General features: G+C 59.6%; 806 protein-coding genes, 24 tRNA genes, 3 rRNA genes, 1 other RNA gene, 15 pseudogenes, 1 CRISPR repeat array and 1 riboswitch (2 of these 851 cut by a window edge). Of the genes and pseudogenes, 530 read left to right on the top strand and 319 right to left on the bottom strand.

Annotation, left to right across the window (positions count from 1 at the left end; all coding sequences use genetic code 11):
* A protein-coding gene (locus tag ACKFRX_RS11540) for a glycosyltransferase family 4 protein (RefSeq protein ID WP_408927912.1) crosses the window boundary here: on the top strand, positions 1-160 show its final stretch. 950 nt of this gene lie to the left of the window's left edge; only the last 160 of its 1,110 coding nucleotides appear in the window; its start codon lies off the left edge, out of view; it ends in the stop codon at positions 158-160.
* Here ACKFRX_RS11540 and ACKFRX_RS11535 read toward each other — a convergent pair.
* Together ACKFRX_RS11535 and ACKFRX_RS11530 are read right to left on the bottom strand one after the other, a co-directional pair.
* Positions 75-1,493 (bottom strand): hypothetical protein, encoded by a 1,419-nt coding sequence (locus ACKFRX_RS11535; protein WP_408927911.1) that lies wholly within the window; start codon positions 1,491-1,493, stop codon positions 75-77. The two genes, ACKFRX_RS11540 and ACKFRX_RS11535, sit on opposite strands and share 86 nt — an antisense overlap.
* Positions 1,483-2,637, bottom strand: coding sequence for a DUF3068 domain-containing protein (locus ACKFRX_RS11530; protein WP_408927910.1), 1,155 nt, complete (start codon positions 2,635-2,637; stop codon positions 1,483-1,485). The genes ACKFRX_RS11535 and ACKFRX_RS11530 overlap by 11 nt, the downstream gene beginning before the upstream one ends.
* A gap of 9 nt (positions 2,638-2,646) precedes the next feature.
* On the opposite strand from ACKFRX_RS11530, the gene ACKFRX_RS11525 reads away from it, so the two are divergent.
* Positions 2,647-3,807: an acyltransferase family protein gene (locus ACKFRX_RS11525; protein ID WP_408927909.1), complete on the top strand. Its 1,161-nt coding sequence runs from the start codon at positions 2,647-2,649 to the stop codon at positions 3,805-3,807.
* Here ACKFRX_RS11525 and ACKFRX_RS11520 read toward each other — a convergent pair.
* From ACKFRX_RS11520 to ACKFRX_RS11510, 3 genes are read right to left on the bottom strand one after another with little or no spacing between them, the layout of a single operon-like run.
* Positions 3,728-6,796 carry an alpha-(1->3)-arabinofuranosyltransferase family protein gene (locus tag ACKFRX_RS11520; protein WP_408927908.1) on the bottom strand — a complete coding sequence of 1,023 codons (3,069 nt, stop codon included), beginning with the start codon at positions 6,794-6,796 and terminating at the stop codon, positions 3,728-3,730. The two genes, ACKFRX_RS11525 and ACKFRX_RS11520, sit on opposite strands and share 80 nt — an antisense overlap.
* Positions 6,797-6,798: 2 nt before the next feature.
* The gene (locus tag ACKFRX_RS11515) at positions 6,799-6,996 is read right to left on the bottom strand and encodes a DUF2613 domain-containing protein (RefSeq protein ID WP_005325448.1); all 198 of its coding nucleotides are present in this window, start codon (positions 6,994-6,996) and stop codon (positions 6,799-6,801) included.
* 22 nt (positions 6,997-7,018) lie between these two features.
* Positions 7,019-7,525: a universal stress protein gene (locus tag ACKFRX_RS11510; RefSeq protein ID WP_005329423.1), complete on the bottom strand. Its 507-nt coding sequence runs from the start codon at positions 7,523-7,525 to the stop codon at positions 7,019-7,021.
* Positions 7,526-7,583: 58 nt separating this feature from the next.
* Here ACKFRX_RS11510 and ACKFRX_RS11505 point away from each other — a divergent pair, with 58 nt between their 5' ends.
* From ACKFRX_RS11505 to ACKFRX_RS11495, 3 genes are read left to right on the top strand one after another with little or no spacing between them, the layout of a single operon-like run.
* On the top strand, positions 7,584-8,744 hold the full coding sequence (locus ACKFRX_RS11505; RefSeq protein ID WP_408927907.1) for a glycoside hydrolase family 3 N-terminal domain-containing protein: 1,161 nt from the start codon (positions 7,584-7,586) through the stop codon (positions 8,742-8,744).
* 34 nt (positions 8,745-8,778) lie between these two features.
* Positions 8,779-10,467, top strand: a complete 1,689-nt coding sequence (locus ACKFRX_RS11500; RefSeq protein ID WP_408927906.1) for a VanW family protein — start codon at positions 8,779-8,781, stop codon at positions 10,465-10,467.
* 13 nt (positions 10,468-10,480) lie between these two features.
* Entirely contained in the window at positions 10,481-10,780 is a 300-nt protein-coding gene (locus tag ACKFRX_RS11495; RefSeq protein WP_408927905.1) for a hypothetical protein, read from the top strand.
* A 21-nt stretch (positions 10,781-10,801) separates the two neighbouring features.
* Here the strand turns inward: ACKFRX_RS11495 and ACKFRX_RS11490 are convergent.
* Positions 10,802-10,875: transfer RNA gene (locus ACKFRX_RS11490), tRNA-Gly, on the bottom strand.
* 65 nt (positions 10,876-10,940) lie between these two features.
* Here ACKFRX_RS11490 and dcd point away from each other — a divergent pair.
* Positions 10,941-11,504, top strand: coding sequence for a dCTP deaminase (dcd, locus tag ACKFRX_RS11485; protein WP_005329405.1), 564 nt, complete (start codon positions 10,941-10,943; stop codon positions 11,502-11,504).
* A 42-nt stretch (positions 11,505-11,546) separates the two neighbouring features.
* Positions 11,547-12,869, top strand: coding sequence for a UDP-glucose/GDP-mannose dehydrogenase family protein (locus tag ACKFRX_RS11480; RefSeq protein WP_250410454.1), 1,323 nt, complete (start codon positions 11,547-11,549; stop codon positions 12,867-12,869).
* Positions 12,870-12,940: 71 nt separating this feature from the next.
* On the opposite strand, the gene ACKFRX_RS11475 is transcribed toward ACKFRX_RS11480, so the two are convergent.
* From ACKFRX_RS11475 to ACKFRX_RS11455, 5 genes and pseudogenes are all read right to left on the bottom strand, one after another.
* Positions 12,941-14,104, bottom strand: a complete 1,164-nt coding sequence (locus ACKFRX_RS11475; RefSeq protein WP_408927904.1) for a YibE/F family protein — start codon at positions 14,102-14,104, stop codon at positions 12,941-12,943.
* Between the two features lie 144 nt (positions 14,105-14,248).
* A complete protein-coding gene (locus tag ACKFRX_RS11470) occupies positions 14,249-15,478 on the bottom strand; it encodes a pyridoxal phosphate-dependent aminotransferase (protein ID WP_408921800.1) in 1,230 nt (409 codons plus the stop codon).
* 55 nt (positions 15,479-15,533) lie between these two features.
* Entirely contained in the window at positions 15,534-16,136 is a 603-nt protein-coding gene (locus tag ACKFRX_RS11465) for a DUF1707 domain-containing protein (protein WP_394372003.1), read from the bottom strand.
* Between the two features lie 96 nt (positions 16,137-16,232).
* Positions 16,233-17,506, bottom strand: a pseudogene (locus ACKFRX_RS11460) (cation:proton antiporter).
* Positions 17,507-17,540: 34 nt separating this feature from the next.
* On the bottom strand, positions 17,541-20,279 hold the full coding sequence (locus tag ACKFRX_RS11455) for a (Fe-S)-binding protein (RefSeq protein WP_408927903.1): 2,739 nt from the start codon (positions 20,277-20,279) through the stop codon (positions 17,541-17,543).
* A gap of 244 nt (positions 20,280-20,523) precedes the next feature.
* Here ACKFRX_RS11455 and ACKFRX_RS11450 point away from each other — a divergent pair, with 244 nt between their 5' ends.
* Genes ACKFRX_RS11450 through ACKFRX_RS11440 form a run of 3 tightly spaced genes read left to right on the top strand, consistent with a single transcriptional unit; the run spans position 20,524 to position 22,149 of the window.
* Positions 20,524-21,102 carry a DUF6230 family protein gene (locus ACKFRX_RS11450; RefSeq protein WP_005325466.1) on the top strand — a complete coding sequence of 193 codons (579 nt, stop codon included), beginning with the start codon at positions 20,524-20,526 and terminating at the stop codon, positions 21,100-21,102.
* Positions 21,092-21,559 (top strand): DUF6114 domain-containing protein, encoded by a 468-nt coding sequence (locus ACKFRX_RS11445; RefSeq protein ID WP_200435591.1) that lies wholly within the window; start codon positions 21,092-21,094, stop codon positions 21,557-21,559. Before ACKFRX_RS11450 ends, ACKFRX_RS11445 begins: the two co-directional genes overlap by 11 nt.
* The gene (locus tag ACKFRX_RS11440; RefSeq protein WP_408927902.1) at positions 21,556-22,149 is read left to right on the top strand and encodes a hypothetical protein; all 594 of its coding nucleotides are present in this window, start codon (positions 21,556-21,558) and stop codon (positions 22,147-22,149) included. The genes ACKFRX_RS11445 and ACKFRX_RS11440 overlap by 4 nt, the downstream gene beginning before the upstream one ends.
* Before the next feature lie 18 nt (positions 22,150-22,167).
* Here ACKFRX_RS11440 and ACKFRX_RS11435 read toward each other — a convergent pair whose 3' ends face one another.
* The 3 genes from ACKFRX_RS11435 to ACKFRX_RS11425 all read right to left on the bottom strand — a co-directional run bounded on the left by ACKFRX_RS11435 (position 22,168) and on the right by ACKFRX_RS11425 (position 26,352).
* Positions 22,168-24,105, bottom strand: a complete 1,938-nt coding sequence (locus tag ACKFRX_RS11435) for an ABC transporter ATP-binding protein (protein ID WP_408927901.1) — start codon at positions 24,103-24,105, stop codon at positions 22,168-22,170.
* Entirely contained in the window at positions 24,105-25,847 is a 1,743-nt protein-coding gene (locus ACKFRX_RS11430) for an ABC transporter ATP-binding protein (RefSeq protein WP_408927900.1), read from the bottom strand. Before ACKFRX_RS11430 ends, ACKFRX_RS11435 begins: the two co-directional genes overlap by 1 nt.
* Positions 25,848-25,932: 85 nt before the next feature.
* The gene (locus tag ACKFRX_RS11425; protein ID WP_250409138.1) at positions 25,933-26,352 is read right to left on the bottom strand and encodes a methylenetetrahydrofolate--tRNA-(uracil-5-)-methyltransferase; all 420 of its coding nucleotides are present in this window, start codon (positions 26,350-26,352) and stop codon (positions 25,933-25,935) included.
* Positions 26,353-26,524: 172 nt separating this feature from the next.
* Between ACKFRX_RS11425 and ACKFRX_RS11420 the strand changes: the two genes are divergently transcribed.
* Genes ACKFRX_RS11420 through ACKFRX_RS11410 form a run of 3 tightly spaced genes read left to right on the top strand, consistent with a single transcriptional unit; the run spans position 26,525 to position 29,492 of the window.
* A complete protein-coding gene (locus ACKFRX_RS11420) occupies positions 26,525-27,310 on the top strand; it encodes a phosphoadenylyl-sulfate reductase (protein WP_179387063.1) in 786 nt (261 codons plus the stop codon).
* Positions 27,310-28,209, top strand: a complete 900-nt coding sequence (gene cysD / locus ACKFRX_RS11415; RefSeq protein ID WP_408927899.1) for a sulfate adenylyltransferase subunit CysD — start codon at positions 27,310-27,312, stop codon at positions 28,207-28,209. The genes ACKFRX_RS11420 and cysD overlap by 1 nt, the downstream gene beginning before the upstream one ends.
* Positions 28,209-29,492: a sulfate adenylyltransferase subunit 1 gene (locus tag ACKFRX_RS11410; RefSeq protein WP_408927898.1), complete on the top strand. Its 1,284-nt coding sequence runs from the start codon at positions 28,209-28,211 to the stop codon at positions 29,490-29,492. Before cysD ends, ACKFRX_RS11410 begins: the two co-directional genes overlap by 1 nt.
* Positions 29,493-29,785: 293 nt before the next feature.
* Here the strand turns inward: ACKFRX_RS11410 and ACKFRX_RS11405 are convergent, their stop codons facing one another.
* From ACKFRX_RS11405 to ACKFRX_RS11390, 4 genes are all read right to left on the bottom strand, one after another.
* Positions 29,786-30,487 carry an LppP/LprE family lipoprotein gene (locus ACKFRX_RS11405; protein WP_408927897.1) on the bottom strand — a complete coding sequence of 234 codons (702 nt, stop codon included), beginning with the start codon at positions 30,485-30,487 and terminating at the stop codon, positions 29,786-29,788.
* Between the two features lie 102 nt (positions 30,488-30,589).
* The gene (locus ACKFRX_RS11400; RefSeq protein ID WP_408927896.1) at positions 30,590-31,135 is read right to left on the bottom strand and encodes an LppP/LprE family lipoprotein; all 546 of its coding nucleotides are present in this window, start codon (positions 31,133-31,135) and stop codon (positions 30,590-30,592) included.
* 106 nt (positions 31,136-31,241) lie between these two features.
* On the bottom strand, positions 31,242-32,000 hold the full coding sequence (locus ACKFRX_RS11395; protein ID WP_408927895.1) for a hypothetical protein: 759 nt from the start codon (positions 31,998-32,000) through the stop codon (positions 31,242-31,244).
* A gap of 74 nt (positions 32,001-32,074) precedes the next feature.
* Positions 32,075-33,085, bottom strand: a complete 1,011-nt coding sequence (locus ACKFRX_RS11390) for a hypothetical protein (protein WP_408927894.1) — start codon at positions 33,083-33,085, stop codon at positions 32,075-32,077.
* A gap of 382 nt (positions 33,086-33,467) precedes the next feature.
* Between ACKFRX_RS11390 and ACKFRX_RS11385 the strand changes: the two genes are divergently transcribed.
* On the top strand, positions 33,468-34,451 hold the full coding sequence (locus ACKFRX_RS11385) for a hypothetical protein (protein ID WP_408927893.1): 984 nt from the start codon (positions 33,468-33,470) through the stop codon (positions 34,449-34,451).
* Between the two features lie 23 nt (positions 34,452-34,474).
* On the top strand, positions 34,475-35,065 hold the full coding sequence (locus ACKFRX_RS11380; protein WP_408927892.1) for a nucleosidase: 591 nt from the start codon (positions 34,475-34,477) through the stop codon (positions 35,063-35,065).
* Here ACKFRX_RS11380 and ACKFRX_RS11375 read toward each other — a convergent pair.
* The 5 genes from ACKFRX_RS11375 to ACKFRX_RS11355 form a co-directional block, all read right to left on the bottom strand.
* Positions 35,062-35,589: a hypothetical protein gene (locus tag ACKFRX_RS11375; protein WP_179387056.1), complete on the bottom strand. Its 528-nt coding sequence runs from the start codon at positions 35,587-35,589 to the stop codon at positions 35,062-35,064. The genes ACKFRX_RS11380 and ACKFRX_RS11375 overlap by 4 nt on opposite strands.
* A gap of 204 nt (positions 35,590-35,793) precedes the next feature.
* Complete coding sequence (locus ACKFRX_RS11370) at positions 35,794-37,167, bottom strand: AI-2E family transporter (protein ID WP_408927891.1); 1,374 nt, start codon at positions 37,165-37,167, stop codon at positions 35,794-35,796.
* A gap of 119 nt (positions 37,168-37,286) precedes the next feature.
* A complete protein-coding gene (locus ACKFRX_RS11365) occupies positions 37,287-40,730 on the bottom strand; it encodes a bifunctional proline dehydrogenase/L-glutamate gamma-semialdehyde dehydrogenase (protein WP_408927890.1) in 3,444 nt (1,147 codons plus the stop codon).
* 581 nt (positions 40,731-41,311) lie between these two features.
* A complete protein-coding gene (locus ACKFRX_RS11360) occupies positions 41,312-42,010 on the bottom strand; it encodes a response regulator (RefSeq protein ID WP_408927889.1) in 699 nt (232 codons plus the stop codon).
* Positions 42,011-42,224: 214 nt separating this feature from the next.
* Positions 42,225-43,415, bottom strand: coding sequence for a histidine kinase (locus ACKFRX_RS11355; protein WP_408924362.1), 1,191 nt, complete (start codon positions 43,413-43,415; stop codon positions 42,225-42,227).
* 625 nt (positions 43,416-44,040) lie between these two features.
* Between ACKFRX_RS11355 and ACKFRX_RS11350 the strand changes: the two genes are divergently transcribed.
* Positions 44,041-45,114, top strand: a complete 1,074-nt coding sequence (locus ACKFRX_RS11350; RefSeq protein ID WP_234447260.1) for an IS30 family transposase — start codon at positions 44,041-44,043, stop codon at positions 45,112-45,114.
* Between the two features lie 150 nt (positions 45,115-45,264).
* Here the strand turns inward: ACKFRX_RS11350 and ACKFRX_RS11345 are convergent, their stop codons facing one another.
* Positions 45,265-45,441: a hypothetical protein gene (locus ACKFRX_RS11345; protein WP_179387052.1), complete on the bottom strand. Its 177-nt coding sequence runs from the start codon at positions 45,439-45,441 to the stop codon at positions 45,265-45,267.
* A gap of 453 nt (positions 45,442-45,894) precedes the next feature.
* On the opposite strand from ACKFRX_RS11345, the gene dnaK reads away from it, so the two are divergent.
* The 5 genes from dnaK to ACKFRX_RS11320 all read left to right on the top strand — a co-directional run bounded on the left by dnaK (position 45,895) and on the right by ACKFRX_RS11320 (position 51,990).
* Positions 45,895-47,745: a molecular chaperone DnaK gene (dnaK, locus tag ACKFRX_RS11340; RefSeq protein WP_005325523.1), complete on the top strand. Its 1,851-nt coding sequence runs from the start codon at positions 45,895-45,897 to the stop codon at positions 47,743-47,745.
* Positions 47,745-48,452 (top strand): nucleotide exchange factor GrpE, encoded by a 708-nt coding sequence (gene grpE, locus ACKFRX_RS11335; protein ID WP_005329345.1) that lies wholly within the window; start codon positions 47,745-47,747, stop codon positions 48,450-48,452. Before dnaK ends, grpE begins: the two co-directional genes overlap by 1 nt.
* A 97-nt stretch (positions 48,453-48,549) precedes the next feature.
* Positions 48,550-49,755 (top strand): molecular chaperone DnaJ, encoded by a 1,206-nt coding sequence (gene dnaJ, locus ACKFRX_RS11330; protein ID WP_200435576.1) that lies wholly within the window; start codon positions 48,550-48,552, stop codon positions 49,753-49,755.
* Positions 49,756-49,775: 20 nt separating this feature from the next.
* Complete coding sequence (locus ACKFRX_RS11325; RefSeq protein ID WP_408927888.1) at positions 49,776-50,225, top strand: heat shock protein transcriptional repressor HspR; 450 nt, start codon at positions 49,776-49,778, stop codon at positions 50,223-50,225.
* A gap of 244 nt (positions 50,226-50,469) precedes the next feature.
* Positions 50,470-51,990: an aldehyde dehydrogenase family protein gene (locus ACKFRX_RS11320; RefSeq protein WP_408927887.1), complete on the top strand. Its 1,521-nt coding sequence runs from the start codon at positions 50,470-50,472 to the stop codon at positions 51,988-51,990.
* Between the two features lie 17 nt (positions 51,991-52,007).
* Here the strand turns inward: ACKFRX_RS11320 and ACKFRX_RS11315 are convergent, their stop codons facing one another.
* Together ACKFRX_RS11315 and ACKFRX_RS11310 are read right to left on the bottom strand one after the other, a co-directional pair.
* Positions 52,008-53,174: an alpha/beta hydrolase gene (locus ACKFRX_RS11315; protein WP_408927886.1), complete on the bottom strand. Its 1,167-nt coding sequence runs from the start codon at positions 53,172-53,174 to the stop codon at positions 52,008-52,010.
* Entirely contained in the window at positions 53,171-53,434 is a 264-nt protein-coding gene (locus ACKFRX_RS11310) for a hypothetical protein (RefSeq protein WP_150850551.1), read from the bottom strand. Before ACKFRX_RS11310 ends, ACKFRX_RS11315 begins: the two co-directional genes overlap by 4 nt.
* A 91-nt stretch (positions 53,435-53,525) precedes the next feature.
* On the opposite strand from ACKFRX_RS11310, the gene ACKFRX_RS11305 reads away from it, so the two are divergent.
* Complete coding sequence (locus ACKFRX_RS11305; protein ID WP_408927885.1) at positions 53,526-54,341, top strand: carbon-nitrogen hydrolase family protein; 816 nt, start codon at positions 53,526-53,528, stop codon at positions 54,339-54,341.
* Here ACKFRX_RS11305 and ACKFRX_RS11300 read toward each other — a convergent pair.
* Positions 54,338-55,510, bottom strand: coding sequence for a 2-polyprenylphenol hydroxylase (locus ACKFRX_RS11300; protein ID WP_408921821.1), 1,173 nt, complete (start codon positions 55,508-55,510; stop codon positions 54,338-54,340). The two genes, ACKFRX_RS11305 and ACKFRX_RS11300, sit on opposite strands and share 4 nt — an antisense overlap.
* 179 nt (positions 55,511-55,689) lie before the next feature.
* Here ACKFRX_RS11300 and ACKFRX_RS11295 point away from each other — a divergent pair, with 179 nt between their 5' ends.
* The 9 genes from ACKFRX_RS11295 (at position 55,690) to fbaA (ending at position 67,673) form a co-directional block, all read left to right on the top strand.
* Complete coding sequence (locus ACKFRX_RS11295) at positions 55,690-57,063, top strand: sodium/glutamate symporter (protein ID WP_408924361.1); 1,374 nt, start codon at positions 55,690-55,692, stop codon at positions 57,061-57,063.
* Between the two features lie 287 nt (positions 57,064-57,350).
* Positions 57,351-58,733 (top strand): TetR/AcrR family transcriptional regulator, encoded by a 1,383-nt coding sequence (locus ACKFRX_RS11290; protein WP_408927884.1) that lies wholly within the window; start codon positions 57,351-57,353, stop codon positions 58,731-58,733.
* 132 nt (positions 58,734-58,865) lie between these two features.
* A complete protein-coding gene (clpB, locus tag ACKFRX_RS11285) occupies positions 58,866-61,421 on the top strand; it encodes an ATP-dependent chaperone ClpB (protein ID WP_005329335.1) in 2,556 nt (851 codons plus the stop codon).
* Between the two features lie 56 nt (positions 61,422-61,477).
* Complete coding sequence (locus ACKFRX_RS11280; protein ID WP_049379001.1) at positions 61,478-62,335, top strand: sulfurtransferase; 858 nt, start codon at positions 61,478-61,480, stop codon at positions 62,333-62,335.
* 94 nt (positions 62,336-62,429) lie between these two features.
* The gene (locus ACKFRX_RS11275) at positions 62,430-63,932 is read left to right on the top strand and encodes a hypothetical protein (RefSeq protein WP_408927883.1); all 1,503 of its coding nucleotides are present in this window, start codon (positions 62,430-62,432) and stop codon (positions 63,930-63,932) included.
* Between the two features lie 55 nt (positions 63,933-63,987).
* The gene (pyrE, locus tag ACKFRX_RS11270; RefSeq protein ID WP_049377135.1) at positions 63,988-64,578 is read left to right on the top strand and encodes an orotate phosphoribosyltransferase; all 591 of its coding nucleotides are present in this window, start codon (positions 63,988-63,990) and stop codon (positions 64,576-64,578) included.
* Positions 64,565-65,248, top strand: a complete 684-nt coding sequence (locus ACKFRX_RS11265) for a TrmH family RNA methyltransferase (RefSeq protein WP_408927882.1) — start codon at positions 64,565-64,567, stop codon at positions 65,246-65,248. The genes pyrE and ACKFRX_RS11265 overlap by 14 nt, the downstream gene beginning before the upstream one ends.
* A gap of 54 nt (positions 65,249-65,302) precedes the next feature.
* On the top strand, positions 65,303-66,493 hold the full coding sequence (locus tag ACKFRX_RS11260) for a glycoside hydrolase family 76 protein (RefSeq protein WP_408927881.1): 1,191 nt from the start codon (positions 65,303-65,305) through the stop codon (positions 66,491-66,493).
* Between the two features lie 145 nt (positions 66,494-66,638).
* Positions 66,639-67,673, top strand: coding sequence for a class II fructose-bisphosphate aldolase (gene fbaA, locus ACKFRX_RS11255; RefSeq protein WP_408927880.1), 1,035 nt, complete (start codon positions 66,639-66,641; stop codon positions 67,671-67,673).
* A 138-nt stretch (positions 67,674-67,811) separates the two neighbouring features.
* Here the strand turns inward: fbaA and ACKFRX_RS11250 are convergent, their stop codons facing one another.
* Positions 67,812-68,441, bottom strand: a complete 630-nt coding sequence (locus ACKFRX_RS11250; RefSeq protein ID WP_408927879.1) for an HNH endonuclease signature motif containing protein — start codon at positions 68,439-68,441, stop codon at positions 67,812-67,814.
* A gap of 58 nt (positions 68,442-68,499) precedes the next feature.
* The gene (locus ACKFRX_RS11245) at positions 68,500-68,898 is read right to left on the bottom strand and encodes a hypothetical protein (RefSeq protein WP_408927878.1); all 399 of its coding nucleotides are present in this window, start codon (positions 68,896-68,898) and stop codon (positions 68,500-68,502) included.
* Positions 68,899-69,063: 165 nt separating this feature from the next.
* Here ACKFRX_RS11245 and ACKFRX_RS11240 point away from each other — a divergent pair, with 165 nt between their 5' ends.
* On the top strand, positions 69,064-70,263 hold the full coding sequence (locus ACKFRX_RS11240) for an FUSC family protein (RefSeq protein WP_408927877.1): 1,200 nt from the start codon (positions 69,064-69,066) through the stop codon (positions 70,261-70,263).
* Between the two features lie 69 nt (positions 70,264-70,332).
* On the opposite strand, the pseudogene ACKFRX_RS11235 reads toward ACKFRX_RS11240, so the two are convergent.
* Positions 70,333-71,205, bottom strand: a pseudogene (locus ACKFRX_RS11235) (hypothetical protein); the annotation flags it as partial.
* Between the two features lie 87 nt (positions 71,206-71,292).
* Here ACKFRX_RS11235 and ACKFRX_RS11230 point away from each other — a divergent pair.
* The 6 genes from ACKFRX_RS11230 (at position 71,293) to purT (ending at position 91,797) form a co-directional block, all read left to right on the top strand.
* Complete coding sequence (locus tag ACKFRX_RS11230; RefSeq protein ID WP_408927876.1) at positions 71,293-72,585, top strand: adenylosuccinate synthase; 1,293 nt, start codon at positions 71,293-71,295, stop codon at positions 72,583-72,585.
* A gap of 588 nt (positions 72,586-73,173) precedes the next feature.
* Positions 73,174-81,597: an Ig-like domain-containing protein gene (locus ACKFRX_RS11225; protein ID WP_408927875.1), complete on the top strand. Its 8,424-nt coding sequence runs from the start codon at positions 73,174-73,176 to the stop codon at positions 81,595-81,597.
* 280 nt (positions 81,598-81,877) lie between these two features.
* A complete protein-coding gene (locus tag ACKFRX_RS11220) occupies positions 81,878-82,201 on the top strand; it encodes a malonyl-CoA-ACP transacylase (protein ID WP_408927874.1) in 324 nt (107 codons plus the stop codon).
* A 734-nt stretch (positions 82,202-82,935) separates the two neighbouring features.
* Positions 82,936-89,280: a VaFE repeat-containing surface-anchored protein gene (locus tag ACKFRX_RS11215; RefSeq protein WP_408927873.1), complete on the top strand. Its 6,345-nt coding sequence runs from the start codon at positions 82,936-82,938 to the stop codon at positions 89,278-89,280.
* 155 nt (positions 89,281-89,435) lie between these two features.
* Entirely contained in the window at positions 89,436-90,293 is an 858-nt protein-coding gene (locus ACKFRX_RS11210; protein ID WP_408927872.1) for a class F sortase, read from the top strand.
* Positions 90,294-90,444: 151 nt separating this feature from the next.
* A complete protein-coding gene (gene purT, locus ACKFRX_RS11205; protein WP_408927871.1) occupies positions 90,445-91,797 on the top strand; it encodes a formate-dependent phosphoribosylglycinamide formyltransferase in 1,353 nt (450 codons plus the stop codon).
* Here the strand turns inward: purT and ACKFRX_RS11200 are convergent.
* Together ACKFRX_RS11200 and ACKFRX_RS11195 are read right to left on the bottom strand one after the other, a co-directional pair.
* Complete coding sequence (locus ACKFRX_RS11200) at positions 91,794-92,276, bottom strand: GNAT family N-acetyltransferase (RefSeq protein WP_408927870.1); 483 nt, start codon at positions 92,274-92,276, stop codon at positions 91,794-91,796. The genes purT and ACKFRX_RS11200 overlap by 4 nt on opposite strands.
* Positions 92,277-92,279: 3 nt before the next feature.
* On the bottom strand, positions 92,280-93,641 hold the full coding sequence (locus ACKFRX_RS11195; RefSeq protein WP_408927869.1) for an FAD-dependent oxidoreductase: 1,362 nt from the start codon (positions 93,639-93,641) through the stop codon (positions 92,280-92,282).
* 228 nt (positions 93,642-93,869) lie between these two features.
* Between ACKFRX_RS11195 and pta the strand changes: the two genes are divergently transcribed.
* The 4 genes from pta (at position 93,870) to ACKFRX_RS11175 (ending at position 97,602) form a co-directional block, all read left to right on the top strand.
* Positions 93,870-95,231 (top strand): phosphate acetyltransferase, encoded by a 1,362-nt coding sequence (gene pta, locus ACKFRX_RS11190; RefSeq protein ID WP_408927868.1) that lies wholly within the window; start codon positions 93,870-93,872, stop codon positions 95,229-95,231.
* Complete coding sequence (locus ACKFRX_RS11185; protein WP_005325574.1) at positions 95,232-96,455, top strand: acetate kinase; 1,224 nt, start codon at positions 95,232-95,234, stop codon at positions 96,453-96,455.
* Positions 96,456-96,601: 146 nt separating this feature from the next.
* Positions 96,602-97,048 (top strand): helix-turn-helix domain-containing protein, encoded by a 447-nt coding sequence (locus ACKFRX_RS11180; RefSeq protein ID WP_408927867.1) that lies wholly within the window; start codon positions 96,602-96,604, stop codon positions 97,046-97,048.
* Complete coding sequence (locus tag ACKFRX_RS11175; RefSeq protein WP_408927866.1) at positions 97,048-97,602, top strand: PIN domain-containing protein; 555 nt, start codon at positions 97,048-97,050, stop codon at positions 97,600-97,602. Before ACKFRX_RS11180 ends, ACKFRX_RS11175 begins: the two co-directional genes overlap by 1 nt.
* A gap of 89 nt (positions 97,603-97,691) precedes the next feature.
* On the opposite strand, the gene ACKFRX_RS11170 is transcribed toward ACKFRX_RS11175, so the two are convergent.
* From ACKFRX_RS11170 to ACKFRX_RS11160, 3 genes are read right to left on the bottom strand one after another with little or no spacing between them, the layout of a single operon-like run.
* The gene (locus tag ACKFRX_RS11170; RefSeq protein ID WP_408927865.1) at positions 97,692-100,280 is read right to left on the bottom strand and encodes a tetratricopeptide repeat protein; all 2,589 of its coding nucleotides are present in this window, start codon (positions 100,278-100,280) and stop codon (positions 97,692-97,694) included.
* Positions 100,277-101,290 (bottom strand): glutamate ABC transporter substrate-binding protein, encoded by a 1,014-nt coding sequence (locus ACKFRX_RS11165; protein WP_408927864.1) that lies wholly within the window; start codon positions 101,288-101,290, stop codon positions 100,277-100,279. Before ACKFRX_RS11165 ends, ACKFRX_RS11170 begins: the two co-directional genes overlap by 4 nt.
* Entirely contained in the window at positions 101,290-102,735 is a 1,446-nt protein-coding gene (locus ACKFRX_RS11160) for a hypothetical protein (protein WP_408927863.1), read from the bottom strand. Before ACKFRX_RS11160 ends, ACKFRX_RS11165 begins: the two co-directional genes overlap by 1 nt.
* A gap of 70 nt (positions 102,736-102,805) precedes the next feature.
* On the opposite strand from ACKFRX_RS11160, the gene ACKFRX_RS11155 reads away from it, so the two are divergent.
* The 4 genes from ACKFRX_RS11155 to ACKFRX_RS11140 all read left to right on the top strand — a co-directional run bounded on the left by ACKFRX_RS11155 (position 102,806) and on the right by ACKFRX_RS11140 (position 107,227).
* Entirely contained in the window at positions 102,806-103,300 is a 495-nt protein-coding gene (locus tag ACKFRX_RS11155) for an NUDIX domain-containing protein (RefSeq protein ID WP_005325579.1), read from the top strand.
* A 29-nt stretch (positions 103,301-103,329) separates the two neighbouring features.
* A complete protein-coding gene (locus ACKFRX_RS11150; protein ID WP_408927862.1) occupies positions 103,330-104,313 on the top strand; it encodes an ABC transporter ATP-binding protein in 984 nt (327 codons plus the stop codon).
* Between the two features lie 6 nt (positions 104,314-104,319).
* Complete coding sequence (locus ACKFRX_RS11145; RefSeq protein WP_408927861.1) at positions 104,320-105,099, top strand: ABC transporter permease subunit; 780 nt, start codon at positions 104,320-104,322, stop codon at positions 105,097-105,099.
* A gap of 883 nt (positions 105,100-105,982) precedes the next feature.
* A complete protein-coding gene (locus ACKFRX_RS11140) occupies positions 105,983-107,227 on the top strand; it encodes an IS256 family transposase (protein ID WP_049377104.1) in 1,245 nt (414 codons plus the stop codon).
* A gap of 219 nt (positions 107,228-107,446) precedes the next feature.
* Here the strand turns inward: ACKFRX_RS11140 and ACKFRX_RS11135 are convergent, their stop codons facing one another.
* Complete coding sequence (locus tag ACKFRX_RS11135) at positions 107,447-107,881, bottom strand: hypothetical protein (RefSeq protein WP_408927860.1); 435 nt, start codon at positions 107,879-107,881, stop codon at positions 107,447-107,449.
* A gap of 68 nt (positions 107,882-107,949) precedes the next feature.
* On the opposite strand from ACKFRX_RS11135, the gene istA (ACKFRX_RS11130) reads away from it, so the two are divergent.
* Together istA (ACKFRX_RS11130) and ACKFRX_RS11125 are read left to right on the top strand one after the other, a co-directional pair.
* The gene (gene istA / locus ACKFRX_RS11130) at positions 107,950-109,557 is read left to right on the top strand and encodes an IS21 family transposase (protein WP_150851611.1); all 1,608 of its coding nucleotides are present in this window, start codon (positions 107,950-107,952) and stop codon (positions 109,555-109,557) included.
* Between the two features lie 17 nt (positions 109,558-109,574).
* Positions 109,575-110,333, top strand: a complete 759-nt coding sequence (locus tag ACKFRX_RS11125) for an ATP-binding protein (RefSeq protein WP_150851610.1) — start codon at positions 109,575-109,577, stop codon at positions 110,331-110,333.
* A 413-nt stretch (positions 110,334-110,746) separates the two neighbouring features.
* Here ACKFRX_RS11125 and ACKFRX_RS11120 read toward each other — a convergent pair.
* A protein-coding gene (locus tag ACKFRX_RS11120) for an IS3 family transposase (protein ID WP_408927859.1) occupies positions 110,747-111,963 on the bottom strand; the annotation gives its coding sequence in 2 pieces (ribosomal slippage) (positions 110,747-111,702 and positions 111,702-111,963; 1,218 coding nt in all).
* A 574-nt stretch (positions 111,964-112,537) separates the two neighbouring features.
* Positions 112,538-113,248, bottom strand: coding sequence for an ASCH domain-containing protein (locus ACKFRX_RS11115; RefSeq protein ID WP_200436353.1), 711 nt, complete (start codon positions 113,246-113,248; stop codon positions 112,538-112,540).
* A gap of 166 nt (positions 113,249-113,414) precedes the next feature.
* On the opposite strand from ACKFRX_RS11115, the gene ACKFRX_RS11110 reads away from it, so the two are divergent.
* Together ACKFRX_RS11110 and ACKFRX_RS11105 are read left to right on the top strand one after the other, a co-directional pair.
* A protein-coding gene (locus tag ACKFRX_RS11110) for an IS3 family transposase (protein WP_408927858.1) occupies positions 113,415-114,649 on the top strand; the annotation gives its coding sequence in 2 pieces (ribosomal slippage) (positions 113,415-113,703 and positions 113,703-114,649; 1,236 coding nt in all).
* Positions 114,650-114,739: 90 nt separating this feature from the next.
* Positions 114,740-115,084, top strand: coding sequence for a pentapeptide repeat-containing protein (locus tag ACKFRX_RS11105; protein WP_408927857.1), 345 nt, complete (start codon positions 114,740-114,742; stop codon positions 115,082-115,084).
* 584 nt (positions 115,085-115,668) lie between these two features.
* Here ACKFRX_RS11105 and cls read toward each other — a convergent pair.
* The 4 genes from cls to ACKFRX_RS11085 form a co-directional block, all read right to left on the bottom strand.
* The gene (cls, locus tag ACKFRX_RS11100) at positions 115,669-117,132 is read right to left on the bottom strand and encodes a cardiolipin synthase (RefSeq protein ID WP_005325597.1); all 1,464 of its coding nucleotides are present in this window, start codon (positions 117,130-117,132) and stop codon (positions 115,669-115,671) included.
* Positions 117,133-117,942, bottom strand: a complete 810-nt coding sequence (locus ACKFRX_RS11095; protein WP_408927856.1) for an exodeoxyribonuclease III — start codon at positions 117,940-117,942, stop codon at positions 117,133-117,135.
* A gap of 122 nt (positions 117,943-118,064) precedes the next feature.
* Positions 118,065-119,054, bottom strand: coding sequence for a GNAT family N-acetyltransferase (locus ACKFRX_RS11090; protein ID WP_408927855.1), 990 nt, complete (start codon positions 119,052-119,054; stop codon positions 118,065-118,067).
* Positions 119,054-119,677 (bottom strand): peptide deformylase, encoded by a 624-nt coding sequence (locus tag ACKFRX_RS11085; protein ID WP_269953909.1) that lies wholly within the window; start codon positions 119,675-119,677, stop codon positions 119,054-119,056. Before ACKFRX_RS11085 ends, ACKFRX_RS11090 begins: the two co-directional genes overlap by 1 nt.
* Between ACKFRX_RS11085 and ACKFRX_RS11080 the strand changes: the two genes are divergently transcribed.
* The 3 genes from ACKFRX_RS11080 to ACKFRX_RS11070 all read left to right on the top strand — a co-directional run bounded on the left by ACKFRX_RS11080 (position 119,676) and on the right by ACKFRX_RS11070 (position 122,105).
* Positions 119,676-119,951 carry a DUF3263 domain-containing protein gene (locus ACKFRX_RS11080; RefSeq protein WP_005325609.1) on the top strand — a complete coding sequence of 92 codons (276 nt, stop codon included), beginning with the start codon at positions 119,676-119,678 and terminating at the stop codon, positions 119,949-119,951. The two genes, ACKFRX_RS11085 and ACKFRX_RS11080, sit on opposite strands and share 2 nt — an antisense overlap.
* A 23-nt stretch (positions 119,952-119,974) precedes the next feature.
* Positions 119,975-120,787: a LytR C-terminal domain-containing protein gene (locus ACKFRX_RS11075; RefSeq protein ID WP_408927854.1), complete on the top strand. Its 813-nt coding sequence runs from the start codon at positions 119,975-119,977 to the stop codon at positions 120,785-120,787.
* Between the two features lie 181 nt (positions 120,788-120,968).
* Positions 120,969-122,105: a glutamate--cysteine ligase gene (locus ACKFRX_RS11070; RefSeq protein ID WP_408927853.1), complete on the top strand. Its 1,137-nt coding sequence runs from the start codon at positions 120,969-120,971 to the stop codon at positions 122,103-122,105.
* 24 nt (positions 122,106-122,129) lie between these two features.
* On the opposite strand, the gene ACKFRX_RS11065 is transcribed toward ACKFRX_RS11070, so the two are convergent.
* The 8 genes from ACKFRX_RS11065 to ACKFRX_RS11030 form a co-directional block, all read right to left on the bottom strand.
* A complete protein-coding gene (locus tag ACKFRX_RS11065) occupies positions 122,130-123,599 on the bottom strand; it encodes a glycosyltransferase 87 family protein (protein WP_408927852.1) in 1,470 nt (489 codons plus the stop codon).
* Positions 123,600-123,614: 15 nt separating this feature from the next.
* Positions 123,615-123,995 carry a monovalent cation/H(+) antiporter subunit G gene (locus ACKFRX_RS11060; protein ID WP_049360307.1) on the bottom strand — a complete coding sequence of 127 codons (381 nt, stop codon included), beginning with the start codon at positions 123,993-123,995 and terminating at the stop codon, positions 123,615-123,617.
* The gene (locus ACKFRX_RS11055; RefSeq protein ID WP_049360305.1) at positions 123,992-124,267 is read right to left on the bottom strand and encodes a monovalent cation/H+ antiporter complex subunit F; all 276 of its coding nucleotides are present in this window, start codon (positions 124,265-124,267) and stop codon (positions 123,992-123,994) included. Before ACKFRX_RS11055 ends, ACKFRX_RS11060 begins: the two co-directional genes overlap by 4 nt.
* A complete protein-coding gene (locus tag ACKFRX_RS11050) occupies positions 124,267-124,794 on the bottom strand; it encodes a Na+/H+ antiporter subunit E (protein ID WP_408927851.1) in 528 nt (175 codons plus the stop codon). Before ACKFRX_RS11050 ends, ACKFRX_RS11055 begins: the two co-directional genes overlap by 1 nt.
* Positions 124,787-126,613 carry a Na+/H+ antiporter subunit D gene (locus ACKFRX_RS11045; protein WP_408927850.1) on the bottom strand — a complete coding sequence of 609 codons (1,827 nt, stop codon included), beginning with the start codon at positions 126,611-126,613 and terminating at the stop codon, positions 124,787-124,789. Before ACKFRX_RS11045 ends, ACKFRX_RS11050 begins: the two co-directional genes overlap by 8 nt.
* Positions 126,606-127,106 carry a Na(+)/H(+) antiporter subunit C gene (locus ACKFRX_RS11040; protein ID WP_408927849.1) on the bottom strand — a complete coding sequence of 167 codons (501 nt, stop codon included), beginning with the start codon at positions 127,104-127,106 and terminating at the stop codon, positions 126,606-126,608. Before ACKFRX_RS11040 ends, ACKFRX_RS11045 begins: the two co-directional genes overlap by 8 nt.
* Positions 127,107-130,088, bottom strand: a complete 2,982-nt coding sequence (locus tag ACKFRX_RS11035; protein WP_408927848.1) for a Na+/H+ antiporter subunit A — start codon at positions 130,086-130,088, stop codon at positions 127,107-127,109. It abuts the gene before it with no gap.
* A 362-nt stretch (positions 130,089-130,450) separates the two neighbouring features.
* A complete protein-coding gene (locus ACKFRX_RS11030) occupies positions 130,451-131,818 on the bottom strand; it encodes a dipeptidase (protein WP_408919574.1) in 1,368 nt (455 codons plus the stop codon).
* A gap of 228 nt (positions 131,819-132,046) precedes the next feature.
* On the opposite strand from ACKFRX_RS11030, the gene ACKFRX_RS11025 reads away from it, so the two are divergent.
* The 7 genes from ACKFRX_RS11025 (at position 132,047) to ACKFRX_RS10995 (ending at position 141,176) form a co-directional block, all read left to right on the top strand.
* Entirely contained in the window at positions 132,047-134,017 is a 1,971-nt protein-coding gene (locus ACKFRX_RS11025; protein ID WP_408919575.1) for an OPT family oligopeptide transporter, read from the top strand.
* Between the two features lie 231 nt (positions 134,018-134,248).
* Entirely contained in the window at positions 134,249-135,895 is a 1,647-nt protein-coding gene (groL, locus tag ACKFRX_RS11020; RefSeq protein WP_408927847.1) for a chaperonin GroEL, read from the top strand.
* A 686-nt stretch (positions 135,896-136,581) separates the two neighbouring features.
* Entirely contained in the window at positions 136,582-136,764 is a 183-nt protein-coding gene (locus ACKFRX_RS11015; protein ID WP_005325635.1) for a hypothetical protein, read from the top strand.
* A gap of 35 nt (positions 136,765-136,799) precedes the next feature.
* Positions 136,800-136,946: a hypothetical protein gene (locus ACKFRX_RS11010; RefSeq protein WP_005325636.1), complete on the top strand. Its 147-nt coding sequence runs from the start codon at positions 136,800-136,802 to the stop codon at positions 136,944-136,946.
* A 153-nt stretch (positions 136,947-137,099) separates the two neighbouring features.
* Positions 137,100-137,999, top strand: a complete 900-nt coding sequence (gene ppk2, locus ACKFRX_RS11005) for a polyphosphate kinase 2 (RefSeq protein ID WP_005325638.1) — start codon at positions 137,100-137,102, stop codon at positions 137,997-137,999.
* Between the two features lie 276 nt (positions 138,000-138,275).
* Positions 138,276-139,424, top strand: a complete 1,149-nt coding sequence (locus tag ACKFRX_RS11000) for a lysophospholipase (RefSeq protein WP_408927846.1) — start codon at positions 138,276-138,278, stop codon at positions 139,422-139,424.
* 105 nt (positions 139,425-139,529) lie between these two features.
* Positions 139,530-141,176, top strand: coding sequence for a metallophosphoesterase family protein (locus ACKFRX_RS10995; protein ID WP_408927845.1), 1,647 nt, complete (start codon positions 139,530-139,532; stop codon positions 141,174-141,176).
* Positions 141,177-141,197: 21 nt separating this feature from the next.
* Here the strand turns inward: ACKFRX_RS10995 and ACKFRX_RS10990 are convergent.
* From ACKFRX_RS10990 to ACKFRX_RS10980, 3 genes and pseudogenes are all read right to left on the bottom strand, one after another.
* Positions 141,198-145,122, bottom strand: a pseudogene (locus tag ACKFRX_RS10990) (Pls/PosA family non-ribosomal peptide synthetase).
* Positions 145,123-145,581, bottom strand: a complete 459-nt coding sequence (locus tag ACKFRX_RS10985) for a MarR family winged helix-turn-helix transcriptional regulator (protein ID WP_005325642.1) — start codon at positions 145,579-145,581, stop codon at positions 145,123-145,125. It abuts the pseudogene before it with no gap.
* Positions 145,582-145,618: 37 nt separating this feature from the next.
* Positions 145,619-145,915, bottom strand: coding sequence for a rhodanese-like domain-containing protein (locus ACKFRX_RS10980; RefSeq protein WP_005325643.1), 297 nt, complete (start codon positions 145,913-145,915; stop codon positions 145,619-145,621).
* A 414-nt stretch (positions 145,916-146,329) separates the two neighbouring features.
* On the opposite strand from ACKFRX_RS10980, the gene ACKFRX_RS10975 reads away from it, so the two are divergent.
* Positions 146,330-147,175: a hypothetical protein gene (locus ACKFRX_RS10975; RefSeq protein ID WP_408927844.1), complete on the top strand. Its 846-nt coding sequence runs from the start codon at positions 146,330-146,332 to the stop codon at positions 147,173-147,175.
* A gap of 287 nt (positions 147,176-147,462) precedes the next feature.
* Here ACKFRX_RS10975 and ACKFRX_RS10970 read toward each other — a convergent pair whose 3' ends face one another.
* On the bottom strand, positions 147,463-148,119 hold the full coding sequence (locus tag ACKFRX_RS10970; protein ID WP_005325645.1) for a response regulator transcription factor: 657 nt from the start codon (positions 148,117-148,119) through the stop codon (positions 147,463-147,465).
* Between the two features lie 3 nt (positions 148,120-148,122).
* Entirely contained in the window at positions 148,123-148,815 is a 693-nt protein-coding gene (locus ACKFRX_RS10965) for a sensor histidine kinase (protein WP_408927843.1), read from the bottom strand.
* A gap of 110 nt (positions 148,816-148,925) precedes the next feature.
* Here ACKFRX_RS10965 and ACKFRX_RS10960 point away from each other — a divergent pair, with 110 nt between their 5' ends.
* The 3 genes from ACKFRX_RS10960 to ACKFRX_RS10950 all read left to right on the top strand — a co-directional run bounded on the left by ACKFRX_RS10960 (position 148,926) and on the right by ACKFRX_RS10950 (position 151,526).
* Entirely contained in the window at positions 148,926-149,612 is a 687-nt protein-coding gene (locus ACKFRX_RS10960; RefSeq protein ID WP_408921856.1) for an ABC transporter ATP-binding protein, read from the top strand.
* A complete protein-coding gene (locus tag ACKFRX_RS10955) occupies positions 149,609-151,009 on the top strand; it encodes an FtsX-like permease family protein (protein WP_408919584.1) in 1,401 nt (466 codons plus the stop codon). The genes ACKFRX_RS10960 and ACKFRX_RS10955 overlap by 4 nt, the downstream gene beginning before the upstream one ends.
* A gap of 163 nt (positions 151,010-151,172) precedes the next feature.
* Positions 151,173-151,526, top strand: coding sequence for a S41 family peptidase (locus ACKFRX_RS10950; RefSeq protein ID WP_408919585.1), 354 nt, complete (start codon positions 151,173-151,175; stop codon positions 151,524-151,526).
* Between the two features lie 210 nt (positions 151,527-151,736).
* Here ACKFRX_RS10950 and ACKFRX_RS10945 read toward each other — a convergent pair whose 3' ends face one another.
* Entirely contained in the window at positions 151,737-152,210 is a 474-nt protein-coding gene (locus ACKFRX_RS10945) for an inorganic diphosphatase (RefSeq protein ID WP_200435783.1), read from the bottom strand.
* Between the two features lie 82 nt (positions 152,211-152,292).
* Here ACKFRX_RS10945 and dacB point away from each other — a divergent pair, with 82 nt between their 5' ends.
* The 13 genes from dacB to ACKFRX_RS10880 are packed head-to-tail and all read left to right on the top strand — an operon-like array spanning position 152,293 to position 163,655.
* Complete coding sequence (gene dacB, locus ACKFRX_RS10940; protein WP_408919586.1) at positions 152,293-153,579, top strand: D-alanyl-D-alanine carboxypeptidase/D-alanyl-D-alanine-endopeptidase; 1,287 nt, start codon at positions 152,293-152,295, stop codon at positions 153,577-153,579.
* 52 nt (positions 153,580-153,631) lie between these two features.
* Positions 153,632-154,519: a tRNA lysidine(34) synthetase TilS gene (gene tilS, locus ACKFRX_RS10935; protein ID WP_408919587.1), complete on the top strand. Its 888-nt coding sequence runs from the start codon at positions 153,632-153,634 to the stop codon at positions 154,517-154,519.
* A 12-nt stretch (positions 154,520-154,531) separates the two neighbouring features.
* Entirely contained in the window at positions 154,532-155,119 is a 588-nt protein-coding gene (gene hpt, locus ACKFRX_RS10930) for a hypoxanthine phosphoribosyltransferase (protein ID WP_250408972.1), read from the top strand.
* Between the two features lie 12 nt (positions 155,120-155,131).
* Positions 155,132-157,489, top strand: coding sequence for an ATP-dependent zinc metalloprotease FtsH (gene ftsH, locus ACKFRX_RS10925; RefSeq protein WP_408927842.1), 2,358 nt, complete (start codon positions 155,132-155,134; stop codon positions 157,487-157,489).
* A complete protein-coding gene (gene folE / locus ACKFRX_RS10920) occupies positions 157,489-158,082 on the top strand; it encodes a GTP cyclohydrolase I FolE (RefSeq protein WP_005325658.1) in 594 nt (197 codons plus the stop codon). Before ftsH ends, folE begins: the two co-directional genes overlap by 1 nt.
* 37 nt (positions 158,083-158,119) lie before the next feature.
* The gene (gene folP, locus ACKFRX_RS10915; RefSeq protein WP_408927841.1) at positions 158,120-159,082 is read left to right on the top strand and encodes a dihydropteroate synthase; all 963 of its coding nucleotides are present in this window, start codon (positions 158,120-158,122) and stop codon (positions 159,080-159,082) included.
* Between the two features lie 3 nt (positions 159,083-159,085).
* Entirely contained in the window at positions 159,086-159,466 is a 381-nt protein-coding gene (gene folB / locus ACKFRX_RS10910) for a dihydroneopterin aldolase (RefSeq protein WP_408919590.1), read from the top strand.
* Complete coding sequence (folK, locus tag ACKFRX_RS10905; protein WP_408919591.1) at positions 159,466-159,951, top strand: 2-amino-4-hydroxy-6-hydroxymethyldihydropteridine diphosphokinase; 486 nt, start codon at positions 159,466-159,468, stop codon at positions 159,949-159,951. The genes folB and folK overlap by 1 nt, the downstream gene beginning before the upstream one ends.
* Positions 159,948-160,421, top strand: a complete 474-nt coding sequence (locus tag ACKFRX_RS10900) for a DUF3180 domain-containing protein (RefSeq protein ID WP_408919592.1) — start codon at positions 159,948-159,950, stop codon at positions 160,419-160,421. Before folK ends, ACKFRX_RS10900 begins: the two co-directional genes overlap by 4 nt.
* A 5-nt stretch (positions 160,422-160,426) precedes the next feature.
* Positions 160,427-161,461, top strand: coding sequence for a DUF6779 domain-containing protein (locus ACKFRX_RS10895; RefSeq protein WP_408927840.1), 1,035 nt, complete (start codon positions 160,427-160,429; stop codon positions 161,459-161,461).
* Entirely contained in the window at positions 161,462-162,136 is a 675-nt protein-coding gene (locus ACKFRX_RS10890) for a hypothetical protein (protein WP_179386991.1), read from the top strand.
* Positions 162,133-163,035 carry a pantoate--beta-alanine ligase gene (locus ACKFRX_RS10885; protein ID WP_408927839.1) on the top strand — a complete coding sequence of 301 codons (903 nt, stop codon included), beginning with the start codon at positions 162,133-162,135 and terminating at the stop codon, positions 163,033-163,035. The genes ACKFRX_RS10890 and ACKFRX_RS10885 overlap by 4 nt, the downstream gene beginning before the upstream one ends.
* Positions 163,035-163,655, top strand: a complete 621-nt coding sequence (locus tag ACKFRX_RS10880) for a GNAT family N-acetyltransferase (RefSeq protein WP_408927838.1) — start codon at positions 163,035-163,037, stop codon at positions 163,653-163,655. Before ACKFRX_RS10885 ends, ACKFRX_RS10880 begins: the two co-directional genes overlap by 1 nt.
* A 12-nt stretch (positions 163,656-163,667) precedes the next feature.
* Here the strand turns inward: ACKFRX_RS10880 and ACKFRX_RS10875 are convergent.
* The 6 genes and pseudogenes from ACKFRX_RS10875 to ACKFRX_RS10850 all read right to left on the bottom strand — a co-directional run bounded on the left by ACKFRX_RS10875 (position 163,668) and on the right by ACKFRX_RS10850 (position 171,534).
* Positions 163,668-164,959: pseudogene (locus tag ACKFRX_RS10875) on the bottom strand (aminopeptidase C).
* A 13-nt stretch (positions 164,960-164,972) separates the two neighbouring features.
* Positions 164,973-166,271 (bottom strand): aminopeptidase C, encoded by a 1,299-nt coding sequence (locus ACKFRX_RS10870; protein WP_408927837.1) that lies wholly within the window; start codon positions 166,269-166,271, stop codon positions 164,973-164,975.
* A gap of 49 nt (positions 166,272-166,320) precedes the next feature.
* On the bottom strand, positions 166,321-167,262 hold the full coding sequence (locus ACKFRX_RS10865) for an ArsA family ATPase (protein WP_408927836.1): 942 nt from the start codon (positions 167,260-167,262) through the stop codon (positions 166,321-166,323).
* Positions 167,253-167,510, bottom strand: a complete 258-nt coding sequence (locus ACKFRX_RS10860; protein WP_408927835.1) for a cory-CC-star protein — start codon at positions 167,508-167,510, stop codon at positions 167,253-167,255. The genes ACKFRX_RS10865 and ACKFRX_RS10860 overlap by 10 nt, the downstream gene beginning before the upstream one ends.
* Positions 167,494-169,205: pseudogene (locus ACKFRX_RS10855) on the bottom strand (carbon starvation protein A). Before ACKFRX_RS10855 ends, ACKFRX_RS10860 begins: the two are co-directional and overlap by 17 nt.
* A gap of 226 nt (positions 169,206-169,431) precedes the next feature.
* Positions 169,432-171,534, bottom strand: coding sequence for a PhoX family protein (locus tag ACKFRX_RS10850; RefSeq protein ID WP_408927834.1), 2,103 nt, complete (start codon positions 171,532-171,534; stop codon positions 169,432-169,434).
* A gap of 189 nt (positions 171,535-171,723) precedes the next feature.
* Here ACKFRX_RS10850 and lysS point away from each other — a divergent pair, with 189 nt between their 5' ends.
* Positions 171,724-173,301 carry a lysine--tRNA ligase gene (lysS, locus tag ACKFRX_RS10845; RefSeq protein ID WP_005325682.1) on the top strand — a complete coding sequence of 526 codons (1,578 nt, stop codon included), beginning with the start codon at positions 171,724-171,726 and terminating at the stop codon, positions 173,299-173,301.
* A 61-nt stretch (positions 173,302-173,362) separates the two neighbouring features.
* On the opposite strand, the gene crtI is transcribed toward lysS, so the two are convergent.
* The 3 genes from crtI to ACKFRX_RS10830 are packed head-to-tail and all read right to left on the bottom strand — an operon-like array spanning position 173,363 to position 177,240.
* Positions 173,363-174,892, bottom strand: coding sequence for a phytoene desaturase family protein (crtI, locus tag ACKFRX_RS10840; RefSeq protein WP_408927833.1), 1,530 nt, complete (start codon positions 174,890-174,892; stop codon positions 173,363-173,365).
* 34 nt (positions 174,893-174,926) lie between these two features.
* Entirely contained in the window at positions 174,927-175,778 is an 852-nt protein-coding gene (locus ACKFRX_RS10835; RefSeq protein WP_408927832.1) for a phytoene/squalene synthase family protein, read from the bottom strand.
* A 25-nt stretch (positions 175,779-175,803) separates the two neighbouring features.
* Positions 175,804-177,240, bottom strand: a complete 1,437-nt coding sequence (locus tag ACKFRX_RS10830; RefSeq protein ID WP_408927831.1) for a GuaB1 family IMP dehydrogenase-related protein — start codon at positions 177,238-177,240, stop codon at positions 175,804-175,806.
* 112 nt (positions 177,241-177,352) lie between these two features.
* On the opposite strand from ACKFRX_RS10830, the gene ACKFRX_RS10825 reads away from it, so the two are divergent.
* Positions 177,353-178,774, top strand: a complete 1,422-nt coding sequence (locus ACKFRX_RS10825; RefSeq protein WP_408927830.1) for an MDR family MFS transporter — start codon at positions 177,353-177,355, stop codon at positions 178,772-178,774.
* A 55-nt stretch (positions 178,775-178,829) separates the two neighbouring features.
* On the opposite strand, the gene ACKFRX_RS10820 is transcribed toward ACKFRX_RS10825, so the two are convergent.
* Positions 178,830-180,041 carry a serine/threonine protein kinase gene (locus ACKFRX_RS10820; protein ID WP_408927829.1) on the bottom strand — a complete coding sequence of 404 codons (1,212 nt, stop codon included), beginning with the start codon at positions 180,039-180,041 and terminating at the stop codon, positions 178,830-178,832.
* 219 nt (positions 180,042-180,260) lie between these two features.
* On the opposite strand from ACKFRX_RS10820, the gene ACKFRX_RS10815 reads away from it, so the two are divergent.
* On the top strand, positions 180,261-183,029 hold the full coding sequence (locus tag ACKFRX_RS10815) for an ATP-dependent Clp protease ATP-binding subunit (protein WP_408927828.1): 2,769 nt from the start codon (positions 180,261-180,263) through the stop codon (positions 183,027-183,029).
* 92 nt (positions 183,030-183,121) lie between these two features.
* Here the strand turns inward: ACKFRX_RS10815 and ACKFRX_RS10810 are convergent, their stop codons facing one another.
* Entirely contained in the window at positions 183,122-184,318 is a 1,197-nt protein-coding gene (locus ACKFRX_RS10810) for a lipase family protein (RefSeq protein ID WP_408927827.1), read from the bottom strand.
* 73 nt (positions 184,319-184,391) lie between these two features.
* Here ACKFRX_RS10810 and ACKFRX_RS10805 point away from each other — a divergent pair, with 73 nt between their 5' ends.
* Positions 184,392-184,562, top strand: a complete 171-nt coding sequence (locus ACKFRX_RS10805) for a DUF4236 domain-containing protein (RefSeq protein WP_408927826.1) — start codon at positions 184,392-184,394, stop codon at positions 184,560-184,562.
* Between the two features lie 56 nt (positions 184,563-184,618).
* On the opposite strand, the pseudogene ACKFRX_RS10800 reads toward ACKFRX_RS10805, so the two are convergent.
* Positions 184,619-185,478: pseudogene (locus tag ACKFRX_RS10800) on the bottom strand (A/G-specific adenine glycosylase).
* Positions 185,479-185,513: 35 nt separating this feature from the next.
* Between ACKFRX_RS10800 and ACKFRX_RS10795 the strand changes: the two are divergent.
* Together ACKFRX_RS10795 and ACKFRX_RS10790 are read left to right on the top strand one after the other, a co-directional pair.
* On the top strand, positions 185,514-186,128 hold the full coding sequence (locus ACKFRX_RS10795; RefSeq protein WP_408927825.1) for a carbonic anhydrase: 615 nt from the start codon (positions 185,514-185,516) through the stop codon (positions 186,126-186,128).
* Positions 186,129-186,190: 62 nt separating this feature from the next.
* Positions 186,191-186,895: a hypothetical protein gene (locus ACKFRX_RS10790; protein WP_408927824.1), complete on the top strand. Its 705-nt coding sequence runs from the start codon at positions 186,191-186,193 to the stop codon at positions 186,893-186,895.
* Positions 186,896-186,898: 3 nt separating this feature from the next.
* On the opposite strand, the gene radA is transcribed toward ACKFRX_RS10790, so the two are convergent.
* Together radA and ACKFRX_RS10780 are read right to left on the bottom strand one after the other, a co-directional pair.
* Positions 186,899-188,269, bottom strand: coding sequence for a DNA repair protein RadA (radA, locus tag ACKFRX_RS10785; RefSeq protein WP_408927823.1), 1,371 nt, complete (start codon positions 188,267-188,269; stop codon positions 186,899-186,901).
* A 73-nt stretch (positions 188,270-188,342) separates the two neighbouring features.
* On the bottom strand, positions 188,343-188,930 hold the full coding sequence (locus ACKFRX_RS10780; RefSeq protein ID WP_408927822.1) for a hypothetical protein: 588 nt from the start codon (positions 188,928-188,930) through the stop codon (positions 188,343-188,345).
* 192 nt (positions 188,931-189,122) lie between these two features.
* Between ACKFRX_RS10780 and ACKFRX_RS10775 the strand changes: the two genes are divergently transcribed.
* From ACKFRX_RS10775 to rlmB, 7 genes are all read left to right on the top strand, one after another.
* Positions 189,123-189,707 (top strand): CarD family transcriptional regulator, encoded by a 585-nt coding sequence (locus ACKFRX_RS10775; RefSeq protein ID WP_005325718.1) that lies wholly within the window; start codon positions 189,123-189,125, stop codon positions 189,705-189,707.
* Positions 189,679-190,401, top strand: a complete 723-nt coding sequence (gene ispD, locus ACKFRX_RS10770) for a 2-C-methyl-D-erythritol 4-phosphate cytidylyltransferase (RefSeq protein WP_408927821.1) — start codon at positions 189,679-189,681, stop codon at positions 190,399-190,401. Before ACKFRX_RS10775 ends, ispD begins: the two co-directional genes overlap by 29 nt.
* On the top strand, positions 190,394-190,876 hold the full coding sequence (gene ispF / locus ACKFRX_RS10765) for a 2-C-methyl-D-erythritol 2,4-cyclodiphosphate synthase (RefSeq protein WP_408927820.1): 483 nt from the start codon (positions 190,394-190,396) through the stop codon (positions 190,874-190,876). Before ispD ends, ispF begins: the two co-directional genes overlap by 8 nt.
* Positions 190,877-190,971: 95 nt before the next feature.
* A complete protein-coding gene (locus tag ACKFRX_RS10760; protein ID WP_161798931.1) occupies positions 190,972-191,112 on the top strand; it encodes a hypothetical protein in 141 nt (46 codons plus the stop codon).
* 15 nt (positions 191,113-191,127) lie between these two features.
* On the top strand, positions 191,128-191,814 hold the full coding sequence (locus tag ACKFRX_RS10755) for a hypothetical protein (protein ID WP_408927819.1): 687 nt from the start codon (positions 191,128-191,130) through the stop codon (positions 191,812-191,814).
* Between the two features lie 45 nt (positions 191,815-191,859).
* On the top strand, positions 191,860-193,248 hold the full coding sequence (gene cysS / locus ACKFRX_RS10750) for a cysteine--tRNA ligase (protein ID WP_408927818.1): 1,389 nt from the start codon (positions 191,860-191,862) through the stop codon (positions 193,246-193,248).
* Between the two features lie 22 nt (positions 193,249-193,270).
* Positions 193,271-194,218 carry a 23S rRNA (guanosine(2251)-2'-O)-methyltransferase RlmB gene (gene rlmB, locus ACKFRX_RS10745; protein ID WP_005325725.1) on the top strand — a complete coding sequence of 316 codons (948 nt, stop codon included), beginning with the start codon at positions 193,271-193,273 and terminating at the stop codon, positions 194,216-194,218.
* 3 nt (positions 194,219-194,221) lie between these two features.
* On the opposite strand, the gene ACKFRX_RS10740 is transcribed toward rlmB, so the two are convergent.
* The 5 genes from ACKFRX_RS10740 to ACKFRX_RS10720 form a co-directional block, all read right to left on the bottom strand.
* Positions 194,222-195,232 (bottom strand): HNH endonuclease signature motif containing protein, encoded by a 1,011-nt coding sequence (locus ACKFRX_RS10740; RefSeq protein ID WP_408927817.1) that lies wholly within the window; start codon positions 195,230-195,232, stop codon positions 194,222-194,224.
* A 170-nt stretch (positions 195,233-195,402) separates the two neighbouring features.
* Complete coding sequence (locus ACKFRX_RS10735) at positions 195,403-196,131, bottom strand: hypothetical protein (protein WP_408927816.1); 729 nt, start codon at positions 196,129-196,131, stop codon at positions 195,403-195,405.
* An 11-nt stretch (positions 196,132-196,142) separates the two neighbouring features.
* Positions 196,143-197,057, bottom strand: coding sequence for a metal ABC transporter permease (locus ACKFRX_RS10730; RefSeq protein WP_208853870.1), 915 nt, complete (start codon positions 197,055-197,057; stop codon positions 196,143-196,145).
* Positions 197,035-197,736, bottom strand: a complete 702-nt coding sequence (locus ACKFRX_RS10725) for a metal ABC transporter ATP-binding protein (protein WP_408927815.1) — start codon at positions 197,734-197,736, stop codon at positions 197,035-197,037. Before ACKFRX_RS10725 ends, ACKFRX_RS10730 begins: the two co-directional genes overlap by 23 nt.
* Complete coding sequence (locus tag ACKFRX_RS10720) at positions 197,736-198,701, bottom strand: metal ABC transporter solute-binding protein, Zn/Mn family (protein ID WP_408927814.1); 966 nt, start codon at positions 198,699-198,701, stop codon at positions 197,736-197,738. The genes ACKFRX_RS10725 and ACKFRX_RS10720 overlap by 1 nt, the downstream gene beginning before the upstream one ends.
* 80 nt (positions 198,702-198,781) lie before the next feature.
* On the opposite strand from ACKFRX_RS10720, the gene ACKFRX_RS10715 reads away from it, so the two are divergent.
* Positions 198,782-199,987, top strand: a complete 1,206-nt coding sequence (locus tag ACKFRX_RS10715) for a LacI family DNA-binding transcriptional regulator (RefSeq protein ID WP_408927813.1) — start codon at positions 198,782-198,784, stop codon at positions 199,985-199,987.
* Between the two features lie 40 nt (positions 199,988-200,027).
* Here ACKFRX_RS10715 and otsB read toward each other — a convergent pair whose 3' ends face one another.
* The 5 genes from otsB to thrE all read right to left on the bottom strand — a co-directional run bounded on the left by otsB (position 200,028) and on the right by thrE (position 204,986).
* Complete coding sequence (gene otsB, locus ACKFRX_RS10710) at positions 200,028-200,810, bottom strand: trehalose-phosphatase (RefSeq protein WP_408927812.1); 783 nt, start codon at positions 200,808-200,810, stop codon at positions 200,028-200,030.
* An 18-nt stretch (positions 200,811-200,828) separates the two neighbouring features.
* The gene (locus ACKFRX_RS10705; RefSeq protein ID WP_408927811.1) at positions 200,829-201,350 is read right to left on the bottom strand and encodes a hypothetical protein; all 522 of its coding nucleotides are present in this window, start codon (positions 201,348-201,350) and stop codon (positions 200,829-200,831) included.
* Entirely contained in the window at positions 201,347-202,789 is a 1,443-nt protein-coding gene (locus ACKFRX_RS10700) for a trehalose-6-phosphate synthase (RefSeq protein ID WP_408927810.1), read from the bottom strand. The genes ACKFRX_RS10705 and ACKFRX_RS10700 overlap by 4 nt, the downstream gene beginning before the upstream one ends.
* A gap of 14 nt (positions 202,790-202,803) precedes the next feature.
* A complete protein-coding gene (locus ACKFRX_RS10695; protein ID WP_198492047.1) occupies positions 202,804-203,163 on the bottom strand; it encodes a hypothetical protein in 360 nt (119 codons plus the stop codon).
* An 86-nt stretch (positions 203,164-203,249) separates the two neighbouring features.
* Positions 203,250-204,986 carry a threonine/serine exporter ThrE gene (gene thrE, locus ACKFRX_RS10690; protein WP_408927809.1) on the bottom strand — a complete coding sequence of 579 codons (1,737 nt, stop codon included), beginning with the start codon at positions 204,984-204,986 and terminating at the stop codon, positions 203,250-203,252.
* 151 nt (positions 204,987-205,137) lie between these two features.
* On the opposite strand from thrE, the gene ACKFRX_RS10685 reads away from it, so the two are divergent.
* Positions 205,138-205,210, top strand: a tRNA-Thr gene (locus ACKFRX_RS10685).
* Positions 205,211-205,238: 28 nt separating this feature from the next.
* Here the strand turns inward: ACKFRX_RS10685 and ACKFRX_RS10680 are convergent.
* Entirely contained in the window at positions 205,239-205,793 is a 555-nt protein-coding gene (locus ACKFRX_RS10680) for a TetR/AcrR family transcriptional regulator (RefSeq protein WP_179386962.1), read from the bottom strand.
* Positions 205,759-207,269: pseudogene (locus ACKFRX_RS10675) on the bottom strand (MFS transporter). Before ACKFRX_RS10675 ends, ACKFRX_RS10680 begins: the two are co-directional and overlap by 35 nt.
* Before the next feature lie 182 nt (positions 207,270-207,451).
* On the opposite strand from ACKFRX_RS10675, the gene ACKFRX_RS10670 reads away from it, so the two are divergent.
* From ACKFRX_RS10670 to ACKFRX_RS10660, 3 genes are all read left to right on the top strand, one after another.
* Entirely contained in the window at positions 207,452-209,197 is a 1,746-nt protein-coding gene (locus ACKFRX_RS10670; RefSeq protein WP_200435761.1) for a pyruvate dehydrogenase, read from the top strand.
* Positions 209,198-209,383: 186 nt separating this feature from the next.
* Positions 209,384-210,088, top strand: a complete 705-nt coding sequence (locus ACKFRX_RS10665; RefSeq protein ID WP_150850895.1) for a response regulator transcription factor — start codon at positions 209,384-209,386, stop codon at positions 210,086-210,088.
* A 12-nt stretch (positions 210,089-210,100) separates the two neighbouring features.
* Positions 210,101-211,612, top strand: coding sequence for a sensor histidine kinase (locus ACKFRX_RS10660; RefSeq protein WP_408920051.1), 1,512 nt, complete (start codon positions 210,101-210,103; stop codon positions 211,610-211,612).
* Here ACKFRX_RS10660 and ACKFRX_RS10655 read toward each other — a convergent pair.
* Entirely contained in the window at positions 211,609-212,037 is a 429-nt protein-coding gene (locus tag ACKFRX_RS10655) for an HIT family protein (RefSeq protein WP_005330004.1), read from the bottom strand. The genes ACKFRX_RS10660 and ACKFRX_RS10655 overlap by 4 nt on opposite strands.
* A 35-nt stretch (positions 212,038-212,072) precedes the next feature.
* On the opposite strand from ACKFRX_RS10655, the gene purD reads away from it, so the two are divergent.
* The 5 genes from purD (at position 212,073) to ACKFRX_RS10630 (ending at position 218,777) form a co-directional block, all read left to right on the top strand.
* Positions 212,073-213,347, top strand: a complete 1,275-nt coding sequence (gene purD / locus ACKFRX_RS10650; protein WP_408919614.1) for a phosphoribosylamine--glycine ligase — start codon at positions 212,073-212,075, stop codon at positions 213,345-213,347.
* Between the two features lie 41 nt (positions 213,348-213,388).
* The gene (gene purB / locus ACKFRX_RS10645; RefSeq protein ID WP_250409045.1) at positions 213,389-214,819 is read left to right on the top strand and encodes an adenylosuccinate lyase; all 1,431 of its coding nucleotides are present in this window, start codon (positions 213,389-213,391) and stop codon (positions 214,817-214,819) included.
* Positions 214,820-214,980: 161 nt separating this feature from the next.
* Positions 214,981-215,874, top strand: coding sequence for a phosphoribosylaminoimidazolesuccinocarboxamide synthase (locus tag ACKFRX_RS10640; protein WP_408919615.1), 894 nt, complete (start codon positions 214,981-214,983; stop codon positions 215,872-215,874).
* A gap of 39 nt (positions 215,875-215,913) precedes the next feature.
* Complete coding sequence (locus ACKFRX_RS10635) at positions 215,914-218,037, top strand: S9 family peptidase (protein ID WP_408919616.1); 2,124 nt, start codon at positions 215,914-215,916, stop codon at positions 218,035-218,037.
* Positions 218,038-218,093: 56 nt separating this feature from the next.
* Complete coding sequence (locus tag ACKFRX_RS10630) at positions 218,094-218,777, top strand: DUF2334 domain-containing protein (RefSeq protein WP_005325788.1); 684 nt, start codon at positions 218,094-218,096, stop codon at positions 218,775-218,777.
* Between the two features lie 189 nt (positions 218,778-218,966).
* Here ACKFRX_RS10630 and ACKFRX_RS10625 read toward each other — a convergent pair whose 3' ends face one another.
* Complete coding sequence (locus ACKFRX_RS10625; protein WP_408927808.1) at positions 218,967-221,729, bottom strand: ExeM/NucH family extracellular endonuclease; 2,763 nt, start codon at positions 221,727-221,729, stop codon at positions 218,967-218,969.
* Between the two features lie 232 nt (positions 221,730-221,961).
* Between ACKFRX_RS10625 and purS the strand changes: the two genes are divergently transcribed.
* From purS to ACKFRX_RS10605, 4 genes are all read left to right on the top strand, one after another.
* Complete coding sequence (gene purS / locus ACKFRX_RS10620; RefSeq protein ID WP_005325790.1) at positions 221,962-222,204, top strand: phosphoribosylformylglycinamidine synthase subunit PurS; 243 nt, start codon at positions 221,962-221,964, stop codon at positions 222,202-222,204.
* Positions 222,205-222,888, top strand: a complete 684-nt coding sequence (purQ, locus tag ACKFRX_RS10615; RefSeq protein WP_296970938.1) for a phosphoribosylformylglycinamidine synthase subunit PurQ — start codon at positions 222,205-222,207, stop codon at positions 222,886-222,888.
* A 13-nt stretch (positions 222,889-222,901) separates the two neighbouring features.
* Positions 222,902-225,211, top strand: a complete 2,310-nt coding sequence (purL, locus tag ACKFRX_RS10610) for a phosphoribosylformylglycinamidine synthase subunit PurL (protein ID WP_408919618.1) — start codon at positions 222,902-222,904, stop codon at positions 225,209-225,211.
* 262 nt (positions 225,212-225,473) lie between these two features.
* Complete coding sequence (locus ACKFRX_RS10605; protein ID WP_284868304.1) at positions 225,474-226,136, top strand: PAQR family membrane homeostasis protein TrhA; 663 nt, start codon at positions 225,474-225,476, stop codon at positions 226,134-226,136.
* Here ACKFRX_RS10605 and ACKFRX_RS10600 read toward each other — a convergent pair.
* Positions 226,133-227,143: an acyl-CoA thioesterase gene (locus ACKFRX_RS10600; RefSeq protein WP_408927807.1), complete on the bottom strand. Its 1,011-nt coding sequence runs from the start codon at positions 227,141-227,143 to the stop codon at positions 226,133-226,135. The genes ACKFRX_RS10605 and ACKFRX_RS10600 overlap by 4 nt on opposite strands.
* A gap of 33 nt (positions 227,144-227,176) precedes the next feature.
* Between ACKFRX_RS10600 and ACKFRX_RS10595 the strand changes: the two genes are divergently transcribed.
* Genes ACKFRX_RS10595 through purM form a run of 3 tightly spaced genes read left to right on the top strand, consistent with a single transcriptional unit; the run spans position 227,177 to position 230,159 of the window.
* On the top strand, positions 227,177-227,581 hold the full coding sequence (locus tag ACKFRX_RS10595; protein ID WP_408919620.1) for a sterol carrier family protein: 405 nt from the start codon (positions 227,177-227,179) through the stop codon (positions 227,579-227,581).
* A 10-nt stretch (positions 227,582-227,591) separates the two neighbouring features.
* Entirely contained in the window at positions 227,592-229,088 is a 1,497-nt protein-coding gene (gene purF / locus ACKFRX_RS10590; protein WP_005325804.1) for an amidophosphoribosyltransferase, read from the top strand.
* Between the two features lie 18 nt (positions 229,089-229,106).
* The gene (purM, locus tag ACKFRX_RS10585; protein WP_408927806.1) at positions 229,107-230,159 is read left to right on the top strand and encodes a phosphoribosylformylglycinamidine cyclo-ligase; all 1,053 of its coding nucleotides are present in this window, start codon (positions 229,107-229,109) and stop codon (positions 230,157-230,159) included.
* 89 nt (positions 230,160-230,248) lie between these two features.
* Here purM and ACKFRX_RS10580 read toward each other — a convergent pair whose 3' ends face one another.
* Positions 230,249-230,446 carry a DUF3073 domain-containing protein gene (locus ACKFRX_RS10580; RefSeq protein WP_193387586.1) on the bottom strand — a complete coding sequence of 66 codons (198 nt, stop codon included), beginning with the start codon at positions 230,444-230,446 and terminating at the stop codon, positions 230,249-230,251.
* Between the two features lie 140 nt (positions 230,447-230,586).
* Positions 230,587-231,651, bottom strand: coding sequence for a YgfZ/GcvT domain-containing protein (locus ACKFRX_RS10575; RefSeq protein ID WP_408927805.1), 1,065 nt, complete (start codon positions 231,649-231,651; stop codon positions 230,587-230,589).
* A 30-nt stretch (positions 231,652-231,681) separates the two neighbouring features.
* Here ACKFRX_RS10575 and ACKFRX_RS10570 point away from each other — a divergent pair, with 30 nt between their 5' ends.
* Positions 231,682-232,545 (top strand): aminodeoxychorismate lyase, encoded by an 864-nt coding sequence (locus tag ACKFRX_RS10570; protein ID WP_239278193.1) that lies wholly within the window; start codon positions 231,682-231,684, stop codon positions 232,543-232,545.
* Here ACKFRX_RS10570 and ACKFRX_RS10565 read toward each other — a convergent pair.
* Positions 232,542-233,237, bottom strand: coding sequence for an FABP family protein (locus ACKFRX_RS10565; protein WP_005325810.1), 696 nt, complete (start codon positions 233,235-233,237; stop codon positions 232,542-232,544). The two genes, ACKFRX_RS10570 and ACKFRX_RS10565, sit on opposite strands and share 4 nt — an antisense overlap.
* 65 nt (positions 233,238-233,302) lie before the next feature.
* Between ACKFRX_RS10565 and ACKFRX_RS10560 the strand changes: the two genes are divergently transcribed.
* Entirely contained in the window at positions 233,303-234,328 is a 1,026-nt protein-coding gene (locus tag ACKFRX_RS10560; RefSeq protein WP_408920052.1) for a diacylglycerol/lipid kinase family protein, read from the top strand.
* Here ACKFRX_RS10560 and ACKFRX_RS10555 read toward each other — a convergent pair.
* On the bottom strand, positions 234,312-235,139 hold the full coding sequence (locus tag ACKFRX_RS10555) for a DUF2993 domain-containing protein (RefSeq protein WP_408927804.1): 828 nt from the start codon (positions 235,137-235,139) through the stop codon (positions 234,312-234,314). The genes ACKFRX_RS10560 and ACKFRX_RS10555 overlap by 17 nt on opposite strands.
* Positions 235,140-235,172: 33 nt before the next feature.
* Here ACKFRX_RS10555 and mshD point away from each other — a divergent pair, with 33 nt between their 5' ends.
* The 5 genes from mshD (at position 235,173) to pstB (ending at position 240,331) form a co-directional block, all read left to right on the top strand.
* A complete protein-coding gene (gene mshD, locus ACKFRX_RS10550) occupies positions 235,173-236,090 on the top strand; it encodes a mycothiol synthase (RefSeq protein ID WP_408919622.1) in 918 nt (305 codons plus the stop codon).
* Between the two features lie 214 nt (positions 236,091-236,304).
* Positions 236,305-237,408 carry a phosphate ABC transporter substrate-binding protein PstS gene (gene pstS, locus ACKFRX_RS10545; RefSeq protein ID WP_179386949.1) on the top strand — a complete coding sequence of 368 codons (1,104 nt, stop codon included), beginning with the start codon at positions 236,305-236,307 and terminating at the stop codon, positions 237,406-237,408.
* Between the two features lie 122 nt (positions 237,409-237,530).
* The gene (gene pstC / locus ACKFRX_RS10540; RefSeq protein WP_049378494.1) at positions 237,531-238,577 is read left to right on the top strand and encodes a phosphate ABC transporter permease subunit PstC; all 1,047 of its coding nucleotides are present in this window, start codon (positions 237,531-237,533) and stop codon (positions 238,575-238,577) included.
* 14 nt (positions 238,578-238,591) lie between these two features.
* Positions 238,592-239,506 (top strand): phosphate ABC transporter permease PstA, encoded by a 915-nt coding sequence (gene pstA / locus ACKFRX_RS10535; protein WP_179386948.1) that lies wholly within the window; start codon positions 238,592-238,594, stop codon positions 239,504-239,506.
* A gap of 51 nt (positions 239,507-239,557) precedes the next feature.
* Positions 239,558-240,331, top strand: coding sequence for a phosphate ABC transporter ATP-binding protein PstB (pstB, locus tag ACKFRX_RS10530; RefSeq protein ID WP_005330048.1), 774 nt, complete (start codon positions 239,558-239,560; stop codon positions 240,329-240,331).
* A gap of 77 nt (positions 240,332-240,408) precedes the next feature.
* Here pstB and phoU read toward each other — a convergent pair whose 3' ends face one another.
* Positions 240,409-241,137 carry a phosphate signaling complex protein PhoU gene (gene phoU / locus ACKFRX_RS10525; protein WP_408927803.1) on the bottom strand — a complete coding sequence of 243 codons (729 nt, stop codon included), beginning with the start codon at positions 241,135-241,137 and terminating at the stop codon, positions 240,409-240,411.
* Positions 241,138-241,238: 101 nt separating this feature from the next.
* A complete protein-coding gene (gene dusB / locus ACKFRX_RS10520; RefSeq protein WP_408927802.1) occupies positions 241,239-242,384 on the bottom strand; it encodes a tRNA dihydrouridine synthase DusB in 1,146 nt (381 codons plus the stop codon).
* A gap of 191 nt (positions 242,385-242,575) precedes the next feature.
* Between dusB and ACKFRX_RS10515 the strand changes: the two genes are divergently transcribed.
* Together ACKFRX_RS10515 and ACKFRX_RS10510 are read left to right on the top strand one after the other, a co-directional pair.
* Positions 242,576-244,078 carry an acetyl-CoA hydrolase/transferase family protein gene (locus ACKFRX_RS10515; RefSeq protein ID WP_408927801.1) on the top strand — a complete coding sequence of 501 codons (1,503 nt, stop codon included), beginning with the start codon at positions 242,576-242,578 and terminating at the stop codon, positions 244,076-244,078.
* A gap of 108 nt (positions 244,079-244,186) precedes the next feature.
* Positions 244,187-244,259, top strand: a tRNA-Lys gene (locus tag ACKFRX_RS10510).
* 30 nt (positions 244,260-244,289) lie between these two features.
* Here ACKFRX_RS10510 and ACKFRX_RS10505 read toward each other — a convergent pair.
* Positions 244,290-244,622: a metal-sensitive transcriptional regulator gene (locus ACKFRX_RS10505; RefSeq protein WP_408927800.1), complete on the bottom strand. Its 333-nt coding sequence runs from the start codon at positions 244,620-244,622 to the stop codon at positions 244,290-244,292.
* An 82-nt stretch (positions 244,623-244,704) separates the two neighbouring features.
* Here ACKFRX_RS10505 and ACKFRX_RS10500 point away from each other — a divergent pair.
* The 5 genes from ACKFRX_RS10500 (at position 244,705) to ACKFRX_RS10480 (ending at position 247,401) form a co-directional block, all read left to right on the top strand.
* Positions 244,705-244,777, top strand: a tRNA-Glu gene (locus ACKFRX_RS10500).
* A gap of 50 nt (positions 244,778-244,827) precedes the next feature.
* Positions 244,828-244,901 (top strand) — tRNA-Asp (locus tag ACKFRX_RS10495).
* Between the two features lie 321 nt (positions 244,902-245,222).
* Positions 245,223-247,109, top strand: coding sequence for a vWA domain-containing protein (locus ACKFRX_RS10490; protein WP_408927799.1), 1,887 nt, complete (start codon positions 245,223-245,225; stop codon positions 247,107-247,109).
* A 126-nt stretch (positions 247,110-247,235) separates the two neighbouring features.
* Positions 247,236-247,309 (top strand) — tRNA-Asp (locus tag ACKFRX_RS10485).
* Positions 247,310-247,328: 19 nt separating this feature from the next.
* Positions 247,329-247,401 (top strand) — tRNA-Phe (locus ACKFRX_RS10480).
* Between the two features lie 112 nt (positions 247,402-247,513).
* On the opposite strand, the gene ACKFRX_RS10475 is transcribed toward ACKFRX_RS10480, so the two are convergent.
* Positions 247,514-248,692, bottom strand: a complete 1,179-nt coding sequence (locus tag ACKFRX_RS10475; RefSeq protein ID WP_005323424.1) for an IS256-like element IS1249 family transposase — start codon at positions 248,690-248,692, stop codon at positions 247,514-247,516.
* Between the two features lie 163 nt (positions 248,693-248,855).
* Between ACKFRX_RS10475 and ACKFRX_RS10470 the strand changes: the two genes are divergently transcribed.
* Positions 248,856-249,125: a GNAT family N-acetyltransferase gene (locus ACKFRX_RS10470; protein WP_408928286.1), complete on the top strand. Its 270-nt coding sequence runs from the start codon at positions 248,856-248,858 to the stop codon at positions 249,123-249,125.
* Positions 249,126-249,174: 49 nt separating this feature from the next.
* On the opposite strand, the gene epsC is transcribed toward ACKFRX_RS10470, so the two are convergent.
* On the bottom strand, positions 249,175-249,738 hold the full coding sequence (gene epsC, locus ACKFRX_RS10465) for a serine O-acetyltransferase EpsC (RefSeq protein WP_408927798.1): 564 nt from the start codon (positions 249,736-249,738) through the stop codon (positions 249,175-249,177).
* A 70-nt stretch (positions 249,739-249,808) separates the two neighbouring features.
* Positions 249,809-250,744: a cysteine synthase A gene (gene cysK / locus ACKFRX_RS10460; protein WP_086589215.1), complete on the bottom strand. Its 936-nt coding sequence runs from the start codon at positions 250,742-250,744 to the stop codon at positions 249,809-249,811.
* Between the two features lie 265 nt (positions 250,745-251,009).
* On the opposite strand from cysK, the gene ramA reads away from it, so the two are divergent.
* The 8 genes from ramA (at position 251,010) to ACKFRX_RS10420 (ending at position 264,079) form a co-directional block, all read left to right on the top strand.
* On the top strand, positions 251,010-251,849 hold the full coding sequence (gene ramA / locus ACKFRX_RS10455; RefSeq protein ID WP_086589214.1) for an acetate metabolism transcriptional regulator RamA: 840 nt from the start codon (positions 251,010-251,012) through the stop codon (positions 251,847-251,849).
* Positions 251,850-251,870: 21 nt separating this feature from the next.
* The gene (gene murA / locus ACKFRX_RS10450; protein ID WP_005325837.1) at positions 251,871-253,139 is read left to right on the top strand and encodes a UDP-N-acetylglucosamine 1-carboxyvinyltransferase; all 1,269 of its coding nucleotides are present in this window, start codon (positions 251,871-251,873) and stop codon (positions 253,137-253,139) included.
* Between the two features lie 606 nt (positions 253,140-253,745).
* A 16S ribosomal RNA gene (locus ACKFRX_RS10445) occupies positions 253,746-255,263 on the top strand.
* A 460-nt stretch (positions 255,264-255,723) separates the two neighbouring features.
* A 23S ribosomal RNA gene (locus ACKFRX_RS10440) occupies positions 255,724-258,793 on the top strand.
* Positions 258,794-258,921: 128 nt separating this feature from the next.
* Positions 258,922-259,039: ribosomal RNA gene (gene rrf, locus ACKFRX_RS10435) — 5S ribosomal RNA — on the top strand.
* The 16S, 23S and 5S rRNA genes sit together here, the layout of an rRNA operon.
* A 374-nt stretch (positions 259,040-259,413) precedes the next feature.
* Positions 259,414-260,655: an HNH endonuclease signature motif containing protein gene (locus tag ACKFRX_RS10430; protein ID WP_408927797.1), complete on the top strand. Its 1,242-nt coding sequence runs from the start codon at positions 259,414-259,416 to the stop codon at positions 260,653-260,655.
* Positions 260,656-260,806: 151 nt separating this feature from the next.
* Positions 260,807-261,535: an ABC transporter ATP-binding protein gene (locus tag ACKFRX_RS10425; protein WP_239278431.1), complete on the top strand. Its 729-nt coding sequence runs from the start codon at positions 260,807-260,809 to the stop codon at positions 261,533-261,535.
* On the top strand, positions 261,536-264,079 hold the full coding sequence (locus ACKFRX_RS10420; RefSeq protein ID WP_408927796.1) for an ABC transporter permease: 2,544 nt from the start codon (positions 261,536-261,538) through the stop codon (positions 264,077-264,079).
* A gap of 50 nt (positions 264,080-264,129) precedes the next feature.
* Here ACKFRX_RS10420 and ACKFRX_RS10415 read toward each other — a convergent pair whose 3' ends face one another.
* From ACKFRX_RS10415 to ACKFRX_RS10405, 3 genes are read right to left on the bottom strand one after another with little or no spacing between them, the layout of a single operon-like run.
* Entirely contained in the window at positions 264,130-264,489 is a 360-nt protein-coding gene (locus ACKFRX_RS10415; protein WP_198492008.1) for a CrcB family protein, read from the bottom strand.
* Entirely contained in the window at positions 264,486-264,788 is a 303-nt protein-coding gene (locus ACKFRX_RS10410) for a fluoride efflux transporter family protein (RefSeq protein ID WP_198492007.1), read from the bottom strand. The genes ACKFRX_RS10415 and ACKFRX_RS10410 overlap by 4 nt, the downstream gene beginning before the upstream one ends.
* Positions 264,789-264,798: 10 nt before the next feature.
* Positions 264,799-266,220, bottom strand: a complete 1,422-nt coding sequence (locus tag ACKFRX_RS10405) for a sodium:alanine symporter family protein (protein WP_198492006.1) — start codon at positions 266,218-266,220, stop codon at positions 264,799-264,801.
* 136 nt (positions 266,221-266,356) lie between these two features.
* Between ACKFRX_RS10405 and pgm the strand changes: the two genes are divergently transcribed.
* The 4 genes from pgm (at position 266,357) to ACKFRX_RS10385 (ending at position 269,389) form a co-directional block, all read left to right on the top strand.
* Positions 266,357-267,973, top strand: coding sequence for a phosphoglucomutase (alpha-D-glucose-1,6-bisphosphate-dependent) (gene pgm, locus ACKFRX_RS10400; protein ID WP_408927795.1), 1,617 nt, complete (start codon positions 266,357-266,359; stop codon positions 267,971-267,973).
* 16 nt (positions 267,974-267,989) lie between these two features.
* The gene (locus ACKFRX_RS10395; protein ID WP_408923311.1) at positions 267,990-268,454 is read left to right on the top strand and encodes a MauE/DoxX family redox-associated membrane protein; all 465 of its coding nucleotides are present in this window, start codon (positions 267,990-267,992) and stop codon (positions 268,452-268,454) included.
* 54 nt (positions 268,455-268,508) lie between these two features.
* A complete protein-coding gene (locus ACKFRX_RS10390; protein ID WP_408927794.1) occupies positions 268,509-269,240 on the top strand; it encodes a DsbA family protein in 732 nt (243 codons plus the stop codon).
* 76 nt (positions 269,241-269,316) lie between these two features.
* Positions 269,317-269,389: transfer RNA gene (locus ACKFRX_RS10385), tRNA-Ala, on the top strand.
* Between the two features lie 53 nt (positions 269,390-269,442).
* Here the strand turns inward: ACKFRX_RS10385 and ACKFRX_RS10380 are convergent.
* Complete coding sequence (locus ACKFRX_RS10380; protein ID WP_005327340.1) at positions 269,443-270,351, bottom strand: NAD(P)/FAD-dependent oxidoreductase; 909 nt, start codon at positions 270,349-270,351, stop codon at positions 269,443-269,445.
* An 80-nt stretch (positions 270,352-270,431) separates the two neighbouring features.
* On the opposite strand from ACKFRX_RS10380, the gene ACKFRX_RS10375 reads away from it, so the two are divergent.
* Both ACKFRX_RS10375 and ACKFRX_RS10370 read left to right on the top strand, forming a co-directional pair.
* A complete protein-coding gene (locus ACKFRX_RS10375; protein WP_408923313.1) occupies positions 270,432-270,806 on the top strand; it encodes a DUF805 domain-containing protein in 375 nt (124 codons plus the stop codon).
* 30 nt (positions 270,807-270,836) lie between these two features.
* Complete coding sequence (locus tag ACKFRX_RS10370; RefSeq protein ID WP_408927793.1) at positions 270,837-271,562, top strand: fructosamine kinase family protein; 726 nt, start codon at positions 270,837-270,839, stop codon at positions 271,560-271,562.
* Here the strand turns inward: ACKFRX_RS10370 and nadE are convergent.
* Positions 271,559-272,380: an ammonia-dependent NAD(+) synthetase gene (gene nadE / locus ACKFRX_RS10365; RefSeq protein ID WP_408927792.1), complete on the bottom strand. Its 822-nt coding sequence runs from the start codon at positions 272,378-272,380 to the stop codon at positions 271,559-271,561. The two genes, ACKFRX_RS10370 and nadE, sit on opposite strands and share 4 nt — an antisense overlap.
* 27 nt (positions 272,381-272,407) lie before the next feature.
* Here nadE and ACKFRX_RS10360 point away from each other — a divergent pair, with 27 nt between their 5' ends.
* The 6 genes from ACKFRX_RS10360 to nrdE (ACKFRX_RS10335) all read left to right on the top strand — a co-directional run bounded on the left by ACKFRX_RS10360 (position 272,408) and on the right by nrdE (ACKFRX_RS10335) (position 278,295).
* Entirely contained in the window at positions 272,408-273,763 is a 1,356-nt protein-coding gene (locus ACKFRX_RS10360) for a sugar porter family MFS transporter (protein WP_408926737.1), read from the top strand.
* 120 nt (positions 273,764-273,883) lie between these two features.
* The gene (gene ykgO / locus ACKFRX_RS10355; RefSeq protein ID WP_003847162.1) at positions 273,884-274,006 is read left to right on the top strand and encodes a type B 50S ribosomal protein L36; all 123 of its coding nucleotides are present in this window, start codon (positions 273,884-273,886) and stop codon (positions 274,004-274,006) included.
* A gap of 165 nt (positions 274,007-274,171) precedes the next feature.
* Positions 274,172-275,077 (top strand): alpha/beta fold hydrolase, encoded by a 906-nt coding sequence (locus ACKFRX_RS10350; RefSeq protein WP_408927791.1) that lies wholly within the window; start codon positions 274,172-274,174, stop codon positions 275,075-275,077.
* Positions 275,078-275,384: 307 nt separating this feature from the next.
* Positions 275,385-275,624 carry a glutaredoxin-like protein NrdH gene (gene nrdH, locus ACKFRX_RS10345; protein ID WP_198491999.1) on the top strand — a complete coding sequence of 80 codons (240 nt, stop codon included), beginning with the start codon at positions 275,385-275,387 and terminating at the stop codon, positions 275,622-275,624.
* Positions 275,625-275,646: 22 nt separating this feature from the next.
* Positions 275,647-276,078 (top strand): class Ib ribonucleoside-diphosphate reductase assembly flavoprotein NrdI, encoded by a 432-nt coding sequence (gene nrdI / locus ACKFRX_RS10340; RefSeq protein ID WP_150850756.1) that lies wholly within the window; start codon positions 275,647-275,649, stop codon positions 276,076-276,078.
* Between the two features lie 54 nt (positions 276,079-276,132).
* Positions 276,133-278,295 (top strand): class 1b ribonucleoside-diphosphate reductase subunit alpha, encoded by a 2,163-nt coding sequence (gene nrdE / locus ACKFRX_RS10335; protein ID WP_198491998.1) that lies wholly within the window; start codon positions 276,133-276,135, stop codon positions 278,293-278,295.
* Positions 278,296-278,350: 55 nt separating this feature from the next.
* Here the strand turns inward: nrdE (ACKFRX_RS10335) and ACKFRX_RS10330 are convergent, their stop codons facing one another.
* Entirely contained in the window at positions 278,351-279,046 is a 696-nt protein-coding gene (locus ACKFRX_RS10330; RefSeq protein WP_347950572.1) for an FCD domain-containing protein, read from the bottom strand.
* A gap of 146 nt (positions 279,047-279,192) precedes the next feature.
* Between ACKFRX_RS10330 and nrdF (ACKFRX_RS10325) the strand changes: the two genes are divergently transcribed.
* The 4 genes from nrdF (ACKFRX_RS10325) (at position 279,193) to ACKFRX_RS10310 (ending at position 284,237) form a co-directional block, all read left to right on the top strand.
* Complete coding sequence (gene nrdF, locus ACKFRX_RS10325) at positions 279,193-280,182, top strand: class 1b ribonucleoside-diphosphate reductase subunit beta (RefSeq protein WP_005323941.1); 990 nt, start codon at positions 279,193-279,195, stop codon at positions 280,180-280,182.
* A gap of 342 nt (positions 280,183-280,524) precedes the next feature.
* Positions 280,525-282,219 (top strand): cytochrome c oxidase subunit I, encoded by a 1,695-nt coding sequence (gene ctaD / locus ACKFRX_RS10320; RefSeq protein WP_005327325.1) that lies wholly within the window; start codon positions 280,525-280,527, stop codon positions 282,217-282,219.
* A 103-nt stretch (positions 282,220-282,322) separates the two neighbouring features.
* The gene (serB, locus tag ACKFRX_RS10315) at positions 282,323-283,513 is read left to right on the top strand and encodes a phosphoserine phosphatase SerB (RefSeq protein WP_408927790.1); all 1,191 of its coding nucleotides are present in this window, start codon (positions 282,323-282,325) and stop codon (positions 283,511-283,513) included.
* Entirely contained in the window at positions 283,506-284,237 is a 732-nt protein-coding gene (locus tag ACKFRX_RS10310) for a peptidyl-tRNA hydrolase (RefSeq protein ID WP_408927789.1), read from the top strand. Before serB ends, ACKFRX_RS10310 begins: the two co-directional genes overlap by 8 nt.
* Here ACKFRX_RS10310 and ACKFRX_RS10305 read toward each other — a convergent pair.
* Positions 284,203-286,182 carry an ATP-dependent DNA helicase gene (locus ACKFRX_RS10305; protein ID WP_408927788.1) on the bottom strand — a complete coding sequence of 660 codons (1,980 nt, stop codon included), beginning with the start codon at positions 286,180-286,182 and terminating at the stop codon, positions 284,203-284,205. The genes ACKFRX_RS10310 and ACKFRX_RS10305 overlap by 35 nt on opposite strands.
* A gap of 18 nt (positions 286,183-286,200) precedes the next feature.
* A complete protein-coding gene (locus ACKFRX_RS10300; protein ID WP_408927787.1) occupies positions 286,201-287,529 on the bottom strand; it encodes a nicotinate phosphoribosyltransferase in 1,329 nt (442 codons plus the stop codon).
* 122 nt (positions 287,530-287,651) lie between these two features.
* Here ACKFRX_RS10300 and clpS point away from each other — a divergent pair, with 122 nt between their 5' ends.
* The 8 genes from clpS to rdgB all read left to right on the top strand — a co-directional run bounded on the left by clpS (position 287,652) and on the right by rdgB (position 293,070).
* Complete coding sequence (gene clpS, locus ACKFRX_RS10295; protein WP_005323948.1) at positions 287,652-287,978, top strand: ATP-dependent Clp protease adapter ClpS; 327 nt, start codon at positions 287,652-287,654, stop codon at positions 287,976-287,978.
* Positions 287,979-287,982: 4 nt separating this feature from the next.
* Complete coding sequence (locus ACKFRX_RS10290) at positions 287,983-288,519, top strand: DUF2017 domain-containing protein (RefSeq protein ID WP_005327313.1); 537 nt, start codon at positions 287,983-287,985, stop codon at positions 288,517-288,519.
* Complete coding sequence (locus tag ACKFRX_RS10285; protein WP_408928285.1) at positions 288,519-289,445, top strand: P1 family peptidase; 927 nt, start codon at positions 288,519-288,521, stop codon at positions 289,443-289,445. Before ACKFRX_RS10290 ends, ACKFRX_RS10285 begins: the two co-directional genes overlap by 1 nt.
* Before the next feature lie 13 nt (positions 289,446-289,458).
* Positions 289,459-290,112, top strand: coding sequence for a rhomboid family intramembrane serine protease (locus tag ACKFRX_RS10280; protein ID WP_250412422.1), 654 nt, complete (start codon positions 289,459-289,461; stop codon positions 290,110-290,112).
* Entirely contained in the window at positions 290,112-290,891 is a 780-nt protein-coding gene (gene murI / locus ACKFRX_RS10275; RefSeq protein WP_408927786.1) for a glutamate racemase, read from the top strand. Before ACKFRX_RS10280 ends, murI begins: the two co-directional genes overlap by 1 nt.
* A gap of 71 nt (positions 290,892-290,962) precedes the next feature.
* On the top strand, positions 290,963-291,724 hold the full coding sequence (locus tag ACKFRX_RS10270; protein WP_150850378.1) for an MBL fold metallo-hydrolase: 762 nt from the start codon (positions 290,963-290,965) through the stop codon (positions 291,722-291,724).
* A 15-nt stretch (positions 291,725-291,739) separates the two neighbouring features.
* On the top strand, positions 291,740-292,468 hold the full coding sequence (gene rph / locus ACKFRX_RS10265) for a ribonuclease PH (protein ID WP_005323955.1): 729 nt from the start codon (positions 291,740-291,742) through the stop codon (positions 292,466-292,468).
* On the top strand, positions 292,462-293,070 hold the full coding sequence (gene rdgB / locus ACKFRX_RS10260; RefSeq protein ID WP_408927785.1) for an RdgB/HAM1 family non-canonical purine NTP pyrophosphatase: 609 nt from the start codon (positions 292,462-292,464) through the stop codon (positions 293,068-293,070). Before rph ends, rdgB begins: the two co-directional genes overlap by 7 nt.
* On the opposite strand, the gene ACKFRX_RS10255 is transcribed toward rdgB, so the two are convergent.
* Positions 293,067-293,411, bottom strand: a complete 345-nt coding sequence (locus tag ACKFRX_RS10255) for a DUF3817 domain-containing protein (protein WP_204611086.1) — start codon at positions 293,409-293,411, stop codon at positions 293,067-293,069. The genes rdgB and ACKFRX_RS10255 overlap by 4 nt on opposite strands.
* A 2-nt stretch (positions 293,412-293,413) precedes the next feature.
* Positions 293,414-293,836 (bottom strand): hypothetical protein, encoded by a 423-nt coding sequence (locus ACKFRX_RS10250; RefSeq protein ID WP_408927784.1) that lies wholly within the window; start codon positions 293,834-293,836, stop codon positions 293,414-293,416.
* Positions 293,837-293,926: 90 nt separating this feature from the next.
* Between ACKFRX_RS10250 and ACKFRX_RS10245 the strand changes: the two genes are divergently transcribed.
* Both ACKFRX_RS10245 and ACKFRX_RS10240 read left to right on the top strand, forming a co-directional pair.
* Positions 293,927-294,008: transfer RNA gene (locus tag ACKFRX_RS10245), tRNA-Leu, on the top strand.
* A gap of 78 nt (positions 294,009-294,086) precedes the next feature.
* Positions 294,087-294,677 carry a hypothetical protein gene (locus tag ACKFRX_RS10240; RefSeq protein ID WP_234447241.1) on the top strand — a complete coding sequence of 197 codons (591 nt, stop codon included), beginning with the start codon at positions 294,087-294,089 and terminating at the stop codon, positions 294,675-294,677.
* On the opposite strand, the gene ACKFRX_RS10235 is transcribed toward ACKFRX_RS10240, so the two are convergent.
* A complete protein-coding gene (locus ACKFRX_RS10235; protein WP_408927783.1) occupies positions 294,678-296,588 on the bottom strand; it encodes a solute carrier family 23 protein in 1,911 nt (636 codons plus the stop codon). It lies immediately after the preceding gene.
* 316 nt (positions 296,589-296,904) lie between these two features.
* On the opposite strand from ACKFRX_RS10235, the pseudogene pflB reads away from it, so the two are divergent.
* Together pflB and pflA are read left to right on the top strand one after the other, a co-directional pair.
* Positions 296,905-299,286, top strand: a pseudogene (gene pflB / locus ACKFRX_RS10230) (formate C-acetyltransferase).
* A gap of 2 nt (positions 299,287-299,288) precedes the next feature.
* Positions 299,289-300,158: a pyruvate formate-lyase-activating protein gene (pflA, locus tag ACKFRX_RS10225; protein WP_408927782.1), complete on the top strand. Its 870-nt coding sequence runs from the start codon at positions 299,289-299,291 to the stop codon at positions 300,156-300,158.
* A 147-nt stretch (positions 300,159-300,305) separates the two neighbouring features.
* Here the strand turns inward: pflA and ACKFRX_RS10220 are convergent, their stop codons facing one another.
* Positions 300,306-301,580 (bottom strand): IS30 family transposase, encoded by a 1,275-nt coding sequence (locus tag ACKFRX_RS10220; protein WP_408927781.1) that lies wholly within the window; start codon positions 301,578-301,580, stop codon positions 300,306-300,308.
* A 401-nt stretch (positions 301,581-301,981) separates the two neighbouring features.
* On the opposite strand from ACKFRX_RS10220, the gene ACKFRX_RS10215 reads away from it, so the two are divergent.
* Both ACKFRX_RS10215 and ACKFRX_RS10210 read left to right on the top strand, forming a co-directional pair.
* Entirely contained in the window at positions 301,982-303,130 is a 1,149-nt protein-coding gene (locus tag ACKFRX_RS10215) for an alpha/beta fold hydrolase (protein ID WP_408928284.1), read from the top strand.
* A 59-nt stretch (positions 303,131-303,189) separates the two neighbouring features.
* Entirely contained in the window at positions 303,190-304,338 is a 1,149-nt protein-coding gene (locus ACKFRX_RS10210; RefSeq protein ID WP_408927780.1) for an SPFH domain-containing protein, read from the top strand.
* 211 nt (positions 304,339-304,549) lie between these two features.
* Here ACKFRX_RS10210 and ACKFRX_RS10205 read toward each other — a convergent pair whose 3' ends face one another.
* The 3 genes from ACKFRX_RS10205 to bcp all read right to left on the bottom strand — a co-directional run bounded on the left by ACKFRX_RS10205 (position 304,550) and on the right by bcp (position 306,709).
* Positions 304,550-305,536: an HNH endonuclease signature motif containing protein gene (locus ACKFRX_RS10205; RefSeq protein WP_408923324.1), complete on the bottom strand. Its 987-nt coding sequence runs from the start codon at positions 305,534-305,536 to the stop codon at positions 304,550-304,552.
* Positions 305,537-305,611: 75 nt separating this feature from the next.
* Positions 305,612-306,238, bottom strand: coding sequence for a TetR/AcrR family transcriptional regulator (locus tag ACKFRX_RS10200; protein ID WP_408923325.1), 627 nt, complete (start codon positions 306,236-306,238; stop codon positions 305,612-305,614).
* 3 nt (positions 306,239-306,241) lie between these two features.
* Positions 306,242-306,709 carry a thioredoxin-dependent thiol peroxidase gene (gene bcp, locus ACKFRX_RS10195; RefSeq protein WP_408923326.1) on the bottom strand — a complete coding sequence of 156 codons (468 nt, stop codon included), beginning with the start codon at positions 306,707-306,709 and terminating at the stop codon, positions 306,242-306,244.
* Positions 306,710-306,805: 96 nt separating this feature from the next.
* Here bcp and ACKFRX_RS10190 point away from each other — a divergent pair, with 96 nt between their 5' ends.
* The 5 genes from ACKFRX_RS10190 (at position 306,806) to ACKFRX_RS10170 (ending at position 311,473) form a co-directional block, all read left to right on the top strand.
* Complete coding sequence (locus tag ACKFRX_RS10190; RefSeq protein ID WP_005323988.1) at positions 306,806-307,084, top strand: DUF3618 domain-containing protein; 279 nt, start codon at positions 306,806-306,808, stop codon at positions 307,082-307,084.
* A gap of 50 nt (positions 307,085-307,134) precedes the next feature.
* Entirely contained in the window at positions 307,135-308,412 is a 1,278-nt protein-coding gene (locus ACKFRX_RS10185; protein WP_301714267.1) for a glutaminase, read from the top strand.
* A gap of 90 nt (positions 308,413-308,502) precedes the next feature.
* Positions 308,503-309,666: an ABC transporter substrate-binding protein gene (locus tag ACKFRX_RS10180; protein ID WP_408923327.1), complete on the top strand. Its 1,164-nt coding sequence runs from the start codon at positions 308,503-308,505 to the stop codon at positions 309,664-309,666.
* Positions 309,666-310,721 (top strand): iron ABC transporter permease, encoded by a 1,056-nt coding sequence (locus ACKFRX_RS10175; protein WP_250411906.1) that lies wholly within the window; start codon positions 309,666-309,668, stop codon positions 310,719-310,721. Before ACKFRX_RS10180 ends, ACKFRX_RS10175 begins: the two co-directional genes overlap by 1 nt.
* Positions 310,712-311,473, top strand: coding sequence for an ABC transporter ATP-binding protein (locus ACKFRX_RS10170; protein ID WP_408923328.1), 762 nt, complete (start codon positions 310,712-310,714; stop codon positions 311,471-311,473). Before ACKFRX_RS10175 ends, ACKFRX_RS10170 begins: the two co-directional genes overlap by 10 nt.
* 169 nt (positions 311,474-311,642) lie before the next feature.
* Here the strand turns inward: ACKFRX_RS10170 and ACKFRX_RS10165 are convergent.
* A tRNA-Lys gene (locus tag ACKFRX_RS10165) sits at positions 311,643-311,715 on the bottom strand.
* Between the two features lie 170 nt (positions 311,716-311,885).
* Between ACKFRX_RS10165 and ACKFRX_RS10160 the strand changes: the two genes are divergently transcribed.
* Complete coding sequence (locus tag ACKFRX_RS10160; RefSeq protein WP_408923414.1) at positions 311,886-313,157, top strand: Ig-like domain-containing protein; 1,272 nt, start codon at positions 311,886-311,888, stop codon at positions 313,155-313,157.
* A gap of 29 nt (positions 313,158-313,186) precedes the next feature.
* On the top strand, positions 313,187-314,143 hold the full coding sequence (locus tag ACKFRX_RS10155) for an MsnO8 family LLM class oxidoreductase (protein ID WP_005327281.1): 957 nt from the start codon (positions 313,187-313,189) through the stop codon (positions 314,141-314,143).
* Positions 314,144-314,171: 28 nt separating this feature from the next.
* Here ACKFRX_RS10155 and ACKFRX_RS10150 read toward each other — a convergent pair.
* A tRNA-His gene (locus tag ACKFRX_RS10150) sits at positions 314,172-314,247 on the bottom strand.
* A gap of 49 nt (positions 314,248-314,296) precedes the next feature.
* Positions 314,297-314,944: an oligoribonuclease gene (orn, locus tag ACKFRX_RS10145; RefSeq protein ID WP_250411916.1), complete on the bottom strand. Its 648-nt coding sequence runs from the start codon at positions 314,942-314,944 to the stop codon at positions 314,297-314,299.
* Positions 314,945-315,155: 211 nt separating this feature from the next.
* Here orn and ACKFRX_RS10140 point away from each other — a divergent pair, with 211 nt between their 5' ends.
* Positions 315,156-316,703: an alanine/glycine:cation symporter family protein gene (locus tag ACKFRX_RS10140; RefSeq protein WP_316981671.1), complete on the top strand. Its 1,548-nt coding sequence runs from the start codon at positions 315,156-315,158 to the stop codon at positions 316,701-316,703.
* Here ACKFRX_RS10140 and cmrA read toward each other — a convergent pair.
* The 3 genes from cmrA to ACKFRX_RS10125 all read right to left on the bottom strand — a co-directional run bounded on the left by cmrA (position 316,700) and on the right by ACKFRX_RS10125 (position 319,098).
* Positions 316,700-317,500, bottom strand: a complete 801-nt coding sequence (gene cmrA / locus ACKFRX_RS10135; RefSeq protein WP_316981670.1) for a mycolate reductase — start codon at positions 317,498-317,500, stop codon at positions 316,700-316,702. The two genes, ACKFRX_RS10140 and cmrA, sit on opposite strands and share 4 nt — an antisense overlap.
* A 567-nt stretch (positions 317,501-318,067) precedes the next feature.
* Positions 318,068-318,141, bottom strand: a tRNA-Arg gene (locus tag ACKFRX_RS10130).
* Between the two features lie 39 nt (positions 318,142-318,180).
* Positions 318,181-319,098 carry a LysR family transcriptional regulator gene (locus tag ACKFRX_RS10125; RefSeq protein WP_250409281.1) on the bottom strand — a complete coding sequence of 306 codons (918 nt, stop codon included), beginning with the start codon at positions 319,096-319,098 and terminating at the stop codon, positions 318,181-318,183.
* 66 nt (positions 319,099-319,164) lie between these two features.
* On the opposite strand from ACKFRX_RS10125, the gene ACKFRX_RS10120 reads away from it, so the two are divergent.
* The 6 genes from ACKFRX_RS10120 to ald all read left to right on the top strand — a co-directional run bounded on the left by ACKFRX_RS10120 (position 319,165) and on the right by ald (position 326,324).
* Entirely contained in the window at positions 319,165-321,216 is a 2,052-nt protein-coding gene (locus ACKFRX_RS10120) for a cytochrome c oxidase assembly protein (protein ID WP_250409282.1), read from the top strand.
* Positions 321,217-321,398: 182 nt separating this feature from the next.
* Positions 321,399-322,043: a single-stranded DNA-binding protein gene (locus ACKFRX_RS10115; protein ID WP_200435287.1), complete on the top strand. Its 645-nt coding sequence runs from the start codon at positions 321,399-321,401 to the stop codon at positions 322,041-322,043.
* Positions 322,044-322,162: 119 nt separating this feature from the next.
* Complete coding sequence (gene ettA, locus ACKFRX_RS10110) at positions 322,163-323,833, top strand: energy-dependent translational throttle protein EttA (protein ID WP_005327274.1); 1,671 nt, start codon at positions 322,163-322,165, stop codon at positions 323,831-323,833.
* Positions 323,834-323,858: 25 nt separating this feature from the next.
* Positions 323,859-324,275 (top strand): thioesterase family protein, encoded by a 417-nt coding sequence (locus tag ACKFRX_RS10105; protein WP_200435288.1) that lies wholly within the window; start codon positions 323,859-323,861, stop codon positions 324,273-324,275.
* A gap of 42 nt (positions 324,276-324,317) precedes the next feature.
* Entirely contained in the window at positions 324,318-324,956 is a 639-nt protein-coding gene (locus ACKFRX_RS10100) for a hypothetical protein (protein WP_408927779.1), read from the top strand.
* Positions 324,957-325,232: 276 nt separating this feature from the next.
* Entirely contained in the window at positions 325,233-326,324 is a 1,092-nt protein-coding gene (gene ald / locus ACKFRX_RS10095) for an alanine dehydrogenase (protein WP_200435290.1), read from the top strand.
* Positions 326,325-326,434: 110 nt separating this feature from the next.
* Here ald and ACKFRX_RS10090 read toward each other — a convergent pair whose 3' ends face one another.
* Together ACKFRX_RS10090 and ACKFRX_RS10085 are read right to left on the bottom strand one after the other, a co-directional pair.
* Positions 326,435-326,818: a globin gene (locus ACKFRX_RS10090; RefSeq protein ID WP_284820698.1), complete on the bottom strand. Its 384-nt coding sequence runs from the start codon at positions 326,816-326,818 to the stop codon at positions 326,435-326,437.
* Positions 326,819-327,828: pseudogene (locus ACKFRX_RS10085) on the bottom strand (mechanosensitive ion channel family protein).
* A 144-nt stretch (positions 327,829-327,972) separates the two neighbouring features.
* Between ACKFRX_RS10085 and ACKFRX_RS10080 the strand changes: the two are divergent.
* Positions 327,973-329,130, top strand: a complete 1,158-nt coding sequence (locus ACKFRX_RS10080; RefSeq protein WP_408927778.1) for a cystathionine gamma-synthase — start codon at positions 327,973-327,975, stop codon at positions 329,128-329,130.
* A gap of 35 nt (positions 329,131-329,165) precedes the next feature.
* On the opposite strand, the pseudogene ACKFRX_RS10075 reads toward ACKFRX_RS10080, so the two are convergent.
* Positions 329,166-331,035 (bottom strand): annotated as a pseudogene (locus tag ACKFRX_RS10075) (FAD/NAD(P)-binding protein).
* A gap of 202 nt (positions 331,036-331,237) precedes the next feature.
* Here ACKFRX_RS10075 and ACKFRX_RS10070 point away from each other — a divergent pair.
* The 7 genes from ACKFRX_RS10070 (at position 331,238) to ACKFRX_RS10040 (ending at position 339,219) form a co-directional block, all read left to right on the top strand.
* Positions 331,238-332,893, top strand: coding sequence for a TIGR04028 family ABC transporter substrate-binding protein (locus ACKFRX_RS10070; protein ID WP_408927777.1), 1,656 nt, complete (start codon positions 331,238-331,240; stop codon positions 332,891-332,893).
* Positions 332,894-332,896: 3 nt separating this feature from the next.
* Positions 332,897-333,904, top strand: coding sequence for an ABC transporter permease (locus ACKFRX_RS10065; protein WP_408927776.1), 1,008 nt, complete (start codon positions 332,897-332,899; stop codon positions 333,902-333,904).
* The gene (locus tag ACKFRX_RS10060; protein WP_005324024.1) at positions 333,901-334,713 is read left to right on the top strand and encodes an ABC transporter permease; all 813 of its coding nucleotides are present in this window, start codon (positions 333,901-333,903) and stop codon (positions 334,711-334,713) included. Before ACKFRX_RS10065 ends, ACKFRX_RS10060 begins: the two co-directional genes overlap by 4 nt.
* Positions 334,713-336,335: a dipeptide ABC transporter ATP-binding protein gene (locus tag ACKFRX_RS10055; protein ID WP_408921930.1), complete on the top strand. Its 1,623-nt coding sequence runs from the start codon at positions 334,713-334,715 to the stop codon at positions 336,333-336,335. The genes ACKFRX_RS10060 and ACKFRX_RS10055 overlap by 1 nt, the downstream gene beginning before the upstream one ends.
* A 29-nt stretch (positions 336,336-336,364) precedes the next feature.
* Complete coding sequence (locus ACKFRX_RS10050; RefSeq protein WP_408927775.1) at positions 336,365-337,579, top strand: alkylhydroperoxidase domain protein; 1,215 nt, start codon at positions 336,365-336,367, stop codon at positions 337,577-337,579.
* A gap of 65 nt (positions 337,580-337,644) precedes the next feature.
* Complete coding sequence (locus ACKFRX_RS10045; RefSeq protein ID WP_250409290.1) at positions 337,645-338,361, top strand: SDR family oxidoreductase; 717 nt, start codon at positions 337,645-337,647, stop codon at positions 338,359-338,361.
* Between the two features lie 75 nt (positions 338,362-338,436).
* Positions 338,437-339,219 (top strand): GntR family transcriptional regulator, encoded by a 783-nt coding sequence (locus ACKFRX_RS10040; protein ID WP_287556325.1) that lies wholly within the window; start codon positions 338,437-338,439, stop codon positions 339,217-339,219.
* Here ACKFRX_RS10040 and pepN read toward each other — a convergent pair.
* Positions 339,212-341,728, bottom strand: a complete 2,517-nt coding sequence (gene pepN, locus ACKFRX_RS10035; protein WP_408927774.1) for an aminopeptidase N — start codon at positions 341,726-341,728, stop codon at positions 339,212-339,214. The genes ACKFRX_RS10040 and pepN overlap by 8 nt on opposite strands.
* 97 nt (positions 341,729-341,825) lie before the next feature.
* Between pepN and ACKFRX_RS10030 the strand changes: the two genes are divergently transcribed.
* Complete coding sequence (locus ACKFRX_RS10030) at positions 341,826-342,449, top strand: disulfide bond formation protein DsbA (protein WP_408927773.1); 624 nt, start codon at positions 341,826-341,828, stop codon at positions 342,447-342,449.
* Here ACKFRX_RS10030 and ACKFRX_RS10025 read toward each other — a convergent pair.
* Positions 342,446-342,850 carry an MFS transporter gene (locus ACKFRX_RS10025; protein WP_408927772.1) on the bottom strand — a complete coding sequence of 135 codons (405 nt, stop codon included), beginning with the start codon at positions 342,848-342,850 and terminating at the stop codon, positions 342,446-342,448. The two genes, ACKFRX_RS10030 and ACKFRX_RS10025, sit on opposite strands and share 4 nt — an antisense overlap.
* Positions 342,851-342,966: 116 nt before the next feature.
* On the opposite strand from ACKFRX_RS10025, the gene ACKFRX_RS10020 reads away from it, so the two are divergent.
* Entirely contained in the window at positions 342,967-343,440 is a 474-nt protein-coding gene (locus tag ACKFRX_RS10020) for a ribose-5-phosphate isomerase (protein WP_284788850.1), read from the top strand.
* Positions 343,441-343,535: 95 nt separating this feature from the next.
* Here ACKFRX_RS10020 and ACKFRX_RS10015 read toward each other — a convergent pair whose 3' ends face one another.
* The 4 genes from ACKFRX_RS10015 to ACKFRX_RS10000 all read right to left on the bottom strand — a co-directional run bounded on the left by ACKFRX_RS10015 (position 343,536) and on the right by ACKFRX_RS10000 (position 346,085).
* Positions 343,536-344,369, bottom strand: coding sequence for an aldo/keto reductase (locus ACKFRX_RS10015; RefSeq protein WP_005324040.1), 834 nt, complete (start codon positions 344,367-344,369; stop codon positions 343,536-343,538).
* Positions 344,370-344,387: 18 nt separating this feature from the next.
* Complete coding sequence (locus ACKFRX_RS10010; protein WP_150851828.1) at positions 344,388-345,020, bottom strand: hypothetical protein; 633 nt, start codon at positions 345,018-345,020, stop codon at positions 344,388-344,390.
* A gap of 180 nt (positions 345,021-345,200) precedes the next feature.
* Entirely contained in the window at positions 345,201-345,893 is a 693-nt protein-coding gene (locus tag ACKFRX_RS10005) for a nitroreductase (protein WP_408927771.1), read from the bottom strand.
* A gap of 117 nt (positions 345,894-346,010) precedes the next feature.
* Positions 346,011-346,085, bottom strand: a tRNA-Gly gene (locus ACKFRX_RS10000).
* Between the two features lie 122 nt (positions 346,086-346,207).
* On the opposite strand from ACKFRX_RS10000, the gene ACKFRX_RS09995 reads away from it, so the two are divergent.
* From ACKFRX_RS09995 to tig, 3 genes are all read left to right on the top strand, one after another.
* Positions 346,208-347,038: a DUF1542 domain-containing protein gene (locus ACKFRX_RS09995; protein ID WP_269953613.1), complete on the top strand. Its 831-nt coding sequence runs from the start codon at positions 346,208-346,210 to the stop codon at positions 347,036-347,038.
* A 134-nt stretch (positions 347,039-347,172) separates the two neighbouring features.
* Positions 347,173-347,246, top strand: a tRNA-Pro gene (locus ACKFRX_RS09990).
* A 90-nt stretch (positions 347,247-347,336) separates the two neighbouring features.
* Positions 347,337-348,695 (top strand): trigger factor, encoded by a 1,359-nt coding sequence (tig, locus tag ACKFRX_RS09985; RefSeq protein WP_005324044.1) that lies wholly within the window; start codon positions 347,337-347,339, stop codon positions 348,693-348,695.
* Positions 348,696-348,873: 178 nt separating this feature from the next.
* Here tig and ACKFRX_RS09980 read toward each other — a convergent pair whose 3' ends face one another.
* From ACKFRX_RS09980 to ACKFRX_RS09955, 6 genes are all read right to left on the bottom strand, one after another.
* Positions 348,874-349,455, bottom strand: coding sequence for an NADPH-dependent FMN reductase (locus ACKFRX_RS09980; protein WP_005324045.1), 582 nt, complete (start codon positions 349,453-349,455; stop codon positions 348,874-348,876).
* A 39-nt stretch (positions 349,456-349,494) separates the two neighbouring features.
* The gene (locus tag ACKFRX_RS09975; protein ID WP_250409300.1) at positions 349,495-349,800 is read right to left on the bottom strand and encodes a hypothetical protein; all 306 of its coding nucleotides are present in this window, start codon (positions 349,798-349,800) and stop codon (positions 349,495-349,497) included.
* Entirely contained in the window at positions 349,751-350,776 is a 1,026-nt protein-coding gene (gene nrdF, locus ACKFRX_RS09970) for a class 1b ribonucleoside-diphosphate reductase subunit beta (protein ID WP_023020918.1), read from the bottom strand. Before nrdF (ACKFRX_RS09970) ends, ACKFRX_RS09975 begins: the two co-directional genes overlap by 50 nt.
* A gap of 52 nt (positions 350,777-350,828) precedes the next feature.
* On the bottom strand, positions 350,829-353,024 hold the full coding sequence (gene nrdE, locus ACKFRX_RS09965) for a class 1b ribonucleoside-diphosphate reductase subunit alpha (RefSeq protein ID WP_005324048.1): 2,196 nt from the start codon (positions 353,022-353,024) through the stop codon (positions 350,829-350,831).
* Between the two features lie 50 nt (positions 353,025-353,074).
* Positions 353,075-353,542 carry a class Ib ribonucleoside-diphosphate reductase assembly flavoprotein NrdI gene (nrdI, locus tag ACKFRX_RS09960; protein ID WP_005324049.1) on the bottom strand — a complete coding sequence of 156 codons (468 nt, stop codon included), beginning with the start codon at positions 353,540-353,542 and terminating at the stop codon, positions 353,075-353,077.
* Between the two features lie 115 nt (positions 353,543-353,657).
* On the bottom strand, positions 353,658-354,338 hold the full coding sequence (locus tag ACKFRX_RS09955) for a metal-dependent transcriptional regulator (RefSeq protein WP_005329179.1): 681 nt from the start codon (positions 354,336-354,338) through the stop codon (positions 353,658-353,660).
* 138 nt (positions 354,339-354,476) lie between these two features.
* Between ACKFRX_RS09955 and ACKFRX_RS09950 the strand changes: the two genes are divergently transcribed.
* The 6 genes from ACKFRX_RS09950 to ACKFRX_RS09925 all read left to right on the top strand — a co-directional run bounded on the left by ACKFRX_RS09950 (position 354,477) and on the right by ACKFRX_RS09925 (position 359,791).
* Positions 354,477-355,076 (top strand): ATP-dependent Clp protease proteolytic subunit, encoded by a 600-nt coding sequence (locus ACKFRX_RS09950; RefSeq protein ID WP_005324051.1) that lies wholly within the window; start codon positions 354,477-354,479, stop codon positions 355,074-355,076.
* A gap of 20 nt (positions 355,077-355,096) precedes the next feature.
* Positions 355,097-355,720: an ATP-dependent Clp protease proteolytic subunit gene (locus tag ACKFRX_RS09945; RefSeq protein WP_005324052.1), complete on the top strand. Its 624-nt coding sequence runs from the start codon at positions 355,097-355,099 to the stop codon at positions 355,718-355,720.
* Between the two features lie 237 nt (positions 355,721-355,957).
* The gene (locus ACKFRX_RS09940) at positions 355,958-357,460 is read left to right on the top strand and encodes a peptide MFS transporter (RefSeq protein WP_408927770.1); all 1,503 of its coding nucleotides are present in this window, start codon (positions 355,958-355,960) and stop codon (positions 357,458-357,460) included.
* 320 nt (positions 357,461-357,780) lie between these two features.
* Positions 357,781-359,079, top strand: coding sequence for an inorganic phosphate transporter (locus ACKFRX_RS09935; RefSeq protein ID WP_005329184.1), 1,299 nt, complete (start codon positions 357,781-357,783; stop codon positions 359,077-359,079).
* Positions 359,080-359,082: 3 nt separating this feature from the next.
* Positions 359,083-359,373, top strand: coding sequence for a hypothetical protein (locus ACKFRX_RS09930; RefSeq protein ID WP_005324056.1), 291 nt, complete (start codon positions 359,083-359,085; stop codon positions 359,371-359,373).
* 163 nt (positions 359,374-359,536) lie between these two features.
* The gene (locus ACKFRX_RS09925) at positions 359,537-359,791 is read left to right on the top strand and encodes a hypothetical protein (protein ID WP_005324057.1); all 255 of its coding nucleotides are present in this window, start codon (positions 359,537-359,539) and stop codon (positions 359,789-359,791) included.
* Positions 359,792-359,890: 99 nt separating this feature from the next.
* On the opposite strand, the gene fabG is transcribed toward ACKFRX_RS09925, so the two are convergent.
* On the bottom strand, positions 359,891-360,658 hold the full coding sequence (gene fabG, locus ACKFRX_RS09920; protein WP_408927769.1) for a 3-oxoacyl-ACP reductase FabG: 768 nt from the start codon (positions 360,656-360,658) through the stop codon (positions 359,891-359,893).
* Positions 360,659-360,885: 227 nt separating this feature from the next.
* Between fabG and clpX the strand changes: the two genes are divergently transcribed.
* The gene (gene clpX / locus ACKFRX_RS09915; RefSeq protein ID WP_005324061.1) at positions 360,886-362,181 is read left to right on the top strand and encodes an ATP-dependent Clp protease ATP-binding subunit ClpX; all 1,296 of its coding nucleotides are present in this window, start codon (positions 360,886-360,888) and stop codon (positions 362,179-362,181) included.
* A 66-nt stretch (positions 362,182-362,247) separates the two neighbouring features.
* On the opposite strand, the gene ACKFRX_RS09910 is transcribed toward clpX, so the two are convergent.
* Positions 362,248-363,015, bottom strand: coding sequence for a TetR/AcrR family transcriptional regulator (locus ACKFRX_RS09910; protein WP_179386883.1), 768 nt, complete (start codon positions 363,013-363,015; stop codon positions 362,248-362,250).
* Positions 363,016-363,388: 373 nt separating this feature from the next.
* Here ACKFRX_RS09910 and ACKFRX_RS09905 point away from each other — a divergent pair, with 373 nt between their 5' ends.
* The 6 genes from ACKFRX_RS09905 to ndk all read left to right on the top strand — a co-directional run bounded on the left by ACKFRX_RS09905 (position 363,389) and on the right by ndk (position 370,031).
* A complete protein-coding gene (locus ACKFRX_RS09905) occupies positions 363,389-364,339 on the top strand; it encodes a malate dehydrogenase (protein WP_005324063.1) in 951 nt (316 codons plus the stop codon).
* Positions 364,340-364,419: 80 nt separating this feature from the next.
* Positions 364,420-367,140 (top strand): valine--tRNA ligase, encoded by a 2,721-nt coding sequence (locus ACKFRX_RS09900; RefSeq protein WP_408927768.1) that lies wholly within the window; start codon positions 364,420-364,422, stop codon positions 367,138-367,140.
* The gene (gene folC / locus ACKFRX_RS09895) at positions 367,140-368,675 is read left to right on the top strand and encodes a bifunctional tetrahydrofolate synthase/dihydrofolate synthase (RefSeq protein ID WP_408927767.1); all 1,536 of its coding nucleotides are present in this window, start codon (positions 367,140-367,142) and stop codon (positions 368,673-368,675) included. The genes ACKFRX_RS09900 and folC overlap by 1 nt, the downstream gene beginning before the upstream one ends.
* A complete protein-coding gene (locus ACKFRX_RS09890) occupies positions 368,672-369,184 on the top strand; it encodes a DUF4233 domain-containing protein (RefSeq protein WP_408923343.1) in 513 nt (170 codons plus the stop codon). Before folC ends, ACKFRX_RS09890 begins: the two co-directional genes overlap by 4 nt.
* Positions 369,185-369,230: 46 nt before the next feature.
* On the top strand, positions 369,231-369,548 hold the full coding sequence (locus tag ACKFRX_RS09885; RefSeq protein ID WP_250412467.1) for a hypothetical protein: 318 nt from the start codon (positions 369,231-369,233) through the stop codon (positions 369,546-369,548).
* 72 nt (positions 369,549-369,620) lie between these two features.
* A complete protein-coding gene (gene ndk, locus ACKFRX_RS09880; protein WP_005324068.1) occupies positions 369,621-370,031 on the top strand; it encodes a nucleoside-diphosphate kinase in 411 nt (136 codons plus the stop codon).
* Positions 370,032-370,300: 269 nt separating this feature from the next.
* Here ndk and ACKFRX_RS09875 read toward each other — a convergent pair whose 3' ends face one another.
* Entirely contained in the window at positions 370,301-370,651 is a 351-nt protein-coding gene (locus tag ACKFRX_RS09875; protein ID WP_200435307.1) for a metalloregulator ArsR/SmtB family transcription factor, read from the bottom strand.
* Positions 370,652-370,759: 108 nt separating this feature from the next.
* Between ACKFRX_RS09875 and arsB the strand changes: the two genes are divergently transcribed.
* Positions 370,760-371,824, top strand: a complete 1,065-nt coding sequence (arsB, locus tag ACKFRX_RS09870) for an ACR3 family arsenite efflux transporter (RefSeq protein WP_250409308.1) — start codon at positions 370,760-370,762, stop codon at positions 371,822-371,824.
* Here the strand turns inward: arsB and ACKFRX_RS09865 are convergent.
* Entirely contained in the window at positions 371,821-372,588 is a 768-nt protein-coding gene (locus ACKFRX_RS09865) for a hypothetical protein (protein WP_179386876.1), read from the bottom strand. The genes arsB and ACKFRX_RS09865 overlap by 4 nt on opposite strands.
* A gap of 203 nt (positions 372,589-372,791) precedes the next feature.
* Between ACKFRX_RS09865 and ACKFRX_RS09860 the strand changes: the two genes are divergently transcribed.
* The 17 genes from ACKFRX_RS09860 to ACKFRX_RS09780 all read left to right on the top strand — a co-directional run bounded on the left by ACKFRX_RS09860 (position 372,792) and on the right by ACKFRX_RS09780 (position 390,893).
* A complete protein-coding gene (locus ACKFRX_RS09860) occupies positions 372,792-376,688 on the top strand; it encodes a translation initiation factor IF-2 N-terminal domain-containing protein (RefSeq protein WP_408927766.1) in 3,897 nt (1,298 codons plus the stop codon).
* Positions 376,689-376,914: 226 nt separating this feature from the next.
* Positions 376,915-377,220 carry a 50S ribosomal protein L21 gene (rplU, locus tag ACKFRX_RS09855; protein WP_005324077.1) on the top strand — a complete coding sequence of 102 codons (306 nt, stop codon included), beginning with the start codon at positions 376,915-376,917 and terminating at the stop codon, positions 377,218-377,220.
* A 42-nt stretch (positions 377,221-377,262) separates the two neighbouring features.
* Positions 377,263-377,541 (top strand): 50S ribosomal protein L27, encoded by a 279-nt coding sequence (gene rpmA / locus ACKFRX_RS09850; protein WP_005324079.1) that lies wholly within the window; start codon positions 377,263-377,265, stop codon positions 377,539-377,541.
* 236 nt (positions 377,542-377,777) lie between these two features.
* On the top strand, positions 377,778-379,310 hold the full coding sequence (gene obgE / locus ACKFRX_RS09845; protein ID WP_408923347.1) for a GTPase ObgE: 1,533 nt from the start codon (positions 377,778-377,780) through the stop codon (positions 379,308-379,310).
* Positions 379,311-379,369: 59 nt separating this feature from the next.
* Positions 379,370-380,602 carry a glutamate 5-kinase gene (gene proB, locus ACKFRX_RS09840; protein ID WP_408927765.1) on the top strand — a complete coding sequence of 411 codons (1,233 nt, stop codon included), beginning with the start codon at positions 379,370-379,372 and terminating at the stop codon, positions 380,600-380,602.
* A 33-nt stretch (positions 380,603-380,635) separates the two neighbouring features.
* Positions 380,636-381,565, top strand: a complete 930-nt coding sequence (locus tag ACKFRX_RS09835) for a D-isomer specific 2-hydroxyacid dehydrogenase family protein (protein WP_408927764.1) — start codon at positions 380,636-380,638, stop codon at positions 381,563-381,565.
* Positions 381,565-382,470, top strand: coding sequence for a D-isomer specific 2-hydroxyacid dehydrogenase family protein (locus tag ACKFRX_RS09830; RefSeq protein WP_408927763.1), 906 nt, complete (start codon positions 381,565-381,567; stop codon positions 382,468-382,470). The genes ACKFRX_RS09835 and ACKFRX_RS09830 overlap by 1 nt, the downstream gene beginning before the upstream one ends.
* Positions 382,471-382,567: 97 nt before the next feature.
* Entirely contained in the window at positions 382,568-383,836 is a 1,269-nt protein-coding gene (locus tag ACKFRX_RS09825) for a glutamate-5-semialdehyde dehydrogenase (RefSeq protein ID WP_408927762.1), read from the top strand.
* A gap of 23 nt (positions 383,837-383,859) precedes the next feature.
* Positions 383,860-384,477 carry a nicotinate-nucleotide adenylyltransferase gene (gene nadD, locus ACKFRX_RS09820; protein WP_005329234.1) on the top strand — a complete coding sequence of 206 codons (618 nt, stop codon included), beginning with the start codon at positions 383,860-383,862 and terminating at the stop codon, positions 384,475-384,477.
* 146 nt (positions 384,478-384,623) lie between these two features.
* On the top strand, positions 384,624-385,067 hold the full coding sequence (gene rsfS, locus ACKFRX_RS09815) for a ribosome silencing factor (protein ID WP_250410221.1): 444 nt from the start codon (positions 384,624-384,626) through the stop codon (positions 385,065-385,067).
* Between the two features lie 6 nt (positions 385,068-385,073).
* Positions 385,074-385,772: a histidine phosphatase family protein gene (locus ACKFRX_RS09810; protein ID WP_150850877.1), complete on the top strand. Its 699-nt coding sequence runs from the start codon at positions 385,074-385,076 to the stop codon at positions 385,770-385,772.
* On the top strand, positions 385,772-386,647 hold the full coding sequence (locus ACKFRX_RS09805) for a DegV family protein (protein ID WP_408927761.1): 876 nt from the start codon (positions 385,772-385,774) through the stop codon (positions 386,645-386,647). The genes ACKFRX_RS09810 and ACKFRX_RS09805 overlap by 1 nt, the downstream gene beginning before the upstream one ends.
* Positions 386,648-386,746: 99 nt before the next feature.
* Entirely contained in the window at positions 386,747-387,439 is a 693-nt protein-coding gene (locus tag ACKFRX_RS09800; RefSeq protein WP_408927760.1) for a helix-hairpin-helix domain-containing protein, read from the top strand.
* A gap of 18 nt (positions 387,440-387,457) precedes the next feature.
* A complete protein-coding gene (locus ACKFRX_RS09795) occupies positions 387,458-388,870 on the top strand; it encodes a ComEC/Rec2 family competence protein (RefSeq protein ID WP_408919687.1) in 1,413 nt (470 codons plus the stop codon).
* Between the two features lies 1 nt (position 388,871).
* Complete coding sequence (holA, locus tag ACKFRX_RS09790; protein ID WP_239273947.1) at positions 388,872-389,849, top strand: DNA polymerase III subunit delta; 978 nt, start codon at positions 388,872-388,874, stop codon at positions 389,847-389,849.
* Positions 389,850-389,859: 10 nt separating this feature from the next.
* Entirely contained in the window at positions 389,860-390,249 is a 390-nt protein-coding gene (locus tag ACKFRX_RS09785) for an ankyrin repeat domain-containing protein (protein ID WP_250409412.1), read from the top strand.
* The gene (locus ACKFRX_RS09780) at positions 390,246-390,893 is read left to right on the top strand and encodes a LysE family translocator (RefSeq protein WP_204611193.1); all 648 of its coding nucleotides are present in this window, start codon (positions 390,246-390,248) and stop codon (positions 390,891-390,893) included. The genes ACKFRX_RS09785 and ACKFRX_RS09780 overlap by 4 nt, the downstream gene beginning before the upstream one ends.
* Here ACKFRX_RS09780 and ACKFRX_RS09775 read toward each other — a convergent pair.
* On the bottom strand, positions 390,890-392,221 hold the full coding sequence (locus ACKFRX_RS09775) for a type II restriction enzyme (protein WP_408923354.1): 1,332 nt from the start codon (positions 392,219-392,221) through the stop codon (positions 390,890-390,892). The genes ACKFRX_RS09780 and ACKFRX_RS09775 overlap by 4 nt on opposite strands.
* Positions 392,214-393,056 (bottom strand): DNA adenine methylase, encoded by an 843-nt coding sequence (locus ACKFRX_RS09770; protein ID WP_408927759.1) that lies wholly within the window; start codon positions 393,054-393,056, stop codon positions 392,214-392,216. The genes ACKFRX_RS09775 and ACKFRX_RS09770 overlap by 8 nt, the downstream gene beginning before the upstream one ends.
* 333 nt (positions 393,057-393,389) lie before the next feature.
* Here ACKFRX_RS09770 and ACKFRX_RS09765 point away from each other — a divergent pair, with 333 nt between their 5' ends.
* Positions 393,390-393,968 (top strand): TetR/AcrR family transcriptional regulator, encoded by a 579-nt coding sequence (locus ACKFRX_RS09765; RefSeq protein WP_150851156.1) that lies wholly within the window; start codon positions 393,390-393,392, stop codon positions 393,966-393,968.
* Positions 393,969-394,086: 118 nt separating this feature from the next.
* On the opposite strand, the gene rpsT is transcribed toward ACKFRX_RS09765, so the two are convergent.
* The gene (rpsT, locus tag ACKFRX_RS09760; protein WP_005324114.1) at positions 394,087-394,350 is read right to left on the bottom strand and encodes a 30S ribosomal protein S20; all 264 of its coding nucleotides are present in this window, start codon (positions 394,348-394,350) and stop codon (positions 394,087-394,089) included.
* Between the two features lie 226 nt (positions 394,351-394,576).
* On the bottom strand, positions 394,577-395,113 hold the full coding sequence (locus tag ACKFRX_RS09755; protein WP_179386861.1) for a type II toxin-antitoxin system PemK/MazF family toxin: 537 nt from the start codon (positions 395,111-395,113) through the stop codon (positions 394,577-394,579).
* Positions 395,114-395,131: 18 nt separating this feature from the next.
* Here ACKFRX_RS09755 and lepA point away from each other — a divergent pair, with 18 nt between their 5' ends.
* On the top strand, positions 395,132-396,982 hold the full coding sequence (lepA, locus tag ACKFRX_RS09750) for a translation elongation factor 4 (RefSeq protein ID WP_005324118.1): 1,851 nt from the start codon (positions 395,132-395,134) through the stop codon (positions 396,980-396,982).
* 166 nt (positions 396,983-397,148) lie between these two features.
* Here lepA and ACKFRX_RS09745 read toward each other — a convergent pair whose 3' ends face one another.
* Complete coding sequence (locus tag ACKFRX_RS09745) at positions 397,149-398,138, bottom strand: HNH endonuclease signature motif containing protein (protein ID WP_408927758.1); 990 nt, start codon at positions 398,136-398,138, stop codon at positions 397,149-397,151.
* Between the two features lie 157 nt (positions 398,139-398,295).
* Between ACKFRX_RS09745 and ACKFRX_RS09740 the strand changes: the two genes are divergently transcribed.
* From ACKFRX_RS09740 to ACKFRX_RS09715, 6 genes are all read left to right on the top strand, one after another.
* Entirely contained in the window at positions 398,296-399,672 is a 1,377-nt protein-coding gene (locus ACKFRX_RS09740; RefSeq protein ID WP_005326385.1) for a M20 family metallopeptidase, read from the top strand.
* Between the two features lie 42 nt (positions 399,673-399,714).
* Positions 399,715-400,962, top strand: a complete 1,248-nt coding sequence (locus tag ACKFRX_RS09735) for a sensor histidine kinase (RefSeq protein WP_408927757.1) — start codon at positions 399,715-399,717, stop codon at positions 400,960-400,962.
* Positions 400,959-401,570, top strand: a complete 612-nt coding sequence (locus ACKFRX_RS09730; protein WP_005326387.1) for a hypothetical protein — start codon at positions 400,959-400,961, stop codon at positions 401,568-401,570. The genes ACKFRX_RS09735 and ACKFRX_RS09730 overlap by 4 nt, the downstream gene beginning before the upstream one ends.
* Positions 401,567-402,232: a response regulator gene (locus ACKFRX_RS09725; protein ID WP_408927756.1), complete on the top strand. Its 666-nt coding sequence runs from the start codon at positions 401,567-401,569 to the stop codon at positions 402,230-402,232. The genes ACKFRX_RS09730 and ACKFRX_RS09725 overlap by 4 nt, the downstream gene beginning before the upstream one ends.
* A 67-nt stretch (positions 402,233-402,299) precedes the next feature.
* A complete protein-coding gene (locus tag ACKFRX_RS09720; protein WP_408927755.1) occupies positions 402,300-403,511 on the top strand; it encodes a sensor histidine kinase in 1,212 nt (403 codons plus the stop codon).
* Positions 403,508-404,161 carry a response regulator transcription factor gene (locus tag ACKFRX_RS09715; protein WP_005326390.1) on the top strand — a complete coding sequence of 218 codons (654 nt, stop codon included), beginning with the start codon at positions 403,508-403,510 and terminating at the stop codon, positions 404,159-404,161. The genes ACKFRX_RS09720 and ACKFRX_RS09715 overlap by 4 nt, the downstream gene beginning before the upstream one ends.
* Positions 404,162-404,185: 24 nt before the next feature.
* On the opposite strand, the gene ACKFRX_RS09710 is transcribed toward ACKFRX_RS09715, so the two are convergent.
* Positions 404,186-404,566 (bottom strand): hypothetical protein, encoded by a 381-nt coding sequence (locus ACKFRX_RS09710; protein WP_023020971.1) that lies wholly within the window; start codon positions 404,564-404,566, stop codon positions 404,186-404,188.
* A 173-nt stretch (positions 404,567-404,739) separates the two neighbouring features.
* Here ACKFRX_RS09710 and ACKFRX_RS09705 point away from each other — a divergent pair, with 173 nt between their 5' ends.
* From ACKFRX_RS09705 to thpR, 3 genes are all read left to right on the top strand, one after another.
* A complete protein-coding gene (locus ACKFRX_RS09705; RefSeq protein WP_408927754.1) occupies positions 404,740-406,134 on the top strand; it encodes a YeeE/YedE thiosulfate transporter family protein in 1,395 nt (464 codons plus the stop codon).
* An 85-nt stretch (positions 406,135-406,219) separates the two neighbouring features.
* Positions 406,220-406,342 carry a hypothetical protein gene (locus tag ACKFRX_RS09700; protein ID WP_255342548.1) on the top strand — a complete coding sequence of 41 codons (123 nt, stop codon included), beginning with the start codon at positions 406,220-406,222 and terminating at the stop codon, positions 406,340-406,342.
* 3 nt (positions 406,343-406,345) lie between these two features.
* Positions 406,346-406,888 (top strand): RNA 2',3'-cyclic phosphodiesterase, encoded by a 543-nt coding sequence (gene thpR, locus ACKFRX_RS09695; RefSeq protein ID WP_408927753.1) that lies wholly within the window; start codon positions 406,346-406,348, stop codon positions 406,886-406,888.
* Here thpR and ACKFRX_RS09690 read toward each other — a convergent pair.
* The 6 genes from ACKFRX_RS09690 to ACKFRX_RS09665 form a co-directional block, all read right to left on the bottom strand.
* A complete protein-coding gene (locus ACKFRX_RS09690) occupies positions 406,885-408,576 on the bottom strand; it encodes an FUSC family protein (RefSeq protein WP_408927752.1) in 1,692 nt (563 codons plus the stop codon). The genes thpR and ACKFRX_RS09690 overlap by 4 nt on opposite strands.
* 67 nt (positions 408,577-408,643) lie before the next feature.
* Positions 408,644-410,098: an ATP-binding cassette domain-containing protein gene (locus ACKFRX_RS09685; RefSeq protein ID WP_408927751.1), complete on the bottom strand. Its 1,455-nt coding sequence runs from the start codon at positions 410,096-410,098 to the stop codon at positions 408,644-408,646.
* The gene (locus ACKFRX_RS09680; protein ID WP_005324153.1) at positions 410,095-410,916 is read right to left on the bottom strand and encodes an ABC transporter permease; all 822 of its coding nucleotides are present in this window, start codon (positions 410,914-410,916) and stop codon (positions 410,095-410,097) included. The genes ACKFRX_RS09685 and ACKFRX_RS09680 overlap by 4 nt, the downstream gene beginning before the upstream one ends.
* Positions 410,916-411,884 carry an ABC transporter permease gene (locus ACKFRX_RS09675; protein WP_408927750.1) on the bottom strand — a complete coding sequence of 323 codons (969 nt, stop codon included), beginning with the start codon at positions 411,882-411,884 and terminating at the stop codon, positions 410,916-410,918. Before ACKFRX_RS09675 ends, ACKFRX_RS09680 begins: the two co-directional genes overlap by 1 nt.
* Positions 411,881-413,461 carry an ABC transporter substrate-binding protein gene (locus ACKFRX_RS09670; protein ID WP_408927749.1) on the bottom strand — a complete coding sequence of 527 codons (1,581 nt, stop codon included), beginning with the start codon at positions 413,459-413,461 and terminating at the stop codon, positions 411,881-411,883. Before ACKFRX_RS09670 ends, ACKFRX_RS09675 begins: the two co-directional genes overlap by 4 nt.
* 39 nt (positions 413,462-413,500) lie before the next feature.
* Positions 413,501-414,265 carry a GntR family transcriptional regulator gene (locus ACKFRX_RS09665; protein WP_408927748.1) on the bottom strand — a complete coding sequence of 255 codons (765 nt, stop codon included), beginning with the start codon at positions 414,263-414,265 and terminating at the stop codon, positions 413,501-413,503.
* Between the two features lie 200 nt (positions 414,266-414,465).
* On the opposite strand from ACKFRX_RS09665, the gene ACKFRX_RS09660 reads away from it, so the two are divergent.
* Entirely contained in the window at positions 414,466-415,002 is a 537-nt protein-coding gene (locus ACKFRX_RS09660) for a hypothetical protein (protein ID WP_408927747.1), read from the top strand.
* Here the strand turns inward: ACKFRX_RS09660 and ACKFRX_RS09655 are convergent.
* The 3 genes from ACKFRX_RS09655 to ACKFRX_RS09645 form a co-directional block, all read right to left on the bottom strand.
* Positions 414,999-416,018 (bottom strand): LLM class flavin-dependent oxidoreductase, encoded by a 1,020-nt coding sequence (locus ACKFRX_RS09655; protein WP_005324163.1) that lies wholly within the window; start codon positions 416,016-416,018, stop codon positions 414,999-415,001. The two genes, ACKFRX_RS09660 and ACKFRX_RS09655, sit on opposite strands and share 4 nt — an antisense overlap.
* 740 nt (positions 416,019-416,758) lie before the next feature.
* On the bottom strand, positions 416,759-417,580 hold the full coding sequence (locus ACKFRX_RS09650) for a hypothetical protein (protein WP_408927746.1): 822 nt from the start codon (positions 417,578-417,580) through the stop codon (positions 416,759-416,761).
* Entirely contained in the window at positions 417,580-418,140 is a 561-nt protein-coding gene (locus ACKFRX_RS09645; RefSeq protein WP_005324167.1) for a hypothetical protein, read from the bottom strand. Before ACKFRX_RS09645 ends, ACKFRX_RS09650 begins: the two co-directional genes overlap by 1 nt.
* Before the next feature lie 133 nt (positions 418,141-418,273).
* Between ACKFRX_RS09645 and ACKFRX_RS09640 the strand changes: the two genes are divergently transcribed.
* Positions 418,274-419,107, top strand: coding sequence for a DUF1266 domain-containing protein (locus ACKFRX_RS09640; RefSeq protein WP_408927745.1), 834 nt, complete (start codon positions 418,274-418,276; stop codon positions 419,105-419,107).
* Positions 419,108-419,487: 380 nt separating this feature from the next.
* Here ACKFRX_RS09640 and brnQ read toward each other — a convergent pair whose 3' ends face one another.
* The 3 genes from brnQ to ACKFRX_RS09625 form a co-directional block, all read right to left on the bottom strand.
* Positions 419,488-420,888: a branched-chain amino acid transport system II carrier protein gene (gene brnQ / locus ACKFRX_RS09635; protein WP_005324170.1), complete on the bottom strand. Its 1,401-nt coding sequence runs from the start codon at positions 420,886-420,888 to the stop codon at positions 419,488-419,490.
* A 204-nt stretch (positions 420,889-421,092) separates the two neighbouring features.
* Positions 421,093-422,223, bottom strand: a complete 1,131-nt coding sequence (locus ACKFRX_RS09630) for a MalY/PatB family protein (RefSeq protein WP_250410132.1) — start codon at positions 422,221-422,223, stop codon at positions 421,093-421,095.
* A gap of 52 nt (positions 422,224-422,275) precedes the next feature.
* Positions 422,276-424,186 carry an ABC transporter ATP-binding protein gene (locus ACKFRX_RS09625; RefSeq protein WP_250410133.1) on the bottom strand — a complete coding sequence of 637 codons (1,911 nt, stop codon included), beginning with the start codon at positions 424,184-424,186 and terminating at the stop codon, positions 422,276-422,278.
* Between the two features lie 190 nt (positions 424,187-424,376).
* On the opposite strand from ACKFRX_RS09625, the gene ACKFRX_RS09620 reads away from it, so the two are divergent.
* Together ACKFRX_RS09620 and idi are read left to right on the top strand one after the other, a co-directional pair.
* Positions 424,377-424,925 (top strand): hypothetical protein, encoded by a 549-nt coding sequence (locus ACKFRX_RS09620; RefSeq protein ID WP_005326421.1) that lies wholly within the window; start codon positions 424,377-424,379, stop codon positions 424,923-424,925.
* Complete coding sequence (gene idi, locus ACKFRX_RS09615) at positions 424,922-425,458, top strand: isopentenyl-diphosphate Delta-isomerase (protein WP_408927744.1); 537 nt, start codon at positions 424,922-424,924, stop codon at positions 425,456-425,458. The genes ACKFRX_RS09620 and idi overlap by 4 nt, the downstream gene beginning before the upstream one ends.
* Before the next feature lie 13 nt (positions 425,459-425,471).
* Here the strand turns inward: idi and ACKFRX_RS09610 are convergent, their stop codons facing one another.
* Entirely contained in the window at positions 425,472-426,776 is a 1,305-nt protein-coding gene (locus ACKFRX_RS09610) for a carboxylesterase family protein (RefSeq protein ID WP_316981173.1), read from the bottom strand.
* Between the two features lie 38 nt (positions 426,777-426,814).
* Here ACKFRX_RS09610 and ACKFRX_RS09605 point away from each other — a divergent pair, with 38 nt between their 5' ends.
* Entirely contained in the window at positions 426,815-427,030 is a 216-nt protein-coding gene (locus ACKFRX_RS09605) for a hypothetical protein (RefSeq protein ID WP_005324176.1), read from the top strand.
* The gene (locus ACKFRX_RS09600; protein ID WP_005324177.1) at positions 427,023-427,262 is read left to right on the top strand and encodes a hypothetical protein; all 240 of its coding nucleotides are present in this window, start codon (positions 427,023-427,025) and stop codon (positions 427,260-427,262) included. The genes ACKFRX_RS09605 and ACKFRX_RS09600 overlap by 8 nt, the downstream gene beginning before the upstream one ends.
* A 35-nt stretch (positions 427,263-427,297) precedes the next feature.
* Here ACKFRX_RS09600 and malQ read toward each other — a convergent pair whose 3' ends face one another.
* The gene (gene malQ, locus ACKFRX_RS09595) at positions 427,298-429,421 is read right to left on the bottom strand and encodes a 4-alpha-glucanotransferase (RefSeq protein ID WP_408927743.1); all 2,124 of its coding nucleotides are present in this window, start codon (positions 429,419-429,421) and stop codon (positions 427,298-427,300) included.
* 94 nt (positions 429,422-429,515) lie between these two features.
* Between malQ and ACKFRX_RS09590 the strand changes: the two genes are divergently transcribed.
* The 3 genes from ACKFRX_RS09590 (at position 429,516) to ACKFRX_RS09580 (ending at position 434,308) form a co-directional block, all read left to right on the top strand.
* On the top strand, positions 429,516-431,348 hold the full coding sequence (locus tag ACKFRX_RS09590) for an AMP-dependent synthetase/ligase (protein ID WP_408927742.1): 1,833 nt from the start codon (positions 429,516-429,518) through the stop codon (positions 431,346-431,348).
* A gap of 252 nt (positions 431,349-431,600) precedes the next feature.
* Positions 431,601-432,281 carry a hypothetical protein gene (locus ACKFRX_RS09585; protein WP_005324183.1) on the top strand — a complete coding sequence of 227 codons (681 nt, stop codon included), beginning with the start codon at positions 431,601-431,603 and terminating at the stop codon, positions 432,279-432,281.
* Between the two features lie 344 nt (positions 432,282-432,625).
* A complete protein-coding gene (locus ACKFRX_RS09580) occupies positions 432,626-434,308 on the top strand; it encodes a hypothetical protein (protein ID WP_408927741.1) in 1,683 nt (560 codons plus the stop codon).
* Positions 434,309-434,529: 221 nt separating this feature from the next.
* Here the strand turns inward: ACKFRX_RS09580 and ACKFRX_RS09575 are convergent, their stop codons facing one another.
* The 3 genes from ACKFRX_RS09575 to ACKFRX_RS09565 form a co-directional block, all read right to left on the bottom strand.
* A complete protein-coding gene (locus ACKFRX_RS09575) occupies positions 434,530-435,402 on the bottom strand; it encodes a hypothetical protein (RefSeq protein ID WP_250409391.1) in 873 nt (290 codons plus the stop codon).
* A gap of 228 nt (positions 435,403-435,630) precedes the next feature.
* Positions 435,631-436,689, bottom strand: coding sequence for a CNNM domain-containing protein (locus ACKFRX_RS09570; RefSeq protein ID WP_005324190.1), 1,059 nt, complete (start codon positions 436,687-436,689; stop codon positions 435,631-435,633).
* Positions 436,689-438,083: a hemolysin family protein gene (locus ACKFRX_RS09565; RefSeq protein ID WP_250410139.1), complete on the bottom strand. Its 1,395-nt coding sequence runs from the start codon at positions 438,081-438,083 to the stop codon at positions 436,689-436,691. Before ACKFRX_RS09565 ends, ACKFRX_RS09570 begins: the two co-directional genes overlap by 1 nt.
* Before the next feature lie 147 nt (positions 438,084-438,230).
* Between ACKFRX_RS09565 and hemW the strand changes: the two genes are divergently transcribed.
* From hemW to ACKFRX_RS09510, 11 genes are all read left to right on the top strand, one after another.
* On the top strand, positions 438,231-439,370 hold the full coding sequence (gene hemW, locus ACKFRX_RS09560; protein ID WP_408927740.1) for a radical SAM family heme chaperone HemW: 1,140 nt from the start codon (positions 438,231-438,233) through the stop codon (positions 439,368-439,370).
* A 109-nt stretch (positions 439,371-439,479) separates the two neighbouring features.
* On the top strand, positions 439,480-440,652 hold the full coding sequence (locus ACKFRX_RS09555; protein WP_408927739.1) for an ATP-binding protein: 1,173 nt from the start codon (positions 439,480-439,482) through the stop codon (positions 440,650-440,652).
* A 10-nt stretch (positions 440,653-440,662) separates the two neighbouring features.
* Positions 440,663-441,712, top strand: coding sequence for a heat-inducible transcriptional repressor HrcA (gene hrcA, locus ACKFRX_RS09550; RefSeq protein WP_023020999.1), 1,050 nt, complete (start codon positions 440,663-440,665; stop codon positions 441,710-441,712).
* A gap of 69 nt (positions 441,713-441,781) precedes the next feature.
* The gene (dnaJ, locus tag ACKFRX_RS09545) at positions 441,782-442,933 is read left to right on the top strand and encodes a molecular chaperone DnaJ (protein WP_239280659.1); all 1,152 of its coding nucleotides are present in this window, start codon (positions 441,782-441,784) and stop codon (positions 442,931-442,933) included.
* On the top strand, positions 442,933-443,691 hold the full coding sequence (locus ACKFRX_RS09540; protein WP_408927738.1) for a 16S rRNA (uracil(1498)-N(3))-methyltransferase: 759 nt from the start codon (positions 442,933-442,935) through the stop codon (positions 443,689-443,691). The genes dnaJ (ACKFRX_RS09545) and ACKFRX_RS09540 overlap by 1 nt, the downstream gene beginning before the upstream one ends.
* A gap of 23 nt (positions 443,692-443,714) precedes the next feature.
* Positions 443,715-444,695: a PhoH family protein gene (locus tag ACKFRX_RS09535; protein ID WP_040425220.1), complete on the top strand. Its 981-nt coding sequence runs from the start codon at positions 443,715-443,717 to the stop codon at positions 444,693-444,695.
* Positions 444,692-445,309, top strand: coding sequence for an rRNA maturation RNase YbeY (gene ybeY, locus ACKFRX_RS09530; protein WP_408927737.1), 618 nt, complete (start codon positions 444,692-444,694; stop codon positions 445,307-445,309). The genes ACKFRX_RS09535 and ybeY overlap by 4 nt, the downstream gene beginning before the upstream one ends.
* A 52-nt stretch (positions 445,310-445,361) precedes the next feature.
* Positions 445,362-446,210 carry a pyridoxal kinase PdxY gene (pdxY, locus tag ACKFRX_RS09525; RefSeq protein WP_005324206.1) on the top strand — a complete coding sequence of 283 codons (849 nt, stop codon included), beginning with the start codon at positions 445,362-445,364 and terminating at the stop codon, positions 446,208-446,210.
* Between the two features lie 270 nt (positions 446,211-446,480).
* Entirely contained in the window at positions 446,481-447,518 is a 1,038-nt protein-coding gene (gene era / locus ACKFRX_RS09520) for a GTPase Era (protein ID WP_150851007.1), read from the top strand.
* Positions 447,519-447,524: 6 nt separating this feature from the next.
* A complete protein-coding gene (gene recO / locus ACKFRX_RS09515; protein ID WP_408927736.1) occupies positions 447,525-448,241 on the top strand; it encodes a DNA repair protein RecO in 717 nt (238 codons plus the stop codon).
* 10 nt (positions 448,242-448,251) lie between these two features.
* Complete coding sequence (locus ACKFRX_RS09510) at positions 448,252-449,007, top strand: isoprenyl transferase (RefSeq protein ID WP_005326452.1); 756 nt, start codon at positions 448,252-448,254, stop codon at positions 449,005-449,007.
* Positions 449,008-449,086: 79 nt separating this feature from the next.
* Here ACKFRX_RS09510 and ACKFRX_RS09505 read toward each other — a convergent pair whose 3' ends face one another.
* Positions 449,087-449,506 (bottom strand): Fur family transcriptional regulator, encoded by a 420-nt coding sequence (locus tag ACKFRX_RS09505; protein ID WP_408927735.1) that lies wholly within the window; start codon positions 449,504-449,506, stop codon positions 449,087-449,089.
* 70 nt (positions 449,507-449,576) lie between these two features.
* Positions 449,577-449,867 (bottom strand): helix-turn-helix transcriptional regulator, encoded by a 291-nt coding sequence (locus ACKFRX_RS09500; RefSeq protein WP_005324221.1) that lies wholly within the window; start codon positions 449,865-449,867, stop codon positions 449,577-449,579.
* Between the two features lie 184 nt (positions 449,868-450,051).
* Between ACKFRX_RS09500 and ACKFRX_RS09495 the strand changes: the two genes are divergently transcribed.
* Genes ACKFRX_RS09495 through ACKFRX_RS09485 form a run of 3 tightly spaced genes read left to right on the top strand, consistent with a single transcriptional unit; the run spans position 450,052 to position 452,383 of the window.
* The gene (locus ACKFRX_RS09495; RefSeq protein WP_408927734.1) at positions 450,052-451,431 is read left to right on the top strand and encodes a glycine--tRNA ligase; all 1,380 of its coding nucleotides are present in this window, start codon (positions 450,052-450,054) and stop codon (positions 451,429-451,431) included.
* Positions 451,432-451,433: 2 nt separating this feature from the next.
* A complete protein-coding gene (locus tag ACKFRX_RS09490) occupies positions 451,434-451,943 on the top strand; it encodes a hypothetical protein (RefSeq protein WP_408927733.1) in 510 nt (169 codons plus the stop codon).
* Positions 451,943-452,383, top strand: a complete 441-nt coding sequence (locus ACKFRX_RS09485) for a hypothetical protein (protein WP_408927732.1) — start codon at positions 451,943-451,945, stop codon at positions 452,381-452,383. The genes ACKFRX_RS09490 and ACKFRX_RS09485 overlap by 1 nt, the downstream gene beginning before the upstream one ends.
* A 97-nt stretch (positions 452,384-452,480) precedes the next feature.
* Here the strand turns inward: ACKFRX_RS09485 and ACKFRX_RS09480 are convergent, their stop codons facing one another.
* Positions 452,481-454,481 (bottom strand): TPM domain-containing protein, encoded by a 2,001-nt coding sequence (locus tag ACKFRX_RS09480; RefSeq protein WP_408927731.1) that lies wholly within the window; start codon positions 454,479-454,481, stop codon positions 452,481-452,483.
* A 54-nt stretch (positions 454,482-454,535) separates the two neighbouring features.
* Here ACKFRX_RS09480 and ACKFRX_RS09475 point away from each other — a divergent pair, with 54 nt between their 5' ends.
* Together ACKFRX_RS09475 and ACKFRX_RS09470 are read left to right on the top strand one after the other, a co-directional pair.
* Positions 454,536-455,111, top strand: coding sequence for a YdcF family protein (locus ACKFRX_RS09475; protein WP_150850706.1), 576 nt, complete (start codon positions 454,536-454,538; stop codon positions 455,109-455,111).
* A 48-nt stretch (positions 455,112-455,159) separates the two neighbouring features.
* Positions 455,160-456,452 (top strand): deoxyguanosinetriphosphate triphosphohydrolase, encoded by a 1,293-nt coding sequence (locus ACKFRX_RS09470; protein WP_408927730.1) that lies wholly within the window; start codon positions 455,160-455,162, stop codon positions 456,450-456,452.
* A 154-nt stretch (positions 456,453-456,606) separates the two neighbouring features.
* On the opposite strand, the gene ACKFRX_RS09465 is transcribed toward ACKFRX_RS09470, so the two are convergent.
* Together ACKFRX_RS09465 and ACKFRX_RS09460 are read right to left on the bottom strand one after the other, a co-directional pair.
* Entirely contained in the window at positions 456,607-456,840 is a 234-nt protein-coding gene (locus tag ACKFRX_RS09465) for a hypothetical protein (protein ID WP_408927729.1), read from the bottom strand.
* Between the two features lie 2 nt (positions 456,841-456,842).
* Positions 456,843-457,304: a ribonuclease domain-containing protein gene (locus ACKFRX_RS09460; RefSeq protein WP_408921989.1), complete on the bottom strand. Its 462-nt coding sequence runs from the start codon at positions 457,302-457,304 to the stop codon at positions 456,843-456,845.
* Between the two features lie 211 nt (positions 457,305-457,515).
* Between ACKFRX_RS09460 and dnaG the strand changes: the two genes are divergently transcribed.
* Positions 457,516-459,438 (top strand): DNA primase, encoded by a 1,923-nt coding sequence (gene dnaG, locus ACKFRX_RS09455; RefSeq protein WP_408927728.1) that lies wholly within the window; start codon positions 457,516-457,518, stop codon positions 459,436-459,438.
* A gap of 80 nt (positions 459,439-459,518) precedes the next feature.
* On the opposite strand, the gene ACKFRX_RS09450 is transcribed toward dnaG, so the two are convergent.
* Positions 459,519-459,800 carry a hypothetical protein gene (locus ACKFRX_RS09450; RefSeq protein WP_005324241.1) on the bottom strand — a complete coding sequence of 94 codons (282 nt, stop codon included), beginning with the start codon at positions 459,798-459,800 and terminating at the stop codon, positions 459,519-459,521.
* Between the two features lie 496 nt (positions 459,801-460,296).
* Here ACKFRX_RS09450 and ACKFRX_RS09445 point away from each other — a divergent pair, with 496 nt between their 5' ends.
* The 3 genes from ACKFRX_RS09445 to ACKFRX_RS09435 all read left to right on the top strand — a co-directional run bounded on the left by ACKFRX_RS09445 (position 460,297) and on the right by ACKFRX_RS09435 (position 463,483).
* Entirely contained in the window at positions 460,297-461,511 is a 1,215-nt protein-coding gene (locus ACKFRX_RS09445; RefSeq protein WP_408928283.1) for a phosphatase PAP2 family protein, read from the top strand.
* Between the two features lie 86 nt (positions 461,512-461,597).
* The gene (gene wecB / locus ACKFRX_RS09440) at positions 461,598-462,779 is read left to right on the top strand and encodes a non-hydrolyzing UDP-N-acetylglucosamine 2-epimerase (protein ID WP_179386820.1); all 1,182 of its coding nucleotides are present in this window, start codon (positions 461,598-461,600) and stop codon (positions 462,777-462,779) included.
* A gap of 38 nt (positions 462,780-462,817) precedes the next feature.
* On the top strand, positions 462,818-463,483 hold the full coding sequence (locus ACKFRX_RS09435) for a DUF1707 domain-containing protein (protein ID WP_408927727.1): 666 nt from the start codon (positions 462,818-462,820) through the stop codon (positions 463,481-463,483).
* A gap of 824 nt (positions 463,484-464,307) precedes the next feature.
* On the opposite strand, the gene ACKFRX_RS09430 is transcribed toward ACKFRX_RS09435, so the two are convergent.
* Entirely contained in the window at positions 464,308-465,264 is a 957-nt protein-coding gene (locus ACKFRX_RS09430; RefSeq protein ID WP_408927726.1) for a hypothetical protein, read from the bottom strand.
* An 11-nt stretch (positions 465,265-465,275) separates the two neighbouring features.
* A tRNA-Asn gene (locus tag ACKFRX_RS09425) sits at positions 465,276-465,348 on the bottom strand.
* Positions 465,349-466,013: 665 nt separating this feature from the next.
* Here ACKFRX_RS09425 and ACKFRX_RS09420 point away from each other — a divergent pair.
* Both ACKFRX_RS09420 and ACKFRX_RS09415 read left to right on the top strand, forming a co-directional pair.
* Positions 466,014-466,937 carry a glycosyltransferase gene (locus ACKFRX_RS09420; protein ID WP_408927725.1) on the top strand — a complete coding sequence of 308 codons (924 nt, stop codon included), beginning with the start codon at positions 466,014-466,016 and terminating at the stop codon, positions 466,935-466,937.
* A gap of 2 nt (positions 466,938-466,939) precedes the next feature.
* Complete coding sequence (locus tag ACKFRX_RS09415; protein WP_408927724.1) at positions 466,940-468,487, top strand: glycosyltransferase family 4 protein; 1,548 nt, start codon at positions 466,940-466,942, stop codon at positions 468,485-468,487.
* Here the strand turns inward: ACKFRX_RS09415 and ACKFRX_RS09410 are convergent.
* On the bottom strand, positions 468,470-469,315 hold the full coding sequence (locus ACKFRX_RS09410; protein ID WP_218840688.1) for an ABC transporter ATP-binding protein: 846 nt from the start codon (positions 469,313-469,315) through the stop codon (positions 468,470-468,472). The two genes, ACKFRX_RS09415 and ACKFRX_RS09410, sit on opposite strands and share 18 nt — an antisense overlap.
* Entirely contained in the window at positions 469,305-470,249 is a 945-nt protein-coding gene (locus ACKFRX_RS09405) for an ABC transporter permease (RefSeq protein ID WP_284815464.1), read from the bottom strand. Before ACKFRX_RS09405 ends, ACKFRX_RS09410 begins: the two co-directional genes overlap by 11 nt.
* Before the next feature lie 72 nt (positions 470,250-470,321).
* On the opposite strand from ACKFRX_RS09405, the gene ACKFRX_RS09400 reads away from it, so the two are divergent.
* From ACKFRX_RS09400 to ACKFRX_RS09370, 7 genes are all read left to right on the top strand, one after another.
* Complete coding sequence (locus ACKFRX_RS09400) at positions 470,322-471,098, top strand: DUF6270 domain-containing protein (RefSeq protein ID WP_179386815.1); 777 nt, start codon at positions 470,322-470,324, stop codon at positions 471,096-471,098.
* Between the two features lie 10 nt (positions 471,099-471,108).
* The gene (locus ACKFRX_RS09395) at positions 471,109-472,755 is read left to right on the top strand and encodes a hypothetical protein (protein ID WP_200435359.1); all 1,647 of its coding nucleotides are present in this window, start codon (positions 471,109-471,111) and stop codon (positions 472,753-472,755) included.
* Positions 472,756-472,985: 230 nt separating this feature from the next.
* Positions 472,986-474,659, top strand: coding sequence for a glycosyltransferase (locus tag ACKFRX_RS09390; RefSeq protein WP_179387584.1), 1,674 nt, complete (start codon positions 472,986-472,988; stop codon positions 474,657-474,659).
* Between the two features lie 123 nt (positions 474,660-474,782).
* Positions 474,783-476,048, top strand: coding sequence for a UDP-N-acetyl-D-mannosamine dehydrogenase (wecC, locus tag ACKFRX_RS09385; RefSeq protein WP_284815461.1), 1,266 nt, complete (start codon positions 474,783-474,785; stop codon positions 476,046-476,048).
* Positions 476,039-476,977, top strand: coding sequence for a hypothetical protein (locus ACKFRX_RS09380; protein WP_408927723.1), 939 nt, complete (start codon positions 476,039-476,041; stop codon positions 476,975-476,977). Before wecC ends, ACKFRX_RS09380 begins: the two co-directional genes overlap by 10 nt.
* A gap of 9 nt (positions 476,978-476,986) precedes the next feature.
* Positions 476,987-479,197 carry a glycosyltransferase gene (locus ACKFRX_RS09375; RefSeq protein ID WP_408927722.1) on the top strand — a complete coding sequence of 737 codons (2,211 nt, stop codon included), beginning with the start codon at positions 476,987-476,989 and terminating at the stop codon, positions 479,195-479,197.
* A gap of 8 nt (positions 479,198-479,205) precedes the next feature.
* A complete protein-coding gene (locus ACKFRX_RS09370) occupies positions 479,206-481,053 on the top strand; it encodes a hypothetical protein (protein WP_408927721.1) in 1,848 nt (615 codons plus the stop codon).
* A gap of 53 nt (positions 481,054-481,106) precedes the next feature.
* On the opposite strand, the gene ACKFRX_RS09365 is transcribed toward ACKFRX_RS09370, so the two are convergent.
* Together ACKFRX_RS09365 and ACKFRX_RS09360 are read right to left on the bottom strand one after the other, a co-directional pair.
* Positions 481,107-482,270 carry a hypothetical protein gene (locus tag ACKFRX_RS09365; protein WP_408927720.1) on the bottom strand — a complete coding sequence of 388 codons (1,164 nt, stop codon included), beginning with the start codon at positions 482,268-482,270 and terminating at the stop codon, positions 481,107-481,109.
* A 168-nt stretch (positions 482,271-482,438) separates the two neighbouring features.
* Positions 482,439-483,482 carry an ATP-grasp domain-containing protein gene (locus ACKFRX_RS09360; RefSeq protein WP_302258388.1) on the bottom strand — a complete coding sequence of 348 codons (1,044 nt, stop codon included), beginning with the start codon at positions 483,480-483,482 and terminating at the stop codon, positions 482,439-482,441.
* Between the two features lie 335 nt (positions 483,483-483,817).
* On the opposite strand from ACKFRX_RS09360, the gene ACKFRX_RS09355 reads away from it, so the two are divergent.
* On the top strand, positions 483,818-484,762 hold the full coding sequence (locus ACKFRX_RS09355) for an NAD-dependent epimerase/dehydratase family protein (protein ID WP_200435364.1): 945 nt from the start codon (positions 483,818-483,820) through the stop codon (positions 484,760-484,762).
* 48 nt (positions 484,763-484,810) lie between these two features.
* Here the strand turns inward: ACKFRX_RS09355 and ACKFRX_RS09350 are convergent, their stop codons facing one another.
* Together ACKFRX_RS09350 and ACKFRX_RS09345 are read right to left on the bottom strand one after the other, a co-directional pair.
* Complete coding sequence (locus ACKFRX_RS09350) at positions 484,811-485,416, bottom strand: hypothetical protein (RefSeq protein ID WP_408927719.1); 606 nt, start codon at positions 485,414-485,416, stop codon at positions 484,811-484,813.
* A complete protein-coding gene (locus tag ACKFRX_RS09345) occupies positions 485,406-487,403 on the bottom strand; it encodes a glycosyltransferase (RefSeq protein WP_408927718.1) in 1,998 nt (665 codons plus the stop codon). The genes ACKFRX_RS09350 and ACKFRX_RS09345 overlap by 11 nt, the downstream gene beginning before the upstream one ends.
* Before the next feature lie 734 nt (positions 487,404-488,137).
* Here ACKFRX_RS09345 and ACKFRX_RS09340 point away from each other — a divergent pair.
* Positions 488,138-489,043: a UTP--glucose-1-phosphate uridylyltransferase gene (locus ACKFRX_RS09340; RefSeq protein ID WP_179386804.1), complete on the top strand. Its 906-nt coding sequence runs from the start codon at positions 488,138-488,140 to the stop codon at positions 489,041-489,043.
* A 142-nt stretch (positions 489,044-489,185) separates the two neighbouring features.
* On the opposite strand, the gene ACKFRX_RS09335 is transcribed toward ACKFRX_RS09340, so the two are convergent.
* Positions 489,186-489,959 (bottom strand): glycosyltransferase family 2 protein, encoded by a 774-nt coding sequence (locus ACKFRX_RS09335; protein ID WP_408927717.1) that lies wholly within the window; start codon positions 489,957-489,959, stop codon positions 489,186-489,188.
* A 380-nt stretch (positions 489,960-490,339) separates the two neighbouring features.
* Between ACKFRX_RS09335 and ACKFRX_RS09330 the strand changes: the two are divergent.
* From ACKFRX_RS09330 to ACKFRX_RS09315, 4 genes and pseudogenes are all read left to right on the top strand, one after another.
* A pseudogene (locus ACKFRX_RS09330) lies at positions 490,340-490,555 on the top strand (UTP--glucose-1-phosphate uridylyltransferase); the annotation flags it as partial.
* Between the two features lie 731 nt (positions 490,556-491,286).
* The gene (locus ACKFRX_RS09325) at positions 491,287-491,712 is read left to right on the top strand and encodes a hypothetical protein (protein WP_179386802.1); all 426 of its coding nucleotides are present in this window, start codon (positions 491,287-491,289) and stop codon (positions 491,710-491,712) included.
* A 483-nt stretch (positions 491,713-492,195) separates the two neighbouring features.
* Entirely contained in the window at positions 492,196-492,621 is a 426-nt protein-coding gene (locus ACKFRX_RS09320; protein WP_200435367.1) for a hypothetical protein, read from the top strand.
* Between the two features lie 563 nt (positions 492,622-493,184).
* Positions 493,185-493,610: a hypothetical protein gene (locus ACKFRX_RS09315; protein ID WP_200435368.1), complete on the top strand. Its 426-nt coding sequence runs from the start codon at positions 493,185-493,187 to the stop codon at positions 493,608-493,610.
* Positions 493,611-493,670: 60 nt separating this feature from the next.
* Here the strand turns inward: ACKFRX_RS09315 and ACKFRX_RS09310 are convergent, their stop codons facing one another.
* Positions 493,671-493,820 carry a hypothetical protein gene (locus ACKFRX_RS09310; RefSeq protein WP_200435369.1) on the bottom strand — a complete coding sequence of 50 codons (150 nt, stop codon included), beginning with the start codon at positions 493,818-493,820 and terminating at the stop codon, positions 493,671-493,673.
* 374 nt (positions 493,821-494,194) lie between these two features.
* Here ACKFRX_RS09310 and ACKFRX_RS09305 point away from each other — a divergent pair, with 374 nt between their 5' ends.
* A complete protein-coding gene (locus tag ACKFRX_RS09305) occupies positions 494,195-496,954 on the top strand; it encodes an ATP-binding protein (protein ID WP_200435370.1) in 2,760 nt (919 codons plus the stop codon).
* A gap of 273 nt (positions 496,955-497,227) precedes the next feature.
* Positions 497,228-498,994 (top strand): DUF726 domain-containing protein, encoded by a 1,767-nt coding sequence (locus tag ACKFRX_RS09300; protein ID WP_408927716.1) that lies wholly within the window; start codon positions 497,228-497,230, stop codon positions 498,992-498,994.
* A 15-nt stretch (positions 498,995-499,009) separates the two neighbouring features.
* Here ACKFRX_RS09300 and ACKFRX_RS09295 read toward each other — a convergent pair whose 3' ends face one another.
* Entirely contained in the window at positions 499,010-499,300 is a 291-nt protein-coding gene (locus ACKFRX_RS09295) for a hypothetical protein (RefSeq protein ID WP_408927715.1), read from the bottom strand.
* A 582-nt stretch (positions 499,301-499,882) separates the two neighbouring features.
* Here ACKFRX_RS09295 and ACKFRX_RS09290 point away from each other — a divergent pair.
* On the top strand, positions 499,883-501,586 hold the full coding sequence (locus ACKFRX_RS09290; RefSeq protein ID WP_200435380.1) for a hypothetical protein: 1,704 nt from the start codon (positions 499,883-499,885) through the stop codon (positions 501,584-501,586).
* 363 nt (positions 501,587-501,949) lie between these two features.
* Here ACKFRX_RS09290 and ACKFRX_RS09285 read toward each other — a convergent pair whose 3' ends face one another.
* On the bottom strand, positions 501,950-502,237 hold the full coding sequence (locus ACKFRX_RS09285) for a type II CAAX prenyl endopeptidase Rce1 family protein (protein ID WP_408928282.1): 288 nt from the start codon (positions 502,235-502,237) through the stop codon (positions 501,950-501,952).
* Positions 502,238-503,008: 771 nt separating this feature from the next.
* Here ACKFRX_RS09285 and ACKFRX_RS09280 point away from each other — a divergent pair.
* Both ACKFRX_RS09280 and ACKFRX_RS09275 read left to right on the top strand, forming a co-directional pair.
* Positions 503,009-503,449 carry a hypothetical protein gene (locus ACKFRX_RS09280; RefSeq protein WP_200435382.1) on the top strand — a complete coding sequence of 147 codons (441 nt, stop codon included), beginning with the start codon at positions 503,009-503,011 and terminating at the stop codon, positions 503,447-503,449.
* A gap of 735 nt (positions 503,450-504,184) precedes the next feature.
* A protein-coding gene (locus ACKFRX_RS09275; RefSeq protein ID WP_408920301.1) for an IS3 family transposase occupies positions 504,185-505,401 on the top strand; the annotation gives its coding sequence in 2 pieces (ribosomal slippage) (positions 504,185-504,446 and positions 504,446-505,401; 1,218 coding nt in all).
* A 444-nt stretch (positions 505,402-505,845) separates the two neighbouring features.
* Here the strand turns inward: ACKFRX_RS09275 and ACKFRX_RS09270 are convergent.
* From ACKFRX_RS09270 to ACKFRX_RS09250, 5 genes and pseudogenes are all read right to left on the bottom strand, one after another.
* Positions 505,846-506,976 carry a Wadjet anti-phage system protein JetD domain-containing protein gene (locus tag ACKFRX_RS09270; protein WP_408927714.1) on the bottom strand — a complete coding sequence of 377 codons (1,131 nt, stop codon included), beginning with the start codon at positions 506,974-506,976 and terminating at the stop codon, positions 505,846-505,848.
* Positions 506,963-510,325 (bottom strand): ATP-binding protein, encoded by a 3,363-nt coding sequence (locus ACKFRX_RS09265; protein ID WP_408927713.1) that lies wholly within the window; start codon positions 510,323-510,325, stop codon positions 506,963-506,965. Before ACKFRX_RS09265 ends, ACKFRX_RS09270 begins: the two co-directional genes overlap by 14 nt.
* Positions 510,318-510,968: a DUF4194 domain-containing protein gene (locus ACKFRX_RS09260; RefSeq protein WP_150850728.1), complete on the bottom strand. Its 651-nt coding sequence runs from the start codon at positions 510,966-510,968 to the stop codon at positions 510,318-510,320. Before ACKFRX_RS09260 ends, ACKFRX_RS09265 begins: the two co-directional genes overlap by 8 nt.
* Positions 510,965-512,398 (bottom strand): DUF3375 domain-containing protein, encoded by a 1,434-nt coding sequence (locus tag ACKFRX_RS09255; protein WP_408928281.1) that lies wholly within the window; start codon positions 512,396-512,398, stop codon positions 510,965-510,967. The genes ACKFRX_RS09260 and ACKFRX_RS09255 overlap by 4 nt, the downstream gene beginning before the upstream one ends.
* Before the next feature lie 509 nt (positions 512,399-512,907).
* Positions 512,908-513,063, bottom strand: a pseudogene (locus ACKFRX_RS09250) (organic hydroperoxide resistance protein); the annotation flags it as partial.
* Between the two features lie 195 nt (positions 513,064-513,258).
* Between ACKFRX_RS09250 and ACKFRX_RS09245 the strand changes: the two are divergent.
* Positions 513,259-513,660: a zinc-binding dehydrogenase gene (locus ACKFRX_RS09245; protein ID WP_250412965.1), complete on the top strand. Its 402-nt coding sequence runs from the start codon at positions 513,259-513,261 to the stop codon at positions 513,658-513,660.
* A 630-nt stretch (positions 513,661-514,290) separates the two neighbouring features.
* Here ACKFRX_RS09245 and ACKFRX_RS09240 read toward each other — a convergent pair.
* The 5 genes from ACKFRX_RS09240 to ACKFRX_RS09220 all read right to left on the bottom strand — a co-directional run bounded on the left by ACKFRX_RS09240 (position 514,291) and on the right by ACKFRX_RS09220 (position 519,288).
* The gene (locus ACKFRX_RS09240; RefSeq protein WP_179386785.1) at positions 514,291-515,256 is read right to left on the bottom strand and encodes a Fic family protein; all 966 of its coding nucleotides are present in this window, start codon (positions 515,254-515,256) and stop codon (positions 514,291-514,293) included.
* Between the two features lie 147 nt (positions 515,257-515,403).
* Positions 515,404-516,162 carry an ATP-binding protein gene (locus ACKFRX_RS09235; protein WP_150851610.1) on the bottom strand — a complete coding sequence of 253 codons (759 nt, stop codon included), beginning with the start codon at positions 516,160-516,162 and terminating at the stop codon, positions 515,404-515,406.
* Between the two features lie 17 nt (positions 516,163-516,179).
* Entirely contained in the window at positions 516,180-517,787 is a 1,608-nt protein-coding gene (istA, locus tag ACKFRX_RS09230; RefSeq protein WP_150851611.1) for an IS21 family transposase, read from the bottom strand.
* Between the two features lie 607 nt (positions 517,788-518,394).
* Positions 518,395-518,814: an organic hydroperoxide resistance protein gene (locus tag ACKFRX_RS09225; protein WP_005328206.1), complete on the bottom strand. Its 420-nt coding sequence runs from the start codon at positions 518,812-518,814 to the stop codon at positions 518,395-518,397.
* A gap of 54 nt (positions 518,815-518,868) precedes the next feature.
* The gene (locus tag ACKFRX_RS09220; RefSeq protein ID WP_250410175.1) at positions 518,869-519,288 is read right to left on the bottom strand and encodes an organic hydroperoxide resistance protein; all 420 of its coding nucleotides are present in this window, start codon (positions 519,286-519,288) and stop codon (positions 518,869-518,871) included.
* Positions 519,289-519,378: 90 nt separating this feature from the next.
* Here ACKFRX_RS09220 and ACKFRX_RS09215 point away from each other — a divergent pair, with 90 nt between their 5' ends.
* The 3 genes from ACKFRX_RS09215 to ACKFRX_RS09205 all read left to right on the top strand — a co-directional run bounded on the left by ACKFRX_RS09215 (position 519,379) and on the right by ACKFRX_RS09205 (position 520,906).
* Positions 519,379-519,861: a MarR family winged helix-turn-helix transcriptional regulator gene (locus ACKFRX_RS09215; RefSeq protein ID WP_408927712.1), complete on the top strand. Its 483-nt coding sequence runs from the start codon at positions 519,379-519,381 to the stop codon at positions 519,859-519,861.
* Positions 519,862-519,959: 98 nt separating this feature from the next.
* The gene (locus ACKFRX_RS09210) at positions 519,960-520,529 is read left to right on the top strand and encodes a Panacea domain-containing protein (protein WP_408927711.1); all 570 of its coding nucleotides are present in this window, start codon (positions 519,960-519,962) and stop codon (positions 520,527-520,529) included.
* Positions 520,526-520,906, top strand: a complete 381-nt coding sequence (locus ACKFRX_RS09205) for a type II toxin-antitoxin system death-on-curing family toxin (protein ID WP_408927710.1) — start codon at positions 520,526-520,528, stop codon at positions 520,904-520,906. Before ACKFRX_RS09210 ends, ACKFRX_RS09205 begins: the two co-directional genes overlap by 4 nt.
* Before the next feature lie 29 nt (positions 520,907-520,935).
* Here the strand turns inward: ACKFRX_RS09205 and ACKFRX_RS09200 are convergent, their stop codons facing one another.
* The 3 genes from ACKFRX_RS09200 to ACKFRX_RS09190 are packed head-to-tail and all read right to left on the bottom strand — an operon-like array spanning position 520,936 to position 523,984.
* Positions 520,936-521,547 (bottom strand): hypothetical protein, encoded by a 612-nt coding sequence (locus ACKFRX_RS09200; protein ID WP_408927709.1) that lies wholly within the window; start codon positions 521,545-521,547, stop codon positions 520,936-520,938.
* Between the two features lie 38 nt (positions 521,548-521,585).
* Positions 521,586-523,157 (bottom strand): PTS ascorbate transporter subunit IIC, encoded by a 1,572-nt coding sequence (locus ACKFRX_RS09195; protein WP_408927708.1) that lies wholly within the window; start codon positions 523,155-523,157, stop codon positions 521,586-521,588.
* Positions 523,158-523,168: 11 nt separating this feature from the next.
* Complete coding sequence (locus tag ACKFRX_RS09190) at positions 523,169-523,984, bottom strand: PTS sugar transporter subunit IIA (RefSeq protein WP_408927707.1); 816 nt, start codon at positions 523,982-523,984, stop codon at positions 523,169-523,171.
* Between the two features lie 437 nt (positions 523,985-524,421).
* Here ACKFRX_RS09190 and cas3 point away from each other — a divergent pair, with 437 nt between their 5' ends.
* The 8 genes from cas3 (at position 524,422) to cas2e (ending at position 533,599) form a co-directional block, all read left to right on the top strand.
* On the top strand, positions 524,422-527,202 hold the full coding sequence (gene cas3, locus ACKFRX_RS09185; RefSeq protein WP_408927706.1) for a CRISPR-associated helicase Cas3': 2,781 nt from the start codon (positions 524,422-524,424) through the stop codon (positions 527,200-527,202).
* A gap of 96 nt (positions 527,203-527,298) precedes the next feature.
* Positions 527,299-529,044 (top strand): type I-E CRISPR-associated protein Cse1/CasA, encoded by a 1,746-nt coding sequence (gene casA / locus ACKFRX_RS09180; protein ID WP_408927705.1) that lies wholly within the window; start codon positions 527,299-527,301, stop codon positions 529,042-529,044.
* Positions 529,037-529,708, top strand: coding sequence for a type I-E CRISPR-associated protein Cse2/CasB (casB, locus tag ACKFRX_RS09175; protein WP_150850953.1), 672 nt, complete (start codon positions 529,037-529,039; stop codon positions 529,706-529,708). The genes casA and casB overlap by 8 nt, the downstream gene beginning before the upstream one ends.
* Before the next feature lie 31 nt (positions 529,709-529,739).
* Positions 529,740-530,882, top strand: a complete 1,143-nt coding sequence (cas7e, locus tag ACKFRX_RS09170; RefSeq protein ID WP_408927704.1) for a type I-E CRISPR-associated protein Cas7/Cse4/CasC — start codon at positions 529,740-529,742, stop codon at positions 530,880-530,882.
* Positions 530,883-530,896: 14 nt separating this feature from the next.
* Positions 530,897-531,613, top strand: coding sequence for a type I-E CRISPR-associated protein Cas5/CasD (cas5e, locus tag ACKFRX_RS09165; protein ID WP_150851854.1), 717 nt, complete (start codon positions 530,897-530,899; stop codon positions 531,611-531,613).
* Positions 531,610-532,308 (top strand): type I-E CRISPR-associated protein Cas6/Cse3/CasE, encoded by a 699-nt coding sequence (gene cas6e, locus ACKFRX_RS09160; protein WP_408927703.1) that lies wholly within the window; start codon positions 531,610-531,612, stop codon positions 532,306-532,308. Before cas5e ends, cas6e begins: the two co-directional genes overlap by 4 nt.
* Complete coding sequence (cas1e, locus tag ACKFRX_RS09155; RefSeq protein ID WP_408928280.1) at positions 532,305-533,246, top strand: type I-E CRISPR-associated endonuclease Cas1e; 942 nt, start codon at positions 532,305-532,307, stop codon at positions 533,244-533,246. Before cas6e ends, cas1e begins: the two co-directional genes overlap by 4 nt.
* A complete protein-coding gene (gene cas2e, locus ACKFRX_RS09150; protein WP_150851368.1) occupies positions 533,243-533,599 on the top strand; it encodes a type I-E CRISPR-associated endoribonuclease Cas2e in 357 nt (118 codons plus the stop codon). Before cas1e ends, cas2e begins: the two co-directional genes overlap by 4 nt.
* Positions 533,600-533,686: 87 nt before the next feature.
* Positions 533,687-535,605: a CRISPR direct-repeat array (repeat unit 28 nt; unit sequence GTGCTCCCCGCGTAAGCGGGGATGAGCC).
* A gap of 106 nt (positions 535,606-535,711) precedes the next feature.
* On the opposite strand, the gene ACKFRX_RS09145 is transcribed toward cas2e, so the two are convergent.
* Positions 535,712-536,617: a DUF5067 domain-containing protein gene (locus tag ACKFRX_RS09145; protein WP_005328188.1), complete on the bottom strand. Its 906-nt coding sequence runs from the start codon at positions 536,615-536,617 to the stop codon at positions 535,712-535,714.
* A gap of 132 nt (positions 536,618-536,749) precedes the next feature.
* On the opposite strand from ACKFRX_RS09145, the gene ACKFRX_RS09140 reads away from it, so the two are divergent.
* Positions 536,750-536,823, top strand: a tRNA-Ile gene (locus ACKFRX_RS09140).
* A gap of 108 nt (positions 536,824-536,931) precedes the next feature.
* Positions 536,932-537,987, top strand: coding sequence for a TRIC cation channel family protein (locus ACKFRX_RS09135; protein ID WP_408927702.1), 1,056 nt, complete (start codon positions 536,932-536,934; stop codon positions 537,985-537,987).
* Between the two features lie 66 nt (positions 537,988-538,053).
* Here ACKFRX_RS09135 and ACKFRX_RS09130 read toward each other — a convergent pair whose 3' ends face one another.
* A complete protein-coding gene (locus ACKFRX_RS09130) occupies positions 538,054-538,590 on the bottom strand; it encodes a hypothetical protein (protein ID WP_408927701.1) in 537 nt (178 codons plus the stop codon).
* Between the two features lie 143 nt (positions 538,591-538,733).
* On the opposite strand from ACKFRX_RS09130, the gene ACKFRX_RS09125 reads away from it, so the two are divergent.
* A complete protein-coding gene (locus tag ACKFRX_RS09125; protein ID WP_408927700.1) occupies positions 538,734-540,317 on the top strand; it encodes a mechanosensitive ion channel family protein in 1,584 nt (527 codons plus the stop codon).
* Here ACKFRX_RS09125 and ACKFRX_RS09120 read toward each other — a convergent pair.
* Positions 540,314-540,454: a hypothetical protein gene (locus ACKFRX_RS09120; protein ID WP_408927699.1), complete on the bottom strand. Its 141-nt coding sequence runs from the start codon at positions 540,452-540,454 to the stop codon at positions 540,314-540,316. The genes ACKFRX_RS09125 and ACKFRX_RS09120 overlap by 4 nt on opposite strands.
* Here ACKFRX_RS09120 and ACKFRX_RS09115 point away from each other — a divergent pair.
* The gene (locus ACKFRX_RS09115) at positions 540,453-541,541 is read left to right on the top strand and encodes an alkene reductase (RefSeq protein ID WP_408927698.1); all 1,089 of its coding nucleotides are present in this window, start codon (positions 540,453-540,455) and stop codon (positions 541,539-541,541) included. The genes ACKFRX_RS09120 and ACKFRX_RS09115 overlap by 2 nt on opposite strands.
* Before the next feature lie 147 nt (positions 541,542-541,688).
* On the opposite strand, the gene ACKFRX_RS09110 is transcribed toward ACKFRX_RS09115, so the two are convergent.
* The gene (locus tag ACKFRX_RS09110) at positions 541,689-543,359 is read right to left on the bottom strand and encodes an alkaline phosphatase D family protein (protein WP_408927697.1); all 1,671 of its coding nucleotides are present in this window, start codon (positions 543,357-543,359) and stop codon (positions 541,689-541,691) included.
* A gap of 351 nt (positions 543,360-543,710) precedes the next feature.
* Here ACKFRX_RS09110 and ACKFRX_RS09105 point away from each other — a divergent pair, with 351 nt between their 5' ends.
* Together ACKFRX_RS09105 and ACKFRX_RS09100 are read left to right on the top strand one after the other, a co-directional pair.
* Complete coding sequence (locus ACKFRX_RS09105; protein ID WP_250412975.1) at positions 543,711-544,505, top strand: serine hydrolase; 795 nt, start codon at positions 543,711-543,713, stop codon at positions 544,503-544,505.
* Positions 544,506-544,980: 475 nt separating this feature from the next.
* Positions 544,981-545,391, top strand: a complete 411-nt coding sequence (locus ACKFRX_RS09100) for a hypothetical protein (RefSeq protein ID WP_005328172.1) — start codon at positions 544,981-544,983, stop codon at positions 545,389-545,391.
* A gap of 79 nt (positions 545,392-545,470) precedes the next feature.
* Here the strand turns inward: ACKFRX_RS09100 and ACKFRX_RS09095 are convergent, their stop codons facing one another.
* Together ACKFRX_RS09095 and ACKFRX_RS09090 are read right to left on the bottom strand one after the other, a co-directional pair.
* Positions 545,471-546,256: an HAD-IIA family hydrolase gene (locus ACKFRX_RS09095; RefSeq protein ID WP_005324369.1), complete on the bottom strand. Its 786-nt coding sequence runs from the start codon at positions 546,254-546,256 to the stop codon at positions 545,471-545,473.
* Positions 546,253-546,546 carry an acyl carrier protein gene (locus ACKFRX_RS09090; protein ID WP_200435400.1) on the bottom strand — a complete coding sequence of 98 codons (294 nt, stop codon included), beginning with the start codon at positions 546,544-546,546 and terminating at the stop codon, positions 546,253-546,255. The genes ACKFRX_RS09095 and ACKFRX_RS09090 overlap by 4 nt, the downstream gene beginning before the upstream one ends.
* Positions 546,547-546,573: 27 nt before the next feature.
* On the opposite strand from ACKFRX_RS09090, the gene ACKFRX_RS09085 reads away from it, so the two are divergent.
* Positions 546,574-547,572 (top strand): alpha/beta fold hydrolase, encoded by a 999-nt coding sequence (locus ACKFRX_RS09085; protein WP_408927696.1) that lies wholly within the window; start codon positions 546,574-546,576, stop codon positions 547,570-547,572.
* A 115-nt stretch (positions 547,573-547,687) separates the two neighbouring features.
* Here ACKFRX_RS09085 and aceE read toward each other — a convergent pair whose 3' ends face one another.
* Positions 547,688-550,435, bottom strand: coding sequence for a pyruvate dehydrogenase (acetyl-transferring), homodimeric type (gene aceE / locus ACKFRX_RS09080; protein WP_408921019.1), 2,748 nt, complete (start codon positions 550,433-550,435; stop codon positions 547,688-547,690).
* A gap of 337 nt (positions 550,436-550,772) precedes the next feature.
* Between aceE and ACKFRX_RS09075 the strand changes: the two genes are divergently transcribed.
* The 4 genes from ACKFRX_RS09075 to ACKFRX_RS09060 all read left to right on the top strand — a co-directional run bounded on the left by ACKFRX_RS09075 (position 550,773) and on the right by ACKFRX_RS09060 (position 554,261).
* Positions 550,773-551,171: a DUF3052 domain-containing protein gene (locus tag ACKFRX_RS09075; RefSeq protein WP_005324380.1), complete on the top strand. Its 399-nt coding sequence runs from the start codon at positions 550,773-550,775 to the stop codon at positions 551,169-551,171.
* 68 nt (positions 551,172-551,239) lie between these two features.
* Positions 551,240-551,312 (top strand) — tRNA-Val (locus tag ACKFRX_RS09070).
* A 620-nt stretch (positions 551,313-551,932) separates the two neighbouring features.
* Positions 551,933-553,006 carry an IS30 family transposase gene (locus tag ACKFRX_RS09065; protein WP_234447260.1) on the top strand — a complete coding sequence of 358 codons (1,074 nt, stop codon included), beginning with the start codon at positions 551,933-551,935 and terminating at the stop codon, positions 553,004-553,006.
* 289 nt (positions 553,007-553,295) lie between these two features.
* Positions 553,296-554,261 carry a DUF1963 domain-containing protein gene (locus tag ACKFRX_RS09060; RefSeq protein ID WP_408927695.1) on the top strand — a complete coding sequence of 322 codons (966 nt, stop codon included), beginning with the start codon at positions 553,296-553,298 and terminating at the stop codon, positions 554,259-554,261.
* A gap of 181 nt (positions 554,262-554,442) precedes the next feature.
* Here ACKFRX_RS09060 and ACKFRX_RS09055 read toward each other — a convergent pair whose 3' ends face one another.
* Positions 554,443-555,450: an SURF1 family protein gene (locus tag ACKFRX_RS09055; protein WP_408927694.1), complete on the bottom strand. Its 1,008-nt coding sequence runs from the start codon at positions 555,448-555,450 to the stop codon at positions 554,443-554,445.
* Positions 555,451-555,460: 10 nt separating this feature from the next.
* Positions 555,461-555,952: a low molecular weight protein-tyrosine-phosphatase gene (locus tag ACKFRX_RS09050; protein ID WP_250412980.1), complete on the bottom strand. Its 492-nt coding sequence runs from the start codon at positions 555,950-555,952 to the stop codon at positions 555,461-555,463.
* Positions 555,953-556,047: 95 nt separating this feature from the next.
* On the opposite strand from ACKFRX_RS09050, the gene ACKFRX_RS09045 reads away from it, so the two are divergent.
* The 5 genes from ACKFRX_RS09045 (at position 556,048) to ACKFRX_RS09025 (ending at position 560,917) form a co-directional block, all read left to right on the top strand.
* Positions 556,048-557,187, top strand: coding sequence for a Nif3-like dinuclear metal center hexameric protein (locus ACKFRX_RS09045; RefSeq protein WP_408927693.1), 1,140 nt, complete (start codon positions 556,048-556,050; stop codon positions 557,185-557,187).
* Positions 557,188-557,904 (top strand): zinc ribbon domain-containing protein, encoded by a 717-nt coding sequence (locus tag ACKFRX_RS09040; protein WP_005324390.1) that lies wholly within the window; start codon positions 557,188-557,190, stop codon positions 557,902-557,904.
* Positions 557,904-559,034: a bifunctional RNase H/acid phosphatase gene (locus tag ACKFRX_RS09035; RefSeq protein WP_408922494.1), complete on the top strand. Its 1,131-nt coding sequence runs from the start codon at positions 557,904-557,906 to the stop codon at positions 559,032-559,034. Before ACKFRX_RS09040 ends, ACKFRX_RS09035 begins: the two co-directional genes overlap by 1 nt.
* Positions 559,035-559,049: 15 nt before the next feature.
* Positions 559,050-559,497: RNase P RNA component class A (gene rnpB / locus ACKFRX_RS09030), an RNA gene on the top strand.
* 25 nt (positions 559,498-559,522) lie between these two features.
* Positions 559,523-560,917 carry an RNB domain-containing ribonuclease gene (locus ACKFRX_RS09025; RefSeq protein WP_408927692.1) on the top strand — a complete coding sequence of 465 codons (1,395 nt, stop codon included), beginning with the start codon at positions 559,523-559,525 and terminating at the stop codon, positions 560,915-560,917.
* A gap of 12 nt (positions 560,918-560,929) precedes the next feature.
* Here the strand turns inward: ACKFRX_RS09025 and ACKFRX_RS09020 are convergent, their stop codons facing one another.
* Positions 560,930-562,204: a galactokinase family protein gene (locus ACKFRX_RS09020; protein WP_408927691.1), complete on the bottom strand. Its 1,275-nt coding sequence runs from the start codon at positions 562,202-562,204 to the stop codon at positions 560,930-560,932.
* A gap of 259 nt (positions 562,205-562,463) precedes the next feature.
* On the opposite strand from ACKFRX_RS09020, the gene ACKFRX_RS09015 reads away from it, so the two are divergent.
* Entirely contained in the window at positions 562,464-562,652 is a 189-nt protein-coding gene (locus ACKFRX_RS09015; RefSeq protein ID WP_238799357.1) for a hypothetical protein, read from the top strand.
* A gap of 59 nt (positions 562,653-562,711) precedes the next feature.
* Here ACKFRX_RS09015 and ACKFRX_RS09010 read toward each other — a convergent pair whose 3' ends face one another.
* Together ACKFRX_RS09010 and ACKFRX_RS09005 are read right to left on the bottom strand one after the other, a co-directional pair.
* Positions 562,712-564,448 (bottom strand): CHAD domain-containing protein, encoded by a 1,737-nt coding sequence (locus tag ACKFRX_RS09010; RefSeq protein ID WP_408922046.1) that lies wholly within the window; start codon positions 564,446-564,448, stop codon positions 562,712-562,714.
* Between the two features lie 136 nt (positions 564,449-564,584).
* Positions 564,585-565,643, bottom strand: coding sequence for a DUF2786 domain-containing protein (locus ACKFRX_RS09005; RefSeq protein WP_408922047.1), 1,059 nt, complete (start codon positions 565,641-565,643; stop codon positions 564,585-564,587).
* 192 nt (positions 565,644-565,835) lie between these two features.
* On the opposite strand from ACKFRX_RS09005, the gene ACKFRX_RS09000 reads away from it, so the two are divergent.
* The 6 genes from ACKFRX_RS09000 to ACKFRX_RS08975 all read left to right on the top strand — a co-directional run bounded on the left by ACKFRX_RS09000 (position 565,836) and on the right by ACKFRX_RS08975 (position 572,236).
* Positions 565,836-567,173 (top strand): glutamine synthetase family protein, encoded by a 1,338-nt coding sequence (locus tag ACKFRX_RS09000; RefSeq protein WP_150850861.1) that lies wholly within the window; start codon positions 565,836-565,838, stop codon positions 567,171-567,173.
* A gap of 7 nt (positions 567,174-567,180) precedes the next feature.
* Entirely contained in the window at positions 567,181-570,252 is a 3,072-nt protein-coding gene (locus tag ACKFRX_RS08995; protein ID WP_408922048.1) for a bifunctional [glutamine synthetase] adenylyltransferase/[glutamine synthetase]-adenylyl-L-tyrosine phosphorylase, read from the top strand.
* A 97-nt stretch (positions 570,253-570,349) separates the two neighbouring features.
* Positions 570,350-570,694, top strand: coding sequence for a hypothetical protein (locus ACKFRX_RS08990; protein WP_302258209.1), 345 nt, complete (start codon positions 570,350-570,352; stop codon positions 570,692-570,694).
* Between the two features lie 10 nt (positions 570,695-570,704).
* Positions 570,705-571,154: a hypothetical protein gene (locus tag ACKFRX_RS08985; RefSeq protein ID WP_236587100.1), complete on the top strand. Its 450-nt coding sequence runs from the start codon at positions 570,705-570,707 to the stop codon at positions 571,152-571,154.
* A gap of 145 nt (positions 571,155-571,299) precedes the next feature.
* Positions 571,300-571,518 (top strand): hypothetical protein, encoded by a 219-nt coding sequence (locus tag ACKFRX_RS08980; RefSeq protein WP_040425194.1) that lies wholly within the window; start codon positions 571,300-571,302, stop codon positions 571,516-571,518.
* A gap of 10 nt (positions 571,519-571,528) precedes the next feature.
* On the top strand, positions 571,529-572,236 hold the full coding sequence (locus tag ACKFRX_RS08975) for an AAA family ATPase (protein ID WP_408922496.1): 708 nt from the start codon (positions 571,529-571,531) through the stop codon (positions 572,234-572,236).
* Positions 572,237-572,250: 14 nt separating this feature from the next.
* Here the strand turns inward: ACKFRX_RS08975 and ACKFRX_RS08970 are convergent, their stop codons facing one another.
* Positions 572,251-573,558, bottom strand: a complete 1,308-nt coding sequence (locus ACKFRX_RS08970; RefSeq protein WP_408922051.1) for a nitrate/nitrite transporter — start codon at positions 573,556-573,558, stop codon at positions 572,251-572,253.
* A 39-nt stretch (positions 573,559-573,597) separates the two neighbouring features.
* On the opposite strand from ACKFRX_RS08970, the gene thrC reads away from it, so the two are divergent.
* Genes thrC through ACKFRX_RS08950 form a run of 4 tightly spaced genes read left to right on the top strand, consistent with a single transcriptional unit; the run spans position 573,598 to position 576,576 of the window.
* Positions 573,598-575,040, top strand: a complete 1,443-nt coding sequence (gene thrC / locus ACKFRX_RS08965) for a threonine synthase (protein ID WP_408927690.1) — start codon at positions 573,598-573,600, stop codon at positions 575,038-575,040.
* A 3-nt stretch (positions 575,041-575,043) separates the two neighbouring features.
* Positions 575,044-575,190 (top strand): hypothetical protein, encoded by a 147-nt coding sequence (locus ACKFRX_RS08960; RefSeq protein ID WP_005328137.1) that lies wholly within the window; start codon positions 575,044-575,046, stop codon positions 575,188-575,190.
* On the top strand, positions 575,168-576,001 hold the full coding sequence (locus ACKFRX_RS08955; protein WP_250408620.1) for a trypsin-like serine protease: 834 nt from the start codon (positions 575,168-575,170) through the stop codon (positions 575,999-576,001). The genes ACKFRX_RS08960 and ACKFRX_RS08955 overlap by 23 nt, the downstream gene beginning before the upstream one ends.
* Before the next feature lie 29 nt (positions 576,002-576,030).
* A complete protein-coding gene (locus tag ACKFRX_RS08950; RefSeq protein ID WP_239228268.1) occupies positions 576,031-576,576 on the top strand; it encodes an NUDIX domain-containing protein in 546 nt (181 codons plus the stop codon).
* Positions 576,577-576,578: 2 nt separating this feature from the next.
* On the opposite strand, the gene ACKFRX_RS08945 is transcribed toward ACKFRX_RS08950, so the two are convergent.
* The 5 genes from ACKFRX_RS08945 to glnA form a co-directional block, all read right to left on the bottom strand.
* Complete coding sequence (locus ACKFRX_RS08945; RefSeq protein WP_408927689.1) at positions 576,579-576,896, bottom strand: hypothetical protein; 318 nt, start codon at positions 576,894-576,896, stop codon at positions 576,579-576,581.
* A gap of 56 nt (positions 576,897-576,952) precedes the next feature.
* On the bottom strand, positions 576,953-577,162 hold the full coding sequence (locus tag ACKFRX_RS08940; protein WP_250408622.1) for a hypothetical protein: 210 nt from the start codon (positions 577,160-577,162) through the stop codon (positions 576,953-576,955).
* Positions 577,163-577,186: 24 nt separating this feature from the next.
* Complete coding sequence (locus ACKFRX_RS08935; RefSeq protein ID WP_408927688.1) at positions 577,187-578,152, bottom strand: TDT family transporter; 966 nt, start codon at positions 578,150-578,152, stop codon at positions 577,187-577,189.
* A 172-nt stretch (positions 578,153-578,324) separates the two neighbouring features.
* Positions 578,325-579,230, bottom strand: coding sequence for an Abi family protein (locus ACKFRX_RS08930; protein ID WP_005324422.1), 906 nt, complete (start codon positions 579,228-579,230; stop codon positions 578,325-578,327).
* Positions 579,231-579,567: 337 nt separating this feature from the next.
* Positions 579,568-581,001 (bottom strand): type I glutamate--ammonia ligase, encoded by a 1,434-nt coding sequence (gene glnA, locus ACKFRX_RS08925; RefSeq protein WP_005324424.1) that lies wholly within the window; start codon positions 580,999-581,001, stop codon positions 579,568-579,570.
* 118 nt (positions 581,002-581,119) lie between these two features.
* Here glnA and ACKFRX_RS08920 point away from each other — a divergent pair, with 118 nt between their 5' ends.
* On the top strand, positions 581,120-581,593 hold the full coding sequence (locus tag ACKFRX_RS08920; protein WP_049377713.1) for an RDD family protein: 474 nt from the start codon (positions 581,120-581,122) through the stop codon (positions 581,591-581,593).
* A gap of 74 nt (positions 581,594-581,667) precedes the next feature.
* On the opposite strand, the gene ACKFRX_RS08915 is transcribed toward ACKFRX_RS08920, so the two are convergent.
* The 7 genes from ACKFRX_RS08915 to sucB all read right to left on the bottom strand — a co-directional run bounded on the left by ACKFRX_RS08915 (position 581,668) and on the right by sucB (position 591,337).
* Entirely contained in the window at positions 581,668-582,453 is a 786-nt protein-coding gene (locus ACKFRX_RS08915) for a DUF4191 domain-containing protein (protein ID WP_250408625.1), read from the bottom strand.
* A gap of 81 nt (positions 582,454-582,534) precedes the next feature.
* The gene (lipA, locus tag ACKFRX_RS08910; RefSeq protein WP_005327094.1) at positions 582,535-583,599 is read right to left on the bottom strand and encodes a lipoyl synthase; all 1,065 of its coding nucleotides are present in this window, start codon (positions 583,597-583,599) and stop codon (positions 582,535-582,537) included.
* 127 nt (positions 583,600-583,726) lie between these two features.
* Positions 583,727-584,530 carry a lipoyl(octanoyl) transferase LipB gene (gene lipB / locus ACKFRX_RS08905; RefSeq protein WP_005324431.1) on the bottom strand — a complete coding sequence of 268 codons (804 nt, stop codon included), beginning with the start codon at positions 584,528-584,530 and terminating at the stop codon, positions 583,727-583,729.
* Positions 584,531-584,610: 80 nt separating this feature from the next.
* Positions 584,611-585,003 (bottom strand): glycine cleavage system protein GcvH, encoded by a 393-nt coding sequence (gcvH, locus tag ACKFRX_RS08900; protein WP_250408626.1) that lies wholly within the window; start codon positions 585,001-585,003, stop codon positions 584,611-584,613.
* Positions 585,004-585,039: 36 nt separating this feature from the next.
* Complete coding sequence (gene gcvT, locus ACKFRX_RS08895; RefSeq protein WP_408927687.1) at positions 585,040-586,152, bottom strand: glycine cleavage system aminomethyltransferase GcvT; 1,113 nt, start codon at positions 586,150-586,152, stop codon at positions 585,040-585,042.
* Between the two features lie 2 nt (positions 586,153-586,154).
* Entirely contained in the window at positions 586,155-588,998 is a 2,844-nt protein-coding gene (gene gcvP / locus ACKFRX_RS08890) for an aminomethyl-transferring glycine dehydrogenase (protein WP_408927686.1), read from the bottom strand.
* Between the two features lie 293 nt (positions 588,999-589,291).
* Positions 589,292-591,337 (bottom strand): 2-oxoglutarate dehydrogenase, E2 component, dihydrolipoamide succinyltransferase, encoded by a 2,046-nt coding sequence (gene sucB / locus ACKFRX_RS08885; protein ID WP_284843747.1) that lies wholly within the window; start codon positions 591,335-591,337, stop codon positions 589,292-589,294.
* A 125-nt stretch (positions 591,338-591,462) separates the two neighbouring features.
* On the opposite strand from sucB, the gene ACKFRX_RS08880 reads away from it, so the two are divergent.
* Positions 591,463-591,873 (top strand): hypothetical protein, encoded by a 411-nt coding sequence (locus ACKFRX_RS08880; RefSeq protein WP_005328980.1) that lies wholly within the window; start codon positions 591,463-591,465, stop codon positions 591,871-591,873.
* Here the strand turns inward: ACKFRX_RS08880 and thiC are convergent.
* From thiC to ACKFRX_RS08865, 3 genes are all read right to left on the bottom strand, one after another.
* The gene (gene thiC, locus ACKFRX_RS08875) at positions 591,865-593,646 is read right to left on the bottom strand and encodes a phosphomethylpyrimidine synthase ThiC (protein WP_005328979.1); all 1,782 of its coding nucleotides are present in this window, start codon (positions 593,644-593,646) and stop codon (positions 591,865-591,867) included. The two genes, ACKFRX_RS08880 and thiC, sit on opposite strands and share 9 nt — an antisense overlap.
* Positions 593,645-593,755: riboswitch (TPP riboswitch) on the bottom strand. It overlaps the preceding gene by 2 nt.
* Before the next feature lie 316 nt (positions 593,756-594,071).
* Entirely contained in the window at positions 594,072-594,608 is a 537-nt protein-coding gene (locus tag ACKFRX_RS08870) for an isochorismatase family protein (RefSeq protein WP_316128113.1), read from the bottom strand.
* A gap of 38 nt (positions 594,609-594,646) precedes the next feature.
* Positions 594,647-596,134: a leucyl aminopeptidase gene (locus tag ACKFRX_RS08865; RefSeq protein ID WP_316128114.1), complete on the bottom strand. Its 1,488-nt coding sequence runs from the start codon at positions 596,132-596,134 to the stop codon at positions 594,647-594,649.
* Between the two features lie 103 nt (positions 596,135-596,237).
* Here ACKFRX_RS08865 and ACKFRX_RS08860 point away from each other — a divergent pair, with 103 nt between their 5' ends.
* Positions 596,238-597,335, top strand: a complete 1,098-nt coding sequence (locus tag ACKFRX_RS08860) for a branched-chain amino acid aminotransferase (RefSeq protein ID WP_316128115.1) — start codon at positions 596,238-596,240, stop codon at positions 597,333-597,335.
* 8 nt (positions 597,336-597,343) lie between these two features.
* Here the strand turns inward: ACKFRX_RS08860 and ACKFRX_RS08855 are convergent, their stop codons facing one another.
* Complete coding sequence (locus tag ACKFRX_RS08855; protein WP_316128116.1) at positions 597,344-598,138, bottom strand: nicotinate-nucleotide--dimethylbenzimidazole phosphoribosyltransferase; 795 nt, start codon at positions 598,136-598,138, stop codon at positions 597,344-597,346.
* Positions 598,139-598,150: 12 nt separating this feature from the next.
* Complete coding sequence (locus ACKFRX_RS08850) at positions 598,151-598,843, bottom strand: DUF3043 domain-containing protein (protein WP_040425198.1); 693 nt, start codon at positions 598,841-598,843, stop codon at positions 598,151-598,153.
* Between the two features lie 141 nt (positions 598,844-598,984).
* Between ACKFRX_RS08850 and ACKFRX_RS08845 the strand changes: the two genes are divergently transcribed.
* Entirely contained in the window at positions 598,985-599,329 is a 345-nt protein-coding gene (locus ACKFRX_RS08845; protein ID WP_005324455.1) for an iron-sulfur cluster assembly accessory protein, read from the top strand.
* A 66-nt stretch (positions 599,330-599,395) separates the two neighbouring features.
* On the opposite strand, the gene asnB is transcribed toward ACKFRX_RS08845, so the two are convergent.
* Complete coding sequence (asnB, locus tag ACKFRX_RS08840; protein ID WP_408927685.1) at positions 599,396-601,318, bottom strand: asparagine synthase (glutamine-hydrolyzing); 1,923 nt, start codon at positions 601,316-601,318, stop codon at positions 599,396-599,398.
* A 390-nt stretch (positions 601,319-601,708) separates the two neighbouring features.
* On the opposite strand from asnB, the gene ACKFRX_RS08835 reads away from it, so the two are divergent.
* The 12 genes from ACKFRX_RS08835 (at position 601,709) to ACKFRX_RS08780 (ending at position 614,917) form a co-directional block, all read left to right on the top strand.
* The gene (locus ACKFRX_RS08835; protein ID WP_005324460.1) at positions 601,709-602,782 is read left to right on the top strand and encodes a cytochrome c oxidase subunit II; all 1,074 of its coding nucleotides are present in this window, start codon (positions 601,709-601,711) and stop codon (positions 602,780-602,782) included.
* Positions 602,783-602,801: 19 nt separating this feature from the next.
* Positions 602,802-603,233: a cytochrome c oxidase subunit 4 gene (locus tag ACKFRX_RS08830; RefSeq protein WP_005328946.1), complete on the top strand. Its 432-nt coding sequence runs from the start codon at positions 602,802-602,804 to the stop codon at positions 603,231-603,233.
* 574 nt (positions 603,234-603,807) lie between these two features.
* Complete coding sequence (locus tag ACKFRX_RS08825; protein WP_179386734.1) at positions 603,808-604,392, top strand: heme-copper oxidase subunit III; 585 nt, start codon at positions 603,808-603,810, stop codon at positions 604,390-604,392.
* 53 nt (positions 604,393-604,445) lie between these two features.
* Positions 604,446-605,333: a c-type cytochrome gene (locus ACKFRX_RS08820; RefSeq protein ID WP_005324465.1), complete on the top strand. Its 888-nt coding sequence runs from the start codon at positions 604,446-604,448 to the stop codon at positions 605,331-605,333.
* Positions 605,330-606,550 carry a ubiquinol-cytochrome c reductase iron-sulfur subunit gene (locus ACKFRX_RS08815; protein ID WP_408927684.1) on the top strand — a complete coding sequence of 407 codons (1,221 nt, stop codon included), beginning with the start codon at positions 605,330-605,332 and terminating at the stop codon, positions 606,548-606,550. The genes ACKFRX_RS08820 and ACKFRX_RS08815 overlap by 4 nt, the downstream gene beginning before the upstream one ends.
* On the top strand, positions 606,550-608,172 hold the full coding sequence (locus ACKFRX_RS08810; RefSeq protein ID WP_408927683.1) for a cytochrome bc complex cytochrome b subunit: 1,623 nt from the start codon (positions 606,550-606,552) through the stop codon (positions 608,170-608,172). Before ACKFRX_RS08815 ends, ACKFRX_RS08810 begins: the two co-directional genes overlap by 1 nt.
* 961 nt (positions 608,173-609,133) lie before the next feature.
* The gene (locus ACKFRX_RS08805; protein ID WP_005324468.1) at positions 609,134-609,763 is read left to right on the top strand and encodes a C40 family peptidase; all 630 of its coding nucleotides are present in this window, start codon (positions 609,134-609,136) and stop codon (positions 609,761-609,763) included.
* Positions 609,764-609,877: 114 nt separating this feature from the next.
* Entirely contained in the window at positions 609,878-610,921 is a 1,044-nt protein-coding gene (locus tag ACKFRX_RS08800; RefSeq protein ID WP_408927682.1) for an NlpC/P60 family protein, read from the top strand.
* Positions 610,922-612,025, top strand: coding sequence for a glycosyltransferase family 4 protein (locus ACKFRX_RS08795; RefSeq protein ID WP_408927681.1), 1,104 nt, complete (start codon positions 610,922-610,924; stop codon positions 612,023-612,025). It begins immediately after the preceding gene.
* 38 nt (positions 612,026-612,063) lie between these two features.
* Positions 612,064-612,996, top strand: coding sequence for an ROK family protein (locus tag ACKFRX_RS08790; protein WP_408927680.1), 933 nt, complete (start codon positions 612,064-612,066; stop codon positions 612,994-612,996).
* A gap of 23 nt (positions 612,997-613,019) precedes the next feature.
* On the top strand, positions 613,020-613,760 hold the full coding sequence (locus ACKFRX_RS08785) for a 1-acyl-sn-glycerol-3-phosphate acyltransferase (protein ID WP_005328940.1): 741 nt from the start codon (positions 613,020-613,022) through the stop codon (positions 613,758-613,760).
* Positions 613,761-613,822: 62 nt separating this feature from the next.
* On the top strand, positions 613,823-614,917 hold the full coding sequence (locus tag ACKFRX_RS08780) for a hypothetical protein (RefSeq protein ID WP_053087544.1): 1,095 nt from the start codon (positions 613,823-613,825) through the stop codon (positions 614,915-614,917).
* On the opposite strand, the gene ACKFRX_RS08775 is transcribed toward ACKFRX_RS08780, so the two are convergent.
* Positions 614,823-616,004, bottom strand: a complete 1,182-nt coding sequence (locus tag ACKFRX_RS08775) for a glycosyltransferase 87 family protein (protein ID WP_049377665.1) — start codon at positions 616,002-616,004, stop codon at positions 614,823-614,825. The two genes, ACKFRX_RS08780 and ACKFRX_RS08775, sit on opposite strands and share 95 nt — an antisense overlap.
* Before the next feature lie 74 nt (positions 616,005-616,078).
* Here ACKFRX_RS08775 and ACKFRX_RS08770 point away from each other — a divergent pair, with 74 nt between their 5' ends.
* The gene (locus tag ACKFRX_RS08770) at positions 616,079-616,588 is read left to right on the top strand and encodes a polyadenylate-specific 3'-exoribonuclease AS (RefSeq protein ID WP_204611416.1); all 510 of its coding nucleotides are present in this window, start codon (positions 616,079-616,081) and stop codon (positions 616,586-616,588) included.
* 44 nt (positions 616,589-616,632) lie between these two features.
* On the top strand, positions 616,633-618,021 hold the full coding sequence (locus ACKFRX_RS08765) for a class II 3-deoxy-7-phosphoheptulonate synthase (RefSeq protein ID WP_250408646.1): 1,389 nt from the start codon (positions 616,633-616,635) through the stop codon (positions 618,019-618,021).
* Here the strand turns inward: ACKFRX_RS08765 and ACKFRX_RS08760 are convergent.
* A complete protein-coding gene (locus ACKFRX_RS08760; protein WP_408927679.1) occupies positions 618,018-619,370 on the bottom strand; it encodes a protein kinase domain-containing protein in 1,353 nt (450 codons plus the stop codon). The genes ACKFRX_RS08765 and ACKFRX_RS08760 overlap by 4 nt on opposite strands.
* Before the next feature lie 10 nt (positions 619,371-619,380).
* Here ACKFRX_RS08760 and ACKFRX_RS08755 point away from each other — a divergent pair, with 10 nt between their 5' ends.
* A complete protein-coding gene (locus tag ACKFRX_RS08755; protein WP_080970387.1) occupies positions 619,381-619,785 on the top strand; it encodes an Rv2175c family DNA-binding protein in 405 nt (134 codons plus the stop codon).
* Here ACKFRX_RS08755 and ACKFRX_RS08750 read toward each other — a convergent pair.
* From ACKFRX_RS08750 to ACKFRX_RS08740, 3 genes are read right to left on the bottom strand one after another with little or no spacing between them, the layout of a single operon-like run.
* A complete protein-coding gene (locus ACKFRX_RS08750) occupies positions 619,754-621,244 on the bottom strand; it encodes an alpha-(1->6)-mannopyranosyltransferase A (RefSeq protein WP_408927678.1) in 1,491 nt (496 codons plus the stop codon). The two genes, ACKFRX_RS08755 and ACKFRX_RS08750, sit on opposite strands and share 32 nt — an antisense overlap.
* 8 nt (positions 621,245-621,252) lie before the next feature.
* Positions 621,253-622,332, bottom strand: coding sequence for a polyprenyl synthetase family protein (locus tag ACKFRX_RS08745; protein WP_408928279.1), 1,080 nt, complete (start codon positions 622,330-622,332; stop codon positions 621,253-621,255).
* 50 nt (positions 622,333-622,382) lie between these two features.
* Entirely contained in the window at positions 622,383-622,937 is a 555-nt protein-coding gene (locus ACKFRX_RS08740; protein WP_408927677.1) for an N-acetyltransferase family protein, read from the bottom strand.
* A gap of 226 nt (positions 622,938-623,163) precedes the next feature.
* Here ACKFRX_RS08740 and ACKFRX_RS08735 point away from each other — a divergent pair, with 226 nt between their 5' ends.
* From ACKFRX_RS08735 to ACKFRX_RS08635, 21 genes are all read left to right on the top strand, one after another.
* A complete protein-coding gene (locus ACKFRX_RS08735) occupies positions 623,164-623,595 on the top strand; it encodes an SAV_6107 family HEPN domain-containing protein (RefSeq protein WP_408927676.1) in 432 nt (143 codons plus the stop codon).
* Between the two features lie 109 nt (positions 623,596-623,704).
* A complete protein-coding gene (locus ACKFRX_RS08730) occupies positions 623,705-624,103 on the top strand; it encodes a DUF3040 domain-containing protein (RefSeq protein WP_408927675.1) in 399 nt (132 codons plus the stop codon).
* Between the two features lie 450 nt (positions 624,104-624,553).
* Positions 624,554-624,988 (top strand): division/cell wall cluster transcriptional repressor MraZ, encoded by a 435-nt coding sequence (gene mraZ, locus ACKFRX_RS08725; RefSeq protein ID WP_408927674.1) that lies wholly within the window; start codon positions 624,554-624,556, stop codon positions 624,986-624,988.
* Between the two features lie 157 nt (positions 624,989-625,145).
* Positions 625,146-626,186, top strand: coding sequence for a 16S rRNA (cytosine(1402)-N(4))-methyltransferase RsmH (gene rsmH, locus ACKFRX_RS08720; RefSeq protein ID WP_408927673.1), 1,041 nt, complete (start codon positions 625,146-625,148; stop codon positions 626,184-626,186).
* A complete protein-coding gene (locus tag ACKFRX_RS08715) occupies positions 626,183-626,977 on the top strand; it encodes a hypothetical protein (RefSeq protein WP_408927672.1) in 795 nt (264 codons plus the stop codon). Before rsmH ends, ACKFRX_RS08715 begins: the two co-directional genes overlap by 4 nt.
* Before the next feature lie 198 nt (positions 626,978-627,175).
* Entirely contained in the window at positions 627,176-629,044 is a 1,869-nt protein-coding gene (locus tag ACKFRX_RS08710; protein WP_408928278.1) for a peptidoglycan D,D-transpeptidase FtsI family protein, read from the top strand.
* A gap of 9 nt (positions 629,045-629,053) precedes the next feature.
* Positions 629,054-630,589: a UDP-N-acetylmuramoyl-L-alanyl-D-glutamate--2,6-diaminopimelate ligase gene (locus tag ACKFRX_RS08705; protein WP_408927671.1), complete on the top strand. Its 1,536-nt coding sequence runs from the start codon at positions 629,054-629,056 to the stop codon at positions 630,587-630,589.
* A gap of 2 nt (positions 630,590-630,591) precedes the next feature.
* Positions 630,592-632,121, top strand: coding sequence for a UDP-N-acetylmuramoyl-tripeptide--D-alanyl-D-alanine ligase (gene murF, locus ACKFRX_RS08700; protein WP_408927670.1), 1,530 nt, complete (start codon positions 630,592-630,594; stop codon positions 632,119-632,121).
* A gap of 30 nt (positions 632,122-632,151) precedes the next feature.
* Complete coding sequence (mraY, locus tag ACKFRX_RS08695; RefSeq protein ID WP_005328919.1) at positions 632,152-633,258, top strand: phospho-N-acetylmuramoyl-pentapeptide-transferase; 1,107 nt, start codon at positions 632,152-632,154, stop codon at positions 633,256-633,258.
* A 42-nt stretch (positions 633,259-633,300) separates the two neighbouring features.
* Positions 633,301-634,692, top strand: a complete 1,392-nt coding sequence (murD, locus tag ACKFRX_RS08690; RefSeq protein WP_408927669.1) for a UDP-N-acetylmuramoyl-L-alanine--D-glutamate ligase — start codon at positions 633,301-633,303, stop codon at positions 634,690-634,692.
* Positions 634,693-634,721: 29 nt separating this feature from the next.
* Positions 634,722-636,122 carry an FtsW/RodA/SpoVE family cell cycle protein gene (locus ACKFRX_RS08685; protein ID WP_239193619.1) on the top strand — a complete coding sequence of 467 codons (1,401 nt, stop codon included), beginning with the start codon at positions 634,722-634,724 and terminating at the stop codon, positions 636,120-636,122.
* Positions 636,123-636,145: 23 nt separating this feature from the next.
* Positions 636,146-637,246, top strand: coding sequence for an undecaprenyldiphospho-muramoylpentapeptide beta-N-acetylglucosaminyltransferase (gene murG, locus ACKFRX_RS08680; RefSeq protein ID WP_005324514.1), 1,101 nt, complete (start codon positions 636,146-636,148; stop codon positions 637,244-637,246).
* Positions 637,247-638,710 carry a UDP-N-acetylmuramate--L-alanine ligase gene (murC, locus tag ACKFRX_RS08675; protein ID WP_408927668.1) on the top strand — a complete coding sequence of 488 codons (1,464 nt, stop codon included), beginning with the start codon at positions 637,247-637,249 and terminating at the stop codon, positions 638,708-638,710.
* Entirely contained in the window at positions 638,710-639,381 is a 672-nt protein-coding gene (locus ACKFRX_RS08670; RefSeq protein WP_198491694.1) for a cell division protein FtsQ/DivIB, read from the top strand. Before murC ends, ACKFRX_RS08670 begins: the two co-directional genes overlap by 1 nt.
* Positions 639,382-639,695: 314 nt before the next feature.
* A complete protein-coding gene (ftsZ, locus tag ACKFRX_RS08665; protein ID WP_269953148.1) occupies positions 639,696-641,015 on the top strand; it encodes a cell division protein FtsZ in 1,320 nt (439 codons plus the stop codon).
* Between the two features lie 24 nt (positions 641,016-641,039).
* Entirely contained in the window at positions 641,040-641,771 is a 732-nt protein-coding gene (gene pgeF, locus ACKFRX_RS08660; RefSeq protein WP_408927667.1) for a peptidoglycan editing factor PgeF, read from the top strand.
* Positions 641,771-642,469, top strand: a complete 699-nt coding sequence (locus ACKFRX_RS08655) for a YggS family pyridoxal phosphate-dependent enzyme (protein ID WP_408927666.1) — start codon at positions 641,771-641,773, stop codon at positions 642,467-642,469. The genes pgeF and ACKFRX_RS08655 overlap by 1 nt, the downstream gene beginning before the upstream one ends.
* Positions 642,470-642,573: 104 nt before the next feature.
* On the top strand, positions 642,574-643,026 hold the full coding sequence (locus ACKFRX_RS08650) for a cell division protein SepF (RefSeq protein WP_200435442.1): 453 nt from the start codon (positions 642,574-642,576) through the stop codon (positions 643,024-643,026).
* Positions 643,027-643,102: 76 nt separating this feature from the next.
* Positions 643,103-643,396 (top strand): YggT family protein, encoded by a 294-nt coding sequence (locus ACKFRX_RS08645; RefSeq protein WP_005324523.1) that lies wholly within the window; start codon positions 643,103-643,105, stop codon positions 643,394-643,396.
* A gap of 203 nt (positions 643,397-643,599) precedes the next feature.
* A complete protein-coding gene (locus ACKFRX_RS08640; RefSeq protein ID WP_200435443.1) occupies positions 643,600-644,775 on the top strand; it encodes a DivIVA domain-containing protein in 1,176 nt (391 codons plus the stop codon).
* A gap of 101 nt (positions 644,776-644,876) precedes the next feature.
* Positions 644,877-645,098 carry a zinc-binding dehydrogenase gene (locus ACKFRX_RS08635; RefSeq protein ID WP_179386713.1) on the top strand — a complete coding sequence of 74 codons (222 nt, stop codon included), beginning with the start codon at positions 644,877-644,879 and terminating at the stop codon, positions 645,096-645,098.
* A 75-nt stretch (positions 645,099-645,173) separates the two neighbouring features.
* On the opposite strand, the gene ACKFRX_RS08630 is transcribed toward ACKFRX_RS08635, so the two are convergent.
* On the bottom strand, positions 645,174-646,175 hold the full coding sequence (locus ACKFRX_RS08630) for an HNH endonuclease signature motif containing protein (protein WP_408927665.1): 1,002 nt from the start codon (positions 646,173-646,175) through the stop codon (positions 645,174-645,176).
* A 288-nt stretch (positions 646,176-646,463) separates the two neighbouring features.
* Between ACKFRX_RS08630 and ileS the strand changes: the two genes are divergently transcribed.
* Positions 646,464-649,634, top strand: coding sequence for an isoleucine--tRNA ligase (gene ileS, locus ACKFRX_RS08625; RefSeq protein WP_200435446.1), 3,171 nt, complete (start codon positions 646,464-646,466; stop codon positions 649,632-649,634).
* A 69-nt stretch (positions 649,635-649,703) separates the two neighbouring features.
* Here the strand turns inward: ileS and ACKFRX_RS08620 are convergent, their stop codons facing one another.
* The 6 genes from ACKFRX_RS08620 to ACKFRX_RS08595 form a co-directional block, all read right to left on the bottom strand.
* Complete coding sequence (locus ACKFRX_RS08620) at positions 649,704-650,936, bottom strand: MFS transporter (RefSeq protein WP_284820170.1); 1,233 nt, start codon at positions 650,934-650,936, stop codon at positions 649,704-649,706.
* Complete coding sequence (locus ACKFRX_RS08615) at positions 650,933-651,577, bottom strand: GntR family transcriptional regulator (protein WP_005324538.1); 645 nt, start codon at positions 651,575-651,577, stop codon at positions 650,933-650,935. The genes ACKFRX_RS08620 and ACKFRX_RS08615 overlap by 4 nt, the downstream gene beginning before the upstream one ends.
* A gap of 65 nt (positions 651,578-651,642) precedes the next feature.
* On the bottom strand, positions 651,643-652,266 hold the full coding sequence (locus tag ACKFRX_RS08610) for a metallophosphoesterase (protein ID WP_005328896.1): 624 nt from the start codon (positions 652,264-652,266) through the stop codon (positions 651,643-651,645).
* Positions 652,256-653,920, bottom strand: a complete 1,665-nt coding sequence (locus ACKFRX_RS08605) for an ABC transporter permease (protein WP_408919810.1) — start codon at positions 653,918-653,920, stop codon at positions 652,256-652,258. Before ACKFRX_RS08605 ends, ACKFRX_RS08610 begins: the two co-directional genes overlap by 11 nt.
* 3 nt (positions 653,921-653,923) lie before the next feature.
* Positions 653,924-654,985, bottom strand: coding sequence for an ABC transporter substrate-binding protein (locus ACKFRX_RS08600; protein WP_408919811.1), 1,062 nt, complete (start codon positions 654,983-654,985; stop codon positions 653,924-653,926).
* 9 nt (positions 654,986-654,994) lie between these two features.
* Entirely contained in the window at positions 654,995-655,975 is a 981-nt protein-coding gene (locus ACKFRX_RS08595) for an ABC transporter ATP-binding protein (protein ID WP_408919812.1), read from the bottom strand.
* Between the two features lie 158 nt (positions 655,976-656,133).
* Between ACKFRX_RS08595 and ACKFRX_RS08590 the strand changes: the two genes are divergently transcribed.
* The gene (locus ACKFRX_RS08590) at positions 656,134-657,522 is read left to right on the top strand and encodes a DNA polymerase IV (protein WP_408919813.1); all 1,389 of its coding nucleotides are present in this window, start codon (positions 656,134-656,136) and stop codon (positions 657,520-657,522) included.
* Here ACKFRX_RS08590 and ACKFRX_RS08585 read toward each other — a convergent pair.
* Positions 657,519-658,412, bottom strand: coding sequence for an asparaginase (locus tag ACKFRX_RS08585; protein WP_408927664.1), 894 nt, complete (start codon positions 658,410-658,412; stop codon positions 657,519-657,521). The genes ACKFRX_RS08590 and ACKFRX_RS08585 overlap by 4 nt on opposite strands.
* A 108-nt stretch (positions 658,413-658,520) precedes the next feature.
* Here ACKFRX_RS08585 and ACKFRX_RS08580 point away from each other — a divergent pair, with 108 nt between their 5' ends.
* Positions 658,521-659,171, top strand: coding sequence for a hypothetical protein (locus tag ACKFRX_RS08580; protein WP_049377625.1), 651 nt, complete (start codon positions 658,521-658,523; stop codon positions 659,169-659,171).
* Here ACKFRX_RS08580 and ACKFRX_RS08575 read toward each other — a convergent pair whose 3' ends face one another.
* Positions 659,172-660,113: a hypothetical protein gene (locus tag ACKFRX_RS08575; protein WP_408922520.1), complete on the bottom strand. Its 942-nt coding sequence runs from the start codon at positions 660,111-660,113 to the stop codon at positions 659,172-659,174.
* A 41-nt stretch (positions 660,114-660,154) separates the two neighbouring features.
* Between ACKFRX_RS08575 and lspA the strand changes: the two genes are divergently transcribed.
* Genes lspA through ACKFRX_RS08550 form a run of 5 tightly spaced genes read left to right on the top strand, consistent with a single transcriptional unit; the run spans position 660,155 to position 663,478 of the window.
* Positions 660,155-660,646, top strand: coding sequence for a signal peptidase II (gene lspA / locus ACKFRX_RS08570; protein ID WP_394371979.1), 492 nt, complete (start codon positions 660,155-660,157; stop codon positions 660,644-660,646).
* Positions 660,639-661,565, top strand: coding sequence for an RluA family pseudouridine synthase (locus ACKFRX_RS08565; protein ID WP_005328870.1), 927 nt, complete (start codon positions 660,639-660,641; stop codon positions 661,563-661,565). The genes lspA and ACKFRX_RS08565 overlap by 8 nt, the downstream gene beginning before the upstream one ends.
* The gene (locus tag ACKFRX_RS08560) at positions 661,562-662,098 is read left to right on the top strand and encodes a hypothetical protein (RefSeq protein WP_040425205.1); all 537 of its coding nucleotides are present in this window, start codon (positions 661,562-661,564) and stop codon (positions 662,096-662,098) included. Before ACKFRX_RS08565 ends, ACKFRX_RS08560 begins: the two co-directional genes overlap by 4 nt.
* 60 nt (positions 662,099-662,158) lie before the next feature.
* Entirely contained in the window at positions 662,159-663,199 is a 1,041-nt protein-coding gene (locus ACKFRX_RS08555; protein ID WP_408919816.1) for an HNH endonuclease signature motif containing protein, read from the top strand.
* 9 nt (positions 663,200-663,208) lie between these two features.
* Entirely contained in the window at positions 663,209-663,478 is a 270-nt protein-coding gene (locus tag ACKFRX_RS08550) for a permease (protein ID WP_200435451.1), read from the top strand.
* Here the strand turns inward: ACKFRX_RS08550 and rarD are convergent.
* On the bottom strand, positions 663,465-664,316 hold the full coding sequence (gene rarD, locus ACKFRX_RS08545) for an EamA family transporter RarD (protein ID WP_408928277.1): 852 nt from the start codon (positions 664,314-664,316) through the stop codon (positions 663,465-663,467). The two genes, ACKFRX_RS08550 and rarD, sit on opposite strands and share 14 nt — an antisense overlap.
* A 45-nt stretch (positions 664,317-664,361) precedes the next feature.
* Between rarD and dnaE the strand changes: the two genes are divergently transcribed.
* Both dnaE and ACKFRX_RS08535 read left to right on the top strand, forming a co-directional pair.
* Positions 664,362-667,934: a DNA polymerase III subunit alpha gene (gene dnaE / locus ACKFRX_RS08540; RefSeq protein WP_408919818.1), complete on the top strand. Its 3,573-nt coding sequence runs from the start codon at positions 664,362-664,364 to the stop codon at positions 667,932-667,934.
* 72 nt (positions 667,935-668,006) lie between these two features.
* Positions 668,007-669,197 (top strand): cobalamin-independent methionine synthase II family protein, encoded by a 1,191-nt coding sequence (locus ACKFRX_RS08535; RefSeq protein ID WP_316980810.1) that lies wholly within the window; start codon positions 668,007-668,009, stop codon positions 669,195-669,197.
* 49 nt (positions 669,198-669,246) lie between these two features.
* Here ACKFRX_RS08535 and ACKFRX_RS08530 read toward each other — a convergent pair whose 3' ends face one another.
* Together ACKFRX_RS08530 and ACKFRX_RS08525 are read right to left on the bottom strand one after the other, a co-directional pair.
* Positions 669,247-669,732: a hypothetical protein gene (locus ACKFRX_RS08530; protein WP_005324567.1), complete on the bottom strand. Its 486-nt coding sequence runs from the start codon at positions 669,730-669,732 to the stop codon at positions 669,247-669,249.
* 62 nt (positions 669,733-669,794) lie between these two features.
* The gene (locus tag ACKFRX_RS08525) at positions 669,795-671,660 is read right to left on the bottom strand and encodes a choice-of-anchor I family protein (protein WP_408922069.1); all 1,866 of its coding nucleotides are present in this window, start codon (positions 671,658-671,660) and stop codon (positions 669,795-669,797) included.
* Between the two features lie 99 nt (positions 671,661-671,759).
* Here ACKFRX_RS08525 and ilvA point away from each other — a divergent pair, with 99 nt between their 5' ends.
* From ilvA to ACKFRX_RS08505, 4 genes are read left to right on the top strand one after another with little or no spacing between them, the layout of a single operon-like run.
* Positions 671,760-673,028 (top strand): threonine ammonia-lyase IlvA, encoded by a 1,269-nt coding sequence (gene ilvA / locus ACKFRX_RS08520; RefSeq protein WP_408927663.1) that lies wholly within the window; start codon positions 671,760-671,762, stop codon positions 673,026-673,028.
* Complete coding sequence (locus ACKFRX_RS08515) at positions 673,028-673,666, top strand: YigZ family protein (protein WP_005328833.1); 639 nt, start codon at positions 673,028-673,030, stop codon at positions 673,664-673,666. Before ilvA ends, ACKFRX_RS08515 begins: the two co-directional genes overlap by 1 nt.
* A gap of 2 nt (positions 673,667-673,668) precedes the next feature.
* The gene (locus tag ACKFRX_RS08510; protein WP_005324573.1) at positions 673,669-673,908 is read left to right on the top strand and encodes a hypothetical protein; all 240 of its coding nucleotides are present in this window, start codon (positions 673,669-673,671) and stop codon (positions 673,906-673,908) included.
* Complete coding sequence (locus tag ACKFRX_RS08505) at positions 673,909-674,298, top strand: RNA-binding S4 domain-containing protein (RefSeq protein ID WP_408927662.1); 390 nt, start codon at positions 673,909-673,911, stop codon at positions 674,296-674,298.
* 22 nt (positions 674,299-674,320) lie between these two features.
* Here the strand turns inward: ACKFRX_RS08505 and ACKFRX_RS08500 are convergent, their stop codons facing one another.
* From ACKFRX_RS08500 to ACKFRX_RS08480, 5 genes are all read right to left on the bottom strand, one after another.
* A complete protein-coding gene (locus ACKFRX_RS08500) occupies positions 674,321-675,319 on the bottom strand; it encodes a GTP pyrophosphokinase family protein (RefSeq protein WP_250409992.1) in 999 nt (332 codons plus the stop codon).
* A 10-nt stretch (positions 675,320-675,329) separates the two neighbouring features.
* Positions 675,330-675,947, bottom strand: coding sequence for a hypothetical protein (locus ACKFRX_RS08495; protein ID WP_408919824.1), 618 nt, complete (start codon positions 675,945-675,947; stop codon positions 675,330-675,332).
* Positions 675,948-676,027: 80 nt separating this feature from the next.
* Positions 676,028-677,359, bottom strand: a complete 1,332-nt coding sequence (locus ACKFRX_RS08490; protein WP_408919825.1) for an exonuclease domain-containing protein — start codon at positions 677,357-677,359, stop codon at positions 676,028-676,030.
* 13 nt (positions 677,360-677,372) lie between these two features.
* Complete coding sequence (gene glgX / locus ACKFRX_RS08485; protein ID WP_408919826.1) at positions 677,373-679,571, bottom strand: glycogen debranching protein GlgX; 2,199 nt, start codon at positions 679,569-679,571, stop codon at positions 677,373-677,375.
* A gap of 21 nt (positions 679,572-679,592) precedes the next feature.
* Positions 679,593-680,132, bottom strand: coding sequence for a TetR family transcriptional regulator (locus ACKFRX_RS08480; RefSeq protein WP_250408685.1), 540 nt, complete (start codon positions 680,130-680,132; stop codon positions 679,593-679,595).
* A 162-nt stretch (positions 680,133-680,294) separates the two neighbouring features.
* On the opposite strand from ACKFRX_RS08480, the gene ACKFRX_RS08475 reads away from it, so the two are divergent.
* Together ACKFRX_RS08475 and ACKFRX_RS08470 are read left to right on the top strand one after the other, a co-directional pair.
* Positions 680,295-681,083: a hypothetical protein gene (locus tag ACKFRX_RS08475; protein WP_408919827.1), complete on the top strand. Its 789-nt coding sequence runs from the start codon at positions 680,295-680,297 to the stop codon at positions 681,081-681,083.
* An 82-nt stretch (positions 681,084-681,165) separates the two neighbouring features.
* Positions 681,166-681,570, top strand: coding sequence for a hypothetical protein (locus tag ACKFRX_RS08470; RefSeq protein WP_284820201.1), 405 nt, complete (start codon positions 681,166-681,168; stop codon positions 681,568-681,570).
* Positions 681,571-681,579: 9 nt separating this feature from the next.
* Here ACKFRX_RS08470 and ACKFRX_RS08465 read toward each other — a convergent pair whose 3' ends face one another.
* Positions 681,580-682,476 carry a hypothetical protein gene (locus ACKFRX_RS08465; RefSeq protein ID WP_408919828.1) on the bottom strand — a complete coding sequence of 299 codons (897 nt, stop codon included), beginning with the start codon at positions 682,474-682,476 and terminating at the stop codon, positions 681,580-681,582.
* A 126-nt stretch (positions 682,477-682,602) separates the two neighbouring features.
* Between ACKFRX_RS08465 and hisD the strand changes: the two genes are divergently transcribed.
* The 15 genes from hisD (at position 682,603) to ACKFRX_RS08390 (ending at position 695,754) form a co-directional block, all read left to right on the top strand.
* Positions 682,603-683,913, top strand: coding sequence for a histidinol dehydrogenase (gene hisD, locus ACKFRX_RS08460; RefSeq protein WP_408919829.1), 1,311 nt, complete (start codon positions 682,603-682,605; stop codon positions 683,911-683,913).
* Positions 683,914-685,044, top strand: a complete 1,131-nt coding sequence (locus ACKFRX_RS08455; protein ID WP_408919830.1) for a histidinol-phosphate transaminase — start codon at positions 683,914-683,916, stop codon at positions 685,042-685,044. It abuts the gene before it with no gap.
* Positions 685,041-685,643: an imidazoleglycerol-phosphate dehydratase HisB gene (gene hisB / locus ACKFRX_RS08450; RefSeq protein ID WP_408919831.1), complete on the top strand. Its 603-nt coding sequence runs from the start codon at positions 685,041-685,043 to the stop codon at positions 685,641-685,643. The genes ACKFRX_RS08455 and hisB overlap by 4 nt, the downstream gene beginning before the upstream one ends.
* Before the next feature lie 5 nt (positions 685,644-685,648).
* Positions 685,649-685,816 (top strand): hypothetical protein, encoded by a 168-nt coding sequence (locus ACKFRX_RS08445; protein WP_005324605.1) that lies wholly within the window; start codon positions 685,649-685,651, stop codon positions 685,814-685,816.
* Complete coding sequence (locus tag ACKFRX_RS08440; protein ID WP_250412573.1) at positions 685,813-687,063, top strand: MFS transporter; 1,251 nt, start codon at positions 685,813-685,815, stop codon at positions 687,061-687,063. The genes ACKFRX_RS08445 and ACKFRX_RS08440 overlap by 4 nt, the downstream gene beginning before the upstream one ends.
* 3 nt (positions 687,064-687,066) lie before the next feature.
* Positions 687,067-687,699 (top strand): imidazole glycerol phosphate synthase subunit HisH, encoded by a 633-nt coding sequence (gene hisH, locus ACKFRX_RS08435; RefSeq protein WP_408919832.1) that lies wholly within the window; start codon positions 687,067-687,069, stop codon positions 687,697-687,699.
* Between the two features lie 14 nt (positions 687,700-687,713).
* The gene (priA, locus tag ACKFRX_RS08430; RefSeq protein ID WP_179386690.1) at positions 687,714-688,502 is read left to right on the top strand and encodes a bifunctional 1-(5-phosphoribosyl)-5-((5-phosphoribosylamino)methylideneamino)imidazole-4-carboxamide isomerase/phosphoribosylanthranilate isomerase PriA; all 789 of its coding nucleotides are present in this window, start codon (positions 687,714-687,716) and stop codon (positions 688,500-688,502) included.
* Between the two features lie 3 nt (positions 688,503-688,505).
* Positions 688,506-689,288 carry an inositol monophosphatase gene (locus tag ACKFRX_RS08425; protein WP_179386689.1) on the top strand — a complete coding sequence of 261 codons (783 nt, stop codon included), beginning with the start codon at positions 688,506-688,508 and terminating at the stop codon, positions 689,286-689,288.
* Between the two features lie 29 nt (positions 689,289-689,317).
* Positions 689,318-690,088, top strand: coding sequence for an imidazole glycerol phosphate synthase subunit HisF (gene hisF, locus ACKFRX_RS08420; protein ID WP_150851220.1), 771 nt, complete (start codon positions 689,318-689,320; stop codon positions 690,086-690,088).
* Complete coding sequence (gene hisI, locus ACKFRX_RS08415) at positions 690,085-690,447, top strand: phosphoribosyl-AMP cyclohydrolase (protein ID WP_150851219.1); 363 nt, start codon at positions 690,085-690,087, stop codon at positions 690,445-690,447. The genes hisF and hisI overlap by 4 nt, the downstream gene beginning before the upstream one ends.
* The gene (locus ACKFRX_RS08410; protein WP_005324612.1) at positions 690,444-691,082 is read left to right on the top strand and encodes a TIGR02234 family membrane protein; all 639 of its coding nucleotides are present in this window, start codon (positions 690,444-690,446) and stop codon (positions 691,080-691,082) included. Before hisI ends, ACKFRX_RS08410 begins: the two co-directional genes overlap by 4 nt.
* Positions 691,083-691,166: 84 nt before the next feature.
* Entirely contained in the window at positions 691,167-691,997 is an 831-nt protein-coding gene (locus ACKFRX_RS08405; protein ID WP_005324614.1) for an indole-3-glycerol-phosphate synthase, read from the top strand.
* Positions 691,998-692,042: 45 nt separating this feature from the next.
* Positions 692,043-692,996: a prolipoprotein diacylglyceryl transferase gene (gene lgt / locus ACKFRX_RS08400; RefSeq protein WP_005328808.1), complete on the top strand. Its 954-nt coding sequence runs from the start codon at positions 692,043-692,045 to the stop codon at positions 692,994-692,996.
* Between the two features lie 158 nt (positions 692,997-693,154).
* Entirely contained in the window at positions 693,155-694,570 is a 1,416-nt protein-coding gene (gene pyk / locus ACKFRX_RS08395; protein ID WP_100067822.1) for a pyruvate kinase, read from the top strand.
* 293 nt (positions 694,571-694,863) lie between these two features.
* On the top strand, positions 694,864-695,754 hold the full coding sequence (locus ACKFRX_RS08390; protein WP_005324622.1) for a cation diffusion facilitator family transporter: 891 nt from the start codon (positions 694,864-694,866) through the stop codon (positions 695,752-695,754).
* A gap of 7 nt (positions 695,755-695,761) precedes the next feature.
* Here the strand turns inward: ACKFRX_RS08390 and ACKFRX_RS08385 are convergent, their stop codons facing one another.
* A complete protein-coding gene (locus ACKFRX_RS08385; RefSeq protein ID WP_408927661.1) occupies positions 695,762-696,445 on the bottom strand; it encodes a hypothetical protein in 684 nt (227 codons plus the stop codon).
* Positions 696,446-696,548: 103 nt separating this feature from the next.
* Positions 696,549-697,892: an IS256 family transposase gene (locus ACKFRX_RS08380; RefSeq protein WP_005328804.1), complete on the bottom strand. Its 1,344-nt coding sequence runs from the start codon at positions 697,890-697,892 to the stop codon at positions 696,549-696,551.
* Between the two features lie 111 nt (positions 697,893-698,003).
* Here ACKFRX_RS08380 and ACKFRX_RS08375 point away from each other — a divergent pair, with 111 nt between their 5' ends.
* Positions 698,004-698,984: an alkaline phosphatase gene (locus ACKFRX_RS08375; RefSeq protein ID WP_408928276.1), complete on the top strand. Its 981-nt coding sequence runs from the start codon at positions 698,004-698,006 to the stop codon at positions 698,982-698,984.
* A 144-nt stretch (positions 698,985-699,128) separates the two neighbouring features.
* Here the strand turns inward: ACKFRX_RS08375 and ACKFRX_RS08370 are convergent, their stop codons facing one another.
* A complete protein-coding gene (locus tag ACKFRX_RS08370; RefSeq protein WP_408922080.1) occupies positions 699,129-701,519 on the bottom strand; it encodes a glycogen/starch/alpha-glucan phosphorylase in 2,391 nt (796 codons plus the stop codon).
* A gap of 221 nt (positions 701,520-701,740) precedes the next feature.
* A pseudogene (locus ACKFRX_RS08365) lies at positions 701,741-702,948 on the bottom strand (IS110 family transposase).
* Positions 702,949-702,954: 6 nt separating this feature from the next.
* Here ACKFRX_RS08365 and ACKFRX_RS08360 point away from each other — a divergent pair.
* Together ACKFRX_RS08360 and ACKFRX_RS08355 are read left to right on the top strand one after the other, a co-directional pair.
* Positions 702,955-703,446, top strand: coding sequence for a hypothetical protein (locus tag ACKFRX_RS08360; protein ID WP_250408703.1), 492 nt, complete (start codon positions 702,955-702,957; stop codon positions 703,444-703,446).
* Between the two features lie 372 nt (positions 703,447-703,818).
* Entirely contained in the window at positions 703,819-705,618 is a 1,800-nt protein-coding gene (locus ACKFRX_RS08355; protein WP_250408704.1) for an SIP domain-containing protein, read from the top strand.
* A 40-nt stretch (positions 705,619-705,658) separates the two neighbouring features.
* On the opposite strand, the gene ACKFRX_RS08350 is transcribed toward ACKFRX_RS08355, so the two are convergent.
* Together ACKFRX_RS08350 and ACKFRX_RS08345 are read right to left on the bottom strand one after the other, a co-directional pair.
* Positions 705,659-707,020, bottom strand: coding sequence for a DHA2 family efflux MFS transporter permease subunit (locus tag ACKFRX_RS08350; protein WP_250408705.1), 1,362 nt, complete (start codon positions 707,018-707,020; stop codon positions 705,659-705,661).
* Positions 707,021-707,100: 80 nt separating this feature from the next.
* The gene (locus ACKFRX_RS08345) at positions 707,101-707,544 is read right to left on the bottom strand and encodes a MarR family winged helix-turn-helix transcriptional regulator (RefSeq protein WP_158522254.1); all 444 of its coding nucleotides are present in this window, start codon (positions 707,542-707,544) and stop codon (positions 707,101-707,103) included.
* A gap of 316 nt (positions 707,545-707,860) precedes the next feature.
* On the opposite strand from ACKFRX_RS08345, the gene ACKFRX_RS08340 reads away from it, so the two are divergent.
* Together ACKFRX_RS08340 and ACKFRX_RS08335 are read left to right on the top strand one after the other, a co-directional pair.
* Positions 707,861-708,280, top strand: coding sequence for a hypothetical protein (locus ACKFRX_RS08340; protein ID WP_250408707.1), 420 nt, complete (start codon positions 707,861-707,863; stop codon positions 708,278-708,280).
* Complete coding sequence (locus tag ACKFRX_RS08335; protein WP_408927660.1) at positions 708,192-708,434, top strand: hypothetical protein; 243 nt, start codon at positions 708,192-708,194, stop codon at positions 708,432-708,434. Before ACKFRX_RS08340 ends, ACKFRX_RS08335 begins: the two co-directional genes overlap by 89 nt.
* 2 nt (positions 708,435-708,436) lie before the next feature.
* Here the strand turns inward: ACKFRX_RS08335 and ACKFRX_RS08330 are convergent.
* The 4 genes and pseudogenes from ACKFRX_RS08330 to ACKFRX_RS08315 all read right to left on the bottom strand — a co-directional run bounded on the left by ACKFRX_RS08330 (position 708,437) and on the right by ACKFRX_RS08315 (position 712,493).
* Positions 708,437-709,697 (bottom strand): annotated as a pseudogene (locus ACKFRX_RS08330) (IS3 family transposase).
* A 296-nt stretch (positions 709,698-709,993) separates the two neighbouring features.
* Complete coding sequence (locus ACKFRX_RS08325; RefSeq protein ID WP_250408710.1) at positions 709,994-710,434, bottom strand: DUF1990 family protein; 441 nt, start codon at positions 710,432-710,434, stop codon at positions 709,994-709,996.
* A 1-nt stretch (position 710,435) separates the two neighbouring features.
* Complete coding sequence (locus ACKFRX_RS08320) at positions 710,436-711,050, bottom strand: helix-turn-helix domain-containing protein (RefSeq protein WP_251067686.1); 615 nt, start codon at positions 711,048-711,050, stop codon at positions 710,436-710,438.
* A gap of 237 nt (positions 711,051-711,287) precedes the next feature.
* Positions 711,288-712,493: an amidohydrolase gene (locus tag ACKFRX_RS08315; RefSeq protein ID WP_408927659.1), complete on the bottom strand. Its 1,206-nt coding sequence runs from the start codon at positions 712,491-712,493 to the stop codon at positions 711,288-711,290.
* A gap of 36 nt (positions 712,494-712,529) precedes the next feature.
* Between ACKFRX_RS08315 and ACKFRX_RS08310 the strand changes: the two genes are divergently transcribed.
* The gene (locus ACKFRX_RS08310; RefSeq protein ID WP_239234719.1) at positions 712,530-712,928 is read left to right on the top strand and encodes a hypothetical protein; all 399 of its coding nucleotides are present in this window, start codon (positions 712,530-712,532) and stop codon (positions 712,926-712,928) included.
* On the opposite strand, the gene ACKFRX_RS08305 is transcribed toward ACKFRX_RS08310, so the two are convergent.
* Positions 712,925-714,007, bottom strand: coding sequence for a glycerate kinase (locus ACKFRX_RS08305; protein WP_408927658.1), 1,083 nt, complete (start codon positions 714,005-714,007; stop codon positions 712,925-712,927). The genes ACKFRX_RS08310 and ACKFRX_RS08305 overlap by 4 nt on opposite strands.
* 198 nt (positions 714,008-714,205) lie before the next feature.
* Here ACKFRX_RS08305 and gdhA point away from each other — a divergent pair, with 198 nt between their 5' ends.
* Together gdhA and ACKFRX_RS08295 are read left to right on the top strand one after the other, a co-directional pair.
* Complete coding sequence (gene gdhA, locus ACKFRX_RS08300) at positions 714,206-715,552, top strand: NADP-specific glutamate dehydrogenase (protein WP_408927657.1); 1,347 nt, start codon at positions 714,206-714,208, stop codon at positions 715,550-715,552.
* 200 nt (positions 715,553-715,752) lie between these two features.
* On the top strand, positions 715,753-716,511 hold the full coding sequence (locus tag ACKFRX_RS08295; protein ID WP_005328793.1) for a DivIVA domain-containing protein: 759 nt from the start codon (positions 715,753-715,755) through the stop codon (positions 716,509-716,511).
* A 191-nt stretch (positions 716,512-716,702) separates the two neighbouring features.
* Here ACKFRX_RS08295 and ACKFRX_RS08290 read toward each other — a convergent pair whose 3' ends face one another.
* Positions 716,703-717,350, bottom strand: coding sequence for a hypothetical protein (locus ACKFRX_RS08290; RefSeq protein WP_408927656.1), 648 nt, complete (start codon positions 717,348-717,350; stop codon positions 716,703-716,705).
* A 150-nt stretch (positions 717,351-717,500) separates the two neighbouring features.
* Between ACKFRX_RS08290 and ACKFRX_RS08285 the strand changes: the two genes are divergently transcribed.
* From ACKFRX_RS08285 to ffh, 16 genes are all read left to right on the top strand, one after another.
* Positions 717,501-718,046 carry a DUF177 domain-containing protein gene (locus ACKFRX_RS08285; RefSeq protein WP_005328789.1) on the top strand — a complete coding sequence of 182 codons (546 nt, stop codon included), beginning with the start codon at positions 717,501-717,503 and terminating at the stop codon, positions 718,044-718,046.
* On the top strand, positions 718,043-718,813 hold the full coding sequence (gene rnc / locus ACKFRX_RS08280) for a ribonuclease III (RefSeq protein WP_005328787.1): 771 nt from the start codon (positions 718,043-718,045) through the stop codon (positions 718,811-718,813). Before ACKFRX_RS08285 ends, rnc begins: the two co-directional genes overlap by 4 nt.
* Before the next feature lie 2 nt (positions 718,814-718,815).
* Complete coding sequence (gene mutM / locus ACKFRX_RS08275; RefSeq protein WP_408927655.1) at positions 718,816-719,631, top strand: bifunctional DNA-formamidopyrimidine glycosylase/DNA-(apurinic or apyrimidinic site) lyase; 816 nt, start codon at positions 718,816-718,818, stop codon at positions 719,629-719,631.
* 53 nt (positions 719,632-719,684) lie between these two features.
* Positions 719,685-721,184, top strand: a complete 1,500-nt coding sequence (locus ACKFRX_RS08270) for a sodium:alanine symporter family protein (protein ID WP_005328783.1) — start codon at positions 719,685-719,687, stop codon at positions 721,182-721,184.
* Positions 721,185-721,200: 16 nt separating this feature from the next.
* Positions 721,201-721,485, top strand: a complete 285-nt coding sequence (locus ACKFRX_RS08265; protein ID WP_408927654.1) for an acylphosphatase — start codon at positions 721,201-721,203, stop codon at positions 721,483-721,485.
* 78 nt (positions 721,486-721,563) lie between these two features.
* The gene (gene smc, locus ACKFRX_RS08260) at positions 721,564-725,085 is read left to right on the top strand and encodes a chromosome segregation protein SMC (RefSeq protein ID WP_408927653.1); all 3,522 of its coding nucleotides are present in this window, start codon (positions 721,564-721,566) and stop codon (positions 725,083-725,085) included.
* 91 nt (positions 725,086-725,176) lie between these two features.
* Positions 725,177-727,117: a signal recognition particle-docking protein FtsY gene (ftsY, locus tag ACKFRX_RS08255; RefSeq protein ID WP_408927652.1), complete on the top strand. Its 1,941-nt coding sequence runs from the start codon at positions 725,177-725,179 to the stop codon at positions 727,115-727,117.
* A 371-nt stretch (positions 727,118-727,488) separates the two neighbouring features.
* Positions 727,489-730,467 carry a DUF4040 family protein gene (locus tag ACKFRX_RS08250; protein ID WP_408927651.1) on the top strand — a complete coding sequence of 993 codons (2,979 nt, stop codon included), beginning with the start codon at positions 727,489-727,491 and terminating at the stop codon, positions 730,465-730,467.
* On the top strand, positions 730,467-730,943 hold the full coding sequence (locus ACKFRX_RS08245) for a sodium:proton antiporter (protein ID WP_250410016.1): 477 nt from the start codon (positions 730,467-730,469) through the stop codon (positions 730,941-730,943). The genes ACKFRX_RS08250 and ACKFRX_RS08245 overlap by 1 nt, the downstream gene beginning before the upstream one ends.
* Entirely contained in the window at positions 730,943-732,484 is a 1,542-nt protein-coding gene (locus ACKFRX_RS08240) for a monovalent cation/H+ antiporter subunit D family protein (protein ID WP_408927650.1), read from the top strand. Before ACKFRX_RS08245 ends, ACKFRX_RS08240 begins: the two co-directional genes overlap by 1 nt.
* Positions 732,485-733,018 (top strand): monovalent cation/H+ antiporter subunit E, encoded by a 534-nt coding sequence (locus ACKFRX_RS08235; RefSeq protein ID WP_408927649.1) that lies wholly within the window; start codon positions 732,485-732,487, stop codon positions 733,016-733,018. It abuts the gene before it with no gap.
* Positions 733,015-733,305 (top strand): cation:proton antiporter, encoded by a 291-nt coding sequence (locus ACKFRX_RS08230; protein ID WP_316971595.1) that lies wholly within the window; start codon positions 733,015-733,017, stop codon positions 733,303-733,305. The genes ACKFRX_RS08235 and ACKFRX_RS08230 overlap by 4 nt, the downstream gene beginning before the upstream one ends.
* Before the next feature lie 3 nt (positions 733,306-733,308).
* Positions 733,309-733,677, top strand: a complete 369-nt coding sequence (locus ACKFRX_RS08225) for a Na+/H+ antiporter subunit G (protein WP_005325266.1) — start codon at positions 733,309-733,311, stop codon at positions 733,675-733,677.
* 230 nt (positions 733,678-733,907) lie between these two features.
* Positions 733,908-734,246 (top strand): P-II family nitrogen regulator, encoded by a 339-nt coding sequence (locus tag ACKFRX_RS08220; protein WP_005325265.1) that lies wholly within the window; start codon positions 733,908-733,910, stop codon positions 734,244-734,246.
* A 6-nt stretch (positions 734,247-734,252) separates the two neighbouring features.
* Positions 734,253-736,376 carry a [protein-PII] uridylyltransferase gene (locus ACKFRX_RS08215; RefSeq protein ID WP_408922537.1) on the top strand — a complete coding sequence of 708 codons (2,124 nt, stop codon included), beginning with the start codon at positions 734,253-734,255 and terminating at the stop codon, positions 736,374-736,376.
* A gap of 51 nt (positions 736,377-736,427) precedes the next feature.
* On the top strand, positions 736,428-738,077 hold the full coding sequence (gene ffh, locus ACKFRX_RS08210; RefSeq protein WP_005325263.1) for a signal recognition particle protein: 1,650 nt from the start codon (positions 736,428-736,430) through the stop codon (positions 738,075-738,077).
* A gap of 149 nt (positions 738,078-738,226) precedes the next feature.
* Here the strand turns inward: ffh and ACKFRX_RS08205 are convergent, their stop codons facing one another.
* A complete protein-coding gene (locus ACKFRX_RS08205; protein WP_408922538.1) occupies positions 738,227-740,494 on the bottom strand; it encodes an acyltransferase family protein in 2,268 nt (755 codons plus the stop codon).
* A gap of 352 nt (positions 740,495-740,846) precedes the next feature.
* Between ACKFRX_RS08205 and rpsP the strand changes: the two genes are divergently transcribed.
* Complete coding sequence (gene rpsP, locus ACKFRX_RS08200) at positions 740,847-741,362, top strand: 30S ribosomal protein S16 (RefSeq protein WP_005325261.1); 516 nt, start codon at positions 740,847-740,849, stop codon at positions 741,360-741,362.
* Between the two features lie 216 nt (positions 741,363-741,578).
* Here the strand turns inward: rpsP and ACKFRX_RS08195 are convergent, their stop codons facing one another.
* Together ACKFRX_RS08195 and ACKFRX_RS08190 are read right to left on the bottom strand one after the other, a co-directional pair.
* Complete coding sequence (locus ACKFRX_RS08195; RefSeq protein ID WP_234447297.1) at positions 741,579-742,265, bottom strand: TetR/AcrR family transcriptional regulator; 687 nt, start codon at positions 742,263-742,265, stop codon at positions 741,579-741,581.
* A gap of 38 nt (positions 742,266-742,303) precedes the next feature.
* Entirely contained in the window at positions 742,304-742,708 is a 405-nt protein-coding gene (locus tag ACKFRX_RS08190; RefSeq protein ID WP_408927648.1) for a cupin domain-containing protein, read from the bottom strand.
* A gap of 106 nt (positions 742,709-742,814) precedes the next feature.
* On the opposite strand from ACKFRX_RS08190, the gene rimM reads away from it, so the two are divergent.
* From rimM to ACKFRX_RS08120, 14 genes are all read left to right on the top strand, one after another.
* Positions 742,815-743,312, top strand: coding sequence for a ribosome maturation factor RimM (rimM, locus tag ACKFRX_RS08185; RefSeq protein ID WP_250408289.1), 498 nt, complete (start codon positions 742,815-742,817; stop codon positions 743,310-743,312).
* Positions 743,309-744,181 carry a tRNA (guanosine(37)-N1)-methyltransferase TrmD gene (gene trmD / locus ACKFRX_RS08180; protein WP_250408292.1) on the top strand — a complete coding sequence of 291 codons (873 nt, stop codon included), beginning with the start codon at positions 743,309-743,311 and terminating at the stop codon, positions 744,179-744,181. Before rimM ends, trmD begins: the two co-directional genes overlap by 4 nt.
* Positions 744,181-744,555 carry a hypothetical protein gene (locus ACKFRX_RS08175; RefSeq protein ID WP_408927647.1) on the top strand — a complete coding sequence of 125 codons (375 nt, stop codon included), beginning with the start codon at positions 744,181-744,183 and terminating at the stop codon, positions 744,553-744,555. Before trmD ends, ACKFRX_RS08175 begins: the two co-directional genes overlap by 1 nt.
* Before the next feature lie 121 nt (positions 744,556-744,676).
* On the top strand, positions 744,677-745,312 hold the full coding sequence (locus ACKFRX_RS08170; protein WP_408922540.1) for a hypothetical protein: 636 nt from the start codon (positions 744,677-744,679) through the stop codon (positions 745,310-745,312).
* Positions 745,313-745,455: 143 nt separating this feature from the next.
* Positions 745,456-747,792 (top strand): Tex family protein, encoded by a 2,337-nt coding sequence (locus ACKFRX_RS08165; RefSeq protein ID WP_408922541.1) that lies wholly within the window; start codon positions 745,456-745,458, stop codon positions 747,790-747,792.
* A gap of 174 nt (positions 747,793-747,966) precedes the next feature.
* Positions 747,967-748,311, top strand: coding sequence for a 50S ribosomal protein L19 (gene rplS, locus ACKFRX_RS08160; protein WP_005325245.1), 345 nt, complete (start codon positions 747,967-747,969; stop codon positions 748,309-748,311).
* A gap of 183 nt (positions 748,312-748,494) precedes the next feature.
* Positions 748,495-749,298: a signal peptidase I gene (gene lepB / locus ACKFRX_RS08155; protein WP_005325243.1), complete on the top strand. Its 804-nt coding sequence runs from the start codon at positions 748,495-748,497 to the stop codon at positions 749,296-749,298.
* Positions 749,276-750,013, top strand: coding sequence for a signal peptidase I (gene lepB / locus ACKFRX_RS08150; RefSeq protein ID WP_408927646.1), 738 nt, complete (start codon positions 749,276-749,278; stop codon positions 750,011-750,013). Before lepB (ACKFRX_RS08155) ends, lepB (ACKFRX_RS08150) begins: the two co-directional genes overlap by 23 nt.
* On the top strand, positions 750,000-750,641 hold the full coding sequence (locus ACKFRX_RS08145; protein ID WP_408927645.1) for a ribonuclease HII: 642 nt from the start codon (positions 750,000-750,002) through the stop codon (positions 750,639-750,641). The genes lepB (ACKFRX_RS08150) and ACKFRX_RS08145 overlap by 14 nt, the downstream gene beginning before the upstream one ends.
* A gap of 62 nt (positions 750,642-750,703) precedes the next feature.
* Positions 750,704-751,009 (top strand): DUF2469 domain-containing protein, encoded by a 306-nt coding sequence (locus ACKFRX_RS08140; protein ID WP_005325239.1) that lies wholly within the window; start codon positions 750,704-750,706, stop codon positions 751,007-751,009.
* 170 nt (positions 751,010-751,179) lie between these two features.
* A complete protein-coding gene (locus ACKFRX_RS08135; protein ID WP_408919854.1) occupies positions 751,180-751,578 on the top strand; it encodes a YraN family protein in 399 nt (132 codons plus the stop codon).
* Positions 751,565-753,127, top strand: coding sequence for a YifB family Mg chelatase-like AAA ATPase (locus tag ACKFRX_RS08130; protein WP_408919855.1), 1,563 nt, complete (start codon positions 751,565-751,567; stop codon positions 753,125-753,127). The genes ACKFRX_RS08135 and ACKFRX_RS08130 overlap by 14 nt, the downstream gene beginning before the upstream one ends.
* Entirely contained in the window at positions 753,124-754,305 is a 1,182-nt protein-coding gene (dprA, locus tag ACKFRX_RS08125; protein WP_150850565.1) for a DNA-processing protein DprA, read from the top strand. The genes ACKFRX_RS08130 and dprA overlap by 4 nt, the downstream gene beginning before the upstream one ends.
* A gap of 35 nt (positions 754,306-754,340) precedes the next feature.
* Entirely contained in the window at positions 754,341-755,258 is a 918-nt protein-coding gene (locus ACKFRX_RS08120) for a tyrosine recombinase XerC (protein ID WP_408927644.1), read from the top strand.
* On the opposite strand, the gene ACKFRX_RS08115 is transcribed toward ACKFRX_RS08120, so the two are convergent.
* Complete coding sequence (locus ACKFRX_RS08115; RefSeq protein WP_408927643.1) at positions 755,255-755,776, bottom strand: M23 family metallopeptidase; 522 nt, start codon at positions 755,774-755,776, stop codon at positions 755,255-755,257. The two genes, ACKFRX_RS08120 and ACKFRX_RS08115, sit on opposite strands and share 4 nt — an antisense overlap.
* Before the next feature lie 378 nt (positions 755,777-756,154).
* Here ACKFRX_RS08115 and rpsB point away from each other — a divergent pair, with 378 nt between their 5' ends.
* The 5 genes from rpsB to ACKFRX_RS08090 all read left to right on the top strand — a co-directional run bounded on the left by rpsB (position 756,155) and on the right by ACKFRX_RS08090 (position 760,709).
* Positions 756,155-756,988 (top strand): 30S ribosomal protein S2, encoded by an 834-nt coding sequence (rpsB, locus tag ACKFRX_RS08110; RefSeq protein WP_005325233.1) that lies wholly within the window; start codon positions 756,155-756,157, stop codon positions 756,986-756,988.
* Between the two features lie 299 nt (positions 756,989-757,287).
* Positions 757,288-758,100: a translation elongation factor Ts gene (gene tsf / locus ACKFRX_RS08105; RefSeq protein WP_005325225.1), complete on the top strand. Its 813-nt coding sequence runs from the start codon at positions 757,288-757,290 to the stop codon at positions 758,098-758,100.
* 265 nt (positions 758,101-758,365) lie between these two features.
* Positions 758,366-759,052, top strand: a complete 687-nt coding sequence (gene pyrH / locus ACKFRX_RS08100) for a UMP kinase (RefSeq protein ID WP_023027755.1) — start codon at positions 758,366-758,368, stop codon at positions 759,050-759,052.
* Positions 759,053-759,123: 71 nt separating this feature from the next.
* Complete coding sequence (gene frr, locus ACKFRX_RS08095) at positions 759,124-759,681, top strand: ribosome recycling factor (RefSeq protein WP_005325221.1); 558 nt, start codon at positions 759,124-759,126, stop codon at positions 759,679-759,681.
* Between the two features lie 149 nt (positions 759,682-759,830).
* Positions 759,831-760,709, top strand: coding sequence for a phosphatidate cytidylyltransferase (locus ACKFRX_RS08090; protein ID WP_179386650.1), 879 nt, complete (start codon positions 759,831-759,833; stop codon positions 760,707-760,709).
* An 83-nt stretch (positions 760,710-760,792) separates the two neighbouring features.
* Here ACKFRX_RS08090 and ACKFRX_RS08085 read toward each other — a convergent pair whose 3' ends face one another.
* Positions 760,793-761,200, bottom strand: a complete 408-nt coding sequence (locus tag ACKFRX_RS08085; RefSeq protein ID WP_179386649.1) for a lipopolysaccharide assembly LapA domain-containing protein — start codon at positions 761,198-761,200, stop codon at positions 760,793-760,795.
* Positions 761,201-761,282: 82 nt separating this feature from the next.
* Here ACKFRX_RS08085 and rlmN point away from each other — a divergent pair, with 82 nt between their 5' ends.
* Genes rlmN through ACKFRX_RS08070 form a run of 3 tightly spaced genes read left to right on the top strand, consistent with a single transcriptional unit; the run spans position 761,283 to position 764,854 of the window.
* A complete protein-coding gene (gene rlmN / locus ACKFRX_RS08080; RefSeq protein ID WP_250412600.1) occupies positions 761,283-762,407 on the top strand; it encodes a 23S rRNA (adenine(2503)-C(2))-methyltransferase RlmN in 1,125 nt (374 codons plus the stop codon).
* 18 nt (positions 762,408-762,425) lie between these two features.
* Positions 762,426-763,256 (top strand): ABC transporter ATP-binding protein, encoded by an 831-nt coding sequence (locus ACKFRX_RS08075; protein ID WP_408927642.1) that lies wholly within the window; start codon positions 762,426-762,428, stop codon positions 763,254-763,256.
* A 5-nt stretch (positions 763,257-763,261) separates the two neighbouring features.
* Positions 763,262-764,854 carry a hypothetical protein gene (locus tag ACKFRX_RS08070; RefSeq protein ID WP_408927641.1) on the top strand — a complete coding sequence of 531 codons (1,593 nt, stop codon included), beginning with the start codon at positions 763,262-763,264 and terminating at the stop codon, positions 764,852-764,854.
* A 190-nt stretch (positions 764,855-765,044) separates the two neighbouring features.
* Here ACKFRX_RS08070 and ACKFRX_RS08065 read toward each other — a convergent pair whose 3' ends face one another.
* Complete coding sequence (locus ACKFRX_RS08065) at positions 765,045-765,551, bottom strand: DUF2631 domain-containing protein (protein ID WP_408922548.1); 507 nt, start codon at positions 765,549-765,551, stop codon at positions 765,045-765,047.
* 132 nt (positions 765,552-765,683) lie between these two features.
* On the opposite strand from ACKFRX_RS08065, the gene dxr reads away from it, so the two are divergent.
* The 5 genes from dxr (at position 765,684) to map (ending at position 772,228) form a co-directional block, all read left to right on the top strand.
* Positions 765,684-766,844 (top strand): 1-deoxy-D-xylulose-5-phosphate reductoisomerase, encoded by a 1,161-nt coding sequence (dxr, locus tag ACKFRX_RS08060; RefSeq protein ID WP_408922549.1) that lies wholly within the window; start codon positions 765,684-765,686, stop codon positions 766,842-766,844.
* A gap of 14 nt (positions 766,845-766,858) precedes the next feature.
* On the top strand, positions 766,859-768,067 hold the full coding sequence (locus ACKFRX_RS08055) for an RIP metalloprotease (RefSeq protein ID WP_200435500.1): 1,209 nt from the start codon (positions 766,859-766,861) through the stop codon (positions 768,065-768,067).
* Between the two features lie 108 nt (positions 768,068-768,175).
* Positions 768,176-769,339, top strand: a complete 1,164-nt coding sequence (ispG, locus tag ACKFRX_RS08050; protein WP_179386645.1) for a flavodoxin-dependent (E)-4-hydroxy-3-methylbut-2-enyl-diphosphate synthase — start codon at positions 768,176-768,178, stop codon at positions 769,337-769,339.
* 81 nt (positions 769,340-769,420) lie between these two features.
* Positions 769,421-771,274 carry a penicillin-binding transpeptidase domain-containing protein gene (locus ACKFRX_RS08045; RefSeq protein WP_408927640.1) on the top strand — a complete coding sequence of 618 codons (1,854 nt, stop codon included), beginning with the start codon at positions 769,421-769,423 and terminating at the stop codon, positions 771,272-771,274.
* 84 nt (positions 771,275-771,358) lie between these two features.
* The gene (gene map / locus ACKFRX_RS08040; RefSeq protein ID WP_408927639.1) at positions 771,359-772,228 is read left to right on the top strand and encodes a type I methionyl aminopeptidase; all 870 of its coding nucleotides are present in this window, start codon (positions 771,359-771,361) and stop codon (positions 772,226-772,228) included.
* A gap of 194 nt (positions 772,229-772,422) precedes the next feature.
* Here map and ACKFRX_RS08035 read toward each other — a convergent pair whose 3' ends face one another.
* The 4 genes from ACKFRX_RS08035 to ACKFRX_RS08020 all read right to left on the bottom strand — a co-directional run bounded on the left by ACKFRX_RS08035 (position 772,423) and on the right by ACKFRX_RS08020 (position 776,017).
* Positions 772,423-772,818 carry a hypothetical protein gene (locus tag ACKFRX_RS08035; protein ID WP_408927638.1) on the bottom strand — a complete coding sequence of 132 codons (396 nt, stop codon included), beginning with the start codon at positions 772,816-772,818 and terminating at the stop codon, positions 772,423-772,425.
* Between the two features lie 48 nt (positions 772,819-772,866).
* On the bottom strand, positions 772,867-773,241 hold the full coding sequence (locus ACKFRX_RS08030) for a hypothetical protein (RefSeq protein ID WP_284765845.1): 375 nt from the start codon (positions 773,239-773,241) through the stop codon (positions 772,867-772,869).
* Between the two features lie 316 nt (positions 773,242-773,557).
* Positions 773,558-774,961, bottom strand: a complete 1,404-nt coding sequence (gene mtr / locus ACKFRX_RS08025) for a mycothione reductase (protein ID WP_408927637.1) — start codon at positions 774,959-774,961, stop codon at positions 773,558-773,560.
* Between the two features lie 27 nt (positions 774,962-774,988).
* Positions 774,989-776,017 (bottom strand): alpha/beta hydrolase, encoded by a 1,029-nt coding sequence (locus ACKFRX_RS08020; RefSeq protein ID WP_408927636.1) that lies wholly within the window; start codon positions 776,015-776,017, stop codon positions 774,989-774,991.
* A 264-nt stretch (positions 776,018-776,281) separates the two neighbouring features.
* Here ACKFRX_RS08020 and mqo point away from each other — a divergent pair, with 264 nt between their 5' ends.
* Positions 776,282-777,778, top strand: coding sequence for a malate dehydrogenase (quinone) (gene mqo, locus ACKFRX_RS08015; protein WP_005325195.1), 1,497 nt, complete (start codon positions 776,282-776,284; stop codon positions 777,776-777,778).
* Between the two features lie 85 nt (positions 777,779-777,863).
* On the opposite strand, the gene ACKFRX_RS08010 is transcribed toward mqo, so the two are convergent.
* The gene (locus ACKFRX_RS08010) at positions 777,864-779,219 is read right to left on the bottom strand and encodes a protein adenylyltransferase SelO (RefSeq protein ID WP_408927635.1); all 1,356 of its coding nucleotides are present in this window, start codon (positions 779,217-779,219) and stop codon (positions 777,864-777,866) included.
* The gene (locus tag ACKFRX_RS08005) at positions 779,220-780,041 is read right to left on the bottom strand and encodes a PhzF family phenazine biosynthesis protein (protein ID WP_408927634.1); all 822 of its coding nucleotides are present in this window, start codon (positions 780,039-780,041) and stop codon (positions 779,220-779,222) included. It lies immediately after the preceding gene.
* A gap of 67 nt (positions 780,042-780,108) precedes the next feature.
* Here ACKFRX_RS08005 and ACKFRX_RS08000 point away from each other — a divergent pair, with 67 nt between their 5' ends.
* From ACKFRX_RS08000 to ACKFRX_RS07980, 5 genes are all read left to right on the top strand, one after another.
* Positions 780,109-781,293: a sensor histidine kinase gene (locus tag ACKFRX_RS08000; protein WP_408927633.1), complete on the top strand. Its 1,185-nt coding sequence runs from the start codon at positions 780,109-780,111 to the stop codon at positions 781,291-781,293.
* Positions 781,286-782,029, top strand: coding sequence for a response regulator (locus ACKFRX_RS07995; RefSeq protein WP_408927632.1), 744 nt, complete (start codon positions 781,286-781,288; stop codon positions 782,027-782,029). The genes ACKFRX_RS08000 and ACKFRX_RS07995 overlap by 8 nt, the downstream gene beginning before the upstream one ends.
* A 66-nt stretch (positions 782,030-782,095) precedes the next feature.
* Positions 782,096-782,995, top strand: coding sequence for an ABC transporter ATP-binding protein (locus ACKFRX_RS07990; RefSeq protein ID WP_179386638.1), 900 nt, complete (start codon positions 782,096-782,098; stop codon positions 782,993-782,995).
* A 33-nt stretch (positions 782,996-783,028) separates the two neighbouring features.
* Positions 783,029-783,781, top strand: a complete 753-nt coding sequence (locus ACKFRX_RS07985) for an ABC transporter permease (RefSeq protein WP_408927631.1) — start codon at positions 783,029-783,031, stop codon at positions 783,779-783,781.
* 27 nt (positions 783,782-783,808) lie between these two features.
* Positions 783,809-785,122, top strand: coding sequence for a DUF4921 family protein (locus tag ACKFRX_RS07980; protein WP_408927630.1), 1,314 nt, complete (start codon positions 783,809-783,811; stop codon positions 785,120-785,122).
* Positions 785,123-785,152: 30 nt separating this feature from the next.
* Here ACKFRX_RS07980 and yaaA read toward each other — a convergent pair whose 3' ends face one another.
* Complete coding sequence (gene yaaA, locus ACKFRX_RS07975; RefSeq protein ID WP_408927629.1) at positions 785,153-785,875, bottom strand: peroxide stress protein YaaA; 723 nt, start codon at positions 785,873-785,875, stop codon at positions 785,153-785,155.
* Positions 785,876-785,906: 31 nt separating this feature from the next.
* Here yaaA and ACKFRX_RS07970 point away from each other — a divergent pair, with 31 nt between their 5' ends.
* Complete coding sequence (locus tag ACKFRX_RS07970) at positions 785,907-787,676, top strand: proline--tRNA ligase (protein WP_408927628.1); 1,770 nt, start codon at positions 785,907-785,909, stop codon at positions 787,674-787,676.
* Between the two features lie 39 nt (positions 787,677-787,715).
* Positions 787,716-788,078, top strand: a complete 363-nt coding sequence (locus tag ACKFRX_RS07965) for a membrane protein (RefSeq protein WP_034668463.1) — start codon at positions 787,716-787,718, stop codon at positions 788,076-788,078.
* 122 nt (positions 788,079-788,200) lie between these two features.
* Here ACKFRX_RS07965 and ACKFRX_RS07960 read toward each other — a convergent pair whose 3' ends face one another.
* Both ACKFRX_RS07960 and ACKFRX_RS07955 read right to left on the bottom strand, forming a co-directional pair.
* A complete protein-coding gene (locus ACKFRX_RS07960) occupies positions 788,201-788,530 on the bottom strand; it encodes a transglycosylase family protein (RefSeq protein ID WP_049377454.1) in 330 nt (109 codons plus the stop codon).
* A gap of 182 nt (positions 788,531-788,712) precedes the next feature.
* Positions 788,713-789,564 (bottom strand): DUF4439 domain-containing protein, encoded by an 852-nt coding sequence (locus ACKFRX_RS07955; protein WP_408927627.1) that lies wholly within the window; start codon positions 789,562-789,564, stop codon positions 788,713-788,715.
* A 38-nt stretch (positions 789,565-789,602) separates the two neighbouring features.
* On the opposite strand from ACKFRX_RS07955, the gene rimP reads away from it, so the two are divergent.
* From rimP to infB, 4 genes are all read left to right on the top strand, one after another.
* On the top strand, positions 789,603-790,142 hold the full coding sequence (gene rimP / locus ACKFRX_RS07950; protein WP_408927626.1) for a ribosome maturation factor RimP: 540 nt from the start codon (positions 789,603-789,605) through the stop codon (positions 790,140-790,142).
* 23 nt (positions 790,143-790,165) lie between these two features.
* Positions 790,166-791,182 carry a transcription termination factor NusA gene (gene nusA / locus ACKFRX_RS07945; RefSeq protein WP_408927625.1) on the top strand — a complete coding sequence of 339 codons (1,017 nt, stop codon included), beginning with the start codon at positions 790,166-790,168 and terminating at the stop codon, positions 791,180-791,182.
* 84 nt (positions 791,183-791,266) lie between these two features.
* On the top strand, positions 791,267-791,614 hold the full coding sequence (locus ACKFRX_RS07940) for a YlxR family protein (protein WP_408927624.1): 348 nt from the start codon (positions 791,267-791,269) through the stop codon (positions 791,612-791,614).
* A 106-nt stretch (positions 791,615-791,720) separates the two neighbouring features.
* Entirely contained in the window at positions 791,721-794,552 is a 2,832-nt protein-coding gene (gene infB, locus ACKFRX_RS07935) for a translation initiation factor IF-2 (RefSeq protein WP_408927623.1), read from the top strand.
* 129 nt (positions 794,553-794,681) lie between these two features.
* Here infB and ACKFRX_RS07930 read toward each other — a convergent pair whose 3' ends face one another.
* Positions 794,682-795,122: a hypothetical protein gene (locus ACKFRX_RS07930; protein WP_005325175.1), complete on the bottom strand. Its 441-nt coding sequence runs from the start codon at positions 795,120-795,122 to the stop codon at positions 794,682-794,684.
* 881 nt (positions 795,123-796,003) lie between these two features.
* Here ACKFRX_RS07930 and rbfA point away from each other — a divergent pair.
* The 5 genes from rbfA (at position 796,004) to ACKFRX_RS07905 (ending at position 800,317) form a co-directional block, all read left to right on the top strand.
* Entirely contained in the window at positions 796,004-796,447 is a 444-nt protein-coding gene (gene rbfA / locus ACKFRX_RS07925; RefSeq protein ID WP_150851478.1) for a 30S ribosome-binding factor RbfA, read from the top strand.
* Entirely contained in the window at positions 796,448-797,410 is a 963-nt protein-coding gene (locus tag ACKFRX_RS07920; protein ID WP_239194446.1) for a bifunctional oligoribonuclease/PAP phosphatase NrnA, read from the top strand.
* A gap of 20 nt (positions 797,411-797,430) precedes the next feature.
* Positions 797,431-798,747 (top strand): MATE family efflux transporter, encoded by a 1,317-nt coding sequence (locus tag ACKFRX_RS07915; protein WP_408922106.1) that lies wholly within the window; start codon positions 797,431-797,433, stop codon positions 798,745-798,747.
* 86 nt (positions 798,748-798,833) lie between these two features.
* Positions 798,834-799,646, top strand: a complete 813-nt coding sequence (locus ACKFRX_RS07910; protein WP_005325166.1) for a metallophosphoesterase — start codon at positions 798,834-798,836, stop codon at positions 799,644-799,646.
* Complete coding sequence (locus ACKFRX_RS07905) at positions 799,643-800,317, top strand: 4'-phosphopantetheinyl transferase (RefSeq protein ID WP_408919882.1); 675 nt, start codon at positions 799,643-799,645, stop codon at positions 800,315-800,317. Before ACKFRX_RS07910 ends, ACKFRX_RS07905 begins: the two co-directional genes overlap by 4 nt.
* Here ACKFRX_RS07905 and truB read toward each other — a convergent pair.
* Positions 800,314-801,207, bottom strand: a complete 894-nt coding sequence (gene truB, locus ACKFRX_RS07900) for a tRNA pseudouridine(55) synthase TruB (protein WP_408919883.1) — start codon at positions 801,205-801,207, stop codon at positions 800,314-800,316. The two genes, ACKFRX_RS07905 and truB, sit on opposite strands and share 4 nt — an antisense overlap.
* 23 nt (positions 801,208-801,230) lie before the next feature.
* Here truB and ACKFRX_RS07895 point away from each other — a divergent pair, with 23 nt between their 5' ends.
* From ACKFRX_RS07895 to ACKFRX_RS07880, 4 genes are all read left to right on the top strand, one after another.
* Positions 801,231-802,253, top strand: coding sequence for a bifunctional riboflavin kinase/FAD synthetase (locus tag ACKFRX_RS07895; protein WP_408927622.1), 1,023 nt, complete (start codon positions 801,231-801,233; stop codon positions 802,251-802,253).
* Positions 802,254-803,186 (top strand): nucleoside hydrolase, encoded by a 933-nt coding sequence (locus ACKFRX_RS07890; RefSeq protein WP_408919885.1) that lies wholly within the window; start codon positions 802,254-802,256, stop codon positions 803,184-803,186.
* A gap of 169 nt (positions 803,187-803,355) precedes the next feature.
* The gene (gene rpsO / locus ACKFRX_RS07885) at positions 803,356-803,625 is read left to right on the top strand and encodes a 30S ribosomal protein S15 (protein WP_005278802.1); all 270 of its coding nucleotides are present in this window, start codon (positions 803,356-803,358) and stop codon (positions 803,623-803,625) included.
* A gap of 144 nt (positions 803,626-803,769) precedes the next feature.
* Positions 803,770-806,016 (top strand): polyribonucleotide nucleotidyltransferase, encoded by a 2,247-nt coding sequence (locus ACKFRX_RS07880; protein WP_179386628.1) that lies wholly within the window; start codon positions 803,770-803,772, stop codon positions 806,014-806,016.
* A 96-nt stretch (positions 806,017-806,112) separates the two neighbouring features.
* On the opposite strand, the gene ACKFRX_RS07875 is transcribed toward ACKFRX_RS07880, so the two are convergent.
* Both ACKFRX_RS07875 and ACKFRX_RS07870 read right to left on the bottom strand, forming a co-directional pair.
* A complete protein-coding gene (locus tag ACKFRX_RS07875) occupies positions 806,113-806,475 on the bottom strand; it encodes a hypothetical protein (RefSeq protein ID WP_408919886.1) in 363 nt (120 codons plus the stop codon).
* Between the two features lie 448 nt (positions 806,476-806,923).
* A pseudogene (locus tag ACKFRX_RS07870) lies at positions 806,924-807,312 on the bottom strand (VOC family protein).
* Positions 807,313-807,454: 142 nt separating this feature from the next.
* Between ACKFRX_RS07870 and dapB the strand changes: the two are divergent.
* The 7 genes from dapB to ACKFRX_RS07835 all read left to right on the top strand — a co-directional run bounded on the left by dapB (position 807,455) and on the right by ACKFRX_RS07835 (position 817,583).
* Positions 807,455-808,201: a 4-hydroxy-tetrahydrodipicolinate reductase gene (gene dapB / locus ACKFRX_RS07865; protein ID WP_408919887.1), complete on the top strand. Its 747-nt coding sequence runs from the start codon at positions 807,455-807,457 to the stop codon at positions 808,199-808,201.
* Positions 808,202-808,204: 3 nt separating this feature from the next.
* The gene (gene thyX / locus ACKFRX_RS07860; protein WP_150851383.1) at positions 808,205-808,951 is read left to right on the top strand and encodes an FAD-dependent thymidylate synthase; all 747 of its coding nucleotides are present in this window, start codon (positions 808,205-808,207) and stop codon (positions 808,949-808,951) included.
* Between the two features lie 56 nt (positions 808,952-809,007).
* Positions 809,008-809,916 (top strand): 4-hydroxy-tetrahydrodipicolinate synthase, encoded by a 909-nt coding sequence (gene dapA, locus ACKFRX_RS07855; protein WP_408919888.1) that lies wholly within the window; start codon positions 809,008-809,010, stop codon positions 809,914-809,916.
* Positions 809,917-809,918: 2 nt separating this feature from the next.
* On the top strand, positions 809,919-812,069 hold the full coding sequence (locus tag ACKFRX_RS07850; protein WP_408919889.1) for a ribonuclease J: 2,151 nt from the start codon (positions 809,919-809,921) through the stop codon (positions 812,067-812,069).
* Positions 812,070-812,127: 58 nt separating this feature from the next.
* Positions 812,128-812,763 (top strand): TIGR03085 family metal-binding protein, encoded by a 636-nt coding sequence (locus ACKFRX_RS07845; protein ID WP_150851657.1) that lies wholly within the window; start codon positions 812,128-812,130, stop codon positions 812,761-812,763.
* Between the two features lie 217 nt (positions 812,764-812,980).
* Positions 812,981-816,292, top strand: coding sequence for a DNA translocase FtsK 4TM domain-containing protein (locus tag ACKFRX_RS07840; protein ID WP_408920060.1), 3,312 nt, complete (start codon positions 812,981-812,983; stop codon positions 816,290-816,292).
* Between the two features lie 169 nt (positions 816,293-816,461).
* Entirely contained in the window at positions 816,462-817,583 is a 1,122-nt protein-coding gene (locus ACKFRX_RS07835; protein ID WP_408919890.1) for a TerC family protein, read from the top strand.
* Here the strand turns inward: ACKFRX_RS07835 and ACKFRX_RS07830 are convergent.
* Positions 817,580-817,867, bottom strand: coding sequence for a YciI family protein (locus tag ACKFRX_RS07830; RefSeq protein WP_150851272.1), 288 nt, complete (start codon positions 817,865-817,867; stop codon positions 817,580-817,582). The two genes, ACKFRX_RS07835 and ACKFRX_RS07830, sit on opposite strands and share 4 nt — an antisense overlap.
* A gap of 59 nt (positions 817,868-817,926) precedes the next feature.
* Between ACKFRX_RS07830 and pgsA (ACKFRX_RS07825) the strand changes: the two genes are divergently transcribed.
* The 4 genes from pgsA (ACKFRX_RS07825) (at position 817,927) to ACKFRX_RS07810 (ending at position 820,450) form a co-directional block, all read left to right on the top strand.
* The gene (gene pgsA / locus ACKFRX_RS07825; protein ID WP_005325132.1) at positions 817,927-818,511 is read left to right on the top strand and encodes a CDP-diacylglycerol--glycerol-3-phosphate 3-phosphatidyltransferase; all 585 of its coding nucleotides are present in this window, start codon (positions 817,927-817,929) and stop codon (positions 818,509-818,511) included.
* Positions 818,512-818,518: 7 nt separating this feature from the next.
* On the top strand, positions 818,519-819,016 hold the full coding sequence (locus tag ACKFRX_RS07820; protein WP_150851271.1) for a nicotinamide-nucleotide amidohydrolase family protein: 498 nt from the start codon (positions 818,519-818,521) through the stop codon (positions 819,014-819,016).
* A 26-nt stretch (positions 819,017-819,042) separates the two neighbouring features.
* Entirely contained in the window at positions 819,043-819,405 is a 363-nt protein-coding gene (locus ACKFRX_RS07815) for a helix-turn-helix domain-containing protein (RefSeq protein ID WP_005325127.1), read from the top strand.
* Positions 819,406-819,589: 184 nt separating this feature from the next.
* Complete coding sequence (locus ACKFRX_RS07810; protein ID WP_200435530.1) at positions 819,590-820,450, top strand: PspA/IM30 family protein; 861 nt, start codon at positions 819,590-819,592, stop codon at positions 820,448-820,450.
* A gap of 80 nt (positions 820,451-820,530) precedes the next feature.
* On the opposite strand, the gene ACKFRX_RS07805 is transcribed toward ACKFRX_RS07810, so the two are convergent.
* The 3 genes from ACKFRX_RS07805 to ACKFRX_RS07795 are packed head-to-tail and all read right to left on the bottom strand — an operon-like array spanning position 820,531 to position 822,418.
* A complete protein-coding gene (locus tag ACKFRX_RS07805) occupies positions 820,531-821,151 on the bottom strand; it encodes an energy-coupling factor transporter transmembrane protein EcfT (RefSeq protein ID WP_250408364.1) in 621 nt (206 codons plus the stop codon).
* An 11-nt stretch (positions 821,152-821,162) separates the two neighbouring features.
* Positions 821,163-821,855, bottom strand: coding sequence for an energy-coupling factor ABC transporter ATP-binding protein (locus ACKFRX_RS07800; protein ID WP_250408366.1), 693 nt, complete (start codon positions 821,853-821,855; stop codon positions 821,163-821,165).
* Positions 821,855-822,418 (bottom strand): biotin transporter BioY, encoded by a 564-nt coding sequence (locus ACKFRX_RS07795; protein ID WP_408919891.1) that lies wholly within the window; start codon positions 822,416-822,418, stop codon positions 821,855-821,857. The genes ACKFRX_RS07800 and ACKFRX_RS07795 overlap by 1 nt, the downstream gene beginning before the upstream one ends.
* Positions 822,419-822,581: 163 nt before the next feature.
* Here ACKFRX_RS07795 and ACKFRX_RS07790 point away from each other — a divergent pair, with 163 nt between their 5' ends.
* From ACKFRX_RS07790 to ACKFRX_RS07770, 5 genes are all read left to right on the top strand, one after another.
* Positions 822,582-822,797 (top strand): DUF3046 domain-containing protein, encoded by a 216-nt coding sequence (locus ACKFRX_RS07790; protein WP_005325117.1) that lies wholly within the window; start codon positions 822,582-822,584, stop codon positions 822,795-822,797.
* A gap of 182 nt (positions 822,798-822,979) precedes the next feature.
* Positions 822,980-824,116: a recombinase RecA gene (recA, locus tag ACKFRX_RS07785; protein WP_005328639.1), complete on the top strand. Its 1,137-nt coding sequence runs from the start codon at positions 822,980-822,982 to the stop codon at positions 824,114-824,116.
* A gap of 50 nt (positions 824,117-824,166) precedes the next feature.
* The gene (gene recX / locus ACKFRX_RS07780; protein WP_408919892.1) at positions 824,167-824,769 is read left to right on the top strand and encodes a recombination regulator RecX; all 603 of its coding nucleotides are present in this window, start codon (positions 824,167-824,169) and stop codon (positions 824,767-824,769) included.
* A 45-nt stretch (positions 824,770-824,814) separates the two neighbouring features.
* Positions 824,815-826,377: a tRNA (N6-isopentenyl adenosine(37)-C2)-methylthiotransferase MiaB gene (miaB, locus tag ACKFRX_RS07775; protein ID WP_408919893.1), complete on the top strand. Its 1,563-nt coding sequence runs from the start codon at positions 824,815-824,817 to the stop codon at positions 826,375-826,377.
* Between the two features lie 22 nt (positions 826,378-826,399).
* Entirely contained in the window at positions 826,400-827,029 is a 630-nt protein-coding gene (locus tag ACKFRX_RS07770) for a hypothetical protein (RefSeq protein ID WP_408919894.1), read from the top strand.
* Between the two features lie 14 nt (positions 827,030-827,043).
* Here the strand turns inward: ACKFRX_RS07770 and ACKFRX_RS07765 are convergent, their stop codons facing one another.
* Both ACKFRX_RS07765 and ACKFRX_RS07760 read right to left on the bottom strand, forming a co-directional pair.
* Positions 827,044-828,174, bottom strand: a complete 1,131-nt coding sequence (locus ACKFRX_RS07765) for a GNAT family N-acetyltransferase (RefSeq protein ID WP_408919895.1) — start codon at positions 828,172-828,174, stop codon at positions 827,044-827,046.
* The gene (locus ACKFRX_RS07760) at positions 828,174-829,478 is read right to left on the bottom strand and encodes a DUF349 domain-containing protein (RefSeq protein WP_408919896.1); all 1,305 of its coding nucleotides are present in this window, start codon (positions 829,476-829,478) and stop codon (positions 828,174-828,176) included. The genes ACKFRX_RS07765 and ACKFRX_RS07760 overlap by 1 nt, the downstream gene beginning before the upstream one ends.
* Before the next feature lie 136 nt (positions 829,479-829,614).
* On the opposite strand from ACKFRX_RS07760, the gene ACKFRX_RS07755 reads away from it, so the two are divergent.
* The 3 genes from ACKFRX_RS07755 to dapF are packed head-to-tail and all read left to right on the top strand — an operon-like array spanning position 829,615 to position 831,976.
* Positions 829,615-830,214 carry a hypothetical protein gene (locus tag ACKFRX_RS07755; protein WP_408919897.1) on the top strand — a complete coding sequence of 200 codons (600 nt, stop codon included), beginning with the start codon at positions 829,615-829,617 and terminating at the stop codon, positions 830,212-830,214.
* A complete protein-coding gene (gene miaA / locus ACKFRX_RS07750) occupies positions 830,202-831,110 on the top strand; it encodes a tRNA (adenosine(37)-N6)-dimethylallyltransferase MiaA (protein ID WP_408919898.1) in 909 nt (302 codons plus the stop codon). The genes ACKFRX_RS07755 and miaA overlap by 13 nt, the downstream gene beginning before the upstream one ends.
* A gap of 5 nt (positions 831,111-831,115) precedes the next feature.
* Complete coding sequence (gene dapF / locus ACKFRX_RS07745) at positions 831,116-831,976, top strand: diaminopimelate epimerase (protein WP_408919899.1); 861 nt, start codon at positions 831,116-831,118, stop codon at positions 831,974-831,976.
* Positions 831,977-832,008: 32 nt separating this feature from the next.
* Here the strand turns inward: dapF and ACKFRX_RS07740 are convergent, their stop codons facing one another.
* Positions 832,009-832,620 carry a hypothetical protein gene (locus tag ACKFRX_RS07740; protein WP_005325107.1) on the bottom strand — a complete coding sequence of 204 codons (612 nt, stop codon included), beginning with the start codon at positions 832,618-832,620 and terminating at the stop codon, positions 832,009-832,011.
* A gap of 36 nt (positions 832,621-832,656) precedes the next feature.
* Positions 832,657-833,454 carry a hypothetical protein gene (locus ACKFRX_RS07735; protein ID WP_200435538.1) on the bottom strand — a complete coding sequence of 266 codons (798 nt, stop codon included), beginning with the start codon at positions 833,452-833,454 and terminating at the stop codon, positions 832,657-832,659.
* 75 nt (positions 833,455-833,529) lie between these two features.
* Here ACKFRX_RS07735 and hflX point away from each other — a divergent pair, with 75 nt between their 5' ends.
* From hflX to ACKFRX_RS07720, 3 genes are all read left to right on the top strand, one after another.
* Positions 833,530-835,023, top strand: a complete 1,494-nt coding sequence (gene hflX / locus ACKFRX_RS07730) for a GTPase HflX (protein ID WP_005325105.1) — start codon at positions 833,530-833,532, stop codon at positions 835,021-835,023.
* Between the two features lie 31 nt (positions 835,024-835,054).
* Positions 835,055-836,335: a solute carrier family 23 protein gene (locus ACKFRX_RS07725; protein WP_200435540.1), complete on the top strand. Its 1,281-nt coding sequence runs from the start codon at positions 835,055-835,057 to the stop codon at positions 836,333-836,335.
* Positions 836,336-836,466: 131 nt separating this feature from the next.
* The gene (locus ACKFRX_RS07720; protein ID WP_150851073.1) at positions 836,467-837,456 is read left to right on the top strand and encodes an HNH endonuclease signature motif containing protein; all 990 of its coding nucleotides are present in this window, start codon (positions 836,467-836,469) and stop codon (positions 837,454-837,456) included.
* A gap of 68 nt (positions 837,457-837,524) precedes the next feature.
* Here ACKFRX_RS07720 and ACKFRX_RS07715 read toward each other — a convergent pair whose 3' ends face one another.
* From ACKFRX_RS07715 to ACKFRX_RS07705, 3 genes are read right to left on the bottom strand one after another with little or no spacing between them, the layout of a single operon-like run.
* Positions 837,525-837,794 (bottom strand): HPr family phosphocarrier protein, encoded by a 270-nt coding sequence (locus ACKFRX_RS07715; protein ID WP_005325102.1) that lies wholly within the window; start codon positions 837,792-837,794, stop codon positions 837,525-837,527.
* Positions 837,795-837,848: 54 nt separating this feature from the next.
* A complete protein-coding gene (locus ACKFRX_RS07710; protein ID WP_408927621.1) occupies positions 837,849-839,981 on the bottom strand; it encodes a fructose-specific PTS transporter subunit EIIC in 2,133 nt (710 codons plus the stop codon).
* A gap of 13 nt (positions 839,982-839,994) precedes the next feature.
* On the bottom strand, positions 839,995-840,960 hold the full coding sequence (locus ACKFRX_RS07705; RefSeq protein WP_408927620.1) for a 1-phosphofructokinase family hexose kinase: 966 nt from the start codon (positions 840,958-840,960) through the stop codon (positions 839,995-839,997).
* Between the two features lie 198 nt (positions 840,961-841,158).
* Here ACKFRX_RS07705 and ptsP point away from each other — a divergent pair, with 198 nt between their 5' ends.
* Positions 841,159-842,847 (top strand): phosphoenolpyruvate--protein phosphotransferase, encoded by a 1,689-nt coding sequence (gene ptsP, locus ACKFRX_RS07700; RefSeq protein ID WP_408927619.1) that lies wholly within the window; start codon positions 841,159-841,161, stop codon positions 842,845-842,847.
* Positions 842,848-842,868: 21 nt separating this feature from the next.
* Here ptsP and ACKFRX_RS07695 read toward each other — a convergent pair whose 3' ends face one another.
* The gene (locus ACKFRX_RS07695) at positions 842,869-843,651 is read right to left on the bottom strand and encodes a DeoR/GlpR family DNA-binding transcription regulator (RefSeq protein WP_250408393.1); all 783 of its coding nucleotides are present in this window, start codon (positions 843,649-843,651) and stop codon (positions 842,869-842,871) included.
* A 360-nt stretch (positions 843,652-844,011) separates the two neighbouring features.
* Positions 844,012-844,716, bottom strand: a complete 705-nt coding sequence (gene lexA / locus ACKFRX_RS07690; protein ID WP_408927618.1) for a transcriptional repressor LexA — start codon at positions 844,714-844,716, stop codon at positions 844,012-844,014.
* A gap of 726 nt (positions 844,717-845,442) precedes the next feature.
* On the opposite strand from lexA, the gene nrdR reads away from it, so the two are divergent.
* Positions 845,443-845,901, top strand: coding sequence for a transcriptional regulator NrdR (nrdR, locus tag ACKFRX_RS07685; protein ID WP_005328590.1), 459 nt, complete (start codon positions 845,443-845,445; stop codon positions 845,899-845,901).
* On the opposite strand, the gene hrpA is transcribed toward nrdR, so the two are convergent.
* Positions 845,898-849,785, bottom strand: coding sequence for an ATP-dependent RNA helicase HrpA (gene hrpA / locus ACKFRX_RS07680; protein WP_408927617.1), 3,888 nt, complete (start codon positions 849,783-849,785; stop codon positions 845,898-845,900). The two genes, nrdR and hrpA, sit on opposite strands and share 4 nt — an antisense overlap.
* 106 nt (positions 849,786-849,891) lie before the next feature.
* Here hrpA and ACKFRX_RS07675 point away from each other — a divergent pair, with 106 nt between their 5' ends.
* Complete coding sequence (locus ACKFRX_RS07675; protein ID WP_408927616.1) at positions 849,892-850,800, top strand: hypothetical protein; 909 nt, start codon at positions 849,892-849,894, stop codon at positions 850,798-850,800.
* 89 nt (positions 850,801-850,889) lie between these two features.
* On the opposite strand, the gene ACKFRX_RS07670 is transcribed toward ACKFRX_RS07675, so the two are convergent.
* The gene (locus tag ACKFRX_RS07670; protein ID WP_250410084.1) at positions 850,890-851,834 is read right to left on the bottom strand and encodes a hydrogen peroxide-inducible genes activator; all 945 of its coding nucleotides are present in this window, start codon (positions 851,832-851,834) and stop codon (positions 850,890-850,892) included.
* A gap of 160 nt (positions 851,835-851,994) precedes the next feature.
* Between ACKFRX_RS07670 and ACKFRX_RS07665 the strand changes: the two genes are divergently transcribed.
* Together ACKFRX_RS07665 and ACKFRX_RS07660 are read left to right on the top strand one after the other, a co-directional pair.
* On the top strand, positions 851,995-852,588 hold the full coding sequence (locus ACKFRX_RS07665) for a peroxiredoxin (protein ID WP_259886915.1): 594 nt from the start codon (positions 851,995-851,997) through the stop codon (positions 852,586-852,588).
* Positions 852,589-852,685: 97 nt separating this feature from the next.
* Positions 852,686-853,210 carry a carboxymuconolactone decarboxylase family protein gene (locus ACKFRX_RS07660; protein ID WP_204608707.1) on the top strand — a complete coding sequence of 175 codons (525 nt, stop codon included), beginning with the start codon at positions 852,686-852,688 and terminating at the stop codon, positions 853,208-853,210.
* An 87-nt stretch (positions 853,211-853,297) separates the two neighbouring features.
* Here the strand turns inward: ACKFRX_RS07660 and ACKFRX_RS07655 are convergent, their stop codons facing one another.
* Both ACKFRX_RS07655 and ACKFRX_RS07650 read right to left on the bottom strand, forming a co-directional pair.
* Positions 853,298-855,841 (bottom strand): DEAD/DEAH box helicase, encoded by a 2,544-nt coding sequence (locus ACKFRX_RS07655; RefSeq protein ID WP_408927615.1) that lies wholly within the window; start codon positions 855,839-855,841, stop codon positions 853,298-853,300.
* Positions 855,842-855,875: 34 nt separating this feature from the next.
* A complete protein-coding gene (locus tag ACKFRX_RS07650) occupies positions 855,876-856,940 on the bottom strand; it encodes a PAC2 family protein (RefSeq protein ID WP_150850344.1) in 1,065 nt (354 codons plus the stop codon).
* Between the two features lie 243 nt (positions 856,941-857,183).
* On the opposite strand from ACKFRX_RS07650, the gene ACKFRX_RS07645 reads away from it, so the two are divergent.
* A complete protein-coding gene (locus tag ACKFRX_RS07645; protein WP_408922132.1) occupies positions 857,184-858,269 on the top strand; it encodes a DUF4192 domain-containing protein in 1,086 nt (361 codons plus the stop codon).
* 12 nt (positions 858,270-858,281) lie between these two features.
* Here the strand turns inward: ACKFRX_RS07645 and galE are convergent, their stop codons facing one another.
* From galE to ACKFRX_RS07600, 9 genes are all read right to left on the bottom strand, one after another.
* On the bottom strand, positions 858,282-859,268 hold the full coding sequence (galE, locus tag ACKFRX_RS07640; protein WP_200435547.1) for a UDP-glucose 4-epimerase GalE: 987 nt from the start codon (positions 859,266-859,268) through the stop codon (positions 858,282-858,284).
* Between the two features lie 2 nt (positions 859,269-859,270).
* Complete coding sequence (locus tag ACKFRX_RS07635) at positions 859,271-859,948, bottom strand: metal-dependent transcriptional regulator (protein WP_005328577.1); 678 nt, start codon at positions 859,946-859,948, stop codon at positions 859,271-859,273.
* Between the two features lie 222 nt (positions 859,949-860,170).
* On the bottom strand, positions 860,171-861,184 hold the full coding sequence (locus ACKFRX_RS07630; protein ID WP_005325073.1) for a sigma-70 family RNA polymerase sigma factor: 1,014 nt from the start codon (positions 861,182-861,184) through the stop codon (positions 860,171-860,173).
* Between the two features lie 182 nt (positions 861,185-861,366).
* Positions 861,367-862,158: a transcriptional regulator gene (locus tag ACKFRX_RS07625; RefSeq protein ID WP_408927614.1), complete on the bottom strand. Its 792-nt coding sequence runs from the start codon at positions 862,156-862,158 to the stop codon at positions 861,367-861,369.
* A gap of 144 nt (positions 862,159-862,302) precedes the next feature.
* The gene (locus tag ACKFRX_RS07620; RefSeq protein ID WP_408927613.1) at positions 862,303-863,676 is read right to left on the bottom strand and encodes an L-serine ammonia-lyase; all 1,374 of its coding nucleotides are present in this window, start codon (positions 863,674-863,676) and stop codon (positions 862,303-862,305) included.
* A gap of 46 nt (positions 863,677-863,722) precedes the next feature.
* The gene (locus ACKFRX_RS07615; protein ID WP_408928275.1) at positions 863,723-865,081 is read right to left on the bottom strand and encodes an HAAAP family serine/threonine permease; all 1,359 of its coding nucleotides are present in this window, start codon (positions 865,079-865,081) and stop codon (positions 863,723-863,725) included.
* A 415-nt stretch (positions 865,082-865,496) separates the two neighbouring features.
* Complete coding sequence (gene dtd, locus ACKFRX_RS07610) at positions 865,497-865,940, bottom strand: D-aminoacyl-tRNA deacylase (RefSeq protein ID WP_005325066.1); 444 nt, start codon at positions 865,938-865,940, stop codon at positions 865,497-865,499.
* A gap of 42 nt (positions 865,941-865,982) precedes the next feature.
* Positions 865,983-867,554: a methyltransferase gene (locus tag ACKFRX_RS07605; protein ID WP_408927612.1), complete on the bottom strand. Its 1,572-nt coding sequence runs from the start codon at positions 867,552-867,554 to the stop codon at positions 865,983-865,985.
* 15 nt (positions 867,555-867,569) lie between these two features.
* Positions 867,570-867,944: a DUF3099 domain-containing protein gene (locus tag ACKFRX_RS07600; protein ID WP_086587548.1), complete on the bottom strand. Its 375-nt coding sequence runs from the start codon at positions 867,942-867,944 to the stop codon at positions 867,570-867,572.
* Positions 867,945-868,081: 137 nt separating this feature from the next.
* Here ACKFRX_RS07600 and ACKFRX_RS07595 point away from each other — a divergent pair, with 137 nt between their 5' ends.
* Both ACKFRX_RS07595 and ACKFRX_RS07590 read left to right on the top strand, forming a co-directional pair.
* A complete protein-coding gene (locus ACKFRX_RS07595; protein WP_005325062.1) occupies positions 868,082-868,333 on the top strand; it encodes a DUF3039 domain-containing protein in 252 nt (83 codons plus the stop codon).
* Positions 868,330-870,096: a DEAD/DEAH box helicase gene (locus ACKFRX_RS07590; protein ID WP_408927611.1), complete on the top strand. Its 1,767-nt coding sequence runs from the start codon at positions 868,330-868,332 to the stop codon at positions 870,094-870,096. The genes ACKFRX_RS07595 and ACKFRX_RS07590 overlap by 4 nt, the downstream gene beginning before the upstream one ends.
* A gap of 86 nt (positions 870,097-870,182) precedes the next feature.
* Here ACKFRX_RS07590 and ACKFRX_RS07585 read toward each other — a convergent pair whose 3' ends face one another.
* Positions 870,183-871,655 (bottom strand): RNA polymerase sigma factor, encoded by a 1,473-nt coding sequence (locus ACKFRX_RS07585; RefSeq protein ID WP_005325028.1) that lies wholly within the window; start codon positions 871,653-871,655, stop codon positions 870,183-870,185.
* A 200-nt stretch (positions 871,656-871,855) separates the two neighbouring features.
* Positions 871,856-872,614: a polyphosphate--glucose phosphotransferase gene (gene ppgK, locus ACKFRX_RS07580; protein WP_408922593.1), complete on the bottom strand. Its 759-nt coding sequence runs from the start codon at positions 872,612-872,614 to the stop codon at positions 871,856-871,858.
* On the opposite strand from ppgK, the gene ACKFRX_RS07575 reads away from it, so the two are divergent.
* Both ACKFRX_RS07575 and ACKFRX_RS07570 read left to right on the top strand, forming a co-directional pair.
* Entirely contained in the window at positions 872,613-873,500 is an 888-nt protein-coding gene (locus tag ACKFRX_RS07575) for an inositol monophosphatase family protein (protein ID WP_150851638.1), read from the top strand. The genes ppgK and ACKFRX_RS07575 overlap by 2 nt on opposite strands.
* Positions 873,501-873,612: 112 nt before the next feature.
* The gene (locus tag ACKFRX_RS07570) at positions 873,613-873,903 is read left to right on the top strand and encodes a DUF4193 domain-containing protein (RefSeq protein ID WP_005325023.1); all 291 of its coding nucleotides are present in this window, start codon (positions 873,613-873,615) and stop codon (positions 873,901-873,903) included.
* A gap of 111 nt (positions 873,904-874,014) precedes the next feature.
* Here ACKFRX_RS07570 and ACKFRX_RS07565 read toward each other — a convergent pair whose 3' ends face one another.
* Positions 874,015-874,551: a DUF3093 domain-containing protein gene (locus ACKFRX_RS07565; RefSeq protein ID WP_370633374.1), complete on the bottom strand. Its 537-nt coding sequence runs from the start codon at positions 874,549-874,551 to the stop codon at positions 874,015-874,017.
* Positions 874,552-874,615: 64 nt separating this feature from the next.
* Between ACKFRX_RS07565 and dut the strand changes: the two genes are divergently transcribed.
* From dut to dxs, 5 genes are all read left to right on the top strand, one after another.
* The gene (gene dut / locus ACKFRX_RS07560) at positions 874,616-875,089 is read left to right on the top strand and encodes a dUTP diphosphatase (protein ID WP_200435696.1); all 474 of its coding nucleotides are present in this window, start codon (positions 874,616-874,618) and stop codon (positions 875,087-875,089) included.
* 48 nt (positions 875,090-875,137) lie between these two features.
* Entirely contained in the window at positions 875,138-876,085 is a 948-nt protein-coding gene (locus ACKFRX_RS07555) for a DUF3710 domain-containing protein (RefSeq protein WP_408927610.1), read from the top strand.
* A gap of 17 nt (positions 876,086-876,102) precedes the next feature.
* Positions 876,103-876,825 (top strand): DUF3159 domain-containing protein, encoded by a 723-nt coding sequence (locus ACKFRX_RS07550; protein WP_408927609.1) that lies wholly within the window; start codon positions 876,103-876,105, stop codon positions 876,823-876,825.
* Entirely contained in the window at positions 876,818-878,041 is a 1,224-nt protein-coding gene (locus ACKFRX_RS07545; protein ID WP_408927608.1) for a class I SAM-dependent RNA methyltransferase, read from the top strand. The genes ACKFRX_RS07550 and ACKFRX_RS07545 overlap by 8 nt, the downstream gene beginning before the upstream one ends.
* A gap of 138 nt (positions 878,042-878,179) precedes the next feature.
* Positions 878,180-880,105, top strand: coding sequence for a 1-deoxy-D-xylulose-5-phosphate synthase (gene dxs, locus ACKFRX_RS07540; protein WP_408922140.1), 1,926 nt, complete (start codon positions 878,180-878,182; stop codon positions 880,103-880,105).
* Between the two features lie 21 nt (positions 880,106-880,126).
* Here dxs and ACKFRX_RS07535 read toward each other — a convergent pair whose 3' ends face one another.
* Both ACKFRX_RS07535 and ACKFRX_RS07530 read right to left on the bottom strand, forming a co-directional pair.
* The gene (locus ACKFRX_RS07535; protein WP_408927607.1) at positions 880,127-881,371 is read right to left on the bottom strand and encodes an HRDC domain-containing protein; all 1,245 of its coding nucleotides are present in this window, start codon (positions 881,369-881,371) and stop codon (positions 880,127-880,129) included.
* Position 881,372: 1 nt separating this feature from the next.
* Positions 881,373-882,032, bottom strand: a complete 660-nt coding sequence (locus tag ACKFRX_RS07530) for a DUF3000 domain-containing protein (protein ID WP_005325015.1) — start codon at positions 882,030-882,032, stop codon at positions 881,373-881,375.
* Between the two features lie 146 nt (positions 882,033-882,178).
* Between ACKFRX_RS07530 and hemQ the strand changes: the two genes are divergently transcribed.
* A complete protein-coding gene (hemQ, locus tag ACKFRX_RS07525; RefSeq protein WP_204608795.1) occupies positions 882,179-882,880 on the top strand; it encodes a hydrogen peroxide-dependent heme synthase in 702 nt (233 codons plus the stop codon).
* A gap of 113 nt (positions 882,881-882,993) precedes the next feature.
* On the opposite strand, the gene msrB is transcribed toward hemQ, so the two are convergent.
* From msrB to ACKFRX_RS07500, 5 genes are all read right to left on the bottom strand, one after another.
* The gene (gene msrB / locus ACKFRX_RS07520; RefSeq protein WP_005325013.1) at positions 882,994-883,416 is read right to left on the bottom strand and encodes a peptide-methionine (R)-S-oxide reductase MsrB; all 423 of its coding nucleotides are present in this window, start codon (positions 883,414-883,416) and stop codon (positions 882,994-882,996) included.
* Positions 883,417-883,425: 9 nt separating this feature from the next.
* Positions 883,426-884,577, bottom strand: a complete 1,152-nt coding sequence (locus ACKFRX_RS07515) for a glycosyltransferase family 87 protein (protein ID WP_408922597.1) — start codon at positions 884,575-884,577, stop codon at positions 883,426-883,428.
* A gap of 18 nt (positions 884,578-884,595) precedes the next feature.
* Positions 884,596-885,282, bottom strand: coding sequence for a pyrimidine reductase family protein (locus ACKFRX_RS07510; RefSeq protein ID WP_408922598.1), 687 nt, complete (start codon positions 885,280-885,282; stop codon positions 884,596-884,598).
* 72 nt (positions 885,283-885,354) lie between these two features.
* Positions 885,355-886,257, bottom strand: coding sequence for a DMT family transporter (locus tag ACKFRX_RS07505; protein WP_408923418.1), 903 nt, complete (start codon positions 886,255-886,257; stop codon positions 885,355-885,357).
* Positions 886,258-886,330: 73 nt separating this feature from the next.
* Positions 886,331-886,402, bottom strand: a tRNA-Val gene (locus ACKFRX_RS07500).
* A gap of 245 nt (positions 886,403-886,647) precedes the next feature.
* Between ACKFRX_RS07500 and ACKFRX_RS07495 the strand changes: the two genes are divergently transcribed.
* From ACKFRX_RS07495 to ACKFRX_RS07425, 15 genes are all read left to right on the top strand, one after another.
* Positions 886,648-886,723, top strand: a tRNA-Gly gene (locus ACKFRX_RS07495).
* Between the two features lie 47 nt (positions 886,724-886,770).
* Positions 886,771-886,842: transfer RNA gene (locus ACKFRX_RS07490), tRNA-Val, on the top strand.
* 38 nt (positions 886,843-886,880) lie between these two features.
* Positions 886,881-886,956: transfer RNA gene (locus tag ACKFRX_RS07485), tRNA-Gly, on the top strand.
* Positions 886,957-886,986: 30 nt separating this feature from the next.
* A tRNA-Cys gene (locus tag ACKFRX_RS07480) sits at positions 886,987-887,057 on the top strand.
* A 27-nt stretch (positions 887,058-887,084) separates the two neighbouring features.
* Positions 887,085-887,156, top strand: a tRNA-Val gene (locus tag ACKFRX_RS07475).
* A 44-nt stretch (positions 887,157-887,200) separates the two neighbouring features.
* A tRNA-Gly gene (locus ACKFRX_RS07470) sits at positions 887,201-887,273 on the top strand.
* Between the two features lie 530 nt (positions 887,274-887,803).
* The gene (locus ACKFRX_RS07465) at positions 887,804-888,370 is read left to right on the top strand and encodes a copper resistance protein CopC (RefSeq protein ID WP_408922599.1); all 567 of its coding nucleotides are present in this window, start codon (positions 887,804-887,806) and stop codon (positions 888,368-888,370) included.
* The gene (locus ACKFRX_RS07460) at positions 888,370-888,936 is read left to right on the top strand and encodes a copper chaperone PCu(A)C (RefSeq protein WP_005328539.1); all 567 of its coding nucleotides are present in this window, start codon (positions 888,370-888,372) and stop codon (positions 888,934-888,936) included. The genes ACKFRX_RS07465 and ACKFRX_RS07460 overlap by 1 nt, the downstream gene beginning before the upstream one ends.
* 2 nt (positions 888,937-888,938) lie before the next feature.
* The gene (locus ACKFRX_RS07455) at positions 888,939-890,165 is read left to right on the top strand and encodes a Dyp-type peroxidase (RefSeq protein ID WP_408922600.1); all 1,227 of its coding nucleotides are present in this window, start codon (positions 888,939-888,941) and stop codon (positions 890,163-890,165) included.
* Between the two features lie 77 nt (positions 890,166-890,242).
* Positions 890,243-892,306, top strand: a complete 2,064-nt coding sequence (gene thrS, locus ACKFRX_RS07450; RefSeq protein ID WP_250410640.1) for a threonine--tRNA ligase — start codon at positions 890,243-890,245, stop codon at positions 892,304-892,306.
* 49 nt (positions 892,307-892,355) lie between these two features.
* Positions 892,356-892,892, top strand: a complete 537-nt coding sequence (locus tag ACKFRX_RS07445; RefSeq protein ID WP_284814218.1) for an HIT domain-containing protein — start codon at positions 892,356-892,358, stop codon at positions 892,890-892,892.
* On the top strand, positions 892,885-893,490 hold the full coding sequence (pgsA, locus tag ACKFRX_RS07440; protein WP_005325002.1) for a phosphatidylinositol phosphate synthase: 606 nt from the start codon (positions 892,885-892,887) through the stop codon (positions 893,488-893,490). The genes ACKFRX_RS07445 and pgsA (ACKFRX_RS07440) overlap by 8 nt, the downstream gene beginning before the upstream one ends.
* A 39-nt stretch (positions 893,491-893,529) precedes the next feature.
* Positions 893,530-894,474, top strand: coding sequence for a phosphatidylinositol mannoside acyltransferase (locus tag ACKFRX_RS07435; protein WP_005328534.1), 945 nt, complete (start codon positions 893,530-893,532; stop codon positions 894,472-894,474).
* Complete coding sequence (locus ACKFRX_RS07430) at positions 894,474-895,577, top strand: glycosyltransferase family 4 protein (protein WP_005324995.1); 1,104 nt, start codon at positions 894,474-894,476, stop codon at positions 895,575-895,577. Before ACKFRX_RS07435 ends, ACKFRX_RS07430 begins: the two co-directional genes overlap by 1 nt.
* Positions 895,577-896,038, top strand: coding sequence for a hypothetical protein (locus ACKFRX_RS07425; RefSeq protein WP_179386583.1), 462 nt, complete (start codon positions 895,577-895,579; stop codon positions 896,036-896,038). The genes ACKFRX_RS07430 and ACKFRX_RS07425 overlap by 1 nt, the downstream gene beginning before the upstream one ends.
* Positions 896,039-896,059: 21 nt before the next feature.
* Here ACKFRX_RS07425 and ACKFRX_RS07420 read toward each other — a convergent pair whose 3' ends face one another.
* Complete coding sequence (locus ACKFRX_RS07420; RefSeq protein ID WP_408927606.1) at positions 896,060-897,397, bottom strand: DUF2029 domain-containing protein; 1,338 nt, start codon at positions 897,395-897,397, stop codon at positions 896,060-896,062.
* Positions 897,398-897,580: 183 nt separating this feature from the next.
* On the opposite strand from ACKFRX_RS07420, the gene ACKFRX_RS07415 reads away from it, so the two are divergent.
* The 13 genes from ACKFRX_RS07415 to ACKFRX_RS07355 all read left to right on the top strand — a co-directional run bounded on the left by ACKFRX_RS07415 (position 897,581) and on the right by ACKFRX_RS07355 (position 913,154).
* Positions 897,581-898,453, top strand: a complete 873-nt coding sequence (locus ACKFRX_RS07415) for an acyl-CoA thioesterase (RefSeq protein WP_408919927.1) — start codon at positions 897,581-897,583, stop codon at positions 898,451-898,453.
* A 93-nt stretch (positions 898,454-898,546) separates the two neighbouring features.
* Positions 898,547-899,302 carry a YebC/PmpR family DNA-binding transcriptional regulator gene (locus ACKFRX_RS07410; RefSeq protein ID WP_150851185.1) on the top strand — a complete coding sequence of 252 codons (756 nt, stop codon included), beginning with the start codon at positions 898,547-898,549 and terminating at the stop codon, positions 899,300-899,302.
* Between the two features lie 180 nt (positions 899,303-899,482).
* Positions 899,483-900,049 (top strand): crossover junction endodeoxyribonuclease RuvC, encoded by a 567-nt coding sequence (gene ruvC, locus ACKFRX_RS07405; RefSeq protein ID WP_040425252.1) that lies wholly within the window; start codon positions 899,483-899,485, stop codon positions 900,047-900,049.
* Positions 900,050-900,083: 34 nt separating this feature from the next.
* On the top strand, positions 900,084-900,701 hold the full coding sequence (gene ruvA, locus ACKFRX_RS07400; protein WP_250410631.1) for a Holliday junction branch migration protein RuvA: 618 nt from the start codon (positions 900,084-900,086) through the stop codon (positions 900,699-900,701).
* Between the two features lie 22 nt (positions 900,702-900,723).
* Positions 900,724-901,803, top strand: coding sequence for a Holliday junction branch migration DNA helicase RuvB (gene ruvB / locus ACKFRX_RS07395; protein ID WP_179386579.1), 1,080 nt, complete (start codon positions 900,724-900,726; stop codon positions 901,801-901,803).
* 73 nt (positions 901,804-901,876) lie between these two features.
* Positions 901,877-902,236 carry a preprotein translocase subunit YajC gene (gene yajC / locus ACKFRX_RS07390; RefSeq protein WP_408927605.1) on the top strand — a complete coding sequence of 120 codons (360 nt, stop codon included), beginning with the start codon at positions 901,877-901,879 and terminating at the stop codon, positions 902,234-902,236.
* Positions 902,237-902,474: 238 nt separating this feature from the next.
* Positions 902,475-904,367, top strand: coding sequence for a protein translocase subunit SecD (secD, locus tag ACKFRX_RS07385; protein ID WP_408927604.1), 1,893 nt, complete (start codon positions 902,475-902,477; stop codon positions 904,365-904,367).
* A gap of 2 nt (positions 904,368-904,369) precedes the next feature.
* Positions 904,370-905,530, top strand: coding sequence for a protein translocase subunit SecF (secF, locus tag ACKFRX_RS07380; protein ID WP_408927603.1), 1,161 nt, complete (start codon positions 904,370-904,372; stop codon positions 905,528-905,530).
* 236 nt (positions 905,531-905,766) lie between these two features.
* Complete coding sequence (locus ACKFRX_RS07375; protein ID WP_408927602.1) at positions 905,767-907,251, top strand: ABC transporter substrate-binding protein; 1,485 nt, start codon at positions 905,767-905,769, stop codon at positions 907,249-907,251.
* 53 nt (positions 907,252-907,304) lie between these two features.
* Positions 907,305-907,850, top strand: a complete 546-nt coding sequence (locus ACKFRX_RS07370; protein WP_005324978.1) for an adenine phosphoribosyltransferase — start codon at positions 907,305-907,307, stop codon at positions 907,848-907,850.
* An 86-nt stretch (positions 907,851-907,936) separates the two neighbouring features.
* A complete protein-coding gene (locus ACKFRX_RS07365; protein ID WP_408927601.1) occupies positions 907,937-910,225 on the top strand; it encodes a RelA/SpoT family protein in 2,289 nt (762 codons plus the stop codon).
* A 186-nt stretch (positions 910,226-910,411) separates the two neighbouring features.
* Positions 910,412-912,484 carry a bifunctional metallophosphatase/5'-nucleotidase gene (locus ACKFRX_RS07360; protein ID WP_408927600.1) on the top strand — a complete coding sequence of 691 codons (2,073 nt, stop codon included), beginning with the start codon at positions 910,412-910,414 and terminating at the stop codon, positions 912,482-912,484.
* A 97-nt stretch (positions 912,485-912,581) separates the two neighbouring features.
* A complete protein-coding gene (locus ACKFRX_RS07355) occupies positions 912,582-913,154 on the top strand; it encodes a DUF421 domain-containing protein (RefSeq protein WP_239277624.1) in 573 nt (190 codons plus the stop codon).
* Between the two features lie 131 nt (positions 913,155-913,285).
* Here ACKFRX_RS07355 and ACKFRX_RS07350 read toward each other — a convergent pair whose 3' ends face one another.
* A complete protein-coding gene (locus ACKFRX_RS07350; RefSeq protein WP_250408458.1) occupies positions 913,286-913,573 on the bottom strand; it encodes a hypothetical protein in 288 nt (95 codons plus the stop codon).
* 359 nt (positions 913,574-913,932) lie between these two features.
* Positions 913,933-914,793: a peptidylprolyl isomerase gene (locus ACKFRX_RS07345; RefSeq protein WP_179386572.1), complete on the bottom strand. Its 861-nt coding sequence runs from the start codon at positions 914,791-914,793 to the stop codon at positions 913,933-913,935.
* Positions 914,794-914,935: 142 nt separating this feature from the next.
* Between ACKFRX_RS07345 and tpx the strand changes: the two genes are divergently transcribed.
* From tpx to hisS, 3 genes are all read left to right on the top strand, one after another.
* A complete protein-coding gene (tpx, locus tag ACKFRX_RS07340; RefSeq protein ID WP_408927599.1) occupies positions 914,936-915,433 on the top strand; it encodes a thiol peroxidase in 498 nt (165 codons plus the stop codon).
* Between the two features lie 84 nt (positions 915,434-915,517).
* Positions 915,518-916,153 carry an MBL fold metallo-hydrolase gene (locus tag ACKFRX_RS07335; protein ID WP_408927598.1) on the top strand — a complete coding sequence of 212 codons (636 nt, stop codon included), beginning with the start codon at positions 915,518-915,520 and terminating at the stop codon, positions 916,151-916,153.
* A gap of 5 nt (positions 916,154-916,158) precedes the next feature.
* The gene (gene hisS / locus ACKFRX_RS07330) at positions 916,159-917,448 is read left to right on the top strand and encodes a histidine--tRNA ligase (protein ID WP_408927597.1); all 1,290 of its coding nucleotides are present in this window, start codon (positions 916,159-916,161) and stop codon (positions 917,446-917,448) included.
* Positions 917,449-917,474: 26 nt separating this feature from the next.
* On the opposite strand, the gene ACKFRX_RS07325 is transcribed toward hisS, so the two are convergent.
* From ACKFRX_RS07325 to ACKFRX_RS07300, 6 genes are all read right to left on the bottom strand, one after another.
* Positions 917,475-918,050: a TetR/AcrR family transcriptional regulator gene (locus ACKFRX_RS07325; protein ID WP_005324963.1), complete on the bottom strand. Its 576-nt coding sequence runs from the start codon at positions 918,048-918,050 to the stop codon at positions 917,475-917,477.
* Between the two features lie 10 nt (positions 918,051-918,060).
* The gene (locus ACKFRX_RS07320; RefSeq protein WP_408927596.1) at positions 918,061-919,470 is read right to left on the bottom strand and encodes an L-serine ammonia-lyase; all 1,410 of its coding nucleotides are present in this window, start codon (positions 919,468-919,470) and stop codon (positions 918,061-918,063) included.
* A 170-nt stretch (positions 919,471-919,640) separates the two neighbouring features.
* Positions 919,641-920,300: an FMN reductase gene (locus ACKFRX_RS07315; RefSeq protein WP_005324961.1), complete on the bottom strand. Its 660-nt coding sequence runs from the start codon at positions 920,298-920,300 to the stop codon at positions 919,641-919,643.
* Positions 920,301-920,302: 2 nt separating this feature from the next.
* Complete coding sequence (locus ACKFRX_RS07310; RefSeq protein ID WP_408927595.1) at positions 920,303-921,415, bottom strand: LLM class flavin-dependent oxidoreductase; 1,113 nt, start codon at positions 921,413-921,415, stop codon at positions 920,303-920,305.
* Between the two features lie 76 nt (positions 921,416-921,491).
* Complete coding sequence (locus ACKFRX_RS07305; protein ID WP_408927594.1) at positions 921,492-922,202, bottom strand: hypothetical protein; 711 nt, start codon at positions 922,200-922,202, stop codon at positions 921,492-921,494.
* Positions 922,203-922,345: 143 nt separating this feature from the next.
* Positions 922,346-922,746, bottom strand: partial view of an inorganic phosphate transporter gene (locus ACKFRX_RS07300; RefSeq protein WP_408928274.1) — the final stretch only. Its footprint extends 1,186 nt past the window's final position; only the last 401 of its 1,587 coding nucleotides appear in the window; its start codon lies off the right edge, out of view; it ends in the stop codon at positions 922,346-922,348.

The raw sequence follows: 922,746 nt of genomic DNA, 5'->3' as shown, positions 1-922,746 counted from the left end.
GGCGGCCACCAAGCAGCTGCTTGCCGACGCCCCTCTTCGCCGCACCCTCGGCTCCAACGCGCGGGATTTTGCCGCTAGCTTCTCGTGGAAGAAGACCGGCGAGCAGTTCGCGGAATTGCTGCAAGGGCTAGTAGCGGACACGCCATCCACAAAGCGGTAAGCGCCCACGGAACCTGCGGCCGGGGCGCGTTCGTTTCCGCGGCTATGGCACCGTCCACCACGACCACACCGACGCCGATCTCGGCCAGCCGGTTCATATCCTGCATTTCCCACGCCTGCAGCGCCGCCCGGTAGTGCGGCGAGGCTTGGTCCACCACCGTGCCGTCTACGCTTAATTCCCCCGATTCCACCATGGCCACCGCCTTGGAATAGGGGTCGACGGCCACGCCGCTGGGTACCTCCACGAGGTTGGCGCGCTCCGGGAAGAAGGCCACGCGGCCGTCAATCGCGCGCACCAGTTGCTCATCTATTCCCGTATCCCGCGGCGCGAGCACCGCGAGGCGTCCTGGAACGGGCAGCAGCTGCACGGCCGCAGCCACGGTGGCCAGTGTCGCAGGCAGATTCGGCAGCGCTCCTAGTGAGGCCACATAGAGCGGCAACGCCAACATGGTCAGTTTCCCGCTATCGCGCAGCAGCGCCGCCCCCGGTACGTGATCGATGGACCACACCAGAGCACCGGGAACCAGCCAGAAGAACATCGCCCCGCCGAGCCCCATCGCCGCGAGGACGCTTAACCGCGCGGGAACCCGCCACGCCCCGAGCAGGGCGATGACCGCCACGATGACGCCGCACACGGCGAATCCGATGGCCGCCTCCGCATTCCAGATACCGCCGAGCCGCAGCAGCGCGCCCGCGGTGCCGACGTAGTCTTCTGCCCGCGGGGCAAACGCGGCCACCGCCGCCGCGGTATCGCCGGGCGCGGCGGGATTGAACATGCCCGGAATGGCCCACGGCAAACACAAGACCACGCCGCCGAGGGCTACCCGCTTGCGGCAGGTCACCGCCGCGGTCACCACGGCAAAGAGACCACCCGTAGGGGTAAGCGATGCTCCCCACATGGCCAGCCACGCCACCCAGCTGCGTTGCTTTCCGGCCCACGCGATGACCGGCAGCAGCCACGCAGCGACCGCAAGCGACCACTGGCCCTGCAGGAGACGCTCGATGACGAAGGGATTGGCCACCGCCACTGCCATCGCGCTCACCGCGGCGACCGTAGAGCGCGCCCAGCGCGCCGCGGTGAGCGCGGAGGACGCGGCGGCGGCAAAAATGAGCACCCGTGCCGCCCACGCGCCGCCCACGAGAGCGAGGAAACCGTCTTGCGGTGCGTTGCGGGCGGGCAGACTGCCGCCACCAAAGGCAGAAGGGGAAAGGGCCGGATGGTCAAGCAACGCCATATCGCGCCACAAGAACTCGCCGGGCAAGGCAAAGGGCCAGCACACCGCGGCCACGAGGAGGGTGCCCCAGATAAGGAGTAAAAGACGCCTAGCCTTCACGGTGGCGGCGCATGTACATATAGGCGGCACAGAGCAATAGACCAACGCCGATGGCCTTGCCGGCCCATCCGACCACCATCAAGGCGCGAATGGTGCGAATGACCGGGCGCACCTCATTAAGGCGCTCCGCGCGGGTCTCATCGGACCAGCGCAGATCAGCGGCAAGGATGGAGCGGTCTTCTGTATCGTCATTCGCCACCATGGTGCCGGCCTGCTTTTCGTCCGCGGCGAAGAAGATCTTGATGTTCTCGCGCAGGTCCACCATGGTGCCGGTGGTGGGCTCGACGGAGATATCGCGGCCGATGGTGTAGAAGGGCTCTACCGTGACCCGGTCAGTGGCATCTAGGCCGAGGAGCTCGCGCGACTCGGCGTCGTAGAACCGCTTCGCCGATCCGGAGATACGGAAATCCTCGGCCGCTAGCTGCCTATCGCCGGTGCCGGTATCGACCTCGGCGGTAATGCTTTTGCGCATATCGGCCAAGGAAATGGGCTGGATATCGTGGTGGAAAGAATAGGTGGGGATACCGTCGAGCTTTTCCGTCGTGGTGAAGTCCACCGCCGTGGAGGATTGCGTCGCTAGATCGAAAAACGGATAGGAGCGCTGCTCGGTACCGGAGGGAAAGAAGTAGTTGATTCCATCGCGCTCGAAGTCGGTGCGGGCCATGCCGGTATCCAGCGCCGGTAGGACAAATCTCCATTTATCCTTTGGCGCGGCAACCGGGTAGGTGGACTCGCGGTTCAACACGGAATGCTCCGTGATTTGGGCAAGGGGAGTATCGCCGGCGAGCAGGCGAGAGAGCGAATCGGAGTTAGCGAGCGCATCATCTTCTGCCACCTCAGAGGTGGTGGTATTGCGCTCGATAGTGAGCAGGTCGTGGTGCAGGTAGCACCACATGGGGGCCTGCTTTTCCTGGCACTGCGGGTCCTTGCTATCGCCGGAGGCTTTGGCCCCGGCGATAAACTCGGGCGCTTCCATCCACACGCCAGCCGACGGCGCGGTGACGGTGTTGATGTTTTGGTCGAAGGCCAGCGGCCGGGTTTGGTTGTTATACAGAGGCGGCACCACGGTACCCAGCACCAAGAAAATGACTGCGGCAATGACAACCCACGCCAGTGGCGAGCGTGGCCAAAGGTAGCGTTTCATTGCAGTAGTATGTCCAATCAGTTTCAGGTCGATCCGGGGTTAGGAGCAAGCGTGCAGCCGCAGGCATCAGTGAAAAGCGTACCCCAGCATCTGCCGGAGCTGGACGGTCTACGCGCGGTCGCCTCCCTTGGAATCATTGTCACCCACGTGTCTTTTCAGACCGGAACCGGGTGGGGGTTTGCTGGGCGCTTCGATTTTTTCGTGGCCGTTTTCTTTGCTCTAAGTGCCTTCTTGCTGTGGCGCCGCCGTGGCTTGCACACCTTATCCGGCTACGCGCGCTCGCGCGTGGCGCGCCTTTTGCCGGCCTATTATGCCTGCGTGGTGGCGGTGATGCTCCTGCTTCCCGACGCCCACTCGCTCACCCTCACCCAACTGCTGAGCAACCTCACCTCTACCCAGATCTATGTGGTGGACGGGCTAGCGCCGGGGCTTACCCACCTGTGGTCGCTATGCGTGGAGTTCTTCTTCTACCTTGCCCTGCCTGTGTTGGTGTGGCTTCTTGGGGCGCTGCCGCGACGCTGGCGGGTAGCGGCCATCGCGCTGGGCGCCGTTGTTAGTTGGGCCTGGGGCTTCGTTCCCTTTGTGGCCGATTACGCCAAGGATCAGGTCAATTCGCAGATCTGGCCGCCGGCGTATGCTTCGTGGTTTGCCGTGGGAATGCTGGCCGCGGAATGCGAAGAAGCCGGTATTAGCTGGCGCGTGCAACGCGCGCTGCGGCCGCGCTGGGCGTGGTGGCTCGCGGCGGCGGTGGTGCTGTGGATTTCCAGCCGCGAGTGGTTCGGGCCGCAGGGGCTGGTGCATCCAGGACCGGGCGAGTTTTCCCGCCGCATCATTGCGGGAGCGGCCTTCGCCGCAGCCGTGGTGATACCGGTAGCGCTTGCTCCGCGGGACAAGTCCTGGCTGACCACTCCGCTCATGCAGGCACTGGGCGCGTGGTCCTATTCCATCTTCTTGTGGCATGTGGCCATTCTGGGACTGGCGTTTCCGCTTACCGGGGTGCCGCTGTTTAGCGGGAAGCCCCTGGACTTTTGGGTGATTCTGGCCGTAACGGTGGTGGCCACCGTGGTGGTCTCGGCCGCGAGCTATACGCTCATTGAGCGTCCCGGCCGGGATTTTCTCCTCGGTCGGAGGCGAAAAGACAGGCCACGCCCGCGGCACACAAGCAGCTAAGCAGGAGCGAATCGCCCGCATAGGATCCTGATGTCCACGGCGCGCGGGCAAGGATGGCCCCGGCCGCCGCCACGACACCAGGCGCGAGGTAGGCGCGCGGGATGGTGGTCCAGCGCAGCACTAACCAAGCGACAACGGCCGCCACCGCGGCCGGCCAGCCGGTGAGGGCCAGCGCGCCGAGTGCGACCACGGCCGAGGCAGCGCCGCCGCGTGGCGCGCGCCAAGTAGGTTGGGACGGGCGCCGCGTGGCCGCCAGGATGCACAGGCCGAGGGTGAGAAACCCCAAGGTGCCGCCGAAGAGGAGGGTGGCGCGGTAAACCGGTTGGGCGCTAAAGGTCATGCGGAAGTCACCGGAGCGGCCGGCCGGAATGACAAAAGCTTGGGTGGCTGCATCGATCTCGCGCGGGGTGAGCTCTTCCTCGCCTAGGTAGCCGCGCAGGCCCTTATTGAAGGCGCGACCGGTGACCAAGAGACGATCCTCATCAGTGGCTGCAATCGAGTACCCGGTGGGCTCGGAGGAACCCGCTGGTTGCCATCCCCTCTCGCGCAGGCTTACCCATGGCCCAGTGGTGCGCACGCGGTGCATGCCAGGGTTGAGGGTGAGGGAATCGCCGGGGGAGTAGCGGTGGGCGTCGATAAGCACGGGCTTGGTGGAATCTACCTTTACCCGCATGGGGCGCGGCGCCGTGAAGTCGCGGATGAGCACGCCGGTATCCTGCAGCATCTGTTGGAAGAAGAATTGGTGAACATCGGGGGAGGTGTCCGGCACGGTCACTACGCGCTCGACCGGCTGGTCTTCTACCCCTAACTCCGCGATGCCGGTGCGGTGGGACAAATCCACGCGAATGGCCTCGGTATCGCCGCCGGGAACGCGGATCTCCTGCGAGCGGAAAGGCTTGAGATCCACGTCCACCGCGGCACTGCCGGAGCGCACCGTAACCGTGGTGGCGCTGGTAGCCATGAGTTTTAGGCGCGGTTGGGTGAAATGACCGCGCAGCTCAATCCACCCGGAGTCATCACCCGGCGCGGGCCACCAGGCGGTGGAGTTTTCCCCGTCCACCGCGGCCGTGGCGGATTTCTCCGGCTGGGCGCCGCCAAAGGCCGTGGCATCGGCCGCCGAGGAGGATACCGCCACGGAACCGCCGTGGGTTTCCACCTGGGTAAGCGGCCCAGCGGAGGGATAATCGCGCAGACGGTTATTCACGTGGCTGGGATCGTCCGCGGCCAGGGGTGCGGAGATGGGGCCATCGAGGGTGCCGTAGTTGCGGTCCGTGAGCGCTGGGGTATCGGTGACGATTTCGGCGTCGCGATCGACGAGCTGGCGCGTGGTGGGGGTGGAGTGGGCGTCGAGAAGCGCCAATGCTTCCCCACCGCCGGCCACACGTACTGGCTCCGTCGGTCCTAAGGACATGCCGGCGTGGTTGAGCAAGATGACATCGACCTCGCCAAAGCGATGGACCTCGCCGCCAAACTTACTGGCCAGGGCCTCATCCTCCCCGGTGAAGAGATCGTGGCGCACCATGACCGCGCCGATGCCCAGGCGCTGCAGGGAGCGCACGCCGGTGGCTGGGTCCTCCTTGAGTGCGGCCATGACGCCGTCGAGCCCGCGGATGGCCTCTGGTGGCACGAGCGGAATGGCATCGCGCACGGCCCAGGGGACATCGAGCAGCGGCTGGGCCGGCTCGTCGCGCGTCCACCCCCAGGTCTGCCGGGCAAAGGACGCCTCTGGGTAGATAAGGGTGCGGGTATCGGCGGCATGGGTATTGATAAAGTCCGTGGCCTCGTGCCAATAGGAAGGCACCTCTTTATAGGCCCCCAACGGCAGCAAGCGCTGCGACCATGCCGGGGAGATGACCGCGATGCACAAGAGCAGCGTCAGTGCACCCACCGTTTGCCTCTTGGTGGGGCGCAAGCTCCTCGGTAGTGGAAGATGGGCGCAGGCGCGCGCCACGCCCAAAAGCAGGGGGATGCGCACCAGCGGATCGAATTTATGCAGGTTGCGCAGCGCGGCCAGCGGTCCATCGAGCGCATCGAGGTACCACGCCATCTGGCAGCCCAACACCGCGATGCCCACCACCAGCATGACGGACCACACACGCGGCAGCTTGCTGAGCCCGTAAATGCCCACGGCCGCAATGCCCATGGTGACCAGCACAAAGAAGGATTCGGTAGCCAGCGCATTGCCAGCCACGCGCTCGGTATCTACAAACGGCGTCCAACTCGTGGTTCCGCGCAGAATCTCTGGCAGGTTAAGCCAGCGCGTGGTCACGCGGGCGGATTCGATGAATTCCGTAAACGGCGGGGCATAGCGGCCAAGCACGATAAGGGGACCGATCCACCAGGCCGATACCGCCAGGCACCCTAAGAGCCAGGCCACGCCGGGTTTAAAGGCGCGGCGGTAGAGCAGGATTACTGCGGCCGGAGTACACGCCGCGATGGTCGCGGTGGCATTGACCGCACCCATAAGCGCCACGGGAATGGTGGCCGCGGCGGCATCACGCCACGTGAGCTTGGCATTGAGGAAGGGCAGGATAACCCAGGGAGCGAGCATAACCGGCCAGGTCTCAGAAGAAATGGCGGTCAGGGTAGAAAGTGCGCGAGGCGAGAGCGCGTAGAGCATCGCTGCTACCCAGACCCACCAGCCACGCAGGCCCACCTTGCAAGCGAGCTTATGGAAGCCGATGAAGCCGACGCTTAAAACCAGCAGCCACCACAGGCGCTGGGCCACCCAATCGGGCAGGGGCTGGGTTAAAACGAAGAAAGGTCCCTGGGGAAAAAGATAGCCATAGGCCTGATTTTGCAGCTGTCCCAGGGTAAAGGTATCCGTATAGGCGCTTAGCGCCCCGCGGAGAAAGCGCAGCGGATCGGCCGCCAGATCATGTTTGGTATCGGCGGCCGTCAACCCCCACGGCTGCACGAGAAGGATGAGCGCTAGGGCAAAGATCCCCAGCGGGTAGGGGCGGGCGAGCCGCCCGCGGAGGGTACGCACACCTAGTTGCGGGATCCGTACTCAGGGCCGCCCAAAACCGCATCGGAAGCAGAAACCGCATTGCCTTCCGGCACGGTATCGGTGCCGGAGAATTGTGCGATGCCGATGATGGTGATGACGCCGAGCGCGATGCCCACAACAGCGCTACCGATGGCAGGGCCAAGGGTGCGCTTGTTCAAAGAATCGGTTTCCAGAGCCATGGCTAAAGATACTAGCAGCTATTTAGAAGTATTCTGCCTCATCATCGTCCGCGTCATCCTCGTTTTCCTGCGGCACGATGAAGACGGGAAGGCCGGCATTGCGCACAATCTGGTCGGCGGTGGAGTTAGTCCACCAAGCGCGGAAGCCGGTCAGGGCGCGGGTACCGGTGACGATGACGTCCACGTCTAGCTCGTGCGCGGCATCAATGATGGCGGAGGAAATAGTGGTGGCGGATTCCACCAAGTGGGCGCGGCCAGCCAGGCCCAGGCTTTCGGCCAGCTCGATGCCCTGGCGGCAAATCTTGAGCGCCTCTTCATAGGCCGGATCCTCCTCGACGCCATCCGGGGAGACGGTGGACTGGTGTATTCCGGTGCGGCTGACGGCGCGGGCGGTTTGCCGGGCTACCGGCTCCCAGGCGGTGAGGATTTCCACCGTGGTGGGGCGCAGCAACTGGGCCGCGTACTCGAGGGCGCGGCCGGCTCGTTCGGTGCCATCGTAGGCAATTAGCATTGTCTCGCCGTTACTCATGTCACTAGTCTACCCACCGCTTGCGACAGAACGCGAGGAATATTGCACACTAGAAGGCATGAAAACTCCGCGCATCCTTGCCAGCCTCGCCCTCGTGACGGCCTTGGGCGCCTGCTCTACCTCCACCCAGGAGGACAATGAGAGCCACAACTCCACCACTCCGGCTGCGTCGAGCTCACCTGCCGCAACGCATGAAACGCACGAAGAGACCTCGGAGGAGGCCGCCCCGCAGCAGGATACCCGCGCCATGGCTGCCTCCGTCTTGATGCCGCCGGTCACCAACTACGACGATGCTAAGTCCAAGTTGGAGGCAGGAGTGGGCGGAATCTTTATCCCCAGCTGGGCGGATCCAAACCTGCTGCAGGAAGAAGGCCGCGATATTAATGCCCTGCGCCAGGAGGTGGGCCGCGACTTTGAAGTCTCCATCGATTTTGAAGGCGGGCGCGTGCAGCGGTTTTCCGACGTCCTCGGGGAGTACCCTTCCCCGCAACAGATGGCGGCCGAGCGTTCCCCACAAGAAGTGGAGCAGCTGGCTCACGAGATTGGCACCAGCCTCAAGGCACACGGCATCAACGTGGACTTTGCGCCGGTGCTCGACGTCGATGGCAACGGCCTAGAGGTGGTGGGCGATCGATCCTTTTCCACCGATCCGGTCCAAGCAGGCGAGTATGGCGCGGCCTTTGCACGCGGGCTGGATTCCGCTGGGGTCAAGGCCGTATTCAAGCATTTCCCGGGACACGGCCGCGCTTCTGGCGATACCCACCTGGCCGAGGCCGTTACCCCGCCGCTAGAAGAACTAGAAGGCCACGAGTTCATTCCTTTTAAAACCGCCCTCCCTCAAGCGTCCAATACCGCGCTCATGATGGGCCACCTCGCCGTGCCCGGCTTGGGCGATGGTCAGACTCCCGCTTCTATCCTGCCGGAGGCCTATGGCCTAGCCCGCGAGACTCTGCAGTACGACGGGCCCATCTATACCGATGACATCGGCGGCATGAAGGCGATTGCAGATTCGCTCCCGCTTGCCGACGCCGTCGTGGCCTCCCTCAATGCCGGAGCCGACATGCCCCTTTGGTCTACCGAAGGCGACATTAATGCGGTGATTGACGCCGTTGTTGGCGCCGTCGACCAGGGCCGCCTGCCACTCGAACGCCTTGCGGACGCCGCTCGACATGTCAGCGCTCCGCCGGCTGGCGCTGTACCCGAGCCCGCACAGGACTAGGAAAAACGCCACTAAAACCGTTAACCTTTAAGGCGTGAAAAAGGCAGAAGGAAAAAACGGTGTTAAAGGCTGGCTCATCGCGCTCGGCGTATTGGTCGGCCTTGTCCTGATCGCGGGCATTGCTTATGCCTGGGATGTCGCGGCTAACCAGGACAAGATTCCGCGCGCCGTTTCCGTCAACGGCGTGGATATTTCCGCCATGGATCGCACCGCCGCCGTGGAGAAGCTCGAAGACGAGCTTGCGGGTGTAGAAACCAAGCCCGTGAGCGTTACCTCCGGCGACCTCCACACGGAACTCGTCCCTTCCGAGTCCGGCCTTGCGCTGGATAACCAGCGCGCCGTAGACAATATTGAAGAGCCTTCCCTCAATCCTTTTACCCGCCTGTATAGCTTCTTCCGCTCCACCCGGGATATTCCGGTGGAGACCAACGTGGATGAGACACAGCTGCAACCGGCTCTGGACCGCGTGAAGAAGGATCTCTCCACCGATCCAGTCGATGGCATGTTGGAGCTCAACAATGGTGAGCTCAAGGTCACCGACCCCAAGCTCGGCCAAACCGTGGATGCCGGCACCCTGCACAATGCGGTTACGGATAATTGGCTCGATTCCGAGGGTGTAAACGTGGACCCAGAAGAAGTAGAGCCAGCCATCAATGATGAGGCTATCGAGGCCATGCGCACCGGTGACGCCGCCAAGGCGCTGGATAATCCCATTACCTTGAAGGCCAAGAATAATGTCAGCGCTACCCTGAATAAACCGGAAATCTCCCAGTTCACCAGCATTGAAAAGAAGGACGGCAAGCTTAAGATCGCCGTGGATACCAACCGCGCGCAAGAGCTGCTGGCCGAGCGCTCTGAGGGCGCCGATGTCCCCGGCGTAAATGCCAAGATTTCCTTCAAAGGTAACGACAAGCAGATCACCCCGTCCGAAGATGGCGAGATCATCGACTGGGAGCCGACCATGAAGGATTTTGACAAGCGCGTGACCGGCGATGACCGCGAGTGGGATGCTACCTATAAGCCGGATCCAGCTGAGTTCACCACCGACGATGCCAAGAAGGCGACCTTTAATGACACCGTGGGCGAGTTCACCACCGAGGGCTACTCCGCAGCTTCCGGCAAGAATATCGAGCTGGTAGCCCAACAAGTCAACGGCGCGGTGGTCAACCCGGGCGAGACCTTCTCCCTCAACGGCCACACGGGCCCGCGCGGCACGGCGCAAGGCTACGTTGAGTCCGGCATCATTATTGATGGCCACTCCGGCTCCGCCGTGGGCGGTGGCATCTCCCAGTTCGCCACCACCTTGTACAACGCTGCCTACTTTGCGGGCATGGAAGACACCGCCCACACCCCGCACTCGTACTACATTTCGCGCTACCCTGCCGGCCGCGAAGCCACCGTGTACGAGGGCGCCATCGACCTGCAGTTCACCAATACCTTCAATACCCCGGTCCGCATTGAGACCGACTTTGGGGGCGGCAAGATTACCGTGCGTTTGAAGGGCACGAAGACGGTCGACGTCGAGTCTGTGAACAATGGCCGCTGGGCTAAGACCGACCCACAACCGATGTCCGTGCCCGGCAGCGACTGCTCGCCTTCCTCTGGTGCGCCAGGCTTTACGACGTCCGATACCCGCATCATCAAGGACCTCGGCGGCAAGGAGCTTTCCCGCGAGACCACCACCACGGTCTATGACCCGCAGCCCATCGTCCGCTGTGGCTAGTAGACTCGGCGCCATGAAAGAGCGAACCCTTACCACGCTCATATTCGGCAACGTGGTCATTGAATCCAACCTGCGCGGTGCAGAACTTCGCATCTACAGCGAAGACTGGCGCGCCTATCAGCTCCGGACTGACCTTGGAGTGACGTTCCGTGCCCCGCTGGATGAAATTCGCGGCGCCGTTCCTCAGCGTGATATGGCCGAGCTTGTGGAGAGATTCTTGAAGCCGGCCGCCGCAGAACTAGAGGCGCACTATCCAGGCGGGGTAGAGCAGGCGCAAAAGGAACTCGCCCAGTGGCTAAGCGCCACAGACTAGCACGTATTGTCCCCCGAAAATTGGAGCCGACGACGGGAATCGAACCCGCGCTAGCAGCTTGGGAAGCTGCAGTTCTACCATTAAACTACGTCGGCACTGCGCACTTGTGCGCTCCGGCCTACTATACACCGCGGCCTTCGGCATGAGTAGAATTGGGGCCGTGCTTCTTTCAGATCGTGATATCCGTGCCGCCATTGACGCCGAAGAATTGGGCATCGAGCCCTTCGACAGCGAACTTATCCAGCCCTCGTCCGTAGACGTGCGCCTAGATAAGTATTTCCGGGTCTTCAATAACTCGCGGTACACGCATATTGACCCCAAAGAGGAAATGCCGGATCTCACCACCTTGGTGGAGGTAGAAGAAGATCAGTCCTTCATCCTGCACCCAGGCGAGTTCGTGCTGGGCGCCACGCTGGAAAAATTCACCTTGCCGGCAGACTTGGCGGGTCGCTTGGAGGGCAAGTCTTCCCTCGGCCGCCTGGGACTGTTGACCCACTCCACCGCGGGCTTTATTGACCCAGGTTTTTCCGGCCACATCACGCTCGAGCTTTCTAATACCGCCAACCTGCCCATTGCCTTGTGGCCGGGCATGAAGGTGGGTCAGCTGGCTATCTTTAAGATGACTTCACCAGCGGAAAGCCCATATGGCACCGGTTCACTGGGCTCGAAGTACCAGGGCCAGCGCGGCCCGACGCCATCGAAGTCTTACCTGAATTTTCGATAGGCTTAAACCGGCATTCACATAGAGCCTCTACTATGGGGACTTATGCGTATGACTGTAATCGGCACCGGATATTTGGGTGCAACCCATGCTGCCTGCATGGCCGAGCTCGGCCATGAAGTATTAGGCGTGGACGTAGATGACAATAAAATTTCCGCTCTTAAATCGGGCAAGGTTCCGTTCTATGAACCGGGTCTGCCGGAGGTTCTCGAGCGCAATATCGAGGCCGGCCGCCTTGACTTCAGCACGGACTATGAAGAAGCAGCCGCGTTCGGCAACCTGCACTTTTTGGGCGTAGGTACTCCACAGCGTCGCGGTTCCTACGCGGCGGATATGACCTACGTGAAGGCCGTCATCACGGATCTGGTGCCCAAGCTCAAGGGTGATCACATCATCTTTGGTAAGTCCACCGTTCCGGTGGGAACGGCTGCGGAGCTCCAAGAGCTAGCCAATGAGCTTGCCCCAGAAGGCACCACCGTGGAAATCGCGTGGAACCCAGAGTTCCTGCGTGAGGGCTACGCTGTCAAGGACACCATCACCCCAGACCGCATTGTTCTCGGTGTGCGCGAGGGCGAAAGCCGTGCCGAAGAGGTAGCGCGCGAGGTTTATGCTCAGCCGCTATCGCAGGACACCCCATTCATCGTGACGGATTGGCAGACCGCCGAGCTGGTCAAGGTCTCCGCTAATGCGTTCCTGGCCACCAAGATTTCCTTTATCAACGCCGTTTCTGAGATCTGCGAGATTGCAGGCGCGGACGTTACCGCTCTTGCCGACGCCATTGGGCTCGACGAACGCATCGGCCGCAAGTTCCTGGGCGCTGGCCTCGGCTTTGGTGGCGGTTGCCTGCCCAAGGACATCCGCGCCTTCATGGCCCGTGCTGGCGAGCTTGGCGCCGACCAGGCGCTGACCTTCCTGCGTGAGGTGGATGCTATCAATATGCGCCGCCGTGACCGCGTGGTGGACCTTGCCAAGGAAGCCTTCAATGGCTCCCTGCTTGGCCACCGCGTGACCGTATTGGGCTGTGCGTTTAAGCCGAATTCCGATGACGTGCGCGATTCGCCTGCCCTTGCCGTTGCCGGTTCCCTGTCGCTGGCTGGCGCGGCAGTAACCGTCTATGACCCAGAAGGCATGGACAACGCGAAGAAGGTATTCCCCACCTTGGATTACGCCGCGGACACTGACGATGCCCTGCGTGAGGCTGAGCTAGTTATTCTGGCAACCGAGTGGAAGCAGTTCAAGGAATTGGATCCGCAGCAAGCGGGCCAGCTCGTGGACAATAAGCACATTATCGATGGCCGCAATGTGCTGCCTGTCGCAGACTGGCAACAGGCGGGCTGGAAGGTCGATGCCTTGGGGCGCACCCTCTAGGTCCGCTACATCTGAGATACAAAGGCTGAGCAGCGTGATTATTGCGCTGCTCAGCCTTCTGCATAAGGGCCCTAAGCTTGTGCGCGCTGTGGCACTGTGAAAGCTGCAATGGCTGTGGTGATGGGAACCGCGAGGGTCAATGCCATCGCACCTACTCCGGAACGCAGCAGCTCCGTTGCGACGAGATCGCTGCTTAAAATCTGGCCTGCGGGGCGCTCCGCTGCGGTGATCAGCATGAGCAGTGGCAAGGTCGCACCGGTATAGGTCAGAATTAGCGTATAAACCATTGAGGCAATATGGTCGCGGCCCACCTTCATTGCGGAGAGGAAAAGCTGTGCAGGGCGGGCATCAGGGTCCGCTCCGTGGAGTTCGGTAATGGTGGATGCTTGGGCCACGGCGGCGTCGGCAAGGCTGCCCAAGGCACCGACCACAAAACCGCATAAGAGCACGCCCACGATGGACACGTTGGGCATATAAAGAAGTAGCTTCAGGTTGTCCTCGGAACTGTAGCCTTGTAGCTGTGAACTATCGATAGCGGCCCACGCTAACGCTGCTGCAAGAATGAGAGCGATAAGGGAGCCGCCCACCGCCGATGCCGATTTCCAATTCAGGCCGTGGACAAGAGGAACGGCGAACAGGATGATGGCGGAACAGGCGACAAGGGCGGACCAGAGGGGGTTATGGGCGTCGATAAGAGCGGGGACGAGGAACGCAAAGATCACGCCGAGGCTGAGCGCCAAACCGATAAGGGCGCGCACGCCATGCCAGGCCGCAAAAGCGATAATGACGACGGCCACGATAACTGCCCACAGAGCTAGGTTTCCGGTGCGCTGATAATCAGCGAAAGCATAGGACACAGCACCGGAAGGGTCATTAGCCTTGGAAAGAACAATGTTGTCGCCCGGTTTAAGCTGCGGATCGCCGGCATTGCCGTAGGTGACCAATTGGGTCATGCGTCCTTCGTCCTCGCCGGAGGTGATGTTGACTAGGGCACGGTCGCACTGCACTTCCTCAGTCCCAGGAATAAGTGGCGGCGTATCGAAGGCCTGCCCAGTAAGTTCCGATTGGCAAGCCGAGTGGTCTGTCGTATCGACCGTGCCCTCCACCTGTGGGTGGTTGAGGGCATAGGTTTGCTGAAACTCAGTGGAGGTGTGCTCGGAAGCTGGACTCTGAGGCCACAGCAATGCCATGCCCGCAATGGTGGCAATAAGCGCTGTGACGAGCACACCGAGCAAAGTTAATCGCCATGGATGCTGAGTTATCGAAGCAGAGAGCCGACGCCATGAACTAGGGGTCGGCTGAGATTTAGGTCCCGCAGAATGTCTTCCCATGCACCATATTGTTATGGATTATCACTATCGTTAGCAACTGGTGGGAAACTACTGCTTGTAGCTCACTAGGAAGTTACCTAGGCGCTCAATGGCGTTTTCGATTTGGGATGCCCACGGCAGCGTCACCACGCGGAAGTGATCCGGGTTCGGCCAGTTGAAGCCAGTTCCCTGCACCATGAGGATCTTTTCCGCCTTCAAAATATCCAGCATGAGTTTGGCATCATCATGGATTTCATACACATTCGGATCCAAGCGCGGGAAGAGGTAGAGCGAGCCCATAGGCTTTACCGCGGAAACGCCGGGAATCTCGTTGAGCTTTTCATAGGCGATATTGCGCTGGCGCAAAAGACGCCCGCCGGTACCGGTGAGCTCGTAGATGGACTGTCGGCCGCCTAGCGCCACTTGGATAGCGTGCTGCGCCGGTACGTTCGGGCACAGGCGCGTTCCGGCCAGAAGCTCCAGTCCCTCGATGAAGCCACGGGCGTGGTGCTTAGGGCCGGTGAGCACCATCCAGCCGGCGCGGTAGCCACACACGCGGTAGGCCTTGGACAAGCCATTAAATGTGATGGTGAGCAGGTCTGGGGCCAGCGAAGCGATGGAGATGTGCTGCGCGCCGTCGTAAAGAATGCGGTCATAGATCTCATCGGCCAAGATGAGCAGGTTATGCTCGCGGGCGATATTGACGATCTTCTGCAAAACTTCGCGGGAGTAGACCGCACCCGTTGGGTTATTCGGGTTGATGACAACAATAGCCTTGGTCTTATCCGTAATTTTGGCTTCGATGTCCTCGATGGATGGATTCCAATCATCGTCCTCATCGCATAGGTAGTGCACTGGGGTGCCGCCTGCCAAGGAAGTAGCTGCGGTCCACAGCGGATAATCCGGCGCTGGGATGAGAACCTCATCGCCATTATTAAGCAGCGCCTGGGTGGTCATGCTGATGAGTTCGGAGACGCCATTGCCCAAGAAGACATCGTTGATATCAAAGGGTGGGAAATCTTCTAGCTCGTAGCGGGTAACGATGGATCGACGAGCAGGAATGATTCCCTTGGAGGTGGAATAGCCCTGGGAAGTAGGCAGGGCAGCGATCATATCGCGCATGATGACATCGGGAGCCTCGAATCCGAAGACGGCTGGGTTACCGGTGTTGAGTTTTAAGATGGTGTGCCCATCGAGCTCCATGCGTTCCGCTTCCGCAGAGACCTCGCCGCGGATGTCATACGCGACGCCCTTGAGTTTGTCGGACTGGTCAAAGATGCGGTGTTTCGGAGAAGTCATGGAATTATTGTGCCACGATTCACAGCGACACAAAATGCTTCAACACCGGCGATGACTATTTTTTATTCCACTCGCTGAACTTCCGCTTGGCCAGATCCATGGCTTGGCCGGTAATTTCGCCAGCTTGCATACGGCGCTCGGCCCACATCTTTTCTTCGATCATTTTTTGCTGCGCGCGCTCATGCGCCGTGAGAGCGCGAATCTCACGCAGCTGCTGCCGCTCAATCTGGCGTGCGGATGGTGCATGCCACGAGGAGGGGCCTACCTTGGCGATGTAGAGCATGATCCACAAAATTGGAATGAGGGCGGCTGCCGTGACGCCACCTAACAGTAGCCATGGGTTGCTCATGGTAGCGCTCAAGAAGATCAGCGTGGGGCTTGCTACTGCAAGCACCACAGAGCCGGAAAGGGCAGTCGCAAACTTCGGTTTCTTGCCTGCATTATGCGCACGGGTGACGTCTCCCCGGGAATAAATCTTGACCTCGTGGGAACCACGCGCCGGAATGTCTTGGAAGACGGGCACGAGGTCTTGGTGGGTGCTGGCGCGCATGACGTCGTCCGAGCGGTCCTCGAACTCCTCCATGGTTAACCGGCCTTCACCCACGGCGCGGGCGAGGTCATTGATGGCATCGTTGCGCTCGGAATCGGACAGGCGCAAAGTCCGATTGATGGGGGAAGAACCAAAGTTATTACTCACGTTTTCCAGTTTAGGAAAATTCTTCCCTTCCAGGGACGTGCTCTCAGCGAACGCAGCCTATAGGTCCTTGGATTCAGCGTCAGGGGTCTTCTCGTCCTTCTTTTCTTGCTGGTTTCCGCCCACCAGGCTGGCCAAGAAGGGGAAGATGGCGACGGTAAGCGCTCCACCGGAGACGAAGATCGAGGCATTCTCGGCCTCCATGATTCCGGAATTGACCGCCAGGGACGTTACCGCCACGATGATTGGCAGACCGGTGGCGGAATACAAACTTACTTGGAGGCGCTCGCGGAAGGTTTCAATATCAGATCCAGTATGCCCAACATTTTCACGCAAGAAGACGGGCAGGCCACGCGTCACCAAGATGAGAGCTGGAATGCCCAGTACCTTCCACGGATTATGAGCGATGGTATCCCAGCTGATGCTCATGCCAGAGACCACAAAGAAGACTGGAATAAGCATCGAATAAAACACCACATCGAGCCGGTGCTCTAGGCGGCGGTGGAATTCATCCGGGATGATGCGGTTCAAAATAATGCCAGCGGCAAAGGCGCCGAGCACGATATCGAGTTCAAAGACTGCCGTAACCGCCATGAGGATGGCCAGAATCAGGATGATAAGACGCAAGATCGTCTGGTTGGTGGAGCCCGCACCGGAGATAAAGGCGGTCTTCACCCAAGGGATGGCCGAGGCGATGGCCGCTGGCATGACGGCGACGGCAACGGCGATGATGATGAAGAATAACAAAATGATCATCGTCGTCAGCGTGGAACGAGTACCCAGCAACAGCGCCATGGCGGTAATGGGGGCGACCTCGCCAATAGCACCGTGAATCATCACGGAGTTGCCCACTTTGGTGCCCAGAATGCGGTCCTGTTTCAGCATCGGCGTGAGCGTGCCCAGCGCCGTTGATGTCAGCGCCAAGGCAACGACGATGGCACCGGGCACGTTATCCACCAAGAAGTAGGCGCCCACGCCACAGGCGAGGGCACAGATGATCCAGGTAGATAGTGCCGTCCCGGCTTCTTTGGTTTTAGGGTAGAGATTTGAATCTCAAAGCCCGCGAGGAGGAACAGCGCGCCCACGCCGAGCTCCTTGAGCATTTCGATGCCTTCATCCTCGGCCGCGAGGTCGAGGACGGAAGGGCCAATAATCATGCCGAAAATCAGCAAAAGGGCCACCGACGGCAGGCGGTAGCCCAACATATAAGAGACCAGCGGCGCGAGTAGAGCCGCGGCCATAATCCAGGCGAAAGAGACGAGGGAATTTGTATTTTCGGTCGCGCCTGCCGCCAGCAGCAGGGCATCGGTGGGGAGTCCCGCATTAAAATGCATGGACTACAGCGTACGCACCAATGCCCCTGCGCGCCTACTCAGATTCAGGTGGCTTTGGCACGCTTTCCGACGCCGGTGGTGCCGGAGCCGCCGGAGGTGCTGGCGGGGTTGGTGCGGCTGGCGGCTCAGCCTTTGGCGGCGTGGGCGCAGCAGGAGCCTGTGGAGGTTTCGGGGCTGCCGGCGGCGTTGGTGCTGCCGGAGCACTTGGAGGGGTAGGAGCGCTCGGTGCCGCGGGAGCGGTTGGAGCCGCCGGAGCTTGTGGTGCAGCTGGTGCGCTCGGCGCAGCAGGAGCTGCTGGTGCCTTTGGTGCAGGAGCTGCTGGAGCACTTGGCGGGGTCGGCGCGGCTGGTGCCGCCGGGGCCGCAGGCGTTGTGGGTGCGCTTGGCGGTGTTGGAGCTGCTGGTGCCTTGGGTGCAGGTGCTGCTGGAGCACTAGGTGGGGTGGGTGCGCTCGGTGCTGCGGGAGCAGCTGGTGCCGCCGGTGCTTGGGGAGCTTGTGGCGCGGCTGGTGCCTTGGGCGCTGGCGCTGCCGGAGCACTTGGCGGGGTGGGTGCACTCGGTGCTGCGGGAGTCTGCGGTGTAGCCGGCGCTGCAGGAGCGGAGGGGGCTGGTGCTGGTGCCGACGCGGCCGGGGTGTGGGTGGTGGAAGTGGGGGCGTCGGCAAGCGGGGCTTCGTTGGTACCCGCGGACTTTTTGTGGCGCACAGGGGTGGCCAGGAACGCCTTGGGGTGGGGCTCAGGGAGGGTTCCGGACTCGTCGAGGGAGATGGAATTGCGCAGCATTACCGCCACGTCATTGACCTTGGTGGTGGGGGTGGAATCCTGCGCCAAGGACTTCACGCCGCCGGTCATCATGACATTGCAGAAGGGGCAGCCAGTAGCGATTTCCTCGGCGCCGGTCTCTAGGGCCTGCTCGGTGCGGAAGTCATTGATGCGGGTGCCGAGCTTTTCCTCCATGAACATGCGGGCGCCGCCGGCGCCACAGCAGAAGGCCTCGTCGCGGCTTTTGTCCATCTCACGCAGCTCCACGCCGGTGGCCTCGAGTAGCTCGCGCGGAGGATCGAAGACCTTATTGTGGCGGCCGAGGAAGCAAGGATCGTGGTAGGTAATGGGCTTGCGATTCTCCGGTGTGCGCGGCACCGGCTTGAGCAAGCCCTCGCGGACCAGGCGGTTGAGCAGCTGGGTGTGGTGGAAGACGTCGAAGTGCCCGTCAAAGTCCGGGTACTCATTGCGGATGGTGTTAAAGCAGTGCGGGCAGGTGGTGATGATCTTGCGCTGGCCCTCCGGGACGCCGTCGAAGGCGTTGTTGAGGGTCTCTACGTTTTGCTGCGCCATCATCTGGAAAAGGAACTCGTTGCCAGCGCGGCGGGCAGGGTCACCCGTACAGGTCTCACCCGTGGAGAGCACGCCAAACTTCACACCAGCGGTGTGCAGCAGGTCTACAACGGCGCGGGTGGTGCGGCGGCCATCGTCATCATAAGCGCCAGCACAGCCCACCCAGAGCAGGTATTCCATATCGGAGAAATCGGCCTCGTCTTCACCGATGATGGGGACGTCGATGCCATCGGCCCGTGCCTCATCGATCCAGGCGCGGCGCTCAGAGTTATTCCGGCCCCACGGATTGCCCTTGTTTTCCATATTCTTAAACAGGCCGGTGAGCTCGGAAGGGAAGTCCGATTCCGCAAGCACCTTGAAGCGGCGCAGGTCCGCGATGTGGTCGATGTGCTCAATATCGGTTGGGCACTGATCCACGCAGGCACCGCAGTTGGTACAAGACCACAGCACGTCATCATCGATAACGCCGGCCATGGACAGTACATCTAGGCCCTCATGCGGGTTGTAGTTATCCAGTGCGCCCTGGCGCAGGTCCATCATGACCTTTTTGGGGCTCAGCGGCTTTTCGGTATTCCACGCCGGGCATAGTTCTTGGCAGCGGCCACACTCAGTACAGGAGGTGGAATCCAGCAACATCTTCCAACTACCCGGGGTGATGTCTTCTTCCAAGTCTGGAGTGGGCAGTTCTTGCAATGCCTTTTCACCGGTGGCGTTGCGCTGGAAGAAAATATTGAAAAAGCTGGTGAAGCGGTGCCACATCACGCCCCACTGGAAATTGCGGGAGATGAAGACGATAAACAGCATGCCGGATAGCAGCTTGAACAGGGCGAAAAAGCTCACCAACGCCGGGGATTCGGGGAAGAGCTTGGCCAAGTGGATGCTCAAGAAATCCGCCCAGGCGGAGCCGCCGCCGTAGGTGGCGATCTTGGTGGATTTCACCAGGATCATGCCGAGTCCCTCAGAAAAGACAATGAACTCTACCCAGCGCGCCGAGGCGGTCTGGGAGTTGAAGAAGCGGCTGCCGCGATCGGTATCGCCAAGCTTGAGACGCACGCCGATGAGGAAGCCGATGCCTAGGACCGTCGCGATGCCCAAGACTTCCTCAACGAAGTGGTAGACCGGCCAGTGGCTGAGCCACGGCCAGCCCTTATTCGGCGCGAAGGTTTGGATATAGGCCTCGAACCACACCAGGATGCCGAAAAGGAATCCCACCATCACCAGCCAGTGGGCGGCATTGACCAGAGGTTTGCCCTTGAAGTGGGAATGACCAAAGACTTCCGCAATAACGCGCCATAAACGCTTGCCTAGGCTATCGGTGCGCTTGAGCTGGGTGGGTCCGCCGGAGCGGATGAACTTAAAGAGGGCCCATACGCGGGTGAAAAAGTACAGCCACACCGGAATCGATGCGGCTATAGCGATCCAACCGAACACGGTGGTCATGCGTGCTCCTTTAATACTGATGCTCCACGTTGTTATCTACCTTAAAGCCTAGGGGTGGAAATCAGAGAGTCTGCATTCAGTGCGGTATCACGGCGGGGTGGGCTGTACACTGTCAAGATGAGAAACTCGGCCGCCATATTCTGCTAAACGTGCTGTGCACGGCGGCGGAATAATACAGTGTCGGCGTCCGTAATGTGGCCGGGCAAGAAGAAGACCGAGACTGCCGCAGAAAGGGTAAACCGCCATGGGCAAAACCAATATCACCAAGGCCGCGGTGGCCTTGACCGCAGGCCTTGCTGCCTTTGGGGTTACTGGATTCGCCGTGGCGCAGGGCGGCTTGACCGCGAACCTGGCCCTTTCCGGTAGCTTCTTTAAAATCACCATGGGGCACTTGGATGGAGAGGGCTTTTCGCTTTTTGTTGATGATGATCAAAAGGCCGAAGAGCACCTTCCCGTCGCGCGTATCAAACTGGAGCATGCGAAGGTCTCTGATCTCTGCCTTTCCGTGACGGTTCCCAAGGTGCCCGGCGTTGGTGGGGAGGCCACCCTAGCTTTGAAGGCCGAGGGCGAGGGCAGTGTGGAATCCGATAGCCTGCTGGTCGGTGCGACCGACGTGGACGGTTCCTTGGTCATGCAGGATGTCAACGTGGGCATCGATGCGAATCAGCTCAGCGATACCGCGGATCCTGGCGCGTGGGGCCTTTATTCCAAGCAGGTTTCCCTCAAGGCTGATGATGTGAAGGCCACCTCCGTGGGCGCGCAGCGCCTTTCTGCCAAGAATGTGGGAGTGACGGTGAGGAGGGGGTCCGATAATGGCTGCTGAGTCCAGCACGGAAGAAACACAGACCCTCCCGGCGGCGGAGGCAACGGGCGAGGAGGAATCTAAGCCCAGCCTGTGGCAGCGCTTCCGCCGCTGGCGCAGTGGTCGGCCCTTCCTTCCCGGGCTATTGCTTATTTTGTCCGGCATCATCATTGCCGCGCCGGCCTATATCACCATTCGGATCTCTGACCTTTTGGTGATGATTTCCACCATCTCTGGCGTCTCTACGCTGCTTATCGGCGTCTTGTTGGCCATGTTCGGCCTTGGTGCGTGGTTCCAGCCGGCAACCTCGACTTATGTCGGTGTGCTAGGCATCATCGTGGCCATTATCGCCTTGCCGACGTCCAATTTGGGCGGCTTCGTCATCGGCTCCCTGCTCGGCATCATTGGCGGGGCCTTTACCTTTGCGTGGCAGCCGGGGGAGCAAAAGCGCCGCACCAAGGAAGCAGCAGAGCAATGACGAGGGCGACGCCGCGGGCGGCGCGTAGCTGCTTGGCCGTAATGACCTGCGCGCTGGCGGTTGGCGGTGTGAGCGGTTCCGAACGGGTTAATGCGCAAGATGCCCCGGCGGCTCCGTACTTCAGTACCGTCTTCGCGGATAAGGTGACGCTGACGAAGAATGTCACCGTTTCTTTGGGTACTTTCCCCACCGCCAGCGGTGATGTGCGGGTTCTAGAGCTGAAGGGCGAGAACCTCGACATCGACAACCTTGGCATCACGCTGCCTGGCCGCTACGGCGTTGGCATGCTGACCACGGGAGGGGATACCACCGAGGTACGCGGCGGACCGGTGACCATTATGGCTACCGAGCTCACAGCCACCCCGGCGGTGGGTAAGGTTTCTGCACCCCGGGCGAATATCGATTTAAGCCGCGACGATATCAATGCCGTGTTGGACAAGCTCGGTGTTCCAGAGCCGCACCCCGTCCCCGATGCGGAGGTGCCCGACGTAATCATGGACCACATTGAGCTGCGCGATGTCACCCTTGAGCTGGTGAACCTCAAGGGCGCCCACTTCAACGCGCCGACCGTGACGGTAGGGCTGGAGTAGCTCGCCGCCGGGGAAGGTCTACCCTTGAGCGAACTGGGACTGGTGTAGACGCCAGTATGCGCCTTGTGCCGCAAGGAGATCGTCATGCGAACCCTGTTCCACGATGGTGCCGTTTTCCATGACGAGAATGAGGTCAGCCTCGCGAATGGTGGACAAGCGGTGGGCAATGACGAAGGAGGTGCGGTCGGCGCGCAGCGCGTTCATCGCCTCTTGGACGAGGACCTCGGTACGGGTATCGACCGAAGAGGTGGCCTCATCAAGGATGAGCAACGCGGGCTGGGCCAAGAACGCGCGGGCGATGGTGATGAGCTGGCGCTCGCCGGTGGAGATTGCGCCGCCGTCTTGGTCGATGATGGTGTCGTAGCCATCGGGCAGCGCGTGAACGAAGCGGTCTACATAGGTTGCCTTTGCCGCAGCGATGACCTCTTCGTCCGTCGCGTCCAAGCGGCCGTAGCGGATGTTTTCCATGATCGAGCCCTTAAAGAGCACGGCGTCCTGGAGCACCATGCCCACCTGAGAACGCAGCGTCTGGCGCGGCATGCGGGCGATATCGTGCCCATCAATGAGAATCTGACCGCCATCGAGCTCATAGAAGCGCATGAGCAGGTTGACCAGGGTGGTCTTGCCGGCACCGGTGGGGCCGACAATGGCCGCGGTCTGGCCAGGCTCCACTTGCAGGTTGAGGCCGGTGATGAGCTCCTTATCCTTTGCGTAAGAGAAGTCAACGTCTTGGAACGCCACAAGCCCTTGGGCGCGGCCGGGAAGGTCCTCGTCGGTGGTGTCAGGGGCTTGCTCTTCGGCGTCGAGAAGCTCAAAGACGCGCTCGGCCGAGGCCACGCCGGACTGCACCTGCTGCATCATGCCGCCGAGCTGGCCGAGCGGCTGGTTGAACTCGCGGGAGTACTGGATAAATGCAGTGGCAGCACCCAGAGTCATGTGGCCATTGGCCACGCGCAGGCCGCCCAGTACCGCGATGGCGACGTAGGACAGGTAGGACAGGAACTGCATGATGGGCATCATGATGCCGGAGAGGAACTGAGCCTTAGCTGCGGAGCGGTAGAGCTCCTCATTGCGCTTGTCGAATTCCTCCGTCATGGCCTCAGTACGGCCGAAGACGATGGCTAGATCGTGGCCGGAGAAGGATTCTTCTACCTGGCCGTTGAGTTGACCGGTGGAGCGCCACTGGGTTTTGAATTGGCGCTGCGAGCGGTTACCGATGACGCCGATAACTAGACCGGTAAGCGGCAGGGACAGTAGAGCCACCAGAGCGAGCTGCCAGGAGACGCTGAACATCATGATGGTGATGCCAATGACCAGCAACGCGTCATAAAACAGCTGCGATAGCGCCTGCTGCAGGGCCTGCTGTACGTTGTCGATGTCATTGGTGGTGCGCGAAAGGATATCGCCGCGCTGCTGGGAATCAAAGTAGTTGAGAGGCAGCGCATTAATCTTCGCCTCTACGCGCTCGCGCAGGTCAAACACGATATCCATGCTTAACTTGTTGAGGATGGCTCCCTGCCACCACTGGAAGCCAGAGGAGACGATGTACATCGCGATCACGGTGATAATGAGCGTGCCCAGATGGTTAAAATCGATGCCTTCACCGGGGACGAAGTCCATCGCGGAGGCCATATCCGCAAAGCGCTCCTGGCCCTCAGCGCGCAGGCCCGCAATGGCTTGCTCGGCGGAAATATTAGAGGGCAGGTTGCGCGAAATGACGCCGGCAAAGATGACGTCCATGGCCTTGCCCATGATCTTCGGGGCTACCACGGCCAAGAAGATGCAGACGATATTCATCGCTGCGACGGCCCACAGGTGGCGCTTGAAGGGAGCAAGCAGGGAGAAAAGGCGTTTGGTGGAGGGCCAGAAATTCTTGGCCTGGCGGGGTGCGGAGCCGTCCATCGAATCAAAACCGGCATCCGTGGACTCGGCGGTAGAGGTGGTGTTTTCAGCCATTAGTTTTCGCCTCCTGCAACGCCGGCGGTTTCTTGGGAATCAACGATTTCTTGGTAGACCGCGCAGCGGCCAAGGAGCTCCTCGTGCGTGCCACGGTCAACGATGCGGCCGGCGTCCAGCACCAGGATTTGGTCGGCATCTCGAATGGATGCCACGCGCTGGGCGACGATAATGCTGGTCACCGGCTGCTCGCGCTCGGCAAAGGAGGCGCGCATTGCGGCGCGCACCTCGGCATCGGTGGCCACGTCCAGCGCGGAGAAGGAATCATCGAAGAGATAGACCAGCGGGCGGGCAACAAGCATGCGCGCAATGGACAGGCGCTGGCGCTGGCCACCGGAGACGTTGGTGCCGCCCTGTGCGATGGGCATGTCCAAGTCTTCTACGAAGTCCGCCTGAGCCACGCGCAGCGCCTCCCAGAGCTCGTCATCGGTGGCTTCGGGGCGGCCCAAGCGCAGGTTGGAGGCCACAGTGCCGCTAAATAGGTAAGCCTTCTGCGGGACGAGGGAGACGCGCTGGACGATGTCCTGGCGGGCCAGGGAGGTGGTAGGGGTGGCGTCGATAAGCACCTGGCCCTCCGTCGGCACGTACAGGCGTGGGATGAGGGAAACCAGGGTGGTCTTGCCCGAGCCCGTGGAGCCGATGATGGCGGTGGTGGTGCCGGGCTTAGCGGTAAAGGAAATGTCTTCTAGCACCGGCGCATCCGCACCGGCATAAGAAAAGCCCACGTTGCGAAATTCCACCGTGCCCGCGCAGGCCTCCGGAGAGGTGGTGGAGCTGGGTGGGGTAATGGAGGGCTCGTGCTGGAGCACCTCGGTGATGCGGCGGGCACAGATGATGGCGCGCGGCAGCATCATCGCCATGAAGGTACCCATCATGACCGCCGCCAGAATCTGCAGCAGGTACTGCAGGAATGCGGTGAGCGAGCCGACGTTGACCAAGCCCTCATCTACGCGGTGGCCGCCGAACCACAGGACCGCGCCGGTGGCCACGTTGAGGATCACCGTAATGAGCGGGAACATCACCACGAATAGCCGGCCGATGTTCAAGGACAGGCGGGTGATGTTTTTATTGTCCTCGGTAAAGCGCTCGGACTCATAGGCCTCGCGCACGAAGGCACGCACCACGCGGATGCCGGTGATCTGCTCGCGCAGGGTGCCATTGATGGAATCCAGCTTGTCCTGCATGGAGCGGAAGAGCGGCATGAGGCGGGAAATGATAACGGAGATGGTGCCGAGCAGTACCGCTACGGACACCCACACCAGCCAGGACAAGCCTGCGTCTTCGCGCACGGCCATAATGATGCCGCCGATGGACATGATGGGTGCGGTCACCATGAAGTTCAGCATCATCATGTAGACCATCTGCACCTGCTGGACATCATTGGTGCCGCGGGTAATGAGCGTAGGCGTGCCAAAGCGGCTCATGTCCTCAGTGGAGAGGGAATTAACGTGGCGGAAGACCTCGCCGCGTAGATCTCGGCCGACACCCATGGCGGTGCGGCTGCCGCACCACACCGCGCCAATGGCGGTGATGACTTGGGCAAACGCGACGGCCAGCATGATGCCGCCGGTGCGCCAGATGAAGTCCACATCGCCCTGAGATACACCTTCATCGATGATCTTGGCGTTAAGCGATGGAAGGTACAGCGTGGCGGCCGTAGATAAGGCCTGCAGGACAAGTACCGCGATGAAATACGGCGTATATGGCGCCGACCGTGTAACGAGAATGCGAACCAGGTCCATGGACTCGCGCCCCTTTCCTTGCCGTGGCTGGGTAGCCGTGCAAGTTTATACCGGTGGTGGGTGGGGCGCTAGTTGATAACTGCTGCTAAATCCCCACGTGAGCCAGCTGTGCGCGGGTGATGACGCTGCGCCAGTCTTCAAAATCCTGCAGTGGGGCGCATAGGCCCTCCCACGTGGTGACGGCCACGCCGCGAGCCTTGAGTTCCAAGACGAGTAGCTCGCGGTCGCCAGAGGCGGCCAGGCGGTGGATTTCATTATGCGTGATATCGCCGTCTGGTCCTACCCGCACGTTGCCGATAAGGCGCAAGCGGGGAGTGGTGCCGGGGTCGCAGTGGGAGCCCGTGACGGCGTCGCCCAGCACGCCTGCCAAGCCCGCAAAGCGGCGAAGTAGACCGAATGGTGCGGTGCATTGGGCAATGAGGTCCACACACATGCCAGCGCTGATAAGCTTCTCGGCGGTGGATAGGGCTGCCGGGCCCTCCCCGATGATGGCTATACGCTGCATGAAAGTGCCTCCTTGAGCGGGGCGCGGACGCCCGCAATAGACTGTCTTGTCTGTAAATCTAGTCCGCTTGGTACGGATTGGAAACTTTTTATTCGCACCTCCCGCCAAGCTCAGCGGCTTTTCGCCCAAAATCCGCTGCGCCGCCTCGGGGTTTTGCCTAATGTGTGACGGCATGAACCCAACGACGAACCTGCTGGACGGTGGCAAGAACTACCGCGACCCCAGCATCTCCCCGGAAGGCACGCGCGATACCGCGCCGCTGGACGCCGAGGTAGCCGCGCGCAACCAGCAATTGGTGGACCAGTGGGCGGATAAGCTTTATGACGCCTCAGCGGAAACCATTACCGAATGGGCCGCCGAGCACGCACCCGGCCGCCTGGCCGTGACCATGTCTATGGAGAACACGGTCTTGGCCGAGCTCGCCCACCGCGCCGGGCTCGATGCAGACCTGCTTTTCATCGATACTGGCTGGCACTTCCAGGAAACACTGCAGGTAGCCGACGAGGTAGAAAAGCGCTACCCGGACCTGCCACTTGTTCGCGTGCTGCCTTTGCTCAGCCCAGAAGAACAAGACGAGGTATACGGCCCGCGCCTCTACGCCCGCGATACCGCGGCCTATAACCGCATGCGCAAGGTCGAGCCGCTGAACATGGCCATGGATCCTTATGCCGGCTGGGTTACCGGATTGCGCCGCGCCGATTCCGAGCACCGCGCCACCGCCCCGGCGCTGAGTCTCGACCGCACCGGTCGGCTGAAGATCTCGCCCATCATTACCTGGGATCTAGACGATACGGACCGCTATATCGAGGACAACGACCTCATCATCCACCCACTCACCCTGCAGGGATACCGCTCCATCGGCTGCGCCCCGCTGACCTTCCCGGTTGGTGAAGGCGAAGATGCCCGGTCCGGGCGCGTATTTGCAGACGGCAAGACAGAATGCGGGTTACACGAATAATGAGCACACTTTCTCCACACCTAAAAGACCTAGAAAACGAGTCCATCCACATCCTGCGCGAGGTGGCTGGGCAGTTCGACAAGGTAGGCATCCTCTTTTCCGGCGGCAAGGACTCCGTCGTTATTTTCGAGCTGGCCCGCCGCGCCTTCGCGCCGGCCACGGTGCCGTTCGAGCTCCTCCACGTCGATACCGGGCATAACTTCCCTGAGGTCATCGACTTCCGCGACCGCCTCGTGGAAGAATCTGGTGCCCGCCTGCACGTCGCCCGCGTCCAAGAGTGGATTGACCGCGGCGACCTGCAGGAGCGCCCCGATGGTACCCGCAACCCGCTGCAGTCGGTGCCGCTGGTAGAGACCATCGCCGAGCGCGAGTATGACGCTGTATGCGGCGGCGCCCGCCGCGATGAGGAGCGTGCCCGCGCCAAGGAGCGCATCTTCTCCATCCGCGATTCTTTCGGCGGCTGGGATCCTCGCCGCCAGCGCCCCGAGCTCTGGGATCTGTACAACGGCGGCAAGATGGCCGGCGAAAACGTTCGCGTATTCCCCATTTCCAACTGGACCGAGTCCGATATTTGGGAATATATCGGCGCCCGCGAACTCGAGCTGCCCTCCATTTACTACTCGCATGAGCGCGAGGTATTCAAGCGCAATGGCATGTGGCTAGCCCCTGGTGAGTGGGGCGGCCCGGCTGAGGGCGAGGAGCTGGAAACCCGCACCGTGCGCTACCGCACCGTGGGCGATATGTCCTGCACCGGCGCCGTGGAATCTACCGCATCGACCCCGGATGAGGTGCTCGCGGAGATTTCCATTTCTACCCTCTCAGAGCGCGGCGCCACCCGCGCCGATGACAAACTCTCCGAGTCCGCCATGGAGGACCGCAAGAAGGAAGGCTACTTCTGATGACCACGACCCTCGCGCCCAATGTCGGCGCCCTCAAGCAGCGCGATACCCTGCGCCTGTGCACCGCCGGCTCTGTCGATGACGGCAAGTCCACCTTCGTCGGCCGCCTGCTCTATGACACCAAGTCCGTGCTCGCGGACCAGGTCGAGTCCATGGAGCGCACCTCCACCGATCGCGGCTTCGATGGCATGGACCTTTCCTTGCTTGTCGACGGCCTGCGCGCCGAGCGCGAGCAGGGCATCACTATCGACGTGGCCTACCGCTACTTCGCCACGGATAAGCGCACCTTCATCCTCGCCGATACCCCGGGGCACGTGCAGTACACCCGCAATACGGTCACCGGTATGTCTACCTCGCAGGTAGTGGTGCTTCTTATCGACGCCCGCCATGGCGTCGTCGAACAAACCCGCCGCCACCTCAACGTCGCCGCCCTCCTCGGCGTGCGCCACGTAGTCCTCGCGGTGAACAAGATTGACCTCGTGGACTACGACGAGCAGGTCTTTCGCGATATTGAGTCTGAGTTCAACCAGATCGCCGCGCGCTTAGACATCACCGATACCACCGTGGTGCCGATTTCCGCGCTCAAGGGCGATAACGTGGTTGAGCGTTCCTCTAATATGCCCTGGTACACCGGACCGACCGTCCTCGAGGTGCTCGAGACCGTCCCCGTGGCCACCGGCCGCGCCGATGAGCTGGATTTCCGTTTCCCCATCCAGTACGTCATCCGCGAGCACGCCTCCGATTACCGCGGCTACGCCGGCCGCGTGAAGGCGGGCTCCATCTCCGTGGGCGACGAGGTCCGCCTCCCTGAAGGCCGTACCAGCACCATTACCCAGATCGATACCGCTGACGGTCCGGCCGACTCCGCCGCTACTGGCGACTCCGTGACGCTCCTGCTTGCCGACGACGTCGATCTCGCCCGCGGCGATCTCCTCGCCGGCCCCCAGCGCCCCGCGTCCACCCGCGAATTCGACGCCACCGTTGTGGGCCTGACCGAAAAGGAGATTAAGCCCGGCCAGATGCTCAAGCTGCGCTACGGCTCTTCCCTGGTTAAGGCCCGCGTCGCCGCCGTCGCCCGCACCCTGGATCTTGATGGCGTTTCCGATGTTGAGGACCCCGAGTCTGTCGCCATGAACGACATCGCCCACATCACTATCCAGACCCAAGCCGAGCTCCCCGTCGAGGACTACGCCGCCCGCGGCGCGGTGGGCAATTTCCTGCTCATCGACCAATCTTCCGGCAACACCCTCGCCGCCGGCTTCGTAGGCCACCGCCTGCGTTAGTCGTCCTGTGCGCCGCTGCTGCTTCTCTCACCGCGCATCATTATGATGCCCGTGACTCCGAGCAGTAGCGGCGTGGAGATACCGAACACCGTAGGCCCTACTACGGTCAAGTTCACGATCAGCAGGACAACCGCCGCCACCAGCGCGAAAGCCTAGAACGCGGCCATTTCTTGGCTTCCGCACGCCCTTCGAAGCCCCGCATCGCCGCACGGTGACCGCTTTTCGAGCAAAACAAGCACGTTTCGCCGCCTAACTGGTGAAATTTTGGCGAAACGTGCTTGTTTTACATCGAACTATTGCATAGGCGGAACGTCCCCAGACATGACTACCTTTTGCGCACCTTCATCCCAACGGAAGCCGGCTTGTGTCGTCCCCGATGCTTCAGCGTTGCCCTCACCCTCCTTTGGCCAGCGGTAGGTAACTGCAATCTCGGAATCATCCACTCGGCTGACCTTTGGCGAAAACCCATATGCCTTGGCGGTGGCCGTTCCTAGGTATTCGCCATTGTGGAAAAGGAGGATGTGATACGGCGAGGAAGCAGTCGCGCCTTCGAGCGTGACGGTTATCCACGAAAGATCTGCGCACGGGTCAAAATTGGAGTCAAAAGGCCTCCACGGCCTATCAAGTCCTGGATATGGCTCGACCTGAGCGATTGCCTTTTTATAGGCACTCTCATCGTTGTCGGAGCTGCACTCAGAAGAGCCACCATTGCCTTGACCCCGGCTAGGTACACTCTCGTCCTGCTTCTTCTCTGGAGGAGCTTCGACTACGGTAGTGGTCTTTCGCGCGGGCTTTTCTTCAGTATTTCTGTCGGCGGAAGAGGTAGCTTGGTCCGCTTCGGGAGCGCTTTCCTTTGCAGCAGAGAAAGAAGGCGAATCTTCTGGATCCGCAGAATCACTTCCACAGGCTGCTAAGGAAAGGCAGAGAACACCGGAGCTAGCCACTGCTGCTGCGGGACGCAGTTGAAGCAAGAAATGGTCGAGGCTGTTGAGCATGGTCGAGTTTCCTTTCGCGGGACTATTAGCAGGAAGCCGAGTCAAACCCGACAATAGCAACAGCGCTGGCCAAGAAAAGCCGAAATGACAATCCTAAACTCTTTATCCCGTTGGCGGTACGTCGCCGGACATGATGACCTTTTGCTGTCCTTCATCCCACCGGAAGCCTGCGTTGGTTGTGCCTGAGCGGTTGGCATTGCCTTCACCTTCGCGCGGCCAGTGGTAGGTTACCGCGATCTCGGAATCGCTCACGCGCTCAATAGTGGGGGCGAATCCATAGGGCTTTGCCGTTGCGGTGCCTAAGTATTCGCCATGGTTAAACAGCATGATGTGGAAAGGCGAAGAGCTGGATCCTCCCTCAATCATCAAGGTTTCCCACGATAGGGATGCGCAGGGGTCATAGCCGGAGGAATCAAAGAGCTCCCATCCAATGGTGCCCCAGGGAGCGACTTGGGATACTCCCTTGGAGAATGCCGTTTGGGCATCAGCTGCGCCACATGACGAAGTGGTGTCGGCTTCCGGACTCGGCTGCTCGTCATCCATCACGACGTTCGGAGGCACCGGCCGAGTAGTTTCTTCTTCCGTCGCAGCTGAGTCAGTGGGCGATTCTTCCGGCTTGGCATCGCTGCTTTCTTCTGTAGCAGACATAGTCGCTGTCTCAATCGTAGGCTCTTGGCCTGTGGTGTCCGTGGAATTCTCAGTGCAGGCGGTCACGACTAAGCCCGCTAACACAATGCCTGCCGTGAAGCGAAGTCTATGCATTATTGGCGCCCTTTAGACCGAGGGTTTTGCGGATAGACCAAATGAACTCTGCCAGGACAAGCAGAAGCGGGGTAGCGATAACAGTCTTGATCATTGAGGCGGTGAAGTTTGCCGTCTTTGCTTCGAGATCGGAAGAGCCCATAATCAGGCTCATTGCGGTGGCATCGTTGGCCGTGCCGGCCAAGGAGAGCCCGCGGATACCGGCGATGAGCCACATCAACAGCAGGATTCCCCATACCACGCACCACATTATGGACTGGCAGCGTTGGCGGGCAGGTTCAACCGCGAATGCCATATTGCTGAAGTCAACAGTGAACTGCTTTTTAGAGCTGCTGAAGCCGGTGCTATTGGATGGAGCCGGAGTCTGGGAAGTGGTTTGAGTAGGCCAACCGTGTTGTGACGTACGTGCAGCGGTATATCCGGGGGCAGGGGTGTATGCGCTATTGGCTTCAGGGGATGGGGCCTCATGCGTGGGAGTAGATATGCCTGTAGCTGTTCCAGCAGGGGAAGCTGCAATTTGGCGAATGCGTGCGATATCTACCTCTGGACCGGTCGGGTCTGCCAGCTCTTTGTCATATTGCGAGCGGCGACTTTCAGCCGAGAAAATCTCACGAGCAGTGGTGAGCTCGTCTCGAGCTGCTGCGTTTTCCGGACTTAACTGAGCTAGCTTGGCCTTGACATCGGCGACTAGCTGGGAAGACTCAGCGGAAGGATCCAGGGAGAGGGAGTTGTAGAGATTGTAGTGAGCCACGGCAGGGTCCTTTCTGGTGTAAATAGGCCGTGAAAATGCCGGAAGGAGAGTGATAGGGGAGGGGTATAGGGGGATTAACAGGGATCGGAGAAGTCTCCTTTATCGTTTAGGGAACGAGCATTGCCGCCATACTGGGCCTTAAGGGAACAGACCTTGTCCACGCTATAACCGGCGTCATAGTAAATGGCGTAGACGGATTTGCCGTCTACCGTTTCACGTAGAGAGCTGCAGGCCCCGCCGCGAAGGATCTTGGAACCGGGGTATTTATCCTGGACGCGAGAGGTCTCAGTATATGGTTCTGGCCCATCGATCAGTGCGGATTCAACGATGAGGATATAGCGACCATCGCATTTGCCGTTCCAGTCGCCGGCCCACGCAAACTCGTCTGCTGCGGGGTCTTCTTCGGTGTCTTCGGCTTCTGTTGAAGTGTCGCCTTCATCGGTGCAAAGTGCGACCTTGTCAAGGAGGGGAAGCGGTGCTCCTGCTTCTTCAAGCTTGTCTTGGTCATAGCATCCGATATCAGAGGGCCAAGCTGTTCCATCCGTTTTGTATTTGTGCCACGCATTGTCAGTCCAATAGAACAACGTTAAGTTTGAAGTCCCGTCTTCACCGGCAAAAAGCCATGAGTCATCGCAATACTGCTTAACTGGTCTAGTCAACGAGCTGAGCTTTTCATCTGCGAAGTCATTGCACTTTTCGTATTTGGTAGGAGCATCCGCTGCGGCAGCGTTCTTGTCCTTGCCTTCGGACTTCTCTTCTGTAACTTCTTCGGACTCGGTTGAAGAAGCCTCTTTGGAGGCCGCTGAACCTGAAGGCGTAGAAGCTGGGGCTGAAAGAGTGGAGCCTGGGTCGTCTGTGGAATCGTGATTATTTAGCAGCGCCCATGCACCAGCGCCTACAAGAGCGAGTGCCGCCAAGACGGCTACCACAATTATGGCTAGGCGTTTGCCCTTGCCAGTGGATTTGGGATCTGGTTCCTGCGTAGGGGATGCGGGGGAGGGCGCACCCCAGGTTTGGGTGCTGCCCGAGGAGCCGGGGTCTGGGGAGGAGGGCTCCGGTTGACCCCAAGCGTTGTTATTAGTCAAGGTTTGGACTCCAATGCACGCAGAGTGGAAAACGAATGCGAAAGAGAGCGGAAAGCTGAGAATCAATCCGCGTCATACTATAGACACACGGATTGCATGAATTCTTCTGAATGATGCCCTGAAGGGGTAGTTTCAATGGATGTAAAAAGAGAAAAATGTAACGCGTAAGGCTTAAGGGAAACATTGCTGCACGGATCTGTATAAGCTACGGAGGGAACCATAGTGGCTTTGCCGTCTGGAAAACGCCCTCATCACGTTGCCAAGAAACATTCAGAAGGCACACAGGAAAGGTCGGCCTCCTACAATGCAAAGACCAATGTCCGGCTTAATCCCAAGCATGACCAAGAATTAAATCCCCGATGAGGGGGAGAAAGGAGCCCTCGTGGGCCTGGACCGCAATCTCAACGCCGCGGAATTGCACGCGACCCGCAACCGGGTGAGCGTGTCCCCGGATCTCATCCGCCGCTTGGGCAGTGCCCTGGGGTATGACGCAATTGAGGCTTTTGGCTCAGAGGCGCATACAGAATTGAGCAAGGTCTTTGATTTGGGAGACATCATCGATTTGATGCTGCTTAGCCAGTTGCCGGAGATGGAAGTCGCGCCGGGAATGGAGCAGCAGGTAGAGGGGGACATCGCTAAGCAGCTGCTGCGGCGCATCAGCGCGGGTGATTATCTGACGCGCGAGCAGGTGCACGACCGCCTGCCGCGGGCGACGGTGATGCTGTACCGCATGGGACATCCGCGCCTATGGGCTTTTGCCGCCCGCCAGCGCCTGCCCCAGGACGCGGAAAGAGCCGTGCCGGATTCCTTCCACCGTGATATCACCGGCCCGTACACCACTCCGGAGGAAGCGTGGCTGGGCATGTACGTGGCCGATGCCACGCGGCTCGGGGAGCTAAACACCCAGGTAGAAGGTGCTGGGCTGGACGAGGACAGACAACAGCGCCTGCGTCTGGGCATGTGCTTGGCCGATACATACCGCCAAGTGTGGAGCTCCGCGCGCGGCCACTGGCGCGTCAGCCCCCAGACGCGCTATATCGTGCCTTCGCGTTTTGGCTATTGCCCCTTTGTCTTCCGCGTGGCCGAGGGCGGGTGGCGCCGCGATTCCTTCGAGGGGAGCCACGATCGCTTCATGGCCACGGAGGGCTATTGGATCGACGTGGAGCGCGAACGGCTCATTCACCTCGGCGCGCCAGACCCGCACGATGCTTGGCTGCCTACGGCGCGGGTCGCGGCCGAAGCACCGACGGAGGAAGACCTGGCCGTCGCCCGGGTGCTCAGTGGGAAAATCATTGCCCTCGGCGCCGGACAGAAAAACATTACGATTCGCCTGCGCCAGAAGAACCGCACATTGAACTTTGACTAGGGCGGGCAGGTATTCTCGCAGGCATGGAGAATCTCAACGGACGCACCCTTTTCGTCGCCGCCGTGGATGCGGAAGCCGCCCACATTCCGGAAGGCGAACCCCTGCTCATCACCGGAATCGGTACGGTTCCGGCGGCCATTGCGCTGACGGAAGCTCTTGCCGACGCCCGCGCTAACGGCGCCCTTCCCGATCGCGTGGTCAACATTGGCACGGCCGGCGCGCTTGTCGACGGCATGGCTGGCGTCTTCGAAGTGGACAAGGTCACCAAGCATGACTTCAAGCTAGAAGTGCTTACCGATATCAACCGCTACCTGCTGCCAGAGACCATCGAGCTAGAGACCTCCGGCCGCCTGCCGGTGCGCGGACTGGCCACGGGCGACATGTTTGTCTCCGATACCGCCCTGCGCACCGAGTTGGCCAAGAAATCGCAGTTGTGCGACATGGAAGGCTATTCCATCGCCGCCGTATGCCGGCGCTTCGATGTGCCTTGCACCCTGCTTAAGCAGGTGTCCGATTCCGCCAATGAGGAATCCAAGGGCACCTGGGCCAACGTGCTTGACCGTGGCGCGCGCCAGCTCGCCTCGGCCGCTACGGACCTAGGCTTTCTGCGCTAGAACTTGATACCGAACTGCGCAGCCATCTTGCGCAGCTGTGCTTCAGCCTGGCGGATCTGCGCTTCAAACTGCGCCTGCAGTTGAGCGATGGTCGGCAGGCCGAACTGCGAAGACAGCTGAGAGATCGGATCCTTGGCGCCAGCGCGCAGGCAGGCGTTCATATCATTGCGCTGAGTCTGCAGCTGACCGCGGAAAATCTTAATACGGTCGATGCGGCGCTGCTCGTCAGGGGTTACGCCATTGCGCTGGTAGGTAGCGATCTGCTTATTGGACCAACCGATGAGATCGTCGTGCTTGCTAATATTCCAGCGCATGTAATCATCGCTGAGGAAGTTCTTTTCTTTGTCTGGGCCCCACTCGATGGGCTGGCCGATCAGCTCCTCGGGAACTACGAATTCATCGTTCTCCGAAATTGCCCAGCAGCCGCCGTTCGCCCGCTCGAACGTATCTGCTTGTGCGGCAGGAACAGCGATGGACGATACTACGAGAGCGGCGGCGAGAGCGCCTGCAAATTGCTTACGCATGAATACTCCTTGATATGAAATAGAAAGAGAAATGGGCGTCTTCTTGGGCCCGTTGACAATGCTAATTTCACGGGAGGCGGCCGCAACTGCAAGCGGAGGAAATGTCTTGTGCGCAGCCCAATTGCACTCTTTTAGGGGTAAGTGTGTCGGGGAAAATAAAAGCGCGCCGGGGAGGGCCGGCGCGCTGCTAGTGGTGGCTGAGTCTTAGCTCAGCGGGCTCATGGACTGGTAGAGCTGCTCTACCTTGTCGCGTGGGGTCTCATCGTGTTCGTAGGTGAAGTCGCTGAAGTCTTCAGGATCGTCCTTGGAGCCGGTGATGATGTCTATATCGGAGGGCTCGACTTCGCCGGAGCGCAGCGCAGCCATTTCGGCGTGGTAGCGCACCACAACGGCGATGGTTGCGGCCACGGGGACGGCGAGGAAGGCGCCGACGATGCCCGCCAGGGTGGAGCCGACGGTCACGGAAAGCAGGACAACGGCCGCGTGCAGGCCCATGGCCTTGGACTGCAGCATCGGCTGGAGGACATTGCCTTCCACCTGCTGGACGATGATGATAAGTGCGAGCGCCAGCAGCGCGTTGGTCAGGCCATTGGAAACCAGCGCGATGATGATGGCGAGGGCACCAGCGGTGACCGCACCGATGATCGGGATGAAGCTGGCGAAGAACGTCACCACGGCGATGACGAGCGCGAGCGGAACTTGCAGCACCCACAGGCCAAGGCCGATGAGGACTGCGTCCACCATGGCCACCGCGGCCTGCGCCTGGATAAAGCCGGACAGGGTCTTCCAGATGCGCGCCCCCAGCTCGGTGATGTGCCAGCCGGTGGAATTGCCGGTGTACTTGCGCAGCCACGGCAAGAACTTGTCGCCGTCTTTGATGATGAAGAAGGTGACAAAGAGCATGATCAGCGCGGCCACGACGATGGAGCTGGCCATCGAGAAACCAGAGATAACGCCGGTGGCGATGGTAGAGGCTTGGCCCTTGGCAAACTTGACCACGTCTTGCAGAACGGACTGTAGCTGGTCACTTTGGATATCGATGGGGGACTTTTCCACCATCTCCGTGATTTGGTTGATGCCGTCTTCGGCCTGATTAATGAGCGTTTGGCTTTGACTCGTGACTACGGGCGCCATGGCGGCAAAGACTCCGCAGAAGACAATGATGAGGCCGAGCAAGGTGCTTACCGCCGCGAGCGAGCGCGGGAATCCCTTGCTGCGCAGCCACGCGCTGATGGGGTAGAGCACCGTGGAGACGAGAATGGCGAGCAAGACCGGCAGCAGGCCCACCCAAATGAACTTGAGCAGGTAGCCGGCCAGCGCTAGGCCGGCGACGATGAGGATGAAGACTACCGAGATCTTGGCCATGGTGCGGAAATCCTTGGCCAAGACGGCGGATTTATCGTCGCGCTCGGCAGGGTGCTCGCTGGCAGCCTCTGCACCAAGGTGCGCATCATCATAAGCGACGAGGGTATGCGAATCTTCCTCGCCCGGCTTTTGGATCTGTGTTGCGTTGCCTTTTTCCTGCGCAGACGGGCGCTTGGCCTCGTCGCGGGAAGACGAATTATGTGACGTAGACATTGTCTACCACTATGCCACATAAAACTCGCAGCGCATATACGAAAAAGGAGGTAGCGGCCCACGGGCGGGGCGCTACCTCCCTTCAGTACCTTTAACGCGTCCGCTGACGCGGCCGAGAATTACTCGTCACGCAGGTTACCTACGTTGCGGATAATGCCGAAGCGGTGCATGGTAACCGAAACTGCCTGCTCAAGCAGGTAAGGCATGAGCTCACGGCGGCCGTCGGCAAGCACGGGCTGGTCCAGCACCACGGAGTTGGAGCGCACCGCGGCCTCGTAGATGGAATCCGGCACGGTGCCCAGGGCGCGCACGCGGGAGGAGGCGTCATTGGCCACGTCGGTAGCAAAAGCCTCGTCGGTGATGGCCTTGACGTCGAAGCCGAGGTCCTGCAGCTGGGTGGCAACCTCCGGGGTGGCGGAGATTTCCGTGGCGGTGCCGGTAATTGCGGCGGCCAGCACCTGACGAGCAACCTCGCGCAGCTCGTAGCCTTCGCCCACGCGCACGCGCAGCTTGGTCAGAAGTGGGCGGTAGCGGAAGATATTGGCCTCAGAAACCAAACCGGTGCGGTCGTGGTTGCGGCCAAACTCTTCCTGCCACGCCACCTGGTCCAGCTCAGCGGCGCGCCATAGCCAGGTGATGTCCTCCTCGGTGAGCTTGCCAGAGAGGTTATCGCGCAGGCGGTGCAGCGCAGCGAGGCTTGCTGGGGCAATGTCCACGTTGCGCGGCTTGAGCTCGCCATCGGCCCACTCACCCATCTGTGCCACGTAGTTCGGGCCGCCAGCCTTGGCGCCCGGTCCCATGACGGACTTCTTCCACCCGCCGAAGGACTGGCGCTGAACAATCGCACCGGTGATGCCGCGGTTGACGTAGGCATTGCCCACCTCAACGTTGTCGATCCAGTACTCAATCTCGGCGTCGTCAAGCGAGTGAATGCCGCCGGTCAGGCCATAGCCGGTGTCATTTTGCCAGGCAATAGCCTCTTCCAAGGTATCGGCGTACATGATGCCCAGGACGGGGCCGAAGCACTCGTTCTTGTGGTACCAAGAGCCCGGCTGCACATTATCGCGGATGCCCGGGGACCACAGGGTGCCTTCTTGGTTGAGCTTTTCCGGCTTGAGCAGCCACTTCTCGCCCGGCTCGAGCTGGGTCAAACCGCGCAGGAGCTTCTCGCTCGGCGCTTCCGCCAGACCGTTCATGGTGGTAGTGATATCGAAGCCCGGGCCCGGCTTAAGGGTCTTGACTGCGTCCAGCAGCTGGGTGCGCAGGCGCTCGGACTTGCCGGCCGCGCCGACGAAGATAACCAGGGAGGCCGCCGAACACTTCTGGCCGGAGTGGCCAAAGGCGGAGTTGTAGAGGTCATCGATGGCCAGATCCGGGTCTGCGGCTGGGGTGATGATGAGCGCGTTCTTGCCAGAGGTCTCCGCCATAATGTTCATCTTCGGCTTCCAAGAACGGAAGAGCGCGCCGGTATCGGAGGCGCCGGTGAGGATGACATTGTCCACGTCATCGTGGGAGAGCAGGGCCTTGCCGGCCGCGGCTTCATCAGTCAGCACCAGCTGCACCAGATCCGGATCTAGGCCCTGTGCCTCGAGGGCGGTGCGGAAGGCCTCCACCACGAGCTTGCCGCAGTGAACCACCTGCGGTGCAGGCTTGACGATGACCGCCGAGCCCGCCGCCAAGGAAGCCGCAATGCCGCCAGTCGGGATGGCAATGGGGAAGTTCCACGGCGGGGTCACCACGGTGACGGTGTGCGGGGTGAACTCGGAGTAGGACTCCTCCAGCAAGCGTGCGGACTGGCCGTAGTAGGTGCAGAAGTCAATCGCCTCAGAGACCTCAGGGTCGGTCTGGGTAACAGTCTTATTGGCCTCATACGCAGCCACGGAGATGAACTTGCCACGCTGGGAGGCAATCTGATCCGCCACGGCCTCCAGTGCGGCGGCGCGCTCGGCGGCAGGGCGCTTGCCCCACTCGGTGCCCAGCTCCTTGGCGCGGGCGATGTGGCCTTCGACCGCGGTAGGGTCGGTAACCTCCGCGATGCCGTGCTCGCCCGGATTGCGCTTGAGTGCTTCCTGCGCCCACTGGCGGTTCGGCGCGAGCGCCGGGTCAGTATCTGCCTCGTTGGTAAAGCGGCCGGTGCGCGGTGCTTGGCGGCCGTTTTCCTCAAGGCGGTTCTGGGTGCGACGGGCACCAGCGAAGGTTTCCCAGCGCTTGGCGACGGCCCGACGGAACGTCTCTTCCTGGTCCGCCAACGGCTCCTCGCCCGGGGCGAAGAGGGCGTAGAGGAAGTTCTGCGGCGCGGAGTTCTCCTCTAGGCGGCGCACCAGGTAGGACACGGCGACATCGAAGTCATCCGCATGAACCACCGGGGTGTAGAGGATCTGGCGGCCCTCAAAGACCTTGCGCACCGCTGCCTGCTGCGCTGGGGACATGCCCTGCAGCATCTCCGAATCCATCATGTGCAGCACGCCGCGCTTCTTGCCCAGCTCATAGGCCATTGCGGCGGTGTAGAGGTTGTGGGTTGCTACACCGATGCGGATGCTGCCGGCGTACTCCTCGCGCAGGATGAAGTCCAGCAGGCGGTAGTAGTTAGCGTCTACGTCGAGCTTGTTGGTGTAGGTAGCCAGCGGCCAATCGTGGACCTCGCTCTGCACGTTTTCCATGGACAGGTTCGCGCCCTTTACAATGCGCACCTTGACCTTGCCGCCGCCCTTAGCTACGCGCTCCTTAGCAAAGTCAGCGATATCCTTGAGCGCATCAAAGGTATCCGGCAGGTAAGCCTGCAGCACGATGCCGGCATCCAGAGTGAGGAATTCCGGCTCGCTGAGTAGCTCCTTGAACAGGCGGATGGTCAGGTGGAGATCGTGGTACTCCTCCATGTCCATGTTGATAAAGACCTTGTCGGTGCGGTCGGCCGCAGCCTGGTACAGCGGGCGCAGGCGCTCCTTGAGGCGCTCTACCGAGCCATCGATATCCCAGTGGTTAAGCTGGGCCACCATGGAGGAAGCCTTGACCGAAACGTAGGTTACGCGTGGGTTCCGGATGAGCTTGAGGGTGCGCTCCGCGCGGGACTTCGCCTCTTCCTCACCGAGCACGGCTTCACCCAGCAGGTTGAGGTTGAGCTGTTCACCGGATTCGGCGGCCTTGTCCAGGATCTTGTTGAGGGCATCAGACTCGGCGTCCAGAACCAGGTGGCCTACCATCTTGCGCATGTACAGGCGGGCAACCGGCATGACTAGGTTCGGCAGGATGGGGCCGAAGAAACCACCGGCACCAACGAGCGCACCATTGATGCTGCCGAGGAACGACGGGTCATAGTGAGAGGAAATATCTTTCAGCGCGTGTGCGGCAACCTTGTCATCTTCTGGGCGCATGACGCGGTCGACGAAGTCCATGGTGAACTTCACGCCGTCCTCATCGCGCAGCAGGTCCGCGAGCTGTTCGGTGGCCTTATCTTCTTCGTCCGCAGTGGACTTCAACCAGTCGTGTGCGCGGCTAATCGCTGCGGGCAGGACTGCTTCCACATCATCAGAGATGGGCAGGCGGGTATTGGCAGGAGAAGTCATATGGGTTCTACCTCTTCTTCAAACGGGTCACATCCCCTTAGCCGCTAGCGGTATTCGTGCCGGACAGTGGGCTGCCGGGCGATACGGGCGGGTGGGACGTAAACGGTGAGCTATGTGGTGCTGCAGGGCTGCAGTCGGGTGAGGAGCGAACACGCGGGTGCGCGCGACGCAAAGTGAGGGTCGCAGGGATTCGGAGTGAAATGCGATGTTCAGCGGGCCACTATGCGGACCGAATGCGGACGGGAGGCCTATCGCTGCTGCGACGAACGCGCGCCAGGTTGGTGTTCAACACTCACCTGCTTTCTATGACGTGACTGTGTAAGGCTAGAGGAAAACGCGAGCGCCATAGCGCTCTGACGTGCGGCAACCCTGCAGGTTCAGGTTCCAAATGTTGCCTGGGAAATACTATGAACTTTTGTGTTGCCGCAATTATAGGAAAGCAGCAAACGTGATGCTAGTCTCTTTTGAAAAATGGTAAACGGGGGTAGAAAAACAAAACATAAACCCCAGCATGTGGGGTTTAGAGGGGGTATTAACTCATCCGGGGGTAGCCCACCCCCGGATTGTCCAACAATTGGGTTCTAAGAACCGTAGCCGGCCTTGAGCGCCTTCACCGCCAGCTCGAGCCGCGACTTGGCGTGGAATTCACTGAGCAGTGTGGACACATACTTCTTCACCGTGCCCGGTGCATAACGCGTGCTCTTGGCAATCTCTTCGTTGGACTTTCCTTGGCAGACCAAGTCCAGGACCTGCTCTAGCGCAGGGGAGATATGGTGATTGTCCTTGATCTTGGCGGTTGCGGCAGCCGCATCGGCGCTGGTTCCCTCAGCGTTCCAATCAGGAAGCTGCTCAAACAAGCGGGTAAGCGACTGTGGGGTGACAACCGTGCCGCCGCGCACGGCCTCGCGCACGGTATCCAAAATGTAGACGGGTTTGGAGCTTTTTAAAATATAGGCCGCAGCCTTATTGGACATGACCTCTTTGAGGGTCTCGTCGTTGTCCATCGCGGTCATCGCAACAAAGACCGGCGGGTCTTCCAGCTTGTTGACCTCGCGCAAGAGGGTCGTGCCATCCATTTCGGGCATATGGATGTCCGCGACAATGACGTCAAAGTCCTGCTCTTGCAAAAGCTCGAGGGCGACCTTGCCATTTTCTGCGGTGGCGCACACCTCCATGTCCTCAGCCGAGGCAAAATAGCGCCCCAAGGCCTCAAGGACAAGTGGGTCGTCATCGACGACCAAGAGGGATGTCTTTACTTCGGGCACCATGGAGATGGGCAACCGAAGACCAGATCTACCGGCGACTGATATTCAGTAGTGGGGGAAAGATCACCTGGGGCTAGTCCTCCCAGAAGGGAGGAAGACAACAAGATTGGAGCGAAAAAGCTAGCAAGTGCGGCCTGCATATGCGGGATCCTTTAAAAAGTCTGTTTTAGTCAGAAACAAGCGATAGCTTAGTGCACGGCCTTTAGGTTTGCTAGGCGACGTGTCGAAACTAACTAGCCTTTTGGGCGGAGGGCGGGAGCGACAGGGTAAGTTCCCACTGATTGCGCTCAAGCTTCGTATCGACGCGTGCGTCAATTGTTGCAGCAATTCGTGACATCGAGGCCATGCCGATACCCGAAGACATGTCAGCATTGGTGCTCGTGGGCTTCGATACTGGATTGCTAATCGTTATAACGGTCCATCCGAGGTGAGGTCGCACCGAAATCATAATTTCTGCTCCTGGTGGGGAATACTTCACTGCATTCAGGCAGGCTTCGGTAGTGATGGCAGCGATGGAATCCAGCGTCTCCGGAGGGAAATGCGGCGCGAAATCTTCGGCGCCTACGTCCATAATTGGCTTCCGATTGAGTTTGGAGAGTCGAGATTCTTCCTGAGAAAGAAGCTGGGCAAAACTATCAGGCTTCGTGGTGGAGCCAAAGCTCATTCCGTCGTTAATGCCCTCGATATTGTTCCGTAGAACCTTAGTTAGCGCACGCACTTCCGACATGGAAGAGCGCATGGAATCGCTAAGCTCATCTAGGCGTTTAGTGAGCTCCGGATCTTTGGAATATTCGAGGCTTAAAGCCTCCAGCTGCATTGTGTTGACAGTAAGGCTCGAAACCACGGAGTTGTGCAGAGTTTCGGCGAGGTCTGACTGTCTTCGTTGGACGTCGGCGTTCCACTCGACCATGGCTGTTTTGTATCGCTGTGCAGAATGGGCGAAAGTGGCTCCAATAACTGCACCGACGCTAATGAACATTGCCCAAGCAAAAGCGGCCGCAGGATTAACGCTGATCCTCGCACTGCTGGGATCGATAAGACCAGCAGCCCAAAAGACGGCGCCTACTGCAAAAGTCTGCCAATTTTTCCCGTGGTAAGCGATGACGGCGATGAAGATTGGAGTTAAGAAGATGTAGCAGAGGTAAGGAGTGCCTGCAGCGAATGTAGAGCTCATCCACACCGTCACAAAAAGCACAGACATCACGAGCGGGTGACGGAATGCCAATGTCGTAATAACAGTCAGTATTACGCCAAAGATGGCGGCAGATAGCTGACGTTCAGTGGGCGTGAAGAATGCGCCAAGTAATGTCAGCGCCACGCAAATCACCGCAGTTAAAGCGGCTGTTCGCTGCAAGGTCATGGCCGCGCGGATGCGTTGGTGAAGGGGCAGCTGTGAAGGTTTCGACACGGTACGGTCCACGCTTCCTGGATGCTAAGGCTCAATGGGTTTTATCTCCCTAGTGTAGGTACAGCGAACGTGAAACAGCTTGATTTCTAGCGGTCGTGGAAACACCTGACATGGGTTGGGTGATTGTGTGGAGTCGAAATGGGTTCCGGATTCTGTTGTCGTGGCGCGGTTTGCGTCGTTGGTTCGGGCTGGTAGTTCAATACGGGCGGCTGCTGGTGTGGTTGGTTTACCGCGGTCGGTGGCTTATCGGCTTGCTGGTGAGTTGGACTTGCCGCGCAAGCGCCGCAGGCGTATTAGCTCGGCTGACAGTCAGGCAATAGCTCGCCTGTGGCTTGAAGGTGTGGCACCAATGGATATTGCGCGCCAGCTTTCTATAGGCTCTACTCCGGTATATCGAATCGGTATTGAGCTTGGTTTGTGGAAACGCAATCCGTACGGCCGCAAAGCTGCGGCAACAACTCGCCGGTGTAGTTATCTGCAACTGCGTGTAAATGCTTTAGGACGCAAAGATGCCGCTTTAGCCTGTGGCATTCATCCGCGTAATGCTGCTGATATAGACAAAGGCGTCATTAAGCTTTCCACCGGGCGTGTGCCTTTTGTCCCGGATGGCCCGGATGTGGCGCTGTATAACAGGCTTATGCAGGTACTCGAGTACGTTGATGGTCGCCAAGCAGTTCCAGTCCAGGTTATTTCACAACAGCGTATCGATAGGCGTATTTCTTCGCGCTATCTATCGATAGAAGAGCGCGAGCTCATCTTTGATCTTGACCGGCAAGGCAAAGGCGTACGTGAGATAGCTCGGCGTCTTCAGCGCTCTGCTGGAACTATCAGCAAGGAACTTAAACGCAACCGGGATGAGTTTGGGGTATATCTTCCCACGTATGCGCACCGTAAATCGGTGTTGCGTAGGTTTAGACCGAAAAAGCGCAAGATTGATACCAATCCACGCTTGCGTGAGGTGGTTTGGGAAATGGTGAAAGACAGGTACTCGCCAGAGCAGATTTCTGGGCGGTTGCGCAGTTGCTACCCCGGTGATGAGACTATGTACGTGTGTCCTGAAACGATTTATCAATCTCTGTATTTCCAGGCTAAAGGCGAGTTGAAAAAAGAAATCGCTGCTGCACTGCGTCGCGGTCACGCCCAACGTCGACCTCGTGGCACGCGCAGCGCCCGCAAGCGGTTTGTTGACCCTATAGTGATGATTTCCGACCGGCCAGCAGAAGTAGACGACCGAGCCGTACCAGGTCATTGGGAAGGCGACCTCATTTTAGGCGCGGGCAATAAGTCTGCAATTGGGACTCTCGTAGAACGAACCACGCGCTATGTCATCTTGCTGCATCTACCTAATGGGCATAATGCTACCGAAGTAAATGCAGCACTTACTAAAGCGATCGCTGGCTTGCCAGATCATCTCAAAGGCTCACTTACCTGGGACCAGGGAAGTGAAATGGCCTGCCATAAGGCCTTTTCTGTAGCGACAAACTGTCCCGTGTTCTTCTGCGATCCTGGCTCGCCGTGGCAGCGGGGCACCAATGAAAACACCAACGGACTACTTAGGCAGTACTTCCCCAAAGGAACAGACCTAAGCCTCCACAGTGCAGCGGACCTAGAATTCGTCGCCATGCAACTCAACCGCCGCCCCCGCAAAACCCTGGGCTTTCAAACACCAGCCGAGAAAATGGCAGCACTGATAAACTCAACCGAAACATAGGAAGTGTTTCCACGACCACTAGAATCCGCCCAGCGATTGAAAACAGCGAAACCCCCGCACCTTCGTGCGCGGTTCCTTGTGGTGGGTTCCGGGCGGAGGAAGAAGGTGAGGGGGTTTAGCTGGTCTTCATGAAGGAGTACAGAAGGCTAATTACTTAGCTTCTGCAGCAGCCTCTGCGTCATCCTTGGAGGACAGGCCCTCGAATACGGAGGACAGGCCCTCGGAGTCGGTGTTGGACTCGGAGGAAGCCTCGATGAGGCCCTTGATGCCCTTGATGAGTGCCTCGAAGTCGATGGCGGAGCTGAGGTCTGCGAGGGTATCGAACATATACATTCCTTTCGGATCGGCGGAGTAAAACTACAATCTCTCTCTGGGGTAGCAGCTCTTAACTGCTGTAATTCCTAGTATGCGGTAGCGGGGGCGGGCTGCCAATCCTCTTTTGGATCCTTTCTGAGGTGACTTTTGGATCCTCTTAGGGTTATTTAAGGATCTCCGTTTGGGTATGGGGCAGTGTTGGGTGAAGGGGGTGATTGTGTGGAGGGTAGGGGGTGGGCGTCGACAAGAGCGGCGCTGAGCTGCATAAAGAAAAGTTTTACAAGTAAAGTTGAGTCGCGGGGAATAACTTTTATAGGCTACCTGTTGTAGAGATTGAGTGACACGGACTCAAGGTTGTGTGACCGGGCGTAGAAGTTCTGTTACAGTAGCGCTCGGACGCAACGAGAAGTTGAGTCACTGACAGTCAACTTTATTAATTACCCCAAGATAAAAGGAGAAGAAATCATGGGACGCGCAGTAGGTATTGACCTGGGTACGACGAACTCTGTCGTTTCCGTACTGGAAGGTGGCGAGTCCACCGTTATCGCTAACTCCGAGGGCTCCCGCACCACGCCTTCCGTCGTTGCTTTTGCAAAGAACGGCGAAATCCTGGTCGGCCAGTCCGCTAAGAACCAGGCGGTAACCAATGTTGACCGCACCATTCGCTCCGTCAAGCGCCACATCGGCACCGACTGGAAGATCAACATTGATGATAAGGATTACACCTCCCAGGAGATTTCCGCTCGCACGCTGATGAAGCTGAAGCGCGACGCAGAGGCTTACCTCGGTGAGGATGTTACTGACGCCGTTATTACCGTTCCTGCATACTTCGAGGACGCACAGCGCCAGGCCACCAAGGAAGCTGGCCAGATTGCAGGCCTGAACGTGCTCCGTATCGTTAACGAGCCAACCGCAGCTGCTTTGGCTTATGGCCTGGAAAAGGGCGAGCAGGAGCAGACCATCCTAGTATTTGACCTGGGTGGCGGCACCTTCGACGTCTCCTTGCTGGAAATCGGCGATGGCGTCGTCGAGGTTATGGCCACCGCCGGCGATAACGAGCTGGGTGGCGATGACTGGGATCAGCGCATCGTCGACTGGCTGGTAGACCGCTTCAAGACCTCCCAGGGCGTTGACCTGACCAAGGATAAGCGCGCCGTACAGCGTCTGCGCGAGGCTGCAGAGAAGGCCAAGATTGAGCTGTCCTCCTCCCAGCAGGCCAACATCAACCTGCCGTACATCACCGTCGACTCCGATAAGAACCCGCTGTTCTTGGATGAGACCCTGACCCGCACCGAGTTCCAGAAGATCACCCAGGATCTGCTGGACCGCACCAAGGCTCCGTTCAACCAGGTCATCAAGGACGCTGACCTTTCTGTCGGCGATATCGACCACGTTGTTCTCGTTGGTGGCTCCACCCGTATGCCGGCCGTATCTGACCTGGTTAAGGAACTGACCGGCAAGGATGCCAACAAGGGCGTCAACCCGGACGAGGTTGTTGCAGTCGGCGCTGCCCTGCAGGCAGGCGTGCTGCGCGGCGAGGTTAAGGACGTGCTGCTTCTCGACGTCACCCCGCTGTCCCTCGGCATTGAGACCAAGGGTGGCGTGATGACCAAGCTCATCGAGCGCAACACCACCATCCCGACCAAGAAGTCCGAGACCTTCACCACCGCGGAAGACAACCAGCCTTCCGTACAGATTCAGGTCTTCCAGGGCGAGCGCGAGATGGCTACTGCTAATAAGCTGCTCGGCTCCTTCGAGCTCGGCGGTATTGCTCCGGCACCGCGCGGTGTTCCGCAGATTGAGGTCACCTTCGATATCGATGCCAACGGCATCGTCCACGTGACCGCAAAGGACAAGGGCACCGGCAAGGAAAACACCATCAAGATTCAGGATGGTTCCGGCCTGTCCCAAGAAGAAATCGACCGCATGGTCAAGGATGCTGAGCAGCACGCCGAAGAGGACAAGAAGCGCCGCGAGGAGCAGGAGCTGCGCAATAACGCAGAGTCCACCTCCTACCAAACCCGCAAGTTCTTGGATGACAACGCAGACAAGGTATCCGAGGATGTTAAGACCAAGGTCACCGAGGCTGCTGACGCCGTTGATGAGGCTCTGAAGGGCGATGACCTCGAGGCCATCAAGTCCGCAGTGGAGAAGCTGTCCACCGAATCCCAGGAGATGGGCAAGCAGATCTACGAGGCACAGGCTGCTGAGGCCGGCGCTGAGGGCGCTGCCGATGCAGGCGCTGCGCAGGGTGACCCGAACGTCGTCGACGCTGAGGTCGTTGACGAGGACGAGAACAAGGATGGCAACAAGTAATGACTCAGGACAGCGGAATGCCGCACAACCCAGGCGACCCGGAAAACACGGATCCGGAGGCTACCTCGGCTGACCGCGCTGAGGCTGCTGCCGAGCAGGCCGAGGAGGCCCAGGCTGCGCAGGAAGCGCAGGCTGACGCCACCGAAGAAGCCGAGCTGGATCCCACCCTCGATGCTGACCTCGAAGAAGCGCTGGCAGATGTCAACGCTGATGAGGTAGAAGCCGAAGCAGCGGGTGAGGAGCCCGCAGGCACCGGCGCCAGCGATGTGGAAGCACAGTTGGCAGAACGCACGGAAGACCTGCAGCGTCTGAATGCGGAATACACCAACTACCGCCGCCGCACCGAGCGCGACCGCCAGGCCGTAATCGAGACCGCCAAGGCCAAGGTCATCGCAGATATGCTGCCTGTCCTTGATGACCTGGAACTGGCTCGTGAACACGGCGACTTGGAAGGCCCGCTCAAGGCATTTGCGGATAAGTTCTACAGCACGCTGGAAAAGCACGACCTCGCTGCCTTTGGTGAGGAAGGCGATGCCTTCGACCCGGAGGTCCACGAAGCCGTGCAGGACTTGTCCTCCGGCGATGAGCAGGTGCTTGGTACCGTGCTGCGGAAGGGCTACCGCGTAGGCGACAGGCTCGTGCGCAATGCCATGGTCATCATCGCGGACCCCAGCGATGAGTCCGGCAGCTCGGAAGATTCCGAGTAAATAACCTAAAGGGCGCCCTGGGAATTGACTAGTGACCTTCCCGCGGCGCCCTTTTACTTAATTTATATCGATTCTCTTTGAAAGGAGGAGATGCCCAGTGAGCGCCAAACCCGAATGGGCAGACAAAGACTATTATGCGGATCTGGGGGTCTCCTCGTCCGCAGACCAGAACGAGATTAAGCGTGCTTACCGCAAGCTAGCGCGCGAAAACCACCCCGATACCCACCCGGACGACCCCGCGGCAGCGGAAAGGTTCAAAAAGGTTGCGGAAGCCTACGACGTGCTTTCCGACGCCGCCGAGCGCAAGGAATACGACCAGTTCAAGGCCATGCTCCGCAATGGAGGCGGCTTTGGACGGATGGGAGGCGCCGGATTTCCCGGCGGGTTTCGATCCACGCGCATGGGTGGACAAGGTGCGCAAGAATTCGACCTCTCGGACCTCTTCGGAGGATCCGCTGGAGGATCGGCTCAAGGCGGCGGTGTTGGGGATATCTTCGGTAGCGTTTTCAACCGCGGCGGTAGTGCTGGCCACTCAGCTAAACCGTCGCGGGGGGCCGACGTCGAAACGGAAATAACCCTCGACTTCCGCGAGGCCGCTAAGGGAACCACCATTCCCCTGGCACTCAGCGGCAATGCGCCGTGCACCACGTGCCACGGCTCGGGTTCCGCTTCCGGCAAGACCTCTACCTGTGGCACCTGCAGCGGTACCGGTTTTACCTCGGAAAACCGCGGCGCTTTCGGTTTCTCTGCCCCGTGTAAGGACTGCGATGGCACCGGCCGGCGCATCACGGATCCGTGCAAGGATTGCCACGGCACCGGCACGGTTCACCGCACCCGCAATATCACCGTTCGCATCCCGGCCGGTGTTATTGATGGCCAAAAGGTACGCCTCGCCGGACAAGGCGAAGCAGGTCCCAACGGCACTCCAGCCGGTGACCTCTTCGTAGCGGTGACTGTAAAGCCGGATAAGGTCTTTACTCGCGAGGGCGATGACCTCCACGTCACCGTTCCGGTTTCCTTCACCGAGCTGGCCTTGGGCGATACCATCGCGGTTCCAACTTTGGATAACCCGGTGCGCGTGAAGATCCCCGCTGGCACGCCGGATGGACGCACGCTGCGGGTGCGCGGAAGGGGCATCGCCAAGCGCGGTGGCAACTCCGGTGATCTACTGGTTACCGTGCAGGTTACCGTGCCTACCAAGCTCGATGCCGCCGCCTCTAGCGCACTGCGCACCTATGCTCAGGCGGAAAAGGACTCCGGTTTCAACCCGCGTGCGGGTTGGGCCGGCGCCGAGAATGCTTAAGGCAGGAGGTGTGTTAAAAAATGAGCACTGGAAAGGCAGAAGATTCCGGCACCGCGGTCTACGTCATCTCCGTAGCTGCGGAACTCTCCGGAATGCATGCCCAAACCCTGCGCACCTATGACCGCATGGGCTTGGTTTCCCCAGCCCGCACTCGTGGCGGTGGCCGCCGCTACTCCGACCGGGACATCGAGCTGCTGCGCAAGATTCAGGCGCTGTCCCAAGACGATGGCGTCAACCTTGCCGGCATCAAGTCCATCATCGAGTTGACCGAGGAACGCGATCGACTCGAGGCCGAGCGCGACGCTTTAGCTGAAGAGGTCCGGACCCTGCGCGAGGAGGCCGCTGGACGTCGCCCGCAGCGCAGTGGTGAGCTTGTCCATGTCCCACGGTCTACCTCCGTGGTGATGTGGAGCCCACGCACCGCGCGTGAGCGAAAGCGCTCCCGCGGTCGTGTATACGGCCAAGACTAACTCTCGCTCTGCAGACGAGTACACCCAACCCCGCAGCCAGCTTTCCCGCTGGCTGCGGGGTTTTCTTCTACTCGCGTACTCGCGGCGCCATGTGAATTTTTGCAAAGGGGGTAACCGTAATCAGTGCGCATTGCAAAGTTTAGAGTTAGGATGACTAGCAAGCAGGTGACGCACAACACATACATAGGAAATAGTGTGGTACAACACCTTCACCTGTAATTTTCTCTAGGAAAGGACACGCACCATGACCCTGTATGCAGCCCCCGGAACCGAAGGCTCCATCGTTGACTACCGCGAACGCTATGACAACTACATCGGCGGCCAATGGGTGGCGCCCGTCGATGGTGAATACATGGACAACATCAGTCCGGTAAACGGCGAGGTATTTTGCCAGGTAGCTCGCGGCAAAGAAGCCGATATCAACTTGGCTATTGATGCCGCGGAAAAGGCCTTCGAAACCTTCGGTAAAACCACCCCGGCCGAGCGTGCGTTGCTCCTGCACCGCATTGCGGACCGCATCGAGGAAAACCTGGAAAAGATTGCGGTCGCGGAAACTTGGGAGAACGGCAAGGCCGTACGTGAAACTCTGGCCGCTGATATTCCGCTGGCCGTGGATCACTTCCGCTACTTCGCTGGCGCCATCCGCGCCCAGGAGGGCCGCCTGTCCCAGCTCAACCAGGATACCGTGGCCTATCACTACCATGAGCCGCTCGGCGTCGTAGGCCAGATTATCCCGTGGAATTTCCCGTTGCTCATGGCCGCTTGGAAGATCGCGCCCGCACTGGCTGCAGGTAACTGCATTGTTATGAAGCCGGCTGAGCAAACCCCAGCATCCATCCTGTTGCTCATCGATATCATCGGTGATCTTCTTCCTGATGGCGTGCTCAATATCGTCAATGGCCTAGGTGATGAAGCCGGTGCGGCACTATCCGGCTCGGACCGCATTGCCAAAATTGCCTTCACCGGCTCTACCCCGGTGGGAAAGATCATCAACAAGGCTGCCGCTGACAAGGTCATCCCCGTCACTTTGGAGCTGGGTGGTAAATCTCCGTCCATCTTCTTTAAAGACATCATGGATGAAGACGATTCCTACCTGGAAAAGTGCGTGGAGGGCTTTGTCATGTTTGCCCTTAACCAAGGCGAGGTCTGCACGTGCCCATCGCGCGCGCTGGTGCACGAAGAGATTGCAGATAAGTTCTTGGAACTGGCCGTTGAGCGCGTCAAGAAGATTAAGATTGGACACCCGCTTGATACGGAAACCATGATGGGCGCGCAGGCCTCCCAAGAGCAGATGGACAAGATCAAGCAGTACCTGGAGATTGGTCCGCAAGAAGGTGCGGAGACTCTTGTTGGCGGCCATGTGAACAAGGTGGAAGGCCTGGAAAAGGGCTACTACATTGAGCCCACCGTGTTTAAGGGAAATAACGACATGCGCATCTTCCAGGAAGAGATTTTTGGCCCGGTGCTCTCCGTAGCTACGTTCAAGGACTATGACGAGGCGATCGAAATCGCTAACGCCACCAACTTCGGCCTTGGGGCCGGCGTGTGGTCGCGCAGCCAAAACATCTGCTACCGCGCAGGCCGCGATATCCAGGCCGGCCGCGTGTGGGTCAATCACTACCACGACTACCCAGCGCACAGCGCCTTTGGCGGCTACAAGGAATCTGGCCTTGGCCGTGAGAACCACTTGATGATGCTGGGCCACTACCAGGAGACTAAGAATATGTTGGTCTCCTATTCGGATCAGCCGGCTGGTCTCTTCTAAAGGCCGTTCCCTTCGGACTAGTTCGCGCGTGCCACTTGGCCTAGGCCGCGCAAGAACCGTGGGTCCTCCCAATAGGAGCCATGATCGCCAGGGAGGCCATCCGCGCCGGGAAGGGGAGTGGCGCCAAAGGCATCAATGGTGGGATCGGGGCCATGGATGCCGCCGTGAGGCCCCGTCGTAATAGCGATGGGGTCGTTGGCGTTGGTGGCCGCCCAGATGCGGCCATGCAGTTCTGAGGCATGGTCAGCGCCGGTGCCAGGGCTGCCGACGAGCACTACGTCATCAGCAATCCTTTCCTGCTGTGCGGCGTGCCCGGTGACAACAGAACCATAGGAGTATCCCACAACGGTCCGCTTGGCCTGCGGATAGCGTCTACCGAGCGAGCGTTGAAACCGGGCGAGTTCTTGACTGGCAGTGCGTGCGGGAGTGGCGTGAACCGCACGGGGCAGGGAGGATGGCGCCTGGTAGCCCAACCACACCACCGTCGGTCCGCCGCTGGCCTTAGCTAGATTGCGACCGCGGTCTACCGCGCGCTGCCAGGTTTCTGGATCGGAGGAGTGAACTCCTTCCACAAAGGTGGTAAGCGATGCCGGCGTAGTCCGAAAGCCGCCGGGGTCCACCATGGCTACGAGCCGTCCGTCGCTAGTTTCTAGCACCCGCATATCTGGGTTCTGCGCGGCTAGCTGAGACACGTGCTCGCTGGCTTGGGCGAGGTTGATTTCGTGGACTGCATCCAACGGAAGATCGGAAAAATCCTCGAACCGGGCGGGTGGTTCCACCCCAGCAGGTGTACACAGCGCATCGATCTCTTGGGCGCACAACCAATCGAGGGAATCGCCCAGCGCCCGCACCTGATTCAACAACAGCCCAGCCGTGCTGGCAGCTACCCCGCTGCGCTCATCCACCTGGCCGAGGAATGCGATGATGCGGTCCTCGAGTTCCTCGCGGCGGGCCTGCAGGCTGGCGTGGAGTTCAAGGATGGTGGCAACCTGCTCCATCTGGTGCAGGGGTTGTGCGAGCCAGTCGGTGTAGCCTGCCAAACTGGTGCGGGCGGCGTCACCAGCGGGGCCTCCCAGTGATAGGTCTTGCCAATCCTGGTGTGCATCGATAAATCGAAAGCGCAGTTCAGCGCGTTCGCTGTGCAACGTACTGGCGCCATTTCTTAAAGCCACGGATAGGGTCATCGTGCATCTCCCAATGCCTGGCCCAGGCGGGAATCCACCCCGGCGGCAGTGTCGAGGAAGGCCGCAATGGAGCGCAATTGCTCGGCCGTGGCGTCCTCCGTTGCGGCCACGGCGCTGGACCAAGTGGCACGGGCTCGCTCTAGTGCGGCCGCGGTGCGGCAGGCGGTATCGAGTGCGGCCGTCGGCGGTGGCAGCGGAGGGCGCGCCATGAGGGAGCGGACGTAATCGGGCAGGTGCGTGGGAATTTCTACATAACTCATGCCCCTAAGCCTGAAGGACCACACAACGCCGCGCTAGGGGTAAAGGCGCAGCCTGTGGATAACTCCGCCCTGCTTCATTATTTTGGGAGGCATGAAGGTAGCAGCAGTGCAGTTAACGTCCACCGGTAATATCACCGAAAACCAGGAACTGGCCCTTGCCAAGATCCGTGAGGCGGCCGGAAACGGAGCGCGGCTAATCGTGCTGCCGGAGGCCACGGCGCAGAATTTCCGCTCCGGGCGCCTTGATGAGCAGGCGCAGACGCTCGAAGGCCCGTTCGCCACGGCGATCCAAGCGCTCGCAGAGGAGCTCGAGGTCACCGTCGTCGCCGGCATGTTCTGCCCGGCCGATACCGTGGAGCGCGAGGGCAAGACCATTAATCGCGTGACCAATACGGCGCTCATCGCAGGTCCTGGCGTGCTGGGCGGCTACGACAAGATCCACACCTATGATGCCTTTGACTACCGCGAATCGGATACGGTCTTGGCCGGCGAATCGCTCGTAGCCTTCGACGTGGATGACCTTATTGTGGGTGTGGCCACCTGCTATGACATCCGTTTCCCAGAGCAGTTTAAGGAGCTGGCCAGCCAGGGTGCGCAGCTCATTGTAGTACCCACGAGCTGGGCGGATGGCCCTGGAAAGCTGGAGCAGTGGCGCCTGCTCACGGCCGCGCGTGCCTTGGACTCCACTAGCTATATCGTCGCGGCCGGCCAATCGCGTCCGGGCGGTGGCGCAGAGGCGGGCAATCCTTCCGGACCAACGGGCATTGGCCATTCCACCATCGTTGATCCGAATGGCGTGCGCATGGCCGAGGCCGGCTACGAGGATGACATCCTCTATGCCGACATCGATCCGAATGAGGTAGCGAAAACCCGCCGCGCCCTGCCGGTTGTGGCCACTGTGGACTAGGCCAGAGCCGCGTAGTCTTCCGGCTGCCAGCGCCCGTCGCGGCCCCAGCTAAGGACGTCGATCTGCTGCTTGCCGACGCCCCTTTGAACCAACCTTTCCGCACCTTCCACAACCTCGTCGGCCGGTCCGACGAGTAAGAAGCGCGGGGGAGTGCCTGTGGATAACTCCACCTCGTTGACTACTACATCGGTCGGTTCCCCGGAGACTACATAGTCGGCGTCGGGTGCCAATTCGCGGGCATTGAGCAGCCACGGGTCTTGTTCTTCCCGCACGATGCGGCGCACCGGCACGCCGAGCGCTGCCAGGTTCTGCTGGAAGTAGGTGTCATAGTGGGCGCCGGGGCTGCCCGCCACGGCAAAGAGGCGTGGTACTCGGCCGCGGTCTTCATCGTCCAGCGTGGCGAGCGCCGCGCAGCGGGCCGTGGCCCAGCCGGTGCCATAGGCAATGATGACCAGTTCTCTTGCGCCCGCGTTCTGCAGGCTAATGCCGCCGGCGGGCTGGCCCAGGGTCCACCAGTCTCCTGGCTGCGCGTGCGCGAGGGATCGGGAAGCCTCGCCCGCGGTGGAGACATGAAAGACCACCTGGCCGGTTCCGTCGCTCGGCTGCGCAGGGGTGAGCATCCGCCATTGTCCCGGCAAGTACTGCGTGGTCACCGGAAAGTGCTGCCCCGGTTGATAGGGCACAGCCAAGCCAGCCTCCACGCGGATGATGGACGTCTCGCGAGTGGGGTGATCCACCGCCACCACTTGCGCCGAGTGCGCCGGTGCCTCGCCGGCGGCGTCGGACTCCCGTGCGGCGCCGGCCATCGTGGTACATACCTGGTGGATGACGTCACAGGCAAAGTTGTATTGATACTGCGTCAGCGCCAAAACCCGCAGGCCTGCTACGAGGGCATCATCGAAGCGGGAATAGATTTCGGCCGGAAACCCATGCCGACGGTGATCGCGGGCGAGCTGGGTGAGCTTTGCGGAGACGTCGGCAAGCAGGGGCTCCCCAGGCTCCGTATGCTCAATCACCCATGCCAGCGCAGGCACCATCGAAGTATGGGTATCGCGCATGGACAGCGCAAAAATCTGCCGGGATTCAGGTACCGCGTTAAAGAAATGCTCGTGCACCGCATCGCGGTACTCGTCTGCGTAATTTCGAAAATGCTCGCCCAATTCCCACATGTTTGACCATCCTAATAGTCAGCGCCCAACCGGGGGTCGAGCTACCTACTGAAAGCTGTAGCGGGGGTGAAAATGGGATCCTATGTTGTGGCTCACTTGGTGGCAGGTATTGTATTTTCTATCCGTCTGCCCTCTAACGGGGGCAAGCCGTCATAATTGCACAGCTAGAAAGGGTCCCCATGGAAGATTTTTCCGCTTATACGCTCATGCTGGATGTGGGCTGGATTTCTTTGCTCATGGTCATCGGCAACGTCCTGCGCCACCAGGTGAAGTTCATCTTCCAGGACCTGCTGCTACCTGCCCCGATCACCGCCGGCCTTATCGGCCTACTGGTAGGTCCAAACGTGCTGGGCTGGATCAACTTCTCCGATAATTTGGGTGACTACACCTCCATCCTCATCGCGGTGGTCTTTGCGTCTATGGCCTACTCCATGGAAGTGGGCGGCAACATGGGCAAGGGCGCGCGCAATATGTGGGGCTATTCCACCATGATGTTCACCGGCCAGTGGGGCCTATTTATCGTGCTGGGTCTTTTTCTCTTTGCGCCGCTATTTGATACCCCAAATTGGTTCGGCATGATGCTGCCCGTTGGCTTTACCGGCGGCTTCGGTACCGCCGCGGCCGTGGGTGGTGCGCTCGAGGGCGTGGGCGCCGATGCCGCCTCCTCGCTGGGCTTTACCTCGGCGACCGTCGGCACGCTGGCCGCAATCATTGGCGGCGTTATCGCCGGCAACTGGGGCATCCGCAAGGGCAAGGTTTCCCACGTGCCCAAGGAACTGCCGGAAGAGCTGCGCCGCGGCTACATCAAAAACATTGATGATCGTCCGTCGCTCGGCCGCGCTACCACCAATCCCTCGTCCATCGAGCCGCTCGCACTGCACTTCGGCTTCATCATCCTGACCGTAATGACTGCCTACGGCATCAACCAGGGTTTGAGCAGCATCTGGGAGAATGTCTCCGTGCCGCTCTTTGCCATGTCCATGGTGGTGGGCCTAATCTTCCGCGCGCTTATGAACTTCGTTGGCGCCGAGGACTACCTGGATAAGGACTCCATTTCCTCCATCTCCGGAGCAGCCACGGACTACCTCATTGCCTTCGGCGTGGCCGCCATCGTTCCGGCCGCTATTGCCTCTTATTGGCAGGCACTTCTCCTGCTCTTCGTCCTGGGCACCATCTTCTGTGTGTTCTTCTTGCTGTGGTTCCCAGCCGAGTTCTTTGGTGAGCGCTGGATTGAGCGCGGCATCTTTGGCTGGGGCTGGGCCACCGCCACCGTGGCAACCGGCATCGCCATCCTCAAGATTGTGGATCCTAAGCTCAAGTCCGGCACGCTGTCCGAATACGGCATGGCCTACATCGGTTTCGGTCCCTTCGAAATCTCGTGGACCATCATCGCGCCCATGGCCGTCATGTACGGATTCACCGGCCTCTTTGGTGCCATTTCCCTGGCCATTTCCATCGGCGTCTACATTGCCTTCAAATCCATGCGCCTTATGCCGCCGCGCGGCACTATCTTCCAAGAGGGCATCGGCCATGTAGGGCAGAAGCAGGCATAGCCGCGCTTGCCGACGCCCCCCTCTCCGTCAACCTTAAAAAACTATGAGATTGGCCGCACTAAAGTTAAGAAAATAATTCGCCGGTGGGGCGTGATGGAAATGTAAGCGGCCGTGACCTTTGCCTATCGGCCGCACTACCACCGTTAACATCGGTGAAAAATGGTTTTCTCGAAAAGAACATTCGATTGTGACTATCCCTGTACCTTAAATTTTGTTAGAATCGGCGGGTGTCAATCTTTGTCTTGATGAGGAACTAGATGTACCAGTTGGATGGGGCTTCCAGGCGGGTGATCATCCTGGAAGCCGCTGTTTATGTAGCGGGCTGCGCAGGCGAGCAGGCCGTTACTGTGGAATCTGTGGCGGACCAGGCTGGTCTCTCGCCACAGGCGGTGGCTGAGGAATTCGCCACCGGTGCTGACATGCTCGCGGAAATCCCCGCCTTCTTGGATCGTCGCATGTCTGAATACATGGTGGAAGCGGCGCGCCACCTGCCGGAGGATAATTCCGGCGGCGATGTTCTCATGCAGCTGGCAGAGGCTTATTTTGCCTACGCACAAGACGAGCCCGCCATCTATCACTACCTTTTTGAGCAATACGATGCCCTCGATGAGGAGCACGTTTGCCAATTCGCCAAGGGGGAAAAGTCGGGGACTCCGGGTGCGGACATGGCGCTGGACGTCGTCAAGCGCTTTGCCGAAGAGCAAGGTGCCGTCGTGGCCCACGACGGAGACATCTCTCCCCTGCAAATCGGCCGCATTACCTTGGCGTGTTGGTCGGTCATCCATGGCATGGGCCACTTGAGCGTGGTAGGTATCCTGCGCCTGCAACATGCCGTTATTCGCGCGGCCAACCTCAAGCAGGTCGATCGGCTCGTAGTCGATGCCCTGCAATATTGGTTTAAGAATAAGCAGATCCCACAGCGTCGCCCCATCATGAACGATGCCCGTGCCATCGTAGAAGGGGTCATGGGCAGCGAGCGCGAAAAGCCTTTCGTAGCTCCGGAAAACCTCGAGCAGATGGATCCGGAGGAGGCCAAGCGGGTCGTCATCGAGGCTTCCTTGCGCGTCGCCGGCCGCCGCGGTGTTGACCGCCGCTTCTTTGATCACGTGGCCGACAGGCTCGGAACTTCCAAGGATTTCCTGGCCACCATCGTGGACAATGACTTCGCGTTGCGCGAGGCGGCCGAAACCCTTACGACCATGGAGATGGCTCAGGTCTTCGAGGATTGTCTCGCCGCGCTTCCGGAGGACACCCCCACTGTAGACCAACTGCAGATTGTTGCGGCTGCCTATTTTAATTACGCGATGATGTACCCAGAGCGTTTCAGCTCCATTATCGCGCTGGCCAGCGGTTCCATCGTTCCGCACAATGGTGATGGCAGCTCGCACGAGGGCATGACTAAAAACTTCGCCATCATGATGGACCTGTTGCGCAAGTTCGTCATCGAAATGGGCATTACCCCCACCGACCAGCTGGTCTATATCAGCACGCTGGCCGTGTGGGCCGGTGCCAACGGCATTGCACACCTGTGCAGCATTGGCGATTTCAAGAGCTTCAATGAAGATCTCAAGTGGGCGCTTTTTGTCCAGGTAGTGACCGTGTCCTTCTTCGCCATCGCCCATAGTCTGCAGATTCTGGGGCACGAAGATGAGGAGTTCAAGCAGGTTTAAGACCCCTGTGCAAAGTTGAGCGGCCTACGCTCAAAAATGTTTAGGTTGAGTGGAATAGGCTCAACTCTGGGTGCGTTGTGCTAAGTGAAGCCCTACAGTGGGTGAATAAATCTTAGAAGGAGCAACGCACACATGAACTCATTTAACCCCACCACTAAAACTCAAGAGGCCTTGCAGGACGCCCTGCAAACCGCCTCCTCTAATGGCAACCCGGATATCCGCCCGGCCCATCTGCTGGCGGCCATTCTTAGCCAAGAAGGTGGCATTGCCGCCCCAGTTCTTAAGGCCACCGGCGTAGACCCGGATACCGTGCTCAAGGAAGCCCGCGAGCTCGTTGATTCTTATCCCAAGGCCGAGGGTGCCAATATGGCCAACCCGCAATTTAACCGCGATGGCCTCAACGTCCTGACTAAATCGCAGGAGTTGGCCGGGGAGCTGGGCGATGAATTCGTCTCCACCGAGGTCCTCCTCGCCGCGATTGCCGGCTCTAAGACCGACGCCGCCGAGCTACTTACCGGCCGTGGTGCTACTTATGACGCCATCAAGGGTGCCTTCCCCTCCGTGCGCGGCGCTGCCAAGGTGACCTCCGAGAACCCAGAGGACCAGTTCCAGGCCCTAGAAAAGTACGCCACGGACCTCACCGCGCGCGCCCGCGAGGGCAAGATCGACCCGGTCATCGGCCGTGATCAAGAAATCCGCCGCGTGGTCCAGGTGCTTAGCCGCCGCACGAAGAATAACCCAGTGCTCATTGGCGAACCCGGCGTGGGCAAAACCGCCATCGTGGAGGGCCTGGCCCGCCGCATCGTGGCTGGCGACGTCCCCGAGTCCCTCAAGGGAAAGACCCTCATCAGCCTGGATTTGGGCTCCATGGTCGCCGGCGCGAAGTACCGCGGCGAATTCGAGGAACGCCTCAAGGCCGTGCTCGATGAGATTAAGTCCTCCGAGGGCGAGATCATCACCTTCATCGATGAGCTGCACACCATCGTCGGCGCCGGCGCAACTGGCGACGGCTCCATGGACGCCGGCAACATGATTAAGCCCATGCTGGCCCGCGGCGAGCTGCGCTTGGTTGGCGCTACCACCTTGGACGAGTACCGCAAGTACATCGAAAAGGACGCCGCCCTCGAGCGCCGCTTCCAGCAGGTCTACGCTGCCGAGCCTTCCGTGGAAGACACCATTGGCATCCTGCGTGGCCTGAAGGAGCGCTACGAGGTCCACCACGGCGTGCGCATCATGGACTCCGCGCTGGTCTCGGCCGCCGAGCTATCCAACCGCTACATCACCAACCGCTTCCTGCCGGATAAGGCCATCGACCTCGTCGATGAAGCAGGCTCCCGCCTGCGCATGGAGATCGACTCCTCGCCGCAGGAGATCGACGAACTCGAGCGCATCGTTCGCCGCATGGAGATCGAAGAGCTGGCGTTGAAGAAGGAATCTGACGCGGCCTCCCAGGATCGCCTGGCCACCCTGCAAGGCGAGCTCGCGGACCAGCGCGAGAAGCTTGGCGAGCTCAAGGCCCGCTGGGCCAACGAGAAGAAGGCCATCGACGATGTCCAAAACATCAAGGAAGAACTCGATGACCTGCGCCGCCAAGCCGAAATTGCCGAGCGTGACGGCGACCTCGCACTGGCCTCTGAGATCAACTACGGCAAGATTCCACCGCTGGAAAAGGATCTCGCGGCCGCGGAGGTCAAGGCCGCCGAGCAGCGCAATACGATGCTCGATGAGGAGGTAAGCCCGGACACCATCGCGGAGGTCGTTTCCGCCTGGACCGGCATCCCGGCCGGCAAGATGTTGCAGGGCGAGACCGAGAAGCTGCTCAACATGGAATCCGTGCTGGGCAACCGCGTGGTCGGCCAGAAGGAAGCCGTCACCGCGGTTTCGGACGCCGTTCGCCGCTCCCGCGCGGGCGTGGCCGACCCCAACCGCCCGACCGGTTCCTTCCTCTTCCTCGGCCCCACCGGTGTGGGCAAGACCGAGCTCGCGAAGGCCTTGGCGGACTTCCTCTTCGACGATGAATCCGCCATGGTGCGCATCGATATGTCCGAGTACGGCGAGAAGCACTCCGTTTCCCGCCTCGTCGGTGCCCCTCCGGGATACGTCGGCCACGAGGCCGGCGGCCAGCTCACCGAGGCCGTGCGCCGCCGCCCTTACACGCTCGTGCTTTTCGACGAGGTAGAAAAGGCCCACCCCGACGTCTTCGACGTCCTCCTGCAGGTCCTGGATGAAGGCCGGCTTACCGACGGCCAAGGACGCACCGTCGACTTCCGCAATACCGTCATCATCCTGACCTCCAACCTGGGCGCCGGCGGCACCCGCGAGGAGACCATGGACGCGGTGAAGAAGGCCTTCAAGCCCGAATTCATCAACCGCCTCGATGATGTGGTTATGTTCGAGCCCCTTTCGGAGGATCTCCTGCGCGGAATCGTCGACATCCAACTGCGCGGCCTGTCCGAGCGCCTCGACGCCCGCCGCCTGACCCTGCAGGTCTCGGATTCCGCCAAGTCCTGGCTGGCCGAGCGCGGCTACGACCCGGCCTATGGCGCCCGCCCGTTGCGCCGCACCATCCAGCAGGCCATTGGTGACAAGCTCGCCAAGAAGCTACTGGCCGGCGATATCGTTGATGGCGACACCGTTCACGTGGACGTCGCCGATGGCGGCGCCGAACTAGACATCGCCGCGCGCTAGTCGGCCGCGCAGCGCCCGCCGCGCCAAATCCTGCTCATGCCCCTAGACTCGGGGGCATGAGCATTTTGGTCTCCCCACAAGAACTCCGCGAATCCATTTATCACGGCGAGCGTTTCACCCTCTTGGCCACCCACTGGCAGCCGCAGCTGCGCCAGAGCTACAACGAATTTACCTCCCTGCACATCCCGACGGCACTGTTTAGCGATACCGCCAATTCCTTCGCCGGCCTGCCCGGTTCCCAAGTAGGCCGCAACCCGCTGCCGGATCCGGATAAGTTGCAGGAGCACTTCCGCCAGTGGGGAATCCGCGAGGACCGTCCCGTCGTGGTCTATGACGAGGGCCGTGGCCTTTTCGCTGGCCGCGCGTGGTGGACCTTGCGCTGGGCTGGTCTGGACAACGTCCGCATCCTCGACGGCGGCTTGGCCAATTGGCGCCACCTGGGCTATACCACGCTGACCGGCCCTGGCAACTTCGCTGTCGGTGCCACCGCCGAGGTCAACCCCGGCCAAATGCCCGTGGCCACCATCGATGACGTGCGCAATCACGATGGCCTGCTCATCGATACCCGCACCCGCAACCGCTTCGCCGGCCGCCGTGAGAACCTCGACCTCAAGGCCGGCCACATCCCCGGCGCCGTCAACGTGCCGGAGCGCCTGTTCCACAACGATGGCCTGCGCACCTGGAAGTCCGCGGGCGAGATCCGCGAAGTGCTTTTCGACGCCGGCCTCACCCCCGACAATGTCCAAGGCGCCATCATCTACTCCGGCTCTGGCAACCACTCCGCCCTCGCCCTTGCCGCCATGGAAGACGCCGGCTTCACTGGCCTGCGCCACTATGTCGGCGGCTGGTCCCAGTGGTCCGCCAACCCCCACAACCCCGTCGAGCGCGGCGACCGCTTCACCGTCAACGGCTAATCGCCCCAGCCCGCCCCTCGCCTTCGCCCTCAGCCTCCCGCGTCCGCGCGCCGAGCGCTGAGGGCTTGCTCCTTCCTACTACTATCGTGGGGTGATGGCTTTTCTAATCCTTGCTCTCGCGGTTCTTCTCGGCATTGCTGGCGGTGCCCTGCTGCTTTACGACGGCAAACAGCGCACCTCCACCCCTACACCCTCCGCCGACGCGGATCCCAGCTCCGAGGACCCCAGCTCCGCGGATCCCAGCTCCGAGGACCCCAGCTCCGCGGATCTCGCCCCCGCAGACGCCACTCCGACGGACCCCACTCCGACGGATTCTGCATCCTCCGACGCCGCACCCGAAAACGCTTCCCCGGCCGAGCCTGCCGATTCGGCCTCGAGCGTCGCCCCCGAGCGCGCCCCTGCCGCTGGCCCGGCCACCCCAGCTTCAGTTTCCGCGCCCACACCAGAACCCACGCCGGAACCCACACCCAAGCCCGCGCCCGAGACCCCGCCCCAGCAAGAACCTGAGTCAACCGACGAACCCGAGCCGGCTCCCGAGCGCGAACCGACCCCCGAGACCGCGAGCGAACACTCCGCGCCTTCCAAGCCACACGCACGCCACCGGCCAATCCTGCCAGGAACTATGCGCCGCGAGCGCCGCAATTGGGCGGAAGCCAAGGGATTTGAATTCATGAAGGCCGACCCTTACCTCGTAGACGAATGGACCAGGGGAGTGGCCTCCACGGGCGCGGCTCCCAAAGACATTGTCGCCGGCAACGTGTACGGCCACGAGATGCTGTTGATGGACATCGATGGCGTCAACGTGATGGCTATGCGCACCGGAGCGGCCTCCGACATGGTGGTGGACTTCCGCCGCTTCGACCGCGCCGACGCGAAGGCTTCCGAGGACCTGCTGTTGGCCATGACCATCGAGGGTTTCGATGTGTATTCCTCGGATAGCGCCGTGACCGAGCGCATGGTGGATGAGCGCGTCCACGTTGCTCTGCAGCAAATGCCCGAGGCCGTTACCGCACTATGGCTGGAAACGGAGTGGGTGCTGGCACAGACCACGAAGCAGGCGCGCTCCGCGGAATGGGACGCGATGCTTCCACCTCTTGCCCTGCTTGCCGACGCCGCCCGTGTCCTGCCCCCGCGTTCCTCGGCCACCCATGTGGTGCGCCTCGAGGAATTGGACCCAGCCCGCGAGATTCCCGCCCAGCCCATCGTCGAGGCTGTCGGCGGCGCGCCGGCCGCAGGCGCACCCGAATTTGAGCGCCCCGTTATCCAACGGCCGGAAGAGCCGTTGCAGATGCCGTCTCGGGCCTACTCTGAAACCCGCGGCCCGGTCGAGCACAGCACCCTCGGCGGCGACGAAGTAGACGCCATTGCCGATGGCCGCGAGCGCCCCACACCCGATTCCCACACCGCACGCCTGCCGCGCCAGCAGTTCCGCGCCGCCTCCATCTTCGACAGCCCCTCCGCCGACTCCACCACCGACGGCCCCCGCGCGGCCGATCACAACCCGGCCGAGGCTGACGCTGCCGATCCCAACCCAGTCGACCTCAACCCGGCGAGCGAGTCCGCGGCCGAGGAATCGGACCCGCGCCGGGGAGAGTAGCCTAGAGTCCGATACTGGCGGCCGGTCGCCGCCCACGAACCACGACAAGGAGCAGATGACTGTGGATTCTCACACCACCAACGCCCAGAACGCGCACGCCCAAAACCTGGACGCCGAGAAGAAGGCCCGCCTCGCTGAGCTGGTTAAGGAACTGGCCGTCGTCCACGGCAAGGTGACCCTGTCCTCGGGCAAGGAAGCTGACTACTACGTGGATCTCCGCCGCGCTACCTTGCATCACGAAGCCTCCCGCCTCATCGGCGCCCTGCTGCGCGAGCTGACCGCAGATTGGGATTTCGCGGCCGTCGGTGGCCTGACTCTCGGCGCCGACCCGGTTGCTACCTCCATCATGCATGCCGACGGCCGCGATATCGACGCCTTCGTCGTGCGCAAAGAAGCCAAGAAGCACGGCATGCAGCGCCGCATCGAGGGCGCAGACGTAGAAGGCAAGAAGGTTCTTGTCGTAGAAGACACCACCACTACCGGTAACTCCCCGCTTACCGCCGTGGCCGCGCTGCGCGAGGCCGGCGCCGAGGTCGTGGGCGTGGCGACCGTTGTGGACCGCGAGACCGGTGCCGGCGACGTCATCGCCGCAGAAGGCCTCGAGTACCGCTCCCTGCTGGGCCTGGGCGACCTTGACCTCGCCTAACGCAGACAGCGCGGCCGACCAGGCCAAGGGACCGACCGAGTGGAACGAGGGCCGCCATGGCGTAGGCCCCTGGGAAGGTCCGCTGCCGCAAGGGCCGGAGGCCGAGAAATACGATCCTGAGCTGCTTGCCGAAGGCGACCGTCGCAACGTCGTCGATGCCTACCGCTACTGGAGCAGGGAGGCGATCAAAGAGGACATCGATAAGCGCCGGCATAGCCTGCATATCGCCATCGAGAACTTCGAAAACGACGCCAATATCGGCACCGTCGTGCGCACCGCCAACGCCTTCGCCGTCGATACCGTGCATATCGTCGGCCGGCGGCGGTGGAATCGCCGCGGGGCAATGGTCACGGATAGGTACCAGCACTTGATGCACCACGAGAGCGTCGAAAAGCTTATTGCGTGGGCGGCCGAGGAGGGCCTTACCGTCGTTGCCATCGACAACACCCCCGGTTGCGTGCCCCTGGAAACGGCCGAGCTGCCGGAGCGCAGCCTGCTGCTCTTCGGCCAGGAAGGCCCCGGCGTGACGCAAGCGGCCCAGGACGCCGCGGTGATGACCTGCTCCATCGCCCAATTTGGCTCCACCCGCTCCATCAACGCGGGGGTTGCGGCCGGCATCGCCATGCACGCCTGGATCCGCCAGCACGCCGATCTGGCCAACTCCTGGTAGGAAGATCGTTACACTAGCTATATCTACCCGTGCGACTGGAGTGATTGAGGAACCGTGGAAGAAAAGTGGGCCCACCGCGCCGAACTCGCAGAGGCCGCCATCAATGAGCGCCACGCGCACTCCGTATGGGGCCTGCCGCGCACCAATCTTGCCGTGGTCAGCTGGCCGCCCACCACGAAGGAAAAGCTCTTTGTCCACTGGCACTACTGGTGGCAGGCCCACTACCTGGACTGCCTCGTCGATGCGGCGCTGCGCAATAACACCAAAGTGCGCCGCCACCGCATCTATGACACCTTGCGCGGCATTCGCATTCGCAACCTCGCGCAGCTGACCAAGAATAAGTACTACGACGACAAAGCCTGGCTCGCGCTGGCCTTCGGCCGTGTGGAGAGCCTGAAGAAGGCAAAGACACCCAAGCGCCTCGCGGCCCTGCAGCGCAATATCCACGAAGGCCTCGATGAAACGCTGGGCGTGCTGCCGTGGCGCCTGGGCGAGAATTTCATGAACGTGCCCTCCAACGGCCCGGGCGCCATCATGCTCGCGCGCATGGGGCGCATTGAGGAAGCACGCCACATCGTTGACTGGATCTATGACCACCTGCTTGACGACGACGGCTACATCATGGACGGCGTCCGCATGCGCATGGACGGCCCTGAGGTGGTAAAGAACATCCACCCCTACTGCCAAGGTGTGGTGCTGGGTGCCTGCTTGGAAATCGTGCTGGCGCTGCGGGAAAAGGCCGGCGTGGGCGATTTGGAACAGATCGACAGCGTGCAAGAGGCCGAGATGGCTTCCGAGATGATGGATTACATCATCCGCATCCGGGGCTTGGTGCAGACCGTGGCTTCGGGCATGGCTACGCCTTCCGGCGTAGTGGACTGGGAGACCGGCGATGGTGACGGTGGCCTGTTTAAGGGCATTTTGATGCGCTATCTTGCCGACGTCGCCGTGCGCCTGCCCGGCGATTCCCCCGCCAACCGTGCGACGAAGAAGCTGGCTGCGCGCATGGTGGTGGCCTCGGCCGAGTCGGTGTGGGAGCACCGCCTCGAGGTCGACGGCCTGCCGATTTTCGGATCCGACTGGTTGTCCGATGCGCGCCTGCCGCATAACTACGGCTTCGGCCGGCGCACCATGAGCGAGAAGGTCGGCATCATTCGCGTAGATGAGCGCGATTTGTCCGTGCAGCTTTCCGGCTGGATGCTGATGGAGGCCTGCGCCCGCGTGGCGCGATATTTGGCTAAATAGCCCACACTTGTCGGAGTGGATTGGTCCCGGAAATGACCGGGTTGAAAATGTCACACGGTTTTTGCGGCAGAATTTCCGTGAAACGGGCATACTTGGCTGTTGGAACGTGTTTGACCACAAACCCACATTTTAAGGATGGAAACTCATGCCAATTGCAACCCCTGAGGTCTATAACGAGATGCTGGATACCGCGAAGAAGAACGGCTTCGCGTTCCCAGCTATCAACTGCACCTCATCTGAGACCATTAACGCAGCTCTGAAGGGCTTTGCTGAGGCCGAGTCCGACGGCATCATCCAGTTCTCCACCGGTGGTGCCGCTTTCGGTTCCGGCCTGGCACTGAAGGACAAGGTCAAGGGTGCTCAGGCACTGGCCGCATTCGCTCACGAGGCCGCCAAGCACTACGGCGTGAATATTGCGCTGCACACCGACCACTGCCAGAAGGAAGTACTCGATGAGTACGTCCGTCCGCTGCTGGCTATCTCCCAGGAGCGCGTGGACCGCGGCGAGAACCCGCTGTTCCAGTCCCACATGTGGGACGGCTCCGCTATTCCCATCGACGAGAACCTGGTCATCGCACAGGAGCTGCTGGAAAAGGCTAAGAACGCGCACGTCATCCTTGAGGCCGAAATCGGCGTCGTCGGCGGCGAAGAGGACGGCGTCCAGGCAAAGGCGGGCGCTAACCTCTACACCTCCCCTGAGGACTTTGAAAAGACCATTGATGCCCTAGGCACCGGCGAGAAGGGCCGCTACCTGCTGGCCGCAACCTTCGGCAACGTTCACGGCGTTTACAAGCCAGGCAACGTGAAGCTGCGCCCAGAGGTCCTGCTCGAGGGCCAGAAGGTTGCACAAAAGAAGCTCGGCCTGGGTGAGGACGAGCACGCCTTCGACTTCGTCTTCCACGGTGGCTCCGGCTCCGAGAAGGAAAAGATCGAAGAGGCACTTCGCTACGGCGTCATCAAGATGAACGTGGACACCGATACCCAGTACGCCTTCACCAACCCGATCGCTCGCCACATGATGACGAATTACGATGGCGTCTTCAAGATTGACGGCGAGGTTGGCAACAAGAAGGTTTATGACCCACGCTCTTACCTGAAGAAGGCAGAGCAGGGCATGTCCGAGCGCGTCATCGAGTCCTGCCAGGACCTTCACTCCGTGGGCAAGTCCATCTCTAAGTAACTTGGCCACCATGTTCTAAGTTGAGGCAGCCTCGCATATAGGCATGCCGAACGAGCCGCTTCCCCGCGTGGGAGGCGGCTTTTTCGTACTCTCGGTCGTGGCGGTTCCGAGCGGGGACCCGGTGATCGGTCGGCGTAGCTAGGGGTTGTGGTTCGAGCCGTGGCTGGGGTTGTGATCGGGGCTGGGCGGCCTAGCGGGGCTGGGGACGAAGCGTGGGGTGTTACTCCACGGTGGTATCCAGGCGACGCGGCCATCGATGCGCACCACGCGGCCGCGTTCCGTGGGCCGCGAGGGGTCATCCTGGTTGACGGCGTTGTGATGCGCGCACAAGGTGACCAGATTTTCTTGGTTGGTGGGCCCGCCGGCGGACCAGGCGGTGAGGTGGTGGACTTGGGCATCGTCGGCGGGCGTATTACAGCCTGGCCACGCGCACACGGGATGCTCGGCCGCGGCGAGCATGCGCTGTTTCCATGTGGCCATGCGCTCGGTTCGGTACAGGTTCACCGGGCCGTGCTCCGGGTGGACCAGGCTGACGTAGCCGCGCTGGGCTAAGGCGCGGGCGACGAGCTGCGCGCCGGTCATGCGGGCGCCGTTGGTGAGCTGGAGGGTGATATCGGAGGCGTCGGCAGGCGCGGCGACGATGCGGTCGAGCTGGTCCAAGGTGAGGATGACGTTGGTGTGCACGGCCGGCAGCGCGCCGGGGTTGCCCTCGAGGAGGACCTTCTTGGCGGCGGCGAGGGGATCGTCCTTATTGACGGAGGAAAGCACGCCCTTGATATCGGCGATATCGGTGGGATCGGCCGTAATGGAGATGGTGTGGGGGCCGTCAGAATCGGCGGGTATAGCGCACGCCGGGTTCGGGACGACGGGGCGGATTGAGCTGCTTGAGGAGCTTCTTGGCCACAGAAGGGATGAGGCGGGCCTCGGTGCGACAGAGCTCTAGGCGCAGGTCCCAGGCGCGGTTGGTATCGCGCACGCGGCGGGTATAGGACTCGATGCTATCGAGTGTGGCGAGGTCGTGGGCGCGGCTGCGGGCGGCGTCGCGCGCGAGGCGTTGCTTGCGGCTATTGGATGTGCGGCCGAAGTAGACGTGTTGCAGGCGGGCGAGCTGGGCAGCCAGAAGAGGGCTGGCTCCAGCCTCGAGGAGTGAGTCTTCGGAGCAGTCCTGAAATTCGGCGACAAGGTCGACGCCGCGGCGGCATAGCAAGAGAAAATCGGTGTTCACACGGCCGAAGCTAAAAGGCACGCGAGGGCCGAACAAGCGGTTAGCGGCCGGGAAGGGCGAAATTGTGGATAGGTGGGGGGAAAGGGGGCGTCGGCAAGAGCTATCCACAAGCCGGCCGGCGGCCGAGATGCGCGGGGACGGCGGCGGTGGTAGGGGCGGTCTTCTATGCTGGAGAGCATGTCGGAAGCGAAGGAAAGAGTCTCAACGCGGCAAAAGCTGCGGGTGATTGACCGCTCGGTGCTCTCGCGGGTAAACCGCATCCGCTCGCGGTTTGTCTACATCGTCCAGGCGACCATTGGTGCGGCGCTCGCGTACTGGGTGGCCGGCGATGTGGTGGGGCATCCGCAGCCATTCTTTGCGCCGATTTCTGCGGTCATCATTCTGGGGATGTCCGGTGGGGACAGGATGAAAAAGGCGCTGGAGATGTCGATTGGCGGCATCATTGGCGTGGCCGTGGGCGACCTGCTCTTCCAGATTGTGGGGCAGGGGCCGTTTCAGATTTTCTTCATTGTGGGCGCGGGCCTGGTGGTGGGCTCGTTTTTGACCAAGTCGCCGCTGGTGACCAACCAGATTGTCTTTGGCGCGATTTTGATTGCCACGATTTTCCCGCCTACAGAGGGCCCGGGCGGCCTGCACCGCGCGATTGACGCAATGATTGGCTCGGGCATTGGCCTGATAACCATCGCGCTGATTCCCAATTCCCCGTTGGTGGAGGCGCGGCGCGAGGTCTCGAAGGTGCTTAAGGTTGCCTCAAGCATTCTTGCCGACGTCACTTATGGAATCCGCCGCCAAGACCCCGCCGTCATCCGCGACGCACGCGAGGCGGTGCGCGGTACGCAAAATAGCGTCAATACCCTGCTAAGCGCGGCGCAATCGGGTAGGGAGGCCTCGGAGGTCTCGCCGCTGTTGTGGGCCTCGCGGCGCAACATCCGCTCGCTGGAGCGCATCCTGTTGCCGGTGGATAACGCGGTCCGCGGTGTGCGCGTGCTCTCTCGCCAGGCGCTGGGCCTGACGGAGGACCGCGACAAGGTTTCGGACGAGCAGGTGGAGTTGCTCGATGAGCTTTCTGAAATCATGCTCGCTGTAAGTGAGCTTTACGGACGGGGCAAAAAGCACGGGCATGACGAAGCGATTGAGATTCCGGACCTTGTGCAGCGCCTGCGCATCGTGGGCGGGCGCGCCGGGCTGGACATCATCGACAGGGAAGGCACGCTGTCGGCCTATATGATTCTGGGCCAGACGCGCTCCCTCGTGGTGGACATGCTGATGGTGTGTGGGTTGTCGCGCGAGTCGGCCGTGGCGCATTTGGTGCCGACCTCGCAGCACCCGGCCTACCCGCCGGAGGTGTGGGGGCGCGACGACTAACGTCGTCGCGCGGAGGCAAGGACGTCGCGCGCGTTGAGTGACGTCGCGCGGGGTTAAGGGCGGACGATTCTGGAGGTCGCGCAGGTGGCGGTAGAACGTCACGCGGGTCACCGGGCGCTTGTGGGGGACGGAATCGACGATGACGCGCAGCTGTGGGCCGCCGGCCTGGACAGCGCGGCCGGTGCGCACGGATTCGGGGTCGAGCTGGCCGGGCTTGCGCAGGAGCGAGCGCAGGCGGCCCTGCGACTCGACGGGGGAGGTGGCGCGGGCGGCGAGGATGCCGGGGGCATCGGTCATCGGGACGAGGCGTGCGCCGAAGGTTTTGGGGGAAGTGGCGGCTAGGTTGTGGTCGTCGATGATGACTTCGCCGGTGAATGAGCCATTGGAGGCGTCTGAGATGGTGGCGGAGCCCGCGACGGCGAGGCCGGAATCATTGCGGATGAGCGGCGCGGGGCGGACCGGGGCGGTGCGGGCGAAGTCGAGGGTCTCGGCCGGGGAGGCGGGAAGGCCCCAGTTCTGCGCGGCCACGGACGTGACGGCCGCGGATGCGGTGGACGGAGTGGCGGCGGCCGGCGCGGTGGTTGAAGGGGTGGAGGCTGCGGACGAGGGGACGGGGATGAAAGCGACCTCGGCCCAGAGGCGGTCGGAGCGCATGAGGCGGGTGAGCACGGCCGAGAGGGCGGCGTCAGAGCCGGCGACGACGATCCGGGCGGGCTCTACTAGGTGTGGGGCCTGTGGGGCGGGTGCGGGGGCGCCGAGGTGGCGGACGTCGGGTTGCGCCGCGATGTCATCGAGCGAGGGAGTGGGGTCGGTGGGAAGGAGGGGGTTGAGGAAGGCGTCGATAAGCGAGAGCTCTTTGCGGGTAGGGATGGGGGAGAGGTCGTGGGCGTCGGCAGGCATGGCCACACCCGGGGCGCCGCAGCGGAGGAACAAAAAACGCATGCGGACAATGCTACGCGGGCTTTTTGCGCCGGGAAAGTGTAAAGTTGGAGAGTATTTTGGCTTCAATAATGAGGAAGTGACTAAACAATGGCAGCGATCGTCATTGTCGGCGCCCAGTGGGGCGACGAAGGCAAGGGCAAAGCGACCGACATCCTCGGCGGCAAGGTTGACTACGTGGTCAAGCCGAACGGCGGCAATAACGCCGGCCATACCGTCGTGGTAGGCGGCGAAAAGTACGAGCTGAAGCTCCTGCCGGCCGGCATTTTGTCCGAGAACGCTACCCCGGTGCTGGGCAATGGCGTAGTGATCAACCTTGAGGCGCTCTTTGATGAAATTGACGGCCTTGAGGCCCGCGGCGCGCACGCCTCGCGCCTAAAGATTTCCGCCAATGCGCACCTGGTGGCGCCGTATCACCAGACCCTGGACCGCGTGCAGGAGCGCTTCCTGGGCAAGCGCGCTATCGGCACCACCGGCCGCGGCATTGGCCCGACCTACGCCGATAAGGTGGCGCGCATTGGCATCCGCGTGCAGGACATCTTTGATGAATCCATCCTGCGCCAGAAGGTGGAATCCGCGCTGGATATCAAGAACCAGATGCTGGTGAAGATGTACAACCGCAAGGCCATCGAGGCCGACCAGATTGTGGAGTACTTCCTGAGCTACCGCGACCGCCTGCGCCCCATGGTTATCGACGCCGAGCTGGAGCTCAACCAAGCCCTCGAAGCTGGCAAGCACGTGCTCATGGAGGGCGGCCAGGCCACCATGCTCGACGTGGACCACGGCACCTACCCGTTCGTGACTTCGTCTAATCCGACCGCCGGTGGTGCTTCCGTGGGTTCCGGCATTGGTCCGACCCGCATCAAGACCTCGCTGGGCATTATCAAGGCCTACACCACCCGCGTGGGTGCCGGCCCGTTCCCCACCGAGCTCTTTGATAAGTGGGGCGAGTACCTGCAGACCACCGGCGGCGAGATTGGTGTGAACACCGGCCGCAAGCGCCGTTGTGGTTGGTATGACTCCGTTGTTGCGCGCTATGCCACCCGCGTTAACGGCTTTACCGATTACTTCTTGACCAAGCTGGACGTTCTTACCGGCATCGGCGAGATTCCGATCTGCGTGGCTTATGACGTCGACGGCAAGCGCTACGACGAGCTGCCGCTTACCCAGTCCGAATTCCACCACGCCGAGCCCATCTTCGAGACCATGCCGGCCTGGGATGAGGACATCACCGGCTGCTCCACCTTCGAGGAGCTGCCGCAGAAGGCACAGGATTACGTCCTTCGCTTGGAAGAGCTGTCTGGCTGCCGCATTTCCTATATCGGTGTTGGTCCGGGCCGCGACCAGACCATCATTCGCCATGATGTGATGGAGGATCAGTAAAGCCAGAGCTTTCTTTTCGGTCTTAGAGCCCCGCCACGTAGCGATTGTGCTGCGGTGCGGGGCTCTCAGCTTTATGCCGTCACTTTTCTGTCAACTCTCTGTGATGCGAAGAAAAGATGGCGGTTTTCTTATGGGAGACCATTGGCTCCGAAGATGTGTCTACATAAGCCCGTGCTGAGAATTATGTAGGAATGGAATAAATATAAAAAGTTGCATTGACCTGCGTTTTTAATTGCGAGTGACCTTTTGGTTTGGTTCTCCCCGAGAGTGAAATAATTCATATTGTCCAAAATGATGACGGCGTAAACATGCTTTATGCAGCTTGTCGACGTCAAAATCTCACCCATGTTAGCAGTGCACATTTTTATGCAACGTTCAGCGAACAGTACGGTTACCATAATTTCTTCAAACCGCTACTATCACAGGTGAGCTAATCAGTAGAGTCTTTCTAACCTCTTGCATCGCTTGGTGAGGCTTTCGATTGCTTACCGCTTCTCGGAGGAAGGAAGCGGGACATCCTCTTGTAAAGCCGCCTCCCTACCTTGGGCGGCTCTATGTCTTTGTGTTTTAAGGAAAGGACTTCTTGGTATGAACAAGAAGCACATTATGCGCACGGCCGTACGCCGCCGTGGCACGACTGTTGCCGCGGCCGCTCTCTCTGTGGCTCTTGTGGCCCCGTTTGTTCACCCCGTTGTTGCGCCGCAGCATGCGGCAGTAGCCGCTGCGGCTGATGTCACCGACGCCAATGGCAACTATGTTCCGGCGGATTCCGGGCGAATCAATGACAACGGTGAGGAGGACGGCCTTCTCTATGCCGGCCTTGTCCCCGAGTTCACCGATGCGCAGCAAAACAACCCGCAGTACGTATTCAAGGTTCCGCATCTGAGGAACGCGGTTTGGAATGCCGGTAAGGCTCCGGAGGGGGATACGGATGCGAACGGCCAGTACATCCGATTTCGTGATGAGGCCCTATACTCCCAGATTGCCCGCATTGAGCTGGTGGGTGTGAATGGTGACCATCAGGGTTCATTTACCAAGCGTGATCCGAAGGGCTCTGAGTGGGGACTGAAGTTCAAAGACACTAAAAACTTCCCCGGTGCCGGGTGGGTTCCGTATGCGTCCTATATTCAGATCTTCTTGAAGGATGGCAAGAAGATTGAGGATCTTGGCCTTCCGGCAGAGGGTTCGCAGGTTGACTACTACTGGGTTCGCAAGGATGGTCGAATCTTCAATAACTCTGTTCAGCATGTCAACATCGTTGGCAAGAATCAGCTTGCACAAGTAGACGGAGTTCCTTCAAACACCTTCGAGGGCACCGGCAAGGATGTGTACCACAACGGTATCTCCAAGCAGCTGAAGTATGACCAAGAGAAGGGCTCCATCAAGTCCACTACCACCGCCACGATGGCAGGTAGGAACTTTGGTGGCAACAGCTACTGGAACTGGATTCTTAACGAGTACATCAGCCCTGATGTAGCGAAGCACATCACCGACGTCACGGTCTACAAGTCTGATATGGAAGGCAATCCAGTTAAGGGTGCGAAGAAGTGGAAGATGGACTTCGACAAGGAGACAGGGTTCGCGACTACCGCAACTCGCCCCGAACTGTCCTACATCCCACACGGGGCCGACATTGACGCAAAGACCAAGGACCAAGTGTGGGTCAATATGGACAGCATCGTGGGAATCGCAGCTAACGCCACCGGCAGCTTTACCATCGAGTACCAGCTTGAGGAGGGGGCTGAAAACCTCGCCAATTCCCCGTACGGCAAGCGCATCGACACCACGTCCTGGATTTCGGTGGACTTTACGGACAAGTGGCCTAAGCTTGCGCCGAACGACGACAAGCAAGACGGCGGTGCTGAGCCTACCCGGCTGAAGAACACGCTCAAGTCCGACTTCCTCAACATTGCGGATTCCGATGGGGATGGGCTCACTAACGACTACGAACGTGAACTTGGTACCGACTCGTCGAAAGCCGATACCGATGGCGACGGCGTACGCGATGATGTGGAGATCCTGACCGACAAGACGGATCCGCTTGATCCCAAGTCCTTCAAGCCCGCTGCCCCAAAGCCGGCAGCAAGTACGGTGAGCCCCGATGCAGAGTCTTTCTCCGGCACTATCAAGCGCGAACAGGACAAAGACTCGCAGGGCAAGGACATCCCGCTTCTTGATGTCACGAATGCGGAAGCAGCGCCGGTCAAGATTGTCGCTGTGCCGACTAACAAGCTGAAGGAAGACGAAGACGGCAACCTTAACTATGAGGCTGCTGACGCTATCGACGTTGCATCGCTTGACGACGTCGCAGCAATCGAAAAGGGCGACTTCCAGTCCGGCAAGCTTGAGCTGGAAAACGGCACGAAGTACACCCTGGTTGCTGAATCTCCTAATGGTGAGCGCACCAAGGGCGGCGAATTCGAGGTCACCGATCAGGCTCCAGAACCCACCGCTGCTCCGACCATTGACACGGTAAAGGCCGATGACAAGAAGGTTACGGTTAAGGCCCCGGAGGGTAGCGAAGTTAAGGTAACCCTGCCCTCCGGCACGGAAGTTACCGCTACCGAGGACCCAGACAACCCAGGCACCTTCACCGCTGATATTCCAGCCGATGAAGAGCTTGCCGAGGGCGACGAAATTTCCGCCGTTGCTACCGAAGATGGCAAGAATCCGTCCGAGCCAGCCACCACTACCGTAGCCAAGGCTGACGCGACCCCGACCGATCCGGAGACCCCGGATGCTGAGGAGAATTACGGCGTCGATTACCCCGCGCTGGAGAACCTTGTCGTCGATGGTGACAACGCCACCGCCAAGGTTGCCCCGACGCTCACCCTGAACGGCGAGGCTGTGGACACGCTGCCTGCCGACGCCGAGTTTAAGGCCGATACCTCCAATGCCCCTAAGGGCACCGAGGTCACCTTCGATGACAAGGGTGTTGCTTCCATTTCTGTGCCAAAGCAAGAGCCTGGTGCTCCAGCTAAGGCCTTCGAGCTGCCGGTCACCGCTACCATTAATGGCAAGGAATACACCGACACCATCGTGGTTCAGGTACCAGCTGGCGACGAGAAGCCAGCTCCGAAGGACCTGGTAGTCGACAAGATTAAGGGCCAGGAATCTTGGAGTGATGAGGACATCACCCCGATCAAGGTTCAGGCTAAGACTGCCGACGGCGCCGAGCTGAGCAATCCCACTTATGAGTTGCAAAATGCTCCCGAAGGTATCAGCATCGATCCGAAAACCGGCGAAATCACCGGTACTCCGAAGTACGACAAGGATGCCGCTGACCTCGTAACTGAGGACGGCAATGCTGTATACAACGTCACCGTTAAGGTGACCGACGGCGACAGCACTGGTACCCAGACCTTCCCGCTCGTCGTTAAGGATGCAACCGCTGACTCTGACAACGACGGTTTGACTGACAAGGAAGAGGCTGAAAAGGGTACCAACCCGAATGAGGCTGATACCGATGGTGATGGCGTCAATGACGGTGACGAGGTCAAGGCTGGCACGAACCCGACGGTGAAGGATGAGACTCCTGAAGAGCCTGCCAAGGATTCCGATGGCGATGGTGTTACCGATGAGCAGGAGGAAGCTGATGGTACTGATCCGAATAAGGCTGACTCCGATGGTGATGGCCTGAGCGACGGTGAGGAGAAGGAGCTTGGCTCTGATCCGACTAAGGCCGATTCTGATGGTGACGGCCTGAACGACGGTGAAGAGAAGGAGAAGGGTACTGATCCGCTCAAGGCTGACACTGATGGTGATGGTCTGAGTGATAAGGAAGAGCTCGACGGTTCTAAGAACACTAAGTACGACAACAAGCCGACGGATCCGACTAAGGCGGATTCCGATGGTGATGGCCTGACCGACCGCACCGAGATTGAGATTGGTACCGACCCGAACGTGGCGGATACCGATGACGACGGCGTCAATGACGGTGACGAGGTCAAGGCTGGCACGAACCCGACGGTGAAGGATGAGACTCCTGAAGAGCCTGCCAAGGATTCCGATGGCGATGGTGTTACCGATGAGCAGGAGGAAGCTGATGGTACTGATCCGAATAAGGCTGACTCCGATGGTGATGGCCTGAGCGACGGTGAGGAGAAGGAGCTTGGTACTGATCCGACGAAGGCTGATACCGATGACGATGGCGTTAACGATGGTGACGAGGTCAAGAATGGTACTGATCCGAAGAACGCTGATTCCGATGGTGACGGCCTGAAAGACGGTGAAGAGAAGGAGAAGGGTACTGATCCGCTCAAGGCTGACACTGATGGTGATGGTCTGAGTGATAAGGAAGAGCTCGACGGTTCTAAGAACACTAAGTACGACAACAAGCCGACGGATCCGACTAAGGCGGATTCCGATGGTGATGGCCTGACCGACCGCACCGAGATTGAGATTGGTACCGACCCGAACGTGGCGGATACCGATGACGACGGCGTCAATGACGGTGACGAGGTCAAGGCTGGCACGAACCCGACGGTGAAGGATGAGACTCCTGAAGAGCCTGCCAAGGATTCCGATGGCGATGGTGTTACCGATGAGCAGGAGGAAGCTGATGGTACTGATCCGAATAAGGCTGACTCCGATGGTGATGGCCTGAGCGACGGTGAGGAGAAGGAGCTTGGTACCGATCCGACGAAGGCTGATACCGATGACGATGGTGTCGAGGATGGCCAGGAGGTCACCGATGGCACTGACCCGCTGAAGGCTGATACCGATGGTGATGGCCTGAACGACGGTGAAGAAAAGGAGCTCGGCTCTGATCCGACTAAGGCCGATTCTGATGGTGACGGCCTGAACGACGGTGAAGAAAAGGAGCTCGGCTCTGATCCGACTAAGGCTGACACTGATGGTGACGGCCTGAGCGATAAGGAAGAGCTCGACGGTTCTAAGAACACTAAGTACGACAACAAGCCGACGGATCCGACTAAGGCGGATTCCGATGGTGATGGCCTGACCGACCGCACCGAGATTGAGATTGGTACCGACCCGAACGTGGCGGATACCGACGGTGACGGCACCAACGACGGTGACGAAGTCAACGCCGGCACCAACCCGACCGCTAAGGACGAAGATGGTGCCGAGCAGCCAAAGGTCTCCGTCGAGGGAGCTGACAAGCCAAGCACCGTTAACCCGACGGACGACGAGCAGTCGACCGGCGTAAAGGTGGAGAACCCGACTGGTAAAACCACGGTGACTGCCAAGGACGAAGATGGCAAGGGCGTTCCGGCCAAGATTGATCCAGAAACCGGCGAGATTCTTGTTACTCCGGGCGAAGGTGTCGATGGTCCGATTACCGTGACCGTTGAGGATCCCTCTTTGGATGAACCGGTAAAGGCTGAGGTTCCAGTTGACGGCCACGAGAAGGGCAAGGACGACAACAACTCCGAGAACTCCGGCGGCACCCCAACTGACCCGACCGATCCAACTGACCCATCTTCTTCTGAGAAGGATTCCGATGGTGATGGTGTCTCCGACGAGCAAGAGACTGAGGACGGTACTGATCCGAATAAGGCTGACTCCGATGGCGATGGCCTGACTGACGGCCAGGAGAAGGAGCACGGTACCGACCCGAACGAAGCGGATACCGATGGCGACGGCGTCGATGATGGTGACGAGGTCAAGGACGGTACTGATCCGAAGAACACCGATTCTGATGGTGATGGCCTGACTGACGGTGAAGAGAAGGAGAAGGGTACTGATCCGCTCAAGGCTGATACCGATGCTGATGGTCTGACCGATAAGCAGGAGCTGGATGGTTCCGAGAACGGTAAGTACAACAATGAGCCGACGGATCCGACGAAGGCTGACGCTGATGAGGATGGTCTGACTGACCGTACCGAGGTTGAGATTGGTACCGACCCGAATGAAGCGGATACCGATGGCGACGGCGTCAATGATGGCGACGAAGTCAAGGCCGGCACCAACCCAACCGTTGCTGACGAGACCCCTGATGACACAGCCAAGGATTCTGATGGTGATGGTGTCTCCGATGAGCAGGAGGAAGCTGACGGTACTGACCCGAACAAGGCTGACTCCGATGGTGATGGCCTCAACGACAGTGAAGAGAAGGAACGCGGTACCGACCCGAACAAGGCTGACTCCGATGACGATGGCGTTAACGATGGTGACGAGGTCGAGAATGGCACCGATCCGCTGAAGGCTGACTCCGATGGTGATGGCCTAACCGACGGTGAGGAGAAGGAAAAGGGTACTGATCCTCTCAAGGCGGATACCGATGGTGACGGCCTGACCGATAAGCAGGAGCTGGATGGTTCCGAGAACGGTGAGTACAACAATGAGCCAACGGATCCGACGAAGGCTGACTCTGATGAGGATGGTCTGACTGACCGTACCGAGGTTGAGATTGGTACCAACCCGAATGAGGCCGACACTGATGGTGATGGTGTCAACGATGGTGATGAGGTTAAGGCAGGCACCAACCCGACGGACAAGGACGACTTCCCGGGCACGGACAATGGCGAAGAGACCACCGAGCCTTCTATCGACCCGGTTAACGAGGGTGATAAGGATATTTCCGGTGAGGCTAAGCCTGGCTCGGATGTGACTGTCACTGTTGAGGACGAGGACGGTAATAAGAAGTCTGAGTCCAAGGATTCTGCCGGTGATGATGGTAAGTGGACTGTTGCTCCGGAGGAGCCGGTGCAGGAGGGTGACAAGGTTGTTGTCACTGACCAGGACGGCAATGAGGAGACCACCACTGTTGGTTCCAAGACTGATGATGGCTCCGAGGCGACTGAGCCTTCTATCGACCCGGTTAACGAGGGTGATAAGGATATTTCCGGTGAGGCTAAGCCTGGCTCGGATGTGACTGTCACTGTTGAGGACGAGGACGGTAATAAGAAGTCTGAGTCCAAGGACACTGCCGGTGATGATGGTCAGTGGACTGTTGCTCCGGAGGAGCCGGTTAAGGAGGGTGACAAGGTTGTTGTCACTGATCAGGATGGTAATGAGGAGACCACCACTGTTGGTTCCAAGACTGATGATGGCTCCGAGGCGACTGAGCCTTCTATCGACCCGGTTAACGAGGGTGATAAGGATATTTCCGGTGAGGCTAAGCCTGGCTCGGATGTGACTGTCACTGTTGAGGACGAGGACGGTAATAAGAAGTCTGAGTCCAAGGACACTGCCGGTGATGATGGTCAGTGGACTGTTGCTCCGGAGGAGCCGGTTAAGGAGGGTGACAAGGTTGTTGTCACTGACCAGGACGGCAATGAGGAGACCACCACTGTTGGTTCCAAGACTGATGATGGCTCCGAGGCGACTGAGCCTTCTATCGACCCGGTTAACGAGGGTGATAAGGATATCTCTGGTGAGGCTAAGCCTGGCTCGGATGTGACTGTCACTGTTGAGGACGAGGACGGTAATAAGAAGTCTGAGTCCAAGGATTCTGCCGGTGATGATGGTCAGTGGACTGTTGCTCCGGAGGAGCCGGTTAAGGAGGGTGACAAGGTTGTTGTCACTGATCAGGATGGTAATGAGGAGACCACCACTGTTGGTTCCAAGACTGATGATGGCTCCGAGGCGACTGAGCCTTCTATCGACCCGGTTAACGAGGGTGATAAGGATATTTCCGGTGAGGCTAAGCCTGGCTCGGATGTGACTGTCACTGTTGAGGACGAGGACGGTAATAAGAAGTCTGAGTCCAAGGACACTGCCGGTGATGATGGTCAGTGGACTGTTGCTCCGGAGGAGCCGGTTAAGGAGGGTGACAAGGTTGTTGTCACTGACCAGGACGGCAATGAGGAGACCACCACTGTTGGTTCCAAGACTGATGATGGCTCCGAGGCGACTGAGCCTTCTATCGACCCGGTTAACGAGGGTGATAAGGATATCTCTGGTGAGGCTAAGCCTGGCTCGGATGTGACTGTCACTGTTGAGGACGAGGACGGTAATAAGAAGTCTGAGTCCAAGGATTCTGCCGGTGATGATGGTCAGTGGACTGTTGCTCCGGAGGAGCCGGTGCAGGAGGGTGACAAGGTTGTTGTCACTGATCAGGATGGTAATGAGGAGACCACCACTGTTGGTTCCAAGACTGATGATGGCTCCGAGGCGACTGAGCCTTCTATCGACCCGGTTAACGAGGGTGATAAGGATATTTCCGGTGAGGCTAAGCCTGGCTCGGATGTGACTGTCACTGTTGAGGACGAGGACGGTAATAAGAAGTCTGAGTCCAAGGACACTGCCGGTGATGATGGTCAGTGGACTGTTGCTCCGGAGGAGCCGGTTAAGGAGGGTGACAAGGTTGTTGTCACTGATCAGGATGGTAATGAGGAGACCACCACTGTTGGTTCCAAGACTGATGATGGCTCCGAGGCGACTGAGCCTTCTATCGACCCGGTTAACGAGGGTGATAAGGAGATCACCGGTACCGCTAAGCCGGGCACCGAAGTCTCCGTCACTGTGACGGATAAGGACGGCAAGGAGACCACCAAGACCATCACCGCCGATAAGGACGGTAAGTGGTCCGTAACTCCGGGCGTCGACCTGCAGGAAGGCAACAAGGTCACCGTCAAGGACCAGGATGGCAACGAGGAAACCGTGACTGTCGCTGGTCAGGACGCTCCAACCGTACCGGGCGGATCCGCTCTGCCGGGCCTCTCCTCTGGTTCTTCCCATGTTGATTGGAAGCGCTGTGCTCCGGCTGCTGCTGGTGTGGGCATCCCGCTGCTGTTCCTGTTGCCGATTGGTTTGGCATTCCAGATGAATATTCCGGGCTTCTCCCCGCTGGTTAAGCAGGTTTCTGCTCAGATTGATGGAATCAACCGTCAGCTGGGTGCGCAGAATGCTGCGCTGCAGAAGCAGCTGGGCATTTACAATGGCCCGCTGGCTCGCCAGGCTAACCAGATCAATGTGATGCTCAAGAAGTCTGAGGCTGGCCGCGTAGGCGGCGGCATTGCACTGGCTGCTGCTGGTGTGCTGGCTCTGGGTCTGGTGGCTAATGCCTGCTCCCCGAACGGCGGTTCTTCCAGCTCCTCCAAGTAGGCAGCCAAGGTCCCTATTCCCTAACTAGCTCCCCTTTTCCCTAGGGGGAGCTAGTCCTCACCAAGCGAAAGCGCCCGTGTGCCGTCATTGAGACGGAGCACGGGCGCTGTGGTGTTTCAGCGCCCCTTAACCGCCCACAAGGCCATGGCATGGTGAATTAAGGGTTTCCATGTTGAACGTAACCCGATACTAAGCTAAAGTTAAGTCTGCTTTAAGTACAGAGAGTTTTCAGCCATAGCGGGCCCTATTCCCGCGCATTACCACACAGGGAGTTACTTCAATGATCATCAAGCTTGTGAGCGGCCTGCTTGCCACCATTATGGGATTCTTCGGCCTGGGCACCCCGGTACAGGAGGCTGCGCCGGCACCTGAGCAGGAGCAGGTTGCTGTTGCTGAGCAGGGCAACACCGACGACGTGCAGGCTCTTATCGACGCCGCCCACGCCGAAGCCGGCTACGAGTTCATCAGCGTCCGCTACGAGGGCGACACTGCCAATATTGCCCTGAACCCGGAGACCTACAACCCGGATAAGGATGGCGATACCTTTGGGGCAGTTTCCCAGCTCCTGCAGGAAAAGGGTTACCAGGTCACTGCCGTTCTTTAAGGCTTAGTTCATTCCAGGATCCGCACTGCGGCCTCGGTAAAGCATCCGCTTGCCGACGCCCGTGCGGATTTTTCTTTGCCCAATTCTCCCTCACTCCCTATTCGAGGGGCCAAAGTGTGATTGTGATGACCCTAGGCAGAGTTTTCGCTCACACATCCCTTCTTGGAACTGAATGGCGATAGGGTTAGTGTTTACTACATTTCTAGTATATCGAACGTGCGTGCACCCCTCGCGAATGCTCTCTAGCCACTCCTGTAGCACCAACTTTCCATGGATAATTCCGGAGTAATGCGATGAAATTGTATGCAGATCGCCCTCTGAAATTTGCACGAAATTAGATAAACTGCAGCGTATAGAAGTGTTTACATGGGGTTCGTTAAAACCAATCTTAGTATTGGTTAAGTTATCGGTTTGGTTCTTTAGTCTTGGAAAATGCCTAGTGGACGTCGAACATATGTATTTAACACTAGGTTGTCCGTGAAAATAAGTACATCTACCTGTGGTTAAGGAATTAGAAATACTGCATAACGTGCAGTTTTCTAAAGGTTTCTGGCTGGCGCCTTAAATTTTCCCGTGATATTATCCTGAGAGCACAATAAGAGTTAATCCAGATTCGGGTTCGAAACCCTGATTAACCGCAGTGTGTTCAAGTCTCAATTTCAGGTTCTGCTCAGCGAAAACGCTCGCTGTACAGGAAACGAATGTAAGTATTTGTACCGCTCGAAGAGGAAAGAATGAGTAAATTAAGAAATATATCCCGAGAGGGGTGGATGGTCTTTACCGCAGTGCTTGCTGCAGTTGCGGTAATTGCAGCCATGGTCACCGTTCCGGGAAGCAAGGCGGAGGCTGCTGAGCCTACCGACTTTGTTCCAAATGAAACGTTGGGTTCTGAATCCGCTAAAGCTAGCTCGGGTGGTGTGGACGAAACCTGGCACGCTCTTGTGTGGGCCGGTCAACCACCTAAAGGTGCGGCCAATAACGGGCATGAGGAGAATGACGTTGGATGGGGTTGGTGTTTGGATGCTTCCACTGCCAACCCGATGCAGATTAATCGAAGCTATACTCGGGCAACCGCGGAAAAACTTTCGGTGCCTGCTGAGTATGAAGATGCTGCAATTAATGTGGCGATGAAGCTTCAGGATGCCACAAATAAGGGTAAGAAAGATAAAGCTTTCAACTACCTTGTTTACTTGGCGGCGCTGACGTCTACGCCAGTTGGTAAGCCCTACGCCACTACTGCAATTACGGGCAATTTTTCCTACGGTGATGCTAATGGCGTTCATCCTTACAAGGCTTTCACAGGAGATGAAAATGAGTTTGCTGAGCTGACTGGTTTCCGCGTCAAAAGTGCGATCGATGGCACGCTGGTTAAGGATCCCTCCATTAATATTCCGGCGAAACCAGAGGGCTCGTATATTACTGTTGTAAAGCCTAGGGGTTCCGAGACGAATTCCCATGCGACTAAGGGGCAAATGGTCTACCCAGTGGACCAGCCTGGTTTGCCGGATACTCCGGACAATGGTGGCGGCTCTGAAGAACCGACTACTTCTCCAGAGAACCCAAATACCGAGGAGAACACGACCGAAGAGACTACCTCTGAGAATCCGGAAGAGGAGACTTCTTCTAGCGAGACGACTACCGATTCTGAGCCGTCCAATACTGAGGAGACCACTTCTAAGGATTCCACTACTGAACCGACCTCTCCTGAGGAAACCACTACGGAGGATACTGACGAGCCGACTACTGATGTAGTACCTAATCCTGATCCGACTCCGACTACGGAGAAGCAGGAGAAGGACCTCAATCCGAAGATTGAGACCGAGGCTTCCTTTGATGGTGACAAGCAGCAGGTTGTTGCTGGCGCTACCGTTAAGGACAAGGTTCATTACGAGGACCTTGTTCCGGGTAAGAAGTACACCCTGAAGGCTGAGCTGCATAACAAGGCTGAGAATGATAAGGGTGAGCACGAGGTCGTCGGCAAGGGCGATGTAACCTTCACCCCAGAGAAGTCTGCCGGTGAGCAGGTCGTTGATATTAAGGTCAACGACGATGTTGAGGGCGTCATCAAGGCTGCCGTCGCATTCGAGGACCTCTACTCTAAGGAGGTCGATGAGAACGGTAAGGAAACTCCGAACTCTGACGAAGAGAAGAAGATTACCGATCACCGCGACATCAATGATGAGGCGCAGACCGTAACTTCCCACAAGAATGCGATTGTTTCTACGAACGCGGACTTCGAGAATGGTTCGAAGGAAGTTGTTGCTGGTGCCAAGATTGTGGACCAGGTTTCCTATGAGGGTTTGGTTCCGGGTAAGGAATACTCCCTGGATGCTCAGCTGATTTCCAAGGACGACGGTAAGACTGTTCTGGGTGAGACTAAGGGTCATACCTTCACCCCGGATGAGGCTAATGGCTTTGAGGCTGTCACCATCACCGTTAATGATGATGTGAAGGAGCCTGTTGAGGCTGCGGTTGCCTTCGAGACTCTGACTTCTAAGGTTGTCAATGACAAGGGTGAGGACACCCCTGACAATGACAAGCCGAACGAGATCGGTGAGCACAAGGACATCGATGATGATGACCAGACGGTGACCAAGAAGAAGAATGCGATTGTTTCTACGAACGCGGACTTCGAGAATGGTTCGAAGGAAGTTGTTGCTGGTGCCAAGATTGTGGACCAGGTTTCCTATGAGGGTTTGGTTCCGGGTAAGGAATACTCCCTGGATGCTCAGCTGATTTCCAAGGACGACGGTAAGACTGTTCTGGGTGAGACTAAGGGTCATACCTTCACCCCGGATGAGGCTAATGGCTTTGAGGCTGTCACCATCACCGTTAATGATGATGTGAAGGAGCCTGTTGAGGCTGCGGTTGCCTTCGAGACTCTGACTTCTAAGGTTGTCAATGACAAGGGTGAGGACACCCCTGACAATGACAAGCCGAACGAGATCGGTGAGCACAAGGACATCGATGATGATGACCAGACGGTGACCAAGAAGAAGAATGCGATTGTTTCTACGAACGCGGACTTCGAGAATGGTTCGAAGGAAGTTGTTGCTGGTGCCAAGATTGTGGACCAGGTTTCCTATGAGGGTTTGGTTCCGGGTAAGGAATACTCCCTGGATGCTCAGCTGATTTCCAAGGACGACGGTAAGACTGTTCTGGGTGAGACTAAGGGTCATACCTTCACCCCGGATGAGGCTAATGGCTTTGAGGCTGTCACCATCACCGTTAATGATGATGTGAAGGAGCCTGTTGAGGCTGCGGTTGCCTTCGAGACTCTGACTTCTAAGGTTGTCAATGACAAGGGTGAGGACACCCCTGACAATGACAAGCCGAACGAGATCGGTGAGCACAAGGACATCGATGATGATGACCAGACGGTGACCAAGAAGAAGAATGCGATTGTTTCTACGAACGCGGACTTCGAGAATGGTTCGAAGGAAGTTGTTGCTGGTGCCAAGATTGTGGACCAGGTTTCCTATGAGGGTTTGGTTCCGGGTAAGGAATACTCCCTGGATGCTCAGCTGATTTCCAAGGACGACGGTAAGACTGTTCTGGGTGAGACTAAGGGTCATACCTTCACCCCGGATGAGGCTAATGGCTTTGAGGCTGTCACCATCACCGTTAATGATGATGTGAAGGAGCCTGTTGAGGCTGCGGTTGCCTTCGAGACTCTGACTTCTAAGGTTGTCAATGACAAGGGTGAGGACACCCCTGACAATGACAAGCCGAACGAGATCGGTGAGCACAAGGACATCGATGATGATGACCAGACGGTGACCAAGAAGAAGAATGCGATTGTTTCTACGAACGCGGACTTCGAGAATGGTTCGAAGGAAGTTGTTGCTGGTGCCAAGATTGTGGACCAGGTTTCCTATGAGGGTTTGGTTCCGGGTAAGGAATACTCCCTGGATGCTCAGCTGATTTCCAAGGACGACGGTAAGACTGTTCTGGGTGAGACTAAGGGTCATACCTTCACCCCGGATGAGGCTAATGGCTTTGAGGCTGTCACCATCACCGTTAATGATGATGTGAAGGAGCCTGTTGAGGCTGCGGTTGCCTTCGAGACTCTGACTTCTAAGGTTGTCAATGACAAGGGTGAGGACACCCCTGACAATGACAAGCCGAACGAGATCGGTGAGCACAAGGACATCGATGATGATGACCAGACGGTGACCAAGAAGAAGAATGCGATTGTTTCTACGAACGCGGACTTCGAGAATGGTTCGAAGGAAGTTGTTGCTGGTGCCAAGATTGTGGACCAGGTTTCCTATGAGGGTTTGGTTCCGGGTAAGGAATACTCCCTGGATGCTCAGCTGATTTCCAAGGACGACGGTAAGACTGTTCTGGGTGAGACTAAGGGTCATACCTTCACCCCGGATGAGGCTAATGGCTTTGAGGCTGTCACCATCACCGTTAATGATGATGTGAAGGAGCCTGTTGAGGCTGCGGTTGCCTTCGAGACTCTGACTTCTAAGGTTGTCAATGACAAGGGTGAGGACACCCCTGACAATGACAAGCCGAACGAGATCGGTGAGCACAAGGACATCGATGATGATGACCAGACGGTGACCAAGAAGAAGAATGCGATTGTTTCTACGAACGCGGACTTCGAGAATGGTTCGAAGGAAGTTGTTGCTGGTGCCAAGATTGTGGACCAGGTTTCCTATGAGGGTTTGGTTCCGGGTAAGGAATACTCCCTGGATGCTCAGCTGATTTCCAAGGACGACGGTAAGACTGTTCTGGGTGAGACTAAGGGTCATACCTTCACCCCGGATGAGGCTAATGGCTTTGAGGCTGTCACCATCACCGTTAATGATGATGTGAAGGAGCCTGTTGAGGCTGCGGTTGCCTTCGAGACTCTGACTTCTAAGGTTGTCAATGACAAGGGTGAGGACACCCCTGACAATGACAAGCCGAACGAGATCGGTGAGCACAAGGACATCGATGATGATGACCAGACGGTGACCAAGAAGAAGAATGCGATTGTTTCTACGAACGCGGACTTCGAGAATGGTTCGAAGGAAGTTGTTGCTGGTGCCAAGATTGTGGACCAGGTTTCCTATGAGGGTTTGGTTCCGGGTAAGGAATACTCCCTGGATGCTCAGCTGATTTCCAAGGACGACGGTAAGACTGTTCTGGGTGAGACTAAGGGTCATACCTTCACCCCGGATGAGGCTAATGGCTTTGAGGCTGTCACCATCACCGTTAATGATGATGTGAAGGAGCCTGTTGAGGCTGCGGTTGCCTTCGAGACTCTGACTTCTAAGGTTGTCAATGACAAGGGTGAGGACACCCCTGACAATGACAAGCCGAACGAGATCGGTGAGCACAAGGACATCGATGATGATGACCAGACGGTGACCAAGAAGAAGAATGCGATTGTTTCTACGAACGCGGACTTCGAGAATGGTTCGAAGGAAGTTGTTGCTGGTGCCAAGATTGTGGACCAGGTTTCCTATGAGGGTTTGGTTCCGGGTAAGGAATACTCCCTGGATGCTCAGCTGATTTCCAAGGACGACGGTAAGACTGTTCTGGGTGAGACTAAGGGTCATACCTTCACCCCGGATGAGGCTAATGGCTTTGAGGCTGTCACCATCACCGTTAATGATGATGTGAAGGAGCCTGTTGAGGCTGCGGTTGCCTTCGAGACTCTGACTTCTAAGGTTGTCAATGACAAGGGTGAGGACACCCCTGACAATGACAAGCCGAACGAGATCGGTGAGCACAAGGACATCGATGATGATGACCAGACGGTGACCAAGAAGGAAGAGGAAACTCCGACCACCAATCCTGTTCCAGGCCGTGAGACCACTGAGCCGACCAAGCCTGGTGAGGAGACCACTGAGCCGACCAAGCCTGGTGAGGAGACCACTGAGCCGACCAAGCCTGGTGAGGAGACCACTGAGCCGACCAAGCCTGGTGAGGAGACCACTGAGCCGACCAAGCCTGGTGAGGAGACCACTGAGCCGACCAAGCCTGGTGAGGAGACCACTGAGCCGACCAAGCCTGGTGAGGAGACCACTGAGCCGACCAAGCCTGGTGAGGAGACCACTGAGCCGACCAAGCCTGGTGAGGAGACCACTGAGCCGACCAAGCCTGGTGAGGAGACCACTGAGCCGACCAAGCCTGGTGAGGAGACCACTGAGCCAACCAAGCCTGGTGAGGAGACCACTGAGCCAACCAAGCCGACTGAGTCGACCGGTGAGACCACTGAGCCGACCAAGCCGACGACTGAGGAGCACAAGCCAGGTGAGCCGTGGGTTACCACGAATGCTGACTTTGCTAAGGGTTCCCATGAGGTCATTGCTGGTGCCAAGATCGTTGATGAGGTTTCCTACGAGGGTCTGGTTCCGGGTAAGGAATACACCCTGAAGGCTGAGCTCATTAACAAGAAGGACGGCAAGTCTGTTCTGGGCAAGGGTGAAGTTACCTTCACTCCGAAGAAGTCCAAGGGCATGGAGCCTGTCACCATCACCGTCAACGATGATGTGAATGAGCCTGTCCAGGCTGCGGTTGCCTTCGAGGAGCTCACCTCCACTGAGGTCAACGACAAGGGTGAGGACACCCCGGATGCAACTCCGGAGAAGCCGAACCACATTGCTGAGCACAAGGACATCAATGATGAGGACCAGACCGTGATCTCCCACGAGGTCCACGATCAGGACAAGCCAGGCGGCTCCTCGGATGGTTCCTCCAACGGTTCCTCCAAGGACAATAAGTGGTGGCTCATCCTGATTCCGGGTATCGGCTTGGGCAAGATCATCAAGGATCACTTCGACCACAAGGATCATGGCAACCACAACGGTGGCCACGGCGACAACTCCAGCAGCCACAATGGTGGCCACGGTGACAACACCGGTAACCACGATGGTGGCAATGGTCACGAGGTCAAGGGTCAGGATGCTCCTAAGGGCGGCAACGCTGACAATGGACACGGCCGTGGCGTCGAGGTCCAGGGTCAGCAACCTGAAGAGACTGGTAACGCACTGCCATCCAACGCTGACCGCGTTGAGATTAAGTCCGTACCGTCCGGCGCAACCGAGCTTGAGCTGGGTATGCAGGATTACATCAAGTAATCCCTAAGCTTCGGTGAGGTGGCCTCCCGGCCCCTCCACCGAGGCTGAGACTTAAACACCAAAAATCCCCTCCAGGGTGTGATTACACACGCTGGAGGGGATTTGCATATACCCTGCACAGGGTAGACAAATTGAGGAAGTAGAGGAAGCTAGCTATGGGAAAGCACAGGGAACCTGAGCAGCCGGAGGAAAATGGAGTTTCTCACTATCCGGCGAGTGGGGAAGAAGGGGGCGTCGGCAAGCAGGGCATGGGTCGTGGCAAGCTGATCGCCATTATCGCGGCCATAGTCGTCGTCGCGCTGGTCTTGTTGCAGGTAGTGCTGTATTTGGCGAGCGATGATGAGGATGAGGCCGGCTCGGCACCAGAGACGGTGGCCAGCGAGAGTGCGTCGGAAGAATCTGGGCCGAAGTCCGATGCCTTCGTGGATGATTCGGGCCAGCAGGAGCACGAGTATGAGGCCGCGCCTGGTGAATTCAAGGGCTTTGAAGGCATGTCCGTGGGTATCGATGGCGAGTACGCGGCCGTGGACCCCGTACAGGTCACGGACCAGGGCGTGCTGCTGCCGCCACACGACGTCACTCGCGTGGGCTGGTACTCCGCCTCCGCTGTGCCAGGTGAGCCGGGCAATGTGGGCTCGAGCGTGATTACTGGCCACATTAACTACCAGGGCCAGGGCACCGGCTATGCGGAGAAGTTCACCAAGCTGAAGAAAGACCAGGAATTTACCGTGGTCATCGACGGCCAGGAGCGCACCTTCCGCGTGACCGAGGCACCGTACCGCCTGCCCAAGGGTTCCGGCTTCCCGGACGTGGTCAATGATAAGGAAGGCAAGAACCGCCTGGTTCTTATTACCTGCGGCGGCCAGTTCGTTGGCGGCGCGCTGGGTTATGAGGACAACATCATTACCGTGGCGGAGCCGGTAGGCGAGCCAGAGCAGCCCGCCGAGCAACCGGCGGGGGAAGCACCGGCTGAAGCCCCAGCCGAGGCACCGGCTGAGGCCCCTGCCGCCTAGGCGGAAACCTTTCAGGCGCCCTGTGGAATTGCCCACAGGGCGCCTTTTCTTATCCATGGCACCTGGCATGTGGGTAGTGGGGTTGGGGCCTAAATGTGAAATAATTTAAGGCAGTAACCGCCGCTGCCTGCGGCTTAGAAGGAGCATTTTCATGGATAATCCAGGCGAGATCGCCGGTCATATTGGCACGCCGCTGACCAGCAATGCCACCAAGGTATTGCTGCTGGGCTCAGGCGAGCTGGGCAAGCAGCTGGCCATGTCCTTCCAGAACCTGGGCCTTGAGGTCCACGCGGTGGATTCGTATGCGGGCGCACCGGCGCACCAGGTGGCGCAGTATAGCTACGTCGCCGATATCAAGGACGCCGGGCGCATCCTGCAGCTAGCACAAGAGATTCAACCGCACTTTGTGGTCCCAGAGGTAGAAACCGTAGCGGTAGAAGCGCTGGAAGAGATGGAAGCGCAAAGTGACGCCATCGTGGTCCCCTCGGCTCGCGCTTGCGCCATGACGCAGGATCGCCAGTGTGTGCGCGAGGTGGCAGAGAATATCGGCTTGCCGGTCTCCGCGTATCGCTTTGCTAGCTCCGTGGAGGAGCTGGAAGAAGCAGTTGGGGAGCTGGGCTTTCCGTGCATCATTAAGCCGGATGTGTCCACCTCCGGCAAGGGCCACATGATTGCCCGAGATGAGGACGATGTGCGCGAGGCCTGGGAGACCGTGCGGCGGGTGTCCTCGGATTCGCAGCGCGTGGTGGCCGAGCGCTTCGTGGACTTTGACCTTGAGGTCACCCTGCTGGCTATCCGGTCCATCGATCCGGCCACGGGCAAACTGGCCACGTGGTTTAGCGAGCCCATCGGACACCGCCATGAGCGCGGTGACCTCGTGGAGGAATGGCAGCCTACCGGCATGAGCGAGATCGCGCTGGAAAATGCCCGCTCTGTGGCCGCGCGCATCTCCAATGAGCTGGGTGGGCGCGGCGTGTACTGCGTGGAGCTTTTTGTCGCCGGCGATGACGTGTACTTTTCCTCCGTATCCCCGCGACCCGCGGATACGGCGATGCTTACCGCCTACACGCAGCGCTTTTCCGAGTTTGACCTGCATGCGCGCGCGATTTTGGGCTACCCCATTGACGCCACCCTGGTTACCCCGGGTGCCAGCGTGGTCATCCACGCGGACGAGGAGCTGAATGAGGTGGCCTATACCGGCGTCGCCGCGGCCCTCAACTACGCCGAGACGGACGTCAAACTCTTTGGCAAGCCCGGGGCTTACAAGGGCCGTCGCATGGGCTTGGTGTCTGCCACCGCGGAAAGCGCGGAGGAGGCGCGCGACCGCGCAGCACTAGCGGCGCACAAGATCGAGGTCACCTCCACGCCGGGCCTGCTGGCCCAGGGTGGTGCGCGCGGCATCCAGCCTGAGGCCGATAACGTCCCCGATATCGAGGTCGTGGAGTACGAGGGCGGCGTGGAGCTCGACCCGAAGCTTGCCTCCGGCGTGGACGACGCCGACTAAGAAGCGGGGCGCAGCATTGGCTGGTGGGGAACTCCTTCGTCGTCGAATAGCTCGCCTACCGGAGTAAAGCCAAAGCCGGCGTAATAGTCCACGAGGCCGGCCTGCGCCTCCAGGTAGAGCGGCTTGCCTGGGTGCATGCGTTCGCCTAGGTCTATGGCCGCCTGGAGAAGTTCGCGGCCGAGGCCCGTGCCGCGCGCGGCGGGCGCGAGCGCGAAGCGGCCGATTTGGGTGCCGGTGGCGTCGGCAAGCGCGGCGTCAGTAGGCGCGGCCGGAAAGACGCGGGCCGTGCCAAGCAGCTCGTGGGAGTCCGCGTCCCAGGCCAGCAGGTGCACGGTCTGGGGGTCGGCGTCGGTGGCGTCAATCTCGGCGTACGGGCAGCGCTGCTCGTGCACAAAGACGTCCACCCGCAGCTTGTAGAGCTGGTGGACGTCCAAGGCCGCCAGCTGCCCCAGGGGCGCGGCGGTAATGATATGCGGCATGGATTAGGCCTGTGGACCGGCGTGCTTGACCATCTCGTCCCACTCGACGATCTTGATGCGCTCGCGGCCGTGCGGCTCGCCGGCGGCGCGCTCGGCAGCATCCAGGCGGTGCCAGCCTTCCCAGGTGGTCACGGCGATATCGCGGGAAGCCAGGAAGTCCAGGATGTCCTGCGGATCGCGCTTGGTGGCAGGCTCCAAGTCACCGGCCTTGTAATCGGCGATAAGCATGGTGGTGGTGTCCTTGGCATCGGACTTGGTATTGCCAATCAGGCCCACCGGGCCGCGCTTAATCCAGCCGGTGGTGTAGAGGCCAGGCAGCTTTTCGCCGTCGACATTGGCCAGCACATGGCCGCCGTCGTTTGGCATGGTGGCCTTGGTCTCATCGAAGGGTACGCCGTCGACGGACTGAGGGTGGTAGCCCACCGCGCGGTAGACGGCCTGGACCGGCCACTCGGTGAACTTGCCGGTACCGGTTACGGTGCCATCGCCATTGAGCTCGGTGCGCTCGGTCTTGATGGCGGTGACGTGGCCGTCCTCGCCCAATACCTCTACCGGGGACTCGAAGAAATGGATGTAGAGCTTGTGCGGGGCATCGCCCGGCTCGCGCATGGCATAAGACTCGAGGGTCTGGCACACCAGGTCGGTGGACTTGGCGGCGCGGCGGGCCTCTTCGGAGGCGGCGTCATACTCGATGTCCTCGGGGTTGACAATGACCTCAATGGTCGGGGACTCGTCTAGCTCCTTGAGCTCCTTCGGCGTGTACTTGGCCTGTGCCGGGCCGCGGCGGCCGAAGACGTGGACCTCCTTGGCACGGTTTTTCTTCAGCGCTGCGTAGACATTATCCGGGATCTCGGTAACGAGCAGCTCGTCGGCGGTCTTGGCCAAGATGCGAGAGACGTCGAGGGAGACATTGCCCACGCCCACGACGGCGACGGATTCTGCGGAGAGATCCCAGTCGCGCTCGAAGTTGGGGTTGCCGTCATAAAAGCCTACGAACTCGCCCGCGCCGTGATTGCCCTTAAGATCCTCACCGGGGATGCCGATGCGCTTATCGGCGGTGGCGCCGGTGGCGAAGATGATGGCGTCGTAATACTCGCGCATCTCCTCGACGGTGATGTCCTTGCCCACCTCGATATTGCCCAGGAAGCGGATCTCTTCTTTTTCCATAACGTTGTGCAGGGACTGCACAATGCCCTTAATGCGCGGATGATCTGGTGCCACGCCGTAGCGGATCAAACCGAACGGCGTTGGCATCTTTTCAAAAAGATCGATCTGCACATCGAGGTCGGATTTCACTAGAAGGTCAGAGGCGTAAATGCCTGCCGGGCCGGAGCCGACCACGGCGACGCGCACTGGGTTAGTCATGTGCTTAGGGTGTCCTTTCTTTCGTTGTGCTGCATATTCTACGCGGTCACTATGCGATAAAAACCACAGCATTACTAACCCCAGTTTAGGGCGGTCACGATAGGGCATAGGAGGGGGTAAATCGCGTACAGTGGAAGAGTCACCGCGTGTTAATAACTGTGATGGCTGACATGAAGTTATGACACGCGTTAATTGTGTTCAAGTGACCGTGAATGAAAGGTAATTTGCATGTCTGCATCCCATTCCGCAGTTATCAGCACTATCGGCCGTGGCTTTGATGGCCTCGATGTGTCGGCCCTGGCCCAAGACTTGGGGGCGGAGTTCATCCGCCTCGAAGACTTTGATGCCACCGTCGCCGCTGTACTCGCTGAGGCGCCTGCTGCCGAGAACATCGTGGCGCAGGGTACCGGCGATATCGCTTTTGATGCTGAGGTAGCTGCCGCCCTCGGCCTGCCCCTGGCCATCATTTCCCGCGCCTCGCAGCGCACCGGCGAACTGGCCCAGCAGAATGCGGAATCCTTGGGTGCCACCGTCGCTGGCATCTTCACCGATCTGGAGGCGGTTCAGGGCGCACTTTCCTCGCTTGGCGACGTCACCCCGGTCATGTCCGCAGACCTCTTCCAGAAGCAGCTCATTGACCAGGCCCGCGCGGCTGGCGCACACATCGTCTTGCCGGAAGGCGACGATGACCGCATCCTCGAAGCCGCTCATGTGCTGCTGCGCGATAAGGTTGCCAAGCTGACCATTCTGGGCAACGAGGCCGATATCAAGGCCCGCGCCGAAGAGCTCAAGCTCGACCTGGCTGGTGCCGAAATCATCAATCACCTCGAGTCCCCGCTGGCGGAGGAATTCGCCGCCGACTTTGCCGAGCTGCGCAAGAAGAAGGGCGTTACCCTCGAGCAGGCTCGCGAGACGATGCAGGATATCTCCTACTTCGCCACCATGATGGTCCACAAGGGCTTGGCCGATGGCATGGTCTCCGGCGCTGCTCACACCACCGCCCACACCATCAAGCCTTCCTTCCAGATCATCAAGACCAAGCCGAATGCTTCCGTCGTCTCCTCCATCTTCCTGATGGTCATGCGCGGCCGCCTGTGGGCCTTTGGTGACTGCGCTGTTAACCCGAACCCCACCGCCGAGCAGCTGGGTGAGATCGCGATTGTCTCCGCACAGACCGCTTCCCAGTTCGGTATCGACCCGCGCGTGGCCATGCTGTCCTACTCCTCCGGTACTTCCGGTTCCGGCCCCGACGTCGAGCGCGCCGTCGCCGCCGTAGAGGCCGCCAAGAAGCTGGATTCCTCCGTCAAGGTGGATGGCCCGCTGCAGTTCGACGCCGCCTGCGACCCAGGCGTTGCTGCGAAGAAGATGCCGAATTCTGAGGTTGCCGGACAGGCAAATGTCTTCGTCTTCCCGGACTTGGAGGCTGGCAATATTGGCTACAAGACGGCACAGCGTACCGGCGGTGCGCTCGCCGTGGGCCCGATTCTGCAGGGCCTGAACAAGCCGGTTAACGATTTGTCGCGTGGCGCGACCGTTCCGGACATCATCAACACCGTTGCAATCACCGCTATTCAGGCTGGAGAGAAATAAATGTCATACGTTCTGGTCCTTAACTCAGGTTCTTCCTCCGTTAAATTCCAGCTGGTCGATCCTGAATCCAGCGCCACGGATACCCCGTTGGTCTCTGGTTTGGTCGAGCAGGTTGGCGAGCCCCTCGGCGCTGTCACCGTGAAGACCGGTGGCGAGAAGTACAAGGAAGAGCTGGAAATTCCTACTCACTCCTTCGGCCTTGAGCGCGCTTTTGCCATCATGAGCGAGCACAACGTGGGTCCGACCGATGTGGATGTCATCGCCGTTGGACACCGTGTCGTCCACGGCGGACGCCTCTTCTCCGAGCCGCAGCTCATCGTGGACCAGATCGAGTCCATGATTGAGGACCTCATCCCGCTGGCTCCACTGCACAACCCGGCCAACTTGGACGGCATCCGCGTGGCTCGCAAGATGCTGCCGGATATCCCACACGTTGCCGTCTTCGATACCGCCTTCTTCAACACCCTGCCGCCGGCAGCTGCGCTGTATGCCATCAACAATGAGGTGGCATCCAAGTACGATATCCGTCGCTACGGCTTCCACGGCACCTCCCACGAGTTCGTCTCCCAGCAGGTTCCAGGCCTGTTGGGGCGCGACCCGATGCACACCCACCAGATCACCCTCCACCTGGGCAACGGTGCCTCCGCTGCGGCCATCCGCAACGGCCGCGCCATTGATACCTCGATGGGCTTGACCCCGCTGGCTGGTTTGGCCATGGGTACCCGTTCTGGCGATATTGACCCAGGCATCATTTTCCACCTTGTCCGCCAAGCGGGCATGAGCGTAGATGAGATTGACAACCTGCTCAATAAGCAGTCCGGTGTCAAGGGCATCTCCGGTGTCAATGACTTCCGTACGCTGCGCGAGCGCATCGACAACGAGGACCAGGACGCATGGCTGGCCTACAATATCTACATCCACCAGCTGCGCCGCTTCATCGGTTCCTACATGATTGCCTTGGGCCGCGTTGACGCCATCACCTTTACCGCCGGTGTGGGTGAAAACGATACCGAGGTGCGCCAGGATTCCCTGTACAACCTGGATATGTACGGCATCCACTTTGATAAGGAGCGCAACCTGGTCCGTTCCGACCAGCCGCGCATGATCTCCACCGAGGATTCCCCGGTCAAGGTCTTCGTTGTGCCGACCAACGAAGAGCTGGCTATCGCTCAGAAGTCCGCCGAAATCGCCGCAATGGCGCGTGAGGCTGGCCTCTACAAGTAAAGATTCTCACGTCTAGCTAGCGGCTGGAATATGAATAAGGGGCGTGCGGTCCGCAAGGGATCGCACGCCTCGTTTTTATCTCTGAACCTAGTACAGTAACTGTTTCGTTTATTTCGTTTATTTCGTTTATTTTGTAAGGTGAGGGTATGAAGGACTTACAAAATGGCGGGGCAACTCGGGATACCAGCCCAGCGGAAGAGGCTTTATTAAGGCTCAATTCTGTGTTGGAGGCAAAAGATTCACCGGCACCAGTGGATATATTCGTGCAAGGAACCGAACAAATAATCGCAATTCCGCGAGAGATCGCTGAAACCCTGCAGAAAGTTCTCGCAATCGAAGCGGCAGGGAAATCGGTCCGCGTAGTGCCCGAGGAATCCGAATTCACCACGCAACAGGCAGCAGACTTTCTCAATATTTCGCGGCCACACGTTGTAAAGCTCATTGATGAAGGGAGCCTTCCCGGCTACAAAGTTGGTTCCCATCGGCGCGTGAGTCTTGCGGATCTGCAGAAATACAAGAATGAAAGAGATGCCCGTCAGCGCCGTGCCGTAGCTGAATTAACAGCCTTATCGGAGGACCTGGAGCTATATTAGTGGGGCTGTTGACGGTAGTTTATGACGCCAATGTGCTCTACCCGAGCATGCTCCGTGATGTCCTGATAAGGGTAGCTGGTAGCGGTGTATTCCGTGCCCGATGGACGGAGCGAATCCTAGATGAAGTCTTTTTTAACTTGCAGCGCAATCGCCCTGATTTAGACCCTAAAAAGTTATGCCGCACCCGTAGATTGATGTGTTTAGCGGTTGAGGACTGTCTTGTGACTGGATACGAGGAATTAATCGATGATCTATGGCTACCAGATCCGAATGACAGGCATGTCCTAGCGGCAGCAATTAGTTGTGGTGCTCAAAGTATCATCACTGAAAATGTAAAAGACTTTCCTTGTTCTATTCTTGATGGTTTTGGCATTAGGCGGCAGAGCGCCGATGAGTTCTTGTGCGAGTTAATCGCTTCCTCGTCCGCGATTGTGCAGCAATCGATTGAGGACGCGGCTGCCACTTTTCAAAAGCCACCGCGAAGCGTGGAGGATGTCCTAACGGCATTAGCGTTATCGGGAACACCGAGGGCAGTTGAAATGCTTCGTTCTTAAATTTTCAAACGTGTCGTCTGATTTATGTAGCGCAAAAAGGCCTAGATGATGTGCTGCTTGTGGGGCGGCTGTACGAGCCTATGTAGCGATTAGAAGGTGGTGACCGGGCGGACCTGGTTGGCAAGGTCAACGAGCGCGTAACGGTGGCGGCTAAACGGTGCTTGGCGCGCGAGGGCGCGGAGTGTCTCGGAGAGACCGGTGCGCAGGCCACGCTGGGTAAAGGCGTATTCGAAGAGGTCGTTGGGGGAGGCGGCGCGCGAGAGATCAGCATTGCGCAGGAAATTCAGGCCGGCGGAGATGACGGCGATCTTGATCTGCAGGAAGCGCGGCTCGTTGGTGGGGACCTCTTCGAGGCGTCGGGCGGCGCGGCGGATGCGGGACTCGGAGAGATCGTGGACGATGAGCTGGAGGATCGTCGTCAAGCGGGCCATGCGGTAGTGGCGCGAGGCATTGGGGACCTTGTCGAGGACCACGACGGCTACCTCCACCTGGCCCTCGGAGCGCAGCTGGCGGGCGAGGCCAAAAGCAGAGGAGACGGTGGTGGGGTTGGTGGACCACACAATGCCGTAGAGGCGCATGGAGTTAAAGCGTAGCGCGGCCGGATCCTGGGTGACGTGGTTCCAGATTTCCGGCTGGCCCTCGAAGGCGGAGTTGGGTAGATCAGCCAGCGTGGAATGCATATTGGAGCAGGCCCGCGCCACGGTAGGGTCAATAAGCGCGGTATCGCTATAGTCCAGCTGCTGCAGGATGAGCTCGTTGATGGCGGCGATGGCGAGCTTGGGCGCCGCCTCGCCTGGCAGGAGGTCGAGGACGGTGGAGAAGTATTTTTGAGCGTCACGGTAGTCGTCGTGAAGCAGCTCGGTAATGCCGGCGTACCACTGGAAACGCCAGTCCCGGCCGAGGCGGTCCTCGATGGAGCTCAGCCACTGGCGGGCTTGGCCGGTATAGCCCAGGTCGATCATGGAGCGCACCACGCCCAGCGGGATTTCGGCAGAGTGCTCGTACTCGGGGGTCTGCATGGCCTGGCGGAGGGTCTCCAGGGCCTCCTGTGGCTCCGCATAGGAAGCGCCTTGCAGCAGGCCGGCGCCCACGTCATCGCGGTCCAGTAGCGGGGTAGGCAGGGCGGAGACGACCTCGGGGGCGGTGATTTGGACGGTGCGATCGATGCCGTCGATAAGCTGATCCGTGCGGAAAACCAGGTGCTTGGTGCCAAAGGTGGTACGTTGCGGCGAGAAAAGCGAATGCTGGGAGGGGTACTGCAGGCCGTCGCGGATGGCAATGACCTCGCGCAGCACGCCGTAGAGCTGGGTGCGCAGCTCCTTGATGGAGGTAAAGCGGCGCTCCGGATCCGGGTCGGTGGCGCGCTGCAATAGGCGGTAGAGCGACAAGAAGCGGCGCAGCTCCGGCTCCTCGGTCGGGGTGGGAATGCCTGGCAGATAGACGCCGTCCTCGGTAGGCAGCTTGAGGCAGAGCGAAGCCAGGGTGCGGCCGATGGTGTAGATATCGCTGGCGATGGAAGGGCCCTCGGTGGCCACTTCCGGGGCTTGGTAGCCCTTGGTGCCGTAGATATAGCCAAACGCGCCAATGCCGGAGACCGCGCCTAGGTCAATGAGCTTGACCTGGTCCTCGGTGACGATGATGTTATCGGGCTTTAGGTCGTTATAGACCACCCCGCGCGAATGCAGGTACTCCAGCGCGGGCAGGACTTCCAAGATATAAGCAATGGCGATATCGACCGGCAGGAGCTTATCCGGCTGCTTTTTGCGCCTGCTTCTTAGCGACGGCCCGCCGACATACTCCATGACAATAAAGCCGCCGGGCACCCGGGCGTCATCGATGAAATTGAAAATCTTGACGATGCCAGGGTGAGTAATATCGGCGAGAAATTCGCGTTCTGCCACCGCAGCGGCTGTTTCATCGGCCGATTTTTGGGCCTGCATACCTTTGAGGACCACCACTCTTCCGGAGACAAAGTGATCATTGGCTAGGTAAATCCAGCCCATGCCGCCGTGGGCGAGAACGCCCAAGATTTCGTACTGTCCGGCCACCATGTCACCGGGCTGTAGCTGTGGTGGCGGAATCTTCTTGTCTGAGGATTCCTCGGTGGGGTCAATGAGCGCATCGGTCGGCTCGGCCGGGGTGATAAACGGCAGGCGCACCATGCCATCAGCCACGCGGCGCTCGGCGCGGTGGGTGCCGCGACGCTCGCGGAAGGTATCGAGCGCGCGGCGGCGCGAGCGCTGCGAGGAGTCCTCTTGGGATTTTTGGACGCGCTGCTGTTCGCGTTGGGCGCGGATATTATCCAGATCCGCCAGAAGGCTGGAGATATGGTCTGGGTCGATGGAACCATCGCCGTCCTCGTCTTCGTCCGCGAAGGGATCGAAGGCAACCGCGGAAGTGCCGGCATCATCGCCGGGTTCATCCTCGTCGGCGAAGGGGTCGAAGGCTACGGCCGCAGTGCCCTCTTCGTCTTCGTCCGCAAAGGGGTCGAAAGCTACGGCGGCGGTGGCGGGGCCATCGTCCGAGGGGCCGTCGCCCGAGGGGGCATCGTCCAGCGCATCCGGCTCCTGCGCGGAATTGGCGGCATTGGTGGGCTGGCGGAAGGCGCGCTGGGTATCGAGGTTCTCCGGCTCGATGTATTCGAGCTCGTCATCGCTGAAATTCGGGTTATGGCTCATGGCTTAGCGTCCTCCTCGATGTACTTTCCGGCCGGCAGGATGGGCTCTTCCAGGTAGGCGCCGAGCCACTCCTCAAAAATGGAAGACCAAGTGCCGTCGCGGCGGATGCGTTCGAGCGTGGAATTTACTTGGCGCAGCAGCGGGCGGGTGTCATGCTGCTTGCTGGGGCGGCGCACGGCCACGCCGTAATTCTCGGTCTCTAGCGGCTCGCCCACGATGGAGGTATAGGAGTCTTGGGCGGCCATGCCGGAGAGCAGGGCATCATCGACGACGATGCCATCGGCCTGGTTAAGCTGCAGGGCCATTAGGCAATCGCCCCAGGAACGGGTGACCAAGATATCGGACTTGGGGGCGTGTTCGCGGATGGTTTCCAGCGCGGTGGACGCGCCCACACCGCATAGGGTCTTACCGGCGGCGTCCTTGACGGACTTCATACCGGAATTGGTAAGCACCAGCATGCGGGTTTGGGTGTTCATATAGGGAATGGAAAAGGCCACCTCGCGCTCGCGCTCCGGGCTAATGGTCATGGTGCGCACGATCATGTCCACCGCGCCGGTATTGAGGGCATTAACGCGGTCGGAGGATTCTATGAAGCGGAAGTCCACCTTATTGGGATCGCCAAAGATATCGCGGGCAATCTCGCGGGCGATATCCACCTCGAAGCCGCGCACGTCACCGGTGGCGGCATCGCGGTAACTCATCAAGTTATTGGAACGGTCCACGCCCACGATGAGACGACCGCGCTTGACGATGTCCGGAACCCGCTCCTTCGCCTTCTTATCATCCGGGCGGTAGCTGCCCTTGATTTCCTCATCAGAGGCGCGCTGCGCGGCGGTGGAGCCGGCCTTTTCAATCTCCGCTCCTTCCGGCAGTGGCGGGCCCGGCCGGGAATCGAGGGCGTGCTCGGCGGGCGCCTCCAGCGGAGGGGCGGTGCGAACGTCGCAGGAGGTCAGTGGAAGCGCGGCGCAGAAGCAGGCAAGCGTGGCGAGGGTAAGGCGTGTGCGGCGCATTAGAGGTACTCCTGCAGTCGGGGGCGGATGCCCAGCCACACGGCAATAATGGCGCACAAGGTCAGCAGGAACACGGCCGAGGACACCGCTGTCATGGCGGTCAGGCCGCGCTCCAAGTAGCTGCGCATGGCGATGCGCGCCTGGCCAATGAGATCCGAGAGCTCCGCGTCGAGCTCATCATAGGAACGCGCCGCGGTCATCTCGCCGTTCTTGGGTTCGGTGGCCGTGGCCTGGTAGATGGCCTCGTCATAGTCGCCGTCCTTGAGCGCGCCCATGAGTTTGTCGTGGGTGCCGCGCCACTGCTCGGCGGCAGCCCGGGCGCTGTGGATGAGTTCTGGGTCGGTGACCTCCACGTCTTCATCATTGAGCGCTTCCTCATAATCCTCGAGGGCCCCTTCGATGGAGTTGATGGAGCTGGAAAAACGCACCATTGAATCCTCCTCGGAGGAGCGCAGCACCAGCGCGAGGGTCTCGGAGGTGCGCGCCTGCTGCGCCTCAATTCGTGAGGCCGTGAGCGAATCCCACGGGCGTGAGGCCGTCTCGAAGCCCTGGTGGCCGGTGGACCAGGTGGCGAGGTTGGATAGCGCCACCCAGGAGATGGCCAAGAAAAGCAGCACGCTGGCAGTTAAGAAGCCGCGGTTAAAACGCCGGCGGGTCTGGCGCCACAGCCACCATTGGGCCACGGCGAGGAAGAAGAGCGCCGCCAAGAGGCCGGAGAGCGGCACCCACTGCGGCGAGGTGAGCTCTTGCTGCTGCTGGTTTACCTTGGCGGTGGTCAGCTGGAATAGCTCGGAGGCAGCCGGTAGGATACGCTCGCGCATCAGCGCCGAGGCATTGGACATATAGGAATTGGCCACCGCATTGCCCGCCCGGTGGTTGGAGCGGGCCTTTTCCACCATCGCGGTATAAACGGGCAGCTCGCGTTGGATAAAGGTCACCAGCTCGCGCACGCGACCATCTTCTTGGGTGGTGCCCAGCACGGATTCGGTGGCCGCTACGGAAGCGGCATCGATGGCCTCGTTATAACTATCGCGGTTTTCCTCCGATTCCACGCCCGCCTGCACGAAGCCGGTGGTGGCCACGGTATCGGCCACCGAGAGCGAACTATAAAGGTGGTGCGCCGCGTTCGACATCGGCTCGGTGGTGGACAGTAGCTCGTCCAAGTCGGAATGGCGGGCGGCGGAAGACTGGGACATCGATAAGCCGGCGGCGCCTAGGGCTACGGTGAGAATGAGCGTGACCGTAAAAAGCTTGCCTGGGGTGGTGGAGGCGAAGTAGTAGAAGCGGCGCAGCAGGCGTGCCGGGCCCGCGAACCATTCCATGGCGCGGCTGCTGAGCCCGCTGAAGGCTGGGCCGGTGGGCGCGGTGACCTCATCGAGCCAGTGATCGCTCGGGTGAGCGTGCTCGTCATGCACGCTTTCTGCCCGGACTGCCTGCTCGGTCATTCACTCAGAATAGCGCCCGCAGTGTGCTGGGCGCCACCATATACCCGCGTGTGTGGCTAGGATAGGCAGCATGCATAACCCTCACAGTGGAGACGGCTGGGCGGCAGGCCCCGGCGGCATTCGCGTCTGGGGAAAATTTGGCGCCGCCGGCCTCTTCCTCGTCGCCGGGCGTAAGGTGCTCCTCCAGCACCGCGCCGCGTGGACCAATCACGGCGATACCTGGGGGATTCCGGGTGGCGCCCGCGATTTTACGGAGACTCCCACCCAGGCCGCGCTGCGTGAAACCCATGAAGAATGTGCGATTGCACCCCAGGACGTAGAGGTGCTCGATGCGCGAGTAACGGCCGGGCCCTATCCCGCGGCGGGGGATCTGCCGGGGGAGTGGACCTACACCACCGTCCTAGCACGCACGCGCACCGGCGCCCCGCTTCCTACTACAGCTAATGAAGAGTCCTATGAGCTGCGCTGGGTGCCTTTTGAGGAGGTAGAAAGCCTCCCCCTCCTGGCCGCCTTCCGCCACGCCTTTCCCATCCTGCGGGAGAGCGTGGAGGCATTAAACAGGTAAAGTTGCCGGATTTATGGCACGCTAGTGCCATGATCGAAGTAGAAGGACTGACTAAACAATATAAGTCTGTCCGCGCCGTTGATGATCTCACCTTTCAGGTAAAACCCGGCATGGTCACCGGGTTCCTGGGCCCCAATGGCGCGGGCAAATCCACCACCATGCGCATGATCCTGGGCTTGGATACTCCCACAGGCGGTAGGGCGCGCATCAATGGCAAGCGCTACCACGAGCTGAAGGATCCCCTGCGTGAGGTAGGCGCCTTGCTCGATGCCAAAGCGGTGCACCGCAACCGCAGCGCCGCCAACCATCTGAAATGGATTGCGCAGTCCAACGGCATTTCTACTTCCCGCGTTGACGAGGTCTTGGGGCTGGTAGGGCTTTCCGACGTCGCCGGTAAGAAGGTCGGCGGCTTCTCCCTCGGCATGGGCCAGCGCCTGGGCCTAGCCGGCGCGCTGCTCGGTGACCCCGGCATCCTCATCCTGGATGAGCCGGTCAACGGCCTCGACCCAGAAGGCATTCGCTGGGTCCGCCAGCTCGTGCGCGCCCTGGCCGATGAGGGCCGTACCATTTTGATTTCCTCCCACCTGCTCTCGGAGATGTCTCAGACCGCCGATCACCTCGTGGTCATTGGTAAGGGCCGCTTGGTGGCGGACCAGCCCACCTATGACTTTGTGAAGGACCACTCGCAGTCCTCCGTGCTGGTGCGCTCCGACCATCTCGATGCCTTTAGCTCCGCGCTGCGTGCCGAGGGAATCGCCTTTACCGAGTCCACCGACGAGGAAGGCCGCCCCCGCCTGGTGATTTCCAACCAGACCACTGACTTCGTAGGCCAGCTAGCCTACTCCACCGGGGTGCCGCTTAATGAGCTCAGCCTCAAGCGCGCCTCCTTGGAGGATGCCTTCATGGAGCTTACTGGCGACGCCGTCCAGTACCACGGCTCCACCGGCGCCCCCACCCCCGGAACCGCTGGCGCCGCCACTCCGTTCGCTCGACCCACCCAGCAGGAGGTTTAATTCGCCATGCTGAATACCTTGAAGTCCGAATGGACCAAGCTGCACACCACCCGCTCCTTCTGGTGGACCACCTTCATCTTCCTCTTCTTTGCCTGGGGTTGGGCCATCCTCAATGCTCGCTTGACTAAGCCAGCAGAAACCCCTGAAGAGGCAGCGATGGGTATGGGAATTATCACCTCGGATGGCGCGGTGTCCTTCCTATTGTTCCTCGGCCTGCCCGTGCTCATGATCCAAGCCATCATGATCGTGACCACCGAGTACCGCTATGGCACGCAGACTATTACGTTTATGGCTACCCCGCGCCGTTGGTCGGTGGCCTTGGTCAAGCTGCTCATGTACGCGGTTATCGCGGCCGCGCTGACCTTTATCGCCGTGGCAGGTGCTTACCTGCTTACCGAGCTTTTTGCCCACGATGAGGTAGCCGCGCAATTCCACCCTTGGGACGATGAGATGGGCCAAAAGCAGCTGTGGAAGTACCCGCTGGCTGCCGCGCTGCTCGTCCTTTTCGCGCAAGGCCTAGGACTGCTGCTGCGCTCGACTGCTGGTGCCGTGGCTATCGGCCTTATCCTCTTCCTTGGCGTGGACAATCTCGTAGCCACCATCCCCAAGGTCGGCAGCAAGCTGGCGAACTTCATGCCGTTCAAGTCTTTCCAGTCGTGGCTGCTGGAAATGGAACCGGTTGATGCTCCGTGGAAGGAAAACTGGGGATTTTGCCTGGTATTTGTTGCCTGGGCCGTTATCCTGTGGGGCCTCGGTGTCCTCTTGTTGCAAAAGCGCGACGCCTAAGCGGCTCTAACGCACAGCACCGCCCCGGATGGCAGCTCATGGGCTGCCTGCCGGGGCGGTTACTTGTCTCCGCAACAGCTTTCCTTTGAGGCTGGTGGCTAAGCCTAGAAGTTCGTCTGGGATATCTGCGGTCGCCGTTGAGATAGATTTCTCTGTGCCGCGCGTACGAACTTAGCGAGTATGCCGGTGTCGTGGGCCAGTGGGGAAGTGACGGGAAGTTCCGCCAGTATTGCTTGCAGGTGTTTGGCTGCGCTGTTGGCGGCGTCTAGCGCGTACTCGTAGCCTCCACCATCCCCGTAACTTTGATGAATAGGGCGCACAGGTGCGTGTCCTGGGCTTCATGAACTACATCAGGCATTTTGACAATTTCTCCGCTTAACGATGCAGCACTAGATGTTTTCACGTACACCACCGTGAGGGTTGCTTAATTGTTCTGCTGCCCGCCACCCGCAAAAGAGTGACGTCCCCTGAAGGGTGGCCGACAAAAGAAGCCGGTTCCACCCGGCTAGGTCCATCAGCCCCACAGCCTCTAGCAAAAGGGCGGCTACAAATATTCCGACGAGTAAAGCCGCAGGTATCCAGTGCACGGCTTTTCCTTTCACTCCTTTAAGTGCCCATCCATAGAGGAGGATTCCAATTAGACACCCCCTTCCAGACCAAATAGAAACGGTGTCCTGATCGTGACCGTCAAAGCCATACGAAGAGGCATTAAGAAACACGAAAAGGAAAGTTTGAAAAGCTATTAGCCCTATGTTCCGGTTGCGTCCCCTAACGTGGTGTATCTGTAGCCCGCGGTAAGTCTTGTGCCGGTGTGCATGAAGGCGACCATCGCGGGTACCTTTCGAATCAACTCTTACCTATCCTCGAAAGGAAGTACCCTGCGATGGCCGCTGACCCTCATCATATCGATCCGACCGCGTATCTCGAAGAGCTACTGACTCAAGCGTCCCCAGATTTGATGCGCCAAATGCTCACTGACTTCATCAACCAGATTCTTTCCGCCCAAGCAGACACCGTCTGCGGGGCTGATTACGCCACCGTGTCAGCCGAGCGCACCAACACACGTAATGGCTACCGTCATCGCCAACTTGATACCCGAGTCGGCAGCATTGATGTGGCAATCCCGAAGCTACGCACCGGCGCATTTTTCCCTGACTGGCTGCTAGAGCGCCGCAGCCGCACCGAGCGTGCCCTGACCACAGTCATCGCCACCTGCTACCTGAAAGGAGTCTCCACTCGCAGGATGAACGACCTGGTGGCCACCCTTGGGATCAACAACTTGTCGAAGTCTCAGGTCAGCCAGATGGCCAAAGAACTCGATGACATGGTCGATGACTTCCGCACCCGCCGGCTTGACCAAGGCCCCTACCACTTTGTCTCCTGCGACGCGCTGACAATGAAGGTGCGGGAAGGCGGACGTGTCGTAAAGACCAGCGTGTTGCTGGCCACAGGTGTCAACGCTGACGGCTACCGAGAGCTTTTGGGCATGCAGGTTGCCACCGCGGAATCTACCGCGTCGTGGACCGGGTTCTTTCGGGACCTCATCGCCCGTGGCCTGACCGGGGTATTCCTCGTTACTAGTGATGCCCATCTTGGTATTCAAGCAGCCGTGGGTGACTGCCTGCCGCAGGCTAGTTGGCAGCGGTGTCGAACACACTTCGCGAAGAACCTCTCGGCCCAGGTTCCCAAAACCCAATGGCCGACTCTGTCAGCGATGTTTCACACAATCTTTCAGCAACCCGATGCCGCTAGTGTGTGGGCCCAAGCTCGTGAGGTTATTGAATTCTGCCAGCAGAAATTCCCTCACGTTGCCACCTACCTCGAGGAGTGTCTCGACGAGCTGTTGGCGTTTACCGCTGCGCCGAGAGCGGTGTGGACCAAAATCTGGTCGAATAACCCCACTGAACGGCTCAATAGGGAGATCCGCCGGCGTACCGATGTCGTAGGAATCTTCCCAAACCGAGACGCTGTTGTGCGCCTTGTTGGGGCGGTTTTGGCCGAACAGCACGATGACTGGATCCAACAGAAGCGTTATATGTCACTGACCAGCCTGGCACAGACCAAAGAGATCATCGCCGCTGGGGTCATCGACGAGGACCGCGACAACAACCAGGAGATCGCCGCGTGAATACCCTCACCCCTTATCCCCGAGATGGCCCCTAAACCACCGCCATGAAACTAACCCCAGATTCGAAAACAGATACACCACTACCCAGGACTTGACCTATGTTCCCTATTACATTCGGCCATTTTTTGATAGCGCTTCTATCACTTTCCGACCTGGTGGGCTATTTTCACTTCGAACCGTAGGCAGATAATTGGGATTTCTTTCCATTTAAAGATTCAGCTACTCATTCTCAGATAGTAAGAAGTCAAAGAGATCCATAAATTGTTCGACTAGAAGATCCCTCTGAGCCGCCGGTGGAGACCACCCCGGATTAGCCGGTCCTTCATTTTTATCTTTTTCGCAATCTTCCCACACGGCACCATCCACGAAAAGACGATCTGTGACAGTCTGTGCCGCTTCATCGCGATCGTCCAAATACTCACTAAAGCGCCCCATTTCATAAAAGGGCTTAATAAGGTTTCTACATTCCAAAAAGACATCACCGACAGCCCTAGAATCGTGGCCTCTTTCGTTATAAAGAGCTTGGACACTCCCAAACTTCTTTATGTGGCATTCCCACAGAAAGAATGTCGATTTGGGGTAGTTGGTACCGCGAGTCTGCGTAGTTGGTACCGGTGTTCCGCGTACCCGGTACTGCAAGGGGTTTTCTTTCATAGTTGATGTTGGCGACACCACAATCCGCTGGTGTTGCGTCAACTTCTACTTGGAAGGAGCCGGTCCTTGTGGCTAACTTCAAACAGATCATCGCGATGTGCCTTGATGGTGCTAGCTACGCGCAGATCACACATGCATTGGGATGTTCACGACGAGAAGTATCCCGAGCAAAGAAAGTCATCAACGATGAGGCACTAACTCCAGAGCGTTTCCGTCAGCTCCCACCGGGATGGTTCGATGATCGATTCAGTGATGGCCGGAGTAAGCGGTCGTTGCCCTACGACCAGCCTGATTTTCATGCTCTTGCACGCAAGCTGAAAGGTACGAAGCATGTGACCAGGCATAAGCTGTGGATGGACTACGTGTCGAAGCCTTGTCCGACGGATAAGACAAAGTACCAGTACTCCCAGTTCTGCAGTGGGCTCAATGAGTTTCTGCGTGCCAACGATCTCGTCGAAGTTATCACCCATGAGCCAGGGCAAGAGCTTTATGTCGACTGGGCCGGTGACAAAGTGCCTGTAGTAGATCAGGCCAGTGGTGATACCGTGTTCAAGGCGTCATTGTTTGTCTCGGTCAGCCCGTACTCAGGGCTGATGTACGTTACTGCTGCTGCGAATGAGAAGATGTCGGCGTGGATTGAGTGCCATGTTAAGGCGTTGAATTATCTTGGCAAAGTACCAGCAATCATCGTGCCAGATAATGCTTCTACGGCGACTTATCGGCCGAAGAAGACCTCTACATACCGGATGGTCACTGACCGCTACGCAGCGTTTGCTGACTATTACGGGGTCACGATTGTGCCGACTAGGCCCGGCAGGCCTCGTGACAAGGCAGCGGTAGAGCGTGCCGTGAAAATCGCCTACACCAAAATCCTGGGTTACTTTAGCAACGAGGTCTTCTATAACCTTGATGAGCTTAATGAGGCGATCGCTTGCCGTCTTGCTGTTATCAACGGCGCAATGACGCGGCCTGATGGCTCAACACGGCAGATGCGCTTTGATAAAGAAGAGGCACCAATGATGCGGGATCTTCCGCCGACGCCGTTTACGGAAGTGTCTTATAAGCGGCTTAAAGTCGATCGCAACTGGCACATCACCTGTGACTACCAGTACTACTCAGTGCCATTTCAGCTGGTAGGAGAGTCGGTAACAGTCAGGCTCACCCCGCAACTGGTGAGCGTCTTCAACGGGGAGCAGCTTGTTGCTGAACACACGCGCCTTCACGGATTCAAATACCGGTATTCCACCAACCCTCAGCATGGGCCGCGTGGCGATGATGAAGGCCACAAGGCGCTTACCCGTGATGAGCTTTTGGCCTGGGCCTCGTCGTTTGGGGCAGCAACGCACGCAGTCATAGCGATGATCCTCGACCGCAATAGTGCCGCCGTACCCCGCGGACTCATCCAGGCACGCAACGTGTTGGCCAACCTGGGCAAAAAGCACAACAAAGCCACCCTGGAACCTGCCTGCCAGCAGGTCGTGGACAAGAAGCTGGCCCCAACGATGGCAGTGATCAAACGCCTCCAGACTGACATTGCCCACGCCCAACAACATCCCGGGGAACCAGGGCCAAAAACACAGCCTGTGGCCAAGCGCCAACCACGCCCAAGTACCCCGCTTACCGGCGACGTGGCCGATGCCGTCTTTATCCGGCCTGCTGACCACTACGAAAACTAGAAGGAGTGTGAAAAATCATGAGCAGCATCGACGACGAGATTGTGCGGGCAAAAATGCGCAAGCTTCGTGTATCAACCTTCGCTGACATCTTCTACGAGGTTGTCAACGACGAGGCCTATGCGGATGCGCTACCAGAAGACATCTTCCTCGCCGCAGTCGAAGAAGCCTACACACAACGCCAACAGCGCAATATCGCCAAGGCCATCACCCAGGCACAATTCCGATACCCGGATGCAAGCCTGGCTGAAATCACCCGGGCAGAACAACGTGGTATCAACATGCGCCAGCTGAAACGAATCGCAGCAACCAACTGGCGGGAAAACCCGACCAACATACACATCCTCGCACCGACCGGAACAGGCAAGACATACATTGCCTGCGCCATCGGCATCGCCGCATGCAAAGCCGGATATTCCGTGGCGTACTACCGGCTGGATCAACTTGTAGACATGCTGGCGGTCTTCTCACCGACTGACCAAAACTACCTCGATAAGATGCGGAAACTGATCAACGTCGATGTCCTTATCATCGACGACTTTATGACCATCAGCATCAACCAGCGCGGGCAAGAAGACCTAGCCAAGATCATATTCGACCGCGACGGAAGGCTCCCAACACTGATCTCTTCCCAATCAGCTGCCGCCTACTGGGTTGAAACACTGCCAGACAGAGTCGGAGCCGATTCACTCGTAAGCCGCCTCAACAACGGCCACCGAATCCATATCGGAGACTTCGACATGCGTAAAGCCACCGCCCCGACCACCCCAGACGACTAAGACTAACGGCCCGGGCCGACGTACCCCTCGGCCCGGTACCAACTACCCGGAACACGACAGTACCGAGTCCCCAGAACACCGGTACCAAAAACTCGCATCTGACAAAGAATTCATAAGAAATCTTTTCGAGGTGTTGAAGCGTGGGCCATGTGGGGTTTTCGCATACTCAAGAATGTCTTTTCCCCAAACCTCCGCGAGTGCTACCGGACAATTGGACCACAACCATAAGTATCGACCGAGCACTTCTGGCTTTGTACAATCAACCTTCACTGCGGCATTCTTGTGAGCCCTCGCAGATAGTGCGACTGACGCCTGATCTACAGGAAGCCCTTCAACTATTGAAGAAATCGCATCTGGGTCGAAAACCTGGGGTTGCCCGCAAATCGTGGACACGTAGTGGGGCTACCTAGTGTTTAGGCAGCTATTTCTTTTCTACTGGTGGTTAGACCAATGTGGTTTTCGAAGTCGACGGGACTGACCATTCCTAGTGCAGAGTGCCGGCGCCGACGGTTGTAAACGACTTCCATCCAGTAGGCAACGGCCTTGCGCGCAGCATCGCGGGTAGGCCAACGCTTACGGTCGTAGAACTCGGTTTTAAGCGTCGACCAGAACGACTCAGCCATCGCGTTATCAAAGCACACACCAGTACGCCCCACAGACTGAGCAATGCCCAGGTTATGGCAGACTTCCCAGAGCTTCTCGCTGGTAAATTGCGTTCCGCGGTCAGCGTGGAACACCAGCCCATCAGGAACGTCACCGCGCAGTGTATATGCCATCCGCAGGGCCCGTTCGACCAGGCATGTATCTTGAACGCTATCCATCGCCCAGCCCAGCACCCTGCGGGAATGGCCGTCGCGGACCGCACACAAGTACAACCATCCCTCGCTGGTGCGTAGGTAGGTAATATCCGACATCCACACTCGGTTGAGATCACCAGTATCAAACACGCGCTTGACCAGGTCAGGAAGACTCGACTGACGCTTAGCTTGAATCGTTGTCACCGGGACAAAGGCACGCGGTGAAATCCCTTCAATTCCCATCAGGCGCATCCGCTTAGCCACAGTCTTGCGATTCAGGGTGATCCGGTAACGCTCGGTAAGTTCTGCGGTGATCCGCGGAGCACCATAAACCTCATCGGAGTCTTTCCAGATCTGATGAATCTTGCGGTCAACGTCATCGTAAAATGTTGCACGATTATCTTTTCCGAATAGTCGTTTCTGCTGCGTATCAGCCCATTTGTAGTATCCAGACCGAGACACTTTTAATAGCCGTGCCATGCGTTTGATGCTGTAGTTTGCCTTCTCCTGCTGCATCAATTCGAACTTTTCTGCTCGCGTTGCTTCGCGGCGAAGAAGGCTGTCGCTTTTGACAAAAACTCATTATCCATCTTGGCTTCCGCCAACTCACGGCGCAGACGAGCATTCTCAGCACGAAGATCCGCCTCACTCATCCCATCCGAGGCCCCTCGGCGTTCACGCTCGAGTTTGACCCACCGGCCTAAAAGCCCGGCGGAGACGCCAATCTCCTTAGCCACATGAGCGATCGGGCGCTCTGACTCGATTACCAAGTTCGCGGCTTCACGCCGGTACTCCGGCGTGTACTTCTTGCGCTGTTGACTCACAATGAACATCCTCTCCTACGGACACAGGATCCGTACAAATAGGGTGTCCACTAAACGAGGGTAACCTCAAACCCATATATTGTCAGGCTTTTTATGCTCTAGCCATACCACCATAATTCGCGCCCCCAGTGGGGATGCCTTATTCGCCGCATCCCAACCAAGCAGGTCTCGCACCTTTACAGAGCCACTGCCGGACTTAACTTGAATATTTGTTGTTTCGAAGCTCATCTCCCAAGTGAATGGCGATCCGCCCCTTATGTCTTCTCTTTTTCGAAGTGAGCGGAAGGACAGGGATCTGGCGGCTAAGGTCTAGCCCATTGTCGTCCATTGTCAACAAATTGGTTGCAATTCCTGCACTCTCGAGTATAGCCACTACTTGCAGCTCGGCCAGCTTCCTTCGTACTACATTCGAATTCCTCAATATGAAAGCAACTTTAGCTAAAGAGGACCACTTCAAAGTAGAGGGAAAATAAAGGGTACACCCAAGCGCCACAATCTGCACCGTTCGCCATGGATTGCCCCAGCCTTTTGCTGTAGCTTTACTGCTTCTACAGAAAGCAAACACGCTTTGAGCTCGTTCGAGTTACTGGAGCTTGAACCCTACGACGTCTACTTCGTCATCGGCAGCTAATCCGGGATAGTGAGTATCTAGCGCTTCCTGAAGCTCGGAAAGAGAGCCAAAACCGTCATTTCTAGCTTGCTTTTCCGACAATTCACTTCGCTGGGTAGAGACAACGGACGTGACCTGTGCCGGAATAGTGACGACCTCTCCGGATTCTTTCTCGAAGACAATGTGGGCACTTCCTTCATGGAAAGGATCATCTACTCGGATGGTTTGTTGCTTTTCTCCGCTACGAATTGATTCCTCGTAGCCTTCCCACATGTAGATGCGCTGCTCTTGTTCTATATCTCGCCAGTTGAATGCGAATGGCAAGAGTTCTTCTACGGTAGGTGCTTCAAGTCCATTGCTTCCGCGCACGATGCACCGAATGGACGGATCAACATCAAAAAGCACCTGGCGGCATTTACCGCAGGGAGGAATAACTTGACCAGTAGGTCCGTATACGGCGACTACTGCTTGGATTGGGTCCTCTGGATAACTAGCAGCATGGTTGGCTAAAGCCGAGATCTCCCCGCAAGGACCACCGAGGAAATGGTGCGCGTTCAAACCGAGTACGTATTTTCCTGATTTGGTAAGGAGTGCTGCGGCTACAGTGTGGTCTTCTCCGTCTTGAAAACGCTGTGCATGGGTAGTAGCTTTGGCCAGTAAATTTCGAAGTTCGTTAGTAATCACTCTTTAAGGGGAATAGATGCTAACGCGCTTGATCTATGCGAAGACAGAGATCGGAAACACTAGGGTTTCTGAGATGTACCAATCGCTTATAAAGCAAGACAGGACCATACGAGGATTGAAGTGTCCCAGGTTTTGTTCCGTCTGAGTAGATGGGAAAATCTGGAATATGCCAAGAAAATTTGACCAGGATGCGAAGGACCGTGTGGTCCGTCTTGTAGAGGACCGTATCTTGGCGGAAAATATGTCGATGCAAGCCGCGTGCCAGGCAGTAGCTCCAAAGTTGGGGGTTTCATGGCACACGGCTCGTCAGTGGACCCAGCAGGCCCGTCGTGCGGGAAGCATCCCAGAACCTGTGCCTGAAGACTTGGCCGCGGAAAACGCGAGGCTACGCCGTGAAAATCAAGAGCTACGCGACACCAATGAGCTACTGAAGGCTGCCTCGGCTTTTTTCGCGTCGGAACTCGACCCAAAACGTCGGAAATGATCCGGTTCATCGATGAGTATCGGGATCGTTTCTCCATCGAGTTCATTTGCGAGACGTTAAACACCCACCGTGTTGGCGGTTTCATCACGTCCCGTGGATACAGCCAATCAAAAGCCCGTGGTATGAGTGCCCGCAGTCTTCGTGACGCTGCTCTAGTCGCGCACATCGCCGAGGTCCATGAAGAAAATTTTGGCGTCTACGGCATCCGTAAGATGTGGCATACTCTGAGCCGTGAAGGAATCGACATTGGCCGTGAGCAGACCGCACGCCTGATGCGTCTTGCTGGAGTCAGAGGCAAAGGTAAAGGTAAGTCTCCTATTACTACCCGCAAGCCGAAGGGGCCAGATCTGCGTCCTGATTTAGTTAATCGCAAGTTCAACGCCCCGGCACCGGCCCGATTGTGGGTGGCCGATATTACTTATGTGCGCACTAGAAAAGGATTCGTGTACACCGCTTTTGTTACCGACGTGTTCTCCCGAAGGATCGTCGGGTGGGCACTATCTGATTCAATGCGTACCGAGGCGCTGCCGCTGCAGGCGCTTAATCAGGCGATTGTCAGCGCGAAGGAAACAACGGGGCTGATTCATCATTCAGATCATGGCTCACAGTACGTCAGCATTGTCTACAACGAACGGCTGGCTGAGTATGGAATTGCTGCCTCTACCGGGACAGTAGGAGAATCCTATGACAATGCTTTGGCCGAAAACGTCAACGGCTCCTACAAAAATGAGCTGATTCATCGGCGGTTGTGGGACAGCGTGGTTGACGTGGAGATCGCGACGTTTGAATGGGTTAATTGGTGGAACGAGGTACGGCTTCACCAAAGTCTCGGCTATCGCACGCCAGCTGAGGTTGAGTCAGAGTTTTGGGAAACCAACCCGGCCCAAGAAATAATGGAAATCAAGGCAAATGCCTAGGAACAAAACCCGGGACACTTCACCCACTGCCTTGGCTACCAAGGCCGTTGCCCGCAATGGATTATCAATTCACCGCAGATTAAATAGCAAATGTACAAAACGATGCCTCAATCGTGGGCCACGGAGCTCGCTGGGAAAGACATTTCCGGAAAAGATATGTCCAACTATGACCTGACGGACATCAATCTCGAAGGAAGCATATGCAAAGGATGCTCGTTCCGCGGCTCCATGGTGGCATGGGCTAACTTGAAATCGGCAGATTTCACCGACGCAGATTTTACGAACGCAATTCTTAGCGAGTCAGACCTTCGTGGAGCGACGTTAACGCGCGCTAATTTTACGAACGCATATCTAGTACCTGTTACCGCCAATCCAAGGCAATTCTCTGAATGTACAGGTTTGGATGCAAGTAATGCGATATTTTATAGCCTCTGATTGCACCTACACGAATTGCGGTCAATCCCAACGGCTCCAGGTGCGGGAGTCATGCAGATTACTGTCCTGTGCTGTGGCGGTAGGGGCAGTGGAGTAGGTGTAGTTGAATCGGGTTTGGCTGTAGGCCTGCATGATGGAAGCGCCGAGTTCTAGTGGAGACGTGGTCTCTTGGGTCTCTAGACGCTCTAGGATTGCTTCGAGGTTGTCTCGAAAGTTCGGGTCGTCGATGTAGCGCTTGTAGGGCACTGACTTGCCTTCCCTGTCCCGTTGTTCTTTTTCTTTTCCAAGAAAGTCTGGAAGACACAAGGCTACGTGGAGGGTTGTAGGACTGTGGTTGTTGTGGGGTGTTTGGCGGCAACCAAATCTATTGATTTGGGAGGCAGCCCAACGAGCCGTAAGGCGAGGCGGGAGCATAAACAGGAACCTGTAGTGAATGGTTTTGTTGGTTGATCGGCTGGGGATATAGATCTACAGAGATATCGTTATAAGCCACCTGGGAAAATCGATAAACCCGCAGGTTGAAGTGCCTTCGGATGGGTAAATATGCGCAGTCTTCGCAGAAGCCGCTGCAGCCAGTACCCGCTTTATTGCAGGGCGGAGGTAAGGCGCATGACATTATCCACGTAGCGGCGGATAAATCCGCGCTCATTCCATTCCTCAAGGGTCAGCTCGTGGCATACGGCCCGGTAGTTGGATACGAGCTGGTTGAACTGGTCAATGAGGTCTCCCTTGGCCACCAGCATGGTGGATTCGTAATTTAGGCCGAACGAGCGCGGGTCCATATTGGAGGAGCCGAACATGCACAGCGGATCGCGGCCGGGGTCATCCGGGTCGGTGATGATGAACTTGGAGTGCAGAACAAAGGGATAGGGGAATTGGTAGATGTGCACGCCCGCCTCCAGCAGCGCCTGGTAGTAGGAGGATTGGGCGTGGTTGACCATGAATTGGTCCGCCTTGGCAGAGACATAAAGTTCCACGTCCACGCCGCGGTAGCAGGCGGTGGTCACGGCCTCCAGTAGGGATTCATCCGGGACGAAGTAGGGCGAGCACAGTACCAGCCGGTCCTTGGCGTGGTGTACCAGGGAGTTGAACATGCGCAGGTTGGGCTCAGTGGTGTAACCCGGCCCGGAGGGGATTATCTGGAGGTGGTTGGCGTCGGCAGTCTGGGCGTCGTCATATGGCAGCTCATCCAGTGGCAGGTTCTCTTCTGCCTCGAGGTACCAATCCACGGCGAAGATTGCGGACATAGAGGTCACAATGGGACCGGAAAGCTCCACCATGTAGTCAATCCAGTAGCGGTCCTTGGTCTTGTACTGGCGCTTAATCATATTCAGCGAGCCAATAAAGCCCACCTTGCCATCGATAATCACCAGCTTGCGGTGATTGCGCAGGTCAGGGCGGCGGAAGCGGCCCTTGTGCAGCTGGATGGGTAGCATGAGATGCCAGTCGACGCCTATCTCCGTTAGCCGCTTGCCCAGCTTGAAGTAGCCCTTGTACTTGAAGCTGCCGATCTGATCCAAGAGCAAGCGCACCTTTACACCTCGGGCGGTAGCCCTGCGCAGCGACTCAAAGAAGACGTCTGTGGTCTCATCCCAGGACTGGATGTAGATCTCGATGGATACGTACTTCTCAGCGCGGTCAATAGCGGCGGCAATGGCGCGAATGGACTCGTCATAATCCGCGTGCAGGCCAAGATTGTGCCCCACTAACGCTGGGAACCCAGTGAGCTCGCGGTTGAGCCGAATAACCGACTCTACTTCCGCCGAAAGGAGGCCCTGCGGATGATCCGGGGTGCGGGCTGTGACGTTTTCAATCTTCTCATTGGCTTCTTGCTGGATGCGGTGGCGACGCCGGTTGATATACGGCGAGCCCATGAGCAAAAACAGCGGCAGGCCGATAAACGGCAGCACCAGAATTGCCAGCAGCCACGCGGTTGAACTGGAAGGTCGGCGGCCTTCGGGCACGAAGCCAACGGCAATGATCTTGATGCCGTAATCAAGGATCAGGAATACGAGCTGCCAGAAGCTGAGATCAAGAGACCAAGACATTTATCGCACGGAATTGAAATCGGGCAGATTGTAATCTGCGAGAAGCGGACAGTGATCGGAGGTTTTATCGCCGGCGCGCTCCACCATGTCTACCTGTGCGCCGGTCACGTGCTGGGCAAGCGGGGCTGAAGCCAACTGGAAGTCGATGCGCATGCCCTCGTTCTTTTGGAAGCGCATGCCTTTGTAATCGAAGTAGGTATAGCGCTGGTCCTCCGTGAACCGGCGGGTGACCTCCTCGAGGCCTGCTTCTTCCAGCATCTGGAACGCGGCGCGCTCTGGCTCGGTGACATGCGTCTTGCCGCGGAAGACCTCTATATCCCACACGTCTTCATCGCGCGGGGCAATATTGAAATCACCGGTCATAAGCAGCTTGGACTGCGCATGATTTTCCGCATAGCGCGCCAAGTGATAGAGAAAGTCCAGCTTGTAGTCATAATGGCGATCCGTGATCTCGCGGCCGTTGGGCACGTAGAGTGACCAGATTTCTACGCCACGGACGTGAGCCCCGAGTGCTCGGGCCTCACGGTCCTGCGGCTTTTCTGGATCTTTGGCAAAGCCTGGCTGGCCCGGAAAGCCGATAAAGACGTCCTCGGGCTCTTCCTTGGACACAATGGCCACGCCGTTCCACTGGTTGAGCCCGTGGCAGGTGACATGGAGGCCCGCATCCTCGAAAGCCTCGCGCGGAAACTTATCGTCTTTTACCTTAGTTTCCTGCAGGCACAGAACATCGATGTCGTGCTTGGAGATAAGGTCCAGCGCCCGCTGTGTGCGGGTACGAACGGAGTTAATATTCCACGTGGCGATGCGCATGCCACATAGGTTACCTGCCCGCTGCAGCGGGGTCATCGGGCAGTCCCATAAGGCTCACTACCCAGCCCACAAGGAGTCCCATAACGTTCACCGCCCAGACCGGAAGTCCGCAGCGCGGAGAGCTAGTCGCGCAGGCGGGCGTAGATGCGCCGGTGCTGCTCGATGAAGCCGAGCTTCTCAGCCAGTCGCACACCGGCGATATTCGAGGCCGGCACGGTGAGGTAGGCGTGCTCAGCGCCGTTGTCGTGGCCCCAGCGCAGCAGGTGCTGGAGTGTGAGCGTGCCGTATCCGCGGCGGCGGAAGTCCTCGGCCACCTCGATGGAAGAAAGGCCCAGCCACGTGGTGCCATCGCCGGATTCGCTCAGGGTGCCGCGGGCAATGGCGATGGTCTCGCCATCGAGGACCAGGCGGCCAAAGCCGAGCGTTCCCTCGATGTGAGCGCCAAGGCTCTGCAACGCGTTGGCAGGAAGGGCATCGGTGCGGGATTGATACATCGCCAGCCACTCGTCGTCGGGCTGGGCGGTGAGGTGGAAGGTGGGGGAGGTAGAGGGGGCGTCGGCAAGCGTGGGCAGATCCCTCAGGACCATTACGAGGTTCTCTGGCTCGGTCTCCCAAGCTGGGTCGGCGAGCAGGCGCTCGGCCGGCTTGCCAATGCGCTCCGGGACTAGCAGGCGCACCGGAAGGTTGTGGCGGGCGTAGAAGGCCTTAATCTCCTCCAGTGGCACTGGCGTAAAACCGGCCGAAGGCCCCACGGGCACGGCCGAGTTGGAGTGGCCGGAAACCCCGTCGCTCGCGCGCAACAGCCAGGAACCATCGCTGGTCCAGGCGTGGTCTGTGCCGGGGAAAGCCGCGGCCGCGGCAACCTCCACGGCGCGGATATCGGAGTTGCGGACCATGCGCGGAGAGAGGCGCTTGATGATCTTCAGCTGCTGCGGCGGGATCTCCACCGCCTCTAGGTCGGAAGGGTAGCCGCCGACCTCTTGTGGGCGAATGACCAGCGGATTGAGGCTCAGCACGTGCCCAATGACATCGCTATGCACATCGCCGAAGTCGCGCCGGGCCACCACGCGCTCGCCCACCTGGACGGCATCGGAGCGGAAAATGCGTGACATTAGTCGTCGTGGCCGAAGGGATCGGCGTCCTCACCCGGGACCCAGGAGTAGCCCGGCTCGGTCCAGCCGTGGCGCTTAATGGCCTTCTTGGCCTGGCGCTTATAGCGGCCGATGAGGGTATCGGTGTAGAGGAAGCCATCGAGATGGCCGGTCTCGTGCTGCAGGCAGCGGGCGAAAAAGCCATAACCCTCGATGGAGATGTCATTGCCGTTTTCGTCCTTGCCGGTCACGCGCGCCCAGTCGGCGCGGCCGGTGGGAAAGCCCTCGCCCGGCACGGAGAGGCAACCCTCGTCATCGGAGCCGTCATCGGCAGGCATGGTTTCTGGAATCTCGGAGGTCTCCAGCACGGGGTTAATGACGCAGCCCTTGCGCATGCCCGCCTCCTCGGACGGCAGCTCGGTGCCATTGGGGCCATCCGTATCGGGGCAGTGGTAGACAAAGAGGCGCTTGCCAATTCCTACCTGGTTTGCGGCCAGTCCTACGCCATTGGCGGCGTCCATGGTTTCATACATGTCCGCGATGAGCTGCTGCATTTCCGGGGTGGAAATCTCGGATTCTTCCACCGGTTGGGTGGGTTCATGAAGCACGGTCTCGCCGTGGATAACGATGGGGCGAATAGTCATGCCTTACAGTTTAGGCATGAACCCCTTGTCTGACCTAGACGCCGCCATTTTGGACTTCGAGGAAACTGCGCCGCGCAGCATCGGCCGCAAGGAAGAGGCCATCCGCGCGCAGCTGGACATCTCCCCGGTGCGCTACCACCAGCGCCTAAACCTGCTTCTCGACGCCCCCGCGGCCGCCCAATCCCATCCCCTCCTGGTTGCACGGCTGCGGCGCCTGCGCGAGGAGCGAGAAGACACGCGGCGCGCCGCGCGGGGAAATACCCCAGATAGTTAATTCTGAGTACTAGTGTTGCGTATGTGACTAATGTGAATCCGGAAAATTCGACCGACAAGGTATCCGACGAAACCCGCGCCGGCTCTGCTGCCGGCGCCTCCGCTTCCAGTGCTGCTAAGCAGCGCCCCGCTGGCGGCGGCGCGCACGCTAAAAAGGGCGGCCTTCCGCTGCGCGGCCTAGCGATGGTCCTCATCGCCGTGGCCGTCATGCTCGGACTCTGGGCTTTGTACTCCATGACCTCGGGCGACGATGACTCCACCGTTGCCTCCGAGAGCAAGCAGGAAAACTCCACCGGTTCCACCATCGGTGCCGCGCCCGAAGGCTCCGCTGGCCCCGACGCCGCAGGCTCCCGTGCCCCTGGCGCGCCAGGCGCTTCCGAGGGCGCGAGCGCCCCAGCCCCCGCACCGGTGCCAGGTGAGGGCGAACGCGACGGCGCAGGCGACCCGGCCGCTTCCGGCGCTGCCGATGAGCGAGCCGCGGCCGAAGGAGAAGCCGCCGCAGGCGAGGAAAACGCCCACTCCGCCGCGCGCGACCGCAACGATATTAAGGTCAGCGTCCTCAATAACTCCGGCGAGGTAGACAAGGCCAAGAAGGAAGCCGATTCCCTCAAGGGCGGCGGCTTCAAGGTTGGCTACGTGGGCAACCTGCCTGGCGATGTCCTCACCGTTCCAAAGACCACCGTCTTCTTCCCAGAAGGCGATGCCTCCGCTGAAGCACTGGCTAAGGAGGTCGCCGCCCGCTACCAGGCCGATATCGCTCCGATGAACCGCGACCTGCCTAAGGAAGCAACCGATGACGGTGCCGTCGTCGTCGCCCTGGCGGTACCGCAGGCCTAAGCAAGCCGCGCACCTAATTTAAAGTCCAAGGCCCTCCGGCCGAAGAGCAAGTACCATAGTTCTTCGGCCGAATGCCTTGGACTTTTTGTGATCTGAACTTTTCCGCGCCCGCCCGTCCACCGGCGCGAACAGGTTAAATAAAATTCACGTCTTAATACCTGTCACCCGTTAAGCTGAATGGGTGAAGATCCCGGCAGAACAATTCGCCCGCTCTCCCGAACCAACGCTCGGCGTGGAATGGGAGGTGGCGCTCGTGGACCGCGACACGCGCGACCTTGTCCCGCGCGGCGCAGAACTCATTGACCTCGCCACTGCAGCCCATCCCGAGATCCATCTGGAAAAGGAATTCCTCCAGAACACGGTGGAGCTGGTCACCGGCATCTGCCATACCGTGCCGGAAGCCATCGCTGACCTGAACACTTCCCTGAAAGCGGTGGAAGAAGCTGGCGATAAGCTGGGCGTAGACGTCTGGGCCTCTGGCGGCCACCCGTTTACGGACTTCCGCGAGAACCCGCTTTCGGATAAGCCCAGCTATCAAGAAATCATCGCGCGCACCCAGTACTGGGGCAAGCAGATGCTGCTATGGGGCACGCACGTGCACGTAGGCGTGAGCCACGAGGACCGCGTATGGCCCATCATCAATGCACTGATGACCAAGTACCCCCACCTGCTGGCCATTTCTGCGTGCTCGCCCGGGTGGGAGGGCCTCGATACCGGCTATGCCTCCAACCGCACCATGCTGTACCAACAGCTGCCCACCGCAGGCATGCCGTACCAATTCCGCGATTGGGCCGAGTGGCAGTCCTATATGCGCGACCAAGCCATTTCCGGCGTTATTAACCACACCGGTTCCATGCACTTCGATATTCGGCCGGCCTCCAAGTGGGGCACGGTGGAGGTGCGCGTCTCCGATGCGACGTCCAACCTGCGCGAGCTCTCCGCCATCGTGGCGCTCACTCATTGCTTAGTGGTCTACTACGACCGGCTTATCGACGCCGCGGAACCCCTCCCCATCCTGCAGCCCTGGCACGTAGCAGAAAATAAATGGCGCGGTGCCCGCTACGGCATGGATGCGCTGGTGATTACCTCCCGCGAGACCGATGAGGCTTGGGTCAAAGACGAGCTAGCGGAGATGGTGGACGAGCTTAGCCCCATCGCGCGCGAGCTGGGATGCGTCAACGAGCTCAAACTCATCCACGAAATTATCGATGGCGGTGCCGGCTATGAGCGGCAGCGCCGCCTCTTCAAAGAGACCGGCAGCTGGCGCGAGGTGGTCGAGGAGACCTGCCGCGAGTTGCGCACCTTCCGCCCGCTCTAAAGCGGCGGGCAGGTTGGCCCGCGGCTAGTCCTCTGCGCGCGAGTGGCGCCCGTAGGCCGGGGTATCGGGGATATCGGTGATGTCCTGGGCCGCCGGGAACGCGCGCGTTTCCGGCCCTACCGTGGGCATTTCTGCCGTTTCATCGCTGACGGGTTGCGTTGCCCGTGAATATCCCTGGCCGCCACGGCTTGTAGCTGCGGTATTAAACGAGCGCGCCGGGCGTGCCCCGGCCTCCTCGCCAGCGGGCTGCGCAGGCAGGTGGTGGCGGCCCGGGCTGGGCGCTTCCTCTTCCGGCTGGGTGCCAGGGATAAAGCCCCACACCGCGTAGAAGGCGATAAAGAGGACACCGGCGCCGGTGAAGGCCAGCATGCCCCACGGCTGCAGATCCCAGTGGTTGAGCGAGCGGCTAGCCGCAGATAGCCACACGGGTGCGGAGATGAACGGCATGGTCACCGCACACATGGCGAGCACCGACACGAGGCCAGCGACCTGCGCGCCGAGGAAACCGTGCAGGCGCTTGCCCAGCCCCTGGTTGACGGCAACTAGCACGACGACGGCCAGCGGCACCGTCCACACCCAGTGGTGGTACCAGGAGAACGGGGAGACCAAGCAGGAGCTGATGCCGGCAAGCGCAAGTGCGGCGGAATTATTGCGGTGCTTCATCGCGGTGCGCAGCGCCAGGCAGGTCAAAATGAAGACCACGACCACGGCGGCGAGCCAGATCCAGCCGCCATCGATGCCCCATGCGCGGACCATCACCGAGCGAATCGACTGCGCGCCAGGGTTGGTGTGCTCGCCCACGCGGGAGGACTTAAAGATAGCGTCGGTCCAGAAATCGGCGGCATCCGGAATGGTCACGAAACCAATGGCCACGGTCACCGCGAAGGTAAGGATAGCGATGATCGCTTGCCACCAGCGCTTCTGGAAGAGCAAGACCAGACCCATATAGGCCGGGGTGAGCTTCATACCCGCGGCCAAACCGATACCGATGCCCGGCAAAGCGCGCTTGCGCGGGAGGATGTCCAAGGCCACCAGCAGCATCAAAAAGATGTTGATCTGGCCAAAGAATAAGGTGCCGTGCACCGGCTCATTCGCCGGGGTGCAGCACAGCAGCAAGATGCCCAGCAGCCACATTGCCGGGGAGAGCTTGAGGCCGCGCTCGCGCAGGACCAGCATAATAACCGTGAACAAGGCGAGGGCGGTGCCGCCCTGCCAGAGGAGGATTAAGGGGGCGTCGTCAAGCTTAGAAAGCCACGTGAAAAGGGTGCCGGAGAAGGGCGGATAGGTAAAAGGCAGGTCGCCGATATAGGCGTTATCGTAGAGGTCCGCGCCTTGGGCCACCTCGCCGCCGGCGAGCCAATAAATTTTCAGATCCAGGGGAACGCGCCACACAAAGGCGCTATTGCCGTCGAAGATGCTGAAGCGGTAGACGATGACGCCGATAAGAGCGGCGAGCAAAGTCACCATAGTGGGAAGCCCATAAAGCTTTTTCACGGTGAAAAGCGTCTCCTACTTGCGGCGCAGCGACTTCGCGGCGGGTCGGTCGTTGCGGGACATGGTTTCCTCGGTGCCGTACAGACCCTCACGGCGTGCAATACGCGAGGTGCGCTGCGCGGTTACCGGGCTAGTGAACATGGCAAACAGTACCAGCAAAACGAGCATTCCTAAATCCCCCCGCTCGGCAACGCTGAAGGATTCCGCGCCGGTGATGCGGATGATGGCACCAAGGATCGTCAGGATAAGGCCGGTGGTTTGCGGCTTGCTTACCGCGTGCACACGAGACATGGTGTCCTTGAAGCGGGCGATGCCGATAGCCGCCGCCAAGGTGAGGACGCTGCCGCCGATTATCAGGATGAGCGAGAGCACATCTGCGATGAAAGACCAGCTCATTGATTATCCCTCTTCCTAAACCTAGTGACAGATACGGTGGAAATGAAGCCCAAGAGCGCGATCACCAGCATGGCTGAGACCACGGTCGTGTTGAGCGACCAGCACATGTAGGTGGCCAGCGCGCATTGGAACATCGCGGTAAAGCCATCCATGCCCACCAAGCGGTCCAGCGAATTGGGGCCGGTGACAATGCGCCAGACGGTGATGAGGAAGGAGACCACCAGTAGAGCGGCGGCCACCAGCAAAATCGCGTTATAGATCTGCGGATCCATTACGGGTGGCTCCTTTCAAAGATGTCGATGAATGAGGCTTCGAGTTGGGCCACGGCACCGATTTCGCGCTGAATCTGGGCCTCATCGCGGGCGTCCAGGATATGGACGGTAATCATGCGGTTTGCAATGTCGATATCGGTCACCGTGCCGCCTGGCTGCAGGTTATACAGCGTTACGGCCAGGGAGAGTACGAACTCATTATCCAAGCGCATGGGCAGCTCCAAGATGGCGGTCTTGGGCACCGGCTGCGGGCGCACGGCCAGCCAGCCCACCTTGAGCGAGGCGTAGAACAGCTCCCAGAACCAGCGGATCATGAACGCAACGAGCTTGCCCCAAGAGACCTCGATGCCGGTGATAGGCATGGCCGGCAGCGGCAGGGCAAAGACAATGACGAAGCCAATGATAAGCCCGGCTACCAGGTTGCCCACGGTAACCTCGCCCATGAGCATGCACCACATGACTACCAGCCAGACGATGAACCACGGGCGGAAGCGGTGGCGCAGGCCGGAAAAGCGCGTGTTAGTCATCGCTAATATCCTTCCTCTTGGCGGCGTCCGGGGACTTTACATCCGTGGAATGCGAATCGCGGCCGCCGGCTTCTGGGTCGGTGCGGGCATCTAAGCCCGGTGAGGCCGGAGGCTCCGCCTCGGGGGAGGGGTTGCGGCGATTTTCATAGGAGTCCGCGCCGCCGGTGTAGCGCTCCTTCTGGTTGAGGTGGCGGGTGGGATCATCCGCGCGGTCGCCCAGCACCGCGTACTGGTAGATGGACGTATCTTGTGCGGATTCGGCAGCGCGGGTAGTCACGCCGGACATTGGGCCGGCCAGGAAGGTAATGGACGTAGACGCGGCCACCAGCAGGGTAGTAGACGCAATCATGCCAAAGGGCACGCGGCCCACATCCTGGCGGGAGGAAAATTCCACCTCATCGGTGATATCGGAAAGCGGGGCGGGGCGCGCGAGCGCCATGTTGCCTTCCGGGGCATCGGCGCGGTCGCGCTGGAAGCCCTTGGCCCACACCAGCATCATGACGTAGAGGGTCAGCAGCGAGGTAACCACCGCACCGACGATGAGCACCCATGCCATCCAGGAACCTTCATTAGCACCGGCCTGCAGCAAGATGACCTTGCCCAAGAATCCGGAGAACGGTGGGATGCCACCCAGGTTAATGGCCGGGATGAAATACAAGATTCCGATCAACGGGGCCGAGTACATTAGCGAACCCAAGCGGCGTAGCGACGAGGTGCCAGCCTGGCGCTCGACCAGTCCGACCACGAGGAATAGGGCAGTCTGGACCAAAATGTGGTGCACAGCGTAGAAGATGGCGCCAGACAGACCCTGTGCGGTTCCGAGGGAGACGCCGAAAATCATGTAGCCAATGTGGCTAACCAGGGTAAAGGATAAAAGGCGCTTAATATCGGACTGCGCGATCGCGCCTAGGATGCCCACCAGCATCGTGGCGAGGGCGACCCACATAAGCACGGTATCGAGCCCACCTGCGGTGAAGACGGTGGTGCGGGCGCGGATGATGGCATAGACACCGACCTTGGTCAGCAGGCCGGCGAATACGGCCGTAACTAGTGACGGCGCCGTGGGATACGAGTCCGGCAGCCAAGCGTCCAGCGGAACCACGGCCGCTTTAATACCGAAGGCGACGAGGAGCGTGGCAAAGATGGCGGTGCGAGTTCCCTCCGGGATGTCCTGCATGCGCTGGCCAATCTGGGCCATGTTCATCGTGCCCACGGAGGAATACACAAAGCCCAACGCGAGCAAGAAAATCATGGATGAGGCCATGGACACCATCACGTAACCCACACCGGCGCGCACGCGACCGGCCGAGGCACCTAGGGTCAACAGCACATAGGACGCCACGAGGAAGACCTCGAAGCCCACGTAGAGGTTGAAGAGGTCGCCGGCCAAAAAGGAGATATTAACGCCCATGGTCAGCAGCATGTAGGTGGGCAGGAAGACGGCCACCGGGTCGTCCTTGGTGCCATCGCGCACGCCCTGGGAAATGGCATACCAAATGACAGAAAACAGCACCACGGAGGACGTAAAGAGCATCACCGCAGACAGACGATCCGCCACAAGCGTGATGCCCACTGGGGCGTCCCAGCCACCTACCTGCAGCGTTTGGATGCCCTCAAAATCCGCAATGAGGATGAGGATGGCATTAACCACCGCGGTGATGAGCAGCGAGAAAAACACGATCTGGCGCTGCGCATTGGGAATGCGGCAAAAGATCAAGGCGAGGGCCGCGGCCACTGCGGGGATGATAATCGGCAGCGGAATGAGGTAGCCGATGTAGGGAAAGAGGACATCGACAAGCGGCTGTACGGTCTCACTCATCGCGGGCCCCCTTGACTGGTTGCTCGAAGGATGCAGGGCCGAAGTCATCGCCTCGCTTGGTGGCGCGGCCCGTGGTCGGATCATTGGATGCATCGTGGTCCGGGCTGGCGGCCGCATTGCCCGGGCGCGCAGCCTTAGCCGCAATCGCGGTATCCTCCGCGTCATCTTCAATGACATCGTCCGTGCGGTAGCGGTACTGACGGTAGGCCAAGGTAAGGATGAAGGCCGTGAGCGCCATGGAGATCACGATGGCGGTAAGAATCATCGCCTGCGCCAGTGGATCCGCAATCTCGGCGCCGTAAGGCTCCGACTCGCGGCCGTCGATAGGCGGGGAACCGGCCGAACCACCGGACTGCAGCAAGAAGAGGTTGGCTCCATTGCCCAATAGCAACAAGCCCAACATCATCTTGGTCATCGTGCGGTCGAGCAGCAGGTAGACGCCGGCCGCAACGAGCACGCCTGCGGCCAGGAGGAGGAAGAGGTTGGCTTCCATTTATTTCTCCTTTCCTGTTGTCGCGGCTGTGCTTGCTGTGGCGGCTTGTTTCTTTTCCTTGCGTTGGGCCCTTTGCGCCTTTTGCTTGGCGGTGCGTTGGCGTTGCTGCCGGGCCAGTGAGCGGGCGCGATCGCGGGCGCGCTGCTTACGCATATCCTCTTCCTCATCCAACTTGGCGCCCAAGGAATTCAGGATGTAGAGCGTTAGCCCCACCACGATGAGGTAGACGCCCGCGTCAAAGACTAACGCCGATGGCAGTGAAACCTTGCCGATGAGCGGAATCTCCGGCGAGGTGTACCCGCTGGTAAGCGGCGGGTGCCCAAAGAACATCGGGGTCACCGTGGCCAGTGCGGACAGCAAGAGACCGGTGCCCATGGTGCGTCCGGCATCAATAGGCAGGGTCTCTTCCAACTCCGCGCGCCCGCCGGCCAGGTAGCGCAGGATGAGCGCCAGCGCGGCGACGAGGCCGCCGGCAAAGCCGCCACCCGGGGCATTGTGGCCGGCGAAGAAGAAGTAGAAGGACAGCGCGACCATGGACGGGAAGAGCACGCGGGTGGAGACATCGATCATCAACGAGCGGTTGAGTGCCTGCTCTGATTCCACCCCGGCCGCCAGCCAGCGCCGGCCGGTAACCCGCAGGGTGGGGCGGCGGCTTTCGCGTCCGAAGGATTGGGTGCGATAAATCAGCGAGACCACGCCCAGTGCAGCAATGATGATGACCGTGATTTCGCCAAAGGTATCCCACGCGCGCAGGTCCACCAGCAAGACGTTGACGGTATTGGCGCCGTGTCCAATCTCCTTGGCCAGATCCGGCATGAACTCGGAGATGGGTTTGGACTGGCGAGCGTTGATGGCAAACATCGCTACTACGGTGACCGTCAGGCCCGTGCCCACCGATAACCAGGCGCGCAGGCGGCCCATCTTGGGATCTTGCTTCCACTCGGCAGAGGCGGGCATGCGGCGCAGGACCAGCATGAAGATAACCATTACGATGGTCTCCGTCAGCAGCTGGGTCAGCGCAAGATCTGGTGCACCGTGGAGCGCAAAAATAAAGGCGAGCGTATAACCGGTCACGCCCACGATGATGACGGCGGACAGACGGTTATCGGTGACCGTGGCGGCTACGGCGGCCACCATGATGATGAAGGCGGCGACGATCTGCCAAGGATTTTCCGCCACAATCATGCGGATATCGGTGAGATCGCCCTTGATGATCATAGCCAGTGGCAGCAGCATCAATGTGGCAAAGATAACCGTCAAGTTCAGCTGCAGGGAGCCGCGCTGCGTGGTTGCCGTCGTGCGCAGTGAGAGCTGGCGTAAAAGAGCGATGACCGAATCATAGGCATCATCCGCATTGCCCAGTGCAGGGTAGGTGAATTGCCACTTGACTAGGACTTGGCGCTGCCAGTGCATGACAATACCGCCCACAATAATGAGCATGGAAAGGCCCAGCGCCACGCTAAAGCCATGCCACAGCGCCAACTCACTATGCTCCTTCGGGCCGAAGGTGGAGTTGAGGTGCTGGTCAAAGGCCGCCGAGAGCGGCTTGGGGAATACACCCAGCACCACGGTTAGGGCGGTGAGTAGGGCAGGGGAGAGCCACAGCCCCATGGTGACGGGATGCATCTTGGCGACGGCCTCTGCTGGCTCCGTGCCATTAACCTCCGGCTTGGTAGCAAAGGCACCCCACAAGAAGCGCAGGGTATAGGCCATGGTGAGGATAGAGCCGAGGACATAGGCCACGAGCATCATATTGCGCGGCATGCCGGCCAGTAGTTCCTCGTGCATGGTGGCTTCCAGCACGGCCTCCTTGGCCACGAAGCCAAAGAGCGGTGGGACGCCAGCCATGGACAGACCAGAGATGATCGCAATCCCGAAGAGGAAGGGCTCCCTGCGCCCCAGGCCGGATAGCTTGGTGATATCCCTCGTGCCCGAGCAGTGGTCGATGGCGCCCACGACCATAAAGAGCGCCGCCTTAAAGAGCGAGTGCGCAAAGGTCAGCGCGAGCGCGGCTTGCATGGCCTCGCGCGAACCCACAGCTGCGATGGAGGTAATAAAGCCCAACTGAGAGACGGTGCCATAGGCCAGCACCAGCTTCAGGTCGCGCTGCTTGAGCGCCATCCAGCCACCAAGCAGCATGGTAAATACGCCGAGAGAGATAACCACCACGTGCCAGGTGGCAACCTCATACATCGATGGCGCGAGGCGCGCGACTAGGTAGATGCCTGCCTTCACCATCGCGGCGGAGTGGAGATAGGCGGAAACCGGCGTCGGCGCCGCCATCGCACCCGGCAACCAGAAGTGCGCCGGCGCGATCGCAGACTTCGTTAGCGCGCCCGCCAAGATGAGCACGATGGCGACCGTGACAAATGGCGTCTGGGCAAAGTGCTGATAGGCGGCGATATCGCTAAAGGTCCACGCGCCGGTCTGGCGTCCGAGCAGGATGATGCCCATGAGCATGGACAGCCCGCCCAGCGCGGTGACCATCAGTGCCTGCTGCGCGGCGCGGCGGGAAGAGGCACGCTCTGCGTAGTAGCTGACCAAGAGGTAGGACAGCATGGAGGTAATCTCCCAGAACACGTACATCAGCAGGAAATTATCCGCGGCCACCAGGCCAAACATGGCGGTGGCAAAGCCCACCATCTGCGCGGCGAACATGGCCAAGCGGCGCCGCGTGCCGTCAAAATAGCCCCAGCAATACACCAGGACAAGCGCACCCATGCCCAGGATGATGAGGCTAAATAGTGCGCCTAGCCCGTCCAAGCGGAGGTCAAAACTGAGGTTCGCGGACGGCATCCATTCCACGGTGCGTTCGACCGCGCCGCCGTCTGTGAAGGTGCCGCGCAGGAAATGCACGAGGGTCCACACGAAGCCTGCGCCGGGGACCAGTGCCAAAATTCCAAAAGCCGGGCGACCCATTCGCATGATGAGCAGCGGTGCGACCACGGAGGCGGCGATAAGAGCACCCAGAAGTACTAGCACGTTGGTTACTGCGCTCCTTATGGTTGTGTCACGTTCTTCTACCCCGCTGCCGCGAATACCACGAGCACACAGCTGACGAGAGGCGAGAACATTCACGAGCCGCGCGCCACTGAGTACGCCGCGGCGGCACAGTGCAAGCAACATGGCCGAGCGCGGGGCCAACTTTTGCCACTTTACCGGTTTTTCCACGGCTTTGAAAGGAATAATTTTATGCACTGTATTATATGCCGCTATTTCGGGCCGATTGAGGGCAGAAATAAACCCCGCATCCCATCGGTTCGGGACGCGGGGAGTTGGCGGCAAGCCGCTAAACCGAAGCGGCGGCAGCCGCGGTGGCCGCGGCGGCCGGGAGGGGTAAGCCGCTAGGCGTAGCGCTGCAAGAAGAGCGCTTCTGCGGCAGCGATGTTCTCGATCTCGGTGGGATCGACGGACTCATTGGCGGAGTGGATGGTGCATTTTGGCTCCTCCACACCGTAGAGAGCGATCTCCGCGTTGGGGTGAGCCTCTTGCAGCTCGGTGGTCAGCGGAATAGAACCGCCCATGCCCTGTGCGGCAGTATCCGTGCCGTATGCCTCGGTGAGGCACTCGCCCAGCAGGGCTGCAGCGGGTTTTTCCGGATCGGTGGAAAAGCCGGCATTGGCCTCGAGCACCTCGGCCTTAACGTGCGCGCCCCATGGGGTGTGGGCGCGGAGGTGCTCACAGACGGCGTCGGCAATCGCGGCGGCATCGGCACCGGCCGGAACGCGCAGGTTGAGCTGCGCGGAAGCGGTGGCGGGCACGGCGTTGACGGCCTCTGCCACCGGGGTGGAGGTAAAGCCGGTCACGGTAATGGCTGGGCGGGACCAGACCATATTGGCCACTGGGGTGGCACCGGCCGGGTCGTCCTCGCCCATGATCTTGGTGCCCTCCAGCAGCTGCGCATCGGCGCGGAAGGCCTCGGCTGGGTACTCCTGGCCGGACCACTCGGCGGTGGTATCTACGCCGTCGATAACGGTGCGGCCGTACTCATCGGAGAGGGAGTCGATGGCGCGCATCAGGGCCTTGGCGGCATCCGGTGCCGCGCCGCCAAACTGGCCGGAGTGCACGGCGGAGGCCAAGGTGTCGACCTGCACGCCAATCTGCGCGCCGCCGCGCAGGGACGTGGTCAAGGTGGGCTGGCCCACGGCGGCGTTGCCCGCATCGGCGATGAGGATGGCGTCGGCAGCAAAAAGCTCCGGACGATCCTTGATGAGCTGGGACAGGCCCTCGCCGCCGCGCTCCTCGGAGCCCTCGATGAGGTACTTCAGGTTCACCTTAGTGCCACCGTTATTGTCCACCGCGCGCAGGGCGGCTAGGTGCATGGCCACATTGCCCTTGCAGTCGGCGGCGCCGCGGCCGTACCAGCGGGTGGTGCCATCGGCGGCCTGGCGCTCGGTCAGGGTAAACGGATCGGATTCCCAAGCCTCGCGGTTGCCGGCCGGCACCACGTCATAGTGGGAGTACAGCAGTACCGTCTTGGCGCCTTCATCGCCCTTGCGCTCACCCAAGATGGCGGTGGAGCCATCGGCCGTGGTGATGGTTTCCACGCTCACTCCGGACTCTTCCAGTGCGGACTTAACCCACTGGCTTGCGCCCTTGGTCTGGTCCTCCAGGCCTTCTTCGTCGTGGACGGAGTTAAAGGCCACGAGCTCGCTGAGCTGGCGGAAAATGGTCTCGCGATCGTTGCGAATGCTTTCATTAAGTGCAGTCATGTTCTCTACGGTACCCGCCCGCCCCAAGCTATAGAGCAACCGGAATAGGAAAATGCTGGGGTGGTGAACTAAAATTTTTTCATTCCACCCTGTGCGGAGTCTGTCCGTTCGGGCCCTATTCCGGGAAGGAACCGGCGCCAAACAGACAGAAACGGACGTGGCAGGCCGCGGTTTGCTACGCAGGGTGAAACGAGAAACTTTCATAGCCGAGAATAGAAAGGACCTGGCATGGCGAACGCATCATCCGCCGCAGGTTCCAAGGCCTCCCTGCCCGAGCTGACGCTGCGCGGCATCATTATCGGTGGCCTGATTACCCTCATCTTCACCGCCGCCAACGTGTACTTAGGCCTGAAGGTGGGCCTGACCTTTGCTACCTCCATCCCGGCCGCCGTGATTTCCATGGCGGTGCTGCGCCGGTTCAAGGGCCACAACGTTAAAGAAAACAACATCGTGCAGACCATTGCCTCTGCCGCGGGCACCTTGTCCGCCATCATCTTTGTCCTCCCGGGCCTGGTCATGGTGGGGTACTGGCAGGGCTTTGGCTTCGTGCAGACGGCCGGCGTGTGCATCATCGGCGGCGTGCTGGGCGTGATGTATTCCATCCCGCTGCGCCGCGCTTTGGTCACCGGCTCCGATCTTCCCTACCCGGAGGGCGTGGCCGCGGCCGAGGTTCTCAAGGTGGGCGATGAGAATGCTTCCGGTACCAGCCACGAAGAAAATGCCAGGGGCCTGCGCATCATCGTCGCCGGCGGCATTACCTCGGCCGTCATGGCGCTGCTGACCGCAATGAAGGCCGCCGCCTCCGAGGTCACCGCCTATTTCAAGCTCGGCGCTGGCGCGACCACCCTGGGCACTAGCCTGTCCACCGCGCTTATCGGCGTCGGCCACTTGGTGGGCCTGCCGGTAGGCATTGCCATGCTGGTTGGCGTGGTGATTTCCTACTTCATTTTGCTGCCCATTTTCACCACCGGCGATATTTCGGGTGCCACCGCGCTTGCCGACGTCGTCGATACCACCTTCTCCGATGACATCCGCTTCATCGGCGTGGGCACCATGGCCATTGCCGCCATTTGGACCCTGCTGAAGATTGCCGCTCCCATTGCAGTGGGCATCCGCCAGTCCCTAGCCTCCTCGCGCGCCCGCAAGTCCGGCTCCGTCGTCGATGTTACCGAGCGCGATATTCCCTTCCCTTATGTCGCCACCACCATCGTGGCGTTCATGGTGCCTATCGCGTTGCTGTTGTGGGACTTTGTGCGCGGTACTGATATTCACGACCACATGGCCGTGCTCATTACCGTCTCCGTCCTCTTTACCCTGCTGGTGGGCCTAATTATCGCCTCCGTGTGCGGCTACATGGCCGGCCTGATTGGTGCGTCTAACTCGCCAATTTCCTCCATCGGCATCATCGCCGTGCTCGCTGCCTCGCTGCTCATTGCGGCCGTCACCCGCGGCACCACTGCGGATCCTTTGTCCTTGGTGGCCTACACGCTCTTCACCGCGGCCATCGTCTTTGGCATTGCCACCATTTCCAATGACAACCTGCAGGACCTCAAGACCGGTCAGCTCGTCGGCGCTACTCCGTGGAAGCAGCAGGTAGCGCTCATCATCGGCGTGGTTTTCGGCTCCCTCGTTATCCCGCCGATTCTGCAGGTCATGCTCAATGGCTTCGGCTTCCAAGGCATGGAAGGCGCCGGCGAAGACGCCTTGGCCGCCCCGCAGGCCGCCCTGATGTCCTCCGTTGCCTCCGGCATCTTCGATAGCTCGTTGGATTGGAACCTCATCTTCATCGGTATGGCCATTGGCGCTGTCCTTATTATTATTGACGAGCTCCTGCGCAAGTTTACCGATAAGTACTCGCTGTCCCCACTGGCCGCCGGCATGGGCATGTACCTACCGGCCGCCCTGACCATCGTCATCCCTATCGGTGCCATCTTGGGCACCTTCTACGACAAGTGGGCCGCGAAGCAATCCCACCCGGAGTTTGCCAAGCGTATGGGTACCCTCCTGGCCACCGGCCTCATCGTGGGTGAGTCCCTCTTTGGCGTGGTCAACGCCGGCATCATCGCCGCCGCGGGTGGCGAGAGCCCGTTGGAAATCTTTGAGGGTGGTGCCTCCACCACCGTGGTGGGCGTGGTCCTCTTTATTATCGCGCTAACGTTCATCTACCGCTGGACCAAGCGCACGGTGAAGAGCTCCTAGTTCCTGATCCATTCCTTATATAATGGCGTCCCTTCGCGGGGCGCCATTTTTTCTTGCAGTCGCGGTGGGAGAGTGCCAGAATGGTCGTTAGCACTCGCACAGTATGAGTGCTAGATAAATCTACATCGTTGTGGTTGAGGTTGGTTCACACTCACCAGCCATGCCGTCGCGGGCGTCCGCAGCGAGAAAGACGTGAGTGTCGTCCTCAATAAACCAAGGAGCACAAACACAATGGCAAAGATTATCGCTTTTGATGAAGAGGCCCGCCGCGGCCTTGAGCGCGGCCTAAACACGCTTGCCGACGCCGTCAAGGTCACCCTCGGCCCCAAGGGCCGCAACGTCGTCCTAGAAAAGTCCTGGGGCGCCCCGACCATTACCAACGACGGTGTTTCCATCGCTCGCGAAATCGAGCTCGAGGATGTCTACGAGAAGATCGGCGCCGAGCTGGTCAAGGAAGTTGCCAAGAAGACTGACGACGTCGCAGGCGACGGCACCACCACCGCAACCGTGCTGGCACAGGCTCTGGTACGCGAGGGTCTGCGCAACGTAGCCGCAGGTTCCAACCCCATGGGCATCAAGCGCGGCATCGAGACCGCAACCAAGAAGGTTGTAGACTCCCTGCTCTCCTCTGCTAAGGAAGTAGAAACCCAGGAGCAGATCGCTACCACCGCTGGTATCTCCGCTGCTGACCCGGCCATCGGCGAGAAGATCGCCGAGGCTATGTACACCGTGGGCAACGGCTCCGTAAACAAGGACTCCGTTATCACCGTGGAAGAGTCCAACACCTTCGGCGTTGACCTCGAGGTAACTGAGGGTCTGCGCTTTGATAAGGGCTACATCTCCGGCTACTTCGCTACCGATATGGAACGTCAGGAGGCAGTCCTGGAGGATCCGTACATCCTGCTGGTCTCCTCCAAGATCTCCAACATCAAGGACCTGGTTCCGCTGCTGGAGAAGGTCATGCAGTCCGGCAAGCCGCTGCTGATTATCGCTGAGGACGTTGAGGGCGAGGCCCTGTCTACCCTCGTTGTGAACAAGATCCGCGGCACCTTCAAGTCCGTTGCGGTTAAGGCACCGGGCTTCGGCGACCGCCGCAAGGCCACCCTGCAGGACATGGCCATCCTCACCGGCGGCCAGGTCATTTCCGAAGAGGTCGGCCTCTCCCTCGAGACCGCCGAGCTCGAGTACTTGGGCCAGGCACGCAAGGTTGTCGTCACCAAGGACGAGACCACCATCGTGCAGGGTGCTGGCTCCCAGGAGCAGATCGACGGCCGCATCAAGCAGATCCGTGCCGAGATCGAGAGCTCCGATTCCGACTACGACCGCGAGAAGCTGCAGGAGCGCCTGGCTAAGCTCTCCGGCGGCGTTGCTGTCCTCAAGGTCGGTGCCGCTACCGAGGTTGAGCTCAAGGAGCGCAAGCACCGCATCGAGGACGCAGTCCGCAACGCAAAGGCTGCCGTGGAAGAGGGCATCGTTGCCGGCGGTGGCGTAGCACTGCTGCAGGCCGCTTCCGTCTTGGACTCCCTGGATGACCTCAAGGGCGACGAGGCTACCGGCGTCAAGATCGTCCGCGAGGCCCTGTCTGCGCCGCTGAAGCAGATTGCACACAACGCTGGCCTGGAGCCGGGCGTTGTTGCTGACAAGGTTTCCTCCCTGCCGGCTGGCGAGGGTCTGAACGCTGCTACCGGTGAGTACGTCAACCTCATGGAGGCTGGCATCAATGACCCGGTTAAGGTCACCCGCTCCGCTCTGCAGAACGCTGCATCCATTGCAGCTCTGTTCCTGACCACCGAGGCTGTCGTTGCCGACAAGCCTGAGCCGGCTGGCGCCAACAACGGCATGCCGGACGCTGACGCTATGGGCGGCATGGGCTTCTAAGTCCAATCCCCGGTAGGTCTAGGAGACGGGCTCAGACAAGGCTCTTAGCGGCCTTCTAGTCCCTTTTGAGCGCCCCGCCTTTGTGCTTTAGAGCGCATGAGGCAGGGCGCTTCGGCGTGTCTACACCACTTTGCGTCGCCGATACGATATGAGTTCATCGCAATTTCTCGGGCCAATCGCTGAATCTGCTTGTCACTGTAGTTTTCTAATCGGTGCACATGTTCAATTCACAATGCCCGATTTATTGCTCAGGCAGGCTTACAGTTCAGCGCCACGGTACTTAACACGCGAACCATGCGCCCCACTGACCCCGTATAGGGGTAATTTTAACGGGGTGGATTAGAAAAATAATTTCGCTTGGAAAGGCTGGTTTACGGGCATAATTATCGTTCGCTACACCCCGAAGCGTTACAGTGTTAAATTTTATTTAACGCAATCAACTATTTAGCAAACGAAAATCGCAGTTCAGGGCGATTGTGCCGTGCGGTAAAAGTTTTCCAATACCCCCTATAGGATATAGCTCTTTTCTTATCAAATCGCCTAGATGTGAAGACACCTATGCAAAATTGACTTGCTTTAGATTGAACTTGTGCCAAAATATTTCTTGTGACGCCCACTGAGGGTGTCTGCAAACTGCAAACCCCTCCGCGGCAAATAGCTTCGGATCTATATGTAGGAGTTCAAACATGGATCTCTCCACCATCATCACCCACCTGGACAACTTCGTTACCACCTGGGAAGGCTGGGACAAGGTCATCAACAACACCGCTGAGGCTCTGGGCAACGCCCTCGGTTTCATCGGCTTCCTCGGTGACAACCCGTCCTCCTCCGACTTTGCTCCGGCAATGTCCGCCCTTTCTTCCAAGTAATAAATTCCCAATCCTAATTTTCAAGGAGAATTAAAATGTCTGATTTCCTGATGAGCTCTGCAAACTTCCTGGACACCGAGTGGGCTGCTCTGGTTTCCGATTTCAACTTCTACGGCTCCATCATGAAGCCGTTCATCGAGATCGCTAAGGGCGCTTCCGACCTGCTCGGCATGTTCGCATAAGAACATCCTTCAGTTCTGAGCTTTAACGCTCACTGAAGCAAGAAGGCCTACCGCTTCGGTAGGCCTTCTTTTTGTTTTGTTGGACATCTGGGGGCAGGGGTAACTACAGAAATTTAGCGCGCTAGATGTCTACATTCGGGTTACACTAAATGCATGGCTGATATTAAAGACGACGACCTTCCCGAGATCGACCTGGCAAAAACTGACGGCTACGTCGTCGATGGAACCGATGAGGATGATCCTTCGCTGATTATGCCGGATGGTTCCCCGGTTCAGACTTGGCGGGAAAATTACCCCTATGATGAGCGTATGACTCGCGATGAGTACGAGTCTGTGAAGCGTGCTCTGCAGATCGAGCTGCTGAAGTGGCAGAACTGGACCAAGGAGACTGGCCAGCGCCACATCATTATCTTTGAGGGTCGCGATGCGGCCGGCAAGGGTGGCACCATTAAGCGCTTTAACGAGCACCTGAACCCGCGTGGTGCTCGCACTGTGGCTCTGGAGAAGCCGTCGCCGCGTGAGTCCACCTCGTGGTACTTCCAGCGCTATATTGAACACTTCCCAGCCGGTGGCGAGATCGTCTTCTTCGACCGCTCTTGGTACAACCGCTCCGGTGTGGAGCGCGTTATGGGCTTTTGTACCGAAAGCCAGCACGCGGAGTTCCTCCGTGAGGTTCCGATGCTGGAGAATATGATTCTTGGCTCGGGTATCTCCCTGACCAAGTTGTGGTTCTCTGTTACCCGTAAGGAGCAGCGCACCCGCTTCGCTATCCGCCAGATCGACCCGGTACGTCAGTGGAAGCTGTCCCCGATGGATTTGGCTTCGCTGGATAAGTGGGATGACTACACTCGTGCGAAGGAAGAGCAGTTCCGCTACACGGATACGGAAGAGTCGCCGTGGATCACCATTAAGTCCAACGACAAGAAGCGTGCCCGCATTAACGCCATGCGCTATGTGCTGTCCAAGTTCGAGTACACGAACAAGGACCACGATCTGGTGGGCGAGGTCGATGAGAACATCGTCAAGCGTGGTCGCGACCAGATTGGTGACTAGGTTGAGCTAAATTAGCCGCACATAAGGCGGGAAACTCGGCAAGTCCGAGTTTCCCGCTTTTTGTTTTAGGGGTATCAAAAGGGGGTAAATGGGAAAGAATAGTTTCGCGGAAATTAGGGGATTTTAAAGGGCTATTTCCGTGCGGTTATGTTACGGAACCGTAGGTAACATTGTCGAAAATTATTTGTGGTCTCCGTCTCAGGATATTTAGCATCACTGTTATCTCAATCTCATCTAGCACAAGGATATGCCCTACAGCACCACGAGGAGACAGTGATGATGAAGAAGCACGTAACCGCCTGCCTGACGGCGGCAGCAGTACTGGCGGCACCAGTTGCGGTATCTGGCACGCTCACGGCAGGGGCAATCGCCCAGGAAGCCTCAGCACCTGCGCCCGCGGCAGACCAAAAACCAGATGTATTGGGGCGCCCAACTGTCTCGGAAAAGCAGGTATCCGATGAGGAAGGCTACTTCGACAGCGCTCACGGCGAGGGCGTCAAGATCTACTACCGCAAGCAGAAGGTAGCCAACCCACGCGGTGCGGTGGTTCTTGCGCACGGTGTCTCTGAGCACTCGGGGCGATACGATTACGTCGCCAAGCGCCTGCTGGATGCAGGCTACAGCGTCTACCGTGTAGACCACCGCGGGCACGGCAAGTCCGCGGGCGGCAGCGTGCCACTGGGGCACATCGATAACTTCCAGTACATCCTGGATGACTTTGACCATGTGGTGGACATGGCCAAGGAGGAAAACCAGGGAGTTAAGACCTTCCTGCTGGGCCACTCGATGGGTTCGCTGACTGTGGAGGCCTATGGCATCCGTGAGCCGGGCAAGGTCGATGGCATCATCACCAACGGTGGCGGCGCGCCGCTGAACCTGTCGGGCAAGAATGTGGCCGGAAAGAATATCACCCCGGATGATATTTCGGAGACCCAGAAGAAGCTGGATCCCACTATCTTTGAGCGCCTGCCGCTGGCCCAACTCACCAGGTTTAATGCGCACTATGCGCAGAACCTCATTCCGCACCGCACCGAAATCGGTGCACAATCGCCGGAGTGGAGCAAGAACACCAAGCTTTCTAACCCGTTCACGGATGGGGTCTCCACCAGCCAGGCGGTCAAGGACGAGTATGCTTCGAGCCCGCTCATCGCACAGAAGACTAGCGCCGGTACCGCCCTGCAGCTGGCGGCAATCGCGAATTATGACGCCGTCAATGCGGATCTCTTCACCGCGCCGACGCTCATCATGCACGGCACCAAGGACGGCATCGTGCCGCCGTATTTCTCCCAGGATTGGTACAACTCCATCTCTTCCGAAGACGTGGAGTATGTGACTTGGGAAGGTCAGAAGCATGAGGTCTTCAATGAGCCGGCTGCTGATCAGGCCCTCGATACCGTCGTGGACTGGCTGGACCGCCACGCCTAAAATACGCGGACCTCAAAGCGCGAACTCTTGGCAGGCATACAGTGCTTGCCAAGAGTTTACGTATATGTAACCGCCTCGTTGCCCAGGCCGGATAGAAATTGAATTATGAAAAATAAACTCTGTGCTTTCTCTTCTGTCCTGGCGCTCACCGGAATGGTGGGCGCGCCCGTTGCGGCGGCCCAGTCCTCGCTTCCGGGTTCCTCCTTTGGTTCTTCTTTGGGTTCATCGTTGGGCTCTTCCTGGGGGTCTTCCCAGGGCTCGTCCGAGGGTTCCTCCGCTGGGGACGAGGCGCAGCCGGGGGAAGGCGCTGAGTCGCGGGTGCTGTGGCAGGAAAGCTTCGATGAGGTGGATACCCCGGCGTGGTTTACCCACCGCGCGCCGGAGGGGTGGAGCGCGGACGTGCAGGGCGTGGACTCGGGCGAGGCCCGCTGGAAGGGCTGGACTTTTGGCGATATGCGCCACTGGACCTGGGCATCTGGTACCGATATGCGCCACTATTTCACGCAGGCGCATGACACTTTCGCCATCATCGACAACAAGCAGCAGCGCCTGGCCGAGGGCGATTCCATGACCGCCAAGCTGGAAAGCCCGGCCATCCCGGTGGCGGGGCAGGAGCGAGTGAATGTGGAATTCGACCACCATTACCGCCAGGGCAAGGATGGGCAGAATGCCACGGTGACGGTCTCCTTCGATGGTGGGGAAGCCCAGGAAATCGCCGCCTTTGATAAGGACGTATTCTCCAAGCACGAGTCCATCGGCGTGGAGGTGCCGGCCGGCGCGAAGAATATGCAGGTTAGCTTCAGCTACAACAACGGCAATGATGACTGGTGGTGGGCGGTGGACAACGTGGGCGTCGTCAAGCCGCTCGGTGAGCTGCAAGGCTCGCCGCAGGCTACCGTGGACGTGCTTTCCGACGTCCAGGGCGACCCCCAAGACTACAAAGACGCGGTCCGCCAGTTGAACGGTATGGAGGATAAGGCCGGGGCGCTGGTGCTCAACGGCGACCTCGTGGACGATGGCTCGCAGCAGCAGTGGGATGATTTCTTGGCCGCTCACAGCGAGGTACCGCACGATTCGGGCAAGGAATTGTGGACCATCGGCAACCACGAAATGTATGGCAAGGAAGGCTCTAAGACCTACCTTGATCGCTTCCTGAAGTACTCCGGCCAGGACAAGCCGTGGAAGGAAGAAGTGGTGGATGGGGTGCCGCTCATTTCGGTGAATACCGAGTTTTATTCCGATATTCTGCGCCACGGCAAGGAGCCGTTCCAGCGCCTTAGCAAGGAGCAGCTCGACTGGCTAGATGAGCGCCTAGCGTATTGGGATGCTAAGGGCACGCCGGCACTGGTCTTTAGCCATCCGTTGCTGCCGCAGACGGTTTCGATGTCCCATTCGGCGTGGTACCAGAATGACTTTGAGGACCTCGAGGCGCTTTCCAATGTGGTCAATAAGTACAACAACATCGTGTGGTTTAGCAGCCACAGCCACTCCTCGCTGCACCAAAATAACTGGTGGGGAACCCGCCGCTACGACGGCACCGGCGAGGCCGGCCGCACCGGTTTCCCGGTGGTCAACACCGGTGCCATCCTCAATGAGTATCTGCCGGATGGCGATAATGACGAGACAATCGTCAAGGAAAAGGAGGAGGCCTCCACCGGACTGCGGGTCAAGGTCTTTGCAGACCGCGTCCGGGTGGAGGCCTGGGACTTCAAGTCCGGCGAGATGATTAAATACCAGGACTTCGCGCGGTAGGCGCAGGTTACTGCCGGCGGACTAGCGCTTCCACGGCTCGATGGGGTTGCCCTGCCATACGGCGTTGGTGGGCACGCGGTCACCGCGCATGACCAGCGAGCCGGGGCCCACGGTGGAAGCCGTGCCGATGAGCGAGGCCGGCAGCGCCACCGAGTGGGCGGCCAACGTGGAGCCGTCCTGGACGGTGACGGTATCTAGGCTCATCACGCGGTCCTGGAAAAGGTGGGTTTGCACCACCGTGCCAGGGCCCACGGTGGCGGCCTCACCGACGCGGATGAGGTCCGTTTCCGGGAACCAGTAGGAATCGATCCAAGCGCCGCGGCCGATCTCCACGCCGAGGGCGCGCAGCCCCAGGTTGATCTCGCCGGAGCCGTAGGTGTGCTGGAAGAACCACGGCGCGGCGACGACCTCCACGAAGGTATCCTGCAGCTCGTTGAGCCAGACAAAAGCGGACCACAGCGGGTGGTCAGCCGCGCGGTGCTTGCCCACGCAGATCCACTTCACCGCGACGGTGACGGCCATGGCCACCGCACCCATGCCCATGAGCACGAGGCCGGAGAGGAGCCAGGTGAGGGGGAAGCCGAGGGCGTCGAGAAGCGAGTCGTAGACGCTAAGGGTTGCCGCGAGCAGCATGGCAGAAAACATCGGTGCCAAAAGGCGCATGGTTTCCACCACGCCGCGGGCGGCCTTGACGGCAAAGCCCGGGTTATAGGTCAGCGCCTCGCCCGAGTTGGCGGGGGAGTCCACCTCTACGGTCACGCGGCGCATGCGCTCTGGCGGTGCACCCCACCAGTTGGCGCCGGCCTTTGTCTTCTTCGGGGTAGAAGAAAGCACGGCAACCAGCGAGTTCTTGGATAGCTTGCGGCCGGGTGCGGTGATGCCGGAGTTGCCCACGAAGGAGCGCTTGCCCACCTTGGTCTCGCCGGTGCGCATCCAGCCGCCGCCGAGCTCGTAGCCGCCGATCATGGTGTCATCGGCCAGGAAGGCGCCCTCTTTGACCTCGGTAAGCTTGGGGATCATGACCGCGGTGGAGATTTCCACGTTGGCGCCAATCTCCGCGCCGAGCGAGCGCAGCCACGCTGGGGTCAGCTGCGAGGCATAGAGCGGGAAGAGCTTGGTGCGGGCCTCGTCCATGAGGCGCTCGATGGCCCACAGGCGCCAGCCCTTGGCCGAGCGCACGGGTGCTACGCCTGGGCTAATGCCCAGCGAGAGGATGCGCACGCCCAGCCAAGTCTGCAGCATATAGGTGGCAAAGGCCGCCAGCGCGCCAACGGGCGCGAAGAAGATCGCACCGACAAAGCTATCGCCGCCCGTGGAATGCACGAGGGCCAAGACGATGGCCGCGCCTACCGCCAGCGCTACAACCGGTTGGATGGCCAGCAGGACGGAGGTGGCGTCATAAATGGCCACCCACCACGGCCGGCGCTTGGGCGTATGGGATGGGAAGCGGTGCTTGGAGCGACCCACCTTTTGGGCAGGCGAGCCGGACCAACGCTGGCCGTCCTTGATCTTCTTGCGGCCGGTGACGGTGGAGCCTGCCTCCACGTGGGCATACTTGCCCACCACGGTGCCAGGCAGCAGCGTGGAGCGCGCACCCACGCGGGCACCTTCCTTGACGTCGATGGCGCCCACATGCAGGATATCGCCGTCCAGCCAGTAACCGGAGAGGTCCACTTCGGGCTCGATGGCGGCGTGCTTGCCTAGGGTGAGCAGACCGGTCACCGGCGGCAGGGAGTGCAGGTCCACGCCGCGCTTGACCTTGACGCCGAGCGCGCGGGCGTAGTTATTTACGCGCGTGGCACCGGCCAGGGAGCTCGCGCCGGAGGCATTAGCCCAGCGCTCGGCCGCCCAGATGCGCAGGTGCGTCGAACCGCCGCGCGGGTAATCGCCCGGCTTAATGCCGGCCGTAATAAGCCGCGCGCCGTAGCCGCCAATGGGGATGCGGCCGATTGGGGTGACAAAGACGATGAGCATGGCAATGATCAGCCACCACGGATAGGCTGCGGCCCACTCAAAGCCCAGCGATGCCGCCACGGTGGAACCCAGCATGAGCCAGGCCAGCCAGCTGGATGCGGCCAGCGTCATGACGGGGATCTCGGATCAGGGTCTGGGCGAGGCGGGTGCCGAATCCGACCTTGGTGACCTCGCGCATGGGGACGTCGGCAGCCGCGGGGCGCGGTTCGGCACCGGCGATGAGCTCGGCCAGCGAGCCCAAGCGCGGGTGGTCGTAGAGGTCGCGCACGGCCACGGTGGGGTAGCGCTCCCTGATATGGCCCACGAGGGTCGCGGCCGCCAACGAGGTGCCGCCGAGAGAGAAGAAATCGGCGTTCTCGTCCTCCACGGATACGCCGAGCGTTTCTACCCACAGCTCCGCGAGCCACTTCTCGGTCTCGGTCAGCGTGGTCGATTCCACGCCCACTCCAGGCAGCGGCCACGGCAGGGCCTTCTTATCCACCTTGCCGGAGGTACGCACCGGCAGCTCTTCCATCACGCAGATGCGCGGGACGAGCGCGGCCGGCATGGTTTCGGCCAAGCGGGCGTGCGCGGCCTCGTGATCGAAGCCCTTGGCCTCATCCTCGAGGGAGACATAGCCCACTAGGACGGACTCGCCGCCCGGGGTCTTTTGCACGGCCACGGCCGAGTTATAGACGTTATCCAGGGCCGCGACGTTAGCTTCGACCTCGCCGAGCTCGATGCGGCGCCCACCAATTTTCACCTGGTCATCCACGCGGCCGACGAAGTACAGCCCGTCTTCCTCCAGGCGCACATGGTCACCGGTGCGATACGCACGCTGCCAGCCCATCGACTCCAGCGGGGCGTACTTCTCCGCGTCCTTGGCCGGATCCAGGTAGGACGCCAGTCCCACGCCGCCGATCACCAGCTCGCCGACGCCGCCCATTTCCACAGGCATGCCCTGCTTATCGACGACCACCAGGTCCCACCCGTTCAACGGCAAGCCAATGGACACCGGCCGGCCCGGCAGCATCTGCTGCGCACAGGCGACGACCGTGGCCTCGGTGGGGCCGTAGGTATTCCACATCTCGCGGTCCTCGGTGGCCAGGCGGTCCACCAGTTCCTGCGAGCAGGCCTCGCCGCCGACGATGAGCAGGCGGATATTATCCAGCGCCTCGGCCGGCCACAGGCCCGCCAAGGTAGGCACGGTGGAGACGACGGTGATATCGCGGCGGATGAGCCACGGGCCCAAGTCCATGCCGGAGCGCACCAGAGATCGCGGCGCCGGGACTAAGCAGCCACCGTGGCCCCAGGCCAACCACATTTCCTCGCAGGAGGCATCGAAGGCGACGGATAGCCCGGCGAGCACACGATCCTCCGGGCCGAGTGGCCCGTGTGGGTGATTGACCAAGAAGAGGCTAGCTTCGGCATCCACGAAGGCTGCCGCGGAACGGTGGCTTACGGCCACGCCCTTCGGCTTGCCGGTAGAACCGGAGGTGAAGATGATCCACGCAGTGTCTTCTGGGCGTGGGGCATTGGGGTTCTCGGCCGGCTCCTCGGCGGACCTGTCGGGGGCGTCCGGGCGCGCGGAATCGCGCAGGAAGCGGAAGCCCTCGTCCGTAAAGACGCCATCGATATCGGCCTCGCCGAAGACCATCTCGGCGCGCTCGTCTGGGTCATCGGCGTCGACAGGCACGTAGGCCGCGCCCGCCGCTAGGGTCGCCAAAATGGCGAGGTAGAGTTCGCGCTTGCCGGAGGTCATCCGGATGCCGATGCGATCGCCCCGGCGCACGCCATTGGCGTGCAGCTCGGTGGCCCACAGCTCGACTTCGTGGATGAGCTCGGAGTAGGTGATGATTTCGCCGTCGTCAAGCGCGGCGGCGTCTGGGTGCATCTCCGCGGTAGTGGTGATGATGTCCCACAGCGTGCGCGGCCGCGGCGCCGCGCTACCTAGAAGGTACTGCTGCGGGACGAGCGATTCGGGGCCCGCCATTTATGCCTCGTCTTCGTCTGCGGCAATGATGGACTTGGCCAACTTTCGCAGGTGCTTGAGCTGCTTATTGGTGGACTCATCCAAGGCCTCGTCCTCGGCAGTGGCAACAAGCTCCGCCAGGTCTTTGTGGACCTTCGCGCCCTTCTTGGTGGACGCGACGATCTGGCGGCGGCGATCCTTCGGGTCGCGCTCGCGCTTGGCCCAGCCGCGGTCCTCGAGGGCGTCGATAAGACGCACCATGTCAGAAGCGTCAATGGCCAGGGTCTCGGAGAGGTAGGACTGCGATGCGGCATCCGCGTCCACCAGGCAGGTAAGGACCCAGTACTCGCGCAGCGTCGTCTGCTTGGTCTGCAGGGCGGCCTCGACGCCGTCGCGGGTGCGGCGGCGGAGGCGCTCCAGCTGGAACGACGGGGATTCGAGTAGGGCAGTTGGGATTACAGAATTATTCGTGGAAGCCATACCATCATAATAATCCCAAAAGATTGGTTAAGGCCAATTAATCCGTTTCGATGGGAAGTCCGGCAGCCTTCCACTTATCCGTGCCGCCATCGACGTTGATGGTGTCCCAGCCCAGCGCATGCTCCAGATACTGGCAGACCTGCATGCTGCGGCCGCCCGCGTGGCAGATGACGTAAATGTCCTTGTCCGGGTCGATTTCCTGGATGCGACCCGTAATCTCACTCATCGGGATATGGGTCGCGCCCTTCGCGCGCTCTACCGCCCACTCATCATTCTCGCGGACATCAATGAGCTGAGCGCCTTCGGGTACTTCAGTTGGTTGAACGTTTTTCATGCCTCATACCCTAGTCACGCATAGGTCCTTATGCTGCTCCGCGTGCCGCGTCCGAGAAGAGCCGTGAGCAACCAGGCGCGGCGAAAACTGTGTGCCCGGCCCGTTGAGTCAATTGCCTGTTCCAGCAGCTTTAGCTCTTGTCCCGCCAGACTTGTAGTCCAAATGGTTATCTGCTTCAGCGCTTAACCCCTTGTAAGCGAGGCTTAAAGTATGCCTTGGATCAAGTCCTTGGCATCCGCGGCGGATGTGCGCAGGGCATCAATTTCCAGCGGCAACTGAGATGAATTCAGGCGAACCTGTCTTGGTCGTGATTAGAGTGGCGTACAGCCTACGGTACGGCTTTCTGTTTATGGCGAGAGTGGGTCTTTTCCACCACGTTTTCAGCATTCATCTGATTTGAAAGGGAAATTTTTGATGCAAAGTCTGTCAGCATTGCGTACAGAGCGTCGCCAAGGCACGCTTGAAATCGATGGCATAACCATTGAAGGCGATATCGAGGTGAGCTTGGAGCCTCACACCGAATATATTGTCAACCTCGAGTTTGAAGTTCGCCAAGAGACGGCTCCCACTGCAATGAGGCTTAGGACCTATAGCGCTGAGTTCGTACTGTTTGATAATGAGACAGAAAACAGCATTCGTCTTACCGATGGCGTTAGCAATAGCGCAAGCTTTCGTCTGCGAACCGGACAAAAGTCAGACTGGCTCAGTGTTTTTAACGAATACCTCCATAGTTACAAGGAAGGTGTCGAACCTGGCTATGAATGCATGACTGGCGATTCAGGGATTGTTATCACCAAGAGGGAAGGCGACACCATTCACTTTGCCTGCAATAACCGCAGTCCACGCGAGCAGCTAGCGTTTGAGGACGTCACGGGGATGCTTACGGTTACGAAAGTTGGTTCAGCGGAAGATCATTCCATCGCCCCTGCAGAGGATGGATCGCCAATTCAACAATATTGCTTCATCGACAGCGGCGATGAAGTACCCGATGAGAAAAAGCTCGTTGGTTTTGCTACTGCGCTTTCGGGCACGGTCTCCCCGGCTAGCGAAGCGGTCACTACCTTAATTGACAGGCTTGAAGGGCTTAACTACACCATCATTTCTTCCGCAGACAAGGCTGTCACCATTGAAGTCGACATCTCGGATGAGGACACCACCGAATTCGCTATGGTCGATGAGGCCCGACTATGGAATCTCAACCTTGTGAAGGTTAAAACTCGCACCTTGCTGAATCAGAGCACACACCGGCCAGAAAGTTAGGCCACGACTGCTCAGAATTTGGATGCGAAGGACCGCGTGATTCGTCGTGTTGAAGAACGAATTCTGGCGGAGAGCACGCAGGTGCAAGCCGCGGATCTGGCTGTGGCACTTAAATCGTCGGTTCGTGTGAGGAGTCGATGTCGTTCACGGTAAATAGCGTCGGAAATTGGGGGTTCGCGCTCTATTTACCGTGAGCGTCGTGCGGGCTGCCCGCGGCGATACTTGGTGGCGCATGGGGTCAAAGTCACGCACACGGCGCTGGCCCCGCGCAGGCCTGCGTGCGCGTTTTAACGGTGCGCGGAGAGGTACTCCAGAATCGCCTTGACGCGGCGGTTGTCCTCGCTGGGGTCTAAGCGAAGTTTGGTGAAGATGTTGGAGACATGCTTGGCCACCGCGGCGGCGGATAAAACGAGCTCGGCGGCGATGTCCTTGTTGGACTTGCCGCGGGACATTAATTCGAGAACCTCGCGCTCGCGCGGGCTGAGCTCGCCCAAGCCGCTGCGTCCGGAGCTCATGAGAGCTTGAGCCACGGTGGGGTCGATGACGGTGCCGCCCTGGGCCACCACGTCCAGGCTGGCCAGGAAGTCGCGCACCTCGGAGACACGGTCCTTCAAAAGGTAGCCGGTGCCGGCCTCGGGGGAGTCGAAGAGCTCCACCGCATATGCAGGGGCTACGTACTGGGAGAGCACCATGACGGGCAGGCCCGGGTAGGCGTTTCTCAAATTCACGGCGGCTTTCAAACCATCGTCGCCCATGCCCGGCGGCATGCGCACGTCCGTGATGACGATGTCCGGCAGGTCGTCGCGCAGTTTATCCACCACAGCCTCGAGCGAAGGAGCAGAGGAAGCCTGGCCCACTACAGAGTGCCCGCGGCGCTCCAACAGGCCGGCTAGGCCCTCGCGCAGAATGGCGGAGTCATCCGCTACCACAATTCTTAAGCTCATCTTTTACACTCCTGGCTGTCCGCGATCGAGAAGAAGGGGAATGGACCCGGCCACCCGGGTCGGGCCGCCAGGCGGTGAGGACAAAGACATTTCTCCGCCGAAGGCAGCAAGACGCTCGGCCATCCCCGCCAGGCCGTGCCCGGGGACGACCTGTGCGCCGCCGTGGCCCTCATCCACCACGGTGATGCGCAGCGAATCGTCCGAGGTCACCAGCACCGAAACCGGCGCGCCCGGCGCATGCTTGGCCGCATTCGTCAAAGCTTCCGTGCCGAAGAAATAGCCGCAGGCCAGCACGGAGGCGGAGAGCTCAGGCAGAGGATGCGGGGCGAAGACGCTGACGTGGGGGCCGTGGGAGGAGGCGGCGTCGGCAAGCGCGGCGACCAGGCCGTGATCCTGCAGCACCTGTGGGTGAATACCGTGCACCGTGGCGCGCAGGGAATTCAGGCCGCGGTCCACGTCCTGCTTTGCGGCGGTGAGGAGCTCGGTGAGGCCAGCGGGGGCGTCGAGAAGAGCCTCGCCCAACTTCATGCTCGCGGCCACGAGGTATTGCTGCGCGCCGTCGTGCAGGTCGCGCTCGATGCGGGCGCGCTCGACCTCGTAGGCGTCCGCGATGGCGCGGCGCGAGGTCGTGAGCTGCGCAATCTGCTGCGCCTGCTGCTGCTCGTGCGTGGTGGGTTGGGGCTTCTTTCGGAACACGGTTCACAGCATATCGGGCGCCCCGAACTACAGGGGTAGTGCTGGCACTACCTTAAAGAGCAACGCTAGGGCTGTTCTTTCCGCGGGCCCAGCACGGTGGAATGAGAGACATGGCACAGACACTTTCCCTGACAGACATCACCAAGGACTTCGGCGGCGGCCCGGTGCTCGCCGGAATTTCCCTCGACATTGAACCGGGCGAGCTCGTGGCCGTCATGGGGCCGTCTGGCTCCGGCAAGTCCACGCTCCTGCACTGCATGTCCGGTGTGCTCACCCCCACGCACGGTAGCGTGCGCTACGGGGACGAGGAGCTCTCCGCGCTTTCCGACGCCCCCCGCTCCCGCACCCGCCTGCGCAACTTCGGCTTCGTCTTCCAGGATGGTCAGCTCCTGCCGGAGCTCAGCAACGTGGATAACGTGGCGCTGCCGGCCATGCTCAACGGTATGGGGCGGGGTGCAGCCCGCAAGCGCGCGATGGAGCTTTTAGATCAGCTGGGCCTGGGTGGCCTGGCGGACCGTCGCCCGGCGCAGGTCTCCGGTGGCCAGGCCCAGCGCGTGACCATCGCGCGTGCGCTGGTGGCGAACCCGGGCGTTGTCTTCGCCGACGAGCCGACTGGTGCGCTGGATCAGTCCACCGGCCACGAGGTCATGCAGATGCTCACCACCATCGTGCGCCAGGCCGGGGCGAGCCTGGTCATGGTCACGCACGACCCGAAGGTGGCCGATTGGATGCAGCGCCGCGTGGAGATTCGCGATGGCATCATTCACGACGACCGCCGCCTTGGGGTGATTCGATGAACACCGCGACCCTAGTTATGGACCTGCAGCGCGAATCTATTCGCGCGCGCTCAGGCACGGGAATCGTCTCGATGCTGGCGATTGTGAGCTTGACCATTGGCTCCGCCATCGCCTTCCTCGTTGCGGGTGGTACCTGGATGTTCTGGCAGCGCGCCCAGCACGTCGAGGATGCCGCCCCGGCACTCAAGGAGGCCTTTGGCAACGAGATGGAGGCCTTCCTCTATCCCTGGTTCGCCCTGGCTCTCTTTTCCTGCGCGTTCATTCTTCCGGCGCTGTTTAACCTCACAGCCCAAGCAGCCGTCCTGGGTGCGTCCGGAAGGGAGCAGCGCCTAGCCACCCTGCGCCTGCTGGGCTTAAGCTCCCGCCAGGTGGAGCGCATGGCCATTGTGGAAACCGGCCTCCAGGCGGTGATCGGCATCGTGCTCGGCGGGCTGATTAGCCTACTCGTCGCACCGGTCTTTACCCAGCTGGACTTCCAAATGCGGCCCATTGACCTGACAGAGATTCTGCTGCCCTGGTGGGGATATATAGCCGTGGCCGGCGTGCTCTTCCTCCTGGCCATCGGCGCGGCACTGTACGGCATGCGCCGCGTGCGGGTGAGCCCGCTGGGCGTGGCCAAACGCCAGATGCCCGCGGCCTACCGCTGGTGGCGCGCCATCGTCTTCCTCATCATCGTGGCAGTCGGCGGCGTGTTCCTCACGGGCAAGGCGGGCCCGCCCACCGCGATGGTCATCGTGGTCATGTTTGGCATGCTGATGAGCATCAACCTCATCGCGCCTTTCATCCTGCAGCTGGGCGCGCACGTCTTCTCCCTCCTCCCCGGAACCGCGCACTTCGTGGCCTGCAAGCGCGTGGCGGGCAATGCCCGCCCGGCATGGCGGCGCAGCGCTGCCATCGGCTTCTTCGGCTACCTGGCCGGCTTCCTCGTCGCCGCGCCCCTGGGCTCCGATGCCTTGGCCTCGGTGCTCGAAGAAGATCCCGGGATGAACGTGGTGTTCAAGGACATCTCCACTGGCGTTGTACTAACCCTCGTCTTCGGCTTCACGTTGACCACCATGTCCATCATCCTGGGTCAGGTTTCCGGCATCTTCGAGGACAAGGAGCTCATCCGCTCTCTGGATTTGATGGGCGTGCCGCGCGGCTTTCAGTTCCGCTCCGGGGCGCTGACCGTCATGGGGCCGGTCGTGGCCTTGAGCTCCTTCGGTTTTCTCTTCGGCGGCGGAATTGCTTCGCTGATGTTCTTCTCCAACGTCGAGCAAAGCGACGTCGATGTGAGCGCTCGCCTGCTTATGGCCTTCGGCTTCCTGGCGGTGGGCTGGGTGGTCACGCTTCTTGCCATTGTCCTTGTTGAACCGTTGCGCGGCTACGTGCTGCGCACAGGAGGTCGAAAAGAATGAAAAAAGAATGAAAACTGTACTGAAAATTCTTGGCGGACTCTTCAGCGTTGCCTTTATCGCGGTGTTCGCCGCCGTGTACTTCCTCGGCCCCTCCTATGGCGGGGCGCTGCTGGGCTAGCCCTATTTTCTTTTCAACGCCAGCGAAAAACACATCAACACCGCGGTGGTGGATACCGCAGCGTATACCGGAATCTATGGCGAGAGTGAAGAATTTCAGCGCGCCCGCGAGGCTTTGAAAGAGGACCCGACCAACGCGGAGCTCCTCGATGCCGCCTCCTCCGCCGAAGCCATCCTCCTGACCTTCCGCGGCTTGGACAACGTGCGCACCTTCGGCGAGCCGACCGCCGGCTACGCCTCCGCCAACGTGGTGCTGGATTACCCGGACGGCCGCTCGCTCATGCTCACTACTGCCAAGGACAAGGCGTGCACAGGTGAGGAGTTCATCGAGGACCCCATCGCTCCTGATGCTCCGGAATCTGAGCTCGACGGCTGGCTTGCCTCCCATTGTGGCTTCTAAGGCGCGGTTTTCGTCCACAGGTGCCTTTAACGTTCACGGCAAATAACGCCCCGAAACACGCTATTTTTCGCCACTATGTACCGTGAACGACAGTGATTAGTCGGAAAACGCGAAAGGTACGCTTCGGCGCGCGGTGGGAAACCTCTTCGGTCCCCACCGTCTGCGGAAACGAACCTTCACAGTGCCGCCGTTAGCGTGCGGCAGAAGCGCTTACTTGAAGCGAGCCTTAGCCTCTTCGAGGATCTTCTCTGCCTCGGCCTTGTCGCCCCAGCCGGAGCCGGTGACTTCCTTGTTCGGCTCCAGGTCCTTGTAGTGGACGAAGAAGTGCTCGATTTCGTCCTTGATGTGCTGCTCCACATCGTTGATGTCCTGGTAGCGCTCCCAGCGCGGGTCATCGATGACGGCGAGCAGCTTATCGTCGCCGCCGGCCTCGTCGGTCATCTTGAAGACGCCGACGATGCGGGCCTCAACTACAACGCCCGGGAAGACCGGCTCCGGCAGGATGACCAGGGCGTCGAGCGGGTCGCCGTCCTCGCCCAGGGTGTGGTCGATGAAGCCGTAGTCAGCCGGATAAGCCATCGGGGTGAACAGGTAACGGTCGAGGTAGACCTTGCCGGACTCGTGGTCAACCTCGTACTTGTTGCGGGAGCCCTTCGGGATTTCAATGGTTACTTCAACGCTCACAGCGATGTCCTCCATGGGGGATTGGGTATCAATTACTGCCCATAGTCTAGCGCGTTGCGGATTCGCGCTAGGGTTAAAGGCAATGAAAGCAAAGCATGTTTGGTGGTCAGCGACCGCGCTCGTGGTAGCAGCAGCGGTCGGAGGTACGGCTGCGCTGGGCGTTACCCTCCAGCGCGAATACGGCGATCTCTCGCACGGGGAGGCGCAAGCGGTCGAGGCTCCTGAGGAGCCGTTGAGCGCAGCACAGCCGGGCGAGGCAGACCTGGATGCGCTGAGCGCGAAGCTGGATGAGCTCGCTAAGAATAAAGACCTTGCCACTTTCGGCGGCGAGGTGATCGATACCGAAACCGGTGACGTGGTGTGGCAGCGCGACGCAGATAAGCGGCTTACCCCGGCCTCGTCCACGAAGGTCCTCACCACAGCGGCGGCGACGTTGGCGCTGGATGAGAATGAGAAAATCACCACCAAGGTCTACCGTGGGTCGAACGAAAAGAACGTGGTTATTAAGGCCGCGGGCGATGTGTGGATGACGCATGAGCAGCTCGATGATCTGGCCGAGCAGATTTCGAAAAACGTCGAGCAGGTCGATGGCGTCTACATCGATACCTCCGTATGGTCCGGCGAGGCGCAGGCCCCGGGCTGGGATCCGGAAAACGTGGACGGCGGCTTCGTCGCGCCAATGGAACCGGCCATGCTCTACGGTGGTCGCCTGGGCGCGACGACGGGGGATGTGCCGAGGAGCCATGAGCCGGCTTTGGATGTGGCTAAGCAGCTAGGCGATCGCCTCGGCGCGGGCAAGGTAGGCATGGGCTCTGTGGCGGAGAACGCGCAGGAGGTGGCGAGTGTGGATTCGCCGCCGCTCGCGGACCGCGCCCGAGAAATGGTGCGCCATTCCGATAATGTCATGGCCGAGGCCATTGCGCGTGAGCTGGCGATGTCCCGTGGCAAGGAAGCCAGCTTTGAAGGCGATACGCAGGCCACGCTCGAGGTGCTGCGGGAGCAAGGATTCGACGTCGAGGGCGTAGATATTAAGGATAATTCCGGGCTCTCGGTGGACAATCGGCTCACCGCCGGGCTGTTGACGCAGCTCATTAATGGCGCGGTTAAGGATCCGCGCCTGCGCCCGCTGGTGTCCTACCTGCCGGTGGCCGGCGGCGATGGCACGCTGTACGAGCGCTACGGCGATTCCGCGGCCAAGGGCTATGTGCGCGCCAAGACGGGCACGCTGACTGGGGTCTCGGCCTTGGCCGGCACCGCGCAGGGCAATTCCGGGCGCGTATATGCCTTTGCCTTCCTTGTAAATGACGGCGATATTTTGGCCGCCCGCAAGGCGCAAGACGCATTGGCTTCTGCACTGCATGAGTTCTAAAAAACCCTTTTGGCCGCGGGTTTCGCCGCACTTTCTAGCGTGTCGGCGGGGCGTGCGCGCCGCAGGCCTTGACCACGCAGTGGCGGTGGGGCTTTCCGGGGGCGCGGATTCGCTGGCGCTTATGGCGGCGCTCGTTGCGGAGGGGCACGAGGTGCTCGCGCTGTGCGTGGACCACGGGCTTCAGGACGGATCGCGGGCGCAGGCCGAGCGCGCGGCCGAACAGGCGCGAACGCTGGGCGCGCGGGCGCGGGTGCTAAGCGTTGCTGCGGGCGCTGCGGCGGGGGCGGAGTCGATGGAGGCGGCCGCGCGGGCGGCGCGGTATCGGGCACTGGCCGCCGCGTGCGCGGGCGAAGGTCTAGAGGTGGCCGTGGCGCATACGGCCGATGACCAGGCGGAAACGCTGCTGCTCGGCGCGCTGCGTGGGCGGGTGACCGGCATGAGCGAGCGCAGCGAGGTGGAGGGCGCCCGCGTGGTGCGGCCGCTGCTGAACGTGCGCCGCGCCGATACCGAGGGCGCCTGCGCGGAGCTGGGCCTTTCGGCGTGGCAGGATCCGCAGAACGCGGACACGAATTTCCGCCGCGTGGCGCTGCGCCGCGAGGTCATTCCGCAGTTGAACCGCATCATCGGCGGGGACGCGGTGCCAGCGCTGGCGCAAGCCGCAGGCGACGCCGCGCTTGACGACGCCACCCTGCGCACCCCACCCACCACCGACTGCGCCGAACTGGCGGCGATGGCGGAACCGCGGCGCCGGCGGGCGATCGCGGCGTGGCTGGTCAGCGAGGGGGTAGAGGTAACAAGGAAGGGAGTGGGGGACGTCGGCAAGCTGTGCACCCACTGGCACGGGCAAGGCCCGGTGGCCGTGCGATCGGCGCGGCAGGTGGGGCAGAGGTTGGAAGTAGCCCGTATAGGTGGCAAACTGGCACTATTGTCCGGTCATTAAAGGAGCGCACACGTGCACGACAAGAAAGACTTCGCCGTTCCCGCAAACCGCTACGGTGACGATGTAGAAGCAATCCTCATTGGAGAAGAGGAACTGCAAAGCCGCGTCCAAGAACTCGCGGATATGGTCTCAGAAAAGTATGCCGACTCTGAGCAAGACCTCCTGTTGGTCTGCGTGCTCAAGGGCGCTGCATTCTTCCTCACGGACTTTGCGCGCAAGCTATCCATCCCCTCCGAGCTGGAGTTTATGGCCGTATCCTCCTACGGCACCTCCACCTCCTCTTCCGGCGTGGTGCGCATTTTGAAGGATTTGGACCGCGATATTGCCGGGCGCAACGTGCTCATCGTGGAAGACATCATCGATTCGGGCCTCACCCTGTCGTGGCTGATCCGCAACCTGGAAGGCCGCAACCCCGCCTCGCTGAACGTGGTCACCCTGCTGCGCAAGCCCGAAGTAGTCAAGGCTGATATTGATCTGCTGGATGTAGGATTTGATATCCCGAATGAATTCGTCATCGGCTATGGCTTGGACTATGCGGAACGCTACCGCGATCTCCCCTACGTGGGCACCCTCCACCCCGATGTCTATACCACCAACTAAAATCGCGCAGTAATGAAAAACAATAAGATTCTTCGCTACGGCGGGATTGCGGCCCTCATCCTTATCGCGCTGTACGCCTTTACCTTCTTTAGCAACGATGCCCGCGGCTACGTGCAAGCGGATACCTCCGTTGCGCTGACCCAGCTCAAAGACAAAAACGTCAATGAGGTGGAAATCGATGACCGCGAGCAGCGCCTGCGCATCAAGCTCAAGGATGAAATCACGGTAGACGAGCGCGACGGCGTGCAGGAAATCGTGGCCAAGTACCCGGCCCGCGCCTCCGAGCAGGTCTTTAACGCCGTCAAGGATTCCGGCGCCGAGAAGTACCAGACCAATGTCACGCAGGAATCCTTCCTGGGCTCCATGCTCAGCATGCTGCTGCCGATGATCATCCTCTTCGGCGTGCTCTTCTGGCTCATGTCCCGCATGCAGCAGGGCGCTGGTGGCATGTTTGGCATCGGTGGTTCCAAGGCTAAGGAACTGACCAAGGATATGCCCACCAATACCTTCGAGGACGTGGCCGGCGCGGACGAGGCCGTGGACGAGCTGCAGGAGATCAAGGACTTCCTGGAAGACCCCACCCGCTACCACGAACTGGGTGCCAAGATTCCGCGCGGCGTGCTGCTTTATGGCCCTCCGGGTACCGGTAAGACTTTGCTTGCCCGCGCCGTGGCCGGCGAGGCCGGAGTGCCGTTTTATTCCATCTCCGGTTCTGACTTTGTGGAGATGTTCGTCGGCGTGGGTGCCTCCCGCGTGCGCGACCTGTTCAAGCAGGCGAAGGAAAATAGCCCCTGCATCATCTTCGTGGACGAGATTGACGCCGTGGGCCGCCAGCGCGGTTCCGGCACCGGCGGCGGCCACGATGAGCGCGAGCAGACCCTCAACCAGCTCCTGGTAGAAATGGACGGCTTTGGTGATCGCGAAGGCGTAATCCTCATCGCCGCCACCAACCGCCCGGACATCCTCGATCCGGCGCTGCTGCGCCCGGGCCGCTTCGACCGCCAGATTCCGGTCACCAACCCGGACTTGGCCGGCCGCGAGCAGATCCTGCGCGTGCATGCAAAGAATAAACCGCTGGCAGAAGAGGTTGACGTAGCGCAGCTGGCCAAGCGCACCGCCGGCATGTCCGGCGCGGACCTGGCCAACGTGCTCAACGAGGCCGCATTGCTGACCGCCCGCATCGGCGGCAACGTCATTACCTATGACGCATTGGAAGAGGCGACCGACCGCGTCGTGGGCGGCCCGCGCCGCCAGGGCAAGATTATCTCCGAGCACGAGAAGAAGGTCACCGCTTACCACGAGGGCGGACACACGCTTTCCGCGTGGGCACTCAAGGATATTGAGCGCGTGTACAAGGTCACCATCCTGGCCCGCGGCCGCACCGGCGGCCACGCCATGACCTCCCAGGAAGACGACAAGGGCATGTACACCCGTGACGAGCTCTTCTCCCGTTTGGTCTTTGCCATGGGCGGCCGCGCGGCCGAGGAGCTGGTCTTCGGTGCGCCGACTACCGGTGCGTCTTCCGATATTGAAAACGCCACCAAGATCGCTCGTTCTATGCTCACCGAGTACGGCTTCTCCCCAGACCTGGGCACCGTAAAGTACGGCAAGGAGCAGGGCGATCCCTTCAGCCAGATGGGTGGCGGCGGCTCCATCGATTACTCCGATGAGGTTGCCTCCAAGATTGATGAGCAGATGCGCTACCTGCTCGAGCGCGCGCACGAGCAGGCTTATGACATCCTGCGCAATAACCGTTACTACCTGGATAAGCTGGCCGAGGCCCTGCTGGAGAAGGAAACCCTGCGTCGCCCCGACCTGGAGCGCATCTTCGACGGCATCGAGCCGCGCGAGGCCTTCGACGTCTTCCCAGGTGAGGACGATCGTTTCCCGCGCCAGATTGGCTACGCCCCAGTGAAGACCCCGGTTGAGCTGGCGAAGGAGCGCGGCGAGGAGCTGCCTAAGCGCATGACGCTTCTCGATGCCTCCCGGGCCGCCCGCGAGCGCCGCCTCGCCGGCGAAGAGCCGAAGGGTGAGGTGGGCTTCAACTTTGGCCAGCACGCCGGAGATTACGTCGACCCGGACACCGCCCGCGAGCTGGGCAGCGGTCCCGCGAAGGAATCCGCGAACTCCTCGCCGGCCCAGTCGGCCCAGCCGACCCAGCAGGCTCGCGACGACCAGTCTGCCCCGGCTTCCGAGTCATCCGCCCGTCCGGCCGCACGCCCCGCTACCGGTGGGGGAAAGCACCACAAGCCGGATGCCGGCGCGGATGCTGATGCCGAGACCAGCCAGTGGTTTACCCCTGGCTGGGACGAGAAGGATCGCCGCAAGAACCCCTATGCGCGCGAGGACGACAAGCAAGAAGATAACTAATGCCTGATAATCACATTCCCGCTCGCGCCGCCTTTGACCAAGACCGGGCGGAGGCAGCGGTGCGTGAGCTGCTCCTTGCGGTAGGGGAGGACCCTGACCGCGAGGGCTTGCGTGAAACCCCGGCCCGCGTGGCCCGCGCCTACCGCGAGGTCTTCGCTGGACTGCACGAGGACCCGACCGAGGTCCTGCACAAGACCTTCGCTGAGGACCACCAAGAATTGGTTTTGGTGCGCGATATCCCCATTTATTCCACCTGCGAGCACCACTTGGTGCCGTTCTACGGCGTGGCGCATATTGGCTACATCCCGGGCAAAGACGGCCACGTCACCGGTTTGAGCAAGCTTGCTCGCCTGGCGGATATGTACGCTAAGCGCCCCCAAGTCCAAGAGCGCCTTACCCAGCAGGTAGCGGACGCCTTGGTGGAGGTCCTCGGTGCGCAGTCCGTCATCGTGGTCATTGAGTGCGAGCACTTGTGCATGGCCATGCGCGGCATTCGCAAGCCGGGGGCGACGACGACCACCTCCGCGGTGCGCGGCGGCTTCAAAAATAATGCCGCCTCCCGCGCCGAGGTGCTCAGCCTGATTCGCAGCTAAACCCCCGGTTCACCACGAAAGCGAGAAGGAGCACGCCATGCAGCAGGCAACCTCGGTATCGGATCTGAGCATCGCCAACCGCACGCTGGTGATGGGCATTGTCAACGTCACGGAGGATTCCTTCTCCGATGGCGGTAAGTGGTTGGACGTCGATGCCGCCATCAACCACGCCCGCGAACTCGTGGCGCAGGGCGCTGACATGATTGACGTCGGCGGTGAGTCCACCCGGCCGGGTGCGGTGCGGGTAGAGGCGGACGTCGAAAAGCGCCGCGTGGTTCCCGTCATTAAGACGCTGAGCGAGCTGGGCATCCGCACCTCCGTGGATACGATGCGCGCCTCGGTGGCCCGCGCGGCGGCAGCGGCCGGTGTGGACATGATTAATGACGTCTCCGGTGGCCTGGCTGATCCGGAGATGTATCGCGCGATGGCCGAGGCCGGCGTGCCCGTGTGCCTGATGCACTGGCGCACGCTGCAGGAAGGTGCCTTTGGTTCCGCGGCCGGAAGCGCCAACCACGGCGGCGATGTGGTGCGCGATGTGCATGAGACCCTCGAGCGCCTGGCGAATAACGCGCTGGCGGCCGGCGTGCGCAGCGATAATATCGTGCTCGATCCGGGCCTGGGCTTTGCTAAGACCCCGCAGGATAACTGGGCGCTGCTCAAGGCCCTGCCGGAGTTCCTCGACGCCGAATTCCCCATGCTGGTGGGAGCCTCGCGCAAGCGCTTCCTCGCCGCCATCCGTGAGGACCGTGGCGTGGAATCCAGCCCGCTGCTGGCCGATCCCGCGACTGCGGCCGTGACCGCCATTTCCGCCCAGATGGGCGCGTGGGGCGTGCGCGTGCACGAGGTCGCCGTCTCCCGCGACGCCGTCGATGTGGCCGCGGCTTGGAACGCCGGCGATGGCTACAAGGGCGGGGCCAATGCCAGCGGCAGCTATAGCAATGGCGCTGATGGCAATGGAACCATGAAATCCACCGCCCTACCGCGCAACCCTGAGGAGTAAATCATGGCAGACCGCATCGAACTCACCGGCCTGGAATGCTTTGGCTACCACGGCGTCTTTGAGGAAGAAAAGCGTACCGGCCAGCCTTTCATCGTGGACATCACCTGCTGGTCCGATTTCGCCGAGGCCGCCGCCACCGATGATCTGACCAAGACCATCAATTACGCCGAGCTTGCCGACGTCGCCGCGAATATAATCGAAGGCCCCGCCCGCGACCTCATCGAGACCGTTGCCAGCGAGGTAGCCGATACCATCATGGCTACCTTTGAGGGCCTGCACGCCGTTGAGGTCACGCTCCACAAGCCGCAGGCACCGATTCCGCGCACTTTTGCTGACGTTGCGGTGGTCGCCCGCCGTTCCCGCAAGCACGCGAGGACCCTCTAATGCGGGCGGTGCTGTCCATCGGATCCAATATGGATGACCGCGTGAAGCTTTTGCGCACGGTATTCGAGGAATTCGCCGGCGACATTGTCGCCGCCTCGCCGGTCTATGCCACCCCGCCGTGGGGAGTAAAGGACCAGGATGAATTCCTCAATGCCGTGCTCATTGTGGATGTGGACGAGTCACCCAAGGAGCTCCTGCGCCGCGGGCAGAGGCTCGAAGAGGCCGCCGAGCGGGTGCGCGTGCGCCACTGGGGACCGCGCACGCTGGACGTAGACATCGTGGACATCGAGGGATACACCTCCGATGACCCAGAGCTTATCGTCCCGCATCCTTATGCCCACGAGCGCGCCTTCGTGCTGATTCCCTGGTTGGCGGCCGATGGTGGTGCTAGGTTGAGTGGGGAGGGCGTCGCCAAGCGGGTGGCAGCACTCGACCCGAAAGAGCGCGCCGATATTCGCCGGCTGGGCATGATGGAGGAGCTATGAAACGGACCTCGTTGGGTGCCCTCATTGGCACCGGGGTCTTCTTTGCCGCCGCCGCGGCCATCCTCACTACGCGCTTTTATGGCTCCATGCTGCAAATCCCGGTAACGGTCTCCGCCACGCTGTGGCTCATGGCCGTCATCTGTGTGGCGCTGACCTGGAAGGTGGATCAAGCCACCGAGGACGAGCATGGCATCGGCCTGGATAATTCGCAGCTCAACCCCATGACCATCACGCAGTTCATGCTGGTAGGAAAGGCCTCGGCATGGACGGGTTCCATCGTGGGTGGCATTTATGCCGGCATTGCCGTCTACGTCATTCCCAACGCCGGTACGCTCGCGGCAGCTTCCGATGACCTCGTAGGCGTCATTGCCTCCGCGCTCGGTGGCCTCGCGATGGCTGCTGCTGGCCTGCGGCTAGAGCGACACTGTGAGACCCCGCCCCCACCAGATGGGGTACAGGCGGTACATTAGTGAGCATGACTGAGCCGCGCTCTTCTTCTAGCAAAACTCCCGCCAAGACGACCAAGCCGGATCTGGGCCAGACCGGGCTCATCGTCCTCGTGGTGTTGGCCGTTGTAGCCAGCATCGTCATGCTGATTTCCGGCTCTGCCGCAGCCCTTAAGATTGCGCTCATCGCCGCTTTGTGGGCTGCCGTGCTTGGCTTCTTCCTGGTGATGCGCTACCGCCGCCAGGCCGAGGAATCCGTGACCAAGCTGGAGCTGCAGGAGCGCGCTCACCGCGCCGAGCTCAAGCAGGCCCGCACAGCCGATGGCCAGCCGCTGCCGGATCAGGAACTGCTGGATGAGATCCGCACCGAGCTGGCTTCCATCCGCAAGCAGATTGAAGATCTTTCCGGCCAGAACTTCACCTATGAACCGGCCGCTCTGCACGCCGAGGCGCGCCGCATCATGCAGCTCGAGGCCCAAACCGCGGCCGCTGCTCGCCCTGGCTCTGAGGAAGGCAATGTGGACTTCACCCAGTCCTCTTCCGGCGCCCCGTCCGCCGATGCCATCGCCGGCCGCCTGGGCAACCAGCCGTCCGCGGCGCACGCCGAGTCCAACCCGCTCAATGACATCATCAGCGAAAAGACTCGTGCGCAGCGCAACTCCGGCAAGGCTTCTGGTGCCTCCACCTTCAATACTGGTGGCTTCCAGGCCGTGCGCTGGGATACCGGCGGCGATGATTCCCTGAAGAATACCCGCACGTCCGCGGCCAGCGAGCACCACGGTAGCCATCGCAAGCCAGAGGCTGCCACCACGGCCAATGACGAAACCCAGGACATCCCGCAGCAGCCGGCACCACAGCGCGATGAGCGTGCTGAGTACCCGGGCTCCGGTCAGCACGTGGCCCCAGAAAAGTCCGAGCCGGTGCGCCAGAAGGCAGCCCGCTCCCATCACCGCGCGGCCGCCGATGAGCCCGATTCCCGTGGCCGCCGCCGCAGCGACGATAAGCGCGAGGGCGCGGTATCCGTGGCCGAGCTGCTGGCCCAGGCGAAGAAGAAGGATAAATAAATGCGCCCGCCACGCATGCGGGTAGCCCTTTTTGGCCGGAGCCTGGCCGGATTTACCTTGGCCAATGCCATGGAACGCGCCGGCCATGAGGTGCAGATGCTCTCGGACCCGGCCGAACTTGCCTCTTTTGAGGCCCTCATCATCGCCGTGGGCGATGCCCGCTTAGAAGCCACCGTGGAACTTCTTGAACCCCACGTCCACCACGGGCTTATCGTGTTCCACACCTGCCTCTCGCGCGGTGTCCAAGTGCTAGATCCGTTAGAAACCCGCGGCTGTGTCGTTGCGGCACTCGCCCCATTTGCACTCATGCGCTGGGCTGTGACCACCCTGGACGAGCTGGGCGAGACTGTAGTGGAGCTCAATATCACCGAGTTCCGCGGCGAAGCCGTCGCGCTTTCCGATGCCGAACGTCCTGCCTTTGCCGCCCGTGCCTACTACGCCGAGATGCTGCGGCGCTTGCACATCTCTGCGGCGGTCGATGCTCGTTTCTTCCCCTCTGCAGAGGAAAAGCCCATGGTGGGTGAGGACATGGACACCGAAGAAATCATCGCCGCCTATCGCGGTGCCACCGACCCCGGCCTGCGCCGCAGCTACGTGGAGGTTGCCCGCCGCCTAGGTGAGGTAGACGGCCGCGAGGAGCTGGAAATGTGGGCCTTACAGGAGGAGAGCCGATGAGCCTAGAGCTGGGAAACGCCACCGTTATCAGCGAGATTGAGCGCATCCGCATGGTCGGAAGCGCCTTTCATAAGACTGGCCGTCCGGTAGCCTTCGTGCCGCTGACCAACGGCGTGCACGCCGGCCATATCGCGTTGGTGCGCGCGGCCAAGCACATCCGCGGCGCGGTTACCGTCGTGGCCCTGCAGTCCCCGCACGAGGAGGATCTTGAGCTCCTGCGCGCCGAGGGCGTGGATATTGTCTGGGATTACTCGCCACAAACTTTGTGGCCGCATGGCCGCCGCATTGCCGTAGCTCCGGCCGACGCCTCGACCGCCCTCGAGCCGGACCTCAGCGAGGATTTCTCGCTGTACCTTGCGCTCATCCTGACGCTTTCGCCTACCGACGTCCTCCTCGGAGAAAAGGACTACGAGCTCCTCCTCACCATCCACCACGCGGTTCAGGACTTCCACCTGGGTGTCCGCGTGCAGGGCGTGCCCGCCGTACGCATGCCCGATGGCGTGGTGATGAGCCTGCGCAATACCAACGTCCCGGCCGACTCCCGCGACCAGGCTGCGGCCCTATCCGCCGCGCTGACCGCCGGTGCGCATGCCGCCGAAGCCGGTGCGGAGAAGGTCCGCGAGGTTGCCGCGGAAGTCCTGCGCGCAGCAGGCGTTGAGCCGGACTACCTCGAGGTGCGCGGCCGCGACCTCGGCATGCCTCCTGAGGAAGGTGATGCCCGCTTGCTCGTCGCCGCGAACATCGGCGGTGTCCGCCTCATCGACAATGTGGGCCTGCCGCTGGGCATCGGCTTTAATAATATTGAAGAGCACGAAGCCAAGGCCGAGCTCGAGCGTGAGCAACAACGCGAGCAACAGCGCGCGCAGGGTACCGCTTCTCAGCAGCCATCGGAGGACTAATGACCGATATCCAGATCCGCGACCTTGACCCGCGCGATGAGCCCAAAGCTATTTCTTTTGCCATCGAGGGCATGCACCTGCACTGGTTTGTGAAGAGCCCGCGCTTCGAGCGCGCCTATGGCCGCTACTTTTGGGATTTAGAGCGCGCCAAGGCCACCGATATCTTGGCGGCTTACGATGGCGACCGCTTCCTCGGCGTGCTATTAGCCTCCATGAAAGGCAAGCCCGCGCTGCCGTATCCGTGGTGGCGCAAGGCGTTTGTTCACGCGGTGGACATCTTTAATAACCTGCGCCCGGGCGGCCACCGCGATGACTACGATGCCGCCAATCAGGACATGCTGCTCAAGTACTTGGGTAAGCACCCCATTGATGGCGAAATCGGCTTCCTCGTTGCCGACCCCAATTCCGGCGTGAGCGGCGTGGGCACGGCGCTGCTCGAGGCCTTTGAAGCCCGTCATGAGGGAAAGAATGTCTACTTGTTTACCGATGACGGCTGCACGTATCAGTTCTATGACAGCCGCGGTTTCACTCAGGTGGGCGAGCGCACCATCGCGGTCAACGAGGACCGCGACTTGGAGTGCATGCTCTATGTGCGCCGCCTTGGCACGCCGCAGTCTTAGCGTGCCGCAGGCTTAGCGCGCCAACGCGCCCATCGGATCCCAGGCCGGCAGGGTGGTGACGGACTCGGACTGCAATGCCGCTTGGTACTGCTCCGGCAGGCGGGAGGGGTGCACGGCGATTTCGAAGACGAACTCGTCGAACCAGTCATCGGCCATGGTCCAAAAGCCCTTATCGGCCTTCTTCGGGCCCCAGGAATTCTCCACGCGCCAGCGATTGACGGTGCCATCGTCTGCGATATCGGCTCCGGTAAAGACCATCGCGTGGGTCATGAGGGACTCGTGCAGGCGCAAACGCTGCGCCTTGTCCAGATCCATCTCCACGCCGTAGAAGGCCTCATAATCGTGCAGGTGCTTGGCCCACACGCCGTGCTCATCATCGGATTGCTGGTCGGTATCGCAGCCGAACCAAACCGGCTGACCGTCCTCGATGGAGGCACGCGCAGCACCTCCACAGGCGCGTTCAAATAGGTCACGCGCTTTCCAGCCACGTTGCCCAGATACTCCACGGTGTAGAGCTCGCCGTAGGCATTGCGCGGGTCGTTGACCACGCACACGTACTCGCTTAGGTCCGCCGGCAGGTATTCCTGGGCAAACTCCTGTGGGGTATAGGTGCCTGCGCGGTGGAACTCATTGTCCTTATCGCGGTACTGCCACACAAAGTCCTCGGGTGGCAGGCCTAGGTTGGCGGTGAGGATCCGGTAGACGTCGGCAAGCGCCTGCTTATGCGCGCCCTCTTCGCCGCTGCGGATGCGGTGGGCGGCGCGGCGCAGCACGGTCTGCAGGTTGCGGTTAAGCATCGCCGTGGCCTCGGAAGACGCGGTCTCCGGCATGGCGTACTGCGGCACCACACCGTACTTTTCCACCAAGGCGACGAACATGGACCATTGGCCGCCGTCATCGATGGGATCATCCATGAGCTTGGTTACGGTGCGGTCCGTAATATCGCGCTCCTTGAGCTCAGCCATGGCGGTGAGGAACCAATTGGCCTTTTCCAGCTTGTCAAAGAAGTAAATATAGGTCTGGGAAAGTTCAAAATCCTTGAGCTTGGCCTTGTCCATCAGGCCGCCGCGCAGGGAATTGAGGCCGGCAAAAATCCAGCAGCGGCCCGAAGCCTTCTGGTCGGCCACGCCCCAGGAATCTAGCTTATGGCTGGTCACGGGGGTGAGGCTGCGCAATTGCTCACGGTCGAGGCTGAGCTTGTCGACGCCCTCCTGAGCCACCCCATTGCGCACCAGGCGCAGCGTGGCATCGCTGGTGAGCTCGGCAGTGGCGGCATGAACCTCGTTCGGTTTAATCTCTGTCATTTCTCGATTCTCCTTAGTTCATCCGGTCCCAGAGGGGGAGCTCAATTGGTTCGTTGGTAAGGGCCTGGGTCAGCTCGTCGCTCAGGTGCTCCTTGCGCACGGCGATGTGGAAGACGTTTTGGTCAAACCAGGCATCGGCCATGGTGGCAAAGCCCTTGCCGGGTACATCCTCGCCATCGTCCTTGCGCGGCGGCTTAGAACCCCAGGAGTTTTCCACGCGCCAGGCGCGGTCTCCATCGACGCCGGTGAGCACCATCGCGTGGGTGGGCGCGGTCTCGCCGGAGGTAAATCGTTCCTCCTTGCTCATGGAGGAATCGATGCCGTAGAGGCCATCAGTATCTACTAGGCCTTCGTCCCACACACCGTTGAGGAAGGAGAACTGGCGGTTGACATCGCAGCTAAACCACACCGGCTCGCCGGCCGCCAGGCTGCGCTTGGCGGTCTCCTTGAGCTCTTCCACGGTTGCGTTCAAGTACTCCTGCGGTGCACCACCCAGGACATTGGTTTCATCGGCGCTGCTGAATACGCGATGCTTGGGGTTGGTGGAGCGGGGGTCATCGGCCAGCACCACGTACTCGTCTAGGTGCGGCAGGTACTTATCGGCAAACTCGCGCGGGGTGGAGTGCAGCCGCACGAATTGCTCGTCCTTGGTGCGATACGCCCAGGTAAATTCCTCCGGCGGGGTGCCTAGGTGGATGGCCAGGATACGGTGGAAATCGGTGCGTGCCTGGGCGATGATGTCCTCGCGCGGTCCGTCCTGAGCGGCGGCGCGGCGTACCACGGTGGCAAGATCGCGGTTCATCTCTGCGGTATTTCCAGACGAGCGTACCTCCGGCATGACCTCGGCAGGCACGGCACCGTACTTGGCTACGAGGTTGCTAAAGAAGCACCACCAGCCGCCATCGGCCCCCGCGTGGTCCAGCACCGCGGCGACGGTGCGCTCGTCCCAGCCGGCGTCCTTTTTATCCAGCAGCTGGTTGAGCACCAGGTTGGCGCGCTCGAGCTTGTCAAAGTACTGCAGGTAGGTGAAGGAAAATTCAAAGCTATCTACATTGAGTTCCTTGGCCGCGCGGTGACGGAAGACGTTCAACGCCGCGAACATCCAGCAGCGGCCCGAGCGCTTCTGGTCCGATACGCCCAAGCTATCCAGCTTGACCTCGGTGGTGGGGTAGAGCGCCGTAATACGGTCGCGGTCTAGGGCCGCCTTAGCCGCCCCGACATTGGTGATGGCGTTGCGGGCGATGCGCAGCCGAGAATCGGCCGCGGCCTCCTCGCGCAAGTGGGATAGGTATTCGTTGGTGAGCAAAGTCATAGTTTCGGTTTTAGCAGACCCGAGCCCACAGCGGCGCGGGCGGGTGGAGCTAAAGAAAGGCCGCCAGCTTGCCGACGGCCCCCGGAGTCCCCACTTCCTCCGGCAACCACGGAACCTCGCGCACTGGGGTATCAGGCAGCTGAGTGCGCAGGAGTGCGAGCGCCTCATCCTCGGCGGCGCGCCGGGCGGCCAAGAACTCGCCTTGGCCGGCCGGGGTGCGCCGGTTAACCAGCATGGACCCCACCCGCACACCGTTGTTCGTAAGATCCGCATGGAACTCGGCAGATTCCAGCACGGGCAGGCGCTCGGCGGTGAGCACAATGTGGAATACGGTACGCGGGGAGGTAAGCGCGGTGCGCAGCTGGGCAAAGCGCTCGCGGCGCTGGAAAAGCGTGGCGCGAATTTCCTGATTGCGCCGGTCCACGGGGTCATTATCCGCGCCGCTGCCGTTAGACATCCCGCGCACCAGCGAGCCGAATTTATCGGATTTCTCGCGCCGGGAGAGTAACCCATCGGTATAGGCGGCCATGATCTCCGGCAAGGCCATCAGCCGCGAAGTGTGGCCAGAGGGAGCGGTATCGAAGACGAGGTAATCAAAGTCAGATTCCTCCACTACGAGCGCCGCTATGCGCTCCAATAGCGCCGCCTCCTGCGTGCCGGGCGATTGCCGGGCTAGGTCGAGGTGCTTTTTCACCTCACCGTGCAGGTGCTCGGGCATAAAGCGGCGCATCGAGTTCCCTACCTGCGCTAGGTGCTGCTCGGTCGCGCGCGCAGGGTTGATCTCGATGGCGGACAGGGTAGGGGTGAGGTCTGAGGGGGCGTCGCCAAGCGAGGCACCAAAAATATGCCCCAGGTTATGCGCCGGGTCCGTGGACACCAGGCAGATGCGGTGATTGCGGGACAGGCGCAGCGCGGTGGCGGTGGCCAAGGTGGTCTTGCCCACCCCGCCCTTGCCGCCAAAGAACATGATGGGTGCGGTCTCTAACAACATTGAATATTCTCCAGCGGGGATTTATCCATTCCCATGCGGGTATGCCAGGCGTGGAAATCCTCATAGACCAACGGCAAAAGTTCCAGGGTGTAGTAGCTGGCGGGGTTGGGGATGCCGAGCGCCTCCGAGGCAACCAGCATCAAGAAGAGATCGTCTTCTTGCTGCCGGGCCTTGGCAAAGCTGGTGCGATACGGGGCCTGGTAGTACTCATTGAGCCCGGCCGCAAGTGCCTTAAGCTTGTCGAGCATGCTCGGGCAGCGGGGCGTCAAGGTCATCATCGGTCCACTCCAGCGGGGTCTCCTTGCGGGCGCGGGAGATGGCGCCGACGGCTTCCACAATGACCCAGATAGCGGCGACCACGATGATGACGTCCATGCAGAACAGAAGCCAATTCTGGCTGGTAAATAGGGACTTCAGTTGGAGCAGTGCGGCCCACAGTGACATGGCGGTAACGAAGATGAGCGGGATGACCACCGGCCACGTCGGCCGGCGCAGGTGGGTAAGGATGACCACCACGATGGCCAAGGAAAGGCCCGCCATGAGCTGGTTGGTGGTGCCGAAGAGCGGCCAGATGGTCATGCCGCCGGAGCCATCCGCGCCGGCAGAGAAGGTCAGGCCGAAGGCCAAGCCCACCGCGATGACGGTGGCGGCCAAGGCCTTGATGCGCACGCCCATGATCTCGCCAATTTCTTGCACCACTAGGCGCTGCAGACGCACGCCCGAGTCCATGGTGGTAGCGGCAAAGAGCACGGCCATAGTGGCCAAGATGGTGCCGGAGAGGGACGCAGGAATACCCATGCCCTCGTTCATGAGCGCGCCGCCGCCGTGCACGAAGGCCTCCACGCCGCCGGCATTCCACTCGGAGTAAATCTCCTCCCACTGCTGCAGGGACTTAAAGCCCGCGGTGGTGGCGATGATGGTGCCCAGCGCGAGTAAGCCCTCGCCCACGGCGCCGAAGTACCCCACAAAGCGCACGTCAGTTTCCTTATCCACCTGCTTGGACGAGGTGCCGGAGGCCACCACGCCGTGGAAGCCGGAGATAGCGCCGCAGGCGATGGTGACAAAGAGCAGCGGGAAGATGCCCGGGGTACCGTCCGGCACGTTATCGCGCAGCGCCGGTGCGGCCAGCGAAGGGCGGGTAATGAGGAAGGAACCGTACAAGATGGCCAGGCCCACAAAGAGCTGGAGGCCGTTGATGTAGTCGCGCGGCTGCAGCAACACCCACACCGGCAGCAGCGAAGCGATGAAGGCGTAGATGAATAACAAGATGATCCACACGCCGTTAGCGGGGATACCCAGGACCGTATCTGGTAGGACCACAGGCACGCGGTCACCGATGATCATCAATGTGTAGAGCGCGACAACGCCCACGATGGAGACCAGCGGCAGGTTCCAATTCAGGCGGTAGATGGCCTGGCCGATAAGCAGTGCGACGACGATGGCGCCCCATGTGGGGATTACAGCCGTAGGGGTGGAGACCAGCAGGTTCGAAATGACCACGGCGAAGGCCGCATTCACCATCAACAGCAGCAGGAAGATGACGATGAGGAATAGATTGCGCCCGCGCTTGCCAATGTAGCGCCCAGACAAAGTGCCGATGGACTGGCCCTTGTGGCGCTGTGACGCCCACAGTGCACCCAAATCGTGCATGCCGGCAAAGAAGACGGTGCCGAGGGTGACCCAGAGAAACGCCGGAACCCAGCCCCAGATGACGGCTACGGCCGGACCAATGATGGGCGCGGCGCCCGCCACGGAAGTGAAGTGGTGGCCCCACAGGACGTATTTATTGGTGGGCACAAAGTCCACGCCGTCTTCCATGGTGTGGGCCGGGTGGAGTAGTTCGGGGATAGCCGGAAAATGCCCTTTCCTAGGAACTTGGAATAGAGCAGATAGCCGGCGCCCATCATCGCAATGCCGATGATGGCGAGGACTAGAGAGTTCATGGTGTGCGTCTCCTCATGGGCAGTTGGGTGGCGTGTCTCACACGTGCGGATAGTATGCCACAACTCACATAGGTATTAGCCTGTGGGGGAGACCGGCGGGTGGATTTATATTTGGAAGGCGCAGGCGGCGCAGTACCTCATGCTGCCGGCAGGGAAAACAACAGCGCGGCCCCAGTTCCAGTGGAGGAACGAGGGCCGCGCGGTGGGTGCTTAAACCAGGTGGTGCTTACTTCTTATCGACGCCGATGTTGCCGTCCTTCTTCCACACCACAACCACTGCCGGGCGTGGGGTGGACTTGCCACCCTCTGGCCAGTGGGAGGTCTGCTTTTCAAAGGTGGCGTCATCGGTCTCGCCTGGGTGCTGAACGTTAACCATCACGCGCTCATCGGTGACGATGGGGCCGCAGGTCTCGGCGCCCGCCGGAACGGTAAGGAAGCACTTGAGCTCACCGCGGGTATCGCCCTCAGTGGTCACGGCGTAGAGGCCATCGTTGGACTCCAGCGCGTTACCGTCGGTGGAGATCCATAGGTTGCCGTGACTATCGAAGGCCAGGTTATCCGGGCAGGAAATTGGGGAGACCTTCTCCTTATCAAAGCCACCAAAGTAGGTATTTGCTTCCTTCGGGTCACCGCAGACCAAGAAGAGGTTCCAGGTGAACTTCTCGCCAGCGTGGTCATCTTCAATCTCCATGACCAAGCCGTTCTTGTTCTCCTTGATGGGAGCCCACTCCATCGGCTCTTCCTTGTTCTTCTTGGCATTCTCACCGGTAGCGCCGCGGTATTTATTGTTGGTCAGGGCCACGTAGACCTTCTCGGAGTCTGGGTGAACCTGCATATCCTCAGGACGGTCCATCTTGGTGGCGCCCACCTTATCGGCGGCCTCACGGGTGTAGACGGCAACCTCTTCGGCAGACATGCCATCAACGTGGGACTCGAACTTGTTGTTCTCCGTATCGGAGGTCAGCAGCTTGATCCATTCGCCCTTGCCGTCGAAGGCACCATCCTCTGGCAGCACACCGGAGCCGTCAATCTCGTCCTCTGGGGAGTTGCCCTCTACCTTGGCCACGTACAGGGTGCCGTGGTCCAGGATGGTGAGGTTGTGCTCGATGTCGCCTTCTTTGTACTTCTTGGTGGAGATGAACTTGTAGATGTACTCGAAGCGGGAGTCATCGCCGGAGTAGCACACGACGGTGCCATCGGATGCGATGTGGATGTTGCCGGCTTCGTGCTTGAAGCGACCCAGCGCGGTGTGCTTGACCGGGGTGGACTTCGGGTCCAGCGGGTTGATTTCTACGATCCAGCCAAAGCGGTTTGGCTCGTTCGGCTCCTTGGAGACGTCGAAGCGCTTATCAAAGCGCTCCCACTTGCGCTGGGACTCGCCGTCTTCCATGCCGAAGCGCTCTAGGGACTCCTGCGCCTTCTTGTCATCCAGCTTGGCGTGGGCGAAGTACTGGTCAAAGTTCTCTTCGCCAGAAAGCATGGTATTCCACGGAGTGATGCCGCCGGAGCAGTTATTCAGGGTGCCCTTAACCTTCTTGCCGGTCTTATCGGCGGAAGTCTTGACGTAATCGGAGCCGGCAGCTGGGCCCACCAGGGTGAATTCGGTGGTGGCGGTGATGCGGCGGTTGAGAGGGCCGAACTCGCGCTTGAGCTCGCCGGTCTTGCCAACCTTAGATACCTCCACGATGGAGTGGCCGTGGCCAGCCCAGCCGATCTTGGCCTGCTCCTCGGTCGGGTTATCCGCATCGTAGTTGGGGAACATCTGCGGCTCGGTGGTGTACTCGTGGGAGCAGACGTAGATAAGGCGGTTGTCATCGTCCGGGTGCTCAATAAGGCCAGCGAAGTCATTGTTGAATCCGAACTGCTTCTCGGCTGCCTCGGCGGTCTGGTTCTTGTCATCGAATTCCGGCGCGTCCTCAAACAGCGGGTCGCCCCAGGCAATGAGGACGGACTGCTCGTAGCCATCCGGGATGACCACTTCGTCCTTCTCGTTTGGCTGTACTGGGTCGAACTTCATGCCCTCTGCGGAGGTGAGCTCAATGTTCGCCTCAGAGGTTTTGCCGCCCTTGCCCTCGGAGGAAGAAGCCTCATTAGACGCATCATCCGGGTTGGAGCAGGCCGCCAAAGCAGCGCCGCCGCCAACGGTTACGACGGACAGGCTGCCCGCACGCAGCGCGGTACGGCGGGAGAACTGGTCAGCAAAGTACGGGTTATTGGACTTGTTCTCGCACTCGCCAAAGCAAGCATTACCGCACTTGTAGGTGCAGGTCAGGCTGGAACGAGAGGAGGCAAAGAGACTAGAGAGAAGGTTGCGGCCTTTAAGCGCCATTATTACTGCTCCAAATGGGTTGAAAGTATTGTTTAGACACGGGGACAGCCATTTATATAAGGGGATCTCAGTAACTGTGCGTTGGCGCGGAGGTGACGGTGAAGTGAATTATGCGTAAATCTTTTCCGGGGTGAGGGTGGCGTGGGCTAAATCGCGTGCTGCGGTGGGGATCGACTACCCTAGGCTAACGTGAGCGAGCAGAAGAATAATGAAGTAAACGATGTCCCTGAGCAGCTGCGCATCCGCCGTGAGAAGCGCGATCGCCTGCTGGAATCCGGCGTAGAGGCCTACCCGGTCACCGTTGAGCGCACCATCTCTTTGAAGGATTTGCGCCACGATTTCCGCGTAGTGGCCGAGGGTGAAGAGCCGGGCACGGAAGAAGGCGTGACCTACCTGGCCCCAGGCGAGGAAACCGAGGTAACCCACGCCATTGCCGGCCGCCTTATCTTTATGCGCAATACCGGCAAGCTGTGCTTTGCCACCCTGCAAGATGGCGACGGCACCCAGGTGCAGGCCATGCTTTCTTTGGCCGAGGTAGGCAAGGAGCGCCTCGACGCTTGGAAGTCCGATGTTGACTTGGGCGATTTCATCTCCGTGCGCGGCCGCGTAATTTCCTCCCGCCGCGGCGAGCTGTCCATCATGGTCTCTGAGTGGACCATGGCCGCTAAGTCCCTGCGCCCGCTGCCGGTGTCCTTTGCCGATATGGCAGAAGATACCCGTGTGCGCCAGCGCTATAACGACCTCATTATCCGCGAAGAGGCCCGCAAGAACGCCATGATCCGCGTGAAGGTCATGCGCGCGCTGCGTAACTACCTGGAAAGCCAGGATTTCGTTGAAATCGAGACCCCGATGTTGCAGACCCTGCACGGTGGCGCGGCCGCTCGCCCGTTTATCACCCACTCCAATGCGTTGGATATTGACCTCTACCTGCGCATTGCGCCGGAGCTGTACTTGAAGCGTGCCGTCGTCGGCGGCATTGACCGCGTCTTCGAAATCAACCGTAACTTCCGCAACGAGGGCGTGGACCGTTCCCACTCGCCGGAGTTCGCCATGCTCGAGACCTACGCTGCATGGGGCGACTACGACGATTGCGCCCGCATGACGCGCGAGTCCATCCAGGCCGTAGCGCGCGACGTCTTTGGCTCGACCACCGTCACCCTGGCGGATGGCACCGAGTTCGATTTCGGCGGCGAAGAGTGGCCCGAAATCGAGATGTACCCCTCCCTCAATGAGGCCCTGCAGCGCAAGTTCCCGGGCCAGCCGGAGGTCACCATCGATACCGACGTCGAAACGCTCAAGGGCATTGCCGACGTCATCGGCCTTGACGTCCCCAAGGACGGTGGCTGGGGCCACGGCAAGCTGGTGGAGGAAATCTGGGAGGTCCTGTGCGAGGACCAGCTGGAAGGCCCCATCTTTGTCAAGAACTTCCCGGTTGAGACCTCCCCGCTGACCCGTCAGCACCGTTCCAAGCCGGGCGTGACCGAGAAGTGGGATCTCTACGTCCGCGGCTTCGAGCTAGCAACCGGCTACTCCGAGCTGGTGGACCCGGTTATCCAGCGCGAGCGCTTTGAGGATCAGGCCCGCCTGGCCGCCGGTGGCGATGATGAGGCCATGGTGCTGGATGAGGACTTCCTTGCCGCTATGGAGCAGGGCATGCCTCCTACAGCTGGCACTGGCATGGGCATGGACCGCCTGCTGATGGCCCTGACCGGCTTGGGCATCCGCGAAACCGTGCTCTTCCCTCTGGTTAAGCCAGAGCAGAAGTAGCCGCCCAGCGGCCAATCGCTAGCCGTCAGCCCGCGTGGCTGGCGGCTTTTGCCGTACCGGGCTAGTGCACAAGCGGGCCTGCGGATTTATCGCCACGCAGGCGCTTAATAATGTTCTCGGCCGAAATCAGACACATCGGCACGCCCACGCCCGGCACGGTGGTCGCACCGGCGTAGAAGAGTCCATCGACCTTGCGCGAGGCATTACGCCCGCGCAAAAACGCCGATTGCCGCAGCGTGTGCGCGGGCCCAATAGAACCGGCCGACCAAGCATGGTAGCGCTCGGCAAAATCGGCAGGGCCGAGCGTGCGCTTGACGACGACCCTGTCTACCAAATCCGGCACCCCAGCCGTGGCTGCGATGTGGTTAAGGGCGGCGTCGGCAATCGCGGTAATGCGCTCGGATTCCTCTGCGTGGTAGGCATTGCCGAACCCGGGCGCCTCCGCGGCCGGCACCGGCACCAGAATGAAGAGGTTTTCGTGGCCCGCGGGCGCTACGTTCGGGTCGGTGGCTGAGGTCTTGGACACGTAGATGGACTCCGAGGCGCCCAATGGCCGGGAAGGCTCCGGACCGGAATAGACGGCGCGGAAATCCGGATCCCAATCCTGGCTAAAAAGCAGCGTATGGTGTGCTAGTTCTGGCAGCTCGCCCTTCACCCCGGCCAAAACGAGCACGGTGCCCAAGCCCGGATTGCGCCGGCCCCAATAGCGCTCCGGGTAGGTGCGCAGCTGTGGAGGCAATAACTGGGTCTCGGTATGGTGCAAGTCCGCTGCCGACACCACAATATCGGCGTGGATGGCGCCCTTATTCGTGCGCACGCCCGTGACCTGCCGGTTGGCAACCTTAATGGAGGTCACCTCCTCGCCTAAGCGGAAGCTAGCGCCGAATTTCTGTGCCTGCCGGTAGACGGCCTGGACCACGGCGGCGAAGCCACCCTGCGGGTAGCGCACGCCCTCCACCAGGTCGGTGTGGCTCATCAAGGAATACAGTGCCGGTGCGGCGGCCGGCTCAGAGGACAAAAAGACCGCCGGGTAGCTTAAGATTTGGCGCAGGCGGGCATCAGAAAACGTTCGGCCCACATGCTGTTTTAGGTTCGCCGTAAGCAACGCCACCAGCTGGGAAAGCCGGCTGCGGATATCGCGGTGCACCAGGTTCAGCGGCGCGGAGAAGGTGGTGTAAAGGAAGTGCTTAAGCGCCATCTCATAGGTATCGCTGGCCTGCGCCAAGTACGCGCGGACTTTCTCCCCCGCGCCGGGCTCCAGTGACTCGAAAAGCGCGGTGACTTCCTCGATCCCGGAGTGCACGTCCACCGGCGCATCGCCATGAAAGACGCGGTAGGCAGGGGAGAGATCCACTAGATCCAGCTCCGCCTCGGTGGAGGTGCCGCACAGCGCAAAGAAGTGATCGAAAGCCTCGGGCATGAGGTACCACGACGGGCCGGTATCCCAGCGAAAGCCGGCCTCCGCAAAGCTGCCGGCGCGCCCGCCTACCTCATCCAGCGAGTCCACGACGGTGACCTCGTAGCCCTCGCGGCCGAGCAAAGCGGCGGTGGCGAGGCCGGCGATGCCGGCTCCAATGACGACGGCGTGCATGTTGTTCTCCTTAATCTCCGGCTAGGGGCGGGGTCTAGTTGCTGTGGCCGCGACGGCGCACCGCGCGGGCCGCGAGCCAAGCCTTGGTGTGGTTCGGCACGGATACTCGCGTGGTGGCAAGTGCCGTAGCCGGAGTGGCGGCGAGGCGATTGGTGAGCTCGGCAAAGATATCCGCCGCCGCGCTCACACCGACCCGCGCGGAGGCCGGGAGCACGTCGATGGTGAGCGCGGCGGTGGCGAGCTCCTGGCGGATCTCCGCGATGAGCGCGGACTTGGTGACCTCATCAATCCGTCCCGATGGGGCCTGCTGAAAATAGGTTCGACCCAAAGTGGAGCTATCCTCACCCAGGTCACGCAGGAAATTAATCTTTTGGAAAGCCGATCCCAGCGCGCGGGCGCCGCGCTCCATGGCGGCGCGGTCTGCGGGGGAGACGTTCTCCTCGGCCAAGAAAATTTGCAGGCACAATAACCCAATGACTTCCGCTGAGCCGTAGATATAGTCCTGCAGTTCCGATGGGGAGTACTCGCGCTGGGTGAGATCCGCACGCATGGAGTTAAAGAAGGCAGCAAGGTACTCGCGGTGGAAGCCGCAGCGGCGAGCAGTGATGGCATAAGCGTGCACTATCGGGTCGGTGTGCAGTCGTCGTTGCGGTGCGGCCAAGATGGTCTGCTCGTAGGCATCCAGCGCGGCGGCGGGGTCGGTGTGGGCTTGGGCTGCGGCGCCGTCGACAAGCTCGTCTGCAATGCGCACCACCGCATACAGGTGGCGGATATCGGCGCGCACCCGCCCGCGCAAAAGCCGCGTGGCCAGGGAGAAGCTGGTGGAGTACTGCCCCATAACCTGCGCGGCCGCGCGGGAGGCCGCTTGGTCATAGCGAGTCAACATATCTGTCAACGTAGCATGCAGCCTGTCAACGGTTCGTGGCCCGTGGCTGCCCCTCAGCAAAGCCGGCGGCGGACTGCACGCCCACGGTGGCGCGCTCGCGGAAGGCGGCCAGGGAATCGGCACCGGCGTAGGTACACGAGGAACGCACGCCAGAGACAATCCGGTCTACTAGGTGCTCCACGCCGCCGTGCTCGGGGTCGAGGTAGATGCGAGAGGTAGAAATGCCCTCTTCGAACATCTCGCGGCGGGCGCGCTCAAAGGCCTCGGTATCGGAGTTGCGGCCGCGCACCGCTCGGCGCGACGCCATACCGAAGGATTCTTTATAAAAGGCGCCGTCGGCATCCTTGTGCAGGTCACCTGGGGATTCAAAGGTGCCGGCGAACCAGGAGCCGATCATGACATTGGAGGCACCTGCGGCAAGTGCGAGGGCGACATCGCGCGGGTCGCGCACGCCGCCGTCGGCCCAGACGTGGGCGCCTACCTCGCGGGCGGCCGCAGCACACTCTAGGACGGCCGAGAACTGCGGGCGGCCCACGCCAGTCTGCATGCGGGTGGTGCACATCGCGCCCGGGCCCACACCGACCTTGATAATGTCCGCGCCGGCCGCGGCCAACTCGCGCACGCCCTCAGCCGTGACGATATTGCCGGCAGCGATGGGAAGCCCCAGTTCCAGCGCCTTGACCTTGCGCAGCGCGGTAAGCATGCTTTCCTGGTGGCCGTGTGCGGTATCGATGACCAGCACATCAGCACCGGCCTCCGCCAAGGCGCGGGCGCGGCCTTCCACATCACCGTTGATGCCCACCGCAGCACCAATGTGCAAGCGGCCTTGCTTGTCGACGCCCGGCCGGTACATCTTCGCCCTCACCGCGCCCTTCCTCGTGAGGATTCCGGCCAAGGTGCCATCCGGGTTGACCACTGGCGCCAGCTTGCGGGAGGTTTTGCGCAGCTTGGTAAAAGCCTCCTGTGGGTCAATGCCCACCGGCAGCGTGACCAAGTCGGTGGTCATCAATTGGCCGACGGCGGTGAAGTTATCCTGTCCGCGCAGGTCCTTCGGCGTGATGATACCGATGGGCATGTCCCCCTCGACCACGATGGCGGCACCATGGGCGCGCTTGTGCAAAAGGTTGCTGGTATAGCCCACGGTGTGGTGCGGCTTGACGGTAATTGGGGTGTCATAGACCAAGTCTGCCGCCTTCACAGAGGCGATGGTTTCTGCGGCCGCTTCTAAGGAGAGGTCCTGCGGCAGGATGGTCAACCCGCCGCGCCGGGCGATGGTCTCGGCCATGCGGCGCCCGGCCACGGCGGTCATATTGGCCACGACGAGCGGGATGGTATTTCCGGTGCCGTCCTCAGTGGTGAGGTCTACCAACTGGCGCGAGCCCACCTCGGAGTGGCTCGGGACCATGAAAACGTCGGAGTAGGTCAATTCGTACGGCGGATGGGAATCGTTGAGAAAACGCACTGGGGTGTACCTCGCTTTAGGCTCGGGTGACGCGGTCTCACCGCGCGGATGAAGACACTAAAACTATACTCCTCGACTTTCCCCGCACCCGCGGCCTCAGTATCCTGTCTGGGTGTCTCAGAAACCAGATCCCCACATTTCCGCAGAGGTAAAAATCAACCTCACCATCCTCGTCCTCGGCGCGATGGTGATGATCCTGAACGAGACCGCCCTGTCGGTGGCGCTGCCCACCATCATGGCGGACTTCGGCATCCCCGCGACCTCCGCCCAGTGGCTGCTTACCGGTTTCCTCCTCACCATGGGCGTGGTCATCCCGACCACCGGCTTTCTCATGGATAAGTTCACTACCCGGCAGATCTTCTTGGCATCGTCGGGCGTATTTCTTGCCGGTACGGTGCTGGCGGCGCTCGCCCCGGCCTTCGGCGTGCTGCTGGTGGGGCGCGTATTCCAGGCGGCCGGCACCGCCTTGATGATCCCTACACTGATGACGGTGGCGATGACCCTCGTCCCGCCGCAGCGCCGTGGCAGCGTGATGGGCATTATCTCCGTGGTTATTTCCGTAGCCCCGGCGCTCGGGCCCACGGTAGGTGGCTTCGTGTTGAGCATGTCCAGCTGGCACGTCATCTTCTGGACCATGGTGCCGCTGCTCGGCCTTATCTGCGCCGCCGGCTATTTCCGCCTAGTCAACGTGGGAGATAAGCGCGATACCCCGCTGGATTTCCCGTCCGTCGTCCTGTCCGTCATCGCCTTTGGCGGGTTGGTCTACGCCGTATCGTCCCTGGAAAACATGCTGGAGGGCGAAGGCCTGGTAGACATCGTCGTTCTCATCGTTGGCCTCGTGGCTTTGGCGCTTTTCACCCGCCGTCAGCTGCGCCTGGCCAAGGACAATCGCGCTCTTTTGGACATGCGCCCGTTTACGGTTCCCAACTTCACCGTGGCGGTACTGGGCATGCTGCTCATGTTTGGGCTATTGCTCGGCGTGGTCAATATCCTACCCATCTACCTGCAGACCTCCCTGGCGGTAAGCTCGCTGGTCACCGGGCTCGTCGTCATGCCTGGTGGCTTGCTCCAAGGCGGCATTTCGCCGATGGTCGGCCGCCTCTATGACATCCACGGGCCCCGCCCGCTCATGATCCCAGGCGCCCTCCTCCTCGCCGCGGGCACGTGGCTGATGACCCTGCTCAACGAGGACAGTGCGGTATGGATGGTCATTGGCATGCACATCCTCTTTGCCCTGGGCATCGCGCTTATGATGACGCCGCTGATGACGACGTCCCTGGCCTCCCTGCCAGACGAGCTCTACTCGCACGGCTCCGCCATCCTCAATACCCTGCAGCAGCTGGCGGGCGCGGCCGGCACTGCTTTCCTGATGACCTTCCTGACCCGTGGCACCAAGTCCGGTGCGGCCCAAGGCATGAACGAGGCAGCCGCGACGGCTCACGGCGCGCACTGGGCCTTCCTTTTTGCCGGCGTGCTTTCGCTGGTGGTCGTTGTGCTCGCTCCGTTCCTCAAGCGCGTACCCTCCGCGGAATAGGCACAAGGACAAAATAAAGGCCCGCATCAGCGGGCCTTTAATTTTCGGGCGCGAGTTAAGAGGCGCACAGCGGCAGGTTCAGCCGCTCCTCTTCAGCCTTATCGCCCCACACCAGGAATGCGGACTGGGTGCCTTCCACGGCCATCACGTAGGTCGGAACATCCGCGGTGGTCTCAAAGCTTTGGATGGTGCACTGATCATTGGAAAGCTCGACCGGTTCGGCGTCGGGAAGCATGGCATCGCGCTCCTCCACGCTGGGGTAGTAGGTCACGATGTAGTTGAACCCATCGCCCACGCAGGAAATCTTGGCCTCCTGGCCAGGCTCCGGCTCGCGCGAGGAGCACTTAGCCCCATCGAAGCCATCCTGGCCGCTGCGGGAGCCCACCAAGTCCGGATACGCATCCGCGAGGTTTTGCTCCTTATCATTCCAGCTGGGGTAGGACAGGAAGAACCACAGCGCGGCTGCAGCAGCAATCGCCGCCACCGCCAGCACCGTGATGAGCGCAATGAGCCCGCCCTTGCCCTTCTTCTTCGGCGCGGGTGCCATCGGTTGCTGCGGCTGCGCCATGGGTTGGGCCATCGGTTGCGGCTGCGGTTGTTGCTGTTGCGGCGGGGCGAACTGCTGCTGAGGGCGCGGCTCTGGCTCCTGCACGCGCGGAATCTGCGCGGTATCGAATTCGCGCTGCGGGCGCAGTTGAGCCACCACATCCTTGGCGCTCTCCGCCGTGCCAGTAGGCTTGTATTCTGGGCATTTGCGGGCAACGAGCTCTTCAAACGCCGCCACTGCATCGCCGTGCTCTTCGCCGGACGGGCCGGCCGCAGCCAGCACCGAAACCTGGCATTGCTTATCGACGCCCACCCGGGCCTCCCTTAGCCCATGCACCGCAAAATCAGCCCGATTACGCGACACCAAGAAGTCCACCGCACCCGCCAGCGGACCAAAGACGTCGGCAGCCTCCTCGCGGCTGAGAGTACTGGGCAGCTCAGAAAGCTGGGTTCCGGAAGTCCCTTCGCGCACGATGAATTCCTGCCCGTCCGCGGTGGTGCCCGTGCCCACCAGCGGCGCGATGGCTGGGTGGCGCAACCCATGCAGTGGCGTGGACTTGTCCACCACACCGGTAATTTCCGGGGCGAAGATTTCCACGCTTAGCTGCTGGTGCGTGGTTCCATCTTCGACCGCAAAGAGGGTAGACGATGGAGCCTCATCCAACACGGCCAATTCGTGCAGGTTGTGCTGGGTGGCAAAGAACTCAGGAAGCTGGGGCACGGTCGCGACGTCCTTTAATAGTAGGGAGGGGCAGGGAACGATAAAACGATTCTAGATTACATGCCCATGCCCCTGTTCGCTACCGGCGTACACCCGTGTGAGCTGCGCATATGGTGGATTCTGGCGGTATTGTGGGCATCTGGGAACAAAACCGGAAATTATCGGCGGACTGCCGCGTTAGAGTGGGTATCACATTAGAAGCGAAAGTATAGGGGAATCATGTTCGAGAGGTTTACCGATCGTGCTCGCCGCGTCATCGTTTTGGCGCAGGAAGAAGCACGCATGCTTAACCACAATTACATCGGCACCGAGCACATCCTGCTCGGCCTTATCCATGAGGGCGAAGGCGTAGCTGCCAAGGCGCTGGAATCCATGGGTATCTCCCTGGAGGATGTCCGCCGCGAGGTCGAGGAAATCATCGGCCAGGGCAGCCAGCCACACACCGGCCACATCCCCTTTACCCCACGCGCCAAGAAGGTCTTGGAGCTTTCCCTGCGCGAAGGCCTGCAGATGGGACACAAGTACATCGGTACTGAGTTCTTGCTATTGGGTCTCATTCGCGAGGGCGACGGCGTTGCCGCCCAGGTGCTGACCAAGCTCGGCGCCGACCTGCCGCGCGTGCGCCAGCAGGTTATCCAGCTGCTGTCCGGTTATGAGGGCGGCCAGCAGGAGGGTGGTTCCTCCAACGGCCAGGGCTCCGGTCCGGTCGGCGCGGGTGCTGGTGCAGGTGCCGGCGCGGGCGGCCGTGGTGGCTCCGGCGGTTCCGGCGAGCGTTCCAATTCCTTGGTGCTCGACCAGTTCGGCCGCAACCTCACCCAGGCCGCTAAGGACGGCAAGCTCGATCCGGTCGTCGGCCGTGAGTCCGAGGTAGAGCGCATCATGCAGGTGCTGTCTCGCCGTACGAAGAATAACCCGGTCCTCATCGGTGAGCCGGGCGTTGGTAAGACCGCCGTCGTCGAGGGCTTGGCGCTCGACATCGTCAACGGCAAGGTTCCGGAGACCCTTAAGGATAAGCAGCTTTACTCGCTCGACTTGGGCTCCCTGGTTGCTGGCTCCCGTTACCGCGGTGACTTTGAAGAACGCCTGAAGAAGGTGCTCAAGGAGATTAACCAGCGCGGCGACATCATCTTGTTCATCGATGAGATCCACACCCTGGTTGGTGCTGGTGCTGCCGAAGGCGCCATCGATGCCGCCTCGCTGCTCAAGCCGAAGCTGGCTCGTGGCGAGCTGCAGACCATCGGTGCTACGACCCTTGAGGAATACCGCAAGCACATCGAGAAGGATGCCGCCCTGGAGCGCCGCTTCCAGCCAGTCAAGGTGGAAGAGCCTTCCCTGGATGACACCTTCTTGATCCTGAAGGGCCTGCGCGATAAGTACGAGGCGCACCACCGCGTGTCCTACACCGATGAGGCGCTGCATGCTGCAGCTTCCCTCTCGGATCGCTACATCAATGACCGTTTCTTGCCGGATAAGGCCGTTGACCTCCTCGATGAGGCTGGCGCTCGTATGCGCATCAAGCGCATGACCGCGCCGAAGGGCCTGCGTGAGGTCGATGACCGTATCGCTGAGGTCCGCAAGGAAAAGGAAGCGGCCATCGATGCCCAGGACTTTGAGAAGGCAGCCGGCCTGCGCGATAAGGAGCGCAAGCTGGGCGAGGAGCGCGCAGAGAAGGAAAAGCAGTGGCGCTCTGGCGACCTTGAGGAAATCGCCGAGGTAGGCGAGGACCAGATCGCCGAGGTTCTGGCGCACTGGACCGGTATCCCTGTACTAAAGCTGACGGAGAAGGAATCCAACCGTCTGCTCAACATGGAAGAGGAGCTGCACAAGCGCATCATTGGCCAGGACGAGGCGGTCAAGTCCGTCTCCCGCGCCATCCGCCGCACCCGTGCCGGCCTCAAGGATCCGCGCCGTCCATCCGGCTCCTTCATCTTCGCCGGCCCATCCGGTGTGGGTAAGACCGAGCTGTCGAAGTCCCTGGCTAACTTCCTCTTCGGTTCGGATGATGACCTCATCCAGATCGACATGGGTGAGTTCCACGATCGCTTCACCGCTTCCCGCCTCTTCGGTGCCCCTCCGGGATACGTTGGCTACGAAGAGGGTGGCCAGCTGACCGAGAAAGTTCGCCGCAAGCCGTTCTCTGTCGTGCTTTTCGATGAGATCGAGAAGGCCCACAAGGAGATTTACAACACCCTCCTGCAGGTGCTGGAAGATGGCCGCCTTACCGACGGCCAAGGTCGCGTCGTCGACTTCAAGAACACCGTTCTCATCTTTACCTCGAACCTGGGCACCCAGGACATCTCGAAGCCGGTGGGCTTGGGCTTTACCGGCTCCTCCGAGAATGATGCGGATGCTCAGTACGACCGGATGAAGCAGAAGGTCAACGACGAGCTGAAGAAGCACTTCCGCCCAGAGTTCTTGAACCGTATCGATGACATCGTCGTCTTCCACCAGCTCACCCAGGAGCAGATTGTGGAGATGGTCGAGCTGCTCATCGGCCGCGTGGCCAAGCAGCTGGATGAGCGCGATATGGGCATCGAGCTCACGCAGAAGGCCAAGGACCTGCTGGCTAAGCGCGGCTTCGACCCAGTATTGGGTGCTCGTCCGCTGCGCCGCACCATCCAGCGCGAGATTGAGGATCAGCTCTCCGAGAAGATCCTCTTCGGCGAAATCGGCGCCGGTGAGATCATCACCGTCGACGTCGAGGGCTGGGACGGCGAGTCCAAGGACAACACGGGCGCGAAGTTCACCTTCAGCCCGCGCCCGAAGCCTCTGCCGGAGGACACCGAGGAGCCGCAGCTTGACGATGCCGAGGTGCGCGAAAACGACGCCGACTCCATCGATGCCGGCGAGCCCGACACCATCACCCCGGACGTTCCGGGCGATGGCGGCTCCACCGCCGCCGGAACCGACCTAGAGTCCGGCTCCGGTTCCGACTCCGATGATGACGGCCACAATCCGCCGCCAGCAGGCGCCGGCCAGCCGATGTAACTCGGGGCAACGATTAAGGCCACCCAGTACCTCGCTTTCTGCGAGGCTGGGTGGTCTTGCGTTGTGTGCGGTTTGGAGCTTCTGGACGTCGCCTAGCCCGCACAGTTCGACGGCGCCGGTTTCCCGTCGAAGCGGTCAAAGAGGTACTTCAAGCCCACTGGGATATTAACGTATAGCGGCAACGCGTGATCGGCGCCGGCGCCCGGAATCGTTGCGGTACCGGGAGCGGCCATGAAGTCCACGGTCCCGCCCATCTGGCAATACGCCCCTGCGGTGGACCGAACTTGCTCGTGCGGGATGAGGTCATCGTGCGGCGAGCTAGCGATCAACGCCGGTCCCTTCAACGCATGTTTTCCTAGGTTCTGGCGTAGCAGGGTCTCTTTAATGATGGGCTTGCGCTCAACAAGATCAGAGAGTGATTCCCCGGTGCGAGTGAGCTGGCGGGTACTGCTAAAACCCCACATGAGAATGGAGTCACCCGTGCAGCTGGTGGCTGCCGAACGCAGGAAATCAATGCCGCGTGGATTGAGCTCTTCTAGGACCGCATCGCGGAACTTGGGGTCGCGCTCAGCAAAGCCGTTGATGGCGTAGCCCAGCACATGGACGATGGAGGAGCCGTCGATGGCCTTCATCACCTTTGGTAGGTCGGCCGGAGGGGCGCCGGAGTAGGTACCGGCCACGTTTAGCTCGGGTGCATAAGAATCGGCGAATTCCGCGGCGGCCAACGAGGCTCCGCCGCCCTGCGAGTAGCCCGCAAAGCCAATAGGGGCGTCCTTTGGAGCGTGGGCCAGCTCTAGGCCGGAGTGGGCGGCATCGAGCATGGCGTGCGCTTCTTCAATGTGATTGACATAGGTGTGGTGCCCTGGCATGCCAAGGCCGATGAGGTCTGCCACGATGACTCGGGCACCATGCTGGAGTGCGCCCATATAGAAGCCGTATTCGTAGTTCGCATTGATGGTAGGGGAGCCGACCTTGCTCAGTCCTACCGAGCCCAGGCCCATGCCGGCACGCGACGGCGCGCACTGGTCGCCTGCGCCGCGGGTACCAGGCGCGAAGATGATGGTGGGCCGCTCGCCTTTGCCGCGCCACGGCGCATTTGGCTCGTATAAGGTTGCCGAGGCCTGAATCGGCCGACCATCATCCGTAGTGGTGTCATACGTGAATACCTGCCCGCGGCCGACGCCATCGAGCACGTGCGGCGAAGGCCGGGTCGAGGTTACTGCCGCATTCGCGGCCGGCGGTAGGAGGAGCGACCCGAGGAATAGTGAACAAACTGTGAGGAGTCTCATACAAATCTTTTCCATGGCCAAAACCTACTGCGCAGTAGGAACGGGGGAAGTGGAATTGCTAAAATAAATGCTTATGGGACTTCAGTATCGTTCACGAAAAAAGACCGGCAAGAATAACTGGATCAACGTCTCCGGATCCGGCGCGTCGATGTCTACCAAGGTAGGGCCGGTCACCTTTAATTCCCGCGGCGGCATGTGGGTGAACCTGCCGGGCGGATTCAATTTCCGCGGCCGCTGGCGTTAACCAGATCGCACGCCCTGAATCGCGACCTGCGATTATAGTCGGCCATTATTAACCCCCTAAATAGGGAGGTGGAACAGGCCGGCGTCGTTTTGCTCGGCGAGGCCGTCGGCAAGCAGCGAAGCTAACGCCCGGGAGCGCTGTGCCGCATCGGGCCAGACCACGTCAATCTCGGACTGCGGTACCGGCCGCTCCGCCGCGCGCAGCACGTCCAGAATCTTGCCGCGCACCTGTCGGTCCGTGCCGACGAATTTTTGCACGCGCTTTTTCGCCCGCGCCTGCTCCTCTGCACTGGGCTGCGGCCGGCCAGCGAGCTGCCACGCACAGCTCGCGCGCAGCGGGCACTGCTCGCAGGAAGGATTCTTCGCCGTGCACACCAGCGCGCCCAACTCCATGAGCGCGGCCGAAAACGCGGCCCATTCTCGGCCGGCAACAGCTCCGCCACGGCCGCTAATTCCCGCTTCGACGGTTGCGGCGCCAAGAACCTACCGTCCTCCGCGCGCGCATACACCCGCCGCACATTGGTATCGACCACCGGCACGTTTATCCCAAAGTGGAAGCACGCCACGGCCCGCGCGGTGTAGTCACCGATGCCCGGCAGGCGCAGCAGCTTATCGACGTCCGCCGGCACTTCACCCTCGCCAATGGCCGCCGCGCACTCCCACAGGCGCAGCGCACGCCGCGGATAGCCCAACTTGCCCCAGGCGCGCAGTACCTCCGCCCGGGTGGCCTGGGCAAAGTCCGCCGGGGTGGGCCAGCGCCGCATCCATTCCTCCCACACCGGAGCCACGCGCGCGACCGGGGTTTGCTGGCTCATGACCTCGCTGAGCAGCACACCCCACGCGCTCGTGCCAGGCCGGCGCCACGGCAGGTCGCGTTCATTGGCATCGAACCAGGAAAGAAGAGCTTGCGAATCCATCGTGGGAGATAGTCTAGGGCATTAGAATGTGGCCTATGCCTTTACGTAATGTTGCCCACGAACCGCATGCCGTATGGGAGGCCCTCCAGGCGGGAAATCAGCGCGTGCTGGACGGCGAGACTGTCGACGTGCGCGAGATTTATAACCGCGAGGGCCTGACCCATGGTCAGGATCCCCGCGTGGTGGTCATTTCCTGTTCCGATTCTCGCGCCCCTATCGAGCACGTTTTCAATATCGGCTTCGGCGATGCCTTTGTCATCCGCACCGCGGGCCACATTCTTGACGACGCCGTCCTGGCCTCCCTCGACTACGCCCTCGCCGCCCTCAAACCCAACCTGCTGGTGGTCCTCGGCCATCAATCTTGTGGCGCGGTGGGCGCGGCTACCGGTTTCGTGGCCGGCGGCGATCTACCCACCGGCCTACAGCGACCCATTATCGAGAAGGTCGCCGCCTCCGCCCTGGTGGCGGGCCCGAATGCCACGACTGACGACGTCGAGCGGGAACACACCCGCCAGACTGTCGCCCAGCTGGTGGCTAGCGTGCCCAACGTGCGCCGCCTGCTGGACGAGGGCGCTTTGGGCGTTATTGGCGCGCGCTACCTGCTGGAAGACTCCAGCGTGGAAACCCTGCAGACCCTTGGCGTGAAGTAGCAGCCTGACACGCGGCGCGGGCTTAGCGCACCGGCCCGCACCGACCGCTTAAAATTGACAGCGTGACGCAGAAAAAGCCCCTACCTGAAGAGATCTACAAGCGCCGCCGCGTGGCGGCGCTCATCATCGTGCTCGTGCTGGCCGTGGTGCTGATCTGGGCGGCCGTGGCCGCCTTCGGGGGCAGCAGCGATGAGTCGGCCGATACCGCCGCCCCTGCGCCCACGCCGGAGCAGACCTCGTCTTCTGCCGCCTCGGAGACCACCGAGGCTGCCTCGGAGACGGCTGCGGAGGCCGCGTCGGAGGGGGCATCGGAAAGCAAGGTGGCCGAAAGTGAGCCGTCGAGCGCTGCGCCTGCAAGCTCTGAGGCAGCCAAGAAGACCTGCGATCTCGCGGACCTCCAGGTGCGCACCTCCATGCTGAACTACTCCGTGCCGGAGGGCGAGCTGCCGAAGTTCTTTATGACGGTCACCAACCCCACGGCCGCGGACTGCACGATCGACCTGGACAAGAACCTGCTGCGCTTCGAGGTCTACAAGATGGCCGATAACCAGCGTGTATGGTCCGATACGGATTGCTACGCCTCCGTACAGACCGGCTCGCAGACCTTCCCGGCCGGCAAGGACGTGAAATTCGAGGCCGAGTGGTCCCGCCAGGCTTCCAAGCCGGGCGAGTGCACCGACCGCCCCGCGGCCGAACCTGGGGCCTACTTCGCCCACACCGTCATCGGCGATAACTCCTCCCCGCCGCAGGACTTCACGCTGCGCTAGGCGCTATCCCGACACCGCGGCGATGGCCTGCCCCAGCGTCCCGGCCTGGTGCACACGCATGCCCTCTACCGGCTCGATATCCCCGCGTGGGACAATCGCGTTCTTATAGCCCAACCGCGCGGCCTCCATTAAGCGCCGCTCCACATTGGGCACCGGCCGCAACTCTCCGGCCAGGCCTACCTCGCCGATGACCACCGTCTTGGCCGGCAGCGGCTGTTCGTGCAGCGAGGACCATGTTGCCAGCGCCACCGCCAGATCCGTGGCGGTTTCCGTAATCCGCATGCCACCCACCGTGGCGACATAAGCATCCTTATCGTTGGTGCGTTGGCCGGCGCGCGCCTGCAGCACCGCAAGCACCATCGGCACGCGGTTGGAATCTAGCCCGGTCACCACGCGCCGCGGGTTCTTTGCAACCGGGTCCACCGTCAGCGCCTGCACTTCCGCGAGGATCGGCCGCACGCCGTCCATCGCGACCGTCACGGCCGAGCCATCCGGCGTCGTGCCGCGGTGCGAGAGGAAGAGCCCTGAAGGGTCCGCAACCTCCCGAATACCGCTGGCCGTCTGCTCAAAGCAACCCACCTCGTCGGTGGCGCCAAAGCGATTCTTAATACCGCGCAGCATACGCAGGCTGGATTGGCGGTCGCCCTCGAAGTTTAAGACGACGTCGACAAGATGCTCTAGCACGCGCGGGCCGGCTACGTTGCCGTCCTTGGTCACGTGGCCTACCAGCAGCACCGGAATGCCGGTGGACTTTGCCAGGGAGGTCAGCGCGGCCGTCACCGCGCGCGATTGCGCCACGCCGCCAGATACGCCCTCCACGCCCACGGCGTGCATGGTTTGTACCGAGTCGACGATGATCAGGCTCGGTTTGAGCTTATCCACGTGCCCAAAGACCGCATCCAAATTGGACTCGGCCGCCAAGTAAAGCGATTCCTGGAGGGCGCCGGTGCGTTCGGCGCGGGAGCGGACCTGGCCGGCGGATTCCTCGGCCGTCGCATAGAGCACGGTACGGCCGAGCTGGGCCCACCGCGAGGCTACTTCCAGCAGCAGCGTGGATTTGCCCACGCCCGGCTCGCCGGCCATGAGCACCACTGAGCCGGGCACGATGCCGGTTCCTAGCACGCGGTCGAGCTCGCTGATGCCGGTGCGCACCGACTTTGTCGCCTGCGCCCCAATCTTGGTAATCGGCTGCGCCGGGCTCGACGGCGCTACGCCCTTGCTTGCCGACGCCCCCGGCACACCCGGACCCGCCACCACCGGCGCCTTTTCCTCCAACGTGCCCCAGGACCCGCAGTCGGGGCAGCGCCCCAGCCACTTCGGCGAGACGTAGCCGCATTCGGAACAGGTATGGATGGGGCGAGATTTCTTGGCCATGGTTTCTAGCCTAAAACACACAAACGCCCCCGGCCCGAAACGGGCTGGAGGCGAGAGCTTTGGGCGGCGCGGCTTAGTTCTTTGGAGCCTCGGAGGAGTAGCCCTCGGAGGACTCGACGTCGCGGTCGAATTCGCCGGACTGCATCTGGGTGGCGGCAATGGTGGCGTCCACGTCGATGGAACCGTTGGAGAACTCGAAAGTAACCGGGCGGTCGCCGGCGTAGCCAAAGTCATCGTTCTTCAGCGTGGTGGCGATGTACTGGACGGTCTCGGAATCCTGCTGGGTGGTGGCGTCCAGGTTCTTCTGGGAATCCGCAATGATGGACTGGTCGCGGTGCAGCGGCTGAGCCTTGTCCATCTCTACGCGCTGGCCGTCGACCTCTACTGACTCCAGGGAGATGACATCGGTGTCGTAGCCCTGGTTTACGGCGGTGAACTTCAAGGCAGCGGTGCCATCCGGCTCTACCAGGATGGTGACATCGCGAACCGCAACCTTGTTGTCTTCCGTGCTTGCAGAAGCGCCATCGACCGCAGCCACCTTATCGGCGGTCTGGGTGACCTGACCCGCCGAGCAAGAAGCCAGCGCCAGAGCGGAGACGGCGGTAACGGAAATAATGGCACCGCGGCGGGCGGCGGACTTCAGGGACTGCACGTTGAGCATCCTCCATCAATTGCGATCACAGGGCTTGTCAACGCTTTAGCCTAGTCCCTTTGGCTATAAAGTACACAGTTAGTCCCAAACCGGGCGGGTAGACCGTGGGGGTATACGGGGGTATCCGCAGGCGGGGCGGCCGTGCGTGATAAAATGGCGGCCTTAGTCAACCGGGATAAATCGGGAACACAAGGAGTGGCAATGGAGTATAAGGTCGGCGAGGTCGTCGTCTACCCGCACCACGGTGCGGCCGTCATCGAGGATATCGAGACCCGCGAGATGGGTGGCGAGACGCTGGAATACCTGGTGCTGCACATCAACCAGTCCGACCTAGTCGTCCGCGTGCCCATCAAGAATGCCGATAACGTCGGCGTGCGCGACGTTGTGGGCAAGGAGGGCCTGGAAAAGGTCTTTTCCGTGCTGCGTGACGAGGACGTTGAAGAGGCTGGCAACTGGTCCCGCCGTTATAAGGCTAACCAGGAGCGCTTGGCCTCCGGCGATATCAATAAGGTCGCCGAAGTCGTTCGCGACCTGTGGCGTCGCGACCAGGACCGTGGCCTCTCAGCCGGCGAGAAGCGCATGCTGGGCAAGGCGCGCACCATCCTGGTGGGCGAGCTCGCGCTGGCCAAGCCGGTTGATGAGAAGAAGGCCGACACCATGATGGAAGAAATCGATGCCACCATCGAGCGCCACCGCGCGGCCGGATTGGTAGACGATAAGTCCATCACCACCGATATCGACAACGACATCGATCTCGATGACCTCTCCTTCGACGACGAAGACTAAACCGCGCGTCATCGCGCTCATCGCGGCTGCCGGCCAGGGCACCCGCCTCGGTGCTGAGGTGCCCAAGGCTTATGTCGAGCTGCGCGGGCGCACCCTCCTGGAGCGCTCCGTGCGCGCGCTGCTGGCCTCCGGCGTGGTCGATGAGGTCATTGTGCTGGTCAGCCCAGATATGGAGCCCGAGGCTGCCCGCATTATCGGCCGCATCGACGCCGCGCCCATCCGCCTCGTGCACGGCGGCAGCGAGCGCGCCGATTCCGTGTGGGCCGGACTCCAGGCAATCCCCGACGACGACGCCGTCGTGCTCATCCACGATGCGGCCCGGGCGCTGACCCCGCCGGCGATGGTGCGGGACGTCGCCAAGCGTGTGCTCGAAGGCGCCCCCGCGGCCGTGCCCGTGGTTCCCGTGGCCGATACCATCAAGGAAGTCGCGGCCGACGCCGTAGTGAGCACGCCCGACCGTTCCCGCCTGCGCGCCGTGCAAACCCCGCAGGCCTTCCGCCTGTCCGCGCTGCGCCAGGCCAACCTCGATTATTGGGCCCAGCAGCCCGAATTTACCGCCACGGATGACGCCAGCCTCATGGAATGGCACGGCGAGCATGTGGCGACCGTGCCAGGCGATACCTTGGCATTCAAAATCACCACGCCCATCGATCTCACCCTGGCCCACGCCCTGACCGAGGAGACCCATGACTAACCCGATTATCCCGCGCGTTGGCATCGCCACCGACGCCCACCAGATCGAGGCCGGCAAGGACTGCTGGATCGCCGGCCTGCTCTTCGAGGACGTGGATGGCTGCGAGGGTCACTCCGATGGGGACGTGGTAGCGCACGCGCTTGTCGACGCCCTCTTATCCGCCGCCCACCTCGGCGACCTCGGCTCCTTCGTGGGCGTCGGCCGCCCCGAATACGACGGCGTATCCGGAGCGAAACTGCTGCGCGAATGCCGGGAATTGCTCGAATCCGAAGGGTTCATCATCGGCAATGCCGCCGCGCAGCTTATCGGCCAAACCCCCAAAATGGGCCCGCGCCGCGCAGAGGCCGAGGCTGTGTTAAGCGAGATCCTCGGTGCCCCCGTGTCAGTCTCTGCCACGACGACGGACCATATGGGGTTCACCGGCCGTAAGGAGGGCCGCGCGGCAGTTGCCACGGCCGTCGTCTGGCGCGCCTAGCCTCAGCTGAAGTAAGGTCGTAGCAGGAGGATGGCATGACTTTGAAAATGCGTGTTACTGATACGCGGTCTTTGCGGAGGCGGCGCGAAGAACTAATGCATGTTTTTTGTGATGCCGCCGGTGGTCCGTTGACCACTGAGGAACTTAGCGATCTAGCTGCCGCTGGTCGTCTTTCCCCAGAAGAGCGCGGCCTCTATGACGAACTGCGTCGCGTCGAACTGCTTCTTGATAGCTAGAGTGGGCAGCTTCCCATGATGAGTCAGGTTCAACGGGAAACTGAGAAATTCTTTGACCACGTCTACAAATTGCACCTGCACGTATTTCCCCTCAACGGTGAATCTGACATTGACGTTGAGTTGGATCTCAATGCTGATAACAACACCGGGATATTAGAGCTGCACGTCCCATTAGTCTATGGCGCTGGGGCTATGGAGCTTTCACGACCGGTGAAATTTAGCGACCTATTTGAATCTGTCGTCCGGTTTCACACCACACCGTCACGAAACGGACGGGATTTGAGTATCAAGTCCAGCAAATTCGAACTTCGTGTTGGCACCGCGCCTGGAGTGAGGTTTGAATACGAGCGCGACAATAAGGGTGCGCCTACAGCTCACATTCATCATTCTGGCGTCGCAGGGTTATTGAGCCCCGCACTGATGAAGAATTTCTTTGGTATGAAAAATTCCCGAAAGAAAGGTCGGATCGAAGACATCCATTTTCCTGTCGGGGGCAGCCGGTTTAGAGTTTCGGTCGAGGAATATTTTTCATTCCTTTTTAAAGAGTGCGGATTTCATGCTCGTCCTGGTTGGGAGGGAGCGCTACGCGCGAGCCGAAAGGAGTGGCTGGAGACACAGCTTGCTGCCGCAGTTGCTGATAACCCCTACGTAGCGGCCGCGACTCTGCGAAGCCTAGGTTTTGTGGTTGCTGATCCCAGCTAGGGCTAGTCAGCAACTCCAGTGCACGCGTCAATTAGACTGGGTGGCGTGAGTACTTTGCGCATTTATGACACAGCCACCCGCAGCCAACGCGAATTCGAGCCGATTCGCCCCGGCCACGCCTCCATCTATCTGTGCGGCGCCACCCCGCAGGCCCAGCCGCACATCGGGCACTTGCGCTCCGGCGTCGCCTTCGACATCCTGCGCCGCTGGTTGCTCGCCCAAGGCTATGACGTAGCCCTGGTGCGCAACGTCACCGATATCGATGACAAGATCCTCACCAAGGCGGCCGAGAATAATCGCCCCTGGTGGGAGTGGGTGTCCACCTATGAGCGCGAGTTCACTAAGGCCTATAACACCCTGGGCGTCATCCCGCCTTCGGTTGAGCCGCGTGCGACCGGCTTTGTCACCCAGATGGTCGACTATGTGCAGCGGCTTATCGACGCCGGCTTTGCCTACCCCGCCGACGGCTCCGTCTACTTCGATGTCGCCGCCTGGACCAAGGCCGAAGGATCTGATTACGGTTCGCTGTCCGGCAACAAGGTAGAGGAAATGGAGCAGGGCGAAGGCGAGGATTCCGCCAAGCGCGGCGCACAGGACTTTGCCCTGTGGAAGGCCGCGAAGCCGGGCGAGCCCAGCTGGCCTACCCCGTGGGGCGACGGCCGCCCTGGCTGGCACCTAGAGTGCTCGGCCATGTCCACCTATTACCTGGGCTCTAATTTCGATATCCACTGCGGCGGCCTAGACCTGCAGTTCCCGCACCACGAGAACGAAATCGCGCAGTCGCATGCGGCCGGCGATAAGTTCGCCAACTACTGGATGCACAACCACTGGGTGACGATGTCGGGCGAGAAGATGTCGAAGTCCCTGGGCAACGTGTTGTCCATCCCGAATATGCTGGAGCTGGTGCGCCCGGTGGAGCTGCGCTACTACCTGGGCTCGGCACACTACCGCTCCGTACTGGAGTATTCCGAGGCCGCGCTGACCGAGGCCGCCGCTGGCTACCGCCGCATCGAGGACTTCCTCGGCCACTTCGATGACCTAGAGCTGGGCGAGTGGACGCAGGGCTTTGCAGACGCGATGAATGATGACATCGCGGTGCCCAAGGCTTTGGCGGAAATCCACACCACCGTCCGCACTGGCAATAAAGCGCTCGCGGCCGGCGATGAGGCCGAGGCACGCGCGTTGGCTGGCCAGGTCCGCGCGATGGCGCACGTACTTGGCTTTGACCCGCTGGAGTGGGAAGATGGAGCGCAAGCTAGCGGGGCGGATGCCGCGCTGGATGCGCTGGTACACGCTGAGCTGGAGCGGCGCACCCAGGCGCGCGCGGACAAGGACTTCGCTACTGCCGACGCCGTCCGTGACCGCCTCGCGGCCGCCGGCATCACCATCACCGATACCCCAGACGGCCCGACCTGGTCGCTGGCGCAGCGTTAAGCACTCCGAAAGGACATAAATTATGGCACGTACCCACGGCCGCGGTGGCGCGGGAATCCGCAAGACCAATAAGAAGGGCGCTACCAAGGGCTCCGGCGGCCAGCGCCGCAAGGGCTTGGCCGGTAAGGGCCCGACGCCCAAGGCAGAGGACCGCATCTACCACGCCAAGCACAAGGCCAAACTGGAGCGTGACCGCCGCAATTCCGGCCGCCACCAGAAGGAGACCGCCGAGATGGTCGTGGGCCGCAACCCGGTCATCGAGTGCCTGCACGCTAAGGTGCCGGCCACCACGCTCTACATCGTGGCCGGTACCCGCAACGACAAGCGGCTGTCCGAGGCCGTGGCCATGTGCAATACCCGCAATATCCCCATCATCGAGGTGCAGCGCCATGAGATGGACCGCATGACCGGTAACGGCATGCACCAAGGCATCGGGTTACAGATCCCGCCGTATAAGTACGCCGACGTCGATGAGCTCATCGCCCGTGCGGCCGAGAACGCACGCCCAGGCATGTTCGTCATCTTGGATAACATCACCGACCCGCGCAACCTCGGCGCGGTCATCCGCTCCGTGGCGGCCTTCGGCGGCGATGGCGTCATCATTCCTGAGCGCCGCTCCGCCTCCGTAACCGCGGTGGCGTGGCGTACCTCGGCCGGCACGGCGGCGCGCCTGCCGGTTGCCCGCGCAACGAATATCACCCGCACCGTGCAGCAATTCCAAAAGAGCGGCTACCAGGTCGTCGGCCTGGATGCCGGCGGCGAGCACACGCTGGATACCTATAACGGCGCGACGGATCCCGTGGTGATCGTCATTGGTTCCGAAGGCAAGGGCATCTCCCGCCTCGTGCGCGAGAATTGTGACGTCATCATGTCCATCCCGATGACGGACTGGGTCGAGTCCCTCAATGCTTCCGTCGCGGCCGGTTCCGTGCTCTCCGAATTCGCACGCCAGCGCCGCGCGGCCCAGTAATCTCTAGCCGTTTTCCGCCCAGGGTGGCAGCCACTTAATGGTGCCATTTACCCGGGCTAGGCGGCCGCGTAGCGGCGGGGCGTTGGGGTCATCGTCGTTGACGCCGTTGTGATACGGGCAGGCGATGGTGAGATTTTCGGGGTTCGTTTCGCCGCCGTGGCGCCACGCAGTGAGGTGGTGGACCTGGCACTCATCGGCGGGGTAGTTGCACTGCGGCCACGGGCAGGTGGGGTTTTCCGCGGCGGCCATCGTGCGCTGCTTCGGCGAGGCGAGCCGCTCGCTGCGGTACAGGTTTACCGGGCCCTTCACGGGGTGGATCAAGGTGACGTAGCCGTGCGCGGTAAATGCGCGGCGCACCAAGTCCGCGCCGGTCATTCGGGCACCATTGGTGAGCTGCAGGGTGATGTCATCGCCCGCGGTGTCGACGACACGGTCGAGTTCGTCTAAGCGCAGCACCACATTGGTGGTCACGACCGCCGGGGAAGCTGCGGCGGTGCCTTGGAAAATCTTGCGCATCGAATCGAGTGGGGCGTCCTTATCGAGCGCGGCGTGCATATCCGCGATGTCCGCAGATTTGCCGGTAATTGTCATGGTCCAGGGGCCATCGGCGCGGCGGTAGAGTTTGACACCGGGCTTGCGCTGCGGCGGGCCCTTAATCTCGCGCACGCGTGTGCGACCCTGCTTATCGACGTCCGATGCATCCCCCTTCATCCCACATAGCTCCCGGCGCAGCGCCCAGGCCTGGCGCTTATTTTTCAGCTTGGTGGCGTGACGCTCGATGGCTAGCAGCGCGGTGAGGCTGTGCTCGTTGGCGCGGGCCGCTGCGATGGATTCGCGCTGGAGCCGGCTAAACGCGGTGGGGCCGAAGTAGGTATCGGCGAGGGTAAGGAGGCGGGCGGCGGTGGTGTCGGGGCAGCCGGCGTCGATAAGCGCGCGCTTAGTAAGGCCGTGGCAGTCGGCGATAATGTCCATGCCGGCGGCCAGGCCTGTCAAGAATTTCTGTAGCGCGTTCACGGCTCCACACGTTAAGTGCGGGTGCAAGCTGGCGCGCGGCGCGTTGGGTGCGGGTGTGGATAACTAGGCCTGGGCGTCGTCGAGGCCGAAGAACTCGCGGACCTTATCCACAGCGCGGAAGGAATCCGTATTTGGGCCTATGCGTGGGTCAGTTTTCATGCTAGAGGGAATCACGTGGCCAAGGCCCTCCATGGTCCACAGTTCGACGGGGAAATCGCCGTCGTATGCGGTGGCGGTGACATCCGCGGTGGGGTGGTAGTCGCGGGGTGGCTGGCAGGCATTGGCCAGTGCGAAGTGCTCGGCGGTGGCCGGCGCGGAAAGCACGCGGCCGCGGGTGCGCTCGGCGTCCAGCCCGGCGACCCCGCCCTCGTATGGCGCGTACGGGTCGGCGGTGCCGTGGAAAACAGCAGCGGCGTGGGCCGGTAGCCGGCCGGGTTGCTGGGCGCGTGGTTATCGCCCTCGCCCAGGGTGGAGGCGAAGATGCAGGCGCGGGTGAGGCTAAAGGGGGCGTCGAAAAGCAGGCGGAGCACCATCTGCCCGCCGTTGGAGTAGCCGCAGGCAAAGGTACGGGCGGTGCCGAATTCGCGCCGCATCTCCTCGACGAGGAAGGTGGCGAAGGCAACGTCGTCCACGTTCTCCGCGCGGGCGGTGACCGGCAGGATGCTGCGGCAATCATTGAAATGGCGGTCGACGCCGTCGGGGTAGACGAGGACGGTATTGGTGGCGTCGGCAAGCTCGTCGAAGGTGCCGTTAGTAAAGCGGCGCATCACGCTGCCGGACTGCAGCGAGCCGTGGAAGAAGAGCAAGAGGTCCGGTCGCGGGCCGGGGTTATCCGGCGCGATGACGAGGAAACGGCGGGTGCGGCCATCCACATCCGCGGTGCGGCGGTGTACGTGCATAGCAGTCCAGTCTAGTCGGCGTGGTGCTCCTCGGCGGTGCTGTGGCAGTCGGCGTGGAAGCGCTTAGCGGCGACCTCGTCGCGCACCGCCTTTTTATTGCGCTGCCAGCCAATGAGGCGGCACACCAGGTAAATGACAAAAGAAATCGTGGTGACGAAAACCGAGACCGGCAGGCCGGGCGCGAGCGACAAGACAAAGCCGCCGACGGCCGAGACCTCAGCAAAGATGGTGGCCCACATGACCGCGCGCAGGGGCGAGGAGGTAATCTGCACGGCCGCCGCACCCGGGGTAATGAGCAGCGCCATGACGAGCAACGAGCCGACGATTTGTACCGACTGTGCGGCCGCCAAGCCTACGAGTACGGCGAAGGCGACGGAAATGAAGCGGGTGGGTACGCCTGCGGCCTGGGCCATGACCGGGTCGGCCGAGGCGAAGAGCATGGGCCGCCATAGGATGGCGACGGCGGCGAGGATGACTACGGTGGTTGCGGCCAAAAGCCAGACCGAGGCGGAAGATACGCCGACGATCTGGCCGGTCAAAAGCGTCATCGCGGTATTCGCGTTGCCAGGGTAGAGGTGCAAAAACAGCACCGAGAGGCCTAAGCCAAAGCTCATGACCACGCCGATGGCGCTGTCTTGTTGCCCTTTGAAGCCCAGCACGGCGAGGATGATGGCGGCCACGATGGCGCCGGCCACGGCGCCAAAGCCTAGGTTGAGGCCGAAGAGAAGTGCGGCCGAGGCGCCCATGAGCGCGAGCTCGGAGGTGGCGTGGACGGAAAAAGACATCTGGCGCAGCACGATGAGCGAGGTCATCACGCCGGAAAGGATGCCCAGCAGCGCGGAGGCGATAAGCGAGGATTGCACAAAATCCACGCTGAGCAGGTACTGGGTGTCTTCCATAAAGCTAGACAACGATGAGCCTCCCATCGACGTTTAAGACGTTGACCTTGGAACCGTAGAGCTCGGAAAGGACATCGGAGCGCATGACCTCATCCACCGTGCCGAAGGTATGGCCGCCAGGGGCGAGGTAGAGCACCTTATCGGTCACCCCGAGCACCGGGTTGATGCCATGGGTGACAAACATGATGGAGGTACCGCGCTCGCGGCGCAGTGCATCCAGCTTGTCCACGGTGGCCTGCTGGCGCGCCGGGTCGAGCGAGAGCAGCGGCTCATCGGCGAGAATGAGCTCGGGGTCGTTGGCCAGCGCTTGGGCTTGGCGGATGAGCTGCTGCTGGCCGCCGGAAAGCTGGCCGACGCGGCGGTCGCGCAGCCCGGTAGCACCAACCTCGGCGAGGAGATCGTCGACGCGGTGGCGGGGCGGGCGGCGGCGTCGGAAAGCGCCGTGTGCCAGGGAGAGCGAGACTAAGTCGCGGGCGCGCAGGGGCAGGTCGGCCGGGAACATGCGTTGCTGCGGGATGAAGCCGACCCGGCAGTTAACGTCGACGCTGCCGGCCGTGAGCTTGCGGGTGCCCAAGATGGTGCCGAGCAGGGTGGATTTGCCCACGCCATTGGGGCCCAAAACGGCGATAAACTCGCCGCGGTCAACGGCGAGGTTAAGGCTGGACCACAGCGGGGCAACCGCTGCGTCATGAAAATGGATGAGCACTAGAGCTGCCCCAGGGAGTCGGTGACCTCGTCATAGTAGGTCCAGAATTCTTTGCCATCCGGCGGGGTCTCGCCGATTTCGACGATAGAGACGTCCGCATCCTCCGCGGCGGACTTGATACGGCCGGCGGTATCGGTTTCGGTCTGTGGGTTAAAGATAAGCAGGTCTACCTTGTCCTCTTTAATCGCCTTGGTGAAGGCAGCGAGGTCGGCCGCGGTGGGCTCGCCCTCAGAAATGGTGGCCTTGCGGTAGCCCTCTGGGGTGACGTCCTTGCCGGAGGTGTACTTCATGATGTAATCCGCAATCGGCTCGGTCTGCGCGTAGGAGAGGTCGCCCGGCAGCTCCTTGAGCTTGTCACGCAGGCGGTCGACGTGGGAATCCACGCGCTCGGTGCTGGCATTAGCATCGGTATTGAGCTCGTTGATCTGGTCAGCGATATTTCCTGCGACCTCGTCGAGCGCGGCCGGGTCGTACCAAATGTGCTCGTTGCCCTCGATGTTGGTGACCTGCTTCGGGTCCTTCTTGGCGGTGGCCTTGGCGGCGTCGATGGTCATGACATTGGGGTCATCGGCCAGCTTGCCGTGGTCGGTGAGCGGCAGGGCGGAGACGATGTTGTCCTGATCAGAAACGGCCTGGTAAATCCAGGAATCGTAGCCGCCGCCGTTGACCACGAGCAGGTCCGCGTCCTCGGCCTTGGCGATATCGGCCGCGGAAGGCTCAAAGTGGTGCGGGTCGACGCCGTTGCCTTCGACGATGGGCTTGACCTCGATGTCCACGCCGGAGGCGGTATCGGCCACGGCTTGGGCGACGTCGGCCCAGATGGAGGTGGACGCGACGATGGAGATCTTCTTCTGAGCGCCCGGCTCGGCGGCCGAGTCCTCGGAGTCGGAAGAGCAGGCGGTGGCGGTCAGCAGGAGACCACCGGCCGCGAGGAGGGCTGCGGATGCGCGAAGTGAGGTATGCATAGTTTCCAGTGTGCGTTTGATGGGAACCATTGTCAATTGAATATGTATTGAAAATACGGCCGCGGGGTATGCTTGCAGTCATGGTGAAACGCAGCCCCACCCGCAAGACGCTGGCCTCGCTGGCCGCCGAGCTGGGTGTTTCGCGCACGACGGTATCTAATGCCTATAGCCGGCCGGACCAGCTTTCGACCGCAACGCGCGAGCGCATCCTGGCGGCGGCGAAGGCGCGCGGGTACCCCGGGCCGGACCCCACGGCCCGCAGCCTGCGCACCCGTCGCGCGGGCTCGGTGGGCGTGCTGCTGACCGAGCATCTCTCTTACGCCTTCGAGGATATGGCCTCGGTAGATTTCTTGGCTGGAATGGCAGAGGCCTCGGCCGGCGCGCAGACCACGCTCACCCTCATCCCGGCCGGCCCGGAGGACGAGGCGGAGGCGGCCAGCCTGGTGGGCTCGGCCGCGGTGGATGGCTTTGTGGTTTATTCCGTGGCGGCAGGGGATGCCTACTTGGAGGCGGCGCGCGGCCGCGGGCTGCCGGTGGTGGTCTGTGATCAGCCAACGGATTCGGGACTGCCGTTCGTGGGAATCGATGACCGCGCGGCGATTACCCCGGCCGCCCGTGCGCTGGTGGAGGCCGGCCACCGCAAGATTGGCGTGCTGGCGATTCGCCTCAAACGCGAGCGCCACGATGGCCCCATTTCGTGGGGTGAGCTACAGGGCGCCGATATGCACGTGCAGCGCGCCCGAGTCATGGGTGCCATGGACGTCTTTGCGCGGGCGGGCATCGCGCCGGAGACCGTGCCCGTGGTCACCCAGCACATCAACGATGCGCACACCACGCGGGCGGCCGCGCAGTTGCTTCTCGACGCCCACCCCGACCTCACCGCCGTCCTGTGCACCACCGACTCGATGGCGCTGGGCGTGATGACCTATGCGCGCGAGCGGGGCATCGACATTCCCGGTGAGCTGTCCGTTACCGGCTTCGACGGCATTGATGCGGCGCAGCGCCTTGGCTTGACGACGATCGTCCAACCCAATAAGGCCAAAGGCGCGGCCGCCGGCCACATGCTCGCTAAGCTCATCGCCGGCGCCGAGGGTTCGGACGCGAGCGAAACTGCGGTTGCAACTGAGTCGGCCGCAGCCAAGCAGGCCGCTGCAAGGGCGGCCGATGCGGAACCGGCAATGTCTGGGCCAGCGGTGGCGGAGCCTGCGGTGCCGGAGCCTGCGGTGCCGCGGCGCGTGCTGCAGACCAGCTTCGCGGCGGGGCGGACGGTGGCGCCGCCGCGCTAGGAGCGCTGTACTCCACAGCGCTGTGCTAGGCTGCGCCGCACTAGGCTGCGCCGCCGGCGTCGGGGTGGCCGACATGGGCCGCGCGGGCGGCGGCGAGTTCGGTGAGGAAGTGGGCGACAGCGTCGACGTCGGCAAGCTGCACTACGGCCGCCGTCTCGCCCTCGCCGACCTTGACGCCGACGTCTGGTGGCTGGTGCAGGGCGCGGAAACCATCCTCGTCGGTGACATCATCGCCTAAGAAAACCATGGCGGTGGCTCCGGTGCGCTCGCGCAGGTTTTCAATCCACGTGCCCTTGGTGGCCTGGGTGGCGGAAAACTCCACCACGGACTTGCCGGCCGTGCGCGGGAAGCCGCCCGGATCGAGCGCGAGGCCGGCCTCATAAGCTTGAGCGGCAGCCTCTGGATCGGAATCCTCCAGCGCGCGCAGGTGCAACACGCGCTGGAAGGGCTTGACCTCGATATCCGCGCCGGGGAAGCGCTCCATGATCTCGCGAATCTCGGCTTCCTTGGTGGCGAGGTGATCGCGCATCGCGGGGGTCAGATCTGTCTCCTCCCACGAGGATTCGGCGCCGTGGGAGCCGCCAAAGACAACGGGCTCGCGTAGTGGGCACACGCGCTGGAGGCCTTCGAGGTGGCGGCCGGAGAGAACGGCCGCGGTGGTATTCGGCAGGTGGGCCAGTTTATCCAGGGCGCTCAGTGATTCCTGGTTCATTTCGACCTCATAGATAGCCGTGGCGAAGGGGGAGAGCGTGCCGTCGAAATCCGAGACCACCGCGAGGTGCTCGGCGGCGGCAAGGGCCTTGATGGCAGTTGAAAGCGTCATGGCTTATAGCCTACGCAACTAACCGCCGAGGGAAACCAACTTGATAGACGGCGAGTCCACCTCATCTGTCACCAGTTCCAAGACCAGTTGGTTATTGGAATTGACGGTGTAGTGGAAATCGTGGTCCGCGGAAATCAGGTTGCGCAGTAGGTTATCGGCCCACACGGACGCGCCGTGGCAATCTTCGGCGGTCTCGTCAAACTCCACCTCATCAAAGTGGAGGCGGTTGCCCTCGCGGATGTTTTGGCGCTCATCATCGGCGGAATAGGTCACCTTGCCCACCAGTTGGGCGCACCCGGTGGTGCCCACCATCGTGGACTCGCCAAAACTCAACGTAGGGGCCTGCGGAATGGACTCCGGGATGGTGGAGGCGGCATCCGGCGTGGTGTTGATGGAGACTACCTGCCACTGCTTATCCAAGATTTGCTTATCGCCAGGGGCTTTCGGTTCCTCGTCGCCGGAGCCGCAGCCGGCCAGTAATGCGGCGACACAGGTTGCGGCAATGGGCGCTGCGGCCAGGCGGGGAAAGCGAGACATCATGCGCTCGCCCCCTGTTCTTCGGCGTGGCGCAGGCAGCCCAGGAAGGACTGGGACCATAGCTGCACGTCGTGCTCGGTGACCTGTTGGTGCATGGTGAGCATGCGCTGGGTCATGGTGGAGGGGGCGTCGTCAAGCGCCTTGAGCGCATTGAGCAAGGCAGCCTTGACGGACTCGATATCGAAAGGATTGCACAGGTAGGCCTGGCTGAGCTCATCGGCCGCGCCGGCGAACTCGGAGAGCACCAGCGCACCCGAGCCATCGTCGTGGCAGGCCACGTATTCCTTGGCCACCAGGTTCATACCGTCCTTGAAGGGGGTCACCAGCATGACATCGGCCATGCGGTAGTAGCAGCGCAGGAGGCTCTTGGCCACGCCCCGGTGCTGGTAGTGCACCACCGGGTGGCCCACACGGGCAAAGCGCCCGTTGATGCGGCCAACGGCTTCTTCCACCTTGGAACGGGTGGCCTTGTAATGGTCGAGGCGCTCGCGCGACGGCGTGGCTAGCTGCACCAGCGTTACCTCTTCCGGGTCGAGCGCGCCGGTTTCCAGCAGCTCCTCAAAGGCGGTCAGCCGCTGCAGGATGCCTTTGGTGTAATCGAGGCGATCCACACCCAAGATGATGCGTTGGGGTGAGCCCAACTCTTTGCGCAGCTTGGCGACGTCCCCCTTATCCTCCCCAGTGAACGCGGCAAAGTCCTTTGCTGCGATAGAAATGGGGAAGGCGCCGACGCCGATGGTGCGCCCCTGTGGCAGGCGAATATGCGCGGTGACCTCGCGGGTGCTGGCCTCGCCTTCCACGTTGAGGCCCTGGCGGCGGGCAAGCTCCAAGAAGTTGCGGGCATTGGCCTCCAAGTGGAAGCCGATGAGATCCGCGCCAAGTAGTCCGCGCACGAGCTCCTCGCGCCAGGGCAGCTGGCGGAAGAGATCGGCAGAAGGGAAGGGGATGTGCAGGAAGAATCCGATGGTGAGATCCGGGCGCTTCTGGCGCAGGATGCCGGGTAAAAGCTGCAGCTGGTAGTCCTGTACCCACACGGTGGCGCCCTCGGCGGCGACCTCGGCTACTTCGTCTGCAAAACGCAGGTTGACCTCGCGATAGGCGTGCCACCAATCGCGGTCATAGGTAGGGGTGACGATGAGATCATGGTAGAGCGGCCACAGGGTGGCATTAGAAAAACCCTCATAAAAGCCCTCGAAATCGGACTCGGTGAGTCTGACCGGGTGCAGCAGCACGCCGGCATCGGTGCGGAAGGGCTCTGGTGCGGCATCGGCCACACCGGGCCAGCCCACCCAACATCCCTGGTGTGATTCGAGGACTGGAGACAATGCGGTGACCAGACCGCCCGGCGAGGGCGTCCAGGTATGGCTGCCATCAGGCCGGGTCTCCAGATCTACCGGCAGGCGGTTGGCCACCACCACGAAGTCATTGCCACGCTCACTCATGGTGCAAGAATAACTTAAGACTTCTTAGTGGACTTTTTCGTTGCCTTCTTGGAGGCCTTCTTCGTCGCCTTTTTGGTGGCCTTCTTTGTAGCCTTCTTGGTCGACTTCTTCGTCGATTTCTTGGTGGACTTCTTCGTGGACTTTTTGCTGGATTTCTTGGTCGACTTCTTCGGAGCGGCATCGGCCTGCTCCGCCAGCACCTTCTTGTGCACCAGGCCCTTTGGCTCCACGCCCAGCATGGACATCAGGGTCACGCCGTCGAGGAAGTCCTGTGCATAGGTGGCCACGATGCGGCGGGCTGCGCGGGAGGTCTCCTCCTCAAGGGCGTGATTCTGGTCAGCCTGTGGGTGGGTGTCTTGGACCTTGGGTGGCACGACGTGTCCTCCTGAACGTTGTGGAAACTACTTAAGCGCTTGCAAGAAAAGCTATCAGAGCAAATATTGTACGCTACCGGCGGCGTTTAGGGCCGCTCGGGTCCGGATTCGGTGCCCGGCTGCTCCGGTTTCTGGGCACGAAACGTTTCGGTGCCGGGCACGGTATAGGTGGTCTTCTCGCGCTGCTGCGGCTGCGCCGGCCACTGGGAATCTTCCGGCCACAGGTCCGCGGCCGAGCGGGTATGCGGCGCATGGTTTTGGGCCTCGTGGCGCGGGTGGTGCTGCGGCGGCTTCGGCCCGAGCTTGGGTGGTAACTCCGGGCGATTGACGCGCGGGGCAAACGGGGACATCGGCACGCGCGGGATGCGCGGGGCCTTGCGGGCCAAGTGCGTGGCCTTATGGAACGAGAAGCGGCCGATGCGCTTGAAGGCGGTGTACGGGCGGAAGTACTGCGGGCGGCGCAGGCGGCGAGCCACGCGCTCGCCCAGTACTACGCCGGCGGCCAGGGCGCCGGAGATGGCCAGCGCCATCGCCATATTGGTAAAGCCGGTAATCATCTGCTCATTGAGCGAGGCGTACATGCCGCGGTAGAGCATGAGGCCGGGCAGCATCGGCGTATAGCCCACGATCATGGTGATAAGCGGCGGAATTCCCCAGCGGCGCGACATCAAACCGCCGGCGAGGCCAACGACCACCGCGGAAAGACCAGAGGCAATCACCGGGCCGACGCCGAAGGGCACCACCACGAAGTAGTAGAAAATCATGCCGGCCGCGGCCGTAAGGCCAGACATGGTGACCTCAATCCAGGCCGCGCCGCAGGCCAGTGCAAAGGCAGCAGAGCCCGTGCCGCCAAGCAGCACTAGCAGTGGAATTTCGTGGTAAACCGGCGGGGCCAGCGTGGCCAGCGGCGGCAGGTTAAAGCCCAGGGAATCGGCCAGCTGGATGCCCACACCGACGCCGGCGATGATGGCGCCGGTAGATAGCAGCGCCTCAAAGAAGCGGGCGGAGGAGGTGACGGGGGCGCGCGTGATGCCGTCGACAAGCGATTGCACCAACGTCAGCCCCGCCACCAGCACGATGATGCCGGAGGCAATGATCTGCGCGGGCGAGAAATTAATGCCGAAAGAGGCCGCGACATTGTACAAAATGGCGGCCGGGAAGACGGCGAAAAAGCCGCCGACCACATTCTGATAAAAGGGCGGCAGGCGGTAATTAGCCAACCAGGCGTTCAAGCCCATGATGAACGCGGAGACCACAAACGCCACCACGCCGACGAGCAGGTCGCCGCCAAGCATCATGGAAATCAGGCCACCCATTGCGCCCCAGCCGAGCATGACCGTGGACGGCTTATAAGGCGCTGGCATGCGGTCGATCTCGTCTAGGCGCTGCTCCGCCATGGCCGGCGGCATCTGGCCGGAGTGGATGGAGCGAATGAGCTTATCGACGGCCGCGAGCTTGGAGAAATCCACGCCAATGCTTGGCACCACGCGGAAGACGTGCAGGTTTTGGCGCTGTTCGCCGGTGCCGATGGTGGTGTGGATGGTGATGGTATTCATCAAGATGTCCACGTGGCAGTAGTGCAAGCCATAGGAGGATGCCGCCAGATGTACCTGGGCGCGGGCATCCGAGTTGGCGGTGCCGGCTCCGATGAGGATTTCACCAATGCGGGCGGCGATCTCCATAACGCCGGTGACCTGGGCGGCGTCATGGAGATTGACCGGGGCGAGTGGGGATGGCGGCGGTGCGGCTTTAGCCGCGTCGATGATGGCTACCTGGCCCGAGGAAGCGCGCAGGCGCTCCCGCATAGCGGACAAAAATGACACGGAAATAACCCTCGAAAAAGCGCTGGGAATGTGGGATAGATTCTGCCTGAACTTTAGCCCCTGCACCCTGACAATGCATAGATGGGGGACCGGCTTTCCCTTCGGCGCTGGTGCTCGGGTACTATGCAACGAGCGGGATTTCTCCCGCAGTGCTGGAGTGGCGCAATTGGTAGCGCAACGCACTTGTAATGCGTAGGTTGCGAGTTCAAGTCTCGTCTCCAGCTCAAAAGGAGGCTGGGCCCCGGTGTGGGCCTAGCCTTCGGTGGTTTTCGAAGGGGCGTCGATAAGCCGAAAAAGCCGGTCGACCATGCGCTGGCGATTGGCGGGGGATAGCTTGCGCTGGTTGAGGTGATCGTGCACCCACAGTCCGGTACTCAGCAGCATGATTAGCAGATTATCCTCGTCCGTCTCGGCGGCGGAAGGATCGACCATCCAGCGCGCATCCACCTCGGCCCACTGGGCGGAAAAATCCGGGTGGGTCTGGGAATGCACGCACATCAAAAGCTTGATGAGCGGGTCGTTCTTGCCCATCGATAATACGAGCGCACGGGAGCGCTCGGCCCAGCTGAGCTCGCTTGCCGGGTGGCCGCCGGCCAGCTTCTCGAGTTCTGCTTCCCAGCGTGCGGCGCAAAATCCATGGCAGTCTACGAGCAGGTCGTGGCGGGTAGGGAAGTGATAAATGAGTCCGGACTTGGACATGCCGGTTGCTTGCGCCAGGGAGTCGTAGGTCAAGCCAGAGACATCCTCGGCGGCGATGATGTCGAGCGCAGCTTCAAGGGCTGCGTTCTTTTTGTTGAGTCGCGGCATAGGGATCTCCTGATTTCGGGTTATCGCGGAAACACCAGGCGGTTATCGCGGCTAGGAGCAAGGCGAAGCAAGCTAGGCCGCCGATGGTGGAAAGATATCCGGCATTGTAGGCGCTCGCGGCGGCCGCGTGGGAAGCGGGGTGATGCAGCGCGTCGGTACCCAGTTCCGCGAGGTGGGGCGGCAGTTCGCGGGCCATGAGTAGCGGCATGAGGGTGCCGGTCAGTGCAATGGAGATCAGGGTGCCGAATTCATAGGAAACCGCCTCTACGCCGGAAGCCATGCCGGTGCGATGAAGGGGAGCGGCATTGATGATGGCGGTGGAGGACACGGACATGGCCAGGCCCGCGCCGAGGCCGGTGAGCACTAGGGCGGAGACGAGTAGGGGAAGCGTCTCGCCCCGGCTCACCACCACCAGGGCCATGCCGGCGGCCATGAGCAAGAATCCGCCGCTAATGAGTGGGAGGAACCCCACGCGATGCAAGGTGGCACCACCCAGGATGGAGGTAGGGATGGCAGAGAGCGCCATGGCGGAGATGATGAGGCCGGCGTGGAGGGGTGAGAGGGCGTCGACAAGCTGCAGCTTTTGGGTACTCAGCAGCTCCAGGCCGGCGAGGCCGAACATGGCACCCCCGGCCGTTAGGGCCCCGCCGCTGAAGATACGGGAGCCAAAGATGTCGAAGGTCAGCAGGGGATCTGACAAGCGAGCCTGGCGGCGGCCGAAGGCGAGCGCGCCGCAGATGAAGACGATGCCTGCGGCGGCGCTCACCGGCCAATTATGTGCCAGGGATTTGATGGCCAGCACTAGGCTGGCGAGAGTGATAAGGGAATACAGGGACGAAGGGAAGTCCCAGTGTTTTAGGGGGTTCGGAGCGTTTGGCGGGGCAAGGAACAAGGTCAGCACAATGGTCACGACCACAACCGGGACATTGAGCAAAAAGACCGAGCCCCACCAGAAGTGCTCCAAAAAGAAGCCGCCCACGGTGGGGCCAGCCGCCGCGCCGATGACGGCGACAGAACCCCAGATGCCAATGGCCGTGTTGCGCTCCACCTCATCGGGAAAGGTAAGGCGGATGAGCGCCAGGCTCGACGGCATCATGATGGCGGCGCCGCAGCCAAGGAAGGCGCGGCCTACAACCAGCGTCCAGGCGCTGGGGAATAAGCGGCGAGCAGGGAAGCGCCGCCGAAGACGGCCAAGCCGATGAGAAACATCCGCCGGTGGCCGGTGCGATCGCCCAGCGTGCCGGCGCCAAGAAGGAGGCCGGAGAGCACCAACGCGTAGGCGTTGATAATCCAGAGTTGCTGGGTATCGGTGGTGTGCAATTGCTGCGATAGCTGCGGCAATGCGGTGTAGAGGATGGAATTATCCAGCCCAACCATGAGTAACCCCAGAGAGATGACGGCGCAGAAAGACCACCGCTGTGCGGCCGTGGTGGCCGCAGCGGCGTGGTCTTGTGCGCGGGGCGGGTGGATACTCATAGCGCAGTAAACAGTACCAAACAGTACCGAACGGTCGTTGCAGTTTGCAGCTCAAGATAGGTTAGTATTACCTTCCTCACAGCTGGGCGCAGTGTGTGAGTGTATAAGAGAACAGTGGACTTTACTGCGGTCTAAGTAGCACAGTGGTATTAACACCAATTAAGAGTTAAGGATGATTTTTAATGGCACGTAACTATGCAGAACAGCTAGTTGACACCCTGGAAAAGCAGGGTGTCGAGCGCATTTATGGCCTCGTCGGTGACTCCCTGAACCCGATCGTGGATGCCGTTCGTCGCTCCTCCATCGAGTGGATTCACGTCCGCAACGAGGAAGCAGCAGCCTTCGCTGCCGAGGCAGATTCCCTGACCACCGGCAAGCTTGCTGTATGTGCCGCATCCTGCGGCCCGGGCAATACCCACCTGATCCAGGGCCTGTACGATGCCCACCGCAACGGCGCTAAGGTGCTGGCACTGGCTTCCCACATCCCATCCCGCCAGATCGGCTCCAAGTTCTTCCAGGAGACCCACCCAGAGGCAATCTTCCAGGAGTGCTCTGGCTACTGCGAGATGGTTAACTCCGCTGAGCAGGGCGGCGTTGTCCTGCACCACGCCATCCAGTCCACCATGGCCGGCAATGGCGTTTCCGTCCTGGTTATCCCGGGTGACGTTTCCATGCAGGACGCTGAGGATGACTCCTTCGTCGAGTCCAAGATCTCTGCTGGCCGCCCGGTCGTCTTCCCGGATCCGGCCGAGGCCGCTGCCCTGACCCAGGCCATCAATGAGGCTAAGTCCGTCACCCTCTTCGTTGGCGCCGGCGTCAAGGACGCCCGCGAGCAGGTGCTCAAGCTGGCGGAGAAGATCAAGGCTCCCATCGGCCACGCTCTGGGTGGCAAGATGTACATCCAGTACGAGAACCCGTTTGACGTAGGCATGAACGGCCTGCTGGGCTACGGTGCGGCACACGAGGCCACCCACGAGGCTGACCTGCTCATCCTGCTGGGTACCGACTTCCCGTACAACGACTTCCTGCCGGATGCCAACGTGGCACAGGTGGACATCAACGGCTCCCACATCGGCCGCCGCACCAAGATTTCTTACCCGGTCACCGGTGACGTAGCCGCCACCATCGAGAACATCTTGCCGCACGTGGATGAGAAGAAGGATCGCTCCTTCCTGGACAAGATGCTCAAGAAGCACTACGGCAAGCTGGAGCACGTCGTTGAGGCTTATACCTCCAACGTGGACAAGCACACCCCGATCCACCCAGAGTACATTGCAGACCTGATTGATAGGAACGCGGATGAAGATGCCATCTTCACCGTCGATACCGGCATGTGCAACGTGTGGGGCGCTCGCTACATCACCGCCAACGGCAAGCGCGAGCAGATCGGCTCCTTCCGTCACGGCACCATGGCCAACGCCCTGCCGCAGGCACTGGGTGCACAGGCCGCTAACCCGGGCCGCCAGGTCATCACCTTCTCCGGTGACGGCGGACTGTCCATGCTGATGGGTGAGCTGCTCACCGTGAAGCTGCACAACCTGCCTATCAAGATGTTCGTGTTCAACAACTCTTCCCTGGGCATGGTCAAGCTGGAGATGCTGGTGCAGGGTCTGCCGGAGCACGAGACCGACCACGATTCCGTCAACTTTGCCAAGATTGCAGAGGCTTCCGGCATCAAGCACTTCCGCATCGAGGATCCGAAGGATGCACCGGAGCAGATCAAGAAGGCGCTGGCTTATAACGGCCCGGCTCTTATCGACGTCGTCACTGACCCCAACGCCCTCTCCCTGCCACCGACGCTGACCATCGAGCAGCTCATGGGCTTCTCCAAGGCTGCCACCCGCACCGTTCTGGACGGTGGCGTTGGCCAGATGATCACCATGGCAAAGTCCAACCTGCGCAATATCCCGCGCCCGCAGGACTTCTAAATAGCGCGCTGCGCTAGCTGCCACGCCCTTCCTCACCTGGGGAGGGGCGTGGTTTTCTTTTGCGCCGAGCAGGCCGAGCATCCACGTTCACAGGATTCAGGCAGAAACTCTTCAGTAGGCTGGAAAGCAAGCGTGCCATGATGGCGTGTTAGAAAATCGCAACCTTTAAGGGAGTCTGAGGAGAACATGGAAGACACTAAACTCGCCAAGGTTCTTGTCGTCGATGACGAACCCAATATTGTGGAGCTGCTTACCGTATCGCTGAAGTTCCAGAACTTCGAGGTATTTAGCGCCAATTCCGGCAACGAGGCGCTGCGCATTGCCCGCGAGGTAAACCCAGATGCCTACATCCTGGACGTCATGATGCCGGGTATGGATGGCTTCGAGCTGCTGGGCAAGCTGCGTCAAGAAGGCCTGGACGGCCCGGTGCTCTACCTCACCGCTAAGGACGGTGTGGACCAGCGCATCCACGGACTGACCATCGGCGCGGATGATTACGTGACCAAGCCATTTAGCCTGGAAGAAGTTATCACCCGCCTGCGCGTCATCATGCGCCGCGGTGGCGCGGCGGAAGAATCCACCAACGATGCCACCATGAGCTACGCGGATCTAACGCTCAATGATGACACCCATGAGGTCACCAAGGCCGGTGAGCTCATCGAGCTTTCGCCCACCGAGTTCAACCTCCTGCGCTACCTGATGCAAAACAAGGAAGTGGTGCTGTCTAAGTCCAAGATTTTGGACAACGTGTGGCACTACGATTTCGGCGGCGATGGCAACGTGGTCGAGTCCTATATCTCTTACCTGCGCCGCAAGATCGATACCGGCGAGACGCAGCTGATCCACACCGTGCGCGGCGTGGGTTATGTACTGCGCACCCCGCGCTCCTAAAGTGCTTAAGTGATGGAAGATTCACAGGAGACCAAGGGCCAGGCACCTGCGCCCGCGACGGCGACGGCGCGCCCGCAGTCCATGTGGCATGAGGGCCTGGGGCAAGGCGAAGGGGAGGGAAATTCCTCCAAGCGGCGGATGTTTTCCCAGATTCCGCAGGCCATGCCGCTGCGGACGTGGCTGGTCATCCTCCTCGTCGTGGTCTCCGGGCTCGGCATTACGGGCTCGTCCTTTGCGGTGAATTCCATCATGCGCAACGTGCTCTTCAATAACGTCGATGATGAGCTGCGCTCCGCGTCGACCACATGGGGGCGCGATATCAGCAATGACTTTTTCATCGGCGATCACACCAAGCGCCCACCTACCGAATACGTGGTGCTGAACTACCTGCCCGATGGCACCATCCGCTACTCGGGACCATCCTCGACTACCCCGAATGCGGAGAAGATCCCGCTCGGCGGCTACCCCACCACCGTGGGTTCCATCGAGAACAACACCAAGTGGCGCGCGCTCGCCTTCGCGGATTCCAACGGCGTCATCACGGTCATTGCCAAGGATATGACCCACGAGAAGGAAATCCTGCACGGCCTAGCCATGGTCCAAGTGACCATTGCCGCCATCGCCTTGGCCGCCATTGCGGCCGTAGGTTTCTGGTTTATCCGCAGGGCATTGCGGCCGCTGCGGGTGGTGGAAAAGACGGCGTCGGAAATCGCGGCAGGCGACCTAGACAAGCGTGTTCCCAAATGGCCGCTGCACACCGAGGTGGGCCAGTTGGCCGCCGCACTCAATATCATGCTGGGGCAGCTGCAGCGCTCCGTCGTGCGCGCGCAGGAGAAAGAGGAGCAGATGCGTCGCTTCGTTGGCGATGCCTCGCATGAGCTGCGCACGCCGCTGACCAGCCTGCGCGGCTATACCGAGCTCTATCGCTCCGGCGCCACCAAGGACGTGGATCTGGTCTTTTCCAAGATCGATGATGAGTCCAAGCGCATGTCCCTGCTGGTGGAGGACCTGTTGGCCCTTACCCGCGCCGAGGGTACGCGCCTAGACCTGCACCCCGTAGACCTGTTAGAGCTGGCCCTGTCTGTGGGCTCGTCCGCGCGTGCGGCCTTCCCCGGCCGCGAGATTAAGGTGGCCAATGACGCCAAGTCCATCCCGGTGGTCAATGGCGATGCCAGCCGCCTGCACCAGGTGCTGCTCAACCTGGTGACCAACGGCATCCGCCACGGCGGCGAGGATGCCGCGGTGACGCTGCGCCTGCGCCGCGAGGCCAATGATGTACTGGTCGATGTCAGCGATGATGGCAAGGGCATGTCCCAGGAAGATGCGGCGCATATCTTCGAACGCTTTTACCGCGCCGATACCTCGCGCACCCGCGATACCGGCGGCTCCGGCCTGGGCTTGGCCATCGTCCACTCCCTAGTGGAGCAGCACGATGGCAGCATTAGCGTCGACTCCGAGCTCGGCCGCGGCACCACCTTTACGGTGCGCCTGCCCGCGCTTGCCGACGCCCCCTCTGAGACCTAGTCCTCCCGAACGCCGTCCTCGTTGCAGCCGAGGTGCTGACGGATGCGGGCGGCCGCCTCATCCATCGCGGCATCGTCTGTGTTATCGGCGTCGAAGGCCTTGGCAAAGTCATACTCTTCCATTTTCTCGGTGGGGAAGAGGTGGATGTGGGTATGCGGGACATCGAATCCGGCGATGATGTAGCCGGTGCGCGGGGTATCAAACGCGGTCTTGATAGCGCCGCCGATTTCCAGGGCGACCTCGTTGAGGTGGGCCCAGGTCTGTGGATCCAGGTCGGTCCACTTATCTACTTCCTCGATGGGCACGACCAGGGTGTGGCCGTAACGCAGCGGCTCGATGGAGAGGAAAGCCACGCAGGTCTCATCGCGGTAGACAAAGCGAGCGGGTAGTTCACCATTAATGATCTTTGTAAATACAGAAGCCATGTGTGCCAGGCTACCCGCTGGTTATGATGGTGGGCATGCGCATTCTCGTAATTGGTTCGGGCGGCCGTGAACACGCCCTAGTCAAGGGCCTGTCCGCCGACCCTAAGAGCACCGAAATTCACGCCGCGCCAGGCAGCGCGGCCATGTCCGCTCTCGCTACCGTCCACCCGGATTACTCCCAGGTAGATGACGCTGATCGCATGGTGGAGCTCGCCCAGAGCATCGCCGCGGACCTCGTTGTCATCGGCCCTGAGGTTCCCCTCGTCGCCGGCGTGGCCGATGCTCTGCGCGCGGCCGGCATCGCGGTCTTTGGCCCCAGCAAGGAGGCAGCCCAGATCGAGGGATCCAAGGCCTTTGCCAAGGACGTCATGGAAGCCGCCGGCGTCAAAACCGCCCGCGCGGAGCAGCTGCGCCCAGGCGCGGGCGAGGACGACATTGAGGCCGCGCTCGACCGCTTCGTCCCGCAGTTCGTGGTCAAAGACGATGGCCTGGCCGGCGGCAAGGGTGTGGTGGTCACCCCGGACCGCGCCGCCGCCCGCGCCCACGTCGATGCCGTCCTCGCGGCCGGCAACCCGGTGCTGCTGGAATCCTTCCTCGACGGCCCCGAAGTCTCGCTCTTCTGCCTAGTCGATGGCGAGACCGTCGTCCCGCTGCTTCCAGCCCAGGATCACAAGCGTGCCTATGACAACGACGAGGGCCCCAATACCGGCGGCATGGGCGCCTACACCCCGCTGCCGTGGCTGCCGGAGGACGGCGTGCAGCGCATCGTGGACGAGGTCTGCACCCCTGTGGCCAAGGAAATGGCCCGCCGCGGCACCCCTTATTCCGGTCTGCTTTACGCCGGCCTGGCCTGGGGCGAAGAAGGCCCGGCCGTCGTCGAGTTCAACTGCCGCTTCGGCGATCCGGAGACCCAGGCAGTGCTCTCCCTGCTCAAGTCCCCGCTGGCTGAGGCCCTCCACGCCACGGCCACCGGCACCCTCTCCGAGCTCCCGCCGCTGGAGTGGGAGGATGGCTTCGCCGTCATCATCGTCATGGCGGCCGAGGGCTACCCGGCTTCCCCGCGCAAGGGCGATGCCATCTCCGGCGCCGCCTTGGACGATCCGCAGCGCGTCCTCCACGCCGGCACCGTGCATACCGATGGCGCCTACCGCACCGCGGGCGGCCGCGTGCTCAGCGTGCTGGGCAAGGGTGCCACGCTTGCCGACGCCCGCGCAGACGCCTACGCCACCGTCGACGGCATCGAGTTTGCGGGTGGGTTTGTGCGCCGGGACATCGGCAAGCGAGCAGAAGACGGTGAGATTTCTCTCTAACCCTTCACCCCGCGGCGGGGCAGGCATGGAATAATAGCCACGTGGCTGAAAAGAAGAAGATTTCCAACGTCCTGTCCTCCCGCTATGCCTCCGCGGAATTGTCCAATATCTGGAGCCCGGAGCATAAAATCATCTTGGAGCGCAAGCTCTGGATCGCGGTCATGCGCGCTCAGAAGGATCTGGGCGTAGACATCCCCGCCAAGGCCATCGATGCCTACGAGGCCGTGGTAGAGGACGTGAACCTCGAGTCCATCGCGGAGCGCGAGCGCGTCACCCGCCACGATGTGAAGGCCCGCATCGAAGAATTCAATGCGCTGGCCGGCTACGAGCACATTCACAAGGGCATGACCAGCCGCGATCTCACCGAGAACGTGGAGCAGCTGCAGATCCACACCTCGCTGGAGATCATCCGCGATAAGGCCATCGCCGTGGTCTCCCGCATCGGACGTCACGCCGCCGAGTACCAGTCCTTGGTCATGGCGGGCCGCTCCCACAACGTGGCCGCGCAGGCCACCACGCTGGGCAAGCGCTTCGCTACGGCCGGCGATGAGATGCTGCTGGCCATCGAGCGCGTCGAAGAACTCTTGGCACGCTACCCGCTGCGCGGCATCAAGGGCCCGATGGGCACCTCCCAGGACATGCTCGATCTCATGGGCGGCTCCGAGGACAAGCTCGCCTCCCTGGAGACGGCCATCGCGGATTACCTGGGCTTCCACCGCATCTTCAATTCCGTGGGCCAGGTCTACCCGCGCTCCCTCGACTTCGACGCCATCTCCGCCCTAGTGGAGCTCGGCGCCGCCCCGTCTTCGCTGGCCACCACCATCCGCTTGATGGCCGGCAACGAGACCGTCACCGAAGGCTTCAAGGAGGGCCAGGTTGGCTCCTCCGCCATGCCGCACAAGATGAACGCCCGCTCCTGTGAGCGCGTCGGCGGCTTGCAGGTCATCCTCCGCGGCTACCTCACCATGGCCGCGGACCTCGCTGGCCAGCAGTGGAACGAGGGCGATGTCTTCTGCTCCGTCGTCCGCCGCGTCGCGCTTCCCGACGCCTTCTTCGCCCTCGACGGCCAATTCGAAACCTTCCTCACCGTCCTCGACGAGTTCGGTGCCTTCCCGGCCATGATCGACCGCGAACTGGAGCGCTACCTGCCCTTCCTGGCCACCACCCGCATCCTCATGGCGGCCGTGCGCGCCGGCGTGGGCCGCGAGACCGCCCACGAGGTCATCAAGGAAAACGCCGTGGCCGTCGCGCTCAATATGCGCGAAAATGGCGGCGAGCAGGACCTAGTCCAACGCCTCGCCGCCGATGACCGCCTGCCCATGGACGAGTCCGACCTCGAGGCCGCCCTGGCCGATAAGCACGCCTTCATCGGCGCCGCCGAGTCCCAGGTCAGCCAGGTCCTCAACCGCATCAACGCGTTGGTAGGCGAGCACCCCAAGGCCGCGGCCTATACCCCGGGCGAGATCCTTTAAAACGAGCCGCACAGGGCGTCTTCCTGTCGCGGTGTTCCTTTCTCTTCGCAGCGCGCCTTCCTTTTTCGCATTTCGATCAAATAGCACCCGAATCCCGCGCGGATTTCGGGGCTTATTTGATTGAAACGTGCTCGCTACCCCTGGGCGCTAGAATGAAGGTCATGCGACCTGAGCTTTCTTCTTATACCCATCTTGCCTCCGGCAAGGTCCGCGATATTTACGATGTAGACGAGAACACCCTGTTGATGGTGGTCTCGGACCGCATCTCGGCTTACGACCACGCCCTCGAACCGGCCATCCCGGACAAGGGCCGCGTGCTGACCGCGACCTCGAAGTTCTTCTTCGACTCCATCGATTTCCCCAACCACCTGGCCGGCCCGCTCGATGATGAGCGCATCCCCGCCGAGTGCCTTGGCCGCGCGATGGTGGTCAAGAAGCTGGATATGTTGCCCTTCGAATGCGTGGCCCGCGGCTTCCTCACCGGTTCCGGCCTGAAGGAGTACAAGGCCAACGGCACCGTGTGCGGTATCGAGCTGCCGGAGGGCCTGGTTGAGGCTTCCCGCTTGCCCGAGCCCATCTTCACTCCGGCTACCAAGGCGGAACAGGGCGAGCACGATGAGAACGTCTCCTTCGACGTCGTGGTGGACAAGCTGGGCGCCGATCGCGCCGAGGAGTTGCGCGCGGCCACCCTCCGCATCTACTCCGAGGCCGCCACGCTTGCGGAGGAGAAGGGCATTATCCTCGCCGATACCAAGTTCGAGTTCGGCCTAGACAAAGACGGCACCCTCGTGCTGGCCGATGAGGTCCTTACCCCAGATTCCTCCCGCTACTGGCCGGCCGATTCTTACGTGGAGGGCGAGGCCCAGCCGTCCTTCGACAAGCAATACGTGCGCAATTGGCTGACTTCCGACGCCTCCGGGTGGGATCAAGCCGCCGACGGCACCCCGCCCCAGCTTCCCGACGATGTCGTTTCCGCCACCCGCCTGCGCTACATCGAGGCCTATGAGCGGCTTTCTGGCGAGCGCTTTGCGGACTTCCTCTCGCCCGAGGCCTAGCTCTCGCTCTACGGGGCGCCACGCGTACAGTGGGGCGGCATGAGCAACGAGAATCTTTCCGCCCCCGTGGCCGCCGTACACCCCGTGACCCGTTCCTTCCACGGACGTGAGTTCGTGGATAACTACGAGTGGCTGCGCGATAAGGAATCCCAGGAAACCCTGGATTACCTCAACGCAGAAAATGATTACACCAAGGCGAAGACCGCGCACTTGGATGAGATGACGGAGAATATCTTCCAGGAGATTAAGTCCCGCATCAAGCAAACCGATATGTCTGTGCCTTCTCGCCGCGGCGAGTACTGGTACTACGGCCGCACCGAGGAGGGCAAGAGCTATGGCTACTCCTGCCGCCTCCCGGTGGAGGAGGGGGCTGACCCATGGACCGCCCCGGTTATCCCAGAGGAAGGCACCCCGGCAGGCGAGGAGATTATCCTTGACGCCAACGCGCTGGCGGAGGGCAAGGACTTCTTTGCCCTCGGCGCCGCCTCCATCTCTGATTCCGGCCGCTACCTGGCCTATTCCGTGGACTTCGCCGGCGACGAGCGCTTCGAGCTCTACATTAAGGACTTGGAAAGCGGCGCGCTTCTCGACGACCACCTCAAGGGCATCTTCTACGGCGCCACCTGGGCCGGCGACGGCTATATCTTTTACACGACCGTCGACGAGGCATGGCGCCCCGACGCCATCTGGCGCCACAAGGTCGGCACCGCGCAGTCCGAAGACGTGCAGGTGTTCAAGGAAGAAGACGAACACTTCAACGTCGGCATCGGCAGCGCTCGCTCCGATAAATACCTCTTCCTTGGCGTGAGCTCCAAGGTGACCTCTGAGGTGTGGGTCCTCGAAGAAGACAACCCCGAGGGTGAATTCCGCCTGCTGTGGGAGCGCGAATCTGGCGTGGACTACGACGTCGACCACGCCGTCGTTAAGGGCGAGGATTACTGGATCGTCACCCACAACGCCACCGGCCCCAACTTCGAGGTTGGCTATACCAAGGCCGGGGATGGGCTGCCCGCCCTACGCGAGCTGCCGGCGCTCTTGCCGCACGAGGAGACCACCCGCATCGAGGGCGTGGACACCTACCGCGATCAGATTGTGGTGGGCTACCGCCGCGGCGGCATCGGCCGCGCCGCCATCATGCGCGTGAACGACGGCTTTAGCGAATTCGAAGAGCTCGACTTCGACGAAGAACTCTTCACCGTGTCCGTATCCGGTAACCCCGAGTGGGACGCACCGGTGCTGCGCGTGAGCTACGTGTCTTTCACCCAGCCCTCCCAGCTCTTTGATTACCGCGTGGATACCGGCGAATTTACCCTGCTCAAGGAACAGGAGGTTCCCGGCGGTTATAACCCGGATGACTATGTGGCCTACCGACTGTGGACCACGGCTGCCGACGGCACCGATATCCCCGTATCCATTGTCCACCGCGCCGACCTCGACCGCACTCAGCCGAATCCGACCCTGCTCTATGGTTACGGTTCCTATGAGGTCAGCGTGGATCCGGCATTCTCCGTTACCCGCCTGTCCCTCATGGACCGCGGCATGATCTTCGCCGTGGCCCATGTCCGTGGCGGCGGCGAGATGGGCCGTACCTGGTACGACGACGGCAAGATGCTCAAGAAGAAAAACACCTTCACTGACTTCATCGATGTCGCCGATGACCTCATCGCCCGCGGGGTGACCACCGCTGACCAGATGGTGGCCGAGGGCGGTTCGGCCGGTGGCATGCTCATGGGTGCGATTGCCAATATGGCCCCGGATCGCTTCACCGCCATCCAGGCCGTCGTGCCGTTCGTCGATCCGCTGACCTCCATTCTCATGCCGGAGCTTCCACTTACGGTGCCTGAATGGGAGGAGTGGGGCGACCCGTACCACGACCCAGAGGTTTATGACTACATGAAGTCCTACTCGCCGTACGAAAACATCGAGGCTAAGGACTACCCGGACATCCTGGCCATTACCTCGCTCAATGACACCCGCGTGCTCTATGTTGAGCCGGCCAAGTGGATCGCCCAGCTGCGAACGACGGCCACCGGCGGCGAGTTCTTGCTCAAAACCGAAATGGCCGCGGGCCATGGCGGCGTGTCCGGTCGCTATGAAAAGTGGCGCCAGAATGCCTTCGAGTACGCGTGGACCATCAACAAGGCCACCGGCTTGGAGAAGTAAAACCCGGATAGGGGGCCAACGCGCGAATCCTAAATTCCTGTGCGATAATTTTCCTTATGAATGGCCACCTTCTGGTATCTATCTCCAGCATCTTTGATGACACACGGAAGCAGGCTAGCCGGCTCCTCTCGATCCTTGATCGGGAGGAGATTCCTGTTTCCCTGCTGATTGCCCCGCATATCGACGGCAACTGGCACCTCGCCAAAGACAAAGACACCAAAAAGTGGCTCCAAGACCAAGCCGATGCCGGCCGCGTTCTTATCCTGAACGGTTTCGATCGCTCGGTGCAGGGCCGCCGCGCGGAATTCGCCAACCTCGATTCACACGAGGCGAAGTTGCGCCTCGCCGGAGCTACCCGCCAGATGGCCAAGATTGGCTTCGAGCCCACCATCTTTGCGCCCCCTCGCTGGCGCATGTCGCCCGGCACCTTGCAGGTCTTGCCGCAGTTCAAGTTTGAGGTAGCCGCCTCCACCCGCGGCATCCTCCAGATTAATTCCGGTAAGTTCCACCAAGCCCGCAACCTTTCTTTCGGTGAAGGCTTTGGTTCCGCCAAGTGGTGGCGCAAGAACATTATTCGCGCTGCTGAGCGCTCCGCCCAGCGCGGCAATACGGTCCGCCTTTCGGTTTCCGGCCGCAACCTGGATGACCGCAAAGTAATCAATGACTTCGTCAAAGCCGCCGACCGGGCCATCAACGCCGGCGCGACCCCTGCCGATTACGGCGCTTACCTTCCAAAATAGCCTGCGCATTCCCTCGTCAGAGGATCCGCGGAGCAATAAGCACAGCTTCGCGATTTTCGTCCATATAAACGCCCATTTCCGTCGACGGTTGCGGTGGTTTATATGGACGAAATCGTTGAAATCACAAAAATTAAGACCCCGCCGCTTGGGATTTATCCAAAAGCGAGCGGGGTTTGCGTTTGTGGGAGGTTAGCGCTGCAGGCTAGTGATGAAGTTCTTCACTTCCTTTGGCAGCATGACCCAGATGGGGGCCGGGATGGCCTTCTGGAGGTTGCCGGTCACGGCGAGGAAACCAGGGATGGCGACGAGGCCAGCGATGGCCGCGATGGCGGCGGCGATGCCTGCACCGACGGAGCTGGTGCTGGAGCTAGAGCCGGAGGTAGGCTTATCCGGCTTCTCAGAAGGATTCTCGGAGGGCTTGTCCTCTGGCTTACCTGGCTCATCGGAAGGCTTGTCCGCAGGAGCATCCGGCTGGTCGGCGGAGTCGTCTGCGCCGAGGGTGAAGCCGACCTTGACCGGATCGTGGTCGGAGGCGCGGAATGGGGAGTCATCGTAGAAATCCACGATGTTGTAGTTGCGGCGGGAATACTCGAAGGCGACGGGTTCGTCGGCATTGATGTTCCACACTTGGGCGTCGTCAAGCGTGCCGGTGGCAACCTCGTTGGCCAGCACGTGATCCAAGGTGCCAAGCAGGCCGGAGAACTGGTAGGAGGGATCGGCACCATACTTTTCGGCGGGGACAGTGAAGCCGTCGTTGCGGAAGACGTCGAGCGCGGTCTCGTGGGTATAGGTATTGAAATCACCCAGGGCGAAAAGCGGCTTGTCCTTCCAGTCTTCCTGCTTGTGGAGGGCATCGAGGACGGCCTGGGCCTGTGCGTTGCGGACGTTCGGGTTATTGCCCTGGCCGTCGCCGGAGTCGGCGTCGCCCTTGGCCACCGAGCCCTTGGATTTGAAATGGTTGGCTACGGCAACGAAGGACTCCTCGCCCTCCTTTAGCGGTTGGAATTCCTGGGCGAGAGGCTCGCGGGCGGTGCCGGTGAAGCGATCATCTTGGAAGATGCGGGACTCGCCGACGGGCTTGACCACATCCTTGTGGTAGATGAACGCGGTGCGGATGACGTCTGGGGAGTCCGGTACGGCGTCCTGGGAAGGCGAGGGGACAAAGGCCCACTTATCGGAGCCGGCGGCCTCGTTGAGCTTTTCCGTCAGGTGCTTCAAGGCCTTATCGCGCTGGGCGAAGTCACCGGTGACGGCGTAGCCATCTTCGATTTCGGAAAGGCCGATGACGTCGGCATCGAGGCCGTTGATGGCGGCGACGATCTTGCGCTCCTGGTCTTCCAGCGCGGATTGGGTATAGGCGCCGCGGGTCTTACCGCGGTTGACGGTGACCTTATTGCCCTCGCGGTCGGTGTAGGCGCTGCCGCCGAATTCCTCGCCCAGGGAGGTGAAGTAGTTCAGCACATTGAAGGCGCCGATGGTGTACTCGCCCTTGACGTCATCGATGGCGTGGAGCTCGGCCGCGCGGGAATCCTCCCAAGAGATGGGCAGGTCTGCGCCCTTGGTGTTGCCGGTGACCGGGGTGGTGGGCTGGAAGCGCCACTGGTCGTGGGAGAAGCCCACGATGACCGGGTGCTGGAAGGACACGGTATCGGTGGTGCGCAGGGACTTGATGGTCTGGGCATCATCCTGGGCGATGTACGGCAGCGGGGTATTCTGGTCGGTCTTGAGATAGTCGCGGGTGCGGCCATCGTCCAGGGTGACCAACTTATCGGCGTTGTCCTTGGTGAGCTTCTGGATATCGGAGTTGGGATCGGTGGAGGGGGAGAAGATATCGGAAGGCTGGCGGAAGGCTTCCTTGCCCGGGGCGAGGCCGACCTCGCCGTACTGGTTGAGCGAGTAGTTATTGGTCACGGTGTGCTCGCCGGGCTGGATGAGCATGTGCTCGAAGGGCTCGCGGGCCTCGTTGCCATCGGGAAGCTGATCCACCTTGAGTGGGGTGACCTTCTCCAGTGGGGTATCGAGCTGTGTGACCGTGGAGGCGGTGAGCTGGGTGGAGCCAAAGAACTCGGAGACCTTGCCGGTTACCTCGACGGAATCTTCCAGGGCTGGGTACTGGTCGGCCGGCTTATCGCCCATGTAGACAAAGATGGCCTGGGAAGCATCGGTGGCCTCGGCGCCGGTGCCACCAGTCTGGATGGTGAAGCCATTAAGGCCGCCTTCGGTCCACACGCCGGTGACGACGCCCTCGGTGGCCACGGTCTGGTCCTTGAGCGGGGATTCGGCGCCGGTGCCCTGGATATCGGCGATGGCAGTGACGCCCTCGGGGGCCGGCTGTGCGGGCTCGGCCGGATTCTCAGGCTGCGGGGCGGGGGCCTCGTTGCCGGAGTTGGTCGGGGTAGGGGCGCCGGTGGTGAAGTCGGCAGCGTTGTTATCGGTATCGGTGCCCTCGGCGTCGCGGGAGGCGGACTTGGCATTGGACAGGCCCGCGGCGGCGGTGCCTTCCTTGAGGGAAGCGGCGCCGTAGCCGATGGCATCGATGGGGGTACCGGTGGCGTCGGCAAGCTGCACGGAGCCCTTGGAACCGGACATGTTGAGGTTGCCCTCGGCGTCTGGGGCAGGCAGGGCCTCGCCCGCGCCATTGCCGGCCGCGCCCTGCACCAGGAAGTAGCCGTGCGGCGCGATCGTGCCGGAAAGCTTCACCTTGCCACCGGTATTGCCGGAGGCGGAGAAGTACTCCACGGTGTAGCCGGTCAGGTCAATCGGGGCATCGGTGGGGTTATAGAGCTCGATGAAGTCATGGGCGAAGGCAGCGCCCTTATTCCCGCCGCCCCCGTAGACCTCGGAGATGACGGCAGCGGAGCCATCGATTGCGGCCGTGGCAGTAGGAACGGCAAGGGCGGCAGAAGACAAGGCGGTGGCAAGTGCCAGCGCGCCGAGGCGGCGAGAAGACATAGGTTCAACCTTAAAAAGAGAGCGACAGTGTGCGTCGTCTATTAGTAGAGCGCCGCGCCGGGCCAGGCTGGAGCGCACGCCGAAGTTTGCCAGAGCGTCGTTTGGGGTTCACGTAGAGTTTGCCCAACCGGGGTGAAACCCACACTGCGGGGGTGAGTCTAGGTAAAAGGCGGGGGTGCCAACTAAACTAAGCCGCGCAGACCAAAGCCCCATACAGTAAGGCAAATATTTCATGGCTCGTGTAGTTGTCAATGTCATGCCCAAGGCGGAAATTCTGGATCCGCAGGGCCAAGCCGTCGTCCGCGCGCTGGGTCGCATCGGGGTATCCGGTGTCAGCGATGTGCGCCAGGGAAAGCGCTTCGAGCTCGAGGTCGATGACTCCGTCACCGCAGATGACCTAGATAAGGTGGCCGCCACGCTGCTGGCCAATACCGTCATCGAAGACTACGAGGTTGTTGGGCTGGAGGTCAAGTAAGTGACCGCCACAATCGGAGTAATCACTTTCCCCGGAACCCTGGATGATGTGGATGCCGCTCGCGCTGCCCGCACCGCCGGCGCAGAGGTGAAAAACCTTTGGCACGCAGATACCGATTTGCACGGCGTGGATGCGGTAGTAGTGCCGGGCGGTTTTTCTTATGGTGACTACCTGCGCTCGGGCGCGATTTCCGCGCTCGCGCCGGTGATGCAGTCCGTTATCGATCGTGCGAAGCAGGGCATGCCGGTGCTCGGCATCTGCAATGGCTTCCAGATCCTTACCGAGGCGGGCCTGCTGCCAGGCGCGCTGACCCGCAATAAGGGACTGCACTTCCACTGCACCGATACCTACCTCGAGGTGGCCAATTCCACCACCGCATGGACCAGCGAGTTTGAGCAGGGCCAGAAGATCCTGGTGCCGGCCAAGCACGGCGAGGGCCGCTTCCAGGCCGGCGATGATGACATCGCTCGCATCGAGGGCGAGGGCCGCGTGGTCTTCCGCTATACCGATAATTACAACGGTTCCGTCAACGGCATTGCCGGTGTGAGCGATGAGTCCGGCCGCATCGTCGGCCTTATGCCGCACCCCGAGCACGCCATTGACACGCTAACCGGCCCATCCACCGACGGACTGGGACTTTTCGTATCCGCCATCAAGGCCGTCGCCCAGGCGCCGGCGGTTTAAGGAGGCCATTTTCATGACCGTTCATAATGACACCGTAGAAAAGGCGCAGTCCACCCCGGACGAACAGCAGCCCTACGCGGAACTCGGCCTGAAGGACGACGAGTACCAGCGCATCCACGATATCTTGGGCCGTCGCCCCACCGATGCGGAGCTGACCATGTACTCCGTCATGTGGTCCGAGCACTGCTCCTATAAGTCTTCCAAGACGCACCTGCGTTACTTTGGCGAGACCATGACCGAGGAGATGGGGGAGAAGATCCTCGCCGGCATTGGTGAGAACGCTGGCGTGGTGGATATCGGAGACGGCAACGCGGTGACCTTCCGCGTGGAGTCCCACAACCACCCCTCCTACGTGGAGCCTTACCAGGGTGCGGCCACCGGCGTGGGCGGTATCGTCCGCGACATTATGGCCATGGGCGCTCGCCCAATTGCCGTGATGGACCAGCTGCGCTTTGGGCCTGCCGACGCCCCCGATACCAAGCGCGTCCTTCCCGGCGTGGTCTCCGGCGTGGGTGGCTACGGCAACTCCCTGGGCCTGCCCAATATTGGTGGCGAGACCGTCTTTGATGAGACCTATGCCGGTAACCCTCTGGTCAATGCGCTGTGCGTGGGCACCCTCAAGGTCGATGACCTGAAGCTGGCCTTTGCATCTGGCAAGGGTAATAAGGTCATGCTCTTCGGTTCCCGCACCGGCCTGGATGGCATCGGCGGCGTGTCCGTGCTGGCCTCCGATACCTTCGAGGACGGCGCCGAGCGCAAGCTGCCGGCCGTGCAGGTGGGCGACCCCTTCGCAGAGAAGGTCCTCATCGAGTGCTGCCTGGACCTCTACCACGCTGGCGTGGTCGTAGGAATCCAGGACTTGGGCGGCGCGGGTCTGGCCTGCGCCACCTCCGAGCTGGCTGCCTCCGGCGATGGCGGCATGGAGGTCAACCTCGATAACGTGCCGCTGCGTGCGCAGAATATGACCGCGGCCGAGATCCTCGCCTCCGAGTCCCAGGAGCGCATGTGCGCCGTTGTGGCTCCGGAGAACGTGGCGAAGTTCCGCGAAATCTGCGAGCACTGGGACGTCACCTGCGCCGAGATCGGCGAGGTCACCGAGGGTAACCACCTGGTCATCCGCCACCAGGGCGAGGTCGTCGTGGATGCCCCGGCCGGCACCATTGCGGACGAGGCTCCGGAGTACGACCGCCCGTATGCCCGCCCGGAGTGGCAGGATGAGCTGCAGAAGTACCAGGGCACCGACAAGCGCGGCCTGGTTGAGTCCCTGCAGAAGCTCGTGTCCTCCCCGGCGCTGTGCTCGCGCGATTTCATCATGAACCAGTATGACCGCTACGTGCGCGGCAATACCGTCCAGACCCACCATGCGGATGCCGGCGTGCTGCGCATCGATGAGGAGACCGGCCGCGGCGTGGCCGTGTCTGCCGATGCGTCCGGCCGCTACACCAAGCTGGATCCGAACATGGGCGCCCGCCTCGCGCTGGCGGAGGCCTACCGCAACGTCGCCGTCACCGGCGCCAAGCCCGTCGCGATTACCAACTGCCTGAACTACGGCTCCCCGGAAAACCCCGATGTTATGTGGCAGTTCCGCGAGTCTGTGCATGGGCTTGCCGACGCCGCCGTGGAGCTTTCCATCCCCGTCTCCGGCGGCAACGTCTCCTTCTACAACCAGACCGGCGAAGAGCCGATCCTGCCTACCCCGGTGGTGGGTGTGCTCGGCGTTATCGATGACGTGCACAAGGCCATCGGCAACGAGCTGGGCACCGTGGGAGAGAAGGAAGTTCTCATCGCCCTGGGTGAAACCAAGGACGAGTTCGGCGGCTCCATCTGGCAACAGGTGAGCGCCGATACCTCCGAGGCTTCCTCCCTCAATGGCCTGCCGCCGCAGGTAGACATGGCCAACGAGAAGCGCCTGGCCGAGTTCTTCCACGGCAATGATTTGCTCACTGCAGCACACGATATCTCCGAGGGTGGCCTTGCCGTTACCGCCTTTGAGATGGCTAAGCGCGCCGGTGCTACTGCCGACGGCGCCGGCCTCGGCCTCAATCTAGACCTCACCGCGGTCCACGAGGACGAGTTCGTCGCCGCCTTCTCCGAGTCCGCCTCCCGCGTGCTCGTGGCCACCACCGCTGACCGCGCCGATCAAGTGCTTGCCCGCGCCGGCGAGCTCGGCATTCCTGCCGCCATCGTTGGCGAGACCACCGAAACCGGCGCCCTTACCCTCGGCGGCGAGTCCGTCGCCATCTCCCAGCTGGTCTCCGCCTGGTCCGCCACCCTGCCGGACCTCTTCGACCACGCTGTGGGCGCTAACTCCGTAGTGGAGTAAACCGCCCCGCACTCTCGTCGCACAACGACGCGGAAACGCGAAAAGCCCAGCTTCGGCTGGGCTTTTCTTATGGTTAGGTTCCTTGCCTGAAAGAGAACGAGATGCTTTTCTAGTAGGTGTCCCTTGAAGGCCTCTGCCTGCACCCGTACACTTACGGTATCGTAAGTTATCCGTTGTGGGGCAGCAGAAGGGAGGTGCCGCCGTGGCACAGATTCATGCGAATAGCGCGCCGGGGCCGGGCCTTGTCCAGCGCACTTATTGGATGGCCGATCGAGGGCCAAGGCCGCTAAGCCGTGGCTGGGGACATGCGATTGCAGCATTGCTGTCGGTGATTGCCTCCACCGTGCTCATTACCTATGCGTGGATGACGCTGCAGTGGTGGCAGGGGCTTGGTGTAACTGTTTACGGAGTGGGGCTGGTCGGGCTTTTCGGCGTCTCGGCGCTCTACCACCGCTACCCCTGGGCTAGTGCGCGTGCCGTGCAGTGGTGGCGGAGGGCGGACCACGCGACCATCTCGGTGTTTATTGCGGCGACGTACACGCCGCTGTGTCTCATTGTGCTTTCGCCGGTGCAAGCGGCGTGGATGCTGGCCGTCGCTTGGGGCGGGGCAATCTTGGGTGTGGTGCTCAACTTGGTGTGGATCAACCACCCGCGCTGGTTGGATGTGGTGGTCTACCTAGCGCTGGGCTGGCTGGTGCTACCGCTCTTGCCCACGCTGTGGACGCAGGCTGGTGCGGCCGTCGTCTGGCTGCTCTTCGCCGGCGGCGTGGTGTACTCGCTAGGCGCGCTGGTCTATGGCTTTAAGTGGCCAGGCCGCAATGCGCGTTACTACGGCTACCACGAGCACTTCCACACCGCGACCATCGCGGCGGCGGTGGTGCACCTTGTCGCGGTGTGGATGGTCGTGGTTCAGGGGGCTGCTTAATCGATGTGCTGATTCGTCGGCGCCACCACTAGCGGCTTCGGTGAATACTTGGCGCGCAGCCCGCGCAGGAGAGTGGCGTGCTCGGCCAGGCGCTTGTCTTCCTCGGTATGCGGGTGGAAGGGGCGGGCCACCTGCGGCTGTCCATCGTGGTCCAGGGCGATATAGGCTACGGTGGCATGAATGGCGGTCTGCAGGTTATCGCGGCCGCCGCGGGGGTTGCCCGAGCGGACGTGGATGGACATCTGCATGGAGCGGGTATCGGTGCGCATCATGCGGGCGTCGACCTCAATGAGGTCACCGATGGAAATCGGGCGGTAGAAGCGGATGCCGCCGGCATAGACGGCTACGGTGCGCTCCGCGGACCACTCCATGGTGCAAGCTGCACCGGCCTCATCGATCCACTGCATAGCCGTGCCGCCGTGGACCTTGCCGCCCCAGTTGACGTCGGTGGGCTTGGCCAGGAAGCGGTTGACCATGCGCGGGGCGTCGGAAGGCCCGTTGTAGGTTTGCTTTTCCATCTCCGCCTCGATGGCCTGGCGCAGCTCAATGCGGGACTTGGCGGCCTCCTCGACGCGGCGCTGCTCATCGGTCTCCGGAACGAAGGGCGGCACCGGGGTGGACTTGCCGGTGGCAGGGTCCTTGGCTACGAAGATGACCAGGCAATCGCAGGCGCGGGTAAAAATGCCTTCGCGCGGGTCGGCAGAGAGCACTTCGTTGACGATGTGCATGGAGGAACGGCCGGTCATGGCGATGCGGGAGCGCACCTCCACGATGTGCCCGGAAGGGATCGGCCGGGTGAAGTGGATATGGCCCACGTATGCGGTCACGCAGTACTGGCCGGACCACTGCACGGCGCAGGCATAGGCCGCCTTGTCAATCCATTCCAGAACGCGGCCACCGCTGATGCCGGTGGCGCCGGCCATGGTGACGTCGGTTGGCGATGCCATAAAGCGCAGCGTCAGCGCCGGCGATTTCTGATTTTCCGCAACGGAAGGCGTAGGTGACATAAACAACAAGATAACAGTAGTTATGATGTAGCTATGAAAAAGCCCGTCGATCCCGCTGTCACCCGCGCGGCCGTCATGGCCATCAAAGACTGGATTGCCGCCCCGGCGGAGCATGATAAGCCAGGTAGAGCCCTGCTTGCCGACGCCGTCCGTCGCACCGCCCGGACCCTCGAGGCCGACGCGCCGGGCCATTCCGTGGAGCTGCGCGTACCCCCATTTGTTGCGGTGCAATGCATTGAAGGGCCCCGCCATACCCGCGGCACCCCACCCAATGTGGTGGAGACTGATCCGGAAACCTGGCTGCGCCTTGCCACCGGATTGGCGGACTGGGAGGAGGCCGTAAGTACTGGTCGCGTGGATGCTTCTGGCTCCCGCGCGGGCGAAATCGCGCAGTGGTTGCCGCTCATTCCGTTAGTTTCCGGCGGCGCGACAGGCTAAACTCAACGCCGTGGTAGAAGTACATACTCCTAGTATCACCAATCTTGACGATCAGAATGAGCAGGAGCCCCGCGAAGAATGCGGCGTCTATGGCGTTTGGGCTCCCGGGGAGGAAGTCTCCAAGCTGACCTATTTTGGTCTCTTCGCCCTGCAGCACCGTGGCCAGGAGGCTGCCGGCATTGCGGTGGGCGATGATGACCGCATCGTCGTCTTCAAGGATATGGGCCTGGTGGCCAATATCTTTGATGAGTCCACCCTGTCCGCCCTCCAAGGAAACGTAGCGGTGGGCCACACGCGCTATTCCACCGCCGGCGGCAAGGAATGGTCCAATGTCCAGCCGATGTTTTCTACCTCCTCCACTGGGGTAGACATCGCCCTTGGACACAACGGCAACCTGATCAACTACCTGGAGCTGCGCGAAGAAGCCGTGCAGCGCGGCTTGATTAAGCCCCATGAGGAGTCCGTATCTGACTCCATGTGCTTGTCTATGCTGCTTGCTGACGGCGTGGATGAAGACACCTCCGTCTTCGACTCCGCCCGTGACTTCCTCCCGCGCGTGAAGGGCGCATTCTGCCTAACCTTTACCGATGGTCACACCATGTACGCCGCGCGCGACCCGCACGGCGTGCGCCCGCTGGTCCTCGGCCGCTTGGCCAAAGGCTGGGTGGTGGCCTCCGAGACCTGTGCGCTCGATATCTGCGGCGCTCAGTTCATCCGCGAGATTGAGCCCGGCGAGCTCGTCGCCATCGATGAGGCTGGCATCCGTTCCGTGAACTTCGCGCCGGCCAAGCGCCACGGCTGTGTCTTCGAATACGTCTACTTGGCCCGCCCGGATAGCGATATCAAGGGCCGTTCCGTCAACGCCTCCCGCGTGGACATTGGCCGCCGCTTGGCCCGTGAGTACCCGGCCGAGGGCGCGGACTTGGTCATCCCGGTTCCCGAATCCGGCAATCCGGCCGCCGTGGGCTATGCCCGCGAATCCGGCATCACCTTCGCCCACGGCTTGGTCAAGAACGCTTATGTGGGCCGCACCTTCATCCAGCCCACCCAAACCCTGCGCCAGCTGGGCATCCGCTTGAAGCTCAACCCGCTGCGTGAAGTCATCAACGGCAAGAAGCTCGTCGTGGTGGATGATTCCATCGTCCGCGGCAATACCCAGCGCGCGCTCATCCGCATGCTGCGCGAGGCCGGCGCCGCCGAGGTGCACGTGCGCATCGCCTCCCCGCCAGTGAAGTGGCCGTGCTTCTACGGCATCGACTTCGCCTCCCCGGGCGAGCTGATCGCTAACGCCAGCCCCTCCGACGATCCGGAAACCGTCTGCGCCACAATCTGTGACACCATCGGCGCCGATTCCCTGGGCTTTGTCTCCATTGAGGAGATGGTGGCCGCCACCGAGCAGCCCCGTTCCGAGCTGTGCACCGCCTGCTTCTCGGGCGAGTACCCTCTTGGCCTGCCCGCCGGAAACTCCAATGCAGACGCCGTGCGCACCCTGCTCGGCACCGAATAACAAAGGACACCTGAAACCATGAGTGACAATACTTACGCAGCAGCCGGCGTCAGCATCGAAGAGGGTGACCGCGCCGTAGAACTTTTCGCCCCGCACGCTAAGCGTGCCACCCGCCCTGAGGTTCTGGGCGGTCTTGGCGGCTTCGCCGGCCTGTTCAAGCTCGGCGATTACAAGGAGCCCATCCTGGCCGCCGGCTCTGACGGCGTCGGCACCAAGTTGGCCGTGGCCCAGGCCATGGACAAGCACGACACCATCGGCATCGACCTCGTCGCCATGTGCGTGGATGACCTCGTTGTCTGCGGCGCGGAGCCACTCTTCCTGCAGGACTACATCGCCGTGGGCAAGGTCGTGCCGGAAAAGGTAGCCGAGGTAGTCAAGGGCATCGCCGAGGGCTGTGTGCAGGCCGGTGCCGCGCTGCTGGGCGGCGAGACCGCCGAGCACCCCGGCATGATGGAAGAAAACGAATACGATGTTTCCGCCACCGCGGTCGGCGTCGTTGAGGCCGATGGGGTACTCGGCCCAGACAAGGTCCGTGATGGCGACGTGCTCATCGCTATGGGCTCTTCCGGCCTACACTCCAATGGTTACTCCCTGGCCCGCCACGTCCTGCTGGAGCAGGCCGGCATGCCTCTCGACGGCCACGTGGAGGAGCTTGGCCGCCCCCTCGGTGAGGAGCTGCTGGAGCCTACCCGCATTTACGCCAAGGACTGCCTGGCTTTGGCCAGCGAGTGCTCCGTATCCACCTTCTGCCACGTCACCGGTGGTGGATTGGCTGGCAATCTCGAGCGCGTCATTCCAGAAGGCCTAGCGGCCGATATTAACCGCGCCACCTGGACCCCAGGCCAGATCTTCAAGCTCATCTCCTCGGTGGGCAAGGTGGATCTGGCGGAAATGGAGAAGACCTTCAACATGGGCGTCGGCATGATTGCCGTAGTCAATCCTGAAGACCGCGACCGTGCCCTAGCAATGCTTACCGCACGCCACATCGATGCGTGGGAGCTGGGCACCGTCCGCTCCGCTTCCGGCGAGGAACCGCGCGTGGTCATGCACGGCGAGCACCCGAACTTCTAGCAGGGCCCTGCCCCTGCCAGGGGAGGGTATGAGGAAGGGCCCTAGGAGATTTCCTAGGGCCCTTGAGCTATCCGGCGGCGAGCGGAAGATTAGCGTTCGTCGCGGTCGGCATCATCCCATTCGTCGACGTAGTCGGCGTATGGGTCATCCTCTTCATAATCGCGGGAGTCACCCTCTTGCTGTGCGGCGAGTTCCCGTTGTAGGGACTCGATATCCATCTCGGGTGAGTTGTACTTGAGCTGGCGTGCAACTTTGGTCTGCTTTGCCTTTGCGCGTCCGCGTCCCATGTGCATGACCCCCTTGGGTTAGTAGGGCGCGCCAGGGATTCTTGGGCGCCCCATCGACTTGTCTATTGAGTATCTTCCTGTAAGACACAATAGCCTGTGTGACGAAAAAATTCCGCACCGCCCCCTAGCTAGTGGGAGATCTAACGCCCTCGCAGCCGGTTTACTGCCTCACGCCCAGCCTTGGGGCCCTCATCCTCGGGGATGGAGGAAGGATTGATAGACGCCGCCGTATCGCCTACTTCTAGGGTGCCGGCGTCCAGCGCAGAGCGCTTCACTAGGCCTAGGGCGATGGGGCCGAAATCGCAGTCATCCACAATCGTGCCGATGCGGCCTACCTTACGTCCATTGAAAGTAATGTCATCGCCCACATTTGGCCGTTGTGGCGCGGAGCCGTCGAGGTGCAGCTGCACCAATAGGCGAGGGGAGCGGCCCAGATTTTCTACGCGCGCCACCGTTTCCTGGCCGCGGTAGCAGCCCTTATTGAGGTGGACGTGGGCCGGATTAGCGGCGCTGCGGCTGATCCACTGCGGCACCTCGTGGGGGATGGACTTATTATCCAGATCCGCTGCCAGCTCCGGCTCGCGGGCACGCACGCGCTCGGCGGTAAACGCCATGAGCCCCGCTAGCCGTGCACCGGATTCCTCCAGGTGTTTCGTTGCCTCGACCAAGGATTCGCGAGGAATGCCAAGGTCAACGCGCTTAATACCTGGCCACGGGACCTGGCGGGAAAACTCCACCATGGGCGGAAGCGAAACATCGGCCTCACCCAGGAGGGTAAGGATGGCGATATCGGCTTCCTCTACGGTGACCTCGGACCAAAAGACCATCATGGTGAGGAACTTAAAGAGGGAGTCGAATTGCGCCCCGGGGACGTCAATAAGAAAGGCATCGTCGGTCCGCACGATATCCATGTGGTGGAGGATGTGGCCTTGGATGTCCAGGTCGAGGGCGCCGGCGGTGAAACCCACGGGGGCGTCGTCAAGCTTCTGTGACAGCAGATTATTCAGAAACTCGGCGGCATCCTTGCCGCTCACGCGAATGACGCGGCGCTGGGAGCGGTCAATGACGATGGTGCCGCCATCGGCGGCCCGTTGCTCGCCCAGCGGATTGCCATAGTGCCAGGCCACGCCCTGGGCATCGAGTACGGTCGCGTCCTGGTGCTCCGCGGCACCGGCGCGCTGCAGAAGAGGCGAAGAATAACTCACAACTACCGATGGTAGGGCATAATCAAAAGTATGAAGTTTTCGCCGCGAAAAGAGCCGGTCATCTACGTTGTGGAGCCCTTTGGAGGGTCGGTACGCAGGCACATGCCCGCGCTGCCTCTCGTCTACGCGGACGATGCCGCGGTCACCCGCGGCGATGGCATCTTTGAATCCCTACTCGTGCGAGGAGGCAAAGCCGCTAACCTGCAGCGCCACGCGCAGCGCTTCTGCGATTCAGCCCGCACGATGAACCTGCCGGAGCCGCCCATGGACAAGTGGGAAGAAGCCACCCGGCTCGCCATCGCGGACTTCTGCGGGGACGAGCAAGGTGATGCTAAATGCACGTGGACCTATACCCGCGGGCGCGCCTCCACGGGGCGGCCGAGCGCGTGGGTTGTTGTGCAGCCGATTGAAGACAAGGTCCTAGAGCAGCGCGCCCACGGCGTCGCCGTCATGACAAGCCCCCGCCTGTGGCACGTGGCGGAGGAATTGCCCGCCAAGACCCTCAATTACGCGGCCACCATGGCGATGCTGCGCATGGCGCGGGAGAAGGGCTTTGAGGATCTCATCCTCACCGACCCGGACACCGGAGAAATTCTCGAGGGGGCGACCTCAACCGTGGTGGCCGTCAAGGGCGAGAAACTGCGCACTGCGGCCGGCCGCGGCATCCTGCCCGGCACCACGCAAGCGGCGCTCTTCGCGCACGCCAAAGAAAAAGGCTATCGCTGCAAGGCCAAGCCGCTGACCGTGGAGTATCTGGAAAAGGCGGACTCGGTGTGGTTGGTGTCCTCGGTGCGCGTTGCGGCGCGTGTCACCCGGTTGAATGACAAAAAATTAAAGGCCCCGGATAACGTGGACGTCATCCGAGACCTTATTGATGCAGCGCTTGGGGCTTAGCCGGCGATGCGGGTGAGCTCCGCCGACATGTAGGGGCGCATCTCGCCATCCACCATGCGCTCGTCTACCCAGCCCAGATTGTTATTGGGCATGAGGCCGTACATGCGCTTGCCTGGGCCTAGGTTCTTCGGGCCGGTTTCCGTGACCATGGTGGAGGCGGATTCCAGCTGCCATGCGCGGTCATTGAAGGGTTCGCCGTAGAAGATTTCCACGATGCCGGTAGAAGAGGTGTAGGTGACCTCGATTTCATCCTTTTCCGAGATACGCCAGAAGCCGGTCTCGCGCACAGATGGGCCTTCCGGCTTGCCTTCGGTATCGATCTTCCAGGTACGGGAGCTAAAGGTCAGGTAATTCTCGCCGTCGTGGGCGATGACCAGCTGCTGGCCAAAGGTGTACTCCTGGCCCTTCGTATCGTGGGCCTGGCCCTCGCCTTGCCAGACGCCCACAAGGGGGAGTAGTCCCAGCAGGCCGTCGTGCAGCGATGGGCCCTGGCGCAGGTTCGCGGTATCGTCCGGTACCGGGGTATCGCCCAGCTCGAGAGCAGGAATATTGCGGCTAGCAGCGTCCTTCCACTGCTCGGCAGCCTGGTTCACGGCATCGTTGCCATTGAGCTTTCCAGGATCGTTTTCCGGGTGGGAAGCCGCGGTAGTTTCGATGTTTTCAGGGGTGGTTTCATTATTATTTTCGCTCATGGGCGTCCAGCCTAGTCGTGCACCCGCCTTTTTAACTACTAGACTTGGACCTCGTGCACGCATTGATGATCTCGAATCCAAACTCGACCTCACAAACTAACGCCCTCTTCCGCCAAATCGTTCCCTGCCTACAAGCGGTAGAGGGCCTGCACCTCAAGGTGAAATTTACGCATTACTCTGGCCACGCCGAAGAGATGGTCAAGGGAATGACCAGGGATGACTACGATGTCATCATTGCTGTGGGCGGAGATGGAACCGTTAACGAGGTAGTCAACGGACTCCTCGGCCCGGCGGATGAGCAGCGCCCCGATCCGCAGTCCATCCCGGCGCTGGCCGTCATTCCTACCGGCTCCGCCAATGTCTTTGTGCGCGCTCTAGGGTTCCCCAACACCCCAATGGAGGCCACCCATGTGCTGGCTCGCATGCTCGACCGGGATCTGCGCCGCACCATCTACCTAGGAACGTGGAACGAGCGGTGGTTTGCCGTCAATGCCGGCTTCGGTTTGGACGCGGATGTCCTGGCCCGCGTGGATCGCGCTCGTGAGCAGGGATTTTCGGCAACTCCGCTGCGCTACCTCAACGTCGCCATTCGGGCCTGGAGCCGTGCGCGGAAGAACCCACCGCATATCGCAGTAACGGCCGAATCCAGCAGCGGCGAGCAGCTGCGCAAGGACGATGTGCCACTGCTGTTTACCTCCAATACCAACCCGTGGACCTTCCTAGGCCCGCTGCCGGTAGTAACTAATCCGCGCAATTCCTTTGACGAGGGCCTTGCCCTCTTTGGGCTGGAGGAATTTAGCGGGCTCGGTGGCGTCGTCGGCCTGCTGCACCTCTTCGGTGCCGATAAGCGCGGATGGCTCAATAAGCTCACCAAAGAAAAGACGGTGGCCTTCGACGACGCCATGCGGGTAGAGCTAGTCTGCCGCGAACCGCAGCGCTTCCAAGCCGACGGAGAATCAGAGGGACGCTTTGACGCGGTTACCTTGGCCTCTGTGAAGGATGCCATCGAGGTATTCGCCCCGCAGGATAGGCGGGAGGCCCATCAGCGCACGATGAAGGAAGTTCTCCGGGACTTTATTCGCCTGCGCTAGTCTGCGGCGCGGGGCCGACCCGGTGCTTGGTATCGGCGGCCTTCTTTTCCGCCTCTTCCACGGCCTTTTGCTCCGAGCCTTCAATCTCTAGCGGGGAGAGCTGGGCCAGCTGCACCTTGATATTGCGGCGCTGTACCTCGAAGGAAATGGTTCCTCCCTGCATCTTTACCGCGGTCGCTTGCGCCGGAAGCGGCAGCTGGCGGGTGTCGAAGTTGAGGGAAAAGGCCTTTTGTAGGCGCTCATCGTCCGTGTCATAGACCTGCATGCGAAACTCCGGACCAACCAGGCGGAGGGTGACCTTGGCGGTGGACTTGTGGGCGTCGCCAGGCAGGGTGCCCGTTAGCTCTGCTTCTGCAGAGGTGCCACCGGAGGGGGAAATATCGTCCGGGTTAGCAATCGAGAGATTGGTAATTCCCAACAGGCGGCCCAGGGCCACACCATCCAAGGAAATGCCGCGCGAGTAGGTGGAAACCGGCGCGCCCTCAATATCTCCGTTCATGACCTGCTCTGGGGTGACGGTGATATCGCGCAGTACGGTCGAAGCGTTGACCATGCCCAGCTTGGGCACCTCCACGTCCAGCGCCTTGACCTCGAGATAAGGGATTTCCTTCGAAGCCGCCGCCCACACGTAGGGGGTGCCGCCGATGAAGACATCCGGCGTATTATCCAGCCGCGAATTGGCTTTCACGGCTTGAGCCACCTTGTGTTCCGTGTGCATAGCCACGCAGGCATCCGCCACCCAGGCCGCAATCAGCACGCACACCACGAGGAGGACGTGCACGATGCGCCGGTCAATCTTTAGAACACTCACCCTTTCATTCTTACCCTACGTATTCTGGGGCCTATGACTAGCAATGCCTTTAAGATTACGGAAGAAAAACTGCCGGACGCCCCGGAGCTGGCTCGCCGCGTAAAAGCGCTGGCTGAGCAGGCCGAACGCCAGGATGGGATGGCGCCGCTGTCGGAGCAATTCCTCAACGGTCTTAGCGATTCCCGCTTGCAGCACCGCCACCTGGTGGCCTGGGCAGGGGAGGAGCCATGCGGCGTAGCCAGTCTGGAGGGCTCTACCGCCGAGCTATTCATTGCCCCTGACTTCCGTGGGCAGGGCTATGGTGCCGCGCTTTACGACGCCGCCGCTAAGACCCCCAACCTGCAAGCTTGGGCCCACGGAAACCTGCCGGCGGCACAGGCGCTGGCGCACTCCCGCGATCTGCAGGTCACCCGCAAGCTGGTGGTCATGGGTATCGGGGGAGAAGAGCTCGCAGCAGCTGCGCGCCCCGAAGGCTTGCCACTGACCGCCCTGAATTACACCGAAGCGGTGGATAAGTGGGGCACGGATTTTGTGGAAGAGCAGTGGCTCAAGGTAAATAACGAGGCCTTTTCCTGGCATCCCGAACAAGGCGGCTGGGATCTTGATCGCCTGCACCGCGGCATGGAGGCGGACTGGTTCGATCCCGCTGACCTGCTTTTCCTATGGGATATGGCAGATGAGCCGGCGCTGGCCGGCTTCCACTGGACCAAGTGGCATGCGGAGGAAACTCCGGGCTTCGGTGAGGTCTACGTGGTGGGCTTGGCGGAAGATTACCGCGGCAAGAAGTTGGGAGGTCCGCTGCTGCAAATCGGCCTGCGCCGCATGGTGGAAAAGGGAGCTCAGCGGGTAATTCTTTATGTAGAAGCGGATAATGATCCGGCGCTGAAGGCGTATGAGCGCCTAGGCTTTGAAGTCGATGAAGAGCACGTCGTATGGGGCGTGTGTGACTAACGTCATGGGGTGCACGACGTTTGTTCACCCAGTGTTCACCTCTTGGCACCCTTTTGGTCAGATCCTGCGGATAGCTTTACACCCTGTGAGTTAACCGCACCTGTGCGCCTGCATCTCGCCCCAGAAGGCGGAGCGGGATGCAGGAAGTATCTCTCTAGGAGATGCGGTTTCCTCGGACAATCAATCTCTGATCTGCACCGGAAAGGGTTTTCCCGTGATTCGCAACTTCAAGCGCACTGCCGCAATCTTCGGCATCGTAGCCGCAACCTCCACCGCTCTCGTAGCTTGCTCTGAGGAGTCTGGCTCCTCCTCCGATTCCGCTGGCGGCGAGGACGTCTCCGGCGAGCTCGTCGGTGACGGCGCATCCTCCCAGCAGAACGCAATGTCCTACTTCCAGACCGCGTTCTCCGAGGATCACCCAGACGCTTCCCTGTCCTACAACGCTTCCGGTTCCGGCGCCGGCGTTGAGGCCTTCACCAATGGCCAGGCTGACTTCGCTGGTTCTGACTCCGCTCTGAAGGAAGACGAGGGTGAGGTCGAGGCTGCTGCTAAGCGTTGCGATGGCAACGAGGCATGGCACCTGCCAACCACCATCGGTCCGGTTGCAATCGCCTACAACCTGGGTGACACCGAGATTAACCTCTCCACCAAGACCCTGGGCAAGATCTTCAAGGGCGAAATCAAGAAGTGGAACGACAAGGCCATCGCTGCTGATAACGAGGGCACTGACCTGCCGGACAAGGACATCACCGTCATCTTCCGTTCTGACGAGTCCGGTACCTCCGCAAACTTCCAGAAGTTCCTGAAGGCCGCTACCGGTGACTGGGACTCCGAGGGCAAGCAGTTCCCAGACTCTGTTGGTGAGGGTGCTAACGGCTCCTCCGGCGTTGCTGACCAGGTTGCAAGCATCGATGGTGCTATCACCTACGTCGAGGCTGGCTTCGCAGACCAGAAGGAAGGCGAGGGCGTCAAGAAGGCCAAGATCGACTTCGGCCACGGCCCGGTTGAGCTGTCCACCGAGTCCGTCAACAAGGCTCTGGAGAACCTGGAGTTCAAGAAGACCGACTCCGAGCACAACATGGTTGTTGACTCCGAGGCACTGTTCTCCTCCGACAACGAGGGTGCATACCCGCTCATTCTGACCACCTACAACATCGTCTGCTCCAAGGGCTACGATGAGGAGACCTCCAAGCTGGTCAAGTCCTTCTTCACCACCGTCCTGGATCACCAGGATGACCAGCTGGCTGAGCAGGGATTCATCCCGGTTGAGGGTGCACACCTGGACAAGCTGAAGGCTGCTGTTGACGCTCTGCAGTAAGCGCTAAAGCTGCAATAGCTTAATACCTCCCCGCCCCCACTGCCGCACACGATTCGCGCTTTGGGGGCGCAGGTATGTAACGATATTTTCCATTTTTAACGCTGAAAAGGATTAACAGTCTCATGGCAGACAATAATCTCACCACGGCTCCAGAGCAGACGGATGCAAACGCCACCTCTGCCGAGCGAGTCTCCAACAGCGGACACGACGAGGTAGCTACCACCAGCTCCAATAGCGGCGTTAAGCGCCCAGGCGACCGTGTCTTTGAATTCCTGTCCACTGCTTCGGCAACCCTCATCACCGTTATGATTGCCGCCATTGCCGCCTTCCTGCTGTGGCGTGCGGTTCCCGCCCTAGGCGTTAACGACGGCGGCATCATGGGCTTCTTCACCTATGGCGGACGATGGGAGACCACCGATACCTCCGCGATGAAGTTCGGTATCCCGACCATGTTCGGTACCACCGTTCTCATCTCCGTCTTCGCCCTTCTGCTGGCTATGCCGGTGGCCTTAGCCATCGCCATCTTCCTGTCCAACTACGCGCCTGCCCGCTTGGTTAAGCCGCTCGGCTTCCTCGTGGACATGCTCGCTGCAGTTCCGTCCATCGTCTACGGCCTGTGGGGTTGGCAGGTTCTTGGCCCGGCACTGTCCGGTTTCTACTCCTGGATGGAATCCTGGGCGGGTGGCTTCTTCCTGTTCCACGTCTTCGATAACTCGCCGTCGTTTGCAACCGGCCGCAACCTGTTTACCGGTGGCATCGTGCTTGCCGTGATGATTCTGCCGATCATCGCTGCTACCGCGCGCGAAGTCTTCGTGCAGACCCCTCCGGGCCAGGTGGAATCCGCCCTGGCTCTGGGCGCTACCCGCTGGGAAGTTATCCGCATGACCGTTCTGCCATTCGGTATGTCCGGCTACATCGCCGGCTCCATGCTCGGCCTGGGCCGTGCACTGGGTGAGACCATGGCGCTGTACATGGTTGTCTCCCCGCTGATTGACTTCCGCTTCTCGCTTTTCGACGGCGGCACGACCTTCGCCACGGCCATCGCCCTGGCATCTGCCGAGTTCGGTAACGAGATGCGCGCTGGTGCCTACATCGCCGCCGGCCTCATGCTGTTCTTGCTGACCTTCGTGGTCAACGCAATTGCCCGCGCCATCGTGAAGAATAAGTAAGGAGGGGAGGATCAATGACTACGACTACTAATGCCAAGCCTGCCTCCCAAGGCGGCGCGACCTTCCTGGATATCTCCGGCTCCCGCAAGATGACCAATAACATCGCCACCGCGGTGGTCTGGGGCGCAATGATTCTGGCCATGATTCCGCTGGTGTGGGTTCTGTGGGAACTCATCGCCCGCGGCAGTGGCGTCATCCTCAACCCTGAGTGGTGGACCGCCTCCCAGCGCGGCATCATGAATAGCTCTGCCGGCGGCGGTGCCGCTCACGCCATCGTTGGTACCTTCGTCCAGACCATTCTGGCCTCCATTATCTCTATCCCGATCGGTATCTTTACCGCCATCTACTTGGTGGAGTACTCCAAGGGCGGCTGGCTCGGCCGCATCACCACCTTCATGGTGGACATCCTGTCCGGTGTGCCTTCCATCGTTGCGGCCCTGTTCATCTTCGCCATGTGGATCACCCTGTTCGGCTTCGGCCGCTCCGGCTTCGCCGTGGCGCTGTCCCTGGTGCTGCTGATGATTCCGATTGTGGTGCGCAATACCGAAGAGATGCTGCGCGTGGTCCCCATGGACCTGCGTGAAGCGTCCTACGCACTCGGCGTTCCGAAGTGGAAGACCATCGCTCGCATCGTTCTGCCTACCGCACTGTCCGGCATCGTCACCGGTATCATGCTGGCGATTGCCCGCGTGATGGGTGAGTCCTCGCCGGTGCTGGTCTTGGTTGGTTCCTCTTCCGTCATCAATTGGGACGCCTTCAAGGGCTCGCAGTCCTCGCTCCCGCTGATGATGCTGGATATGTACAAGGCCGGCGCACAGCCCGCCGTACTGGACAAGCTCTGGGGCGCAGCGTTGACGCTGGTTATCCTCATCGCCGTCCTCAATATTGCGGCCCGCATCGTTTCCGCGAAGTTCTCGGTTAAGAAGTAAACGCCGTACCACTCGATTCCGCCATACACTTGCTAGAGGAGAAACTCCCAAATGTCTAAGCTCGCGCTCAATGACGTGAACATTTATTACGGCGACTTCCACGCCGTGCAGAACGTGAATATGCAGATTCCAGCCCAGGCCGTGACCGCATTCATCGGCCCTTCCGGCTGTGGTAAGTCCACCGTGCTGCGCACCATCAACCGCATGCACGAGGTCATCCCCGGCGCCTCCGTGAAGGGCGAAATCCTGCTCGATGGCACCAATATTTACGGACCGAAGGTTGACCCGGTATCCGTACGCAACACCATCGGCATGGTCTTCCAGAAGGCTAACCCGTTCCCGACGATGTCCATCGAGGACAACGTGGTGGCAGGTCTGAAGCTGTCCGGTGAAAAGAACAAGAAGAAGCTCAAGGAAGTCGCGGAGAAGTCCCTGCGCGGCGCCAACCTGTGGGATGAGGTTAAGGACCGCCTGGATAAGCCAGGCGGCGGCCTCTCCGGTGGTCAGCAGCAGCGTCTGTGCATCGCCCGCGCTATCGCCGTGGAGCCAGAGGTATTGCTCATGGACGAGCCTTGTTCCGCACTGGACCCGATTTCCACCCTCGCCGTGGAGGACCTCATCCACGAGCTGAAGGAAAACTTCACCATCGTGATCGTGACCCACAACATGCAGCAGGCTGCCCGCGTATCCGATAAGACCGGCTTCTTCTCCCTGGAAGCAACCGGTAAGCCGGGCCACCTGGTGGAGTTCGATGACACCACCAAGATCTTTGAGAATCCTTCCCAGAAGGAGACCGAGGATTACATCTCTGGCCGCTTCGGCTAAAGAGTAAGAGAGATTGTCCGAGAGAAGGGGGGCCGGTTCGAAAGAACCGGCCCCCCTTCTTTGGTGCTTAAATCCGTCTAACGGCGGAACTGACGCTCGAGATCTGCCATCCGTGCTTCAAATTCGGCGTCCTTCTTGTCCTCTTCTAGCTTCTTGGCATAGGCATTGGGCAAAAGACCCGTGGTCAGATAGATGATGTGGCCGGCCACGGAGACGCAGTGGTCCGCATAGCGCTCGTAGTAACGCGTAATTTGTGAGGTCTCAACTGCTTCACGCACGCTGCCTTCCCATTCGCGCTGAGTCAGGATGCGCAGAATATGGGAGTTGATATCATCCACCGCATCATCGTCGGCACGGAGGTTGACGGACAAATCCGCATCAGGGGTGACGAGGATATCGTGCAGGACCGACCCCATTTCTTCAGTGAGACGGTACATTTCCTCGAAGTAGCCGATGTAATTCGCCGGTACCACGGCGTCAGGGTGGCGGCGGCGCGCGGAGTCCGCGATGTGCTGGGAAAGCCGGCCCATCCGGTAGAGATCCTCCACGATATAGATGGAGGAGACAACCTGGCGGAGATCCTGAGCCATGGGGTTTTCCAGGGCCAAGAGTTTTACAGCACGCTCAGAGCACCGAGCGCGGATCTCATCTAGCTCCTCAGCCATGGTGAGGGCATCTTCCGCGGAGTCCAAGGCGCCTTGCAGCAGCGCCAAGGAGGCCTTATCCATGATGTCGCGTACGGTATCGCACATCACGATGAGGTCGTGGGAGAAATTGTCTAGGTGTTCCCTGTAAGCGGCACGCATGCCAAAGATAATAGCGAAAAATTTCGACGCTTGCGCAACTTAAGTGGAGCATAAATGCAGGTTTCCTGAGTGCCCCTAGCTGCTCTTATACCTTTGTTAGGTTATCCGCCGGAGTTCATAATGTCAGCGGCTACCGGAACGCAGTCGTCTTCTGGATCGTCGAGCCAACCATCCGGCAAAGCCACCTTGGATGGGGAGCCCTGGCGGCCGCGGGCTCCGTCGGCGTCGGCAGCCAGGGCGTCGGACTCTGCCCAAGGTGCAAGGAGCTCACGCAAGGCATCGAGGGAATTGACCTGGGCTAAGCCCGCGCGGACCTGGCCACCAACCGGGAAACCACGCAGGTACCAACCGATGTGCTTGCGGATATCGCGGGAAGCATTGTCCTCACCATCGTGCTCGGCCAGCAGCTCCGCGTGGCGGAGGATTACCTGGGTGACCTCGCCCAGGGTGGGCTCTGCCGGGATGGATTCGCCGCGCAGTGCGGCGCCGAGCTCAGCAAAAAGCCACGGGCGGCCAAGGCAGCCGCGGCCTACCTGCACGCCGTCGCAGCCGGTTTGTTCCATCATGCGGCGGGCATCCTCGGCGCGGAAGATATCGCCATTGCCCAGCACTGGCACGCCGGTATCCGCCAGATGCTCTTTGAGGCGCGCGATTTCGTCCCATCGTGCTTCGCCAGAGTAGCGCTGAGCGGCGGTGCGGCCGTGCAGGGTAACGGCAGCGGCGCCGGACTCGACGGCGATGCGCCCGGCGTCGAGATGCGTATGGTGCTCGTCGTCAATGCCTACGCGCATTTTTACCGTGACCGGGATATTGGTGCCCTCTGTGGCCTTGACCGCGGCGGAGACGATATTGCCAAAGAGGCGTCGCTTATAAGGCAGCGCGGAACCGCCGCCGCGGCGGGTCACCTTGGGAACTGGGCAACCAAAGTTCATATCGATGTGGTCCGCCAGGTTTTCGTCGACGATCATCTTTGCGGCTTTGTAGGTATATTCCGGATCCACCGTATAGATCTGGAGGGAACGAGGATCTTCCTGTGGCGCAAAGGTGGTCATGTGCAGCGTCTTTTCATTGCGCTCCACCAAGGCGCGGGCGGTGACCATCTCGCAGACATAGAGGCCCGACACCGTGCCGGTGCGTTGCAGCTCCTGCTCGCGGCACAACGTGCGGAAGGCAACGTTGGTTACCCCCGCCATCGGGGCGAGGATGACGGGGGAGGGGAGATCGTAGTGTCCAATGCGCAAATTCACGCCCCAATTGTGCTAGTTAACGGGGGAAAATAGCAACTAGTGCCACAGTGGCGCCATTCCCTATTTTTGCTTTATGGGGTAAAGGTCACACAAAAGTGGTGGAAATCTTGCAAAGATTCGCTAATGTGGGCTGTGTAACTAATTAGAACGGCCGTTATTTTGGCTGGCCCCTTAATGAAGGAGGATTACCCTTGTCCGAGAGAATCGCGTACGCCCCATTCGAGAAGCTCGTAGTTTCCGCTGAAGAGGCTGCTCAGCACGTCAACCACGGTGACCGCGTGGGCATTTCCGGCTTCACCGGTGCTGGCTACCCCAAGGGTCTGCCCACCGCCATTGCAGAAAAGGCCAAGGCTCTCCATGAAAAGGGCGAGGAATTTAAGATCGACGTCTTCTCCGGCGCTTCCACTGCCCCGGACTGCGATGGCGTTCTGGCGGAAGCTGAGGCGATTCGCTTTCGCTCTCCTTATAACTCGGATCCCACTCTGCGTAAGCAGTTTAATGATGGCACCGCTCTCTACCAGGATATCCACCTGTCTCACTCGGGCCAGCAGGTAGAAGAGGGCTTCTACGGTGACTTCCAGGTAGCCATTATTGAGGCCGTGCGCATTACCGAAGAAGGCCACGTGGTGCCGTCCTCCGCAGTGGGCAATAACCTCGAGTTCATCGAGGCTGCGGATAAGATCATCATCGAGATCAATGAGTGGCAGTCCCTCAACCTCGAGGGCATGCACGATATCTACCGCATTGAAAAGCTGCCTAACCGCCAGCCAATCCCTATCACTAAGCCGGGCGACCGCATCGGTACCACCTACATGGAGGTGCCGGAGGACAAGGTTGTTGCAGTGGTAAAGACCGATGCCCCGGACCGCAACGCACCATTCAAGGAACCGGACGAGGTTTCCGAGAAGATCGCCGCCAACTTCATCGAGTTCCTCGAGGGGGAGGTCGCCGCTGGTCGTCTTGAGTATGACAAGTTCATCATGCAGTCCGGCGTGGGCAACGTCCCCAACGCCGTGATGGCCGGCCTGCTGGATTCCAAGTTTGAGAATATTCAGGCCTATACCGAGGTCATTCAGGACGGCATGCTCGATCTCATCGATGCGGGCAAGATGACCATGGCTTCCGCCACCTCCTTCGCGTTGTCCCCGGACTACGCGGAGAAGATGAATGAGGAGGCAGAGCGTTACCGCAAGCACATCATCCTCCGCCCACAGCAGGTCTCCAATCACCCGGAGGTCATCCGCCGCGTCGGCCTGATTTCCTCCAATGGCATGATTGAGGCCGATATTTACGGCAATATCAACTCCACCAACGTCTCCGGCTCCCGCATTATGAACGGCACCGGCGGCTCGGGTGACTTCACCCGCAACGCGTATATTTCCACCTTCGTCTCTCCGTCGGTGGCCAAGGATGGCGCAATTTCCGCGTTGGTTCCGTTTGTGTCCCACACGGACCACACCGAGCACGACACCATGGTCATCATTACCGAGTATGGCGTAGCCGACCTGCGTGGCCTGGCGCCGAAGGAACGCGTGGAGAAGGTCATCTCCGTGGCGCACCCGGATTACCGTCCGTTGCTCGAGGAGTACTTCAACCGTGCCAAGGAAAACAAGTTCCAGCACACCCCGCATGACCTGAAGACCGCCTTTGACTTCCAGGTCCGCTTCATGGAGAAGGGCGATATGCGCGGCTAATGTAGCCATTCCCCGGCAGGCGCTCAGCGGCGAGCTGGGCGCCTTTCGCTTGCCGACGCCCCCTAATTAGGACTTTGCAAATACCGCAAGCTAAAATGTAGCGACGTTGGGCCTTTAGCTCAGTTGGTAGAGCTACGGACTTTTAATCCGCAGGTCGTGGGTTCGATCCCCACAGGGCCCACAACTGGAGCCACCTTTTGGGTGGCTCCTTTTAGTTTTTCACCATCTTCTTAATGGCGCGCATCGCCTCTTCTAGCTTCTCGGTGGCTACCTCACCGTCCTCGGCGGCGGCACCAGCCACACAGTGCTCAATATGGTCTTCTAGGAGCGCCAGTGAGACATTCTCCAGCGCCGACTTCACCGCCGAAATCTGGGTAATGATGTCGATGCAATATTGGTCTTCCTCAACCATGCGGTGGATGCCGCGTGCCTGCCCCTCAATGCGCTTGAGTCGGGCAAGGTAGCGACCCTTGCTCTTAGAATCCGCGTTATATCCGTGCACGTGTGGCTCGTGGCAGGAGCACGTTTGATGCTGGTCAGGCATGGTTCTTAATCTTTCTGGGGGAGCGATTTTGTAACTAGGTGAGGTCTCCAGTATATTTCTAGAAGTCGCCTTAGCGCGACGGGCCCCCATCGTCTAGCGGCCTAGGACACTGCCCTTTCACGGCAGCGGCACGGGTTCGAATCCCGTTGGGGGTACGAAGCTCTTTCGCTTCATACCGGTCTTTTTTAAGGCCACAATTCAATATGGCCCTGTGGCGCAGTTGGTTAGCGCGCCGCCCTGTCACGGCGGAGGTCGCGGGTTCAAGTCCCGTCAGGGTCGCATTTTTGCGACGCACTCGGTCCTTGCTGGTTTTAAGTAAGGACCGAGTGTTTTCTTTTCTGCTCCAGGTGCGACCTTTAGACATCCCCGGTACGTTTGTGTATTGAATCACTCTTCTCTATACAAGGGCTAGGTTAGATGTCTACATCACATTTCTCGCCTCGCACGTGGGGCGCAGTTCTTTCAATAATTTTCCTCAGTTTGCTGGCGGTCCCGTTCGCAGCCGCGCAGTCCGCGGAATCGTCCACGACAGCTTCGTCTACAGCGCCGAGTTCAGACTTGGGACCGACGAGCGATAAACAGTCCAAGGTGGCGCTTGTTATGGACGCCTCGTTCTCCATGGCGGATCCAGAAAGCGAGGGCGGCCCATCGAAAATGCAGGCGGCCAAGGACGCGACGAACCAGCTCGTCGATAAGCTTCCGGACAGCGCCCTTGTCGGCGCCGTCGCGTATGGCTCCAAGGAGTCGAATGCGCCGGATAATAAAGATCGTGGTTGCCAGGATATTTCCGTACTGTCGCCGGTCGGGAGGATCGACAAGGCCGGGCTGAAAGACAGCTTTAATGCTTTGGAACCCAAGGGCTACACTCCCATCGGAAACTCGCTGAAGAAGGCCGCGGAACAGCTCAAGGCTGCCGGCGGCGAGGGCGACAACTCCATCGTGCTCGTCTCGGACGGCATCGACACCTGCGCGCCGCCGCCGGTGTGCGACGTGGCCAAGGAGCTTGCTGCTGACGGCGTGGGGCTCACGGTTCACACCATCGGATTCCAGGTTGACGAGAAGGCGCAGTCTGAGCTGGATTGCGTCGCTGAGGCAACGGGCGGCCAGTCGCTCGCTGCGGCGAATGCTGCTGAGCTTGCGCAGAACATGGAGTTCCTCACGCTGCGTTCTGTCAACATGTACGAGGCAAAGGGTACCCCGTTCGAGTTCGCCGATGATCCTGACAATGCCAAGTATCTCGGGGAGGGCACCTACCACACGAAGGTCCTGCCCCGTATGGGTAAGAACGAGGGCGAGGATCGCCCGTTCTACACCAAGCTTTCCGTGCCTGAGGGCTACAACGCGTATGTCACGGTCTTTGCTATCCCAGAGCAGAACGCGGAGGGTAAGAAAACCTCGGACTTCAGCTCCACGGTCGAGGCTGAAAACCCTGCGCCCAACTGTGAGGACTACGCAACCACGGTACAGTCGAGCCCACTCTCGACGCGCGGCGGCCGTTACAGGCCGCCCTATTCCGCCAGCGTGCTGGTGCAAAACGAAAAGCAGCCCGAGGACGAGGAAGATCGTTGTATCAAGATGGACGATTGGGACATCGTGACAACGCTGCACTTCTCTGACACGTCCAGCTCCGACCAGATCAACCAGGATGTCGAGCTCGACGTTGAGGTCAACGTGCAGTACGTCAAGGCTGGCGCGTTCGCTGGCGACGAAAAGAAGCCGTATGCGTCTCGTGAGCTCCCTGAGGTCGCGCAGATTGAGGAGGGCGCACCTGTGGCCGGCGGCGCTACCTTCGACTCCGCGGCAGCCGTGACGCCGGGGGAGACCTATAACGATGCCATCGTTGATGGCGAATATCGCTTCTATAAGTTTGATGTGCCCTACGGCAAGCGCCCGGTTGTGACTGTGCAGGGGCACAAGACGGTCGCGGAGCACGCGAGTTACGACTTGAATTGGGATTTTTATAACCCCACGCGTGCCAGCGTGCTCGCCGAAGGGGATATCTACGTGGGAAGCGAAGAAAAAGTGGAGCGCAGCGCCGGCGATTCCGCCGTGCAATGGGCCAACCGTACCGAGTACACTGAAGGACCCCTGACGCTCCCCGGCACGTATTATCTCGTCTTCGCAAAGAGCGTGAGTAGTAGCACGTTCGATTCTACGTCGGGCATGGACCAGGGCTACTCGTTCAAGGTGGAGCTCGACGGTGAGCCGATGGACGGTCCCGAGTTCAAGCCGAACTTTGAGCCAGGTGCCGAGCCTTCCGATACCCCCATCAACCTTGCGTCGGCCTCAGAAGACCTTGATAAGGCCAAGGATGCGCCCAAGGAAGGGGACAATGCGGAGAAGCAGTCCGCCGATGCCGATGTCGCACAGGCCGGTGAGGACTCTGCTGGTGGCAGTAACCTCAAGGGCATGCTCATCGGTTCTGGAGTCGTTCTCCTTATCGCGGTGGGCGTTGCGGGCGGATTCCTGCTCGCTCGCCGCAAATAGTACGTACGTCTAAGTTCTTCACCATGTCACCATCCTGGAAAGGGGTAGTGACATGGTGATTTGTTTGATTTTAGGATCGTTGTGTAGAGTAACTATCCGTGCCAGAGAGCACACATAATTTAAAATGGCCTTGTGGCGCAGTTGGTTAGCGCGCCGCCCTGTCACGGCGGAGGTCGCGGGTTCAAGTCCCGTCAAGGTCGCGGAAACCTTCGGGTTTCTGGCCAGATAGCTCAGTCGGTAGAGCACACGCCTGAAAAGTGTGGGGTCGCCAGTTCGATCCTGGCTCTGGCCACAACAATGGCTCCTCTTAAGAGGGGCCATTTTTGCTTTAGTATGGGGGCATGGAACACGCTATTGCAGGGTTAAGGGTCAAAATGTGTGTCTGGCTCGGCGTGTCGCGGGGGTTAGATTTGGCCTTTTTGAATGCCGATTGAGTGGGTGTAGTCGGTGTCGATAGCGTTGTCGTAGAGGGCTGGGCGTCCTGTTTCGTGGTCGGCTTGGTTCTCGGTTTGGGTCAGGGTGGATACTTTGGCGAGTTGGCCCTGGCCCCAGTCGGACTGCCTGGCGATTCGTACTGGATCGTCAGGCAGTTCCGTTTTTAAGTAGAGCCACCAATCCAGCATGCGGCGTTGTCGTTCGCCTGATCTGCCGCGGTGGGTTCTGGCGAGCAGTTTGAGCTGGGCGTTGATGCCGCCTTCTAAGCTGTTGGTGGTGGATTTGATCCGCTCGGGCGCAAGGACTCCTGCTGGCGGGTTGAGGTAGACAAACAGCATCTCGGACCGCCAAAGATGGTTGAGGCTGTTGTAGGCCTTGCGCACGTTGTGGTGGGTCCACACGCGGGTCCATGCACCTGTTTTGGGGTCTTTGATCATGGTTTTCTCGTTCATCCATTCCCGGTAGATCGTTGAAAACTCGTGCAGTTGCACACCCCACGCGGCGGCTTCATCCAGTGTGGTGATCCGGGTCAGTTTCAGCGCAAGTCGGTAGATGGTGCGCCCGGCATCGGTGCGTGGGTTGGTGGTGGTGTAGCGGCGGACCACGCGTTGGGCGTGGACGAGGCAGCGTTGAATTTTCGTAGTCGGCCAGCACTTTTTGATTGCGCTGTATGCGCCTTGGCCGCCGTCGATGACGGCGATGAGTGGGGCTTCGATGCGTTCAAGCAGCAGTTGGTAGTCGCGGGTGGTTTCGTGTTTGCACCAGTGCCAGGCGATCACGTGGTCGATGGTCGCCGCGACGATCAGGCAGCCACCGGCGGTGTAGGTGCCATCGAGAAATACCTGGTCGTAGATCCGCTTGTGGTGGCCGGCGGTGGGGTCAGGCACATCAACGAGCCAGCACCACTTGAAGCGCCGCTTCATGGTGGCGCGGCTAACACCGTTTCGTTTGGCTAGGTCGTCGAGTGATATTGCGGTGGTGCAATGCTCGATGAACTGGGTGAACACTGCCGCGTTGGTGATGTCGTTTCGACGTTTGACGCTGGAGGCGCCGCATTGTTTGCAGCGCCATCTGGTGGTGCCTTTGCTGGTGGTGCCGTTGCGTTTCATTTCACCGCCGCAGTGGCAGCGTGGTTGGTTCTTCGACATTGCGACACCACACCACGCCGCGCATAGCACATCACGGCTGCCACACCGAGGATTTCCCGTCGGGGGCTAGATATATGCTTCCGGAGCATATACTTTCCGGAAACCTACAGGTCAATCCGTGAAAATCCGCGATTCCGGACACACTTTTTGACCCTTAACCCCTATTGCACACCAGACCGATAAATCCCGCTACGTCCTCACTGTGGATGGCTCTGAGGCGGGGGTTTGCCACTACGTAGACGCGGGCGATACCCGCGAGTTTAACCACACGGTCATCAAGGACGCCTTTCGCGGCCAAGGCCTGTCTGCGCCGTTGATTAAGGCAGCGCTGGACGACGCCCGGGGCGTCGGCAAGCAAGTCATTGCCACATGCTCTGCGGTTGCGCACTTTATAGAAAAGAATCCCGAATACCGCGACCTGCTCCGTCCATAAGATATGTAAAAAGCGGCCCACAGTTGTCTGTGAGCCGCTGGGAGAGAATTTAGATGTAGTAGTCGGGGTCGACCAGTTTGATGCGCTCATTTGGATTGCGTGGACGGTTCTTGGCTGGGATGCCCACCGAGATATGTTCGGCGGGAACGTCTTTCGTCACTACGGCATTGGCACCAATCGCCGAACCCTCGCCGATGGTAATAGGCCCTAGCACCTTTGCGCCGGCGCCAATGACCACATTGTCTTCAACAGTGGGGTGGCGCTTGGTCTGAGTGAGTACCTGGCCACCGAGGGTGACACCGTGGTAAAGCATGACGCCATCGCCAATCTCGGCGGTTTCACCGATGACGATGCCCATGCCGTGGTCAATAAAGAAGCGGCGACCGATAGTGGCGCCCGGGTGGATTTCCACGCCGGTAAAGAAGCGATTAATCTGCGCCAAGATGCGTGCGGGCCCGCGCAGGCCGCGCTTCCACATCCAGTGCGAAATGCGGTGAGACCACACCGCGTGGAGACCGGAGTACACTACTGCATTTTCGACGTCGCCACGCGCGGCCGGATCGTGATCTCTTGCATTCGCTAAGTCTTCACGGATGTAGCTCATAATGTTCATGTCCACATAGTACTGGCATAAAAAAGGCACCCGCCAAGGTTGGCGGGTGCTTTTATTCAAGCGAAGTAACTTAAGCTTCGCGGATGTCCTCGAAGAGGATGGTGGAGACGTAGCGCTCACCGAAGTCCGGCAGGACAACCACGATGGTCTTGCCCTCAAACTCTGGGCGCTCTGCCAGCTTCAAAGCTGCAGAGACGTTAGCGCCGGCGGAAATGCCCACCAGCAGGCCTTCCTGGGTGGCCAGGTCACGGGAGGCCTTAATGGACTCCTCGGTAGTGGCGGTAAAGACTTCGTCGAGAAGCTCGCGGTCAAGCACCTCAGGAACGAAGTTAGCGCCAATGCCCTGGATCTTGTGCGGGCCAGCGTGGCCTTCAGATAGGACAGGGGAGTCGGACGGCTCGACGGCGGCCAAGTGCAGGTCCGGATTCTTGGACTTGAGGAAGCGGCCCACACCGGTAACGGTGCCGCCGGTGCCTACACCAGCAACGAAGGCATCAACCTTGCCCTCGGCGTCTTCCCAGATCTCCGGGCCGGTGGTCTCTTCGTGCATCTTCGGGTTTGCTTCGTTGGCGAACTGTGCAGCCAGAATAGCGTTGTCGTTCTCGGCGACGATTTCATTCGCCTTGTCGACGGCGCCCTGCATGCCCGCCGCGCCTGGGGTCAGTACAATCTCTGCGCCGTAGGCGCGCAGCAGTACCTTGCGCTCGTTGGACATGGTCTCCGGCATGGTCAAGATGACCTTGTAGCCCAAAGTGGCGCCGGCCAGAGCCAAGGCAATGCCGGTATTGCCGGACGTGGCTTCCACGATGGTGCCGCCCGGCTTGAGCTGACCAGACTTCTCAGCGGCCTCCACGATGGCCTTGCCGATGCGGTCCTTTACGGAGTTAGCAGGGTTAAAAGACTCAACCTTGGCAAGCACAGTGGCGCCCTTGCCCTCGGTGAGATGGTTCAAGCGGACCAGTGGGGTGCCGCCGATGGTTTCCATAATGTTGTTGTAGACAGCCATTGTATTGACTCCTTTGGGAATCGGATTTGGATTCAAATCGTGTACAACGCAAGGGTACACTACACAAGTAGACCAGTCAGTATATAAATTCTAGACCGGGTATTCGGGCATTCCATGTGGGATTACAACACCGGATAAGCCAGGGGCGATTTCGAATTACCCCCACATGCTGTCTATACTTCCACTCAGTTGCCCGCTGGCCCCCAAATTCCCGGGGGGAAGACGGGTACACCTGCTTGGTTACCCCCGACGAGGAAAGAGTCTCATGGAGTCGCATCGCCTCAAAGATGATGAAGAATCCGTACGCGCGGCGTTATCGTCCCTGAAAACCGCTACAGGTATTCCGGTGACGATGTATGCCACGCTGCTGCCAGACAATCGCTTGCAGATTACGCAGTGGGTGGGCCTACGTACCCCAGCGCTGCAGAATCTGATCATTGACTCAGGCGTTGGTGTGGGTGGGCGAGTGGTGAGCACTCGCCGCGCGGTAGGTGTATCCGACTACACGCGTGCCACCACCATCTCGCACGAGAACGACCGCGTAATCCAGGACGAGGGTCTGCACTCCATTGTGGCCGTGCCCGTTACTGTGCAGCGCGAAATTCGCGGTGTCCTCTACGTCGGCGTTCACTCCCCAGTTCGTTTGGGCGACAAGGTCATTGAAGAAGTGACGATGACCGCGCGCACCCTCGAGCAAGACTTGGCCGTTAATTCCGCCATGCGACGTGCCGATGGGTCCAAGGGTGGAGCCGCCCGCGGCCACGTCATGAACGGTGCCGAGTGGGAGCAGGTCCGTTCCACTCACTCCAAGCTGCGCATGCTGGCCAACCGCGTAGCAGACGAAGAACTGCGCAAGGAGCTAGAGACGTTGTGTGACCAGATGGTCTCGCCGGTGCGCGTGAAGCAATCCACCAAGCTCTCCGCCCGCGAACTCGATGTTCTCTCTTGTGTGGCCCTAGGCCATACCAACGTAGAAGCAGCTGAGGAAATGGGAATCGGCGCAGAAACCGTGAAGTCTTATTTGCGCTCGGTAATGCGCAAACTCGGTGCGCACACCCGCTACGAGGCGGTTAATGCCGCCCGTCGTATCGGCGCATTGCCTTAAGAACCGGTAGCGTAGGCAGTTGTGAAAGATCAGTTTATTGTTTCCGGCGGTGCCCGCCTAGAGGGCACCGTTAAAGTAGATGGCGCGAAAAATAGCGTCTTGAAGCTCATGGCCGCATCCTTGCTGGCGGAGGGCACTACGACGCTGACGAACTGCCCAGAAATTCTGGACGTCCCCCTCATGAAGAAGGTTCTCGAAGGGCTCGGCTGCGAGGTAGTCATCGAGGGCTCTGAGGTTCGGATTACTACCCCTGCACAGCCGCAATCCAACGCGGATTTTGACGCGGTCCGCCAATTCCGCGCATCCGTCTGCGTGCTCGGGCCTTTGACTTCCCGCTGTGGCCACGCGAAGGTAGCGTTGCCTGGTGGTGACGCGATCGGTTCCCGCCCGCTCGATATGCACCAAACTGGCCTAGAAAAGCTCGGCGCCACCACCCGTATTGAACACGGTGCCGTCGTGGCAGAGGCTACGCACCTGCGAGGTGCGAATATCCGCCTAGACTTCCCGTCCGTGGGCGCAACCGAAAATATTCTTACCGCTGCGGTCCTCGCCGAAGGGGAAACCGTTCTTCATAACGCGGCTCGCGAGCCGGAGATCGTGGATCTGTGCACCATGCTCAAGTCTATGGGTGCCGATATCGAGGGCGAGGGAAGCTCGGTGGTGACCATCCGCGGCGTCGATAAGCTGCAGCCCACCCAGCATGAGGTTATTGGTGACCGAATTGTGGCCGGCACGTGGGCGTATGCTGCTGCCATGACCCAGGGCGATATCACCGTGGGTGGAATTTCCCCGCGCCACCTGCACCTGCCGCTGGAAAAGCTGAAGTCTGCCGGCGCGGAACTAGAGACCTATGAGAATGGTTTTCGCGTGCGCATGGATCAGCGACCACAGGCTGTTGACTACCAGACACTGCCATTTCCGGGATTTCCCACCGACCTGCAGCCGATGGCTATTGGCATCTCTGCGATTGCGGACGGAACAACTGTCATCACGGAGAATGTCTTTGAATCCCGCTTCCGCTTTGTAGATGAAATGCTGCGCCTGGGTGCCGACGCCCAGGTTGACGGTCACCATGTAGTAGTCCGCGGTAAAGAACGACTCTCTTCTACTCACGTATGGAGTTCCGATATCCGTGCAGGTGCGGGTCTTGTACTTTCTGCATTGTGTGCGGATGAGACGACTACGGTCCACGATGTCTTCCACATCGACCGCGGATATCCCAACTTTGTAGAAAACCTGCAGCGCCTCGGCGCCACAATTGAAAGAACTCAAGAAGAAGAGCTCTTTTAACGACGCCCCCAGCACACCGTTTTCCATTGTGTGCTGGGGATTTGTCATTGTTGGTGGGGTTGGACTACATTAATCCAAGTCGCCGCGAGGTAGCCGGGAGGTTACTTTTGAGCGAATTTGGTGCGGACTTGGTTCGATGATTTGACAGGGTTCATTGAGTTGAGTAAGTTTGTACGAGCCGCCAACGAGAGGTTAACGGAAAGTTAATTTTCTTGGGGTGTGTGGATGATGTTTGAGAACTCAATAGTGTGCCAATGTACTTTTTATTTTTTGTGTGCATGGTTGTGTGTTGATTGGTTTGTCTGCCAATAGACCTAGGTGGTTTGTTGGTTGGTGTGTGCCGGTTGGGTATGTGAAACGCGTACCTATTTGAATGCTGTTTGGTGTTTCGGCTGCATTGAGATGGATTGGTTGGCATGTGATTGTGTTCAACTTTTTTGGTTTCCTTATTTTTGACCCCGTCGGGTTGAGGGAACTGTATTTTTTCTTTGTAGTAATTTTTTGGACGCCAGCACAGGCTGCATTGTTGTGTGGTTTGTGGTGGTTTGTTCTTTTGTTGGGTTTCGGGCTTTTCACGGCCTGTTTCGGATGTTGTTCTGAAATTTTTTTGTGGAGAGTTTGATCCTGGCTCAGGACGAACGCTGGCGGCGTGCTTAACACATGCAAGTCGAACGGAAAGGCCCTGCTTGCAGGGTACTCGAGTGGCGAACGGGTGAGTAACACGTGGGTGATCTGCCCTGCACTTCGGGATAAGCCTGGGAAACTGGGTCTAATACCGGATAGGAGCCATTTTTAGTGTGATGGTTGGAAAGTTTTTTCGGTGTAGGATGAGCTCGCGGCCTATCAGCTTGTTGGTGGGGTAATGGCCTACCAAGGCGGCGACGGGTAGCCGGCCTGAGAGGGTGGACGGCCACATTGGGACTGAGATACGGCCCAGACTCCTACGGGAGGCAGCAGTGGGGAATATTGCACAATGGGCGCAAGCCTGATGCAGCGACGCCGCGTGGGGGATGACGGCCTTCGGGTTGTAAACTCCTTTCGCTAGGGACGAAGCTTTTTGTGACGGTACCTAGATAAGAAGCACCGGCTAACTACGTGCCAGCAGCCGCGGTAATACGTAGGGTGCGAGCGTTGTCCGGAATTACTGGGCGTAAAGGGCTCGTAGGTGGTTTGTCGCGTCGTCTGTGAAATTCCGGGGCTTAACTCCGGGCGTGCAGGCGATACGGGCATAACTTGAGTACTGTAGGGGTAACTGGAATTCCTGGTGTAGCGGTGAAATGCGCAGATATCAGGAGGAACACCGATGGCGAAGGCAGGTTACTGGGCAGTTACTGACGCTGAGGAGCGAAAGCATGGGTAGCGAACAGGATTAGATACCCTGGTAGTCCATGCCGTAAACGGTGGGCGCTAGGTGTGAGGGTCTTTTCACGACTTTCGTGCCGTAGCTAACGCATTAAGCGCCCCGCCTGGGGAGTACGGCCGCAAGGCTAAAACTCAAAGGAATTGACGGGGGCCCGCACAAGCGGCGGAGCATGTGGATTAATTCGATGCAACGCGAAGAACCTTACCTGGGCTTGACATACACCGGACCGCTGCAGAGATGTAGTTTCCCTTTGTGGCTGGTGTACAGGTGGTGCATGGTTGTCGTCAGCTCGTGTCGTGAGATGTTGGGTTAAGTCCCGCAACGAGCGCAACCCTTGTCTTATGTTGCCAGCATTTGGTTGGGGACTCATGAGAGACTGCCGGGGTCAACTCGGAGGAAGGTGGGGATGACGTCAAATCATCATGCCCCTTATGTCCAGGGCTTCACACATGCTACAATGGTCGGTACAACGCGCAGCGACACTGTGAGGTGGAGCGAATCGCTGAAAGCCGGCCTTAGTTCGGATTGGGGTCTGCAACTCGACCCCATGAAGTCGGAGTCGCTAGTAATCGCAGATCAGCAATGCTGCGGTGAATACGTTCCCGGGCCTTGTACACACCGCCCGTCACGTCATGAAAGTTGGTAACACCCGAAGCCGGTGGCCCAAACTTGTTAGGGAGCCGTCGAAGGTGGGATCGGCGATTGGGACGAAGTCGTAACAAGGTACCCGTACCGGAAGGTGCGGGTGGATCACCTCCTTTCTAAGGAGCTTTTATTTTGATTGGGTGCAGTTGCACCCTTGGTTGGTTGAGTATGCGAGTGTCATGCTGCCAACCCTTTTGTTTAGTAAAAATTGTCCGGGTGGAACACACACCTGATAAGACAAGGCCAAGTGTTTGAATGGCGCTTTGTGATACATAAGCCGTGCACAGTTTAAAAAAGTAAGTTGTTTGTATGTTGGTGCATTGTTGGGTGTCTGGGGCATTATCCCCCTTTTTTGTGTGCCTGACCATTATTCTTGTTGACACTGTTGGTGTTGGTGGGGTGTGGTTGGGGTGTTGTGTGAGAACTGTATAGTGGACGCGAGCATTAAACACACCAGATGGATTGCTTTTTTGTGGTTTGTTTGTGTGTGTTTGTGTGATTTCTTTTTTCTTTAATCAATTTTTTGTCAAGTTCACTTGTGTGGCCACCCGCATGTTTGTGTGTGTGGTGGTTTGTGTGTTCGTTATTAAGGGCGCATGGTGGATGCCTTGGCATGCTGAGCCGATGAAGGACGTGAAAGGCTGCGTTAAGCCTCGGGGAGTTGTCAATTAAGCGTTGATCCGAGGATGTCCGAATGGGGAAACCTGGCCCTGGTTATGTGGGGTTACCCTTCAGTGAATTCATAGCTGTTGTGGGGGTTTACGCGGGGAAGTGAAACATCTCAGTACCCGTAGGAGGAGAAAATAATAATGATTCTGCTAGTAGTGGCGAACGAACGTGGATGAGGCTAAACCGTGTGCATGTGATACCTGGTAGGGGTTGTGTGTGCGGTGTTGTGGGCCCCAATTGGCGGTGACTACCATCATCGTGCTCGTGTGTTGTTGTTAGGTGAAGTGGTTTGGAATGGCCTGCCGGAGAAGGTGAGAGTCCTGTAGTTGAAGACAATGGCATGTGGGTTGTTGGGTTGCCCGAGTAGCAGCGGGCTCGTGGAATCTGCTGTGAATCTGCCGGGACCACCCGGTAAGCCTAAATACTCAGTGTGACCGATAGTGTATTAAGTACCGTGAGGGAATGGTGAAAAGTACCCCGGGAGGGGAGTGAAATAGTTCCTGAAACCATGTGCTTACAATCCGTCAGAGCACTTTTTGTGTGTGATGGCGTGCCTTTTGAAGAATGAGCCTGCGAGTCAGCGGCATGTCGCGAGGTTAACCCGTGTGGGGTAGCCGTAGGGAAACCGAATCCTAATGGGGTGTATAGTGGCATGTCCTGGACCCGAAGCGGGGTGATCTACCCATGGCCAGTGTGAAGCAGCTGTAAGAGGTTGTGGAGGCGCGAACCCACGTAGGTTGAAAACTGCGGGGATGAGCTGTGGGTAGGGGTGAAAGGCCAATCAAACTCCGTGATAGCTGGTTCTCCCCGAAATGCATTTAGGTGCAGCGTCGTATTATAGCTTGGTGGAGGTAGAGCGACTGGTTGGTTGAGCGGGACTACAATCTTAGCAATGTCAGCCAAACTCCGAATGCCACTAATTGTGTTGTACGGCAGTGAGACTGTGGGGGATAAGCTTCATAGTCGAGAGGGAAACAGCCCAGATCGCCGGTTAAGGCCCCTAAGGGTGTACTAAGTGGAAAAGGATGTGGGATCGCGAAGACAGCCAGGAGGTTGGCTTAGAAGCAGCCATCCTTGAAAGAGTGCGTAATAGCTCACTGGTCGAGTGGTTCTGCGCCGACAATGTAGTGGGGCTCAAGTACACCGCCGAAGCCGCGGCAAGCATTTTTTGTTTGGGTAGGGGAGCGTCGTGCATGGTTTGAAGCGTTACCGTAAGGAGGCGTGGACTGTGTGCGAGTGAGAATGCAGGCATGAGTAACGAATTGATAGGTGAGAATCCTATCCGCCGGATGACTAAGGGTTCCTGGGTCAAGTTCGTCTTCCCAGGGTGAGTCGGGACCTAAGGCGAGGCCGACAGGCGTAGTCGATGGATAACCAGTTGATATTCTGGTACCCGTACATGCGCGCCCATGATGAAGCACTGATACTAACCACCGCGGATGCACTACTGGTCTTCTTTGAAGTCTGGTGGTGTTGATGTCGTGGGGCCTGATGTGTGGTTCAAGTGATGGGGTGACGCAGTGAGGTAGCCACGCCACTTATTGGATTGGTGGTGTAAGCGTGTAGGCCGTGTGGTAGGTAAATCCGCCGCACATTGTGGTTGAGACGTGATGCGTAGACCCTTTAGGGTTGATGGTGGTGATCCTGTACTGTCGAGAAAAGCCTCTAGCGATGTGTGTGTATGGCCCGTACCCTAAACCGACACAGGTAGTCAGGTTGAAAATACTAAGGCGTTCGGGTGAACTGTGGTTAAGGAATTCGGCAAAATGCCCCCGTAACTTCGGGAGAAGGGGGGCCCCACGACGTGAGCATCCTTGCGGTGTTAAGCGTTGTGGGGTCGCAGAGAATAGAGGGAAGCGACTGTTTATCAAAAACACAGGTCCATGCGAAGACGTTAAGTTGATGTATATGGACTGACGCCTGCCCGGTGCTGGAAGGTTAAGAGGACCGGTTAGTAGTCTTTGACTGCGAAGCTGAGAATTTAAGCCCCAGTAAACGGCGGTGGTAACTATAACCATCCTAAGGTAGCGAAATTCCTTGTCGGGTAAGTTCCGACCTGCACGAATGGCGTAACGACTTCTCTGCTGTCTCAACCACAGGCCCGGTGAAATTGCACTACGAGTAAAGATGCTCGTTACGCGCGGCAGGACGAAAAGACCCCGGGACCTTCACTATAGCTTGGTATTGGTGTTTGGTTCGGTTTGTGTAGGATAGGTGGGAGACTTGGAAGCTATCACGCTAGTGGTGGTGGAGTCGTTGTTGAAATACCACTCTGATCGGATTGAGCATCTAACCTTGGCCCATGATCTGGGTTGGGGACAGTGCCTGGTGGGTAGTTTAACTGGGGCGGTTGCCTCCCAAAATGTAACGGAGGCGCCCAAAGGTTCCCTCAGCCTGGTTGGCAATCAGGTGGTGAGTGTAAGTGCACAAGGGAGCTTGACTGTGAGACAGACATGTCGAGCAGGGACGAAAGTCGGGACTAGTGATCCGGCACCTACTTGTGGATGTGGTGTCGCTCAACGGATAAAAGGTACCCCGGGGATAACAGGCTGATCTTCCCCAAGAGTCCATATCGACGGGATGGTTTGGCACCTCGATGTCGGCTCGTCGCATCCTGGGGCTGGAGTAGGTCCCAAGGGTTGGGCTGTTCGCCCATTAAAGCGGCACGCGAGCTGGGTTCAGAACGTCGTGAGACAGTTCGGTCTCTATCCGCCGCGCGCGTTGAAACTTGAAGAAAGCTGTCCCTAGTACGAGAGGACCGGGACGGACGTACCTCTAGTGTGCCAGTTATCCCGCCAGGGGTATCGCTGGTTGGCTACGTACGGAAGGGATAACCGCTGAAAGCATCTAAGCGGGAAGCCTGTTTTAAGATGAGGTTTCGTTAAGGTCCCCTAAAGACGATAGGGTAGATAGGCCAGACCTGGAAGCACTGTAAGGTGTGAAGGCTACTGGTACTAATTGACCACAACAAACACCAACACACATTCGTGTACTGGCAAAACAACAAGAAGAAAAGAAACAGTCACTGTCGTGACCGCGTCCACTATGCAGTATCTGACACAACACCCGAAAGCACACCTAAGGGTTGGAATGCTTCGTATGTTTGTCGGTGGTCAATAGCTGCAGGGAAACGCCCGGTCCCATTCCGAACCCGGAAGCTAAGCCTGCACACGCTGATGGTACTGCAACCGGGAGGTTGTGGGAGAGTAAGTCACCGCCGACACCAAACAAAAATAGATAATTCAATAAACCAAGAAAGGGAAGAGGACGGAACACCCACCGTCCTCTTCCCTTCTTTTCACGTTTTACGGAAGCCGGTGTTACGCGACGATGCGTCGCCACACACGTTCAGCGATCTTAGACGTCGTCATGCTGCACGTGCTTGCCTGGGGGAGTAGTAGGTAACGAACCCTCAACCTTTGCTTTTACCCCCGTGTCTGGTTGTGGTGCGACTCTGGGGATCCCTGCGGTTTTAGGGTACTCTATTCGAACATAAACACCCCCACCGGGGTCACATGTCCACCACCCGGGATACTATAAAGGCGCTCGTTAGAAAACACATACGAACACTGTCTTCTTTCCTGGAGTGTCCTGTTCATGACTGCCACACTTGCCCCGCCCGAACCAGATACCACCCTCGACTACCCAGACACCCTCCTCATAGGTGACCACCCCGACACCGAGGCCCTAGACGATGGTGATGTACCGGAAGCGTTCTACACCACCAACGCTCCCGGCAACCACATCGGCAAAGCCGGGACCTACACACGCAAAACCACCTGGTTCCTCTACCGCGCCATCCTCCCCCAACTAGACGACGACGTCGACCTGAGCCTTACCAGCCTCGCCAAAGACCTCGGCATCTCCTACCACAAACTCCTAGGCTTCCTGCGCGCCCACTTCCGCATGCGCCAACTACCCCTCGTTACCGAAGTCCAAGGACAGCACTGGATACTCGACCTAACCAAACTGCGCATCATCGACCGCGAACTCAACCGGCTAGAAGATAACCCAGAGCATCTTGAAGCCATCGACGCCGCACTCGCAGACTTTCTGACCCCCACCACACCCAACCAAACCGTCCCCACCGACGCCGACCTTCGCCGCTTCATTCGCACCTTCATCGACACCCACCTGCGCCCCGAAGACAAAGAACAACAACCCGAACCGCGCCTGCGCATTAACTACAACCCGGATAACACCACCACACTATCTTTGACCTGCGATAGTGCCACCGCCACCATCATCGCCCGCCACATCGACGCCTACACCAACCAGACCGCAACCACTGCCGCACAAGGACTCATCGACCTCATTCTCGAAGACACCCACACCAGTGTTGCCATCAACACGTTTACCACCAACGAAAAAGCCAACCTCGTCTTTCACCCCGGTGCCGGATGGATAAACCTCAACCACGCGCCCACGGACAACACCTTCATCCGCCGGCTTAACGCCGACGAGACAGACTCTTATACCCCCACCACCGACATCCGGGCTTACACCCAAGGCAGAGATGCTACCTGCCGCTGGCCCGGCTGTACCGTCCCCGCCACCCGGTGCCAACTCGACCACCGCATCGAATACCACCTTGGCGGGCCTACCAGTCCAGATAATTTAGTAAACCTCTGCCAGCATCACCACAACATCAAAACCGACCGCAGAATCCATTACATCCTCGACCCGATTACCGGCACCATCGCCTGGCTCCACCGCGACGGTACCTACCAACTAGACCACCCCACCGGACCACTAGCCACACACCAAACACACTGGAACCACACCTGGGCCCAATACCTCACACACCAACAACAACGAACACAGCGAAAGGAGGGCTAGGAAGTAGGCCGGAGCCCGCAGTGTGAGACCCACGAGAACGGTGGTGCCGGGCTCTCGTATGCCGTTTTCCTCCTCAGGGATGATGTTGGCCGGAGGCCACGGTCGCTAGACTTAAATAGGTAACTTCCCATTTACAAGGAGAATTTGTCTCATGACTGATGCTGCGGCTCGCGCCGTTGACTTGTTTAAGCAATACGGAAGCGATGACACAGCTGTCGTCGCTCTTGATCATGTATCCATTGAATTCGGCAAGAACGAATTCACGGCGATCATGGGCCCATCGGGTTCCGGTAAGTCGACGCTGATGCACACCATGGCTGGTCTCGATTCAGCGACCTCCGGATCAGCATTTATCGGTGATACCGATATGTCGGCGCTCAATGACAAAAACATTACGGCCTTGCGTCGTGACCGACTGGGCTTTATTTTCCAGTCCTTTAACCTTGTGCCCACGCTGACTGCGGCGGAAAACATTACGCTGCCTACGGATATTGCGGGTAAGGGCGTCGATAAGCAGTGGTTTGAGGAGGTCACTAGCCGCCTCGGCCTAGCAGAGCGCCTGGAACACCGCCCAGCTGAATTGTCTGGCGGACAGCAGCAGCGCGTGGCCTGTGCTCGTGCATTGGTTTCTCGGCCAGAAATCATCTTCGGCGATGAGCCAACGGGCAACCTGGATTCGAATTCTTCGGCCGAGGTGCTCGACATTTTGCGAACCGCGGTGGATAAGGACAACCAAACAGTGGTCATCGTGACGCACGATGCCAAGGCCGCCTCATATGCGGACCGGGTGGTTTTCCTTGCTGACGGCAAGCTAGTGAATGAGTTGCACAATCCGACGATGGAGGCCATTCACCAGGTAATGGCAGAGATTGAGGGCTAAATGGCACGCGGAAACGCAATGCGCAGAGTGTCTCTGCGTAATATTGTGGCGCATAAATTGCGCCTTGGGCTGACGATTCTCGCGGTGGTTTTGGGCACCGCGTTTATTGCCGGCTCGTTTATGTTCACCAATTCGCTAAAGTCTACGTTTGACTCCGCCGTGGACAATCAGTTCCGCGGCGTGGATGCAGTGGTGAGCCAAAAAGACGACAATGGCGCGAAACTGGATGACAAGCTGCGCCAGAAGTTGGCCGACGATAAGGATGTCAAGAACATCAATATCGCGGATTCGGAGACCGTTGTCGCGGCCGATGAGAACTCGGAGGCCTTTCAAACCCAGGGCGGCACGGCCAGTGTTGTTCCGTTCTACCCGGAAGACAAGGTCGTTGGTGGCGCCGATGAGCTGAAGGAGGGCGAGGAGCCTAGCGGTAAGGACGAGGTCCTCATCAACTCTTCCGCGGCCGACAAGTACGACATTTCCGTGGGGCAGAAGCTGACTGTGGTTCACCCCGATGAGCAGGATACGGTTACCGTTTCTGGCATCTCGGAGCCCGCGGTCGACCAAGGCGAGAGCATCGTGCTGAGCATGGCTGAAAAGGATTACCTGGAGCGCTACGGCGAGCCGAGCCAGCTCAAGGTTTCTGCAGCCGATGGAGTGGATGCGAATGCCTTGGTGGACCACCTGAACGAGAAGTATGAAGTAAAGGCGGAGTCGGGTGAGCGCCTGGCTGAGGAGACCTCGGAGATGATGTCTTCTGCCTTGAAGTTCATCAATTACTTCCTCATCGCCTTCGGCCTGATTGCGCTGCTGGTAGGCACCTTCATCATTGCGAATACTTTCTCGATGATTGTCGCGCAGCGCACCAAGGAGTTTGCTCTCTTGCGTGCGCTGGGTGCTTCCCGTCGCCAGATCACCAACTCGGTGGTGGTGGAGTCCGCCATTGTTGGTGTTCTGGGGTCCATAGTTGGCGTGGTTGCTGGTATGGGGTTGGTCGCAATCATTAAGGCAGTCATGAGCGCGCAGGGAATGCCTCTCGATGGCGGCTTGGGCCTGAGCGTTTCGGCAATCGTAGTTCCAATCATTTTGGGCACTATCGTGACGGTTGTATCCGCGTGGGCGCCGGCACGGCGCGCGGGCCGCGTGCAGCCGGTTGAGGCAATGCGCACTACCGAATCTGCTTCCGGAACTTCGCTGAAGGTACGCACGATTTTCGGTGCCATCTTCTTGCTGGTGGGCATTGTTGCGGCGTTGGCAGGCGTGCTTTCCGACGGCGAGACGAACGTCCGCGCCATCCTCGTCGGCTTCGGCGCATTCGGCGTCATCGTGGGATTCTTCCTGGCCGGCCCTGCTTTGTCGCTGCCTTTGGTGCCGACGGTGGGCAAGGCAATCGGGGCACCGTTTGGCGCTATTGGTTCACTGGCGGCGACCAACTCGCGTCGCAATCCGCGCCGTACGGCAGCCACCGCATTTGCGCTGACCTTGGGCGTGGCCCTAGTGACCGCCATTGGCATGCTTGGCGCAACTATGAAGTCTTCTGTGGCCGATACCGTGGAGCAGAACATCACTTCTGATTACCTGCTTTCCGGTCCTAGCTCCGGTGAATTCCCGACGCCGAAGGATACGGGTAAGCGCGCGGCGGAGGCCGAGGGCGTCGATAAGGTGATTACCGTCGGTATGGCTCCGGTAGCCGTCGATGGTCAGGCATCGATGGATTATGGTCCAGAATTCCAACAAACGATGACTGCGGATGGAGATCCGTCGTCGATGATTGCGCTCGACATGGTCGAGGGCGATGCCAACTTGGAGAAGGGCTTCATTGCTACCGAAGACTTTGCCAAGGAACACGGCTGGAAGGTAGGAGAGACCTACAAGGTTACTTCTGCGGAAAAGGACAAGAAGGCCGAGGCCAAGCTGGTCGGTACCTTTAAGCCCACCGATGTGGTCCAGAATATGGTGCTCTCGCAAGACGTGGCTGAAAAGGTCGCTCCCGAGAAGTCCTTTACCGTCCAAATGGTGGGCGTCTTGGGCCAGGAAGGCTATGACAAAGAAGAGCTGCGCCACAACCTAGAGGACTCGGTCAAGGATTTGGTCGTGGTTCAGGTTAATTCTGGTGAGGAGTATGCGGGCCAAGCCGCCGGATTCATCGACCAGATGCTTTCCATCCTGTACGGCCTGCTTGCCCTTGCAGTGATTATTGCTGTGCTGGGTATTGTCAATACCTTGACCCTGGGTGTTATTGAGCGACGCCAGGAGATTGGCATGTTGCGTGCCGTGGGTACGCAGCGCCGCCAGATCCGCACGATGATCACTCTTGAGTCGGTGCAGATTGCGCTCTTCGGCGCGGTAATGGGCATCCTCATCGGCCTTGGCTTGGGCTGGTCCTTTATCAAGATCCTCGGTGATGAGGGATTGGATTCCGCGCAGATTCCGTGGGCGATGGTGCTCATTATGCTCGTAGGCTCGGCCATCGTCGGCATTATCGCGGCCGTCTGGCCGTCGAACCGCGCGGCAAAGACGCCGCCATTGGAGGCAATCGCAGACTAGGTATACAGCTAATGGTCTCATTCTTCGCGCGGAGAATGAGACCATTTTGCTTATATGCCGTGATAAATGCGGGCCGCCCAGATGGTGCCGCGCCAGGCTAGAACGATGCCGAGGCCAATGGTCCAGAAGAGGTACTTGCACAGTCGCCACCACTGCTTGCGTTTGATCATTTCTCCCAGTTCCTTCGCCAATGTGGACCAGGTGGACAGGCCGCCGGCGAGGCCGAGGGCAAGGAAGGGGTGGAGAAGGGGGGCGTCGGCAAGCTGGGCGAAACCATAGGCCAGTCCAAGGGCTAGGGAGCCCAAAATATTCGCCACGAAAGTGCAGTAGGGGGCGGGGACAAGCCGGGTAAAGCCATAGCGCAGGCTGCCGCCGATGAAGCCGCCGAGAAGGACGCAGAGAAGATTCATCGCAGCTTGTCACCTGCCAGGTAGCCGCCCACGCAGCCGATGATGGTGGCAAGGACATAGGCCAGGGCCACGGTCCAATGGGCCTCGGAGGTCAGGAAAGCGAAGGTGGCGAAGCTGGTGAAACCGCCGAGCACGCCGGTGCCCCAAAAGGGGCCGGGGCGGAAGTAGCCCATGAGGGCACTGCCGAGGATATTGATGGCCAGCAGGGGGAGCATGCCGCCGCCGAGCGCGGTGGAGAGGAGGTACCTGGCCACCGCGCCGAGCGCAGCGCCAGCACCCACGACGAGGAATTGAGGCATGCGGCCTATGTTACTTCCAGTCCATCCCCTGGGACTCTACGAACGCGCGCACCTCATCCACTGGCTTATTGAGCTTGGGGTCAAAGGCTAAGTATGCCTTGGTTTCGCGGGCCACGAGGCCGGAGAGGAGGAGCAGGCCAATGAGGTTCGGGATGGCGATGAGGCCATTGGCTAGGTCGGAGAAGGTCCAAGCGAGCTCAAGCTCCGAGACGGAGCCGACAAAGAGGAGGCAGGCGAAAAACATGCGGTAGGGGATAGAGGCCTTGCGGCCGCAGAGGGACTCCAGGGAACGTTCGCCGTAATACGCCCAGGCCATGATGGTGGAAAAGGCGAAGAAAATAATGGAGAGCGAAACGATGGTGCCGCCCCAGTCGCCGGGCAGCACGCGGGAAAAGGCCTCGGCCGTCATAATTCCGGCCTCGTCACGGCCCATATCCCAGGTACCGCCCACAACAATGACCAAGCCAGTGATGGTGACCACGATGATGGTGTCAATGAAGGTCTGCGTCATCGATACCAACCCCTGGCGCGCTGGGTGCGGGGTCTTGGCAGCCGCGGCGGCGATGGCGGCGGAGCCCATGCCGGACTCATTAGAGAAGATGCCGCGGGCAACACCGTATTGAATGGCCATCATGATGGTGGAGCCCACGAACCCGCCACCCGCGGCGGTGCCGGTGAAGGCATCGCTGAAAATCATCGCAAAGGCGGCGGGGATCTCCGCGGCATGCGAGAAGATTACATAGAGCCCGCCCAGGACGTAGACGATGATCATCAACGGGACGAAGGCGGCGGTAATGCGCCCGATGGCGTGGATTCCGCCGAGGAGTACGGATCCCACCAAGACGAAGAGGATTGCACCGGTGGCCGCTGGGGCGATACCGAAGGTTGATTCCATATTGGTGGCCACAGCATTGGCTTGGGCGAGGTTGCCGATGCCAAAGGAGGCGCAAATTGCAAAGATGGCAAAGAATACTGCGAGTACCGATCCGAGTGGTCCGGGGATGCCACGCTTTAGGTATTGCTGCGGCCCGCCGGACATCTCGCCCTTGGAATCCGTGGTGCGAAAACGCACACCCAGGTAGGCCTCGGTGTACTTGGATGCCATGCCCACGAGGCCGGTAATCCAGATCCATACCAGTGCGCCAGGGCCGCCGATCGACAACGCGGTGGCCACGCCCACGATGTTTCCCACGCCTACGGTAGCGGCAAGGGCGGTGGTCAGCGCCTGATAATTGGAAATATCACCCTCGGTGGACTGTTCGTCAGGGTCTGTGGCAAAAACGTGACGCGTCGCGCGGCCCAGCGCTCGGAATTGGAGTCCTCCCAAACGAATGGTCAGCCATAAGCCGGTGCCTAACAGGAGGGGAATGAGGATGAATGGTCCCCACACCACGGTGCTGATGGCGGAGAGGATGGAATTAAGCGAGTCCATTCTGTAAATCTAGCGAACTATAGAAATGGAGTAAATTTGCCCATACCCCCAGCCGGGGGAATATTCGTCCTGCGCAACCACGGGAGAGCAGGCAAGCTGGAATGACATACCACCCCAACCCTTCAAGGAGCACGCCATGGCCCACGAGCGCGCCGGCACGCTGGCACAGCCCACGGATCTTATTGATATCGCAGAATTGGTCACCGCCTACTACACCCGCACCCCGGACGCCGATAACCCGGATCAGCAGGTGTCCTTCGGTACCTCAGGCCACCGCGGCTCCGCGCTGGATCGAGCCTTTAATGAGGCTCATATCCTAGCGATTACCCAAGCCATTGTGGATTACCGCGCGGAACAAGGCATTGCTGGGGCGATTTTCATCGGCCGAGATACCCACGCGCTGTCCGAACCTGCCATGGTCTCCGCCCTTGAGGTGCTGCTGGCCAATGGGGTGGAGGTTCGCGTCGATGAGCGCGGCCGCTACACGCCGACCCCGGCGGTCTCCCATGCCATCCTGACCCACCCTGGCACCGATGGCATTGTGATTACCCCGTCCCATAATCCTCCCCGCGATGGCGGCTTCAAATACAACCCGCCTACCGGTGGACCGGCCGATGCTCAGGCCACCGATTGGATTGCTGGCCGCGCGAACGAGTACCTGCGCGCCGGGCTGGAAGGCGTGAAGCGGACATCTGTCGCGGGCGTGCTGGACGAGCGCTGCGTGAAGCACGACTACGTGCACAACTACGTGGCTGACCTTAAGAATGTGGTGGATATGCAGGCCATTAAAGATTCCGGCCTGCGCATCGGCGCTGATCCCATGGGTGGCGCCTCCGTGGATTATTGGCAGGCCATCGCTGACCACTACGAGCTCAACATGACCGTGGTGAATCCGGAGGTGGATGCCACTTTCCGCTTTATGACCTTGGATACGGACGGCAAGATCCGCATGGATTGTTCCTCGCCTGATGCTATGGCCTCGCTTATCGACGCCCGCTCTAAGTTCGACCTTGCCACCGGCAACGACGCCGACGCGGACCGCCATGGCATTGTCACTCCCGATGCCGGCCTGATGAACCCCAATCACTACCTTGCCGTGGCTATCGAGTACCTCTTTAGTCACCGCCCGCAGTGGGGGAGTGCCGGTGTGGGCAAGACTTTGGTGTCCTCCTCCATGATTGATCGCGTGGTAAAAAGCCTAGACCGCGAACTGGTGGAGGTTCCCGTCGGCTTTAAGTGGTTTGTACCGGGGTTGGTCGAAGGTGCCATTGGTTTCGGTGGCGAGGAATCCGCCGGTGCGTCTTTCCTGCGCTTCGATGGCTCCGTGTGGTCCACCGACAAGGACGGCATCATTATGGACTTGCTCGCCGCGGAGATCACTGCCGTCACCGGCAAGACTCCGTCCCAGCGCTACGCAGAACTGGCGGAGAAATTCGGCGCCCCAGCCTATGCCCGCACCGACGCCCCCGCGAACCGCGAGCAGAAGGCCATCCTCAAGAAGCTGTCTCCGGACAAGATCACCGCTACTGAGCTGGCGGGCGAGGACATCGTGGCCAAGCTGACGGAGGCGCCCGGCAACGAGGCGGCGATTGGCGGTCTGAAGGTGGCGACGGAAAATGCCTGGTTCGCTGCTCGTCCTTCCGGCACTGAAGATAAGTACAAAATCTATGCCGAATCTTTCTTGGGTGAGGAACATCTCAAGCAGGTGCAAGCAGAAGCACAGGCAGTTGTTTCCCATGTATTAGGGGTTTAACGCTACACTCATCCTCGTGAGTAGCAAGATTAATGGGAAGCTGGTGCTCGACGTCATCAGCTTCATCGCCCGCTTTTTTATGGCTTGGGTGTGGATTGACGCCGGTGTGCATAAGCTCGGCAAGACTCTAGACATGACCCAGGCCATCAAGGGCTATGACATCTTTACTCCCGATTGGGCTGGCTACCTCGCCATTGTCATTGGTCCGCTCGAAATCATTGGCGGCGTACTGCTGCTGCTCGGGCTATTCCTGCGCCAGTCCTCCATCGTGGCTACCTGCGTGTTGCTGCTCTTTATGGTGGGCATCGCACAGGCGTGGGCACGTGGATTGGATATTGACTGTGGCTGCTTTGGCTTTGACGCCCAAAATCCTGACCGAGGAATGGATTATGCGAAGACGCTGCTGCGTGACGCCGGATATCTATTCCTGACCCTATGGACCATCAAGCGCCCCTTCACCAAGTTTGCCCTTCACCCCTAGTAGTTGGGCAAGGTAGGCTGATCGAGTCCGAAGAATTGCAAAGGCAAGGTTCAAATGAGCAAAGTATCTGACCCGAACGCCAAGGGTGGCAACGGATTTATTTGGGGAGTCGGCGTGCTCCTCGTCATTATTGCCGTTGTCATTGGCTACATCGTGTGGAACGGTAAACAGTCCGATGACGGCATCGAAGACGTCAATATGACCATGGAGTACAGCGACGGCGCTATCACGCTGAAGGGCGAGAATGCTACGGACGATACCCCTGAGGTAGATCTGTACGAAGATTACTCCTGCCCGCACTGTGCTGAATTGGCTGCAGCTACCGACGGTGACATGAAGCAGGCCATAGAAGTTGGCAAGCTGATCGTCCATGTGCGCACCCTCAACTTCCTGGATGGCAAGGATATTGAAGGCCAAGACGGCTACTCCACAAAGGCGGCAGCCGCTATGTCGGAGTTGGCAAAGTCCGGCGACGTCAAAACCTACTGGAATTTGCGTGACTTCCTCATGCAAAATCAGCAAAGTGTTGCTAATAAGTGGGAGACCGGAGACATCGCTGACCAAGCCAAGGAGCTTGGCGCAGAAGACGATGTTGTTGAGTCCATGAAGGACGTGGATATCAAGCAGGGCAATAAGGTGGCAAAGACCAACTATGACAAGCTCGATAAAGAAACCGGCTCGGTCTCTTCGCCGCGCATTGTCCAAAATGGCAAGGATGTTCCATCCGAAAAGGATCAAAAGGCCGGCAAGAACCTGGGTGACTGGGTAGAGATCGTCACTAAGTAGCAGGCGATTTGGAGAGTTAAATACCCTCCATGTATATTTAAGCGAGTTGCAGCCCACAGGGTTGCACCTCGTTTGAGGGGCTATGGCGCAGCTGGTAGCGCACCACACTGGCAGTGTGGGGGTCACGGGTTCGAATCCCGTTAGCTCCACAATATAAAGGAGAGGAACATTAGTTCCTCTCCTTTTTCTTTGTTGCGGTGGGCTAGAGCTCCGCTAGATCTTCATCGAGCATGCGCTGATCGATGGCGATGCCGACGGCCGCGCCGCTGCCCATCGCTTGCGAGACCTGGTCTGGGGAGCTGACCACATTGCCGGCCGCCCACAGGCGCGGTACCGAGGTCTGGCCACGCTCTACGCTGACCCAGCCATATGTTGATTCGCAGCCGGCATCCCGCAACAGTGCGTCATTGGGTAGAAAATCGGGCCCGGTAAAGCATGCTTCATAGGTGTCTTCTCCAGTGGAGCTTTGCACTACAACGCCGGTCGACGACGCCTCCTCTGGCCGGACTTGTGTCACTTGCGCATCGTTTACCTCTACGCCCAATCCGGCGAGTTGAGTGCGATCAAGATCGGTTAGCTCAAGGCCGTTGGGGTAAAAGGTCAGTGTGCTCGTCCACTTGGACAGCAGTTTGCTGATGCGGATGGTAAAAGGCGGGTTCGCGCCGCCGATGAGCGCAACCTTCTTTCCGGTGACTTCGTAGCCGTGGCAGTACGGGCAGTGAAAGACCCTGGTGCCCCACAAATCGCTGAGGCCGGGGACTGCAGGGAGCTTGTCCGTGAGCCCCGTCGCGACGAGAACGTGGCGGGACTCGAGGACCTCGCCGCTGGCAAGTTTTGCCTGCCAAGGTCCGTGCTCGGAAGTGCGGGTGAGTTTCTCCACCAAGCCCCGGGAAATGGTTCCGCCGAATTTCTTGACCTCCGCGTGACCGCGGTGGAGCAGTTCGGCAGGAGACGCGCCGTCGAGGCCAAGGATGCCGTGGGCATGGTCACTGAAGCGATTCCGGGGAGCCCCGGAATCGATTAACTGAACATTGCGGTTAGCGCGGGCCAAGGTGATGGCCGCAGCGGTGCCGGCAAAGCCACCGCCGATGATGATGACGTCCGAGTACATTGCTCCTCCTTTATGGGAAGTGGGTAGCATGGTGCGCAGCCGAGTATATGCAGTCAACATCGAAGGGGCTCGCGCACAGAATGACTGATGATTCCATGGGGTTCTTTACACGCGAAGCGCTCTATGGGGCGTCGCCTGTACAGGCGGTGGGCAGGTTCTTTGTAAAGTACTTCAACTTCCGTGGCCGAGCGTCCATGAGTGAGTTTTGGTGGGTCTTTGGTTTCCTCGTGCTGATTTCTGTGGCAATCGGCATTATCGATCGGCACTTTGGCGTGGATATTGAGACTATTGCAGAGGCGGTACTTGTGATTCCAGTCGTTTCCTTGATATGCCGGCGGCTGCACGATTCCGGGAGGACAGGGCTGCTATGCCTGATTGGGTTCATTCCCGTGTTCGGTGGAATCGCGTTGCTCTTTATGATGGCCCTGCCCACGCGCGAGCACGCGGCGCTTTAAAAATTTCCTTGCCTGATTAGGCTGGGCGGCATGCAGACTTTTTCAAAGCGAGTACGCGACACGGATCAAGCAGGTGCCGAGGCGGCTGCATTGCGGTGGCTCGGGGAGGCCACCGACGCGGTGGTCAACGTCGTGAGTGCCGACGGGCTAGAAATCGTTACCGAGCGCGTAGACGAGGTCATGCCCACGCCGGAGGCGGCCCGCAAGTTTGGTGCAGAGCTGGCGCGCATGCACCGTGCGGGAGCTGAAGGCTTTGGCACGCCTCCTACCGAGTGGGAAGGCAAGAACTTCATTGGCAGCATCGAGCAAGACTGCATCCCGACGGATAATTGGGGCGAGTTCTATGTTGAACAGCGAGTGCTGCCCTTCGCGGAACTGGCAGGGATTAGTGCGGCGCAGTTGGACTTGGTAAGGCGTGCTTGCGATGCCATCGCCGCGCGCAGTTGGGATGTGGCACCGGCGCGCATCCACGGCGATCTATGGGCGGGCAACCTGCTTTTTGGAGCGGATGGCGGCATCATGATTGACCCCGCCGCCCATGGTGGACACCCGCATACGGATTTGGGGATGTTGGCACTTTTCGGGGCACCGTACCTTGAGGAGATTTTCCGGGGCTATGGTGCGCCGAAGGACATCGAGAAGTGGATTCCCATGCACCAGCTGCATCCGTTGGCGGTGCATGCGCTGACGCACGGCGCCAGCTATAACCGGCCGCTGGAGCGCGCGGCGGCCGCGACCTTGGAAGTGCTGGGCTAAACGTTCGGCCCCTGCGGCATGATGCGCTTGTGAGCACCGCGGCGCCATAAGGTTTCGATGCGCTCGCGGGCGGCGTCGGGAACCGCCTTGCCCTCTAAGTAGTCATCGATGTGGGCGTAGGTGACGCCGAGGGCTTCTTCGTCGGGAAGCTGGGGCTTATCGTCCTCCAAGTCCGCGGTGGGAACCTTTTCCCAGGTAGAGCGCGGGGCACCGAGGTGCTCTAGGAGGGCGGCGCCCTGGCGCTTATTGAGGCCGGCCAAGGGGAGGAGATCCGCCGCGCCATCGCCCCACTTGGTAAAGAAGGCGGTGACGTTTTCTGCCGCATGGTCGGTGCCGATGACTAGCGCGCCGACCTCGCCGGCGATGGCGTATTGGGTGGTCATGCGCAGGCGGGCTTTGGTATTGCCGCGGTTGAAATCGGTGACGTCGGCAAGCTGCAGCGCATCCGCCACCTGTTCGTCGAGGGCCAGGGTGGCCGGCTTGATATCGACGGTGGCGCGGTGATCGGGCTGGATGAAATCCAGAGCAATCTGGGCATCGTCCTCATCGGCCTGCACGCCGTGGGGCAGGCGCACGGCCCAAAACTCCGCGCCGTCGACGCGCTCCACCGCCAGCTGCGCAAGCTTTCCCGCCAAGGTGGAATCTTGGCCGCCGGAGATACCCAGCACGTAGCCTTTAGCGCCAGTGGTGCGCAGGTAATCAACCAAGAAATCCACCCGGCGCTGCACTTCGGCTTCTGGATCGATAAAGGGACGCACACCCAGGGCTTTTATGATGGTTTGCTGCAGTTTTTCGGCATCATTCGACATGACGTTCATGGTAGCTGCCTGACACAATATTGTGCTGTGAATAAGGAAGTTTATGTCAAGGTAGTAGCTGGCATAGCGGCCCTGGGCGGGCTGCTATTTGGATACGACACCGGAGTGATGTCCGGTGCCTTGCTTTTTATTAGCCCCGCATTCGACATGAGCGCGCACCAAGAGGGTTGGGTGACCTCGATGCTGCTCGTGGGTGCTGCAGTAGGTGCGCTGACGGCCGGTCGCATCGCCGATAGGTATGGGCGTCGCTTCACGCTGATTGCGGGAGGCGTTATTTTCGTGCTGGGTTCCATCTGGTGTGCGCTTTCCGGCTCGGTGGGGATGCTGGCCACCGCGCGCACCTTTTTGGGCTTTGCCGTGGGTGCAGTGTCCATCGTGTCTCCCATGTATATCGCGGAGATCGTGCCCGCCAAGGTGCGCGGGCGCATGGTCTCGCTCAATACCCTCGCGATTGTGGTGGGTCAGTTGATGGCCTACCTGGTCAACTCCGCGTTGGCCTCTACCGGTAGCTGGGAGTGGATGCTGGGCCTGGCCGCCGTGCCGGGCCTGGCGCTGGCGCTCGGAATGGCGTTCCTGCCAGAGACGCCGGTATGGCTGGCAACCAACGGGCGCATGTCCCGCGCCCAAGAGATTGCCGGGCGCGCCGGGATGGATATCTCGGAGCTGACCTCGCAGGAGACCGCGCGAAAATCCAGCGGATCCGAATGGAAGGCGCTGAAGGCCAATCGCTGGATGCAAATTACGGTGTTGCTTGCCATGTTGATGGGGCTGACGCAGCAGATTACCGGCGTCAACGCCATCGTGTACTTCGCGCCGACCATGATGAACCAGGTGGGGATATCCACGGCCAACTCGGTTTATACCTCCATCGTTATCGGCACGGTATCCGTGCTGGCCTGTTGGGTGGGGCTGAAGGTCGTGGACCGCATTGGGCGAAAGCGATTGTTGCTGATCGGCCTGACCGGCAACGTGATCTCGCTGTTTATCCTCTCCTTTGCCTATTCCCACGCGCAGGACTCCACCGCCATGGCGATGGTCTCGTTGGTCTTTATGGCGCTGTTTATCGCCTTCCAACAGGCGGCAGTGTCACCCACCACCTGGCTGCTCATTTCCGAGCTGGTGCCGCTGCAGGTGCGCGGCCTAGGCATGGGCATTGCGGGGCTCTCGCTATGGGCCACCAACTGGGCCGTGGCGCAGTACTTCCTGCCGCTAGTGGAGTGGCTGACCGGCCCGGTGGCGTTTATCATCTTCGGAGTCTTCGGCCTCATCGCCATCGGCTATACCAAGGTTTTGGTTCCAGAGACTATGGGACGTAGCCTGGATGAGGTAGGCGAGGAGATGAAGTCGCGCTACGGGCGCGAGTCCGCACCCGTGAAGCCTTAGTGTTTTGGTATTGACGGCCGTGTGAGGTAACATTTTTCCTCGTGTCATGGCTGGGGATTCCCAGTCCGTGCTTTACTTATTCAACCGCATGTAGATTGCGCATAACGAAAGGAGCGCCCGATGAAGGTCCGTAAGTCCCTTCGGTCGCTGAAGAAGAAGCCGGGCGCCCAGGTTATTCGCCGCCACGGTAAGGTCTTCGTGATCAACAAGAAGGATCCCCGTTTCAAGGCTCGTCAGGGCTAATTGAGACGCGATTCCATCCGCTCCCTCCGGACTCCCGGAGTGGGGCGGATTTTTTCATGCGTGAGTTCGGGCACAAAGGATACATTCTCTTCAACTCCGGTGAACATAAAGGCAAATATATGAATATAGTTATTTTGTCTATTTATGTCGTGAGAAAGAAGAATAATGTCCCAGCGAATCGTTGCCGCGCTCACTGCCGCCGCACTCGGATTGTCCGCCCCAGTGGCTCATGCCGCAGAACCACAGTGGGAATCCTCTGCACCGGAGTCCCTTGGCATCAATGACCCGTCCTGTGTGCCTTCAGGGGACATCACTGAGCCCGTTGTGCTGCTGCATGGAACCTCGAATAATGCTTCCGTGTGGGGAAATTTGGTCCACCTTCTGCAGGACCAGGGGGCGTGCGTGTGGGCCTTTGACTACGGCGCCGATGATGTCACCTTGCAGAATATGATTCCAAGCGTCAAAGCCATCGCGGACCTGGATGATTCGGCCGCGGAAATTGCGGATCAGGTGGACTATGTCCGGGAGGTTACTGGCTCGGACAAGGTGAACTTGGTGGGCCATTCCCAGGGCGGTATGCACATCAAGACCTATACCCAAATGCACGATGGGGCGGATCACGTCTCCCATGCGGTGGCGCTGGGCGGCAACTTCCACGGCACCACGCTCAACGGGCAGGGGGAGGCGCTCTCTAAAATCATTGCCTTCGCACCGCGCCTCGCCGCCTTTCTGGCAAGTACGGCCGGCATTCAGCAAGTGGTGGGGTCGGAGTTTATGAAACGGCTCAATGCGCTGCCAGATACCGCGCCAGGCGTGCTTTATACCTCCATTTACTCGCCGGGGGATACGACGGTGACTCCGAATAGCTCTTCGCAGCTGGCGCTTGTCGACGGCGCCGATGTGGTCAACCTCGACCTGGGCGAGGTCTGCGGCGTGGCTCCTCGGCACGACAAGCTGCCGACCAACCAGACGGTGTTGAGTCAGGTCATTTTTGGCCTGAAGCGCGCCCCGGGGGAGCGGCCGGACCCGTCGACCTGCGTCTCTGAGGGGGCGCCGGCAAGCGGGGCCTAGAGTGGGCCGCCGGCCCCTTAAATGTGAACTTTGACACACAAAATGGTGAACGCCAGGTAAACCTGCAGGAATCCCATTGGTGTAGTTTCATGGCTGTCCGTAGGTGTGGTCAACATGTGGGGTCCAGGGGTGTGCCATCCTGGGAATACCATGACTGTAACTACTACATATTGTGTTAGTTGCGGGTATTTCCCCCAAAGTATAGTGTCGTTGATGTTGCTCAGAGCGGCGCAGGAAGCGCCCGTTTAGGCGGGAAAACGCTCCCCGCTCTGACGAATTTTTCAATGCAGGAGCTTTAAGGATCTATATGTCTATCACCGTTTACACCAAGCCAGCATGCGTCCAGTGCAATGCCACCAAGAAGGCCCTCGACCGCGCCGGTCTCGATTACAACTTGGTCGATATTTCTGTTGATGATGAAGCCCGTGACTACGTCATGGCACTGGGCTACGTTCAGGCCCCGGTAGTTGAGGCTAATGGCGAGCACTGGTCCGGTTTCCGCCCTGACCGTATCAAGGGCTTGGCTTCCGTAGCGGCATCCGCCTAAGAGGTAGGGGAGGCCAGTAGCCATGTTGGTCGTGTATTTTTCCTCCGCGACGGAAAATACGCACCGGTTCGTGCAGAAACTGGGCTTTCCCAGCGCGCGCATTCCGCTGCGCCGCACGGAGGAGCTCCTCAAGGTCAACGAACCTTATGTCTTGGTGTGCCCCACCTATGGCGGGGGCGCTTCCATCAGCCACCAAAACTCCCGGCCCGTGCCAAAGCAGGTTATTAAGTTCCTCAAAGATGAGCACAACCGCAGCCTCATTCGCGCGGTAATCGCGGGTGGCAATAGCAATTTTGGTGCCGACTTTGGCAAGGCTGGTGACGTCATCAGCGCCAAATGTAAAGTGCCCTATGTGTATCGTTTCGAGTTGCTGGGAAACGAAGACGATATAAAAATTTGTCGTGAAGGCTTATTGGCTAACGCCGCCGAGCTTGGGCTCGAGGCTGCGGCCTAGCGCCTACCACGACTTAAATAAAGATCCTGATTTTTAAGAAAGGCCTTGTCAGCTGTGAGTACGCAATTGGGGAAGACCGTCGCCGAGCCAGTAAAGCCAGAAGAGCAATTGGATTACCACGCTCTGAACGCGATGCTGAATCTCTACGATGCTAATGGCAAGATTCAGTTTGAAAAGGACCGCGAGGCCGCTAACCAATTCTTCCTGCAGCACGTTAATCAAAACACGGTCTACTTCCATGATCTGGAAGAAAAGATCGATTACCTGATTAATAACAAGTACTACGACCCGCAGGTCATTGAGCAGTATGATTTCTCCTTTATTAAGGAGCTGTTCAAGCGCGCTTATTCCTATAAGTTCCGCTTCAAGTCCTTCCTGGGTGCGTATAAGTACTACACCAGCTACACGCTGAAGACCTTTGATGGCCGCCGCTACCTCGAGCGCTTTGAGGACCGCGTGTCCATGACGGCCCTGTTCTTGGCGGACGGCGACGCAGGCTTGGCCGAGCACCTCGTAGACGAGATCATGACCGGCCGCTTCCAGCCGGCTACCCCGACCTTCCTCAACGCCGGCAAGGCCCAGCGCGGCGAGCTCGTCTCCTGCTTCCTGCTGCGCATCGAGGACAACATGGAGTCCATCGGCCGCTCCATCAACTCCGCGCTGCAGCTTTCCAAGCGCGGCGGCGGCGTGGCCCTCCTGCTGTCTAATATCCGCGAGTCCGGTGCACCAATTAAGCACATTGAGAACCAGTCTTCCGGCGTCATCCCCGTGATGAAGCTGCTGGAGGATTCCTTCTCCTACGCCAATCAGCTCGGTGCCCGCCAGGGTGCCGGCGCGGTCTACCTCAACGCGCACCACCCGGACATCATGAACTTCCTGGATACCAAGCGCGAGAACGCGGATGAAAAGATCCGCATTAAGACCCTCTCGCTGGGCATCGTCGTGCCGGATATCACCTTTGAGCTGGCTAAGCGCAATGATGATATGTACCTCTTCTCGCCGTATGACGTCGAGCGCGTCTATGGCAAGGCCTTCGGTGACATCTCCGTCACCGAGCACTACGAAGAGATGGTGGAAGACCCACGCATCCGCAAGAAGAAGATCAACGCCCGCCACTTCTTCCAGACCGTGGCCGAGCTGCAGTTCGAGTCCGGTTACCCGTACATCATGTTCGAGGACACCGTAAACCGCGCGAACCCGGTGAAGACCTCGTGGATCAACATGTCCAACCTGTGCTCGGAAATCCTGCAGGTCAACTCCGCATCCGAATTCAACGCGGACCTGACCTACGAGGAGCTGGGCAGCGATATTTCCTGCAACTTGGGTTCCCTGAATATCGCAATGACCATGGATTCGCCGGACTTCGCCAATACGGTGGAAACCGCCATTCGTGGCCTGACCGCCGTGGCGGATAAGACCTCCATCGATTCCGTGCCGTCCGTGCGCCGTGGTAATGACGAGTCCCACGCCATTGGCCTGGGCCAGATGAATCTGCACGGTTACTTGGGCCGCGAGCATATCGAGTATGGCTCGGAAGAGGGCCTGGACTTCACCAACGCCTACTTTGCGGCCGTGCTGTATGCGGCGCTGCGCGCCTCCAATAAGATCGCCCGCGAGCGCGGCGAGTACTTCACGGAGTTCCCGCAGTCCGAGTATGCCTCCGGCGAATTCTTTGACCGCTACGATCCGGAAGAGTTCAAGCCGAAGACCAAGAAGGTGCAGGAGCTTTTCGACGCCTCTTCGATCCACACCCCGTCCGCCCAGGACTGGGAGGATTTGAAGCAGGACGTGGCCAAGTACGGCCTATACAACCGCAACCTGCAGGCGGTGCCGCCGACGGGCTCGATTTCCTATATCAATAACTCCACCTCGTCCATCCACCCGATTGCCTCCAAGATTGAGATCCGCAAGGAAGGCAAGATCGGCCGCGTCTACTACCCGGCGCCGCACATGGATAATGACAACCTGGAGTACTTCAAGGACTCCTATGAAATCGGCTACGAGAAAATCGTCGATACTTATGCCGTAGCCACCAAGTATGTGGACCAGGGCCTATCGCTCACGCTCTTCTTCAAGGACACCGCGACCACTCGTGAGGTCAACCGCGCGCAGATTTATGCGTGGCGCAAGGGCATTAAGACCTTGTACTACATCCGCCTGCGCCAGATGGCGCTGGAAGGTACCGAGGTCGAGGGCTGCGTATCCTGCATGCTCTAAACCGGTGGTAGGGTGCCTCGATGCACGTCGCGGGGAAGGACGTGCATCGAGGCGTTTAGCCGTTTTCGGCCCTAGTGCGGTCGAGAATGGTGCGGGAGGTTTCTTCGGCGGCGTCGGCAAGCCCGGCATCAATGGCGCGGGCCAGTTCCATGTGCAGCTGTGTGGTGCCGCTGATGGGGTCGCGTTTGCGGGAGCCGAAGACGGACTTGCCCTTGAGCATCGCCACTAGGGAGGGGGCGAGCGCGGCGAGCATTTCATTGCCGGAGGCCCGCAGGATGAGGGTGTGGAAGCGCAGATCGGTTTCCAATTCTTCGCCTACGCGCGGAGACGGGGTGGATTCCAGCTCGGCCAATCGCGCGGCGAGGCGCAGCAATTCCGCCCGCTGCTGGGCGGTGGCGTTGCCGGCAGCCAGACGCGCGGCCACCGGTTCGATGCCAAGCCTTAGCTCGTTGAGCCGGGCCACTTGCTGCCCGCACGTTTTATCGTTGTCTAAGCGCCAGGCAATGATCGCTGGGTCATATACCGCCCACTTCTCCATCGGTAGCACCGTGAGGCCCACGCGGCGCCCAGAGCTCACCATGCCGAGATGCTCCAAGGCACGCATGGCCTCGCGGGCCACGGTGCGGGAGATGCCAAAGCGCTTTTCGACGTCCCCCAGCCGGAACCGCTCGCCCTCCGCGAGGTCTCCGCGTACTATATCCGCGCCGAGTTGATCCACCACGGAACCGAGTAGGGGAGGGGTAGCGCTCATGGTGGGGGAATCCTCTCTGTGCAGGCACTCGGAATAGCTGGGATCAGTATAGGCATGAGGCATCCACCACAATGATTTAGAGGGCGGGCGAATTGGGTATGCTGGGGAGCTAAAAGTGTCCGTTTTGAGTATTGGAGTGACGCCGCGTGTCGCACGAGTATGATGACTACGTTTCTAGTCATGAAAAGCCAGTTAAGGCCATTAACTGGAATAGCATCCCGGATGAAAAGGACCTCGAGGTATGGGATCGCCTCACCGGTAATTTCTGGCTGCCGGAAAAGGTCCCCGTCTCCAATGACCTGCCTAGCTGGAAGACGCTGACGGAGAAGGAAAAGGAAACCACCATGCGGGTCTTTACCGGCCTGACGCTGCTGGATACCATCCAGGGCACCGTGGGTGCGATTTCCCTCCTTCCGGATTCCCAGACTCTGCATGAGGAAGCGGTCTACACCAATATCGCCTTCATGGAGTCCGTGCACGCCAAGTCCTATTCCAATATCTTTATGACCCTGGCGTCCACGCCGATGATCAACGATGCCTTCCGCTGGTCCGAAGAAAACGAGAACCTGCAGAAGAAGGCCAAGATCATCTTGTCCTACTACAAGGGCGATGATCCGCTGAAGAAGAAGGTGGCGTCCACGCTGCTGGAGTCCTTCCTGTTCTACTCCGGCTTCTACCTGCCGATGTACTTCTCCTCCCGTGCGAAGCTCACCAACACCGCCGATATCATCCGCCTGATCATCCGCGATGAGGCTGTGCATGGTTACTACATTGGTTATAAGTTCCAGCAGGCGTATAAGCAGCTGGATGAAGAGCACCAGGCAGAGCTGAAGGAATACACCTTCGACTTGGTCTATGACCTCTATGACAATGAGATCGACTACACCGAGGATCTCTACGATGACCTGGGCTGGACCGAGGACGTTAAGCGCTTCCTGCGGTACAACGCCAATAAGGCACTGAATAACTTGGGCTTTGAGGGGCTCTTCCCAGCCGATGAGACCCGCGTTTCCCCGGCTATCTTGTCCTCGTTGTCGCCAAATGCCGATGAGAACCATGACTTCTTCTCTGGTTCGGGTTCGTCCTATGTCATCGGCAAGGCTGAGGACACCACGGATGATGACTGGGACTTCTAAGCATTCCCGCTGATCAGCGTGGTCTTGCAGCACACCTTCTGCTCGAACTCAACCGAAAGGTTGATAACGAGCGGGGGTGTGTTTTTGCGTTTTGGGGCCGCACAATTCGGCGCGGCTGTGACATATAGCACGGTGTATTTCTGGCGAAAACCGTAGGTGGAAATAGTGGCCGCGCCACGTGCAGGGGCAATGTGGCAGATGTGGTCAATGGTGAGGCGTGTCTTCGCATCCGAGTATTGGGGGAAGCTGGAAAGAACAGGGGAAAATGGCCTAATATAAGGCGAGTAAACCTAGGTGTAGGTGGAGTCTGTCCACAGACACTTTGTTATTCAGGAGGATTTTATGACCGCTGTGGCGCCACGGGTCGACGATTACGTCGCCCCCACACGTCCAGAGCCAACCGGTAACGCGAAGACCGGTTCAAAGGCTTGGGTATTTCTAACCACCACCGACCACAAGCAGCTGGGCATCATGTACTTGATCATGTCCTTCAGCTTCTTCTTCCTCGGTGGCTTTATGGCACTGTTGATCCGCGCGGAGCTGTTCACCCCGGGTCTCCAGTTCTTGTCCAATGAGCAGTTCAACCAGCTGTTCACCATGCACGGCACCGTGATGCTGCTGCTGTTTGCGACCCCAGTCGTGTGGGGCTTTGGTAACTACATCCTGCCGCTGCAGATTGGTGCGCCGGACGTGGCCTTCCCTCGTCTAAACGCCTTCGGCTTCTGGGTTACCCTGCTGGGCGGCACCGTGATGCTGCTGGGCTTCGTAACCCCAGGTGGTGCGGCTGACTTCGGCTGGACCATGTACATGCCGCTGGCTGATGGTGTCCACACCCCGGGCATCGGCGCGGATATGTGGATCGTCGGCGTGGGCGCTACCGGTGTCGGTACCATTGCCTCCGCTGTCAACATGATTACGACCATCCTGACCCTGCGCGCACCGGGCATGACCATGTTCCGTCTGCCGGTCTTCAGCTGGGCTGTGTTTACCGCGTCCGCCATCGTGCTGATGATCTTCCCGCTGCTGACCGCTGCAGCACTGGGCGTTCTGTATGACCGCAAGCTGGGCGGCCACATCTACGATTCCGCTAATGGCGGCGCCATCCTGTGGCAGCACCTGTTCTGGTTCTTCGGCCACCCTGAGGTCTACGTCTTGGCACTGCCATTCTTCGGCGTTATCTCTGAGGTCGTTCCGGTCTTCTCCCGCAAGCCGGTCTTCGGCTACATCGGCCTAGTCTTCGCACTGCTGGCCATCGGCTCCCTGTCCATGGCTGTGTGGGCACACCACATGTTCGTCACCGGCGCTATCCTGCTGCCGTTCTTCTCCTTCATGACGTTCCTGATTGCGGTTCCAACCGGTGTTAAGTTCTTCAACTGGGTGGGCACCATGTGGAAGGGTCACATCACCTGGGATACCCCGATGATCTTCGCCATGGGCTTCATGGCTACCTTCCTCTTCGGCGGCATGACCGGCGTTATGCTGGCATCCCCGGCACTGGACTTCCAGCTGGCTGAGTCCTACTTCTTGATTGCGCACTTCCACTACACCCTGTTCGGTACGGTTGTGTTCTCCGCCTTCGCCGGCCTGTACTTCTGGTTCCCGAAGATGACCGGCCGCATGCTGGATGAGCGTCTGGGAAAGATTCACTTCTGGTTGACCTTCATCGGCTTCCACGGCACCTTCTTGGTTCAGCACTGGGTCGGCAACATGGGTATGCCGCGTCGTTACGCTGACTACCTGGAGTCCGATGGCTTCACGGTCTTCAACCAGATTTCCACCATCTTCTCCTTCGTCCTTGGCGCTTCCGTTATCCCGCTGGTGTGGAACGTATTCAAGTCCTGGCGCTATGGCGAGATTGTCACCGTGGATGACCCATGGGGCTACGGCAACTCCCTCGAGTGGGCAACCTCCTGCCCGCCGCCGCGCCACAACTTCGTGTCGCTGCCGCGTATCCGCTCCGAGCGTCCGGCCTTCGAGCTGCACTACCCGCACATGGTTCAGCGCATGCGCGAAGAAGCACACGTGGGTAGCCACTAAAGCGATATAACTCGCTAAAGCACTCCTGACTTAAGCCGCCTCCCAGCCCGCCAAGGGCCGTGGGAGGCGGCTTTGGCGTATCTTATTTGCCCCACGTGCGATAATGGGCGGCGTGAGTACCCAAGCTGATGCCTATGCCGTCATTACCACCACCGGGCCGGACAAGCCCGGGGTCTCGGCTGCCTTCTTCCGCGTGTTGGCGTCTTATAGCGCCGCGCTTGTCGACGTCGAGCAGGCCATCTTTTCCGGCCGTATCACCCTCGCTGCCCATACCCGCATTCCCAGTGCGCGCGCCGAGCAGATTGCACAGGGGTTGCGTAATACCTTGAGCATCTACGGGCAGCAGGTATCCGTGGACGTGCGGGAGGAGGAATCTAGCGCGCGAGCTCGCTCTACGCATGCGGTGGTCCTCATGGGAACGGAAGTAACCGCCCACCACGTAGAGGAGGTCGCCCGCGTATTGGCCAACTTCGATGCCAATATCGATCGCATCCGCGGGCTTTCCACCTCTCCGCTGACCGGGCTGGAGCTTTTCTTGTCCCTCGATGGTTCCGCGGCACCCGTTCGCCAGGCGCTAGCAGAGCTCGCACAGCAGATTGGCATCGACATTGCTATCGAACCGGCGGGCCTGGGCCGGCGTTCCAAGCGCCTCGTCTGCTTCGACTGCGATAGCACCCTCATTCAAGGCGAGGTCATCGAGATGCTGGCCGCGCACGCCGGCAAGGAGGAAGAGGTTGCCGAAATCACGGCCCGGGCTATGCGCGGCGAATTGGACTTTGAGGAGTCCCTGCGCGAGCGCGTGGCCGTTTTGGCCGGCCTGGATGCTTCCATCATTGATGAGGTAGCCCGCGAGATTCAGCTGACCCCCGGTGCCCGCGCGACTATTGCCACGCTCAACCGCATCGGTTATCGCACCGCTGTGGTCTCCGGTGGGTTCATCCAAGTCCTAGAGGGCCTAGCCGCAGAAATGCAATTAGATTACGTCCGCGCCAATACTTTGGAGATCGCCGATGGCAAGCTCACCGGCCGCGTAACCGGCGAGGTGGTTGACCGCAAGGCCAAGGAGGAATTCCTGCGGGAGTTCGCCGCGGATTCTGGAGTGGGCATGCGCCAGACGGTTGCCGTGGGCGACGGTGCCAATGACATCGATATGATTACCGCCGCGGGGCTGGGCATCGCCTTTAACGCTAAGCCGGCGCTGCAAGAAGTGGCGGATACCTCGGTAAATCACCGGCGGCTGGATGAAGTACTACAGATTTTGGGAATCCCGGCCGAGGAGGTTGTTCGTGGATAAGTTTGAAATCGCCCACCAGCGCTTGGTAGAGGCTTGTGACTCGCGCTCGTGGCGCGATGACCCAGAAAACCCTGACGAGCCCGCCACCATCCAAGCGATGCAGATTGCGCTTAACCTGCCAAAGCAGGAGCCGCCGGCGCGCACGGAGGTGCTAGAGGCGGCCGCCAGTGCCGTTGTGGCCGTGTGCCTGGACGAGCGCGCGGGGGAGGACGGGGCCTTCGCCCACGCCCTGGGCCAGTGGTACGGCCACCGCATCCGCAAGATCGCCCGCCGGGCGCGCAATAAGGCCTGGCGCGATGTGCAGAGCCTGCCCGGCGTGACCGTGGCGGACCGTGCCCGGGCCTTCGCGCCTTCGGCCGTGGGGGAGGTGGACCCGCTCATCAGCAAGCTGCAAATCGGTCACACTGACCTTGCCTATGATGAGCCAGGAGCCCCGCTTGGCGACGTCCCCGTCATCTACGTCGACCGCAGCCTCGACATGTCTGCCGGCAAGGCCGCAGCGCAGGTGGGCCACGGTTCGATGATGCTCGCCGCGGCGATGTCGGTGGGGGAGGCCCGTGCCTGGGCCGGCACCGGTTTTAAGCTTTCGGTGCGCGAGGTGTCCGGAGAAGATTTTCGCACCGCCTGTGCACAGGACGGCGCCGTGGTCATCGTGGACGCCGGCTTTACGGAGATTGCGCCGGACTCGGCTACCGTGTGCGCTTTGCGGCGACCAATCGCTTAAGCGCGCCGCGCACCGTATCCGGGTCGGTGGTTTGCCAAAAGCGCGGCATGGAGGCCTTGAGGAAGCTGCCGTAGCGCTTATACTCCAAGCGGTTATCGAGCACGGCCACCACTCCGCGGTCGGTCACGTGGCGCAGCAGGCGGCCTGCGCCCTGTGCCATGAGCAAGGCGGCGTGGTTGGCGGAAACCTCCATGAATCCGGAGCGGCCCGCTGCATCGGCTGCTTGGGCGCGCGCCTGCATGAGGGGATCGTCCGGCCGGGGGAACGGAATGCGGTCGATGATGACCAGCGAACAGGCCGGTCCCGGCACGTCCACGCCTTGCCACAGGGTAAGCGTGCCGAAGAGGCAGGAGTTTTCCTTCTGGGAGAATTTCTCTACCAGTGCGCCGATGGAATCCTCGCCTTGCACGAAGAGGTCAAAGGGGATGCGCGGCTTGAGGGCGGTGGCCGCCTCTTCCGCCGCGCGGCGGGAGGAAAACAGACCAAGCGTGCGCCCGCCGGCGGCCATAATGAGCTCGTAGATCTCATCGATGGTTTCTTTGGGCAGGCCGTCGCGGCCCGGCGTGGGTAGGTGTTTGGCGGTATACAGGATGCCGGATTTGGCTGGGTCGAAAGGCGTGCCCGCGTCCAAGGTGTCGTAGGTACCGCTCGGCATGCCCCACTGGGCGGCCATGGCATCGAAGCGGCCGCCGAGGGCGAGGGTGGCCGAGGTCAGCACCACCGTCTGCTCCCCAAAGAGGTTCTCGCGCAGCATGTGGGCAATGGAGAGGGGAGCCACGGCGAGGGTCTCGGCGTCGCTGCGCGGATCGCGCTCGAGCCAGACGACGTCGTCTTGCTTGGCTGGGTCATCGGTGGCGAAAACCTCCAGCATGCGCGCCATGGCCTGCGCTAGGTCGGAAAGGTGGTTGCTGAGGTTCTGGCGCTCGGCGTTTTTCTCCGGGTCGTCGGTGGCTTCGCCTTCTGGTGCGCGAGAAATGAGGGACTTAACGCGCAGAAATTCGTCGGCAAGCGCGCGCAGGTGGCCCTGTGAGGTTTCATCTAGGTCTGTCCAACGGCCTGGCTCTTGGATTTTCATCAGGTCATCAAATTCCTCGGCCAAGTCCGAGAGGCTGCCAGCATTGCCCAGCGACTTCGCGCGGTTGGCGGCCATCTTGATGGCGCGGGTAGTAATCTCCGCGGTAGATACAGAGGTGATGCGGCCGTCGAGCTCGTGGGCCTCATCGATAATGGCGACGTCGTGCTCCGGCAAAATATTTGCCTCAGAAACCGCGTCGATGGCGAGCATGGCGTGGTTGGTGACCACGATATCGACGTCGGCAGCCGCCCTACGAGCCTCTTCTGCAAAGCAATCCGGCCCGTGCGGGCAGCGCGAAGCGCCCAAGCACTCGTTGGAAGTGACCGATACCGCCCGCCACACCAAGTCCGGCACGCCCGGCTCTAGATCATCGCGGTCACCGGTGTCGGTTTCCTGCGCCCACTCGTGGATACGGCGCACGGCCTTGCCGCGGTGGGATATCTCGGATTCGTCGATAAGAGCTTCCGGATCATCCGGGGTAGCCGCAATCTTATTCATGCACAGGTAGTTATTGCGGCCCTTCATGATGGCGAAGGTGGGCGTACGCTCCATCACAGGGGCGAGCGCCTCAGTAAGCCGCGGCAGATCGCGCTCCACCAGCTGGCGCTGCAAGGCTAGGGTCGCGGTGGAGACGATGACGGTGGACCCCGAGTTCATCGCATGCCGGATAGCCGGGACCAAGTAGGCCAGGGACTTACCGGTACCGGTACCGGCCTGCACAGCTAGGTGACGCTCCTTGTCGAGCGCGGCCGAGACGGCCGTGGCCATGCGCACCTGGCCTTCGCGCCGGCTGCCGCCCAGCGCGTCAACGGCCTTGCCCAGCAGCGTTTCCGTGTCGAGGTTTAGGGGCTCATCTGCGTGCTCACTCACCCCACACAGTCTAGCGGCCTACTTTTTAAAGCCCACCATCCGCGTGGGCACTGCCGCTTCATCGCGGGAGAGTGCCAGGCCTTCCCATGGCAGGGTCTTGCGGGCCTGAGCTAAATACTCGCGGGAGGAATGCAGATCCGGCAGTCCGTCGACGATGTGGCCATCGCGCATGAGCGGAATGGTCATGTCGCGGGTATCGAGCTGGCCGGTATCTGGCGCCGGTGCCTCAAAGGGGTAGACGATTTCCTCCACGGCGACGCCGGAGGAACGGTAGGTGCGCAGCGCACGCTTGGCACCGCCGACGGATTGCTTGGAGGAAGAGCGCTTTGCCACCGGTATGCCGTCTACCTCAACGACCTTGTAGACCATGCCGGCGGTGGGCGCACCGGAGCCGGTTACTACGGACGTACCGACGCCGTAGGCGTCTACCGGATCGCCGCGCAGGCCAGCGATGGCGAACTCGTCGAGGTCGGAGGAGACCACGATATTGGTGTTGTGATTGCCCAAATCATCCAGCTGCTTGCGCACGCGGCGGGTGACCGCACCCAGGTCACCGGAATCGATGCGAACGCCGCCGAGCTTCGGTCCGCCTACCTTCACTGCGGTCTCGACACCCTTGGTGATGTCATAGGTATCGACCAACAGCGTGGTGTCCACACCGAGGGTGTCGATCTGGGAGCGGAAGGCGGCCTCTTCGTTCGGGGTACCATCCGGGTTGGTATGCGCCAAGGTCCAAGAGTGGGCGGCAGTGCCGGAGACCGGAATGCCGTAGCGGTAGCCTGCCTCCAGGTTGGAGGTGGCATTGAAGCCGGCCAGGTAGGCCGCGCGGGCGGAGGTTACCGCCGCATACTCGTGGGTGCGGCGCGAGCCCATCTCGATAATGGGGCGGCCGTCGGCCGCCGTGACCATGCGGGAGGCGGCCGAAGCCACCGCGGAATCGGCGTTCATGATGGACAAGATGACGGTCTCCAAAATCAAGCATTCCCCAAAGGTGCCGCGCACCGTCAGAATGGGGGAGTTGGGGAAATAAAGCTCGCCCTCGCGGTAGCCGTCAATCTGCCCGGAAAAGCGATAGTGGCGCAGATACTCCTTGGTCTGCTCATCCAGGAAGTCCATCTCCGCTAACTGATTGGCCGAAAAGCGGAAATCCTCCACTGCGCGCAGGACGCGTTCGGTGCCGGCAACGACGCCATAGCGGCGCTCATTGGGCAGGCGACGGCCGAATACCTCGCAGGTGACCTGGCGGTTTGCCGAGCCATCGCGCAGCGCGGCCTGGAGCATCGTTAGCTCATATTTATCCGTGAGCAGTGCAGTAGAGCGATCATTAGGGATAGCTTTGTCATTCACGGGAGTGATAATACCCACTGACTAGGTGGTTTTCAGGGGTTTAGATTCTTTGGCGCCGGAATGTGCGAAGCCAGATTGCGCGGGCCCACAATAGATTCCCAAATATGGTTAGGCTAGAAAGCATGAAGGCGCAATTTCCTGTAGTCCGGATGAGCTCTCCGATGGCTACGCCCGAATTGGATGAAGAACTCGACGTAGACGTAGCCACGAGCGAGAACCTGCCGTGGATGTGCATCGTGTGGGATGACCCCGTCAATCTGATGAGCTACGTGTCCTATGTATTCCAAACCGTGTTGGGATATGACAAGAAGCGGGCCAATGAACTCATGATGCAGGTCCACACCGAGGGCAAGGCCGCCGTGTCCAGCGGCGAGCGCGACAAGATTGAAGCGGACGTGAAAAAGCTCCAGATCGCCGGTCTGTGGGCAACGATGCAGCAGGCAGGTTAGATAGATGCAACCGTGGAAGAAAAAGAAGTCCCTCATGCGCGCGCCGAAGATCACGGCCGTATTCGAACCAATGGAGCGCGAAGTACTGGGCGATCTCACCGCCACTGTCTCCGAGGCGATCATCAAGCGCGCCCAGTCCGCGCCTAAGGACGAGCTGGCGGAAATGCTGGACATGCCCACCGGCCACACCGAAGCCCCGGACGATCCCTCGCTGGCCCGTCTCTTCCCGGACTTTGAAATGCCCGGCGATGAGGAATATGAAGGCGATGCATCATTGCTGCGTTCCCTGCATGAAAACGACATTGCGCGCGCAAAGCTGGAAAACCTGCAGGTGATTGGCTCTGCCCTCGGACCTACCGGTGGGGTAGAGGTCACCATCAACGAGCAAGAGGCCCAGGCCTTCGTCGCCGGCCTCAACGACCTCCGCCTCTTTGTCGCGGCGGGCGATGTGGCCGATAACAACCTGATGTCTGACCGCGATAGCCTCGTGGAGTGGCTGGCTTTTTGCCAGGATTCGCTGCTGCAGGTGTTGATGGACTAATGCTGGACGGCATGAGCATCGGGCACTATAGCGGCACCGATACCGGAGTCACAGTGCTCTACTGCGGGCCGGGCGGAGCGCTCGGCAGCGTCGATGTGCGCGGCGGCGGCCCAGGCACCCGCGAAACGGACCTTTTACAGCCGCACAATACGGTCGAGCGCGTCCACGCCGTGGTGTTAGCAGGCGGCTCCGCCTTTGGCCTGGCCGCTGCCGACGGCGTGATGAATGAGCTGGCAGAGCAAGGGATTGGCTTTCCCGTCTTCGGCGAGGATAAGCCTGGGCCGCGCGTGCCCATCGTTCCCGGCGCCGTGATTTTTGATCTGCTGGTCGGGCCTTCCCGCCCTGGGCCGGAAGAAGGCGCGGCCGCGCTGCGAGCCGCGCTCATAGGCAGCGACGAATCCATGGGTTCGGTGGGAGCCGGCGTGGGTGCTACTGCTGGCAAACTGCGGGGCGGCTTCGGGCTGGCCACGCGCCGGGTGGGTGACTACGAGGTCAGCGCCGCGATGGTTGCCAACCCCGTGGGCGAGGTCATTGAGCCGCAGTCCGGCCGGCTGTACGGCGCGCCGGGGCACACCCCGGTCAATGCTGCCGCCTACCGCGCCTTGCCGCACCCAGCGGAGTCCAAGCTCAATACCACCATCGGCGCCGTGCTTACCGACGCCCCCGTTACCACCGCCCAAGCCCAGCGCCTGGCCATGACTGCCCACGACGGCATCGCCCGTGCGGTACGTCCTGCGCATTCGCCGCTGGATGGGGACACAATCTTTGCCCTATCCACCGCCAAGCGCCCGGCCGACCTGAGCACGCAGGTGGTCACCCAGCTGTGCGCCGCGGCCGCCGACGCCGTGGAAGAAGCCATCGTCAACGCGGTCACCGCCGCCAACCCCGGCCTAGGCTTGAGCGCGTACCGCGATCTGCTGGACTAAGATAAGGCGCATTATGACTTCAGGTGGAACATCTAACTACCGGCCGGCGCCCGCGGGCCAGGTCAATCGCGGCGACTCCAAGAACTACACCCGCAGCGGTCGCATCACCACCGGCTTTTCTATAGCCTTTGGCTTCCTCGTGGTGGAGTGGGCGGTCCACATCATCAACGCTTTCCTGTTTGGTGGCCAGCTTTCTAACTACGGCATTCGCCCGCTGGATTTCAATGGCATCTGGGGCATTGTCACCGCCCCGTTGCTCCACGCCAACTTTGAGCACTTGATGTCCAACTCGGTGCCCGGCGCCATCTTCTGCTTCCTTATCGGCCTTTCCGGCCGCAAGGCCTGGTGGGAGGTCACGCTGATCACCACGCTGGTCGCGGGTCTTGGAACCTGGTTTATCGGCGGCCCCGGTACCTCCCATATCGGTGCTTCCAGCTTGGTCTATGGCTGGTTGGCGTATCTGATTGTGCGCGGAATTTTTAACCGTTCGCTCATCCAGACCATCTTGGGCATCGTGCTCGGCTTCGCCTACTCCGGCTTGGTATGGGGCGTGTTGCCCGTCTACGAGGGCGTGAGCTGGCAGGGCCACCTCTTCGGCGCCATCGGCGGAATCCTCGCCGGTATGACCATTACCTCGGACGACCCGGTTAAGGCAGTGAAGCGCTAATGCCAACTGCGACCTCTCCCATCGGCATCTTTGATTCCGGCGTGGGCGGGCTCACCGTAGCACGCGCGGTGATGGAACAGCTGCCGCACGAATCCGTCATCTATACCGGCGATACCGCGCACAGTCCTTATGGCCCGCGGCCCATCTCGGAAGTCCGCGCCTTTTCCCAAGACGTGGCCGATCGGCTGGTGGAGCGCGGCTGCAAAATGCTGGTCATTGCCTGCAATACCGCCACCGCCGCCTTCTTGCATGATGCGCGCGAGCGCTACGATATCCCCATCGTGGAGGTCATCCGGCCCGCGGTGCGCCGCGCCATGTCCACCACGCGCAACGGAAAAATCGGCGTCATCGGCACCGAAGGCACCATCAAATCCGGTGCCTACCAAGACTTATTCGCACTTAACCCCAAGGTGCAGGCCTTTGCCACCGCCTGCCCGGACTTTGTTCCCTTTGTCGAGCGCGGCATTACCGCCGGCCGCCAGATCCTCGGCGTCGCCGAGGGCTACCTGGCCCCGCTGCAGGAACAAGGGGTAGACACGCTGGTCCTGGGCTGCACGCACTATCCGCTGCTGACCGGCATTATCCAGCTGGCGATGGGCGAAAATGTCTCGCTGGTGACCTCCTCGGAGGAAACCACCAAGGACGTGATACGGATTCTCACGGAAACGGATATGTTGGCCCCCGCAGAGAATCAGCCGGTCCACACTTTTGAATCCACCGGCGATCCGGAAGCCTTTGCCCGCCTTGCCACGCGCTTTCTCGGCCCCCAGATTGCATAAGGAAGTGCAATTTCTCCCCCGTTTGCACGTTGAGTACGCATGCGGGGCGATTTCATGGAACTATTGAGCCCATGAAGCTGACCATCTTAGGCTGCTCCGGTAGCGTCCCCACCGCCCAAAATCCCGCCTCCGGCTACTTGCTGTCCTTCGATAATGCGCCGTCCATCGTCCTCGACATGGGCCCTGGCACCTTGGCGCAGCTGGAACAGCAGCAGGATCCTTGCGATGCGCACGTGGCTTTTAGTCACCTGCATGCCGATCACTGCCTGGATTTTCCTTCCCTGATGGTGTGGCGCCGCTTCCATCCCACGGCGCCGGCGGCTTCGCGCAATATGTGCTTCGGGCCGAAGGCTACGCCTACGCATCTGGGCCGCCTGTCCTCGGATGAGGTCGATGGCATCGATGACATGTCCGATACCTTCGCCTTTAGCGCCTGGGAGCCGGGCGAGCGCCAGCTCGTGGATGACGTCTATATCACCCCCTTCCCGGTAAATCACCCGGTAGAGGCCTATGCCTTGCGCGTGGAGCACACGAAGACGGGCCAGACCATTACCTATTCCGGTGACTCTTCGTATACGCCCGCGCTTGTCGAAGCCGCCCGTGGTGCCGATATCTTCCTCTGCGAGGCGGCTTGGGGCGAGACCTCTGAGGGCAAGGCGCCGGACATGCACATGTCGGGCGCGGAAGCCGGTAGGGCGGCGCGCGAGGCGGGTGTGGGCAAGCTCGTGCTTATCCACATTCAGCCGTGGGGCGATGCGCAAGCTACTTTGGAGGCCGCCCGCTCCGAATTCGATGGCGAGATTGTCCTCGGCGCCGCGGGGATGGAGTTCTAAGATACGCTGGACGGCATGACTGAATTTACTCGTGCCGATGGGCGCGCGCTGGACCAGATGCGCAGCGTCCGCATTACCCGCAATTTCACCACCAACCCGGCCGGCTCGGTGCTGGTGGAGTTTGGCAATACCCGCGTCATGTGCACCGCATCTGTGGAATACGGCGTGCCGCGCTTCAAGCGTGATTCGGGCGAAGGCTGGCTTACCGCCGAGTACGCCATGTTGCCTTCTGCCACCCACGATCGCATGCCGCGCGAATCCATGAAGGGCAAGGTCAAGGGCCGCACCCATGAGATTTCCCGCCTCGTCGGCCGTTCCCTGCGCGCTGCGGTGGACTTGGAGGAGCTGGGCGAGAACACCATCCAGCTCGACTGCGACGTCCTGCAGGCCGATGGCGGCACCCGCACTGCGTCTATCACCGGCGCCTATGTTGCGCTTGCCGACGCCATCGCACACCTCAAGGCCGAGGGCGTTGTCCCCGGCGAGCCGCTGCTCGATCCCATCGCCGCGGTCTCGGTCGGCATCATTGATGGCGAAATCTGCCTCGACCTGCCTTATGAGGAAGATTCCCGCGCGGAGGTCGACCTCAACGTGGTGATGCAAGAATCCGGTGACTTCGTGGAAATCCAGGGCACCGGCGAGCACGGCCTCTTTGGCCGCGAGGAGCTCAATGAGATGCTTGACGTAGCGCAGAAGGGCTGCCGCGAGCTCATCGCCGCACAGAAGGCGGCGCTGGGGTGGTAATTCTCGTCGCGTCCAATAATCCGAAGAAGCTCGCGGATCTCGAGCGCATCTTGGCCGATGCCGGCATCGAGGGCGTCGAGCTGCGCCCGCTATCCGCTGTGGAGCCCTACCCAGAGCCGGTGGAGGACGGCCGCACCTTTGCCGATAACGCGCTCATCAAGGCCCGCGCCGGCGCGGCTGCGACCGGCTTTGCTACCGTCGCGGATGATTCCGGCCTGGCCATCGAAGAGCTCAACGGCATGCCAGGCGTGCTTTCCGCCCGCTGGTCCGGCCAGCACGGCAATGACCAGGCCAATAATGACCTGGTCTTGGCGCAGATGGCCGATGTCCCCGATGAGCGCCGCGCCGCCGCCTTTGTCTCCGTCTGCGCGCTCGTGACTCCCGATGGCACCGAGCACGTGGCCGAGGGCCGCTGGGAAGGCCGCTTCCTGCGCGAGCCGCGCGGGGACAACGGCTTTGGCTATGACCCGCTCTTTCAGCCAGAAGGCGAGTCCCGGTCGGCCGCGGAGATGTCCCCAGAAGAAAAGAACGCGGTCTCGCATCGCGGCCGCGCTCTGAGTCAACTAGTCCCCGCCATCGCGGAGCTGGTTCGCAGTTCCTAAAGCTGGAACTCCTCCTTAATCTCCTTGCGGCGCTTGTGCTCCATCCAGAAGGACAGGAAGGGCACCACGCCGGCAAGGGCGGTGGTAAAGAGCTTGCCCACCGGCCACAGCGCGCGCGGGCCGAGGATGAGGATGGACAGCAGGTAGGTCATGTACGCGATGCCGTGCACGATCGCGATATAGGTGGCCCACTCTGGGATCTCCATGCCGATGAGGTACTGGCAGACCATGCGGATGACCAGGATAATCAGGAAGACACCGGTCACGGTGGCCGCGATGGAGAAAAACTTCAAAGGTCCGCGGATGCGGGCCTGGCGGGCGGGGTGAACTTTATTGGTCATAATCAGCTTTCTTCATTCTCGCCGCGCCGGCGGCGCGGGGTATTCATGGCGTTGAACGTGTCCACATCTATTTGAGGCCGCTGGGGCAGGAAATCCTCATCGATTTTGGTGTCCGCCTGCGGCGGTGCGGGAGACTCAGTCGGGGCCTCAGTGGTGGTGCTATCCATGTCGCGGGCTTCTTCCTCGGCCGCGAGGCGCTCGTTTTCATAGCGCAGCGTGGTGTGATAGGCGTAGACCACGAACACGGCGAACAGTGGCCACTGGAAGGCATAGCCCAAGTTTTGGAAGGTGCCCGAGCCGGAGCGGAAGCGCGTCCATTGCCAATAGGCCAGGAATAGGAAGAGCACGACGAAAAACGCGATGAGGAGGATGTGCCACCACCGCACCTGCACGCGCTTGTTCTTCTTTTCCTCTTGAGTGCTCACGCGATCCACCCTACCCACCACCGGCCGGAAAACAGAACACCCCTGGTTTCTGGATTGAGGGCGTGCCGTGTACACTATGGCAAGTCCCCCGCGCCCGTGGCGGAATTGGCAGACGCGCTAGATTTAGGTTCTAGTGTCTTATGACGTGTGAGTTCAAGTCTCACCGGGCGCACAATCGGCGCCGTCGGCTCGCAGAGCCGGCGGCGCTTTCGCACATCACCGCCCGCATAGTCGCCCTAAGATGGTCATCATGAAAAAGCTGCTTTCCACCCTTATCGCCGTCATTCTCATTGCCGCCGTGGCTGCCGCCGCGGTGTTCATTTGGCAGGTGCGGGAACCGGTGGAAGTGGAGACCGAATCGAGTAATACCAAGGTCATCAAGGCCGTGGAGCGTGAAGAGCAGGTGGTGCTCGTCTCGCTGGGCATCGAGGGCCTATCGGAGGAATCCGCTACCAGCAAGCTGTGGAATTGGCAGGTACCGGGCAGCGAGCGCACCCAGTACATCAAGTACTCCTACCGCGCGAAGTTGGGCATCGAAGGTTCGCAGGTTCAGGTGGAAGAAGAATCCCCGCACCACTTCCGCGTGGAGATCCCCGAGTTCATTTTCATCGGGCACTCGGATGAGAATTTCGAAACCGCGGTGGAAGACAACGGCGCGTTGAGCTGGATTACCCCGGATATCGATAAGGCGGAAACCATCACCAAGATCCTCAACGAGGACAAAAAGAAAGAGGACATCGCGGATAATCGCGATGTCCTCCAATCCCAGGCCAAGCAGTTCTACACCGGCATTATTTCCGGCGTGGACCCAGAGGCCGAAGTGGACTTTTCCTTTCGCTAACTAGTCCACCTCGGTGAACTTGCGGTCCCACGAGGAGCGGACCGGGTTGGCATCGGCCAGCAGGATATCGAAGCGGTCGTTGGCAATTTCTACGATTTCGCCCAGCGCGGTGCGGTTTTCCTGCTCCGGGGAGTTGGCCAGGCGGCGCACGCCGGCATCAATGACGCGCTCGACGGTGTCATTGGTATCCAAATAGGCCACAAACGGCATGTCAAAGCGCTCGCGGTAGGCGGCGGAAAGCTCGGTGATGCGCTCGGTCTGCACATCATCCAGGTCGGTCAGACCGAGGGAGCCGCGGTCAGCGGAGATGGTGGCGGCTTCGTCGGCGTCGGCAAGCAGCAGCTCATCCATGGCCGGGTAATCGTGGATGAGGGCGGCGCGGCGGGAATCATCCGCGGTCAGCACGGCCACCTGAATGGCCGCGCGCAGCTCATTAACATCGCCGAAGGGACGCGACTCCCACGCCAGCTCCAGCGGCCAGGTCTCGTTATTAAACAGCGGGCGCAGTGCGGAGACGAATTCCTCGCGGGAGGCGCCGTTGAGCTGCTGGAGGCTCACGCTCTTGCCGACGGCCCGAGACACCTGCGTTCCCTGCTTGCCTCCTGTGTGGAAGAACAAAAGGTTGAGCACGATGGCGGTAATCGCGCCGATGGACATGCCAGAGGAGACGAAGGTTTGCGCCCACTCCGGGAAGGCGGTGGCGATATCCGGCTTGAAAGTCACCAGCATGGCCAGGCCGAGCGCGGAGGTGACGATGACGGAGTTGCGGCCATCAGAAAGATCGGCCTTGGCGATGGTCTGCAGACCCACCCACGCCACGTTGGCAAAAAGCGCCAGGGAGGCGCCGCCGAGAACGGGGGAGGGGATGGAGGCTACGACCGCGCCGGCCTTGGGCAAAATGCCCAGCACCATCATGAACCCGGCGGCGGCAACGGCCACCCAGCGCGACTTCACGCTGGTCAGGCGTACCAGGCCAACGTTTTGGGCAAAGCAGGTATAGGGGAAGGAGTTCATCACGCCACCCACCAGGGTGGACAGGCCATCGGCGCGAATGGCACGCACGACATCATCGCGGCGGATGCGCTTTTTTACGATCTCGCCGGTAGCAAAGACGTCACCGGTGGTCTCTACCATGGTGATGATCATGACGATGATGAGCGAGAAGATAGCCACCAGGTCAAACTTCGGCATACCGAAGTAGAACGGGGTAGTAATGCCGAGGGCGGGGGAGGAGGAGACCTCGTCAAAGGAGGCGTCGCCAAGCACGAGCGCCACGCCCGTGCCCAAGACTAGGCCGATGAGCACGGCCAGGGTGCCCAGGAAGCCGGAGGAAAAACGCTGCACCAAGATGATGACCGCGAGCGTGCCAAAGCCATAGAGCAAGTCGCGGGTGGCCGGCACGCCCTCGGCGTAATTGACAAAGTCATTGGCCGACACCCCCAACAGCGACGTACCCATGACCAGCAGGACCGAACCGGTGACCACCGGCGGAAAGAAGCGCAGCACCTTGCCAAAGACCGGCGCCGCGAAGAAGGTAAAAAGGCCGGCGACAATAATGGCGCCATAAATGGTTGGCAGCGAGGCCACCCCACCCGCGCCGTCGGTCGCGCCCAGGCCGATGGCAATAATCGGGGAGACGGCCGTAGTAGTCACGCCCTGCACGATGGGCAGGCGCACGCCTATGCGCTTGCCGACGCCCATGGACTGAATGATCGTCGCAATGCCACAGGTCAACAGGTCCGCATTAATGAGGTGGATGGTCGTTTCCGCATCCAGATTGAGCGAGCCGGCAATGAGCAGCGGGACGATGACTGCGCCGGCATAAAACGCCAGCACATGCTGTAAACCCAAGGCGGCTAGTTTGGGGGCGGGTGGGACGATATCTACTGGATGCTTGGGCTGGGAAGCCACGAAGTCCTCCTTTGTGCGGAAGCGAAGCTGAACGGGATTAACAGTAGAGGTTCGCGCAGGTAGCGGCCAAAATTTAGTGGTGATGAGGAACACGTTCGGGGCTATTTCACCCCCGATGGAAGACGTACGTGCGTACTGCATAAAATCACTCACCTGCGAAACAACACGACCGGTTTATTACTTAGCTTTCAAACGTTTGCGAGACTTGTTATTACCAGGGAATTGGTCAACAATTGAGGCCAGAGGGGCTTGGTGCTGTGGCTCGAAGAAAGCGGCATTTATCCCCTGCTAGAAATTCGCCCGAAAGAAGGGAATTATGACTACCGCAACGCAGCCTCAACAGTTTGAAGCTTGGAAGGGATTTGAGTCCGGTCCGTGGACCGAGGGCATCAACGTCCGCGACTTCATCCAGCGCAACTACACGCCGTACGACGGCGACTCCAGCTTCCTGGCAGGCCCGACCGAGAAGACCGAGCGCGTCTGGGACACCCTGGAAAAGAAGTACCTGTCCGTCGAGCGCGAGCAGCGCGTTTACGACGTTGACACCCACACCCCGACCGATATCGACGCCTTCCCGGCCGGCTACATCTCAGAGGACGACGACGTCATCGTCGGCCTGCAGACTGATACCCCGCTGAAGCGCGCCATGATGCCGTTCGGTGGCTGGCGCATGGTCAAGCAGGCTATCGCCGAAGCGGGCAAGGAAGTAGATCCTGAGGTGGAGAAGATCTTCACCCGTTACCGCAAGACCCACAACGATGCGGTCTTCGATATCTACACCCCGCGCATCCGCGCTGCTCGTTCATCACACATCATCACCGGCCTGCCGGATGCTTACGGCCGTGGCCGCATCATCGGCGACTACCGCCGTGTCGCACTTTATGGTGTGGATTACCTGATCGAGGAAAAGCAGGCTTCCCGCGATTCCGTCGCAGATGCTGGCTTCTCTGAGCACTGGGCACGCTACCGCGAGGAGCACTCCGAGCAGATTAAGGCCCTGAAGAAGCTCAAGAAGATGGCCGAGTCCTACGGCTTCGACATCTCCCAGCCGGCCAAGACCGCTCACGAGGCAGTACAGTGGACCTACTTCGGCTACCTGGCTTCCATTAAGTCCCAGGATGGCGCCGCAATGTCCATCGGCCGCCTGTCCGCCTTCTTCGATTGCTACTTCGAGCGCGACCTCGCCGCTGGCATCATCACCGAGGAAGACGCCCAGGAGATCATTGACTCCCTGGTTCTCAAGCTGCGTATCGTTCGCTTCCTGCGCACCATCGACTACGACCAGATCTTCTCCGGCGACCCATACTGGGCAACCTGGTCTGACGCTGGCTTTGGCAACGACGGCCGCCACATGGTCACCAAGACCTCCTTCCGTCTGCTGCAGACCTTGGTCAACCTTGGCCCATCACCTGAGCCAAACATCACCATCTTCTGGGATCCGAAGCTGCCAGAGGGCTACAAGGAATTCTGTGCCCACATCTCTATTGAGACCTCCTCCATCCAGTACGAGTCTGACCGCCAGATTCGTGAGCAGTGGGGCGACGACGCCGCAATTGCTTGCTGTGTCTCCCCGATGGAAGTTGGCAAGCAGATGCAGTTCTTCGGCGCTCGTGTGAACGCCGCAAAGGCTCTGCTCTACGCCATCAACGGTGGCCGCGATGAGGTATCCGGCAAGCAGGTTGTCGAAGGCTACGAGCCCATCAAGGGCGACGGCCCGCTGGACTTCGACGAGGTATGGCAGAAGTACGAGGAGATGCTGGACTGGGTTGTTGGCACCTACGTAGAAGCCCTCAACATCATCCACTACTCCCACGACAAGTACGCCTACGAGGCAGTCGAGATGGCGCTGCACGATTCCAATATCGTCCGCTCCATGGGCTGCGGCATCGCCGGCCTGTCCATCGTCGCCGACTCCCTGGCTGCTATCAAGTACGCTAAGGTCACCCCGGTACGCGACGAGACCGGCCTGATTACGGACTACGTCACCGAAGGTGACTTCCCGTTCTACGGCAACGATGATGACCGCGCCGATGATATCGCCGCTACCATTGTCCACACCGTGATGGAAAAGATTAAGGCCATCCCGATGTACCGTAATGCCATCCCAACCCAGTCCGTGCTGACCATTACCTCGAACGTGGTCTACGGCAAGGCAACAGGCGCCTTCCCGTCGGGCCACAAGGCCGGCACGCCGTTCTCCCCAGGCGCTAACCCTGAAAACGGTGCTGACAGCCACGGCATGGTTGCTTCCATGCTGTCCGTCGGCAAGCTGGATTACAAGGACGCCTTGGACGGCATCTCGCTGACCAACACCATTACTCCTTCCGGATTGGGCCGCACCCCAGAAGAGCGCATCAATAACTTGGTGGGCGTTCTGGATGCCGGCTTCATCATGGAGAAGTAAAAACCACTAACCCCCCTCAACCATCTCGAAAAGGAGAAAATCATGGCAACCCCAACTTTCGAAGACCGCATGTCTGCAATGAAGGCAAACCGCGATGCACACCAGATGAACTCTGGTCTGTACCACGCAAACATCAACGTGCTGGACAAGTCCACCCTCGAGGACGCCGTTGAGCACCCAGAGAAGTACCCGAACCTCACCGTTCGCGTCTCTGGCTACGCTGTCAACTTTGTCAAGCTGACCAAGGAGCAGCAGCTCGACGTTATCTCCCGCACCTTCCACCAGGGTTCCTAATCATGGCTGATGGCGTTACTGGTGTCGTTACCCTCTCTCCTGAAGAGGGAGAGCGAGTCCGCGGCGCGGCCGCGGGCCTGGGAGACGACGCTCAATTCGATGACATTACCCGCCCCGAACTCATGGAGGCGCGCCGTACCGGCGATATTGCCCTCGTGCACTCTTGGGAGCTCGTGACCGCCGTCGATGGCCCGGGTACCCGCATGACGATGTTCATGTCCGGCTGCCCACTGCGCTGCCAGTACTGCCATAACCCAGACACCTGGGAGATGAAGACCGGCACGCTGGAGCGGATCGAGGATGTGGTCAAGCGCATTAAGCGTTATAAGCCAATCTTCAACGCTTCCGGTGGCGGTCTCACCATCTCCGGTGGTGAACCCCTCTTCCAACTTTCTTTCACGCGCCGCGTGCTGAAGGAAGTTCACGATGCGGGCATTCACACCACCATCGATACTGCTGGTTATCTCGGTGCGCGTTTGCGTGACGAGGACCTGGACAATATCGACCTCGTGCTTCTCGACGTCAAGTCGGGCGACGAGGAAACCTATCGCAAGGTCACTCAGCGCGAACTCCAGCCCACGCTGGACTTCGGCGACAGGCTAAACAAGATGGGCAAGGCGGTGTGGATCCGCTTCGTGGCGGTGCCAGACCTCACGGACTCGCCAGAGAACGTGGAAAATGTGGCCAACATCGTGGCGCGTTGGAAATCCAACGTTGAGCGCGTTGAGGTCCTGCCTTTCCACAATATGGGCAAGGACAAGTGGGATAACTTGGGCATGAACTACCAGCTAGCTGACACGAAGCCACCGAAGCCGGAGGATGTGGAGAAAATCCGTGACGTCTTCCGCTCGAAGGGTCTGGAAGTCCACTAGCCTGGGAGGACATGACCTCCTATCGCCGCTTCGGCCACACAATTAAAGAGCACCACCTAGAAGTCCCGTGGGATTATTCCAATCCCCACGGGACTTTTGGGCTTTACGCCCGCGGGCGGATTCTAGGGGTCGTTGCAACGATGATGGTTAGTTTGGTTTGATGCTACCGGTTTGTGTGAGGGCGTTGGTCATGACTTCGGCTGGGGTGCGCCAGTTGAGTGCTTTGCGTGGTTTGTGGTTGTGAATGTTGGCGATCATTTCTAGGTCCTCGGCGCTGTAGATGGACAGGTCGCTGTTTTTGGGAAGGTTTCTTTTAAGCCTGCCGTTGGTGTTTTCGTTGCTGCCGCGTTCCCATGGTGATCCTGGGTGACAGAAGTAGATGGGAATGTCAGTGGCCATGGTAAAGGCTTTATGACCAGCCATTTCGCTTCCTTGGTCCCAGGTAATTGATGACCAGATAGCTTTATCGATTCCTGTAACTGCCTTGTGCAGGGCTGTGAATACTTCTTTGCTGGTATGCCTTCCCGGTAGGTGGCCAAGGACAACAAATCGGCTAACGCGTTCTACTAGCGTGATTACCGCTGATTGGTTGTTTTTACCGAGGATGAGGTCGCCTTCCCAGTGGCCTGGCAAAATACGTTCACTTACCTCATCTGGCCGGTCGTCTATGAGGATCATGTCGTCGACGAAGCGTTGCTGGGCAGGTGTGCTGGAGCGGGTTTGGCGTTTCTTGCGTTTCTTTCTACCTGTCGGCAAGTCCAAGCCAAGGTCTTTGAGTCTTCCTTTGGCCTGCAGGTAAAAGGCGTCATAAATCGTTTCGTGACTAATGCGCATGTCCTTATCAGTGGGGTAGTCGATGGGCAGGCGATTAGAAATCTCCTCAGGTGACCATTGTGCCCGCAATTGTGCGCATACATAGTCCCATAGCCTTTTGTTGGCTAGTAGTTTCGGTATTTTCGGCCGCAACCTCCGCGCACAGGCCTTTAACTGGGCTGTTTCTGCACGATACGGGCCTTGAGCACTGTGGTTTCTGCGTACTTCACGCTGAATTGACGATGCACTTCGCCCTAAACGGCGCCCAATCTCACGCAGTGGCACATCTTCGCGGAGAAGATCGGCGATGATGACGCGTTCTTCGAAGCAAATGTAGCGATTGCTGATGCGTTTATACGGATCTACCCCGCTAGGTAAGGCGGGAGGGGCAAGCCTTCCGGATTCGATGACATCATGGCGTTGGCGCAGCGCTTTCATAAGTCTGTTATACGTGCTGGCGTCTTCGCCGACGGGTATGAACTCTTCTCGTCGACCCTGGGATTTGGTGAGTCCTTTTTCGAAATCTAAACGCAGTCGACGATCAATTCCTACTGCCGTGCCAGCATCACCACCAGGCAGGCTCGCCAGCCGAAGGCGCAGGTATTCCACTCTTAACTGCGTCTGGCGGACTTTCCGAGCATACTGACTTAACCGGATATGGCACCCAGCTTCCGTAGCTACGGCATACGCAGCGGTAAGATGCATCCCACATCTTTTAGCAGCTTGGCGTACCGACAGTCCGCTTCGGACTAGCTCTACAAGCTGGACAGCCTGGCTGCCGCGGCGATCAACTCGTTTGGCTTTATACACGACTGGCAATCCAAAGGCATGGCAAAAATTCAAAGCATGCCCGTAATGACAGCCAAGCTCACCAGCCGCCGAACGGACACTACGCCCACTGCCAACCAAGGCAACTAAGCCACGACGATCCGATTCAGACAACGAATGAAACGGGCCAACAACCCCAGACACAACAACACCCTCCTAAGGGAAAGTGTTGCAACGACCCTCTGAACTCAAGCGAAATAATCCCTCCCGGCGGCGAGGACCTGCCCGCATTGCTATACCTGCAGGGCGGTCCCGGTTTCCCGGCGCCCCGGCCGTTGGGGCCTACGGGGCTGATTGGCAAGGCTCTAGAGCGCTACCGCGTTATCCTCATGGATCAGCGCGGCACCGGCCGCTCGCACCGCATTGATGCGCTTAGCCCGGCCGCAGAGCGCACTGCAGAGCACTTGGCGTTGCTGCGCCAAGACAATATCGTCCGCGATGCCGAGCGCCTGCGCGAGCACCTCGGACTCGAGAAATGGTCGCTGTTCGGCCAATCCTTCGGCGGCTTTTGCATCACCGCCTACCTTTCCCAGGCGCCCGAGCGCGTCGAGTATGCTTTCTTCACCGGCGGCATCCCCACGTTGAAGGGTGCGGACGAGCTCTACCGCGCTACTTTCAGCAAGCTCAAGGCCCGCCAGCAGCGTTTCTACCGCGAATTCCCGTGGGCACAGGGCCGTATCGAGGAGATCATTTCCCACCTGGACAATTCTGATGAGCGGCTTCCTACCGGTGAGCGCTTGTCCGCACTGCGGTTTCGCACTATCGGCATCGAGCTCGGCCGCGGCACCGGCTTTGATTCGCTGGCCTATCTGCTGGAAGAGCCCTTCCGCACCGTAGCGGGGGAGAAGCGGTTGCGGGGTGATTTCCTGGCGGACGTCGGCCAGCGCGTGAGCTTTGCGGATGCTCCGTTGTACGCCGCAATCCATGAGTCGATTTACGGCGGCGCCGGTGGCCAGGCCGCTACGAACTGGGCGGCGCACCGCGTGCGCGAGGAATTTCCGGAGTTTGCTGAGGTCGGCACCTGGCTGACCGGCGAGCACATTTTCCCCTGGCAGTTCGACGAGGACCCGGCCTTGCACGCGTTTGCCGACGCCGCCCATGGCCTCGCCCGCCACGAATTCTCCCCGCCCTATGCGTTGGGCGAGGTGCCCACCACGGCCGCGGCCATCTACGTCGATGATATTTTCGTCCCTCTCGAGGAGTCCTTGGCTACGGCCGCGCACCTGGGAGACCTGCGGCCGTGGATTAACAATGAGTTCCAGCACAACGGCATTCGCGAGGATGGTGCGACCATCTTGGGGAGGCTCTTTTCGCTTATCGACGATCACTAGCATTTCGCTATTTCCTATGCGAAAATATTAGTGATCATTACGACATTTAGGGAGACTCAATGATTGCCACCATAGTATTAGTCATTATCCTGCTGATTATCTTGGGAACGCTCTTCGATGGTTATTTCATCGTTCGCACTCGCGAAGCTGCCATTCTGGAGCGATTGGGTAAATTCCAAAAGGTGGCGCATGCTGGCCTGCACTTTAAAATGCCGTGGATAGACCGCGTCCGCGATAAGATTTCGCTGCAGGTGCGCCAGCTGGACGTGATGGTGGAGACCAAGACGAAGGACAATGTCTTCGTCCAAATCCCTGTTGCCGTGCAGTACGAGGTAGTCCAGGGTCGCGAGCGCGAGGCGTACTACATGCTCTCCAATCACGAGCAGCAGATTGTGGCCTACGTGCAGGACAATGTTCGCTCTTCCGTGGCGAATATGAACCTGGATGATTCCTTCTCTTCCAAGGACACCATCGCCCGCAATGTTGCGGCCTCCCTGCGCGACAACATGGCCGAATATGGCTGGAACTTCGTCAATACCTTGGTCACCGATATTCGCCCTGATTCCCGGGTGCGTGAGTCCATGAACTCCATTAACGCAGCGCAGCGCGAGCGCGAGGCGGCCGTCGCTCAGGCGGAAGCCGAGAAGATCCGTGTGGTCAAGGAGGCCGAGGGTGCAGCCGAGGCGAAGAAGCTGCAGGGCCGCGGCGTCGCCGACCAGCGTAAGGAAATCGTCGAGGGCATTGCCCAGCAGTACGAGATGCTTCGCGACGCCGGCGTGGAAGAATCCCCCGAAGCCCTCATGCTGGTCTCCCAGTACCTCGACGCTATGGTCGACGTCTCTCACAACGGCCAGGCGTCCGTTCTCTACATGCCCTCCAACCCGCAGGGGATGGGCGATCTTTTCAGCGGTATGCGCGATGTGCTCATGGCCAACCGTGCCCTCGACTCCGCCGAGGAGCCGTCCCAGCGCCGTCGCCCGCAGCCTAAGAAGCCTTCCCGCGCCGAAGAAATCGAGCGCGAATCTAAGCGACAGGCCGAACGCGCTAAGCGCGAAGCCATCGCCGCTTCCCAGCGCGCTGAGCAGCAACGCTCCGAGAACCAGCAGGCAGAGCCGCAGCCGCAGCAGGGCCAGCACTCCACCGCGCAGCCCCAGGCTGCCCGCGAGTACTTCCAGCAGCTGCGCGAGCAATTGAAAAACGAGGACTAGTCCTGAGCATCGATAACCTCTTTGATGCCTATACCGCGCAGCGTGGCATAACCCGCCGCGCGGAGGTAATCCCTGATCACGAGTGCCAGGTATTCGCCAACGACGGCCATCCTGACTCAGGTCGTGATGCGTTAAGCGCCGCGCGCGACCTTGTCCACGACGTTCTTATGGCCGATGACACGCCGAGTAGCGCTACCTCGCAGAGGCAGCGCTAACGAACCCAGCGGACCTTGCCATTGACTCGGGCAAGGCGCCCGCGCAGCGGCGGGGCATTTGGATCATCCTGGTTGACCCCGTTGTGGTAGGGGCAGCACACCGTCAGGTTCTCCATATTGGTCAACCCGCCGTGTTTCCACGCCTTGAGGTGATGGATCTGGGCCTTGTCCGCCGGATGGTTGCACGGCGGCCACGGGCAGGTGGGATTTTCGGCCGCGGCCATCTGCCGCTGTTTCTCGGTGGCGTAACGCGATGTGCGATACAGGTTGACGGGGCCCTTGACGGGGTGGATTAGCGTCGCAAGGCCGTGCTCGGTGAAGGTGCGCTCGACGAGCTCGGCGCCGGAAATGGTGGCGCCATTGGTAAGGCGCAGCGTGACTTCCTCGCCGTCGCCGTCCAGGATTTGGTCTAGGGCGTTGAGCGGGATGATGACGTTAGTGGTGGTGCGCGCGGAGGGCGCGCCGGTGCCGCGAAGTAGGTCGCGGAGGGAATCGAGTGGGCGGTCGGGGTCGAGCGCGGCGTCGAATTCGGCAAGGAAGGCCGAGGGTGCGGTAATCCGCATAGTCCACGGTCCGTTCGGGCGGCGAAGGAGTTGGACGCCTTCGCGGGGTGGCATGCGGCGCGGGCGAAGTTCGCGCAGGCGTTGCTTAGCGCGGCGGGCGATTTCAGAAGCCGGCCCACGCAGGCGGCACAGCTCCACGCGCAGGTCCCACGCCTCACGCTTAGTGCGCACCCGGGAGACGTACTTTTCAATCAGCTTGAGCGTTACGAGGTCGTGGTGCCGGGCGGCTGCGGCTGCGTGGCGTTGCTTGCGGCTGAAGCCGGTCGGGCCGAAGTAGACCGCGGCCAGCGCGCGGAGGTCGCGGGCCTCGACATCCGGCAAGCCCAGCTCGAGAAGGGCGCGTTCAGACATGCCGTGGGCCTCGGCGAGGATGTCCATCGCCGAGGCTATGTGGGTGGCATAGGCCTTCAGTGCGCTCATGGCTGCAACTTTAAGCAGAGCCGGCGGGTAAGCCGAGGCGAAGACGTCCGCAGCTGTGGATAACTTGTTTAAGCGTCAACTGCCCCAGTGGGCCGCAGTGGAAAATAGATACGAAACGAGCATGCGCTTAATCTCTACGACCACAGCATCAAAGCCACTGGGGTCGCCCGCAGTTGCGTAATTGAGCTGCGAGACCACGCTGTGGATAAGGAAGCCGGCCAGGTCAATGCGTTCGTCATCGCTCATGGACGGCGCGAGTGGGGAGAGGATTTCTGACAAGGGGCAAAGCAGCTGACGCTCGGTATCTGCGGCTGTCGCGCGGGTGGCGGGGGTGGATTGCACGGCATGCCACACGGCGCGCCGGGAAGGATCCTCGCGCCACATGCGCGCCAGGTGATCGATGGTTTCATCCAGCACATCGGGCCACTGCACGTCCGGGTCGCGGCGGGAGAAGCGCTCGATTTCGGCCCGGCTGGCGGCCGTGTCTTGGCGGTCGAGCTCGCAGACGAGCACGTATTTATTGGCAAAGAACTGATACAGCGTGCCGATGGGCACTCCGGCGCGGTGGGCGACTTCGTCGACGGTGAAGGATTCAAAGCCGACGTCGACAAGCAAAGTGCGCGCGGCCTGCAGAATGCGCTCGAAGCGCTCGCGACTGCGCGCCTGCGCTGGCCGACGCCGCGGTAGCAGAATCTCTCCCACGCGCTAGCTAAGTCCCTTCATCACGCGGGCGACGTGGCCGGTGGCCTTGACGTTGTAGTGCGTCTGACCGATGGTGCCATCCGGCTCGACCAAGAAGGTGGAGCGGATAACGCCTTGGACCACCTTGCCGTAGTTCTTTTTCTCACCAAACGCGCCGTAGGCGGTCATGACGGACTTATCTGGGTCCGAGAGCAGCGGGAAGTTCAGCTCGTGGTCCACGCGGAACTTTGCAAGCGCCTCCGGCTTATCGGGCGAGATACCCACGACGGAGATATTGAGATCATTGAGCTGTTCCAGGGAATCGCGGAAATCGCAGGCTTCCTTGGTGCAGCCCGGGGTATTGGCGCGGGGGTAGAAGTAGACCAGTACGCGCTGGCCTGCGTAATCGGCGAGGGAAACGGTGTTTCCGGCGTCGTCGGCAAGCGCAAAAGCAGGGGCGGTATCTCCAACGTTCAAACGGTTTTCAGTCATGGTTTCCACCTTACTTACCGCCCGGGCTGCACGCTTTTGGGGCGGCGGGGTAGAATGACCCCGTTAAGAGCGAACCTAAGTTAAGAGGAGAACTTCGTGGCACGCAATATTGAAGACATTCAGCGCGATATCGAGCGCACCCGCCGCCAGCTGGCCGGCACCCTGGACGAGTTGGCACAGCGCAGCAAGCCGCAGAACTTTGCCAACGAGGCTAAGACCGCGGCCACCGATAAGCTGCAGGACCGCAACGTGCAGATGGCCCTGGGTGGCGTCGGCGCCGCTGTGGTTGGCCTGATTGCTTTCTCGGTCTTCCGCTCTCGCCGCCGCAAGAGCGACCTGAAGGAGCTGCAGCGCCTGCTGTCCGAGCGCCACTAATTGTGAAGTCCCCGCACACCGCGGGGACTTTTTTCGTAGGCTGGGTTGGGATGAAGACACCAATCCCTTTTTATTTGCAGGAAATCCTCACCAAGGTGCGCGATAATCGCGACGGCGCCGTGGCGGACTATATTCCGGAGCTGGCTAAGGCGGAACCCGAGTATCTCGGCGCCGCGATGTGCACCACCACCGGCCACGTTTATTCTGCGGGCGATGATGAGGTGGAATTTACCCTTCAGTCCTTGTCCAAGCCTTTTGTTTATGCGCTGGCTCTCCAGGAGCTTGGTCTTTCCGCGGTGCGCGACATCGTGGGCATGGAGCCTTCGGGCGAGGCCTTCAACGAGCTTTCGCTCAACCGCGATGACCATCGGCCGGTCAACCCGATGATTAATGCGGGCGCGATTGCGGTCACGCAGCTGATTAATGGCGTGGATTCGGAGCCTGCCGCGCGCGTGGAGCGCCTGCGCACCTATTTTTCGCGGCTGGCGGGGCGCGATTTGCTTATCGACGACGCCATGCGTTCCTCCGAGCTGGAAGTCAGCGAACGCAACCTCTCGCTGGCGCACATGCTGCGCAACTACGACATCATCCAGGACGAGGCCCACGACGCGGTGTCAACGTATATTGAGCAGTGCTCGATTGTAGTGACGGTGCGGGACTTGGCCGTGATGTCAGCAACGCTGGCGAACGGTGGCGTGCAGCCGGTGACGGGCGACAAGATTTTGGACGCGGATGTGTGCCGGTTGACGCTATCGGTGATGAGCTCGGCCGGCATGTATGACGGCGCCGGCCGGTGGATGGCCGAGGTGGGCATCCCGGCGAAGTCGGGCGTGTCGGGTGGCCTGCTGGGCACGCTGCCGGGCCAGTTGGGCGTGGCGACATTCTCGCCGCGACTGAACAAAGAAGGCAACTCGGTGCGCGGGGTGGATGCGTTCAAGCTGCTGTCGAAGGACATGGGCCTGCACCTGATGTCTACAGACGAGCGCTATGGCGTGAACCCAGTGCGCAAGGTGGAGCAGGATGCGGAGCTGACCGTGATCTACCTGCAGGGCCTAATCAACTTCAACGCGGCCGAGACCATCTTGTACGAGTTGATGGAGTCGGATTTTGGCGAGGGCACGGTGGTGCTCGAGCTATCGCATATTACGGGCACGAACCGCATGGGCCGGCGCATGCTGAAAGAAGGGCTGCGCCGAATTCGCGAGTCTGGCTTCGATATTGCCATCGTGGATCCGGATGGAGAGCTGGAAGATCGCACCATGTCGGACGGCACCGAGGTGCCCAAGGGCGAGCCGGAAGACTACGCGATCAACGGCGAACCCGTTTAGGTTTGGGTTACCTTACTTAGTCAGGTTAGGATGTCCTATGTAAGGCCCTTTGCGTTAACTGCGAGGGCATCCAACGACCAAGGACTAAAAATGGCTCATACCCCCTTCAAGGTAATGGCGGTTGTGGCGGCATCGGCAACCGCACTCGTCGGCTGCGGCGCAGCTGAGGAAGTAACTGGCGGCTCCAGCGGCGATGCTGAGTTCTCCTTCACCGATATCATCGGCCGTGACGTGGAACTGGATAAGGCTCCCGATCGTGTGATTTTGGGGGAGGGCCGATCGATTTTTGCTACCGGTGTACTCGACCCCGATAATCCACTGGACAAGGTCGTTGGCATCGGAACGGATCTCAAGCAGACCGTGCCGGATTACTACAAGGCGCTGGAAAAGGAACTGCCGTCCGTAAACGAGGTTCCAGAGATCGGCGGCTTTCCCAAGGGCGATGTCACCGTGGAAAAGCTTGTGAGCTTGGATCCGGATCTCATCGTGCTGTCGCTGGATGAATACGATGCCTCCCGCGAAGCGGGCCTGACCGACAAGATGGAGCAGGCCGGCCTGAAGTACGCGGTGACCGATTTCCGCCGCAAGCCGCTGGAGGATACGCCTAAGACCATGGACATCTTCGGCGAAATCTTCGGCCAGGAGGACCGCGCGGAGGAATTCAACGCGGATTGGCAAAAGACCGTGGACTTGGTGGAGGACCGCGCGGAGAAGGTTAAGGATAAGCCGCGGACCTTCGTCTGGCGTTCGGCCGGCGTTTCCGACTGCTGTGGTTCGTGGAACGATTCCAATATCTCCCAGCTGGTCAACGCGGCCGGTGGCGAGAATGTCGGCGATAAAGTCATTCCGGGCGAGTCTGGCACGATCACCCCGGAAAAGGTCCTGGAATCTGACCCGGATATGATCATCGCCACCGGTGGCGATTGGTCTGAGATGAAGGACGATGAAGGCCACCCTGTCGGATACGCTGCAGTGGGCTACGGCATCGATGAAAAGGAAGCCAAGGGCAGTGTGGCTAAGCTGCCGGGTAAGCAGGCTGGCTTCGATAAGCTGCGTGCGGTCAAGGAACACCACTTCCACAGCATGTGGCACCAATTCTATAATTCGCCGTTTAATTACCTAGCGTTGCTGCAGGTGGCCGAGTGGATCGACCCGGAGGCGTATGCCGATATGGACGTCGCCAAGCAGTGGATGGATGCGCAAGAAAAGTACTCGCCGGTTTCCGGCGAGGGAACCTTCTTTAGCACCAACTAATGGAGGGCGCAGAGGTAGCCGCGCTGGCGCGGCAGCACAAGAAGTTAACGTGGCAACGCATCGGCATTGTTGCGGGCCTGACCCTGATCGCAGCCGTGGCTTTTATTATCAGCAACTTCGTGGGTGCGATCGATATCAGCCCGGGCGAGGTTATGAAGGGCATAGTCAATCCCGCGGGGCTGGATGACCAGACGCGCACGGTGCTATGGCAGCTGCGCCTGCCTATGGCCGTGATGGCCGTGCTCATTGGCATGGCGCTGTCTATGGCTGGCGCGGAGATGCAGACCATCCTTAATAACCCGCTAGCCGAGCCCTTCACGCTGGGCATTTCGGCGGCCGCCGCGTTTGGCGGCGCCAGCTCCATCGTGCTCAAATGGCAGCTGATTGCGCAGCCGCAGTTCAATCTCGCGTTGGTGGCGTGGCTTTCGGCCGCGGTAGCCACTGCGATCATCGTGATTGCGGCCGTTATTCGCGGCGCTAAGGCGGAAACTATGGTGCTGCTGGGCATCGGCCTGGTGTTCTTCTTCCAAGCCATGCTGGCGCTTATCCAATACCGGTCTTCGGCCGAGGCGCTGCAGCAGATTGTCTATTGGTCCATGGGTTCTCTGACTCGCGCCAACTGGGCGGCCAATGGCGTGCTGGCGGCCGTGCTCATTATCGCCCTGCCTATCCTGTGGGTGCTGGGCTGGCGCCTGACGGCCTTGCGGCTTGGCGACGCCCGCGCTACCGCCATGGGCATCAATACCTCGCGCCTGCGCGTAGTGGTGCTTATCGTGGTCTCGCTGGTCGCGGCGACGACCGTGGCCTTCGCAGGCATCATCGGCTTCATTGGCTTGGTGGGCCCGCACATCGCCCGCATGCTGGTAGGCGAGGACCAGCGTTACTTCCTGCCGGCCTCCATGGCGGCGGGCGCGGCCGTGATGTGCGCCGCGCATGCGGTCAGCCTGATGATTAAGCCGGGCCTGGCTATTCCCATTGGTATCGTTACCTCGCTTCTGGGCGTGCCATTCTTCATTGCCATCGTTATGACCCGAAGGAGGGCACTGTGGACGTAGAACTGACTATTTCCGGGCTGAGTGCGGCCTATGGCAAGCACCGCGTGCTGGAGTCCGTGGATGTGGAAAAACTCCACGGCGGGCAGCTGGTGGGATTGTTGGGGCCGAATGCATCCGGCAAGACCACGCTCATTAAGTCCCTGGCCGGCGTGCACCGCGGCTGCGACGGAGACGTGGCTTTCCGCGTCGATGGCATGGCCCCGCGCGGCAAGCGCCGCCGGCAGCTCATCGGCTACGTGCCGCAGGATCTCACTAGCACGGCCGCGCTGCGGGCCTTTGAAGCCGTGCTGATTTCCGCGCGCCGGGAGGCCTGCGAAGACCCGATTACACGCACGGGTGAGGTGCTGCACTCCTTGGGGCTGGACGCGATCGCTTCGCGCTACCTCAATGAGCTCTCTGGCGGCCAGCGCCAGCTTGTGGCGGTGGCACAGATGCTGGTGGGCAATCCAGGCCTCATGCTTCTCGACGAACCCACGTCCGCCCTCGACCTCCATCACCAGATCTTTGTCTTGGATGAGGTCCGTGCCAAAGCGCAGCGCGATGGCAGCCTGGGACTTGTGGCCATCCATGACATCAACCTGGCCGCGCGCATGTGTGACCAGCTGGTGGTGCTTAAAAAGGGTCATATTCGCGCTCAAGGTAGGCCTGCGGACGTTCTCACGGGGGAGCTCGTGGAGGGCGTGTATGGGGTAGAGGCGGACGTCGTCCAGCATGGCGGCGCTCCACTCATTGCCCCGTTGCGGGTGAGATAGCACAGGGCCGGGTAATCACCCGGCCCTGTTTTAGTGGTGAGCCATCAGGCGTCTGGTTTCTTGGCGCTGTGAGCACATAAGTCATGCGCAGCGCGGTGACAGGGACTGGCTCGTAAAAAGAAAAATCTCGAGGTATCGTTCTAAGAACAACGCCTCGAGATTTATATTGTGCGCCATCAGGGAATCGAACCCCGAACCCACTGATTAAGAGTCAGTTGCTCTGCCAATTGAGCTAATGGCGCATTGTTGACTTCCTGCCGTGTGGCTCTCTGTGCAACGAGTAGATACTCTAGCAGCCATTCTTTAAAAGTGTAAAATCGCCTGGTCAAAGCGGTTTTTGAAGGGTGTATAACAAATTGGTTAATGCCTGAAGTGGCTTCTGGTAATTGGCGAAGGGAGACGCTAATCTATGTTGGTCTTTGAAAGCAGCAATTACGTGTCTAAGGGCAACTCAGTGAAAAATTCCCTCCCTATCGCGCGCCGTCTCGTAGCGGCCGCAGGCGTTGCGTGCATTTCCCTAGCCGCCGCCTCCTGCTCCTCTGATTCCTCAGCCGAGAATCAGGCTGCCGACCAAGAATCCACCGCCGCCGCACATGCGGATGGAGACAGGGACGGCGGCAAAGAGTCCGAGAAAAAGAAAGGCGGCCTTGTAGCCTCCGTAAAGGACGGGGCGACGGATGTAGATCCGTCCAAGCCAGTCACCGTGGAGACCACGGGCAAGCTCAAGAGCGTCACCATGACCAATGAAATGGGCGTGGAAGTTAAAGAAAAGCTCTCCAAGGATGCCAAGACGTGGTCTACTGCGGAGGACTTGGGCTATAACCACACTTATTCCATCGTGGCCTCCGATGTAGATGGCAACAAGAAGAACCTCAGTTTTTCCACTCCGCAAGCAGCGGGTGTTGCCGAAGTCTCGCTTTCCCCTATCCCGGATTCTGAAGTCGGCGTCGGTCAGGTTATTGGGGTGAATTTCGGTGTGCCAATTACGGACCGGAAGGCGGCTGAAAAGACCATTACTGTGAGCACTAACCCCAAGGTGGAAGGTGCTTTCCACTGGGTCAATAACCAGGAGGTGCGCTGGCGTCCGAAGGATTACTGGGAGCCGGGCACTAAGGTTGAAGTAAAAGTGGACCAGTATGGCAAGGACCTAGGTGGGGGAATCTATGGCGGTGAAAACGCCAAGACGAATTTCACCATCGGTGACCGCACGGTGGCCATTATTGATAACGTCACCAAGACGATGAAGGTCTTTAAGAATAAGAAGTTCTTGCGTGCCATCCCGGTCTCGCTTGGCCGCGATTATCAGTACGATACGCCCAATGGCCGCTACGTTATCGGCGATGAGCACCCGCAGCTAGTCATGGACTCGGAGACCTTCGGCCTAGCCCATGACGCTGGCGGCTACCGCACGACTGTGGACTGGGCTACCCAAATGTCTTATTCCGGCATCTATGTCCACTCCGCTCCGTGGTCCGTGTGGGCACAGGGAAATACCAATACGTCCCACGGTTGCGTCAATGTGACGCCGGAGGCTGCGCAGTGGTTCCAGGAGACGATGAAGCGTGGCGACGTGGTGCGGGTATTCAACTCCTACGGCGAGACGCTTAATGCGTTGGACGGTCTCGGTGACTGGAATATGTCCTGGGATGAGTGGTCGAAAGGTAACGCGGACGCTAATCAGTAGCGCCTGACGTCCGCACAAGGCACAAGCGCATGGCTACAGTGGTGGCCATGCGCTTTTCTGTTTTAGACCGCGGGGCGGCCGGGCCGTTGGACCAGGTAGCTGAGCACGCGCGGCACGTGGAGCGGCTTGGTTTCCGGCGATTTCTGGTGGCCGAGCACCACGGCGTGCCAGGCATTCCGGCGGGGCAGCCGGGGATGTTGGCGGCCCACGTGGCGGCGCGCACGCAGCGCATTCGGGTAGGCACGGCCGGCATCATGCTGTTAAATCACCCGCCGTTTCTGGTGGCGGAGCAGATAAACCTCCTCGAGGCGTTGTATCCCGGGCGCATCGATATTGGGATTGGCTCCTCCGTCGGCTTTACCGGCCCGGTGCGGCGGGCGCTGCGCCAGGGCGACCCGGCGGTGGCGAAGCAGCGCTTTGAGGCGGAGCTGGCAACGCTGTTGCGCTACCTGCGCGGCGAGGAGGCGGTGACGGTGCGGCCGGAGTATGCGGGCACGCCGATCTACGTGTTGGCGGGCTTTCGATCGGCCATGGTTGCGGCCAAGATGGGGCTCGGCGTCATTTTGGGCGGCCCGGTGGCCACGCAGGAGGCGGCCGCGCGGGTGTATCGGGAGCATGCGCTTGCCGACGCCCCGCCTATCATCTCCTCGCTCAATATCGCCGTTGCCGATACGCCCGCGGTCGCCCGTGACCTGTTGTTACCGGAGGCCTATGCCAAGGTGCTCGCGCAATCTACCGGCGAGTTCGGGGCCCTGCGGCCTGCAGGAGAGCTGGATATGGATGCGCTCACGGGGCAGCAGCGCCGGCGCATTGGGGAGACGCTGGCCCATGACGTGTGGGGAACGGTGAAGGAAGTGGGGGAGGAACTAAGGGGCGTCGGCAAGCGGCTGGGCGTAAGCGAGTTTGTGGTGACCGGAGACATGCCAGATGTGGCCGGTCGGGCACGTTCGGAGGAGCTGCTGGCGAGCCTGCAGGCCGAAAACTGAAAAAGCCCGAGCGCAAGGCTCGGGCATTTGGGGTGGCTGACGGGACTCGAACCCGCGACACCCAGGATCACAACCTGGTGCTCTACCAGCTGAACTACAGCCACCATCGCTGCGTGAAAGCAACGAGATATAGGTTAACTCACGCCGCCTAAATTACAAAAACGCCTGGTAATCTGCGGTGGTTTCGGCCTTGATCTCCTCCGCTTCGGGGGAGGTGGGGCCCTCGTCGGTGCGGAAGACGCTGCGGCGGTAGAAGTCCAACTCGCGGATGGATTCGATGATGTCCTGTAGTGCGCGGTGGGCCATGCCCTTATCGGGCTGGTTGAAGTAAGCGCGCGGGTGCCACCGGCGGGCAAGCTCCTTGATGGTGGAGACGTCGATCATGCGGTAGTGCAGGGCGCTATCGAGCCGCGGCATATAAGCGCGGATGAAGGTGCGATCTGTGGCGATGGAATTGCCGGCCAGGGGAGCGGGGTGCTCAGGATCGCAATGTTCATTGATGAGCGCGAGTACGGCATCCTCGGCTTCTCCGATGGAGGTGGTGGACTCGCGGATTTCCTTATCCAGCCCGGACTTAGCGTGCATCTGCGTGACAAAGGAATCCATCTGTGCCAGCTCATCCTCGGTGGCGTGGACGACGAGGTCGATGCCTTCGCCCAGGATGTTGAGGTTGCCATCGGTAATGACGGCAGCGACCTCAACGATGACGTGGCGCTCGGGGTCGAGGCCCGTCATCTCCAAATCGATCCAGACGAGGCGGTCGTGTTTTGCGGCTATCTCGGAATGTGGCATGCGGCCCATTCTACGCCCGCGTGCCTTTACCCCTGTATGGGGTACGAGACGGGCTGCCCTGGAGGGGCGATTACTACTGGACAACGCCAGCTTTCAGTAAGTGTGGCGCCATACTGCATAAAATTAATTGGTGATTTGCCTCACTCTAGGATGTGAGTTAGGGCATACTCTGGTTAATCGCTCTTCATTCGGGAGGTGCGACAGACTTAGGAGAGACCAGATGGCAAACTTCCTCGATGCCCTCAATACCGTAATTTGGTCCCCCGTCTTGGTGTTTTTGTGCCTCGGCGCGGGTATTTATTTCACCGTGGTGACACGCGGCCTGCAGGTGCGCTGCATCCCGGACATGCTCAAGCAGATCGTTAACGGAGAAAAGTCCGCAGATGGCGTGTCTTCCTTCCAATCATTGATGGTTTCGCTCTCCGGCCGCGTGGGCGTGGGCAATATCGCCGGCGTGGCCACAGCCATCGCCTTCGGTGGGCCTGGCGCCGTGTTCTGGATGTGGGCAGTGGCGCTGTTGGGCTCGTCCACCTCGTTCATCGAAAGTACGTTGGCGCAGATTTACAAGGAGAAGGACCAGGACACCGGTGAGTACCGCGGCGGGCCCGCCTATTACATCGAAAAGGCCTACAAGCACACTAAGGCGGCGCCTTTCATGGTGGTCTATGGCATCGTGTTTGCCGTCGCCATGATTTTGGCTACCAGCTACTTCTTGCCTGCCATCCAGGCCAATGCGGTGGCCGCCGCGGCCGATACCGCCTGGGGCATCAACTCCACCTGGGCAGCCGTCGTCTTGGCGGGCATTCTGGCCATCATCATTATTGGCGGCGTGAAGCGCATTGCGACCTTCGCCACCATTGTCGTGCCATTCATGGCGGTCATTTATATCGTGATTTCCGTGGTGGTCATGTGTATGAACTTCTCGCAGATTCCGGAGGTCTTCGGACTCATCTTCAGGTCCGCATTCAATATGGAAGCCGGATTCTCCGGCATGCTGGGCGCGGCCATCATGTGGGGTGTTAAGCGCGGCATCTACTCCAATGAGGCTGGCCAAGGTACCGGCCCGCAGTCCGCTGCGGCCGCCGAGGTTTCCCACCCCGCTAAGCAGGGCTTTGTGCAGTCTTTCGCGGTGTACGTTGATACGCTCTTTGTCTGCTCGGCTACCGCGTTCATGATTATTTCTACGGATATGTACACCGTCTTCCGCGGCAGCTCCGAGGACGGCGAAGTGGTCTACAACGGCTCGCTTCCTGATGGCGTCGAGGTTGGCCCTGGCTACGTGCAGTCCGGCCTCGATAGCGTCTTCGCCGGCTGGGGCCCAACCTTCATTGCCGTCTCCATTGCCTTCTTCGCCTTTACGACGGTCCTGGCGTACTACTACATGTCCGAGGTCAACCTGACCTACTTCAACCGCTGGGTCCGCTCCCGCACGGCCCGCCGTGGTCTGATTTGGGTGCTTCGCGCGCTAATTATTGTTTCTGTCATCGTTGGCGCCACCACCACTCCGGGTGCGGCGTGGGCGCTGGGCGATATCGGCGTCGGCACGACGGCATGGCTCAATATCATCGCCATCCTCTTCCTGCAGGTCCCCGCCATCAAGGCGCTCAAGGACTACGAAAAGCAGAAGAAGGCCGGCAAGGATCCGCAGTTCGACCCAGAAGCTTTGGGCATTAAGAATGCGGACTTCTGGGTAGAGCGCAAACGAGCACGTGGCGAGGGCAGCGTGTTCAAAGACAAAGACAAGGACTTAGAAGGCGCCGGGGCCTAGCCCATCTTGGCGTAGAAGCTGCCTACCAGCGGTGCAATCACCGGGGTGGGCAGCACCTGGCTGAGGGTATTCATCGCCTTAGATAGCGGGCCGGGCACCACGCGGCGCTGATTGCGGCGCATGGCCTCGATGGTTTCTTGGGAGCACGACTGGTAGGTGGTCCACAAAAAGTCCGGTACCACCTTGTCCACGATCGACTGGTCTTCCTCTGCGATGGTGGCCTCGCGCACTGGGCCGGGGGCGAGCAGGGTGCACGAGACGCCGGAGCCCTTCAGCTCATAGTGCAGGGCCTCCGTAAACGCATTGACGCCTGCCTTGGTGAAAACGTAGGTAGCGTTATTGGGGATGGGGATATTGCCCGCGGCAGAGCCGACATTGCAAATGGCGCCGCTGCGGCGAGGCAGCATCTGCTCCAAGGCGGCTCGTGTAAGGCGGTGGACGGCAGTTCCATTGAGCTCGAACTGCGTCGTCTCGTACGACCAGTCTTGATCCATGAAGGGGCCGAAGCTGGCGATGCCGGCGGAATTGACCAAAATAGACACCTCGCGGGTGGCGATGGTCTCGGCCACACGGGCGACGTCGTCAGCCACCGCTAGGTCCGCCGGCAGGGCAATGGCCTCGATATTATGGCGCTGCTCGAGCTCGGCGGCGATGGACTCCAGGACCTCGCGGCGGCGGGCCACAAGGATGACGTTATATCCCAGTGCTGCGAAATCCTGCGCCATGGCCTTGCCAATGCCTTGGCTGGCGCCCGTAACGAGGGCGTAGGACGTTCGGGAAGGGGCGGGAAGTGACATGGTTAAGCCTTTCCGGAGTGGGGGCATGGTGAGTCCTAGCGTAAACAAAGAGCCTTGAAGCGGCGAGAAACTCGGCGCCTCAAGGCTTTCGCGCGGTGCCCCCAGCAGTGTCTGGTTCGGAGACATCGTTCCGCATGTCTCATGAGATCGTTCCGGTCCTACCAGCTCAGATGTCTCACCACATCGATCCGGTTGAAAACCCTGAAGCTAAAACTGCCCAGACACGACGAAAAGCGATGTCTCGAGACATCGATCCTCTGTGGCTTTCTGCTCCGAAGTGGGGGATTCTGAGAGTATGTCCGTGCTAGGCCCAGCGCTGGTACTTCTAGCGCCTTCAGGAGCAGTTCTAGGTGTGTGTCGCTAACAACTAACGACAACTGAAGCCAGAACCAGGTCCCGGTTATCGTGTTGAAAACCCGCAAACGGGGCACAATCTTGGCCCGCACAGTCGCCTGACTCTCGCAGTACTCGCGACGTTGCGAATGCCTGGTTTTCGGGAGTCTGGGGCAACCAAAAGCAGAAAATCTCGAGACACCGACCGGAACGATGTCTCGAGACTTCACACGGTGCCCCCAGCAGGATTCGAACCCGCGACACATGGGGTAGAAACCCACTGCTCTAATCCACTGAGCTATGGGGGCTTACAACGCACTCATAGTAGCCCACGAGGGCGGGGAAACCTAAGCCAGGGTGCGCTGCGGCGTGCGCAGGATGTCCACCAAGTCTTGGGCAGCTGCGGTCAGCTCGCGATCCGTGCGGTAGGCCACGATGGCGTAGTAGCGCGGCAGGTCATCAGCAATGGGGCGGGTGATGATGCCGTTCGGCTGCACAGTAGGTGCGCAATTGGGCACGATGCTGACGCCGAGACCACTGGAGACCATAGGAATTGCGCTATTGAGGCTGGCGACCTCCTGGGTCTTTTTCGGCTTGAGGCCCGGTCGGCTATTCCAGAGGTCGTGATAGAACTCGGCCAGTTCAGGAAGTTCGCGGCTGCGCGGTGGGACAAGCCAAGTTTCCTTCTTCAGCTCGGCGAGGGAGACGGGGGATTCCAACTCGGCGAGGCGCTGGGGAAGGGCGACGGAGTAGTCGAACGTGGCCACTTGGTGGACGGTGAGTTCGGGGGAGTAGCGGCGAATGAAGGCCTTCGGATCGGACGTCGGCAAGAGCGCTAGGTCCACCTGGCCATCCAGTAGCTGTTTGATAGCGGTGGCTGGCTCGGCGTCATCCAGCGAGATATTGGCGGTGGGGTAAATCCGCTTGAGCTCAGCCAGGGCGGAAGGGGTAAATTCCCAGTTCAAAATGGCGCCGGAGGCGAGGGATACGGTGCTGGCCTTGTCGCCGGTGATTTCGCTGATATGGCGCTGGGTTTCGCTCAGCAGGGCATCAACCTTGACGGCCGTTTCGTAGACATAATCGCCAGCCTCAGTGGTGGAGACACCGGAGCGACCGCGCGAAAGCAGCTGGGCGTTCAGCTCTTTTTCTAGCTTCCGGATAGAAAGGCTCAGAGATGGCTGGGTCATATCGAGGGATTCGGCAGCGTGCGTGAAGGAGCCATTGTCTACAACGGCGCGAAAATAAAGAAGTTGACGGGTGTCCATAAGCTCCATAATGGCACATGTAAAGACAAAATGTGTGTTAGGTGAGAAACTAGGTCGCGCTATACAATGCGCACTATGGCAAATGAGCAGGTTAACAGTGTGAACGCGGCGGGTAAGAAGCCCCGCCCTTCCTGGGGAATTTATATCGCAGCGATGCTAATTGCCGGCCTGATCGCCGGTTTTATTTCCCTGTTCCTCCTGGCCGATTCCCTGGCGGCCCTGGGCATTCCGGACCCCGGCCGCATAACCACCTTTGGCCTGCCGCTCTTTCGAGGTGTGGCGTGGATTCTCATGGCTTTGTCCGTGGGCTCATTCTTGGCCTCGTCCTTCCTTATCGCTCCGCGCGGGGACAATGCCGCGCTTATCGATGCCCCCTTGTCCGTCGACGGCCACATCGCCGCGCGCACCGGTACGTGGGCTTCCTTTGGCATGGCGGCCGTGGGGCTCGTGGAAATCCCGCTCATTATGTCCGACCTCACCGGCGCGCCCTTTTCCCAGGTATTCGAGCCTTCCATCATGAAAATGGCGCTGACGGAAATTTCCACCACCATCGTGTGGGCAATCTCCGTGCTCATCGCCCTGGTAGTGGGCATTCTCGGACTCGTGGGCCGTGGCTGGTCCATGCAGCCGATCCTGCTTTTCTTGTCCATAATGCAGGTCGTACCCATTGGCATGGAAGGCCACTCCGCGGCGGGCGGCGACCATGATTACGGCACCAATTCGCTCCTGTGGCACTTGGTCTTTGTCATGCTTTGGGTAGGCGGGCTTATGGCGCTAATCGCCCATGGTCGGCGCCTTGGCCCCAACCTCGCCTTTGCAGTGAAGCGCTACTCCGGCATCGCCTTTATGGCCATTGTGGTGCTCGCGGTTTCGGGTTTGATTAACACTCTCATCCGCATGAATATCTCCGATCTGGTGGATTCCGCGTACGGAATCATTCTGATCACTAAATTCGTGCTGACGATTTTGCTGGGTATTTTCGGCCTCGCTCACCGCGAGCTCACCATCCCGCAGCTGGGCAAGAACCCGCGCCTTTTTGTCCGCATCGCCATCGTGGAAGTAGCGGTCATGGCCGCCACCATTGGCGTAGCCATCACGCTGGGCCGCACCGTGCCGCCCGCACCGCGGGATCCCAACCTCAACTCGATGCAGATTCTGATGGGCTATGAGCTGTTTGAAAAGCCCACGGTGCTCAATGTGTGGACCATGTTCCGCTTTGACATCATGTTTGGCACCATTGGCCTGCTTTTGGCTGCGGCCTATGGCTACTGCGTCTACCGCGTGCACAAGCGCGGCCTGACCTGGAGCAAGGGGCGCACCGCATGGTTTATGTGCGGTGCGCTGGGCCTGACCCTTGTGATGTCTACCGGCCTAGGCCTCTACATGCCGGCGATGTACTCCATGCACATGTTGGTGCACATGATTTTGTCGATGGCGGTCCCGCTCCTGCTCGTCCTGGGTGCGCCACTGACCCTGCTCATGGAGGCCTTTGAGGCAGGACCGAAGGGGAAGCCCAGCCTGCACGACTATGCACTGGCAGCCACCCAGTCCAAGATCGTCGCTTTTATTACCAATCCGTTTGTCAACCTCGTGCAGTACCTATTCTTCCTCTATGTGCTGTACTTGTTCCCGAGCCTGTATCAATTCGCTATCTCGGAACACGCAGGTCACCTCATTATGAACTTCACGTTCATCATCTCCGGCTGCTTCTATTTCTGGGAAATCATCGGACCGGATCCGCTGCCCAAGCGCCACTCCACCCCGTTCCGATTGGCCGTGCTGTTCCTTTCCATGCCTTTCCACCTCTTTGCCGGCGTGTACCTGATGCAGCTGCAAAGTGTGTTGGGTGCAGATTTCTACCAGTATTTGGAGCTGCCCTGGGATCAGGATCTGCTCCAAGACCAACGTGTGGGCGGCGGCATCGCGTGGGGATTTGGTCAGTTCCCGCTGGTTATCGTCTTTGGCAAGCTCTTCCTGGATTGGCTCAGCGATGATCGCGCTACGGCTCGCCGCCACGATATGCAGGCGGATGCGGACGATGATGCCGAATTGGAACGCTATAATGCGATGCTCCAGGATATGGGCCACGGCGATGAATCGAGCTTCCGCGGGCGCTAGCCTGTGGATAACCGGTTAAAAATCGCCCCCAAACCCGAGTTTTGTTGACGGGTACAACAAGTTATTCACAGGGTAGGGGTCTCCGGCATGGTGCGGCTTGCGCGCCGGCATCAGGATGTGGAAGCGAGCGAGGAAAACCGAACTCGCCTATCCAACTATCCAGCAAAGGATTTTCTAGCACCATGTCCCAATACCCAATTACCTTGACCGGTCGCCTTACTCGCGATCCCATCCTGACCAAGACTTCAACTGGGGCCTATAAGGCCAAACTGCGCGTAGCTTCCTCGCGCCGAATTCCGGACCGTCAGGTCGATGCAGGCGCCAATGATCCAGAAGGGCACAACTCCAAGGCCCCGCAGTGGCGCGACGTGGACCACCTCTACATCGATGTCGAAATGTGGAATCAATTCGCCATCAATGTGCGCAAATCCCTGGCTAAAGGCATGCCGCTGGTCATCGTGGGCTCCTTAGTTACAGAACAATGGCGCGATGACCAAGGCGCCGATCACTTCCGCACATTCATTAAGGCGCAGTATGTGGGCCTGGATCTGAACCGCCACGTTATCGGTACCAAGCGTCTCGCTCCGCAGTACAACCAGGAAAATATTGCGGTCCCAGAACTGGGGGACAACGCCATTGAACCGGACGTGGACCACAGCCTGCCGCCGCAGCAGGCGGGGCAGGGAGATACCGCTGCCGATACCGCGGCGGACCGCTATCTAGCCGAGCGCGCCGCAGCCGCACGAGGTGGGGAAGAAGATTCCTTCGATGACGCCGAAGTGGACGAGGAGGCTGCCGAGGCAGAATCCGCCACAGTGAACGCTTAAGCGGTTCGTCCCTGGCTTGATTGCCTCGGGTGTACCAGACCCGAGGCACCTGGGCAGTGGTTCTGATGTAGTGTTTGTGTAGATAAATACGTCTCCCAAATTTTTGCAAAGGGGTAAAAGTGGGCGAATTCATCTACACGATGAAAAACGTGCGCAAGGCAATTGGCGATAAAGTCATCCTTGACGATGTAACAATGGCGTTCTACCCAGGTGCCAAGATTGGTGTGGTCGGCCCTAACGGTGCCGGTAAGTCCTCCATTCTGAAGATTATGGCCGGCCTGGACCAGCCTTCCAACGGCGAGGCTTTCCTGGATCCAGGTGCCACCGTGGGCATCCTGCAGCAGGAGCCGCCACTCAATGACGAGAAGACCGTGCGCGGCAACGTCGAAGAGGGTCTGGGCGATATCTTTGAAAAGAAGCAGCGCTTCGAGCAGATCGCCGAGGAAATGGCCACCAACTACAGCGACGAGCTCATGGAAGAGATGGGCAAGCTGCAAGAAGAGCTGGACGCCGCCGATGCTTGGGAGGTTGATTCCAAGATCGAGCAGGCCATGGAAGCTTTGCGCTGCCCGCCTTCCGACGCCCCAGTGACCAACCTTTCTGGTGGCGAGCGCCGTCGTGTAGCGCTGGCTAAGCTCCTGCTCACCGAGCCGGACCTGCTGCTGCTCGACGAGCCTACGAACCACTTGGACGCCGAGTCCGTGCAGTGGCTGGAGAAGCACTTGGCCGATTACCCGGGTGCCGTTTTGGCCGTGACCCACGACCGCTACTTCCTCGACCACGTCGCGGGCTGGATCTGTGAGGTTGACCGCGGCAAGCTCTATCCGTACGAGGGCAACTACTCCACCTACCTGGATAAGAAGCAGGAGCGCCTCGAGGTTGCAGGCAAGAAGGATGCGAAGCTGCGCAAGCGCCTGAAGGACGAGCTGGAGTGGGTGCGCTCCGGATCGAAGGCCCGCCAGGCCAAGAACAAGGCTCGTCTGGAGCGCTACGAGGAGATGGCTGCCGAGGCCGAGAAGTACAAGAAGCTCGACTTCGAAGAGATCCAGATTCCTACTCCGCCGCGCTTGGGTAATAAGGTTGTGGAAGTCAAGGACCTGCAGAAGGGCTTCGATGACCGCGTCCTGATTAAGGACCTCTCCTTCACCCTGCCGCGCAACGGCATCGTGGGCGTTATCGGCCCGAATGGCGTGGGTAAGACCACCCTGTTTAAGACCATCGTTGGCCTGGAACAGCCGGATGCCGGTTCTGTCGAGGTGGGCGATACCGTCAAGCTGTCCTACGTGGACCAGAACCGTGAAAACATTGATCCTGAGGCAACCGTTTGGGAGGTTGTCTCCGGCGGCCTAGATTACATTCACGTGGGTCAAAACGAGATGCCTTCGCGTGCTTACCTGTCCGCGTTCGGCTTCAAGGGCCCGGATCAGCAGAAGCCATCCAAGGTACTTTCCGGTGGTGAGCGCAACCGCCTGAACTTGGCGCTGACCCTGAAGGAGGGCGGCAACCTGATCCTCCTTGACGAGCCGACCAACGACCTGGACGTGGAAACCCTCGGCTCGCTGGAAAACGCGCTGGAGAAGTTCCCAGGCTGCGCCGTGGTCATTTCCCACGATCGCTGGTTCTTGGACCGCACCTGTACCCACATCTTGGCCTGGGAGGGCAATGTGGAAGAAGGCCAGTGGTTCTGGTTTGAGGGTAACTTCGGCGATTATGAGAAGAATAAGGTCGATCGCCTCGGTGAAGAGGCGGCCCGTCCTTCCCGCGTGACCCACCGCAAGCTGACCCGCTAAGTAGCTGACGCCCCAACTGAGGAGAATGATGGCAACCCCAAGCGTGCACACGTACCGTATTCAGACCCGCTGGTCGGACTTTGATATGTACGGCCACATGATGAACGCAAACTACATCGAGCTCGCCCAGGAAGCGCGCCTAGCCTTTGCTAAGGAACATATCTATTCCAAGGGCCTCGACTTCATTGCGTTCGTGCGTCACCTGGATGTGGACTTCCTGCGCCCGATGGAGTTCACGGACACCACTACGGTGGAGGTGGAAACTACCATTTCGCAGATTGGCACCACCTCGTTTACCACCACTCAGCAGGTGAAGAACGCCCAGGGTGAGGTCGCGGCAACCGTGGATTGCGTGCAGGTAGTCATTGACCGTCAGCAGCAGACCCCGCGTCCATTGACGGATCAGGAAAAGGATATTCTGCACAATACCGCCGCCAACTAGCAGCGGAGCAGAGCACAGATTAGAAAGGCAGGGCCCGAAGGCATGGTCACCGAGACTCTAGAAATTGGAAGCGGTGGACCTGGCCTTCGGGCCCTTGTCACGCGCGCAGTTGGTTTGGACGCGAGCGCTTCGGTGCGGCTGCGCCAGCTGACTGACGACGTCGTCGATGTCTTTGTCACCACCCCCTTCGAGGTGGTTGCCTCCCGCCGCGTCCAAGGCGTCGCTTCCCGCGATGGAGCTGTGGTTTCTGCTGCCACGCTCGCCGATCAGCTCAAAGAGCATGAATCTAGCGGCATGTTAGATTTGGGTCCTGCCCGCGATCCATCGTGGCCGGGAGCATTGCCGCCGGCGACTGGCTACAGTGTGGTCGATACCTTGCCAGTTACCGTTGTTCGTGAACTTTCCGATAAAGGTCAGCAACTGACCCGGCAATTTTCTGGCCCCATGGGCCCGCCGTCCAGCTTGTTGAATCAGACCGTTGTCACGGTGGAAGGCGATGGCGCCACGGTGGAAATTCCCATGCGCATGATCTTTGCCTGTACCAACCTGGGGCTTATTCCTGGGTTTTCCGCCCCGATGGACGTGCCGCGGCACCTGCGAGTGGCCCAGCTGGGTCGTTGGATGCGACTCGACGCCCCCTTTGGCAGCATTTACCGTTCCACCCGCTTGTCCTTGTTCTAGCCTTCGCCGCGGGGGCACGTCCCTCTGGTGTTCAACAATCTCGGCGTACCACCGCCCCACAATGGGCGAGGTTGCCCGAAAAGTAGTCTGTCTTAGGGGTAGGGGGATCCTTGGGCCGTGTCGCCCGAAACCTTGTGAACAGCGTGTTTAACTGGCGCGTTAGTGTAACGCTACCCCCGCAGTGTGAATTAGTCAGCAGAGCGCCACGCGTAAACGTGTCCTGCGTTACTCTTACATGGTAGATGTAATTTCCTGCACCCACAAGGAGACTATGTAATGCGTATTGCTGTGCCAAAAGAAATCATGAATAACGAGAATCGTGTGGCTCTTACCCCGAGCGGCGTACAGACCCTCGTTCAGGATGGCCATGAGGTCCTCATTGAGACTGGTGCCGGTGAAGGCGCTTCTTTCCCGGACTCCGAGTACGAGGCCGCGGGTGCCAGCATCGTTGGCACTGCGGAAGATACCTGGGCACAGGCAGAGCTGCTGCTGAAGGTGAAGGAGCCGCTCGAAGCTGAGTACCAGTACCTGCGCCCAGACCTCACCGTCTTCACGTACCTGCACCTTGCGGCGGATCGTCCGCTGACTGAGGCACTTGTCGACGCCAATACCACCGCCATCGCCTATGAGACGGTCACCGACCGCCACGGCACCCTGCCGCTTCTTACCCCGATGTCCCAGGTGGCTGGCCGCCTTGCTGCTATCGAAGGCACCCATCACCTGCTGTCCACCCAGGGCGGCCGCGGCCTGCTGGTCTCCGGTGTTCCGGGCACCCAGCCGGCACGCGTCGTAGTTATCGGCGGCGGCCAGGTTGGCGCATCCGCTGTAGCTATGGCCCACGGTCTGCGCGCCGAGGTGACGGTGCTGGACCTCGATCCGCACGTCCTCCAGCGCTTCGATGACCAGTACGCCGGTGGCGTCCGCACCCTGATCTCCGATCCAGCCACCATCGATAAGGAGCTGCAGGAAGCCGATCTCGTCATCGGTGCCGTCCTTATTCCGGGTGCCGCCGCGCCGAAGCTGGTGCGTGAGGAGACCGTAAAGAAGATGAAGAAGGGCGCGGTGCTCGTCGACGTAGCCATCGACCAGGGCGGTTGCTTCGAAAACTCCAAGAAGACCTCCCACGATGACCCCACCTTCAAGGTGCATGACACCCTGTTCTACTGCGTGGCGAATATGCCGGGTGCGGTGGCCAATACCTCCACCCGCGCGTTGTCTTCTGCGACCCTGCCGTACATCCGCGCGGTGGCCAACGACAGCCTGGATGCCGCGATCAAGCGCTTCCCAGGTCTGGAAGGCGGCGTCATGACTCGCGGTGGCCGTCTGGTCTCCGAGCCTGTGCGCAAGGCCTTTGACTGGGAAGACTAGTCATCACCCGGCGTAGTCAGCGCTAGATACACCACAAGCCCGGCGCCCCCGCTAGAAACGGGGCCCGGGCTTGAGTTATCTAGTTATCTGCGCTGAAGGGGTTGGCGTGGTTACGGGGCCTTGTTAATCATCATGGCGGCCACGCGCTGCATGTGATCCCAAATCATCTCGCGGTAGGCGGGTGGAATGGTGTCCTCGTCGATGTCCGCGAGGGAGTTGCCCATAAGCTCAAGCCACCGGTCGTGCGCGGTGATATCGATGGGGTAGGGGGCGTGGCGCATGCGCAGGCGCGGGTGCCCTCGGTTTTCAGAAAATAGCTGCGGGCCGCCCCAGTATTGTGCCAAGAACCAGGTAAGGCGCTGTTCGGCGCCTTCCCAGTCATTATCGGGGTACATCGGGCCAATGACATCGTCCCCTTTGACCTGGGAATAAAAGCCGTGGACGAGGCGCTCAAAGGTCTCCATGCCGCCGATGGCCTCATAGACAGAATCCATTTACTCTTCTTCTTCCTTGCGGGGATCGGCAATGCCGATGCCGTGCGGGTAGGGGGTGGTAATACCTTTAGTGTGCATGACATTGAGCACGCGGGACTGTAGGAAACGCTGCACGTCCCACTGCTTGCCCGGCAAGGTCTTGGTCGAGACACGGAAGGATACATAATCCGGCTCAAAGCCAGACATGCCGTCCACACGGGGTGTGCTGAGGATGAGCTTGCGCACCTTTTCGTCCTGTGCGGCTTCTTTCACTGCGTCCTCAATGATTTCGCCAGCAACCTCTGGGTCATTAGAAAGGCCTACCGGAACCTGGATGCGGGCAACAGAGTACTCATCGGAGTGGTTGGCCACCTGGAGAATCTCACCGTTGCGCACGTACCAGAGGGCGCCATCGATATCGCGGACCGTGGTGATGCGCAGGGAAATGGACTCGACATCGCCAAAGACGCCATTGCCCAAATCAACCACGTCACCAATGCCGTACTGGTCCTCAATGAGCATAAAGATACCGGAAAGGAAGTCCTTCACCAGCGCCTGTGCACCAAAGCCGAGGGCAACGCCGATGACACCGGCGGAGGCAATAAGCGGCGCTACGTTGACCTCTAACTCATCCAGGATGGCGATGACGGCCCACACCCAGACGAAGATGGCGGCGGCGGAACGGGCTACGCCGGCAAGTGTCTTGATGCGGGAGGCGCGCCGGGTCTCGCGGGTTTGGCGCATGGCCTCTTCTTGCTGGCTTAGCTCGGGGTGGTGGGACCGTCCCTTAAATTTCTCGCGGAAGCGCTGCTTATCCAGGCCAGTGGATTTGATGCTGTTGTCAGCCACCTTGTTGATGATGCGGTGGAGCAGCCAGTGGACGATTATGGCCAGGATAAGGATGATGGCGATGCGAATGGGGCGCTCGATAAGCCAGCTTTGCACCTTCTCGTCATTCCAAAACTGGACACGGACTCGATGGCCGAGTCCGTGGTGGAAGCGGCGGATGCTAAGAATTGCGTATTCATCATTCTTTCTTAGTCGAGGACAAAATGAACTGCGCCCATTGTAAGGGCAGAGGCTGAAAGTGCGATGAGTCGTGGGTGTCTGAGAGTGTGAAAATAAATACCCATCTCTCGGTTGGAAATGAACAGCTTGGTCTAGACTGTGGTGCTATGACTGAACGCAGCACGCAGAACCTCGCTCAAGGCTTTACGTCCCGTTCCATCCATGGCGGCTATCACCCGGATCCGCACATGGGCTCTATCAACGTGCCCATCTATGCCTCGACCACGTTTGCGCAAGACGGCTTGGCGCAGCTGCGCGGCGGATTCGAATACGGCCGCGTGGCCAATCCGACCGTGCGCTCGCTCGAGCGCACCCTAGCGGCATTGGAGGGCGCGGAGTATGCGCGCGTGTTTTCTTCCGGCATGGCTGCCGCCGATACGCTGATCCGCATCCTGGTGCGCCCAGGAGATCACGTCATTTTAGGCAATGACGCCTACGGTGGTTCCTACCGCCTGCTCAATGATTTCACCGAGTGGGGCGTGGAGATGTCCATCGTGAACACCAGCGATACCGCAGCGGTTGCCGCCGCGGTCCAAGAAAATACCAAGCTCATCTGGCTAGAAACGCCCACTAATCCGGCGCTAAATATCACCGATATTGCCGCGGTGGCCAAGATTAAGGGCAACGCGCAGGTGCTGGTGGACAATACTTTTGCCACGCCCTACCTGCAGAACCCGCTGGAACTCGGCGCCGACCACGTGCTGCACTCGACCACCAAGTACCTAGGCGGGCATTCCGATGTGCTGGGTGGCGCGGTAGTTACTAATGACGCCCACGTGGACGAGCGCCTGCTCTACTTCCAGGGCAATGTGGGTGCGGTGAGCTCGCCTTTCGACGCCTACCTTACCGCCCGCGGCATCAAGACCCTGTCGGTGCGCATGGACCGCCACTGCGCGAATGCGCAGCGAGTAGCGGAATTCTTGCAGGCGCGACCCGAGATCAAGCAGGTGCTCTACCCAGGGCTGAAGGAGCACCCGGGGCATGAGCTGGCGGCACAGCAGATGCGTGGCTTCGGCGGCATGATGTCCGTGCGCTTCCACAGCGCGGAGCATGCCAAGCAGATCTGCCTCAATACGCGGCTTATCTGCCTGGCAGAATCGCTGGGCGGAGTGGAATCGCTTATCGAGCATCCAAAGAATATGACGCACGTATCCGCGGAAGGGTCCGAGCTGGTGCCGCCGGAGGATCTGGTGCGCATCTCCATCGGTATCGAAGACATCGATGACCTACTTGCGGACTTGGAGCAGGCCTTCGACGCGCTATAGGCCGCGGCACTGGGCCCATAGCGCAGGTGCGGTGGCTAGGAGCGCACCACGGCAAGGAGGGAACCGGCAGCCTTGTCGGTTTCCTGCAGCATGAGCGGGTCCGTGCCCGGCATGGGGGAAATGGTGGTGTCCGGCCACTGGGAATAGGTGGGGATGCCCACGATGTGTAGGCGTGCATCCAACTCGCCGTCCGGGTGAACGGTGCGGCGTGTGGCCCCATCCGTTTCCGGCGAACCGGTGGGCTGGCCGTGATCGGGGAAGGGGCGCACGCGGGCGGAACCTACCAAGCAGCGCGTCATGGCATCGCCGGCGGTGCGGATATCGGGGCGGTGCATAAAGGCGTCGACAAGCGTGGGCGCCGAAGCCGAGCGCGGGCCGGAGGTCAAAGTGAAGTGATCGGCCTCTATGGACACGGTGGGGTGATCGCCTAAGAAGTGGGCCAGGCCGGCGTCGACAAGCGCGAGCAGCTGGCGCACGCGGAAGAGCGGCGGGCCGGAGCCGATCATCTGGCCAAAGGACATGACCTGGCCGTAGCGGCCAGTGCGGGATTCGCGGGTGTAGCGGCCCTCTGCGCCGAGGATGGAGGCCGGCTTGCGCGATTGCGAAAGCGACCACAGCGCGGCCTTGATAGGGGAGTCGTGGCCGGCGGCGGCCTCCCGAATATCGCCTTCCATGGACTGGGCAATGTGCTCGGTGAGCTCAGCGATGTCCCCGGTAAACCCGGCAATCTGGTACATGAGAATCGTTCATGTCCCAAGGTTCGGTGACCATGGGCGCAATGGCCGCGCCCAGCTCATCGGGGGCGGTGGCGTCGATGACCTCGAGGATTTCTGCGCGCGGGCGCAGGAGGGAATCCGGGCGCACGCGCTCCAAGGTGGTGATATAGGCCTCGTAGCTATCGCGCGCAATGGCAGGCCAAACCTGGGCGTCAAAGTCGATGTCCTGGGTGCCACTGAGCTCCGCAATGACCTCCTGCAGGCGGCGGCGCGGCATGGTCGGCGGCAGCTCGCCGTATTCGGACTTGGGGTGGTAGGGGTAGCCGCGGCCGGAGGAAATGATGAAGTTGGGCTCCTGGCCGCAAGGCTCATAGCGCAGGCCGGAACGCGCGGAAGGATCCTCCACGAATGTACCGCCGCGCTCGATGGTGGTCAGCGCCATAATGTCATAAAAGCCCATGCCCAGACCGCGCACCAGCACGTCCTCGCCGGCGGGGATAGCGGCATAGTCCTGCTCTACCGGGTTATTAGGGGCGATCCAGTTCAAACCGGAAGCGGCCAACTGCTTTTCTTGCTCGTTATATTCCGGAATCATCCAGCCATAGGCCAGTACCGTGGCATCGGCGCGCACCTCGGAGCCATCAGATAGGTGGAGGACGTCTTGGTGACCGTCCTCTTTGATGGTCTCCAACCGGCTGAAGTGATTCACGGTGGAAATACTCTTGGGCAGACGTGCAATGACCACGTCATAGACCCAGCGCAGGTACTCGCCATACAGTGCACGCGAAGGGTTGGATTCGGGGCGGGTAGCCGCGAGTTCCTCACGGTAGTCCTGGGCAATATGTGCGGCCGGTGGGTGCTGCTCAAAAAGCTCGCGCTTGGCGGCGGAGATATTCTCGCCATCGCCGCGCAGCAGCTGGATCCACTCGTACTGAATGGGACCCTCGAGCACAGGGGCATCAACGGTGGAGCCGGGCTCGGTAAAGAGGGTGACCGCGCCGGCGCGAGTATTCATGCACAGAGTCTTGGTTTGATCCGTTTCCCAGATGCGGCCGGCGCCATGTTGGGCGTCATCGATGAGGTGGACGGTAATGGGGTCGCTGGAATCGTCCATGCGGGCGGAGAGGCGTTCCAAGATGGAAATGCCGCGCGGGCCCATGCCGACGATCGCGATTGCTGGAGTAGACATACCTCCTATCGTGCCACATTCAGGCCCTTTCAGGATCATCGGACCTGGCAGTTGACCTAAAGTAGACTGGATTGTCTACAGTATTCTTTTTGGGTCGCCGTTTTAGCAGGTGGACAAGTAGACCGCCCGGTCTTGTATTTGGGAGTATGGGTGTGGTCTAATGGGCGAGTACTACTTAAGACTTAAAGGAACTCGAGCTTTTATGAAGCAATTTTCTCGGCTCCTGCGGCCCGTGGCCGCGGTCCTGGCCAGTGGCGCGCTAGCTCTCTCGCTTACCTCGTGCGCCTCTACTTCCCACGCCGCGGAAGATGGCATGGTCACCTATGTCGAGCCCAATATGTTCAATAACCTCTATCCGCCCTCCGGCGGCTATTACCCCAATGGTGGTGTGCTCAATAACATTACGGACCGCCTGCTCTGGCAGGACCCGGATACCCTCGAGCTGCACCCATGGATTGCGGAGGAGATGCCCAAGGCAAATAAGGACAACACCGAATTCACCTTTAAGATTCGCCAGGGCGTGACCTACTCTGATGGCTCCCGCCTGGATGCCGCGAACGTGAAGAAGAACTATGACCTCTACGCCTTAGGCGATGAGGACCGCATGCTCACTCCATCGGAGCAGCTGCCCAACTATGAAAAGTCCGAGGTCATCGATGACTACACGGTAAAGTTCTACTTCAGCGAGCCTTCCCCAGGCTTCCCGCAGTCCACCTCCGTGATGAACCAGGGCCTGCTGTCTAATGCCACCCTGGATTTGGATGACACCGGCTTCGCGCCGGGCAACGCCACCGCAATTTCCGGTTCTGGCCCCTTCGTCATCGAAGAAGAAGAGCTGGGCACCAAGCTGGTGCTCAAGAAGCGCGAGGACTATGACTGGGCGCCCCCGGCCCGCAAGGACCACCAGGGTCCGGCCGATATTGAGGGCATCAATATCGTGCTTGCGGCCGAAGACTCCGTGCGCGTGGGCTCGCTTGTAGCCGGCCAGTCCGATGTCGCGCGCCAGATCGAAGCCCCCGACGAAAAGCACCTGAAGGATCAAAACCTGCAGATTTTCGCAGCGCCCACCCGTGGAGTGAATAATAGCTTCCATTTCCACTTCCGCCATCCACTCCTAGAAGATAAGCGCGTACGTCAGGCCATCATTCACGCCATCGACCGCGATAACATCCTGGACACCCTCTTTTCTGATTCCTACCCCAAGGGCACCTCGATCCTGGCCAAGACGGCTATTGGCTATAAGGATCAGTCCGCCAACTATGCCTTCGAGCCAGAAGAATCCAAGCGCCTGCTCGATGAGGCCGGCTGGCGCCCAGGCGAAGATGGCATTCGCGAAAAGGACGGCAAGCGCCTTTCTGTCACCTTCAATGAGGCCGTCCCACAGCCGCGCTCTAAAGAGATGTTCACCAAGGCCCAAGAGATGCTCAAGAACGTCGGCATTGAGGCCAACCTCAACCCGGGTGACCGCTCCGCGCAGCAGAAGGCCATGAAGGACCAAGACATCGTGCAGGTACGCCACACCATGACCGGCCGCGCCAACGTGGACACCTTGGCCACGTGGCTGGATGGCACCGGGCGCAATTCTTTCCTCAACTATGACGAGAAGACCGATAGCTTTGGCGATGAGAAACTGCAGAAACTGGTGGAGGATTACTTCAACCTCAGCAGTGAAAAGGATCGCCTCGCCATGACCGGCCGCATGCAGGACTACCTGTCCGAACAGGCCTATATCCTGCCCATGTTTGAAGAGCCGCAGGTCTATGGCTTCCAGCCCTATATCGAGGGCTTTAGCGCCGAGGCCATCGGCCGCCCATCGTTCTATGCGGTAGACATCAACCCCACAGAAGGGGAGGACTAAACCATGAGCCTGAAAACTATTGCCCTGCGCATCGGCCAAGCCGTGCTTGTTATCTGGGCAACCTTCACCCTTTCTTTCATCCTCCTGGCAGCACTGCCTGGTGACGCCGTCGCGACCCGCTATGACAACCCCAACTTGGGGCTCAACGCCGAACAGCTGGCCGCCATCCGCGAGGTTTATGGCGCCGATGAGCCGATCTTAAGCCGCTACTTCAGCGCGCTCGGCGGATTCCTCACCGGTGATTTCGGCTTTTCCGTCGCCACCGGTACCGCCGTATCGGAGATGCTGGCGGATGCCCTTCCCTCCACGCTGGCGCTGGCGGTCTTCGCCTTCCTTGTAGGCGTGGTTCTGGCCTTCGTGGTGGCTATTGTCTCCACCTTTGGCCCATTTTCTTGGCTGCGCAGTTTCTTCCGCAGCCTGCCTTCCGTGATGGTTTCCCTGCCCACCTTCTGGATCGGCATCATTTTGATCCAGATTTTCTCCTTTGGCTTGGGCTGGGTGCCGGTCATCGGCGCGAGCGACGCCCAAAGCCTCATCCTGCCGGTAATTACCCTGGCTATCTTCGTGGCCGCGCCGCTGGCGCAGGTGCTACTGCGCTCTATCGATGAGGTAATGGATATGTCCTTCGTGCAGGTTGTGCGTGCCAAGGGTGCTAGCGGTGCCTGGTTGTTGTGGCGCAACGTCCTGCGCAACGCGCTGCTGCCGGCGCTGACCATGGCCGGCCTTACCTTTGGTGAGCTCGTCGGCGGTTCCGTGGTGACGGAGGCGGTCTTCGCCCGCCACGGCATTGGCGCGCTGACCGTGGATGCGGTGGCTAATCGCGATACCTCGGTGCTACTGGCCATCGTGGTGCTTGCCGCCGCCGTCTTTGTCCTTATCAATCTGATTGTGGACCTGCTCTACCCAGTGCTTGACGTGCGCCTGCGCGAGCGCGAGGCTGCACCTAGCTCCGCCACCGCTGCCACCACCGCCGATACCACCGCAACGAACGAGAAGAAGGTCCAAGCATGAAGCTTAAATCCACACAGCTGAAGCTCACCCCGGGCACCATCATCTCGCTGATTGTGCTGGGCCTGGCGGTGCTCTGCGCGCTGTTCCCCCAACTGTTTACCTCCCAAGACCCTAATCAGGGCGGGGACACCACGGCACTATTACAACCCAGCTTCCAGCACTGGTTCGGCACCGATGCCGTCGGCCGTGATCTCTATACCCGCGTGGTCTATGGCGCGCGCCAATCCCTACTAGGCGCGTTGCTGGCCGTACTCTTCGGCCTCATCGTCGGCACCATTTTGGGCATCATCGCTGGAGTGCGCCGCGGCTGGGTCGATGCCGTGATCATGCGCATTGTGGATGTGCTGCTGTCCATCCCTGGACTCTTGCTCTCCTTGTCCGTCATCATCGTGCTGGGCCACGGCATCTTCAATGCCGCCATCGCCGTAGGCATCACCTCCGTGGCCACCTTTGCGCGCCTGGCACGCTCCCAGGTGCTTAGCGTTGCCGGCTCCGATTTCGTCGAGGCCGCCTATGGCTCCGGCGGTTCTTCCTTCCAGGTGCTCGTGCGCCATATTCTTCCCAATTCACTCACCGCGGTCTTCGCTGTAGCAGCCCTGCAATTTGGCCTGGCCATTTTGCAGCTAGCCACCCTGGGCTTCTTGGGCTATGGCGCACCGCCCCCAACCCCGGAATGGGGCTTGCTCATCTCTGAATCGCGCGATTACATCGCCACGGCCGGCTGGTTGACCATCGCCCCGGGCATTGTGATCGTCGCCGTGGTCCTCGCGGCCAACCACCTCAGCCAGACACTGCGAAAGGCGGCCTAATGTCCCTGCTTAGCATTAGTGATCTATCCATTACCTACCGCACCGCGCACGGTGAGGTAGAAGCGGTAAGCGGCATTGAGCTCGAGGTAAACCCTGGCGAGATGACCGCCATCGTTGGCGAGTCCGGTTCCGGCAAGTCCACTTCCGCCATGGCCGCCATTGGCCTGCTGCCAGACAATGCGTCGATCGTTTCTGGCACCATTACTTTCGACGGCCGCGACGTTACTCAGTATTCCCAAAAGCAATGGCGGGAGCTGCGCGGTCGCCGTATTGGACTTATTCCGCAGGATCCCAATAACTCGCTTAACCCCCTCAAGACCATCGGCGCCTCGGTGGAGGAGGGCATAGCCATCCACGGGCAGGGCGATAAGGCCTCCCGGAAGAAGCGTGCACTGGAGCTTTTGGAGCGCGTGGGCATTGATGATCCGCAGCGCCGCTATGACCAGTACCCGCATGAGCTATCCGGCGGCATGAAGCAACGCGTGCTCATTGCCGCGGCCGTGGCAATGGAGCCGGAGCTCATCATCGCCGATGAGCCTACCTCCGCGCTCGATGTCACCGTGCAGAAGATCATCCTGGACCTCCTAGATGAGATGCGCGAAGAGCTCACTATGGGCATCCTTTTCATTACCCATGATCTGGCCGTGGCAGGCGACCGTGCCAATAACATCGTGGTGATGGAAAAGGGCACCGTCCGCGAGTCGGGCGTTGCTGCCCGCGTCCTCACCGATCCCCAGCACGCCTACTCCAAGCGCCTGCTTGCCGACGCCCCCTCGCTCACCGCCCCCACTTCCTCCCAGGCCGCATCTCCTGTGCGGGCCGCCGCGCCCGCGCACCGCGAAACCCTGCTCGAAGTGGAGGGGCTGAGCCAACGCTTCGGGGATTTCTCCGCGGTAGAAGACATCAACTTTTCCGTAGCCCGCGGCACCACCCATGCATTGGTGGGGGAGTCTGGCTCCGGTAAGACCACCACCGGCCGCGCCATTTCCTTGTTGAGCACGCCCACCTCCGGCAGCATTCGCTTGGGCGGCGAAGACATTAGCTCCGCTCGTGGCAAGCGTCGTCGTGAGCTGCGCCGTTCGATCCAGATGGTTTACCAAAATCCCTTTGGCTCGCTGGATCCGCGCTTGAGCATCGGCGATACCATCGCCGAACCGGTGCGCAATTTCACCGGCGCTTCCAAGCGGGATGCGCGTGCCAAAGCACGCGAATTTCTTGATTTGGTGGCCTTGGATTCTTCCATGGCTTCCCGCCGTCCCCGCGAGCTCTCCGGTGGCCAACGCCAGCGCGTGGCCATCGCCCGCGCCATGATCATTGAGCCCGATCTCGTGGTGCTCGATGAGGCCGTGTCCGCGCTCGACGTCACCGTGCAGGCGCAGATCCTGCGCTTGCTCGACGAGCTACAGCGCGAGCTGGAGCTTACCTATATCTTCATCTCCCACGATCTGGCGGTAGTTAATCAAATTTCCGATACCGTTTCCGTGCTCTCCCACGGCACGCAAGTGGAATCCGGACCTACCGCGCAGGTCTTTGCGCATCCGGAAACCGAGTACACGCGCCAGCTAATTGACGCCATCCCAGGCTCCCGCTATCGTGCCGGAGACCTAAACTTGGGGCTATAACCGCGCCCCAGAAAGGTTGGATTGAAAATATGACCGACATTATTAATGAGCTCTCCCACGCCACCGCCGAGGTGCAACAGCTGCGCCGTGCGCGACACGATGCACAGGACAATGCGCAACTGAGCTTTAGCGCTTTGCTCGAGCCTGCAGAACCAGGCGAGTTCTCCTATACGGAGCGCTATGCCGTAGCGGCTTTTACCGCTGCAATCTACCAGGCGAGCGAGGCTGCGGATTTCTACTTCGACTTGCTGGAAGATGAGGCCGACGAGGACCTTGTTGCCGCCGTGCGCGCCGCGAGCCAGCGCGGTGTGTCCACCGGCCCGTATCACCAGGGTGATTTCCTTATCTTCGGCGATACCGCCGCGGAAGCCGCGCTGGGCACACGCCTAGCTGCGGCCTTTGATTGGGCGCACCTTCTGGCTTTCCACCCTAAGGACGCCTCCCCGCAGGCCATCGGGCACCTCGATGCCGCAGGATGGTCCGCTACGGATATCATCAGCCTGTCCCAGCTGGTGGCATTTTTGGCCTTCCAGCTGCGCGTGGTCCACGGCCTGCGCGTGCTTTCTGGCGAGGAGCCCGCATCCCACCCCGCAGCCGAGCGCGCCGCCGGCGTGGCCGATCCGGGTTGGGAGGTTACTGCGAATACGCTGCAGCCCAATACTGTGCTGCCGGACCACTTTGTCAACCACTCCCTGGGCTGGAAGCCCTGGGTAGAGGCGCTGGCGAAGGAGGATTTCACCGCGGTGCATACTGATGCCCTCATCAAGCCAGAGCGTATCGATTCCGAGTACTTCCGCTTGCTCGCCCGCGACCCTGCGGCCTTGAAGGCGCGCACGCTGACTGACCTGGACATTTTCTATAACACCGAAGGTGGGCTCTCCCGTGCGGACCGCGAGCTCGCCGCTACTGTGGCTTCGCGCTACAACGGCTGCGAGTACTGTGCCTCCGTGCACCAGGCGCGGTGCGTCCAGGAAGGCGGCGACCGTGAAATCGTAGACCGCCTCTTGGACGAGGGCATCGATGCCGATCTTGGCTCAAAGGAGTGGGACCTTATCCGTCGCGCCGCCGTGGCGCTGACGGAAACCCCCTTCGCCTTCGATGCGGCACTATGCGCGGACCTGCGTGGGGCGGGATTCGATGAGCAGTCCATCTTGGACCTTATCTACGCTTCCTCCTTCTTTAACTGGGCTAATCGCTTGATGCTCACCTTGGGCCAGCCGGACGTGCCTAAGCGCTTCCGTTAATCGGCTATCGCCGGTGACTGGTCCGGTGCGGCGCTTAAAGCAAAGGATCCCTATGATGGGGCGGCATGACTGATACAAAGAATGCCACCGCACCAGCACACGCGGAGAGCGAAACCCCGCAGAAGGTCGCCGTTGTCACCGGCGCTACCGGCGGCATGGGCCGCGAAATCATCGCTGACCTGGCCGGTGATTACCATGTGTATGCACTGGGGCGTAGCGCAGCGGATCTGCCCGAATCGGACTCCATTACGCCGGTAGCCATCGACCTCGTCGACGGCCTCGATGAAGGCATGAAACTGCCGGAGCTGGACCGCGTGGACGTGCTCGTCCACGCTGCTGCGCGAGCTACCAAGTACTCCGTGGAGGAAGCCACGCCGGAAAATTGGCGCGCGCACATGGACCTCAACGTGCATGCCCCTGCAGAGCTGACCCGCGCCTTGCTGCCGCAGTTGCGCAAGGCGGAGGGCACCGTGGTCTTTATTAACTCTGGCGCTGGACGCCACAGCTACGGCGATAACGTCATCTACGCGGCGACCAAGCACGCGTTGTATGCACTCGCCGATGGACTGCGCATCTCCGAGCCGGGAATCCGCGTATCCACCGTGGCTCCGGGGCCTACCGATACCCCGATGCTTAAGGGGTTGCAGGATTATGATCCCTCCCAGGTTATTGCCCCGGCTGAGGTGGCTCGTGCCATTCGTACCGTGGTAGAGGCAGGCCCCACCACCCAGCTGACGGAAATCCAGGTCAGGCCGCGAATCGAGTTACATCTGCGCAAATAGGAACGCAAGTGATGGTAATGGACATCACACATTAATGGGGTTAGTTTCCAGGGGTGTCCATTACACTCGGGGGCTGTGAATTCCCAAAGCCGAAAACGGCCCGCCTATCTCCGTATCTCGGATGCCCTACGCGACAAGATCGAACGCAATGAATTAGAACCCGGTCAGCGTTTTCCTACCGAACGCGAATTGGTCCGGGAATTCCATGTTGCGCGCATGACCGTGCGCCATGCTTTAGACATTTTGGAAGTAGAAGGCCTCATTGACCGCCGCCGCGGGCGCAGCGGCGGCACCTATGTGCGCACGGTTCCCCCTACACTGAGCCTGACCAATAAGGACAATATTGTCACCCAGCTGCGCGAGCGCGGGCACGAGACCGCCGTACGAGTGGTCTCCGTCAATAAAGCCCACGTGCCCAAGCACGTGGCAGCGGTTCTAGGCGTTAGCGATTCCACCTTTGCGTGGGATATCAAGCGCCTCTATACAGTCGATGGCAAGCCCGTCATCCTTTCGCGCTACACCATCCCGGTAGATATGGCTCCCGATCTCAATCAGCACGATCTGCGCGAGCCCATTATGGAAATCCTGACTGGCTATAACCTCAAGCCCGTCTTTAAGCGCGAGAGCATGAGTGCCGCTACCGCTCGCACCGAAGAACAGAAACTCCTGCACGTGAGCCGGTCGCACCCGCTGCTGCGGTTCGTGCGGCTGCTAAAGAATAAGTCGGGCGCGGTCTTTGCCTATATTGAAGAGTCGCTGCGCTCTGATATCGCCAACGTAGAAGTGGTCTTGGGCGAGGATCCCGCACCGCGACCCTACCTGAGAAGGGAAGCGGCGCTGGGAAGCCGGCCTAGCTAGCGTCTACTTGCCGGTTGCGCAGCGCTCGGGCTACGCGGTCACGCTGCTCGGTAATCGTACGGCGCAGACCACCCGGCAGCTCCTTCTTCAAGAAGGCATCGGCGCGGTCCAGGCCTTTCTGCGTGATATCCCAGGAAGGGAAGAGACCCGTCACGGTGGTAAGCGCCACCTCTGAAGACTGGGAAGACCATACCTTTTCTGCGATGTCGAAGAACTCTGCGGTGGGCAGGAACTCATCGCTATGCGGGTAGAGCAGGCCTTCCAGCTTGGAAGTGAGCTCGCGGTTGGTGAGATTTCCCGCCACGATTTCTTCCCATACTGCGCGCTTGTTCTCAGCGGTTGCCACGGCTGCGCGGGCACGCAGGGAAGAGTAGTAGCCGGTGGCGGAATTATCGCGCTCGAGTTGCGCATCCGTGGCAGCAGCGACGTCCTCTACCGCGCCATCGGCGGCGAGTGCCGCCAGTGCGGACCAGCGCAGCCCCGCATCCTCGGAGGACTCGAGCACGCCCCGCAGGTACTCGCGCGCGCTATCGTGCAGGCGAATCTTCGCCAGCGCCTGGGTGCAGATGATGGAGCGTTGGGCATCAGGGCTGTGGGCGCCGTCGAGGAGGGCGTCGGCAAGCAGGGTGCTTTGGGCGGCCCACTGTGGATCGGCATAGTTCTTGAGCGCGCTAGAGGCCTGCAGGACAATGCGCTCGAGGACTGCAAGCTCGGTTTCGGCCTGCATGCCGCGGGCTACCAGCTGGATGAAATCGCGGGCGCGCATAGTGCCGGCGCGGGTCATCTCCCAGGCGGTAGACCAGCACAGGGTGCGGGCCATGGGATCGGCAAACTTATCAATATTATCCAGCAGGAACTGCAGGGAACCCGCGTCCAGCTCGATGAGGCAATAAGTCAGGTCATCGTCATTGGGCAGCAAGAAATCGATATCGGCTAATGGGCGGCCAATGAGCTCAGGAATCTCGGTGGAGGCGCCATCAATATCCATCTCGATGCGATCGGTGCGCACCACCTGGCCTTCCTGCAAGTTGTAAAGGCCTACCGCTACGCGGTGGGTGCGCAAAGTATCGCCGCTCTGGGTGAGGTAAGCATGGGTAATGTTGCCGGATTCATCCGCATTGAGTGCCACGCTAAGCGTATTGATGCCCGAGGTCTTGAGCCACTGCTGCGCCCAGAAGGAAAGGTCGCGGCCGGAGGCCTCTTCTAGGTGGCGCAACAGATCATCAAAGGTGGCATTGCCCCACGCATGGGCGGCGAAGTGGCGGCGCACGCCGGCCAGGAAGTTGTCGCGGCCGACATAAGCCTGCAGCTGCTTGAGCACCGAAGCGCCCTTGGCATAGGTGATGCCATCGAAGTTTTGCTCCACCGTTTCGATATCGCTGGCATCGGTGGAAATCGGGTGGGTGGTCGGCAGCTGATCCTGCTGATAGGCCCAGGATTTTTCCACATTGGCAAAGGTCACCCACGCGGTATCATATTCGGTTTCCTCCGCCTGGGAGATGGCGGCGGACCAAGTGGCGAAGGACTCATTGAGCCACAGATCGTCCCACCACTGCATGGTGACCAAGTCACCGAACCACATATGCGCTAGTTCGTGGAGGATGGTGTCTGCGCGGCGCTCATATTTATAGTGCGTGGCCTGGGAAGTAAAGACGTACTCATCGCGGATGGTGACGCAGCCGGCATTTTCCATCGCGCCGGCGTTGAACTCCGGCACGAAAATTTGGTCATACTTGCCAAAGGGGTAGGGGAAGCCGAAGTTGCGGTGGTAGAAATCAAAGCCCTGCTTGGTCTCCGTAAATAGGCGCTCGGCATCCAGTGCGTGGGCGAGCGAAGCGCGGCAGTAGATGCCGAGTGGCACCTCGAGCTTTTGGGCCGGCTTGCCCTCTGGGTGTGCGGTCAGCTCGCCGCGCCAGGTATCGGTCACCTCGTGGTACGGGCCGGCGCACAGGGCTACCAGGTAGGTGGACAACGGGTAGTCAATAGCCGTGCTGGCTACATCGCCCTCCCTGGTCACCGGGCCATTGCTAATGATGGTCCACTCTTCGGGCGCCTTAAAATGCAGCGCATAGGTGGCCTTCATATCCGGCTGGTCAAAGCAGGCGAAGACGCGCTTGGCATCGGCGGTTTCAAACTGAGTATAAAGGTAGACCTTGTCATCGGCGGGGTCTACAAAGCGGTGCAGGCCCTCACCGGTGCGGGAATACGGGATTTTGGCGGTGACTTCCAGCGTGTAATCGGCTACTTGGAGGCCAGAAAATGGAATGCCATAGGCGGGGTTATAGGAAGCAGTGGGCAGGGGATTGCCGTTGAGGCGTACCTCCTGGATTTCTTCGGCGCGCAGATCGATAAAAGTCGAGCCGATCTCTCGCGAGGTAAAGCTCACCTTCGTGGTGGACAGGAAGTGAGTATCCGAATACTTGAGGTCTAAAGTAACATCATAATGGTCCACCTCGATCATTCGGGAGCGCTGATCCGCTTCCTCGCGAGTCAGGTTTATTGAGGTCATAGCCTATATTCTCCTTCTAAGCCGAAAATAGTTCTGCATCCACAGTAGTCGCGCACCTAGGCTGGTGGGGCAAACTTTTTCAAACAAAGGAGTATTCATGGCTGACGCAGTAAAGTTCTGGTTCGACGTATCCTGTCCCTTCGCCTGGGCCACCTCGCGCTGGATTAAGGAAGTGGAAAAGGTGCGCGACATTGAGGTCTCGTTCGAGCCGATGTCCCTGTCCGTGCTTAACGACGGCCGCGATCTGGACTCCACCTACATGGACATGATGAAGGCTAACTGGGGCCCAGCCCGCGTCTTTGCCAAGGTGAAGGCCGAGCGCCCTGAGAAGGTAGACGAGCTCTACACCGCAATGGGCACCCTGATTCACGCCAAGGGAAACGGTATGCGCACCGGCTTTGGCGCCTATGATGACATCATCGCCCAGGCCCTAGCGGAGGTGGACCTTCCGGCCGAGTTCGCCGAGGTAGCCAATACCGAGGACTATGACGAAAAGCTGCGCGAGTACCACCACAACGGCATTTCCGCTGTGGGCGATGAGGTAGGCACCCCGGTTATCAAGCTGGGCGATACCGCCTTCTTCGGCCCAGTCATTACCCGCATCCCTACCGGTGAAGAAGCAGGCGAGCTTTTCGACGCCTCCCTGCGCCTTGCCCAGTACCCCTACTTCTTCGAGCTCAAGCGCTCCCGCACCGAGATGCCCCAGGTGGAGGAAAACTAAGCGGTCTTTTTACGTCGGCGCAGCTGAATCGCAGCGCCGACGCACAGCGCGATGGTCAGCGGGGTCAAGATGAATGCCGGCAGACCCGCAATATTAATAGAGGGAAGCGCCGTACCGGCCCGGAAGTCGTCCCAGGCGACAAGCACCCAGGATGCCCACGAGGCACCGGCAAGAAGCGCGATAATCCCCGCCGCAATCGCGCCCCCGTTGGCCCGCGGATTCCCGCGCACCTTCTGCGCAATCCACCACACCCCCAGGCCCAGGTGAGCCAAAGTGGCAAGAATGCTCGCGATAAGCGGGAGGAGGAAGCCCCCGCCGCCGGAAACCTGAACGCCGAGCAGGATAATGCAGACTAGAAGGCTTCCGCCGTAGAGCGCGAGAGCTGGCCTTGTTATAGGCATGGCTTTCCTCCTTTATAGCGATGGTGGTTGTCCGCGAGCTTATCAGGAAAATGTAATACGAAACAGGGTGCGAGCTAAGCCTCCTCAAGGCGCGCCGGGCCGGTAGGATATGGGCCATGCGCGTATATCTAGGAGCAGACCACGCAGGTTTCGAAACCAAGAACCTGATCGTTGAACACCTCACCAAGCAGGGCCACGAAGTCATTGACTGCGGCGCCCATACCTACGATGCCGAGGATGACTACCCGGCCTTTTGCATCGAAGCGGCACAACGCACCGTCAATGACCCAGGTTCCCTGGGCATCGTGCTTGGCGGCTCCGGCAACGGCGAGCAGATTGCCGCGAATAAGGTCAAGGGTGCCCGCTGCGCACTGGCGTGGTCCGCAGAGACCGCCCGCCTTGCCCGCGAGCACAACAATGCCCAGCTCATCGGCATCGGTGGCCGCATGCACACCGAGGAGCAGGCACTGGAAATCGTCGACGCCTTCCTGGACCAAGAATGGTCCCGCGCGGAGCGCCACCAGCGCCGCATCGACATCTTGGCGGAATACGAGCGCACCGGCATTGCCCCAGAGCTGCCGGAGGCCTAAGCCACGCAGAATAAACGCCGCGGACCAATGGTGGTTCCGCGGCGTTTCTTCGTGCGCTTCGGTTAGTGCGGCCGGCTCGGCCGAGGTGCTAAGGCTTAAGCGTCATTCATGTCATTCGGGTGCGGACCGCCGCGTCCCTCTTCGCCCTCATCCAGGGCGGTGATGGCAGCCATCTCGTCCTCTGTGAGCTCAAAGCCGAAGACGTCGAAATTCTCCGCGATGCGCGATGGCGTGGCGGACTTAGGGAAGAGGATGACGCCATTCTGCAGGTGCCAACGGATGACGACCTGCGCTGGGCTGACATCGTGCGCCGCAGCGGCGTCGGTGACCTCGGGGGCATCCAAAATATCGCTTTTACCCTGCCCCAAAGGCCCCCATGCCTCAATAGCTACGGTGTGGGCGCGGAAGGCATCCAGCTCGCGCCAGCGCTGCAGGTAAGGGTGAAGCTCGACCTGATTGACCGCCGGCTTGACGTCGGTCTTGAGCTCCAGCTGGTCTAGGTGCTCGAGTTCGAAGTTGGAGACGCCGATGGACTTGGCCTTGCCCTGCTTCTGCAGCTCGATGAGCTGCTGCCAGGCTACGACGTAGGTCCCCTTCGCCGGGGTCGGCCAATGGATGAGGTAGAGATCCACATACTCTAGGCCGAGCTTGTCCAAAGATTCATCAAGTGCTGCGGCGGCATCGGTCTGGCGGTCATTCCACAGCTTGGTGGTGACAAAAAGTTCCTCGCGCGGGATGCCGGACTTGGCAATTGCCCGGCCCACGCCTTCCTCGTTGCCATAGATAGCGGCGGTATCGATATGGCGATAGCCCACGCGCAGGGCCTCGGCTACCAGCTCTTCGGTCTTATCCGGATCCATTTGGAATACGCCGAAGCCCAGCTGCGGGATGGTATTGCCGTCATTCAGGGTGATGTTAGGTACGCTCATGCGCCCCAGACTACCTGCCTACTGCAGTGGGCCGAGCGTGATGAATTTATTCCACGTCTCCCACTCATCTTGCAGGCGGGCGCGCTCGTGGGGTGGGGTAGCGGTGCCGTCGATAAGCGCGGCGTCAATCATGCGCACGCCATTGTCAAAGAACAACGCGGCGTGCCCCGAGGCGCCATGGCGCAGTACCGGAACCAAGTTCAACCCATCGAAGGACAGGCGTGCATTAGGCCGCACATCCAGCCCGGCAATGGCGGCGAGGGTAGGAGCCAAGTCAATAGGGGAGACCAGCTCGTTATTCTCCCCGTTTTCCGCCACGCCCGGCCATAGCACCGACATGGGGGCATTTCCGCCCAGCAGGGAGCAGACGGCAATAACGCCTTCAACTTGGTCGAGTTCCTCCGGGCTGGGCTGTTCTAGCAGGCGAAAGACGTCTTCACCGGCAGGCTGCGTGTCTTCGCGGACCTCATAGCCCACCCCAGCAAAAACCTCGCTGATGCGCGTGGTGGCTTGGCGCTGCGGGTACTGGCCGGTCAGGGTGCCGCGGCGGGAGTCCGCGTACGTTTCCGAAGGCACCCACGTGTTATTAAAACGAACGCCGCGCAGTGCGGTCTCCGGCGCATGGTCAAAGGTCGCAAGAGTGATATCCATGGACTCAATTCTATGCTTGCCGACGCCCCCTTCGACGAACTTCGCTTAGTGATATCGGTGAGCGGACGCTCGCCGAGACGATTCAACGATTTCGTCCCTATAAATCGCCTATTTCGTCGACGGTCGCGGTGGTTTAGATGGACGAAATCGTTGAAAGTAGCTTCCTAAGGGGAGCTGGCGCTATTCGAGCTCCAGGCCCTCAATGCCGTGCACCGTCACGGTCTCTGACAGCGGCGCGCGGCCCGGAGCCGTACTAAAGACTGGGCTAGATTCATCGGCCGTTCCAAAGGTGATGGCGGCGACCAGCTTGTAGTCCTCGTCCACGCCGAGGAATTCGCGTGCGGTTGGCGCAATCAAGGAAATCATGCCCTGTGGGATGCCGTGATAGCCGTGTGCTTCCAAGGAAAGCAAGAAGTTTTCGGCGTAGGTTCCTTGGTCAAAGGCGGCACGGACGCGGTCGCCCATCGGTGGGATAAAAAGAAGTGCCGCATGCGGCGCGCCGAAGAAGCGCAGGTTTTCGCGGACGAACTCCACGCGGCCTTCTTTATCCTCGCGCTTAATGCCAAGCAGCCCGTACATTTTGGCGGCCAGTTCTTGGGAACGCTGGGGATGGATGCCCTCACCATAATCGGTGGTGAAGTCCGGGCTGAGGCCGTTGGTGTCGAATTCCTTAATCAGCGCCGCGCTGAGCTCCTTGAGCTTTTCTCCGCCCACCACGTGGACGTTCCACGGCTGGGTATTGGAGTTGGACGGTGCGGATTGAGCGTCCTCCAAAACCTGTTTGATGTCTTCCACCGGCATGGGCTCCGGCAGGAATGCGCGGGGAGAGTGGCGATTGCGGATAAATTCGGAATACTTATTGGTTGAAGTCATGCGCGCCACTGTACACATTGCCGCATGCGTCCACCTTAAACCAAGTGTGGCCAGCGCAGATGAGTAGGGCCGGGGAAGTAAAACGAAAAATCGCCCACCTGAAAGATGGGCGAGACGTGGAGGGAATGACGGGAATCGAACCCGCGTCTTCAGCTTGGAAGGCTGAGGTATTAGCCACTATACGACATTCCCACAGCGCGCTATTGAAACGCTGTGCCATACTTTAGCGCATGCGGCGGCAAAAATGAAAATAGGGAACTAGGGTAGCGCTTGAGCCGTTGTTATAAGCAGAACAGCCCTACCAATAGAAGGCGATGATCATAGTGGAAATTTTGCTCCTTGTGCTGGCAGTGGGCGGAGGTGCGTGGTTTATGTCCTCGCGCAACTCTCAAAAGCGCCGCGAGGAACGAGAAGCACAGCAATTGGCCGATGCACAAGCTGATGCTCGCCGGTGGATTGAACGCCTGGGTGGACAGGTAATGCAGATTTCTGGCACCGATTCTGCCTCCCAGCAGGCAATGGCCGATGCATCCGAGCGCTTTACTGCGGCTAACTCAGCAATTTCGCGCGCCACTACTGCAAAGCAGGCGAACCTCGCGCGTGAATCCGCCTTGGAAGGCATGCATTATGTGAATGCGGCGCGCGAGATTATGGGCATGAACCCGGGCCCAGAGTTGCCACCGCTCGAGGGGCAGCGCGCCGCCGGCAAGGTAACAGAAAAGCGCACCGTGGAAGCGAATGGTCAGCAGATTACTGCTTCGCCGTACGCCTCCGCGGATACCCCGAACTACTACCCAGGCGGAACCGTCGCAGGGCGCCCAGTTCCGGCAGGGTGGTACTCGCGTCCGTGGTGGGCTGATGCATTGCAGACCGGCGTGTGGATGGTTGGCTACTCCATGATGTTTAATGCCCTGTTCTCCGGTATGTCTGGCATTGGTTATTCCGCGGCCGCTGCCGAAAGCGGCGACTGGGGTGGCGGTGATGGCATGGGCGATGCTGGCGACATGGGTGGTGACGCTGGCGATGCTGGCGACACCGGTGACATGGGTGGCGGCGATGACGGTGGCGGCCTGTTTGATGGCCTTGGCGATGGCGATGGCGGTGGATTCTTTGACGGAATGTTTGATTTCGATTTCGATTTCTAGCCGCTAGTCTGTCAAAATCGTCTTCTGTGCTGCGTTGATTCCATTAAGTGGGGGTCCGTTTAGGAGATTTAAAACGGACACGGTACACTGTCTCAGGTATGCAACGCAGCCAAGGTAACTTGGTGGCCTACATACGGGGCGTGGCGCAGTTTGGTAGCGCACCTGCTTTGGGAGCAGGGGGTCGCAGGTTCAAATCCTGTCGCCCCGACGTATGGGGGTCTGGAAATGCCCTAATAAGGATTTCCGGACCCCCTTTAAGTTTATGTACGTAAAACAATGAAGCCAGGGAGATTCACTCGTGAAGACCACCGTAGACAAGCTGAGCGATACCCGCGTTAAGCTCACCGTCAACGTTCCGTTTGCGGAGCTGGACCAGGAAATCGATCAAGCTTACGCGGCAATCGCGCAGCAGGTTTCTATTCCAGGTTTCCGTAAGGGCAAGGCACCGCGCCAGCTTATTGACGCTCGCTTCGGCCGCGGCCCCATCCTGGAGCAGGTTGTCAATGACATGCTGCCTTCCCGTTACGAGCAGGCAGTCAAGGAAAACGATCTGAAGGTCATCGGCCAGCCGGACGTTGATATTTCCAAGATTGAGGACAAGGACTTCGTGGAGTTCACCGCAGAGGTTGATATCCGCCCTGAGTTCGAGATTCCGGACTTCTCCAAGATCTCCGTTACCGTCCCAGCCCTAAAGGCTGACGAAGAGGACGTCGACAAGGCTCTGGAGGAGCTGGCAGAGCGCTTTGGTGAGCTCAAGGACACCAAGCGCAAGATGAAGACCGGCGACTACGCCATCATCGACATTACCGCTGAAATTGACGGCGAGAAGATCGAAGACGCTTCCACCGAGGGTCTGTCTTACCGTATCGGCGATGATGACCTCATCAAGGGTCTGGACACTGCACTGCGCGGCATGAAGACCGGTGAGGATAACGAGTTCACCTCTACCATCCAGTCCGGTGAGCACAAGGACGAAGAGGCCACCATCAAGGTCCATGTCCAGCAGTCCAAGGAGCGCAAGCTGCCGGCTATGGACGATGAGTTTGCTCAGATGGCTTCCGAGTTCGACACCATGGACGAGCTGCGTGAATCCACCAAGACCCAGGTGGAGGAGACCAAGAAGGCTGAACAGGCTGCACAGATCCGCGATGAGGTTCTGAAGTCCGCACTGTCCGAGGTTGAATTCGAACTGCCGCAGTCCGTAGTGGACGAGCAGGCTCACTCCCAGCTGCACCAGATCCTGGGCCAGCTGGCTCACGATGAGAAGGCACTGGCTCAGCTGCTTGAGGCACAGGGCACCTCCCGCGAGGAGTTTGATAAGCAGACTCGCGAGCAGGCAGAAGAGTCCGTGCGCACCCAGCTGTTCCTTGACGCTGTAGCAGAGAAGGAAGAGCCGGAAGTTTCCCAGCAGGAGCTGACCGACCACATCCTGTTCACCGCTCAGTCCTACGGCATGGACCCGAACCAGTTCATCCAGCAGCTGCAGTCCAACGGCCAGATCGCAAACCTCTTCTCTGACGTGCGCCGTGGCAAGGCACTGGCTGCCGCTATCTGCCGCACCACCGTCAAGGATGAAGAGGGCAATGACGTAGACGTTGACCAGTACTTCGGTGAAATCGAAGAAGAGGACGCTGCAGAAGCTTCCGAGGAGAAGTAATCTCCCACTTGTAACGCGCTGCTGCCACATGTGTGGTGGCGAGCGCGCATGAAACCCCGGATTCAGGTAACTCAAGGATGAGCCTGAATCCGGGGTTTGTGTCATTGTGGACGCCCTCTAGGAGTCTTTGAGTACTTCGAAGAGGGCGTGATGTGATGTGTGTTGGCTGGGGATACCGCTAGCCGTTCTTGGCTCTAAAGGCCTCGTCGGTCAACTGCAGGAAGCGCATAACGTAATCCTTGACAAAGTCTGCGGTACGTTGATTGAGATGTCCGGACTCTTCGAAAAGGGTGGGGGATTGGCCCAGAAATACTTCGGGCTGACCAGGGAGCGGCATGTCGAAGTAGGACAGAGCGAGGCGAAGGTTCTTCTGTGAACTGTAGCCGCCCATGCGGCCTACAGAGTGGCTAATGATACCTGCGGGAAGGTTCTTCCACGCCACATCTGAGTTGGGTTTAGAGCCGATGTCCACTGCGTTTTTGAGGCAGGCAGGGATAGTGCGGTTGTTCTCTGGCGTAATGAAGAGGATCCCGCTCGAGTTCTTGATGGTCTCGCGAAAGGTGGTGTACTCAGCCGGAGTGGGCTTGTCCGTGACGGCGGGGTCATCGTAGTCGAAGTCATAGAGCGGCAAGTCACGGATTTCCACGATGTTTGCCTCGTAGCCTTCAGGGATCATCGTGAGCACCTCGTGTGCAATCTTGCGTGCAAATGACTCTCGGCGCAGGCTGCCGACGATAACGCTGATACGTGGGGTGGTCATGGTAAACCTTCTTTCTTAGTTGGGTGTAGGGAGACGTGGTCAAGGGAGAAAAGGCTTGCAGCCAAAGGCCGGTGGTGGGCCGGCAGCGTGGGCGGCGGTGAGGAAGCCATCTACTTTGTTTCCTTCTTCATGGCGGAAGTACAGTTCGATGAGTCCTAGAAGCCCCCCGAGGACGGCCTCTCGTGCGGCGGATGTATTCAACAGCCGCATGGCTGCGGGTTGGTTTCCTTCGCGGATGGCTTCAAACAGCGCGATGGTCTCAAGCCAGCTTCCTTGGTCCGGTCGCGGAAAAGGTTTAGAAATCCCAGTCATCATCACTCGTTTCTTCAGCAGTACCAATGACATAGGAGGAACCAGATCCGGAGAAGAAGTCATGGTTCTCATCTGCTCCGGGGGCTAGGGCCGCGAGGATTTCTGGGTTCACTTCCGTTTCTTCGGGCGGGAAATAATCCGGGTAGCCCAAATTCATGAGTGCCTTATTGGCGTTATAGCGAACGAACACGGCTACATCATCCATGAGCCCCAAAGGCTCATATAGCTCGCCGGAATAGTCCAGCTCTAGTGCATAAAGCTCTTCGAGCAAAGAAATGGTGAAATCATGCATCTCCTTCTGCCGTAGCGGGGTCGTGGATTCCAGACCGCGCTGATATTTGTAACCCGAGTAGTAGCCGTGCACTGCCTTGTCACGCAGAATGAGGCGGATCATGTCTGCCGTATTTGTCAGGGTGGCGTGGACAGAAAAGTGCAAGGGAAGATAGAAACCCGCGTAGAGAAGCAGCGAGGAAAGCAACGTCGATGACACCTTGCGTTTGAGTGGATCCGGCCCAAAATAGTGCGCGAGAACTTTCTTAGCGCGTGCCTGGAGAAGGTCGTTATTCACCGCCCAGCGGTATGCTTCATCAATTTCCTTTGTACTGCTCAGGGTAGAAAACACTGAAGAGTATGAACGGGCATGGACTGACTGCATGAAGGCGATGTTGGTATACACGGCCTCCTCGTGTTCGGTGCGGGCATCTTGAATCTGACAGATTTCACCCACGGTGGCCTGGACAGTATCCAGGGTGGTGAGTCCCGTGAACACCCGCATGGTGAGGTTGCGTTCCTCGGGTGTCATCTTCTGCCACGCCGGGAGATCATTAGAAAGCGGGACCTTCTCTGGCAACCAAAAGTTGGCGGTTAGACGGTTCCACACTTCAAGATCCTTGTCATCGCTCACCCGGTTCCAATTGATGGCGCGGATGCGGGCTGAAGGATCATGCCGGTAGCTCGGCGGAGTAACTGAAATGCTGGTTAGTTCAGCACTATTCGATGTTGACGACATAGCTTCTTTCTTTCTGAGTGAATGGTTGTGGACAAGGGGGAGGACCGTGCTCCTACAAAGCACAGGAGACGCAGCCTTCGACCTCGGTTCCTTGGAGCGCGGATTGGCGTAAACGGATGTAGTAGAGGGTCTTGATTCCGGCTTTCCAGGCATAGATTTGTGCCTTGTTGATGTCCCGCGTGGTGGTATCAGCGGTAAAGAACAAGGTCAGGGAAAGCCCTTGGTCCACGTGTTGGGTGGCCATGGCGTAGGTGTCGATGATTTTTTCGTATCCCACGGCGTAGGAGTCATCGAAATACTCCAGGTTGTCGTTGGTCATTTCCGGCGCGGGGTAGTACACGCGCCCCAAGCGGCCTTCCTTGCGTATTTCAATTTTGGAGGCAATTGGGTGGATGGACGCGGTGGAGTCATTGATGTAGGAAATTGATCCAGTGGGTGGAACTGCCTGCAAGTAGGCGTTGTAGATGCCGTCTTGCATCACTTGATTCTTGAGCCGTAGCCAATCCTCGCGTTGAGGGATCTGCACGCCTGCTTCGTGGAAGAGCTGTTTTACGTGTTCAGTGGCTGGCGCCCAGTCTTGGTCGATGTATTTGTCAAAGTAGGCGCCAGTGGCATAGGTGGATTCTTCGAAGCCTGTGAATCGTTGACCTTTTTCAACCGCGAGTGCATGGGATGCGCGGAGCGCATGGTAGGTCACCGTGAGGAAATAGATATTTGTAAAGTCCAGTGCCTCGGCGCAGCCATAAGGAATACGCTGTGAAGCAAGGAAGCCGTGGAGATTCATTTGGCCCAGACCAATGGCATGCATGGAAGCATTTCCGTGAGCGATGGAGGGAACAGCTTCGATATTCGTCAGGTCTGAAACCTTCGTGAGGGCACGCACTGCGGTTTCGACGGTCTCCCCGAAGTCCGGCGATTCAAAAGCCTTCGCAATGTTGAGCGAACCTAGATTGCAGGAAATATCCTGGCCAACGGTGGTGTAGTCACCCGAAGCTCCGTAGGTCGATGGCGTGTTGACCTGGAGGATTTCGCTACACAGGTTGGACATATTGATATGTCCTTTGAGGGGATTAGCGCGGTTGACCGTATCCTCAAAGAGGATGTAGGGGTATCCGGATTCAAACTGAAGCTCAGCCAGCGTGGTGAAAAACTCGCGGGCCTTAATGGTCGTGTGAGAGATTCGCGGATTGGCAACCAGCTCGTCGTAGTACTCGGTGATGGACATGTCAGACATGGCTACGCCGTACTCGCGAGCGATGTCATACGGGCTAAAAAGATGCATATCCTTGTTCTCTTTGGCCAGACGGAAGGTTATATCTGGAATAACAACCCCCAGCGAAAGAGTCTTGATGCGGACTTTCTCATCGGCATTTTCCCGCTTGGTATCCAGGAAGCGAAGAATATCTGGATGGTGCGCATGCAGGTAGACGGCTCCAGCGCCCTGCCGGGAGCCCAATTGGTTGGCATAGCTGAAGCTATCTTCGAGAATCTTCATGACTGGGACTACGCCGGAAGCCTGGTTCTCAATCTTTTTGATCGGGGCTCCGGATTCGCGCAGATTGCTCAGCAACAGGGCCACTCCACCACCGCGCTTTGATAGTTGCAGTGCAGAGTTCACGCAGCGGCCAATGCTCTCCAAATTGTCTTCGATTCGCAGGAGGAAGCAGGAGACCATTTCGCCGCGCTGGGCTTTGCCTGCGTTGAGAAAAGTAGGGGTGGCGGGCTGGAAGCGTCCGGTCATGATGTCATCCACCAGCTTTTCTGCGAGCTCTTCGTCGCCCTGTGCAAGGTATAAAGCTGTGGTGGCGACGCGTTCTTCGTAGCCTTCTAGGAATCGGGAGCCATCAAAGGTTTTCAGTGCATATGAAGTGAAGAACTTAAATGCGCCGAGGAAGGTGCGGAACTGATGCTTAACTCGATGTGCTCTGTCGTACATGGCGCACAGAAAGGCGTCATCATAAAGCTCAAGGAAATCCCGCTCGTAGTACTCGTTATCAACCAACCATTCCAAGCGTTGCTTGGTGGAATCGAACTGATGCATGCGGGGAGCGACATGGTGCGTGACATAGTCTTGTGCTGCCTGAATGTCCTTGTCAAACTGGATTTTTCCAGAAGCGTCGAACAAGTTCAGCTGCGCGTTGAGTGCGTGGTAGCTCTTGCGCTTGCCGACACCGCCGGCATTGTCTGCTGAAGCGGTGCGGGGCGTAGCGCCAATAGTCTGTGTGGGGGTGGCATCAAGAGGCCACATTGTGTTTTCCAATCTGTGTGATGCGGATGTGTTCTTCATCTTGTGGGGGATTAATGGGGTGTCATCGTTAGCTGCTTTTGCTGCTCCCAAAACTTCTGAAGGCCCTGCTTTACGGCGGCGATGTCCTTCTGGGTGCCGAGAAGCTCGAAGTGATACAGCTCCGGTACGTGGCACTTGGCGGAAATGATGCGTCCGGCGACGCAGTAAGCACTTCCGAAGTTGGTATTCCCTGAGGTAATAACGCCCCGGATAAAGGAGCGGTTGATTGGGTCATTGAGGAAGTCGATGACCTGTTTGGGGACTGCGCGTTTGAGCGAGCCGCCGCCGTAGGTGGGAACGATGAGTACGTACGGGTGTGAAACCTGGATCATCCCGGTTTTCTTGGGGCGCAGTGGAATGCGCACCGCGGGTCTATCTAAGCGTTCGACGAATCTTTTCGTGTTCTCTGAAACGCTGGAAAAGTACACCAAATCTGGTGAGTCTGACATAGCAATCCTGCTCATCCTGGCCTTAGCCATAAGTGGGATAGGTGATATTCGAAAAGACTAACTACGCAATGCCGTAGTTGCAACTACGGTCTAACGTAGTTTTGAAAAGGGCAGGTGAGAGCAGGATTAATGCAAAGGGGAATGTCTAAAGGTTGTGGTGTGCTACAAACACTGCGTCGGTAGCTGGGCGTCCAAGTGCTACCCACTGAGTGCCGCCGGCCACCTGTATTTCGAGAGAATCTGAAAAGGGCGCTCCCTCGCGCGTGCTAAGAACAGCCCCAGTGACAATGCCGCGCTCTTCAAGGAACTTCAGCAGTTGTGGGTCGGAATCAGAAATGCGTTCCACGGTCACCTGCGATTGTGCACCACTGTCGGTGAGGCGATGCGCACTGGGGATGGTGATCTGTCCATCAACCGTAGGGATAGGATCGCCGTGCGGATCCCTAGTGGGGTAATCAAGGAACTTATCCACACGTTCTATGAGCATGTCAGACACCGCGTGTTCGAGATTTTCGGCTTCATTATGGACTTCGTCCCAGGTGTAGCCCAATGCTTGAACCAAAAAAGACTCAAGCAATCGGTGACGGCGCACCATGACCAATGCGTACTGCCTGCCAAGTTCGGTTAACTCCACAGAGCCATAGGGCGTGTGTGACACGAGCCCTTGCTTCGCCATTTTGCGCACTGCATCGGAAACCGAGGAGAGCTTGAGTCCCAGCTGTTTCGCTATAAGCGTGGCGGTAACGGGCTCGGATGACCATTCCTTTAGCCCCCAGATAGCTTTCAAATAGTTCTGGGTACTGGTGGACAGCTCGGAAACAGACATGAGTAAATGTTAACCCAGCTTCCGTGTGCGCCTTTGGCGCTGTGGCCCAACGCTCATAGCGAACAGAGGCCAAGTTTGAGAGGAATGCCGGTAAGGTGGGGCCAGTTAAAGCATTCTTCACTTGAAGGAGAACCACTAATGTCTGAGAAGATTTCAATGAACTCGTCGTCTACGGGTATGAATCTGAGCGATAGCGTGTACGAGCGCCTGTTGCGCGAGCGCATTATCTTCCTGGGAACCCAGGTCGATGATGAGATTGCGAACAAGCTGTGCGCCCAGATCCTCCTGCTGTCCGCCGAGGACCCCACTCGCGACATTTCGCTCTACATCAACTCCCCGGGTGGCTCTGTCACTGCGGGCATGGCTATTTATGACACCATGAAGTACTCGCCGTGCGATATTGCCACGTACGGCATGGGCCTGGCTGCCTCCATGGGTCAGTTCCTGCTTTCCGGCGGCACCAAGGGCAAGCGCTACGCTCTGCCGCACGCGCGCATTATGATGCACCAGCCTTCCGCTGGTGTCGGTGGTACCGCTGCGGACATCGCCATCCAGGCTGAGCAATTTGCTCAGACCAAGCGGGAGATGGCGGAGCTCATTGCCGAGCACACCGGCCAGACCTTTGAGCAGATCACCAAGGACTCCGACCGTGACCGTTGGATGACCGCCCAACAGGCCAAGGACTACGGCATTGTTGACCACGTCATTGAGTCCGTTAACGGCCCGCTGAGCAACTAGGGAATAAGGAGAAAATCACTATGAATCAGTCCCAGATGCCAAGTTCCCGCTACGTTCTGCCGTCCTTCATTGAGCAGTCCGCACAGGGCACTAAGGAAACCAACCCGTACTCCAAGCTGTTTGAGGAGCGCATCATCTTCCTGGGCACCCAGGTCGATGACACCTCCGCTAACGACATCATGGCGCAGCTGCTGGTCCTGGAGTCCCAGGACCCGGATCGCGATATCACGATGTACATCAACTCCCCGGGCGGCTCCTTTACCGCGCTGATGGCCATCTATGACACCATGCGCTACGTCCGCCCGGACGTGCAGACCGTGTGCTTGGGCCAGGCCGCTTCGGCGGCAGCTGTGCTGCTTGCCGCCGGTGCGCCGGGCAAGCGTGCAGCTTTGCCGAACTCCCGCGTGCTCATTCACCAGCCGGCAACTCAGGGTACTCAGGGTCAGGTTTCTGATCTAGAGATCCAGGCCGCCGAGATTGAGCGCATGCGCAAGCTGATGGAAACCACCTTGTCTGAGCACACTGGTCGTACCGCTGAGCAGATTCGCATCGATACGGATCGCGATAAGATTCTGACCGCTCAGGAAGCCGTTGAATACGGCATCATCGATACGGTCTTTGATTACCGCAAGCTCAACGCTTAATTTGGAATAACTTATTCCACGTGGCCCCTGCCTCGCAGCCGAATTCCGGTTGCGCGGCAGGGGCTTTCAGCATTGTGGGGCAGGGAAGGGGCAAAGCCCTGCTAAATCTTGCTGCACCCGAATGGGGTAATGCTCCCTGTGCAATATCTGCAGGTCGTTCGGTTTATTTCTATCGTGCGACACTAAACTTATAATGGCCAATTTGTGATTTAGGCCTCTAAGTGGTCAGATATCTTCATGGAGAAACACACATCTGACGCGGCGGCCCAAGCTGCTGCGCCCACGCCGCAGAGCGGCGAACGTACATTCTTTGGCCACCCTTGGGGCTTGGCCAACCTCTTTGGCGTGGAAATGTGGGAGCGATTTAGCTTCTACGGCATGCAGGCACTTGTCTTGCTGTACATGTATTACGCCACTACCGATGGCGGTCTTGGTCTAGACCGCGCGGACGCGACATCCATCGTGGGTGCGTATGGCGGCTTGGTGTACATGGCTTGCTTGTTGGCTTCCCTAGTTGCCGACCGAGTCTTGGGTGCGGAGCGCACTCTGTTCTATTCGGCCGTTCTGGTTATGGCCGGCCACCTCGCGTTGGCGTTTATCCCCGCGGTAACTGGTTTGGCCATTGGTCTTGTCCTCATTGCGATTGGTTCCGGTGGCGTTAAGACCACCGCGCAGGTTGTGCTTGGCTCCATGTACTCCCGCGATGACCCGCGCCGTGATGGTGGCTTCTCCATTTTCTATATGGGCGTCAATATCGGTGGCCTCTTCGGACCGCTGATTACTACTGCGTTGTGGGGCTGGAAGGGCTTCCACTGGGGCTTCGGCATCGCGGCAATCGGTATGGCGCTCGGCCTGATTCAGTATTCCCTGATGCGCAAGACCACCATCAAGGATGCAGGGCATGAGGTTCCAAACCCGGCTAGCTCGAAGCAACTGCTCATGGGCGGGGTTGTAGTAGCCGCCATCATTGTGATTATGGTGGTGGCATTGGCTACCGGCGCTATTCAGGTTGATTGGCTGTCCAATATTGTTACCGCGGTGGCTCTAGTAGCTGCGATTTATCTGTGGGCTCAGATGTATACCTCGAAGTTGGTGACCCGCGAGGAAAAGAATCGCCTGCTCGGCTTTATCCCGATGTTCGTTTCCGGCGTTTTGTTCTTCGGCATCTTCCAGCAGCAGTTCACCGTGATGACGATTTATTCGGATGTGCGCTTGGACCGCCATATGTTTGGCTGGGAAATCCCGCCATCACTGGTGCAGTCCATTAACCCGATCTTTATTGTTATTTTCTCCGCAGTCTTTGCAACGATGTGGACGAAGCTAGGGAATAGGCAGTGGTCCACCCCAGTAAAGTTCGGCGTAGCCAATATCGTCATTGGCATCTCCTTGTTCTTCTTCCTGCCGTACTCGGGTGCAGCGGCGAACTCCACGCCGATGTATGTCATCATCCTCATCCTGTTCCTGTTCACTATGGCGGAGCTTCTCCTCTCGCCAGTAGGAAATGCGCTTGCTACCAAGGTGGCGCCGGTGGCATTCCCGTCCCGAATGATGGCGGTATGGATGATGGCGGTGGCTATGGGTACCTCGCTGGCCGGCTCCTTGGCTAGCTTCTATAACCCGGATGATGCAGGAGCGGAGAATACCTTCTTTATCTCTCTCGGCGTTGTATCCATCGTGTTGGGCGCCATCCTGCTTGTTCTAAGCCGCTGGGTGGTAAAGAAGTTCTCTACCTTCCGCTAGGTGCTGTAAAACACCCTTAAATGGGAGGTATGTCGGCGTGATGTTGGCATACCTCCCTAAGTGGTTTTTATCACTCGGGTTAAGCGGGGAAGGTGGGGGGGAACATAAACGGTATGAGCTGGGGAAGTTGTGTCCCGCTGGGCTTCTTTTGGGCTCGATTCTAAGCCCCAGCAGGTTAACAAAAGGTTAACCAAAGGGAATATTAAAGAAAATCAATTGTCTGTGGATAGGTGCAGGGGTAATCTGCATTTCGTCCGCGACGCGTGAAGGCGCCGCAGATGCGTACCGAGTTCATCTTTTCTTTCCAAGGGGCCAACGCTGTGACAGCGACTCTGATTATCCTCGGCATTGTGGTGGTAACCGCCCTTGCCTTTGACTTTACGAACGGATTTCATGACACTGCCAACGCGATGGCTACGTCCATTGCCACCGGTGCTTTGAAGCCTTTTACTGCGGTGGCAATCTCCGCAGTCCTCAACCTTGTCGGTGCTTTCCTTTCGGTCAACGTTGCTGCGACCGTGGCAAAGGGCATCGTTAACCTTGATTCCTACGACCTGTCTGGCGCCGCCGCTGACACCGATGGCCAGGCGCTTTTGATGGTCGTCTTCACCGGCCTTATCGGCGGCATCATCTGGAACCTGTTCACCTGGTTGCTGGGTATGCCGTCCAGTTCCTCCCACGCCCTGTTCGGTGGCCTCATCGGTGCCGCCTTCGCTGCGATGGGCTCGACTGGCGTGGAGTGGTCTTCCATTGCCGGCAAGATCATTATCCCAGCCGTTGCCTCGCCTATTATCGCGGCGCTGGTTTCGGCGTGTGCCACGTTCCTTATCTACTGGGTAACCAACACCATTCCCAACAAGGCGAAGAACGAGCACTTCCGCCACGGTCAGATCGTCACCGCCTGCCTGGTGTCCCTGGCGCACGGCGCTGGCGATGCGCAGAAGACCATGGGCGTTATTTTCCTGGCGCTAGTTGCCTCTGGGCATGCAGTTGCCGACGCCCGCATTCCTACCTGGGTTATCGTTTCTTGTGCTGTGGCCATCGCGGCCGGCACTCTGTCCGGCGGCTGGCGCGTTATCCGCACTCTGGGCAAGGGTCTGGTGGAGATTGAGTCCCCGCAGGGCATGGCCGCGGAAGCTACCTCCGCAGCGATCATCTTGACCTCTGCTACCGGTGGTATGGCACTGTCTACCACCCACGTGTCCACCGGTTCTATCCTGGGTACCGGCTTGGGCCGTCGCGGTGCTGAGGTTCGCTGGGGTGTGGCCATGCGCATGGTGTCCGCATGGCTCATTACCTTGCCGTGCGCTGCGTTCGTGGGCTTTGCTACCTGGTGGTTGGCACATGGCGTCTCTTCCTTTACTAACGTAGCAACCGGCGCCATCGTGGACTTCGTCTTGCTGCTGGCAATGGCCGCACTCATCGTGGTTCGCTCCCGCATGAACCCGGTGGATGCTTCCAACGTCAACAATGATTGGGACCCGAACTCCGAGTCTGTGGATTCCTCCATGGGTGCGGGCTCTGACCGCAAGGAGCCAGTTGCTGCCGGTGCCGCACCAGTATCCGCAACCAAGGCGGAGGATGCCTCCGCGCCGTCTACTGCTCAAGAGGAGCGCTAAACCATGACTGCTGCAGAAATCTTCCAGTCCCTTATTCACGTTGCAGGCTTGGCGCTGGTCTTCGGCGCTGGCATTCCGCTCCTGTTCTCCCTGGGCATGCGTTGCATGACCGGTGACCCAATTCGTGACGACAACGGCGTTGTCGTGGGCGATACTCCGGCAAGTACGCAGATGAAGGTACTGGGCTGGACCGTCTATGCGGTGTTGGCCGTAGTCATTCTCGTGGCCATCATGTGGATTGCTCGCGATACGCTGGACCACTACTTCGGCTTTACGCCGTTCGGTGACCTATAAAGAATCCTCTTGCCTGAGGGTAAACCTTCCGTGTGATGCGCGGCACACTTTCTTAAAGTTAACAAAAGGTTAACTTTAAGCGACCTAGGGGTTGCTTAGTGGAAGTGTGCCGCGTATATTCTTCTCTATCAAACAGAGAGAAAGCCACATGGAGGTGTGAGAAATGAACAAGATGCGTACATTGATGGACGGCATCGCTGATGCGTTCAAGGGCTCCACCACTGGAACCGGCCTGGACACCGTTTCAGAAGCTCCGGTTCGCGCTTTGGTGGCAGAAACCCTGCTTGACGCTGATAAGACCCCTGCTACTACTAAGGACGTAGCAGAGGCGCTAGAAACCGTCACCGGTCATGCTCCGGATGAACACGAGATGCTCGATGCGGAACTTTTCCTGCTCGACTTCGATTGGCTGCAGTAAGCAGCAACTGAATGAAATCCCCACGAGGCCCCTTGCCGTACAGTGTGCAGCAGGGGGCTTTGTGCTGCGTGGGGTACACGGGGGCGTCGGCAAGCGCGGCTAATCGCGCGGCGGCAGTATGGCCTCAGGGGTCTCGGGCAAGAGCTGGCCGCCATCTATGACGAGGGTTTGGCCGGTGATGTAGCCTGCCTCTTCCGAAGCTAGGAAGGCTGCCGCAGTGCCAATATCGCGTGGGGTGCCCAGGCGGTGCAGCGGTACCGAGCGCGTCATTTGATCGAGGTACTCCTGGCCTTGGGCCTCGAGGCCCTCGGTGAGGATATTGCCGGGAAGAACACCGTTGATGGTGATGCCATCACGAGCCACTTCCAGTGCAGCTGAGCGCATAAAGCCTTGCTGGGCGGCTTTGGAAGCGCCGTAGTGGGCCCAACCCGGAAAGCCCGTGTGTGAGCCGGTGATAGATGTGGTGATGACGATGCGCCCATAGCGGCGTTGCTTGAGGTAGGGGAGTGCCTCTTGGACCACCTTGAAGGTGCCGTGGGTGTTGATGGCAAACATCGCCTCCCACTTTTCATCGGTCATCTCTGCCAGCGGACAGTTGGGAAAGACCCCGGCATTGGAGCACACAATGTCGAAGCCGCCGTGCTCGGCAGTGACCTGGCGGTACATGTCCTTAACCGAAGTGCGGTCGGTGACGTCCACGCGAATGGCGCTGGCACCCAACTCCTTGGCAGTAGCGGTGGCGTGGTCTAGGTCGATATCGGCGATGATGACGGTGGCGCCGGCCTCCCGCAGCGAGGCGACGATGCCACGGCCAATGCCGGAGGCGCCGCCGGTGACAATGGCTACCCGGCCTGTGAGATCGAACATGATGCTCCTGTTCCTAAAAGGGGTGGGATGAGGGTGATTTCACCTTCTAGTTTAGGCCGCAAGAGCAGGAAAGGCCTGGGAAATTCGCCACGCGGGAGGGAATGAATGAAGGGCCTGTCGGGTTGATTTACTAAGGTAGAAACAGATGAAGATTAAGCCGCTCGGAAGGGTAGAATCATCCTTCCAACTGTGGATAGCGGTACGAAAAGCGAGTGTGAAAGAACTTAATGGCACGTATGCAAGAAAGCGCTGACCTGCTCAAGTGTTCCTTTTGTGGCAAGAGTCAGAAGCAGGTGAAAAAGCTCATCGCCGGCGGCGGTGTCTACATCTGTGATGAGTGCATCGAGCTATGCAATGAGATCATCGAAGAGGAACTGGGCCAAGAGCAGGCGCAAGAATCCTCCGATGCGGAGGTGCGCCTGCCTCGGCCCTCGCAGATTTCCGCCTTCCTCGATAAGTACGTGATCGGCCAGGACAAGGCCAAGCGTGTGCTGTCTGTGGCGGTCTATAACCATTACAAGCGCATCAAGGCCGAAGAATCGGCCGCGTTGGAGGCCCGCCGCAAGAAGGCCGAGGGCGATGAAGTAGAAATCTCTAAGTCCAATATCTTGATGTTGGGCCCCACCGGTTCCGGTAAGACCTACCTGGCGCAGACCTTGGCCCGGCTTCTCGATGTCCCCTTTGCCATCGCCGATGCCACCAGCCTCACCGAGGCCGGCTATGTGGGCGAAGACGTGGAAAATATCCTGTTGAAGCTGCTGCAGGCCGCGGACTTTGACGTGGAGCGCGCACAGCGCGGCATCATCTACGTCGACGAGGTGGACAAGATTTCCCGCAAGTCCGAGAACCCATCCATTACCCGCGACGTGTCCGGCGAGGGCGTGCAGCAGGCCCTGCTGAAAATCCTGGAAGGCACCGTGGCGGCCATCCCGCCGCAAGGCGGGCGCAAGCACCCGAACCAGGAGTTTATCCAGCTGGATACCTCCAATATCTTGTTCATTGTGGCCGGCGCATTCGCGGGCCTGGATCAGGTCATTGCGGATCGCGTGGGCAAGAAGGGCGTGGGTTTCGGCGCCAACTTGGATACCAAGGACGAGCGCGAAAAGGTTGACCTCTTCTCCCAGGTGCGCCCCGAGGACCTAGTGAAGTTCGGTCTTATTCCAGAGTTCATCGGACGCCTGCCTGTCGTGGCCACGGTGGATAACCTGGACCGTGAATCTTTGGTCAAGGTGCTCACCGAGCCCAAGAACTCCCTGGTTAAGCAGTACAGCCGCCTCTTTGAGATGGATGACTGCGAATTGGACATCGAGCCAGCGGCATTGGATGCCATCGCGGAGCTCGCCTTGGAACGCAAGACGGGTGCGCGTGGCCTGCGCGCCATCATGGAAGAGCTTTTGGTCCCAGTCATGTACGACCTGCCAGACCGCGAGGATATTGCCACGGTACACATCACGCGGGAGTGCGTGACCGAGGGCGCGGAGCCGCAGTTTAGCTACAAGGACGAGGCCAAGGAATCTGCCTAGGCCTTAGCTGCCACAGCGCCTACTGGCGGGCTGTGGCAGGGTGGGGCGTGGGCCGGAAGGCCCGCGCTAGTACTCCTCGCTGTAGATATCCTGCGGGGAGGCCTCGTCGCCTTCTTCGGTATCGAACGAGGACGAGGTGAGGTAGGACTCGTGGCCCGAGTCCGGAATATTGGCGGTCAAAAACGCCAGCACAGCATCGACGGTGAGCCTATGCATGCCGTCGATATTTTCTTGGGTATTGAAGTTTACGCCCAGCATGTTTTCCACCATCACCTGGTTGGTCACGCGGTAGACCGTCAACGAGGAAATCAGGGTGAAGATGTCATTGGCGGAAATGCCGGGGCGGAAGGCGCCGGCGTCTTGGCCCAAAAGCAGCAAGCGGTCAAGGTGGAGGGCCACCCCGGCGACGTCGGCAATAGCCTGCTGTGCCGGGTCCACAATCTGCTGATTACTTTCCCATACCAGCATGCGGATGGCCTCCGGGTTGGCTACGCGCTCGCGGAAGAGCCAATCCACCAACTTGCGCACGCCTTCGACCGGAACTGCGGTATCGATTTCCAGGGCATCCTCAGGCGGATTGAGGCGCTGCGCGGCGGTGCTCAGCGCACGCAGGTACAAGCCCTTCTTATCGCCAAAGTGGTAGTGAATCATGCGCTTGGACATGCCGGATTCTTGGGCGATGGTCTCTAGCTTGGTTTCTGTAAAGCCAAAGCGAGAAAACTGCTTGATCGCAACGTCCACCACGGAGTCAATGCTGACGGATTCCGCGTGGGCAGCGTGAGGAGAATCCGCCTGGTCTGCAGCCTGCAGTGGGTCAGTATTCTCAGTGCTCATTGCGTAAGTCCTTAATCCTTGCGGCGCGGCGGTGGCGCGGTGAACTGATGTCTAGTAGTGCGGGAGTAGGCAATCCCTATGCATTCTGGGTGTGCAGCGCGGGGGAGTGTCCCGCATTTCCTTTTCCTATCATGCCCGATTAATCACCCCGTGCGGGAGTTTCTGGCCCATTGGGGGCGCTAATTTGGAGGTGAATGGGGGTAATTTAACGCAAGTGCCCTAGATTTTCCCTCCAAAAGAGGGGGCCAGATTCACAGCGCGGAGGCTGGGGGTGGGGCTAAGCTCGGTGATGGATTACATTCCGTGGCGGTGCGAGCACTCTGGCTTGCGTGTGCCGCCCATGTCGCAGCCATTATTGAGGAGGCTTTACACCATGACCCAGCCCGTCAAAATCACTGTCACTGGCGCCGCCGGCAACATCGCGTATTCGCTGCTGTGGCGCATCGCTGCTGGAGATGTGTACGGCAAGGACACCCCGGTAGACCTAGCATTGCTGGAAATTCCCGCTGCGGTGGAAAAGGCCCAAGGTGTTGCCATGGAGCTCAATGACTCCGCCCTGCCGTTGGTTAACTCCATTACGGTTACTGATGATCTCAAGGAAGCCTTTGAGAATACCTCCGCCGCCTTTCTTGTAGGTGCTCGCCCGCGCAGCAAGGGAATGGAGCGCGCCGACTTGCTGGAGGCTAATGGCGCCATCTTCACCAAGCAGGGCAAGGCCATCAATGACTACGCCGCGCGCGATGTCCGTGTGCTCGTGGTGGGAAACCCGGCTAATACCAATGCCCTTATCGCGGCGAATAATGCGCCGGATTTGGATAACTCCCAGTTCAACGCTTTGATGCGCTTGGACCACAACCGCACCCTGAGCCAGCTTGCGCTGAAGACCGGCAAGTCCACCACCGATTTCACCAAGGTGGCGGTTTGGGGCAACCACTCCGCTAGCCAGTTCCCGGATATCACCTACTCCAACGCCGAGGTGGACCAGGACTGGTACCGCGAGGAGATGATCCCCAAGGTGGCCAAGCGCGGTGCAGAGATTATTGAGGTTCGCGGCAGCTCCTCGGCCGCATCGGCGGCGTCGGCAGCCGTGGACCACATGCATGACTGGATCCATGGCACCGAGGACTGGCGCACCGCGGCGGTGCCATCGGACGGATCCTACGGCGTCGACGAGGGCCTTATCTGCGGATTCCCCACGGTCAGCCGCAACGGCCAGTGGGAGATCGTGCAGGGGCTCGAGCTCACTGATTTCCAAAAGGAGCGCATCGAGGCCTCTGTGGCCGAGCTGCGCGAGGAGCGCAAGGCCGTGGCGGACCTGCTCTAAAACCCGGTCGGTGCGCACCTCATACTCGGTGCGCACCCTGCCTGGCTGAGCCGGTTGACGTGCAAGGTAGAATCGGCCAGGTGACTGAGCAAAATAATGAGCAATTAGTTGGTACCAACCGCGCCGATGCGCTGCCCAAGTCGTGGGAGCCGCAGGCCGTAGAGAAGGACCTCTATGAGGGCTGGGTAGAAAAGGGCTACTTCACGCCGGATGCGAATTCGGAGGCTGAGCCTTATTCCATCGTGCTGCCGCCGCCGAATGTGACCGGCCAGCTGCACATGGGCCACGCCCTAGACCACACGCTGATTGATTCCATTATCCGCCGCAAGCGCATGCAGGGCTATGCCACCCTGTGGCTGCCCGGTGCCGACCACGCCGGCATTGCCACCCAGACCAAGGTCGAGGCCAAGCTCAAGGAGACCGAGGGCAAGAAGCGCTGGGACTATGAGCGCGAAGAATTCATTGGCAAGGTTTGGGAATGGAAAGAGCAGTACGGCGGCACCATCCAGAACCAGATGCGGGCCATCGGCGACTCCGTAGACTGGTCCCGCGAGCGTTTCACCTTGGATGATGGCCTCTCCCGCGCCGTCCAGACCATCTTTAAGAACCTCTACGATGAAGGCATGATCTACCAGGCCAACCGCCTGGTGAACTGGTCGCCGGTGCTAGAGACCGCCGTCTCCGATATCGAGGTGGTGTACAAGGACGTCGAGGGCGAGCTGGTCTCCATCCGCTATGGCTCGCTCAATGACGATGAACCGCACCTCATCGTGGCCACCACCCGTGTGGAAACCATGCTGGGCGACGTCGCTATCGCCGTACACCCCGACGACGAGCGCTACGCCGACTTGGTGGGCAAGGAGCTGCCGCACCCGTTCCGCGATGACCTGACGCTCAAGATCATCGCCGATGATTACGTGGACATGGAATTCGGTACCGGCGCGGTGAAGATCACCCCGGCCCACGACCCGAATGACTACGCAATGGGCACCCGCCACAACCTGGAGATGCCCACGGTCATCGATACCACCGGCCACATTGCCAATACCGGCACCCGCTTCGACGGCCTGACCCGCGAGGAAGCCCGCGTGGAGATCCGCGAGGCGCTGCGCGAGCAGGGCCGCATTGTCAAGGAAATCCGCCCGTACGTCCACTCCGTGGGCCACTCGGAGCGCTCCGGCGAGCCCATCGAGCCGCGCCTGTCCCTGCAGTGGTTCGTGGACGTGGCCAAGATGGCCAAGGCCTCTGGTGATGCCGTGCGCGAGGGCGATACCACCCTGCACCCGCAGTCGCTCGAGCCGCGCTACTTCGAGTGGGTCGATGACATGCACGATTGGTGCATCTCCCGCCAGCTGTGGTGGGGCCACCGCATTCCTATCTGGTACGGGCCCGAAGGCGAGGACGGCCAGCGAGACATCGTCTGTGTCGGCCCTGATGAGGAGCCGCCGGCAGGATACGAGCAGGATCCGGACGTGCTGGATACCTGGTTCTCCTCCGCGCTGTGGCCATTTTCCACCCTGGGCTGGCCAGAAAAGACCCCGGATCTGGAGAAGTTCTATCCCACCAACGTGCTGGTCACCGCCTATGACATCTTGTTCTTCTGGGTGGCCCGCATGATGATGTTTGGTACCTTTGCCGGCACCCACACCCCGGAGCTTTTGGGCGAGGGCACCGATGGCCGCCCGCAGGTTCCGTTCAAGGACCTGTACCTGCACGGCCTAGTCCGCGATGAGCAGGGCCGTAAGATGTCCAAGTCCTTGGGCAACGGCATTGACCCGATGGATTGGGTGCGCGATTACGGTGCGGATGCCCTGCGCTTTACCCTTGCCCGCGGCGCCAACCCTGGCGTGGACCTGCCGCTGGGCTCCGATGCCGCCGCGGCGGCCCGCAACTTTGCCACCAAGCTCTTTAACGCCACCAAGTTCGCGCTCATGAACGGCGCTGGAGTGGCCACGCTGCCGAACCGCGCGGAGCTTAGCGACGCCGACCGGTGGATCCTTGACCGCGCCGAAGAGGTCCGTGCCAAGGTGGATGACTACCTGGATGACTACCAGTTTGCTAAGGCCAACGAGCTGCTCTACCACTTCACCTGGGACGAGCTGTGTGACTGGTACTTGGAGATTGCCAAGACCCAGATCCCGCGCGATGGCGTAAGCGAGCAGGGCCGCAATACCCAGATCGTGTTGGGCCGCGTGCTCGACGTCGTCCTGCGCCTGCTGCACCCGACCATGCCGTTTGTCACCGAGGTGCTGTGGAAGGCGCTGACCGGCGGCGAGTCCATCGTCGTGGCACCATGGCCAACCGTTGCTGATACCAATGGGGGTGCCACCAAGGATGAGGTGGCTGCCCGCCGCATCGAGGACGCCGATAAGCTCATTACCGAGCTGCGCCGCTTCCGCTCCGACCAGGGCGTAAAGCCTTCTCAGAAGGTGCCGGGCCGCCTCGATTTCGCCGCAGCGGATCTCGCCGGCCAAGAGGAACTGGTGCGCAATCTGGCCAATACCACCGCCCCGGGCGAGGATTTCGATCCTTCCGCCTCCATCGAGGTGCGCCTTTCCCAGGCCACCGTGGAGGTCACCCTGGACACCCACGGCGCCGTGGACGTAGAAGCCGAGCGCAAGCGCCTGGAGAAGGACCTGGCCAAGGCCAATAAGGAACTGGAGCAGACCGGCAAGAAGCTGGGCAACGAGAACTTCTTGTCCAAGGCGCCGGAAGAAGTGGTCAATAAGATCAAGGAGCGTCAGCAGATCGCCCGCGAAGAGGTCGAGCGCATCACCAGCCGTTTGGAGGGCCTGAAGTAGTGGCGGACAAGGACAAGGAGACAGAGGACTTCGAAATCGTCGATGCCCTCAAAGAAGGCACCGACGGTGGCCCGGTGGAAATCACCGAGTCCGGCCTGACGCTCAACTTGGGCATGGGCAGCGAGGACGAGTACAACGAGGCCGCACCACAAGAGGTCTCGGCCGAAGAGCTGCGCGCCCTTGTGGAGGTAGAAGAAGAGCTCAATGAGCGCTGGCCCGAGACCAAGATTGAGCCTTCCCTCGACCGCATCGAGATGCTCATGGATCTGCTCGGCCACCCTGAGCGTTCCTTCGATGTCATCCACATTGCCGGCACCAACGGCAAGTCCTCCACCGCGCGCATGGTGGATTCGCTCCTGCGGGCCTTCCACCGCCGCGTCGGCCTGGTCACCAGCCCGCACCTGCAGCGCGTTACCGAGCGCATCGGCATCGATGGCCAGCCCATCCACCCGCGCGATTATGTGCGCATCTGGCACGAGATCAAGCCCTTTGTGGAGATGGTCGATGCCCAGTCGGACGTTCCCATGTCCAAGTTCGAGGTCCTCGTCGGCTTGTCCTATGCCGCGTTTGCCGACGCCCCCGTGGACGTCGCCGTCGTTGAAGTCGGCCTTGGCGGCCGATGGGATGCCACCAACGTGGTCAATGCGGACGTTTCCGTCATTACTCCGGTGGGCTTGGACCACACGGATTACCTGGGCGATACCCTCGCAGAGATTGCCGGTGAAAAGGCGGGCATTATCAAACCGCGTGAGGATGCCGATGACCCGCTGACCCCGAATGAAAATATCGTGGTCATCGCCGAACAGGACCCGGAAGCAATGCGGGTTATCCTGCAACAGGCCGTGGATGTGGAGGCGGGCGTGGCCCGCTCCGGTTCCGAGTTTGCCGCCCTCGAGTCCCGCATCGCTGTTGGCGGCCAGCAGGTCAATATCCAGGGCCTTGGCGGCCTGTACGAGGATATTTTCCTACCCCTGCACGGCGAGCACCAGGCCAAAAATGCCGCCGTGGCCCTTGCTGCGGTGGAGGCATTTTTCGGCGCCTCGGCCGGCCACCCGCTGGATGTTGCGACCGTGCGCAATGGTTTTGCCCAAGCGATTTCGCCCGGCCGCCTGGAGCGCGTGCGCACCTCGGCGACGACGTTTATTGATGCCGCCCATAACCCACATGGCGCCAAGGCCCTCGGTGCTGCACTGGACCGCGATTTCGACTTCGCCCGCCTCATCGGTGTGCTGTCCATCTTCGCGGACAAGGACGTTACCGGCATCCTTACCGCGCTAGAGCCTTACCTCACTGAGGTAGTCGTCACACAAAACTCCTCGCCGCGCGCCCTCGATGCCTACGACTTGGCAGAGACCGCCCGCGATATCTTTGGCGAGGAGCGCGTGCACGTAGCCGATAACCTGCCGGGCGCCTATGCCCAGGCCGTGGAGCTTGCGGAGGATGCCGAGGTCCAGTCCGGCTCCGGCATCATCATCACCGGCTCGGTCGTCACCGCTGGTGATGCCCGCGCGATGTTTGGAAAGGAACCTGCATGAGCCGCGACAATCACCACCCAGGCGGAGAGCGCCAACCTCGCCCGCCCCGACGCACCTGCGCCCGTGGCCGCGAGGAACAGGTCCCCGAAAGCGAGATCGGACCCCTCGGCATGGGCCAAGCCCCAGTCAAGGACCCGCTCAAAAGCTTCAACGGGATGGTCATTGCCAGCTCCCTGACCATGGAGGCGCTCGCCCTATCCTTCGCACTGCCGATGCTGTACAAGCTTTATGACGGCACCTTGTGGACCCCCTTTAACTACGGCTTTGTCATCGCCGCAGTGGTATTCCACCTCGTGATGATCGCGTTCATGAATAAGAAGTGGGCGCTGTCCGTCATTGTGTGGGCACAGCTGTTGTGCGTCATTGTGGGCTTTATGGTCCACTGGGCCGTGGCCGCCATCTTCATCATCTTTGGCATGGAGTGGCTGCTGGCCGTCTACCTGCGCAGCAACCTTATCGCCCGCATGAAGCGCGGATACCTCACCACGCAGCACCTCAACGAGAAATAGGCTCGATACCTCCGGCGGGTGGGGCAGACGCGATAGACTAGCGCCCATGCGCAATCTCTATCTCGTCCTTGCCGCACTCGCCTGCATCGCCGCGGTGGTAGCCCGCGCCGCTACGGGAACGCCATGGCTACCGCTAGTCGCCCTCATCATTGGTGGCGTTTTTCTGGTTTTGGCGCTGCGGAGCAACTTTGAGCCGGCCAAAGAAGCCACCTTTGAGGATTTGGATAAGGAGCAGCGCGCGGAGCTGCAACGACTGTTGGGCAATGGGCAGTTTGGCGCCGCAGTAGGCCAGGTACGCCTGTGGTTCAGGGGGACTTCGCAGGGGCGCGCTGAAGAGATAGTCAAGCAGCTCGCAGAGCATTAGACGCCAGATTTTTACCCCAACGGGATACCCCAGCGCGCGACGCATGCGTGCGGTTTCGGTACAGTGTGGGGCATGACTGAACGTACACTGATTCTCATCAAGCCGGACGGCGTAAAGAACGGCCACGTAGGCGAAATCATCTCCCGCATCGAGCGCAAGGGCCTGAAGCTGGCTGAGCTCGACCTGCGCGTTGCTGACCGCGAGACCGCGGAGAAGCACTACGAGGAGCACAAGGACAAGCCATTCTTCGGTGACCTCGTCGAGTTCATCACCTCCGCACCGCTTATCGCTGGTGTTGTTGAGGGCGAGCGCGCCATCGAGGCATGGCGTCAGCTGGCTGGCGGCACCGACCCAGTCTCCAAGGCCACCCCGGGCACCATCCGCGGCGACTTCGCTCTGACCGTTGGCGAGAACATCGTCCACGGCTCTGACTCCCCAGAGTCCGCAGAGCGCGAAATCGCTATCTGGTTCCCGAACCTCTAAACTTTTGCGCACTTAGCGCATCATTCAGCCCGAGCCTGTAGGCTCGGGCTTTATTTATTGCTTGATCCATAAGCCCAGGCGGAGAGCCGCATACCGAGTATCCGGACCTACCTTGAATAAGTATTGAAACGGCAAAGCCGCAAATACGTAGAGAAGCAGAACTGGAGCAGGGGTTTTGTTTCGGGGCTGAAGGTGCTTAACGCGGCAGATCATTGCTGAGGATAATGCACGCGAGGTCATTCACATCTTAGACTAGGACTGGAGTTCTCCTAATCGAAGGAGAGTAACTGGCGCAGTGTGCGGAAGGCTTCCTTTTGTACTCGATGGGTAACGGTACGGCCCGATTGTTGCTTGATTAAAAGACCGGATTCCCTCAACTTGCCGAGGTGATGAGATACCGTCGGTTGGCTCAGACCGGAAAGCGCGGTCAACTCCGTAACACTCATCGGGCCGCAGCCCTCGTCGCACAATATGGATAGCAGGCGCAGGCGGGCTGGGTCAGCAAGTACTTTAAATTGCTGGGAAAAGCGGAGGGAGTCGCCCTGGCTGAGCGGGCCACTGCTCAAGGAACAGCACTGTGCATCCGGGGTGTTATCGGCATTGCTAGGGGAGGAGTCCATGCACACAGTATAAGGAGTCTGCCTCCTACTCCGTTATATTGACGAGTATCAATATGAACGATTAAAGTACTGACCGAAAGTTGAATTCCTCGTCGCACAAGGAGAGCCATGGCCGTTACGCAACGCCCAAAGTTGTCATTTCTCGATAGATTCCTTCCCATTTGGATCATCATGGCCATGGCTGTGGGGCTATTGATAGGCCACTTCCTGCCAGGCATTGGAGAAGCACTGTCTGCTCTAGAGGTTGGCGGTATTTCTCTTCCAATCGCGCTGGGCCTGCTAGTTATGATGTATCCGCCCCTGGCTAAAGTCCGCTATGAAAAGACTCGAGACATTGCTGCCGATGGCCGCCTGATGGTGATATCTATCGTGCTGAACTGGGTGGTGGGGCCCGCGTTGATGTTTACCTTGGCGTGGATATTTTTGGCAGACCAGCCGGAGTTGCGAACCGGCTTAATCATCGTCGGATTGGCGCGCTGCATCGCCATGGTCTTGGTATGGTCCGACCTTTCCTGCGCGGATCGAGAGGCCACAGCGGTACTTGTGGCTATCAATTCGATTTTCCAAGTAGCCATGTTTGGCGTCATGGGTTGGTTCTACTTGCAAGTTCTACCTGGATGGTTAGGCCTAGACACCACCTCTGTTGAATTTTCTTTCTGGTCCATCGTCACAGCGGTGCTTGTGTTCCTAGGAATCCCCCTGCTGCTTGGCGTGCTCTCACGGGTGTGGGGAGAAAAGGTCAAAGGACGCGAATGGTTCGAAGACCGTTTTCTCCCGGCAGTCTCGCCTTTGGCGATGATTGGTTTGCTCTACACCATCGTGCTGCTGTTTTCACTGCAAGGCGAGCAGCTGGTAGCCCAGCCGACAGCCGTGGTGAGAGTGGCGATTCCACTGGTTATTTACTTCGTTGGAATGTTTTTCCTTGCCTTGGGCGTAGCAAAAGCCGGGGGAATGAACTACGCACAGTCTGCTTCCGTGGCTTTTACAGCAGCCGGAAATAACTTCGAGCTAGCCATTGCAGTTTCCATCGGCACCTTTGGCGCCGCGTCAGCACAGGCCCTCGCCGGCACCATCGGGCCACTGATTGAAATCCCAGTGCTCGTGGGCCTCGTTTATATAATGCTCTGGATAGGCCCGAAGCTCTTCCCAGGAGACAAAAGCTTGCCAAGTTAGCGCCGGCCCACTTGATACAGACAGCGAACCCCAGTCGGCGTGATGGTGATGGTCCACTTTGCGGGCGCGGTGCGCAGTCCCATGCGGCTCAGCTTCACCAGGTCCGCCTTTGCTAAAGCATCGAGCTGTTCGGATAGAGGGTCGAGGTCTACCTTCATGAACTTCGAGAGGGCAGTGGAATTAATCGTGTTTCCCTGCACCGCGCCGGCGGCGACGAGGGCGGTGAGGATGTCCGAGTGGGCGTCGGCAAGCTCCAAGCGAGCCTCCGTAACCCCGTCGAGCGGGTCTTTTTCCAGGATCTTGTTAATGCGGCGCCGGCCGATCCGGAAGGACTGGGAAAACATGCTCCAGATGCCCAACGGCAAGCCAAAGGCCCACCACGCGCCGGACAGCATCCCGGCAACGGGCGGGGCCAGCTCTACCTCTGGGAGCAGGCCGGCTGCGCTCAGTGGCGCCATGACCAATGGCGCAGCGATCGGGATAAACGGTGCGATATAGGCAATCGTGGGATAGTCACCATCACGGAATTCCTCTTGCGCAGCGTTGATGCCGCGCGGGTAATTGCGGATGAGGTGCACCAACCCCAGCACCGCAAAGACGGCAAAAACACCGGCTCCCATCAACATATAGTCCACGCCTGTGTTGGCGAAGCCAATGGCAAAGCCGGCCGGTACGCCAAAGTAAAGTGCGGAGCGCACCGGGACTTCATTGCGCTGTCGGTACTGCGCGAGTTCGCGCGCGGGGATTCGTGCTAGTTCTGCCACCCCGCCAACATAACACCGCCTGCCAGCTTGCCCGCGGTTCTGTGACACAATGGGGGATAGCGCGTACGAGACGCGGCATAACTTCATATCCCACAAACTTTTATAGCGCGCACTATGCCTCGTGCGGCGGCGGTACGGTCTTCGTCCGTGCCTGCGCCCGAGGCGGCGCCAAATACAGACGATGTACAGGAGTAAGCCCGAACATGGTGGCACAGAACTCTCAAGAAACAACTGAAAGCCTCAAGGCGGCGGCGTCTTTGGCCCAGAACCTGGACCGCAGCCAGCTCAAGGACAAGACCCGCGTGTATTCCCTAGCCAAGCAGCTGGGGCTTTCCTCGCGCGAGCTGGTGGCACAGCTCAAAGACATGGGCCTGAAAAAGAGCGCGCAGAGCTCCCTTTCCCGCGAGGAAGCAGGCCAGGTGCTGGACGCTGTAGCGAACGCTGCCGCGGTTGCCGACGCCCCCTCGGGCGACGCCCCAGAAACCTCCTCCGAAGCTTCCACCCAAGCACCGGCTGAAGAGGCGAAGGGCGAGGCCGCCGCACAATCGGAAGAGAACGCGGACGAGGATAAGGAAAAGAAGCCGGCTAAGAAGCGTGCCAAGCGCGCCCGCAAGGCCACCCGTAAGTCCGCCGCCGTGGCACCCGAAGAGCCGGCAGATGCCGTCGAATCAGGGGAAGGCGAGCAGTCCGCGGAAGACGAAGAACACCTGCGCCACCGCGTGCGCAAGAACGTGGACAATGAGATTTCCCAGATCGAAGACAAGGTAGAGGCATCGCTCGCCCAGGCCGCAGCCGAAACTGGCGCAGCCGCCGAGGATACCGAGCGCGCTGAAGCGGCAGACCCCGAAGCGGCAGAAGCCACAGGTGAGGCGGACGAAGCACCGGCTAGCGCGCTCGATACCGGAACGGTTGATGCGGCGAAGCTGCACGAGGTGCTTGCCGAGGCCGGCGAGGACTTCGAGGATGACTACTACGCCCCGCACATCGTCCCGCGCGCCGAATCCGAGGAAGACTCCGGCCACTATGACTTTGCGCCTATCTTCATGGCCCCGCAGCAGGACGAAGCAGTGGCATTCGCACCGGCAGTAGAAGCAGCGGAGGAGGACTTCTCCGCCGACGACTCCGCAAGCGATGACAATGAGGGCGCTGCGGGCACCGCCGAAGGTAGCCGCAAGCACGCCGGCTCCGTCTCCGACCGCGGTTCCGGAAAGTCTGAGGGCCGCCGCCGTGGGCGCCGCGGCGCATCCCGCGGACGCGGCGCCGGTGCAAAGCGCGAAGAGCAAGCAGGCGAGCCCGAGCACATTGAAGAGCCGAAGGCCATCCGTGGCTCCACGCGCATCGAAGCGCAGAAGCGCCGCCGCGCTGAGCTGCGCGAAAAGGGCCGCACCCGCCAGCACATTGTCTCCCAAGCGGAGTTCCTTGCCCGCCGCGAAGCCGTGGAGCGCACCATGGTGGTGCGCGATAAGGAGCGCGAGGACGGCGCCGGCATCATCACCCAGGTGGGCGTGCTGGAAGACGACCTGCTGGTCGAGCACTTCGTGACCACCGAGTCCCAGGCCTCGCTCATTGGCAATATCTACTTGGGCCGCGTCCAGAACGTGCTGCCGTCCATGGAGGCGGCCTTCGTGGACATCGGACAGGGCCGAAACGGCGTGCTCTACGCCGGTGAAATCGACTGGCGCAAGACCAAGCTGCACGGGCGCGCCCGCAAGGTAGAAAACGCCCTGAAGTCTGGTGACCAGGTGCTGGTGCAGGTGGCTAAGGATCCCATCGGTCACAAGGGTGCGCGGCTTACCACCCAGATTTCCCTCGCTGGCCGCTACCTGGTCTACGTACCAGGCGGGCGCAGTGCCGGTATTTCCCGCAAGCTGCCCGCTCCAGAGCGCAAGCGCTTGAAGGATATCCTCGGCCGCGTGGTTCCAGGCGATGGCGGCGCGATCATTCGCACCGCCGCCGAAAACGTCCCAGAAGAGGCAATCGCTACCGACGTCAACCGCCTGCACAGCCGGTGGGAGGACATCGTGGCACACGCTAAGAAGGAAAAATCCTCCAAGGGCGCCAAGCCGGTGACGATGTATGAAGAGCCAAATATGCTCATCAAGGTGGTGCGCGATCTCTTCAATGAGGACTTCACCGAGCTCATCGTCGATGGCAAGCGTTCCTTCAACACCGTCCGTGCTTATGTGGATTCCATGGCGCCAGACCTTGCGGACCGCGTGGTGCGCTACCGTGCCAAGGATCACGGCGGGCAGGATGCCTTCGAGGCTTACCGCATTGATGAGCAGCTGCATAAGGCGCTCTCGCGCAAGGTATGGCTGCCCTCCGGCGGCACGTTGGTCGTCGACCGCACCGAGGCCATGACCGTCATCGACGTCAATACCGGCAAATTCACTGGTTCCGGCGGCAACCTAGAGGAAACAGTTACCCGCAATAACCTCGAGGCGGCCGAAGAAATCGTGCGCCAGATGCGCCTGCGCGATCTCGGCGGCATGATCGTCGTGGACTTTATCGATATGGTCCTGCCGGAAAACCAGGATCTGGTGCTGCGCCGCCTGAAGGAAGCCTTGGGCCGCGACCGCACCCGCCACCAAGTCTCCGAGGTCACCTCGCTCGGTTTGGTGCAGATGACCCGTAAGCGCTTGGGCACCGGCCTAGTAGAGACCTTCTCCACCGAGTGCGAGTGCTGCAACGGTCGCGGCATTATCATTCACCAGTATCCGGTGGACGAGGCCGAGGACGATCAGCGTTCCAAGCATTCTGGCCGCAAGTCCAAGGCGCACAAGAAGCAGCACCACGATCCGCAGCAGCACCCGGCTGCGGTGGCGATGCATAAGCACGAGCTTGACGACGCCCCCGAAAGCTCCTCCAAGCCCAAGCGCTTCAAGAAGACCCAGGCGCCGGTCTACGGCACCGAGAGCGAGGACGCCGCACGGGAATCTGCAAAGACGTCGCTGGAAGATCTCGTAGCTAACGTCGTTGTAGACGAGCGCGGTCCGGCTGAGTCGCAGGCCGAATCGGAAGAGCACAGCGGAGACCACGACCGCAGCAAGGAGCGCGGACGTGGACGCGGTCGCCGCCGCGCGCGCAAGCGCACTCAGACTGAGGTATCCGATATCGAGGCCATCGCGTATGCCGCGGCGGATAATGCGGCAGAGAGCGACGAGGTGCAGGAATTTAATTCCTACGTCCCCGATGCGGATACGGACGCGGACTCGGGTGCCGTTGCTAAGGCACACCCTGGTGCAGGGGCCGGCTCCAAGCGTGGCAAGAAGCCGCGCCGGGCGACGCGCCGGTCGAAGGCAACCCGCGAGGCTGTAGGCGGCGAGCAGAAGGCACCGGAAAAGGAAACTGCTCCGGATAAGGCAACTGATAAGACCTATGACGAGGCAGTAGCTGAGTTTGAGGCTTCCCCGCGCCGCAAGCGCCGCACGCGCGGCAATTCGCGCTCCGATAGGCGCCCACAGCCGCAGGATTTCGCGGTCGCCGGTGAGCAGGACGCTGCCGACGGCGACGGTAACGCTAGCGGGGCTGAAGCCCAGCACGGACAGAAGGCCTCGCGCGAAGAGCGCAAGGCTCGCGGGCGTGGCCGCCGTCGCTCAGTGCGCACCCAGCCGGCCAAGCGCCGGAGCACCTCGCGCGTCCCGCATGAGGTCAAGGAAAAGGCGCAGGAGCACGAGCACAAGCAGGCGGGCGGGTCCGCCGAGCAGCGCCATGAAAAGGCCGCTGGCGCCGCACGCGCGGGGCGCGCCGGTGGCAAGGGCCGTGGGCGTCGCCGTGCCGTGCGCCAGGCCGCTCCTAAAAAGGCGGTAGCAGAGAATCCGAAGGTAGCGAAGACCGCCCCGGGCCGTTCGACGCAGCAGGATGGCTCGTCGGATCGTTCCGGTGCTGGCCAGCGTGCGGCCACGGGCGATACCAAGGTGCTGCGCCGCGGAAAGAAGAGGGCGGTGCGCAAGAAGGGGACGTCGGCAAGCGCCAAGGCCCCAAAGGTGCAGGATAACGCCGCTCAGAACCAGGCTGCAGGAAGCGGTGCACCCCAGGAAAATGCGCGCGCTAAGTCTGGGCGTGGCCGACGCCGCGTAGCACGGCGAAGCAAGTCTTAGGGCTACGCCACGCGGGCACAAAAAGCGTGGTTTGTATTTTGTGCCCGCTACGGGGTAGTCTTTGACAGTCGCTGTTTAGTACTCACGGCGCTGGATCAGTCCGACACTCACTTTGTGAGCTGTGCGGGCATGTTCGCGCGGGAACTAAACGCAATGTGTAAGTGTCCATTCGGAACGCGGCCTCCCCGGTTGCTTCCGAGCGAGTTTAGATAAGGGGTAACCCTCTATGTACGCGATCGTCAAGACCGGCGGCAAGCAGTACAAGGTTGCTGAAGGTGACCTCGTCAAGGTCGAGAAGATCGAGGGTGAGCCAGGCTCTGCCGTAGCTCTCACCCCGGTTCTGCTCGTCGATGGCGCCGATGTTAAGTCCAAGGCTTCCGACTTGGAGAAGGTTTCTGTCTCCGCAGAAATCGTTGAGCAGGGTAAGGGCCCGAAGGTCGATATCCTGAAGTACAAGAACAAGACTGGTTACAAGAAGCGTCAGGGCCACCGTCAGCCTGTGACCACCTTGAAGATCACCGGTATCAAGTAAGCCTTAACCGGCTGTAATTATCCCTAAAGGAGGGAAAACCACATGGCACACAAGAAGGGTGCTTCCAGCTCCAGCAACGGTCGCGATTCCGAGTCCAAGCGTCTCGGTGTCAAGCGCTTCGGTGGTCAGCAGGTTAATGCCGGCGAGATCATCGTGCGTCAGCGCGGTACCAAGTTCCACCCAGGTGAGAACGTAGGTCGCGGCGGCGACGATACCCTGTTCGCGCTTGCAGCTGGCTCCGTTGAGTTCGGTATCAAGCGTGGCCGCCGTATGGTCAACATCGTTCCGGCTGAAGAGGTTGCTGCAGAGGCAACTGCCTAACTAAGGCCGCTGAGGTTAATCCTCGAGTCTGCCCCAGTGAGGGTGGCTCGAGGATTTTCTGGTTTTGTGGATACCGAAACGAGGCTCCACTCGGGTAATAGATACACCACGCTGGCGGACACAACCGATGGGATGGCCCACGAGGTAGGCCGTCTCTGTCAGCTGCGGTTGGAGTCCAGCCCAAGACACGCATTACACTGGCGGGGACAAAGATTTAACTAACGGAGGGTTTGACCATGGCACGTTTTATTGACCGCGTTGTCCTGCACCTGCAAGCAGGCGACGGTGGACACGGCTGTGTGTCTGTCCACCGCGAGAAGTTTAAGCCTTTGGGCGGCCCAGATGGCGGCAATGGTGGCCACGGTGGCGACATCATCCTCGAGGTTTCTGAACAAATCCATACGCTTATGGATTTCCACTACCGCCCGCATATTAAGGCGCAACGCGGCGGCAATGGCGCCGGCGATATGCGCAATGGTGGTCGCGGTGAAGACCTGATTTTGGAGGTCCCGGCTGGAACGGTGGTTCGCACCGAAAAGGGCGAAACCTTGGCGGACCTTACTGTTCCGGGAACGCGGTTTGTGGCTGCAGAAGGCGGGTTTGGCGGTCTGGGCAATGCCGCCTTGGCCTCAAAGAACCGCAAGGCACCGGGTTTCGCTCTACAGGGTGAGCCGGGTCAAGCACATGATCTGATCCTTGAGCTGAAATCTATGGCGGATGTAGGGCTGGTGGGCTTTCCATCGGCAGGTAAGTCATCCTTGATTTCGGTGCTGTCGGCCGCGAAACCCAAGATCGGTGATTATCCCTTTACTACGCTGCAGCCGAACCTTGGCGTGGTGGATATGGGAGATAGCTCCTTTACTATCGCAGACGTGCCGGGGCTTATCCCAGGCGCGGCCGATGGCAAGGGGCTCGGTCTAGACTTTTTGCGCCATATTGAACGCACAGCGGTGCTTGCCCATGTGGTGGATACCGCCACCATTGAGCCCGGCCGTGATCCGGTCTCTGATATTGAGGCGATGGAAAATGAGTTGGCAAAGTACCAGGAGGCTTTGCAGGAAGATACTGGTTTGGGGGATCTGCGTGAGCGCCCCCGCGTCATCATTTTGAATAAGGCAGATGTGCCTGAGGCCGAAGAGCTGGCGGAATTTGTCAAGGATGATCTGGAAGAGAAGTTTGGCTGGCCTGTCTTTATTATTTCGGCAGTCGCTCGCAAGGGTCTGGACCCGCTGAAGTTCCGGCTCATGGATATGGTGACCGAGCACCGCAAGGCCCAGCCGTTGCCAAAGAAGGATAAGAACCACACCGTTATCCATCCCAAGGCGCAGGGCCATAAGAAACATACCGGCGCGTTTGCTGATTTCACCGTGAAGCCTGATCCTGAGGTCGAGGGTGGCTTCATTGTTGAGGGCAAGAAGATTGATCGCTGGATTACCCAGACTGACTTTGAAAATGATGAGGCAGTGGGCTTCTTGGCAGACCGCCTGGCCAAGGCGGGCGTGGAAGACGAACTGCGCGAGCAGGGTGCAGTAGAGGGCTGCCCGGTAACCATCGGTGGCATCACCTTCGAGTGGGAGCCGATGACCGGCGGCGATCCAACGATGGCAAGCCGTGGCGAGGACGCCCGCCTGAAGGGCACGGGCCGTGTCTCCGCCGCGGAGCGTAAGCGCGCTTCCCAGGCGCGTCGTGGTCTTATCGATGAGTATGATTACGGCACCGATGAAGAGGTCACCCGCGAGGGCGCTAACCGCGATAGGTGGCAGGGCTAGTCCCCGGACCCCCTATTCTTGGGGTGTGCTGGAGGGTGGGCTTTGTAAACTCGGTTGGCATGTCTTCTGATGAACAGAAAGAACCCATCCTTCCGCTTCCGGTAGAGCCTTTTGACGGACCTACCGCTGATACCCCTTTCCCGGAGCCGCTCGATGAAAATCCGGTGGCGTCCGGTTTTGAATCGGATCTCCGCCACGACATCGCGCAGGCAAAGCGCGTGGTGGTCAAGATTGGTTCCTCTTCTCTCACGGATGAAAATTTCCGCGTTTCTCAAGAAAAGATCGATCACATCGTTGATGCCGTCCATGCGCGCATGGGCCGCTCCGATGTCATCATCGTCTCTTCCGGTGCGGTTGCCGCCGGTATGGGCCCGCTCGGCCTGCACCAGCGCCCCACCGATTTGGCTACCAAGCAGGCCTCCGCGTCCGTCGGCCAGGTGCACTTGGCCTCTGTGTGGGGCCAGTCCTTTGCACGCTATAAGCGCACCATCGGCCAGGTTCTTCTCACTGCCTCCGATACCGGCCACCGCGACCGTGCCCGCAATGCGCAGCGCACCATTGATCGCCTGCGTCAGCTGCGTACCATTCCTATCGTTAACGAGAATGACGCCGTGGCTACCTCGGAAATGCACTTCGGCGATAACGATCGTCTCTCCGCACTGGTGGCCAACCTGGTGGGCGCGGACGCGCTCTTCCTCTTCTCTGACGTGCCTGGTTTGTACGATAAGAACCCCGCCGAGCCGGATGCCAAGTTCATCGATGAGGTGCGCACCGGCAAGGACTTGAAGGGCGTTGTGGCTGGTGATGGCGGCAAGGTCGGCACCGGCGGCATGGCCACCAAGGTTTCCGCGGCCCGCCTGGCTACCCGCGGCGGCATTCCAGTGCTGCTGACCTCCACGGATAATATTGGCCCCGCGCTTGCCGACGCCTCCGTGGGCACCGTCTTCCACACCCGCGAGGAACGCCAGCTATCCGCCTGGAAGTTCTGGGCACTCTACTGCGCCGATACCGGCGGAGCCGTCCGCCTCGACGAGGGCGCCAAGGAGGCCGTCACCAAGGGCGGCACCTCGCTGCTCGCCGTCGGCATTACCGATGTGCAAGGCGAGTTCAATAAGGGAGAAATCATCGACATCCTGGGCCCGAATGGCGAGGTCATCGGCCGCGGTGAAGTCCGCTTTGACTCCGACGAGCTGCACGCCATTAAGGGCAAGAAGATGGAAGACCTGCCCGAGGATCAGCGCCGTTCCGTCGTCCACGCGGACTACCTCTCCAACTTCGCCTCCCGCATCTAAACCCGGAGCCGAGATTCCCCGTATGGTTGGGGCATGAAGTATTTCATGGGACCGGAAACCTGGCAGCCGATGGTAGAAGACATCGAGGCTGCCGGGCACCAACGCGTAAGCAGCATTGAAGACGCCGAGGTCTATATCAATAATGCGCCCAATCCGCGCCGCATCCCGGAGATGCCGGCGAATATCGGCTGGGTGCAGCATTGTTATACCGGCGTCAATCAGCTCATCGATGCAGGCGTCATTACCCCAGACGGCGTGCCATGGTGCAACTCCGCCGGCGCCTTTGCCCAGCCAGTGGCCGAGTCCGCACTCGGTTTGGCCCTTTCCCAGGCGCACCACCACAAGGCCTTCGCCCAAGCCGCTACCTGGTCGGTGGCCAAGGAGCTGGACGAGTCCCAGGCCTGGCTCTATGACCAGCAAGGGCCGAAGAGGGTAGCGATCTTTGGCGCTGGGGGCATCGGCAAGCAGCTCATTAAGCTCCTGCAACCCTTTGGCGTGCACATTACTGCGGTCAATCGCTCCGGCCGCGCGGTGGAAGGCGCCGATGAGGTCGTGCCCATGGATCAAGCTGAAAGCGTATGGGGTGAGGCGGATTTCATTTTCTGCATTCTGCCGGCCACCAAGGACACCGAGGGGCTTATCGATGCCGCCACCTTCCGCGCCATGAAACCCTCCGCCATCTTTATCAACGTCGGCCGTGGCAGCACCGTGGTAACCGAGGATCTCGTGGCAGCCTTGCGCGAAGATGAAATCGCCGGTGCCGGCTTGGAGGTTATGGATCCCGAGCCGCTGCCCGATGGCCACCCGCTTTATGATCTGCCTAATTGCACCATGACGCCGCACATGGCCGCCTCCGCGCACGTGGCGCAGTACCACCTGGGCGCTATCTTCAACGCCAATGCCGCCGCGTGGGAGAGGGGAGAGGCCATGCCGACCCGCGTCGATGCGGAGGCTGGCTACTAATGAAGTACGCGATGGTGCCCACCCCGTGGGAAGAAACCCTGCAGGCCCTCGATGCTGCCGGCCACGAGCGTGCCCCGCTGGAGGAGGCCGAGGTGCTCATCTTCAACGGCGGTCCAGATGATTTCCCACAGCCCCTGCCGCCGAACGTGGGCTTGGTGCAGGTTCCTTTTGCCGGGGTGGACCATCTGCTCGAGGTCATGCGCGATACCACCGCTCGCTGGTCCAATGCGGCCGGGCTTTATGATGCCACCGTGGCCGAATCCACCATTGCGCTTCTACTCGCGCAGTTGCATGCGCATAAGCGCGTGGGCACGAGCTGGAATAACCGCGATGAGGTGGAGGCGCACACCAGCTTCCTTTTTGAGGACAAGACGGTTGCGGTGGTGGGTGCTGGGGGCATCGGCAAGCGGCTTATCCGCATGCTAGAGGGCTTTGGCCCGCGCATCATTGCGGTCAATCGCTCCGGCAATCCGGTGGAAGGCGCCGATGAAACCTTCGCCACGGCCGACATCGAGCGCGTGTGGCCGGCCGCCGATTACTTCGTGGCGCTGGCGCCGCTCACAGACCAGACCCACCAGCTTTTTAACGCCGCCGCTTTCCGCGCTATGCCGAACCACGCCGTGGTTATTAACGTCGGCCGTGGGCCACTGGTGGACACCGATGCGCTTGTCGAAGCCCTGCGTGACGGCCACATCGCCGGCGCCGGCTTGGATGTCACCGACCCTGAGCCGCTGCCCGATGGGCACCCGCTGTGGGACATGCCCAACGTAGTCATCACCCCACATCTGGCCAATCCGCCGTATTCGGTGCGCAGGCGTATCGGTGCGCATGCTGCAAAGGTCATGGAGCGCTTTGCCGCCGGTGAAGCAATCTCCACGGAAGTAGATATTGAAGCCGGCTACTGATGGATAGCCCCGGTAGCCGCGCTGACGATGGCCAGCTCAACCCCACCGCGGCTGAGGTCGCTGAAATGCGCCCGGCCTTTCGTTAGGCTGGTATGACATGAGCAACACTGAACGCGAAGAAGTTCTGTCCAAAGCCCGTGCTGCTAAGGACGTAGCGCCCGTCGTAGCGCAGCTGTCCACGCCGCGCAAGAACGAGATCTTGCAGCGCGCAGCCGAAAACCTTATCGCTCACACCGAGGATATCCTCGCCGCTAATAAGCAAGATATCGAAGCTGGCCGCGAGCGCGGCATGTCCGAGTCCCTCATTGACCGCCTATCCCTCGACGCCGCCCGCGTGGAGGGTATTGCTGGCGGCCTGCGCCAGGTTGCCGGCCTCCAGGACCCGGTAGGGGAGATCCTGCAGGGCCGCACCATGGACAACGGCATCCAGATGAAGCAGGTGCGCGTCCCGCTCGGTGTGATGGGCATGGTCTATGAGGCCCGCCCGAACGTCACCGTGGACGCCTTTGGTTTGGCCATCAAGTCCGGCAACGTGCCGCTGCTGCGCGGTTCCAAGTCTGCCCGCAACTCCAATGCTAAGCTGGTAGAAATCCTGCAGGATACCCTCGCCGAGTTCGATCTACCGCGCGAGGCCGTGCAGCTCCTGCCGTGCGAGACCCACGATTCCGTCCAAGACCTCATCACCGCTCGTGGCCTGGTGGACCTGGTCATTCCGCGTGGTGGCGCCAAGCTTATTGAAGCCGTGGTCACCGGCGCCACCGTCCCGGCCATCGAGACCGGCACCGGCAACTGCCACTTCTATGTGGATGCCTCTGCGGACCTGGACAAGGCTATCGACATGGTCATCAACGGCAAGACCCGCCGCACCTCCGTGTGCAACTCCACGGAGTGCGTGCTTATCGACGCCGCCTTGGACGACTCTGCCAAGCTGCGCATCGTCACCGCGCTGCAGGAGGCGGGCGTGACCATCCACGGCGACGTCGCCGAGCTCGAGGCTTTCGGCGTTAAGGATGCCGTGCAGGCCACCGATGAGGACTGGCGCGAAGAGTCGCTGTCCATGGATATCTGCGCCAAGGTGGTCGACGGCGTCGACGGTGCCATTGCGCACATCGCCGAATTCACCACCGGCCACACCGAGGCCATCGCCGCGCAAGACGCCGACGTCCTAGTGAAGTTCGGCAACGAAGTGGATGCCGCTGCGGTCATGCTCAATGCCTCTACCGCCTTCACCGATGGTGAGGTCTACGGCATGGGTGCGGAAATCGGCATTTCCACCCAGAAGCTGCATGCCCGCGGCCCGATGGCGCTGCCGGAGCTGACCTCTACCAAGTGGATTCTGCAGGGCACCGGTCAGACCCGCCCTTAGTAGTGCGACTATAATCACCACCCATGACTAGCCCACAGCGCATCGGCATCATGGGTGGCACCTTTGATCCCATCCACAATGGTCACTTGGTAGCGGCCAGTGAGGCCGCCCACCGCTTTGCCCTCGATACCGTCGTCTTCGTGCCCACCGGGCAGCCTTGGCAAAAGTCCCACCGCGACGTCACCGCGGCCGAGCACCGTTATTTGATGACGATGGTGGCTACCGCATCCAACCCGCGCTTTACCGTCTCCCGCGTGGATATTGACCGCGAGGGGCCTACCTATACCATCGATACGCTGCGGGATTTGCGGGAACTCTTCCCAGAAGCGGAGTTCTACTTCATCACCGGGGCCGACTCGCTGGCTTCCATCATGAGCTGGCATAACTGGGAAGAGATGCTGGAGATGGCGCACTTTGTGGGCGTGACCCGCCCCGGCTATGAATTGAGCGCCGATATGCTACCTGCCGATGCGCAAGAGGCCATCGATCTTATCGACATTCCCGCCATGGCCATTTCCTCCACGGCGTGCCGCGAACGCGCCGGGCAGGGGCAGCCCGTGTGGTACCTCGTTCCGGATGGGGTGGTGCAGTACATCACCAAGAACAATCTCTATGGGCCCAACCCAGATAAGCCCCTGTAGAAACTTCCGCGGCCTTCCCAAGATTTTGGGCACGGGCCTGCTAAACGTGCAAGAATAGACTCTCAATAGAGATAGTTCATACCGAAAATACTCAGACGCGAAAAGGGAATTTTTACACATTGTCTACTTCTGATCTCGCCCGCCGCATGGCAGAAACCGCGGCCCACGCCGCGCAAGAAAAGCTGGCCACCAATATCGCGGCCATTGATGTCTCCGATGTCCTCGCTATCACCGAGGTCTTCGTGCTCGCTTCTGCAGACAACGAGCGTCAGGTCGGCTCCATCGTGGATGAAGTCGAAGACGAAATGACCAAGCAAGGCTTCGAGCCGCAGCGCCGCGAAGGCAACCGCGAGAACCGTTGGGTGCTACTGGATTATGGCAATATCGTCGTCCACGTTCAGCGCAATGACCAGCGCGAGTTCTACGGCCTAGACCGCTTGTACCACGATTGCCCAGCACTGGAGATCGAGGGCATCGAGGCCCCAGAGCGCCCGGGCGAATGGACCCATGGCGTCAACCCGCGCGAAGTTGATTCCATCGACGAGCTCCCCCTGGCCGATAAGGTCCCTGGTGAGGACGAGGAGCTTTAAGCCCGCATGAGCCGCCGCCTGATCCTGATCCGCCACGGACAAACTACCTATAACGCCACCGGCCGCATGCAGGGCCACTTGGACACCGAGCTGTCCGAGCTGGGCTATGAGCAGGCCCGCGCCGCCGGGCGCCTGCTGCAGGATCAGGGCGTGTCTAAAATCGTCGCCTCCGACCTCCTCCGCGCGCGCGAAACTGCGCGCGTGGTCGCCGAGGCCCTCGGCGTGGAATTCACCACGGATGCCCGCCTGCGCGAGACGCACCTAGGCCAGTGGCAGGGAAGAACCTCCGCCGAAGTAGATGCCGAGTTCCCAGGCGCGCGCGCCATCTGGCGCCACGACCCCACCTGGGCGCCGCCGCAGGGCGAATCCCGCGTGGATGTGGCCGAGCGCGCCCGCCCCGTCATCGATGAGCTCATGGCAGACTTCGCCGGCTGGGACCACGGCCCCGTCCTCATCGTGGCCCATGGCGGCGCTATCTCGGCGCTGACCTGCCACCTGCTGGGCCTGGACCATGCGCAGTACGGAATCCTTTCCGGCCTGAAGAATACGCACTGGTCACAGCTGACGGCCCGCCCTGATTTCAACCCGGAAACCCCGCTGTCCTCCTTGGAGTTCACCCCAGACAATGTGGGCAGCGCCCAGTGGTATTTCGACGGCTGGAATATGGGCGGCGAGGTCACCGGGGACGGCGGGGCGGATATCTAGTGGCGGTTCGCGTCATTACGGATTCCTCCGCGGGCCTGCCGCCTGAGCTGGCGGAGCAGCTATCCATCACCATCATTGACCTGCACCTTATGGAAAGCCACGGCAAGGATGGCCTGGAGCGCTCCACCTCGGGGCTGAGCGCGCTGGAGCTGGCCGCCGCCTACGGCCGCGAAATGGAGCGCGCCCAGGATGACGGCGTGGTGGCTATTCACCTGTCCAAAGAGCTATCTTCCACCTATTCCGCGGCGGTGTCCGCCTCCGGCGTCTTTCCGCACACGGTGCGGGTTATTGACTCCGGTTCGGCCGGCATGGCCATGGGCGCGGCCGCCATGTCCGCCGCCAAGCTCGCCTCCCACGGCGCCAGCCTGGATGAGTGCTATGCCGCGGCCATCGATACCCTTAAACGCGCGGCCACCTGGGTCTACCTGCACTCCACGGAGGACCTGCGCCGATCCGGCCGCCTATCCCCGGCCACGGCAGTGCTTTCTACGGCGCTTTTGGCTACCAAGCCGATTATGTCGATTACCCGCGGCAAGCTGGAGCTGGTGGGCAAGACCCGCACCCAGACCAAGGCCTTTACCAAGCTGGTGGACCTCATCGCCTCCCGCGCGGACGGCGAGCCGGCCTTCGTCGCCATTCAGCACAACCAGGCCGAAGACGCGGCTGCCAAGCTGGAGGCGCTCCTTGAAGCGGCGCTGCCGCAGGGCTCGTCCTTCATCTGCACTCCGCTTAACGACGTCCTCTCTGTCCACGCCGGCCCCTCCGCCATCGGCGTCTCCGCCGTGTTTAGCTCCGAACCACCCGCCGAACCGGTGCATTCTCACACACGTGGTCGACCCCGCGCCTTCCCGCCGCGCCGATCTGTGGATAACTAGGCCCAGCGCGCCGGGTTTGTTGACGTCCACAACAAGTTATCCACTGCCCGCCTTCGCCCGACCTTTCACTAGTGTGCGCCTGCGCTTAGCCTCAGCGCCATGGCGGCACCCAAGATCAGCGAACGACTCCGCGAATTTACCCAACCCACCGGCGAGGAAGAACTCCTCGCCGTCGATTACCCGCGCCCGCGACTGCGCATCAGCCCCTGGCAGGCCTGCGCCGTGGCGGTCATTCTCGTTATCGGCGTGGTGGTCTGGCTCGGCATCAATGCGCGATCCGAAGAATCTTCCGGCATGCCCGAGCCTGCAGCATTAAGCGAGGCCCCTAGCGAGGAACCCAGCGAAATCATTGTCTCGGTCATCGGCGAGGTAGCAGAGCCCGGCCTGAAAACACTCGAGCCCGGCGCGCGTGTGGCCGATGCCCTCGATGCCGCCCAGCCGCTACCAGGCGCCGAGACCATGGCCCTCAACCATGCCCAGCGGCTTTCCGACGGTCAACAGCTCCACATCCTGCCCTCCGGCGCCGCCCCAGCTCCCGCACCCGGCGAACCCGCCCCCGCCGGCGACGACTCCAGCAGCCCCGGCGGCAGCGCTAGCGGCAGCGGCGTGAGCCTTAATAGCGCCACCGCCGAGGAGCTCACCGAACTCAAGGGCGTCGGCGAGGTGACCGCGCAGGCCATCGTGGCTTACCGCGAGGAGCACGGCGGTTTCAAGGATGTAGAAGAGCTCCTCGAGGTCTCCGGCATCGGCCCGGCGAAGCTGGCGCAGCTCAAAGACCAGGTCCAGCTCTAACCCGAGCTCGAGCGTGCGATGCGAGAACTGCGGCTCGTCCCCGGCGCGGCCACCGCTTGGCTGGCCGTCATCGCCGTGCTGCTCGCCGGCCGCGGCTGGGCCATCGCACTCATCGCGGTCGTCGTCGCGCTGTGCCTCATTGCCCGTCAATGGGGCCAAGCGCTCTTTTGCGGGGCGGTCGCTGGGGGTGCGGCGCTCGTCGCCGCGGTGCGCCAGGCTCGCGCCGCCGCCTTCGACCTCGGCAGCGAAGTCACCGGGCGCCTTGTCACTGCACCAACGCAGACCAGTACGGGCGGCTGGCTGCTCAAGCTCAAGGTTCCGGGATACCCGACCCAGCTGCCGGTCTTTAGCCCAGAACCAGTCCCAGCGGCCGCTGGCGCCGAGGTTACGGCCAGGGTAAGGGTAGGGGAGTCGGATAGGGCGGGCGTCGGAAAGCTTAGCGCCAATGCCACCGACGTGCAGGTAACCGCCGAACCCGAAGGCCTGGCCGGCTGGGCGGCCGAGGTGGCCGAGAATTTCCGCGCGCTGGTACTCGATACCGTCGGTCCTTCCAGCCAGGGCCTTATCCCCGGCATGGTACTCGGCGATACCGCGCTGCAAGATACCGCCGAGCGTGACCTGTATATCGCCACCGGGCTCTCCCACTTGAGTGCTGTATCCGGCGCCAATGTGGCCATAGTCTGCTCCGCCGCGGCCGTGGTCTGCGCTGCCTTCGCGCTCGGGCCCCGCGCCCGCGTGGCCGCCTCCCTGTGCGCGCTGGCCACCTATGTTCTGCTTGTGGGCTTCGAACCCTCCGTCCAGCGCGCGGCCGTCGCCGGGGTAGTGGGGCTGCTCGCCGTGCTCAATTCCACGCGCATGGAGCCCATCCATGCGCTAAGCCTCGGTATCATCGCGCTGCTTTTTGTGGATTCTGACCTCGCCGTGCACTTTGGCTTCGCCCTATCCTGCGCGGCGACGCTCGGCATCGTGGCGCTGAGCCCGCTCATCTATAAGCACTTGGCCGTGACCGGCTGGCCCGCCATCTTCCTGCGCGCGGTTGCCGTGGCTATCGCCGCCGATATCGTCACCCTGCCGCTGGTGGCGCTCATGTCCGGTGAGGTCTCCGTGGTCTCCGTGCTGGCCAATATCCTGGTCGAGCCCGCCACCGTGCCGATTACCATCGTGGGGCTTATCGCCGCCATCTTTGCCCAGCTCGGCCCGCTCGACGTGCTGGGCGCGGGCTTGCTGCGCCTCATTGAGCCCTTCTCGTGGTGGATTAATACCATCGCCCACGGCGTGGCCCACCTGCCCGTAGTCACCATCCCCGCCAACCCGCTTTTTACGCTGCTTGCCTACGCCTGGATCATCGCCGGCCTCCTCTATCACCGCCCGTGGCTCACCTTGGCGCTGACGCTGGCGGGCATCGCCTGGCTCGGCCTGGCCGCAGGCTAGAATGGCGGGCATGCCTCCAGTACACCTCATCCTCGGCGACGATGAATTCCTCACCGAGCGCGCCCGCCTGCACATCCAGCGCGCCGCGGCCGAGGAGAGCGGCCCCACCGGTGCTCGGCCCGAGCTGACGAAGCTCAAGGCCTCCGAGGTCTCTGAAGGCGAAATCCTCGAGGCCACCAGCCCGTCGCTCTTTGGCGATAACCGCGTCATCGTCATCAGCGACTGCGAGCGCGCCGGCAAAGAAGTAGTCGATATCATCCTGCGCGCCTGCGCCAACCCCGCGCCGGGCATGACCATGGTCATCATCTACTCCGTGACGGCCAAGACGCTGAAGAAAAAGAAGAAGCAGCCCGAGCTCGTGGCCAAGCTGCGCAAGATTGCTGAGGTCCACGAGGTCTTCTCGCTCTACCCCAATGAGCTGGGCCAGTGGGCCACCCGCGAATTTTCCAGCCACGGCGTGCGCCCCACCCCGGACGTTATCCACGCCGTGCTCGAGGGCGTGGGCTCTGACCTGCGCGAGCTGGCTTCGGCCATCTCTCAGTTGGTCTCCGATACCGGCGGCAACGTTACCCGCGAAGCGGTGCAAAACTACTACGTCGGCGTGGCCGAGGTGGCCAATTGGGACATTGCCGACGCCGCCGTCGCCGGCCGCGTCGAAGCCGCCGTATCCACCTGCCGCCGCGCCCTCCAGCTGGGCGCGAGCCCCGTGGCGATTGCCGCCGCGTTGGCCAATAAGGTCGGCGCCGTCGCCCGCCTCTACTCCGCGCGCGGGGACCAATACTCGCTGGCGAGCCAAACCGGCCTGGCGCCCTACGTGGTCAAAATGACCCAGCCCGTGGCCCGCCGCTGGTCCGCCGATAATGTCACCAAGGCCGTCATCCTTGTCTCCGAGCTCGATGCCGCCGTCAAAGGCCAAGGCGGTGAGCCCGAATTCGCCATAGAGGCGGCCGTCAAACGCGTCGCGGAACTGGCGCGATAAGCTAGAAACCATGTCTGAGACGCAAGTGCAAGAATTCGCCGGTCGACTCTTCGACATGGCGCGCGAGGGCAACCTGGACCTCCTCGCCTATATCGACCACGGCGTAAATATCGACCTCGTTAACCACGAAGGCCAGTCCTTTATCATGCTCGCCGCCTATCACGGCCACGCCGAGCTGGTTACCGCACTTGCCCGCGCCGGCGCGGACGTCAACCTGCTCAATGATCGCGGCCAGTCCCCGCTGGCCGGTGCCATCTTCAAGAAGGAAGACGCGGTTGTCGACGCCCTCCTTTCCGCCCACGCCGACCCCACCGCCGGCCAGCCCTCCGCGCTGGATTCCGCCCGCCTGTTCGGCCACGAGGACCTCGTCCCGCGCCTCGAAAGCGAGGCGGGGGAGTGACCTGGACATCCTTTTTCACCCTCTTGCTGATGAACCTGGTGGGCGTCGCCTCGCCGGGGCCGGACATCATTTTGGTAACCCGCTACGCCACCCGCTCGCGCCGCCACGCCATCGCCGCGGCCGCTGGCATCCAGATCGGCGTGCTCTTTTGGTGCGCCGCCACCGTCTTTGGCGCCGCCGCGCTGCTGACCGCCTTCCCGGAAATCCTCGGCGCGGTCCAAGCCATCGGCGGCTGCTTCCTAGTGTTTATGGGAACGCGCGCGCTGCGCAGCGGCATCGCCCAGCGCGCCAACCCGCCCGTGGACTTAGAAGACGCCGCTGCCCAGCTCGGCCGCCTGCGCACCGCCTTCAAGGTCGGCCTGGCCACGAATATGTCCAACCCGAAAATCGTGCTCTTCCTCGCCGCGATGATCGCCCCGCTGCTTCCGGCTAGCCCACCCATCTGGTTGGCCATTGCGCTGACACTTTCGCTCTCGCTGTCGGCCTTCCTCTTCTTCCTCGTCGTCGCCACGGTAATTTCCACCAACGCGGTGCGCCGCAAACTCATCGCTGCCGGCCCGTGGATCGACATCGGCTCTGGCCTCTTCTTCATCATCGCCGGCATCGTCCTCATCATCTCCGGCGGGCAGAACCTGCTGGCCTAAAACAGGCGCGGCGTGCCCTCTGCCACCGTGTCCAGCACCCACTGGGTCCAGCGGGCGACGGTGGAGGCGCGCCGCCGGGACGTCGCCAAGCTGAGCCCCAGCCCCTCCATGGCCGCGCAAATCTCCGCGGTGCTAGCCACCGCGCCGCGGGCCAAGCTGAGCTCCAGCACCTCGCGGAAAACCCGCCGCGCCGCCAGCGCCCGTATGAGCGCCGCATTCCGGGCGTCGCGCTGCGGTTGCTCGATAACCCGCCGCCCGTGCTCCGTCGGCTCCCACGCTTCCTCCACCGGCTCCGCCAGGCCCAGGTAGCGCGCGGCGTTGGCATAATAATCCGCCTGGCGCGGGTCGAAATCATAGCGCTGGGTAATCTCCGCCTTGCTTAGCGGCTGCAGGGCGATGAGCTCCAGCAGGTTGACCACCCGCTCAAAGCTATTGGCCTGGGGGAAGGGCACGGCCGGCTCGGGATCGGGCTCCACCGCCCGCACAATGTCGAGCGCCGCCTGCGCGTCCAGGGTCGAGGCGGACAGCGCGTAGCGGGCACTATCAACCAGCGCAATGCTGCGAAAATCCGCCGGGTCCCGAAATTCATAGCGGTACAGGTGGAAAATACCATTGGAATACACCAGGTAAACCGGCACGACATCCTTGGCCAGGCGCTGCTGGAACCGGCGATACGGAAAATATAGCTGCCGGATATTGAAATCGTCCGAAAGGTGGTTCTTCGCCTCCACCAGCACCAGGTGCTCGAGCGATTCGAAGCCGCCGTCGATCTCCATCTGCGCGCGGTCCACCGCCACATCCACGCCCAAGTCCGGCAGCCGCACCTTAAGCCCGCGCGTGGACATGCGCCCGGCCACCGTCGCCTGCAATGGCCCGCAGCCCAGGAAGTCCTCTAGCATCCCGCTTGCCGACGCCCCATTTAACGCCACCGCCTCCGAGCTCACCCCCTCCAACGAGAGGGTGTCCAGCCCCGCGGGCAACTCCAGCGTGCGTACCTCGCCGCGCTGCGTTTCTGGAAACCGTTCGTAGAGGTTGAACCGGCCCACCAGGTATTCGCTGCGGCTGACCGGTACGATTCCCAGCTGGAGGCGCTGAAAGATCCACGGCCGCGACGTAGAAAAATCATGCTTGGCCATCAGCCGCGGCTGCCGGCCCGAAAGCCGTTCTAGCTCCCGCGCGCCGATATAGAAATACCCGCGCCGCTCCAGCTCCGCGTCGTATCCCGCCGCCAGGATGCGCAGCCACCCCCAGTCATTGACGCCGAGCTTCACCGACTCCGGCACACCAAAGCGCGCCCGCAGCTCCCGCGCTTCCGGCCCGCTAGTCACCGCGGACCTCGTAGTTGCGCACCAGGACCTCGTCGACCTTGCCGCGTTTCGAGCCAACGGAGTTAATCGCCCGCGTCGCGCCCACGATGCCTACTTCATAGTCCGCATAGAGCTCGCGGATGAACTCGGTGGCCGAATTAGACAACAGGAACTTCACCCCGCGCCTATCCAAGTCATCGCAGACCTCTTTGAGGCGCTCTTGCTCCGCACGGTCAAAGCCGCCCTTTTGGTAGCCGGTAAACGAACTCGTCACGTTCACCGGGTCATAGGGCGGGTCAAAGTAGACAAAATCTCCTTCGCGCGCCTCTGCTACCGCCGCGGCGAAATCGCCCTGCGAGAAGGTCACATCATTTTCCGCAAAATAGCGGTGCACCGCGCCCAGCGTGTCCTCATCGCAGATGGTGGGATTCTTATAGCGCCCAAACGGGGCATTAAACTGACCGGCCGCGTTCACGCGGTACAGGCCGTTATAGCAGGTGCGGTTGAGATACAACGTTCGTGCCGCGCGCTCGACGGGGGAGAGGGCGGCAAACTTGTGGGCATCCCGGTCCACTGCGCGCAGCGCATAGAAAAACTCTGCCTCATTGGGGTAGCCCGCGAGTTCCTCAATGAGCTCATCGACGCCGCCGCGCACCACCTCATAGAGGTTGATGAGCTCACCATTGAGATCGTTGACCCGTGCGCTGGCCGGTTCGAGAGAGAAAAGCACCGCACCGCCACCAATGAAGGGTTCATAAAATCGCCGCGGGGCCTCCGCCGGCAGGGCGGCGTGGATATGCGGCAAGAGCTGGCGCTTCCCGCCCGCCCATTTCACCAGTGGCTTAACGTTTTTCATCGTTGACTCATCTTAGCCGTCCCACCGGACACAAGCACCATCGGTCTTTCGAACGCGCGATCGGATAAAATGTGGGGCCGGCCGCTCGGGCTTGGCGCCCTGGTTGTCTAACGTCACAGTTTTCTCAAAAAGTGTCATGACGGGCGCAAACTCGCCGCCGCGCAGGCGGGGAATTCCCGCGAAGCGCATGGTGGTTTCCCTGACCGAATATAAGGTAATAAAATCGCCCCAAAATCCCTTAGTTTGTAGGCAAAATAGAATTTCCTCACAATTCCTTAGGGAGAAAGAAAAGATACTGAAGCTTAAAGGGCGTCGGGACAGAAAGGGGCATTTATGCCGCGTATATCAAAAATCCGAGTCGCTGCGCTCAACCTCGTCATCGAGAGAGGTTATGACGGGTTCACCATGGAGGAACTCGCACGCGAGGTAGGCGTTTCCCGCCGTACCCTCTTTAATCACATAAAAGACAAAGAATCGGCAGTTTTAGGCCCCGAAATGTCAGAGGAAGTGGAGAACCAGTTCCAGAATTTCGCTGCCGGCCTGCCCACCGGAAGCCTGCGCGAAGATTCCGAAATCATGGCCATGGCCGAGTTTAACCGTGCCGTAGGCAATGAGTTCTTCCCCGAAATCTCTCAGCTCACGGCCCAGGCGCTGGCTAAGGATACGAAGCTGCGTGCCCTGTACTGCCAGCGCAATAGCCGCATCATTCAGCGCGTCCGCCAGGCGGTACAGGCCCGTGAGGGTTGGAAGTCCTCCGATCCGCGCCTCACGCCGACCGTCAACATTATCTACACCCAGTTGCTGACCGCCTATGAGACCTTTGTGGAAACCCGTGGCGGCACTTCGCTTGCCGACGCCTTCCACAACGCCGGCGCCATCTTCGAAGACTACTTCAACGACGAACTGGCCTAAGCGCCCCGCCTAAGTCTCACCGGCCCTGCCTGCCGGTTCCGCCGCCCAAAATAAGCTAAGAAAATCCCCCGGGCGCGCTCCGTAGAGCGCGACCGGGGGATAATCTGTGCAATGGCTCTTAGTCCATCTTGTTGAACGCGGAAGCCATGCCGGACTTCTTGTTGGCTGCGGTGTTGCGGTGGAAGACACCCTTGGACACGGACTTGTCCAGGGCGCGGGATGCCACGCGCAGCTGCTTCTCAGCAGCAGCCTTGTCGCCAGCGGCAACGGTCTCGCGGAACTTGCGGATCTCGGTACGGACGGCGGAGCGAACGGACTTGTTACGCTGACGTGCCTTCTCGTTGGTGATAACGCGCTTCTGCTTGGACTTGATATTTGCCATGAAAAATACCTCTTAGTAATCGAAAGTGATTGACGTAGAAACCGACCTACTCGGACTACTCCCGCGGCCAGCAATTACTGGCGCGCTCGGCGCTGGTATTCGAAGAGCGAACCCAAGGTCCTGCCCGCCCCGACCAACGCGCCCGGCAAGTAAGTAACCAACACACAATAGCAGTACCGAACCCGACCTGCCAAAACTCTCCCCGTGGCCGCCGGCCGCGCGGCGGCTAGGCCCAGTGGTAGCGCGCCCGCAACCTATTCGCGATTCGTTCGAACCTGCGTTCCGGAAAAAGCGTGCCTTGCCGGCGCACCTGCTCCTCGGATACCTCGAGCAGGCGGTCGAGGCGCACCCAGCAATCGCACCCGGACTCGTCCCACTCGCCGGAACCGATTTCCAGCCAGGCGTCGTCAAGCGCATGCTTTGGATTGGGGGAGATAAGCAAGCCCATTACCGTGGTGCGGGTGCGGCCGACGACCAAAATGGCGCGCTCGCGCGGTGGCGCCTGCTTACCCTCGGCCGGCACCCACACCCAGACCACCTCGCCGGAATCGGCCTGGCCGTCCATATCGGGGGAGAAAAATATGGAGCGGGGGTGGGAGGCGGTGGCCTCTACCCGGATATCGGCGGCCTTGCGTGGCTCGTGGAACTCATCCGACCTATCCAGCCCCAACCGGGAATTAATGCGGCTCAGGCCGGTGTCTATGGGCTCGCGCTCGCTGATTCCCAGCGCTTGGCGCAGACGGGTGAGCATGGCGCTTTTCATGTCGACTATTGTAGACGTATGTCTGAAAACTTTGCGGCCACGACGTTTACGGATCCCGCCCGAATCCGAAACTTCTGCATTATTGCTCACATCGACCACGGCAAGTCGACGCTGGCGGACCGCATCCTGCAGCTATCCAAGGTGGTTGCGGAGCGCGATATGCGTGACCAGTTCCTCGATAATATGGACATCGAGCGCGAGCGCGGCATCACCATTAAGGCGCAGAACGTGCGCCTGCCGTGGGTGCCCCAGTCCGGCACCGCGCAGGGGGAGCAGATTGTCATGCAGATGATCGATACCCCCGGCCACGTGGACTTTACCTACGAGGTCTCCCGCGCGCTCGAGGCGTGTGAGGGCGCTATCCTGCTTGTCGACGCCGCCCAGGGCATCGAAGCCCAAACCCTCGCCAACCTCTACCTGGCGATGGAAAACGACCTGGAAATCATCCCGGTCCTCAATAAAATCGACCTGCCGGCCGCCGACCCGGAAAAATACGCGCTGGAAATCGCCAATATCATCGGCTGCGAGCCGGAAGAGGTGCTGCGCGTGTCGGGCAAGACCGGCGAGGGCGTCGTCGAGCTGCTGGACAAAGTCTGCGAGCTAGTTCCGCCTCCGTCTTCTGAGTTCGACGCCGATGCGCCGGCCCGCGCCATGATTTTTGACTCGGTCTATGACACCTACCGCGGCGTGGTGACCTATATCCGCATGGTGGACGGCAAGCTCACCCCGCGCCAGAAGGTCACCATGATGTCGACCAACGCCAACCATGAGCTGCTGGAAATCGGCATCGTCTCGCCCACGATGCAAAAGTGCGAAGGCTTGGGACCTGGCGAGGTGGGCTACCTCATCACCGGCGTAAAGGACGTCCGCGAGACCAAGGTGGGCGATACCGTCACCTGGTCCAACGGTGGCGCCGAAACCCCACTCAAGGGCTACAAGGACCCGGACCCGATGGTCTACTCCGGCCTTTTCCCCATTTCCCAGGCCGATTTCCCGGACCTGCGCGATGCCCTGGAAAAGCTGCAGCTTAACGACGCCTCCTTAACCTTCGAGCCCGAAACCTCCGTCGCCCTCGGCTTTGGTTTCCGCTGCGGCTTCTTGGGTTTGTTGCATATGGAAATTACCCGCGACCGCTTGGAGCGCGAGTTCGGCCTCGACCTGATTTCCACCGCGCCTTCGGTGACCTACCGCGTGGTGGCTGAAGACGGCGAGGAAAAGTGGGTCCATAACCCGTCTGACTGGCCGGAAGGAAAGCTTAACGAGGTCTATGAGCCCGTGGTGAAGATGACCGTCATCGTGCCCGAGCAATTCGTCGGCCCCACCATGGAGCTGTGTCAGTCCAAGCGCGGCCAGATGGGCGGCATGGATTACCTTTCCGAGGACCGCGTGGAGCTGCGCTACACCATGCCGCTCGGCGAAATCATCTTCGACTTCTTCGATATGCTCAAGTCCCGCACCAAGGGCTACGCCTCGCTGAACTATGAAGAGGCCGGCGAGCAGCTCGCGGACTTGGTAAAGGTCGATATCCTACTCAATGGCGACCCGGTCGATGCCTTCTCCGCCATCGTCCACCGCGATTCCGCCCAGTGGTACGGCAATAAGATGACCAAGAAGCTCAAGGAGCTCATCCCGCGCCAGCAGTTCGAGGTGCCCGTCCAGGCAGCCATCGGCTCGAAGATCATCGCCCGCGAAAACATCCGCGCAATGCGCAAGGACGTGCTGGCTAAGTGCTACGGCGGCGATATCTCCCGTAAGCGCAAGCTGCTGGAGAAGCAGAAGGCCGGTAAGAAGCGCATGAAGACGCTGGGCTCCGTCTCGGTGCCACAGGAAGCCTTCGTGGCCGCGCTGTCTACCGACGCCGACGATTAATCCACCCCACGCATGCCGAACCCACCTCGCAGCCACGCCGTGGTTGCGAGGTCTTTAGCTGCCGGCTTCCGCGCCCGGCCCGCGCGCCCGGCCCGTGCGGTTGATATTTCGCGGTCGGTTTTCTGCGGCCGGGATAGGCGGTACGGCCGGGGCTTTAGGTGAGTAGTTAGGTCGAATAGGCCCAGGGCGGGACCCAGACTATTCGGCCCTGCCGCCGTTCAAGGCGGCCGCGCACCGGCGGAGCGTGCGGATCGTCGTCGTTGACGCCGTTGTGATACGGGCACGCCACGCTGAGGTTCGCCATATTGGTCTCGCCGCCGTGTTTCCACGCCTGCAGGTGGTGGATTTGGCACTTATCCGCCGGATAGTTGCACTCGGCCCACGGGCAGGTGGGGTTTTCCGCGCCCGCCATCAGCCGCTGCTTTTCCGAGGCATGCCGCGAGGTGCGATACAGGTTTACCGCTCCCTCATAAGGATGAACGAGGGTGACGAGCCCGCATTCGGCCAAGCGCTTTTCCACCAGCTTCGCGCCGCTGATTTCGGCACCATTGGTCAGCCGCAGCGTGATTTCCTCGCCTCCACCGCTTAAGATTTCATCCAATTCATCGAGCTGGATGATGATATTCGTCGTGGCAGTAGGCCGCGCCGTAGCCCCACCGCGGAAGAAGATATTCTCTACGGAATCAAGCGGCTTTTCCTCATTGATGCTGGCATGCAGGTCAGCAATGAAATCGGAATCGCCGGTAATCGAAAGCGTCGACGGGCCGCCCTTGCGCCGCGTCATCCGCACACCCTTCTCCGGCTGCTTTCGCGGATACAGCTCCTTCAACCGCGTGCGCGCGAGCCGCTCCACGTCCTGGTCGGTCGCGCACAATTCAGCGCGCAGCGCCCACGCATCCCGCTTGGATTTCGTGCGCGAGACGTACTTTTCGATGATCTTCAACGTCGCCAAGCAATGCTTGGTTGCCCGGCACGAGCGCTGCCGGCGGGTGAAGGGAGTGGGGCCAAAATAGACGTCGGCAAGCGCAAGCAGGCTCCGGACCTCCTGCCGGGGAAGCCCCAGCCGCCGCAGGTCGGCCTCGCGCGCGCCAGAGACCTCGCCGAGAAGCTCCATCGGCGAGGCAAGTTGGCGGGCGTAGTCCTGCAAGCGGGTCATGCCGGTGAGCCTAAGACACCCCGCAAGCCCGCGGTAGCTCACGCGCGCCCGCCTGTGGATAACTCGCCCCACCCGTCACACCAACCCCGAACCCGCCGGGCGCCCTGTGGATAACCTGCGGTACCCTCGAATAGGAAAGCGAGAAAAGGAGCTCCCCATGACTGACCCGACCAAGCGAATTCGCCCCACCAACCCCGGCCGCCTGGCCGCCCCGCGCCAGGCCCAGCAGCTGCCGCCCCTGCCGGTGACGCGGGCGCGCATTGGTGAGCGGGTAGCCACCGAGGTATTCCAGGAAATGGGCGAGGGCATGCTCGAGGAGCTGCAGAATTTCCGCCGCGACCTGCACCGCAACCCGGAAATCGGCCTGGACCTACCGCGCACGCAGAAGAAGGTCCTAGAAGCGCTGGAGGGCCTGCCGCTGGAGATACACGTGGGCCAGGATTTGAGCTCGGTGGTGGCTGTGCTGCGCGGCGGCCAGCGCGGCGAGCGGCCGGTGTCGGTGCTTTTGCGCGCGGACATGGACGCCTTGGAGGTGCGCGAGCAGACCGGCAGCCCGTTCGCGTCGACGAATGGGTACATGCACGCCTGCGGCCACGACTTGCACACCGCCGGCCTGGTGGGCGCGGCGCGGATTCTGTGCGAGCACCGCGAGGAGTTGCACGGCGATGTCACCTTCATGTTCCAGCCCGGCGAGGAAGGCCCGGGCGGCGCGCTGCCGATGATTGAGGAGGGCGTGCTCGACGCCGCTGGCCGACGCCCCATTGCCGCCTACGGCCTGCACGTCGGCCCGCAGGATCGCGGCACCTTCCACTATGTGCCAGGCCCGATGATGGCCAGCTCCTCCAACCTGACCATCACGGTGTTGGGCAAGGGCGGGCACGGTTCCCGCCCGCACGATGCCATCGACCCGGTGGCGGCGCTGGCGGAGATTCAGATGTCGCTGCAGACCGCGCTGACCCGCCGTTTTGATGCGCTGGAGCCCATCGTGATTACCGTGACCAACCTGTGGGCGGGCGACGGCGCGTATAACGCCATCCCGGAGCGCGCGGCTTTGGGCGCGACGGTGCGCGTGCTGCGCGATGAAAAGATCGACGCCGTGCGGCAGATGATTACGGAGGTCTCCAGCTCCGTCGCTGCCTCGCACCGCTGCACCGCGCAGGTGGATTTCGAGATTTTGTACCCGACCACCAAGACCAATGCGCGCGAGAACCAATTCGCCGCCACCTTGTGGGGCCAGATGTTTGGCGCCGAGAACGTCCAGCCTTTCGACGCCCCGATGATGGCCTCCGAGGACTTCGGCTACGTCCTCTCCCAGGTGCCGGGCACGTTTATGTGGATGGGCACGGCCAATCCGGAAAAGCCCGAAAATCAGCGCGAGTGGAATCACTCGCCAATGATGCGCTTTGATGATTCCGTACTCGGCATGCAGGCTGCCGCGCTGGCGGCCGTGGCGTTTGAGCGCCTGGCTACCGAGAACGAGCATCCGTCCGCGCAGACGAAGGCCATGCGCGATGCGGCCGGGGTGCAGAAATAAATCATCCCTAGGGACTATGGCCGCGGGCTTAAGCTTGAGACCATGGTCAGAACGAAGTGGAGTACGGCGGGCATTGTTGCCGCCTGCGCGGTGGCGAATTGGCTCGTCGGCGTGGTGCTGATGAACCTCGATATCGAGGAGTACTCGCCGACATTTGAGGAGTACGGGCCCTATATCTGCACCGGGTTTGCGGTGGGAGTGCTGGGCATTATCGCCCTGCCCTTTGCGTTGGAGCACCAGCCGCGCGAGCTTTCCGACGTCGACTATGCCGGCTCCACCCGCAGCTTCATCGCCGGTTGCATCGTACTGCTGGGGTCTAGTTCCTATTTCGGCGCGGTCAGCGGAGTTGTGGCTTTTATTTCCATGGTCTCGCGGCGCTCGACCACGCGCTCGGTGGTCGCGGTGGCATGCTTTGTACTGGCGTTTGCGATAGATACTAGCTTTAACCCGTACCTAAGTTGGGACGAGATCGGATGGGTTGGGGCCATCTTCGTCGTGGTCGTGATGGTCGCGGGCTTGCTGGTAGGCCAAAAGCGCGGCAACCAGCGCGAAAAGCGGTGGCGGGTGGAACAGCAAGCCCGGATGAACCGCGAAGAGATGCGCGCCAAGGTGGAACATGCGCGGCGAGAGGAGCGCGAAAGCATCGCGCGGGATATGCACGATTCGCTTTCGCATCGGTTGAGCCTTGTGGCTATTCATGCGGGAGCGCTGAGCTATCCGCGCGAGGGTGTGCCGGAGGAGTTTACGGAGGCTGCGCGCACCATCCGCGCTGAAGCCCAAAACGCGGTGGAAGATTTGCGCACCGTCTTAAGCGCCTTGCGCGAAGACCTTTCCCAGGACCCGCGCACCGGTGTCGAGGAGCTGGTCGCGAGCGCACGGGAGGCCGGCGCAGAGGTAACGGTGGCCTACGCGAACGGTACCGACCCGGACGTTTTCGCCGGACTATCCACGATGGCGCAACACGCCGTGCACCGTGCAGTACAAGAAGGCTTGACGAACGCCCGCAAGCACGCGCCCGGTCAGCCGGTAAGTATCACGGTGCGCGAGGTGGCCGGCGCGGTAGACATCGAGATGCGAAACCCGGTGCCGCGCGGGAAGGCAGGAACCGACACGGGCAATGGCGCGGACACCACAGGTGGCTACGGTCTAGTGGGACTGCGCGAGCGTGTGGAGCTTTCCGGCGGGCGCATGAGCATCGTGGCTAACCAGGAAATCCCAGAAGGAAAGGGAGGCGAGGAATTCGGATGGAGTATCCAGCTACCGCTAGCGCACAAGGAGGCCACACGATGAGCGAGATGAGCTGGCAACTGCGCCATCCCGAATACGGGCTCATGCGCATCGACCTAGAAGAAACCACGGCCCGCGAGGGGTGGACGGGAAAGTACTTAGACTTTAAGCGCAGTCTTTTTATCTCCACCGTCAACGGAACCTCGCGCAAGCTCAGCTATACCGATACCGATGACTCGGCCTATAGCCTGGAATTCCTGCGCGGGCACAGCGACGATAACGCGCCCAAAGACGCAGACCGCATCGAGCTGGTGGAGCGCCGCGGTTATGTCGTGCCGGAGTTTCGCGGGCAAGGCGCGAGGGTGCTGTTTGCGGCGGTGGGGAAGCCGGACGTCGATAAGCGGCTGCATCGGGTAAGCCTATGGACGTTGCTCCTGCAGGCTGCGCTGACATTCATCGCGGCCACACTAGTCATCGAATTTTTCCCCAAATTCTTCGAAAAGCTAAACGATATTCTCGTGCCCTCGTTCCTCAATGGCGTAGTGGCGGGCCACGCGGGAATCGTGCCCGTAGCGCTGGCGGCAGTGGTAGCGGTTACTGTGGCTTATACGCCCGTCGCATCGCAGTTGTGGCGCGCGCGGTGGAATCAACCAGTAGGAAAGGGAGCATGATGGCCGATGCCCTGCGCGTAGTGCTCGTTGATGACGAGGAACTTGTCCGCAGCGGCCTGCGTCTGCTGCTATCCAACGCGCCCGATATCGAGGTCGTGGCCGAGGCGAGCAATGGCCGGGACGCGGTGGCTACGGTGCTCGACGCGCAGCCCGATGTGGTGCTGATGGATATTCGCATGCCGGTCATGGATGGCATCGCGGCCGTGGAGAAGATTCTGTCCGTTCACGCAGTGCCGATCATCATGCTCACGGCCTTCGATACCGATTCCTTCATCCTGCGGGCTCTGCGTGCCGGGGCGGCTGGGTTCCTGCTGAAGTCGACGCCGCCGGAATCGCTCATGGCGGCTGTGCGTGCGGCCGCGGCGGGGCAGCCGTTGTTGAGCCCGCAGGTCGTCGACAAGCTGGTAAGCATGCAGGGGCCCGCGCTTGACGACGCCCATTCGCACCACACCCGCACCGCTCGCAACCACCTAGGTAGGCTTAGCTCCCGCGAGCGCGAAATCGCCGAGCTGGTGGCCCAGGGCTTGAATAATCAAGACATCGCCGACCAACTGGTGGTGTCCATGGCGACGGTGAAGTCGCATATGCAGCATATTTTGAAAAAGATCAGCGGCACCAGCCGCGTGCATATTGCGATCATGGTCTTAGAAGCCCGCGGCTAGGGCGCAGAGAATCCTCCCTGCGGGGGATACCGCGCGGGCGGCGGGCCGGCTTAAACTGGTGCGCGTTATGAAGTTATTCCGAAAATCCGACGCGATGCTGCAGCGCCCGCTGTGGCAGAAGCTCATCATTGCGGCGGTGGCAGTGATAGGCGATTTTGCCGTCTTTTCCGTCCGGTTTAGCGAGAGCGACGGATCGCCCGAAAGGCTGTTTATTTTTTTCGCGGCGACGATCGGAACGTGGATCTTATTGCCCTTTGCTCTCCGCCATGCTGCGCGGGAGCGTGACCCGCGTAGCACCCAGCCCGGCCCGCGCAGCGCGTTGGTAGCCGCAACCATTATTTCGGCGACGGTGACGATTGCTGAGCCCCGCCCCTCGGTATTTATAGCGGCGTTTTCTGTGGCCTCGCGCCGCAGCCGGTTGTGGATGGCGACGGTATGTGCGGCCATGGTGGCCTCGAAGCTGGTCACTCTCGATCTATCTCGAAGCGAAGGGCTTAATGCTCCCGGGAAGCTGGGATTTTTCATTGCCATCATCCTCCCAGCAGTAGTGGTTTTAGTCGTCGGGTTGGTTCGCTCGAACCAGAAGGAGCGCACGATTGCGCTGCAGGCGCAGGCGGAGCTCACGCACGAGGAAATGGCCACGCGGGAGAATTTTGCGCGGCAGGAAGAGCGCGACCGGATCGCGCGGGATATGCACGATACACTCTCGCATCGGCTGAGCATGATTGCGGTCTACGCCGGCGGGTTGGCCTACCGCAAAGACCTAGATCCGGAAGAGACGCGGAAGTCCGCGCGCACGATTCGCGATGAAGCCGAAGCCGCCGTGGGGGATCTGCGCGAGGCGTTGCACTCGCTGCGCAGCGAGGGGCGCATCGATCCGCGCGAGGGCGTGGAATCGCTGGTGGAGCGTTCCCGCCGGGCAGGCATGTACGTGGAGGTGCGCTACCAGCGGGGCGCGGGGCCGCAGTCGCTGGCGGAGCTTAGCACCATGGCCGGCCACGCGCTCAACCGCGCGGTGCAGGAGGGCTTGACCAACGCCCGCAAGCACGCGCCGGGCGAGCCGGTCACCATCACCATCGCCGCGCTTGCCGACGCCCTCTTAATCACCATGTCCAACCCCACCGCCCAGGCCAAAGAAAAGGGGAGTGGGAACAGTGGCGGGTACGGGATCGTCGGCATGCGCGAGCGCGCTAGTGTGGTGGGCGGATCGCTGCAGGTAAACGATGAGGAAGATAGGTTCTCGTGGACTCTGCGCCTGCCCAGGAAGGAAGTACAGTGAGTGAAATTCGGGTGGTGCTCGTCGATGATGAGCCGCTGCTGCGCCACGGCCTGCGCATGATCTTGGAAGGCGCGCCGGGCATCAGCGTCATCGGTGAGGCCGGAAACGGCAAGGAGGGAGTCGAGCTCATCCTGGCCGAGGAGCCGGACGTGGTGTTGATGGATATTCGCATGCCGGTCATGGACGGCATCGAGGCGACGGCGCAGCTGCATTCGCTGGCCGGCGCACGGGATATCCCGGTGGTGATGCTTACCGCCTTTGATACCGACGAATTCATCCTGCACGCCCTGCGCGCAGGTGCCGTGGGCTTTTTGTTGAAGACGACGGCGCCGGAGGCGCTGGTGGCGTCGGTAAGAGCGGCGGCCCAAGGCCAGCAACAGCTCAGCCCGAAGGTGCTAGAAAACCTGGTGGGGCTGGCGGCCACGCCGCCGCAGCCGGAACAAGAGATGATTCAGCCCAGCGGGCTGGCCGAGCTGAGCGAGCGCGAAAATGAAATCGCCCAGCTGGTGGCCCAAGGACTGAGCAACGCCGAGATTGCCGAGCAGCTTTTCATCTCGCTGACCACGGTCAAGACGCACATGAAGCACATCCTGGCCAAGATCGATGGCACCAACCGGGTGCACATCGCGATTGCGGTTCTCGGCGGTTAGGCGTGGCTGGGCTGGCCTGGGCAACTAAGGCCGGCGGAAAATGGCGGAGGCTAGGCCCACCAGCGCGATGACGCCGACGATAAGGGACGCCACCGGCCAGTACTGCGGGAAGTACTTGAGCGTGTAGCCGAATACTTGGCCGTCATCGAACTGCTGCCATAGCGCGAAGGGCATCCACCACAGCTTGGTTAGCGCCAGGATGGCGCCCACCAAGCCGGCGGCGACGCGGCTGCCTCCGCGGAGGAAGAAGCTCGCCGCAACCAGCAGTACGCCCGCAATGGTCAGGGCGAATAGGAGGGGAGTTTCGGTGCCCAGCGGAGAGCCGCGCAGCAGGAACTCGTGGTCGATTGCGTGTTGCTCAATGAGGGTATAACCATCGAGGACAACGTCGTCTGGGATTCCCATAGGTTAATTCTCCTTAATTGTGCCCGGAGCGGCTGGGGCGCCTGAGGTGGCATAGGGAAGGCCGACGGAAACGCGGAAATCTGCCACCTTAAAACCGGGTTGTACGTCAATTATAGACAATTCTGTCTTAGAGGGCGTAGTCTGAAACCCTTGACTCGATGCAAGGAGACAGTGTGAGTATTACCGGACTTCTCACCGGCATCGTCTTCGGTGCCGTGCTGCAGCGCGGGCGCTTCTGCGTGACCGGCATGCTGCGCGATATTTTCCTCAATAAGACCTGGCGCGGCTTTACCGCCCTGCTCATTTTGATTTCGGTGCATGCTTTTGGCCTGACGCTGTTGACTGGCGCGGGCGTGCTTTCGCCGGAGATTAGCGATTTCAAGCCGGTAGCCGTCATCGTGGGCGGCTTCATCTTTGGCCTCGGCATTATCTTGTCCGGCGGTTGCGCCTCCGGCACGTGGTACCGCTCGGCCGAGGGCTTGGTCGGCTCGTGGATTGCGCTGCTGTTTTATGGGCTTTCGGCCGCGGCCATGAAGTCCGGCCCGCTGTCCGGTGCCAATGACTGGTTCAAGCAGTGGAGCCTCCCGGTCACCACCATCCACGGCGCGCTGCACATCTCACCGTGGATCCTGGTGGCGGTCCTGTGGGTCGTGACCTTCCTGCTGTGGCGCCACTATCGCGCCAAAGACTCCGGCCGCCCCAAGGTGGACCTGGGTCAGTCGTGGTACGCTAAGCCGCTGAATATGAACGTCGCGGCCGTGCTCGTTGGCATCATTGGCACGGTGGGTTTCGTGCTCTCTGCTGAATCCGGCCGCAACGGCGGCCTCGGCATCACCACACCGACCGCGGACATCGTGCGTTGGGCAGCCACAGGTGATTCCGCGCGCATGAACTGGGGCACCCTGCTGGTCATCGGCCTGTTGGTAGGCGCGTTTATCGCCGCCAAGTCCGCCGGTGAGTTCCGCGTGCGCGTGCCCGATGCGCAGACCGCGACCCGCGCTATTTGGGGCGGCATCATGATGGGCGTAGGCGCGTCGCTGGCCGGCGGCTGCACCGTGGGCAATGGCATGGTGGAGACCTCCCTGTTTAGCTTCCAGGGCTGGGTATCGCTGTTCTTTATGGCCCTGGGCGTCGGCGCGGGCGCGCGCCTGTGGCTCAAGCCGAAGAATGCGCAGAGCCGTGAGCCACAGCAGCCGCAGACCTACTCCACCGAGGAATCCGTGGATAACAAGGTGGCTTCCGCCGAGGATAAGGTGCTGCCGAGCTTCGCCACTGCCACCGGGTCGGTAGCGCTCAAGACCAAGCCTGAGGCGAAGAACAAGGCCCGCGCGCTGGGCGGCGGGCGCTATGCGCTCGATACCCTTGGCGCGGTGTGCCCGTTCCCGCTGATTGAGGCCAAGCAGGTCATGGCGGAGCTGGAGCCGGGCGAGGCGCTGGTTATTGATTTTGACTGCACCCAGGCCACCGAATCCATTCCGCAGTGGGCGGCCGATGAGGGCCACGAGATTCGTGATTTCCATCGCTCGGGGGATGCTGGCTGGCAGGTCACGGTGGTCAAGGGCGGATAATTACATCATTGTCAGCTACTATGTGGAGGCAGAAGAATCGAGCGTGATTCTTGTGCCTCCTTTGTGGTTTGAAAGAAGTTATCGCATGCCCGAGTTTGATGATAATTCCACCGCTGTTGCGGATATTTTGCATGCCTTCGCCGTCTTTGAACGCGAGGAAGAACACCTGCTGGACGCGGAACTGCGCCTCAACGTCTATGCCAGCTAGGCCATGATTCGCGTCTTTGCTGCGCTATTGCCCTCGGCCGCCGCGCGCGAGCATTTGGTGCATACGCTGCGGCCCATCCACGCGGCAACTACTAATGAGCTGCGTTGGACGGATCCGGATAATTGGCATGTGACCATGGCCTTTTATGGCGATCAGCCCAATGATGCCGCGGCGGTGCGCGAGCACCTAGCTCACGCGGCGGCTGGGCGCGGGGCGTTGGATGTGCACCTGAGCGGAGCGGGGAGCTTTGAGCAGCGCACGTTGTGGGTGGGCGTCGGCGGGCAGGCGCGCGGTGTGCGGGAGTTGATGGCGCAGTGCCAGCTTGCCGACGTCCCCTTTAGCCACCACCGCCCCCACCTCACCGTCGCGCGCGCTGGTCGGCGGGCCCGCGAGCCGTGGGCGCTGGCGGATTATGTGCGTGCTTTATCGGTGTATCGGGGGCCGGATTTTCGCGCGGACCGGGTGTGCCTGATGCAATCGCACCTCGGTGAGGGCCGCGGCGGTGGCCCACGCTTCGAAGTTATAGAGGAGTATCCGCTGTTTTAAGCGGCGCGTGCGGTGCGGATTTCGCGGACGAGGGAATCAAGCTCCGCGCGGGTGGCCGTGCGGTCCGGGTGGGTGGTGCAGAAATCTAGCAGGAAGTAACCGGCATGTTGTACGGCAATGTGGCGGGCCCAGAATTGGCGCACGGCATCGGGGTTATCCACGGCGAGGGATTGGATGGCGCGGCGCTCCGAGAGCAGCTCGTATTGCAGGTCGCGGCGCGCGGACAGTACGGCATCTGGGGTATTGACAAAGAGCAGACCGAGCAGGGTGGCCATGGACTCCATCGCGCGGACCTGCAGGCGGGCCTGATTGCGCACGGGGGCGCTGCGCTGCCACAGCCATAGCACCGCGGTGGCGATGAGGATGGACAAGATGATTTCGCCGCAGCGAGCCTGGATGGTCGGCCACAGGGGGCGGGTGGCGGAATTGCCCATGAGGAGGGCGAGCGGGGTGGAGAAGATAACGCAGATGGCGTAGTTCTTGGCCACGAAGATTTCGGCGCAAAATTGGCATGCGGCCAGCGCGAGCAGGAGCGTCCAGCCACTGATGCCAAAGTAATGGAGGATAGAAAACAGCAGCACGCCCACGACAGAGCCGAGCATGCGGTGGATGCCGCGGACGGTGCCCGGCACGTGATCCGGTCCCCATTGCAGCATGAGGAAGGCAGAGACCACGCCCCAGTCCGGGCGGTCGAAGCCGAGGGTAAGGCCCACCAGCACGGTAATGGCCGCGGAAAGGACAATTTTTTGGGTGGTGACCATGGCGTGCGAATCCCGGACCGCGGCGCGATACAAGCGGTAGCGGCCGGTGGGGCGGGTGTGCGGGATGGCGGTGCGATCTGGATCGACGTCGGTGACATTATCGGTGAGCTGATCCGAATCGGCGCCCAAATCCAAGGCGCGATTATGCGCCACGATGGTGTGCTGGGCCGCGAGGGTGCGCTCTACTAGGTGGGCACCCTGGGAGTCGATGACGCGGCCGCCGCGGATAATGCGGGCGTCGGAAAGCGCCTGCCAGGCAGCAAAGAGTGCGGTCTGCGCCTGGTGGTGGCGGGCCAAGGAATCGTCGCGGTCATCTTTGAATGCGTCCGCGGCCTTTTCCAGTGCGGCGACCGCGCGGCGCTCGGGGCCGTGGGCATCAATCAGGGCCGGCGCCATGCCGAGCACGAGGCTGGCCACCATGCCCGTCAGCGCCCAAAAGAGCAGCTGGCCCACGGTGACATCGGTGCGCGCGAGCATCACCGAACCGCCGCCAACCATGACCAAGAAGAAGGTGCCCGGCGGCGGCAAGCGCAGGGCATTTTGGGCAAAGCCGCACACGGCGGCCAATGCCGTGGTGTACAGGCCCGCTAGCAACAGCCACCAATGGCCGTGGCCAGGCGCAAAGATGAGGTGGCCTACCAGCACGCCCACGGCCGCGACGGTAATGAGTGCGGTGCCGGCGGTGAGCATGACGCGGGGGCGGGTGCGATAAGGGTGGCCCTCGCCAAAGATGACGGTGAACGCGCCGGTGGAAATGAGCAGGATGGCGTAGTCGTGGCCGGTCAGCAGCGCGATGGCGCCGGGAATGAGAATCGCCAAGCCCGCGCGCAGGGCACTGGGCCAGCGCACCGAGGCGCTATTAAACGCGGTGAGTAACTGGGTGGTGCTGGGGCGCTGCGGGATGGGATAGTCAAGCTGGGTGGCCACGGAGCAGCAGGATCCTTTCTCGGCGGAGTTATCTGACCCGACTACCTTACGCCCGAAGCCACCCGCTTCACATGTCGGCGGCCGCGATGAGCCGGCGCGTGTAGTCCGTGCTGGGCGAGGACCATATGGAGTCGGTCGCTCCGTGCTCGATGAGCCGGCCGCGGTCCAGGACCGCAACGCTATCGCATAGGTGGCGCACCACCGCGAGATCGTGGGTGACGAAGAGCAGGGTGAGCTTGCGCTTGGCGATGACCCCCGCCAATAGCTCCAGCACCTGGGCGCGCACCGACATATCGAGGGCAGAGACGGCTTCATCGGCCAGCAAGATATCCGGCTCGCCGCACAGCGCGCGGGCGATAGAAATGCGTTGGCGCTGGCCGCCGGAGAACTCGTGCGGGAAGCGGTCGAGGCTATCGGCCGGCAGCCCGACTTCCTCGAGCGCGGCCGCGGCGCGAGCGCGCTTGTCGGCCTTGCTGGGGCTGCCGGGGATGGCCTCTGCGATGGATTTCCAGACTTTCAGCCGCGGGTTAAGCGAGCCTTGCGGGTCTTGGAAGACCATCTGCACGCGGCCGCGGACGTCGATGTCACCGCTCGTGGGCTGGTCGAGCCCGGCGATGAGCTTGAGCAGGCTGGTCTTGCCCGAGCCGGAGCCGCCCACGATGCCCAGGCGCTCGCCGTGGTGCACGCGCAGATCGATGCCATCGAGTGCGGCATGTGTGCCGTGGACCTTGCTGACCCCGCGTAGCGTTACCAACGCATCGTCCGCCGTGGCCGGAGAAAGGCTAAATTCCGGCGGCCACGAGGAGGCGATGAGCGTGCGGGTATAGGGATGCTCGGGTTGGGCAAGCACGCGCTCGGTGGCGCCGGATTCCACCACCGCGCCCTGGTGCATGACTAGGACGTTGGGGCACATGCGGCGAATAACACCCAGGTCATGGGTGATAAAGATCAGAGCGGTGCCGTGGGCCTTGGTGACCCGCTCGATAACGCGCAGCACGCCGTCTTGGGTGGTGGCATCCAGCGCGGTGGTTGGTTCATCGCAGATGAGGAGGTCGGGGCGCCCGGCCATGGCCATGGCGATGAGCACGCGCTGGCGCTGCCCGCCGGAGAGCTGATGCGGAAACCGGGAGGCGACATCGGCGGCTAGGTCCACCTCGTCAAGCGCGGCCGCGCAATCGCGCACCCCGGCCTGGGAGAGCTGCGTGCCTATGCGCATGAGCGGATCCAGCGCGCTCATCGGCTCTTGGAAGACCATCGCCATGGTGGACCCGCGCAGGGGGCGGATGCGGGCATCGCGCGCGCCGATCACCTCGGTCCCGTCCACGGTCACGGAGCCGCTCGTTCGCACCCCATCGGGCAGAAGGCCCATGATGGATAGCGCCGTGAGGGACTTGCCGGAGCCGGATTCACCAATGATGCCGAGCTTCTCGCCGGCCGCGAGCTCGATGTTAATGGGGCCTAGCAGGGCAGTGGTGGACCCGGTGGCGGTAACCGTCAGGTCATCTACGTGGAGCAGGCTCATCGCGCGGATCCTTTCAGGCGGGGATCGAGGAGGTCACGGAGGGCGTCGCCAAGCAGGTTAAAGCCCAGCACCGTGGCAGCAATGGCAAGGCCAGGCCAGAAGGCCTGCAGGGGAGCGGTGCCCAGCAGCGACTGGGAATCTTGCAGCATGCGGCCCCAAGAGGCTGCCGGCGGGGCAGTGCCCAGGCCGAGGTAGGACAGGCCGGCTTCGGCCAGGATGGCAAGGGCGAAATAGACGGAGGCCTGCACGATGAGCAGCCCGGTGAGGTTGGGAAGGATATGGCGCAGCGCCACCTTCCAACCCGGCACCGCGGAAATGCGCGCGGAGGAAATAAAGTCCTGCGTGATAACCTGCAGCGTGCCTGAACGCGCCACGCGGGCGAAGGAGGGAATGCCGGCGATGCCGATGGCAACCATGGCAGTCAGCGTCGAAGGGCCCCACACCGCGCCGGCAATAATCGCCAACAACAGCGCGGGGAAGGCAAGCAACAGATCCGCGCCGCGCATCACCAGGGCATCTACCCATGTGCCGCGGCGCATGCCGGCCAGGATGCCCAAGGGCACGCCCACGAGGGCGGCGATGCCCACCGCCACCAGACCGACAAAGACCGTAATCTGGGCGCCCGCCATGATGCGGGAGGCGGTATCGCGCCCGAAGCGGTCCGTACCCAGAAGGTGCTCAGCGCTGGGACCGGCAAGGCGCACATCCGGGTGCGCCAGCGTCGGGTCATATGGCGTCCACACCAGCGAAACCAGCGCCACCAGCACCGTGGCAACGACGAGGAAGACGCCCAGCCAGCCAGAAAAACGCAGCTTCATTATTTCTCACCTGCCGTGATGCGCGGATCGATGAATCGGTAGGCCACATCCGTTAAGGCATTGACCACCAAGGCGAAGGCAACGAGCAGCATGACCAGGGTTTGCACCGTAGTCAGATCGCGCACCGATACCGCATCCAACAGCATGGAACCAATACCGGGGATGACAAAGACGGATTCGATCACCACCGCACCCACGACCATCGTGGTCAGCTGCACACCGGCCACGGTAAGCACCGGCAGCGCCGCATTGCGCAGGCCATGGCGCTTGAGCGCCTCCCACGGGGACTGGCCGAGCGCACGGGCGGTGCGGATATAGTCTTGATGCAGCACATCAAGCACCGCCGAGCGCACATAGCGCGTCAGCATCGCACCTTGCACCAGGGCCAGCGCAATGACCGGCAAAATAAGGTGGCGGATAAACTCGCCCGCGCCTTGGTTCGGCGGCACCCACCCATTGGCCGGCAGCCAGCCCAGATGGACGGCAAAGATGGCCACCAGAATGATGCCGAGGAGGAAGCTTGGCACCGCAATGCCCAGCTGCGTGCCGGCCGACACCACATCCGCGCCGCGGCTACGGTTGCGCAGCGCCAGCCACATGCCCACCGGGATGGCCCCGGCCAGTGCGAGCAGCATCGCCAGGCCAATGAGGATGAGCGTGACCTGGGCGCGGTCCAATACCAGCGGCGTAATATCCTGCTGCGAGGACAAAGACTGCCCAAAATTGCCGGTAAATAGGCCTTTTACCCACTCCCAATACTGCGTAAGCAGCGGGCGGTCCAGCCCCAGCTCGGAGCTCAGCTTGCCGACGGCCTCTTCGGTCGCATTCACCCCCAGCGCCACCCGCGCCGGGTTGCCCGGTACCGCGCGCATGAGCGCGAAGATGATGAGAGAAGCTACAAAGAGCGTCAACGCGAAGCGCAGCAGCGGGCGCACGATGGCGCGCCCCGTGGTGCGAAGGGAACTCATCGGGCCTCCTTTTCGGTGTTTTCTGCGGCGGTGGTTTTAGCGTCTGCGTCCGCGTCGGCAGAGGTCAGGTCGCGCAGGATGAGCGCGTCGGTGACTTGATCTGGGTGAAGCCCGCGCACGCCGGCGCGGGTGAGCACGATATTGGGCATATTCATTAGTGTTAGCGCGCCCGCATCCGCCATGATTTGGTCCACGGCCTGCGCCATGAGCTTGGGGTAGTCCTTTTCGGGTGCGGTATCGGCCTGGGCCAAAAGCTCACGGGTGCGTGGGGAATCGTAGTTGAGGTAATAATCCGGATCGCCGAATAGGGTGGGTACATCGCGCGGCTCCACGTGGGAGATGAGCGACATCTGATAGTCCTTTGCTCCCATGACCTGGCCTAGCCACACGGCCGGGAACTCGGCGGATTCCAGCGTCACCTTAAAACCAACCTCAGTAAGCTGCGAGTACAGCAGCTCGGCGACGGTCTGGGCGTAGGGCAGCGTCGGCGTGGTCAGCGTGATTTCGGCGCCTTCCGCGCCGGCTTCCGTGAGCAGCTGGCGAGCCTTGTCTGGGTCGTAGTCGTAGTAGTGCTTGCCCTCGAACCACGGATCCGTAGGCGGGATGGGTGCGCCGCCGGTGTCTTTAGCCATCCCATTCCACAAAATGTCATTGGCCGCCGAGCGGTCCACGGCATAGGCCACGGCCTGGCGCACCCTTGGATCGTCGAAAGGCGCGCGGGCATTATTCATGGACAACAGCACCTCACCATTGGTGGTGCCGACCTCGGTAGCGATGCCCTCTTTGACGTCATCAAGAAGCTCCGGGTTCTGCACGCCCCAGACCACGTCCACGCCGCCGGCCTGCAGCGCATTGACCGAGGAGATGGTATCCGGGAAATAGCGCACCGTGACATCCTGTGCGGCGGGCTTTCCCCAATAACCGTCGCGAACGTGCAGCTCTACGAATTCCGAGGGGGCAAAGCGGGAAACCTCATAGGGGCCGGTTCCCACCGGCTGGGCGGCGAGGTTATCCATGCCGTGTGGCGTCATCATCGCGCCGGTGGCCGTACCCATGGACCACAGCCAGCCATTGGACGGCTGATTGAGGCGCACCTTGAGCGTGTGATCGTCTACTGCCGTGGCCGTGTCTACCAGACCCATGGCGGCGGCGATGCCGTTAGTCCACTTCTCGCGCACGTAGTTAATGGAAAAGGCGGCGGTCTCAGCGTTAAAGGCATCGCCATTGGAAAAGGTGACGCCCTTGCGCAGGTGGAAAGTATAGGTACGGGCATCGTCACTAATATCCCACGAAGTAGCAAGTCCTGGGGTAATGGAGCCGTCTTCATCGATGCGCACGAGGGTCTCGTAGACGTTATCCATAAGCACTGCGGGAATGGCGGCGCCACCGGTGGTGGTGAAATCCAGCGAGGTGGCGGCCGAGGTGGAGGCCACGGTGAGGAAAGAAGGTGCGGTGTCGCTGCCTGCCTGGGTGGTATCAACCACCGCGGTATGGCCCGCGGAACATGCCGATAGTGTTCCTACAGCGGCTGCCATGGCGAGGCTGCCCAGCGCCCTACTGGCGCGAAATCTTCTCATAGAAAGCAGGGTAGCCGGTGGGTATATCTGCCGTGAAACTTATGCAAAATTTCCAGGGGTGGGGATAACTTCTAGGGGTGATACACCCCCGCGCACGTTATTCATCGCTAGCTTCATGCGGTCCGAACGGTAGAGGTAGACCGCCAATTCCACCGGCTCGCCGGAGTGGTTGGAAATCTCCATCTGCAGACGCCACAGCGGGGTACCCGTAGCCACGCCAAGCGCTTCGGCGTCTTCGGCATTGGCTTCCTCCAGTGTGAGTTCGCGGCGCACATTATCAAAATCCACGCCGCAATCGCGCAGGTGCGCATGAATGGATCCGGCATCTGCATCGAAGTCCAGGATGTGCTTTCCCACCACCATGGGGAAATACATGCGCTCGATGGCAATGGGGTGGCCCTCGGTATAGCGCACGCGGTGGACGAAGACGACATTTTGTTCTGGGTCTACGCGCAGAAAGCGGGTGATATCCCGCGGCGCGCGGCGGCGAGCCAGCCACAGGGTGTGCTGCTGCGGATCCACGTCATATTCGCTTAGCCAGCTGGAAATGGAGTAAATCGATTCAAAAAGCTCTGCCTGGGTCGAGGCCAAAACGGTGGAGCGGCGCCCGCGGCCTGAGGACACTAGCCCTTCGGCCCGCAAAGCCGCAACGGCTTGGCGCACGGGTCCGCGGGAAGAAGAAAACTTCTCGCACAAGTCTGCTTCACTGGGCAGGAAATCGCCTGGTTGCAGCACGCCGGAGCTGATCTGTTCTCGCAGGTAATAAGCGATCTTCTGATGCTGCTGTTTATCGCGTGGGCTCATTCAACCTTTGTCCTTAGTTTCTCCGGGGCCTTTCCCAGCGGAGCGAAACACAGTAATGCTATTCCATTTTGCAAAGGCGCGCTAATGCAACAGCGTCACGGAGAAACAACGCGTTGCCCGGGTAAAGGCGTTCAAATAATAAGTCACGCGCCGTCCGACCAGCACCGAGATGCTAGGCGAGCACGCTAGGCTATGTGACCGTGGACGAGAGCACCGAAACGATTGAAGTACGCGCGGCTAGCGGCAGCGCGCGCCTGGGCAAGGCGATAGCGGTGGCGGTCATCATCGCCGTCGCGCTGCTGGTTATCGGTGGGGTGCTTATTTACTCGGCGTTGCAGGAACCGGCCGATTCGCGCCTGCATTCCGTTTATCTCATTGCCGCGCTCATGCCCCTAGGCGGGGCGCTGTGCGCCATGCTGGCGGTGGTGGCCTCCGGGCGGCGCCGGGCACGTCCGGTGCTGCGGATCGGCGAGGAGATTTCCTTGCCCCACCAGCGGACCAGTTTCGCCGCCTCCGAGCTAGAGCGCGTGCAGTTCTATTCGCTCGAGGCGGATCAGAATTTCCTTGCCCTGATCCCAGGCGGGGTGCACGTTTCTACTTTGGACGAGGCCCAGCGGTATTCGGCCCGCCTGCCGGAGCAGGCGAACCTGGGCCCGCGAGAGCTCGAGGGAAAGCTCCGGGAAAGGTTTCCCGGCGTTCCCATCGACCACCTGGGCCAAGTGCGGGCCGAAGATTAGCTCGGGGTGCCGGCTATGCGTGCCGGATCGAGCTGCCAGCCCTGCGCGAGCAGCTGCATATTCTTGATTACTTCCTCGTGCGAGCTGGACTGCAGCGAGACCATGAGCTCATCGGCCTTGGCGTGCTCTTGGAAGGTATCGAGGTAGGCGGCCACCTCATCGGCGGTGCCGACGGCGGAGTACTTCAGCATGTCTAGGATCTGCTGGCCTTGGTACGAGCCGATGATCTGCTCTACCTGCTCATCGGTGAGGTGCTTGCCGCGGCCGGCGAAGGCCTTGACGCGGTTGAAGCACACGCGCTCGTATTCTTCCTGTGCCTCTTGGGTGGTATCGGCGGCGGTGACATTGACGCCGGCGATGACATAGGGCTTGCTAAAGCGCTCGGAGGGCTGGAAGTGCTCGCGGTAGTAGGTGGTGGCCTGCTCGAGGTGCTGCGGGGCAAAGTGGGAGGCAAAGGCATAAGGCAGGCCGAGCTTGGCGGCCAGCGAGGCGCCGAACATGGACGAGCCCAAGATATAGATAGGCACGTTGGTATTCGCACCAGGAATGGCGCTGACCCCAGGGATATAGGACTTGCCCTCGAGGTAAGAGTTGAGCTCCTTGACGTCCTCGGGGAAGCGCTCGGCAGAGTGGGCGTCACGGCGCAGCGCGCGGCCCAGGGTATTCATGTCCGTACCGGGGGCGCGGCCCACGCCCAAGTCAATGCGCTCGGGGTACATCTCCTCCAAGGTGCCGAATTGCTCGGCGATGACATAAGGGGAGTGGTTGGGCAGCATCACGCCGCCGGAGCCCAAGCGGATGCGCTCGGTTTTCGCACCGATGTGGGCGATGAGCACGGCCGGGGAAGAGGACATGATGGACTTCATATTGTGGTGCTCGGTGTACCACATGCGGGAGTACCCCAGCTTTTCTGCTTCCTGTGCCAATTCCACGGAGCGGGCGATGGATTCTGCTGGGGTCTCGCCCTCATAAATGGTGCAGAAGTCCAAGACGGAAAGATGCGCGCGTTCGGTCACGGGGAGAGCCTTCCTTTTGCTTTCGGTAAATCCTGTCTAAGTTCTCTTCTTCCAACGGTACGCGCCGCAGGACTATTCCGGGCGGGGCTATACCGCATCGCCGCCGGGACCTGCTGGCATAAAAATCCCCTCCGCCTCGGCACCGTGGTGAGGTGTGGAGGGGGTGTTCCTATATAGGTTGTCGACTCCGTGGGTGAGGGCGTGAAGGGTTTCGGCTTTGCCTTGTGGATGTTCTTTTCGGGCACCTTGAAGAGCTGATTGGGCTTGCTGTGCAATCGGCTTGAGGTGAGGTTCTGTTGGTTCTAGGCTGCTGCGGCTTCCTAGATTATGGAGAGGACGCGGTAGGGGCTCGCCGTTTCGCAGCATGGTGAAAAATTTTAGGAGTAGGCGTGCGAGTGCGATGACTGCAGCGTTGTGTCTTTTGCCTTCTTTGTCTTCATCGCTGGGGTTGGCTAGACAAGCTTGGTACTGGCATCCACATGACTGTGAGACCTCTTGCCGCCTAGGCTGGGTCAGGTTCCTATTAGCAGTTTGAATATGTCGCCCCCGGATCATTTTCAAATGGGGGACAGCATTAAGCTATACCGAAGCCAGTGACTAGTTCCGTTTTCCTTTCGGCCGGGGGAACGGAAGAACATAGCCTGCCCAATCGGGTGGACAGGCTATGAATCTTCGGTGCACTAAGGGGGAACTGCTAACAACGTAATGGGCTGTTCCTACAAGCGTGGGTAAGCCTATTTCTACTTGGCCACGCCGAGGTTAACTAGCGCTTTCTTTGCCACCTCAGGGTCATTGCTTTGGATCGTGTACTCAACAATTCCCTGATTATCTGGGAGGATTTCCGCGACGGCCGTGAAAGACTCTAATTTCTGGGCCTTGAACGTTGATCCGCGCGTTGATTCTGCCGGAATCTCAACGGTGTCGAGGAGAGGTTTGCCGTCACGAACGGCGGCGGTGGCGGAAGGATCGTCGGCGAAGAGTACGAAGCCGACCTCAGGTGCCTTCGCAGTATCCACGCCACAGTTAGTGCCCTTCGCCTTCGGAGCAGGTGAACCGTCCGCACCGTAGTAGTTAAATTGCACGTCATAGTCCGTGCAGTACTTCGCGAAGTCAGCAATCGGTTCGGGTGCTTGGTCGGCAGGAGTAAGGTCGTTCAGCGAGTCGCCCGTGGTACCTTCCCCGGTCTCGTTATTAGCGCTATCGTTGGCGGAACCGGAATCAGCGGGTGCGTCAGCAGCGGGCTGTTCCGGAGGAGCGGACTCCTCGGATTTGGAACCAGAGAGCGCGTCTTTGGCTGCAAAATAGGCAATCACTACCACCACGATGACGGCTATCACTACCGGAAGCAGTAATAGCTGCTTCTTGGTGCTGAGACCTGGCGACCCGCCATTGCCGCGAGCGCCTGCCGCATTCGCTGGAGACGCACTTTTACTTGGCAACGACCCGTGCTCGATGTATTCGCTATAGGTATGCTCCGCTATCGATGAGGAGCGCTTGATGTGTGACGTATCTTCTGCCCCATTAAGCCGGTCGGGCGAACCGGGGTATGCAAGTCGGTTCATTATTCAGTCCACCACCGTGAATCAATGTCGGAATATAGGGAACGTATCGACTCAACATGCTCTTCCAAGCTATTGCGATTGAGTCGATTCTTGTTTTCTTTCCATCGTTTGAAGAGGTCCGTGGAAGACACCGAGCGCGAGGCTTCCGTCCGTGCTTCCCTGCCTGCTGTCAGGGCCCACTGGGCAGCAAACTGCATACGCTCTGCCGCTTTTTCAGTGAAACCACTCCACACTTTGTACGTGGCGTAGAGCTGTGCCACGACGGCCCAACCGCCTTCGTAAGGCAGGGCAATGACGTTTCCGAGGTTGTCAAGCTCAAGAAATTCAAAATGAGATGGGTCTTTTTTGTTGCTGGATACTAGAATCCTTCGGTTGGTGACAAAAGCGGCACCGTCCACCCCACTGGCTTTCGTAGTGGCGGCTTCCAGCACGATCTCGTCGACACCAAGGCCTTCCACAACGGCCACGGCGGCAGTGCGCAAGATCTCGGAATCGCCGGCACGTTCAAGTGCAGCACCGAGGTCTGGTCGGTCGGTCAATGCGGTTTGGGGGGCTGTCATGCAATCGAGGTTAACAATCCAACTAAAATTGTGACTTGGGAGTGTCAAATTAGTACATTAAATAACCCCAATGTGGGGGTACCCTCGGAGGATCCACTGACTCTAGGTTAAATTCTCGGTACTTTGTTGGGTTATGAGCCCAACGTTCACGCCAGCAAAGTTTGATGATTCTACGTCCTACATGCTTGCCAAGTTCCCATGGCCGGAACCGGAGCCAAGTGCAGATGAGGTGCGCCGTCACTCGTGGGGGATGGTGTATAAGGAAAATAAATCGTTTGCAACTCCGTTAGGGGGTAAGGAGATCGGCAAGGTGACGGCTGAGCACTACAAAGAATTCCTTGAGCAAAGCTATGGGGTGACCGGTGTGCAGGAGGCTCATCAGGTTATTGATCATTTCCTCGCGGGAGGCCAGCATGTGGAAAATGATTTTCTATTACCGCTTGCTTACGCCGCGAAGGATGTTCCAGAACACGAACTTGCGGCGGAAATCGAGGAAAAGGTCGAGTTTCTCAAAGACTTCTTCGCTGGAATGAGTGTAGATACGCGCGGCGTAGAACATAAGTTCCGTCATCTCGTTCGGTTATTGCGTTCGGAAAGCTTTGTCTCGGCAACAGCTCCGGCACTCCCCACGACTACTCGTGCATGGGACATTATCCGAGTTCACAACGTCGGTGGACCAGCAACGGAGTTGGGATGGATCTCGCCAGAAGAGTTTCTGCAGATTTCAGATAAGGCCGTGGCGGCGCTACAGCACCACTTCGTCTCGTGGGCCGACGTCGCCGCGAGCTTCTGGTGGGGAAGAATGATCTGGGCATGTGATGGAGAGCTCGACGTCGCCGCGGCGATGAAGGAACAAACAAATCGTTTCACCGAGCTACTTGCCAAAAGCAAATCGCCTTGGGTACGCGTGCCCTTGCATAGCGACTCGGCCGAGGAGCCATTTTCATCCTTAGGCGGACTGCGCTAGCTTGTTGTTTCCGCTTTTTGCGTGGCGATAGCAGCCACCGGTGACACGAGTTTGGCCCCTGAGTCTAGAGCCGGTCAGCGCCTCGACATCGGCGACGAACGCGCGATAAGCCGAACGTGGGATAATCGGCTGCCAGTTGCATGGCTTGGCCGTGCGAAATGCGGTCCTTCGGTTCCCGGCCCGATGTAGTTGAAAACTACCAAGCGGACGCCGCGATTGTTTAACCTATTGTGGGCGGGGTGCTCGTAACCCAAACCCACGGAGGACATTAGCGGCGTACACTGTCCCCGCCCCCGAGGCCGCGCGATGCACCCAAGAATCTGCTCGACCGCGGGTTCTGGGTGCATACGTCACAGTGGGGTTAAGGCAGGACTAAGAGACTAAGCCTCAGCGAGGGTGTCGGCTTCGGCGGATTCTTCCGCAGGCGGGTTGGCGGCGGCATTCTTCTCGCCGGCCTTGGTGGCGATATCGACAACGAGGCCGATGACTGCGGCGATAGCGGTAGGAACAATCCAGCCCAAGTCCACGGACTGGCCAGGTGCCAGGCTCAAGAGGGGATCGAGTGCGTCGGCGCCCCAGCCCTGGGCGGCGATGACGGACAGAGCCGACCACAGCACCGATACCCACAGTGCCAGGCGGTAGGTCCAGTAGAAGACAACGGACTTCTTTACCACCGGCTGGATCAGGGTGAGAGCGATAAGGGAGATGGCCGGTGGGTACAAGAAGGTGATGAACGGAACCGCGATAGACAGCACCGTATCCAGACCTTGGAAGGCAAAGAGGATGGACAGTGCGGTAAAGAGGCAGGCCCAGACGTGGTACTTCACCTTAGGCACAAGCATTTCGAAGAAGGCTGAGGTGGAGGTGATAAGACCCACCGCGGTAGTCATGCAGGCCAGGATGACGATGGCAGAGAAGACGGCCTGGCCGATGGTGCCCATGGTGAGATTGGCGGCGTCGGCAAGCAGGGGTGCTCCCGACTCATAGGACTGGCCATTAGGAATGGTTTGGCCTACCCACGCCAAGCCCAGATAGATAGCGGCCAGCAAAGCGCCAGCAACCAGAGCGGCGGTGATGGTGCCGTTAACCAGGGACTTCTTGGTCTTAAAGCCCTTGGAGCGCAAAGAGCCGACAATCACGATGGAAAAGGCCAGGCCCGCAATGGCATCCATGGTGTTATAGCCCTCAAAAAGGCCGGTGACCATGGGGGAAGAAGAATAATCCTCAGTAGGGGTTTGGGGATCGCGGCCGTTGCTAAAGGCGGCCAAAGTGATAAGGACGATCAGCAGCGCTACCAGGGCTGGGGTAAGGAACTTGCCCAAGGTATCGATGATGGTGTTTGGGCTCCAGGCCAGCACTAAAGCGATAAGGAAGAAGATGATATTGAAGATGCCATTGGCCATCGTTCCTTCCCAGCCCAGAAGCGGGGTGATGGCGGTTTCCATGGACACGGCGCCGGTACGCGGCAGGGCGTAGAAAGCACCGATGGCCAGGTAGGCCATCACGGAAAAGACCAGGCCGAAGAGGGCGCCGCCGTTGGAGCTCAAATCGCGCACGGAGCGGCCAGAAATGGCAACGGCAACAATAGCTAGGACCGGAAGGAGCACGCCGGCGGCCAAGAAGCCGAGGACGGCGGGCCAAAAGTTGGTGCCGGCCGAAACGCCCACCATGGGCGGGAAGATGAGGTTGCCGGCGCCGAAGAACATCGAAAACAGCATCAGCGACGCAATTACGATGGTGGCGCCGGGCTTAGAGGTGCTTGACGCAACTGGGGTAGCCATTGTGGCTCCTTAATTTTCCATGTACAGCTAGAATGCGGGGAAGCTTTCCCATTCCGCCGAGGGTGGTGGCGGAGGCGGGGTGCCTCTTCGCGGTCCGAGGTGGCGGGTCACGCCTGTTCGCGTAATGAGACATTACCGCCCATATGGTGAGAAATCAAAGCGTGGGGGTGACGCAGAATACATGGTGGCTCCAGCTGGGACGGCCTAATCGAGGGCCGCAAAGGCGCGCTCCATGCGGTCGAGCGCTTCTTCCAAGATTTCGCGCGAGGTAGAAAAGTTCAACCGCGCATGGCCCGGGCCGCCGGTGCCGAAGGTATCGCCCTCGTTGAGCGCCACCTTGGCATTCTCGCGCAGCCATTTGGCCGGCTGCGGATTGCCACCGATGGCGGTATCGGCAAAGTCCAACCACAGCAGGTAGGTGGCATCCGGTTTGCTGGTCTTGAGGCCGGGAATGCGCTTGGGCAGCTCCTCCACCAACCAATCGCGGGTCTCGCGCAGGTAGGCCACCTCCTCATCGAGGAAGTCGCCGCACTCGCGGTAGGCGGTCTCCGCGGCCAACACGCCCAAGGTGCCCGTGCCATCCTTGGCCACGCCAGAAAGGCAGTTCCAGGTCTGAACATCGGCCGCGTTGGAGAAAATCATCTGGGCGCACTTGAGCCCGGCGGTATTAAAGGCCTTGGACGTAGCGGTGACCGTGATGGTGCGCTCCGCGGCCGCCGCGCCGAGCGAGGCTACCGGGATATGCCGGCCCTCATAGACCAGCGGGGCATGGATTTCATCGGCCAAGATGCGCGCGTCATACTTTTCCGCCAGTTCGACCAGGCCGGTGAGGTAGTCCTCGTCCAACACACGGCCGAGCGGATTATAGGGGTTGGCCAGCAAAATAGAGCCCGCGCCCTGCTGGAAGGCGCGCTCAATATCGTCCAGCTCCAAGCTGGTCTCGATCTTCTCGCGGCCCGCGGTGCGTGGTAGTTCCAAAAGCGGTGGGTAGGAGGGAACCGGCACGATCACGGGGGAGTCCTCGCGGGTGAAGTACTGCACGCCGAGCAATAGGCCGCGCACCACATCGCCGATCCAGAAAATATGGTCGGAGTTGGGGCGCCAGCCATAGCGGTCGTTGTAGAAATTGGCCACTGCTTCGCGCAGCCCCGAAGCCTTGGGCGCTGGGGTATAGCCAAAGGTTTCCTTATCCACCATCTCTTCCAGCGCCTTCTTTACGGCGGGCGCGGTGGGGAAATCGGACTCGGCGATCCACAGTGGCAGGACGTCTTCCTCGAAGACGGTCCACTTGCGGGTTCCGCGGGCTTGCAACTCTTCTAGGCTAGGAAACTCCATGGCCATAACCATAACGCGAAGCCCGCGGCCACCCCAGCGCTTTTATGCGCTTTTATTCATCTGCCTTGTCGGCCCAGCGGGAGTCCTCCTCCGCGTCCTCGGATTCGGAGGCAGAGCCGGAGACAAAGCCATACTTCTTCAACCGGCGGCGGTCTGCGGCCGAGGTAGATTGGGTGAGCTTGAGTAGCTCGGCATAAATGCCACCGGATTGCGCCAGTTCGGCCGGCGAGCCCATTTCATCTATGCGGCCGCGATCCAGGGTGATGATGGTATCCACATCCGCGATGGTGGACAGGCGGTGGGCAATAATCAGCGTGGTGCGGTCCTTCATCAGCTCATCTAGGCCGGCCTGCACGGCGCGCTCGGACTTGGTATCCAGCGCCGAGGTGGCCTCATCCAGGACCAGGATGGGCGCGTCCTTGAGCATGGCGCGCGCCACGGAAACGCGCTGCTTCTGCCCGCCGGAAAGCTTCAGACCGCGCTCGCCAATGACCGTGTCATAGCCGTCCGGGAAGGCTTGGATGAACTCATGGGCATTGGCCCGCTTGGCGACGTCCACGATTTCCTCCTCCGTCGCCCCCGGCTTGCCATAAGCGATGTTCTCGCGAATGGTGCCGGAAAAGAGGTAGGACTCCTGGAAGACCACGCCCACTGAGGCGCGCAGGCGTGAGGCGGTGAGATCGTCTACTCGGTGCCCCAGTACATCCAGGTGTCCGGCCGAGGGATGGTAAAGGCCTAGCAAGAGGTTGACCAACGTGGACTTGCCGCCGCCGGACTCGCCTACGAGCGCCACCTTGTGGCCCTCAGAGGCGGCGAAGGAAATATCCTCCACCACGGGCTTGCCCTCCTCGTAGGCGAAGGAGACGTGATCAAAGGAGAAGACCGGCGCGCCGGGTGTGGGCTCCAGCGGGCTGACCGGGGTGAGGTCGAGCTGCGGGGTATGCGAACCGGTGGTGGCCGCAACCAGCTCGCGCGGGGCGGTGGGCTCGAGCTCTTCTTCCATGACCTTGAAATAGTCCTTGGAACCGGCGATGGCGCGCTGGGCGGTATCGACAATCCAGCTCATCATAAAGACCGGCTGCTTCGCACTGGAGACCATCTGCAGCAGCATGACCATATCGCCCAAGGAGAAATGCCCCTCGAGCGTGCGCCAGAAAATTACGCCGTAAATGCCCAGGAAGATAACAGCCATGGCTAGGCCACGGAAGGTATCCATCATGTGCCACCAGCGGGACTGCGGCTTGGTGGTATCGACCACGGTGCGGTAGCGCTTGGCAAAGTGGGAGAGCTCGCGGGTTTCGCTCACGAAGGACTTAGCCACCTTGACCTGGCCGATGACCTCCGCGAAGCGGCCGTTGGCGACGTCGATATTCTCGTTCTTGACCGCCTCAAACTTCTGCCAGCGCTTCGAGGTGAGCGCGGTAAGCCACATATAGACCGGGAAGAGCAGCGCGAGCAAGATGGCCAGCGGCCAGTAATACCAGGCGGTAATGGCCAGCACCGCGAGGGTCTGGATGATCATCGTGAAGAAGTTATTGGCAAAGGACTGCACGAACTGCGTGATATTAGCAATCGAGCGGTCCAGCCGGGCGATGATCGTGCCGGTGACCTGGTTATCGTAATAGCCCTGCGGGAGGGCTAGCAGCTTGGCAAAGTAGCGCGTGGACAAAATCTCGCGCAGACGCGAGACCATGACATCGCCGATATAGCCGCCGATATTGCGGAAGAGGGCATTGGCGGCGTCGGCAAGAAAAAGCGCCACTGCCAGCAACAGCACCGTGCGCAGCGCATCGCCCAGTGGGGCGTCGTTCTGCAGGGCGTCCACGATGGTATCGGTGGCTTCGCGCGTCAAAAACGGCGAGACTAGTGCAACGACCGCAGTGATCGTGGCGGTCAGCAGCACGCCTAGATAGTAGGGCCACAGGGCAGAGGCACTGCGGGTAATGCGCAAAATGGAATTCATAAGTAGACCACACTCACTTCGAAACGGCGGTTAGTGCGCGGAATTAGGGAAAAGGAGGGAGAGATTTAAGCGACTGCCCAGTATGCCACATGCGGCGTTAACGAGCGTAAATACTTAAGTTCAGGGTGGTTTAGGCTAAGGTACTTGTGCAGAAATACAACAATCTTCGCGTGCAAAGGATCCATCCACGGTGAAAATTTCCCACACACTCGGCGCGGGCGTAGTCAGCGTACTCGCCGTGACCCTGACCGGATGTAGCGTTCTCCAGCCGGAAGAAACCGGGCTGGGGGACCATATCACCGTCTCCAGCTCCGAAGAGGCCCCGTACGAGGCCAAGGACACCGACGATAAGGAAGTCACCTCTAATCTGGGCGAGCCGGTAGAGGATAAGGGCCTTGGTGTGAGCTGGGAGTTGCAGGGTGTGTATACCGATAGCAACACCGGTGGCACCGTAGTGACCATTCTGCTCAAGAATAAAAACGATGTGCCCCTGCCTGTCGACGCCTTTGAGGACCCCACCCTGGAGCGTGCCGACGGCAACGGCGGCTGGGCCAAGATCAACTCCTTGCCCTATGACAAGGAATCTGCCCCAGACGTGGAGCCCCCGGGACTCGATCTCCCGCTGGGTGCAGGCGCTTCGGTCAACCTGCAGTACCGCTTTGACGTGACGCCTGGCAACCTGTGGAATGCGCGCTTGCACATTGGCAACGTGACCTGGGTAGGAGACCTTAATCTATGACGGAACTTGTAGTCTTGGCCTCTGCCGAGGGCGAACCCATCGGCACCGCTCCCAAGGCCGAAGTTCATACCACTGATACCCCGCTGCACTTCGCCTTTTCTGCCTGGTTGACCTGCGGTGGCAAGGTGCTGGTCACCCGCCGCGCCCTGAGCAAGCGCACCTGGCCCGGCGCGTGGACCAATGCCTTTTGCGGCCACCCCGCACCCGGCGAGGAGACCGCGGATGCGGTGCTGCGCCGCGCTTCCTTTGAGCTGGGCATTGCGCCGGCGGATTCGTCCGCCCCGCGGCTTATTCTGCCGGACTTTTCCTATCGCGCGGTGGATTCCTCCGGCACGGTAGAAAATGAAATCTGCCCGGTATATACCGTTGAGCTTGCTGCCGACGCCACCTGGGAGCCTAACCCCGACGAGGTAGATTCCTACCAATGGGTCGAGCCAGCAAACCTCTTCGCCGCCGCCGATGCCATGCCTGGTGTTTTTAGCCCGTGGATGATTGACGAGCTCGCGGATAGCGCGCTGCGCGCCGCGTTGTAATTTTCGGCGCCCGCTACACCCCAAGCTCGTCGTCGTTATAGAAGGCCGCGGCCACATAGTCCAAGGTGGCATAGGCTAGCCGACGCTCTCCCGTATCCAGGTTGAATTCCAACACCTGGTGGTCATCGCCGTAGCCGGGGAAACCGGGCTCGCCCGTGGTGGCATAGTGGCGCAGCCACTCGTTGAGCTCACCGGCCGGGGAAGCGTCGGCCTCCTCGCCTCCGCTGCCGCCAAAGAGCGGGTCTAACTCGGCGCAGTGCACCGCGGGGGCTTCGGTCCGGGTAAATTCCATCATCCAGGTCGGGCCTGGAGCCTCCTCGGCTACCTGCGCGGTCCAGCGGCGCACGGCGGCATCACCAATGAGCCGGCCCATTGGCCGCTGCGGATCGACGTAGTGCGCTAGCTGCCGCCACTGTTTGAAACGATCGTGTGACATCCCGAACTTGGGCGAGAGGTAGCTGGTAATAAAGCCGGCAAACGCCATCTTGTCTATGCGCTCGGCCGCGGGCATGGTGTAGAACTCATCGCGGGTGGAGGTCACCACGATAGGGATATCCGCTAGTTCTTCGGCGTGCAGTGGTGCGGGGCCCAAGGCAACGTCGAAGCGGTACTTCTTGCGGAATTTGGCATAGCCCTTGGCCAGTGATTCAGGATCCATCTTTTCCAGCGCCTGGCGCGTGACCGGCACGCCTAGGGCCCGGCGCAGGTCGGTGATGCGATGCTCAAAACGGTCGCGCGGGAATGCCGGCGAGAGCGCCAGCACGCGGCGGAACCCGCCCCGGAAATGATCGCGACGCGTCAGCCACAGGCTAATCGCCGCCCCGGCGGATTGGCCCACCAGGGTGATATTGGTCTTATCGCCGCCAAAGGCTTCGATATTGTCCTGCAGCCACTCCAAGGCCAAGAGGCAATCATCAATGCCGCGGTAGCGGTCCGCCTCGTCGCCGTCGAAGCGCGCAAAGCCGGCCAAGCCCACCCGGTAACCCACGTTGACCTGGACTACCCCATGACGGGCATTCTTCGTTCCCGTAAGCCGTGGGTCCTCGTGCGAGCCATGCTCAAAGCGGCCGCCGTGAATATAGACCACGACGGGGCACTCGGCGGCGTCGGCAGGCGCGGTAATGCTCAGCGCAATGTCATTTGGGCGCGGCTCGCGGGCATCCTGATCAAAGGCGCCATCCAGCGGCTCGGCAGGCGAGTAGGGGCTGGGGATGGTGCTATAGCGCACCGAGTGGAAGTAGTGCAGGCCATCGCGGCGCACGCCGGTGATCCGGCCGGAGGCGGTGGTGACGGTAACGGGAATCTGGGCGCTCGACATGTCAGCCAGATTACCGCGAGCAAGTAGGATAAGTAGCCATGGAGTGGTTGACGAGCTTGGGCAGCACGCTATCGCAATTGTTGGTGCAGGCGCCCGTGTGGATTCAAATGGTCATCGTGGTGGCCATCGCCGTGCCGCTCATGGTGGTCATAGCGTGGTGCCTGATGTGGGCGGTTGACCGCGTGGCCAATCGGGCCGCCGGAGTGATTTCCCAGCAGCGCAGCCGCAGCACTAAGGTAGACCATCATGGCTGAGGAAAATAACGAGCGCGCGCGGCAGGAGCGCGCCGAGCTGCGCGCTAACCCCCGCGAGGGCCTGTGGGACCCCGAAGCCAAGCGCGCCGGCCAGTCTTCCGCCCCGGCAACTAAGCCCGGCGCTCAGCCGGCAAAGCGCAAGCGCGCCCTGCCCAAATCGCGCGTCTCACTCACACTGTGGACGATGATCGCGCTGGTCATCGTCGTTGCCCTCATCGGCCTGTGGACCTAGACGCGCCCACTGCGCGCAGAGGCTTAGGCCCAGCGCTAGTCCTTCCGGCTGGTGGCCTCTAAGCGCTGGAAGAATTCCAATCCGGGAAGATCCTCGATAAGCAGGGCAGTGCCGTTGGTATCGCACAGCGGCACGCACCAATTGGGATAAAGCTCGTGCGTGGTGCCCGGCTGATTCTGCGCACGCACATCGCCCACCATGTCCACCAAGCTGGTGCAGGCAAGTGCTGAAGGCGTGCCCGCAATATAGCGGTGCAGCGCCACAGAAATGTCTTCCTCCGCGCCGCGGGAGGCGCGCTCGGCCGGATCCACTAGGTAATCGCGCTGCGGCAAGAGGCCTCGGTCCGCTACCGCGCCCAATACGCGGGCCTGCCACTCAATGTCATCGCGCTGCTCGTCCTCGACCGAGCGGGTCAGCACGCCTAAGCGCGCGCGGAGCGAAATATGATCGCCGCGCAGGTACGCCAAGGTCGGCGGCAGATCGTGGGTATTGACCGAGGACAGCGCCAGCTGGCGATACTTGTCCTGCGGCAGCGGGGAGTAGTCATCATCGTCGCGCTCAAACCACACGATGGAGGTACCCAGCACCGCCTTCTGCGCGAGCACGTCTTGTACCCACGGCTCGACGGTGCCGAGGTCCTCACCGATGACCACCGCACCGGCGCGCTGCGCCTCTAGCGCCAAGATGCCCACCATGGCCTCAAAATCATAGGAGACATAGGTGCCCGTCAGCGGGCTGGCCATGCGCGGGATCCAATACAGACGGAAAAGCCCTAAGATGTGGTCCACGCGCACCCCGCCGGCATGGCGCAGCACGGTGGAGAGCATCTCGCGCCACGGGGCATAGCCCGCGGCGGCCAGGCGCTGCGGGTGCCACGGCGGCTGCGACCAATCCTGGCCCTGCTGGTTATAGTCATCCGGCGGGGCACCCACCGAGCACTGCGGCGCCAAATACTCAGTGAGGTTCACGGCATCGGCGCCGCCCGGGTGCACACCCACGGCAAGATCAGTCACCAGGCCCAGGCGCATGCCGGCATCGAGCGCGCGCTGCTGCGCGGCGGCCAGCTGCTCATCGCACAGGAACTGCAGCCAGGAATAAAAGCGCGTGAGCGTGTCCATGTCCAGGCCTTCGGCATGGCGCTGGCCCGACTGTGCGGCGGCGTCTTGTTGCGCACACCAATATGCGAAATCGCGCAGGCCGCGGCCTTCCTCGCGGGCGTAGCGCACGAAGGCCTCTTCGCGCTCCGGGGAGGGCTGGTAGTTAAAGAGCTCGCGCAGCACCTGCAGCTTGGCCTCAAAAATGGTGTCGCGGTCAATCTCCTCGGCGCTGCGATTGCGCTGGCGAAACTCCTCGGCCAGCTCGCGCACATCATCCTGCAGGTCCTCCGGCAGGAGCTTGAGCTCCGGGATGGATTCGATGTGCAGGTAGAGCGGGTTGATAAAGCGCCGCGTGGTGGGCAGGTACGGCGAGTCCTCCACCGGCGGAAGCGGCTCGGCCGCATGCAGCGGGTTGACCAGCAAGAAATCCGCGTGCGGGGCCAACGTTTCTGCCAACTGCCCCAAATCCTGGAAATCGCCGATGCCCCAGGAGGATTCCGAGCGCACCGAATACAGCTGCGCCATCACGCCACTGATTGGGCGCTCCACAAACTCATCGGCCGTGGAAAGTCGCGCCGGGGTGATAATCAGCGGGCAGGCATGCTTGCCGATGCCCCCGGACTCCAACACCAGCTCGTGGTACCCCATGGGCAGATCGCCGGGGATGTGGAAGCTCGCCTCGCCCCACAGGGTGCCATCAACGTCAGCATCCGGGGCGTCATTGGGGTCTTGGTAGACCTCGCGGGTGCCTCCTTCCTCCAGCTCAATGTGTACGTTGGCGGCATCGCCCGCGTGCACGTGGACCACGAACCCGCGTTCCTGACCCTGGGGCGCGACAACGCAGTGGGGTAGGGGCTGGGAGGAGCGGTCCAGGTAGTCGTCGTAAAGCAGCTGCGTTAGCGCCGCATCGTCCGGATTGTCATCGATGGCCACGCCCAAAGCGCGCAGGGTATAGGTAATAGTGTCTTCAGCGACGTGGACGGGGAAACCAGACTGGGAGGTATAGCTGGTGGCCACGCCGTGGCGCTGAGCGAGTTCTTCAAGCAAGTCGCGGGTAGTCACAGGCCACATTGTGCCACGGGGACAACGCGCCTGCTGGGAAACAGATTGGTACAGTAGGCGGAGATTAATAATTAGCTGTTCGAAAGGACACCGCGTGACCCTGCAAGAAGTGCATACCCCGGCGCAATTTACTATCGAGCCGGGCGAAACCTGCCTGACCGCCCTCATGGACACCGCGAAGAAGCGCCCTCACGGCGTCATGTTCACCCGCCCGGCTAACTACGAGTGGGTCAACGTCACGGGCAAAGAATTCATCGATGAGGTCTTTGAAGTAGCCCAGGGACTTATCGCCCTAGGCGTGCAGCAGGGGGACCGCGTCGCCCTCATCTCTGCCACCCGCTATGAGTGGTCCCTGCTGGACTTTGCCATCTGGGCCGCGGGTGCCGCCTCCGTGCCGGTCTACCCGTCCTCATCCGCCTCCCAGGTGCGCTGGATCATCGAGGACTCCGGCGCCGTGCTCGCCATTACGGAAACCCGCGAACACTCCGAGCTGGTCGAAAACCTGGTGCTGCAAGAAGACGGCGAACCCAACCTCAAGGGCTCCCCATCGCAGCTGCGTCGCGTGCTGGAAATTAACTCCTCTGCCATCGATACCTTGAAGTTCGAGGGCCGCGGCGTGGCGGCCGACGAGGTCTACGCCCGCATCAAGGCCACCTCCACCGATGACCTGGCCTCCCTGGTGTATACCTCGGGCACCACCGGTCGCCCCAAGGGCTGCATCCTGACCCACCGCAATTGGCTGGCCCAGACCCGTGGCCTGTGCACCAACCCGATTGGCATCTTCGCCGTGCCGGGCAGCCACACCCTGACCTTCCTGCCGCTGGCCCACGTCTTTGCCCGCGCGGTATCCATTGCGGTGGCCCTGCGCGGCGCCTCCCAGAATCACTGGTCGGACTTTTCCACCATCAACATCGAATTCGCCCGCTCTCGCCCAAACGTCATTTTGGGCGTGCCGCGCGTCTTTGAGAAGGTGCGCAACTCTGCCGCCGCTAAGGCGGCCGATTCCGGCATCAAGTCCCTGCTTTTTGAGCAGTCCGAGAAAGTAGCCATCGAGTACTCCAAGGCTTTGGATAAGCCGGAGGGCCCGGACCGCCTGCTGAAGGCCAAGCACAAGGTCTTTGACAAGCTGGTGTACTCCACCATCCGCAAGGGCGTGGGCGGCAACGTGAACTACTGCATTACCGGTGGCTCGGCCATGGGCCATGACCTGCTGCACTGGTACCGCGGCATCGGCATCCCGGTCTATGAGGGCTATGGCCTGACCGAGGTCGCCGCCGCGGCTGCGGTGGACTTTGTGGATCAGTCCATCGGCACCGTTGGACCGCCGATGGGTGGCGTGACCTTCCGCATCAACGATGAAGGCGAAATCTGCATCAAGGGCGATATCGTCTTCCACGGTTACTGGAATAATCCGGAGGCCACGGCCGAGGCCCTCGAGGATGGCTGGTACAACACCGGCGACCTGGGTGAGATTGATGAGGACGGCAAGCTTGTTATCACCGGCCGCAAGAAGGACCTCATTGTCACGGCCGGCGGCAAGAATGTCTCGCCTGGCCCGATGGAGGATATCCTGCGCGGGCACCCGCTTATCTCCCAGGCCATGGTGGTAGGCGATGGAAAGCCCTTCGTTGGCGTGCTGCTGACCCTGGATCCGGACATTTTGAAGCGCTGGAAGCTGGACCACAACATTCCGGAGAATCGCTCCATGCGCGAGCTGGCCACCGATCCGACCCTGCGCGCGGAGCTGCAGGATGCCATCAACCAGGTCAATGCCACCGTCTCCCATGCGGAGGGCATTAAGAAGTTCTACATCCTCGAGTCTGACCTTACCGAGGAAGAAAACGAGCTGACCCCCACTATGAAGGTCAAGCGCAACGTGGTGTCGCAGCGCTACGCCGCGGCCATCGAGCACCTGTACAAGCGCTAGGCTGCGCGACGAGTACACCCGAGGGAATTCCCTCGGGTGTTTCTTTTTGCCTTGCTTGCCGACGCCCCCTTCTGCAGCTCACCCCACCATCCTCACTCCAGTGCTAGCGAACCTGCCATAAACCTGTGAATGGCTTCGGAGTGTCGCGCGCTCGCGGCGGCGGATCTCGCATAAAGTCGTGAGGCGTTACAGCAAACCTCAACCTCTACTAGAGGTTAGAAATGGGACCGTGGAAGGAGTGGCTCGAAGCCAATGCACAAAATCGCCGCCGAGCTGCGCCACCGCGAGCTTACGCAAGAGATTTACAATATCGGCGACGAAGTCGCAGAGTACCTCGAGCACCTCATTGAAGCCATCGAGGATTGGGACGAAGAGCTGTGCATGGATTGCCTAGCTGAGCTGGGCGATATCGTCGAAGACGCCCGCGTTGACTCCGGCCGTTGTGTAGGCGAGCTGATGGGCCTGCGCCAAGCCCTGGTCTCCGGCGTGCGCTCCGGCACCATTTCCGCCGCTTCTTCCGGCGTAAACGACGTGGAAGAGCCGGAACAACTGACCCCGCGCCTGCTGGATGAGCGATTCCCCATCTCCAAGCCCATCGTGGTGCACGAGCTGGCCGAGTCCCTGCGCTCTCGCACCCAGGCCGTGGCGGATTACCTGCGCGAGGTAGTTGAGTACGTGCTTGCGCAAACCGACGCCGTGGCCCGCAACCTCGACATGGTCTCGCTGCCGCACTTGTACAAGCGCACCGGCGAGTCCGCCCTCATTGCGGTCCAAGCGTGGAAGCATACGGTGCTGGATACCCACCCGGCCTATGTCCGCACGATGCGCGGGCATAACCCACCGCAGTTCCTAGAAGAGCGCGCCCGGGTTGCCGCGGTGGTGGAAAAGGTCCGGGCTAAGCGCGAGGCGGCCCGCCGGGCTACAACTGCATAAACCCCATAGACTTCCTTGTTTCACGCAAGGGGATGTTCACGGCCACCGAGATTCCCTCTCTCGGTGGCCGTTGAAGTTTTCTACGCTAGGGTGCCCCAAATCGGGGAAGTATTTAGGGAAACTTTAGGTTAACGGCCGTTTCATACAATTTCTGTTATGCCTGTTCAGCGGCTTGGGTGCTGTACCCACCGGTATTGTTGCTGGATCAACCTTAAAATCTAAGTAGAAAATACTCTCAACGCGCTGTAGGGTAATTCCCGTCCAAGCGAACGCCGTGACCTAGCAGCATCCACACGCGGCGCGCGCAATCACATTCTTTAACCACATCTACAGGGAGTTAAACCATGGGCGCACGCCGAACTTCTCGCCTCATTGCCAGCGCAGTGGCCGTAGCCACCTTCTCTTCCATCACTGTTGTGCCTAACGCCGTCGCCGCCGACGACACCACCTTTGTCGAGGAAAAGACCACCGACGATACCGTTAGCCTCAACGGGATCGAATTCGATGAGAACGGCAAGCTGCTCGAGGAAAACAACGCCGGCGATAAGGCGATGGAAGAACTCGACGCAGAAGAAGACGCCGCCGAGTCCATCACCCCGTACGCAGTAGACGGCGCGGAGGAGACCGCCGAGGCTCCGGCTTCTGAGGAGTCTGCAAAGCCAACCAGCCTCGAGGAACTCGCACAGACTGAGGCCTCCAACGGCGACGTCAACGTCAAGGTGGTCAAGGATGAGCAGAAGGACAAGCTCGTCTGCGAGGTCACTGATGCCCCTGACAAGGAAGGCAACATGCTCGACCTCAAGCTTGCGCTGGCTAAGGCCTTCTACGATGGCGGCGAAAAGATCCTCAAGACCGTCTGGGAGATCATCCCGGTTGTCGGCGACCTCGTTCCGGCTGATTTCATCGATAAGATTTCCGGTAAGACCTGGGACGGCATTGCCAAGCTGGTCAAGGAAGGCGAGAAGGACAAGACCGTTACCTGGGATCTCTCCCGCGCCCAGGGTATGGCCATCGGCCGTATCGATAACGCCGATGCCGACGTTGATATGAACAACCCGGATGGTGCTAAGAAGACCGTCTCCGGCCTGCTTAAGTTCGCCGACGGCGCCTTTGGCAAGGGCACCAAGGTTATCTTGAAGCTCTTTAATGCAGCCGTTACCATCGCCGGCCTGGTTCCAGGTGCGAGCGTCGCCGGCGACCTGAAGCTGAGCAAGGACCAGCAGAAGAGCATCGAAGACTCCCTGAATAACATCTCCACCGCAGCTTCCGATCTCGCGGCCGTCAACGCCCCAGCCGGCCAGCTGTGCTCCGATATGCTCAACGGCAAGAAGACCAAGGACCAGCCTGCCGAGGAGAGCCCTTCCGAGGAGCCTTCTTCTGAGGAGACCACTTCCGAGGCTCCGGCTTCTGAGGATGCTACCTCTGAGGAGACCACTCCATCCGAGTCCGCAGAAGAGACCTCCACCGAGGAGACCTCCGCTGAAGAAACTTCCGCTGAAGAGCCGACTTCTGAGGAATCCACCGAGCCTTCCACTACCGAAGCTGCGGTCGTTCCGGGCAAAGACGGCCAGGACGGTAAGGACGGCCAGGATGGCGTAGATGGCAAGGATGGCCAGGATGGCCGCGACGGTCGCGATGGCCGTGACGGTAAGGATGGCGAGAACGGCCGCGATGGCCGCGATGGTCGTGACGGCCGCGATGGCGAGGATGGCCAGGACGGTAAGGACGGCCGCGACGGCGAAGATGGCCAAGACGGTAAGGACGGCCGCGACGGCGAAGATGGCCAGGATGGTCGCGATGGCCGAGACGGACGTGATGGCCGAGACGGTCGCGACGGGCGTGACGGCCGCGATGGCATCAACGGTAAGGACGGCAAGGACGCAGACATGTCTTCCGTCGCAGGGTTCTCCTTCCTGGCTGCACTCGTAGGTGGCGGCACTGTGCTGGGCATCCTGTCCACCATTGACTACCTCTACACCCACGGCATGCTGCCGAAGAACAGCGTCCCATGGCGCATCAACCAGTAAGACCTTCCCGTTGAGGCAGTAGCTGGAGTCATTGGAACCTCCGCGAGCATATGCTCGCGGAGGTTCTTTCTTATTGCGGCGAAGTCTCGGTGGGTTCTCTTGCGAGGCATTCGCCATCGGCCTCCCTTCGCGCTCACCGGCGCAGTGGATTCCGCGGCGAAAGCGCCGCTGGTGAGCGCGAAGGGCGGGGTAGCGGAAGGCGGGAGGCAGGAAGCGTGGACTTAGGCAGAACGGGCGGCCTCTTGTCTGGCGGAGATGGTGGAAATGAGGTCGGTCAGGAAGCGAGTGGGGTGGTCGATGAGCTGTCGCGGGGTATAGCAGAGGACGGTGAAGCCGGCCTCGCGCAGACGTCGGTGGCGCTCACGCTGATGGGGAAGTGCCTTCGCAGGGATGATGTCGATGAGGTAGGCGCTGTTGATGCATAGGGCGGTTGTGATGCCAGGCAGCGCGGTGAACGGCGCCTCGAAGAACATGGGCCAGGGGAAATCGGCCTCAATGAGGAGGGCGCGGGCGAAAGACTCGTAAGGAGAGCGGGAAAGGGAAGAGGCGTGGTGGATTACGGCGCGGACGATGCGGCTATTGCGCACCCGGCCCATGCGGGCGAACTCTTCCTTGAGGTCTTCTCGGCTCAGGCCGGAGCGCAAAGCCGAGTCGGCGGCGATGAGGCCGTCGGTGAAGCCGTGGTAGCGGGCGACGTCGATAACCGCGCGGGCCTTGGAAACGCAGCGGGTGCCGTCCACGAGGATGGGCTCGGGAAGTAAAGCCTTGCGGTAGATGCGCTCGGGATGGCGGCGGTCCTTGTGGGGAAGCGTATTGGTGGGAAGGGCCATTTCAATCTTTTCCTCGGCCGTGGCGATGACCCACAGCCCGTGGACGCGGGCGGCGGACTTGGAGATGAGTACCGCGGTATAGGCGCTGCGGGCGGCGGCGATGGCGCACAGGCGCAGCTGGGAGGGGAAGTCGAGGCAGTGGTAGTGATCGCGCCGGACGGCGATGCGTGGTGCGAGTTTGAGGTAGGTGCCGTTTTTCAGGTCGGTCCAAAAGGTGGGGTGGTTGGTGCGGATGGAGTCGATATTGGTCAGTGGTGGTGTCATGCCTCCTAGGCAAGGACACGCCGCCGGCCGGCGCGAGGAGGTGGCGGCCGGGCCTGTGGATAACAACGACGCGGGGAAAGGCGAGTGAGCGAAGTGGCGGCTGGGAAAGTTACGGCCACAGTTATCCACAGTCGGGGGCAACATCCCTTGCGCGTGGGAGCAAAAACGACAAAGCCCGCGCCGGCCACAATGAAGCGGGCACGGGCGCGGGCGAGGTCGCGGCAGGAACTAGACGGCTGGGGGAGGGGTGACCTTATCTAGCTGCTCGGTAATCTGCGGCCATAGTTGGCCCATAATGTCGTCCCAGGTGAGGATCCACACGGCGTTGTCTTTATCAGCCTTGCCCACCATGACAAGCTGCTCGTTGCGAGCGCGCATATGGTCCAGAGTCTTTTGCACGGTGGTGGAAGAAGACACGGACAGGGCAGGGCGGGAGAACTCGAGTACCGGAGTCTCCGGCTCGGCCAGCAGGGTATCGCGCACGTGGACCACGCGGGGGACGCGGGAGTCCTTAGGGAAGACCAGCACGCGCATGATGTTCTTGCGTACGACGAGGTCTTGGAGGTCCTCCACGGTGGCGTCGGAAGGCAGGGGCACTACCTCAGAGCCGTGCTCGCGGGCCATGGCGCCCACAGTGGAGTTTTCCAACTCGATGACATCAGAAATCTGGTTGGCAGACTCATCATCCAGAGCACCGGTCTCGCGGGAGTGCTCGACCAAGGTGCGCAGGGTTTCGGCGTCGTATCCGGCCGCACCGGCGCGGTCGACGGGCTCTTCGCCGGCCAGGGACACCATTTTGTTGGCCATGACGTTGATCCACTTCAGCAGCGGGCGGAAGATCCACACGAAGCCACGTGCGGGGACCGCGATGAACTGCAGGGCGGTCTCCGGGTGGGTAATGGCCCAAGACTTCGGCGCCATCTCACCGAGTACGAGGTGGAGGAAGGTGACGATGAAGAGGGCAAGGAGGAAGCTGACGACGTCGGCAATGCCCAGCGGCAGGCCCGCGGCCTCCAGCGGTGCCATGAGCAGGTGGTGCACCCAGGGCTTGGTCACAGCGCCTAGCACAAAGGTGGCGGCGGTAATGCCCAGCTGCGCGCCGGCGAGCATGATGGTCAGCTCATTGAGCGAGCGCAGGCCGGCGCGGGCGGTGCGGGAGTTTTCCGCATCTTCTTCCAAACGGTTGCGGCGAGCGCCCATCAAGGAGAACTCGATAATCACAAAGAAGCCGGAAGCGGCGATGATAAGGAGGGTAACGAGGAGGTTAAACCACCACGATTCGGTCATTATGCATCCTCCTTCTTATCGGCATCATCGGAGTGGTCGGAGTAATCCTCCACCAACTCGATGGCGAGCACGGACGGTACGTGGCGGTCCACCTCTTGCACGCGCAGGCGGAGGGAGCGGACGGGTGCTTCATCGTGGTCAACCCAGTCATCGGGTTCGGCCTCGAGCTGGATGGTGTGTTCCTCGCCTACCTCAGGCAGCGCACCGGAGTGGGCAATGACGAGGCCGGCGACAGTCTCAAAGTCGCCCTCAGGCAGGTCGTGGCCGATGGCGCGCTCAATCTCATCAATCGGCGTATCGCCGTCGACCAACCAGTGGGATTCGTCCTGCTCGGTGATTTCCTCGGTTTCTTCGATATCGTGCTCATCGGTGACATCGCCCAAGATTTCCTCGGCCAAGTCCTCCATGGTCACGATGCCCACGAAGCCGCCGTACTCATCGATCACGCACGCCATCTTCTGGTCGCTATCGCGCAGCTCTTCCACCACATCCGGCAGCGGCATCAACTCAGGGACCACGACGGCCTCTTGCATGATGCCGGTGGCCTTGGTGGCGGCGGGCAGGTCGCTTCCCAGGACGTCGATAAGATGCACCACGCCGATTGGATTGTGCTCATCGTCGATGACGGGGTAGCGCGTGTGGTCGGTAGACATCATCTCGCGGACCTCACCGAGGGTGGTGTCCGGGTCAATGACGTCCACGCGGGAGCGCGGAATCATGGCGTGCTCCACGTCGTGCTCGGGGAAGTCCAGCAGGCGGTCTAGCACCATGTAGGTATTTTCATCCAGATCGCCAGCCTCGTGGGAGGAATCCACGATGGATTCCAAGTCATCGGCGGTGGCGGAGGAGTCCACGTCTTCTACCGGTTCGATGCCAAAGACCTTAAGGATGGCATTGGAAGAGTACTCGAAGAAGTGGATGAGCCAGCCAAATAGCCGCAGGTAAAGCTGCGTGGAGGCGGCCAGCCAGCGCGCCGTCTTCATCGGTGCGGCGATGGTGTAGTTCTTGGGGAAGAGCTCCGCAAAAAGCATCGTCGCAATCGTGGAGATGAAAAGTGCCGCGATGGTACCAACGGTGACTGATACCGCGGACGGAACGCCGACGCCGCCGAGCAACGTACCCAGTCCTTGGCCCACGAGCGGCTCGGCCACATAGCCGATGAGCAGGCCGGTAATCGTAATACCGAGCTGCGCGCCCGAGAGCATGAAGGAGGTCTGCTGGGTAATAGCCAGCGCGCGTTGGGCTGTCTTATCCCCCTCAGCAGCCTGGGTCCGCAGCTGCGTGCGGTCCACGGACATAAAGGAAAATTCTTGGGCCACGAAGTATGCGTTCGCGACGATGATGAGGCCAATGACTACGAAGCCGGCCAGAATCATCAAAATAGCCGATAACATGATTTACTCCCCACCGCCTAGAAGGAGGTAGGGACATCGACTCGGAGGTTCCACTGAGGGTGCCTTTCTACTTGGGAAGATGGAAACATACTACATGCTCAACCCCGCTTTCGGCCATTTTGTTCCTGGCCTATTAGGGTTTTATCCATGACTGAACCCTTCGGGCTGTATATCCACGTTCCTTTCTGTGCCACTCGTTGCGGGTATTGCGATTTCAATACCTATACCCCGGGCGAGCTTGGCAGCCCGCGTGATCTCACTGGGCCCTACCTGGATGCCTTGGACCGCGAGCTGGAGTTGGCGGCCGCGCGCGTGGGCCGCCCGGCCGAGACCGTCTTCATTGGCGGCGGCACGCCTTCGCTGCTGGGCGGGCAGGGCCTGAGCCGCATCCTGAACACCGTCCGTTCCACCTTCGGCCTGGAACCTGGGGCGGAGGTCACCACCGAATCCAACCCGGAGTCCACCTCACCGGAGTATTTTGCCCAGCTTGCCGACGCCGGCTATACCCGCATCAGCCTCGGCATGCAGTCAGCGTCCCCGGGCGTTCTCCAGGTCCTCGAGCGCGCCCATACCCCCGGCCGCGCCTTTGCCGCCGCCCGCGAGGCCCGCGCCGCCGGCTTCGAGCACGTCAACCTCGACATGATCTACGGCACGCCCACCGAAACCGATGACAATGTGCGCGAGACCTTGGACCGAGTGCTAGAAACCGGCGTAGACCACGTCAGTGCTTATTCGCTCATCGTAGAAGACGGCACCCGCATGGCGCGCAAGGTCAATAAAGGTATCCTGCCCGCCCCCGATGAGGACGTGCTGGCGCGGCGCTATGAGATGATTTCCTCCACCCTCGAAGCGGAAGGCTTCGAGTGGTACGAGGTCTCCAACTGGTCCAAGCCCGGCGGCGAGTGCGAGCACAACCGCATCTACTGGGTAGACGGCAATTGGTGGGGTGCCGGCCCAGGAGCCCACTCGCATTTGGGCAATGAGCGCTTTTTTAACGTCAAGCACCCCTCGCGTTATATCGATGCCCTCGGCCGCGACGAGCTGCCCATCAAAGAAACCGAGACGCTTACCGACGCCGACCGCCACATGGAGAAAATCATGCTCGGCCTGCGCCTGCGCGAGGGCATCCCGGAGGCCTGGCTCGATGCCCACGCCGCCCCCGCCCTCGAGCGCTTTATCGGCCGCGGCCTGCTCGAGCGCGCCGACGATCGCGTACGCATCACCAAGCCCGGCCGCCTGCTAGCCGATGGCATCATCACCGATCTCCTCGTCGCCGAAGAAACCTAATCCTCGTTCCCAGACCTTTAGACTTAGTCCAGTAGAAACCAAACCAGTTAGTTTTGACTCAGTCGATGAGAAACCTGTTATTCCGCTATTTTCTTGTTAGTCTTTTGATATGGACGATGCACTAAATCCGTATACGCCCGGTTCGGGACTTGCCCCTACAGTCCTCACCGGGCGCGACAGGGATCTACAAGCTTTTGACAACTTGATTAAGCGTGCAGAAAACAATTTGCTTGGCCGCCCGATGTTGCTCATTGGCCTTCGTGGAGTCGGCAAGACGGTCCTTTTGAACCAATTGAAATCACGGGCCGATAAGTGTGACTGGCTCACGGTAAAAGTTGAAGCTTCGCCGGGGGCACGCGGGGCAGAAAGCGTACGTCGGGCAATTGCCAACGGACTGGCCAAGGCTTCGCTGCGTTATCGTGCAAAGGCGTTGGTTAAAGAAAGCGCTTTGGCGCTGTCTCGTGCAGTTGCCTCATTTCATCTTTCCCTGGGAGACGGAGCATTCAACCTAGGGGTGGAGGCTAAGGATTTAGCTCCTGCTACCGGAAACCTCGAGCTCGACCTGCAGGACGTAACCTCTGCTGTGGCCGAAACGCTGGCAAAGGAGGGCAAGGCCCTGGCATTCTTCATCGATGAAATGCAAGATCTCGATGAGGAAATGCTGGAGGCATTAATTTCGGCACAGCATGAGGCTGGGCAAAACCGGTTACCCTTTTATATTATCGGCGCTGGTCTTCCGAGTCTGCCTGGCAAAGTTGCACGGTCCCGCTCCTATGCGGAGCGAATGTTCGAGGTACACACCATTGACCGCCTTGGCTTGCATTCGGCGCGCAAAGCTCTATCTGCACCCGCTGAGCGCCAAGACGTGGAATTCGAAGATGACGCTCTGGATTTTCTTGCGGAGGCAAGTGGACAGTATCCGTACTTTTTACAGGAGTTTGGATCCCAAATTTGGAAGGTAGGCGAAATCTCACCGTTTACCATTGCGGATGCAAGGCAGGCCGCTCGCTTGGGAACAAAGCAACTAGACGCAGGCTTCTTCCAAGCTCGCTGGGATCGAGCTACGCCAGCTGAAAGAGACTATCTCAGTGCCATGGCAGCCTTAGGCGATGGTTCAGCGGAAACGAAAGAAATCGGTGAACGTCTGGGGAAGGATAATAAAGCTCTTGGTCCGGTTCGGGCTAAGCTCATAAACAAAGGTCTCATTTATTCCACTGAGCACGGTAAAGTCAGGTACACCGTCCCGAACTTTAAAGAATTTATCATTCGCCGAAGCGAATAGGAGCGCCATAGTGTCTACCTCAACCGATGCCCGCCGCAAGGAAGTCCTGCGCGCCATCGTGGCGGACTATATTGCCTCCCAGGAGCCGGTCGGCTCTAAGTCGCTGCTGGAGCGCTACCAGCTGGGAGTTTCCTCGGCCACCATCCGCAATGACATGGCCGTGCTCGAATCCCAGGGTCTTATCTCCCAGCAGCACGCCAGCTCAGGCCGCGTGCCCACCCAGCAGGGCTACCGCCACTTTGTCGATTCCCTCCACGAGGTCAAGCCCCTTTCGGCCCCGGAGCGCCGCGCGATGCTCAACTTCTTGGAAGGCGGCGTCGACTTGGAGGACGTGCTGCGCCGCTCGGTGCAGTTATTGGCGCAGGTAACAAAGCAGGCGGCCGTCGTCCAGCTGCCCAACCTCAAGGTCTCGCGTGTTAAGCACTGTGAGGTAGTGGCGCTATCCCCGGTGCGCCTTCTGCTGGTGCTTATCACCGATAACGGCCGCGTGGACCAGCGCAATGTGGAGCTCGATGAAATCATCGACCAAGACCAGACCTTCCGCCTGCGCGACATCGTCAATAGTGCGCTGGTGGGCAAGACGCTTAGCGACGCCTCCGTGGAACTTGCCCACCTCGTCGATGACGCCCCCTTGGATATCCGCCACCACGTGCTCAAGGTGGCCACCACGCTCATCGAGACCCTGGTGGAGCAGCCCTCCGACCGGCTGATTATGGCCGGCGCCTCCAACCTCACGCGCGTGGCGCGCGAGTTTCCGGAAGGTCTGCCCAAGATTATTGAGGCACTAGAAGAGCAGGTCGTCGTCCTCAAGCTGCTCGCCCGCGTGCCCGATTTGGGCAACGTCTCCGTGGTTATCGGTGAGGAAAACGAGGAAGACCAGCTGCGCCAAGCCTCCGTGGTGGCCACGGGCTACGGACTGGGCACCGGCGATGAGGTGGCCACGCTGGGCGGCCTTGGCGTGGTGGGGCCTACCTTTATGGATTACTCGGGAACAATTTCTAAGGTCTCTGCCGTTGCACGGTATGTGAGCGAAATTTTGGCCGGCGAACAGTGCGAGTAAACTGGCTGGCCGCGCATTATTTTTTCAAGTTAACCCCAACAAGACGAATTAGAAGGAATATCTCTTACAGTGGCTCGTGACTATTACGGCATCCTCGGTGTTGATAAAAACGCAACTGACCAGGAGATTAAGAAGGCCTACCGCAAAATGGCCCGCAAGTATCACCCGGATCTGAACCCGGATGATGAAGCCGCCGCGGAAAAGTTCCGCGATGCCGCGCTGGCCCAGGAGGTCCTGCTGGATCCGCAAAAGCGCCAGATCGTGGACATGGGCGGCGACCCCATGGAACAGGGCGGCGGCGGTGCCGGCGCCGGCGGCTTTGGCGGCTTCGGAGGCGGCGGCCTCGGCGATATCTTCGCCGAATTCTTCGGCGGCGGTGCCGGCGGTTCCCGCGGCCCGAAGTCCCGCGTCCAGCCGGGCAACGATGCCCTGCTGCGCACCCGCATCACCCTGGAGGAGGCCTACACCGGCCTGAAGAAGAAGGTCACCGTGGATACCGCGGTGCTGTGCGATAGCTGCGGCGGTACCGGCTCCGAGTCCAAGGCCAAGCCGGTTACCTGTGATAACTGCAATGGCATGGGTGAAATCCAGGAGATGCAGCGCAGCTTCCTGGGCAACGTCATGACCACCCGCCCGTGCCCGAAGTGCCAGGGCTTCGGCGAGGTCATTACCGATCCGTGCAACCACTGCGCCGGCGACGGCCGCGTGAAGAAGCGCCGCGACCTCACTGTGAATATCCCGGCCGGCATCAATGACGGCATGCGCATCCGCATGGCCTCCCAGGGCGAAGTTGGCCACGGCGGCGGCCCCGCCGGCGACCTCTACGTCGAGGTCCACACGGAGGAGCACCCCGTATTCCAGCGCAACGCCGATGACCTGAACCTCACCGTGCGCGTGCCGATGATTGACGCCGCCTTGGGCACCAACTTCACCATCGACCAGCTCAATGGCGAAGAGCTCACCATCGACATCGAGCCGGGCACCCAGCCGGGCGAGTCCATCAAGGTCGACGGCGCCGGCATGCCGCGCCTGCGCACCGATGGCTACGGCAACCTCTTTGCCCACGTGGACGTCGTTGTGCCGAAGGACCTGGACCGCAAGACCCGCGAGTCCCTGGAGAAGATCCGCAACTCCCGCGACGAGGGCGCGCGCGTGCGCACCACCGGCGACGGCCAGGAGGAATCCTTCTTCAGCCGCATCCGCGATAAGTTCCGCCGCTAATGTCGCTGCCTGTCTTCATCCACCCGGACCTTTCCGCCGCGCGCACCGGCGAGGCCTTCAGCTTTTCCGGCCCGGAGGCCCGCCATGCCGTGACGGTCAAGCGCATGGGGGAGGGCGAGCGCCTCGAGCTTATCGACGGCACCGGTACCCGCCTTACCCTCACCATTACCGCTACCTCGGGCAAGGACTCCTTGGAGGGCACGGTCGAATCCATCGACACCGCGCCCGATCCCGCCCCGCGGGTGAGCGTGGTGCAGGCCATCCCGAAGTCCGAGCGTGCCGAGCTCGCCGTGGATCTCGCCACCCAAGCCGGCGCCGACGAGATCATCGCCTGGCAGGCAGACCGTTGCGTGGCTAAATGGGACGGCAAGAAGGCCCCGAAGGCGGTGGCCAAGTGGCAGGCAGCCGCCGATTCCGCGGCCAAGCAATCCCGCCGCGCCCGCATCCCCCAGGTGCGCGGTCCGCTGACCACCCCGCAGCTAGTTCAAGAGCTCACCGGTGGCCGCGACGGCGCTTCCTCCAACGCCCCCACTGTGCTCGTGTTGCACGAGGAAGCAACCGTCTCCATCAAGGACGTGCCGCTCACAGACGACGTCGTCCTGCTCGTCGGCCCCGAGGGCGGCATTGGCGAGGCCGAGCTCGATCGCCTCAAAGAAGCCGGCGCCACACCCATCAAGCTCGGCCCGGAAGTGCTGCGCACGGCGAGTGCGGCGATGGTGGCGCTCGCGGCAATCGGCATGCGCACCGAGCGTTGGTAGCAGGCGCTGGTAGCCTAAAGCACGTGCCTATCATCACGAAGAAATGTGAGCTAGATTCCGCCTACGTCAGCAGCGTGCTGGGTAGCGCGGACGATAACCTGCGCGTGCTCAATAACCGCCTGGATGCGGACCTTTTTGCCCGCGGCAATGTCGTCACCGTCACCGGTCCCGATTATGAAGTGGCCCGTGCCGCCAAGATCCTCGATGAGCTCGAGGCCATCGCCCGCCGCGGCCACGCCGTGTCCACCGATACGGTCAAGCACACCATGGACATGGTGGCCGTGGAGGCGCCGCAGTCGGTCTCGGCGGCGCTGGCGGCGGACATCGTTAAGCGCCGCGGCAAGGCCGTCCGCCCGAAGACGGTGGGGCAGTCTGAATACGTGCAGGCTATCGACGATAATACGGTGGTCTTTGGCATCGGCCCGGCCGGTTCTGGCAAGACCTACCTGGCGGTGGCCAAGGCCGTGCAGGCCCTGCAGACCAAGCAGGTCTCGCGCATTATCCTCACCCGCCCGGCCGTGGAGGCAGGGGAGAAGCTCGGCTTCTTGCCGGGCACGCTCAATGACAAGATTGACCCGTACCTGCGCCCGCTCTATGACGCCCTGCGGGACATGCTCGACCCAGAAATGATTCCTAAGCTCATGGAAGCCGGCATCATCGAGGTCGCCCCGCTGGCCTATATGCGCGGCCGAACGCTCAATGATGCCTTTGTCATCCTTGACGAGGCCCAAAACACCACGCCCGCGCAGATGAAGATGTTCCTCACCCGCCTGGGCTTTGGCTCCAAAATTGTGGTCACCGGCGATATCTCGCAGGTAGACCTTCCGCATGGTCAGGTCTCTGGCCTGCGCATCGTGCGCCGCATCCTGCGCAACGTGGACGATATCCACTTTGCGGACTTGGGCTCTAAAGACGTGGTGCGCCACCAACTGGTCGGGCGCATCGTCAATGCCTATGAGACCTTTGATAATAAGAAAGCCGCAGAATACGAGGAAATGGAATGAGTATCGAGTTTCTCAATGAATCCGGCTTCGAAGGCGTCAACGAGGAGATGCTGATTGACGTCGCCTCTTATGCCTTCGGCGCGATGGACATCAACCCCGATGCCGAGTGCACCATCACCTGTGTGGATTTGAAGACCATCGAGGATCTCCACGTGCGCTGGATGGATCTGGAAGGCCCCACCGATGTTATGAGCTTTCCCATGGATGAGCTCACCCCTGGCGCCATCGCCGGTGGCGGCCGCCCCGATGCCGCCGACCCGGGCCCGGCCATGCTGGGCGATATCGTACTGTGCCCCGAGTTTGCCCTGCGCCAGGCGGAGGCCGCCGGCCATTCCCTAGGCCACGAGCTGGCGCTGCTTACCGTCCATGGTTGCCTGCACCTTTTGGGTTATGACCACTCCACTCCGGCGGAGGAGAAGGAAATGTTCGGCCGGCAAAACGAGCTGCTCGCGGATTGGTACGACGATGTAGCCGAGCGTGGCGTTTCCTATCAGCCCAAGCCTTCTGGTCCGAAGGCTTTTCCTGACGCCGCCGAGCGCGCCAATCTGGACAAGCAGGTTCCCGGCGGCGGAATCCCTGCGGTAGGGGAGCCGCTGGACCGCCCGGAGGAATAATTTTTCCTTTTTCTTTTGTGGGCACATAAGACGCGTAGCACAATGGGTAGCTATGACTATCCTTTCCATCCAGTCCCACGTCACCTACGGCCACGTTGGCAACTCCGCGGCCGTCTTTCCCCTGCAGCGCGCCGGCCATGAGGTATGGCCGGTTCACACGGTGAATTTCTCCAACCACACCGGCTATGGCGACTGGGGCGGACCGATGATTCCAGCCAGCGACGTTACTTCCATCATCGACGGCATTGAAAAGCGCGGCGCCTTCCCGCAGATCGACGCCATCCTTTCGGGCTACCAGGGCGGCGCCGACATTGCCGACGCCATCGTGGAAACCGTCCGCCGCATCAAGGCTGCCAACCCCAAGGCCCTCTACGCCTGCGACCCTGTAATGGGCAATGCCAAGTCCGGCTGCTTCGTCTCCGATGAGATCCCGCCGCTTTTGCGCGACCGAGTCGTGCCCGTCGCCGATATCATCACCCCCAACCAGTTTGAGCTGGGCTACCTCACCGATTCCGAGGTCGGCACACTTGATCAGACCCTCGCCGCAGTAAAGAAGGCGCAGGAAATCGGCCCAAAGACCGTGCTGGTGACCTCCGTTAAGCGCCCCGAGACTGCCGACGACCAGATTGAGATGCTTGCCGTCGACGGCGACCGCGCCTTCCTCGTATCCACGCCGCTGCTGCCGTTCAAGCGCAACGGCTCCGGCGACGTAACCGCCGCCCTGTTTACCGGCCACTACACCGAGACCAGCGACGTCAAGGAGTCCCTGCGCCGCACCGCCTCTTCCGTGTATGACCTGCTAGAAAACACCTACGAGGCTGAGACCTCCGAGCTCCAGCTCATCCAGTCCCAGGACGTCTTTGCGCACCCGCGCATGCAATTCAGCGCCGAGGAGCTCTAAACCCTGCGCGGCCCCCGTTCTCGCGCGTGGGATCCCGTTAAATTGGGCCTCCTAAAGTTAGGTCCATTCTGATCGGGCCGATCTGAGGAAAATTACCCCTCAGATCGGCCTTTTCGCCCTCAATTCAGCCTGATCTCTTTCGACTTTTCTCCTCAGCTTCCTCAAGCACCCGCACCTACGCCCACCCCAAGGTCCCAACCCCCAACACAGCAGCAAAGAAGCATCAGAACTAATCGGAGATCTTGACTCCGTGGGCTATTATTGCGGGTAATGAGTTCTGATTTTGATGCACAGTTTGATGCGGCATTCGAGGGCCTGCCAGAAGACCCCGATGATGCCGTGCCGGAAGGCGCCGAGAATACGGCAGCCCCGCTTGATTATTCGCAATACACCGATACCCCGGAGGGATTCCGCTCGGGTTTCGTATCCTTTGTTGGGCGTCCGAATACCGGCAAGTCCACCCTGACCAATGCCCTGGTGGGGCAGAAGATTGCGATTACCGCGGACCAGCCGGAGACCACCCGCCACACCATTCGCGGCTTGGTTCACCGCGATGATGCCCAGGTCATCGTCGTGGATACGCCGGGCCTGCACCGCCCGCGGACCCTTCTGGGCGAGCGCCTCAACGAGGTAGTCAAAGACACCTATGCCGATGTGGATGTAATCGGCCTGACCATCCCGGCTGATGAAAAGATTGGCCCGGGTGACCGTTGGATCCTGGAAAACGTGCGCAGCATCGCGCCAAAGACCCCGATCATCGGTATCGTCACCAAGCTGGATAAGGCCAGCAAAGATCAGGTTGGCGCGCAGCTGCTGGCCCTGCACGAGCTGCTCTCCCAGGATGACCCGAATGCGGTAGTCATCCCGGTTTCCTCCAAGGAGGGTGTGCAACTGGATGAGCTGGTGCAGGTCATCGTGGATCACCTGCCGGAAGGCCCGAAGTTCTACCCGGATGACCACATCACCGATGAGGGCCAGGAAAAGCGCATCGAGGAACTCATTCGTGAAGCCGCCCTGTCTGGCTTGAAGGCGGAGCTGCCGCACTCGGTGGCGGTGCAGGTTGATGAGATGCTGCCGTCGCGCACCCGTGAGGGCGTGCTGGATATCCACGCCATTTTGTACCTGGAGCGCCCAGGCCAGAAGCGCATTATTGAGGGCAAGGATGGCCTGCGCTTCCGTCGCATTGTGGGCAATGCCCGCAAGGAGATTATCGAGCTGCTCGGCCACAATGTGTACCTGGATCTGCGCATCAAGGTGCTGAAGAATTGGCAGTCTGACCCGAAGTCGCTGGGTAGGCTCGGGTTCTAAACTACTATGCGCGAGAACTATCGTGACCGCGCAGTGGTCATCCGCAGCTATGACTTTGGTGAGGCTGATCGCGTTATAGTCCTGCTTACCCGCGATCATGGCCTCGTGCGCGCGGTGGCCAAAGGCGTGCGCCGCGCCAAGTCGCGCTTTGGTTCGCGCCTGCAGCTCTTCGTCAACCTCGATGTCCAGCTGTATGTGGGCAAGAATCTGGCTACCATTTCCCAGGCGGATACGGTCGACTATTTTGGCGCGCGCCTCATTGAGGACTATGAGCGCTACACGGCCGCGTGCGCGGTGCTGGAATCGGCCGAGCGCCTTGCGTTTGCCGACGCCGCCCAAGACCCCTACCTCTACGACTCCGTCACCGCGACCTTGGAGCAGCTGCAAACCGCGGACCCGACCATGGCGCTGGATGCCTTCTTACTGCAGGCCATGGCGCATGCAGGTTGGGCGCCGAGCCTGTTTAACTGCGCCCAGTGCAACCGGCCGGGCCCGCACCACGCCTTTCACCCGGCGGTAGGCGGCGCGGCGTGCCACGAATGCCGTCCGCCAGGCGCGGCCGAGGTAGACCCGGAAACCCTGCATCACCTGTGGCTTTTGGCGCATAATCACCCGACGAATCCGACGAATGCGCAGAAGCAGGAGGGGCATCGCCTAGCGCGGGCGCACCTGCAGTGGCACATGGAGCGCAATGTTTCCGCATTGCAGGTTATGGAGCAGTAGAATATAGCCCGTGATTACGCCAGACCCGAACCGCACTTTGACCCCGCCGAATATCCCGGACGAGTTCATGCCCCGCCATATTGCGCTGGTCATGGATGGCAATGGCCGCTGGGCCCAGGAAAAAGGCATGAAGCGCACCGAGGGGCATAGGCGCGGAGAAGCCGTGCTTCTTGACGTCGTCGATGCCTGCCTTGCCGCCGGCGTTCCCTACCTTTCGGCCTATGCTTTCTCCACCGAGAATTGGCGCCGCAGCCCTGAAGAGGTCCGCTTCCTCATGGGCTTTAACCGCGACGTGCTGCGCCGCCAGCGCGAGTGGCTCAATGAGCGCGGCGTGCGCGTGGTGTGGGCCGGCCGCCGCCCGCGCTTGTGGCGCTCGGTTATTAAGGAGCTCGAGGCCGCCCAGGAGCTGACCAAGGACAATACCAAGATGACCTTGGCCATGTGCGTGAACTATGGCGGTAGGGCAGAACTGGTGGATGGCTTTAGGGACATCGCCAAGCAGGTGGCCGCAGGCGAGCTCAACCCGCGCGATATCAAGGAAGAAACCATCGCGCAGCATCTTTATGACCCGAGCATGCCGGACGTGGATCTCTTCCTGCGCCCGTCCGGTGAGAAGCGCACCTCAAACTTCCTGCTCTGGCAGTCCGCCTACGCGGAGATGATTTACCAAGACAAACTCTTCCCGGACTTCACTCCGGAGGACCTCTTCGCCGCCATCGAGGAGTATGCGCGGCGCGACCGCCGCTTCGGTGGCGTGAAGAAGTAGCGCAAAAAGAAAACCTCAGCCGCCGGAAACTGGAGGCTGAGGTGAGGGGGAGTGGCTGCGCGCGAGGGCGTGCGGCCGTTTAGGCGGAGGCGGCGCAGTCGCTGCAGATGCCAAAGACCTCGGCATCGTGGCCGGTGAGCTCGAAGCCGTACTCCTTGGCCACGGAGGTGGCCCACTTTTCAATGGGGCCGCCGTCGATTTCCTCGGTGCGGCCGCACTTGGTGCACACCAAGTGGTGGTGGTGGGCGTCGGTATCGCAATGGCGGTACAGGGTTTCGCCATTGGGCATGTGGAGGGCATCCACTGCATCGATATCGGTCAGGGACTGCAGGGTGCGGTACACGGTGGTCAGGCCCACCTTTTCCTCACGTTCTTGGAGCTCGTGGTAGATCTCCTTGGCGGAGGCGAATTTCTCCAATTCCCGCAGTACCTCAACCACTGCGGTGCGCTGCTTGGTATTGCGCGCGCCTAGTTTGGGAATACTGTCGTGTAAAGCCATGCCCTCAATATTATCAGTGCTTTTTCAATAACTGCACAGTCAGGCGGCTTTTTATGCAGGAGGGGAGGGGCTAGGAGGCGATCTTGGCGGCGTCGGCAAGCAGGTCCAAAACCCGCGGCGCAATGAGCGAGTAGGTTACCTCGCGGCCGCTGCGCTCGGAGTCCACGATGCCCGCCTGCTTGAGCACGCGCAGGTGCTGGCTGATAAGGGGCTGGGACTTGCCGGTGGCCTTGACCAGCTCATGGACAAAGTGATCGCGCTCGGCCAAGCGGGAGATGATTGCGATGCGTAGGGGCGAATCAAGGGCAGCGATAACGCCGGCAGCCGCAGAAGTATTTGGGGCCTTGTAAGTGGTCGTCATAGGGAATGTCACCTTCAATTAAATACCTATTACCTGTCGGTTACCCTTATATTACCCGATACTTGCAATACGTTGTATTTATTTCAGATTAAATTCATGCCCCAATCCCACCGCCGGGAAGCGCTTCGGGTTAGACTGAACGAGATTGTCAAGACTGTCCCCTACCAGAGGAGTCCGAAAACTTATGGCATCCGTCATCGATACCGTTGTAAACCTGTGTAAGCGCCGCGGCTTGGTCTACCAGGCAGGTGAAATTTACGGCGGTTCCCGCTCCGCGTGGGACTACGGCCCTCTTGGTGTAGAGCTCAAGGAAAACATCAAGCGCCAGTGGTGGCGCCACATGGTGCAGTCCCGCGCAGACGTCGTGGGCGTAGATACCTCCGTCATCCAGCCGCGTCAGGTCTGGGTATCCTCCGGTCACGTCGAGGTCTTTTCTGACCCGCTGGTGGAATCCCGCCACACCGGCAAGCGCTACCGTGCCGACGACCTTATTGAGGCCTACGAGGAAAAGCACGGCCACGAGCCAGAAAACGGCCTGGCAGATATCAATGACCCAGAAACCGGCCAGCCGGGTGACTGGACCGAACCGAAGGCCTTCTCCGGTCTGCTCAAGACCTTCCTGGGCCCGGTGGACGATGAGCAAGGCCTGCACTACCTGCGTCCGGAAACCGCACAGGGCATCTTCGTTAACTTCAAGAACGTGATGACCTCCTCGCGCATGAAGCCGCCGTTTGGCATCGCGAACATCGGCAAGTCCTTCCGCAACGAGATCACCCCAGGCAACTTCATCTTCCGTACCCGCGAGTTCGAGCAGATGGAAATGGAGTTCTTCGTCAAGCCGGGCGAGGACGAAGAGTGGCACCAGTACTGGATTGATGACCGCTACAACTGGTACGTGGACCTGGGCATCAAGGAAGAAAACCTGCGCCTGTACGAGCACCCGAAGGAAAAGCTCTCCCACTACTCCAAGCGCACCGTGGACGTGGAGTACGCCTTTGGCTTCAAGGGCTCCAAGTGGGGCGAGCTGGAAGGCGTGGCCAACCGCACGGACTATGACCTGTCCGTTCACGCCAAGGGCTCGGGCGAGGACCTGTCCTACTACGACCAAGCCAATGACGAGCGCTGGATCCCTTACGTCATCGAGCCGGCCGCCGGCCTGGGCCGTTCCATGATGGCCTTCCTGGTGGATGCCTACGACGAGGAAGAGGCTCCCAACGCCAAGGGAGGCACCGATAAGCGCGTGGTCCTGCGTCTGGACCGCCGCCTAGCGCCCATCAAGGTGGCCGTACTGCCCCTGTCCAAGAAGGAAGAGCTTTCCGAGCCGGCGCGCAAGCTGGCCGATAAGCTGCGCGCACACTGGAACGTGGACTTTGACGTCTCCGGCGCCATCGGCCGCCGCTACCGCCGCCAGGATGGAATCGGCACCCCGTTCTGCGTCACCTTCGACTTCGATACCCTCGAGGACGATGCCGTGACCGTGCGCGAGCGCGACACCATGGAGCAGGAGCGCGTGAAGCTCGATGACCTCGAGGCTTACCTCGCTGCCCGCCTGATTGGGTGCTAGTAATGCATTACACCAGCTGGGATCGCTCCGACCGCGCAAAGCCCGTGCTCTTGGCCGAGGAAGGCCCGGAGCAGCTGGGCGTATTCTCGGAGCATTCCGCGGAGGTGGACGGCCACTTCTGGCGCACCGAGATCAGTGACCTTGGCGCTTCTGCCACGCTTGCCGACGGCTCCATTTACCGCCTTGCCGGCCGCCCCGGCCGCGACAAGTGCCTGGAGGCATCGCTCAACGGCCGTACCTTCACCTTCATCAACGAAAACAGCGGCGACTGGATCATCGATGATGTCGATGATGAAAAGGTAGGGCAGTTCACCGCCCGCAATTCCGGCGTGCGCAAGGCCATCCTCGAATTCGAGCACGATGCCGAGGGCCTGACCACCGCGGAAATCGCCGGCTTGAGCTGGTTTACCCGCGTCGTCTTGGACGCTAATACCCAAGGCAAAGCTTGGGCTTGGATCATTACCTTGGTCCTCGCGTCCATCGTTGCCCTCGTCGCGCTTTTCGTCTTCTAATGACTGCGCAGTGGACCTGGCGCGCGGGCGCGCTTACCGACGCCGAGGGGAACGATCTTGCCTCCGTGCGCGACGGCGTGCTTGCCACCGCGGCCGGCGAGCGCCTCGCAGTAGAATCCTCGCAGGATTCTTCCTCCCCGCGTTTCTTCCTGCGCGCGCAGACCGCCGCGGGCGAGGATTTCTCGGTCACCCAGGCCGGGATTACCGTCACCCGCCTGCGCGCGACCTGCGCCGACCGCGAGTACCTTCTCGAGCGCCGCAACCCCTTCCGCCGCGAGCGCCGCATCGTGGCCCGCGGCATGGGCGCCGAGGTTGCCAGCACCGCGCCGGCCGGCGATGGCCTACGCGTGAGCGTGGGCGAGCTGCCGGAGCTCGACGCCATGTTCTTGAGCTACGCCTGCGCGCTTCTCGACGCCACCCCGCGCTCCCTCCGCACCTAGCCCAGCGCCCCGGGGAAGCCGGGCCACCCGCGCGAGCCTAGAGCCTAGAGCCGGCCTGCCGGGCTGCTGGGCCGTGCCGCGGGCTGGGCGAGGCGGGCTAGAAGGAGCCGCCGCGGAAGCCGCCTCCGCCGCCTCCGCCGCCGAAGCTGCCTCCACCGAAGCCGCCGCCTCCGAATCCACCGCCGAAGCCGCGGCCGCCGCCGAGCATTTGGCCAAGGACCATACCGGTCACGACATTGCCGGCGGCGTTGCCCATCTGCTGGCGCTGCTGGTGGCGACGGTGCTCGTCGATGTCTTCCTTGGCGCGCTGCAGCGCCGCCTGGGCGGCGGCCGCCGCTTCGCGAGAGGACTGCAGGGCGGCGCGGATATCGCTGCGCTCGGTGTGGAGGGCTTGGGCGTGGAGACGTTTGGCGTCGGCAAGCGCGGTGCGCGCACCCGAGCCGATGATGCGCCCGCGGGAGGAAATGAGGTCTTCTGCGGCCTGGATATTGGATTCCGCCACGGAAATCTGCTGGCGGAAGAGGTCTAGCTGGCGCGCGTGCGTGGAGGTCTTCTCGCGCACGCGGTCGAGCGCCTCATCTAGCTCGGTATCGATGGAGGTCAGCGCGGTGTGCTGGCCCAACGGATCCTGTTGGCCGTGGGCCTTGGCCTCATCTACGGCGCTGCCGGCGCGGCCGAGCAGCTCTTCGAGTTTGTCCCAATCCGCGGTGGTTCCCTGGGCCTTGCCTTGGCGCTCGAGCTCGCGGGCCTCGTTGATCTCGCCCTCGACCTCGGCAATAAGCGCCTCGAGGTTGCCGCGGGCGGTGGCGATATTCTCCTCGGCGTTTTCCACGCCGGAGATGAGGCGATCCGTCATCTCGCAGGCGTGCTCGATATCGCGAATAAGTCCCACCAGCGGGCCCTGCTGGCCGGCCGGCTGGGCCTGGACCCCGCGGGCCTTGTCGAGCAGCTTCTCGGCCTCGTCGAGGGAGGCGGCGGCTAGCTCGGGGTTATCGGCAATGGAGGAGAGCACGTGCTCGTCATAGTTGGACTTCAGGCCAGCCAGCGTGGACTCGGCCTCCGGCAGGCGGGTGCGCAGGCCCACGGTGCGCTGGGTGAGCTCATCCAGCTTCTCATCGGAGTGGATGAGCAAGTCGCGCATCTTGGCAAACTCCTCGGCCTGCGCGTCGAGGGCGTCATCGGCCTGGCCGCAGGAGGAGACGATTTCTACCAGCATTTGGCGGCGCTCGGCCGGGGACTCCGGCACGGCATCATCCAGGCGCTGGCGCAGGTGGAAGGCCTTTTGCAGGGTAGAGGTGGAGTGGTTCATCGCCTTGGTAAAGGGGCGCACGCGCTCGGGGCCGAACTCGGAGAGCGCGATATTGAGCTCCTCCTTGCCGCGGCGGATGGACTCATCGGTAGAGACCAACTCCTCCTGGGCCAGCTGGTCCAAGGTCTCCAGCGGCAGGCGGTCCAACTGATCGGTATCGCCCGGGGCAATCTCGCGGGCGGACTCCAGCGTCTGCGCATTATTTTTCTTGGTGTTGCGGCGCGAGTAGTACATGATTCCGCCACCGGCGGCGACGATGGCGGCCGCGCCACCGCCCAGCCACGCCAGGCCGGAGGAATCGGAGGCGGAGTTGCCCAGGGCGGCGTCGGCAAGCGCGAGGGCCGAAGCACCGTATTCATCGCTGGCCAGCTTGTCATAGGCGGCGTCATACATCTGATCCAGCCGGCCCTTGGGCCACGCATCGCCGGTCTGCACGCCCATCTTGCGGTCATTGATGGAAAGCGCATAAACCGCGGAGTTCGGACCCTTATCCTTGACCGCCTGGCCGGCAAAAGTCTCTGGATCCGTGCCCAGCTCATCGGTGATATAGACAAAGAGCGTCAAGTGCTCGTCTTTTTGCAGCTGGCCAATCTTCTCCCTGAGCTCGGCCTTTTCTTGGGTGCTTAATACGCCCGCATCATCGGTAACCTTTTCCGTGAGGGTTGCCGTACCGGTGCCCTGCGCCACCGTGGTGGTCTCGGCGGCGAAGGCAGACCCCGCACCGACGGAGGTGCAGCCCAAAATGAAAGCGGCAATGGCCGCGCGGCCCAAACGTGCACTCAAATTCATGCCCACCACTTTACCGGCTCCGCTTCGCCCTCCGGCAGGTAGTGTAGTGGGGCAGTGAAGTACGCAATTGTTTTAGGAACCGCCCAATACGATGGCCGCCCCTCCCGCATCCTGGCCGGCCGCCTGCGCCACGCCGGTGAGCTCGCCACGGCCAAGGGACTGGAGGTTATTACCGTGGGCGGCAAGCTGCCCGGGGATAGGTTTACGGAGGCCGGCGTCGGCCGCACCTACCTGCGCGAGCACTTCCCGCACCTGACCGTGCACGCGGTGGAGGAGGGGATGGATACCCGCAGCTCCCTCAGCGCGGTCAAGGAAGCCTTCGCGCTTTCCGACGCCACCATCATCACCGATCCCCTCCACCGCCTGCGCACCGCACTCATCGCCCGCCAAGAGGGCATCGCAGCCACCGTCTCCGGTACGCCGTATTACCCGGCCGCGCGCTTTTCTAAGCCCTGGTGGCGCTACCTTGCCCACGAAACCGGTGGCGTAGCCTACGCGCTGGTGGCCGGCCTGTTACCGCCGCGCGGCGCCGCGGCGCTGCGCAATGGGTTCTACCGCGTGGAGCAAGTGCTGCGCCCCAATCAGAAGCTGCGGCATGAGACGATTCAGCAGGAAGACGACCGCGCTTAGGCCACGTTGCTCACCCAAAAGGCCTGTTCGCGGAATAAACTTGGCGCCGTGACCTATTCTTATTCCGCCGCCGACTTCGCCCGCCTGGCCGATGAAAAGCCGAAGGGCTCAGCCTTCCACCCCGTGGAGGAGCACCGCGGGCTCTTCGCCCGCGACCGCGCCCGCGTGCTGCACTCGGCCGCGCTGCGCCGGCTAGCGGATAAAACACAGGTCGTCGGCCCGCGCGACGGCGATACCCCGCGCACCCGGCTGACCCACTCGCTGGAGGTCGGCCAAATCGCGCGCAGCATCGGCTCCGGGCTCGGCCTCGATCCCGATCTCTGCGATATGGCCGGCCTGACTCATGACATCGGCCACCCGCCCTATGGCCACAACGGCGAGAATGCGCTCAACGAGGTCGCCCTCAACGGCTTTGAAGGCAACGCCCAAACCCTGCGCATTCTCACCCGCTTGGAGCCCAAAGTCATCGTGGACGATGCCCACGGCGAACCCCAAAGCTTTGGCCTCAACCTCACCCGCGCAGCCCTCGACGGCGCCTGCAAATATCCGTGGACCAAGACCAACCCGGATGGCACCACCAACCGCAAGTACGGCGCCTATGACGAGGATGCGCACCTTTTGGACTGGCTGCGCGAGGGCCATACCGATAACCGCAAGTGCATCGAGGCCCAGGTCATGGACTGGTCCGATGACATCGCCTACTCCGTGCACGACGTGGAAGATGGCATCATCTCCCGGCGCATCTCTTTGAACGTGCTCTGGGACTTGGTGGAGCTGGCCCAACTAGCAGAAAAGGGTGCCAAGGCCTTCGGCGGCACCGCCGATGAGCTCTTGGAAGCGGCCGATAGCCTGCGCAACTTAAGCGTCATCAACGCCATCGGTGACTTTGACTATTCCTTGCGCGACTACGCCAACCTGAAGAAGATGACCTCCGAGCTTGTCGGCCGCTACGTCGGTGCGACCGTTGGCGCCACCAGCGAGGCCAATGCCGAGCTCATCGCCTCCAATAGCCTTGGCCGCATGCACGGCAACCTCATCGTGCCCAAGCAAGCCGAAGCCGAGGTCAAGCTGCTCAAAACCATCGCCGTCCTCTACGTCATGGACGAGCCCGCCCACCTCGCACGCCAAGACCGTCAACGCGAGCGCATCTACCGTGTCTACGACTACCTCGTCGCCGGCGCCCCCGGCTCCCTCGATGCCACCTTCCGCCTGTGGTGGGAACAGGCCGATACCGACGCAGCCCGCGACCGCGCCATCATCGACCAGATTGCCTCCATGACAGAGTCCCGGCTGGAGCGCCTGGCTCGGCGGAGTGCGGAGCTGTCTGGATTCCTCAGCTAAACCTGGCCCACCTAGCAGCGCTAGAGTTAGGTCGAAACTCATCAGGCCGCTCTGAGCGCGAAAAGGCCGAATTGAGAGCTCATACCCCTCAATTCGGCCTCATATCTATGGACCTAACGCCTCAGCTCCCGCTCCAGCCCCAGGGGCCGAGTCGCTAGCGCACCAACTTCACGCCCTGATCCTCCAAAACGGTGGCAACGCCTTCCAACTCCGCGTCCGCGATTTCCATGTGGGAAGCAATGATGACGCTGGTGCGCTGCTCGCGCAGGAAGTCCGCGAGGTCATCGAGGTTGCGGGGGCCGCAGTCCTCGCAGCCGCGAGTCCGGCCAAGCGCGTTGAAGAAGTCCGCGCGGGTGCGGATGTGTTCAGTAATGAGGATGCGTTGCATGATTACTCCTCCGCGTCTGGGATAGAACAGAAGCTTTCATAGTGGTCATCGGTGTAGTACCACACGTCCGGGTCGGTCTCGCTGCCGCCGCCAGTGATGATGCGGCGGGCGCCGCGGTTCTTGCTGCCCGGGGTTTCTACCGTGTATTCGCGGTAGTAATTTTTGTCCTGCTGCGGCAGGCGTCCCTCGTAGTTGCCAAAGCGGGCGTTGTCATTATCCGGGTAGTCATAGGGGCCACCGGCCAAAATATCGTTCGCGGTGTCGTTCGCCTCGGCAGGGAGGGAAGACATCTCGCAAGTATCGGCGTCGCCAGCCTTAGCGCCGCCTGCGGACTCGGACGGCGAAGAAGCAGAGGAATCGCCATCGCCGCCGAGGTCGAAGCCGAAGTAGCCTGCAACGACGGCAAGCGCAAGGCCGCCGAGGGCTACTGGGAGCGATTTCTTAGACGCTTGGGACTTGGGCATACCTTTATTCTTGCAGGTGCGGCGGCGAATACCGAAATCGGCCTAGGCTTCCTACAAGGCCAAAAATTCCCCCGTCACGGGGGTAGGTAAAGGCAGGTGGAATATACCCCATCAGAGGGTAATTTCCGCCCAAACCGTGAACCCACAGGCACCACACCATCCTGCCCTAGCCATTTGAACATTCCCGCCGCGGGCGGGGTAGTCTGTACGCATGGCAAAAGGCAGAATTCCGGACAGCGATATCCAAGCTATCCGTGAACGCGCGCCTTTAGAAGAGATCGTGGGCGAGTACGTTCAGCTCAAGCCCGCCGGACACGATTCGCTCAAGGGCCTGAGCCCCTTCAAGGATGAAAAGACCCCGTCCTTCCACGTACGCCCGCAGCGCGGTTACTATCACTGCTTTTCCACCGGCAAGGGCGGCGATGTCTTTAGCTTCCTGATGGAAATGGAGCAGGTCTCCTTCCCAGAAGCGGTGGAAGCGGTAGCGCAGAAGATCGGCTACCACATTAACTACCAGGGCGGTTCCACAGGCGCGCGCAATGAGAAGCCCGGCACGCGCCAGCGCCTCATCGCTGCGAATAAGGCCGCGCACGAGTTCTACCGTCAGCAGTTGGAGACGCCGCAGGCGGCCACTGCGCGCGATTTTCTGCTGGACCGCGGCTTTTCCAGGGAGGTCATTTATGACTTCGAGTGCGGCTATGCGCCGGAGGGTTGGGATACCGCCACTAAGCACCTGCTGCGATTGGGCTTTTCCTTCGAGGAGCTGGAGGCGGCCGGCATTTCCAAGATGGGCAAGCGTGGTCCCATTGACCGCTTCCACCGCCGCCTGCTGTGGCCCATCAAGGACCTTTCCGGCAACGTGATTGGCTTTGGCGCCCGCAAGCTTTTCGACGACGACAAACTCGGCAAGTACATGAACACCCCGGACACCATGCTCTATCACAAGTCCAAGGTGCTCTTCGGCCTTGATCTGGCCAAGCGCAATATTGCCGATAACCACCAGGCCGTGGTGGTAGAGGGCTATACGGACGTCATGGCCATGTACGCCGCCGGCGTGAAAACCGCAGTGGCATCGTGCGGCACGGCCTTTGGTGGCGAGCACCTTCAGGTGCTGCGCCGGCTGATGCTGGATGATTCCTATTTCAATGGCGAGCTCATCTATACCTTCGACGGTGATGAGGCGGGGCAGAAGGCCGCCATGCGCGCCTTCGATGGTGAGCAGAAATTCACCGGCCAGTCCTTTGTCTCCGTAGCTCCGGACGGCATGGACCCGTGCGATCTGCGCCTGCAGAAGGGCGATGCCGCCGTGCGTGAGCTCATCGCGGACCGAATCCCCATGTTCGAGTTCGTCATCCAATCCGTCATCGCGGAGTACCGCATCGATACCGCGGAGGGGCGCCTGCAGGCCCTGCGCCGCGCAGTCCCCGTGGTGGCGCAGATCCGCGATCAGCCCCTCCAGCGCGAGTACGCCCGCCGCCTAGCTGGTTGGGTGGGTTGGGCCAACCCGGAGGAGGTTCTCCAGCAGGTCCGCGCGGAGGCGCGCAAGCCCAAAAAGGCTGAAAAACCCACCATCCGCCGCTTCGACAACGCGAAGCAGCAACCGGCGCAGCAGGACGTGCCGATGATCCATCCGCCGAGCCCCAAGGAAACCCATCTGTGGCCACAGCGCGAGGCCCTCAAGCTGGCCTTGCAGATGCCGCAGGTAGCGGGCTCGTACTTCGATGGCATTACTGCCGACGCCTATACTAACGACGCCTACCGCCTCGTCCGCCAGGCCATTTCCACCGCCGGCGGCGCCGCCCAGGGCGCGTCCATGCCCGCCGTGGAATGGATTGCCGCGGTAGCCGGCGAGATGCAGGATCTCACCGGCCGCAATTTCGTCTCCGAGCTCGCCGTAGAAGCAATCTTGCCTACCGACGTCGGCCCCGAAAAATACGCCGACTCCGTTCTCTCCCGCCTGCAAGAAACCGTGGTGGGCAATCAAATCGCCCAGCTCAAGGCCCGCCTCGGCCGCATGCGCCCCTCCGATGATGAGGCCAGCTATAACTCGCTCTTCGCCGACCTCGTCGCCCTCGAACAGGCCCGCCGCGAGCTTAATGACCGCGCCTTTCGCGGCACGCCTCCCCAAGCATAAAAATCTCCCCTCGGCGCGACCCCAAATAAGGTACGTGCCGAGGGGAGGGGAGGAGGCCTAAAGGCTAGTCTGCACTCGACCTAGTCCTCATCGGGCTCATAAATGCGGTCCGCATTATCCACCTGCGATCCGCGCAGCCGGCCCTTGCCCTTGCGCTTGGAAGACAAATCGCGAACCTCGCGCATGCGCGGTTCTGGGTCCAGGCGATTGGCTACCGCCTTGCGTGCCGAGGTGACGGCGGACTTGGTCACGGGGGAGTTGACGGCCTTTTCGTAGGCGCCCTTGATCTGGTGGTAGCGCTTGCGGCCAGCCTTAGTGCCAAAAACGTATCCTGCTGCGGCGCCGAAGACGAATTGGATCATTGCTTAGCGTGTCCCCTTATTCCTGTGCGAGTAAAAGTTCTCCACTAGCCTACCGCGAAGCTTTGGCGCGCGCCGCCAACCACGAGTGAGGGGTGGCGCTAGCCCCGCATTGGACTAGCACTTTTCATGGCGCGCAATACGCGCTAGTTTAAACGTGTGGAAAATAACAAGCGCAGGGATTCGGCAGCGGCTTCAGCAGTGGCGCTGGCCGCGCTTTTTACCGCGAGCATTTCTGCGGAATCTTGCGGCCACCAATCGGATACCGCCGCGGCGCACCAAGGCCCCAATTGGCCTGAAGAACGCTGAGTGGTGACCGCAAAGGTCTACCCGCCAATCCACGATTGTGCATGCGAGTTTAGCGTCGCGTTCACTTCCCCTTAACTTTAGCTAGATATTATGCGTGGGAATTCGTTACTAGTTAAAGGTTTCCACGTTGAACTATCGGAATAATCTCCGCCCCGCAGTCCGTGGGCTCGCCCTGTGCGCGGCTACTGGGCTGACTATAGCCCTCGCACCGTCGGCCACAGCCCTTCCCGTAGCCGTGCCCCAGCTGCGTGAGCCTGTCACCCAGCAGTCCACCGGCGCAGCCCCAGTCCAGTACCCCGGTGCCCCAGTTCCAGAGCCGTTTAGCACGGACTATATCGCGGGCTTTGAATCCGATGTCTCGTCTTATCAATTTGGCAACTACTGGCAGGTAGTCCAGCTTTTTGATCACATCAAGGCCCAGCCAGAAATCCGCCAAGAAAATATGGACAAGGCCGTGGCCATTAATAACGCGGCAGCCGGTGACTCCGCTTTGATCCGCCGCGCGCAGGCCGATGCCAAGGCCAGCTCGACGAGCGTGCTCAACGCCGTTTCTGACTCGATGGGCAAGAACCTAGGCGATGCCTTCCGCGCCGCCTTGGCCGAGCACCGCCTGCCCAAGACCGAATACCTCCTAGGAAATGGCTATGCGGCCCGCGCAGGCGGACTGGCCAATTCCACGATGTCTGAGAAGTACTACTTCAACTATCAGCGCCCGTACCAGCGCGCGCCGCAGGCGATTAAGCGCTTTGACGATGGCTCCAAGGATCTCTATCCCACCTCGCCAGCCTTCCCTTCGGGCCATACCAATCAGGCAACGTGGATTACCACGCTGATGTCCTTCATGCTGCCTGAGGTAGGTCCACAGCTGATGCTGCGGGGCGCGGAGGCCGGCAACCACCGCGTAGTACTGGGCGTGCATTACCCGCTGGATGTCATCGGTGGGCGCATGACCGGCCAAGCCGCCGCGGCAGACCGCCTCAACGATAAGCGCATGCGCCATGCTCTATGGGAAGCCTCGATGGAAGTGCGCCAAGAAATCAAGTGGCGCACCGGCAAAACGGTAGAAGAATTGGTGGCCCAGGATAGGGCAGAGGGTACCGACTATCGGTCCACAGAGGATGCGGTGGAGCAGTATTCCAAGCTCATGGACTATGACTTCGCCCCACGTTACCGCACCGACGCTGCGATGGTCGTCCCGCAGGCCGCCCCAGTGCTGCTAGCAGCGTCCCACCCAGAACTGACCTGGGATCAGCGTGCCGAGGTCCTCCGCCAGACCGCGCGCCCAGCCGGCAATCCATTGGATTGGCAGTCAGAGGGAGGCTCGTGGCAACGCCTCGACCTAGCCCGCGCCATGGCGGCCACGGTGACCATCACCCCAGACGGCGGCGTGAGTGTCAGCGGCTAACGATTCCAACAAGCCGCGTGGGGGTACAACGCTCCCACACATGGTTCAATAAAGAAGTATCCCCATCAACCAAAAGGAAATGAGTAATGACTAAGCCCAAGGTAATGACCATCTATGGCACCCGCCCGGAGGCTATCAAGGTTGCCCCTGTGATCAAGGCGCTGGATAAAGATGAGCGCTTTGAATCCATTCCGGTTTCTACCGGACAGCACAAAGAGATGCTGGAGCAGGTCAACACCATGTTTGGCATTTCCCCGAAGCATGACCTCGGCCTTATGAAGCCGGGTCAAGGCCTCAATGAGATCGTCTCCCGTGCGATTGCCGGACTGGACTCCATCATTGAAGAGGAACAACCAGACGTCATCATCTCCCAGGGCGATACCTCTACCGCCATGGCCGCAGCGCTCGCGGGATTCCACCGCGGTGTAAAGATTGTCCACCTGGAAGCGGGCCTGCGCACCGGGGATATCCACTCGCCGTTCCCCGAAGAAGCTAACCGCAAGCTCATTGGCCAGGTAGCCGAGCTCCACCTGGCCCCTACCGAAGGGTCTATGGAGAACCTGCGCCGCGAGAACGTTCGTTCCAAGGACATCGTGGTCACTGGTAATACCGTCATTGACGCGCTTTTGGAAGCAGCCTCGTGGGACACGAAGTTCGCGGACCCTGCCCTGCAGGAAGCCGCAGATTCCGATAAGCGGCTTGTCGTAGTTACCACCCATCGCCGCGAGAACCTTGAGGCTATGAAGGAAATCGGTGGCGCGGTCAAGGATCTGGCAGAAGCCTATCCAGAGATCAACTTTGCCTTGCCGCTGCACCTGAATCCGAAGGTGCGCGAGGCCGTCCTGCCGGAGGTCGAGCACCTGCCGAATATCATCATCACGGATCCGCTGCCTTATGACCAGTTCACGCAGCTGCAAAACCGCGCGACCATCATCTTGACTGACTCCGGCGGAGTCCAGGAAGAGGCTCCTGCGCTAGGCAAGCCAGTCCTGGTTATGCGCCAAAATACCGAGCGCCCCGAGGCCGTCGTTGCCGGCACCGTAAAGCTGGTGGGCACCAACCGTGAGCTCATCGTGGCTGAGGCTAAGCTTTTGCTTTCCGACGCCGCCGCATTCGACGCCATGGCCAACGCAGTCAACCCCTATGGCGATGGCAAGGGTGCGCAGCGCGCTGTAGCGGCTATTGCCGAGCTAACCGGAGTTGGCGAGCGGGAAGCTGACTTCCGTCCGGAGATCGATACCTCCAAGTCCCCTCAAAGTGAGGAATAAGCCGCGCGAATGGTGGCTATAGCGGATATTATAAAAGTATGAAACCGCTGGAGATCCGTTGTAACCACCAAGAGCGTATGAAGGCCGCAGACATCCTCGGGGATGCGCTGTCGGCAGGTCAGATTGACCTCACTGAATTTGAAAAGCGTTCGGCCGATTGTGAGAGCGCCACAACGCGTGGCGAGCTGATCAAGCCCCTCGCTGACCTTGTGGAAAGCCCGGAAAAAGTCCTCTTTGGTGCCCATAGCCAGGTTACCAAAGCTTACTCCGGCCACCAAGAATCCAACGCCATAGCCAAAGTTGAGCAGGCGATGAAGCAGATTCAGCCTTCGGTAGGACAGCCGCAATCCCTGGCTCTGGGCATCTTCGGTGGCTCCACGGTCAATGGCGGGGCAGTAGCCCGTACCCTGACAGCTATTGGAGCCTTCGGCGGTGTTGACATTGACCTGACCGGCGTGGCTCTTCGTAACCGCACGACCACCATCAATACGGTAGGAGTTTTCGGTGGTGCCGATGTCTACATCCCAGAGGGCTTCCGCGTCCGCGTGGGTGGCTTTGGCCTTTTTGGTGGGCATGACCTGAAGGTCGAGCACGGCGCCATACATCCGAATGACCTTCCAGTGGACGCACCCGAAATCATCGTCAACTGCTACAGCCTCTTTGGTGGCGTAGACGTTCACGTGGGGCGCCGCTACGGAGAATAGCTATTACTATTTGTCGACCCCGCCAGCATATCGCCGGCTGACCTGGGTCACATCTGAAGCGTGGTGGTATTTCTTTCGGACGTGCTCTCAATGCCTTTGCCTGATCTGCCTAGTACAGGGAGCGCTTTCCTTGCGGAGAGAAAACTCGAACAACAAATCAGCTGCTGCGCAGCTTTAGATAACGGCGAAAGCATCTGCAACAGTAGTCGGCCGTGTGAGTTAGCAACCTGTTGCAAACCTAACGGCCTTTTTCTCGTTCCTGTGAGCCCCACTCCTACTCCGAAGATGTATCTGGCGCCGTAGCCAGGATTTACAGAAAATCGGTGGAGATAGCTCGTGTCCCCCGTGCAGACAAGGCGTTGCCGACTTTATTTCTGATATCGGAAACGCTAACAGAAATGTCTGCTCGATTTATGCAGATTTGGTTCAGTTCAATTTAGGTTAGTACCTCTTCGGTGCAAAATCTTTCGGCCGGCGCAAAACCCTGGTCACCAGTTGCAGTTTCGTCGTCGCCCCTGACGGGTTTGGAAATCAGCAGCATCCTTAATGGAACGCTCGAGACTAGAGGAAACACCGCCGAGCGGCTTCTTTAACTGCTTTAATGATCCGGCTCCCAGCCAGCCGTTTTATGGCGAGGGATGCCACTGTGTAAGATTTCAGACCTGTTTATATCATTAGTGAGTATGTGATATTTACCCAGTCGAATCAGTATAGGAACGAGGTTCCCAGAATCGGGAATTAGAGTGCTGGATCGCCGGATTTAGGAAAGCAGCCAAGTTGGCACTTGACGATTCTATTTCTCAGGAAACGGAGCCTTAGACCGGCTATGAGGTCGAGCCGTTTTGTTTCAGAGCTTTGTGCCAAGTTTTAGGCCTATTTCTGGGCGGAGCCTGTTCGAACCCCAGCGTCTCCAACGGAGACGTGGACGGCGAGACAGAAGCTTCTAAGACCTGCTTCAGAAGAGCGGATTCAGGAGGGGTGTGACCGCGCCCCCAGCGGCCCATTAATAGCCACATATTTTTGTCGGGTGCGGGGGTCGCCCGTAACCACGGTGCTAGGTGCCTGTCTCTGTGCAGTCCGTCGAAGGTATTTTGGAGGAAGATAACGCGGTTGGGAAAGCCATGAGAGTATAAAGACCGCAAATCAAAAGTAATTGGTGAAGATTCAATGTCGGGAACATCCCAGGCAATATTGGCGTATGTTTCGACCGGATCAGAGGTGTATTCGGCGATATTTGTCTGTGGGTTTACGGCAATGGCTGTAGAACCAGGGAAATGCCAAGAATAATAGAGGGACGCGAAACCTCCTCCTGAAGCACCAAAAAATATCATTTTCTGGTCCCATCCAAATGCATATGAGACATGCCGCAATATCCCCGGGAGATCAGCTTGTAACCACTGAGTTCGGCTACCAGCAAACCAGCCGAGATCTAATCCGAGGGCCAGAGAAGGATCGGAGACAAATATGAGATTAGCATTCAGAACGCGGGTGATCCGTTGTCCCGAAAAAAGTGGGTAGTGTTTGACTTTTCGCCGGTAGATAGCTGCGTGGAATAAGACGAGAGTAGTATCCGAACCGCGGTTAACGACTTTGATATCGAGCTCTCCTTGGCCGTATCCAATCGTGGAAACCCCGTCAAGGGGGGGGAAGGATGAGTAAAAGTCCAGCAATGAATCGAACTTATGATGAGGAGAGAAATTATCGCGGCGGGTGAGCATGAGAAGTGAGAGGATTCCTAGAGAGAAGCAAGCTAAAAGTAAAAGCCTGATGGATAACTCCACCAGGCTATTTGCTCCTCCAACTGGGCTCGAACCAGTGACCCTTCGATTAACAGTCGAATGCTCTGCCAACTGAGCTATGGAGGAATATTCGTTGTACGGCGAACTTTGTGTTCTCTGTGCAACGAGAAATAACTATATAGGGTTCCTGCCGTTTCAACAAATTAGCAGTACACAGCGGCAAAATGGCTGAATTTGTTGTTCGTATGTGGCGGGAACGCGGCAGGAAAGGGCCAGGACTCCACACACTGGGGCCCCTGTGTAAAAATGGTAGGTAAGAAGACTAGTTCTATGGGAACCAGTAATCTAGGAATAGCGGCTCAGTATGCTGTTGGCGCTAGAGAGCGACGGATTTGGTACTAACGAAAGAGAGAAAATTGCGGATCCTCATCATTTCGCAGTATTGGTCGCCAGAGAGTAACGTGCCGCAGCGTCGCTGGGAATGGATCGCTAGTATTCTAAAATCTCAAGACCACGAGGTCAGGGTTGTTGCTCCTCCGCCGGCATCTGTTCGACGAACCTCTATGAGTCATTGGTGGAGCGCGTCTCTCTTCCATCCTCGAACGGAGGTAGCAAAGAGTAACGCTGTAGATTTAGTCATCCGGAGTGGGTTTATCCCGTGTGGTGGCTCATTGATCCAGCGTGCGATCGGTCAAGCGGGCATCGCTCTGGGGTCTCTCTACGCAGTAATAGTTGAGTTCGGAATTCGGAAATCTTGGAAGCCTGACTTGGTTATAGGTACAGTGCCGGCTTTGCCAACCGCCGTGGTCGCCTTTGCAGCAGCTAAAATCTCAGGGGCGAAATTGGCTATCGACTTAAGGGACGCCTGGCCTGACCTCTTAGCCTATTCAAGTGAGTGGAATAAGGGGGTCAAGAGTGCCTCGCTAAAGCAAAAAATCTTGAGTAGAGGGCCGATTCAGTTCGTTAGTTTTGTGGTTGCTAGGACACTTTATTATGTCTTGGGGAAAGCCCATGGTGTCATTTTCACAGCAGATGATTTGAAGTTAGATTTTCAGAGTCGACCTCAGTTGCGGAAGAACTCAACACTTTTGAGCAATATGGTCACCATCCGGAATGTTTTTCCCCGAGGGGGATTGGGGCAGAAGAAGGCTCCAGACTCAGGGGAAGGACCTCTAAAGGTGCTATATGCCGGCACTATAGGTCGCGCTCAACGACTTCAAAACGTGATTGATGCAGCGGTGATCGCGGCGGATCGCGGAGTGCCGATTGAGCTAAAGTTCGTGGGCGCAGGAGATGCTCGCATGTCAGTGAAAGACTACGCAAAGCAAAGAAAAGTTCCCGCAGCTTTCATTAAGCGGAAGTCAGCTGACTCCATCTCAGACTATTACGACTGGGCAGATACCGCGCTTGTCCATTTAACTGATTGGAAGCCATTAGAAAGAACTGTTCCCTCTAAACTGTTCGAGCTCATGGAGTATGGGGTGCCAATTACAGGTGTTGTAGCCGGGGAATCAGTCAGGTTGATCGAGTCGTTGGAAGCCGGTTATGCGGTTCCTCCCGAGTCGCCGGAAGCTCTAGCGAACCTATGGTGTGCCTTAGCTCAGGGCGAATTATCTCTCAAGGCGAGCGAAAGAGCTCGACATTGGGTTGAGAACGAACGGAACAACGTTGTGCCCAGCTTGATTGCTAAGTTCTTGAAGCAGATGGAGCCATAAGCATGCCTGCTGGAATTGGTCGCTCGGTCATCAAATTTTGGTCCATCAATGTTGTGGGACTTGTACAGGATCCTGTGCGATTTTCGAATCGAATGGTTGAATTCGTGCGCCTAAACTCAGAGTCCAAGGTAGCCCGAGCATGTGTGAAGGGGGCGCACTTTGTACTTTCGGCAATGAGGAGCCCTGGGTACGAGACCGCCGAGGCCGGGGAATTGAGTAGGGCGATAAAACAGCTGAAAAAGTCGCGATTCCTTAGGCCATTGACGTTTTCGTTTGAGAGATATCTCCGCGGGAAACTTCTGCAACTCCAGTCAGTTGAATGCTTTGAGGGAGCAGTTGAACGCAGCGGTAGCGCAGCCGCCCCGCGGGTACTGTTTCATTTCACGAATGCATTGCCCTATACCCAATCTGGATACACGCTTCGGTCTAAAGCACTATTCAAGAGTTTAAGGGCAAGGGGAGTAGAAGCGTTTGCTTGTACGCGCTACGGATATCCAGAGAATATCGGTAGATTCCATCATGGTCCATATTTTGTCAACGATGGTCTCGAATATTTCGTGTTGGGCTCCGTATTTGCTCCGTTTTCTATTACTCGCCAGGAGGATCTGGCCGTACGCCAACTGGTAAGACTCGCGAGGGAAAAGCAAGTAAACATACTTCACACCACCACCCCGTACACAAACGCACGCGTGGTGGCTCGCGCAGCCGCTCTACTTGACGTCCCATGGATCTATGAGGTCCGAGGCGAGCCCGAGAGCACGTGGGCTTCGCAGTCACCAGACCCAGAAAAACGCCGCAGCTCGGAGTTTTTTGAATTAGCGCGCCAGGCCGAAACAGCGGCGATGATGGCTGCAAATCAAGTAATAGCGTTAAGTGAGGTGTCGAAAGGGGACCTAACGCGTCGAGGCGTTCCAGAATCGAAAATCAAGGTCGTTCCGAACGCTTTGGAAGCCAATCAGCTTAAAACTCATATTGACAAAGCACACGCCCGAAAACGATTGGGCCTAGGCGACGAGTTCTTAATCGGTGCAATTACCTCAGTCGTGGATTACGAAGGGCTGGACATTGCTATAACTGCGATGGAGGAGATTTCAGACGCAACTCTCATTATCGTCGGAGATGGAGTGGCTCGACCAGGGCTTGAAGACTTGGTCGATGAGCTTGAATTGAACGATCGGGTTGTCTTCGCTGGTAAGCAGCCGGCCTCTGATATTCACCTTTGGTACGCTGCTTTGGATGTGTTCGTGGTACCGCGGCGAGACGTTGAAGTTTGTAGGAAGGTCACTCCGCTTAAGCCGCTACAGGCTATGGCCTGCGGGGTACCGGTAATCGGAACTGACCTACCAGCGTTAAAGGAAATCACCGGTGGATTAATGGTTGAAGTTGAACCGGATAACCCCTCCGCGCTTGCCAAATCAGTTGATTTAGTCCGGCAGGGGGAACTCAGCGTGAATCCTCGGGAGCTTGAAGAATGGGCCAAGAAGCGATCATGGGAGCGGAATGCGCACATCTTGGAGGGGCTGTACTTAGAGCTACTGAGGGGAAGATGAATGAGTCAAAAACTTTGCGGCCTCAGAATCCAGTAGGATTTTGTGCGGTTTAAACGCCTTCCGCTGCCGCTTGATGATGCGGTCAGCTTCTTCAAGTTTTCCCGTACTAACTCTATTTCCCCAGACACGGTAAGTTGTAGTTACAGTTTCCGCATCTCCGTCAGCAATCATGTCGCCTTCGTGCAGCCATATGGCACGAGTGCAGTGCGTTTGAATTGTCGCGGCACCATGAGATACGAGAAAGACTGTTCCGGATCCAGCGAGAAACTCGTCCATACGATCCTTAGCCTTAGCTTTGAACGTGGAATCTCCGGTGGAAAGGGCTTCGTCAATTAGTAGTAGCTCGCGCCGAACTGCTGTAGAGATCGCAAAAGTCAGGCGAGATTTCATGCCCGACGAATAAGTCTTTAAGGGACGATCGATTGCGGATCGGAGATCCGCCCAATCGATGATCGGATCCACGAGCTTCGAAGATTCCGCTGGGGTTAGCCCCATTGCCAAGAGTCCTAAATTGATATTTTGGCGACCGCTTAAATTTGATTGGAGAGCCGCCCCGACGCCGAGCAAGGTGGGCTGGGAGGAAACAAACACGTCGCCGGAATCGGGCTTTGATGACCCAGCAATCATTCGTAGAAGGGTTGACTTCCCGGAGCCGTTTTTACCCAGGATGCCGATCGATTCTCCAGAATAAGCTACAAAGCTAACGTCTTTTACTGCTTCCACAGTATGCTTCGAAAGTTTTTTGGATAAAACATGCTCAGAACCGGAGCGATTAAGGTAGTAAGACTTCTTGAGATTACGAGCGACAACCGTTGGGTTATTTGACAACTGCGTACCTTTCCTCGGCTTGCCAAAAGTAGAAGTATCCAATAATCAATAGCCCGAATGACCAAGCTGCAATATACAGCCAAGTGCCTAAGGGCGGTACCTCACCGTCCAAAACCAGCTGCCGCACTGCGGTAAGAAACTGGTAAATGGGATTAGCTTGCATGATTGCTTGAATATGGGGATTTTTATCAAATTTGCTCAGATCGAAGAATACACCCGAGATGAAAAAGAGACCTCGATTGATGATTCCCACTACTGACTTTAGATCGGGAATAAATGCTGTAGCTCGTCCCACAATGAACATGCAACCGAGCGAGAAGCAATGGATTAAGAAATACAAGGGAACCACTAGAATGATGGTCCAAGAAACTCCTTTATCGAGCTGAAAAAGAAGTGCGCCTATTATCGCAACCATGGCGGGGATTGCATGGTCGATCATTTGCTTAATGGTCGTCGAAATGGGGATGGCTGCTGTGGGGAAGTTAAAACTGCTAATCAACCCCTTTGAGCCACGGATGATGGAAGTGCCAGCTGATAAGCCGCCGGTTGCGAACTTGAGGTAAATTACACCGATTGTTAGGAATCCAATGAAATTGTCCATTCCCCTGGAAACGTGAAGAACGTAGCCGAAAATGAAAGCATAAACTGCCACGTCTAGGATCGGTTGAAGGATAAGCCAAGCGCGTCCGAGGAACATATTTCTACCTCGGCTAAGCGATTTACTGCGTGCATAAGCCAAGATGAAATGTCGGCGGTCAAGAAGACGACGAGTATACGACGCTAGGTTATCTCGGCTCTGTAGGTTATATAACTGGGAATCGTCAACGAGCTCCAAGTTGCGGAAACTAGCGTTTTTAACGCGCTTGGGCTTTTCTTGTTTTGCGTTGGTCCCCTCGGGAGCACTGTCGCTGTCGTTGTTCAATTGTGATTCCACAATTTCTCCACTGTGATGATTGCTCTGTAGTTACGGTCTAAACTGTCACTGAGGATAGTCTAGAATCATCGTATGCAGTTAGGAAACTTTGAGCCGGCATCTTCCAAAGGAGAAGCCACGCCTGTCCGTACCTTTATTTTTGGTGGGTGTGTGAGTCGGGACACTGTTGAGTTCGCTAAGCACACCGACTTCAAAGTGCTCCGCTATGTGGCACGTCAGTCTCTACTTTCCGTGGGCTCAGACGCGAAATCCAATATTCCTGATTTCAAACTGAAAAGCTCTTTCCAGCAGCGCATGTTAGAGAGTGATTTGTCGGGAAACCTCATGCGCGAAATATCGAAGAAAAACGGTATTGATGTTTTTGTCTGGGACTTGGTCGTTGAACGGACCGGGGTTTGGGAGTTTCCAGATGGGAGCATTGCTACCAATAGCGCGGAACTTAGGCGGCTGGAGGGCGTGCCCCAAATCCTGAAAACGGCCAGAAAGATTCCTTTCGGGTCCGCCGAGCACTTCCAGCGTTGGCAGGGGGCTGCAGCTTTATTTACTGAGTTTTTGGATTTTCTTGGTTTGAAGCAAAAATGCCTAGTCTTGGCACCGGAATGGGCCGAGTATCGCTCAGACAATAAGAAGACTGGCCGGATACGTGGTTTATCTGCCTCGCAGTACAATGAGATGTTCCGTAAATATTACGTGGTTCTAGAAAGACTGGGGATTACTGTGTCAAGGATCGACGGCACAGTAGCTGACGAGAACCATAAGTGGGGAAATGCACCATTCCACTTCACTCGTTCGGCGTATGCTTCGATGGAGTACGAGATTAAGAAATCAGTACACCAGACTAGGAATTAGCGGCATAGATATGAAACTAGAAGGTTTGCTGGCTTCCTTGCTGAAGGGAGCTCGTCAAATCCCGCACGGTATTAGAGCGCGAGTATATCGGGGGCGTTCCAGAGTCGAGGCGACTGTGGGTACTCGCTTTCTCGGACCGGATTTGGACGAAAACGCGAAATCCACCCTGCAAAGAGCTTGGCGCGGGTTGTCAGACGCTGCGGTGGGAGAGAATCGGCGAAGGTCTGGCAATAGCGGGGAAGTGCGGGCTTTTTCGCGTGGATACGAGTTCAGCAACCAAGGGTTTCTTCAACCACCGCCTTCACCGCGTTGGAAAGAGCTGGCTCTAGGTGAGGGGCGCCTTCGGGTTGAAGAAAACCTTCCTGTTGCATTGGCCCAGAAACGTGGAGTCTCAGTTGCCGTGCTGGGGGTTGCTATCGACTCGGAAGAAGGAATATCTGATAGTGACCTCATCGCTGACCGTATTGCTGATCTAATATTGTCTGGAAATAGCCTCGATGCGATTGATGAGTACGTCCTGTGGCTAGGGGGCCGGTTCGTCCTTATCGCCGGGCGTGATGACCAGTGGCGTATTCACGTAGATGCAATGGCAAGCAGAAGTTGTTACTGGACCGTCAGAAATAAACAACTTTTCGCTGCATCGCATTCTGCGTTGGTCGCTAGAGAGATAGAAGAATTCTCGAGGAAGCGAGCATATTGGGTTCTTTCAAATCCTGACTATGTGAGTGCTGCGGGAAAATGGTTGCCAGGCCGCATTACGCCGCATGATTGCACCGACCTAGTAAGTGCTAATTGTGTGCTGTCTTTTGACGGAGAAAGGGCCCTGCACTCCCGCATTTTCCCATTGGAAAAGCACCGAGTATCAGCAGAATATTCGCCAAAAGAGGTCGCTCGCATTCTGATTGGTGAGCTTAGGGTGCAGACTTCGGCGTGGCTCAATTCCTCTGATAAAACCTATCTCGCTTTGACCTCAGGCCAAGATTCTTTGGTAGTTCTGTTGTCATGCATTGATCTTTTCCAAAAACACTTCACGAAAGCTATGACCTACATTTTCGCGGAGAGAAAGGATCCTTTAGGGATCAATGATCTCCAAGGAGCCAATTTCCTAGCTTTGCTGTCTGGTCTGCAACACAAGGTAGTGAAAGTGGAACCGTTCATTTTTGAGGGAAAGTTTGCTTCCGCGTACAAACGATCGTTTCCTACTTGGGCTCGTTTTCCGGCTTTAGCCAAAACTATGTGGCAGAACTTCCCCAAAGAATCCGTAGTCCTTTTTGGGATCGGTGGTGAAATCGGCACAGTCTTTTATAGAGATAGGACTGAAAGTCCAGTTAACGGCGAAATTCTAGCCGAAAAGTTTACGACGAGTAAATTTTCCTCCAATTCTCGCCTTGTCGCAGAGATGGAGGAGTACATAGCTTATACGCAGCTAGATTCAGTCTCCCCGTCGCTAGCAAGCTTCTATGACCTCTATTATTGGGAAAATCGAATGACCAGTTGGGCTGCTGCGGGATACTCCGAATATGAGTTAGGGCCCTCAATAGGTCTTCCGTTCAATACTAGGAGAATAATCTGGCCAATGCTCAATTTGTCGTACGAGAATCGGTTAAACAAAGCAGTGTACAAAACAATAATTCGTTGGAGTGGGTGGCCTCTGTGACTCAAAATGGAAGAATAAACAAGATGGTGAATAAAACTGAATACTATTTTAAACGGGCGCGTCAGGTGGCCCGAGATGAAGGCCCTTCTGAATTAATACGCCAGACTAAAAGGCGATTTAACGTAGGAACGGTAAGCAAAAGGACCGCTACGTTTGACCCACTGGCAGTAACCGCCCAAGGGATAACTAACAGGACAAGCCCATTCAAGGACCTACGCGTTGGCGTAATCATGGATGAATTTTCTCTCCTGGCATGGGGAGAGGAATTTACAATCGTGCCAATCTTGCCTGGGGAAGAATCGAAACTTCAATCCCTTGAGCTTGATTTATTCTTGGTCGAGAGTGCTTGGGACGGAAATGGAGGAGCCTGGAAATACCAATTGACTGGCGGTGCCGCTCCCAGCACCGCGCTTTCCGTGATCGTCGAGCAATGTAAGCAACTTGGGATTCCTACGGCCTTCTGGAATAAAGAGGATCCTCCCCATTTTGAGGACTTCTTGGATACTGCACGATTGTTCGATTTCGTGTTTACGAGTGATGTCAATTTGGTAGGTGCCTATAAGCAGGCTTTGGGGCATGACCGAGTGTGGCCTTTGAGCTTTGCTGCTCAGCCTGCGATTCATAACCCTATCCGGACTGATATGCCTAACTATCAGAAAGGAGACGTGGCTTTTGCAGGCATGTATTTTGCTCACAAATATCCAGAACGCCGTGAGCAAATGGAGATGCTGCTGGGCGGAGCTATGGACGCATCAGGGCATCTTGAAGACGGTCTCCGTATCTTCTCTAGATTCGAGGGAAAAGACGAGCGTTATCTTTTCCCGCAGCCGTTTTCCCAAAGAGTTGTGGGGTCTCTGCCGTACGAAAAAATGATTGCGGCTTACAAGAATTTCAAAGTCTTCCTAAATGTGAACTCTGTAGTCGACAGTCCCAGTATGTGCTCCCGTAGAGTGTTTGAACTTCTTGCTTCTGGCACGCCTGTAGTCTCTACATGGAGCAAGGCACTTGAGGAGACTTTTCCTTCTACTGAATTAGTGCTTGTAGATAGTAGGGAAGAAGCCACGTTGTCTATTCGTGCCTTGGTTAATTCTCCTGAGTTGAGAGACAGGCTGGTACATCGGGCGCAAAGAAGGATTTGGGAGAGCCATACCTATACAACTCGGGCAATGGAGATTTTGGAACGAGTTAGTCCCTCTGAATTTGAAGGTCTGAAGACTAAACCAAAAGTTAGTGTTATTTGCTCTACGGTGCGGGAAGGGCAATTGAAGCATGTATTTGAGCAGGTAGGTCGGCAATCCGGAGTGGATGTCGAGCTGATTTTGGTTCTGCACGGGATTCAAGTTGGTGACAAGGAGATTGCAAACTTCGCTGAGGAGGCGAAAGTTCATCAATACCGTGTACTTAGGGAGGAGCGAAGTTCCTCGCTAGGAGAGTGCTTAAATGCAGGTATCGCTGCTTCGTCAGGCGATTTCATCGCCAAGTTTGATGATGATGATTTTTACTTTGCTTCATATCTTTTGGATATGTATAACTCGTGGTCCTTTTCTGGTGCTGACCTGGTAGGCAAACAGGCAAACTATGCGTTTTTGGGCAATGAAGAATTGCTGATAGTTAGGCGGCCGGAGAGGGAACATCGCTGGACGAACTTCGTAGCTGGCCCTACTTTCTTCGGCCCCCGCAATACGTTTGCGGAAAATAAATTTGAGGCGCGTTCCCGAGGGGAAGACACTGCGTTTATTCGTTCTCTTTTGAGGAAAGGGGGGAAAATATATTCCACAGACCGCTTCAACTTTGTTCAGATGAGAAATGCTGGACAACATACTTGGGAAGTCTCAAATGCATCGTTTCTGGCTAACGGGCAGGTCGTGGGGATTGGTCGGAATTTCGAGGCTGTTGAATGCTAGATGGACCGCGTGCTCCCCAAGGGTTTTCGATGTAGGAGCGTCCCCTTTGTGGAATAATATACTGCGGTTCTAGAACGTCGAATTAAAATTTGAAAATACTTTTTCTCCCGAGGAGGGGTTTTAGTGAGCATTGAAGAGAAACAATTGGGACCCATAAACAAGGTTTGTGTTGTTGGGCTGGGATACATTGGTCTCCCGACTGCAGCTTTTATCGCTGATTCTGGTATCTCCGTAGTGGGGGTGGACATCAATGAGCGCCATGTGGAGAAGATCAACAATGGTGAAATGCCCTTTTTTGAACCTGGCTTCGAAGCTTTATTAAAAAGCGTAGTCGCCGATGGACATCTCAAGGCTGATACAGAAGTAGCGGAAGCAGACGCGTTCATTGTGGCTGTCCCGACGCCGTTCAATGATGACTATTCAGTCAATATGTCCTACATCGAAGCGGCAGCGAAGAATATTGCTCCTGTGCTTCGACCGGGGGCGCTCGTGGTCCTAGAATCAACCTCCCCTCCAGGGACCACTGAAAAGATGGCTGAAATTCTTTTAGCCGAAAGGCCGGACCTATCGACGGATCCTGAAAGTGCTAACCGTCTCTTAGTCGCACACTGTCCTGAGCGGGTATTACCGGGCAAGATTATGGAGGAGATGGCCGCTAATGACCGAGTTATCGGAGGCCTAAATCCCCTGTCGACGGATAGGGCGAAACAGCTATACTCCTCTTTCTGCAATGGCGAGATGCTATTGACGAATGCAACAACCGCTGAGATGGCAAAGCTGACCGAGAACTCGTTCAGGGACGTGAATATTGCCTTTGCAAACGAGCTGTCAATCATCTCAGACAAGCTTGGAATTGATGTTTGGGAATTGATTGAACTCGCCAACCATCACCCACGAGTCAATATTCTGAATCCGGGCCCTGGTGTGGGTGGCCACTGCATTGCAGTTGATCCTTGGTTCATTGTTTCTTCGGCTCAGGAGGAAGCCAAGCTGATCCGTACGGCGAGGGAGGTTAATGACGGCAAGCCTGCCTACGTTATTGCCAAAATTACTGAAGCAGTCGAGGCCGAAGGCGCAGATTCAATCGCCGCACTGGGAATAGCATTTAAGCCGGATATCGATGATTTGAGAGAATCCCCTGCTCTGTCTATCGTGCAACAAATGGCCGAGAAGTGGCCAGAGAAAAACATCCTAGTAGCTGAGCCTAATGTGAATGAGCTGCCCGAGAGTCTAACCGCATATCAAAACGTGCAGCTAGTTGACGCTTCTCACGCGATATCTTCAAGCCCCGTGGTTGCTGTCTTAGTGGACCATACACCTTTCAAGAGCCTCGAAAAGAGCGTCTTGGAAGGAAAGAATGTCGTTGACACACGTGGCATGTGGAGCTGATCCTAGGGATGAAGAGGTTGGAATCCGGCAAGTCGCTTGCAAGTCTTGCCGTGTTAGCCGCTGTGTTGTTAATAGCCGCGGTGCTGTCGAGCAATATGGTTCGCGCGGGGCTGCTGATCTTGGCGGTGTTAATAGCAGCTCTGATTTTGGTCTTGAGCGTTTCTTGGGCACGACGAGTGGAGGCACAACGCCGTCAGGATTACCGCAATGTAATGTCCGTTGCAAAGGAGTTGTCGCTGCTCCGAAACATGTCGGGGAGTATAGCTAAATCGAGAGAAAGTCAACGCTTTCAAGAAGAGCAACTCACTCAAATCAATTCCGCGGTCGAGGAATGGCGGGACGGGGAGACAGGCTCAGGGGGCAGAAGCTCAGAACCTCTATCCTATTTCTCGCCTAGGCGTATCTCTGCATCGAAGCCTGTCGAAAAGCCCAACTCCCATGTGGCTGGGCGACAGGCGGCGCTGCAAGACACTGGGGAGGGTTCCAAGGAAAAACTACGGGAACTGCTCTATCCTGCCAGCGAAGTGAGTCGAGTAGTGGCCGTTTTAGGCTCTTCCGAACTACGTGAAATTCTTTCAGACTTTTGCTCCGTCCGGAAAATAGATTCTGCCGTTGACCTGGCGAAGGCAGGGAACGACATTTCCTACCTCGTTATCGAAGAAGCATCTTTAACCTCTGGTCGCTGGTTCGGGAGTCTTTCAGCTCAGGGAACGCATCTTTTCCAGGAGCTCCATAGCCAGATTATGAAAGCGCAACGAAACGGTAATGTCGTTACGGCGGTAGTGGCTAATGCACCAGCTTCACACATGACGAGCGTTTTGCGTGACGCCGCTGATGTTGTGCTTTCTAAGAAGTCAAGGAAAGATTCTCGGAGCGCCGAAATGGCGAACCCAGTGATAAAGGCCATCGACGCATACGCGTGTAAGTGAGGTTAAGAAGTGAGCATAGCTGTAGTTTATGGGGACATCAGCCCGAATGTTGTCGATGGTTCGTCCATTTGGCTCATGTCAATAACCGAAACGCTTTCAAAGACATGCGATGAGGTCCATCTCCAGCTCAAAATGAAGCCGGATAACTATCGTCTCTTACAGTCCGTAGACAAGATTGAAAACGTCGTTCTACATCTTCCTCCGGACACCAGTTCTCCACTCAACGAGGAAGCCGCGGTTCCTGTCCTTGAATCGTTGACGAATAAGGTCGGTGCTGACATCCTCGTTTCTCGAGGACTGAATTTGGCACACACATTAAGTCGCTCTTCGACCTTGGTGCCGATACTTTGGGCTTATATAACGGATCTTCCTTTCCCAATCACCAAGCTTTCTAAAACCAATGTAGGCCGTTTGCAAAGAATCTCGGCGAACTCTCGGAGAGTATTTGTACAAACTGAAGCGGCCCGAAGCTATCTAGAATCGATCGCTCCATTCGCGGCAGGGAAGACCTGCTTGATGCTTCCGATGGTACCGAGTGAGGCGTTTTCCAAGGAGAAACGCGGGGAGAACTACGAACAGTCGGACAAGCTCCGCATTGTCTATGCGGGAAAGATGGCTAAGGACTGGAAGACACTCGAAATGCTGGAGATTCCCAAGCATCTGAGAAAGTTGGGAATCGACTCAGAGCTATTAGTTGTCGGAGACAAGATAAATAGGGATAAGAGAGATCCTTCTTGGCACATTCAGATGAAAGATGCGCTAGAGAAGGCAGCGGCAGATGCTGATAGCGGAGTTGAATGGTTAGGTGGTGTATCTCGGGATGAATCCATGGCAGCCATTTCGTCCGCCCATATTGGATTAGGTTGGCGGACAGCGGTACTAGATTCAAGCCTTGAGGTTTCCACAAAGGCGTTAGAATATTCTGCCCTTGGAACTCCTGCCTTAGTTAACTTTAACGAAGACTCCCGTGCTCTCTTCGGCAGCGATTATCCATTCTTTATCGATGCGCAAGCTACCGCAGTGGATGCCGCAAAGGTCATTGCGAAAACCGCAAACTCTATTGACCTAATGAGCCCAAAGGTTCGGGGCAAGGTAGCAAACTTTTCAATGGATTCAGCGGTAGATCGTCTAACTGGCTACTTCGAAGCGGCCGGCATAGTCCGTTCTAGTAAGCGTGCAGTGCCTATGGATGCGATTAAGGTCGTAATCGCATCCCACGATTTCAAGTTCATGGGCGAATTAGTGGATGCGCTTGAGAAGGATCCACGGTTCATACTCGAGAAGGACGTGTGGTCGTCTCTGCATCAGCATGACGAAGAACGCAGCCGAAAACTAGTCGATTGGGCGGACGTTGTATTTTGCGAATGGTGTGGTCCGTCAGTTCGCTGGTATGCAGAGCATAAGCGAGCAGGGCAGAGGCTAATTAGTCGTCTACATGGATTCGAACTTCGTGGTCCCGGTCCATGGATGAAGGAAATCGACTGGCAGGCCGTGGACGAATTGATTTTCGTTTCGCAGCATTACGAGGAATTGGCGCTGGAACGACTTCCGCTCCAATCCACGGCTACTCGGGTAATTCCAAATGCAATTGATTTAGTGGACTTTGACCGGGAAAAGCTTTTTGGAGCTCAGTTCCATATTGGTCTGGTCGGCTACGTTCCCTTCTTGAAGCGACCAGATAGAGCTGTTTCATTTTTTGAAGAGCTATTGGAACAAGACGACCGGTACATCCTTCACATAAGAGGCAGGGCCCCATGGGAATACCCTCACGAATGGAGTAAGCCGCTGCAGAAGCAGTTGTATCTAGATTTTTTCTCATCTATTGCCTCGAACGAGCGACTACGGGATCACGTAGTGTTTGAAGATTTTGGGCCAGATATGGCGTCTTGGTTTAGGAAGATCGGCATCGTGTTGTCGCCAAGTGATGAGGAAAGTTTCCATCTTGCGCCTGCAGAAGGAATGGCCTCGCGTGCAGTCCCCATCGTGTGGGAGAGAGACGGGGCGAAGAACATTTTTGGTCCGTATGTAGATGGAGGTAGTGACCTCGCAATCGATCGCGTACTCGCCCTACGTGAACCGGAGACATTTGCAGAAGAGGGCCAAAAGGCACGTGAATACGCCTCCCGTTGGGGAGTTAAGAAAATTATTACCGAATGGATCGAAGCCTTGACCGGGCAAAATATTGCCGTCAAGGAGTCTGAGCGTACGGAAACTATCTAGGAGCTAGGATGTCCATTTACCTTTTGGCGGTGCCTAAGAAGAAGCTTCGCTCTACCGTTTCTGACGACCTTGCAGAGCATAATTCCGAACTGCTACGGCGGTGCTTCCAGAAATACCGCAGTTTGGTCAGTGATCACTATCGCAGTGAAATAAAAGTTTCCACACCGGGACAGCATGGGACTGCCTCTATAGGCGTGTGGAAAAGGAAGAACGAGTCGAACCGCGTCGTCGCAAAGAAAGACTGGTGGGCGCATTCGAGCGGCCAGGATGTTTCCGAGCTCCTGTTAGAGAAGGTGTCCAGGCGTGGCGGCGAGGTTGTTTACACCGATCCTGTTTGGGGCAGCTATACGGCGATCTGGGGTGAGCGCTATCGCGATCGCGTCATACTATGGAACACAATTCCGGCTCTAGAAGCGGTACATTATGCGGAGACGGAAGATTATGTTTTCGCCAGCAACCGGCCGCTTCTTGCTGCAGTAGCAAGAGCGGAGGGCGAATCTTCTCCAGTGGCATTGGAAACTGACTTTTTAGATCAGTATTTGATGTTTGGGTTTAACCTCGATGCTGTTTCTCCGTTTGAAGCGGTATCTACAATTGCAGTGGACGAGGCACTAGCGATTGAGGCCGGAGAAGTAAAGATTATTCCTCGTCCAGCAGGTCTAATCGCGAACCTCCCAAACCTTCACTCTGAAGAGGAAGCAGCTGAAGCACTTGCCGACGCGCTAAAGGCCTCTACTCGGAGAGCATTAGCGAATTTTTCGGGCAAGAACGTTCAACTACGAATGAGTGGCGGTAAAGACAGCCGGCTATTGCTCGGATTAGTTAAGGACTCGGAGCAATCTGTCTATGGGGTAACCTTTGGCAAGCCGAATGATGAAGAAGTCCGAGTGGCGCATAATTTGTGCCGAGCAGCTAAAAAGAACTTGGAAGTAACTGCACCAGCCCCAGTTGATCGGTCAAGCTTGGCGGAAAAGGTTGATCGAACAATTCTCATGTCTGATGGCATCCCGGCTTCTGAACCGCATACTTCTATTTATTATGGCTCCTCGCCGCGCGTTGCCGGTGACGCAATCATGCTGGGGCAGTGGCCACTAATGAAGGGCGGTCAGGCAAAGAAGCTGCACTATTCTGGGTCGGGCTTGCAAAACGCTTTGCGACGACAAGCCGGGTGGTTCGTAAACGAGGGAATCCGAGCGCAGTACGCTTATTTCCTTGAACAATGGCAGCGTGAAGTAGAGACGTCTATCGACCTCGAGTACTTGTATCTCTTTGCCCGAAACTTTAGGTCGGGACGTTGGTTGCATGCACACATTAACCTTTACGAGCGTGATGCAGTCATTGCTTATCCAATTGCTGATGAAGAGGTCGCTGCGATTTCTGACGCTATGACGATGTCAGAGAAGGTTTCACAGCGTGTTCTCTTTAGGGCCTTAGAAATGATTTGGCCCGAAGCGAACCGAATTCCTTTGTCCAACGGCAATAAATGGCGGTTTGAGAGTGCTGGTCCGGTGGAGAATCTTGGAGAAGATTCCTTTGCCGAGCGATATGCTGAAGTTCCTGCTCATGAGAGCGATGAATTCCTACAGGTGGATCCTCGGCTTAAGGATTCAAAAGCGATAGAGTACACCAAGGCTGTGGCCGTTCAGATGGCCAAAGAGCTGGTGGAATCTGCTAACTGGGCTCTGCTCATTTCAAAGGTCACTCCCGAATTTGGGAATATCCTGGAAGCGGCCGCGAACGGAGAACTTATCGTTCCCGAAAAGTCGTCTCAAAGAGAGATCGTGAAATTCATTTGGCGTTTGTACGTGGCTGATCGTTGGCTGCGGAAGGAATGGCTAGCGGCGAAAGATGATTAGCCCAAGGCTGTAGGTCGGTGAACATGATGTGCTCATGCTCACCGGCCTTACTTTTAGTCTTCGGTGGGAAATAGCTGCAGCTTTAGTTTGCAGAAGTCATGGCGAGAGGAAAGCATTTGCTTTTCTTTCAATGAGAAGGTCTCTTCTGTGCCTTTTGCAAACTTGTGCTGGGCGTAGTACGAGTCCAGATAGTGCGCGATGGGGTTTATAGATTCCCCGTAAGTGGGGTAGATAAAGGATGTCGCGTGAGGGAAAGAGTTGACTTCCAAAACTCGTGGCATGTCGTCTTTCAAACTACGCACCATGATATCGACGCCGCCAGTGTATAGACCCGGAATCGCGGCAACTGCTCGAACAGCGGTGTCCCTAATTTCCTCCGAAATGATATCGGTGATGTTTGCAGTTTCAGCACCGAAAGAAATATTAGAGATTGCGCTGAGGAGAACGCGTTCTCCTGCTTCGGGAACATCGGAGAAAGACATTGAATTGGATCGCATGAACGCTTCCATGTTCGCGTTTCGGCGAAGAAGCCGCTTGCTTCGTGCGCGGTCCTTCTGACGCTCTTCATTCTTAAGCGCCATCAGTTCTTCGATATTGTGGGTTCCGTCGCCGGTAACGTAGGCAGGGATTCGGATGATTGAACCGAAAAACTCTCCCTCCACAACGGTGACGCGCAATTCAAAGCCGTCAACCATTTCTTGGACAATTACCGAGGGCTCTCGCTTTCGTTCCTTTTGCATCTCCACGCATTCGTGGAAGCGCTCTTTGAAGTCCTGTTCAGTAACATTGAGAAAAACTCCGAGACCTTGGGAGAAGCTTGGTGCTTTGACCACAACTTCCCTCCGGCCTTGAGCAAAAGCGGTGTCGAAGGCTTTGTCAGCCTCGTCCGGTCCAAAAACCTGGTACCAGGGAACTTTAATGTCAGCAGTGTGCAGGATTTTTTGTGTTTTTACTTTGTTCTGGCAGATTCGCCCAGCTGTCTTAGTGCAGGTAGGTACGTTCCAAGGAGTAACTACTCCGATGGGTTCATCTGCAGAATCCTTTAGAGTGATATACGGACGGTTCTTTTTCGAGCGGTCAATATGGAAGTTGCGCCCCGAGCGGCGGACAGTCCGAATCCACGCGTTGTGAATGCCTGTGGTGTAGCCATCTTGCCAATAATTTTGTTCAAGGCTGGGCAGAGAGTCCAGAATATGGTTTAGGTGCTCGGTACGCATGTAGTTCCAATCATCTGAGCTAGGAGTGGGTTGCTTATCGCACAGATTCTAGCAAGGAGGGCAGGCTGACAAGTTAGTTCGCCTTGGTTCTCACTATTAAGCCCGAGGCAGTGCAGAGGTTCAGCGGTGTTACGCCGACCCAGCAAAGCCTAGAGTCTTAACTAGTGCCTAAGAGTAGAGCAGCTGTGTTCGCTCGATCTGGTCGACAATATAGCTAGCCGCATTAACAGGCTCTCCGTAACTTACATAGTGGTGAATGTCGAAGAAAGGCTGCGTATTGATTTCTAGAACTGTGATGTCGGCGTCAGGCTGTAGGGAAGAGGTGAAAATGTCTACTCCCACTGTTCCCGTTCCTGGGAAAGCCCGAGCAGCGCGCTCCGCAACCGCGATGTGTTGACGAGAAATTTTATCGATGACATTAAGCGTGAAGCCGCCTCCACCTACGGAGGATATTGGATTTAGAACGACTACTTCGCCGTGCTCGGGCACTTGCTCGAGTGTCCAAGGGCTTTCGGCTAGCCAATCTTCATCTATGTTGATCTCCGTAGATTTTAGGTAAGCATCGGCCTGTCGGCGTCGGAGCTCGAGATCCACCAGTTCTTGAACCGTATGCTTCCCGTCACCTACTACAAATGCGTTTAGCCTAGAGCAAGCAACGCGTACACGGCCACCGATGACTAAGACGCGAATGTCGAAACCAGCGAAGTATTCTTCGATTACAATTTCATCGCCGTAGCCGCTGTCAGCTGCTTTAGTCCAAGCTTTTTCAAACGACTCGGTATCTTTGATATTGAGAGACACGCCTCGCCCTCGGGTACCGCCATTCGGTTTAACCACGACAGGGCGATCTTGCGCCTTAAAATATTCGAGGGCCTCAGCCTTAGTGGCTGAATTGAACTTCTGGCCGTTAGGCGTCGGCACGTTATTGGCTTGAAGGGTCAATTTTGTGGCCTGTTTGTCGTTGGAAACTCTTCTAGCGAACATGCTCTGGGTAGAAGGGCCGTGGTAAACGGTTCCTCCCACCGTTTTACCGTTATTCAAAAATATCCATGTGCCGTCTTTAACTTTTTGGGTCTCCCAGCCGCGGGACCTCGCTTCGCCCAGCATAAGTTTTGTGCGGGACTTAATCCGGTCATAAGTATTGATTGGCAGCTTTGGTTTCAAAATTTCGTCATTTACCAAAGCAATTAGGTTTCTAGGATCGTAGCTCACGTAGTCATAGTACATTTAAGGTTCTCGCTTTTGCACCGACTAACTCACTAAGACCTACTCACTAATTCGCCCCATCGATGAGCCTGCAAAATCTCCGCAACACGTGCGGCGTGAGTGGAGGCAGTTCCTTGAGCTTTCATAAGATGCTGTCTCTGATGTGGCGGGGCTTCTATGCTTGGTCGGTAGAGTCCTGAGAGCATTTGGCTTATAGCATGTGGTCCTTCACACTTATGGCAGACGAGGATGGGTGAAGGAAAAGGGGAAGTAATCCCTGGTCCTCTTTGTGGTCACAGTTAATTGTCAGGGAATTTTGAAGCGGTGCTATTGTTAAGGGCATGCGCGCTCTAGTTACCGGAGGAGCCGGGTTTATCGGTTCTCACTTGGTGGATTTACTTGTTTCTGAGGGACACTCTGTGTCTGTGTTGGACAATTTTTCATCGGGTCGGAAAGTCAATCTAGAATCCGCCATGAAATCCGGAACAGTTGAAATCATTGAAGGCGATATAAAGAATTTTGATTTCGGTGCCTTCTTCCAAGAGCATCCCACTGATGTTGTGTTCCACCTAGCTGCCCAGATTGATGTGCGGCATTCGGTGGCAGACCCAGTTGAAGACGCTGAGTTAAACATTATTGCAACGATCAAACTGGCAGACGCCGCCCGCCGCAGTGGTGTACAGAAAATCGTTCACACCAGCTCCGGAGGATCGATTTATGGCAGTCCCGCAAGTTTTCCTGTAAACGAGGATAATCCGCTCGCTCCCGAGTCCCCCTACGCTGCCAGCAAAGCTGCCGGCGAACTATATCTGGAGATGTTCCACCGGCTGTACGGTATCAGCGTAAGTTTCGTAGCGCCGGCTAACGTTTATGGTCCACGCCAGAACCCCCATGGTGAAGCCGGGGTCGTTGCGATTTTCAGCCAGCGGCTTCTGAGCGGTAAACCCACCAAGGTATTTGGTTCGGGCTCCAATACTCGTGACTACGTGTACGTCAAAGATGTTGCTCGAGCTTTCTATTTGGCGGCTACCACACCCGGTGACTTCGGGCGTTTCAATATCGGTACGGGAGTGGAGACTAGCGATAGGGAACTACACACAGCAGTAGCGAAGGCGGCGGGTGTGGCCGATGACCCGGAGTTTGCCCCGGCTCGATTGGGCGATGTTCCTCGTTCTTCGTTAGATTCTTCAAAAGCAAAAAGGTATTTAAACTGGCAACCGGAGTATGACCTTGGGCGGGGAATCGAGGAAACCCTTGATTATTTCCGTGGCCTCGGCGCTAAATAGAGTTAAGGGCTCTCGCTAGAACTTGCGAGAGCCCTTATTTCTGTGCGGTTAGCCCTGTGTAGCCTTAAAACCCAAGCGGACGCTTGAAAGAAGCTCGGCTATTCGGTTCTCTTCACTTTCGGCAAGATTAGCTCGGACACACACAGAATCAGCGTTCAGATCCTCAGTGAAAAGAACGGCGATTCCTACTAGCGGGGCTACGTCTTCGGGGGTTTCCTGAAACACAAAGGCGTTAGAAGAAACCATGAGCGAATCGAAACCTCTCACTGCGCCGGACCAAGAGTGAGCGGGAAGGACTGAAACCGTACTTTGCTCGTTGCCAACCTCGACTGAGTCGGTGCATAAGAGGTCTCGGTTGCCTATAGGAAGGCCCTTTGGGTAGTACTCAAAAGGCGTTGGGTTAACAGTGATAGGAGATGCTGCCCGTGCAATGGTTTCACCGGTATGAGGGGACATCCACTGCGGGACTGCGAAATCAGAACCTACCCACTTTCCAAAGATGAGATATAGCGCAATGGCCTCGCGGTTCGGGTCAATCTTTTCCGGCAATTCATCAATGATGACTTTGTTGCTCGGGGGAATAGAGTCGTATTCCGAGAGAACGGCTTCGTAGCCAGTTCGGTTTCCTGGTTCCTGAATTCGTTTAAACTTCATTATCTGCCTCGAAGTGCTTCGGTCCTACTACAAACGCGTTGGCTTTGTTCTCTAGAGTGTTGAACTTGTCGGCGATCAAGCCATGGTCGCCTACGAACACGTCGAACTTGTCTTCCGGTGCGAGCCGGACGAATAGTGCAAATACTGCATCGGGCTTGCTGGTATTCAGGGAAGGAATGATTCCGTTTGCTAGTACATTTAACGGATCACTAGGTGCATCTCCGTCCGCCAGAGCAACACTGAATTCGGCCCCACTTTGGCGCAGCTTAACCATATCTTCGTAGCTAGCGGTGAGAATGATCGAAACGTCGGTGATGACTTCCTCGGCTTCGTCTTCCCCGTGCTTTAGTAAATGGACCTTCGTGGCAGTTACTTGGCCGGTCCATTCCGCTTGGGGTAGGGGCGAGGTGACGATTAAATTCTTGGTGCTGAGGTGATCGGGGAGGTAGCGGCGTGCTTCCTCCAGCATCTCCTTCTTGTCACCAATCTTTGGCCACTGTGGTGTGGCATTGGCCCGTTCTTCAGCAATTTTGCGCTGTGCTTCGTCATATCGCCAGCGCAGGAAGTTGAGAGTTTCTGCGGCTGCACGCGTTTGATTGCCTACGTCGGTATTAGTTACCTGGCTTGAATGCATACGGCGAAGCGTGAGGGGCTTGCCTGTGTGGGTTACTTTGTAGCCCGAGCGGAGCAAGCGAAGGAAGAAATTGTTGTCTACGCCGCTAGAAAGAGAAGTGTCATATTTTAGCTTTCGAATGACGTCTGTTTGCAGCATCCAAGTACCATGCCCCGGTGCGGAACCAGTAGGAATGGAACGCTCCGCGGTAGGATTCTTACCCACGAAGAGTTGCATGGTTCCGTCGTCGTGCTCAAAGTTGATGAAGCAGCCAACGTTGCCAACGGCGCCGGCCTCGATCCCCTCGAGCTGCCATTGGAGCCGGTTAGGGTGCATGAGATCATCATCATCGATGACGGCAGTGTAGAAGCCAGTGCTTTTCTCGGCTGCAAGGTTTCGTGCAGCCGAGATCCCTTGATTTTCTTGCCAATAGTACTTAATTCGGGAGTCGTTAAATTCGTCTACGACCTGCTTCGTGTGGTCAGAGCCGCCATCGTCGACGATTACGATTTCGAAATCCTGCATCGTTTGGTTAAGCACCGAGAGAATCGTTTCTCTAAGGAAATCTGCGCGGTTATAGGTGGAAATGGCCACCGATACCGCCGGGTTCTCGTCGCCACGGCGATGTTTCCACTGATTGGTATTTCGTACGAACGACTTGTCGTGGTGGACGACGGACCTGTTGAAGCGTACGGCTTCTCTTCCTTCGTCGGTTTGATTAACAGTGTTGATCGTTTTGGGGTGCCACATGTGGTACATGCGCACCTCGGGGTCATCTATCCAGACCGTCCTGTATCCAGCTCGACGGGCGCGTTGCGCGAAATCGAGATCCTCACCGCCGTAGGTGTGAAGGCGTTCATCGAACCCACGAATGAGGTCGAAGCCTTCTCGAGGAATGGCCATCATTCCGCCCATTCCCCAGCGTGGACGTAGCCGAGAAGCTCGTTCCATCTCCTTCCAGCTATTGGGGTGCTCAGCTACCCAAGAATCGTCCATTCCCTCGGGAAGGTCCCGGCACTGCAAGAAGTAAGCAGATTGCCCATCCTGTTTGGCTACGGCGGCAATGCGCTCAAACGCCTTAGGCGTGAAAACCATGTCTGCATCGGTAGATACCAGGATTTCGCCGTCCGCGTGTACGAATCCTGCATTAAGAGCTTCAGAACGAGACCAGTAACCTTGGTCCGGTGTAAATACGTATTTCACGCCCAGTCTCTGTGCGAGCCTGCGGTTTGCTTCATGGTCAGTAGAGCCAAAGTCAGAAAGAATTACCTCACCATCGAACTGGCCAAAAGATTGACGGATAGACTCCAGTGCTAGCTCAAGCCGGAGTGCGCCCCAATCGCGGAATCCAATTACTACAGAAATGTCAGTCATTAAGCGGCTCTCCAAAAATAGTAACTACATTTGCCCCAGGCCAATTGGCCGTGACAACTAGCTCGAAAGGTGGGATGGGAATTGGGTTAGCCCGATCCTTCCATTGGACGGGCTCGATGATTACTTCGTCACAGCCTTGGGGCAGTTTGAAGGGGGAGTTGTACGTGGTTTCGCCTCCCTGAGAGCTACTGGAATATCGGTAGAGGGAGTTGAGGCCGGGGCTCCATTTGAGTCCAGTCGATTCTGCCAAAGATTCAGGGTTTTCAATCTTTGGGAAATCGATTTTGAAGGCATAAAAAGCCCAGCGTAAGTCCTTTTCGGGCCGAAGAGCTATGGAACAACTAGTGGCGTCGAAAGGAATGGAAAATCTTTTCTTCATAGAGAGAGTCCTTTACTGGTCTAGACCAAGATCTTTAATGATACTGGGCATAGGTGCGACAGGCGAGACAAGGTCGGGACCTGAGATAGGCTTTAATAAGAGCTTGGTCCATCATCGTCCCATTATTTGAGACTCAATCAAATGTGTACTGCCGATGAATTCGAAGCTCTAGTGTTCATCGTTCTAACTAATGCGTGGTCACAGCGCGTCTAGCATACAGAGGCAAAGAACCGTTTGGAGTCTCATTAAGCGTGGGCGAAGCCAGCCCTATTGTCGGCGCGAGTCAGAAATTTGCTTGCCGGAAATCTGGAGGGTGTAACCATGGTCAGAGTGCACAATATAATACGATTGCTTCATGGCTAACTCCACTTCTGTCCGCACCGTCGTTGTCCCAGCTGCTGGCATGGGAACTCGTTTCTTGCCCGCGACCAAGACTGTTCCCAAGGAATTGCTTCCGGTTGTGGACACCCCTGGCATTGAGATGATTGCGGAAGAAGCTGCGGCCGCGGGGGCATCGAGGTTGGCCATTGTGACGTCGCCAAGCAAAGACGAAGTCATGCGCCACTTTGATGAGTTCCCAGATCTCGTGGAGCTTCTCCGTGCCCGTGGCAAAGACGAGCAGGCAGCGAAGGTTGAGCGTGCCGCGGAGATTATTCATCCAGTTGCCGTAACCCAAGACAAGCCTTTGGGATTGGGGCACGCAGTGGGTCTGGCCGAGTCTGTTTTGGATGACGACGAAAACTACTTTGCTGTCATGCTTCCCGATGACGTCATTGAGCCGACCGCAGCCATGAGTGAGATGATTCGGGTGCGCCAGGAGCAAGGCGGTTCCGTGTTGCTGGCGGTGGAAGTCGATCCCGCACACGTCTCAAGCTATGGCGTATTCGATATTGAGGCTACTGGCGACGCCCGCGTGAAGAAGGTCGTAGGCATGGTGGAAAAGCCCGCCGTTGAGGATGCGCCGTCGAACTTAGTGGCCACGGGCCGTTACCTATTGGACCGCGCGATTTTCGACGCCCTCCGCCGCATCAAACCCGGCAAGGGCGGGGAGCTGCAGCTTACCGACGCCATCGATCTGCTCATCTCCGAAGGCCACCCCGTCCACGTGGTAGTCCACGATGGTATCCGCCACGATCTTGGCAACCCGGCTGGCTTCATTCCCGCCAGCGTTGAGTTCGGACTGCGTCATCCAAAGTACGGTCCGGCGCTGTTCCGTGATTTGGAGGAGATTATGGACAAGTACCGGCGTGAACTGGGATAGGGAGACCCGAACTCGTTAACCCGGTATATGCCCCATGCCTCGACCGACTATGTTTCGAGCTTGTATAAAACTGGAAATATTCGTTTAGATGATCGTAGTTCTGAGGCCAGGCTATCTAGTCAATAGGGAACCCCGTCCGAGGCTATTTTCGGGTTTCGGGAGCAATCGTGGAATCAAGTACGGAATATTCCAGACCTAAGGATTGGTTTGGGTGCTTGTAATGGTGAAGTCTTGCAGTTTCTTCTGGGAGCCTCTCAAAAGAGCCGCGAGAAATTGAGTGTACAGAACTCATTGGGAGGGCTTCCGAAATCTTTACTATTGATTTGACTCTTTTGTCCCAGCCCTTTCCGTATTCAACGATGTCTTCGCGAGCCCAGCGATGAACTTGATTTCGTACAAGCTGATCGGGTGTCCAATTCGACATATCAAAATTGAAATTTAATAGCCGAAGTCTGGGGCTTTTTGCGTTTTTAATAATCGACTTCAGGGTCGATGCGCTAGGCAATGCGATGTACTCATCGACGTCAATAACGGCAACCCAATCTTCTGGGAATGACTCCTTTAACTCAGCTAACTTTTCCGGCAAGTACTTGTACTGACGGTCAGAAAGCGGATCTACAATTGGCAAGCCGCTGTTTTCTATATACTCAGCGTTTTCGGATTGCCACTTCTTAACTTCAGTCCATTTCTCCTCAGGGGATAAATTGTCGAAGTAAGAGCCGTTCGCCTCCTTGACGGTAATGTCAAGGTTCAACGGAACTACTGCCGAGATTTCTTTAAGAACGTTTTCGCTTTCGTCATTCGGGGCGTCGAGAATGATATGAAAGTAATTGAAGCCGATTTCGTGGTGGTACAAAATCCAGTCCCTGAGGCGAGGCGCATCACCACGAGACATGGTTAAAATGTGCAGTTCCATATTGCTTCCCTAATTCATGCGTCGCAGATTCTTTCTGGACTAGTTTAGCTAACCCGCGACCGAATTCGGTTTGTGATTGCTGAATTTTAATTCTTCTTTTGGAAGATTTGACCAGAAGGCAGTTAAGGAGCGCCCAAGGAGGATGCTTTCCGGCCACTGGTTTCCTTTGTATTCCGATAAACATGGAGGAATCTGCGGCGGCATTTAGGGTTGGTGATGGTGACGTCTTTAGTAAGTACGAGGTGTTTTGCCATGTTGATAAGTGCGCAGCTCTAGTTGAGAATCTTCGTGCTCGAGGAATAGTCGAGCAGGCAGCGAAGGTGCAGTTGCGGCGGAAAGTATTCATGCGGATTCAATGATTCAAGACAAGTCTTTAGGCTGGGGAGCTGAAGCTTACTGACGCCATCGATTTGCTCATCTCCGTAGGCCACCCTGTCCACGTCGTGGTGCATGATGGCATCCGGCACGACTTCGGCAATCCCGCTGGCTTCATTCCAGCTAGCGTCGAGTTTGGCCTTCGCCACCCGAAGTACGGACCGGCATTGTTCTATGACTTGGAAGCGATTATGGAAAAATTCCGACTGGAGCGAAACTAGACGTCGGAGAAGACTGCGTCGGCCGCGGTCTCAACCTTGCCCATGAAGTAGCGCGAATGGGGTTTCTTTAGGGGCTTCAGTGAAGGGGCGGAAATGTGGGCAATCTTGGTTTAAGGATTGGGATAGGGGGTTGGGGGAGGCGTCGCCAAGCGCCCGCTCCTTTTGCCCGAGCCCGAACGAGCTCCCGCAGCGCGGCCAATGCTCCACGGAGGTTATTGAGTTCCGATTCACCGGCGTTGGTCTTCTCCACGAACCAGAAACTCTCCGGGCGCAGGTCAGCAGCCTCATGGAGGTGCAGCGTGCCGGTCCGGATGAGGGTGGTGATGCGGAAGGCCTTCGCAACGGGGCCCCGCTTAGCGACGCCCCCTTATCCATCAAACAGCACACACCCTCAAGCGCCAACTCCAGCCCAAAAGTACTGGGTAGGCGCTGTGTGCGGGGGTTGAGGTGGTAAGGGGGCGTCGGCAAGCAAAGGCGGTGGCAAAGGGCTCGCTGGTGAGCATCGTGAAGGCGGGGTCGTCTGCGTGGCGCGGTTGTTGTCGAAGCCGGTCAGGTTAAAGAGAAGGAGCCTCCTGGTCGCAAAGCTCCAAGCATCACACGTGGTCGGTCTTATACATTGTCCTTGGTTGCGGTGCTTATGCGCGTCCGTACGTCGTTTCGTGCCTTAGCCCAGCAAACGCTGGTAGCGTTTAATTAGATACCGTAACCAGTATCCACGGGAGGCTATATCCATGGACACGGATATTCCCTATCTGCTCTTTTGTGCCGGGTCAGTGCTTGTCATGGTGCTCTACTGGACCTACTACATCAAGTGTGAGCGGAAGGAACCCAGATCGGAAGAGTGGTACGACTCAGGCGGTGTAGACGGCGGAGCAAAGGACGGCCCCCTTTTCCTTTATCCTTACGGCTCGTTATTTTTCGGCGTTAGCGGTATCGGAGGGTTGGTCGATAGTTTAAACCCTCCCGAGTTTGTCTACACGGTGCTGACGTTTCTGCTCATGGCAGCTCTCATCCTCTGCTTCATTGCAGTTACGGGTGTGTTCGGGGTTCCGCTTCCGTGGCCGTTTGTTCCGCGTTGGGTTGTCGACATTCGCAAAGCAAAACGTGCTCGAAGGCGTGCGCGCAGGCAAGCCAGAAAAAGGGAAAGGCAGGAATAGACCTGACCCTGTTTGGTAGACACTTCTGCTTCCTGCCGTGTTGGGTCGGGGAGAGGTAGTTTACCTCCACGCCTAGGAAGGCTTATTCGGATCAGGTCAAGCGCGACGCGGTCGCGATGTACGAGGACTAATCACATGTTTCGCTCAAGGCCGCAGTCAAGGAGTTTGGGACTGACCTCGGTAGCCGAGGGGTTGGTTGGGAGGGCGTCGGCAAGCAAGGCGGGGCAGAGGACTCGATAGTGAGCAGGGCGAAAGCGGGCGCGCCCGCGTGGCGCGAACGCTGTGGAAGTTAGACACGCTAAAGGGAAGGAGCCTCTTAGACGCAGGGCTACAAGCATCATAAAGCCAGGTCTTTTATAATTTTTCCTTGGCTCGGGTGCTTGTGTGCATCCATATTTCGCTTTCGTCTCAGTCCTCTCTCCAGCAGACGCTGGTAGCGTTTAAATTACATACCGCAGCCGGCAGCCACGGGAGGTCTATTCTATGGACTTGGATACTGGGGACCTGCTCTTTTGCGCCGGGTCAGTGCTCGTCATGGTGCTCTACTGGACCTACTACATCAAGTGTGAGCGGAAGGAACCCAGAGCGGAAGAGTGGTATGACGAACCCGCCTGGGAAGGCATGGAGAGGGATGGCGTCCTCTTCATCTATCCTTACGGCTCGCTAATTTTGGGCGCTAGCGGCGTCGTAGGGTTGATAGAGAGTATGAATCCTCCCGAATTTGTCACAACCGTGCTGATGTATTCGTTCATGGTGGCTCTCGGCATCGGGTTCATTGGATTTACGGGTGCGTTCGGGATTCCGCTTCCGTGGCCGTTTGTTCCGAAGTGGGTCGTTGACATCCGCAAAGCAAAGCGTGCTCGAAGGCGCGAGCGCAGGCAAGCCAGAAAAAGGGAAAGGGAAGAGTAGGACTGGCAGCTTTTCCAGCATCAAGATGAAGTCCCCCGGGTTTGTTCCTAGGCATTTGCCTTGATTTCTATTCGTGGTGTCAAGGGGTGAAGGACCTGACCCCTGTTTGGTAGACACCTCTGCTTCCTGCCGTGTTGGGTCGGGGAGAGGTAGTTTACCTTCATGCCTAGGGAGGCTTATTCGGATCAGGTCAAGTGTGACGCGGTCGCGATGTACGAGGGCCATTCACATGTTTCGCTCAAGGCCGCAGTCAAGGAGTTGGGGACCGACCTCGGTAGCCGAGGGGTTGGTTGGGAGGGCGTCGGCAGGCTAGGTGGCAGAGGACTCGATAGTGAGCTGGGTGAAAGCGGGTGCGTCCGTGTGGCGCGAACGCTGTGGAAGTTATACACGCTAAAGGAAAGGGTACAAGACTACAAGCACTATAAAAGCCGGATTTCTTATAAATTGTCCTTGACTCGGGTGCTTGTGCACATCCATATTTCGCTTTCGTCTCATCCCTCACCCCAGCAGACGCTGGTAGCATTTTTACCTACCGCAACCGGCAGCCACGGGAGGCCTATTCTATGGACGCGGATACTGGTGAACTGCTCTTTTATGCTGGGTCAGTGCTCGTTATGGTGCTCTTCTGGACCTACTACATCCTGGACGTTCGGAAGGAACCCAGATCGGAAGAGTGGTATGACGAACCCGCCTGGGAAGGCATGGAGAGGGATGGCGTCCTCTTCTTCTATCCTTACGGCACGCTATTTTTCGGCGTTGGCGGTATCGCAGGGTTGGTCGAAAGTGTAAACCCTCCTGAGTTTGTAACAGCGGTGCTGAAGTTTTCGGTCATGGCAGCTCTTGTCATTGGAGGCATTGGATTTACTGGTGCGTTCGGGATCCCGCTTCCGTGGCCTTTCGTTCCGCGTTGGGTCGTCGATATCCGCAAAGCAAAGCGTGCTCGAAGGCGTGAGCGTAGAGAAGCTAGGAAAAGGGAAAGGGAAGAATAGGTCTGGCGACTTTTCTGGGGTCTTGGATCCGAGCCTCGGGCCCCTGATCATCGAGGCGTGTCACATGTTCCGAACCAGGTTATAGCCATCCGTGGAGGCCGTGCCTGAGTTATCAATCAGTATCGTGATTTCGGTGTTAGCAAGCAGCTTCTTTTCAATTGCATCAATCTTGCGCTTAGCCTCTTGGTCTCGTCGTGCGTCAGTATCCATTTTGCTCCACCGGCTTATGCAGGTTCGGTTCCCCAGTCACCATCAGGCGCTTTTCAAAAAGGCAATTGGGGTTTGCTTTCGTCGGTTAATCTTCTAGGGCTAGGCTTAATACTGCCGTGTACTCTCCACCCCGAAAACGGTCCAGCTCTGATCCAGGTATGGTGCCCGTTCTGGTCTGTAAATCAGTTTCGAAAACTCGCACGTTCGGGGAAGGAGCGAATCGTATCGAACGATGAGCATTAATCCAAAAAAGATCCCGCGTGTGACGCTAGTCTAGTTCATTGGGAGCGACTACTTTCTGCTGAAGAAAGCACGTCGCGTAGACGTAGAAAAGCTCAGATGAAGCAATAGGTCGGCTTCTATGAAGGATTCGTATGAGAGAATTGAGCCATTCGCAAGCCATACAACAACTACTTGAGCGTATAAACCAACTCCGCAATGGGGATTGGTCTGGTCCACGAATGATTGTGCTTGAGGGGGCATCAGGAACGGGAAAGACTTGGATTGTTCAGCAGCTTTATTCCAAGTTGAGAGAAGAACAAGGGGCTAATTCCTATTGGCCTGATTTGTATGATCCTGACGCGGACTTCCTTCGTGCGCGTAAGTTGTTGGCTCCCAGCTTGAACGACTTCTACTGGAGGGCGAATGTTCTTCCGAAGTACGGGTGGTGGGCATTTAATTGTGCACAGCTGGAAGATGGTTCTTTCTTCCAGCTTTCGGACATGCTGGAACATCAATTAGTAGCCCACAAACCGGCTTTAGGCGCTGCTATAAAGAATGACAAAGGCGCCCTCCAAAGCTTTTGCGCTGAGGCTAAGAGGTTTGGCGTGGATCTTCTTAAAGAAGAGGGAATGGATGCGTTGCAGGATTTACTTGGGCTGCCGCCGTTCATGGGACTTGGCGTCAAGGCCGGTAAGGAGGTAATGAATGCCTCGGAGGAAAGAAAAGCGATAAAAACTCACCAAAAGGTTGGCTTAGACTCTGGAGCGATAGATCATAAGGTCCAATTGCTGGTGGAATCCATCGAAGAAATCGCTACAAGCGAGGTTCCGGCAATTGTGGCTATCGAGGATTTGCACCTCATGCCGGAGGTTTTCGGAAAATTCCTTGATCGCCTTCTATTCGAAGAAGAATCCACGCAGGATGAGAAACCAATACGAAAGCCGAAGAAGGCCCCTGTGCTTATTGTGGCTACGTCTTGGAAAGAGCGGATTTCTGGCGGTCCTTATTCGAGATGGTCTCTTCGGACTCCAAGTGAAGTTAAAGAAATCTGGGCTATCGGAACCCCCGGAAAAACTGCACTGGAAAGTGTTGTAGAGCGATCGCTCAGATTATTCGCTAATAGGAAAAGTAGTGAACTGACTCAGAGGGAAAAAGAGGCATTGTCGCGTTTTGTATCTGAGGCAGAGATACTTCAGAACCCCCTAAACCTTCAATTGTGGCTTGGTACCGACGACGTCCAATATTCGATTGGGCGTAACTATGCAGAACTCACCTATGATAAACGCTTGCTGCCGCGAGAAGGTGATGTTGCACGTTGGTTTGAGCAGCGGTGGTATCAGCTACCGCCAGCTACGAGAAGAGTCTTGAAGTATGCAGCAGTTGCGCGTTTTGGCCAGGGTACGTCTCATGGACCATTTTCCAGAAATATTATTGAAGACTTGCTTAGCCATAATCCGGCTTTGTCGCTCGATCTGCCCGAGCTCGACGTAATTTCAGCTCTTGATGAAGCATGTGATTCGGCAGGGTGGTGCCTTCGCGAATCGACTTCGCAGCGCTACGCTGAACCGGCTTTGTGGGAGACCGCGAAAGCAGTCGCTGAAAGAGAAGTCGGTCCTGTTGTCGGTGGTGATGTACGCGACGTTGTCCAATTCCTGATTGAAACCTGGTTGCGAAAAAGGGAAAACAGAAGTGCGGATTCGGAGGGCCTAGACGGCGCCATATCCGACAGCGATTTTTTGACAATTTCTCGTGCTTACGTCGAGCTCCGTAGAGACGATATTGAGCGTTTACTAGATGATGATTGCAGCGCCATCGAGAATGCAGATTTGCTTTCGGTAGCAGCTTGGCGAATGGCCTGTAATGCCCTGTTAAGCAAGAACTCGGCTATGGCCTTGAAATTGAGTCGTGTCGTGCGAGTGCTGTGTTTTTCGGGCGAAGGCAGGCAAGAAGTTGAATTGAAGGCAGTAGCAATGGAAATTGCTTCAATGCTGGAAAACAGGGCTGTGCCTGCCATTGAATTTATCGATAACGGAGTTGGTAAATTAATCGAATCTAAATCTATCGACGGCGATGAGCGTAGGAAGGTTCTCGCTCAAATAGCGGAGTATTCAATAGAATTTGATGGGCGTGCGCGTTTTGTCGGAAAGAAGCTCTGTGAAAGGCTTATTGAAGAAACGAAGGGACTTTTTCACCCAGAGGTTTATGTTAGTTTTCCTTGGCTTCCGTCAGTAGAAACAGCTACGTGGAAGTTCTACGAAAACGAAGTTATCAGGAGCCTGAAGAAGGTAGAAAAGGCCGAGCCTGAGGGCAAACCAGCAGCGATCGAGGCGGTGAGAAATGCCCGTAGAGAACTTGTCAATTTGCCCTCCTGGTACAACTTCACGGACTACTGCCAAAACTTGGTCACCTATCTCGGCTCATGTGAGGAGGAATTGGCCTCAGACGATCCTGAACTTGTGGACGCATATATTACTTACGCTGAGTTCTTTGAAGAGTTTGATCCTGAGCCGGCGCTTCGTGCTTATAAAAAGGCACAGCCTTACTCTAATCAATCTCTCCCAGTGAAGCGGCTTCAGGCGGAGGTTGAAATGATGAAGTTCTTTGACTGCGATGAGCTTCGTTCGTCGTTTGGGTATGCGCACCACTTCTTTTCTCAATGCGGCGTTGAATTGGAAGATCCGATTTCGACTGATCCTGAGCCAGTATGGGAATTTGAAGAACCCTATGTAGAGAATGGGCAGCTCCATGTCACACAACCCTACGAAGCCTGGTTATGGCACAAGGAAAATGGGACTTTAGAAAGCTTTAAATCCGAAGTCCGAAAGTGGCGGGATCAGGATGAGCATTGGAAGAAGCGTCATGAACCAGTCGATTCGGAAGCCATTTTGAGCAAACTCAACCTCCAGATATAGAAATATTCGATGAATTGGCAACTAATGTGGGGTGAACCGAGGCTCTGTGGACTTGAGCCACCTACCTTCGTTGCTCCAAAATGTCGCTGCTTCATTGGAATCGTTGTGAAGGTTCCGGGCGGGACTAGCGGATGTGGAGAGGGCACTAAGGCGCTCGGAAAACTTTCCAGGTAACATGCAAAATCGTCGGCAAGCGGCTCTAAGGCGCTGCATGTAGAAGGATTGGTATAAAATCTAAATATTCCTTAATCCTTTACTGAAAGGCTACGCGCCATGGCCAAGAAGAACTCCATTGAGTCTGCCGCAATTTCGTTCAACTCTGAGGATGATGGCTCTTTTTCCTGCGAGCTGCGTTCCAATCTTGGGCGGGTTGTACATGTTGCGCGGCATGGTGATGTCCAGTCGCCGGAGGTAGAGGGTGATGCGGAGCTTACTGGATCGCCGGCGATTGTTGATGCGCTGTGGCTTGCCGCGGTGGGGCAGAAGGAGTCGGATGATGTGGAAGCGCAACTTCCGTCTGTCGTGGCTGCGGTTCAGGAAGACTTCAATTTCAATAACGAATTCATTAGTCCAGATGATCAAAGAGACTTCGCCGCTAAGGCGGTAAAGCGCGCAGTCAAGCGCCAAGAGGGAGAGGTCCAAGAGCTGAGGGAGCAGGCTATTGCTTCCGCAAAGTTGGCCACGACTTTGGCCGAGCTCATGGACACGCTAAGTGGCGAGACCGAAGAAGGCTGGTGCTCCCGTTGCCTGACCAAATCCACCCACAGGAAATCCAAGTCTAAATCGGTGTATGTATGCGAGAGCTGTGGCTCGGCGACGTCCCACTGCACCGTGCCCCAGTGCGATAACTTCGCCGCTGCTGGCCTGGGCTTGGTGGCTTTGTCGGCCGTGTGTGCAGAACACCTTCATCAGGTTCCGGACTTTGAGCGCCTCGAGCATCGCATTGATGACCTCACCCAGTGGAGTGAGCTGCGCGAGTTCAAGGCAGCCAATGTTGGTCGCGCAGCCAAGTTTGCTGCTGTTGGCGCCGGCGCTCTAGTGCTCGGAGTTGCCGGTGGATGGGTTGCCGCACCGATGGTAGGCAGCGCATATGGAACCACGGTACTTGGGTTATCTGGGGCTGCTGCCCACAATGCTGGCCTAGCAGCGCTCGGCTTCGGCTCCTTGGCATCAGGCGGGTTGGGCATGGCCGGCGGAAGCATGGTCGTCGCAGCTGCTGGTGGACTGCTCGGCTCCGCCTACGGAATTAAGGCGCTTAACTCGTATGTTGGCGAGGATGACTCCTTTGATATTCAATGCGTCCGCAAGGGGAGCGGCACGCCCGTTCTTATTGCACGCGGCTTTACCACCGAGAAGAAGCTTGATTGGCGTACCGAAGTTAAATCGGTAGAAGCCGCGTACCCCGATGCCCCGATTTACCTCGTGACGTGGGGCAGCAAGGAAATGCGTGAGCTTGCAGGTTTCCTAGCTCCAGGTGCTGGTCTTGCTGGTGGCGCCGTGCTGAAGGGCATGGTCAAACATGCCGGAAAGAAGCTGGCTAAGAAGGCAACGCCTGCTGGTTTAGCACTAGGCGCCCTGGATTTGGTTAAGAACCCGTGGACGGTTGCAGTTAACCGTGCAAACAAGACTGCCTTGGCACTCGCCGCAATTATCCAGCGCTCCAACCTAGAGTCCGTGGTACTCGTTGGCCATAGTTTGGGTGGCCGCGTCATGCTAAACCTTGCTACTGCACTTGCGGGTGCTGTCGGAACTGAAAACGAGGTCCGGGTTGAAGCCGTGCACCTTTTGGGCGCGGCCATTGGTCAAGATACGAAGTGGGATTCTGCTGGTGAAGCCCTATCTGGAGTGGTTCACAACTATCACTCCCAGAATGACCGAGTTCTTGGGTACCTATATCCTGCCGCGATGGGTGGAAGGAAACCCATCGGTTTTGAGGGCTTGAACGCGCCCTTTGCCGTTAATCACGATGTCAGTGAGGCGGTTAAGTCGCACTCTGCTTACTACGAGAATGTACAGCTAGCTCGCGCCGCTCAAGACTAGGCGGGCCGCTGCCTACTATCCAATAACCACCGGCAATAAGAACGCCTTTCCGGTGCTCCACACTATGTGCAGTGTGGTGGCGGAGATGAGGATGGAAGCAACGAACGGGATGGGAATGCCCGTTGCGGTGGTAACGGCGATGTAGAGGGCTAGTTGGGTGAGGATGGCGGTGGCGGAGAGGGCGTCGGCAAGCTGGCGGCGGGCAATGTCGTGGAAGAATGGCTCGTCGCCCACGCCGTTGATAATGAGCGTGGCCAGGGTAATGGGGATACTTCCGTGGCGTATTTTATCCAGTAGGTCGCTCACTGGCCCAGCAATCAAGGGGATGGAGCGAACAATAAGCCCGCCGAGTACCTCTATTGACGATTTGTGGAACTTCTATTTCTGACTGTGGTTCGGTGGCTAATGGCGAGTCCTAAAAGTATCTTAAGCTTGAACCGACTAGAAGGACGAAGACGTCAATTTAAACTCTAGTTGAGGCAAGAGAAGTGCCCTGGTGTTCCGCACTGTCAGTGATGAAAATTAAGAACTGAAGCGTGTTCGTCTTGCGGTCTGAAGGTTGGCGGATTAGCATAATAGACATCAGAGGTAATGGTCCGCTTCGAAGAAGTCGGGTTATTGCTACTAGAGATAAAGCGTGCAAGCACGCAACTTGAGGGCTTCTTCCTGGTTGGTGGGGGCCCTCAAGTCATGTAACGGGAAGGACTTAGCTTGAGGGCAAGCTCTTTAGAGGTTTTGGGTTTGGTTGCCAAGAGTGAAACCAGAAAAACTAAGTTTGCCATTCAACGGTTCGTAGAACTTTTGGATCCTACGACACCTTTCTTTCATTCGGTTCATTTGTCTATCTCGCCACAGGAATCTGTAAGAGAAGCTTTAGACTTACTGCAGATGTACCAAGACAAGCCGAGCTTTGTAAATTATCATTTGATTGCTTGCTTGCGAAGAACTCACAAATTGCTTAAAACTGATTTTCTTATCCAGGAAAACTTTGACTCAACGCTAAAACTAAAAGATTTTCTAACTGAGTTCCTGAAAAAGCTTGACGCAATCCCCAAATCGAAAAGTAATGAGACCAATAAGCGGACTGAATTTATATTAGGTCAGGCAAACGCGCTCGAGCAATGTCTTGAGCAGTCTCTTGTGGAAATGGATTCGGAATATATAAACTGTGCCTTCGAGAAGTTGAAACGAGCGATCAATAGTCGCTACGAGGAGGCGAAGCCGTATAAGCATATCGACCGGGCGCTTATCGCAATCTCGAGGAATTTGGTGGACGCGGGCCGTACGCCGCGGAAAACTTTAGAGACATTTAACAAGAGATTTGAGAAGTTTCCGGCGATCAAACCGCAGGACTTCTTAACAGTACTGACTCAGTTGTTGCGGGAAAAGCAACGAGATTATGAGGTTGCTGTCGTCTTAGACGGAATTAGCAATATTAATTTGACCAAACTCCCAAGGGAGATTCAAGACTGTGTAAAAACACTCAGGAGGGGAAAGGAACAATGGTTTTCACAGGCTGAAAGAGGAAGGCTTAAAAAGTTTTGCGAACAGCATTGGGATAGTGCTAAGAAGCCTAGAGCTAAAAGGGCACAGAAAAAGGAGCTTCGTTGCGTGATAATGGTGGTCAAGGTAAGAGCTTGGGACCAGGATGGTGCACGCGAGAAGGCCTTGGTTATGGCGGATCAAATAGTCGATCTTGTAAACGTAGCAAATCGAGGCAAACACATCGGTGTAAAGCGTAAAGTCTTCGTGCTCGAACTGCAAACAGGTAGACAATCTAATAACAAAGGTGACACTAGAGTCCATGGACAACTCGAACCTATGGTGCTGGATTCTTACTCTGCGATTTCGAATTCGCTTCGCTTTGCTTCACGCTTAAAAACGGAACGCTCGAAAACTGTCAGCGTGCTTTTTGCTTGGATTGCCCTCGAAAGTTTTTTCTCAGGAAGCTCGAATGCGCAGGGAAAGGTAATCACCAATATTGCTTTGTTGGGCTCCCGAGCCGCATCGCGGGGCGTAGTTTCGTATTGCAGAAAGATACTAAGGGTCGAAATCCAGAATATGCAGGACGCCCCTTCTAGCGATCATGAAAGGCATGAACTTCTAACGCTTCAAGGGCTAAGCTTGTTCGATTTTCATCAATATCTTCTTCAGACCACTGCAGAAGCTGCAGATCTGAAGCCGAACCTTTCTCCTCTAGCACACTGGAGATTTAAAGAAGCAGCCAAGAGATTAAGAACTGGAGATTCTATTCAAGCGTATGTCGTTGAAATTAAGGAAAACCTAGAGTGGGCTCTCACGAGGATGGCGCATTACCGTAATCAAACTGTACACTCAGCGCGAACAGAAAATACGGCTGAGACCTCACTAGCACCACTTAGTGCGGAGATTATTGATTTCAGCCTCGAAGTTGTTTCTATCCTCGATAAAAAGCAACCCGCCAATTTCCAGCTTGCCCTTGAAAGTTATGCGGAGAAGATTCGAAATCAGATGGAAGAGTGGGGAAAGGACGAAAGGTGTAGCCCCAAATTGCTAGGGGAACGAGATGCAAGTGAGTATCGCGTTCTTGAGGACGCAGATGAGGGCCCCTAACGCTCAGAATCCTAGATGGTGGTCTTCACAGGGGAGGAATGTGTTGCGCCTTGATTTTCGGTACTATTCTTTTTATCGGGGCCCTGCTGCAGTACGGGCAATGAAAAAATAGTCACCGTGTTGCGCCTGCCTACCCCGTTTCGAAAAGTGCGTTGCGGAACGGGAGGATCTTTTGCTGTTGAAACCTGCAATTTTGGTAGAGCAATGAATGATTAATGGTGTCAACCGCCTTAATAGGTGGGCGACGAATTTGACGGGGCGCGTGTTTAAGATATGGCTCTACCTTAAACACCTCCTAAATTCATCACTGGTCACATTTGGGAATACTGGTCAAAGATAACGACGCGGAAAATACCTATTTGACTACCCAATAGCCACCGGCAACAGGAACGCCATTCTGGTGCTCCATACTAGGTGCAGTGTGGTGGAGGAGATGAGGTTGTCGGCGCGGCGGATTTCTAGTGCCGCGATGCCGCCGGTGAGGACGGAGGCTTCGAGTAGGAGGGGGATGCCCATTGCGGCGGTGACGGCGATGAAGAGGGCTAGTTGGGTGAGGATGGCGGTGGCGGAGAGGGCGTCGGCAAGCTGGCGGCGGGCAATGTCGCGGAGGAAAAGTTCGTCGCCCACGCCGTCGATAATGAGCGTGGCCAGGGTAATGGGGTACGACGTGGCGTATTTTATCCAGCAGGTCGCTCACCGGCTCTGCAATCAAGGGGGTGAAGCGAACATTGAGCCCGCCGAGGGTGAAAAGAGTGATGAGCGCTATGTCTTTGGCGGCGCCGCGGGTTAACTCGCGCGATTCGTGGCCGGAAAGCAATGGCGGTTGCCCCACAAGAGCGAATAGCCAGATGGTGGCGGTAAAGGATGCAACTAGGTAACACTGTACGGAGCCGGCCGTAGCATTCGCGGAGGCGATAAGGTCGGCCGCCCTAAGAGCGCGGGGATGATGATGCGCTATAGCCTGCCCGCATCCACGCCAGCGCACATGGCTGGAACCTCGCGCTTTACATCGGCTGGTTCGGCGTGTTCTTCCGCTCGCGGCCGTTTGGGCCGGGGCACTTGCCATCAGCTCCGCCGACCTCGTTCGCCGCGCCTGAAAATCCACCCCTAGCGCAGAGCGGTCCTTTCGCATTATGTCGCGTGGACGGGCTTCGCCACGCTTTAGCGGAGGGCTCGCTCGGCGGAATCGGCGACGGTGAGGCGCCGGCGGGATCCTACTTGTTAAAAATTGCCGATTTTATAAAATAGAGGTCTGTGGCGGCGGCCTAATTGCTAAAATCCCGCGTTTTTAACAATAAGGGTTCGGGGGCTGGCTTTTAGCGTTGGAGCTAAACCCAGGACGCTTCATTTCAGTACTCACCTCCGCAGACGCTGGTACCTTTTACTACATACCGCAACCAGCAGCCGCAGGAGGCCTATTTGATGGACGGGGATATTACTGAGCTGCTCGTATACGCCGGGTTAGTGCTAGTTATGGTGCTCTACTGGACGTACTACATCAGGTGTGAGCGAAGGGAACCCAGATCGGAAGAGTGGTACGACTCAGGCGATGTGGAAGGTGCAGAAAGTGATGGCGTCCTTTTCGTCTATCCTTACGGTTCGCTAATGATGGGCGTTTGCGGTATCGCAGGGTTGGTCGACAGTTTAAACCCTCCCGAATTTGTCACAACCGTGCTGATGTTTGCGGGCATGGCAGCTCTCGGCATCGCGCTCATTGGATTAACGGGTGCGGTCGGGATTCCGCTTCCGTGGCCTTTTGTTCCACGTTGGGTCGTCGACATCCGCAAGGCAAAGCGTGCTCGAAGACGCGAGCGCAGACAAGCCAGAAGAAGGGAAAGGGAAGAAAGGGAAAAGGAACATTAGGCCGGGCAACTTAATCAGAGGCCGCAGCTCGGACCCTTGATTATCGAGGTGTGTTACATGACCCGAAACCAGGTTTTAAGTATCCGTGGAGGCCGTGACTGGGTCATCCAATCAGTGTCGCGGCTTCAGCGTTAGCAAGCAACTTCTTTTCTATCGCATCAATCTTGGGCTTATCAGCCTAGATCTTGCGGTTCGACAGAAGTCATTCTGTTCCGTTTCCTCATGCAAGTTCGGGTAGCCACGCATGAACCATCAGACACCCTCCGTCAAGATGTGCCTAGGGAGCTGCTATTGACTCTCAAGAGGTTGGTAGAGCATAATTTATAGCAGGAGCGGCCCTACATTATGTACAGCCGCTCGACCCTCACCGAGGCTACTGGCAGGTGAGGGTCATTTTATTTCGAATTTCGACTCGGATTCGGAGATCGTTGCTTCGGAGTTACCTTCAGAATTCTGCAATGCTCTTCCAGGTATTTTTGGTAAAGGGATGTGCTTTGTCCTCCGTGGGTAAAAGTGCGCCTGTATGTAAAAGCGACGAGGTCCGGAATCCAAAGGCAAGTTTCATCGGCAGGGCTAACCCATGCCATGTTGATTCCAGGGTGCAGTGAACTTTTCTTTCGCATGCGCTTGAGGGTATTTCTGTCTTTATCGTTATCTGACTGAGAGCGGCGTGCTTGAGGTTACCCTCGTTTAGTGGACACCCTATTTGTACGGATCTTGTGTCCGTAGGAGAGGATGTTCATTGTGAGTCAACAGCGCAAGAAGTACACGCCGGAGTACCGGCGTGAAGCCGCGAACCTTGTAATCGAGTCAGAGCGCCCGATCGCTCATGTGGCTAAGGAGATTGGCGTCTCCGCCGGGCTTTTAGGCCGGTGGGTCAAACTCGAGCGTGAACGCCGAGGGGCCTCGGATGGGATGAGTGAGGCGGATCTTCGTGCTGAGAATGCTCGTCTGCGCCGTGAGTTGGCGGAAGCCAAGATGGATAATGAGTTTTTGTCAAAAGCGACAGCCTTCTTCGCCGCGAAGCAACGCGAGCAGAAAAGTTCGAATTGATGCAGCAGGAGAAGGCAAACTACAGCATCAAACGCATGGCACGGCTATTAAAAGTGTCTCGGTCTGGATACTACAAATGGGCTGATACGCAGCAGAAACGACTATCCGGAAAAGATAATCGTGCAACATTTTACGATGACGTTGACCGCAAGATTCATCAGATCTGGAAAGACTCCGATGAGGTTTATGGTGCTCCCCGGATCACCGCAGAACTTACCGAGCGTTACCGGATCACCCTGAATCGCAAGACTGTGGCTAAGCGGATGCGCCTGATGGGAATTGAAGGGATTTCACCGCGTGCCTTTGTCCCGGTGACAACGATTCAAGCTAAGCGTCAGTCGAGTCTTCCTGACCTGGTCAAGCGCGTGTTTGATACTGGTGAGCTCAACCGAGTGTGGATGTCGGATATTACCTACCTACGCACCAGCGAGGGATGGTTGTACTTGTGTGCGGTCCGCGACGGCCATTCCCGCAGGGTGCTGGGCTGGGCGATGGATAGCGTTCAAGATACATGCCTGGTCGAACGGGCCCTGCGGATGGCATATACACTGCGCGGTGACGTTCCTGATGGGCTGGTGTTCCACGCTGACCGCGGAACGCAATTTACCAGCGAGAAGCTCTGGGAAGTCTGCCATAACCTGGGCATTGCTCAGTCTGTGGGGCGTACTGGTGTGTGCTTTGATAACGCGATGGCTGAGTCGTTCTGGTCGACGCTTAAAACCGAGTTCTACGACCGTAAGCGTTGGCCTACCCGCGATGCTGCGCGCAAGGCCGTTGCCTACTGGATGGAAGTCGTTTACAACCGTCGGCGCCGGCACTCTGCACTAGGAATGGTCAGTCCCGTCGACTTCGAAAACCACATTGGTCTAACCACCAGTAGAAAAGAAATAGCTGCCTAAACACTAGGTAGCCCCACTACGTGTCCACGATTTGCGGGCAACCCCATGCTTCGAAAATTATGCCTTTCAGAGAAGGCTCGTTCTTGGTGAGTGCCGTAATGAGCTGTTCGAGGCAATCTTGGCGAGCGTGCTCAATATCCTGATTTTGTTGCAGTGGCCGAAGGCAGGCTATATATTGCAAATCCTCAAAGTTATCGCATAGCTTGAGCATTTCTTCGACTTTCTTGCGGCCATCACAACTACGCATCGATTCAGTTGTATGCCAATAGTTCGACTGCGCAGTCTCCCTGAGGAAACTCCGAGTACCACCAAGATGTTCGAATGTTACCTAAGCATATGTATTAGGGCCAGACAATGTTGAGAGTTAATTTGTGTAACGGTCCCGGGCTCAATTACGTGGCAGCCCAACCATTCGGTTGTCCGGGCGCAACTTTGGAAGTTAGATCAATTTAGCTTGTGGTGGACAGCATCGCTCGCGTGTGTGAAAGGGATTCGCTCTTGCTCAATTCGCAGCCTGCCCTCGGTGAAGAGTAGACGGTAGGCTTCCTGTTCTTCGGTGGTGAGGTGAGTGAGCGTGGCTGAACCGTCGCCTGGATCAGGGACAGCGAGGTGCCTAAACGCATTTACGGTAGCAGTATCCATGAGTAGAGATGTGGTGTGGGGGAAGCGGGCGCGCACAGCGTTGAGGATGCTGAAGCCCGCAGCGTCGAGATCACCCCAGTAGGTGATTTCGGATTGGTGAAGCCAGTCGAGGGCGTGAAGCTGCTGCGCTGCGGTGCCGGAGCCCAAAACGGCAATAGTGGGAGGGGCGGCGTCAGAAAGCACAGGCAAAGCCAGAAAGGTTTGTTTATTTTCCACTATGAGCACTCGCGGTGGCCTGGTGGGGAAGAGGGATGCGGCGTGGGCGAGTGGAATCTCGAGGTCGGATATTGCCGGGGCGTGGTTGAGATAGCGCAAGCGAACACGGGCGTCGCTGCGGCGCAGTCCTAGTTCCGTGATGCCGAAAGGAGAAAGCAGGGTTAGCAGCAGGTGCCGGTGGGATCCGATCCACTTGCCATCAACGTTTTCTACGGGGACGGCGCGTTCCCACTCGCCGGAATCGGGATGGGTGAGCAACCAGTTCAAACACGGTTCCAAGCAATGCAGGTCGTAGGCGCTTAAGTCCTTCCACTGCTTATAAGCGCGGTGAACGGTGTAGGCGAAGTCAGGGCGCTCGGGGAAGATCGAGGCGATCTTTTGGGCCCTTTGAACCGCATGCGAGTATGTTGTGGCCATGCCTGCTGCGGAAGCGATGCGTTCTGCGCCATCAATTACCACGCGTACAGGCACGGAATTGGTGCCCAGCCCAGTACGCGACCAATTGCGGGACTCGTAGATAACCTCTTCCTGGTGCGGCCAGCGCTGCCAGGCGCGGATGAATTTTTGAGTCATTGGTAAATCGCGTTTGGCGGTGGCTGCCGTCGGTGGATGTAGCGGCCAGTCCAAGCGGAGGGAATCCGGTGAAGATAGCGCCTCCGTAAAGTGGTTGCGCAGGTGCTTTGCCGCATGTGCTTGTAGGTCTTTAGGAATTCGCATTGGGGTCCTCCTGGGGATACGAGGCGGCGTCGATAAGCGAATAGCCTGTGCGTGCCTGTGGACGGCCATGAATGATGGGCTCGTCGTAGTTGACCACGATGGTGCCGTCGACGTAGGGCGATAATGTTTGAATCAACTTGAATGGTGTTGCCAAAATCATGTGGAAACCAAACGATTCAAACACCGACATTGCCGTGCGGGTAAAGGCCGGATCTGCGCGGTCAAAAGCTTCGTCCAAAATGATGGAACCATAAGTGGGAACATCCTGATCCGGCTCCGCCAATCGGAAACGCAGGGCCGCAGCCAGGCAGAAGAAAACTAACTTTTGTGCCTGGCCACCAGAGAGAGACGCAGAATCCTGATAAGTATTGGCGGTTGTTCCGTCGGGGTAGCACTCACGGCCGATAAAGCTTACGTGTTTTCGGGTATCAAGAACCAGGTTGCGCCAACGAATATCTTCCGGCTGGGTTGAACCCAAGCGGCTGAGAATTTTGTCCAAAGCATGGTAGCGCCGTAACGCCGCTTCCGGCTCATCTGCGCTGATCTCGGCCAGGCTATGCGAAGTCGCGGAATCTAGATCTCGCTGGAAATCCTGTACTACCTGGCCGCGAGCGTCTTTCACATCAATTCGCAAGATACGGTCGCCATTAAAGGGCGAGCGCTCCAGCGACTTATTGATAAATTCCATACGCAGCTCGATATCGCTGCGAGCGTGGCGCAACGAAGAAGCAAGGTGAGACAGATTTTGCACCGTTGTTCCGTTGAGTAGTTCCAAGAACTGAGCACGGAAATCGGCAAGGCGATCGGCCCGAAGGAACTTCAACTTTTCAATGCCCTCACCGGCAAAGTTTGCCTGTGGCTGTAAATCCGCAGATTCAGCTGGCCACTGAGACAAGTATTTGTGGAGAACGGAGACAATCTTGGCATTTATCTCCTCGATGTTTCGTGCAGCCGCGCGGGATGTATCGTGCAGGCTGTTTTGTACTGCATCGCGCCGGGCATCGATGTCATCGATGGAAAGCTTGCGCCTTCCGTTGTGCAGGGCTTCTTTGACCTCCTTGGCTATGGTTTCGTCAGCGATGGGAGGTACGGTGCCGATGTTTTGGCGACGCTGTGTGGAGCGCTGGAGCTCGCCCTCTATGCTTCCAAGGTGCTTTTGGGATTGCTTAAGGCGGGCACGGGCTGCAGCTAGACTTTCCTTTGCTTGATTGTGCGCGTCATGTAGGGCTTTCGCCTCGGGTGACGAGGCGAGAGAATCATATTGCCGTTGCAGATCTCGTTTGCGAGTTTCTGCAGATGCGGTATCAATATCCTGAAACTTAGTCTCTAACACCAGTTTCGCTTTATCGCGCTGAGTGCGCAGGACATCCATTTTTCGGTTTAAGTCTTGAACTAGCTTGGCGGTGGCACTGGCATGGGCTTTCGCTTTATCGAGTTGCGTGCGCAGCAGCTCAATCTTGGCGTCATTGGTAGAGCCCACCCGGTACCAGCTGGTGCCGGAAAAACGCCTGCGGTCGTCTTTAATAAAGCGGGTAGACCCATCTTTATCCTTAGGGCGGCTTTCTAAGCCATCGCGAGTAACCGCTGGGGTCTTAGTTACCTGTTCGAGCGCCGCGACTGAACTGACACATTCATAGTTAAATCGGCGTGAAATATGATGGCGGACCCACGGTGCCATAGGGTGGTCTTGGAAATCCAGCTTGTGAATGAGTTGTTGTGGGCTACGCGCAGTTGCTGGTGCGGGTGCAAACTCAGGGATGGTGCGGTATTCGAGCCGGGTCCCCACGTTCCGAGAATTGACCCACTGATTAATCGCTTTCCGTGCGCTTTCCGGAACCAGCAGGGTAGCAGCAAACCCGTGAAGAAGCTTTTGGAGGACCGGCTCCCATTCCGTCTGTTGTGGACTAATATCCATGAGCTCACCAGCAAAGGGAAGTTCTGACTCGGCGTACCCCGTATCGTGAGCGAGCTGGGACCGTAGCTCTACCAATGCTTTGTCTATGTTGGTGTTTCGCGAACCGAAAGAAGCGAGTTCGCTTTTCAGAGTGGCAAACGTTGTCGCGGCGTCGCGAGCAGCTACTCCAGCCTCTTGCTGCTGATTGATGAGCTTGGCAGAGTCAGATTCGAAGTCCGCGATGCGCAGCTTCGCATTAGCCTGAAGTTCCGCAAAGCCATGCGGATTGAACTCATAATTGTCGGTCCACCGGCCGGCGGCAGTGGCCAAGCGCCGGAATTCTTTGGAGCGGTGCTCGATTTCTTTTTCAGCAGTCTCCATTTTTGCGCTTAGGGCATCGAGCTCGCCGGCACTAAGTTGAGACACAGCCACTGCTGCTAACCGCTCCGTCTCGTCGAGGTGTTTGACCTCGTCCTCGAGAGACTCGGCATCTGATTGAGCCTCAGCCAACTGCGCGTTTAGCGCTCTGATTTGATAGTCCAATTCCTCAGCCACCATGCGAGCTCGGACCGCTGGTAGCGCTTCACTCATGGCCTCGGCCTTGTGCTTGGCAGATTCTGCAACATCTCGCTGCGCATGCAGACGAGGAAGGGGAGCGAGTGTGTCAATCTGTGCTTTGACATCCTCCACCCGCAGGTAAGCTTGGCGGAGGTCCTCGAATTGCTCCACAGCTTCATCGGCTCGCTCGAAAGTAGAGGGCTTGTCCAGCATGTAGCCTCGGAAGAGTTGATCCAGGCTGGACAGGGACTTAGCGGATTGAGTGCGGTGTAGGAGCACCTGGCCTAGTTCGCTTTTGATCCCAAGGCGCTTACGAAAGCGATCTGCGAACGTACTATACGTCTGTGTGAAAGATGCCCCTGGTCCCTTATATAAAGCTTTAATCTTGCGGGTATCTAGGCTCCGCGTGAGCAGGGAACTCAGCTTATCGATGTCCTCGTCTCCCTGCACCACTCCGTACAGCTTCTTAACCTGGCTCACGGAATTTTCACCGCCATTGAGGCGGAAAATGGCGATGAGGGTATGTTGCTTTCCAGCTCCGTTATCGTAGGTCAGCGCCACAATTGAATTCGTTGCGCCCGTTCGCAGGTACTCGGGAGCAATCTCACCCGTCTGTGTATTTTCCTGTTGCCGCCATGCACCGCGCACATAGGATACGAGATTGCGACCATCATGCCGCCCAAGGTCCTGTTGCGATGCCGCGTTAAATTTCAGATCTTTCTGCGGTACTAACACCGCCGACATTGCATCCAATAAGGTAGATTTGCCGGAACCGGATCCGCCGGTGATTAGGAAACCCTTTCTAGCTACGGGGACGGAAAAGTATCCGTGAAATGTGCCCCAGTTAATTAATTGGATGCGGCTTATCCGGTATTGGCCTGGGTAAATATTAGTCATTGGAATCATCCTCTTGGCCATTCCCTGTCTCCGCTAGGCGGGCGTACTCGTCCCGGATGGCGGTAACTGTGGCGGAATCGAAAAGCTGGCGCAATACGGGTGAAACCTCAAACCGGCCTTCAGTCTCAGTAGCGCTTAACAGTGAATATTCATTGCGGATGCGTTTGATTGCTGCATTGAAGCGATTATTGAATCCGGCCTCGTCTCGGTTATCAACCGCGCGGACGTACCCGATTCCCTCTCGCAGGTCTTCCACGTCCACGATTACACGTTCGCCAGGTAGCGCCAGCCCCAGTTCTTGGCGCAGGTTTAACAAGATGGCTGTGTCGATGTGCTTGAGCTTATCCGTGCGCAGCACCTGCGGAATAGCTAACGTTTCTTCTTCCACCATTCGGGTGAAGGCGAATCCTTCTGCTTCATCGATAACGAGCTCGAGAAATAACTCGTGCAGTCTAGCCCGCAAGTTTTCTTCGTCTGAAATAATCGCAGCCCACAAGACAGGTTCCTTCTGTGCTCGAATAAGTGGTCCTTTTAGCAGCTGTACCAACGCGCGGCGTGAGTTATACGTCAGCGTCCCTTTATCGCTATTCCAAAGCGGCGGTTCATGCTCGGAATCGACGCGGTGATTAAGTGCAGCGGTCACGATAGCTCCTCAATGGTGGTGCGGTCGAAATACATAGTGGGAATCAAGGCGGCGCGTGTTGTGCCGTTTTCTTCGGTCCAAAAGACCTTCTCCGTGGAATTTCTCAAGTCAGGCAGGGGGTGCTGATCCGCAATGTGCACCAAGCCCACTACACTAGCTAAGCCTTGCGTGGCAGGGTAGGCCTGCAATACTTGGCCAATGGTGCACGGGCCCGCCTTATCGACGGCCTTTCGAATCATCTCGTGCAACTCTTCAAAGTCAATCTCTGATTCGCGCACTAGCTCGAGTAATGCTTCTGCGTTTTCCTCGCCTGGCTGGAACGCCTCAGGTGATTCCTCTACTACCTCTCGACCTGGGTTGGCTAAGCGAATGCGTGAAACGGAGTGGATGGACATACCGATGCGCTGCAGCGGCGTCTCCATTCGGTGAAAGGCCTTGAGCTCAGAGTTTTGTGCGGCATCAATGGCCATACCGCGCGCCTCTCTTAGGAGCTCAATCATGCGCCTGTCTTCTGCGAACTGCTCTGAGGAAACGTAGTTGCGCAAGCTACGCGCCAAGCCAGTCATCGTCTGGTTGACATCGAAACTCGTGTCTTCCATATCGCGGAAAAGATTTCGCAGGTGCTGCCGCATTTCTGGCGCCAGCTCCTGGCCGGTATCGCTTTCTAAAACTTCTTTTATCCACTGGTCCAACCATGCACTGCGTTCCCTATCCATAAGAAGGGAATAGAATCCGCGGAAACTGCGTCCAGCCTCAGATTCAGCAATATGGTCCACGCCGGTGAAGATCTCTTCGAGCACATCGCCGCGGTATCCCTCTGGGTCTAATAACTGCCGGCGTAGTTGATGATTGAGGGCCTCAAGTTCGTGGCGCACTCGGGCGAAATCGCTCGGTACCGCCGTTGCCATATTAAGCACGTCTTGTACACGTTCTTCTGTCTCTGCTGAGGTTAAGGATTCGAACTGTCCTAAACGTGCCTTTTCAATTTCCTGGTCAATGCGGTTCCGTTCTGCCTCGAGACTGGCAACGCGACTGGCGATGTCCTTATTCGTGTCCCTTGCTAACCGTTGTAGGGCCGAGCTAATGGATTCCACCCGTGATGCTGTGACGGCAGATACCGGTGACTCCCACCGCTCGATGGCCTCTAGAGCAGAAAGTGCGTCTTCGCTTGGTTCCAACGTTTCGCCGTGTGAACTTTTACCTGATTTTCTCACCAACCATCCTGCTTTTACCCAGTCAGTGCAATAACTCTGGGGCGTACGGGGCATGGCAAAATCGTTGGCAATAACCTCAAAATCAGTGACCATCAACTCGTATACCTCCGCCGCTGGCCGTGCTCGGGTACCGCGGGGGAAGTACTCTGCGATCAGCGCCAAAATTACCGGCGCGTTATCAGCCGCAAGCAGTCGTACCGCCGCAGAATTGTGCATTAACCGTCGCAGTGAGAGGGCCCTAGCTTCAACAGACATGACTCGATTTTGACAGCTGTGGCGGACATGTGCAGTGGTGTCTGGTTCATTTATTCGATTTTTGGGTTTTCGAGTAGGGGTGTAAAGAGGATCCGTGCGCGACATGTGGCAGAATTCGCCGTGCCGGTGACAGGTCATTTAGCCCGTCCGAACCGTCGACGATGTGGACAACTCCAATGAAGTACCGGGAATTGGTTTTTCACCGACGCCAAAGACGGAGCAGAGTCAGGGTATTGCGTGATGTAGGATTCGCCTGATTTTCGTTTGTAAAAGATGATGAAACCAGTCATACTTCCGCTTTCTCAAAGTGCGGATTAATTTATCTAAGCAAGCCCAATGATTTTGAGTTTCCCGCAGATAGTGTCGGCTGTATTCAAGACTCCGTTATTTCAAGGTTGGCAGTAAATTGTGAAAAGAAACCCCTCACCACAGCAATGCTGTAGCGAGGGGCTAGAGGCTAGACGCCAGGATTAGTCCTGTGCAACACCAACGTTGACCTCGATGTTGCCGCGGGTGGCTTTGGAGTAAGGGCACATCTGGTGGGCGGCGTCGGCAAGCTCTTGTGCCTTGTCGTCCCCAATGCTTGGATTGGTGACCTCGAGATTGACGCAGAGGTAGAAGCCCTCACTGCAGCTGCTTACGTCCTTTGGTTGGTCATAGTGAAATCTGGATCGGAATTCTTGACTATTACGCGCTCGCCTCGGTCTGCTCCGATGGAGAGTGTTTTGGCGGGAGCACTGCGGGTTCGTTGCCTAACAGGGGCGAAGGCCGCGCTTGGCGATGTCCCCGCCTCAATCGTCTCCTGTGCCGGAGCCACCGTTATGGCTGCCCTCGATACGGCCTGTCCCTCCATGGACTCGTTGAAGGAAAAGCGGGAACTAGTCGTGGGCTTAGGCATGCTCGGTCTCCTTGCGGTGGAGGCCGCTTTGCGCGCGGGCGCTGCCGTCACCGCGACGGATCCCAACTCTCATCGGCGCAGGTACGCTGCTCAGCTGGGTGCCTGCATCTCCGGTTTTAGTGACTTCGATCCCGCTTTAGATATTGTTGAGAACTTCGACGTCGCGCTGGAATTCTCCGGCTCGCCCCAAGGTGTTATCACCTGTTTGAAGCCTCTCGACATTAATGGCGTGGCCGTACTCGCCGGTTCCGTTGCGGACAGCCCTGCTATCGACTTACCCCGAATGGATTGTCCGCGGCTGGCGCACTGTTACCGGCGTGTATAACTACGAGCCGCATCACCTTGAGCAGGCCGTCGACTTACTTGCCGGCTCCCGCATTGACTGGCAATCTGTCACCGATGGCCCTATCACCCTCTCCCAAGTTCCCGAGGCATTTCACCGTTCGGCAGGGGAGGGGATGCGGAGGGTGGTTGACCTTAGCGAGTCATAAATCGCAGGAGAGCAGCGCCTTAGCTTTGTAGGCAACGTATTTCTTCCGCGACGCTAGCTCCGGCGATTTCGTCCACTGTGCTTGGGAATCCGCCGCGAAGCGCGGCGTGGCACTCGCCCTCTATGCCACCTGAACCTGAATAGCCACGTTTCTCGCTGGGGAGAGTACTAGGAAGAATTAGCGGGGCTAAGATATGGACAGAGAAACCCTATTTATTAAAAATCGACGATTTTATAAAATAGCCATCCACTCTGGGGATCTTATTGCTAAAAACCCGCGTTTTTATCAATAAGGATCCGCAGCGGTGACTACAGGAGTGGAATGCACAGCAGCGCGAAGGGGCACGGCGTGTTGGGCACCAGGTGTTAAGGATTAGATGTACTACGACTGCTAGGTTGGCCCCTTTCTCATTATCAGCATTGAGAACTCGACAAGAAGGGCAGTATCTCTCACTACGAGTGTTGCTATTCAATGTCTAGAAACTCACGGGCTTCTTCCGTGAGTGCAAAAGAGAGCGGCTTGTGTGACCGCTCTTCCAAGAGCCCTTCCTTAACTAGACGTTTCGTATCGGCACGGACGGTTTGCTTACTTTTATCCAAGTAGGTCGCTAGAGTGTCGAGATCGAGTCCTAAGAGAGGGCCAAAAAGCGCGGCTTGTCCCATTATGAAGAGGATATTAAGTCGGCGATCCTCTTTGGAAGTTCCAGGCCCATTTCGCAGTTCTTGAATTCGGCCTTCGAGTTTCTCGAGGGCGAACTTTTTTCGCTCAAGCGAGTTTAATAGAGATTCTTGCGCCGAGCTCAACATCTCTAGGAGCGCAATGACAAAAAACGTTGCCTCGCCACGATTGAGAGGCTCTTCGGTGACCGTGAAGGACTTGTAGTATTTTTGCCGGTCTTTCGAGAGCTCTCGAGAAAGAGACATCGCGGTGGGTACAGAAAGTATTTCTCGCAGCTTCAAGCCCATGAGAAACCGGCCGAGACGGCCATTGCCATCATAAAATGGATGCGTGTGCTCGAACATAAAATGCCCTGCTAGGGCATTAATGAGGCCGTTTGAAGTAGACGCTTGACACGCCAGGAACTGTTGGAGTCTGGTTCGAATATCTTGCTCGTTGTGAGCCTCGGACGTGAATTGGGTGCTGCCGCCAAAGATGTGGACAACGCCATTTCGAAACAGCTCACCGTCGATACCATTCTCAGCATCGATTTCTCCTTTGAGGAGAGAATCGTAGAGCGCGCGAATATCTTCAAGCTGAGTGGGAAAGCTGACCTCACTTCCATCGAGTCCGGTAAGCGAAGAATATAGCGCTGACATTTCCTCGAAGCGCTTGGTGGAAGTAGAATCCGCCTTGGATAAAGCTTCCGCGATTTCTTTCTTTGTGGAATGAACGCCTTCAATCTCGTTCGAAGATTGAATTTCTTCAATCAAGAGTTGAAAAATGTAGTGGCGCGTCGCAGCTTTAGGTAACAGGTGTCAGATGCGAGTTTTTGGTACCGGTGTTCTGGGGACTCGGTACTGTCGTGTTCCGGGTAGTTGGTACCGGGCCGAGGGGTACGTCGGCCCGGGCCGTTAGTCTTAGTCGTCTGGGGTGGTCGGGGCGGTGGCTTTACGCATGTCGAAGTCTCCGATATGGATTCGGTGGCCGTTGTTGAGGCGGCTTACGAGTGAATCGGCTCCGACTCTGTCTGGCAGTGTTTCAACCCAGTAGGCGGCAGCTGATTGGGAAGAGATCAGTGTTGGGAGCCTTCCGTCGCGGTCGAATATGATCTTGGCTAGGTCTTCTTGCCCGCGCTGGTTGATGCTGATGGTCATAAAGTCGTCGATGATAAGGACATCGACGTTGATCAGTTTCCGCATCTTATCGAGGTAGTTTTGGTCAGTCGGTGAGAAGACCGCCAGCATGTCTACAAGTTGATCCAGCCGGTAGTACGCCACGGAATATCCGGCTTTGCATGCGGCGATGCCGATGGCGCAGGCAATGTATGTCTTGCCTGTTCCGGTCGGTGCGAGGATGTGTATGTTGGTCGGGTTTTCCCGCCAGTTGGTTGCTGCGATTCGTTTCAGCTGGCGCATGTTGATACCACGTTGTTCTGCCCGGGTGATTTCAGCCAGGCTTGCATCCGGGTATCGGAATTGTGCCTGGGTGATGGCCTTGGCGATATTGCGCTGTTGGCGTTGTGTGTAGGCTTCTTCGACTGCGGCGAGGAAGATGTCTTCTGGTAGCGCATCCGCATAGGCCTCGTCGTTGACAACCTCGTAGAAGATGTCAGCGAAGGTTGATACACGAAGCTTGCGCATTTTTGCCCGCACAATCTCGTCGTCGATGCTGCTCATGATTTTTCACACTCCTTCTAGTTTTCGTAGTGGTCAGCAGGCCGGATAAAGACGGCATCGGCCACGTCGCCGGTAAGCGGGGTACTTGGGCGTGGTTGGCGCTTGGCCACAGGCTGTGTTTTTGGCCCTGGTTCCCCGGGATGTTGTTGGGCGTGGGCAATGTCAGTCTGGAGGCGTTTGATCACTGCCATCGTTGGGGCCAGCTTCTTGTCCACGACCTGCTGGCAGGCAGGTTCCAGGGTGGCTTTGTTGTGCTTTTTGCCCAGGTTGGCCAACACGTTGCGTGCCTGGATGAGTCCGCGGGGTACGGCGGCACTATTGCGGTCGAGGATCATCGCTATGACTGCGTGCGTTGCTGCCCCAAACGACGAGGCCCAGGCCAAAAGCTCATCACGGGTAAGCGCCTTGTGGCCTTCATCATCGCCACGCGGCCCATGCTGAGGGTTGGTGGAATACCGGTATTTGAATCCGTGAAGGCGCGTGTGTTCAGCAACAAGCTGCTCCCCGTTGAAGACGCTCACCAGTTGCGGGGTGAGCCTGACTGTTACCGACTCTCCTACCAGCTGAAATGGCACTGAGTAGTACTGGTAGTCACAGGTGATGTGCCAGTTGCGATCGACTTTAAGCCGCTTATAAGACACTTCCGTAAACGGCGTCGGCGGAAGATCCCGCATCATTGGTGCCTCTTCTTTATCAAAGCGCATCTGCCGTGTTGAGCCATCAGGCCGCGTCATTGCGCCGTTGATAACAGCAAGACGGCAAGCGATCGCCTCATTAAGCTCATCAAGGTTATAGAAGACCTCGTTGCTAAAGTAACCCAGGATTTTGGTGTAGGCGATTTTCACGGCACGCTCTACCGCTGCCTTGTCACGAGGCCTGCCGGGCCTAGTCGGCACAATCGTGACCCCGTAATAGTCAGCAAACGCTGCGTAGCGGTCAGTGACCATCCGGTATGTAGAGGTCTTCTTCGGCCGATAAGTCGCCGTAGAAGCATTATCTGGCACGATGATTGCTGGTACTTTGCCAAGATAATTCAACGCCTTAACATGGCACTCAATCCACGCCGACATCTTCTCATTCGCAGCAGCAGTAACGTACATCAGCCCTGAGTACGGGCTGACCGAGACAAACAATGACGCCTTGAACACGGTATCACCACTGGCCTGATCTACTACAGGCACTTTGTCACCGGCCCAGTCGACATAAAGCTCTTGCCCTGGCTCATGGGTGATAACTTCGACGAGATCGTTGGCACGCAGAAACTCATTGAGCCCACTGCAGAACTGGGAGTACTGGTACTTTGTCTTATCCGTCGGACAAGGCTTCGACACGTAGTCCATCCACAGCTTATGCCTGGTCACATGCTTCGTACCTTTCAGCTTGCGTGCAAGAGCATGAAAATCAGGCTGGTCGTAGGGCAACGACCGCTTACTCCGGCCATCACTGAATCGATCATCGAACCATCCCGGTGGGAGCTGACGGAAACGCTCTGGAGTTAGTGCCTCATCGTTGATGACTTTCTTTGCTCGGGATACTTCTCGTCGTGAACATCCCAATGCATGTGTGATCTGCGCGTAGCTAGCACCATCAAGGCACATCGCGATGATCTGTTTGAAGTTAGCCACAAGGACCGGCTCCTTCCAAGTAGAAGTTGACGCAACACCAGCGGATTGTGGTGTCGCCAACATCAACTATGAAAGAAAACCCCTTGCAGTACCGGGTACGCGGAACACCGGTACCAACTACGCAGACTCGCGGTACCAACTACCCCAAATCGACAACAGGGACCATAACCGGGAAATAATAACTTCTCGGCGCCAGACCTGTTCACACAAGGAGTGGAGCCGAGTGGTAACAACAACAAAGAGGTCTTTTCCGCGCACCTGATAGTCCCAACGGATTGTACTCGGACTCTGCAGCCTAAGAGCGTGAGCCTCGTCGACGGAGGATTGTCCGTGTGAAGACTGATGGAAAATAGACTTTAAAGAGTGATAAGAGTGTGCCATCGAGGTTCTTTCTATTTGTTAAAAACGCGCCTTTTTATAATTTAGCTCCACCCTACGGCGGGCTTATTGATGAAACGGCACGTTTTTATCAATAAAGTTCTGGACTGGCCGCCGCGCCGAGCCATCTTCCAGAGCAGAATACCAATCTGAGAGGTCGCGTAAGGCATAAAAAGACCCACGCGGCGCTGAAAGTAGCGCGGCGTGGGCTGGGGGAGAGGACTAGGGATTAGTCCTGTGCAACACCAACGTTGACTTCGATGTTGCCGCGGGTGGCCTTGGAGTAAGGGCACATCTGGTGGGCGGCGTCGGCAAGCTCTTGTGCCTTGTCGTCCTCAACGCCTGGGATGGTGACCTCGAGGTCCACGCCGAGGTAGAAGCCCTCGTCGTTCTTGCCCAGGGAAACGCGGGCACCGACGGTGGAGTTCTCCACGTCTACGCCCTTGTCCTTGGCCACTGCCTTCAGTGCGGAGTGGTAGCAAGCGGCGTAACCGGCAGCGAAGAGCTGCTCCGGGTTAGCACCCTCACCGCTGCCGCCCATCTCCTTCGGGGCGGTCATGGTGAAGTCCAGATCGGAATCCTTGACTACAGAGCGGCCGTCGCGGCCCGCGCCGGTGGAGAGTGCTTCGGTGGTGTAAACGGCGTCCATGATGACTCCTTTTCTATTGGGTCTTTGTACGTCCGCCGATTGTACGCAAGAACGCTAGTCTTCGACGACGCTGACGGTGACCTCGATATTGCCGCGGGTGGCGTTGGAGTAGGGGCAGACTTGGTGGGCGGCGTCGGCAAGCTGCTGCGCAGTGGCGCGGTCCTGGGCGGGGATGGATACCTCCAGCTCTACTGCCAGCTGGAAGCCTTCGCCCTGCTTATCGATGCCCACTCGTGCCCCCACGGCCGAGTCTCCCAGCTCGACCTTCTGGCTCCGCGCCACGGCCTGCAGCGCGGAGTGGAAGCACGCGGCATAGCCGGCGGCAAAAAGCTGCTCCGGGTTAGCACCCTCGCCGCTGCCGCCCATCTCCTTGGGGATGGCCAGGGCAAAGTCCAGGTCCGAGCCCTTGACGGCGGCGTGGCCGTTGCGGCCTGCTCCGGTGGCGAGGGCCTCGGCGGTGTACATGGCGTCCATGATTGCTCCTTTCAGTAGGTGCTCGAAACGGTTTTGATTGTACACAATTAAATCGGATGCAATGTTTTGCTGACGTCTATACTTTTTGCCATGAATGACGCGCCCATTGATAGTCTTGCCCTGGATAGTCAGCTGTGCTTTGCGCTCTACCGCGCTAATAAGGCAGTGGTGCGCTCCTACCGCCCGCTGTTGGCGGAGCTCGGGCTGACCTATCCCCAGTACCTGGTCATGCTGGTGCTGTGGGAGGCGGATGAGCCGGTGCCGCTGAAATTCATCGACTCCCGCTTGGGCCTGGATAGTGGCACGCTCACGCCGTTGCTTAAGCGCCTGGAAAAGCAGGGCTATGTGGAGCGCTGGCGCGACCCGGACGATGAGCGGCGCACCCTAGCCGCCCTGACTGCCGACGGCGCCTCCCTCCGCACCCGTGCCGAATGCATCCCCGAAGCCATGGCGGAGGCCTATAAGGAGGTGGGCCTCGACCTTGCCGAGTTCAAGAAATCGCTGGACATCCTCGCCGGCGTGCCTGTGGACGTGGAGCTGCCGTGGCCTTCTGAGGATGACTTTGTGGGTTAAAGTGTGGCCTTCATATAGCAGATGAGGACGGCTATACTGGCTTAAGAATTTTGGCTCTTTACACGTAAAAATTGTTTCGCACTATGAGAGGAGGGGCCATGGCTACAGCAGTAGACGTCGCGCAGGTTATCTACAACAAACTGGGGTGGGTCGATGCGTGGAAGCTGGAGAAGCTTGCGTATTACTGCCAAGCATGGAGCCTGGGCTGGTACGGGCGACCTCTTGTCTCGAATGAATTTCAGGCGTGGAAGGACGGTCCGGTTGAACCCGACCTCTATCGCGAGAATAAATATCAACGCTCCGAGAAAACCTCCACGGTGTTACCGGGAGCTGATGTAGAGGCTATAGGGGAGGAAGCCGAAAAGATCATCGATGCTGTGATTGCCTTTTATGGTGATAAGACATCCAACGAACTGATTGAACTTACGCACTCGGAACGTCCATGGATCGTCGCTCGTGGTCAGATGGGCCCCGAGGCGAATGCTAACGAGCCGATTTCGCAGCTGGAAATGAAAAAATACTATGCCTTGCAGGAAGCACGTGGAGCTGAGGGGCCGACGCGGCCTATGCTTTCGGTGCAGCATCTTTCCGGCAGTGGCCTGCAGCAGCGCTTGCAAGCTTCAGTAGAACGCTGGAAGGGCGCTCTTGAGATTCTTGCAACCCGATGAATGAGTACTGCCTTCTGGTGGAAGACGTGATTCGACTGAACCGTCAACTTATCGGTCGGGATGGCAACCTCCTCGATCGCTCGAAACTTGAGTCAGCGTTGGCCACCCCTTTACAAACCTTCGGCGGAGAGTACTTGCACCCATCTGCACTGGATAGGGCTGCAGCGTTGTTGCACTATCTGGCAAAAGCGCATGCATTCGTTGACGGCAATAAGCGAATCGCCTGGGTATGTGCCTCCACCTACTTAGAAATCGAAGGCTTTGGGCTGGGGCCAATCCCCGATGAAGAAATTGTGGAGCTCGTTGAAACCGTGGCCGCTGCACGCGATAAGGAGGAAGGCTTCATTGCAGAATGGTTTGCTGAACGGTTGATCTAGTTCGGTCTGGTTAGTTTCTCGGCTAGCGGTTAATTGGTAGTGGCCACGCGCTTGGACCACACGCTCCTGTCCGCGGTTTCAAACGAGGCACTCACCGTTCTATCGCCGGGCTTTTCGCAGGTGAGCATCCGCTGGTCGCTGCCCATGCGGCAGTCCAGGTTATAGGACTGCTTGGTCACCGGGCTGCTGGCGGTGATATTTGCGTGGTATACCGCCGTTACCGTGGGATCTTTCGAACGCATGGTGTAGCTAGCCTGCATCGCGGCATCGAAGACCGCGGCGGCGAACTCGCAGGAGGTCAGATCGCCGGCGTCGATGGAATCGCCCGACGACGACGTGCCGCAGTAGCCGCCAATCTGGCCAGCGTTGATGTTGTGGTTGCCGCCGGCCGGCGGAGCAGGCTGCTCCGGTTCGGCCTGTTTGGTGACCGTCTCGGTGCGGGGTTGCTTTGTGTCCTTCGCCGGGCCGGATTCTTCTTCGGCTGCGCCCGCGGCGGAGTTATTGTCCTGTGCAGTGGAAAAGGCCGGCTCATTCGCCGGCGCGGAGTTGCTATCGGAATTGGAGCCGTCGCCGCAGGCGCTCACGGTGAGGCCAGCGGCGAGAAGGATGGACGCTACGGGAAATAAGGAAGGGCGCTGCATAGGGGATACTGTAGTGCCCTTTGGGGAGTGGTGCGGGGTTACTGCTCGATGCGGGCCGGTGGAACCGGCGCGCCCTCAGGCGGTAGCACCTTGGGATACTTCTTGGCGGTGCCGGAAGAAGCGGCAGCCGCGGTTGCGCCCTCGGTAGTACCGGCAGCGCTGGTGGGGGCAGGGCGGTGCGGGGAGGGGTCCCAGTGGGCGTCGACAAGCGTGCGTTGGCATACCCAACCCAACGCCAAGATGGCCAGCGCGATAAGGGCAATGAAGAAAAGCCCCAGAGCGCCATCGGCGTGGATGGACCAGCCCAACAGCAGGCCAAGCCAGCCAAAGTCGGCATCGCCGAAGGTGGTATTCGCGGAGCCGAAGGAACCCAGGACACCGAGGAGGAATGCCGGCAGGAAGGTAATGATGAGGCCGTTGACAAATGCGCCGAGTGCCGCGCCGCGGCGTCCACCGGTGGCATTGCCGTAAACGCCGGCCGCGCCGCCGGTAAAGAAGTGCGGCACGAGGCCCGGCAGGATCAGGGCAACGCCAAACGCAGGGTTGAGCCAGGTGGAAAGCACGGCAAGGCCCACTAGGCCGCCCACGAAGGAAGAGATGAAGCCGATGAGGACTGCGTTCTGGGCATAAGGGAAGACGATGGGCGCATCCAGTGCGGGAATCGCGCCGGGCACGACCTTGGCCGCGATGCCCTGGAATGCGGGTACGAGCTCGCCCAAAATGGTGCGCACGCCAAAGAGGATGACGGCCACGGCCACGCCGAACTGAAGACCCTGGGTGACGGACTGCATCAAGAAATTGCCCACATTGGTGGCGCCGTCCGGGAAGGCGGTAAAGGCTTCTTCCGAACCGGCGCGGGCGATGAATAGCACGGCGAGCACCACGTACATCAGCGCCATGGAGAGCGCGGTTGCCACCATAGAATCACGCAGGAAGCGCAGGCCTTCCGGCAGCTTCAGGTCTTCAGTAGAGGGCGACATCTTCTTTCCCTTGCCGCCCACCAGCTTGCCGACGCCGCCCGCAGCCAAGTACCCCACAGTGCCGAAATGCCCGATGGCAACGGAGTCATCGCCGGTGATTCGGCGGGTAAATGGGTGCGCGATAGCCGGCAGCGAGACCATGAGAATGCCGAGCAGGGCCGCGCCAAAGGCAATGACGACCCAAGACGAGTACCCGGCAGGGGCGAGCACCATGGTGAGAAGCGTGGCCATGAAGAGGACGTGGTGGCCGGTGAGGAACACGTAGCTCATGGGCGTGAAGCGGGCGAGGAGCAGGGAGACCACAAAGCCGAGGATCATAATCCAGGCGACCTGGCTGCCGAACTGGTCTTGGGCGATGCCTACGATGGCCTCATTGGTCGGGACCACGCCTTGCGCGCCGGTGGCACCCGTAATCATGGCACCGAGCGGCTCGAGCGAATCGGTGACGAGACCGGCGCCGGCACCAATGAGCAAGAAGCCAAGCGTGGCCTTGATGGCGCCGCCAATGGTTTTGCCGGTGCCGCGTCCCATCGCGGCCAAGCCGACCGCGGTGATGATGCCGATGAGGAATGCCGGGACGGAGAGAATCTCATTGACGAGGAAGTTTGCTATAGCAAGAAGAAAATCCATGAGGATGCTCCTTAGATGTCATAGAGCTCGCGCAGAGCCCCATCGATTTCAGACATAGAGGTGAAGTCTTGGATGACGTAGACGGGAACGCCGACATCGCCAAGCGTTGCGGCAATTTCGCCGGAGGTGAGCAGGAAATCCGCCTCGCTCGCACGGCCCTTGGCGGAGATGGTGTCCGTTGCTTCTACGTTCAGGTACGGTCCCCAGCCCCATTCATCGAGGACCTGCTCGAGCGTGTTCTTGAGGAATAGCGACGTTCCTAGGCCGTTGCCGCAGACCGTGAGGATCTTTCCCTTGGACGCGACAGAATCTGCGGCCGTGTGCTTTGTTTCCTGGGACGCGGGCGCCGCTTTCGGCTTGGCCGCCGGCTGCTTCTTGCTCGAGGTCGATGAGGCGAGAACCGCGCGAAGTTCCTCTTCGGATTCCGCGCGATTGAGCTCGTCACGCTTGGTGGCTAGCAGCTTTGCCAGCTGCTTCATCGCCTGCAGGTGCTCGGAGTCATTGCGCGCGGCAAACGCTACGACCAGGTCGACGGGATCATTAGAGTCATGGCCGAATTCCACTGGCTTATCCAGCCGCACCCACGACAGGGAGGTTTCCTTAACCGCCTCCGAAGGACGCGCGTGCGCGAATGCGAAGCCAGGGGCAACCACTATGTAGGGACCCGTTTCTTCCACAGAATGCACCATCGCGTCCGTGTAGTCCGCGGTGATCGTGCCTGCTTCTTCCAGCAGCGAGCCCGCCAGCCGGATGGCTTGCCTCCAGTTATCCGCGGCGCCGTGCAGCTCCACCGCGCCGGGCACCAAAAGGGAATCTAGTGTCGCCATGTGTATCTCCCATCACAGAAATAGTGGCATCGAGGTGAATGTCACTGATGATTCTATGCTGTGGAGAAACCGGAGGTAAAAGCAGGGGTAACGTTTGCACTGGTGGGAAAGTAGAGCGGCTCTATGGCGTCTGGTGCCCCGAGGGGTTTCGGACTTTGGGGCAGCCCGTGCTGAGGGCGTGAAAGTGAAAAGCCCCGCTAGCGCGGGGAGGGGTACAGCTCAAATGCTGCTTTGAGCACTGCAACAGGCTCATCCCGTTGGGTGCGGGAAGGTGGTGTTATCACCTGCAAAAGAGTGTACTCTACTGCGGTTTCGATTTAGCGTAGAAAAATAATGAACGTTGCAGTGCTAACGGTGCTAATGTCTTGGGTAGTGAATGGTTTAGTCGACTGAGGTCGAAGCTTCGGTGGCATGAGAGTCTTGCGGAGGAATGGAAAATGGAATTGCCGGCAGCCACGGTTGAATTCTGTAAGCGTGCCGAGGGGTGGGCGCAGCAAAGGCGGCCGCAGACGCGCAGTTTGTGGGCGAAACCGGGAGATGGAGTTGATTTCCTTAATGTGCCGCAACACTTGGTGGATACGGCATGTGCTGCGTCGCTAATCTTTAACTCTTGGGTATCGCAGCCGATTAAAGATTTCCTGACCAGGGAATTGCAGACATCAGAACCCGAATTGGAAGGGCTGTACCTGTGGCTGGCGGGGTGTCATGACCTGGGGAAAGTTTTAAAAACTTTCCAGCGGCAAATTCTGACCCGGGAAGGGTTGGAACACCTTGTTAACGCCGTTGATGATGCCGGGCTGGCTACGGAGCTCAGCGTTGACGAAGCCAACTTTAGCAAGCTCCCTCACAGCATAGTCTCCGGAGAAATTCTGTCTCTGTGGTTAGAGGGGCAGGGGGTTCGACGGCCAAAAGCTAATGCGGTAGCTGGAGTAGTGAACGCGCATCATGGCATTGGGACTGGCCCTAATCCTTCAGTGCGCAATCTTGTGGAAGATTACCCGGCTGAATGGAAAGCCGTGCACCGAGAGCTGGTGGAAGCAATGGAGGAATTATGTGGGGTGGAAGGGGGCGTTGGCAAGCTGGTGGAATCCATGCCCAGAATGTCTGGACCTGCGGCGCAAACGCTGACTGGTCTGGTGGTGATGGCTGATTGGATTGCCTCTAATGAAAAAGCTTTTACTCTTCGCGTGCAGAGCGGCCAGTTGGAGCGAACTGCTGCTGCAGCCGAATTCATTGACCTCACTTCGCCCTGGGCCCCTGGGATTACCGGGTGGGCGGATACTGATGAGCATTTCCGTAAGTCATTCAATTGGCCTGCGGAATTTCAGGCGCGCCGGGTTCAGCGCGCGATGGTGGAAGCAGTTCAAGACTTGGATGAGCCTGCTTTGGTGGTCCTCGAAGCGGAGACCGGTGTGGGCAAGACTGAGGCGGCGCTCGCTGCCGCGGAGATTTTGGCAGCCCGCAATGGCGCGCAAGGAGTATTCTTTGCGGCCCCGACGATGGCTACCGCCAATGGCTTGCTAGAGCGGACAATCGAGTGGGCTGGAAATGTGGCAGGGAACTCGGTGCGGTCCATGTACCTCGCGCACTCGAAGAATGTTTTGTCCAAACCCTTTGCTGAGTTGAGATTCAACGGTATTAATGACCTGGAAGAATCTGGTGGTGAGGTAGTGGCCTCGCAATGGATGTCTGGGCGCCGATTGGGCATTCTCTCGAATTTCGTCGTGGGAACTGTGGACCAAGTGCTGATGATGGTGTTGCAGCAGAGGTATTCCATGCTGCGGCATGTGGGGCTAGCGGGGAAAGTGGTCATATTCGATGAAATTCATTCGTTCGATGTCTATACCTCTGACTATCTGCGCAGCACCATTGCCTGGTTGGGACATTATGGAGCCAGCGTCATTCTGATGTCCGCAACCTTGCCGCCGCACAAGCGTAAGGAGCTGGTGGAGGCTTATTCATGGGGAGATATGCCGGAAGGTGAGCAGGGCTATCCGCTCATCACCGTAGCTACGGCAGAGGAGATCCATGTGACCTCGGTAGAACCATCGCCTACCAACTTGGTGGGAGAGATTCAGATACTCGATGAAGAAGGACGCCCGCTTCCGGTATTGCTTGACGAGCTACTTGATGACGGCGGATGTGCCCTTGTTATTTGCAATACTATTGGCCGCGCTCAAGCTACGTACTCGCGCCTGTCGGAAATGTATGGCGAGTGTGTGGAGCTTCACCACGCGGGCTTTGTGGCCTGGGAAAGGGTGAAAAAGGAAGACTCGCTAAGGAAAGAGCTTGGCCCTGATTCTCACCGCGGAGCTGGTCGTCCGTGGCGCAAAATTGTGGTAGCCACCCAGGTTGCCGAGCAGAGTCTCGATATTGACGCAGATGTTCTCATCACGGATATCGCGCCTATAGACTTGCTCATCCAACGCATTGGTAGGCTGCACCGTCATGCGCGCCCCGAAACTGATAGACCTCGCCGTCTCCGGGAGCCGAAGATTTTCATTCGCGGTGTGCTGCAGAAAGATCCAGTTCCGGAGTTCGATTCTGGAGCGGAAGCAATCTATGGTCGAGCGATCCTGATGTCCACTCTGGCTGTGTTGCCAGAGGAGTTTCGACGACCAGATGATACTGCCAAGCTCGTCGCTGAGGCTTATAACCCGGATTTTAAACCCCCAGCACCGTGGCTGGAAGCGTGGACCGAAGCAGAAGATGAGAGGCGACATGGGGAAGCTACGGCTCATTTGAAGTCCGCAGATTATCGATTACCTGACCCTAGTCATGGTCTGCAATTTAAAGCGCTCTTTGAGCGACTGGTCGATGATTCTGAGCGCAGTGCTGGGGAAGGGGGAGCGGCACAGGTTCGTGATATTGAGCCGAGCGTGGAGGTCATCCCCATTATCGCTACCGATTATGGATATCGGCCTTGGGGTTGGGACAGCGAGGTTCTTGATGGGGGCGAAGTTTCATACGAGCTGGCCTTTCACTTGGCCTCGAGTACAGTTCGGTTACCCGGCAGGATGACTCGTTATGGAACAGACTTTGACGCGGTTGTAAGCCAGCTTGAGGAATCTACACCAGGTGAATGGGTAGATCATTATCTGCTCCGAGGACAACTAGCTCTTGTGCTTAACGAAAATAATGAAGCAACGGTTGGACGCTTTGAAATCCGCTATTCCTCCGAGCTTGGAATCGAAATAATGAGCGACGGTAGGGGTTAGCATGTCCAAGGCCAAAGCTACCCTGAGGGCACCTCCGTCCCAGGAGTATTTACTACACACCACCAACTCATCTTTACAGAAAGGAGGCGAAAGATAATGACTGAAAAACCAACATTTAATTTGCTCGATGAGCCGTGGATCTCGTGCATTGACAGCGCAGACGCCCCAGTCGCATTAAGTATCCGGGATATATTTTCGGGTCGCGGCGATGTTCAAAAAGTCTTGGGTGATTCACCCACCCAGGACTATGCGGTAATCCGTGTACTGCTTGCTATTTTTTGGCGGGCCCATGCTCTGGATATCGCTCGTGCCCATTCGCACAATTCTCGGCGGGCTCATTTTGATTGGGGAGAATGGTTCGCTGATCAGCGAGAAACCCTGATCAAGGAGCGACGTGATGAGGTTGTTCTGGATTATCTCGACGCCTTTGCTGATCGCTTTGATCTTCTCTCTGAAACCCAACCCTTTATGCAGGTAGCTACCCTGCATTCGAAGAAGGGGGACACTCGTCCCATCTCTTATATCGTTCCCGAGGCCGCGGAAGATTTCTTCACTATGCGCACTGGGGATGGCCGTCAAAGTTTGTCTTTAGCTGAGGCTGCTCGGTGGCTTATCCACCTGCAAGCCTATGACTATTCGGGTATTAAGACCGGCGCGGAGGGCGATCCACGCGTCAAGGGTGGTAAGGGCTATCCCATCGGTACCGGTTGGACCGGCCGAACGGGCGGAACACTCGTTCTTGGGACGGGTGGATTATTAGAGACGTTGCTGCTTAACACTTCCCAGTATGTTGTCACCACCAAGCAGGATTCAAACCCCATCGAAGGCGATAAGCCGGTGTGGGAGCGTGAACCCGATACGGCAGCGCAGCGCCCCGGATCCGACGATAAGCTCGGTGCATTTCCTCGCGGTGCTGCTGACTTGGCAACCTGGCAAGCGCGGCGAGTGCGTCTCGTTGTCGAAGGCGGACGGGTTACTCGAGTAGTAGTTTCCAACGGGGACCGTATTCCGGATGCAGGAAAGAACGTGCTGGCCGATCCAATGACGCCGTATCGTTATAGCCCGAATCAGTCAAAGAAAGGCGTGACAGCGTACTACGCTCGCCCCTACGACTCGACGCAAACCATGTGGCGTGGTCTTGATTCCTTGATCGCGCTTGAGGATGACCCCGGCTTTGATCAAAAGAAGGATAAGGCTCCGCTACGCCCCGCAAACCTGAGTAACCTGGCGGCTCTAGATGCCGATGGATACTTGGAAAAGCATGTCTTCGATGTCGCTCTAGTCTCCATGGAGTACGGGCCGCAAGAGTCTTCGGTGGCCAGTACGTTTAGCTCTACTATCGGGCTGCCTGTTGTGGTGCTTCGGGACGATGACGCAGGCCGCAAAGTGAGAAATGCTGTTCGAGCCTCCGCTAAACAGACCTATCAGGCAGCGATCAGCATGGGCTGGTTCGCTGGCCAATTGCGGGTAGCCGCGGGCAATGACTACGAGTTTGGAGTAGCTGCCAAAGATCGCTTCTATGCCCAGCTAGAACCGCAGTTTATCGAGTGGATGTCTACCGTTGCGGTGGATACTACCGATGAATCTCAAAAAATATGGCAAAAGCGTGCCAGAGGTGTAGCTCTGGCGCACGCTCGAGAATTGCTCCGAGGAGCTGGTCAAAAGGCGGTCATCGGTAGGGAAATTGATGCCGGAGAAGAAGGAAAGGGCCGAATCATTTCTGCAGGTTCTTTGTACCGGCAACTTCTTCGCCGCCTTGATAACGACCTGCCGCTTACCGCACCACCGGCTGAGAGCCGAAGTAACGATTCATCTCTGAAGGAGGGCAAGGCCCATGCATGAGAATCAAAACACCTCTAAGACAGGCTCGCAACGTAGCGGTGGTCCAAGGCTTCGCGCCTCGGTGGCTCGGACCGCAGATTCGCTGCAACGAGATCTTTTTCATTCGCCGAACCACGCTAAGCAGGCACACGCCCGAGCAGTGCTAGCAACATTGCGGAAGTACTCTGCAGTAAGACTGGAGAATCACCCCCTTGCCTTGGAGGAAGTTCTGCTTCTACTGGAACCACCCTTGAGCGAGTTGGAGTTGGGCCGAGGAGATAAACCATCGGCCTCAGAACTGGCAGCATTTCAAGCCCTCACAATGTTGGGTGTGCATATGCAAAGCGCTACTACTGATGCCCACATCGCTGGGCAAAGTTTTGCTAAAGCATGCGGACGCTTTTATTCCCAGAGCCAATCCCAGTCCACCAAGCCTCGTTTCGACGCCATGATGGTGGCGCAAGACGAGGCCTCCAGGATGGTTCACATTCGCTCTTTGGTCACGCTGCTTCGACGCGCCAAGCTGGGGTTTGACTATGGGCAATTTGCCAATGACCTCCGCGTTTTAAGTGACCAGACAGTAACCCAGAAAGAACAAGCTCGCCGCCAAGGCGTCCTACTGCGGTGGGGCCGCGATTTCGCCACCGGCGTTTATGCCTTCACTCACAACGAGCCAGAATCCTAAACCCTTACTTTTTGAAAGGAAGTTGAAAACTATGTCTCTTATTATTGATATCCACGCTCTGCACACCCTTCCGCCATCGCTTATTAACCGTGACGATACCGGTGCACCAAAGTCCGCAGTGTATGGCGGTGTACCGCGCCAGCGTGTTTCTTCCCAGTCGTGGAAGCGCGCAATCCGTAAGTACTTTGAGACCCACGTTGATGCGGAATCCGTCGGAGATCGTTCGAAGCGCATTCCCGCAAAAATTGGCCGTAAGGTAGAGGACCACGAGGGGTGGGACGCTGAGCGCGCCCGGGCTGCAGTGGCCGGCCTTTTCAAGTCCGCCGGCATTACGACGGAAGTAGATTCCAAGAAGCTTAAGGCTCTCGAGGAGTCGGAAGAGACTACGGAGGAGGAGCTAAAGGCAGCACAGTACCCACAGACCAAGTACCTGCTTTTCTTGAGCCCCCACCAGATCGACCGCGCTGCAGAAGCCATCGTCGCGGCAGACGACGAAAAAATCAGTAGAAAGGAAGCGCAAAAAATCCTCGATACCGAGCACTCGGTGGATATGGCGCTCTTCGGCCGTATGGTCGCCGATGATGCTGCTTTCAATATTGATGCCTCAGTGCAGGTGGCGCACGCCCTTGGCATTCATGCCAGTGCACCCGAGTTTGATTACTTCACCGCAGTAGATGATTTGGCAGAAGAAGGGGAGGAGACAGGCGCCGGAATGATCGGCACCGTGCAGATGATGTCTTCGACGCTCTACCGCTATGCCACAGTAAACCTTGATGGTCTGAGCGAAAACCTAGATTCTGAGGAAAATGCGAAGCAAGCCGCCGTTGACTTCGTGGATGCGTTCATCAAGTCCATGCCCACCGGCAAGATCAATACTTTTGCTAACCAGACTCTTCCAGAGCTGGTTTATATTGCGGTACGCGATACCCGTCCAGTAAGCCTAGTCACCGCCTTTGAAGAGCCGGTCGAGGCGACGGGTGGAAAGAGCCTTCGCGTAGCCGGTGCAGAAACCTTGGCTAAGGAAGAGGCGGAGTTTGAGGAAAACTATGGTCTCAAGCCACAGGCCTCGTTCGTTGTAGGTATTACTGAAGCTCGTAAGGCCTTTGCGGATCTTGCGGAAGAAGTAACGCTTCCTGAGCTCGCGGATCGATTGGCTGCCGCGCTGAAGAAGTAGGAGGGAAGCCGACAATGACATATTCGTTGTTATTGCTCCTGAAAGGTCCGATGCAGTCGTGGGGAACCGAGTCTCGCTACGCCACGCGAGCCACATCTACTCTTCCTTCGAAGTCGGGCGTGTTGGGGATGCTTGCTGCAGCTGAAGGCAGGCGCCGTACCGATGGAATAGAGGACTTGGCAGGACTGAGATTTGCAGTGCGTGTGGATCAATCTGGCAGTCTGCTTCGCGATTATCAGACGGCCCAAAATTGGCAAAATAACCCGAAGAGCCAAGCAAAGCTGATTACTCGATACTTCTTAACCGATGCTGCCTTTGTTGCTGCTATCGAAAGCGAAGATCAAGCTCTCTTAGAAGGCTTTGCCGAGAGCCTGAAACGGCCGGTATATCCCATTTTCCTTGGACGTAGGTCATGCCCAGCTCCGCCGAATATCGTGCTCGGAGTGGTTAATAAGTCTGCGGTGGAAGCACTGCAGGACCACTCGACGTGGCATGCAACGAAGGACTATATGCGTACGAGTGGGCAGGAAGTAGAGTTGCCTATTTACCGTGACTCACTTGCCGGCGAAGTCGGTACGGCCTGCCAGGACGTGCCAGTTTCTTTCGACCCTGAGCATCGTAAGTATTCGTGGCGCACCGTTGTTCAAAAGGAATTCGCCACCGTGGAAAACCCGATTGAACCGGAAAACCGGCGTCCTGATCCCTTCTTGGAAGCGGTGATGAATGTATGAGTACGTTGACAAAGATTTTGATTAACCCGCGGCGTCGCCAAGGGCGAAAACTTTTGACCAATCCGCAGGCTATGCACGCGGCTGTGGCAGCTTCTTTCCCGCCCGACTTAGACCAGTCTTCTGGTCGCATATTGTGGCGCCTTGACGAAAGTGCTCACCACCATGCGCTCTATGTCGTTGGGCCAGAAAAGCCGACTGCCAGCGTGATAGCTGAGCAGGCAGGGTGGGATACAAGACCTGCGCAATCAGTCGAGTATGACCGCCTCTTGGGTTCTCTGGCTAAGGGGCAGAGGTGGCATTTTGAGCTCTTGGCCAACCCCACATACTCGCAGTCCAATGGTGGAAAGCGAGGAAAAGTTAAGGCGCACGTTTCAGTAGACCACCAATTGGGCTGGCTGTACCAACGCTCTGAACGAGCCGGATTCAAACTCGCCCCGCGCGCTCAGGATGAGGCTAGTAATGCCGAACGTGACCGCTGGTCCGTCCATGAGCAGACCACCATCGTGGAGCGAAAATCCTTGGATTTCCGTAAAGGCGATAGCCGCCGTCGCGTGCACATCGCTACTGCACGCTACCGCGGAACCTTGGAGGTCAGTGATCCAGACGCGCTGCACGCGACTTTAGTCAATGGCATTGGTAGGGCTCGCGGTTATGGCTGTGGTCTATTGACCTTGGCCCGACCTACGGGTGCATAGTGTCCACACCGAGTGAAGTCCCCATCACACGCCAGGCACTAGCGCGGATGTCGGACCGGATAAGCTTCCTTTACGCTGAGCGGTGCGTGGTCAATAGAGATGGAAATTCCCTTACTATTACCGATCAGCGTGGGGTGGCTTATGTACCGGCTACCCAGCTAGCTGCCTTATTGCTCGGTCCTGGCACGAAGATCACCTACGCTGCTATGGCTTTGCTTGGCGACGCCGGCGTGACCACCCTCTGGGTAGGTGAGCGCGGGGTTCGCTATTACGCCCACGGTCGCCCGCCGGCTAAGTCTTCCCGCATGGCTGAAATCCATGCGCAAGTTATATGTAACCAGCGCAAACGGTTGGATTGCGCTCGCCGCATGTATGCACTGCGGTTTCCTGGCGAAGATGTTTCTGGGTTGACGATGTCGCAGTTGCGCGGTCGTGAGGGTGCGCGTATGAAGCGGATTTATGCCGCCGAAGCGGAGCGCACGGGTGTGTATTGGAATCGTCGATCTTATGACCCCAATGATTTCGATTCCTCGGACCCCATCAACCAGGCACTCACGGCAGGAAGCGCTGCTTTGTATGGCGTTGCACATGCCGTAATCGCAGCACTGGGTTTCGTTCCGGCGTTGGGCGTTGTACACACTGGCACCGATCGCTCCTTTGTCTATGATGTTGCCGACCTGTACAAAGCGGAGATTTCTATTCCAGCAGCATTCGATGCCGTGGCAGCACAGCAGGGAAGTCCCTCCATTGAGGTGCGCCGCCGGATTCGCGATCAGGTGGTATCTCATCGCTTGATGCCCCGGATGGTGCGCGACCTTAAAGCTCTTTTCGATGTCCCCGATGATGTCCTGGTCAGCGATGCCGAGCTAATGCTGTGGAGTGAGCTCGAGGTTATTGCCTCCGGGGTGAATTGGGCAGAGGAGGAGTCGTTGTCATGATGGTGCTGGTCGTTACGGCCTGCCCAGCAGGTCTGCGAGGCGATCTCAGCAAATGGCTCATTGAGCTGACCCCTGGAACATTTGTGGGACGCCCTACCGCGCGCGTCCGGGAATTGCTCTGGGAGAGAACCGTGGATCTTTGTAAAGATGGGCGTGCCTTATTGGTGAATCCCGCCGCTAATGAGCAAGGCATGGAGTTTCGAACTCACCGGCATCACTGGGAACCCACCGATTTCGATGGCGTCACGTTAATGATGCGCCCACATAAACCAAAACAAATGAAGCGTCGGACGGGTTGGTCGAAAGCACGCCAAGCCCGCAAAATGTACAACCGGCAGAAAAGAGGAGGTTAGCGTATTCGATTAAATGAGCTTTTGACCTCCTGCTTGAAGCCGTATGTAAAATAACCTTTAGGCTCCTATCATTCCTGCTTAGCAAGTGTGCTCCCCGCGTAAGCGGGGATGAGCCTCCGCCTCCAAAGCGGACAAATTATCCCCGTCTGTGCTCCCCGCGTAAGCGGGGATGAGCCCATGTTGACAATAGGATTGTCTTCCTCCACGCCGTGCTCCCCGCGTAAGCGGGGATGAGCCGAACTCGTTGAAATACGAGTCCCACGCGCCGGCGTGCTCCCCGCGTAAGCGGGGATGAGCCCGATGAGGACAATGATGGTGTTCCATCGGAGATGTGCTCCCCGCGTAAGCGGGGATGAGCCGCCCAATACCCGGACAGTGAGTCTGACGCCGCGGTGCTCCCCGCGTAAGCGGGGATGAGCCCATGCGCGCCCCAACAACATGAGTTACCCTAAAGTGCTCCCCGCGTAAGCGGGGATGAGCCCTGCCACCAAGCAACACCAACCCCAACCAATAGGTGCTCCCCGCGTAAGCGGGGATGAGCCCTCCACTACGGCATGAGCATCAGACCAGCCGTAGTGCTCCCCGCGTAAGCGGGGATGAGCCGTACCCCCACGCCTTGCCCCCGTGCCCGATGTGGTGCTCCCCGCGTAAGCGGGGATGAGCCCCAGCGTTGACCGCCTGAGCCGGAGCGCCCATAGTGCTCCCCGCGTAAGCGGGGATGAGCCGTCAATAATCGTCGTAGGCAACGACAACGTCGTGTGCTCCCCGCGTAAGCGGGGATGAGCCGGAACCGGCTGGCTATTCGTGGAAGGCCCCGGCGTGCTCCCCGCGTAAGCGGGGATGAGCCTGTGCGCGCTGTGATTGGCCGGCTGGCCGTGACGTGCTCCCCGCGTAAGCGGGGATGAGCCGGCCACGCGGCTTGCACAATCTTCGATGTTTTCGTGCTCCCCGCGTAAGCGGGGATGAGCCCACTCACCCGCACTAAAGCGCGGTCATGCCCGGGTGCTCCCCGCGTAAGCGGGGATGAGCCCTGAGCGATGGTCGCACCGCGCTTAATCTCCGCGTGCTCCCCGCGTAAGCGGGGATGAGCCCAGCGCAAAACAGTCAGAAGGACATGATTGACCGTGCTCCCCGCGTAAGCGGGGATGAGCCGGAGGGGGAGGGAGAATAACCCACCGCACCACAGTGCTCCCCGCGTAAGCGGGGATGAGCCCCTTTTTGCCATTGACCTTATCTAGGTCACCGGGTGCTCCCCGCGTAAGCGGGGATGAGCCCTACCTCTAAGTAGGAGACACTATGGCACTCGAGTGCTCCCCGCGTAAGCGGGGATGAGCCCGCCTGCCCGACGATGCCGGCCGCGCCCGTGACGTGCTCCCCGCGTAAGCGGGGATGAGCCCCGCGCGGGCCATATCCAGATCCCCTAGCATCGGTGCTCCCCGCGTAAGCGGGGATGAGCCCGCCTGAGACTGAATCGTTGCCGCCGTGGCCGCGTGCTCCCCGCGTAAGCGGGGATGAGCCTAAGACTGACAAAGAGCTGCGCACCGCGGATTTGTGCTCCCCGCGTAAGCGGGGATGAGCCCCCACTAAAGCGGACATATTTAGTAGAACTGACGTGCTCCCCGCGTAAGCGGGGATGAGCCCGTGTGGGTGGACGCTGGCAACCGTGAAGTTGTGTGCTCCCCGCGTAAGCGGGGATGAGCCCCGCACCCACTACAGGCCGCGCGCCGTCCAGCCGTGCTCCCCGTGTAAGCGGGGATGAGCCCCTGACTGAGTTTCAGGCTGCCTCCTCCGTGGCGTGCTCCCCGCGTAAGCGGGGATGAGCCGTTCGGGGTGCCTACGGCCGTCCACTCGAACTCGTGCTCCCCACGTAAGCGGGGATGAGCCCACCACCCGCAGCGGTCTTAATCTTGCTCAACCGTGCTCTCCGCGTAAGCGGGGATGAGCCGATTGATGACGAGCCCAAAATCACGAGTGAACTGTGCTCCCCGCGTAAGCTGGGATGGCCCCTTGACTGGATTCAAGCGGAATGCCCACCCACTGTGCTCCCCAGGTAAGCGGGGAATTTTCCCTGTGGAGTCACAGGTTCGGGGCCTCGCTTTTCGAGCCTAGAGACTAATCAAGGTCGAATGTTTGGCGTCCGATTTCGTCTTGGCTAAAGGCTCCAGAAGCAATGAGCTCTACCGGAGTGGTCAGGTCATCGAGTTCGTAAGCTACTGCACCAGGCACTGTCCCGCCCTCTTTGATCTGCTCAAGCTGCTCATCGGAAATTTCAGGATCGAAGTAAGCACCGACGTTGAGTTCGTTCACCTTATTAGGATCATTGTCCTGAACCGCGGTGAAATAGGAGACAAAGTCAGAGGCCGTTAAGTTTTCGTTCGTCTTGTTGGTGATGTTGTACTCAAAAACGAGAATAGGCTTTTCACTCGCTTCGTTGCCTGGTTCACCCGGTTTTAGTAGACGGTGATTAGTAATCTCAATCTTGGCGGCTGGAACATCGAGGACTCCATCGCTAAAGGTTTGGCTGAAGTCGGTGCTTTTTAGCTCATTTACAGTCGTTGGATCATCCTTTAGCTTCTTCATGTGAGTGGTAAATTCTTCGTCATCGATGGCAACCTTGAAAGTCAGGGAGCCGTCCTCAAATTTGAAGTCCTTTTTCTCTGCAGAGGTAGCCATCCACTCCGAGTCAGTGGCAACAACATCGCGATCAGAAGTAATAGTTTCACCGGCTGCCGCGCCTTGGGCATCAAAGGAACCAATCCAATAAATCATGCGATTGTCACCGTTATCTAAAACCCATTCCACGGTAATGACGTCATCGGTAACGCTGGCTTCCATCCAGCCATCCTCACTAGCGCTGTCGTCTTGCTTCCAAGTACCGATGATGGACTTTGAATCATTTTGTGTATCGGATCGCGAGTCCTTGGAGTCCTTCGACTGCGGTGTGCTGTCGCTGCTATCTGAGCATGCGGTGAGCGTAAGTGCAGAGATGAGAATGAGAGAAGAGAATACTTTGCGCATAAATCACTTTTACCCTCTGGGGGTACGAAGCGAACAAAAGTGCCAAGACTTGTGGGGGCAAATTGGTCTTTAGCCCCGCATTGGCTACTCTTTTGGGAGCGGATCTTCGCCCTAGCGGTGTGTGATCCGCGTGGGGCTATAGCTCAGTCGGTTAGAGCTACGGACTCATAATCCGTTGGTCCCGGGTTCGAGCCCCGGTGGCCCCACGGTGAGAGGGAGGCGTCGGCAAGCAATGCCGGCGCCTTCTGTGGTGCCTGGCTGCGCATATGGGTGTGCTAATTGCGCGGTGGCGGGCGGTGAAGTCTAATAACCATATGGTTGAAGTAGATCCGCTCATTGAATCTCTCTACCGCTGGTCCGATATCAGCGGCGTGCTGCTGATGGGAATCATCGGCGGCACTATGGCGCGCAAGCGCGGCTATGACATCATCGGATTTTTCTTTATCGCGATGTTTTCTTCCTTGGGCGGCGGCATGGTGCGCGACGTGCTCATTAACCGCGGCACCGTGGCGGCCATGAGCCAGCCGGAGTACCTCTACTTGGCCTTTGCCGGCGCGCTCATTGCCCGCTTTGTCTACTTTAAGGGCAAGACCTGGGATTATCTGCAAGCGCATGGCGACGCCGTCGTGTCCGGCCTTTGGGCCGCTACCGGCGCCGTCAAGGCCATTACCTATGGGCTGCCGCTAATCCCGTGCATCATGATGGGTGTGTTTACCGCCACCGGCGGATCCATGATTCGTGACATCGTCATGGGGCGCGAGCCTAGCGTCTTTGGCGATAACCAGCCGACGGTCATCCCGGCCGTGGCCTGCGCGATCATCGTCTTGGTAGGCCACCACTATGACATGATGGCCGTGGGCATGATCATCGGACCGCTGGTTTCCATCTTCTTGGCTCTGCTGGGCATTTGGGCCGGCTGGCGCGTGCCGGCCTACCAGGAATGGGCGCCACTTAATGACACCGCGGCGCAGGTAAAGGTGCTGGCCAAGAAGGCCGAGAATAAGAGCCGTGCGGTGGGGCGTCGCCTAGAGCCGCACCGCGTGCGCTCCTGGCGCCACCGCCAGATGGAGGCCGCGCTGCAGCGCCGCATTGAAAAGGAAGTGCGCTCCGGCAAGCGGCGCAAGGAAGCGGCCGCGGAGGCCAGCGAGTTTATGGAGTCGTTTGAATCGGACGTCGATCAGCTCAGCGCCCAGACCGCGGAGACCGAGAACATCGACTTCGGCATGGACCTTAGCGGTGACTCCTACGAGGCGGAAGAGCAGGCCTCCCACGAGGAATCGCAGCGCTTGCTGGATACCATTCTGGAAGATGACAAGCTGACCGATGAGCTCATTGACCGCCTCATGAAGCGTTATAACTCCCGCGACTAGGGCTGTGGGCTCGGCGCGGTGGTTTAGCGCGGCGGCCTTGCTCGTGGAAGACTCGCGGGGGACGGCTTAGCGCCCCACCGCGCCGCAGACCTGTGGGTCCGTGATGTAGCCCTGCTCGCAGCCATGTTGGGTCTGGATTTCTCCGGAGCTCTTATTCCGGTTGCCATTGGCATCGTTGCCATAGCCGCACAGGTAGGCTGGGCAATCCTTGCTCGGGCCGCCGCTATTGGCCTGGCCCTGCTGCGGAGCCTGTTGCTGCGGCGCCGGCTGGACCGGCGGCTGATTATTGGATTCCTTGCACAGCCCGGCAAACTCCACCCAGGTGCCGTCCGCGCACTGATACCCCGCGGTGTTGGCCTGCTGCTGGTTATTCGTCGCCGGCTCCGGAGTTTCCGTGCGTGGCTCGCGCTCCTGCGGAGTTTCTGTCGTGGTTTCTTCCGTGGTCGATTCCTCGGTGCTGGTTTCGGTGGTGCTGGTCTCGGAGGCGGTCTCCGTCACGGTTTCCTTCACCGTGGAGATGGTGGTGGCGGTGTCGTTGCTGCCGCCGCAGCCGGTGGTAAAGAGGGCGAGGGAAAAGAAGGGGATAAGGAATGATTTCTTCATGCCCCACAGAGTAGCCAAGCCCGGCCGAGCTCGCAGGAGTTTGCGCAGGGCATAGAGGGTGCGCGCCAGCAGGGGAGGGCTTTGCACGGTTGCTGGCAGTCAACTGGCATCCAGTTTTCAGGCAGGCGGCCTACTCTAGGGGCATGAATCTGAAGTATTACTTCTACGAGCTGTGGAGCCTCTTTGTTGACCACGGCTTACCGCTTATCGCGCTATTGCTGATAGGCATTTTGATCCCGCGCATCGGCAGGCTGGCCATCCGCATCATGGAGCACCGCCTCGATGAAGACGAAGAAGCCACCAAGGCGCGCCTGGCACTGACCGGTGCGCTGGTCTACATCGTGCAGGCAGCAGCGTACTTCCTTATCATCTGGGCCGCGCTGACCAATCTCGGTGTGCCCGCGGTAGGTGCGGCGGTGCCGGCGACGATAGTCTCGGCCGCCGTGGGCTTTGGCGCCCAGTCCATCATTGCGGATTTCCTCTCTGGCTTCTTCATCCTTTCGGAAAAGCAATTTGGCGTGGGCGACTATGTCAGCTTCGATGGCGTGACTGACGTGGAAGGCACCGTGGTGATGCTGACCCTGCGCACTACCAAGGTGCGCACACCCACCGGCGAGCTGGTGACCGTGCCTAATAGCTCGGCCGGCGCGGTCACCAACTACTCCCAGGAGTGGTCGCGCGCCGTGGTCAACTTTGACGTGCCGGTGCAAGAAGGTGAGACCCTGCCGGAAATCACGCGCCGGGTGCGCACGATTTCCGAGCAAGCCATCCAGGAACCGTCCATCGCCGTAGACGTCAATGGCGAGCTCGAGGTGCTGCCGGCCACCCAGCTGGTTGCCCCGCAGGCGGCCGGACAGTCGTGGCACGTGACCTACCGCGTGTTGGTTACCGTAACCCCCGCCCGCCAGTGGGCGGTGGAGCGCGCCATTCGCTCCGCGCTGCTTTCCGAGTTCTGGGATCACTACAACGTGACCGACTTGGACGAAATCCAGCGCCCGATTCTTCCGGTGGGCGACAATGCCGCGGCCCAAGAATCCGTCAAGGATGCCTCCGCGGCAGGGGAGGGCTCGCGCCCCGACTCCCAGCCGAAACACCCGTCGCCCGAGGCGGATGGCCCAGATAGCGATGGCCCCGGAAAACCCGCGCTGCCGGATGAGGAGGACCACGAGCCCGCGCCCACCCAAGGCATCTGGCGCGCGCTGGAGACCAATACCAGGTTCCAGAAGATCGCCACTATCGGCGGCCGGGTCCGCGCCTCTACCACGGGCCTCATCCTGGCTCTGCTTGTCGTCGGCGCCTTGGCCCTGGCCTCAAGCAACCCCGAAAATGCGGATGCGGGCTGGCTTTCGCCCGAGCACTGGCGCGATAGCGGCGCGGCGGCCTCTTCCTCGCAGCTTTCCGACGCCCCCTCTACCAACCCCACCCCCGAAACCACCGAGACTGGCACGCAGTACGAGCCGACAGAAGACAGCTCTGCTCCCACGGAGACCGCCAACCCGCAAGGCTTTAATGGCACTGGCGCGACTGATACGCCTGCCGGCGGCGGGGGCCAGGGATCAGGCACTACTGGCAATGCCTCGCCCGCCCCGAGCGCTGCCAACGGCGGGACCAATTCCGTCAACGGGTCCGGCACTGCGCCCACTGCCGGAAGCGACGCTGGCACCGGCACCCAAGCGTCCGGCACCGCCGGCAGCACCGGCCAAGAGATCCCAGCAGAGCCGCGCTAGGAGGGCTGGCCTTCTACAGTGAGCCGGTCCGTCCAGCGCTCATTATTGAGCGAGGTAAAGCTGGCATACACACTGGTGTCATTATCCTTTTGACAGTGGTGAAATAGTCCGGACCGGCTGCGTGTTGCACTGGGCATGACTTCACTTTTCGAACCACTGGAACTTGGCCGATTCAAGCTAGATAACCGCGTCACCATGGCGGCACTAACCCGCCAGCGTGCAGGCGAAAGCGGTGTACCTACCGAGCTGCATCAGAAGTACTACTCGCAGCGTGCCACGGCTGGTCTGGTGGTTACGGAGGGAACCTTCCCGGCGTGGACCAACCGCGCATTCCCGGGCCAGGCGGGCATTGCGACCGACGAGCAGGCAGAAGGCTGGCGCGCCGTCGCAGACCGCGTGCACGAGGAAGGCGGCACCCTGTTCATGCAGATCATGCACGGCGGCCGCACTAGCCACCCAGACCTGATTGACGGTGCGAACCCAGAGGCGCCGAGCGCCTTTGACTGGGGCGGAACCGTGCGTGGCTTCGCCGGCAAGATGGGCGCACCGGTGCCGCGCGAGCTGAAGAAGGAAGAGCTGCCGCGCATCGTGGACGAATTCCGCCAGGGTGCGCGCCGGGCTATTGATGCTGGTGTCGACGGCGTGGAGATCCACGGCGCCAATGGCTACCTGCTGCATGAGTTCATGGCGCCGTCTGCCAATAAGCGCGAAGATGAATTCGGCGGCAGCCCGGAAAATCGCTGGCGCCTGCCAGAGATGGTCATCCGCGCCGTGGTGGAGGAAATTGGTGCCGACCGCGTGGGCGTGCGTTTCTCCCCGGCACACAACGTGCAGGGCGTCATCGAAGACGACCAGGAAGACATGCTGGCTACCTACGGCGGGCTTCTCGATGCCCTGGCACCGCTAAACCTGGCCTATGTATCCCTGCTGCACGGCGAACCGGACAGCGAGCTCATCGCCACGCTGGCACAGAAGGCACGCGCAAACGGCGTGACCAAGGTGCTCATGAATGATGGCTTCCCCACGATTACCTCCAAGGAGGATGCCCAGCGCGAGATCGAGCTGGATTACGTGGATGCCGCAGTAGTAGGCCGCCAGCTCATCGCCAACCCGGATCTGGTGCGCCGCTGGCGCGAAGGCCTTGAGCTCAACGAGCCGGACCAGGATACGTTCTACCTGGGCGGCGAGCGCGGCTACATCGACTATGAGTATGCCGCGGACTAGGGAAGAATCCGCGGCACCAAAGGGGGCCCGAAAGGCGGGCGAGTGATAGGTAGTGAAATTCCCCAGAGAGGGTCTTTCACTATCTCTATCGAAGGTGTACTACTCGTTCGTTAACACCGAGTACCTGTCATGTGACAGAACTTACAACTATTTGCTGTAGCCCTCACCCGGGCGCCAGGTCATGGTCACGGCCTCGCGCACCGGGGACTTGGCGGTGAGCAGGTTATCTACGCGCAACCAGTGCATTTCCGCCGAATCCGGGCGCACGGTGACAAAGCTGTAGCCGTGGTGGTCCAGATCCACGTGGCGGGTGTGCGGGTTGGCGCCCATCAAGTAGCGCTCGGCCAGCTTGGACAGCTCATTGCCCTCCGGCAGCTTCAGCTGCTCGTTCACATTGGGCGCAGACACGGAGGCGCAGACCATCTCGGCGCCGAAGATGCGGCCATCCTTGCTGATATTGTGCGCCCACTCGGAGTGGATATCGCCGGTGACAAAGAGGGTGTGGGAGTCGTGCTTTGAGAGGGCGTCGATAAGCAAGCGGCGCTCCGCCGAGTAGCCATCCCACTGGTCGCCGTTGACCGGAATGCCGGTGATATTGGAAGACAGCGAGGAAGAGACCGGCTTGGTCTTGTCATCTTGTTGCAGGGTAGCCAGGTTCATGGGGGAGAACATGACGGAATTGCCCAGCATATTCCACTTGGCAGAAGAGGTTTCAATCTTATTGAGCAGCCAGTTGTACTGCTCAGAGCCAAGCATCGTGCGGCCTTCAGCGGCCATCTTGCGCGGGCCAAAGCGCACCTGCTCATCGCGGTAGGTGCGCAGATCCATCATGGTCAGCTCCACCAGATCGCCGAAGGTCAGGCTGCGGTAGAGGTGGCCCTGCTCGGACGGGTTGGTCGCGCGCACCGGCATCCACTCAAAGTAGGCCTGCATCGCGGCCTTGCGGCGGTCCAGGAAGGCGCCTTCCTTGCCCTCGGTGTGGTTCTCCGCGCCCTCGCGCCAGTTATCGTTGGCTACCTCGTGGTCATCCCACACCACGACCCACGGCAGCGCGGCGTGTGCGGCCTGCAGGTTTTCATCGGTGCGGTAGCGGCCAAAGCGGATGCGGTAATCCTCCAACGAGATAATCTCGTGCGCCGGGTGGTGCAGGCGCACCGGGCCATAGCCGGCGTATTCGCGCTGCGGATACTCGTAGATATAGTCGCCCAAGAAAATCATGTAATCCAGCTGGTCCGCGCGGCCGCGCTGGGCAATATCGCCATAGGCATTGAAGAAACCGGACTCCCAGTTAGCGCAGCTAGCCACGCCGAAGGTGAGCTCCTCTGGGGAGGCGCTCAGCGCCGGGGCGGTCTTGGTGCGGCCGACGGGCGAGTACTTTTCCTGTGCCTTAAAACGGAAGAAGTACACGGTCTCCGGCTCCAGGCCGTGGGGGTCCACGTGCACGGTGTGGTCCTGGCTGGCGTCGGTGGTCACTTCGCCCCGCTTAACGACGTCCCCGAACCCCTCATCCTTGGCAATTTCCCACTCAACCGGGGTGGCCTCGCCCAGTCCGGATCCCGGCATGGCATCGGCATCCGGGGTCACGCGGGTCCACAAGATGACCGAATCTGGAATCGGGTCACCCGAGGCCACACCGTGGAGGAAGGGCCGCTCGCCCAGCTTCGGCTCCACCATGTGCTGCTCCACGCGCGGCGAGAGGCTGCTTTGTGCGTTGGCGGCTGCACCGGACAAAGCGATGGCGGCACCGGCGGTACCGGTGGATTGCAGGAAGCGGCGGCGGTTAACTGCGCTGCCCGTGTTCTTAGAATTATTAGACATGGTTGAAAGCTTTCTCATGTCTAATGGGCGTGCAACCGTTTCCTGCCCGATTCCATAAAATGTTCTTGTTGTTTTAACCGGTGGTTTACTTGGGCGGCCTCCTGTGGGCCTGACGCGTCTGGCGGTTGGGCGGTTTCGAGGGGCTTTCGCCGGCGTCTGTGGCTTAGGTCCATTCTGATCGGGCTGATTTGAGGCCTTTAGGGCTGAATTGAGGGGTCCATTCGCTCAGATCGGCCCGATCACCTTGGACCTAAGGTGTGCGGGCCCAGTAGGCCAAAGGGGTGACCGGCTCAAAAAGGCGCGCCCACAGCGGTCCAGTGCTTCCGAATGAGGCTCAGTAGGCTGGTGAGTATGAGTGAATTTAGCCAAATTAGCCAGTGGCCCGCGGATACGGTGGCCGGAGCCTTGCTGCACCGCGGCGAGGTGCAAGAAACGGTGGGGGATACCGCCCGCGAGTTTCCGGTGGCATCGGTAACCAAGCTGGTCGCAGCCTACGGCGTGATGCTGGCCGTGGAAGAAGGCGCCGTGGAGCTAGAGCAGCCCGCCGGCCCGGAGGGCTCCACGCTCGAGCACCTCCTTGCGCACGCCTCTGGCATTTCCTTTGATTCCCGGGAGCCACAGAAGCCGGTGGGCGAGCGCCGCATCTATTCCTCGGCCGGTTATGAGTGGGCCGCGGATACCGTGGCTGAAGCTACGGGCATGGACTTTGCCGAGTACCTGCGCGAAGGCATTTTGGCTCCGTTGGGCATGAACTCCACCCGGCTTGAAGGCTCGGCCGGGCACGGTTTGGTTTCCACAGTGGAGGACCTCGCGGCCTTTGCCGCGGAAGTCCAGAATCCACAAATCCTGCACCCCTCCACCGTGACCGATATGCGCCGCGTACACTTCGGCGGCCTGCGCGGCATCGTTCCGGGCTACGGTAGTTTCAAAGACTGCACATGGGGCCTAGGCTTTGAAATCCACGGCGATAAGGATCACTGGATGGGCGCCCTGCCTGCCGACGCCGTCGGCCACTTCGGCATGTCCGGCACCTACCTCTGGGTCGCCGGCGACTATGCCATGGTCGCGCTCACAAACCGCGACTTTGGCGAATGGTGCAAGCCCCTCTGGCACGATACGAATACCGCCATCTGGAACTCTTTGTAATCTGCCCGCTTTGGTGGAGCGAGCGCCTTCCACTGGGGGAAGTGGTGCGGTGGAAGGCTCCCCCGCGGGGCGGGGAGAAGTCGGGGAATTTCGTGCGAGAAGGGGCCATCCGGCGCAGGAGACCGGCGCGAGCGCACGGGCGGCGGTTGCGTGAGATTCTAGTTGCGCGTTCTCGTGCGTGAGCAGGGCTTCTGTTTCCTTCCGTCAAGAAGGGGCAGAATTTTCTCAGCAAACTCCAAATTTCACATTTGTAACATTGGTTTCACCTGCAACTTTGGCCCCAGTCTGTACCTAGGGTTGAGGTTTAGCGAATGGGGGTTGAAGTGAAAGTTGAGGGTTGTAGGGAGGGGTGTGACGCAGGAAAATTGTGAGCAGACGCATCAGACAGTTCGTTGGGGAAGACGAAGCTCGTCTTGCATCGCGCCGGACCGGCAGGCCTCGTGCGGTGGTGATCTATGTCGAGGGAGAATCGGCTATGAATACGTGCGTTAACCCTGCGCCGGTTGAACAGCCGGCCTCCACCTCCACGTGGCCCTCCGTCAACGGCGGCGCCACCGTGGTCACCGGTGTGCTCAAGATTTCCGGGATGCCGCGCACGCTGCGCTCGGAGATTGAACACGCCATGGATCGGTGCATCCGTACCGAGTCGGAATTTATCATTCCGGGCGATGACCCACTGACCGCTCAGTGGTGCACTCGTTGGTTCCGGGATGGGCTTTCCGTAGCGGCGCTTGCCCAAGGCGGCAACGCCTGCGCCAACGCAGGCAGCGGTATCGGCTGTCACCAGGTGCTTACCGGCACCCGCGAGGAGCTGGACGCGCTTGATTGCGTCGTGCGCTACCTCGCGCAGCGCCACGGCTTTAGTGCTGCCGTGCGCCTGCCGTAGAAGGCACGAAAGGGGTTGGACCAGCTGCTGCTGGCCAACCCCTTTGCTTCTGCCGCCGGGTGGTGCGCTCGGCTATGGACTATTCCGCCTCTGCGAAAGGATCCAGGATCCTGTCTGGCAGCTCTGCCACGGATTTCAGCACGGCCGACGGGCGGTACGGGTAGCGGGAAATCTCGTGGTCATCGGAAATGCCGGAACGTACCAGTACCGTGCGCATACCGGCCTCAAGGCCCGCCTTCACATCGGTATCCATGCGGTCACCAATCATGATCGTCTCCTCCGAGTGGGCGCCGATATTATTCAGCGCCGAACGCATCATGACCGGATTTGGCTTGCCCACGTAATAAGGCTCGCGGTTGGTGGCGGCGGTAATGAGCGCAGCTACGGCGCCGGTAGCTGGAAGTACGCCCGTGGGGGCGGGGCCGGTGACATCCGGGTTGGTGGCAATAAAACGCGCACCATCGCGGATGAGGTTAATGGCGGTGGTAATCGCCTCAAAGGAGTAGGTGCGGGTCTCACCAAGTACAACGAAGTCCGGGTCATCGTTGGTGAGGATCCAGCCCGCTTCATGCATGGCGGTGGTCAGGCCGGATTCGCCCACGACGTAGGCCTTGCTGGAGCTTACCTGGCTGGAAAGAAAGTTCGCGGTAGCGGTAGCGGAGGTCCAGATGCGCTCAGCAGGAATGTCCAGGCCGGTATTGCGCAGGCGGGCTGACAGGTCCCGTGGGGTAGACATGGAGTTATTGGTCAGCACCATGTACTCGATGTCATTGTCTTTGAGTGCCTGGATAAATTTATCGGCGCCAGGGATCATCTCACCTTCTTTGATGAGCACGCCGTCCATGTCTGATAGGTAAGAAATCATTGGTGATCCTCCACATACTCGGCGATATCGCCGATGGTTTCGCTGTTGAGCATCGTCTCCTCAGAAAAACGCACCTGGAAAGCCTCTTCCGCGCGAACGGTAAGCTCCACCAGATCGAGCGACTCCACGCCGATATCCTTCAGGCGGGTCTCGCGGCCCAAGTCTTCCTCGGTCCCGGTGACCTTGTGGATGAGCGCGATGAGCTGGCCGAGAGTATCGCGCTCCGGCTCCTTGTCCGGCGCACTCGCATTAAACTTTGCCTGCAATTGGGCACTGAGGTCGTTTGCCATGCCCACCAGTCTAGTATTGATCCCGTTATGGCATTGAGAAAACGTTCTTCCGTTGTGGCGCGTAGTTGGCTCAAGCGCCTGCGCCCCTCACACCGCGCCGAGCTGGAAAAGCTCTATGGCGGATTGCATGATCCCTCTACCGAGCCGGGGCTTACCCACATCAGCGCGTCTGGCACCGTGGACCACGATGGCTTAGACATCGCCTGGTACGAAGTTGGCCAAGAGGATGCCCCAGTGACGGTGGTCTTCATCCACGGCTATTGCCTGTCCGCAGAGGCCTATTATGACCAGGCCAATTACCTGCGCGACCGCAATGCCCGCGCACTGTTGGTGGACCTGCGTGGGCATGGGCAATCCTCCACGGTCGCCCCAGAAGAGTGCACCATTGATGCGGCTGCCGACGACGTCCTAGCCGTCATCCGCGAGCGCGCTCCCCACGGCAATCTGGTCATCGTGGGCCATTCCCTGGGCGGCATGGTTGCCTTGAACCTCATCCGCCGTGCGCCGGCCGAGGTGTATGAGCGCATCAAGGGCGCGTTGCTGATTTCTACCTCTATGCGTCGCTTTGCGGCCAAGGGCGTGGCCCAGATTTTGCAGTCCAAGTCCCTGCACGCGCTCTACCGCCTGTGCCTGCGCCTGCCCGGGCGCGTCGATAGTGCCCGCTTTGAAGTTGCCCGCTTTATCGCCCCGCTTTTTGCCGTGACCCTAGCCGGCTTTCCCCAGATGGAGAAGCTGCAGTTCCACGTTGCCATGCTTCTCGATACCCCCTTGGCCTCCTATTCCGGCTTCTTCGATGACCTTTTGGATCACGCCGAGTATGGTGCCGCAGAACGGCTGGCAAAACTCCACGGTGAAGTAGTGGTGGGCACCGCCGATATCGTCACCCCGCGTTCGCAATCCGAAGTGCTCTGTGAGAATTGGCCCGCCGCGAGCCTGCAAACGGTGGAAGGCTCCGGACACATGGTGATTCTTGAAGACCCTGAGGCTATCTCCGCGGCCCTCGGCCGCGTCCTCGACGCGATATAGGCAGGCCGCTCGATAGAGCCACTCTGGAGGTATGCAAAAAGGCGCCGCGGCGGGAAGCCGACGGCGCCTTACTTGTAACGCATTGGTGCGGTTCTAGCTCGCACCAATGCGGGGATTAGTCCTCGATGTGGGTGGTAGCGGTCGGATCATCCAGCTTGAGATCCTTGGCTGCCTTCTCCACAACGGAGCGCTCAATCTTGCCCTCGCGAGCCAGGCCATCGAGTACGGCGACGACGATGGACTCGGCATCGATGTTGAAGTAGCGGCGTGCGCCCTCGCGAGTATCGGAGAAGCCGAAGCCATCCGCACCCAAGGTGATGTAGGTACCTGGGACGTACGGGCGGATCTGCTCCTGCAGCTCGGTGGTGAAGTCAGAGACGCCAACGAACGGACCCTCGTAGCCCTTGAGCTGGGAGGTAGCAAATGCCTCGGTCGGCTCCTCGCCCTTGCGCAGGGCCTCCTTGTTGCGGCGGGCACCGTCGCGGGCCAGTTCGTTCCAGGAGGTGACGGAGAAGATGGAGGCCTTGACATCGAAGTCGTCGGCAAGCAGCTGCTGCGCGCGCAGCGCCTCGTGCACGCCCACGCCGGAAGCCAAGATATTGGCGGCAATGGAGCCGCCCTCAGCGGTGTTGAAGTGGTAGATGCCCTTGTGCAGGCCCTCCACGTCCAAGTCCTCCGGCTCGGCAGGCTGGTGCACCGGCTCGTTGTAGACGGTGAGGTAGTACATGATGGCCTCGTTGTCCTTGCCGTACATGCGCTCAATGCCGCGGGTGACCAGGTGCGCAACCTCGTAGCCGAAGGCCGGGTCATAAGAAACCACGGCCGGGTTGGTAGCGGCCAAGACCGGGGAGTGGCCGTCCATGTGCTGCAGGCCCTCACCGGTCAGGGTGGTGCGGCCGGCGGTAGCGCCGATAATGAAGCCGCGGCCCATCTGGTCACCGGCCGCCCAGAAGGCATCGCCGGTGCGCTGGAAGCCGAACATCGAGTAGAAGATGTACAGCGGAATCATGGCCTCGCCCTGGGTGGCGTAGGACGTTGCCGCTGCGGTGAAGGAGGCAGCGGCGCCGGCCTCAGAAATGCCCTCGTGCATGATCTGGCCGTCGGTAGCCTCGCGGTAGGAAAGCATCAGGTCATGGTCAACCGGCACGTAGTTCTGGCCGCGCGGGTTCCAGATCTTCATGGTGGGGAACCAGGAGTCCATACCAAAGGTGCGGGCCTCGTCCGGAATGATCGGCACGACGCGCTTGCCCAGCTCCTTGTTGCGCATGATCTCCTTGAAGGTGCGCACCAAGGCCATGGTGGTAGCAACTTCCTGCTTGCCGGAACCCTTGCGCACGGAGCGCAGCTTATCCAGCGCCGGTGCCTCGAGCGGGGTGAAGTCCTCACGGCGCTCCGGCAGGAAGCCGCCGAGCTCTTTACGACGCTCCAGCATGTACTTGATCTCCGGGGAATCCTTGCCCGGGTGGTAGTACGGCGGCAGGTACGGATCCTTCTCCAGCTCCGCGTCGGAGAACGGAATCTCCTGCTTATCGCGGAAGCGCTTCAGGTCATCCAGGGTCAGCTTCTTCATCTGGTGGGTAGCGTTGCGGCCCTCGAAGTTGTGGCCCAGGCCGTAGCCCTTAATGGTGTGCGCCAGGATGACGGTTGGCTTGCCGGTGCCCTTGTTCTCCAGCGCGCGAGCGTAGGCGGCGTAGACCTTGCGGTAATCGTGGCCGCCGCGGCGCAGTGCCCAAATCTCATCATCGGACATGTCCTCTACCAGCTTGGCCGTGCGCTCATCGCGGCCGAAGAAGTGCTCGCGCACATAGGCGCCGTCGTTGGCCTTGAAGGTCTGGTAGTCACCATCGGAGGTGGTGTTCATGACGTTGACTAGGGCACCCTCGGTGTCCTTTTCTAGCAGCTTATCCCAGCCGCGGCCCCAAATAACCTTGATGACCTCCCAGCCGGCGCCGCGGAAGAAGGACTCCAGCTCCTGGATGATCTGGGTATTGCCGCGAACCGGGCCGTCGAGGCGCTGCAGGTTGCAGTTGACCACGAAGGTGAGGTTATCCAGCTCGTAGAGGGATGCGATCTGCAGCAGACCGCGGGATTCTGGCTCGTCCATCTCGCCATCGCCCAAGAAAGCCCAGACGTGCTGGTTGGAGGTGTCCTTGATGCCGCGGGTCTCCAGGTACTTATTAAAGCGTGCCTGGTAGATAGCGTTAATCGGGCCCAAGCCCATGGACACGGTGGGGAATTCCCAGAACCATGGCATCAGGCGCGGGTGCGGGTAGGACGGCAGGCCCTCTCCCTCACCGCGGGAGACCTCTTGGCGGAAGCTATCCAGATCCTTTTCGGTCAGGCGGCCTTCCATGTATGCGCGCGCATACATGCCTGGGGAAGCGTGGCCCTGGAAGAAGACCTGGTCGCCGCCCGAAGGATCGTCCTTGCCCTTGAAGAAGTGGTTCAGGCCGACCTCATACAGCGGGGCAGCGCCTGCGTAGGTGGAGATGTGGCCGCCCACACCAATGCCCGGGCGCTGTGCGCGGTGCACCATGATGGCTGCGTTCCAGCGGATCCAGCGGCGGTAGCGCTTTTCCAGCTCCTCATCACCCGGGAATTCCGGCTCCATGGTGGTGGGGATGGTGTTGACGAAGTCCGTAGACGTCAACGATGGCATCTCAACACGCTTCGCAGTGGCGCGCTCGAGCAGGCGCAGCATCAGGTAGCGGGCGCGCTCCGGATCGGAGTGGTCCAGCAGACCATCGAGGGAGTCCATCCACTCGCGGGTCTCTTCTGGATCATTATCGTGAAGATACGATGCAACGCCGTCGCGGATGAGGGGGAAGTTGGAGTCGCCCTGGTGGGCGTCCTTCTCGGCCATTTAAACCTCCTATTTAAGGGTCTGCACAGTTTGCTTACTAGGATACGCGCTCACAGATCCACAGTCGTTGTGAAGTCCGACTTAAGGGGACGTGCGGTACGTTACATCGCCATAACCAGTATCTTTGTAAATTTCGGTGGGGTAAAAGAGGGTAGTTTGCTAACTCTGTGGAGCCAGCTGCGCTGGCGGCAGGGCCTGCAAAATGGGGGAATTGCGGCCCTTAGGCGGGTAAAAGGGGCCGGTGGGCGTTAAAATACTTCTATTAAGCCGCGATTTACCCGCAGGATGCGGGCGATACGCGGACCAGACATTCACTAAATTAGGAAGGAAATGCATAGTGGCTGACGCTGCAGTCAAGCTCGGAATCAAGGAAGGGCAGATCGCCCTGGAGCTTGGTTGGGACGAGGATTGCGATACCGCAATCTCTGAATCGATCGAGGCCGTGCTCGGCGACGACTTCTTGGAAGAAGAAAATGACGAGCTGTGCGATGTAGTCCTTCTTTGGTGGCGCGAAGAAGATGGCGACCTTGTGGATGGACTGGTGGACGCGAGCCGCCCGCTGGCCGATAACGGCGCAGTCTGGCTGCTTACACCGGGCGCTGGCAAGCCGGGAACCGTCGAACCTGGGCTCATCTCTGAGTCCGCTCAGCTGGCAGGCCTAGTGCAGACCAAGGCGGAGCGCCTAGGCGAGTGGCAAGGCTCGTGCTTGGTGCAGCGTGGCTACACCAAGAAGTAGGTCTTTACCTGCCGATTTGTGTTGCTTTAGCAACCTGCGCTACTGTTTCTAACAGTGCAAGAGCGCATGCGGCTTTAGCTCAGCTGGAAGAGCAATTGGTTTACACCCAATAGGTCGGGGGTTCGATCCCCTCAGGCCGCACAAGGCAGACCGCCTCTAGGATTTGGTTCCGAGAGGCGGTCTTTTTCGCATAGGGGCGTTCCTTGATTTCTAGCGGTCGTGGAAACACCTGACATGGGTTGGGTGATTGTGTGGAGTCGAAATGGGTTCCGGATTCTGTTGTCGTGGCGCGGTTTGCGTCGTTGGTTCGGGCTGGTAGTTCAATACGGGCGGCTGCTGGTGTGGTTGGTTTACCGCGGTCGGTGGCTTATCGGCTTGCTGGTGAGTTGGACTTGCCGCGCAAGCGCCGCAGGCGTATTAGCTCGGCTGACAGTCAGGCAATAGCTCGCCTGTGGCTTGAAGGTGTGGCACCAATGGATATTGCGCGCCAGCTTTCTATAGGCTCTACTCCGGTATATCGAATCGGTATTGAGCTTGGTTTGTGGAAACGCAATCCGTACGGCCGCAAAGCTGCGGCAACAACTCGCCGGTGTAGTTATCTGCAACTGCGTGTAAATGCTTTAGGACGCAAAGATGCCGCTTTAGCCTGTGGCATTCATCCGCGTAATGCTGCTGATATAGACAAAGGCGTCATTAAGCTTTCCACCGGGCGTGTGCCTTTTGTCCCGGATGGCCCGGATGTGGCGCTGTATAACAGGCTTATGCAGGTACTCGAGTACGTTGATGGTCGCCAAGCAGTTCCAGTCCAGGTTATTTCACAACAGCGTATCGATAGGCGTATTTCTTCGCGCTATCTATCGATAGAAGAGCGCGAGCTCATCTTTGATCTTGACCGGCAAGGCAAAGGCGTACGTGAGATAGCTCGGCGTCTTCAGCGCTCTGCTGGAACTATCAGCAAGGAACTTAAACGCAACCGGGATGAGTTTGGGGTATATCTTCCCACGTATGCGCACCGTAAATCGGTGTTGCGTAGGTTTAGACCGAAAAAGCGCAAGATTGATACCAATCCACGCTTGCGTGAGGTGGTTTGGGAAATGGTGAAAGACAGGTACTCGCCAGAGCAGATTTCTGGGCGGTTGCGCAGTTGCTACCCCGGTGATGAGACTATGTACGTGTGTCCTGAAACGATTTATCAATCTCTGTATTTCCAGGCTAAAGGCGAGTTGAAAAAAGAAATCGCTGCTGCACTGCGTCGCGGTCACGCCCAACGTCGACCTCGTGGCACGCGCAGCGCCCGCAAGCGGTTTGTTGACCCTATAGTGATGATTTCCGACCGGCCAGCAGAAGTAGACGACCGAGCCGTACCAGGTCATTGGGAAGGCGACCTCATTTTAGGCGCGGGCAATAAGTCTGCAATTGGGACTCTCGTAGAACGAACCACGCGCTATGTCATCTTGCTGCATCTACCTAATGGGCATAATGCTACCGAAGTAAATGCAGCACTTACTAAAGCGATCGCTGGCTTGCCAGATCATCTCAAAGGCTCACTTACCTGGGACCAGGGAAGTGAAATGGCCTGCCATAAGGCCTTTTCTGTAGCGACAAACTGTCCCGTGTTCTTCTGCGATCCTGGCTCGCCGTGGCAGCGGGGCACCAATGAAAACACCAACGGACTACTTAGGCAGTACTTCCCCAAAGGAACAGACCTAAGCCTCCACAGTGCAGCGGACCTAGAATTCGTCGCCATGCAACTCAACCGCCGCCCCCGCAAAACCCTGGGCTTTCAAACACCAGCCGAGAAAATGGCAGCACTGATAAACTCAACCGAAACATAGGAAGTGTTTCCACGACCACTAGAATCCGCCTTCACAATGCAGCGTAGCCAAATGGGGGATCGCAGGAGCAGTTTTCCGTAATGGTGGGGAAGACGATGACTGGGGCAAGAAACTGGCAGGGGCCTAATAGGTAGGTCTGGTTTCTCTGATGTACATGTATGGCCTAGGGAGAGGCCAAGGGACAAGTGTTGGCAGCTCGGCTCTTTCGAGCCACATTATGAGAGCAGTTTTACTGGTCAGACTAAACAACCTGTGAATGTTTGAGGGCAATTTGCCTATAGTCGTGGCCATGAAGGCAAAAGTGGAATCTCACGAGCGGAAATATATTTTTGATACCGTTCCGACGCGCCCGACCGTATTCTTAGATGAAAGTACTCGTCCCGATTCGCCCACTACCTCGAAACTGTGCGGAACACCGTATCTCCCGGAACATTCGCCGTATCCCAGTTTTGACGGTGACCCTTTGCTGTTTATCGCCCAGTTCAATTTCGCTGAGCTCCCTCCGCTGCCTGGGTTTCCTACGGCAGGACTACTACAACTTTTCCTGCCGGACGATGATGATTGGGGAGTGCATTTCGTGAAGCAGGTTGTCGAGGAAGGAAGCCAAAGCCCAACCCCATTTGCTCGTTACATTGCTGATCTCACCGCGCCCCATATAGGCGACGTTCCGGAAGAAGTTATTGACGAGGGAGACCACCCAGCTGAGAATCCTTCAGTGGCCACTGTCCTTGATGGCACTCTGGGGAAAGTAAGCGTCACACCTACAGCTCACGAATATTCCCGCACCGCCTTCTGGGATGATGATCTTCGCACGATACTTCGCCACGGGGAAGATTTCGTAGAGGTACACACCTATTCATGGTCGATCATCATCCGGCGAGTTATTCGTGGAAAAACTTCAATTAAGCAGATCAATCTCTCTGGGCCAACAATGGGTAGTCAAAAGGAACTATTCAAGGCGGAAGTAGCTCGGATAGAAGCCGAAGGATTTATCGTCGACCCTCAGACCGAGGATTACGTGGAACCTACGGTCTTTAAAGATGCCGTGAAAAAGTCGCGTCTAGGCGGTTTTGCAACGCTGTGGAACCCCAGCCGCATCCCGACTGACGATGAGCACATTGTGCTAGCCACGGTAGAAGAGGGTGACGGTTCTTTCGTGTGGGGAGATTGCGGAGTCGGCAACTTCTATATCCATCCTGATGACCTCGCCGCACGTGATTTTAGTCGAGTCATCTTCGAATGGGACTGCGGTTAATACGACGGCAAGAAGGCTGAGATACTAACTAGTTTGTACTTTTCATAGCTGCTGTCCTGGGCCAACTTGTGGCCAAGTTATGCCCCGAGGGGAGGGGCATAACGCATTAACGTGGCTATTCCTTGGGGCCTCGACGGATGTTCAGGCAACGCGGGCTAGGCGGCCTAGGCAGGCCGGGGCCCTAGTAGCGCTCGCGGCGGCGCTTGTTCAGCTTGGCGTAGTGATCCGGCTTAGAGTCGCCGTAGCGCGAGCGGTTGCGGCGGCTAGCGGCATGCGAGGAGGACGTGGCGGGAACGGCCGTGGCGGTATCGGTGGCGTCGTCAGTGGCCGCGTGGGCGTCGCGCTGGGTGGTCGCGGGGGACGGGGCTTCTACGGGCGCGGAGCCTGCAGAGGAGGCGTCCGCGGGCTCGGATGGGGTTGAGGCATCGGCGTCGAGGGCGGCCAAGGCCTCTTCCTCCTCGCGCAGGCGGCGGCGCTCACGGATTTCGGACCATACGAAATAGCCCAAGCCCAGCGGGGCCATGATGCCGAAGGCAATCCACTGGTAGCCGTAGGAGAGGTGGTTGCCGCGGTCGAGCTGCGGGATAGGCATGGGGTTGAGCACGCCGGGCTGGTCGGCGGAGAGTTGGATGTAGTCGTGGGCCAAGGGGGCGTCGATAAGCGAAGCAATCTGCTCCGTATGGATGGAGTAGACCTGCTGGTAGCCCTCCTGCTTAATGGGGGCGGACTGGTGCTCGGCCTCATCGGCGCGGATCATGCCGGTAAGCGTGGTCTCGCCCGAGGGAGCATCAGGGATATCCGGCACGGCGTTGGCCTCGCCGGCCTTGACCCAGCCGCGGTTAACCAAGATGGTCAGGCCGGAATCGGTGCGGAAGGGAACCAGGGATTGGTAGGACGGGCCGGAATCGACCGGGCGCAGGCGCAGCAGCACCTCATCCTGTGGCATGTACTTGCCGTGCAGGGTGGCGCGGGACCACTCATCGTCCTTGATGGCGCCGTTGCCATCCACGAGGTCTTCCACCGGCTTAGGGTCGGCTTCATAGGCGTGGGTGATGAGCTCGTTGCGTTCCACAATGTCATCGTCCTTGCCCAGCTGCCACGGGGCAAGGACGGTAAAAGCGAGGTAGGAAAAAGCCACGACGAACAGTAGCAGTAGAACCCAACCTGGCTTAAGGAACGTCTTTAGCATGGGGCCTAGTTTAGTCGTGGTTAGCCCGAATCCAATCCAGCAGGCCAGGCACGGCGGCCTCGATATTCTTGCGCGTGGTCTCGAAATCCGCTGTGGAACCGTAATAGGGGTCTGCCACGTCCGCGTCCTCCGGGGAGTCGCGGTCGAAGCTGCGCATCAAGCGAATCTTGGCTGGGTCGATGCCGTGCTCAATGAGAGCCTCGCGGTGGCCCTTGTCCATGGCAATGAAGAGATCAGCGTCCATGTGCTCGGCGCCCAGCTTGGCCGCGCGGTGGGAACCGCCATCGTGGCCGCCGCGGCGCAGCTCGGCAATCGCACGCTCGTCCGCGCCCTGGCCCACATGCCAGCCGCCCAGACCGCAGGAATCTACGGTGGCGACGAGGTCAAGCATGTCCTTTTCCATTTCATCGCGCACGATGATTTCTGCCATGGGGGAGCGGCAGATATTTCCGGTGCAGACAAAGACGAGGTAAAGGCCGGAGCGGGTATCGGATTCGGTCATGCGGAAAACCCCTTCGCGCGAATAGTACTGTGGTGCGGAAGATAGGATATAGCAGTAGTAACTATTCCATGAAACGAGCATAAAGGAGCACCTCTATGTCCGCTGTGAGCGTGGGCGATGTCCGCCGCGTACTCGATGAGGCCTACCCGCCGCACCTGGCGGAAAAGTGGGATGCCGTGGGGCTTATCTGCGGCGATCCGGCCGCGGAGGTAAAGCGGGTGGCCTTCGCTTTGGACTGCACCCAGGCGGTGGCCGAGCGCGCGGTGGAGCTTGGCGCGGACATGCTCGTGGTCCACCACCCGCTGCTCTTGCGCGGGGTGGAGTCCGTGGCCGCCGATACGCCCAAGGGCAAGGTCGTGCACACGCTGGTCAGCAACGGCGTTGCGCTCTTTGCAGCCCACACCAACGCGGATAAGGCGCGGCCGGGCGTAAACGACAAGCTCGCGGAGCTGGTAGGCATCAACCCCGGCCGGCCCATCGTGCCGGAGGCACAGGGCGTGGATAAGTGGGGCGTGCACGTGCCGGTCGCCGCGGCCGAGGAAGTAAAGCAGGCGCTTTTCGACGCCGGCGCGGGCCACATCGGCGCCTACTCCCACTGCTCCTTCGATATCGCCGGCACGGGCCAATTCCAGCCGGAGGAGGGCGCTGACCCCACCGAGGGCGAGATCGGCGCGCTCCACCGCGGCGAGGAAATCCGCGTCGAGTTCGTCGCCCCAGCCGCACTTCGCTCCTCTTTGCTGAAGGCCCTGCACACCGCCCACCCGTATGAGGTGCCGGCCTATGACATTACGGAAACCGCTGGCCACCAGGACCTGGACGAGGCGCTCGGCCTGGGGCGTGTAGGGGAGCTGCCGCAGGAGATGACCCTGCGCGAGTTCACCCAGCAGGTGGCTAATGCCTTGCCGGAGACCGCCTGGGGCATCCGCGCCGCTGGCGATCCGGACCAGAAGGTGCGCACGGTGGCCGTGTCTTCCGGCTCGGGAGATTCCTTCCTTTCTGCGGCCGCGAAGCTAGGCGTGGACGTGTACGTTACCTCGGATCTGCGCCACCACCCGGTGGATGAGCACCTGCGCGCCGGCGGCCCCGCCGTTATCGATACCGCCCACTGGGCCAGCGAATTTCCGTGGACGGCCCAGGCGCGCGATATCGTAGAGAATGCTTTAGAACTGGATACGGAAATTATTAGCCTGCGCACCGACCCGTGGACTATCTCTGCGCACCCAAAGGAGTCATAAGTGAAACTATCGCAAGAACTACAGCCGGTACTGCTGGAGCTGGCCAACCTGGAACGCTCGCAGGGCCATGGCGCTGAGAAGGAAATCCCGGAACAAGCCGAATATGACAAGGCCAAGGAGGAGCACAAGCGCCTGCTCGATGCCTCCGGTTCTGCGCAGATGGCCGTCGATGACATGGAGACTGAAATCCTGCGCATCCAGGCCGATGAGCGCAAGCTGCGCCAGCGAGAGCGCGATGACAAGCGCCAGCTTGGCGCCGCAGTGGACCCAGAAACCCGCAAGGATCTAGAGCACGATCTCTACGCCGCCAAGTCCCGCATCGCTGACCTCATGAGCGAGCTGCAGGAGGCGCATAACGAGGTGCACGCGCTGCGTTCCAACCTGGACGTCCACGGCGCGCGCGTTTCTGATTCCGAGCGCAAGCTGGAAAAGCTGCGCCGTGCGGCCGAGGCGGCTAAGGAAGCGGCCGCCAATCAAGAGGATCCGGCCGTGCGCATCGGCGAGCTGCGCGATCAGCTGCCCGCTGGAGTGCTCAGCGAGTACGATACCCAGCGCGAGGAAAATGGCGTAGGTGCCGCCCAGTTCAAGGCCAATCGCGCCTGCGGCGGCTGCTTCATTGTCTTGCCGCCGGCCGAGCAAAACGCCGTGCGCAATGCCCCGGCCGATGAGCTGCCGCAGTGCGGCGATTGCGGCTCCTACCTGGTGCGCCTGGTCTAATGAAGGTCATCATCTACGCCGATGGCGGCTCCCGCGGCAACCCCGGAGTAGCCGGTTCCGGCACCGTTATCTATGACGGCAGCGGGCAGCGCATCCTGCGCGAAATTGTCTACGTGGTAGGTACCAAGTCCACTAATAACGTCGCTGAGTACAACGGCCTGCTGCGCGGCCTTGAAGCCGCCACCGAGATGGGCGCTACCGAGGTGGAATTCCACATGGATTCCAAGCTGGTGGTGGAACAAATCAACGGCCGCTGGAAGATTAAGCACCCCGATATGCAAAAGCTGGCCCTGCGCGCCCGCGAATACATCAACGGCTTTTCCTCTTTCAGCCTGGACTGGGTGCCGCGCGCCAAAAACAAGGTGGCGGACGCCCTGTCCAATGACGCCATGGATGCCGCGGCCGCCGGGCACCCGGAAGGCATCGTGGCCGGCGAAGAAGACGCCGAGTCAGCCCCAGCCGCGGAGCAGGACACCACCGCGCCGCACCCCACCGATTGGCTGGGGGACCGCGGACCTACCACCCGCTTTATCTTGCTGCGCCACGGGCAGACGGAGATGTCGGCCGCCAAGCAGTACTCCGGCCGCGCCAATCCGGGGCTTACGGAGCTTGGCCAAAAGCAGGCGCTCGCCGCTGCGCAGGCGCTTGCCGACGCCGACTTTGACGCCATCGTCTGCTCGCCCCTGCGCCGCTGCCAAGAGACCGCGGCGGCCGTGGCCAATGGCCGCGATATCGAGGTAGAGACCGTCGACGGCCTCATCGAGGTGGACTTCGGTGCGTGGGAAGGCAAGACCGCGGCCGAGGCCCACCAGCGCGATCCGGAACTCCACGAGGAATGGCTGCACGATGCGAGCGTCGCCTGTCCGGGCGGCGAATCGCTGCAAGCGGTCAACCGTCGCGTGCGCACCACCCGCAAGGATCTCCAAGAGCGCTTCGCAGGAAAGACCGTGCTGGTGGTTAGCCACGTCAACCCGATTAAGTCCTTCATCCGCCAAGCACTCGATGCCGGCCCTGCCACCTTTGGGCATCTCTTCCTCGACCTGGCCGCCATTTCGCGGGTGGAATTCTGGGACGGCGGCTCTATGGTGCACGGATTTAACGATGTGGGCCACCTGGCGGGCCTGCGCTAGAATAAGGAACGCGAATGAGCCGGCCGGGTGATCGCGTCGCTTCATACGGGCAGCCACGTGCTGCCGCGTGGGCGCCGAGGAAAGTCCGGACTCCACAGAGCACGGTGGTTGCTAACGGCAACCCGGGGAAACCCGCGGGCAAGTGCAACAGAAAGTAGACCGCCTCGTTCCTCCACTTGGTTTCGGCCACGTTGGAGCCACAAGGTAAGGGTGAAACGGTGCGTTAAGAGCGCACCAGCACCGTCAGTGATGGCGGTGGCTGGGTAAACCCCACCGGGAGCAAGGCATCACGGCCCCGCCACGTTGCGGGGCCCGATCAGGCGTTTTAAGGCTGCTCGCTCGAGCCTGAAGGTAGCTGCTGGAACCAACTGGCAACGGTTGGTCTAGATGGATGTTCACCGCGCGGTATTTCTCAGGGAGTGCCGCGATGAGACAGAATCCGGCTTATAGGCCGACTCATTCGCCCTACTCCGTTTATGGTGGTGGGCATGAAGCTCTACGCCGCTCCGCTCGATTTCCGCGCCATTGCCGCAGAATTTTCGGTAGCCACCGATTTTCCGGCCGAGGTCACCGCCCAGGCCGCCCGCGCGCAGGACCGATACGCCGCATCGCGCCGCGATGCCCGCGATATTCCCTTTGTGACCCTGGATCCCGCCGGCTCCATGGACTTGGATCAGGCGGTCTACATCGAAGAACGCGAGGGCGGATACCGCGTGTTTTATGCCATCGCGGACGTCGCTGCTTTCATTGAGCCCGGCAGTGAGCTGGAGCGCGAATCCTTCCGCCGCGGCCAGACCATCTATCTTCCCGATGAACCCGCGCGCCTGCACCCACCGGAGCTTTCCGAGGACCGAGCCTCGCTGCTGCCTGGCACCGATAAGCCGGCCGTGTTGTGGACCTTTGACTTGGATGGCAACGGCGAGGTGGAGTCCTTCCACGTCGAGCGCGCGCTGATTTACTCCCAGGCCCGCCTGGATTATGAAGGCGCGCATGCGGACCTCGCGGCCAGCAACCTCCACCCATCCATCGCGCTGCTGCCGGTGGTCGGCCGGCTGCGCCAGGAATCTTCCCTGCGCCGTGAGGCCATTTCCTTGCGCCTGCCCTCCCAGCGCGTGGTGGAAAATGACGATGGCACCTTTGAGCTCATCATCGAGCCGCGCTATGAGGTGATGGACTTTAACTCGGAGATGTCTTTGCTTGCCGGCATGTGTGCCGGGCGCCTCATGCAGGAAGCCGGCGTGGGCTTCTTGCGCACCCTGCCCGCGGCCGAGCCAGAGCACGAGCGCCAATTTCGCGCCGAGGCGCAGGCCCTAGGCTTTGCGCTTGGCGACGCCCCCATTCCCCAATTCCTGCTCACCGTCGACGCCGATTCCCCGCGCGGCATGGCCGTCATGCGCGAGGCTCAGAGCCTGCTGAGGGGCGCCGACTATGCCTGGCTAGGCGAGCAAGAGGCGCAGGTACACGCCGGTATCGGTGGCTACTATGCCCACGTCACCGCGCCGCTGCGGCGCCTTTCCGATAGGTTCGCCACGGAGGTATGCCTCGCCTTGTGCGGCGGTTATGAGGTTCCCGAGTGGGTACCAGGCAGCGCCACGGAGGTCATCGGGGCGATGCGTTCGACCTCGCAGCTCGCCTCCCAAGTGGATAAGGCCTGCCTGAACCTGACGGAGGCGACCGTGCTGCGACCTTGGCTCGGTACCAATTTCTCAGCCACCGTGGTCCGCGGCGATGCGAAGCGGGAGAAGGCACGGATTTTCGTACCGGAGCCACCCGTCTTCGCCCAATGCGTGGGCGCACCGGAAACCGGCAGTGAGACCACTGTCTCGCTGGTGACGTCGGATACCGATTCGCGCGAGGTTCTTTTTGCCTGGCCGGCCGACTAGCCGGCAAGGCTCCTAGCCTTCGCCGCGGGCGGCCTCGCCTGGCTGCAGATCGACGACGAGCAGGCCGTCTTCAGCCAAGTCAGCTGCGAAATTGTGCGCGCTTTTCGCCGGAACATAAGCGATGACCGCGTTGGAGGTACCGGCATGCGCCGAGCGACCCGCTACGGCACCGCGAACCGTGACCAATTCGGCGAGTTTTTCTGCCGAATCCAAGCCGTAGATATTGGCCAAGGAAGACTGCGACTGCAACAGGATAGGGAAGAGCTCCGCGCCGCGGTGCGAGCGCAGGCAGCGCGCAAACTTTTCTACGCGCTCAGTTTCTTCCTCATAAAAGGCCATCCACTCCGTGGCGGCGCTGATGCTCGGGCGGCCTTCCTCGCCGTATACCTTGTGCACGGCCTTGAGCCAGTCGAGGACGCGCTGTTGGGCGTCGGGAAGCAAGCGTAGCGAATCGGTGCCGAAGGAGTGGCAGGCATCATCGATAAAGCGCTGGCGCTGGCGGATATCGGCGATGGCCTTTTCCTCCTGCGCGGAAAAATCCTCCGGCACCGCCACCGCAAAGGCGGACATCTCGCGGCCCACCACGTGCGGGGCGTGGGTGACAGAACCATCGGCGTAGTCCATAATGCACACGCCCTCACCAGTGCTGCGCAGTGCTGCGCTGTGGCGTGCGCGCAGTGGCGGCCGCGCTGCGAAGGTAGAAACGGCCTGGGTGCGTACATCCGCCACCCGGGCCCTCAACGGCGCATCGAGGTCCGCATCCGCTCCCATGAGCGCTAGCGCCACCGCGACGTCCGCGGCGGCGTCCGCACCCAGACCCGCGCCTTCCGGAATATCCGTGGCAATGGTGATATCCGCACCCGCCGTCTCTCGGGAGAGCAACTGACGATTAATCATCGTGTGGACAATGCCACCCACGCGGGCCGCCAACCCACCTTGTGGTGCCGGCGGAATAACAGGCTGGCCTTCCGCATCCGTGGTGGGTTGTTGCGCCGTTGCCAGCTCGGCAAGCGCCTGTAGGCTAATCGAGTCATGAGCAGTCTCGCCCTGAGCTGGGTGGAAATGGACGGCCACCACGCCGTCGGTGCGCGGGCCTACCGCCGCTGCAGCGCGCAACTTGCCCACGCACATGGCGACAATGCCACCGAAGTGATCAATATGTTCACCAATGAGGGACCACGTTGCCGGCGCGCTAGCGGTATGCGTTGGAGCGTTGCCTGTGAGTTCGGTATGTGCTTGGGCGGCGCGCTCGGCTACGGGCTCTGCAGGCGTTGACCACAGTGGCATGGGTGCTAAAGCTCCTTTTCCAGGTTCTGGGACCAGTAGTCTTCGTTGCCCTGCGCACGCGGTGGCGCGTTTAAAGCAACGAATGCCCGCCACCTATGTGCGCGGTGGCGGGGAATACGACATGGAATCGTATAAAAGAATTGTGCTGCCCCACATTCTAGCGGGCATCGGTGAGACAGCGTGGGTAGTGTGGGCACTAACCATATCAGCGGCGGCACTTAGCCGGTGCCGCTGATGCAACAACTGAGAGGATAGTTTTATGAGCGATGCAGACCAGAAGTGGTTCTTTGATCCGGCCACCAAGGAAGTCAGCCAGGGCAAGACCTCTGGCTGGGAAAATCGGATGGGCCCGTATGACACCCGCGAAGAGGCAGAAAACGCCATCGAAATCGCCCAAGCCCGCAATGATGCGGCAGATGCCGCAGACGAAGAAGATGACTGGAAGTAACTAACTCCCAGCCATCTCTTTTAAAGCCGTGTTTCCCAGCACCTGCCCGGGGAGCGCGGCTACTTTAGTTTCTTGCGCAGCGGTTTAAACGCGGCCTTGATGTCTTTGAAAGACTCGGCGTAATCATCAAGAGCCTTTAGGCCAATGGTTCGCTCGCGCTGGTAGAGCAGGCCATAGCCAAAGGTATTCTCCCCACGGCGGCGAGCGGACTCCGCCAGCTCGAGCAGCTTATCGCGCGAGGTCACGGAATCCTGGAAGTCACCGAGCACCGACTGCATCTGCTTGCAGGCTTTGTAGAGGCGCTTGGTCTTGAGGTTGGTGGCAGAACCAGCTGCTTCAGCTGCATAGCGCAGCTTCTTTGCTGCCTTGCGCATATCGTGGAAATAATCCTCACGCTCATGCAGGGACAGGTCCTGGTTATCCCAGTTCTCCACGGCCTTCTTATGACGCTTGACCAGCTTGTTATAGGCCTTTTCAAGGTGCTGCGCCATCACGGTGTCCATGTCAGCGGACTTGTCCTTGGACTTCTTTTTCTCCGGCTTGTGCTCGGACTTGTCTGCAGCGGGTGCGCTGTCCTCGCTGGATTCGGTAGGAGTAGCGGCGTCCTCTTCCGCAGAGGACTGCTCCTCCGGCTGCTCCGCCTCACTTGCTGCCGGGGCGGAATCCTGTTGCTTATCGGCCGTTGGCGGGTCTGCGAGCAGGCGATCGAGAGACTCCAGCAGCTCAAGGTAGCGCTCGGAATCCAGGGCTGCGATAACGCGGCGGTGCGCGCGGCGGTAGGCGTTGCCCATATCGTGCGCAATGTGCTCACGGGTGGAATCATCCAAGGTGTCAGAATCTTCGGACTCCAATAGCTTCTGCCAGCGCTCTTCCACAACTTCCGCATCGCGAGCAACGCCCAAAATACCGGCAAGCTCCTTGAGATCGGCTTCAATCTTGTCGATTTCTGGGCCGACGACGATGCCATGGAAGGTCTGCAGGTGGCTGCGCAGTTCGCGGGTGGCAACACGCATCTGGTGAACCGAATCCCACTCATCGCGGCGCACGCGAGGGTCATAATCAACTAGCTTGTCGCGATTGGCTTGGAGTGCGGTGATGACGGCCGCGGCAGGGGAGTCTGGGTCCACATCCGGCGATACCAGGGCTGGAGGCAGCGGGGCGTTGGCGTAGGAATCACCCAGGGCGGACTTCAGCTTGGATGGGGAGGAAGAAACGCGCGCACCGGCACCGATAAGCAGGGAAGTGGCACGGCGAATGAACTGCGTGCCTTCCTCGGTCCCCGGGAGGTCACCAGCGAGCTCTACTTCCCATTCGCGCCAGGACTGCTGCTGACCGCCTGGAAGGAAGGAAAAAGCGGTGACGTGGTCATCACAGAACTCTGCTACAGGCTTATTATCGGCATCCGCTAGGACCATCTCGGTGCGCTTGTTATCGACCTGCGCAATCGGGGTGAGTTCGTTGTGGCGGATAATAGAGCGAACCTGGTGGAGAAGCTCCTCAGGTACTTCGTAGCGGCCATCGACAGGCTCTCCCAGCTCGGCATGGATCTCGGTGCGGCCAGCCTCGCTAGGAATCTTGATATGCCAGCCATCATCATTGCCACCGGTGCGGCGGCGGAGGGTGACCTTGGCGTGGGTGAGGCGGAGGTCTTCGGTGTCGTAGTAGATGGCAGAAAGCGCGTGGCGGCGCGTGTCTGCAACGTGGTCAACTCCCTCGAGGCGGGTCAGTTCAGGGAGCTGAGTGGACTCGGCTACGGAGAATTTCGCTTCAACTTCGAGAAAAGACTGTGTAGACATTCACGTACCTTTTACTTTCTAGACCAAATAAATCTCACCGGTGATCTTACCCGTTAAGCACTCACTTCGGTGTCACTCCTCGCCCCCGTTCGCTAGCAGGGAACGGGAGGGAAGAATGGCCTTGAGCAGGGAATAATTACTGCGTGATTTCGGGGACCGGACCGATTCCGGAGGAATCGCCGCCAAAGTGAGATTTATCGGCAGCGGCAATGCCATCGTTGATGCCGTGCATGCTGTTCATCGAAAGCGACATCTCCGTCAGGTTGGGGAAGAGACGATTGCGGGTATCGATGGCGTGATCGGTGCGCGCCTGCAGTGCCGGAAGGGTTTGGGTAGCTACAGTCTCGGCGTGGTGTGAGCAGTACTGAGACTCCCGCAGGTTATCTGCGATGCCATCCTCATTTGCTTGAGTGAGCAATTCACCGATGCGGGCGGCATAAGAGAGCCGGAAACTACGGCGATAAGCGGCGGTAGAGCCCGTCGCGCGTGCAATTTCTGCGCCGTCACCGTTGCGCATAAACCAATCGCATTGACGGTTGAGGGAGGCAAAAAGGTCGGCGCAATGGGCGGCGTCGGCAGGAGCGCCAATCACGCAGGCCAAGCCCTTGTCATGAATGAGGAGAGTGGTGCATCCATTGGCGTCAGAGATGGTGCTTAGCAGGGAAGCTTGGTGCTTGATATACGGCGGGTGGATGTGCACGCGGTGGGAAATGAGATGAGGTAGCTCGGAAGTTAGCAGGTCCTCGATGCGATACTTCTGCTGCAGGGACTGCGCCTTAGAGATGAGAACCTCGGCCTCATCTTCAAAACTGGTGGACTCAGCCTTACGTAAAAGGCCTAGAACCTTTTCGCGGATTTTGCGTTGCTTATCGCTAAGCCCATCCTCCCGCAAGGATTCGCCGGAGGCTAAAAGCTCGGTATCGCGCAGCCTCGGTAGGTGAATGAGCTCTTTCATAATGGCGCGCAGCTTATCGCGCGGAATGAAGTTCTCCTGCGGAGGGGCCATCTGGAGCCATGCTTTGCGCAGCGCAGGGGAGGTAATTCGTGCCGGCACATGGGGGCTTGCTCGGTAAATAATGGGGTAGGCGTGCGGACCTAAGACGTGTTCTAGGTCCGCCGGCGCCCAGCCTTGTTGTGCGGCGGTGATGAGGCGTTCGATTACGTGAGCAGAAAGGTCATCGCAGTGGGTGGTCATAAATATTCGTCCTTTAAGAGGTGTACATGTGTTCGCTTGCCCACTTAGCAAAGCATGGGCTGCAGCTGGCTCCTGCCGGAAAAGCCCCCGCTGGCCACCCCCTGGATACTCTTGCGACCTGCGCATTTCGCCCTGGAAAAACTGTCGCATGAACTGCACATCCTTCGGGGGAGAGCCGGTAAGGTCTAAAGCATGAATAGCCAACACGAATTTGTCTTGCGCACCGTTGAGGAACGCGATATCCGCTTTATCCGCCTGTGGTTTACGGATATTCTGGGCGCCCTTAAATCCGTGGTCATGAGCCCGTCCGAGTTGGAGTCGGCCTTTGAAGAAGGTGTTGGCTTTGATGGTTCTTCCGTAGAGGGCTTTTCTCGCATCTCTGAGTCTGACACCATTGCCCTGCCAGATCCCTCCACCTTCCAGATTCTGCCCTTTGATATGGATGAGCCGGACCTGCAATCGGCCCGCATGTTTTGCGATATCGCACAGCCAGACGGCCAGCCCTCCATGGTGGACCCGCGCCATATCCTGCGCCGCCAGGTCACCGAGGCCGCTAACGATGGGTTTACCTGCATGGCCTCACCAGAAATCGAGTTCTATCTTTTCGAGCGCGGCCGCGAACTCACCGACTTGGTACCGACGGATAACGGTGGTTACTTCGACCAAGCAACGCACGATACCGCCCCGCTTTTCCGCAGGAAGGCGATGCTAGCGCTGGAATCGCTGGGAATTGCGACGGAGTTTAGCCACCACGAAACCGCGCCGGGCCAGCAAGAAATTGATCTGCGCCATGCGGACGTGCTCACCATGGCCGATAACATCATGACCTTCCGGCACGTGATCAAGCAGGTGGCCACCAACTCCAACGTGCGCGCCACCTTCATGCCTAAGCCCTTCGAACATTTGCCGGGCTCTGGCATGCACACCCACTTGAGCCTTTTTGAAGGCCAATCCAATGCTTTCCACGATCCGGATGATGAATTCTCTTTGTCCCAGACCGGCCGCCAGTTCATCGCCGGCATCTTGGAGCACTCTACGGAGATGTCCGCGATTGTGAATCAGTGGACCAATTCTTATAAGCGCCTAATGTTCGGCAACGAGGCGCCGGGCGCAGCCACCTGGGGAGTATCGAATCGCTCCGCGCTGGTCCGCGTTCCCACCTACCGGCTTACCAAGGAAGAATCGCGCCGGGTAGAAATCCGCTCCATTGATGCCTCGATGAACCCCTACCTGGGCTATGCGGTGCTACTAGCGGCAGGCCTGAGAGGCATCCGCGAAGGCTACGAGCTCGATGATCCGGCCGAGGACGATGTCCACCAGCTCACCCGCCGCGAGCGCCGGGCAATGGGCTATAAGGATCTACCCACCAGCCTGGATCAGGCCTTGCGCGAATTTGAAAAATCCGAGTTCATGGCAGAAGTCTTGGGCGAGCACGTCTTTGAGTTCTTCCTGCGCTCCAAGTGGGATGAGTGGCACCACTATCAGAGCCAAATCACCACCTTTGAGCTGCGCAATAACCTGAACTTCTAGGAGAAAAATGCGTCCTGCTGCTGTGCCTTCACCGGCCACACTTGGTCTTACCCGCCCGCATGCTGCGCAGGATATTGAGCAGCTGGGGTGGAAGAATCCGGAATCAGTGGATCTATTGTGGACCCTCGCTGCCGTGGGCGACCCAGACCTGGCTCTCAATAATCTGATCCGCATCTATGAACAAGCCCCAGAGCTCGATGATGCCGTGCGTTCCAATGAAACTCTGCGCGTGCGCCTCTTCGCACTACTGGGTGCGTCGACTGCCTTTGGCGATCACCTCGCGGCGCACCCTGAGCTGTGGCGAGAACTAGAAAAACCTCTTCCACAGTCTGAAGAGATGCTGCAAAGCCTGCTCGGTGCCGTCGATGCCGAGCCCGCGGACTTTGCCGATGACATTGACCGGCCCGATCCGGCGCGCAAGGACTTGAGCGCGCCGGGCACCTACCGCGCCGGCGAGGGCGAGCATAAGCAGGCGTTGCGCACGACCTACCGCACTTTGATGATGCGCATTGCCGCCTGCGATGTGGCGGGCACCTTCCATTCACGTAAGGGCCAGACCAAGCTGCAGCCGGAGGTAGGATTTCGCCAGATTACGGCGCTGACCACCGCGCTTGCCGACGCCGCCTTAACCGCCTCCCTTGCCTGCGCCGTGCGCACCATTTACGGCGATGACCCCTTGGATGCACAGCTGGCAGTCATGGCGATGGGCAAGTGCGGCGCAGGCGAGCTGAACTATATTTCCGATGTGGACGTCATTTTCGTCGGCAGCGAGGCAACCCCTCGAGCCACGCGGCTGGCGGCGGAGTTTAATCGCATTGGATCCACCACCTTCTTCGAGGTGGATGCGAACCTGCGCCCCGAGGGAAAGTCGGGCGCATTGGTGCGCACCTTGGAATCCCACGTGGCCTACTACAAGCGGTGGGCGGAGACGTGGGAATTCCAAGCGCTCCTTAAAGCGCGCGCTATGACCGGCTACCTCCCGCTAGGCCAGGACTATTTGGACCAGATCCGACCGATGGTGTGGACGGCATCGCAGCGCGAGTCCTTTGTTGAGGACGTACAGGCCATGCGCCGCCGCGTGCTGGCCAATGTTCCCGCAGAGCTCAAACACCGCGAGCTGAAGCTAGGCGTGGGCGGCCTGCGCGATATCGAATTTGCTGTCCAGCTCCTGCAGTTGGTCCATGGTCGCTCCGATGAGACGCTGCGCGCGCTTTCCACGGTGGAGGCGCTGGAGGCGCTGATTTCAGCGGGGTACGTCGGCCGCGAGGACGGAACCCAGCTCATTGAAGCCTATGAATTCTTGCGCCTGCTCGAGCACCGCCTGCAATTAGAGCGCTTCCGCCGCACGCACACGCTGCCGGATAAGGACGACGAAGACGGGATGAAGTGGCTCGCGCGCATCGCCGGCTTTTATCCGCAGGGCACCAAGTCGGCGGCCGAGCGCATGCTGTCGCACCTGCGCCGGATCCGCCTGCGGATCTCCGAGCTGCACTCGCGCCTGTTCTACCGGCCGCTGCTTAATTCCGTGGTCACCATGTCCGCTGATGAGCTTAAGCTTTCGCCGGAGGCCGCCAAGCTGCAGTTGGCCGCGTTGGGCTATAACCACCCAAACCGCGCTTTTGAGCACCTGACCTCCCTGGCGGCGGGAACCTCCCGCAAGGCACGCATTCAGGCAATCTTGCTGCCTACCTTGATGGAATGGCTCGCCGATACCGCAGACCCCGATATGGGCCTGTTGAACTATCGCAAGCTCTCGGAGGCCGCGAACGATAGGTCGTGGTTCTTGCGCATGCTGCGCGATGAAGGAATTGTGGGCCAGCGGCTCATGCATATCCTGGGTACCTCGCCGTTTACCTCTGATCTGATTATTAGCGCGCCGGATTCGGTCAAGCAGCTTTCCGACGGCGCCACTGGCCCCAAACTGCTAGAAACCAAGCCCGAACAGGTTTCCAAGGCGCTAGTTAATTCCAGCAAGCGCCACGCCGACCCGGATAAAGCGGTGGCGGTGGCGCGCTCGTTGCGCCGAGTGGAGCTGGCCCGCATCGCCAGTGCGGATTTGCTGGGCTTCATGCCGGTCAAGCAGGTATGTCATGAGCTATCCACAATTTGGGATGCCGTCCTTGAGGCTGCACTTCGCGCCGAGGTGCGCGCGTGGCGCCTTGCCAACGAAGATGCAGAGCCGCCAGCGCGCATCGCCGTCATTGGCATGGGCCGCTTGGGAGGCATGGAGCTGGGATTTGGCTCAGATGCGGATGTGCTTGTGGTGGCAGAACCCAGCGAACCGGCCGATGACTCTGGTGCGGAAGGGGAGGCCGTGAAGTGGGCCATCGGGATCGTCGATAAGCTTCGGCGCCGCCTGTCTAAGCCTTCAGGCGACCCACCACTGGACGTCGATTTGGGCCTGCGCCCGGAGGGCCGTTCTGGTGCGGTGGCACGCACCATCTCCTCCTATGAGCGCTACTACCGCGAGTGGGGCGAGTCGTGGGAGCTGCAGGCTTTGTTGCGCGCGGCCTTCGTGGCTGGCGATAGGGAAGTAGGCGAGCGATTTATATCCATGGTCGATAGCTTCCGCTACCCAGAAGGCGGCGCGAGCGCCTCGACCATTCGCGATATCCGGCGCATGAAGGCGCGCGTGGACAATGAGCGTCTGCCGCGCGGTGCGGACCGTAATACTCATACCAAGTTGGGGCGCGGTGCGCTCTCAGATATTGAATGGACTGTGCAGCTCCTGACCATGATGCATGCCCACGAGTATGCCCAACTGCACGATCCGTCCACACTGCGCGTGCTCGATGCCTTGGAAGAAACCGCAATCCTGTCTGCCGATCAGGTCTCTGACCTGCGCGAGGCCTGGCTTATGGCTACCGACGCCCGCAATGCACTGGTGCTCGTGCGCGGCAAGCGCGTCGACCAGTTGCCCGGGCCCGGCCCGCAGCTGGCCCAGGTAGCCGGTGCCGCTGGCTGGCCGCCGGAGGAGAACCAAGAGTTTCTAGAAAACTATCTGAAACTTACCCGCCATGCCCGGAAGGTTGTCGATGAGGTCTTCTGGGGCGAGGAGGAATCCTTCGAGCATTCTTAGAGTTAGCCTTGAAAGTCCCCGATGTGCGCACCGCGCCCTTACTTTTTGCACTTTCGGACTCTAAAGTGGGATGGGAATAGGAAAGGACTGGCTAGTTATGTCTTTTAAGCTGCAACTCGATGTGGACAATGCCACGGTGGGCGAACTATCCGCGCTGCTTTCCGCAGCGCGTGCCGCGGGCGTGCGCGACGGTGACGCCCTCCACCTTGATGACACCACCTTGACCGTCGAGGTCTCCACGCCGAGGGAGGAAAAGCCAGCGCCGCCGCGGCCAGAATCAGCACCGCACAATTCTCGCCAGGCACCTCGCTCGTGGGGGCGCGCCGACCGCATAGGAGAGGCCACCATCCGCTCCATCATCGACGCCCTCAATGATCGCGGCGAGAACCCTCGCGGCAATGACTACGGTTCCTTCGGCGATGGCGCTGGTTACCATGGCTAAAATCAGCGGAGTGTATCGACATAAGCTCATCTACCTGTGGGCCTTTGTAGCCGTGGCCGTCATCGTGGCTATCGCTGTCGGGGTGTGGGCTACCAATCGCGATAATCCCCCCAAGGGGACGAAGACGGTGGGCGAGGCCGTGGCTGGTGGCGTGGTTCAGGAAGACATGCCCGCACAGGTCAATGGTGACATCAAGGCCGATGATTCCACCGACGCCAACCGCGTGACCTCCCTGGCGAAGGCGCTGGGCATCCCGCTCAATTCCGTCCCGCGGGATATTACCCAGACGGAAAACGGCAAATCCGATGTGCGCGTCTACCTCGAGCGCGAGCTCAACAGTGCGGTGGAGTCTGGTGACATCAGCGAATCAGATGAAAAGGCAGTCCTCGTAGCATTTGAGCGAGGCCTTGTGATGCCGGCCAGCGATGGCATCGTGGCCGAGAGCTATCCAGCAAACTAGCCCTTTATTTCCTCGCGAACTGGGCGCGAAAATTCAGGCAACCCGCAGCTAGGCGGCATGGCCTTGGCAGTAACTCTTCCTAAGGTAAAACATCACAAATTGGTAACGGGCAGGGTGCTCGGTGCCGAAGCCTCTGGAGGAGACTATGACTTTCAAGACCACGCTGTCGACCGCGGCGGGAGTACTCGCCGCCATTGCCATCCCCATCACCGGCGGGGTAGGGGTGGCTTATGCCGTCAATACCGTGCCGGCCGATACCATCGCCCAGTCAGTTCCGGCCGGCGACTTGGGCGGCCACCTGAAAAACTTTGGCGCGGCGGCAGCGCAGGAAGATGCGCTGCGCGTACTCGATGAACTGAATTAACCTAGGGCCCATGCTGGTTGATGCCCTAAGCCTGAAGTTTAAGCCTGATGACTACCGCGCCGAGCTGCCCGTCTTCGACTATTTAGCTGATTTGGGCAGCTTCAAGCTGCGAAGCCCCGTCACCGTCTTTGTAGGAGAAAACGGCATTGGTAAATCGAGCTTGCTCGCTGGCGTGGCTAGCGATTTGGGCTGTTCACCTGCGGGCGGCCGGATGGACGACCCAGATGAAATCGTTCCTCGTAGCCCCATTCGCTGCGATACAGAGGAAGTTATCCAGCGCGCCTACTTCTTGCGCGCCGAAAAGCACGAGTACTTGATTGGACGTGGGGATTCAGCGGCCGAACGTGGCGGCCGTTCGACTCTTTCTCAGAATGTGGATTTGTCCCGCCGCTCGCACGGACAATCCGTCTTCGACCTGCTTTACGAGCACATCAATGGCCAAGGCGTGTACATCCTTGATGAGCCAGAATCAGGGCTGTCCGTTATCCGGCAACTAGCCCTCGTAGGGGAAATTGCCCTAGCGGTTGACCGCGGCGCACAGGTCATTATTGCCACGCACTCGCCGATTCTTCTAACCTGCCCTGGTGCGGACATTGTGGAGCTCAACGATACTGGCTTTGAACGCATTGCCTTTGATGAAGCGGAAGCCGTGGCGGCTACCCGGGAGCTTTTGGCGGACCCTGAAGGAACCATTCGCTTTATCCTCAACCCAGAGTAATCAGTCGAGGGCTTCTAGGAAACCTCCACGATGGTGACAGAAGGCCCGTTCTCGCCGGCGCGGCGGCGAAGGAAGTGGGTGATGACCACACCAATCATGCCTACTACCCAAACGGCTAGTACCGCAGCCGCGGCCGCAGTGAAATCCGGCATGGAGTAATCAGGGGCGTCGGAGGAGTGGTCCAAGACCATGCCAAAGAGCTGCGCACCCAACATGCCGGAGGTAAACCCGCCCATATTTCCCAAGCCCGTAGCGGTGGCCACCACGGAGCGGTCCATGCGCTCACGCACGATATCGAAGCCATAGTTAGCCGTCGGTGTGCACAACGCGGTAATGAAGGACACCACCAAAATTGCGGCTAGTCCGCTGTCGGTGCCAAAGGCAAAGAAAAGCAACCACGCAAGTACGTGAACCGCGACAAACCCGAGGCTAAGCCATGGGCGGACATGCTGCGCGCGGGAGGAAATTTTGCCGTGCAGGGGGCCGACGAAGACCAAGAATACCGCCAGCAAGGTGAGCACCAGGCTGGACTTGGCCTTGGACATCTCCATGCCTTGGGTCATCATGGGCATGCCCCACAGCATGACAAAGACGATGAGCGGGAGCATGCCAATGTAGTGGATGAAGTAAGCCTGCCAGGCCACTGGGGAACGGAATACCGTTTTCAAGCGGGCCGGGATGCTGGTGGCCTGCGAGTTGGGTGGTTCCTTCTCCGTGGGGATAATCCCTAACTTCTCTGGTGAGTCTGCCACCGCCACGATGGCGGCGATTGCTACCAGGATGCCCACCGCGCCAAGGGTAACGAAGGCAGCGGTCCATCCGGCCGCACCCAGCAACCACAGGAAAGGAACCGCGGAAATGAACTGACCCATCTGTCCCAGCGACGACGTCACCTGGGTGAACATGGGTGTGCGGTGCAGTGGGAACCAATAAGGCAGGATGCGCATCACGGAGAGAAACGCTGTGGCATCGCCTGCGCCGATGAGCACGCGCGCGGTAATGGCTACGCCATAGCTGGTGGTAAAACCCAAGACGACCTGGCCAATGCCCATAATGACCGCGCCGACCACGAGGAGTAAGCGCGGGCCAAATTTATCAATCAAGATGCCGGTGGGGATTTGGGCTAGGGCGTACACGCCCAACTGCACAGAGGTAAAGACTGCGATACGACCGGCGTCGACATCGAAGCGCTCAATGGCATCCAAACCAGCCACACCGAAAGAGGTACGGCCGGTAATCGCTACGAGGTAGACCGCCATGGCGGCTACCCAAATGCTTAAAGCCTGAGTGGTAATGACTTCTCTGGGATTCGGCTGCGACATGGCTGATACCTTACGCCTTAACTACTAAGATTCTTTTGTGTGAAGTACATTTCGACCCGCGATACCGCCCGTCAGCCCGCATCTTTTACAGATATTCTCCTCGGCGGGCTTGCCCCCGATGGCGGTTTATACCTGCCGGAGAGCTACCCACAGCTAGATTCCGCCACTTTAAATTCATGGCGCAGGCTCCTAGCGGACAAAGGCTACGCGGCGCTTGCGGCCGAGGTACTTAAGCTTTTCATTGACGATATTCCAGCGCAAGACATCGAGGCCATCGCCGCCCGCGCCTATACCAGCCCTAAGTTCGCGGACCCGGAAATCGTTCCCGTCACCGAACTAGGCGAGGGCCTTTTCATCGGCCATCTATCCGAAGGGCCAACTGCAGCATTTAAGGACATGGCCATGCAGCTTTTGGGTGAGCTCTTTGAATATGAGCTCGCCCGCCGCGGCGAGACCCTCAATATTCTGGGCGCTACTTCCGGCGATACGGGGTCCTCTGCAGAGTATGCGATGCGCGGGCGCCATGGCATTCGCGTCTTTGTGCTCACCCCAGCCGGCCGGATGACGGCCTTCCAACAGGCGCAGATGTTTGGGCTGGATGACCCGAATATCTTCAACATCGCTCTCGATGGCGTCTTCGATGATTGCCAGGATGTGGTCAAGGCGGTATCGGGAGATGCTGATTTTAAGGCCGCCTACCGCATCGGCGCGGTCAATTCCATTAACTGGGCACGGCTGATGGCCCAGGTGGTCTACTACATCTCCTGCTGGCTCAAGGTCACCGAAACCGCCGATCAGAAGGTTTCCTTTAGTGTTCCCACCGGTAACTTTGGCGATATCTGCGCCGGCCACATCGCTCGCCAGATGGGCCTTCCCATTGATCGCCTCATCGTGGCCACCAATGAGAACGACGTACTGGATGAGTTCTTCCGCACCGGCAACTATCGGCCGCGCCCAGCCGCAGAGACCATGGCTACCTCGTCGCCGTCCATGGATATCTCCCGTGCCTCGAATTTTGAGCGCTTTGCGTTTGACTTGCTCGGCCGCGATGCAGCCGAAACCGCGGAGCTGTTCGGCACCAAGGTGAAAGAAGGCGGCTTTAGCCTCGACCGCGAGAAGATTGCTGCTGCCCGCGAGGACTATGGTTTCCTGTCCGGTTCCTCCAGCCATGCCGATCGCCTAGCCACCATCAAGGACGTGCACGAGCGCTTTGATTACCTGGCGGATCCGCACACGGCCGATGGCATCAAGGTGGCCCGCGGCGCACAGCGCGAGGGCGTGGAGACGCCAATTGTGTGTCTGGAGACCGCGCTGCCGGTGAAGTTTGCCGAGACCATTACGGAAGCCATCGGCTCCGCACCTGAGCCGCCCGAGCGCTTTGCCGGCATCCTCGATACTGAGCGGCGCGTCAAGGACTTGCCTAATGATGCCGCGGCGGTCAAGGATTACATCACCACGTCGATTCAGAAAACGGAGGTTTAGACCATGGCCCTAGAAAATTTTGCCGGCCCGGAACATTACACCGAGTTTGATCCGGAAAAGTTCATCCGCGATCTCAAAGCCCAGGCGGAGATGGATGCGGAAGAAGATAATAAGGACAACGCCGGGGATGCGGACGCAGAAAGCAACTAGCGTCTTTGTAGCGTGCACGGCCGCGTTCCTTGCGGCCTGCAGCCCGGTGCGGGGTGGGGAAGAGCCAAGTTTCTCCGCCCTGTCTTCTAAAAACCTCATTCCCAATGAGTCCTATTCCCCGGCCACGGCGCCGCTCGCGCCGGGCACCGCCTTGGATCTCTCCGGCGATGAACCGCAGCCGGGTGCCTACTTCAACTACCAGTCTTGCACCGCGGCGTGGTCATTTACGCTTGCCGACGCCCGCACGATCGCCGTCACCGCTTCCCATTGCGGCAAACCCGGCGATAAGGTCTGGGCCGGCACTGCCGACGGCGACTTTAGCTACCCCGCCGAGCCTATCGGCGAGGTCATCTACTCTGATTTTTATGCCGAAGATAGCCACGACCTCGACGTGGCCTTTATCGAGATCACCGGCAGCGCTGACTACTACGTCCCCGGGGCGGTAGACAATAGCGTCGCCACGTCCTTGGCTCACCTGCCGCTTCATGTGTGCAAGCTTGGCCGCGTGACCGATGAGACCTGCGGCACGCTTATCCATGGTGCGGCGATGGCGCAGCTGAACTCGGGGGGACTCCAGCGGGATTCGATCGCCGCTAGGGCGCGCGTATGCAGTACTAATGGCGACTCCGGTGGTCCGGTGTATGGCGAAGTGGAAGGAGAACAAACCATCGTGGGAGTGGTCTCCGGAACGACACAGCGCCTCGAAGAAGGCCACACCTGCCAAACCACGCAGACAGACATGGAGCTGTCTTTCACGTTGGCCACCGATATTCAGGTTCTAGCTAAAGAGGTCTTGGGACCCATGGCCTAAGTACGCCGCACTGGTCTACGCTAGGTGGCATGCCGACTCCAGATTTTATTGTTCAGCTGCGCGAAAAGATTGGTCACGATCAGATCTTTGTGCCGGCCTGCAGCGCCATCATCATCCGCGATGTTCCGGCAGACGCCGCTCTCTGGGAAGTCCCCTCCGTGCTGCTAGTAAAGCGTTCCGATAACGGTACGTGGACCCCGGTGGAAGGAATCTGCGAGCCAGGCGAGGAAATTACTACCACCGCGCTGCGAGAAGTCAAAGAGGAAGTCGGTCTCGATGCCAAGGTGGAAGCGCTATTGGGCGTGGGGCAGTCCGGCCCCGTGACCTACCCCAACGGCGATGAGTGCACCTTTATGGGAACCGCGCTGCGCGTATCAGTAGCGGATGGCGCAGAACCGGTCATCAGCGATGAAGAAAATACCGAGGCTGGGTGGTTCTCCGTGGCGAAGCTTCCCGATAGCGTGTCGCGCCGCCACCGCCTCATGATTGCCGACGCCGTAGCCCAAATGAAGCATCCCCGCGGCTTTGTTCCACGCATGGGCTGGATGAAGCGCAGCGAACAACCGGGACTGTAGGGCTATTCTTCTGCGGCGTCGGCAAGCAGCCCGCACAATTGCTGCGGATTCTGGGCGGCGATGAGTTCTTGTGCAATGCCAGCGCGCGCATCGGCCATGTCGTCCTTGCTGCCGCAGGAAATCACGGTATCGCTGATAGTAAGCAAAAGCTTTCCGCGCCGGGCTAGGTCATAAAAGAGCGGGCAGTCTTCTTCGCCCCAGCGCCAGGCCGTGGCGTAGAAGTCCCGCGCGCCAGAGCCAAGCCACGACGCCTCCAAGAGCAGGTGGCCGCGGCGCAGGTAGATGCCGTCTCGCTGCAGGCTGGCGAGTACGTCTCTCACCGCAGCCAGGTTGGCGCGATCCCAAGCGATGAAGGTGATGGGGGAGCAGCTAAGCATCAGCGGCGCCGGCGACAGTTACCATCTGCGCGGCCGCCGGAGTAGGCGCGCACGGAATTCTCGCCGCCCTCGGGCCCCAAGTCATCGATGCCCCAGGAATCCTCCGCATAGATTGCGTATTCCCTGCTCCAGTGCTCGCGTCGCGGTCGCGCCTCACGCGTACGGCGGCGTGTGCGGCGCTTGCCTCGTTCGAAGCTGGCGTCTCGCATAGTGGCTGCGCCTCCTTGCTACCTTTAGGGCCCAGTCTTAATGAGTGGCTCTTCAGGGCCGGTTTCCTTCTTTCCTTCCCACACCCAGCTGAGGAAGCGGGTGGAGCATAGTATCCAGTGGGCGGTGAGGAGGACGGGGATGGTGAGCGCAATGGCGTCGATAAGCTTGGAGCCATTGACCAATGCCAGCTGGTGGCCGCCCATGCTCACGGTGCCCGGCGGGAAGGTGCAGGACCACCACGCCGGGGAGTACGGAACCCACCGAGCCACATTGGGATAGAAGGTAAACATCGCGTAGATGGACAGTGGAATGGCGATGATAAGGGCCGTAACGCCGTAATAGATGGACACCGTGCCGGGGAAGAGAATCTGCATTGCCGTGGTGGACTGGCCCACCACGCCTAGCGGGACCCATGCGGTGGCTGATTTGGCGCCGGTGAAATCCACCTTGCCGTGCCATGCCGCCCAGTACACGCGGGCGAAGGTGGGCACCGCCGTCACCAGGGACATGAAGAAAAATACCGTACCCATCACGTGGTAGAGCGGGCCGTAATCATGAGCTAGCCAACCGGAAACGGAAGCCGAAATCATGGGGCCGACCAGCGGCAGGCCCCAGGTGAACTTCGGCTCGCCATCAAAGCGCGTGAGCTGGATAGCCCACGCAATAACCGTAACCGGACCACCGATCCAAAAGCCCACGAGCCGGAATGTAGGGATATCCGTCAGCCCGGAAAGCGCGGCACCGAGCGCCAAGATTCCGATGAAAAACATCGACCACTCCGCCATAGTGGTGCGCTCAAAGCTGGGGTGGCGGTAGCGCAAGAAGCCCGCGGTGAGAACGACAAAGATGACGCACGCGATGGCGGCAAAAATGCCGGCCAAGATCATCAATCCTTCTTCCACGAGCAGGCGCGAGACGATGGAGGTGCCCATGAGGCTGCCTCCCCACGCGGGGCCAGGGGCTGGGAGTTGGCGGAATCTATTAGTCACACCCACATGTTAATTTCTTTCGGTCGGGTTATCAGAATTTTTCCGTCGGTTTTGCTGGTGAGAACTCTCGCTAAGCGTGCATTTAGGGGCGGGGGTCAATCCCACATAAATGTGTGTCTGGGGTCGCATGAAAAGGGCTGGAATACCATTGCGTGTTCATACAGCGAGGAGGTTATGAATGATGAGGATTCGCTATACCTTGGTGGAAAGCCGGATTTCGTTCGACCAGCTTCATATACTCATCCAAAAATCCAACCCACGAATTTGTAAGGAAGAGAAAGTTATCAAGGGCTACAATTACTGCTAGTAGCGAGTTCTCGCCGTAATTTTGACCTAAAACTTTCTCAGCACGCCGCTTCGTAGCATTGGATACTGCAGGTTGGTCCAAGACGAAACTGTTCCATAACCGAGCTGAGTGAGCACACTTATTTCTCACGAAAGTAAAAGAGCGCAATTGGCGCGCTAAATATTGTTTCTTTACGCCAAGAATGGAACAAGTCTTTGCGTAAACTTGGTTGTTGTCGTTTCGGAAGCTTATTGCTTTCGACAACGTACCAAAGGACAGAGCCTCGACGGCCACCCAAATTGGGACATCGTAAACCCACCTTTCAGTGTCGGACCCTGAGTCCCTTTGGTATTTGTGGAGATATGGCTCCTTAGACCGCTTGAGCTCACTGATAATTAGATTGTGTGTGGGCGGCATGGCCGGATTTGGTGGGCGCCGGTACGCAGTGGGCTGAAGATACTTCTCATAAGGAGAATGGATTTCACCTTCGCTGAGCGCAAAGGCCGTCCTGGCAGCAAGCTCTGCTTCTTGGAGCCCGCGGAGAAGAAGAGAACGAAGTTCGATGTCCAACCGGTAGATATTAACTATTTCATCCCACTGGGTGCCAGGAAAGAATCTGGCTTCGTCACCGGCTATGTCTTCTTGGAAGTACCGCATGTAGCCCGAAAAGCGGTAGTAATTTTGACGCTCAAGGAAATCTTTAGCAGATTTTTCGGAAGGAAGGGTTAACCCACGGCGTTGAATTAAACTAACTTGTTCTTCAATGCTAAGGAACTTCTTCCTGCGGTTCATTGCTTCAGAATAGCAAAGCCCCCCTCTCATATTGAGCTGTTCCTATGGGAAGCTTGGAGGGGGTATCGATTGACTAAAGTATAGCGCAAAATGCGCAATCTTAGTAATCATTTGCGCAAGGTTTTGCTCAAGTGCCATGCATCTGAAAACGCTGCGATAGTCAAACAACAAGGAGTGGGGCACCGCCAAGAACCGAGGGCGCTTGTCAATGTTGGGTGCAAAACTTCTGAAGCCAAAGTGCACATAGATCTGCAAGGTCCCCAATCGGCACTCAGCAATTAGGGAGCCTAGGAAGGCGGAAAGCTGGTGGCGAGAGGGGGCGTCGGCAAGCGCAGCTCTAGCAGTCGTAGTACATTTCAAATTCCTGCGGGGTAGGACGCAGGCGGACCGGGTTGATCTCGTTCTCGTACTTGTAGTTGATGTAGGTCTCGATGAGATCCTCGGTGAAGACATCGCCTTCGGTGAGGAAGTCCATGTCCTCCTGCAGGGCCTTCAGGGAAGCCTCGAGGGAGGTCGGGGCCTGCGGGATGGACTCAGCCTCTGCCGGTGGCAGCTCGTAGAGGTCCTTATCAACTGGAGCGTGCGGCTCAATGCGGTTCTTTACGCCGTCGATGCCGGCCATCATCATGGCGGCAAAGCCCAAGTACGGGTTGCCGGATGGGTCCGGTGCGCGGAACTCGATGCGCTTGGCCTTCGGGTTGGAACCGGTAATCGGGATACGGATAGCGGCCGAGCGGTTGCGCTGGGAGTACACCAGGTTGATCGGAGCCTCGAAGCCTGGCACCAGGCGGTGGTAGGAGTTCAGCGTCGGGTTGGTGAACGCAAGAACTGCACCGGCGTGGTGGAGGATACCGCCGATGTAGTAGCGGGCGATATCGGAAAGGCCTGCGTAGCCAGCCTCATCGTGGAAGAGAGGCTTGCCGTCCTTCCACAGGGACATGTGGGCGTGCATGCCGGAACCATTATCGCCAGCCAGCGGCTTAGGCATGAAGGTTGCGGTCTTGCCCCACTGTGCCGCGGTCTGCTTGACCACGTACTTGAAGGTCTGGATGTCATCGCCCGCGTGCAACATGGAGTTGAAGCGGTAGTTGATCTCATTCTGGCCGGCACCGACCTCGTGGTGGAAGCGCTCGACATCGAAGCCAACCTTCTGCAGGTTCTCTACCATGGCGTCGCGCACCTCACCGTGCTTGTCATACGGCGCGGTGGGGAAGTAGCCGCCCTTCATTCGGGTCTTGTAGCCGGTGTTCGGGGTGCCGTCGAAGTTGGTTTCGCTATCGCGGTTCCACCAACCCTCATCGGAATCCACCTCGTAGAAGCCGTGCTGTACGTCGGTGCCAAAGCGCACGGAGTCAAAGAGGTAGAACTCGGCCTCAGCGCCAAAGTTGCAGGTATCGGCAATGCCGGTGGACTGCAGGTACTCTTCCGCCTTGCGCGCGATGTTGCGTGGGTCGCGGGAGAAAGGCTCAAAGGTAAATGGGTCGTGGACGAAGAACTTGATGTTCAGGGTCTTGGCCGTGCGGAACGGATCGATATGTGCGGTGGCTGGATCCGGCAGCAGGGTCATGTCGGACTCATCGATGGTGGTGAATCCGCGGATAGAGGAGCCGTCGAAAGCGAGGCCGCTTTCGGCATCTTCTACGGTGAACTCTTCTGCTGGGATGGAAAAGTGGTGCTCGGTGCCTGGGACGTCCGTAAAGCGGATATCGACGAACTTTACGTCCTCGTCCTTAATAAATTGGACGATGTCCTGCACTGTCTCGAAAGACACGTTTGTCTCCTCGTTGTTGACCGGTGAATTGTCTCTCTATAGCCTACTAGGTTCGCGCCCGAGGCATCGCGATTCCCCTCGTTTCACATCTCACTTTGTGCCCGCTAGATTGGTGAGCATGGCAGATAAGCGTACGTGGCTCGACGGGCCGAATATTCCGGGCGAATACGATGACATGGAAGGCCCCGGTCGGTGGCCGGGCGAAAAGCTCGGCCTTCCGGAGTCCGGGCCGGGGTCACTGGCCCCCGTTGGCCGCCGCGCCGGCGCCGTGGCCATTGACTGGATCGTGTGCATGCTCATTGCCAACCTGATCCATATGTTCACGACGGAACTCGGCGGTGTGGCCTTCTTGGGCTACGCCCTGTGGGTCATCATGGGCATTGTCTGCGGTTGGCTCTTTGCCCGCACCCCCGGCATGCTGCTGCTGGGGATGGGCGTGGCGCGACTCGATGTCCCCGGTGCCCGCGTGGGCCTATGGCGCGCGGCGTTGCGCACGGTGCTCACCGGTGTGCTGTTCCCAGCAGCCATGGTTGATGCGGATGGACGCGGAATGCATGACCGCGCCACCGGCACCATCGTTATTCGCTCCTAGATAGGCTGCTTTCAAGGGCATAAGAAAATCCCTGCTACGCCGCCGACGGTGTAGCAGGGATTAGCTTTAGGCGCTTATTTATTCTTCTTACGCTGCTGGGCGCGGCGCATGCGGCGGTTCATGCCGGCCATGTTCTGCGCCTGGTGGGGCATTGGGCCCTTGGGCATACCCGGGGTGGTACCCGGCATGGAGTCCATGGCCTCGATGCGGCGGATGTTTTCGTAGGTTTCGTTCTTATTGAAGTTGCGCGGCAGCTTCATGACCTTATTGCGCAGCTTGGATACGGGAACCTCGTCCTCGCCGTTGCCCACGAAAATCTCGTAGACAGGAACGCCGCCGGCGATCTTGTCTACTCGTTTCTTGAGCTGGTTCAAGGTGGGGCGCACGCGGTTCTTATTGCCCTCGCAAACGAAGATGACGCCGGCGTTGCCGATGACGCGGTGGATAAGATCCTGCTGGCGGGTGGCGGCTACACCGGTCTTCACAGACCACACGATGCCCACGGTATTGCGCAGCTGCTGCTCCAGCGCCCAGCCGGCGGCGCCCGGCTGGTCTTCTACGCGCTTGTACATATCGCGCTCAAGGCGGCGGGTGAAGAGGAACATAGCGAGCAGCGCGCCGATGCCCAAACCGAGGATGAGCATGAACCATTCGCCGCCAAAAAGCATGCCAATGAGGAAGAAGAGCAAGCCCATGCCCAGGAAGGCACCCAGCATGATGGGGATAAGCGCCTTATCCTGCTTGCGCTGCATATTGAATGCTTGCCACATCTGGGACCAGGTTTGCTTACGCTGCTGGCGCTTGGCCGCGCGTTCTTGCTTCTTTGCAGCCTTTAGTGCTGCCTTGTCATCTTTCGCCATGGCTCCTACTTTAAAGGTCAACGGGCATAAATGTTAAAACGGCCCACGCGAAAAGCGCAGGCCGTTATGAAAACGTTCGGATTAGCGGATGGTGGCCGCCGCCGAATTCGCATTAGCCGGAGTCTTGGCCATGCGGGTGGTCACTGGAGTCTCCTCCGAGGGGCCGTACTTCTCCAGCAGGGTGGAGGCCTCTTGGGCGGTGGCACCCTGGGAGGTCTCAGCCAGGTGTTTGAGGTTTTCTGGCAGCTCGAAGCCGCGCTTTTCCATGGCCTGCACGTAGAGGCGGCCGGCGCGGTAGGAAGAGCGCACCAGCGGGCCGGACATGACGCCGCCGAAGCCGAGCTCCTTGGCCAGCTTGGAGTGGGCGACGAATTCCTCTGGACGCACCCAGCGCTCAATCGGGTGGAAGCGCGGGCCGGGGCGCAGGTACTGGGTGATGGTGATGATATCGCAGCCGGCAGAACGCAGGTCACGCAATGCTTCCTCGACCTCATCCTCGGTCTCGCCCATGCCCAAAATCAGGTTGGACTTGGTAATCAGGCCATAGTCGTGGGCCTGGCGGATAACGTCCAGGGAGCGCTCGTAGCGGAAGGCCGGGCGGATGCGCTTAAAGATGCGCGGCACGGTTTCCAGGTTGTGGGCGAAGACCTCTGGCTTGGCCTCAAAAACTTCTTCCAAAAGGTCCGGCTTGCCGGAGAAATCCGGGGTGAGGTTTTCCACGCCGGTGTGCGGGTTAAGCTCGTGAATCTTGCGCACGACCTCGGCATAGAGCCAGGCGCCCTCATCCGGAAGATCGTCGCGGGTAACGCCGGTAATGGTGGTGTAGTTAAGGTCCATTTCCCGGATATTTTCGGCCACGCGGCGCGGCTCGTCGCGGTCGAGTTCTTCCGGCTTGCCGGTGGCAATATCGCAGAAGTCGCAGCGGCGGGTGCACTTATCGCCACCGATAAGGAACGTAGCCTCGCGGGATTCCCAGCACTCGTGGATATTCGGGCAGCCTGCCTCTTGGCACACGGTGTGCAGGGAGGCGCCGGCCACGCGGGACTTCATGTCCTCGTAGCCCGGGCCGGTGCGGACCTGGTTGCGGATCCAGCGTGGCTTTTGTTCGATGGGTGACTCCGCATTCTTCTTTTCAATGCGGAGCATCTTGCGTCCTTCAGGCTTTACAGTCACAAAAACTCACTTTATCGGTTGATGGTGGTGATGGCTAATAGCTCTTCTAGGTATATGTCGCCGCAGTCACATCCTATTCCGCGCCAGCCCCGAACGAGGGCTACTGCTGCGCTTGCCGACGCCTCTCCCGTGCCCTTTCATTAGCCAGCTTCGTGGGATCCGGGGCTGAGCCGAAGGTGTGGTCGGCAACGATGAGGCGGCCCGAGAGGGCGTCGTCCAGCGCTTGCAACAGCGGCTGGGTGGCATCCTCGAGGGTGACTTGGTGGCCCAGTTCTAGGGACAGGGTGGTCACGTCGGCGTCATCGATGCCGCAGGCCACGATGTGGTCGTAGTACTCCAGCGTATTGCAGCAATTGAGCGCCAAGCCGTGCATGGTCACCCCGCGGGTAATGCGGATGCCTAGGGCGGCAATCTTGCGGTCGCGCTTCGGGGCAGCCGGATCCTTGGCCTGGGTGGTGGAGGGGACCCATACGCCCGATCGGCCGTCGATGCGCCCAGCGGTGGTCACCCCCATCTGGCGAACCGTCTGGATGGTGGCTTCCTCCAAGCGGCGGACATAGTCGACGACGTCGACAGGCTCTGCCAGCTTGATAATGGGGTAGATGACCAGCTGGCCCTCGCCATGCCAGGTAATGCGCCCGCCGCGGTCCACGGTGATAACGGGCAGGCCGTTATCGGGCATATCCTCTGGCTGGGTGCGCTTGCCGGCGGTATAGATATTGGGGTGCTCGACCACAAGCACCACGTCGCCCTGCTCGCCCTTGGCGCGGGCGGCCGCTACCTCGGCCTGGTAGTCCCACGCCTCTTGGTAGTCCATCCGGCCTAAGAAACGGACCTCTAGTGGCTTATCGGAGGCGCGAATGGAGCGCTCGGCGGGGAAGAAAGGATCGCGTGGTGCAGTCATAGCCTCAAAGTTTCCTCTGGTGCGGCGGGCAAAGCAAAGCGGGAGGATGCGCGTGGCACACCCTCCCGCGTGGGGCCGAATTAGTCCAAGCCGTTAGCGGATGCGTAGGCGGCGGCATCCATGAGCTCGCCTGCCTCATCTACCTCGACCTCGAACAGCCAGCCCTCACCGAACGGATCGTTGTTGATGACGGCGTAGTCATCGTGCACGGCCTCGTTGACGTCCTTGACGGTGCCGGTGACAGGGGAGTAGAGGTCGGAGACGGACTTGGTGGATTCCACCTCGCCGCAGGACTCGCCGGCGGTGACGGTATCGCCCACCTCCGGTAGCTCAGCAAAGACAACCTCGCCCAAGCGATCGGCAGCGACGGAGGTAATGCCGATGCGCACGGTAGCGCCTGCGACGGCGTCAGCGGTGGCGTTGACCCACTCGTGGTCTTCGGAGTAGGAGAAATCTTGTGGAAGGGTAGCCATGGTGATGTAGTCCTTTCGGGCTCGTTGAGAAAGTGTTTACTTATCGCGCTTGTAGAACGGCAACGCGGTTACTTCAAAAGGATAGCGCTTGCCGCGGATCTCTACTTCGACTTCGGCGCCGGGCTCGAGTCCGGCGCTGGTTTCCAGCAGCGCGATGGCCACTGGGTGTCCCAGGGTGGGGGAAGGCTGGCCGGAAGTGACGGTTCCGACCTTCTTGTCTCCCACGAATACTTCGGCTCCGGCGCGCGCGGCGCGGCGTTGCGTGGAGGTGAGGCCGGTGATCGCCACCTGTGGGCCTTCGGCGGCGCGCTGGCGGATGACCTCGGCGCCGACAAAATCGGCCTCCTTCTTGGCAAAGGCACGCGCCATGCCCGCCTCTACCGGGGTGATATCGCGAGAGAGCTCGTTGCCGTAGAGCGGCATTCCGGCCTCGAGGCGCAGGGAATCGCGGGCGGCAAGGCCGCACGGCTTGATGTCATACTCTTCACCGGCCTTGAGCAATTCCTCCCACAGCTGTGGGGCATCGGAGTTATACACGATGAGCTCGAAGCCATCCTCACCGGTGTAGCCGGTGCGCGCGATAATGGCAAAGGTGCGCGCTACCTTGCCCATGGTGGCAGCGTAGTAGCCGAGGTTATACACCTCGTCCTGCTTATTGTCTTCTACCAGCGGCACGAGGATTTCTGCGGCCTTAGGGCCCTGGACGGCGATCATGGCGACGTCCCGGGACTCGTTCTTCAGAGTCACATCGAAGCCCTCGGCGCGATTGTTGAGCTCGTCCCATACGGTATCGGCGTTGCCGGCATTCGGGACGACGAGGAATTTGTCCTCTTCAAAGCGGTAGGTAATCAGGTCATCGATGATGCCGCCGTCTTCAGCGGTAATCATGGAGTACTTGGCCTTGCCCACCTTGAGGGGCTCGAAGTTGGAGATGAAGGCATAGGACAAGAACTTGCCGGCGTCGGCGCCATTGACCCAGATTTCGCCCATGTGGGATAGGTCAAAGAGGCCAGCGGTGCTGCGCACCGCGCGGTGCTCGTCCAGCTCGTTCTGGTACTTCAAGGGCATGTTCCACGGGCCGAAGGCCGTGAAGGTGGCGCCGAGCTTGTCGTGCTCGGCATGAAGCGGGGAGGTGAGTAGTTCGGTCATGGTTACTCCTCAGAATCGTCGATGTCGAAAGCTTCTGGTGGTGGGCAGCTGCAGACCAGGTTGCGGTCGCCGTAGGCCTCGTCGATGCGGCGCACCGGCGGGAAGTACTTGTAGCTGTGGCGTAGGGATTTCACGGGCCACGCGGCCTTTTCGCGGCTGAAGGAGAACTCCCACGTATCGGAGCCGATGGACTCCGCGGTAAATGGTGCGTGGTGGATAACGGAGCCTTCGTAGGAAACCTCGCCGTCGATGATCTCTTGGATCTCGGCGCGAATGGTGCGCATGGCCTCAATGAAGCGGTCCAGCTCACCCAAGTCTTCAGACTCGGTGGGCTCGACCATGAGGGTGCCGGCCACCGGGAAGGCGAGGGTCGGTGCGTGGAAACCAAAGTCCACGAGGCGCTTGGCTACGTCGGCTGCGGTGACCCCGGAGGCGTCGGTAAGCGCGCGCAGATCCAGGATGCATTCGTGCGCCACCAAGCCAGCGTTGCCGGTGTAGAGCACAGGGAAAGAATCTTCCAAGGACTTGGCCAAGTAGTTCGCGCCCAAAATGGCGTGGGCGGAGGCCTGCGCCAGTCCCTGTGCACCGGTCATAGCGAGGTACGCCCAGGAAATCGGCAGCACACCCGCCGAGCCGTACTTGGTATTGGTAATTGGCACGCCCTGACCTACCGGGGTAGCGGTGGTGGCATCTAGCTGCGGATCCGCGGCGTTGGTGGGCAGGAAGGGGATGAGGTGCTCGGCCACTGCGACCGGACCTACGCCCGGGCCGCCACCGCCATGCGGAATGGTAAAGGTCTTGTGCAAGTTGAGGTGGGAAACATCGCCGCCGAACTGGCCTGGGCGGGCCCAGCCGGTCAGCGCGTTCATATTCGCACCGTCGATGTAGACCTGGCCGCCCACCGCGTGGACCTTATCGCATACGTCGCGGACCTCGGGGTCAAAGACACCGTGGGTGGAGGGGTAGGTCACCATGATGCCGGCGATGTGGTTGCCGTGCTTGGCAATCTTCTCATCCAAATCCGCCAGGTCAATAGAGCCATCCTCGGCGGTCTTCACCACGACAACGCGCAGGTTAGCCAGCGTTGCCGAGGCGGCATTGGTACCGTGCGCGGAAGCTGGGATGAGCACTACATCGCGCTCGTTATCGCCATTGGCTACGTGATAGCGGCGGATGGCCAAGAGACCCGCCAGCTCGCCCTGGGAGCCGGCATTGGGCTGGATGGAGACCTTGGCGTAGCCGGTGACCTCGGCCAGCCAGCCCTCAATCTCTTCTACCAATGCGCGCCAACCGGCGGTCGTTTCTTCTGGTGCGTAGGGGTGGATGCCCGCAAACTCCGGCCAGGAGATGGGTTCCATGGCCGCAGTGGGGTTGAGTTTCATCGTGCAAGAGCCCAGCGGGATCATGGTGCGGTCGAGCGCCAAGTCCTTATCGGCCAGCTTGCGCAGGTAGCGCAGCATCTGGGTCTCGGAATGGATGCGGTTGAAGATTTCGTGCTGGAGCGGCTCCTCGCCGCGCTGCAGGTTCTCCGGCAGAGCAAAGTCCGCCTCAGCAGCGTCGGCGCCAAAGGCGTGGGCGAGCTTGGCGACGTCCTCCTTGGTTGCCGACTCACCAAAGGACACCGATACCTTGTCCTCGCCAATGGTGCGCACGAGGTAGCCCTCCTTTTGGAGGTCAGCCTTGATGGTGGCGGCGTCTACGCCGGCGACGGTAACGGTATCGAAGAAGTCCTCGGACACGAGTTGCTTTCCAGCATCCTTGAGGGACTGTGCAAAGGAGGAAGCGAGCGCGTGGACGCGCTGGGCAATGGCCTTGAGGCCTTGCGGGCCGTGGTAGACGGCGTACATGGAGGCGACATTAGCCAGTAGTGCCTGCGCGGTACAGATATTGGAAGTGGCACGTTCGCGGCGAATGTGCTGCTCGCGGGTCTGCAGTGCCAGGCGGTAAGCGGGGCGCCCATCCGCGTCCTTGGACACGCCTACGATGCGGCCAGGCATCTGGCGCTTCAGCTTTTCCGTGACTGCCATGTACGCAGCGTGCGGGCCGCCGAAGAAGAGTGGAACGCCAAAGCGCTGGGAAGAACCGAGCACAATATCGGCGCCCAGCGAGCCAGGTGCCTCCAGCAGGAGCAGCGAAAGCGGGTCAGTGGCCACGGTAGCCAGAGCGCCGCGAGTGTGCAGCTCCTCGATGATGGTGGAGGGATCAAAGATATCGCCCTCGGTACCGGTGTAGGCGATTACTGCGCCGATGAGATCCTCGCCCACGAGGCCTTCGCGCAGGTCCACGATTTCTACCTCAAGGTCAATTGCGCGGGCGCGCTCCGCGGCGACGGTAAGCACCTGCGGGTGCAGGCGAGAATCCAACACCACGCGGCGACCCTTCTTGACCGCGCGGGACATAAGCCCCACGGCTTCCGCGGTGGCGGAGGCCTCGTCCAGCAAAGAAGCATTCGCGATGGGCAGTCCGGACAGGGACTCAATCATGGTCTGGAAGTTCAATAGCGCTTCAAGACGACCCTGGGAGATCTCTGGCTGATACGGGGTATAGGCGGTGTACCATCCCGCATCTTCCAATAAACCGCGACGGATGACCGCGGGGGTGAGGGTGTCAGAAAAGCCTTGTCCGTAGAAGGACTTCAGCACGGTGTTCTGGTTGGCGTACTCCCGCAATGTAGCCTGCGCTTCATCTTCCGAGAGTGCCTCAGGAAGCTGAGGCAGTTCTGCGGCGCGGATCTTTGAGGGAATGGCGGCATCGACCAGCGCGTCCACGCTGTCGTAGCCTACCTTCGCAAGCATGGTGGCCTGCTCCGCAGAATCCGGCCCTAGGTGGCGGGAGATGAATTCCATGTCAGTGAGACTCCTTAATAGGGGGACAGTGGCTGTAACCGCCCCAATTATATGTTTAGCAATGGGTGAACCGATCCTCCTTTGGAAACTTTTATGCAGCGCGTCACTGTATGGAACTGTGACCAGTGCGCTCACCATGGGCTTAGAGGAAAGGTACCCTCAACACCTCGAATAAAAGGGGATGGATTAGTCCGGCGTTTTTGAATCCATCACCCCCACTTGGCACCCCAGACATAGCTAAAGCCTCTTAGCCCCGCGGTGGGGCTAAGAGGCTTTAAGCGGCGATAGAACCTTTAGACTTCGAGGTCTGCCTGGAAGTCTGCGGTCTGCAGGCGGTCCTTGATGGTGGTGATGAAGCGGCCTGCGTCCGCACCGTCAACTACCTGGTGATCGTAGGTGAATGGCAGGTAGCACATCTGGCGGATGGCGATGGCGTCCTGGCCGTTCTCGTTGACAACGACCGGGCGCTTCTCAATAGCCGCGGTGCCCAGGATGCCGGCCTGTGGCGGAACCAAGATCGGGGTATCGAGCATGGCGCCCTCGGAACCGATGTTGGTCACGGTGAAGGTAGCACCGGTGAGATCGTTCGGCTTCAGCTTGTTATTGCGGGCCTTATCGGCCAGCTCTGCAATCTGCTGAGCGATCTGCGGCAGGGTCATGTCCTGTGCCTTGTGGATGACCGGGGTGAGCAGGCCCTTCGGGGTGTCAACGGCGATAGCGATGTTGACGTCCGAGTGGTAGGTCATCTCCTTGGTCTCTGGGTTATAAGACGCATTGACGTTCGGGTGGGAGACCAGAGCCTCGGCGGTAGCCTTCACGATGAATGGCAGGAAGGACAGGTTGGCACCGTGCTTGTCGATGAACGCCTGCTTGTTCTTCTTGCGCATATCCCAGATGGCAGTCATGTCGACTTCCTGAACGTGGGTAAGCTGCGCAGAAATCTGCAGCGCCTCGACCATCTTGGCGGCGGTGATTTCGCGGATGCGGTTGACCTTCTGGGTGGTGCCGATGAGCTCCTGCTTGGCCGGATCCACGGACTTGGTGGACCAACGCGCGCGAGGGGAGTTATCAGACTGTGCGCCAGACTTGGCAGGTGCATCGCCTTCTCCAGCAGCGGCGAGCACGTCCTGCTTGCGGATGCGGCCGCCCACGCCGGTGCCCTCAACGGTGTTGAGGTCTACGCCGTGCTTTTCAGCCAGCTTGCGTACCAGTGGGGTGACGTAAGGAACGTTGTCGCCATTGTTGACCTTGGCAGAGGTGTTCAGGGAGGAATCCTGCTTGGACTCCTTCTTTTCCTCAGCCTTCGGTTCTGGCTTCTTGTCTTCCTTTTCTTCGGCCTTGGGCTCTTCCTTCTTTTCTTCCTGTGGCTCTGGCTTGGCCTCGGAGGAGGATGCGGTGGCGTTTTCGTCGCCGATGCGGGCGATGACTTCGCCTACCTCGATGGTGTCGTCCTCGTCGGCGAGGATTTCTACCAGGGTGCCTGCTACTGGGGAAGGAATTTCGGTGTCGACCTTGTCGGTGGAGACCTCGAGCAGTGGTTCGTCTACCTCGACGGTGTCGCCAACGGATTTCAGCCACTGGGTGATGGTGCCTTCGGTGACGGATTCGCCGAGTTCTGGCATTTCCACGTCGGCTGCGTCGCCGGAGCCGCCGTTGGAGGAGTCAGCCTTCGGCTCTTCCTTTTCTTCGGCCTTTGGCTCTTCCTTCTTTTCTTCCTGTGGCTCTGGCTTGGCCTCGGAGGAGGATGCGGTGGCGTTTTCGTCGCCGATGCGGGCGATGACTTCGCCGACCTCGATGGTGTCGTCCTCGTCGGCAAGGATTTCTACCAGGGTGCCTGCTACTGGGGAAGGAATTTCGGTGTCGACCTTGTCGGTGGAGACCTCGAGCAATGGTTCGTCTACCTCGACGGTGTCGCCAACGGACTTCAGCCACTGGGTGATGGTGCCTTCGGTGACGGACTCGCCGAGTTCTGGCATTTCCACGTCGGCTGCGTCGCCGGAGCCGCCGTTGGAGGAGTCAGCCTTCGGCTCTTCCTTCTTTTCTTCTGCTTCTTCCTCGCCCTTATCAGCGGAGGAGTCGTTGGATGCGGAGCCTGCCTCATCCTCGTCACCGATGATGGCGATGACTTCGCCAACCTCGATGGTGTCATCCTCGTCAGCCTTAATTTCAATAATGGTGCCGGCTACGGGGGAGGGGATTTCAGTATCGACCTTATCGGTGGAGACCTCGAGCAATGGTTCGTCTACCTCGACGGTATCGCCGACGGACTTGAGCCACTGCGTGATGGTGCCTTCGGTTACGGATTCGCCCAGCTCGGGCATCTCAACGGAGTTCGCCATGAGTTATAAGACTCCTCGAAAGTTGGAAGTGTTCTATCGCTACCCGACAATCTTACAGCGTGATGCTCACCCTCGTGCAGATGTGGGGTTAGTAACTACCCTCCTTCCGGGTAAGCTAGGCAATTATGTTCAACCCTTTCCGCCGCAATAAGTCCAGATCGTCGCTGCGACCACCCCGCGGACCGGGGGAGACCGTCCGCCCGGAAGACGCGCAGGATCTGCAACAGTGGGCCGCCGGAAAGGCTTTTGTAGAAGCCTTTGTGGAGCCGGAAACGGTAGTCAATGAGATGTCCGTTGTTGTTGTGGATGAAAACGGCGAGTTCATTCGCCGTCGTATCGGCGGGCCAAAGGGCATCGATGCGGTGGCCAAACTTTTGAGCTGCGATATTTATGATGTAGAAGAAACCGGCTATCCGCAGCGCATGCGCGATCGCATGGAAAGGCAGCGCATCTTGCGCAAAAGGGAAGAGCAAAGGCAACGCCGCGCCCGATTTGAGCGCGGCGAAAATCCCGATACAGGGCGAGAGCTAAGCTAGGTCAGCATCCTCGCGTACATAAATTTGAGACCCGTTGCGGCGGAATTCGGCGGATTTTTCCTGCATACCTTCCTCAGGTGCTGAGCCGTGGGCTGCCGCGTGGACCTGCTCGCCCAGCGTCGGCATGCCCAGCTCGGCCATTTGCCCGCCGAACATCTCGCGGATGTCTTGGCTAATGCGCATGGAGCAGAACTTCGGCCCACACATGGAACAAAAGTGTGCGGTCTTTGCTGGCTCAGCAGGCAACGTTTCATCGTGATAGGCCTGCGCGGTCTCTGGGTCGAGGGAGAGCGCAAATTGGTCATTCCAGCGAAATTCAAAGCGGGCCTTGCTCATGGCATCGTCCCAAGCGCGGGCGCCTGGATGTCCCTTGGCCACGTCCGCTGAATGTGCCGCAATCTTATAAGTAATGACGCCAGTTTTTACATCATCGCGGTTGGGCAGTCCCAAGTGCTCCTTCGGCGTGACATAGCACAACATGGCTGTACCACCCATTGCGATATGGGCGGCACCGATGGCGGAAGTGATGTGATCATAGCCAGGGGCGATATCGGTAACTAGAGGGCCGAGGGTATAGAAGGGGGCATCTGAAGCCCAGTCCTGTTCGAGTTCGTTGTTTTCTTGAATCATGTTGAGCGGCACGTGTCCGGGGCCTTCCACCATGACTTGGACGTCATACTCCCAGGCGCGGCGGGTAAGCTCGCCGATAGTCTTTAGCTCTGCAAATTGGGCGGCGTCGTTGGCATCGGCAAGGCTGCCGGGGCGCAGGCCGTCGCCAAGCGAAAATGCAACATCGTATTGAGCGAAAATCTCGCACAGCTCATCGAAGTGCTCGTACAGAAATGACTCTTTGTGGTGAGCAAGGCACCATCCCGCCATGATGGAGCCACCGCGGCTGACAATGCCGGTCACGCGATTGCTTGCTAGCGGTACATACGCCAAGAGCACACCGGCGTGAATGGTCATATAGTCCACACCCTGTTCGCATTGCTCGATGACGGTATCGCGGAAGATTTCCCAGGTCAGATCCTCTGCCACGCCATTGACTTTTTCCAATGCTTGGTAAATAGGCACGGTGCCAATGGGAACTGGGGAATTGCGCAGAATCCACTCGCGGGTGGTGTGGATATCGTCACCAGTGGAAAGATCCATTACGGTGTCCGCGCCCCACTGGGTAGCCCAGCGCAGTTTGGACACTTCTTCCTCGATGGAGGAGGTAACCGCGGAGTTACCAATATTGGCGTTGATTTTGGTGAGAAATTTTCGCCCAATGATCATGGGCTCAGACTCGGGGTGGTTGACATTATTAGGGATAATGGCGCGGCCGCGAGCTACCTCAGCGCGAACGAATTCCGGATCGCAGTGCTCACGCAGTGCTACGAATTCCATTTCGCGGGTGATGATTCCTTGGCGGGCGTAGTGCATTTGAGTTACGCGGCGCCCGAGCTGAGCCTTAAGCGGCGGGCGCTTAGAGCCATTCCACTCTTGGGAAGACGCCCCGCGGCGCTGTGCGGCACGTCCATCGTCAGCCAGCTCGCGGCCGCGACCGGCGTACTCTTTGGTATCTCCGCGCTCGCTAATCCACTCGCTGCGCAGGGCCGGTAGCCCCACTTCAGGTGCGCATTCTGGCCCACGCGTGCGGTAGACGCGGAAGGGCTCATTGGGGCCTTGTGGGGAATCATCCAGTTGGATTTCGGTCTCTGGAACTTCTAGACCGTCGTGGTGAATGGGGGAATAGGAATGCTTAGGGTGGTTTTCTGGGGCAGCCGTCATGGCAAGCGCTCCTCTCTTCCTTCGTAGGTATTAACCAAACAGGTTCGAACGGTCTATGCGCAGCTTTAGCGCACTCTCAGCCCGTGCTCGGGCACCCGTGGGGACGCAGATCACCCTATAACAATCGTCTCGCGTAGCGCAGAGCTTTCGCCAATTTGGTGGAGACGCATTTGCCGAGGTGAGGTAGTAGGAGCCTTGGTGGCACAATTCAACAGGAAACTTTCAGGTACTTGACACCCGGATCCAATATCGGCATTCCATACTTAAATCATGCGTTTGAGAGAGCGCATGCGAGAGAGATAGAGAGAACCCCTCCCGTTTCCAGAGGGCGGCTACTTTAGCCGATACATGGAAACACCTTGTAGAGAGACGCCAGCGGCCCTCGGACCAGATTCGGTTCGAGGGCCGTAGGCGTTTTCCTGTGTTTAGCAGATGATGGCGCCGGCGGCGGCCAACTCTTGCAACGCGGCCTCGCCGCGGGCTTCGTCCACTGGGGAGCAATATTCACGCAGTACGCGGACGGAAAAGCCCTCCCTAAGTGCGTCGGCGGCTGTGGCGCGCACGCAGTGATCGGTGGCAATGCCCACGATATCCACGGCGTCTATGCGGTGCTCGCGCAACCAGTCAGCGAGCAAGGTGCCGTTCGCAGCGCCCTCGAATCCAGAATAGGCGGCGGTGTATTCGCCCTTGCGGAAGTAGGCTTGCGCCGGCCCGATGGCCTCATGCATGGCTGCGCCGTGGGACTCGGCTACGCAGTGCACCGGCCAAGAATCGACAAAATCCGGGTCCTTAGAAAAGTGAGAACCCGGATCGATGTGCCAATCCTGCGTGGCTACGACGGTTTCGTAGTCCTGTTGCAGGGAGGCGATTTTTGCAGCGACCTCATTGCCCCGCTCGGTGCCTAAGGCGCCGCCGGGGCAGAAGTCATGTTGTACGTCAACGATGATTAAAGCAGGCTTCATGCTTCTAGGATTCTAAACGCACTAAGCCTGTTGTGATGCTACTTTGATTCAGCAATCTCGCGCAGGGCGGCAATTACCGTGCGGGTGGGCACGCCGGTGCCCATCTTCGGGGTGTATCCATAAGAGCCCGTGGTGTTGAAAGAAGGGCCTGCCACGTCGATATGAGCCCATTCGATTCCCTCGCCCACGAAGTGCTGGAGGTAGGTGCCGGCGTATTCCATGCCGCCCTCACGCTTGGCGTTGATATTGCGGATATCGGCGCTGGCAGACTTCACGGATTCCTCGTGTTCTTCTAGCAAAGGCATGGCCCAAGCCTTCTCGCCCACCTCGCGGCCAATCTCGGCCATGCGATCGCGGAATTCTTCCGAGCCCATCACGCCGGCGGTGCGCTCACCCAGGGCGACCATCTGGGCGCCGGTCAAGGTCGCGGTTTCGATGAGGTAATCGGGGTTGTCCTCGCTGGCGCGTGCAATGGCGTCGGCAAGCACGAGGCGGCCCTCCGCGTCAGTGTTGAGTACCTCGGAGGTAATGCCGCCGTAGTGGGTGATGACGTCACCCGGGCGGGTGGCATCGCTGCCCGGCATGTTTTCTGCCAGCGGCAGGGTAGCGGTGATGCCCACCTTCAGGTTCAGCTTTGCCGCAGCGATGATGGCGGCGGCCATTGCAGCGGAACCACCCATGTCAGAAATCATGTCCCACATCTTGGCGCCCGGCTTCAGGGAAATTCCGCCGGTATCAAAGGTAATGCCCTTGCCTACTAGGGCGACGTGGCGCTTGGCCTTCTTCGGCTTCCAGCTCAAGCGGACCAAGCGCGGCGGGCGGGCGGATCCGCGGCCGACGGCCATGATGCCGCCAAAGCCCTGCTTTTCCAGTGCCTTTTCATCCAAGACCTCCACCTCAAGGCCGGCTTCTGCCGCTTGGGCAGACAGGAACGCGGCGTAGGTTTCTGGGTAGAGCAGGTTGGAGGGGGTATTGACGAGGTCGCGGGCGATGAGGACGGACTCGGCGGTTATCTTGGCGCTGTCGAATTCCTCTTGTGCGGACTTTTCCGCCACCACGGTGAAAGTGGTGGTTTCCGCGGCCGACTCGGAGCGCAGGCCAGAGTACTTATAGCCGCCGAGGATGAGGCCTTCTACCACTGGGGCGATACCAAAGTCGCCCAGGGAGGTGGCTACGGCCCCCACCTTGGTGATGGAACGCGCGGCTTGGCCGGCAGCGCGGCGCAGCGTCTCATCGTCTACTTCCTCCGCATCGCCCAAGCCAACGGCGATGATGGATGCTACGCCCGCCTTGGCCGGAGCCGGCACGCGCGTGACCTCACCGGCCTTGCCAGAGGCCCCTACGGCCACTAGTGCTTCATAAGTGGAGCGCAGCGCTGCGCCCCCAAGTAGATCGGTGCCTGGCAGTTCGAGGCCGCCTTCGCCCTCGAATGCAGCGATCAGCAGTGCTTCTGCTTTCTTAGGAACCTTCTTTCCCAGCTTTACCTGGGGAAAGTGGCCGCGTGCGGGTAGATCGGTCTGTGCCATTGTGTCCTCCTTTATGGAAAGGCTTATCAATCTTCCCTCCACTGTACCGCGCGGCGATGAACTTATTCCTGCCTCGCTATAGATAAAGGGGTAGATTGTGGGCATGCTTGATTACACGATTACTCGTAACGATAACCCTACGTCCGCGGAAGAATTGAGCGATATCCTCGCCAATCCCGGCTTTGGCAAGCACTTTACAGACCACATGGTCACCATTGACTGGACCGAAGAAAAGGGATGGCACGATGCTAAGGTGCGCCCGTACGGTCCGATGAGCATGGCCCCGGCCAGCAACGTATTCCATTATGGGCAGGCTATCTTTGAGGGCATCAAGGCCTACCGTCAGCCGGATGGTTCTATCGCTACTTTCCGGCCAGACCACAATGCGCAGCGCTTTATCAACTCCGCTGAGCGCCTGGCTATGCCCGAGCTTCCGCAGGAGGAGTTTATCGAGTCTCTGCGCCAATTGGTGGAAGCGGATCAGGACTGGGTACCAGAAGCCGGCGGGGAAGCAGCGCTGTACCTGCGCCCGTTTATGATCTCCACCGAGGTCTCCTTGGGTGTTCACCCCGCCAATTCCTACCGCTATGTGCTCATTGCCTCCCCAGCGGGTTCCTACTTCAGCGGCGGGATCAAGCCGGTTTCGGTGTGGCTATCCACCGACTACGTGCGCGCAGCCCCTGGCGGCACCGGCGCGGCCAAGTTTGCGGGCAACTACGCAGGCTCGCTCTTGGCGCAGGCCCAGGCAGATGAAAAGGGCTGTGACCAAGTGGTCTGGTTGGACGCCATTGAGCGCCGTTACATCGAGGAGATGGGCGGAATGAACCTGATGTTTGTGTATGGCTCTGGTGATAGCGCGGAGATTGTTACACCAGAACTATCGGGCTCCTTGCTGCCCGGCATTACCCGCGAATCCCTGTTGCAGGTAGCGCAGGATTTGGGCTACACGGTTACCGAGCGCCGCATCACTACCGAAGAGTGGCAGCGCGATGCCGAATCCGGCGCTATGTCAGAGGCCTTTGCCTGTGGCACTGCCGCAGTTATCACTCCGGTGGGTCACGTAATGGGAGATTCTGCGGATTTCCAGGTCAATGGCAACGAAGCGGGGGAGATCACCATGGCCCTGCGCGAGCGCCTCACCGGAATCCAGCGCGGCGCAGTGGAAGATTCCCACGGTTGGCTCCATACCCTAGTGAAGTAGTCCCCCGCTTAGGCCTCCGCGGCGATCTCCACTCCGGTGAGCAGCATCGGCAGCGCCGCGAGCGCGCCGAGCGCAGGTTGTGGCTCCATTCCCAGTTCCATCAGGGGGTGGAGCCCTAGCTTTTCCAGTGCCAACTTGTGCGCAGGGGCAGTGGACAGCGTGGTGGCGAAGAGCCAGTCTTTCACACCGGGATTATCGCGCTCAGCAAGAAGCGCGGCGGTGGCGGTCAAGGGGGCGTCGATAAGCAGGGGCGTACGGCGCTCCGCGGCCCGGGCAATGAACCCCACCGTGGCTGCTAGCACGGTGGACTGGCACGATTCCACCAGCTCCATGCCCTCGAGGTTGCGTGCGCGGAACATGGCGTCCCGGATAGCGCAAACCTCGCGCTTCCAGTCTTCCACGCTGCGCTGCTTGCCGACGATCACTACCGGTTCCGTTTGCGTCATAGTTGCCATTACCACGGCCGGTACTCGTGCGAGCTCTTCGCCGCCGGGAATGAGTAGGTCAGCCCCGGCATCAATTTCCGCATCCGCTGTTTCGGCTCCAAGGCTGTAGGCCTGGGAATAATCCGTCACGGTGACTACATTCAGCCCGGCCTCGGCGCGACGCGCGGCGGTCTCAGCAGCTGAAAGCGAGGTCTCTTGATCCGCGAAAATCACGGCCCGCACGCGCCGCGGCTCATGGGCAGGCGCCGCGCCTTGGCAAGCAGCCAGCCATTGAGCGGCGTCGGTCAGGCGCCCCCAAGGGGCGAGCCGTGCGTCCTGTGCGGTATGTGCCTGCTTATCGGGCTGCGCAATGGCCATGAGTAGCCCTCCCTAAACGTCAGCGCCGAGCTCCACGCGGGGGCGCGGGATGCGCCACTTGCGCGGCTGGCTGGCGCGAGAATACGCATAAAAACCAAGGCTAAAGCCGGCTTCGGTGGTGCCAGGGAATTTGGCGCGCACGGCATTATTGCAGCGGCGGGCCAAAATGACGCCCTCGATGGCGAAGATAACGAGGATAACCATCGCTACCGCATTGATGATCGTCGCAATGCTGGGTACCGCGTAGGTCAAGAACATGACCACGATGAGCACCAAGGCCATCGGCATGACCCAGTTGCTCAGGCTGCGGCGGGCATCCACCCAATCGCGTACATAGGCGCGCACCTCACCCTGGTCGCGCGCGGGCAGGAAGCGCGGATCGCCTTCTGCCATGCGAGCCTGCTGCTCGCGGTTGGCCTGCTGACGCTCTTGGCGCTCCTTCTTCTTATATTCCTTCCACTCGTCCTTGCTCATGGACTTCTTCATGTCCTTGCGGTGCTGGTAGCGCTGCGCATCGGACATGCCATGGGGATCGCGCTTTACGCCGCGTGCAATCTCTTGCTCTGCGCGCTTTGGCGTAGGACGACCCTTCGGTGGGGTATAGCCCTTGCGCTGGGGCACTTCCTGAACTTCTGCCTGAGCTTTGTCCTGTACAGGAGCAGGCTCAGTGGAGGTCTTGTCATCTTTTTGCCACGGGAGTTTCACGCTCCTCACACTACAAGGTTTAGGTGTGAATAGGGGAATAGGCCCGGCGCAGATGGTGTTGAAGGTATGGGCTACCTTTTCCCACCTGAACTAACCGGGTAGGGTAGTGGCAACGAATCCAATACTTATTGAGGAGAAGTGATGACCGCTCCAGCTTCCGCAACCGGCGTCATTCTGACCGAAGCAGCAGCCGCAAAGGCAAAGGCGCTGCTTGATCAGGAAGGCCGCGACGATCTCTCCCTGCGCATTGCCGTACAGCCTGGTGGCTGCGCTGGCCTGCGCTACCAGCTCTACTTTGATGACCGCACCTTGGATGGTGACAAGGTTGACCAGGTAGGCGGCGTAAACCTCGTTGTGGACAAGATGTCCGTTCCCTACCTGACCGGTGCCAAGATTGACTTCGCTGACACCATTGAGTCCCAGGGTTTCACCATTGATAACCCGAATGCCACCGGCTCTTGCGCTTGTGGCGATTCCTTCAACTAAATAGAAGGACAGAATAAGAGGGTGGGTGCCACTGGCACCCACCCTCTTTGTATGTGTGGAAGGCTCTTAGAGCTTGACTGGGTAGTCGCGCTGCTCGATCTGTGGATCGATGCGCTTTTCCACAAAGATGCCGTGCCAGATCATAAAGGACAGGACCGTCCACAAACGGCGGGAGTGATCGGAAACACCATCGCGGTGCTCCTTGAGCATCTCGAGGACTTCCTTCTTGTTGAAGATGTCCTCGGTCTGGGACTCATTGATGGTGTCCTGAGCCCAACCATATAGCTCATCGCCGGCCAGCCAGTGGCGCATCGGCACTGGGAAGCCCAGCTTCTTGCGGTGCAGAACATGCGCTGGGACGATCTGCTCCATGGCCTTGCGCAGGGCGTACTTGGTGGTGCCGTGAGAAATCTTCAGGTCATAAGGGATGGACTCGGCAACCTTGAAGACTTCCTTGTCCAAGAATGGCACGCGCAGCTCCAGCGAGTTGGCCATATTGATCTTATCGGCCTTGACCAGGATGTCACCGCGCATCCAGGTAAATAGATCCAAATGCTGCATGCGGGCAACCGGATCAAAGTCTTCGGACTGGGCGTAGATGGGGGCGGTAACCTCGCGGTGGTCCCATTCGCGCTTTGCCCACGGGATAACGCGCTGCATCTGCTCAAAGTTGAAGGAACGAGCGTTTCCGTAGTAGCGCTCTTCCATCGTCATCGAGCCGCGATTAAGCAGAGACTTGCCCTTCATGCCCTCGGGTAGAACCTGGGAGAGCTTGCCCAGACCGCGGCGCAGTGGGGAAGGGATCTTCTCAAATGGGGCGAGGGATAGTGGTTCCTTGTAGATAGTGTAGCCGCCAAAGAGCTCGTCCGCGCCCTCGCCGGAAAGAACTACCTTGACGTGTTTGCGGGCCTCCTGCGCCACAAAGTACAGCGGGACCAGCGAGGGGTCAGCCACCGGATTGTCCAGGTACCACATGATCTTTGGGATGGACTCGGCATATTCTTCGGGGGAGACAATCTTGACGATGTGCTCCACACCAATAGCTTCCGCGGACTCTGCTGCGACATCGACCTCAGAATAGCCCTCGCGCTCGAAGCCGGTGGTAAAGGTCAGTAGATCCGGGTTGTGGCGCTTGGCCAGGGTGGCAATAGCGGTGGAGTCAATGCCGCCAGATAGGAAGGAACCCACGGTGACGTCGGCACGCATGTGCTTAGCGACGGAATCTTCCAGCGCCTCTGCAATGCGGTCAAATAGCTGCTGCTCTTCGCCCTGCTTTACCTGTTGCACAGGGAAGCGAGGCTTGAAGTAGCGCTCGGAGACGACATCTTCGCCCGGGCGAAGAGTGACAGTGCAGCCGGATTCAACGCGGCGAATATTCGCGTGGAGGGATTCTGGCTCTGGGACGTATTGCAGATCGACGTAGTGCTCAATGGCGCGTCGGTCAAGGTTGAGCTCTAGACCAATCTCGTCTGCCATTTCAAGGATGCACTTCATTTCGGAAGCGAAGACGGTTCCTGCTGGGGTGGTGGCGTAATACAGTGGCTTGATGCCAAATTGGTCGCGAGCGGCAAACATCGTCTTGGTGTGGGTGTCCCAGATGACGATGCCGAACATGCCGCGCAGATGGTTGACTACGTCCTTGCCCCAGTGGTGGTAGCCCACCACGATGGGCTCGCCATCGCCCTCGGTGTGGAAGGTGTAGCCGAGGCCCTTGAGCTCTTCGCGCAGCTCCACGTAGTTGTAGATTTCGCCGTTAAAGGTCATGGCGTAGCGGTCGGGCTCGTCCTCCGGGCCCCAGCGGAGGGGCTGGTGGGAGTGCTCCAAGTCAATAATGGACAGGCGGTTGAAGCCGAAGGCGGCATCGCCGTCATGCCAGGTGCCGGCCGCATCTGGGCCGCGGTGGCGCATGCAGGGCAGGGAACGTTCCAGCGCGTCAACGTACTGATCTACGTTGCCTGTGGCGGCGAGCATGCCAAGAAGTCCGCACATGAAAAGATTGCTCCTTATATATAAGCGTCTATTGCTAGTCACCCACTTTACGGCCAGAGAGCGTGAAACCAGAACACGCCACGGCTTAAGGAAACCTGCCGACTGCCTTGGAATAAGCTTCCCCGATAGGGGTGCGAACTTTCGGATGATGGTTCCGCCCGATTCCTGTGAATTGGCGCACATGGATCCTGTGGATGCTGGGGGTGCGGTTGGAACATTGTGCAGGTGGGGCGGTAACCTACCAGAAGGAGAATATGAAATGAGTGCACTAGGTGCCCTTTTATGCCTTTAAACAGGCTGGGAATCTGGCAGTTATCCTCTATTCTGATTGGGTAAGAGTGCTCTGTGAGTATTCGAGAAGTTTTGTGTGGACAGAAAGGCAGAACACACGTGGGACAGCGTAATAAGCGCACCTTTGCCCGCAAGGCGGGCGTAGCTGGCGCACTTGCCCTGGGTGGACTCGCTCTGGCAGGTTGTGACGTTCAGGCGCCAACTGCTGTAGAGAACCTCCTGGGATTCGGTTGGCCGAAGGGTATTACCCCTGAGGCAGAGGCCATGTACAACTTCTGGATTTGGGTCTGGGTTGCGGCATGGATCGTTGGTTTTATTATGTGGGGCCTGTTCCTCACCGCAATCTTCCGCTGGAGCGCGAAGAAGGCAAAGAAGGATGGCAAGGGCGAGTTCCCGCGCCAGATCCAATACAACGTTCCGCTGGAGATGGTTCTGACCATCGTCCCGATCCTCATCATTATGGGCCTGTTCTTCTTTACCGTTCAGACTCAGCAGAAGGTCACCGCCTTGGATAAGGATCCGAAGGTTGTCGTTGACGTTACTGCGTTCCAGTGGAACTGGAAGTTCGGTTACGCCGAGAATCACGTCAATGGTGAGAACTACGACGGTGCCGACAAGGAGCGTCAGGCTGAGGCAGAGAAGACCGCTCACGACCCTGAGGGTGTAGATAACCCGAACCCAATCCACGGCAAGTCCATGGGCGACCTTTCCTACTTGAACTACAACAAGATTGAGACCGTCGGTACCACCGAAGAGGTTCCGGTTCTGGTTCTTCCTTCCGATACTGCGATTGAGTTCCGCCTCGCTTCCGGCGACGTGTCCCACGCATTCTGGGTACCGGAGTTCTTGTTTAAGCGCGACGTCTACGCACACCCAGAGGCAAACGCTCAGGAGCGTAGCTTCCAGGTGGAAAAGATTGAGAAGCAGGGCGCATTCGTTGGCCGTTGTGCCGAGATGTGCGGTACCTACCACTCGATGATGAACTTCGAAATTCGCGTTGTCTCTCCGGAGGACTTCAACACCTACCTGAAGTTCCGTGAGGACAACCCAGAGGCCACCAACGCGGAAGCCCTGGAAGAAATCGGCCAGGACCCATATGCGGTAACCACCCACCCGTTCTCCGGCGAGCGTGACACCGCTAAGGGCGACAACTACGTAAACACCGCGGCATAAGAGATAAGGACACAACACAATGCGTGCAACATCGAAAGTCTTTTACTCAATCGCGACGTACCTTCTTGTCTCGCTGATTGTCTACATCTTCGGCGTCACCTTCGTTAAGGACGATGGCTACCTCTACGGTGCCGAGTGGGTTGGCATCGTGGGCATGTTCCTTGCCTTCCTGCTGTGCATGATGCTGGGTGCTTACCTTCACTTCACTGATGACCGCAGTGACGTCCTGCCAGAGGATTGGGAAGAGGCAGAAACTGAAGATGCCGCTGGCATCCTTGGCTTCTTCTCCCCAGGCTCCATCTGGCCGCTGGCTATGACTGGCGCCATTGGCCTTCTTGGCTTGGGAATCATCTTCCTCTACTTCTGGCTGATTGCCCTCGGCGCTGTCTGCCTCATCGCAGCCTGCACCGGCCTGTCCCTGCAGTACGGCCTGCCGAAGGAAAAGCACTAATTCCTTGATGTAAGGGAATCCCTGCCTAAAACTTCTCCGCCCTCCTAGTTATCATGGCTAGGAGGGCTTTGGCGATCCAGCGTCGTTCGCGGCGCAAGAAAGTTCCCGAGAGTTTCAAAAAGTTTTACCGGTGGGGGAGGCGTGGCTGATCTTGCTGCATGTTCGCGATAGCGTTTCTTCTGCATTCTGGCACGTAAAAGCCGATTTTTGCGGGGGTCGTTCGAAAGTTGTAAAGCAGGGCGTTTGGGGGGCTCGTGGAGTGTGATTTATCTCTCCAGGCAGCGGGGTTCGGGTACACGGACGGGTGCATCGATAAGTGGGGGCGTCGGGTGGCCGGGGTGCTTCGGAATTTCAGGGTAGGGCCCGACGTGTGGTGTCACCTGCATCAATGGGGCGTCGGAAAGCGGGGCGAAAAGTTCCCGTTTGGAAAAATAAAGTTTTTGACTCTGACTTGCTGGCCTTTTGCTGGACGAAGCATCAAAAAAGAATAGAGAAAGCGGGGGGAATCGAGGTGACTTTAGCGCCCAGAACAGCCATAATAGCCACTGTGACGAGCGTAGTTTCTAACCAAGGTATGACAGCACCACGTGCTGCCTCGCTGAACCGACCCAATATGGTCAGCGTGGGCACCATCGTGTTCCTGTCTCAGGAATTGATGTTCTTTGCCGGACTGTTCGCGATGTGGTTTACCTCGCGAGCTAACGGTCAGGAAGGCGATTGGGCGGAGCACACCGCTCATATCAACCTGCCCATGGGTTTCCTCATTACGGCAGTGCTGATTTCTTCTTCTGTGACCTCGCAGTTCGGCGTGTTTGCCGCAGAAAGGGGTGACGTTTACAAGCTTCGACTCTGGTACACCGTGACGCTGGTACTGGGCGTTGTGTTCCTGGGCATCATGGCGTTTGAGTGGACCGAGTTGATTCACGCAGGTGTGACTGTGCAGTCCAGCGTCTTTGGTTCGGTGTTCTACATCATCACCGGCTTCCACGCTGCACACGTGACCGCGGGTCTGATTTCTTTTGCAATCATCCTCGCGCGCGTTGCTAAGTCCAAGTTCACGCCGGCACAGGCGACCGCAGCAATGGCAGTGTCCTACTACTGGCACTTCGTTGACGTTGTGTGGATCGGCGTCTTCACCGTTATTTACTTGGTCCAGTAGCACTGGCCAAGATCCCCAAACAGTCCTCCCGTGTTCGAGTTATCTAAAGGAAAATGATGGATAACAATTCGCAGTCCGTGGCAGTGGAGCAGACCACTGCGGCGGCTAAGAAGACCCGCCGTCGCCGCAAGGCGAAGCGTACCCTTGCCGGTGGCTTCGCTTTGGCGATTGGCCTGTCCGGTGCGGGCGTCTTGGCTTCTGCCTTGACCCCGGACGCACAGGTCGCCACGGCGGAAAAAGATGACCAAGCCCTCGTCCAAGAGGGTAAGGACATCTATGACACCGCTTGTATCACCTGCCACGGTGCCAATCTGCAGGGCATCGAAGGTCGCGGTCCGTCCCTCGTTGGTATCGGTGCTGGCTCCGTGTACTTCCAGGTGCACTCCGGCCGTATGCCGATGATGTCTAACGACGCCCAGGCAGAGCGTAAGGCTCCTCGCTACACCGAGCAGCAGACTCTGGCCTTGGCTGCATATGTTGCAGCCAACGGCGGCGGCGCAGACATTGTCTACAACGACGACGGAAGCGTTGCTCAGGAATCGCTGCGTGGTGCTAACTACAATGGCGAAATCCAGGCAGAAGACGTAGCGAAGGGCTCCGAGCTCTTCCGCATGAACTGCGCTTCCTGCCACAACTTCACCGGCCAGGGCGGCGCCCTGTCCTCCGGTAAGTTCGCTCCGGAGCTGGCTCCGGCAAGCGAGCAGGAAATCTACCAGGCAATGCTGACTGGTCCGCAGAACATGCCTAAGTTCTCCGACCGCCAGCTCACCGCAGATGAGAAGAAGGACATCATTGCCTACCTCAAGTCTGCAAAGGAAACTCCTTCCCCAGCAGGTTGGGACCTCGGCGGTCTTGGCCCAGTAGCGGAAGGCCTGGCAATGTGGATTATCGGCATTAGCGCCCTGTGCGCTGCCGCTATGTGGATTGGATCGCGCTCATGAGCAATGTGAAGAAGAATTACACTAACGCTGAGCTCGACAAGATGAGCAACGATGAACTCGCTGCTCTTGGTACCGAGCTCGACGACGTCACCGTTGCGTTCCGCAAGGAGCGCTTCCCAGTCGAAGGTGACCCGGCTGAAAAGCGCGCTGGACGTAACGTTGCTATCTGGTTGTTCCTGTCCGTCATCGGAGGCCTCGGATTCCTCGGCGTTTACCTGTTCTGGCCGTGGCAGTACAAGCAGCTAGGGGAGGAGGGCCACATTTGGCACACCCTCTACACCCCTCTGCTGGGTATTACTGCAGCCCTCGCAATTTGCGGCTTGGGCATCGCCATCGTTCAGTACGTTAAGAAGATTCTCCCTGAGGAGATTTCCGTTCAGCGTCGTCACGACGGTCCTTCCGAAGAAGTTGACCGCCGTACCCTGACCGCTCTTCTGAACGATTCTTGGAAGACCTCCACTCTGGGTCGCCGCAAGACCGTTCAGGGTCTGTTGGGCGGCGCCGGCGTTCTGTTCGGTCTTACCGTGATTGCTCCGCTGGGCGGCGCAATTAAGAACCCTTGGAAGGTTCGCCACAATATGAACTATGCCGGTGACGGCACTCTGTGGACTTCCGGTTGGACCATGCACAATGAAGGCGTCAAGCTCTACCTGGCGCGCGACACCGGTACTATCGCCGAGAAGCACTCTGGCGAAACCGGTGAGCACTACAGCACCAAGGGTGTTACCCGCTTGGTTCGTGTGCGCCCGGAGGATCTGGCGGCAGGCGGCATGGAGACCGTCTTCCCGCTGGCAGAAGAAGACGTTAACGATGGCGACAAGTACGATGCCGAGCGCGATGTCTACGAGCACCACATGCACTCGATTCACGGCAACCGCAATGCGGTCATGCTGATTCGCCTGCGTCATAATGACGCTCAGAAGGCAATCGAGCGCGAAGATCAGGAAGACTTCCACCACGGCGATTACTACGCCTACTCCAAGATCTGTACCCACATCGGTTGCCCGACCTCTCTGTATGAGGCGCAGACCAACCGAATCCTGTGCCCGTGCCACCAGTCGCAGTTCGACGCTTTGCACTACGGCAAGCCGGTCTTCGGCCCGGCTGCCCGTGCACTGCCACAGCTGCCTATCACGGTGGATGACGAGGGCTACCTCGTTGCACAGGGCAACTTCATTGAGCCTGTCGGCCCGGCATTCTGGGAGCGTAAGTCATAATGAGCAATAAACTCGCCCAAATGGGCAACAACATGGATGAGCGCTATAGCGCCGCCGGCGTGCTGAGGACTCAGCTGAACAAGGTCTTTCCGACCCACTGGTCCTTCATGCTTGGTGAGATGGCGCTGTACAGCTTCATCATTCTTGTACTGACCGGTATCTACCTGGCGCTGTTCTTCGACCCTTCCATCACCAAGGTCATTTACGACGGCACCTATGCACCGCTTAATGGTGTAGAAATGTCCCGCGCATACGCCACCGCGCTGGATATCTCCTTCGAAGTTCGTGGTGGCTTGTTCGTGCGCCAGATGCACCACTGGGCAGCTTTGCTGTTCATGATGTCCATGGTTGCGCACATGCTGCGCATCTTCTTCACCGGTGCATTCCGCCGTCCGCGTGAGGCAAACTGGATTATCGGTTGCGCACTTATCCTGCTGGGCATGATCGAGGGCTTCCTTGGTTACTCCCTGCCGGACGACCTGCTTTCCGGTGTTGGTCTGCGAATCATGTCCGCCATCATCCTGGGCCTGCCGATTATCGGCACCTGGCTGCACTGGGCAATCTTTAGCGGTGACTTCCCGTCTGACCTGATGCTGGATCGTTTCTACATCCTGCACGTTCTGGTTATTCCGGGCATCATCCTTGGCCTGATTGCAGCCCACCTGATTATGGTTTGGTTCCAGAAGCACACCCAGTTCCCTGGACCGGGTCGTGCAGAGAACAACGTGGTTGGCGTCCGCATTATGCCGGTCTTCGCCACCAAGGCTATTGGTATGGGCATGATGGTTGCTGGCGTACTGGCGCTGATGTCTGGTCTGCTGACCATCAACGCCATCTGGACGCTTGGACCTTATAACCCATCCCAGGTTTCCGCTGGTTCTCAGCCGGATATTTACATGCTGTGGACTGACGGTGTTGCCCGTGTCATGCCGGCATGGGAGCTCTACCTCGGTAACTACACCATTCCTTCCGCGTTCTGGGTAGCTCTGCTGTGTGGCCTCATGGTCGTCCTGCTTATGTCTTACCCGTTCTTGGAGAAGAAGTTCACCGGTGACGATGCACACCACAACCTACTGCAGCGTCCGCGCGATGTTCCTACCCGCTCCGCTATTGGTGCGGCTGCCATCGTGTTCTTCCTGCTGGTTACCCTGTCCGGTGGTAACGACCACGTGGCACACTTCTTCCAGATTTCGCTGAACGCAATGACCTGGGTTGGTCGTATCGGCCTCATCGTGCTGCCACCGATTGCGTACTTCATGACCTACCGCATTTGCGTTGGTCTGCAGCGCTCTGACCGTGAGGTGCTGGAGCACGGTATTGAAACCGGCGTTATCAAGCAGATGCCGAATGGTGCCTTCATTGAGGTTCACCAGCCACTCGGCCCGGTTGACGCCGAAGGCCACCCGGTTCCGCTCGAGTACGCAGGCGCTCAGGTGCCGAAGCAGCTCAACCAGCTTGGCTTTGCGGACTCCGAGACTCAGGGCACCTTCAGCCCTGATGATCCGGCCCTCATGCACCGAGTACACGAAATCCACTCGGATAACCACGACGAGGAAGCGGAGATGTTCCGCCGCCTCAACGAGGCTAACCGCCGTGAGGACGAGGAAAACGGCCGCATCTAACCGCTTTTCCTGAGGACTTCTCGAAACACGCTCACAGACCCGCCCTTGCTCCTATTAAAGGAGCAAGGGCGGGTCTTGCGTATGTAAAGATCAATTCCGAACCCAGTCCTTATTCTTCTAGCTGCAACAAGAGATTTTGAAGGGGGAGCTGTTGCGCTTCTGTGAGTCTTTATGAATCTTGAAGCATTTGAAGGGCTGCTGCTGAAGCTTGTTGTGTAGTCGGTTTAGTACGTGTTCTGGTGCGCGAATTGTCGGTGGTTAGTGGTTCTCTCATGCTTTATAGCTTTAGGAGCCTAGTGCGTGGGCTCAGATGGGTGTGGATGCCGGAAGTCTTTGTTTGCTGGAAGCACGTTTCGCTCGTCGATTGAGCGCGTTAGGGGGCGTCGGAAAGCGGTTTAGCTAGAACCACCGCAAGGAAAGGCGGCAAAGCGGGGCGCAGTTGCGATGAAAACTAGGCTCTAGGCGTGCGGTAGAGGAGTCAATTGGTGGGGAAGAAGGGGCTGTCAAAATGTCTTAGTGCTGAAAGTCACAATTTAGAATTCTCTTAATTGTTAAGCGTTTTCTTAGTAAGGGTAATTCTTGGTCGGGTGTCTGTCATCCTCTGTCGTTTGTGCAGCTTGTGACCTTAAAGCATCAAGTTCTGGTGGGAACTAGCGTCCATGCGGAGGTTAAATCTCGACAAGGTCAACAGAAGGTAACGAAGCGATAACAAACGTTATTTTGGTGTCGCGAATGGACATTGCTTGTGATGATTTCGTAACCTATTCGAGACATTGAGTTACCGCCCGAAAAGGTGCTCAATCTAAACAGAAGAATTACAGCGCCGCATCTGGCCCCTCCTACTGAGGGGCCGAGTGGAGGAAATCCTAAAGGAACGGATTCCCAACGAACGCTAGTCCCCCAGGGTCAGAGCTTCCTTTACAAGGGGAGTAGGCGCGCAGGAAGATTTGGAGTTTTACTCATGGCACAGCACCGTCGTCAGGGCATGAAGAACACCCGTCGCATCGCATCTACTGCAGCACTGGCTGCAACCGCCGCCGTCGTCGCACCGGGCGTCGCACAGGCAGCAGAGGTCGTCGTACCTAATACTGACTACCGCTTTGAGGTAGCAGGTCTGGAAAACGTCCCGAACATTGACCAGGTTCCGAACATTGACCGCTACGTTCCGTCCCTGGGCAAGGTTTCTAACCAGCAGAACACCAACTACGCAGCAGCTGGCCACAAGCAGGCCGCTCCGGCACAGCAGACCGTTGGCCAGAAGGCACTGGCTGCAGCACGCTCCGTCATCGGCTCCCCGTACGTATACGGCGCCGCTGGCCCGAACGCCTTTGACTGCTCCGGTCTGACCAGCTGGGCATACGCTCAGGCTGGCAAGCAGATCCCGCGCACCTCTCAGGCACAGGCTGCCGCCGGAACCCCGGTTCCCCTGGATCAGCTGCAGCCAGGTGACATCATTGCTTACTACGGTGGCGCTTCCCACGTTGGTATCTACACCGGCCACGGCACCATCATCGACGCCCTTAACTCCGGCGTCCCGGTTCAGGAGCGCGACCTGAACTACATGCCGATTCACTCCGCAGTTCGCTTCTAAGAAGCGGCGGATCTTGCCCTCCCCTTCGCGGGGAGGGCTTTGTCGTGCATTAGGGGGTAAAACCCGCTATAGTAAGTACGATTTTTAAAATTTTCTAAGTCTAAGGGTCCTTACGTGTCTAAACGAGTACTTCCTGCAGCTGCACTTGTAGCGGCTCTTGCTGTTACGTCGGTTTCTGGGATTTCGCAGGTGGTTGCGCAGGAGGCGGCTCCGCAACAGGAGGGCGCCACCGAGGATGTAGACGCCTTGGTAGAGCGCGTTGGCGAAGTCGCGCGCAAGGTTTCTGCCAAGAACGAAGAAGTAAAAGAGCTCGAGGTCAAGCTCGAGGAAAAGCAAGCTGAGGTCGCTGAATCTGAGCAGGCCGCCGCTGAGGCACAAACGCGTGCGGACGATGCAAAGGGCGATGTTTCCACCCAGCAGGACCGTGTCAATGGCATCGCGCAGTCGCGCTACCGCGGTGATTCCCGTTCGGCAGTGTCTGGTGCCTTGGCCGCGGAAGATCCTTCCGATGCGGTAGAGCGCATGGGCTACCTCGGTGCGCTGTCCCGCAAGGCCCAGCGCACCCTTGATGCGAAGGCTAATGCCGCCTCCATGGCGGAAGAGGAAAAGCATAAGGCTGCCGACGCCGCTGCGAAGGTGCGCGAGGAAAAGAAGGCGCTGGAAGAGCAACGCGAGGAGCTTCTCAAGGAAAAGGAGGAGCTGGAAAAGCAGCAAAGGGACATCGAAAAGCAGGTGGATGCTCTCGATGATCAGCAGCGCGAGGCCTGGGAAGGCCAGTTCGGCGGATCTGATAAGCCGGATATGGATCTGGGTGAAGTAGCTGACGGTGCTGCCTCTGCTGCCTTGTCCAAGTTGGGTGCTCCGTATGGTTGGGGTGCGGCTGGACCCGATCAGTTTGACTGCTCTGGATTGATGTTCTGGGCATATCAGCAGATTGGTAAGTCCATTCCGCGTACGTCGCAGGCTCAGATTGCTGGTGGCACGTCGGTACCGTTGGAAGACCTACAGCCGGGCGATATCGTGGGTTATTACCCTGGGGTAACGCACGTTGGTATGTACATCGGTAATGGGCAAGTGGTCCATGCCTCCACTTATGGTGTGCCTGTTCAGGTAGTACCGCTGAAGTCCATGCCGATTACTGGAACGGCGCGGTACTAAGTGGCCCGCGTTCTGCTGGTAACTAATGACTTTCCGCCCAAGATTGGCGGGATTCAGTCTTACCTGCGCGATTTCGTAGCAACCTTAGATCCGCGCGATGTCGTGGTCTTTGCCTCTACCCAGGATTCGCCGGCGGAATTCGATGCCGCGGTGGACTACAAGGTTATCCGCTGGCCTCGCCGCGTGATGTTGCCGACGCCCGCCACAGTGCGTCGGATGCAGGAGATCATCCGCGCAGAAGATATTGATATCGTCTGGTTTGGTGCAGCCGCGCCCCTTGCTTTGATGGGCAAGGCCGCAAAAGAGGCGGGGGTCACCCGTGTGGTAGCTACGACGCACGGGCACGAAGTGGGGTGGTCGATGGTGCCCGTGGCTCGGCAGTGCCTGCGCCGCATTGGTGACCATGCTGACGTGATTACCTATATCTCCGACTACACCCTGCGTCGGTTGCGTCGACCATTTGGACCGAATCCGCGCTGGGAGCACCTGCCTTCCGGAGTGAGCGTGGAAGGCCTTTCTCCAGCCACGCCGGAGCAACGCGCAGCGGCAAAAACTGAGTTTGGAGTCGACGGGCCGACCATCGTCTGCATTTCGCGGTTCGTTCCACGCAAGGGGCAGGATCAGCTTCTCCGCGCTATGCCTCTAGTGCGTGAAGAATTTCCGGATGCGCAGCTCTTGCTCATCGGGCGCGGACGCTACCGCGCGGCTTTAGAACAGTTGGCGGAAATCTACTGTCCAGACGCAGTGATTCAGGAAGCGGAAAGCATTGAGACTGCATTGCATGCAGCGGATGTATTTGCCATGCCGGCACGCACCCGTGGCGGTGGGCTAGACGTCGAGGGCTTGGGAATCGTGTATTTGGAGGCCCAAGCGTGCGGCTTGCCGGTTGTCGCTGGAGACTCCGGTGGCGCACCGGAGACGGTAACGGGGGAGACGGGGGTCGTCGTCAAGGGCGGAGCTGTGCCGGAACTAGCTGGAGCGTTGAAAGCTCTCTTGGCCGACCCGCAGCGTAGGCTTCGCATGGGGCAGGCGGGGCGTCGCCATGTGGAAGAGAATTGGACGTGGCGGATAATGGGGCAGCGATTGCGGCAGCTGATGTCTTGATGTGACCCTAACCCGGTTGTCGGTATATTCTGTTATGCATGCTTAAGAATAACTCCGCCGATCTGACTATCGGCTTCGACGTCGGTGGCACCAACGTGCGCGGCGGAGTGATCACTCGGGAGGGTGAGATTCTCGCGAGCCGCACGGTTCCTACTTCCATGGACGCCGAGCAGCTGGAAGCGGATATTGTGGGCATCGTCGATGAGCTGCGCGCTGACTATGAGGTAGACGCCGTTGGTCTCGCCTTGGCAGGATTTTTGGATCCTACATGCGAGGTAGTGCGCTTCGCCCCGCACCTTCCCTGGCGGCACGCCAATGTCCAGGAATCGCTCTCGCAGAAGCTCGGTATGCACGTGCGTTTGGAGCATGATGCCAATTCCGCCGCGTGGGGTGAGTGGTGCTTTGGTGCTGGCCGGGGTGCGGAGGATTGGGTTTTCTTTGCGGTAGGAACAGGTATCGGCGCCACGCTGATGACGCATGACACCATCTACCGCGGTGCGTTTGGTACCGCCCCAGAATTTGGGCATATCGTGGTAGTCCCTAATGGCCGGCAGTGCTCCTGCGGCAAGCGCGGCTGCTTGGAACGCTATGCCTCTGGTACCGCGTTGCCGGATACCTGCGCTGATCTGCGAGGAAGCTATGAGACTTCGCTGCCGGATGATCCCACAGGCAAGGAAATTACCCAGGCGGCGCGGCGCGGAGATCCACTTGCCGTCGCGGTGATGGAAGATTTCAGCCGGTGGCTGGGCCAGGGCCTTTCCATTGTTGCTGATGTGTTGGATCCGGAGCTCATCGTTCTCGGAGGCGGCGTATCCCAAGATGCGGACCTCTATCTCGAGGGCGCTGCCCAAGCCATGGGGCAGGATATTGTCGGGGCAGGGCATCGCCCCCTCGCACGTGTTGCCACCGCAGAATTAGGGTCGGCAGCGGGTATGATTGGCGTAGCCGATTTGGCCCGCAGCGGCCGTTAAAACTAACAAAGGACGACCTGGCGATGAAAAACAAGTGGTACTGGGCTTTTAAGCACATCTTCTTCGGACCCGCCCTGCGAGTATGGAATCGCCCGTGGACCGAGGGCATCGAGAAAATCCCCGCTGAGGGTCCTGCGATTTTGGTGTCGAATCACCAGGCCGTCATGGATTCCTTCTTCTTTCCTTTGGTGTGCCCGCGCCAGATCACGTTTCCGGCTAAGTCGGAATACTTCACCACTCCGGGTCTTGTCGGCAACCTGCAAAAGTGGTTCTTTACCTCGGTAGGCCAGGTCCCCATTGAGCGCGATAGCGAGGACGCAGGCGACGCCATCGTGGAAACCGCAGAGGGTATTTTGTCCCGCGGCGATCTCTTCGGTATCTATCCGGAAGGAACTCGTTCCCCAGATGGCCGTGTGTACAAGGGCCGTACCGGCATGGCGCGCATCGCCATGGAGACTAATCAGCCAGTATTTCCCATTGCGATGATCAATTCGCGCAAGGCCAATCCCATTGGCTCGTGGATTCCCCGTCCATTTAAGGTTGGCGTGCGGGTAGGAGACCCCATTTGGCCGCATGAGTGGGCCAAGGAGCGCGGGATGAATCCGGCCGAGCATGAGACTATCCGCGCCTTCACGGATTTTGTGATGCGCGATTTGGCCGAGCTGAGCGATAAGCCTTATGTTGATGTGTACGCCTCCGATGTGAAGGCTTCGCTTAAAGCCGGCCATGGTTACCCCGCCGGCGCCGAATACAAGGGGAGGTAATCACTATTCCCAAGGCCCGCTTAGCTTGGCCAGATACCGCTAAAGGCGTATCCATTATCGGCGTGGTGCTCTTGCACGTCACGCTGGTGGTTCCGGAAGGTGAGCTAACGTGGTTGGCTGACCTAAACATGTGGCTGGACCCGCTCCGCCTACCCTTGTTTTTCCTCGTATCCGGCTATTTCTCTACCAAGATCTTTCGCTATTCTTTCAGCGAGCTTTTTACCCGCCGCCTTTGGTTTTTTCTCGTGCCCTATACGGTGTGGATGACCGTTGAGCTGTGGACTAAGCGCATCGAGTACCACTGGGTATTTGGTGATCCTTATCTGCAGCTTACGGATCTGCTCTATAACCTGCTGCTGGGCCATACCATGGCGTGGTTCATTCACGCGCTTATCTTTTTCAATATATTTTTGTGGGCCGTACGCAAGTTGCCCGCGTGGGCAGGCATTGGCCTGAGCTTTGCACCGCTGCTGTTTATAGCGTGGCAGGATCATTATTACTTTATTGGCAAGGCAATCATGTTCTTGCCCATCTTCGTCGGTGCAGCCTATCTCCGCGGGCCTATTACGCGGTTTGCCGACGCCGCCGAAGCACCCTTTAAAGGCACCTTCCGCAAGGGCTCTATGTGGGCATATGGCGCGGCAATCATCAGCTACATCGCGGGACTTACCATTCGGCACACCTGGAATGCCGTCGAAGGCGAGGTAGCGGTGCAGTGGCCTCTGCCAGGCGGGGACATTCTTGGCCGAGGCGATCTAGACCTGTTGATCCGCTTTGCGGAGCAGACACTTGAAACCCCAGCGGGCATCGTTGGTGCTGTGCTTATTAGCCATGTTCCGGCTCTGTCCACTTTTGTAAAGTTCGTGGGCCGGCATACCCTGCCCATCTACTTGGCCCACCCAATCGGCATGACGCTGGGGTACGGCTTCTTCATGGCCCACCGCGATTATGTGGTGAGCCTTGCTGGCCAGTGGCCGATGGAAAACACCTGGTTCTGGATCGGAATGTGCTTCTTCTACTCCGCTGCGGCGTCGGTAGCGCTCTGGGTCCTCGGGAAGGTCCCTATCCTTGGCTGGACGCTGGTTCCGCCGCGGATTGATAAGCGCCGGCCCGTCGTAGAGCCAATGGTAGCGAGCAAAGAACCAGCAGAGCGGTAACGATGGCGTAGTCATTGCCCACAATGTGCTGCCACCATGCCCAGTTCAGCTCTTGGTCATTGGCATGGGGGACGAGCCAATGGCCGCGGGCCAAAAGCGCCAGCCACGTCAGCGCCCCGAGCGCCCAGTGGCGCCGCGCCACTAGCAGCACGCCCGCCAATACTAGCCAGGTGAAGTGGTGTGACCATGACACCGGCGAGCACAGGAGCGATACTGAAGCGGCCAGCAGCATGAGTACCGCCTGGTTCTCGTGGGAGAGGCGCTCCATAGCAAACCACACGATGGCAACGACGAGGACTACGGCTACAAGCCACAGCTTTTCAGCGTGTTCGGGGACTAGGCGGCTAAAGAAACCGCGCAGGGATTGGTTGGAGCTATAGGCAAGTCCACCTATGCGGTTGGAATCGCGCAGCGTTTCGCTCCAGTACTGGATGGAGCTATGCGGATTGCAGGCGAAGGCGATGAGCCCAGCTGCCAGAAAGGAACCCAGGGCGCTGAAAAATGCGCGCCATTCGCGGCGGACGAAAAATACGGCGAGAAATACCGCAGGGGTGAGCTTGATCGCCATAGCGATGCCGGTAAGCACGCCCCTGCCGCGTCCGGGGCGCAGCCAGAGGATATCGACCACGACGAGTGCGGTGAGCAGGATGTTGACCTGCCCGAAGCTAAAGGTCTCCGTTACCGGCTCCGTAAGCATTGCCGCTAGCAGCGCCCAGCCTGCCCAGCCAGGGCAATCAACGGCGCGCAGAACCAAGGCTATGCAGCCCCACAGCGCAAGAAAGGAGGCGATAGAAACCAGGATGCTTGCAGCAGTGAGGGGAATCCAGCTCAGTGGGGCAAAGAGCAGCGCCGCAAAGGGCGGATAGGTGAAGGGAAGAGAGACATCGCGATTGCTGCCAACGAGGTAGTCCTTGGAATAGAGGTCGCTGCCAAAGCCGGCCCCGCCTTCGCGGTAAACGTCCAGGTCAATGTGGTAATACGTGGAAAAATGGCCGGAGAAAAGCTCCGGAATATCAATGAGCCACCAAAGGGCCACGAGGGCAGAGAGGCACAAGGGCAAAGCAGTAAACCACAAAGATTTCTTCACGCCAGAAGTCTACAACCGTCTCTTTAAGGGGCCAATTTATCGCCGCAGACTAGGCGGCACTAGGCTTGGGAGACGTGCGCTACTTCTATGACACCGAATTTATCGAAGATGGACAAACCATTGAATTGGTCTCCATCGGCATCGTCGGTGAGAATGGCAGCGAGTACTACGCCGTGTCTACGGATTTCGATCCGTCCAAGGCCAATTCTTGGGTCAAAGACAATGTACTGGCCAAGCTGCCCAGCCCGCGGGACCCAGTATGGAAGCCTCTGGAGACCATTCGCGCGGAGGTCTTCGAGTTCCTGACCCAGAGCTCAACTCCGGTAGAGCTGTGGGCGTGGGTGGGCGCCTATGATCATGTGGTTTTGGCGCAGCTGTGGGGCGATATGGCCGGACTGCCAAAGCGCATGCCACGCTATACCCGCGAGCTGAAGCAGTATTGGGAGTTTGCGGGGCGTCCCAGCCTGCCGGCCGTGCCTAAGGGCAATCACGATGCGCTTGTCGACGCCCGCCATAACCTCGCCAAGTTCCGAGCCTGCGCCCAGGTGCTTCCGCTGTCTAAGGGTAATAGAATTAATATCTAGAATTTAACTAACTCGCGATAGGCGCTTGATGGTTAAATAGCAGTGTGAGTTGGACAGTAGATATTCCGCAAGGCGTTCTGCCAGACCTTCCGCCATTGCCCGCCGGCATCGACGAGGTCTTCCAGGACGTCATCAAGCGTGACGCAAAGCAGCAGCCCAGCTGGGATACTTCCCAGGCCGATAACGTGCGCAAGATTCTCGAGTCCGTGCCGCCCATCGTGGTTGCGCCCGAGATCGAGGCGCTCAAGAAGAAGCTGGCAGACGTTGCCTTGGGTAACGCCTTTTTGCTGCAGGGTGGCGATTGCGCGGAGACCTTTGAGTCCAATACTGAGCCGCATATCCGTGGCAATGTGAAAACGCTGCTGCAGATGGCCGTGGTGTTGACCTATGGCGCATCCGTTCCCGTGGTTAAACTCGGCCGCATCGCTGGCCAGTACGCCAAGCCACGTTCTTCCGATACGGACTCCAATGGTTTGCTGAACTACCGCGGTGACATTGTCAACGCCGTGGAGCCGACCGATGAGGCTCGTCGCCACGACCCAGCCCGAATGATCCGCGCTTACGCGAACTCTTCGGCGGCAATGAACCTCGTGCGTTCTTTGACCTCTTCCGGCACTGCGGATCTCTACCGCCTGCATGAGTGGAACCGCGAGTTCGTGCGCAATTCCCGCGCTGGTGCCCGCTACCAGGACTTGGCCCGGGAGATCGAAAACGGCTTGAACTTCATGAATGCCTGTGGCGTGCACGATGACACCCTGCGCTCGGCCGATATCTACTGCTCGCACGAGGCATTGCTGAAGGACTACGAGCGCTCCATGCTGCGCTTGGGCCAGGACAATAACGGCGATACCAAGCTTTACGATCTCTCTGCACACCAGGTGTGGATTGGTGAGCGCACTCGTGGCATCGAAGATTTCCACGTGAACTTTGCGGCGATGATTGGTAACCCAGTGGGCATCAAGCTGGGGCCGGGCGTCACCCCGGAGCAGGCCGTGGAGTACGCGGAAAGGCTGGACCCGAATCGCGAGCCAGGCCGCCTGACCATGATTTCGCGCATGGGACACGATAAGGTGCGCACGGTTCTGCCTGCCATTGTCAAGGCAGTGGAAGACTCCGGCCACAAGGTGGTATGGCAGTCCGACCCGATGCACGGCAATACCTTCACCGCTTCTAATGGCTACAAGACTCGCCACTTTGACAAGATCGTGGATGAGGTCCAAGGCTTCTTCGAGGTTCACCGCGAACTGGGTACCCACCCGGGTGGCGTACACCTTGAGTTCACCGGTGAAGACGTCACCGAGTGCTTGGGCGGCGCCGAGGACATTACCGACGTGGATCTGCCGGGCCGCTACGAGTCGGCCGTGGATCCGCGCCTTAATACTCAGCAGTCGCTCGAGCTGTCCTTCCTTATCGCGGAGATGCTACGTAACTAAATCCACAGGTGCGGCGTCGCGCCGTAGAGCGAGGAGCCGAACCACCACCCGCCGATAGCCACCGCGCCCACCGCAATCGCGACCACTACTAAGTACAGCACTAGTGACAGCGGATTGCGGTTGGTCAGCGGACGCTCGGCGGGTTCTTCATGCGCGCTCTGGACCGGCTGCTCGGGGACAGGAGCAGGTACCGGTGCAGGCGCAGAGGCAGCTGCCGGCGCAAATGGTTCGAGTGGGGGCTCGGACGCGGAATACGGCTGTGCCTGGGGTTGTGACAATGGTTGCGGCTCCGGTTCAGGAGCGGCCCCGGCCTGTGGCAAATCCAGTTTCGTCTCAAAGCTAAGGCGCTGCGGCGGGATGACTTCAGTCGGGCCGCCGTCGAGATGCTCCGTTTCGCCCTGAGGAATGCTGCGGGTGGGTTCGAAAATTTCCGTGGCCCCAGTGCCAGAAAAATCCGTGGGTGCTTGTGCCGTGCGCGCCGCGGCAGCGTTCCTTGGCACGGGGATGGTCACGTCCGGAAGATCGAGCTCCCGGCAGACATCATCGAGCGCCTCGAGGAATTCTCCGGCGTCGGCGAAGCGCTCGCGGGGATCGCGGGCGGTGGCGGTGGCCACGAGGGCGTCGACAAGCTTGGGCACCCCAGAAATCCGCGAGGACGGCGCGGGGACGTCGGAATCCAAGCGGGCAGTGGCGTGCGCCAGGGGAGTATCCCCCGAAAAAGGAACGGTGCCGGTAAGAAGCTCGAAGAGGACAATGCCGGCTGAATAGACATCAGAGGCTGGCGTAATTTCTTCGCCCGTGACCTGCTCCGGGGCGAGGTAGGATACGGTGCCCACAATCATGTCCGAGGTAGCCTCGGCATTGGTGGCACGCACCAGCCCAAAATCGCCCACCTTTACCCGGTGGTGGGAGGTAATAAGCACATTATCGGGCTTGATGTCGCGGTGGATGAGCCCGGTCGAGTGCACCTCTTCCAAGCCGCGCAGCACATTGCGCAGGGTAGAGGTGGCCGCCTGCACCGGAAAGGGGCCGCCCTCGGCCAGTAGCTCGCGTAGCGTACCGCCGTCGATGAGCTCCATGATGAGATAAATGGGCTCGCCGTCGGCGGAAAAATCGTGAATAGCTACGAGATTGGGATGCTGCAGGCGGGCCATGGCGCGAGCCTCGCGAGAAAAACGCTTGATAAAGACCGGGTCATCGGAATAGCGCTCGTCCATGACCTTGGCCGCGACCGCTCGCCCCAGCCGCATGTCCACGCAGCGATAGACGGTAGACATGCCACCGCGGGCAATGGGGCGATCGATCCGGTAACGATTCTCCAGAACGTCACCAATTTCCAACCTAGTCATGCTTCCCAGTATGGCCGATCATCTAGCCCGCGTTAAAGTAGAAAACGTGACTAACCAAGAAAAATCCCTCGATTCCTTGCTCGCTAACGAAGAACTACTCAGCATGCAGCAGGTGGCAGAAAAGCTAGACCTACCCATCACGCGCGCTTATGACCTGCTCCAGGACCGAAAGTTCATTGCCTGGGATTCCCCAGAAGGAAAGCGCGTACCTCTGGCCTTCTTCAACGACAAGGGTGTGATTGCCAAGCATGTAACTGCCGCAATTACCGTGTTGACAGACGGCGGCTATAAGGACGACGAAATCTTCAAGCATCTCTTTACCGAGGATGACTCGCTGCCGGGCCGCCCGATCGATGCCCTGCACGGTCACCTTGCCCGCGAGGTTATTCGCCGCGCGCAGGCTGCCGCTTTTTAGGCACGCCTTCAAAGATCCACTGGGTGGCAAACCACGCCACCACAATCATGCCGATCACCCAGAACCAGTTGTAGAGCTGGTGATTGCCATCGCCGGAGAAAGAGACGCCAATAAACAGGGCCACGCCGGTGGTGAATTTGATGAGCCAGAGCGGCGGCCGGAAGGTGCCCATCAGGGTAAAGATAGAGGCGTAGTACCACGGTAGGGTCACGGCGTTGAAAACAAAGGCAACTTGGTACGCGGCCGCGGTGCCCATAATGGCGTCGCGGTTGTCCTTGCGGCAAAGCCACCACACCGCCACCAGCCCAATGAGCATGCAGGCCATGGCGATGCTGCGCAGGACGGCCAGGATGGCGTTATAGGACGCATCCGGCATAAATATTTGTACCGCTGGGAAGATAATATCGGTGGCCAAGGTGGGACCTGCCAGCGGGTTAATCACCTTGGAATTGCCGCTTACCTGCGATAGCCAGCCCCATGACGTGCCGGAAACCCACGTGATGAGGGCTACTGCGGCGATGATTTCTGTCACTGCGGCGATGCCAGATAGCACAAAGACAGCAAGTTGTCGCCACTTACTGGAGCCCTTGGGAGCGTAGTGGTGGAGCATCATCCATACGATAAACGGTGCCGCAATAACCGCAGTTGCCTTCATAGCCACGGCCGTGCCCACGAGGAGGAGGGCGGCGTGGAAGCGCTGATGCAATGCCGCTAGCAGGCCGATAGACACGAGCCCCACCATGAGCGACTCATTATGCATGCCGCCGATAAGGTGCAAGATAATAACTGGATTAGCTACACCAAGCCACAGTGCTACCGCCGGATCAGCACCGAGTTTGCGGGCGATGCGGGGGATTGACCAAGCGATGGTAACAAACCCAAGCAGAGAAAGAACCTTATAGATCACCACGCCTGCAGTGACGTTATCTCCTACCAGGCTGGTGACCAGTTCTCCTATCCACAGGTGAAGGGGACCATAAGGTGTGGTGGTATTGCGCCAATCTTGTGATACCTCAAGGAGGAAGGGGCCGGGGTTAACGGCGGCACCTTCGGTATACGGATCGAAGCCATCGCGAACCATTGCACCTTGCATAAGGTAGGAATACACATCGCGTGAGGCCAATGGTCCGGCTAATAAAAGGGGAGCTACCCAGGCGATGAGAATGCGCTGGATGTCGCGCAAGCCGCCCTCGGGGAGAGGATTTTTGAGCTGTGGGCGAATGATAGTGCGCCCAGCTAGCACCCACGCCGCGGCTAGGAGGAAAATACCCACCCAGTACAGCGCGAGGCCGAGATTGCGCCCGTGCCCATAGGACAAGAAGCCAATATTTAATGCTTCGAGGAGTCCTCCACGGTTGCGGGTGGCGCCGCCAGAGAAGGACGCGAGCAGCAAAATGCAGGAGGCTGATAGCCCTAGCGGCAGCGCGCGTGGAATGGGAAAAGAGTACGTCTTTGCCACGGCACAACCTACTTGCGGCGAGCAGTAGCCTTGATAGCCAACTGCTCTAGGGTTTCGGTGACCGTGGGATCCACCTGTGCGGCGCGCAGGTGCTGCAGGCCCGATTGCGTTAGGGCATCGATGCGGCGCTCAATCTCTTCTGGTGCGCCCGAATCAGCGATGATCTGGGCCAAGCGCGATAGCTCCTGGGGATCTGAGGTGCGGCCAATGAGCTTGCGCAAGGTAGCAGCAGCTTGTGGATCAGACTCATCCGCGCGCTGGAGCGCTAGCGCTAAGAGTTCGGTTCGCTTGCCTTCGCGCAGGTCATCACCGGCAGGTTTGCCGGTTACCGCGGGATCGCCAAAAACACCCAGCTGATCGTCGCGCAACTGGTAGGCAATGCCAATATCGTGCCCATAGCCGCGGAAGGCTGCGATAAGTTCCTCGCTCGCACCGGCGATGGCGGCGCCCAAGTGCAGCGGGCGTTCAATGGTATAAGCGGCGGTCTTATAGCGGTTGACGGAATTGGCAAGCTCTACTGATTCGGAACCTGCCGCCTCCAAAGAGATATCCAAGAGCTGTCCACCGATAACCTCAGTGCGCATGCCGCGCCACGGGCTGCGAGCACGGTGCAAAGCGGCCGCGCTCAGGCCGGAATCTTGGAACATGTCTTCTGCATACACAAGAGCTAAATCGCCCACCAAGATTGCTACGGAGGTGCCGAAGAACTCTGGATCCCCCAAGTATTCCGATTCGCGGTGCAGCTTTTCGACGCCCCGGTGCACCGTAGGATTGCCGCGACGGGTATTTGAAGCATCGATAATATCATCGTGGATAAGAGCGCAGGCCTGGATAAATTCCAAAGAGGCGGCCGCGCGGAGCATAGCCGCGGGATCTTCTTCTCCTCGACCTGCAGCAAGGTAGCCCGCCCAAGCATAGGTAGGGCGCACTCGCTTGCCGCCGTCAAGCACGAAGGATTCCAAAAAGCTCACGGCCTTGGTTACCGGGGCACCAATTTCCGCCACCTGCTCTCGGCGTTGATCAAGGAAGGTGGCGAGTTCCTCGCGCACCGCACCGGGGATTTCCGCAAGCTCAGGAATATTCTGCATAGTCACACCCCACACGATACCGGCTAGGCTGCGCAAGAAATAACAGAGGTTTACAGCGGCAGGCTCGCCCCCAATATGGCAAAGGGGCGGGCATCGGCTGGGTAGAGATGACCACGGAGGACATCGAAGAAGCCGGCGGCTCTATAGAGGCGGAAGGCACCGTTATCCTCGTTCGGCACCTCGGGTGTGGACAACAGTGCGTAGCGCGCCGGGGCATTCCATAGCAATCCCTCTAATAGTTTTCTGCCTAGTCCGTGCCCCTGGTACTGCGGCAAGACGTGGATCTCTGCCAACTCAAAGTAGTTGCGCACAATGTCCCACTGCTCTTCGGTGGGCCCGCCCTGTAGTCGGAGCCCCCGGCGAAGCTCAGCGTCCCACCAGCTGTCCGGGGAGCCTAAGAACCCATAGGCCACGCCGACGATGCCATTGTCATGGGTGACAATCTGCGCGCTGAATCCGGGGCGGGTCACGTCATTTCGCCAGCTTGAAATGCGGCTATGCAAGATCGCGGGATTGTAGTGCATTGCCTCGATGTAGATTTCAACCAACTGCGGGGCTAACAGGGAGAATTCCGGCGGGGTTAGGCGGCGAATTTCAAAGCTCACACTTCCTATGACACCAGATGTCTGTAGGGGAAGGAAAGCGAGGCCCACTCCGTTCTTTGAAAGCCGCAAGAGCGAATCGAACAAGAGGGCTGCAGTTAATCTTTGGCCTGCAATTAGTATTGATTGAATCGAACACGTGAACTATTATCAACCGTGAAATGTCTGGCGGCTTGCTTAGGGTCGGGGGCAGTTCAACGACGTTATTTATTTAGCTAAGGACAAAACAATGGCACAGATTATTTCGGCAACGCGTACTCGTTCTCTTGAGCGAGAAAGCGGCAAGCGGGCACGATTTCTCTTCCAAGCACGAGAATTATTAGACGCTGCGCGCGGTTATGCGGCTGAGGGGCGATTCGATCAAGCCTTAGAGGTGGCGTACCAATCGGCTCTACGTACTGCTGGCGCACGGGTAGCTGCATCTGTCGTGGCTCGGCGCCGCCGCCTTCCCTCCAGTGCATGGGATCGGTTAGCGCTCGTGGGTGTGGAAGATAAGCGGTGGGCTGAATCCTTTAAGGGATATTCGCGGACTCGTGCGCGCGTGTCTTCGGGGCTGGATGAAGCGCCGAGCGAGGAATATGTTTATGGCCTCATGCAGCATGCCGCACAATTTTTGGACGAAAGTGAGGCAGGGACTACTTTCGGCTCTTTTGCTGCGTAGTCACTCCGTGGGGGCGCTCACTACCTTTTGGGGAACATACTGATTATTCTGGGCGTTAGTATAGATAGAACTATTACCGCCCGAAGCTCAATCCCTAGTTGGAGGAACAGTGTCCCTTTCCGAGCAGGAGCAGCGCACGCTCCGTGAAATTGAGGAATCGTTACTCGCTGACGATCCTAAGTTTGGCGCTTCCGTTTCTGAGCCTACGTCGTTCGGCGGATCTGGCGGTGCGGTAACCCTTCGGGGTATAGCGCTCGTCGTCGTTGGGCTGTGCATGCTTATTGGTGGTGTTGCTCTTGCGCAGCAAAGCCTGTGGTTTATTGCGCTTTCTATCGCGGGCTTTTTGGTGATGTTTGGCGCTGGTGTGTGGATGCTGCGCGGAGATGGCTCCGGTCACTCTGTACAGAGCCGTTACTCCGGTGCCCGGGCAAAGAAGCCCGCGTCTCGCAGTGGTGGAGTCAGCGGCAAGTTGGAGGAAAACTTCCGTCGCCGCTTTGAGGAGCGTTAACGCTTTATTGATGTGGTTCACCCCGGTTGGCCCAGTGAGGGTCAACCGGGGATTTTTGTGCCGCGCCAAAATTCCCCACTTTGCCCCACGGAAAGGGTGCTAGGTGGGAACTGGTGGGGTAACTACCCCATGGACTTAGTTAAAAGTCCTCGATAACACAGCATATGGGGTTGGAGTGTGGATTGGGGCTCATTATGTTGGTGTTGCGGGTGGGGCGAGTGGGGTGATTGCAGCGGGCTGTCAAGACCTTTCGTGGGATTTCTTCCCACTGGAAAAACCATTATCTAGCTGCAAGTAATCGAGATCGATCCGAGGGACACGCCGCTTTAAGTGGGTTAGGTGGGGGAAAGTGGGGTAGAGTGGGGCGCAGCGGAGGAAAGAGGGGCTCAAGGGTCTCGATTCTGAAGTAAGAGAATCCGGAGTTTTCGAGTAAGGAAGGTGGACGCCGGGATGTTTCTCGGAACCTACACTCCGAAGCTCGATGACAAGGGACGTCTTACGCTTCCGGCAAAGTTTCGCGATGAACTCGCGGGTGGCCTCATGGTCACCAAGGGGCAGGACCACTCGCTGGCCGTGTACCCGCGGGAGGAATTTGCGGCACGCGCACGGAAGGCTGCGGCGGTTTCTCGAACCAACCCAGAAGCACGTGCTTTTATCCGTAACTTGGCAGCAAGTGCGGACGAACAACGGCTGGACGGGCATGGGCGCATTACGTTGTCCGCGGGGCATCGGGAATACGCCAACTTGTCCAAGGAGTGCGTTGTGGTTGGCTCTGTGGACTTTCTCGAAATTTGGGACGCAGCCGCGTGGGCTGAGTACCAGTCGCAAACTGAAGATGCTTATTCGGCAGCAGATGCCGATGACGTACTGGCGGGCTTGCTCTAAGCCTGTACAAGAGTGCGTGTAAGGACTCTGTCCGAGGCGGATGATTCTGGTGTACTTCCCCGATATCAGAAACCTGCCTCGGACAGGGCCCTATACGCACTCGCATGCTTTCCACCACTGGAAGTCAGGAATTTGAGAAAGGGGGTTGCGGGGAGACATGGCTACCAAAGACCTAAATTATGACGTGGCCGAAAACCACGGCCACGTACCAGTCATGCGCGAGCGCATGGCCGATCTCCTACGCCCCCAAGTTGAAGCGGCGGGGGATGAGGCCGTGCTTGTTGACGCCACCCTGGGCGCCGGCGGCCACACCCGCTACTTCCTGGAATCTTTTCCCGAGGCGCGGGTCATTGGCGTCGACCGCGATAAGCAGGCGCTGCGCAATGCATCCGAACGTCTTGCGCCCTATGGCGATCGCTTCGTCGGCGTTAATGCACGATTCGATGAGCTGGGCAGCGCCATCGCGGAAGGTGACGGCGACATCTTTGATTCGGCTCGCACCGTAGGCATTGCCGGCGCTCTCTTTGACCTTGGTGTTTCCTCGATGCAGCTAGACCAAGCTGACCGCGGGTTTGCTTATAAGGCGGATGCGCCGCTAGATATGCGCATGGATCCTTCGCAAGGGATTACCGCGGCGGATGTACTCAATACCTATTCGCACGGTGACTTAGCGCGGGTCCTCAAGACCTATGGCGATGAGCGCTTCGCTGGGAAAATTGCCTCCGCCGTGTTGAGGGAGCGTGACAAGGAGCCTTTCGTCAACTCCGCGCGGCTCGTTGAGCTACTTTATGATGTCATTCCCGCTGCGACCCGCCGTACCGGAGGGCACCCCGCCAAGCGCACCTTCCAGGCGCTGCGGGTTGAGGTCAATCGCGAGTTGGAAGCTATCGAAAATGTCCTGCCGGTCATAACCCAGGCGCTTTCGGAAGGCGGCCGTGCCGTATTCATGAGCTACCAATCTTTGGAAGACCGCATCGTTAAAGCAGCCTTCAAAGAACTGACCACTTCCAAGACGCCGGCTGGGTTGCCGATGGACCTGCCGGGCACCGCGCCGAAGTTCAAGATCGTTACGCGCGGGGCGGAAAAGGCCTCTGAAGAGGAAATCGCGGAAAATTCGCGAGCCGCGTCGGTGCGTGTTCGTGCCATCGAAAGACTCGAGGGAATGCCAGAATTTCTACCGCCGGGAGGCAGGCAATGAGCACCATCCCACGCCGCAACCACCTAAAGACTGACAGCCGCGACAGAGAGGCCACTCGCACCATGGGCGCCAGCCGAGACTTCACCACCGGAATCGATACCGGAGCCCCGACGGCGCTGCGCGAGCGTCCCAGCACTAAGCGTGCCCCGAGCCGCACTCGGGTGCCGCACCGCAGCACGAAGCGCCTGGGTTCGAAGCAGGTAGTGAGCTTCCGTGGCCGTCAGCTGCAGCCGCAGACGAAGAAGAACGGCCTCCTTACCCGGTTGGGCGTCATTTCCCTTACGCTGCTTATCGTCGGTGTGGCCTTGGCCATGTGGCTGTCCGGTCTGTCTACCAAGCAAACCTTTGCCATCCAAGAGCTGACCGTGCAGGATTCCCAACTGGATAACCAGATTGAGACCCTCAACCGCGATGCAGAGAATCTCAGCTCTTCTGCTGATATTGCGCGCCGCGCGGACGAAATGGGAATGGCTATTCCTAAGCAGCCGGGCATTGCGGAAGTTGGCGGGGATGGAAAGATCGTCGACAAGCGCGAAGGCACCCCGGATACCGAAAAGCTCATTGATGTCAACGGTGAACCAATCCGCCCGGGCCAGGCTTCCAGCGACCCAAAGGATACGGAGGGGATGTCGGATTCCCTCAATGCCGTGCCACAGGGACAGCAGCGCACCAGCCATGGTGGCGATGCCGACCGTAATTCCGACCGTGAGACCGGCGCTGCTGGTGCCGCCCAGGACAATGCGCGACCCAACCTTCCCGCCCGTGCGCCGTATGCTAGCCGCGCCGAATAGCTAGGGAAGAATAATCGGTGAAAAAGATGATGCTCGCGCGTGGTGGCGCGGGCATTCTCACTTTTGTAGGGCACAATCAATACACGCAAGAAATTGTGGCGGAAATAGGGAAGGTGACACTGGACTGTGACTACGCCAAGTAAGGCTAGGCGCCGCCCGCGCCGCTCTGCCAGCTCCGCGGTGCCGCAAAAGAAAATGATGCGCAAACGCCTGCGCATCATCGTATCCGTGGTGCTCGTGGCGATGGTCGTCCTCGCTGGCCGCTTAGCCTGGGTACAGCTTGTGTGGGGCCCAGACCTTTCCGCCCAAGCCGTCACCCAGCGTGAGCGCGTCTATATTGAGCCGGCCCGTAGGGGAGAGATCTTAGACCGTGATGGCCAGCGCTTGGCCTACACGATGAAGTCTCGTTCCTTGACCGTCTCGCCGACCCGACTGCGCGATGAGCTAAAAGACAAGGCCGAGATCGAGGCCCAAAAAGATGGCTCGACGGAGGGCATGGATGATAAGAAGCTGGATAGCTTCCTTACCAAGAAGATGGAGGAGACCCTCAAGGACATGTCTGAGGGAATCCCGAAGCTGATTGAGGATTCCGGCGCCTCGACCTCCAAGGTGGATAAGGACGACATCCTCAATAAGCTCAAAGCCGATACCCAGTATGAGGTACTGGTGCGCAATGTCGATCCGGATGTTGCCGTAGAGATCGCCAATAAGTACCACGGAGTGGCAGCGGACCGCCAAGATATCCGCCAGTACCCCAACGGCGCCATTGGTGAAAACGTTGTGGGCAAGGTGTCGATGGATGGCCATGGACAGTTCGGTTTCGAGGCCGCGCGGGATACGGAACTTACTGGCATTGACGGCCAGTCCACCGAGGACGTATCCGCAGATGGCCAGGTGATCCCGGGCACGTTGCGTGACGTCGTGGATACCGTTGATGGTCGCGACGTCACCCTCACTTTGGATCTGGACCTGCAGACCTACGTTCAGCAAAAGCTGGAAAAGGCTAAGGCCAACTCCAAGGCTTCCGGTGCAGAAGCAGTGGTCCTCGATGCTGCAACCGGCCAGGTCCTTGCCATGGCAAATACGGATACAGTGGATCCCAATAAGAATGTTGAGGATCAGCTCGATGAAGGCAAGGACTTTGAAAACCGCAGCGTCTCCCATCCTTATGAGCCGGGGTCTGTAGCGAAGGTGGTTACCGCGGCTGCTGCACTGCAGGAGGGTGTGACCACTCCGGATGAGGTGCACCAGGTCCCAGGTTCCATCGATATGGCGGGCGTGACGGTGAATGATGCGTGGGAACACGGCACCGAGCCGTATACCACCACCGGCATCTTTGGTAAATCCTCTAACGTTGGCACCTTGATGATCGCCGATAAGTTGGGCCAAGAAAAGTACGCCGAGTACCTCAAGAAGTTTGGGTTGGGCAATACCACCGGTATTGAGCTGCCGAATGAATCGGCCGGCAGCGTCCCAGATTTGGAGCAATGGTCCGGCGGCACCTTCGCTAACCTGCCTATTGGTCAGGGCCAGTCGTGGACCACGTTGCAGATGGCCAGCGTGTACCAAGCATTGGCTAATGGCGGCGAGCGTATCGAGCCGCGCATCATTGACTCGGTCAAGGGGCCAGACGGCAAGGACGAAAAGCTAGAGGAACCGGAAAAGAACCAGGTGGTAAGCCCGGAGACTGCCAAAACCACGGTGGATATGTTCCGCGCCGTCTTCCAAGACGATGATGCGGGTATGCAAAATGGTACGGCCGGCAACGCGCAGCTTAAGGGCTATCAGCTTTCCGGCAAGACCGGTACAGCCCAGAAGGTGGACCCAAATACCGGGGCGTATTCGAATTCCGCCTATTGGATCACCTTTGCCGGCATTGCGCCGGCCGATGATCCGCGCTTCGTCGTTGCCGTCATGGTGGATGAGCCTAAGTCCGGCGTGGAGGACAACGGAGGCGGCGGCCAGTCGGCGGCACCTATCTTCCGCGATATCGCCTCGTGGCTACTTAATCGTGACAATATTCCGACTTCGAAACCAGCACCGCGGCTGACCCTGCGGGCACAATAGGAGCTTAGTATGACCGTTTCTTTGGATACTCTCGCCCAGCTTTCTGGTGGGCGCGTCATTGGTGATGCCTCCGTGGAGGTCTCCGCGTGCGGGCTGGATTCTTCCCGCCTGCCGGAAGGCGCGCTCTTTGCTGCCTTGCCGGGCACGCGCGTACACGGCGCGCAGTTCGCTCGCGATACCAAGGCTGGAGCTGTGCTTACCGACGCCGCTGGGCTCGACCTGCTTACCGAGGCCCAAGAGACCCGCCCGATTTTGGTGGTGGAGGATATTCGTGCCGTGCTCGGCCCAATTTCCGCCGAGATTTATGGCCACCCCACCCGCGACCTGACGGTTATCGGCGTTACCGGCACTTCCGGCAAGACCACCACCAGCTACCTGCTGGAGGCCGGCCTGCTCCACGCCGGGCATTCCGTGGGCCTTATCGGAACCACCGGTACCCGAATCAACCGCACCCCGGTCCCGACGTCGCTCACCACGCCTGAGGCGCCGACCCTGCAAGAGCTTTTCGCACGCATGAAGAACGAGGGCGTTACCCATGTGGTGATGGAAGTGTCCTCGCATGCGCTGGAATTGGGACGCGTGCGCGGAACTCGGTTTGCGGTAGGCGGGTTTACGAACCTGAGCCAGGACCACCTCGATTTTCACCCCACCATGGAGGACTACTTCCAAGCTAAGGCGAAGCTTTTCGCTGGGGAACAGGCGGCCGAGCGGGCCGTCCTCTGCATCGATGATGAGTGGGGCGAGCGCATGCGCGGCGTCGCCAAGAGCGCGGGCCACAACGTGACTACGGTTGCCACCCAGGGCGCTTCGGCCACGATCAGCGCACGTCAAACCGCTACCGAGGCCACCGGTGCCCAAGAGGTAGCCCTGAATTATGACGGTGCCGATTTCACCTTCCGGCTGCCGCTGCCTGGCGAGTTCAATATCGCCAATGCTTGCTTGGCGCTCGGCATGGCCGCCGCGGTAGGAGAGGATCCGGCGGAGTTTCTGTCGGGAGTGGAGAAGGTCGCAGTCCCTGGCCGAATGGAGCGCATCGACCGCGGCCAAGACTTTGTGGCCGTGGTGGACTACGCGCATAAGCCAGCGGCCATCGCCGCGGTGCTCGACACCTTACGCGGGCAGCTGGAGGGAACCAAGGGCCGCGTCGGCATTGTCGTCGGCGCCGGCGGAGACCGTGATAGCTCTAAGCGCCCAATCATGGGCGCAGCCGCAGCCAGCCGCGCTGACCTTACCGTGGTTACCGATGACAACCCGCGCTCCGAGGACCCCGCCACCATTCGCGCGGCGGTTATGGCGGGCGCACGTGACGCCGTCCCCCAGGGCGATATCCGCGAGGTTGGCTCCCGCGCCCGTGCCATCGATGAGGTCGTCGATTGGGCCGAGCCGGGCGACGCCGTCATCGTCGTAGGCAAGGGCCACGAGGTGGGACAGCTCGTGGACGGCACAACCTTGCACTTTGACGACCGCGAGGAAATGGCCCGCGCTATCGAGGAAAAGCTGGCCGGAACCCCGCACCGCGATACCCTTGGGGATGCGAAGGAGTAGACATGATTCCACTTTCTATTGCCGATATTGCCGAAATTACTGGGGGCAGCCTCGACTGTGTGTCTGACCCAGAACAGCGCGTTACCGGGTTCATCGAATTCGATTCCCGCAAGGTAACTAAGGGCGGGCTCTTCCTTGCCCTGCCCGGGGCCCGTGTGGATGGCCACGATTATGCAGAAAAAGCCATCGAGCAGGGCGCAGTGGCGGTGCTGGCGGCGCGGCCGGTGGGGGTTCCGGCGGTCGTCGTCAAGCCCCAAGGCCGCGTTACCGGTGATGCCGCCAACGCGGATATCTATGCCCACGACGAGGACGGCTCGGCCGCCGCGGTGGTGCAGGCGCTATCCGATATTGCGCGGGAGGTCACCCGCCGCCTGACCGCCGAGCAGGGCCTAGACATTGTCGGCGTGACTGGCTCGGCTGGTAAGACCTCCACCAAGGACCTACTGGCCACGATTTTCCGCGCTGAGGGTGACACCGTCGCTCCTCCCGGCTCCTTTAATAACGAGGTCGGCTTGCCGTATACCGCTCTGCGCTGCGATGAGCACACCCGTTTCCTGGTTGCCGAAATGTCTGCCCGCGGCATCGGTCATATCCGCCATCTGACCACCATCACCGCGCCCACCGTCGGCGTGGTACTCAATGTTGGTACCGCACACTTGGGTGAGTTTGGCTCCCGCGAGAATATTGCCCAGGCCAAAGGCGAGCTCGTGGAAGCCTTGCCCTCGGCCGCTGAGGGCGGCGTCGCCGTGCTCAATGCCGATGATCCCTTCGTCGCGGGCATGGCACCGCGCACCTCAGCCAAGGTCGTCTACTACTCGGCCAATAAGCCGCCGGCTTCCGACGCCCAGTACTACGCCAGCGATATCCAGCTCGATGACGTCGCCCGCCCCTCGTTTGTGCTGCATGCGCCGGGAACGGACCCACTTCCGGTGAAGCTGCAGGTCTTTGGCAAGCACCAGGTTTCTAACGCTTTGGCAGCGGCCGCCGCGGCCATCGAATCGGGCATGGACCCGCAGGTGGTAGCCAACGCGCTATCCGGGCACCAGAATGCCTCGGAACACCGCATGGACGTGCGTACCCGCCGCGATGGAGTAACCACCATCGATGATTCCTATAACGCCAACCCCGATTCCATGCACGCGGCCATTGCTGCGCTGGCCTATACCTCGGCCGCCCGACCGGATGCCCGCGCCATCGCCGTGCTCGGTGAGATGGGCGAGCTCGGCGGAGAAGCAGTGGCCGCCCACCGCGCATTGGGAGAGGTGCTTTCCAAGTACCATGTTGACCACCTCGTGGCCGTGGGAGACAACGATAATATGAGGGCCATGGTTGAGGCCGCACAGGCGCGGGGTATAAATACTACTATCAGCCCGGATGTTGACGCCGCTGCGGCGGCGGTCGAAGGCATCATCAGGGTAGCGCCTGCCGGCATCGAAGATTGGACCGGGCGCGAGGCCAAAGATGTAGTCCTCATCAAGTCGTCGAATGCCCAGCGCCTGTGGCGCGTGGCAGAACGGCTCAATCGCCGTTAGTCCTCAGTACAAGGAGAAAGACCTCTAGCAATGACTCAGATCATTATCGCGGGCATCCTCAGCTTCCTCGTCGCGATCTTTACCACTCCCATGTTGGTCCGCTACTTTTCCGGGGTAGGCAAGGGACAAGAAATTCGCGAGGACGGACCGCAGCTGCACCTGCGCAAGCGCGGCACCCCCACCATGGGCGGACTGGCGATTTTGCTGGCCATCACCGTGGCTTATCTCGTGGTGGGAATTTATGCCCGCGTGACCGGTAACGGTGGTTTTAGCCCCTCCGGTCTCTTGGTCTATTTCCTCACGATGGGCCTTGGCGGGTTGGGCTTTGCCGATGACTTCATCAAGCTGTTCAAAAAGCGCAACCTCGGCCTGAACAAGACCGCCAAGCTGGTAGGTCAGCTGGCCGTGGCGCTGATTTTCGGCATCCTGGCGCTGCAGTTCCCAGACGAGCACGGATTGACCCCAGCGTCTACCAACCTTTCCTTCGTTCGCGATTTTGAAACTTTCGACATCGCCGTGGGCGGCGCCATCATCGGCACCATTGTCTTCCTTGTCTTTCTCTATCTACTCATTGCTGCGTGGTCGAACGCCGTGAACCTCACCGACGGCCTCGACGGCTTGGCCGCAGGCACCACCGCGATGGTGATGGGTGCCTATGCACTGATTTCCTTCTGGCAATTCCGCAACTCTTGCGCCGTCTCGCCTGCAGCAGGGTGCTATGAGGTTCGCGATCCGCTCGACTTGGCCGTGCTGGCTGCAGCCGGCCTGGGCGGTTGCTTGGGCTTTTTGTGGTGGAATGCTGCACCGGCAAAGATCTTCATGGGCGATACCGGTTCGCTTGCGCTCGGCGGCCTCGTCGCCGGCCTCTCGGTGACGACTCGCACCGAACTGCTCATGATCATCATCGGCGCCATCTTCGTGATTGAGACGGTCTCCGTCGTCATCCAGATCATCGTCTTCCGCAGCACCGGAAAGCGCTTCTTCCGCATGGCGCCCATCCACCACCACTTTGAAAATGGTGGCTGGGCTGAGACCGCCGTGGTCACCCGCTTCTGGCTGTTGAGCGCCATGGCCGCCATTGCCGGCGTATGCATCTTCTACGGCGACTGGCTGTCCGCCGTCGGCTTTGCTTCCTAAGACTCACGCCTTTTTAGCTTTATCGAGGAAAGAGGAATAGAGATGACCGAGTTGCCATCCTCGTTGCGCGGGCGAGTGCTCGTGGCCGGGGCGGGAGTATCAGGGCGCGGTTGCGTCGCTATGCTGGCAAGCCTCGGGGTGGATACCACCGTGGCAGATTCCAACGAGACCGCGCTGGCGGAATTGGCGGAGGAATTCGGGGTAGCAACCGTCTCCGTCGATTCTGCCGCCCAGGGCGATTTTGACCTTGTGGTTACTTCGCCGGGCTGGCGTCCCGATTCGCCTTTGTTGGTTGCTTTCCAGGACGCTGGGGTAGAGGTCATCGGCGACGTGGAGCTGGCCTACCGCCTGGATCGTGCGGGCGTCTTCGGCGCGCCGCGTACCTGGCTGGTAGTTACCGGAACCAACGGCAAGACCACCACTACCGGCATGTTGGCCCAGATCATGCAGGCTGATGCCAAGCGCACCGGCAACCGCGCACTGGCGGTGGGTAATATCGGCGTTTCGCTTTTCGACGCCCTCACGGCCACCCCTCGCGTCGACGTTCTCTGCGCCGAACTATCTTCTTTCCAGCTGCATTGGTCCAGCCACTTGCGCCCGGATGTGGGCGTGTTGCTGAACCTGGCAGATGATCACCTAGATTGGCACGGATCATTCGATGCCTATGCCCGCGCAAAGGCCAAGGTGCTCTCCGGTGAAGTCGCAGTGGTGGGCAAGGATGACGCCGAGGCGGTCCACTACGCCGCGGATACCACAGACCTCTACGGCTTTACCGCCGCTGAACCCACACAGGGAGAGGTGGGCGTAAGTGCCGGCCGCCTTGTTTCGCGGCTTAACGAGCAGCGCGAGGATCTCGCGTCCGCAGAGGGCATTGAGCCCGCCGGCCTGGCAGGAGTCCTCGACGCTGCGGCCGCAGCCAGCGTCGCGCGTCTGGCAGGCGCCACCCCGGAGTCCATTGCGCAGGGGCTGGCCGCATATACCGTCGCCGGGCACCGCGGCGCTGTGGTTCATGAGCATTCCGGCATCACCTTCATCGATAATTCCAAGGCCACCAACCCGCACGCGGCGGATGCGGCGCTCAAGGGGCTCAATTCCGTGATCTGGATTGCCGGCGGGCAGTTGAAGGGCGCGGAGGTAGACGGGCTCGTCGCCAAGCACGCCGCCCACATCAAAGCCGCGGTAGTCCTAGGCGTGGATAGGGAAGAGGTGGCCCGGGCACTCGCCGCGCACGCGCCGCATGCCCCGGTGGACGTCATCGAAACGCAGGAGCCTTTCGCAGCCATGAATGCTGCGGTGGAGGCTGCACTGCAACACGCCGACGCCGGGGATACCGTTCTTTTGGCGCCGGCTGCGGCATCGTTAGACATGTATACCGGCATGGCTCAACGCGGTGATGTATTCGCCGCGGCCGCGCGGGAGCTTACCCGCAACTAGAGCTATAGATTTAAGGATCAGGAGAACACATGACGGCCACCTCCCAGCAGCGCCCGCGCTCCAAGAGTTTTGGCGACCGCGTTCGCGAGCTGCGCGAGCGAGCCCGACAGGAAGCAGGCCTTGATTACCAGCTGCTGCGCTTTATCATCTTTTTCCTCGTCGGCATCGGCGTGCTCATGGTCTTTTCCTCCTCCATGGCCACCTCTTTGACAGAAGACGGCGGCGTATGGAACCAGGCATTGCGCCAGTGCGTGATGGTGTTCTTGGGCCTCGTTGCCTTTTGGTTTGGCCTCAAGGTGTCGCCGCATACCCTGCGCAAATGCGTGCCGTGGATTGTGGGCTTGTCCATCATTTTGCTCATCGCCGTGCTGATCCCCGGCGTGGGCACCGGCCGCGAGGAGGTAGGTTCCCAGTCCTGGATTTACTTGGGACCGTTCTCCCTGCAGCCCTCGGAGCTTGCCCGCGTCGCCGTAGGCATGTTTGGTGCGACCGTATTGGCGGATAAGGAGCACAAATCCATGAAGGTGACGGATCCCTTCATGATGTACTCCCTCATTGCCGGCGTTATGTTCTTGCTCATCGTCCTTCAGGGCGACTTCGGTATGGCTTTGTCCTTGGCCCTCGTGGTTGTCTTCACCCTGATTTTCGCGGGTGTCGACTGGCGCGTTCCGGCGACCATCGGCGTCGCAGCAGTGTGTGGTTTGCTGTTTATCTTCCTTTCTGGCGGCTTCCGGTCCAACCGCTTCCACACCTATTTCGATGCCCTCGTAGGCAATATCTCCGATACTCAAGGTACGGGTTTCCAGTCCTATCAGGGCTTTCTCTCGCTTGCCGACGGCGGCTTCTGGGGCGTTGGCATCGGCCAATCTCGTGCCAAGTGGTTCTACCTGCCCGAGGCGAAAAATGACTTTATTTTCGCCATCGTGGGTGAGGAACTCGGCTGGTGGGGCGGTGCGCTCGTCATCGTGCTATTCGCCGCACTGGGCTATGTGGGCTTGCGCACCGCGATGCGCGCACAGAACCAGTTCCAGTCCCTGCTGGCCGCAACGTTGACCATCGGTGTGGTCACCCAGGCCTTTGTGAATATTGGCTACGTCATTGGCCTGCTGCCGGTGACCGGTATTCAGCTGCCCATGATTTCTGCCGGCGGTACCGCGGCGATCATCACGATTGGCTCGATGGGCATCCTGTGCAACGTGGCGCGTCACGAGCCGATGCAAATTTCTGCCATGCAGAACTTCGGCCGCCCGCTGTTCGACCGCCTCTTGTTCATCGGCGAGCCGCAGCCAGTGCCGAAGCCGAAGAAGAAGCAGCAGGGCCGTCACGCCCGTCCGCAGGAGCCGCGATCCCGCGTGCGCGAGGAGCGCTTTGGCCGCCCCGTGACCGGAAGCGGCCGGCGCTATCCGCGCGCCGAGCGCCGCTATCGCTAGGTGGCGCTGGTAGCCTTTAGGCTATGAATTCCACGCCTATTTCCGTCGTCATCGCAGGTGGCGGCACCGCCGGACACATTGAACCCGCCCTCGCCGTGGGCGAAGCTTTGCGCGAGCGCCACGGCGCACGCATCACCGCTCTCGGTACCGAAAAGGGCCTCGAGCGCGATATCATTCCCGCCCGCGGCGTGGACCTTAGCCTGATTACCCCCGTGCCAATCCCGCGCAAGGTCAACGCGCAGCTCTTCAAGCTACCGTTCAACCTCTCCCGCGCGGTGGGGGAGGCCAAGCAGGTACTCAAAGACGTCGAGGCGGATGTCGTCTTTGGCACCGGCGGCTACGTGGCCGGGCCGGCCTATATCGCTGCGCGATCCCTCGGCATCCCGTTTTATGTTCTCGAGACCAATGCTTTGGCTGGAATGGCCAATAAGCTCGGCGTGAAAATGGGCGGCATCGGACTCAACGCACACCCAGATTCCGGCATGCCGGGCGAGGTCGTCGGCATCCCCGTTCGCCCGAGCTTGGCGGAGGACCCGAATGGCAACCTGGCCGCAGACGCGCGCACCAAGTGGAACCTGTCCGAGCTTCCCACCATTCTTATCACCGGCGGGTCCCAAGGCGCGGCCAGCATCAACCGCGCTGTTGCCGGAGCGGTAGAGGACTTGGCACAGGACTTCCAGCTTCTGCACGCCTACGGCAAGAAGAATGACCCGCCCGCAGAACACCCGAACTACGCCGCACTGCCGTATATCGAGGACATGGGCTCCGCCCTTGCGGTGGCTGACCTCGTCGTGTGCCGCTCCGGCGCGATGACCGTCGCCGAAGTATCCGCCGCAGGCCTGCCGGCCATCTACGTTCCGCTGCCGCACGGCAATGGCGAACAGGCGCTCAATTCCCGCGACGTGGTCGAGGCAGGCGCCGCCATCCAGATCCCGGACGCGGAGCTGACCGCAGAGCGACTCATCTCCGAGGTGCGCGGCATTCTCGATGACCCGCAACGCCTCGAGTCGATGACGCACGCCGCCGCCCATGCCAGCGCTGGGGACGTGGCCAATACCATCGCAGACCGCATCGCCGCCCGCGTATCCGAGGCCGAAGACGCCGCTGGAAGGAAGGACAAGTAAATGACCGATCCCGCACACTACGATCTGCGCCGCGTCCACCTCATTGGCATTGGTGGTTCCGGCATGTCGGGGCTCGCGCGAATCCTCGCCGCTCGCGGCGGAGTGGTCACAGGTTCCGATGTCAAAGACTCCACCCCGGTTGAGGTGTTGCGCACCATGGGTGCCAAGGTCGCCATCGGCCACGCCGCAGAAAACCTGCGACTGTCTGGCGAACTGCCCACCGTCGTGGTTACTTCTTTTGCCGCCATTCCCCAAGACAACCCGGAGCTAGTGGCCGCAAAGGATAACGATATCCCGGTAATTCGCCGCTCCGATCTGCTCGCCGCCTTGATGGAAGGCCACAAGCAGGTGCTGCTGGCTGGCACCCATGGCAAAACCTCCACCACGTCGATGACCGTGAGCGCGATGCAACACGCGGGTCTTGATCCCTCCTTCGCCATCGGCGGCCAGCTCAACCGCGCGGGCACCAATGCCCACGGTGGCACTGGGGAAGCTTTCGTCGCCGAGGCCGATGAATCCGATGCCTCGCTGCTGCGCTATAGCCCGGACGTCGCGGTGCTCACGACTATCGAGCCTGATCACCTCGATTTCTTCCACAGCGAGGAAGCCTACTTCCAAGTCTTTGATGACTTTGCTGACTTGGTCACCCCGGAGACCGGCTACCTCGTTGTCTGCGCCGAAGACGAGCACGCTGCCCGGGCTGGTGAGCGGGCGCTGGAGCGCGGCATCAACGTCGTGGCCTACGGCTCGCCGGAGAAGTCTTTTACCTCTACCGTGCCGTTGGCCGCTGAGCTGGTGCGCGAAGAGACCACCGCGGAAGGCATGGACACCACCGTCAAGCTCGACCTTCCTGGCGTTTCTGAAACCGTGCGCTACGAGCTGCAAATTCCAGGCCACCACATGGTGCTCAATTCCATGGGTGCCTTGATCGCCGGCGTGCTCTCCGGCGGCACCCCGGCCGCCATCGCCGAGGGATTGGCTGACTTTAGCGGCGTGCGGCAGCGCTTTGAGTACCGGGGGAGCGTCGACAAGCAGGGCAAACCCGTGCGCGTCTTTGATGATTATGCGCACCATCCCACCGAGGTTGCGGCAGTGCTACGGGCCGCGCGCGCCAAGGTCGAGGCGGAAGGCCACGGCGGCCGCGTCATTGCGTGTTTCCAGCCGCACCTGTACTCGCGCACCATGGAATTCGACGCCGAGTTTGCCCAGGCACTCTCGCTTGCCGACGCCGCCGTGGTACTCGACATCTACGGCGCTCGCGAGCAGCCCGTGGAGGGAATTACCTCCCGCATCATTACCGATAAGATGCCCGCTGATATGCAGGTCATCTTCGAGCCGGATTTCTCCGCCGCTGCCCGCGACGTCGTGTCGGTGGTGGAGCCAGGCGATGTGGTGCTGACCATCGGTGCTGGCTCGGTAACCATGGTGGCAGCGGAAATCCTCGATGAATTGCGGGCAAGCTAGTGCGCGTCTCCGCAAAGCTCATCGCTGGGGTCATCGCCGCAATTGTCGCCGTGGCCGTCATAGCGGCCGCCGTGATGTGGACGGTTCCCGTCCTGAAGGTACGCAATTTTCACGTCGAAGGTGTCCACCAGCTCGATCCCGCGCAGGTGGAGGAAGCCTCTGGGGTTCCCAAGGGCGAAAATTTGCTACGCGTTAATGCGCGTGAGGCAGCTTCCGGCGTTGCTGGATTGGACTGGGTCGATTCGGTGACAGTCTCTCGCGATTTCCCTTCGACCTTGACCATCAATGTGGCCGAGCACAAGGCCGTGGCCTTTGTAAAGCGCGATAATAAGCCCTACCTGATCGATGATAAAGGCGAGGAATTTACCTCCGCTGAGCCTCCCGCGGGCGCGGTTGAGGTGACGGGCTCCGTCGATAGCGGCTCCCCGCAAACCCAGGATGCGGTGCGTGCGATTGCAGCGCTTTCCGACGACGTCCGCAACCAGGTAGCAAAACTCGAAGTTGCTGGCGAATACTCGCTGACTTTCACCACTAAAGACGACCGGCGCGTCTTCTGGGGTGCCAGCGATTCTAACGATGAGGACAAGGCGCATGCCTTTGCCACAGTGTTGAAGATGGAAGGCCGCGAGTGGAATATTTCCAACCCTGAGTTGGTCACCACCCGCGGATAGGGCGCGACGGGTGCCCCCGTAGGTGCCTTTATCGCTCTTGTGGGCCCGTGCAGCACCGCTTAGGCGTGTGCGCTGCACGGGCCCATTTCAGTGCCTGAACCATGGGGCGGATGATACGGATGTGATTTATAAAACCGCAGGTGAGAAACCCTAAAGTGGAACTTGAGGGTCTCGACACGCGGAAAATGTGCGTGAAAATTACACCGCTGTCGTTAAAGATGGAAAGGAACGCGATTCGCCCTCGGCGGACCGCATTACATTCCTCGTTTAATGCACGTGCAGACTTAAAGTAGCGAAAGGTGAGACCAACTCACATGATCTCTTCCAATAACAATCTCGCGGATATCAAGGTCGTCGGCGTCGGCGGTGGCGGCGTCAACGCCGTGAACCGCATGATCGAAGAAGGCCTCAAGGGCGTGCAGTTCGTCGCCATCAACACGGACTCCCAGGCCCTCATCTTCTCTGACGCAGATACCAAGCTCGACATTGGCCGTGAGGCCACCCGCGGCCTCGGTGCCGGCGCTAACCCTGAGGTAGGCAAGACCTCCGCAGAAGACCACAAGTCCGAAATTGAAGACGCCCTCGAGGGCTCCGATATGGTCTTCGTGACTGCCGGCGAGGGTGGCGGCACCGGCACCGGTGCTGCTCCAGTTGTGGCGTCTATCGCGAAGAAAATGGGTGCGCTGACCGTCGGTGTTGTCACCCGCCCGTTTAAGTTCGAAGGCGCTCGCCGTACCCGCCAGGCCATGGCCGGTATTGAGGAGCTGCGCGAGGTCTGCGATACCCTCATCGTCATCCCGAACGATCGCCTGATGCAGCTCGGTGGGGAAGAGCTTTCCATCGTTGAGGCTTTCCGCGCTGCCGATGAGGTGCTGCACAATGGTGTGCAGGGTATTACCAACCTGATCACCATCCCGGGCATGATCAACGTCGACTTTGCGGACGTTCGCTCCGTCATGTCTGACGCTGGCTCCGCGCTCATGGGTATCGGTTCCGCCCGCGGTGATAACCGCGCCATGACCGCTGCTGAGCAAGCCATTAACTCCCCGCTGTTGGAATCCACGATGGAAGGCGCCAAGGGCGTGCTGCTGTCCATCGCCGGCGGCTCCGATCTTGGCCTGCACGAAGTAAACGCCGCTGCCTCCATGGTGGAAGAGCGCGCTGACGAAGACGTCAACCTCATCTTCGGTACCATCATCGACGACACCCTGGGCGATGAAATCCGCATCACCATCATCGCCACCGGCTTCGATGCCGAGGCCAATATGACCCAGGCCGCTGCGCAGCAGCAGCCGCAGCAGGAACAGCGCAAGCCCGGCTCCCTTTTTGACAATCGCCAGCGCGAGACCGCAGAGCCGGTCACCCCGGCACCGGCGCAGCCTGCTGCCGCTCAGCCGGCACAGGATGACTACTCCCCGCGCCACTCCTACGAGCCGCGCGCCGGCCAGGAGCGAGAGCGCTACACCCCGCAGCGCCCTGCCGAGGAGCGTCGCCCAGAATCTAGCGGTCTGTTCACCAACTCTGACCGTTTCTCCCGCGAGGAGCGCCGCGATGACTACCGTTTGTCCCGCCCGTCGCAGCGTCGTGACGATGACGGCGACGACGATCTGGACGTGCCTTCCTTCATGCGCTAAGCGCAAAGCGCTACGCTGGTGTGCATGCCAGTAAACGAGGAACATCGCACCACACGCCCCGTCCGCATGGTTTTTACTAGCCGTGCTGGCGGGGCGTCTGCTATTCCATACGACTCCTTCAACTTGGGGCACCACGTCGGCGATGACCCCGCCGCGGTTGCCGCTAATCGCGAGCGCCTGAAGCGCGTGACCGGTCTGGACGACATCGTGTGGATGGAGCAGCTTCACACCAATACCGTCACCGTCGTCGATGGTCCACAGGACGAGCCCGTGGCAGCCACAGACGCAATTGTCACCACCCAGCGACGCCTCGGGCTAGGCGTTCTCGTTGCGGATTGCACGCCGGTGCTGCTTGTCGACGTCGCCGCTGGCGTCATTGCTGCCGCCCACGCCGGCCGCTTGGGCGCCCGCAACGGCATTGTGGTCAATACCGTGCGCGAAATGCAGAAGCTTGGCGCACAGCCCGAGCGCATTCAGGTGGTTATGGGGCCGGCTGCTTCGGGAAAGAATTATGAAGTGCCCGAGGAAATGGCCACTGACGTCGAGCGTCGCTTGCCCGGCTCCAAGACTCGGACGTCGAAGGGCACGTGGGGCATCGATGTGCGCGCAGGGCTGATTCGCCAGCTCATGGGGCTAGGTATCACCGCGATTGAATCCGACCCGCGCTGCACCATTGAAGACGAAGACTTCTTTTCCTATCGGCGCGAAGGAACCACCGGCCGCCAGGCTGGACTAATTTGGTTGGAGGCTAAGTAATGTCAGACCGAAAGGCACAGCTACAAGAAAATTTAGCGGCCACCCGCGCCGAGATTGAACGGCTAGCAGCGCAGTCAGGGCGAAAACCACCCCAGCTGTTACCCGTAACGAAATTTCACCCAGCTGCGGATATTTCTCTGCTGGCAGATCTAGGAGTTACCGACGTCGCCGAAAACCGGGAACAAGAGGCCCGTGCCAAGGCCGCTGAGCTGCCGCAGCTGCGTTTCCACATGATTGGCCAAATCCAAACCAAGAAGGCCAACCATGTAGCCCGATGGGCGGCCAGCGTGCATTCGCTTGATTCCCTCAAGCTCGCCCACGCGCTGGAGCGGGGAGTTTCCTTAGCCAAGGACCGAGGCGAGCGCGAAGGTAATCTGCCAGTCTTCATCCAAGTCTCCGCCGACGGCGATGGTGCTCGTGGTGGTGTAACTCCAGACGCACTCGATGAGGTCGTGCGTGCCGTAGAAGACGCGCAGCATCTAGAACTTGCCGGACTCATGGTAGTTCCGCCTCTTGATGCCAATGCTGGTGAGGTATTCCGAAACGTCCGCGGAGAGGTAGATCGCTTATCGTCTGAGCTCGATCGACCGCTGAAAATGTCTGCTGGCATGAGTGCGGACATGGCCGAGGCAATTGCTGCGGGCAGTGATATCGTGCGTGTCGGAACCAGTATCATGGGGCCGCGGCCAGTAGGTTAAAAACATCGCAAAAGCGCATTTCACGGCGTAAATCACATGAGTCACACCAGACACATTTTACGCGTTTAGACTTGTACAAATTTAGGTCAGAGGGAGACCCAAAAATGTCATTCATTGATAAGACGAAGGATTTCTTCGGGCTGGGCCCGGTGGACATCGAAGAGGACGATGCCTACTACAACGAGGAGCCGCGTTACTCCGAAAATAGCTCCTCGGCCTACGCGCCTCGCCGCGCCCAGCAGTCCTATGAGCCGGCCCCAGTGCAAGAGGAGTTCGTTCCGACCATCGTGGCCATCTCGCTGACGTCTTTCAATGACGCCGCCAAGGTAGGCGAGCCCTTCCGCGATGGCGATGCCGTTGTCTTCGAGTTGACTGACGCCGAAAAAGCCACCGCCAAGCGCTTCATCGACTTCGCTGCCGGCCTCTGCTTCGGCCTGGAGGGTCGTATGCTCAACCTCACCAAGGGCATGGACACTGAGCGCAAGGTCTTTTCCATCGTGCCTAAGTCTGCGGACATTGCAAAGCACGAGCTCGAGCGTGCCGCAGGCCTGCGCTAAAGCAGCACGGTTCATTTAGCCCCCGTGGGGTGCCGATTGGGCACCTGCGGGGGTTTATTCGATAGGCTCGGTCATTGTGACACAACTCGGAATTATTCTTATCCTGCTCGTGCGGATCTATACGTGGGTGCTTATCGCCCGCATCATTATTGAGATGATCCAGTCCTTCTCGCGGCAGTTCAACCCTCCACGCTGGTTTATGGTTATAGCGGAGCCTCTGTTTGTGATTACGGACCCGCCGGTCAAGGCGTTGCGCCGCCTGATCCCGCCCCTGCAAATGGGTGGCGTAGCGCTTGATGTATCGGTGCTTGTACTGTTCGTCTTGCTCTCGATACTCACAATGATCTTGCAGATGATTTTTCTGACGTAGCACCCCCGTCGCCTCGAAACCTGTGGTAAACGTTGAGACTCGGCGGGGCGTCGATTATTGTGGGCGTTTGGTTACGATAAATCGCGATAACCCGTATTATGAACCACATGTACCTTTGTGGGGAAGGTTTAGTTAGACCTGAACCGCACTCCTAAGGCCCTGGAAGCTCCGGGGTTGTACCAACCTGAAGGGGAAGAGAAGACATGCCACTGTCACCAGCTGATGTTCACAACGTCGCGTTCAGCAAGCCGCCGATTGGCAAGCGCGGCTACAACGAAGACGAGGTGGATCAGTTCCTCGACCTCGTAGAGGACGCCCTTGCCCAGTTGCAGGATGAGAACGATGACCTGCAGGCGCAGGTTAGCGATTTGAACTCCCAGGCCAAGGCGGGTGCTGGCGCCGGTGCTGCTGGTACCGCAACTGCGGCTTCCACCCGCACCGATGAGGCTGCGCTGCGCAAGGAGATTGAGGCTAAGCTGCGCGCCGAGTACGAAACCAAGCTGGCGGACTCCAAGTCCGAGGTTTCCCGTGCCAAGGAAGAGACCAAGAAGGCACAGGAGCAGGTTAAGGCTGCCCAGGCTGAGGCTTCCAAGGCGCAGGCGTCTGGCTCCGCTGCTGCTTCCTCTTCTGCAGACCTGAAGGCAGCCCGCGAGGAGGCTGCTCAGGCCAAGAAGGACGCCGAGGCAGCTCGCGCCGAGGCAGCCCAGGCAAAGAAGGACCTCGAGGCTTCCAAGAAGGAAAACGACGAGCTGAAGAAGTCCGCTTCCGCAGCTGGTTCCTCCAAGGCTGGTGCAGCGGCAGCGGGTATCGCAGGCGCTGGTGTTGCACAGACCGCCGATGGCCTGGCTACCCCGGAAACCCACATGCAGGCTGCCCGCGTTCTGGGTCTGGCACAGGAGATGGCAGACCGCCTGACCTCCGAGGCTCGTGCGGAGTCCGAGTCCATGCTGTCCGAGGCGCGCACCGCCGCCGAGAAGCAGCTGACCGATGCAGATTCCCGCTCCAAGGCACAGCTTGCCGACGCCCAGAAGAAGTACGACGCCCAGCTGCAGGACGCAGATTCCCGCTCCAAGAAGCTGGTATCTGACGCTGAGGCTAAGGCAAAGCAGACCGAGTCTGATGCTTCCTCCCGCGCAGAGGCGCAAATCCGCCAGGCTGAGGAGAAGGCTGCTTCGCTGCAGGCCGATGCCGAGCGCAAGCACACCGAGGTTATGAACACCGTCAAGCAGCAGCAGACCGCGCTGGAGGCTCGCATCTCCGAGCTGCGCACCTTCGAGCGCGAGTACCGCACCCGCCTGAAGACCCTGCTGGAGTCTCAGCTGGAAGAGCTGGCTACCCGCGGCACCGCAGCACCGAACGGCGAGGCTGGCAACAACTAAACCGCGCCCCGTTCTTTCTAGCGCCCCCGCCACCGCGGCGGGGGCGCTATTGTTGTTTTAGACCGTCGTGCTTTAGCCCGCTCCTACCGAAAGGAACCACTGTGCTCGTTGCCGCTTTAGTTCTCGCCCTCGTGGCATTCGTGGCCTTGGTCAACTTCGTTATCTCGGGAGCCGACTGGTCGTTGTATATCGTTTTTGCCGCCGCCGGCATCGGACTCGTGTGCTTTATCCTGGACTGGGCGCATAAACATCGCGCCGACAAAGCCAAGTCAACTGAATCCCCCGAGGGGGAGGCTGTGCGCGCAGCCTTTCGCGAGGACTAACGCCGCGAGACCCCAAGCTTTCGGTTGCAGGCATGCCAATAAGGCGCACGAGGCGCCTTATTCTGCAGTCGGGCTCTAGCAATCGGGCGGTTGCCACCGAATCCGTCCGTTGGTTCGGGCAAGTCGCCCGCGCAGCGGCGGGGCATTGGGATCGTCATCGTTCGCGCCATTGTGGTACGCGCAGGCTGTGGATAAGTTCGCGATATTGGTCAATCCACCGTGCAACCACGGCTCCAAATGGTGAATTTGGCATTCGTCGGCAGGCTTAGCGCACCGCGGCCATGGGCATACCGGATTTTCCGCACCCGCCATCAACCGCTGCTTAGCATTGGCGAAGCGCTCCGTGCGGTACAGGTTCACCGCGCCTTCATAGGGGCTCACCAGGGTAATGAGCCCATGCTCCTTTAACGTGCGGCGCACATACTGCGCTCCCGTAAGCGTTGCTCCGTTGGTCATCTGCAAGGTGATTTCCTCGCCATCACCGTTGACGATGCGCACGTAGTCTTCCAAGCGCACGATGACATTGGTTACCACCGTGCTTCGTTGCCCCGTATCGCTGCCGAAGAAGGTATCTTCCACCACATCCAGCGGCTTTTTATCCTGGTTCTCCACCGCCGCGTGGAGGTCTGCAATGAACGAGGACGAGCCGTCGATAGCTAACGTCCACGGCGCATCCTTGCGGCGGATGATGCGTACACCAGGCTTTACCTTGCGCTTTTTCTTCGGAACCTTGGATTGCGCCAGCTTTTCTAATGCCGCTGCTGTGGCCTTGGTGGTGCATAGCTGTTCGCGGAGGACCCAGGCGTCGAAAAGCGTGGGCATCTTGCGCGCATACTTTTCAATGATGGATAAAGCTACGATGGAATGCCCATTGTGCTGAGCTCCTTCGATAGCACGACGACGCTTCCTAGTGAACTTGGTCGTGCCGCAGTACGCCTCTTTGAGCAATGCCAACTCGCGGGCCGTCTTTTCAGCGGCGCCACGCGCGCAGAGGTCGTCCTCGGACATGCCTGCGCACCCGAGGACGATGTCCATCCCGGGTGCCATGGCTGCGAGGTAAGCATCTAGCGCGTTCACGACTCACAATGTATTTCCCCGCGCAAGCCCCCACAAGGGAAAATTTTTCGCCTGTGGATAACTTATTGTGCACGAAGATTCTGGGGCGCTATACTGTGACCTACATGCAGTGATCCGGCCATCACCGGGGAGTAATTCAGAAGAACAGCCAGTGTGGCCCAGTAGAACTGAACGGGTGGGACCGTCAACTCCTTCACCGAAACGAAGCGGAGCCTTTAGGCTCAAGCAGGGTGGTACCGCGAGCCTTTAAGGCCCGTCCCTGCACCGTGTTAAGAGTGAAGGATAGTTATGGCGAAGAAAATTTACCCCAAGGTCGATATGACCGGCGGCTCCAGCCGCTTCCCAGATATGGAAGAGGAAGTCCAGAAGTACTGGAAGCAGGATGATACCTTTCAGGCTTCGCTAGAAAAGACCAAGGACTGCCCAGAGTACATTTTCTACGATGGCCCTCCATTCGCAAACGGCTTGCCGCACTATGGACACCTGCTGACCGGTTATGTGAAGGATATCGTCCCGCGCTATCGCACCATGGCTGGCAATTACGTGCCTCGTGTCTTCGGCTGGGATACCCACGGTCTGCCCGCTGAGCTGGAGGCGGAAAAGCAGTTGGGTATCACTGAAAAGGCGCAGATCGAGGACATGGGCTTGGAAAAGTTCAATGAATACTGCGCCAAGTCCGTGCTGGAGTACACCGACGAGTGGGAAGAGTACGTCAACCGCCAGGCCCGCTGGGTGGACTTTGACAACGGCTACAAGACCATGGATATCAACTACATGGAATCGGTCATGTGGGCGTTCAAGGAGCTTTATGACAAGGGCCTTATCTACAAGGGCTTCCGAGTTCTTCCGTACTCTTGGGCGGAGCACACTTCTTTGTCCAATCAGGAGACCCGCCTGGACGATTCCTATAAGATGCGCCAGGATCCGACCCTGACCGTTACCTTCCCAGTGGAGGGCGCGCGCGAGGGAAGCGCGGCAGAAAAGACGTTGGCGGAGCACCCTGCGCTTGCCGACGCCTCCTTCCTCGCCTGGACCACCACCCCCTGGACCTTGCCTTCGAACGAGGCCTTGGCGGTTCATCCAGAGGTTACTTACGTGCTCTTTAAGGCTACGGAGGGTGATTTCGCCGGCCGTACCTTCATCATGGCGGAAAACCTGCTGGCCACCTTGGAGAAGGAACTAGGGGAGGCCGAGGTACTGGAGACGTTTACCGGCGCGCAACTCGAGGGCTTTACCTATGAGCCTATCTTCGGCTTCTTCCCGGATCTGCGCAATGCCTACCAGGTCTTGATCGCTGATTACGTCACCACAGAGGACGGCACCGGTGTGGTTCACCAGGCTCCTGCGTTTGGTGAAGACGATATGAATACCACCAATCAGTACGACATCGAGCTGGTCATCCCGGTGGATGAGGACGGTAAGTTCACCTCGCAGGTTCCGCCGTATGAGGGCCAGCTGGTCTTTGATGCGAATAAGGACATCATCAAGGACCTGAAGGCTGCTGGGCGAGTGGTGCGCCACGTAACCATCGAGCACTCCTATCCGCACTCGTGGCGCTCGGGCGAGCCGCTTATCTACATGGCGCTGCCGGCCTGGTTTGTGAAGGTGACCGAGTTCCGCGATCGCATGGTGGAGCTCAACCACAAGGAGATTGAGTGGCTGCCGGAGCATATCCGAGATGGCCAGTTTGGCAAGTGGCTCGAGGGTGCGCGCGACTGGAATATCTCTCGTACCCGCTACTGGGGTGCGCCTATCCCGGTGTGGATGTCCGATGATGACAACTATCCACGCATGGATGTCTACGGCTCCTTGGATGAGCTGGAGCGCGATTTCGGAGTCCGCCCGGAGTCGCTGCACCGTCCGCATATCGACGAGTTGGTGCGCCCGAACCCGGATGATCCGACCGGTAAGTCAATGATGCGCCGCGTGCCAGACGTGCTGGATTGCTGGTTTGAGTCCGGCTCGATGCCCTTTGCGCAAAAGCACTACCCATTCGAGAATAAGGAATGGTTTGAGACCCACTCGCCGTCCGATTTCATCGTGGAGTACTCCGGTCAGACGCGTGGTTGGTTCTATGTGATGCACGCGCTGTCCACCGCGCTTTTTGATCGCCCGGCGTACAAGAAGGTCGTGGCCCATGGCATCGTGCTGGGCAACGATGGCCTTAAGATGTCTAAGTCCAAGGGCAACTATCCGAACGTTAACGAGGTCTTTGATCGTGATGGTTCGGATGCCATGCGCTGGTTCCTGATGTCTTCGCCTATCCTGCGCGGAGGCAACCTGATCGTGACCGAGCAGGGCATTCGCGAGGGCGTGCGCCAGGCAATCTTGCCTATCTGGAATGCCTATACCTTCCTGCAGCTCTACGCAGAGAAGGAAGCAAAGTTCGACACCAGCTCCACGCATGTTTTGGACCGCTATATCTTGGCCAAGACCCACGACGTCGTGGCCAATGTCAACGCGGCGCTTGCCGATACCGATATCGCCACGGCAACCGAAGAAGTGCGCCTGTTCGCCGACGTCCTGACCAACTGGTACGTCCGTCGCTCGCGCGATCGTTTCTGGGAGGGCGAGGACGCCAATCCTGAGGCGTTTAATACCTTGTACACCGTGCTGGAGACCGTGACTCGCGTGGTGGCACCGCTGCTGCCGCACGTGGCAGAGGTTATCTACCGTGGACTGACCGGTGAGCGTTCGGTGCACCTGGCGGATTACCCGCAGGCTGCGGACTACCCGTCCGATGCAGATCTGGTGTCTGCAATGGATGCGACCCGCGCGGTCGCTTCGGCTGCATCCTCGGTGCGCAAGTCCAATAAGCTGCGCAACCGCTTGCCGCTGCCGAAGCTGACGGTGGCTCTCGATGGGGCGCAGCGCTTGGCGGACTTCGCCGATATCATCCGCGACGAGGTCAATGTCAAGGAAGTTGAGCTTACTGACGACGTCGATTCGGTAGGCACCTTCCAGGTTGTCTGCAATGCGAAGGTCGCCGGCCCGCGCTTGGGCAAGGACGTGCAGCGCGCCATCAAGAACCTCAAGGCGGGCAACTACGAGCGCCGCGACGACGAGGTTGTAGTGGACGGCGATATCGTGCTTGGCCCGGATGAGTACACCGAGCGCCTGCAGGCAGCGAATCCGAAGTCGACCGCGCGTATCGAAGGCCTCGACGGCCTGGTAGTACTCGATACCGAGGTGACCGAAGAGCTCGAGGCCGAAGGCTGGGCGGCGGACGTTATCCGTGGCCTGCAGGATGCCCGCAAGGCTTCTGGGTTCGAGGTCTCGGACCGCATCGCGGCCGTGCTCTCTGTCCCAGAGGAGAAGAAGGCCTGGGCGGAGCGTCACGCCGACCACATCGCCGGTGAAGTGCTCGCCACCGATTTCCAGGTGACCACCGAGGCACTCGATGGTGTGGACGTGCACGAGGTGGTGAAGGGGGTTAAGGCTACCGTCGTTAAGCAGTAGCGCCTTAGCCGCCACCTAAAAGTAATTGCCCAGCCTTAGCGGCTGGGCAATTTTTATGAGTGATAGGACTTAACGGACCGGGCCGGGCAGGTGAGCGCGCCAACCGAGGACCACGTTAACGAGGCAGCACAGTGCAAGCACGGCGCCAATGAGGAATAGGGTGGTAAAGCCGAGCAGCGGCGCGAGTGCGCTGAAGGCCATGGGGATAAAGAAGCCGGTATAGGAGACCGAGTAGTACACGGCGGTGAGGCCGGCGAGTTCTTCGGCGCGGGCGATGCGCTGGACCTCGGAGAGACCGGCGACAAGGGCGAGGCCGTAGCCTGCACCCATGACAGCGGCACCGGCGATGCCGAGCGGCAGCGACCGAGTATGAGAGGCAACCGCGCCGAGGATGGTGCCCACGGTGATAACGCCCATGGCGACTGCGGATGCGCGGGCCGAGCGGCTGGTATCGATAACCTTGCCGAGCATCTGGATGCCGACGCCGCAGCCCAAGGTGATAACGGTCATCAGGCCGGAGAAAGCGATGGGGGCATCGCCGGCGGACTTGGACAAAAGCTGGGGCAGGAGGGCATAGGCGGCGCCAGCGCAGCCGAAGACCCACGGTGCGACCGGCAGAACAATGCGCACGAAGCGGCGGTGTGCTGCGGAGGGAATGTGCAGCATGCGCAGCATGTCGCGGATGCTTAAGTCAAGGAAGGTGTCTTTTACCGTAGCGCCACGCGGCGGGCGGGTTTCCGGGGTCTTCATCAGCCAGATAGCGGTAGCAACGGTGAGGAGGATGTGCAGGATATACGCCAAGTGGGTCGGCCACGGACCCCACTGGGCCAGCACCGATGCGAGGCCGGCGCCGATGAGGAAGCCTAAGGTCAGACACATCGAGGCGTGGCGCGGGCCGGCAGCGGGATCGCCGCCGGCGCGGGTGATGAGCTCTGCCACCCACGTGGAGCCGACCGCCATGACGATGCCCAAAGCCAAGCCGCACATGATGCGGCCCACGGCGATGACGAGTGGCTCGTTCGGTGCGATGGACAGAAGGAAGGAACCGAGCAGCGATAGTGGCGCGGCAGGCAGCATCGTGGGGCGGCGGCCAATGTAGTCCGAAAGCGGGCCAGAAATCAGCAGCGCAGGCACGATGCCGAGCACGTAGGCGGCCAAGAGGCCATTGACGGTGACCTGCGAGAAGTGTGACTCCTCGCGGTACATGACTAGGAGAGGGGTGAACTCATTGCCGCCCCACGCGACAGCGACCATGCTGCCAGCGACGGGAAACCATGAGTGTTTGGCAAACTTTTCGGTCATAGTTGATTCCTCGAGTTGGTTAGGTGGGTGTCCAATGCGGAAAGGTAGGCGTCGAGGTCGCCGGTGCGGAGGGCATCGGCAAGCGTGCGGTGCTGATCCACGAAGGTGCGGGCGCGGGCCACGTTGCGGCCAATGGCCGTGGCGGTAAAACGCTGCTGGCGTTCGCGCAGCTGGTGTCCCAGCCCGGCCAGCAGGCTATTGGCACCGCCATCCATGATGATCTGGTGGAAACGTGCATCTAGGTGCGTATAGGCATGCAGGTCTGCGCCATCCAACGCAGTGTCCTGCTCCGCGATGGTCGCATCTAGCTGATCAGCGATGTCCGCGCGCTCGGCATCAGACATTGCGCAGATCTTTTCAGCACAGTGCCTATCCACGAGCAAGCGTGCCTCATAAACCTCGCGGATTTCCTGCGGGCTGATCGGCACGATGAGCGCACCCCGCCTGGGGTAGAGCTGTAGAAAGCCTTCGACCTCTAGGCGCAGGAAAGCCTCGTGCATCGGGGTGCGGCTAATTCCCATTTCGGTAGCCAGGGAGGCCTCGGAAAGCATCTGCGAGGGCTCGAAGGAGCCGTCAATGATCTTCTCTTTGACGAAGTCATAGGCGCGCTCCGCGGCGGGCTGCATTCGTTCATTGGACATGCATCCATCTTGCATGCAAGCTTGCATGCAAGCAAGTGTGTGGTGGCACTTTGTGGGGAACGGATCTAGCTAGGCAAACGTGTGACGTGGCACGTATCGGGGTGGAAGAGTAAGCCGTGGCCCATGCCGACCCAGCCGATGAAGGGGGCGTCGGCAAGCGTGTGCGGGGTGTGGACGTGCCCAAGGATCCAGGCATCGGCCTCGCTGGCCTGTAGCTCAGCCACGGAAAGCGGCAGGCAGGTGCCTTTAGAAAACTCACCGGTGACGGAAGAATGTAGGAGGCCGAGGACGGGGCCGTCGCTCGGGCGCGGCGGAAGCTGGAGTCGGCGCGGGTCCGGATCGGTGGCCACCGCTGCGGTTAGAACCGTGGTGTTTCCTATGCGAAAGGAGTGCACCTGCGTGCCGTGGACCGTGACCTCGGGCGGGAAGTCCAGATTGTGGTGGGTATCGTGGTTGCCGGAAATGAAGTGGACCTCGCCGAACAGTGTGGCAGCGTGGGCCATTACGGCGCGGGCCTGGGGCACGAATTCGGACGCCTCAGCGTTGCGGTCAATGATATCGCCCAAGCATACGCACGCCGTGGCTCCACTATTGGCGGCAACTTCGAGTTCTTGCAGGGCCCAGTCCAGCCCAGGGGCGCCCGGGCGGCCTAGGTGCAGATCGGCAAAGACAAAAATGCTAGCGGGCATGTGCGGCCTTTCGGTTTTGCCACCAGGTGATAGCTACCAAGACAACGGTGGAGGTTCCGACGCCGATGAGCGTCATGGCCATGGCCTCGGCACGGTGGCCTTGATCGAATTGGTTCATGATCCACGGAGCCAAGAGGTTGACTTGGCTCGGGCGAATGAGTGAGGACATGACCAGCTCGCGGATGCCTACGAAGAAGGCGAGGAGCCAGCCAGCGAAGATGCCAGGGGCAAGCAAGGGCAGGGTAATGCGCCCAAAGGTATGCAGAGTGGAGGAGCCGGAAATTGCAGCGGCCTCGTAGACGGTAGGGGAGACGGACTCGGCTGAAGCCTTGATGTTTTGAATGGCCATGGGCAAAAAGAGCACGGTGAAGGCCATAACTAGCATGCCCATAGTGCCGTAGGGCGACCATGGCAGCCAGGGAGAGTTCCACAGCAAAATAAATCCAATGGCCAGGACAATGCCGGGAACGGTGTCGGGGGCGATGGCCAAGAAATCGCTGAATTTTGCGGCAATGGTGCTTTGGCGGCGGGTGAGCACCGTGACGAGGACGCCGAGAGCAACCGCGGTAGTCGCGCCAAGGGCGCCTAGTCCGATGGAGCGAACAAGTGCCTCTTGAGCGGTGGGCATCTGCACAACGATGGAAAAGTAATCGAAGGTCAGGTTATTAGGCGTAGGCGGGGCCGAGCGGAGAATGGTCATCGCGGCCAAGGTGATGGACAGGTAGGGGATGACCACCGCGGCCATGAAGATTGTTGCGGTCACCACAGCGCCGAAGACGGTGCCGACCGAGCCGAGGCGGATACGTACGGGGCGGCTTACTCGGCCACCGCCGGAGAGGTCGCGGCGTGAAATCCACTGTTGGAAAGCCCAGGCGGCCACGCCGATGGCAAAGAGCACCGACGAGGAGGCAGCGGCGCTGGAAAAATCGAGGGGGTCGATGGTGACGTCTTCATAGATGGAGGAGACGAGCACCTTGTAGCCAATGGCGTTGCCAAGCGTGACTGGGGTGCCAAACTCGCCGGCGGCCTTAATGAAGATAATCAGCGCGCCGAGGGAATAGGGCCCAACAACATTCGGGGCGATGATGCGCACGGCCTGTTGCCAGCGGCTCGCGCCGGCTATCTGTGCCATTTCCAGCGTGGATGCTGGAATGGAATTGAGGCAGGTGCGCAGGATGAGATATAGGAAAGGGAAAAGTTCCGCGGCCATGATGAAGGCCATGCCCCACACCGAGTAGATGGCATCGTGGGCGAGTTTGCCGGCGCCGTGGCCGAGCAGCATCTCGGCCACACCACCGCGGCGGGTGAAATCCATCCACGCCATCGCTGCCGCAAAGGGTGGGGTCATAAACGGGATCATGATGACGATCTCGATCCAATTGGCCCTGCTAAACCGCGTCCACGAACGGAGGAAGGCGAGCGGCGCGGCCATGAGCGTGGCAAAAGCCACGACCAGCACGGAGAGCAGGACGGTATTGCCAAGGATGTGCAGCATGTCCGGTTGGATAATGCTGCCTAGGGCTGAGGGCTCATCGTGGTAGCCCACGGCCGCGTTGACCAGCACGGAGGCTAGCGGCGCGGCGACGAGGGCGAGCAAGATGAGAAGGACCCCGTAGATCCCAAGGCGACGTTGGGGAGTGGTGGTGGAGCTCATCGGTTACTTCAGGTAGCGCTTGGCAAAGGTTTCCTTGATGTCCTTGGACTGAGAAACCAAGCCATCGAGGTCATCGTTGAGGGTCTTAATCTCATCCAGCTTCGGGCCATTCTTTGGAGCGATGTCCTTATTGGCCGGGATCATGTTCTTGGAGGCCGAGATCTCCTGCGCCTCATCGGAGAACATGAAGTCCACGAAGGCCTCTGCGGCTTCCTTGTTATCGGAGGACTTGAGGATCATGACTGGGCGCGGGGTGACCGTGGTACCGGAAGTAGGAATGGCGACCTCGAGCGGCTCGCCCTTCTTCTGCGCGGAGTATGCGGAGTAGTCCACGCCGCCGAGGACAATGCCGCGCGAACCGGAGGTGACCTGGTCCAGCGCTGGGCCATTGGCGCCTTGGACGATCATGCCGTTGTCAAAGAGCTTGTCAAAGAGAGCCCAGGTCTTCTCCTCGCCCCATTGGTCCACCATGGCCGCGATGAGGTCGGCTGCGGTACCGGATTCGCGCGGGTCCGGCATGATGATTTGGTCTTTGTACTTCTCATCGGTGAGGTCCTCCCAGTCCTTCGGGGCCTCGTCCACGACGTTGGTGTTGGTTACCAGCGCTAGGGCCGAACCATCGCGGCCGGTAAACGCCCCGCTTTCCGACGCCCACTTGGACTCAATCTTGTCCGCTCCCTCCGGCGTGTACTTTTCAAGGGCGCCGGACTTTTCCTGCTTGCTAGCTGCCGCCCAGGAGGCGAGGTAGACCACGTCAGCCTGCGGGTTGGCTTCCTCGGCCTTGAGCTTGGCGGTGATCTTGCCGGTGGTATCGGCAAAAACATTGACGTGGACGTCGGTCTTTTCTTCGAAGGCCTCCACGAGGGCGTCGGTAAGCCCCTGCGGGTTAGCCGAGTAGTAATCCACCTCGCCGGACAGGCCTTCAGGTGCCTGCCACTTTTCGGCAGAAGAGGTGGACTGGTCGGTGGTGGTATCGGCGCTGTCCTCGACGGATCCGCAACCGGTCAAGGCGAGCGCACCAGCAGCGGTGGTGGCGATGGTGGCGGTGAACTTCTTGGTAAACATGTGTGGCTCCTATGCAGAAAGAGAAGATGGATAGTTGAGGTAGACGGTCTCGCCGCGAGTGAAGCGATGCGGTGAATACGTCACCCAGGGTTCCTCCGCCCCGGGGACGTCGCAGCGCAACTCGTAGCGCCCACCGATGTAGTGAGCGCCAAGAACCTGCGCCTCGACCCGGCGCGGGGAGGCGCCGGTGTCCTCCTCCGCAGTGGTGACGGTGAGATTTTCTGGACGTACGCTGGGCAGCTGTGGGTGGCGGTTCATGGTGCCTACAAAGCCAGCGATGAAATCGGTGGCCGGCTGTTCGTAAAGGGTGACCGGGTCCGCGAATTGTTCGATGTGGCCTTGATTCATAACCACGACGCGATCCGACATGGCAAGTGCCTCGGCTTGGTCGTGCGTGACGTAGATGACCGTCAGCCCCAGCTCCTGTGCCAGCTGGGTGAGCTCTGCGCGGATTTGCACGCGCAGCGCGGCGTCGAGGGCGGACAGTGGCTCATCCATGAGCAGGAGGTCCGGATTCGAAACCAGCGCACGGGCGATGGCGACGCGTTGCTGTTGGCCACCGGAAAGTTGGTTCGGCCGCGCCTTCGCCTTGGAAGCGATGCCCACCATGTCCATGCAGGCGCGGACCTTCTCGGCCCGCTGGCCTGCTGCCACCTTATTGCCTGGGGTGGTCAGCGGAAACTCGATGTTCTTTTCCACCGTCATGTGCGGCCATAGTGCGAGGTCCTGGAAGACCATCGACAGCCGGCGCTTATTGACGGCCACGTTGGTTCGTGGACCAAATACCTCCATCTCTCCGAAGGAGATGGTTCCCGCGTCAGGCGTTTCTAATCCGGCTATGCAACGCAGCAGGGTGGACTTGCCGCAGCCGGAAGGTCCGAGAATAGAGACGAATTCACCGCGGTTGATGCTCAGATCGGTCTCGTGGAGGCCCGTATTATCGGCGAATTCGCGTTTAACGCCGCGCAAGATGACGTGGGGTGAGTTCATAATCAGCGAAATACTTTCTTCAAGAAATAACCTCGAAAAAGATAAGGCCGTAATATTGCATGTGGGTGACGTGGAGATGGAAAGAAATAAAAGCTTTAATTAACGGCACGCAAACACCCAGGAGTGCACCCGTGAGCGCGCCTATTAGACTGGTCCGCATGCAACGCTGGGTTCTACACATCGACATGGACGCGTTTTTCGCCTCCGTCGAGCAGCTGACCCGGCCTACCCTGCAGGGGCGTCCCGTCTTGGTGGGTGGTACCAGTGGGCGCGGCGTGGTGGCTGGCGCCTCCTATGAGGCGCGCGTGTACGGTGCGCATTCGGCCATGCCGATGTACCGCGCGCAGCAGCTTGTTGGACTTCGCGCGGTGGTAGTGCAGCCGCGCCGGGCGGTGTATTCGGCGGCCTCGCGCCGCGTATTTGGCATCATCGCGCAACACGTGGAGGTCATCGAGCAACTTTCCATCGATGAGGCCTTTATGGAACCCGCCGCCCTGGAAGGGGCGAGCCCGGAGGAGGTCAAGCGCTGGGCGGATGAGCTGCGCGCGCTCATTCGGGAGGAAACGGGTCTGCCGTGCTCCATTGGGGCGGGATCGGGCAAGCAATTTGCCAAGATTGGATCGGGCGAAGCGAAGCCTGATGGCACCTTTGTTATCCCGGCGGAGCGCCAGCTAGATATGCTGCACCCCCTTGCGGTGAACAAGCTGTGGGGAGTCGGACCGGTGACTGGTGCGAAGCTCAAGTCCATCGGCGTAGAAACCATTGGGCAGCTTGCGGCGATGACGCGCAAGGAAGTAGAGATTTCCATCGGCAGCGTGGTGGGGCTGCAGCTGTGGCAGCTAGCCCGTGGCATCGATGACCGTGAGGTGGCGCCGCGTGCTATTTCTAAGCAGATTTCTACTGAGCACACCTATCCGAAAGACCTGCAGACCGCCCCTGAGGTCGATGCAGCCATCACTCGCGCGGCGGAGGGCGCGCACCGCCGGCTGCTTAAGGACGGGCGCGGCGCGCGCACCGTAACGGTAAAGCTGCGCATGGCGGATTTTCATATCGAATCGCGCTCGACCACCTTGCCCTACGCGACTGACGACGCCGCCGTGCTCACCGCCGCCGCCTTCAAGCTTGCCCGCTACCCCGATGAGCTGGGGCCCATCCGCCTGGTAGGGGTGAGCTATTCCGGCCTGGAGGCCGCTCGCCAAGACGTGCTCTTTCCGGAGCTCGACCGCGAAATCGTGCGCCCTGCACCGGCGGATACGGACTATGAAACTGGGGTGAGCGACGACGCAACACCGGCCATGCCAGCGCCGACGGTGACGGTGGAAAAAGAAACCGATAACCAGTGGCACGCCACGCAAGACGTTTTCCACCCCGATTACGGCCACGGTTGGATTCAAGGCGCCGGCCACGGGGTGGTCAGCGTGCGCTTTGAAACCCGCGCCACGGGGCCCGGGCGCACCAAATCCTTCGCGGCCGACGATCCCGCGCTCGTGCCAGCAGACCCGCTCGACTCACTGGATTGGCAAGACTGGCTGACCAGCGAGGGCTAGCCCTCCTGGGCAAAAAGCTCCGCCGGATCGGTGTCGGTGGCCAGCGCCGCCGCGAGCAGGATTCGCGCTTGGCTCGGGCGGAACCATCCGGCGTTGATGGCACCACGTTTGCCCAGGCTCGCGCCACCGCCGTCGCCACCGTAAGCCAGCGCCGTCGGGCCATAGGGGGTGCGGGTAGAAATGATGACGGGGAGGCCGGCGTGGAGGGCGTCGGCAAGCGCGCGGCCCATCTCCTCGCCCATATTTCCCGAGCCCATGGCCTCCACAATGAGACCGGAGGCAGGGGAGTTTACGGCGGCGTCGACCAGCAGGCGCCCCGCTCCCGGATAGGCGGGGATGATCTCGATATGCTGCGACGCCAGCGGGGCAGGATTCAATCGCGGGGTGGTGCCAGGAACGGGCAGCGACTCAAACCCACGCAGGTCACTGGTGTGCCGCTTACGCGCACCGCGCGCCGGGATGGTCTCGCCGCCGAAGCAGAGGAAAACCCCAGGGTGCCCGCTGGCCGCTAGCTCGCGGGCAGCCCGCAGATTGGTGGGGCCGTCGGCCGCGGGGTGATCGTAGGCGCGCTGCGCTCCAGTAAGCACGATGGGCTTTGCCCCTGCGCAGAAAATCTCCAACGCCAGCGCGGTTTCCTCCATGGAGTCGGTGCCATGGGTGATGATCACGCCACCGATGTCCTCGCGCGCGGTGTGCTCATTGACCACCGCAATGAGCTCATCGAGGTCCGCCAAAGTAATAGAGGAGGAGTCGAGCTGGCGAAACTCCACTACCTCGGCGTCGATTTCAGCGGCAAGGTCCGCGCCAGAGACGGTGGGAACCAAGGAACCATCGGCCACGGTGGTGCAAGCGATCGTGCCACCGGTGGCTATCAAAGCAAGTCGGGTCATGCACTCAAGGTTAAAGAAATCTCCGCCCACGCGGCGGGCGCAGCCCGGAAAAGGCTGGTGCAGCTGTAAACTGATGGGAGTTTAGAACCCAGACGTGAGGAGTTAGAAGTGAAATTCCGCAAGTTTAGCGCCGCGTGCCTCGCACTGACCGCGGCCACCGCCCTGGCCGCCTGCTCTTCCGACGACGAGCAGGACGATACCGCCGCCACCAACACCGAGGCGCAGGAATCCGCCTCTTCCGACGGCGATTCCGCCGCCCCAGCGCTGCCGTCCCCGGCGGACCTCAACGCCATCTTGGCCAAGGCCACTGATCCGAACGCCTCTGAGCAGGAAAAGACCGCCACCGTGCAGGGCGGCGAGACCGCACCGGAAATCTTTGACACCATGGCACAGTCCAAGCAGGAATCCGGCGCCGAGTTCGAGGTCGTCGATCCCGTACTTCCGGGCTATGACCCGCAGTCCGTGCTGACCACCGTGAACTTCACCACCGCTGACGGCCAGCAGCAGACCGCTGACCAGGTGGAATTCGTTTACGAAGACGGCACCTGGAAGCTTTCTAAGGCCTGGGCTTGCACGCTCATCCAAAACACCGTGCCGCCGGAGCAGGTTCCGGAGATGTGCGCGGATACCGGCGCCGGTGCCTCTGCACCCGCCCCGGCACCGGCCGAGGGCGACGCTGCCCCGGCTGAAGGCGACGCCCCGGCTGCCGGCGCCGAGCAAGCCCCAGCTGAGGCCCCCGTAGAAGCCCCGGCCGAGTAATTAGGAAAAGTTCAGCTCCGTCAGGCTCGACTGCACCACGCGCAGCTCCGAGCCGGCGGCGCCATAAATGACCTTCGTGTCGAAAGACACGTCACCGCCCACGGGCAGCGGCTTGCCCAGGTCTACCGTGATGTTGCCCTTGGATTGGGTGCTGGAGTCCACAACCTTGAGCTCCTTGTCCTCCAACTCCGTGCCCTGGGCCTGGCCCTCAAAGGACAGCGCGCCTAGCGACGGCCGCTGCTCCACCTCCACGTTGAGCTTGACCTGGTCACCCTCGATGGAAGCGACCGTATAGCGCGTGGTCTGCAGCAGGGTGGACTCGCCGGTAACGCGCGAATCCACCGTCCAGCTCGCTCCCTTGCCTACCTCCTCGGTGGGGAAAACCACGGGCAGGGCCGTCAGCTTCATAATTGCCTGTTCCACGGAGCCACGGGCTTCATCCGTGGCCTCCTGGGGTGCGGCAAGGCGCAAGGAATTCATCTGGCCGGTATTTTGGCCTCGCCAGCCAAATTGAAATCCCTCGGCCGAAGAGACGTCGGTGTCGCCAGAAGTTTCCGGCGCACCGGCCGTGACGAACGCATTGCGGGTGGCGGGCAGCTGATCTTCAACGTCCTCGCTAGCCTTATCTACCTTGGCCGATAGCGGCAGGGTAGTGGTGGTGGATTCGACGTCGGAGGCCTGAAACTTCTCGGCCGCTGACTTTTTGAGCAGGTCCTGCGAAAAACCCTCGGTAACGCGGTAGTTCACGTCCTGCGTGGAGTCGATATCGCGGTATTCCAGGAGCTTTTTCTCCCCGGTGCCGGGATTGTCCACGGTGACGCGTGGGGCGTCGATAGTCAGGCCCACGGGCTGTTCTACCGCGGGTTCCGGCTTTTCATAGGAACACGCCGTAAGCGCTACGGCGGCTGTGGTCAGGGCTGCAAAAACTTTGACTCGAAACACGCTTACCAAAATACCGGACGCTCCCGTTTAGAATAGAGCGGGTGAGTCAAAAACGAAGGAGCAAGACAGGACTTATCGCCGCGGTCGTCATCGCCGTGGCGCTGGTGGACCAAGCCGTGAAACAAATAATGCTCTCCATCCTTACGGAGGGCGAGCCCCTGCCGGTCATTGGGGATTGGTTCCGGTTTACCCTGCTTTTTAACCCTGGCGCGGCCTTTTCCATGGGCGGGGAGGGATCGACGTGGCTTTTTACCACTATCCAGCTGGTCTTTGTGCTCGGCGTGGCCATTGCCGCCCCGCGCATTACCCACTCCGGCCAGGCGGTGGGCCTAGCGCTCATCGCCGGTGGTGCGTTGGGTAATTTCGCTGACCGCATCTTCCGCGCCCCCGGCTTCTGGTTCGGGCACGTGGTGGACTTTATTTCGGTCGGCTCTTTCGCCGTGTTCAATATTGCGGACGCGGCCATTACCTGCGGCGTGGTGCTGTTCATTATCGCCATGGTGCTGGAGGAAAGGAAGGCCGAGCATGAATAGGCAGATGCGCAGCTTCCCCATTCCTGAAGGCCTAGAAGGCATGCGTGCCGACGCCGCCCTGGCCAAGCTCCTTGGCCTTTCCCGCAGCGCCACCGCGCAGCTGTGCGCCGAGGGCAGTGTGACCATCGATTCCCAAGAGCTGGGCAAATCCGAGCGATTGACTTCCGGCAACGTGGTCTCCGTGCTTTTGCCGGAGCCAGAAAAGCCGTTGCTGCCGCGCGAAGAGCTGGTCGAGGGCATGGACGTGCTTTACAACGATGCCGATATCATCTGCGTGCATAAGCCGGTGGGCGTGGCCGCGCACCCCAGCGTGGGGTGGGACGGGCCGACGGTGATTGGTGGGCTGCGCGCGGCCGGTTATACCGTGGCTTCGTCCGGGCCGACCGAGCGCAAGGGCATCGTGCACCGCCTCGATGTGGGCACGTCAGGCGTGATGGTCGTGGCTTCCTCGGAGCGCGCCTATTCCGCGCTCAAGCACGCCTTTAAGTACCGCAGCGTGAAAAAGACCTACCACGCCGTGGTGCAGGGGCTGCCGGATCCCATCGAGGGCACCGTTGATGCGCCCATCGGCCGCCACCCCAAGTCGGGCTGGAAATTCGCCGTGCTTGACGACGGCAAAGCGGCCGTCACCCATTACAGCCTCATCGAGGCCTTCCGCGAGGCCAGCCTCATCGAGGTGCACCTAGAGACCGGCCGCACCCACCAGATTCGCGTGCACATGTCCGCCACCGGCCACCCGTGCGTGGGCGACCCAATGTACGGCTCGGATCCCAACTTGGCTAAGCGCCTTGGGCTTCAGCGTCAATGGCTGCACGCGGTAAAGCTCGGCTTTACCCACCCCGGCACCGGCAAGTGGTTCGAGATTGAAGCGCCGTACCCGGCCGATCTCGAGCACGCTTTGGAGGTTCTGCGGGGATGAGGAAGGTCTACCGGCGGCGTCGGCTAGCGGCCCTGGCGGTGCTTGCGGTGCTTTTCTTGGCCGCGCTCGCGCTTTTTGGCGCCCTAGGGACCCAGGCCTCTTCGCAAGTACAAGGCGATCAGCTCGGCCCGGATGGCGAGACGCGCGCGGAGTATATTGCGCGCGTATCCGGTAGCGACATTCCGGACGCGCCTGCCTACGCCCTTGTTACCTTCGACGAGGATTTGCCACCCGTAGCCGCCGCGGCCGCCGTCGCCGCCGCCCCGCGCATGGATGCCATCCTTATCGGCTCCACCGCCCCCATTGACGTCCCCGAACCCACCGCCGGCGAGGACCGCGCCGCTGTCATCCAACGCGCCTTCGACCGCATCGATGCCTCCTATGGCCAGCGCCCCTCCGCGGTGAGCGCCGCCGTGGTGTGGGGGTCGGGCGCGCAGCTTGCCGACGTCGCCTCCACCCCCTCCGTCGCCGCCGTCGAACCCGCACCCGCGGACGCCGCCTGGGGCAGCTTCGCCATCCGCCCTCCCAGCTAATATCGCCCTCCTGGGACCTGTGGCGCGCGGTGGCCGCCCAGCGCTTTTAGCATCGAGGGCATGGAACACATTCGGGCTTATATCGCGGCGCTCAACTCGGCGATGGACCTCCTCGCCGAGGCCGCCGACGCCTCCGCCGCGGACCTTACCGCCGCCGGCATGCCCGATGCCACGGCTGACACTATTGCGCAGCTCGCGCAGGTCTACTTCGGGACCACCAGCTTTCGCCGCCGCCAACGCCGCGCGGTGGACGGGGCCCGCCGCAACCGGCATTCGCTGCCGACGCTGGCGGTCATCGAAAAGCATGCCCGGCGCGCGCCCACGCAAGCCCGCGCCTGGGCCCTGCGCGCCGAGCTCACCCATATCGCGTGCGATACGCGGGAGATGGAAAGGCGTGCCCGCAAGAAGCTGCGTGAGATGCGCGCGCCGCGCGAACCCAAGCCGGGGGTGCGGTTGCGGCGCCGCGCCGCCGGCAAACCCTGGACGCTGTCCATCACTGGGCCGTCCGCACTCATCGCCGAGTTGCACCAGCATGCCGGCTCGCTTGCCGACGTCGCCTCCCTCTTCCGCAGCGGTACCGGCGCCGCCGCAACCGTGCGCACCAACGTTGTGGTGCCACTGGATAAGTTGGTTGGCGTGGCCCATGGCAGCGACGATGTGGTGCTGACCATGACCAATGGCGCGCAGGTTACGGGTGCTGAATTGGCCCAGCGTGCGCTTGCCGAGGAGGGATTTGTCACCCTGCTCCACCCCGTAGAGGGCCCAGTGAACTTGTACCGCATGCGCCGTGGGGCCACCTGGAAGCAGTTCATGATGGCCGCGGCGGAAAATCCCACTTGCCCGGTCAAGGGATGCAATAAGCCTGCCGATGAGTGCCAGGTCCACCACATTTTCAGCTGGGCCGGCGGCGGGTGGACCAATGCGAAGAACCTCACCACCGCCTGCGCCTATCACAATGGTCGCAATGACGACCACCGCACCGGCCCGCCGCGCAATGGCCGCTTCGAGCGCACGGCCCGCGGCGTTCGCTGGGTTAACCCTTGGGATCCGCCCCCACCGGACCTCGTCGATACCGGGCCCACGAATACGACCACCGCGTAGACTAGACCTATGTCCTCGCGCCAGCCCTTTTCGCAGTGGATGCCCAACTACAAATTTGGCTATATCGCCGCGTGGGTCGCGGTGGTGGTTTCCGGCATCGCGCTTTTCATCGGCCTTGTCACCGGCGGCACCTCGATGACGCTGGTGTTTTCCGGGATCGTATGTGCCTATGGCATTTTTCTCGTCGTGGTGATGCCGCGTTGGGCGCTGCGGGCAGAAGAGGAACAGGCGGCGCGTCGCCGCGCCCGCGCCGCTCGCGAGGAACTTAAGCGCTCCTAGCCATGCGCACCAAGTCGGCGACGTAAATCACCACCGCCACACCGATGATGCCGAAGCCGATCCAGCGGTGCGTCGAAAAGTGCTCGTGGGTGACAAAGAGTGCCCACAGCATCTGCATGATGGGGGTGAGGTATTGGAGCATGCCGATCGTCGATAAGCGCAGTGTCCGTGCGCCCTCCGCAAAGCAGAGGAGCGGCAGCGCGGTAATCAAGCCGGCGCTGACCAAAAGCAGCGCGTGGCCGACTCCCTCGCTGGCGAATGTGCCCTGGCCGCTTGTTTCTAGCCACAGGATGTAGCCCACCGCCAGCGGTGACATCACGAGCGCCTCCGCCGCGACCGAGACGGCCGAGGATACCCGGACCTGCTTTTTGAGCAGCCCATAAAAGCCGAAGCTGAAGGCCAGCAGCAGCGAAATGTATGGCGCCTGGCCGGTAAAGAACGTCAAGTACAGCACCGCGATGGCCGCAACGCCCACCGCGCCGGCCTGCCACGGCCGCAGCCGCTCCTTCAAAAACACCATGCCGAGGGCGACCGACACCAGGGGATTGATGAAATATCCCAGCGCCGCATCGGCCACGTGGTTGCTATTAATCGCCACCACGTAGGTGCCCCAATTGACCGTGATGAATACACCCGCGGCCGCAAGCCAACCCCACGTGCGCTTGTCCATGCGCGCCATTTCGCGCCACCGGCCGCTGAGGAGCAAAAATCCCGTGACCAGCACCGCGGTCCACAACACGCGGTGAGCCAAGATTTCCAGCGGCGATGCCGGCAGCAACAGGGGGAAGAACGCGGGGAAAAATCCCCACATGATGTAGGCGGCGAGCGTGTAGAGCATCACAAAATAATAGCCCATTTTGACCGCCCCGCTATGATGAGCCGCATGGCCAAAAACTCCTCCTTCGTCCACCTGCACAACCACACCGAGTTTTCCATGCTGGACGGCATGGCCAAGGTCGATATGCTGGCCGACGAGGTGGTTCGCCAGGAGATGCCGGCCGTCGGCATGACCGACCACGGCAACATGTATGGCTCTGATGCCTTCTACCGCCGCATGACCGGTGCCGGTGTCAAGCCCATCATCGGCATCGAGGCGTATATGGCGCCCGAATCTCGCTTCAATAAGAAGCGCGTGCTGTGGGGCACTCCAGATCAAAAGCGCGACGACGTCTCCGCGTCCGGTGCCTACCTCCACCAAACGATGATCGCGGAGAATGCCACCGGCCTGCGCAACCTCTTTACCTTGTCCTCGCTGGCTTCCTACGAAGGCCAGTTGGGCAAGTGGCCGCGCATGGACGCCGAGCTCATCGCCGAGCACGCAGACGGCATCATCGCCACCACCGGTTGCCCCTCCGGCGACGTCCAGACCCGCCTGCGCCTGGGCCAATTCAACGAAGCGCTGGAGGCCGCGGCCATGTGGCAGGACATCTACGGCAAGGACAACTTCTTTTTGGAGTTGATGGACCATGGACTGGACATCGAAAAGCGCACGCGCGATGGCCTGCTAGAAATCGGCCGCAAGCTAGACCTGCCCCCGCTGGTGACCAATGACTGCCACTACGTGCTGGAGTCCCAGGCGCCGGCGCACGAGGCGATGCTGTGCGTGCAGACCGGCAAGACTTTCATGGACCCGGACCGCTTCAAGTTCGGCGGCACCGGCTACTACATTAAGTCGGCCGCGCAGATGCGCGAGACCTGGGACGATATGATTCCAGATGGCTGCGATAACACCCTGTGGATTGCCGAGCGCGTGCAAGACTACGGCGAGATCTGGGAAGAACACACCCACGATCGCATGCCTATTGCCGACGTCCCCGAGGGCCATACCCCAACCTCCTGGCTCACCCACGAGGTGATGGAGGGCCTGCAGGAGCGCTTCCCCGGCCAGGATGTTCCGGAGGAGTATATCGAGCGCGCCAAGTATGAGATCTCCGTTATTGAGATGAAGGGCTACCCGTCCTACTTCCTCATCGTGGCCGAGCTTATTAAGCACGCGCGCTCCGTGGGCATTCGTGTGGGGCCGGGCCGTGGCTCGGCGGCCGGTGCGCTCGTCGCTTACGCGCTGACCATTACCAATATCGACCCGCTGGAGCACGATCTCCTCTTCGAGCGATTCTTGAACCCAGAACGCCCGTCCGCACCCGATATCGATATCGACTTCGACGACCGCCGTCGCGGTGAAATGATCACCTATGCGGCCGAGCGCTGGGGCGAGGACAAGGTGGCGCAGGTTATTACCTTCGGCACGGTGAAGACTAAGCAGGCCATTAAGGACTCGGCCAAGGTGCACTTTGGCCAGCCCGGCTTCCAGATGGCCGACCGCATCAACGGCGCGCTGCCGCCGGCCATCATGGCCAAGGACATTCCGCTTAAGGGCATCACGGACCCGGACCACGAGCGCTACTCAGAGGCCGCCGAGGTCCGCCAGATGGTGGAATCCGACCCGGATGTGAAAAAGATCTATGACACGGCGCGGGGCTTGGAGGGCGTCGTCAGGCAGGCGGGCGTGCACGCCTGTGCGGTGATTATGGCTTCGGTCCGGCTCATGGACCACATTCCTATGTGGAAGCGCCCGGCCGACGGCGCTTATATCACCGGCTGGGATTACCCGGCCTGCGAGGCCATCGGCCTGCTGAAGATGGACTTTTTGGGCCTGCGCAACCTCACCGTAATCGGCGATGCGATTGAAAACATCAAGCGCAACCGCGGCGAAGAAATCCACTTGGAGCAGCTGCATGCCGACGACCCCAAGGTCTCCAAGGTCTATGACCTGCTCTCGCGCGGCGATACGCTGGGCGTCTTCCAGCTCGACTCCGGCGGCATGCAGGAGCTGCTCAAGCGCATGAAGCCGACCGGCTTTAAGGATATTGTGGCCTCCCTTGCGCTCTACCGCCCGGGCCCGATGGGTGTGAACGCCCACTGGGACTACGCGGACCGCAAGAACGGCCGTAAGGAAATCACTCCGATTCACCCGGAGTTGGAAGAGCCGCTCAAGGAAATCCTGGATGAGACCTATGGTCTCATCGTCTACCAGGAGCAGATCATGCGTATCTCGCAGAAGGTCGCCAACTACACGGCCGGCGAGGCAGATGGCTTCCGTAAGGCAATGGGTAAGAAGAAGCCCGAGGTGCTGGCCCAGCAGTACGACAAGTTCTGGGGCGGCATGCAAGAAAATGGCTACTCCAAGTCCGCCATGGACGCGCTGTGGGGCACCATCGAGCCCTTCGCGTCCTACGCGTTTAACAAGTCCCACGCCGCGGGCTACGGCTTGGTGTCCTTCTGGACGGCCTACCTCAAGGCCTACTATGCACCGGAGTACATGGCCGCGTTGTTGACCTCGGTGGGCGATAAGAAAGATAAGTCCGCCATCTACCTATCGGACTGCCGCCACCTGGGCATCAAGGTGCTGCCGCCGTCCGTCAACGAGTCCGAGGAGGACTTCCAGGCGGTGGGAGAGGATATCCGCTTCGGCATGGGCGCTATCCGCAACGTCGGCTCGGAAGTGGTGGAATCCATCATCAAATCCCGCCACGACAAGGGCGCGTTTACCTCCTTTAGCGATTACCTGGACAAGATCGAGCTCACCGCCTGCACCAAGCGCGTGACAGAAGCGCTGATTAAGGCCGGCGCCTTCGATGACTTGAACCACCCGCGCAAGGGCCTCATGCTCATCCACGAGGACGCGGTGGATGCGGTGCAAACCACCAAGAAGGCCGCGGATAAGGGACAGTTCGATCTCTTCGCTGGAATTGGCGGGGGAGAGGACGACGCGGCTTCCAACGCTTTTGCCTTGGACATTCCAGAAGACAACTGGGATCGCAAACACGAGCTCGCCCTCGAGCGCGAAATGCTGGGTCTATATGTTTCCGGCCACCCACTCGATGGCTTCGAGGAGGCGCTGGCCGCGCAGACGGATACCCCGCTGACCAAGATCCTCAACGACGAGGTGCATAACGGCCAAGAGCTCATCATCGGCGGCATCATTTCGGGCGTGGACCGTCGCTTCTCTAAGCGTGATGGCTCGCCGTGGGCCATTGTCACGGTGGAAGACCACAACGGCGCGCAGGTGGAAATCCTGGTCTTCAACAAGGTGTACTCGCTCGTCGCCCCGCAGATCGTGGAGGACAATATCATCCTCGCGCGTGTCAACGTCAAGGTGCGCGATGAGCGCCGTTCGCTGTTCTGCTCCGATATCCGCGTGCCGGAGCTGGGCCCGGGCGGCGGCGCCGGCCTGCCGCTGCGCCTGACCATGCGCACGGACCAGTGCACCATGGAAAACATTGCCCGGCTCAAGCAGGTTCTGCTCAAAAACCAGGGCGAGTCGGACGTGTATCTCGAGCTTGTCGACGGCTCCGAGTCCACCACCATGATCCTCGGCGACCACCTGCGCGTGGAGCGATCTGGCAACCTCATGGGCGACCTCAAGGCCACCATGGGCGCGGGCATATTAGGCTGAATTTAAACTCTGCGGACGCAGGCGCCCTCCACTAATCTAGACAGCACAGTCTATAACGATGGAGGAAACCTGATGGTGAACAAGATTCGCACCACCCACGTCGGCTCGCTGCCGCGCACCCCGGAGCTGCTGGAAGCCAACCTGCAGCGCGGGGAGCTGCCGGCCGCGGAGTTTCAGGGGATTTTGGAGGCTGCGGTGGCGGACGTCGTCAAGCGGCAGCTCGATCTCGGCCTCGATATCATTAACGAGGGCGAGTACGGCCATATCACCTCTGGCGCGGTGGATTATGGCGCGTGGTGGAATTATTCGTTTAGCCGCCTGGGCGGGCTGACGATGACGGATACCGACCGCTGGGAATCGGCCGAGGTGGTGCGCTCTAAGCCGGGTGAGCCGCGGCTGACGTCGTTTATTGATCGCCGCGACCGCGCGCTGTTCTCGGAGGCCTATAATGACCCGGATTCTGGCATCTTCACCGGCCGCGCCAAGGTGGCGAACCCAGAGTTTACCGGACCGGTAACCTACATCGGCCAGGATGAGGTCGCCGCCGATGTGCGCTTGCTTGCCGACGCCCTCCCGGCCGGCACCCCCGGCTTCATCGCCGCCCTTTCGCCCGGCTCGGCAGCGCGCCTGACCAACCGCTACTACGACGATGAGCATGAGCTGCTTGCCGACGTCGGCCGCGCCATGCGTACCGAATACCAGGCCATCACCGACGCTGGGCTTACTGTGCAATTCGACGCGCCCGACTTGGCTGAGGCTTGGGACCAAATCAATCCCGAGCCGTCCGTGAAGGACTTCCGCGGTTTTATTCGCGAGCGCATCGACGTCCTCAATGATTCCATCGCCGGCCTGCCCAAGGAACAAACGCGCCTGCACATCTGCTGGGGCTCCTGGCACGGCCCGCACGTTACCGACGTGCCCTTTGCGGATATCATCGAGGAAATTCTGCGTGCCGAGGTCGGCGGATTCTCCTTCGAGGCCGCTTCGCCGCGCCACGCGCATGAGTGGCGCGTGTGGCAGGACCACGCGCTGCCCGAAGGCACTGTGATTTACCCGGGCGTGGTATCTCACTCCACCAACGCGGTAGAGCATCCGCGCCTCGTGGCCGATCGCATCATCCAATTCGCTGAGGTAGTCGGCCCCGAAAACGTCATCGCGTCGACCGATTGCGGCTTGGGCGGCCGCCTGCACCCCCAGATTGCCTGGGCGAAGTTGCAGTCCTTGGTCGAGGGCGCGGAGATTGCTACCCGCGAACTCTTCTAAAACACACAAAGCCGCTCCGGAGCTCCGGAGCGGCTAAATTATTCAGTGCTTAGAAGCGCACGCCCAGCTGCTTGAGGGCATTCTTCATCGGCTCCAGCACGGCCGGGTTCACCTTGGCAACCATGGTGAAGGCCTGCAGCAGCGCGGCAACGAGGCTGGCAGCCACGGTAACCCAGCTCATGACCTCGAGGAACTTCTCTGGGGAAGAGGAACCCCAGATAGGCAGGCGCTTGAGTGCCTCGATTTGTTGCGCCTCTGCTTCCTCGGCTACGCAGTCCGGCTCCTTTGGCATTCCGGAAGAGCCGTAGCCGTTGGCCAGGCCCTGCATGAGCTCCTGCGGGGTGCGGGCGGAAGATCCGAGCTCGCCGCTCTCAATCTTCTTGAGGTGCTCTTCCTTGGCGTTGTCGACCTCGGCCTGGCATTCGGCCGAAATCTCCTTCGGCTTATCTTCTGCGGCAGAAGCGGTTGCTGGTGCAACGAGGCCCGCTGCCACGGCGGTGGCGGCGACGAGCGAAGTGCTGAGACGGTTGCGCATGGTTCTCCTTTAGAGTGAGAGGTATTAGCCTCAAACAATTTAGCAGGTAAATCCCGGAAGGTCTATGGCAATAGCTTGCGCACCTGCGCCGGCAACAGCGCATAGAACTCGTCGACGGTCTTCGGCAGGAAGCCCAGCGCCCCGCCAATCAGGGCGCCAAGACCTACCAAACCAGCCACGATGCCCACGCCGGCAGCGACGCTGCTGCCGCTGCTGCTGTTGCTGGAACCGTCGGAGCTGCCGGATGCGGTAGGGGAGTCGGGGTTGTCGGAGGCGTCGGCAAGCAGGTCCTTGACGGAGAACACGGTGGTGGTGCCGGATACCTCGTTGCCGGCGATGAGAAGGGCGTCCTCGGCAGGGGAGTCAGCGGCGGGAACGAAGGCTAGACCCTCTGGTCCGAGGTCGCCGGCCTTGGTGGTTGCAGCAACATCGTCCTCGTCGTAGCCAACGGAGAAATCGCGATTGTTGACGTAGGTGACAAATTTTGCCTCGGCGGGAGTGGTTACGTCATAGACAAAGATGCCGCCCACGCGCTCTGCGCCGATGAAGGCATAGGTGCGATCGCCAACCTTGCCGATGGTCAAGGCTTCCGGCTCTGGTCCCTTGTTATCGGAGCGGTCATCGAAATCCGGATCCTCGTTATCAGCGTTGAAGTTCAGGCCGGGCATATCCTTAGTGATGTTCTCGAAGTCCGCACCGGAGTCGAAGACGACGTTGCCCTCGGCGTCGTAGATGCTAAAGGAGCGCGAACCATAGGAATACAGGCCGTCGAAGCACTCTTTTTCTTCGTTCCAGCCAGAAGCGTTGGTGAGCTTGAGGTTGCCGGCGAACTTCTTATCCTCAATGCCCTCGGGAAGCTCGAGATCGTCGCAGACCTTGCCGTCCTTTACTAGGTCCTTGAGCTCTACTTCGTCGGTATAGCCTCCCCACTCGCGAGCATCGCCCTCGTTGGCGGTGGCGAAATAAGTCTGGCCCTCCGACTCGAAGGCGCCGATGGAGTCCGGCATGGACAGGCCCTTGACCGGAATGGTGCGCAGCTCCGCGGCGTCATCCTTATTGGACGGATCCAGCGGCACCTGGGAGTGGTCCGCGATATGGGCGGGGATTACCTTTTCCACGGTGGCGGACTCGATATCGATGACCGCGATGGCGTTGTTTTCCTGCAGCGTGGCATAGGCCTTGCCGCCCGCGGAAGAAATGTATTCCGGTTCGAAGTCCCGCGAAGGCAGGTTATGGTGCTCGGAGGGGCCGAAGACACGGATCGAGGGGTCGAGGTCGGCGGTGTCAAAGGCGGTGAAGTCGGCCGTGCGGACGTCGCCAAGCGCGGGCGCTGCGACGTCCTCGGGCAGGCTGATGACAGAAATGGAGCCCTCTGGGTCCTTGAGGTAGGCGGTGCCCTCGGCGTTGAGGGCGTCGGAAGGCTCGCCCTCGTTGGCAACCAGCGCGTGGCGGCCGTCGGCGGTGAGGTGCACGTTATCGGGCAGGGCGCCAACGCCCACGCGCCCAAGCTCCTCGCCGGTTTCGGCATTGAAGAACAGCGCCTCGCCGTTATCGGTTTTGTCCGCCTGCTGCACCGCGGCGACGGCCAGGCCATCGGGGCGCACGGCCACGGAGTTGATTTCCTTGTCCCCACCGGCGGAGAGGGCGCCGATCTTGCGCGGCTTAGTGGGATCGGAGGCGTCCAGGATATCGACCTCACCGGAGCGCGCATTGACGGTGAGGATGCGCTGGGACGCAGCGTGGTAGGCGACGATTTCGGCGGCGGATTTGCCCAGCACGCCGGATTCATGGGAACCGATGGGGGTCAGCTGCAGTGCCGCGTTGGGGGCGGAGTGTTCCAGCACGTTATCCACGATATGGGCGTGAGCGGCCGGGGCACAGGCGAGGACGAGCGAGGAGGTAACGCAGAGAGAGATGCGCTTGAGCATAAGTATTCCTTTCTTGTGGTTATGTCCACTATTGCTGACCGAGGTAACGCTGCAACTAAAGGACAGTGAATTTCCAGTAAATGGGTAGACTGTCAAGACATGACTGATTCGACCATCCATGCATCCGATATCCAGCAGGCGCAGGCGCGGATTAGCTCGGAAATCGCCCCGACTCCGCTGCAGTACTGCGCCCGGCTGTCGGCCGAGACGGGCTGCGAGGTCTATCTCAAGCGGGAGGATCTGCAGGACGTGCGCTCCTATAAGATTCGCGGCGCGTTAAACGGTATGTCGAATGTTCCCCAGGAAGAGCGCGGCCGGGGAATTGTTACGGCCTCGGCCGGCAATCATGCGCAGGGCGTGGCCTATGCCTGCCGCACGATGGGCATTGCCGGCAAGATTTTCGTGCCGGAGCCCACGCCGATGCAAAAGCGCGACCGCATCCTGGTCCATGGCGGCGACCAGGTGGAGCTGGTGGTGGTCGGCGCCAACTTCGATGAGGCAGCTGCCGCCGCGCATGCCGACGCCGCCGAGCGCGGCGCCACCTTCATCGAGCCCTTCGACGCCCGCGATACCATCACCGGGCAAGGCACGGTCGCAGCGGAAGTTCTGGCGCAGCTTTCGGCCAAGGGCAAGTCGCTCGATACCATCGTCGTTCCTGTGGGTGGCGGCGGCCTGATTTCCGGCATCACCTCCTACGTGGCGGATATGGCGCCGCAGACCCGGGTGGTGGGCATGGAGCCGGAGGGGGCGGCGTCGCTAAGAGCGGCATTTGACCACGGCGGACCAGTCACGCTGGAGGAGGTCGATCCCTTCGTGGATGGCGCGGCCGTCAAGCGCCTAGGCGCGCTGCCCTATGAGATTTTGCAGGCCAATCGCGAGCGCCTGAGCTTCGATACCGTGTCCGAGGGCGCGGTGTGCACGGACTTGCTCAACCTGTATCAAAATGAGGGCATCATTGCGGAGCCGGCCGGTGCACTGTCGGTAGCGGGCCTGCACCAAGTGGACTTGGAACCAGGCTCGACGGTGGTGTGCGTAATTTCCGGCGGCAATAACGATGTGCTGCGCTACGCTGAAATCATGGAGCGCTCCCTGGTCCACCGCGGCCTGAAGCATTATTTCTTGGTGAATTTCCCGCAGGAGCCGGGCCAGTTGCGCCACTTCTTGCACGAGATTTTGGGCCCGACCGATGACATCACGCTCTTTGAATATCTCAAGCGCAATAACCGCGAGACGGGCGCTGCGCTGGTGGGCCTGCAGCTTAGCCGCGCCGAGGATCTCGAGGGCCTGCTAGAGCGCATGGGAGAATCCAAGATTTCGGTGCAGTACCTCAAGCCCGACACCCCCGAGTACGAATTCCTCGTGGCCTAATGCAGGATTCTTATCGTCGCCCAGTGGGCCAGGTTGAACACGAAATTGAGATTAAGCGCTCCCGGTTCATTACCTTGATCGGCCGCGTCACTAATGAGGAAGAAGCCCGCGCGTTTATCGACGCCGCCCGCAGCCGCTTTCCCGACGCCCGCCACCATTGCTCCGCCTACGTCTACCACGTTGATGGTGCGAACCCGGTGGAGCGCTCTTCCGATGACGGCGAGCCCTCCGGTACGGCCGGAAAGCCGATGCTAGACGTGGTGAAGGGCTCCGGCATGCTCGATGTGTGCGCGGTGGTCGTGCGCTACTTTGGCGGCATCAAGCTGGGCGCCGGCGGGCTGGTGCATGCCTATGGTGGTGCGGTGAGCGAGGCCATGGAGAAGGTGCGCGCGGTAACCAGGGCGCGCCGGGAGCTTTATGCCGTGGAGTGCCCGCATGCGACGGCTGGGCGCGTGGAAGCGGATCTGCGTGGGCGCGGCTATGAGATAACCGATACCGCCTATGCGGCCGCGGTGACTTTTACGCTGGCCGTGCGCCCGGGTGGGCTGGACGAGCTGGAAGCTACGCTGGCGGCGATCTCGCAGGGACAGCTCGAAGCGGCAGAGGCCGGCAGCGCGTGGGTTGAGGTAGGATCCTGACCATGACTATGCAGCAGCGACCGAATAACCCCATTGCGCAGCGCAAGCAGCAGGTGCGCAAGCACTCCCGCAACGCCGTCGTATGCGTGGCCGGCGGCATTGGTGTGGGCGTAGTGCTCGGCGTGCTTTCGGCTAACTTCTGGGCCTGGATGCTAATTGGTGCCATCGTTGCCGTCGCAGGTGGCGGCTATAACTGGCTGAAGATCCAGAAAATCGTCAACGAGAACCACAACCAGTACTAGATGCCGGCACCGCAACCTAGCGGCCGCCCCGTCAGGATCGATGCCTGGGTGTGGGCCGTTCGCATGTTTAAAACCCGGTCCGCGGCCGCGACGGCCGTGCGCGCCGGGCACGTGAAGATAAACGGCGAGGCCGTCAAGCCTTCCCAACAGGTGGTGCCGGGCGACCGCGTGCGCGTGTGGCGCAACCACCATGAGCATGACCTCGAGGTTTTAGCGACCGTCGCTAAGCGCGTCGGCGCGCCCGTCGCGCGTACCTGCTATACGGACCACGCGCCACCGCCGCCGCCCAAGGAGTTTCTGCCGTCGGTTCCCGTGCGCCCGCGCGGTGCCGGCCGGCCGACGAAGAAGGAACGCCGCGACATAGAGAAATTCCGCGGCGGTTTCCGGTAAGTTACCGAAACATACTGCGCGGCTAGTGGGCGGCGCGTAGGGCTTTCAGGCGCGCAGTAAGCCGCCGCTTGCGGCCCGGGCGGTCGCCGGATTCGGCGGTGGCCTCGATGTGTTGCTTGCCAAACTTGTTGAGCAGGAGGTCGTCGATAAGCCGCACCTGGCCGGGGCGGAAGCGGTAGCGCATGGCGTCGTGGACGTGAGCAATGGCGGTATCATCCAGCAGCTGCTCAAGCTGACCCAAGTGGCGCACGCCGTTTTGCTCCAAGAGCTCCGCCAAGAAGCGGTAGTGCTCCGAGCGCGAGAGCGGGAAGCGATTACCCAAGATGATGGCGAGCACGCCCGGCAGGGTCTCGGCGGTAAGCTCGACGTCCTTGTCGGTTTCTGTATCGGGGGCCTTGAGGGCGGCGATCTCATCGAATTGCTGGTCTGCAAGCTCGATAAGCCCCGCGGCCAAGGTAAAGAGACGATCTACCTCCGGCGAGGGTGGGTTCGGCCCCTGCTTATAGCGGATATCGTGCTCAAACTCCGCCCACGCGTGCTGCAGGACGGTGCGAATCTGCACCTCAAAAGTCCATCCCACGTAGGCGGCGAGCTCTTCCATTGCAGCCGCGCTATCTTCGGTCACAGTCAGCACCAGGTGGTGGGAGCCGTAGCCAAAGCCGCCGGAAATGCGAGTCTCGGCCGCTTTGTCAACGGAGCGTTCAACCTTAAAGGATTCACCAAAAACGCCTAGCGCTTCTGGAATAGCGGTGGAGTGATACAACGTCACACGCACGCCCATCACATCGTGGATCTCTTGCCAGGGCTGGGGATAGACAAAATCGCCGTTCTCGCGGCGCTTTTTGGCCTTCGCCTTCAGTGAGGGCCAGGTTTTGACGCGGGTAGAGACGCGGTCGAAGATGATGCCGGCGTCATTGAGGAGGTCCTCGATGGCGGTGCGGAAGTCCACCGCGGCGGTGGGGTGGCTGCGCGCCCAGTCGTGGTACTGGTTGCTCAGCCGCGACATCCTACTTTCCGGCATGGTGCTCCTTTCATAACTCCCGCGGGAATCCGTTAGACCATACTAGCGGGCGTGGGTGGAGCACGGTGCGATGGCGGGGCACGCGCGCGACGGCATCGGCGGCCAGCTGGCGGGCATAGGTGTCCGGCAGGTGGGCAAAGGCAAAGAGCGTGGCGGAGTCCGGAACTAGGTAGGTCAGGGAGTGCGATCGCAGGAGGCGGCGCATGTGCTTGTCCAGCACGGTAAAGGTCTCCGGGTGGGCAATCCAGGAGGAAATCGGTGCGCCGTGGGAGCGGACCTGCAAGCCAGCGAAACGGGCGGCGGAAGGAAGCTCGCAGGCCGCGGGGCGGGTCCAAAAACGCAACCCTTGCGAATCGAGGGCGGCGCGCTGCAGGTTATGGGAGGCGTGGTTCCATGCGCGGCGCGCGGAGATATCCATGTCCGCGAGGCCGCGGTGGCTGAGCCGGCGAAAGGTCTGCTTGCCGGGAAAGACCAGCGCCATGGACAGGCTGGGGGAGAGCTGGATGGTGGCGAGGGAGTCGCAGAAGCCGTCGTCGGAAAGCCGCTGTTCCTTCAGCCACGAGCGGGCAAAGAGCGCAGGCAGCAGGTTTGCGGTGGTGGGACGGGGCGGGCGCAGGGCGACGGTCACGGCGGGTTCTCCAGTGCGGCGGTAGGGTGCGGTCGCCTTTATTGGACTGGAGAAACCGCTGTTTGGTTCCCCGGGTGGGCCTAGAAGGGGGGCTCGGCGTCGAGTTGCAGCTCGGCAAAGAGCTTATCGGCCGGCCAGATATCGATTTCTTGGCCCTTGGCCTGCAGCTCCTCCGCGCGCTTTTCCTTGGAGGTTTTCTTGGCCCATTCGCCCACGATGAGCAGGGTGGTCTTTTTGGTGACGTTCTTGGCCACTTGGCCGCCGCGCTCGGCGATGCCCTGCCACAGCACGCCCTTATCGTAGGGCTCGAAATCGCCGGTGAGGGTGACGTGCTGGCCGTAGAGTGCGCCTTCCGGGTCGGCGTCGGGGCTGGGCTCCGGGATTGTGTCCGGGGTAGCGACGGACTGCCACGGGGCGGGCCCGCTGGACTTCTTCTTGGTGGAACCGGCCGCGCGGGTCTCATCGCGGAAATCGGTGCCTGCGCCGAGGTCCGCGCCGGAGGTGGGGGCCGTGTGGGCACGCAGGACGGGCAGGATGGCCTCGGAATCAAGGCGGCCCAAGGTGAATTCGCGGGCGGTGAATAGATCGCGGATGCTGCCGGTGTGCCCGAAGCGCTCGGCCAAACGGGCGATGATTTCGCCGGCCGCACGAGCATCCTCGGTGGCGTCGTGGTGGCTGAAGTCCGGCGCAGACAGGTGGGCGGCGACGGTGGGCAGCTTGTGGTTGCGCACCGAAATAACCTTGGCCTTGGAGGCATCGCGGGACAGCGCGAGGGAGCAGGCCAGCGGCACGGTGGGCACCTCGGCACCGGCAGTAAGCAGGCCGGAGCGCAGTGCGGTGGAATCGAACTGGGCGTTGTGGGCGACAAGCACGTCGCCGCCGAGGAAATCGAAGAGCTCCTTGGCGACGTCGGCAAAAGCCGGCGCTCCTTTCACATCGTCCGCGGTAATGCCGTGGATGGAGACGTTGATATCGGCAAAGTGCTCTAGGCCTGGTGGAGGGGTGCACAGCCAGGACCGGGAGTCGGTCTCCTGGCCGTCGCGGAAGCGTACCGCACCGATTTGGCAGATCGAGCCCCAGTTGTCATTGGCCGTTTCCACGTCCACGGCGGTGAAATCGAGGCCGGGGATGGTGGCGGCGGAGGAGGGGGCCTCGCCGCGCTGTGCGGCGGAAATGGTGCGGGCGACTGCCTGCGGGTCTTGGTGCGGGGCGAAGGCGATAGTGCCGGCGGCGCCCAACTCGAGGGCGCCGAAGCCGGTGGCGGTCGGTTCACTCACGCGCACGGTGTCGATGGACTCAAGCGGGATATCCTGCGTGGCGGGGGCGCCGAGGCTGGTAGCCAGCAGGGTGCGGTGGAGCACGAGTTTATCCGCTGTGACATCGATGAGTACGCCGTGCGCGGGAAATGACACGAGGGGCCTTTCTCTAGGAATCGAAGATGGGCGGTTCAATCTGACGCAGAATCAGCGTTGAACGCGGCTGCACCGTGATCGTACCCTCTGCCTCAATGAGGGTTTCCTCCGCGGGGTAGCCGCCGGAATCGGCGGTATCGACCATCAGCCGCCACGTAGCGCCGAGATCCTTGGTGGGCAGGGTGAACTCGATTTCGCCGTCGTGGGAGTTGAAAATCATGATGAAGGAATCATCGGTGATGCGCTCGCCGCGGGCGGTGGTTTCCGTAATCGCATTGCCATTGAGGTAGACCATGAGGGCGCGGCCGAAGTCGTGGTCCCAGTCGTCTTGGGTCATCAGGCGGCCCGAAGGAACCAGCCAGGCGATATCGCGTTCCTTGACGTCCGCGCCGAGTGGGCCGCCGGCGAGGAAACGCTTGCGGCGGAAGACGGGGTGGTGGTTGCGGATGGCCAAGACGCGCTTGGTAAAGCCCAGCATCGCGGCGGATTTTTCTTCCTTCAGCATGGACCAGTCCATCCATGACAGCTCGTTGTCCTGGCAGTAGACGTTATTATTTCCATCCTGCGTGCGGCCGAATTCATCGCCATGCGAGAGCATAGGAGTGCCCTGGGAAAGCAGGAGAGTGGTCAGGAAGTTGCGGGCCTGACGGCGGCGCAGCTTGCGGATATCGTCGTTATCGGTGGGGCCTTCCTCGCCACAGTTCCAGGAGCGGTTGAAAGATTCGCCGTCGCGGTTGTCCTCGCCATTGGCCTCGTTGTGCTTGTCGTTATAGGACACAAGATCGCGCAAGGTAAACCCATCGTGAGCGGTGATGAAGTTGATGGAGGCGGTGGGGCGGCGGTCATTATCGGCATAGAGGTCCGAAGAGCCGGTCAGGCGGGAGGCGAATTCACCTAGGGTAGCGGGCTCGCCGCGCCAGAAATCGCGCACGGTATCGCGGTACTTGCCGTTCCATTCGCTCCAAATCGGCGGGAAGTTGCCCACCTGGTAGCCATCGTGGCCAATGTCCCACGGCTCGGCGATGAGCTTAACCTGGCTGACAATGGGGTCTTGCTGGACTAGGTCGAAGAAGGTAGCGAGCTTATCGACGTCGTCAAGCTCCCGCGCCAAGGTCGCAGCCAAGTCGAAGCGGAAGCCATCGACGCGCATCTCCGTAACCCAGTAGCGCAGCGAATCCATAATCAGCTGCAGCGAGTGCGGGTGGCGGACATTGAGGGAATTGCCGGTGCCGGTGTAATCCATGTAATGGGCCTCATCGCCCTCGACGAGGCGATAGTAGGCGCCATTGTCGATGCCGCGGAAAGCAATGGTCGGGCCCATGTGATTGCCCTCGGCGGTGTGGTTATAAACCACGTCGAGGATGACCTCGATGCCGGCCTCGTGGAAGGCGCGAACCATGGACTTGAACTCGGAGACCACCTCGCCCGGCTTCTTGGCAAAGGCATAGTCATGGTGTGGGGCGAAAAAACCGAAGGTGTTATAGCCCCAGTAGTTGCGCAGGCCCAGGTTGCGCAGGCGATCGTCCTGCAGGAATTGGTGGACGGGCATGAGCTCGACGGTGGTAACGCCAAGCTCTTTGAAGTAGTCAATGACGGCAGGGTGGGCCATGCCGGCATACGTGCCGCGGAGCTCTTCCGGCACGTCCGGATGAGTCATGGTCATGCCCTTGACGTGGGTTTCGTAGATGACCTTTTCGTTATCCGGAATATGCGGGCGGTGGTCGCTGCGCCAGTCAAAGAAGGGGTTAATCACCACCGACAACATGGTGTGGCCCAGCGAGTCTTCCTCGTTGCGGCCGGTGCCAGGTTCCTCGGCGTGGATGTCATAGGAGTAGAGGGAGGCATCGCCGTCGAATTCGCCGTCGAAGGCCCTAGCATAAGGGTCCACTAGGAGCTTGGAAGGATCGCAGCGCAGGCCGTTTTCTGGTTCATAGGGGCCATAGACGCGGTAGCCGTAGCGCTGGCCAGGGGTGACATTGGGGAGGTAGATATGCCACACATGGGCGGTGACCTCCGACATTTCGATGCGTTCCTCGTTGCCTTCCTTGTCGATGAGGCAGAGCTCGACTTTGTCTGCTACCTCGGAAAACAGGGCAAAGTTGGTGCCGGATCCATCGAAGGTGGATCCCAGTGGGGTGGGTTTGCCGGGCCAGATTTGGCGGCCGTAGCTCTCGGTGGGCGTGGGGACTGCGTCCATGGCGGGAGTGTTCATGCCCACGAGCATAACCACTTTTTAGTCGCCGGCGCCGTGCGTAAGTCCAGCGTTAATAATGCGTACGCCGCGAATGAGGTCTGCGCGATAATCTGCGGCGGGAGTCTCGCCGGTGGTTTCTGCAAGCTGGCGTTGGGACTGTTCCATCAAGGTGGCGCCGAGCACGAGGTGAATGGCGGAGAGCGCGGCGGCGCGGTGGGCGCTGTCGGCGGCGGGCGTGCTGTGAGCGGTTGCAGCGGTGAAGGCCGCCAAGAGGCGGTCCCAGGCCGGGGCCTGCGGGAGGGAGAGGCCGGCAATGACTACCTCGGCGCCGTCGCGGCGGGCGAGCAGCAAATCACGAAGATTGAGGCTGATAGCCTCGAGCGACTCCCCAGAAACGGGGGAGATAATGTCCTCCGCTAGGGCTGCAATGAGCGCCTGTTTATTGGCAATATGCCAGTAGAGCGCGCCGGGGGCGACGCCGAGGGAGGAAGCAACGCGACGCATGGTGACGTCGCCAAGCCCGTAGGCATCAAGCAGGGAAAGAGCGGCGTCGATAATACTCTCGCGGTTTATGTGCACCTTGGCAATTGTACGGACTTGGCCGGGGGACGGTAGTTCACAGGTTCTTTTAACGGAGTCTCAATGTCATTTCCATCGTCGGGTTGTTAGTATTGCGAAGACAAATAAGAGGCCGCCCTTGGGGCGGCTTCACACTCGCAAGATTGATTCAGGAGCTTTCCCTTGTCCTTTTTGACCCCTGCAAAGAAGTCCCTCATCGCAGTTGCGCTGGTCACCCCGCTGGCGTTGGCTGCGTGTGGTTCGGATGACAATGACGACTCCAAGAAGGCGGCCGCCACCACGGCATCCAAGTCTTCTGAGGATAAGTCTGCAGATAAGTCCGAGGGCAAAGATGCCGATAAGTCCGAGGACAAGGACAAGGACAAAGAAAAGGATCAGAATAAGGACGGCGAAAAGAAGGACGCCGCTGCGGGTGCAGAAGGCCAAGAAGGCGAGGACGGCGCTGCCGAGGGGCCCGATCAGCTGGCTAACCCGCTGAACAATGGGGAGGATCCTTTCGCTGGCGCGAAGGATATCAAGCCGATCGAAGGCGGCCAGGCCGCTAATGATGGCGATAAGCAGGCCATCGAGCAGCTGGTTCGCGGCCAGCACGAGATCGATAATGTGAAGGAATACTTCAACTACATGCCGCAGCACGCCTGCCAGGCAGTCCGCGATGAACAGTCCCAGGAGTTCGGCCAGTACCAGCAGTACGTCGATAGCCTGCCGAACCAGTCCTTTGCTGAGTACGCCAACACCATGCGCCAGCAGGGCGGTGGCAACCCCGAGGTAGAGAAGTTCGCTGGCCAGCTGGAGTCCATCCCGCAGTCGACCAAGCTGCAGTCCGTCAACGACGTTGTGGTCAATGGCGACGATGCTTCTGCAACCGTGAGCGTGTCCAACTCCGAGGGCACCGAGACCTCCACGGTCCGCTTCCGCCGCGAGAATGGCAACTGGACCTTCTGTAACTAAGTTGTCTCTGTTTAATCATCGGTTACCCCGCACCCTAGGTTTCGGTGCGGGGTTACTCGCGTGTGCGCTCTTAGTCTATGGCGTGGCCGGTGCGCTGTGGGGGCTTTTCCGGCCAACACTTACCGGCCATGAGGTGGATGACGGCGGTTATGCCATCGATGCAATGGGAAGCGCCCAGTTCATCGCCTTTATCACCTTTGCCCTCATTACCGGCCTGCTTGGTTTGTTCTTGGGGTTGGGCGCGTATCTGCGCCGGCAGGGGCGGGGCTTGTCGATGCTCCTGTGGGTCGGCGTATGTGCCCTTGCCGGGGCGGCGTCGTTTTATGTCTTTGGCGGGGTCACCGCCACGCATCCGCCCGAAAACCCAGGGGAAGTCGTTGAGTTCGCCCCAAACTTCTCCCCGGCCATCTCGTGGGCGGTCGCGCCCTTTATGGCGATGTTTGCCTATTGGTCCACGGCCTTTGTGAGTGCCGATGAAGATTGGTGATGTGCGCGGCTAAGGCCATTCGACGGGGGAGGCGCCGGTTACCTCGTGCGCGATGTCATCGATGCCGTGCAGGATGTGCTTGAGCCCGCGGCCGATGGCGCTAAAAAGTTGCGGCCGGGTAAGTCCCGCGGCGGTAATGGTGGCGGCATCCATTCGCACCTGCAGGCCCTCGGAGGTGTGGTGGCAAAATGCCACGGTGCCGTGGTGGGCGCGATTCCAGTCATTGCAAATGAGGAATAGCCGGGTAAATTCCGCCTCGTCCAGGCTGGGGTCCCAATGCCCTTTGATAATGAGGCTGGGCCCGTTGTCCAGTGCGAAGGCGAAAAGGACGTCATTGACCCAGGCGTAGATGGCGGTGGCGCCGTCGCTTTGGAAGCGTTGGATGCCGATAAGCGGCAGGATCTCGGCCACGCTATCGAGGGTGAAGGGTTCTAAGGGGGCGTCGGCAAGCGGGGCAAGCTCCGGTGAGGCTTCGCGCACGAGGCCGGGGTGCGACTGAGCGAGCAGATCCATGAGGACCTCCGCGTTGCGCAGCGCCGGTAGGAGGAATGCTGCGAGCTGTTCGCGGCTGGGGGAGGTATCGGCTGGCAGATAACTATGGCCGGACACGCTCACGCAGTCGGGCTGGTCATAATCAACCACGACGGCCGGGGAGAGGCAATCGTGGTTCCACTCGTTGGCTAAGTGCGCGAGCTCGGAGATCTCGCTGAGATCGACGCCGCCGCGGGGGCTGGTGTGCAGGTGGAGCACCGGTTCTTCCAGCTGGTCTACAAAAATGAAAGTGGAGCCACCGGCCGCATGCGGAACGAGAAGCTCGCCAGTAGGCAGCGCCCAGCAGGACACGTCATTATCGCGGGCGATGGTGCAGGCATGCGCGAGCAGAAGAGAGGGTTCAATCTCGCTCATCGCTGCCACCACCTTAAAGCTGTGTTGACACCGAGTCTATAGCCCAAACCGGCCCCCTCGCTGGCGTTTGACCATTAGGATATTGGTTTAATAACAGAAATCCGATAGGCAGAAGAGGATACGGGAATGCTTCGCACCATCGATTTGCGTGGCCACGAGCTACGCCCCGCCCAGCTGCGGCGAGTTTTGCCGCGCGGTGGCACCGACGTCGCCGCCGTGGTGGACAAGGTGGCGCCGCTGGTTCATCGAGTACGCCACGAAGGCGCTGCGGCCGCCTTGGATTTTGGCGAGCAATTCGATGGCGTGCGCCCAGCCCATCTGCAGGTGCCCCAAGCGGAGTTGGAGAAGGCCGCTTCCGGCCTAGACCCGCAGGTGCGCCAAGCGATTGAGGCCTCCATCGAGAGGGTTCGCAAGGTTCACGCCGAGCAAAAGCCGGCCGCGCACACCACCGAGCTGGCACCAGGTGCCACGGTGACCGAGGTCTTTCGCCCCATCGAGCGCGTTGGGCTATACGTGCCGGGAGGCAAGGCGGTCTATCCGTCCTCAGTGATTATGAACGCCGTGCCAGCACAGGCGGCCGGCGCGGAAAGCTTAGTGGTAGCCTCGCCGCCACAAAAGGAATTCGGCGGTCTGCCGCACCCCACGGTCCTAGCCGTGTGCCAGATGCTGGGCGTGGAGGAGGTCTGGGCGGTAGGAGGCGGCCAAGCCATCGCGCTGATGGCCTACGGCGATGATGACGCCGAATTAGCCCCGGTGGACATGATTACCGGCCCTGGAAATATCTTCGTCACCGCGGCCAAGCGGTTGGTGCGCGGCGTGGTGGGCACCGATGCCGAGGCCGGGCCGACCGAAATTGCCATTATCGCTGATGAGACCGCGAATCCGGTGTATGTGGCCTATGACCTCATCTCCCAGGCCGAGCATGATCCGATGGCCGCGAGTGTGCTCATTACGGCATCTCCAAGCCTGGCTCAGCGTGTGAAGGAGGAGGTAGAAGCGCGCTACGGCTCCACCGCTAATGCGCAGCGGGCGGCCGAAGCTCTAGGCGGCGAGCAATCCGGAATTGTGTTGGTCGACTCCCTGGACGCAGCGGTGGCGGTGGCCAATGCCTATGCCGCTGAGCACCTGGAAATCCACACCGCAGAGCCCGGCGCGGTGGCCGAGCGGATTAAGCACGCCGGTGCCATCTTTGTAGGGGACTTTGCTCCAGTGCCGCTTGGAGATTACGCGGCCGGCTCCAATCACGTATTGCCCACCTGCGGTACGGCGCGCTTTTCTGCCGGCCTGTCTACTCATACCTTTATGCGGCCGGTCAACCTTATTGAGTATGACCGAGCTGCGTTGGAAGAGATTGCCCCGCACGTTATCGCTTTTGCGGAGGCCGAGGGGCTGCCCGCCCACGGTGAGGCTATCCGCGCCCGATTCGAGGAGAAGTAAATGACGCACTTGAATGATCTTCCCCTGCGCGAGGAGCTGCGCGGCAAGTCTGCCTATGGGGCGCCGCAGCTCCACGTGGCCTACCAGCTCAATACCAACGAAAATCCTTATCCTCCCTCGCAGGCGCTAGTGGATGACTTGGTGGCGGAGACTCGGCGCCTTGCCACCACGCTCAATCGCTATCCGGAGCGCGATGCGGTGGAGCTGCGCCAGGCCCTGGCGGACTACGTTTCTGGACAAACCGGGGTGCGCGTGGGCTCTGAACAGGTATGGGCGGCCAATGGCTCGAATGAGATTCTGCAGCAGCTGTTGCAGGCATTCGGCGGTCCGGGCTGCAGCGTGCTCGGTTTCACCCCGTCTTATTCCATGCACCCTATCCTCGCGGATGGGACTCATACGCAGTTTGTGGAGTGCCCGCGCGATGAGAATTTCCGCATTGATATGGATCGGGCGCTCGCAGCTGTGGCGCAGCACCAGCCGGATATCATCTTTGTGACTACGCCGAATAACCCCACCGGTGGGGTGACCAGCGTGGACGATATTGCCGCGCTTGCCGACGCCGCCCCGGGCATCCTCATCGTCGATGAAGCTTATGGCGAATTTTCTTCCTCGCCATCTGCTGTGACGCTGCTGGATAAATACCCCACGAAGCTGGTGGTCTCGCGCACCATGTCTAAGGCCTTCGATTTTGCCGGCGGCCGCCTCGGTTATTTCGTAGCGGACCCGGCCTTTGTGGAGGCCGTAATGCTGGTGCGCTTGCCGTATCACCTGTCCGTGCTTTCCCAAGCTGCGGCGACGGTGGCGCTGCGCCATAGCGCGGATACGCTCGCCACCGTGGAAAAGATCGCCGCCGAACGCGAGCGGGTGGCCGCTCGCTTGCGCGAACTGGGCTATATCGTCCTGCCGAGCGAATCCAACTTCCTTTTCTTCGGGCGCTTTGCTGACCAACACCGCGTGTGGCAGCAGTTCTTAGAAAAAGAAGTGCTCATCCGCGATGTCGGCATCGCGGGCCACCTGCGCATGACCGTGGGGCTGCCAGAAGAAAATTCAGCCTTTTTGGCCGTAGCCGAGGACCTTGCGGATACAGTAGTGGCTGATTCCCAGGTCGCAGATGGAAGGAGCGAAGCATGAGCAACCGCGTAGGGCGCGCCCAGCGGGCGACGTCGGAATCGCAGATTTCTGTGGTCATTGACCTCGATGGCACGGGGCACAGCGATATTTCCACCGGACTGCCTTTCTTTGACCACATGCTCACGGCCTTTGCCACTCATGGCAGCTTCGATCTCACCGTGCAGGCGGAGGGCGATGTGGAGGTGGATGCCCACCACACTGTGGAAGATACCGCCATCGTGCTCGGCACCGCGCTGCGTAAGGCGGTGGGGGATAAGGCCGGCATCCGCCGTTTTGGCTCCCAGCTTTTGCCCATGGATGAGGCCTTGGTGGAAGCAGTTGCGGATTTTTCTGGTCGCGCCTATTTCGTCATGAACGGCGAACCAGAGCACCTGCAGTGGCAGACCATCGGTGGGCATTACGCCACCGTGATAAACCGCCACTTCTTTGAAACGCTCGCCACCCACGCTGGGGTTACGCTCCACCTCAACGTGCGTTATGGCCGGGATCCGCACCACATTACGGAGGCGGAGTTTAAGGCCGTCGCGCGTGCGCTGCGCGGTGCGGTGGAATTCGACCCCCGCCAGACTGGAATTCCATCGACGAAGGGAGCACTCTAGAACGCATGCACTTTATGATCTTGGTCCTCTTCCTCGTAGCTGGCATGCTGGTGGGAGGCGCATGGTCTGCCTACCAACAGGGGTCGAAGGCAATGACAGTAGTAGCCTCTCTTTTGGCCGCAATCACCGTGGTAGCAGCAATCTCGTGGATGGTAGGAGCGTTTGGTAAATGAGCACAACCCAAGAAACTAATATCTGGAAGGTTCCGGGCTATACCGCGACCATGTTGGCTATCGCCGCGGCCTTCGGTGCGTGGTCCATCCTCCTTCCAGTGGTGCCGCTAGCGGTCATTGACTCTGGTGGCTCAGCGACCTTGGCGGGCTCATCCACAGGCATCTTCATGGCCTTTACCGTGCTGACCCAGATCATTTCCCCATGGCTCCTGCGCCGGTGGGGCTACCGCCGTGTGATGGCGCTGTCCGCTTTCACCCTGGGTGTACCTGCCTTTGGCCACCTACTGGGAACTGATGCCTGGGTAGTCCTGCTCTTTTCTGCCATGCGCGGCGTCGGCTTTGGCGCGCTGACCGTTTCTGAGTCCGCGCTTATTGCGGAACTGGCGCCCGTACGCTTGCTGGGCAAGGCTACTGGCATGATTGGTGTCTTTACCGGCCTGGGCCAGATGGTCTTTTTGCCACTGGGATTGATCATGGCGGAAAAGCTGGGTTATGCCTCGACGTATATCACCGCCGGCATCATTGGCTTTGTGGGCTTTGGTCTGTGCCTGCGCATTCCCAAGATTAAGGTCACCCTCGCCTCCGATACTGAAGAGGAGCCGAACCTGATCCGCGTTCCTACGTGGAAGCTGGTGCTCGTTCCTGCGCTGGCGCTAACGACATTTTCAATGAGCTATGGCGCCGTGTCATCCTTCCTGCCGCCGGCGGTGCAAGAACTTGATGCCGAGCGCGGCGCTAGCTTGGCCGGCTTCATGCTGTCCATCGTGGGCGGCGCCGCCATGATTTTCCGCTACTTTGCCGGCATGGTGGCAGACCGCGTAGGCACCCCAGGCCGTCTGTATATCCCCAGTCAGATCATGGCCATCGTGGGCGTGCTCGCCATCGCCGTCCCGCTGTACCTCGACGGTTCCGTGTGGTGGCTCGTGCTGGGTGCCTTCCTCTTCGGTGGTGCCTTCGGTATTGCGCAAAATGAGGCCCTGCTGTCGATGTTTGACCGCCTGCCGCGCGAGCGCGTCTCGGAGGCTTCGGCCATCTGGAATATCTTCTATGACGGCGGCACTGGCTTGGGCTCGACCCTCTTGGGCGCCTTGGTTGCCGGCTACGGCTACGCAGGGGCTTTTGGGGCCGGCGTGGTCATCCTCGTCGCCGGCGTTGTGATGACGTTGGCAGATTTTATCCTTGGGCGCACCCGTGTGAGCGAAACCAACGATATCCGGACGCGCCTGCGTCGCATGCGTAAGGTATAGCCCATGGCAAAGACGGTCGCATTATTGGATTATGGCGCGGGCAATGTGCGCTCGGCCCAGCGCGCGCTGGAGCGGGTAGGCGCGGACGTTACCGTCACCGCAGACCCCAAGGAAGCGGTGGAAGCGGACGGTCTGCTTGTTCCCGGCGTGGGTGCCTTTGCTGCCTGCCTGCGCGGGCTACGGGCGGTGCAGGGCCCTCGAGTCATCGGCCAGCGCTTGGCAGGAGAGCGGCCGGTGTTGGGCATTTGCGTAGGCATGCAGGTGCTTTTCGACGCCGGAGTGGAACACAACATCAACTCCACCGGCTGCGGCGAGTGGCCCGGCACCGTGGAAAAGCTGCAGTCTGCGGTGCTGCCGCATATGGGGTGGAATACCGTTGAGGTACCCGTCGGCAGCGATATGTTTGCCGGACTGGCCGAAGACGAGCGGTTTTATTTCGTGCATTCCTATGGCGTTCGCCGGTGGGAATTGGAAACAGAAATTACCCGTCCGCCGCAGGTGAGCTGGGCCGAGCACGCGGGCGATAGGTTCGTCGCGGCCGTAGAAAACGGCGCCCTGTGGGCGACCCAATTCCACCCTGAAAAATCCGGGGACGCCGGTGCACAGCTTTTGGAAAACTGGATGCGCACGCTCTAGGTAGGATGAAGAATATGACTTTTACGCTCTTGCCAGCAGTCGATGTATCTCAAGGCCAAGCCGTGCGCCTAGATAAAGGCGAAGCAGGCACCGAAACCTCGTACGGCTCCCCGCGCGATGCCGCGCAAAAGTGGCAGTCCCAAGGCGCGCACTGGCTGCACTTTGTGGATTTGGATGCGGCCTTTGGTCGAGGCTCCAACCACGAAGAAATGGCGACGATTACTCGTGAGCTGGGCGTAAATGTGGAGCTTAGTGGCGGCATAGGGGATGATGCCGCGGTGGAGCGCGCGCTGGCTACCGGCGCGCAGCGCATTAGTATCGGCACGGCTGCTCTAGAGCAGCCGGAATGGATCGAGGACATCCTCGCGCGCTTTGGCGATAAGGTCGCCGTGGATCTCGCCGTGCGCGAGGAAGGCGGCGAATGGCGTACTGCCGGCAATGGCTGGGTCTCTGATGGCGGCGACCTGTGGGAAGTACTCGAGCGCTTGGACGCTGCCGGATGCCAGCGCTTTGTGGTGACCGACGTGTCTAAAGACGGCACGCTCACCGGACCCAATACTGAGCTCCTGCGCGAGGTAGCGATGGCGACGGAGGCAAAGATCACCGCCTCCGGTGGCATTTCTAGCGTGGAAGACCTGCGAGAGCTCGCGCTTTATGTAAATGAGGGCATCGATTCCGCCATTATTGGCAAGGCCCTGTACGAAGGGAATTTCACCCTCGACGAAGCACTCGCTGCGGTGGCCGAGGTAGAGCCGCTGCCGGCGGAAGAAACCATTGACCCTTTCGATCCTGAGGACAACTAAGCCATGATGGAACCCCGCGAGTTGGTGGCCTTCGCGGAGGCGGCCGTAGACCAAGTAGAACCCATTTTTCGCTCCGGCCTCGGAGCTGCGCCCGCCCGTTTTAAGGGGCAAGGAGATTTTGCCACCGAGGTAGATCTCGTCATCGAGCAACAGCTGCGCGATATCTTGACCCAGATGACCGGTATCCCGGTCTATGGAGAAGAATCGGGCGGCAGCGTGCTCGATACCGTGTGGGTGGTAGATCCGATCGATGGTACCGCGAACTACTCTGCCGGAAACCCCATGGCCGGCATCCTGGTGGCGCTCATTCATGAGGGTGCGCCCGTCGCCGCGGTATCTGACTTCCCGCTCCTGGGGCGCCGTCTGGTCACCTGCGATGGCTCCCCACTGCGCTCAGTAGGTGGGCCTGCCACTGGCTTCGGAGGAGGGGACGAAGCAATGGGATTTGATGAAGCACGCGGCCACGTGGGCTGCTCTTCCCACCTGCCTACCGAAATCTTCCATGAGCTGCGCGAGACCGGACTGCGACCGCGAATGACCGGTTCTGTGGGGCTTGATAATGCCTTCGTCGCGCAGGGTGTGTTCGATGGTGCGATTAACTTCTCTCCGCACCCCTGGGATAACGCCGCGGGTGCACTGCAGATCCAGGCAGCCGGTGGAGTTGTTACCGATCCGGACGGAAACCCGTGGACTGCGCAGTCACGCGGCATGGTGGCAGGTACCCCGCAGGTCCATGCCACCATCGTGGATATCCTGTCTCGTCATACCGGTACTTTTCACCGCTAAAATTTAAACCTTCAAAGGAGGCGGCCGCCATGGCTGTAGCCGTACGCGTGATCCCCTGCCTAGACGTGGACCAAGGCCGCGTGGTCAAGGGCATCAACTTTGACAACCTGCGCGATGCCGGTGACCCAGTAGAGCTGGCCGCGCGTTATGACGCCCTAGGAGCCGATGAACTTACCTTCTTGGACGTCTCTGCTTCTAAACAAGGCCGCTCCACCATGCTCGAGGTCGTGCGCCACACCGCAGACCAGGTATTTATCCCCTTGACGGTGGGTGGCGGAGTTCGCAGCGTTGATGACGTCCGAGAACTATTGCGCGCCGGGGCAGATAAGGTCTCCGTGAACACCGCGGCCATTAAGAATCCGGAACTGCTGCGCGAAATGGCTGAGATTTTCGGGGCCCAATGCATCGTGCTGTCTGTTGATGCTCGCCGGTGCCGCGAAGAGTATGCGCCATCCGGCTTTGAGGTGACCACGCACGGCGGTACGGAATCGGCCGGGATCGACGCCATCGAATGGGCACGCCGCGGCGAAGAACTCGGCGTAGGGGAGATCCTCCTCAACTCAATGGATGGCGATGGCACAAAGGAAGGATTTGACCTTGAATTGCTGCGCGCCGTGCGCGCAGCGGTGATCATTCCCGTTATCGCCTCTGGCGGCGCGGGAAAAGCCGCGGATTTCCCACCAGCCGTTGCAGCCGGCGCCGATGCCGTCTTGGCAGCAAGTATTTTTCACTTCGGTGAGGTAGAAATCAGCGACGTGAAAGACGCCTTGGACGCTGCGGGCTACGAGGTGCGCCGATGAGTACCCCGGGCAACTATGAACTTAACGGGGACATCGCCAAGCAGCTCAAGCGCAATGACCAAGGCTTGGTGCCGGCCATTGCCCAAGCTGAGTCTGGTGAGGTGCTGATGATGGCCTGGATGGATGACCACGCCTTGGCCCATACCCTCGCCACCCGCAAAGCAACGTATTTTTCGCGCTCGCGCAATGAATATTGGGTCAAGGGAGAAACTTCTGGAAATACCCAAGAGGTGCTGGGCGTTCGCCTTGACTGCGATGGAGATACTATTCTGCTGACCGTGCGGCAGCGCGGCGGCGCCTGCCATACCGGTGACCGCACGTGCTTTGACGCCACCGATCTCCTAGGAGGGCAACCGTGAAGGCTAGACGCCTTGGACCACTACTTATCGCTGTAGGAGCCATCGTAGTGTGGCTGTCCTCCCGTGCTACGTGGGTGGTAGCCGCCAGCGAAGACGACAAGGCCGGCTCTGCGGCCAATGACATCATCGGCTCGGCTTGGTCGCTGGAAATCATGGCCTTGACCCTAGTTCTGGTAGCTGGTGCCGTCGCAGGGATGGCGCTGCGTCGCGTAGGTAGGCGAGTAGTGGGCATCGTGTGCGCTCTTGCGGCCGCGGCTAGTGCATGGACCCCGGTGAGCCTGTTGACTGCGGGCGCGGACGCCGAGCGCGCCCAGAAGATCCTGCAGGGAGCCTCGGCCAATGAAAACGCCGTAGACTCTGCCCAGATTTCTGACTGGGCCACGGTCGTTTCCACCGAGGTGCATTCCCTGGGCCCAATTCTGGCCCTAATAGGTGCGGCAGCGGCCCTCTTCGGTGCAGTCATGCTTGCGCGCAATCCAGGCGTGGATAAGGCGAAGGCGTCTAGCAAATACGAAACCCCGGCGGCACGACAAGCAAAGCTGGAGGAGGATTTGGAAACCTCCTCCGACTCTGGCCGCGTGATGTGGGACGCCCTTGATAGTGATATAGATCCCACCGATATGGACAAAAAATAGCCCCGTTTCCTGTGTAATTTCCGGAACGGCACGCTAGCGGGTTAACCTAAGTGTGATTTTAATCGCCCGTGGAGGGAGGTGCTGATGCCTACGCCCATTGCCGTTGACCACCTAGTTGCAGGAGTCTTGGAGGACGTCGCTGCGCGGGAAGCTCGCGTGTCTTTCAAAGATGTGAAAGCCCGCTCGCGTGACATGGAGCCTCCCCGGGATGCCCGCGCGGCGTTGCTGCGCACTGGCTGCTCGGTCATCACGGAGCTCAAGCGCGCCGTACCCTACGGTGGCGAAATCGCACATGTTGGTTCTGCGGAACAGATGGCGGAATGGGCCCGCACCTTTGAACACTGCGGCGTACATCTCATGGCATGCCAGACCGATTTCCGCCGCTTTCACGGTTCTTTAGAAGACATGGCAGCTGCGCGTGCTGCGATTGATATTCCCATGATGTCGCGCGATCTCATCGTGGACCCTTACCAAATTCATGAAGCCCGGTGCTTTGGGGCCGATGCTATTCCATTGCAGGTTGAACTCTTAGAGCAAGCTCGCCTGGAGGCACTTTTGGACCGGGTGGAATCGCTCGGTATGACCGCGATCGTAGAGGTACGCAACTGCGCCGAGGTTGACCGCGCAATCAAGGCAGGAAGTAGCGTCATTGCCATCAATGCGTGGTCGTTGGCTTCGGATGCCATTAACCGCGAGGCGTTTAACGATATCGCCCCGGGCTTACCCGAATCCATCCTGCGCATCGCAGTAGGCGGGGTAAACAACGCGCGCAACCTGTTTCACTATGCTTCCCGCGGCGCTGATGCAGTTTTGGTGGGAGAATCAGTCATGGCTGCCCAGGATCCTACGGCGCTGGCGCGCTCTTTGGTGGCTGCCGGGCAGCATCCAGCGTGTCCCGCGCGCAAGATAGAATAAGACCCCAACTAGCTGGTGGGGTGGGGGATAAGGCACACTGGCTACGTGCACACAGAAATTCTTGCAAATATTCCGTCTCCGCCGCAGGGCGTGTGGCAGTTGGGGCCCATTCCCATTCGTGCCTATGCGCTGTGCATCATCGTGGGTATTATCGTCGCCTTGCGAATGACCTTACGCCGCTACACCGCACGCGGCGGTAACCCAGACACAGTATGGGATGCCGCCATCGTGGTCATCCCAGCCGGCATCATTGGCGGGCGGCTCTACCACGTCATTACCGATAACCAGAAGTACTTCTGCGATAGCTGCAATCCCGCGGACGCGCTGAAGATTACCAATGGCGGACTGGGCATTTGGGGCGCCGTAGCCTTGGGCGCACTAGCTTTGTGGGTGCTTTTCAAAGTGAAAAAAGTACCGCTCGGCCCCTTTGCTGACGCGGTGGCGCCAGGCCTCGTCCTCGCGCAGGCGATTGGACGCCTAGGCAACTGGTTTAACCAAGAGCTCTATGGGCGCCCGACCGACGTTCCGTGGGCTTTAGACATCTATTACCGCGTCAATGAAAATGGCGGCTATGCTCCCGTTTCCGGACACTCCACGGGGGAGATCATGACCTCGGTGCACCCGACCTTCCTGTACGAGCTCGTGTGGAATGTCCTGGTCTGCCTTTTCCTCTTGTGGGCTCACAAGGCCTGGAAGTTGGGGCACGGGCGCGTCTTTGCCCTTTATGTCATGGGCTATACATTGGGCCGCTTCTTTATTGAAGGGATGCGTTCCGATGAGGCGACCCATATCTTTGGGGTCCGCGTGAATCTCATCGTGTCGCTTGTGATTTTTATCATCGCCGCGATTGTCTTCTTCGTGCTTGATAGGCACCGCCAGGGCCCAGAGTCCCCCGAAGAGGTAGATCCTAAGTATTGGGCGGAGCGCCGGAATACTGATGGGCACAGCCATGAGCACGCGGTATCTGACGGGCAGCAACCGGGTTCTTCATCGACGTAAACATTGCCCAAGTGTGTCCGGTTGGTTTTGGGTTTGTGGGAAATAGGGCATTTTGGGGTGCCCGTTCAGAAAATGAACCCGAGAAATTGTGGCCCCAATCCTTTCGAAGTAGTAGGTTGGGGAGTGTTCAGTTTCCCCGACGGAATAGGCCAATAATGCTGGATAGAAGAACGAAGATTGTTTGTACTCTCGGCCCTGCCGTTGCTAGCGAGGATGGCATCTTGCGCCTCGTACAGGACGGCATGGACGTTGCCCGCCTGAATATGTCTCACGGCGAGCATGCAGACCACGAGGCGAATTACAACTGGGTGCGCCAGGCCACCGATAAAACCGGCCGCGCCGTCGGTATCTTGGCGGACCTCCAGGGCCCTAAGATTCGCCTTGGCCGCTTTATCAACGGCGAGGAGCAGTGGGATAACGGCCAGATCGTCCGCATTACCGTGGACGATATCGAAGGCACCCATGACCGCGTCTCCACCACTTACAAGGGCCTGGCGAAGGACGCCAAGCCAGGTGACCGCCTGCTGATCGACGACGGCAAGGTTGCCGTTGTTTGTAAGGAAGTCGACGGCAACGACGTCGTCTGTGAGGTCACCGAAGGTGGCCCGGTTTCCAATAACAAGGGCGTTTCCCTCCCTGGTATGGATATCTCCGTGCCGGCTTTGTCGGAAAAGGATATCGCTGACCTGCGCTTCGCTTTGAATCTCGGCGTTGACCTCGTGGCACTGTCCTTCGTCCGCTCCCCAGCAGATGTGGATAAGGTCCATGAGATTATGGACGAAGAGGGTCGCCGCGTTCCAGTCATTGCCAAGCTGGAAAAGCCTGAGGCAGTAGACGCGCTCGAGTCTATCGTGCTGGCATTCGATGCCATCATGATTGCCCGTGGCGACCTCGGTGTTGAGGTGCCGCTGGAGCGCGTGCCGCTGTTCCAGAAGCGCGCTATCCAGATTGCTCGCGAGAACGCTAAGCCGGTCATCGTGGCTACCCAGATGCTGGATTCCATGATTTCTAACCTGCGCCCGACCCGTGCAGAGGCTTCCGACGTGGCTAACGCCGTTCTCGATGGCGCTGACGCCGTTATGCTCTCTGGTGAGACTTCCGTGGGTATTGACCCGCAGAACGTCGTGCGCACCATGTCCAAGATCGTGGCTAATGCTGAAGATGGCGGCAAGGTTCCACCGCTGTCCCACGTTCCGCGCACCAAGCGTGGTGTGGTGTCCTATTCCGCCCGCGATATTGCCGAGCGCCTCAATGCAAAGGCCATCGTAGCCTTTACTACCTCCGGCGATACCGCTAAGCGCGTGGCTCGCCTGCACTCCCAGCTTCCGCTGCTGGCGTTTACGCCGGACCCAGCGGTTCGTTCCCAGCTGGCTTTGACGTGGGGTGCTGAGACCTTCTTGAGCCCGCACGTTAAGTCCACCGATGACATGATGGAAGCTATCGATGATGCATTGCTGGAGATGGACAGGTACGAGGAAGGCGACATGATTGTCGTCATTGCTGGTACTCCTCCAGGAATTGCTGGCAACACCAACATGATTCAGTGTCACTTGTTGGGTGAAACCAAGAAGTAGATTTTTGGCACGAGCGCCGCGACCCACCCTTTAACACGTTCCACGGCTCGCGGCGCTTTTCTATATACATTTATACAAATGTAGATTTATATTTACCTCGAGTACACTCAGCGGTTGCCTTCCTGACATGCGGCTGCAGTACTTTTTGGTTGTTCATGTTTCAGCTTCTCTACACATTCAAAGGACAACTGCACAATGACCTAAATCAGGCCGACTTGGCCTCAGTGGCTGCGCTTACCCCCATCCATTTTCATTTAATTGTCAATAAGCGTCGACGGGGATAGGCTGAGTGCATGGCACACGAGCACCACGACCACGATCACTCCAGCACGCCGCTGCGCGCACTCTTGATTGCGCTGGGCATTACCGGCACCGTCTTCTTCGCGGAGCTGATCGGCGGCTGGTTGGCGGGTTCGATGGCGCTGATGGCGGATGCGATGCACATGCTTTCCGACGCTGCGGGGTTGATCATCGCGGTGTTAGCGGTGTTGGTTGGGCGCCGACAAGCATCGGCTCAGGCCACGTACGGCTACCGACGAGTGGAGGTGCTTGCTGCACTGGCGAACGCAGTGATGGTGCTGGCGATCTCGGTGTGGATTGTCGTCGAGGCGGTGCGCCGCCTGCAGAGCCCGGCCGAAGTGCAGGGAAAAACGATGCTGATCATCGCGGTGATCGGCCTGGTGGCGAATGCGCTATCGGCGTGGGTTCTGCACCGGCACCGCAAATCCTCGATCAACGTGGAGGGCGCGTTCTTGCACGTGTTAGTGGATATGCTCGGCTCGATCGCAGTAATCGTGGCCGGCATCGTGGTACTGACCACGGGGTTTGTGGCGGCGGACGTGATCGCCTCCCTAGCGATCGCGGCGATGGTGCTGCCGCGCGCTTGGCAGCTCATGCGGCTTTCGGCGAGCGTGCTGCTCGAGCAAGTCCCGGCGGACTTCGACGCCAGTGCGATCGAGCCCGCGCTGCGGCAGGTCGAGGGCGTTGCTGACATCCACGACCTGCACCTGTGGAGCCTGGACGGCGTGAACGTGCTCACGACCGTGCATATCGTGCGCGACGGCACCGTCGGCACCGGCCCGCTGTTGGATGCCGCCCAGCAGGCCCTGCGCGAACACGGTATCGAGCACTCCACCATCCAGATTGAGCACCCAGAGCACGAATCCCACGAGACGGTGTGCTGATTCCCTTCTAACCTGACTTAGGCCAATTTTGTGCGGAAGTTCGCGGCCGGTGATTACTTGGATGGTGGCAGTGAGGTCGGGCGGGAATGGTACGGCGGCGTGAATGGTTTCGCCGCCAACGACGAGTTGAAAGCTGCGGTATTTCTTGAGTGTTCTCACGAGGCGTTTGATGAAGTGACCACTGCGGGTCTCCATCAGGTGGGTCACGGCTAGTGCTGCCATCACAATATTGAGATGTGCTGTGATCGAGTTTTGTTTCCTCGCATAGATTGGGCGTGCTTTCAGGTCTGATTTCGACATCCGATACGACATTTTCAATGTGGAATAGCCTGCGGTAATGCCCGATAACCTCCTGGGCGGGAAGAGCGGTCAGGTCGGTTTCATAGCCTTTAATTCCGGCTAGGGCTCGGTGTTTGGCAGCAAGAGCGTAGTTGACCTTCTTGTTCGGGATGGAAAGATCGAAATAGCGGTTGCGCTTAATGGCGATTTCGCCGTCAACAGCGCGTTTGGCTTTTGCGACTTGCTCTTTGATTCCGCGCAGGCCGCGTCTGGCCCGATCATAGGAGTACTGGAAGTGGGTCACCGTATTCGGGGTTGTGTGTTTGCGCGCATCGCTTGCCGAGGCTTGTGTCCAGATCTGGCCGTGGGCGTAGGCTTCACCAGGGATTTCCCGCCGCCAGGTTTCACTCACCTCAGGCACGGTGGGGTTTCACCGACAAAATGTAGTGCAGACCTGCATCTATCAATGCTTGCTTGTTCGGAGGGTATCAAGTTGTTTGTGTGTGGGGCTAGGTTTATAGGTATTTGTCGAAGCTGTCGGGGTAGGCCACGGCCATTTGGTTAATGGCTTGTTTCCAGCCGGAAACTCGGGCTCCTTCCATGAGTCTGCCGGCTGTTGCTGAGACTCGTTTGCCTTGCTTTGCCCTCTTTGCGGCTCGTTTGTCTTCGATGTTGCAGATCATCAACCATAGCGTCTTGAGCGCTGATTCATTGTTAGTGAACTGCACCCTGTTGTGGGTAGCTTTCCGCAGTTCATTGTTGAATGATTCAATCGAATTCTTCGTGTAAATGACCTTGCTGGCTGCTGGTGGGAACTGGAGAAACGGTACGAAACGCGCCCATGCATCTCGCCAGACTTTGACTGAGCGTGGATACTTTTCTGCCAATTCAGAGGCTTCAAATTCGTCTAAGGCAGCCTTAGCTGTGGACTCGTCCGTGGCGGTGTAAATCTTTTTCAACGCGGCCGATACGCCCCGGCGATCCCCGTAGGCTACCCACCGGTTAGCGGCACGAATCAGGTGCACGATACAGGTTTGCACCATAGAGTTCGGCCACGTTGCCTCAACTGCTTCAGGCAGACCTTTAAGCCCGTCACAGCAGACGATAAAGACGTCCTTGACCCCACGATTGGAAAGATTGGCACATACCTGCGCCCAAAATGAAGCGCCTTCTTCTTTGGCAATCCACAATCCCAAAATGTGCTTGATACCGTCGAGATCCACGCCGATAGCCATGTACGCGGACTTATTGACCACTCGGCCGCCATCGCGGACTTTAATGCGCAGCGCATCCAGGAAAATGACCGGGTAGAACTCGTCTAGCTGGCGGTTTTGCCAGATCATGACCTCATCGAGGACGGCGTCAGTAACCGCTGAAATCGTCTCATGGGAAATATCAACACGCATCGCCATTGCCATATGATGCTGGATATCCCCAATTGTCATCCCACCGGCGTACAAGCTAACGATCATGTCATCGACATCAGTCAATCTCCTCGAGCCTTTAGGGACCATAGTCGGAAAGAATGTTCCAGCCCGATCTCTTGGCACATCAACGGTGACTGGCCCGTAGTTAGAATCCACGGTCTTTGGATACGACCCGTTGCGGTGATTGTCTGTTCTAGCTGCAGCTTTAGCGCTCCTGTCGCCAGACTCGTAGCCTAGGTGGGCATCCATTTCAGCGTTGAGGCCTCTGGTAATCGAGGCTTGTAACATGCCGCGAACCAGGTCGTTGGCATCCGTTGTAGACGTGCCTAGGTCATCAATCAGCTTCGCGATGTCAGGGTTAGCAAGCAGCTTCTTTTCAATCGCATCAATCTTGGCCTTATCAGCCGGATCTCGTCTCGCCACAGTAGTCATTCTGGTCCATCTCCTTATGCGGGTTAGGTACCCACACACAAACCATCAGACACTCTCTATTCCGAAGCCACTCCGGCGGCGTGGGCCGCGCACAACAAGGACCGCGATAAGCTGCAGGACATTAGCCGTGAGATGCTCGGCAGCGCCCTCGACTTGGTCATGGCCGCTGGCCACCCGTTCTACGACAATGACCACCAAAAGATCGAAACTCCGGATTACAGCTTCATGTACGAGGAGGACTACGCCAAGCTTTCCGCTGGCGAGACCGACTGGAACTACTTTGAGTCCAACGATGACTTCAAGAAGATGGCGGAAGGCGACGTCAAGCCGGACCAGAAGTACTGGGGTATCGCACAGGTAGGATCCACCTTGCAGAACTCTCGCTCTGGTGAGGCGAAGGAGCCGTACTCTGACCCGCTTAACGACGTCGTCGATCTCCCCACCATGACCACCGGCGCACTCAACGCACTGGGGCAGGATGAGGATGGATTCTCCGTCATGATCGAGGGCGGTGCCATCGACTGGGCTGGACACGGCAATAACCCGGTGCGCGACATCGAAGAGACCCAGGACTTCAACAAATCGGTCGATGCCGCCATCAAGTGGGTAGAGGAGAACTCTTCGTGGGAGGAGACCCTGCTGGTTGTTACCGCAGACCACGAAACCGGCTATCTCTCCGGTGCGAACGAGGCTCCGACTGAGGATAACCCTGAGGCGGATAACCGCTTCAACGCTATGGAAGGTGAGAAGGGCAAGGTTGCTCGCCACGGTTGGTACTCCGGTCAGCACACCAACCAGTTGGTGCCGTTCTTCTTCAAGGGCGCCGGCTCCGAGGACATCATGGCCCGTACCTCTGGAACCGATTCGGTCCGCGGTGACTACATCGATAACACCCTGGTAGCCAACTTGACCTTTGATGAGTGGTGGAACGATGGCACCGGCCAAGCAGAAGAGCCAGAGCAGCCAGAAGACGCTGCCAACCCGTCCGATGACGCTGATGCCGGCAAGGAAGGCAGCAGCAAGGGCTTTGCTGCTGGTCTAGCTACGGGTCTGGGGATTCTGGGCGCAGTTGTCGGCGCCTCGGCTTCCTAGCTACGCAGATGGGCGTGCTTAACATTGACTTGAAGCCCATCTATGAGCAGCTCAAGCGCGTGGGCCTGCGCTAAACAGCATCAGGCACACCGCCTACATAAAGGTCCTGCCCTTTGCCGTGGAAGCGAAGGACAGGACCTTTTCTTAGCGCTGGGAAATCGGGGTCGGCTGGATCTTCCACACCTCGTTCGCGTAGTCCGCGATGGTTCGGTCCGAGGAGAAGCGACCCGAATAGCAGATATTCAGCCAGGCCTTCTTGGCCCATGCAAGATCGTCCTCTTGATACTCCGCGGCCATGCGGTCGCGGGTCTCGCGGTAGTCGGCGAAGTCACCGAGGACGTAGTACTGGTCTTGGGCGTGCTCCCCGAAGCCGTCGAGAAGCGAGGAACGCAAATCGCCGAAGATGCCGGCATTGTCGGCGCCCAGGGTGCCGTCGACTAGCGCATCCAGCGCGCGGGCCAAGCCTGGCACGCTCTGGTAAAGCTCGCCCGGGTTGTACTCGGCGCGCAGCTGCGGCAACTCCTCATTGCGGGCGCCGAAGATATAAGCGTTGTCCTCGCCAACCGCCTCGACGATTTCTACGTTTGCTCCATCCATGGTGCCCAAGGTCAGTGCGCCATTCATCATGAACTTCATATTGGACGTGCCGGAGGCTTCCTTGCCAGCCACGGAAATCTGCTCGGAGATATCAGCGGCCGGGATGATGTGCTCGGCGGGGGAGACGTTGTAGTTCTCCACGAAGACGACGCGGATGATGTCTTTGGTCGCCGGGTCGTTATTGACCAGATCCGCGATGGTGTTGATGAGCTTAATAATCGCCTTGGCGCGGTCGTAGCCTGGCGCGGCCTTGGCACCAAAGATGAAAGTGCGCTTCGGCACGGTTTCGCCCTCGTCCTTGATGCGGAAGTAGAGGTCGAGGACGTAGAGGGCGTTCATCAGCTGGCGCTTGTACTCGTGCAGGCGTTTAATCTGCACGTCAAAGATGGAATCGGGGTCGATTTCAGCGCCTTGGTGGTCGTTTACCCACTGCGCAAAGTCGCGCTTATTGGCCTGCTTGATGGCGATGAGCTGGTGCAGCAGGTCCCCGTCGTCGGCCTTATCGGCGAGTTTGGCCAGCTGGGTGAGGTCAGTAACCCACGCATCGGAACCAGCCTGCTGTGTGAGCAGTTCTGCCAGGCGGGGGTTGCACATCTTTAGCCAGCGGCGCGGGGTGACGCCATTGGTCTTATTGTTGAATTTTTCTGGCCAGAGATCGTGCCATTCGGATAACGTATCGGCCTTGATGATCTCGGTATGCAGGGCGGCGACACCGTTAATGGAGTAGGCGGCGTAGCAGGCGATCCAGGCCATGTGCACGTGTCCGTTGGATACCGGCGCCATGTAGTCAATGCGGCCCTGATCTAGGCCGCGGCGGGCCATATCTTCGCGGAAGCGGCGGTCGATTTCCTCCACCAACTGCCAGATGCGCCAAAACAGCTTTTGGAAGATGGACACTTCCCAGCTCTCCAGGGCCTCTGCGAGCACGGTGTGGTTGGTGTAGGCAAAGGTCTCGGTGACGATCTTCCACGCCGCATCCCAGCTCAGACCATGGTCATCGAGCAAAATGCGCAGGAGCTCTGGGATGGCGAGCACTGGGTGGGTGTCATTGAGCTGGATGGAGTTGTACTGCGCAAAACCGGTGAGGTCCTCGCCGTGCTGGGCAATGTAGTTATCCACCATGGTCTGCAGGGATGCGGAGACAAAGAAGTACTGTTGGCGAACGCGCAGTACCTTGCCCTCATAGGTGGTGTCGTTGGGGTAGAGCACGCGGCAGATATCCATGACGCGTTCGCGATCGACAATGGCCTCCGTAAAGCGCTGGGAGTTGAAGGCATCATAATCGAATTCAGCGATGGGCTCGGACTTCCACAGGCGTAGCGTGCCTACGTTATCGGTTCCGTAGCCGGTGATAGGCATGTCATAGGGAATGGCGCGCACGTCCATGTCATCAAAGTGGACGCGGCGCTGCTCGGAGGCGCGGCGGATGATGAAGTCATAGCCGTTTTCCATCCACGCATCAGGCTGTTCCTTCTGGAAGCCATTCTCAAAGGACTGGCGGAACAGGCCGTAGCGGTAGAGCAGGCCATAACCGGTAACGGGGTAGTCCTGGGTGACAGCGGAATCGAGGAAGCAGGCGGCGAGGCGGCCGAGGCCACCGTTGCCGAGCGCGGCATCGTGCTCGGCTTCGAGAACATCGCTCAGCTCGTGGTCGGCGGCGGTGGCGGCAGCCTTGGCATCGTCAACCAAGCCCAGGTTGGTGAGGTTATTGAGCAGCGCGCGGCCCTGCAGGAACTCCGCGGAAAAGTAGTGCTGCTGGCGGGTCGCAGCATAGGCGGAACGGGTGCGCTCCCAATTATCGGCAATCTGCTCCATGACGGCACCAGATAGGCCCGACCAGAACTTGCGGTAGGAAGCGCTGTGCGGGCTTACACCGGAGGCCGCACGAACATGGGAGGGAACGGTGGATTCGAAAACAGAGTGCCGTGGCTGGCTCATGTGAAACCTTAAGGTAGTGGGAAGTCACGAAACGCCTGCCAGCTTAATAGGATTGGCGCAGCCTTGCAGGGGGGTGTTCCTATATAGGTTGTCAACTTCATGGGTGAGGTTGTTGGGGGTGTGGAGGGCTTCTGCTTCACTTCGGCGATGTTGTTTTCGGGCCCGTTGAGGAGCCGATTGGGCTTGCTGCTCAATCGGCTTGAGGAGCGGTTCTGGTGGTTTTAGGCTGCTGTGGCCTCCTGCGCTGTGGGGATGTCTCGGTAGAGCTCGCCGCTGCGCATCATGGCGAAGAGAACGTTGAAGCGTCGGCGTGCGAGTGCGACGACTGCGGCGTTGTGTCTTTTGCCTTCTTTGCGTTTTCGTTCATAGAATTGCCGGGAACGCTCGTGGAATCTGATCGATGCAAAAGACGATTGCCATAGGGCGTTCTTTAGTTTTTGTTGCCAGCCCGGTTGGGCGAATTCGACATAATGGACGTTCCCGACTGATTCGTCCGCGGTGATAGGCCTGCATAGGACGCTAGGTGCGCTGCATCGGGGAAGTCGGACATATCGCCAACAGTCATGAGGATCTGCGCAGCACTACGCGGGCCGATGCCGGGCATCGATAAAAGAATCTCGGTTTGAGGAATGTCCTTAATGAGCTTGAGTACCTGCGCTTCGATTTGCTTGCGATGCTCTAGTTTGGCTAGCGCGTCTTTGGCGGACATTGCTACGCCTAGTTCGGCGTATTCTGCGCCGGCAATGGACACGGTCTGGGCGTGGATGGCGGCAAGCATGGCATCGATGACAGGCTCAGGATTGCGCGCTTTGTGGCTGCGTGCAAAGGCTGCCAGGCGTGTTCTGCCGATGCGTCGAATCTTGGTGGGGCCACCGTATTTTGCACGTAGGTGGAGGATCCACTTTCGGTGAATCATTTGTCCGCGCAGGACATGTTCGAAGGCAGGATAGGTTCCTACGAGCGCGGATCGCATCTGGTTAATCAGGCGTGTGTAGGCCCGGGCGAGGTCTTCGTCGATACCGTTGAGAACTTTCAACTGGATAAAGACTTCCTCAACGCGGTCGACACTGCGCAGGGCGTCCGGAAGGTTAAGACCGGCATGGGCGATGACGTAGGCGTCGCGTACATCGGTCTTGGAGTTGCCGACGTGGATGCGAGAGAGCTGTCGCATCGCAAGCCCCGGTAGATAGCGAACGTCTGCCCCCATGTCTTGGGCGACCGCGACGGTCAACCGGCCGATGTTATTGGGTTGATCGACAATGACAAGGACCGAGGCATTGTCGGCGAGGAATTGGCCGAAGAGCTTGCGTAGCGCGCCTTCATGCTGGTCGATACGTTTGGACAGGACTTGTCTGCCTTGGGGATCGAGGACGCAGGCGTGGTGGAAGTATCTGCCGACGTCCACGCCAATGACGAAGTCATAGGCCATGGGTGTATGCCTCCTAGCGATGATGAGGATCAGAAGCGTTTCGCTGACGTGAAGGAAAAATTGCCGAACCTCGCGGGTAAAATCGGCATTGTTTCTCAATTCGCCCAGGGATCCTTTGGTGCCGTTGCAGACCCTGAGGATCCGGGTGCATCCTTCATCTACGATTTGGGCATGAAGTTCCCGGATAAGCTGACTGACGGTACGGTTCCAGTTGATAAAGGCCGCGTCACGCTTTCTCCGGAAAACGTATCCTACCTGGCCGCTGATTTTATGGTTATTTATAACCGCACCGGCTCAATCGAAGAAGTTGAAAATACTCCGGGATACAAAGATTTGCCGCAGGTGAATTCCGGTGCGACTCTCGCTGGTGACGAGGCGGTCGTCGCTGGACTCAACAACCCGACGAGCCTGAGCCGAGCTTGGGTGCTGGACAAGACAATGCCGACGCTGGAAAAGTTGGAAAGTAGTCAAGGTCCGCACGGCTCCGATACTTGCTAGATAGGGCCCGCTCCTTTGCAGCAGGTTGTCATGAACGCCTTCCGATTTATCGGAAGGCGTTCTCTTCAATGGACTGCATCAAAGGTAGTGGTGCGTCCGTTCTTGCCTTTCCGGCACGGAAAACCAGCGTCAGTCTTTCCGCATCTTCGCTCACCGGCGCAGCACGATGACTGCACTAAAAGGTGCGTAGGTGGGCCGGAAAATGCTTAGGGCTGGGAGAGGCGTGCACAGTATCGGCAAAACTTAATAAGAAAATAGGCCATCGAACAAAGTGAATTAAAAGCCATCTAGACCGAGAGGGGAATGGTCTCAAATATGCCAAGGAACAGTCGGAGCAGGGAAATCTATCCAATTTCTTACCGGGAATTATACGTGGAAGATATCGAAGATATATCGCCATCCGTGCGGCGTATTACGCTTAGCGGGGAGCAGCTCCAGGAGCACGAACACGATGGTATTTCCGTTCCTTCGCTGATAAGCCATGGTTTTGACGACGACGTTCGGCTCATCTTCCCGGATCCGGAAACTGGGGAACGGCCGCACCCAATCGCCCAAAAAGATGGCAACCTCCTGTGGCCAGAAACTGTTAAAAATCTCTTCCGCACATACACGGTTCGCTACTTTGACGCTGTTAACGGGCGGTTAGCAATTGATTTCGCTCGCCATGGCGAGGGCTTGGCCGAAAACTGGTCACAGAATGTCCGGATCGGTGACGCTATTTTTGTGGCAGGTCCAAAGTCGTGTGCACAGTTACCCACGCATACCGATTGGCTTTTCTTGGCCGGAGACGAGACTGCGCTCCCAGCAATCGGCCGCTGCCTCGAGTCGCTCCCGTCTGGGCATGATGCGATTGCGGTGATAGAGGTTCCGATGAGTGCTGATATTCAAGACTTAGACATTCCAGATTCAGTTCACGTCCACTGGGCGATACGTGACCAAGGCGACGACTTCGTAGCAAAAACTAGTGTGCTCTTTGAAGAGACTGCTGATTCACAATTGCCTACTGGAGAAGCATACGTATGGGCGGCGGGGGAGGCGTCCCGGCTGAAAACACTGCGGCGATTGTTCAAAGCTTCCGGAAATTCCCCTGAGCATAGGGAAATCACAGGCTACTGGCGGCGTACCAGCCAGAGCGACGCTAAAGAAAGCGCATCGAGCAGCAGCAATAGTGTTTTGCACAATATCCATGATCTGGCTGAGTTGAATTCAGCCTTTGCGCTCCGCACTGCCGTGCGTTTAGGGCTCTTCCAAGAAATCGATGCGGGTGCCACTACAGTCCCTGCTCTTGCTGCTGCGACAGAACTGCACGAGGAGGCGCTCCGGAGGTTTATCCGTTACCTGGCGGCTCTTCAACTCGTCGAAGTACGCGAGCGCACCCTCGCGCTGACCGCAATGGGACTGGAACTGGCGGACCCGGACTCCAATGTGGTGCGTTGGCTAAGCGGGCCTGCGCATCTTGAGGCGATGGCACTGATGCGTCTTGAACACAGCCTTCGTACCGGTGAGGCGGCTCCTCAAGGCGAGAGGGGATTGCCGTGGTCAGAATATGTATGCCGTGACCCGCAACTCGCGGCCGAACGCATTGAGCAAAAGAATATGAGCGCTGGCTGGACTGCTCCGTCCGCAGCACAGACGATGCAGCAGCACCTGGATGACACCGCTAGCGTTCTGATTATTGGCCAGGGAGGTGCAGTATATGCAGATGAAATTCTCCGGCGATGTGAGCATGCCCAGAGCAGGGTTATCACCGATGCTTCCTCGGAAGCAGTGCTACGGGAAATCGCAGGAGCTTCTCGTGAACGGTGCGAAACGAGTGGCGATGGAACTGGCTTTAATCCCACTGATGCGGACTATGCGTGGGCAACTGATGTAGTCTTCATTGATCCCTGGAGTATCTTTGGCAACGCAGAGGTGACTGCCCAATTAGACCGCGCCACTCACGGGGATGCGTTCCATCGGGCTTATATCCTTTCCGAGGTTCTGGAGGAAACCGGCGGCGATGAGCATTCCTATGAAGAGGACTTGGTGAGGCTTTCCATGTTCGGCACCAAGGTGCCGACACAGGAAGATGTCAACGCTGTTGTCGCTGATAGCGGCGGTCTTATTTCTTCTGCCACGGCTGTTGGCTGGGGTAAACATCTTTTCGTTCTGGAGGCAGAAGCGAATTCCTAAAGAGGAGCCTCGGTGGGCCAAACGCCTCGAGCTTTACCATTTATTTCCGGACCACGGTCCCGCGCGGGAGCCGGGTGGCCGTGGCCGCCATAAGCGTGGTGAACACGGTGAAGTAGGCGAAGGTCGACCATCCGACCCCGTGGGTAAGGGTCATCAGCACCGTGCAGACGGATACGCCGAGTGCGCTGCCAAGTTGGGTCGCTATGCGGCCTGCAGCACTGGCATGGACGACTTCATCTTTGGTTAAGCCGTGGTAGGTCGCGGACATCGTGAGCACAGTAAGGGCTCCGATGCCGCCGCCGCGCACGAATAGCCCGCAGCCTTGAAGGATGAGCCAGCATGTCGCCTGGCCGATGGGAAAGGCGAAAGGTAGCGTTCCGATAATAGTGGCGGCAATGCACATGTAGACGGTCTTACGCGTACCCCATCGAGCGATAAACTTTTTCGACGCCGAGCGGCTGAAATACGCACCCACACTTTGTAGGGCCAGCAGAAGTCCCGCATCCAATGCGGTGTAGGCGTAGTTGCCCTGATAATGCAGCGGAATGAGGAATAGTCCGCCATAAAACACGGTGCTCGCAATGGCCAGCGTTGCCCACGCTGAGGCAAAAGAGGGGTGGGCGAATAGGCGGACATCGATAAGCGGCGACGGCGCCCGGAGCGCATGCAGGACAAAGTAGCCAATCAGCCCTGCTCCGGCGGCGAGGACAATTATGCTTGTCCAAGAGTTCATATGTCCGATGGTGGTAAAGCCATAGACCACTGCGAGCAAACCCGGGGCGAGCAGGAGGTATCCCGTGCGGTCCAGCTGGGCTGCTGTGTCTGCTGGAGTCCGTTCTAGGTAGTGGGTAGCCAGCGCAATCGCTGCGATGCCGATGGGAACGTTGATGAGGAAGATGGCGCGCCAGCCGATGGCATCGACAAGCAGCCCGCCCAGTAATGGGGCAATCGCGGGTGCAATGACCGCAGGGAGGCCGATTGCGGTAATGGCGCGCGTGGCCTGATCCTTCCCAGCGTTGGTGACGATGAGGGTCTGCATCACCGCTACCGAGAAGCCTGCCGCGAATCCCTGCAGGATGCGGAAGGCGATGAGCATGTCTATATGTGTAGAGACCGCGCACAGGATTGAAGCGATGGTGAAGACTGCCAGCGCGGTAATCCAGAGATTTTTGGCGCCGAAGCGGCGCGTTGCCCAGCCGCTGAGAGGAATGGCCATAGTGGAGGCCAACCCGTAGCCGGTAATGACCCATTGGGCGAGAACTATCGGTGCGTTGAAATCCTCGCCAATGGAATGAATGGCGACGTTGACGATGCTGATATCTAGCAGCGGCAAAATTGAGCCGAAGACTAGGGCGATGACGACCCGCCTAGTCTGGGGGTCGAGTTTTTCTTCTTCCTGCATGAGGGGTTCCCTTCGAAGTGTGTGCTCACAAGGCGTGGTGAGGTGTGGTCATGATGGAGAGAGTGATGGTGGTGTGTGGTTTAGTGGGCGAACGGTCCGTCGTTGGTGAGGTCGGTGAGCATTTCCGCGAATTGTTGTTGTGCGGGCTCCGGCCAGCGGGCGAGGAACTCTTCCAATTTTTGGGTCAGGCGCGAGCGCATCACGGCGACGTTGTCTTGGCCCAGTGGGGTTAGCGACAGTTGTATCCACCGCGCGTCGCGGGGATCGGTAGCGCGCGCGATGAGCCCGGCTTTTTCTAAGGCCGAGGCGTGGCGGGATACCACCGAGCGGTCCAGGCCGATAACGGTGGCGAGCTCTTTCGGAGTGGAGGGACCGCAGCGGTCTAGGCCGCTGAGTACTAAATACGTGGATTCATTGATTTCTTCACCGAGCCCCTGGGTGAGGTGGGCGTACATGCGTCGGCGGAGGCTGCGCTGGGAAAGTAGTCCCAGTGCGTCGGCGACTTGTTTGCTTGGAGTGTCCATGCCGGCAGAATACATGCGGAGTGCACTCGTGTCTAGTGCACGCGTGTTTATTGCACGCTAATTTTGGCGAGATGATCGTGGTAAAGAGCGGAAAGCGTATAAAGTAACCGCGTTTGTCCATTTTCTGGCCCGATTTTTGGCGAAACGCGGTTGTTTTGGACAGCCTGAGGCTCAGCCGTATCTCTTACTGAAGGGAGGAGCACCGAAATCACAAATGAGCCTTCCGGTTTTCCAATTCCGGTTCCCCGTGCACGCACTTTAACTTTCTGGAACGCCAGGATGAGAAAGAATAGATCTAGTTAAGGAGTACAAAGCAATGGCTGAAGAAACTGCACGCGCCCTTGGGTACGAAGTAGACGTGGACCGCGAGAAGTTTACTTACCTGGCATCGACTGATGCCGAGGGCAACAAGATTGAATCCGGCAAGGTTGCTGCAGCGGGAGCTGGTGGAACGGGGGCCGGTGCAGCCGGAACCGTAGCTGCCGGTGCCGCTGCAACGGCGAACGCGGATGAGCAGAATGATTCCGTGACCCAGAGTGATTACGAGCCGAAGAACCACGTCGTTGCTGGTGCTGAGGAAGAACACGTCGCCGCCGCGTCCGAGCAGCCGGATCTGCAGGAAAAGCTGGATGAGGACAACGCGGACTATGAGCCCTCAGAGCACGTCGTGGGCGAGGCCGAAGAAGAACACCATCGGCACCGCCCCGGAGCAGCCGGAAGAGGATGCGGCAGATGATGAACGCGATGAATTCGATGACCTGAAGGACAAGGTCACCGAGGCCGGCAATGTCGTTGAAGAAGCCATCAACCGCGCTGAGGACTTCTTGGAAGACAAGGTGCAGGAATACCAGGACGGATTGAACTGCCCCCCGAAAGTTGGACTGGTTTAATTCTAGGCGGTTAGGGCTTCAAGGGTCTGATTTCGATATTGCATCGGGGTTAGACCCTTGAGTCGTTGTTGGATGCGTTCGGTGTTGTACCACCGGATGTACTCGTCGATTGCCTGGTTGAACTCTGCGACGGTGTCGAAGGCTTCTCCGTGGTACATCTCGGTTTTCAGGTGGCCGAAGAAGTTCTCCATGACCGCGTTGTCGTAGCAGTTGCCTTTGCGTGACATCGATTGGACTCCCTGGTGCTGGCTAATCAGGGTGCGCCATGATGAGTGCTTGTATTGGAATCCTTGATCGGTGTGGATCATCCAGCCCGGCTCTGGAGCACACGCTTTGATCGCCTGCGCCAACGAAGCCGAGGTAAACGCCGTAGACGGCGATGTGGCCACTGTGTGGGCGACGATTGAGCAGTCGAACAGGTCCATCACCGGTGAGAGATACACCTTGCGGCCAGCGACTTTGAACTCGGTGACGTCGCTGACGAAGACAGTGTTGAGCCTATCGGGGGTGAAGTTGCGCTCGAGTGTGTTCTCAGCGATGTAGCTGATTGTGCCAGTGTAGGAGATGTAGGGCCTGCGCTGGCGGATCTTGGCTTTCAAGCCCATGGCGCGCATGAGCTTGTAGACAAGTTTGTGGTTGACCACCCAGCCCTGGTTACGCAGGTCGAGCAGTACCCGCCGGTAGCCGTAGCGGTGTTTGTTGCGCTGAAAACTGTCCCGGATCGCTTGTTTGAGCTCGGCATGTTTATCCGGTGCGGTGAGTCGTTTTTGGTGGTAGAAGAATGTCGAGCGTGCCATGCCGGCCGCATCCAGGAGGTAGTCCAAGCGGTGGTGTGACTTGAGGATGACGATTGCCTGGGCTTTCAGGCGTGTCCCTGGTTCCTCAAGTCTCGCAATTTTTTTAAGTAGGCGTTTTCCGCTTCCAGCCGCTCAACCTGGCGGCGAAGCTTTTCCTCTTCCGTGAGGCGTTTCGGCGCAGCCGATCCTTTGGGCCTGCCCTTCGGCTTCGGGCGCAGAGCCTCGTCGCCGCCTCTGCGCCACTTAGCCACCCAGTCCTTGACGAGGTGGTCGGATGAAAGATTGAACTCTCGGGCAAGATCCATCATCGACTCACCCGCAAGATGACGTTCTACAACTTCCTTCTTCGCCTCGAAGGAGTAGTGCTGCTTGTTTGGTTTCTCCACGAGACATAGTCTGCCACGCAGTTGGAAACGGCGATAAAGTCTACGCGTTGCGTCTCTCGAGACACCGACAACACGAGCAGCGGCTCGGCAACCCATTCCCTGCTCGAAAAGCTCCACTAACTGCTCACGCTGAACTTCACTCAGCGAACTACGTGCTCTCAAAGAAAATGCTCCCCACTAGTTGTTGGCAACTGATTTCTCAGTCCAACTAATGGGGAGCAGTTCAGATCCGGCAAGAAGGGCGGTTTCTTTAACCGCGTGAAAGACGTTGTGCGCGAGGCTCGCGATAACCTCGACGAGAAGCGCAAGTAGTTAACTACGTCTGGGCTGCTGCTTTTCCCGTAGGGGGAGAGGCAGCGGCCTTTGTGCTGCCGCGCTAGTCCAGCGCGTGCAGGTAGAACCGGCGGATAAGGATGCGGCGGGGGATATCGACAAGCGGGCGCAAGAAGGGCAGGAAGGGCTTGGAGGCGGCATCGATAAGCAGCAGCGTCCGCCCATCCCGCAGGCGCTCTAAGGTGAAGGTTTCCTCGCCGCGCTCGACGTGGCCGGTCAAGGTGCCGTAGGTAAAGCCGTAGCGGCCATCGTCGGTGAAGGTCTCGACCACGCGGCAGTGGAAATCGAACGGGCCAAGGCCCATGGTGACCTCGGCGCCTTCTTGTACGACTGGGTGGGTGGGGCTCACGCGGAATAGGCCGCTGCGCTGGATGCCCCAGCGAAAGAGCCGGTGGGCTGCGGTATCGAAATCGGCGTCGATGACCCTGCTCATGTGCAGCTGCGGAAATCCGGCGGTGTCGGAATAAGAAAGCGGCTCTGGCATCTTAAGTGCCGTAGGCGGCGAACGCTGCGGCCAGTGCGGCGCGGGCATCAGTACCGTTTTCTGGCAGAGCGAACGCTGTGGTTCCGACATCGAATCTGCTGGCATCATCGATAATCTGGTAAATCGTGATATGTGTGTGGGCATGGTCAAAGAGGCGGTAGACCAGTCCATCGATTTGCCAGAGTTCACCGACGAGATCACGGGCGAAGCGCTTATAGGAGCTGCGTGGCCGTTTGCGGGCATTGGCATCAACAAATCCCAGCTCATGAAGCCACGAGGCGATTGTAGAACGCGACGGTGTGGAATCTGGGCCTACAGTGTCAACCAAGAAGTAGTAGATCGACCAAGGCCCATAATCCAAGCCTTGCTCCATCAACTCCTGCCTGGCGTGGACGACTGCGATTTTATCGGCCTCGTCAAATTTCTTAATCGGATTCTTCGGGGCAGTCGAATCAGGCACAATACCTGCGCGACCCTTCTGCGCTATCCGGCTTTTGATGTTGTGGTACGTCTGCCGCGAGATTCCTAATTCTTTGCAAAACTGTGTGACCGTCTTGCCGTCACGAACGGGATCGAAATCTGCGACCTTTCTACGCTTATGCAATGGAATAGCCATCCAGCTATTCCACCGCCGCAAACGTCCAAAAGCCACTAGACATCCCGTCCAAAAACATCCTGGACTCCCTGTCCAAAAAGTCGCTAGACATCACACGACTAGTTTCACTGTCCTTTCAGACGGAGGGAACGGAAATAAACATAACCCGCCCAATCGGGGGACAGACCATGAATCTTCGGCGCCCTGAGGTGGAACTGCTAACAACGTAATGGGGATAGGGAAAGGCGCGCCGGGTACCTAGGGCTTTGCCAAGTAGGTCAATGCCGCACCATATGCTGCCCGAGTGGAGGCGTAGACGGTCGGGGCGTAGTCCGGCAGGAAGGTCGCCTGGTGGTTGACCGGTGGGTCTTGCAACTCGTCTTCCGGGGTGCAGCCGATGTGCCAGAAGACATAAGGCACGCCCCATGCCTGTGGTAGATAGCAAAAGTCCTCAGAGGCGGTAGAAGGGGCGGCGATGACCGAATCGGAGCCGAAGGCGGTATCGAAAACCTCGGCCACTGGTGCGTGGGCTGCGGCGTCGTTATCGGTGACCTCGCCGTGAGCGTAGTACTCAAAGGTCGGGTCTTGCTCGCTTCCGGACGCCGCACACTCGGCCTTGACCATGCGCTCGAGGGAGGCATAGACCTTTTCCGCGAGTGCGGGATCGTAGTAGCGCGTATTGAGTACCAACTCGGCGGATTCGGGAATGATGTTGTTTTTATCGCCGGAGTGTAGCTCGCCTACCGAGATGACAAAGAACTCGTGTGGGGCAACTTCGCGGCCCACAATAGCTTGGAGGCGGGTGACGATCATGGCCGCGATATAGGTGGGGTCGATGGAGTTATGGGGCATGGAAGCGTGGGCCGATTTTCCGAAGACGCGGATGTGCAAGGAATCGCAGCCGGCCATGATGGGGCCTGCGGTGTGGCGTACGGTGCCGGCGCGGCCGGGCATGATGTGTTGGCCAAGGCAAATATCGGGACGCGGCACGCGCTCGATGAGGCTATCGGCCAACATGTCCTTAGCGCCCACGGAGGATTCTTCGGCCGGCTGGAAAAGGGCGAGGAAGGTGCCGGACCAGGAATTACGGGAGGCGTCGAGAAGCGCGCAGGCACCCAGCAGCGCCGTGGTGTGCATATCGTGCCCGCAGGCGTGCATCTTTCCATTAGTGGCGGAATAGGACACGCCGGTGGCCTCTTCCACGGGCAGGCCGTCAAAGTCCGCACGCAGCAAAGCAGTGGGGCCATCGCCGTTGCGGAAGATGGCGACCATGCCAAAACCGCCGATGTTTTCTACTACCTCGCAGTCAAAATCGGCGAGCTTGGCGCGGATGCGACCGGCTGTGCGCTCCTCTTCATGCGAAAGCTCGGGGTGGCGGTGCAGGTCCTCATAAAAGTCCTGCTGCCACCCCAGATCGGCTTCTTGGGAAGTGACGAGCTGGGCGATGCGGGCAGAATCAGACATGGTTTCACACCTTAGGGATTGGGTAGGGTTGGCGCTATGCCGGTTATTCAATTTGATGTTTTGGTTCCCAACGCGCAAGCAGAGCGCGTCGCGGAAATCTTTACCACCGCCACCGACAAGCTGGTGGAGAGCGGTTCGCTTTCCTCAGCTGACGTTACCCGCCCCAAGGCGCCGCAGTTTCCAGAGGGGTTGGAAGAGCAGCTGCGGCAAAATTATCGCGACGAGCATGAGGACCGCGACCTTGCGGACGCGAGCGTGCACCGCTATGACATCGCGGTGGCGGGCGTGAGTGGCTCGGTTAACCAGCTGGGCATGGTGCTCTCGCGCCTTCTCACCCCGCATGCAGTCCTGCCCAAGGACCACGTATTGCTTGAAGACGAGCTGGCACATGAGCGGCCCGCCATCTTCCCGTGGTCGCTATCCATTCGGCCTTAGAGCTTCTTGACGATGTCCCCGGCGGCCGCCGCCAGCTGCTGGGCCAGCGAGCCTTCTTGGCTCAGGGGAGCGCAGTAGGCGTCGGTGTCATGCTCGAAGGAGCCGGCGATAATGCCCACCGGCGTTCCGGCTTGCCGGGCGAGATCCGTGATGGTTCCGACTGCCTTGCCGGTCAGAGACTGTTCATCAAAGCGGCCCTCGCCGGTAATGACGAGATCGGCCGAAGCGATCTTTTCCGGAAGGCCCAGTGCAGCGGCCACGTGCGTGCCGCCGGACAGGACGCGCACGTGTTCGTCTGAACCCCAGAGGGTGCGCGAGAGCCAGGACAGGCCAATGGGAAGGCCACCCGCGGCGCCATAATATGCAGAATCTGCATCGGTGCCGGTAACCGTGCATGCTTGGAGCATGGCGCCGGCCAGCAGCGCTACTTGTTCGCCTTGAGCTCCCTTTTGCGGGCCGTACATGGTTGCTGCCTGCACTGGGGTAGCGCGGGTATCTGCCAGCAGTGTGAAGTCAAGCATGCCCGCCTTGATATTGAGCTGCGCGGTATCAATGTGGTCCAGCTGAACGAGGGGAGCGCCGCCCTTGGGCAGGGCATAGCCGCGTGCATCGTGCGCAGCGGCGCCGAGTGCGGTGAGGATGCCCATCCCGGCGTCAATGCTGGCGGTGCCGCCTAATCCCAGCACGATCGAGGTAGCGCCACGTGTTTCTGCGTCCGCGATCAGCACGCCGGTGCCATAGGAATCGGCGTGGAGCGGATCAAGGCTGTCCTGTACAGCGGGCAGCCCGGTGGCAGAGGCGACGTCAATGAACGCAGTGGTTCCGGCAAGAACATAGCTTGCCTGAGTCAAGCGGCCAATGGCATCGGTAGTGGGCAGGGTAATGGTCTCGGCGGATTGTCCGCCGGCCGCTGCTGCCTGCGCAAGGACGGCAGCGGTGCCCTCGCCGCCATCGGCCATGGGCAGGGTGGTCACCGTGGCGTCGGGAAGCGCTTGGCGCACCCCCATAGCAATGCTGGCTGCGGCCTCGGGCGCGGAGGCGGTGCCTTTAAACGAGTCTGGGGCGACAACAATATGCATGCCGTGATTATAAAGCCCGCCCACGATGGGACACTGCGCGGCTTAAGATTCGAACGGACTACAGAAAATATCTATCTTTATTGTGGCTGGTAAAAGGGGTTATGTATCTACCTAAACCCTCGAACCTGCTTGCATTATCGGTAGTTCGATAGGAAACTGGTATCTGTTCTTACAAGTCCACAGAATGGAATGCACACCATGTCAGTAGATAGCCAAATCTCTGAGTACTACGACAAATTGCTCAAGCGCAATGCGGGAGAACCAGAATTCCACCAAGCGGTTTCTGAGGTCCTGGATTCGCTGAAAATTGTCCTAGAAAAAGACCCGCAGTACGCGGACTACGGACTGGTGGAGCGCCTGTGCGAGCCTGAACGCCAGCTCATCTTCCGCGTGCCATGGATCGACGATAGTGGCGACATCCAGGTCAACCGCGGCTTCCGCGTTCAGTTCAACTCCGCGCTCGGCCCCTACAAGGGTGGCCTGCGATTCCACCCCTCGGTCAACCTGGGCATCATCAAGTTCCTTGGCTTTGAGCAGATTTTCAAAAACTCCCTGACCGGCCTGCCCATTGGCGGCGGCAAGGGCGGTTCTGACTTTGATCCCAAGGGCAAGTCCGAGGTAGAGGTCATGCGCTTTTGCCAGTCCTTCATGACGGAGCTGCACCGCCATATTGGCGAATACCGCGACGTGCCGGCCGGTGACATCGGCGTCGGCGGCCGCGAGATCGGCTTCCTCTTTGGCCAGTACCGCCGACTGACCACGCAGCACGAATCCGGCGTCCTCACCGGCAAGGGATTGACCTGGGGTGGCTCCCTGGTTCGTACTGAGGCCACGGGCTTTGGCACGGTCTACCTCACCAATGAGATGATGAAGACGCACGGCGAGTCTTTCGACGGCGCCAAGGTTATCGTCTCCGGTTCTGGCAACGTGGCCATCTACGCCGCAGCCAAGGCCCAAGAGCTTGGCGCTACTGTAGTGGCCATGTCCGATTCCTCCGGCTACATCACCACCCCTAACGGCGTGGACATTGAGCTGCTCAAGGACGTCAAGGAAACCCGCCGTGAACGTATTTCCACCTACGCCGAAGAAGCTGGAAACGGCGTGGAATTCCACAAGGGGGGAAATATCTGGGAAGTGCAGGCAGACGTAGCTCTGCCGTGTGCCACCCAAAATGAGCTCGATGGCGATTCTGCCAAGAAGCTCGTTGACGGCGGCGTGCGTTACGTAGCCGAAGGTGCCAATATGCCGTCTACCCCAGAGGCGGTCCACGTCTTCCAACAATCCAAGATCAACTTCGCGCCGGGCAAGGCAGCCAACGCTGGTGGCGTTGCTACCTCCGCGCTGGAAATGCAGCAAAACGCATCCCGCGACTCCTGGTCGTTTGATTACACCGATGATCGCCTCCACGCGATCATGTCCAATATCTTTAAAAACATCGATAGTACGGCCAAGGAATATGACCGTGAAGGCGATTACGTTGCCGGTGCAAATATTGCTGGCTTCAAGAAGGTAGCGGACGCCATGTTGGCACAGGGCGTTATCTAGCTGCTCACTTCTTCTTTCAAGCTCCCTTTCTGTGCTGCCTTTGTGTAGTGGAGAAGGGGAGTTTGTGCTGTAAATACGCGCCATAGATTGTGTGAGTGGGTGGTGGGATGGCGATTGTTTGCACTGGAGGGGAAATCCGCAGTACACACTCGGTGCGTGGCCTCCACGTCTGGCACGTGAGGGCATGTAAAATTCGCAGCATGTACCGTGTCTTTGAGTCCCTAGATGAACTAGTCCAGCACTTGGAAGAGGCCCATAGCCTCCCCATGACCTCTAATTGCATGGTTCCGCGCCATGAAATGCTCGCGCTTCTCGACGACCTCCGAAACGCCTTGCCCGTTGAGATTGATGACGCACAGGATGTCTTGGATAAGCAGGATGAAATCCTGCATGGCGCCGAAGAGCGTGCGGACCAGACCATCAACGACGCTAATGCGCAGGCCGACGACATCGTGGGCCATGCTCGCGAAGAGGCGGATGCCACGGTCTCCCACGCAGAACAGCATGCCGCCAAGCTAGTGGCTGATGCTGAAGCTCGCGCTCAGTCCATGGTGGAACAGGCCCGCGCGGAAGCAGACCGCACCATCGCTCAGGCCAATGATGAATATGAGCGTTCCGTGGCAGAAGGCCGTGCCGAGCAAGAGCGTATGGTTTCGGAATCGGAAGTTGTGCGCCGCGCTGATGAGGAAGCACACCGCATTGTGGAGTCCGCCCACACCGAGTCCAACCGTCTGCGCAGTGAATGCGACGAGTTTGTAGACGGCAAGCTAAGCGAATTTGAAACCACCCTCAATGGACTGCTGCGCACCGTAAGCTCCGACCGCTCTGCACTGCGCGGAGGCGCTGGGGTCCGTTCCCGCGGCGGCGACTACCAGCCCTCGGGACGTGCCGGCGGCGTTGCGGGCGGCTCCCGCTACGCAGAAGGCGAGGCCTACGAGCGTCGCTATAACGAGCGCTAAACCTTTACATTCTTTCTGCCCTTAAGCTTCATTTCCCAGCGGCACCCGGGCTAAGGAGCTTGAGGGGTGAGGGGTGGTTTAGTCCCTTATATCAGGCACGGCCAAAGGCTCTGGTGGGTGGACAGAAGGTTTGTCGTACACCGTCTGTCCACCCACCAGAGCCTTTTTGTTTTCCTACCAGCTCGGGCAGTTCAGGAGGTTGCGCGGGAGCGAGGCTGTGTGGTGGGCACTGCCGTATTCGGTGCATGGGGAGCAGCTGTTAACGGCGTGTGTGTGGACGTGGCGCTGCTTTCCTTCCTCGATGTGAGACGCGCAGGTGCGGCGGATTGAACGGCCATACATGCTGCAATGATTGTGGTCACTAAGCCAGGGAAAAGAAATGCAACGAGTGCGGTAAAGAAATAGGAGGACAGTGACGTCAAAGAACTATCCCTAAAGTTTTCCGGAAAGCACACGGCGCACATACTCACTAGCGCACCTGTGGCAACCAGCATGGTGCCTACAGAAATAAGCGCCGTGGGAATGGTCTCCCGAGAAAACCAGGTAATGGCGCCTGCGCTTAGGGAAAAGATGAGTGCGCCGGTGAGCACCGAAAGGTCCATGCCAGTGGGCAATACCAGGATGGTGCCAGCTATCAAACCAGCAATGATGCTGCAGATGAGTGCAGTAAAGAGGCGAATCCCACTAGCGCCATAGATTCCTGAACGGTCCGGCCGTGGAGTCGCGTGCACGAGCGTGCCGGCAATGGTTAATACCGCGGCAGGAAGGCAGCTAAACACGGCGAATCCGAGTGCGATGCTGCGTGGATCCGTGGAGGCTAGCGCCAAGTGGTAAGTCATGCCTCCACACTAAAGACGGCATTGGCTTGGGCAAAGGCTAATCCGGAAAGGCATAGGCCCTTTTACTTTAAACGACAGACTCTTGACAGAAAGTTTGCCTGTGCTGGCCGCTAGGCGGAGTTTGCGGGGCAAGGTAGACTACCTAGTGTTATGACATCACCATTGAAGTTCGATGTGGGCGAATTGTTGAACGCCCAAGGCGCTGACGCACTGCCGGAGCAACGCACCCAGACCGGCCCCGCACCTGAGAGGATTGGCGTCGAGATGATCGCCATTCCGAAGGGCGAAGAGCTTACCGTAGACGCCACCTTGACCCCACTTGGTGCAGGTGTCTTGGTGGACGCCAACGTATCCGGCCGGCTAACCGGGGAATGCTCCCGGTGCTTGAAGGAACTGCACCCGGAGCTGGACCTGCATGTCACGCAGGTCTTTGCCGCCGATGAATCCTTCGTCTCCGGCGATGATCCTGCAGCCGATGATGAAGGCTCCGGAGATGAGATTCCGGAGATCGAGGATGATGAGCTGAACCTTTTGCAGGCCGTGATCGATGAGGCAGGACTCAACCTTCCCTTTGCGCCGGTATGTGAAGATGGCTGTGAGATTGACACGCCTGAAGGTGTGACCACCGGTATCTCTGGCGAAGAAGAGGAAGACAAGGTCGATCCCCGCTGGGCTGGTTTGGAGAAGTTCCTATGAGCCGCAAAAAGAAGCTAACCGGGGAAGAAGCGCTGGCAGCCGAGTTTGCTGCCGTAGACCACACCCCATTGTTGGAATCGCTTGGCGTGGATTTGCAGCCAGAACACCTGCGTCTAGCGCTTACTCACCGCTCTTTTGCCAATGAGAATGGGCATTTGCCTAATAACGAGCGCTTAGAGTTTTTGGGCGATGCGGTGCTGGGCCTGTCGGTGGCCTCCCAGCTCTACATCACTTATCCCTCTCGTCCGGAATCGGATATTTCCAAGATGCGTGCCTCGATCGTCTCGCGCTACGGACTATCGGATATCGCCCGTGAGATAAACCTCGGCCCGCACATTTTGCTGGGCAAGGGAGAGCAGTCCACTGGTGGCCGCGATAAGGATTCCATTCTTGCCGATACCACCGAGGCAATCTTTGGTGCCATCTACCGCGAGCATGGATTCGAAACCGCGCGAGATGTCATCTTGCGCTTGTTTGCAGAAAAGATCGACAACGCCACTGTGAGTGGTCGCCACCTGGATTGGAAGACCACCCTGCAGGAGCTGTGCGCCGAGCTTAAGGCACCGATGCCGGTCTATTCGGCTACCTCCACTGGCCCAGAACATGATCAGACCTTTAACGCGGTAGCTACCGTCGCTGGTCTGACCGTGGGCAATGGAGTGGGACACAATAAGAAGTTGGCCGAGCAGCAAGCGGCTCAGGAAGCCTGCCAGACTTTGCGCGAGACTCCTCTCTTGGTGCAGGGCACTGCGCATAAAGAAGGCTAAGCATGCCGGAACTGCCGGAAGTCGAGTCCGTCCGCCGGGGTCTTGAGCCCCATGTGGTGGGGCGGACTTTTGAGTCTGTGCACGTCCTGCGCCCGCGTGCCAACCGTGGCCAAGATGAGCCGCTCTCCGGTCTTCTTGTCGGTAAAGAGATCGCTGCTGTGGCTCGGCGGGGAAAGTTTATGTGGCTGGAATTTGTGGGCGAAGATTCCATGGATCCTCACCGCGACGTCCTTTTCATCCACTTAGGTATGTCGGGTCAGGTGCGAATCGGCACGACCGATTCGCCGCATCTGCGCATTCGCGCCCAGCTAAGCGGTGGGGTAGAGCTTAGCTTTGTAGACCAGCGCACCTTTGGATATTGGCTCTATGCACCGTGGGCGAAGATCTCGCACATTGGCATTGACCCGTTGGAACCAGACTTTGACATTGTGGCTACCGCACGGCGCTTGCGGGCCAAGAAGACTGCAGTAAAGACTGCACTGTTGGATCAAACCTTGGCTTCTGGAATCGGCAATATCTATGCCGATGAATCCCTGTGGGCGGCACAGATTCCGCCCCGCAAAAGGGCATCGACGTTGCGGCAAAAGGATGCCGTAGCCCTGCTCGAATCGGCCCAAGAGGTCATGACCGCCGCCCTAAAAGTGGGTGGCACGAGCTTCGATTCCTTGTACGTCAACGTGAATGGTGAATCGGGATATTTCTCGCGGTCCCTGGCCGCGTATGGGCGGGCTGGCCAGCCCTGTCAGCGGTGTGGTACGCCCTTGGAGCGCTGCGTAATTTCAGGGCGTTCCACCCATTTCTGCCCCCATTGCCAATAAGTTATGGCGCATGGGGTTCACGTTGTGAACCTCAAGGCAGTAAATTATTCTGCATGGATTTTCTTGAAAATGTCGTAACGACATTTAATGACGGCGTATGGTCGTGGATTCTGCCCTGGCTGCTCATCGCTGCGGGCCTATTCTTCGGCATCCGTACCGCTTTGGTGCAGGTGCGCATGGTGCCGGATATGTTCCGCGCGGTCGTCGAGCGGCCAAAGGGGGAGGGCCGCGATGAGGATGAGGACTATGGCGGCATCTCTGCTTTCAAGGCCTTTACTATCTCGGCCGCCTCCCGCGTTGGCACCGGCAACGTGGCCGGCGTGGCTGTGGCCATTTCCGTGGGCGGCCCAGGTGCAGTCTTTTGGATGTGGCTCATCGCCATCCTCGGTGGCGCAACTGCATTCATCGAATCCACCCTGGCGCAGCTGTGGAAGGTGCGCGATGGTGACGGGTACCGCGGCGGCCCTGCGTACTACATGAAGCGCGGTTTGGGCTGGGGCCCGCTCGGTGTTCTTTTCTCCATCGCTATTGCCTTTACCTTTGGCTTGGTCTACAACGCCTTCCAGACCAACGCCATTGCAGATGCGGTGTCCTTCTCCTTTGACCGCGATGACACCATGTTCCGCTCCATCATCGGTGTTGTTATTGCCGTGGTTGCAGGCCTCATTATCTTTGGCGGCGTCAACCGCATTGCCAATATCACCCAGATCATCGTGCCATTTATGGCGGTGGCCTACCTGCTCGTCGGTGGGTTTGTTGTCATCACCAACTTTGACAAGGTGCCGGGAATGATTGGCGATATCGTCGGCCACGCTCTGGGTATTAAGGAAATCGCTGGCGCCGGTCTTGGTGCGGCCATGATGAAGGGTATTCAGCGCGGACTGTTCTCCAACGAAGCTGGTGAGGGCTCTGCTCCGAACGCAGCCGCTACCGCGGCAGTGTCCCACCCGGTCAAGCAGGGTTTGGTTCAAACCCTCGGCGTGTACTTTGACACTTTGGTGGTGTGTACCATCACCGCCTTTATCATCCTGCTGGGACCAGAGATTGCCTACGGCGCCGAAGCAGAAGGCGTCTCCTTGACTCAGGCGGCACTGTCTTCTGAGGTGGGCGACTGGGGCATCCACTTCGTTAGCTTCATCCTCTTCTTCCTGGCTTTCTCCTCCATCCTGGGCAATTACTACTTGGCGGAATCTAACCTGGAATACCTCACCCAGAGCAAGCCTGCGTTGGTGATTTTCCGCCTCGTCGTTCTCTTCTTCGTTTGGTTTGGCGCAGTGGGCTCCCTGCCGCTGGTCTTTGCGTTGGCCGATACCGGTGCGGCAACCATGGTGATCCTCAATATCATCGCCATCGTGCCGCTATCCGGTGTGGCGATTAAGCTGCTCAAGAATTACAACGAACAGCGCAGCCACGGCATTGACCCGGTATTCCACCGCGATATGATGCCGGAACTGAAGGGCGTAGAGTGCTGGGACGGATCCGATCCCGTTACTCGCCGCAGCGAAGAGGATCGCCGCGTATTGCGCGATAAGGGACACCACGACCGCTATTAGAAATTTGGGAGGCCGCATGGCACTGGAGAGAATGACCGCTTTTGTCCATGGGCACGTCCAAGGAGTGGGCTTTCGTTGGTGGACGCGCTCCCTGGCCTTGGAGCTCGGTTTGAGCGGGCATGCCACCAATCTGAGAGATGGCCGGGTGCAGGTGGTAGCGGAAGGCCCGCGGGAGAAATGCGAGGACTTGCTGGGCCTCCTCAATGAGCAGCCGAGTACGACCCACCGCCCGGGAACGGTGGATCTGGTTGTCGAACAATGGGCTTCCCCTAAGGGCGAATCTGGCTTCATCGAACGTTAACTCGCAGCACAAGCCCGCCGAAGCGAGCCTCTAGGCTCGGCTGGGCAGCTGCGTTCAAGGCTTGCTAAACTTACCCAAATGCACCTGAAATCGCTGACGCTGAAAGGCTTCAAATCATTCGCGTCGGCGACGTCTCTGAAATTCGAGCCCGGAATTTGCGCCGTCGTCGGACCGAATGGCTCCGGCAAGTCCAATGTGGTGGACGCCCTGGCCTGGGTAATGGGTGAGGGAAGCGCCAAGACGCTGCGCGGCGGAAAGATGCAAGATGTCATCTTTGCCGGCGCCGGCGACCGCAAGGCTCTGGGGCGCGCCGAGGTCACCCTCACCATCGATAATGCGGACGGTGCGTTGCCGATCGAATACTCGGAAGTGTCGGTCACCCGCCGCATGTTCCGTGATGGTGCCAGCGAATACGAAATCAATGGCTCCAAAGCGCGCCTGATGGATATTCAGGAGCTGCTATCTGATTCCGGTATTGGCCGCGAGATGCACATTATCGTCGGCCAGGGCAAGCTTTCTGAGATCCTAGAATCGCGGCCTGAGGATCGGCGCTCGTATATCGAAGAAGCCGCGGGTGTACTCAAGCACCGCCGCCGCAAGGAAAAAGCGCAGCGCAAGCTCACCGGCATGCAGGCCAATTTGGATCGCCTGCAGGACCTTACTGATGAGTTGGGAAAACAGCTCAAGCCTTTGGCCCGCCAGGCTGAGGCCGCGCAGCGCGCCGCCACTGTGCAGGCTGATCTGCGCGACGCCCGCCTGCGGCTGGCAGGAGATAGGGTGGTGCGCCTGCGCAGCAAGTTTCAGGAGGCCGAGCGCGCGGCCGAGGTTTTGGCCGAGCAGGTAGAAGAAGTTACCGCGCAGCTGGAAGAAGCAACGGGTTCTCAGTTAGAAGTGGAAGCCCAGCTAGAGGAGGTAAACCCCAAGGCGGATGCTGCCCAAAAGCTGTGGTTCGACCTGTCCACGCTGTCCGAGCGCATTTCCGCGACCCAGCGCATTGCGGAGGAACGAGCAGCCAATGCCGGCGCACAGGTGGCCTATTCCGGCCAGGATCCGGATGACCTAGAGGCTCGTGCTGCCCGCGCGGACGAAGAACATGCAGAGCTTCTCGCCGCAGCGGAGGAGGCTGCGGAACGCCTGGAGGCTATCCGCGAAGAGGTAGCAGAGCGCCGTGAGGCATTCGAGGCCGCGGAGCGCGAACACATGGCGCAGCTGCGTGCCATTGCGGATAGGCGCGAGGGCGTCGTCCGCCTCATCGCCGCAGAGGAAAAAGCGGCAGGCCAGGTTACTTCGGCAGAAGAGGAGCTGGCGCGCCAGGAAGAGACCCTGACTTCTACCAAGCAGCGCACCCAAGCTGCCCAGGCGGAGGCCGATGAGGTTGCAGATAGGTTGCAGTCTTTGGCCGGCGAGCGTGAGCCGCTCGAGGAAGCCCATGTGCGGGCGGCCAGTGAATCGGGTGCGGCCGATAAGCGTTTGGAGCAGCTTCGCGATGAGCAGCGCGAGCGTGAGCGCGCTGTCTATACCCTGCGTTCCCGCATCGATACCTTGGCCCAGACCGCGCCGGAAAAGATTGAGGTAGGCGAGCATTTCCAACCGTTGGCGGAGTTCATTACCACCAAGTACGAGACCGCGGTAGCTGCCGCGTTGGGTGCTTTTGCAGAGGCCCAGGCGGGCGAGATTTCTGCCCAGCTGATTGCGGACTTGGAAAAGGGCACGCGCTCCGCGCTTATCGACGTCTCCGTGGCCGCCCCCGCCACTTCCTGGCGCGTGGATGCGACTTTGCCCACAGGCGCCTCGTGGTTGCTCGACCACATTGCAGTAGTCCCAGAAGTCTCTGCAGCGCTGCACCGCCTCCTTGCGGATGTCGTGCTCGTCTCCGATGTCGCGGAGGCGAAAAAGCTGGTGGCCGAGGACCCTCGCCTGCGTGCCGTCACCGAATCCGGCGTGGTGCTGGGTGAAGGTTGGGTAGAAGTGGGCACCGGTGCTTCATCCACCGTTGAGGTTTCCGCTCGCATCGCGGAGGCAGAGGAGCAGCTGGAATCCGCCACGCAGGAGCTGGAAGAACTCTCCGGCACGCTCGAGGGCGCGAAGATCGCGGCGGAGGATGCCCGCGTGACTGCAGCCTCGGCGAAGGCTGCCTTGCGCGAGCATGATACTGAAGTTGATGCGTGGAAGCGCGATCACCAGCGCTTGCTTAAGCAGTACGAGGCCAATAAGAACGAGCACGAGAAGGCCGCGGCGCGGGCGACCGAGATCGAGGTCAAGCTCACCGAAGCCCGCACGCAGCTTGCCGACGCCCGCGATAGGCTCGCCCGCGTCGATGCGGACGAGCAGCCCGACGAGCCCTCTTCGGTGGAGCGCGACGAGGCCTCCGCTGCATTAGAGCAGGTCAAGTCCATGGAAATGGAGGCGCAGGTGGCAGCCCGCTCGGCCCAAGACCACGTGGGTCAGGTAGCGGGAAAGGGTGAGGCGTTGCGTCGCCAAGCGCAGCATGAACGCCAAGCCAAAGCCCGCCACGAGCAGGCCATGGCGCGGCGCAAGGCCCAGGGCGAGTTGGCTGGTGCGGTAGCCAAGCATTCACGCGATCTGGCCGCGCGCGCCACGCAGCTGCTTGAGCGCGCTACCTCTGAGCGCGATGACTACTTTGCGCAGCGCACCTCCCTCAACTCGCAGCTACAGCAGGTCAAGCAACACGTCTCGGCCGCGCGGCAGCAGCTGGACCGGCTGACCAACCGCGCCCATGACTCGGAAATTGCTCGCTCCCAGGCGCAGGTGCGTGTGGACGAAGCAGAAGCCAAGATCGTGGAGCAGCTGGGCATTGCGATTTCGGATCTTTTGCAGGACTACACTCCAGGCGAAGATTTCGACCGCGGGGCGGAAAACGCGCGCTTGAAACAAGCAGAAAAGGACCTCAATTCACTAGGCAAGGTCAATCCGCTCGCGCTGGAAGAATATAAGGCTTTGGAGGAGCGCTATTCCTTCCTGTCCACTCAGTTGGAGGATGTTATCCAAGCCCGCAAGGATCTTGCGGGTGTTATCGAGGATGTAGACGCGCAGATTTTGCAGCTGTTTACCGATGCGTGGCATGACGTCGAAGCAGAATTTCCAAAGGTTTTCCAGACCCTTTTCCCCGGTGGCGAGGGACGCCTTATCCTCACAGAGCCGGACGATATGCTCACCACCGGCATCGAGGTGGAAGCACGCCCACCGGGCAAGAAGGTCAAGCGCCTGTCCTTGCTATCTGGTGGCGAGAAGTCGCTTACTGCCCTTGCGATGCTGGTAGCTATCTTCCGCGCCCGCCCCAGCCCGTTCTATGTCATGGATGAGGTTGAGGCAGCGCTTGATGACGTCAACCTGCGCCGCCTCATTGCCCTCTTTGAGGAGCTGCGTAAAGACTCGCAGCTCATCGTCATTACGCACCAAAAGCCGACGATGGATGTCGCCAACGTCCTCTATGGCGTAACCATGCGCGGCGATGGTGTTACTCGCGTGATTTCGCAGCGCATGAATCCCGCAGGCAGCGCCCCTGGAACGGAGCAAGCCAGCGAGGATGCCACTCGCTTGGGTGTAGATGCTCCCCGGGGTGACGAGGCGGGGAAGTAACCTGGGGCTCGTCCACTTCCCGCAGGACCCCTTCCCGCTATAGGAGGGGGTTTGACGTGCCGCGAGCTGAGAAGACTGGCACTATAGAGGCATGAATTCTTTATGGTTATGGATCGGCATTGCGATCGTCGTCATCGTGCTGATTATTCTTTTCGTAGTAATCGGCAAAAAGCGCGGCGACGCCAAGAAGGTGTCCTTTGATAAGCCTGCTGAGGAAGAACCGAAGCAGCTGACCCAGGAGCAAAAGTCCGGCAACTATCAAGCCAAGTCCGGCTTTAACTTCGCTCCTGCTGGTGGCGCCAAGGAAGCGCAAAAAGCCCCGGTTCAGGCGGACAAGCCGGCTCAAGCACAGCAGGCAGCTAAGGCAGAGCCGAACGCAACTGACATTGCCAACGAGCAGCTTAGCGGCAAGACCTCGCAGCCGAAGGAAAAGCCGCAGGCACAGGCTAAGCCGCAGGCGCAGGCTGATAAGCCACAGTCTGCTCAGCCCACGGCCGATACCGCGGCAAACAAGCCTGTGGCAAACAAGCCTGTGGCAGAGGAACCAGAAATCAAGCCGGAACCTCAGCAGGAGAAGCCGGCGAAGACCGACAAGCCGGCAGAGCCTACTAAGCAGGCCCAGGCCCAAGCGCCAGCGGAGGAGAAGAAGCAAGCGGCAGAATCTTCCGCTGATAAGGCAGATAAACCACAGTCCAAGGGAACTGGCGCTGCGGCGGCGGCTGCTGCTGGCGCGGCAGGCGTAGCGGGTGCGGCAGCTGCGGCGTCGGAAAGCGAAGAATCGCAGGCGGACCGTGCCCCAGAAAAGGCTGAGCAGCCAGAAGCTGCACCCAAGGCAGAAGAGCCGGCAGCTGCCGAAAAGGCAGAAGATCCAGAAGACGTCGTCTCCGTGGAAAATGCCGAGGTAGAAGAGGAGTCCCCAGTCTTCGACGAGGTTGTTGAAGACAACGATGCGGAAGACATCGAGGAGCGGGTGGACGACCGCGAGGAAGCCGAAGAAGCTGCAGCCGCTGCCGAGGCACAAACTGGTGCCGCCGAGGCGGCCAAGGAACAGACCGAGGCTCCAGAGGGAGAACCTGCTCCAGCGCCAGCTCCGCAGGATGATATCGCACCCGCCGGTGGACGTCTTGGCCGCTTGCGTGGCCGCCTTTCGCGCTCGCAAAATGCCATCGGCCAGGGTCTTATGGGAATTTTGTCCGCAGGCGATCTGGATGAAGATGCCTGGGAGGAAGTTGAAGATACGCTCATCATGGCGGATCTGGGCACCAAGTCCACGATGAAGGTGACTGATTCCCTGCGCGAGAAGATCGCTGAGCGCGGCGTTTCCAGCGAGGATGAAGCCCGTGCCATGCTGCGTGAATGCCTGATTGAAGCTGGCCACCCAGAGATGGATCGCTCCATTAAGGCCATGCCGAATGAGGGCAAGCCAGCAATCGTCATGGTCGTCGGCGTGAACGGCACCGGCAAAACCACAACCACCGGCAAGCTTGCTCGCGTGCTGGTATCCATGGGCCACAAGGTCCTTTTGGGTGCTGCCGATACTTTCCGTGCTGCGGCCGCTGATCAGCTTGAGACGTGGGGCCGTCGAGTTGGCGCCGATACCGTGCGCGGCAAGGAAGGCGCTGACCCAGCATCGGTGGCCTTCGATGCGGTAGCAACCGGCGTGGAACAGCAAGTAGATGTGGTCTTGGTCGACACCGCAGGCCGCCTCCATACCTCCACGGACTTGATGGACCAGCTAGGCAAGGTCAAGCGCGTGGTAGAAAAGAAGACCGATGTGGACGAGGTCCTGCTGGTATTGGATGCCACGGTGGGGCAGAATGGCCTTACGCAGGCACGAATCTTCCGCGAGGTAGTAGATATCACCGGTGTGGTTCTCACCAAGCTGGATGGCACCGCTAAGGGCGGAATCGTCTTCCAGGTACAAGAAGAATTGGGTGTTCCAGTCAAGCTTGTGGGCTTGGGCGAAGGCGCCGATGATCTCGCGCCATTCGAAGTTGAAGGCTTCGTCGACGCTCTGTTGGGTGAGAAATAGCAGCCAACCTTGCAACTCCCCCTGCATATCGGGTGTCACGTACGTGCGCCACGGTGTGCTGGGGGAGTCCTTTGTTTTCATGGGCGAGTGATAGCGTGCAACAATCTCGCGAATTCTTTTCGCTCTCATCTCGCTGTCGGTTCTCAGACTATACAAAAAGTCCTATGCAATTGGCGCGGGAATAAGTCCTGCTGAGCGCCTGTGAATTCTCTGCCTGCGAGCGTAATTGTGGCGGTTGTGCTTGCCTTTTACGTAGCGTAGGGGAATGCTGCAATGTGGTTTGACCTTGGCGGGAATGGTAGCCTGAAAGGGCTGTATTTAATGCGAAATTCGCATTAAACCTAGACCAAGGTTCGTGAGGCAAGTATTTCGTGACGCTACTTTATGCAGTCCTCCTCGCGGCGCTGGCAGTGATCTTGGCACCGGTAACCGTGAAGGTTATTGACCGAAAGGCAGGCTATCCACTAGCTGGCCTTTTTCTTATTGCAGCGGTCCTCATCGCCAAGGAATTTCCTGCCATTGCAGCCGGGGAGGAATTAAGTTTCCACGCCACTTGGGTGCGTGATTTCATCGCACCAGGCGTCGACGTAAGTTTTGCTCTCCGCGGGGACGCGTTGAGCATCTTCTTCGCTATGTTGGCGCTGGTCATTGGCGCCGTCGTTTTCACGTATTCGGCGGCCTATTTGCCCAAGAATGAGGGCAACACCAGCTTTTATACCTTGATGACAGCGTTCACGCTGTCCATCTTGTTGCTGGTTCTGGCCAACGACGTGGTGGTTTTGTTCTTTGCCTGGGAGCTAGTCTCCTTGGCTTCGTTTATGTTGATTGCTCGCTCCGGTTCAGGCGGCGAGGCTGGTTCGCAGCGCACACTGATCCTGACCTTTATTGGTGGATTGACCCTGCTGACCGGCTTGGGTATTGCCGCGACGGTGACCGGATCGACTACCATTTCTGATATCTTGGCGTCCCCTGTATGGACGGAACGCCCAGGGATAACGGCAGCCGTAGCCGTGTTGATTGCGGCGTCCGCCTTTACTAAGGCGGCACAGTTCCCATTCCATTTCTGGTTGCCAGAGGCTATGGCCGCCGCCACCCCGGTATCGGCCTTCCTTCACGCAGCAGCGGTGGTCAAGGCCGGTGTGTACCTGCTTATTCGTTTTTCCACTATCTTCCACGATGTGGCGGTGTGGAATTGGTTGCTCATCGTCGTAGGCATGGGCACCGCGGTGATGTCCGCGGTATTTGCAGTGCAGAAGACGGATCTGAAAAAGCTTACGGCCTATTCCACCGTCTCCCATCTGGGCTGGATTGTTGCCACCATTGGCGTGGGTACCCCGTTCGCTATCGCTGCAGCGTTGGTCCACACTCTGGCGCACGCGCTGTTTAAGTCCTCTCTGTTTATGCTCATTGGCGTCATCGACCATGAGGCTGGGTCGCGCGATATTCGCCGCCTAGGACCACTGTGGAATAAGATGCCGTGGACATTTGGCTCCGTAGTAATTGGTGCGGCCTCGATGGCTGCGGTGCCACCGCTTCTGGGCTTTGTGTCCAAAGAGGGAATGCTCACGGCGTTTGAGGACGCCCCGATTGGCGGCGCGGGCCAGGTAGTCCTGCTCATCGTTGCTGGCATCGGTGCCTTTTTCACCTTTACTTACTCCGCAAAGATTGTCTTCGGCGCCTTCTTTGACGGACCTCGCGACATGGGACATGTCCATGAAGCCCCAGTGTCGCTCTGGCTGCCCGCCGCTTTGCCGGGCTTTATGTCCCTGCCGCTGGTATTTGTGCTCGGGCTCTTTGATGCCCCGATTGATGATGCAGTGGCTGCCGTGGGATTGGAGCATCATTCGCACCTTGCCCTCTGGCACGGGCTCAACGTTCCTTTCCTTATCTCGCTAGTGGTCCTCATCGTCGGTATTGCCGGTATCTTTGCCCGCAAGAAGATGTGGGCAAGCTTTGAAGCCCACGAGTTCATGCCGCGCAGCGGCAATGATTTGCTGTATTCACTGATGAAGGGTTGCTCCCAGTTGGGGCGCGTCCTGGGCAAGATGTCCGATTCGCATAATCCATCCCGCCATATGGTGCCGATTGTCATTTTGATTATCGTGCTGGCAGCTACCACCCTCATTCGCGATGGCGTCGACGGGGTAGCACTGCAGCCACGGGTGGCTGGCCTGGATAACCCATGGGACCTGCTGCCACTGGGCATCATCGCCCTAGCGATGTTTGGGCTGGTGCGCACCCAGAACCGCTTGACGGGTGCCATCATGATTGGCATTGCCGGCACGGGCGTGACCCTGCAGATGTTCCTGCTTGGCGCACCTGACGTGGCGCTGACGCAGTTTATGGTGGAGGCCCTGTCCGTCATCGTCATGATGATGGTGCTGCGCTACCTGCCAGAAACCTTCCAGCCGGTGAAGAACAAATCCCGCAAGACCGGCTCCATCGTCATTGCGGTCTTGGCCGGTGTGGCTGCGTTCCTAGGCGTGTGGGGACTCATGGGCCGACACGAGCGCTCCGATTTGGCCATGTGGTACCTGGACAATGCTCCGGACATCACCGGCGGCGACAACGTTGTCGCTACTATCATCGTGGAGTTCCGTGCACTCGATACCTTGGGCGAGCTTTCCGTACTGGGCATGGCTGCGGTGGTTATTGCAGCAATCACTACGACGTTGCCGCGGTTCCCATTCAAGTCGGGTACACGCCCAGCGCCGTTTGGCCAGTCCCAGCTGAACTCCGTGCCATTGCGCAAGGGCGTGCACGTTGTTATCCCGCTGTTGGTCATTATGTCCGTCATCGTTTTCTTCCGCGGGCACAATGCCTCCGGCGGCGGCTTCCCCGCGGCGCTGATCATGGGTGCAGCAATCGGGCTTATCTATCTGTCCCGTGGCTCCGATGAAATTGTTTTCGGCCGCATGACTCCGATTCACCTGACCGGTATCGGCATCATCACCGCCTTGATCGCCGGCTTTGTAGGTTACTTGCACCACGGCATTGGCAATGGTGGCTTCTTGGCTGCAATCCATGCCGAAGCCTTTGGCCAACACTGGACCACCTCGCTCATCTTCGACTTGGGCATCTACCTAGCGGTGCTAGGTATGTTGACCATGGCGATTAACGCGTTGGGTGGCTACCTGCGCCCAGGCACGGAGCGTGACTTCTTGCCATGGGTTCATGATGATGGTTCCGCGCTGCCGACGACTCCACGCATTTCGCTTGAAGACGTCGACGATCCGTACCCAGACCCGATCAACCCTTCGACCGATCCGTTGGCCTTGCTGACGCCTTCGGAAGCAAAGACGAAGAGGAAGAGTAAGCGCTCCGCGGCTATCCGGGGAGGGGAGAAGTAATGATCCTTGCATTGACTATTGCTTTGCTCATCGGCAGTGCTGTCTATCTCATTCAGCAGCGCGGCTTGGTACGCATCGTGCTGGGCATGATGGCCTTTGGCCACGGTGCCAACCTGATGCTGCTGGCTACGGGCGTGTATTCCTACCGCGGAGAGTCCTTCCCATCCCAGGTTCCGCACGATCAGATGGCCGACCCGCTGCCGCAGGCCTTCGTGCTGACCGCCGTTGTTATTTCCATGGCAACCTCGACCATCTTGTTGACGATGGCGGCCATGGGCAAGAACGACGACACCGATGTGGTGGAACCAGTTGATGACAACACCATCGACCATGCCTTTTCGACCTTGGGACGCGACGCCCAAAATCGCCAAATTTTGGAGGAATCCACCAATCAGCTTGACCGAATTGGTCAGGTGGACCACAACACTCCCGTTGCAGAACGCGGGGTAACTGAACAGAAGGAGGATGACAAATAATGGCTGATGCTGTAGCTCAACTCCTTCCGCTATTTCCAGCGGTCCCGCTGATTGCAGCGGCCTTCGCACTGCTGGCACCGTGGCGTGCGGTACGCGATTCCATCATGCTTATCATCCCGGGTGTTGGAATTTTCGCCGGCCTGGGCCTGCTCATCTACACCATGAACAATGGGGTAGTAGCCCATACTGTTGGTCTCTACCAAGGCAATGTGGGTATCCCGTTTGCGGCGGATGCCTTCTCCGCGTTGATGATCATTACTACGATGATCGTCGCGTTTGGTGCCAACTGGTTTGCCATTGTGGGTGAGGAGACTAAGTCTCGCTACTATCCATCGCTCACCTTGATTTTGATCACCGGTGTGTGCGGTGCATTGCTGACCGCCGACCTCTTTAACTTCTTCGTCTTCATTGAGGTCATGCTTCTGCCGTCCTACGGCCTTATCACCATGTCTGGTACGTGGTCGCGCTTGGCAGCCGGCCGTGCCTTCGTCTTGGTTAACCTTTTCGCCTCCACCTTGTTGGTCGTTGGCGTGGGTTATATGTATTCGGTTACCGGTGCGGTCAACCTAGGCGCACTGAAGGGCGCAGCGGCAGGCAATGGGCCGGTGACCGTGGCAGCAGGCTTGATCCTCATTGCGATTACCGCCAAGGCCGGCGTGTTCCCCGTGCAGTCGTGGCTGCCGCGCACCTACCCAGGAACCTCCGCCGCGGTGATGGGCCTGTTTTCCGGCTTGCACACCAAAGTGGCTGTCTACATGCTCTACCGCCTCTACGTGCAGCTATTTGATCTGGAACAGCGCTGGAATGTGTTGATCATCGTCATCATGATTATTTCCATGATGATCGGTGCCTTCGGCGGCCTAGCGGAAAATTCCATCCGCCGCGTCCTCGGCTACCAGATGCTCAACGGCATGCCTTTCATTTTGGTCATGCTTGCGTTTACCTCTGATGACCCACGTCGCGCACTGGCAGCTGGCATCATGTACACGATTCACCACATGGTGACCGTTGGTTCGCTGATTTTGGCCTCTGGTGCCATTGAGGAGACCTACGGCACAGGCTTGCTCAGCAAGCTTTCCGGCCTTGCTCGCCGTGACCCCATCATCGCGTGGATTTTCGCTGCCGGTGCATTCTCCGTCGTGGGCTTCCCACCGTTCTCGGGTATGTGGGGCAAGCTGATGATTGTTTTCGAGATCGCCCGCGTGGGTGGTGCTTCGGCCTGGATTGCCATCGCAGCCATTATCATCGCTTCCTTCGCTGCCTTCTTGGCCATGCTGCGCGTGTGGCGCAAGGTATTCTGGGGCAAGGGCCTGCCGGAGGACAAGGTCCCGGATGAATTGGTCATTCGTAAAAAGCTCATGGCCCCATCCGCGGCTCTCATCCTTGGTTCGCTGTGCATGTTCATCTTCTCTGGCATCGTCCTCGATGTTGTGGATGCCGCAGCGGAGCAGCTGCTGGACACTAACGCATATACTGAAACCGTCTTGGGAGATGAGCCGATTGCCGTTCCCACTATCGATGAAATCCAGGAGGGCCGTTAAATGAACGCAATTGTGTATGCATTGTGGCTCATCAAGGAGATTTTCGTCGCCGGCATTAGCTTGGCACTGGCGGCCTTCAAACCGGATAATGAATACAATCCGGTTATCATTCGCTACCCACTGCGCGTGACTAGCGCCTGGGAGATTTTCTGGTTTACGTCTTCCATTACGGCAACCCCGGGCACGCTCTCGCTCGGTTTGCGTGAACCGCCCCGCAAGGGGCTGCCGCGCATCGTGCTGGTACAGGCCGTGCAAGGATCCGACCCAGCGGGAATCGTCGCTGACCTAGCTGATATGGAACAGCGCCTCGCCCCGCGGGTTAAAGACATCGATTATGGCGTGCCGGGTCAAGGGGAGACTACAGAATTGGATGAGGCTTTCTACGAGTATCCGCTCGAGTCTGTGGGACGCTATATGCGCTCGCCTGACTTGGCACGGGCGGAAGACACTCCGCTTTCAGAAAGCCAGGCGGACGTCGAAAAGCCAAAGCGCCGCGCCCGCAACGTACAACGCAGAAAGGAGACCGAGCGATGATTGACTTTGCCACATTGTCCCCATTCGGCTGGGTCGTATTTGTATGCGTCTTCATCATTGGCATCGCCACGTGGTGCGGCGTGCTGCTAGCGCTTCGTACGCGCGATGAACTCACCCGCGCCATTACGTCGGACATCGTTTTCTACGGCATGATCTGCATGTATTTAGCGTGGTCGATGACCAATAACGCCCCGATGGCGTATTACATTGCACTCCTTGCAGCCATTGCCGCAGGTGTGCTACCGACGCTATCGATGGCCCGCATCATTTCGAAGGGCAGGCGATAAACCATGGCCATTTCTGAAATTATCGCCTCGGTTCTGCTTATCATCGCTACGCTCTTGGTGGTCGCTACGGTGGTGTCTCTGTGGCGAGCGCCCGATGCCTTGACCCGGGCCAACCTGCTGGGCCCCACTGTGGGACTTGCGGTACCGCTGATTATCGTGGCCAAGCTGGTCGTAGATTTTGGCCGCGATGGCTTTTCGCTGTGGCTGCTCATCCAGGCACTGATCGCCTGCTTCGGTGTATGGATCATCGGCTCGGTAGGTTCCTTTTATCTGGGCCGCTCCATCTATGGCGTAACCGTCACCGACGTCAAGCACGCCAAGCACACCAATAAGGAAGTTCAGACCGTGCAAGCAGAGGAAGACGATATCTAGTCTTCTTCAGCTCCTTCTGGCGGCGAGCCTTTTCTGCTCCTGTGCGTAGCTGCGGGGAGAACAGAACAGCTCGCCGCTTTTCTGGTTGCACAGTGGGGTCTTCTGAGCCCACCAGCGCCCTGGATTCACAATGTGGAAAAGTTGCACAGCAATTGCTGTGCTCGGGCTAGAATGGATGCACGTTATTCGGTGCCTCTAGACCCGCCCCGAAGAGTTAGCAAGGAGTAACAATGAAACTCATCACGGCCATCGTTAAGCCCTTCACCCTGCCGGAAATCCGTCAGGCTCTGGAGCAGCAGGAAGTACGCGGCCTCACTGTTACTGAAAGCCAGGGCTTTGGGCAGCAGCGTGGACACAGCGAGGTATACCGCGGAGCAGAATACGCCACTGACTTTGTGCCCAAGGTTAAGCTGGAGGTTGTTGCGGCCGATGACCACGTTGAAGACATCATTAATGCCATCGTGGATGCTGCCTACACGGGCAAGATCGGCGACGGCAAGCTGTGGGTAACCCCAGTTGAAGATGCCATTCGTGTGCGCACTGGCGAGCGCGGCGAGGCGGCACTTTAAGCCCGCATGCATACCGCCGCACAGATTCGCGCCGAGGCCCATGCCTCGGCGCTTCGTGTATTGCGCAGTCTCGAGCTTCCTCCAGGAACCGCGCTCGCTGCCACCGGTTCCTTTGCCCGCAATGAGATGACTCCGTACTCGGATATTGATGTCATCCTCATCTATCCGGAAGGCCACGAGCCAGATCCGGCTCTGGTGGAGCAGCTGTGGTATCCCGTGTGGGATGCCAAGTACCGCCTGGATTATGCCCTGCGCACCCCACAAGAGTGCGGGGCGATTGCCGCCGAGGATGCCTCTGCCGGCTTTGCCCAGTTGGATTTGGCCTTTGTAGCAGGGCGCAAGGTCCTGGTGGATGAGGCGCGGGCGCAATTGCTTGCGGCGTGGCGGCGCCAGCTGCAGCGCGGCTTTGATGATTTCTTGGATACCGCGATTACTCGGTGGAAACGTTCGGGCGCGGTGGCAGCGATGACGAACCCGGACCTGAAGAATGGGCGCGGGGGACTGCGCGATATTCAGCTCTTGCGCGCGATGGCCTTGGGTAACCTGTGCGACTTTCCAGATTTGGACGTTGAGCAGCGGCTGCTTCTCGACGCCCGCACGCTCCTGCACGTCACAGCCCGGCGCCACCGGGACATACTGGATCCCGAGTTCGCCGCGGACGTAGCGGCGGATCTGGGTTTTGAAAGCCGCTACGCACTGACGGCAGCTTTGGTCAGCGCTGCGGCCACGGTCAATAAGGCGGTGGAGCGCGGCCTTGCAACCGCCCGTGGGGTGCTAGGCCGTAATGCTTCAGCGACCGGCCGGGGCCGGCGCCGCCCGCTCGATGTGGACGTCGTGGCTGAGACCGGCAGCATTTTCCTTTCGCGCAAGCCAAATGTAGAGGACCCGTGGCTTCTCACCCGCGTGGCGGCTGCCGCGGCGCGCACGGGATATATCATCGCCGAGACCACGTGGCACCAGCTTCAAGATCTGCCCGAGCTGCCGCCACGCTGGCCGCGGGCAGCGGTGGATGATTTCTTCGCTATTTTGTCCTCCCCGCGATGCACGCCGCGTGTCATACAGGACTTGGACCGCTATGGCCTATGGGAACGCTTAGTCCCAGAATGGGGGCATGTGCGCGGCTTATTGCCGCGCGAGCGCAGCCACGTCCATGCAGTGGACCATCATCTCATCGCTACGGTTACCCGCTGTGCGGAAATGCGTACCTCGGTGGCTCGTCCGGATTTATTGCTTTTGGCGGCGCTTTACCATGACATAGGCAAGGGCTACGGGCGCCCTCATGCGCAAGTAGGTGCGGAGATGATTACCCGCCAGGCAGCCCGTATGCGGTTGAGCGTCGCCGATAGGTCGCGCGCCCAAACCCTGGTGGCAGAACATACCACCTTGGCGCGGTTAGCGGCGACGATGGACCCGGCTTCCGATGCCGCTCGCGATGCCCTCTTGGCTGCCGCGCATTATGACCAGCTGACTATATCCCTGTTAGCGGTGTTGGCTGAGGCTGATGCCCAATCGACCGGGCCTGGCGTGTGGACACCGCGAGTGAAGCAAGCACAGAAGCTGATCGTCGCGCGGGCACTCGAGGCGCTCAAACCGCGTGTTCTCGACCGTCCTGCTGTGCATGTACCGCTATCTAGCGAAGGCGTTGCGCTCACAGTGGATTGGGAAGACCAAGAAGTCAGCGTGTCGTGGTGCGGTACCTCTCAAGGGGAGCTAAAGCGCATCTTCGCTTTGCTATCGGCGCTGGGGTGGACCATCGTGCGGGCGAATATCGTTCGCGAGGAGGACGGTGCCTATAAGGCGGAGTTCTTTATCCGCACGGTGCAACAGACCCTAAAGGAGGCAGCGCAGGAGATAAGGTTTATTCAGTCCTATAACTCACGAACTTATACGGAGCTGCCGGCCATTGCGGGAGAGGTGACCACTGCGGCATTCGATGTGGGCGGCATTTTGGTCATCCGGACGGTTGAGCGCATCGGCGCTTTAGGGCACTTGGTAGAGGCATTGCCGGACTTTGTATGGCTGCGCCATGAGATTATGGGCGCGACGATGATCGTCAATGTGTACCTTGCCGGGCAGGTTTCTCGCGCTACCGTGGTGGGGAATGTGACCAGGGCCCTGGCTAGGGACTAAGATTGAATAGTTGAACTTTAGATCGATCTAAATTAAGGGAGCGCATCCGTAGTGTTTGACTCACTATCAGACCGCCTACAGTCAGCCCTGGCGGGCCTGCGCGGTAAGGGCAAACTGACCGAGGCTGATATCAATGCCACCGCTCGCGAGATCCGCCTCGCGCTGCTGGAAGCCGACGTGTCTTTGACCGTAGTCCGTGGCTTTATCAAGCGCATCAAGGAACGCGCCCGTGGCGCGGAAGTCTCTGAGGCGCTCAACCCGGCGCAGCAGGTAGTCAAGATCGTCAATGAGGAGCTCATTGAGATCCTTGGTGGCGAAACCCGCCGCCTGAACTTGGCTAAGAACCCGCCGACGGTGATCATGCTCGCCGGCCTGCAGGGTGCTGGTAAAACCACCCTGGCCGGTAAGTTGGCCAAACATCTAGCTAAACAGGGCCATACCCCGATGCTGGTGGCTTGTGACTTGCAGCGTCCGGGCGCGGTGCAGCAGCTGCAAATCGTCGGCGAGCGCGCTGAGGTGCCGACCTTCGCACCGGATCCGGGAACCTCCCTGGACTCCAACGAGCATGAAATGGGGACCTCGCACGGTGACCCGGTGGACGTCGCCAAGCAGGGCATCGCCGAGGCCAAGCAGAAGCAGCACGATGTGGTCATCATCGATACCGCTGGCCGCTTGGGCATCGATGAGACCCTGATGACGCAGGCTCGCAATATCCGCGATGCCGTCAACCCGGACGAAGTCCTTTTTGTCATCGACTCCATGATCGGTCAGGACGCCGTGCAGACGGCCGAGGCCTTCCGCGATGGTGTGGACTTTACCGGCGTCGTTCTCACCAAGCTGGACGGTGACGCCCGTGGTGGTGCGGCCTTGTCTATCCGTGAGGTCACCGGCAAGCCCATCATGTACGCCTCTACCGGTGAGAAGCTCGATGATTTCGATGTCTTCCACCCGGAGCGCATGTCCAGCCGCATTCTGGGCATGGGTGATTTGCTCTCCCTTATCGAGCAGGCTGAAGCAACCCTGGACCACCAGAAAGCTGAGGAGGCAGCCTCTAAGCTGGGCTCTGGCGAGCTGACGCTCAATGACTTCCTTGAGCAGATGCTGATGATCCGCAAGATGGGCCCCATCGGCAACCTGCTGAAGATGATGCCCGGCGGCAAGCAGATGAATGAAATGGCCGCCATGGTGGATGAAAAGCAGCTGGACCGCATCCAGGCGATCATCCGCGGTATGACGCCGCAGGAGCGCGAGGATCCGAAGATTCTCAATGCTTCGCGCCGCAAGCGCATTGCAAATGGTTCTGGTGTCAGCGTTTCCGAGGTCAACCAGCTCATTGAGCGCTTCAACCAGGCTAAGAAAATGATGTCCAAGATGGCCGGCCAATTCGGCATGGGCGGCATGGGTGGTCGCTCCGCTACCAAGAAGAAGCCCAAGGGTCGCAAGGGCAAGAATGGCAAGCGAAAGAAGGGCAAAGGCGGCGGCAACCGTGGCCCGAAGATGCCGGGCGGTATGCCGGGCATGGGCGGAATGCCAGGAATGCCCGGTGGCGGCGGCATGCCGTCCATGGAGGAGCTGCAAAAGCTCCAGCAGCAAATGGGCGGCGGCGGTGGCATGCCAGGTATGCCCGGCATGCCAAAGATGCCGAAGGGAATGGAAAATATCGATCTCGACAACCTGGACTTTGGCAAGGGTAAAAAGTAGTTTTCCCAGCCTTAAAGCATAAAGAAGGAGGCTTCCGCGTTGCTGCGGGAGCCTCCTTCTTATACGCTTGCCGACGCCGCCCTAAGCCCCAGCGCGCCTTCGCATGAGGCGCCTTCGCCCTCGGGGCTTGTGCACGACCGAGCTATGGCCTAGACGGCATCGTCTTGTGCAGCGTTGGGGTAGGGGACGGGGTTGGCATGCTGCTTGCCGGCGTTGGTAGGTGCTGCGGGTGCTTGCTCTACGGCTCCTGCAGCCTGCTCCGGTGGAATATCCGGGGCTTCCTGCTGGACTTTTTCCCCGTTGAGGAAGGGCTTTAGGGCCTCGCGAATCATCGGCATTGCTGATTCCGCAAAAGCGTTGGTGATGTGGTGCATGTCGCGGTAGACCATCGTATTGCCGATGATGACCGGGCAGTCACCATTGGCATCGCAGAACCACGGAGCGGTATCGATCGAGAGCATATTCTGGTACTCCGACAGCACGACTGCACCGGGGTCATAAGGCTGGTAGACCTGCTCAAAGCGCATGCCGCAGCCGTAGGCATCTTCAGTAGCGACGTAGCACTCATCAAACTCGCGTGGACGGCCTTCTTCGTCGAATCCCCACGGGTTATCGCGGAAGCCCAAGAAGGGAATATCGCGTTCGGCCAATTCCTCCCAGAATGCCTGGTAGCCGGCGGGCACGGCATCGGGGCCGGTGCCAAATTCATTTTGCGGGCGAGTGGTATTTGAGATAACCAAGGCCGGGTTCGCCTCTTCGATGCGATCCATGACCAGCTTGCCCCACTCGGCACACTCTGGGGTCACGGTGACATCGTCACCCAATTCAATCGGGCAGCCCTGGCGCAGCAGTGGTACCAGCTTAAAGCCCATTTCCTTGCCTAAGCGGTCCAGCGGGGCAGAATACTGCTCCGCGTGGGAACCGCCGACCAAATAGACTTCCTTCTCTGCGTTGGGGTCACCGAAAATGCAGGGGGTCTTGCCGTCCTTGCGGGTTTCGAAGAAGAAGTCAGCGGGCTGGCTATCTGGCACGAAGCACCAATTTGTCGCTACTGGTGGCTGGATTCCGCCGGCCAGAATCGGATCAGGCTTGACCTCCACGTTATCCGGCGGGGTGATGTCGTTGATGAACGTCGTTGCGCCGGGGTAGAGGGCAGGATCCAAAAGCTCCGCATCAGCATCATCAAGGGTGCGCATCCACAGTGGCTGGATAGCCAAGAGGCCGACAACAGCCGCAGCGACTACGACGCCGCCCACACCGCGGGCGGCACCGGCGGGTTTCTGCAAGGTCGAAAGGCCCTTACGTACCGGCAGATCCTCGGCCGTGGGGCGCTTGCGATGCTGGCGCAGGGGCTTTTCCAAAAAGCGGTGCGTGAGGTCCGCCAACACTAGCGAAATGACGATAATGATGACGCCCAACCACCACGACGGGGTTTCTTGACCCAGGTAGGAGGTGGACAAAATGAGCAATGGCCAGTGCCACAGGTAGAGCGGGTAGGCTACATCGCCCAGCCAGCGCGCTTGCTTGGAGGCCATGGCCTTGGAAATCTTGCCACCGCCGCCCAAGATAATGAGCACGGCGCCGCCTAGTGGCAAGAGGGAAAGCGGGCCAGGATACGCAGTGGTATCCGCGATGATGGCACCAGTAAAGATGAGCATCAGAAGGCCCAGGCCGGTAAAGAGGTCATAGAGGCGGGCTGGAATCTTCCAGGAGGAACCGTAGATGGCCAAGACCGCGCCCAAGGTCAACTCCCAAGCGCGCGACCAAGTGGAATAGTAGTTCTCCGGAGTTCCGTAGAGGCCGTGGCGCGAAGCATAGGCGAAGGAGGCGATGGTGACCACGATGAGGATCGGGCCAGCAATCTGGTTGACCGTGGGGAAGCTGCGCTTGCCCAAAGGCTGCTGCTTCGGCCGGAACTTCATGATGGCAGCCAAGATGAGCGCGAAGGCAATGCCCATGATGTAGAACTGACCCTGCACGGCCATGGACCACATGTGCTGCAGCGGCGAGGTATCGGCCGCGGCCGCCGTGTAGTCGGCGTTTTGTTCCGCTAGCTCCCAGTTCTGGTAATACAGCATGGTGGCTGTAATCTGCTGGGTGAGCTCGGTGCGCATGAGCTGCGGGGTGAAAATTCGCACTAGAATGTAGGTCACACCGATGACCAGAACCAAGCTCGGCACTAGGCGTCGCAAGGTGCGCCAGATGGGCCACCATGGGTTCAGCGAGGCGTTGGGCTTGCTTGCGTAGCGCAGCTGGGAGCCCAAGAAGAAGTAGCCGGATAGCAGCAGGAATACGTCGACGCCGCCGGATACCCGTCCGACGAATACGTGGTAGATAACTACTAGGCCGATGGCAATACCGCGCAGGCCATCAAGGTCATAGCGGTACCGGAAATTTCGCGGTGATTCTTTAGTCATAAACTGTCTTTTCGTGCGCCTATGCCTGAATGGTGGGGCGGAAGGCGCGCCATACATATGAAACGAAATGTCTATATTCGGCCCTTAAGGGTACTCTGCTTCAGTATCGCAGGCATAACGAACCTGCGTGCGTGGCGTAGTAATTTTTGAAAATGCAGCTACTCGCGCTAAAATATTTCAGGTTGTCTGCTCGGATTTCTGAGCTAGATAAACTGAAGAACGTAATATTCTGCGTAGCACCGTTTCCGTCCACGGTCGGCCGGTATGTCACGCGCAGATAAAATCCAAGGGTTGAACCGGCGCACAATCTAGTGCGCGTCTGTACTGCCCAGTGACTAGTAAAGGAGCCAACATGGCTGTCAAGATCAAGCTGCAGCGCCTGGGCAAGGTCCGCGCTGCTGAGTACCGCGTTGTTATTGCTGATGCCCGCACCCGTCGTAACGGCAAGGTCATCGAGAACATCGGTATCTACCACCCGAAGGAAGAGCCTTCCCTCATCCAGATCGATTCCGAGCGTGCACAGCACTGGCTGTCCGTTGGCGCACAGCCAACCGAGCCGGTTCTCGCTCTGCTGAAGGTCACCGGTGACTGGCAGAAGCACAAGGGCCTGCCGGGCGCAGAGGGCACCCTGAAGGTTGCTGAGGAGAAGAAGTCCAAGCTGGAGATCTTCAACGAGGCACTGGCTGAGGCTAACAATGGCCCGACCATCGAGGCCATCACTGAAAAGAAGAAGAAGGCCAAGGAAGAGGCTGAGAAGAAGGCTGCTGAGGAAGCTGCTGCTGCAGAGGCTGCCGCTGCTGCCGCCGGCGAAGCTGACGCTGAGGCCGAGGAGAAGGCTGAGGAAGCCTCTGAGGAGTCCGCAGAGTAATCTGCCTCCCTCGTTAAGCGCATAGCGCTTTAGCTTCGGGCCCCGCCGCTACGATCACTGGTCGTAGTAGCGGGGCCTTTATTTTTCGCGGAAGAACGCCGGCACACTATAGCGACCGCGCACGCTAGTCCTTGCCGGGGCTGCGTACGCGGTCGCTACTGGCGGTGACGCGCTAGGAAACTTGCGGCATCCATGTCGGGATATGCCAGTTCGCCTTTAGTTCTGTGGCTTGTAGTTGGAGTAGCGGCTGTAGACGTTAGAGGGTTGCTTAAAGTCCATGCCGCGCAGGGCGCCTGCAACAACCGGTGTGAAAAGCTCGAGGATCTGCTCGCGTGGAAGCTGCGACATAGGGCCGTTGATGGCAAGCACGGTAAATCCATGAATAGCCGACCAGGCCAGCAGAGCATTTTGCAGGAAATACGTAGGCTCAGTGGTATTGTCCAGTGCTTCGGCGTGGCGGGACAACAGGGCAAAGAAATCGCGAATCTGCTGTAGGTGATCCATCTTCGGATCATCTTCCGTATTGGGATCGACGCCAAGCATGAAACGCAGTGCCTTCCACTCCAGCATGCAGCGGAAGAAATTGGTCTCATCCAAGGCAAACTCGAGGTAAGCGTAACCAATTTGCATAAGGTGCTCTGGAAAATCTAGGCCCTCTGCAGTCTCGGTAGTCTCGTGTAAACGCCGGACCAACTCATCGGTGGCAAGTTCGGCGACCTTGTCGTGCAGTTCTTCTTGGTCCTTGAAGTGGCGGTATGCGGAGGTAGGGGACACTCCTGCTTCGCGGGTTACCGCACGAACGGTAATTGCTTCGGGGCCGCTTCTTTTGCCTAGTTGAACAGCGATACGGAGCAGCTCATCGTGGAGGTTTCCATGATGGTAGGGCTTATTGTGCGTTTCCATAAAACTCATTTTATCACCAAAACTTATGTGCATATAAATTATTTGGTTAGCATGGTGAGCAGCAAAATTGCGGGGGTAGAAGGGTCGCCGCTCTCCGGCGTGGCCTCGACTTTATGCACCTCATATGCAGGAAGGTGCACGATAGAGCCGGGGGTGAGCGGGATGGTTTCACTGCCGTAGCTGAAGTTAAGCTCACCGCGCAGCGCCTGCACGGTGATGGGATGTGCGGCCTTATGGTTGGGCAGGGACTGTCCAGGCGCAAAGCTAAAGAGAATGAGGTTGGCACCATCGGCGCTCAAGACGCGCTGTACGCCCGGGTGCGGGCGGTGCGGATCGGTATCAGGCGCGATGTCCAGCAGGTTTAGCGCGGACATTACGGAATCCTCGCCTGAATGAGAAGCCGCGCCAAACGTGTCCGGGGAGTTGGTCGGTAGATCGCTCATAAGCCCACTTTAACGGCAACAATACTCAAAATCTGGGTTTGCTTTCCAAAGCGCCAAAATTCATGACTGACAAGGGCAAAGAGGTCTGTGTTGTAGACTTTCCGCTATGGAATTGATGATTGGTCGCGTGATTAAATCACACGGCGTGAAAGGTGAAGCGGTAGTAGAAGCCACTACGGATGAACCGGAGGTGCGCTTTGCGGTAGGGGAAGTTCTTCATGGCACGCAGGGCAAGAAGGAGCACACACTAACTATCAAGGCGGTCCGGAGCCATAAGGGAAGGTTGCTCATTACCTTTGAAGAGATCAAAGACCGAACAGTGGCGGATAGCCTACGTGGTACTAAGTTCTTTGCCGCTCCGCTAGACAGTGATGATGATGGCTTTTATGACCATGAGCTGGAAGGGCTTCGCGTTCTTTTAGCTGGCAAGGAAGTCGGTAAGGTCACATCGGTCATCCACGGTGGAAGCCAGGATTTGTTGGAGGTAGAACTCGACAACAGCAAGGAGGCGCTCATTCCCTTCGTGCATGCCATTGTTCCTGAGGTGAACCTTGAGGCCGGAACGTGCACCATCGATCCACCGGAAGGACTGCTTGACCTATGAGGCTTGACGTCATCACCATCTTTCCGGAGTACCTAGACCCGTTGCGGCATGCGCTTTTGGGAAAGGCCATTGAACAAGGTCGCCTTGAAGTAGGTGTGCACGACCTGCGGCAGTGGGCTACGGATGCGCATAAGTCCGTCGATGATTCGCCGTTCGGTGGCGGCCCCGGCATGGTTATGAAGCCGGAGGTATGGGGGCCAGCGCTCGATAGCGTCGCCGCACAAGAAAGTGCGCCCAACTTAGAATCGGCGCTGCCCCATCTGAACCGTCCACGCCACGATGAACTAGAAGGGGTAGAGGCACAAGCCTATGCGGTTGATGCCACGGCCGATGAGGATAGCGACCTCCCACTGCTTATCGTGCCGACGCCAACGGGAAAACCGTTTAGCCAAGAAGATGCGCGGGCGTGGTCCAATGAGGAGCACATTGTTTTTGCCTGCGGGCGTTATGAGGGCATCGATCAGCGCGTGGTGGATGACGCCGCTCGGCGCTACCGCGTGCGCGAGGTTTCCATCGGCGATTATGTGCTGATCGGTGGGGAAGTGGCAACGTTGGTGATTGCTGAGGCTGTGGTGCGACTCATCCCCGGTGTGCTGGGAAATAAGCGCTCTCATGAGGAAGATTCTTTTTCTGATGGTCTCTTGGAAGGCCCGAGCTATACCAAGCCGCGAGAGTGGCGTGGCCTAGCCGTGCCGGACGTGCTCACCTCGGGAAACCACGGTTTGGTAGACACATGGCGGAGGGAACAGGCTTTGCTGCGCACGTGGCAACGTCGTCCCGAACTTTTGGAGGCGGCTGAGCTCGATAAGGACGACAAGGCCTTCATCGCGCAGTTGGAACAAGAAGCCAGCACACAGGGTGAAGGCTAATGGAGGTGAGCGCTGACCTCTCGGTACTCCTAGTAACCCAGGAGTGGGAGAATAGCATCGAAGCTTTGCCAGAGACGCTGCGGGCACGGGGCTTTGAGCCGCTAAGCATTTTCGCTCTCCTGGTAGCGGAGGAGTGCACTGAAAGCAGCCCGCTAGCGCAGGAATATCGCTTCAGATTCGGCCAGTGGCCACAAGGAATTCCGGTGTGGCGGCTCATCGTAAATGGAGAGGCCACGCAGCCGCTGGCCGCAGTGGCTTCCTTGGTAGCAGACTGCTTGCCGCCGGCAGCCTCGTGGGTGGGCAGTGCGGAGATCGGTTTTACGGAGATGGGCCTTGGTGCCCCGGCGGTGTGGCGGACGAATTCTGAGCGATAGGAGGGATCTGGCAAATCTTTTAGCGCTTTTTCATGCCTACACTGCAGCGCATATGCCCTCTAGGGTTATAGTAAAGAGGACATCCCCTCCAGATTCCTATTCCCAAGGTGGTCCCTTAAATATGACGGCTCCCAATGGCAATAACTACGGTGGATATAACCAACAGCCGCCCCAGTACAATCAGCAGTATTATTCCCAGCCGCAGCAAAGCGGTGGCGTAGGTGGCGCCACGATCGCCGCGATTATCGCAGCCATTGTGGCGGTTATCGCGGTGGCAGCCATGGTCATCATGTTCGTGACCAATAACAAGGACGATGCATCGACTAGCGCGGCCGCCGATAGTCAATTCCAGCAGGCTGATGCCAATAGCGGCTCCGGCTCCGGATCTAGCAAGCACTCCGGTTCCTCGTCTAAGGACGATGCTGAGGATGAGGATGAAGATTCCAGCCCGGTCACGGTGACCAAGACCAAGGACGCCCCAGCACCAGCGCCGGCACAGGCTGGTTCCGCTGGCTCTAGCAATGGACATTCCTGGGGTGATTTCCCTAACTATTATGCGACTGGACCGACTTCCAGTCCTTTTGCTCGCAACGTCTATACCGCTTTTATGAATAACTGGGTTGCAGGCGGCGGCACCAACGTCACCTTGAGTGTCCATTCGCCGACCACCGGTGGTACCTACACCATGTACTGCTCCGGTAGTTCCGCCCGGGTTACTTGCACCGGCGGCGATAGAGCCCGCGTGGTTATCCACTAGGCCTGCGGCGCACCTTCCTCCTTTCCTTTCCGGAAAGGGGGTTTTGCGTTGAAGGGGGCGTCGGCAAGCGAAGGCGGTAGAGGGGTCGTGCGGTAAATTGGGTGGGTCTAATCCCAAACCTCGAGAAAGAGTGAGGAGACCACGTGAATATTGCGGCCACTATCGCCGCCGAGCTCAACGTTAAGGAATCGCAGGTTTCTACCGCGTTGCAGCTGCTTGCGGAGGGCAATACAGTGCCCTTTATCGCCCGCTACCGCAAGGAGGCCACCGGCGGGCTGGATGATTCCCAGCTGCGTACCGTTGAAGAGCGCGCGAACTACTTGAAGGAACTGCAGGAGCGCAAGGAGACCATCCTTGCGGCGATTGAAGAGCAGGGCAAGCTTAGCGACGCCCTCAAGGAGCAAATCCTTGCCTGCGAAACCAAAGCGCGCCTAGAGGATTTGTATCTGCCGTATAAGAAGCGCCGCAAAACCAAGGCCGATATTGCCCGCGAAGCCGGCCTAGAGGAGCTGACCGATAAGCTCATTGCGGATCCCAACGCCGCTCCAGAAGAGCTGGCACAGGGGTTTGTTACCGAGGGCTTTGAGGACACCAAGAAGGCCCTCGACGGCGCCCGCGCCATCTTGGTGGACCGTTTCGCGCTCGATGCGGATCTGGTGGGTGAAGTGCGCGAGCGTATGTTCACTGAAGGCTCCATGGGCGCGCACGTTGTTGAGGGCAAGGAAGCCGAAGGCGCGAAGTTTAAGGATTACTTCGATTTCAACGAGCCCTTCCACAAGCTGCCTTCGCACCGCATTTTGGCGCTGTTGCGCGGCGAGAATGAGGGAGTGCTGCAGCTACAGCTAGATGCCGGCGATGACGCCGACTACGAGGATGTAATTGCCTCCCGCTTCGAGCTGGATCGCTCCTCCAAGTGGCTTGCCGACGCCGTCCATTGGGGCTGGCGCACCAAGCTCTATATTTCCTCCAGCCTGGACGTTCGCATGCGGCTGAAAGAGATTGCGGAGGAAGGCGCGCTGAAGATCTTTGCCACCAATTTGCGCGACGTGCTGCTCGCGGCACCTGCTGGCCAACGTTCCACCATCGGCTTGGATCCGGGTTACCGCAATGGTGTGAAGTGCGCGGTAGTGGACAAAACCGGCAAGGTGCTCGACACCGCCATTGTCTACCCGCATCAGCCGCAAAATCAGTGGAGTCAAGCAGTTCAGACGCTGTCGACCCTGTGCGCCAAGCATTCTGTAGACCTTATGGCCATCGGCAACGGCACCGCCTCCCGCGAGACCGAGAAGCTTGCTCAGGAAATTGCGGACCTAATTAAACAGGCCGGCGGCCAGCGACCCACGCCCGTCGTGGTTTCCGAGTCCGGCGCCTCGGTCTATTCCGCCTCGCCGCTTGCGGCGGAGGAATTTCCCGACATGGATGTCTCACTGCGCGGCGCGGTTTCCATCGCTCGCCGCTTGCAGGATCCTTTGGCTGAGTTGGTCAAGATCGATCCGAAGGCCATTGGTGTGGGGCAGTACCAGCACGACGTTAACCAGACGGCGCTCGCCCGCACCCTCGATGGCGTCGTGGAAAGTGCGGTAAACGGCGTGGGCGTAGATCTCAATACCGCTTCCGTCCCGCTGCTTGAGCGCGTAGCTGGTGTCAATTCCACCATCGCCGCCAATATCGTGGCCTACCGCAATGAACACGGTTCTTTCGCTTCCCGCAAGGAACTGAAGAAGGTACCGCGTCTTGGACCTAAGGCCTTTGAGCAGTCTGCGGGCTTCCTCCGCATCAACGGCGGTACCGATCCACTGGATTCCTCTGCCGTACACCCAGAGGCCTATCCTGTCGTCTCCCGCATCGCGGAGAAGACGGGCCTGGGTATTTCTGAACTTATTGGCAATACCCGCGTACTCAGCACGCTGGCGCCAGCAGACTTTGCAGACGAGATTTTCGGCATTCCTACGGTGACCGATATCATCGCCGAGCTAGATAAGCCCGGACGCGATCCGCGCCCTGAGTTTAAGACCGCCACCTTTAAAGAAGGCGTACATAAGGTCTCCGATCTCACCCCGGGCATGATTCTTGAGGGCACGGTGACCAACGTGGCGGCATTTGGCGCCTTCGTGGATGTCGGAGTCCATCAGGATGGCCTCGTCCACGTTTCTGCCATGAGCCACAAGTTTGTCTCCGATCCGCACGAGGTCGTGCGCTCTGGCCAGGTGGTCAAGGTGAAGGTCATGGAGGTTGATGTGGAGCGCCAGCGCATCGGCCTCTCCCTGCGTTTGGATGATGAACCGGGGCAGCCGGCTCCCAAACGCCGCGGTGATTCCCCACGCGGTTCCGCCAAGTCCGGCGGCAGGGGAGAAGGAAAGCGCTCCGGCCACAAGTCCGGCCGCGGATCCCGGGGCGGTTCGCGCGGCCGCACGGGTGGTGCGGGCAGCGCCGGCGGTGGTGGAGCCATGGCCGATGCTCTGAAGAAGGCAGGTTTCTAGGTTCCTTGCACTGCGGTGAGGAACCTTGGGCAGAGCAAGCAAGCTTGCGATATGAGAATTTGGTTCCGGCTGGCGTATGTGGAAAAATAGTGCACCGTTCTATGTAACGGGCACGAACCGGTTAGGCAGTACGCCGCTAGGGTCCTCTGTCCCAAACTGAAAAGGAATATTGGCATGTCCAACATTATTGACAAGGTCGATGCAGCACAGCTGCGCGACGATATCCCGTCCTTCCGCCCAGGCGATACCCTCGACGTTAACGTAAAGGTTATCGAGGGCAACAACGAGCGTGCACAGCTCTTCAAGGGCATCTGCATCCGTCGCCAGGGCTCCGGCATCCGTGAGACCTTCACCGTTCGTAAGGTCTCCTTCGGTATCGGCGTTGAGCGTACCTTCCCGGTTCACTCCCCGAACCTGGAGTCCATCAAGGTCTCCCGCCGTGGCCGCGTCCGCCGTGCGAAGCTCTACTACCTGCGTGATCTGCGCGGCAAGAAGGCTCGCATCAAGGAGCGTCGCTAGTACTAGCGCGCTGCGCGCCAGCTTCCCCTTGCGCCCCACTGTGGGCGCAAGGGGATTTTTAATACCCAATTGCGCTTATTCCAAAGTTAGAAGCATGATCTAAACGGAAAGTTCACTGTGAATCCCCCTGCAGCGAGGGGGATAAGACCGGAAACGGTGCGTGGGGTTGCTAGGATCTAGCGCGTGAATAAAGACAGCATCTCGCAGGAACAGCCGCCAGAAGGCGAGGGGGCCCACCCAGTACAGGGCGAGGCCGCCCAGCAAGGCAAAGAGGCGACTAAGAAGAAAGAAATGCCGTGGCTGCTGGAAACCCTTCTGGTAGTAGCGACGGTTCTCGTGATCGTCGGACTATTCCAGAACTTTATCGGCCGGCAGTATGTGATCCCGTCGGGTTCGATGGAGCCGACTCTCCACGGCTGCGAGGGCTGCACGAATGACCGCATCTTTACGGAAAAGATCTCTTACTACGGTGACGGCGAGCCAGAACCAGGCGATGTCGTTGTATTTAAAGGCACTGAGGACTGGAATTCCAGCTACGTCTCACCGCGCTCGTCCAATCCGATCATTCATGGCGTGCAGGATGCGTTGAGCTTCGTATCTTTGGCACCGCCAGACGAAAATACTCTGGTCAAGCGCGTGGTTGCTACCGGCGGACAGACGGTGTCCTGCCAGGAGGGCGATCCTGCCGTCATGGTAGATGGCAAGCCCATCGAACAAGACTATGTGCAAGACCCGCCAACGTACCCGGTAGATGAGTCGACCGGCTCGGAGGCCTGCGGTGGTCCGTACTTTGGTCCCGTCGAGGTACCGGAGGGCAATATCTGGGTGATGGGCGATAACCGTACTGCTTCGGCCGATTCTCGTTACCACATGACCGATAAGTTCCATGGCACGGTTCCAGTAGAAAACGTCCGCGGCAAGGTGAAATTCGTATTCTGGCCGTTTACCCGCATTGGTGGGGTCGATGACCCGGACATTCAGGAATAAGCCTTCCTCCCAACGCCTGCGCACCCGGGATTTTCTCATCCCCGTGGTGGCAGGCTTTGTCCTGCTGGTGCTCCTGCAGGCGCTGGTGGGGCGGATGTATGTCATTCCTTCTGCTTCGATGGAACCGACCCTGCACGGGTGTGCCGGCTGCAAAAATGATCGCATTGCCGTGCAAAAGGTCAGCTACTACTTCACGGACCCCAAGCCCGGTGAGGTGGTGGTTTTTGAAGGGCCCGAGTCGTGGAATAACGAGTTTGAGGTCAATCGCTCGCGCAATATTTTTGTACGCGGCGCGCAGAACGCTTTGGCAGCCGTAGGGCTGCTTCCCAATGGGGAAAATATCCTGGTAAAGCGCGTCATTGCTACCGGCGGGCAGACGGTGAGTTGTCAGGCTGGCGACCCTGCGGTCATGGTGAACGGAAAGCCCATTGACCAATCCTTCGTCCTCGATCCGCCGGAGATTCCCGTAGACCCCAGCGTGGGCTCGCAAGAGTGCGGTGGCGAGTATTTTGGCCCGGTCACCGTCCCCGAGGGAAACCTTTGGGTGATGGGTGATAATCGCACCAACTCCCTCGATTCCCGTGCACACTTGGGCGACCACCTGCAGGGCACCGTGCCGGTAGACAACGTCCGCGGGCGCGTTGAGGCCGTCATTTTGCCGCTTTCGCGTTGGGGTAGGGTCCAGCACCCGGAAATTTCGCATGCGGCGGCTTAAACAGCGGCGCACCTACGAGGTCGCATTGAGCAAGGCTGGTTTAGGCCCGGTGGCCGGCGTGGATGAGGCTGGGCGCGGTGCCTGCTGCGGACCGATTACCATCGCAGCCTGCGTCATGCCCGATCGGCCGATCAAGGAGTTGGCGGAGCTTACAGATTCAAAGAAGCTCACTCCCAAACAGCGCGAGAAGCTTTTTCCACTCATTAAAGACAAGGCTGTGGACTGGTCTGTGGTGCACATAGGTGCAGGGGACATCGATAAGCGCGGCATCCAACACGCCAATATTTCCGGCATGCGCAGGGCGGTTGCGCGCCTGGAGGCACCTCCGGGCTATGTGCTTACCGACGCCCTCTTTATCCCCGGCCTCACTCAACCCCACCTGCCCATCATCGGTGGCGATGCGGCCGCACGGTGCATTGCCGCGGCGAGTGTGTTGGCAAAAGTCAGCCGCGACCACCTGATGCACGAGCTGGATGCGCGGTACCCCGGCTACGGGTTGGCCAGCCATAAGGGGTACGGAACCAAGGCACACGAGGCCGCAATTGCGGCGCTTGGAGCGTGCCCAGAACACCGGATGAGCTACGAGAATGTCCGGCGCGCTCATGCGGAGTTTGCCGCGCGTGCCTAGCTAAAATCTACCCTTTCTCGCGCTAAGCTATAGCGAGCTAACCCACAACCTGGAGGTCCACCGTGAGTGCAGAGGAACTCGATAACTACGAGGCTGAGGTAGAGCTGTCCCTTTACCGCGAGTACCGGGACGTTGTCAGCCAGTTTTCCTATGTCGTTGAAACTGAGCGGCGCTTTTATCTGGCTAATGCGGTAGAGCTCATTCCGCATACCTCTGGGCCTGATGTCTACTACGAGGTGCGCATGTCTGATGCTTGGGTATGGGATATGTACCGCTCCGCGCGCTTTGTGCGCTACGTCCGCGTTATCACCTACAAGGACGTCAATATCGAGGAGCTGGATAAGCCGGAATTCATGATGCCTGAATAGTTTTGTCAAGCCGGCGCACACGGCGCCGCGCCCTAGCTGTGGATAACAGAGGTGCAGAGCCTGGTTATCCACAGCTAGGGCCTTTTTGCTATTGCGTCCCTTGTATAAGCCTTGCCAACTGCGGTGTTCTGTGCTGGCCAATGAATTTCCCAACGCACAAGGAAACCGCAATGCACTTTAATTCAGAACACCGCTTGGCCACGAAGAAGCCTCGCCATAAACAAGTCTTAGGCAAAAGGGGAGAGGCCTTCGCAGCGCGCTATCTGCGCGAGCGCGGAGCAGAAATCATCGCTGCCAACGTCTCTTATCGGGTGGGAGAAATCGACCTCATCGCCCGGGAACCTAACGGAACCATCGTCTTTGTTGAGGTAAAGACCCGCGCCAATTCTAGCTACGGGGTAGCTGAGGCCGTAACCCCGCAGAAGCTCGCGCGCCTGCGTAAAGCCGCGGCGCAGTGGCTCGACGGAAGGCCACTGTCTGAGGTGCGATTCGACGTCATTGCCTTGGTCGCGCGCGGGCAGGGGTTTGCGCTGGAGCACTTCAAGGGGGTTGAAGATGGCTCTAGGTAATTGTTTGACCATGTCCCTCAATGGAGTCCTTGCTCAGTTGGTTGACGTGGAGGCGAACGTCGGTCACGGGCTGCCAGGGATACACGTTGTAGGTCAGACGGATACCGCAATCTCCGAATCCCGGGACCGGATCAGGACCGCAGCCTTTAATTCCCATCTGCCCTGGCCCAAGACCAAAGTGGTTGTCTCTATGTCCCCGGCTTCGCTTCCCAAATCCGGGTCCCACTTTGACCTACCCATAGCGCTTGCGATCCTCGCGGCACAGGCAGAGGCCGACTTTCCGTCTTATGGCAGCACTCCCTCGCCCGCCCAACGTCTCCAGCGCACCTTGGTATTGGGCGAGCTTGGTCTCGACGGCTCCGTTCGGTCTGTAGCAGGCATCATCCCCGCTCTTCTCGCCGCACGGGAACAAGGAATAACAACTCTTATTGTTCCGTCTGGCAATGCCGCCGAGGCCACATTGGTGCCGGACATGGACGTACTCGTTGCGTCGTCTTTGAAGGAGGCCTTCAGCTGGGCTTGCGGTAACCGTGGGCTGCCGCAGGCTGGAAGCTTTTCGGGGTCGCTCAGCCCCGCGCCTGCGGCGGCGTCGCGACTCGACTTTAGCGATATCGCTGGTCAATCCAATGCGAAATGGGCTGCCGAGGTTGCGGCCGCCGGCGGCCACCACCTGATGATGATCGGGCCGCCTGGGTCTGGAAAGTCCATGATCGCCTCGCGCCTGCCCACTATCCTTCCTACGCTTACCCCAGATCAGCAGGTAGAAACCACTGCGATTCATTCGCTAACTGGAACCCCAGGTGAGGTCATCGAGCGCGCCCCGTTCATCGCCCCGCATGCATCGGTAACTCGGGCTGCACTCCTTGGTGGCGGTTCCGGTCATCCCCGCCCTGGTGCGGTGAGCTTGGCTCACAATGGTGTGCTCTTTCTCGACGAGGCCAGTGAAGTAGCCGCGCCGGTACTCGATGGTTTGCGTGCCCCGCTGGAGGAAGGACACGTGCGGTTGGCGCGCTCGCGCCGCGAGGTTACCTATCCTGCTCGCTTCCAATTGGTCATGGCGGCAAACCCGTGCAGGTGTGCGGCCGAAGACCCGTCCAAGTGCAGGTGCAATCCGCACGAGCGCATGAACTATCTATCCAACCTCTCCGGTCCGCTGCGAGACCGCCTGGATATGGTGGTCACGCTAACGGGGCAGGCGGCAACTATTAACGCGGAGGGCGAAGAGGAATCCGCAGTCATCGCCGAGCGCGTCGCCGCTGCCCGTGAACGTGCCGCCGCGCGCTGGTGGGCGGATGGCATCACCGCGCGCACCAATGGGGAAGTTCCCTCGTCCTATCTGCGCCGAAAGAGGCCGGCTGCAGAAGCCGCTATGGTCATGTTGTCCGCATATTTGGCAGATGGCGAAATATCCCAGCGCGGAGTGGATCGCGTATTGAAGCTCTCCTGGACCCTGGCGGATCTAGCAGGAAAGGCGCAGCCGGACCTGGATGAAGTGGGGCGCGCGCTCGATCTGCGCGGCTCAATTAATGTAGGGAGGCTCGCAGCATGAGCGAACTTGATCTCTCTACTCCTTATGCCACCTGGGTATACCTCAACCGAGTGGTGGAAGGCCCCTCTGCTGCATTGCAAGCTTTGCTCACGCAATACCCAGCAGAGGAAATCGCCCACGGAATCTATCACCGTGCTGACTGGATTGGTCCGCTTTTGGCGCGCACGGCCTCTCGCTATGACTGGTTGCGGCAAGCCGAAGACATGGCGGCAGCCGAAAGGGTCGGGGCTCGGCTCATTACGGCAGAAAGCCCAGAGTGGCCCACGGAAGAGTTTGACTCTGCATTCGGCTTCTATCAGCACAGCGGGGAGGCCCCAGCTACTTTTGATGACCAAGCATTGCCACCGCATAGCCTGTGGGTGCGCGGTGCGCCATTGCAAGCAGAGGTTGCTCAAGCTGTAGCCATCGTCGGAACTCGTGCTATTTCTCGCTATGGCTGGCAGGCCACCCACAACGTCGTGTCCGGATTGGTTCAGCATGAATGGACTCCAATATCTGGCGGCGCGCTGGGAGTGGATACCGTCGCGCACGAAACAGCGTTGCACAACAACGGGCGCACGGTAGCTATAGCAGCGTGTGGCATCGATAGGGATTACCCAGCCCGCAATGCCAACTTATTTGCCAAGATTGCAGATAACGGCTGCATCGTTTCTGAATTCGCACCGGAAACCGCGCCGAAGCGCCACAGGTTCTTAACACGCAATCGCTTAGTGGCAGCGCTGAGCCACGGCACAGTAGTTATGGAGGCCGCGTTTCGATCTGGTGCATTAAACACCCTCAACTGGGCAGAAGCGCTTGGGCGCGTTGCGATGGCGGTGCCCGGGCCGATAACTACTAGCGGTTCGTTGGGCTGCCACCAGCGCATTCAAGAAGGCCGCGCACAGTTGGTTACCAGTGCTGATGAAATTCGCGCTCTAGTAAGTCGCGCCGGGGAAGTGGACCCAGGCGCACAGTACGAAATCAATTTTGCGGCAACCATGACCCAACGCCTCTCCCGCAATGAGTTGCGCGTGTTTGACGCGACGCCACCGCTAGGACAGGAGAAAGCAACGGCAGAAGACATTGCGCGCGAAGCGGGATTCCGTTTACCGCTGACAGTTCACTTACTACTGGCACTGGAAAAGATGTGCGTTGTCGTCCGGCATGGCAATACCTGGGCGCGCCGGGAAACAGAATAAATGGCACCTGCGTAGGGCGAGTACACTGCTGTGGCATGAGTGAAGATGGAAAGTCCGCGAAGGCTCCGAAAGTTGAGGGGCAGATGGCTGAGGCCATTGAGGACTTCGCGGATTTCCAACTACATGTCAAAGGCCGCGCAGAAGCGACGGTGCGCGGGTATCGCTCCGACTTGCGCGACCTTGCACGCAGCGTGCCTACCTTCGCGGAGTTTGACCTCAACAGCCTGCGCCAATGGTTGGCAGAAGCTGTTACAGAAGGAAAGTCGCGTTCCACCCTGGCACGGCGCACCGCGGCAGCGAAGGGTTTTTCTACTTGGGCAGTGCGCGAAGGGCACCTTAAGCGAGACGTTGCTGCCCGCCTAGTTACGCCCAAAGTGGGGCGTCACCTTCCCACGGTTCTCGCTCCTGAGCAGGCCGGCGAGCTTATGGGCAATGCGGTCTCTGCCGATGAAGTCCACTTCCTTCGCGATAGCGCCATCCTGGAGCTGCTCTATGCCTCCGGTATGCGCGTGGCGGAGTTGGTCCGGCTGGACCTAGGCGATATTGATTTTCAACGCGGTACCCTGCACGTCACCGGTAAAGGCAATAAGCAGCGCGTAGTACCTTTCGGGCACGCAGCGGAAGACGCCTTAAAGCAGTGGATTGACAAAGGCCGTGGAGAAATCGCCTCGGCTGAAACTGAAGCGGTCTTTGTTGGCAGCAGGGGAGGGCGCATCGATCAACGCCAGGTGCGCCGCATTGTGGAAAAGGCCGCCAAAGTCACTGGTGCACAGGGGCTTACCCCGCACGGGGTGCGCCACTCTGCCGCAACCCACCTTTTGGAAGGCGGGGCAGATTTGCGCGTAGTGCAAGAACTGCTGGGGCACTCCTCGCTTAATACCACGCAGATTTATACCCACGTGTCCGCGCAGCGCTTGCAGCGCGTTTACGACCAAGCCCATCCCCGAGCTTAAAGCGGTTTGAGGCGAATTACCGGCATATCCAGCAGGGTTAAAGGGTCGATGTAGGTATCTTTTGCGATGAGTGCACCCCAGTGCAGTCCGGGATAGCCATCGACGGGATTGCCTAAACGGCCTATCACTTGGCCCTCGCGGACTTTTTGGCCCTGCTTTACGGAGCCGTGCACGGGCTGATACGTCGTTCTCACTCCATCCGCGTGAGCAATGGAGACAACTGGTTTGCCGGCCACCGTGCCCACAAAGGCGACTTCGCCATCTTCGGAGGCTACCACCGGTGAGCCCACCGATAGGGCCATGTCGACGCCGCGGTGGCCAGGGCTCCACTTTTGTTCTGGGGCGTCGAATCCGCGTAGTACCCGCGCCGGGCTAGGTTTGCCGGAAGCAGGGTCGACATAGGCCGTGGCCGGTGGGCAAGACAGAATAAGAAGCGAAAGAAGGGTGAGGAAAGTAGTGGGGAGGAAGGTGGGGCGTCGGCAAGCGGGAAATGCGGAGGGGGAAAGAAAGTGATTCATGGGCACAGTGTCTGCCGGAGACAAGCATTTGGGAAGTCCGTTCCTTTTAGCTGTGGACAACTTGGGTTGCATGATGTGGTTGAGCTGGTTGTGACGATTGATGCAAAGTGGCTGCGGCGAAGTTGTGGATAAGCTGTCTTCGGTTTGGAAAAACCAGCGTATAGGGATTATTCTTTGGGGCAGCAGTGTGTCCACCTCGTGGAGGCATTGACTACGCGCGGCGAAGTTGTCGCTTCCTGCTGGAAGGAAGAGACAGCCTGACGGTTGACGTGGTCCTTGGAAACAAGGTGTCAGCGGGGCCTTCGTTGCTAGGGTGCGGAATAAAACACCGCACAATTGGAAAACCGAAAGACAAGATAAAAAGAAAGCGAGCGAATCATGGCAGTTGTAACCATGCGCGAGCTCCTCGACGCTGGTGTGCACTTTGGCCACCAGACCCGTCGCTGGAATCCGAAGATGCGTCGTTTCATCTTCACCGACCGTAACGGCATCTACATCATCGACCTGCAGCAGACGCTGACCTACATTGACGAGGCTTACGAGTTCGTCAAGGAAACCGTTGCACACGGCGGCACCATCCTGTTCGTTGGTACCAAGAAGCAGGCTCAGGAAGCAGTTGCTGAGGAAGCAACCCGCGTCGGTATGCCTTACGTCAACCACCGCTGGTTGGGCGGCATGCTCACCAACTTCCAGACCGTTTCCAAGCGTCTGAAGCGCATGAAGGAGCTTCAGGCAATGGACGAGCGTGAGGACGGCTACAAGGGCCGCACCAAGAAGGAAGTTCTCATGCTCAACCGTGAGCGCGCCAAGCTCGAGCGCGTTCTGGGTGGCATCTCCGATATGGCCAAGACCCCATCCGCACTGTGGATTGTTGATACCAACAAGGAGCACATCGCGGTAAAGGAAGCTCACAAGCTGAACATCCCGGTTGTTGCCATCCTGGACACCAACTGCGACCCGGACGACGTTGACTTCCCGATCCCGGGCAACGACGACGCCATCCGCTCCACCAAGCTGCTCTCCGGCATCGTTGCCTCCGCTGTTGAGGAAGGCAAGAAGGCTCGTGAGGAGCGTCAGCTGGCTGCAGCTAAGGAAGCTGCCGGCGACTCCGCTGAGAAGGAAAAGCGTGACGCTGAGGCAGCTGCCGCAGCTTCCGACCCGGCCTCCGCGGAAAAGTCTGAGGAAGCATCCGCAGACAAGGCCGAGAAGTAGTCTTAACTTCTCGCTAGGAATCTTCCTTACCTGCGTTTAACTGAATACCCCACGCACTTTTGGTGTGGGGCAGCAAGGGAGTAATTCCTGCCCAAGGCTGTTTACCAACCCCCGCCACCGTGCTTTAACGGCGGCGGGGGTTGGTTTTATCTATGCTGGGTTCTGCTGAAGCCAGCTCCACCTTTACGCAGAGGTGGGAAAGGGGTGGTTTCTGCCACCCTAAAGCGGCGCGATTTCACCGCGTCGACTACGCTGTTTGAACGAACACTGTTTGATTTTCAAGGAGGATCGCCCCAACTATGGCGAACTACACTGCTGCAGACGTCAAGGCACTGCGCGAAGCTACCGGCTCCGGCATGCTCGATTGCAAGAAGGCTCTGGAAGAGTCCAACGGCGACTACGACAAGGCCGTTGAGTACCTGCGCATTAAGGGCGCTAAGAACGTCTCCAAGCGCGCTGACCGTGAGGCTACCGAGGGCCTCATCGCAGTTTCCGGCAACACCATGGTCGAGATCAACTGTGAGACCGACTTCGTTGCTAAGAACGAGGCTTTCAAGACCTTCGCAGCCAAGATTGCTGACGCTGCTGCTGAGGCCAAGGCAAACTCCGCTGACGAGCTCAACAACATTGAAATCGACGGCAAGAAGGTCTCCGAGGTCGTGGACGAGGAGTCCGCAAAGACCGGTGAGAAGCTGCAGGCACGCCGTGCAGTTACCGTAGAGGGCGACAACGTTGCCGTTTACCTGCACCAGCGTTCCGCTGACCTGCCGCCGGCAGTGGGCGTTCTGGTTTCCTACGAGGGTAGCGAGGAAGGCGCTCACGCCGCAGCACTGCAGATTGCTGCAATGAACGCTGAGTACCTCACCCGCGAGGACGTTCCTGCAGAGATCGTTGAGAAGGAGCGCGAGATCGCTGAGGCCACCACTCGTGAGGAGGGCAAGCCAGAGGCAGCCCTGCCGAAGATCGTGGAAGGCCGCCTGAACGGCTTCTTCAAGTCCATCGTTCTGCTGGAGCAGGCTTCCCTGTCTGATAACAAGAAGACCGTAAAGCAGGTTGCTGAAGAAGCTGGCACCACCATCACCGGCTTCGTTCGCTACGAGGTTGGCGCTTAAGCCCATCCCGCTGTAACGACTAGCCCACGAAGGATTATCCTTCGTGGGCTTTGTTGTGCGCTCACCGTGCCGACTTGTGCGGATTGTCTATTCGCAGGAGCGGGACTGGCACCTCGCAATTGCCTACTGGCCTGCACCGGCGGGCGGTGTGAGGAAGCGAAAGATATATGGGTAAGATAGGGCGGAGATTGAAACTGCCCCGCGTTAAGGAGACGAAGTAGGCGTGACTGCTGCAGATATTAAGCGAACTGGATACAAGCGAGTAATGCTGAAGCTGGGCGGTGAGATGTTCGGCGGCGGCAAGGTCGGTATCGACCCAGACGTGGTTGAAAACGTAGCCCGCCAAATCGCCGAGGTCTCCCGCCAGGGAATCGAAATTGCAGTGGTTATCGGCGGCGGAAACTTCTTCCGCGGCGCGGAGCTTTCCCAGCGCGGCATGGATCGTGCTCGTTCGGACTACATGGGCATGCTGGGCACGGTAATGAATTCTCTCGCATTGCAGGACTTCCTCAAGCAGCAGGGCGTGGACTGCCGCGTGCAGACCTCCATCAACATGGCGCAGATTGCCGAGCCGTATCTGCCGCTGCGCGCTGACCGCCACCTGGAAAAGGGTCGTGTGGTTATCTTTGGCGCCGGCATGGGCATGCCGTACTTCTCCACGGATACCACTGCCGCGCAGCGTGCCCTGGAAATTGGTGCCGAGGTTCTTTTCTTGGCCAAGGCAGTCGATGGCGTCTACTCCGATGACCCACGCACCAACCCGGATGCGGAACTGTACTCCGAAATCACTCCGCGTGAGGTCATTGAAAAGGGCCTCAAGGTTGCAGATGCCACGGCCTTTAGCCTGTGCATGGACAATGATATGCCGATTTTGGTCTTTAACCTGCTGGAGGAGGGCAATATCGCCCGTGCCGCAGGCGGCGAAGTTATCGGCACGCTGGTGCAGTCCTAATACTGTAAGGGCCGCGAACCTGCTACCTTTTTATACAGCCACCCCTATTCGTTTAAGGATGATTTAACCTCATGATCGATGAGATTCAGCTCGAAGCAGAAGAGCACATGACCGCTTCCGTCGAGCACACCCGCGAGCAGCTGGTGACCATTCGTACCGGCCGCGCGAACCCCACCATGTTCAACGGCTTGGTAGCCGAATACTACGGTGTACCTACCCCGATTACCCAGATGGCTACCATTTCCGTACCGGAGCCGCGCATGCTGCTCATCAAGCCTTATGAGCAGTCCATGATTCATGAGATTGAAAACTCCATCCGCAACTCGGATTTGGGTGTGAATCCTACCAACGATGGCCAAGTTCTGCGCGTGACCGTTCCGCAGCTGACGGAGGAGCGTCGTAAGGAAATGGTGAAGCTGGCCAAGAGCAAGGGCGAGGACGGCAAGATTGCTATCCGTAATATTCGCCGCAAGGCCATGGAGCAGTTGAAGAAGCTGCAGAAGGACGGCGACGCCGGCGAGGACGAGGTCATCGCAGCGGAAAAGGAAATGGAAAAGATTACTTCCGGCTACATCGAGCAGGTGGACAAGCTGGTAGAAAACAAGGAAAACGAGCTGATGGAGGTCTAGCACCTCCCGTCATTGCCGCCGTGCCCGTCCCCGGCCGGCGGCGCTTTTTCTGTTCCGCGGCCTACAGCTCCGAAGTCTGGAGTAGGGGAGGGCGAGCAGTGAACGTTAGCGAGGGGGCGCGAAAGAAGCAGCGAAAGGAGCCGGTCACGGTGAGTGACGCCATAAACCGCCGATTGCCTCAGCCGAAGAATGGCGCAGGCCGCGATTTGCCGGCCGCTATCGGCGTTGGCGTAGGCCTCGGCGCACTTGTCGTGCTCGCCGTATGGGCCGGCCCGCTCGCGTGGTACGCGGTCGTCGCCCTTGCAGTTGGCGTTGCTATGTGGGAGGTGCTCAGCCGCCTGCGGGAGCATTCCTACTATATTCCGCGCACCTTGCTCATTATTCTGGGCCAAGCCATGGTGTGGGTCTCGTGGCCACTGGGCGCGCCCGGCCTTGTGGCGGTCTATGTTACCGCTGTGCTGGCGCTTATGTTTGGTCGCCTCTTCCATAATGGTCGCCATCGCCCACCAATTAACTACCTGCGCGATATGTCCGTCGGCATTTTTGTGCTGACGTGGATTCCGCTATTTGCTACCTTCGCAGCAATGCTATCGCTGGTGTCGACCCCGTTTGCCAGTGGTGCCGCTTCCATCGTCGTTTTCATGTTGTGCGTGGTGGCATCCGATACTGGTGGCTATATCGCTGGCGTGATGTTTGGCTCGCATCCCATGGCCCCCGCAGTAAGCCCCAAGAAATCGTGGGAGGGCTTTGCCGGGTCCATCGTCTTCGGCGTGGTCACCGGCGCGCTTACCGTGAAGTTCCTGCTCCATCACGATGCCTGGGTGGGCGGCCTGATGGGCCTTGGCCTCGTCATTTGCGCCACCTTGGGCGACTTGGTGGAATCACAGTTTAAGCGTGAGCTGGGAATCAAGGATATGTCGGACCTGCTGCCAGGCCATGGTGGACTGATGGACCGCCTGGATGGCATGCTGCCTTCCGCCATGGTTACCTGGGTGGCCATTAGCTTCCTGGCAACGTTTACGCCATAGAAGCAGCGGGTACGCAAAAGCCGCCTCTCCCCAATAGTCCTTCCTAAGAAGGCGGGAAAAGGGGAGCGGCGGCTTTTTGAGATTTATACCTGCTGAGCTTGCTTGCGCAGCTGGCGGCGCAACTCGAACATGCGCCAGCCACCCACCAGCGCCATGATGAGTGCTCCGCCAATGGCGAAGATGAGGAAAGCAATTCCGGCAGGGAACTCACCGGACCAGCCCAGGAAGTTCATGGGAACCTCGTGCTGGTTTTGCATGATGAAAACAATGAGAACAATCAGCAGCAGGAAACCTACGATGAGCGCGATCCACGTGCTGGCTGCGAAAGATCCCTTGGCCTTGCCAGAAGGCTGGGTGGAGTGAGAAGTAGAGTCAGAGACCGTCGGCTCTAGGTCAGAACCGGTCTCCGGTGCAGAAGTGTTCATCTCCGTCGAGGAGAGGTCTGCGTCGGAAGAAGAAAAGTCATCTGCGGGGTAATTCGGATTTGTCATGCATCCATTATTTCTTTAAACCTGTCAATTATGCCACTTGGCACGGCTTTCAATTGGAAAAACCCACGCAGACCGTGGAAAGATGGGCAACACTATGGCTCAACCAGTGAAACTTAACTTCTCCGCCCCGCGCCGCGGACTTCCCCCTAAGCACTTCGCGGACCTGACCGAAAGCGAGCGCATTGATAGGCTCGCAGAAATTGGCCTGCCTAAATTCCGTGCAAAGCAGCTGGCTAAGCACTATTACGAGCACTATACCGACAATGTGGAGGATATGACCGATATCCCCGCCGGCAAGCGCGAAGCGGTAAAGGAAGCCTTCTTCCCTGAGCTCATGCAGCCTATCCGGACTACTTCCACGGATGACGGCGAGACCACCAAGTCCCTGTGGCGTTTGCATGATGGCACGCTGCTGGAGTCGGTTCTGATGCGCTACCCAGGACGCGCTACGTTGTGTATTTCTTCCCAGGCCGGCTGCGGTATGGCCTGCCCGTTCTGTGCTACCGGCCAGGGTGGTCTAGACCGCAACCTGTCTACAGGCGAGATCGTTGAGCAATTCCGCCACGCTGCAGCCGCAATGGCGGCAGAAGGCGGTCGCCTGTCCAACGTGGTCTTCATGGGCATGGGTGAGCCACTGGCCAACTACAAGCGCGTGGTGCAGGCCGTGCGTCAGATTACCGGCCAGGATGGTGCCGGCTTTGGTCTTTCCCAGCGCAACGTGACCGTGTCTACGGTGGGCTTGGCTCCGGCAATCCGTAAGCTGGCGGACGAGGATTTGGCCTGCACGCTCGCCGTTTCCTTGCACACTCCGGATGACGAGCTGCGCGATGGCCTCGTGCCGGTCAATAACCGCTGGTCCGTCGATGAGGTGCTCGATGCTGCGCGTTATTACGCGGATAAGTCTGCTCGCCGCGTGTCCATTGAGTATGCCCTGATTCGTGATAAAAATGACCAGGATTTCCGCGCGGATATGCTGGGCCGCAAGCTGCATCAGAAGCTGGGCTCCAAGGTTCACGTCAATGTCATTCCGCTGAACCCCACGCCGGGCTCGGAGTGGGATGCAGCCCCGCAGGACCGCCAAGACGAGTTCGTGCGCCGCGTACAGGCCCAAGGCGTTCCTTGCACGGTGCGCGATACCAAGGGCGATGAGATTGCGGCAGCGTGTGGTCAGCTCGCAGCGGATGAACGGGAAGATAAGTCCGCCTAACTGATAACATTGGCGGATATGAGTATTCCGAATTATCCGCCGCTTGCAGATGACCCCACCGCGCAGGCCTTTGCCGTGCGCGGTCTGAATAAATCTTTCGCTGGACGCCCCGCGGTGTCGAATTTGAGCCTCGACATCCCGCGGGGCTCTATTTATGGCATCGTCGGCCCTAACGGTGCTGGCAAGACCACCATGTTGACCATGGCGTGTGGCCTGCTGCGCCCAGATAGCGGTGAAGCGTTCATCGCTGGGCACAATACGTGGCAGGAACCGATTGCGGCCAAGGCGGCGATGGGCCTGCTCATTGATGGTGCTCCCGTCTTTGACCGCTTGTCTGGCCCGGAGTACCTGTTTTATCTCGGCGCTTTGCGCAGCATGAACCAGGCCGAGGTGGAGCGTCGCAGCGCACAGCTGCTGGACGCCTTGCAGCTTGCCGACGCCGCCGATAAACCCATCGCGGACTATTCCGCTGGCATGACTAAGAAGATCCTTTTGGCAGGTGCGCTCCTGCATAACCCAGAGGTAGTGATCCTCGACGAACCTTTGGAAGCGGTGGACCCAGTCTCCGGCCAGCTTATTCAGGAGCTCTTGCGCGCCTATGCCGCCCGCGGTGGCACCGTAATCCTGTCTTCACACGTCATGCAATTGGTGGAGGGCTTGTGTGATCATGTAGCCATTATCGCGGGAGGACAGGTGCTATCTGCTGGCCATGTGGAGGAGGTGCGCCAAGGCGGCAGCCTGACGGATGCCTTCATCCACTTTGCCGGTGGGAGTGATTTTGATGCGGGCTCTTTCGACTGGCTGCGTCGTGAAGGCGGCGAGCCGCAGCGTGGGGACGGGGAGGCGTAGGTTCAATGACTTCGACGCTCCTCAAGCTGCACCGCACACTGTGGGTCCGCAATCTCAAGGCGAATGCCGCTGCGGTCATGATCCCTATCTGTCTCTTGCTCTACGGACTCATCGGCCTTGCGTCGCTGGGCGCTCTTGCCGCGGCAGATATCTCCATCGGAACTGGGAACGTGCAAGCCCTTACCGTGGCCCCTGCTGTAGGCACGCTTGCCTTTATCGTTATCACCCTCATCATGCCCAGCGGAGAGAATCAGCTTTCTGCCCGTGAGCTTTCCGCGTTGCCGGTGCGGTTAAAAGACATCACGCCGGCACTAGCTATTGCCTCAGTACTCAATCTGCGCGCTCCAGTATCTGTCTTGCTCTCCATTGCCTATGCGGTGGCGGGAAGCGTGATTTTGGCGGCCAATGGCAAGGCATTGTTCATCGTGCCCTTCTGCCTGAGCATGCTCTTTGCCCTAGTACTGACGCTGGTTTTAGTGGACCTCGCGGTCTATGTCGGGGTTACTGTCGCGGAGCTAAGCTCGACCACCCTCAAAGTTTTGGGTGCGCTGGCGGTGTTCTTGCTCATCTTTGGTTCTAATCGGCTTGCATCCCTTGCTGGCTCTGACTTCCCATTGGGATCTGTGGGCGAGGGTCTGGCGTGGACGCCCGTTGGCGCACCGGTGGGCTGGGCGCTCGCGCTCGCCCAAGGCGAACCAGTAGTAGCCTTCTTGCAGTTTCTCATCGCCGCGGCGTCGCTGGGCGCAGCCGTGTGGGCGTGGCACCGGTTGCTGCGCTTGCAATTCGAGCGCCGCACACTCTTTACTCCGAAGCACCAACGCCGCGAAAAGGCCAAAGGAATAAGCCGCTTTTCTTTGGGCTCCTTTTCCTATCGCGGACCAGCTGCGATGGAATTTACCCGCTCGCTGCGCTACATCTTCCGCGACTCTCGCCTTATCGGAACCATCATCATGCAGCCAATTTTGGCAATCGTCTTTATCATTCAGGGCTTTACTACTGATTCCGTCATGCCGTCTATAGGAGTGCTATTTCTGGGACTCTTCGGCGGAATTGTAGCCACTAATGATTTTGGCTACGACGGTCCAAGCCTGTGGGTAAAGATGGCCGCACCAGTTCGTCCGCGCACGTTTCTCTACGCGCGGCACTGGGCGCACTTGGCGCCCACAGCCATAACTTTCGTCCTCTCGGCGGCGGTGCTTTTCGCGGTGAGCGCCGACAAAGCGCTCACCGGGTGCTTGATGGTGGTCGCCCTGGGAATTTTCATTTCTTCTGCAGGATTGTCATTGCTGCTATCCACCTTTAATCCCTTTGCCACCGCGCGGCCCGGTGGCAGTATGTGGGCAGATAAATCCGGCTACTCGGCCGGTGCCTTCTTAAGCGCCATTTTGAATTTGTTTATTGGCTGGACGCCGATTATCCCTGGCGTCATTCCAATGGCCATCGGCTACGGCTCGAATATGGTACTGGTTGCGCTGGGGTTTATCCTCGTCATCGCGGTTCCAGTTGCGTGTTATATCGTTGCCCTCCGGGTAAGCGGAAAACGCGTGGACAACTCCCTGCCTGAGATTTACGCCAAGGTGGGTCACTGGGTGTCTTAATCCTCCGGCCCCCCGCGACAGTGGCCGCATCGCGGCCCTCTCGGGGTCGCGGTTGAGGCCGTGGGGGCTGGGAGTGGGGCCTAAACGACAGGATGTGTTGGTGAGTAGGAGGGGCGTCGCCAAGCGGAGGCATAAAGAAACCGCCGACCTTCGCGGGGAAGGGCGGCGGTAGCTAAAGCGTACTTAAAGCTTAGAGCGTGTGCTTGCCGGAGGAAACCGGGGTGGCGTTGTTGGTGCCTGGCTCAACGCGCAGGTGAGAAACGCGGGAAGGCTCAATGTTGAGCGCGCGCAGCTGGGAATCAGTCAGCTCGGCGTATGCGCCGGTGCTGGTCTTTTGGTCGTAGACCCAGTCCGGCTCCTGGTGGCCTACTGGCTGGTTGTTGGCGGTCACGGTGCGGACCTGGTGCAGCTTAGGCTGGAAAGCGTGGATGAGCAGGCCAACGGCGATCAAGATAGCCAAGGCAATGAGCCAGATGGTCTCAACGTGGCCCTTGTGGTTACCAAAGTTGTAGGCAAGCAGGAACAGGACAGAGATCCAACCGGCGATCTGTACGCCAGAGCGGCTGATGCGGGACCAACCGAATCCTGCGGATGGGACGTCCTCAGTAGAAACACCGTCAAATACCTGCGGTACCGGCTTGTGGGAAGACACTTGCTCTCCTTCGCTTCTGCGTGTGTCCGTCTGTGCGATGGGCATGCGGGCACACCAATGCCATTTGTCTGCTACACATTCTAAAACATCGCACCTGAGATGGCGATTAAACACCCCCGTCGCAGTGCGGCGTACCTGGCGCGCACGCCCAATGGTGGTGGGCGCTAGGGTGGAGGCGTGACTACTCAGCGAATACTCATTCTTGGTTCCACCGGTTCAATCGGCACGCAGGCTCTGGAAGTCATTGCGGATAATCCCGATAAATTCGACGTCGTGGGAATCGCTGCGGGTGGCTCCAACCCGCGGCTCATCATCGAACAAGCCCGTAGCCTCAACCTTTCGTTTGACCACGTTGCCGTGGCCAACGAGGAGGCCGCGGCCGAGGTGTCGGCCGCTCTAGGCGGTTCGGTTTTGAGTGGCGCCGACGCTGCAGAGCACCTAGTGCGCTCGGCCCCGGCCGATACGGTACTCAATGCCTTGGTGGGGTCTTTGGGGCTCAAGGCCACCTTGGCCACTCTGGAGATGGGCGAGTATTTAGCCTTGGCCAATAAGGAATCCCTCGTGGCGGGTGGCACGCTGGTTACGCAGAAGGCGCGCCCTGGCCAGATTATCCCTGTTGACTCGGAGCATTCCGCCATGGCGCAGTGTCTGCGTGCCGGCGAGGAGGGGGAGCTGGATAAGCTCGTACTTACCGCCTCTGGTGGCCCCTTCCGCGGTTGGTCGCGCGAAGAGATGTGGGACGTGACCCCTGAGCAGGCAGCGCAGCACCCTACCTGGTCCATGGGGCAGATGAATACCCTCAACTCCGCCACCCTCATTAACAAGGGCCTGGAGCTGATTGAAGCCACCCTGCTCTTTGACATCGCCCCGGAGCGCATCGACGTCACCGTGCACCCGCAGTCCATCATTCACTCCATGGCCACCTTCAAGGATGGCTGCACCATCGCCCAGGTCTCACCGCCATCAATGAAGCTGCCCATTTCGCTAGCGCTGAATTGGCCGCACCGCGTCCCAGGAGCCCAGCCGTCCTTGGACTTTGCGCAGGCACACGATTGGCGTTTTGAGCCGCTTGACGATGCCGCCTTTCCCGCAGTCAACCTCGCCCGCCGGGCCGCGGCCGAGGGAACAGGGGTCATCTACAACGCCGCCAATGAGGAGGCAGCGGCCGCGTTCTTGTCCGGGCGCATCCATTTCCCGGAGATCGTGGACGTCGTGGGCACGATCCTTGATTCCGCATCCGAGTTTGCTGGTGTAGTCTCTAGCCTCGATGAAATCCTCGCGGTAGAAGGCGAGGCGCGCAGGCGCGCGAATGCGCTGATTGATTCGCTGGCTGACTAGAAAGCTTTCACACCATGGCAAACTTGCTGGGCATTGTGTTTTTCGCCCTTGGCATCGGGCTCACCGTAGCGCTGCACGAAGCAGGCCATATGCTCACCGCGCGCGCCTTTGGCATGCGCGTGCGCCGCTATTTTATTGGCTTTGGGCCGCGCCTATTTTCCTTCCGGAAGGGCCACACCGAATATGGACTTGCGGCCTTCCCAGTAGGCGGGTTTTGCGATATCGCTGGCATGACGGCCCAGGACGAATTCCTCACCGAGGAAGAAGAACCCCATGCGATGTATAAAAAGCCGTGGTGGCAGCGCATAATCGTGATGGCCGGCGGCATCGGCGTCAACCTGATTTTGGGCTTTGTCATCCTCTACTTTGTGGCGATGACGGCTGGTCTGCCCAACCCGGATGCTGACGTGCGCCCCCGTGTAGGCGAGGTGACCTGCTCGGCCAATCAAAAGCTGAACCAAGAACTGGAAAAGTGCACGGGTCAAGGCCCAGCCGGAAAAGCCGGCGTGCAGGAGGGCGATATCATCGTGGCCCTCGATGGCCAGAAGCTGGATTCTTTTACCCAGCTGCGCGATGAGGTAATGCAGCGCCCCAGCGAGACCATCACGCTGACGGTTGAGCGCGGTGGGGAAGAAAGGGACTTCACAGTCCACCTCGATACGGTCAAGCGATTGAACCACGACGGCGAGCTAGTGGATGCTGGTTCAATCGGGCTGAGCAATCAGCTTATCGATGTCGTCGAAAAGCACGGCGCCGTCGACGCCCTGCCGGCAACCTGGCGCTTTAGCACCTACTCACTGAGCGCAACGATCGACGGGCTGAAGCAATTCCCGGGCAAAATTCCGGGTGTGGTGGCCTCCATCTTTGGCCACGAACGCGAGGCCGATGGCCCGATGTCCGTCGTCGGCGCTTCTCGCGTGGGCGGCGAATTGGCGGAGCGCTCCCTGTGGTCGATGTTCTTTATGATGCTGGCCACCCTGAATTTCTTCCTCGCGCTCTTTAACCTGATTCCGCTGCCGCCTTTCGACGGCGGACATATCGCCGTCATCATTTATGAAAAGCTGCGCGATGGCATCCGCACACTGGCGGGCAAGCCAGCTCTGGGGCCGGCCGATTACACCAAGTTGATGCCGGTGACCTATGTTATGGCCGCGCTGCTGATGGGTGTTGGGGCCATCGTGATCGTCGCCGATGTGGTCAACCCCATTCGGCTATTTGGCTAGCCGCCGCAGCCCCCGCTGCGCGCACTTCAGGCATAAAGCAAGCAGTGCTAGAGTGGGGGCGTTAATCACCCACCGTATGTATTTACTGTGCTTCAACAAGGAGAATTCATGTCGACCCCCATCGGTCTAGGAATCCCAGACGGCCCACCACCAGTCCTGCACCCGCGCCGCAAGACTCGTCAGCTGCAGGTGGGCCCGGTCGGCGTCGGCTCTGACTCGCCCATCTCGGTGCAGTCAATGACCAATACCAAGACGCACGACATCAACGGCACGCTGCAGCAGATCGCACAGCTGACCGCTTCCGGCTGCGATATCGTGCGTGTGGCTTGCCCTAAGCCCATCGACGCGGAGGCACTTCCGGCCATTGCCAAGAAGTCTCCGATCCCGGTGATCGCGGATATCCACTTCCAGCCGAAGTACATCTTCCAGGCCATCGATGCTGGTTGCGCCGCCATCCGCGTAAACCCGGGCAATATCCGCGAGTTCGATGGCCGTGTGAAGGAAGTTGCTAAGGCCGCAGGCGATGCCGGCATTCCCATCCGCATCGGCGTGAATGGTGGCTCCTTGGACAAGCGCCTACTGGAAAAGTACGGCAAGGCCACCCCGGAGGCACTCGTCGAGTCCGCTATTTGGGAGGCTGGCCTCTTTGAGGAGCACGGTTATGGCGATATCGCTATTTCCGTTAAGCACTCCGATCCGGTTTTGATGGTGGAGGCCTACCGCCAGCTGGCGGAAAAGACTGATTACCCGCTGCACCTCGGCGTGACCGAAGCTGGTCCGAAGTTCATGGGCACCATCAAGTCTTCCGTGGCCTTCGGTGCACTGCTGGCAGAGGGCATTGGCGATACCATTCGCGTGTCCCTGTCCGCTCCGCCGGTAGAGGAAATCAAGGTGGGCGACCAGATTCTGCAGTCGCTCAACCTGCGCCCGCGCAAGCTGGAGATCGTCTCCTGCCCGTCCTGCGGCCGCGCCCAGGTGGACGTTTATAAGCTGGCGGAGGAAGTTACCGCCGGCTTGGACGGCATGGAGTTCCCGCTGCGCGTTGCCGTGATGGGTTGCGTTGTCAACGGCCCAGGCGAGGCCCGCGATGCCGACCTCGGCGTTGCTTCCGGCAATGGCAAGGGGCAGATCTTTGTTAAGGGCGAGGTCGTTCGCACCGTGCCGGAAGACAAGATCGTGGAAACCCTCATTGAAGAGGCCATGCGCATTGCCGATGAGCAGGGTATGGAAGCCGTGGAAGGCGCCAAGGCTGAGGTTCGCGTAACCCAGTAATTCACCCACTTTGAGCAGACTTCCCCGCACTTCGGTGTGGGGCAGTCTTTTTTGGCGCTTGCGCTGCTAGAGTGCCAAGACATGAAGAAGTTGGTCGCGCTGGTTGCAACTATCACGCTCGCCTCCACCAGCGTGGTTGCCTGTACGCCGAAGCCGGTTTCCGCGGAACCGGTGGCGGAGGAATTCCTCCGGGGGATGGAGTCCCGGAATAATGACGGTTTAGCCGCGCTTACCGACGCCCCCTCGGACGCCACCTCCGCCCTCGATGCCACCTACTCCGGCCTGCAGGCCGAGGGGCTCGACATGGAGCTTGAAGGCGTGGACCAGGATGAGAACCTCGCCACGGCGAACTACAAGGTCACCTGGGATCTACCCAAGGATCGTACCTTGAGCTATGACACGCAGATGACGCTGACCAAGACCGAGGATGAATGGACGGTGCGGTGGAAGCCGAGCCTTATCCACCCCGACCTGGGAGCAAATCAGCACCTGGAACTGCGCGCGCTGGAGGCAGAGCGCGCCAGCGTGGTTTCTTCCAACGGGGTGGAATTGATGAGCCCGGGGCTGAATTACCGGCTGGTGGTAGATACCAGCTCGCTGGATGATGTGCGGCCCACCGCTTCCAAGATCAGCGGCGCACTTGCTGCCGCCCATCGCCAGGATGACTCCATTGCGGAGATGGATGCCAAGGATCTGGCCAAAAAATTGGAGGATGCAGACGGCTCCTTTTCCGTGACCATGTTTACGGAGGACCAAGCCAAGGCCGTGCGCCCCAAGGTGGAAGGCATAGACGGCGTGCGCCTCAATGAAGAACCGGCTCTGGTCACCCGCGACCGTGGGCTGGCACCCGATCTGATGTCGCGCGTGCGCTCCGCGGTCCAAGATGAGGTCGATGGCCAAACCGGCTGGTCTATTTCTGTGGTCAATGAGAATGGCGCAGCACTCTCTGATGTGGAAAAGCACGACCCTGACGCGGCACCATCGATCAAGGTAGGTCTGGACTACGACGTGCAGCGGGCCGCGCAGGAGGCGGTCAATGAGCGTGCTGATTCCCAAGCCATGCTCGTAGCCATCCGTCCCTCCAACGGCGATATCTTGGCCGTCGCCCAAACCGAGAAGGCCGATGAAGACGGCGACGTAGCCCTCCAAGGCCAGTACCCTCCGGGCTCGGTGTTCAAGATTCTCACCGCCGCGGCCGGCGTAGAAAAGCAGGGGCTTAATACCGATACCATCGTTCCGTGCCCTGGCACCATGGATATCTTTGGCCGCGTGGTGACCAACTATAATGCCTTCGCCCTAGGCAGCGTTCCGCTCAGCCAAGCCTTTGCACAATCGTGCAACACTACCTTCGCGGATATTTCCACCAAGCTTAAGCCTGGTGAGTTGAAGGATATGGGCAAAAAGTTTGGCTTCGGCGTGGAATACGATATCCCGGGCCTTACTACCATTACCGGTTCCATTCCGGAGGGCAAAGAACCACTCGAGCGCACTGAAGCTGGCTATGGACAGGGTTACGACTTGGCTAGCCCTTTCGGCATGGCGCTTGTCTCTGCCACGGTAGCTAATGGCAAGACGCCTACGCCCACGCTTATCGAAGGCCACGAAACCAAAGCCTCCGATAAGCCGCAGCAGATTTCGAAGCCTGTGCTAGATAACGTCCGCGCCATGATGCGCCAAGTGGTTACTAGCGGTACCGCACGCAGCATGGCGGCGGGCGGCACGATTTACGGCAAGACCGGTGAGGCCGAGATTAACGAGGGCTCGCACGCCTGGTTTACCGGTTACCGGGAAGAAGACGACATCGCCTTTGCCACCCTCGTGGTCTTGGGCGGCGGCTCCGATGTCTCGGTCAATATCACAAGCAACTTCTTGCAGAAGGTCGATGACTACCGGTCCGGACCGCACGAGGGTGCGGCTCCGCCGGCCGAAGGGTAGACGTAGACTCAGAGCTGGAGCTATGGCCCTGTCTTTTGACCCCGGCTGCTGCATTATGGGCGCAGAGGACTACCATGGGAAACCATGAGTAATCGAGGAAAGCTAAAGCCAGGCAAGCCCACTCCGATCCTCACCGTGCCGGAGAGCATCGAGCGCCCAGAGTACGCGTGGAAGGACGAGGTGCAGGAGGGCATTGGCGAGCCCTACGTCCAGTCCCCAGAGGTTATTGAGAAGATGCGTGAGGCCTGCAAGATTGCGGCAAACGCCCTCAAGGAGGCTGGCAAGGCCGTACAGCCGGGCGTAACCACTGATTATGTAGACCGCGTTGCGCACGAGTACATGTGCGACCACGGCGCTTACCCGTCCACGCTGGGCTACCGCGGCTTCCCCAAGTCCAGCTGTGTATCCCTCAATGAGATTGTTTGCCACGGCATCCCGGATACCACGGTGATTGAGGATGGCGACATCGTCAATATCGATATCACCGCTTATAAGAATGGCGTCCACGGTGATAATAACGCCACCTTCCTCGCCGGTAATGTCTCCGAGGAACACCGCCTGCTAGTAGAGCGCACCAAGGAGGCCACGATGCGCGGCATCAAGGCCGCAAAGCCCGGCCGTGAGATTAACGTCATTGGCCGCGTTATTGAGTCTTATGCCAAGCGCTTCGGCTACAACGTCGTGCGCGATTTCACCGGCCACGGCGTCGGCCCAACCTTCCACAACGGTCTTGTTGTCCTACACCATGACTCGACCGTGTACCGCGACATCCTTGAGCCTGGTATGACGCTGACTGTCGAGCCAATGATTAATCTTGGCTCCCTGGATTACGAGATCTGGGATGACGACTGGACCGTCCAAAACACCGACGGCAAGTTCACCGCCCAGTTTGAGCACACCCTCGTCATCACCGAAGATGGCAATGAAATCCTTACCATTCCAGATGAGAACTAAAACTAGGTAACAAAGGCCGCCTCCACACGACCCTCGGCAGGGAAGTGGAGGCGGCCTTGTGCATGCTTGACGACGCCCCGTGTGAGGCAATCCTTCTGCCTCAGGAGTGAACCGGCGTATAGCAAAAGGGCCTCGTTCTAAGAACGAGGCCCTGTGCAAGCCCTAGCTATCTAGAGCCAATCTTTAGCTAGCAATTAGCGGAAGATTGGGTCCAGAACGTGAGGGATGAAGCCGTTGTATACGGCGTAGTTGTAAGCACCGATCAGGGCGCCGATAGCGGAGGTGATGCCCAGAGCAACGGTGCCGTCGCGCCAGATCTCGCCCCAGCGAGGGTTGTTCTTGCCCTTCTTCTCGCCCAGAAGGTCGTGGCCGGTTACCTTCTGATCCTTGTCAGCGTTAGCACCGATCTTGGAGGACAGGGTCGGGTACTCGCCTTCGTCAGCCTTGGTGTCCTTGATGACGGAGGAGAGGTTCTCGCCCAGGGAAGCACGCTCGTTGGTGGTGTCCTCAGCGGAAGCGACAGCGACGCCGCCGAAAGCGACGGTAGCAGCGGTAGCAGCAGCAACGGCTGCAGTGCGGAAGTTACGCATTGTGAAAATTACCTTTCGGAAGTTTTGATGAAGCCGTATGGCTGTTGCTTAGAAGGAAGGGCCGTGGTTGATGAAGTTGAAGACTGGGCCGATGACGCCGCCCAGAACAGCACCGATGCCGCCCAGGATGGTCAGGGAGTACAGAACCTTAGCCCATACCGGCTGCTCGGAGAAGTCCTTGGAGGAACCGAAGATCTTGGTGCCGTCAGCTTCCTTCTCGCCCTCGAGCTCCAGGTCCTGGTCAACCTTGTTAGGGAAGCTCTGGCCCTCGGAGGAGGAGCCCTGCTGGGAGGAGCCCTCGTTGGTTGCAGGAGCGGTCTGAGCGGCGTCGGAAGAGCCCTCAGCTGCTACGGCAACGGTGGTGCCGCCGAAGGCAACTGCGAGAGCGGTTGCGCCAGCGATTGCTGCATTGCGGATACGCATATCAAAATTCCTTAAAAGTCGTACTTGCAAGGCTTCCGCACTGGGAAACCAAAGTGTTATTGAATACACAGGTGGTATTCATAAACACGCGGTAGCCGTGTTCGTATCGGCTCGAGCCGGTGTCCCAAGTGAATTTAGTAAAACTCCCGTCCTTTTGCACGTCAAAGACCGGAATTTCAGCGATTAAATTAATTTGGGCCCCTTTATGGTGGTGAATTTCCTGAAATTGTGAATGGGGCTTCCTTGGCGTGAAGTGGGAAAACGTCCTAAACCCTGGGAAGAAACTGGAGGAGTGTGAGAAGGATCACGTAACAGTTCACTTATTCCACTCCAGTCCCAAAAGGGCATTTTCCACTACTTCTGGCAGCGCAGGGTGGATCCAATATTGGTTGCGAGTGAACTCCCGCATGTCCAACTTGTAGGCCATCGCGGTAATCAATTGCTGGATCAAGGTAGATGCCTGTGGACCCATCAGGTGCGCGCCGAGAAGCTGCCCAGTGGCGCGGTCTGCTACCAGCTTGCAGATGCCGGTGTGATCTTCCATAGCCCAGCCGTAGGCAACGTCGCCAAAGTTCTGTACCTTGACGGTGACGTCGAAGCCCTTCTGTTGCGCCTGCTTCTCAGTTAGGCCCACTGTGGCGATTTGTGGGTGGGTAAAGATGGCGGCGGGGACATTGTCGTGGGGCAGTGGGCGGAGATCTTCTGGGTGGAGCAGGTTATGCTGCACTGCGCGTGTCTCCGCATTGGCTACGTGCTTGAGCATATATGGAGAAGAGACATCGCCAAGCGCCCAAACACCCTCGGCGGTGGTGCGGCCGAACTCGTCGGTGCTCACGCGGGCGTCGGCAAGCAGTTCAATGCCCGCCTTGTCCAGATCCATCTGATCGCCGTTTGGGGTGCGCCCAGTAGCAACCAGAATCGCTTCTGCTTCCACGGACTCACCATTGTCGAGCTCCAACCGCACGCCCGTGTCAGTTTCCTCGAGCTTGGTGCCATTGGCTATGCGCACGTCGAAGCGATCGCGAGCAATCTGGTTGAAGCGGCTAGATAGGTCATCATCCAGGTGGCGTAGCAAGGTCTCGGAGCGATTGACCACGGTCACCTTGGTGCCGAGGCCGTCAAAGACATGGGCAAACTCCATGGCGATATAGCCACCGCCTACCACAATGAGGCTTTCTGGCTGGTGGTCCATGCGTATGATGTCTTCATTGGTGTAGTACTTCACGCCCGAGTTGGCATAGACCTCCGGAATGACCGGACGGGAGCCGGCGGCAATGACGATCTGGTCGCCGCTGATGACATGCTCGCCGGTCTGAATGGTCTTCGGGCCAACGAAACGGGCGTGCTCATCAAACACGGTAATGTTCGGGGTTTCTTCGCCGCGACGGTACTGTTCGCCGCCCTGGGCAATCTGGTCGATGCGGTTGGTAAAGACCCGGTCCACGATGGAATCCCAATCCACGCTAGTGACCTGAGCATCAAGGCCGAGCCGGCCGGCCTCGCGCGCCGCTAGGGCAATATCGGCGGCGTAGACATACATCTTGGTGGGAATGCAGCCTACGTTGAGGCAGGTGCCGCCAAAGGTGCCCTTTTCAATGATGGCGATTTTCTGGTCATCAAAATCCGGGCTAGGGATGGAGTTTCCGGAGCCAGTGCCGATGATGATGAGGTCGAAATGTTCCTCGGCAGCGGGCGTGTGGGACTGGTGTGAAGTAGTCACGTTTATTCCTTATATATAGGGACTAAATTACTGAGTGGATTGTGGGGCTTCGAGGACGGTGGGCAGCCACTTGTCACAGGCGTCAAAAGCTTCTTGCAGCGGGTCCGGAAGCGATAGGAACACATCGTGCCTAGCCCCCTTGATGGGATGCAAGGTGTAGTGGGCACTAAGTTCCTTTGCCCAGCGCCGCGTTTGTGCAACGTCGATGATGACATCTGCGTGGTTCACGCTGTCGGAGTAAGGCTGACCCAATTGGGTGCGAGTGGACTGCAGCGTCAAGATGGGGACGCCGGCATCAACGCGGCCGCTGTGAATAGCATCAAAGCCGTGGAATACCGCGGCTATCCAACCGACATATTTCTTATGGCCCGCCAGTGGCTTAAAGCGGAGGTCAAAATTCCATTCGCCGTAGAAATCCTTGTGCACGGACTCGCCATAGGCGGTGAGGTTGCCACCGGGTAGGGGAGTCATGGGGGCGATGCGGCCCAATGTGTAGAGCAGCGGCTTGAGGGGAGTGAGGACCTGGCCGGGCACGCCCATCATGTCCAGCCATGGACTATTAAGGATGAGGCCCGCCAAGCGTTGGTGGCGTTCTTGGTCGGTTCGGCGCAGATGATCCATCCACAGCGGGGCGATCAAGCCACCGGTGGAGTGGGCGATGAAGATGACTTCATCATTGGGGATCGCATCAAGAGCGGCGGTGAGGTCTGTAAAGTACAGCGCCAGGTCCGAAGCATAGTGCCACGACTGGCCCGAGCGGCGCGAGCGGCCGCACTTGCGCAGATCGATGGCATAAAAGTCATAACCCTCGGCGGCAAAGTGCTCGGCTACGTGGGTGTGGAAGAAATAATCGGTCATGCCGTGTAGCCACACCAGCGCCGGGCGTGACGGGGCGGCTGACTCACGTGCAGTACCACCCGCGTGCTCCGGCGCGTAGTGCACCAGCGTGGTGACCACGTCGCCCTCGCCATCGGGGTCGGTACCCAAGTCAATGGTGGCAGCTTCATAGTCAGGGCCAAGTTTGTCTGGGCCCCATACCGGGGAGTGTGTAATCATGCCTCGATTCTAGGTGCAATGAAGAATTTATGGTGCTGCCGGTGGGGTGTAAAGACCGGGGGCGGAAATTCCCACATTTTCGCCACTGGTCTGGGGGAGAAATCCCAAATTGGATGAGAAACGCGTAGAGTAAGGCCTTAATGCGTGACGCACCGCCAGGTTGTCATAGTGCAGCGATGGTGGCGCGGGGCGCTAAGCGCTAAAAATCAAGGCGTAGACCGCGCCGATGGATATCTATTTTCAATTCGAAGAGGTAATAACACAGTGTCCTCCGCTAAGAAGACAGCACAGGTTGTAGACGAGGTCGATGTAGCACTAATCGGTGCTGGCATCATGAGCGCCACCCTGGGTGCTATGCTCCGCGAGTTGGAGCCCAGCTGGACCCAAATGGTCTTTGAGCGCCTCGATGGCCCCGCATTGGAGTCCTCCTCCCCGTGGAATAACGCCGGTACTGGCCACTCCGCGCTGTGCGAGCTGAACTACACCCCGGAGAAGAATGGCCGCATTGATATCTCCAAGGCTCTGGGCATCAACGAGAAGTTCCAGAAGTCTCGCCAGTTCTGGTCCCACCAGCTCAACAACGGTATTCTCACCGACCCGAGCGAATTCATTAACCCGGTTCCGCACGTGTCCTTCGCACAGGGTGAAATCCAGGTAGATTACCTCAAGCGTCGCTATGATGTGCTGAGCGAGAAGCACATGTTCCCGGGCATGCAGTTCTCCGCAGACGATTCCGACTTTGCTGAGAAGCTGCCGCTGATGGCGAAGGGCCGTGACTTCTCCAATAAGGTGGCCATTTCTTGGACCGACGCTGGTACCGACGTCAACTTTGGCGCACTGACCAAGCAGTTCCTGACCGCAGCTAAGGCTTCGGGCACCGAGATCCGCTACGGCCACGAGGTCATCGACATCAAGCGTGACGGCTCCGCGTGGAAGGTGTACTCCAAGAACAAGCACACCGGTGACATCACTGTAGTTAAGGCAAAGTTCGTCTTCGTGGGTGCCGGCGGCTACGCCCTGGACCTGTTGCGCAAGGCAAAGGTGAAGGAAGTTGCCGGTTACGCAGGCTTCCCGGTATCCGGTCTGTGGCTGCGCTCCAAGAACCCTGAGCTTATTGAGCAGCACCAGGCGAAGGTCTACGGCAAGGCTGCCGTGGGTGCCCCGCCAATGTCCGTGCCGCACCTGGATACCCGCGTGATCGACGGCGAGAAGGGCCTGCTCTTCGGACCTTACGGTGGTTGGAGCCCGAAGTTCCTGAAGAAGGGCACCTACCTGGACTTGTTCAAGTCCATCCGCCCAGACAACATCACCTCTTACCTTGGTGTTGCCGTGCAGGAGTTCGGCCTGACCAAGTACCTGGTCGATGAGGTGCGCAAGAGCTTCTCGGACCGCGTGGAAGCCCTGCGCGAGTACGTACCGGAAGCAAAGGAAAGCGACTGGGAGACCGTTATCGCTGGCCAGCGCGTCCAGGTGATTAAGCCTGCTGGTGCTCCGCAGTTCGGATCCCTCGAGTTCGGCACCACCTTGGTGAACAACCAGGAGGGCAATATCGCCGGCCTGCTTGGCGCTTCCCCGGGTGCATCCATTGCCCCAGCCGTCATGCTGGAGCTGCTGGAGCGTTGCTTCGGCGAGCACATGATTGATTGGGCAGACAAGATTCGCGAGATGGTTCCGTCTTATGGCATCAAGCTGCGCAACGATGAGAAGCTGTACGACGAGATGTGGGAGTACACCCAGAAGACCCTGAAGCTGGACCGCTAAGAGCTAGCTTTCGGCCTCACAAACCCTCGCACCCCCTTCGTGCCGGTGCGAGGGTTTCGTGCGTCCTAGGCAGGTAATGGCAGCCCTAGGTACCGCAGTAGGTGAGGTAGCCCTCGAGACCATTAGGATCCGGCGATTCGAACGTGGAGTTGGGCTCCCACGGGTGGGTGACCGCGTGGAGGAGCTCCTGATACGGGCCCATCTCCCCGCGTTCGGCAGCATCCAGCGCGGATTCTACGGCGAGGTTGCGCGGGATAACCCGCGGCATGGCGCTATCAACACGGGAAGGATCGGGAGAGGACGCAAGGTAGCCGTCCAAGAAGTCTCCCTCGGCAAAGAGCTTGCGGGCGTGGGTGGGGTGGCCCGCGGCGGCGTCGGCAAGAGCGCGGTGAGCCAGCGTGATATCTGGGCCGTTGAGCTGCATGGCAGCCGCATAAGAAGAAGCAACTTCTCGAGAGGTGTCCAAAGCCTTTGCTAAATCTGCCCTGTGCTGGTCCGCAAAGCGGTCGGTAAAGCCGTTGATGGATTCTTGGGCAAAGTCCATGGCCTTTTTCATGTCCATATCAAATAGCGGCAGGAGGGATTCCGCCAAGCGGGCCAGGTTCCATCCCAGGATGGAAGGTTGATTGCCAAAGGCATAACGGCCTTGCCTATCGATGCTGGAAAAGACCGTCGCGGGCGAATAGGCCTCCATGAAGGCGCAGGGGCCAAAGTCAATGGTTTCGCCAGAGATGGTGGTGTTATCCGTATTCATCACGCCGTGGATGAAGCCCAAGCGCATCCAGCGGGACACGGTGCGGATCTGCGCATCCATCACCTGGGTGAAAAATTCCTGGTAGTCCGCGCCAGGGTAGTGGCGAGCAATGGCATAGTCGGCCAACTGCCGGGTGTAATCCGTCTGCGCGGCTAGGTGAAAGGTGCCGACGCGGATATGGCTGGCTGCCACGCGTACCACAATGCCGGCCGGTTGCACGTGCCCGCGCTGAATGGGCCGTCCGGTGGAGATAACCGCCAGCGCCCGGGTGGTGGGAACACCCAAGGCATGCATAGCCTCAGAGATTAGGTACTCGCGCAGCATGGAAGACAGCGTTCCGCGGCCATCGGACCCGAGGCGGGAAAAGGGAGTAAGTCCAGTTCCCTTGGCATGGAGATCCCAGAGCCGGCCGTCTTTTTCCACCTCTCCTAAAAGCATGGCGCGGCCGTCGCCCATCTGCGGATTGAACGCACCGAATTGGAAGCCAGAATAGGCCATGGCGTGTCCGCCCGCGCGGCCGGTAAGGAAATCCATGCCCTCGGAGGAGCGCAGCCAGTCCGGGTCAAAGCCCAATTGCCTGGCCAGTTCCTCGTTGAGGATGACCATCTCTGGGTTCGGCTGCTCCTCACCCTCGGTGGGGCGAACCAGGTGGGGAAGCTTCTGGGCAAAATCGTGGTGTAGCTGCATCTAAACCTCCAGTGTTCCGCGCACGCGAATCTGGGCGCGGCCGCCTACCCAAATATCTGTGCCGTCATCGTTGATAAATACTTCGCCCGCCCGGCCAATCTGGCTGCCTTGTGTTGCGGTATAACGCGTTGGCACCAGGTTACGCGAGCGCATAAACTGCGCGGCGCCGCCATTGAAAGAACCGGTGACTGGGTCTTCGAATTGGGTGGTAAAGGCCCGCACCTCATAGGCCGGCTCGCCTTTTGCGGCATTGGGGTTAAGGCCCACAACGCCGACCTTGGGGCGCTCGGCCCGGGGCTCAACCGCGCGCACCGCCGCGGCATCGCGCAATTGAAGCAGGCGCCAGCCCGGGCCATTGTCCACCCAGCCATGGTCCACAATTTCCGCGGTATCTAGCCCCAGCCCAGCGCAGGCCTCCTTCAGCTCCGCCGAGCTCAGCGGTTCTTCGCGGCGCAGCGGCGGGGTAGCAAAGGAAAAGACTTCTCCCTCTTGGCGGACGGTTACCAAGCCCACGCCGCATTCTTGGACGATAGTTCCCTCTGACTGCGGGCTATTGCCCAGCGCCCGCCACGCGGCAGCGCTACCCAAGGTGGGGTGGCCGGCAAAATCAAACTCTTCGTACGGGGTGAAAATGCGCACGCGGTAGTCCGCGCGGGCGTCGTGAGGTTCGAGCAAGAAGGTAGTCTCAGAAAAGTTGGTCCAGTTCGCGATTGCCTGCATGCGCTCGGTACTTAGGCCATCGGCGCCCGCAATCACCGCCAAGGCATTGCCGTTAAAGGCACCGGTGGCAAAAACATCGACCTCAAAGAACTCGTGGTGCATGCCAGCCAGTCTAGTCAGCCCCAGGGATGAGGACTATGGCCTAGAGCCTGCGCTAGCCTAGAAAGCCATGAAGAAGCTATGGCCCGATGCACTTCGCGCGTGGGTAGGCCCACCGTGGAGAATTCTCATTCCGCTGTTTTTCTGGGTTTCTTCGGTGCCGGCGGCAGAAGGTGCCATTGATAGAACATCGCTTTTCCAGGAGCTGGTTCTCGTACTTTATACAGTCGTTATTCCACTAGCACTCTGGCTACACCCCAAGCTCAGGGAATATGCCATCGGGGTCACTGCTATCACGCTAACGGTGTGCATCTTTACCCCGCTTGCTGCAATGGGCAACGCTCACTTTTTCCCTTTGGCTTACTGCGTGTTTCTGATAGGAGCACATTCACCCAAACGACTACAGCGAATCTGGATAGGGTGGATTGCCTTTGGCTCCTTGGCGGCCACTGCAGCGGACCTTTATGGGCGGAGACTCATAGATGGCATCGACTTTGGTCTGGAAGATGCCAGCATCGGCCCTCTGCCTGCTTTCGGCTCAGTCATTGCCATCGCGTGGCCGGTCATGGGATTTTTCTTCTTGCTTGGCACCAATGACCGCAAAAAGCGCGAGGATCAGCAATTGCTGAAAGAGCGCGCGGAAATGGCCGGCGCGGTAGAGCGCAACCGCATTGCCCGCGAAATGCATGACATTGTGGCGCATAACTTAGCGGGCGTTATCGCTCTTGCCGACGGCGCCCGGTTCGCCGCCGCCAAAAATCCCGCAGCGGCCACAGAAGCCTTAGAAACCATCGCCTCTACCTCCCGCGATTCCCTCAAACAGATGCGCGGATTGCTCTCTGTGCTGCGAGATGGAGATTCCCGCGCCGATACCAAGGCGCCCGGCGCGAGTGATATCGCAGGACTCATCTCGGAAGCCCGCCGCAGCGGTTTCGATATCATCGTGCACGGGCTGGAGGACCTGCCGACCGAAAGCGACGAGCTCTATCAGTTCACCGTCTACCGCGTGGTGCAAGAGATTTTGACCAATATGCTCAAGCATTCCCGCGATAAAAGGGGAGTGCTGCGCTTTCGCTCTACTGGAAGCGGCCTAGTATTGAGCGCCGATAACCCGGCCGCACGCACGCCGGACAATCACGAGCCCGGTTACGGGCTCATCGGGATGAGCGAGCGCGTTAGGGCCTATGGCGGCAGCGTTGCTACCCGCACAGAGGACGGACACTTCTTTATCACCGTGGAGGTACCCAATGACTAACCCTGAGCAACCAACAGGTGCGCCTGCTAGCCCCATTCGTATCGGCCTGGTTGATGACCAGCCCCTCGTGCGCGCCGGGTTCGCCATGCTCCTTGGCTCCCAAGAGGATTTAGACGTTGCCTGGCAGGCATCCGATGGCGATGAAGTCCTCGACCTCGCCCGCGCGCAGCCTGCCGATATTGTGCTCATGGATGTCCAGATGGCCCGCGTCAATGGCATCGCCGCCACCGAAAGGCTGCTGCCGGAATTCCCGGATACCCAAGTCATTATGCTTACCACCTTCGATGACCAGAACTTTGTCCATGGCGCCATTTCCGCCGGGGCTTCTGGATTCCTGCTCAAAGACGTCGAACCGGAGGAACTCCTCGCCGCCATTCGCACCGTACATTCTGGCGAGGCCGTCCTTTCACCGCGCATTACCGCACAGGTGCTGCAGCAATTGCGCAGCGGGCAGTCCGCGTCACAGCCCGATTCACATGCCACCCCCGTTGCGGCAGCAGCTACCGCCCCTCCGGCAGAAGATCTCACGCCACGCGAGCTAGACGTCCTCAAGCTAATGGCACTGGGGTATTCGAATACCGAAATCTCCGAGTGCGAGTTCGTCTCCATGGCCACGGTCAAGACCCACGTACGCCATATCTTGACGAAAACCGGCTCGCGCGACCGCGTGCATGCTGTGCTCTACGCCCTTACCCATGGCGTGGTCTCGGTGGAGGAACTGCTGTCTCATCCCTAGGTATGACCTGCTAAATCACTCCCAAGGATGGTTACTTTGTGCCGGTCAGGCGGCACGATGGGAACCATGCTCAAAGTTTCACACCTTTCCAAGAATTTCCGTTCCTTTAAAGCAGTAGATGACCTCTCCTTCGAGGTTCCTGACGGTCAAGTCACCGGCTTCCTCGGACCGAATGGTTCCGGCAAATCCACCACCATGCGCATGTGCGTGGGGCTGGAGAATCCGACTTCCGGCACCGCGACTTTTGATGGCACGCCTTTCCGTGAACTGTCCAATCCCGCCACCATGGTGGGCACCTTGCTGGATGCGAACTGGTTCCACCCGGGCCGCAGCGCCCGTGCCCACCTGGGCTACATGGCCGCGCTGCAGGGCGTGTCTATGAACCACGTGGATGACACCTTGGACCGCGTCGGCCTAACTCAGGTAGCCACTAAGCGCGTGGGCGGCTATTCGCTAGGCATGAAGCAGCGCCTGGGCCTTGCTTGTGCGCTCATCGGCGAGCCGAAGCACTTGCTTCTCGACGAACCCGTCAACGGCCTCGACCCCGAAGGCGTGCACTGGATGCGTGCCCGCATCCGCGAATTCGCTGAGGCCGGTTGCTCCGTGCTGGTTTCCTCCCACCTACTTTCGGAAATGCAGCTCACCGCCGACCGCCTCGTAGTCATCGGCAAAGGCAAGCTGCTGGGCGAGGGCACGGTGGAAGAGTTCGTCAACGGCACGGGAGGCGCAAGCCTCGAGGTAATTGTGGACCAGCCCGATGAACTCCTGCGCCTACTGCACGGCACCGACGCGGAGACCTCCTTTGACGGTGAAGTCTTGCGCGTGCGCGGCCTCGAAGGCTCCGACATCGGCCGCATCTGCCTGGATAACCGCATTCTTATCTCCAGCTTGGAACGCAAACAGCCCTCCTTGGAAGAGGCCTACCTCGGCGCGACCGCCGACCACGTGGCCTACCGCTCCGCCTAAACGCATAACTCAACCTTTAAGGACAGATTTTCAATGAATACTGTGGTTTCAGAATCCCGCAAACTCTTTTCTCTTCGCTCTACCTGGGTCTACCTCGCCATCGTGGCACTCGGCATGGCCGCCGGCGGCGTGCTTACGGCCTGGGGCTATGACTTCAACGGCACCGCGGACGGCAAGTTTCAATCCAGTGATGTCTTATCAGCTAGTGAACTCGCCATGGTGGTGATGATCTTTGCATCCGCGATGATGGTCGGAGGTGACCTGGGAAAGGGAACCGTTGCATGGTCTTATCTTTCATCCAATCGCCGCGTTGGCATAGTGCTCAGCCAATTCTTAGTCATCCTGGTATCACTCTTGCTCGCTGCCACGCTGGGTATAGCTGTGGGAACCTTGCTGATTGCGGCACTCGGCGGCGATATTGACTTCACAAGCTTTCACCAGTGGCCGGACTGCAACCGAGTGGTGTTTGCTTACCTGGAATGGGCCGGCTTTAGCCTGCTGGCTATGGGGTTGGCTTATCTCTTGCGTAGCGGCACATTTGCGGCGATGATCCTCGTGGTGGAGTTCTTTGTTCTTGAAACTGCGCTTATGGCATTTGACGCCTCGTGGGCAGAAGCGTTGTTGAGCTGCCTGCCCTTCGTCAATATGCAGACCTTGGTCTTGGGTAGCGATTCAGGTCCCTTGGATCATTCCCGCGCTGTGTCTGCTTTGATTCTGGGCGTAACGCTGGCAGTCTGCGTCGGTGGTGCGTGCGCAGTGTCCCGCCGTCGGTCCGTCGCCAAATAACTCCCAGAACTAGCTACGCTGGTGGGCATGAGTGATGCACTTTTTGCCCGCATAGAACCCATCCAGACCATGCGGGATGGCACGGTCAAGCAGGTCAACCCGTTCTCCGGGACCGAGGTATGGACCGTGCCGGGCCGCGGCAACCGTCCGCTGTCTACGCCAGTGGCTAACCCGCAGCCACTGCAGGAAGAAGACTTCACCCACCGCTGCGCTTTTTGCTCAGGTCGCATGACCGATACCCCGCCGGAAAAGGCTCGCATTCTGCCGTCCGGCGGGATTGTGCGTGGGCTGCCCTTGAGCGAATACGGACACACCGTGCCGGCCTTTCGCCGCATCCCCAATCTGTTTGAAATCGTCTCCTATGACTACTGGCATGCCAACTACGGCTTCGACATGGATGCTGAGACTCGCCAACGCATGGACAACTACCTTGCCGATCCTGCCGGCCGGGAACATGTGCTCAAGATCGTGCGCACGAAGCGCAAGGCAGCGCACCTTCCTGAAGCAAGCGAAGAGGAACTTATAGAACAGGCGGCGGGCTTTTTCGCAGGAGGCCACGACGTCATCGTGGCGGGCCGCCATTTTGAGCGCGGTGCACAGGATGATTCCCAAGTGGTATCTTCCGGCACCCTCAGCGCCGAAGAGCACCTGCTCTTTATGCAGCTGACTATTGACGCCATGCGCGACCTCTACGAGCGCAACCGCTACGCCCCCTATGTGGTGGCCTTCCAAAATTGGCTGCAGCCAGCCGGCGCCTCCTTCGAGCACCTGCACAAGCAACTCGTCGCCATCGATGATCGCGGCATGGCCTCCCACCGGGAGGTACAGATGCTGCGCAGCAATATGAATATGTACAACGAGTGGGCGGTGGACTATGCCGCTAGCCGCAACCTCATCATTGCGGAAAACGACCATGCCGTCCTCTTCGCCGGCTTTGGGCACCGCTATCCCACCTTGGAGGTCTACTCCAAGTCCGCGACCTGTGAGCCCTGGCGGCAGTCGGAAGAAGAAATCCGCGCCATGAGCGACCTCGTCCACGCCGCCCACGCCGCAGTGGGCCGCGAGGTGCCCTGCAATGAGGAATGGCACCACAAGCCTGCCGATGTCGACGTGGCTCAGCCATGGCGCATTCTCATCAAGCTCCGCATTTCTACCCTTGCCGGATTCGAAGGCGGGACCAAAATTTATCTCAACACCATCTCGCCCTGGGATCTGCGCGATAGGGTAGTAGGCAAGCTTTACCCCTTGCGCGAGTCCGGGCATGTTGCCCGCTCGGTTCGCGTGGCTACCGAATGCTCGGTACAGCGCAATAGCCTGCTGTATAACCCGCAGCTGCGCTAGGCAAGCTGTGCTGAGTCGTTCAAGGTGGGCTTAGCGCTTGACGACGAGCGTAAGCTCACTCGACCCAGGCCCCGGCTCCTCAACGGTCATACCCGCGGCGCGCGCGATGGCGGCAACGTCGGCGGCGCTATAGGCGTCGGCAGGCGAGAGCGCTAACTCGCGGGCTAACAGGCCCTTGAAGTGCTTATTGAAGTGGCTGACCACCTTGCGCGATCCATCGTCCTGCACGCTTTCCACCCGTACCGTTACCGCATCCTTTACCCGGCCGAGCTGCTGATAAGTGCCCGAGCGCAGATCCACAATAAGCTCGTCCACTCCCTCGAGCGCCTGCGTAATTTGCTTGCCCCAGCGCGACTTCATGGTGCGGCCGCCGAGCTTCGAGCCACCCGAAAGACGGTAATGCGGAATGGGGTCGCTGGCGCGGAGGACACCAAAGAGGGCGTCGCCAATAGCAAGGCGATCCCACGTGGGCAGGGAAGGGGCATCCAAGGCATCAAAAAGCACGCCGGTATAACGCAACACGGCCGGCATGGTGGGGGTGGTAAAAAGCCCCTGATTGGATTCGGCCTCACCGCGCAGCTTTTCCGAAAGCTTGAGTACCTCCATGGCCTCGTCTACCGGAAGAGACTGCAGCTCAGCGGCAGTTTCGCGCCGGGTATCGTGCAGTTCTGGGAAGGATAGCCGCTCAAAGTCAAGAGGCTGTCCCGTACCGCCGTGGGCCTTAGTTTCTGAAGGAGGGAGGATAATGAGCATATATACAGGGTAGCGGGGTATATTTTTGTGCATGATTACCCGCCTTTCTGAACTATTTCTCCGTACCCTCCGTGAGGACCCTGCCGATGCCGAGGTCCCTAGCCACAAGCTGCTCGTCCGCGCCGGTTATGTACGCCGCGTCGCGCCGGGCGTGTATACCTGGCTGCCGTTGGGTCTGCGCACCCTGCGCAAGATTGAAGATGTAGTCCGTCAGGAAATGGACGCCATCGGCGGCCAGGAAATGCTGTTTCCTGCTTTGCTGCCGCGCGAGCCTTATGAGAAGACCAACCGCTGGGTGGAATACGGCGATAACCTCTTCCGCCTCAAGGACCGCAAGAACGCAGATATGCTGCTTGGCCCTACCCACGAGGAAATGTTTGCCAGTGCGGTCAAGGATATGTACTCCTCCTATAAGGATTTCCCGGTTACGCTGTATCAGATTCAGACCAAGTACCGCGATGAGGAGCGCCCTCGTGCTGGTGTGCTGCGTGGCCGCGAATTCACGATGAAGGATTCCTATTCCTTCGACATGACCGATGAGGGCTTGGACGAGTCCTACGGCCGCCACCGCAAGGCGTATCAGAATATCTTCAACCGCCTAGAGATCGATTACGCCATCTGTAAGGCCACCTCTGGTGCCATGGGCGGCTCCGCCTCCGAGGAATTCCTCGCCGTATCTGAGGTAGGCGAGGATACCTTTGTGCGCTCCACCGAGGGCGACTACGCAGCCAACGTCGAGGCCGTGGTGACCCCAGCACCGGCGGAGAAGGATATTGAGGGCCAGCCAGAGGCACAGGAGCATGACACCCCGGGTGCCGAGACCATTGAGAAGCTGGTCGAATGGGCCCAGGGCGCAGGCATTACTGTCGACGGCCGCGAGGTAACCGCCGCAGACACGCTCAAGTGCATGATGGTCAAGCTCTACCACCCGTCCGCAGAGAGCGAAGAGCGCGAGTCCGAGTTGGCGGCGGTTCTCATCCCTGGCGATCGCGAGTTGGATGAGAAGCGCCTTGAGGCCGCACTCGAGCCGGTGGAGTTTGAGTTGGCCGGGGACAAGGACTTTGCAGACAATGACTTCTTGGTCAAGGGCTATGTGGGCCCGCGCGCTTTGAACGCCAATGGCATTAAGGTCCTGGCGGATCCGCGCGTGGTCAAGGGTACGGCGTGGATTACCGGCGCCGATGCGAGTGAGCGCCACGTGGTTGGCTGCGTGGCCGGCCGCGATTTCACCGTGGATGAGTTCATTGAGGCCGCTGAGGTTAAAGAAGGCGACCTGGCTCCTAATAACCAGGGCACCCTGACTTTGGAGCGCGGCATTGAGCTCGGCCATATCTTCCAGCTGGGTCGCAAATACACTGAGGCCTTCGATGTCCAGATTTTGGACGAAAACGGCAAGCGCGCCGTTCCTACCATGGGGTCCTATGGCATTGGTATCACCCGCATGCTGGCCGTCTTGGCCGAGCAGCGCCACGATGACAAGGGCCTCAATTGGCCAGTAGCTGTTGCGCCGTACCAGGTACACGTAGCCGTGGCCAATAAGGACGCCGCCGCCATGGAGGCCGGCGACAAGCTGGTAGAAGAGCTATCTGACAAGGGACTCGAGGTGCTCTTCGATGACCGCCCGAAGGTTTCCCCAGGTGTGAAGTTCAAGGATGCAGAGCTCCTTGGCATGCCCTTCGTGGCAATTCTGGGCCGTGCCTTCAAGGAAGGCAAGATTGAGCTGCGCATCCGCGGGGGAGAGACCCTCGAGGTTCCAGCCGAGGACATCGTGGACAAGATCCTCGAGCTCGTGCGTGGCTAAATAGGACCCAACTTTGCGCGGCGGGGTACCGTGGAAGGCATGAACTTTCAAAAGAATGGGCTTTCCACGGTGCTTTCAGCAATGGGCGTATTGCATTTTGTGAAGCCGAAGACTTTCGAATCCATTGTCCCGCCGCAACTGCCAGGTCCTGCGCGCTTTTATAACTTTGCTTCGGGCCTGTGGGAGATTGCCACCGGTGCCTTGCTTCGCCGCCGCGCCACCCGCGGCTTCGGCGGTGCTTCCGCACTTGCACTCTTTGCCGCGGTGTGGCCGGCCAATATGTACCACGCCTGGATTGAACGCAAGGCAGGGTGGCCAAAGAAGCTCTACCACATCATCCGCCAGCCGCTGCAGGTGTTGTTGATGATGTATGCCTGGAATATCGCCAAGCATGAGGCCTAAAGACACATTGGCTGCATGCTAGCCAACTAGGTGAAACACAAAAGCCGGCCTCCTCCCTTACTCCGCGGGGTTTCGCGGGATGGGGAGGAGGCCGGTTTCGTGTTAAATGCCGAGGCTAGAAACTAGCCGGCGACGGGGCCGCCGCAGTTAGGCCAAGCGCCAGCACCCTGGGTGGCTAGGACGCTTTCGGCCACGGCAATTTGCTGCTCGCGGGTTGCCTGGTCAGCGGTCGGGGCGTACTGAGTGCCGCCATTGGCGGCCCAGGTCTGCGGGTTGAACTGCAGGCCGCCCTGGTAACCGTTTCCGGTATTGATGTGCCAATCACCGCCGGACTCGCAAGCAGCTACCTGATCCCAGGCGCTAGCCGGTGCGGCGGTAGCGGCAGGCGCGGCCAAGCCAGCAAGGCCGAGTGCTGCGGCGGATACGGTCAACATGGTCTTCTTAGAACGCATTGAGAGGAAACTCCTTCTCTTTGTGTCTGTCTAGCTTGCGGAATCTCCTGCAAGCTCATGGTGAACCAACCTACGCACGCTAGAGGAGTCGAGGCAATGCATAGGGCCGTAGAGGTTGCTGCCATTTCGCTGGCCCGTTGTCAGGGGATGGACAGGTGGGGGCTGGCCGGGGCGGCAGTGGCCTAGTGCATGCCGTGGGACTCTGCCGCGATGCCAATGAGCCAAGTAACCCATTCCTGATCCGGGGATTCTTCTTGCGCTGCACCTGTGGCGGCGGCGGACCACTTGCGGCCGTCGTGTTCGGCAAGGCCATCGATAAAGGCCAGGGCGGAAGCAGAATCGTGGGGCAGTTCTTGCTCTCCGGAAGTATAGGCCGACTCCGGCTGCGGAATGTTGCCGTAGCGGGCTAGTGCATCCTGGAGGGCGTCGATGCGGCGATGATGAACAGCTAGGCGATGATCCACCTTGTCCTCGTGCTCGGGGCCAACGTAGGCGCGGGCGAAATCTAGACCGTATACCTGCTCATACTCCCAGCTCAGGAGATCAGCAGCGCTTTTTTGCTCCGGTTGGGAAAGCTCGGGAATATCGGGGGCATCGCCAGGCAGCCAAGCATTGAGCGCGATGGCCTGCTCGGTAACTAGGGTGCGCGATTCAACGGTGACCTCATCGGCCGCCTCTGTCGTCGCAGAAGCGGCATTTTCCATAATTTCGCCAGAGTCTGCGGCGTGATTGGCCTCGGTAGGACGCTCCACCTCACAGGAGCGTGGGGGATTGCCGGCATCATCCGTGCCGCATAGCCGTGTAATTTCGGCATACAGGGCGTCCGCCTGGGAGCTGCGCAGCCCTGCGGCATGGTCATCGACGCCGCTGAGGGACAAGGCGTCGGTAGCGGCGGCGTCGGCAAGCGCCAGCAGCCTGCTTTCTGGCCGCGGGCCAAAGTAGTCGACGACGGAATCAACCGCTTGGCACCCAGCCAAGGCGGGCAGGGTGGCGGTTGTGGCTACGAGGGCTAAAGCTAAACGTCGGCGGTTCACGCAAAAGACTGTACCCCGTAGCACGTAGGCTAGTGGGCATGGCTTTCCCAGATGCACAACAATTGACCGATCTCCTGCAACCCAAACTAGCTGAGCGGGGATTGGACGTAGAAGATATTAAAACCACCAAGGCGGGAAAGAAATCCCAGGTCATTATCCGTATTGATGGCGATAAGCGCCCTAGCTTCGATGTGTTGGAGGAAGTTTCCAACGAAATTTCTGCCTTCTTTGATGACAAGGAAGCGCAAGGAGAGCTGAACTTCGGTGCCGGCTATACCTTGGAGGTCTCCACCCCCGGCGTGGACTTGCCGCTCACCGCCCCGCGCCACTGGCGCCGCAATCGGGGGCGCAAGGTCTCCTTCGACCTTGGCGATGGTAAGACTCAATCGGCGCGCATTGGCGCGCTTAACGACGCCGCCGATGCCGTAATCCTCATCACGGCAAGCAAAAAGGACGTGCAGGCGCGCGCCGAACGATTGGAAAATATTGCCCGGGCAGTGGTAGAAATTGAGTTTGCACAGCCGTCCGAACAGGAGCTAGAGGCAGTGCGCAAGACGTTTGAAGAAGCCGAGAATTAACCGGCAACCGAGAGGAATGACAAGTGAATATTGATCTACAGGCACTTCGTACCATCGAGTCCGAGCGCAGCGTCCCCGTAAAGGACTTGCTGGAAGCGATTGCGGGTGCCTTGTTGTATTCCTACCTGGATTACCGCGAGTCTAATGCTGGCGGCAAGGTAGAAGGTGCCAAGTCCCGCGTCGATATCGACGCCACAACCGGTGCAGTCAGCGTCATTGTCTCGGAGCGTGACCCAGAAACTGGGGAAGTAACCACCGAATACGATGACACCCCGGAAAACTTTGGACGCGTGGGCGCACAGGCCGTGCGCGAGGCCATCCTGCGCAAGCTGCGCGAGGCCGAGGCAGAGCGTACCTTTGATTCCTACTCGGAGCTCACCGGCCGCGTTGTCAGCGGCATCGTCCAGCGCGATGCGCGCGCTAATGCCCGCGGCATCGTCGTGGTCCAGCTGGGCTCTGAGCTGGAGTCCCAGGACGGCATCTTGCTGCCTGCCGAGCAGATTCCGGGTGAAAAGCTCGAGCACGGTGACCGCATTAAGGCCTATGTCGTAGGCGTTAACCGCAATGGCGCCCAGGTACAGATCAATCTCTCTCGCACTCACCCGGAGCTGGTGCGTGGCCTTTTTGAGCTTGAAGTTCCAGAAGTTGCCGATGGCAGCGTAGAAATGATTGCCATTGCCCGCGAGGCAGGCCACCGTTCCAAGGTGGCCGTTGTGGGCCATGCCAAGGGCCTGAACGCAAAGGGAGCCTGCATTGGCCCGCGCGGTCAGCGCGTCAACAACATCATGCGCCAGCTCGGCGGTGAAAAGATTGACATCATCGACTTCAGCGAGGATCCCACGGTCTACGTAGGCAATGCCTTGGCCCCCTCGAAGGTGGTCAAGGTCACCGTTGTAGACAAAGAGGCGCAAATCGCGCGCGTGGTGGTGCCGGATTACCAGCTGTCCCTGGCTATTGGCAAAGAGGGCCAGAATGCCCGTCTTGCTGCCCGTTTGACCGGTTGGAAGATCGATATTCACTCGGACGCTGACGCTAATTAAGGATCTGTGCTTTTGTAGCGTAGGCTAGTAAACGGCCCAGTTGCAGATTGGGGCATATTGGCGACGCGAAAAGTAAGGAGATGAATGTCTGAGAGGCAACGACTCCGGACCTGCATCGCTACTCGCCGCCGCCTGCCAGATACGGACTTGCTACGGGTGGTCATCGACCACGATGATCCGCACGGCCGCCGTCTGGTAGCAGATCCACACCGCCGGCTTCCCGGCCGCGGGGCGTGGATTAGTCCCACACTATCTGCACTCGAGCTAGCGGAGCGCAAACGCGCCTTCAAGCGCGCGCTTCGCACGTCCGCACCCGTGGACACAGGTCAGGTACGGCAGTACTTGGAAGCGCATGGCGGACAAGTACCTAGCGTGGAAGATGCCGCGTTAGATTCGTACGAACCAGAGTTACAAAGGAAGACCGAACACTGATGAGCGCACAACGATGAAGCATCAGCGATGAAAGTCCTACACACCTAACTAGGGGTCAGGCCAGTTTCCGCGGCCTTGACTCCTAGTCGATACCAAGAGGAGACAAGTGCCCGGAAAGCTACGTGTTCACGAGCTCGCAAAGCAGCTCGGAGTAACCAGCAAGGAACTGCTCGCCACCCTGAAGGAACAGGGTGAGTTTGTAAAGACTGCTTCTTCCACCATCGAACCGCCGGTGGTTAAGAAGATGCGAGCACATTATGAAGCACAGTCCGGCGGCGATGACGCCGCCGAGAAGAAGCAAGACAATAAGCCTGCCAAGGGTGCCGCTAAGAGCACCGCAAAGGCGAGCGCCCCGAAGCCGGGTGCGAAGTCTGCTGCCCCTAAACCGGGCGCAGAGGCGCCAAAGCCAGGCGCGAAGGCCGCTGCCCCGAAGCCTGGCCAGGGCGCACCGAAGCCGGGACAGGGTGCTGCTAAGCCCGGCGCAAAGCCAGCTGCCCCGAAGCCGGGTGCTCAGGCCCCGAAGCCGGGTGCAAAGTCCGCCGCACCGAAGCCCGGCCAGGGCGCACCAAAGCCTGGCCAGGCTGGCGGCAAGAAGTCGGGCGAGCGTCCGACTCCAGGCAATTCCATGCCTCGTCCTATGCCGAAGCCAGGCGGCTCCCGTCGCGTAGCTAATAACCCGTTCTCCACGGGTGGCGGCGACAACCGTCCGGGCCCTCGCCCAGGCGGCTCCAAGGGTCAGCGTGGCGGCAATAAGCCCGGCGATAACCGCGGTAAGCGCGGTGGCCAGAACGAGGGCGGCAATAACCGTCAGGGCGGCAATAACCAGGGTGGCGGCGGTCGTCGTCCATCCCCGGCCATGATGCCGTCCCACCCGAACCCTGCGTCGATGCCGTCTAAGGCACCGAGCGGCGGTGGACGCGGCGGCCGCGGTCGCGGCGGTCATGGCGGACCAGGCCACGGTGGCCCAGGTGGCGGCCGTCCAGGCGGTTTCCGCGGAGGCGGACGCGGCGGACGTCGCGGTGGCACCGCAGGTGCATTCGGCCGTCCAGGTGGCGCTCCACGCAAGGGCAAGAAGTCCAAGCGTCAGAAGCGCCATGAGTACGAGGAGCAGCAGAAGCACGTCGTAGGCGGCGTGCGCTTGCCAGACGGCAAGGGCCAGACCGTCCGCCTGCGTCGCGGTGCATCCCTGTCTGACTTCGCCGAGAAGATCGGTGCGGATCCAGCAGCACTGGTGCAGGCACTGTTCAACCTCGGTGAAATGGTGACGGCAACCGCTTCCGTATCGGAAGATACGCTGCAGCTGCTCGGCTCCGAGATCAACTACAACGTTGAGGTCGTCTCCCCTGAGGATGAGGACCGCGAGCTGCTCGAGTCCTTCGACCTGAAGTTCGGCGAGGACGAAGGCGGCGAGGAAGCACTGGAGAATCGTCCTCCAGTCGTCTCCGTTATGGGTCACGTTGACCACGGTAAGACCCGCCTGTTGGACGCCATCCGTAAGACCAACGAGGGCGCCCACGAGGAAGGCGGCATCACCCAGGGCATTGGTGCCTACCAGACCACGGTGGACGTGGACGGCGAGCGCACCATTACCTTCCTGGATACCCCGGGTCACGAGGCCTTTACCGCCATGCGTGCCCGTGGTGCTAAGTCCACCGACTTGGCCATCCTCGTGGTTGCCGCCGATGACGGCGTCATGCCACAGACCGTGGAGGCCATCAACCACGCCAAGGCCGCCGATATTCCGGTCGTCGTGGCCGTGAACAAGGTGGATAAGCCGGAGGCTCAGCCGGATAAGATCCGTGGTCAGCTCACCGAGTACGGCCTGGTTCCGGAAGAGTACGGTGGCGACACCATGTTCGTGGATATCTCCGCGAAGCAGGGCAAGAACATTGACCAGCTGCTTGAGTCGGTCATCCTGACCGCGGATGCCGCCTTGGAGCTGACCGCTAACCCAGACATGGACGCACAAGGCGTGGCCATTGAGTCGCACCTGGACCGTGGCCGTGGTCCGGTGGCAACGGTCATCGTTCAGCGCGGTACCTTGCACGTGGGTGACTCCATCGTCGTCGGTGATGCGCACGGTCGTGTCCGCCGCATGCTTGATGAATTCGGCGGCGACGTCGAAGAGGCTGGCCCATCCCGTCCGGTGCAGGTTCAGGGTCTGTCCGGTGTGCCGGGTGCAGGCGATAACCTGCTCGTGGTGGAAGATGACCGCGTTGCCCGCCAGATTGCTAACCAGCGTGATGCTCGCAAGCGCTCTGCCCTGCAGGCAAAGCAGCGCAAGCGCGTCTCCCTGGAGGATCTGGACAAGGTATTGCAGGAGACTTCGACCCTCAACCTCATCCTCAAGGGCGACAACGCCGGTTCCGTCGAGGCACTGGAAGATGCTCTGCTGGATATTAAGACCGAGGACGAAGTCGAGCTCAACATCATCGACCGTGGTGTGGGCGCTGTGACCGAGACCAACGTCTCTCTCGCAGCGGCTTCCGACGCCGTCATCATTGCCTTCAACACCCGTGCAGAAGGCAAGGCGACGGAAATGGCCACCCAAGAGGGCGTGGATATTCGCTACTACACGATCATCTACAAGGCCATCGAAGAGGTCGAGGCTGCGCTCAAGGGCATGCTCAAGCCGATTTACGAGGAACGCGACACCGGTGCGGCCGAAATCCGCGCCCTGTTCAAGTCCTCCGCGGTGGGTACCATCGCCGGCTGCATGGTTACCGAGGGCAAGGTTGTCCGCAACGGCAAGGTTCGCCTGCTGCGCGATAACAACGTCATCACTGCCGACGCTAAGATTGAGTCCCTGCGTCACGAAAAGGACGACGCAACCGAGATCAAGGCCGGCTACGAGTGCGGTATGGTGCTCTCTTACCCGGATATCCAGGTAGGCGACATCATCCAGGCCTACGAAGAGGTCGAGGTTCCGCGTACCTAGTCCGCAAGCGGCGTAAATAAAATCGCCAGGTGTTTCCCCGATTGGGGAAGCCCTGGCGATTTTATTTGCAGCTTCTGCTGAACTTTAGTATTTAAACTATCTAGACAGGTTTACGACAAGTTGGGTTTGCTAATGCGTGCCTTGTTTAGCAGAGAAGTTGAGGAATGCAAGAAATTTTTCGGCCTTGATTTGGGGCTCACCAAGCAGGTCGAATACCCAGTCCTCAAGTGGGAGCATTTCCTTGTTGCCATCGTTGAACCGAAGGCCGATACTATTTTCCGTAGCCTCGCCGTGGGCCAAGTCCGACCACGTTCCAGTGCGTTTCGAAAGTAGCCATTGGCCCAAAACGTAGGTGATTCCTATTCTTCCTTCTTCGGCTTTTGTGCTGGAAGTGAGCAACCTGTGCAGTACCACTTCACTAATCTGTTCTTGATCGTTTAGCCACTCTTGCGTGAGTTTAGCCCTTTCGAGGCAGCTTGCTGCTTTGTTCGGAGCATCGGCGTGAAACTCATTTAAAGGCTGGGGCGTGACGCTCGCTGTTTCTGGCTTAGATTGGTTTTGGTCTTGCAAATCCTAGGTCCTTAGATGCCATACTCCGTTTCCCCAGTTGCTTTCGTAATTGCAACTTGCTCTTCTCGCCCAATTAGCTGTCGCTGGGTCTTTACGTAACTCCTTCAGCGATCTTTCACACTGATCTTTTGTGTCATAAAGGAAGTTTCCGATGTCGGCGGTGGCAATATTTGAGGAAAGAAGGAGGGAAAATGCTGATACAATCGCGATGATTAGGGTCCTCATTCTGCTGCGTGTATCTAGCATTCTTGAATACCGTCCATTCGCTTTGTCGGAGACCATTCAAAGTTCCTCCGCGAATGTGCTTTTACCAACAGGCATTGTGTGTCGAAATCAAATGCAACGATTACTTTGACGTTCATATCAAAATCGCAATCGTTATAGACTTGAATTGCGCCCTTTTCCTTCTCAGAATGAATGCAAGCAGGAACAGGATCTCCCGGGCTTCTTTCCCCTGTGGAATATGGTTGCAGGCTTGGGGCGCCGTCAGAATCTACATTGAGAATGACGAATTGAGGGGATCGTTAAGCGTTTCATTTGTGGCAGAGGCTGGAGGGACTGCAAAGCCGCCGAGGATACAAGCGGCGGTAGTGATCGATGCGGCTATTTTATAAGGTTTCACGTTTCTCTATTCAGGCTCGTGGTGGGGTGAAACACTTTTGACCATAGTTTCGGAAACGTTTTAATTCAAGGGGTCCATAAGATATATATATGGTTTTATTGCATGTTCGAGATCCTCAGAATTGCCTTCATGTGCAGTTAATTTTCTGCCACAGGACATGCAGGCGGAGTAATGTAAGATGGACACAATTTTATAGATCTTGGTAGAGATTTATAGATCTTGGTAGAGATCGATAGTTCGACGGAGAGGGAGTTGCACCATGGTTGACCACGCGCGTGCTGCACGAATGGCCAAGCGTATTAAGGAAATCGTGGCGAGTGCCATAGAACGCGAGATCAAGGATCGCCGCCTCGAGTTGGTGACCATCACAGATACTCGAGTGACGGGCGACCTGCACGATGCCACCGTTTTTTATACCGTGCGCGGAAAAGACATTGACTCCGAGCCAGACTTCGCTCAAGCAGAAGAAGCCCTCAAGCGCGCTAAAGGTCAACTGCGCAAGATTGTGGGTGATCAACTCTCGGTGCGGTTTACCCCGACGCTCACCTTCGAGGTCGATACCGTTCCGGAGGCCTCCGCTCATATGGAAGAACTTCTGGCCCGTGCTCGCGCCCGCGATGAAGAACTGGCAAAGCTGAAGGAAAACGCCCAGCCGGCAGGGGATGCGAACCCGTATAAGACCTCCGATGAAGACGAGGCTTAAGTGACTAAGAAGCAATACCAGCCGGCAGTTGCCGCTTTGCATGATGCTCATAGCATCTGCATTGTGACGCACCTGCGGCCGGATGCCGATGCCATCGGCTCTGCTGCGGCGTTGCTGCTCGCGCTGCGCCAACGGGGCAAAGACGTGTGTGCCGTTGTGGGCCAGGAGCGGGAAATTTCCCGTAACCTTTACACCATTCCTGCCGCCGACGACGTCACCACTAGTCGTGAGCTGCCGGAAGGCTATGACCTCTACGTCACCGTTGATTGTGGTTCTTTGGACCGAACGGGCTTTTTTGCGGATCGGATTGAGCAGCTAGCCCAGCAGGGCCGGGTTCTGTGCATTGACCATCATTCTTCTAATCCAGGGTTTGGTGCCATCAATGTGGTGGACACTGAATGTGAATCCACCACCGTGGTGTTGCTGAGCATCTTGGATTCATTGGAGATTCAGATTGACCGTCATATTGCACACTGCTTATATGCCGGTTTGATGACCGATACTGGCAGCTTCCGCTGGGGTAGGCCGGCTATGCACGATATTGCTACCCGCCTCATGCACTACGATCTGGATACCAAGCAGATCGCAGCTGACCTGTTAGATTCCACCACTCCGGACGATCTTCAGATGATCGGTAGGGTATTGGCCGGTTTGCGCCTCGAAGAAGCAGGGGAGCACACCCTAGGCATTCTCGTCGCGCGGCTGGAAGATATCCAGGGACACTCCGATTCGGCTGTCGAATCACTAGTGGAGTTCGTTCGCGCGCTTGAAGGAACCACCGTCGGCGTGGTGTTTAAGGAACAAGCTCCGGAGGTGTGGGCAGTTTCTTTGCGTTCTTCTCGCATCGATTGTTCTTCGGTGGCGCTAACCTTCGGCGGCGGCGGGCATGTACCGGCCGCGGGCTATACCGCCTACGGGGCTCCGGAAAAAATTATTAAGGAATTGGTGGCCGCTATCCAATGAGAAATAGGCAGACGGATGGAATGAACGCTCAGGATCGCTCCACCGCTGGCACGGTAACCGCACGCGAGGTCTTTGGCCTCGCGTTTCCCGCGCTTGGCGTACTTGCGGCCATGCCGCTCTACCTTTTGCTAGATACCGCGGTTGTTGGTCGTCTAGGTGCCCAAGAGCTCGCCTCACTTGCTGCAGCCACCACAATTCACTCCGTGGTGACGACACAGTTGACTTTCTTGTCCTACGGCACGACCGCTCGTTCTGCTCGGCTCTTTGGCTCCGGCAAACGCGAAGCTGCGGTTGCTGAAGGCGTGCAAGCCACCTATGTGGCCCTAGGAGTAGGCGGGCTGCTCGCGGTAATCATGTGGATTTTTGGCGGCGTATTTGCACGCGCCTTAACCGGTGATCCCACCACGGCCGCCGGGACGGCCTTGTGGCTGCGCATCGCAGCACTGGCTATTCCCGTTACTTTGGTGGAAATGGCCGGAAATGGCTGGATGCGCGGTGTCCAAGATACGAAGAAGCCGCTGTACTTTACGTTGTCTGGCATGATTCCCGGCGCTATTGCGGTGCCCATCTTCGTCCATTTCTGGGGGCTGGCAGGCTCGGCCATTGCCACGGTATTAGGCATGAGCATTATTGCCGCGCTATTCGTCCGCGAATTGCATAAGGAACATACCGGCTCCTGGCAATTTCAATGGCATGTGGTACGCGAACAGCTCATCTTAGGCCGCGATCTTATTTTGCGTTCAGCCAGCTTCCAGGTGGCCTTTCTTACCGCCACGGCTGTGGTTTCCCGCGTTGGTACCGCTTCTTTGGCCGGTCACCAGATCATGATGCAGCTGTGGAACTTCATGTCCCTCATCTTGGATTCGTTGGCCATTGCCGCGCAATCATTGACTGGTGCTGCACTAGGTGCTGGCTCTGCGCGGCACGCACGCAGTGTGGGCAGCAAGGTGGCGTTGTACTCTACGATTTTCTCTGGCCTCTTGGCTGTCGTATTTGCTGCTGGTGCAGGGATTATTCCGCGTATCTTCACCTCCTCTCCGGAAGTGCTCGATGCCATCTCCCAGCCGTGGTGGATCCTGGTAGCCATGGTTATCGGCGGTGGCGTGGTCTTCGCCTTCGATGGTGTCTTGCTCGGCGCCGGCGATGCTGCGTTCCTGCGCACGCTGACCATTTCTTCGGTCCTAGTGGGATTTTTGCCGGGCGTTATCTTGGCGCACTTTATGGGCACAGGCTTAACCGGCGTGTGGTGTGGACTTGCCGCCTTCATTGCTTTCCGCATGGTGGGTGTCGTCTACCGGTTCCGATCGATGAAATGGGCCGTAGTGCAGGAGGGCTAGCTGCGCTAAAGTGGGCGTGTTGATACTCTCGCGTGGTGTGCGGCTACGTGCAGCGCGCAGCTTCTAGGAAGACAGGTGAGAAACCTATGCCAACAGTGTGGGCGGTTTCTGACCTGCATGGAGCGGTCAGCGCCAATAGCGAGCGCATTGATCAGCTTACTCCGCCCGATCCTGCGGATTGGCTGATTGTAGCTGGGGACGTCGCAGAGCGTACCGATCTCATCATTCGTATTTTGCGCCAGCTCAATGATCGCTATGCCAGGGTCATCTGGGTGCCGGGCAACCATGAGTTATTCTCCCGCTCCCAGGATCGGTATCAAGGCCGAGAAAAGTATGCGCACCTAGTGGAAAGGTGCAGGGAGATTGGAGTTATCACTCCCGAAGACCCGTATCCGGTATTTCACGGGACCACCATCGTTCCGCTATTTACTTTGTATGATTACAGTTTCCGTCCGCATGGCCTTAGCGTGGACGAAGCCATTGAGGCGGCGCGCGCAAAACAACTGATGATGACCGATGAGTTCGCCATCGCCCCCTTCGTAGACGTGCGGGCGTGGTGTTGGGACAGGTTGGCCTATTCCATCAAGCGCCTTTCCCGAGTACATGGTCCTACCGTGTTGGTTAACCATTGGCCGCTGGTCCAAGAACCGACAATGCTATTGCGCTTTCCGGAAATTGCCTTGTGGTGCGGAACTAGGCATACGCGGTCGTGGCCGCGGCGCTATAACGCGCAGTCCGTCATCTATGGGCACCTTCATATGCCGTCTCGCATGAATGTGGACGGCGTTGACCACATCGAGACGTCATTGGGGTATCCACGCGAATGGCAGGGGCGCGACAGCACCCAGACGTGGCCCTATCCGGTACTGCGTTCTTTTGAAGGGGAGGAGGCACGATGATGTATCCAGAGCTATTTCCTGAAAGTGCGCGCTATTGCTATGTGCGCACGGATTCGGGCTATGCGGATTTGGCTAATTTTGAAGGCCTCGCGGCTGAAGAAAAGTCTCTCGTTTCCCAGGCAGTTGATGTGCGCAAGGCCGAGTTCGGTGATGCTCGGTGGTGTGCGCACCGAGCCTTGCAGGAATTAGGTGCCAATCCGGCAACGCCGATTTTGCGCGGCGAGCGCGGCATGCCGCTGTGGCCAGAAGGTTTTGTCGGCTCGATGACGCATACCGAGGGGATGCGGGCTGCGGTGGTTGCCCCTACCTCAGCCTTAAAATCCGTAGGCCTGGATGCAGAACCCGCCGAACCGCTGCCAGATCATGTGCTCACCATGATTGCTCGGGCAGGGGAGATGCCGCAGCTTTTGCGGCTTCGTGAGGCGGGGATTACCTGCCCGGATCGTTTGCTCTTCTGTGCCAAGGAGGCCACGTATAAGTCGTGGTTTCCCATGACCTTTCGTTGGTTGGACTTTGACCAGGCAGAAATCGACCTGCGCGAGGATGGCACGCTTATTTCCTATATTTTGGCTAGGCCCACACCGGTGCCTTTTATCACCGGGCGCTGGGTAATCAGAGATGGCTACGTTATCGTTTCCACCTCGGTTCCGGCTTTAGACTTTATCCGCTAAAGGGTAGAGGGCCGTGCCACAAATACGGTGGCCAGGCGCTTGCCTTTTTCTTTAATGAGCGCCACCGCTTGGCCATTAGGGGCCACAGCAGCGTGGACGCCCTTGAGTCCGCGGGGCTCTAGCCACTTGCCCATGGCGAGGGCGGCTGCCTCCTCCTCTGTGACGGAAAGGACGGGGAAGCAGCGAGCCAAGGCCTCATCCAAGCTGAGGGAAAGGCGCGGGGAATCGGCCAGGGCGTCGAGCGAGAGGGCGTCGGCAAGCGCAAAAGGCCCCACCTCAGTGCGGCGCAAGGCGGTCAGGTGCCCGCCCACCTTCAGGGCCTCGCCCAGATCGCGGGCTAGGGAGCGAATATAGGTACCGGAAGAACAATCCACCGTGACGTCTAGATCGATGTAGTCGCCCTCGCGGCGCTCTGCCAGAACGTCAAACTTATCTACCGTTACTGGGCGGGCGGGAATGTCTACCTCCTGGCCCTCCCGCACCAGCTCATGGGCGCGGCGGCCGTTAATTTTAATAGCGGAAACGGCCGCGGGCTTCTGCATGATGTCGCCGGTGAGCTTGGCAATCTCTGCCTCGATTGCGGCGCGGTCAATGGCTGCAGCGCTAGCGCCCCAAGAGTATTCTCCCTCGGCGTCATCGGTTGTGGTGGCGGCGCCCAGGCGAATGGTGGCGTCATAGGACTTAGTGGAGGCAACCATGTGGGCCAAGAATTTGGTGCCACGCTCCATGCCAAGGACAAGCACGCCGGTGGCCATGGGGTCGAGGGTGCCGGCGTGGCCTACCTTCTTTGTGTGAAAGCACCTGCGTAGGCGGCCGACAACATCGTGGGAGGTCATGCCGGCGGGTTTGTCTACGATGACGAGTCCGGAGTTTGCGAGCGCATCAGTCATAGCCTCTAAGTCTATGCTCTACGATGGTCTGCGTGGATATTTGGTACGGAATCGATGACATCCCCGCGGAAGTGGGCCCAACGTCAGTAACCATCGGCGTCTTTGACGGCCTGCACCGCGGCCATCAGCAGCTCATCTCCGCCTGCGTGGAGCATGCGCGCGCTCATGGTGAGCGCCCTGTCATGGTGACCTTTGACCCGCACCCGGTGTCGGTATTCCTCCCAGAGCGTGCGCCCCTGTCGGTGTTGAGTTTTGAACGCCGACTGGAATTGGCCGAAGAGATGGGCATTGCTGCCGTGCTCGTTATTGACTTCACCCGAGACCTTGCTGGGGTGGAGCCACGGCCCTACGTAGAAGATTTATTGGTAGGAAAGCTCGCAGCCCAGCACATCGTGGTAGGAGAGAACTTCACTTTTGGCGCCGGCGCCACCGGAACCGCCCAGGCTATGCAGGACTTTGGTGCCGAGTTTGGCTTTAGCGTGGATATCGTTCCGCTGCTGGATGATAAGGGCGTGCGCATTTGTTCCACCCACATCCGTGAGTGCCTTGCGCAGGGGGACATCGAATCCGCAAACTGGGCTCTCGGTCGCCATTTCACCGTGACCGGGCCCGTAGTGCGCGGCGCAGGACGTGGAGGCAAGGAGCTCGGATTTCCCACGGCCAATCAGTATTTCCCGGATACGGTGGCCATCCCGGCCGATGGTGTGTACGCGGGCTGGTTCATCGTCCACTCTGATTCCTCTATCGAGGGGGATATGCGGCCTGGCGTGGCCTATGCGGCCGCCATTTCCGTAGGCACCAACCCCACCTTTGGCGATGAGGAGCGCTCTATCGAGTCCTTTGTGCTCGACCGCGACGCTGACCTGTATGGCTACGAGGCTACGGTGCATTTCGTAGGCCACATTCGCGATATGGTGAAGTTCAATTCCGTAGACGAGCTGCTAGAAGCGATGGCCGATGACGTAGCCAAGGCCCGCCAGGTGCTCGCTGCCGATGCGAAGGCGCAGGGCTGGACCGCGAAAGATTACTTCCTGCGGGAGAAATAAATGAAGGCGATTCTCGATCTTGATACCGGCATTGATGATGCCCTCGCGCTGGCGTATGCCATTGCCCATCCAGACCTGGACCTTATCGGTGTGACCTGCACGTACGGCAACGTGACCGTGCCCTTGGCCGTGCGCAACACCCTGGCTCTTCTAGAGCTGCTGGGCCAAGACGATATTCCAGTGTTTGCCGGGCCTAGCCCGGATGGTTTTCGGCCAAGCGAGATTTCTTCTTTTATCCACGGCCACAACGGCGTGGGGGAGGTCCTGCTTCCGCCGGCAACCACCCAGGCGCAGTCCCAACCAGCGGCTGAGTTCCTCATCGAGGCCGTGCACGAGCACGGCGATGATCTAGTAATCATTCCGACCGGCCCGTCAACCACGATTGCTGCGGCCATGCAGCAGGACCCCTCCTTTGCCACAGCCGCACACCTAGTGATGATGGGTGGGGCTCTTACCGTTCCTGGCAACGTCACGCCGTGGTCTGAGGCCAATATCTCCCAGGATCCGGAAGCTACCGATTACCTGTTCCGCCACACGAGTGATACCACCATGGTGGGCTTGGATGTCACCTTGCGCACCCTATTGACCACGGCGGAGTCCGCTCGTTGGCGCGCTACCAGCACCCACGCCGGCCGCATCTTTGCGGACATGGTGGACTATTATATCCGCGCTTACGCCACCACATCGCCGCACTTGGGCGGGTGCGGTTTGCACGATCCATTGGCCGTTGCGGTGGCAGCAGATGCCACGCTTGTCGACGTCCTTTCGATAAACCTCAAGACTGACACCACCGGCCCTACCCGTGGACGGACAATCGCGGATGAAAAGCGATTGGACGCGCCACCCACCGCCCGGGTGGCTGTGGGTGTGGATAGTGAGCGCTTTGTGCGTGAGTTTGTCGAACGCCTTTCGACGCTCTTCAGCGAGCTCTAAAAGCACAGCCTAGAAGCCGTGTGGTTTTGATTTTCTCTGCCTGAGCGCTGTAAGGTATTTCTTTGGCTTAGCGACTGCGGTTCACAGCAGTTGCGGCACGCACAAGCAATGCGCATCGCGCTGGCTTATGCGTCACGATAATGTGGACTGAAATAAAGGAGAAATACTCATGGCATTGACCACTGAGAAGAAGGCCGAAATCCTCAAGGAGTACGGCCTGCACGAAACCGATACCGGTTCCCCTGAGGCACAGGTTGCCCTGCTGACCTCCCGCATCAATACTTTGACCGAGCACCTGAAGTTCCACAAGCACGATCACCACTCCCGTCGTGGTCTGCTGTTGATGGTTGGTCGCCGTCGTGGCCTGCTGAAGTACCTGGCTGAGAACAACGTCGATCGCTACCGTGATCTGATCTCTCGCCTGGGTCTGCGCCGTTAATTTCGGCCCAGCCTCGGCCACCTCGCCCCGCCCTTTGGCGGGGCTTTTGTGGTTTTTCTGTTAGAATTTGACACCGTTGTCATAGACAAAATTCGACCAGGCGGCATCGACGATCGCCTAAACCACTCAAGGAGACATTTTTTAATGAGCGTTCAGAACTCCGTCGAGTTCAATATTGACGAGGACTTTGGCATTACCGAGGCCATTGCCACGCTAGACAATGGTGACTTTGGCACCCGTACCCTGCGCTTTGAAACCGGCCAGTTGGCTCGCCAGGCAGACGGCTCCGTGACCACCTACTTGGACGATGACACCATGTTGCTGGCCACGACTACTGCGTCCAACCAGCCGCGCGAGGGATTCGACTTCTTCCCGCTGACCGTGGACGTAGAAGAGCGTATGTACGCCGCCGGCAAGATTCCGGGCTCTTTCTTCCGCCGTGAGGGCCGTCCTTCTTCTGAGGCCATCCTGGCATGCCGCCTTATTGACCGCCCGCTGCGCCCAACCTTTGTCAAGGGCCTGCGCAATGAGGTCCAGGTCGTTGTCACCGTGATGTCACAGGATCCGGAGGAGTACTACGACGTCGTTGCTATCAACGGCGCTTCCGCCGCCACCCAGCTGTCCGGCTTGCCCGTTTCCGGTGCAGTCGGTGGTGTCCGCATGGCACTGATTGCTGACGATAAGCACCCAGAAGGCCAGTGGGTAGCGTTCCCGAACCACGAGCAGCACGAGCGCGCACTCTTTGAGATGGTCGTTGCCGGACGCATTGTTAAAAAGGGCCGCAAGGACGACGTAGCCATCATGATGGTTGAGGCCGGTGCTGGCACCAACGTTGCTGAGCGCATTGCCGACGGCGCTCCTGCACCGCAGGAAGCAGCCGTCGCTGAAGGCTTGGAGGCAGCAAAGCCTTTCATTAAGACCCTGTGTGAGGCCCAGAACGGTCTGGCGGAGCGTGCCGCCAAGGAAACCCAGGAGTTCCCGCTCTTCCCGGCATACGGCGATGATGTCTTCGCGGCAGTTGAAAAGGCCGCTGCAAAGAAGCTAGAGAAGCTGCTGACCATTCCGGGCAAGCAGGAACGCGACGACGCCACCAATGAATACATGGAGCAGGTCGAAGAAAAGCTCTTGGACCAGTTCGAGGACTTGGAAGAGGCCGATGCGTCTAAGCAGATCCGCGGCGCTTATAACGCTTTGATGAAGCAGATCGTGCGCCAGAAGATCCTCTCCGAGGGCTTCCGTATCGATGGCCGCGGCGTTACCGATATCCGTGACCTCTCCGTTGAGGTGGACTTGGTTCCGCGTGCTCACGGTTCCTCCCTGTTCGAGCGCGGTGAGACCCAGATTCTGGGTGTAACCACTCTGGACATGCTCAAGATGGAGCAGCAGATTGATTCCCTGACCCCGGTGGAATCCAAGCGCTACATGCACCACTACAACTTCCCGCCATTCTCCACTGGCGAGACCGGCCGCGTGGGCTCTCCGAAGCGCCGCGAGATCGGCCACGGTGCTTTGGCCGAGCGCGCTCTGCTTCCGGTCATCCCATCCCGTGAGGACTTCCCATATGCCATCCGCCAGGTCTCTGAAGCCTTGGGCTCCAATGGCTCTACCTCCATGGGCTCTGTATGTGCCTCCACCTTGTCCCTCTACAATGCCGGTGTTCCGCTGAAGGCTCCGGTAGCTGGCATCGCTATGGGCTTGGTCTCTGGCGAGGTAAATGGCAAGGAAAAGTTCGTCGCCCTGACGGATATCCTCGGCGCCGAGGATGCCTTCGGCGATATGGACTTCAAGGTCGCCGGTACTTCCGAGTACATCACTGCTCTGCAGTTGGACACCAAGTTGGATGGCATCCCGTCTAAGGTCCTGGCCCAGGCCCTGGAGCAGGCTCGCGATGCCCGTTCCACCATCCTGGAAACCATGGCTGAGGTCATCGATACCCCAGATGAGATGTCCGGCCTTGCTCCGAAGATCACCTCCGTCAAGATCCCGGTCAATAAGATCGGCGAGCTTATCGGACCAAAGGGCAAGACCATCAACCAGATCACCGAGGAAACTGGCGCCGATGTCTCCATCGAGGATGACGGAACCGTCTACGTTTCCGCTGCCACCGGTGAGGCTGCGGATGCTGCCATTGATAAGGTCAACTCCATTGCCAACCCACAGCTGCCGAAGGTAGGAGAGCGCTTCCTGGGCACCGTGGTAAAGACCGTGCCGTTCGGCGCATTCGTTTCCTTGACGCCGGGTCGCGATGGTTTGATCCACATTTCCAACCTGGGTGGCGACGAGCGCATCGAGAAGGTAGAAGACGTCATCAACGTTGGCGATAAGGTCCAGGTAGAAATCGCGGATATCGATAACCGCGGCAAGATTTCCCTGGTTCCGGTTGAGGACTAATCCCTAAACCCAAAGAAGGCTCTGCCTTCCAGTTTATTCGCTGGAAGACAGAGCCTTTCTTCGTAGGTGTGCACCGTTTAGAGGCGCCGCTAAACCTTAGTTCTGGAAGTCAATGACCACGCGCGACGGGTCCTTCAGATACGTCACGGAGTAGGCGGTCTTCTTCTCTAGACCGATAATGAGCTGGGTTTGCGCCTCAAAGGTGGTGGTGTAGTTGACTTCGCTAACCACCCCGGCACCAGGGGTAGTGCCTGGCTGCATGTACTTTTCTTCTAGTTCTGGGGTAGAAGGCCACGGCGTTCCCTCAATGCCGAGGTTGAGGAAAGTATTTCCTTGGACCTCAACCGGCTTTCCGGATGCCTGTTGGGCCGGGCTATCGGTATAGGACGTAAACCAGCCCGGTTCACCTTCGCCCTCCAGGTCGATGACGACGCGGGTGAACCCATCGTGCGCCCCCACTCGCACACCCGTGGGAATGAGGTTTCCGAGCCCTCCGGCATGTGCTGTTGGTCCTCGAGCGAGGCCGTACCCATACCGGCGAATGCCAGTGGGGCAGAGTCTTGGGGAAGCTTCTGCTTTTCTGCATCCGCTGCCGAGGTACTGCGCGGGGCAGAAGTAGCGGCGGGGGTAGCGGAGCTGGTCGGAGCATCAGCCGTGTCGGTAGTTGACTGAACCTCACTAAAGGCCGGTGCGCCTGCCTGCGTAGTGTCCTCATTGGAACAAGAGGCAAGTGCTATTGCGCATCCTGCGCTGATGGTCACGGCGAGAGGGCGAGAGAAAACTGAGGGAGACATATTCATCACTTCCTTGGTGCTTACCGTGTCGTTACACCCATTCTACTGGGGCAGATGGGACGGACTGTAGGAAGTGATGCAATTGTTAACCCGTGTGAGAGGGGAGGGTGCGGCTACTTCTTTAGTTCCACCAGCTGAATAAGGTTGCCCACGGTGTCATCAAAAACAGCGATGATGGACGGCCCAACATCGGTGGGCTCCATGGTGAACTTCACGCCCTTGTCACTGAGCTCCTTGTATTCCTTTTCAACATCGGCGGACAGGAACTGCGTGACCGGAATACCGTCAGCCTTGAGTGCTGCGGCGTAGTCTTTGGCGGCGGGGTGGCCCGTCGGTTCCAGAAGCAGCTCGGTATCTCCCTCACCTTCAGCATTGGTGACGGTGAGCCAACGGAAATCGCCGTGAGTTACGTCATCCTTGACTCGGAAGCCAAGGGTATTGACGTAAAAATCGTGAGCGCGGGCAACGTCGTCTACAGGAACGGAGCGATATAGATCTGCATGCCCGCCATCCTAGTGAGAGTGAGGGGGCATCGTCGGAGAGCGCAAGTCCGTTCCAAGGAAGGCGAGGAATTGCGCAACCCCCATGCGCGTTAGGATGGGGAGAAAAGTACTACCGATGTGGCTGAAGAAGGAGAACACACCATGGCTATCAAGGTTGGCGTACTAGGCGCGCACGGACGCGTAGGCCAGGCAATCGTTGCAGGTGTCAACGCGGAAGACGACCTCGAACTGGTAGCGGAAATTGACCGCGGTGATGATCTGCAGCAGCTTATCGACGCCCACGCTGAGGTCATCGTGGACTTTACCCAGCCAGATTCGGTAATGGGCAACCTGGAGTTCTGCATTGCCCACGGAATCCACTGCGTGGTGGGAACCACCGGCTTTGATAAGGAGCGTTTGGCTCAGGTGGAGGAATGGACCAAGCAGGACGGTGCCGGCAATGTCCTCATTGCGCCGAACTTTGCCATTTCTGCAGTTCTCACCATGGTGCTAGCTAAGCAGGCTGCCAAGTTCTTTGAGACTGCAGAGGTTATCGAATTCCACCACCCAACCAAGTTGGATGCGCCGTCCGGTACTGCGATCCATACCGCTGAGGGAATTGCCGCCGCCCGCAAGGAGGCTGGTCTGAGTGAAATGCCGGATGCTACGGAAAAGCAGCTCGATGGTGCCCGCGGTGCCACCGTCGACGGTATTCCGGTTCACGCGGTACGCACCCGTGGCATGGTGGCACACGAGGAGGTCATCTTTGGTGCTCAAGGTCAGTCGCTGACCATCCGCCAGGATTCCTATGACCGCGCTTCCTTTACCCCGGGCGTGCTGGTGGGCGTGCGCCAGATTGCAGATCACCCGGGCCTAGTCGTGGGCCTCGATAAGTACCTGGGGCTTTAAGCCATGGCTAAAGCAAGTGAGCTAGACATTCAGCTCATTGCCGCAACGCAGTTCCACGCCCCGCAGGGCGTGGAGTGGCACGCGGATGACTCGGCCTCTGATGGAGAGGCACTAGTCGAGTTTGCTGGACGGGCCTGCTACGAGTCTTTTGATAAGCCAAACCCCCGGACAGCAACCAATGAAGCCTACCTGCACCACATCATGGAGGTAGGCCATACTGCGTTGCTCGAGCATGCCACGGCCACCATGTACATCACGGGGCTATCGCGGTCGGCGAGCCATGAGCTCGTGCGGCACCGGCACTTTTCCTTCTCGCAGCTCTCCCAGCGCTTTGTTCACCCGGAGGAGACCGAGGTGGTCCTGCCTAAATTGGTGGCTGAAGACGAGCAACTAAGTCGATTGGTAATGCAAGCGGTAGATGAGACTCGCTTTGTCTACGATGAACTGCTTAGCGCACTGGAAGAGAAGCTGGATGAGCCCAACGCTCTCCTGCGCAAGAAGCAGGCCCGTCAGGCGGCGCGTGCTGTGTTGCCAAACGCCACAGAAACGCGCATTGTTGTCACTGGCAACTATCGCGCGTGGCGTCACTTTATTGGCGCTCGTGCCGCCGAGCAGGCCGACGAGGAGCTTCGCCACGTTGCGGTGGAGTGCCTGAAACTGCTGCAAAGCAAGGCTCCAGTGCTCTTTGATGATTTCAATATCACCACTCTGGCTGATGGGACCCAGATGGCGGCAAGCCCCTACGCCTAACACGCGCGAGACCCCGATGCGGCTAATTGCAAGCCAAAAGGGTAATCTTGACGGCTATGAGCACAGGTATGACAGCAAAGACTGGCGTCGACACCTTTGGACGCATCGGCATCGCCATGGTCACCCCGTTTGACCGTGACGGTGCGCTGGACGTTGCAGCAGGTCGTCGCCTAGCAGCTCATCTCGTTGACAATGGCGTTGATTCGCTCATCCTTGGTGGAACCACCGGCGAATCACCGACCACTTCAGTTGAAGAGAAGCTGGAGCTGCTCAAAGCCGTAAAGGAAGAAGTAGGAGACCGCGCAAAGCTTTGCGCCGGTGCCGGAACGAATGACACCGCAACCTCCATTAAGCTGGCTCAGGCCACTGCGGAAGCGGGGGCAGACAGCCTGCTGGTGGTAACTCCGTACTACTCCAAGCCTTCTCAGAAGGGCGTTTACGAGCACTTTGCCGCAGTCGCGCAAGCCACGGATCTGCCGATCTGTGTCTATGACATCCCTGGCCGCTCGGGCATCCCAGTGGCGCCGGATACCCTCCGCCGCCTTGCGGATTTGCCGACCATCCAAGCCGTAAAGGACGCCAAGGGCGACCTTCCTGCGGCCGCAGAACTCATCCAAGAAACCGGTTTGGCTTGGTATTCCGGTGATGATCCGATCAACCTGCCGTGGCTTTCCCTCGGCGCATCTGGTTTCATCTCCGTTATCGGCCATGTTGCACCGCGTGCCTTGGTAGAACTTTATGAAGCTTTCGACGCGGGCGATATGGCCCGCGCCCGAGAAATCAATGTCACTACGCTCCTTCCGCTAACCCATGCACAAGCTCGGTTGGGTGGAGCGACGTTTGCAAAGGAAGCCCTGCGCCTGCAGGGCATCGAAGTTGGCGATACCCGTCTTCCTATCACCGCTGCGAGCGGGGAGGAACGCGAGGAACTTCGCCGTGATCTGGAACAATCTGGAGTCCTCTAAGAATGAATGAACCCCGTAACCGTTCCCGCAAGGTGACCCGCAAGGCGGGCCCACCGGCGGAAAACGAAACCGCCTCTAACGAGGCGGCTTCGCCAGTTTTCCAAGCCCCAGCAACTGACGCGGGCAATTCCGCGCAGGATAATTCCGCTCAGGGCGATAAGGATAATTCTGGCAAGAAGAATTCTTCCGACAACCACAACGAAGGTGGCGGCAACAACCGTCGCTCCCGTTCCCGTGGCAGCCGCGGCCGTGGCCGTGGTGGAAACGGCAACGGCAATGGCAATAACCACGGTGGAAACAATAACCACGGCGGCAAGAACGGCAACGGCAACGGAAAGAACGGCAACGGTAAGGGCCGCGGCCGTAATAACCGTGGCCGCCGCAACGTGCCCAAGTCTATGCAGGGCGCGGATCTGACCAAGCGCCTGCCGGAGCCACCGAAGCAGCCGAAGGACGCCCTGCGCATTTACGCTCTGGGCGGTATCTCGGAGATCGGCCGTAATATGACCGTCTTCGAGTACGGCGATGACCTCATCATCATCGACTGTGGTGTGCTCTTCCCATCCTCCGGTGAGCCAGGCGTGGACCTCATCCTGCCTGACTTTGGCCCGATTGAGAAGAAAATCCACAAGGTCAAGGCCCTCGTCGTTACTCACGCGCACGAGGACCACATCGGCGCTATCCCGTGGCTGCTCAAGCTGCGTCCGGATATCCCCATCGTTGCTTCCCGCTTCACCATCGCGCTTATTGCTGCAAAGTGTAAGGAGCACCGCCAGAAGCCGAAGTTCGTCGAGGTTAATGAAAAGTCCGACGTAACCTACGGTCCGTTCCGCGTACGCTTCTGGGCAGTCAACCACTCCGTGCCGGATGCCTTGGGCATCATGCTGGGTACCCCAGCTGGCAATATCATCCACACCGGTGACATCAAGCTGGACCAGACCCCGCTGGATAACCGTCCAACGGACCTCCCAGCCCTGTCCCGCTATGGCGATGAGGGCGTTGACCTCATGCTGTGCGATTCCACCAACGCCACTGTCCCCGGTGTTTCGGCATCCGAGGGTGATATTCCTGCCAACTTCAAGCGCCTCGTTGCCGGCGCTAAGCAGCGCGTTATCTTGGCTTCCTTCGCTTCCAACGTCTACCGCGTCCAAGCCGCTATCGACGCTGCCGTGGCAAACGGCCGCAAGGTGGCCTTCAACGGCCGTTCGATGATGCGCAACATGGAAATCGCGGAGAAGATGGGCTTCTTGAAGGTTCCACGCGGCACCATCATCCCCATCGATGAGGCTGCCAAGATGGCTCCGCATAAGACCATGCTGATTACCACCGGTACTCAGGGTGAGCCTATGGCAGCTCTGTCGCGTATGGCTCGCCGTGAGCACCGCCAGATTACCGTTCGCGATGGCGATACCATTATCTTCTCCTCCTCGCTCATCCCAGGCAATGAAGAGGCCGTGTACGGCGTCATCAACATGCTGTCCCAGATCGGTGTCAACGTCATTACTAACCAGGACGTAAAGGTGCACGCTTCCGGTCACGGTTACGCTGGCGAGCTCCTCTTCCTGTACAACGCAGCGCGCCCGCGCAACGCGATGCCGGTGCACGGCGAGTGGCGCCACTTGCGCGCCAATAAGGAACTGGCTATCTCCACCGGTGTGGACCGCGACCGTACGGTGCTGGCACAAAACGGCGTCGTCGTGGACCTGCGCAAGGGGCGCGCCGAGGTCGTAGGCCAGATGCAGGTGGGCAACCTGTACGTCGATGGCGTGTCCATGGGTGATGTGGACGCTGATACCTTGGCTGATCGCACCAACCTGGGTACCGGCGGCGTGGTTTCTATCACCTGTGTGATTGATAACCGCACCTCGCGCCTGCTGGAGCACCCAACGGTATCTACCACTGGCTTCTCCGATGATGACCGCGGCATCGTGCCGGAGGTTGCGGAGATGGTGGAAAACACCATGAACGATCTCGCCGCTGAAGGCGAGAACGATACCTACCGCATGGTGCAGAAGCTGCGCCGTAAGGTATCCAAGCTCATGGATTCCAAGTACAAGCGCGAGCCGGTTATTCTGCCGACCATCGTGCCGACCAACTCCGGCCCTTTGGTTACCGATGAAGAAGACGTTGACGCTTCTCGCGAGTCCCTGTAAATAGCACAGGTTCCTCGCGCTAAGTAAGACACAGCCCCAGCATGCCAGTTAGCTCGGTATGCTGGGGCTTATGTCGTTTTCTTCTGCTGAGCGCGCCAAAATGGTAGCGCTATTTCATAAGCTTGGTCCCGATGCCCCTACCTTGTGCGAGGGCTGGACAACCCGCGACCTAGCCGTGCATTTATGGGTGCGGGAAAACCGCCCCGATGCCGCCGCCGGCATCTTCGTCAACGCACTGTCCGGCCGGCTGGAAAAGGAATCACGCAAGGTGGCCGAGCGCGATTTTGATGAACTGGTTGATGACTGGGGGAGGGGACCTGCTGCCTATAACCCGGTTCGGTTCGTGGATGCACAGCAAAACTTTGTGGAGCACTTTGTTCACCACGAGGATATTCGCCGGGCTAATGGTATGGGCCCACGCGACTTTTCGGCACGCATCAAGCAACAGATGCATAGCTACCTAAAGCCCTTGGCTAAGGTGGCCTTGCGCAAATCTGAACGTCCGGTCATTCTGCAGCCGGAAGGATTGCCGCGAATCGTTGCCGCAGATACGCATGGCGTGGTGGAGAAGGGCGATGCCGTGGTTCGCGTTTCAGGCGAGGTAGGCGAGCTCATCCTCTGGTCCTTCGGGCGTGATGCTGCTGAAGTCAAGATTGAAGGTGACTCCGAAGCCATCGTAAAGTCAATTCTCTAATCTTGATTTAATCGCAGTTTCTTAGCTTTGGGGTGCGTGGGAAGCGTTCGCCGTGAGATTGTGGATCCAGGTGTTAGGGAAACGCGTGTGGCTAATGTGATTTATGGGGTGGCACGGCTAAGGTAGAGGCATGTCTGTCAAAAATGCCTCTTCGCGCGGAACGCGCCGAAAGTCGAATCGTTCACGGCCGTCGGGCCGCAGCCGGTCCGGTGCTGGCATGCCGGAAACCTTGGCTATGACGTCTTCGCATCGGCGCGCGGCGGCGACCTCGCAGGAGCGTACGGGCAGTGCGTTCCGGGCCGTCGGCAAGGGCTTGGGCGTTGCCTTTGGTGCCACGGCCCGCGGCATGGGAAATATGGCGCGGGGTGTAAGCCATGGCGTGGCCGGGCTCAAGCCCAGCGAAGACATATATGACACCGAGGAGTACGAGACGACGAGGGAGCCGGAAGAAATTTCTGCACGCGGGGAGAAAAAGAAGAAGAGCAAGGTTACTCGGGCGCGCGATGTAGCCGCGGAAGAAGAGCTTTCTACGATGGAAGCAAGCGAGGAAGAATCACGCGGTATTCAGGTGAAAAATCCTGATGCGGTGGCACTCGTTTTAATCGGCATCGCCATCGTGCTTGCCGCTACCGTCTGGTTTGGGGTTGCCGGCCAGGTAGGCGCCTGGGTGGGCAATATCGTCCGCTATGTCATTGGTGCAGGCGCCTGGGTGCTGCCGGTGGCACTGGTGGCCTTGGCCATCTCCTTGATGATGGATATCTCCGGCCCAGCGGGGCACTTTAAACCGCGCATTGTGGGCGGTATCAGCATCATCGTCCTTGCCATGCTCAGCTTGATTCACATCTTTGCTGGCACCCCTGAGCTTGGCTTTACCCCGGACAGCGCCGGTGGCGCCGGCGGTGTAATCGGCTACGCCATCGGCGGCCTGCTGGAGACGGCCTTCACCTCCTTCGTCGCCGTGCCGTTGCTGTTCCTCGTCATTATTTACGGAGCCTTGTTGGTCACCGGCATTACTATCCGCGAGGCCTATGAGTTGGTGGCTGATGCCATTGCTGCGGCCTTCTCCCGCTTTGGTGGTACGGATGAAGACTATTACGACGAAGAGGGCGATGACCTCTACGGCCACGTGACTGGCGATATTGATGACATCGCGGAAGGCCGTGAGCGCAGCGAGCGCCCAGCACGACCTGTGGCCAAGCGTCGTTCCTCTGAGCGTGGTGGAAGCCTGCGCGCTTTCCGACGCCCCACTGAAGACCCCGCCCCGCGTGGTTCTTCTTACCCGGTGGATTCCCCTGCTGCAGCAGAGGAGGAACAGGCCACCCGCGCCTTTAGTGCACCGACGCGTGGCGGGTTCCAGTCCGTGTCTAACGCCGCTGAAAAGCCTGTCTCCCGCGATATTGGGGATACCGATGAGATCCCGGTGGTAGACGACGCCGCTGCGTCATCGCCAGCACAACCTGACTCCGGACATCCGGAACCGACCCGAGTGCTGGGCACTACTCGTCAACGTCCCACTTCTCCTTCCACTCGCTCGGCTACGGCAGCGGGTACCGCCGGTACCGCCATTGGCTCGGCCGCTGGTGCGGCTGCGGGTGCCGCGGGTGCTGCGGGAGCAGCAAGTGGCGCAGCAAAGACTGCTGCTGCGGGTGCTGCCGGTGCCGCTGGCGCTGCAGCAGTCGGTGCAGCTGCAGGCGCTGCTGGATCCGCGGTGGAAGGAGGCGCTGATGCGGTCTCGTCCGCACACGAGAAGGCCCGCCAACTCTTCCGTGAGCGCTCCGGACGCGACGCTACGACCGGTGCACAGGTGGACTCCACCGAGCCTGCGGCCGAGGCCGCAAGGGAAACGGGTACCTCTGCTGCACCTGCGCCGGCCGCGCAGTTTGGCAATGAGAATTACGCGGTTCCCACCACGGACCTGCTGACTCCGGGCACTCCAGCAAAGGAGCGCACGGAGATTAATGACCGCATCATTGAGGCCATCACCGATGTCTTCGAAGAGTTCAAGGTCGATGCCCAGGTAACCGGCTTTAGCCGTGGCCCAACAGTCACCCGTTATGAAATCGAGCTGGGACCAGGCGTCAAGGTATCGAAGATTACGAACCTGCAGTCCAATCTGGCCTACGCCGTGGCCACGGATAATCTGCGCTTGCTCACGCCGATCCCGGGCAAGTCGGCCGTCGGCATTGAGGTCCCGAACCCGGACCGCGAGATGGTGCACCTGCGCGAGGTGCTTGATGCGCCGAGCATGACTAGCTCGCCGGATCCCATGCTCATCGGTTTGGGCAAGGACATTGAAGGCGAATACACCTCGTTCTCGGTACAAAAGATGCCGCACTTGCTGGTCGCCGGTGCTACCGGTTCCGGTAAGTCCGCTTTCGTCAACTCCATGTTGGTCTCGCTGCTAACCCGAGCCACCCCTGAGCAGGTTCGCCTCATCCTGGTGGACCCGAAGATGGTGGAACTTACCCCGTACGAGGGCATTCCGCACTTGATCACGCCCATCATTACCCAGCCGAAGAAGGCCGCAGCAGCCCTGCAGTGGCTGGTGGAGGAGATGGAGCAGCGCTACATGGATATGAAGGCTGCTCGCGTGCGCAAGATTGAGGACTATAACCGCAAGGTGGTCTCCGGCGAATACCAGGCACCGGCAGGCTCCGAGCGCGAGGTACGTCCGTACCCGTACATCGTCTGTGTAGTCGACGAGCTGGCGGACCTGATGATGACTGCGCCAAAGGAGATTGAGGACTCCATCGTCCGTATCACCCAGAAGGCGCGTGCGGCTGGTATTCACCTCGTTCTGGCGACCCAGCGCCCGTCCGTTGACGTGGTGACCGGTCTGATTAAGACAAACGTGCCTTCACGCTTGGCCTTCGCGACGTCCTCACTGACGGACTCTCGCGTTATCTTGGACCAGGGTGGCGCGGAAAAGCTCATTGGTATGGGCGATGGCCTCTTCATTCCGCAGGGCAAGCGTCCTGTGCGTATGCAGGGCGCATTCGTCTCGGATGATGAAGTCATGGCGGTTGTCGATGCCGCCAAGTCGCAGGCCGCGCCGAACTACACCGAGGGCGTGACTGAGGAGAAGCAATCCGAGGCCAAGCAGGAAATCGATGAGGAAATTGGCAAGGACATGGACGACCTCCTCGAAGCCGTCGAGCTGGTGGTCACCGCCCAATTGGGCTCGACCTCGATGCTGCAGCGCAAGCTGCGCATCGGTTTTGCCAAGGCCGGTCGTCTCATGGACCTGATGGAATCTCGTGGCGTCGTCGGACCATCCGAGGGCTCCAAGGCTCGCGAGGTCCTAGTGAAGCCGGAAGAGCTCGATACCATCATCTGGATGATCAAGGGCGCCGACCCTGCCGAGGCGCCAAAGGAAATTCAGGAGGAGATGCAGCAGCAAGAGGAGGACGAAGCTGCCGCTACTTCCGATCCCGACTCTTCCGCAGGCTCCGATTCCTCCCCGCAGGGCGATGCTGGCGACACCCGTACCGTCCAGGCAACGTATAACCCTTCGACAGGTGCCTTCTAAGATCGTGTAAGGTTGGACGAGTCTTGGAGGGGAGTACCCCATCCTTCGGCACCGATCGTCAGCACGGAAGCGTTATGCTCCCGGTCGTGCCGGCCTGGCTGCAGCTATCTAGCCGGGCGGGGGAGACCTCCGGTCACTTTGTTGTATCTTCGACCGGAGGGATGTACCAATGCATGTGCCATTGTGGATCTGGGCGATTTCCATCGTCGTCATTCTTGGATTCTTTGTTTTCGATTTCTACTCCCACGTGCGCACCCCGCACGAGCCGACGCTGAAGGAATCCGGGTTCTGGACCCTATTCTATGTCGGTATCGCTTTACTTTTTGGTGCCGGTGTGTGGGCCATTTGGGATCACGAGCACGGCATCCAATTCCTCACGGGTTACGTGACAGAGAAGGCGCTATCCGTAGATAACCTCTTTGTTTTCGCGCTTATCATGGGCGCCTTCAAGATCCCGCGCAAGTACCAACAAAAGGTATTGCTCATCGGTATCGTCATTGCCTTGGCATGCCGCCTGGTGTTTATCCTTTTGGGTGCTGCGGTCATCGCGGCATGGTCCGATATCTTCTACCTGTTCGCGATATTCCTCATCTACACAGCTATCAAGCTCATCGTCGATGAGATCCGCGACGCCCCCGAAACCGATCCCAATGACATGGGCATCATCAAGCTGATCCGCAAGGTAGTCCACGTCACCCCGCGCTACCACGGCGATAAGCTCACGCACCGCGTAGAAGATTCTTCGGGCAAGCGGAAATTCGCGTTCACCCCGCTATTTATTGCGTTGGTGTCCATTGGCCTTATCGACGTGATGTTTGCCTTCGACTCCATCCCAGCCATCTACGGCATTACCTCAGAAGCGTTCTTGGTTTTTACCACCAATGCTTTCTCCCTCATGGGCTTGCGCCAGATGTACTTCCTGCTGGATGGCCTGCTGGATCGCCTGGTGTACCTGCCCTATGGTTTGGGCATCATCTTGGGCTTCATCGGTGTGAAGCTCATGTTCCATGCGCTGCATGAGAATAACTTGCCGTTTGTAAACGGCGGCGAGAACGTGGAGTCTATCCCAGAATTTTCCACTATTACCTCACTTATCGTGATTGTGGGCGTACTGGTTATTACGGTTATCGCCTCGATTATTAAAAACAAGCGCGATGAGAACCAAGGCGGAGTGCCGGTATCGCACAATCACTTCGACTGGGACGAGGAAGGCAATAAGATCGTCCGCAACAAGAAGGGCGAATTCTTGGGCAAGGCCGAAGACCTGCCCAAGGAAGAGCTACCGCACTAGAAGCAGGCGTTAACGGGATTCCATTCGCGGAAGCTGCGGCCGGTAATGCAGCCGGCCTGGTAGAAGGGGTCTTGGTCCATGAGGGCGATGGCGTCGGCGACCACGGCGTCGTCGGCAAGCCCCACGATGATGAGCGCGCCGCCCTTGGAATCCGTCAACGGGCCAGTGGCAATGATGGTGCCCTCCTCAAAAAGCTGCGCGGTAAACTCGCGGTGCGCGGGGCGGGCCTTAGCAATCTCAGGATTCTTGGGGTTGTAGTCGTAGCTAACAGCAAAATACTTCATGCTTCGCATTTTAAAATGCAGGGGCATCCAAGCGCAGGTGCTTGGTGCTAACAGGTAGTATGTATAACGTGAATCAACCCGGAACACAGTCAGCGCAATCCTCGGATGTGAATCCACAGGTATCCAATTGGAACCTGCCAAATATTCTCACCAGCCTGCGCATTCTTTTCATTCCGGTTTTCGCATGGCTAGTTATTGCCGGCCATGAATGGTGGGCTTTTGGCCTATTTGCGGCCCTAATGCTGACAGATAAGCTCGACGGGGACATCGCACGTGCCCGTGGCCTTATCACCAATTTTGGCAAGATTGCTGATCCCATCGCGGATAAAGCGCTTATGACTACCGCACTGGTATGCCTCAATATCATTGGGGTGCTGCCAGTGTGGATTACCGTGGTCATTCTCATCCGTGAGTTCGGTATCACCATCTGGCGTATGGTTTTGTTGCGCCGCGGCAAGGTCGTTCCTGCTTCGAAGGGCGGCAAGCTGAAGACTGTATTGCAATCTTTGGCAGTCGGGCTGTATCTGTGGCCCTTGCCGGAGTGGATGAACGTTCCAACCTTCCTAGTGATGCTCTTGGCCGCAGTGGTGACCGTTGTTACCGGCGTGCAGTACCTTATCGACGGCAAGAAGCAGAATAGCTAGGTAGTTCATGAGCTCCATGGCGGCCCGCCTCGTATCTGAACTCACCGAGCGCGGCGAGACTTTGTCCTTTTGTGAGTCACTTACTGCCGGGTTGGCCAGCGCCACGGTAGCTTCTGTCCCTGGAGCTTCGGCCGTGTTGCGCGGAGGGCTTATAACATATGCCACCGAGGTGAAATCCCACTTTTTGCACCAACCAGTAGCCGATATCGAAGCAGCCGGTGTGGTTTCTGGGGAGACTGCCCTTGCAATGGCGCGCGCGGCGGTGGCAGAAACCGGTGCGGACTGGGGGATAGGCCTTACCGGAGTGGCAGGACCAGACCTACAAGAAGGCAAGCCGGCGGGCACGGTTTATATCGGAATTTTTTCTCCTAGCGGAGTCGGATTTTCCCAACAGCTTTCCGGGTTGGGGAAAGAGCGAAACGAAATCAGAGAGGCCACGGTCGCAGCCGCCTTGCGTCTCCTGTGCTCAACTGTGGAAGAAAATCCGGCACTGCGGGAACAATAGCGAGACAAGGAGCGTTGACTATAGTGATGAACACTTCTACTGCTGTCCTCGAACACCCGGTAAACGGCGCTGTTGCACCAGCGGCGCCCGCCACTGCTCGTACCCCTGAGCCGCTTTTGCGTGAGGCTCTTGGGTTGACGCTGCGCGCCTTCCGCGCGGACAAGGGAGTGACCCTGCGCGAATTGGCCGGGGTGGCCCGCGTATCGCCGGGTTACCTTTCAGAGCTCGAACGCGGCCGCAAGGAGGTCTCCTCTGAGCTCCTTGCGTCTGTGTGCCACGCGCTAGATTGCTCGGTCTCTGATGTACTGATTGAAGCCGCCGGTTATATGGCTCTGCCCTCCATGGATGAGGAGCTTGCCCATACGGCACCTGCCGCATCAGAGCTTTAGCACACAGCGGTCTATGTCTACAGCCGGCCTATTCTCTCGCGAGGAGGGGGCGGCTGTGGTGGTTAAGGGGGGCGTCGGCAAGCGCCCGCGACCGCGGGGAGTGCAAGCGGTGGAAACAGCGCTTCGCTAGTATAAGCAGCAGAACATTACGCACATTTTTAACCTAGAAAGGTTGAAGCACACCATGGCGAACCCATTTGTTAAGGGCTGGAAGTACCTGATGGCTCTCTTCGATAATAAGATCGAGGAAAACGCCGATCCGAAGGTGCAGATCGAGCAGGCTATTGAAGATGCTCAGCGCCAGCACCAGGAGCTGTCTCAGCAGGCGGCCGCCGTGATTGGTAACCAGCGCCAGTTGGAAATGCAGCTTAACCGCCGTTTGGCAGAAGTAGAAAAGCTGCAGGGCAATGCTCGCCAGGCTCTGGAATTGGCTGATCAGGCCCGTGCCAAGGGCGATGAAAATAAGGCCGTGGAGTACGAGAACGCGGCAGAGGCCTTCGCTGCCCAGCTGGTTACGGCTGAGGAGTCCGTGGAAGATACCAAGAAGCTGCACGACCAAGCACTGCAGCAGGCAGAAAAGGCCAAGAATGCGGTTCAGCGCAACAATGCCGCGCTGCGTGAAAAGGTCAATGAGCGCTCCAAGCTGCTTTCCCAGCTCGAGCAGGCAAAGATGCAGGAAAAGGTTTCCGAGTCTTTGAACTCCATGAACGAGTTGAGCGCCAATGGCAATACGCCGTCTCTGGATGCTGTGCGCGATAAGATTGAGCGCCGTTACTCCAAGGCACTCGGCCAGGCTGAGCTGGCTGAGAACTCCGTGGAAAACCGCATGGCCGAGGTACAACAAGCTGGTATTCAGATGGCCGGTCATTCCCGCTTGGAGCAGATTCGCAGTGAAATGAACTCTGCTAAGTCCGTGGAAAGCAATAAGGCTCAGGCCATTGAGGGCAATAAAGCTTCTGGCTCTGCTGCCGACAGCGCTGCCCAGCCAGGCAGTGCCAACAACGATGCTGTACAGGCCCGTCTGCGTGAGTTGCGTGGGGAGTAAAAACCTCGACTGTCTTTTAAAAAGTTATCGCCTCCCTTGGCCATCATGTGGTGGTGCAAGGGAGGCGATAACTATTGCTGCTAGTCGCCGACGCCGCGGGCCTGCAAAGCCTCACCCATGGCGCGCGCTCGCCGGATGGAGCGAATGATAACCGGGGTGCCAAATGCGAGCGGGGACATCCCGGCACCGCGCGCTTTGCGGGCATCTAGGACTTCATAGACGGTTTCAAACATCAACGGGATGAGACGAATAGTCAGTGACATAGCCAAGCTGATGTTTTCTACCGGTATTCCGAGTCGCTTTAGGGGCTGCAGCGACTCTTCCAGCGACTCCATGATCTCATCGACCGTGGAGGTCAGCGTGAGCAAGAAGGCAGCCATCATAGCGGCGAAGACATTGAGGAACATCACTGCCGCATAGTCGAAGTCCTTGGCCCACCATTGAAAGCCTGCCAGGGGGACTAGGAAAAAGAGAGGCGGCCAGATCTGACTCCACGCAATGCCCAGTGGAACCCGGGCGCAAGCATAGAGAAAGACGACAAAAATGACGCCGCCTGCTGCCCACGGAATGGACTTGAAAAAGATGCTGGTGACCAGGATAAAGACTAAGAGGAATGCGATCTTCCAACTAGGCTTGATGCGATGAATAAAGCTGGTGCCATCAACGTAGACGGAAAGAGGGAGATTCGTGCGTCGTTGCATGAGAATTCTCCCTACAGCGGCCGCTGGGCCATGAGGTCTTGGTAAAAATCTATGACCTCCGCCGGCCGGCCATCCGCGGCGATGCGGTGGTTATCGATGCAAATGACCCGATCAAAATCGCGCAGAAATTCCAGATCGTGTGTCACCACAAGTAGTTGCTGTTCCAATCGCGCGAATTCTCTTTTGATTCGATCGCGGTTGCGCAGATCCAGCAGGGTAGTGGGCTCATCAGCGATGATGAGTATCGGGTCGATGACCATGACCGCTGCCAGCGCAAGGAGCTGCTTTTGTCCGCCAGACAGCGTGTGCGGTGAGCGCTCAGCAAAGTCGGCGAGTCCGAAGCGTTCGAGGGCAGCATCCACGCGGGCGAGGCGCTCGTGTTTGGGCAGCTTAAAGCGGCGGAGCGAAAAGGCGACGTCATCGCGCACATTGGGCATGACAATCTGGTTTTCGGCATCCGAAAAGACAAACCCCACCTTTTCGCGCACCTTTTTGCCCTGCTTGGCGACGTCCATCTGGTCCACCGTCACCGTACCTTCACTAGGTTCGCCCAACCCATTAATGAGCCTGGTCAAGGTGGATTTTCCGCCACCGTTTTGGCCGATAATGCCAATTCGCTGTTCGGTGAGGGTGAGGTTGATGTCCTCGAGCACCACGGTGTCATCAAAAGCCACCGAGACTGAGGAAAATTCGATCGTGGGCACTAGGCGGCCTTTCGTCCCATCAGATCAGGGAAGGCTGCGTGAACGCCGAGAGCGATGATGACGGCAACGACAAGCTTTCCGGCATCGACAGGAATGAAGGGCAATTGGGCGGCGAAGGCCGGACCAATGTCCAAGCCAGAGCGGATCATGAGACCAAAGGCGCCGCAGATGTATTGGACGGCAAGGCCGGCAACGGCAGCGATGGCAAGCATGACCGCCATGCCGCCCTTGTTCTTAGGGGAGCGGTAGGCAATTGCGCCGGCGACTGCTGGCGAGAGAACATAGCCGATGATGTAGCCCGCCGTTGGGCCTGCCAGTGCGCGGAGCGTGGTACCGCCACCTGCCAGAACTGGGAGGGCAAGGCCCAGGAACAAAAAGAGGAGTCCCACGTATCCGCCGCGCTTGCTGCCCAAAATTAGGCCGGCGAGGATCAGTGCTGCGTTTTGCAGCACGATGGGCACGCCGGCCGAACCGATGGGGATGGACACGAAGGCAAGGACGATGACGAGAGCGGTAAACACGGCAACATAGGCAATGGTGGTTGCCAGAGAGTTCTTTTTCATGCTCAAGAGGTTAGCACTGCATGAAAACTGCAGACAATTGAGGGTTTTGAACGGTGTTCATCCAAGGCTGATAACTGTGAGGCAGGGCCATTGCGGCGGGCTCCCAATCGACGCTTTCTGGACCGCTGGCGCCCGTGCTTAAGTGCTGAGTAGGATAGCGCGCATGCGATTGACCGAGTATCACCAGCTCATTGTGGACGAATTTGGCGAGTCTAAGGGAAAGTGGATTAGCCACTCTCATGTCTTGCCCGACCTCGGGGCAACGCCCGATGAGCTTATCGAACGCGGCGTCGATCCGCGTCGCGTCTGGCTGAGCCTGTGCGATGACTTTGATGTACCGAAGGAGCGCAGGTTGGGAGTCGATTACCCAACTTTATAGCGCCGTCGAATTCGGCGGACTGGCGTGTTCACTTTCGAAATTCGAACAGATGTATGTAAGATGGCAGAAGTGTCGATGCAGTCGTCTACAGTGGGATGGCGTTGACGGAGGGAACCGTTTGAGTTCCACGGCAGTCTAATAATGCGTTAGTACATCGTCGTTAAAGATAAGGATGAAAGTTAATGGCAACCAAAAAGAAGTCTTCTTCTGCCGCCTCTAAGGGAGATGACCGCCAAAAGGCCCTCGATGCCGCAATGGCCATGATTGAGAAGGATTACGGCAAAGGCGCTGTGATGCGCCTGGGCGATGACAACCGCCCACCGATTAAGGCCATTTCTTCCGGTAATACCGCAATCGATGTCGCTCTTGGTATTGGCGGTTTCCCGCGCGGGCGCATCGTAGAGATTTATGGCCCGGAGTCTTCTGGTAAGACCACTGTTGCGCTGCACGCTATTGCATCCGCGCAAAAGGACGGCGGCATTGCCGCGTTTATTGACGCCGAGCACGCGCTCGACCCGCAGTATGCTCGCCTGCTTGGCGTGGATACCGATAACCTCTTGGTTTCCCAGCCAGATACCGGTGAGCAGGCCTTGGAGATTGCCGATATGCTGGTGCGCTCTGGCGCAATTGACATCATCGTCGTTGACTCCGTAGCTGCCCTTACCCCGAAGGCGGAAATTGAAGGTGAGATGGGCGATAGCCACGTCGGCCTTCAGGCCCGTTTGATGTCGCAGGCGCTGCGCAAGATGACCGGCGCCCTGTATAACTCCGGTACCACCGCTATCTTCATTAACCAGCTGCGGGAAAAGATTGGCGTGATGTTCGGCTCGCCAGAGACCACCACCGGTGGTAAGGCGCTCAAGTTCTACTCTTCCGTGCGCTGCGATATCCGCCGCATCCAGACCTTAAAAGATGGTCAAGATGCCATCGGTAACCGCACCAAGCTCAAGGTAGTAAAGAACAAGGTCTCTCCACCATTTAAGATTGCTGAGTTCGACATCATGTATGGCGAAGGCATCTCTCGCGAGTCGTCCATCATTGACCTTGGCGTCGAAAACGGCTTCATCCGCAAGTCCGGCTCTTGGTTTACCTACGAAGGCGACCAGCTGGGCCAGGGTAAGGAGAAGGCGCGTAATTTCCTGAAGGATAACCCGGATCTGGCTAATGAAATCGAGCAGAAGATTTTCCAGAAGCTCGGTATCGGCGAGGCTGCGGCCGAAGGCGAGGAGGGCGCTGCGATGGACGTTCCTGGTGCCGATGACCCATTGACCGATGAGTCCGTGGATCTCGTTCCAAACGTCGATTTTGATGACGACTAAGATCGTCTAACCCGTCCCCATACAGTCCGCGTACCTTTAGAACCTGCATCATGAATCAGCCCGCCCCCGAAAAGCTCGCCCAACTCCGACAGGCCCTCGAAGCCTATGAGAATGGAGCAGCTAGGGGCGGGCTTTTTGATCGAGAGGCAGAAGAAGCTAAGGCCAAGGTCCGCTCTCGGGCGCTGGGTCTTTTGGATCAGCGTTCTAGGTCCCGGAAAGAGCTTTATGATCGTCTAGTAAACGCCGAGTTCGAGCCAGATGTCGTGGAGGACGTGCTGGATGATTTGGCCCACGCGGGGCTGGTGAACGACGCTGCTTTTGCACACGAGTGGGTGCGCCAACGACATAAGCGGCGCGGCAAGTCCAGCTCGGTTCTCAACAGGGAATTGCGGGAAAAGGGCGTGAGCGAGGCCGATCGTGCTGAGGCGCTCGAGCAGATTGACCCTGCCGATGAAGAAGCCATGGCACAGGCCCTTGCGGAAAAGAAGGCTCGCTCCATTAAATCCGTACCGGAGGATCGCAAGGAGCGCGACAAGGCCCTACGTCGCATTGTGGGGGTGCTGGCACGCCGCGGCTTCAATGAAGGAATGTCGCTGCAGATCGCAATCGCAGCCCTTGACGCGCGGTGCGTGGAGCTGCGCGCAGAGGACTGATACGGCCAAGGCAGGGTAGCGCCGGAATGGCTAAGTCCGGCAGTTATGAGATGCCTAGCTTCATGGCTAAACTATGCCGACGTGGAGCAGACAATCGCAGATAACCGTACTTATGAAGTCCGAACTTTCGGCTGCCAGATGAATGTGCACGATTCCGAGCGCATCTCTGGTCTCTTGGAGGAGGCCGGCTACGCGGCCGCCGGCGAAGGCGTGGAGCCAGATCTCATCGTCTTCAATACCTGCGCCGTGCGCGAAAATGCCGATAAACGGCTCTACGGCACCTTGGGTGCCTTGAAGAAGACAAAGGAAAATCATCCCGGCATGCAAATTGCTGTGGGCGGTTGCTTGGCGCAGAAAGACAAGGACACCGTCCTAGATAATGCCCCGTGGGTTGATGCTGTCTTCGGCACTCACAATATGGCGGCCCTGCCTACGCTGCTGGAGCGCGCCCGACACAACGATGAAGCCCAGGTAGAAATCGTTGATTCCCTCGAGGCTTTTCCGTCTGTCTTGCCAGCCAAGCGTGAGTCTGCCTATGCCGGCTGGGTTTCTGTTTCTGTAGGCTGCAATAACACCTGCACCTTCTGCATTGTTCCTTCCTTGCGCGGCAAGGAAGAGGATCGCCGGCCCGGCGATATCTTGGCCGAGGTCAAAGCCCTAGTAGATCAGGGCGTATCCGAGGTCACCCTGCTGGGGCAAAACGTCAATGCTTATGGCGTCAATTTCGCCGATCCCGATACGCCGCGTGACCGTTTCGCTTTTTCTAAGCTGCTGCGCGAGGTAGGCAAGATTGAAGGCCTTGAGCGCCTGCGTTTTACCTCCCCGCACCCAGCGGAGTTTACTTCGGACGTCATCGATGCCATGGCCGAGACCCCGGCCGTGTGCCCGCAGTTGCATATGCCGTTGCAGTCTGGCTCCGACAAGGTCCTTAAGGATATGCGCCGTTCCTACCGCACCAAGAAGTTCCTGCGGATTTTGGACGAGGTACGGGACAAGATTCCGCACGCCGCAATCACGACCGATATCATCGTGGGCTTCCCAGGCGAGACCGAGGAAGACTTCCAAGACACCATGGAGCTAGTGCGCCGCGCTCGTTTCGCCTCGGCCTTTACCTTCCAGTATTCGCCGCGTCCGGGAACCCCGGCTGCGGAAATGGAGGACCAGATTCCCAAGGAGGTCGTCCAGGATCGTTTCGAGCGTCTCGTTGCCCTGCAAGATAGCATCCAGGCCGAGGCAAACAAGATGCTCATCGGCACGGATGTAGAGCTTTTGGTGCAGGCCGAAGGCGGCCGCAAAAACGATGAAACCCACCGCATGACCGGCCGCGCCCGCGATGGCCGCCTAGTGCATTTCACCCCGGTTGACTCTGACGGCACGGATATTTCGGCGGAGATTCGCCCGGGCGATGTGGTGCATACCCAGGTCACCGGTGCGGGCTCCTTCTTCTTGCTTGCCGACGCCGCCGTGACCTCCCACACCCGCACCAAGGCCGGCGACATGTCTGCTGCCGGCGAAACGCCTACCACCGCACCCATCGGCGTCGGTCTGGGATTGCCGTCGATTGGCAAGCCCGCGGCCGCCGAATCCGGCGATTCCTGCGGTTGCTAGCAGGGGAGTAAGCTAGGGAGCCATGACTGAGGAACATACGACCACCGCAGCCCACAATGCAGCTAACGCTGAGCGGAGAGCAGCACAAACAATGGACCTCGGCGGTCACAAGGTCACGCTGTGCATTGCGGTGGTGGCGTATATCCTCTACCTGATTTTGCCCTACGCCGGTCCAGCCCACGGTTGGGAGGCATTGACCTTTGGCACCACGTCAAGCGGCGTCAGGATTTCCATCATGGAAACCGTCTCTGCGTGGCTCGCGCTCATTGGTTTGGGCATTCTTACTCCGGTGACGCTGTTCACCCGTCGCGCCACGCCTGGACTGATTGCATGGATGCTGGTGACGGTGTCCTTCTTTGCCAACCTATGGGGCTTCTGGTTCCGTGGCTCTACCGCCGACGGGGCGTCGCTGGGAATGTGGGTAGGAATGCTAGCTACCTTCCTAGCATTTCTGGCCTATAGCATGGTGGCGCTGCGCCGCAGCCCAGAGCAGAAGGCTGCCGAAGCCCGCGTGCGCGCCACCGCCGGACAGCTCGATGAGGTGGGCGAATTTCAATCCAGGATTGACGCGGCACCGCAGCGGGAGCCACTGGTGGACAATCGCCGCAAGCAAGCCGCCGAACGTCATCGCGCCCAGCGCGGCGAGCAGTAGGCCTATCACCGCCACTAGTCCCGCAGCCGCAACTCCCACGCGGAAGAGCGGGAAAGTTCTCGGGCACCCAGGCTGCGGTAAATGGCATTCATGGCCGCGTCCTTGGCGGCAACGGAACAATAGCAGCGCCGTACCCGTGGCCAATAGCCTGCCACCTCATGCAGCGCTGTGAGCTTGGCTAGCTGCGCAAGTCCGCGGCGGCGGTGCGGGCGATCGGTTACAGTCAGAGTCCACTCGCATACTTCCGGATTCGCATCCTCGTGCCGAGCCATTTCGGTCAGTGCGAGAATGCTCCCGTCCTCGGCGGTGAGTGCGACAAGAAGCGTGTGCCCGCGGCGAGAGCGCAGGCGGCTGTGCGCTTCGCGCAATCGAGCACGCGTCCACACGATGGGCTCCACCGTCAGATCACCAGTTTCTGCGTCTGTGGACGCTAGGCTAAGCAGCCGCATGACCTCGTCGAGGTAGCCCTCAGGGATGTCGTAATCCGGCCAGACTCGGGCGGTGATTCCCGCCGGGAGCAGTGCTGCGACAGGGCTTTCAGGGATGTCCATCACCAGCTGGTGTTCCGCATGCCGTTGCGTAAACCCCAGATGGCGGTAGATGCTGCCCATAGCGTCGTAGTCTGGGTCCGCGCCCGGCGGGTGCAATAGTCCCACGTGAGCTACGGTGCGGCCGAGTTTCCGGGCCAGCTCCAGCGCCTTCGTACCCATCCACTCGGCTACTTTGCGCTCCTCCTCATCGAGCTGCTCGCCGGGCAGAGGCAGGTCGCACAGCACGCACTCAATCTCTGCTGCCTCGCGCTCTTCTAAAAGCGGCAGGCTAATGTGGATGAACCCGAGGTAATCCAGCTCCGGGCTCGGCTCCACCGAGGGGATGAGCGGCAGTCCCAGATCAGAGACCTCACCAATGGTGGAGTCGCCGTCCACTACGGCAAAGAGATAGGTCTGTGATTCGCTCGAACCCTGCAGACGCTGGACCACGCGGCCTGGCGACGTCGATGCCGCGGCATCGCCGCTTGCTTCTTGGGCCGCCAAGTTGGCCCAAAAGACGAAGCTGCGAATGCAGTCCGCAGGTTCGCTGGGCTGGGCGTGAGCGGTAGGCGAGTGCGGCGGCCGCGGTGGCCGCGCAATGTGGACGAGGTGCACTACTTATCGTTGACGGCGTTAGCGGCGGCGTCGGCAAAAGCCTGCCACTGCTCGGCCTGCGCGCGCAGATCAGCGGCCTTTTTCGCATTGCCCTTGGCCTCAGCTGCCTCGGCCTGAGAGTTAAACTCATCGACCTTAGCTTGGAACTGCGCCACGCGTGCTTGCGCCTCTGGGTCAGTACGGCGCCACTCAGACTTTTCTGCCTCGCTGACGCGCTGCTCCAGCGCCTCAATCTTGGACTCGTACTCGCGCACCTGCTTGCGGGGAACGAAGCCAATCTCTTCCCACTTTTCCTGCAGCTCGCGCAGCTTAGCCTTCGCACCTTCGATGCCCTTGGACGGGTCGATCTGGCCGTCGTATTCCGCAATCAAGGCGTCCTTGGCCTTGGCATTTTCCGCAAACTCACGGTCGCGCTCGTCATTGACGGCATTGCGGGCATTGAAGAACTTGTCCTGGGCAGCGCGGAAGCGGGCCCACAGCTTATCGTCCACGTCGCGCGGGGCGCGGCCGGCGGCCTTCCACTCGGTCATCAAATCGCGGTAGGCGCGGGCGGTGGGTCCCCACTCGGTGGAATCCTGGATGGCCTCGGCACGCTCGACGAGTTCTTCCTTCTTCTTGCGGGCAACCGCACGGGCGCGGTCAAGCTCGGCAAAGTGGGAGCCACGACGGCGGTTGAAGGAATCGCGGGCGCGGGAGTAGCGCTTCCACAGGGCATCATCGGTCTTGCGGTCAATGCCCTTGATTTGCTTCCACTCTTCCAGGATGGCGCGAATGCGGTCGCCGGCGGCCTTCCACTCGGTGGAGTTTTCGGCAATCTCTTCTGCCTCAGCTGCCAGCTTTTCCTTGGCAGCAATAGCTTCCTCGCGGCGGCGTTCCTTATCGGCCTGCGCCTGCTCGCCGGCTTCTACCGAGTGCTCAATGACGGCAACAAGGCGGCGGTCAAGTGCTGCGATATCACCGATGACCGCAGCGGTAGGCAGGGTGTCGCGCAATTGCGCTGCGGTCTTTTTGATGCCAGCGGCCTCGCTGGGGTTGGCGCGCAGGCGCGCCTCGAGCAGTTCAATTTCGGTGGAGAGGTCGTCGTAGCGCGCGCCGTAGTGCTGTAGGCCCTCCTCGGGGGTGCCGGCCTGCCATTCGCCAATCTTGCGTTCGCCCTCCGGAGCGGAAACGAAGACGGAACCATCCGCGTCGACGCGGCCCCACTTGGCCGGGTCATTCTTGCTGGGTGCCTGGACGGGAACAGGCTTTGCGGTGGGACGAGGGCCCTTCTTGGGCATGGAACCTGGGGTAGGGATGGGAGACATGACAAGCCCTCCTATGCATAGATCGCCGCGCGTCACGGCTGCCGAATAAAATCACTGGATACATTACCGCGAATATCCCGCGCGTGCCCAGATTCTATTTAATTACCTCCACTTGGGTAGATAGTATGGAGGAATAATGTTCAATCTCATGGTAATGCCAGCCTCACCCGCGCTGGCCGTGGAGCTTTCCGCTAATGACGCCGCTTCTCGCGCACTGCTTGCCGCTGCCCGCACCCTCGCGGTGGAGGCTGCGGCCGCCGGCATAACGCTGGTAGATATCGTCGGCAGCCAGGACAAGCGCTGGTACACCGCCCACACCGGCAGCTTAAAGGCGTGGGGTGCGGCCACCAACCTAGGCGGCGGCAATTATCTACCCGAGATTATGGCCCGGTACGTGCTGCACAGCGTGCCGCAGCTTAACGCCCGCGCTAGCCGGGAGCACATCGGCCAGCCGGATCCGGCGGCGCTGACCATCGTCGTGGCAGATGGCAGCGCGGGCCTGACCGAACGTGCCCCCTTAGCGCTCGTTCCCGGTGCCCAGGAAGCGCACGAGTGGTGCGAGGAGGTGCTGATGGGGGCGTCGGCAAGCAAGGCAGGCGAGTGGCTGTCCCAGCGCGGTGTGGTAGAGCCCGCACTGTGGGAGGAGTTAGCAGGACTACAGCCAAAGAAGGCGCAATTGCTGGCCACCGACGCCACCCTGGGCGTCGGCCGCTACGTTGCAGGATGGGAGGTCTAATGCGCCCCATTGCAGTGTTTGGACCCACCGCCTCCGGCAAATCTGCACTGGGGTTGGCGCTGGCGCAGGAGCTGGACGGCGAGGTAGTCAACGTCGATTCCATGCAGCTCTACCGCGGCATGGATGTTGGCACCGCCAAGCTCACCCCGGCCGAGCGCGAGGGAATCCCGCACCACCAGCTCGATGTGTGGGACGTGACCGAAACCGCTTCTGTGGCGCGCTACCAGCGCGATGCCATCGCGGATGTGGAAAGCATCATGGCCCGCGGCAAGACGCCGATCCTGGTCGGCGGCTCCATGCTTTATGCCCAAGCGCTTGTCGACGACTGGCAGTTCCCACCCACCGACCCCGCTGTCCGCGCCAAGTATGAAGCCCGGCGCGTAGAAATCGGTACCGATGCCCTGCACGAGGAGCTGGCGCAGGTGGATCCGGCCGCGGCCAAAATCATTGAAGATAAGGACCCGCGGCGCACCGTGCGCGCCCTGGAAGTCATCGAGTTAACCGGCAAGCCCTATAAAGCCAGCCAACCGCCGAAGGACGCCCCGCCGCGGTGGGGTACCCGTCTGCTCGGCCTGCGCACCACCGCAGACTGGCTCAATCCGCGCATCGAGCTGCGCACGCGCCAGATGTTTGAGCGCGGGCTCATCGAGGAAGTCGAGCGCCTCCAAGCTCAGGGCTTGGTGGCCGATTCCACGGCCGGGCGTGCCATAGGCTATGCGCAGGTATTCCAAGCCCAGCGCGGCGAACTTACGTGGGATGAGGCCGTCGAGCGCACAATTACCGGGACACGGCGCTACGTGCGCCGCCAACGTTCCTGGTTCAACCGGGACAAGCGCATCACGTGGTTGGATGCCGCGGGCGATACGACCGCCCAGGCGCTGCGCGCGCTAGGGTAGGGAGCATGAAATTTGCCAAGGGTCATGGAACTGAGAACGACTTTGTCATCGTCGAAGACCACGCGGCCGCCACGCCGCTTGCCCCCGAGCGCGTAGCGGCGCTGTGCGGTCGCCGCGCCGGTATTGGCGGCGACGGATTGCTGCGCGTCGTGCGCGCCGAGGCGTTGCTCGCGGCCGGGGAAGTCGAGGCGCTGGCCGAGGGCATCGCGCCCACTGACTGGTTTATGGATTATCGCAATGCCGACGGTTCCGTGGCCGAAATGTGCGGCAACGGCACCCGCGTTTTCGCCCACTGGCTGCGCTCGCGCGGCCTCGTGGAAGAAGACGAGTTCACCATCGGTACCCGCGCCGGCGCCAAGCGCGTGACGGTGCACTCGTGCGATGAGCACGCGGCCGAGGTCACCGTGGAGATGGGACCGGCCGAAGTAACGGGTGTATCCACTGCGTCCATGGCCGGGGAGAGCTACGCCGGTCTAGGCGTTGACATGGGCAACCCCCACCTCGCGGCCGTGGTGCCGGGGCTGGACGACGAGGGACTTGCGGCCAAGACTTTCGAGCAGCCAGTCATCGATGAAGCCTTCTTCCCAGCCGGCGTGAATGTTGAGGTCGTGACCCCGCTGCGCGATGGCCACGTGCACATGCGCGTCTTTGAGCGCGGGGTAGGAGAGACCCGCTCTTGCGGCACCGGCACCGTGGCGGCCGCGACCGCCGCGCTTGCCGACGCCGCCGTTGACCACACCACCACCCCTCACGGCACCGTGCACGTACACGTTCCCGGCGGGGAAGTGACGGTGGACATCTACGAGGGTGGCTCGCGCCTGACCGGCCCGTCGGCGATCGTCGCCACCGGCGAGACCTCCCTTTAGACCGCGTCGGGCCCGGCGCGCGCGGTGAGTGCTTAGGCGCTGCGCCCTTCGTTTTCCTCTTCCTCGAACGCTTGCTCTTCTAGGGCTTGGCGGCGCAGGGCGCGATTTTTTACTTCGTTCTTTTCATACTTCGGCCCGAGCGCAAAGGCGGCGCGGCGGGCCGATAGCCAGGTTTCCTTGAGCTCGCGGGCTCGTTCATCTGTCACCTTGAGCAAGGATTCCAGCTCGTTGGTGCTGACCTCTTCTGCGTTGACGCGCAGGTTCAATCGGCGCAGGAACCGTCGCGCGCCCGAAATCTCATAGTGGAAGGCTTCGATGGTGGGGTCGGAGCAATCCAGATCTAAAAGCGCCGGCCGGTAGAGCGTGCGGTCCGCGATCTTCTCGGCCGCCTCGGAGGACCGGAAGTCTTCGTACTCCGCCAAGACGTCCTCAATATCTTCGGCCGAGAGCCGAATAGAGCTGCGCAGCGCCGCCTGCTCCGAGGCGTCCGGCCGGGTGTGGAGCATAAGCAGCGCCGCCGCGATAAGTAGTGCCGCGATGAAAACCCCGGGAAGTTTTAGGGTTGCCACAACCGCCACTGATCCCACCAGGATCAGCGCGAGGACCAGCACCCGCCGGTTTCTCGCATTTTCCGGGAAAGGCATCCACACAGCTATTCCACCAGACCTTTGCGTCAGCTCTTAGTGGCCGCCGCAGCCGCAGCCACCGGAGCCACAACCGCAGCCAGCGCCGTCGCCGCAGCCACCGCTGGGCATTTCAATAGAAGCCGTCAGCAGGGCGGTGCCGGCCACGATAGTGTCCTTAGCAGGCAGCTCGTCGCTACCCGCAGGCAGGCAGAGATCGAAGGGGAAGAGGCCATCCATGACGAGGTGGGCGAATTTCTCGCCGGTTAGCTCATTGGTACGCCACTCGGATTCCATGACGCGGGCCGCAAAAGTCGCGGCCGGGGTAGGAACCTCCGCGCCAGAGCCGGAGGAGATAACCTTCGCGCCTGCGGACTCGAAGAGCGCTGGGAATTCGCCCTCGGCCGCCTCATAGGCATCGGCCGACTCGTAGGTGCGGACATCAAGGCCCATGGCGGTGAGGGAGATTTGCTGCCATTGCTGCAAGGGTTCGTCGGCAAGCAAAGGCCCCTGCGCCAAGTTCGCGGTGGCCTGGGCGATGGTGGTACCGAAAGGATCGATAATCTCCAGCAGCGCGAGAACATCGTTGACCATCTCTACGTGGGCGAATCCCTGCGTAACGGCATCGAAGCCAATGTAGGTAGCAAAAGGCTCCACCGCGAGAATATTGAGTTGCGCGCCCGATGGATCGGTGAACTGAATCAGCTGGCCACCGCGTACCTCACCGGTAACGGCCAAGCGATCGCTAGCGATGGCGGCCTCAACGGCGTCCTGCCAGCGTTCGAAATTGAGGCCAATGGCCTGCATCTCGGTATTCTGCTTCACCCCAGTGTCCTTAACGTTCATGCCCGCCATTGTATCGCCTTGTGCAGCCAGCTAAGAATCCGCAATTCCCGCTTTCGGCCGCAACGTGCCAAAATGAGAGGTAGTATGACCGAATTTTCCCAGCACAATAACGACGATCTCCTCGCCCGCGCGTTCCGCGATAACGACGCCCCGGCCGCACCAGAGGCGACGCCCACCACCGGTGACCTTGACCTGGCAGAGCGTAACGCCTTCCGCCGCGTTACCCGTGAGACCACCATCCGCGCTGAGGACACCACCGATGGCTATGAGGTGGAGTACCGAAAGCTGCGCCTCGAGCGCGTCATTCTGGTTGGCGTGTGGACCGAAGGGACCGTGGCCGAAGTCGAAGCCACCATGGACGAGCTTGCAGCGCTGACCGAGACCGCCGGCGCCGAAGTAGTAGAGATGATCTACCAAAAGCGCGATAAGCCGGATTCCGGCACCTTCATTGGCTCCGGCAAGGTCAAGGAATTGCGCGACATCGTCGAGGCCACCGGCGCCGATACCGTGGTGTGCGATGGCGAGCTCAACCCTGGCCAGCTCACCGCTCTCGAGCGCGCGCTTAACACCAAGGTCATTGACCGCACGATGCTCATCCTTGACATCTTTGCCCAGCACGCCAAGTCCAAAGAGGGCAAGGCACAGGTCTCCTTGGCGCAGCTGGAATACCTCTACACCCATACCCGTGGTTGGGGCGGCAATCTTTCGCGCCAGGCGGGCGGCCGCGCCGGCTCCAACGGCGGCGTCGGACTGCGTGGTCCCGGTGAGACCAAGATTGAGACGGACCGCCGCCGCATTCGCACGGAGATGGCCCGGCTGCGCAAAGAGCTGCGCGCTATGAAGACCGCCCGTGAGGTCAAGCGTTCCAAGCGCCAGCGCTCAACCATCGCGCAGATAGCCATTGCCGGCTACACCAATGCTGGAAAGTCCTCGCTCATTAACGCCATGACCGGCGCCGGCGTGCTGGTGGAGGACGCACTCTTTGCCACGTTGGACCCCACCACTCGCCGTGCCACGCTTGCCGACGGCCGCCAGGTCGTCTTCACCGACACCGTCGGGTTTGTCCGCCACCTGCCCACGCAGCTGGTCGAGGCCTTCAAATCCACACTGGAAGAGGTCCTGGCCGCCGATATTATGCTGCACGTGGTCGATGGCTCTGACCCATTCCCGCTCAAGCAGATTGAGGCGGTCAACCAAGTCATCTATGACATTGTGTCCGAAACCGGCGAGCAGGCCCCGCCCGAGATCATCGTGATCAATAAGATCGACCAGGCCGACCCGCTGGTGCTCGCCGAGCTGCGTCACGTACTCGACCACGAGGACGTAGTCTACGTATCCGCGCGCACGGGCGAGGGAATCGACGAGCTTACCGCGCGCGTAGAGCTCTTCCTCAACTCCCGCGATAGCCACGTCAAGCTGCAGGTTCCCTTTACCCGCGGCGATGTGGTGGCTCGCGTACACGCCGAGGGCACGGTGCGCCACGAGGAGTACACGGCCGATGGCACGCTTGTCGACGTCCGCCTTCCCGCACCCACCGCCCGCGAACTCGCCGAATTCATCGTGGAGGAAGTTTCCTAAAACCACCCCGGGTGATCCATAATTAAGGCTCGTGAGCTTAAAAGGTTGGACCGTCCACGGAGACGGTAAAAGGATTGCACCGGGCGCGGTCGTGGCGCCGGAAGAACGACTCAGCTGGGGCCGAACCATCGGCATCGGAATGCAGCATGTGGTGGCCATGTTCGGCGCTACGCTTTTGGTTCCCACCTTGACCGGATTCCCCGTCAATACGACGCTGCTCTTTTCCGGCCTCGGCACAATTTTGTTCCTGCTTATCACGCGCAACCGGCTGCCGTCCTACCTCGGCTCCTCGTTCGCATTCATTGCACCTCTTTCGGCGTCGCAGCAGTACGGCATCGCCGCGCAAGCAGGCTCTATTTTGGTCACCGGCCTCGTCTTGGCCGCGGTGGGTGTGGCAGTCAAAATCGCCGGCCGCCGCGTCCTAGACGCCGTCATGCCGCCGGCCGTCACTGGTGCAATCGTGGCCCTCATCGGCCTGAACCTGGCGCCGAATGCGGCCGAGAACTTCGCCTCCCAGCCGCTCGTGGCCGCGGTGACACTGCTCGTTATCTTGCTGGCCACCGTCGCCGGCCGCGGTATGGTCTCGCGCCTGTCCATCCTGCTCGGCGTGGTCGTCGGCTGGGTTTTCGCTGCGCTGACCGGCAACCTCGGCGATGACGCCGTCGCGGCCATCGATGCCGCCCCGTGGGTGGGCCTGCCGGAATTCCACGCGCCTTCCTTCAACGTCTCCGCCATTGCCGTGGCACTTCCTGTACTGGTAGTTCTCATCGCGGAAAACGTCGGCCACGTCAAGGCCGTATCCGAGATGACAAAGCGCGATCTCGATGACCTGGCCGGTGACGCTCTGATTGCCGATGGCCTCGCGTCCACCCTTGCCGGCGGCTTTGGCGGCTCCGGTACCACGACCTACGCCGAAAATATCGGCGTGATGGCCGCAACCCGTGTATATTCCACCGCCGCCTACTGGGTAGCAGCCTTTACCGCCATCCTTTTGGCCTTCGTGCCGAAGTTTGGTGCGCTGATTTTCACCATCCCGACCGGCGTCCTGGGCGGTGCCTGCATCGTGCTGTATGGACTCATCGGCATGCTGGGTGTGCGCATCTGGATGGATAATAAGGTTAATTTCAATAACCCGGTCAACCTGACTGCGGCCGCAGTGGCGCTTATCGCGGGCATCGGCAACCTGACCCTCACCGTGGGCGGGGTCTCCCTCGAGGGCATTGCGTGGGGCTCGGTTGGCATCATCGTGGCCTTTCCGATTATGAAAAAGCTCTACGATTCCGTCGGCGAGGGACACGGCGCCAAGTACTAATTTTCAACCTGTGGATGACTGCCCGTCGCGCGCCCGCGGCGGGCAGTTTTGTTGACGGGCCAACGCGGGTTATCCACAGCGAGCCGATATGCGCCTCGCGTAGGCGTGCGGGGGCTATTTTACTTAGCGGCATGACCGCATTGGACGCATACTTAAACGCAGTGAACGCCGGCATGGACATTGTCGCCGCCGTTCAAGGGCTGAGCGATCGCGAGCTCATCGCGCGGGGCGCCTCCGACATCGCCGCGCGCGACCTGCTGCGTCTATGCGATACCTATTTCGGCCGGTGCGGCTTTGCTGCCAAACAGCGAGCGGCGCGGCAGACTAGGCATTCCCTCGACGTGCTACTGCTGATTGAAAAGTATGCCTTGCGCTTGCCGACGCAGCGCGATGCCTGGACCCTACGCACCGAACTGTGTGCCTTTCGCGGCAGCGCCACCGCCCTGGAAAAGCGTGCCCGCGCCTTGGTACGCGAACTGCGACCGCGCCGTACGCCCGAAAAGGGAGTACGAATTACTCGCCGCTCCGGCGGCCCATGGTCACTGACCATTACCGGGGATTCGGCCGATGTGGCGGATATGCACGCTGCCTTAGACGCCAATAAGCCCCTGGAATCTGCCAAAGACCTCTTCTTTGGCAAGGCGGATGCGACGCGGGCGACGGTGACGACGCAGGTGGTTCTCACCCTTGATGAACTCGACCGAATAGTCGACGGCGGCGGCGAGGAAATCACCCTCCAACTCACCAATGGCGCTCGAATCACCGGAGCGGAGCTTGTCGCGCGGACACTGAGCGATCACGGCTATGTCACGCTCGTCCATCCCCACGAGGGGCCGGTCAACCTCTACCGGACCTCGCGCGTGGCCAACGACAAGCAGCGGCTCATGGCGGCTGCGGTCAACCCGGTATGCCCGTGGGAGAGCTGCAATTATCCCGCCGACAAGTGTCAGATTCACCACCTCAAAGCCTGGAAGCATGGCGGCGAGACCAACGCTGCGAACCTCGCGACCTGCTGTCCCTATCACAATGGCGTCAATGACGATGACCCCAACGCCCCGCCGCGCCGTGGCCGGCTAGCCCGGGTGCGCGGGCAGGTGACGTGGGTGCCACCGTGGGGATAGGTGGCGTCGGCAAGCGAAAAGCTCCCCACCGCAAGGGTGGGGAGCCTAAAGTGGAGCCGTTTTAGGACTTAGGAAGCGTCCAGGTCCTTCTCGATGAGAGCAGCAATCTTTTCCACTGCTTCTTCGTTTTCGGAGGTAACGGTAACTTCATCGCCCTGTTCTGCGCCAAGAGCCATGATCATCAGGGAAGAGGCAGCATCGGTCTCGTCCTCATCATCGTCGCCGACCAGGTTGAGGAAGATATCCTCATCGAACTCGCCGGCAGCGTCCGCGATAATAGATGCAGGACGTGCGTGCAGGCCTACAGAGGAGCCAACCTTTACAGTCTTGGAAGCCATGGAAAATATCCTTTCTTACGGGGATTTTTAGAATCCAGTGTACGAGTGTTTGGTTTATGCTGCCACGTTCTGGGCGGCTTCTTCGGCGGCCTTGTTAGGCCAGAACTGCTTCATCGCCAGCACCGCCGCAGTCGAGACAACCACGCCGGCCGCAATGGCCACGAGGTAGCCCCAGAACGGGTCGATGGCGAAGAAGACGAACACGCCGCCGTGCGGGGCACGGGAGCCGACCGACAAGGCCATCGAAATCGCGCCCGTCACCGCGCCGCCGGCCATCATCGAAGGAATGACGCGGAACGGATCGGCCGCTGCAAACGGGATGGCGCCCTCCGAGACGAAGGACAGACCCAGCAGCCAGGCGGACTTGCCGTTCTCCTGCTCGGCCGGGGTAAACAGCGACTTGCGGATAAACGTAGCCAGCGACAGCGCAATTGGTGCGACCATGCCGGACGCCATGACGGCGGCCATGATCTGCATGGAGGACTCGTCACCGGTGGACAGCCCGGCCGTCGCGAAGAGGTAGGCCGCCTTATTGACTGGGCCGCCCAAGTCGAAGCACATCATCAGGCCGAGAATGATTCCCAGCAATACAGCCGAGGAGCCGGACATGGACGACAGCCAATTTTGGAGGCCCTCCATGATGGCTGCCAACGGTGCTCCCAGCAGCAGGTACATTGCGAGGCCGACGATTAGCGAGGTAAGCAGCGGGATAATAACAACCGGCATGAGGGAGCCTAGCCAGCGCGGTACCTTCCAGTTGCCAATCCACATCGCGATGAAGCCTGCCAGCAGACCGGTAACCAGACCACCGATGAAGCCAGCGCCCAAGGTGACCGCGATCGCGCCGCCCGCGAAGCCCGGGGCGATGCCCGGACGGCCGGCGAGCGCGTAGGCGATATAGCCCGACAGCGCGGCTACAATAAAGCCCATAGCCGCTTGGCCGACGGCGAAGAGAACAGCGCCGAGATAGAGCAAGAACCCGGAGCGCTCGAAGTGCATGAGTTCGCCGTCAACAGTCACGTCATGGCCGGGGAGATTGCCCAACGAATAGTCCGTCGATAGTGCCTGCCACCCATTTGCCATATCGGCACCACCGAAAAGGAAGCCGAGGGCGAGCAGCAGGCCGCCGGCCGCAACGAACGGGACCATATAGGACACGCCGGTCATAATGGCCTGTTGGATGCGCTTGCCCCAACCGAGCGACTGACCTTCTTCTTCCGCGTCGGCGCGGGTAGCGGTGCCAGAGACCTTGTGGGCGTGCGGGTTGCAAGCAGCAGCGATGGCCTCGTCGAGCATGGTGCCGGGCTCATTGATGGCGCGTTTGACGCCGGATTCGATTACCGGCTTGCCGGCGAAGCGTTCGCGGTCGCGCACGCCGACGTCCGTGGCGAAGATGACTGCATCGGCCGCGTCGATTGTGGATTGGGAGACAGACTCATTATTAGACGAGCCCTGCGTCTCAACGGTCAGAGATACGTCATCGCGCTCGGCCGCGGTTTGGGTGAGGGCGTCGGCCGCCATGTAGGTGTGGGCGATGCCGGTGGGGCAGGCGGTGATGGCCACGATGCGGGTGACATCGGCCGAAGATTCTGCGTCGGTAGGGGATGCGGCCGAGGGCGCCGCGGCGGAGGAGCCGGCGGCACCGGCGGCGGCAGTGCCGGCAGCAGTTGCGGCAGTGCCGGCAGCAGCGCCCTGGGCGGCCGGTTCCTCGGCCGGCTTCTTCTTCGGCTTTTCGGCGTTGACTACGTCCAGCACAAGCCGGACGATTTCTTCCTTGGTGGGCGCGTTGCGCAGGGACTCGAGGAAGTCCTTGCGCACTAGAGCGCGGGCCAACTTGGACAAAATCTTCAAGTGGGCTTTGCCGCCGCCGGCCGGGGCCGCGATGAGGAAGACCAGCTGGGCGTCGCCGTCGGGGCCGGAGAAATCCACGCCGCGGCTCAGGCGGGCGAACGCGAGGGTGGGTTCGGTCACGGCCTCGGAGCGGCAGTGTGGAATGGCGACGCCGCCGGGGACGCCGGTACCGGCCTTGGCTTCGCGGTCGATGGCGGGCTGTGCCAAACCGGCGATGTCGGTGGCTCGGCCGGTGTCATGGACTAGCGTGGCCAGGTTAGTGATGACGGAGTCAACGCTGTCGCCGAAGTCAGCGTCGAGCGCGACTAGGTCGGTAGTGATGAGGTCGGAAGCCATGATTAGGCACTCCTTAGGCTAGCGAGTTTACGAGGGTATGTGCGATATCGAGTTCTTCTGGGCGAGGGAATTGGGTGCCTTGTTTGGATGCAGCCGCAGTTCCGTAGGCCACCGACTGCGCGAGACTATCGGCCGGCGACTTACCGGTGGTGCGGCCGAGGAGGTATCCGGCGAGCGCGGCGTCACCGGCGCCTACGGTGGATTTCACCGTTGCTGGCGGGGGAGTTGCAGCCCAAGCGCCATCCGCGGTAACCAGCACCGCCCCGGCACCGCCAAGGGTGACGAGTACTTCTGCGATGCCCTGCTTGACGACGTCCCGGGCCGCTCGAACAACCCCCGAGTACTCGCCGCGTGCGGCCTGGTCTTCCAGTTCGCGGCCGTCGGTTCCGGTGAGCTGGCCGAGCTCTAGGCCGTTCGGCTTAATGAGATCCGGCGCAGCAGAATTGAGGCTTTCCCCAATGGCCTGCATTGGAGCATCTGACGTATCGACGGCAATGCGAGCCTGTGGTGCGGCCGCGCGGACCGCGGAGATGAGGTCGCAATACCAATCGGTGTTAACGCCACGCGGCAGGGAGCCGGCTAGGACCACCCAGTCGGAGGCAAGGGCGCGGGCGGTGAGCTCGGAGGTAATGGCTTGGGAATCGGCGTCGGAAAGCGCAGGGCCTGGACCGTTGACCTTGGTGGTAGTGCCATCAGGCTCTGTGATGGTGGTATTGACGCGAACCGTGCCGTCCATGGGGATTGCAGAGGAAGGCAGCCCGGCCGAGTGGATGAGATTTAGGAAAGAATCGGAGTCGTGGGCCGGGAAAAGAGCCAAGGATTGCTCGCCGGCCAAGTGCACGGCATGGGTGACGTTTACACCCTTGCCGCCAGCAACCTGTGTGACCTCGCTGGCACGGTGGACATCACCGGAGGTCAATGGCTCGCTGAGCACAAGGGTGGCGTCGATACTGGGATTGGGGGTCAGCGTGAGAATCAAGTTGTCCCTTTCGCAGGTTGTATATTGGGGGCCGAACGCCGTTGGAGAGAACCTCGCGGGCATGGCCCGCCCTTAATGTTGATTCTTGTCCGATTGTGTCCGAAAGTCAACAGAATTTCTGTGGTATACATTGCTTTTCTATCCGATTTGTGGTGTTCTGGAAGTTAATAAACCGCTATCTTCGAAGGAAGTACGCTCATGGAAAACGCGTCTGAGTCCACGATCAAAGGAACCGGTGTCGTTGCCGGAGTCGCCTACGCCGAAGCCGTGTGGGTCCGTCCTCGCCCGGCCCTGCCTACCGAGGGAAGCATTGACCCAGAGCAAGCGAGTGATTCTGAATACGACCGCTTCCTTGCGGCCGTAGATACTGTCGCTGGCCGTTTGGAGCAGCGAGCTGCTGCCGCAGAAGGCCAGGCTGCGGAAGTTCTGACCGCAACGGCCGGCATGGTCAAGGACCGTGGTTGGCATAAGGCGGTGCGCAAGAATATCCGCACCGGCCAGGATGCGGAATTCGCCACTGTCGGTGCCACCGATAAGTTTGTCACCATGTTCGAGGCCGCCGGCGGCGTGATGGCTGAGCGCACCACTGACTTGAAGGACGTGCGCGACCGCGTTATCGCAGAGCTGCGCGGCGAGGACGAGCCGGGCCTGCCGCTCGTAGACGGCGAGGCCGTGCTGTTCGCGGACGATTTGGCCCCGGCCGATACCGCGACGCTGGATACCAAGCACATTAAGGCCCTTGTCACAGAGCTTGGTGGACCTACCAGCCATACGGCCATCATCGCCCGTCAGCTCGATATTCCGTGCATCGTTGCTGTGGGCACCGCGCTGAGCGATATTGAAAGCGGCACGCTGGTATTCGTCGATGGCGCAGTGGGCGCCGTCACCCTTGGGGCCGACGAAGAGGCTTCCAGAAAGGCCGTGGCCGAGTACCGCGAGCGTGCGGCACGCGTTGCCCAGTGGCGCGGCCCGGCGGAAACCAAGGACGGCCACCGCGTGCAGCTGCTTGCCAACGTCGCTGATGGCAACGCCGCCCGCATTGCTTCGGATTCTCAGGCAGAAGGCATTGGTCTGTACCGCACGGAGCTGTCGTTTCTCTCGGCCAGTGAAGAGCCCAGCGTTGACGAGCAGGCAAAGATTTACGGCAAGGTCTTTAAAGCCTTCCCTGAATCCAAGGTTGTCGTGCGGACGTTGGATGCTGGCTCCGATAAGCCCATTTCCTATGCCACGCTAAGCTCCGAAGAAAACCCAGCATTGGGCGTTCGCGGCCTGCGAATTGCACGCGATAATGAGGCTTTGCTCACCCGCCAGCTGGATGCGATTGCCCAGGCGGCTGCGGCTCGCGATGACAAAGCCTCTACTTGGGTGATGGCTCCTATGGTTGCCACCTCTACCGAGGCCCAGTGGTTTGCTAGCCTGTGCCGCGAGCGCGGCCTGACTGCCGGCGCCATGATTGAGGTTCCGGCCGCAGCGCTTATGGCGGATAAGATTATGCCGCACCTTGATTTCGTGTCCATCGGCACCAATGACCTGACTCAGTACACGATGGCTGCGGACCGCTTGTCCCCACAGCTGGCCTACCTGACTGACCCGTGGCAGCCGGCTGTGCTGCGGCTCATTCAGCACACCTGCATCGTGGGCCAGGCCAATAACGTTGCGGTAGGCGTGTGCGGTGAGGCGGCAGCCGACCCGATGTTGGCCTGCGTGCTTACCGGCTTGGGCGTAAATTCGCTATCCGCAGCGTCGACCGCAGTTGCGGGCGTCGGCGCGCAGCTGGCAGAGGTTACCTTAGAACAGTGCCAGCAGCTTGCCGAGGTGGCACTGGATGCGGAAAGCCCTGACGCTGCCCGTACCGCAGTGGTAGAACGCATGGAGTCCTTCGCCTAAAGGAGGCGAAGGATCGGGGGATTACTCGCTGGCGAGCACGACCTCAATTTCGCGCTCGCGCAGCGCCTCCACGAAGGAATCGGGGGCAGCGGCGTCAGTGATGACGACGTCGATATCGGCGGCAGAGGCGAAACTTACCAAGTAATCATTGCCCAGCTTGCTGGAGTCACACATGACCACTACTTTGTGGGCATTGGTGACAAAGGCGGATTTGATGGCTGCCTCTTGGGAGTCGGCCGTCGACAAGCCATGGTCCAGGGTAAGGGCATTGGTGCCGATAAAGGCGACGTCGGCACGCATCATCGCCAGGGTGCGCAGTGCGGTATCGCCAACGACGGCCTGGGTAATCGCGCGGACCGTACCGCCAAGTAGCTGGACGTCTGGCACACCGTTGCTTGCTAGCGACAGAGCAATAGGCAAGCTATTGGAGACAATATTGAACTGCGCTTGCGGGTATTGCTGTCCAATGAGCTCCGCGAACGCGTTAATGGTGGTGCCTGCGTCCAAGAAAATGCTGCCGCCGCCGTGGGGGAGAAAGTCGAGGGCCGCGCGGGCGATGGCTGCTTTTGCACCGGAGGCGGACCGCTGGCGAGTATCCAAGGTAAGCTCCGCGGTTTGGAAGGTTTGGGAGGCTACCGCGCCGCCGTGCACGCGGTGGACGACGCCCTCACGGTCAAGCACCGCAAGGTCGCGGCGGATGGTCTCGGCCGTAACTTCGAAGCGTTCCGAGAGCTCAGTGACGTTGACGCGGCCTTCAACGGCGGTGAGGGAAGCAATTTGGCGACGCCGCTCTTCTGCGTACATGATTCCTCCTTGAATCTAGAGACATCGCGTCATGTAGTGGGGGTAAAAGTTGCCACTTTATGCGGAAGTGAAAATCCGGCGATGTTGTTTTGCTTAGTCCATTGTCTCAAAAATCGGGAATAAACGGACTGAAGCAAAAATTTGCACAGCTGCATCCGATATCTAGCACCCTGAAATGCCTGGTTATCAGGAAAAGTGGGAAAGTGGGATTTTCGTCTCTTTTGGTGTCCGGGTCCGAAATAAAGCCAAAATGGGGGTGGCTGGGACGCAGGCCGCGTCAAAGAGGCGTGCACATAGATAGACCCCGCAAGGGCCAATCGAGGACCTCGCGGGGCTATAGAATCTGTGTTAGGCAGGTGACTAAAGCTTACGGAATACCGATACAACCTTGCCCATGATCTCCGCATCATCGCCGTTGATGGGAGCGTAGGCATCATTGTGGGGGAGCAGCCATACGCCAGAGGAATCGCGGTGGAATTCCTTAACGGTAGCTTCAGCACCATCGAGCAGCGCTGCAACGAACTCGCCTTCTTCTGCAACTGACTGGGAGCGAATGATTACCCAGTCGCCATCAAGAATGCCGGCATCCTGCATTGAGTCGCCGACCACTTGCAGCATATAAAGGTCGCCGCCACCGACTACCTCATCGGGCATCGGAAAGTAAGCGTCTACGTTTTCTTCCGCGGTAATGGGCGCACCCGCTGCGATTCGGCCAACCACAGGAATGTAGGAAACAGCACCTGCCTCTGCGGGAACCTGCTGCTCGGGCTTAGCTGGTTTGCGGCCAGGCTTTTTGGCGCCATCATCCGTATTAAGGTGGCGAACATCTACGGCACGCGGCTTATTAGGGTCTCGGCGCAAAAACCCTTTCTCTTCCAATTGTTTTAGCTGATAGGCAACCGATGACGTGGACTGCAGCCCCGCTGCGTCACCAATTTCGCGAATGCTTGGTGGGTAACCACGCAACATAACGGCGTCACTAATGACATTGAGGATGCGTCGCTGGCGGTCAGATAGGGAGGCGTAGTCGGTCTTCTCGGCGGTCTTCTTTGGCTTGCGGCCCATTGCTGGCTCCTAGGGGATTGGGTGGATCTATCGGTGGTCTATTAGCTGGCGGCGTTGAAAAAGGCCTCACGTCATTTGTAGCACGAAAAGTACAGATGTTCGAGATTTGGACGTCGGGGTGGACAAGCATTCGAAGCGATGCTATAAATCGAACGTACCAACTAAATCGAACATTGTGGCGACTGGTTGCCAGTGCGTGTCGTTCGGGGCGCCTACGGTGTGTTCAGTCGTCGAAAGGAAATTCATGTCTCTGCTGATCAATTCTCGCAATAACCTGGTAACTCGCAACGCTGCCGAACCTGTAGTGGTGCCTTCTGCGTCCGTGTGGGATGTGGAGCGTGGCTACGGTTCTGCGGCCCGCGGTACTACAAACTCTCGGTATGTTCGAACTCTACGTGTGGAAGATCGCACGACCTATCGTTCGAACCGTGCGTCGGTCGGAGGCTCTGGGAACAGATCGAATAGGGTCCGAAACAGTGTGGGTGAGTCGAACACAGGTAACTACGCATTGGGCGCAGTGTTTGGTGTCGCGGTCTTTGTGGGCACATTGCTAGGGGGACTAGCGGGTGCTGAAGGAGATAGTGCCCCTCAACCCCCGGCTTCTGGCGTGCAGCAAGTTGAGGCTGCAGTAGCGCACTAGGGGATACAGCGGGGTGAAGCCCGGTGGCCGCACGGAATTGAAGATGAGTAAACTACTGGCGTACCAACGTCAGTGAAAGGACCACTGTGTATTGCCCCTTTTGTCATAATGAGCAATCCCGCGTCATCGACTCGCGTGTGGTCGATGCTGGAGCGTCGATTCGTCGCCGGCGCGAGTGCGCTTCGTGCAAGGGGCGCTTTACCACGGTTGAAAAGGCCGTGCTGCTTGTCGTGAAGAGAAACGGTCTGGCCGAGCCCTTCAGTAGAGATAAATTGATCCGCGGTGTCCGGCGTGCCTGCCAGGGGCGAGACGTAAGCGACGATGCCCTGAAGAAGCTGGCGCAAGAAGTTGAGGAGACGGTGCGCAGTCATGGCTCCTCGCAGGTCAACGCGAACGAGATTGGTTTGGCCATCCTAGAGCCACTGCGTGACCTTGATGAAGTGGCTTATCTGCGCTTCGCCTCCGTGTATAAATCCTTTGAAAGCGCAGATGACTTTGAATCCGAGATTCGCCTGATGCGAAGGCGCGATCGCGAGGACTTTTAGCGCAGTTTGTCCACCGCCTTTTGGATACGGCGGAGTGAAACGGCGTGGGCTGTGCCAAGGCGTTGAGCGAAAAGAGAAACTCGAAGTTCTTCAATCATCCAGCGTACGTCCTTGACCTCGCGGGTCTTTTCGCGGCCGGCTGGGAGGCTGCGCAGGCGATTGGATAGGTAGGCCTTGGCGTTATCTACCTCGGCTTGGCGGTCTGCATCGCGGTCTGGGTCAAGGTTCATATCCTCTAGGCGAATGCGCATAGCTTGGATATATCGCGGGAGATGGCGCAGGTGGGACATGCCGTGGACAGTGATGGCATTTCGGGGAAGGAGGAAGTCCAATTGTGCGCGCATGTCATCGATTGCTGGACCATCCCAATGTGCGAGTTCGGATCGCAGGTTGGAGTATTCGGCGAGTCCGGGGGCAATAGCTACCACTGCCTGGCGTACGCGGCCTGGGACCTGGGGCTTGACGGTGTCCTTGAGCTTCTGGAACGCCGATGGGGTGCGGACGGGTCCGCCGGCTTCGAGCATCAGGTCGCGGATGGCGGCTACGCGGGCGTCGTTAACCAAGCCGTCGGCGCCGCCGTGCGGATAGGAATCGACGGCGACGCGCTGTTGCAATGGCAGGCCCTTGACCATTTGGGAGGCGTTGACGGATATCTCACGCATGAGGAGGGTGAGTGTGGTGGTGACCATGGCGGCATCTGCGGCGGCCTTGGTGGGATGGACCTTGAGTTCGACGCCGTCCTTGGTAGCGACTAGGGCGGGGTAGGCGGTGACTTCGTGGCCGTCGACGGTGGTCGTTACCGTGTCATCAATCGTGCCAAGGGTATCGTCGGTCCATTCGCTGACGGCGGTGGACTCGGAGGTGCGCGAGACGCGGGATACGGAGGACTTGATGTGTCCGGCCTGCCGTCGGACGAGCGCCGCGAGGTCGCGGTCCGAGTCGACGATTTTGCCGCGCTTATCGATGGCCCCGTAGTTCATCCGCAGGTGGGCGGGTAGCTTGCTGGCCTGGAAGTCGGTGGCGTTGATTCCTTGACCGCCGAGTTCGCGGAGGACGTCGGCAAGCTGCTGGGTGATGGGGCCTTCATAAGGGATGAGGCGGTCGATGGCGCGCTCGGCAAATTCGGGCGCGGGTACGACGGTGCGGCGCAGGGCCTTGGGCAGGCTGCGGATGAGCTCGGTGACGAGCTCGAGGCGCAGACCGGGAACGAGCCAATCGAAGCCTTCGGAATCCAAGCCGGCGAGCATAGGAATGGGAACCATTACGGTGACGCCGTCGAGAGGCTCGCCGGGCTCGAACTTATAGGTCAGTTCGTAATCGATAGAGCCCTTGCGCCAGTGGTCGGGGAAGGATTCCTCGGTGACATCATGGGAGTCATCGATGAGCTTAGCGGGATCGAAATCCAGCAGATCCGGGGTGCGGCGGCGCTCCTTTTTCCACCACGAGTCAAAGTGGCGGCCGGTGGTTACCTTTGCCGGAATGCGCTGGTCATAGAAATCGAAGAGCGTGTCTTCGTCCACAATGAGGCCGCGGCGGCGGGCCTTTTCTTCGTATGCGGCGGCGTCGTCAAGCGCTTGGGCGTTGGCCTTGAAAAAGGCGTGGTGGGTGTTCCAGTCGCCGGCGATAAGGGCGTTGCGGATGAACATATCGCGGGCAGCGGCGGGATCGACGCGGTGGTAGGGAACGGTGCGGTCGGCCACGATGGGCACGCCGTAGAGCGTGGATTTTTGGTGCGCGATGGCGGCGGCGCGCTTGCGAGACCAGGTGGGCTCGGAGTAGTTGTGCTTGAGCAGGTCCCCACCGAGGTTTTCCACCCAGGCGGGATCGATGGCGGCGACATCGCGCGCCCAGAGGCGGGAAGTTTCCACTAGCTCGGCAGCCATGAGGAATTCCGGCGGCTTTTTAGCCAGGGCAGAGCCGGGGAATACCAGGAAGCGGGTGTTGCGCGCGCCCTGGAACTCCTTGGAATTGCCGTCGCGGGCGCCGATATTGGATAGCAGGCCCGAAAGGAGTGACATGTGGATGTCATCGGAGCGGCGCTCGGTGCCTTCCTGGTAGGTCCAGCCCAGCTGCTTGGCGACGTCCTTGAGCTGGCGCACCAAGTCAAACCACTCCCGGATGCGCATGTAGTGGAGGAATTCCTGCTTCATGCGCTTGCGGAACTTATTGCCGGATTGCTCATTGCGGGTTTGCTTGATGTAATCCCACAGCTTGAGCATGGACAAGAAATCCGAGGTCTTGTCCTTGAAGCGGGCGTGGGCTTGGTCGGCCTGGGCTTGGAAGTCGAGGGGACGCTCGCGCACATCTTGGATGGTCATGGCGGCAACGATGACCATCACATCATCGAGGCATCCGTTGGTATTGGCCTCAATGAGCATGCGCGCCATGCGCGGATCCAGGGGGATGCGGGCAAGATCGCGGCCGATGGTGGTGAGCGAGGGCTTGTCCTGCTTGTCGTGGAGGGCGCCGAGCTCGTGGAGGAGTGTGAGACCATCGCGGATGGCCTTGTGCTCGGGTGGCTGGATGAAGGGGAATTGTTCGATATCACCGAGCTTGAGCGAAACCATTTGCAGGATGACACTCGCGAGGTTGGTGCGCAGGATTTCCGGGTCGGTGAACTCGGAGCGGCTTTCAAAATCCTGTTCGCTGTAGAGGCGGATGGCGATGCCGTCTGCAACGCGGCCGCAACGGCCGGAGCGCTGGTTGGCGGAGGCCTGCGAGATGGGCTCGATAGGCAACCGCTGGACCTTGGTGCGCGTGGAATACCGCGAGATACGGGCGGTGCCGGTATCGACGACATAGCGGATGCCGGGCACGGTAAGCGAGGTTTCGGCGATATTGGTGGCCAAGACGATGCGGCGGCCGCGGTGCTCGCTAAACACGCGGTGCTGCTCTTGGTTAGATAGGCGGCCAAAGAGGGGAGTGACCTCGACGTTTTTCCACTTCTTGCCTTCGATGGCTTCCATGGCATCGCGGATATCGCGCTCGCCAGGGAAGAAGCACAGGATATCGCCGTCGCCTTCGCGCATGAGCTCTTCGATGGCCTCGGTCAAGCCGTCGAGCGGGTCTTGGTCCACGACTTTTCCGCCGGCCTCGAACTCGAGCGGCCGGTAGCGGATTTCTACGGGGTAGGTGCGCCCGGAGACTTCGATGATGGGGGCGGGGTTGCCGTCGGCGTCGGCAAAGTGGGCGGCGAAGCTTTCTGGGTCGATGGTTGCGGAGGTGATGATCACCTTGAGGTCTGGGCGCTTGGGCAATAGGCGCTTTAAGTAGCCCAAGAGGAAGTCGATATTGAGCGAGCGTTCGTGGGCCTCGTCGATAATGATGGTGTCGTACTTATTGAGGAAACGATCGCGCTGCATCTCGGCGAGCAGGATGCCGTCGGTCATGAGCTTGACGGCCGTGGTCTCAGAGACGCGGTCATCGAAGCGGATGGCGTAACCAACGGACTCGCCGATTTTCTGGTCCAATTCCGAAGCAATGCGTTCAGCCACGGTGCGCGCTGCAATACGGCGCGGCTGGGTATGGCCGATGAATCCGCGCCGGCCGCGGCCCAGCTCGAGACAGATCTTTGGGATCTGGGTGGTCTTACCGGAACCGGTCTCACCAGCGATGATAACGACCTGGTTGTCCCGAATGGCCTCGGCGATATCGTCCTTGCGGGCGGTGACGGGGAGGGCGTCGGGGTAGGTGATGGTGGGAACGGCGGCGTCGGTAAGCGCGACGCGATCGGCCGCGGCATGGATTTCAGCGCCGATTTCTTGCAGCGCCTTAGGGGCGCGAGCCTTCTTGAGGCGGCGGCGGAAGGAGCGGGCCTCGGCCAAAGTGACATTTTCGAGTGCGGCGAAGAGCTCGTCGCGAGAAAGGGATTCGTTCTTAGTCATGACTAGGCAACGAGTTTACCCGTCCACCTGAAATGAGGAAAAAGTTGTTAAAGTGAAAATACTTATCCATTTTTCTATGTGCATTCCTGAAGGAGGAGCACCGCCTATGACGAACCCGTATTCGGGTGGAAATGACGATTTTCCTCGCTATGAGCCGACCAACCATCCTGAGGATCGGCCGGACTACGGCCAGCTTCCGTCTTATGGCGGCAGCCATGAAGAAAACACCCAGGGCTATGCGGGCTACCAAGCCGGCCAGCGCCCATATACCGGCAAGGTCTCTGCAGTAGACGCCGTTTCTTGGGCATTTAGGACCGTCTTTGGCAATTGGAAGCTATGGATCTTGGGATCCCTAGCGCTTTTTGCTCTAAGCATTGTTTTTGTTGTTGTCGCTGCTGGCATCAATGCTGTGGGCTACTCCGGCACGGGTCAGGAAACCGCGGGGTCTTTGGTCTCTCAGCTCATTTCGAGTGTCCTAAGCCTTGTACTGTCGCTGGTAGTTATGCGCCTGGCACTTTTCCAGATTGATGATTCTCGCACCGGGTGGGGCTACCTGTTTAAGAATGTGCGTTGGTGGCAGCCGCTGGTCATCATACTCGTCATCGGGGCGGTGGCGATGCTCATTACATTCTCTGTAGTGGGAGGAACTGTTATTGGGTTGCTGGGTGACGCCGAGAATATGACGGAGGACGAAGCAGTTGCGGCAGTATTAAGCGTCATGGGCATCATCGGCGTGATTTCGCTGATTAGCTTCTTTATCCAACCATTCTTCTCGCTGATGCAATGGTTCGCGGCCGACGGCGATAGCGTTGGTGAGGCCGTGAAGAAGGGCTTTCAGGCAGGTAAGAACAACTACGGCCAAATGTTGCTACTGGCAATTTTGAACTTCTTCATCATCATCGGCGGCTTCTTGCTTTTGGGTATCGGCCTCATCGTGGCGTATCCGGTTACTCTCTTGGCACAGGCGCATATGTTCCGCCAGTGCGCGGGCCGCAACACCTTCCCACAGGTCTAGCGCACCATAGTTAAAGGCCACCGCTCCAATTAGGGGCGGTGGCCTTTGGCGTGCTTGGCGACGCCCCCGTGTGGGGCCGCCGGGTGAGACTACTGCCGGGAGCGCTCAATCGCCTTGTTATAGGCGGAGGTGATGAGCGTGCCGAATTCGCGGAATTCCTCGGCGCGGGCGGCGGAGGAACGGAACACGAGGCCCACCTCGCGCTCGGCGGTGACATCGGAGGCAAAGTGGGCGATGGCGACGTCCTTGCCATGGCATTCGGTGGCCAGGGCGGATTCGGGGACGAGGGTGCAGCCCAGGCCGCCCATGACCAACTGCATGATGGTGGTCAGGGAAGAGGCGCGGGTGACGGAATTGGTGGCCTCGGCCGGGTTGATATTGGCATGGCGGCAGAGATCGACTACTTGGTCGCGCAAGCAGTGGCCGTCGTCAAGCAGCAGCAGATCCAGGTCCTTGAGTTCCGCAAGCTCGACATCCTCACGGCCGGCGATGGGGTGATCGGGCGGGCAGACAATGGAGAATTTCTCGGTGTACAGCGGGCTATCGACCATGCCGGTGGCCTCGGAAGGAAGGGCCATGATGGCTAGGTCCAGGTTGCCGTTGCGCAGGCGGGTGATGAGGTGTTGGGTTTGCTCTTCGACGAAGCGCGGCTGGAGATCCGGGTAGGCCTCGGCAAGCATGGAGAGCAGATCGGGGAGGATATAGGGGGCGATGGTGGGGATAACGCCGATGGTCAGTGGGCCGGCAAGGGTGCCGTTGGCGCCGCGAGCATGGGCGAGGAAGGTATCGGCGGCTTCAAGAGTGGCCTTGGCATAGGGGAGGAGGGTCTCACCGGCCGAGGTGACGATGACCTTGCGGGTAGAGCGCTCGATGAGCTGCAAACCCAAGCCCTGTTCGAGGGCAACGAGGCCCTGGGAGAGGGAGGGCTGGGAAATTTCGAGTTTGGCGGCCGCGGTACCAAAGTGCTTGTTTTCCGCAACGGTGACAAAGGTGCGCAGCTGAGCAAGTGTAGGGCGATACTCTTTATTATGCATGCCTATTACTCTAACACTTACCTATAGGATTTGCTATTGACGCGTGCTGAAAAGATGGTATAACTGATCGTGTTGGGCCGGACACGGTCCGGCCCCGCTGCTTGTACGCCAAGCGGCAGGAAACTTAGTGGAAAAGCCTTTGCTAAAGGAGTTGAAGACTATGCCTATTTTGACCGTCGGCGAGAAGTTCCCAGAGTTCAACCTCACCGCCCTGACCGGTGGCGACCTGCACGACGTCAACGCTAACCAGCCGGAGGACTACTTCGAGCAGGTATCCCTGGACAAGTACGAGGGCAAGTGGAAGGTCGTCTTCTTCTACCCGAAGGACTTCACCTTCGTCTGCCCGACCGAGATCGCTGCCTTTGGCAAGCTGGACGAGGAATTCCAGGACCGCGATACCCAGGTGCTGGGCGGCTCCACCGATAATGAGTTTGCTCACTTCAACTGGCGCGCAACCCACCCGGATCTGAAGGAAGTTCCTTTCCCGATGTTCTCTGACGTGCGCCACGACCTTATCCGTGCACTGGGTGTAGAAAACGCTGATGGTGTTGCTGACCGCGCTACCTTCATCATCGACCCGGATGGTGTTATCCAGTTCGTTTCCGTTACCCCGGATGCTGTCGGCCGTAACGTGGACGAGGTTCTGCGCGTGCTCGACGCCCTGCAGTCCGAAGAGGTCTGCGCTTGCAACTGGGAGAAGAACGACCCAACCAAGAACATCAACAAGATGGACGTCGTTCAGTCCGCACTCTAAATCTCACTGAGATGCAGGTTTACCCCGCTTTCGTGGCGGGGTTTCCTTTTGAATCCAGCGCAGCAAATTCCTATCAAAATATCAAAGGAGAAAAGTTATGTCTATTGATAATCTGAAGTCTTCCCTGCCGGAGTACGCCAAGGACCAGAAGCTCAACTTGGGCACCCTGACCCGTTCCAAGGACCTGGACGAGGAGCAGCTCTGGGGCTGCCTGCTGGCATCGGCCGCCGCAACCCGCAATGACACCGTGCTGTCTGAGATTGCGGAGGAAGCAAAGGAGCACCTGTCTGAGGAAGCTATCGAGGCAGCCTACGGCGCAGCTACCGTTATGGCGATGAACAATGTTGCCTACCGCGCCAAGGGCTGGTTGGGCGATGACTACGCACAGGTTAAGTTCGGCCTGCGCATGAACATCATCTCCAAGCCGGGCGTAGACAAGGCCAACTTCGAGCTGTGGAATACCGCAGTCTCCGCCATCAATGGCTGCGAGCACTGCCTGGGTGCCCACGCTCACGAGCTCAACGAGGCTGGCCTGAGCAAGGAGCAGGTCTGGGAGGCCGTCAAGGTTGCGGCCGTTGTCCAGGCTGTGGCTCAGGCAGTCCAGATCGAGGCCGCACGCTAAAATAGCCGGCCTATAGCCGCCCTCGCGCTTGCCGACGCCCCCCTTACCCGGGCGCGGCAGCCAGGGCGGCTTTGTCGTTTTCGCTGGCTAGTACTCTACGCGCAGGTCCGATAGGCGAACTTCGCCGGCTTCATCGGAGGCGTCTAGATCTACCGTAGCGACGAACTGGTAGGCGTGGTCGCCGGCGGGGTCCTTGATGATCTGGCGCACGGACCACGCACGCGAGTCAGTATCGCCTAGGCGGAAGAACTCTGGGCCGCGGGCCTCGGGGCCGGAATCGATGTCATCATACTCATCGAAATAGTCATCCAGGATAGCGCCGAAGTCCGGCACCTCGTCCAAGTAATCAAGCAGCTCCGCCAAGCGCTCTTCCTTTTCCAAAGCAAAGAGTTGTACCAAGCGGAACATGTAATTGCGCACCATGATGGTAAAGGCGCGGCGGTTGGCCGTGAGCGCGGTGGGGTCCTCCACGCCAAAGGCCAGCTCGCGATCCACCGTGTCTTGGTCGATGGGGGAGTCTTCGCCGGCCATTTGCGCCCATTCGTCGACAAGCGAGGAATCCACCTGGCGGATAAGCTCACCTAGCCAAATAACGATGTCTTCGAGTTCTCGCGTGTTGTACTCGTCCGGAATGGATTGCTTGAGGGTGCGCCAGGCGTCGGTCAGGTAGCGCAAAATCACGCCCTCGGAGCGGGCCAAGCCGTAGGTGGCGACCAGATCCGAGAAGGTCATGGCGTTCTCGAGCATGTCGCGCACCACGGACTTGGGTCGCAGCTCAAACTCCTTGACCCACGCATTGGTCTCAGCGAAAATATCGTAGGCCTGCTCCAATAGCTCCTCGAGCGGCTTCGGCCAAGTGATATCTTCCACGATATTCATGCGGTCGGTGTAGTCCACCCCGTCCGCCTTCAGCGCGGCGATCTCTTCGCCGCGGCGCTGCTTCTGCTGGGCAATGAGCACCTGGCGCGGGTCATCTAGGATGGCCTCAAAAACGGAAATAACGTCCAGGTTATAGGTCTCCGCTTCCGGATCCAGCAGCGAGAGCGCCGCCAGCGCGAATGGGCCCAGCGGCTGATTGAGCGCAAAGTCACGCGGCAGCTCTCGCACCAAATGGTAGGGGCGGCCGTAGATATCCAATCCCTTGGTGGACTTTTGCACCACGCCGGAATCCACTAGCCCGCGGAAGAGATCGAGCGCGGTGAGGATGTCCTTATTCTGTTTGCTGCGGTTATCGTGGTTATCCCGCAGCAGGTGGCGCATGTGCTCATAGCCATTGCCGTGGCGCGCCAAGACATTGAGCAGCATGGAATTAGAAACGCGGAACTGAGACGTCAGTTGCTCCGGTTCAGCCTCAGTAAGGCGCGCGAAGGTCTTCTCGGACCAGGACACCTCGCCTTCGCGGGCGGACTTTTTCTTGAGCTTCTTCAAGCGCTTGGGGTCATCGCCGATGCGGCGGCGTTCCTTAGCATTCTCAATCTCGTGCTCGGGGGCCTCGACCACCACGGTGCCCTCGGTGTCATAGCCGGCGCGGCCGGCGCGGCCGGCAATCTGGTGGAATTCGCGCGATTTGAGGATGCGCTGGCGCTGGCCGTCGAACTTGGCAAGCCCAGTCATCAGCACGGTGCGGATGGGCACGTTAATGCCCACACCCAGGGTATCGGTGCCGCAAATGACCTTAAGCAGGCCTTTTTGTGCCAGGCGCTCTACCAAACGGCGGTATTTGGGTAGCATGCCCGCGTGGTGGATGCCGATGCCTTTGCGCAGGAGCTTGGACAGATCCTTGCCAAAGGCAGTGGTGAAGCGGAAACCACCGATTTCCTGGGCAATGGCTTCCTTTTCGTCCTTAGTGATGATCCCCGAAAGTGAGGTGAGCGCCTGGGCGCGCTCGGCCGCTTCACGCTGCGAGAAGTGCACCACGTAAATCGGGGCCTTCTTATCGGCCAAGAGCTCCTCGATGGTCTCGTGTACCGCGCTAAAGACATAGGAAAAGTCCAGCGGGACGGGACGCGTGGTGCCGGCGACGAGGTTGGTGGCGCGGCCGGTGCGGCGAGTGAGATCTTCTTCTAGCCACTGAGTATCGCCCAAAGTGGCAGACATGAGCAGGAACTGCGCCTTGGACAATTCCAGCAACGGTACCTGCCAGGCCCAACCGCGATCCGGCTCGGAGTAGTAGTGGAACTCGTCCATTACTACCTGGTCGATATTGGCCTCGGCGCCATCGCGCAGCGCAATATTGGCCACAATCTCGGCGGTGGCGGCGATGATGGGGGCATTGCCATTAACGGTGGCGTCGCCAGTCATCATGCCCACATTTTCGGCGCCGAAGATATCGCACAGGGCAAAGAACTTCTCGCTCACAAGGGCCTTAATCGGCGCGGTATAGAAACTGCGCTGGCCACGAGCTAGGGCGATGAAGTGTGCAGCATTAGCCACCATGGACTTACCCGAGCCCGTAGGGGTAGCGAGGATAACATTATCGCCGGCCAAAATACCGAGCGAGGCTTCTTCTTGCGCTGGGTACAAATTGATACCCCGGCCGGTAGTCCACGAGGTAAAGGTATCCCAAATTGCCTCGTCTACGAGGGACTCGGGTACTTCCGTTAAATCTGGCAGCAGCTGAGATAAGTTCACGCCCACCACCTTAGCGGCGATGGGGGCGGGTTAGTTAGATATCGTCGCCTAAGTCGCCCTCGCCCGAAGCAGAATCAGGGCCGTCCTTGCCATCATCGGACTGCGGGCCTTCCTCCTCGGCGGAATCTTCGCGGTCATCGATCTCGGTATTGATGATCTGCTGGCTTTCTTCTTCATCCAAGGAAGCCAAGAATGCCTGGAACTCCTCGCTGATTTCCTCACCGGTAGGCATGGGCTCCTCGCCAGGCATGATCGCCTGCGGATGCTCCTTGCGGTAGCGCTCCATATAAGCGTCATACTGCTGCTCGAGTTGTTGGACTACGCCTTCGATCTCATCCGAGCCACCAACTTGCTCCTCCAGCTGGTTTTCCACGCGAGAAATATCGGCCTCAATGCTGCCCAAAGGAATATTGAGGCGCGCCGCCCGCGCCACCGAATCCAGCAACTGGAACGTGGCCTGCGGATAAGGCGAAGCTGCCAGATAATGCGGCACGTGGACGGTATATCCAGCCACCGTGCGGTGCTTATCCGCCAGAGCCTTTTCCAGATACAGTGCGGCGGAGCCCGGCACCATCATGGTGGAATCCATCGAGAGCATGTGCTCAGTCAAGCGGGAGGAGGTGCCATGGGCCGTAACCACCGTGGGGCGGGTATGCGGCACCGGCATCGGCGCGGCATAGAGCATGATGGTGTCTTCAATATTGAACTTTTCCACCAGCTTCACCACGGCGGTAGTAAATGCCTCCCAGCGCATGTCTGGTTCAGGGCCAGACAGCAGTAGGAAGGTCTTGCCGGAATTATCGCGCAGGACCTTAATACCAAGATCCATGGACTCGATTTCCAGCGCCCGATCCTTATCAATCGTGACAGCCGGGCGGCGGGAGCGGTAATCAATCAGCTCATCAGAGTTAAACGAGGCCAACTGGCGGCCTTCCAAGGCGGCCTTCAGGTGGTCAGCACTTGCCTCGATGGCTTGGCCAGCGTCAGCATAGCCGTGCATGGCAACAATCATGGTGGGGCCTTGTCCGTCACCGGAATCATCCCTAATCACCGGAGCTGGATATTCCAGCTCATACATGCGGCGATCTTCTTCGTGCATGTTGTGTTACCTCCTTGCTTTCTTACCTACCCCAACGCCGCGCGCGTGCTTACTATTCCCGCGCGCACTGCGAGGTTAAATAAACAATTGTGCCCCAAACCGCTGCGCATTGCCAGCGCAATTCCGGGCGGGGTGTGGAAAAGCCGCTTGCCGACGCCCCCTTCACCCCACCTATCCACAGATCCCCCTTACCTAGCACTAATTGGCCTATGCACAGTTGCGCGCGTGTTTGAAGCTGGGGCTATGGACATCACAACACCAACTCAGCCCATCCGTACGCCCGGCGATATCCTCGCCAATATTCCAGGAATCCTCGGATTCTTTCCCACCGAATCAGTCATCCTCATCTCCATCCAACCCAGCCCACGCGGATACAGCATTGGACCAGTAGCCCGCCTCGATCTGCACGATGTGCCTGGTGCCCTGCACGAAGTGATGGAAGCGTTTCACTGCGGAAATCCCGAAATCAACTTCTGCTTCGTGCTCTCCCAACGCGAGGAGGGAGAGCTCTGGGACATTCTGCAGTCTCTTTACCATTTCCAAGACCGGACAGGTATGGGCATCGATGCCTGCTGGCTGGCCGAAGAACTATCCACCGATACCGCTTACGACCTCATCTTTGGCCACGCCACAGAAAGCGGCGAGGGCCCGCTGCAGAATTGGATGGAAGGAACCATACCCGCCATCTCGACGAGCCACACGATGCGCGCCTGCGTAAATAATGGCATGCTTCCGGAACTCAGCCGCCACGACATGGTGCAGCGCTTCAAGGACCCGAACCCATACTTTGGGGAAGAAGAGATTAGGGCCATGGAGCGATGCGCCGAAGAGATTGCCCGCCAATTGCGCGCCGGGCACGGATACGGCACCACAGATCCAGTGCAGGTGGTCAAACACCTCATCGCCGATGTGCGCTATGTGCTCAGCGAGGTCGAATCGCTGGAGGAAACCCTAGAAAATGAAGAATTGTTGTGCGTGGCAGCCATGTGGATGTCTACCACCTGGACCCGTGACCTAGTCATTGCGGAGCTCGTCTCCGCACCGCAGGAAGCAGGAGACCTGTTATTGGCGGTAGCCCGTACATTCCAGGGGTCTATTCGCTATAACGCCCTAGCTTTATATGCTGCTAGCCAGGTGTCCCACGAATTCGGAATTTATGCCGGTCCGGCGCTTTCCGTAGTGGTAGAAGAGGCGCCCCATCACAATTTGGGGCGCCTCATAGCGCAGGGATATCGCAGCGGCATGGGAAAGCGGTTGGTCTCCAGCCTATGCCATGGCTGCGAGCTAGCCCGCGAAGCGGCGGGGCTCCACGTCGACAGCCCCGCCTAACACGCTCGGCGTCTAGGACCGCTTTGCGGAATGTGCCTTATCACCAAGCTGTCGGGTGAAGTTCCACGCGTCGGTGACGATGGTTTCGAGGTCCGTACGGGTGGGATTCCACCCGAGTTCCCGCTGAATCTTCTCAGAGGAAGCGATGAGCGTAGCTGGGTCGCCCGCACGGCGCGGGGCCACCTCAGCCGGAATGTCGTGGCCGGTGACCTTGCGGCACATCTCGATGACTTGCTTGACGGAGTACCCATCGCCAGAACCCAGGTTGTAAATGCGGTGGGTGCCAGATTCATTGGACTCGAGGGCAAGCACGTGGGCGTCAGCTAGATCGCGGATATGGATGTAGTCACGCACTGGGGTGCCGTCTGCGGTATCCCAGTCATCGCCGAACATGAAGATCTTATCGCGGTGGCCCAAAGCAACCTGCAACACGATGGGGATGAGGTGGGTTTCTACCTCGCGGTTCTCGCCAATATTTCCGTAGGCGCCAGCCACATTGAAATAGCGCAGCGAGGTAGCGCCCAGGCCGTAGGCGTGGGCAAAGGACGTGATCATGTAGTCGATGGCCAGCTTGGTCGCACCATAAGGATTGGTGGGCTGGGTCGGCATGTCTTCCGTAATCGGGACCTGGTCGGGCTCACCGTAGGTTGCAGCGGTGGAGGAAAAGACGAGGTTTTTGACGTCGTTATCCCGCATGGCATTAAGCAGCGTCAGGGTAGTAACGACGTTGTGCTGCCAGTACTCATCAGGCTTTTCCACGGATTCGCCCACCAAGGAGCGCGCAGCGAAGTGAATGACGCCTTCGAAGCCACCTTCGCCCAAGACCTCGGCAGCCTTGTCCGCGACATCGCCCTCGATGACGCGGGCGGCTTCCGGAACGGCCTCATGGTTGCCAGTGGAGAAATTATCGATGATGGTTACGTCATGGCCTTGTTCGACTAATACTGCGGCGCAGACGCTGCCCACGTAGCCGGCGCCACCTGTGACAAGAAGCTTCATGGTTATACCTCCACGCGCACAGCGTGCGCCAAATCGTCGGAAAGCACGACGCTGCCGCCCTCAGGCGTCGACAGTGTAATCGTGCCGCTGTTATTGACCACGGACACCTTCGCGCCCACACGAATGCCGGCATCGGTGAGCTCTTGGAAGGTGCCATCATCAACCTGCAGGATTTCATTGACCTGTATGACGGTAGCGGAGACTTGCTCGCCATTGGGGAGGTCGACCGCGCGCGTGCCTTGATCCGGCTGCGGAACATCGAAGCCAAGCGCAGACAGCGCCGGAATAGGATTGCCAAAAGGCGACCGCGTCGGATCGTCGAGAACAGCGACCATGCGCTTTTCCACCTCTTCGCTCATCACATGCTCCCACCGGCAGGCCTCGTCGTGGACCTTGGCAATGTCGAGCCCCAGGACGTCGGTAAGCAAACGCTCTGCCAACCGGTGCTTGCGCATGACTGCGGTAGCTAGGTCGCGGCCCTTGTCCGTGAGATCCAAACTGCGGTCGGTGCGCACGTGCAAAAGGCCATCGCGCTCCATGCGAGCTACAGTCTGAGAAACCGTAGGCCCAGATTGCTCCAAACGCTCCGCAATGCGGGCGCGCAGGGGAGTGATGCCTTCTTCCTCTAGCTCGTAGATGGTCCGCAGATACATCTCCGTTGTATCAACTAGGTCCCTCACGTGGGCATACCTTTCTGTGTGAATACAGTTACGCGGCTATAGTCCCGCCCAAGAACGGGAAAGCGCTTTCTAGACTCTGCAGTCCAGATTAGCCTACCTAAGGCTTGGCTCGCCGCTAGGAACCAAGCCGATGCCTTATCAACGCCAAAACCCGAGCCCATGGCGGTACGTTGCCAAATGGGCCCGGGGAGAGGGTGTGCTGCCGAATACAGTAGGCGTGGATTACAAAGCGTACTCGCGCAGGCGATCGGCGCGGTTGCCATCGCGCAGCTTAGCCATGACTTCGCGCTCAATCTGGCGTACACGCTCGCGCGAGAGGCCGAAGCGGCGACCAATCTGATCCAAGGTGCGCGGAACACCATCATCGAGGCCGTAGCGCAGGCGGATGACGTCCTGCTCGCGCTTTTCCAAGGTGTCAATCACACCGCGGATATCGGAGTGGCGCATAGAAGCGACGACCGCAGTTTCAGCATCGGTAGCTTCCGCGTCTTCGATGAAGTCACCCAAAGGAGCTTCTTCATCGGTACCTACCGGCATATCGAGAGAGACCGGATCGCGCGACTGGCGCAGCAGCATCTCAATCTTGTTCTCATCAATACCGGATTCTTCCGAAAGCTCCTCGTTGGTAGCTTCGCGGCCCAAGGATTGATACATCTCGCGCTTAATGCGGGAAAGCTTGTTTACCTGCTCCACCAAGTGGACTGGGAGGCGAATGGTGCGGGACTGGTCAGCCATGCCGCGGGTAATCGCCTGGCGGATCCACCACGTGGCATAAGTGGAGAACTTGAAGCCCTTGGCGTAATCGAACTTCTCCATTGCGCGGATAAGGCCTAGGTTGCCCTCCTGGATGAGGTCCAGCAGTGGCATACCGCGGCCGGTGTAGCGCTTTGCCAGCGAGACGACGAGGCGCAGGTTGGCTTCGAGCAGGTGGGAACGCGCCTTCTTGCCTTCGCGGGCGAGAATCTTCAGGTCACGCTTTTCTGCGCGGGTGAGCTTTTCTGCGTTATTGAGCTTGTACTCCGCGTACAGTCCAACCTCGATGGCTTGAGCGAGTTCTACCTCATCTTCCGCGCTGAGCAGTGCGGTCTTGCCGATGCCGTTGAGATAAACGCGGACGAGGTCGGCAGAAGGATTATCGTTGGTTTGGTTGCGGCGAGATCCGCGGTCTACTTCCTGTTCTTCATCAGTAGTGGCACTTGAAGTGCCTTTGGCGGTGGTGGCAGATGTCTTCGTCATAGTGAAGCCTCCTGAATTTGTCGCCGGTTTCACAAAGTACAACGGAGTCTTTAGCGATTTAGTTCCCGGTGCGTAGAGAATTATTAAAAACAGTTGTTCCCCGTGGAACAAATCCACCTTTTCGGGGGAGAGGTACCACGGGGAACGGTTACGGGCTGCGAATAGCTTGGAGTGTGGAACTACTATCCGCGCACCTGGACGAGGTAGCGGTAGATAGTCGGTTCAGATACGCCTAGGCGCGTCGCTGCCGCGGCAATTCCGCCTTTAAGAAGGAAGAATCCTGCATCCTCAAGGTCAGAGACCACTTCGAGTCGCTCCTCGCGCTGCATGCGAGGTACTGGCGTGCTCTGGTTAGAAATTGCGGAATTCAACATGGAATCTAGAAGGTGCTCCACGTTGGAACGCAAAGACTCGCTGACTTCTTCTTTCTCTGGCTCCTCTTCCGCAGCCTCGTCTTCTGGAACCGGGTCTGGTACCGCGACGGGTCGCTGCGGCTGCTCTTCCGTGCCGGGGTAGCCGCCGAAGGCCTTTGACTTATCAAATGCGGGATCATCGGCGTTGCCGATAAGTGCGGCTGCAGCATCGCGAATGTGTACCAACTCGGAGACATCGACATTGATGCACAGCATGCCGCGCATATGGCCGGAGTCGTCTCGGATGAAATAACTAGAGGAGCGGCAAATTTTGCCTTCCGCATTAACGGCGCGGTAGCCGGTCATCATGGGGATAGATGCGGAATCGCCTTGTTTCATAAACCACAGAGCGAAATCGGTCACGGGGCCGCCTAGCTGCCGGCCAGAGATGTGGCCGTTGGCGATGGCCATGATGGATTTATCGGGAACGTCGAGATCGTGCAGTACAATTTCGGTGTTTGGGCCCATTGCCTTACCGAGGAATTCGACGAGGGGAATGTACTGCTCGAGGAAATTTTCTTCGGAGGCACTGCCGCTAGGGAAGTTCATTAGCTGAAGCATGTCCTTTAATTCCTGTCAGTTTATAGAGAAGATATCACACGGAAGCGAATAGGCGGAAGGGGGAGTAGCGCCAAGAAAGCCGGGTGAACACAAGCGGCTTAGCGCTGTGCTCACCCGGCTCATCGCTTCTCTACAGGGTGGTCTCTATCCACACACCGGAACTGGTGGGTGAACTGCTAGGGCCAGGCCACCTTGTGAGGTTTCCCTGTACTTGGCGTTCATATCCTTACCAGTCTTGTACATGGTCCAGATGACTTCGTCCAAAGAGACACACGGCTTGCTCTCGCGCTCCAGCGCCATGCGGGCGCTGGTGATGGAGTCAACGGCCGCGACGGCATTGCGCTCAATGCAGGGTACCTGAACCTGTCCAAGGACTGGGTCACAGGTCAGGCCTAGCTTGTGCTCCATGCCAATTTCTGCTGCGATGCATACCTGCTCTGGGGTAGCGCCCATGAGCTGGGCGAGACCGCCAGCAGCCATGGAGCACGCTACACCAACCTCACCCTGGCAGCCGACCTCAGCGCCAGAGATGGAAGCGTTCATCTTGTACAGGGAAGCAACCTGGTTGCAGGCGAAGATGTAGTCAGCAAACATCTCGGTGGTGACGGGCTCAACGAACTTGTCGTAGTAGGCCAGTACCGCCGGGACAACGCCGCAGGCACCGTTCGTAGGTGCGGTAACTACGCGGCCACAGGATGCATTCTCTTCAGAGATAGCCAGTGCGAACATGTTGACCCAGCTGAGGATGTTCAGGCCATCGTGCGGTTCGGACTGCTCTAAGCGGCGCTTCAGGGCAGCGGCGCGGCGCGGGACAAGCAGGGAACCAGGCAGCGGACCATCGGAGGAGGAGCCGCGCTCGATGCCGGTGTACATGACATCACGGACCTTGCGCAGGTGCTCGTTGACCTCGTCTTCCGAGCGCAGGGCCAACTCGTTGGCCAAGCCAAGCTCCGGAAGGGTCATGTTGTTCTTCTCGCACAGCTCGAGCATCTCTGCGGCGCTAGCGTACGGGAAGGGGATATCAACCTTCGCGTCCGTGCGCTTGGCAAAGTCTTCCTGCTTGACAATGAAACCGCCGCCGACCGAGTAGTAGGTCTTGTGCAGGATGTCTTCGTCGCCGGCGAAGGCGATAAGACACATGCCATTTTCGTGCATCGGGAGGTATTCGTCGTGGAAGAAGAAGCCGTTGTCCTTGGGGAATTCCACCTCGCGGGAGCCGCCCAGCATGAGCTTCTCGCTGCTGCGGACGTTCTTCATGAACTCGGAGATGCCGTCGATATCAACGGTCTCTGGCTCTTCACCGGCGAGGCCGAGGAGGATGGCCTTGTCGGTGGAGTGGCCGATGCCCGTGAGGGAGAGGGAGCCGTACACATTTGCCTGAACTCGAGTGACCTTGTCAAAGAGGTCCTTCTCCTTGAGTTCGTCCACGAAAGCCTTGCCGGCCTTCATTGGCCCAAGGGTGTGTGAGCTTGAGGGGCCGATACCAATCTTGAACATATCGAAGATGCTGATGAACATTGTTCTTTCCTTAAATCCTTTGCGATTTTCTCGTCTGCGGCGGTGCTTAGAAGGCCTGGACGATGGAGTAGATGATGGTTGCTAGGGCGACGAGGCCCATGAAGAAGACGAAGTAGTTGGAAGCCTTGCCCTTGTAGCGCTTCAGAGCTGGGACCTTGTGGATGGCGACCATTGGGATGATGAAGAGCATGATGGCAATGGTCGGGCCACACAGGGTTTCAATCATACCCAAGATGGATGGGTCAGCCCAGGCGACGAGCCAAGCGGTGACCAGCATGAAGATGAGGGTGATGGTATCGAGCTTGTGGGCGGACTCTGCGTCGTCCTTGCTTGCGTTCTTGCTGCCCTTGATGACGAGGCCTTCGAAGCCTTCGGCTGCGCCGAGGTAGTGGCCGAGGAAGGACTTAGCAACTGCAATCATGGCGATGACTGGGGCAATCCACTGGATAAGTGGGTTATCGAAGTGATTGGCCAGGTAGGACAGGATGGTGATGTTTTGTGCCTTAGCTTCCGCCATGTCAGCCGGGGAGAGGCTCAGAGCGGTGGAGAAGACGAAGAACATAACCACGACGACCATGAGGATTTCTGCGCGGAGCAAGGTCTTGCGGGACTTGGCCTCAGCGAACTTGCCGTAGGTCTGGCGGCGGTCAACGGCGAAGGAGGAAATCATCGGGGAGTGGTTGAAGGAGAAGACCATAACCGGAACCAGCAGCATCAGGGTAACGCCCATGCTGTGGCCAGAAGCCTCGCGAGCAACGTTGAGGTCGAAGGAATCGAAGAGCGCGGTATTCCACTTCGGGATGAGGTAGAGGGAAAGCAGAACCAGGATGCCGATGAATGGGTATACCAAATAGGACATGACGTGAACCACGACGTCCTTGCCCATGCGCACGATCAGGATGAGGCCGCCTACCAGCAAGAGGGAGGTGAGCCAGCGGGCCGGAGGAGTAATTCCGAGCTGGTGCTCCAGGAAGGAGTTGACCGTGTTGGTGATGGTGACCGAGTAGACCAGCAGGATGGGGTAGACCGACAGGAAGTACAGGATGTTCATCAGAACGCCGGCCTTCTTGCCAAAGTGTTCCTCGACGACGTCCGTGAGGTCACCGTCTGGCTTGGAGCTGGAGAGCACCAAGCGGGTCATTCCGCGGTGGGCCCAGAAGGTCATTGGCAGTGCTACCACCGTCATGATGATAAGCGGGATGATGCCACCGATGCCGGCGTTAATGGGAAGGAAGAGGACGCCGGCGCCGATTGCGGTGCCGAACAGGGAGAGCATCCATACGGTGTCTTCCTTATTCCACTTCGGTGCACCCTCCTGGCCATCAAACGGGGTGTCAATGCCAGGGGCTGGTGCGGATTCCTTTGATGCGGGAGCTGCCTTGGAGGCCTTGAGATCCTCAGGCATCTCACCCTGGTTTTCTGGGTGCTGGGCTTTGTTGCGCCGCTTGATTGAGTGGGACATTTTCTTTCCTACATCTAGTTGGTCGGCCGAAGCGTTTGGGCTTCTGCAACTATGATTGAGAAAAATTTTCTCACTCAATTTTGCGTTTGTAGGATTTTGAGAATCTATCTCGCATCCTGCATATCCAGCCCTTTTGCTTCGCTGTGCCTTCAGTATAGAACAAAATCTTGCAGAGTGATAATAAATTATTGCACTGCGAGTAGGGCATTTCTCACTCTCTGAGAATTTGCATTCCCCAGTGCTTTATGGCTTGCTCTACACAAAATCCGGGAAAGTGGTTTGGGTCACGGAATCGTTTGTAAAAGGGCCTGCTTAACACGATTTTCAGATCTCGTGAGCCGGAAATAGAGGGTGCGAGCTAGGTCTCTACCAAGACGGTGAAAGGTCCTTCGTTCACAGAAGAAACGCGCATTTTAGCCCCGAATTGGCCTGTTTCAACTGACACGCCGCGTTCCCTGAGGTTCGCAATAATCGCCGCGATGACCGGTTCGGCCTCGGGTCCTGGGGCGGCATCCGCCCACGAAGGGCGCCGTCCTTTGGCGGTGCGGCCGTACAAAGTAAATTGGCTCACCACAAGTACGGGCGCTCCGGCGTCAATGACTGAGACTTCGCCATCAAGAATGCGCAGTTCTGCAATCTTGCGTGCCATTTTCTCAGCGCGGGGCTGCCAATCATCCATATCCTCGCGCGAGACCCCAACTAGAGCGAGAAGACCACCGGTTTCGGGGCAATCGATGGCTCCTACGGTTTCTCCATCGACGGTCACTGTGGCCTCTGATACCCGAGTCAAAACTGCGCGCATGGTTTACTTCTCCTTATATAACGAGTGGGGGACAGTGTGGATCTAGCTGAGGTCCAGCGAATCGGTCTCCAAGAGGAGATCAGCGGGGATAAGCAGGCCATGTCGGACCATATCGATCACGGCGGGTAGGGCGGCAGCAGTAAGTTCTGCTTCGTCGAATCCATGTGCCGCCGCATACAAGCCGATGGTTTCTTCAAGGTTCAAGCCCTGTGGGCTGAGACCGGCGACAATGGCAGCGATGTGTTCATCTACTTCGTGGCTCCAGCGCGGACCGTCGGTGCGAGTAAGACGTAGAGCGGCCCGAGTAAAGCCCTGGCCCAATTCCGCATCTGGGGTGCTGATATCTTCGCGTGCCAGCCCCGGGCGTACCTGGAAGTGCTTTCCCTGTAGCTCGCCGGGTACGAGGTCGCGCAACCACGCCACGCGGGCAAAGTATTCTTCTACTTCAGGTCCAAGTGGGTCGCTAAAGGCCTGCGGCATATCTTCGGCCAAGATATCGGCAGGTTCATCGTCGCCGATGCGTTGGATAGCGACAAATCCAAAGCCAATGCCATTGACCTCATGTTGCTGGAAATGTTCCAGCCAGGCGCGTGAGCGCTCTTGTCCTTCAGAGGAGCGTACATCCAAGGATTCGTCCTCGAGCCAGGTGGACACATAGAGTGCGGGATCGGCTACGTCGCGCTGAATGATCCAGGCAGCAATTCCTTTGTCCGGCAGCCAGGAAGCAACGCGTTGTTGCCAGGTCTCGCCGCTGGTGTGTACCCAAGCGGCCAGAAGGTGAGCCGTTCCGCCGGGGGTTAGGTGGTCGGTGGCCCGAGAGACAACCAGCTCGCTGGCACCGTCCAGATTTAACCCGGAATCGCGGTAGACGTGGCCAACTTCGGGAAGGCCAACAACAAAAGGTGGGTTAGCTACGAGGCGGTCAAAGCGGCGGCCGGCTACGGGGTCGAACCACGAACCTTGCAGCAATTCCACTTTCTCGCTATCGCCAGTAGCGGCAATGGTAGCCTCGGCCAATTCCAACGCACGCTCATGCACGTCGGTGGCGGTAATCTTTTCAGCGCAATCGAGCTGCCCCAGCAATTGGACGCCCGAGCCAGTGCCTAGATCTAAGACGCTGCCCACTGGGCTTACTGGCGTGGATTGCAGCAGGGAGAGGCTTGCCGCGCCAACGCCAAGCACATGGTCTGGGCCAGGTACGTGGTCGACCAAGGAGGCGTCGACGTCGGAGAAGATGAGACGGTTGGCGCCAACGATGGTGTGGGGGCGGATATCGAGGGCGATGTAGGCCTTGCCATGGGCGTCGGCAAGCGCAACATTGGCATCGAGCAACTGGGTAGCCAGGCGCGCGCCTACCGCCTCGCCCAAAAGCGTGGCCGGCAGGTGTTCATGCAGGAGGAAGAAGCGGATTAAAAGATCCAACTGAGATTCGCTGTGCGCGGCGAGCGCAACTGGTGCTGGTTCGCCGCGGAAGAGGGCCTCGGTAACTTCCGGACCTAGGTGCCCGGCTACGCCATCGGTAGTAAAACCGGCGGCGGTAAAGACGTCGGAAAGCTCTGCGGCCAGCTTGGCTAGCGCGGAGGCATCAAAGTCGGGGCCAAAAGCGGTCGTCATATAAGCAGGAATCCTTTACTCTTCTTCGTGATCAATGATGTCGTGGTGTGCCTCAATAGGCCGGGCGGTGCCGCCGGATACCTGTGGGGCGTGGGTCTGGCTATAAAGCTGCCGGTTCATGGCTGGCTTGTACACGTTTTTCTCGCGCTTATCCTTCTTTTCTCCCCGGCCGTTGCCAATCACCACGGCTATCCAGGGGAGGGGAAATGTCACGCCGACAATGATGGCGGCTAAAAGCCACCAATGCATATAAAGGAAGAAGCCGGCGATGAGCAGGGAAGGAACGCGCAAAAACTGAAAGATTCCGTACCGAATTTCGCGGCGCTTGCGGTCCTGGCCAGGCGAGAGCTTGGCATCTGTGATGAGGTAGCGCTCTTTTTTGCCAAACAACCTAGACTCGGCTCCCCTCGTGCGCGTCGGCGTTCCCTCGATAAGGGGAGAGGGGCGCAGTGGCTGGCGTGCATGACGTGTACATGTTCTCCAAGGGTAGCCGCCTGACTCGCAAAGTTCGATGCCGATGCGGCAAAATGGAGTGCGTGACTACGACTACGAAGACAATTGAACGGCCAGATATTCGTGAAGACACTTCGACGACGGATAATGACACGCCGAAGTTCTTCCACTACGTCAAAAAGGATCACATCCTCGATTCCGCGGTGAACGGCAAGTACGTCGTTGCGCTGTGCGGCGAAACTTTCCCGGTGACCAAGCAGGCAAAGCCGGGTTCTCCGGTATGCCCCGATTGTGAGCGTGTGTATAAAGGTCTGCGCCGCAAGTGAGGACTTTTAAAAAGACTAACCTTCGCGCCTGGCAGCAATCCGCCCTCGATAAATTCCTCGCCACTAAGCCGCAAGACTTCATGGCGGTGGCGACCCCGGGCGCCGGAAAGACTACCTTCGCACTGCGCATTGCCACCGAGCTCATGGAAGACCGTACGGTCGAGCGCGTAATCGTGGTGGTGCCTACCGAACACCTCAAGACCCAGTGGTCTAGCGCTGCCGCGCGCGTTGGTCTGGCTCTCGATCCGGCGTTTAGCAATTCCTCCGCCGTTAATCCCTCCATGGACGGCATTGTGGTGACTTATGCGCAAGTGGGTATGCACCCCTTCAAACACCGCGCGGTGGCCTCGGCTCGGCGCACTTTGGTGATCCTGGATGAGATTCACCATGCAGGCGACGCCAAGAGCTGGGGCGATGGCGTCAAGGAAGCCTACGACGATGTCAATCACCGCCTGGCCTTGACCGGTACGCCTTTCCGCTCCGATGACTCGCCCATTCCATTCGTCCAATACGTGGACGATGGGGAGGGGCACAAGGTATCCCGCTCGGACCATACCTATGGCTATGGCGATGCGCTTGCCGACGGCGTCGTGCGCCCCGTTGTCTTTCTTTCTTACTCTGGCGAAGCCCGCTGGCGCGACTCGGCCGGCGAGGAACATGCAGCCCGTTTGGGCGACATTATGAATGCGGAGCAAACCGCCCGAGCGTGGCGCACCGCCTTGGACCCCAAGGGTGAGTGGATCCCTGCTGTGCTGCAGGCGGCGCATACCCGCCTGATGCAAATGCGGCGCAATATGCCGGATGCCGGCGGCCTGGTGCTGGCTTCGGATACGACGACCGCACGCGCCTATGCCAAGATCCTCAAGCAGCTTTCCAATACACCGGTGTCGGTGATTTTGTCTGATGATCCCGGCTCCTCGGACCGCATTCAGGAGTTTTCTAAGTCCACCGATGAGTGGATGGTGGCAGTCCGCATGGTGTCCGAGGGCGTCGACGTCCCGCGCCTAGCGGTGGGCGTTTATGCTACCTCGGCATCGACCCCGCTCTTTTTCGCCCAGGCCATCGGCCGCTTTGTGCGCTCGCGCATGCCGGGCGAGACGGCATCGGTTTTCCTTCCTTCGGTTCCTGTCCTGCTGGGCTTGGCCGAAAATATGGAAAAGTCCCGCGACCACGTCTTGGGTGAAGAAAAGCCCGACAAGGAAGGCTGGGATGACGATCTGCTAGAGCAGGCGAATCAGAAAAAGACCGAACCAGACATGCTGGAGAAGTCTTATGAGTCGCTTGGTGCTGAAGCAGAGTTTTCGGGACTGCTCTACAACGGTTCTCAGTTCAATACCGGGGATATGACCACCGATGAGGAAGCGGACTTCCTAGGTATTCCCGGGCTACTGGATGCGGACCAAGTCAAAGATTTGCTGCGCAAGAAGCAATCCGAAGAAATGGACCGCCGCGAAGCGGAGGAAAAGGCGCGGCGCGCTGCTGAGGCGGAGGAAGCTCACCGCCGCAAGCTCTACGGCATGGACTATGCGCCGGCCTCACGGAAGAAGTCTATGGAGTCTGAGTCCAGCGACACCGGAGTTGTCGATGAGCTAGGCCAGCTGCGCAAAGAGCTCAATACGGTCGTCTCCATCGCTGCCCAGCGCTCGGGCCGCCCTCATGGTGCTATCCATACCGAGGTGCGCAAGGCCTGTGGCGGCCCGCCCACCGCGCTGTGCAATGCCGAGCAGCTGCGCGAGCGCATCGAATACCTGCGCAAGTGGTAGAACGGCCATGGTGGTTAGAGAGTAGTTACACAGAAAGCCCGCACCGAAATTGGTGCGGGCTTTCTACGTTTCTGCAGCTGCAGCGATTAGTCGAGGTAGTCGCGCAGAACCTGCGAACGAGATGGGTGGCGCAGCTTCGACATCGTCTTGGACTCGATCTGGCGAATACGCTCGCGGGTCACTCCGTAGACTTGGCCAATCTCGTCTAAAGTGCGCGGCATACCGTCGGTCAAGCCGAAGCGGAGGCGAACCACGCCGGCTTCACGCTCGGACAGGGTAGTCAGCACGTCTTGCAGCTGATCCTGCAGCAAGGTGAAGGAGACGGCGTCGACCGCAATGACGGCCTCGGAGTCCTCGATGAAGTCACCCAACTGGGAGTCGCCTTCGTCACCGATGGTCTGATCCAAGGAAATGGGCTCGCGGGCGTACTGCTGGATTTCGAGCACCTTCTCCTCGGTGATATCCATCTCCTTCGCCAGCTCCTGCGGGGTAGGCTCGCGGCCCAAGTCCTGCAAGAGCTCGCGCTGGATGCGGCCCAGCTTGTTGATGACCTCCACCATGTGCACTGGGATGCGGATGGTACGAGCTTGGTCAGCCATGGCGCGGGTAATGGCCTGGCGGATCCACCAGGTGGCGTAAGTGGAGAACTTATAGCCCTTGGTGTAATCGAACTTCTCCACCGCGCGAATAAGACCCAAGTTGCCTTCCTGAATGAGATCCAAGAAAGCCATGCCACGGCCGGTGTAGCGCTTCGCCAAGGAAACCACCAGACGCAGGTTGGCCTCCAGAAGGTGGTTCTTGGCCTTGCGGCCATCGCGGGCGATGCTGCGCAGGTCGCGCTTTTCCATGGGGGAGAGCTTGGCGGCCTTATCGCCTTCGGCGCGGGCCTTTTCCATCTCATCCATGCGGTGCTGTGCGTACAGGCCAGCCTCGATGCGCTTGGCCAGGGAAACCTCTTGCTCGGCGTTGAGCAGGGCGACCTTACCAATCTGCTTGAGGTAGGCGCGGACGGAGTCAGCAGAGGCGGTCAGCTGCGCATCCTTGCGTGCCTGACGCAGCGCAGCGGACTCTTCCTCGTCCCAGACGGAAGAGGAGTCTTCCTCTTCTTCCTCATCGTCGTCGTCCAAATCCTCTTCGAGGTCATCGTCCTCGAGGTCTTCGCCAGCGTCGAAGTCATCATCGTCTTCGATGTCCGCATTGGTGGGATCGAAGTCGACGTCTTCGTCGTGCTCGTCCTCCTCGAGCTCCTCTTCTGCTTCCGGCTGTGCCTGCTTTTCGGACTCGGCTGGGGATTCCTGCTTCTTTGCCGCGGATTTGCGGACCGTCTTCTTAGTGGCCTTTTTGGCAGACTTCTTAGTGGTCTTCTTGGCCGACTTTTTGGCGGTCTTCTTCGCAGTCTTCTTGGCTGTTTTCTTAGCGGTCTTTTTGGCCGTCTTCTTAGCCGTCTTTTTCGCGGTTTTCTTTGCCGTCTTCTTGGCGGTCTTCTTTGCAGGAGTAGATGCCTCAGCGGCGTTTTCGCCCTCGCCGAGTGCCTGGTCTGAAGATTCAGTGGCTGCCACGTACGCCCTTTCGACTAACTTCTTGATTGAAACAGCTCAGTGCGCCCTAGTGGGGCGCTCGTGCATCAGTGTGATGTTAACGCGTTGTGGCCTTAAGCAGGCCAGACACGCCCTAGAGCTATTTAACTTAGGATCGACCGCCCAGTATAGAGGATCTTTCCAATCTGCCGGTGGATAGGGTCACCTGCAGTGCGTAAATACTACGGTTTCAAACCGTCTACCGCCGCCATCGCAGCTCCGACAATTCCCGCGCGATTGCGCAGTTGTGCAGGCATGACGGGGGTTTCAATATCAAGGTGTGGGCCCCACTTTTCAAACTTGCGGGAAATCCCACCCCCAATGAGGAAGGCCTGCGGGTTAAAGAGCTTTTCATATTCCGCGAGGACCTTGTTGAGTCGCTTAGTCCACTGCTTGTATTTGAGTTCCTCGCGGTCCTTCACGGCCGAGGACGCAATTTTCTCAGCCTCGTCATCGCCCACCGTGAGGTGCCCCAGTTCGGTATTAGGGAACAACTGGCCGTCCAGGAAGAAGGCCGAGCCGATACCGGTGCCGAGGGTTAGGAAGATAACGGAGCCCTGCTTGGCGATGTCCTCTCCGTAGGCAACCTCGGCTAGTCCCGCCGCGTCGGCGTCGTTAAGCACGGCAAAATCCGCATCCAGGTAGTCCGCGAAGAGCTCTGTGGCGTTGACCCCAATCCAGTCCTTGGAAATATTTGCCGCAGTCTCGACTTCCTGGTTGCGAACCACGGAAGGCAGGGTGATGCCAACGGGGCTGTCCCACTGCTTTTCCTGCACGATTTGGGCTACTACCTTGGCAACTTCATGCGGCGTAGACGGCTGTGGGGTGGCGATCTTCAAACGCTCGCCCACGAATTCGCCGGTGGCAAGGTCCACCTCAGCGCCTTTAATGCCGGAGCCTCCGATATCGATGCCAAAGGAATGGCCAGAAAGAGTAGTCATGCCCGACAGTCTAGAAGAAGGCACAATAGTTGGCATGACTGAGCAGATCGATTTTCTCCAATTGCGGGATTTTGCCGTTTCTACCGCCACGCGCGCTGCGGAATTAATTACTGCGCGCCGCGCAGAACTAGTCGCAGGTGACGGCATCGCGGCGCATACCCACACCAAGTCCAGCGACGTAGATCCCGTAACGGAGGTCGATACCGCGACAGAGGAGTTCATTGCCACCACCATCCGCACCCAACGCCCCGGGGACGGAATTTTCGGCGAAGAAGGCGCCAATGTGGAATCGACCAGTGGCGTTACCTGGATTGTCGATCCGATTGATGGCACCGTGAATTTCCTCTACGGGGTGCCGGACTACGCCGTATCCATTGGTGCGGAATACCAAGGGCACCTCGTAGCTGGCGCGGTGGTCAACGTAGCACGCGGGCGCACCTATGCTGCCGCAGCCGGCCAAGGCGCCACGGTCACCGGCCCAGACGGAATTGAGCACGCACTGCGGTGTGGCCAGACACAAGATACTGCGTTGGCCTTGGTAGCAACCGGATTTGGTTACGAAGCTGACCGGCGTGCAGCCCAAGCCGAGCTTCTCACCAAGCTTCTGCCTAATGTGCGTGATATTCGCCGCATCGGCGCTGCCGCGCTCGACCTATGCCGTGTGGCAGAGGGAACCGTTGATGCCTACTTTGAGCACGGCATCAATGCGTGGGACTTCGCCGCAGGGGCAATCATTGCTCGCGAGGCAGGTGCGGTAGTGCGCCATCCAGGCTTTGATAAAGGCTCCGCCGACGGTGAACTTACCTGGGCCGCGGGGGCAGATTTGGCCCCCGCATTCGAAAAGCTTTTAGCAGCGCACAGGGCCACGGACGCGCTGCGGGGGTAATAGTTTCCCACGCCGGCAAGCGGTGAGATGACATCTAGCCATTTGTGCTTTACTATGCGCGATCGATAAATACCCATTCCTTAAAGCAACTTGACCATTAGGGGCGTGCATTATGGCCACCGATTATGACGCACCGCGCCGGCGCGCGGAAGATGAACTCGAAACTGACTCCCTAGAAGGACTCAAAGCCGCTGAGAGCGATAACAACGGCATGGACGATGACGGAGAAATCGTCGAAGCCTTCCAGCCGCCATCAGTAGACCTCACGGGCGAGGAGCTTAATGTTGAGGTAGTTCCACGTCAGGAAAATGAGTTTACCTGCGGCTCGTGTTTCCTGGTGCAGTCCAATAAGCGTTACTCCCACGAAGAGGACGGCCAGCCAATCTGCAAGGATTGCGCCTAAAGGAATACGCAGCAGAAACGAAACCCCGCACTTGGCAATTTTCTACGTGCCGAGTGCGGGGTTTGCTGTTGCAGCCACCACATTCTCTGTGGTGTGCGAAGTCAATAAAGATTAGTGCTGTTCCGGAACGAAAGCGTGGAGCAAAGCCTCCGGATCCTTCGAGGCGATGAGCCAATAAGGAGTATCGTCCTCTGGATCATTGAGCACCATCATGGCGTGCTCATCCACCCAAGCGTGGGAGACCAAAAACGCCGCGGGATCGAACTGCGGGCCCAGGGCATTGCGCCGCGCAGATTTGGGAACGGTGATAGACCGCGAGACGACGTCGTTAGGCAATTGGGCATCTTTGACCGTGAGCCAACGCGTTCCGTCCGGGTCGCGCTCTACCTTGATGACTGTATTGGACCAGGTAATAAGTACCCACACGGCGATAGCACCAAGGAGGATCGCGGGAATAATGGTCCACCACATGGAGCGATTGAGGCCGGCGGTAGCGGAAGTAAGCCCCACGATGGCGGCTGCAAAAAGCCAAAAGTACCAAGGGACCCATTGGCGTTCGCGGTACAGCACCTGAGGAGCCACCGTGCCCTGTGCCGAAGCGGCGCTTGACGGTGCCGGAGTTGCGGAAGTAGCAGATGTATCAGACACGTCTAGTCAGTCTAGTCCACACGCGCCGCAGAATGAACCTCCCAAGGCAGGTAGGATTGGCCAGGTGACTGACTCGATTCCGCATTCTCAACCAGAAAGCCCCTTTGGGGACGTTAAAGTCAAGCGCCTGGATAAGGAGCTTCCGTTGCCGCACCGTGCCCACCGTGGTGACGCCGGTGCGGACCTCTACGCAGCCGAAGCTCTTACCCTGCAACCCGGCGAGCGCGCCCTCGTCGGCACCGGGATTGCCATTGCGCTGCCACTAGGAACGGTCGGTTTAATTCACCCGCGTTCCGGACTAGCCGCCAAGCAAGGGCTTTCCATTGTCAATACCCCGGGCACGGTAGATGCCGATTACCGCGGGGAGATCAAGGTCTGCCTCATCAACCACGACCGGCATACACCCATTGAGATCGAACGCGGCATGCGCATCGCTCAGCTCGTGGTCCAGCGCGTAGAGCTGGTGGGGTTTGCTGAGGTTGAAGAATTGGATGACACCGTCCGCGGAGCCGGCGGCTATGGCTCTACCGGTGTGTAGTTAAAGCAGTAGAGAATCAACGAAACTTTTAGAAAGGACATAGCACCCATGGGAATCTGGCCCTTTGGCAAGAAGAACGACGAAGAAAAGAAGGCTCAGGAAAAGCCTGCAGCCCAAAGCGAAAAGCCGGCGGACCCCAAGTCCGCGGATACAGAAGCGCAGGAAACTTATGCTCCAGTAGGCGACACCGCAGCAGATGCCGCGGCGGCTTCTGGCAATGAACCCCGCGAATTCGCCCATGATGCCATCAATGGCCAGACCGGCCCCTTTGACGGCGACTCCGTCGATATCGAGACCTTCGATTTCAGTGACTTTTCCATCGGCGTATTAGATCTGGGGTCCCTGCGCATTCCACTGCCAAAGGAATCCCAGGTACAGGTGGAAATGGGCGAACAGGGCCCACGAATGCTGCACATCGTGACCAAGGTAGGCCGAATTACTCCCGTAGCCTTTGCCGCCCCACGTAAGCCAGGCCAGTGGGCAGAATCCGTGGAGGAAATCAAGGAGGGCATGAGCCGCGACGGACTTACCGTTACTACCGAGCCAGGCCCTTGGGGTGCTGAGGTCGTGGGCAAGAACGACAACGGTCAGGTCCGCGTCATCGGTGCAGACGGTCCGCGCTGGATGCTGCGCATGACCCTGGCCGCGCCGGCCGGCATGGAAGCAGACCTCGCAGACATGGCTCGCGAGGTGGCCGCCCGTACCTTCGTCTACCGCGGGGAAGACCCCATCTTGGCGGGAAATGCTTTGCCGGTCATCATGCCCGAGCAGCTCGTAGAGCAGGTCAAGCAGGCCATGGACCAGCGCCAGCAAGAACAGCAGGCAGCCGCTAATGCTCAAGACCACCCAGAAAACGGAGTGGGCGGCCCCGACCCTGCGGCAGAAGCAGAGGCGGAACAACACTTGCGCGATTTGGGCGGTACCCCACAACAGGGTGAGAATGGATCGTCCCCGCAGAATCCCGATGAGGGCTCTGCACCTAATTCCAAGAACTAGGCAAAGCAGTAAACCACGTGACACATTCTTCCTCGCCGCAACCTTCCCCGGACGCTAAGAACCTGGACTCTGAGGAGTCTGCTGCCGAACCCACCCTGCTGGAGCAGATGGGTGGCTTATCAGGGCTCGTGTCGGCCACCTTGCCAGTCATTGTGCTGATTCCCATCAATAACTTCTTTGGGCTGGGGCCAGCCTTGGCGGCGGCGCTCGGCGTGGCCGTTGTTATTGCACTCTGGAGGGTAATCCGTAAAGAGACCCTGCAGCCAGCCATATCGGGTCTGCTGGGAGTCGCACTATGCGCTGCCATCGCCTGGTTTACCGGTGATGCTAAAGGGTATTTCTTGTACGGCATCTGGATGTCGTTGGCACTGTGCATTGCCGCGGTACTATCAATCCTTTTCCGGTGGCCCGCTGTGGGCGTCATCTGGAAGGGGATTAATGGCGAGGAAATGCAGTGGCAAAAGGTTACCGAGGCGCGCCGGGCTTATGCCATCGCTACCGGCGGGTGGGCGGTCATCTTCCTGGCCCGCTTTGTTATTCAGCGCGCCATTTATGATGCGGATGCAACCACTGCCTTAGGGGTGACCCGAATCCTGATGGGGTGGCCATTGACGCTTCTGGTTACGGCGCTAACCGTGTGGATGGTGCGCCGCGCGGATGCAGCCGTTGACGCAGCGGCGGGCACAGGTGAGCACACTAACGCAGAACAAGAACAAAAGTCTGAGGCAGAAAATGACTGAATCAACGATGAGCCGCGGCGATAGTCTTGAGGTCACCATTGACCGCATGGCGCACGGCGGGGAAGGAATTGGCCAGGCGTCGGATGGGCGAGTGGTATTCGTTCCTCGCGCTTTTCCCGGCGACGTCGTAAAGGCTACGGCCGGCCGTGTAAAGAAGTCGTTCATTAAAGCGGAACTGGAAAGCGTACTAAGCCCAGGGCCGCTGCGCGTACCATCGTCTTGTCCTGCGGCCGCGCAAGGAGCTGGCTGCTGTGATTTCGCCGAGCTGGATCCAGCGGCCGAAACCGGAATCAAGGCAGAGATCTTGTCGGAGCAGCTGCGCCGCACCGGCGTTGTCACTGGCGAGGAACTGAACATTGAGCAGCACACCCTAGAGCCGGTTCGGGGATGGCGCACGCGGGTGAGGTGGGGTGTCGACAAGCAAGGGCGCGCCGGAACCCGTCAGCGTCGGTCCAATGAGCTTGTTACGGGCGCTGCCTGTACACAGCTGGCTCCGGGATTGGCAGACGGGCTCGTTGGAGAAGGTGCGCGCCGGTTTACCCCAGGTGCTGAGGTCATCGCCGTTCTCGATGGCGAGGGCAACCGCCACGTGGTAGAAACCCGCAAGGCCCCACGCGGGCGCCGCGTGGAGACCATCCGTGAGGTGGTAGAAGGCAGCGGCAAGGTGCACGAGCATGTCGACGGGCGGACGTTTAGCTTTCCTGCTACGGCCTTTTGGCAGGCCCACAGCCAGGCACCGGCGGCGTATACCGAATTAATAGCGGAGTGGCTCGGGGAGCGCGAGTACCAAGAGCACACCGCCTGGGATCTCTACGGTGGCGTTGGCCTATTTGTTCCCGCACTGGCCCATGCCGTGCAGGGCAAGGTTATCTCCGTGGATTACTCGCTGGCGGCTACGGCCGGGGAACAGGCCGCCCTTGCGGACTGCGATGTGGAAGTAAAGTCCGCGAAGGTCGAGCAAGTCGCCGCCCAGCTTTCCAAGCCTGGCGCTGTAGTCCTTGATCCGCCGCGCACCGGAGCAGGGGAGGATGTGATTCGTTCCGTGGCGGCCGCTGCACCCCAGACGGTCGTTCACGTGGGATGTGACCCCGCCACCTTCGCGCGCGACTTGGGATACTGGAACCAGCACGGATACGGAATAGAAAAGATGGCGCTGATTAACGCGTTCCCCGGAACGCACCACTTTGAAACGATTGCGCTCATTACCCCTGCCTAATGAGCTTTTATGGCTCCGAGGCGGGGTGCGGCACGTTGCCGCGCCGTTCTCGGAACATTGACCGATATAATATTCACCGCCCGCCGCGGGTACGGTAGAAAAGAAGAACTAAGCACAGAAGGAGTTGAAGGCCGCTCCATGACTATCTTGGATACCATTAACTCGCCGCAGGACCTCAAGGTGCTGTCTGCAGACAAGCTTGAGGAGCTGGCGGCAGAGATTAGGCAGCGCCTCATTGACAAGGTCTCCGTCACGGGCGGACATCTGGGGCCTAACTTGGGCGTGGTGGAATTGACCATTGCGTTGCACCGTGTATTTGATTCTCCGCGTGAGCCCATTATTTTTGACACTTCGCACCAGTCCTATGTGCATAAGATGTTGACGGGGCGCACGGATCAATTCGATACCTTGCGGCAAAAGGACGGCCTTTCGGGGTATACGGACCGCGGCGAATCCGAGCATGACTGGACCGAGTCCTCCCACGCTTCGGCGTCGCTGTCTACGGTCGATGGCTTGTCTAAGGCCTTCAAGATTCGCGGCGACGGTCACCGCAATGTCATCGGTGTTGTCGGCGATGGTGCCCTTACCGGCGGCATGTGCTGGGAGGCGTTAAACAATATCTCTGAAGACAAGGGCCGCAATGCGGTCATCGTGGTCAATGACAACGGCCGTAGCTATTCGCCCACTATCGGTGGCATTTCCGAAAACCTAGGCCGTATCCGTTCCCAGCACGGTTATGACGAGCTCATGGAACAGGGTAAGCGCCGCCTGAAGCAAATGGGGTGGGTAGGCGAGCGCGCCTTTGATGCCTTGCACGCCATGAAGGAAGGCGTCAAGTCCACCGTCTTGCCTACCGAGATGTTTCCAGAACTGGGCATGAAGTACATCGGCCCCATCAACGGGCACAATATCGATAGCTTGGTGCATGCCCTGACTTATGCCCGCGATTATGACGGGCCCATCATCGTGCACGTGGTTACCGAAAAGGGCCACGGTTTTGCCCCGGCCGTCAATGAGCCGAAGGACCAGATGCACTCCACCGGTGCTATCGATCCGGTCACCGGTGTGGCAAAGGGCACCAAGCAGCCTGGCTGGACGGCCGCCTTTTCAGAGGAGCTGGTAGCCGCTGCCGAAAAGCGCGATGACATCGTTGCCATTACGGCTGCTATGGCCGGACCAACTGGGCTCGCTCCCTTCCAAGAGCGCTTCCCAGAGCGGTTCTTTGATGTGGGAATTGCCGAGCAGCACGCAATGACCTCTGCCTCTGGTTTGGCGCTCGGCGGGATGCACCCCGTCGTGGCGGTATATTCCACCTTCTTAAACCGGGCTGTGGACCAGGTCATTATGGATATTGCGCTGCTAAAGCTGCCGGTAACCATCGTGCTTGACCGCTCCGGGGTTACCGGTTCCGATGGCGCTTCGCATAATGGCGTGTGGGATATGGCGCTCATGAGCATTGTGCCGGGAATGCATATTGCTGCCCCGCGCGATGGCGCGCGTCTGCGGGAGCTCTTCCGTGAGTCGCTAGAGATTGAATCTGGCCCGTCCGTGGTCCGCTTCCCTAAGGGCAACCTGCTGCCGGATATGGAAGCGGTGGATACGTTGGGCGATGGCGTAGACATCCTGCACTATGGCGAAGCCGATGCCGGCGAGGACACCCCTGAGGTACTCATCGTGTCCATCGGTGCCATGTCCGCGCGCAGCATCGAGGCTGCGAAGCTGCTGGGCGAGCAGGGCGTGAACGTTACCGTTGTTGACCCGCGTTGGGTAGCGCCGGTGGCAAGCTCTGTGGTGGCTCTCGCCGCTGACCACGACTTGGTGGTTACGGCAGAAGACGGCCTTGTTCGCGGCGGTATTGGCTCCATGATTTCGGAAGCCCTCAGCGCAGCCGAGGTCGATACTCCTGTGCGCCGACTCGGCGTTCCGGGTTACTTCCCTAAGCACGGCTCTCGCGGCGAGGTTTTGGAAGAGTTCGGGTTGACGCCGGAGCTTATGGCGGCGTCGATAAGCGAGTGGCTAGAAAACCTCACCGCTGATGCCAACGCGCGAGGAGAAGAGAGCTAAACCTAGCCTGCTAAATAGAGCCTAGAATAGACCGTCCACGATAATCGGGGCGGTCATTTCTATTTGCCATTCGCGCGCGCCCTCCGCGCGGAGGAAGGCAGCGACGTCGCCTGGCTGCCGGATGGCGCCGGCGACAGAATCAGCTCCGCGGTGGCGCTTATCGGCGCGCACACCTACCTTCGCCCATACCGCTGCACGCAAAGCGGCAGGGCGGATAAGGAGTTCGGATGTCATACCGAGTTCAGTGGCGAGATCGGCGATGTCCGCGCGGATGGTTTGGTATACCTCCCATAGGTCCGGGTAGTCCTTGGCCCAGATGGTTTTGGAAGGAACCGGTTGTGGGGCGCGGTGGACGCGAGGCCGCTGCTGCGGGGGAACGGCGCGCGCCTGGTGAAGCACAGCCATCCACTGGGCGGTCGCGCCCTTGCGCCGGCGGGGAAATCCCTTGACTCGGGCAAGATCGCCGGCGGTGGTGGGAAGGGCGCGCGCAATTTCTACCAGCGTCTTATTCCCTAATACCCGGCCGGGCGCAGTATCTGTGCGCCGAGCGATAGCGTCACGCTTGAGCCACAGCGCCCGAGCAGCGGCGAGCTGACTGCCGCTGCGCAAACTGGAGATGCCCTTAAGATCGCGCCACGTGTGCGGCTGGGGAGCGAAGTCTCCGGAATGTTCCTGGACTATGGTGGAAAATTCCTCTAAAGCCCAGTCCATCTTGTCTTGTTCGGCCAAAATGTCGCGCAGGGCGTCGGCTAGCTCGAGGAGCAGTTCCACATCGAGCGCGGCGTATGCCTTGAGTTCCTCGCTGAGCTGCGGGGTGGACCAGTCGGCGTCGCCGTAGCCCTTTTCCAATTCGACGTCAAAAAGCTTTGCGACCATAGTGCCCAGATTGGGCCGTTCAAATCCCGCGAGCCGCGCCGCTAGTTCCGTGTCAAAGATAGAGCCAGGAAATAGACCGAGCCACCCGAGGCAAGGCAAATCCGAATGGGCGGCGTGAATAATCCACTCCGTGCCGTTGAGCACTGGGGCAAGGGCGGTCGTGAGCTCCTCGCGGTGGCCCTCAGGGGCAAAAAGCATCGTGCCCGCGCCGCGGCGGCGAATTTGCACTACGAAGGCGCGATCATCGTAGCGATAGCCGGAGGCGCGCTCGGTATCGATGGCAAAGGGGCCCGTACCCGCGGCGAGGCGGGCTGCGGCAGCGGTGAATTCCTCCGGGGTGGCAAGAACCGGCGGGATGCCCTCGAGCGGCCGGCTGCGCAATTCTGGCATATTAGCGGCCGAGCTCGGTGACGCCCTCAGGGGGTAGTCCGGCAACGTTGGCCAATACCTGGGCAAAGGCCTGCACGTGGGGTGCGAGATCGAGGCCTTCGGCAGTCCACGAAGCGCGCATTTCGATCTGGTAGGCGCGCGGTGGCCCGCCAATCTCGCCAAAACGCACGGACGCGGTGGAAGTGACGGTGCCGCCCAAATTCGTGTGGCCGGCCCCTTCCTTTTCTAAGCCCTCGTTGAGCCACTGCCACGCCACATCGGGCAAGAGTGGATCGCCGGCTACGGCATCATCCATATCCGCCTGGATATAGGCCACAAGGCGCATGGCGCCCTCCCAAGCTTCCTCGGCGCCTGGATCGTGGAGCAGGATGAGGCGACCAAAGGCGTCACCCTCTGCATCGGTGGGCACGATATCTGGGTTATCTTCGTTTCCCACCTCGAGGCCGATTGCGTGGCTAAACGGCGCAAGGCGTTGCGGTGGGCGAATGGAGCCTAGGGTTATCTCAGGGCGCAGGTCGGCCGCGTGCATGGACTCCACTGCTTGGGTGAAAGCGGCGGGGGTAGCTGGCTCGTGGCTTTCCGCCTGCCCGTGCAAAGGGGTGGGGGCGGAGGCCTCGGCGCTGCGTGGGGTGGTCGATTCGGAATTGCTCACGACGTTCAAGCTATAGTTTCGCGTCCTCTAGCTGGGGGAGGCGCGCCGATGCGCGGGCGTGTCGTCCTCCTTAAGGCCGAGAAGTGACAAGGTTTCATATCCAACTTATGATGGATATGTTCGTTAACCCAAAGGCTTCTGCAAAGGAGAACGCAATGGCGAAGCTTGATTACAAGGAACTCAACGCGGTTCAGCAATATTCCCAGCACGCAGTTTTTAAGGTGATCCCGGGCGCGCTCGGCACTGAGCGAGCGGAGATTATCGCCCAAGCGCAGGAGTTCTTTGCCGGCGTGGAAAAGGCCGGGAAGGTAACGGTGCGCGGCATTTACGACCTCACGGCTATGCGCGATTCCGCTGACTTTATGATCTGGTGGCACGCCGAGGAATTCTCTGACCTGCAGAAGGTCTTTGGGGACTTCCGCCGCGAGACCACCCTGGGCCAGGTAAGCGAAGTGACCTGGGTGGGCAATGCCTTGCACCGTCCAGCAGAGTTCAATAAGTCCCACCTGCCATCCTTCATCATGGGTGAGGAGCCCAAGGAGTGGATCTCGGTGTACCCCTTCGTGCGCTCTTATGACTGGTACACCATGGATGATGAAAAGCGCCGCCGCATCCTCATGGAGCACGGTATGCAGGCGCGCGACTACCCCGATGTGCGTGCAAATACCGTCCCAGCCTTTGCCCTGGGTGACTACGAGTGGATTTTGGCCTTCGAGGCGGATGAGCTCCACCGCATCGTCGACCTGATGTACCTGATGCGCTACACCGAGGCCCGCCACCACGTGCGCGAGGAGATTCCTTTCCACACCGGTCGCCGCGTCAAGGACGTAGCAGAGCTCATCGCAGTTCTGCCCTAAAAGTAACGCCGCCCAGCAGTAGCCCTGCTTGGCGACGTCCCCACTTAGCCGCGCCCCGTCACTAGCCTGCACGTTAGGCTGCTGACGGGGCGCGCTTTCTTGTGCATGCCCCCTTAGGCGGTGCCATCTTCTACCGGCTTTTCCTCCAAGTCCAGGCAGATGGAGTTGATGCAATAGCGCAAGTCGGTGGGGGTATCGTAGCCCTCACCCTCAAAGACGTGCCCCAGGTGAGATTCGCAGTTGGCACACAGAACCTCTACGCGGCGCATGCCTAGCGAATTGTCTTCGCGCTCAATGATTTTGTCCCCTGCGAGTGGGGAGAAAAAGGAAGGCCAGCCGCAGTGAGACTCAAACTTTTCCGTAGAGCGGAAAAGCTCCGTTCCACACGCGCGGCAAGAATAGACCCCCTCGGTGGTGGTATTGGTGTACTCGCCTACGTGGGGCGGCTCGGTGCCGGCTTCGCGCAGGACGTAGTATTCCTCGGGACTTAAGCGCTGGCGCCATTCGGTATCGGCAATGAGCTTGAAATCGGTCATGGGCCGAGTCTAAACCGTGCTGCGCGCGGCACGCCACCAGCCGGCAACCGTAGCGAAAATTGCGACGATAAGCAGCGCCCATCCCGCCGTGGCCGTGAAAAAATTCATCCACCGACCAGCATCCGGGTGCGCTGTAGACGCCCAGGAAACGGGAGCCAAATAGAGAAAGGCCGCAAACCACGCACCCGCAGAATGGAAAACCGAACGCTTGAGCACCACGGTAAACATCAATGGGAATAGCCACATGGAGTAATACTGCTGGCCAAGAGAAGACAGGAAGAAGATACCCACCATGATCGCCCCGCTGGTCGTTAGCGCCCACAAGGTCGGGTTGGAATTGCGGAAGCGCAAAAGCCCGAGAATCGCTGCGGCCGAAAGCGCGGCAAATATCAACCACACGGTCCAATACAGTCCCGCGCCAAAGTCAACGTAGGCGTGGAAGCCTGCCCAGGAAGAATTGGCATAGTCACGGGTTTCTGAGAGGTAGGGCAGGAGGTTATCCACAAAGCCGCTAGCGCCCGGCACGAGCGGCCACGCTAGGAGGTTGAGAATTACCGGTAGGCCAATGCCAGTCGCGAGACTGCGCCATTGCAGCTTGACCAAGGGCAGGAAGAGCAACGGCGCAAATTGCGGCTTAATGACGATGGCCAAGCCAATGACTACGCCTGCCACCCAGCCCAGCCATGGGGTGCGCTCGGCGCGCACGAAAGCCCACAAGAACACGGCCATGCATAGCAAGAGAATGCCATTGATATTGGTAAATGCGAGCGTATTGGTCACCGATTCGGTGACAAAGGCCAAAGCGATAGATACTGGCCACACTGCCGAAGTAAGTGTGCGGCCCACTACAAGGGTGAGCACCGCTAGCGCTGCCACGATTGCAGCCGCGTTGGCGAAGATGAATAGTCCCCGTGCTAGCGAAAAATCAATATGAGCTAGCGGTGCGAGCAGCAGCGTGGCCCCCGGGGTATACAGGTACAGCGGGTCCACGTGGTTATAAGCCTGCTCATAGACCGGCTGGCCAGAGGACATGCGTGCCACAGCGTTATACACGGTGGTGAAATCATCCGTCGGCGTGCCATTGCGCGCGATGATGAACACGCGATGCACAACAAGCAGGATGGCCACAGGCCAGGCGGCGACATTGATTCGGGAATTCACGGCCCCTTAGTCTACGGCCTAGCGGGCGCGGGAATACCGCAGAAACACCGTGCCATCGTGATCGGCCGCGACATTTTCTAACTGCATGCGGCGATGGGAATGCTCGCCCTTAAACGTCGCCATGGGAGTTTCCACACCGGTGGATAGATGTGGGTCCAGGGTCAAATACATCTGGTCGATGGCATCGATGTCTACCAGCTGCCCAATCATTCCTGGCCCGCCCTCGCAGAGCACGCGCTTAAACCCGCGGTCCTTTAAGACGGAAATGTAGTCCTGCACGGTTCCTTCGCCAGCATCGCAGACTTCCGCGCCTGTGGATTCGATGGTCGCGATGCGCTTTGCGAGCTCTTGATTGTCCCGGCTGCTATGGGGGATCAGGATGATGGGAGGGGTAGTGAAGTCTGTGAAGAAGTCCGCGGTGATATCGAAATCAAGGCTGCGGGAAGGCACGGCAATAGGAGCCGGCCGCGAACCATCCCCGTTAGGTTTTACTCCGGAGTAGTCCTCCGCGCGCACCGTTTGCGCGCCCACCAACACGACGTCTGCCCAATTACGTAGCGCAGCAAAAAGCTGCCCATCAGTGTCATTTCCCATGTCCTCGGAAACGTGGTTCATGGTTGCCGATCCAGTTAGTGTGCTGACCATATTTGTGCGGACGGTGAATACATCACCGGAATCGGGGCCCAATAGCGAAGAGATATCCATGCCTTCCCAGCCTAGTCAAGGCACCAGATACCCAGCACGGCAAAGTACCGGGCATAGCCACAGGAGAGGGGCTTACACCAGGCGGATGAGTATTACACCAAGCAAGATCACTGCAATGCCGGCTACCTGGCGCATTGCGACTCGCGCACCCCGCAGGCGATCAATGAGCACGGACCCCAACATGGAACCGAGAAGGGTTGCCACCACAGTAAGCCCAGTGCCAATTTGTGGTACTAAGGCCGCGTTGCCAAAGACAAATAAGGCTCCCAAGGCGCCGCCTGCCCACATCCACCAGGGGTTAGCCTTTCCCTCGGGACGCTCAATGCGAGGGCGCCAGCGCAAAACAATATTGAGCATTACGAGCGCGGAAACGCCAATGCCAAAAGACACCAAAGCCGCACTCACGGGCGACCCGGTAATCTGGCCCAGGTGGCCGTTAATGGCGGATTGGCTTGCGGTAAAGCAGCCAAAGACAAAACCTGCGAGGAGCCAAAGCCACAACGCCGTAGCGCTGTCTTCTTGCTTCGTCGGCGCGCCGGGGCTGGCGACGATAGAAATCACTCCACCGAGGACAATTAGTGCCCCAAGGGCGCGTACCAGGGACAGTGGGGAAGTGGGGGAGTCAAACAGCCCAAAGTGGTCGATGACAAGGCCCATCATGATTTGGCCCGCGATGGGAAGGACTACGGTCTGGACCGCGCCCAAATGAGGAAACAACAGGATATTTCCAGTAAGCGCAACCACGCCGAGCAGACCACCGAACCAAACCCACAGCGGTTCCCCAAAGGCGCGGGAAATGCCAAACTCGCCGCCGGTGACGGCTGTCGCGATGACAAGCAAAGTCAACGTGCCCACGGCAAACGAGATGAGCGAAGAGGAAAACGGCGTGCCAGTAGATGCGCGAAGGCGCGTATTAACCAGGGTCTGAACGGGTAGAACGAGTCCGGCGATAATGCCTAAGAGAATCCACAACACGTCGGGACACTTTACAGACATATAGAGAAACCCGCCCAAGCTCCTATGGAGGGGAGCGATGGGCGGGAGATTGTGGTCCTAACTGGGATTGAACCAGTGACCTTTCCGGTGTGAACGGAACGCTCTCCCACTGAGCTATAGGACCTTGCGGTGGCTTAATCTACACCGCACCAAATTCAAACACCTAATTGGCTGGGCAGGAGTGCGCATCAAGGGGAGGTGGCCTGCGGTCCACTGTCTTGGGAGAATCACACCAGTGTGTTTTGGGATGGCTCGAATGTGAAAAATCGGTGCCAGAAAGAATGCCGCTGGGCTGGGGATTTGGAAACTGGCGCGGAGCACGATAATGTTTCTTCTCGCACCGCAACGGTACAAAGTTCGCGGGGCAATGCGGATGTAGCGCAGTTGGTAGCGCATCACCTTGCCAAGGTGAGGGTCGCGAGTTCGAGTCTCGTCATCCGCTCCACGCTTTTCTTGGGTTTCACCCGTGAAGAGTGATTCTAAATGAATAGCGCGCGATTAGCTCAGTGGGAGAGCGCTTCCCTGACACGGAAGAGGTCACTGGTTCAATCCCAGTATCGCGCACAAGGACTTTGTCCTAGAAACCGGGCCTGGTTTCGCATGCGGATGTAGCGCAGTTGGTAGCGCATCACCTTGCCAAGGTGAGGGTCGCGAGTTCGAGTCTCGTCATCCGCTCCAGCACTGTATTGTGTGAGGCGGTATCGCCACGGTGGAATGGCCGAGTGGTGAGGCAACGGTCTGCAAAACCGTGCACACGGGTTCGATTCCCGTTTCCACCTCAACTTCTTAATGCCTTCGGGCATTAAGCGCGATTAGCTCAGTGGGAGAGCGCTTCCCTGACACGGAAGAGGTCACTGGTTCAATCCCAGTATCGCGCACGAGAGTCCTATTTGGGGCTCTGCAACAAACTCCGGTTTGTTATGCGGATGTAGCGCAGTTGGTAGCGCATCACCTTGCCAAGGTGAGGGTCGCGAGTTCGAGTCTCGTCATCCGCTCAGGTGAGCCGCCCTAGAAATAGGGTGGCTTTTCGCATGTCTAGCTAGGATCGCAGGGTGAACAGCTGTTAGTTGCAGTAGCCACAGTGGAAGGGGTAGCGATGTCACGCAATGTTTTAGTTCCGCTACTGGTGGGTGCCTCAGGCTGCCTGTCACTCTTGGTAGGAAGCGCACTATTTGCTGTGGGGCTATCGGAGGCGGATATCGGTGGCAATTCCGGTAACGCGATTTGGCCCTGCGCTCTCATCGTTGCAGGTACGGTTTCGATAGTCACTGCCTTGATGCTGACTGGTCCTGCATTTGAAAGCAGGCGTGCTGGGGAATGCTGAGGGAGCCAGCTCCAATCATTGAGTTGGCATTCCTTAAATAGTGATAAATGCCTCTTTTTATTCAAGGCGGGGAACTTGTGCGCACTACAGCCCGACATATGACTCGACGCGCTGCTTATCGCGATTGCCGCTCCGGCAAACCGCGCGGCTAGTATGTCTGACAATTCAACTTGTGCATTTTCAACACAAAAGGAGCTATTTATGGGCTACCGCGTACCTTGGCTGCGCCGCACGGCGGCAGCAGTCGGCACTGCAGCACTAGTTCTGGGCGGGTCGATGCCGGCCGCCTTCGCGCACGACTCCGTTATTGGCGGTTCGGTCAAAGACGGCGACCAACTCGACGAGTTTCCGAAGGAAATCACCCTCGAGTTTTCTGGTATCCCCAAAGAAGACTTCAATACCTTTGCCGTGACCAACGCGGATACTGGTGAGAAACTCTTTAGCCAGGAACCGAAGCTCAATGAGCGGGATCTCACCATTGAAACCCCTGCGGATGTCCACCCTGGGCCGGGTAATTACCAGGTGGGTTTCCAGATCACGTCTTCGGACGGACACGCTACCCGCGGGGGAGTGGAATTTTCCGTCAAGGGTGACTCCTCCGAGAGCACCGAGGCGTCTGAAGCTGATTCGGCGTCCCAGGATGGGGATGAGGGCCTACCGACCGCGCTGAAAATCATCCTGGGTGTGGGCGGCGTTTTGGCAATTGCCGCAGTAGTTGCCCTATTTATTGCCAAGTCTCGTCGCATTGATTCGGAAGGTGAAAAATAATGTCCAAGATTTCTAGCATCGCCCTTGTGGGCTTGACTGTGGCCGGCCTCGCCCTGGCGGGTTGCTCACCGCAAAACCAAAATGATTCCACCGAGTCGAAGACGGATGCTGCCACTAGCACAGGGGAAACATCCTCCGCTGCGGAATCTAAGGAACTGACCTTTGAGGATGCTGTCGTGCGCGCCAATGAGGACAAGGACATGACCGCCATCTTTGGCACCCTGGTCAACCATTCCGACAAGGACATCACCATCACTGGATTTTCCACCAGCCTCAATGCCAAAGTGAACCAGATGCATGAGACTGTCGATGGCAAGATGCAGGAAATGTCGAGCCCATTGGTAGTTAAAGCTGGCGAGTCCCACGAGCTGGCACCTGGTGGTGACCACTTCATGCTCATGGAGATGGAAAACCACATCGCTCCCGGTGAATCCCTTGACCTCAAAGTGGAGCTAGAGGGCGGCGAAGAGCTCGATCTGGGCGAGATTCAAACGCGCAGCATGCCTGCCGGCGATGAGGACTACGGCGATATGGCAGGCCACGGTATGGAAGGCCACAACCACTAGTTATGTCTGGATTCAGCAGAAGGGGATTTCTCACCGGCGCTGCGGTATCGACCAGCGCCTTCGCGTTGGCTGGCTGCACTGATCGGGGCTCTTCCCCGGATGCTCAGGCGCAGGATAGGCCCGCGCTTGCCGACGCCCTCGTGGCCTTCGATGGCGACCATCAAGCGGGTATCGCTACCGCAGCGCAGGCCCACCTGAATTTGGTGGGGTTTGACCTTAAAAGGGGCGTCGACAAGCGGGGGTTCGCCAGCCTTATGAAGCTGTGGACCGAGGACGCCCGCGCGCTGTGTACGGGGGAGGCGCCGCTGGGCACGCTAGAGCCGGAAATGGTGCAACAGCCTGCCAACCTGACTATCACCTGCGGCCTAGGCGAGAAGGTTTTTAACCTGCTCGGAGTGGACAAGCCCCAGTGGCTGGGAGACGTACGACCCTTTGAGCGCGATGAGCTGGAGGATAAGTGGGGCCAAAGCGATCTCGTCCTGCAGATCTGCTGCGATGACCCACTGATGAATACCTACGCCCTGCGGCACATGGTGCGCGCAGGCGAGCACTATGCCAGCGTGAAGTGGTTGCAGCAGGGCTTTATTAACGCCTACGGCAGCCAGGAAAAGGGCGCCACCGCGCGCAATATGTTCGGACAAAAGGACGGCACTGTTAACCCACGCAGCGAGGAGGACTTCGCGGCCCAGGTGTGGATTGATAAGGGCCCGCAGTGGGCCAAAGGGGGAACGGCGATGGTGGTACGCCGCATCCGCATGAACGTTGATACATGGGAAAAGCTGGATCGCTCTTCCCGCGAGAACGCTATCGGCCGCAAGCTCGATACCGGCGCCCCACTTACCGGCAAGGACGAATTCGACGCTGCGGATTTCGATGCGGTAGATGACTATGGACTGCCGGTTATCGATAAAAACTCGCACATGGCCGTTGCCGCCCCGCCCGCTGACCACCCGGAGCAGCGCATCCTACGCCGCCCGTATAACTATGAGTTAGCTCCCGATGGCAAGGACAGGCAGCTATCCAATATTGGGCAGGTTTTTATCTGCTACCAGCAGGATCCCACCCAGCAATTTGAGCCTATCCAGGCCCGATTGGATGAATCCGACCTAATGAATGAATGGCTAACCCATATCGGCTCCGCTATGTATTTCTGTCCGCCGGGCACCCTTGCTGCCGATGGGCGTGAATCATGGTGGGCAAAATCGCTCTGCGAGCATGCGGGGTTGTAGAATAGCTATCCGTAAATTTAAATAGCGGACGCGGCCAGGTATGCCGCCGACGCACGAGCGCATAAAGGAGCGCGATTATGGCGGAACTCATCCCCGCAGTACCGGTCAATTACGATTCCTTCACCGTGCCCGCCGGCCAGGCCGTGGGTGCAGCAATGCGAGAGCTCAACCTTCCCAATAAGGGCCCTGAGGCTGTCGTAGTCGTTCGCGGTGAGGACGGCACTCTCTTTGATTTGTCGCACACCCCAGACACGGAGTCCACCTTCACCCCGGTTGCCGCCAGCGAGGAAGACGGCCGCGCCGTCATCCGCCACTCCTGCGGTCACGTTATGGCCCAGGCCGTGCAGGCCGAATTCCCCGGCACCAAGCTGGGCATCGGTCCGGCCATTGAGAATGGCTTCTACTTCGATTTCCAGACCGCCGAGCCTTTCACGCCGGAAGATCTCAAGGCGATTGAAAAGCGCATGAAGAAGATCATCAAGGGTGGTCAGCGCTTTGAGCGCCACGTCTACGAATCTGCTGAGGAAGCGGAAAAGGCCCTCGCCGAGGAGCCCTTCAAGCTCGAGCTGGTCCAGGACAAGGGCAACGTTGACCCTGACTCCGACGAGGCCGCAGAAGTCGGTTCCGGCGATCTCACCCATTATGACAACATCAACCCGCGCACCGGGGACGTAGAGTGGTTCGATCTCTGCCGCGGACCGCACGTGCCGACCACCAAGTACATCCCGGCTTTCACGCTGACCCGTTCTTCTGCTGCCTACTGGCGCGGCGACCAGTCCAAGGCTGGCCTGCAGCGCATTTACGGCACCGCTTTTGAGTCCAAGGAGGCGCTGGAGGCCTACCAGACCATGGTGGAAGAGGCTGAAAAGCGCGACCACCGCCGCCTGGGTCAGGAACTAGATCTCTTCTCCTTCCCGGATGAGATTGGCTCCGGCTTCCCGGTATTCCACCCGAATGGCGCGACCGTGCGCATGGAGATGGAAAACCACTCTCGCAACCGCCACGTCCAGGCTGGGTACTCCTTTGTTAATACCCCGCATATCACCAAGGGTGACCTATTCAAGAAGTCTGGCCACCTGGACTTCTACGCCGACGGTATGTTCCCACCGATGCAGCTCGATGGCGAGTATGACGAAGAGGGCAATACCGTCAAGGAGCCGCAGGACTACTACGCCAAGCCCATGAACTGCCCGATGCACAACCTGATTTTTGCATCCCGTGGCCGTTCCTACCGCGAGCTCCCGCTGCGTCTATTTGAGTTCGGTACCGTCTACCGCTACGAAAAGTCTGGCGTGGTCCACGGCCTGACCCGTGCCCGCGGCTTTACCCAGGACGATGCCCACATCTACTGCACCGAAGAGCAGCTGGAAGAAGAGCTAACCAAGGTCCTCGACTTCATCATTTCCTTGCTGAAGGACTACGGCCTGTCTGACTTCTACCTGGAGCTTTCTACCAAGGACCCGAATAAGTTCGTCGGTTCCGATGAGATCTGGGAGCGCTCTACGTCTATCCTGCAGTCGGTCGCAGAAAAGTCCGGCTTGGAGCTGGTTCCGGATCCCGCAGGTGCAGCCTTCTACGGCCCGAAGATTTCTGTGCAGGCGCGCGACGCCATCGGCCGTACCTGGCAGATGTCTACCGTGCAGTTGGACTTCAACCTGCCGGAGCGCTTCGAGCTGGAATACACCGCGTCGGACGGCACTAAGAAGCGCCCAATCATGATTCACCGTGCGCTCTTCGGCTCCATCGAGCGATTCTTTGGCGTCCTGCTGGAGCACTACGCCGGCGCCTTCCCAGCATGGCTAGCACCGCACCAAGTGGTGGGCATTCCGGTGGCTGACGAATTCTCCCCGCACCTCGAAGAGGTTGCCACCCAGCTGCGTCAGAAGGGTATCCGCGCCGATGTGGATACCTCTGATGACCGCATGCAGAAGAAGATTCGCAACCACACCACCGGTAAGGTTCCGTTCATGCTGGTGGCTGGCGCGCGCGACGTAGAAGCTGATGCCGTATCCTTCCGCTTTCTCGATGGCACCCAGGTCAATGGTGTGCCGGTAAAGGAAGCCGTGGAGCTCATTGCCGCATGGGTAGCAGAGCGTAACAACGAGCAGCCGACCGAAGAGCTCATCAGTGCCCGACGCTAAAGAGACAAACGAAACCGACAGCTCCGCCGTCGCTGAAAGCCAAGCTGCGGTGGAGACCTTCGTTGACTCAGGCGCTGGCGAGCCGGACCGCCTAGAGCGGTTATGGGCTCCTTATCGCATGGCCTATATTGCCAAGCGTTCTAAAGACCCCTTCGTAGAAGCCCCACAGGGGAGCGACGAAGACGGGCTCATCATTGCTCGAGGCAAGTCCGTCTATGCATTGTTGAACCTGTTTCCGTACAACGCCGGGCACCTCATGGTGGTGCCGTATCGCAAGGAATCGCAGCTGGAGAACCTTACGCAAGAGGAATCTCAGGAGTTGATGGCCTTCGCGCAAAAGGCGGTTCGAGTGCTCAAACGAGTCTCACACCCAGAAGCCATCAACGTAGGACTCAACCTGGGTCGTGCTTCGGGCGGCTCGGTAGGAGACCACCTGCACCTGCATGTGGTGCCAAGGTGGCCCGGGGATAGTAACTTTATGACTGTCCTCGATGGGACTAAGGTATTACCGCAGCTTCTGCAGGATACGCGCCGCGTGCTGGCAGAAGGATGGCGCGAGATGGAAGAGGAGGATTCGCGTGCTTAGCGTGCATGGGCGAAAGCCCGCCGCCGTGGTGGTGGAACCTATAGCCAAGGCCTTTTTAAAGCTGGGCCTGACCCCGAATGTGGTCACGGTTGTGGGTACCATCGTCACCATTGCGATTTCGGTGATCCTTATTCCTACCGGCCACCTCTTTTTCGCTGCGGTCCTGTCCGGTCTCTTCGCCGCTTTCGACATGCTCGACGGCACCATGGCGCGCCTGAGCGGCAAGGCTACTGCCTTTGGTGCGACCTTGGATGCGTCCTGTGATCGCATCACCGATGGCGCATTGTTCAGTGCTATTGCATGGTGGCTGATTTATTCTGCGGATTCTTCCCGCATCACGGTCATTGCCTGCTTTGTCACCTTGGTATGTTCCCAGGTCATTTCCTATATCAAGGCTAGGGGAGAAGCGTCCGGATTCAAGATGGTCGGCGGCCTTATCGAGCGTCCCGAGCGGCTTATTTTGGCCCTGGGCGGCATCGGCCTCGAAGGCCTAGGAGTACCGCATGCCATTGAGGTTGCGCTGTGGATCTTGGCCGTGGGCTCCGTCTTTACCGTGTGCCAACGTATGGTTATCGCCGCCCGCCAGGAGCAGCAGTAGCTCATACTGCACCACCTAAAACCAGGAGGTTGTAACACCATGTGGGACAAAGAAGACCTCTCCGCGGCGGGTTACCTCGCGGGGTGGAAGGTGGTGCGCCGTCTGCCCGAGCCCATCGCGCGCACGCTTTTTCGCTGGGGTGCGGACTACGCAAGCGGCAACGGTCGCGGAATGGAGGGCTTGCGCCGCAACCTGGCGCGCGTGGTAGGCCCAGAAAACGTTACCCGCGCGTTGGTGCGCGATTCCGTGCGCTCCTATATGCGCTATTGGATGGAGGCCTTCCGCCTGCCAGCCATCCACGGTGATGCCGGGCTGCATGAGCGCTTGCTCAGTGGCTTGGAAGGCCTCGAGCATTTTGATGCTTCGGCTCAATCCGGGCGCGGCACCATTTTGGCGTTGCCGCATTCCGGGAATTGGGATATGGCGGGCGTCTTCCTCGTTGGCCATTATGGGCAGTTCACCACCGTTGCGGAGCGCCTTAAGCCCGCAGTGCTTTTCGACGCCTTTGTGGACTACCGCGAAACCCTTGGCTTTGAGGTTCTTCCCCTCACCGGCGGCGAATCCTCGCCTTTTGCCCGCCTCAAAGAGGTGCTGGAAGCCGGTGGCGTGGTCTGCCTGCTGGCTGAGCGCGACCTGACCCGAAGCGGCGTTACCGTGGATTTCATGGGGGAAAAGGCCAATATGGCCGCCGGTCCCGCACAGCTTGCTATAGAGACCGGCGCCGCCCTGCACGTGGTGCACTCGTGGTTTGAGGGCGAGGGCTGGGGGCTCTCTGTGTCTCCTGAGCTTGAGGTAACGGACCTGCAGGAGACAACTCAGCGCATGGCCGATGGCTTCGCCGCCAATATCCGCCGCCACCCGGAGGATTGGCATATGCTGCAGCCGCAGTGGAATGTGGACATAGAGAGGCGTCGGCAAGCGCGGGCGGGCAAAGAAGCCCGCAATGCCCGCCACACCGGGCCATCGCAGGAAGGGGAGAGCTAATGCGCATAGGAATCGTGTGCCCCTATTCCTTCGATGAACCAGGTGGAGTTCAAGCCCATATCCTTGATCTAGCCACAGTTTTCATTGAGCAAGGGCACCACGTTCAGGTCATTGGCCCCGCTGCGGAATCCACCCAGCTGCCAGATTTCGTAGTCAAGGGAGGGCCGGCTTTCCCCATCGCGTATAACGGTTCGGTGGCGCGCCTGTCCGTGGGACCCCACGTAACACGCAAGGTAAAGCAATTCATCAAGCAGGGCGACTTCGATGTCTTGCACATCCATGAGCCTAACTCCCCGAGCTTTTCCATGACCGCGCTGGCCGTGGCCCAAGGCCCACTGGTGGCGACCTATCACGCCTCTGCATCGAGCTCCCTGGTGCTGACTCTGGCCAAACCATTCCTCGTTCCCTTCTTGGAAAAGATCCGCGGCGGCATCGCGGTATCCGATATGGCGCGGCGGTGGCAGGTGGAGCAATTGGGCGGCGACCCAGTCCTCATCCCCAACGGCGTGGATACATCGGTCTACGCGCAGGCTCGGCGCCGCAGCCCGGCCAAAGCCCCCGGCGATCCCTTGGAAGTTGTCTTCTTGGGACGGTTGGATGAACCGCGCAAGGGCCTCGATATCCTGCTGAGCGCGCTGCGCCAAGTACACCACGATATCCGCGTGACCATCATGGGCGGCGGCCGCGCCCGCGAGGTTGAGGGCGTGGATTTTGTCGGCCGGGTCAGTGACGCCGAAAAGGCAGAAATCCTGGGCCGTGCCGATGTCTACGTGGCCCCAAATACTGGTGGCGAAAGCTTCGGAATCGTGCTCGTAGAGGCTATGGCGGCCGGCGCGGCTGTTGTTGCTTCTGACCTCGAGGCTTTCCGTGCGGTGTGCAATGCCGATTCCGACGAGGTTGCCGGCGCACTCTTTCGCAATAAAGACAGCGAGGATCTGGCACGCGTCCTCAACGAGGTGCTCGATGATGCCGAGTATCGGGCCCAGTTGGTGCGCAATGGCGTCCAACGCGCCAGCACCTATGACTGGGACCATGTAGCGGCGGCCGTGATGCAGGTCTACGAGACTGTCCAAGACGGCACCAAGGTGAGGGTAAAGCGTTGATGACCATCGAAATCGCCCTAGTCCTCTTCCTACTTATCATCGTAGGTTTGTGGGCACTTTTTACCGCCCAGCGGCTTAACTCGCTGCACATCCGCACTGATGCCTCGCTTGCCCAGCTGCAGGCGGCACTCGACCGCAGGGCAGCGGTAACAGCGGCGGTCGCACCATCGCTTGCGGCGCTAGCTCAGCGAGCAGAGTCTACCGAGCTCTATCAAGGTCACTTTGAACCGCGCACGATGGCCGAGCGGGAACTATCTGCCGCCATCGTGCGGGAGTTTCCCGCGGACCGTCGCCCTGCCGCGCTTGCCGACGCCGAGGGCCGCATCCAACTTGCCCACCGCTTCTACAACGAGGCGGTCAGCGACACTCGCGCGCTGCGCCTGCGCCCTGCGGTACGGCTCTTTCATCTGGGCGGCACCGCAAAATTACCGGAATATTTTGACTATATGCTGGCCGAGTAGCCAGCAGGTCTACCTCAAGATTTAGGAGGCAAGTGCGTGCCGGCCGCGTCGGCGACGGAATACCGGCTTCGCCTCGGTGCTAGCGGCCGAGTCTTCCTCCGGGGCGTTAGGCGCTTGCTGCTGCATCTGCGCCCGCTCGATCTTTGAAGCCAACGCCACCTCGACTGCAAACCAGACAAGTCCGATGATGGCCATGACAACGATGAGGATATTGCGGGCTACCAATAGGTAGACGGCGAACATGTTCTCGCCCACGTGGTTCCAGATGTAGTCATAGTTGAATGGGTAGACCAAGGTGCCCAGCACGGCGGCGATAATGGTGCAGGACGCTAACAAGGCTTGGAATATCCGCACGGAGGCGAATCCTTGCGGCAGGCGCTGGCGGATCACCACGGTAAGCAAGGGGCCCAGCCAGACGATGTATTGCGGGGAGAAAACCTTATTCGTCGCGATGAGCAGCAGGACCATAACGGTAAAAAACGCCATGGTCGTCCGGGTGGTCCATCCGCCGGCACACAGCCGGTACAGCGCCCAGCCCACTGCGAAGACGAGCATGACAATGGTGGCAATAGTGCTCCAGGTCATTGCGGTATCTACGCCAGGCCCGGAAATCTCAAAGCTCTTGGACGGGGCGTAGCCCAGGTGCCAGCGCCCTGGAGTGCGATGTGCCTGCAGCAACAGGAACGTCGCCGGGATGGACTCCAACTGGAGACCGCGCACGCCCTGATAGTTCAGCGGTGAAAGCAGGCGCTCGGTACCAGAGGCAGCAATCGTGACGGTGCAGACTGCGACGATGGTGCAGAAAAACGCGAGTAGGCGTTGCCAGGTTGCGGATCTGTTGAAGCGGCCCACTAAGCCGGCAGCGAGGACTCCTGGCCAAAGCTTCATTGTGGTGGCAAAACCCAGTACCGCCGAGGCGATGAGCGGGCGGGTAGCTAGAAGGGCAGCTGCCCCGGCCACGGCTAGGGCGGGGAATATATCGAGACGCCACACAAAGGTGTGGCCAGCTGCGGTGCCAAAGAGGACCCAGAACCAGGCGGCCTGGAAACTGCGCGGTTGAGTCGCGTGGTGACGCAGAAGGAGGGCTAAAAAGGCGGCGTCCACTAGCAGGGTCATGATGGTGAAGCCGATATAGAATGCGGTGATATTCTCACCGGTCAGCCAGCCCAAGACCACCGTGGGCCAGGTGCCCGAGTGAGGGTATTCGGTCATCATCGTCGGGTCGTCGCCAAAGAGTCCGGCAAAATAGTACGCGACATCGCCCCTGGGATTGTGGTCAATCTTGAGTAGGTAAATAAGGACCAGGCGGGCGATGACCCACCCAATCCATACTGCTGGAACAGAAGCGATGCGTTTCACTCGAAAGACTTTATTCAATGCGCGCTTACTTCGGTAGCGGACATAGTTTCTTCTAGAAAATTCCTCTACTTTTGCGCCCAGAAGTGGGGGGACGAATTGGAAAAACCAACTGTCGGCTCGTCCGGTGAGTAGTGTGGTCAGCAAACGCTGGCAGAAGTGACGTAGAGCATAGGGAGCGTGCAGATGCCATCCATTCGCGAGGTCTTGGCCGTCGAGGAAACGAAAATGGCCGATGTCTTTAAAGGCCCTGCTGTGGAGTCGCGGATTGAGCGTACCTTCGGCGGGCAGATTGCTGCGCAAGCAGTGGCCGCAGCCCAGCACACTGTGTCTGGCAAAGACATCCACTCCCTGCATGGTTACTTTGTAGGCCCTGGCGATGTGAGCCGGCCAATTGAAATCCGGGTCGAACGCATTCGGGAGGGGAAATCATTCGCCAACCGGCAGGTACGCGTCTACCAGGGTGACGTGCTCCTGTTTACCCTCATGGCTAGTTTTCACCGCGACGGCGACTGTGGCCCGCAGCATCAGGACGCCGCGCCGAAGGTGCCATGGCCCGATGAGGTAGCTCGGATGGGCGGTGGTGCCCCGTATTCCACCCGGATCATCCTCAAAGAGTGGGAGGAGTGGGATATTCGCCTCGTGCCAGAAGAAGGACGCGATCCGGTGGCTGCAGAGCGCACCGGTGCAGGCTATCGGCATATTTGGTTCCGCAATACTGGCAGACTGCCTGCGGATTCTTCCTTCCATTGTGCGGCGCTGACCTTTATGTCTGATATGACGCTGATTCGCTCGGCCCTGATTCCGCATCAGGGAGAGAAAGTGCAATTGGCCAGCCTTGATCATGCGATATGGTTCCTGCGCCCATTCCGCGTGGATGAGTGGTTGCTATATGAGCAGGTATCACCCACGGCGTCGAATGCGACGGCGGTTGCGCGTGGCAAGATTTTTACCGAGCATGGTGAATTGGTGGCGTTGGTGAATCAAGAGGGGCTTACACGTTACTTAGATGAAAATTTGGGCAGCGGCTCTGCCCATGGCAATTGGCACAACGTATAAGAACGTCCCGCTTATAAGGGGGTCGCTTTCACGCATTCGTGCAGCACACGTATAATTGCCACCAGTTTCAGCACCCGATTAGAAAGGGACTACATGTCAGGCCACTCGAAATGGGCAACTACCAAGCATAAGAAGGCTGCCAACGATGCCAAGCGTGGCAAGGAATTTGCCAAGCTGATCAAGAACATCGAAGTGGCGGCTCGTACCGGCGGTGGTGACCCAGCGGCTAACCCAACCCTTGATGACATGATCAAGAAGGCCAAGAAGGCCTCCGTCCCCAATGACAACATTGAGCGTGCTCGCAAGCGCGGTTCCGGTGAAGAGGCCGGCGGCGCCGATTGGGAAACCATCATGTACGAGGGCTACGGCCCCAACGGCGTAGCCATGCTCATTGAGTGCCTTACGGATAACCGCAACCGTGCGGCGACCGACGTGCGCACTGCGATGTCCAAGAACGGCGGCAACCTGGGTGAGTCCGGCTCTGTGGCCTACATGTTCACCCGTACCGGCTACGTCTTGGTAGAAAAGGGCGAGCTGACGGAGGATGACGTCTTGATGGCCGTGCTGGAAGCAGGCGCGGAAGAGGTCAAGGACCAGGGCGAGAAGTTTGAGATTGTTTGCGCGCCGACGGACGTGCAGGCAGTCAAGGACGCGCTCAAGGACGCCGATATTCAGGTCGATGACTCCGACAATGACTTCCGTGCATCTGTCGAGGTACCGCTGGAGGCCAATGACGCCAAGAAGATTTTCCGCCTCATCGACGCCTTGGAAGACTCCGACGATGTGCAAAACGTCTACACCAATATGGATCTCTCCGATGAGGTTCTAGCCGAGTTGAACGAGGACTAATCACCTCGTAGCAACGACGGCTCTTAGCGCCGGTAGCGTTCCACGGGTACTGCCTGTAGGAAGCGTTGCCGGCGCTTTTCCATGTGCTGGCTGGATGCTACGCTTGTAGAACACCTGTGTGTAGTCCATAATGGGGCAGTAGGCGGTGCTCAGTGGTGCCAACATGACAATGGGGGAGAGATGAACCTAGAAGGAATGCGCGTGATGGGGATTGACCCAGGCTTGACGCGCTGCGGGCTTTCCGTGGTTCAGGCTGGTCGTGGCCGAGCAATCCTTCCCGTTTCTGTCGGCGTGGTGCGCACCCCTAGCGATAAGGACTTGACGGAGCGCCTCCTGCGCCTTTCGGTGGCGGCGAAAGAGTGGATGGATGACTATTCGCCAGATGTGGTTGCGATCGAGCGGGTCTTCGAACGCGGTCAGGTGTCCACAGTCATGCAAACGGCCCATGTAGTTGGTGTGCTGGTGCTAGCTGCCGCCGAACGCGATATTCCGGTGTACATGTACACCCCGTCCGAGGTGAAAAAGGCCATCTCTGGAAACGGGCGCGCAGATAAGAAGCAGATGACCACCATGATTACCCGTATTCTGGGGTTGACTGAACCGCCCAAGCCTGCCGACGCCGCCGATGCCCTTGCGTTGGCAGTGTGCCACTGCTGGCGTGCCCCGGCCATTGTGCGGATGGACCATACCGGCCTCGGGCTTGGAGCTAAGACCAGCGGCGTGCGCGGGCAAGGCAAGAAGCGCTAGGGAATTTTACTGAGAGTGGAAGGATAGGAAGCCAATGATTGCTGCACTGCGTGGAGAGGTAATCCATATTGGACTCGACCATGGGGTTATCGACTGTGCAGGTGTGGGGTACAAGTTTTTAGCTACCCCAAAAACGCTGGGCACCTTGCGCCGCGGAGAACAAGCCACGGTTCTTACTAACTTGGTGGTCAAGGAAGATTCTTTGACTCTCTATGGCTTTAGCGCTGATGAAGACCGCGAGATGTTCCACGTGCTGCAATCCGTGTCCGGCCTAGGGCCTAAACTTGCCTTGGCGGCGCTGTCGGTAATGGGGGCAGGGGAGCTTGCTGCGGCAATTGGCGCGGAAGATGTGAAGGCGCTGCAGTCTATCCCGGGCGTCGGCAAGCGTATGGCCCAACGCTTGGCGCTGGAGCTGAAAGATAAGGTAGCGGCCTTTGCGCCAAGCGAGCCCGCCGCCGCAGGCTCCGTTGATACTGCCGTCGCGCCGAACGGTGGTGCCGTGATAGACAGCGTGACTGAGGCACTCATTGGCCTTGGGTTTACCGATAAGGGAGCGCGCCCCGTGGTGGAATCCGCCTACGCGGACAATCCCGATGCCGATACGTCCACTCTCTTGCGTGCAGCGCTGGCGCAGCTGGGCAAGAAGAAATAACCGGCAGGAAGGCTGAAGAATCATGTCCGATATTGAGCGCACCGAGTTCAATCTCCCTGAGGGCGTCGACGCGGCGCACGCCACCCAGCGCAATAGCGATGTGGATGCCACCGCACACTCCGAGGAGCATGATATTGAACGCTCCTTGCGTCCCAAGTCGCTCGAGGAGTTTATCGGCCAACCCAAGGTGCGCGAGCAGCTCTCCCTTGTGCTCAAAGGCGCTAAGAACCGTGGGGTAACGCCCGACCACGTCTTGCTTTCGGGGCCGCCGGGCCTGGGCAAGACCACTATGGCGATGATTATTTCCCAGGAGCTGGGCACCTCGCTGCGTATGACTTCCGGGCCGGCTTTGGAGCGCGCCGGTGATTTGGCCGCAATGCTTTCCAACCTGATGGAAGGCGATGTCCTGTTTATCGATGAGATCCACCGCATTGCCCGGCCAGCAGAAGAAATGCTGTACATGGCAATGGAGGACTTCCGCATTGACGTCATCGTGGGCAAGGGGCCTGGTGCTACTTCTATTCCGCTAGAGATTCCGCCATTTACCCTAGTTGGCGCGACTACGCGCGCCGGCATGCTCACCGGCCCATTGCGCGACCGCTTCGGTTTCACCGCGCAGATGGAGTACTACGACACGGCTGATCTCACCCAGGTGATCAAGCGCGCCGCCCACATCCTGGACGTGGAAATTGACCACGATGCGGCGGTAGAAATTGGCTCTCGGTCGCGCGGAACCCCGCGTATTGCTAACCGTTTGCTGCGCCGCGTTCGCGACTATGCCGAGGTTAATGGCACCGGGCTGATTGATCTCAGCGCGGCCCAAGGCGCCCTCGAAGTCTTTGACGTGGATGACATGGGGCTTGACCGCCTCGACCGCGCGGTGCTCAATGCCTTGATTAAGGGACACGGCGGCGGACCGGTTGGCGTGAGCACGCTGGCCATCGCAGTGGGCGAGGAGCCCTCGACGGTCGAGGAGGTGTGTGAGCCTTACCTGGTGCGTGCCGGGATGGTTGCGCGCACTGGACGCGGCCGCGTAGCCACCGCTGCTGCATGGCGGCACTTGGGGCTTACCCCGCCGGAGGGCGCGGCCGGGCTGTTTTAATTCAAGGGCTAGCCTGCTTGGCGACGCACCCTGGGGTTCCTGTGTGCACCGCCGTCTGGCACACTAGGGTGCTATGGAAATCATCATTCTCATCATTATTGGCATCCTCTTCGTCGTTCCCTCGTTTATGGCCATGCGAAAGCAGCGCCAGCGCCAAAATGAGATGCAGGCCCTCCAGAATTCCCTGCAGCCGGGCGACGCCATCGTTACGGCGGGCGGCGTGCACGGCGTGGTGCGCAGCACCAGCGACAAGGATGTGGATCTAGAAATCGCGCCTGGCGTGGTGGTTGCTTTTGACAAGATGGCCGTGATTCGCACCGAACAAGAGGCCAATAACCTGTCTCGTCCCGCTGCTGGGGAAGAGAAGAATGATGCGGCAGATGACCTGCCAGATGAGAAATATCCTCCGTTTGACGGCCAGGAGAAGAAATAGCCCGCCATTTCCTAAGAGTTTCCTTAACGTTTGCTAGGTAGGTGGGACCTTCGCGGAGCGTAGACCCCGTCACACTTTGGGCCTTATCTGGCCCTCGTTAAGGAAAACTCAGCCTGATGACGTACGATTGTGCGTTGTTGACGTGCCTGCGCCGTATGGCGGGGCCGTATTTAATGTTTAAACACCCTGTTATAAGCAGCACAGGAGATTATCGTTGTCCGCAAAATCCCGTGGCGCTATGAAAAATAGCAAACGCCAATGGCCGAAGCGCGCGATCGCGCTCTTCGTTCTCATTGTGGTTGTTATCTATGCGCTTATCTTTTTAACTGGTAGCCGTCAAAGCACCCCAAAGCTTGGCATCGACTTGCAGGGCGGTACCCGCGTAACGCTGGCGCCGCAAGGCGAGGAACCCACCCAAGACCAACTCAAGCAAGCACGCAACATTTTGGAACAGCGTGTTAACGGCATGGGTGTTTCCGGTTCTGAGGTTGTCATCAACGGCAATACCCTGGTCATTACCGTGCCAGGTGAAGACGCCTCCCAGGCACAGGCCGTGGGCCAGACCTCGCAGCTGTTCTTCCGTCCGGTGGCTAAGCCCTCCATGCCGGATATGGAAAAGCTCAATAAGGTGCTGGAAGATATGGCCAATCGCTGGGTGAAGTACGACGTACTGAGCGCAGACGAGGCCAATAAGCAGATGGAGCAGATGACCCAGGCCATCGCTCAGCAAGAAGCGCAGATGACTGGCAAGGAGCCAAAGAAACAGAAGGCTCCTAAGGTCAGCGCCAAGCCGCTTGAGGAGCCAAGCAACTCCATCGAGCAGACTAAGCGCCGTGATGAAGTCACGGAGATGCTGCTGAAGGATCGTCAGTCCGAGGACCCGACCACCCAGGCTGCAGCCTCCGCGCTGATGACTTGCCAGGGCAGCACCGATCCACTGGCCGGCGCCGATGATCCTGCCAAGCCATTTGTTACTTGTGACTACTCCAACGGCAACCCGTACGTTCTGGAGCCAGCACCGCTTCTCAATGGCATCAAGGACGAAAACGGAACCCGCCTCACCGGTAACGAGATCGATACCAATTCTCCGATCGAAGGCGGCCTGAACGGTCAGTCCGGCCAGATGGAAATCAACTTCTCCTTCAAGACCGGTGATGGCCCGAACGGTTCTCAGACCTGGGCGGACCTGACGCAGGAACACCTCAAGGACCAGGTTGCCATCACCCTTGACTCTGGGGTTATTTCCGCACCGGTCATTCAGGGAGCAACCCCAGTTGGTTCTGCTACCTCCATTACTGGTGACTTTAGCCAGGAAGAGGCACAAAACCTGGCCAATAACCTGAAGTATGGCGCACTGCCGTTGTCCTTCGCCGGTGAGAATGGCGAGCCGGGTGGCACTGTAGAGTCCATCCCGCCAACACTGGGTAAGGCCGCACTGCAGGCTGGTCTCATTGCAGGCCTTGTTGGCCTAGTACTCGTGATGGCCTACTCGCTGTACTACTTCCGCGCGCTTGCCGGCGTATCCCTCATCTTCCTCATCGCCTCCGGCGTACTGACCTATGGCTCCCTGGTTTTGCTGGGCCGCTGGATCGGCTACTCGCTGGACCTTTCCGGTGTCGCGGGTCTGGTCATCGGTGTGGGCGCAACTGCTGACTCCTTCGTGGTCTACTACGAACGCATCAAGGACGAGCTCCTCGAGGGACGCACCTTCCGCTCCGCTACGCAAAAGGCGTGGGAGCGCGCTCGTGCCACCATCGTGACCGGTAACGCGGTCACCCTGATTGGCTCTGTTGTGGTCTACTTCCTCGCCATCGGTGAGGTGAAGGGCTTCGCCTTTACCATGGGCCTGACCACGGTCTTCGACCTAGTCGTATCCTTCCTGGTCATGGCACCACTGATGCAGATGGTCGGCCGCCGTCCGGCTGCCGCTAAACCTTCGATGAATGGCCTCGGCGGTATCTACGCACTGGTGGAAGAGCGCCGTGAGCGCGGCTACTTCGGATCGGGGCGTCGTCAAGCGAACGCTGCTGAATCCGCGAGTGCAAAGGAGCCAGCCACCAAGGAAACGGCAGGAGATTCTGCCGCAGGAACCGCACGTCCCGTAGATGCTGCGGAAGATGAGGAGAAATAAGCATGGCTGTTTCGACTAAGCACAAGATTTCCCGGATGGACCGCCTCTACGAGGACGAGCGCGGTTATGACTTCATCGGTCGCACCAAGCTGTGGTACGGCATCACCGCCGCGTTGATCGTGGCCGCAGTGGCCGCAATCCTTATTCGTGGATTCTCGCTCTCGATTGACTTCGAAGGCGGCACCACGTTGTCGATGCCGGCAGGCGACCTCAAGGAAGACGAGGTAAGCCAGGTCTTCGAAGACACCACCGGTGTAGAACCCGAGCAGGTTCACATCGTGGGCGCTGGCGATTCTGAGACCTTGGAAATCGTTTCTGAGCGCCTGAGCCAAGAGGACGTGAATGCGGCCCGCGCGGCTATCTATGACAAGTTCCAGCCGAAGGATGAAAACGGCAAGGCCACGCCGGATGCCATCGGCTCGTCCACGGTATCCGAATCCTGGGGTTCTTCTATTACCCAGCGCATGCTCATTGCCATGCTGGTCTTCCTAGTAGCCGCGACCGTCTACGTGGCCATCCGCCTGCAGAAGAACATGGCTTTTGCCGCGATTATCGCGCTGATTGCAGACGGCGTTATCATCGCCGGTATTTACGCCCTCTTTGGCTTCGAAGTTTCCCCGGCCGTCATTATTGGTCTGCTTACCGTCCTGACCTTCTCCATGTATGACTCGGTCATCGTCTTTGACAAGATCAACGAAAATACGGAAGGCCTCGAGGGCCAGCGCAAGAAGACCTTTGCTGAGCTGACAAACTTGGCTATTAACCAGACCGTCATGCGCTCGATTTCTACCTCGGTAATTTCTGCGCTGCCTATCATCGCGCTCTTCGTGGTCGCCGTGTGGCTCATGGGTATCGGTACCCTCCGCGATCTGGCACTCATCCAGCTCATCGGCGTGGTCGAGGGCATTTTCTCCTCCATCTTCTTTGCTACGCCGCTGGTCGTGACCTTCGCCAACATGTCCAAGAAGATCAAGCGCCACAACAAGCGGGTCGCGGACTACCGTGCCGGCAAGGACCAGGATGCAGCGGTAGAATCCGGCGCAGCATCCTCCGGTCGCACCGTGGTCTCACCAGTGAGCGCAAAGTCCACCCCGGCTGAGATCGAAGACGATCCGTCCGAGTCCACTGGGCAACCTGGCGCAACCTGGCGCCCGGGCCGGTAGCTTGCGGTAGTAAAATTTTGGCGAAGCGGTAGCTGAAGTGAGGGCAAATTACGGTGCTTAAATCAAAGAGCAGTTCTAGAAATCGTCACTGGGGAAGGAAGGCCATTGCCTCGTGCGTTTCAGCTCTAGCTCTAGCTGCTTCTGCCTGTAGCGGGCAGGGCGGCGAGGAGGACACCTCTAGTGCTCCCCAGGAGCCAGAATCCTATGGATACTTTGGCTACCAGGTAAATTCCCGCTTGGCCACCACTAATGCTGGCACGTCTTTTGGTGATGCTACCTCCGCCGGACTGCTGTCTACGCGGCTTTATCCGGGGCTTTTTGTGCCCGGTCCCTCTGGCGAATTAATTCCCAATGCGGATCTGGTTGAAACTGAAGAGCTTCCGCCCGTTGCCGGCAGCGACCAGCGCAGCGTTCAGCTCACTTTGGAGGAGGACGCCGTATTCTCCGATGGCACTCCTGTTACCTGCGATGATTACTTGTTGACGTATGTGGCCGGTACTCATCCAGCTGAATTTGCCTCCCATATGCCGTTGATGAATGACATCTCGGAATTTAGCTGTGAGCCCCAAAGCAAAACCTTCACCCTGACCTTTAACAAGGATCAGGGGCAGCGCTGGCGCCACATGTTTGGCGCCGGCACGGTCATGCCGGCCCATGCGCTGGCCAAGAAGTCCGAGTTGAGCATTGAGGAACTCAACGCCGCCCTGGCAGTAGAAGACATGCAGGCGCTTGCGCCGGTAGCTAAGGAATGGCGCTATGGCTTTTCCGTGGCCAAGGATCAACTAGATCCCGAGCTGCAGGTCTCCTTCGGACCCTATGTCATTGACAAGGTAGGCGACGAAGGGGAGGTTATTCTCAAGGCAAACGAAAAGTACTTCGGAGACGCCCCAGCGGAAGATCATGTTGTGGTCTGGCCTTCGGAGGCTGATGCACAGAAGCTCGCAGATAAAGGCGCGTTGCGCGTAGTCGATGCCGCAAGCGAAAATCCTGACTGGCTGGACAGCACGAAGGATGAGGCAGGGGAGTCCCCCTATGAGGTCACTCCAATGGTCGGCGAGCTAACGGATACGCTCACGCTATCTGAAGCTGGAGTATTCGCGGAGCCGTGGGCGCGCGAGAGCTTCGCGGCCTGCGTCGATCAGCAGGCGGTTGCGCAAGCAAGCTCAGCGGCCTCCGGTGTGGAGGTGCCACCGGCTTACTTGCGTACCGTCTCCGCGACCAACCCAGTCGCCGGCGGTCTAGACAAGGTGGGCAAGGAACACCAAGGCACGGATTTGGCTAAGGCCGGTGACCTCAACGGTACGACCATCAAGGTCGGCTATTTGGGGCCAGACAAACGCTACGCCGCCATGGTGGAACAACTCCGTGCATCCTGTGAGCCGGCTGGTATCACCATCGAGGACGCGTCTGCGGAGTTCATGTCCCAGCACCACTTGGAAATGGATCCGGAAACCTGGGCGCCTACCGTCGATGCCTTCCTCGGCCCAGTCGATCCCCAGACGGAGTATTCCACTGTGGAGTCGAGCATGAAGAACTCTGCGGAGCTGAAGAAGACAGAAGAGGCTCTGTGGAAGGATGTACCATCCATTCCTCTCTCCGCGCAGCCGCGCGTCTTCCTCGTCCGCCGCGACGTGGAAGGCGTCCTGCCGTACACTGGCGTCTCGGGCATCGGTTGGAATATGGATCGCTGGCACAGCACCGCCCCAACGGACACGGAATAGGCCCCGAATATCGGGCGTTCAAAACCTCTCGCAATTATTTCTCAAGGAAGACTATGAGTTCGCACTACGAATCAGCAGCACAGGCACTCAAGGATAAGGTTCGCCTCGTTCAAGACTTCCCGGAGGAGGGCATCCTCTTTGAGGACCTCACCCCAGTCTTGGCGGATCCAGAGGCATTTCGCACCGTAGTGGACGGCTTGGCGGCCGCCTGCGAGGAATTGGGCGCGGATATGATCGGCGGCCTGGATGCTCGCGGATTCCTCCTCGGTTCGGCCGTTGCCTACAAGATGGGCCTAGGCATCTTGGCCATCCGCAAGAAGGGCAAGCTTCCCCCACCGGTATATACCGAGGAATACGAGCTGGAGTACGGCTCTGCAGCGCTGGAGATTCCAGCCAGCGGCGTTGACATCAAGGGCAAGCGCGTAGTGCTTGTCGACGACGTCTTAGCCACCGGTGGCACCCTCCACGGCGCCAAGCTTTTGCTTGAGTCCGCAGGTGCCGAAGTCGCTGGCAATGTGGTGGTCCTGGAAGTCAAGGGTCTCAACGGTCGTGAGCGTTTATCCGGCCCACCGCTCATTGTGTTGAATGCCACAGACTAAGATGGGGTGTCTAAGCTAGATCGCACGATCTAGATGGACATGAGGCCACAAGGCCCGTGGCACTGTGAAGGGCGGTAGATTTGGCCATGGACAAACCCGTAAAGCGCCAGTCCGGCGGCGGAATGCGCAGCATGTCGGCTCGCCTAGCTCGTTCGCTTACCGGCGGCCGAGTGAAGGTGAATCCCGTGCTGGACCCGTTGATGTCCATCCACCGCAAGTTTCACCCGAAGGCCGATGCTGATCTGCTCAATCGTGCCTATGACACCGCGGAGCGGCTCCATGAAGGTGTCTTTCGCAAATCCGGAGAACCGTATATCACCCACCCGCTCGCCGTGGCGACGATCGCGGCAGAGATCGGTATGGACACCACCACCATCGTTGCAGCGCTGCTGCACGACACCGTGGAGGATACGGACTACTCGCTAGAGGACCTCACTCGGGATTTCGGTCCTGAGGTAGCTCGCTTGGTCGATGGCGTGACCAAGCTGGACAAGGTGGCACTGGGCTCGGCCGCAGAGGCGGAGACCATTCGTAAGATGATTGTCGCCATGGCCACCGACCCGCGAGTCTTGGTTATCAAGGTCAGCGACCGCCTGCACAATATGCGTACGATGCGGTTCCTCCCGCCCGAAAAGCAGGCTAAAAAGGCGCGGCAGACCCTCGAGGTGATTGCTCCGCTAGCTCACCGCCTCGGCATGGCCAGCGTGAAGTGGGAGCTGGAAGATCTGTCCTTTGCCATCTTGTACCCAAAGAAGTACGACGAGATCGTGCGCATGGTGGCAGATCGCGCCCCCTCCCGCGACCGCGCTCTGAAGGAGATCATTACCCAGGTCAGCGGGGCGCTGAAGGAAAACGGCATTGAAGCCGAGGTCATGGGCCGACCAAAGCATTACTGGTCCATTTACCAAAAGATGATTGTGCGCGGCCGCGACTTCGCGGAGATCTTCGACCTCGTAGGAATCCGCATCTTGGTCGAGGACGTCAATAACTGTTATGCCGCGATCGGCGTGGTCCACTCGATCTACCAGGCATTGCCGGGGCGCTTTAAGGACTATATTTCCTCGCCGCGATTCGGCGTGTATCAGTCGCTGCACACCACGGTGCTGGCAGATGGCGGCGCTACCTTGGAAGTCCAGGTACGTACCCACGAGATGCACTATAACGCCGAGTTCGGCGTGGCTGCTCACTGGCGCTACAAAGAAACCAAGGGCAAGAACTCGGGCCACCAGGAAGAAGTGGACCAGATGGCGTGGATGCGCCAACTTCTGGACTGGCAGAAGGAGGCCGCCGATCCCAACGAGTTCCTCGACTCCCTGCGCTACGACCTGACCGCCAAGCAGATCTTCGCCTTTACCCCCAAGGGCGATGTGGTGAACCTGCCTGCCGGTTCTACACCAGTGGACTTTGCCTACGCAGTACATACTGAGGTGGGGCACAGGTGTATCGGTGCCAAGGTCAATGGCAAGCTCGTCGCGCTCGAATCGAAGCTAAAGTCCGGCGACAAGGTGGAGATCTTTACCTCCAAGGATCCCAATGCTGGTCCGTCCCGCGATTGGCAAGACTTCCTCGTGTCTGCTCGAGCCAAGACCAAGGTGCGGCAGTGGTTTGCCAAGGAACGCCGCGAAGAACACTTGGAAGCCGGTCGCGATGCCCTAGCGACCGAAGTTCAGCGCGGCGGCCTGCCTATGCACCGCCTGTTTACTGCCAGCTCCATGAAGCAGGTAGCGGAACAGCTGCACTACACCGACGTCGATTCGCTGTATACCGCCATCGGGGCCGGCCACGTATCTGCTCAACACGTTGCCAACCAATTGGTTGCCATGTTTGGCGACCAAGATGATGCCATCGACACCCTGGCCTCGCGCACGCCGCTTTCTGAGATTGAGCACTCCCGTGCCCAGCACACCGAAGATTCGGCATCGGGCACCGGCATCTTGGTGGAAGGCAGCCCCGATGTGATGGCAAAGCTCGCCAAATGCTGCCAGCCCGTGCCGGGCGATGCCATTTTCGGTTTCGTTACCCGCGGCGGGGGAGTCTCCGTGCACCGAGCCGATTGCACAAACGCGGAAAAGCTCAAGGCAGAACCAGAGCGCATGTTGGAGGTGGCCTGGTCTTCTGGTACCTCCGCAACGGGGGCTTTCTCTGCGACGCTGCAATTGGAAGCCCTCGACCGTCAGGGCCTCCTGTCGGAGCTCACTCGGGTAATGAGCGATCAGAACATCAACGTTTTGACGATGAACTCTAACCGCGGCGACGACCATATCGCGACAGTACGGTTCACATTCTCCGTTTCGGATACCAAGCAATTGGGCACCTTAATGACCACACTGCGCAATACCGAAGGCGTCTTCGACGTCTACCGCGTAACCGCCTAGGGCGCTTGCCTCACCCTCAAGGAGGGGCGGGGCAAGCAACGCGAAGGCATCGGGGAGGTTACCTGTGTGTGAATTCTTGACTGCTGTAAGGTAAAGCTCCAGCAAGAAGGCTTAATTTCTCCTGCCAAGTAGTTAGCAAAGCGATATAAATTATCCTGTCGCTTTCTACTATCTAGGAGTACTTCAATGCAGTTTCGTCGCATCGGCCAGTTTGTGGCCGCCACTACCGTTTCCGCCGTTGCTCTCTCCGGCGCGCAGGCGGTAGCACAGGAAAACAAGACCACCATCTCCGTCACCAATATCACCGATATTCACGGTCACTTGGAGGACAAGATTGGTGACCCAGCAAAGGCTGGCGATGAGATCGGCGTAGCTCGCCTGCAGACCCTCATTAAACAGGTAAATGAGGGTCAGGAATTCAACCTGACCTCCTCGGGCGATAACGTGGGTGGCTCCGCCTTCGTATCTGCAATTTCTGATGACAAGTACACCCTCGAGGCCCTCAATCAGATGGGTATGAAGGTGTCAGCAGTGGGCAACCACGAGTTCGATAAGGGCACCGAGGATCTCACCGAGCGTATTCAGCCGAACTCCACGTACCCCATCCTGGGTGCAAACGTGCTTAAGGATGGCCAACCCTTGCTCAAGTCTTCTCACGTTGAAGAGGTGGACGGCGTCAAGGTGGGCTATGTCGGAACCGTAACGGAGAACACCAAGTACAAGGTATCCGCCGCAAAGATCCCAGGTGTTACCTTCACGGATCCAGTAAAGGCCACCAACGATGAGGCCACCCGCCTGAAGGAATCCGGCGAGGCGGACGTCGTCGTCGCGCTCTTCCATGAGGACGCCCAGGAGTATGCCCAGGGATTCAACAAGGACGTAGACGTGCTCTTCGGCGGCGATACCCACCAGCGCACCAAGGGCGAAATCCCCCGCGAAGGTGCCCTTCCATTGCAGTGGGCGCAGGGTCATGAGTATGGCAAGCTGCTTAACGACGTCGACATCACCTTTGACAAATCCGCCAAGAAGGTAACCGACATCAAGCTCAGCCAGTACGATGCTACGAATGCTGCCGCTGTTGAGCCGGACGCTGAGATCGCGTCCATCGTCGAGAAGGCACAGAAAGAAGCCGAGGTAGAAGGCTCTAAGACCGCCGGCAACGTGAAGCAAGATCTGTTCCGTGGCTCTGACGAAGGTGCAGAACCTGGCTCCAACCGCGGCGTGGAATCCACCCTCAACAACTTCATCGCAGATGGCCAGCGCTACGCCATGAGCAAGCAGGTGGGCGAGGACATCGAGATCGGTGTCATGAACGCCGGCGGCGTGCGCGCTGACCTGAAGGGCGGAGACGTAACCTACAAGGACATCTTTGAAGTACAGCCATTTGGCAACGCCGTGATTACCGCCAAGATTTCCGGTGAAGAGTTCATCAAGGCTCTGGAAAACCAGTGGCAGGAGGGAAGCCGACCACGCCTGGCCATGGGGCTTTCCAATAACGTCCAGGTGGTCTACGACCAGAAGGCCGACAAGGGCGAGCGCGTACAGTCTGTGACCATCAACGGCGAGCAAATCGATCCGAAGAAGGATTACTCCATTGCGCTGTCTTCCTTCCTTGCTTCCAGTGATGAAGAGGCAGGCGGCGACGGCTACTTCAACGCTGGTTCCATCAAGGACAAGAACGATGTGGGCTACATGGACACTCAGGCCATGATCGACTACATCAAGTCGGGTGAATCGGAGGTCCGCACGGGCCAAGGCCAGATTGGCGCCAACATCGAGGGGGACGTGAAGCCGGGCGAGGAAATCACGGTGAACCTGTCCAGCCTCAATTACTCCACCGACGGTGAGCCGATGGCCAAGAAGGCAACCGTCAAGTTGGGCGACGCTGAGCAGACCGTAGACATCGACAACGCCGCACAGGAAGGCGATGCGCAATTTGGTGAGCGCGGTCGCGCAACGGCAAAGCTCACCGTTCCGGAGAACCTGAGCGGTACCCAGAACCTAGAAATCACCACCGATGCCGGCACTAAGGCAACTCTGCCTCTCGAGGTAAGCGGCGAGGGCTCCCAGGAGCCGGGGGCTAAGCCGGAGCCGAAAGGCTCTTCCTTGTCCTCTAACGGCTCTTCCGTGGGTGGCGCAGTATTCGCCATCGTTGCAGCGCTGGTAGCTGGCGTTGCGGCTGTGGGCATGAACCCGCAGATTCTTCCTGCCCCAGCTCGCAAGATGATTGAGGACCTGCGCAAGCAGTTCCACATCTAGGACAGCACAGCACTAGGCGGAGCGGCTCTTCCTGAACGGGGGAGTGACGCTCCGCCTTTTCTGTATGTCTCGCGGCTGCCGGGTAACCTAAGCAGTCGTGGATACTCTAGAACTCTTCCTGCGCGAAATTACTTATCAGCTGGGTATTGAATGGCACCGTATTCCCGTTGTCGTGTTGGCTACTTTGGGTATCTACCTATCCTTCATGGTTTTGGTGAAGGTATTTGGCTCTCGCGTGCTTACGTCCATGACGGCCTCAGATGCCATCATCATTATTATGTTCGGCGCGGTCGCCGGTCGTGTCATCGTGGGCAATCCACCGACCCTAGCCGCCGGCGTCATCGGCCTGACAACGCTGATGGCGCTCGAAGCTGCCTTCGGTACCATTCGCAAGGTAGTGAAGTGGACGCGCTTTCTGGACCGTCGTCCCATCCTTTTAGTCTTTAGCGGTGAGATGGTTGAAGATAACCTGACGCTGGCTCACATTACAGAATCGGATATCTACTCAGCTGCCCGTAGAGCCGGCATTAGCCGCATGGAAGACGTGCAGATAATGATCCTTGAGCCTACAGGCCATATCTCCGTCATCAAGGTCGGTCAAGCCATCGACCCGGAGCTTTTCAAGGACCTCGTAGGGTCTGAATACATCGAAGACGCTAAAGACGCTTAGGGCACACGCTAGAGCTTGGCAAGGAACACAAAGACCATCCCTGCGCTCCCTTTGCCCAAGAGCATACGAAAAAAGCCGCTGCTTTCCACTAAGGGAAGCAGCGGCTTAAGAATCGCTATGAAGCGGTGACCTTACTTGGTGCCGAAAGGCAGGTCGAGGTACTTGTTAGCGAAGGCGAACAGGGTGCCCAGAGCGCCGATAACAGCGGTGAAGACGCCGATCCAAGCCTTGATCTCCTGAGGGTCAGCATCCTTGAGGGAGGAGCCCTGCTCAGCCGGCTCAGCTGGCTTGGTGGTGGTCGGCTTAGCAGTGGTGGACTGGGTGGTCGACTCAGCTGCGGTAGCAACGGTGGTGCCAGCGAAGGTCATGGACAGAGCGGTTGCGCCAGCAACGAGTGCCTTGCGGGAGAAAAGCTTCATTTTTGATTCCTAACAAGCTTGGGATGTTCAAAGACGTTTCAAATACTAGACAGGCTGACAGCCTTCCGCAACAGTATTGGCAGGTTTTTGTTCATCGGATGAACTAGCTGAAAGCCCGCTGTGTGCTGCGTGTTTACTACTGTGATTCTTGTGATCTGGGGGAATTTCGGTGTTCTCGTGTTTCTGCAGCTTAACCCTCATAATCGGGCTCAGCTTAATTTAAGGAAAGGATAAGCCCCGGCGCATTCGTCCACGGAATGTGTGGTGAATGGCCGGGGCTTTGCGCCCGCCCCCGTTAGGGGGGGTGTGGTGCGGTGGGGTTAAAAGGAGGCGTCGCCAAGCAGGGCTTTTTCTGTCGCCTAAGCCTTGACGGTTGCCTTCTTAATCTTGACTTCCTTGGCCGGCTTGCCATCTGGCTGGCCGCCTTCGACGCCGTTCTTGGCAATCTTATCCATCGTCTTCATGCCCTTGTCGGTGATGGTGGCGAAGTAGGTGTAGTTCGGGGCCAGCTCGGAATCGTCATAGTTGAGGAAGAACTGGGAACCATTGGTGTCCGGGCCGCTGTTGGCCATGGCTACGGAGCCGCGCGGGTAGACAACGGGGTTCTGTGCGTCCTTCTCGTCAACCTCGTCGGTGGGGTACTCATCAGCGAAGCTGAAGCCGGGGCCGCCGGAACCGGAACCGGTGGGGTCGCCGCACTGCAGCACGTTGAGCCCGCCTGAGGTCATACGGTGGCAGACGGTGTCGTCGTAGTAGCCCGACTTGGCTAGCTCAGAAATAGCGTTGGTGGTACACGGCGCCTTGGCGCGGTCCATTTCCATCTCAATGGTGCCCTGGTTGGTTTCAAAGGAAACGGTGACGGTGCCCTTGGTGGAAATATCCTTGCCGTTCGGCTTCTTAGCACCGTTGGACTCTTGACCGTTGTCTTCGTACTTACAGGTCACGGTATCCGGCAGGGCCTTGGCGCGCTTGTCAGCGATGGGCTGCGCCTGTGGAGTTTCCTGCGAGGTCTCAGCTGCGGAAGACTCCTCAGCTTGTACGTTTTCATCGTCACCTTCGCGGGTGGACAAGAAGTAGATGCCGCCGACGAGGGCGAGAATTACTACGAGGGAGGCGGCAACAACGCCTAGGGGGCGTGCCTTTTGTTTGCGTTCGCGGGATTTCAGCTCGCGCTCGAGCTTGCTCAGCGCCTCTTCGCCGCGCTTTTGATTATTTGGCACCGGGAGTCAACCTTTCTAGCGATTATCGGTGGCATGATTCAACCTGACCGAGTCTAGCGGTTCCATACTCTCGCGAGAGCGTTGGCATGAAAATAGGTCAAGTTAATAGCTTTTAAGCCCAATCATAAGTACGCTGGTTTCTATGGTTGAACCAGATTTTACCGATCCGCCAACGCCCACCGTTGGTGAACTTCCCGCAGTGGGAGACCCGCTGCCCGAATTTGAACTCATCGGTACCGACCTGCGTCAGATTACTAATGAGACCTTTGCGGGCACGCGCCTTATTATTTCCATCTTGCCCTCTATTGAAACCCCTGCCTGTCAGGAGCAGCTGCGCCGTTTTCATGAGCAGGTTTCGCAGCTAGATAACACTAAGCTTCTCTCCGTTTCTCTCGATTTGCCCTTTACCCTCAAGCGTTTTTGCGCTGCTGAAGGCATTGAGGATGTCATTGCCGCCTCCGCATTTCGCTCAGATTTTGGTGAGAAGTTCGGCGTGACTGTGCGCGATTCCGTCCTGGAAGGTCTGCTTGCCCGCTCCGTGGTGGTGGCTGATGAAAACCACAAGGTCATCCACACTCAATTGGTTCCAGGCGTGGTCAACCAGCTTGATTATGACAAGGTCTGGGACATTTTGCGTTAAGCCGTTCGGCGCTGCCGGCCTCTACTCATCCAGAAGATGGGGGAGACCGGCTCTTTTTTGTTTCGGGCAGCTAGGGTAGTGGGCATGGAAATCTACGGTTTTACTGCCGGTCCGTTTCAGACCAATACCTATGTGATTGCGGAAGGCCGCCGCGCTTTCATAGTGGACCCGGGCATGGATGCGATGGAAAAGGTCATCGAGCATGACTTGGACTATGAGGCTATCGTGCTCACACACGGCCATATTGACCACACTCGGGATGCCGGATCTTTGGCAGAAGAGCTCGACATCCCTGTCTATATCCACCCTGCTGACAGGTTTATGCTCGACAGCGGTGAAGGAGTCTCGCCCCAGGCTCAAGAGCTTTTCGACGCCGCCCATATGACCCCCATCTCCGACCTCCGCGAGCTCCAAGATGGCGAAACCCTGGAGCTTATCGGTCATACCTTTGCCCTCAAACACGCGCCTGGGCACTCGCCGGGCTGCGTCATGATCGTCGCCGAGGACTTTGCCCTCACCGGTGACGTGCTCTTCGCCGGGGCCATTGGACGCACCGACTTACCTCACTCGGACCCCAATGCCATGCAGAAGTCGCTTGCTGGCCCAGTGTGGAGTCTGCCCGATAACCTCGACATTCTGCCCGGCCACGGGCCTACCACCACGATGCGTAAGGAGAGGGCGACCAATCCCTTCTTCGCAACATTGAGGGAGGTACTGTAATACCCGTGAGTAAAAAGAAGCAGTTCCAAGCCCTGTCCGCCCCCAAAGGTGTCCCAGACTATTTCCCACCGCAGTCGGCCGCATTCTATCAGGTGCGCCAGACCATGGTGGAGCAGGCACATCTCTCCGGCTTCCAGCACATTGAGCTGCCCATTTTCGAAGACACCGCGCTTTTCGCCCGTGGCGTGGGCGAGTCCACCGACGTGGTGTCTAAGGAGATGTACACCTTTGCTGATCGCGGCGACCGTTCCGTTACTTTGCGCCCGGAGGGTACCGCTGGCGTAATGCGCTCGGTCATCGAGCACAACCTAGACCGCGGACAGCTTCCCGTGAAGCTCAACTATTTTGGACCCTTCTTCCGCTATGAGCGCCCCCAGGCTGGCCGCTACCGCCAGCTACAGCAGGTCGGTGTAGAGGCTATTGGCGTGGACGACCCTGCGCTAGACGCCGAGGTCATCGCCTTGGCGGATCGTTCCTTCCGCGCGCTGGGGCTTAGCGGATTCCGCCTCGAGCTCACCAGCTTGGGCGATCGCAATTGCCGTCCGGCTTACCGCGAGAAGCTGCAGGAATTCCTCTTCAAGCTCGACTTGGATGAAGAGACCCGCCACCGTGCAGAGATCAACCCTTTGCGCGTGCTGGATGACAAGCGCCCAGAGGTCCAAGAGCAGCTTGCCGACGCCCCCTTGATGCTCGACCACCTCAATGACGAATGCCGCGAGCACTTCGAAACTGTTACCGGCATGCTAGACGATATGGGCGTAGCCTACGAGATTAATCCGCGCATGGTCCGCGGCTTGGATTACTACACCAAGACCTGCTTCGAGTTCGTCCATGACGGACTTGGTGCGCAGTCCGGCATTGGTGGCGGTGGTCGCTACGACGGGCTGATGGCCCAGCTGGGCGGTCAAGACCTATCCGGTATCGGCTACGGTCTGGGTGTCGACCGTGCCCTGCTGGCGCTGGAGGCTGAGGGCATCACCCTCGATGGCGTTGAGTCCCGCGTGGACGTCTTTGGCGTTGCACTGGGTACCGCCGCCAAGCGCACCATGACCACCCTGATCAATGACCTCCGCAAGGCTGGAATCTCTGCGGATATGTCCTTTGGAGACCGCGGCCTGAAGGGTGCGATGAAGGGCGCCGACCGCGCCGGCGCACGCTTCGCGCTGGTCTTGGGTGAACAAGAGCTAGAAAATGGTACGGTTGCGCTCAAGGACCTTGCTGCCCATGAGCAGCACGACGTAAAGGTTTCTGACCTAGTGTCCGTACTGGTTCGGGAAGTGAACGGCGAGGCCTAGATTTCTTTGGGCGGTGGGCATCGCGCTTAGGCGCGGTGCCCACTTTTTATGCCCGCCAGAAAGAGGTCAATGATCTTTTCCTGAATATCCGGCTGGTAGGTCTCGATATCAACCTCGCGGGGTCGTGCCAGGCTCAACAGTCCCACAATGAATTCGAGGTGGGTGACGCCGGGGCCAATCTCGCCTTGCTCTTGGCCCAGCTCAATAAACCGTCGGCCGTTGCGCTCTAGGAGGTCGCGCTGGGCGGTTAATTCAGGGCTCAGAGAGTCCAAATCCTGCGGGACGAACGCTGGAATAAGGGTGTTCAGTCCCATGGTCAGGATATGAGTGGCGTAGGTCCGGACGTAGTCTTTCCCGGAATGGGTAGAGTTCTCAAAGTCCGCGATGAGGCGCTGTTGAAACTTGGCAAAGGCATCACCCATATATTCCGCGCACGCGCGGATGAGGCTCGCACGGTTGGGGAAGTTGCGATAGACCGTAGCCACACTTACGCCAGCCTGCGTAGCCACCTTTTCCAAAGCGACATCATCGCCGTGGGTACGAAAGAGCTGGCATGCCGCAGCGATAATGGCGGTGCGGCGGTGAAGGGCATCTGCGCGCATGGAGTTCTTTTTAGCACTCCACCTGCGAAACGCTAAAGCCCATGGTCTTGGCCAATCCGCCCAGGGAGGTCTCCTTGTACTTGGAGAGCATATCCCGGCCGGTTTCAGCCATGGTTTGTACCGCATTATCCAAGGTCACGTGGTGAGTGCCTTCGCCCATTTTGGCCATGCGCGCGGCGTTGATGGACTTTACCGCGCCAATGGCATTGCGCTCGATGCACGGAATCTGCACCAATCCGCCCACTGGGTCGCAGGTAAGGCCCAAATTATGCTCCAAAGCAATCTCCGCGGCGTTTTCCACCTGCGCCGGGGCTGCTCCCAGCAGCTCTGCCATGCCTGCGGCGGCCATAGCGGAGGCGGAACCCACCTCGCCTTGGCACCCGACCTCGGCACCAGAGATAGACGCGTTTTCCTTGATAATCATGCCGATGGCACCGGCAGTCAATAGGTACCGACGGGCAGTCGAACGGGTGAAGTCTGCGCGGAAATCGCGCGCATAATGCAGTACTGCTGGAATGATGCCGCATGCGCCGTTGGTAGGTGCAGTAATGACGCGGCCACCGGCAGCGTTTTGCTCATTAACCGCTAGGGCGTACAGGTTAACCCACTCCATGGCGGAGAAACCGCAGCTGGTATCGTCCTGGTTTTCTAGCAACTGGGCATACATCTTCGGGGCACGGCGTGCCACACGCAGGCCACCTGGAAGAAGGCCCTTGGTGGAAATACCCTCAGTCACACACTCACGCATGATGTCCCAGACCAGATCAAGGTGGCGCAGAACGTATTCCGCGCCGCCTTCATCGCGGTGCAAGGCCTCCTCGTTGGCAAGGACGAGCTCCCAAATTGCTTTGTCATGCGCCTCGCAGAGGTTGAGCAGTTCTTCGCCCGTGGTGAACTCATAGGGAACGGAGTCATCTACCTGGGCGGCGGCTACGCCGGCGGGAACCTCATGGCTCTCGGCGACTTCCGCATCGAGCTCGGCGCGGGAGAGGATAAAGCCGCCGCCGACAGAAAAGTACTCTTTCTTTTCTGCGAGCAGGTTTCCGCTGTCATCCCAGGCGCTAAAAATCATGCCATTCGGGTGCTGGGGCAGCGGTTCATTATCAAAGACGATCTCATAGTCCACCGTGCCCCGGGGACCAGAAATAGTTCCTTCGCTGGGGATAAAGCCGCCCGCGTGAGGTTCGGCGTCGATAGGCACGCTTAGCGGATCCCAGCCAGCGAGCCCAAGGATAACGGCGCGATCGGAAGCGTGGCCACGGCCAGTGGCGGAAAGCGAGCCGCGCAACTCCGTATAGACCTTAGCTGGGTGCTTCTCTAGGGAATCGAGGAATTGCTTAGCCGCGCGCATGGGCCCGACGGTGTGCGAAGAGGAAGGGCCAATGCCGATGGAGAAGATGTCCGTGACGCTAATTGTCATAGTTAAGCTGTGCCGAACCTTTCTGAAGGGATAGCTATAGGGTGCTTGCTGTGCCGTTATTGGGGTCAAGCTGGACCCAAAGGGTAGAGGCAGATTTTATGTGACCAGGGTAGCGAAAGTCACACCTTCTATCAATCGCTGTCTATGCGTAGCGCTGCTCGCGTTGTGGCTTATTTGCCGTACCCATTCAGGAGCTTGTCGAGGGGGATGAAGTTCTCCTTTGCTAGCCGTACGGTGGAGCGGCCTCCCAACCCAGTGAGATCGCCGGCAATTCCTGGCACCCGGTCCCGCGGGGTAACGATCTGGTCAGCCAGCTGGATGGCTGAGCGCTCAATTCTGGAGGCAATGCGCTCGCCCTCCGGAGTGCCTAGGTCTTCTGCGGCCTGAAAAACACCCGTCGGCACGATGTTTGCGTGCAATTGGTTAAATAGCGGGCGGAGCGCGTAGTCCAAAATGAGGGCATGGCGCGAAGAACCGGCCGTCGCTGCGATGATGGTGGGAAGGTTGTCGAGGGCATGGGGCTCCAAGGTGTCAAAGAACATCTTGAAAAGGCCCGAATAGCTGCCTTGGAATACAGGGGTGACGGCGATGAGTCCATCGGCATCGGCAACTTGCTGCTTGGCTCGAGACAAAAGGGGCGTTTGCGCAGTCTGATCGGTCATGGCGGTAGCTAGTTCGAAAGCGAGATCGCGGACCTCAATGACATCGATTTCGGCTCCTTCACCGCGCGCGGAGATTTTGGCGCGGGTGGCTTCTGCGAGCATGTCCGCCAACCTGCGAGAGGAAGACGGCTGCGAAAGGCCAGCTGAGACAACGAGGAGGGAGCGCATAACTAGTTTTCCTTTCCTGGGCTGACCTGAAGGTGCGAAGGATGAGGCGCAGAGAGCAAGCTTGCGTGCGTCGGCGGGTCAGAAGGCACGTGGCTCGGACGGCGCTGCTCAAAGCGGCGTCGCAGCTCGGGGACAACCTGCGTGCCTAGGATTTCTATCTGTTGGAGGACTACTTCTTGGGGCAGTCCCGCGTGATCGATGAGGAATAGCTGGCGTTGGTAGTCACCGGCCCAGTCAGCGAAGCTGAGGGTCTTTTCAATTACCTGTTCCACGGTGCCAACGGTCAATGGAGTCTGCGCCGTGAAATCCTCGAGGCTTGGCCCGTGGCCATAGACTGGGGCGTTGTCGAAGTAGGGGCGGAAGAAGTCTTTAGCTTCTTGTTCGGTTTCGCCAATGAAGACTTGGCCGCCAAGTCCGACGATTGCTTGGTCCGCTTGACCATGGCCATAGCTTGCAAAGCGACGGCGGTAGAGGTCCACCAACTGAGCGGTGTGCTCCTTATTCCAGAAGATATTGTTGTGGAAGAAGCCATCGCCGTAGTACGCGGCTTGTTCAGCGATTTGCGGCGAACGAATGGAGCCGTGCCAGACAAAGGGCGGAATTCCATCCAGCGGTGCCGGAGTAGCGGTAAACCCTTCTAGTCCCGCGCGGAACTTTCCTTGCCAGTTAACAACCGGCTCACGCCAGAGCCTGCGCAGCAGGTGATAGTTCTCAATAGCCAAAGGAATACCCTGCTGGATGTCTTTGCCGAACCAGGGATAGACCGGGCCGGTATTTCCGCGGCCGAGCATGAGGTCTACGCGGCCTTCAGCAAGGTGCTGCAAAAAGGCATAGTCCTCTGCGATCTTTACTGGGTCATTGGTAGTAATCAGCGTGGTGGCAGTAGATAGCTGCAAGCGTTTCGTTTGCGCCGCGATATAGGCCAAGTGCGTTGTCGGAGAGGACGGCACGAAAGGTGGGTTGTGGTGTTCGCCGGTGGCAAAGACGTCAAGGCCAACCTCTTCGGCTTTCAACGCAATCTCCGTTAGATTGCGGATGCGCTCAGCTTCGTTGGGTGTCTTTCCTGAGATGGGGTCAGTAGTGAGATCCCCGATAGTGAAGATACCGAATTGCATGGTTGCCTTTCTATGCGGTGCACAGGAGTAAAGATAGACGCAGCGCCGGCTGCAAGAGAAGCCGGCTGCGGGAGAATTATTCCCATTCTAGGGCATCAAAAAGTGCCGGTAGATCGGCCGGTGCAACTAGGCGCAGGGGTCTCTCATTGACTTTGCCGTGTTCTGTGATGACCGCTGCGCAAGGGCGGTGCCCTTGACTATCGGTTTCTGAAAGAGCGTCCACCGTCTCCTGCACGCTTACTGCGCGGGCAAGAAAGATAGCGCGATCACTGGGTTCTTTGTATTCCACTATGTCCGCGATGTCCGCGGCATCGAGCTCGTGATTATCGCTGAGGTCTCTGGCTACCCATCGCGCAATAGTGTTGGTGGTTAGCAAAGCGGTGAATCGGCCCTCATCGTAGATCGGGATTTGGGAGAAGTCCTTATCCTTTATGACGCTAAATGCCTCCATGATTGATGTGGCAGACGTCAAGGTAAATACCTTTTGTGGCTGCAAAACCTGGAGTGTGTCGGGAGGGGACACCACTATGTCTCGGAGAGCCGAAATCTGCTTAACCACTGCCTCGTGCGGTTCTGCAATGGGCTCTGATTTGTAGTAGCGCCCGTGGGCAATTGCATTGCGTAGGTTGGAAAAATCTTTGAGTGCCTCGGCTTGCTTACTGGAAAGCACGTGCTTGTCTACTATCCACCAGAAGGAATCGGAGTTCTCAGCGTTGAGAGCCGAGCGCAAGTGTTGTTCTATGTCGTTGAATGCGGCCAGGAATGCAGTAGCTCGGTGCGCGGTCATATGGGCCAGTGTAGAGAAGGGGGCGTCGCCAAGCAGGGCGTTTGTCCAAGCCGCCTAATGGAAAATCCGCTAGCCCCGGCACAATGGCCGGTGTGGCTAGCGGATGAAATGGGGTGCTGAGGATATGCGGCGCTGAGCTATCCCTAGAAGACTACGCGCAGCACAGACACGGTAATGGCGGCGATGACTGCCGCGGCGGGCAGGGTGATGACCCACGCCAAAGCGATAGGCTTCATCAGGTTCCAGTTGGCTGCCTTGTTGACAATGCCCACGCCCAACACGGCGCCGATGAGGATGTGGGTGGAAGAAACCGGAAGGCCCAAGATCGATGAACCCATCACCACAGCGGCGGCGGCAAGCTCAGCAGCGAAGCCGGAGGAAGGGTGCATTTGGGTGAGGCCCGAGCCCACGGTCTGAATCACGAAGCGGCCGATGAACCACAAGCCAGAAATCAGGGCAACGCCCATGGCAATCATGACGGCTACCGGCACGGCAGCCTCATCGCTGACTTGGTCGGTCTTGAGGACGTCAATCACCGCAGCGA

The organism is Corynebacterium tuberculostearicum, assembly GCF_046097465.1.
GTDB classification, from domain to species: domain Bacteria; phylum Actinomycetota; class Actinomycetes; order Mycobacteriales; family Mycobacteriaceae; genus Corynebacterium; species Corynebacterium tuberculostearicum_I.
The sequence above is the reverse complement of the archived record's forward strand: the minus strand, read 5'-3'. Positions and strand labels throughout refer to the sequence as shown.

Bases quoted from the DNA above. Each gene is read 5' to 3' on its own strand.
- ACKFRX_RS11530 (WP_408927910.1), bottom strand. From the start codon at position 2,637: ATGAAACGCTACCTTTGGCCACGCTCGCCACTGGCGTGGGTTGTCATT.
- ACKFRX_RS11525 (WP_408927909.1), top strand. From the start codon at position 2,647: ATGTCCAATCAGTTTCAGGTCGATCCGGGGTTAGGAGCAAGCGTGCAG.
- ACKFRX_RS11515 (WP_005325448.1), bottom strand. From the start codon at position 6,996: ATGGCTCTGGAAACCGATTCTTTGAACAAGCGCACCCTTGGCCCTGCC.
- ACKFRX_RS11510 (WP_005329423.1), bottom strand. From the start codon at position 7,525: ATGAGTAACGGCGAGACAATGCTAATTGCCTACGATGGCACCGAACGA.
- ACKFRX_RS11505 (WP_408927907.1), top strand. From the start codon at position 7,584: ATGAAAACTCCGCGCATCCTTGCCAGCCTCGCCCTCGTGACGGCCTTG.
- ACKFRX_RS11495 (WP_408927905.1), top strand. From the start codon at position 10,481: ATGAAAGAGCGAACCCTTACCACGCTCATATTCGGCAACGTGGTCATT.
- ACKFRX_RS11480 (WP_250410454.1), top strand. From the start codon at position 11,547: ATGCGTATGACTGTAATCGGCACCGGATATTTGGGTGCAACCCATGCT.
- ACKFRX_RS11470 (WP_408921800.1), bottom strand. From the start codon at position 15,478: ATGACTTCTCCGAAACACCGCATCTTTGACCAGTCCGACAAACTCAAG.
- ACKFRX_RS11455 (WP_408927903.1), bottom strand. From the start codon at position 20,279: ATGACCACCGTGTTCGGTTGGATCGCTATAGCCGCATCGATTCCGGTG.
- ACKFRX_RS11450 (WP_005325466.1), top strand. From the start codon at position 20,524: ATGGGCAAAACCAATATCACCAAGGCCGCGGTGGCCTTGACCGCAGGC.
- ACKFRX_RS11445 (WP_200435591.1), top strand. From the start codon at position 21,092: ATGGCTGCTGAGTCCAGCACGGAAGAAACACAGACCCTCCCGGCGGCG.
- ACKFRX_RS11440 (WP_408927902.1), top strand. From the start codon at position 21,556: ATGACGAGGGCGACGCCGCGGGCGGCGCGTAGCTGCTTGGCCGTAATG.
- ACKFRX_RS11435 (WP_408927901.1), bottom strand. From the start codon at position 24,105: ATGGCTGAAAACACCACCTCTACCGCCGAGTCCACGGATGCCGGTTTT.
- ACKFRX_RS11430 (WP_408927900.1), bottom strand. From the start codon at position 25,847: ATGGACCTGGTTCGCATTCTCGTTACACGGTCGGCGCCATATACGCCG.
- ACKFRX_RS11425 (WP_250409138.1), bottom strand. From the start codon at position 26,352: ATGCAGCGTATAGCCATCATCGGGGAGGGCCCGGCAGCCCTATCCACC.
- ACKFRX_RS11420 (WP_179387063.1), top strand. From the start codon at position 26,525: ATGAACCCAACGACGAACCTGCTGGACGGTGGCAAGAACTACCGCGAC.
- cysD (WP_408927899.1), top strand. From the start codon at position 27,310: ATGAGCACACTTTCTCCACACCTAAAAGACCTAGAAAACGAGTCCATC.
- ACKFRX_RS11410 (WP_408927898.1), top strand. From the start codon at position 28,209: ATGACCACGACCCTCGCGCCCAATGTCGGCGCCCTCAAGCAGCGCGAT.
- ACKFRX_RS11405 (WP_408927897.1), bottom strand. From the start codon at position 30,487: ATGCTCAACAGCCTCGACCATTTCTTGCTTCAACTGCGTCCCGCAGCA.
- ACKFRX_RS11400 (WP_408927896.1), bottom strand. From the start codon at position 31,135: ATGTCTGCTACAGAAGAAAGCAGCGATGCCAAGCCGGAAGAATCGCCC.
- ACKFRX_RS11380 (WP_408927892.1), top strand. From the start codon at position 34,475: ATGGAGAATCTCAACGGACGCACCCTTTTCGTCGCCGCCGTGGATGCG.
- ACKFRX_RS11375 (WP_179387056.1), bottom strand. From the start codon at position 35,589: ATGCGTAAGCAATTTGCAGGCGCTCTCGCCGCCGCTCTCGTAGTATCG.
- ACKFRX_RS11370 (WP_408927891.1), bottom strand. From the start codon at position 37,167: ATGTCTACGTCACATAATTCGTCTTCCCGCGACGAGGCCAAGCGCCCG.
- ACKFRX_RS11365 (WP_408927890.1), bottom strand. From the start codon at position 40,730: ATGACTTCTCCTGCCAATACCCGCCTGCCCATCTCTGATGATGTGGAA.
- ACKFRX_RS11350 (WP_234447260.1), top strand. From the start codon at position 44,041: ATGCAGGTACTCGAGTACGTTGATGGTCGCCAAGCAGTTCCAGTCCAG.
- ACKFRX_RS11345 (WP_179387052.1), bottom strand. From the start codon at position 45,441: ATGTTCGATACCCTCGCAGACCTCAGCTCCGCCATCGACTTCGAGGCA.
- dnaK (WP_005325523.1), top strand. From the start codon at position 45,895: ATGGGACGCGCAGTAGGTATTGACCTGGGTACGACGAACTCTGTCGTT.
- grpE (WP_005329345.1), top strand. From the start codon at position 47,745: ATGACTCAGGACAGCGGAATGCCGCACAACCCAGGCGACCCGGAAAAC.
- ACKFRX_RS11325 (WP_408927888.1), top strand. From the start codon at position 49,776: ATGAGCACTGGAAAGGCAGAAGATTCCGGCACCGCGGTCTACGTCATC.
- ACKFRX_RS11320 (WP_408927887.1), top strand. From the start codon at position 50,470: ATGACCCTGTATGCAGCCCCCGGAACCGAAGGCTCCATCGTTGACTAC.
- ACKFRX_RS11315 (WP_408927886.1), bottom strand. From the start codon at position 53,174: ATGACCCTATCCGTGGCTTTAAGAAATGGCGCCAGTACGTTGCACAGC.
- ACKFRX_RS11310 (WP_150850551.1), bottom strand. From the start codon at position 53,434: ATGAGTTATGTAGAAATTCCCACGCACCTGCCCGATTACGTCCGCTCC.
- ACKFRX_RS11305 (WP_408927885.1), top strand. From the start codon at position 53,526: ATGAAGGTAGCAGCAGTGCAGTTAACGTCCACCGGTAATATCACCGAA.
- ACKFRX_RS11300 (WP_408921821.1), bottom strand. From the start codon at position 55,510: ATGTGGGAATTGGGCGAGCATTTTCGAAATTACGCAGACGAGTACCGC.
- ACKFRX_RS11295 (WP_408924361.1), top strand. From the start codon at position 55,690: ATGGAAGATTTTTCCGCTTATACGCTCATGCTGGATGTGGGCTGGATT.
- clpB (WP_005329335.1), top strand. From the start codon at position 58,866: ATGAACTCATTTAACCCCACCACTAAAACTCAAGAGGCCTTGCAGGAC.
- ACKFRX_RS11280 (WP_049379001.1), top strand. From the start codon at position 61,478: ATGAGCATTTTGGTCTCCCCACAAGAACTCCGCGAATCCATTTATCAC.
- ACKFRX_RS11275 (WP_408927883.1), top strand. From the start codon at position 62,430: ATGGCTTTTCTAATCCTTGCTCTCGCGGTTCTTCTCGGCATTGCTGGC.
- pyrE (WP_049377135.1), top strand. From the start codon at position 63,988: ATGACTGTGGATTCTCACACCACCAACGCCCAGAACGCGCACGCCCAA.
- fbaA (WP_408927880.1), top strand. From the start codon at position 66,639: ATGCCAATTGCAACCCCTGAGGTCTATAACGAGATGCTGGATACCGCG.
- ACKFRX_RS11240 (WP_408927877.1), top strand. From the start codon at position 69,064: ATGCTGGAGAGCATGTCGGAAGCGAAGGAAAGAGTCTCAACGCGGCAA.
- ACKFRX_RS11230 (WP_408927876.1), top strand. From the start codon at position 71,293: ATGGCAGCGATCGTCATTGTCGGCGCCCAGTGGGGCGACGAAGGCAAG.
- ACKFRX_RS11225 (WP_408927875.1), top strand. From the start codon at position 73,174: ATGAACAAGAAGCACATTATGCGCACGGCCGTACGCCGCCGTGGCACG.
- ACKFRX_RS11220 (WP_408927874.1), top strand. From the start codon at position 81,878: ATGATCATCAAGCTTGTGAGCGGCCTGCTTGCCACCATTATGGGATTC.
- ACKFRX_RS11215 (WP_408927873.1), top strand. From the start codon at position 82,936: ATGAGTAAATTAAGAAATATATCCCGAGAGGGGTGGATGGTCTTTACC.
- ACKFRX_RS11210 (WP_408927872.1), top strand. From the start codon at position 89,436: ATGGGAAAGCACAGGGAACCTGAGCAGCCGGAGGAAAATGGAGTTTCT.
- purT (WP_408927871.1), top strand. From the start codon at position 90,445: ATGGATAATCCAGGCGAGATCGCCGGTCATATTGGCACGCCGCTGACC.
- ACKFRX_RS11200 (WP_408927870.1), bottom strand. From the start codon at position 92,276: ATGCCGCATATCATTACCGCCGCGCCCCTGGGGCAGCTGGCGGCCTTG.
- ACKFRX_RS11195 (WP_408927869.1), bottom strand. From the start codon at position 93,641: ATGACTAACCCAGTGCGCGTCGCCGTGGTCGGCTCCGGCCCGGCAGGC.
- pta (WP_408927868.1), top strand. From the start codon at position 93,870: ATGTCTGCATCCCATTCCGCAGTTATCAGCACTATCGGCCGTGGCTTT.
- ACKFRX_RS11185 (WP_005325574.1), top strand. From the start codon at position 95,232: ATGTCATACGTTCTGGTCCTTAACTCAGGTTCTTCCTCCGTTAAATTC.
- ACKFRX_RS11180 (WP_408927867.1), top strand. From the start codon at position 96,602: ATGAAGGACTTACAAAATGGCGGGGCAACTCGGGATACCAGCCCAGCG.
- ACKFRX_RS11170 (WP_408927865.1), bottom strand. From the start codon at position 100,280: ATGAGCCATAACCCGAATTTCAGCGATGACGAGCTCGAATACATCGAG.
- ACKFRX_RS11165 (WP_408927864.1), bottom strand. From the start codon at position 101,290: ATGCGCCGCACACGCCTTACCCTCGCCACGCTTGCCTGCTTCTGCGCC.
- ACKFRX_RS11160 (WP_408927863.1), bottom strand. From the start codon at position 102,735: ATGACCGAGCAGGCAGTCCGGGCAGAAAGCGTGCATGACGAGCACGCT.
- ACKFRX_RS11155 (WP_005325579.1), top strand. From the start codon at position 102,806: ATGCATAACCCTCACAGTGGAGACGGCTGGGCGGCAGGCCCCGGCGGC.
- ACKFRX_RS11150 (WP_408927862.1), top strand. From the start codon at position 103,330: ATGATCGAAGTAGAAGGACTGACTAAACAATATAAGTCTGTCCGCGCC.
- ACKFRX_RS11145 (WP_408927861.1), top strand. From the start codon at position 104,320: ATGCTGAATACCTTGAAGTCCGAATGGACCAAGCTGCACACCACCCGC.
- ACKFRX_RS11140 (WP_049377104.1), top strand. From the start codon at position 105,983: ATGGCCGCTGACCCTCATCATATCGATCCGACCGCGTATCTCGAAGAG.
- ACKFRX_RS11135 (WP_408927860.1), bottom strand. From the start codon at position 107,881: ATGAAAGAAAACCCCTTGCAGTACCGGGTACGCGGAACACCGGTACCA.
- ACKFRX_RS11125 (WP_150851610.1), top strand. From the start codon at position 109,575: ATGAGCAGCATCGACGACGAGATTGTGCGGGCAAAAATGCGCAAGCTT.
- ACKFRX_RS11105 (WP_408927857.1), top strand. From the start codon at position 114,740: ATGTACAAAACGATGCCTCAATCGTGGGCCACGGAGCTCGCTGGGAAA.
- cls (WP_005325597.1), bottom strand. From the start codon at position 117,132: ATGTCTTGGTCTCTTGATCTCAGCTTCTGGCAGCTCGTATTCCTGATC.
- ACKFRX_RS11095 (WP_408927856.1), bottom strand. From the start codon at position 117,942: ATGCGCATCGCCACGTGGAATATTAACTCCGTTCGTACCCGCACACAG.
- ACKFRX_RS11090 (WP_408927855.1), bottom strand. From the start codon at position 119,054: ATGTCACGCATTTTCCGCTCCGATGCCGTCCAGGTGGGCGAGCGCGTG.
- ACKFRX_RS11080 (WP_005325609.1), top strand. From the start codon at position 119,676: ATGCCTTACAGTTTAGGCATGAACCCCTTGTCTGACCTAGACGCCGCC.
- ACKFRX_RS11085 (WP_269953909.1), bottom strand. From the start codon at position 119,677: ATGACTATTCGCCCCATCGTTATCCACGGCGAGACCGTGCTTCATGAA.
- ACKFRX_RS11060 (WP_049360307.1), bottom strand. From the start codon at position 123,995: ATGAGCTGGTCTTTCATCGCAGATGTGCTCTCGCTCATCCTGATAATC.
- ACKFRX_RS11055 (WP_049360305.1), bottom strand. From the start codon at position 124,267: ATGGATCCGCAGATCTATAACGCGATTTTGCTGGTGGCCGCCGCTCTA.
- ACKFRX_RS11050 (WP_408927851.1), bottom strand. From the start codon at position 124,794: ATGACTAACACGCGCTTTTCCGGCCTGCGCCACCGCTTCCGCCCGTGG.
- ACKFRX_RS11045 (WP_408927850.1), bottom strand. From the start codon at position 126,613: ATGAGTGAGACCGTACAGCCGCTTGTCGATGTCCTCTTTCCCTACATC.
- ACKFRX_RS11040 (WP_408927849.1), bottom strand. From the start codon at position 127,106: ATGGAAGCCAACCTCTTCCTCCTCCTGGCCGCAGGCGTGCTCGTTGCG.
- ACKFRX_RS11030 (WP_408919574.1), bottom strand. From the start codon at position 131,818: ATGACTGCACTTAATGAAAGCATTCGCAACGATCGCGAGACCATTTTC.
- ACKFRX_RS11025 (WP_408919575.1), top strand. From the start codon at position 132,047: ATGGCGAACGCATCATCCGCCGCAGGTTCCAAGGCCTCCCTGCCCGAG.
- groL (WP_408927847.1), top strand. From the start codon at position 134,249: ATGGCAAAGATTATCGCTTTTGATGAAGAGGCCCGCCGCGGCCTTGAG.
- ACKFRX_RS11015 (WP_005325635.1), top strand. From the start codon at position 136,582: ATGGATCTCTCCACCATCATCACCCACCTGGACAACTTCGTTACCACC.
- ACKFRX_RS11010 (WP_005325636.1), top strand. From the start codon at position 136,800: ATGTCTGATTTCCTGATGAGCTCTGCAAACTTCCTGGACACCGAGTGG.
- ppk2 (WP_005325638.1), top strand. From the start codon at position 137,100: ATGGCTGATATTAAAGACGACGACCTTCCCGAGATCGACCTGGCAAAA.
- ACKFRX_RS11000 (WP_408927846.1), top strand. From the start codon at position 138,276: ATGATGAAGAAGCACGTAACCGCCTGCCTGACGGCGGCAGCAGTACTG.
- ACKFRX_RS10995 (WP_408927845.1), top strand. From the start codon at position 139,530: ATGAAAAATAAACTCTGTGCTTTCTCTTCTGTCCTGGCGCTCACCGGA.
- ACKFRX_RS10985 (WP_005325642.1), bottom strand. From the start codon at position 145,581: ATGGCTTCCACGAATAATTCTGTAATCCCAACTGCCCTACTCGAATCC.
- ACKFRX_RS10980 (WP_005325643.1), bottom strand. From the start codon at position 145,915: ATGAAAAACGTTCAACCAACTGAAGTACCCGAAGGCGCTCAGCTCATT.
- ACKFRX_RS10975 (WP_408927844.1), top strand. From the start codon at position 146,330: ATGCAAAGTCTGTCAGCATTGCGTACAGAGCGTCGCCAAGGCACGCTT.
- ACKFRX_RS10970 (WP_005325645.1), bottom strand. From the start codon at position 148,119: ATGAGCTTAAGAATTGTGGTAGCGGATGACTCCGCCATTCTGCGCGAG.
- ACKFRX_RS10960 (WP_408921856.1), top strand. From the start codon at position 148,926: ATGGCACAGACACTTTCCCTGACAGACATCACCAAGGACTTCGGCGGC.
- ACKFRX_RS10955 (WP_408919584.1), top strand. From the start codon at position 149,609: ATGAACACCGCGACCCTAGTTATGGACCTGCAGCGCGAATCTATTCGC.
- dacB (WP_408919586.1), top strand. From the start codon at position 152,293: ATGAAAGCAAAGCATGTTTGGTGGTCAGCGACCGCGCTCGTGGTAGCA.
- ftsH (WP_408927842.1), top strand. From the start codon at position 155,132: ATGAAAAACAATAAGATTCTTCGCTACGGCGGGATTGCGGCCCTCATC.
- folE (WP_005325658.1), top strand. From the start codon at position 157,489: ATGCCTGATAATCACATTCCCGCTCGCGCCGCCTTTGACCAAGACCGG.
- folP (WP_408927841.1), top strand. From the start codon at position 158,120: ATGCAGCAGGCAACCTCGGTATCGGATCTGAGCATCGCCAACCGCACG.
- folB (WP_408919590.1), top strand. From the start codon at position 159,086: ATGGCAGACCGCATCGAACTCACCGGCCTGGAATGCTTTGGCTACCAC.
- folK (WP_408919591.1), top strand. From the start codon at position 159,466: ATGCGGGCGGTGCTGTCCATCGGATCCAATATGGATGACCGCGTGAAG.
- ACKFRX_RS10900 (WP_408919592.1), top strand. From the start codon at position 159,948: ATGAAACGGACCTCGTTGGGTGCCCTCATTGGCACCGGGGTCTTCTTT.
- ACKFRX_RS10895 (WP_408927840.1), top strand. From the start codon at position 160,427: ATGACTGAGCCGCGCTCTTCTTCTAGCAAAACTCCCGCCAAGACGACC.
- ACKFRX_RS10890 (WP_179386991.1), top strand. From the start codon at position 161,462: ATGCGCCCGCCACGCATGCGGGTAGCCCTTTTTGGCCGGAGCCTGGCC.
- ACKFRX_RS10885 (WP_408927839.1), top strand. From the start codon at position 162,133: ATGAGCCTAGAGCTGGGAAACGCCACCGTTATCAGCGAGATTGAGCGC.
- ACKFRX_RS10880 (WP_408927838.1), top strand. From the start codon at position 163,035: ATGACCGATATCCAGATCCGCGACCTTGACCCGCGCGATGAGCCCAAA.
- ACKFRX_RS10870 (WP_408927837.1), bottom strand. From the start codon at position 166,271: ATGACTTTGCTCACCAACGAATACCTATCCCACTTGCGCGAGGAGGCC.
- ACKFRX_RS10865 (WP_408927836.1), bottom strand. From the start codon at position 167,262: ATGTTGTTAGAGACCGCACCCATCATGTTCTTTGGCGGCAAGGGCGGG.
- ACKFRX_RS10860 (WP_408927835.1), bottom strand. From the start codon at position 167,510: ATGCTCGACAAGCTTAAGGCACTTGCGGCCGGGCTCAATGAGTACTAC.
- ACKFRX_RS10850 (WP_408927834.1), bottom strand. From the start codon at position 171,534: ATGGCGCTTAAAGGCCGCAACCTTCTCTCTAGTCTCTTTGCCTCCTCT.
- crtI (WP_408927833.1), bottom strand. From the start codon at position 174,892: ATGCACGCCGTCGTCATTGGAGCCGGCATCGCCGGCCTCGCCACCGCC.
- ACKFRX_RS10835 (WP_408927832.1), bottom strand. From the start codon at position 175,778: ATGTTGACTCGCTATGACCAAGCGGCCTCCCGCGCGGCCGCGCAGGTT.
- ACKFRX_RS10815 (WP_408927828.1), top strand. From the start codon at position 180,261: ATGTTCGAGAGGTTTACCGATCGTGCTCGCCGCGTCATCGTTTTGGCG.
- ACKFRX_RS10810 (WP_408927827.1), bottom strand. From the start codon at position 184,318: ATGAGACTCCTCACAGTTTGTTCACTATTCCTCGGGTCGCTCCTCCTA.
- ACKFRX_RS10805 (WP_408927826.1), top strand. From the start codon at position 184,392: ATGGGACTTCAGTATCGTTCACGAAAAAAGACCGGCAAGAATAACTGG.
- ACKFRX_RS10795 (WP_408927825.1), top strand. From the start codon at position 185,514: ATGCCTTTACGTAATGTTGCCCACGAACCGCATGCCGTATGGGAGGCC.
- radA (WP_408927823.1), bottom strand. From the start codon at position 188,269: ATGGCCAAGAAATCTCGCCCCATCCATACCTGTTCCGAATGCGGCTAC.
- ACKFRX_RS10780 (WP_408927822.1), bottom strand. From the start codon at position 188,930: ATGCTCAACGTGCAGTCCCTGAAGTCCGCCGCCCGCCGCGGTGCCATT.
- ACKFRX_RS10775 (WP_005325718.1), top strand. From the start codon at position 189,123: ATGGAGTATAAGGTCGGCGAGGTCGTCGTCTACCCGCACCACGGTGCG.
- ispD (WP_408927821.1), top strand. From the start codon at position 189,679: ATGACCTCTCCTTCGACGACGAAGACTAAACCGCGCGTCATCGCGCTC.
- ispF (WP_408927820.1), top strand. From the start codon at position 190,394: ATGACTAACCCGATTATCCCGCGCGTTGGCATCGCCACCGACGCCCAC.
- ACKFRX_RS10760 (WP_161798931.1), top strand. From the start codon at position 190,972: ATGCATGTTTTTTGTGATGCCGCCGGTGGTCCGTTGACCACTGAGGAA.
- ACKFRX_RS10755 (WP_408927819.1), top strand. From the start codon at position 191,128: ATGATGAGTCAGGTTCAACGGGAAACTGAGAAATTCTTTGACCACGTC.
- rlmB (WP_005325725.1), top strand. From the start codon at position 193,271: ATGGCACGTACCCACGGCCGCGGTGGCGCGGGAATCCGCAAGACCAAT.
- ACKFRX_RS10735 (WP_408927816.1), bottom strand. From the start codon at position 196,131: ATGCACGTACACCGCCGCACCGCGGATGTGGATGGCCGCACCCGCCGT.
- ACKFRX_RS10730 (WP_208853870.1), bottom strand. From the start codon at position 197,057: ATGGGAGGCTCATCGTTGTCTAGCTTTATGGAAGACACCCAGTACCTG.
- ACKFRX_RS10720 (WP_408927814.1), bottom strand. From the start codon at position 198,701: ATGCATACCTCACTTCGCGCATCCGCAGCCCTCCTCGCGGCCGGTGGT.
- ACKFRX_RS10715 (WP_408927813.1), top strand. From the start codon at position 198,782: ATGGTGAAACGCAGCCCCACCCGCAAGACGCTGGCCTCGCTGGCCGCC.
- otsB (WP_408927812.1), bottom strand. From the start codon at position 200,810: ATGACGCTTTCAACTGCCATCAAGGCCCTTGCCGCCGCCGAGCACCTC.
- ACKFRX_RS10705 (WP_408927811.1), bottom strand. From the start codon at position 201,350: ATGATGTCTCGCTTTCCCCGCCTGGCCGCAGCGCCCATTGCCGCAACC.
- ACKFRX_RS10700 (WP_408927810.1), bottom strand. From the start codon at position 202,789: ATGAGTGAGCGTGGCAATGACTTCGTGGTGGTGGCCAACCGCCTGCCG.
- ACKFRX_RS10680 (WP_179386962.1), bottom strand. From the start codon at position 205,793: ATGCCGCGACTCAACAAAAAGAACGCAGCCCTTGAAGCTGCGCTCGAC.
- ACKFRX_RS10670 (WP_200435761.1), top strand. From the start codon at position 207,452: ATGGCACGTAACTATGCAGAACAGCTAGTTGACACCCTGGAAAAGCAG.
- ACKFRX_RS10665 (WP_150850895.1), top strand. From the start codon at position 209,384: ATGGAAGACACTAAACTCGCCAAGGTTCTTGTCGTCGATGACGAACCC.
- ACKFRX_RS10660 (WP_408920051.1), top strand. From the start codon at position 210,101: ATGGAAGATTCACAGGAGACCAAGGGCCAGGCACCTGCGCCCGCGACG.
- ACKFRX_RS10655 (WP_005330004.1), bottom strand. From the start codon at position 212,037: ATGGCTTCTGTATTTACAAAGATCATTAATGGTGAACTACCCGCTCGC.
- purD (WP_408919614.1), top strand. From the start codon at position 212,073: ATGCGCATTCTCGTAATTGGTTCGGGCGGCCGTGAACACGCCCTAGTC.
- ACKFRX_RS10640 (WP_408919615.1), top strand. From the start codon at position 214,981: ATGCGACCTGAGCTTTCTTCTTATACCCATCTTGCCTCCGGCAAGGTC.
- ACKFRX_RS10635 (WP_408919616.1), top strand. From the start codon at position 215,914: ATGAGCAACGAGAATCTTTCCGCCCCCGTGGCCGCCGTACACCCCGTG.
- ACKFRX_RS10630 (WP_005325788.1), top strand. From the start codon at position 218,094: ATGAATGGCCACCTTCTGGTATCTATCTCCAGCATCTTTGATGACACA.
- ACKFRX_RS10625 (WP_408927808.1), bottom strand. From the start codon at position 221,729: ATGTCTTCTCGCCGCCTCGGCGCGCTGGCACTTGCCACCGCCTTGTCT.
- purS (WP_005325790.1), top strand. From the start codon at position 221,962: ATGGCTCGTGTAGTTGTCAATGTCATGCCCAAGGCGGAAATTCTGGAT.
- purL (WP_408919618.1), top strand. From the start codon at position 222,902: ATGACCGTTCATAATGACACCGTAGAAAAGGCGCAGTCCACCCCGGAC.
- ACKFRX_RS10605 (WP_284868304.1), top strand. From the start codon at position 225,474: ATGGCCGATCGAGGGCCAAGGCCGCTAAGCCGTGGCTGGGGACATGCG.
- ACKFRX_RS10600 (WP_408927807.1), bottom strand. From the start codon at position 227,143: ATGTCACCTACGCCTTCCGTTGCGGAAAATCAGAAATCGCCGGCGCTG.
- ACKFRX_RS10595 (WP_408919620.1), top strand. From the start codon at position 227,177: ATGAAAAAGCCCGTCGATCCCGCTGTCACCCGCGCGGCCGTCATGGCC.
- purM (WP_408927806.1), top strand. From the start codon at position 229,107: ATGAGTGACAATACTTACGCAGCAGCCGGCGTCAGCATCGAAGAGGGT.
- ACKFRX_RS10580 (WP_193387586.1), bottom strand. From the start codon at position 230,446: ATGGGACGCGGACGCGCAAAGGCAAAGCAGACCAAAGTTGCACGCCAG.
- ACKFRX_RS10570 (WP_239278193.1), top strand. From the start codon at position 231,682: ATGAAGTTTTCGCCGCGAAAAGAGCCGGTCATCTACGTTGTGGAGCCC.
- ACKFRX_RS10565 (WP_005325810.1), bottom strand. From the start codon at position 233,237: ATGAGCGAAAATAATAATGAAACCACCCCTGAAAACATCGAAACTACC.
- ACKFRX_RS10560 (WP_408920052.1), top strand. From the start codon at position 233,303: ATGATCTCGAATCCAAACTCGACCTCACAAACTAACGCCCTCTTCCGC.
- mshD (WP_408919622.1), top strand. From the start codon at position 235,173: ATGACTAGCAATGCCTTTAAGATTACGGAAGAAAAACTGCCGGACGCC.
- pstC (WP_049378494.1), top strand. From the start codon at position 237,531: ATGGCAGACAATAATCTCACCACGGCTCCAGAGCAGACGGATGCAAAC.
- pstA (WP_179386948.1), top strand. From the start codon at position 238,592: ATGACTACGACTACTAATGCCAAGCCTGCCTCCCAAGGCGGCGCGACC.
- pstB (WP_005330048.1), top strand. From the start codon at position 239,558: ATGTCTAAGCTCGCGCTCAATGACGTGAACATTTATTACGGCGACTTC.
- phoU (WP_408927803.1), bottom strand. From the start codon at position 241,137: ATGCGTGCCGCTTACAGGGAACACCTAGACAATTTCTCCCACGACCTC.
- ACKFRX_RS10505 (WP_408927800.1), bottom strand. From the start codon at position 244,622: ATGCCTGACCAGCATCAAACGTGCTCCTGCCACGAGCCACACGTGCAC.
- ACKFRX_RS10490 (WP_408927799.1), top strand. From the start codon at position 245,223: ATGGACGCCTCGTTCTCCATGGCGGATCCAGAAAGCGAGGGCGGCCCA.
- ACKFRX_RS10475 (WP_005323424.1), bottom strand. From the start codon at position 248,692: ATGTCGAAGAACCAACCACGCTGCCACTGCGGCGGTGAAATGAAACGC.
- epsC (WP_408927798.1), bottom strand. From the start codon at position 249,738: ATGAACATTATGAGCTACATCCGTGAAGACTTAGCGAATGCAAGAGAT.
- cysK (WP_086589215.1), bottom strand. From the start codon at position 250,744: ATGGCTGTCTACAACAACATTATGGAAACCATCGGCGGCACCCCACTG.
- ramA (WP_086589214.1), top strand. From the start codon at position 251,010: ATGGAGTCGCATCGCCTCAAAGATGATGAAGAATCCGTACGCGCGGCG.
- ACKFRX_RS10430 (WP_408927797.1), top strand. From the start codon at position 259,414: ATGACTGCCACACTTGCCCCGCCCGAACCAGATACCACCCTCGACTAC.
- ACKFRX_RS10425 (WP_239278431.1), top strand. From the start codon at position 260,807: ATGACTGATGCTGCGGCTCGCGCCGTTGACTTGTTTAAGCAATACGGA.
- ACKFRX_RS10420 (WP_408927796.1), top strand. From the start codon at position 261,536: ATGGCACGCGGAAACGCAATGCGCAGAGTGTCTCTGCGTAATATTGTG.
- ACKFRX_RS10415 (WP_198492008.1), bottom strand. From the start codon at position 264,489: ATGAATCTTCTCTGCGTCCTTCTCGGCGGCTTCATCGGCGGCAGCCTG.
- ACKFRX_RS10410 (WP_198492007.1), bottom strand. From the start codon at position 264,788: ATGCCTCAATTCCTCGTCGTGGGTGCTGGCGCTGCGCTCGGCGCGGTG.
- ACKFRX_RS10405 (WP_198492006.1), bottom strand. From the start codon at position 266,220: ATGGACTCGCTTAATTCCATCCTCTCCGCCATCAGCACCGTGGTGTGG.
- pgm (WP_408927795.1), top strand. From the start codon at position 266,357: ATGGCCCACGAGCGCGCCGGCACGCTGGCACAGCCCACGGATCTTATT.
- ACKFRX_RS10390 (WP_408927794.1), top strand. From the start codon at position 268,509: ATGAGCAAAGTATCTGACCCGAACGCCAAGGGTGGCAACGGATTTATT.
- ACKFRX_RS10380 (WP_005327340.1), bottom strand. From the start codon at position 270,351: ATGTACTCGGACGTCATCATCATCGGCGGTGGCTTTGCCGGCACCGCT.
- ACKFRX_RS10375 (WP_408923313.1), top strand. From the start codon at position 270,432: ATGACTGATGATTCCATGGGGTTCTTTACACGCGAAGCGCTCTATGGG.
- ACKFRX_RS10370 (WP_408927793.1), top strand. From the start codon at position 270,837: ATGCAGACTTTTTCAAAGCGAGTACGCGACACGGATCAAGCAGGTGCC.
- nadE (WP_408927792.1), bottom strand. From the start codon at position 272,380: ATGAACGTCATGTCGAATGATGCCGAAAAACTGCAGCAAACCATCATA.
- ykgO (WP_003847162.1), top strand. From the start codon at position 273,884: ATGAAGGTCCGTAAGTCCCTTCGGTCGCTGAAGAAGAAGCCGGGCGCC.
- ACKFRX_RS10350 (WP_408927791.1), top strand. From the start codon at position 274,172: ATGTCCCAGCGAATCGTTGCCGCGCTCACTGCCGCCGCACTCGGATTG.
- nrdH (WP_198491999.1), top strand. From the start codon at position 275,385: ATGTCTATCACCGTTTACACCAAGCCAGCATGCGTCCAGTGCAATGCC.
- nrdI (WP_150850756.1), top strand. From the start codon at position 275,647: ATGTTGGTCGTGTATTTTTCCTCCGCGACGGAAAATACGCACCGGTTC.
- ACKFRX_RS10330 (WP_347950572.1), bottom strand. From the start codon at position 279,046: ATGAGCGCTACCCCTCCCCTACTCGGTTCCGTGGTGGATCAACTCGGC.
- ctaD (WP_005327325.1), top strand. From the start codon at position 280,525: ATGACCGCTGTGGCGCCACGGGTCGACGATTACGTCGCCCCCACACGT.
- serB (WP_408927790.1), top strand. From the start codon at position 282,323: ATGGGCGGCGTGAGTACCCAAGCTGATGCCTATGCCGTCATTACCACC.
- clpS (WP_005323948.1), top strand. From the start codon at position 287,652: ATGAAGGCGCAATTTCCTGTAGTCCGGATGAGCTCTCCGATGGCTACG.
- ACKFRX_RS10290 (WP_005327313.1), top strand. From the start codon at position 287,983: ATGCAACCGTGGAAGAAAAAGAAGTCCCTCATGCGCGCGCCGAAGATC.
- ACKFRX_RS10285 (WP_408928285.1), top strand. From the start codon at position 288,519: ATGCTGGACGGCATGAGCATCGGGCACTATAGCGGCACCGATACCGGA.
- ACKFRX_RS10280 (WP_250412422.1), top strand. From the start codon at position 289,459: ATGACTTCAGGTGGAACATCTAACTACCGGCCGGCGCCCGCGGGCCAG.
- murI (WP_408927786.1), top strand. From the start codon at position 290,112: ATGCCAACTGCGACCTCTCCCATCGGCATCTTTGATTCCGGCGTGGGC.
- ACKFRX_RS10270 (WP_150850378.1), top strand. From the start codon at position 290,963: ATGAAGCTGACCATCTTAGGCTGCTCCGGTAGCGTCCCCACCGCCCAA.
- rph (WP_005323955.1), top strand. From the start codon at position 291,740: ATGACTGAATTTACTCGTGCCGATGGGCGCGCGCTGGACCAGATGCGC.
- ACKFRX_RS10255 (WP_204611086.1), bottom strand. From the start codon at position 293,411: ATGACCAATAAAGTTCACCCCGCCCGCCAGGCCCGCATCCGCGGACCT.
- ACKFRX_RS10240 (WP_234447241.1), top strand. From the start codon at position 294,087: ATGAAAAAGCTGCTTTCCACCCTTATCGCCGTCATTCTCATTGCCGCC.
- pflA (WP_408927782.1), top strand. From the start codon at position 299,289: ATGGCTGATGGCGTTACTGGTGTCGTTACCCTCTCTCCTGAAGAGGGA.
- ACKFRX_RS10210 (WP_408927780.1), top strand. From the start codon at position 303,190: ATGATTGCCACCATAGTATTAGTCATTATCCTGCTGATTATCTTGGGA.
- ACKFRX_RS10205 (WP_408923324.1), bottom strand. From the start codon at position 305,536: ATGAGCGCACTGAAGGCCTATGCCACCCACATAGCCTCGGCGATGGAC.
- bcp (WP_408923326.1), bottom strand. From the start codon at position 306,709: ATGACTGAAAACCGTTTGAACGTTGGAGATACCGCCCCTGCTTTTGCG.
- ACKFRX_RS10185 (WP_301714267.1), top strand. From the start codon at position 307,135: ATGAAGACACCAATCCCTTTTTATTTGCAGGAAATCCTCACCAAGGTG.
- ACKFRX_RS10180 (WP_408923327.1), top strand. From the start codon at position 308,503: ATGGCTCATACCCCCTTCAAGGTAATGGCGGTTGTGGCGGCATCGGCA.
- ACKFRX_RS10175 (WP_250411906.1), top strand. From the start codon at position 309,666: ATGGAGGGCGCAGAGGTAGCCGCGCTGGCGCGGCAGCACAAGAAGTTA.
- ACKFRX_RS10155 (WP_005327281.1), top strand. From the start codon at position 313,187: ATGGCTACAGTGGTGGCCATGCGCTTTTCTGTTTTAGACCGCGGGGCG.
- orn (WP_250411916.1), bottom strand. From the start codon at position 314,944: ATGGGCCGCATGCCACATTCCGAGATAGCCGCAAAACACGACCGCCTC.
- ACKFRX_RS10140 (WP_316981671.1), top strand. From the start codon at position 315,156: ATGGCAAACTTCCTCGATGCCCTCAATACCGTAATTTGGTCCCCCGTC.
- cmrA (WP_316981670.1), bottom strand. From the start codon at position 317,500: ATGTCACTTCCCGCCCCTTCCCGAACGTCCTACGCCCTCGTTACGGGC.
- ACKFRX_RS10125 (WP_250409281.1), bottom strand. From the start codon at position 319,098: ATGGACACCCGTCAACTTCTTTATTTTCGCGCCGTTGTAGACAATGGC.
- ACKFRX_RS10120 (WP_250409282.1), top strand. From the start codon at position 319,165: ATGCGCACTATGGCAAATGAGCAGGTTAACAGTGTGAACGCGGCGGGT.
- ACKFRX_RS10115 (WP_200435287.1), top strand. From the start codon at position 321,399: ATGTCCCAATACCCAATTACCTTGACCGGTCGCCTTACTCGCGATCCC.
- ACKFRX_RS10105 (WP_200435288.1), top strand. From the start codon at position 323,859: ATGATGGCAACCCCAAGCGTGCACACGTACCGTATTCAGACCCGCTGG.
- ACKFRX_RS10100 (WP_408927779.1), top strand. From the start codon at position 324,318: ATGGTCACCGAGACTCTAGAAATTGGAAGCGGTGGACCTGGCCTTCGG.
- ald (WP_200435290.1), top strand. From the start codon at position 325,233: ATGCGTATTGCTGTGCCAAAAGAAATCATGAATAACGAGAATCGTGTG.
- ACKFRX_RS10090 (WP_284820698.1), bottom strand. From the start codon at position 326,818: ATGGATTCTGTCTATGAGGCCATCGGCGGCATGGAGACCTTTGAGCGC.
- ACKFRX_RS10080 (WP_408927778.1), top strand. From the start codon at position 327,973: ATGACTGAACGCAGCACGCAGAACCTCGCTCAAGGCTTTACGTCCCGT.
- ACKFRX_RS10070 (WP_408927777.1), top strand. From the start codon at position 331,238: ATGAAGCAATTTTCTCGGCTCCTGCGGCCCGTGGCCGCGGTCCTGGCC.
- ACKFRX_RS10065 (WP_408927776.1), top strand. From the start codon at position 332,897: ATGAGCCTGAAAACTATTGCCCTGCGCATCGGCCAAGCCGTGCTTGTT.
- ACKFRX_RS10060 (WP_005324024.1), top strand. From the start codon at position 333,901: ATGAAGCTTAAATCCACACAGCTGAAGCTCACCCCGGGCACCATCATC.
- ACKFRX_RS10055 (WP_408921930.1), top strand. From the start codon at position 334,713: ATGTCCCTGCTTAGCATTAGTGATCTATCCATTACCTACCGCACCGCG.
- ACKFRX_RS10050 (WP_408927775.1), top strand. From the start codon at position 336,365: ATGACCGACATTATTAATGAGCTCTCCCACGCCACCGCCGAGGTGCAA.
- ACKFRX_RS10045 (WP_250409290.1), top strand. From the start codon at position 337,645: ATGACTGATACAAAGAATGCCACCGCACCAGCACACGCGGAGAGCGAA.
- pepN (WP_408927774.1), bottom strand. From the start codon at position 341,728: ATGACCTCAATAAACCTGACTCGCGAGGAAGCGGATCAGCGCTCCCGA.
- ACKFRX_RS10030 (WP_408927773.1), top strand. From the start codon at position 341,826: ATGGCTGACGCAGTAAAGTTCTGGTTCGACGTATCCTGTCCCTTCGCC.
- ACKFRX_RS10025 (WP_408927772.1), bottom strand. From the start codon at position 342,850: ATGCCTATAACAAGGCCAGCTCTCGCGCTCTACGGCGGAAGCCTTCTA.
- ACKFRX_RS10020 (WP_284788850.1), top strand. From the start codon at position 342,967: ATGCGCGTATATCTAGGAGCAGACCACGCAGGTTTCGAAACCAAGAAC.
- ACKFRX_RS10015 (WP_005324040.1), bottom strand. From the start codon at position 344,369: ATGAGCGTACCTAACATCACCCTGAATGACGGCAATACCATCCCGCAG.
- ACKFRX_RS10010 (WP_150851828.1), bottom strand. From the start codon at position 345,020: ATGGATATCACTCTTGCGACCTTTGACCATGCGCCGGAGACCGCACTG.
- ACKFRX_RS10005 (WP_408927771.1), bottom strand. From the start codon at position 345,893: ATGACTTCAACCAATAAGTATTCCGAATTTATCCGCAATCGCCACTCT.
- ACKFRX_RS09995 (WP_269953613.1), top strand. From the start codon at position 346,208: ATGATCATAGTGGAAATTTTGCTCCTTGTGCTGGCAGTGGGCGGAGGT.
- ACKFRX_RS09980 (WP_005324045.1), bottom strand. From the start codon at position 349,455: ATGACCACCCCACGTATCAGCGTTATCGTCGGCAGCCTGCGCCGAGAG.
- ACKFRX_RS09975 (WP_250409300.1), bottom strand. From the start codon at position 349,800: ATGTCATTGGTACTGCTGAAGAAACGAGTGATGATGACTGGGATTTCT.
- nrdF (WP_023020918.1), bottom strand. From the start codon at position 350,776: ATGTCGTCAACATCGAATAGTGCTGAACTAACCAGCATTTCAGTTACT.
- nrdE (WP_005324048.1), bottom strand. From the start codon at position 353,024: ATGTGGCCTCTTGATGCCACCCCCACACAGACTATTGGCGCTACGCCC.
- nrdI (WP_005324049.1), bottom strand. From the start codon at position 353,542: ATGGCTAAGGCCAGGATGAGCAGGATTGCTATGTCAGACTCACCAGAT.
- ACKFRX_RS09955 (WP_005329179.1), bottom strand. From the start codon at position 354,338: ATGTCTGTTTCCGAGCTGTCCACCAGTACCCAGAACTATTTGAAAGCT.
- ACKFRX_RS09950 (WP_005324051.1), top strand. From the start codon at position 354,477: ATGTCTGAGAAGATTTCAATGAACTCGTCGTCTACGGGTATGAATCTG.
- ACKFRX_RS09945 (WP_005324052.1), top strand. From the start codon at position 355,097: ATGAATCAGTCCCAGATGCCAAGTTCCCGCTACGTTCTGCCGTCCTTC.
- ACKFRX_RS09940 (WP_408927770.1), top strand. From the start codon at position 355,958: ATGGAGAAACACACATCTGACGCGGCGGCCCAAGCTGCTGCGCCCACG.
- ACKFRX_RS09930 (WP_005324056.1), top strand. From the start codon at position 359,083: ATGACTGCTGCAGAAATCTTCCAGTCCCTTATTCACGTTGCAGGCTTG.
- ACKFRX_RS09925 (WP_005324057.1), top strand. From the start codon at position 359,537: ATGAACAAGATGCGTACATTGATGGACGGCATCGCTGATGCGTTCAAG.
- fabG (WP_408927769.1), bottom strand. From the start codon at position 360,658: ATGTTCGATCTCACAGGCCGGGTAGCCATTGTCACCGGCGGCGCCTCC.
- clpX (WP_005324061.1), top strand. From the start codon at position 360,886: ATGGCACGTATGCAAGAAAGCGCTGACCTGCTCAAGTGTTCCTTTTGT.
- ACKFRX_RS09910 (WP_179386883.1), bottom strand. From the start codon at position 363,015: ATGAGCACTGAGAATACTGACCCACTGCAGGCTGCAGACCAGGCGGAT.
- ACKFRX_RS09905 (WP_005324063.1), top strand. From the start codon at position 363,389: ATGACCCAGCCCGTCAAAATCACTGTCACTGGCGCCGCCGGCAACATC.
- ACKFRX_RS09890 (WP_408923343.1), top strand. From the start codon at position 368,672: ATGAGCCGCGACAATCACCACCCAGGCGGAGAGCGCCAACCTCGCCCG.
- ACKFRX_RS09885 (WP_250412467.1), top strand. From the start codon at position 369,231: ATGCGCAATCTCTATCTCGTCCTTGCCGCACTCGCCTGCATCGCCGCG.
- ndk (WP_005324068.1), top strand. From the start codon at position 369,621: ATGACTGAACGTACACTGATTCTCATCAAGCCGGACGGCGTAAAGAAC.
- ACKFRX_RS09875 (WP_200435307.1), bottom strand. From the start codon at position 370,651: ATGGACTCCTCCCCTAGCAATGCCGATAACACCCCGGATGCACAGTGC.
- arsB (WP_250409308.1), top strand. From the start codon at position 370,760: ATGGCCGTTACGCAACGCCCAAAGTTGTCATTTCTCGATAGATTCCTT.
- ACKFRX_RS09860 (WP_408927766.1), top strand. From the start codon at position 372,792: ATGGTGGCACAGAACTCTCAAGAAACAACTGAAAGCCTCAAGGCGGCG.
- rplU (WP_005324077.1), top strand. From the start codon at position 376,915: ATGTACGCGATCGTCAAGACCGGCGGCAAGCAGTACAAGGTTGCTGAA.
- rpmA (WP_005324079.1), top strand. From the start codon at position 377,263: ATGGCACACAAGAAGGGTGCTTCCAGCTCCAGCAACGGTCGCGATTCC.
- obgE (WP_408923347.1), top strand. From the start codon at position 377,778: ATGGCACGTTTTATTGACCGCGTTGTCCTGCACCTGCAAGCAGGCGAC.
- proB (WP_408927765.1), top strand. From the start codon at position 379,370: ATGTCTTCTGATGAACAGAAAGAACCCATCCTTCCGCTTCCGGTAGAG.
- ACKFRX_RS09835 (WP_408927764.1), top strand. From the start codon at position 380,636: ATGAAGTATTTCATGGGACCGGAAACCTGGCAGCCGATGGTAGAAGAC.
- ACKFRX_RS09830 (WP_408927763.1), top strand. From the start codon at position 381,565: ATGAAGTACGCGATGGTGCCCACCCCGTGGGAAGAAACCCTGCAGGCC.
- ACKFRX_RS09825 (WP_408927762.1), top strand. From the start codon at position 382,568: ATGAGCAACACTGAACGCGAAGAAGTTCTGTCCAAAGCCCGTGCTGCT.
- nadD (WP_005329234.1), top strand. From the start codon at position 383,860: ATGACTAGCCCACAGCGCATCGGCATCATGGGTGGCACCTTTGATCCC.
- rsfS (WP_250410221.1), top strand. From the start codon at position 384,624: ATGGCAGAAACCGCGGCCCACGCCGCGCAAGAAAAGCTGGCCACCAAT.
- ACKFRX_RS09810 (WP_150850877.1), top strand. From the start codon at position 385,074: ATGAGCCGCCGCCTGATCCTGATCCGCCACGGACAAACTACCTATAAC.
- ACKFRX_RS09800 (WP_408927760.1), top strand. From the start codon at position 386,747: ATGGCGGCACCCAAGATCAGCGAACGACTCCGCGAATTTACCCAACCC.
- ACKFRX_RS09795 (WP_408919687.1), top strand. From the start codon at position 387,458: ATGCGAGAACTGCGGCTCGTCCCCGGCGCGGCCACCGCTTGGCTGGCC.
- holA (WP_239273947.1), top strand. From the start codon at position 388,872: ATGGCGGGCATGCCTCCAGTACACCTCATCCTCGGCGACGATGAATTC.
- ACKFRX_RS09785 (WP_250409412.1), top strand. From the start codon at position 389,860: ATGTCTGAGACGCAAGTGCAAGAATTCGCCGGTCGACTCTTCGACATG.
- ACKFRX_RS09770 (WP_408927759.1), bottom strand. From the start codon at position 393,056: ATGAAAAACGTTAAGCCACTGGTGAAATGGGCGGGCGGGAAGCGCCAG.
- ACKFRX_RS09765 (WP_150851156.1), top strand. From the start codon at position 393,390: ATGCCGCGTATATCAAAAATCCGAGTCGCTGCGCTCAACCTCGTCATC.
- rpsT (WP_005324114.1), bottom strand. From the start codon at position 394,350: ATGGCAAATATCAAGTCCAAGCAGAAGCGCGTTATCACCAACGAGAAG.
- ACKFRX_RS09755 (WP_179386861.1), bottom strand. From the start codon at position 395,113: ATGAAAAGCGCCATGCTCACCCGTCTGCGCCAAGCGCTGGGAATCAGC.
- lepA (WP_005324118.1), top strand. From the start codon at position 395,132: ATGTCTGAAAACTTTGCGGCCACGACGTTTACGGATCCCGCCCGAATC.
- ACKFRX_RS09745 (WP_408927758.1), bottom strand. From the start codon at position 398,138: ATGACCCGCTTGCAGGACTACGCCCGCCAACTTGCCTCGCCGATGGAG.
- ACKFRX_RS09740 (WP_005326385.1), top strand. From the start codon at position 398,296: ATGACTGACCCGACCAAGCGAATTCGCCCCACCAACCCCGGCCGCCTG.
- ACKFRX_RS09735 (WP_408927757.1), top strand. From the start codon at position 399,715: ATGGTCAGAACGAAGTGGAGTACGGCGGGCATTGTTGCCGCCTGCGCG.
- ACKFRX_RS09730 (WP_005326387.1), top strand. From the start codon at position 400,959: ATGAGCGAGATGAGCTGGCAACTGCGCCATCCCGAATACGGGCTCATG.
- ACKFRX_RS09725 (WP_408927756.1), top strand. From the start codon at position 401,567: ATGATGGCCGATGCCCTGCGCGTAGTGCTCGTTGATGACGAGGAACTT.
- ACKFRX_RS09720 (WP_408927755.1), top strand. From the start codon at position 402,300: ATGAAGTTATTCCGAAAATCCGACGCGATGCTGCAGCGCCCGCTGTGG.
- ACKFRX_RS09710 (WP_023020971.1), bottom strand. From the start codon at position 404,566: ATGGGAATCCCAGACGACGTTGTCCTCGATGGTTATACCCTCATTGAG.
- ACKFRX_RS09700 (WP_255342548.1), top strand. From the start codon at position 406,220: ATGCCCGAGTTTGATGATAATTCCACCGCTGTTGCGGATATTTTGCAT.
- thpR (WP_408927753.1), top strand. From the start codon at position 406,346: ATGATTCGCGTCTTTGCTGCGCTATTGCCCTCGGCCGCCGCGCGCGAG.
- ACKFRX_RS09685 (WP_408927751.1), bottom strand. From the start codon at position 410,098: ATGAGCCTGCTCCACGTAGATGACCTGACGGTTACCGCCACCGGGTCC.
- ACKFRX_RS09680 (WP_005324153.1), bottom strand. From the start codon at position 410,916: ATGAAGCTGCGTTTTTCTGGCTGGCTGGGCGTCTTCCTCGTCGTTGCC.
- ACKFRX_RS09675 (WP_408927750.1), bottom strand. From the start codon at position 411,884: ATGAGTTCCCTTCGCACCACGGGGCGCGCCATCGTGCGCCCGCTGCTG.
- ACKFRX_RS09670 (WP_408927749.1), bottom strand. From the start codon at position 413,461: ATGAGAAGATTTCGCGCCAGTAGGGCGCTGGGCAGCCTCGCCATGGCA.
- ACKFRX_RS09665 (WP_408927748.1), bottom strand. From the start codon at position 414,265: ATGAGCCCACGCGATAAACAGCAGCATCAGAAGATCGCTTATTACCTG.
- ACKFRX_RS09650 (WP_408927746.1), bottom strand. From the start codon at position 417,580: ATGAACCGACTTGCATACCCCGGTTCGCCCGACCGGCTTAATGGGGCA.
- ACKFRX_RS09645 (WP_005324167.1), bottom strand. From the start codon at position 418,140: ATGACAGCCCCCCAAACCGCATTGACCGACCGACCAGACCTCGGTGCT.
- ACKFRX_RS09640 (WP_408927745.1), top strand. From the start codon at position 418,274: ATGAGCCCAACGTTCACGCCAGCAAAGTTTGATGATTCTACGTCCTAC.
- brnQ (WP_005324170.1), bottom strand. From the start codon at position 420,888: ATGGCTACCCCAGTTGCGTCAAGCACCTCTAAGCCCGGCGCCACCATC.
- ACKFRX_RS09630 (WP_250410132.1), bottom strand. From the start codon at position 422,223: ATGGAGTTTCCTAGCCTAGAAGAGTTGCAAGCCCGCGGAACCCGCAAG.
- ACKFRX_RS09625 (WP_250410133.1), bottom strand. From the start codon at position 424,186: ATGAATTCCATTTTGCGCATTACCCGCAGTGCCTCTGCCCTGTGGCCC.
- idi (WP_408927744.1), top strand. From the start codon at position 424,922: ATGACGGAACTTGTAGTCTTGGCCTCTGCCGAGGGCGAACCCATCGGC.
- ACKFRX_RS09610 (WP_316981173.1), bottom strand. From the start codon at position 426,776: ATGTCGAGCGCCCAGATTCCCGTTACCGTCACCACCGCCTCCGGCCGG.
- ACKFRX_RS09605 (WP_005324176.1), top strand. From the start codon at position 426,815: ATGGAGTGGTTGACGAGCTTGGGCAGCACGCTATCGCAATTGTTGGTG.
- ACKFRX_RS09600 (WP_005324177.1), top strand. From the start codon at position 427,023: ATGGCTGAGGAAAATAACGAGCGCGCGCGGCAGGAGCGCGCCGAGCTG.
- ACKFRX_RS09585 (WP_005324183.1), top strand. From the start codon at position 431,601: ATGCACAAAATCGCCGCCGAGCTGCGCCACCGCGAGCTTACGCAAGAG.
- ACKFRX_RS09580 (WP_408927741.1), top strand. From the start codon at position 432,626: ATGGGCGCACGCCGAACTTCTCGCCTCATTGCCAGCGCAGTGGCCGTA.
- ACKFRX_RS09575 (WP_250409391.1), bottom strand. From the start codon at position 435,402: ATGACACCACCACTGACCAATATCGACTCCATCCGCACCAACCACCCC.
- ACKFRX_RS09570 (WP_005324190.1), bottom strand. From the start codon at position 436,689: ATGACCGAATCGTGGTGGTTTAACCTCCTCGTTACCCTCCTTATCATC.
- ACKFRX_RS09565 (WP_250410139.1), bottom strand. From the start codon at position 438,083: ATGTTATCGGCTATTTTGATGATTCTGGCCGGCTTCGTAGTCATTGGC.
- hemW (WP_408927740.1), top strand. From the start codon at position 438,231: ATGACTGAACCCTTCGGGCTGTATATCCACGTTCCTTTCTGTGCCACT.
- ACKFRX_RS09555 (WP_408927739.1), top strand. From the start codon at position 439,480: ATGGACGATGCACTAAATCCGTATACGCCCGGTTCGGGACTTGCCCCT.
- ACKFRX_RS09540 (WP_408927738.1), top strand. From the start codon at position 442,933: ATGTCGCTGCCTGTCTTCATCCACCCGGACCTTTCCGCCGCGCGCACC.
- ybeY (WP_408927737.1), top strand. From the start codon at position 444,692: ATGAGTATCGAGTTTCTCAATGAATCCGGCTTCGAAGGCGTCAACGAG.
- pdxY (WP_005324206.1), top strand. From the start codon at position 445,362: ATGACTATCCTTTCCATCCAGTCCCACGTCACCTACGGCCACGTTGGC.
- era (WP_150851007.1), top strand. From the start codon at position 446,481: ATGAGTTCTGATTTTGATGCACAGTTTGATGCGGCATTCGAGGGCCTG.
- recO (WP_408927736.1), top strand. From the start codon at position 447,525: ATGCGCGAGAACTATCGTGACCGCGCAGTGGTCATCCGCAGCTATGAC.
- ACKFRX_RS09505 (WP_408927735.1), bottom strand. From the start codon at position 449,506: ATGGCTTTACACGACAGTATTCCCAAACTAGGCGCGCGCAATACCAAG.
- ACKFRX_RS09500 (WP_005324221.1), bottom strand. From the start codon at position 449,867: ATGACGACCACTTACAAGGCCCCAAATACTTCTGCGGCTGCCGGCGTT.
- ACKFRX_RS09495 (WP_408927734.1), top strand. From the start codon at position 450,052: ATGGCATCCGTCATCGATACCGTTGTAAACCTGTGTAAGCGCCGCGGC.
- ACKFRX_RS09490 (WP_408927733.1), top strand. From the start codon at position 451,434: ATGCATTACACCAGCTGGGATCGCTCCGACCGCGCAAAGCCCGTGCTC.
- ACKFRX_RS09485 (WP_408927732.1), top strand. From the start codon at position 451,943: ATGACTGCGCAGTGGACCTGGCGCGCGGGCGCGCTTACCGACGCCGAG.
- ACKFRX_RS09480 (WP_408927731.1), bottom strand. From the start codon at position 454,481: ATGAATTTGAGTGCACGTTTGGGCCGCGCGGCCATTGCCGCTTTCATT.
- ACKFRX_RS09465 (WP_408927729.1), bottom strand. From the start codon at position 456,840: ATGCAACGCATCCTCATTACTGAACACATCCGCACCCGCGCGGACTTC.
- ACKFRX_RS09460 (WP_408921989.1), bottom strand. From the start codon at position 457,304: ATGCCCAAGTCCCAAGCGTCTAAGAAATCGCTCCCAGTAGCCCTCGGC.
- dnaG (WP_408927728.1), top strand. From the start codon at position 457,516: ATGGCAAAAGGCAGAATTCCGGACAGCGATATCCAAGCTATCCGTGAA.
- ACKFRX_RS09450 (WP_005324241.1), bottom strand. From the start codon at position 459,800: ATGATCCAATTCGTCTTCGGCGCCGCAGCAGGATACGTTTTTGGCACT.
- wecB (WP_179386820.1), top strand. From the start codon at position 461,598: ATGACTAAGCCCAAGGTAATGACCATCTATGGCACCCGCCCGGAGGCT.
- ACKFRX_RS09435 (WP_408927727.1), top strand. From the start codon at position 462,818: ATGAAACCGCTGGAGATCCGTTGTAACCACCAAGAGCGTATGAAGGCC.
- ACKFRX_RS09415 (WP_408927724.1), top strand. From the start codon at position 466,940: ATGCCTGCTGGAATTGGTCGCTCGGTCATCAAATTTTGGTCCATCAAT.
- ACKFRX_RS09400 (WP_179386815.1), top strand. From the start codon at position 470,322: ATGCAGTTAGGAAACTTTGAGCCGGCATCTTCCAAAGGAGAAGCCACG.
- ACKFRX_RS09395 (WP_200435359.1), top strand. From the start codon at position 471,109: ATGAAACTAGAAGGTTTGCTGGCTTCCTTGCTGAAGGGAGCTCGTCAA.
- ACKFRX_RS09390 (WP_179387584.1), top strand. From the start codon at position 472,986: ATGGATGAATTTTCTCTCCTGGCATGGGGAGAGGAATTTACAATCGTG.
- ACKFRX_RS09370 (WP_408927721.1), top strand. From the start codon at position 479,206: ATGTCCATTTACCTTTTGGCGGTGCCTAAGAAGAAGCTTCGCTCTACC.
- ACKFRX_RS09365 (WP_408927720.1), bottom strand. From the start codon at position 482,270: ATGCGTACCGAGCACCTAAACCATATTCTGGACTCTCTGCCCAGCCTT.
- ACKFRX_RS09355 (WP_200435364.1), top strand. From the start codon at position 483,818: ATGCGCGCTCTAGTTACCGGAGGAGCCGGGTTTATCGGTTCTCACTTG.
- ACKFRX_RS09350 (WP_408927719.1), bottom strand. From the start codon at position 485,416: ATGAAGTTTAAACGAATTCAGGAACCAGGAAACCGAACTGGCTACGAA.
- ACKFRX_RS09345 (WP_408927718.1), bottom strand. From the start codon at position 487,403: ATGACTGACATTTCTGTAGTAATTGGATTCCGCGATTGGGGCGCACTC.
- ACKFRX_RS09340 (WP_179386804.1), top strand. From the start codon at position 488,138: ATGGCTAACTCCACTTCTGTCCGCACCGTCGTTGTCCCAGCTGCTGGC.
- ACKFRX_RS09335 (WP_408927717.1), bottom strand. From the start codon at position 489,959: ATGGAACTGCACATTTTAACCATGTCTCGTGGTGATGCGCCTCGCCTC.
- ACKFRX_RS09325 (WP_179386802.1), top strand. From the start codon at position 491,287: ATGGACACGGATATTCCCTATCTGCTCTTTTGTGCCGGGTCAGTGCTT.
- ACKFRX_RS09320 (WP_200435367.1), top strand. From the start codon at position 492,196: ATGGACTTGGATACTGGGGACCTGCTCTTTTGCGCCGGGTCAGTGCTC.
- ACKFRX_RS09315 (WP_200435368.1), top strand. From the start codon at position 493,185: ATGGACGCGGATACTGGTGAACTGCTCTTTTATGCTGGGTCAGTGCTC.
- ACKFRX_RS09310 (WP_200435369.1), bottom strand. From the start codon at position 493,820: ATGGATACTGACGCACGACGAGACCAAGAGGCTAAGCGCAAGATTGAT.
- ACKFRX_RS09305 (WP_200435370.1), top strand. From the start codon at position 494,195: ATGAGAGAATTGAGCCATTCGCAAGCCATACAACAACTACTTGAGCGT.
- ACKFRX_RS09300 (WP_408927716.1), top strand. From the start codon at position 497,228: ATGGCCAAGAAGAACTCCATTGAGTCTGCCGCAATTTCGTTCAACTCT.
- ACKFRX_RS09290 (WP_200435380.1), top strand. From the start codon at position 499,883: ATGTACCAAGACAAGCCGAGCTTTGTAAATTATCATTTGATTGCTTGC.
- ACKFRX_RS09280 (WP_200435382.1), top strand. From the start codon at position 503,009: ATGGACGGGGATATTACTGAGCTGCTCGTATACGCCGGGTTAGTGCTA.
- ACKFRX_RS09270 (WP_408927714.1), bottom strand. From the start codon at position 506,976: ATGCGAATTCCTAAAGACCTACAAGCACATGCGGCAAAGCACCTGCGC.
- ACKFRX_RS09265 (WP_408927713.1), bottom strand. From the start codon at position 510,325: ATGACTAATATTTACCCAGGCCAATACCGGATAAGCCGCATCCAATTA.
- ACKFRX_RS09255 (WP_408928281.1), bottom strand. From the start codon at position 512,398: ATGCACAATTCTGCGGCGGTACGACTGCTTGCGGCTGATAACGCGCCG.
- ACKFRX_RS09245 (WP_250412965.1), top strand. From the start codon at position 513,259: ATGGCTGCCCTCGATACGGCCTGTCCCTCCATGGACTCGTTGAAGGAA.
- ACKFRX_RS09235 (WP_150851610.1), bottom strand. From the start codon at position 516,162: ATGAGCAGCATCGACGACGAGATTGTGCGGGCAAAAATGCGCAAGCTT.
- ACKFRX_RS09225 (WP_005328206.1), bottom strand. From the start codon at position 518,814: ATGGACGCCGTTTACACCACCGAAGCACTCTCCACCGGCGCGGGCCGC.
- ACKFRX_RS09220 (WP_250410175.1), bottom strand. From the start codon at position 519,288: ATGGACGCCATGTACACCGCCGAGGCCCTCGCCACCGGAGCAGGCCGC.
- ACKFRX_RS09215 (WP_408927712.1), top strand. From the start codon at position 519,379: ATGAATGACGCGCCCATTGATAGTCTTGCCCTGGATAGTCAGCTGTGC.
- ACKFRX_RS09210 (WP_408927711.1), top strand. From the start codon at position 519,960: ATGGCTACAGCAGTAGACGTCGCGCAGGTTATCTACAACAAACTGGGG.
- ACKFRX_RS09205 (WP_408927710.1), top strand. From the start codon at position 520,526: ATGAATGAGTACTGCCTTCTGGTGGAAGACGTGATTCGACTGAACCGT.
- ACKFRX_RS09200 (WP_408927709.1), bottom strand. From the start codon at position 521,547: ATGCAGCGCCCTTCCTTATTTCCCGTAGCGTCCATCCTTCTCGCCGCT.
- ACKFRX_RS09195 (WP_408927708.1), bottom strand. From the start codon at position 523,157: ATGGATTTTCTTCTTGCTATAGCAAACTTCCTCGTCAATGAGATTCTC.
- ACKFRX_RS09190 (WP_408927707.1), bottom strand. From the start codon at position 523,984: ATGGCGACACTAGATTCCCTTTTGGTGCCCGGCGCGGTGGAGCTGCAC.
- cas3 (WP_408927706.1), top strand. From the start codon at position 524,422: ATGGAATTGCCGGCAGCCACGGTTGAATTCTGTAAGCGTGCCGAGGGG.
- casA (WP_408927705.1), top strand. From the start codon at position 527,299: ATGACTGAAAAACCAACATTTAATTTGCTCGATGAGCCGTGGATCTCG.
- casB (WP_150850953.1), top strand. From the start codon at position 529,037: ATGCATGAGAATCAAAACACCTCTAAGACAGGCTCGCAACGTAGCGGT.
- cas7e (WP_408927704.1), top strand. From the start codon at position 529,740: ATGTCTCTTATTATTGATATCCACGCTCTGCACACCCTTCCGCCATCG.
- cas5e (WP_150851854.1), top strand. From the start codon at position 530,897: ATGACATATTCGTTGTTATTGCTCCTGAAAGGTCCGATGCAGTCGTGG.
- cas6e (WP_408927703.1), top strand. From the start codon at position 531,610: ATGAGTACGTTGACAAAGATTTTGATTAACCCGCGGCGTCGCCAAGGG.
- cas2e (WP_150851368.1), top strand. From the start codon at position 533,243: ATGATGGTGCTGGTCGTTACGGCCTGCCCAGCAGGTCTGCGAGGCGAT.
- ACKFRX_RS09145 (WP_005328188.1), bottom strand. From the start codon at position 536,617: ATGCGCAAAGTATTCTCTTCTCTCATTCTCATCTCTGCACTTACGCTC.
- ACKFRX_RS09135 (WP_408927702.1), top strand. From the start codon at position 536,932: ATGGTTGAAGTAGATCCGCTCATTGAATCTCTCTACCGCTGGTCCGAT.
- ACKFRX_RS09130 (WP_408927701.1), bottom strand. From the start codon at position 538,590: ATGAAGAAATCATTCCTTATCCCCTTCTTTTCCCTCGCCCTCTTTACC.
- ACKFRX_RS09125 (WP_408927700.1), top strand. From the start codon at position 538,734: ATGAATCTGAAGTATTACTTCTACGAGCTGTGGAGCCTCTTTGTTGAC.
- ACKFRX_RS09115 (WP_408927698.1), top strand. From the start codon at position 540,453: ATGACTTCACTTTTCGAACCACTGGAACTTGGCCGATTCAAGCTAGAT.
- ACKFRX_RS09120 (WP_408927699.1), bottom strand. From the start codon at position 540,454: ATGCCCAGTGCAACACGCAGCCGGTCCGGACTATTTCACCACTGTCAA.
- ACKFRX_RS09110 (WP_408927697.1), bottom strand. From the start codon at position 543,359: ATGTCTAATAATTCTAAGAACACGGGCAGCGCAGTTAACCGCCGCCGC.
- ACKFRX_RS09105 (WP_250412975.1), top strand. From the start codon at position 543,711: ATGAGTGAATTTAGCCAAATTAGCCAGTGGCCCGCGGATACGGTGGCC.
- ACKFRX_RS09100 (WP_005328172.1), top strand. From the start codon at position 544,981: ATGAATACGTGCGTTAACCCTGCGCCGGTTGAACAGCCGGCCTCCACC.
- ACKFRX_RS09095 (WP_005324369.1), bottom strand. From the start codon at position 546,256: ATGATTTCTTACCTATCAGACATGGACGGCGTGCTCATCAAAGAAGGT.
- ACKFRX_RS09090 (WP_200435400.1), bottom strand. From the start codon at position 546,546: ATGGCAAACGACCTCAGTGCCCAATTGCAGGCAAAGTTTAATGCGAGT.
- ACKFRX_RS09085 (WP_408927696.1), top strand. From the start codon at position 546,574: ATGGCATTGAGAAAACGTTCTTCCGTTGTGGCGCGTAGTTGGCTCAAG.
- aceE (WP_408921019.1), bottom strand. From the start codon at position 550,435: ATGGCCGAGAAGGACGCCCACCAGGGCGACTCCAACTTCCCCCTCATC.
- ACKFRX_RS09065 (WP_234447260.1), top strand. From the start codon at position 551,933: ATGCAGGTACTCGAGTACGTTGATGGTCGCCAAGCAGTTCCAGTCCAG.
- ACKFRX_RS09060 (WP_408927695.1), top strand. From the start codon at position 553,296: ATGAAGGCAAAAGTGGAATCTCACGAGCGGAAATATATTTTTGATACC.
- ACKFRX_RS09055 (WP_408927694.1), bottom strand. From the start codon at position 555,450: ATGCTAAAGACGTTCCTTAAGCCAGGTTGGGTTCTACTGCTACTGTTC.
- ACKFRX_RS09050 (WP_250412980.1), bottom strand. From the start codon at position 555,952: ATGACCGAATCCGATACCCGCTCCGGCCTTTACCTCGTCTTTGTCTGC.
- ACKFRX_RS09045 (WP_408927693.1), top strand. From the start codon at position 556,048: ATGTCCGCTGTGAGCGTGGGCGATGTCCGCCGCGTACTCGATGAGGCC.
- ACKFRX_RS09035 (WP_408922494.1), top strand. From the start codon at position 557,904: ATGAAGGTCATCATCTACGCCGATGGCGGCTCCCGCGGCAACCCCGGA.
- ACKFRX_RS09025 (WP_408927692.1), top strand. From the start codon at position 559,523: ATGAAGCTCTACGCCGCTCCGCTCGATTTCCGCGCCATTGCCGCAGAA.
- ACKFRX_RS09020 (WP_408927691.1), bottom strand. From the start codon at position 562,204: ATGCCACTGTGGTCAACGCCTGCAGAGCCCGTAGCCGAGCGCGCCGCC.
- ACKFRX_RS09015 (WP_238799357.1), top strand. From the start codon at position 562,464: ATGAGCGATGCAGACCAGAAGTGGTTCTTTGATCCGGCCACCAAGGAA.
- ACKFRX_RS09010 (WP_408922046.1), bottom strand. From the start codon at position 564,448: ATGTCTACACAGTCTTTTCTCGAAGTTGAAGCGAAATTCTCCGTAGCC.
- ACKFRX_RS09005 (WP_408922047.1), bottom strand. From the start codon at position 565,643: ATGACCACCCACTGCGATGACCTTTCTGCTCACGTAATCGAACGCCTC.
- ACKFRX_RS09000 (WP_150850861.1), top strand. From the start codon at position 565,836: ATGAATAGCCAACACGAATTTGTCTTGCGCACCGTTGAGGAACGCGAT.
- ACKFRX_RS08995 (WP_408922048.1), top strand. From the start codon at position 567,181: ATGCGTCCTGCTGCTGTGCCTTCACCGGCCACACTTGGTCTTACCCGC.
- ACKFRX_RS08990 (WP_302258209.1), top strand. From the start codon at position 570,350: ATGTCTTTTAAGCTGCAACTCGATGTGGACAATGCCACGGTGGGCGAA.
- ACKFRX_RS08980 (WP_040425194.1), top strand. From the start codon at position 571,300: ATGACTTTCAAGACCACGCTGTCGACCGCGGCGGGAGTACTCGCCGCC.
- ACKFRX_RS08975 (WP_408922496.1), top strand. From the start codon at position 571,529: ATGCTGGTTGATGCCCTAAGCCTGAAGTTTAAGCCTGATGACTACCGC.
- ACKFRX_RS08970 (WP_408922051.1), bottom strand. From the start codon at position 573,558: ATGTCGCAGCCGAATCCCAGAGAAGTCATTACCACTCAGGCTTTAAGC.
- ACKFRX_RS08960 (WP_005328137.1), top strand. From the start codon at position 575,044: ATGGCCCTAGAAAATTTTGCCGGCCCGGAACATTACACCGAGTTTGAT.
- ACKFRX_RS08955 (WP_250408620.1), top strand. From the start codon at position 575,168: ATGCGGACGCAGAAAGCAACTAGCGTCTTTGTAGCGTGCACGGCCGCG.
- ACKFRX_RS08950 (WP_239228268.1), top strand. From the start codon at position 576,031: ATGCCGACTCCAGATTTTATTGTTCAGCTGCGCGAAAAGATTGGTCAC.
- ACKFRX_RS08940 (WP_250408622.1), bottom strand. From the start codon at position 577,162: ATGCGAGACGCCAGCTTCGAACGAGGCAAGCGCCGCACACGCCGCCGT.
- ACKFRX_RS08930 (WP_005324422.1), bottom strand. From the start codon at position 579,230: ATGAACCGCAGGAAGAAGTTCCTTAGCATTGAAGAACAAGTTAGTTTA.
- ACKFRX_RS08920 (WP_049377713.1), top strand. From the start codon at position 581,120: ATGGCAGATAAGCGTACGTGGCTCGACGGGCCGAATATTCCGGGCGAA.
- ACKFRX_RS08915 (WP_250408625.1), bottom strand. From the start codon at position 582,453: ATGGCGAAAGATGACAAGGCAGCACTAAAGGCTGCAAAGAAGCAAGAA.
- lipA (WP_005327094.1), bottom strand. From the start codon at position 583,599: ATGCTCCGCATTGAAAAGAAGAATGCGGAGTCACCCATCGAACAAAAG.
- lipB (WP_005324431.1), bottom strand. From the start codon at position 584,530: ATGACTGCACCACGCGATCCTTTCTTCCCCGCCGAGCGCTCCATTCGC.
- gcvH (WP_250408626.1), bottom strand. From the start codon at position 585,003: ATGGCTACCCTTCCACAAGATTTCTCCTACTCCGAAGACCACGAGTGG.
- gcvT (WP_408927687.1), bottom strand. From the start codon at position 586,152: ATGACCGAACTACTCACCTCCCCGCTTCATGCCGAGCACGACAAGCTC.
- gcvP (WP_408927686.1), bottom strand. From the start codon at position 588,998: ATGGAATTCATCTCCCGCCACCTAGGGCCGGATTCTGCGGAGCAGGCC.
- sucB (WP_284843747.1), bottom strand. From the start codon at position 591,337: ATGGCGAACTCCGTTGAGATGCCCGAGCTGGGCGAATCCGTAACCGAA.
- ACKFRX_RS08880 (WP_005328980.1), top strand. From the start codon at position 591,463: ATGTTCAACCCTTTCCGCCGCAATAAGTCCAGATCGTCGCTGCGACCA.
- thiC (WP_005328979.1), bottom strand. From the start codon at position 593,646: ATGACGGCTGCCCCAGAAAACCACCCTAAGCATTCCTATTCCCCCATT.
- ACKFRX_RS08870 (WP_316128113.1), bottom strand. From the start codon at position 594,608: ATGAAGCCTGCTTTAATCATCGTTGACGTACAACATGACTTCTGCCCC.
- ACKFRX_RS08865 (WP_316128114.1), bottom strand. From the start codon at position 596,134: ATGGCACAGACCGATCTACCCGCACGCGGCCACTTTCCCCAGGTAAAG.
- ACKFRX_RS08860 (WP_316128115.1), top strand. From the start codon at position 596,238: ATGCTTGATTACACGATTACTCGTAACGATAACCCTACGTCCGCGGAA.
- ACKFRX_RS08855 (WP_316128116.1), bottom strand. From the start codon at position 598,138: ATGGCCATTGCGCAGCCCGATAAGCAGGCACATACCGCACAGGACGCA.
- ACKFRX_RS08845 (WP_005324455.1), top strand. From the start codon at position 598,985: ATGACCGCTCCAGCTTCCGCAACCGGCGTCATTCTGACCGAAGCAGCA.
- asnB (WP_408927685.1), bottom strand. From the start codon at position 601,318: ATGTGCGGACTTCTTGGCATGCTCGCCGCCACAGGCAACGTAGATCAG.
- ACKFRX_RS08830 (WP_005328946.1), top strand. From the start codon at position 602,802: ATGCGTGCAACATCGAAAGTCTTTTACTCAATCGCGACGTACCTTCTT.
- ACKFRX_RS08825 (WP_179386734.1), top strand. From the start codon at position 603,808: ATGACAGCACCACGTGCTGCCTCGCTGAACCGACCCAATATGGTCAGC.
- ACKFRX_RS08820 (WP_005324465.1), top strand. From the start codon at position 604,446: ATGATGGATAACAATTCGCAGTCCGTGGCAGTGGAGCAGACCACTGCG.
- ACKFRX_RS08815 (WP_408927684.1), top strand. From the start codon at position 605,330: ATGAGCAATGTGAAGAAGAATTACACTAACGCTGAGCTCGACAAGATG.
- ACKFRX_RS08810 (WP_408927683.1), top strand. From the start codon at position 606,550: ATGAGCAATAAACTCGCCCAAATGGGCAACAACATGGATGAGCGCTAT.
- ACKFRX_RS08805 (WP_005324468.1), top strand. From the start codon at position 609,134: ATGGCACAGCACCGTCGTCAGGGCATGAAGAACACCCGTCGCATCGCA.
- ACKFRX_RS08790 (WP_408927680.1), top strand. From the start codon at position 612,064: ATGCTTAAGAATAACTCCGCCGATCTGACTATCGGCTTCGACGTCGGT.
- ACKFRX_RS08785 (WP_005328940.1), top strand. From the start codon at position 613,020: ATGAAAAACAAGTGGTACTGGGCTTTTAAGCACATCTTCTTCGGACCC.
- ACKFRX_RS08760 (WP_408927679.1), bottom strand. From the start codon at position 619,370: ATGACTAGGTTGGAAATTGGTGACGTTCTGGAGAATCGTTACCGGATC.
- ACKFRX_RS08755 (WP_080970387.1), top strand. From the start codon at position 619,381: ATGGCCGATCATCTAGCCCGCGTTAAAGTAGAAAACGTGACTAACCAA.
- ACKFRX_RS08745 (WP_408928279.1), bottom strand. From the start codon at position 622,332: ATGCAGAATATTCCTGAGCTTGCGGAAATCCCCGGTGCGGTGCGCGAG.
- ACKFRX_RS08735 (WP_408927676.1), top strand. From the start codon at position 623,164: ATGGCACAGATTATTTCGGCAACGCGTACTCGTTCTCTTGAGCGAGAA.
- mraZ (WP_408927674.1), top strand. From the start codon at position 624,554: ATGTTTCTCGGAACCTACACTCCGAAGCTCGATGACAAGGGACGTCTT.
- rsmH (WP_408927673.1), top strand. From the start codon at position 625,146: ATGGCTACCAAAGACCTAAATTATGACGTGGCCGAAAACCACGGCCAC.
- ACKFRX_RS08715 (WP_408927672.1), top strand. From the start codon at position 626,183: ATGAGCACCATCCCACGCCGCAACCACCTAAAGACTGACAGCCGCGAC.
- ACKFRX_RS08710 (WP_408928278.1), top strand. From the start codon at position 627,176: ATGCGCAAACGCCTGCGCATCATCGTATCCGTGGTGCTCGTGGCGATG.
- ACKFRX_RS08705 (WP_408927671.1), top strand. From the start codon at position 629,054: ATGACCGTTTCTTTGGATACTCTCGCCCAGCTTTCTGGTGGGCGCGTC.
- murF (WP_408927670.1), top strand. From the start codon at position 630,592: ATGATTCCACTTTCTATTGCCGATATTGCCGAAATTACTGGGGGCAGC.
- mraY (WP_005328919.1), top strand. From the start codon at position 632,152: ATGACTCAGATCATTATCGCGGGCATCCTCAGCTTCCTCGTCGCGATC.
- murD (WP_408927669.1), top strand. From the start codon at position 633,301: ATGACCGAGTTGCCATCCTCGTTGCGCGGGCGAGTGCTCGTGGCCGGG.
- ACKFRX_RS08685 (WP_239193619.1), top strand. From the start codon at position 634,722: ATGACGGCCACCTCCCAGCAGCGCCCGCGCTCCAAGAGTTTTGGCGAC.
- murG (WP_005324514.1), top strand. From the start codon at position 636,146: ATGAATTCCACGCCTATTTCCGTCGTCATCGCAGGTGGCGGCACCGCC.
- murC (WP_408927668.1), top strand. From the start codon at position 637,247: ATGACCGATCCCGCACACTACGATCTGCGCCGCGTCCACCTCATTGGC.
- ftsZ (WP_269953148.1), top strand. From the start codon at position 639,696: ATGATCTCTTCCAATAACAATCTCGCGGATATCAAGGTCGTCGGCGTC.
- pgeF (WP_408927667.1), top strand. From the start codon at position 641,040: ATGCCAGTAAACGAGGAACATCGCACCACACGCCCCGTCCGCATGGTT.
- ACKFRX_RS08655 (WP_408927666.1), top strand. From the start codon at position 641,771: ATGTCAGACCGAAAGGCACAGCTACAAGAAAATTTAGCGGCCACCCGC.
- ACKFRX_RS08650 (WP_200435442.1), top strand. From the start codon at position 642,574: ATGTCATTCATTGATAAGACGAAGGATTTCTTCGGGCTGGGCCCGGTG.
- ACKFRX_RS08640 (WP_200435443.1), top strand. From the start codon at position 643,600: ATGCCACTGTCACCAGCTGATGTTCACAACGTCGCGTTCAGCAAGCCG.
- ileS (WP_200435446.1), top strand. From the start codon at position 646,464: ATGGCGAAGAAAATTTACCCCAAGGTCGATATGACCGGCGGCTCCAGC.
- ACKFRX_RS08620 (WP_284820170.1), bottom strand. From the start codon at position 650,936: ATGACCGAAAAGTTTGCCAAACACTCATGGTTTCCCGTCGCTGGCAGC.
- ACKFRX_RS08615 (WP_005324538.1), bottom strand. From the start codon at position 651,577: ATGTCCAATGAACGAATGCAGCCCGCCGCGGAGCGCGCCTATGACTTC.
- ACKFRX_RS08610 (WP_005328896.1), bottom strand. From the start codon at position 652,266: ATGCCCGCTAGCATTTTTGTCTTTGCCGATCTGCACCTAGGCCGCCCG.
- ACKFRX_RS08605 (WP_408919810.1), bottom strand. From the start codon at position 653,920: ATGAGCTCCACCACCACTCCCCAACGTCGCCTTGGGATCTACGGGGTC.
- ACKFRX_RS08600 (WP_408919811.1), bottom strand. From the start codon at position 654,985: ATGTTTACCAAGAAGTTCACCGCCACCATCGCCACCACCGCTGCTGGT.
- ACKFRX_RS08595 (WP_408919812.1), bottom strand. From the start codon at position 655,975: ATGAACTCACCCCACGTCATCTTGCGCGGCGTTAAACGCGAATTCGCC.
- ACKFRX_RS08590 (WP_408919813.1), top strand. From the start codon at position 656,134: ATGCAACGCTGGGTTCTACACATCGACATGGACGCGTTTTTCGCCTCC.
- ACKFRX_RS08585 (WP_408927664.1), bottom strand. From the start codon at position 658,412: ATGACCCGACTTGCTTTGATAGCCACCGGTGGCACGATCGCTTGCACC.
- ACKFRX_RS08565 (WP_005328870.1), top strand. From the start codon at position 660,639: ATGAATAGGCAGATGCGCAGCTTCCCCATTCCTGAAGGCCTAGAAGGC.
- ACKFRX_RS08560 (WP_040425205.1), top strand. From the start codon at position 661,562: ATGAGGAAGGTCTACCGGCGGCGTCGGCTAGCGGCCCTGGCGGTGCTT.
- ACKFRX_RS08555 (WP_408919816.1), top strand. From the start codon at position 662,159: ATGGAACACATTCGGGCTTATATCGCGGCGCTCAACTCGGCGATGGAC.
- ACKFRX_RS08550 (WP_200435451.1), top strand. From the start codon at position 663,209: ATGTCCTCGCGCCAGCCCTTTTCGCAGTGGATGCCCAACTACAAATTT.
- rarD (WP_408928277.1), bottom strand. From the start codon at position 664,316: ATGCTCTACACGCTCGCCGCCTACATCATGTGGGGATTTTTCCCCGCG.
- dnaE (WP_408919818.1), top strand. From the start codon at position 664,362: ATGGCCAAAAACTCCTCCTTCGTCCACCTGCACAACCACACCGAGTTT.
- ACKFRX_RS08535 (WP_316980810.1), top strand. From the start codon at position 668,007: ATGGTGAACAAGATTCGCACCACCCACGTCGGCTCGCTGCCGCGCACC.
- ACKFRX_RS08530 (WP_005324567.1), bottom strand. From the start codon at position 669,732: ATGCGCAACCGTCTCAGCACTTCGCTCGTCGCCGCCACCGCCGTGGCA.
- ACKFRX_RS08525 (WP_408922069.1), bottom strand. From the start codon at position 671,660: ATGCTCAAGCGCATCTCTCTCTGCGTTACCTCCTCGCTCGTCCTCGCC.
- ilvA (WP_408927663.1), top strand. From the start codon at position 671,760: ATGACTGATTCGACCATCCATGCATCCGATATCCAGCAGGCGCAGGCG.
- ACKFRX_RS08515 (WP_005328833.1), top strand. From the start codon at position 673,028: ATGCAGGATTCTTATCGTCGCCCAGTGGGCCAGGTTGAACACGAAATT.
- ACKFRX_RS08510 (WP_005324573.1), top strand. From the start codon at position 673,669: ATGACTATGCAGCAGCGACCGAATAACCCCATTGCGCAGCGCAAGCAG.
- ACKFRX_RS08505 (WP_408927662.1), top strand. From the start codon at position 673,909: ATGCCGGCACCGCAACCTAGCGGCCGCCCCGTCAGGATCGATGCCTGG.
- ACKFRX_RS08500 (WP_250409992.1), bottom strand. From the start codon at position 675,319: ATGCCGGAAAGTAGGATGTCGCGGCTGAGCAACCAGTACCACGACTGG.
- glgX (WP_408919826.1), bottom strand. From the start codon at position 679,571: ATGAACACTCCCGCCATGGACGCAGTCCCCACGCCCACCGAGAGCTAC.
- ACKFRX_RS08465 (WP_408919828.1), bottom strand. From the start codon at position 682,476: ATGAGCGAGATTGAACCCTCTCTTCTGCTCGCGCATGCCTGCACCATC.
- hisD (WP_408919829.1), top strand. From the start codon at position 682,603: ATGCTTCGCACCATCGATTTGCGTGGCCACGAGCTACGCCCCGCCCAG.
- ACKFRX_RS08455 (WP_408919830.1), top strand. From the start codon at position 683,914: ATGACGCACTTGAATGATCTTCCCCTGCGCGAGGAGCTGCGCGGCAAG.
- hisB (WP_408919831.1), top strand. From the start codon at position 685,041: ATGAGCAACCGCGTAGGGCGCGCCCAGCGGGCGACGTCGGAATCGCAG.
- ACKFRX_RS08445 (WP_005324605.1), top strand. From the start codon at position 685,649: ATGCACTTTATGATCTTGGTCCTCTTCCTCGTAGCTGGCATGCTGGTG.
- ACKFRX_RS08440 (WP_250412573.1), top strand. From the start codon at position 685,813: ATGAGCACAACCCAAGAAACTAATATCTGGAAGGTTCCGGGCTATACC.
- hisH (WP_408919832.1), top strand. From the start codon at position 687,067: ATGGCAAAGACGGTCGCATTATTGGATTATGGCGCGGGCAATGTGCGC.
- priA (WP_179386690.1), top strand. From the start codon at position 687,714: ATGACTTTTACGCTCTTGCCAGCAGTCGATGTATCTCAAGGCCAAGCC.
- ACKFRX_RS08425 (WP_179386689.1), top strand. From the start codon at position 688,506: ATGATGGAACCCCGCGAGTTGGTGGCCTTCGCGGAGGCGGCCGTAGAC.
- hisF (WP_150851220.1), top strand. From the start codon at position 689,318: ATGGCTGTAGCCGTACGCGTGATCCCCTGCCTAGACGTGGACCAAGGC.
- hisI (WP_150851219.1), top strand. From the start codon at position 690,085: ATGAGTACCCCGGGCAACTATGAACTTAACGGGGACATCGCCAAGCAG.
- ACKFRX_RS08405 (WP_005324614.1), top strand. From the start codon at position 691,167: ATGCCTACGCCCATTGCCGTTGACCACCTAGTTGCAGGAGTCTTGGAG.
- ACKFRX_RS08390 (WP_005324622.1), top strand. From the start codon at position 694,864: ATGGCACACGAGCACCACGACCACGATCACTCCAGCACGCCGCTGCGC.
- ACKFRX_RS08380 (WP_005328804.1), bottom strand. From the start codon at position 697,892: ATGACTACTGTGGCGAGACGAGATCCGGCTGATAAGGCCAAGATTGAT.
- ACKFRX_RS08370 (WP_408922080.1), bottom strand. From the start codon at position 701,519: ATGAGCCAGCCACGGCACTCTGTTTTCGAATCCACCGTTCCCTCCCAT.
- ACKFRX_RS08360 (WP_250408703.1), top strand. From the start codon at position 702,955: ATGCCTCCTAGCGATGATGAGGATCAGAAGCGTTTCGCTGACGTGAAG.
- ACKFRX_RS08350 (WP_250408705.1), bottom strand. From the start codon at position 707,020: ATGCAGGAAGAAGAAAAACTCGACCCCCAGACTAGGCGGGTCGTCATC.
- ACKFRX_RS08345 (WP_158522254.1), bottom strand. From the start codon at position 707,544: ATGGACACTCCAAGCAAACAAGTCGCCGACGCACTGGGACTACTTTCC.
- ACKFRX_RS08340 (WP_250408707.1), top strand. From the start codon at position 707,861: ATGGCTGAAGAAACTGCACGCGCCCTTGGGTACGAAGTAGACGTGGAC.
- ACKFRX_RS08335 (WP_408927660.1), top strand. From the start codon at position 708,192: ATGAGCCCTCAGAGCACGTCGTGGGCGAGGCCGAAGAAGAACACCATC.
- ACKFRX_RS08325 (WP_250408710.1), bottom strand. From the start codon at position 710,434: ATGCCAGAGCCGCTTTCTTATTCCGACACCGCCGGATTTCCGCAGCTG.
- ACKFRX_RS08320 (WP_251067686.1), bottom strand. From the start codon at position 711,050: ATGGCTATTCCATTGCATAAGCGTAGAAAGGTCGCAGATTTCGATCCC.
- ACKFRX_RS08315 (WP_408927659.1), bottom strand. From the start codon at position 712,493: ATGTCTGATTCTGCCCGCATCGCCCAGCTCGTCACTTCCCAAGAAGCC.
- ACKFRX_RS08310 (WP_239234719.1), top strand. From the start codon at position 712,530: ATGCCGGTTATTCAATTTGATGTTTTGGTTCCCAACGCGCAAGCAGAG.
- ACKFRX_RS08305 (WP_408927658.1), bottom strand. From the start codon at position 714,007: ATGCATATTGTTGTCGCCCCAGACTCGTTTAAAGGCACCGCCTCCGCG.
- gdhA (WP_408927657.1), top strand. From the start codon at position 714,206: ATGTCAGTAGATAGCCAAATCTCTGAGTACTACGACAAATTGCTCAAG.
- ACKFRX_RS08295 (WP_005328793.1), top strand. From the start codon at position 715,753: ATGTACCGTGTCTTTGAGTCCCTAGATGAACTAGTCCAGCACTTGGAA.
- ACKFRX_RS08290 (WP_408927656.1), bottom strand. From the start codon at position 717,350: ATGACTTACCACTTGGCGCTAGCCTCCACGGATCCACGCAGCATCGCA.
- ACKFRX_RS08285 (WP_005328789.1), top strand. From the start codon at position 717,501: ATGACATCACCATTGAAGTTCGATGTGGGCGAATTGTTGAACGCCCAA.
- rnc (WP_005328787.1), top strand. From the start codon at position 718,043: ATGAGCCGCAAAAAGAAGCTAACCGGGGAAGAAGCGCTGGCAGCCGAG.
- mutM (WP_408927655.1), top strand. From the start codon at position 718,816: ATGCCGGAACTGCCGGAAGTCGAGTCCGTCCGCCGGGGTCTTGAGCCC.
- ACKFRX_RS08270 (WP_005328783.1), top strand. From the start codon at position 719,685: ATGGATTTTCTTGAAAATGTCGTAACGACATTTAATGACGGCGTATGG.
- ACKFRX_RS08265 (WP_408927654.1), top strand. From the start codon at position 721,201: ATGGCACTGGAGAGAATGACCGCTTTTGTCCATGGGCACGTCCAAGGA.
- smc (WP_408927653.1), top strand. From the start codon at position 721,564: ATGCACCTGAAATCGCTGACGCTGAAAGGCTTCAAATCATTCGCGTCG.
- ftsY (WP_408927652.1), top strand. From the start codon at position 725,177: ATGAATTCTTTATGGTTATGGATCGGCATTGCGATCGTCGTCATCGTG.
- ACKFRX_RS08245 (WP_250410016.1), top strand. From the start codon at position 730,467: ATGATCCTTGCATTGACTATTGCTTTGCTCATCGGCAGTGCTGTCTAT.
- ACKFRX_RS08240 (WP_408927650.1), top strand. From the start codon at position 730,943: ATGGCTGATGCTGTAGCTCAACTCCTTCCGCTATTTCCAGCGGTCCCG.
- ACKFRX_RS08235 (WP_408927649.1), top strand. From the start codon at position 732,485: ATGAACGCAATTGTGTATGCATTGTGGCTCATCAAGGAGATTTTCGTC.
- ACKFRX_RS08230 (WP_316971595.1), top strand. From the start codon at position 733,015: ATGATTGACTTTGCCACATTGTCCCCATTCGGCTGGGTCGTATTTGTA.
- ACKFRX_RS08225 (WP_005325266.1), top strand. From the start codon at position 733,309: ATGGCCATTTCTGAAATTATCGCCTCGGTTCTGCTTATCATCGCTACG.
- ACKFRX_RS08220 (WP_005325265.1), top strand. From the start codon at position 733,908: ATGAAACTCATCACGGCCATCGTTAAGCCCTTCACCCTGCCGGAAATC.
- ACKFRX_RS08215 (WP_408922537.1), top strand. From the start codon at position 734,253: ATGCATACCGCCGCACAGATTCGCGCCGAGGCCCATGCCTCGGCGCTT.
- ACKFRX_RS08205 (WP_408922538.1), bottom strand. From the start codon at position 740,494: ATGACTAAAGAATCACCGCGAAATTTCCGGTACCGCTATGACCTTGAT.
- rpsP (WP_005325261.1), top strand. From the start codon at position 740,847: ATGGCTGTCAAGATCAAGCTGCAGCGCCTGGGCAAGGTCCGCGCTGCT.
- ACKFRX_RS08195 (WP_234447297.1), bottom strand. From the start codon at position 742,265: ATGGAAACGCACAATAAGCCCTACCATCATGGAAACCTCCACGATGAG.
- ACKFRX_RS08190 (WP_408927648.1), bottom strand. From the start codon at position 742,708: ATGAGCGATCTACCGACCAACTCCCCGGACACGTTTGGCGCGGCTTCT.
- rimM (WP_250408289.1), top strand. From the start codon at position 742,815: ATGGAATTGATGATTGGTCGCGTGATTAAATCACACGGCGTGAAAGGT.
- trmD (WP_250408292.1), top strand. From the start codon at position 743,309: ATGAGGCTTGACGTCATCACCATCTTTCCGGAGTACCTAGACCCGTTG.
- ACKFRX_RS08175 (WP_408927647.1), top strand. From the start codon at position 744,181: ATGGAGGTGAGCGCTGACCTCTCGGTACTCCTAGTAACCCAGGAGTGG.
- ACKFRX_RS08170 (WP_408922540.1), top strand. From the start codon at position 744,677: ATGACGGCTCCCAATGGCAATAACTACGGTGGATATAACCAACAGCCG.
- rplS (WP_005325245.1), top strand. From the start codon at position 747,967: ATGTCCAACATTATTGACAAGGTCGATGCAGCACAGCTGCGCGACGAT.
- lepB (WP_408927646.1), top strand. From the start codon at position 749,276: ATGACCCGGACATTCAGGAATAAGCCTTCCTCCCAACGCCTGCGCACC.
- ACKFRX_RS08145 (WP_408927645.1), top strand. From the start codon at position 750,000: ATGCGGCGGCTTAAACAGCGGCGCACCTACGAGGTCGCATTGAGCAAG.
- ACKFRX_RS08135 (WP_408919854.1), top strand. From the start codon at position 751,180: ATGCACTTTAATTCAGAACACCGCTTGGCCACGAAGAAGCCTCGCCAT.
- ACKFRX_RS08130 (WP_408919855.1), top strand. From the start codon at position 751,565: ATGGCTCTAGGTAATTGTTTGACCATGTCCCTCAATGGAGTCCTTGCT.
- dprA (WP_150850565.1), top strand. From the start codon at position 753,124: ATGAGCGAACTTGATCTCTCTACTCCTTATGCCACCTGGGTATACCTC.
- ACKFRX_RS08120 (WP_408927644.1), top strand. From the start codon at position 754,341: ATGAGTGAAGATGGAAAGTCCGCGAAGGCTCCGAAAGTTGAGGGGCAG.
- ACKFRX_RS08115 (WP_408927643.1), bottom strand. From the start codon at position 755,776: ATGAATCACTTTCTTTCCCCCTCCGCATTTCCCGCTTGCCGACGCCCC.
- rpsB (WP_005325233.1), top strand. From the start codon at position 756,155: ATGGCAGTTGTAACCATGCGCGAGCTCCTCGACGCTGGTGTGCACTTT.
- tsf (WP_005325225.1), top strand. From the start codon at position 757,288: ATGGCGAACTACACTGCTGCAGACGTCAAGGCACTGCGCGAAGCTACC.
- pyrH (WP_023027755.1), top strand. From the start codon at position 758,366: ATGCTGAAGCTGGGCGGTGAGATGTTCGGCGGCGGCAAGGTCGGTATC.
- frr (WP_005325221.1), top strand. From the start codon at position 759,124: ATGATCGATGAGATTCAGCTCGAAGCAGAAGAGCACATGACCGCTTCC.
- ACKFRX_RS08085 (WP_179386649.1), bottom strand. From the start codon at position 761,200: ATGACAAATCCGAATTACCCCGCAGATGACTTTTCTTCTTCCGACGCA.
- rlmN (WP_250412600.1), top strand. From the start codon at position 761,283: ATGGGCAACACTATGGCTCAACCAGTGAAACTTAACTTCTCCGCCCCG.
- ACKFRX_RS08075 (WP_408927642.1), top strand. From the start codon at position 762,426: ATGAGTATTCCGAATTATCCGCCGCTTGCAGATGACCCCACCGCGCAG.
- ACKFRX_RS08070 (WP_408927641.1), top strand. From the start codon at position 763,262: ATGACTTCGACGCTCCTCAAGCTGCACCGCACACTGTGGGTCCGCAAT.
- ACKFRX_RS08065 (WP_408922548.1), bottom strand. From the start codon at position 765,551: ATGCCCATCGCACAGACGGACACACGCAGAAGCGAAGGAGAGCAAGTG.
- ACKFRX_RS08055 (WP_200435500.1), top strand. From the start codon at position 766,859: ATGGCAAACTTGCTGGGCATTGTGTTTTTCGCCCTTGGCATCGGGCTC.
- ispG (WP_179386645.1), top strand. From the start codon at position 768,176: ATGTCGACCCCCATCGGTCTAGGAATCCCAGACGGCCCACCACCAGTC.
- ACKFRX_RS08045 (WP_408927640.1), top strand. From the start codon at position 769,421: ATGAAGAAGTTGGTCGCGCTGGTTGCAACTATCACGCTCGCCTCCACC.
- map (WP_408927639.1), top strand. From the start codon at position 771,359: ATGAGTAATCGAGGAAAGCTAAAGCCAGGCAAGCCCACTCCGATCCTC.
- ACKFRX_RS08035 (WP_408927638.1), bottom strand. From the start codon at position 772,818: ATGCGTAACTTCCGCACTGCAGCCGTTGCTGCTGCTACCGCTGCTACC.
- ACKFRX_RS08030 (WP_284765845.1), bottom strand. From the start codon at position 773,241: ATGCGTATCCGCAATGCAGCAATCGCTGGCGCAACCGCTCTCGCAGTT.
- ACKFRX_RS08020 (WP_408927636.1), bottom strand. From the start codon at position 776,017: ATGATTACACACTCCCCGGTATGGGGCCCAGACAAACTTGGCCCTGAC.
- ACKFRX_RS08010 (WP_408927635.1), bottom strand. From the start codon at position 779,219: ATGCAGCTACACCACGATTTTGCCCAGAAGCTTCCCCACCTGGTTCGC.
- ACKFRX_RS08005 (WP_408927634.1), bottom strand. From the start codon at position 780,041: ATGCACCACGAGTTCTTTGAGGTCGATGTTTTTGCCACCGGTGCCTTT.
- ACKFRX_RS08000 (WP_408927633.1), top strand. From the start codon at position 780,109: ATGAAGAAGCTATGGCCCGATGCACTTCGCGCGTGGGTAGGCCCACCG.
- ACKFRX_RS07995 (WP_408927632.1), top strand. From the start codon at position 781,286: ATGACTAACCCTGAGCAACCAACAGGTGCGCCTGCTAGCCCCATTCGT.
- ACKFRX_RS07990 (WP_179386638.1), top strand. From the start codon at position 782,096: ATGCTCAAAGTTTCACACCTTTCCAAGAATTTCCGTTCCTTTAAAGCA.
- ACKFRX_RS07985 (WP_408927631.1), top strand. From the start codon at position 783,029: ATGAATACTGTGGTTTCAGAATCCCGCAAACTCTTTTCTCTTCGCTCT.
- ACKFRX_RS07980 (WP_408927630.1), top strand. From the start codon at position 783,809: ATGAGTGATGCACTTTTTGCCCGCATAGAACCCATCCAGACCATGCGG.
- yaaA (WP_408927629.1), bottom strand. From the start codon at position 785,875: ATGCTCATTATCCTCCCTCCTTCAGAAACTAAGGCCCACGGCGGTACG.
- ACKFRX_RS07970 (WP_408927628.1), top strand. From the start codon at position 785,907: ATGATTACCCGCCTTTCTGAACTATTTCTCCGTACCCTCCGTGAGGAC.
- ACKFRX_RS07965 (WP_034668463.1), top strand. From the start codon at position 787,716: ATGAACTTTCAAAAGAATGGGCTTTCCACGGTGCTTTCAGCAATGGGC.
- ACKFRX_RS07960 (WP_049377454.1), bottom strand. From the start codon at position 788,530: ATGCGTTCTAAGAAGACCATGTTGACCGTATCCGCCGCAGCACTCGGC.
- rimP (WP_408927626.1), top strand. From the start codon at position 789,603: ATGGCTTTCCCAGATGCACAACAATTGACCGATCTCCTGCAACCCAAA.
- ACKFRX_RS07940 (WP_408927624.1), top strand. From the start codon at position 791,267: ATGTCTGAGAGGCAACGACTCCGGACCTGCATCGCTACTCGCCGCCGC.
- rbfA (WP_150851478.1), top strand. From the start codon at position 796,004: ATGGTTGACCACGCGCGTGCTGCACGAATGGCCAAGCGTATTAAGGAA.
- ACKFRX_RS07915 (WP_408922106.1), top strand. From the start codon at position 797,431: ATGAACGCTCAGGATCGCTCCACCGCTGGCACGGTAACCGCACGCGAG.
- ACKFRX_RS07910 (WP_005325166.1), top strand. From the start codon at position 798,834: ATGCCAACAGTGTGGGCGGTTTCTGACCTGCATGGAGCGGTCAGCGCC.
- ACKFRX_RS07905 (WP_408919882.1), top strand. From the start codon at position 799,643: ATGATGTATCCAGAGCTATTTCCTGAAAGTGCGCGCTATTGCTATGTG.
- truB (WP_408919883.1), bottom strand. From the start codon at position 801,207: ATGACTGATGCGCTCGCAAACTCCGGACTCGTCATCGTAGACAAACCC.
- ACKFRX_RS07895 (WP_408927622.1), top strand. From the start codon at position 801,231: ATGGTCTGCGTGGATATTTGGTACGGAATCGATGACATCCCCGCGGAA.
- ACKFRX_RS07890 (WP_408919885.1), top strand. From the start codon at position 802,254: ATGAAGGCGATTCTCGATCTTGATACCGGCATTGATGATGCCCTCGCG.
- rpsO (WP_005278802.1), top strand. From the start codon at position 803,356: ATGGCATTGACCACTGAGAAGAAGGCCGAAATCCTCAAGGAGTACGGC.
- ACKFRX_RS07880 (WP_179386628.1), top strand. From the start codon at position 803,770: ATGAGCGTTCAGAACTCCGTCGAGTTCAATATTGACGAGGACTTTGGC.
- dapB (WP_408919887.1), top strand. From the start codon at position 807,455: ATGGCTATCAAGGTTGGCGTACTAGGCGCGCACGGACGCGTAGGCCAG.
- thyX (WP_150851383.1), top strand. From the start codon at position 808,205: ATGGCTAAAGCAAGTGAGCTAGACATTCAGCTCATTGCCGCAACGCAG.
- dapA (WP_408919888.1), top strand. From the start codon at position 809,008: ATGAGCACAGGTATGACAGCAAAGACTGGCGTCGACACCTTTGGACGC.
- ACKFRX_RS07850 (WP_408919889.1), top strand. From the start codon at position 809,919: ATGAATGAACCCCGTAACCGTTCCCGCAAGGTGACCCGCAAGGCGGGC.
- ACKFRX_RS07845 (WP_150851657.1), top strand. From the start codon at position 812,128: ATGCTGGGGCTTATGTCGTTTTCTTCTGCTGAGCGCGCCAAAATGGTA.
- ACKFRX_RS07840 (WP_408920060.1), top strand. From the start codon at position 812,981: ATGCCGGAAACCTTGGCTATGACGTCTTCGCATCGGCGCGCGGCGGCG.
- ACKFRX_RS07835 (WP_408919890.1), top strand. From the start codon at position 816,462: ATGCATGTGCCATTGTGGATCTGGGCGATTTCCATCGTCGTCATTCTT.
- ACKFRX_RS07830 (WP_150851272.1), bottom strand. From the start codon at position 817,867: ATGAAGTATTTTGCTGTTAGCTACGACTACAACCCCAAGAATCCTGAG.
- pgsA (WP_005325132.1), top strand. From the start codon at position 817,927: ATGTATAACGTGAATCAACCCGGAACACAGTCAGCGCAATCCTCGGAT.
- ACKFRX_RS07820 (WP_150851271.1), top strand. From the start codon at position 818,519: ATGAGCTCCATGGCGGCCCGCCTCGTATCTGAACTCACCGAGCGCGGC.
- ACKFRX_RS07815 (WP_005325127.1), top strand. From the start codon at position 819,043: ATGAACACTTCTACTGCTGTCCTCGAACACCCGGTAAACGGCGCTGTT.
- ACKFRX_RS07810 (WP_200435530.1), top strand. From the start codon at position 819,590: ATGGCGAACCCATTTGTTAAGGGCTGGAAGTACCTGATGGCTCTCTTC.
- ACKFRX_RS07805 (WP_250408364.1), bottom strand. From the start codon at position 821,151: ATGCAACGACGCACGAATCTCCCTCTTTCCGTCTACGTTGATGGCACC.
- ACKFRX_RS07795 (WP_408919891.1), bottom strand. From the start codon at position 822,418: ATGAAAAAGAACTCTCTGGCAACCACCATTGCCTATGTTGCCGTGTTT.
- ACKFRX_RS07790 (WP_005325117.1), top strand. From the start codon at position 822,582: ATGCGATTGACCGAGTATCACCAGCTCATTGTGGACGAATTTGGCGAG.
- recA (WP_005328639.1), top strand. From the start codon at position 822,980: ATGGCAACCAAAAAGAAGTCTTCTTCTGCCGCCTCTAAGGGAGATGAC.
- recX (WP_408919892.1), top strand. From the start codon at position 824,167: ATGAATCAGCCCGCCCCCGAAAAGCTCGCCCAACTCCGACAGGCCCTC.
- miaB (WP_408919893.1), top strand. From the start codon at position 824,815: ATGAGATGCCTAGCTTCATGGCTAAACTATGCCGACGTGGAGCAGACA.
- ACKFRX_RS07770 (WP_408919894.1), top strand. From the start codon at position 826,400: ATGACTGAGGAACATACGACCACCGCAGCCCACAATGCAGCTAACGCT.
- ACKFRX_RS07760 (WP_408919896.1), bottom strand. From the start codon at position 829,478: ATGTCTCCCATCCCTACCCCAGGTTCCATGCCCAAGAAGGGCCCTCGT.
- ACKFRX_RS07755 (WP_408919897.1), top strand. From the start codon at position 829,615: ATGTTCAATCTCATGGTAATGCCAGCCTCACCCGCGCTGGCCGTGGAG.
- miaA (WP_408919898.1), top strand. From the start codon at position 830,202: ATGGGAGGTCTAATGCGCCCCATTGCAGTGTTTGGACCCACCGCCTCC.
- dapF (WP_408919899.1), top strand. From the start codon at position 831,116: ATGAAATTTGCCAAGGGTCATGGAACTGAGAACGACTTTGTCATCGTC.
- ACKFRX_RS07740 (WP_005325107.1), bottom strand. From the start codon at position 832,620: ATGCCTTTCCCGGAAAATGCGAGAAACCGGCGGGTGCTGGTCCTCGCG.
- ACKFRX_RS07735 (WP_200435538.1), bottom strand. From the start codon at position 833,454: ATGGCGGGCATGAACGTTAAGGACACTGGGGTGAAGCAGAATACCGAG.
- hflX (WP_005325105.1), top strand. From the start codon at position 833,530: ATGACCGAATTTTCCCAGCACAATAACGACGATCTCCTCGCCCGCGCG.
- ACKFRX_RS07720 (WP_150851073.1), top strand. From the start codon at position 836,467: ATGACCGCATTGGACGCATACTTAAACGCAGTGAACGCCGGCATGGAC.
- ACKFRX_RS07715 (WP_005325102.1), bottom strand. From the start codon at position 837,794: ATGGCTTCCAAGACTGTAAAGGTTGGCTCCTCTGTAGGCCTGCACGCA.
- ACKFRX_RS07710 (WP_408927621.1), bottom strand. From the start codon at position 839,981: ATGGCTTCCGACCTCATCACTACCGACCTAGTCGCGCTCGACGCTGAC.
- ptsP (WP_408927619.1), top strand. From the start codon at position 841,159: ATGGAAAACGCGTCTGAGTCCACGATCAAAGGAACCGGTGTCGTTGCC.
- ACKFRX_RS07695 (WP_250408393.1), bottom strand. From the start codon at position 843,651: ATGTACGCAGAAGAGCGGCGTCGCCAAATTGCTTCCCTCACCGCCGTT.
- lexA (WP_408927618.1), bottom strand. From the start codon at position 844,716: ATGGGCCGCAAGCCAAAGAAGACCGCCGAGAAGACCGACTACGCCTCC.
- hrpA (WP_408927617.1), bottom strand. From the start codon at position 849,785: ATGACTAAGAACGAATCCCTTTCTCGCGACGAGCTCTTCGCCGCACTC.
- ACKFRX_RS07675 (WP_408927616.1), top strand. From the start codon at position 849,892: ATGACGAACCCGTATTCGGGTGGAAATGACGATTTTCCTCGCTATGAG.
- ACKFRX_RS07670 (WP_250410084.1), bottom strand. From the start codon at position 851,834: ATGCATAATAAAGAGTATCGCCCTACACTTGCTCAGCTGCGCACCTTT.
- ACKFRX_RS07665 (WP_259886915.1), top strand. From the start codon at position 851,995: ATGCCTATTTTGACCGTCGGCGAGAAGTTCCCAGAGTTCAACCTCACC.
- ACKFRX_RS07660 (WP_204608707.1), top strand. From the start codon at position 852,686: ATGTCTATTGATAATCTGAAGTCTTCCCTGCCGGAGTACGCCAAGGAC.
- ACKFRX_RS07650 (WP_150850344.1), bottom strand. From the start codon at position 856,940: ATGCACGAAGAAGATCGCCGCATGTATGAGCTGGAATATCCAGCTCCG.
- ACKFRX_RS07645 (WP_408922132.1), top strand. From the start codon at position 857,184: ATGGACATCACAACACCAACTCAGCCCATCCGTACGCCCGGCGATATC.
- galE (WP_200435547.1), bottom strand. From the start codon at position 859,268: ATGAAGCTTCTTGTCACAGGTGGCGCCGGCTACGTGGGCAGCGTCTGC.
- ACKFRX_RS07630 (WP_005325073.1), bottom strand. From the start codon at position 861,184: ATGACGAAGACATCTGCCACCACCGCCAAAGGCACTTCAAGTGCCACT.
- ACKFRX_RS07625 (WP_408927614.1), bottom strand. From the start codon at position 862,158: ATGCTTCAGCTAATGAACTTCCCTAGCGGCAGTGCCTCCGAAGAAAAT.
- ACKFRX_RS07620 (WP_408927613.1), bottom strand. From the start codon at position 863,676: ATGTTCATCAGCATCTTCGATATGTTCAAGATTGGTATCGGCCCCTCA.
- ACKFRX_RS07615 (WP_408928275.1), bottom strand. From the start codon at position 865,081: ATGCCTGAGGATCTCAAGGCCTCCAAGGCAGCTCCCGCATCAAAGGAA.
- dtd (WP_005325066.1), bottom strand. From the start codon at position 865,940: ATGCGCGCAGTTTTGACTCGGGTATCAGAGGCCACAGTGACCGTCGAT.
- ACKFRX_RS07605 (WP_408927612.1), bottom strand. From the start codon at position 867,554: ATGACGACCGCTTTTGGCCCCGACTTTGATGCCTCCGCGCTAGCCAAG.
- ACKFRX_RS07595 (WP_005325062.1), top strand. From the start codon at position 868,082: ATGGAGTGCGTGACTACGACTACGAAGACAATTGAACGGCCAGATATT.
- ACKFRX_RS07575 (WP_150851638.1), top strand. From the start codon at position 872,613: ATGCCCGACAGTCTAGAAGAAGGCACAATAGTTGGCATGACTGAGCAG.
- ppgK (WP_408922593.1), bottom strand. From the start codon at position 872,614: ATGACTACTCTTTCTGGCCATTCCTTTGGCATCGATATCGGAGGCTCC.
- ACKFRX_RS07570 (WP_005325023.1), top strand. From the start codon at position 873,613: ATGGCCACCGATTATGACGCACCGCGCCGGCGCGCGGAAGATGAACTC.
- ACKFRX_RS07555 (WP_408927610.1), top strand. From the start codon at position 875,138: ATGGGAATCTGGCCCTTTGGCAAGAAGAACGACGAAGAAAAGAAGGCT.
- ACKFRX_RS07545 (WP_408927608.1), top strand. From the start codon at position 876,818: ATGACTGAATCAACGATGAGCCGCGGCGATAGTCTTGAGGTCACCATT.
- dxs (WP_408922140.1), top strand. From the start codon at position 878,180: ATGACTATCTTGGATACCATTAACTCGCCGCAGGACCTCAAGGTGCTG.
- ACKFRX_RS07535 (WP_408927607.1), bottom strand. From the start codon at position 881,371: ATGCCAGAATTGCGCAGCCGGCCGCTCGAGGGCATCCCGCCGGTTCTT.
- hemQ (WP_204608795.1), top strand. From the start codon at position 882,179: ATGGCGAAGCTTGATTACAAGGAACTCAACGCGGTTCAGCAATATTCC.
- msrB (WP_005325013.1), bottom strand. From the start codon at position 883,416: ATGACCGATTTCAAGCTCATTGCCGATACCGAATGGCGCCAGCGCTTA.
- ACKFRX_RS07510 (WP_408922598.1), bottom strand. From the start codon at position 885,282: ATGGATATCTCTTCGCTATTGGGCCCCGATTCCGGTGATGTATTCACC.
- ACKFRX_RS07465 (WP_408922599.1), top strand. From the start codon at position 887,804: ATGGGCTACCGCGTACCTTGGCTGCGCCGCACGGCGGCAGCAGTCGGC.
- ACKFRX_RS07460 (WP_005328539.1), top strand. From the start codon at position 888,370: ATGTCCAAGATTTCTAGCATCGCCCTTGTGGGCTTGACTGTGGCCGGC.
- ACKFRX_RS07455 (WP_408922600.1), top strand. From the start codon at position 888,939: ATGTCTGGATTCAGCAGAAGGGGATTTCTCACCGGCGCTGCGGTATCG.
- thrS (WP_250410640.1), top strand. From the start codon at position 890,243: ATGGCGGAACTCATCCCCGCAGTACCGGTCAATTACGATTCCTTCACC.
- ACKFRX_RS07435 (WP_005328534.1), top strand. From the start codon at position 893,530: ATGTGGGACAAAGAAGACCTCTCCGCGGCGGGTTACCTCGCGGGGTGG.
- ACKFRX_RS07430 (WP_005324995.1), top strand. From the start codon at position 894,474: ATGCGCATAGGAATCGTGTGCCCCTATTCCTTCGATGAACCAGGTGGA.
- ACKFRX_RS07425 (WP_179386583.1), top strand. From the start codon at position 895,577: ATGACCATCGAAATCGCCCTAGTCCTCTTCCTACTTATCATCGTAGGT.
- ACKFRX_RS07415 (WP_408919927.1), top strand. From the start codon at position 897,581: ATGCCATCCATTCGCGAGGTCTTGGCCGTCGAGGAAACGAAAATGGCC.
- ACKFRX_RS07410 (WP_150851185.1), top strand. From the start codon at position 898,547: ATGTCAGGCCACTCGAAATGGGCAACTACCAAGCATAAGAAGGCTGCC.
- ruvC (WP_040425252.1), top strand. From the start codon at position 899,483: ATGAACCTAGAAGGAATGCGCGTGATGGGGATTGACCCAGGCTTGACG.
- ruvA (WP_250410631.1), top strand. From the start codon at position 900,084: ATGATTGCTGCACTGCGTGGAGAGGTAATCCATATTGGACTCGACCAT.
- ruvB (WP_179386579.1), top strand. From the start codon at position 900,724: ATGTCCGATATTGAGCGCACCGAGTTCAATCTCCCTGAGGGCGTCGAC.
- yajC (WP_408927605.1), top strand. From the start codon at position 901,877: ATGGAAATCATCATTCTCATCATTATTGGCATCCTCTTCGTCGTTCCC.
- secD (WP_408927604.1), top strand. From the start codon at position 902,475: ATGAAAAATAGCAAACGCCAATGGCCGAAGCGCGCGATCGCGCTCTTC.
- secF (WP_408927603.1), top strand. From the start codon at position 904,370: ATGGCTGTTTCGACTAAGCACAAGATTTCCCGGATGGACCGCCTCTAC.
- ACKFRX_RS07370 (WP_005324978.1), top strand. From the start codon at position 907,305: ATGAGTTCGCACTACGAATCAGCAGCACAGGCACTCAAGGATAAGGTT.
- ACKFRX_RS07365 (WP_408927601.1), top strand. From the start codon at position 907,937: ATGGACAAACCCGTAAAGCGCCAGTCCGGCGGCGGAATGCGCAGCATG.
- ACKFRX_RS07360 (WP_408927600.1), top strand. From the start codon at position 910,412: ATGCAGTTTCGTCGCATCGGCCAGTTTGTGGCCGCCACTACCGTTTCC.
- ACKFRX_RS07350 (WP_250408458.1), bottom strand. From the start codon at position 913,573: ATGAAGCTTTTCTCCCGCAAGGCACTCGTTGCTGGCGCAACCGCTCTG.
- tpx (WP_408927599.1), top strand. From the start codon at position 914,936: ATGGTTGAACCAGATTTTACCGATCCGCCAACGCCCACCGTTGGTGAA.
- ACKFRX_RS07335 (WP_408927598.1), top strand. From the start codon at position 915,518: ATGGAAATCTACGGTTTTACTGCCGGTCCGTTTCAGACCAATACCTAT.
- ACKFRX_RS07325 (WP_005324963.1), bottom strand. From the start codon at position 918,050: ATGCGCGCAGATGCCCTTCACCGCCGCACCGCCATTATCGCTGCGGCA.
- ACKFRX_RS07320 (WP_408927596.1), bottom strand. From the start codon at position 919,470: ATGACAATTAGCGTCACGGACATCTTCTCCATCGGCATTGGCCCTTCC.
- ACKFRX_RS07315 (WP_005324961.1), bottom strand. From the start codon at position 920,300: ATGCGCTCCCTCCTCGTTGTCTCAGCTGGCCTTTCGCAGCCGTCTTCC.
- ACKFRX_RS07310 (WP_408927595.1), bottom strand. From the start codon at position 921,415: ATGCAATTCGGTATCTTCACTATCGGGGATCTCACTACTGACCCCATC.
- ACKFRX_RS07305 (WP_408927594.1), bottom strand. From the start codon at position 922,202: ATGACCGCGCACCGAGCTACTGCATTCCTGGCCGCATTCAACGACATA.